A 922,746-nucleotide genomic window follows, 5' to 3' on the forward strand; every position below is an offset into this window, starting at 1 on the left:
CCGGGGGTGCGGGCGAGGCACCGCACCCGGTGCCCGGCCCGCAGCAGCTCCGGCACGAGGCGCCCGCCGATGTATCCGGAGGCGCCGGTGACCAGGCAGTGCAGCCGCTCGGCTCCGCTCCCGTCCCGCTGTCCGTTCGAGCCCGCGTCCGTCCCCGCGTCGGTGCCCACGTCCGTCTCCTCCGTGCTCGCCCGAGGCCGCTTTCCTCTTCCTCTCGTCCGATCATGGCGGCAGTGCGGTGCCCGCGCCCGTTCAGCCGGGCCGGGAACCGGATCCGGCGTCGGAGGCGGGCCCGGTCCCGGAGCCGACTCCGGTTTCGGTTCCGGTTCCGGATCCGGCTCCTGCCTCGGTCCCGGCTCCTGCCTCGGTCCCGGCTCCTGCCTCGGTCCCGGCCTCGGTCCCGGCCTCGGTCCCGGCCTCGGTCCCGGCCCCGGCCCCGGTCCCGGAGCCGGCACCAGCTCCGGCTCCCGCGTCGCCCTTGCGGGCCAGAACGCTCGGCCACCACGCCCGCGGACCGATGTCGATCACGAGCGCGGGCACCAGCAGCGAGCGGACCACGAGGGTGTCGAGCAGGACGCCGAAGGCCACGATGAACGCGATCTGGGCCAGGAAGGCCAGGGGAATCACCATCAGGGCCGCGAACGTCGCCGCGAGGACGACACCGGCCGAGGTGATGACTCCGCCGGTGGTGGTGAGCCCGCGCAGCACGCCCTGCCGGCTGCCGTGCGCGAGCGCCTCCTCCCGGACCCGGGACATCAGGAAGATGTTGTAGTCGACGCCCAGCGCCACCAGGAACACGAACCCGTACAGCGGTACCGAGGCGTCCGTGCCCGAGAACCCGAGGAGATGCTCGAAGACGAGTGCCGAGACCCCGAGCGTCGCCAGGAAGTTGAGCCCCACGGTCGCCACCAGCAGCACCGGCACGAGCAGCGAGCGCAGCAGCAGGACGAGGATCAGCAGGATGATGCACAGGACGACGGGCACGATCACCGTACGGTCCCGGGCGGCGGTCTCCTGGGTGTCGTACTGCTGCGCCGTGTAGCCGCCGACCAGCGCGTCGGCCCCGGAGACCGCGTGCACGTTCCCGCGGAGCCGTTCGACGGTCTCCTTGGCGGCGTCGCTGTCGGCCCCGGCCTCGAGCGTGGCGGAGATCTGGACGCGGCCGTCGGCGACGAGCGGCTCGCCCCCGGGACGCCCCGAGGCGGAGACCGTGGCGGCCGACGCCACGCCCTCGGTCCTCTCGGCCGCGGCCGTCACCTGAGCGGCACGGTCGGCGTCGGCGACGATGACGGCGGGGTTGCCGGAGCCGCCGGGGAAGTGCTCACCGAGTGTCTCCTGGGCGGAGACCGAGGAGGCCTCGCCGACGAAGATCTCGTCGAGCGGCACGCCCTTCGAGGAGAGGGCCGGGGAGAAGGCCGCGAAGGCGGCGAGCACCAACGCCGTCACCACCCACGTTGCACGCGGCCGCCGGTCCACGGTCGCGGCGACCCGCTGCCACACCCCGCGCTTTTCCCCGGAGCCGTCCGCGGAGGGCGCGCTTTCGGCCTCCTTCGGCCGGGAGGGCCAGAAGGCACCGCGTCCCAGCAGGGCCAGCACGGCCGGCAGGAAGGTGAGCGTGGAGAGCACGGAGCACACGATGCCGATGGCGCCGACCGGCCCGAGGGCGCGGTTGTTCGTGAGGTCGCTGGCGAGCAGGGCCAGCAGACCGAGCACCACGGTCGCGGCACTGGCCGTGATCGCCCCGAACGAGCGGCGCACCGCGGCCGTCGCGGCCGCGACCCGGTCCCCGCGCGCGGCGAGTTCCTCGCGGAAGCGCGCGGTCAGCAGCAGCGCGTAGTCCGTGGCGGCGCCGATCACGAGAATGGAGAGAATGCCCTGCACCTGGCCGTCCACCCGGACGACGTCCCGGTCGGCCAGCGCGTACACGACCGCGCACGCGAGGGCGAGGGCGAAGACGGACCCGAGGATGATCAGGAACGGCAGCAGGACGCTCCGGTAGACCAGCAGAAGGATCACCAGCACGGCGGCGAGCGCCACGCCCAGCAGCAGTCCGTCGATCCCGGCGAACGCGTCCGACAGATCGGCCTGGCTCGCCGCCGGTCCCGCGATCTGCGCCGTGGTCCCCGGCACGCTCTTCGCCGTCTCCCGGATCTCGTCCAGGACCTTGGACAAACCGTCCTCGAGGTCGGGCTTCAGCGGGACGACGGCCTGCATGGCCTGCTGGTCGTCGGAGACGAGGGCGGGCGACGGGGCGCCGACGACCCCGGGCTGCCCGGCGAGCCCGCCGATCGCCCGGGTGGCCGCCTCCCGCTGCGCCTCGGTGACCGTGCCGTCCCCGCCCCCGTCGAGCGTCCACACCACGATGGCGGGAACCGTCCGGGCCGCCCCGGCCTCCTCGAACGCCTCACCCGCTTCGAGGACCTTGGTCGACTCGGCGCTCTGCGGCAGGAACGCGGCCTGGTCGTTGGTGGAGACCTCGCCCAGTTTGCCCGCGTAGGGGCCGAGCGTGCCGCCCACACCCAGCCAGACGATCAGCAGGACGAGCGGCACGAGCCACCGGCCCCGGCGCGGTGTGGTTCTCATCGGATCCCCAAGCGACATCGGTACGGAAAGGAGCAGGAAAGTAAATCTCAACCATCAAGTATCTCAATGGTTGAACAAATATATACTGACCGCATGGCCGGCACCGAAACCCCCTCGTCATCCCTTCCCGGAAGCGACCCCGTGGGGATGCAGGCGTTCGCGGTGCTGCTGCGCCGGATGAACGCCGAGTTCAACCGCATCTCCCACGAGTTCGCCCAGGCGCAGGGGCTGCACCTCACCGATGTGCAGGCACTGATCGCGATCCTGGACGCCGACACGGCCGGCGGCCCCATGACCCCCGGCCGGCTGCGCGACCAGCTCGACCTCACCTCGGGCGCGGTGACGGCCTGCATCGACCGCCTGGAGAAAGCGGGCCACATCCGCCGCGTACGCGCCCTGGGCGACCGCCGCGTGGTCCACCTGCACTACGAGGAGGCGGCCAGAGCCGTCGCCGGCGAGTTCTTCCGCCCCCTGGCCCGGGGCACCGAAGCCGCCCGCTCCCGCTTCACCCGTGAGGAACTGACGACGGTGACCCGCTTCCTCGCCGAACTGAACCGGGAACTCGTCCTCCTCGGCCGCCGCACCTCCTGACGGGACGGCGCGCGACTGCCGCGCTTCGGCGTGGAGGCCGGGAGCTACCATGGCCGCGCCGCCCGCCGGACCCGTCCCACGGGGAGGACGGCCCGGCTCCGGGCCCCGCCCGTACGAGAGGCAATGGTGGAGACGAGCACGCAGGCCGACGCCCCCGCACAGCCCCGCACCCCCTTGAACAGGGAGCGGATTCTGGGCACCGCCGTCGCCCTCGCCGACGAGGGCGGGGTCGACGCGCTCAGCATGCGCAGGATCGCGCAGGCGCTCGGCGTCGTGCCCATGGCGCTGTACAAGCACGTGGCCAACAAGAACGAACTGCTGGACGGCATGATCGACGTCGTCGTCGGCGAGATCGACCCGCCGGCCGGTCACGCCGACTGGAAGACCGCCGTCCGCCGCCGGGTGCTGTCGGCCCGCCGCATGCTGCTGCGCCACCCCTGGGCGCCCGGGGTCATCGAGTCACGGACGAAGGCGCGGGCCACCCCCACCCCGGCGGTGATGGAGTACCTGGACTCGATGATCGGGATCTTCCGGTCCGGTGGGTTCCCGATCGACCTGGTCCATCACGCGCTGCACGTCATGGGCAGCCGCCTGCTGGGCTTCTCCCAGGAGCTGTTCGAGGACACCCCCGGCCGTGAGCCGGATCCGGACGCGATGCCGCCCGAGGAAATGGCCGCCCGCTACCCCCACCTCACGGAACTGGCCAGGGCGGTCGCCCATGACCAGGAGTCCGTCGTCGGCTCCGGCTGCGACGACCAGTTCGAGTTCGAGTTCGCTCTGGACCTGACGCTGGACGGCCTCGAACGGCTCAGGCTCCGGCTCCGGGACACTCCCTGACCCACCGCTGAAAAGGGCCCCGCGGCTCCTGGCGGCAGGCCCCGCCGGCGCCGCCCTCGCCTGCCCGCGGGCTCGTCCGCGTCGATTGCCGCCCCCTGGTGCGCCCCGCCGCCCCTTCCCGTACCCCTTGACGGGTGTACGTCGTACACCTATGGTGCGCCCAAGGTGTACGCCGTACACCGCTGGCGCTCGCCGTGAAGGTCCCCTGCCGGTCGACCGGTGTCGGATCCGACGGGAACGGTGAGCCGTCACCGAGCACCAGGGGATGGGGGAGACCCGATGAAGGCGATCGTTCAGGAGCGGTTCGGCCCACCGGACATCCTGCGACTGGCGGAGACCGACCGGCCCGAGATCGGGACCGGACAGGTACTGGTGCGCGTGCGCGCGGCCGCGCTCAACCCCTACGACTGGCACATGATGCGCGGCGACCCGTACGTGGCGCGGCTGCTGGGAGGCATGGGGCTGACCCGCCCGAGGTCCCGGGTGGCCGGGATCGACGCGGCCGGGCAGGTGGAGGCGGTCGGCGCCGACGTGCGCGGACTCCGGCCCGGCGACGAGGTGCTGGGCTTCTGTACGGGCTCCTTCGCCGAGTACGCGCGCACCACGGCGGACCTGCTGGTGCCCAAGCCGGCGAACCTGACCTTCGAGCAGGCCGCGGCCGTGCCCATGGGTGCGGTGACCGCCCTGCGCGGCATCCGGACCGTGGGCCGGACGCAGGCGGGGCAGCGGGTCCTGATCAACGGGGCCGCCGGCGGCGTGGGCACGTTCGCCGTGCAGATCGCCGCGGCCCTGGGCGCGGAGGTCACGGGGGTGTGCGGCACCCGCAACGTCGAGCTGGTGCGCTCACTGGGCGCCGCACACGTCGTCGACCACACCCGCGAGGACTTCACCGACGGCCGCGCACGCTACGACGTGATCCTGGACAACGTGGGCAACCGCCCGTTGAGCCGTCTGCGCCGAACGCTCACTCCGACGGGGACTCTGGTGGCCAACGGGGGAGGCTCCCCCGGCCGCGTGTTCGGAGCCGTCGGCTCCCTGCTGCGCGTGAGCGCGGTCGACGTGTTCGTCCGGCAGCGGCTGCGCCCGATCCTCCCGGCGGCTCCGGCCGGGCCGGCCCGGGAGGACCTGCTCGCCGTCACCGCGCTCATCGAGGCCGGCACGCTCACCCCGGTGGTCGACCGGAGCTACGCCTTCGCCGACGCGGCCGAGGGCGTGCGCCATGTGGAGCGGGGTCACGCCCGCGGCAAAGCCGTGGTCACCGTGGCGTGAGCGCGTCCACCCGTCTCGCGCCGGCCACCGGGCCGCGTGCGCGCACCGCCGGTTCCCCGGGAGACGACGTCCTGGGTTCAGGAGGAGGCGACGCCCTGTCGTGACGGCTCCACGGGGCCGTTGCCCCCTTCGGCGAGCCCGGCGTGCTGGAGAAGCAGACGGGCCAGGGCGCGCGCCTCGTCGGCGGTGAGCGCCGCCCACGTCCCCGGCTCGCCTCCCCGGTCCTGGCCGACGTCCAGGGTGACCCTGCTGATGGGCCGGTCCGCGGGGGCGAGCCGCAGACACCGCACCGCGATCCTGCGCCCGCAGGCTGTCACGAGCGAGGGGTTCTCGGTCGCGGTAGGCAGGTCACGCCCTGTCGTCGTCATCCGTCTCACACTCCTTCACGCCGGCCGGCCCGGTAACTCCGGCTGGTGTCCTGTCCGCTGTGCCCGGTGGGTGTGTCCTGCCTGTCCGTGATGTCCGGCGGGACACCACAGTCAGCGCGGCGCGGAGCCGAAATGTTCCCCGCTGTCGTGTTCCCCGCCGGACCGTGAACTGCGGAAGGTGCGGCGGTAGGTGTCCGGAGGGACCCCGAGGGCGCGGTTGAGGTGCCGGCGCGGCGTCGTGGCGGTTGCCCATGCCGGTGGCCGCCGCGATGGCGTCGACGCTGTCGCCGGTGGTCTCCAGCAACTCCTGGGCCCGCCGGATCCGCTGGGTCAGCAGCCACTGCAGCGGGGCGGTGCCGGTCACCGCCCTGAACCGGCGGCCCGGATGGCGTGAGCTCGTGTTCGCCCGGCGGGCCGGGTCCTCCACCGTCAGGGGCCGGTCGAGCCGCTCGAGCGCCCAGGGGAACAGCCCGGCCAACGCGTGGTCGTCCCGGGCGGGCACCGGTGCGGCGACGAACTGGGCCTGGCCGCCCGCCCGGTGCGGGGGCACGACCGGACGGCGGGCGACCGTCTTGGCGACCGCCGAGCCGTGGTCGCGCCGGCACCTTCGTCTCCACCGCCGCCCCGCTGATCGAGGCGGCACTGCGCGCCGGGATCCCGTACGTGGACGTGGCGGCCGAGGTCGAAGCGAATCTCGACACGTTCACGCATTACACGGACCGCGCCCGCGCCGCGGACACGGTGGTGCTCCCTGCGATGGCCTTCCACGGCGGTCTCGGCGACCTCCTTGTCACCACGGCGATGGGCGACTGGACGACGGCCGACGAGGCACACATCGCGTACGGCCTGAGCAGTTGGCACCCCACACCCGGAACCCGCGCCGCGGGCGAGGTCTCCCGCAGGCGCCGAAACGGCCGACGCGTCACCTACCGGAACGGCGCTCTCGAATACCGCGACGACGCCCCGCCCACCCTGAAATGGACCTTCCCCGAACCACTCGGAGTCCGGTCCGTGGTCGGGGAGTTCACCATGGCCGACGTCGTCACCGTCCCCAGCCACCTGACCGCCCCCGACGTACGCACCTACATGACGGCCGAGGCGGCCAGGGACCTCGCGCCCCCCGACACCCCGGCGCCGACCGCCTCCGACGCGCGTGGCCGGTCCGTCCAGACCTTCCTCGTCGACGCCGTCGTACGCTCTGGCGACGAACACCGCCGCGCCGTGGCGAGCGGCCGCGACATCTACGCCGTCACCGCGCCTCTCGCGGTGGAAGCGGTCCACCGCATCCTCACCGGCCGCACGCGGACAACCGGCGTCGCCTCGGCCGGCGCCCTCTTTGACACCCCGGACTTCCTGGACGCGCTGTCCGCACACCTCACCGTCACCCGTTGGCGGGCACTCGCGATCAGACCTCCATGACAGTGACACGCCCGCCGCACAGCGCGGTGAGGTCCTCGGAACCGGAGGTGAGGGCCGTGACGGGCCCGGGCGCGGCCGGTGCCGTGGCGCCGAGCATGGCGTCGATGGCGCACTTGTGACCGTGGAGACCGCAGTCCGCGAGAATCCGCCGTGTCCGTGGCACGCGTCCGCCGGTCACGATCCGAGGGGCTTGCTCGCCCCTACCGGGCGGGGAGCGCCTTGCCGGTCGACGCGGTACGACGGCGGACCAGCACGCGAGTGGTGCTGCCGTCCTCCTCTTCGATGTCCCGGACATGCTCGAAACCGATTCTGTCCAGCAGTACCAGTGAGGACTCGTTCGGTGCGGCTACGGTGGCATGCACCTCGGTCAGTCCGAGGGTGTCGAAGCCGTGGGCGACGATCGCTTCCGCCACCTCGGTCCCCAGGCCGGAACCCCAGGCCGCGGGCGCCAGGGCGTAGATGATCTCGTGGCCTCCGACGACGTCGGTCGGCTTGATCTCGGCATGCCCGACCAGGAGCCCGTCGCGACGAACGGCCCAGACGTCGAACAGATCCCGTGCATAGACTTCCGTGAAGATCCGCCCGAACAGTGCCCGGTCCGCTGCTTCGGAAGCAGGGCCGTCACCCATCCACTGCGACACCCTCGTGTCCTGGAACAGAGCGACGAAGGCCTCTTCGTCCTCGGGTACGTACGGTTCCAGGAGCAGCCGCTCGGTGCGCAGAGGAGGAGTCACGGACGGCGACGCTACCCACGCGACTTCCTGGCCGGCAACCCACTTTCACCTGCGCGGACGGTGCCCTGTTCTTCTCCTGCCGCAAAGAACGCCTACCCCGCGGAAGGCGGAGGGACCATGGACCTGCTCACCTTGCTCGACGAAGCGGTGACCGCACTCGAACAACCCTTGGGGCAGCACGACATGGACGAGGGCTGGACTGACGAGCTCCGCCGGGAAATCCAGGAGGAGATCTCGGTCAACCGCTCGGTTCTGCGACGGCACGGGCTGGTGATGGTGCCGTACCTACGGCCGCGCCTGGACGAATGGATGGACCACGAGGCAGTGGGGCCGGGGCGTCTGCAGCGTCTGGTCCTGAACGTGCAGCGGAGCTTGGAAGACGCCCGCGGCAAGGCTTGAGGCGCGTGCACCGCGGCAGGCGTGATCCGAAGTCCTAGGCGAAGGCGGTGACCGTCGCGAGCGGAAGCGGCGGGAGGCCGTCTCGGTGTGGGTACCGGCGCTCGTGAGGTCCGGTCCTGGCAGGAGAAAACGGCAGGACGACCGTCGCCCACCGGGCCTTCCTTCTTCATGCGCAGGAGGTGCGGCCTCGGGTCGGCAGGAAAGAGGTCAGTGGATGATCGGGGACACAGGAGGGGCGGTGCGGCGAAGGGCGTGTACGGCTGTTCGCGCTGCTCGCTCCACCGTGGAGATGCCGTGAGACATGCTCGGGCTGCCGTGAGAGAGGACGACGACGTAGAACGTGCTCCCGTGTGCTGCGACTCGCCCCATGCTGTTGATTGTCCAGCGTTGCGAGTGGGAGCGTTGCAGCCAGCCGTTCTTGAGTTGCCAACGGCTGCCTTCCGCGGACACTCCCCAGTCCTGGTCGGCGTCGATCCGGCCCATGAAGGTCTGGATCAGGTGACGTGAGGCTTCGCTGAGCGGTGAATGATCGGCGAACACGGCGGTCAACAGGGTGAGTTGGTCTGCCGCGGTGGTGCGGGTGAGGCCCCAGTGGGTACCTGGTCCTGCTTGGGTGGAGGTCAGCCCCAGGGCCTTGTTGGCGTCAGCGAGTCCTGGGCCGCCGCCGATACGTTGCCACAGGGCACTTGCGGAGTCGTTGTCGCTGCTCTGGATCATTGAGGCGGCGGTGGATGTCTCCCACGGGGTGAGCGACCGTCTTTCGCGCTGGGCGCGCAGCAGCAGTGCCGCCAGGATGTCTACCTTCGCCAGGCTCGCGGTGATGTGTGTTTGTGAGCCGTACACCGTCCGTCGGCCGGTCCTGGGCTCCAGAACGGCGACCGACACCTGGGTGCCGCTCTGCGTTCGAATCGGTTCGAGCAAACGAGTGAGCGCGTTGTTCGCATCCGTCGGGGTCGGCGTCCGCGTGTCGGGAAGGCCTGGCGGCGCTTGGGCCGGCTTGCTGTTCGCCGGCGTCGAAGGTGCCTGGTTCTGCGCCAGGGAGCGTCCGACCCGGTCACCGGTTGTGGTGCGACCGGCGGCGAAGCAGCCCGTTAGCAGCATGCCCGCTGCTGAGCATGCCAGCACCAGCCGTATCCGCTCCCGCCGCGCGCAGGCCTTGTGGTGTCCGCTCGGGCCGGGCGGGACAGGCTGGTGCCCCGTTCCGTGAGGTGGACGGGCGGCATGATTCGGATGCATCGGGAACCTCAATCGCGCAAGCGGGAGACAGCCGGAGGGAAAACCACGCCACAGTCTTTTCCGGGGTGAGGCGCGCCGCATCCCGGAGCGGTTTCCCCCTAAAGGCGTAACGCGCTCACCGCAGACGCCACCTGACGGCCCCTTGGAAATGAAGCGAAGGCCTGTCTCTCGCGGCCCTGTGCACCTGCCCCGCGCCGCCATGCCGTGCGACGCGCCGCCCCCTGGCCCCCGGGTGCGGTGGCCTCTCCACGCCACTCTTCCCGGTGAGCGCCTTGCAGCGTTTGGGGGAGTTGTGCGACGTGGCTGTGGGTGTCATCGAGGTCGGTCCGGGCGTGGAGTACGTCGGCTGTCCCAGGTGCCGGTGAGGGCTGCCGCGGGGCTCTGAGACTTGGAGTCCCGCCGTTCAGAACATCACTCGTCTCGGGAATTCGACTGATGGATCGTCAGGGAAGCCGCCGGCGTCCCCACACGTCACACGGGGATACCTCGTGAATCGGCGAGGACAAGCCCGTCGGTCCGTAGCCTGATCGGGGTAACCAAGGGATACGCCACAAGGAGGTCCGCCCGGTGGACCGGCCCGGCCCGTCGCTGCTGCTGCCCGACAGACCAACTCCGGCGACACCCTCGTCCGGCTGCCACCGCCCCGCCGGCCTTGAGCGTCCTGCCGTCCGCCCCGCCGGGCGCTTTCTGCGCCTTCAGCGCACTGTTCGCACCCTCCATTGGCACGATCAGGTGCCGCCGAGGTCGTCCCCGATGTCCCCGATGTCACCGACGTGGATCCGGTTGTCCGGGCCGATGGAGATCTCCTCGACGTCGCGGGGCGTGCCGATGCCGGAGGGGGAGACGCGGGCGACCGTCTTGCCGGGGGGCCGTCCACGGCGTAGATGTACGGGCCATGGCCATGGTAGCTGCGTGGTGGCGTCCGCCGGCGGACGACGTGCGGGGCCTTCTGCTGGACGGCAGACCGATCTCGCTTCGAGGATGGACGCGGGGCCCGTGTCGGACCCGCACAGCGGGACATCAGCTTGGGAAGCCCGGGCTCTATGGGGTCGACAGGCTTGCTGACCTGTTGCGAAGCGGCGTCATGACCTGAGGGCATGCTTGGGCGGGTGCCTGCTGTTCCCCGTGGTTCCCCGCAGTATCTGGCACGAGTCTGGCGGGGAGACGCGTTCAGGCGGGTTGGTCAGCCGCGCCGCGAACCGGGCACGCCGATACCGGAACCGAGGTCGGTGGGGGCGGTCAACGAGTGGGCCGCGGTTCTCAGATCGTTCTCCCACCCCGGGAGTGCGTCAGGGCTGATCCATTCGCTGTAGTCCGCTGCGACGGAGAGGAACCGTGTCTCCTCCCGGGTACGGGCCGCGACCGTCATCGACAGCCGGTCGGCCACGTCCGCGGGGCTCAGCTCGCCTTTCGCGAGACCGAACGCGAGGCTCACGAGGAGGCACCGGCCGGCTGTCTCCTCGTCGGGAAGGCATATGCCGAGTTCGTGCAGGGCTTGGACGTACAGGTCACGGATCTCGGTCTCGTCGCTCCTACGCGGCAGGCCGGCCAGTTCGCGCAGAGCAGGGGAATCAAACCCGTCGACGAGCGCATGCGCAGCGAGCATCGGGAGTTCGTGGGGAGGAAGCACCTCCGCCACGTACCGCCAAGCGCTGTGCTGCAACCCGTTCATGCGCCCATCGTGGGGGCAGCGAGACGTCCTGGCCAGCCGATTGCTGCTGTGGCCCGGCTTCTTCTTGCCCCGGGTCTTGCCGGGGAGCTTGGTGAGCTCGGTTTTTGCTGGTCAAGTCGGTGTGCACAGGCGACGGAGCGATCATCATCGGTCATTGCCGAGCGGCCTGGGACGGCCCGGAGGCAGTCCGGAGGCAGGGCCCAGACGGACTGGGCTACGGTGCAGCCTCCTGCGGCAGGTTGAGCAGTAGGGGAGCAGGAAGGAAAGTCCCGCCGGATGGCGGCGCCGAGGCAGGCGACTGTTGGGGCAGGGCGCGAAGCGCCCGACCGGAGAGGGGGCCGCTGCGGTTCGCTCGGTCGGGTCACTGGGATTTGGCCCATCGCGAGGGGAGCGCAAGCACAGCGCAATGCTGAGCAGCAAGGCGCCCTCCGTCTGCTTTTTCCCATTCGGCCAGGTTTGCTCGCCATTTCACTTGACGGCTGACTTGGTTACCGAAAGCGCCGTTGGGGCGGGTCGGTAACCTCTTGAATCGCGCATCATTCCTCTACGCTTGCCACGTGTCGCCGGTGACGTGGGAGGATTCTTCTGCTGTTCTCCCGGGGGGAATTGAACGGGAGTTGAGTGATCGTTTTCGTGGTAGAGTTTCAATGAATTCACAGGACGCCGCGAAAAAAGGGGAATGGCGTGAACACCGAGAAGGTCACGGCTCGACGTCTTACGGCCGAAGAGGTTTCGGAGTTGAGCCTCCAGGACGAAATCTTCGTCTCGGCGGAGATGGATGGCCTTCCTCTCGACTGCTATGCCCCGGCTTCTCTTACGGAGCCGGGTAAGAATTTTGAGGGAGGGTCCTTCGCTGCGAGGACGATATTCGGTCAGGAAGTCAGCGTTCTCCCGGACAATGCCGAAGAGCACGGGATCTGGGTTGCTGACAAGGCAGGGGAAGAAATCGAGGTTCTCCAGAATGCTGGCGTCCTCCTGAATCTCGCCCTCTTCGTGCCCAACGGGAACAAGGAATCACTGGGATCGCTCTACTCCGCCGCCCGGGACGCCTTCGGCGCGGGGATTGTTCAGCGCTGGAGTGAGGAAGTCGTCACGGTGCCGGATGTCAAGGTCGACCTGTTCGAGGAGCCGGCCCGGGGGCGGAAGAACGCGAGCGGTCAGAACCGCGACCGCCGCGCCTTGGACATCTACCCGACCCGAGTGCGATTCATGGAGCCCAGCGATGGCTGGAAGTTCATTGTCGAACCGCACAAAGAGGTCGTCGATGAGACACCGACGATCTGACCTGATGGCAGGTTAGCCTCGGTCTTTCGCGGGAGCCCGTCAGCTTGCTGACGGGCTCTTCGAATTGCCCTGGGTGGAGGCTGGCCCTTGAAGGCGTTCGGCACCGCCAAGGAGGGGCACATGTTCGGCAATGAGCGCGGGAAGTGGCCGGCTCACCTATTGATCAGAAACTCATGGGGTTCACTCGTCGAGGATATAGCGGACGTGTCGGCCACCGAAGTATTCGCGCACGATGTGGGGTTGGCGTTGTCGACGGTGGAAGAACCTGCGGGTTTCGGAGGCGAGTTCGGCCTGGTCCGGGCCCGGTGGGTATGAGGCAGGTTGCTTTTGAGGTCGGCGTTGACCAGCTCGTCGGGGTTCAGCTCGGGTGAGTACGAGGGCAGGAAGTGCAGCTCGACCTGGTCCTTGTGGTCGGCGAGCCAGGCCCGGACGGTCTTCGAGTCGAAGGATTCGGTGAAGACCATGAAGTACATCCGCCCCTTGGTGCTGATCGCGGACATCGCGTTCACCGAGAACCGGTTCCCGGTGCGGCGGACGACAGGAGTGCTTCCCCTGGCGCCCCAGGTGCGGCTGGTGACCTGGTCCGAGCGGATCCCGACCTGATCGGCGAAGAGGACTTCGCCCCCCTCTGCCTTCGCTTGGGCCTGGATCGCCGGCCAGCTCTCTTCGTACCAGACGCGGACGGCCTCCGGGTCCTGCTCGATGGCCCGCTTGTCCGGACGCTGGAACGTCAGTCCCCAGCGTTTGAGGTACTTGCCCACACCGGGTTCGGTGAAGCGGATCCGGTACAGCTTGAAGATCAGCTCGCCTATCAGGGCCCGTGTCCACAACTGGCCGGAAAGCCCCAGGCCGGAGGGGGTGTGATCGAGGACGGCCTGCCGGATTGCGGCCTGCTCGGCCTCGGACAGGACCTGATGCTCGCTCACTCGGCGGCCCCGCGTGCGGGACAGCGGTGCGTCCCGGCCACCGGTCTGCCACCTCGTCCACCAGTTGTCCACGGCCCTGACCGACACCTTGAACAGGGCCGCGACCTCTGCCCGGTCCCGGCCCTCCATCAGCGCGGACACCGCCGGCAACCGCACAGCCTCCTGCGCGTCCGGCGACCAGGTCCGCGCATCCCCCACCAGACCACTCACGCACCCTCAAGTCTCCCTCAAGTCACCGATCTTCAGTGATCACTTGTCATAGATTGACCGGACCTCGTCAACCGAGACGGGGCAGTGATCGTGCGGCCCGCGGTAAGGGCCGCCGAAGAAAAGCGGGGGACAGCAGTATGAGCAAGAGATTCCTGTCGACAGTCGTGGCCACTGGTGTGGCCGCCGTCTCCTTCGTGGCGCTCGGCCCGGCGGGCGCGGCGGGTGCCGCGCCGCTCGTCTGTGAGCCTGGCTACAAGTCCGCGTCCTGGACCAGCCTGGACAAGAGCTGGGTGATCACCCACGCCAAGCAGATCAACATCCCCAAGAGCGGCACCGGCAGTTACACCAAGACGGCGACCTACCGCAAGACGGTCAGCTCGGGGCGCGAGGTGACCGGAGGCGCCAGCTACTCGGCCAACTGGGTCATCTCCAGCATGGATGCCCACGTCTCCGGGACGCTCTCCAAGGCGGGCGAGAAGACCAAGGAGAAGAGCGAGTCAGTCACGTTCAACTTCAACAAGCCGGGTGTCTACGTGGTGTTCAGCGGCGTAAAGAAGGCATCCGGCTACTACACGGCCAAGACCTGCAACTCCAAGGGCACCGGCTTCGGCAAGAAGGGCTACGGCAAGGCCCGTAGCTGGAGCGTTCAGGCCGAGGGTGCGGTGAAGTGCACCGAATCGCCCAAGAAGGGCACGGCCAAGCGGGCGGCCAAGGCCTACTGCTGAGGTGACACCGTCCCAGTGGGCCTCGGCCCGTCGGGACGGCATCCGCCGGCAGGGCTGTGAGGGTCGGACCCCGTCGGGGTCCGGCCCTTCCGTGTCGAGTGCTCCCCGGTCTCATGCACATGGTGTCTTCGACGTGCTCGGGCAGGGTGTCGAGGACCTTCGCGGCCGGCGGGGAGAAGCGGACCGCGTACGGCTGTCCGGTCACCGGCGCCTTCCCCGCAGCTCCGCCATGCCGATGGCCTCGCTGCCGTCGTAGCCGGAGGCGACGAAAGCGTCGACGGCCGGAGCGTGGGCGAGTCGGCCCTGCCCAGTCCTGGACGACCTCGTAGCTGCCGTGGCCGTCGCCTGGTGACCTTCTACGCGGTGCTGTACTACGCGGGGCTCAGGCCTGCGGAGGCTGTCGGGCTCCGGTTGTCGGATTGCCACCTGCCGGAGCAGGGCTGGGGCACGCTGACGCTGAGAGAGACACGCCCTGTCTCCGGCAAGCAGTGGACCGACTCAGGGGGGCGCCATGACCGCCGGGGCCTGAAGGCGCGCGAGGCGTCCACCGGCCGGTGCCCATTCCGCCGGTCCTGGTCGCCATCCTCCAGGCGCACCTGAGGGAGTTCGGGACTGCCAAGGAAGGGTGCGTCTTCGGTAACGAGCGTGGGGGCGTGGTCGGCTCATCTACCTATTGGCGAGTGCGGGAGGAAACACGGGAGTATGCCCTGCTGCCGGAACGCGTGGTCGCTCCGTTGGCCGGACGCCCGTACGACCTGCGACACGCGTGCATCACGCGGTGGCTGAACGCTGGGGTGCCCATCGCTGAGGTGGCCCGGCGGGTCGGCAACTCCCCGGAGGTGATCTACCGCCGGTATCACGGCTGCATCGACGGTCACGAGGAAGCCGCCAACGCCAAGATTGCGAAGCAGCTGGAGGAGGACGGCGACGCGGCATAGCGCCGCGTCGTACCTCCGAGGGGACGGGGCAGTGAGGCCCTGCGTCACTTTTTCGGTACTGGCAGGGCTTGCCTGCGGTTGCCTCGTCCATGAGACGCCGCCGGCCTCGTGCGTCAGCGGCAGGCCGTACACTCCGGCCACGCATAAGGAGCGATCACACGCGAGTCCGTGCCCAGGGTCCTGGACGAGCATAAAGAGTTGGAACACGGGGCTTCCTGGCGACGTACCACTTCGGCAGGGCCTGTTCGTACGTGCACGTGCACGTAAGGGGGGAAGAATGGCGACACTCGAGGAAATCAAGGCACTACTGGGAGAACCCCTTTTCAATTGGTCTGATCCCGCTCCCTGGGTCCGACTGGAACAGGAACTCGGGGTCTCTTTCCCCGCTGACTTCCGGGACATAACCGACGCCTACGGCCCCGTTGTGATCAACGAAAAGTTGTACCTTGACCACCCTGGCCATCCGATCAGGAACCTGGGAGAAGAGATCAAGGAGTCGATCGAGTTCTGGCTTGAGGAAGATCTAGCAGAGTTCCTTCCCAGTGGGGCAGGGTCTCGCCCTGGAGAGCTGTTGCCGATCGCAACAGGCGCAACAGCAGAGACCATCTTCCTGCAAGTACCACACGGGCCGTCAGCACCTTGGGTCGTAGGCGTGCAGGAAATGGACAGTGGAGAATTCGTGCTCTACGGAATGACGTTCAGCGACTGGTTGCTGGCACTTCTCAAGGGCGAGGACGTCATGGTGGGTTCCTCCGCCCCAGACCACCCGTTCTACGAGCCTCTGGCCTAGTACTCCAGCAGCACTTTGACGTTTTCCCTGTTCAGGGGCGGTTTGGGCGAGTGTAGTGGGCTGGGTTCCGGCCCGTGTTCTCTTTCCCGGACCGCCCCTCGATCGTGTGCAGCCGCCGCTGATAGTGGCAGTGGTCTGGGCAGCCTCCCGGCGTGATCGACGAGCGTGCAGTTGAGATCTGGAACGACGAACTCGAGGAACTCTTCCTGCGCACCGGCCACCGCTTCAGGCGCGTCGAGCCGCGTCGCAGGATGCGTGACTACATCCGTGGGACTGCTGGGCCCGGTCGGCCGGAAGAACGGCTGGCAGCTGGCCGAATACGCCGGGCATTACACGCCCGACCGCCTTCAGCGGCTCCTCAACGGCGCCCGCTGGGACGCCGACGAGATCCGCGACGACCTCCAGCACTATGTAGCCGAACGGCTCGGCGAGCCCGACGGGATCCTCATCCTCGACGACACCGGCTTCCTCAAGAAGGGCACCACCTCGGCCGGCGTACAGCGCCAGTACTCCGGCACTGCCGGCCGCACCGAGAACTGCCAGATTGGCGTGTTCGCCGCCTACGCCACCACGCGAGGACGCGCCCTGGTGGACCGTGAGCTGTATCTGCCCAGGTCCTGGACCGACGACCGCGATCGCTGCCGCGCCGCCCACATCCCGGACGAGCGGACCTTCGCCACCAAACCCGACCTGGCCAAGGCCATGGTCCTGAGGGCGATCGCCTCGCCGCTGCCGATCGCCTGGGTGACCGCGGACTCGGCCTACGGCCAGGAATGGCGGCTGCGCCGCATGCTGGAGGAGACCGGCCTGGGGTATGTGCTCGCGGTCCCCAAGTCCCAGCAGGTGCCCCACTTCGGACGCATCGATCACCTCTTCTCCCAGGCTCCCGACGAAGCGTGGGAGAGACGTTCGTGCGGTGACGGCGCCAAGGGCCCGTGCGTCTACCACTGGGCCGCCCTGCAGATCACCTCCAACGAGGACTTCGACGACGAACTGCCCACCCACCAGCGGTGGGCACTGGCGCGCCGCAGCATCAGCAAGCCCCAGGAGATCGCCTACTACCTCGCCTACGCACCGCTCGGCACCACGGTCGAGCACTTGGTCCGCGTCGCCGGAACACGTTGGGCCATCGAGGAAGCCTTCCAGGCTGCCAAGAACGAGTGCGGCCTCGACCAGTACGAAGTCCGCCGCTACACCGGCTGGATGCGGCACGTCACCCTGGCCATGCTGGCGCACGCCTTTTTGGCGGTCATGGCCTCCGACGCCGCGGTAAAAGGGGCAGCAGAAACGGTTCCTGCCTCGCGCCCCTCACCGTGGCAGAAGTTCGGCGGCTCCTGGCAACTGGCCACTCACCCGCCACACGCGCTCATCAGTCCCTCATCAGGGCACGCGCACTGAGATGGTCACAGTGGCGCAGACGACGCCAAGCCGTCGCCCGCCGCTGCCACTATCAGCGGCGGCTGCACACGATCGAGGGGCGGTCCGGGAAAGAGAACACGGGCCGGAACCCAGCCCACTACACTCGCCCAAACCGCCCCTGAACAGGGAAAACGTCAAAGTGCTGCTGGAGTATTAACTCGGGGGTTGATCCGACCGAGGTCGCTGAACGTGCTGGCAACAGCGTTGAGGTCCTGCTGAACCGCTATGCCAAGTGCATCGACGGACGTCAGGAGATCGCCAACCGCAAGATCGAAGAGTTGTTGCGCGAGTACGAGTGATCACTGCTGCGTCAGGCGTAGGCGCCTCGGTTCTCAGAGGTGCCTACGCCTTTCGCAACGTCGGCTGTAGAAGCTCAGAAGCTCAGTGACCATCGTGCCGATGCGCTGCCGGCCCGATCTCGGGGTTGTACCAGTCTGGGAGTTCCGCGGTAGCGCGCACCTCAAGGCGCATGAGTGCTCGCACATGTCCTTGCTGCGCGGTGAGCGATTTCAAGAGTTCAATGACGCGGTTGAGTCTTTCCTGACTCGTAGATGAGTCCGGCTCGCCTGCCACCTCCATCAGGTGCCTGTAGGCGATCGTGAGCTGTGCGTTCACCCGGCTCTCGATCTGTAGCACCGCGTCACTTGCCATCAGCTGGGCTTCAGCCCGGGTGTCCCGTTGAGCACGTCTCGCGGTATGGACTTCCGCTGCTTCCGCGTCGACTGACCCTGACTTGAGCGCGTGAGCGTAGGCCAGCATGGCGTCTCTGTAGTAGCGATCATTTGCGTTCAACTGAACGTAGCAGCTGCGGAGTTGATCAATCTTGCGTTGATCCTCAGCAGCCTGCTGTTCCGCGATCCGGACCCGTTCTCCCCGCTCCGACCTTCGCGACTCGGCGCGCTGGGTGAGGACTTGAGTGATCACTGCCGAAGCCAGCGTGCCGAAGACACCAACGCTCGCGACGATCACAGAGATGGTCCCACCAGACATCTCCACCCCCTGGCACTCACCTGAGTTCCCCCGATGAGCAGACAGTAGCTAAGGGACCTGCACGGGTCGGCCCAATCGCTGGTTCTCACTGAGGGAGCCGATGCCTACGTGGCATCGCCGACGGCTCTCTTCGTGCACGGTGCCTGCTGCCCAGCCCTCGACCTGTCCAGAGGTCTTATCGTTTGCCGGGTCTGACCTGGGCAGATGCTTCAAGATCCTGTCCACGAATAGTCCACGGACCCGGACATGCGGCCGCTTCGGGCCGCACACGGCTGCACATACGCGAAGACCCCGGCCTCAGCGTTTCCGCTGGTGACGGGGTCTTTGGGCACCTCATGCAAGGTGCCCCCGGCAGGATTCGAACCTGCGCACACGGCTCCGGAGGCCAGGTGAGAGCGAGAGGCGATTGGCGCCCTGACCTGCTGCGGAGACCCCTTGTGGCTGAAGCCTGAGCAAGATCATCACGTCCCTATTGCGCGGGTGGCCTGTCGGGCGGTGGGTCCGGGCCGTATCGTCGAAGCATGATCTCGGGCAGCGGCGGGGGCGTGGGCGGCAACGGCGCGGAGTTCACTGCGGAGGCTCTGGCACCTGTCCTTCGGGAAGCCTGCTCATCGGCCGGACTCAACTCCAGCGGAGCCGAGTTGCTGCGCCTGGGGTCGAACGCGGTGTACCGCCTGCCGTCGTCACCCGTCATCGTGCGTATCGCACGTGATCCGTCGGTTCGCACGGAGATGGACCGGGTGGTGAAGGTGGCGCGGTGGCTGGAGACGGAGCACTTCCCGGCCACGCGCGTGCCGGCGCGGGTTGCTCAGCCGCTCGTCGTCGGCGGCCTGGTGGTGACCTTCTGGGAGAGCGTCCAGGAGAACGAGGAGTACGCCACCGTTGGCGAACTGGCCGACCTGCTGCGCCGCCTCCACTGGCTCGAAGAGCCGGAGTCGCTCGGCCTGCCGTATTTCGATCCGCTCGCCAAGCTGACGGCGTCCCTCGAAGGACTGGACACCATCGCGGGGGAGGACCGGGAGTTCCTGGAGGCTCGGGCGGCCGGGCTTGCCAAGGATTACGACCGGCTGGACTTCGTCCTCCCCTTCGGGATGATCCACGGAGACGCCAACATCGGGAACGTCCTTCGCCACCGGGACGGCCACGCGGTCGTCATCGACCTGGACGGCTTCGCCCTCGCCCCACGCGAGTGGGACCTGATCCTGACGGCGCTCTACTACGACCGCTACGGCTGGCACTCGAAGACGGAGTACGCGGAATTTGTCCACCGCTACGGCTTCGACCTGATGAACTGGCCCGGATACGAGACCTTGGCCGACCTGCGGGAGCTGATGATGGTGGCCTGGCTCGGCCACCAGGTCGCTACCAGTGAGCGCTCCGCGGATGAGTTCGGCCGGCGTTTGCGCGCTCTGCGGACGGGCGGAAGCCGGAAGGACTGGCGGCCCTTCTGAGGGTCGTTGCCATGGACGCTCACGCTCGTTGACGAAGTCGACCGCATCGACGGTGACATGAACTCACGCGAGCAGAACGGCTCTTCCATGAACGAAGTGCACGTACGGATCGGTATCTATCGCAGCAGGTACCACACCGACACTTCCTGCCCTGCTCTGAACGGCAAGCCGGAGACATTCGGAGGGATTGAGCAGATGTCCCGGGAGGACGCGGAAGCACAAGGGCTCAAGCACTGCCAGACGTGCAAGGCGTAGCCCTGCGTCTGGGTGACTGCCTGCCCGCTGTCCAGCGCTTCTTCAGACGCTGGACACTCTGTCCGCTGCCTGCCACAGCCGGTGCTCCGCCGCTCGCTCGCGGAAGTCCTGGGTGGCGGTGTTTCCCACCCGGGAGAGGTTCTGCCCGAACTCGGCGAGATAGCTGACGCACCGGGCCGACTTGAGCTGTTCCCCCAGGTCAAGCGCATCGAGGGCCACGCGGCACGCCTCTTCGACGTCCCCGGCTCGTAGGTGGGCGTCGGCGAGGACCATGGTCGCGAAGAAGTCGCTCCGCACATGGCTGCCGCTCATGGCGTTCTCGGCGTGGGCGACGGCCCGGCGGGCACTGTTGACGTCGCGGAAGCAGTGGGCGGCCTCGGCGGCCAGCTCCGCTTCGTCGAAGTAGCTGATCCACTCCGGCTCGTCGTCCGTGTTCCGGCTCTCCAGTGCTTTCGTGGCCGCGGTCAAGGCGGCCTCGCAGGCCCGGACGTCGCCGGTCCGGGCAAGAGCGCGGGCTTCCATGGCGTGGAACTGGGCGCGTAGCGTCGGCGTGGCCACGGGAGAGATCCCCATGAGTGCGGCGCGGGCGAGCGTGGCGGCCTGCGTGTAGCGACCGAGGAACGTCGCCTGGTGGCTCATGGCCGACAGGATGCTTCCTGCGAGCCGGCGGTCGTTGGCGTCCTGGGCCAGCCGCAGAGCCTGGAGGAAGTACCGCTGCGCCAAGCCGTGGCGGCAGGCGTCGTACGACATCCAACCGGCGAGGAGCGTCGCTTCCGCCACTGTGGAGAACAGGGCGCGGCCGACCTGTTCGGTGTACTTCCCGTGCAGGAGCGGAGTCACTTCGGTGCTGAGGTACTGGATGGCCGCATGCCTCGCATGGTCGCCGCCGAAACGGTCGTCCAGTTCGGCGAACATGTCCGCGGTGGTCTTGATGGCGGCCACGTCCCCGAGACCGACGCGCGTACCAGCCTGGCGCTGTCGTGGAATCGTCGGCTCGGGCGCCACCAGCCACCGGAGAGACGCTTCGTTCCAGGCGGGCTCGGACGGCTCGGCCTGCAGAAGGGGTTCGTACCGGTTGAGATCGGCACGCCACAGCCGACCGACTGCTTCGATCGCATCATCAGGACTCGCCGGATAACTGACATCCATGAGCGATGCATCCCGCCCGCTCTCGTGGTTCAGCCCGAGTTCTACGGCACTCAGCCCGAACACCTCGCAGAGGAGCGGACCGTAGAAGTCGTCCGGAACGCTGTGTCCGTTCTCCCAACTGGCGATACGCCGTTTCACGCTGGCGTCTGCCGGGAGCTGGTGCCCGCGCCGAGCCGCGACCTGACGCAGTTCGCGCACCAACCGCGGCTGACTCCACCCCCGGTCCGTCCGAACCTTCCGTAAACGAACGCCAGTCGGTTGCATGGAAGACGTGGCCCTTCCCTCCCCGCGCGTGCACTGGTGCGACCACTGGGGCCCATGACTCCGCGCCCCACCTCCGAATGTACGCGCGGTTCACCGCCGACCGCTGCAAGTAACCGGATATCGGGAGCGGTTGACTCATGACGGGGGATGACACGCACGGGCGTGACGCGTCATCCCCCGTCACCTCTCGTCATCTGCCCAGGCCAGGGGGCTGACCTTGAGTCTGGACGCAGGGCGGCATCGAGGCCGCGACCGAGTCTGACCGAGGTGAGATGCCGTGCAGAGGATGACCACGAGGGGCATTGAATGGCTTTCCGCAGCGGCGGACGACCCGGCCGCATGCCGGGCGGTCTGGGCGGACGACCCCCGCGCACCGTACGCCCTGCCGGCCGGCCGCTTCTTCGACGTGGTGACGGTTGAACAGCGGCTCGGAATGGAGACCTTCGATCAACTCCTGCGCCAAGGGTTGCCCTTCGGCCCGGTGGCACTGGACCACAAGGCCCAACGAGTGGGCTTCTTCCTCGGCTCGCGGAGTCAGGAATCCTTCGCTCACTACCTCGCCCAGGAAGAGGGGACTCCCCCCACGTTCCGCTACCTGAACCGCGGGTCGGTGGTAGTCGTTCCGGGACCCATGCCCTTGAGCGGTGACCGCTACCAGTGGCTCCGGGCGCCGGCCCGGCGTCCCATCGCCAACCCGCTGCGCCCGGTCGCTCTGGCCACCCTGCTGGTTGCCTCCACCGAACTGCTCGCTCGGGTGGACCGGTACAGCGAGCGCTACCCGTCTGCGGCTGCCCTTGCGGCTCCCTTTTTCGGAGGGACTCCGATCGATGCGGGATGACACCACCCACCGGCGCGACGCGGCCACGTGGTCGCCCCTGGAGAGCGACGACTGGTACGCCGCGCGCAACGCCACTACCGCCCTCCGGGACGCTCTGGTTCGTGCTGGTCTGGAGAAGGACTTCCCCTACCTACGGGCCGACCTGAACGCATTCGGCCATGGCCTGGTCGAACTGGGCCGCGTCTCGCCGGCCACCGCGGAACGCCTGGCGGAACTGCTGCGGCTGGCGCTTGCTGCGGGACTGCGGCGTCTCGAGGAGAACAGCGAAGGAGCCGCCGAATACCGAGCAGGAGAGGACTGACGTTATGACCGACCGACGAGGAGTCGTCGCCAAGCGCGCCGAGAACCTGATGCCCGGCATCCCCTACGTCCGCGGCTGGGCGCAGGCACGCCGCGGAGCCGGCGCCTTGGCCACACAACTGGCCTCCTTGGGCCTGGAGCCGGACTTCCCCGGCCTCACGGCCGATGTGAACGTCTCGGGCGATGGCCTGGTATGCCTGGGCACCGTGCGGCCCGAAGCGGCCCTGCTGCTGGCGGAACTGATCGTGTCGGGCCTCTCGGCGGAGATGCCGATGGATGCCGAGACGTTGACGCATGAGGTGGGGAGTGCTCGCCACAATTCTCCGGCTGCCTGACCGCTTCGATCCGAGAAACTCCGTCCGGCTGCGGTACGAGCATGCTCCCGTGGCTGGTCGGCCTGGCCCCGTGCGTTGCCGTTCCCCGGCGGACGACGTGCGGGGCCTTCTGCTGGATGGCATGCCCCTCGTCGGCGGTCTGCCGCTCGGCCGGGACCGGCGCCCCAGCGCCGCAGCCCGGACGAACGGCAGACCAACCCTGTTTCGAGGATGGATGCGGGGCCCGTATCAGATCCGCACAGCAGGACATCAGCTTGGGAAGCTGCATCCATCTGGGGTCTTCCGGCGCGCTGACCTGGGCGCATGTGCGCGTCGTGGCCAAGTTGAGCTCGGCTGCTTTCACCGTGATTCCCCGCTGTTCCCCGCCCGATCTGGTGCGGTTATGGTGCGGGACTGCCGTGCTGTGGCTCTGGGAGGACGCTTGCCCTCAGGGGGATGGTACCTGGTGCCGAGGTCCCCACCCAGACGGGATGACATCTGCCGCAAGCCCCTTGCCGCGCAAGCGGATACTCCGCAACACTAGTTGGCCTCTAGCGAAGTGGCACGGGGGGGAAGAGTGGCTTCCAAGAGTAATGATCAACGCTTGCTGGATCGCATCTTGGAGGACCAGCGGAGTCGCCTTGCCCCCAACCAGAAGCTGGATGACTTTTTTAACTATTTCACAGCAAGTACGGCGCTTCAGGACTTAGATCTCGATATCGATGAGATTCGCGATGGAATCGTTGACGGGTCACACGACTGTGGCGTTGACGGTATTTGGGTCCTCGTTGATGACCGGTACGTTTCCGCTGACGTAGATCGCCACAAAAATCTGCGTGCCGGGAAAATTGAGCTCGTCATCTTGCAGGCTAAGACCTCAACAGGCTTTCAAGAGACAGCGTTTGAAAAGCTGCACTATCACTTGCCGATCCTGCTTGATATGGATCGCGATGTTAGCGAGCTTGCGGATTCGACTAACGCAAAACTTCTCGATCGTACCGGGCGTTTCCTGCACATCCTCGAAGCGCTCGCCTCGTCTTTCCCTGATGTTTTCGTCCGTGTCGTCTATGCCAGCCGTTCGGCCGAACCCCCACATCCCAATGTGCGGGCAAAAGGAAACAGACTAGAGCGCGATCTGGCGAAGATTGCTTCAGGGACTAAGTGTCGAGTTGAGTACCTGGGAGCCGCTGAGCTTCGGGAGCTTTCGGCTCGGGGTGCCACGGTTGTGTCTGAGCTCGTCTTCATAGACACTCCAATGAGCACTTCTCTGGGCGAAGGCTATGTATGCCTGGCCCGTTTGGATGAATATCACAAGTTCATCACTTCCCCGAATGGGGCGCTAAGGCTAGAACTGTTCGAATCTAATGTCAGGGACTATGCGGGCCGAACGGCCGTTAATACTGCGATCGGGGAGACGCTCAGTTCTAATTACAAGGACGACTTCTGGTGGTTTAATAACGGCGTCACCATCGTTGCCGAGGAGGTGAGGATCGCTGGGAAGAAGATCGTCATGAAGGACCCGCAGATTGTAAATGGCCTTCAGACGAGTCATGAGATCTATAACTACTTCCAAGGCGTCGGGCAGCACCACAGCCGTTCTATTCTGGTTCGTATCATGGTGCCTCCGACCTCTGGCCGAGCCAGGGATGGAATCATTAGGGCGACCAACAGTCAGACCCAATTGCCTCCGGGCGCCCTGCGAGCGACGGAGCAGATCCAGAAAGACATCGAGGAGTCACTGCAGCGCGACGGTTACTATTACGAGCGTCGCGCGAACTATTATAAGAATCTTGGGTTTCCCCTAGAGCAAGTTGTGAGTATGTCGCGGCTCGCTAGAGAATTCACTTCACTCGTGGTGGGCGAACCGCACGTCTCTCTGAGGTTCTCCGAAAACCTTCTGCTTGACGATTCGCACTACTATCGGGTCTTCTCTACCGACCACGATCTCGACCTATACACGATTGTCCTCGATGTGCATGTAAGGATCGGCGAATTCTTGGCTTCCTTTATGGAAGACAAGGCATTGCTCGGAGATACAGCAGAGAATTGGCGGTATCACCTTGCGTACATGGCCTCCTTCACGCTCACCCGGCTGCGTAGGCCGACGCAGCGAGATCTGTTGAACGTCAAGATTGAACACCTTTCCGATGAGCTCCTAGAAAGCATGATGAGTGTGCTGGAAAGGGAATACAAAGCATCCCTTCGCGGAAATCGTGCACAGGGAATTGACAAAGTTGCCAGAAGTTCAGATTTCACACGCCGTGTGCGCCAGGCAACCGTGGCAACGAGGAGATTCCAAATTAATCGGTGAAGCGTGCCGCGTGACTGGGGTTGAGCCCACGACCTCTTCGTCCCGAAGTAACCTGGGTGAGGGCTCTGCCTGGGACTGGTGCACCTCTCACCTGCGCTGATGGTCCGCAGGCGTCCGCGCTTGTTCGCCGTTGTGTGTGAGCGTTGTCACTCAGTTAGACACTCACACAGTGGACGTGGCACGAGCTTCAGTCGCCCGCGAACCACAAGTAACTTCCTGGAGTGGCCGCGCACTCTTCCAGCATCGTTGCGAGGTCGTCCAGTGCGGCGAGTTGACGTTCATCGCCGCATCTCTGCCTCAGACCGTGGATCTCCCGGAGGGCGGCTGCGGCCTCCTGCTCGTTCATCAACGTATCCCCGTACGGATCGACGGCAGTGAGCCTCCCCGGTACTCCAAGGAGCTGGAGTGAGCCGAGCGCATCGGCCAGCGCGTCGCCGTGCCCGTAGGAACTCCGCAGGAGTGTCGCGCGGGACTTGCGCCAGTTGTTGCGAGCCGGCCGTGATGAGTGCAGCTCCAGATCAATCCCCATGCCTCATGATGCACACGCTGTGTCGCTGGACAGCCGCAACTGATCGAGGCGGCCGTGACCTGCGGTCACTCATATGGTCAAGGCTCCTCGCTCCCCCGCAGGTGTCTTCTTGCCCTGGGTCTTGCCGGGGATCTTGGTGACCTGCGTCTTCCCAGCTCAGGACGGGTCTCATGTGCGGCTGAGTGGTCGTCATTGGTCGTCGTCGGTCCCTGTTGAGCAACCTCGGACGGCCCAGCGGGGAGTATCTGGGCGGCGTCAGTTGGCGGAAGCGGCCCGCCACTTTGCGGTGATGCATCCTTCTTCCATGTGCCACCACTCCTTGGCAACGCCGTGGTTCAGCAGCCGTTGCACCTTGGCGAGATCAACGGTGGGCGGTACGTCCAGGGCGACCATGCGGAACTGCTCAATCCCTTCGCCGTCGACGCCGAGTTCCCGGAACGCATTGATCACGCTCTGCCGTGCGGCTCCGGTGCCGCCCTCACGCAGCACGATGAGGCGAATGGTGCAGTTCTCGGAACGGCGAACGACCTCGCCGGCCCATGGCACGTCCTCCTCGTCGGGCTCGACAGCCACGACGTCTCCGCAGGCGATGCCTCGAACGAACCAGGGGATGTTGTCGAGCCGTACGGTGCCATCCCCCTGATCGGCGGCCCACAGGCTCTCCACCGATGCCGGGGGCCAGTCGTCTTCGACCTCAAGTCGGAAGTGCACCTTCACGTACGGGCCGTCGTAGGAATTCGTCATGCCGCCAAGGATGCCCAGCCCTGCAACGCGGGCCGCGGGCGGGTGACCGGGCACCCCAGCGCAGAGTGGAAGACAGGTTCTCCTGTGCCTCAGCCGACGACAGCCAGCCACGACGGCGGGTGCGCCGACCGACCAGGCACGCGTGTGCCTCGCTGCACCCTCACCGGCCTCAGCCACGCTGTCGGCTTGTGCCGTCGACCAGAGCAAGCTATGCAGAGGCCTTCGGTGCCATCAGCTTGGGAAGCTCAGGTGATCTACCGGCAGTTGATGGGCTGACCTGTACGGGAGCGGCGTCGGCGCCTGTTCGTGCGTTGAGCTGGTTCCCGCTGTTCCCCGTGGTTCCCCGCAGTATCTGGCATGCGTCTGGCACGGGGCGGCCGTCCCGTGCGTGCTACCTGACTTGCCGGTCTACTGATCATCCTTTCCGCTGACCTGCGGGACTGAAGAAGCCCACGGCTCTAACCAGCTCAGATGCCGTGGGCTTCTGTCGTTGTCGGTTGGCGTTGGCTGACCTTGGACGGCCCAGAGAGGGCCCAGCGTCGCGACGGGCCAGTCTGCTGAATGCCTGCGTCCGGGAGCTCTCCTTTGGTGAGATCCTCTCGTGAGCGACTCACTCCTTGCCGCGGGCATCGCAGCAGTCACAGCCCTTGCAGCCTCGGGGATGACCTCCTGGTTGACGCTTCGGGGCGTACGCCACCAAGTAGGGGCACAGCGAGAAGTCTTGGTGCTTGCTCATGCTGAGCAGCGGGCAACTGAGAACCGAGCGGCGCAAAAAACGCCTGTATCCAGTTCATAGAGTCGGCCATCCGCAGTGCCGCTCTCATCCAAGAGATCAGGCGGCTTGGTATACCCGACGACGAGTACCAAGATCGCTTGAGCATGGCCCGGGACGCCTTGTCTGACCTGATTCGAGCTCAAGCAGTCCTGAGCGTTGAAGGCCCAAGCAGCGTTGCGGGAGCTGCCACTGAGGCTCGATGGAGTCTTGATCGCGAGTTCGCAGCGGCCCGCGCCGAACGCACTGGCACGACCCTCACCGATGCAGTCAACGCCGCAGGCGATGCTAGGCGTCGAGCTGTAGGTCGCGTCGGACAGGTAGCCAGGCGGGCGTTCGGCAACGATGACGGACCTCCCTTGGCCGCTCCTTGCATCGGGGCCACTGCCTGACGCGGCCCAGAGACTCCGCAGAGGCCCAGTGGGCGGGGCCGGCGGGAGCGGCGACACTCGCTTTAGGAGTTCGGTCCGGGCCCGCTCCGGCTGCTGTTGTCGACTGATGCGATGGCCGGAGGGAGACGCTGGTGTGCGCACCCGTCCGGCATCGTTGATGTCAGCCGCCGATGTCAGGCACCAGTTGGTCCGTGGCGCCGGGCGAGCTCGGTATGGACGATTCACTCGGGCGCTGTGCTCGCTACCTCTCGATAGTTCTCAGCCAATTACTTGCAGCTGTGGCCAGATATGACACGCAGCGCGCACTGTCCGATGCTCGCGTAAGCCCCAATAGGGGCATAATTCCCGTCTCATGGATTGAGTCCGGACCGTCGTTTAGGCATCGCGGGGATGCTTCGACGCAACTCTGTGAGCTAACATCCCGTGACCAAACAATGACTTGCCCTCCCCGTGGGTGTGGGGAGTTGCTGTCGATCGAGGGGAATTATGAGTAAGCGAATTGGGACGACCGTGCTCGTCACTGCAATTGCGGCGATGTTGACTGCCAGCGTTTCGAGCTCGGCATACGCTGCCCCGTCCTGCACGTCAAAGATCTGCACGTGGACGGGTGCGAACTACACAGGAACAAAGCTAACTTCCGGGCTCGTCGCGGGTGTCTGCTACCACTCAGGGCGATATCGGTCAATAGAGAACAGGGACTCCGTCCAGGTGCGCTATTATCCCAATGACTCATGTTCGGGTGCGCCTAACCATGAATCTTCCTGGAGTTTCACTGATATAGACGCCCAGACGGGATGGAAGGTCTACAGCTACAAGAAGGTCTAATTCGCTATTCAAGTCCCCGTCTAGTTGGAGCATGCAGCCTCGCAGGAAGTAATTTCGGCATCTGGTCCATATGTCGGCTAAGGCATGGCTGCACCGTACAGCGCAGTCGGTGGAGCGGCTTTGGGCTGGAGCTGCTTTGGGGCGAGTGATCATGGCCCCGTAAGCTTCCGGCGAGTCGGGCAGTCTGTGGACCTGCCCGTTAAAGCACGACGTTGGGGCCATGATCTTAGAGGCTCGCCCCAAAGTGGCTGCCTAACTGGCTGTTCTCTATCCGCTCGGGTGGTCGGTGGGGTTCGAACAGGGGCCTGGTCCGGGTGAGTTGGCCGGTGCGGAGGCATAAAGGAAGGGCCTCTTGGTAGCTCGCGGATGTCGAGTCCAGCGAGGAGCAAGAGGCCCTGTTGTCGAAGTGTCGCGTGGTCACGGTTGCCGGGTCCAGTCCGTCCACTCCTGGGTGTGACTGTCTCGCCCACAGGTTCGGGAACGCGGCCGACCGTCCGGGGCGCCGGCCCCGGTACGGCTCGGACATGAGCGATGACGAGTGGGCTCTGGTGCGGGATCTGCTGCCGGTGCCGGGATGGCTGGCCGGCCGGGGCGGACGGCCGGAGGGCTACTGCCACCGGCAGATGATCGACGCGATCCGCTACCTGGTCGACAACGGCATCAAGTGGCGGGCGATGCCGTCGGACTTCCCGCCCTGGCCGCGGGTGTACGCCTTCTTCGCCCGCTGGCGGGACCTCGGTCTGGTGGCCGAACTGCACGACCGGCTGCGCGGTGCCGTCCGCGAGGCCGAAGGCCGTGATCAGGAGCCGAGCGCAGGCGTGGTGGACTCGCAGTCGGTGAAGGCGGACGCCACCGTCGCCCTCACCTCGCGGGGCTTCGACGCCGGCAAGAAGATCAACGGACGCAAGCGTCACCTGCTCACCGACACGCTCGGTCTGCTGCTGGCCGTGCTGGTCACCCCGGCCTCGACCACTGACCGGGACGCCGCCCGCATCCTGCTGCCGGCGGCCAAGGGTCGCTTCGGGCGGCTGACACGCGTATGGGCCGACGGCGGTTACACCGGTCATCTCGTTGACTGGAGTGCGGCACAGCTCGGAGTGGTCCTCGACATCGTCCGCCGCAGCGACGACACCCGCGGCTTCCAGGTCCTGCCCCGCCGCTGGGTCGTGGAACGATCGCTCGCCTGGTTCCTGCGCAGCCGGCGCCTGGTGCGGGACTACGAGCGGCGCACCGACACCAGCGAAGCCGTCATCCTGTGGTCGATGACCATGCTCATGAGCCGCCGCCTGGCCGCCCGGCACCGGTGTCCTGTTCCGGTGCCGGGCGGCATGAACCTGCCCGGCTTCGCCTCGACCAGCCAGCCCCGTTCCACCAGCCGCTTCAGCCGTGCCCTCGCTCCTTCGACCCGGGAGGCGGACGCGCTGTCCCAGCCCAGCACCACCGCGGCCCGCCGGGCACCCAGCCCGTCGGCTCCCGCATCGACCGCGGCGGCCATCAACGCCTGATAGTCCGGCGACAGCTCCGTCACCTCGCTCGCGTGTCGCCGGTGCGGCACCGCCCGGCGCGGTCCGACCGGCTTCCTCCGCGGCACCTCGTCGGCCACGTCGGCGGGTGCATCCTCCTCGGCCAGCGCCTCCAAGTACTGCTCGAGGCCGATCACCCGGCGCCGGTGCACCTCTTCCGCGTCCGCCAGAGCCGTCCGCACCCGTTCCAACTCGGCTTCGAGCTGCTTCACCTGCGCGGCTGCGGCCTTCTGCCGTGCCTCCAGAACCGCCCGCATCGACGGCATCCGCCACCCCCACGACCTCTCGCCCGGCAACAAGCCAAGGCTCCCGCGGCAGCAGCTACTTCACACCTGACCAGCGAGGACATCACACAAGGTTCGGAAAGAGAACGACCTCTAACCTCGCGCTTTCACGAGGTGGGGTGTCCGAGGCTTGATCAAATAAGCGGAGAGTGCTCCTGACCTGCAACGATGGGACTTGTCTAGGGTCCTGTTGGCTGCACGGAAAGAAGCACTCTCCAGGTGAAGAAGCGTATCGGGTCGTACCCCCGTGTCCGCATCGAGGGCGACGGCCGGGCGGTGGTCTCGCAGGCCGGGGGCGTGCTGCTGGTCGAGACCGTCCGCAAGGCCGGCTTGGACACCGCGATATCAGCGGCGCTGACGCCGTGGCGGAAGGCTCGGGCGGTGCACGATCCGGGCAAGATCCTGCTGGACGTGGCCCTGGCGGTCGCGCTGGGCGGTGACTGCCTCGCGGATGTCGCCATGCTGCGGGCCGAGCCGGCCGTGTTCGGGCCGGTGGCCTCCGACCCGACGGTCTCCCGCCTCATCGACACCCTCGCCGCGGCCGGGGAGAAGGCCCTGCGGGCCATCCGTGCCGCGCGGGCTGAAGTCCGCCAACATGTCTGGCGGTTGGCCGACCGGGAAGCGCCTGATGCAGGCGGGACGGTGACCGTGGACCTGGACGGGGTGCTGGTGATCGCGCACTCGGACAAGGAGGACGCCGCACCCACGTGGAAGCGAACCTACGGCCACCACCCGCTGATGGGGTTCGTCGACCACGGACCGGGCGGCACGGGTGAACCGGTCGCCGCCCTCCCGCGACCGGGGAACGCGGGATCGAACACGGCGGTCGACCACATCACCGTCGCCCAACTGGCCTTGGCCCAGCTGCCGAAGAAGTACCGGCGCGGGCGCCGGACCCTGATCCGCACCGACTCCGCGGGCGGCACCCACGACTTCGTCGCCTGGCTCGCTCAGCGGGGACGGTGGCTGTCCTACTCGGTCGGCATGGTGATCACCGAGGCGATCCACCAGCACGTGCTGAGGGTTCCGGCATCGGCCTGGACGGCGGCCGTCGAGACCGGCGGCGAGATCCGCGACGGCGCCTGGGTCGCCGAACTTACCGGCGACGTCCTTCACGGCTGGCCCAGAGGCATGCGGCTGATCGTCAGGAAGGAACGACCGCACCCCGGGGCCCAGTTGCGGCTCACGGATGCGGACGGCATGCGGCTGACCTGTTTCGCGACCAACACCCCCGGCCGGCCGATCGCCGAGCTCGAGCTCCGTCACCGGCTGCGGGCCCGGGCCGAGGACCGCATCCGCGCCGCCCGGGCCACCGGCCTGCGCAACCTGCCTCTGCACCGCACGGCTCAGAACCTGATCTGGCTGGAGATCGTGCAGATCGCTCTCGACCTGCTGGCCTGGATGCCGATGCTCGCCCTGACCGGCAAGGCCAGGCTCTGGGAGCCCCGCCGCCTGCGGCTCCGCCTGTTCACCGCGGCCGGACAGCTCGTGACCACCGGCCGTCGGCGAATCCTCCGCCTGGCCCGGCACTGGCCCTGGACCGGTCACATCACCGCAGCCCTCGACCGGCTCACCCAACTGCCCAACCCCGGCTGACCAGCGGATTCCCCGTCCCTTCGACAGCACCTCAACACCCGGAGCAGTGGAACCCGGCGCCATCCCGAGGCGACACTCGGATCTTCGGCCTGCACAGCCTCAGCCCACGACACGAAAACGGTCCACCGACTCCGTCGGCGGACCGTCACGAAACTTCGAGGCTAAAGCCGTGGAGCCGACCGCCCCAGCCACAGAGGGTGTCTTCCACTTCATGCCCGCAGCCGCCGAGCGCGCCGCCTGGCGTGGCCAGCCGGGGCGAAGACAGAGGCAGGCCGCGCCGCAGAGGCGGCGCGCGCCCGCGCCGTGCGCGGGCCTTGATGACGTAGAGAAAGTCTGAGCCAACTGGGGTTGCTACAGCCTGAACGACAGCTCCAGCTCGTCGCCTGGAAGGTGGAACTCCTCCAGGGCGAGAGGCTTGTCTGCCTCGGTGAGGGTCACGCGGATAACGTGAAGCAGTGGGACCCCGTCGGCGAGTCGCAGCGCCTGGCCCTGGTCCGGTAGGGGCATGCGGGTGCGGATGTACTCCGTGAAGTGGAGTTCGTGGCCCAGATCGGCAAGCGCTGCGTAGAGGTCCGGGGCCGGCGGTGGGGCCTCCTCCTCGTACTTGGTGCCGATGAGTACCGAGAACGGGATGTACGTCCGGTGGAGCTGGCGGAGGTGGCCGTGGTCTGCCGTCTGCAACGCGTCGTACGTGAACATGGGCTCGCCCGGCGGGATGCGGAGTAGGTCCGCGAGGGCAAGCGGGGCGTCGGTGCGGGTGGCTACCGGTGGCTCGGCGTCGGTCCAGCGGATGCTGTCGGCCTCGATGTACCGACCGTCAGATGCTCGACGTACGCCCCGCGGGCGCGTGTGGCTGGGCCGGCTGTGCGGGGAGCGGGCGAAGGTTCCGCGGCCCATGATGGCCTCGACGAGACCGGATGCCCGTAGCTCACTCAAGCCCTGGCGGACCGTGGGGCGCGTCACGCCGAACTGTTTCGCCAACGCCTCTTCGGAGGGGAGCGGTTGGCCGGAGGGGAAGGTGCCATCAAGGATGCCTTCGCGCAGGTAGTCGGCGATCTGCCGGTACTTCGGCTGCGTGTTCTTCGGCGGCATGCGGGCCCTCCGTGGCCGTACCTTCTGCTGCTGGCCGTCCTCGTGGATGGCTTGTCCACGTCCATGGACGTGGACGCATAGCTTCTCTTATCACTAGGCGGTTGACAACCCGTACTACGGGTGGGCAACCTTGCGTGAGTCACCCGTACTACGGGTGGTCTAGCAACCCGAAGGGTCGGCCTTCGGGTGCCAAAGATGAGGAGAACCGAACAGTGGCAACCCTTCCGATCGACACCGCGAAGTACACGGGGATCATCTGCGCCGTGCCCCCGGCTCCGCGGGTCGCCAACCGTGAGACCGGACAGCTTCGCGTAGACCGTGAGACCGGCAAGACGGTGTACCAGGTCGGTCTCTGCCTGATGGCGGGGACGTCGGCCGACGTTGTGAACGTGAGCGTGGCCGGTGAGCCGGCCGGTGTGCAGCTCGGCATGCCCGTGGCCGTGCGGGACCTGGTCGCCACGCCGTGGGAGAACGACGGGCGGCACGGTATCGCGTTCCGGGCGGCGGAGATCCGGCCCCTGAGCGCTCCCGCCACCTCGGCGGCCAAGGGGGCCGGGCAGTGATGGAACTGGCCTCCGCTACTTCGGCCGACGCGACTTGGCCGAGCTGGGTTCTGGTGGTGGCCGCCGTGCTGGTGCCGGGTCTGCTTCTGGCGGGCCCGGCCCTGCGCAGCCGCTATCACGGTGCCTGGTGGCTGTTATGCGGCTTCCCGGCCATGGCCTTCCGGGTCGTGCAGACCTGGCGGCCCCTGATGGCGGGCTGCGGGCTCGCCGGGAGCCGTCGGCCGGCGCTGACCGTGGTGTCCGGGCTCGTCGGCAAAGGGGCGCCTCCGCCTCAACCGCGGGTGCCCCGCCGTGGGCTCATACGTCCGACCTCCGGAGGCTTCGTACTGCTCGTGAGGCTGCTTCCGGGCCAAGTGCCGGAGCACTTTGTCAAGGCCGCACCGGCCATGGCGGAGAGCTGGCAGGTGCACGCGGTGCGGGTGACCTCCTGGAAACCGGGGGTCGTACGGATCGTCGCTTCGGCGGTCGACCCGTTGGCCGACCCGCAGGTACCGAAGCAGCGGGGGCCCGGTCATCTGCTCCGGGTGACCGTGGGCGCCCTGGAGACCGGGGCTGCGTGGGTGGTCGACCTGCGGCGCGTCCCTCACTGGCTGATCGTCGGGGCCACGCGCTCGGGAAAGTCGACTCTGATCAATGCCCTCGTGGCAGGACTCGCCCCGCAGCCCGTCGCCCTGGTCGGCATCGACTGCAAGGGCGGCATGGAACTGTCCCTCTACGAACCGCGGTTGTCCGCCCTCGCGACGAACCGAGAGCAAGCGGTGAGGCTGCTGACCGCCCTCGTTGACCTGACTCTCGACCGAATGTCCCTCTGCCGGGCGGCCCGCGTCCGGAACATCTGGGGCCTGTCCGACAAGGAACGCCCGGTCCCCGTCGTCGTGATCGTCGACGAGATCGCGGAACTCTTCCTCGTGGCGAGCCGGAACGAGAAGGACGAAGCGCACGCGGCCGGTACGGCGTTGATCCGGCTGGCCCAACTCGGTGCGGCACTCGGGGTGTTCCTCGTCGTGGCCGGCCAGCGTGTCGGCTCCGACCTCGGGCCCGGTGTCACGGCTCTGCGGGCGCAACTGGGCGGTCGGGTCTGCCATCGTGTGGCCGACCCCGGTACGGCAGAGATGGCCCTCGGCGATCTCAACCCCGACGCGCTGAAGGCAGCGCAGGCCATCGCCCCGGAGCAGGCCGGTACGGCCGTCCTCGCCTCCGGCGACGGCTGGGAACGCGCCCGGTCCCACCTGATCACGGAAACCGAGGCGGAAGCCGTCGCCGCCGAGTACGCGCACCTGACTCCCGTCCTGTCCGAACTGCATGTCGAACTGTGAGAGGGGCCTGCCGTGCTGGTGTCCATGTCGGCCGTCCTGCTGCTCGGCCTGGTGATCTGGTTCCTCCTGCGCATTCGGTACCTCAGGTGGGCCGACGCGCTGCTCTGCGGGACCTTCGGCTTCCTGCTCGCCCGGACCGTGGCCGCGCCCGTGGTTCAGGCCTTCCTCGACGGAGTGAACGGCTTCCTCGGCCAACTCCGCTTCTGAAACACCCCACCACCGACCCGACAAGGGGACTTCCTGTGCCCAACTACGTCATCCGCTCCGGTGACCGCGCCACCTTCCTGGCCGGTCTGCGGGAGCTGGTCGACTTCCTGACCGCCAACCCGGCCGTCGCCGTACCGCGTCACGCGTCCGTCGTCGTCCTGGTCGACGCCTCCGACTCCGCCGCTCGCCTCGACGGCGTGGAGTTCGTCGCCGCTCCGCTCGGTGTGCCGGTGGAGGACATCGGCCGGGGCTACTTCGACGCCCGCCGCGACTTCGGACCGATCTCGTACGGCGTCGTCGGGATTCCTCCCGAGGAGCGGCAGTGATCGCCCGTACGACGGGCTCCCGACGGGGCGCGAAGTCGCCAAACCCGACCCCGTCAGGAACCCACTCCATCCGCCACATGAGCAGTGAAAGGAGCACTCACACTTTGTCCACCGCGCATCATCCGCGCAAATCCCCATCGCTCGCCTGCGACCTCAGGCAGCGTGACGCGCAGGTCTCGACCTGTGCCGGACGGGAACAGATCGTCCTCGTCGAACTCGACGGAACCGAGCAGTGGCTGTGTCCCGCGCATGCGGCCGCCGTCTGGCTCACGGACCCGACGCTCCGCTTCAGCGCCAAGACTCGGCCGGAGGGGATCTCGGCTGTGATGGGGCAGGCGTTCGGCGGCGGGGGTGGTCACCGATGACCACAACCCTTCCGCAGAGCGTTTCCGCTCTCGTCGCAAGAGCGTCGGAGCCGGAGTTCGCGGCCTGGCGCCGGAACATCGTCCGTCTCGGGGGCTGCACCAGCCCGATTCACCTGGTCGGCGCGGCAACCGTCTACGACACGACGACCGGCGCTGCTCTGCTCTCTTACGGCTCGGATGCCTACGGCGGTCGCCTGCTCACGGCGTGCGGCAACCGGCGTGCGACGGTCTGCCCGGCCTGCTCGGCGCTGTACCGGGCGGACACGTACCAACTCGTCCGGGCCGGACTCGTCGGAGGCAAGAGCGTCCCTGAGGCGGTGAGCGGTCACCCGCGGGTGTTCGCCACGCTCACCGCCCCCGGCTTCGGCCCGGTCCACACTCGCCGCGAGCGTGAAGGACGCGTGCCGCCCTGCCGGCCTCGGAGGGGAGGTGACCACTGCCCGCACGGGACACCGGCCGGATGCCGGGAGCGGCACCCGGCGGACGACCCTCGTCTCGGCGAACCTCTCTGCCCGCGCTGCTACGACTACGCGGGGGCCGTCCTCTGGCATGCGTTCGCCGGTCGGCTCTGGCACCGGTTCGGTCTGGAGCTGAGGCGGGAGGTCGCCCGGCGGGCCGGGCTGTCGCGTACGGAGTTCGGGGAAGTCGCCCGGCTCTCGTACGCGAAGGTCGCCGAGTACCAGCGCCGGGGCCTGGTCCACTTCCACGCCGTGATCCGCCTCGACGGCCCGGACGGGCCCGACTCGCACCCGCCCGGCTGGGCCACGGTGCCGCTCCTCGTCGACTCGGTGCGGGCCGTGGTCGGGAAGGTGCGGCTGACCGCCCCCGGCTCGGCGGTCATCGGGCCGCGGGTGCTGCACTTCGGTGCCCAGGTCGACGTACGGCCGGTCACCTCGTCCGGACGGACAGCGGGGGAGCGGCCTGCCTCAGCGGCGGCCGTGGCGGGCTACATCGCCAAGTACGCCACCAAGGGAGCGGAGACCACCGGCGCCGTGGACGGCCGGATCCACCACGCACAGGACATGGTCATGCTGCCGGTCCGCGCTCACGTGCTGCGCATGATCAGTACGTGTTGGTGGCTCGGCGGCCTGCCGGAGTTCGCCCCGCTCGGGCTGCGGCGCTGGGCCCACATGCTCGGGTACGGCGGCCACTTCTCCACCAAGTCGCGTCGCTACTCGACCACGCTGACCGCCCTCCGGCAGGCCCGTGCCGACCATCGCGCGGAGCAGCAGCGGGACGCCCTCGGCCTGTCGGAACACTCGACGGTCACGGTCGGCCACTGGCGTTACGCGGGGCGAGGCTACTCACTGGAAGCGGCGCTCCTGGCGGCCTCCGTACGGGAGGGCGGTGCCCGCCATGGCACGTGACGCCCGTACGAAGGCGGCCGAACTGCTCACCGTGCGGCAGGTGCTCGACGAGCTGGGCGGCATCTCCCGGCGCACCTTCTACCGCTGGCGGGAACTGCGCATCGCCCCTGCCTGCATCCGCCTTCCGAACGGTGAGTTGCGGGTCCGGCGTGACGTGCTCGACGAGTGGTTGGAGGAACGGGCAGAGGGGGCGGCATCGTGAAGTCCTATAAGGCTTCCGTGTGGAAGCTCTCGGTCAACAAGACCACCAAGAAGCCGACCTACCTGGTGCGCTGGGTGGTCGATGGCCAACCCTTCAGCGAGTCGCACAAGACCAAAGCACTGGCCGACCGCTTCCGCGCGAAGCTCGTCCGTGCGCTCGACAAGGGCGAACCGTTCGACACCGTGACGGGACTGCCCGACACCCTGCGGGGTGGCAAGGCGGCGCTGTCCTTCCTAGACCTGGCGGTCAAGTACGTCGATGCCCGGTGGGCTGAGGCGTCCGCCAAGCAGCGGGACAGCATGACGGACGCCTTGGCGACAGTCGTTCCCGTCCTGGTCAAACCGGGACGGGGGCGGCCCGCTCCGGAGGTGCTGCGGCGGGCGCTGCGCTCGTACGTCCTGCCCGTGCCACGCAGGGAGCGGGAGCGGCCGGAGGAGTTCGCCTCGGCCGTACGGTGGATCGAAAGGGCGTCCCTCCCCGTGGGAGAGCTGCAAGAGATCACCCGCGTACACGAGCTGATCGACGGGTTGGGCCGGAGACTGGACGGCAAGCCCGCGGCCACTCAGACCTACCGGCGTCGGCGAGCCGTCGTCTTCAACGCCCTGGAATTCGCGGTGGAGCTGGAGCACCTCACCTCCAACCCGCTGAGCCGCGTCCGACGCAAGCGGGGCAAGCGGGCGGTGCAGGAGGTTGATCGCCGGGTGGTGGTCAACCCGCGGCAGGCTCGGGAGCTGCTGACCGCACTCACCTACGTGGGCGGCTACGAACGGGCCAGCGGCCGGAGGCTGCGGGCCTTCTTCGGGTGCCTGTACTACGCGGCCATGCGGCCGGGTGAAGCGCTGGGCCTTCGCCGCTCCGACTGCACGCTTCCGGCACAGGGCTGGGGCCGTATCGAGCTGGCGGAGACCCACCCCACGGCCGGGAAGGCGTGGACCGACTCCGGTGAGGCGCACGACCGGCGCGGCCTGAAGCAGCGGGCCCACGGTGAGGTGCGCATCGTGCCGATTCCGCCCCCGCTCGTGAGGCTGCTCCGTGAGCACCTGGACGGGTTCGGCACGGCGGAGGACGGTCGGCTGTTCTCCAGCGAGCGGGGCAACGTGATCGCTGCGTCGTCGTACTCCCGCGCCTGGAAGCAGGCTCGGGAACTGGCGCTCGTCCCCGATCAGGTGGCCTCGGTCCTCGCGTTCCGGCCGTACGACCTCCGTCACGCGGGCGTCTCCCAGTGGCTCAACTCTGGGGTGCCAGCACCGGAGGTCGCTGCTCGTGCGGGCCACTCGGTGGACGTTCTTTTGAAGATCTACGCGAAGTGCATCGATGGTCAGGAACAGGAGATGAACGATCGGATCTTGAAGGGACTCGGTGAGGAGCCGATGTAAGTCAGGGCCGTAAGTAGGACCTCAGCAGGAGCCCCGGAAGCCTCCGGGGCTCCTGCATGCGTACTTCCACGGGAAGACGACTATGCAGGTCACAGCCGGACTGGCTCCCCCCGTCGCAACGTAGCGGCTCCGAGTGTCAAAATCTCTCCAGCACAGAACAGGGGGGTAGATGCAGGACCGGCGTGCTGACATTTTGAGCGAGATCGACGCAGACCACGGAGTCACTGCTGTTTCGATGGGATGGCTCCGAGAGCTTTACGACTCCGAGTGGGGACGTCTCAGCGCAAGCCGAGCTGCGGAGATCAGTCGCTGGCTCGCGAAGCATGAGGTTGCACACCTTCCGTCGCCGCTGCCGTCGAGGGAGGTTGAAGAAGTGGTGCTGTACAGGCCCTCCTCCCCGATCGGCGTGTACATCAACGCAGCACGCTTGGAGGGCCCGTTCAAACATCGTCCAGCCGCTGCCGCGTACTTCCTGCAGGACATCGCGCAGAGGCTGAGCCGCGCCGAACGGGTTGAGAAGGACCGCGACTGACGGCGAGGGGTGGTAAGCCCTCGAAGTGTGCGTCAGCCTCTGGACTTCTGGGAGCTCCAAGGCGATCGTCTCGAGGGCTTGCCCTGTCCACAGATGGTCCACGGAGGTGCTTTCAGGGAGCCGCGGCATTCCCTCTGACCTGCGGTGAAGCCTTCCAAGATCAACACGCTATTACAACGTGATCACTGGCAAACGGCTGCTTCCGGCGGCATCCGCCTGCACATACGCGAAGACCCCGTCCTCAGCGAAAGCGCTGATGGCGGGGTCTTTGGGCACCTCATGCAGGGTGCCCCCGGCAGGATTCGAACCTGCGCACACGGCTCCGGAGGCCGTTGCTCTATCCCCTGAGCTACGGGGGCGTGTCGGTTGCGGTGATCGCTTCGACGGGTAGAACAGTACCAGTTCTGGCGGGGTGGTCATGAACCGGTTTTCCATGGGGCGGGGGAGGTGGAGGTCACCCTGTGCGTTCGAGGAGCCACCCCCAGGGGTGGAAGTGGGGAAAACGCGGACGCGGTGGCCGGTCTCCACCTACTCTCGAGTTGTGCCAGGGGCGTCGCGCCGGGTGCTTGTTGTGGACGACAACAAGGTCATCCGGCAGTTGATCAGGGTCAATCTCGAGCTTGAGGGCATCGAGGTCGTGACCGCGGCCGATGGTGCCGAGTGTCTGGAAGTCGTCCATCAGGTGCGGCCCGACGTGGTCACCCTTGATGTCGCCATGCCGCGGCTCGACGGGCTCAGGACCGCGGCCCGGTTGCGTTCCGATCCCCGGACGCGTGACCTTCCGCTCGCCATCATCAGCGCCTGCACCCGGTACGAGGTCGAGAGCGGGCTTGATGTCGGCGTTGATGTCTTCCTCGCCAAGCCCTTCGAGCCCACTGAACTGGTGCGGGTCGTCTGGCAGTTGATCGAGCGGCGGAGGCGGGGGAGCAGCGGGGGTGGCGGTGGGGTGAGCGGTGGCAGTGGCTTCGGGGGTGCCGAGCGGGCCGCCGGGCACGCTCCGGGGTAGCCGGGCCGGGTCCGTCCATCCGGGCGTCCACATGGCGGGATCACGGGCTGACCGACTCGCCTCCTCACCCCCCTCCTCCCCTACCCTTGTCCCGTGACCCCCGTCGAGCTCTCCCGTACCGTGCTGCGCGCAGTGCGCTGTGCTGTCGACGACGGGGAGCTGCGGGTGGCCGTGCCCGAGAGGGTCGTCGTCGCTCCGCCGGGGCCCGGGGGGTGCGGGGAGTACGCCACCAACGTCGCCCTTCGGCTGGCCCGCCCGGCCGGGCGCACGCCGCAGCATGTCGCCGAGGTTCTCCGGGCCCGCCTTCTGCGTGCCGATGGCATCGGCGATGTCGTCATCACCGGACCCGGGTTCATCAACATCAGCTTGCGGGGGTCTGCCGCCCCCCTCGCCCTCGTGGAGGAGATCCTCGGCGCGGGCGACACCGACACCCCCTACGGGCATCTGCCGGAGGGGAGCGGGGAGCGGGTGCTGTTGCACGGTGCCGCCGAGGTGCGTGCCTTCGTCCACCTCGACGTGCTCGTTCGGATGCTGCGGTCCCAGGGATGCCTGGTGCGGGCCGGCTGTGACACGGCCCCCCGGCCCGAGTGGACCGCCGTACTCGGGGGCGGAACCGATCACCGACCCGTCGATCACCGACCCGTCGATCACCGACCCGTCGATCACCAGCCCGTCGATCACCAGCCCAGCGCGGCCTCCGACACCCTCCGGATCGACGTCCGCCCCGTGCCCGCCCCCGCCGACCCGCTGCCGCTCGGCCGGGACGCCGCGCGGTGGGCGTTGCTGCTGCCCGCGGCGCACGACCGGCCGCGGATCGGTGCGGAGCACCTGGCCCAGCGGGAGAGCAACCCCCTCTTCCGGGTGCGGTACGCCCACGCCCGGACCCGCGCCCTCCTGCGCAACGCCGCCGACCTCGGGTTCCGCCCCGAGCCCGGCCCCGTCGATGCGCACGGAACCCGGCCGCTGCTCGCCGCCCTCGCCGACCACCCCCGCGTTCTCGCGGCCGCCGCACGGCACCGCGCTCCCGACCGGCTCGCCCGGCATCTCGTCGCCGTCGCCGATGCCACGCAGCCGCTGCTCCCCGCCGTGCTGCCGCTCGGCGCGGAGAAACCCTCGGCCGTCCACCGCGCCCGGCTCGCGCTCGCCGAAGCCGCCGGGACGGTGCTGGCCGACGGCCTGTCCCTGCTCGGCATCGACGCACCCGACCATCTTTGAGAGAGCACGCGAAGAATGAGCCGTTCCGCACACCCCGCCGGGCCCCGTTACGCCGACGTCCTTCCCGAGGGGCGCTCCGCAGCGAGCACAGCACCGCCCACCGATCTCAACGCCCTCGACCCGAAGGTGTGGGCGCAGACCGTCAGCCGTGACGAGGACGGCGTGCTCACCGTCGGCGGGATCTCCGTCACGCGGCTCGCCGAGGAGTTCGGCACCCCCGCCTACATCCTCGACGAGACCGACTTCCGCGCCCGCGCGCAGGCCTGGCGCACCGCCTTCGGGGACGACGCCGACGTGTTCTACGCCGGCAAGGCGTTCCTCTCCCGGGCCGTCGTGCGGTGGCTCCACGAGGAAGGGCTGAACCTCGACGTCTGTTCCGGCGGGGAGCTGGCCACCGCCCTGTCCGCCGGTATGCCCGCCGACCGGATCGCCTTCCACGGCAACAACAAGTCCGTGGCCGAGATCCGCCGGGCCGTCGAGGCCGGGGTCGGCCGGATCGTGCTCGACTCCTTCCAGGAGATCGTCCGGGTCGCGCACATCGCGCAGTCGCTCGGCAGGCGGCAGCGGGTGCAGATCCGTATCACCGTCGGCGTCGAGGCGCACACGCACGAGTTCATCGCCACCGCGCACGAGGACCAGAAGTTCGGGATCCCGCTCGCCGGCGGGCAGGCCGCCGAGGCCGTGCGGCGGGCGCTCCAGCTGGACGGTCTCGAGCTCATCGGGATCCACTCGCACATCGGGTCGCAGATCTTCGACATGTCCGGGTTCGAGGTCGCCGCCCACCGGGTCGTCGGACTGCTCAAGGAGATCCGGGACGAGCACGGGGTCGAACTGCCCGAGATCGACCTCGGCGGCGGCCTCGGCATCGCCTACACCAGCGACGACGACCCCCGCGAGCCGCACGAGATCGCCAAGGCGCTGACCGAGATCGTCACCCGAGAGTGCGAGGCCGCCCGTCTCGCCACCCCCCGCATCTCCGTCGAACCCGGGCGGGCCATCGTCGGCCCGACCGCCTTCACGGTGTACGAGGTCGGCACCATCAAGCCGCTCGACGGGCTGCGCACGTACGTCTCCGTCGACGGCGGGATGTCGGACAACATCCGTACCGCGCTGTACGACGCCGAGTACAGCGTCTCCCTCGTCTCCCGCAGCTCCGACGCCGAACCGATGCTCTGCCGGGTCGTCGGCAAGCACTGCGAGAGTGGTGACATCGTGGTGCGTGACGCCTTCCTGCCGGGGGACCTGGCGCCCGGTGACCTGATCGCCGTACCGGCCACCGGCGCGTACTGCCGGTCGATGGCGAGCAACTACAACCACGTGCTCCGCCCGCCCGTCGTCGCCGTCGCGGACGGCGAGGCGCGGGTCATCGTCCGGCGCGAGACCGAGGACGACCTCCTCCGCCTCGACGTCGGGTGAGGAGAGAAGGAACGGCGGAAGAGCGCGGCTGAAGAGAACAACAGCAGAAGTAGCAGAAGTAGCAGAAGCAGCAGAAGTAGCAGAAGAAACAGGGGCGGGAAGGCGGAAGATCTTCGGTTCTTCCGGCTTCCCGATGAAATTGATGTCTCACGATCCGGACAAAGGGAAGAAATTTCCGTCCGGTGAGTGAGACTGGTGCAACCTAGACGGTAATCAGGAAACGAGGTCGGATGATGCGTACGCGTCCGCTGAAGGTGGCGCTGCTGGGCTGTGGAGTGGTCGGCTCAGAGGTGGCGCGCATCATGACGACGCAGGCCGCCGACCTCGCCGCCCGCATCGGGGCCCCGGTGGAGCTCGCCGGGGTCGCCGTGCGGCGCCCGGACCGGGTGCGCGAGGGCATCGCCCCGGAGCTGGTCACCACCGACGCCACCGCCCTGGTCAAACGCGGCGACCTCGACGTCGTCGTCGAGGTCATCGGCGGGATCGAGCCCGCGCGGACGCTGATCACCACCGCCTTCGCGCACGGCGCGTCCGTCGTCTCCGCGAACAAGGCGCTGATCGCCCAGGACGGGGCCGCGCTGTACGCCGCCGCCGAGGAGCACGGCAAGGACCTCTACTACGAGGCCGCCGTCGCCGGCGCCATCCCGCTGATCCGGCCGCTGCGCGAGTCGCTCGCCGGTGACAAGGTCAACCGGGTGCTCGGCATCGTCAACGGCACCACCAACTTCATCCTCGACAAGATGGACTCCACCGGCGCCGGCTACCAGGAGGCGCTCGACGAGGCCACCGCCCTCGGGTACGCCGAGGCCGACCCGACCGCCGACGTCGAGGGCTTCGACGCCGCCGCCAAGGCCGCCATCCTCGCCGGGATCGCCTTCCACACGCGCGTGCGGCTCGACGACGTGCACCGCGAGGGCATGACCGAGGTCACCGCCTCCGACTTCGCCTCCGCGAGGGAGATGGGCTGCACCATCAAGCTGCTGGCCATCTGCGAGCGGGCCGCGGACGGTGGATCCGTCACCGCGCGGGTGCATCCGGCGATGATCCCGCTCACCCACCCGCTGGCCTCGGTCCGCGGCGCGTACAACGCGGTGTTCGTGGAGTCGGAGGCCGCGGGACAGCTGATGTTCTACGGGCCCGGCGCCGGCGGGGCGCCCACCGCCTCCGCCGTGCTCGGCGACCTCGTCGCCGTCTGCCGCAACCGGCTGGCCGGGACGACCGGACCGGGCGAGTCCGCCTACGCGGCGCTGCCCGTCTCCCCGATGGGCGAGGTCGTCACGCGCTACCACATCAGCCTCGACGTGGCCGATAAACCGGGTGTTCTCGCCCAGGTCGCGACCGTGTTCGCCGAGCACGGTGTCTCGATCGATACGGTTCGCCAGCAGGGCAAGGACGGGGAGGCCTCCCTCGTCGTCGTCACCCACCGTGCGTCCGACGCGGCCCTCGGCGGCACCGTCGACGCCTTGCGCAAGCTCGACACCGTGCGCGGTGTCGCCAGCATCATGCGGGTTGAAGGAGAGTAAGCAGCAATGACCCACCAGTGGCGCGGAATCATCGAGGAGTACCGGGACCGGCTGCCGGTCTCCGACACCACGCCGGTCGTGACGCTCCGTGAGGGCGGTACGCCGCTCGTGCCCGCGCAGGTGCTCTCCGAGCGCACGGGCTGCGAGGTCCACCTCAAGGTCGAGGGCGCGAACCCGACCGGGTCCTTCAAGGACCGGGGCATGACCATGGCCATCTCCAAGGCCAAGGAGGAGGGCGCGCAGGCCGTCATCTGCGCCTCCACCGGCAACACCTCCGCCTCCGCCGCCGCCTACGGAGTGCGCGCCGGGATGGTCTCCGCGGTGCTCGTGCCGCAGGGCAAGATCGCCCTCGGCAAGATGGGCCAGGCCCTGGTGCACGGAGCGAAGATCCTCCAGGTCGACGGCAACTTCGACGACTGCCTCACCCTCGCCCGCGCCCTCAGCGACAACTACCCCGTGGCGCTGGTCAATTCGGTGAACCCGGTGCGTATCGAGGGGCAGAAGACGGCCGCCTTCGAGATCGTGGACATGCTGGGCGACGCCCCCGACATCCACGTCCTGCCGGTGGGCAACGCGGGCAACATCACCGCCTACTGGAAGGGCTACCGGGAGTACGCCGCCGACGGCATCTCCACCCGGGCCCCCCGGATGTGGGGCTTCCAGGCGTCCGGCAGTGCCCCGATCGTGCGCGGCGAGGTCGTCAAGGATCCGGCGACGATCGCCACCGCCATCCGGATCGGCAACCCCGCCTCGTGGCAGTACGCGCTTGCCGCGCGGGACGAGTCCGGCGGCCTCATCGACGAGGTGACGGACCGTGAGATCCTGCGCGCCTACCGGCTGTTGGCCTCGCAGGAGGGCGTCTTCGTCGAGCCGGCGTCAGCCGCCTCGGTCGCCGGTCTGCTGAAGGCCGCCGAGCAGGGCAAGGTCGACCCGGGCCAGCGCATCGTGTGCACCGTCACCGGCAACGGCCTGAAGGACCCGGACTGGGCCGTCGCCGGCGCGCCGCAGCCGGTCACCGTCCCCGTGGACGCCGCGACGGCCGCCGAGCGGCTCGGGCTGGTCTGACCACCGGTACCGGAAGGCCCGGGCGGCGCCGCCCGGGCCTTCCGGCCGCCGCGACCCCGGGGCAGGCGTTCCGCGCCCGGCGAAAGCGGCACGCGTCGCCGGGACGGGTTTCCGCGGGACAGAGGTAGGCAGGACAGGCGTAAGAAGGCGCTTGCCCGGGGAAGTTCCCCGAGAGGGGGGCACAGGGGGCTTATGACACGCATCGTGCGCCTCCCGTGCGCCCTATGTCGACACAGAACCTTCCTTCGATAGTCTGTACTCAACCCACCGCCGCATATGCCGCGGTCCCGCGTCGTCTCCGTGGTCCGGACCATGGTCCAGAGGGGCTCGGAGGGGTTCGGGAAGCGGCCGGCCACCCTGGTCGGCGGCGGTCCCAGGGGTTTTGCACGTCAGCGAACGTCATTCGACAGTCACCGTCACAGTCCCCAGCTCAAGGAGAGTCATCGAGCGATGGCCGGTCCCGCGTTCCGCGCCGCCGCCGTCCGGGTGCGCGTCCCCGCCACCAGCGCCAATCTCGGTCCGGGCTTCGACGCCCTCGGCCTCGCGCTGGGCCTGTACGACGACGTCGTCGTCCGGGTGGCCGACGCCGGGCTGCATATCGACATCGCCGGCGAGGGCGGTGAAACCCTTCCCCGCGACGAGAACCACCTGCTCGTACGCTCCCTGCGTACCGCCTTCGACCTGCTCGGCGGGCAGCCGCGCGGCCTGGAGATCGTCTGCGCCAACCGCATTCCGCACGGCCGGGGCATGGGCTCCTCCTCCGCCGCCATCTGCGCCGGAATCGTCGCCGCCCGCGCCGTGACCATAGGCGCCGAGGCCAGGCTCGACGACACCGCGCTGCTCGAACTCGCCACCGAGATCGAGGGCCACCCCGACAACGTCGCGGCCTGTCTGCTGGGCGGCTTCACCCTCTCCTGGATGGAGAGCGGCGCGGCCCGCGCGATCAGGATGGAGCCCGCCGCATCCGTCGTGCCGGTGGTGTTCGTCCCCGGCAAACCCGTCCTCACCGAGACCGCGCGCGGCCTGCTGCCGCGCACCGTGCCCCATGTCGACGCCGCTGCCAACGCGGGCCGTGCCGCCCTGCTCGTGGAGGCTCTGACCAGGCGTCCCGAACTGCTGCTGCCCGCCACCGAGGACCGTCTGCACCAGGATTACCGCGCCCCCGCCATGCCCGAGAGCGCGGCGCTGGTTGAGCGGCTGCGCGCGGACGGCGTCCCCGCGGTGATCTCCGGCGCCGGCCCCACCGTCATGGCACTGGCCGACGCGGACACCGCCGACAAGGTCGAAGCACTGGCCGGCAACGACTGGGCCGCCAACCGGCTCAGCCTCGATCTGCAGGGAGCGAGCGTGCTTCCGCTCGCCACCTGACACACGGTTGCCGGATAACGAGAGGGGGAATGTTTGTTGGATCCGGTAGTGTTAACCTCAAGTCTGCACCCGACCCCACCATGGCGAGGTGCCTCGTGTCCCCGCTCGGGACAGACATTCTTCCGGGAGCCCCCCAAGCCCAACTGTGTTCTCTGCTTCGTACGCGAGCAGTACGTCGTACGCGGACACTGAACGGCCCGCCGGGCACGCTCCGGAACCGGTGCGACCACGCCACGTGACACTGGATGCCACGGCTCGGGGAAGCGCCATCACCAGATATCCCTTCCGCCGTCGAGGCGGACCACCGCCCCGGCACGGTTCGCACAGCAAGAACCGAAGCCGGACAGCACAACCGGTCGCCGAGCCAGACAGGCCGACGTCCGCTCCAGGGAAGGACCCTTCGTGAGCGACACCACCGATCTGATGGGCGCACGTGTCGAGGAGACCGCTGCCGCGCCCGCCACGGACGCCTCCGCGCCTGCCAGCGGTGCCGGCTCCCGGCGGCGCCGGGGTACCGGCCTCGAAGGCATGGTGCTGGCCGAGCTTCAGCAGGTCGCATCCGGCCTCGGCATCAGGGGCACCGCGCGCATGCGCAAGAGCCAGCTGATCGAGGTCATCAAGGAGGCGCAGGCATCGGGCGGCTCCGCCGCGCCGAAGAGCGAGGCCCCGGCCGAGACGCCGGAGACCAAGCCCAAGCGTCGCGCCACCTCCCGGACCCGTACGGGTGACACCGCCGAGAAGAAGTCCGCCGCCGAGGCCTCGGCCGAACAGGCCACCGCCCAGCAGCAGATCGACATTCCCGGCCAGCCCTCCCCGCAGGCCTCCGCCCCGGCCGAGCAGGCTCCGGCCGAGCAGGCCCCCGTCACGCGTCGCCGTCGAGCCACCGCGGACGCGGGCGCTCCGGCCGCCGCCGAGCAGGCCCCCGCCGAGACGAAGAGCGACGCGAAGGCCGAGGGCCAGACGCAGTCGCAGCAGTCCCCGTCGCAGGGCGACGCCAAGTCCGACCACGACGGCGGTGACAGCCGCCGCCGTGACCGCCGCGAGCGCGGTCGTGACCGCGGTGAGCGCACCGACCGCACCGACCGTGGTGACCGCACCGACCGTGCCGACCGCAACGACCGTGCCGAGCGCGGCGATCGGAGCGACCGGACCGAGCGCGGGGACCGTCGCGGCAAGATCGACGACCAGCAGCAGAACCAGGGCGGCCAGGGCCGGCAGCAGAACCAGCAGCAGGGCGGCGGCCGTCAGGACGACGGTTACGACGACGACGGCAGCGGCCGTCGCGGCCGTCGCGGCCGCTACCGCGACCGTCGCGGCCGGCGCGGTCGTGACGAGGTGCAGGAGCCGCAGATCGCCGAGGACGACGTCCTGATCCCGGTCGCGGGCATCCTCGACATCCTCGACAACTACGCGTTCATCCGGACCTCCGGCTACCTGCCGGGCCCGAACGACGTGTACGTCTCCCTCGCCCAGGTCCGCAAGAACGGCCTGCGCAAGGGCGACCACCTCACCGGCGCGGTGCGCCAGCCGAAGGAGGGCGAGCGGCGCGAGAAGTTCAACGCGCTGGTCCGCCTCGACTCCGTCAACGGCATGGCGCCCGAACACGGCCGCGGCCGCCCGGAGTTCAACAAGCTCACCCCGCTGTACCCGCAGGACCGCCTCCGTCTGGAGACCGACCCCGGGGTTCTCACCACGCGGATCATCGACCTCGTGTCGCCGATCGGCAAGGGACAGCGCGGTCTGATCGTGGCCCCGCCGAAGACCGGCAAGACCATGATCATGCAGGCGGTCGCCAACGCGATCACGCACAACAACCCCGAGTGCCACCTGATGGTCGTCCTCGTCGACGAGCGTCCGGAAGAGGTCACCGACATGCAGCGGTCGGTGAAGGGCGAGGTCATCTCCTCGACCTTCGACCGCCCCGCCGAGGACCACACCACGGTCGCCGAGCTCGCCATCGAGCGCGCCAAGCGTCTGGTGGAGCTGGGTCACGACGTCGTCGTGCTGCTCGACTCGATCACGCGTCTGGGCCGTGCGTACAACCTCGCCGCCCCGGCCTCCGGCCGCATCCTGTCCGGTGGTGTCGACTCGACGGCGCTGTACCCGCCGAAGCGCTTCTTCGGTGCGGCCCGCAACATCGAGGACGGCGGTTCGCTGACCATCCTCGCCACCGCCCTGGTGGACACCGGGTCCCGCATGGACGAGGTGATCTTCGAGGAGTTCAAGGGCACCGGCAACATGGAGCTCAAGCTCGACCGGAAGCTCGCCGACAAGCGCATCTTCCCCGCGGTGGACGTCGACGCGTCCGGTACCCGCAAGGAGGAGATCCTGCTCGGCAGCGACGAGCTGGCCGTCACCTGGAAGCTCCGCCGGGTGCTGCACGCGCTCGACTCGCAGCAGGCGATCGAGCTGCTTCTCGACAAGATGAAGCAGACGAAGTCGAACGGCGAGTTCCTGCTGCAGATCCAGAAGACGACGCCGACGCCGGGCAACGGCGACTGACGTCCGCCCCGCTCACCTCGGCTCCACCTGATCGACCCGCTTTACCCGTCACAAGGGCCGCTCCCCGGCAAGGGGAGCGGCCCTTTGCATGTCCTCGGACAGGTGTACGATCGCGCTGTTCCGGGCCGATCTTCATATCGAGACCCGAACTTCCGATCCCGAGGGGGGACTTGAGTGGGTACTTCCATGTCTGGGGGCGGTCGGCACAGACGCCGGGTCAGAGTCGCGCTGCCCGTCGCCGCGGCCGGTGTCGCCGCGGCCGTCGCCGCCGCACTGCTGACCTCGTCCGCCGGCGCCGCCACCGCGCTGCCGCAGCCGACCGCCGACCCGGCGATCAGCTCGCCGTCACCGGCCGAGCTGAAGAAGCGCGTCGCCGGCGCGCTCGCCGGTGACGACACCGCCGGTCGGCCGAACCGGTCGTCGTTGAGCAAGAGCACCGGCGCCGGCAGCACCACCACCGGCACCGGCTCCGTCATCGATGCGAAGATCATCGGTGGCAGCACGACCACCATCACCTCTGCGCCCTGGATGGCACAGCTCCACTACTACGACGACCGGGGCACCAGCCGCACGAGCGACGACATCGGCTTCTTCTGCGGTGGTGCCGTCGTCGCCCCGACGAAGATCCTCACCGCCGCGCACTGTGTCAAGGGATACGACTGGAACGCCAACGGCGCCATCGTCACGGGGACCGCGCAGCTCCCCTCCGACGGCGGAGCCGACCTGCACGGCGGCACCGTCTCCGGTGTCTGGCGTCAGTGGAACCACCCGTCGTACAACGCGACGACCATCGACAACGACATCGCGGTGCTCACCCTGCCCGGCCCCGTCAAGGCCACCCCGATCCGCATGACCACCTCCGGCGACACCGCCTCCTACGCCGCCGGAAAGAGCGCCAAGGTCTACGGCTGGGGCCGCACCAGTTCCACCAGCCAGGACGTCTCCGAGACGCTGAAGGCGGCCACGCTGCCCCTCCAGTCCGACGCCACGTGCGCCCGCACCTACGGCGCCGACTTCGTCAAGGGCCACATGGTCTGCGCGGGCAAGCCCGCCGCCGGCACCGACAGCGGCACCACCTCCGCCTGCAACGGCGACTCCGGCGGCCCGCTGGTCGTGAACAACCGGATCGTCGGCGTCGTCTCCTGGGGCGTGCGGGACTGCGTCGAGAAGGGCGCCTACAGCGTCTTCGCCAAGGTGAGCAGCTACGTCGGGGCCGCCTACGCGCGCGTCGACGACACCAACATCAGCGGCGACCACCGCGCCGACCTGTGGGTGCGCAAGTCCTCGACGACGACCGGGTACTCCAAGGACTCCAAGGGCTCCTCGTTCGCCGCCCGCGAGTCCTGGGGCAGCTGGAAGGGCGTCAACGCCGTCCTGCAGACCGACCTCAACCGGGACGGGTACCAGGACCTGGTGTACCGGCGCAGCAGCGACGGCGCCGTCTTCTGGACCCGGTACGTGATCTCCAGCGGCACCTGGTCCACCAAGCGCATCTTCGACAACTGGAAGACCCGCACCCGCATCGTCACTCCCGGTGACATCACCGGCGACTACCTGCCCGACCTGCTGTCCGTGGACTCCGCCGGTGTGCTGTGGATCTACCCGGGCAAGGGCAACGGCACCTTCTCCGCCCGTGTGAAGGTCGGCTCCGGCTGGAACCAGTACAACTCCGTGCACGGCCGCGGCGACTTCAACGGCGACGGGAAGACCGACCTGATCGCCCGCCACAAGAGCACCGGTGCGATGTACCTGTACAAGGGCACCGGCAAGGCCGGCACCGGCGCCTTCTCCGGCCGGGTCAAGGTCCGCACCTGGAGCACCAAGACGTACAACACCTTCGACACCGTCGGCGACATCAGCGGCGACGGCAAGGCGGACTTCCTGGCCCGCACCCCCGGCGGCACCCTGTACCTGTACAAGGGCACCGGGAAGGCCACGAGTGGGATCTTCGCCGCCAGGATCTCCGTCGGTACCGATTTCAAGCAGTACGACATCTTCGGCTGACCACTTCGGCCGACATCGCGGGACACCGCAGGTGAGCGCCACGCTCACCGCTCTTGAACGGAACGCCTGGGCCCGGCCGTGCAACGGCCGGGCCCAGGCGCCGTGCGGCCACGCGCCGGATTCTCCCTCCGCCCGGACGGCGGGACGACGGGTACGGCGGGACGATGGGTGCTGTACGGGGCATCACCCGACCAGGTTCGGCATCGGACGCAGGGGTGATCGACCGGGCAAGAGCTGAGGAGCGCATGTCTGCGGAGAGCACACCCGAGTCCGGCCGACGGGCTCGGAGAGGGCGCCGCATGCCGCGCGACAAGCGGCACAGCGGTCTGAAGGCCATGGCGTGGACCGCCGCGGCCATCCTCGTCCTGGGTGGCGCCGGCGCCGGATACGTGTACGTCAGACTCAACGGCAACCTCACGAGCATCGACATCGACCGCCTCCTCGGCACCGACCGGCCGGGGAAGGCCGGCAACGGCTCCGAGAACATCCTCGTCCTCGGTTCCGACACCCGCTCCGGGGGCAACCGGAAGCTCGGCGGCGGTGCCAACAACGGCAGCGCCCGCTCCGACACCGCGATGATCGTGCACGTCCACGAGGGTCACCAGAAGGCGTCCGTGGTGTCCGTCCCGCGTGACACGGTCGTCGACCGGCCCGCGTGCACCGACACCGAGGGCGGCGCCCACCCCGCCGCGAACGGTGTGATGTTCAACTCCGTGTACGCCACCGGCGGGGCCGCCTGCGCCGTGAAGACCGTCGAGTCGATGACCGACCTGCGCATGGACCACTACCTGGAGATCGACTTCACCGGTTTCCAGAAGCTCGTGGACGAACTGGGCGGCGTCGAGGTCACCACCACCGAGGACATCGCCGACCCCGACAGCCGCCTCGAGCTGACCGCCGGCACCCACCGGCTCGACGGCGCCCAGGCCCTCGCCCTGGTCCGCACCCGGCACGGCGTCGGCGACGGCTCCGACCTCGGCCGCATCCGGCTCCAGCAGGCCTTCGTCAGGGCCCTGGTCCGGCAGGTGGGCGACATCGGCCTCCTCACCGACCCCAGGAAGCTCTACGACGTCACCGAGACGGCCACCAGGGCCCTCACCACCGACTCCGGTCTGGGCTCGGTGAACTCCCTGATGGCCTTCGCGGGCGGCCTGAGGGACATCGACCCCGCCGGCCTGCACCTGGTGACCATGCCGGTGCGGTACGACCCCGCCGACCCCAACCGGGTCCTTCCCGAGACGGACAAGGCGCGGCTGGTCTGGGACGCCCTGAGGAACGACGAGCCGATCCCGCGGGCGGCCGCGGTGGACACGGCCACGGGTGGGCCCGAGAGCGTCGTCAGCGCCTCCTGAGCACGCCCGGAGCGCTCCTCGGGGGACCCCGGCGCCGCGGGCCGGCCCGGACCCCGGGAACAAACGACGGCGGCCCCCGGTTTTGGGGGATGGCGCCAGTCCTGGCAGACTGGTACGTCGGCTCCGGTTCACGCTCCCGCATCCCGCGGCTGCGACCCGGCGCCCTCCCGAACCTAGGAGTCACCTTGAAGCGCGACATCCACCCCGCGTACGTCGAGACGCAGGTCAGCTGCACCTGCGGCGCGTCGTTCACCACCCGCAGCACCATCGAGTCCGGCACCGTCCGGGCCGAGGTCTGCTCCGAGTGCCACCCGTTCTACACGGGTAAGCAGAAGATCCTCGACACCGGTGGCCGTGTGGCCCGCTTCGAGGCCCGCTTCGGCAAGGCCGCCGGCTCCAAGAAGTAGCGAGCCCCATTTCGCCGGTCCACGGCCGCGCTCCCTCTCCCCGTGCAGGTGGGAGGGGCGCGCGCCGGGACCGGCGTTTTTGGTCGCCCGCCTTCCCCTTCCCACGCAGTAGCAGGAGCCCAAGATGTTCGAGGCCGTCGAGGAACTCGTCACCGAGCACGCCGACCTGGAGACGAAGCTCGCCGACCCGTCGGTCCACGCCGACCAGGCCAACGCGCGCAGGCTGAACAAGCGGTACGCGGAGCTCACCCCGATCGTCACCGCGTACCGCTCCTTCAGGCGGACGGGTGACGACATCGAGACCGCGCGTGAACTGGCCGCCGACGACCCGGACTTCGCCGCCGAGCTCAAGGACCTGGAGAAGCAGCGCGAAGCGCTCACCGACAAGCTCCGCCTGCTGCTGGTCCCGCGCGACCCCAACGACGACAAGGACGTCATCCTCGAGGTCAAGGCGGGCGCGGGCGGCGACGAGTCCGCCCTGTTCGCCGGCGACCTGCTGCGCATGTACCTGCGGTACGCCGAGCGCGTGGGCTGGAAGACCGAGATCATCGACGCCACCGAGTCCGAGCTGGGCGGCTACAAGGACGTCCAGGTCGCCGTGAAGACCAAGGGCGGACAGGGCGCCACCGAGCCCGGCCAGGGCGTGTGGGCCCGGCTGAAGTACGAGGGCGGGGTGCACCGCGTGCAGCGGGTGCCGGCCACCGAGTCGCAGGGCCGTATCCACACCTCCGCGGCGGGTGTCCTGGTGACGCCCGAGGCGGAGGAGGTCGACGTCGAGATCAACCCGAACGACCTGCGGATCGACGTCTACCGCTCCTCCGGCCCCGGCGGGCAGTCCGTCAACACCACCGACTCCGCCGTGCGCATCACGCACCTCCCGACCGGAGTCGTCGCCTCCTGCCAGAACGAGAAGAGCCAGCTGCAGAACAAGGAGCAGGCGATGCGTATCCTGCGCTCCAGGCTGCTCGCGGCGGCGCAGGAGGAGGCGGAGAAGGAGGCCGCGGACGCCCGGCGCAGCCAGGTCCGCACTGTCGACCGCTCCGAGAAGATCCGCACCTACAACTTCCCGGAGAACCGCATCTCGGACCACCGCGTCGGGTTCAAGGCGTACAACCTGGACCAGGTCCTGGACGGCGACCTGGACGCGATGATCCAGGCCTGCGTCGACGCGGACTCGGCCGCCAAACTCGCCGCAGCATGACGCCTGCCCGGGCCCGCAGGGCCTGAGCGCCGGACCCGAACACCGGGCCGTCGTACCGGCCGCACAAGAACTTCCGGAGGATGAGCGTGCAGCAACATAGTGGGGGGCGACCCCCAAGCCCCCGCAGCGTGCTGCTCGCGGAGGTGGCCCGGGCCACCCAGCGGCTCGCCGACGCCGGCGTGCCCTCGCCGCGCACCGACGCGGAGGAGCTCGCCGCGTTCGTGCACGGCGTCAAGCGCGGCGCGCTGCACACGGTGAAGGACGCCGACTTCGACGCCCGCTACTGGGAGGTCGTCGCCCGCCGCGAGGCGCGCGAACCGCTCCAGCACATCACCGGGCACGCCTACTTCCGCTACCTCGAACTCCAGGTGGGGCCCGGGGTGTTCGTGCCTCGCCCGGAGACCGAGTCGGTCGTCGGCTGGGCCATAGACGCGGTACGGGCCATGGACGTCGTCGAGCCGTGCGTCGTCGACCTGTGCACCGGCTCGGGCGCCATCGCGCTCGCCCTCGCGCAGGAGGTGCCGCGTTCCCGCGTGTACGCCGTGGAGCTGTCCGAGGACGCCCTCGTGTGGACCCGCAAGAACATGGAGGGCTCGCGCGTCGAGCTGCGCCAGGGAGACGCCCTGACGGCCTTCCCGGACCTCGACGGCCAGGTCGATCTGGTGATCTCCAACCCGCCGTACATCCCGCTCACCGAATGGGAGTACGTCGCCCCCGAGGCGCGCGACCACGACCCCGAGCTGGCCCTGTTCTCCGGCGAGGACGGCCTCCAGCTCATCCGGGGCCTGGAACGCACCGCGCACCGCCTGCTGCGCCCCGGCGGCGTGGTCGTCGTCGAGCACGCCGACACCCAGGGCGGCCAGGTGCCGTGGATCTTCGCCGAGGACCGCGGCTGGACCGACGCCGCCGACCACCCCGACCTGAACAACCGGCCCCGGTTCGCCACCGCCCGCAAGGCGGTGCCGTGAGCGTCCGGCAGACTTCGACCACCCCAGCCGCATGTGTACGAGGAGGCCCGCCAGATGGCTCGGCGATACGACACCAACGACGCGACCGATCGCGCGACCGGTCTGCGTGAAGCCGCGTCCGCCGTCCGCCGTGGCGAGCTCGTGGTACTGCCGACGGACACCGTCTACGGCATCGGCGCCGACGCGTTCACCGGCGAGGCCGTCGCCGACCTCCTGGCGGCCAAGGGGCGCGGCCGCAGCATGCCCACGCCCGTGCTCATCGGCTCCCCGAACACCCTGCACGGCCTCGTCACGGACTTCTCCGAGCAGGCCTGGGAACTGGTCGACGCGTTCTGGCCGGGCGCGCTGACCCTGGTCGCCCGGCACCAGCCGTCCCTCCAGTGGGACCTCGGCGACACCCGCGGCACGGTCGCCGTACGGATGCCGCTGCACCCGGTCGCCATCGAGCTGCTCACCGAGGTCGGTCCGATGGCCGTCTCCTCGGCCAACCTGACGGGCCACCCCGCGCCGGAGAACTGCGACGCGGCGCAGGAGATGCTCGGCGACTCCGTCTCCGTCTACCTCGACGGCGGGCCCACCCCGGGCATCGTCCCCTCGTCGATCGTCGACGTCACGCGCCCCGTGCCCGTGCTGCTGCGCGAAGGCGCCCTCTCGCCGGAGGAGCTGCGCAAAGTGGTACCCGACCTCGAGGTGGCGAATTGACGGCCCCCGAGTCGGGGCGCGGCATAGGCAACGGGGAACGCAGCGCGGAGGAGACGACCACCTTCGGGTTTCCGCGCGACACCTTTCGCATCCTCCACGTCAGCACCGGAAACGTCTGCCGCTCGCCCATCACCGAGCGGCTGACCCGGCATTTCGTGAGTCAGCGGCTGGGCATCCTGGGCGGCGGGCTGATCGTGGAGAGCGCGGGCACCTGGGGGCACGAGGGCGCGCCGATGGAGTCCCACGCGGAGACCGTGCTGGCCGACTTCGGCGCGGACCCCTCCGGCTTCGTCGGCCGTGAACTGCTGGACGAACACGTGATCCGCGCCGATCTGGTGCTGACCGCGACCCGCGACCACCGCGCCCAGGTCATCTCCATGGGCCACTCGGCGGGCCTGCGCACCTTCACGCTGAAGGAGTTCACCCGCCTGGTGAACGCGATCGACCCGGCGACCCTGCCCACGCTGGACGAGGGCCTGGTCATGCGCGCCCGCGCCCTGGTCCGCGCCGCCGCCGCGCTGCGCGGCTGGCTGCTGGCACCGACCGTCGAGGCGGACGAGGTCTACGACCCGTACGGGGCGCCCCTGCCGTTCTTCCGCTCCATCGGCGACGAGATACACCAGGCCCTGGACCCGGTCGTCACCGCCCTCACGGGCGTCCCCACCCGCGCCTGACCGCTCCGCTCAGGGGACCGACCGCCGGCTCGGGCCACCGGTGTGCCCCGTACGAGCCGTCAGGGGTGTCCCGGGCATGAGGGAACGGGTCATGAGGACGTCGTCCCCCGGATGGTGTCCGGGGTTCCCCGGGAGGGTGTGACAGCCGAGCGGGGCGGGGGTGGCGGGCCTACATTGGTCCTACGTCAGCGTCGACGTCCGGGAGCCCACCATGACGGTCATCCACGCCCTCGAGGGCGAGTCCGGAGTTCTGCGCCGGCAGGACCCCGAACTCGCCGGGATCCTGCACGCCGAGCGGGAGCGGCAGGCGACCACGCTCCAGTTGATCGCCGCCGAGAACTTCACCTCACCCGCCGTGCTGGCCGTCCTCGGCTCACCGCTCGCCAACAAGTACGCCGAGGGATACCCGGGCGCCCGGCACCACGGCGGCTGCGAGATCGTCGACGTCGCCGAACGCCTCGCCGTCGAGCGGGCCAAGGCCCTCTTCGGCGCCGACCACGCCAACGTCCAGGCACACTCCGGCTCGTCGGCCGTGCTGGCCGCCTACGCCGCCCTGCTGCGCCCCGGGGACACCGTCCTCGCCCTCGGCCTGGCCCACGGCGGCCACCTCACCCACGGCTCGCCCGCCAACTTCTCCGGCCGCTGGTTCGACTTCGTCGGCTACGGCGTGGACGCCGAGACCGGCCTGATCGACCACACGCAGGTCCGTGCCCTCGCCCGCACCCACCGCCCCAAGGCGATCGTCTGCGGCTCCATCGCCTACCCCCGCCACATCGACCACTCCTTCTTCCGCGAGGTCGCCGACGAGGTGGGCGCCTACCTCATCGCGGACGCCGCGCACCCCATCGGCCTCGTCGCCGGGGGAGCCGCCCCCAGCCCGGTCCCGTACGCGGACATCGTCTGCGCGACCACGCACAAGGTGCTGCGCGGGCCGCGCGGCGGCATGATCCTGTGCGGCGCGGAGCTGGCCGAACGGGTCGACCGCGCGGTCTTCCCCTTCACCCAGGGCGGGGCCCAGATGCACACCGTCGCAGCCAAGGCGGTCGCCTTCGGGGAGGCGGCGACCCCGGCCTTCGCCGCGTACGCCCACCAGGTGGTCGCCAACGCGCGGGCCCTCGCCAAGGGCCTGGCCGACGAGGGACTGGCCGTCACCACCGGCGGCACGGACACCCACCTGATCACCGTCGATCCCGCCCCGCTCGGCGTCGACGGGCGCGAGGCCCGCGGCCGGCTCGCGGCGGCCGGACTGGTCCTGGACTGCTGCGCCCTGCCGCACGCCGACGACCGCGGGCTGCGCCTGGGTACCGCGGCGGTGACCACGCAGGGCATGGGGGAGGGGGAGATGACACGCGTCGCGGCTCTCATGGCGGGCGTGATCACCGGCGCCATGGACCCCGCGCGGGCCCGGGAGGACGTACGGCAGCTGGCCGCCGTCTTTCCGCCGTACCCGCGGTGAGCGGTTCCCGCACGGCCGGCGCCGGCGCGTTCGGACGGGTGACCGACCTCACACGGCTTTGGCGGGCGGACGGGCCGCGACCACGTCCGAAGGGCCCGGGAGCGAAACGGCCGACGGCTCGGCCGCGGTGTCCGCATGCGCACCCTGCGCGGGGTGCGCCAGGCGCGTCCGGGCCCCCTGGCCGTGGAAAGGGCGGCTCGGTCACGTGGTTCGACGCCGACGGTTCATCCCCCTTCTGTGACGACAAGCCGGTGCACAGCGCGCGGAAGCAGGTACCGGAAGGCGCCACCGTGGAGATCACGGTCTGTCGCCGCAACGGCGCCGACGGGGCGAGGAAGGACTGCGGATCCAGCTACGGCAAGGCCTTGACCGGAAGGAACCGGGACACGGCCGAGCACCGGGTCCCCGGGCGACGGCCGCCCCGGTGGGCCGCCCCTCGCGCAGGCGCTCCCGTCTGCTCCGCCTGCTCTGCCTGCGAGCGGGAGCGTGCACCGGCGGACGGCCGAGGAGGGCACGTTTGTAGGAGAATCCCCTAAAGGTGGTGGTCCCGGAGGGGGTTGCTCCGGCCCGGCCCCGTCCTGTGCCGGGGATCGCCGACAGTCACGACGGCTAAGGTGAGATGCCGACACACCAGTGACATCTGTGGGGAAGCCCGTGCGCGAATATCTGCTGACGCTCTGCATCACGGCCGCAGTGACGTACCTGCTCACCGGGCCGGTACGGAAGTTCGCGATCGTGGCCGGGGCGATGCCGCAGATCCGGGCGCGGGACGTGCACCGGGAGCCCACTCCGCGGCTCGGCGGGATCGCGATGTTCTTCGGCCTGTGCGCGGGGCTGCTGGTCGCCAGCCATCTGACGAACCTGAACGAGGTCTTCGAGAAGTCCAACGAGCCGCGCGCCCTGTTGTCGGGAGCGGCCCTGATCTGGCTGCTCGGGGTCCTGGACGACAAGTTCGAGATCGACGCCCTGCTCAAACTGGGCGCCCAGATGATCGCCGCCGGCGTCATGATCCTTCAGGGTCTGACCATCCTGTGGCTGCCCATCCCCGGTATCGGCACGGTCGCCGTCACTCCGTGGCAGGGGAACCTGATCACCGTGGCGCTGGTGGTCGTCACCATCAACGCGGTCAACTTCGTGGACGGACTGGACGGCCTCGCGGCCGGCATGGTGGGCATCGCGGCCACGGCGTTCTTCCTGTACAGCTACCGGATCTGGTACGGCTACGGCGCCGAGGCGGCGGCCCCCGCCACGCTGTTCTCCGTGGTGCTCATCGGCATGTGCGTCGGTTTCCTGCCGCACAACATGCATCCCGCCCGGATCTTCATGGGGGACTCCGGGTCGATGCTGATCGGTCTGGTCCTCGCGGCCAGCGCGGTGTCCGTCACGGGCCAGCTGGACGTCGAGGCGCTCAACGTCGACCTGGGCGGCGCACGGGAGACGACCCATGCGATGCTGCCCGTCTTCATCCCGCTGCTCATGCCGCTGACGATCATCGCGGTGCCCATGGCCGACCTGATCCTGGCCATCGTGCGGCGCACCTGGCGCGGCCAGTCGCCCTTCGCGGCGGACCGGGGTCATCTGCACCACCGCCTGCTGGAGATCGGCCACTCGCACAGCAGGGCGGTGCTGATCATGTACTTCTGGTCGGCGCTGATCGCCTTCGGCGCGCTCGCCTACTCGGTCAACTCGGCGTCCATGTGGATCGTGCTGAGCGTCGTCATCCTGAGCGCCATCGGTCTGCTGCTGCTCCTGCTGCCCCGGTTCACCCCGCGCGCCCCGATGTGGGCGCAGCACATCGTGCCACCGCGCTACCGGCGTCGCCGGGCCGCTGTGCGGGCCCCCCAGGCCGTTACCGAGGCAGGCACGGAAGAAGCCGCGGACACGGCCGCAGAGGCGGCCGAGCCGGAGGCGGGCGATCAGGATGCCGGCGGCCAACGAGCCCCGGTGACCGCCGGGATCTCCGGCGTCAACGGCGCGACCGCCCTGGGCCACCGCGCACGTGTGGGCGACCGGGGAAGGCCGGCGGCTCCCGCCGAAGGCACGGCCACATCACGGTCAAGGTAAGAATCCGACTAGAGCATTGCCAAGTCGTGGGGCTCCGATGGGGCACCCTTGGGGGTGCGAAGCGCCCTAATACCAGACAAGTGGACCTCTTGTGCTCCCTGGTGCCCGGACTCACTCTCCTGTGTGACCCCGTGCGGAGTCTTTAGGTAAAGACTGCATCAAATAGTTTGTGATACCGTTCACGAGTCTCGCCGGAGAGTGCCGAAGGACCGCAGTGCGACGGTTCGTCGGTGGGGGGAAATCACACTCCATCCGGGGGACTACGCTCGTCCCTGACGACCATCCTTTGCCCCCTGTTCCAAACATGCGGAGTTCCGCCATGCCGTCCAACGACGTCCGGATCCTGATTCAGGCCGCCGTACCCACCGCTGTCGTCGGTGCGGTCGCGGTCGCGGTCGGCGCTGCCGTCGAAGGCGGCAACGGGGCGATCGGAGCCGTCATCGGGGCGCTGCTCGTGATCCTGCTCATGGGCACGGGCCTGTACGTCCTTCAGTGGATCGCCAAGTCGATACCTCATCTGTTCCAGGCGATGGGACTGATGATGTACATGACGCAGATCTTGCTGATCTTCGTCTTCATCGCGCTCTTCAAGGACACGACGCTCTTCCACCCGAAGGTCTTCGCCCTCTCACTGCTCGTCTCCACCCTCACCTGGGTCGCCGCACAGGCGCGGGCCACGATGAAGGCCAAGACCTTCTACGTGGACCCCGCTCCGGCGGCGGTCGGGAACGCGGCGGAGAAGAAGGAGACACCGGAGCGGCCGTCGTGAGACGTAGGGCCGGGATAAGGGCGCATGACGGACCCTGCTATCGTCCGGTGCCAACTGCGGCATCGCGGGCGCGGGCATCCACGCTGACGCCTGTCACATCGCGAGGCGAGATGCCCCATCGCCGCCCCCCCATCCGTAACACCAGTCCCGTGCCGAACCGCGGCCCTGTGCCGCGCCGACACCACGAGGTTGCCGAATCCATGCGCCACGCTGAAGGAGCCCGCGGTGAGTGCTGACCCGACACAGGTGCTCGCCTTCGAGACCGACTGCCACATCTTCGACGGTTGTGGCTTCCCGTCTCCCGGGCTGCACTCGTTCCTGTTCGAGCCCCTGTGGGGCGACGGCGACAGCAGCGTGTACTTCAACAAAACGATGCTGCTGGCGCTGCTCGGCTCGATCATCATCGTCGGCTTCTTCTGGGCGGCGTTCCGCCGGCCCCAGGTCGTCCCCGGCAAGTTCCAGATGGTCGCCGAGGCCGGCTACGACTTCGTCCGCCGGGGCATCGTCTACGAGACGATGGGCAAGCGCGAGGGCGAGAAGTACGTTCCGTTCGCCGTAGCGCTGTTCTTCTTCGTCTGGATGATGAACCTCTGGTCGATCATCCCGCTCGCCCAGATGCCGGTGACGTCGATCTTCGCGTACCCGCTGGGGCTCGCGCTGGTCGTCTACCTGGTGTGGGTCTCGCTGACCTTCAAGCGCCACGGCTTCGTCGGCGCCCTGAAGAACTTCACCGGTTACGACAAGTCGCTCGGTGCCGCGCTTCCCGTCGTCATGCTGATCGAGGCCTTCTCGAACCTGCTCGTGCGGCCCTTCACCCACGCCGTGCGACTCTTCGCGAACATGTTCGCGGGCCACATCCTGCTGGTGCTGTTCACCATCGCCAGCTGGTACCTGCTGAACGGCATCGGGATCGCCTACGCCGGCGTCTCGTTCGTGATGGTCCTGGTGATGACCGTCTTCGAGCTCTTCATCCAGGCCCTGCAGGCGTACGTCTTCGTCCTGCTGACCGCTACCTACATCCAGGGCGCGCTCGCCGAGCAGCACTGAGCGTCCCGCTCCTGCCCCAGTCGTCCGGTGGCCCACTACTCCCACCGGCCCGTGAAGAAAAGGAAGAACCGGAATGTCCTACACCCTGGCCGCTGAAGTCCACGGCTCGATCGCTTCCATCGGTTACGGCATCGCCGCCTTCGGCCCCGGCATCGGCGTCGGCATCATCTTCGGCAAGGGCACCGAGGCCCTGGCCCGCCAGCCCGAGGCCGCCGGTCTCATCCGCGCCAACCAGATCCTGGGCTTCGCCTTCTGTGAGGCGCTCGCCCTGATCGGCCTGGTCATGCCGTTCGTCTACGGCACCTGATCAGCTGATCCGCGATCGGTTCACCAGACGAAAGGCACTCTGATATGAGCCCACTGCTTCATATCGCGGCCGAGGAGCTGCAGAACCCCCTCGTCCCGCCGATCCCCGAGCTCGTCATCGGCCTGCTCGCTTTCGTCATCGTCTTCGGCATCCTCGCCAAGAAGCTCCTCCCGAACATCAACAAGGTTCTGGAAGAGCGTCGCGAGTCCATCGAAGGCGGTATCGAGAAGGCCGAGGCCGCTCAGACCGAGGCACAGAGCGTTCTCGAGCAGTACAAGGCCCAGCTCGCCGAGGCCCGGCACGAGGCCGCGCGTCTGCGCCAGGAGGCGCAGGAGCAGGGCGCCACGCTCATCGCCGAGATGCGCGCGGAAGGCCAGCGGCAGCGCGAGGAGATCATCGCCGCCGGTCACTCGCAGATCGAGGCGGACCGCAAGGCCGCCGCGTCGGTGCTGCGCCAGGACGTGGGCAAGCTCGCCACCGACCTGGCCGGCAAGCTCGTCGGCGAGTCCCTCGAGGACCACGCCCGGCAGAGCCGCGTGATCGACCGGTTCCTCGACGACCTCGACCAGAAGGCCGAGGCCGCACGATGAACGGAGCGAGCCGCGAGGCCCTGGCCGCCGCACGCGAGCGTCTCGACGCGCTGACGGACTCCACGTCCGTGGACGCCGGCTCGCTCGCCGAAGAGCTGGCCGCCGTCACCGCGCTGCTCCACCGCGAGGTGTCGCTGCGCCGGGTTCTCACCGACCCGGCGCAGCCCGGCGAGACCAAGGCGGACCTGGCCCAGCGCCTGCTCGGCACCCAGGTCAGCGGCAACGCCGCCGACCTGGTGGCCGGCATGGTGCGCTCCCGCTGGTCGCAGCCCCGCGACCTGGTGGACGCACTCGAGGAGCTGGCCGACCTCGCCGACCTCACCGCCGCGCAGAAGGCGGGCGCGCTCGACACCGTCGAGGACGAGCTGTTCCGGTTCGGCCGGATCGTCTCCGCGAACAACGACCTGCGCGCCGCACTGACCGACCGCAAGGCCACCGCCCCGGCCAAGAGCGAGCTGCTGCACAGCCTGCTCGGACGCAGGGCGAACGCGACCACCGAGCGTCTGGTGACGCGTCTGGTCAACGCGCCCCGCGGACGTAGCCTGGAAGCGGGACTCGAGTCCCTGTCCAAGCTCGCCGCCGAGCGTCGCAACCGCATGGTGGCCGTCGTCACCTCCGCGGTGCCGCTGAGTGACACGCAGAAGCAGCGCCTCGGCGCCGCCCTCGCGAAGCTCTACGGCCGCTCCATGCACCTCAACCTCGACGTCGACCCCGCGGTCGTCGGCGGGATGCGGGTGCAGGTCGGCGACGAGCTCATCAACGGCTCCCTCGCGGACCGGCTGGAAGACGCGAGGCGCCGGCTGGCGGGCTAGCGCCGACGCGGCCCCGCGCATCACGCGGCGGACGCGGCAACTGAACACGTAGAACGTACCTACGGCCCTGGTTGGGCCGTGCAGAGGATTCACCTCTTTCCGGGGGGAGTCCACATCCCCCCAAAGTGAAACTTCGGGCCCAACAAGGAGAGCAGGGAACTCAGATGGCGGAGCTCACGATCCGGCCGGAGGAGATCCGGGACGCGCTGGAGAACTTCGTCCAGTCGTACAAGCCGGACGCGGCCTCGCGCGAGGAAGTCGGCACGGTCACCGTCGCCGGCGACGGTATCGCCAAGATCGAGGGTCTTCCCTCGGCCATGGCCAACGAGCTGCTGAAGTTCGAGGACGGCACCCTCGGCCTCGCCCTCAACCTCGAGGAGCGCGAGATCGGTGCCGTCGTCCTCGGTGAGTTCAGCGGCATCGAAGAGGGCCAGCCGGTCTCCCGCACCGGCGAGGTCCTGTCCGTCGCCGTGGGCGAGGGCTACCTCGGCCGCGTGGTCGACCCGCTCGGCAACCCGATCGACGGCCTCGGCGAGATCGAGACCCAGGGCCGCCGCGCCCTCGAACTGCAGGCCCCCACGGTCATGGACCGCAAGTCGGTGCACGAGCCGATGGAGACGGGCTACAAGGCCGTCGACGCCATGACCCCGGTCGGCCGCGGTCAGCGTCAGCTGATCATCGGCGACCGCGGCACCGGCAAGACCGCGCTGGCCGTGGACACGATCATCAACCAGCGTGACAACTGGCGCACGGGCGACGTGAACAAGCAGGTCCGCTGCATCTACGTCGCCATCGGTCAGAAGGGCTCCACCATCGCGTCGGTCCGCCGCGCGCTGGAGGAGAACGGTGCCCTGGAGTACACGACCATCGTCGCCTCCCCGGCGTCCGACCCGGCCGGCTTCAAGTACCTGGCGCCGTACACCGGTTCGGCCATCGGCCAGCAGTGGATGTACGAGGGCAAGCACGTCCTCATCATCTTCGACGACCTGTCGAAGCAGGCCGACGCCTACCGCGCCGTGTCCCTGCTGCTGCGCCGCCCGCCGGGCCGTGAGGCCTACCCGGGTGACGTCTTCTACCTGCACTCCCGTCTGCTGGAGCGTTGCGCCAAGCTCTCCGACGAGATGGGTGCCGGCTCGATGACGGGTCTGCCGATCGTCGAGACCAAGGCGAACGACGTGTCGGCGTTCATTCCGACCAACGTCATCTCCATCACCGACGGCCAGTGCTTCCTGGAGTCCGACCTGTTCAACGCCGGTCAGCGTCCGGCCCTGAACGTCGGTATCTCGGTCTCCCGCGTCGGTGGCTCCGCCCAGCACAAGGCGATGAAGCAGGTCTCCGGCCGTCTGCGCCTGGACCTCGCCCAGTACCGTGAGCTGGAGGCGTTCGCCGCCTTCGGTTCCGACCTGGACGCCGCGTCGAAGGCGCAGCTGGAGCGCGGTCAGCGTCTGGTCGAGCTGCTGAAGCAGGACCAGTACCAGCCGCTGGCCACCGAGGACCAGGTCGTCTCCGTCTGGGCCGGCACCACCGGCAAGATGGACGAGGTGCCGGTCGCCGACATCCGCCGCTTCGAGAAGGAGCTGCTCGAGTACCTGCACCGCAGCGAGCAGGGCCTCATGACCTCCATCCGCGAGGGCGGCAAGATGTCGGACGACACCCTCCAGGCCGTGGGCGACGCGGTCGCGGCCTTCAAGAAGCAGTTCGAGACGGGCGACGGCAAGCTGCTCGGCGAGGACGCTCCGGCCGCTGCCGCCAAGTGACGTTCAAGGAAGGGACCTGACTCATGGGAGCCCAGCTCCGGGTCTACAAGCGTCGCATCCGATCCGTCACCGCGACCAAGAAGATCACCAAGGCGATGGAGATGATCGCCGCCTCGCGCGTCGTCAAGGCGCAGCGCAAGGTGCGGTCCTCCACGCCGTACGCCGAGGAACTGACCCGTGCGGTCACGGCGGTCGGCACCGGTTCGGATGCCAAGCACCCGCTGACGACGGAGGCGGAGAACCCGACGCGTGTCGCGGTCCTGCTCCTCACGAGCGACCGCGGCCTCGCCGGCGCCTTCAACGCCAACGCGATCAAGGCGGCGGAGCAGCTGACCGAGCGTCTCGAGCGTGAGGGCAAGGAGGTCGACACGTACATCGTCGGCCGCCGTGGTCTGGCGCACTACAACTTCCGCGAGCGCACGGTCGTGGAGTCGTTCACCGGTTTCACCGACGAGCCCTCGTACGCGGACGCCAAGCAGGTCGCGGCGCCGCTGATCGAGGCCATCGAGAAGGAGACGGCGGACGGCGGTGTGGACGAACTCCACATCGTCTACACCGAGTTCGTCTCGATGATGACGCAGGCCGCGGTCGACTCCCGGATGCTTCCGCTCCGCCTCGACGAGGTCGTGGAGGAAGGGGCGTCCGGCAAGGACGAGATCCTTCCGCTGTACGACTTCGAGCCCTCGGCGGAGGACGTCCTCGACGCCCTGCTGCCGCGCTACGTGGAGAGCCGCATCTACAACGCGCTGCTCCAGTCGGCCGCTTCGAAGCACGCCGCCACGCGGCGCGCGATGAAGTCGGCCACCGACAACGCGGGCGAGCTGATCAACACGCTCTCCCGTCTTGCCAACGCGGCCCGCCAGGCCGAAATCACCCAGGAAATCAGCGAGATCGTCGGTGGCGCAGGCGCTCTGGCCGACGCAAACGCGGGGAGTGACAATTAATGACCACCACTGTTGAGACCGCGACGGCCACGGGCCGTGTCGCCCGGGTCATCGGCCCGGTCGTCGACGTGGAGTTCCCCGTCGACGCGATGCCGGAGATCTACAACGCCCTGCACGTCCAGGTCGCCGACCCGGCGAACGCGGGCGAGCTCAAGACGCTGACGCTCGAGGTGGCCCAGCACCTGGGCAGCGGCCTGGTGCGCACCATCTCCATGCAGCCCACCGACGGCCTGGTCCGCCAGGCCCAGGTGACCGACACGGGCTCGGCCATCTCCGTCCCCGTCGGCGACTTCACCAAGGGCAAGGTGTTCAACACCCTCGGTGAGGTGCTGAACAGCGACGAGTCCTACACGGGCGAGCGCTGGCCGATCCACCGCAAGGCGCCGAACTTCGACGAGCTCGAGTCGAAGACCGAGATGTTCGAGACCGGCGTCAAGGTCATCGACCTGCTCACCCCGTACGTCAAGGGTGGCAAGATCGGCCTGTTCGGCGGTGCCGGTGTCGGCAAGACGGTGCTCATCCAGGAGATGATCTACCGCGTCGCCAACAACCACGACGGTGTGTCCGTGTTCGCCGGCGTCGGTGAGCGCACCCGTGAGGGCAACGACCTCATCGACGAGATGAGCGAGTCGGGCGTCATCGACAAGACCGCCCTGGTCTTCGGCCAGATGGACGAGCCGCCGGGCACCCGTCTGCGCGTCGCGCTGGCCGGCCTCACCATGGCCGAGTACTTCCGTGACGTCCAGAAGCAGGACGTGCTGTTCTTCATCGACAACATCTTCCGCTTCACGCAGGCCGGTTCCGAGGTCTCGACCCTGCTCGGCCGGATGCCCTCCGCGGTGGGCTACCAGCCGAACCTGGCCGACGAGATGGGTCTCCTCCAGGAGCGCATCACCTCGACCCGCGGTCACTCGATCACCTCGATGCAGGCGATCTACGTCCCCGCGGACGACCTGACCGACCCGGCGCCGGCCACCACCTTCGCCCACCTCGACGCGACGACGGTGCTCTCCCGTCCGATCTCCGAGAAGGGCATCTACCCGGCCGTGGACCCGCTGGACTCCACGTCCCGCATCCTGGACCCGCGCTACATCGCGCAGGACCACTACGACACGGCCATGCGGGTGAAGAACATCCTGCAGAAGTACAAGGACCTGCAGGACATCATCGCGATCCTCGGTATCGACGAGCTCGGCGAGGAGGACAAGCTCGCCGTCCACCGTGCCCGTCGCGTGGAGCGCTTCCTGTCCCAGAACACCCACGTCGCCAAGCAGTTCACCGGCGTGGACGGTTCGGACGTGTCGCTGGACGAGTCGATCACCGCGTTCAACGCGATCTGTGACGGCGAGTACGACCACTTCCCGGAGCAGGCGTTCTTCCTGTGCGGTGGTATCGAGGACCTGAAGAACAACGCCAAGGAGCTGGGCGTCTCCTGAGCCCCGTGCTCGCGTGACCCGGTCGGGGGGCGGGCACCGTCCCGCCCCCCGATCCACGCCCATTAGACTTGTAACCCACACCCGGCGGACCTGCCGGGTGGTGACCCGAGGAGCCATCTTGGCTGCTGAGCTGCACGTCGCGCTGGTCGCGGCCGACCGAGAGGTCTGGTCCGGCGAGGCCACCCTGGTCGTCGCGCGCACCACGTCCGGCGACATCGGCGTCATGCCCGGTCACCAGCCGCTGCTCGGTGTGCTGGAGTCGGGCCCGGTGACCATCCGTACGAGCGAGGGCGGAACGGTCGTCGCCGCGGTGCACGGCGGTTTCATCTCGTTCGCGGACGACAAGCTGTCGCTGCTGGCGGAGATCGCCGAGCTGTCGGAGGAGATCGACGTCCAGCGCGCGGAGCGGGCGCGCGAGCGCGCGAAGTCGGAGGAGAACACTTCGGCGGAGCGTCGCGCGGACGTCCGACTGCGTGCCGTGACGACGGGGCGCTGAACGACCGAGGTACCTTCCGGGCCGTCTAGGCTCTGGGGGGAGCCGTACGATGACGTCACTCAGCCGCGGCTGGGACCGGAGCGATCCGGACCCGGTCGCGGCTGAGGCAGATCTGGATGATTTTTCCGTTCCGTTACCTAGGAGACGAGGAGGTCGGTGTCGATGGTCCTCGCTCTGACTGTGTGCGGAAGTGTCGTGGCTCTCGTAGTGGTGGGACTCTTCGTCTTCGGACTGCGCCGCCGCCTCATCCAGCGTTCCGGCGGGACCTTCGACTGCAGCCTGCGCTGGGACGCTCCGGAACCGGGCGACTCCGGCGGCAAGGGCTGGGCGTACGGGGTGGCCCGCTACAACGGCGACCGGGTGGAGTGGTTCCGCGTCTTCTCCTACGCGCCGCGTCCGCGGCGCGTCCTGGAGCGTTCGGAGATCGAGGTGGCCGGCCGCCGGGTGCCCGAGGGCGAGGAGGAACTGGCGCTGCTGTCCGACGCGGTGATCCTCGCCTGCCTGCACCGGGGCAGGCGGCTGGAGCTCGCGATGAGCGACGACGCGCTGACCGGTTTCCTCGCCTGGCTGGAGGCGGCCCCGCCCGGCCAGAGGGTGAACGTCGCGTAGAGCGACGTTCAGGGCCCCGCTGGGTGGGGGTGCCCCCGGCAGCGGAGCTGTTGGGGGAGGGTGAACGTCGCGTAGAGCGATGTTCAGGGCCCCTCCCCCTGGCAGCGGAGCTGTTGGGGGAGGGTGAACGTGGCGCAGCCGGGCGCGGGCACGCGGATGCTCCCCCGGACGGGGTCCGGGGGAGCACGGTTGCCGCGGACCTGCCGGTTACCTCAGGCCGCTGTCGATGGCGGTGGCCAGCTCGCCGTTCGCGGTGTCACCGCTGAACTCCCAGAAGAAGGCGCCGCCCAGACCCTGGCTCTTGGCCCAGCTCATCTTGCCGGCGATGGTGGCGGGGGTGTCGTAGGACCACCAGTTGTTGCCGCAGTGGGCGTAGGCCGTGCCGGCGACGGTGCCGGTGGCCGGGCAGCTGTTCTTGAGGATCTTGTAGTCCTCGATGCCGGCCTCGTAGGCGCCGGGTGCCGGGCCGGTGGCCGCGCCGCCGGGGGCGGCCTGGGTGACGCCGGTCCAGCCGCGGCCGTAGAAGCCGATGCCGAGCAGCAGCTTGCTCGCCGGGACGCCCTTCGCCTTCAGCTTGGAGATCGCGGCCGCGGAGTTGAAGCCGTCCTGCGGGATGCCGTTGTACGAGGTCAGCGGCGAGTGGGGGGCCGTGGGGCCGTCCTTGTCGAAGGCGCCGAAGTAGTCGTACGTCATCACGTTGTACCAGTCGAGGTACTGGGCGGCGCCGCCGTAGTCGGCCGCGTCGATCTTGCCGCCCGAGGAGCCGTCAGCGGTGATCGCGGCGGTGACCAGGTAGTCCTTGCCGAACTCGGCGCGCAGGGCCTGGGAGAGGTTCCTGAAGGCCGCCGGACCGCTGGTGTCGCAGGTGAGGCCGCAGGCGTTCGGGTACTCCCAGTCGATGTCGATGCCGTCGAAGACGTCGGCCCAGCGCGGGTCCTCCACGACGGCCTTGCAGGACTTGGCGAAGGCGGCCGGGTTCTGCGCGGCCTGGCCGAAGCCGCCGGAGTAGGTCCAGCCGCCGAACGAGTACAGCACCTTGATGTGCGGGTACTTCGCCTTCAGCTGGCGCAGCTGGTTGAAGTTGCCGCGCAGCGGCTGGTCCCAGCTGTCGGCGGTGCCGCTGACGGACTGGTCCGCGGTGTAGGCCTTGTCGGTGGCGGCGTAGGCGTCGTCGAGCTTGCACTGGCCGTTGGTGACGTTGCCGAACGCGTAGTTGATGTGGGTGATCTTGGCGGCCGAGCCGGACGTCACCAGGTTCTTGACGTGGTAGTTGCGGCCGTAGACGCCCCACTCGGTGAAGTAGCCGAGCTTGACCTTGTCGCCGGTGGGCGGCGGTTCCTCGGTGTTGCCGGTGGTGCGGACCCGCACCGAGCCGCTGACCGGGCCGGTCTGGTCGGCGGTGTCACGGGCCTGCACGCTGTACGAGTAGTCGGTGCCCTTGCGCAGGCCGCTGTCCGTGTACGAGGTGCCGGTCACCGTGGCGACCTTGGCGCCGTCGCGCAGGACGTCGTAGTTCTTGACGCCCTTGTCGTCGGTGGCCGCGGACCAGGACAGCCGTACCGAGGTGTCCGTCACGTTGGAGGCGGAGGGCGTGCCGGGCGCGGAGGGCGCCGCGTCGCCGGGGACGGAGGTGCCGTCGCAGCTGCCGCCGTTGAGCTTGCAGCCGGCGGGGGCGCCGGTGCCGGAGCCGTTGAAGCCGAAGCTGACGGAGGCGCCGGGGGCGAGGGTGCCGTTCCAGGACTTGTTCTTGCCGGTCCAGTGGTTGCCCGAGGACGTCACGTCGGCGTCCCAGGCGGAGGTGACGGAGGTGCCGGAGGGGAAGTCCCACTCGACGGTCCACGAGTTCAGGGTGGTGGTGCCGGTGTTCTTCACCGTCCACTTGCCCTCGAAGCCGGAGCCCCAGTCCTGGGTCTTGGCGTAGGTGGCGGTGGCGGACGTCGCGGCCTGGGCGGGGCTCGCGAGGGCGACGAGGGCGGAGAAGGGGAGGAGGAGGGTGGCGAACCCGGCCACGGCTCTGTGTCTGAAGCGCATGCTGCGCCTCCTTTGTGGTGACGGATGTCGTCGGGGGTATGACTGAGCCATCACACCCGCGGTGCCGTGAGGATAGAAAGGTCTGGACCACGGGTCAATAGGTCTGGACCACCAGGCCGTTATGACCCCTGGACACCCAACTCCTGGGCCAGTACCGCGGCTTGCACCCGACTGCGCAGGCCCAGCTTCCCCAGCAGACGGCTGACGTGCGTCTTCACCGTGGCCTCCGCCATGTCGAGGCGCTCGGCGACATCGGCGTTGGACAGGCCCTCGCCGAGACAGCCCAGCACCTCCCGCTCGCGCCGGGTGAGGGAGTCCAGCACCGCCGGATCGGCCGTGGACGCGCGGGCGGGCTTCGCGGCGAACTCCGCGATCAGCCGCCGGGTGACGGCCGGGGCGACGATCCCCTCACCACGCGCCACCGTGCGCACGGCCGCGATGAGGTCCTTCGCCTCCGTGTTCTTCAGCAGGAACCCCGAGGCACCGGCCCGCAGCGCCCCGAAGACGTACTCGTCGAGATCGAAGGTGGTCAGCACCAGCACGTCGGCGAGCCCCTCCGCCACCACCTGCCGGGTGGCCGACACCCCGTCCAGGCGGGGCATCTGCACGTCCATCAGCACCACGTCCGGCCGCAGCTCACGGGCGAGCGCCACCGCCTGCTCACCGTCCGCCGCCTCGCCCGCCACCTCGATGTCGGGCGCACTGCGCAGGATCAGCACCAGTCCGGCCCGGACGGCGGACTGGTCCTCGGCGACCAGGACGCGGATCATTCGGTCTCTCCTCGGAAAGCGGGCGCGGGGGCGGCGGCCGGGGCGCCCGTGGGGGTGTCGGCGAGGGGCAGGGAGGCGCGCACGACCCAGACCTCGGGGCGCGCGGGGTCGCTGCCGTCCTCCGGGCCGGCCGCGAAGGTGCCGTGCAGCAGGGCGACCCGCTCCCGCATCCCCACCAGGCCGGCCCCGGAACCCGGGGCGCGCGGGGCGTCCCGGGCGCCGTACGGGCTGACCACGCGGATGTCCAGGGCGTCGGCCGCACGGCGCAGCCGCACGGTGACCGGCCCCTTGTCGGCGTGCTTCAGCGCGTTGGTCAGCGCCTCCTGCACGATCCTGTACGCGGCGAGCTCCACCGGCGGCGGGACGACGCCGTGCCCGGCGTCGGGCAGGGGGTCGAGGACGACCTCCAGGCCGTTGGTGCGGGCCCCCTCCGCCAGGGCGCCGAGACCGTCCAGGGTCGGGGTGGCGGCCGGCTCCCGGTCGTCGGCGCGGTCGCGCAGGATGCCGATGAGACGGCGCATCTCGGCCAGTCCCTGGACACTGTTCTCCCGGATCACGGTGAGCGCGTTCCGGGAGGCGTCCTCGTCGTCCAGGGAGAGCGCGGCCGTGGAGTGAATGGCGATCGCGGACAGGTGGTTGGCGACCATGTCGTGCAACTCCCGTGCCATCCGAGCGCGTTCCGCGGTCACCGCCTGGGTGCGGTCCATCTCGGCCAGCAGCGCGGTCTGTTCGGCGCGCAGCCGGGCGGCCTCGGCGGCCTCCCGGTGGTTGCGCACGATCAGCCCGGTCGACGCGGGCGTGAACGCGACGCCGCCGATGATCAACCCGACCAGCAGCGCCTCGGGCACCCGCCACAGCGCGTACGGCACCAGCGTCCCCACGACCGTGAGCAGCGCGGTGAGCCGGGGGAGGAGGCGGGCGGCGGTGGGAGTGCCGTACAGGACGGCGGCGTACATGAGGTCGGTGTACATGATGATCGTGGCCAGGCTGCCCTGGGTGAGACAGTCCGCGAGCAGCGCCGCGGTGCCGGTGATCAGCGCGATGCGCGGGGCACTCCGGCGCAGCAGCTCGCAGCCGGCGATCACGGCGAGCGGCAACAGGACCGGCCACCGGCCGTCGAAGACCACGTAGCTCGCGTCGGCGGGCCGCATGCCCAGCCCGATGCCCCACAGCAGCAGCCCGCCGAGCAGTCCGGCGAGCGACGCCCACACGTCGAAGCGGTGGGGCCGGGGGAGTCGTAGGGCCATGACCCCATCCAACACGCTGCGCGCGGCCACCGCCTGATGCCCGAGAACGTTCCTCGGGGCCGCTGGACTGCATCTTTCGATGTACAGGCAGTTCGTCGTCGGCGACGACGCCGACGGCCGGTGCGCGCGGGAGCCTGAAAGGGTGACCGAGAGGAGCGAACCGTGATCGTCGCCTTGATCGCCGCCTGCGAGATCGGCTTCTGGGTGCTGCTGGCCGCCGGACTGGCCTTCCGCTACCTGCTGAGAATGCCGCGCACCGGCCTGGCTCTGCTGCTGTGCGAGCCGCTGCTGGAGGTCGTCCTGCTGGTCGCCACCGCGCTGGACCTGAAGAACGGTGCCGAGCCGGGCTGGGCGCACGGCCTGGCCGCGCTCTACATCGGCTACACCGTCGGGCACGGCCACCGCACCGTGAAGTGGCTGGACGGCCATGCCGCCCACCGCTTCGGCGGCGCCCCGAAACCGGCCGGACCGCCGCGCTACGGCACGGCCCGCGCCCGGTACGAGACGAAGCTGTGGCTGGGCACGCTGGCGGGCGCCGCCGTGGCCGTCGCGCTGCTCCAGCTCGCCGTCTGGTACGTCGGTGACGCGAGCCGCACCGGCACGCTGGAGGACTGGCGCTTCGCCGCGCTGCGCATCGCAGGGATCCACGGACTGGTGGCGCTGGCCTACTGGATCTGGCCGAAGAAGGCCCCGGTGGGCGACCGGCGGGCGGACCGGGACGGTCGCGCGGACACGAAGGAGGACGTCCGCCGGTGATCACCGGCGGACCCGGGGCGCGTCCTCCCGCCCGGATCGGGAGCGTGCGCCCTTCAGCGCTCCCCGCCCGGCACCCACAGCACGTCGCCGGTCTCCTTGTTGGCGATGCGCGCCAGGATGAACAGGAGGTCGGAGAGGCGGTTGAGGTAGGTGGCGGTGAGGGGGTTCATCGTGTCGCCGTGCGTCTCCAGCGCGGTCCACGTGGAGCGTTCCGCGCGGCGGACCACCGTGCACGCCTGGTGGAGCAGGGCGGCGCCCGCCGTCCCGCCCGGCAGGATGAACGAGCGGAGCTTCTCCAGCTGCCCGTTGAAGCGGTCGCAGTCCGCCTCCAGCCGGTCCACGTAGAACTGTTCGACCCGCAGCGGCGGGTACTCCGGGTTCTCCACGACCGGTGTCGACAGGTCCGCGCCCACGTCGAACAGGTCGTTCTGGACGCGGGTGAGGACCTCGACGACCTCCGTCTCCAGGCCGCCCAGGGCGATCGCGGTGCCGATCACCGCGTTCGCCTCGTTGGAGTCGGCGTAGGCGGAGATCCGCGGATCGGTCTTGGGGACCCGGCTCATGTCGCCCAGGTTCGTGGTGCCCTGGTCGCCGGTCCTGGTGTAGATACGCGTCAGATTGACCATGAGGCCCACCCTAGTTGCGCCCCGGCGTGAACGGCACGGCGGCAAGGCGGGTCCGGACACCACGACGGGCGGGTCCCGGTGCGGGCCCGCCCGTCGTGCCGTCCGGCTTCGGTGCGCCGGACCGGTCCGTCAGATCCCGCAGGTGGGGGCCGACCAGTACGGCGACGGGTCGTGGGCCACGTGGACGTGGTCGTTGTGGCCGGGGTAGCCCGGGCCGAGGATCTCCGAGAAGCCGTGGGTCCTGCTCTGCTTGGCGAGGGTGCAGAAGCTCGGCGAGCCGACCAGGTCGGCCGCGTCGCCGTAGAGGTGACGGCTGGTCGAGGAACCGCCGACCGCGTTGTTGCAGGCGTAGGAGCGGAAGCCGCTGGAGATGGTGATCGGCACGTCGCCGAGCTGGCGCCGCATGGCCTCCAGCTTCCACATGGTCTTCAGGGCGTTCGCCCTGGCGGTGGCCGCCGGGACCGCGCCGCCCGACCAGTCGGAGTTGCACTTGTTGAGTTCGGCGTAACTGAAGTGGACCGGTGTGCAGTCGGAGTCCTGGAGTGCGTAGATCTTGTTGAAGGTCGCCGGTCCGGCCACGCCGTCCGCGGCCAGTCCGTAGGCCGCCTGGAACTTCTTGACGGCGGCGGCGGTGCGGGCGCCGTACTGGCCGTCGTAGGAGAGCCGTTCGCCCGAGGTCACCCAGCCCGCGACCCGGATCTGCAGCTGGGTCACATCGCTGCCGGAGGAGCCCTGGGACAGGGAACGGTTCCAGGTGTAGCAGTCGTCGGCGTGCGCCGTGCCCGCGGTGGCACTCACACCGAGGACCGTACCCGCCATGACCATGACAAAAGAGAGAAGGATGCGTGCCGTGCGTCCGAGCATGAGGGCCTCCCGGCTGTCGGTCGGTGGATGAGGTGGCGCCGCCGGCCGGACGGCGACCGTCGACCAGCGTGCGCCACGTAGCTACGCGCGTCAACAAGGCGCCCGTGAAACAGGGGAGTTGGTGACGGGGAGATCCGGTGAGCGAACCGTGCCGCCCGCCGCCGTCCGGGAGTGGCGCCGGAGCCGGGAACGGTACGGTCCTCGGGCGTGACGGGTGTCTCACGGCGTGAGACGTGACACGCATTACTAACCCCTCACACATCCGCTCACGGACGCTAGTGTCCGCGAGTGACAGACATGAACAGTGCGTGAGCGTTTCGAAGGGGAGTCGCACAGTGGCACGGAAGCTCGCCGTCATCGGGGCCGGCCTCATGGGATCCGGAATCGCCCAGGTCTCCGCCCAGGCGGGCTGGGACGTCGTTCTGCGCGACGTCACCGACGAGGCGCTCGCGCGAGGCACCGGCGGGATCAAGGCGTCGTACGACAAGTTCGTGAGCAAGGGCAGGCTCGAGGCCCACGACGCCGACGCGGCCCTCGCCCGGATCACCGCGACCACCGACCTGGACGCCTGCGCCGACGCGGACGTCGTGGTCGAGGCGGTCTTCGAGAAGCTCGAGGTCAAGCACGAGATCTTCCGTGCCCTGGACGGGATCGTGCGCGAAGACGCCGTCCTCGCCTCCAACACCTCCGCCATCCCGATCACCAAGATCGCGGCCGCGACGCGGCATCCGGAGCGGGTCGTCGGCGTCCACTTCTTCTCGCCGGTGCCGATGATGCAGCTGTGCGAACTGGTCCGCGGCTACAAGACCAGCGACGAAACCCTCGCCACCGCACGGGAGTTCGCCGAGTCGGTCGGCAAGACCTGCATCGTCGTCAACCGCGATGTGGCCGGCTTCGTGACCACCCGTCTCATCTCCGCCCTCGTCGTCGAGGCCGCGAAGCTCCACGAGTCGGGTGTGGCGAGCGCCGAGGACATCGACCTGGCCTGCAAACTGGGCTTCGGTCACGCCATGGGACCGCTGGCCACCGCGGACCTGACCGGCGTGGACATCCTGCTGCACGCCACCGGCAACATCTACGCCGAGTCCCAGGACGAGAAGTTCGCCGCCCCCGAACTGATGCGCCGGATGGTTGACGCCGGTGACATCGGGCGCAAGAGCGGGCAGGGCTTCTACACGTACTGATCATCCCGAACACCCCGGTCGGTCACACGCAGGGGTGAATTCGGTATCGGTTCGCTTACACGGGGCAACCTCCGCGGGCTCCACACAGTCAGAGGTTGCATCACCGGCATCACGAAACGTGGAGCACGAGACGCACGCACCGGGGAGCGCATATGCACATCAGGGGCGACCACGCCGAGCTGGTCGTCGGGGGCCGCCTCGACGTCCGCAGCGCGGCGGACGCCCGTACGGTCCTGCACGCGGCCGTCGACGGCGGAGTCGGCGACCTGCTGCTGGACCTGTCCGAACTGGACTCCTGGGACGCCACCGGACTCGGCGTGATCATGGGGGCCCACCGGCGGGCCGGCCGCTGCGGCCGGCGTCTGGTGCTGCGCGACGTACCGCCGCAGATGCAGCGCCTGCTGGTGGCCACCCGGCTGCACCGGATCCTGGCGATCGAAGGAGGTATCGGGGTGGACACGCTGCCCCGTGTATGAGGCGCGGGACGGGAGCCGCCGGACGGGACGGGACGGACGGGCGGACCCGGGCCGACCTCGGCGGACCGTGCGACGCGCGCACAATCCTCACGAGACCGTGACGTCCCGGACCGCCCGGTACCCCGAGCTGTCGTAGATACTGAACGAAGCTTTAGGGTTCGGCTGCCCGCTGCCTTGCAACCCTCGCGCGGGACCGGACCAGAAGCGACAGCGCGGTGTGCAGCGACGCCGGGAGTCCGAGAACAGGACCCAGGCACACAACGCTTTTGGGGGCTAGGACCTATGGACTCGAACAACCCGGGACCCGAGGAGTACGGTCGCGACGGCGACGGGCACGCGCCGCGCCAGCGCCCGCCCAGGGATCCCCTCGCATCCGACTTCGGACCGCCCGCGCTCGCCCGCGCGGTGCAGCTCGTCTCCGGTGACTTCCTGCTCACCGTCAACCCCGTCGACGGCAGCGAGATAGAGCCCTGCCCGCCCGCCGAGCGGCCCGCCCGCCCGGCGAAGCTGACGGAGGCCGAGCGCGCCGGGGCCGACCGCGCCGCGCAGCCGCCCGTCCCGCCGGGACCCGCGCAGCCCGTGCTGCCGCTGCTGGCCCGTGAAGGCGAGCGCGAGAAGCTGGTCCGGCTGCTCGCCCGCGGCCGCTCCGTGCTCCTCACCGGGCCCGCGGGCTCCGGCCGCACCCGGCTGCTCGACACCGTCGCCGAGGACTGCGCGGACCTCGCCCCCGACGGCGTCGTCCGTCTGAACGGCCATCGCCGCAGCAGCGACGACCTGCTGTACGACCTCTTCTACGCCGTCCACGGCGCGCCCCTGCACCGGCCCGGCCGGAAGGAACTGGCCGACTGCCTACGGGAGGTCGGCGCGGTCGTCGTCCTGGACGACCTCGGGTTCGGCGGCGACGCCCTCGACGAACTGCTGGACGCCACCCCCGAGTGCGCCTTCCTGCTCGGCGCCACCCCGGACGTGCCGGCCCCGTCCGCCGGCTCCGGCCTCGAGGAGATCACCCTCGAGGGCCTCGACCGTGCGGCCGGCCTGGAACTGCTGGAGCACGCCGCCGGCCGGCGCCTCACCGAGGACGAGTCGAACTGGGCCGGCGACCTCTGGTTCGAGTCCGAGGGCCTGCCGCTGCGCTTCGTCCAGGCCGGCGCCCTGCTGCGGCAGCGCGACCGGCTGCGCGTCGGCACCAGCGCCGTCGACGAGTTCGGTGTCTTCGAGGACACCCCGCCCGAGGACCTGCCCGACGGCGCCGTCGAGGGCGACGAGATCCCGCTGCCCTCGCTCGGCGAGGCGGCCGCCCCCGCCCCGCTGCTCGCCTCCCGGCTCAGCACCTCCGCCCGGGCCACCCTGCGGTTCGCCGTCGCGCTCGGCGGCGAATTCCCGCACCAGGCACACCTGCCCGCGCTGGTCGGCGACACCCACGCCGACGCCGCTCTCGGTGAACTGGCCGCGTGCGGACTGGTCTCCGCTGCCGGCTCCCGCTACCGGCTCGCCGCCGGTGTGCCGGCCCAGCTGGAGGCCGCCGGGTACACCGACGACATCGAGGCACAGGCCCGTACCGCCGCCCAGCACTACGCCTGGTGGACCGGGCACCCCTCGGTCACCCCGGAGCGGGTCTGCGCCGAGGCCGACGCCGTGCTCGCCGCGCTCGGCCTGCTGTCCCCGCCCACCTCGGCCGGCGGCGAGGGCGAGCCCAGCACCGCCGTGCAGCTGGCCCGCTCCGCGGCGCCCGCGTTCGCCGCAGGCCTGCACTGGAGCGCCTGGGAACGGGCGCTGCGGGCCGGCGCCGAGGCCGCCCGGCACGCCGGGGACGTGGCGGAGGAGGCCTACTTCCACCACGAGCTCGGCATCCACGCCCTGTGCACCGGTGACCTCGACCGTGCCCGCGCCGAGCTGGAGGCCTCCATCGGCCTGCGCGGGGTCCTCGCCGACAAGCGCGGCACCGTCGCCGGACGCCGCGCGCTGGCCCTGGTGGCCGACCTCTCGGGTATCCCGATGGCGCTGCTGCCCACCGTGGGGGAGGAGGTCCCCGACGCCCATTACGAGGAGTCGGTGTCGCCGCCCCGCGGGGTGCCGACGGCCTTCCCGGAGCTCCAGCCGCCCGCCGATGTCGGGCTGCTCGTCCACCGCACCGAGCCCGTGCCCCGGCCCGTGCCCGCGCACAAGGCGGGCACCGGACTGAAGGGCCTGGCCCGGCGCAACCTCGTGGCGGCCGGCGCGGGCGCGCTGCTCGTCGCCGTGCTGGGCACGGTGGTCACCCTGGGCGCCACCTCGGAGAACGACGCGGGCACCCCGTCGGGGGACGTCGGCGTCAACCCGTCCGCGAGCCAGGGCGTCGACGACGGCAGCCTGGGCGCCGACCCGCGGGCCGACGAGAACGGCGACACCGGGGACGCCACCAGCCGGCCGACCGACCCCGGCCCGGACGGCACCCTCGGCACCTCGGACGACCCGACGCCGACGGCCACCGAGTCGGGCGAGGCCTCGGACGACCCGAGCGGCACGAAGGAACCGGACGACCCGACGACCGGTACCGAGCCGACGAAGCCCACCGATCCGCCGGCCTCGTCCTCCAAGCCGCCGACCTCCAGCAAGCCGGCCGAGCCCACGGACGACCCGACGGAGCCCACCGAGGAGCCGACCGACCCGACGACCGAGCCGACGGTCGAGCCGACGGACGAGGAGCCCCCGCCGCCGGAGACGTCCAACTCCGCCAGCGGTCCCGCCCCGTCCACCCCGGCGGAGACGGAGTCGCAGGCGAGCAGTTCGGCGAGCGTCCCGCAGAGCGGCGACGAGGGCACGCCCAGCGGCTCCGGGACGACGGTGATCTGACGGACGTGTGCTCCGCACGGAAGGGCCGGACTCCCGAGAGGAATCCGGCCCTTCGCGCATGCCGTGGCGTCGGCGCCGTGACGCCGGCCACCGCGGTGACGGTCAGAACAGGCGCAGCTTGTCGTCCTCGATGCCCCGCATCGCGTCGTAGTCGAGGACCTGGCAGCCGATGCCCCGGTCGGTGGCGAGCACCCGGGCCTGCGGCTTGATCTCCTGGGCGGCGAACACACCACGCACCGGGGCGAGATGCGGATCGCGGTTCAGCAGCTCCAGATAGCGCGTGAGCTGCTCGACTCCGTCGATCTCACCACGCCGCTTGATCTCCACCGCGACGGTCCGCCCCTCGGCGTCGCGGCAGAGGATGTCGACGGGGCCGATGGCGGTCATGTACTCGCGGCGGATGAGGGTGTAGCCCTCGCCGAGCGTTTCGATGCGGTCCGCCAGCAGTTCCTGGAGGTGCGCTTCCACGCCGTCCTTGATCAGGCCGGGATCGACCCCCAGTTCGTGCGAGGAGTCGTGGAGGATCTCCTCCATCGTGATGATGAGTTTCTCGCCCGCCTTGTTGACGACGGTCCAGACCCCCTCCTCGTCGCCGGTGCCCTCCTTGAGCGCACAGGGCGGCGACATCCAGTTCAAGGGCTTGTAGGCCCGGTCGTCGGCATGGATCGACACGCTGCCGTCCGCCTTGACCAGGATCAGACGGGGTGCCGAGGGCAGGTGCGCGGTGAGCCGCCCGGCGTAGTCCACGGAGCAGCGGGCAATGACGAGACGCATGGTCGGCAACGCTACTCGACGGGCCGGGGTCGATGCGATTCGCCCTCACGGGCACTCCGCCGGCGCACGCGCGCAGCACCGCGGCAGGCCCCGCGCAGCAGCCGCACAGCCCTCGCGGCCGACTCACAGGAGCCCCTCAGGACCCTCGCGGCGCGTCCTGTATCTCCTGGAAAACGCGTGTTCGGCGATGGCCGATTACCTGCCTAAAGGAAGTCCCACATCCGGGGATTCGCCTGGTGCGGTCACGGTCCGTTGCTTACGGTATTGAACGGGAGGTCGCAAGGTGTGTACGCAGCGTGTCGTAAATTGCGAGCTCCCGTATCTGTCAGGCAACCCCCGCACCGCGGGGGTGCGAGAGGAGAACCCATGTCGCTCGACGTCTCACCGGCCCTACTCGAACAGGCCGAGCGAGGCGAGGTCGACGAAGCTGACTTCGTCGACTGCGTCCGGACCTCCCTGCCCTACGCGTGGGAGATGATCAGTTCCCTGGTGGCTCAGCTGAAGGTCGACGGTGGAGAGTTCGCCGACAACCAGACGCCCCCGCCGGACGAGCAGGCACGCGGTCAGCTGCTGCGTGCGCTCGCGAGTGACGCGATCCGCGGAGCGCTGCAGCGGCACTTCGGTGTCCGGCTGGCCTTCCAGAACTGCCACCGGGTGGCCGTGTTCCCGCTGGACTCCTCGGTCGACGAGAGGCTGGCCAAGTTCACCTCGGTCCGGGGACAGCTGCTGAACCAGTCGCCGGAACTGCGCGACTGCTGACGCACCACGTCGGTCGCTTGCCGTCCCGTACGCGGGAGGTGCGGTCTTTCTTCGCACCGGGGCGGCAAGCCATCACCGGACCCCCGACTCGTTCAGGGCCTGTCGGCGAGCTGGGGGATCACCTCGGATCCGAGCCGCCGTACGTTCTCCTCGGTCGCCGCGAGGTCGCCGGAACCCTCGACGAGCAGCGCGAACCGGGAGATGCCGGTCCGCTCGCTGGTCGCGGCGAGCCGGTCCGCGCACAGCCGCGGGGGGCCCACCGGGTGCAGCCCGCAGAGCAGTTCGGTGTAGGCCAGCGGGTCACGCATCCGCCGCTCCCGGCCGTCCACCGTGACATGGGCCCCGAGCCCCTGCCGCAGCCAGCCCGGCATCGCCTTCAGCAGCGCCTCCGCCGCGTCGGTGCGCCGGTCGGCGATCTGGCAGACCCCGGCCGACACATGGGACGCGCGGTGGATCTCCGGCGCCGGCCGCCCGCACGCGCGTGCGTGACGCTGCCACAGGGAGACCATCTCGGCCTTCTCCTCGTCCCCGACGTGCATGCCGAGCAGCATCGGCAGCCCGCGTTCGGCGGCGAGCCGCACGCTCGCCGGAGAGGTGCAGGCAACCACGACCTCGGGGCCCGGGGCTTCGATGAGAGCCTCCGACGGGCGCGGGACGACGGGCACTTCACGGAAGCGGTACCGCTCCCCGTCGGCCGCGACGGACGGCTCGCGCAGCCAGCGCAGCAGCAGATCGAGCGATTCCGGGAAGTCCTGCTCGTACGCCTTCAGGCCGGCTCCGAACACCTCCAGGTCGACCCACGGCCCGCCGCGCCCGATGCCCAGCGAGAACCGTCCACCGCTGGTGACGTGCAGCAGCGCGGCCTGTTCACCGAGCGCCACCGGGTGGGCGGTGGGCAGCACGCTCACCGCCGTGCCGACCCGGATGCGGCGGGTGCGGCCGAGCATGAACGCCGCCAGGGTGATCGCCGAGGGGCAGGTGCCGTACGGCACGAAGTGGTGCTCGCCCAGCCAGACCGCGTCCAGGCCCGCCTCCTCCGCCAGTTCGGCGCAGCGGACCGCCCGGTGCAGTGCCTCTCCTTCGCCCTGCCCGGGGAACCGGGCGCCCAACACGAAACTTCCCACGTGCATTGCTTTCCTGCTTCCTTGGCTCCGACACGGAGCTCCCCCGCAGGGCATAACCGTCTGACACGTGCCGAGGACACGGCGAGGAGGGGGAATTTGCGGATTGTCTGCAGAATGGGCGGTTCCGGAGCCGGTATTGCGCTGCCGTGAAGGGACGCTTGTGATGATTGGTTCCGTACGCCTACCCGGCTTCGCCCCGCGTAGGCTGGATGCGGTCCCTGCATCCTGTATAGCCCCGTGAGGTGTCCTGTGTCCCCGCGTCGCAACCGAGCCAAGGGAGCCGGTTTCTCCGGCCAAAGCGCCGAGGACGACCGGTCCGGGCGCTACGGCGGCTGGCAGTCCACGGAGAGCTGGCACGACGAGGAGTGGAACGTACGGCACGTGGCGGGGGCCAGCGCCCAGGGCAAGGCGTACCGCTGCCCCGGCTGCGACCAGTTGATTCCGGACGGGGTGCCGCACGTGGTGGCCTGGCCGGAGCACGCGGGGGTCGACGACCGCCGGCACTGGCACAAGGCCTGCTGGAACGCCAAGGACCGCCGCACCACGCGGGTGCAGCGGTCCCGTAACGCGCCGAGGTTCTGAGGGCCGCCGGGCCCTCGCGGCCCGGGTCCCCGGGGCCGGTCCTACACGTCCCGCTTGCCGAGCAGCGCGAAGGCGCCGCCGAGCGCCACGGCCGTGAGCCCGATCATGATCCACAGCGGGTCCCAGCCGGACGGGCCGGACGTGCCCAGGGAGTTGGAGTAGAAGATGCTCAGCTGGTTCGGGATGGAGTACTCGAACAGCGCGATGCGCACGTCCTCCAGCGAGGAGGCGAACATGAACATCGCGATCACCAGCGGGGCGAGCACGGCGCCGATCATGAGGGTGATGGCGCCCGCCGAGTGCCGGACGATGGAGCCGACGGCCAGCGAGAGCGTGCCGAGCAGCGCGAGGTAGAGCGAGATGCCGACGGTGGCCTTCAGCCACTCGCCCCCGGTGGGTTCCCCCGCGTTGCTGCCCTCCAGCATCGCCACGTGCAGGAACGCGACGACCGTGGCGGACAGCAGCGTCACCACGAACGCGACCAGGAAGAACACCAGGGCCTTCGCCAGGAGCACCCGCCCGCGCGAGGGGCAGGCGACCATGGTCGTGCGGATCATGCCGGTGCCGTACTCCGAGGCCGTGGTCAGCACTCCCAGCGTGATGATGCACATGCTGCCCAGGAGCAGGCCGAAGAAGCCCATGGACAGCGCGTTCTCACCGCCGAGGTCCGGGTCGGTGCTCGACACCACCACACCGGTCAGCAGACCGATGCCGACGACGAGGAGCACGAACACACCCAGCGTCCACATCGTGGAGCGCACCGACTTGATCTTCGTCCACTCGGAGGCGAGCGCATGCCCGAAGTGGGTGCGCACCACCGGGATCGGCGAGGTGTAACCGGGGTACGCCGAGCCGGAGGCGGGGTGTGCGGCACGGGGCGCCGCCGCCTCCCACGCGGGCGCGGCCGGCTGTGTCGGGGGCTGGGGCGTGCTCATCGGGCGTCCTCGGGCTTGGTCACGTCGGAGCCGGCCGGGCCGGCGGGAGCGGCCGGCGACGCGGCCGGAGCGGCGGCCGGGGCGGCCGACGGGGGAGCGGCCACAGCGGCGCCCTGGCCGGGCTGCGGTACGGGCCGGGCGTACGGGTTGGCCACCGGGGCCACCGGGGCGCCCGGAACCGCTCCAGGGGTGCCCGGAGCACCGTACGGGCCCGCCGGGGCCTGCGGTGCGCCCGGCGCCGCCGCGAAGTGCTGACCGCCCTGCTGGGGCGGCGGCGGGGCGTACCAGCCGATCTGGCCCTGTCCCGGCACCGGTACCGGCGGCTGCGCGCCCGGCGGGAGCGGCTCCTGGAACCCCTCCTTCTGGTCGATGGTCGAGCGGTAGTCGACCGCGCCCTGCGTCATCCGCATGTACGCCTCCTCCAGCGAGGCCTGGTGCGGTGACAGCTCCCACAGCCGTACGCCGGCCTCGTGGGCGATGTCGCTCAGGCGGGGCAGCGGCAGTCCCGTCACCCGCAGCGCGCCGTCCTGCTCGGGCAGCACACTGCCGCCCGCCTCGGTGAGCGCGGCGGACAGCTTCTCGCGCTGCTGCGGCTCGGTGTCCGGGGTGCGCACCCGCGCGAAGTCGGCGGAGTTGGCGGAGATGAAGTCCTTCACGCTCATGTCGGACAGCAGTTGCCCCCGCCCGATCACGATGAGGTGGTCGGCGGTCAGCGCCATCTCGCTCATCAGGTGGGACGAGACGAAGACCGTACGGCCTTCCGCGGCGAGCGACTTCATCAGGTTGCGCACCCAGAGGATGCCCTCGGGGTCGAGGCCGTTGACCGGCTCGTCGAACAGCAGCACCTGGGGGTCGCCGAGCAGCGCGGCGGCGATGCCGAGCCGCTGGCCCATGCCCAGGGAGAAGCCCTTGGAACGCTGCCGCGCCACCTCGTGCAGCCCGACCACGCCCAGTACCTCGTCCACGCGGCGGGCCGGGATGCCGGACAACTGGGCCAGGCTCAGCAGATGGCTGCGCGCGGACCGGCCGCCGTGCACCGCTTTGGCGTCCAGCAGCGCGCCGACCTGCCGGGCGGCGTTGGGCAGCCTGCGGTAGGGATAACCGCCGATCGTGACGTGGCCCGCGGTGGGGTTGTCGAGACCGAGGATCATCCGCATCGTCGTCGACTTGCCCGAGCCGTTGGGGCCCAGGAAGCCGGTGACGGCGCCGGGCCGCACCTGGAAGGAAAGGTTGTACACAGCGGTTTTGTCGCCGTACCGCTTGGTCAGGCCGACTGCCTCGATCATGCTCCGCCCCATCGAGAGGTTCAGGACAACGAGGGCGCACACCCCCGTAAGGGTTAGGAGGATATCGAGAGGTTGACGGTTCCACCCAAGGCGAGGTAAAAACCGGGCCGCTCCTCCGCGTCCCCCCGGGATCTTTCGTCCGGATCGTGCCGGGCGCGCGGGGCTCCGGCACGATCCGGACGAAAGGCCCTACGCGTCGCGCTTCTTCAGCAGCAGGTAGCCGCCGGCGAGCGCCGCGACCACCCACAGCACCATAATGCCGAGTCCGCCCCAGGGCCCGTACGGGGTGTCGTCGTCGAGCGGCACCACCACCTGCATGATCCTGCTGCCGGCCTGATCCGGCAGGAACCGGCCGATCTTCTTCGTCGCGTCGACGTTGCCCAGGATGTTGGAGATCAGGAAGAAGAACGGCATCAGGATGCCCAGCGACAGCATCGGGGAGCGCAGCATCGTGGCGACGCCCATCGAGAACACCGCGATCAGGGTCATGTACAGACCGCCGCCGATCACGGCCCGCAGTACGCCCTCGTCCCCGAGGGACGCCTTGTACTCGCCGAGCACCGCCTGTCCGAGGAAGAAGGCGGCGAAGCCGGTGGCCAGACCCACGACGAGCGCGAGCGCGGTCGCCACCCCGATCTTGCCGGCCAGGAAACCGCCCCGCTGCGGCACGGCCGCCAACGAGGTGCGGATCATGCCGGTGCTGTACTCGTTCGACACCACCAGCACCCCGAACACGATCATCGCCAGCTGACCGAGACTCATCCCGGCGAAGCTGACGAACGTCGGGTCGAAGGCGATCCGGTCACGGGCGCCCATCCTGTCGAGCTCGTTCGCCGACAGCGCCGAGATCAGCATGCCGAGCGCGAGGGTGACGACCACCGCCAGGGAGAGCGTCCACACGGTGGACGCCACCGACCGGATCTTGGTCCACTCGGACCGGATGACCTGCGCCGCCGCCATGCTCAGTCCTTCTTCCAGCCGTCGCCCCACTGCTGCGGGGGCGCGGGCGCGTCGGAGTGCGCGTGGTACTCCACCGACTCCGCGGTCAACCGCATGAACGCCTCCTCCAGGGAGGCCCGCTGCGGGCTCAGCTCGTGCAGCACCAGCTGGTGCCGGGCCGCCAGCTCCCCGATCCGTTCCGCCCCGGTGCCGTCCACCTCCAGCGTCGCGCCTCCGCTCTCCACGACCGTGATGCCGGCCCCGTGCAGCACGTCCAGCAGCCGCTCCCGCTGCGGGGAGCGGATCCGGACGTACGCGCGGGAGTTGTGCGCGATGAAATCGGCCATGGAGGTGTCCGCGAGCAGTCGGCCCTGCCCGATGACGACCAGATGGTCCGCCGTCAGCGCCATCTCGCTCATCAGGTGGGAGGAGACGAAGACCGTGCGGCCCTGCGCCGCCAGCGTCCTCATCAGCGTGCGGATCCAGTGGATGCCCTCGGGGTCGAGCCCGTTGACCGGTTCGTCGAACATCAGGATGCGCGGGTCGCCGAGCAGCGCGCCGGCGATGCCGAGCCGCTGGCCCATGCCGAGCGAGAACCCCTTGGCCTTCTTCCCCGCCACCGACGACAGCCCCACCGTGTCCAGTACCTCGTGCACCCGCTGCCGGGGGATGCCGTTGCTCTGGGCGAGGCACAGCAGGTGGTTGAAGGCGCTGCGGCCGCCGTGCACGGCCTTGGCGTCGAGCAGGGCGCCGATGTACTTCAGCGGGTCCTTGAGCCGGTCGTAGTGCCTGCCGTCGATCCGGACGTCACCCGCGGTGGGCCGGTCCAGGCCCAGCATCATCCGCATGGTGGTGGACTTGCCCGCGCCGTTGGGACCGAGGAAGCCCGTGACGATGCCCGGTCTGACGGTGAACGTCAGATGGTTGACCGCCACCTTCTCGCCGTACCGCTTGGTCAGCCCCTCGAGCTCGATCATGCCGCCACGCTAGAACGGGACAAAGCCCCCTGCCACCTCAGTGACAGAGGGCTTCGCCGATGTTCAGCCACCGTATTCCGGCCAGTAACCGGAACCGCCGGCTACCGGGTCTGCTGGGCCGGAACCCCGCGGGACGTGCTCTCCTCCTCGGCCGGCGAACCGGCCGCGGCCACCGCGGCGCCCGTGAGCGTCGCCAGCATCTCGCGGACGTTGGTCAGCTGGGCGTTGATGGAGTCGCGGCGGTTGGTCAGCGCGGCCAGCTCCCGCTCGGATTCCGAACGGATCCGGTCGGCCTTGGCGTTGGCGTCGGCCACGATGTCCTCGGCCTGGCGCTGAGCGGTCTCCACCGTCTGGCGGGCCCGGCGCTCGGCGTCCGTGCGCAGCTTCTCGGCCTCCAGGCGCAGCTGCTCCGCCCGGTGCTCGATCTCGGCGAGGCGCTTCTCGGCCTTGGCCTGACGCGACGCCAGGTCGCGCTCGGACTGCTCGCGGCGCTTGGCGAGGTTCGTCTCGAAGTCGGCGGCGGCCTGCGCGGCCTTCGCGCGGGTCTCCTCGAAGAGGGCGTCCGCCTCCTCGCGCTTGGACTGGGCGTCCTTCTGCGCGTCCGACCGCAGCTGCGAGGCCTCGCTCTGCGCCTTCTCGACGATCCGGACGCCGTCGTCCTCGGCCTTGGCCTTGCGCTCGGCGGAGTACGACTCCGCGTCGTTGCGCACCTGCTGGGCGGCGGACTCGGCGAGCTCGCGGTGCTGCTCGGCCGCGCGACGAGCCTCCTCACGGAGGTCCTTCGCCTCCTCCTCGGCCAGGCGCAGGATCTTCTCCACGCGCGCGCCGAGACCCGCGTACGACGGCTCGGCGTCGGTGACCTGGGCCTGGGCGTTCTGCGTCTCGAGGTGGAGCTCTTCGATGCGCTTTTCCAGAGCGGTGATGCGGGCGAGAGCGCTGTCACGGTCGGAGACGAGCTTGGAGATTCGTTCGTCCACCTGAGCGCGGTCGTATCCACGCCGCACAAGCTCGAAGCCGTAGGGGGAAGTGTCGCTCATGGGGTTCCTGTCGAATGAGACCGGTGAGGTGATAGGGGGAATCCTAGGGGCCGAAGCGCTGTGTCATCGAGCGGATGCACGTTTGATACGGAGAATGACACCCCTTTTGAGTGGCCGGCCCCCGGAGTGCTTGCCAAGTGCATGCCCAAACCCCCTGACCAGCAAGGGATTTCACCTGCCGACAGGGGGTTTCTCACACCATCGAAGATTTTTGCCCGGTTCGCTCCCAAGGTCCTAACTGTCCGAAGACTTGTTCCGCTGGCCGGGCGTTCCGGCCGTCGCGGCCGCCTTCACCCCGTGGTCCTTGCCGCCGCCCGGCGCCTCGAACGACTCCAGCGCCTCCAGGACGTCCTGCACGCGCGAGATCTCGGCGTTGATGTCCTCGCGCCGCCGCACCAGGACCTCCAACTCGCGCTTGCCCTCCTCGACCGTGGCCCGCGCCTCGCGGATCGCCTCGGCCTTCAGCTCCTCGGCCTCCCTGACCAGCGTGGCCTTCTTCTGCTCGGCCTCCTTCAGGAGACCCTCGGCCTTCTTCACCGCGGCGATACGCACCTTGCCCGCCTCGGAGTTGGCCTCGGACACGATCTCCTTGGCCTTCGCCTGCGCCTTGGCCAGCTGCTCCTCGGACGCCTTGATCAGCGCGTCGCAGCGGTCGCCGGTGGACTTCATGGTCTCGGCCGCCTCACGACGGGCCCGCTCGTGCAGCTCCTCGATCTCACCGGTGATCCGGTCCCGCAGCTCCTCGGCACGCTCCCTGATCCGGGTCGCGTCCCGACGGGCCCCGACCAGCAGCTCGTCCGCGTCCGTACGGGACTTCTCCACCCGGGAGTTGCCCTCGATCGTCGCCTCGGCGACGAGCCGGTCGGCCTCCGTGCGGGCCGCGCCGACCATCGAGTCGGCCTGGGCCTCCGCGTCCGCGGTGGTCTTCTGCGCCTGCTGCTGCGCCTCGGTGAGCAGCTTGTCCGCCTCGGCGGCGGTCTCCGTGATGAGCGTGTCGACCTGCTCGGCCGCCTCCGAACGCCGCTTGTTGGCGTCCTTGCGGGCCTCGTCGAGGGTGCGCTCGGCCTCCTCGCGCGCGGACGTCACCAGCCGCTCCGCCTCCCGCTCCGCGTCGGCCTCGACCCGCGCGGACTCGGTGCGGACCCGCTCCGCGTGCTGCTGCGCCGAGCCGACCGTCTGGGCCGCCTCGGCCCGCAGCCGCTCCGCGTCGCCGGAGGCGTCCGAGATCAGCTTCTCGGCCTTGGCCACCGACTCCGTACGCAGCCGGTCGGTCTCCGCGATCGTCTCCGCGGTGAGCCGCTCCGCCTCGCCGCGCGCCTCCGTGATGAGGGTGTCCACCTGGGTCGCCGCGTCCGAACGGATCCGGTTGGCGTCCTCCCGGGCCTCGGCCCGGGTGCGCGACGCGTTCCGCTCGGCCTCGGCGACCGCGTCCGACGCCTCCGTGCGCATCCGCAGGGTCTGCTCGGAGACCTCCGAACGGACCCGCTCCGCCTCGGTGATCGCCTCGGACACCGTGCGCTCGGCGAGCGCCTTGGCGGCCTCCGTCTCCTCCCGCGCCTCGCGCCGCATCCGGCCGGCGTCCTCGCCGGCCCGCTCCCGCTCCGCGTAGGCGTCGGAGCGGACCCGGTCCGACTCCTCCTCCGCCTCGCGGCGCATGCGGTCCGCCGCGTGCTCGGCGGCCTGACGCAGCCCGGAGATCTCCTCCTGCGCCTGCTCCTGCAGTCCCGCGACCGAGTCCCGCACCTGCTGGGCGTTCTGCTCGGCCGCCGACACCATCTCCGTGGCACGCCGGTCGGCCTCCTCGACCAGCCGTACGGCCTCGGCCTGCGCCTCCTCCACCCGCTTGCGGGCCGAGGCCAGCAGCTCCTCGCTCTGCTCCCGGGCCCGCTCGCGCTCCTGGTCGGCCTCCGTGCGGGCCGCGCCCAGCAACTCCTCGGCCTCGCGCCGGCGCCGGGCGGCCTCCTCCTGCGCGCCCGCCAGCGTCTCCTGCGCCTCCGCGCCGAGCCGCTCGGCGGCGGCCCGTGCCTCGGCCCGGATCCGGTCGGCGCTCTCCTGCGCCTCCGACTTCAGCCGCTCCGCCTCCGCCGAGGCCTCCGACCGCAGCTGTACGGCCACGGACTCGCCCTCCGCGCGGGACGCCGCCGCGTCCGCCGCGGCCTCGTCGCGCAGCCGCTCGGCCTCCGCCTCCGCCTGCTGCCGCAGCGTTCGGCCCCGCTCCGCGGCCTCGGTGCGCAGCCGCTCGGCCTCGTCCGCGGCCTCCCGGCGGATACGGCCCGCCTCCTCGCGGGCGTCGCTCAGCGCCTGCTCGGCCGAGGCGAGCCGCTCCTCGGCCTCCGTGTGCAGCCGGGTCAGCTCCTCGGCGGCCTCCGCGCGGCGCGCGGCGACGGCCCGCTCGGTCTCCTCGTGGACCTCGCGCGCGGCCCGCTCGGCCTCCTCCTTGACCGCGTCGGCCTGCTCGGTGGCCTCCGCGCGGTGGCGCTCCGTCTCCTTGCGCGTGCGCTCCAGCGTCTCCTCGGCCTGCCGGCGCAGCGTCGTGGCGCGCTCGATGGCCTCGGTGCGGACCTTCTCGCTGTCCGTCTGCGCGGTGGAACGCAGCTCGTCCGCGTCCGCCTTCGCCTTCGCCAGCAGCTCCTCGGCGGACCGGGCGGCCTCCTCGATCTGCGACACGGCCTGCTTACGGGCCTCCGCGCGGATCTTCTCGCCCTCGGCGACCGCGTCGGCCCGCAGGTGTTCGGCCTCGCCGCGCAGCCGGCGGGCCTCCTCCTGGAGCTCGACCGTCTTGGCGCGGTACTCCTTGGTGTCGTCCTTCGCCGCGCCCTTGAGCTGCGTGGCGATGTCGTGCGCCTCGGCGCGCAGCCGGTCCGCCTCCGCCTCGGCCTCGCGGCGGATCCGCTCGGCCTCCTCGGCCGCTTCCCTGGTGGTCCGCTTGGCTTCCTCCGACGCCTTGTTGAGCACGTCCTCGGCGGTCCGGGCCGCCTTCGACAGCTGGGTGGCGCTCTCCTCGGCGGTGATCGTGCGGGCCTTCTCGGCGGCTTCCGCGACGATCTTCTCCGCCTCCGCGCGGGCGTCCGCGACGACCTGTTCGGCGTCCGCCTTGGTGGTCTCGGCCTCCTTGGTGGCCTCGCTGACCAGCCGGGCGACCTGCTCCTTGGCCGTGCGCGTACGGGTCTCATTGGCGGACTCGGCGGAGGTGAGCGCCTTCGACGCGGCCTCCTTCGCCTCGGCGAGCACCTTGTCCGCCTCGGCGCGGGCTTCGCGCAGCGCCTCCTCGGCGGCAGACATGCGCTGCTCGGCGGCCTTGGTGAGCTCCTGGGCCTCGCGGCGGGTGGACTCCGACTCGCTGGCCGTCGACGACCGCACCTGCTCGGCGTGGTCGGTGGCCTCCTGCGCCTGCGTGGCGGCGGCGGCCAGCAGCCGCTCGGCGTCCGCGCGGGCCCGGCGCAGCGTCTGGTCGGCCTCCGTGCGGGCCGTCTCGGCCTCGCTCCGCAGCCGGTGACGGGCCTCGGCGGTCACCCGCTCGGCCTCCGCGCGGGCGGCGGACAGCGCCTGCTCGGCCTCCGCGCGGGACTCGTCGAGCAGCCGGCGGGCCTGCTGCTCGGAACGGGCCCGCACCTGCTCGGCCCACGCCACGTTCTCGTTGACGTGCGACTCGACGGTCTGCCTGCGCTCCGCCAGCTCCTGGTCGAGCTGCTGGCGCCGGGTCACCGCCTCCTGGTGCAGCTCCGACTGGAGCCGGGCCGCCTGCTCGGCGTGCTCCTGGAGGATCCGCTGGGTCTGCGCCCGCACCTGGCTCAGCTCGCGCTCCGCGTCCGCGCGGAGCTGGTCGGCCTGCATCTGCGCGTTGCGCAGCAACTGCTCGGCCTGGTAGCCGATGTCGCCGCCCTCGTAAGCGGGCCGGGACATGATGGTGCGCCGCGCCTCGTGCAACTTGGCGCGCAGCACCTCGACCTGGTAGCCGAGGTCGTCGGCGTGCTGGATCGCCTTTTCCCGCTCGGTCTTCAGCCGCTTCATCTCGGCTTCGAACCGAGAGAGGTGGTCGACGTCAGCCGCCGGATCTCGCTCCTGGCTCTCGTAGCCCCGCACTGCGCGGTCCCATCCGTCCCCTGGTCGCAACTCTGGCCGAGTCCCGTCCAACCGCCGAACGGGACCCCCGGGGAATGGTGTCAGATCAGCGGAGGAGTAGGCGCTGCTACCCCCGCGCTTGCCCCCCCCGAAACCCGGACCCCGGTACGTCCTGCTGCCAGGATCGGCGACGTTCACCCGAACGGATGCAGTCGTCACCTTTTCTGACGGCAGGACATGATCGCCCTGGATCGAGCGGCGACCGCACCCAACCCTACCGGCCCTTATGTACGTGGGTCAGTGCTCAGGTGACTCAACGGGTGCCGAAGTGACCAGTTCTGTCAGTACGCCATGACAGTCCTTGGGGTGCAGGAAGGTGATTCGTGACCCCATGGAGCCGCGACGGGGCTCTTCGTACAGCACGCGTACGCCCTTGTCCTTGATCGCGGCGGCCTCGGCGTCGACGTCCGCCGTACCGAAAGCGATGTGGTGGACTCCCTCGCCGTTCTTCGCGAGCCACTTCGCGACGGTGGAGTCCTCCCTGGTCGGCTCCAGCAGCTGGAGGTAGGAAGCGCCCCCGTCCGAGGTCTCGTTGATCTTCAGCATGGCCTCGCGCACGCCCTGCTCCTCGTTGACCTCGGAGTGGAACACCTCGAAGCCGTAGGTGGCCCGGTAGAACTCCACGGTCGCGTCGAGGTCGTGGCAGGCGATTCCGATGTGGTCGATTCGCGTCAGCATGGATTCAGTGGAACGGTCCCCGGACGGTTACGCAACGTGCGCGCGATCACACCGACGGCCCGATGACGGGGCGGACCGCAGCTCAGTACATTCGAAGTAAACCCTCGTTCACTCCTCGGCTGTGCAGCCGGAAGGGGATCGCAGCTCATGACTTCTGCATCTTCCGCACCATCCGCATCGACCGCGGCGAACGGCACGACGTCCGTCATCGTCGCGGGTGCCCGGACCCCGATGGGCCGGTTGCTCGGCTCGCTCAAGTCCTTCTCCGGAGCCGACCTCGGGGGCTTCGCGATCAAGGCCGCCCTCGACCGTGCGGGGATCGGCGGCGACCAGGTCCAGTACGTGATCATGGGGCAGGTGCTCCAGGCCGGGGCGGGGCAGATCCCGGCACGTCAAGCGGCCGTCAAGGCCGGCATCCCGATGAACGTCCCGGCGCTCACCGTCAACAAGGTGTGCCTGTCCGGCCTCGACGCGATCGCGCTGGCCGACCAGCTGATCCGGGCCGGCGAGTTCGACGTGGTCGTGGCCGGCGGCCAGGAGTCCATGACCAACGCCCCGCACCTGCTGCCGAAGTCCCGCGAGGGCTTCAAGTACGGTGCGGTCCAGATGATCGACGCCATGGCGCACGACGGTCTGACCGACTCCTTCGAGAACGTCGCCATGGGCGAGTCCACCGAGAAGCACAACACGCGCCTGGGCATCGGCCGCCCGGAGCAGGACGAGATCGCCGCCCTGTCCCACCAGCGGGCCGCCGCCGCGCAGAAGAACGGCATCTTCGAGGCGGAGATCACCCCCGTCGAGATCCCGCAGCGCAAGGGCGACCCGGTCCTCTTCAGCCAGGACGAGGGCATCCGCGCCGACACCACCGCCGAGTCGCTGGGCAAGCTGCGTCCCGCCTTCGCCAAGGACGGCACGATCACCGCCGGTTCCTCCTCGCAGATCTCGGACGGTGCGGCGGCCGTGGTCGTGATGAGCAAGGCCAAGGCGCAGGAGCTCGGCCTCGAGTGGATCGCCGAGATCGGCGCCCACGGCAATGTGGCGGGACCCGACAACTCCCTGCAGTCGCAGCCGTCCAACGCGATCGCCCACGCCCTCAAGAAGGAGGGCCTCGAGGTGTCCGACCTGGACCTCGTCGAAATCAACGAGGCCTTCGCGGCGGTGGCCGTGCAGTCGATGAAGGACCTCGGCGTGTCCACGGAAAAGGTGAACGTCAACGGCGGTGCCATCGCCCTCGGACACCCGATCGGGATGTCCGGCGCCCGGCTGGTGCTGCACCTGGCACTGGAGCTGAGGCGGCGCGGCGGCGGTATCGGCGCGGCGGCGCTGTGCGGCGGCGGCGGGCAGGGTGACGCGCTGATCGTTCGGGTACCCAAAGCCTGAGCAGGCCGCCCGGCCGTCGTTCCGGGAAGATCCCTACGGCAGGTCCCTACTTGTGAACGGAGCAGTGATGCAGGACGTCTCCACTCTGGTGGCACGGGCCAGGGAAGGCGCGCCGCGTGCCGTGGCCCGGCTGATCTCCCTGGTGGAGGGGGCGTCCCCGCAGCTGAGGGAGGTCATGGCGGCCCTGGCACCGCTGACCGGCAACGCGTACGTGGTCGGTCTGACGGGTTCGCCGGGCGTCGGCAAGTCGACGTCCACCTCGGCGCTGGTGAGCGCGTACCGCAGGCAGGGCAAGCGGGTCGGCGTCCTGGCCGTCGACCCGTCCTCGCCGTTCTCCGGCGGCGCGCTGCTCGGAGACCGGGTCCGGATGTCGGAGCACGCCTCCGACCCCGGCGTCTACATCCGCTCCATGGCGACCCGCGGCCATCTGGGCGGCCTCGCCTGGTCCGCGCCGCAGGCCATCCGCGTCCTCGACGCGGCCGGCTGCGACGTGGTCCTGGTGGAGACGGTCGGTGTCGGCCAGTCGGAGGTGGAGATCGCCTCCCAGGCCGACACGTCGGTGGTCCTCCTCGCGCCCGGCATGGGCGACGGGATCCAGGCGGCCAAGGCCGGAATCCTGGAGATCGGCGACGTCTACGTCGTCAACAAGGCCGACCGCGACGGTGCGGACGCCACCGCCCGTGAGCTGAACCACATGCTGAGCCTCGGCGAGTCCCGCGCCCCCGGCGACTGGCGGCCGCCGATCGTCAAGACCGTCGCCTCGCGCGGGGAGGGCGTCGACGAGGTCGTCGAGGCCCTGGAGAAGCACCACGCGTGGATGGAGGAGCGCGGGGTCCTGGCGGAGCGCCGGCTGGCCCGCGCCGCCCGCGAGGTCGAGACGATCGCCGTCACGACCCTGCGGGAGCGCATCGGTGACCTGCACGGCGACCGCCGCCTGGGCGCGCTGGCGGAACGGATCATCGGCGGCGAACTGGACCCGTACCGAGCGGCGGACGAACTGGTGGCGGGGCTGACGCGGGGCTGACGCGGGGCCCGGGCCCGGGACCGGTCCGCGAGGGCCGGAGGGAGCGCACGGGAAGGGCGGTGCGGGCACTTTCGCCCGCACCGCCCGTCTGTTCACGCGGCCGGTTCAGAGGTCCGCCCGGATCTCCGCTCAGCGGTCGTCGCGGTCGTCCGAGTCGTCGTCCGCGGTGACCTTGCCGCTGTTCAGACCGACCAGCCACTCCCGGTCGTCCCCGCCGGCGGTGACCGTCTCGACCTCCCAGACCGCCTTGTCGCGGGGCCCGTCGTCGTCCAGGTCCACCGACGTCACGGTGCCCTTGGCGGCCGCCGCCTTCGCGGCCTCCTCGGCCGTCACCGACGTGCCCTTCAGCGCGGCGCGCACCTCGTCGGCGTCGTCATCGTCATCCCGCTCCGAGCCCAGGACCTTGCCGCTGCTCGGGTCGATCCACACGCTGTACCAGGTGTCGCCGCCGCCGAGGATGTCGACCTCCCAGGCCGCCCTGCCGCGGTGGTCGTCGTCATCGTCGTCGTCCATCTCGACGGAGACCGCGGTGCCGGGCTGGTGCTTCAGCGCGACGAAGACGGCCTCGGCGGCGATCACGTCCGCGGAGAGCGCCCGAACGTCGTCGTCGTCCAGGTCGTCGCGGCCGTCGTCACCGTCGTTGTCGCGCCGGTCGTCCCGGTCGTCATCGCGGCCGTCGTCGTCCGATCCCCAAGTGTCCACCTGGTTCGTGCTCGTCGGCTCGTCGTCCCCCGAGACCGCGATGGCCGTCGCAGTACCTCCGCCGACCAGCGCCACGGCGGTGACGACGGCGATCGCGATGTTGCGCTTCATGTGGGTTCCTCCCCAGTCGCTGCGTTTTCGACGTCCTCAATCTCGCCGATCAATGCTGAGAGGAACCTGAAACCGCCTGAAGTGATCTTCAGGTTCGCTCTGCGACCCTTGTGCCCATGCGCCCACCCGTCGCCCACCACCACCCTGCCGGAGGCGCTTCGCGCCGCACCTCTCGATTGTTGATCGTGGAGGACGAGAAGCGGCTGGCCCTGTCCCTCGCGAAGGGTCTGACCGCCGAGGGATACGTCGTGGACGTCGTCCACGACGGCCGGGAGGGCCTGCACCGGGCCACGGAGGGCACGTACGACCTCGTGATCCTCGACATCATGCTGCCCGGCCTCAACGGCTACCGCGTCTGCGCCGCCCTGCGCGCCGCCGGACACGACGTGCCGATCCTGATGCTCACCGCCAAGGACGGCGAGTACGACGAGGCCGAGGGCCTGGACACCGGCGCCGACGACTACCTCACCAAGCCGTTCTCCTACGTCGTCCTCGTCGCCCGGGTCAAGGCGCTGCTGCGCCGCCGGGGACAGGGCGCCGGGGCCTCGCCGGTGCATGTGCTCGGGGACCTGAGAATGGACACCGCCGCCCGCCGGGTCTTCCTGGCCGAGGACGAGGTGACGCTCACCGCCAAGGAGTTCTCCGTGCTCGAGCAGCTCGTGCTGCGAGCCGGCGAGGTGGTGTCCAAGCCGGAGATCCTGGAGCACGTCTGGGACTTCGCCTACGAGGGCGACCCGAACATCGTCGAGGTCTACGTCAGCGCCCTGCGCCGCAAGCTGCGCGCCGGGCTGATCCGGACGGTGCGCGGCGCCGGGTACCGGCTGGAGACGGCGCCGTGAACCGCCTGTTCGGCTCGGTCCGCTCCCGGGCGACGCTCGGCGCCACGCTCGTGGTCGCGGTGGCCCTCGTCGTCACGGGCGCCGCGGTCCTGCAGGCGCTGCGCTCCAACCTGACCGCCGAGGCGGGTACCCAGGCGGAGGACACGGCGCGGGCGGTCGCCTCCGAACTCGCCGCGCGGACCCCGTACGACCAGCTGTCGGGGCTGGGCAGCAAGTCCGGGCCCGTGCAGGTCGTCGACGAGGACGGGAACCTGGTCGCAGCCTCCGAAGACCTGCAACGGATCAGCGGCACGGTCACCGACCAGGTCGAGCCCCGCCCATCCTCCCCCTCGCCCTCCGCGTCGGCGTCCCCCTCGCCGTCGGCCCCGGCCCGTGAGGTCGACGACGACGAAGACGAAGACGAGGAGGACGAAGACGAAGAGGACGAGGACGAGGACACCGAGACGCCCCGTAGTCCGAGCACGCCGGAGGACGAGGAGTCCGAACCGTCCCTCGCCCCCGGCGAGACCAGTCGGCAGACCACCTTCGGCAGCGGTGCCGCGACCATGGACGACGACACGGCGGACTACCGCTTCGCGGCCGTCGACGTGCAGACCCACGACCGGGGCCTGCTCACCGTCTCCGCGGGCGCCCCGCTGGCCGCCGAGCACAGCGCCGTACGCACCGCGCTGACCGTGATGCTGATCGGCTTCCCGCTGCTGGCGGCGCTGGTCGCCGGGATGACCTGGGTGGTCACCGGGCGTGCCCTGCGTCCGGTCGCCGGCATCCGCGAGGAGATGGCCGCGATCACCGCGTCCGAGGACCTCAAGCGCCGGGTCCCGGAACCGGGGACCCACGACGAGATCGCGCGGCTCGCCCGCACCACCAACGAGACGCTCGCCGCCCTGGAGACGTCCGTGGAGCGGCAGCGGCGGTTCGTCGCCGACGCCTCGCACGAGCTGCGCAGCCCGATCGCCTCCCTGCGCACCCAGCTGGAGGTGGCCGCCGCCCACCCCGAACTCCTCGACCTGGACGGCGCCGTCGAGGACACCGTGCGGCTCCAGCACCTCGCCGCCGACCTGCTGCTGCTCGCCCGGCTGGACGCGGGGGAGCGGCCCGTCGACGCGCGGGTCGACCTGGCCGCGCTGGCCCGCGAGGAGGCGGCGGGACGGACGGGGGTGACCGTGGACGCGGAGTCGGCGGAGGTGGCCGGGTCGCGGGGGCAGCTGGCCCGGGTGCTCGGCAACCTGCTCGACAACGGACGCCGGCACGCCCGCGAGACGGTCTCGGTGAGTGTGCGGCGGGAGGGCGACTGGGCGGTGCTCGCGGTCGCGGACGACGGCGACGGGGTGGCCGAGGCCGACCGGGAGCGGATTTTCGAGCGGTTCGTCCGGCTGGACGCCGCCCGCAGCCGCGACGACGGCGGGGCCGGTCTGGGCCTCGCCATCGCGCGGGACGTCGCGGTACGGCACGGGGGGACGCTCACGGCCGGTGCGGCCCCCTCGGGCGGAGCCCTGTTCGCACTCCGCCTGCCGCTCGCCTGAGCTCTCTCACCGGCCGGCCGCCTCGGTCCCGTCCCTCAGGGGCGGGGCCGGAGCGGGGGCACCGGGTCAGAAACGCCCGCGTTCTCCGCGCAGGTGTTCCGCGATGGGCTTCAGGGCCTTGTCCAGCTCGCCGAGGGTCTCGGGGGAGAGCAGGTCGATGAAGTGCCGGCGCACCGACGCCACGTGATGGGGCGAGACCTTCTGCATGGTCTCCATGCCGTGGTCGGTGAGCACGGCGAAGAGGCCGCGCCGGTCGGACTCGCAGTTCTTCCGCCGGACCAGGTCCGCGTTCTCCAAACGGGTGACCTGGTGCGAGAGGCGGCTCTTGGACTGGAGGGTGGCGGCGGCGAGGTCGCTCATCCGCATCCGGCGGTCCTCCGACTCGGAGAGGTTCACCAGGATCTCGTAGTCGTTCATTGTCAGGCCGAAGGGCTGCAGATCCTTCTCGAGCTGGTACGTCAACAGCCTGTTGACCTCCAGGTGGGTGCGCCAGGCGCACTGCTCCGCATTGGTCAGCCAGCGCGTGGCCGTCTCGGTCTCCATGAATGAAGTCTACCTAAAAAGTTGAAAGGCGAACTAGTGAAGGGTTCTCTGTGACGGTGACGGCGTGCACGCGTTCGATGTCACACTCCGCAGACTACCGCTCACAGCCCGAAGCGACGCTGGAGGTCGCCCAGCTGTCCGGGAAGGCGCGGTGCCCCCGTGCCCTGCCCGGGTGCTCCGGACCCTCCGCCGCCGGGCACTCCCGCCTGCTGCGGAGTGGCCCCCGTGGCCTGCTCCGGCATCAGCGACTCGGACGACTGCAGCAGTACGGTGCCGGCCCCGACGAACTCGAACTGGTGCTCTTCGCCGGAGACCCCGCCGAGGCCCGTCAGCGCACGTAGACCGCCCATGACGCCGGTCATGTACCCGTGGTCGTAGTGGTGGCACGGGGAGGGGCAGTCCGCCCACCCGACCAGCGCCTGCGGGTCCACCCGGAGCGGGGGTTCCATGAACACCACAGGGCCGTTCGAGGCGGCCACGAACTTTCCGGTTCCGATGAGGGTCAGGAAATCCGGCACGATCGACTGCTTCAGCGACAGACTTGGCTGAAAAGCGAGCAGATTGCCCGAGCGAATGGTCAGGTTGCCGTCCTCGAGGTCATACGCATTCACATCGAACGCCCGGTCGGCGAGGAGCATCTTGCCCGAGCCCTCCGCCACGACCCAGTCGCTCGCGTGCAGAGGCGAATGGAACGACGTACGGACAAGTCGGTCGAGTCGGCCGTGCCCGACGCCGTTGAACTCGATCGTGCCGTAGTAGGCGATCATCTTCCCCTTCTGCAGGAACCACCGGCTCCCGGCGAGCTCCACGCAGAAGGTGTAGTGATCGACGTTGTCGTCGGACGGCAGGGTCGTCGGGTCGAAGACCGTGACACCGGGCTGCGGACCGGCGCCCGGGGTTCCGTAGGGGCTCAAAGCTTCTCCTCCGACGCCTGGACGAACACCGCGCCGCTGCCGCTGAGCTCCAGCTGGAACGCCTCGCCGGAGCCGCGCCCCACCATGTCCCGCCAGCCGAGCGCGGTGGACAGCTTGTTGCGGACGTCGCCGTGATGGGCGACGTAGGCCTGCGGGTCGACGTGGATCGGGCGCTGCGGGGTGATCGGGATCTCGATCACGCCCCCGTGCGCCATGACCGCCACGGAGCCGTGCCCCTTGAGCGTGGTGGTGAACAGGCCCTGCCCGGAGACCTGGCCCCGGACCATGCCCATCACCCCGCCCTGCGAGCCCAGGAACATCGTGCCCTGCTCCAGCGTGCCCTCGAACGCCAGCAGGCGGTCCGCCTCGACGTACAGGGTGTCCCCGGAGAGGTCGATCACCTGGATGTGGTGGCCGCCGTGCCCGAACAGGACCGTGCCGTCGCCCTCGACGGTCATCAGGGGCGTGTCCTCGCCCGCCACCCGCCGGCCGATCATCGACCGGAGCCCGCCCTGGCCGCCCGTCGTGCTGGGGGTGAAGCCGACCTCGCCCCGGTAGGCGAGCATCGCGCCGCGCTGGCTGAACAGCCGCTGACCGGGCACCACGGTCGCCTCGACGACCTTCGAGTTGATCTCCTGGAAGGGCATGTCAGACGTCTCCCGCGATCGTGTTCCGCTCGCTGGGCTGGACGTACACCAGCCCGTCGCCCTCGAACCGCATCTGGAACGCCTCGCCGCCGCCCTCTCCGAGCAGTGTGCGGAACGTCACCCCGGACTGGAGGGACTGGCGAAGTCTCCCCTGGTGGGCCACATAGGCGCCGGGGTCGACGGTCAGCGGGTACTGCGGGGCGACCCGGAGGACCACCGCGGGACCGTCCGACATGATCGCCGCCTGGCCGTGGCCCTCGACGGTGGTCGTGAACAGCCCGTTGCCCTGCGAGGCGCCGCGCAGGCCGGTGAACCCGGTTCCCGTGCGCAGGCCGCCGTCGGTCGCCAGCAGGTTGCTCGACTCCACGTAGAGGGTGTCCCCCTGAAGGCCCACCAGATTGATCTCGGAGGCCCGGTCCGCGAACCAGCAGACCCCGCGCCCCTTCACCTCCATCACCGTCATCTGCTCACCGGTCAGCCGCCGGGTCACCATCCCCCGGATGCCGTCCCCGCCGCCGCTGAGCTTCTTGAACGCCATGTCGCCGTCGTACGCGACCATCGAGCCGTTCTTCGCCTTCACGGCGTCCCCGGTCATCTCGACGGCGAGCACCTTGCTGCTCTGGAGTCGGAACATCGCCACGTGTGTGACGTTAACCGGAGCCCCGCCCCCGGAACAGGTCCTGTCGGGGGAGATCCCCCTGACGATCCCCCTAGGGGCCGCGCCGCCGACGGGGGAGGGCGGTGCGGGCGTGCGCGCGTGCGAGTGGACGGACGGCCGTGTCGGACCCGGACCCCCTCCGGTGATCGCGGATGCCGTTTGCCACAATGGGTGAACGCTTGTGCGTGCGTTCACAAAGCGTCAGGCGCAGGACACCGGGCCCCCGGGTCCGGTACGACTCGTAGACACCGCTGTCTCTCCCCCCGAAGGTGATCCGTGGACCTCAAGACCGCCAGTGCCCTCCGCCGCCTCCGCCTGGTATCGGGCCCCGAGGCGATCTCGTTCCTGCTGCTGCTCGTGGCCTCGGTCCTGAAGCGGACCACGGAGTTCAACGCCGTTCCGGCGCTGGGCGCGATCCACGGATTCCTCTTCGTCGTGTACGTGCTCTTCTGGGCCGACGCGTGGAACCGCGCCAAGTGGCCGCTGAAGACCGCCGCCTTCTACTTCCTGATGTCGGTCCTGCCCACCGGCGGCTTCTTCGCCGAGCGCCGGCTCAAGCGGGAGACCGAGGACGCGGTGATCGCGTCCCGTGCCCGCAAGGAAGAAGGGGTCGTGGGCGCGTGATCGTCGCCTTCTCCGTGACGCCGCTCGGTGTCGGTGAGGACGTGGGGGAGTACGTCGCCGACGCCGTGCGGGTGGTCCGCGAGTCCGGGCTGCCGAACCGCACCGACGCCATGTTCACCTCGGTCGAGGGCGACTGGGACGAGGTGATGGACGTCGTGAAGCGCGCCGTGGCGGCGGTCGAGGCGCGGGCCCCGCGGGTCTCCCTGGTCCTCAAGGCGGACATCCGGCCCGGGGTCGAGGACGGACTCACCTCCAAGGTCGACACCGTCGAGCGGCACCTGGGCGGGGGCGCGGACGAGAGCGCGTAGTACGGCGAGGGGGCGCGGGGCGTCAGCGGCGCCCCGCGCCTCACCCGCGCCCGGCCGTGCGGCGCAGGTGATGGCGTACCGCGCGGTGGGCGACCGGGCCGAGACCGTCCAGGGCGGCGACGAGGATCCCGAGCTGCTCCAGGGCGTCCAGCGCCGCGCCCGCCCCCGCCGGATCCACCCCCTCGTACAGTTCGAGGCCCACGAAGGACGCCGCCACCGCGCGGGCGAGTCCGCCGGAGTCGGTGAACTCGCCGAACGGGGTTCCGGGCAGCACCCGTTCGAGGACCTTCTCGATCTCCACGATCCACAGCTCGAGCCCCGCCGACGTCGCCGCCTTCAGGCTGTCGTGGGTCTGTGCGCCGGCCAGCAGCTGCCCGAGCAGGGCCACCTGGCCCGCGGCGCGCTCCTCGTCGTGCATCTCCCGCCCGAAGGCGAGGAGTTCCGTGAGGGAGCCGACCTCCGCGAGGCGGGCGCGGTAGCGGGCGACCCGCTGTTCGGCCCCGTGGCGGCAGGCGGCGGAGAGCAGTTCGTCCACCGAGCCGAAATGGTAGAAGACCAGCGCCTGGTTGACCCCGGCCGTCGTCGCGATCGCCCGTGCCGAGGCCTTGGCGATGCCCTGTTCGGCGAGCGTGCGCAGGGCGCCCTCCAGCAGCTTCGTCCTGGTGCTGTCGGCGGTTCGGCCGCCGTCGGCACGGCTCACGCGCGCGGCTCCTCACGGACCGGGCGCAGACCGGGGCGCACCCCGCACGCGCGGACGTCGCTGTAGACGGCGGTGAAGGAACCCGCGTAGCCGAAGAGCGGCCCGAAGTGGCGGTGGGTGACGTCGACCCGGATCCGGAAGCGGCCGGCGCGTTCGTCGTAGGACTCGCGCACCTCGGCCCGCGCACCGACGAGCTCGGGCACGCGCACGTCCACCGGCCCCTCCCGGAAGCGGTGCTCGCCCGAGCGGATCAGCAGGGAGCCATCGGGTTCCGCGCGGAAGCGGAGGTCGGTGGCGAGGTGCTGGTGGGTGCCGAGGTAGTCGACGATGCGGTCGCCCCGGGGGCCCAGCACCATCTGGGCGTCGAAGCGGCGGGGGCGGCCGGGCAGCCGGAAGGTACGCACGAAGGTCACCGTCTCACGGCCGAAGCCGTCGGTGTACGGCACGTTCTCGATGGTGAAGGGGACGTGCCGGCCCTGCCGGGGGACCAGGATGTGCCGGGTCGCGCCGAGCGCCAGGAACGGCTTCACGAAGGCGCCGCCGTGCCAGACGCGGTCCATCACGCCGTGGCCCGTACAGGCCTCGCCGCTCGTCAGGCCGACGGAGAAGCGGCGTCGCAGCTCGGGGTGGAGGCGGTCGAAGTCGGCGCCCATCACGGTGCGGAAGATCGAGGTCATCGCGGGGTCTCCAGGGTGCGCAGCAGCCGCGGCGGCCGGACCGGGTCCGGCGGGGTGCGCAGACAGCGGCGGGCGGCCGGGGTGCGGGCCGGCGGCGGGACGAGGAGCGCGGCGGCGATCGCCGCCATGAGGAGCAGTGGGGACAGGAAGGCTCCCGCGGAGCCGAGCAGGGCGACCGGCCTCAGGGCGAGGACGGTGCCGGCGGCGGTGATCACCGCCGCCCGGAGCGTCAGACCCGTCAGCCAGTTGCGGCGGGCGCGCTCGGGGGTGACACCGTGCTCCAGCCAGATCCGCAGCCGGTCGAAGGACCAGGCCGTCGCCCAGCCCATCAGGGGCCGCAGCACCAGCCGGTCCGCGAGCACGCCGACGGCGCCCCAGCGGGGCCGGTAGTCGTACCCGGTCAGGAAACGCACTCCGTCCCCGTCGGGGACATAACGCCAATAGCCGCTGCCGTCCGCGAGCAGGGAGAGCGGGTGCGGGCAGGAGAAGCGGAGCGCGGAGGTGCGGGTGCCGTCCGGGCGCTCCTTCTCACCGGCCGAGACACCGGTGCCGGCGAGGGTGAGGAACGGCAGCACGCGCGTGGCGTAGCGGAAGCGCCGGGACCCGCTCCCGGTGTGCGGGAGGTGACGGATCTCGGTGAAGCGCAGGTCCCAGCGCCGGTGCTCGGCCGGGTCCTGGGTGCGCGTCCACAGCTCGTCGAGATCCGCGCGGACCCGCGTCTCTATGTACAGCCTCATGTCGACCCCCTGTCAGCAGCGTGTTTGAGCGAATGCTCAAACGCTGCGACGGGGAGCGTACGTCGTTTTGAGCGAACGCTCAACGGTGGGGTGGCGTGCGGGCCCCGATCGAAGGGCGAGACGGAGCTGACCGGCATGTGACCGGCCGGTAGGGTCTGCTGCGTGCCGAAGCCGCTCAGTCTCTCGTTCGATCCCATCGCCCGCGCCGACGAACTCTGGAAGCAGCGCTGGGGGAGCGTGCCGTCCATGGCCGCGATCACCTCGGTCATGCGCGCCCACCAGATCCTGCTGGCCGAGGTCGATGCGGTCGTCAAGCCGTACGGGCTCACCTTCGCGCGGTACGAGGCGCTGGTGCTGCTGACCTTCTCGAAGTCCGGCGAGCTGCCGATGTCCAAGATCGGCGAGCGGCTCATGGTGCACCCCACGTCCGTGACGAACACCGTGGACCGGCTGGTGCGCTCGGGCCTGGTCGGCAAGCGCCCCAACCCCAACGACGGCCGCGGCACCCTCGCGAGCATCACCGAGAAGGGCCGCGAGGTCGTCGAGGCGGCCACCCGCGACCTGATGGCGATGGACTTCGGCCTCGGCGCCTACGACGCCGCGGAGTGCACCGAACTGTTCGCGATGCTCCGGCCGCTGCGCCTCGCCGCCGGGGACTTCGAAGAAGGGTGACCAACGGCACTGGGGGGTCGGGCCGGGAGCCGCCGGAAGGGACCGTTACGCTCGGCTTCATGAAGCGAAGCGTGCTGACCCGCTACCGGGTCATGGCCTACGTCACTGGTGTCCTGCTGGTTCTGCTGACCTTCGGAATGGTCGGCAAGTACCTGCTCGACATGGGCGGCGCGGCCGACTTCACGCAGGTCGTCAGCATCGCCCACGGCTGGCTGTACGTCCTGTACCTGATTTTCGCCTTCGACCTCGGCTCCAAGTTGAAGTGGCCGGTCAAGAAGCAGATCTGGGTGCTGCTGGCCGGAACCGTCCCGACGGCCGCGTTCTTCGTCGAGCGCAGGATCTCCCGCGAGCTGGAGTCGGCGGTCGCCGCCGACGCGCCCGCGACCGCCGGGGCGTAACCACCGGGTGTCACCGCGGGGCCCACGGCCCCGCGTCATCGCCGGGCCCTCCCGCTGTACGGAGCAGCGTGCGGCGGCCACCCATCGACATTTACTAGGACGTCCAAGTAAATTCGAGGGTATGGACGCTGACGCCATCGAGGAGGGCCGCCGTCGCTGGCAGGCCCGGTACGACGCCGCGCGCAAGCGCGACGCAGACTTCACCACGCTCTCCGGCGACCCCGTGGAGCCGGTGTACGGGCCCCGGCCCGGCGACGCCTACGAGGGGTTCGAGCGGATCGGCTGGCCGGGGGAGTACCCCTTCACCCGCGGCCTGTACCCGACCGGCTACCGGGGGCGTACCTGGACGATCCGGCAGTTCGCCGGGTTCGGGAACGCCGAGCAGACCAACGAGCGCTACAAGATGATCCTGGGCAACGGCGGCGGCGGACTGTCCGTCGCCTTCGACATGCCCACGCTCATGGGACGCGACTCCGACGACCCGCGCTCCCTGGGCGAGGTCGGGCACTGCGGGGTGGCCATCGACTCGGCCGCCGACATGGAGGTTCTGTTCAAGGACATCCCGCTCGGGGACGTGACGACCTCGATGACGATCAGCGGGCCGGCCGTGCCCGTCTTCTGCATGTACCTCGTCGCCGCCGAGCGCCAGGGCGTGGACCCCGCCGTGCTCAACGGCACGCTGCAGACGGACATCTTCAAGGAGTACATCGCCCAGAAGGAGTGGCTCTTCCAGCCCGAGCCGCATCTGCGCCTCATCGGCGACCTGATGGAGCACTGCGCGGCCGGCATCCCCGCCTACAAGCCGCTCTCCGTCTCCGGCTACCACATCCGCGAGGCCGGGTCGACGGCCGCCCAGGAGCTGGCGTACACGCTCGCGGACGGCTTCGGGTACGTGGAACTGGGGCTCAGCCGCGGACTCGACGTGGACGTGTTCGCCCCCGGCCTGTCCTTCTTCTTCGACGCCCACCTCGACTTCTTCGAGGAGATCGCCAAGTTCCGCGCCGCGCGCCGCATCTGGGCCCGCTGGATGCGGGACGTGTACGGCGCCAGGAGCGAGAAAGCGCAGTGGCTGCGGTTCCACACCCAGACCGCGGGCGTCTCGCTGACCGCCCAGCAGCCGTACAACAACGTCGTGCGCACCGCCGTCGAGGCGCTCGCCGCCGTGCTCGGCGGGACCAACTCCCTGCACACCAACGCCCTGGACGAGACGCTCGCGCTGCCCAGCGAGCAGGCCGCCGAGATCGCCCTGCGCACCCAGCAGGTGCTCATGGAGGAGACCGGCGTCGCCAACGTGGCCGACCCGCTCGGCGGTTCCTGGTTCGTCGAACAGCTGACGGACCGGATCGAGGCGGACGCGGAGAGGATCTTCGAGCAGATCAAGGAGCGGGGCCTGCGCGCCCACCCCGACGGGCAGCACCCGATCGGCCCCATCACCTCCGGGATCCTGCGCGGCATCGAGGACGGCTGGTTCACCGGCGAGATCGCCGAGGCGGCGTTCCGCTACCAGCAGTCCCTGGAGAAGGACGACAAGAAGGTCGTCGGCGTCAACGTCCACACCGGCTCGGTCACCGGCGACCTGGAGATCCTGCGGGTCAGCCACGAGGTGGAACGCGAGCAGGTGCGCACCCTCGGCGAGCGCAAGGCCGCCCGCGACGACACGGCGGTGCGCACGGCCCTGACCGACATGCTCGACGCGGCCCGCTCCGGCGCCAACATGATCGGGCCGATGCTGGAGGCCGTGCGCGCCGAGGCCACCCTGGGCGAGATCTGCGACGCGCTGCGGGACGAGTGGGGGGTGTACACGGAGCCCCCGGGCTTCTGACCGGACGACCGAACGGACGGGTGGCCGGCGGGACGGCCGGACGGCGGGACGGCGGGCCGGCCGGACGGGGGGCCGGACGGCGCACGGACCCGGCCCGGTGGCGGGGCGTCTCCCGCTACGGGCCGGTGCCGGCCGTGACGAGGCCCGACAGCAGGACCCGGGTGAAACCGTGCAGCCACTCCTCGTCCACCGGCTCTCCGCTGACCAGCGTGCGGTGCACCACCGCACCGGCCACCATGTCGAAGATCAGGCCCACGGTGCGGGCCGCCTCGTCCGGATCCGGCTCGGGCGGCAGCTCGCCCCGGTGCTGGGCGCGCGCCCGGCCGGTGTGGACCAGGCGCTTCTGCCGCTCGACGATCGAGACGCGGATGCGTTCGCGCAGCGCCTCGTCGAGGGTGGACTCCGCGACCACCGCCATCAGCCCGCTTCTGGCCTCCGGGCGGGACAGCAGCGCCGCGAACTGCAGGACCACGCCCTCGACGTCCGCGGCGAGGCTGCCGCGGTCGGGGAGTTCGAGTTCGTCGAAGAGCTCGGCGACCGCGTCCACGACCAGTTCGTTCTTGCCCGCCCAGCGCCGGTAGAGGGTCGTCTTGGCGACCCCCGCGCGGCTCGCGACGTCGCCCAGAGTGAGCTTGGACCACCCCAGCTCGACCAGCGCCTCCCGCGTCGCGGCCAGGATCGCGGCGTCGGCGGCGGCACTGCGCGGGCGTCCGGTGCGGCTGGCGGGCGTGCGGCTCTGCATCGCACGACCATAACCGGCCTTCCTGCGCGCCCCCGTGACCGCGCGCCCGTGCAGTGCCGCGTACCCGTGCCCGCCCGTGCGCCCGTGTCCGCCCGGGTGCCCGTGAGGGAGATCACCGGGGCGGGCCGCCCCGTACACCCCGCCCCGTATTACGCTACGGCTCGTAGCGAAAGCGTGGGGTCACTCGGAGGCCGGCGCGCTCGAGCGACGACCACCGGCGTGGGGTGGGGACCCGACGCCCTACAGTACGGCGACCAACAACACCCGGACATCCGGGTTTTCGGGCGCTTTTCACAGACACGCGGGGTACGGGGGAGGATAGACGCATGCAGCCACGGAACATGTCCATGAGCGGAGTCGTCGACCTCGCCGCGGTGAAGGCGGCCCAAGAGGCCAAGACGAAGGCGGAGCAGGCCCGCGCGGAAGCGGTCCGGCAGGGTGGCGGGGGCGCCGTCTCCCCGGCCGACCTCGTCATCGACGTCGACGAAGCCGGCTTCGAGAGCGACGTTCTGCAGCGGTCCGCCGAGGTCCCGGTCGTCATCGACTTCTGGGCCGAGTGGTGCGAGCCCTGCAAGCAGTTGAGCCCCGTCCTGGAGCGGCTCGCCGTCGAGTACAACGGGCGCTTCCTCCTCGCCAAGATCGACGTCGACGCCAACCAGATGCTGATGCAGCAGTTCGGGATCCAGGGGATCCCGGCGGTCTTCGCGGTGGTGGCCGGACAGGCGCTGCCGCTCTTCCAGGGCGCCGCGGGCGAGGCGCAGATCCGCCAGACCCTGGACCAGCTGGTGCAGGTCGCCGAGGAACGTTTCGGTCTGACCGGACTCACCGTCGACCCCGACGCCGCGCCCGAGGGCGGCGGTGCCGTGCCGGAGGCCGAGGAGCCCGTCGGCCCGTACGACGCCCTGCTCGAGGCCGCGGTGCAGGCGCTGGACGCCGGTGACCTGGGCGGCGCGATCCAGGCCTACAAGAACGTGCTCACCGACGACCCGGGCAACCCGGAGGCCCAGCTGGGCCTCGCCCAGGCCGAACTGCTCCACCGGGTGCAGGGCCTGGACCCGCAGCAGGTGCGTGCGAACGCCGCCGGAAACCCCAAGGACGTCGGGGCGCAGATCACCGCCGCCGACCTGGACCTGGTGGGCGGTCATGTCGAGGACGCCTTCGGCCGGCTCATCGAGACGGTGGGGCGTACGGCGGGCGACGACCGCGATGCCGTACGGGTGCGGCTGCTGGAGCTGTTCGAGGTGGTCGGGGCCGACGACCCGCGGGTCGTCGCCGCGCGCCGGGCGCTGGCGCGCGCCCTGTTCTGAACGGGGCGGGCACCTGGTTTCCGGTCGCCGAAGGGCGGTTTCCGGACGAGTGATGCCCCGGTGAAGGAATGGCCGACGGAGGCCGATGCGGCCGCGCTTTGCTAAAACTTGGCAATCGCGGCCGCTGTTACTGCGAGTAAGTCACCCGCGTTGGTCTGTCGGATTCTGTCCACCGATCAACTGCTTTGCGGACCCCCTCCAGGGCACCCAGGGTCGCCGTCCGGTACCGGCGGGTCGCCCCTCGGTCATCCGGTCGTTACTGGCAAGTAATGAAGCCCCTTGTGCGGGCGGCGAGAATGCACCACGATCGGCGACGCTCGGTCCCTTGCCCGTACCCGACATCCGGTCGGGACGCGGGCGCTCCTGGGTCCCCACCGAGCAGAACCGGTGGCAGTGGAGCCGGTTCTTGGACAGGGGGGTCTTCGCCCGTCCGGCGAAGCCTGTCCGGCAGGTTGTGCGTGATGTGTGTCAGGCGCGACCAGTGGTTGTCGCTCGGGGGTGATCGCCGGCGATTCGGGCGCTTCGTGCGCTGCCGAGCGCGGCGCTCTCCTTCCCGAGGACGTGGTGCTTCTCCCATCCCTGCCCGGCCGTCCGCCGACCGGCGGTGCGTCGGAGCAGGAGATGTACGTCCGAGACGGAGGAAATATGGAGTCCCAGGTGCGTGGCGGGACGAGATGGAAGCGGTTCGCCGTGGTCATGGTGCCCAGCGTGGTCGCCACGGCCGCGGTGGGCATCGGCCTGGCGCAGGGTGCCCTCGCGGCGTCGTTCAGCGTCTCCGGCCAGGATTTCAAGGTGACGGCTGATCGCCTCGAGGGCTGGGGTTTTGCCCAGTACGGCGGTATCGACACCGGTTACTCGTCGACCGCGGGTGACGAGAAGGAGAAGACCCAGCACCCGGTGGCGATCTCGTCGTTCGACCGTGCCGAGATCACCAAGATGTGCCAGTCCGTCAAGACGAAGATTCCCGGCATAGGGACGATCTACCTTCGTCTGGACGCGGGTCCGAACGAGAAGAACAAGGTCGAGGCCAAGAACCTCTACATCGACGTCGCTCAGCTCGAGGCCGACGCGACCTTCACCAACATCGACATCGGTGTTGCGGTCAAGGACAAGACCCGCGGACCCGCGGTGAAGCAGGGCGAGAGCGTACTGCCGGGCGGCTTCGCCCAGCAGGCGGAGAAGGCCGACCTCACCAACGTCAAGCAGACGGCGTGGGCGACCACGGCCGGGACGTTCAAGCTCAGCGGTCTGAAGATGCGTCTGGGCACGGACTCCAAGATGGAGTGCTACTGACGGTCTCCGCTCCGGAGGCGTCCTCGGCCGGCTGAGCGGCCGAGTGGGGCGGAGAAGCTTCGCTTCTCCGCCCCGCACACCCAGCCCGGTGCTTCGTACCCGGGTGTTTGCACAGACTCAGACCTTCCGGCTTCTCCACCCCCAGGCCGAGCCGGTATGTAACTTCACCGGACCAGGGAGCTGTATTCCATGAGTGCCGAGACTCCGGTCCAGAGCGCCGGGACGTTCACCCGGCTGCGTCTGCGATTCCGTGACTGGCGGGGCCACCGGCCGTTCTGGGCGGGCTTTTTCACCCTGCTCGGAGGGGTGCCCATCGCCTACTTCCCCTACGCCACGCTGCAGCTGGGCCACATGTCGATCGCCATGGCGACGACCGCCGGCGCGGGCTCTCTGATCATCGGTGTCCTGCTGATCACGCTGGGTCTGACCATGTGGTTCCAGCAGGCCACCCGGATCTTCGCCGGTGTGGCGTCGATCCTTCTGGCCCTGGTGTCCCTCGTGGTCTCCAACATAGGTGGCTTCGTCGTCGGCTACCTGCTCGCGATGATCGGCGGTGCGCTGTCCCTCGCCTGGGTGCCGGACAAGCCGCAGACCGAGCCGGGCGGGCGCTGGAAGTTCTTCGGCGGGCCGTCCGGCAACGGTGCTCGCAAGGACGTTCCCCGGGGCACGCCCGAGGGCACCGCGGGCGAGGCGGGGCGGCAGCACCCTCCGTACGAGGCCGGCGACCTCGGGGAGGCGGACGACGCCCGGATCGAGGACCGTGACAGGGGCCACCGTGTCGGCTGACGAGACGCGGGACCGGAGCGCCGCCGCGGCCCTGACCCCGGACAGGAGAGGGCCGCGCCACGCGGCCCCCCGGAAGCCGCTGTTCACCAGGTTCCACATGCCGGCCGGGAAGGCGATCGCCCTCGCGGCGATGCCGACCGCGGTCCTGATGGGCATGGGGTTCACGCCGACGCTGGCCCAGGCCGACGAGCAGCCGAAGTCCAGGAGCCTGACCGCCGACGAGTACAAGGACTGCGTGGCAGTGCTGGAGGACACCGAGGAGAACGCGTCCTCCTCGGCCGGTCCGTCCGCGTCGGCGAGCGACACGGCTTCCTCGGACGAGGAGGCTCCCGCCACGGAACCGGGCCCCTCGGCCTCCGCCGGCGGCGACGCGGCCGAGGACTCCGGTACGGGCGCGGGCAAGGGCACGGACGAGAACACCTCCTCCAAGAACTCTTCCTCTTCGCCGGATTCAGGTTCCGACGACGAGGACGGCAAGGGCGAGGCCGGGCCCGCCACCTCCGAAGCCTCCGGCGACGACGGGGCCGAGGAGCCCGAGCCGTCTCCCTCGGAGACCGACCGCAACGCGCTGGAGAAGGTCGGCGACGCCCTCACCGACCTCTTCACCCCGAAGGACAAGAAGACCGACGAGGCGGCCGCGAGCCCCACCCCGTCGGCCTCCGCGTCCGCCGCGGGCAGTTCCGCCGAGGGCGAGGCGGGCACGGCGGAGGAGACCACAGGGAAGAACGCCGAAGCCGCCGAGGGCGCTGCCGAGGAGCCCGCCGGGACCGTGGACGAGGCAGCCGGGCAGGCGGAGGAGCCCGTCGCGGAGGCCGACGAGGCCACCGCGACCCCGGAGGCCACCGCCTCGCCGAGCCCGTCCGCGAGCGCCACGACCGACGTCGACGACTGCCCGGTCGCCACCGACGCCGAGGGCGGGGTCGACAACGAGATCCTGCTGCCCGAGGACCCGTGGTTCCTGAACGCCAGCTCGCTGACGCTGAAGGGCGCCGACTACCAGGGCATCGTCGAGGTGCGGACCGCGAGCGGCAAGACCAAGAAGGTCCTGAAGTACGTCGTCTCCCACGGCACCGACATCGGCGACCTGCACCAGACGGTCGAGGACAAGCAGTCCGGCAGGACCCACCACGTGCAGGCGGCCAAGGGGTCGACGTCCACCATCCGCGACGGCGACACCGTGATGTACACGGAGAGCATCTCGGGCAAGCTGCTCGGGCTGATACCGGTCACCTTCGACCCGGAGAACCCGCCGCCGCTCAACATCCCCCTGATCCATTTCACGGATGTGACGGTCCAGCAGGCCGGCCAGTTCGGTGGAACGCTGCACATACCCGGGCTGCGCCAGTACATCGACTGAGTGCTCGGCCGGGACATCCGGCCGAGCACCCGTCACATCCGTTCCGTGAGCCGCGGAAAACACCGAGGGCGCCCCCTGTTCTCCCAGGGGCGCCCTCGGCGTCCGTGCACGCGCGGTCCGGGTCAGCCGGTGGGGCCGCCCATGTGGTGGACGCGGACCATGTTGGTGGTGCCGGGGACGCCGGGAGGCGAACCGGCGGTGATCACGACGATGTCGCCCTCGTCGAAGCGGTGCAGCCGGACCAGCTCCTGCTGGACCAGGTCGACCATCTCGTCCGTGCTGTTCACGAACGGCACGACGTGCGGCTCCACGCCCCAGCTGAGCGTGAGCTGGTTGCGGGTGTATTCGTCCGTGGTGAACGCCAGGATCGGCTGGATGGCGCGGTAGCGGGACAGCCGGCGGGCGGTGTCGCCGGACTGGGTGAAGGCCACCAGGCCCTTGCCGCCGAGGAAGTCGGCGATCTCGGCGGCGGCACGGGCCACCGAACCGCCCTGCGTGCGCGGCTTCTTGCCGGGCACCAGCGGCTGCAGGCCCTTGGACAGCAGCTCCTGCTCGGCCGCCTGGACGATCTTCGACATCGTCCGCACGGTCTCGATCGGGTACGCGCCCACGCTCGACTCGGCCGACAGCATGACCGCGTCCGCGCCGTCCAGGATCGCGTTGGCCACGTCGGAGGCCTCGGCGCGGGTCGGACGGGAGTTGGTGATCATCGACTCCATCATCTGGGTCGCCACGATCACCGGCTTCGCGTTGCGCCGGCAGAGCTCGATCAGGCGCTTCTGCACCATCGGGACCTTCTCGAGCGGGTACTCGACGGCGAGGTCGCCGCGGGCGACCATCACGCCGTCGAACGCCATCACGACGTCCTCCATGTTCTCCACCGCCTGCGGCTTCTCCACCTTGGCGATGACGGGCACCCGGCGGCCCTCCTCGTCCATCACGCGGTGGACGTCGGCGACGTCCTTGGCGTCCCGGACGAAGGACAGGGCGACCATGTCGCAGCCCATGCGCAGCGCGAACCGCAGGTCCTCGATGTCCTTCTCGGACAGCGCGGGCACGTTCACGGCCGTGCCGGGCAGGTTGATGCCCTTGTGGTCGGAGATGACGCCGCCCTCGATGACGATCGTCCTGACCCGGCAGCCCTCGACGTCCAGCACCTTCAGCTCGACGTTGCCGTCGTTGATCAGGACCTGGTCGCCGCGGGAGACGTCACCGGGCAGGCCCTTGTAGGTCGTCCCGCAGATCGTCCGGTCGCCCGGGACGTCCTCGGTGGTGATGGTGAACTCGTCACCGCGCACCAGCTCGACGGGACCCTCGGCGAAGGTCTCCAGTCGGATCTTCGGGCCCTGGAGGTCGGCGAGGACGCCGATGGCCCTGCCCGTCTCCTTGGCGGCGGCACGGACCCTGTCGTACCGGCCCTGGTGCTCGGCGTGCGAGCCGTGGCTGAAGTTGAAGCGGGCCACGTTCATGCCGGCTTCGATCAGGGCGACGAGCTGCTCGTGGGAGTCGACCGCGGGGCCGAGAGTACAGACGATTTTGGAACGGCGCATGGGGCGATCCTATCGGTTTGTTTCGCTCCGGAATATTCCGTCTGGCGGAAGGTACATATGAGGAAGCGGCTGCTCAATTGCGCTTTCCGACCAGTGCATAGGTCTGTGTGGCAATCTCCATTTCCTCGTCCGTCGGTACCACGGCGACCGCGACCCGCGCACCCTCGGGCGAGACCAGCCGCGGTCCGGCGCCGCGCGCGCCGTTGCGCTCGGCGTCGACCTCCAGGCCCAGCCCCGCCAGGCCCGCCACGGCCGCCTCCCGCACCGGTGCGGCGTTCTCGCCGACCCCGGCGGTGAACGCCACCGCGTCCACCCGGCCGAGAACGGCGTAATAGGCGCCGATGTACTTCTTCAGACGGTGAATGTAGATGTCGAACGCGAGCTTCGCCTCTTCGTCGCCCGCGTCGACCCGGCGGCGGATCTCGCGCATGTCGTTGTCACCGCACAGGCCGACCAGACCGCTCTTCTTGTTGAGAAGAGTGTCGATCTCGTCGACGGACATTCCGCCAACGCGCGTCAAATGGAAGATGACGGCGGGGTCCACGTCTCCCGACCGGGTACCCATCACGAGCCCTTCCAAGGGCGTCAGCCCCATCGAGGTGTCCACGCACCTTCCGCCCCGCACCGCCGAGGCCGACGCCCCGTTGCCCAGGTGCAGCACGATGACGTTCACGTCCTCGGGCGCCTTCCCGAGCAGCCGGGCCGTCTGACGGGACACGTACGCGTGCGAGGTGCCGTGGAAGCCGTAGCGGCGGACCCGGTGCTCGTCGGCGGTCCGCACGTCGATCGCGTAGCGGGCGGCCGACTCCGGCATCGTGGTGTGGAAGGAGGTGTCGAAGACGGCGACCTGCGGCAGGTCCGGGCGCAGCGCCATCGCGGTGCGGATGCCCGTCAGGTTGGCCGGGTTGTGCAGCGGGGCGACCGGGATGAGCCGCTCGATCTCGGCGAGGACCGCCTCGTCGATGACGGTCGGCTCGGTGAAGTGCATCCCGCCGTGCACCACCCGGTGCCCGATCGCGGCCAGCTCGGGGGAGTCCAGCCCCAGGCCGTCGGCGGCCAGCTCGTCGGCCATCGCCTTCAGGGCGGCCTCGTGGTCCGCGACCGGTCCGGTCCGCTCCCTGGGCTCGCCCGACGCCGACGGCGTGTGCCGGACCAGTGAGGTCCGCTCGCCGATCCGCTCGACCAGGCCGGACGCGAGCCGGCTGCTGTCGCTCATGTCCAGCAGCTGGTACTTCACCGAGGAGGAACCGGAGTTGAGGACGAGGACTCGAGAAGGAGGGGCCGAGCGCGACTCGTCGGGCAGGGCGGTGGCGGGTGACGGGTGGGCACTCACTGGGTGGCTGCCTTCTCGCTCGGGGCCGGGGCCGGGGCGGGGGACTGGGCCTGGATGGCCGTGATGGCGACGGTGTTCACGATGTCCTGGACGAGGGCGCCCCGGGACAGGTCGTTGACCGGCTTGCGCAGACCCTGGAGCACCGGACCGACCGCGACCGCGCCGGCCGAGCGCTGCACGGCCTTGTAGGTGTTGTTGCCGGTGTTCAGGTCGGGGAAGATCAGCACGGTCGCCTGACCCGCGACCTCGGAGTCCGGCAGCTTGGTCGCCGCGACCGACGGCTCCACGGCCGCGTCGTACTGGATCGGCCCCTCGACCCTGAGGTCCGGGCGGCGCGCGCGGACCAGCTCGGTCGCCTCGCGCACCTTGTCGACATCGGCGCCGGAGCCGGACGTGCCCGTCGAGTACGACAGCATCGCGATCCGCGGCTCCACGCCGAACCGCGCGGCCGTGACCGCCGACTGCACGGCGATGTCGGCGAGCTGCTCGGCGTCCGGGTCGGGGTTGACCGCGCAGTCGCCGTAGACCAGGACCCGGTCGGCCAGGCACATGAAGAACACCGAGGAGACGATGGAGGCGTCGTCCCGGGTCTTGATGATCTCGAAGGCCGGCCGGATGGTCGCGGCCGTGGAGTGCGCCGAGCCGGACACCATGCCGTCGGCCAGCCCCTCCTGCACCATCAGCGTGCCGAAGTAGTTCACGTCCGAGACGACGTCGTAGGCCAGTTCGACGCTGACGCCCCGGTGTGCGCGCAGGGCGGCGTACTTCTCCGCGAAGGCGTCCCGCAGCTCGGATTCGGCCGGGTCGATCAGCTGGGTGTCGCCGAGGTCGATACCGAGGTCGGCGGCCTTCTTGCGGATGCGGTCGACGGGCCCGAGCAGGGTGAGGGCGCACACGCCCCGGCGCATCAGCACCTCGGCCGCGCGCAGCACCCGCTCCTCGTCGCCCTCGGGCAGGACGACCCGCCTGAGGTCGGAACGGGCCTGTTCGAGCAGCTTGTGCTCGAACATCATCGGCGTCACCCGGTCGCTGCTGGGCGCGGAGACCCGTCGGGTGAGTTCGGCGGTGTCGGCGTACCGCTCGAAGAGGCCCAGCGCGGTCTCCGCCTTGCGCGGGGTGGCCGCGTTCAGCTTCCCCTCCAGGGAGAACAGCTGCTCGGCGGTGGGGAAGCTGTTGCCGGGCACCGACAGCACGGGGGTGCCGGGAGCGAGCCGGGCGGCGAGGGTGAGGATGCGGTCGCCGGGCACCTCGTCCAGGGTGAGCAGCACGCCGGCTATCGGCGGGGTGCCGGCGCTGTGCGCGGCCAGTGTGCCGACGACCAGGTCGGCGCGGTCGCCCGGGGTGACGACCAGGCAGCCGGGGGTCAGGGCGGCGAGGAGGTTGGGCAGCATGGCGCCGCCGAAGACGAAGTCCAGGGCGTCGCGGGCCAGTCCGGAGTCGTCGCCGAGCACCACCTTCGCGCCGAGGGTGTGGGCGATCTGGGCCACGGTGGGGGCGGCGAGCGCGGGTTCGTCGGGGACGACGTAGCAGGGCACGGGCAGCCGGGAGGCGAGCCGTTCGGCGATCTCGTCGCGGTCCTCGCGGGCGACCCGGTTGACCACCATGGCCAGCACGTCGCACCCCCGGTTGTGGTAGGCGCGGTAGGCGTTGCGGGTCTCGTCGCGCACCGACTCGGAGGTCTGCCTGCGGCCGCCCACGACCGGGATCACCGAGGCGCCGAACTCGTTGGCCAGGCGGGCGTTCAGGGACAGCTCGTCCGGGAACTGGGTGTCGGCGTAGTCGGTGCCGAGGACGAGGACGACGTCGTACTCGCGGGCGACCAGGTGGAACCGGTCCACCAGCGTCGACACCAGTTCGTCGGGGCCGCGTTCGGCCTGGAGGGCGGACGCCTTCTGGTAGTCCATGCCGTAGACGGTCGCCGGGTCCTGGGTGAGCCGGTAGCGGGCGCGCAGCAGCTCGAAGAGGCGGTCCGGGCCGTCGTGCACCAGGGGCCGGAAGACGCCCACCCGGTCGACCTGCCGGGTCAGGAGTTCCATCACTCCCAGTTCGACGACCTGGCGGCCGTCGCCACGGTCGATGCCGGTGACGTACACACTGCGGGTCACGCGTGCTCCGTTTCGTCTTCGTCGGGGTCTCGCGGTGCTTCGGGCCCTGCGGACCGGGGCCCTCCCGGCGCCGGCCGACATCCGCCCGCCGGGCGGGCGGATCCTTCTCGACAGTACCTCCGGCGCTGGTGGGAGTGCCCGCCCGAGGGGCCGGGCGCGAGGCCGGGACGCGCGGCGGGACGGGACGGGGCCGGGGTGGCGGGGGTGCTCTCGGGAGAGCCGGGGACGGGGCGGCGGGACGGTGGCGGGGCGGGGAGAGGCACGGGAGCCGGACCCCGGGGAAGGGAGGGGGCCGCGGTGCGTCGGGCGGCATGGAACAATCGGAGACGGCTCACCGGTATCCCCAGCGACCAGGAGACGACTGCACGATGCGTATCGGAGTTCTCACCGCAGGCGGCGACTGCCCCGGCCTGAACGCAGTGATCCGGTCGGTTGTGCACCGAGCGGTCGACAATTACGGCGACGAGGTCATCGGCTTCGAGGACGGCTACGCGGGCCTGCTCGACGGCCGCTACCGCACCCTCGACCTCGACGCGGTCAGCGGCATCCTGGCCCGCGGCGGCACCATACTCGGCTCCTCCCGGCTGGAGCGCGACCGGCTCCGCGAGGCCTGCGAGAACGCCTCGGACATGATCCGCGACTTCGGCATCGACGCGCTCATCCCGATCGGCGGCGAGGGCACGCTCACCGCGGCGCACATGCTGTCGGAGGCCGGCCTGCCGGTGGTCGGCGTGCCGAAGACGATCGACAACGACATCTCCTCCACCGACCGCACCTTCGGCTTCGACACCGCCGTCGGCGTCGCCACCGAGGCGATGGACCGGCTGAAGACCACCGCCGAGTCCCACCAGCGGGTCATGGTCGTCGAGGTCATGGGCCGGCACGCGGGCTGGATCGCCCTGGAGTCCGGCATGGCCGCCGGCGCCCACGGCATCTGCCTTCCCGAACGGGCCTTCGACCCGAACCGGTTGGTGAAGATGGTCGAGGAACGCTTCGCCCGCGGCAAGAAGTTCGCGGTGATCTGCGTCGCCGAGGGCGCCCATCCCGCCGACGGCACCATGGACTACGGCAAGGGCGAGATCGACAAGTTCGGCCACGAGCGCTTCCAGGGCATCGGCACCGCACTGGCCCACGAACTGGAGCGGCGCCTCGGCAAGGAGGCCAGGCCGGTCATCCTCGGCCACATCCAGCGCGGTGGCACACCGACCGCGTACGACAGGGTGCTCGCCACGCGCTTCGGATGGCACGCGGTGGAGGCCGCGCACCAGGAGCGGTTCGGCCGGATGACCGCGCTGCGCGGGACCGACGTCGTGATGGTCCCGCTCGCGGAGGCCGTCACCGAACTGAAGACGGTCCCGAAGGACCGCATGGACGAGGCGGAGTCGGTCTACTGACCGACTCCGGGCGGGCGGGAAGGCGACGCCGGGGCCTCCCCGCGGCCGCTGCCCGGGGTGTGACGTCGGGGCAGCGGGCAGGCAGGAACGGCCTCACTGGCCCGTGACCCACCGGTACTGCAGTTCCGGGCGTCCCACGGCCCCGTACTGGGGCCGCCGGGCCGCACGGCCCGCGTCGACCAGGTGCTCCAGGTAGCGGCGGGCGGTGATGCGGGAGATGCCCACCGCCTCCGCCACCCCGCTGGCCGTCAGGCCGTCGCCGGCGTCCCGCAGGACCACGGTCACCCGTTCCAGGGTCGGTGCGCTCAGACCCTTCGGCAGGGCGACCGGTCCGGGGGTGCGCAGGGAGGCCAGCGCCCGGTCGACCTCGGCCTGACCGCTGGCCTCGCCCACGGCCGTGCGGAACTCGGCGTACCGCACCAGACGGTCCCGCAGCGTCGCGAAGGTGAACGGTTTCAGCACGTACTGGACGACCCCCAGCGACACGCCCTCGCGCACCACCGCGAGGTCCCGCGCCGAGGTCACCGCGACGACGTCCGCGTGATGCCCGGCCGCCCGCAGCGAGCGGGCCAGCTGCAGCCCGTGCACATCGGGCAGGTGCAGGTCGAGAAGGAGCAGGTCGACCGGGGTGCGTTCCAGCGCCCGGCGGGCCTCAGCGCCCGTCGACGCCTTGCCGACGGCGACGAACCCCGGCACCCGGCCGACGTACATCACATGGGCGTCGGCGGCGACCGGGTCGTCCTCCACCACCAGGACACGGATGGGCTGCCCGCCGGTCATGCCTCGCCTCCCGTGGCCGTGACCGCGCTGTGCGCGGCCGTGTTTCCCTTCGCGACCGTATTCTCCCCGGCCGCCGTCGGGACGGAGACGGCGGCCCGCAGCGGGAGGCGCGCCACGAAGCGGGCGCCGCCGGCCTCCGCCGACGTCACCGTCAGGGTGCCGCCGTGCCGGATCACCGCCTGCCGTACCAGCGCCAGGCCCAGCCCGCGCCCGTGCGGCCCGGACGGCTTGGTGGTGAAGCCCTGCTCGAAGACCGCCTCGGCGTGGTCCGGATCCACGCCCGGGCCGGTGTCGGACACCCGCAGGATCAGCTCCGCGTCGACGTCGGTGAGGGCGGTGACCGTCACCCGGGGGTGGATGCCGCCCAGTGCGGCGTCCACCGCGTTGTCGATCAGGTTGCCCAGGATGGTGACGAGGTCCCGGGCGGGCAGGGTGTCCGGCAGCAGCCCGTCGTCCAGCCGGCTGTCCGGCGTGACCACCAGCTCCACGCCCCGCTCGTTGGCCTGGGCGGTCTTGCCCAGCAGCAGCGCGGCCAGCACCGGCTCGCCCACCGCCGCCACCACCTGGTCGGTGAGCGCCTGGGCCAGTTCGAGCTCGGCGGTCGCAAAGTCCACCGCCTCCTCGGCCCGGCCCAGCTCGATCAGCGAGACGACGGTGTGCAGCCGGTTCGCCGCCTCGTGCGCCTGTGAGCGCAGCGCCTGCGTGAAGCCCCGTTCCGAGTCCAGCTCGCCCGTCAGCGACTGGAGCTCGGTCACATCGCGCAGCGTCACCACCGAACCGCGCCGTTCTCCGCCCGACACCGGCGAGGTGTTCACCACCAGCACCCGGTCCGCCGTCAGATGCACCTCGTCGACCCGTGGCTTCGAGGCGAGCAGCGCGCCCGTCAGCGGTGCCGGAAGGCTGAGTTCCGTGACCGACCTGCCCACCACGTCCTCCTCCGGCGCCACCCCCAGCAGCTCCCGGCCGCCGTCGTTGATCAACGCCACCCTGTACTGCCCGTCCAGCATCAGGAGCCCTTCGCGCACGGCGTGCAGCGCGGCCTGATGGTAGTCGTGCATGCGGCTGAGCTCGGTCGCGTTCATCCCGTGGGTGTGCCGGCGCAGCCGGGCGTTGATCACGTACGTGCCGATCGCGCCGAGTCCCAGGGCGGCGGCCGCGGCCGCGAGCAGCGCGGTCAGCTGACCCTGCGCGCGCTGGCTGATCTCCTCGACCCTGATCCCCGCGCTCACCAGGCCGACGATCCGGTCGCCGTCCAGGACCGGGGCGACCGCGCGGACGGACGGGCCGAGGGTGCCGGTGTACGTCTCGGTGAAGGCGTGGCCCTCGAGGGCGCGAGCGGTGTGGCCGCGGAAGGGCAGGCCGATCTGGCCGGGGTCGGGGTGGGTCCAGCGGATGCCCCGCGGATCCATGATCGTGACGAAGTCGATGTCGGTGTCGCGCACCACCGCCAGCGCGTACGGCTGGAGTGTCGCCGAGGGGTCGTCGGTACGGATCGACTCCCGCACGGAGGGGGAGTCCGCGACCGACAGGGTCACCGCCGTGGCCTGGTCGCCCGCCGCCGCCTCCGCCTGGCTGCGGTCGCCGACGTAACTGAACAGCGCGTAGCCCACCACGAGCACCGCTATCAGCACCGCCTGCATGGCGAACAGCTGGGCCGCGAGGCTGCGGGGTTTGGGGAGGGTGAAGCGCATCCCGACAGTGTGCATCTCCGGCAGCGTGAACTAAATGAACGGAAGGGTGACCGCGCTCACAAGGCAGGACATAGTCACGGCTGTCCCACCCCACCCCATCCCCCGGACGTGAGCCGCACGCCGGTGATGCCGACGACGTCATCAAGGAGGCCGCCGTGACCAGCACAGCCGATACGGCACCTGCCGCTCCCAAAGTGAAGCGGGACCGCACGCACTATCTCTACATCGCGGTGATCATCGCGGTCGCCCTCGGTATCACCGTGGGCCTGGTGGCACCCGACTTCGCGGTCGAGCTGAAGCCGATCGGCACCGGGTTCGTGAACCTGATCAAGATGATGATCTCGCCGATCATCTTCTGCACCATCGTGCTGGGCATCGGCTCCGTCCGGAAGGCCGCCAAGGTCGGCGCCGTCGGCGGTATCGCCATGGGCTACTTCCTGGTCATGTCGCTGGTCGCGCTCGGCATCGGCCTGGTCGTCGGCAACATCCTGGACCCGGGCGCGGGCCTCGCGGTCACCGACGCGGTCAAGGAGACCGGCCAGGCCCAGGTCAACGCGGAGGCCAAGGACACCACCGAGTTCCTGCTCGGCATCATCCCGACCACGATCGTGTCCGCCTTCACCCAGGGCGAAGTCCTGCAGACCCTGCTGATCGCCCTGCTGTGCGGCTTCGCGCTGCAGGCCATGGGCAAGGCCGGCCAGCCGGTCCTGCGCGGGATCGAGCACATCCAGCGGCTGGTCTTCCGGGTCCTCGCCATGATCATGTGGGCCGCCCCGGTCGGCGCGTTCGGCGCCATGGCCGCGGTCACCGGCTCGGCCGGCGTGGACGCGCTGAAGAGCCTCGCCGTGCTGATGCTCGGCTTCTACATCACCTGTGCGCTGTTCATCTTCCTGGTGCTCGGCGCGCTGCTGCGGATCGTCGCGGGCCTGAACGTCTGGAGCCTGTTCAAGTACCTGGGCCGTGAGTTCCTGCTGATCCTCTCCACGTCGTCGTCCGAGTCGGCGCTGCCGCGGCTCATCGCGAAGATGGAGCACATGGGTGTCAGCAAGCCGGTGGTCGGCATCACCGTCCCGACCGGTTACTCCTTCAACCTCGACGGCACCATGATCTACATGACCATGGCCTCGCTGTTCATCGCCGACGCCCTGGGTACGCCGATGGTGATCGGCGAGCAGATCACGCTGCTGCTCTTCCTGCTGATCGCGTCCAAGGGCGCCGCCGGTGTCTCCGGTGCCGGCCTGGCGACGCTGGCCGGTGGTCTGCAGTCGCACAAGCCGGCCCTGGTGGACGGCATCGGCCTCATCGTCGGCATCGACCGCCTGATGAGCGAGGCCCGCGCCCTCACCAACTTCGCGGGCAACGCGGTCGCCACGGTGCTGATCGGCACCTGGACCAAGGAGATCGACCGGGAGCGGGTCGACCAGGTCCTCTCCGGCGCCGTCCCCTTCGACGAGGCCACCCTGATGGACGAGCACGGCGACGACGGTCCCGCCGACCGTGCCGAGGTCCCCGCAGCGGGCGAGAAGGAACTCGCCAAGGCCTGACACGCCGGCGTCCCCTACCGCACCGGCGCTGGCCCCCCCCAGCGCCTTCCCCGCCGCCGAGCGGCCGGACTCCTTCCCCCGGGAGTCCGGCCGCTCGGCCCTTTTCACCGCCCTTGCCCCGCCCCGCTCGATCCCGCCCCGTCCGGTCTTGCCCTGACGCCGACGTCAAGGCGTACGTTCACCGGTATGCGAATCGGCGAGCTGGCCGCACGCGCCGGGACCACCACGCGGACGCTGCGGTACTACGAGTCACGGGGACTGCTGCCCGCGCGGCGTACGGGCAACAACCACCGGACGTACGACGAGAACGACCTGAAGCTGCTGCGGCAGATCCGGACGCTCCAGCACTTCGGGTTCGAGCTGGAGGAGACCCGGCCGTTCGTGGAGTGTCTGCGGGCCGGGCACCCCGAGGGCGACTCGTGCCCCGCCTCGCTCGCGGTCTACCGGCGCAAGCTGGACGCACTCGACGCGCTCATCGGCGAGCTGCGGGCCGTTCGGGCGGTCGTCGGGGAGCAGTTGGAGCGGGCGGAGCGGGCGCGCGACGAACTGGCGGCCGACGCCGTGGCTCCGGGAGGTCCGGAGCCGGTGTGCGAACTCGGAGGGCGGCAAAGGTGAGCAGGGCGAAGGGTGTGACCGAGGATGGGGGCACCTCCCTGCTCGAACGAAGTTGAGAGATCGGGGGACGACGCGGACTTCGCGACAAAGGTGATCGGGGCCGAACTGCCGGTGCTGGTGGAGTTCACCGCCGACTGGTGTCCGCCGTGCCGACTGGGGGCGCCCCCTGCTCATGGGGGTCCCCCCGCTCGAGCGAAGCCGAGAGTGGGGGAGGAGCCGAGAGCTTGGGGGAGGCGCCGGTGCTGAGCGCGCTCGCCGCCGAGCAGGGCGGGCGGCTGAAGGTCGTGCAGCTGAACGTGGATGCCAACCCGGCCACCACCCAGGCGTACGAGGTGCTGTCGATGCCGACGTTCATGGTGTTCCGGGACGGGGAACCGCTGCGCTCGATGGTGGGCGCCAGGCCCAAGCGGCGGCTGCTGGAGGAACTGGGCGAAGTGATCTGAGCCGATACCGGCGCGGGCGGCCGGCGCCGCGCAAAAGAAACCCCCGGGTAATTGCGCCCGGGGGTTTCTTTTGCGTATATTCATTGACTCGCGACTTCAAGAGAGTCGAGTCGCAAAGAAGTTCAGTGAGCACAGTATATCCGGGCGGGAGCCGAATTGTCAAACAGCGAATATCCGGACCGTGAATTCCGACAGGAACAGGAATTCATCGACGGACTGTACGCACGCGTGGACGCCCTGCGCGGTGACACCGAGGTGTCCCTCACGGACGCGCTCGGGCAGGGCAACACGCCCATGCAGGCCAGGCTGGAGCGGGACATCCTCGTCGCCGAGCGGTCCGGGCTGCTCGCGGCGCTGAACGCGGTGGACGGTTCGCTGTGCTTCGGCCGGATCGACCTCTCCTCGGGCGCCACCCACCACATCGGCCGCATCGGACTGCGCGCCGACGACGCAGAGCGCACCCCCGTCCTCATCGACTGGCGCGCAGACGTCGCCCGCCCCTTCTACCTGGCCACCGGTCACACCCCGATGGGGCTGAGGCGCCGCCGGCACATCACCTCCGAGGGGCGCACGGTCACCGCCCTGCACGACGAGATCCTCGACCTCGGCGACGAGACCCGTACCGGCCACGAGGACCCGACCGGCGACGCCGTGCTGCTCGCCGCGCTCACCTCCGCGCGCACCGGCCGCATGGGCGACATCGTCCGCACCATCCAGGCCGACCAGGACCGCATCATCCGTGCCCCGCACCGCGGCGTGCTGGTGGTCGAGGGCGGCCCCGGCACCGGCAAGACCGCCGTGGCCCTGCACCGCGCCGCCTACCTCCTCTACGAGCACCGCGAGCTGCTGGCCCGCCGCGCCGTCCTCATCGTCGGCCCCAACCCGGCGTTCCTCGGCTACATCGGCGAGGTGCTGCCCAGCCTCGGCGAGACCGGGGTGCTGCTCGCGACCGTCGGCGAACTGTTCCCCGGCGTGAGGACCACCCGGGCGGACACCCCCGAGGCCGCCGCCGTGAAGGGCCGGGCCGCCATGGCCGACGTCCTCACCGAGGTCGTCCGCAGCCGGCAGACGCTGCCCGACCCGGTGCTCACCATCGAGCACGACCGCGAGATCCTCATGCTGGACGACGGCCTGGTGCGGGTCGCCCGCGAACACACCCGCGCCGCCAAGCTGCCGCACAACGCGTCCCGCGAGTACTTCGAGGGCCACGTCCTCAACGCGCTCACCGACATGGTCGCCGAACGCATCGGCACCGACCCGTACGACGGCGGCAATCTGCTCGACCCCAGCGACATCACCCAGATCCGCGACGAGCTCGCAGAGAACCCCGAAGTGTGGTCCGCCATCGACCAGTTGTGGCCACGGATCACCCCGCAGCGACTGATCGCCGACTTCCTCGCCGCGCCCGAGGAGTTCCTGCCGGCCGAGGACGCCGCCGCGATACGCCGCCCGGTGACCCGGCACTGGACCGTCGCCGACGTGCCGCTGCTCGACGAGGCCGCCGAACTCCTCGGCGAGGACGACCGGTGGGTGCGCGAGCGGGCCGACCGGGAGCGGCGGACGCAGATCGCGTACGCCCAGGGCGTCCTGGACGTGTCGTACGCGTCGCGGACCTTCGAGTTCGAGGACAAGGAGGAGGGCGACCCCGAGTCCTCCGAGGTGCTGTCCGCGCACGACATCATCGACGCGGAACGCTTCGCCGAGCGGCACGAGGAGGAGGACCACCGCAGCGCCGCCGAACGGGCCGCCGCCGACCGCACCTGGGCGTTCGGCCACATCATCGTCGACGAGGCACAGGAACTGTCGCCGATGGCCTGGAGGCTGCTGATGCGGCGCAGTCCGACCCGCTCGATGACCCTGGTCGGCGATCCGGCGCAGACGTCGGAGGCGGGCGGGGTCGGCTCCTGGGAGGACATCCTCGCCCCGTACGTCGAGGACCGCTGGGAGCACACCCGGCTCGGCGTCAACTACCGCACCCCGGCCGAGATCATGGACGTCGCGGCGGCCGTGGTCCGTGCCGAGCACCCCGGCTTCGAGCCGCCCGGGTCGGTCCGCTCCACCGGCGTACGCCCCTGGGCCCGCGCCACCGACGACCTGCCCGGCGCCGTCGCCGAGGCCGTCGCGGAACTCACCGCCGGGTCCCCGGGGCCCCGGCACGCGCCCGGACCGGACGGCACCCCGCCGGGCCGGCTCGCCGTCATCGCCCCGCGCGACCTGCACCGCGCCCTGGCCGCCCGGCTGGACGGGGTCACGGCGGGCGCCGAACCGGACCTGACGCAGGGGGTCGTGCTGCTCGACCCGCGGCAGGCCAAGGGCCTGGAGTTCGACTCCGTCCTCGTGGCCGAACCGGGGCGCTACGGCACCAGCGACCTGTACGTGGCGCTGACCCGCGCCACCCAGCGGCTCGGCGTCCTGCACACCGAGCCGCTGCCGAAGCCGCTGGCCGACACCCTGGCGTAGCGCCCGCCCGACGGTCAGGCCGGGCGCAGCCAGACCGTCGTCAGGGGCGGCAGGGTCAGCCGGATGCTCGCCGGGAACCCGTGCCGCCCCTGCGGCTCCGGCTTGACCGGGTCGGGCCCGCCCACGTCGCCGCCGCCGTAGCGGGCCGCGTCCGTGTTCAGGACCTCGTGCCAGGCGGGCACGTCGTCCGGGACGCCGATCAGGTAGTCGTGCCGGACCACGGGGGCGAAGTGGGAGACCGCGAGCAGCGGGGTGCCGTCCCGGTCGTACCGCAGGAAGGCGAGCACGTTGTCCTCGGCCAGGTCTCCGGCCACCCAGCGGAAACCGGCGGGCTCGGTGTCCAGCCGCCACAGCGCCGGGGTGTGCCGGTACACGGTGTTGAGGTCGCGCACCAGGTCGCGCACCCCGCGGTGGTCGGCCTCGGCGCCGTAGGCCGGGTCCAGCAGCCACCAGTCCGGGCCGTGCTGCTCGGACCACTCGGCGCCCTGCGCGAACTCCTGCCCCATGAAGAGCAGTTGCTTGCCGGGGTGGGCCCACATGAAGCCGAGGTAGGCGCGCAGCCCGGCGCGCTGCTGCCACCAGTCGCCGGGCATCTTCGACACCAGCGACCGCTTGCCGTGCACGACCTCGTCGTGCGAGATCGGCAGGACGTAGTTCTCGCTGTAGGCGTACACCATCGAGAACGTCATCTCGTGGTGGTGGTACCTGCGGTGCACCGGCTCGTGGCTCATGTACTCCAGCGAGTCGTGCATCCAGCCCATGTTCCACTTCAGCCCGAACCCCAGCCCGCCGAAGCCGCTCGGGCCCTCGTGATGGGTGGCCCGGGTGACGCCGTCCCAGGCCGTGGACTCCTCCGCGACCGTCACCACGCCGGGCACCCTGCGGTACACCGTGGCGTTCATCTCCTGCAGGAACGCCACCGCGTCCAGGTTCTCCCGGCCGCCGTGTTCGTTCGGCGTCCACTGGCCGGGCTCGCGCGAGTAGTCGAGGTACAGCATGGAGGCGACGGCGTCCACGCGCAGCCCGTCGATGTGGAACTCCTCGCACCAGTACAGGGCGTTGGCCACCAGGAAGTTGCGCACCTCGCGCCGCCCGAAGTCGAACTCCAGGGTTCCCCAGTCGGGATGGGCGGCCCGCAGCGGATCGGCGTGCTCGTACAGCGGCCGTCCGTCGAACTCGGCCAGCGCCCACTCGTCCCGCGGGAAGTGTGCCGGCACCCAGTCCATCAGCACCCCGATCCCGGCCCGGTGCAGGGCGTCGACCAGGTGCCTGAAGTCGTCCGGGGTGCCGAGGCGGGCCGTGGGCGCGTAGAAACCGGTGACCTGGTAGCCCCAGGAGCCACCGAAGGGATGCTCGGCGACCGGCATCAGTTCGACGTGCGTGAAGCCGAGGTCCTTGACGTACGCGGGTAGCTGCTCCGCGAGTTGACGGTACGTCAGTCCTGGTCGCCACGACGGCAGGTGCACCTCGTACACCGAGAACGGCGCCTCGTGCGCGGGCACTTCGGCGCGGCGCGCCAGCCACTCGGCATCTCCCCACGCGTACCGCGAGGACGTGACGACGGACGAGGTGGCCGGCGGGACCTCCGTGCGCCGCGCCATCGGGTCGGCGCGCAGGGTCTTCGAACCGTCGGGCCGGGTGATCTCGAACTTGTACAGCTCGCCCTCCCCGACCCCCGGCACGAACAGCTCCCACACCCCGCAGGAGCCCAGCGACCGCATGGGGTACCCGGCGCCGTCCCAGAAGTTGAAGCCGCCCGCCACCCGCACCCCGCGCGCGTTCGGCGCCCACACCGCGAACCGGGTGCCGGTCACCCCCTGGTGGGTCATGGGGTGCGCGCCGAGCGCCGTCCACAGCTCCTCGTGCCGTCCCTCGCCGATCAGATGCAGATCCAGCTCGCCGAGCGTGGGCAGCAGCCGGTACGCGTCCTCGACCTCCCGCACCGCCTCCTCGTACGCCACGAGCAGCCGGTACGCCGGGACCTCCCGCAGCGGCAGCAGCGCCGAGAAGAACCCGCCCCCGTCGTCGTGCAGCTCGACGGTGAGGCCCCCGGAGACCACGGTGACGGCCAGGGCGTACGGCTTGAACGTCCGGAAGACGACCCCGCCGGGCACCGGGTGCGCGCCCAGCACCGCGTGCGGGTCGTGGTGCGTGCCGTCCAGCAGCCGCTCCCGGTCGGCGGGGCCGAGAGCGGGGGACACCGCGAGCTCGGCCTCCGGCGGGGCGAGCTGCCCGGCCACCGGGTGCGCCCCGGAAGCCCGCACCCGCACGGCCTCGGCCTTCTTCGCCTTGCCCTTCTTCACGACGGCCTTCTTCACAACGGCCTTCTTCCCGGCACCCTTCTTCGCGGCGCCCTTCTCGGGTATCGCCTCGGCCGCCTCGACTGCCGCGGGTTTCTTCCTCCGCGCGGCCTTCGGCGGCTCGGCGGGCGGCCGCTCGGCCGGCTGCTGCTCGGCCGGTTGCTCCGGATGCGAACCGCTGGACTCGGGGCGGGGGATCACGGACGGAGCCTCCTGAGGGAAGGTCGGGTGGGTCGGGTCAGGCCCGGTCGGGTCCGGCGAGTCGGCGCACCGCCGCCAACGGGACCGGAAGCCACTGAGGCCGGTGCCGGGCCTCGTACAGCACCTCGTAGACGGCCTTGTCCGTCTCGTACGCGCGCAGCATCACGGGATCGGTGCGCGGATCGGTGCCCGCCGCCTCCGCGTAACCGGAGCAGTACGCCGCCCGGCAGTGCTCGGCCCAGTCCGGCTGCGGCGGGTCCGCGGAGCGGGCCGCGTAGTCGAAGGACCGCAGCATGGCGGCCACGTCCCGGACCGCGGGCTGCGGCATCCGCCGCTCGGCGAGCGGCCGGGCCGGTTCGCCCTCGAAGTCGATCAGCGACCACTTTCCCCCACTGCCGAAAGCGTGGGAGGGGCCCCCAGCCGGGGACCGCAGGCACTGGCCGAGATGCAGATCGCCGTGCACCCGCTGGGCGGTCCAGGTCCGCCCCTCGGCGGCCAGGTCGTCCAGGGCGGTGTACGCCGAGCCGAGACCGGTCGCGTACGGACGCAGCGCGGGCACCGCCCGGACGGCCGCCGCCAGCCGCTCGGCCATGCCGGCGACCATGGTCCGCAGCCTGCTGTGGCCCAGGGTGACCGTGGGCAGCGCGCGGGCCAGCGCGGTGTGCACCTCGGCGGTGGCCCGCCCCAGCGCCCGCGCCTCGGCGACGAAGTCCTCGCCCTTGGCCAGCTCCCGCAGCGCCAGCTCCCACCCGTCCGTCGCACCCTGCACGAACGGCTGGAGCACGCCCAGCACGTGGGTCTCGCCGGGATCGGCCGGGTCCGGGTCCGCGACCAGCCACGCCGTGGGCGGCGGCACCCGTGGGCAGCCCTCGCGGGCCAGGGCCAGCGGCAGCTCCAGATCGGGGTTGATCCCGGGCACGGTCCGGCGCAGCAGCTTCAGGATGAACGTATCTCCGTAGACGACGGACGAGTTCGACTGCTCGACCGTCATCAGACGCGGCACCAGGCCGGGCCGGATCTCCTGTCCCGGGTCCCGCTCGAAGCGCAGCCCGCCGATCCGGGCCCGGGTCCGCAGGGCCTCCAGGAGCAGTTCGGCGGGACGGGCGTCGTGCAGGGCCTCGTAGACCGTCCGTCCGGCGAGCGGGCCCTCGCTCACGTGCCCGATCAGTGCGGGCGCCAGCCGGGGCGGCAGCGCCTCGCGCACGCCGATCAGCAGCTGGTAGCAGTCGCCGGAGTGGGCGGCGCCGCCACCATGGGCGGAGGAGCCGGACAGGCCGGACAGGTCGGGCTGGTGAGCACGGACGAGCAGGTGGTACAGGCCCAGCCTGGCACCGGGTGGCAGCAGCTCGGTGGCCGTGACCAGGGTGAATCCGGTGATCGGGCGTCCCTTGCCCGCGAACCAGCGCTGTCGCGGCAGCCACTCCCTGAGCAGGGGATCCAGTGAGGCAAGCAGGCCGGGCGGGGGTGCGACGGTACGTATGACGGCTTCCGGCATGGAGTCGCGTCCTTTCCCCGGGTCGTCGGGGTGTTACTGATGCGTGCCCCGGGCGGGGCGGGAGAAACCGCCCCGCCCCGGGTTCTAGGCGGCGTCCCTGCGGAGCCGGAACCAGTAGAAGCCGTGGCCCCCCAGGGTCAGCAGGTACGGCAGTTCGCCCACGGCCGGGAAGCGCACCCCGCCGAACAGCTCGACCGGGTGGCGTCCCTCGAAGGCGCTCAGATCGAGCTCGGTGGGCTGCGCGAACCGGGAGAAGTTGTTGACGCAGAGCACCAGGTCGTCCTCGTGCTCGCGCAGGAAGGCGAGGACGGCGGGGTTGGAGGAGGGCAGTTCGGTGTAGGTGCCCAGGCCGAAGGCGTGGTTCTGCTTGCGGATCTCGATCATCCGGCGGGTCCAGTGCAGCAGCGACGACGGCGACGCCATGGACGCCTCGACGTTGGTGACCTGGTAGCCGTGGACCGGATCCATGATCGTGGGCAGGAACAGCCGCCCCGGGTCCGACGACGAGAAGCCGGCGTTGCGGTCGGGGGTCCACTGCATCGGGGTGCGCACCGCGTCGCGGTCGCCGAGCCAGATGTTGTCGCCCATGCCGATCTCGTCGCCGTAGTAGAGGATCGGCGAGCCGGGCAGCGACAGCAGCAGGGCGTTGAAGAGCTCGATCTGGTTGCGGTCGTTGTCCAGCAGCGGGGCCAGGCGGCGGCGGATGCCGATGTTGGCGCGCATGCGGGGGTCCTTGGCGTACTCGGCCCACATGTAGTCGCGTTCCTCGTCGGTGACCATCTCCAGGGTCAGCTCGTCGTGGTTGCGCAGGAAGATGCCCCACTGGCAGCCCGAGGGGATGGCCGGGGTCTTGGCGAGAATCTCGGAGACGGGGTAGCGCGACTCGCGCCGCACGGCCATGAAGATGCGGGGCATGACCGGGAAGTGGAAGGCCATGTGGCACTCGTCGCCGCCGGCGGCGTAGTCGCCGAAGTAGTCGACGACGTCCTCCGGCCACTGGTTCGCCTCGGCGAGGACCACGGTGTCCGGGTACTGCGCGTCGATCTCCTTGCGCACCCGCTTCAGGAAAGCGTGCGTGGCGGGCAGGTTCTCGCAGTTGGTGCCCTCCTCCTGGTAGAGGTACGGCACCGCGTCCAGCCGGAAACCGTCGATGCCCAGATCCAGCCAGAACTTCAGCGCGGAGATCACCTCCTCCTGCACGGCCGGGTTCTCGTAGTTGAGATCCGGCTGGTGCGAGAAGAAGCGGTGCCAGTAGTACTGCCCGCGGACCTGGTCGTACGTCCAGTTGGAGGCCTCGGTGTCGACGAAGATGATCCGCGCGTCCTGGTACTGCTTGTCGTCGTCCGCCCAGACGTAGTAGTCGCCGTAGGGGCCGTCCGGGTCCTTGCGGGACTCCTGGAACCACGGGTGCTGGTCGCTGGTGTGGTTCATGACGAAGTCGATGATCACGCGCATGCCCCGTTGGTGGGCGGCGTCCACGAACTCCACGAAGTCGGCGAGGTCGCCGAACTCGGGCAGCACGGCGGTGTAGTCGGCGACGTCGTAACCGCCGTCGCGCAGCGGTGACTTGAAGAACGGGGGCAGCCAGAGGCAGTCGACGCCGAGCCACTGCAGATAGTCGAGTTTGGCGGTCAGTCCCTTCAGGTCGCCGATGCCGTCGCCGTTGCTGTCCTGGAAGGAGCGGACGAGGACCTCGTAGAAGACGGCACGCTTGAACCAGTCGGGGTCGCGGTCCTGCGCCGGTGTGTCCTCGAAGGTGTCCGGTACGGGCTCGTTGACGATCATGATGCGGGTGACCCTCCGATCTGCGGGGTGGACGGTCGCGCAGCCGTGCCGCGCGGGCCGGGGGACGCGGTCCCCGGGGCCGAGACCGGGGCTGAGACCGAGGCCGACGCCGTGCGGTCACGGCCATGGTCACGGCCGCCATCGGCTTCCCGGCCGACGACGAGCACATGCGCGCCGCCCGGTCCCAGACGCACGTAGTTGGTCCTGCCCCAGTGGTAGGTCTCGCCGGTGAGTTCGTCGCGTACCGGCACCGACTCGTGCCAGTCCAGGCCGAGTTGCGGCATGTCCAACGAGACCGTGGCCTCCTGGGTGCGGTGGGGATCGAGGTTGGCGACCACCAGCACCGTGTTCGAACCCTGCCTCTTCGAGTACACGATGACCGGGTCCTGGTCCGCCTGGTGGAAACGGAGATTCCGCAGCCGGTGCAGGGCCGGATTCTCCCGGCGGATGGTGTTGAGGCGGGTGATGAGGGGGGCGATGGTGCGGCCGTGTCGCTCGGCGGTGTCCCAGTCGCGGGGGGTGAGCTGGTACTTCTCGGAGTTCAGGTACTCCTCGGAGCCCTCCCGCAGGGGGGTGTTCTCGCAGAGTTCGTAGCCGCTGTAGACGCCCCAGGCGGGGGAGAGGGTGGCGGCCAGGACGGCGCGGACCTCGAAGGCGGGGCGTCCGCCGTGCTGGAGGTAGGCGTGCAGGATGTCGGGGGTGTTGGTGAACAGGTTGGGCCGCATGTAGCAGGCGGCGTCCCCCGACAGTTCGGTGAGGTGGTCGGTCAGTTCCTGTTTGGTGGTGCGCCAGGTGAAGTAGGTGTAGGACTGCTGGAAGCCGATCTGGGCCAGGGTGTGCATCATCGCGGGGCGGGTGAAGGCCTCGGCCAGGAAGATGACGTCGGGGTCGGTGCGGTTGATGTCGGCGATGACGCGTTCCCAGAACGCGACGGGTTTGGTGTGGGGGTTGTCGACCCGGAAGATGCGCACGCCGGTGTTCATCCAGTGGCGCAGGACGCGGCAGGTCTCGGTGTGCAGGCCCTCGGGGTCGGCGTCGAAGGCGATCGGGTAGATGTCCTGGTACTTCTTGGGCGGGTTCTCGGCGTGGGCGATGGTGTTGTCGGGGCGGTGGTTAAACCACTGGGGGTGTTTGTGGACCCAGGGGTGGTCGGGGGAGCACTGCAGGGCGAAGTCCAGGGCGATCTCGAGTCCGTGGCGGGCGGCCCGGCGGACGAACCAGGTGAAGTCCTCCGGGGTGCCCAGTTGGGGGTGGAGGGCGTCGTGGCCGCCCTCGGGGGAGCCGATGGCCCAGGGCACGCCGACGTCGTCGGGGGCGGGGGTGAGGGTGTTGTTGCGTCCCTTGCGGTGGGTGGTGCCGATGGGGTGGACGGGGGGCAGGTAGACGACGTCGAAGCCCATCGCGGCGATGGCGGGCAGCCGGCGGGCGGCGGTGCGCAGGGTGCCGTGCGGCACGGTGGGGGTGCCCTCGGAGCGGGGGAAGAACTCGTACCAGGAGCCGTAGAGGGCGCGTTCGCGTTCCACGAGCAGGGGCATCGGGTCACCGGCGGTGACCGGGTCCCGCAGGGGGTATCGGGCCAGTACCGTGTCCACCTCCGGCGTCAACGCCCCCGCCAACCGGGACGACGCCGGACGCCGTTCGTCGCGCAGCGCGTCGACGGCGGTGAGGAGGGCGGCCCGCCGGTCCGGTTCCGGGACGTGGGCCGCCGCCCGTTCGTGGAGGCGGGCACCCTCCTCCAACACCAGCTCCGTGTCGATGCCCGCCGGAATCTTGATCCGTGCGTGGCGCCGCCAGGTGGTGACCGGATCGCCCCAGGCCTCCACGGTGTACGTCCAGTGCCCCGCCTCCCCCGCGGTGACGGTGGCCCCCCAGCGGTCGGTGCCCGGCGCCAGTTCCCGCATCGGCGTGAACGGCCCCGGCCGGCCCTCCGGATCCTTCAGGACGACATTGGCGGCCACCGCGTCGTGTCCCTCACGGAACACGGTCGCCGTCACCTCGAACGTCTCCCCGACGACCGCCTTCGCCGGCCGGCGCCCCTCGCGGACCACCGGCCGGACGTCGAGGACGGGGATACGGCCCACGGAGGTGGCGGGGGCGGTGTCCACGGGGGTGGTGCTCGCGGTGCTCGCTCCCGCGGCGGGCGACGGCACGGGTGACCGCGCGGGCGACGGCGACGGATGCCCGTCCTTGCCGCTCGGCCGCACGGGAGTTGTCCCGGAACCGCGTTTCGCGGACGGGCGCGGGCCGGGCTTCGGGGACGCCCCGGAACCGGCCCGCTTCGGTGGTGTGGAACCGGGCGCCGGCGGCGTCTTCGCGGTGTCGGGCGTCGGAGGAGATGACGAAGGGTGCTTGGCGGGCATGACCGCTCCTGTCCGCGTCAACGTAGGTGGGCGGATGACTGTGGGGAGGTGGGTCCTGCGGGGTCCTGCGGGGTCCTGCGTGATGCTCCGTGATGTTCCGTCGTGCTCCGCCGTGTTCCGTGGTGCACGGCGGTGGTCCTGAGGGGTGTACCGAAGGAGCCTTCCCACCCTATTCGGGTGAGCAATCCGACGCTTTGTTAACTACTCACGCGTATGTCGACACACAAGACCGGCCCCGCCCTGCAAGGCGGAACCGGTCCTTGACTGGCCGCTCCCACGCAGCCGTCCGGCAAGACCCCCGGCGCCTCTCGTTCGCATCGGGCCGGACCCGAACGAAGGACCCTAGGGCGTCGGCGTCCGCAACAGCCGGTTCGGCGAGCCGACTCCGCGGCTGCTCACCTTCCCGGTCGTCGCCCCCTTGACCAGGGCGTCCGCCACCTGCGCCGGGGTCGCCCGCCGGTGCCCGGCGAGGTACAGCGCCGCCGCGCCCGCCGCGTGCGGGGACGCCATCGACGTACCCGAGGCGGCGACCCGCCCGGTGTCGCTGGTGGCGGACGCCGAGATGACGGCGACCCCGGGAGCGAACACATCGACGGCCGAGCCGTGGTTGGAAAAGGCCGGTTTCTTGTCCTGTTGGTCGGTCGCGCCCACCGTGATCGCCTGTTCGACCCCCGCGGGCGAGTACAGCGCGGCCGCGTTTCCCTCATTGCCCGCGGCGACCGTGTAGCTGACGCCGGACGCGATGGAGGCGCGGACGGCGGCGTTCAGTTGCGCGGTGTGGAAGCCGCCGAGACTGAGGTTGGCGACCGCGGGCTTCTTCGCGTTCCGGGTCACCCAGTCGATGCCCGCGATCACCTGGGCCGTGGTGCCCGAACCCGCGTTGTCCAGCACGCGCACGGAGACGATCCGGGCCCGCTTCGCGACGCCGTACGTCTTTCCCGCGACGATGCCGGCCACATGGGTGCCGTGGCCGTTGCCGTCCTGGGCGATCCGGTCGTTCTGGACGAAGTCCCAGCCGTGCCGGGCCCGGCCGCCGAAGTCCCGGTGCGAGATCCGTACACCGGTGTCGATGATGTAGGCCGTCACTCCGGCACCCGCCGTGTCCGGAGAGGTGTACCGCTTCTTCAACGGCAGGTTCCGCTGGTCGACCCGGTCCAGTCCCCAGGACGGCGGGTTCTTTTGGGTCCCGACCCGGGTCACCCGGGTGTCCTGGGCGACCGAGGAGACCCGGGGGTCGGCCGCGAGCCGCGCCGCCTGTCTCGCGTCGGCCCGGATGGCGTAGCCGTTCAGTACCGTGCCGTAGGTGTGGCTGATTCTCGCCCCGTAGCGCGCGGCGAGATCCCTGCCCGCCGCCGAGCGGGCCGCGGTCCCCTCCTTCAGTGTCACCAGGTAGCTGCCTGCCACGGAGCCGGGCGCTCCGGCGCCGGATATCCGCCCCGTGGGCGCGGCGTGCGCGGGCAGGGTCGCGGCCGAAACCGTCGCGGCGCACAGGATCGCCGTCATGGTCGCCGTCGTGCCCCCCGCCCGGCGCAGACGCCGTGTTCGCGTCCGTGCCATGGTCCGAGTTCCCCTCCTAGACTCGGCGTACGGCGCCGCGGCCGGGGTGCACCCGGCGCGGGCCGGCACGCCACCGTGGCAGCGTCTCGTGCGGAACGAAGCCCCACAAGAATGCCTATGGGTAGGGAATCGGCCATATACGCCTTGTGATGAATCGTTTGGTCCGGGGCACGCCGCTGCCGGGTTGTCCGACTTCCGCCGTGGATGCCGTTTCCGCCGGTAGTGTCGTGCGGGACGACCGGACGCACACTGCCGTCCCTCCGCACCGCGACTCGCGCCGAGGTGGAATTTGAAGGCGATCCGTCGATTCACCGTCCGACCCGTTCTCCCCGACCCCCTCCGGCCCCTCAGCGACCTGGCCCGCAATCTGCGCTGGTCCTGGCACACACCGACCGGCGACCTCTTCCAGTCCGTCGACCCCGAATGCTGGGCCGCCTGCGGACGCGACCCCGTACGGCTGCTGGGCAGCGTGGGGCCCGAGCGGCTCGCCGAGCTGGCCGGCGACCGCGTGTTCCTGGACCGCCTCGACGCGGCCGCGGACGACCTGCACACGTACCTGACCGGCGACCGCTGGTACCAGACCCAGTCCGGCACCCGGCCGCGGAGCGACCAACTGCCCGCTGCCATCGCCTACTTCTCACCGGAGTTCGGCATCACGGCCGCCCTGCCGCAGTACTCCGGCGGGCTCGGCATCCTCGCCGGCGACCATCTCAAGGCCGCCAGCGACCTCGGCGTCCCGCTGATCGGCGTCGGCCTGCTCTACCGGCACGGTTACTTCCGCCAGACCCTGTCCCGGGACGGCTGGCAGCAGGAGCACTACCCCGTCCTCGACCCCAACGAGCTGCCCCTCGTCCAGCTCAAGGAGCCCGACGGCACGCCCGCCCTGGTGGGCCTCGCGCTGCCCGGCGGCCGGTCGCTGCGCGCCCGGATCTGGCTGGCCCAGGTGGGCAGGGTCCCCCTGCTCCTGCTGGACTCCGACGTCGAGGAGAACGACCTCGGCGAACGCGGCGTCACCGACCGGCTCTACGGCGGCGGCAGCGAGCACCGGCTGCTGCAGGAGATGCTGCTCGGCATAGGGGGTGTGCGGGCGGTGCGCGCGTACTGCCGGCTCACCGGACACGCGGCGCCCGAGGCGTTCCACACCAACGAGGGCCACGCCGGTTTCCTCGGTCTGGAACGCATCGCCGAACTGGGCGCCGAAGGACTGGAGTTCGACGCCGCCCTGGAGGCCGTCCGGGCCGGGACCGTGTTCACCACGCACACCCCCGTACCGGCCGGCATCGACCGCTTCGACCGCGCCTTGGTCGCCCGGCACTTCGGCCCCGACGCCGAACTGCCGGGCATCGACGTCGACCGCGTCATCGGGCTGGGCCGGGAGACGTACCCCGGCGGCGAGCCCGGCCTCTTCAACATGGCCGTGATGGGCCTGCGCCTCGCCCAGCGCGCCAACGGCGTGTCCCTGCTGCACGGCAGCGTCAGCCGCGAGATGTTCGCCGGGCTCTGGCCCGGATTCGACCCCGAGGAGGTGCCCATCACCTCCGTGACCAACGGGGTGCACGCACCCACCTGGGTCGCCCCCGAGGTGCTCCGGCTCGGCGCCCGGCAGATCGGTGCCGAGCGCGCCGAGGAGGCGCTGACCGTCGGTGGCTCGGACCGCTGGGACTCGGTCGCGGACATCCCGGACGAGGACATCTGGGAGCTGCGCCGGTCCCTGCGCGTCCTGCTGGTGATGGAGGTGCGGGAGCGGCTGCGCGCCTCCTGGCGGCAGCGCGGCGCCGGGACGGCGGAGCTGGGCTGGATCGACCGGGTGCTCGACCCGGACGTGCTGACCATCGGGTTCGCCCGGCGGGTCCCCTCGTACAAGCGGCTGACGCTGATGCTGCAGGACCGGGATCGGCTGACGAGCCTGCTGCTGCACCCCGAGCGGCCGGTGCAGCTCGTGATCGCGGGCAAGGCGCACCCGGCGGACGAGAGCGGCAAGCGGCTCATCCAGGAACTGGTCCGGTTCGCCGACGATCCCCGTGTGCGGCACCGGATCGTGTTCCTGCCCGACTACGGCATGGCGATGGCGCAGAAGCTCTACCCCGGCTGCGACATCTGGCTGAACAACCCGCTGCGGCCGCTGGAGGCGTGCGGCACCAGCGGCATGAAGGCCGCCCTCAACGGCTGTCTCAACCTCTCGGTGCTGGACGGCTGGTGGGACGAGTGGTTCCAGCCCGACTTCGGCTGGGCCATCCCCACCGCGGACGGGGCGGGTACCGACCCCGACCGGCGCGACGCCATAGAGGCCGCCGCGCTGTACGACCTGCTGGAGCAGCGGATCACCCCGCGCTTCTACGAGCGGGGCGAGAGCGGGCTGCCGGACCGGTGGCTGGAGATGGTCCGGCACACCCTGAGCCTGCTCGGGCCGAAGGTGCTGGCCGGCCGTATGGTCCGTGAGTACGTCGAGCGCCTGTACGCGCCCGCCGCCGGCGGCCACCGCGCGATGGACCCGGACGCCGCGCGGGACCTCGCCCGGTGGAAGACCCGGGTGCGCGCCGCCTGGCACGGCGTGACGGTCGACCATGTCGAGACGTCGGAGACGACGGGCACGGCGGAACTCGGCACCACCCTCGGGCTGCGGGTGCGCGTCGACCTCGGCGGCCTCGGCCCCGACGACGTCGAGGTCCAGGCGGTCTCCGGGCGGGTGGACGAGGAGGACCGCATCGCCGACGCGACCCCCGTGCCGCTGAAACCGGTGGGTTCCGCCGACCTGGAGGGCCGCTGGGTGTACGAGGGCCCGCTCTCCCTGGACCGCACCGGGCCGTTCGGCTACACGGTCCGTGTCCTGCCCAGCCACCGGCTGCTGGCGCAGGGCACGGAACTGGGTCTGGTCGCGGTCCCTTCGGAGGACGTCCTGGGGACCGCGGGGTTACTGATGCGGTGAGGCGGCGCCAGGGCCCGTCCGGCGGATCATGCCGGGCGGGGCCCTGGCGGGCGGACGGCGCGAAGGGCCTCAGAACTCCTTGAGGCCCTTCGTCGCGAGGCGGCGCAGGACCGTGCCGCAGCGGCGGGCGTAGGCCTGCTGCAGCCCGCGCGCGGCCGGGCCGGCCGCACGGGCGTACCACCTGGCCGGCCTGCTGAACGCCGAGACGGTCAGCCACACCGTCCCGTCACCGGTGCGGTCCACGACGAAGGACTCCTCGCCGCACTCCGGATGACCGGGCAGCGTGCCGTAGGCCCAGCCGGCCCTGCGGTACTCCTCCACCGTCCAGACCACCCGGCAGGGCGCCCGGACCACTCCGGCGAGCGTGACGGTGACGTCGACGCCGGGCGCCGCGCGGTCGGCGGAGGTGTCGAACCCGACCCCCAGGGCCCGGTGCAGCTCCCAGGTGAGGACTGCCTCCGAGCCCTGGCGGAAGACCGCTTCGCCCTCGCCGAGGCGGGTGCGGACGTGCAGGGGATGGAATCCGGGAGGGCAGAAACCCGGCTCGCGGGTCGCGCCGACATGGTCGTAGGTGAAGTCCGCCGAAGACATGGGACCCAAGGGTAGGACGGCCACCGGAGCCGCCCGCACGGCGGGGCGTCGCTCCGGAGGTCCGGCCTCCGGAGCGACGCCCCGTCCTCACGTGCTGCTCACGGGCCGAGCGTCGCGGCCCGCGCGGGACGCCCGCCCGTCACGGCTACGGGAAGGTGAGCCCCCAGCCGTTGATGTAGCCGGTGTCCCGTGAGGCCTGGTCCTGCACCCGCAGCTGCCAGGTGCCGTTGGCGGTCTCGGAGGAGGCGTTGACCGTGTAGGTCTCGTTGACGTTGTCCGCCGAGCCGCCGGTGCGGTTCCTCAGGCGGTACGCCGTGCCGTCCGGAGCCAGCAGGTCGATGACCAGGTCACCGCTCCAGGTGTGCACGATGTCGACCGGGACCTGGAGGTTGGACGGAGCGTTGCCCGTCCGGCCGGTCACGGTGATCGACGAGGTGACCGCCGCGCCGTTGTCCGGGATGGACACGTCGGTGGTGTTCTCGAAGGTGGTGCCGCCACCGCCGCCGCCACCGGAGCGTGCGCCGACGTTGATGCCGGCCCAGGCGTCCTGCACCGCCTTGTACTCGGCGCTGTCCGTGCCGTACAGCTCACCGGTGGCCGCGAGGGTGCCGGTGCGGGCGCCCGCGTAGTTGGTGGTCGAGGTGAACTTGGTGGTCAGCGCGCGGAACCAGATCTTCTCCGCCTTGGCGCGGCCGATGCCGGTGACCGGCAGGCCGTCCGAGGTGGGCGAGTCGTAGCTGACGCCGTTGATGGTCTTGGTGCCGCTGCCCTCGCTCAGCAGGTAGAAGAAGTGGTTCGCGGGGCCCGAGGAGTAGTGCACGTCGATCGAGCCGATCCCGGAGTACCAGGCGTCCTTGGACGCGCCGTCCTTGCTCGGCTTGTCCATGTAGCGCAACGGGGTGCCGTTGCCGTTGATGTTTATCTCCTCGCCGATGAGGTAGTCGCCGACGTCGGAGGGGTTGGCCGCGTAGAACTCGACGGTCGAGCCGAAGATGTCGCTGGTCGCCTCGTTGAGGCCGCCGGACTCGCCGCTGTAGACGAGGCCCGCGGTGTTCGAGGTGAGGCCGTGGGTCATCTCGTGCGCGGCGACGTCGATCGAGGTCAGCGGGTTGGCGTTGCCCGAGCCGTCGCCGTAGGTCATGCAGAAGCAGCTGTCCGACCAGAAGGCGTTGACGTAGTTGTTGCCGTAGTGGACGCGGGAGTAGGCGCCCACGCCGTTGCCGCGGATGCCGCTGCGGCCGTGCACGTTCTTGTAGTAGTCCCAGGTCAGCGCGGCCCCGTAGTGGGCGTCGGCGGCGGCCGACTCAGGGTTGGACGGGGTGCCGTTGCCCCAGACGTCGTCGGAGCCGGAGAACAGGGTGCCGGTGCCGGAGGTGCCGCGGTTCAGGTTGTACGTCTTGTGGCCGCCGCGCTCGCCGTCGGTGAGGTTGTACGTCGACCCGGACTGGGTGGAGGTCAGGGTGACGGTGCCGCTGTAGACGGTGTGGCCGGTCGCGTTCCGGACGGCCTGCCACTCGTGCAGCTTCTCGCCGGTGGTGGCGTCGGTGACGACGTGCAGCTCCTGCGGGGTGCCGTCGTGCTGGAGTCCGCCGACGACCGTCTCGTACGCCACCGTGGGGGTGCCGCTCGCGGCCCAGATCACCTTGCGCGGGGCGCCGTCCACGTCGGGGCTCTTGGCGTCCTCGGCCTTCGCGGCGGACAGCGCCTGCTGCTCGGCCTTGGCGGTGGACACCTTGGCGGTGGTCGTGGCGGGCTTCACCGCGGCCCGGGTGGCCTTGACGACCGACTCGGTCTCGCCGGGCCTGTCGCCCTGCACGACGAGGTCGCCGCCGAGGACGGGCAGGCCGTCGTAGGTGCGCTCGTAGCGGACGTGGACGGTGCCGTCGCGGTCCTTGAGGACGTCACGGACGACGAGCTTCTCCTCGGCGCCCAGACCGAGGTCCTCGGCGGTGTCCGCCTTGGTGGCGTTCGCCTCGCGGATCAGCTCGGCGCGCTGGGCGGGGGTGAGCCGGACCGACTCGGCGGCGGGCTTCGCCTGTCCGGCGGCCGGTGTGGAGTCCGGGGCCGCGGTGGCGCTGCCGGCCTGCACGGCCGTGGCGACCAGGGCGGCGACCCCGGCCAGGGCGACCGCGGCGGTGCGGCGGCGCGTCGTGCGGGGGGTGCGTCTGTGGGAGGAGCTGCTTCTCAACACTGACTCCTTCTGCGTGGCCGCGGGTTGTGCGGCCAGGGGAGACCGACCGGCTGGTGAGCCGGCCGGGCAGAACAGGGCGGTACGCGGTACCACGTGCTGCTGTGCTGCTGTGCTGCTGTGCTGGAGCGACGGCCGCGGCACGGCGGTTCGGTGGCGCTGTGGGGTTGCCGTGCAGGGACCGTGGGAAGAGTGGCAGGTGACCGCGGTTTCTGTCAGGAGCGCGTCAGAAAGTTGGCCGGAAACCGTTCGTTGTGCGGGAGGTCGGGTTCGGTATACGAACGTGTGGGTGTGCAGGGTGTGCAGGGGTGTGAGGCGCGCGGGCGGGAGGGACGCGACGCAGGGATCGACCGCCGGCGGGCGCGAGGCGCGTGACCTCGACGGACCTCTCCCGGTCCGAGGCGCGGGGGCGAGTGCCCGGAGAGCCGCCCCGCCGCCGGGCTACGGGCGGTCCGGCCCCTCCCCGTGCCACGAGTGCCAGAGCGCCGCGTACGCCCCGCCCGCCGCCACCAAGGCCTCGTGCGTGCCGAGTTCGGTCAGCCGGCCGTCCTCCATCACCGCCACGCGGTCCGCGTCGTGCGCGGTGTGCAACCGGTGCGCGATCGCGATGACGGTGCGTCCCGCGAGAACGGCGGCCAGCGCGCGCTCGGTGTGGCGCGCGGTCGTCGGGTCGAGCAGGGCGGTCGCCTCGTCGAGGATCAGTGTGTGCGGATCCGCCAGCACCACCCGGGCCAGAGCCAGTTGCTGGGCCTGGGAGCCGTCCGGTGTGCAACCGCCCTGTCCCAGCCCGGTGTCCAGACCCTCCGGCAGCTCCCGCACCCACGCGTCGGCCCCCACCGCGGTCAGCGCGGCCCACAACTCACCGTCCTGCGCGCCCGGTTCGGCGATGAGCAGATTGTCGCGCACCGAACCGAGGAACACGTGGTGCTCCTGAGTGACCAGGACGACCTGTCGGCGCAGCCGATCCGGGTCCAGCCGGGCCACGGGCACTTCGCCCACCGTGACCGTCCCGGCGGTCGGGGCGTCCACGCCCGCGAGCAGCCGGCTCAGCGTGGTCTTGCCCGCACCGGACGGCCCCACCACGGCCAGCCGTTCGCCCGGCCGCACCGTCAGATCGACCCCGCGCAGCACCTCGGCGCCCCCGTCGTAGGCGTAGCGCACACCGGTCACGTCGATACGGTCACCGGCCGGATCCGGAACGTCGTCGTGCCCCGCCGTGCGCGACGCCCCCGCCAGCCCCTCCACCCGGGCGAACGAGGCACCGCTGCTCTGCAGCTGCTCGATCCGCATCAGCACCTCGTCCAGTGGCCCGCTCAACTGGAGCAGATACAGGGCGGCGCTCACCACCGCGCCCAGGCTCACCGCGCCCCGTTCGTGCAGCGCCCCGCCGATCAGGAGTACGCCGGCCACCGGCACGGCGTACGAGAGCTCCACCACCGGGAAGAACACCGTCCGCAGGAACAGGGTGTGGAACCGGGCGCGCCGGGCGGTCTCCAGCGCCTCCCGGCTCGCCCGGATCCGCTGCTGCTGGAGTCCGAACGCCTCCACCGTGCGCGCCCCCGCCGCCGTCGCCGCGACGATCTCCGCCACATCAGAGACGGCCGCGCCCTCGGCGAGGTACCCGGCGCGGGCCCGGCGCAGATACCAGCGCAGCACGCATCCGATCGGGGCGAGCCCCAGCAGGCCGAGGGCGCCCAGCAAGGGGTCCACCAGGAAGACCGCCGCCATGACGAACACCGCCTGCACCCCGTTGACCAGCAGCGCCGGCCCGGCGTCGCGCAGGGTGGTGCCGACGACGGTCACATCGGCCGTGCCCCGCGCCGTCAGATCCCCGGTGCCGGCCCGCTCCACCACCGACGAGGGCAGCGCCAGCGCCCGGTCCACGAAGCCCTCCCGGACCCGGGCCAGTGTCCGTTCCCCGAAGCGGTGCCCCACGTAACGGGCCCAGCGGGCCAGCAGCAACTGCCCGACCGCGCACAGCAGGATGACCGGCGCCAGCCGGTCCACCACGCTCACACCGCCCCCGTCGCGCACCCCGTCGATGATCCGCCCCAGCAGCCACGGCCCGGCCAGCCCCGCCAGAGCGGCCAGCGAGTTCAGGGCCAGCACCGCGGCGAAAGCCCGTCCGTCCGCCTTCACCAGCGCCACGGCCGCCCGGCGCACCTCGGTGGGCTCGGCGACCGGCAGTCCTCCTCGGCTCACCGCACGGCCCCCTCACCGGCTTCCTCCGCGGATTCCCCGACGGCCTCCCTGGCCACCAACGCCCGGTAGCCGGGCTCACGGTCGAGGAGTTCGCGGTGGCTGCCGGTGGCGGCCACCTTGCCGTCGACCAGGAAGTGCACCTGGTCGACGCGGTCCAGCAGCAGCGGCGAAGTGGACGTCACCACCGTCGTACGGCCCCGGCGCGCCGCGCGCAGCCCCTCGGCGACCGCGGCCTCGGTATGTGCGTCGAGTGCCGAGGTGGGCTCGACAGCCAGCAGCACCTCGGGATCGGACAGCACCGCACGTGCCAGCCGGACGCGTTGCCGCTGCCCCCCGGAGAGACTGCGACCCTGGGCGGACACCGCCGAGCCCAGGCCGTCGGGCAGCCCCCGCACGATGTCGCCGGCGGCGGCCGTGTGCAGGGCGCGCAGGACGTCCGCGTCCTCAGCCGCACGGCGGCCGGCCACCACCCCACGCAGAGGGCCGGCGAACAGATCGGCCTCGTGGTCGGCGACCAGGATCCGTTCCCGGACCTCGGCGAGCGCGATCGCGTCCAGCCGCCGCCCGCCCCAGGTGGCCGACGACGGCGCATACCGGCCGAGCCGGTCCACCACGCCGACCGCGTCGGCCGGGCGCGCCGCGGTGAGCGCGGTCAGCCGGCCCGGCAGCACCCGCGCCCCGGACTCGGGGTCGTACAGCACCGACGGTTCGGCGGGCGCGGCGACCTCGCCGGTGCCGGCCGGCGGTTCCAGCCGGAGGAACGCCGCCACCCGCCGGGCAGCCACCACACCCCGGCTCAGCTGGTAGCCGCATTCGATCAGGAACATCACCGGCCACACCAGCACGGCCGCATAGCCGTACACCGACACCAGCTCGCCCACGCTGATCTGGCCCTGGGCGGCCAGCCGGGCGGCGATCCAGGTCACTCCCGCCAGGAAAAGCATCGGCAGGCCGGCACCGAGCGCCTGCATCCAGCTGGTCACCGCACCGACCCGGTACCCCTGTGCGCGCAACCGCTGCGAGTCCCGCCGGAACGCCTCCCCCATCAGGCCCTTGCCGCCGAGCCCGCTCAGCACCCGCAGACCGCCCGCCAGATCCCCGATCCGCGCGGTCAGCACGCCCTGCCGCTCCCGGTACTCCGTCTCCGCCCCCTGCAACCGCCCCGCCAACGGCCCCACCACGAGGGCGATCACCGGCACCCCGAGCAGCACGACCGACGCCAGCAGCGGCGACACCGACAGCAGCAGTCCGGCCACCACCCCATAGGCCACGACCGCTCCCACCCCGGGCCCGACGGCGGTGAGCGACTGGCTGATCATCTGCACGTCACCGACCCCGATGGTGACGACCTCTCCGGCCCCGGTGGAGCGCGACAGCGAGGCACCGAGCCGCACCGACTGCCCGACGACCACCTTCACCGTGCGGAAGTGGGCGTCCATCCGCACCCGGGTCATCGTGCGGTGCCGCATGATGCCGAGCCAGGAGTTGACCCCGTTCACCGCGAACAGGGCCCCCGTCCAGAGGGCCAGGGCCCCCATGTCGCCCGGTTCGAGCCCCTCGTCCACCGCCCGGGACATCAGATACGGCGTCGCCGCCAGCAGCACCATCCACACGCTGCCGAACACCGCCCCCGCCGCACACCGGCCCGGCTGCCGCAGGACCAGCCACCACAGATAGCGGGCCCCGCCCCGGCCGTCGGGCGTGCCGGGATCCCCGTACGCGTCGATCATCCGCTCACTCCCCCCGCGCTGCCGCGCCTACGCAAGACTGTCCCGCCAGGCCCGGTGCAGGCCCGCGAAGCGGCCCGTGCCCGCGACGAGTTCGGCCGGGGTGCCGTCCTCCACGATCCGGCCGTGCTCCATCACCAGGACGCGGTCCGCGATCTCCACGGTGGACAGGCGGTGGGCGATCACCACCGCCGTACGGCCCCGCAGCACCGTCGCCATCGCACGCTGCACCGCCCGCTCGCCGGGGATGTCCAGCGAACTGGTCGCCTCGTCCAGGATCAGCACGGCGGGATCGGCCAGCAACGCCCTCGCGAAAGCGACGAGCTGGCGCTGACCGGCCGAGATGCGGCCGCCCCGCTTGCGTACGTCGGTGTCGTAGCCGTCCGGGAGGGAGCTGATGAAGTCGTGGGCGCCGATCTCCTTCGCCGCCTGCTCGATCTCCGCGCGGCCGGCCTCCGGACGGCCGAGGGCGATGTTCTCGGCGACCGTGCCGGAGAACAGGAACGCCTCCTGCGTCACCATGACCACCCCGCGCCGCAGTTCGGGCCCCGGCAGGTCGCGCAGGTCGACGCCGTCGAGCAGGACCCGGCCGTCGGTGGGGTCGTAGAAGCGGGCGAGCAGCTTCGCCAGCGTCGACTTGCCCGCACCGGTCGAGCCGACCACCGCGACGGTCTGCCCGGCGGGGAGCGTCAGGTCGAAACGGGGCAGCACCTCGCCACCGGTGCGGTAAGCGAACCGGACCCCGTCGAAGACGACCTCGCGCCCCGGATGCTCCGACCGCCGCTCCGGCAGCTCACGGGGGGCCGCCGGCTCCGGCACGGACGGGGCCTGGGCCAGCAGACCGGCGATCTTCTCCAGCGAGGCCGCCGCCGACTGGTACGCGTTGAGGAACATGCCCAGCCGGTCGATCGGGTCGTACAGACGCCGCAGATACAGCACCGCCGCCGCCAGCACACCGAGCGCGAGCGTCCCGTCCGCCACCCGGTAGGCGCCCCACAGCACGGCCAGCGCGACCGTCGTGTTGGCGGCCACCCTCGAGCCCACCACATAGCGGGCCATCTCCAGCAGCGCGTCGCCGTTGGTCCGCTCGTGCCGCCGGTTCAGCTCCCGGAACGCGGTGTCGTTGACGGACTCGCGGCGGAAGGCACGCACCGGGCGGATGCCGTTCATCGTCTCGACGAACTTCACGATCACCGCGGCGATCGCCGTCGACCGCAGCCGGTACACCTCGGAGGCCCGCCGCCGGTACGACCGTACGAGTGCGTACAGCGGGACGAAGGAGGCCACCGCCACCGCGCCGATCCCGAGGTCCAGCCAGAGCAGCAGCACCGAGATGTAGACACAGGACACGATGACCGTCACCAGCTCCTGCAGGCCCTCCTCCAGCAGCTCCCGCAGCGACTCGACGTCCGTGGTGGAACGGGAGATGAGCCGGCCCGAGGTGTAGCGCTCGTGGAAGTCGACGCTGAGCGCCTGCGCGTGCCGGAAGATCCGGCCGCGCAGATCCAGCAGCACGTCCTGGCTGACCCGGGCGGCGGTGGCGATGAACGCGTACTGCAGCACGCCGCCCGACGACGCGCACAGCAGATAGCCCACCGCCACCGCGATCAGCGGCCCGTGGTCGGCGGACCGGAACGCGGGCACGCCCCGGTCGATCGCGTACGCCACCAGCAGCGGGCCCGCCTGCACCGCCGCCTGCTGGAGCAGCAGCAGAAGCGCCGTCAGGGCGACCCGGCCGGGCATCGGCGCCAGCAGGGAGCGCAGCAGGACGCCGCTGGCATCCGGGGGAGTGGGCAGGACGTCCCGGTCGAAGGGGTCGCCGGCCTCCCGGATCCGCGGCTCGTCGTCCTTGCCGTCCTCGTCGCGGGCGGGTGCGGTGGGAACCGCCGTCATCGCTGTTCCTCCTGTTCCCGCACCGGGTCGCCGGCCATGAGGTGGGCGTACTCGGAGTGGGTGCGCAGCAGTTCGTGGTGGGTGCCGACCGCCGTGATCCGGCCGCCGGAGAGCAGGGCGACGCGGTCGGCCAGCAGGACCGTGGACGGGCGGTGCGCCACGATCAGGGCCGTGGTGTCGGCGAGCACCCGGCGCAGGGCGGCCTCGACCGCGGCCTCCGTGTGCACGTCGAGCGCGGACAGCGGATCGTCCAGCACCAGGAAATCGGGCCGGCCGACCACCGCGCGGGCCAGCGCGAGGCGCTGCCGCTGCCCGCCGGAGAGACTGAGCCCCTGCTCGCCGACCTGGGTGCCGGCGCCCTGCGGCAGCGCGTCCACGAAGCCGGCCTGCGCCACGCCCAGCGCCCGCTCCAACTCGGCCCTCCCGGCCCCGGCCCCCGCGCCCATCAGCACGTTCTCCCCGACCGAGGCCGAGAACAGGGTGGGTTCCTCGAAGGCGACGGAGACCCTGCGGCGCAGCTCCTCGCGGGAGAGCGCGGTGATGTCCGTGCCGTCCAGGGTGATCCGCCCCGAGGTCGCCTCGTGCAGCCGGGGGACCAGGGCGGTGAGCGTGGTCTTGCCGCTGCCGGTCGCGCCGACCAGGGCCATCGACTCGCCGGGACGGATGTGCAGGTCGACGCGGTCCAGGACGGGCGGGGACCCGGAAGGGGCGTCGGGATAGCGGAAGGTGACGTCGTGGAAGCGCAGCCCGTCGTCGGCCCCGGGGGCGGCCGGCGTCCGTGGGCCGTCGGGGCCCGGCTGCTCCTCCTCGGCGTCCATCACCTCGAAGTACCGCTCGGTCGCGGTCGCCGCCTCCTGGCTCATCGCCAGCAGGAAGCCGATCGAGTCCACGGGCCAACGCAGCGCCAGGGCCGTCGACAGGAACGCCACCAGGGTGCCCGCGGACAGGTCCCCGTCGGCCACCCGCACGGTCCCCAGCACCAGTGCCATGCCGATGGCCAGCTCCGGGAGCGTCACGATGACGCTCATGATGGCGCCCAGCAGCCGGGCCTTGCGCAGCTCCGTCCCGCGCAGGTCCTCGGACAGCTTCCGGAACGCCCGCGCCTGGCTGCGGTGCCGTCCGAACCCCTTGATGACGCGGATGCCGAGCACGCTCTCCTCGACGACCGTCGTCAGATCGCCGACCTGGTCCTGGCCGAGCCGCGCCGCCCTGGAGTACCGCTTCTCGAAGATCAGGCAGGTGGCCATCACCGGCACGGCGGGAATCAGGACCACCAGTCCCAGAACCCAGTCCTGGACCAGCATGATGACCACGCCGACGAGGATGGTCACTCCGTTGACCAGCAGAAACGTGAGCGGGAAGGCCAGGAACATACGGACCAGCATCAGATCCGCGGTCCCCCGGGACAGCAACTGCCCCGACGGCCACCGGTCGTGGAACGCCACCGGCAGCCGCTGCAGATGCCGGTACAGGTCCGCCCGCATCCCCGCCTCGACACCTGCCAGCGGACGCGCCACCAGCCACCGCCGGAGCCCGAACAGCAGCGCCTCCGCGAGCCCGAGCAGCAGCAGGTACAGCGCGCCCAGCCACACCCCCGCCGGGTCCCGGCCGGCGACCGGGCCGTCCACCATCCACTTCAGGACCAGCGGGATGACCAGGCCGATGCACGAGGCGAGGATCGCGACGACGGCGGCGGTCAGCAGCCGCGCCCGCACGGGCCGCACGTACGGCCACAGACGCAGCAACGAGCGGACCGTGGTGCGGCGTCCGGAGGACGGGCCGGACTCGGAGAGCGAACCGGGCTCGGAGGCTGAAAGGGGTTCGGGGGGTGGGGGTGTCGTGGCCATCAGCAGCGAGCCTACGGACCGCCACCCGGCGCTGACCACCGAGTTTTGGCCGGACCCCGCCGGTCCGCAGGACCTACGACCGACGTCCGACCCCGTCAACGCGCCCGCACGCGAACCGCGCCGTACCCCCTCTCCCCCGAAGTCGGACCACTCCATCAGCCGATCGGTCGATGCGGGTTCGAGCGCGTCGGCCGATGTACGGGGAGCCCGTGCGCGGCGACGCTGACGCCATGCCTGTCATCGAAGTCACCGACCTGCGCAAGTCCTACGGGGCCCGGCCCGTCGTGGACGGTGTCTCCTTCGCCGTGGAGGAGGGCGAGATCTTCGGCGTCCTCGGCCCCAACGGCGCCGGCAAGACGACCACCGTCGAATGTGTCGAGGGCCTGCGCGTCCCCGACTCCGGCCGGGTCCGCGTCACCGGCCTCGATCCCGTCACCGATCACGACGCGGTCGCCGACGTGCTCGGCGCCCAGCTCCAGCGGAGCGAACTCCAGGCCAAGCTCACCGTCCGTGAAGCCCTCGAACTGTACGCCGCGTTCTACCCGCGCCCCGTCGACTGGCGGCCCCTGGCCGAACGCCTCGGGCTCACCCCGCACCTGAACAACCGCTTCGGCAAGCTCTCCGGCGGGCAGAAGCAGCGCCTGTCGATCGCGCTCGCCCTCATCGGCGACCCCCGGATCGTCGTCCTCGACGAACTCACCACCGGCCTGGACCCACGCGCCCGCCGCGACACCTGGGAACTCATCGAGGACATCCGCGCCAACGGCGTCACCGTCCTGCTCGTCACCCATTTCATGGAGGAGGCCCAGCGGCTCTGCGACCGGATCGCGGTGATCGACAAGGGCCGGGTGGCCGCCCTGGACACCCCGGCCGGTCTGATCCGCCGCTCGGCGGGAGCCACCGTCATGGGCTTCACGCCCTCCGCGCCCCTGGACGACCGCGACCTGAACGGCCTGCCCGCCCTCGTCTCGATCGAGCACCGGGACGGCCGCGTCACCCTGTCCGGCACGGACGAGACCGTCAACGCCGTCATCACCCTCCTCGCCCGCACCCGCGTCACCGCCCACCAGCTCCGGGTCACCGACGCCACCCTGGACGACGCGTTCCTGGACCTGACGGGTCAGGACAGCGGGACCGGCCCGGCGGGCGCGACCGAGCGGGCGAACGCCACCGACCGCCCCGACACCACCGAGGAGGTACCGGCGTGACCAGCCCCGTCCCCCGCGCCGCCGCCCTGAACACCGCCGTCCTGCGGACCGAGACCCGCCTCTTCCGCCGTGAACCCGGAGGAATCTTCTGGATCCTGCTGTTCCCCACCCTCCTGCTGGCGATCCTCGGCTCCATCCCCTCCTTCCGCGAGGCCGACCCCTCCTTCGGCGGACTGCGCCCGGTGGACGCGTACGTTCCGGTCGCCGTGCTGCTCGGCCTGATCGTCGGCGGAGTGCAGGGCATGCCGCAGACCCTCACCGCCTACCGCGAGCACGGCGTCCTGCGCCGGATGGCCACCACGCCCGTACGGGCCGGCGCACTGCTCGGCGCGCAGATGCTGGTGTACGGCGGGGCCGCCCTGCTCTCGGCGCTGCTCTCGCTCGCCGTCGGCCGGGTCGCCCTCGGCGTACCGCTGCCGCGTCAGCCCTTCGGCTACCTCCTCGCACTGCTCCTGGCCGTGGCCGCCGCCCTCGCCCTGGGCGCCGTGCTCTCCGCGCTGTCCCGCACGGCGAAGATCGCGGGAGCGGTGGGCTCCGCCGCGCTGTTCCCGGCGATGTTCTGCGCGGGTGTGTGGCTGCCGGTGCAGGCCATGCCGGACCTGCTCGCCGACATCGTCGGCTGGACCCCGTTCGGCGCCGCCGCCGAAGCCCTGAACCAGGCCGCCGCCGGTGACTGGCCCGGCTGGATCCACCTGGCCGTCCTGGCGGCCTGGACGGTGCTGCTGACGGCCGCCGCCGCGCGCTGGTTCCGCTGGGAGTGAGCGCGCGGGCGGGCACAGAGGCGGGCGGGCGGGCGAACGCGCGGGCCGACGCCGGGGCGAGCGCGTACGAGAATGACGGCATGGTGGCGGACGGCACGGCGGCGGACGGCGTGGTCGAGCGGCGGTGGGCGGTGTTCCACCGCTGGGGACCGTACGTTCTGCTCGCCGCGGGCACCGTCCTCTCGCTGTCGGCCGCGGACGCGATCGGCATGACGGACGGCGAGCGCCGGCTGAGCTGCGTGCTGGTCGCCGCCGGCGTCGTCCTCCAACTGGCCTGGGGCAGGGCGGAAGACAGGCGTCCCGGACCGACCACCGAGAGCGCCTGCTACTACGCCGCCCGCTGGGCCGTCGGGTTCGTGCTCACCTGGACGAACCCGCTGTTCGCCTTCTACGCGGTCATCGGCTACTTCGGCGTCGGGCGCCAACTCCCCCGGCACCTGGTCAAGCCCGGCCTGCTCGCCACCGCGGTGACACTGGCGGGCTCACAGGCGGGCGGGCTGCCGCCGGGCGACGGCCTGGGCTGGGTGCTCTTCGGCGCGATCCTCCTGGTCAACGCCCTGCTGGTGGCCCTCTTCGCCCACTTCGGCGACCTGGAGGAGGAGCGCGTCCGGACGCAGGCCGAGACCATCGCCGAACTGGAGCGCACCAATGCCGCGTTGCAGCAGGTCCTCGACGAGAACGCCGCCCTGCACACCCAACTCCTCGTCCAGGCACGGGAGGCGGGTGTCGCCGACGAGCGCCGGCGGCTGGCCGCCGAGATCCACGACACCCTCGCCCAGGGCCTCACCGGCATCATCGCCCAGCTCCAGGCGGTGGCGGGCACGACGGACCCCGACCTGGTCCGCGTCCACGTGGGCCGGGCCACCGACCTGGCCCGCGAGAGCCTCGGCGAGGCCCGCCGCTCCGTGCACAACCTCGCCCCGGTCGCCCTCGACGGGGGCGGGCTGCCGCAGGCCCTGGAGAAGACGGTCGCCGAATGGGGCGAACGCACCGGCGCCCGCGCCGACTGCACCGTCACCGGCACCGCCGAACCCCTGCACGAGGAGGTCGCGGCCACGCTGCTGAGGATCGCCCAAGAAGCCCTGTCCAACGCCTCCCGGCACGCCGCGGCCACCCGGGTCGGCGTCACGCTCTCCTACATCGGCGACGAGGTCACCCTCGACATCCGCGACGACGGCCGCGGCTTCGACCCGCGCGTACGCCCCGCCCGCACCGGCAGCGGAGGCTTCGGCCTCGACGGCATGCGCGCCCGCGCGGAACGCATCGCGGGCTCCCTCACCGTGGAGTCCGAACCCGGCCACGGGACGGCGGTGTCGGCTCGCGTACCGTTGGTGCGCCATGACTGACGCCGACACCCCGACCGTCTCGGTCCTGATCGTCGACGACCATCCCGTCGTACGGGACGGTCTGCGCGGCATGTTCGAGGCCGCGCCCGGCTTCCGCGTCCTGGGCGAGGCGGCGAACGGCGCCGAGGCGCTGGAGCGGGCCGCCGCCCTCGATCCGGACGTCGTCCTCATGGACCTGCGCATGCCGGGCGGTTCGGGCGTGGACGCCATCCGGGAGCTGGCCCGCCGGGGTGCGCGGGCCGAGGTGCTCGTCCTCACCACCTACGACACCGACTCCGACACCCTGCCCGCGATCGAGGCGGGCGCGACCGGCTATCTGCTGAAGGACGCGCCGCGCGAGGAACTGTTCGCGGCCGTACGGGCGGCCGCCGAGGGCCGTACGGTCCTCTCCCCGGCGGTGGCCTCCCGTCTGGTCTCCGCGGTCCGCGCCCCCGCCGAACCGCTGTCCGCACCCCTGTCCGCGCGGGAACGCGAGGTCCTCGCCCTGGTCGCCCGGGGCACCTCCAACCGCGAGATCGCCCGCGAACTCTTCATCAGCGAGGCGACCGTGAAGACCCACCTCACCCACCTGTACGCCAAACTCGGCGTCAGGGACCGCGCCGCGGCCGTGGCGGTCGCCTACGAGCGCGGCATCCTCGGCCGGCCGGGCGCCGGCTGAGCGACGGTCCGGTGTCCGGCCGGTGCCGCGTCAGCCGACCGCCCGCAGCAGCAGCACCGTCCGTCCCCCCACCGTGATCGTCGTGTCCGCCGGGTGGGCCGTGTCCGGCGGGGACTCCTGGTCCTCCCGGCCGGTGTCGACGACCACCTCGTAGCGCCGGGCCCACGGCGGGCCTGGGAGGCGGAAGGCCGCCGGCCGGTCACCGGCGTGGAGGATCACGAGGAAACTGTCGTCGAGGACGCGTTCCCCGCGCTCGTCCCGCTCCGGGACGTCCCGGCCGGAGAGGTACATGCCGAGGGTGGCGGTGGGCGCGTACCAGTCCTCCTCGGTCATCTCGGTGCCCCGCCCGGTGAACCAGGCCAGGTCGCGCAGTCCGTCCGCGGAGTGGGCGCGCCCGGAGTAGAAGGTCCGGCGGCGCAGCACCGGATGACGGCGGCGCAGGGCGATCAGCCGGGACGTGAGGTCGAACAGGGCCCGCCAGCCCGGTTCCGCGAGCAGCTCCCAGTCCACCCAGCCGGTCTCGTTGTCCTGGCAGTAGGCGTTGTTGTTGCCGCGCTGGGTGCGCCCCATCTCGTCACCGGCGACCAGCATCGGCACGCCCGTGGACAGCAGCAGCGTGGCCAGCAGGTTGCGCAGCTGCCGCCGCCGCAGGGCCAGGACGTCCGGGTCACCGGTCTCGCCCTCGGCGCCGCAGTTCCAGGAGCGGTTGTCGTCCGTGCCGTCCCGGTTGCCCTCACCGTTGGCCTCGTTGTGCTTGCGCTCGTACGACACGAGGTCGCGCAGGGTGAATCCGTCGTGCGCGGTGACGAAGTTGACCGAGGCGTACGGGCGCCGTCCGCCCCAGTCGTAGAGGTCGCTCGAACCGGAGAGCCGGTAGCCGATCTCCCGCAGATGCGCGGCCCCGGGCCGCCAGAAGTCCCGTACGGCGTCCCGGTACCGGTCGTTCCACTCCGACCACAGCGGCGGGAACGCCCCCGCCCGGTAGCCGCCGGGGCCCACGTCCCACGGCTCGGCGATCAGTTTCACCCCGCGCAGCACCGGGTCCTGGGCGACCACCGAGAGGAACGGGGCGAACATGTCGACGTCGCCCCCGTCCCCGGTACGGGCCAGCGCCGCCGCCAGGTCGAAGCGGAAGCCGTCGACGCCCATCTCGGTCACCCAGTAGCGCAGCGAGTCCGTGATCAGACGCAGCACCTGCGGCCGGACGACGTCCAGGGTGTTGCCGCAGCCGGTGTAGTCGGCGTACCGGCGGGCGTCGGCCCGGAGCCGGTAGTGGCCGCGGTTGTCGATGCCCTTCAGGGACAGGGTGGGGCCCAGTTCGTTCGCCTCGGCGGTGTGGTTGTACACCACGTCGAGGACGACCTCGATGCCCGCCGCGTGCAGCGCGCGCACCATCCGCTTGAACTCGCCGACCTGCTGCCCGCCCGTCCCGGAGGCCGCGTAGCCCGCGTGCGGGGCGAACCAGCCGACGGAGTTGTAGCCCCAGTGGTTGCGCAGCCCCCGCCGCAGCAGATGGTCCTCGTGCGCGAACTGGTGCACCGGCAGCAGCTCCACGGCCGTCACCCCCAGCCGCACCAGGTGCCCGATCGCGGCGGGATGGGCCAGCCCCGCGTAGGTGCCGCGCAGTTCCCCGGGAACGCCGGGGTGCCGCTGGGTGAACCCCTTGACGTGCAGTTCGTACAGGACTGTGTCCGCCCACGGCGTCCCGGGCCGGTGGTCGTCGGCCCGGTCGTCGTCATCGTGGACGACGACGCCCTTCGGCACGTACGGGGCGGAGTCCCGGTCGTCGCGCACGGTGTCCGCGACATGCTGCTCCGGCCAGTCCCGGACGTGCCCGTACACCTGGGGCGGCAGGCCGGACGTGCCGTAGTCGCCGTCCACCGCGCGGGCGTACGGGTCGAGCAGCAGCTTCGCCGGGTTCCAGCGGGCGCCGGTCCACGGATCCCAACGGCCGTGCACCCGGTAGCCGTAGCGCGTGCCGGGCAGGACCCCCGGTACGAAACCGTGCCAGACACCCTCCGTCAGCTCGGTGAGCCGGGCGCGGCTCTCCCCGCCGCGCTCGTCGAACAGGCACAGCTCGACGCCCTCGGCGCCCCCCGCCCACAGGGCGAAGCCGGTCCCCGCCACCCCGTCCGGGCCGATGCGGAAGTGGGCGCCCAGCGGGGCGGCCGGGCCGGGCCGCACCGGCACCGTCACCGGCGGAGGCGCGGCCGCCCGCACGCCGTTCACGGCGACGGCCGGGCGTCCGTCGCCGGTGACCCGGTCCCCGGTCACCGCCCCCCGCCCGGCCACCGCCTCCTGCTCGGCTGCGCTGGACACCTGTCAGCCTCCCGCGGCTCATCATGGGACGACGGCGGGCAGGGAAGTGCGGCCACCCAGTCCCCTGGGCGTTCCTCGGCTCCGGCCGCGGCTCCCCGGCGCGTCGTCCTCCTCACAGTTCTGCCCAGAGCATGCCGCGCACTCACGTTTCCCCGGGGTGCACCCTGACGTTCTCCGGGGGCGCACCCTCGCGCCGCCCCGGGGCGGGGGCGCACACGCGTGTCCCTCCGGGGCACCCGCGCGCGTCCCTCCGGGGTGCGGCGGAGACGGCCGGGCGGAGAGGACTGTTCCCCGAGGGGACGCATGGTCGTTTCCCCATGGCGCACACCGTCGTTGGGCAGCGCGTGAGCCACGTACAAGGGCGCGCACGGCGCGCGAGGGCCGCACTGGCCGCCGTAGTGACATGGGCAGGACTGTTGGCCGGGGCCGTCGGCTGTACCCCGGACGGTCCCGTCGCAGGAGCGTTCGGCCCCCCGGGGCCCGAGGAGGTGATCCGGGTCGTGCCCGCCGACGCCAGCAAGGAGGTGCGCCCCGACCAAGTGCTGCGGGTCCGGGCGTCCGAGGGCCGGCTGGAGTCGGTGAAGGTCGTCCGGTCCCAGGACGCGCGGGAGACCCCGGTCCCCGGCCGGATCTCCGCCGACGGACAGACCTGGGAGCCCGACGACGAACGGCTCGCGCTGGCCGCGAAGTACACGGTCGACGCCGTCGCCCTGGACGACGACGGGCGCCGCGCGGCCCGCCGCACCACCTTCACGACGTACGTCCCCGAGCAGCGCTTCATCGGCTACGTCGCACCGGAGGACCGTTCCGTCGTCGGCACAGGGATGATCGTCTCCCTGGTGTTCAACCGCGAGATCCTCCACCGCGCGGCGGTCGAACGCGCCGTCCGCGTCACCTCCCGCCCGGCCGTCGACATCCGCCCGCACTGGTTCGGCAAGGACCGCCTCGACTTCCGGCCCGAGGAGTACTGGAGGCCCGGCACCGAGGTCACCGTCGAGCTGGACCTGCGGGACGTCGAGGGCTCACCCGGCGTCTACGGGCTCCAGCACCGCACGTTCTCGTTCACGGTCGGCCGCGGCCAGGTCTCGGTGGTCGACGCGTCCCGGCACACCATGGAGGTGCGACGGGACGGCGAGGTGCTCGCCACGGTGCCGGTCACGGCCGGGGCGCCGAAGACCCCCACGTACAACGGGAAGATGGTGATCACCGAGATGCTCGAGGTCACCCGGATGAACGGCGCGACCGTCGGCTTCACCGACGACGACGGCAAGGGCGAGTACGACATCCCCGACGTCCCGCACGCCATCCGCCTGACCGAATCCGGCACCTTCCTGCACGGCAACTACTGGGCCGACGAGGACGTCTTCGGCGACACCAACGTCAGCCACGGGTGCGTGGGGCTGCGCGACGTGAAGGGCGGCGGCGCGGGCACCCCGGCGGGCTGGTTCTTCGACCGCAGTCTCGTCGGCGACGTCGTCGAGGTGGTCAACAGCAAGGACCGGACGGTCGCCCCGGACAACGGCCTCGGCGGCTGGAACATGTCCTGGAAGAAGTGGACGAAGGGCAGCGCCGTGAAGTGAACCCCGACGCCTCGGAGCGCCTCCACGCGCGGATGGCCGAAAGGGCTCTTCGGTTGTGCTCCGCGGGCCGTTGGAGTTTGGAACGGAACGGTGACACACCGACCGCCTCCAACCCTCCTGGCCTGTGGTTACTATGCGCCGAGGCGCGCGAGGGGCGTGCGGGGCGCGGGCCGGGCCAGGCCCGCCGAGGGGAGAAAACAAGTGAACGTGGGGCCGATATCGGGGGCGTCGGTTGACGCGCGGAGGCGCGGCGGCAGGAAGCTCGCCGCGCTGGCACTCGGGGTGATGCTGGCGGTCACGGCGTGCGGCGGGGGGACCGGCCCGGATTCCGGGTCCGGCTCGGACGGCGGCAAGGCCAAGGACGCCACCGCGGCACGGAGCAAGCAGTCCGAGGCGGTCATCGGCATAGCGCCCGAGGACGGCGCCGAGTCCGTGAAGACCAGCGGTGCGCTCAAGGTCGACGCGGCCAAGGGCAAGCTGACCGAGGTCGTCGTCAAGGACCCGGACGGCGAGAGGATCGACGGGGAGATATCCGGCGACGGCGCCCACTGGACGCCGTCGACCCACCTGGCCGCCTCCACCAAGTACACCGTGCACGCGGTCGCCAAGGACTCCGCCGGCCGCACCGCCGCCGAGGACTCCAGCTTCACCACGCTGACCCCGAAGAACACCTTCGTCGGCACCTTCACCCCCGAGGACGGCTCCAAGGTCGGCGTCGGAATGCCGTTCTCGCTCCGCTTCACCCGGGGTATCACCCACCCCGAGGACGTCGAGAAGGCCATCCGCATCACGACCGAGCCGGCCGTCGAGGTCGAGGGGCACTGGTTCGGCAACGACCGCCTCGACTTCCGCCCCGAGAAGTACTGGAAGCCCGGCACCAAGGTCACCGTCGACCTCAACCTCGACGGCGTCGAGGGCCGCGAGGGCGTCTACGGCGAACAGGCCAAGACGGTCTCCTTCACCATCGGCCGCAGCCAGGTCTCCGTCGTCGACGCCAAGAAGCACACCATGAAGGTCGAGCGGGACGGCAAGGTCATCAGGACGATCCCGATCACCGCCGGCGCCCCCGGCACCGAGACGTGGAACGGCCGGATGGTCATCAGCGAGCGGCTCGCGGTCACCCGGATGAACGGCGAGACGGTCGGGTTCGGCGGCGAGTACGACATCAAGGACGTCCCGCACGCCATGCGCCTGAGCACGTCGGGCACCTTCATCCACGGCAACTACTGGGGCGGCGGCGCCTTCGGCAACTACAACGCCAGCCACGGCTGCATCGGCCTGCGCGACACCCGTGGCGGCTGGGACAAGAAGGCGCCGGGTTCCTGGTTCTTCGAGAACTCCATGATCGGCGACGTGGTCGTCGTGAAGAACTCCAACGACGCCACCATCGCCCCGGACAACGGCCTCAACGGCTGGAACATGTCCTGGGAGAAGTGGAAGGCCTGATCGCGCGGCCTTCCGCACGACGTACGCGGCCCCGGTGCGAGGTACGGCACCGGGGCCGCCGGCGTCGGTCGCCGTGCCGTCTCCGTCCGGGGGCGCCCCCGGGCCCCCGGCCGGATGTGATCGACCGCACCGACCCGGTTGCCGTTAGTCGCCGTGCTGTGTCCGTCCGGGGGGCGACCCCCGGCCCCCCGGCCGGATGTGATCGACCGCACCGGCCCGGTTGCCGTTAGTCGCCGTGCTGTGTCCGTCCGGGGGGCGACCCCCGGCCCCCCGGCCGGATGTGATCGACCGCACCGGCCCGGTTGCCGTTAGTCGCCGTTAACCTGCTGTCATGACCGTACATCTCGAAGTCGCCGAGGGCGTCGGCACGCTGCGCCTGGACCGCCCGCCCATGAACGCGCTGGACGTCGCCACACAGGACCGGCTGAAGGAACTCGCCGAGGAGATCACGCGCCGCGAGGACGTGCGCGCCGTGGTGGTCTTCGGCGGCGAGAAGGTGTTCGCGGCGGGCGCGGACATCAAGGAGATGCAGGCCATGGACCACACCGCGATGGTCCTGCGCGCCCGCGCCCTGCAGGACTCCTTCACGGCGGTGGCCCGCATCCCCAAACCGGTGGTGGCGGCGGTGACCGGGTACGCGCTCGGCGGCGGCTGCGAGCTCGCGCTCTGCGCGGACTTCCGCATCGCCGGGGAGAACGCCAAGCTGGGCCAGCCCGAGATCCTGCTCGGCCTGATCCCGGGGGCCGGCGGCACCCAGCGCCTGGCCCGCCTCATCGGCCCGTCCAAGGCGAAGGACCTCATCTTCACGGGCCGTCAGGTGAAGGCCGACGAGGCGCTGGCGCTGGGTCTGGTGGACCGTGTGGTGCCCGCCGCCGAGGTCTACGAGCAGGCGCACGCGTGGGCCGCGAAGCTCGCCAAGGGCCCTGCGATCGCCCTGCGCGCGGCCAAGGAGGCGGTGGACACCGGTCTGGAGACCGACATCGACACCGGCCTCGCCGTCGAGCGCAACTGGTTCGCGGGCCTGTTCGCCACCGAGGACCGTGAGCGGGGGATGCGCAGCTTCGTGGAGGACGGCCCCGGCAAGGCGAAGTTCCTCTGAACATCCCTGCGAGGGCTTGCAATTGACGCGATGTCTGATCCGGGTCCCTCGATGGGGCGGTTTATGGGAGCCTTAACGCACCCTTAAGCCTGCCGTGTCGAGGGAGCCTGTCGATTGCCGCGCAGCGAACCGTTCCCGCAGGCCGTACGGGCCGCCGGTGCCCCCGAAGCGCCAGAGGCATATGCCGGTGGCCTGTCCTGCGGTGAGGGCGTACGGGGGGCGCATTCCGACGGAACGGCCCCGGGCGTCCCGCCGGACGTCCATGATGGGGGCATGGCGGGGCTGGATGGCAGGGAACAGCCGCGGGGAGACGGACGTGCGACCGCGTCGCGCTGGTCGCCGACGGTCGAGGACGAACACGCTCAGAAGGCGCTGGAGTTGTTCGGCGATCCGTCGCAGGCCGAGGTCCCGCTGCCGTCCCGCCCGGAGTCCGCGGCCACCGCCCGCCGGCTCACCCAGGTCGTGATCCTGCGCCACTGGGGCCTGGGGGCGGCGAACACCGAGGACGCCGTCCTCCTCGTCTCCGAGCTCGTCGGCAACGCGGTGCGCCACACCGGGGCCCGCGTCTTCGGTCTCCGGCTGCGCCGCCGCCCCCGCTGGATCCGCGTGGAGGTCCGCGACCCGTCCCGCAGCCTGCCCTGCCTCATGCCGGTCCAGGAGCTGGACATCAGCGGGCGCGGTCTCTTCCTCGTCGACACCCTCGCCGACCGCTGGGGCGTCGACCTCCTGCCCCGGGGCAAGACGACCTGGTTCGAAATGCGCGTCACCGACCGCTGAACGGTCCTGCCACCTGGCCCCCGTCCCCGTGCGCGGTTGCCCTCGGGCGCCGCCCGCCCACTCCTCGAGGGCGGCGCGGTCGGGGAAGGCTGCGAGGTCGGTGTCCACGGGATCGTCGGTGTACTGGTGGAAGCGCCACTTCGCCTTGACGCGGGGCTCGCCCGCGGTGACGTGGTCGGCGATCCCCAGTCCGTCGCCCGCGTAGGACGTCGTGTCGACGTTCAGCCAGAAGTACCGGTTGCAGTACAGGACCACCCGGTGCTCCGGGCGCAGCTCCTTGACCTTCCGGATGAACCCGTCCTTCTCCGCGGTGCTCGCGCGGGCGCCCTCGCCGGTCGTCTCCCAGACGACGGCGAGGAGGTCGCCCTGCCGCCCGGGTGTCCCGGAGACGAAGTGCTCCGCCTGCGCCGCCTGCTCCTGCTGCGGCTGTCACACCCGCGCCCGTCACCGTCACCGCGGCCGACCCGCACGCCCTGACCGGCGGCCACCCCTACTTCCTCACCGGGATGCTGCGCCTGCCCCCCCGACCCGCGCACCGCCCCCGGCTCACCCGTCGCACCAGCCGTGGGTCTTGCCGAACTGCAGCAGCCCGCGGCGCGCCTGGAGGATCTGCTCGCCGGTCAGCGTCGGCGCGGCGGACAGCAGGACCTCCGTGACCTCCTGGAGGTACTCCTCGGCGGTGAGCACGTCGCACAGCGGGTCCTCGCCGTCCGGATGCCTGCCCGCCCCGGCGGAGGGCACCGGGCCGGCCCCCTGGGCCAGCCGCACGCCCGAGGCCTTCAGCCCCCGGTCGCCCTCCTCGATCTCGAACTCCACGGTGACCCCGGGACGCAGCTGATGCTCCGGAATCCGCACGTCGTTGACGTGGAGGAAGACGTCCTCCCCGCCGTGCTCCGGAGCGATGAACCCGTAACCCCGTACGGCGTCGAACCGCACCACACGACCAGCAACCATGTTCACCCATCCCCGACAGGACACCGGACCCCATGCCCGGACCAGAACCCGACCAGCCAGAACAACATACGCCGTCCGCGACGCCCCGTCCTCAGCCTGTGTGCCGTCTCCTTGTGCGGCCGCGGCCGTGCGGCGAGCCGCATGCTCGACGCCCGACGGCCTGGTTCACGGCCGTGTGCGGCCGCCGCGCCGCCGGGGTCCTGCGGACGTTCGCCGACGTGGCCGGCAAGGTCGGCCGCCATCCGGCCACGGCCGCCGGGCAAGCCGGAAAGAGCCTGGTGGCCACGGCGGAGTACCCGGGTCTCGACGCCTCGCGGCCGAGCGGCTGATGATCATCCCGCTCCGACTGACGCGCCCTCGGACATCCGATCGGGCAACGGAGGGAACCGCCCTGTAATGACCGGAGCGACCGCTGCGGTCATCGGGCCGCCCAGGCCCTGTCGGAGACCCGACGGCGCGGGGGCCCGCCCGCCCCCGTGCCGTCGGACCATGATCGCGGGTCGTGCCACCCGGACGCGGAGCGAACGCGGGCGGCCCGGGGCGCCTCCCGCGCCTTCGAGACGGCGGGGGAGCGCCCGGCGCCGTCGGAGCACGCGGCCGAGCGCGATTCCGGCAACAGGACTCATTCCCGCCCGGTCTTGGGAACGGTGAACCGGCAACGCCGGCGTGACCACCGGGCCGGGAACGCGATGAGTGCGTTGTGCCTCTCGGGGAGCTACCCTTAGTCCAGCGCTTAGTCCACTCGGTGACCGTATCGTGAGGCAGCCATGGAAGCAGCCCGTCAGTACAACGTTCATGAAGCCAAGACCCACTTTTCGCGGATCCTGGAGCAGGTCGCGACCGGTGAGGAGATCGTGATCAGTAAGGCCGGGGAGCCGGTGGCCAAGGTGGTACCGCTGCGCCCCAAGGTGAAGCGGACCGGCCGGGGCTCGCTCCGGGGGCGGATCCACATCCCCGACGACTTCGATGAACTGCCCGACGACATCGCCGACGCCTTCGGGATGCGCTGATGCGCCTGCTGCTCGACACCCATGTGGTCCTGTGGTGGCTGGACGACTCCGCTGAGCTGTCCGGTGAGGTCAAGGATCTGCTCGATACCGAACCCGCGGTGTACGTCAGTGCCGTATCGCCGTGGGAGATCGCCATCAAACAGTCCCTCGGAAAACTGGCAGGCCCGGAAGACCTGGCCGAACGGGTGCGCGACAGCCAGTTCACCGGCCTGCCCGTCACCGCCGGGCACGGGGTGCGGGCAGGCCGGCTTCCGGCGTATCACCGGGACCCCTTCGACCGGATACTGGTCGCTCAAGCGCAGACCGAAGGGATGACCCTGATGACGAGGGACAAGTGGATCCCGCAGTACGACGTGCGGGTCATGCCCGTGTGAGGCGCGGCCCGCTCCCTTTCGTGCCGCTCGTCGGCCGCCGGTTTGCCCGTGGAGCGAACCAAGCGAACTGCAGGACATAGGTGCTGCCCTCGGCCGCACCGAGGGCGGCGCGTCCGCCGCCCGCCACCAACCGCTCGGCGACGCCGTACGCGCGGGAGCCCGGCTGTGCCGGCGCGCCGACTTCGACCGGGCCCGGCCTGCGTATCACCGCGGACGCCGGAAGTGGGATCAGGGGTTTGATGCGACACGTCCTGGCGGCGGCCGACGGTCAGGACGGGCCGGAACGGTGACCGAGGATGCCACGGCCCCCGGGGCGGATGCCCATGCCGTGGGATTTCCCGGGGACTTCCGCCAAGCCGACAGGGAATCCCCCGACAGCGCTGAAGGACGCGAGCGTGCAGGTCGCGCCCTCGTCCCCTCAGCACTCGATGATGTTCACCGCCAGCCCGCCCCGGGCCGTCTCCTTGTACTTGACGGACATGTCGGCGCCGGTTTCCTTCATGGTCTTGATGACCTTGTCCAGGGACACCTTGTGCGAGCCGTCGCCGCGCATCGCCATCCGCGCGGCGGTGACCGCCTTCACCGCGGCCATGCCGTTGCGTTCGATGCACGGGATCTGGACCAGACCGCCGACCGGGTCGCAGGTCAGGCCGAGGTTGTGTTCCATGCCGATCTCGGCGGCGTTCTCGACCTGTTCCGGGGAGCCGCCCATCACCTCGGCGAGGGCGCCCGCCGCCATCGAGCAGGCGGAGCCGACCTCGCCCTGGCAGCCGACCTCGGCGCCGGAGATGGACGCGTTCTCCTTGAACAGCATGCCGATCGCACCGGCCGCCAGCAGGAAGCGGACCACACCGTCCTCGTCGGCGCCGGGGACGAAGTTCATGTAGTAGTGCAGGACGGCGGGGATGATGCCGGCCGCGCCGTTGGTCGGGGCGGTGACGACCCGGCCGCCCCCGGCGTTCTCCTCGTTCACGGCCATCGCGTAGAGCGTGATCCACTCCATGGCGAGGGCCTTCGCGTCGCCCTCCGCACGCAGCTTGCGCGCTGTGTTCGCGGAACGCCGGCGCACCTTCAGGCCGCCCGGCAGGATGCCCTCGCGGGACATGCCGCGCGCCACGCACGCCTGCATCACCCGCCATATCTCCAGCAGGCCTTCGCGGATCTCCTCCTCGGTCCGCCAGGCGCGCTCGTTCTCCAGCATCAGCGCGGAGATGGACAGCCCCGTCTCCCGGGTCAGGCGCAGCAGCTCGTCGCCCGTGCGGAACGGGTACTTCAGAACCGTGTCGTTGAGCTTGATGCGGTCCGCGCCCACCGCCTCCTCGTCGACGACGAAGCCGCCGCCCACCGAGTAGTACGTCTTCTTCAGCACCTCGGCGCCGGACGCGTCGTACGCCCACAGGGTCATGCCGTTCGCGTGGTACGGAAGCGCCTTGCGGCGGTGCAGCACCAGGTCGTCGTCGAAGGAGAACGCGATCTCGTGCGTGTCGAGCAGCCTCAGGCGGCCCGATTCCTTGATCTTCTCCACGCGTTCGTCGGCCGTCTCCACGTCCACCGTGCGGGGCGAGGCGCCCTCCAGGCCGAGCAGCACCGCCTTGGGCGTGCCGTGCCCGTGGCCGGTGGCGCCGAGCGAGCCGTACAGCTCCGCGCGGACCGAGGCGACCGGGTCCAGCAGCTCCTCGTGGTGCAGCCGCCGGGCGAACATGCGGGCGGCCCGCATCGGGCCGACCGTGTGCGAGCTGGACGGCCCGATGCCGATCGAGAACAGGTCGAAGACCGAGAGGGCCACGGAAGGACTCCTAGGGGTTCGGCGGACGCCGCTGTCCGCCGGGGGCGCGGTGATACGGATGCGGGGAACGGAACGGTGTTCACAGGGGGTGCACGACGCGGGGCATCGCGCCCACTGTCCCAGTGTGCGCGATGCCCCGGACGGTCGTACGCATCAAAGCGTACGAAACTACTTCAGACCGGGGTACAGCGGATGCTTCTCCGCGAGAGCCGTCACCCGTGCCCGGAGCGCCTCGGCGTCGGCGGCCCCGAAGGGTGAGGGCGCCTTCAGCGCCTCGGCGATCACGTCCGCCACCTCGGTGAAGTCCTCGGTGTCGAAACCGCGGGTGGCCAGGGCGGGCGTCCCGATCCGCAGACCCGAGGTGACCATCGGGGGGCGCGGGTCGTTCGGGATCGCGTTGCGGTTGACGGTGATGCCGACCTCGTGGAGACGGTCCTCGGCCTGCTGCCCGTCCAGCTCGGAGTCGCGCAGGTCGACCAGGACCAGGTGCACGTCCGTGCCGCCGGAGAGCACGTCCACGCCCACCGCCTTGACGTCGTCCTTCATCAGGCGCTCGGCCAGGATGCGGGAACCTTCCAGGGTGCGGCGCTGGCGGTCCTTGAACTCCTCGGACGCGGCGACCTTGAAGGCCACCGCCTTGGCCGCGACCACATGCTCCAGCGGGCCGCCCTGCTGGCCGGGGAAGACCGCGGAGTTGATCTTCTTGGCCAGCTCGGCCGTGGAGAGGATCACCCCACCGCGCGGACCGCCGAGGGTCTTGTGCGTGGTCGTGGTGACGACGTGGGCGTGCGGGACCGGGTTCGGGTGCAGGCCCGCCGCGACCAGACCGGCGAAGTGCGCCATGTCGACCATCAGGTACGCGCCGACCTCGTCCGCGATCCGGCGGAACTCGGCGAAGTCCAGCTGCCGCGGGTACGCCGACCAGCCGGCGACGATCAGCTTCGGCCTGCTCTCCTTGGCCAGCCGCTCGACCTCGGCCATGTCGACCCGGCCGTCGTCGCCGACGTGGTAGGCGACCACGTCGTAGAGCTTGCCCGAGAAGTTGATCTTCATGCCGTGGGTCAGGTGCCCGCCGTGCGCGAGGTTCAGGCCCATGATCGTGTCACCGGGCTTGAGCAGCGCGAACATCGCGGCGGCGTTGGCCTGCGCGCCCGAGTGCGGCTGCACGTTGGCGTGCTCGGCGCCGAACAGCTCCTTGACCCGGTCGATGGCGATCTGCTCGATCACGTCGACGTGCTCGCAGCCGCCGTAGTAGCGGCGGCCGGGGTAGCCCTCGGCGTACTTGTTGGTGAGGACCGTGCCCTGGGCCTCCATGACCGCGACCGGGGCGAAGTTCTCCGAGGCGATCATCTCGAGGGTGGACTGCTGGCGGTGCAGCTCGGCGTCGACCGCCGCGGCGACGTCCGGGTCGAGTTCGTGCAGCGGGGTGTTCAGAAGCGACATGGGACTACGTCCTCCTCAGCCCTGGATGAAGGCGTCGTACTCGGCGGCGGAGAGCAGGTCGGCCGGCTCGTCGGTGACCCGCACCTTGAACAGCCAGCCGCCCTCGAAGGGGGCCGAGTTCACCAGCGACGGGTCGTTGACCACGTCCTCGTTGACCTCGGTGACCTCGCCGGTGACCGGGCAGTACAGGTCGCTGACCGACTTGGTCGACTCCAGTTCGCCGCAGGTCTCGCCCGCGGTCACGGTGTCACCGAGCTCGGGGAGCTGGACGAACACGACGTCGCCGAGCGCGTTGGCCGCGTGCTCGGTGATGCCGATGGTCGACGCACCGTCCTCGGCGGCCGACAGCCACTCGTGCTCCTTGCTGTAACGCAGCTGCTGGGGGTTGCTCATGGCCTGGACTCTCCTGTACGCGGTGGAATTGCTGATGATTCGGAAACTACGGGAAGTACGGGACGTACGCGTGAGCGGGCACGGCCTGCCCTGCTCGCCCGTGTGAGGTGTGAGGCCCCAAAGACCCTTGCGCCGACGCGCGAGGGCCCGGAAAGCCGTCCCGAAGTGGTCCTGCGGCGGTGCTACTTCTGCCGCTTGTAGAACGGCAGCGCCACGACCTCGTACGGCTCGTGGCTGCCGCGGATGTCCACACCGACACCCGCCGTGCCCGGCACCGCGTGCGCCACGTCGACGTACGCCATCGCGATCGGCCGGCCCAGCGTCGGGGAGGGCGCGCCGGAGGTGACCTCGCCGATCACCTCGCCGCCGGCGACCACCGCGTACCCGGCGCGCGGGACCCGGCGTCCCTCGGCGACCAGGCCGACCAGGGTGCGGGGCGGGGTCCGCTCGGCGCGGGCGGCGGCCTCGGTCAGGGCGGCGCGGCCCACGAAGTCGCCCTCCTTCTCGAACTTCACCACCCGGCCGAACCCGGCGTCGAACGGGGTCAGGGAGGCGCTCAGCTCATGGCCGTACAGCGGCATGCCGGCCTCCAGGCGCAGCGTGTCCCGGCAGGACAGCCCGCACGGGATCAGGCCGACGCCCTCGCCCGCCCCGGTCAGCGCCTGCCACAGCTCCACCGCGTGCTCCGGTTTCACGAACAGCTCGAAGCCGTCCTCGCCGGTGTAGCCGGTACGGGCGATGAGGGCGGGGACGCCCGCGACCGTGCCGGGCTGCCCGGCGTAGTACTTCATGCCCTCGAGGTCGGTGTCGGTGAGGGACTGCAGGATGCCGGGGGACTCGGGGCCCTGCACCGCGAGCAGCGCGTACGCGTCGCGGTCGTCACGGACCTCGGTGTCGAAGCCGGCCGACCGCTCCACGAGCGCGTCCAGCACCACCTGGGCGTTGGAGGCGTTCGCGACGACCAGGTAGCGGGGGGACCCGGCCTCGGTGTCGTCGAGCCGGTAGACGATCAGGTCGTCCAGGATGCCGCCGTCCTCGCGGCAGATCATGGTGTAGCGGGCGCGGCCGGGCTTGACGGTCCCGATGTTGCCGACCAGCGCGTGATCGAGGAACCGGGACGCCTGCGGGCCGGTGACGGTGATCTCGCCCATGTGGGAGAGGTCGAAGAGACCGGCCCCCGTCCGCACGGCGTTGTGCTCGTCGCGTTCGGAGCCGTAGCGCAGGGGCATGTCCCAGCCGGCGAAATCGGTCATCGTGGCACCGAGCGAACGATGCAGGGCGTCGAGCGCGGTCCGGCGGAGTTCGGTACTGCTCATCGGTCGGTCTCCCAAGGCAGGACAGGCGAGGTCTTTCCTCCCCATCTGTCATCGGAACCTGAGAGGTTCGCCATGACCGCCCGCGCAGGGGACGACCACGGCTTGCACCTTGGGTGGAGCCACCGGCGACTCGCGCGGGGCCCGCTTTTCAGATGTGCCTCGCCCACGCGGTAACGGTGCCTGAGAGATTCAAGGGAGGGACTTGCTCCTTCGGCGCCCCGGCGGCAACGGTGCCGGGGACTCTCCCGCGCGGATTCAAACGGCCGGTATGCAGTTGGCGCGCTCATCATTGCACGCATCGCGGGGCTGCGGCAGGGGGACCCTTCTGGGAGGAGCGCAGGGTATTCGGGTGTTCACGCACGGCTGTGACAGGCCTGTGTCGGGAAAGGGACGGAAACCGGAGGCCCCGGCGTTACCGTCTCTTTACACTCGGCGGGGAGGGATTCCGGTACCTGGGCACAGGTCCGGACAGCCCCCAGGGGAGGACACACACGGTGAACAAGGCCACGGCGTACGCCACCACCACGGGCGTCACGCTGCCCGAGCGGCAGGCCCCTTCGGCCCGGGAGGTGTGCGGCACCCTGCCCGCGCCCGTCGTCCGCGACCTGCGCGAGCGCGCCGGCCGCAGCCCGCACACCCTGCTCTTCGGCCCCCGAGACCTCGTCGTGGTCACCGGACTGCCCGGCAGCGGCAAGTCCACCCTCATGCGGCGCGCGGCGCGCGGCACCCCCGTCGACTCGCAGGACACCCGCGACCGCTGGGACCGCAGCATGCCGCGTCTCCTGCCGTACGCGGTGTACCGGCCCCTGGTCCGCCTCGCCCACTACGCCGGACTGCGGCGCGCCCTGCGCACCGGCGAGGGAGTCGTCGTCCACGACTGCGGCACACAGGCCTGGGTGCGCCGCTGGCTGGCCCGGGAGGCCCGCCGCCGGGGCGCGGACCTGCATCTGCTGCTGCTCGACGTCCCCCCGGAGCAGGCCCTGGACGGCCAGCGCGAGCGCGGCCGCGGGGTCTCCCGGTACGCCTTCCGGCGCCACCGCGCCGCCATCGACCGATTGCTGACGTCCGTGGTGCGCGGCGACCTGCCCGCGGGCTGCGGTTCGGCCGTCCTGGCCGACCGCGACGCGGCGAACGCACTGCACCGCATCGACTTCACGGACTGACGGCCGCCCGGACGGGCCCACCGCCGGACGCGGCAGCGGTTAGCCTTTCAGCCACAGCAGTGGTTCCAGGCAGGCGGTAGGCAGATGGACTTCCCGGCGGGCTTCCCGGCACAGACTCACCCCCATCCGCACGGCGGATGGCCCGGCAACGAGCTGGAGGAGGTGCTCTCCGCATCCCTGGGCGTCCCCTCGGGCGACGGCCGGATCATCGAGGTACTGGGCCGGAGCCACGTGTGGATACCTCTGCCCAACGGCGGCGGACCGGACAGCGGCCCGCTGGACCTGCCCACGATGGAGATCGAGGGCCAGGCGTACGTCCCGGTCTTCAGCTCCGAGGAACAGTTCCGTCAGGTCGTCGGCTCCCACATGTCGTTCACCGTCGCGCCCGCGGTGGAGTTCGCGCGTGGTCTGCCGCCGCAGGCCGGGATCGCCGTGAACCCCGGGGGAGTGGTCGGCGTCCCGTTGCCGCCGCCCGCCGTCGCCGCCCTGTGCCGTGCCGGACGCGGACCGCTGGACGGCCCCGCGAGCGGAGGCCGGGTCAAGTTGTTCGAACCCGACTGGCAGGACGACCCGGTGGACTTCCTCGCCGCCGCCTCCGCGGAGTTCGAGGCCCTCGGTATCGTCTCCACCGCCCGCCGCTGCCTCGCCGAGATCGAGACGGCCGAACCGGTGCTGTTCGTCGGCGTCGAACTGTCCCCCGCCGAACTGACCCGTACGGAGGGCGACCTGAGGGCCGCGCCGATGGACGCGGTGGGCCGCGCGCTGGGCCGCGAACCGGTGAGGTGGCCCGTCAACCTGGTCCTCCTGGACGTGGCCCAGGATCCGGTCGGCCAGTGGATGTGCGACCGCGTCCGCCCCTTCTACCAGTGGACGCGCTGAGGGGGCCGCGGCGCCGCCGGAGGACGGCCGCGCACCGGCAGAGCCCCCCGGGGCCGAGAGGCGCTTAAGCTAGGTTCATTGGCTCGAGCGAGGGTGTTGTACGGGTGGTACGGAGGGGCGATACAAAGTGAGCGCAGGCACCGCGGCGGCCGGGCAGGTCGAGCACATGCTGCGCCAGGTGACACCGGGGCGTTACGACGCCTACGAGGCGTTGCTGCGCGCGCTCGCGACCCCCTCCTCAGGCCATGTCTGGATGCTGTTGTGGCAGGGCCAGGCGGGCTCCCCGGACGCCCAGTACGGGAACATGGAGGTCGACGGCTTCGGCTACGCGCCCTGCGTGACCTCAGCCCAGGAACTCTCCGCCAGTGGCTGGAACCGGTCCTACGAGGTCGTCGACGGCCTGGAGGCCGCCCGCGCCCTCTACCCCGACCGCTACGGACTCTGGCTCAATCCGCACGCCCCCGGCGGCGGCCTCGGCATCCCCTGGCTCGATCTGCGCAGACTCGCCACCGGTCTCGACCGCCAGCCCGCCGGCCCCCTGCGGCTGTCCGAACCCGCCATCGAGATCCCGCAGTTCTACGCCCTGCTCGCGCAGAACGCGCACCGCACCCCCGCCGTCCGCTCGCTGCGCCGTACCTGGGTGCAGCCGTCGCTGGGCGCCCCGTACCTCGCCATCGGCCTGGACGTGTACGACACCTCGCCGCCGACTGTGGACGCGGTGCGCGCGATGATGCAGCAGTCCCTCGGCGCGATCCCGGACGGGCTCCCGGTGTCGACCGTCGCGATGTCCGACGAGCATGACCCGGTCGCGATGTGGCTGCGCGCCCATGCCCGCCCGTTCTACGACCGCGAGGCCCACGGCGCCGCCGCGCCGCCCGCCGCGGGCTCCGGCTATCCGCCCGCGCACCAGCGCTGACCGGGCCGTATACGCGAGAAGCGGGTACGGCCGGGCACCGGCCGCACCCGCCCGCGCTGACTCAGCGTGACGGTGTCCACAGAGTGGACAGGAGCGCCGGCGGAGGGGAACCGCGCTGCCGCCGGGCGCCGGTTTCGTGACAGGTTTTCAGCCATGCGCGCTCAGCGATCATCGGTTGACCGCCTGTCACCTGCGATTTCACCCCTTCTTCACGCCGCCCGAAGCTTCCCGGAGGGGGGTGGAGGGGGAGTCGAATGTATCGGGACGGTTAATTCCTGGCAGAGGGACGCCTGAAGAGTCCCTTATGTCAACTGTTCAGATCTCAGGTGGGTATCACCGCTATCCGGACTGTTCTCGACTCGCTGTGAACATCTGTAGTGTTCGGCCGGTCAAGATGCATCCACATAGCGGACCCGGAGTGGCCCCAATATGCGCATATCCAAGTCCCGAGCCGCTCGGGCGATCACGGCCGCGGTGGCGGTCGCTCTGATCGCCACGGGCTGCTCCAGCGAACGGGACAGTGACAACAAGAGCGACGGCAAGAAGGACACCTTCGTCTTCGCCGGTGCCGGTGACCCGGGCTCCCTGGACCCTGCCCTCGCGAGCGACGGTGAAACCTTCCGCGTGACGCGACAGGCGTTCGAGGCTCTTCTCGAGCACGAGTCCGGCGGCAGCGAGCTCGTCGGCGGCCTCGCCGAGAAGTGGTCGAGCAACGACAAGGGCACCGTCTGGACCTTCGACCTCCGCAAGGACGTGAAGTTCCACGACGGCGAGGCGTTCAACGCCGCGGCCGTCTGCGCCAACTACGACCACTGGTTCAACTGGACGGGCACCTACCAGTCCAGCGCGGTCTCCTACTACTGGCAGACCATCATGGGCGGCTTCGCGAAGAACGAGGACAAGGAAGCCCCCAAGGCGAACTACAAGTCCTGCACCGCGAAGGACGAGAACACCGCCGTCATCGAGGTCAAGGAGCCCTCCGCCAACCTCCCCGGCGGCTTCTCCCTGAACGCCCTGGCGATCCACTCGCCGAAGGCGATCGAGGAGTACAAGAAGCAGGACGCCTCCGCCAAGGGCGACGCCATCACGTACCCCAAGTACAGCCAGGAGGCCGGCACGGTCGCCGGTACCGGCCCGTACAAGATCACGAAGTGGAACAAGGGCAACAAGGAAGTCTCCCTTGAGCGCTTCGATGACTACTGGGGCGAGAAGGCGAAGATCAAGAACCTGGTCTTCCGCACCATCGACACCGAAGAGGGCCGCCGCCAGGCGCTCCAGGCCGGTGACATCGACGGCTACGACCTCGTCGCGCCGGCCGACGTCAAGACCCTCGAGGACCAGGGTTACGGCGTCCCGACCCGTGGCGTCTTCAACCTCTTCTACGTGGGCATGAGCCAGGAGGCCAACCCCGCGCTCAAGAAGAAGGAAGTCCGCCAGGCCATCGCGCACTCCATCGACCGTGAGAACCTGGTCAAGACCCAGCTGCCCGAGGGCGGCAAGGTCGCCGACCAGTTCATGCCCGACACGATCGAGGGCTACTCCAAGGACGTCAAGCAGTACGCGTACGACACGGGCGAGGCCAAGAAGCTCCTCAAGAAGGCCGGCCAGGAGAAGCTGAAGGTCGACTTCTGCTACCCGACCGAGGTCACCCGCCCGTACATGCCTGCCCCGCAGGACCTGTTCGAGCTGATGAAGGACGACCTGGAGAAGTCCGGCATCACGGTCACGCCCAAGGCGATGAAGTGGGCCCCGGACTACCTGGACGCCACCGAGTCGGGCTCCTGCGACCTGCACATGCTCGGCTGGACCGGTGACTTCAACGACGGCTTCAACTTCATCGGCACCTGGTTCGCCGGGTACGACAAGCAGTGGGGCTTCAAGGACAAGAAGGTCTTCGACGCCGTGAACGCCGGCTCCAAGCTCGGCAAGCACGACGAGCGCATCGCCGCGTACAAGAAGGCCAACGAGGTCGTCATGGAGTACCTGCCGGGTGTCCCGGTCTCCTCCTCCCCGCCGGCCATCGCCTTCGGCAAGAACGTGAACCCGCCGAACGTCTCCCCGCTGACGCAGGAAGTCTTCTCCGAGGCCTCGTTCAAGTAAGCGAGCAGTAGTCACCCAAGCACATTGGGTCCGCCCGGCCGTCGCAACTCGTCGGCCGGGCGGGGCCATTCATGGAACACATCACGTAAGAAAGGGGCATGCGGGGTGCTGCGTCTCGTCGTACGAAGACTGCTCCAGCTCATACCCACGCTGCTCGGCCTGTCGGTACTGCTCTTTCTGTGGCTCGACCGGCTGCCCGGCGGACCCGCCTCAGCGATCCTGGGGGAGAAGGCCACCGAGGCCGAAGTAACGCGTATCAACCGTGCGCTCGGGCTGGACCAGCCCGTCTACGTCCAGTACTGGCGCTTCCTCAAGCGCATCGCCGAACTCGACCTGGGCACCTCCACCCAGACCGGACAGCCGGTGTGGGACGAGTTCGTCCTGCGCTTCCCCGCCACGGTGGAGCTGGCCCTCCTCGGGATCCTCATCGCCGTGGCCGTCGGCATCCCGCTCGGCTACCTCGCCGCCCGCCACCGCGGCGGCTGGCTCGACGTCACCGCGGTCTCCGGATCGCTCGTCGGCATCTGCATCCCGGTCTTCTTCCTGGCCCTGATCCTCAAGCAGGTCTTCGCCGTCCAGCTCGGGATCTTCCCCAGCTACGGACGCCAGGAGACCGGCCTCGACGCCACGAGCGTGACCGGATTCGCCGTCCTGGACGGCGTCCTCACCGGGGAACTCGACGCCGCCTGGGACGCGATCATGCACCTGATCCTGCCCTCCGTCGCCCTGGCCTCCATCCCGCTCGCCGTCATCGTGCGCATGACCCGCGCCAGCGTCCTCGAGGTGCAGGACGAGGACTACGTCCGCACCGCCGAGGCCAAGGGCCTCAAGCGGAGCGTCGTCCGCGGCCGGCACGTGCTGCGCAACGCGATGCTCCCCGTGGTGACCGCGGTCGGCCTGCTCACGGGCTCCCTGCTGTCCGGCGCCGTCCTCACCGAGTCCGTGTTCGCCTTCGGCGGTATCGGTTCCTTCCTCCGGCAAGCGATCGACGGCCGCGACTACCCCGTGCTCGTCGGGTTCATCATGTTCATCGCGCTGGTGTATGTCCTGATCAACCTGCTGGTGGACGTGGCGTACAGCCTCATCGACCCGAGAGTGCGGGTGTACTGACGTGAGTGTCGCCACCAAGTCCGAAAAGATCCAGCGGCTCGCGGAACTGACCGCGACCAAGGAGACCGGCACCGGCGCCAGCCTGTGGCGGGAGGCCTTCCGCCGGCTCAAGCGCAGCAAGATGGCGATCATCGGCGCGATCATCATCTCCCTGTTCGTCCTCCTCGCGATCGTCGGGCCCTACCTCGCGCCGTACGCCCCGACCGCCCAGACCTGGCGGGGCGAGGTCTTCCCCAACCGGGGCGAGTTCGTCGGCCCGCGCGCGGAGAACTGGTTCGGGCTCGACAACCTCGGCCGGGACATGTTCTCCCGCATGCTGGTCGGCGCCCGCCAGACGCTGCTCGTCGGCATCGTCGCCACGCTGATCGGCCTGGTCACCGGCTTCCTGATCGGCGGCCTCTCCGGAGCCGCCGCCACCCTCGGCGGCGACGCCGGAAAGCGCGTCGACTCGGTCATCATGCGCTTCATCGACATGCTGCTGGCGATGCCCTCGCTGCTGCTGGCCGTGTCCATCGCCGCCATCATGGGGCAGTCACTGACCACGGTGATGATTGCCGTGGGTGTCGTCCAGATCCCGGTGTTCGCCCGGCTGCTGCGCGGCTCCATGCTGGCGCAGGGCGGCGCGGACTACGTGCTCGCGGCCAGGTCCCTGGGCGTGCGCAAGCGGCGCATCGTGGTCTCGCAGATCATCCCCAACTCGCTCAGCCCGGTGATCGTGCAGGCCACGCTCTCCCTGGCCACCGCGATCATCGAAGCGGCCGCCCTGTCCTACCTGGGCCTGGGCAACCCCGACCCGGCCATCCCCGAGTGGGGCGTCATGCTCACCCAGGCGCAGCGCTTCTTCGACAACGCGCCGTTGATGGCGCTCTACCCCGCCGTCGGCATCATCATCACCGCCCTCGGCTTCACCCTCTTCGGTGAGGCCATGCGGGAAGCCCTCGACCCGAAGCTGAGGGGCTGAACCACCATGTCTCTGCTCACTGTCGACGAACTGACCGTCACCTTCGGCGGCCGCGGACGCAAGGAGTCCCGGGCGGTCGACGGCGTCTCCTTCGAGGTCGACCAGGGCCAGGTCGTGGGCCTGGTCGGCGAGTCCGGCTGCGGAAAGTCCGTCACCTCCCTGGCCCTGATGGGCCTGCTGCCCGACAAGGGCGTCACGATCGGCGGCCGTGCCGAATTCGACGGCACCGACCTGTTCACCATGAACCCGTCCGCCCGTCGCGACCTGCGCGGCAGCAAGATGGCGATGATCTTCCAGGACCCGCTGTCCTCGCTCAACCCGGTCGTGCCGATCGGCGTGCAGGTCACCGAGATCCTGGAGCGCCACCGCGGGATGAAGGGGGAGGCCGCCCGCAAGGAGGCCGCCCACCTGCTGGACCGGGTCGGCATCCCCGACCCGACCCGTCGGCTCAAGGAGTACCCGCACCAGCTCTCCGGCGGCATGCGCCAGCGCGCGCTGATCGCCATGGCGGTGGCCTGCGCCCCGAGCCTGCTCATCGCCGACGAGCCCACCACGGCCCTCGACGTGACCATCCAGGCCCAGATCCTGGAACTGCTCAAGGAACTCGTGGACCAGGAGGGCACCGCCCTGCTGATGATCACCCACGACCTCGGTGTGGTCGCCGGCATCTGCGACCAGGTCAACGTGCTCTACGCCGGCAAGGCCGTGGAGTCCGCCGGGCGCCGCGAGCTGTTCGCCCACCCCACCCACCCCTACACGCACGGACTGCTGGGCTCCATCCCGCGCCTGGACGCCCCCCGGGGCGAGTCCCTCAAGCCCATCCGCGGCTCCATCAACGACCGCGTCGCCTGGGCCGACGGCTGTGCCTTCGCGCCCCGCTGCGACCGGTACGAGATGGGCTGCCTGACCGGTACCCCGCAGCTCGCCGAGCCGCGTGCCGCCGATCACCAGGTGCGGTGCGTCAACCCCGTACTCGACGACGCGAAGGCCGAGGAGGTCCCCGCATGAGCCTGCTCGAACTGGACGGCGTCAAGGTCCACTTCCCCATCAAGAAGGGCGTGCTGTTCGACCGTACGGTCGGGCACGTCTACGCCGTGGACGGGGTGTCCCTGAAGGTCGAGGCCGGCGAGACCTACGGCCTGGTCGGCGAGTCCGGCTGCGGCAAGACCACCCTCGGGCGGTCGGTGCTGCGGCTCGTGGACATCACCGAGGGGTCGGTCGTCCTCGACGGCACCGACCTGGCGAAGCTGCCGAGCGAGGAGATGCGCCGCTTCCGGCGCCGGCTCCAGATGGTCTTCCAGGACCCGCTGGGCTCGCTCAACCCCCGGCAGAACATCGAGTCGATCCTGTCCGAGGGCATGGTCGCCCACGGCATCGGCAAGAACCAGGAGGAGCGCCGCGAGAAGATCAAGGCGATCCTGGAGCGGGTCGGCCTGCCCTCCAACGCCCTGGCCCGCTACCCGCACGAGTTCTCCGGCGGCCAGCGCCAGCGCATAGGCATCGCCCGCGCGCTGGTCCTCGAGCCGGACGTGATCATCTGCGACGAGCCGGTCTCCGCGCTCGACGTGTCGATCCAGGCCCAGGTCGTCAACCTGCTGGAGGAACTCCAGGAGGAACTCGGCCTGACCTACCTGGTGATCGCCCACGACCTCGCGGTCGTCCGGCACATCTCCGACGTGATCGGCGTGATGTACCTGGGCTCGCTGGTCGAGGAGGCGCCGAGCGACACGCTGTACGCCGAGCCCAAGCACCCGTACACCAAGGCCCTGATGTCGGCCGTACCGGTGCCGGACCCGGAGGTGGAGGACCGCCGCGAGCGCATCCTGCTCACCGGCGACCTGCCCTCCCCGGCGAACCCGCCCAGCGGCTGCCGCTTCCACACCCGCTGCCCCTGGGCCCAGGCCGAGAAGTGCGCGACCGAACGGCCGGAGCTGAAGGACGTCGGCGGCGGTCACCGGGTGGCCTGCCACTACGCCGCCGAGATCGCGTCGGGAGAGCTGAAGCCGACCCGGCCGACGGGCATCGAGGCCGTCACGGAGACCGAGGACGTGTTGGCGGAGCGGGTCGAGGGCGAAGCGGAGGTTCCCGCCGCGCTCCTGCCGGCCGACTCGACGACCAAGCCGGACGCCGCGGTGGTCAAGGAAAAGGTGCCCGCAGCGGTCGAGGTCCCGAGCGACCCGACGGCCGACGCCGTCGCGAAGGACCGCGACGCCGGGGGGACGGACGCGTCCGGCAAGGGGCCGGGCGGGACCGACTGACAGACTGCTGGACACATCGGAGCGCCGGGCCGGCCAGAAGCGCTCGGCGCTCCGAGAACTCCTCGGGCCGCAAGTTCGTTCCACCCCTCGCCTTGCTTTGCAAGGCGAGGGGTTCTTTTTGAGTAAGAATATGAAAGTGCTCCAGCAACTCTTCAGCCCGTCCCTCCTGCACGCGCTCGACCTGATCGGCATCTTCGTCTTCGCGATCTCGGGCGCCCTGCTGGCCGTCCGGAAGAACCTCGACGTCTTCGGCATCGCGGTCCTCGCCGAGGCCACCGCCCTGGGCGGCGGGCTCTTCCGCGACGTGGTCATCGGCGCCGTGCCGCCCGCCGCCTTCACGGACCTCGGGTACTTCGTGACCCCGCTGCTGGCCGTGGCGCTGGTCTTCTTCCTCCACCCGCACGTCGAGCGCATCCAGAACGCCGTCAACTTCTTCGACGCCGCGGGGCTCGGGCTGTTCTGCGTCGTCGGCACCGCCAAGGCGTACGACTACGGGCTCGGCCTGACCGCCTCCGCCTGCCTGGGACTGGTCACCGCGGTGGGCGGTGGTGTGCTGCGGGACGTGCTCGCCAACGAGGTGCCCTCGCTGCTGCGCTGGGACCGCGACCTGTACGCCGTACCGGCGCTGGTCGGCGCCACCATGGTGGCCCTGTGCATCCACTTCGACGTGCTGAACGCGTTCACCAGCAGCTTCGCCGTGATCACGGCGTTCGTGCTGCGGCTGCTGGCACTCCGGTACCACTGGCGGGCTCCCCGCGCGTGGCAGCGGCGCTCGACGGCCCGCGAGGAGGAGTAGGGGAGGAGCGGTGAGGGAGCAGCGGGGGTGGACAAGAGCCCAAAGCTACCGCTTAGTAGGTGACTCTTGTAGTGTTCAACCATGCCAGAAGCAGCCTCCGCCCCGGCCGTCCGGGCCACCATCGGCGACAGTGAGTTCGACCGCGACACCGCGGTCACGCCCCGCGAACCGGGCGTCTACGGCATCGATCTCTCCGCCGGCTGGACGATCATCAGCGCCGTCAACGGCGGCTATCTGCTGGCCGTCCTGGGCCGCGCCCTCGCCGACACCCTGCCGCACCCGGACCCGTTCACCCTCTCCGCGCACTATCTGACCGCCTCCCAGCCGGGCCCGGCGGTCGTCCGTACCCAGACCGTACGCACCGGACGCACCCTCTCGACCGGGCAGGCGTCCCTCTTCCAGAGGGACGACCAGGGCCGTGAGGTCGAGCGCATCCGCCTCCTGGCCTCCTACGGCGACCTGGACGCCCTCCCCGACGACGTCCGTACGTCGGCCGAGCCGCCCGCGATACCGCCCATGGACCAGTGCTTCGGTCCCGAGGACGGTCCGGCCCCCGTCGACGGCAGCTCCGCCATCATGGACCGGCTGATGCTCAAGCTCGACCCGTCGACACTCGGCTGGGCCCTCGGAAAGCCTTCCGGCAAGGGGGAGATGCGCGCCTGGTTCGGGCTCGCCGACGGCCGGGAGCACGACCCGCTCTCCCTGCTCCTCGCGGTGGACGCACTGCCTCCCACCGCCTTCGAACTCGGGCTCAAGGGCTGGGTCCCCACGGTCGAGCTGACGGTGCACGTCCGTTCCCGCCCGGCGCCCGGCCCGCTGCGGGTGTCGATCACCACCCGCAACCTCGCCGGCGGCTTCCTCGAGGAGGACGCCGAGGTCTGGGACAGCGCGGACCGGCTGGTCGCCCAGTCCCGTCAGCTCGCCCGGGCGCGCCTGGGCTGAGCGGTCCTTCGCGGTGCGGCCGGCGGCGGGTCAGCCGGCCGTACCGATGCCGGCCGCACCTCTGCCGGAGGTGCCTTCGCCGGCCGGGCGGTCCAGCCAGTGCAGGCGGCCGATGCCGATCAGCCGCAGCCGGCGGGCCGCCGTCAGTGCCACGCGTTCCCGCGCCCGGTCCCCGGGGCCGGGCGCCGACGTCGTCACCGGGGTCCCTGCCGAGGCCGGCGCCTCCAGGAAGAGGCATCCCGTGGCGATCATCTGGTCGACGTAGAGCTGGGCCGGCATCAGCAGGTCGTCCGTGCTCCAGCCCGCGGACACCGGGTCCTCGGCCAGCTTCTTCGCGGCCGGGGGTGCCGTCATCGCCGTCCGGCTCGCCGTCTTCGCCCTGCGCGAGCGCCACGACCGCGTCCACCGGGAGGGCTGAACGCCATGCGCCTCACCTCACCGGCCGCCCACCGCGCCGCAACCCACCGAACCGCCGTCGACGCCCGTGCCCGAACCGCTGTCCAGGACTCCGACGGCATGGCGGTCGCGTCCTTCGTCCTGGGCCTGCTGGGCCTGCTCGTCCTCAACATCGTTCTCGGGCCGATCGCCATCGTGCTGGCGGGCACCGCCCTGCGGCGGGGCACCACCCGGCGCGGACGCGCCTGCCTGGGCCTCGGCCTGGGCATCGCCGACCTGCTGGTCCTGCTGGCGTTGATGCAGATGAACGACACGATCTCCTGGAGCTTCTGAGCCGACGGGGCATCCCGGCCGACCGCACCCCGAAGCCACCGGGCGCGGGCCGTAGAATCGGCCCCACCATGGCTTACCTCGACCACGCCGCGACCACCCCGATGCTTCCCGAGGCAGTCGAGGCACTCACCGCGCACCTCGGCGTCACCGGCAACGCCTCCTCCCTCCACGCCGCCGGCCGACGTGCCCGCCGGAGTGTCGAGGAAGCCCGCGAAGCCCTCGCCGAAGCCCTCGGCGCCCGTCCCAGCGAGGTGGTCTTCACCTCCGGCGGGACCGAGGCCGACAATCTCGCCGTGAAGGGCCTGTACTGGGCCCGGCGCGACGCCGAACCGGCCCGCACCCGGGTCCTCGCCAGCCCCGTCGAACACCATGCCGTCCTGGACGCCGTCCACTGGCTCGGCGAGCACGAGGGCGCCGTCGTCGAGTACCTGCCGGTCGACTCCCACGGACGGGTCCACCCGGACGCCCTGCGCGAGGCGATCGCCCGCAACCCCGACGACGTGGCCCTGGCCACCGTGATGTGGGCCAACAACGAGATCGGGACGATTCTGCCGGTCCGTGAACTCGCCGAGACCGCCGCCGAGTTCGGTGTCCCGCTGCACTCCGACGCCGTCCAGGCCTTCGGCCAGGTGCCCGTGGACTTCGCCTCGTCGGGGCTCGCCGCGATGACCGTCTCGGGCCACAAGATCGGCGGCCCGTACGGCATCGGAGCGCTGGTCCTGGGCCGTGAGTACACCCCCGTACCGGTGCTGCACGGCGGAGGTCAGGAGCGGCACGTCCGCTCCGGCACGCTCGACGTGCCCGCCGTCGCCTCCTTCGCCGTCGCCGGCCGGCTCGCCGCCGAGCAGCGGGAATGGTTCGCCCGCGAGGTCGGCGCGCTCCGCGACGACCTGATCGCCGCGGTCCACGAGGCCGTCCCGGACGCCGTCCTCGGCGGCGACCCCGCGTCCGGGGGACGGCTTCCGGCCAACGCCCACTTCACGTTCCCCGGCTGTGAGGGCGACTCCCTGCTGCTCCTGCTCGACGCCCAGGGCATCGAGTGCTCCACCGGCTCCGCCTGCACCGCCGGTGTCGCCCAGCCCAGTCACGTCCTGCTGGCCACCGGCACCGACCCGGACCTGGCCCGCGGCACCCTCCGCTTCTCCCTCGGTCACACCTCCACCCGGGCCGACGTCGAGGCCCTGGCGAAAGCCATCGGACCGGCGGTGGAGCGTGCGCGGGCGGCGGGGCTGACCTGACGCCCCCCGGGCACGAAAACGACCTACGAGACGGGTTCCCTTCGCCGGTATGACCCGGATCAGGTGGCTAGGGGTCGCCTTCCGGCCCTGTCCTGCGACCTTCCGGCCTCTCAGCCCGACCGTCGACGTCGGCACCAGCGGAAACCGAAGCTTCACGCTGAAGTCGGCTACTCCGGTCGAACTCCCTCACTCATCTCGTAGGCCTGTTCTTATGATAGAACGCCCGTTTCTGGATGGAAGGGGGTAGGTTAAGGTTTTTTGTCCAGTTTTTCGGGTGGCGGGTCAGGCCGTCGTCGTGAGCGCCTGACGTACGAGCTTCATGTAGCGCTCCCAGTCCCAGTGCGGGCCCGGGTCGGTGTGATCCGTCCCCGGCACCTCGATGTGGCCGATGATGTGCTTCCGGTCGACCGGGATGTCGTAGCGGGCGCAGATCCGGGCCGTGAGCCGGGCCGAAGCCTCGTACATCTCGTCCGTGAGGTCCTGCGGCCGGTCCACGAACCCCTCGTGCTCGATGCCGATGCTGCGCTCGTTGTAGTCGCGGTTTCCCGCGTGGTAGGCCACGTCCAGCTCGCGGATCATCTGCGTGACGCGTCCGTCCTGGCCGACGATGTAGTGCGTCGCCGCCTGGTGCCCGGGGTCCTGGAAGGCCCGCACCGCGCTGTCGAAACTGCCCTGGGTGACATGGACGATCACCATGTCTATGCCGAAGTCGTCGGGCCGGTCCGCGCGCCGCCAGTTGGCGTCCGAGGCCGCCACCCAGCGGGCGCCCGCGAAGTCGACCACGCCCGGCTTGCGCGGCTTCTCGACCCCGGGCATCCGCCACCACAGGCGGCCCAGCTCGTCACGCGCCAGCACGGCCGTACCCGCGGCGGCGGCCACCCCGCCGACGATCAGGGCCCGCCGGCCGATGCGACGGTCGCCGTCCTTGCCGGCCCGGCCCGTGGAAGCTCTTCTTTCCCCCATGCGATCAACAACGGATACCCGGTGGCTCCGGTTCCCGTTCCCCGTACCCTGGAGGGGTTATGACTGAGATCCCGCAGCCCTCCCGCCCCCGCCCCCTCCGGGTACTGGCCGCCATGTCCGGCGGCGTCGACTCCGCCGTCGCCGCGGCCCGTGCCGCCGAGGCGGGCCACGACGTGACCGGCGTCCACCTCGCGCTCTCCGCGAACCCCCAATCCTTCCGCACGGGCGCGCGGGGCTGCTGCACCATCGAGGACTCGCGCGACGCCCGCCGCGCCGCTGACGTCATCGGCATCCCGTTCTACGTGTGGGACCTCGCCGACCGCTTCCGCGAGGACGTCGTGGAGAACTTCGTCGCCGAGTACGAGGCCGGCCGCACCCCCAACCCGTGCCTGCGCTGCAACGAGAAGATCAAGTTCGCCGCGCTGCTGGACAAGGCCCTGGCCCTGGGCTTCGACGCCGTGGCCACCGGCCACTACGCGCGCGTGGTCACCCTGCCCGACGGCACGCGCGAACTGCACCGCGCCTCCGACATGGCCAAGGACCAGTCGTACGTCCTCGGCGTGCTGGACGACCGGCAGCTCGCCCACGCGATGTTCCCGCTCGGCGACACGGTCACCACCAAGGACGAGATCCGCGCGGAGGCCGAGCGCAGGGGACTGGCGGTGGCCAAGAAGCCCGACTCGCACGACATCTGCTTCATCGCGGACGGCGACACCCAGGGCTTCCTCGCGAACCGGCTGGGCCGGGCCGAGGGCGACATCGTCGACGAGTCCGGCACCAAGGTCGGCACGCACGAGGGCGCCCACGGCTTCACCATCGGCCAGCGCAAGGGCCTGCGGATCGGCACCCCCGCCCCCGACGGCAAGCCCCGCTACGTCCTCGACATCTCCCCGGTGACCAACACGGTCACCGTCGGCCCCGCGGACTCCCTCGACGTGGGTGCGCTCACCGCGATCGAGCCCCGCTGGTGCGGAGCCGCCCCGACCGGCCCCGGCACCTACACCGCCCAGCTCCGCGCCCACGGCGACGAGACCGAGGTCACCGCCGAACTGACCGACGGCGTCCTGGAGGTGTCGTTCAAGGAGCCGGTCCGCGGCGTGGCCCCCGGCCAGGCGATCGTCCTCTACGCCGGCACCCGGGTCGTCGGCTCCGCCACCATCGCCACGACGTCCCGTACGACGAAGACGCCCACGAGGGTCTGATCCGAGGCGCGGTCCCTGCCTGAAGACGTGAGCAGTCGGCGAACGAATGCCACTTTTGCGCTCATCTGAGCGTCAAAGTGGCATGGAGGGCCGGAGTGCTCACGTCTTCGGGCAGGAGTGCTTCCTCTGGACGCGCGCGATGGTCACGGTGCCGCGGTGAACTCGTGGACGAATTCGATCTCACCCACGATGTGGGCGTTGAACTCGTCGAGTTCCTCTGCCGGAACCCACAGTTCGAGGAGGGTCCGCCCGCCCGCCCGCTGGACGGGATACCGGGCGAGGAACTCCGACTCGACCTCGAACCGGGTGACGAACCCGGCACCGTCGTGCTTCACGTTCCAGTCCCGGGCGATCCTGATCGCGTAGTCCTCGTTGAGGACCGGGTAGAAGATCGGCTGCTCGGGCAGTCGGGGCGGCCAGGCCCGCCACCCCGACTCCCGGACCAGCTCCAGTTCCTTCGGCCCGGTCGGACGCCACAGCGTCGTCGTCGCCTGTCGGACGGTCATCGATACTGCTCCCCGTACGTCGAGAACGGCTGGCCGGAAGACCGGACGATACCGACATGCCGAGCCCGCTTCCACGCCGTTTCCGTGTGCGTGGCTGCCGCGATGCGTCCCCGCGTTCACTTCTGTGGCCGAGTCCTCGGCCTGGGCGTCAGGCCCCGCCACCGTGCGGCTGCGCTGGGCCAACCCCGTGCTAAGAGTCAGTGTCACGGACACCTGCCCCGAGTTCCCTGTGTCGTTGGTGCCGGGCGGGCCGGACGAGGAGCGGGGCCGGGGACTGCTGATTCTCGATCTACTGGCCGACGACTGGGGCGGATGCGGGCTCGGGGAGGCGGTGTTCGGGGTGGGCGGCAAGAGCATCTGGTTCGAGCTGGTGCTGGACGGGGGCGATCCGCCGCCAGGAGGCTGTGCGGCTGACGGCGCCGGGCCCCGGCCCCCTGATCTGCCCGTGCTCGCCGCCTGAGGAAAGGGGGACCGTCCGTCCGGTCCTCCGCCACAGGGAGTGGCGGAGGACCGAGGGCGAGCGGCCCGGCCTTCTCCGGGCCCTCACCGGCTGAAGAACTCCGCCAGCACCGGTGCCAGCACGTCCGGCTCCACCATGTGGGTCTGGCCGGGCAGGGTGCGGCAGGTGCCCCGGGGGACGGCGTCCGCGATCGCCCGGGCGGCCTCGCGCATCCAGGCCGGGCTCGCGTCGCCCGCGATGGACAGCACCGGTACGGGGACCGACGCCAGCAGCTTCACCGGGACGCCACCGTCCCCCATGACCGCGTCGTCGTACGCCAGGCTCGGCGCGATCGACTCCATGCCGGCCCACAGGGGGGACTGCCGGGCGCCCTGGATCACCGCCTCGCTCAGCCCGGTGAGACGCAGGAAGAGTTCGACGGCGTCCCCGCGGCGCCCCTCGCCCAGTGCCTCCGTCAGGCGCTCGGTGTACCGCGCGCGCTCCCTCAGGTCCTCCTCGGACATCGCGTACGGCGTCTCGTACACGGCGACGTGCCGCACCGGCAGACCGCTCGCCGCCGCGCGCAGCGCCAGCGCGCCGCCCGAGGAGACGCCGTACAGCGACGCCTGTCCGCCCACCGCCTCGATCAGCGCCGCCAGGTCCTCGATTTCGCGTTCCACCGCGTACGGCGTCCGGTCCCCGCTCGCGCCGCGGCCCCGGCGGTCGTACACGACGACCCGGAACCGCTCCGAGAGCGGGGCGGCCAGCGGGGCCACCGTGGCGCCCGTCGACATCGCGCCGCTGACGAGGACGACCACGGAACCCCGTCCGGCGCTCTCGTGGGCGATGGGGGTGCCGTCACGCGAAACGATGTTCTTGTCCATGTCTCCGCAGACTGCCGCACCGCGGCCCGATCGTCGGTGAGGCGGGCCGCGCGTCCGACGATCGCAACCCTTCTATCCGATCATCGGACTTCCACGTCGTAGAAACACAGGTGGTCCTTGATGTCGGCGACGTCCGGCTTCGGGTCGGGATACGCCCACACGAGATCGGGCGCGTCCGGCCGCGACCAGTAGGACGCGGTGCCCTTGAAGGGGCAGTGGGTGCGGGTGTCGGACGGGGTCAGCAGGTCGAGCCGCACATCCTTCGGCGGGATGTAGTACCGCGCGGGCAAGCCCGTCTCGCGCAGCACCAGCGCCTGGTCGCTCTCGGCCACGACCTCCCCGCTGTGCACCACGCGCACGGGCCGGTCGCTCCGCTCGACGGTGATGCGGTGTCCTCCGGTCATGGTCCACGCTCCTCGGTCAGCCGGGTCATGGGGTCGGCAAGGTCATGGGGCAGCAGGGTCGACGCCCGAACGGGCCGACGGGTTGACGGGCCGACGGGTCGACGGCTCCGAACGCCGACGGGTACAGCGTCCGCCGAAGCCGCATTCTTCCCTTCCCCGCCGGACCGGCCCCGTACCCTGGGGCCGTGAACATCTGTGTCTTCCTCTCCGCCGCCGATCTGGACGAGCGGTACACGCGCCCCGCAAGGGAGTTCGCCGAGCTGCTCGGCAAGGGCGGCCACACCCTGGTGTGGGGCGGTTCCGACGTCGGCCTGATGAAGGTCGTCGCCGACGGGGTGCAGGAGGCGGGCGGCCGGCTCCTCGGCGTCTCCGTGGAGTTCCTGGCGGCGAAGGCCCGCGAGGGCGCCGACGAGATGATCGTCGCCCGGGACCTGGCGGAGCGCAAGCGCCTGCTCCTCGAGAAGGCCGACGCGGTGGTCGTCATGGTGGGCGGCACCGGCACGCTCGACGAGGCCACCGAGATCCTCGAGCTGAAGAAGCACGGGCACACGGACAAGCCGGTGGTCCTGCTGAACAGCGCGGGCTTCTACGACGGCCTCAAGACCCAGTTCCGGCGGATGGAGGACGAGGGCTTCCTGCCCCGCGCCCTCACCGACCTGGTCTTCTTCGCCGAGGAGCCCGTCGGGGCACTGGCGTACCTGGAGGAGAGCCGGGGCATCGAGTGACCCGGGCCGGGACCTGCGGGGGAGAACCCGGGCCGGGCCGGGCCGCGTGATGATGCGAGCATGGCGGGCATGCCTACACATGTGATCACCGGAGCGGGCTCCGGCATCGGCGCGGCCGTCGCCCGCCGGCTGCACGCGCGCGGGGACGAACTCGTCCTGCACGCACGCTCGGCGGGGCGGGCGAAGGAACTGGCGGCCGAGTTCCCCGGCGCGCGGACCCTCGTCGGCGACCTGGCCGACCCCGACCGGCTCAGCTGGGCCTTCTCCCACCAGTCCCTCCCGGACCGGGTGGACTCCCTGCTGCACATCGCCGGCGTCGTCGACCTCGGCGAGATCGGCGAGCTGACCTCGAAGAGCTGGCGGCACCAGCTCGACGTCAACCTCGTCGCCCCCGCCGAACTCACCCGGCACTTCCTGCCCCAGCTGCGCGCGAGCCGCGGACACGTGGTCTTCGTCAACTCCGGCGCGGGCCTGAGCGCCCACGCCCGGTGGGGCGCCTACGCGGCCTCCAAGCACGGTCTCAAGGCACTCGCCGACTCCCTGCGCGAGGAGGAGCACGGCAACGGGGTCCGCGTCACCTCGGTCTACCCCGGCCGCACCGCCAGTCCCATGCAGGCCAAGGTGCACCAGCAGGAGGGCAAGGACTACGACCCCGGCCGGTGGATCGACCCCGAGTCGGTCGCCACCACCCTCCTCACGGCCCTCGACCTGCCCCGGGACGCGGAGGTCAACGACCTGACGGTGCGGCCGGGGCGCTGAACTCCCGGGCGCACGCCCGACGGCCCCACCGGAACACCGTCCTCACCATCCGTTCCGTACGCTTCGGGGGTGAGCGAAAAAAGCCAGTTCAGGTTCGGGGCCGCGACCGGGGTCGGGTCGATGCCGGGCGGGGACGTCCACGAGGCCGTCAAGACCGTCACCGGAAGCTTCGAGGACTTTCCCTTCCTGCCCGAACTGCCCGCCCGGGGACCTGGTGCGGACATGATCGGCCGGACCGCCGGGATGCTCGTCGAGCTGTACGCGCGCGTGGAGCCCAGCGGCTGGCGGATCGGGGACCGGCCCGGGCGCGACACCAAGCGGGCCCGCTCCTGGCTCGGCCAGGACCTCGACGCGCTGGAGGAGTACACCCAGGGGTACGAGGGCCCGCTGAAGGTGCAGGCCGTCGGCCCCTGGACGCTCGCCGCCCAGCTGGAGCTGCGCAACGGCGAGGTGGCCCTCTCCGATCCCGGCGCCTGCCGGGACCTCGCCGCCTCGCTCGCCGAAGGGCTGCGCCTGCACCTCGCCGAGGTGGGCCGGCGCGTGCCCGGCGCGCGGCTCGTCCTCCAGCTCGACGAACCCTCCCTCACCGACGTCCTGCGCGGCCGGGTGCGCAGCGCCAGCGGCTACCGGACCCACCGCGCGGTGGACCGGCAGCTCGTCGAGTCCGGACTGAGGGACGTGTTCGGGGCGCACGGCGCCGGCCCGGTCGTGGTCCACTCGTGCGCGCCGGACGTCCCGTTCGCCCTGCTGAGGCGGGCGGGAGCGCAGGCGGTCTCCTTCGACTTCTCGCTCCTCACCGAACGTGACGACGAGGCGATCGGGGAAGCGGTCGAGAGCGGCACCCGGCTGTTCACCGGTGTCGTGCCGGGGACGGACGGCCCGTTGTCGGACCCTGCCGGTAGCGTCATGGGGGTCAGAACGCTGTGGCGCAGGCTGGGGCTGCGGCCGGGCCTTCTCGTGGAGGCGGTCACGGTCACCCCGGCGTGCGGACTCGCGGGGGCCTCCCCGGAGTACGCGCGCACCGCCTACGCACACTGCGTCCGGGCGGCGAGATCCCTCGCGGACAACCCAGAGTGACGGAAGGACACACGGTGGCGGGTGACCAGCAGGCGGAGACGACGAGCGTGCCGGCGAAGGCGCGGGAGCAGCACGCCCGGCTCGCCGAGCAGATCGAGGAGCACCGCTTCCGGTACTACGTGAACGACGCGCCCGTCGTCAGCGACGCCGAGTTCGACCGGCTGCTGCGCGAACTGGAGGCGCTGGAGGAGCAGTACCCAGAACTGCGCACCCCCGACTCCCCGACCCAGAAGGTCGCCGGCGCGTACGAGACGGAGTTCACCTCCGTCCAGCACCGCTCCCGCATGCTCTCCCTCGACAACACCTTCAACGACGACGACCTCGCCGCCTGGGTCGAGCGCATCCAGCGGGAGCTGGGCGCACAGGAGTTCCACTTCCTGTGCGAGCTGAAGGTCGACGGCCTCGCCGTCAACCTCACCTACGAGCACGGGCGCCTGGTCCGCGCGGCGACCCGCGGCGACGGCCGCACCGGCGAGGACATCACGCCCAACGTACGGACCATCGCCGAGATCCCGGACCGCCTGAAGGGCGACGGGGTGCCCGCCCTCGTGGAGATCCGCGGCGAGGTCTTCTTCCCGATGGAGGAGTTCCAGGGTCTCAACGCCCGCCTGGTGGAGGCCGGTGACAAGCCCTTCGCCAACCCGCGCAACGCGGCGGCCGGTTCGCTGCGCCAGAAGGACCCGCGCGTCACCGCCACCCGCCCCCTGCACATGGTCGTCCACGGCATCGGCGCCCTGGAGGGCTTCGAGGGCCTCGCCCGCCTCTCCGAGGCGTACGACCTGCTGAAGGCCTGGGGCCTGCCCACCTCCGAGCACAACCGTGTGGTCGACGGCCTCGAAGGCGTACGGGAGTTCATCGCGCACTACGGCGAGAACCGGCACTCCGTGGCGCACGAGATCGACGGCGTGGTGGTCAAGCTCGACGAGATCCCGCTCCAGGGCCGCCTCGGCTCCACCTCGCGCGCCCCGCGCTGGGCCATCGCGTACAAGTACGCGCCCGAGGAGGTCAACACCAAGCTGGTCAACATCCGTGTGGGTGTGGGCCGTACGGGCAGGATCACACCGTACGCGCAGGTCGAGCCGGTCACCGTGGCCGGTTCCGAGGTCGAGTTCGCCACGCTGCACAACCAGGACGTGGTCAAGGCCAAGGGTGTCCTCATCGGGGACACAGTGGTGCTGCGCAAGGCCGGTGACGTCATCCCGGAGATCCTCGGCCCGGTCGCCGACCTGCGCGACGGCAGCGAGCGCGCCTTCGTCATGCCGGCCGAGTGCCCGGAGTGCGGCACGCCGCTGCGGCCGATGAAGGAGGGCGACGTCGACCTGCGCTGCCCCAACGCCCGTGCCTGTCCCGCCCAGTTGCGGGAGCGCCTGTTCTACCTCGCGGGCCGCAAGGCGTTGGACATCGAGCACTTCGGCTATGTCGCCGCCGCGGCGCTCACCGGACCGCTGGAGCCCGCGGACCCGCCGCTGAAGGACGAGGGCGACCTGTTCGACCTCACGATCGAGCAACTGCTGCCCATCAGGGCGTACGTCCTCGACCAGGACAGCGGGCTGCCCAAGCGGGACCCGAAGACGGGCGAGGAGAAGATCGCCACCGTCTTCGCCAACCAGGAGGGCGAACCGCGCAAGAACGCGGTGGCGATGCTGGCGAACATCGCGGCGGCCAAGGAGCGCCCGCTCGCCCGGGTCCTCACCGGGCTGTCGATCCGGCACGTCGGCCCGGTCGCGGCGGAGGCGCTGGCCCGGGAGTTCCGGTCCGTCGACCGGATCGAGCAGGCCACCGAGAAGGAACTGGCCGACACGGAGGGCGTCGGCGGCATCATCGCCGCCTCGGTCAAGCAGTGGTTCGCCGAGGAGTGGCACCGCGAGATCATCCGCAAATGGCGGGAAGCCGGTGTCCGCATGGAGGACGAGCGGGCCGGCGAGGAGGAGGGCCCGCGTCCGCTGGCGGGGCTGACGGTCGTGGTGACCGGCACCCTGGAGCGGTTCACCCGGGACGGCGCGAAGGAGGCGCTGCAGAGCCGGGGAGCGAAAGTGACCGGTTCGGTCTCGAAGAAGACGTCCTTCGTCGTCGTGGGCGACAACCCGGGGTCCAAGCACGACAAGGCGATGCAGCTCAAGGTGCCGGTCCTGAACGAGGAGGGCTTCACCGTCCTGCTCGACGAGGGGCCGGAGGCGGCGGCCGCCGTGGCGCTGCCCGTCGAGGAGTAGTCGGGGAACGGCAGGTGAAAGGTCACTCGATCGGCGCATACCAGATGGATACGGGTGGCTGGGGCGCATTCGGGCAACCGTCGGCGACCGGTGCCCCTGGAAGCCTTCCGCAGCCTACTGTTGGGAGGTGCGCCCGCCGTGCCCAGCTGCGGCCGGGGCATCCCCATGTTCGTGGCGGCGCTGTGAAAGGGCTTTCCCTCGCGGAGCCGCCGGGGGTTGTCAGGCATCGAGCCGCGTGGCGTGGGCACCGCCGGCTGTGAGAGGGACGGGAATGGAACCCACCGAGAGCGCCGCCCCGGGCTCACGGCTGCGCCGGGGCCTGCGCCGCATGGCGGCCGTACGGCGACGCGGACGTGGGACAGGACGGCCCGCGGGGCCTGCGGGCGCACCGGGACGCCCCGGTGCGCGCACCGCGGAGGCGCGTCCCCGGGGCGCGCGCGGCACCGGAAGACAGGCCGCGGGGCAGCCGGCGGCAGGACAGCCGGGAGCCGGGCGGGGTCCCGGAGCACCCCCGCTCTCCACCGGACTGTCCTCGGACGGCCCAGGCCTGTCCGAAGCGCACGCGGAACGGCACCTCTCCTGGCCCGCGCTGCCCACGGCGGTCGTCTCGGCGGCCGCGTTCGTGCTCGGCGCCGGCGTCCTGGGAGCGTTCACCGGCTCTCACGCGCTCTTCCCGTCCGGCCGCGTCGGCTGGTCCCTGGCCGTCCTGACCGGGATCGTCGTCGGCCACCTGGTGATGCTGGGCCGCTCCCGCTGGTGGGGCGGCACCGGCTCGGGCGCCGCGGTCACCCTCGCCGTGCTGCTGCTCTACGGCTGGGTCCCGGCCGGCATGGTCAGCCTCACCGTGGTCGTGCTGGTCGGCGTGGCCCGGCGGGGCCGCTGGCGGCAGGGCATTCTGCACGGCGCGGTGGACCTGCTCGGCATCGGCGCCGGCGCGCTGGTGCTGGCCCTGTGCGGGTCCGTACCGTCCGTCGAGTCGCCCTCGACCCCGGACCGTTGGGGTCTGCACACCGCCTTCGAGGTGGTGCTGGTCGCCGCCGCGTACCTCGCGGTCACCCGCACCCTCTACTGGTACCTGCACGTCCCGCGGGGCGGACTGCCCACGGTCGCCCGCACCGCCCTGGTCAGACAGGGCCTGGTCGCGGTGGCGCTCCTCGGCATAGCGCCGCTGATCTGCGTGGTCGCCGACGCCCGGCCGATCGTCCTGCCGCTGTTCGCCATCCCGCTGATCGCGCTCGACTCCATGCTGTGGATCGCCAGGGCCCGCGCGGAGGAGCAGTTGCGCGATCCGCTGACCGGGCTGCCCAACCGCCAGTGGCTCCTCGAGCGCATCTGGACCGCGTTGGACGACGCCGAGCGCGCGGACGCCCGCCCCACCCTCATGCTGATCGACCTCGACCGGTTCCGATCGGTCAATGACACTCTTGGTCATCTCGCGGGTGACCGGCTGCTGCTCCAGATCGCCGACCGGCTGAGACTGGCCCTGCCGCGCGGGGCGGAGGCCGCGCGGCTCGGCGGCGACGAGTTCGCCGTCTTACTGCCGGTCTCCGACTCCACCACGTCCGCGACCCGGGTCGCCCGCAGCCTGGTGTCCGCCCTCAGCTCGCCCCTCGACCTCGACGGCCTCACCCTCGTGCTGGAGGCCAGCGCGGGCGTCGCCGTCTTCCCCGACCACGCCCTCGACGCGGAGGGCCTGCTGCGGCGCGCGGACGTGGCGATGTACCAGGCCAAGCGGGACCGTACGGGCGTCGAGGTCTACGAGTCCAAGCGGGACTCCAACACCCCCGACCGGCTGGGACTCCTGGGCGACCTGCGCCGGGCCCTGGACGCCCACGAGGTCCAGCTCCACTACCAGCCCAAGGTCCGCTTCGACGGACAGGTCGCGGGCCTGGAGGCCCTGGTCCGCTGGGTGCACCCGGAGCGCGGCAGGGTGCCGCCGGACGAGTTCATAGCGATCGCCGAGTCCTCCGGGCTGATGCCGCACCTCACCGAGTACGTGCTGGAGACCGCGCTCGGCCAGGTCGCCGCGTGGCGTGCGCAGGGCCTGTTCGTGCCGGTCGCGGTCAACGTCTCCCCGCGCGACGTCCACATCCCCGGCTTCGCCGGCTCCGTCGCGGCCCGGCTGGCCCGGCACGGCGTCCCGGCGGGGGCCCTCCAGCTGGAGATCACCGAGCACGTCCTCCTGGAGGACCCGCAGCGCGCCGCCGACACCCTGAACGCCCTCACCGGGCACGGCGTGAGGATGTCCCTGGACGACTTCGGCACCGGCTACTCCTCCCTCGTGCACCTGCGGCGGCTGCCCGTCAGCGAGCTGAAGATCGACCGCTCGTTCGTGGCCCGGCTGGCCGTCGACGCCGAGGACGCCGAGATCGTGCGCTGCACCGTCGACCTCGCCCACTCGCTCGGACTGCTCGTCGTCGCCGAGGGCGTCGAGGACGACGAGACCTGGGAACGCCTGCGCGACCTCGGATGCGACGCCGTCCAGGGCTGGCTGGTCGCGGCCGCGATGCCGCCCGCCGAAGCCACGGCCTGGCTCCTCGCCCGCGGCTCCCGCGGCTGGCAGCGCCCGGCAGCCGCCCTCCCGGCAGTGGCCGCCGACGACTCCGGCCACCCGGCCTGAACCCATGGGGCGCCCCGCATTCGGGGGGCGCGGGGAAACCGTTTCACGGGTACGGGGCCGCGCCCCATAGGATTGGGGCCTGTCGTCACCTCCCCGCCCGCCACGCCACGCCTGGCCCGGGACGCGACGACAGGCCCTAGCCCGAACCGCACACTCACCCCAGAGGAACGCTGCATGCCTGGCATTACGCGCGAGGAGGTCGCCCACCTCGCCCGGCTGGCGCGTCTGGAGCTGAAGCCCGAAGAGCTCGACCACTTCGCAGGCCAGCTCGACGACATCATCGGCGCGGTCGCCCGCGTCAGCGAGGTCGCCGACCAAGACGTACCGCCGACCTCGCACCCGCTCCCGCTGACGAACGTCATGCGCCCGGACGAGGTCCGTCCCTCGCTCACCCCCGAGCAGGCGCTCTCCGGCGCCCCGGCCCAGGAGCAGCAGCGTTTCAAGGTGCCGCAGATCCTGGGGGAGGACTGATCAGCATGACCGACATCATCAGGCTCACCGCCGCCGAGACCGCCGAGAAGATCGCCTCCGGCGAGCTCACGGCCGTCCAGGTCACCGAAGCGCACCTGGCCCGGATCGAGGCTGTCGACGAGAAGGTGCACGCCTTCCTGCACGTCGACCGCGAGGGCGCCCTCGCCCAGGCCCGTGCCGTCGACGAGAAGCGCGCCCGGGGGGAGAAGCTCGGCCCGCTGGCCGGCGTCCCCCTCGCGCTCAAGGACATCTTCACCACCGAGGGCATCCCGACCACCGTCGGCTCCAAGCTCCTCGAGGGCTGGATCCCGCCGTACGACGCGACGCTCACCAAGCGGCTCAAGGCCGCCGACGTCGTCATCCTCGGCAAGACCAACATGGACGAGTTCGCCATGGGGTCCTCCACCGAGAACAGCGCCTACGGACCGACCGGCAACCCCTGGGACCTCACCAAGATCCCGGGCGGCTCCGGCGGCGGGTCGAGCGCCGCGCTCGCCTCCTTCCAGGCCCCCCTCGCCATCGGCACCGACACCGGCGGTTCCATCCGCCAGCCGGCCTCCGTCACCGGCACGGTCGGCGTGAAGCCGACCTACGGCGCGGTCTCCCGCTACGGCATGGTGGCGTTCTCCTCCTCCCTCGACCAGGGCGGCCCCTGCGCCCGCACGGTCCTGGACGCGGCCCTGCTGCACGAGGTCATCGCCGGGCACGACCCGCTCGACTCCACCTCCATCGACGCCCCGGTCCCCCCGGTCGTCGAGGCCGCCCGCAACGGCTCGGTCGAGGGCATGCGCGTCGGCGTGGTCAAGCAGTTCCGCGGCGAGGGCTACCAGGCCGGCGTCATCCAGCGGTTCGACGAGAGTGTCGAGCTGCTCAAGGGACTCGGCGCCGAGATCGTCGAACTGGACTGCCCGTCCTTCGACCTCGCGCTGTCGGCGTACTACCTGATCGCCCCGTCCGAGTGCTCCTCCAACCTCGCCCGCTTCGACGGCCTGCGCTACGGCCTGCGGACCGGCGACGACGGTACGCACTCCGCCGAGGAGGTCACCTCGCTGACCCGCGAGGCCGGCTTCGGCCCCGAGGTCAAGCGCCGCATCATGCTCGGCACGTACGCGCTCAGCTCCGGCTACTACGACGCGTACTACGGCAGCGCCCAGAAGGTCCGCACGCTGATCAAGCAGGACTTCGACAAGGCGTTCGAGCAGGTCGACGTGATCGTCTCCCCGACGACCCCGACCACCGCCTTCGCGATCGGCGAGCGCGCCGACGACCCGATGGCGATGTACCTCGCCGACCTGTGCACCATCCCGACCAACCTGGCGGGCAACGCGGCCATGTCGCTGCCCTGCGGCCTCGCGCCCGAGGACAACCTGCCGGTCGGGCTGCAGATCATCGCCCCGGTCATGAAGGACGACCGCCTCTACAAGGTCGGCGCGGCCGTCGAGGCGGCCTTCGTGGAAAAGTGGGGCCACCCGCTGATCGAGGAGGCTCCGTCGCTGTGAGCGCACTGACCAAGGCCAAGGGCTTCAAGAAGTCCCGGTCCGGCACGTATCTGTCCATGGCCGCCACCGCGTTCGGCGCGCTCGGCGTCGCCAAGCGCGTCAAGAAGGCGCGGCACGAGAAGGACACCCTGGTCCTGATCGACGCCACCGTGTCCGCCGTCGCGATCGTCACGGGCCTCGCCATCCTGTACCGCGAGCTGAAGCGGCTGGGCGACGACGACGTCCTGCTGGGCTGAGAGGGAAGTTACACCGTGACCACCACGACCGACCTGGTGTCGTACGAGGACGCACTCGCGTCGTACGACCCCGTCATGGGCCTCGAGGTCCACGTCGAGCTCGGCACCAGGACCAAGATGTTCTGCGGCTGCTCGACCACGCTCGGCGCCGACCCGAACACCCAGACCTGCCCCATCTGTCTCGGCATGCCGGGCGCGCTCCCGGTCGTCAACGCGATCGGCGTCGAGTCCGCCGTCAAGATCGGTCTCGCGCTGAACTGCGAGATCGCCGAGTGGTGCCGCTTCGCCCGGAAGAACTACTTCTATCCGGACATGCCGAAGAACTTCCAGACCTCCCAGTACGACGAGCCGATCGCCTTCAACGGCTACCTCGACGTGCAGCTGGAGGACGGCGAGACCTTCCGCGTGGACATCGAGCGCGCCCACATGGAGGAGGACACCGGCAAGTCGACGCACGTCGGCGGCGCCACCGGCCGTATCCACGGCGCGTCCCACTCCCTGCTCGACTACAACCGGGCCGGCATCCCGCTGATCGAGATCGTCACCAAGCCGATCGAGGGAGCGGGCGAGCGGGCCCCCGAGGTCGCGCGCGCCTACGTGCGTGAACTGCGCGAGCTCATCCGGGCGCTCGGTGTGTCCGAGGCCCGGATGGAGATGGGCCAGATGCGCTGCGACGTCAACCTGTCGCTGCGCCCGCACGGCCGGGAGAAGTTCGGCACCCGTTCGGAGACGAAGAACGTCAACTCGCTGCGGTCCGTGGAGCGCGCGGCCCGCTTCGAGATCCAGCGGCACGCCGCCGTGCTGAACGACGGCGGGACGATCATCCAGGAGACCCGGCACTTCCACGAGGACACGGGGTCGACGACCTCCGGCCGCGTGAAGGAGGAGGCCGAGGACTACCGGTACTTCCCGGAGCCCGACCTGGTCCCCGTCGCCCCGTCCCGCGCGTGGGTCGAGGAACTGCGCGCCGGGCTGCCCGAGCTGCCGCTGGTGCGCCGCAACCGGCTCCGCGAGGAGTGGGGGATCTCCGGCACCGACATGCAGGCGATCCTCAACGCCGGTGCGCTGGACCTGATCGTCGCGACGATCGACGCCGGCGCGGACGCGGCCTCCGCCCGCAAGTGGTGGATGGGCGAACTCGCCCGCAGCGCCAACGAGTCCGCCAAGACGCTCGACGAGCTGGCGATCACGCCGGAGCAGGTCGCCCGCGTCACCGCGCTGGTGACCTCCGGCGATCTGAACGACAAGCTGGCCCGTCAGGTCATCGAGGGCGTCCTCGCGGGCGAGGGCACCCCGGACGAGGTGGTCGACCAGCGCGGTCTGAAGGTCGTCTCCGACGACGGCGCGCTCACCGCCGCCGTGGAGGAGGCCATCGCCGGCAACCCAGGTGTCGCGGACAAGATCCGCGGCGGCAAGGTCGCGGCGGCCGGCGCGCTGGTCGGCGCGGTCATGAAGGCCACCCGCGGCCAGGCGGACGCGGCCCGCGTCAAGGAGCTGATCCTTCAGCAGCTGGGCGTCGCCGAGGGCTGATCCCCCGGCGCCGCACGGGAGCACGGGAGAGTGAGGAGGGGGACGCATCGGGTTCGATGCGTCCCCCTCTCCCGTGCGGTCGGCTCCGTGGCGCGGCCGGCGCCGGTGCTTCACGCGGTCGGCGCCGGTGTCTCACGAGGCCAGGGCCGACCCGAGGTCAGGGCCGGCGCCCCACCACGCGGACGAAGCCGAGCGTGCGGCCCTCGTCCACGCGCAGCATCCGCGCGCTCTCACGGCTCGACCGCACGTGGAACTCCTCCGTGCTCTCCTCGGCGACGACGTCGCACCAGAGCAGCCAGTCCCGCCAGCCGTCCGGCTGCCAATCGGCCGCCTCGACCTCCACGGCCCCGCTGCGGGTCCAGTGCCGCCGCCACCACCCGGGGGTGTGGAAGCACCAGAACGCGGGGTCCCAGAAGGGCTTCAGGTGCTCCGGCGGCTCGCTGCCCTCGATCTCCTCGCGCATCGCCGGGACGACGACACCGATCCGCCCGCCCGGCTTCAGCAGCCGGGTCAGCGACGGCAGGTACAGATCGTCGGTGCCGAAGTACTGGTACGCGTCGATGGAGACGATCGCGTCGAAGCTCTCGTCGCCGAAGGGCAGGTCGTGCGCCTCGGCGAGGACCGGAAGCACCCGGTCGGCGACGCCCGCCCCGGCGATGCGGCGCGCGTTCTCCTCGGGCTTGATCCACAGGTCGGCCGCGGTGACCTGGACGTCGTACTCCATGGCGAGGAAGACGGACGTCATGGCGCGTCCGCAGCCCAGGTCGAGCACGCGTGCGCCGGGGCGCAGCGTGTCGAGGCCGAGGGCCGGGGCGAGCCACTCCAGCAGCCACAGCGGGTGCGGGCCCATCGTGTTCTCGACGGTCCAGCGGGCGTCGTAGGCGCTGCTGCGCGGGTACCGGGGCAGGGTGAGGCGGCTAGTGAGGTCGTCGTGCGGGGTGTGCGGTGTGATGTCCGACATCGTTGAACGGGCTCCTTGGGTCCGTGCAGGGGGAAAGGATTGCGTCGGAGATCGGGCGGACCGTCATCAAAGCACCTGCTTCGGCCGGAGCGGCGAGCTGCCGCGGAACGTCGGACCGACGGACGCTAGCAGGTGAGCGGCACCCCCGCATCCCGGTTCCCGGGCCTGGGACGATACGCTCCCGCGCCATGAGCGGACGCGCTGATTCCGACCTGTCCCCGGACACTCGCGCCGACGACGCCGACGACGCCGACGATGCCGACGCCGACGACGTCGGGCAGGGCGACGTCGGGCACGGCGACGACGTCGGGCAGGGCGACGATGCCGAAGACGCCGGGCACGGGGAGCACGACGAGGACGACGAGCACGACGACGACACCCCGCACCGGGCCCGTCGGGCCCGGTGGGCCGCGGTCGGCACCGGGGCGGTACTCGCCCTGGCCGGGGCGGCCGCGGCACTGCTCCGCCTCACCGGCTCCGTCCCGGCCCTCGTCCCGGCGGCCTACGCCTGCGGTGCCGGCGCCTGCGCACTCGCCGCCGTGCTGGGCTCGCGCGGACGGACCCGCAGGGCGCTGTGGCTGTTGATCGCGGGGCTGATGGTGATGGCGCTGGGGGACCAGTTCGACTGACCCCGGTACGGGTGTGCGACCTCACGTCCGGGGCGGATTCATGGGGCTTGCCATAAAAGTTCCCCTTCTGCGAACTGTGAATAAGCACACGAACGCAACAAACGATCATTTTGGGCTGAAAGAGTGTGAATTCCTTGCTCATGTGTTCTTTGCTGGCTGTTCGGTTCACAAGCGACTTTCCCGGCCAAAGAGCCTCCGACAGTCACTCTGGAGCATGATTCGTGACAGCACTCGCACGCTGGTGTGTCCGACGCCGTCTGATCACCGTTCTGCTGTGGCTTCTCGCCCTCGGCGGGGTCGCGGCCGGAGCCTTCGCAACCGGAAACGCGTACTCGAACGACTACGAGGTGCCCGGCACCGAGTCCGGGTACGCCACCGAACTGCTGCGGGAGGGCTTCCCGGCCCTCTCGGGCGACAGCGACACCGTCGTCTGGCACACCCCGTCCGGCAGCGTCCTGGATTCCGACGTCGAACAGAGCATGACCCGCGCCCTGGACCGCATACAGGACCTGCCCGGCATCGCCGCCGTGAGCGGCCCCTACGGGGACGACGGCACCGGCGGGATCAGCGCGGACGGCCGCACCGCCTACGCCACCGTCGTCTTCGACGACCTGGCCAAGGACATCGACAAGGGCGAGGCGGCGGCCGTGCTCGAGGCGGCCGAGGCCGCGGAGACCGACGGCCTCCAGGTGGAACTGGGCGGCAGCGCCGCCGCACTGACCGGGGCGCCCGAGGGGCACCTCGCCGAGATCGTCGGAGTGGCGGTCGCCGCCGTCGTCCTCTTCCTCGCCTTCGGCTCGCTCGCCGCCTCGCTGCTGCCCATCGCCACCGCGCTGGTCGGCGTCGGCACCGCATACGCCTCGATCGTGCTGCTCGGGCACGTCATGACCGTCGCCGACTTCGCGCCGATGCTCGGCATGCTGATCGGACTGGGCGTCGGCATCGACTACGCGCTGTTCATCGTGACCCGGCACCGGCGCGGACTGAAGCGCGGGCTGTCCGTCGCCGAGGCCGCCACCGGGGCTGTCGCCACCACCGGACGCGCGGTCGTCTTCGCCGGGGCCACCGTGTGCATCGCCCTGCTGGGCATGCTGATCCTCCGGCTGAACTTCCTCAACGGCGTCGCCGTCGCGGCCTCGCTCACCGTGGTGCTGACCGTCGCCGCCTCCATCACCCTGCTGCCCGCGCTGCTGTCGCTCATCGGCATGCGCGCGCTCAGCCGCCGCGAACGGCGCCGGTTGGCCGAGGCCGGACCGCAGCCGGAGCTGCCGACCGGCTTCGCCGCCCGCTGGGCGGCGTTCGTGGAGCGCAGGCCCAAGCTGCTCGGTGTGCTCGCCCTGGCCGTCATGGCGGTCCTGGCGCTGCCCACCTCCTCCCTGCACCTCGGCACGTCCGACCAGGGAAACGACCCGAAGACCTCCACCACCCGCCAGGCCTATGACCTCCTCGCCGACGGATTCGGCCCCGGCGTCAACGGCCCGCTCACCCTCGTGACCGAGGTGGACGGCGCCGCCGACCGGCTCGCCCTGGACCGGCTCGGCCCCGTGCTGGGCGGGACCGAGGGTGTCGCGTCCGTCGGGCCGGTGGTCCACAGCGCGGACGGCCGCACCGCGTACCTCTCCGTCGTACCGGAGTCCTCCCCGCAGTCGAAGCGGACCAGCGACCTGGTCGACCGGCTGCGCGAGGACGTACTGCCGCGCGCCGAGACCGGCACCGCCCTCGACGTGCGGGTCGGCGGCGTGACGGCCGGCTACGACGACTTCGCCGACGTCATCATCGGCAAACTCCCCCTCTTCGTCGGTGTCGTCATCGGCCTGGGCTGTCTGCTGCTCCTGCTCGCCTTCCGGTCCGTCGCCATCCCGATCAAGGCCGCGGCGATGAACGTGGCCGCCGTCGCCGCCGCCTTCGGCGTGGTCGTGGCGATCTTCCAATGGGGCTGGGGCAGCGAACTGCTGGGCCTCGGCAGCGCGGGCCCCATAGAACCCTTCCTGCCGGTGATCATGGTGTCGGTCCTCTTTGGGCTCTCCATGGACTACCAGGTCTTCCTGGTCAGCCGGATGTACGAGGAATGGCTGGAGACTGGTGACAACCGGCGCGCGGTACGGGTCGGCCTCGCCGAGACCGGCCGGGTGATCAACTCCGCGGCCGTGATCATGATCTCGGTCTTCCTCGCCTTCGTCCTGACCGGCGACCGCGTGATCGCGATGTTCGGCATCGCGCTCGCCGCCGCCGTCGCCGTCGACGCCTTCGTCCTGCGGACCCTGCTCGTTCCCGCCCTGATGCATCTGCTCGGCGGCGCCAACTGGTGGCTGCCGCGCCGGCTGGACCGGATCCTGCCGCGCATCAGCATCGAGCCGCCCGAGAGCCGTGCCGCCCATGAGAGGCTGGCCGCCGCCACCGACGCCGAGGTGGAGGACGTGCTGGCCGAGAAGGAACGGAAGACGGATGTACGCCATACGACTGGGTGACGACGGATCCGAACTGCGTCCCCTGGAGCCCTGGCACGCGGAGGAGTTCCTCGCCCATCTGGAGCGGGGCCGGGAATTCATCAACCAGTACGTCCCCTTCGGCTCCAGGGCCGTCGACGTGCCCACCGCGCGGGAGGCCCTCCAGCGGTACGCCGATCTCCGCGCCGCCGACACGGCCGCGCTGCACGGCCTGTGGCTGGACGGCACCCTCGTGGGCGGGGTGCTCACGCTGAACTTCGACGCCGGCAACGGCACCTGCGAGGTCGGCTGCTGGCTGGAACCGGCCGCCACCGGACGCGGGCTCGTCACCCGCGCCATGCGGGTGCTGATCGACTGGGCGATCGACCAGCGGGGCATCCACCGCGTGGAGTGGGTCGCCGCCGCCGGCAACGGGCCCAGCCTCAACATCGCCCGCCGGCTCGGCATGACCCTCGACGGGGTACGGCGCCAGTCCCACCTCCACCACGGCGTACGGCACGACCTGGAGGTGTGGTCGGTCCTGGCTCCCGAATGGCGGCAGGCCCGCGCGGCACACCGCGATCATTAAGGCGCTTCTCAGAGAGCGTCCGTACGGTGCGCCTCATGGGTACCAAGACCGAGACCGGGAAAGCGGCCAAGGCCGAGGACAACAGCGAGGACAACGGCGAGGGCAACAGCGAGGACAGGAGGGAGACCGGGGCCGGGGCGGCCGTTGACGCCGACGCGGCCGACAGCGGCACCACGGAACCGGAGACGGACAGGGAGCCGGAGCCGGACACGCCCTCGGAACCGGAGGCCCAGGGTGCCCACGGAGTCGGACAGGGCGCCGCGGCGATCGTCTCCGCCGGGCTCGGCGTCGTCTCGCTCACCGGCAGCTGGCTCGGCACGGTGGCCGCCGCCCGCGAAACCCTCATCGGCCAACTGGAGACGGCCGCGAACTCGACCGTCGCCACCCAGGTCAAGGAGATCTACGGCGACGCCTGGCAGGCCAGCGCGCTGTGGGGCGGCCTGTTCGCGCTGACCGCGCTGGTCATCGGCGTCGTGGTGCTCGCGCGGCCCGCGTTCGGGACGCCCGGCGCCGGGCAGGCGCCCTGGATCAAGTCGGTCGCGTGGGGCGGTGTCGCACTCGGCGTCATCGGGCTGCTGCTCGCCGTCCTCAAGTACACCAACGTGCTGCTGGGGCTGCCCGCGACCGGTTGAGCCACCGCGGGCCCCCGGCGGACACCGGGGAGAATCCGCGCAGTTCCCGAGGGGCCTTGGAGCCCCGAACACCATGGGCGCCCGGCTTGCGGCGTCCGGCACGCACGCTCGCCGCGTTGCCCAAAGGTCCTGGTGGCTCCTCCCCCACTCTCGGCTCCGCTCAAGCGGGGGGACCCCCATCGAGGACCTTCCGGCGCCTTGCGATCGCACGCACCGGACGCCGCGAGCCGATCGGACTCCCCTTGTGTTCGGGGCTCTTAGTCCGGCCACGAGCGCCTTACGACCGGACCAGGGCCCCTCACGCGTACCTAAGGCCCCGGGGCCGCCGAAGATGCGGAACTTTCCCGATGCGGCCGGCCCGCCCGGGAGACGAAGGTGGAGGCATCGCGAAAGGCGATGCCGGACACCGACTCCCCGAGGGAACACACCATGTACGCGTACGAGATCGCCATGGACCGCGCCGCCGACCTCATCCGCCGGGCCGACGAGGAGCGCAGGGCCCGCGAGGCCGTCCGCCTCGCACGTGCCGCCCGCCGTGAGACCGAGGCACGCGGCGTCGAGCACGAGAGCCATAGCCGCCGCCCGCGCCGCTCCCGGTTCGCCCGAGCCGTATGAGTCCCGCCGCGGGGACGGGGAGCGCCGGCCGCGGTGACCGCACGGGGAAAAGCGGCCTGACGCGCGACGGCGGCCGTACGGGGGGCGGCCGTCGTTCCGCCGGAACGAAACCGGTACCGGAGCGCAGTGTCGCGCCCGGGAGCGGAGGCGCCCAGCCGGTTCCGGCCCCGAACGGGCACCGCGCCGCGGCGTCCCGGGCGGCGAAAACCGATGCCGGGCCGACGGACCCGCGTGCGATGCTCGGGGCCGTGGAGACCAGATCTGTCAGCCCCGTGTTCGTCGGCCGTGCGGCTGAACTCGACATCCTGAACACCGCGCTCGCCCGCGCCGCCGCAGGCTCGGGCGAACCGCAGGCGCTGCTCGTCGGGGGCGAGGCGGGCGTCGGCAAGACCCGCCTCGTCGAGGAGTTCGCCGCCGCGGCCGCCGGCCGGGGCGCGGTCGTCGCGCTCGGCGGCTGTGTCGAGATCGGCGCCGACGGCCTGCCCTTCGCCCCCTTCTCCACCGCACTGCGCCGGCTGCGCCGCGAACTCCCCGCCCGGCTCGCCGCCGCGGCCGCCGGACAGGAGGAGGAACTGGCCCGCCTGCTGCCCGAACTCGGCCCCGCCGCCCCCGAGACCCGGCGCGACGAACACGGCATGGCCCGCCTCTTCGCGCTCACCGCCCGGCTGCTGGAACGCGTTGCCGCCGAACACACCGTCGTCCTCGCCCTGGAGGACCTGCACTGGGCCGACGCCTCCACCCGCCACCTGCTCGCCTATCTCTTCCGCACCCTGCGCACCGGCCGTCTCGTCGTCCTCGCCACCTACCGGTCCGACGACATCCACCGCCGCCACCCGCTGCGCCCCCTGCTCGCCGAACTCGACCGGCTGCGCACGGTCCACCGCGTCGAACTCGGCCGCTTCAACCGCGAGGAGGCCGGCCGCCAGCTCGCCGGCATCCTCGCCCGGGAACCCGAACCGGACCACGTCGACGAGATCTTCGAACGCTCCGACGGCAACGCCTTCTTCATCGAGGAACTCGCCGCCGCCTCCCCCGAGGGCTGCCGCAGCGGACTCACCGACACCCTGCGCGACCTGCTCCTGGTCAGGGTCGAGAGCCTGCCCGAGAGCGCCCAGCAGGTGGTCCGGTGCGTCGCCGAGGGCGGCTCCACCGTCGAGCACCGGCTGCTGGCCGCCGTCGCCCGGCTCGCCGAGGACGACCTCCTCGGCGCCCTGCGCTCCACGGTGAACGCCGGCATCCTCACGCCCGCGCCCGACCGCGACGGCTACCGCTTCCGCCACTCCCTGGTCCGCGAGGCCGTCAGCGACGACCTGCTGCCCGGCGAACGCTCCCGCCTCAACCGCCGCTACGCCGAAGCCCTGGAGGCCGACCCCACCCCCGTCCCCGCCGACGAACGGGTGACCCGCCTGGCCAGCTACTGGTACCACGCCCACGACGCCGCCAAGGCCCTGCCCGCCGTCCTCGACGCCTCCGTCGAGGCCCGCAGACGCCACGCCTACTCCGAGCAACTGGGCCTGCTGGAAAGGGCGATGGAACTGTGGGACGCCGTCCCCGACGCCGTACGGGCCGCCCTGCGCCCGGTCGCCTACACCGAGGCCTACCCGCCCCCACCGCCACAACGACGCGGTACGCCGCCCGGTGCGCCCCGAAACGGTGACCCGGAGGCGGCCGGAGCAGTCCCCCTGCACTACCTCGACCTGCTGGCCGAGGCCGCCGTCGCCGGGCGGCTCTGCGGGGAACGCGAACGCGCCATGAAGATCACCAAGAGGGCCCTGCGCGTCCTGGACGAGGAACCGGACCCGCTGCGCGCCGCCTGGTTCTGGGTCCAGCGCTCCCGGCTCGCCCAGTCCCTCGCCCGCGGTGACGGCTGGAGCGAACTCGGCACCGCACAGGACCTGGTGCGCGGCCTGCCCCCGTCCGAGGTGCACGCCGAGGTCCTCGCCTCCGCCGCCAACTGGTCCATGCTGCACGAGCCGGGCCCCGAAGCCATGGCCGCCGCCGAACGGGCCGTCGAGTACGCGCGCATGGTCGGCGCCCACGACATCGAGCTCAACGCCCGGCTCACGCTCGGCGGCCTCAAGGTCGACGCGGGGGACATCGACGCCGGACTCGCCGAGATGTACGAGGTCAAGGAGCGGGCGACCGAACTGGGCGTGGACCCGGTGGTGGGCCGCAGCCACATCAACCTGCCGTCCGCCCTCGAAGGCATCGGCCGCTCACAGGAGGCGGCCGCGCTCCTGAGGGAAGGCCTGCGGGTCACCCGCGAGCTCGGCCTGCTGGACTCGGAGGGCTGGGTGTGGGGCAACCTCGCCGAGACCCTCCACTCCCTCGGCCACTGGGACGAGGCGGCCGAGGCGGCCGCCGGCGCCCATCACCTCGAGCAGAGCGCCAAACCACGCGCCGGGGCCTGGGTGTGCCTGGCCGGTCTCGCCCTCGACCGGGGAGAGACGGCCGAGGCCGGCCGTCATCTCCGCGCGGCCCGCGCCTCCTTCGGCACCCACGACTCCATGCCGCAGCACTTCCTGCCGATGGCCGGGGTCGCCCTCGGCACCGCCGCCGCCGAGGGCCGCCTGACCGACGCCAGGACCGAACTGCTCACCGCCCTCGCCGCCTTTGCCTCGGGGTTCCCGCCCGGCACCCAGCGCTACGGCTGGCCGCTGCTGCTCGCCGCGGCGACCGCCGAGGCCGACGCGTACGGCGACCCGGCCACCGAACCGGACCGCCCGACGATCCTCGGACACCTCCGCGCGGCGGCCCGGACCCTGACCACCGGCGTTCCGCTGTGGCGGGCCTACGAGGTGTGGCTGCGCGCCGAGCTGCTGCGCGCCGAGGGCCGGCCGGAACCGGAGGAGTGGGCCGCGGCCGTCGCCGCCCTGGAACAGCTGGAGCGGCCCTACGACCTCGCCCGGGTCCGCCTCCGGCTCGCCGCGGCACTGCTCGCCCCGGGAACGGGCGAGGACGAGCGTGCCCGCGCCACGGAACTGCTCCGGCTGTCCAGAGCCGTCGCCGAGCGTCTCGGGGCGGTCCCGCTGGCCCGGTCGGCCGGCCTGCTGGCCCAGCGCGCCCGCCTCCCCCTGGGCCCCGGCACGGGCAAGCGGGCCCCGGCCCCCGCCGATCCGGCCGACGCCCTCGGTCTCACCGGCAGGGAACGCGACGTGCTGCGCCTGGTGGCCGCCGGCCACACCAACCGCCGTATCGCCGAGGAGCTGTTCATCTCGCCGAAGACGGCCAGCGTCCACGTGTCCAACATCCTCGGCAAGCTCGGAGTCTCCGGGCGCGGCGAGGCGGCGGCGGTCGCCCACCGGCTGGAACTGTTCACGGCCCCGGCCGGGAACCGGTCCGCGGCGGGATAATGGGCGGCACGCCCACGCGGCCCTGGAAGGGGGAGCGGTGTTCAACGCCTTCGAGGAACTGTTCGCTCCAGGCCGCAAGCACACCCGGGACGAGCAGAACCGCCTCGAACTGACCCGGGAGGACGTCGGCGACGCCGATCCCGGCCACGGACCGATAGACCTCACATCCGGAAAGGTCGTCGTCCGCCCGTCACCGGACCGCCCCCGCCCACCAACGGACGAGAGCCCTTAGAGCCTCCCGTCCGGATCGGGCCGGGCTCGCGGGCCCCGGTGCCGCGCCTCGCCGCGTTGTCGTCGGTCCCCAGGGCTCCTTCCCCCTGCTCATGGGGGTCCCCCGCTCTCGACTTCGCTCGAGGGGGGACCCCCATGAGCAGGGGAGATCCCGACCGGCTCCCTCCTCCGCCGTGCGAGGCACGCTCCCCCAAGTTCTCGGCTCCACTCGAACAGGGAGGGGCCCCCAGGACCCCGCTCCCTGATCCGGTCCGATCCGGACGAAAGCCCCTAGCCCACCCGCACCTCCAGGATGCGGTCGTCCTCGCCGCCCGGGTCGCCGCGGCCGTCCGTGTTGCTGGTGACCAGCCACAGCTTGTCGCCGCCCGCCGCCGCCACCGTGCGCAGCCGCCCGTACTCGCCCTCCAGGAAGGCCTGCGGTTTCGCCGAGGCCTCCGTGCCCTTGAGCGGGATCCGCCACAGGCGCTCGCCGCGCAGGCCCGCCATCCAGACCGACCCCTCCGCGTAGGCGATGCCGCTGGGGGAGGCCTCGTCCGTGCTCCACTGGGCGATCGGACTACGGAAGTCGTCGTCGTCGGACCTGCCCTCCGCCTCCGGCCAGCCGTAGTTGGCACCGGGCTCGATCGCGTTGAGCTCGTCCCAGGTGTTCTGGCCGAACTCCGAGGCGAACAGCCGCTGCTTAGAGTCCCAGGCCAGGCCCTGCACATTGCGGTGACCCAGCGAGTACACCGCGGAGTCGGGGAGCGGATTGCCCGGCGCCGGCTCGCCCTCCGGGGTCAGCCGCAGGATCTTGCCGCCCAGCGACTTCTCGTCCTGGGAGAGGCCGGTGTCGCCGCTCTCACCCGTGCCCACGTACAGCATCCGGTCCGGGCCGAACGCGATCCGGCCGCCGTTGTGGACCATGCCCTTGGGGATGCCCCGGAACACCGTGTCCGGTGCCCCCAGCCGCTCACCCTCGGGCTTCTTCTCGTCGTGGATCATGCGGACGATGCGATTGTCCGAGGCCGAGGTGAAGTAGGCGTAGATCATGCGGTCCGAGGCGTACTCGGGGGAGAGCGCGATGCCGAGCAGGCCGCCCTCGCCGGCCGGCGACACCCCCGGCACCTCGCCCAGCTCGGACGTCTCGCCCGTGTCGGCGTCGACCCGGCTGATCGTGGCCTCGTCCCGTGACGACACCAGCAGATCGCCGTCGGCCAGAGGCGCGAGCCCCCACGGGGAGCGCAGGTCCTTACCGACCGTACGGAGCACCTTCACCGAGCCCTTCGCGGGTGGTGTCTCCTCGGCGCCGCCCTCCGGGGACGAGGACCGCCCCGCCGAACCGGCCGGGGAGGAGCCGGCGCCCTTGTCCGGCGATCCTCCGTCGTCGGCGGAACAGCCGGCCGTCAACAGAAGCGCGGTGGTGGCCAGTACAGCCGTAACGGCTCGATGGTGCACGATGTCGTCCCTTCGACGCGGCGGGTTCTCCCTGTCATACACCGCCCGCGTCCCACAGGTTCCCGATCGCACGAGCCCGAACCGCCGATCACCGCCCGGCCCCGGCCCGCTCCCACGGTCTCGGCCCGACAACCCGTGGCGCCCGGCCCCCCGCGGTGTTCCGTCTCTCAGTCCCACGACCCCTGGGCCGCGGGCAGGTCCGCGATCTCCGCCAGATCGGCCTCCGTCAGGCACAGGTCCGCCGCCCCCGCGTTCTCGGCGACCCACCGCTCCTGCTTGGTACCCGGCACCGGGATCACCTGCCCGCCCTGCGCCAGCACCCAGGCCAGGGCCACCTGTGCCGGGGTGACGTCCTCACCGTGCCGGCGGGCCACCCGACGCAGACCGGCCACGATCGGCTGGTTCGCAGCCATCATCTCGGCGGTGAAACGGGGGTGCCGGGCCCGCACATCGTCCGCCTCGAAACCCTCACCCGGCGTCAGCGTGCCGGTCAGGAAGCCGTTGCCCAGCGGCATCGCGGCCAGGAACCCCACACCGCGCGCGGCGCACCACGGCAGCAGCGCCTCCCGCGCCTCCGGCGACCACACCGACAGCTCCGCCTCCACCGCGCTCACCGGGAAGACCTGCTGCACCCGCTCCAGTTGCCGGACCGTCGCGTCGTGCAGCCGCGCCCCGGGCCGTCGCGCGGATCGCGCACCGACCGCACAGAGCCCCAACGCCCGTACCTTTCCGGCCCGTACGAGCTCCGCCATCGCGCCCCAGGTCTCCTCGACGGGGATCTCCGGGTCCGCGCGGTGCAGCTGGTACAGGTCGATGACGTCGGTCTGCAGCCGGCGCAGTGAGGCGTCGCAGGCTCTTCTCACATACCCGGGGCGGCCGTTGGCCACGATGTGCTGATCGCCCACCAGCAGACCGACCTTCGTCGACACGAAGGCGTCGCCGCGCCGCTGCTTCAACACCCGCCCCAGCAACAACTCGTTGGTGAACGGGCCGTACATGTCGGCCGTGTCCAGCAGCGTCGACCCCAGGTCGAGCGCCCGGTGCACCGCTCTGAGCGAATCCTCGCCGCGCTGCCGCGAGGTGCTGTAGGCCCAGCTCATCGGCATGCACCCGAGTCCGACGGCCCCCACCGCGAGCGCCGCCGCGCCGATCGTCCTGCGCTCCACCTGGTCGTGACCCTCCCTTTCCCGGACCCCAAACCTAACCTCTGGCGTCGCGGGCCCCTGACATAGCCTCCGGACCATGACTGCTGACGTATGGCTTCCCATCCCGCCGGACGAGATCGAGGGGCTTCCGAAGGGGCCGCGGTACCACTTCTGGGACGGCGCGCAGGAGTACCCGGCCGACCCGGCCGACTGCGTGTTCTACGTCGTGCCGTACATGAAGGCCGCCGACGTCGGGGTGCGCCCGTTGCCGCTGATGAGCTCGGTCGAGGTCGTGCAGACCCTGTCCGCCGGCGTCGACCATGTGCAGCCCGGCCTGCGCCACCTGGGCCCCGGCGTGCGGCTCTGCAACGCGCGCGGAGTGCACGAGGCGAGCACGGCCGAGCTGGCGCTCGCTCTCGTCCTGGCCTCGCTGCGCGGCCTGCCCGACTTCGTGCGGGCGCAGGAGAAGGGGGAGTGGCTCGGCGGATTCAGGCCCGCACTCGCCGACCGGAACGTGCTCGTCGTGGGGTACGGGGCGATCGGCGCGGCCATCGAGGACCGGCTCGTTCCGTTCGAACTCGCGCGGGTGGCGCGCGTCGCGCGCTCCGCACGCACCGCGGCGCGCGGGCCGGTGCATCCGTTCACCGACCTGCCCGCGCTGCTGCCGGAGGCGGATGTCGTCATCCTCTCCACCCCGCTCACCGAGGACACCCACCACCTCGTGGACGCCGGTTTCCTGGCCCGGATGAAGGACGGCGCGCTGCTCGTCAACGTGGCCCGGGGACCCGTCGTCGACACCTCGGCCCTGCTCACCGAGGTGGAGAGCGGCCGCATCACCGCGGCCCTCGACGTGACCGACCCCGAACCGCTCCCCCCGGACCATCCCCTGTGGCGGGCCCCGGGCGTTCTCATCAGCCCGCACGTCGGCGGACCCACCTCCGCTTTCCGGCCACGTGCCGAGCGATTGCTGGTGGACCAGTTGAACCGATTCGTGAACCGGGAGGAGCTCCGGAACGTGATCCTGGTGACGGAGGCGGTAAGCATGTAGTCCGTTTCGAGTACCGTCCGCGTTTTCCCGGACGCGATGGGTACTCATATATCTGGCGATCGTCACGGAGCGTAGAGAAGCTATGTCCCTGAGTGACGGGACTGGTGTATCGTCCCGACAGGGGCTGCGCCGCTGACCATCGGCGCGGGGGATTGACATTGCAGACTGTGAGGGGGGCGACGGGCGATGCACGGCCTATGGACGAGCGATCCGACGCGATTGAGCCGATGTCGGCGACCCTGGCGCACGGCCGCGCGCAGCTGGGGTCACCACAGCGGTCACCACACCCGTGGTCACCGCACCCCCGGTCACCACGCCCGGAGCAGCGGCCGCCCCGGCGACCGCTGTCCCCACCACCGCGGGCACGGCAGCCGCGGGAGGCCGGCCCACCTGACCCACCTGGCCGGATCGGCGCGTACCAGGAGGGACCGGTGAGCGCGCCGGCCCCCACGACCACGCTCGACGGAGCGGTGCGGGCGCACCCCGCCCCGGAAGCGCTGCCACCCCGCCCGCCGGCCGTGGGGCGCCGGCAGGGACTGGTGCCGCAGCTCGTCCTCGCCGTCGTGTGCGCGGCCTACGCGATCGGCGCCGCCTTCGGCTGGGGATCGGACCGACTCGCTCTGATCATGGGTGACTTCGGACTGAGCGCCGCGGCGGCCGTGGCCGCCGTGTCCTGCTTCCTGTACGCGCGAGGCCGGCGTATCCGTTTCCGGCCCGCCTGGTTGCTGTTCGGCATCTCCTCCACCATGGCGTCCCTGGGCAATCTGGTCTGGGGGTGGTACGAGGTCGTCCTCGGGCTCCCCGTGCCCAGCCCCAGCTACGCCGACCTGTTCTTCCTGTGCTTCGCGCCGCCCGCCATCGTGGGGCTGCTGGTGCTCGCCAAACGGCCCGTGACCAAGGCCGGCTGGGTCTGCCTGGGCCTGGACGCCTGGCTGATCGGCGGCTCCCTGCTCACGCTCGCGTGGAGTCTCGCGCTCGCCCAGACCGCGCAGGCCAGGGGCGAGGACGTGGCGCACACCGCGCTGTCCCTGGCGTATCCGCTGCTCGACATCGCCCTGGTCAGCATGGTGCTCGCCCTGCACTTCCGGCGGTCGGCGATCACCCGCTCGGCGGTCAACACCGCGATCGGCGCGCTCGCGCTCACCGTGCTGTGCGACGCCCTGTTCACCTCTCCGCTGCTGCACAACACCTACCGGTCGGGACAACTGCTCGACGCGGGCTGGTTCGCCGGCTCGCTGCTCCTGGCGTACGCGCCCTGGACCCGCCCCCGGGGCGGCCGGTCCGGGGACGAGGGGCACACGCGCGTGGTGCGCGAGCACCTGCCCGGCCAGTACGGCGGACCGAACCCCTGGAGGAGCGGTCACCCGGCCCACCTCGCGAACGATCCGGCTCCCCATGCGACCCGCGGCCCGGTCCACCCCCCGTACCCCCACCCCTCGTACCTCCATCCTCCGTACCTTCATCCCCCGTACCTCCAGCACCCGGCCGCGCCCGGCGCCGAGCGCGGCCGGTATCCGGTCTCCCGGCCCATCGCCGGCTCCCTCGGCGCGCTCGCGCCGTACCTCGCCGCGGCCGTGTGCACCCTGGGGATCCTCTACACCGTCCTCAACGGCCGCAGCGTCGACCGCGTGGTCCTGCTCACCGGGGGCACCGTGGTGCTCGCGCTCGTCGTGCGCCAGGGCATCATGCTGCTCGACAACATCACCCTCACCCAGGAACTGGCCCACAAGGAGAACCACTTCCGCTCCCTGGTGCAGGGCTCGAGCGACGTCATCATGATCGCCGCGCCGAGCGGCATCCTCCGCTACGTCTCCCCGGCCGCCGCCGGAGTGTACGGCCGCCCCGCGGAGGACCTGGTGGGGACGGAACTGGCGCAGCTCATCCACCCCGAGGACCTGGACTGCGTCGTGCACGAGGTGCGCCGGTTCCTCGCCGCCGGCCCGGCCGAGGAGCCCACCACGCGCATCGAGTGCCGGTTCCGCTTCGGCGGTGGGGGCACCTCCCGCGCGAGCGAAGCCGAGAGTGGGGGAGGCTGGCTGAACGTGGAGTCAACCGTCAACCGGCACCACGGCGGCCTCATCTTCAACAGCAGGGACGTCACCGAGCGCGTGCGGCTCCAGGCGCAGCTCCAGCACAACGCCGAGCACGACCCGCTCACCGACCTGCCCAACCGCGCCCTGTTCACCCGGCGCGTCCAGCAGGCCCTGTCCGGCCGCCGGGCCTCCGACCGGGGCGCCGCCCTCAGGGGCACGGCCGTGCTCTTCATCGACCTCGACGGCTTCAAGGCCGTCAACGACACCATCGGCCACCAGGCCGGCGACGAACTGCTGATCCACGCCGCCCGCAGACTGCGGGACGCGGTCCGCAAGGGCGACACCGCCTCCCGGCTCGGCGGCGACGAGTTCGCCGCCTTGATCGTGGGCGACGGCACCCGCGACCGGGAGGCCCGCGAGCGGCACATCCTGGAGCTCGCCGACCGTCTCAGGGTGACCCTCTCCCAGCCGTACCTCATCGACGGCAACGATGTCCGGGTCAACGCCTCCATCGGTGTCGCCTTCGCGGAGCCGGCCCTCGGAGCGGGTGAGCTGCTGCGCAACGCGGACCTCGCCATGTACCGGGCCAAGGCCGCGGGCAAGGGCCGGGTGGAGCTGTACCGGCCGCAGATGCAGCAGGACGTCGCCCGCAGGGCGGAGCTGGCCACCCGGCTGCGTGCCGCGCTGCACGACGGCGAGTTCGCGCTGCTGCACCAGCCGGTGGTGTCCCTCCAGGACGGCAGGATCACCTCGGTCTGCGCCCAGGCGCGCTGGCGTTCCTCGCAGGGCGTGTTCTTCACCCCCGCGGAGTTCCTGCGGGTCGCCGAGGACAGCGAGAAGACGGCCGAGCTGGGCCGCTGGCTCCTCGAGGAGGCCGTCGAGCAGGCCGCCGAACGACAGGCGACGGGGGTGTCGGTGCCCGTGGCGGTCCGGATCGGCGCGCGCCGGCTGCTGGACCGGTCGCTGCCGCTCGGCTCGATCGAGGCCCTGCTCACCCGGCACGGACTGCCCTCCGGCTCGCTGGTCGTCGAGGTGGCCGAGACCGACCCCCGGATCTGCCTGGACGAGCTGGAGCGACGGCTGACCGCGCTCAAGCGGGTCGGCGTCCGCATCGCGCTGGACGGCTTCGGCAGCGGCTACGCGGCGATCACCGCCCTTCGACGGCTCCCCGTCGACGTACTGAAACTCGACCGCAGCCTGGTCGAGGGCGTGGTCGAGTCCGCGCGGCTGCACAAGATCACCGGCGGGCTGCTGCGGATCGCCGGCGACCTGGGCATGCAGTCCGTGGCCGAGGGGGTGGACCTGCCCGAGCAGGTCGTCGCCCTGCGCGCGATGGGGTGCACGCACGGGCAGGGCATGGCCTTCTCCGGGCCGCTGGACGAGTACCGGCTGCGCAGGGCGCTCTGCACCGGCCGCTATCCGGTGCCGAACGGGCCGGCCGAACCCGTGTACGCGGGCGGCGGTCCAGGAGGCTCCGGCGGTGCCGGCGGGTACGCCTCGGGGGTGGCCTCGATGCTCCGAAGCGGTGCGGTCCTGCGCTCACATGATGAGACTCCCGTCCCACCCACTTGACAGTCGATGCGCGCCGGGGGGAGGGTCAATGCCATGCGCACCCGAATTCTCGTACTTGGACAGCGCGTCGGCTGACGCTGAGCATCGCCTGCTCAACGCCCCCGCCCGACGCGCTCCCCTCGCTTGCCTCATGGCACGAGGGGTTTTTTGTTGCACCAGCACCTGTCGCACCGTCCACGCAGACCACGCGAATCTCGCAAAAACCCTCAGCATCGAGAAGAGAAGCCGATGACCGAGCAGGCCACCGGGGCCCACCCGCAGCCGCGGCCCCGATCCGGAGGACAGCAGTCCGCCCCCGAGAGCGTCACGGGCGCGCAGTCCCTCATCCGCTCGCTCGAGGAGGTCGGGGCCGACACGGTATTCGGCATTCCCGGCGGTGCGATCCTTCCCGCCTACGACCCGCTGATGGACTCCACCCGGGTGCGCCACGTCCTGGTGCGGCACGAGCAGGGCGCGGGCCACGCGGCCACCGGGTACGCGCAGGCCACCGGCAAGGTCGGCGTCTGCATGGCGACCTCGGGCCCCGGCGCCACCAACCTGGTCACCCCGATCGCCGACGCGCACATGGACTCCGTGCCGCTGGTCGCGATCACCGGGCAGGTCGCCTCCAAGGCGATCGGCACGGACGCCTTCCAGGAGGCGGACATCGTCGGCATCACCATGCCGATCACCAAGCACAACTTCCTGGTCACCAAGGCCGAGGACATCCCGCGGGTGATCGCGCAGGCCTTCCACATCGCCGCCACCGGCCGCCCCGGCCCGGTGCTCGTGGACATCGCCAAGGACGCCCTCCAGGCGAGGACCACCTTCTCCTGGCCGCCCACCATGGACCTGCCCGGCTACCGGCCCGTCACCAAGCCGCACGCCAAGCAGATCCGCGAGGCCGCCAAGCTGATCACCTCCGCCAGGCGCCCGGTCCTCTACGTCGGCGGCGGCGTCATCAAGGCCCGCGCCACCGCGGAGCTGAAGGTCCTGGCAGAACTCACCGAGGCTCCCGTCACCACCACCCTGATGGGACTCGGAGCGTTCCCCGACAGCCACCCGCTGCACGTGGGAATGCCGGGCATGCACGGTTCGGTCACCGCCGTCACCGCGCTGCAGAAGGCCGACCTGATCGTCGCCCTCGGAGCCCGTTTCGACGACCGCGTCACCGGCAAGCTGGACAGCTTCGCCCCCTACGCGAAGATCGTCCACGCCGACATCGACCCGGCCGAGATCGGCAAGAACCGGGCCGCCGACGTGCCGATCGTCGGCGACGCCCGCGAGGTCCTCGCCGACCTCGTCCAGGCCGTCCAGAAGGAGCACGCCGAGGGCCACCGGGGCGACTACGCCGCCTGGTGGAAGGACCTGAGCCGCTGGCGCGACACCTACCCCCTGGGCTACGACCAGCCCGAGGACGGATCGCTCTCCCCACAGCAGGTCATCGAGCGCATCGGACAGCTGGCGCCCGAGGACACGATCTTCGCCGCCGGCGTCGGCCAGCACCAGATGTGGGCCGCGCACTTCGTCCAGTACGAGAAGCCCGCCACCTGGCTGAACTCCGGTGGTGCCGGAACCATGGGCTACGCCGTCCCGGCGGCCATGGGTGCCAAGGCCGGACAGCCCGGCCGGACCGTCTGGGCGATCGATGGCGACGGCTGCTTCCAGATGACCAACCAGGAACTCACCACCTGCGCCCTGAACAACATCCCGATCAAGGTCGCCATCATCAACAACGGCGCCCTCGGGATGGTCCGCCAGTGGCAGACCCTGTTCTACAACCAGCGCTACTCCAACACCGTGCTGGGAGCCGGTCCCATCGAGGCGGGCAGTGCCCCCTCGGACCTGGGCAGCGGCTCGGCGGTGGGCCCCGGCACGCAGCGCAGCGCCGGCACCCGCGTCCCCGACTTCGTCAAGCTGTCGGAGGCCATGGGCTGCTACGCGATCCGCTGCGAGGACCCGGCGGACCTCGACAAGGTCATCGAAGAGGCGAACTCGATCAACGACCGTCCGGTCGTCGTGGACTTCATCGTCCACCAGGACGCCATGGTGTGGCCGATGGTCGCCGCCGGCACCTCCAACGACGAGATCATGGCCGCCCGCGACGTCCGCCCCGACTTCGGCGACAACGAAGACGACTGAGCCAGGAAGAGCGAAGAGGAAACACGACATGTCCAAGCACACGCTCTCCGTCCTGGTGGAGAACACCCCCGGCATCCTGGCCCGGATCGCCGCACTGTTCTCCCGCCGCGGCTTCAACATCGACTCGCTCGCCGTGGGCGTCACCGAGCACCCCGACATCTCCCGCATCACCATCGTGGTGAGCGTCGAGGAGTTCCCGCTGGAGCAGGTGACCAAGCAGCTCAACAAGCTCGTCAACGTGCTGAAGATCGTCGAGCTCGAACCCGGGCAGGCCGTCCAGCGCGAACTCGTTCTGGTGAAGGTGCGGGCCGACAACGAGACGCGTTCGCAGATCGTCGAGATCGTCCAGCTGTTCCGCGCCAAGACCGTCGACGTCTCCCCGGAGGCCGTGACCATCGAGGCCACCGGCAGCAACGACAAGCTGTCCGCCATGCTGAAGATGCTGGAACCGTTCGGCATCAAGGAACTGGTCCAGTCCGGCACGATCGCGATCGGACGTGGTGCCCGTTCGATCACCGACCGATCGCTGCGTGCGCTCGACCGGTCGGCGTAAGACAAGGAGCGGGCGGCCGCGACACACCGGCCGCCCGTATTCCGAGACTCCGAAACCTCCCCTCCCCTCACCGTCATACGGTGGGAAGCAACACCTGTACACAAGGAGAGAACCCAAAGTGGCCGAGCTGTTCTACGACGCCGACGCCGACCTGTCCATCATCCAGGGCCGCAAGGTCGCGGTCATCGGTTACGGCAGCCAGGGCCACGCCCACGCCCTGTCGCTGCGCGACTCCGGCGTCGACGTGCGCGTCGGTCTGCACGAGGGCTCGAAGTCCAAGGCCAAGGCCGAGGAGCAGGGCCTGCGCGTGGTGAACCCGTCCGAGGCCGCCGCCGAGGCCGACGTCATCATGATCCTGGTCCCGGACCCGATCCAGGCCCAGGTCTACGAGGAGCACATCAAGGGCAACCTGAAGGACGGCGACGCCCTGTTCTTCGGTCACGGCCTGAACATCCGCTACGGCTTCATCAAGCCCCCGGCCGGCGTCGACGTCTGCATGGTCGCCCCGAAGGGCCCGGGCCACCTGGTGCGCCGTCAGTACGAGGAGGGCCGCGGCGTTCCCTGTATCGCCGCCGTGGAGCAGGACGCCTCCGGCAACGCCTTCGCGCTCGCCCTGTCGTACTCCAAGGGCATCGGCGGCACCCGCGCGGGCGTCATCAAGACGACCTTCACCGAGGAGACCGAGACCGACCTGTTCGGTGAGCAGGCCGTCCTCTGCGGTGGCACCGCGGCGCTGGTCAAGGCGGGCTTCGAGACGCTGACCGAGGCGGGCTACCAGCCCGAGATCGCCTACTTCGAGTGCCTGCACGAGCTGAAGCTGATCGTCGACCTCATGTACGAGGGCGGCCTGGAGAAGATGCGCTGGTCGATCTCCGAGACCGCCGAGTGGGGCGACTACGTCACCGGCCCGCGGATCATCACCGACGCCACCAAGGCCGAGATGAAGAAGATCCTCGCCGAGATCCAGGACGGCACCTTCGCCCAGCAGTGGATGGACGAGTACCACGGCGGTCTGAAGAAGTACAACGAGTACAAGAAGCAGGACAGCGAGCACCTGCTGGAGACCACCGGCAAGGAGCTGCGCAAGCTCATGAGCTGGGTCGACGAAGAGGCGTGAGCCGAGTGCTCCGGGACGGTGCCGTGCGCTGAGGCCGGTACCGTCGCGGAGCCCTTCGGGAGGGCCCCGCCGGGGCCCGCCCCCGACCCCGCTCCACCGCCGCTCCACCATCGCCACAGGGGCTGGATCTTTCGTTGGCAGGCCGGTACGGCCACTTACGGATGATCCTTCCGCAGTGACGCAGGACGACACCCCGGCGCCACTACACTGCTGCACCATACGCGTCAGGCCCACAGCGTCGTGCGTCTTCCACGCGGCTAAGCGACACCGAGGAATTGCAGGCACACCCCGGCGCCGCTCCCCTCCACCGCATGCGGCCGTCGGGACGGCCGTCCGCATTGGACATGTGAGGACCCACGTGAGCTCGAAACCTGTCGTACTCATCGCCGAAGAGCTGTCGCCCGCGACCGTGGACGCGCTCGGCCCGGACTTCGAGATCCGCCACTGCAACGGCGCGGACCGGGCGGAGCTGCTGCCCGCCCTCGCCGAAGTGGACGCGATCCTGATCCGCTCGGCCACCAAGGTCGATGCCGAGGCCATCGCCACCGCGAAGAAGCTCAAGGTCGTCGCGCGGGCCGGCGTCGGCCTGGACAACGTCGACGTCTCCGCCGCCACCAAGGCCGGCGTGATGGTGGTCAACGCGCCCACCTCGAACATCGTGACCGCCGCGGAACTCGCGTGCGGGCTGATCATCGCCACCGCGCGCAACATTCCGCAGGCCAACGCCGCGCTGAAGAACCACGAGTGGAAGCGCAGCAAGTACACGGGCGTCGAACTCGCCGAGAAGACCCTCGGAGTCGTGGGCCTGGGACGGATCGGCGCCCTCGTCGCGCAGCGCATGTCCGCCTTCGGCATGAAGGTCGTCGCCTACGACCCCTACGTGCAGCCCGCGCGGGCCGCGCAGATGGGCGTCAAGGTGCTGACGCTGGACGAACTGCTCGAGGTCTCCGACTTCATCACCGTCCACCTGCCCAAGACCCCCGAGACGCTCGGCCTGATCGGCGACGAGGCGCTGCGCAAGGTCAAGCCGAGCGTGCGCGTCATCAACGCCGCGCGCGGCGGCATCGTCGACGAGCAGGCGCTGTACGCGGCGCTCAAGGAGGGCCGCGTCGCCGGCGCCGGCCTGGACGTGTACGCGAAGGAGCCCTGCACGGACTCCCCGCTCTTCGAGTTCGACCAGGTCGTCTGCACCCCGCACCTCGGCGCGTCCACCGACGAGGCCCAGGAGAAGGCCGGTATCGCCGTCGCTCGCTCGGTGCGCCTCGCGCTCGCCGGAGAGCTGGTCCCGGACGCGGTGAACGTGCAGGGCGGGGTCATCGCCGAGGACGTCAAGCCGGGTCTGCCGCTCGCCGAGCGCCTCGGCCGGATCTTCACCGCGCTGGCCGGCGAGGTGGCGGTCCGCCTCGACGTCGAGGTGTACGGCGAGATCACCCAGCACGACGTGAAGGTGCTGGAGCTCTCCGCGCTCAAGGGCGTCTTCGAGGACGTCGTCGACGAGACGGTGTCCTACGTGAACGCGCCGCTGTTCGCGCAGGAGCGGGGTGTCGAGGTCCGGCTGACCACCAGCTCCGAGTCCGCCGACCACCGCAACGTCGTCACGGTGCGCGGCACCCTGGCCGACGGCGAGGAGATCGCGGTCTCCGGCACGCTGGCCGGTCACAAGAACGTCCAGAAGATCGTCGCGGTCGGCGACTACGACGTGGACCTCGCGCTCGCGGACCACATGGCCGTCCTGCGCTACGAGGACCGGCCGGGTGTCGTCGGCACCGTGGGCCGGGTCTTCGGCGAGGCCGGCATCAACATCGCCGGCATGCAGGTCGCGCGTGCCGCGGCCGGCGGCGAGGCCCTCGCCGTCCTGACGGTCGACGACACGGTGCCCCCCGCGGTGCTGGCCGAGGTCGCGGCGGAGATCGGCGCCACGTCGGCCCGCTCGGTGGAACTGGTCTGACACGGCTGATCCAGCCGCATCCGGCACGGCCGTTCGAAGGCGCCGGGGGAACCGGGAAGTCCCGGTTCCCCCGGCGCCTTTCGTGCGGCGGTGGTCGTCGGCCGGGGTCGGGCCGTGGCCGCCTTTTCCGCTCCACCGCCGTGGCCTCCTCCCGTACCGCGACGCGCCGCAGGCTCAGCGCCGCCGGCCCCGCCGCCCCGAGGAGCACCACCGCCCCGCGACCGCCGCCGACTGCATCCCCCGGTGGACGCCTCCCGCGCTGTCGCCGCCGGGGCGTCTCCCGCTCGCCCCGGCGGTTCACCGGCGACGGTCGGCGCGCCGCCCAGGGTCTCCCGGGCCGGGCCCGGGTCTCGTCCGGGATTCCGTTGCGGTGGACGGCGGTGCCGAGGGAGCCGAGGACCGCCATGCCCAGGGCGCCGCCGAACTCCGGGCCGGTCTCCAGCAGTGAGGACGCCGCCCCCGCCTTCTCGCCCGGGGCGACGGACCGCCCTCCCGCCGGGCCCCGGATCAGCTTCGCCCCCGCCCCGGCACCGAGAACGACGATGTCGTACGTGTCCCTGTGCGCTCCCCGGGCCCGGCCGAACCGCTTCCCCCTCCTCATGACCGCCCGCCGGGTGCGTGGCGAGGGGACGGCCCCGTCCGTGCCGGTGAAGGTCCCCCGGCGGGGTGGAGCGTGCCTGCACGAAGCCGCTCACCGCACGGCGGGTGCCCTCGGTGCCGGCGCGTCCCTCACAGCCGGTGCGCCTTCAGGGCCATGTGCAGCAGCAGCCGGTCCTCGCCGTCGTCCAGGTCCAGGCCCGTGATCTGTTCGATGCGGGACAGGCGGTAGTACAGGGTCTGGCGGTGGATGCCCAGCTCGGCGGCCGTGCGGCCGGCCTGGCCCGCATGGTCGAGGTAGGTCTCGGCGGTACGGGCGAGTTCCCGGTGCACCGGGAGGAGCAGCGGGCCGACGGCGGGGTCGGGGGCGGCCTGCCGGGGCAGCGCGGCCAGGAGCCGGTAGGGGCCGATCGAGGACCACACGGCGACCGGGCCCAGGCGGGGCTCGGCCAGGGCCGCGCGGGCCGCCGCCGAGGCCTCGCTCCAGGCGGCGCCCAGTCCGGCGAGCCCGAAGCGGGGCGTGGCGATCCCGGCGGCGACCGGGGGAGTCGCGGTGGCCGGGCCGGTGGCGGCGGGCCGGTGCCCGGTGCCGCTGGCGCGGGCCCGCTCCAGGAGCCGGCCGGCGGCCGTCGTCGCCGGGGTCAGCACGTCCGAGGCGCGCAGCCGCAGCAGCAGGGCCAGTGACATGTCCGCGGCCCCCCACGGCAGGGTGCACAGGGCCGCGGCGCCCGGCACCGTACGCACCGACGGGGCGTCCTCGGGGTCGGCGGAGGGCCACGGGGCCACGCACACCAGCGTGTACGGGCCGTCGGCGCGGCTGCCGAGGGCGGTGCGGAGCTCGGCGACCGCCAGATCGCGCTGCCCGTCGCGCTCCGCGCCGAGCACCGCCCGCAGCTCGCGGGTCAGATCGGCACCGTGCTGCGCCTCGTCGGCGAGCAGCGCCCCGATCCGGGCGGTCACGCCCATCGCCGCGTCCAACTGCTCCTCGGAGGGGCCCGGGTCGTAGTCGAGCAGCCAGACGTAGCCGAGGACGACGCCCCGATGACGTACCGGCAGACAGACGCGACCCCGGTGCACACCCGCCTCCGGGGTGCGCGGGATACGGACCGGGCCCGTCGCGCGGGTGATGCCGAACCCCTCGAACCAGGCCCGGACGGCGGCCGTCGAGCGGCGGGTGAGGATCGAACGGGTGCGCACCGGGTCGAGGACGGACGGATCGAGCTCGCCCTCGCTGTCGTACGCGCCGAACGCGAGCAGCTCGAAGTCACGGTTCTCCAGGGTCGCCGGAGCGCCGAGCAGCTCCGAGATCTCGTCCACCAGCTCCTGGTAGTCACCCCTGTGGTCCGACGTCACCCCTGCATCCTCCCGTAGAACCGCATCGCTTTCATACATCTGTCTGAGATCGGTGGCACGGATGCGTGACAGCTGTCGATGGCCCACGATCGGATGGATCCCTAAGTTTCACGGTGGTTCTCCGTGCCCTGCCCGAAGCGTCGGGTCACGGTCATTCAGCAGCTTGTGGAGGTGCCCCGTGCTGGGTCCCGTGATTCTCGCCGCCTCACGCAGTGACCGGATGCGTCGCCTCGTCTCGGCCGCCCCGGTGACCAAGCAGGTCGTGGACCGTTTCATCCCCGGTGAGACCGTGGACGAGATCCTGCCCGTGATCGACGAGCTCACCGGCAACGGCCTGGAACTGACGATGGACGTCGTCGGCGAGGACATCACCACCCCCGAGCAGGCCACCGCCGCGCGCGACGCCTACCTGGAGCTGATCGGCAGGCTCGGTCCGCTGGAGCTCGGCACCCGCGCCGAGATGTCGGTGAAGCTGTCGATGTTCGGCCAGGCGCTTCCCGGCGGACACGACCTGGCGCTCGCCAACGTCCGCCCGGTCGTCGAGGCCGCCGCCGCCATCGGCACCACGGTCACCCTCGACGCCGAGGACCACACCACCCTCGACTCGATGTTCGCCATCCACGACACACTGCGGAAGGACTTCCCGCAGACCGGCTGCGTCATCCAGGCCTACCTCTTCCGCACGGAGGAGGACGCGCGCCGCCTCGCCGCGAACGGCAGTCGCGTACGGTTGGTGAAGGGCGCCTACAAGGAGCCCGCAGAGGTCGCCCACCAGCACAAGCACGAGATCGACAAGGCGTACGTGCGCATCCTGCGGACGCTGATGGAGGGCGAGGGGTACCCGATGATCGGGTCCCACGATCCGCGTCTGATCTCCATCACCCAGGAACTGGCCCGCACCGCCGGCCGCAAGCTCGACGAGTACGAGTTCCAGATGCTCTACGGCATCCGCGGTGACGAGCACCTGCGGCTGGCCGCCGAAGGCCACCGCATGCGCGTCTACACGGCCTACGGCACCGACTGGTACGGCTACTTCATGCGCCGTCTGGCGGAGAAGCCGGCGAACCTGCGCTTCTTCCTGCGCTCGATGGTCAGCAAGGGATGAGCGGCAGCTGTGGACACCCAGGTGCACCCTGGATAGCGACAGCTACCGCCCATCAGTCGGCTGAGCCGACCTGGTTTCCTCCGCCAAGGAGTACGGAAACCGTGACTCCGCCCCCGCGGGGGCTTCTCACTCGCTCGCCGCAGCGAACTCGTGATGGTCAAGCCCTGACCGCCACCCAAGATACGCACAAGGTTTTGGTCTCCACGGACCGAAGCCCGGGATTCACTCGGAAGAGGAGCTCATGGACGCTGTGACCCAGGTCCCCATGCCCGTCAACGAGCCGGTGCACGGCTACGCCCCCGGCTCGCCCGAACGCGCCCGGCTGGAGGCCAAGCTCAAGGAACTGGCCGACACCCCGGTCGACCTGCCCTGCACCATCGGCGGCGAGAAGCGGATGGGCGGCGGCGAGCGGTTCGACGTCGTGCAGCCGCACAACCACAAGGCGCGCCTGGGCACCTACGCCAACGCCACCCAGCAGGACGCCCAGGACGCGATCGACGCCGCCCTGGCCGCCGCCCCGGCCTGGCGCGCGATGTCCTTCGACGACCGCGCGGCGATCATCCTGCGCGCCGCCGAACTGCTGTCCGGCCCCTGGCGCGAGACCATCGCCGCCTCCACCATGCTCGGCCAGTCCAAGACCGCGCAGCAGGCCGAGATCGACAGCCCCTGCGAGCTGATCGACTTCTGGCGGTTCAACGTCCACTACGCCCGCGGCATCCTGGCCGAGCAGCCCCCGGCCAACTCGCCCGGCGTGTGGAACCGCATGGACCACCGCCCGCTGGAGGGCTTCGTCTACGCGATCACGCCCTTCAACTTCAGCGCGATCGCGGCCAACCTGCCCACCGCACCGGCCCTGATGGGCAACGTGGTCGTCTGGAAGCCTTCCCCGACCCAGACCCATGCCGCCGTGCTGCTGATGCGGCTGCTGGAGGAGGCCGGTCTGCCCAAGGGCGTCATCAACCTCGTCACCGGCGACGGCATCGAGGTCTCCAAGGTCGCCCTGGAGCACCGCGATCTCGCGGGCATCCACTTCACCGGCTCGACCAAGACCTTCCAGCACCTGTGGAAGACGGTCGGCAACAACATCGAGAAGTACCGCACCTACCCGCGCCTGGTCGGCGAGACCGGCGGCAAGGACTTCCTGGTCGCCCACCCGAGCGCCGACCGTGCCGTGCTGAAGACCGCCCTGACCCGTGGCTCCTTCGAGTACCAGGGCCAGAAGTGCTCCGCCACCTCGCGCGCCTACATCCCGGCGTCGATCTGGAACGACGGCTTCAAGGAGGAGTTCGCCGCCGAGGTCGACCACCTCACCATGGGCGACGTCACCGACCTGTCGAACTTCATGGGCGCCGTCATCGACGAGCGGTCCTTCGCCAAGAACAAGGCCGCCATCGACCGTGCCGGGGAGGACCCGGCCTGCACGATCGTCGCGGGCGGCTCCTACGACGACTCGGTCGGCTACTTCGTCCGCCCGACCGTCGTCGAGTGCTCCGACCCGGAGAACGAGGTCTTCCGCACCGAGTACTTCGGCCCGTTCCTCGCGGTGCACGTGTACGACGACAGCGCGGCCGACGCGTACGACGCGATGCTGACCCAGATGGAGTCGGTGTCCGACTACGCGCTGACCGGTTCGGTCGTCTCCGGCGACCGTGCGGCGGCCGCGTACACGATGGAGAAGCTGCGCTACGCGGCGGGCAACTTCTACATCAACGACAAGTCGACCGGCGCCGTCGTCGGCCAGCAGCCCTTCGGCGGCGGCCGTGCCTCCGGCACCAACGACAAGGCCGGCGCCCCGCAGAACCTGATGCGCTGGACCCTGACCCGTGCCATCAAGGAGACGCTGGTCGCGCCGACCGACTACACGTACCCGCACATGGGCTGACACCCCCCCGGCACCGGGAACCCCTCCGTACCGCTGCCGCAGCCCCGTGGGACGGGCCAGGTCGTACCGACCTGGCCCGTCCGGCGTTTCCGCAGGTCGCGGCGGTGAGGCCGGGTCCGCCGTCTCAGATAGTAGGAAGTCCGAGTAATTGTGCAGACAGATGCGCCGGGCCCCCTTATTTTTGTAGGAGCCGAACGTCTCGCTCGATCAAGCGAACGGCGGTAGCGAGCCGGGCCCCGTGCAGGCAACCCCTGCGGCCTCCGCTCCCCGCCCCTTCCGGTGACGCGTTTCCCCTCCGTATTTCCGCGCCCTCCCGGCTTGTCGAAGGAGTCGATTCCCCATGGCCGAGACCATCGTCCGCCGCCGCGTCCGCCATGTCTCCCGCACGAGCGAGTCCGACCGCAAGAACGCCGCCGCCGCCCTCCAGCGCGCCCTCGACCGCCGCGACAACGGCGGCTCGACCGGCCACTGAGCCGCGCCGAGCGCACCCGGCCGTGGCCTCCCCTCCCGTGCGGATGTCCGCATCCCGGACGGTCCGTGTCAGAGCATGGGACGAGGAGTAGGGTGCCCGCATGTCTCGCAGCATCAATCTCGCAGTGATCCCCGGTGACGGCATCGGCCAGGAAGTCGTGGTCGAAGGCCTGAAGGTGCTCTCCGCCGTCCTCCCGCAGGATGTGAAGCTGGAGACCAAGGAGTACGACTTCGGTGCCCAGCGCTACCACGCAACCGGTGAGACCCTCACCGACGCCGACCTCGACGCGCTGAAGCAGCACGACGCCATCCTGCTCGGCGCCATCGGCGACCCGAGCGTTCCCTCCGGCGTCCTGGAGCGGGGCTTCCTGCTGAAGCTCCGCTTCGCCTTCGACCACCATGTGAACCTGCGGCCGTCGAAGCTCCTGCCGGGCGTGGCCACGCCGCTCGCGGGGCAGCCGGAGATCGACTTCGTCGTGGTCCGCGAGGGCACCGAGGGCCCCTACACCGGCAACGGCGGCACCATCCGCAAGGGCACCGAGCACGAGGTCGCCACCGAGGTCTCGGTGAACACGGCGTTCGGCGTCGAGCGCGTCGTCCGCGACGCCTTCGCCCGCGCCCAGGCCCGCCCCCGCAAGAAGCTCACGCTGGTCCACAAGAACAACGTGCTGACCTTCGCCGGCCACCTGTGGACGAACGTCTTCAACAAGGTGGCCGAGGAGTACCCCGAGGTCACCACCGACTACATCCACGTCGACGCCGCGACGATCTACCTCGTCACCCAGCCCGAGCGCTTCGACGTGATCGTCACCGACAACCTCTTCGGCGACATCATCACCGACCTCGCCGCGGCCGTCTCCGGCGGCATCGGCGTCGCCGCCAGCGGGAACATCAACCCGTCCGGCGCGTTCCCGTCCATGTTCGAGCCCGTGCACGGCTCGGCACCGGACATCGCGGGCCAGGGCAAGGCCGACCCCAGCGCCACGGTCCTGTCCGTCGCCCTCCTGCTGCGCCACCTCGGCCACGAAGCCGAGGCCGTCCGCATCGAGGACGCCGTCTCCGCCGACCTCGCGGAGCGCGTCGGGCTGCCCGCGCGCAGCACCTCCGAGATCGGCGACGCGCTCGCCGTACGCGTAGCCGGCTGACCGGGCGCGCACACTCGACACCACTCGAAGCCGCCGGTCGCAACCGCCCGGCGGCTTCCCCATGTCCCCGCCGGGTGCCACCATCGACCACCGGGCCGCATTCACCCCGTATTCCCTCCTCCGTCGCCGCCGGGCGATAATCGAACGCGGAGCCGCCGCATGAGGGAATGCTCGGACGTCCTATCACTGGCCACCGGCCGTACGGGCGTGAGCGCGGCCCGTCACTACAACCGGTGAAGGACAACCATTCATGACCACGCCCACGATCGAGCTCAAGCCCTCCGCCCACCCGCTCTCCGACGCCGAGCGGGAGGCGATCCTGGCCGACCCGGGGTTCGGCCGCCACTTCACCGATCACATGGTGACGATCAAGTGGACCGAGGGCCGGGGCTGGCACGACGGTCAGCTCGTCCCGTACGCGCCGATCCCCCTCGACCCGGCGACCCACGTCCTGCACTACGCGCAGGAGATCTTCGAAGGGCTGAAGGCCTACCGCCGGCCCGACGGTTCCGTCGCCACCTTCCGCCCGGAGAAGAACGCCGAGCGGTTCCAGCGCTCCGCCCGCCGCCTCGCGATGCCCGAACTGCCGGTGGAGACGTTCATCGCGGCGTGCGACGCCCTGGTCGGGCAGGACAAGGCCTGGGTTCCGGCGCACGGCGGCGAGGAATCCCTCTACCTGCGCCCGTTCATGATCGCGACCGAGGTCGGCCTGGGCGTGAAGCCCGCCAACGAGTACCTGTTCCTGGTGATCGCCTCCCCGGCCGGCGCCTACTTCCCCGGCGGTGTGAAGCCGGTCTCCATCTGGGTCTCCGAGGACCGCGTCCGCGCCGTCCCCGGCGGCATGGGCGACGCCAAGACGGGCGGCAACTACGCGGCCTCCCTGCTCGCCCAGGCCGAGGCCGCGGCCAAGGGCTGCGACCAGGTCTGCTACCTCGACGCCGTGGAGCACACCTGGGTCGAGGAACTCGGCGGCATGAACCTGTACTTCGTCTACGGAGACAAGATCGTCACCCCGGCCCTCACCGGCTCGATCCTGGAGGGCGTCACCCGTGACTCCCTGCTGAGCGTCGCCCGCGACCTCGGCTACGAGGCCGTCGAGGAGCGGGTCTCGGTCGAGCAGTGGCGGCGCGACACCGAGAACGGCGCCCTCACCGAGGTCTTCGCCTGCGGCACCGCGGCCGTCATCACGCCCGTCGGCACCGTCAAGCGGGCCGGCGGCGAGTGGAAGCAGAGCGGTGGCGAACCCGGCGAGGTCACCCAGCGCCTGCGCCGGGCCCTGCTCGACATCCAGCGCGGCACGGCCGAGGACAAGCACGGCTGGATGCACCCGCTGGGCTGAGCGCCCGGCCCCGACGACGTGCACGGCCCTCGCGGACGCCCGCGGGGGCCGCGCGTTCGCGTGCCCCGCCCGGCCGCCGCGGTCCGCACGCCTTGGTCGCCTTGGGCCGGACACCGAACGCCCGCATCCTGAGACGGACGGTGATCGCGGGACCGCTTTGTGCCACACTTCCCCCGTGCTCTCGTTCGCCACGATTATTGGCAGCAGGCGCGCCGGTCCGCAGTGACCGCACGTACGACAACGTATGGGCGGACACCGTCGTCCTCGACCCGCGCGCAGACCTCTCGCACCCGCGAGAGGTTTTTCTGTTTCCTGGCCCACCTCAAGCCGGGGACCGAGCGCGAGGGACCATGGGGGGACGGTGGAACCGGTCATTCCGGTAGACCGAGATCCAACATCAGGAGCCTTCAGACCATGACCGCACCCAGCGAGCCCGACGACTCGTTCCACGTCTTCGACACCACCCTGCGCGACGGCGCCCAGCGTGAGGGCATCAACCTCACCGTCGCCGACAAGCTGGCCATCGCACGGCACCTGGACGACTTCGGCGTGGGCTTCATCGAAGGCGGCTGGCCCGGCGCGAACCCGCGGGACACCGAGTTCTTCGCCCGCGCCCAGCAGGAGATCGACTTCCGCCACGCGCAGCTGGTCGCCTTCGGCGCCACCCGCCGCGCGGGCGCGACCGCCGAGGAGGACCCTCAGGTCAGGGCCCTCCTCGCCTCCGGCGCGCAGGTCGTCACGCTGGTCGCCAAGTCCCACGACCGCCATGTCGAGCTCGCTCTGCGCACCACCCTGGACGAGAACCTGGCGATGGTCCGCGACACCGTGGCCTTCCTCAGGGCCGAGGGCCGCCGGGTGTTCGTCGACTGCGAGCACTTCTTCGACGGCTACCGCGCCAACCCCGAGTACGCCAAGTCCGTCGTCCGCGCCGCCTACGAGGCCGGTGCCGACGTCGTCGTCCTGTGCGACACCAACGGAGGCATGCTCCCCGCCCAGATTCAGGCCGTCGTCTCCACGGTGCTCGCCGACACCGGCGCCCGGCTCGGCATCCACGCCCAGGACGACACCGGGTGCGCGGTGGCCAACACCCTCGCCGCCGTCGACGCGGGCGCGACCCACGTGCAGTGCACGGCCAACGGCTACGGCGAGCGCGTCGGCAACGCCAACCTGTTCCCGGTGGTGGCCGCCCTCGAGCTCAAGTACGCCAAGCAGGTCCTGCCCGAGGGCCGGCTGCGGGACATGACGCGCGTCTCGCACGCCATCGCCGAAGTGGTCAACCTGACCCCCTCCACCCACCAGCCCTACGTCGGCGTCTCCGCCTTCGCCCACAAGGCCGGCCTGCACGCCTCCGCGATCAAGGTCGACCCGGACCTGTACCAGCACATCGACCCCGAGCAGGTCGGCAACACCATGCGGATGCTGGTGTCCGACATGGCCGGCCGCGCCTCCATCGAGCTCAAGGGCAAGGAGCTCGGCATCGACCTCGGCGGCGACCGCGAACTGGTCGGCCGGGTCGTGGAGCGGGTCAAGGAACGCGAGCTCCAGGGCTACACGTACGAGGCCGCCGACGCGAGCTTCGAGCTCCTGCTGCGCGCGGAGGTCGAGGGCGGGCCCCTGAAGTACTTCGACGTCGAGTCCTGGCGCGCGATCGTCGAGGACCGCCCCGACGGCACCCACGCCAACGAGGCCACGGTCAAGCTCTGGGCCAAGGGCGAGCGGATCGTCGCCACGGCCGAGGGCAACGGTCCGGTCAACGCCCTGGACCGGTCCCTGCGCGTCGCCCTGGAGCGGATCTACCCGCAGCTCGCCAAGCTGGAACTCGTCGACTACAAGGTCCGCATCCTCGAGGGCAAGCACGGCACGCAGTCCACCACCAGGGTCCTGATCTCCACGTCCGACGGCACGGGGGAGTGGTCGACGGTGGGCGTCGCGGACAACGTCATCGCCGCCTCCTGGCAGGCCCTGGAGGACGCGTACGCGTACGGTCTGCTGCGGGCCGGGGTCGAACCGGCGGCCTGACCCGACCGGTCCGGTCCGGTCCGGCAGGGACGACCCGTGGCGATGCGTGAGTCGCGCGTGCCGTACGGGAAAGCCCTGCCGGACCGGATGCCCGTTTCCGTCCAGGTTCGGGTAGCTTCGAACACATGAAGGACGCGTTGACGCGTACCCTCGTACGCCTGCTGATCGTGCCGGTGGCCGCCGCTCTGGCGGTCCTGATGACCGGGGCGCCGGGCGCGCACGCGGCCACCGACCTCTCGACCGTGGCCCAGGCGCTGCGCGAGAGCCCCGTCTACGTCGATCCCGAGGCGACCGGCGTCCTGTCCCAGTCGGACGCCGAGGCTCTCGCGGACAAGATCGAGAACGCGGACAAACCCGTCTTCGTCGCGGTCCTCCCGGCCGGATATCCCACGGACGACCTCTTCCGGAACCTGCGCACCGAGACCGGGATCACCGGCCTGTACGGCATCCGTCTCGGCGACGAGTTCGACGCGCGCGCCGACAGCAGCGTGCTGAGCCGCCAGGGTGTGGGGAACCTGGTCACGGCCGCGCAGGGCGCGGGCGACGCCAAGGCCCAGCTGAACGACTTCGTCGACGACGCCCTGCGCAACATCGGCGGCTCGGCGCCGGCCTCCTGGAACGAGGGCGGCGGCCAGGTGCCGGTCGGTGGTCTGATCACCGTCGGCGCGGTGGTGGCGGTGGGCGGCGCGGGCGCCTACGCCGTGGTCCGCCGCAACCGCAAGCGCCACGAGGAGGAGCAGCGGGCCGCGCTGGAGAAGCTGCGGGTCGTGGTCGACGAGGACATCACCGCGTTCGGCGAGGAGCTCGACCGGCTCGACTTCCACCCCGGCGAGCCCGGTGCCGACGACGCCATGCGCGCGGACTACGAACGCGCGCTGGACTCCTACGAACGGTCCAAGCAGCTGATGGACCGGGCGGACCGGCCGGAGGACGTCCGGGCAGTCACCCAGGCCGTGGAGGACGGCCGCTTCGCGCTGGCCGTGCTCGCCGCCCGCCGCGAGGGCCGGGCGCTGCCGGAGCGCCGCCCGCCCTGCTTCTTCGACCCGCGCCACGGCCCCTCGGTCGCGGACGCCCGCTGGACGCCCCCGGGCGGTGCCGTGCGAGAGGTACCGGTCTGCGCGGCGGACCGGGCCCGACTCGCCGACGGCCGGGACCCGGCCGTTCGCGAGGTCGACACCGACTCCGGGCGACGCCCCTACTGGGAGGCGGGCCCGGCCTACGGTCCCTGGGCGGGCGGCTACTTCGGCGGTGGCGTGCTGCCCGGCCTGCTGGTCGGCACCCTGCTGGGCAGCATGATGGCGAGTCCCGCCTACGGGGCCGACTACGGCGCCGGCTACGGCGACTTCGGCGGGTACGGCGGCGGCGACGTCTCCGGCGCCGACTTCGACCCCGGGGACTTCGGCGGTGGTTTCGGGGGCGGCGACTTCGGTGGTGGCGGTGGCTTCGGCGGCGGAGGGGACTTCGGCGGCGGCTTCTGACGCGCTGCCCCCGTCTCGTTGCGCGACGGCGAGGGCCGCGGTCGGCCCACGCCTCCGCCATGACGTCGTCGGATCCCGCTGCCCCGCTCGCCTTCCCGTCCGCCGCCGAGCCGGACGGACGCGGCCGGCCGGACGCGTGGAGGTGGGCGCCGCCGAGGCGGGCGGGCGGCGGGCGGCGGCCTGCGCGTCGCAGAAGGAGGCCGGTGCACCCGAAGAACTCGCGGCGGCGCCGGAGCGGGAGCCTCGCTCCACGGCCCGTTTCGAGGCGCCGGGAAGGGCGGAGCGGTATCGCGTCGTGCCCGGCGTCCTTTGGGCCGGTACGCCGGAGGGCCGGCCCGCGCAGGCGGAGACGGCCGTCGCGAAGCCGATGCCGGGGGAGTGGACCCGCGGCGCCGGAACGCCGAGCGCCCGCCCTCCTCCGTGCGGAGGAGGCGGGCGCGCGTGCAGCGGTGCCGGACGGGCGAGGCCGTCGGCTCAGGCGTTCTTGATCGCCGAGATGTCGAAGCTCAGCTTGATCTTGTCGGAGACCAGGACGCCACCCGTCTCCAGCGCCGCGTTCCAGGTCAGGCCCCACTCGGAGCGCAGGATCTCGGCCTTGCCCTCGAAGCCCACGCGCTCGTTGCCGAAGGGGTCCGTGGCGGCGCCGTTGAACTCCAGGTCGATGGTGAGGGGCTTGGTGGTGCCGAGGATCGTCAGGTCACCGGTGATGCGGTAGTCGTCGCCGCCCAGAGCCTCCGTCTTGGTGGAACGGAAGGTCATCTTCGGGAACTCCTCGACCTTGAAGAAGTCCGCGCTCTTCAGGTGACCGTCACGGTCGGCGCTGCCGGTCTCGATGCTCGCCATCTCCACGTCGAGGGTGGCGGTGGAGTTGGACGGGGCGGAGCCGTCCAGGTGCAGAGTGCCGGTGAACTCCTGGAAGCTGCCCTTGACGTTGGTGACCATCGCGTGCCGGGCCACGAAACCGAGGGTGGTGTGCGAGGGGTCGATCGTGTAGTCGCCGGTCAGGGCGGCCAGGTCCGGGTTCACGGGGGCCGGGGCGGTCGCGGTTTCGCTGCTCTTGCGGCTGAAGATGCCCATGATGTGTTCCTCCTGGGGACGGGGGATCGGATGATCACGTTGAATGTTCAATTACTTTCAACGAGACTCACTGTAGATGCATTCCCTTTAAAGTTCAACATCTTTGGCGGAGCGGTGCGAGTGGACCGGCCGAACGGGCGGGGCGCGGAGGGTCCCGCGGACGGGGGCGGCGGGAGGGGCCGCTCGCTCGACCGTACCGAAGGTGGGTCCCCCGGGTTGCCCACTTCCATGCCCTGTGCCGACTCGTTTCCGGCGCGGCTCGACCGGCTCCGACCGGTCCCGAGGGGCCCGCGGGATCCGCGAGCCGTACCGCTACCCTCTGCGGTGCGGACCGACCCGAACGGGCGAACCCCCGGAGAACATCTGGGATCGACCGGGCACGAGGGCGGGGAGAGGCCGCCGGACCGGTGAAATCGCAGGACGCCGGGCATTGGATCCGCAGGCGCGGCGCCCGCGGGGGAGTCCGCGCGGCGCGTGGCTGTGAGGGGCGTCTCAGTCCCGGAGTTTGTCGGACCCCTACAACGCGAACGCCCTCTGAGCAGTCGGAACGCCTGCACGCCGCCACGGTTCTGTTCGGTCGCACCAGGAAAACGGCCCCGAGACTGTGAGGAGTCGACGGCTCGCATTCCCGGGTGAGCTTCGTAAGGTCGCAGCATGACCGTTTTGGATGACGCACCGGGTGAGCCGGCCGACGCGCGCGGACGTGTTGCCGAACTGCACGAGATCCGTGCGCAGGCACTGGCCGGCCCGAGCGAGAAGGCGACCCGGGCGCAGCACGCCAAGGGCAAGCTGACCTCCCGGGAGCGCATCGAACTGCTGCTGGACCCGGGGTCCTTCCGCGAGGTCGAGCAGCTGCGCCGGCACCGGGCGACGGGCTTCGGTCTGGAGACCAAGAAGCCGTACACCGACGGTGTGATCACCGGCTGGGGCACCGTGGACGGCCGCACGGTCTTCGTCTACGCCCACGACTTCCGGATCTTCGGCGGCGCCTTGGGCGAGGCCCACGCCACCAAGATCCACAAGATCATGGACATGGCCATCGCGGCGGGCGCGCCGCTGGTCTCCCTCAACGACGGCGCGGGCGCCCGGATCCAGGAGGGCGTCTCGGCGCTCGCCGGCTACGGCGGGATCTTCCAGCGCAACACCAAGGCGTCCGGTGTCATCCCGCAGATCAGCGTGATGCTCGGCCCGTGCGCGGGCGGCGCGGCCTACAGCCCCGCACTGACGGACTTCGTGTTCATGGTCCGCGAGACCTCGCAGATGTTCATCACCGGACCGGACGTCGTCAAGGCGGTCACCGGTGAGGAGATCAGCCAGAACGGCCTGGGCGGCGCGGACGTGCACGCCGAGACCAGCGGCGTCTGCCACTTCGCCTACGACGACGAGGAGACGTGCATCGCCGAGGTGCGCTACCTCCTCTCGCTGCTCCCGCAGAACAACCGGGAGAACCCTCCGAGAACCGAGAACACCGACGCGGCCGAGCGCCGCGGCGACGCCCTGCTCGACCTGGTCCCGGCCGACGGCAACCGTCCGTACGACATGACCAAGGTCATCGAGGAGATCGTCGACGACGGGGAGTACCTCGAGGTCCACGAGCGCTGGGCGCGCAACATCATCTGCGCACTGGCCCGGATGGACGGCCAGGTCGTCGGCATCGTCGCCAACCAGCCCCAGGCGCTGGCCGGTGTGCTGGACATCGAGGCGTCCGAGAAGGCCGCCCGCTTCGTGCAGATGTGCGACGCCTTCAACATCCCGATCCTCACCTTCCTGGACGTCCCCGGGTTCCTCCCGGGCGTCGACCAGGAGCACGGCGGCATCATCCGCCACGGCGCCAAGCTCCTCTACGCCTACTGCAACGCGACCGTGCCCAGGATCTCGCTGATCCTGCGCAAGGCGTACGGCGGCGCGTACATCGTCATGGACAGCCAGTCCATCGGCGCCGACCTCACCTATGCCTGGCCGACCAACGAGATCGCCGTGATGGGCGCGGAGGGCGCGGCCAACGTCATCTTCCGCCGCCAGATCGCCGAGGCCGAGGACCCCGAGGCCATGCGGGCGCGCATGGTCAAGGAGTACAAGTCCGAGCTGATGCACCCCTACTACGCGGCCGAACGGGGTCTGGTCGACGACGTCATCGACCCCGCCGAGACCCGCGAGGTGCTGATCCGCTCCCTGGCGATGCTGCAGACCAAGCACGCCGACCTGCCCTCCCGCAAGCACGGCAACCCGCCGCAGTAGCCGACCGACCGAAGCAATCCGCCCAGGTAACCCGGCGGACCCCTCGCGGCAATCCCGCGGCCCTCTCTCCCAGGGAGACTGACACCCATGAGCACACCTGACATCCGCGTCGAGAAGGGCCACGCCGAGCCCGAGGAAGTCGCCGCCATCACGGCGATCCTCCTCGCCCGCGCCGCCGCCCGCCCCGCCCACGACGTCCCGGCCCGCTCCGGCCGCGCCAGGGCCGGCTGGCGCCGCCTCGAGCGCGAGCCCGGCTTCCGCGCCCCGCACAGCTGGCGCTGAGCCCGCAGCACGCCCTGAAGGGGCCCACCCGCCCGGGTGGGCCCCTTCCGCGTCCCCGCCCGCCGCCGGGGCAGCACCACGACATGAGAACGCCCCCTCCGGTCCGGAGGGGGCGTTCCCGCGTTCGTCGGCCGTACGGTCCGGCCGCCCCGGCTATCGGAGGCGTGCCATGAGGGCGTGTTCGACCAGAGTGATCAGCGCGCTCTTGGCGTCCGAGCGGTGCCGGGCGTCGGTGGTGATGATCGGGGCGTCGGGCCCGATCTGCAGTGCCTCACGCACCTCTTCCGGCTGGTAGGGCTGCTGTCCGTCGAAGCCGTTGAGGGCGACGACGAACGGCAGTCCGCTGTTCTCGAAGTAGTCGACGGCCGGGAAGCAGTCCGCCAGCCTCCGCGTGTCGACGAGCACGATCGCGCCGATGGCGCCGCGTACCAGGTCGTCCCACATGAACCAGAAGCGGTCCTGGCCGGGTGTACCGAAGAGGTACAGGATCAGGTCCTGGTCCAGGGTGATACGGCCGAAGTCCATGGCCACCGTGGTGGTGGTCTTGTCCCCGGTGTGGGTGAGGTCGTCGATGCCCGCTGAAGCGGACGTCATGACGGCCTCGGTACGCAGCGGGTTGATCTCCGAGACAGCACCGACGAACGTGGTCTTGCCCACGCCGAAGCCGCCCGCCACCACGATCTTCGCGGAGGTGGTGGAGCGGGAAGGACCGCCGCTAGAGCTTGCGAAGTCCACTGAGCACCCTTTCGAGCAGTGTCACGTCTGGCTGGCCGCCGGCGCTCTCGTCGCCGCCGGGCTGATGGATGGCGACCAGTCCTGCCTCCGCCAAGTCGGCGACGAGAATCCTGGCCACGCCGAGAGGGATGGTCAGCAGGGCCGAGATCTCGGCCACCGACTTGATCTCCCGGCAGAGGTGGCAGATCCGCTGATGCTCGGGCAACTGGCCCTGCATCTGGTGCGGCTGCGCGGTGGTGTGCACCAGTGCCTCGATGGCGAGCTGGTACCGCGGCCTGGTACGGCCGCCCGTCATCGCGTACGGGCGCACCAGGGGGTTGTTCGACGCCCCGGCGGGCGACGGCTCCGGGGTGCGGCGCTGCGGCTGCCCGGGCTGGATGTGCGGCGCATGCGGCTGCCCGTACGGCGAAGAGCCGGGGCCCTGCGGCGTGTACGGCCGGCCGTGGTTCGGCGGAGAGGGGTAGCCGTACCGGTTCTGGGAACCGTCGTTCTGACCCTGCGCAGGGTCGTACGACCAGTTGCCCGTAGACGATCCGCCTGGTGGTGTAGCCACTTTCTCCTCCTCCGACTGTGCCTGGCACCCATCACGTGGAAGCCGCGTCCCGAAACCTTACGGCCCCGGGACGCGAAACCGCACCGTCCGTTTGTCAGTTGAGCAGGCTCCCCTGGAGCTCCGCGCGAAGGTCCGGGGTCAGGACCGTGCCGGCGCGATCGACCAGGAGTGCCATCTCGTACCCAATGAGACCGATGTCCGCATCGGGATGTGCGAGAACGGCGAGTGAGGAACCGTCGGAAATGGACATGAGGAACAGGAATCCCCGCTCCATCTCCACAACCGTCTGGTTCACGCTGCCGCCCTCGAAGATCCGGGAGGCGCCCGCAGTCAGCGACGTCAGCCCGGAGGCCACGGCCGCGAGCTGGTCCGCGCGGTCGCGCGGAAATCCTTCGGACATCGCCAGAAGGAGTCCGTCGGCGGAGACCACCACCGTGTGGGACACCCCCGGGGTGTTGTCCACGAAGTTGGTGATCAACCAGTTCAGGTTCTGCGCCGCCTGGCTCATCGGGCTCACACTAACGCTCCTGGTTGTAGGTGCTGTCAGGCCCACTGCGGTGATTCCCAGTGGCCTGGCCGTTCGTTTCACTGCCTGCGTTGCGGCCCTGTTGGACGCCGCGCCGCAGGTTGCTCAGCCTGCCCCGGATGTCCTCCGGGGCGCGGGAGACCTGGGGGCCTCCCTGAGGGGTGGTTTCGGCGGCGCCCTCGACCAGGTTGGCCTTGGGAACACGGCGCGGCAGCCCGGATGAGGTCACCCCGCCCGCCTTGGGCCTCCGCAGCGAGGATGCCTGCTGCCAGCGCTCGTCGTTCGCCGAACGCCAGGAGTCGTCGCCGTCGCCCTGCCGGGCCGGAACCGAGGCGGCAGCGGGAGCCGGAGCCGTGGGCTCCTGGTTCGCGCGCCGCTTCTCACCGGCGCCGCCCGTGGAGGCTCCACGGCGCGGAAGCCCGGCATCGGTCAGCTCGTGGGAGGCGGAGTGGGCCGGACCCGGACGGTTGAAGCCTACGCTGTCCTGCGCCGCTGCGTCAGCGGCCGGTGCGGACTCCGCCTCCGGGGACGCGGCGGGGTACTGCGCCGGGTAACCGTTCTGGTAGCCGTCCTGCTGCGGCCAGTCGTCCTGCGGACGCTGCTCGCCGAAGGCCGGGAAGGCCCCGGGGCCGGCCGGGCCGCCCGTCGTCCGATCGTCCTGGGCCGGCTCCGCGTAGGAACCGTCCGGGTAACCGCCGTTCGACGAGAAGGAGTCGTTCTGCGGCAGCTGGGCGCCCGGCGCGTAGTACGAGTCGTCGTACGCCGATTGCTGCTGTCCTTCGTACGGCGGCTGCTGTCCGTTGCCGTAAGCCTGCTGGTCGAAACCGGCGGGCTCCTGCTCCGGGTAACCGGCCGGTGCGCCCTCGAAGTTCCGGGTGTCGCCGGCGCCCTGGCCGTCGCCGTAACCCTGCGGGGCGGCGGCGAACTCGTCGGGGTAGGCAGCCTGCCCGGAGCCGTTGCGGTCACCGGACGCCTGCGGGTCGGGCAGCGCGGGCTGCCGGCCCTGCGGGTCCAGGGCGGCCCGTCGCTCCCCGCGCATCAGCGAACGGCCGACCGGGTCCAGGTCGCGGAGGTCGTCCGGGACCTCGTAGCGGCTGTCGTCGAAGCCGAGCTCCGCCGCCGTGCGCAGCGGCGGCTGCTGCTGGCTGAAGTCCTCGCCCGGGTAGGTGTTCTGCTCCGGGATGATCTGGGAGACCGTGAACTCGTCGCGGTCGGGCTGCGTCTCGCCACCGCCGCCGTGGGTGATCGCGTCCGGCAGCATGACCAGCGAGGTCGTACCGGCCTGCTCGCCCGAGGGGCGCAGCTGGACCCGGATGCCGTGCCGGTCGGACAGCCGGCCGACCACGAACAGGCCCATGCGCTGCGAGATCGCGACGTCCACGGTCGGCGGGTTGGCCAGCTTGTGGTTGATGTCCGCGAAGTCCTCGGCGGTCAGGCCGATGCCCTTGTCGTGGATCTCGATCATCAGGCGGCCGTCGGGAAGACGGGTCGCAGTGACACGGACCTTGGTCTGCGGGGAGGAGAACGTGGTGGCGTTCTCCAGCAACTCGGCCAGCAGGTGCACGAGGTCGGTCACCGCGCGGCCGTGGATCTCGGCCTCGGGGACACCGGACAGCTCGATGCGCTCGTACTGCTCCACCTCGGAGGAGGCGGCGCGGATCACGTCGACCAGCGGGACCGGCTGGTCCCAGCGGCGGCCCGGCTCCTCGCCGGCGAGGACGAGGAGGTTCTCACCGTTACGGCGCATACGCGTGGCCAGGTGGTCCAGCTTGAAGAGGTGCTCCAGCTGGTCCGGGTCGGCCTCGTTGTTCTCCAGGCCGGTGAGCAGGGTCAGCTGGCCCTCGATCAGCGACTGGTTGCGGCGCGAGAGGTTGGTGAAGATCGCGTTGATGTTGCCCCGCAGCAGCGCCTGCTCGGAGGCGAGCCGGACGGCCTCGCGGTGGACCTGGTCGAAGGCGCGGGCGACCTCGCCGATCTCGTCCGTGGAGGTGATCGGGATCGGGGTGACCCGGGTGTCGACCCGGCCGGGGTCGGTGCGGGAGAGCTGGTCGACCAGCATCGGCAGCCGCTGCTCGGCGATACCGAAGGCGGCGTGGCGCAGCTTGCGCATGGAGCGGCTCATCTGGCGGGCCACCATGCCGGCCAGGATGAACGCGGCGAGCAGGGCGATCACGACGGCGCTGCCGGTGACGAAGGCGTCGCGCTGCGCGTCGCCGGCGATGGCGGAGGCTTCATCCACCGCGGCGTCGGCGAGGTCCGACTCGATCTCGCTGTAGCCGTCGTACTTGAGGGTGTTGACCGCCCAGTAGTTCTCGACGGTGATGCCGCGGCCGGCCATCTCGGTGCGGGCGGCCGGATCCGTGGTGCCGAGCCGCGCGACCTCCGAGATCAACGTGACCGGGTTCTCGGGCGGCGGCACGTAGTCCGGGTCCGAGGCGGCCTTCTCCTTGGCCAGGTCCGCGCCGTCGGCCTTGATCTCCTGCTCGAGCTGCTTCAGCTTGGCGGTGTCGGCCGCGGTGCCGCCGCCGAGGTACTCCTGGACGGCGATGTTCTCGAGGTAGGCGTAGGACGAGAGGGCGACCCGCTGGCTGGCGAGCTGGCTGTCGGTGGGGCCGGGCTTCACCAGCAGGTGCGTACCGATGGACCGCTGGAGCGACAGGGCCGCCTTGCTCAACGAGATCGCGTAGACCGTACGGCCGTAGCTGGTGACGTTGCCGGTGCCCAGGCCGAGTTCGTTGGCGAACTGCATCAGCGGGTTGGCTATCTGGACGTAGCCCTCTTCGGTCTCCACGCCCTTGAGCTTGGAGGTGTACGCGGCCTGGCGCAGCGGTGTGAGCTTGGGCTCCGCCTCGCGCAGCAGTTCCAGCCGGCGCTCCAGGCCTCCCTTGGCGGGCATGGACTGGGCCGCCGCGTCGAATTCGTCGGCCGCCTTGTCCGTCTCGGCACGCGCCTTGACGACGGTCGGGTCGTCCGCGCCCTTGCCCTGCAGCAGCGGGGCCGCGGTGAGGTCCCGCTCGAGGTAGAGGGCGTTGGCGTAGCTGAGGGAGGCCCGTACCAGACGCGCGGTGTTCTCCGCGTCCTCGGCCTCCTGCCACGTGTCGATCGAGCCCTTCACCTGGAAGCCGCCCATGACCAGGCCGACCAGCACGGGGATGAGCAGGATCGCGTTCAGCCTGGTGGCCACCCGCCAGTTGCGGGGGGAGAAACGGCCGCCACTCGGGGCGGGCGCGGCCGTCGGTTCCGTGTCGTGCACGGGGGAGGGAGCCGCTGCGCGCGGCGGCGGGGTGAAGTTGCCCCGGGCCGACGGCTCGGGACTGTTCGTGCTTCGCCTCACTCGACCAACAACCTCTCAGCGGTCGGCACCAACGTTGTGCCGCAGTGTCTCAGAGCCCGGCGGGCCAACGACTGCTGAGTGCGTCTTTGACCAATGGGCAGTCCAGGCATTCCAGCATGCCCACCAGTCCTCTTCCAAACAGCGGAAGAGAAGGTTCCGGCGTGATGTAAACCGCAGATAAAACGGTCAAAAAGAATGAGCCCCGTCAAAAGGCGGGGCGGTCGTGCGCACAGTGGCACCGCTCGAACGCATCGCGTGTCGGCCCTGGCCGATTCCTCTGCCGAAACGTTATGAACACCGGGGCCGGTCGTGTCCAAGGACACAACCGGCCCCGGTTCGTCTACGACAACTGCTGTATGCCGTGGTTGCCTTCGGCTACCGGAGGCGTGCCATGAGGGCGTGCTCGACCAGAGTGATCAGCGCGCTCTTGGCGTCCGAGCGGTGCCGGGCGTCGGTGACGATGATCGGGGCGTCGGGCCCGATCTGCAGTGCCTCACGCACCTCTTCCGGCTGGTAGGGCTGCTGTCCGTCGAAGCCGTTGAGGGCGACGACGAACGGCAGTCCGCTGTTCTCGAAGTAGTCGACGGCCGGGAAGCAGTCCGCCAGCCTTCGCGTGTCCACCAGTACGACCGCGCCGATGGCGCCGCGTACCAGGTCGTCCCACATGAACCAGAAGCGGTCCTGGCCGGGTGTACCGAAGAGGTACAGGATCAGGTCCTGGTCCAGGGTGATACGGCCGAAGTCCATGGCCACCGTGGTGGTGGTCTTGTCCCCGGTGTGGGTGAGGTCGTCGATGCCCGCTGAAGCGGACGTCATGACGGCCTCGGTACGCAGCGGGTTGATCTCCGAGACAGCACCGACGAACGTGGTCTTGCCCACGCCGAAGCCGCCCGCCACCACGATCTTCGCGGAGGTGGTGGAGCGATTCTCGGAGACCGTCCCGCCGCTAGAGCTTGCGAAGTCCACTGAGCACCCTTTCGAGCAGTGTCACGTCCGGTGCGCCGGTGGTCTCGTCGCCACCCGGCTGATGGATGGCCACGAGCCCCGCTTCCGCGAGGTCCGCCACCAGGATCCGGGCCACGCCCAGCGGCATGTTCAGGAGCGCCGAGACCTCGGCGACCGACTTCACCTCACGGGTCAGGTGGCAGATGCGCTGGTGCTCCGGAAGGAGTCCCATGAGCGCTGCCGGATCGGCCGTCGTGCTGATCAGCGCCTCGATGGCCAGCTGATAGCGCGGCCTGGTCCGGCCACCGGTCATCGCATAGGGACGTACCAGTGGCTGATCGCCCTCGTCCTCGTACGGCTCCGCGTACGGATCATGAGAAGCGGTGGGCGGGGTCATGGGTCCTCCGGGCGGGACAGCAAGTCGGTCGGTCAAGCCGTCTGACGGGGCCGGTGGGGGGATTGTGGCGGCCGGACGGTGATTTGGTGAGACGGGTGGTGCCGGGGCCGGTCAGTGGAGCAGACTTCCCTGTAGCTCGGCGCGCAGGTCCGGGGTGAGGACCGCTCCCGCACGATCGACCAGGAGCGCCATCTCGTAGCCGACGAGACCGATGTCGCAATCGGGGTGGGCCAGGACGGCCAGAGACGAACCGTCCGAGACGGACATGAGGAAGAGGAAACCCCGCTCCATCTCGACGACCGTCTGTGCGACGCTGCCGCCTTCGAAGATGCGGGAGGCGCCGGCGGTCAGGGAGGTCAGTCCCGACGCCACGGCCGCGAGCTGGTCCGCGCGGTCGCGCGGGAAACCCTCCGACATCGCCAGGAGGAGTCCGTCGGCGGACACGACGACGGTGTGGGACACCCCGGGGGTGTTGTCCACGAAGTTGGTGATCAACCAGTTGAGGTTCTGTGCCGCCTGGCTCATCGGGCTCAACTAACGCTCCTGCTGGTGAGTGGGTCGGGGGAAGCTGCCGGTCTGGGACGACGAACCGGCCTGACGACCCTGTGCGATACCTCGACGGAGATTGGTCAGCCGGCCGCGTACGTCATCGGGCGCACGGGAGACCTGCGGACCACTCTGGTGGGGCTGCTGCTGAGCCGTGCCCGGGACGAGGTTCGCCTTGGGCACCCGGCGCGGCAGGCCGGATGTGGTGACGCCGCCCGCGGCCGGCTTCCGGACGCGTTCGGCCTGCCGGACCAGCTCGTCGTTGGGCGAGCTGCGCCAGGTGGCGGCAGCGGACCGCTGCGGGCCGGTCGGCCCCTGCGGCTGCTGCTGCGGTGACTGCTGCTGCGGCTGCTGTTGCGGCTGCGGCTGCTGTGCCGGAGCCGGGGGATTGCCCTGCTCCTCCTGCGCACCATGGAACCAGTTGGTCTCCAGGGTGTCGTACAGCGGCGTGCGCCCGTCGCCGGGACCGGACGCCGGCGGCAGTGCCCAGGCGTCGCTCTGCCCGCGGCCGTTGTCGGGCCGCTGGGGGGCGGGCGCCTGGCCCGGCTGGGGACGGTCCGGCCGCTGCTGCGGGGCCGGGGGACGCCGGTTGCCGAGGCCGGGTTCCTGCGCCCCGTTGAGCTGCGGACGCTCGAACTGGCCGGTGGAGGCCGGGTCCGCGAGGTTCGGCCGCTCCGGGGCGGGGTACCGCGCGGGAGCGCCGTCGCCCCGGCCCGGGTACTGACCGGTGGAACCGTTGTCGTACGAGCCGTTGCCGTTGCCGTAGGACCCGCTGTCGTAGCCCTGCGGGGCCGGGAACTGACCGGTCTGGGACGGGTTCTGCCCGGTGCCCTGACCGTTGTAGCGGTCCGCCGGGGCGCCGTAGAGGTCGCCGCGGACGAACTGGCCGGTGTCCTGGGCGCCGTTCGCGCCGGGCCCGCCGTACTGGCCGGTGTGCTGCGGGGCACCGTGGCCCTGCCGGTCGTCGAACCGGGGCATCTCGGACGTGGGGCCGGCGCCGTGCTGGTCGTCGAACCGCGGCATGGCGTTCGTCCGGGCGGCGCCCGGCTCGTCGTGGCCGCGCGGGGCGTCCAGCGAAGCCCGGGGTACCGGCGGCTGGGCGTTCTCGTCGCTCCAGCTGGGCACCCGCGGCTGCTGGTCGCCGCCGGGCAGCTCCGCGCGCGGAGCGTTGCCGCGCGGCGGCAGCTGCGGACGACGGCCGCGCTCGGCGTTGCCCTTGTCCCGCTGCTGGGGCACGTCGCCCCGGCCGCCGAACAGGTCCTGGCCCTGCGCACCGCCCTGACCCGCGGACTGCATCCCCTGCGGGGCACCCGGGGCCTGGCCGCCGTAGCCGGCACCCGCGCCGGCCGGAGCCGGACGGCCCTGTGACGGAGCGGAGGGGGCGCCCCCCTGCTCGAACAGCGACGGGGCGGACGACCTGCCCGGCTGGCCCTGCGGCCCACGCGCCCCGCCCGGGGCACCCGGGCGGCCCTGGCCGTCCCGTCCGGGCAGTGCGGCCCGCGGACCCTGGCCGGCGGCGAGCCGGCCACCGCCGGGCGCACCGGCGCCGAGAGCACCGCCACCGGACTGACCGCCGGCGGACCGGCGGGCCGCCGCGGCACCGGCCGCGGCCTGCGCGGCGGCGGGACCGCCGACACCCGGCTGACCGGGCTTGCCCTGGGGCCTCTTGCCGCCCTGGGCGACATCGACGGGCAGCATGACCAGCGCGGTCGTACCGCCGGAGTCGGACGGACGGAGCTGGATGCGGATGCCGTGCCGCTGCGACAGCCGGCCGACCACGAACAGACCCATGCGGCGGGAGACGGAGACGTCCACGGTGGGCGGCGCGGCGAGCCGTTCGTTGATCGCCGCCAGGTCCTCCGGGGACAGGCCGATACCGGTGTCGTGGACCTCGATCAGCACCCGGCCGTCGGGCAGCGCGTGACCGGTGACCTTGACCTTGGTCTGGGGGGAGGAGAACGAGGTCGCGTTCTCCAGCAGCTCGGCGAGCAGGTGGACGAGGTCGTTGACGACCCGGCCGGCCACTTCGGTGGTCGGCACGGCGGTCAGTTCGATGCGCTCGTACTGCTCCACCTCGGACGCGGCGGCACGGAGCACGTCGACCAGCGGGACCGGGCGGGTCCACCGGCGTCCGGGCTCCTCACCCGCGAGGACCAGCAGGTTCTCGCCGTTCCGGCGCATACGGGTGGCGAGGTGGTCCAGCTTGAACAGCGAGGACAGCTGGTCCGGGTCGGCCTCGCGGGACTCCAGTTCGGAGATCAGCGACAGCTGACGCTGGATCAGACCCTGGGAGCGGCGCGAGAGGTTGGTGAACATCGCGTTGACGTTGCCCCGCAGCAGGGCCTGCTCGGCGGCGAGACGGACCGCCTCGCGGTGCACGTCGTCGAAGGCCGCGGCCACACGGCCGATCTCGTCCCGGGAGTGCACACCCACCGACTCCACGGACGTGTCGACGTCCTGCGGGTCGGACTCGGACAGCTGCTTGACCAGCTCGGGCAGACGTTCCTGGGCGACCTTGGTCGCGGTGTCCTCGAGGCGGCGCAGCGAGCGGATCATGGAGCGGGCCACGACGAAGGCGCCGACCAGCGAGACACCGAGCACGATCAGGATCAGCGCACCGGAGATGATCGCGTCGCGCTCGGTGGCGCTGCGCAGCTCACGGGCCTTCTGTTCCATCTCCTCGAGCAGTTGGAGCTCGATGTTCTTCATCTGCTGGATCTTGGTGGAGCTGTCGTCCAGCCAGTCACGGTAGGACCGCTTGCCCATCGACCCCAGACCGTCGGCCGACACCAGGGCACGGGTCGCGAACTTGTCGGTGGCCTGGATCGTGTCGTTGCCGTCCTCGACGGGCGCCAGCAGCTCGGTGGCCGAGTCCTCGCCGTAGATGCTCTTGAAGCTGCGCACCTCGGACTTCTGGCTCTCCAGCGCCGACTGGGCGTAGAGCCGGTCGTTCTCGGCGAGATCGCCGAAGCTGGTGTTGTTGGCGGGCAGTGCCGCCGCGAGGACCGCGCGCTGGATCGACGCGTACTCCTTGGCGGCGGAGAAGGCCCCCAGGGCGCGGGTGCGCTGGATCATCTCGGAGTTGCTGGTCGCCTCGGCCATGTCCTGGGAGAGGTCGATCAGGTTCTCGATCAGACGGTGGTAGGCCTCGACGGTCTGGGTGGAGTTGCCCTTAGACAGATAGGCCGTGTTGCGGATCTTCTCGAGGTCGCCCAGGTCACCGGCGAGCTGGACCAGGTTGTCGCGGACACCGGTGAGATTGCCGTCCCGGCTGGCGTTGTTGATCTCCTCGGAGCTGTCGAGGAAGTTCTTCCGGGCGCGGTCGGTCTTCTCGCGGTGGCCCTTGACCCCGAAGTCGGTGGCCTTGCCGCCGTGCGCCAGCGGGCCGGCCGACTGGTCGCGCTCCTCCTGGAGCGCGGCGGCGAGCTCGGTGGCCTCCTGGGTCATGTCCGTCAGCAGCTTCATGTTGTCGAGCTGCTGGATGTCGTCCATCGACTGGTTGATACGCAGACCGCCCAGCGAGGTGGCCGCGACCACCGGGAGCGCGAGCAGCGACACCAGTCGGGTGGAGATCCGCCAGTTGCGCAGGGCTATGCGCGGCCCCGGGCCGGTAGGGCCCTTGGGGGGCTTCGGCGCGGCCGTGGGAGCCCCCTCCGGTTTCGGGGGCGCGGAGCCGGGGCGGCCGGACCTGTCTCCGCCCTCACCGTTGGCCGACGGACCCTGGTTCTGGTTCTGGGCGTGCTGGGGCGAGGAGCCGACGGCCATGGGGCCATTCCCGCCGTGCTCCGGCTCCGCCGAAGCGCTGCCATCCCTCTTGAAACGTCCCTGCACTAGCGTCGCAACCTCTGGACCAGGCGCCCCTCCGCGCGAACGGCGGGACACGGTGTCGGCGTCATAGGGGCGCCCTGAATACGCCCCCGTGGTGGTCGTGAGTGACCGGCGCGGGTTCCCCCTTGTCCACCGCCGTGTTGGCGCTTTCGTGCGCCCCCTGTGCGCCGGATCGAAATCTGCGGCGGTCGCTGGGATTCCAGCACAGTGCGGGATCTCCCAACAAGGCCCGTGGGGTATGCCGTGACTTACATGACACCACGTGAGGGAGGGGTCACTCGGCGTAGAAAGTGATCTCGAGCAAAGGGGGCGAAGGGGGGTGATTCCGCCAGGGTGATCCGCTGTCCCAGTCGCGATGATCAGGAGCGGAATGATGGGTTCAGGGGGTCAATGTCCGTTTCGGGGGAGTGGGGCACCGGCCCGGATTGGGGTGGTTTGGCCGTTGATCCGTGAGCAAACTCACACGCATGGCGCAGCCTTCGACGGCGGTCGGCGGGGAATCGCATGTTTAGCCTGGCGCTTTACAGACATGGCACAACAGACAACCCGCGCCCGAAGGGCGGTCCCCGGACCCCGTCGGACGCCCGCGAACAGGACAGGGCCGAGTAAACAGTGAAGACGACGATGATGTTCCACAAGATCGCCAACCCGCGACGCACGACGCTGGCGCACCTCGACGGCGCCGCCGAACTGCAGACGCCGGTCCTCCAGGAGCACACCGTCGAACTCCCGGCCCAGACTGCCAACCCCAGGCGCACCATCCTCATGGAGATCCCGGTCGCGGCCGGCGCCGCGAACCAGTAGGCCTGTCGCCGGCACCCCTTCGGTACCGGCACCGACTGGTACGGGCACCGGCCCCGTAACGCTCAAAGGTCCCGGAGATGTCCACAGCGGCCCGGAGCGGCCCCGCGGCGTCCCCTCCCCAGGGGGCGCCGCTCTTTGCTGCGCCCGTCGCCGCACCCGGTCGATGCGCGGCGGGTGCGAGGGGGCGGTACGCGGCTCGATGCGCGAGGCGCGCGCGCCCTGCCGCGTTAGCCTGGAGCGTCAGACTCCAGCCAGCTCAGTCAAGGGGCCAAGCATCCCGTGCGCATCGCCAGATTCTCCATCGACGGGAACGTCGCCTTCGGCGCGGTCGAGGGTGACCAGCAGGACGAGCTCGTCCTGGACATCATCAAGGGCATCCCGTTCACGGACTTCGAACTCTCCGGTACCAAGGTCCCGGTGAGCAAGGTCAGGATGCTGCCCCCGGTGCTCCCCAACAAGGTGGTCGCCTTCGGCCGCAACTACGCGGAGCACGCCAAGGAGATGGGCAACGAGGTGCCCGACGCCCCGTTCGCCTTCTTCAAGCCCGCCACCTCGGTGATCGGCCCCGGCGACGAGATCCAGTACCCCTCCTTCTCCCAGGAGGTGCACCACGAGGCCGAACTGGCCGTGGTGATCGGCCGGCTCTGCCGCGAGGTGCCGCGCGAGCGCGTCAAGGACGTGATCTTCGGTTACACCTGCGCCAACGACGTCACCGCCCGCGACGTCCAGCGGCGCGAGACGCAGTGGGCGCGGGCCAAGGGCTTCGACACCTCCTGTCCGCTCGGCCCCTGGGTGGAGACGGACCTGGACCTCGCCGCCGCCTCGGACCTCACCCTCCAGCTCACGGTCAACGGCGAACAGCGACAGCTCGCCCGCACCAGCGAGATGATCCACTCCATCGAGGACCTGATCGTCAACATCTCCGAGGCGATGACGCTGCTCCCCGGCGACGTGATCCTCACGGGCACCCCGGCCGGCGTCGGCCCCCTCAACGTCGGCGACGAGGTCGCCGTCACCATCGAAGGCATCGGCACTCTCACCAACAAGGTTGTCAAGCGTGGCTAGCGCAGCAGGTTCCCCCGCCCCCGTACGCGTCCGTTTCTGTCCGTCGCCCACCGGCAACCCCCACGTGGGCCTGGTCCGCACCGCCCTGTTCAACTGGGCGTTCGCCAAGCACCACCAGGGCACCCTGGTCTTCCGTATCGAGGACACCGACGCGGCCCGCGACTCCGAGGAGTCCTACACCCAGCTGCTCGACTCGATGCGCTGGCTCGGCTTCGACTGGGACGAGGGCCCCGAGGTCGGCGGCCCGCACGCGCCGTACCGCCAGTCCCAGCGCATGGACGTCTACGCCGACGTCGCCGCCAAACTCCTCGACGCCGGCCACGCCTACCGCTGCTACTGCTCCCAGGAGGAGCTGGACAGCCGCCGCGAGGCCGCCCGCGCCGCCGGCAAGCCCTCCGGGTACGACGGCCACTGCCGCGAGCTGACCGACGCCCAGGTCGAGGAGTACAAGGCCCAGGGCCGCGAGCCGATCGTCCGCTTCCGGATGCCCGACGAGACGATCACCTTCACCGACCTGGTCCGCGGCGAGCTGACCTTCACCCCGGAGAACGTCCCGGACTACGGCATCGTGCGCGCCAACGGCGCCCCGCTGTACACCCTGGTCAACCCGGTCGACGACGCCCTGATGGACATCACCCACGTCCTGCGCGGCGAGGACCTGCTCTCCTCCACCCCGCGCCAGGTCGCCCTGTACAAGGCGCTGACCGAGCTCGGCATCGCGAAGCGGACCCCGGCCTTCGGCCACCTGCCGTACGTGATGGGCGAGGGCAACAAGAAGCTCTCCAAGCGCGACCCCCAGGCGTCGCTCAACCTCTACCGCGAGCGCGGCTTCCTCCCCGAGGGCCTGCTCAACTACCTCTCCCTGCTCGGCTGGTCGCTCTCCGCCGACCAGGACATCTTCACGATCGAGGAGATGGTCGCGGCCTTCGACGTCACCGACGTCAACCCCAACCCGGCCCGCTTCGACCTCAAGAAGTGCGAGGCGATCAACGCCGACCACATCCGCCTGCTCGACGTGAAGGACTTCACCGAGCGCTGCCGGCCGTGGCTGAAGGCCCCCGTGGCCCCCTGGGCCCCGGAAGCCTTCGACGAGGCCAAGTGGCAGGCCATCGCGCCGCACGCGCAGACCCGCCTGAAGGTGCTGTCGGAGATCACGGACAACGTCGACTTCCTGTTCCTGCCGGAGCCGGCCTTCGACGAGGCCTCCTGGAGCAAGGCGATGAAGGAGGGCTCCGACGCCCTGCTGCGCACCGCCCGCGAGAAGCTGGACGCCGCCGACTGGACGTCGGCCGAGTCCCTGAAGGAGGCCGTCCTGGCCGCCGGTGAGGCCCACGGCCTCAAGCTCGGCAAGGCGCAGGCCCCGGTCCGCGTCGCCGTCACCGGCCGCACGGTCGGCCTGCCCCTCTTCGAGTCCCTCGAGGTCCTGGGCAAGGAGACGACCCTGGCCCGCATCGACGCGGCCCTGGCGAAGCTCGCCGCGTAGTCCCAGGGAGCGGTCGCACGGAGCGGTCGCGCACCGCATCCGTGCGGCGGCAGGGCGGGGGGCGGCACCCGGAAGTACGGGGTGCCGCCCCCCGCCCGTTGTCGGTACCGTCGGTCCCATGGCGATCCGAGCAGTTGTCTGGGACGTGGACGACACCCTCTTCGACTACACCTCCGCCGACCGCGAAGGCATGCGGGCGTACCTCCTCGCCGAGGAACTGCTCGCCCGGTACGCCTCCGTGGAGGAGGCGCTGGCGCACTGGCGGGAGGTGACCGACGCGCAGTGGGCCCGGTTCGCCGCGGGCGAGGTCGACTTCGAGACCCAGCGCCGCGACCGCACCCGGGTCTTCCTGGAGCGCGAGCTGACCGACGCCGAGGCCGACGACTGGTTCGGGCGCTACCTGGTGCACTACGAGGCCGCCTGGTCCCTGTTCCCGGACGTCCTGCCGGTCCTCGACGCGCTCGCCACCAGCCACCGGCACGCGGTGCTGTCCAACTCCAGCCTCCACGTCCAGGACCCCAAGCTGCGCGCCCTCGGCGTCCACGACCGCTTCGAGGTCATCCTGTGCGCCGCCGAGCTGGGGGTGTCCAAGCCCGAGCCCGGCGCCTTCCTGGCGGCCTGCGAGGCCCTGGCACTGCCGCCCGACCAGGTCGCGTACGTGGGTGACCATCCGGAGATCGACGGCCGGGGCGCCGCGGAGGCCGGGCTGCTGTCGGTGTGGATCGACCGCGGCGGCGCGTACGCGACCGCCGAGCCGCCCGTGGGGCCGCGCAGGATCGTCTCCCTCGGCGAACTCCCCGCGCTCCTCGGCGGGGATACCCGTTTTGGAGCCAGGTCCGGCATCGGGTAATGTTCTTCCTGCGCCGCGGGGGTCCGGGCCGGAAGGTCAAAGCCCTCAAGCGCACAGCTAGAACAAGAACCCTTAGGGGCTTGCGTTCCAGTGGCCTATGGTGTAATTGGCAGCACGACTGATTCTGGTTCAGTTAGTCTTGGTTCGAGTCCAGGTAGGCCAGCTCGCAGAGCTCATCTGCAAAACGCGGATCTCATCCGCAGGCCCCCGTTGTGTAGCGGCCTAGCACGCCGCCCTCTCAAGGCGGTAGCGCCGGTTCGAATCCGGTCGGGGGTACAGATCCATCCCGCGAGGGCGACCGGGTAGCTCCCACGTCCTCACGGTGACATCACCCGGCTCCGGCCGGGTGAGGATCGCTAGGGCCCCCGTTGTGTAGCGGCCTAGCACGCCGCCCTCTCAAGGCGGTAGCGCCGGTTCGAATCCGGTCGGGGGTACTGACTGGTCTAAACCGTCATTGGTCTATGGTGTAATTGGCAGCACGACTGATTCTGGTTCAGTTAGTCTTGGTTCGAGTCCAGGTAGACCAGCTCGGGCCTGCGGTAACGCAGTGTCCAGGCCCCCGTTGTGTAGCGGCCTAGCACGCCGCCCTCTCAAGGCGGTAGCGCCGGTTCGAATCCGGTCGGGGGTACAAAGAAGAAAGCCCTCCACTTCGGTGGAGGGCTTTCGTCATGTATGGACGCCTCTGCGATTCCGTAGGTCCGGGGGAGGGCCTGCCGCGGCGTTGAGGCGGGCCCGGGCCCCCGGGGACGGGATGGACGGATGACGAGGGGTGGCGAGGGTCAGGAGCGGCGCAGCGCCTCGGAGAGGCGGTTCGCGGAGTCGATGACGGCCTGGGCGTGCATCCGGCCCGGGTGGCGGGTCAGGCGCTCGATGGGCCCCGAGACCGAGACGGCGGCCACCACCCGGTTCGACGGGCCGCGCACCGGCGCGGAGACCGAGGCGACACCGGGCTCGCGCTCACCGATCGACTGCGCCCAGCCGCGGCGCCGGACACCCGACAGGGCCGTCGCCGTGAAACGGGCGCCCTGCAGGCCGCGGTGCAGACGCTCCGGCTCCTCCCAGGCCATCAGGATCTGCGCGGAGGAACCGGCCTTCATCGTGAGCGTGGAGCCGACCGGAACGGTGTCCCGCAGACCGGACAGACGCTCCGCCGCGGCCACGCATATACGCATGTCGCCCTGACGGCGATAGAGCTGGGCGCTCTCGCCGGTGACATCGCGCAGATGCGTGAGCACCGGGCCCGCCGTGGCGAGCAGCCGGTCCTCGCCGGCCGCCGCGGCCAGCTCGGCCATGCGCGGGCCGAGGATGAACCTGCCCTGCATGTCGCGCGCCACCAGCCGGTGGTGCTCCAGGGCCACGGCCAGGCGGTGGGCCGTGGGTCGTGCCAGTCCGGTGGCGCCGACCAACCCCGCGAGGGTGGCCGGACCGGACTCCAGAGCGCTCAGGACGAGGGCCGCCTTGTCCAGAACGCCGACGCCGCTACTGTTGTCCATGAAACGATACTTGCGTCTCACTCTGTGAAACGCAAGTTCAATTTTCCGTAGGACGCGCCACTCTTGACGTACACAGTCATCAACACAACGGCCCGTGAATCACCGGGTCCGGCGGCGACGACCCGGAAATCAGGGGTGGGGCGCCGTCTCCTCAAGGATCTCTAGTTGGGCCGGCGCACCTTTGCCGGCCGGAGGGAAAGCGATGGGTAGGACACTCGCGGAGAAGGTCTGGGACGACCACGTCGTCCGGCGCGCCGAGGGCGAGCCCGACCTCCTCTTCATCGATCTGCACCTGCTGCACGAGGTGACCAGCCCCCAGGCCTTCGACGGCCTGCGCAAGAGCGGCCGCAGGGTGCGGCGCCTCGACCTCACCATCGCGACCGAGGACCACAACACCCCGACCCTCGACATCGACAAGCCCATCGCCGACCCGGTCTCCCGCGTCCAGCTGGAGACGCTGCGGGCGAACTGCGCCGAGTTCGGCGTCCGGCTGCACTCGCTGGGCGACGTCGAGCAGGGCGTCGTGCACGTCGTCGGACCCCAGCTGGGTCTGACCCAGCCCGGCATGACCGTGGTCTGCGGAGACTCGCACACCTCCACGCACGGTGCGTTCGGCGGCCTGGCCTTCGGTATCGGCACCTCCCAGGTCGAGCACGTACTGGCCACGCAGACGCTGCCGATGGCCCGTCCCAAGACCATGGCGATCACCGTCGACGGCGAACTGCCCGACGGTGTCACGGCCAAGGACCTGATCCTGGCGGTCATCGCGCGCATCGGCACCGGCGGCGGCCAGGGCTACATCCTGGAGTACCGCGGAGAGGCCATCGAGACGCTCTCGATGGAGGCCCGCATGACCATCTGCAACATGTCGATCGAGGCCGGCGCCCGCGCGGGCATGATCGCCCCCGACGAGACCACCTTCGAGTACCTCAAGGGTCGTCCGCACGCCCCGCAGGGCGAGGACTGGGACGCGGCCGTCGCCTACTGGAAGACGCTGCGCACCGACGACGACGCCGAGTTCGACGCCGAGGTCGTCATCGACGCCACCGAGCTGTCCCCGTTCGTCACCTGGGGCACCAACCCGGGTCAGGGCGCACCGCTGTCGGCAGAGGTCCCCGACCCCGCTTCGTACGAAGACGCCTCGGAGCGCTTCGCCGCCGAAAAGGCCCTGGAGTACATGGGGTTGGAGGCCGGCCAGCCGTTGCGCTCCATCGGCGTGGACACCGTCTTCGTAGGCTCCTGCACCAACGGGCGGATCGAGGACCTGCGCGCCGTCGCGGACATCGTCAAGGGCCGCAAAGTCGCCGACGGAGTACGGATGCTGGTCGTCCCGGGCTCCGCGCGGGTGGGTCTGCAGGCGGTCTCCGAGGGTCTGGACGTGGTCTTCAAGGAGGCCGGCGCCGAGTGGCGGCACGCGGGCTGTTCCATGTGCCTGGGCATGAACCCCGACCAGCTCGCCCCCGGTGAGCGCTGCGCGTCCACCTCCAACCGCAACTTCGAGGGCCGGCAGGGCAAGGGCGGCCGCACCCACCTGGTGTCCCCGCAGGTCGCCGCCGCCACCGCGGTCCTCGGCCACCTGGCCTCCCCGGCCGATCTCGCCGCCGACACCCGTACGCCCGCTGGAGTCCGATAGCCATGGAAGCATTCACCACGCACACCGGCCGAGCCGTCCCGCTGCGCCGCAGCAACGTCGACACCGACCAGATCATCCCCGCCCACTGGCTCAAGAAGGTGACGCGGGACGGGTTCGAGGACGGGCTGTTCGAGGCCTGGCGCAAGGACCCGGAGTTCGTGCTCAACCGTCCCGAGCGCGAGGGCGCCACGGTCCTGGTCGCCGGCCCCGACTTCGGCACCGGCTCCTCCCGCGAGCACGCCGTCTGGGCGCTGCAGAACTACGGCTTCAAGACCGTGATCTCCTCCCGCTTCGCCGACATCTTCCGTGGCAACTCGCTGAAGAACGGCTTGCTCACCGTCGTCATCGAGCAGAAGATCGTGGACGCGCTGTGGGAGCTCACCGAGCGGGACCCGCAGGCCGAGATCACCGTCGACCTCGAGGCCCGCGAGGTGCGCGCCGAGGGCATCACCGCCGCTTTCGAACTCGACGAGAACTCCCGCTGGCGGCTGCTGAACGGGCTCGACGACATCTCCATCACCCTGCAGAGCGAAGCGGACATCGCCACGTACGAGGCGAAGCGCCCGTCGCACAAACCGCGGACGCTCACGGCGCAGAACGCCTGAGGCGAAGTCCAGGCGGCAGGTCGACTTTCGGCCACCCCCACCCCCTCCCGTACCCCCGATCGGTCCGATCGGGGGTACGGCCGTGTCTGCACCCATTCGGACCCGCGCGTCCCCTTGAGGCCTTGCAACTTCCCACGTTATGAAGGTGGTTGCCGGGGTACACGTGTCACGTGCGCGTGGCCTCGGAGTGTGCTCGAACCGCCGTCCGAGGCTGCAGTTGCCCCCTGCGCAGGCGACAACTCACCCCAGATGGCACAATCTGTGCATGGAACGCGACGGCCAACTCGAGCTCTACGCGGAAGTCGCGGTCCGGCTCAAAGAAGCGCATGCAAGGGTGCGCGCACTGCAAGTCCCGGAGGGCGTACGGATGGCGCTGACCCGGAAGCTGCTGGTCATTACGGCTGCGGCCAAACACGATCTCGCCGGTGCGGCAAAGCGGCTGGAGCGGTTCATCGCGGACCTCGACGAGGGCCGATTTCCCGAAGAGGAACGCTGAACAGCTCGAGGCGGCCGAGTTCGTTGCGGCACAAGGGTGATAAGCCCGTTTCGTGTTTGATTTGCGGTATATATCTGCCTAACGTGCGAAAATGCTTGAACGGATTCGTTCGGGCGATGTCTCCGAAGGGGAAGACGTGAACAAGGCGCAGCTCGTAGAAGCGATTGCCGACAAGATGGGCGGGCGCCAGCAGGCGGCCGATGCCGTCGACGCGGTCCTGGATGCCATCGTCCGCGCCGTGGTCGCGGGTGACCGGGTCTCGGTCACCGGCTTCGGTTCGTTCGAGAAGGTCGACCGCCCCGCCCGCTACGCCCGCAACCCCCAGACCGGCGAGCGGGTTCGGGTCAAGAAGACCTCGGTGCCGCGCTTCCGTGCGGGCCAGGGCTTCAAGGACCTGGTGAGCGGCTCGAAGAAGCTGCCGCGCGGTGGCGAGGTCGCCGTCAAGAAGGCACCCAAGGGCAGTCTGTCCGGAGGGGCTGCCGCGACGGTGAAGAAGGCCGCCGCCAAGAAGGCCACCGCCAAGAAGACGACGGCGAAGCGGGCCGCGGGAAAGGCGGCCGCGGCCAAGAAGACCACCGCCGCGAAGAAGACGACCGCCAAGAAGGCCGCCGTCAAGACGGCCCCGGCCGCCACCAAGACCACCGCCGCGAAGAAGACGGCCGCCAAGAAGGCCCCGGCGAAGAAGGCGACGGCCACGAAGGCGCCCGCCAAGAAGTCCACCGCACGCAAGACCACCGCCAAGAAGACCAGCGCCCGCAAGAAGTAGCGGCAGCGAAGCGGTACTCACGCGCCGGGCCGGACTCCGTCACGGAGTCCGGCCCGCGGTGTGCCGGTCAGAACGTGCCGGTCAGAACGTCTGGAGCGTCACCAGGGTGATCCGCCGGGCCTCGCCCTCGCCCCGGGTCTCGATACGCACGCGCTGTCCGGGGCGCAGCAGCCTCAGGCCTCCCGCGTCGAACGCCGGCGCGTCGAAGGGCACCGGAGTGCCGTCGTCCAGCAGCACCTGGCCGCTGCGGCTCTCGGGGTCGTAGGTGTACGCGGTCGCCTGCATGGCCGCAGCCTACTGCTCCGCGATCAGCAGCCGCGCGGCGGCGGCCGCCGTGCGGGGCCCCACCCCCAGTGCCAGCGCCGCCCGGAGATCGTCCCCCGTGTCCACGTCCTGCCGCACGGAATCCACCGCGTCGAGACGCAGTTCGACGGCTCCCCGCGCGCGGTGCCGGGCCCGGGAACCGGGACCGAAGGACGGCCGCAGTTCCTCCGTCGCCGCCGCCGCGAGCAGCGTGGTACCGACGCCCGCCGCATCGGGCAGGAACGCGCGCGGGAACGCGGCCGCTCTCTCCAGTACACGCGCCAGTTCGGCCGCGCGCAGCGCCGGGAGATCGGCGTTGAGGGCCGCCACGGGACCGGCGTGCCACAAGGCCCGCACGGTGGCGGCCGCGTGGACGAGTGCCGCGTTCAGGCCGCTGCCCGGTTCGTCGGCGACGATTCCCGCACCCAGCGCGGCCAGCTCGCGGCCGGCCAGGGCGTCGTCCGTGACGACCACCACGTCCCGCACCGCGCGGCACGCCAGGGCGGCCGCGACCGTGTCCTGCGCGAAGGCGAGCGCGAGCCCCGGACGCAAGGCGTCGTTCGCGGTGTCGGAGAGCCTGCTCTTGGCCTCGGCCAGCGGTTTCAGGGGTACCACCAAGGTCCACTGCACGCGTGTTACGTCCCTCTCTCGTCGTCGCCATTGTCCCCCGCGGCATCCGGCTGCCGGGGGAGCGGGGCGTACGGTGTCCTCGACAGACCGGCGGCCCGGGGCGACACTTGTGCGGCCCGCCTGGCCCCCGGGTCCAGGACTTAGAGGAAGGTGTCCCTGTGCCGCGCCGCAGAATCGGCTTCGCTTACCGCTTCGCCGCGGTGATCTGCAAACCACCGCTGGTGGTTCTACTCAAGCGGGACTGGCGCGGAATGGAGAACATTCCGGCCGAAGGCGGATTTATCACCGCGGTGAACCACAATTCACACATTGACCCCTTCGCTTATGCGCACTTTCAGTACAACACCGGTCGTGTTCCGCGATTCCTGGCGAAGAGCAGTCTTTTCAACAAGGGATTCGTCGGTGCCATGATGCGCGGCACCGGGCAGATCCCCGTCTATCGTGAAAGCACGGACGCGCTCAGCGCCTTCCGGGCCGCGATCGACGCCGTGGAGCGCGGCGAATGCGTCGCCTTCTATCCCGAGGGAACCCTCACCCGCGACCCGGACGGCTGGCCCATGACCGGCAAGACCGGTGCCGCGCGGGTCGCCCTGCAGACCAGGCGCCCCGTGGTCCCGGTCGCGCAGTGGGGCGCCAACGAGGTGCTGCCGCCGTACGCCGGCAGGCCCCGCCTCTTCCCGCGCAAGACGCACCGTGTGCTGGCCGGACCGCCGGTCGACCTGGACCGTTTCTACGGCCGGGAGATGACCCCGGAGCTGCTCAAGGAGGCGACCGAGGCCATCATGGCCGCGGTGACCCGTCACCTGGAGGAGATCCGTGGCGAGAAGGCCCCCGAGGTGCCCTACGATCCGCAGCGCGAACGCGTGGAGCAGCGCCGCAAGACCAGGGCCCAGACCCGGCGCAGGGGGCACGACGGTCCGTCCGAGCGCCGGCCGTCCGCGCACGGTTCGCCGGCGGACGGGGCGCAGGGCGGCTCGCAGCACCAGGAGGGCCGGCACCAGGAACGGCAGAACGAACAGTGGAGGGCCGGGAAACGGGCCACCGCGCGGGAAGAGGGGCTGAACACGTGAGCAAGCCGGTCAAGGCGGCCGTCTTCGGCACCGGATCGTGGGGTACGGCCTTCGGCATGGTGCTCGCCGACGCCGGATGCGACGTGGTGCTGTGGGCGCGGCGCCCCGGACTCGTCGAAGCGGTCAACTCCACCCGCACCAACCCCGACTACCTGCCCGGAGTCGAACTCCCGGCGAACCTGCGGGCCACCGCGGACGCCGCCGAGGCCGCGCGCGACGCCGACTTCACGGTCCTCGCGATCCCCTCGCAGACGCTGCGCGGCAACCTCGCCGGGTGGAAGCCGCTGCTCGCCCCGGACACCGTCCTGGTGTCGCTGATGAAGGGTGTCGAACTCGGCTCCGCCATGCGCATGAGCGAGGTGATCGAGGACGTCGCCGGAGTCGGCGCCGACCGGATCGCCGTGGTCACCGGCCCCAACCTCGCCCGGGAGATCGCCGCCAGGATGCCGGCCGCAGCCGTGGTCGCCTGCACCGACGAGGCCGTCGCCCAGCGGCTCCAGGCCGCCTGCCACACGCCGTACTTCCGCCCGTACACCAACACCGACGTCGCCGGCTGCGAACTGGGCGGCGCCGTGAAGAACGTGATCGGGCTGGCCGTCGGCATCGCGGACGGCATGGGGCTCGGCGACAACGCCAAGGGCTCGCTCATCACCCGCGGGCTCGCCGAGACCACCCGGCTCGGTGCCGCGCTCGGCGCGGACCCGCTGACCTTCGCCGGACTCGCGGGACTGGGCGACCTGGTGGCCACCTGCTCCTCACCGCTGTCGCGCAACCACACCTTCGGCACCAACCTCGGCAAGGGCATGACGCTGGAGGAAACCGTCGCGATCACCAAACAGACCGCCGAGGGCGTCAAGTCCTGCGAGTCGGTGCTGGATCTGGCCCGCCGGCACGGCGTCGACATGCCGATCACCGAGACGGTCGTCGGCATCGTGCACGAGGGCAAGCCCCCGGTGGTCGCCCTCAAGGAGCTGATGTCGCGCAGCGCGAAGCCGGAACGACACTGAGCGACGACGGACGCGCGCCCTCGCGGGAGCCCTCCGTTTGCCGCACCGCGGGCGCTGTATCAGGGAGGCGGCCACCGGGTACTCTCATCGCGATATGAGCACCCAGAACCTCCCCCAGAGCCCCGGGCAGCCGCCTCGCAAGCCGCGTGTGGCCGTCGTGTTCGGCGGGCGCAGCTCCGAGCACGGGATCTCCGTCGTCACCGCCGGCGCCGTCCTCAAGGCCATCGACCGGACGAAGTACGACGTCCTGCCGATCGGTATCACCCGGGACGGCCGCTGGGCACTCACCGCCGACGAACCGGACCGCATGGCGATCACCGACCGGCGGCAGCCCAGCGTGGACCAGCTCACCGACGCGGCCGAGGGCGCCGTGGTGCTCCCCCTCGATCCCGCGAACCGTGAAGTCGTCTACACCGAGCCCGGTGCGGTGCCGAAGGCGCTCGGCGAGGTCGACGTCGTCTTCCCCGTGCTGCACGGCCCCTACGGCGAGGACGGCACCCTGCAGGGACTCCTGGAGCTCTCCGGTGTCCCCTACGTGGGCTCCGGGGTGCTCGCCTCCGCCGTCGGGCAGGACAAGGAGTACATGAAGAGGGTGTTCACCTCCTTCGGGCTCAAGGTCGGCCCGTACGTGGTGATCCGGCCCCGCGAGTGGGAGAACGACGAGGCCGCCGCCCGCAAGAAGATCATCGACTTCGCCGGTGAGCACGGCTGGCCGCTGTTCGTGAAGCCCGCGCGGGCGGGCTCCTCGATCGGGATCACCAAGGTCGACGGCCTCTCCGGCCTGGACGAGGCGATCGCCGAGGCCCAGCGGCACGACCCGAAGATCCTCGTGGAGGCCACCCTGCGCGGCCGCGAGATCGAATGCGGGGTGCTGGAGTTCGAGGACGGCCCGCGAGCCTCGGTGCCCGCGGAGATCCCGCCGCCCGACGCGCACGCGTACTACGACTTCGAGGCCAAGTACATCGACTCCACACCCGGCCTGGTGCCCGCACCGATGACCGGGGAGGAGACGGCCGAGGTGCGCCGGCTGGCGGTGGAGGCGTTCGAGGCGGTGGGCTGCGAAGGGCTGGTGCGCGCGGACTTCTTCCTCACCGAGGACGGCGAGTTCGTCATCAACGAGATCAACACGATGCCCGGCTTCACGCCCATCTCCATGTACCCGAAGATGTGGCAGGCCACCGGCATCGAGTACCCCGAGCTGGTGGACCTGCTGGTGCAGGCGGCCCTGCGACGGCGGACCGGCCTGCGCTGAGACGCCGGACAGCCCTCAGGGTTGTCCGGCACATCCCCGCCTGCTCGGCGGCGTCCGGCACGCACGCTCGCCGCGTTGCCGAAAAGCCCACGTGGCTCCTCCCCCACTCTCGGCTCCGCTCGAGCGGGGGGACCCCCATCGAGCACGCTCCGGCGCCTTGCGATCGCACGCGCCGGACGCCGCCGAGCCCGCCCTCCGGGCGGACGACGGGGATGTGCCGGACAGCCCCTAGGAGGCGATCCCCTCGGGGACCGCCTCCTTGACGGCGGGGGCGAGATCGATCAGTACGCCCGTGCTGTCCCGTCCGCCGGTCACCCGCACCTCGACATAGGCCTCACGGCTCGCGGTCGTGAAGCGGTGCGTCCCGTCGTCCTGCTGCTCCATCAGCCAGTCGACGCCGTCGACACCCCCCGCCATCGCCTTCGGGTCGTTGCCGTTGGCCACCTTGGGATCCACCATCTTCGGCGGTTGTCCCACACCGCACCGCAGTATGATCGCCTCGCCGCCCCAGCCCGCGGTCAGTGCGGACGCGGGTTCGGGATCGTCGCGATTCTCGCCGTCCACCTTCGCCGGCAGGACCTCGTCCAGGTTCCGGCACAGCTTGGTGGCCTTCGCGTCCGGGCTGGGAACCGCCGCCGACGCGCTGTCGTCTGCCGAGGAGCAACCCGCGGCGGTGATCAGCAGGGCGAGGGCGGGCAGGACGGCGTGACGGTGACGGAAGGAGCTCACCGCCACAGGGTAGACGGGGGCTAGAGATGGACGACCGGACAGGTCAGGGTACGGGTGATGCCGTCCACTTGCTGGACCTTCGCGACCACCATGCGACCCAGGTCGTCGACGGTGTCGGCTTGGGCGCGCACGATGACGTCATAGGGTCCGGTCACGTCCTCGGCCTGGACGACTCCAGGGATCTTGCCGATCAGCTCGGCGACGGTCGACGCCTTGCCGACCTCCGTCTGGATCAGGATGTACGCCTGTACCACGAAACCTCCAGAGCGGCCACGAGGATCATGTGGGGAAAAGGAACGCCACGGTATCGCGTCGCCGCTCGCCGCGGGGAGACCTGCGGGAGCCGGGCTTCGCGCGCCGGGACACGGACTGGACACAAGGTGACGGTCACTTCGACCGTAGCGAGGGCAGGAACGGCTCGCGACCGGGAACGGAACCGGGAACGACCCGGGACAGAAGGGGAGCTGGGGACATGAAGGGCACGGTTGGTGAGCTCGGGGAGTTCGGGCTCATCAGGGAGCTCACCTCCCGCCTCACCACCACCCCGGCGGTCCGGATCGGCCCCGGCGACGACGCCGCCGTGGTCGCCGCGCCCGACCGCAGGGTCGTGGCCAGTACGGACGTCCTGCTCGAGGGCAGGCACTTCCGCCGGGACTGGTCCACCGCCTACGACGTCGGCCGCAAGGCCGCCGCGCAGAACCTCGCGGACATCGCCGCCATGGGCGCCGTGCCGACCGCGCTGCTGCTCGCGCTGGTCGTCCCGGGCGAACTGCCGGTGACCTGGCCCTCCGAGCTGATGGACGGACTGCGCGACGAGTGCCAGGTGGCGGGGGCCGCGGTGGTCGGCGGAGACGTCGTACGCGGCGACACGATCATGGTCTCGATCACCGCGCTCGGTGACCTGCGCAACCAGGAGCCGGTGACCCGGGGCGGCGCACAGCCCGGCGACCTCGTCGCGGTGACCGGCTGGCTCGGCTGGTCCGCGGCCGGGTTCGCGGTGCTCTCGCGCGGCTTCCGCTCGCCGCGCGCCTTCGTCGAGGCGCACCGCCGGCCCGAACCGCCGTACCACGCGGGTCCCGCCGCGGCCGGGCTGGGAGCGACCTCGATGTGCGACGTGAGCGACGGACTGATCGCCGACCTCGGGCACATCGCCGAGGCCAGCAAGGTACGCATCGACATCCGCTCCGGGGCGATCGACATCCCCTCCCAGATGAACGACATCGGGCAGGCCGTCGGCGTCGACCCCATGCAGTGGGTGCTGACCGGGGGAGAGGACCACGCGATCGTGGCCACCTTCCCGCCGGACGTGAAGCTGCCCGCCCGCTGGAAGGTGATAGGCGAGGTGCTCAACCCCTCGGCGCTGCCCCAGGTGACGGTCGACGGGGCACCCTGGACCGCCCAGGGCGGCTGGGACCACTTCGCGGACATCGAGTCATGAGCGGCGGGGACGCCGGGAGCGGCGTGGGCACGGAGGGCGTCGGAGGTGCCGCGGGCGCCGCGGCCGTGCCGCCGAGGGTGCTGACGGTCGCCGGCTCGGACTCCGGCGGGGGTGCGGGGATCCAGGCCGACCTGAAGACGATGCTCGCGCTGGGCACCCACGGCATGAGCGTGATCACCGCGGTCACCGCGCAGAACTCCCTCGGCGTGCAGGGCGCCTGGCCGCTGCCGGTGGAGGCGGTGCGGGCCCAGTACCGCAGCGTCGTCGACGACATCGGGGTCCAGGCGGTCAAGACCGGCATGCTCGCCTCCGCCGAACTCGTCGAGGCGGTGGCCGCCCTGCTCGCCGGCAGCCGGGCGCCGGTGGTCGTCGACCCGGTGGGGGTCTCCAAGCACGGAGACGCGCTGCTGGCGGCCTCCGCGCTCGACTCCGTACGGACGAAGCTGCTGCCGGTCGCGACCGTGGCCACGCCGAACCTGGACGAGGTGACCCAGCTCACCGGTGTGCGGGCCCAGTCGGAACGGGACTTCCGCCGGGCCGCGGAAGCGGTGCTGGCGTTCGGGCCGCAGTGGGTCGTGATCAAGGGCGGCCATCTCGCCGGGGACTCGGGAGAGGCCGTCGACCTGCTCACGGACGGTTCACAGGAGCACTGGCTGCGCGCTCCGCGGTACGACAACCGGCACACCCACGGCACGGGCTGCACCCTCGCCTCGGCGATCGCCGCACAGCTGGCGAAGGGACAGTCGGTGCCTCAAGCGGTGACGGCCGCCAAGGAGTACGTCACGGGGGCGATCGCGGCCGGGTTCTCGCTGGGCGCCGGTATCGGGCCGGTGGATCACGGCTGGGCGCTCGGGCGGGGGAACGGCGCGGGGGCCGGGGCGGGGACCGGGTCCGCGTCCGACGAGGGCTGAGGCGGGACCACGGACCGGGAACGCCGGCGGGGGCACCAGGGCCCGCGCCGGCCGTGCGGCGTGCGGGCATGGCAAAAAGCCGGCCCACCCGAGGTGGACCGGCTCAGTGCGGTGAACCAGCTGTGGCCGCGCGCTCAGCGAGAGCGTCAGCGCGAGACCTTGCCGGCCTTGATGCACGAGGTGCAAGCGTTCACGCGCTTCGGCGTCCCGCCCACCACGGTACGCACACGCTGGATGTTCGGGTTCCAGCGACGGGGCGTACGGCGGTGCGAGTGCGAGATGTTGTTGCCGAAGCCCGGCCCCTTGCCACAGACGTCGCAGTTGGCAGCCACGGGTCACTCCAAAGACTTCAGATGCACTTACGGTTGATCCCGGCATGCCGGGATCAGAACGCCGGAACTCTGGGAGTTCTTGGGAATCTGAGTGGCTCTGCCAGGGAGAGGCCCGATTCGGATCGGGCAACCGGAGCAGCATACAACGCCTGAACCAGGAGAACGAAACCGGCATGGCAGCTCAGCGGCCCGCCCCGGCCCGCTTCCGGCATCCGGTCCCCCAAGGTCTACGCTGCGTGCCACGTCCAGCAGCTCAGGGAGGCGCAGGTGGCGCAGGTGCCGCAGAGATTCTTCGATGCTCTCGCGGTGCGTGCCTGGTGCGGACTCGCGCTCGACGCCCTGGGGCGCGCGCGCGAGGAGATCGACGCGATCAACGTCTACCCCGTGGCGGACGGGGACACCGGGACGAATCTCTATCTGACGGTCGAGTCCGCGGCCACGGCGGTCGAGGCGGTGTTCGCGGGCTACGCGGCAGAAGGGCCCGAGGGGCCCACGCTGGCCGACGCGGCGCGGGCGATGGCCCACGGGGCGCTGATCGGCGCCCGCGGCAACTCCGGGACGATCCTGGCGCAACTGCTGAGGGGGATGGCGCAGGTGCTGGCCGGGGACGAGGCGGCTCACGCCGACGGACAGGGGCTGCGGCGCGCCCTGCGGACCGCGGCCGACTCCGCGCGCCGGGCCGTGGCCCATCCCGTGGAGGGCACCGTGCTCACCGTCGCCTCGGCCGCCGCCGACGCGGCCGGTGGTGCGGAGGGCGACTGCGGGGAGGTGGCGCGGGCGGCCTACGACGGCGCCCGCACGGCCCTCGCCGCGACGCCGGGCCAGCTGGCCGTGCTCCGGCGGGCGGGTGTGGTGGACGCGGGCGGCCGGGGGCTGGTGGCGGTGCTCGCGGCCCTGGTGGAGACGTTCACGGGGGAGAAGCCGGGAGGGCCCGCGCCCGGCGCGTACGGGAACACCGCCGGGACACACGCGCGGGTGCGCCCCGGGACCCCCACGCGCGTGGAGCACGAGGAACCCGCCGGATGCGCCGACGGCGGGGGAGTGACGGAGGCCGCGGTCGCCGGGCCCGCCTACGAGGTGATCTACCTCTTGGAGGCCGAGGACGCGGCCGTGGAGCGGTTGCGGCGGCGGCTCGACGGTCTCGGGGACTCGCTCGTCGTGGTCGGCGGGGACGGACTGTGGAACGTCCACGTCCATGTCGACGACGCCGGAGCCGCCGTGGAGGCGGGGGTCGAGGCGGGGCGCCCGCACCGTATCCGGATCGCGCACTTCGGTGCCGGCGACGCCCATGGCCCCGGGGCCGGCCGTCCGCCCGTGGAACGCGCCGCGCGGGCCGTGGTGGCCGTGGTGCCCGGCGAGGGGCTGGCCGTCCTGTACACCGGAGCCGGCGCGACCACGGTGCTGGCCCGCCCCGGCGAGCCGCCCGCGAGCGGCGAACTGGTCGAGGCCGTACGGCGGGCCCACGCGCACGAGGTGGTGCTGCTGCCCAACGACGCCGAGCTGCGCCACACCGCCGCGGCGGCGGCCGACCAGGCCCGCGCCGAAGGGCTCAGGGTGGCCCTCATCCCGACCCGTTCCGCGGTCCAGGGCATCGCGGCGCTCGCGGTGCACGAGCCGGAGCGCCGCTTCGACGAGGACGTGGTGGCGATGACCTCGGCGGCGGGCGCGACCCGGTACGCCGAGATCGCCGTCGCCGAACGGCAGTCCTGGACCATGGCGGGCATCTGCCAGGCCGGCGACGTCCTCGGCCTCATCGACGGCGACGTGGCCGTGATCGGCGACGACGTCACCGCCACCGCCACCGCCGTTCTGGACCGCATGCTCTCCGCCGGCGGCGAGATGGTCACCCTGGTCCTCGGCGACGAAACCCCCCACACCCTCGCCACCCACCTGGAAACCCACGTCCGCGAGGGCTACCTGGCCGTCGACACCGTTCTCTACCAGGGCGGCAGACAGGGCGCCCTGCTCCTCATCGGGGTGGAGTGAGGACGGAGGCGCGCCGCCCCCGACGGGCGGGGAGCGGCCCCACGGGACGGCCCGGGCGCCGGGGCCGGTACTCGGCGGACACCGGCGGACTCCCGGACCCGCACCGGTGGCCGGGCGACGGGCAGGCCGCGGCGCCGAGCGGTCGCCGCGGCCTGCCCCGGAGCACGGCGGGCCGTACCTGGAGCCGGTCGGGCGGGCGCAGCCGCATCTGCAGCTCGCCGAGGTCACCCGGCGGGCTCGGGCGGGTGACGGAGGCCGCACCGCCCGAGGCGAGGGCGTCGAGGGACGGCCCGGCCCGCGCGGCCGTCACCCGACGGGCTCAGTTCTCCACCGGCTCCCGCTTCTCCTCCGTGACGGTGTTCAGGAGGCGCTCCGCCTCGCCGCGCAGGGACCGGGCCGCCTCGTCCTCCTCCGGGGCCTCCCCGTGGGCGGTCAGGACGGCCCGCGCACGTGCCGCCGCGTCCGCGGGACGGCCCAGGTCGGCCTCCAGCCAGGCCGCGGCCAGTTCGGCCCGGGAGCGGTCCCGGAGGGTGTCCGGGCCGAGGGGCGCGAACGCGGCGATCGCCCGTTCCAGCGCGGCCACCGCCTCCTCGAACAGGGTCTCCCCGTCGTCGTCCGCGGCCCCTCCGTCCTCCACCCGTACCAGCAGGTCCGCGAACTGCCGGTGCGTGTGGCCGAGCTCGGCGGTGAGTCGTGCGCGGGTCTCGCCGTCCGGGGCCGCGTCCACCGCCGCCTCGCACTCCTCGACCGCGTCCGCCATCAGCGCGCGTGCCCCGTCCGGGTCCGCCTCCCCGCGCAGCGTGAGCCACGCGCGGGCGCGCAGCGAGCGCACCAGACCGGGCGCGTCGCCGGCCGTGCGCCACAGCTCGCCCGCGCGCGCGTAGGCCCGCTCCGCCTCGTCGGTCAGGCCCGCCTGCTCCAGGCTGGACGCGGCCAGATGGGCCAGCGTCGCGTGGTCCTGCTGCTCCGGCCAGTGCCGGGCGATCTCGGCGGCCTGCAACCGCCGCTCGGCGGCGGCCCGGTGCTCGTCCAGCTCACCGAGGCAGTCCCCGAGCCACCAGAGCGCCTGCACGACCGCCCCCTCGCCGTGCGTCCCGGCGGTCACGTCGGGCAGTACGGACTCCAGCACCTCGGCCGCCTCGGCCCACCGCCCGCGCCGCAGCAGGAACCCGCCGAGCTGATGCCGCGCCCAGGCGCCCAGCGTCGGCCCCTCGCCCGCCTCGTCGGCCCAGTGCGCCGCCTCCAGGGCGTGGTCCGCGGCCTCCGCCACCCGCCCGAGCCCGCCGGTGACCTCGGCGAGCTGCAGATGCAGCTGCGCCCGCCCGACCGGCTCCAGGTACGGCCCGCCGTGCTCCAGGGCCGCCCGCAGCGCCCGCTCGGCGCCGTCGACGTCGCCGAGATGGTGGGCGAGCTGCGCCAGCCGGGCCTCGTACTCCACCGCGAACCACGGCAGCCCCGCCGCGACGAACGCCCCGGCGGCCCGCGCGGACAGGTCCGCGGCGGTTTCCACGTCCCCGGCGTGCCCCGCCAGCTCGCCGAGCATCGCCTGCGCCTCGGCGGCCCGCGCGGCGAGCCGGACGTCCTCCCCGGTGTGCCCCTCCACGAGCGCGAGCACCGCGCGTACGGCGGTCACGGCCTCCTCCAGGGCGGCGTCCTCGAGGTCCTCCCCGGCGGCGTGCACACGCCGGGTCAGGATCCGCGCCCGTGCCATCAGCACCGACGCCGTCTGCCGCAGGCCCGTACCGCCGGCGGCGTACAGCACGAGGATCTCCTCGTGCGGTCCGGTCACCGCCGCGAGCGCCTCGTCCACCCGGCCCGCCAGCGCATGGACGTACGCGGCACGCGCGCGTGCCGCCAGAGCCTCCCCGGGGTCGCCCGCCTCCGCGTACAGCTCGGCGGCCCGCTCGAAGAGGCCGGTGGCCCCGGGGCCGAGGGCCATCGCCTCGTGGTCGGCGATCTCCGCGCGGTCGCGGGGCTCCAGGACGGTGTCGCCCCCCGCCGCCTCCGCCTCCTCCGCGGCGCGCGCCACCGCCGCCCACGCCTCCACGGCGTGCGGCTGCAGGGTGTCCGACATCCGCCGCGCCTCGACGAGCAGCGCGGGCAGCGCCACATCGCCGGAGGACTCCGTGCCGGGCTCCGCCGACGTCCCGGCACCCGGCGACACCGGGCGCTCGGGCACCCGTATCGGGGACGCGCCCGAGGGCCGTACGCCGAGCGGCAACCGGTCCACCAGCGGACGGCGCGCCATCCGCGCGCGGGCCCGCTCGCTGACGTACTCCGTGCCGTTGCGCTCGTCGAAACGGGCCGCCAGAGCGAGCGCCTGGGCCCGCGCGTGCGGGGCGAGTTCCGCGGCGGTCCAGGTCCGCCCGGCCGGGCCGGGGACCTGACTGCCGCCCAGGCCGAGCTCCGTCAGCCGGTCCATGAGGAGCGTCACCACGCTCAGGAAGTCCAGCTTGCTGCGCGGATGACCTTCGTCGGTGAAGTAGGCGGGCCGCTCCGCGAGCAGTTCGAGGGCGCGCGCCTCGTTGCCGCTCAGCGTGCAGAATTCCACATGGTCCGCGTAGGCGCCGCGCATGCTCTCCATGGGCCGGACCAGCCGGAAACCGCGCAGATGGTGGGCGCGCGCCTCGTCCGCGCGGCCCAGCCGCAACAGCGGCAGCAGGGAGGACGCGAGGGCCGTGTGCGGTTCGTGGGCGCAGGTGAACTCGCCCTCCAGGACCGGCCGCCACAGCTCGAGCGCCTCCTCGTCCCGCCCGTTGTGCGCCTGCCACCAGCCCTGCCCGTGCAGTTCGCACGCGTGGCAGTCGGCCATGGTGTCCCGGTCGGCGGCCAGCCACGCGGTGTACGCCCGCTCGGCCCGCGACATGTCCCCGACATGCGCGGCCACACTGAACTCGGCGCTGCGCACCGCCCGTTCGGAATGACCGGCCAGCCGGTAGCGGTGCTCCATCTCGCCGAGCCACTTCTCGATCGACGCGAGCGGGATGTGCGGCTGGCCGAGCATGCCGGCCGACATCCACTTGAAGACCCAGTGCAGCGCATGCGTCTCGTACTCGTCGAAGTCCTCGGGGCGTTCGTCCCACATGCGCAGCAGTCGCGCGAAGGGAACGAACATCTTCCCCTTCTCCGAGCTGTAGTTGTAGACCTTCAGCTGGTGTCCGAGCGCCTCGATGACGGCGAGCGGGATGTTCAGCTTCTCGGCCTCGAGCAGCAGGTGCTCCGCGCGCGCGTTTCGGGCCGGCCCCTCCGGCTGCTCGGAGTTCTCGCCCATCGCGCGGCGCAGGGAATCGAAATCGGTGATCGGACTCATCGGTGGGAGCCCCCCGTGGACTCGTCGTCGTGGGTGGCCCACTCCAGCAGGCCGAGGAACGCCCGGTTGAGCAGCGCCGAGTCGGCCGGCCGCAGCTGCCGCTGCGCCATGAGCAGCGCCTGCCCGTACAGCGACTCGGTCGCGGTGCCGATGAGTTCGGGGTCGCCCAGCGAACCGATCCGCCGCACCAGCGGGTTGAGGTGGTTGAGCACCAGACGTGCCCGCGGGGCGCTGCCGCGCAGCGAGCCGAGAATGCCGGCCCACAAGTCGTCGGCCCCCGACTCCGCCTCGGCGCGCGCCTGTTCGTGCCGGGACTCCCGGTCGTCCAGGTGCAGGGCGGGCACGGACAGCGGGTGGAACGCGCGCAGGACGACGTCACAGCCCAGCGGATCCAGTCTGGCCCGCGCGGCGGCCAGGAAGCCCGACAGGGCCAGCTCCTCGGCCGGGTCCACCGCGTCCAGATGGGCGGTGACCGTGTCCGCGTCCAGCTCGGCGACCACGGTGCCCGGCCGCACCGCCGGCAGCGCCTCGACCAGTTCGCTGTCGTACGTGTAACCGCCGTTGACCACGCCGATGCCCTGCGCGGACGCGATCGGCGCGACCTGCCGGTACTCCTCGACGGTCCGCGTGAAGTGCACCATCGGGTGCCGCTGCGCGAACTCCTCCAGGGACAGCCGCCCGTCCGTCGTCTCGAACGGCAGCCAGGGCAGCATGGTGCGCAGCATCTCCCGGTCGTGCCGCGCGAGCGCCTTCACACCCAGGTGGTGCACCGACAGGAACGCCGCGAGCCGCTCCGGGTCGCCGGCGGCCAGCCCGGTCAGCCAGCCGCGGACCCGCTCGCCCAGCGCCTCCCGGATCCCGGCCAGCGTCTCGTCCTCGTACAGCGACTCGCGTGAGGCCGTGGGCCGCAGACTGTCCGTGTCCAGGACGCAGCGCACGAAGAAGGCCCAGTCGGGCAGCAGCTGTTCGGCCCGTTCGGTCAGCAGCATGCCCTTCAGGTGCACGCGGTGCCCCGCGCGCTGGGCCGGACTGACCGCCGAGGGCAGCACGTACGCCACTCCGCGCACCCCGGCCAGCGGCACGTCCAGGTCGATGGAGTCCAGCGGGGTGAAGCCGAACAGGTCGTGACAGTGCCGGGCGAGCGCCACCCTGCGGGCCGCGGGGCTCGGATACGCACGGTCCCAGGGCGCGGGCAGCTCGGTGACCGCCTCCCCGCCCACCCGCACGTCGTACGGCAGCAGCGAGCCGAAGTCCCGGGCCAGCGACAGGACCCGCTCCTCGGTCAGCCACTCGGCGGACCCGGTCCGCGCCACCAGGTGCACGGTGGTGCCCGGTTCGGGCCGCGCCTCGTGCGGCAGTGTCCGCACCGTGTACGAACCGTCGTCGCGCGCCGTCCACTCCACGGGCGGCGCGTCCGGCGTCCGCGAGCTGCGGCTGACCACGCGGATCCGCTCGGCCACCACGAAGCAGGCGAGCAGCCCGATGCCGAACTGCCCGAGGAAGTCCGAGCGGGCCTCCTGCAGACCCTCGGCGCGCTTGGAACTGCGTCCGATGGTGGCGAGCAGGTTGTGCACGTCCGCCTCGGTGAGGCCGACGCCGGTGTCCTCCACCCGCAGCGCGCCCGCCTCCACGGACAGCCGCACGCGGGCGGGGGCGTCCGGATCCTCGGCGCGGCGGGCGGTGATGGCGTCCACCGCGTTCTGCAGCAGCTCGCGCAGATAGACCTTGGGACTGGAATAGAGGTGATGGGAGAGCAGGTCCACCAGGCCGCGAAGATCGACCTGGAACGTATGGGGCGACTGGGGTGAGCCGGATGCCTGGGGTGCCTGAGAGATCTGGGAGTCCATCGTCACGGCGCCGGTGGGGGGACTCTTGACGGCGCGGGGTCGGGCGGTCCCGGTGAGGCGGTGACCGCGGGGATGGCCGGAGCGTTGGCGCGTCATCCTAGAGCCCGGGACACTTCTCTGACCAGGGAATTCCCGATCCTTCCCCCCCGAGCTTCTCCAGCAGGGGGAACCCCACTCGCCGCACCGGGCCCGGACCCGGGCGCCTCCCGTACGAGCCTCGGGTCCCGACGCGCCGAGAGCACGCACCCCACGCCGCGAGGCCCGCCCTCCGGGCGGACGGCGCGCGTCGGACGACAGGGCCGGTGGCACCGGCGTTCCCGCATTGTCAGTGCCGTGGTGTGCAATGGATCCCGTGCCCGCATCGCAAAAACCGTCGCGAGAACCACTGCAGCAGCCGCTGAAGTCGGTGCTCGGCCCCCCCACCGCGAAGGTGATGGCCGAGCACCTCGGCCTGCACACGGTCGGCGACCTCCTCCACCACTACCCCCGCAGATACGAGGAGCGCGGCCAGCTCACCCACCTCGCCGACCTCCCCATGGACGAGCACGTCACCGTGGTCGCCCAGGTCGCCGACGCCCGCCTGCACACCTTCGCCTCCACCAAGGCCCCGCGCGGCAAGGGCCAGCGCCTGGAGGTCACCATCACGGACGGCAGCGGCCGGCTCCAACTCGTCTTCTTCGGCAGCGGAGTCCACAAGCCGCACAAGGAACTCCTGCCGGGCACCCGCGCGATGTTCGCCGGCAAGGTCTCCGTCTTCAACCGCCGCCTCCAGCTCGCCCACCCCGCGTACGAGCTGCTGCGAGGCGATCCGGAGGAGAGCGTCGAGACCTGGGCCGGCGCGCTCATCCCGCTCTACCCCGCCACCGCCAAACTGGAGTCCTGGAAGATCGGCAAGGCACTCCAGACCGTTCTGCCCCACGCCCGGGACGCCGTGGACCCCCTCCCCGGCCCGCTGCGCGAGGGGCGCGGTCTGCTCCCGCTCCCCGAGGCCCTGCTGAAGATCCACCGGCCGCACACCAGGGCGGACGTCGAGGAAGCCCGCGCCCGCCTGAAATGGGACGAGGCCTTCGTCCTCCAGGTCGCCCTCGCCCGCCGCCGCCACACCGACACCCTGCTCCCCGCCGTCGCCCGCCGACCACGACCCGACGGCCTGCTGGCCGCCTTCGACGACCGGCTCCCCTTCACACTCACCGACGGCCAGCGGAAGGTCTCCGAGGAGATCTTCGACGACCTCGCCACCGAACACCCGATGCACCGGCTGCTCCAGGGCGAGGTCGGCAGCGGAAAAACCATGGTCGCCCTGCGCGCCATGCTCGCCGTCGTCGACGCCGGGGGACAGGCGGCCATGCTGGCGCCCACCGAGGTGCTCGCCCAGCAGCACCACCGTTCGATCACCGAGATGATGGGCGAACTGGCCGAGGGCGGCATGCTGGGCGGGGCGGAGAACGCCACGAAGGTGGTGCTGCTCACCGGCTCGATGGGCGCGGCGGCCCGTCGCCACGCGCTGCTCGACCTGGCCACCGGCGAGGCCGGCCTCGTGATCGGCACCCATGCGCTGATCGAGGACAAGGTGCAGTTCCACGACCTGGGCCTGGTCGTCGTCGACGAGCAGCACCGGTTCGGCGTCGAACAGCGCGACGCCCTGCGCGGCAAGGGCAAACAGCCCCCGCACCTGCTCGTCATGACCGCCACCCCCATCCCGCGCACGGTCGCGATGACCGTCTTCGGCGACCTGGAGACCTCCGTCCTGGACCAGCTCCCGGCCGGCCGCTCGCCCATCGCCAGCCACGTCGTCCCCGCCGCCGACAAGCCCCACTTCCTGGCCCGCGCCTGGGAGCGGGTCCGCGAGGAGGTCGGCAACGGCCACCAGGCGTACGTGGTCTGCCCGCGCATCGGGGACGAGGAGGACGATCCGAGGAAGGCCGGGAAGGCGAAGTCCGCGTCCTCCGCGGACGACGCCGAGAAGCGCCCGCCGCTCGCCGTCCTCGACGTCGCCGCACACCTGGCCGAGGGGCCCCTGAGCGGCCTGCGCGTGGAGGTCCTGCACGGCAGGATGCAGCCGGACGACAAGGACGCCGTCATGCGCCGCTTCGCGGCCGGCGAAACCGATGTCCTGGTCGCCACCACCGTCATCGAGGTCGGTGTCAACGTTCCCAACGCCACCGCCATGGTGATCATGGACGCGGACCGCTTCGGCGTCTCCCAGCTCCATCAGCTGCGCGGCCGGGTCGGCCGCGGCTCGGCCCCCGGCCTGTGCCTGCTCGTCACCGAGATGCCCGAGGCGAGCCCGGCCCGGCAGCGGCTCGGCGCGGTCGCCGGCACCCTCGACGGCTTCGAGCTCTCCCGCCTCGACCTCGAACAGCGCCGCGAGGGCGACGTCCTGGGCCAGGCCCAGTCCGGCACCCGTTCCAGCCTGCGCATGCTCGCCGTCATCGACGACGAGGAGGTCATCGCCGAAGCCCGCGAGGAGGCCACCGCGGTCGTCGCCGCCGATCCCGAACTGGAGCGCCTGCCGGGACTGCGCACCGCGCTGGCGGCCCTGCTGGACGACGAGAGGGAGCAGTACCTGGAGAAGGGCTGACAGACTGGGCCGGCCGGCCTCCGGGTACCGCCGGCACACCGACGAGGACAAGGACGAGGACATGACCCGCGTGATCGCCGGCCGGGCCGGCGGACGCCGCCTGGGCGTACCGCCGGGCAGCGGCACCCGCCCCACCTCCGACCGCGCGCGCGAAGGCCTGTTCTCCACCTGGCAGGCCCTCCTCGGCGGCCCGCTGGAGGGCGAGCGCGTCCTCGACCTGTACGCCGGTTCCGGCGCCGTCGGCCTGGAGGCCCTGTCCCGGGGAGCCGCACACACCCTCCTCGTCGAGGCCGACGCCAGAGCCGTCCGCACGGTCCGGGACAACGTCAGGGCACTGGGGCTGCCCGGCGCCGAGGTCAGGCCGGGCAAAGCGGAGCAGATCATCCGTACGCCCCCGCCGGCCGACCCGTACGACCTCGTCTTCCTCGACCCCCCGTACGCCGTCTCCGACGACGATCTTCGCGAGATCCTGCTCACACTCCGCACCGGGGGCTGGCTCGCCGACGAAGCCCTCGTCACCGTGGAGCGCAGCACCAGAGGCGGGGAGTTCGCGTGGCCGCCCGGCTTCGAGGCGCTCCGGGCCCGTCGCTACGGAGAGGGAACGTTTTGGTACGGTCGCGCCGCCTCTACGTGCGAAGACGCACGATGACCGGACCGGAGAGCGAGGGATCACCAGTGCGCCGCGCCGTCTGCCCCGGGTCGTTCGACCCCATCACCAATGGACATCTCGACATCATCGGCCGCGCCTCGAGCCTCTACGACGAGGTCTACGTCGCGGTGATGATCAACCAGTCCAAGAAGGGCCTCTTCGAGGTCGAGGAACGGATCGACCTGATCGGCCGGGTCACCGCCGCGTACGGGAACGTCCGGGTCGAGGCCTTCCACGGCCTGCTCGTCGACTTCTGCAAGCAGCGCGGCATCCCCGCCATCGTCAAGGGCCTGCGCGCGGTCAGCGACTTCGACTACGAACTGCAGATGGCCCAGATGAACAACGGCCTCTCGGGCGTGGAGACCCTCTTCATCCCCACCAACCCGACCTACAGCTTCCTGTCGTCCTCCCTGGTCAAGGAGGTCGCCACCTGGGGCGGCGACGTCTCGCACCTGGTGCCCCCGGAGGTCTTCTCCGCCCTCTCCGAGCGCCTCCGCAAGGACTGAGAGCCCTCCCGCGCACGGTCCGGGCGCCGCCCGCGCAAGCACCGAGCGCCCGGCGAAGCCGGACAGGCCCCGGGCCCGGAATCGCCGGTCCCCGGGCAATCCGCCGGGCGGTGTTCCCCACCCGCCCCAGGGCCGTACAGTCGTTGCGTCCGTCTCCAACACAGCTGTAGAGAGTGGCGAGCACACGGTGGACGTGCAGAAGAAGCTGGACGAGATCGTCGACCTGGTCTCCGGGGCCCGCTCGATGCCCATGTCGGCCTCGTGCGTGGTCAACCGCGCCGACCTGCTCTCGATGCTCGAAGAGGTGCGCGCGGAGCTGCCCGACTCCCTCGCCCAGGCCCAGGAACTCATCGGCGGCCGCGAGCAGATGGTCGAGCAGGCGCGTCAGGAGGCCGAGCGGATCATCGAGGGCGCGCACGCCGAGCGCGGCTCCCTGATCTCCGGCACGGAGGTCGCCCGCCGCTCCCAGTCCGAGGCCGACCGGATCCTCGGCGAGGCCCGCAAGGAGGCCGAGGAGGTCCGCGCCGAGGCCGACGACTACGTCGACTCCAAGCTCGCCAACTTCGAGGTCGTCCTCACCAAGACCCTCGGCTCCGTCGGCCGCGGGCGCGAGAAGCTGCTCGGCACCGGGCCCGGTCTCGACGAGCAGGGCTACGAGGACGAGGACGCCCCCGAGCGCAGCCACGACCCGGAGACCCTGCGCCGCAGCGCCGACGAGTACGTCGACGTCAAGCTCGGCGCCTTCGAGGCGGTCCTCGCCAAGACCCTGGAGGCGGTCGGCCGGGGCCGCCAGACCCTGCACGGCCGGATCGCCAGCGACGACCTCGGCGCCCTGGCCGAGGACATGACGACGGTCCAGCACTCCAGCGACGCCGACTACCTCGCCGACCTCGCGGCCATGTCGGACGCCCCGGTCCAGCGGCCCGCCCGGCCCCAGCAGGCCGTGCCCGAGCAGCCCCAGCAGGCTCCGCAGGTCGCCCAGCAGGACTACGCCCAGCAGGAACAGGCGTACGGCTACGCGCAGCAGAACCAGCAGCCCGATCCGTACGGCGGCTACCAGCAGCAGTACGGCGGCGGACAGGACCCCTACGGCTACCCGCAGCAGGCCGCCGCTCAGCAGGCCGACCCGTACACCGCCTACCAGGGCTACGAGACGCCGCAGCAGCCGGCCTACGACCCCGGACAGGGCCGTCAGGACTACGCCCCGCAGCAGCAGAACCCGGCGGCCCTCGACGAGGCCAGCCTCTTCGACACCAGCATGATCAGCGCCGAGCAGCTGCGCGCCTACGAACAGGGCCGCGGCAACGGCTGACCGCCCGGCCGCGGCCCGTGCGGCGTCCGGGCCGGCCCACCGGCCCCGGGCGGGCCACCGGCCCGGATTGGGACGAGAGCAGAAGGTCCAGTATCCTGGCTCATCGGTCGTGTGTGCGCTGCTCCGACTCCGTAGACGTCCGCGATCCGTGCTGCCCGGGAACACCACGGGACAGCGTTTCTCCGAGCTCGAAGATCGAAAGCAGGAATGGCTCTGAACGCCCGCCTCGACCACCGCAATCCCCTCGTGTTCGATACGCACGAGCTGGGACGGAGGCCGGGCGCGCTGCAGCGCCTGACCCGTTCGATCGAGGCGCCCAGGGACCTCGGGATCCAGGGAGTCGTCGGAGTGCCGGAAGGCGCCCCGGTGGAGCTCGAACTCCGGCTCGAGTCGGTCATGGAAGGTGTGCTCGTCACCGGCACCGCCCGTGCGACGGCCGAGGGGGAGTGCGTAAGGTGTCTGGAGCCGCTCGAGCAGGAGCTCGTCGCGGAATACCAGGAGCTGTTCTCGTACCCTGACGCCGACGACCGGGGCCGTGTGAAGGCGGAACCGGGCGACGACGCCGAGGACGACGAGGACACGCTCCCTCTCGAGGACGGCATGTTCGACCTCGAGCCCGTGCTGCGTGATGCGGTGGTGCTCGCACTGCCGATGCAGCCGGTGTGCCAGGACGACTGCCCCGGCCTGTGCTCCGAATGCGGAGCCCGGCTCGCGGACGACCCGGACCACCACCACGACGCCGTCGACATCCGTTGGGCGGCACTGCAGGGACTCGCCGGTTCACCCGAAGATGGCGAGAAGGACGAGATGAGCGGCGCCGAACCGGGCGTCGACGAGAAGCAGGAGAAGTAGCCGTGGCTGTTCCGAAGCGGAAGATGTCGCGCAGCAACACGCGCCACCGCCGGTCGCAGTGGAAGGCTGCGGTCCCCACCCTGGTTGCGTGCGAGCGCTGCCACGAGCCCAAGCAGCAGCACATCGCGTGCCCGTCTTGCGGCACCTACAACAAGCGCCAGGTCCTCGAGGTCTGAGCGGCTGGTGAGAGGCACTGTGTCCACGCCCAAGAAGCAGTCGCCCCGCGCGAGCGGGAGCGGATCGGCGGACCACCAGGCCTCGTCCCACACGCTTCTGGAAGGGCGGCTCGGCTATCAGCTCGAGTCCGCCCTTCTGGTGCGCGCGCTGACCCACCGTTCCTACGCGTACGAGAACGGCGGTCTGCCGACGAACGAGCGGCTGGAGTTCCTCGGGGACTCCGTGCTCGGTCTCGTCGTCACGGACACGCTGTACCGCACCCACCCCGATCTGCCCGAAGGCCAGCTGGCCAAGCTGCGGGCCGCGGTGGTCAATTCGCGTGCGCTGGCGGAGGTGGGCCGCGGGCTCGACCTCGGTTCCTTCATCCGGCTCGGCCGCGGTGAAGAGGGCACAGGTGGCCGGGACAAGGCATCCATCCTCGCCGACACCCTCGAAGCGGTGATCGGCGCGGTCTATCTCGACCAGGGACTCGACTCGGCGGCGGAGCTGGTGCACCGTCTGTTCGACCCGTTGATCGAGAAGTCCTCCAACCTCGGTGCCGGCCTGGACTGGAAGACCAGTCTCCAGGAACTCACCGCGACCGAAGGACTCGGTGTGCCCGAGTACCTGGTCACGGAGACCGGCCCCGACCACGAGAAGACCTTCACTGCTGCCGCCCGCGTCGGAGGCGTCTCGTACGGCACCGGCACCGGCCGCAGCAAGAAGGAGGCGGAGCAGCAGGCCGCCGAGTCCGCCTGGCGGTCCATCCGGGCCGCGGCGGACGAGCGAGCCGAGGCAGCTGCCTCGACCGAAGCGACTGCCTCGACCGAAGCGGTCGGCCCGGCCGCCGACGCGAGCGCCGAGCCTGCCGCCGACACGTCGGCGGCCTCCGCCTGACGATCCGTACGCGGATCGATCGGATCACGCGGCACCCGCGGTCTTCGGGGTGTTCGCGCCGCACGCGGACCGCGACCCGAGCTGCCGCCCCCTACCGGGGCGGGAGCTCGGGTCGCGGTCGTCAAGAGAGAGGTCCTCGGAGGGGGAACCATGCCCGAGCTGCCCGAGGTCGAGGTCGTACGACGCGGACTGGAGCGGTGGGTCGCCCACCGGACCGTCGCCGCGGCCGAGGTGCTGCACCCGCGCGCGGTCCGCCGCCACCTCGCCGGTGCCGACGACTTCGCACACCGCCTGAAGGGCCACCGCGTCGGTGTCCCCAGCCGCCGCGGCAAGTACCTGTGGCTGCCCCTGGAGGACTCGGACCAGTCGGTCCTGGCCCACCTCGGCATGAGCGGTCAGCTGCTGGTCCAGCCGCACGACGCGGCGGACGAGAAGCACCTGCGGGTGAGGGTCCGCTTCACCGACGACCTGGACACCGAGCTCCGCTTCGTCGACCAGCGCACCTTCGGCGGGCTCTCGCTGCACGACAACACCCCCGACGGGCTGCCCGACGTTATCGCGCACATCGCCCGCGACCCCCTCGACCCGCTCTTCGACGACGAGGCATTCCACCGGGCGCTGCGCCGCAAGCGGACCACGATCAAGCGGGCCCTGCTGGACCAGTCACTGGTCAGCGGAGTGGGCAACATCTATGCGGACGAGGCGCTGTGGCGGGCCCGCATCCACTACGAGCGCCCCACGGAGACCTTCACCCGCCCACGCTCCCAGCTCCTCCTGGACCACGTCCGGGACGTGATGAACGCAGCCCTCGCGGTGGGCGGCACCAGCTTCGACAGCCTGTACGTCAACGTCAACGGCGAATCGGGCTACTTCGACCGGTCCCTGGACGCCTACGGCCGGGAGGGCCTGCCCTGTCGCCGTTGCGGTACGCCGGTGCGCCGGCGGCCCTGGATGAACCGGTCCAGCTACTTCTGCCCGAGGTGTCAGAGGGCCCCGCGCGCCTCGTCGTAGCTCTCGCGGGCCCGGAGCACGTCGTCCATGCTGTTCTCCAGGAAACGGATGAGGGACAGCACGTGCCGCGCCACCTCATGGCCCAGCGGGGTGAGTTCGTAGTCCACCCGGGGAGGATTGGTCGGCTGCGCCTCGCGGTGCACCAGGCCGTCGCGCTCCAGCGCGTGCAGAGTCTGGGAGAGCATCTTCTCGCTCACGCCGTCGACCCGGCGGCGCAGCTCGTTGAAGCGCAGCGAACCCCCGCACAGCGCTCCGAGCGTCAGCGCGCCCCAGCGTCCCGTCACATGCTCCAGCGTGCCGCGCGACGGGCACACTCTGGCGAACGCGTCGTAGGGGAGCCGCTGCTCCGCCGGGTCCTCCGGGTGCGGCCGCGTGCTTGTCATGCCTTCAGCGTACTTCGGCCCAGCGCTTACCAAGGGAGCGCACTTACCGCACGACAGTGCCGGGAGGCCGGGTGGGAAGGGGACGGGAGGTGCGGGGGAAGCACGTACGGCGGCCCGGGACGTCCCGGGCCGCCGTACGTTTTCGTGCGCGTACTGCTGTGAACCTCTGGTACGGGAACCTCTAGTAGCCGAAGTTCTGGGTCCACCACGGGCCGCCGGAGCCGAAGTGCACGCCCACGCCCAGGGTCTTGAAGTCGCAGTTCAGGATGTTCGCCTTGTGGCCGGGGCTGTCCATCCAGGCCTCCATCACGGCTGCGGCGCTGGCCTGGCCGCGGGCGATGTTCTCCCCGCCCAGGTCGGATATCCCGGCCGCCGACGCCCGGTCCCACGGCGTGTCGCCGTCGGGGTCGGTGTGGTCGAAGAAGCCGCGGCCGGCCATGTCCTTGCTGAACTCCGTGGCCAGATCGGTCAGTGAGCTGTTCGCGGCCACCGGGCTGCAGCCCACCTTGGCCCGCTCCTGGTTGACCAGCTGCAGCACCTGGGCTCCGGCGGCGGCCTCCTCGGACACGGTCACCGGGCTGCTGGGCGCCTCCTTCTCCGGTTGCGGGGCGGGCTTGCGCTCCGGAGCCGTCGTCTTCTCCGACACCTCCTCGCTCGGTGTCGTCGACGGCTTCTCCTCCGCCGCTTCGGCCTCGGCCTCGGCGGGAGCCTTCTTCTCCGGCGTCTTCGTCGCCTTCCCGTCGGACGAGTCCGACGGCGAGGGCTTGGGCGAGGCGGCGCGGTCGGAGTCACGGCTCGCGGGGTTGCCGGCGTCGCGAATCGGGCTCTCGAGACTGCCCGAGGTGCCGCCCAGTTCGCCGGGCGTGTTGGTCGGAATGCCCGCGGCCTCGACACTGTCGCCGGGGGCGCGCTCGCCTCCCAGCTTGTAGTTCTCGAGACCGGGAACCGCGCCCGTGGCCACCGCGACCGTGCCGAGGGCCACCGCGGCGGACACCCCGAGCAGGCCGGTGCGGACCGGGGTCGCAGCCTTCTTCTTCCGGCGTCGTCCGCCCGAGTGCCGGTCGCTCTCGCCGGGTGTGAAGCCGTCGTCCGGGGAGCCGCCCTGCCGCGGGACGTCCCCGCGCCCGAAGCCGTCACTCGCGAACACGGCCGTGTCGGCGGCGGCCGTTTCTGCGGACCGGGGGCGGCTCGGGCCCGCGGCGGAGCCGTCGTCCTGGTGGCCGGTCTCATGGTGGGGGTTTCCGTAGAAGCCGCCCTGCGTGAAGTGCCCCGCGTAGCCGCCCCCGGGAGCGTCCTCCGTCGCGAAGAGGTAGGCCTCGCTCCGCGCGGACGTCTCGGCGTACGCCTCCGGGTTCAGATAGGGGGCGATACCCATGGTCGGAGCGTCTTCGGCGTGAGCGCCCAGCAGGCTGTGGCCTCCGTCGTACAGGTCGTCGTGCTGAGTGACCCCCGTGGCGGCGCGGCCCGTGGCGGCGCGGCCGGCGGCGGAGCGTCGGTGGCGTCCCATGTCCTGGCCTTCCTCGTCCTTGCGTCGGTCGACTCGTCCCCGCGTTCAACACGAAACTCACACCAACGAGTGAGTTTCATATGAGTTTCATTCGATCGGGACGGTACCGCATGCCGCCAGGGGAGGGAGTGCCCCGAGTGACATTGTCCGGTTAGGTTGCAGGCATGAGCGAGGATGTGCGACTGGTGGCCTGGGTGAGGGGACGCGTCCAAGGTGTGGGTTTCCGCTGGTTCACGCGGGCCAAGGCGCTGGAGATCGGCGGCCTGAGTGGCTTTGCTCTCAATTTGGCGGACGGACGCGTCCAAGTGGTCGCGGAAGGCTCCCGCGAGCGGTGCGACGGGCTGCTCGACTGGCTCCAGGACGGCGACACGCCCGGACGTGTGGACGGTGTCACCGAGATCTGGGACATGCCCCGAGGCGGATACGACGGCTTCGCCATCCGCTGAGCCCACCGTCCCCGGAGAGCCTCCGGAGGCGCCGGGCCGCCGCCGCGGCAGGCTCTGCGGAGCGGAAAAGTCCTGGTGATTGCCAAGGCCCGCGAGATCGTGGGAAGCTCCCCCGCACCGACGGCCGCCACGCCGAAAGTGCCCGCGGGAATTGCGGCGCAGCCGCCCGACGGCCGTGCGCGCCGGGTCATCGGCCGATACGGCGTGTGATCGTGTTGACCGTCAAACTTTTTGGTGAGACGCTGAAAGTCCCCGCGCACCTTAGCTGTTTGGCATGGCTGAACGGCAGTACAACTCCAGGTCTGCCAAGCATCGCGGGTGCTCATCCCTCACGACCCACACCGCACAGGTCGGTCACGCATTGTGGAGGACCATTCATCATGGCAAAGGCGCTTCTCGGTTACGTCGGCGGCTCCGACCCGCGACTCCTCGCCGAGATGCGACGGCTCCAGCAGCGCGTCCAGGACCTGGAATCCGAACTCGTACGGATCCAGGCGGAGAACGACGAGCTTGCGGCTGCCGCTTCTCACGACAGGATCATGGAGAGCGTTGACGCACACCAGGCGGAGCCTGCGCTGACCTGATCACTGCACCGCTCCACCACGGCGCAGCAGTGGTCGGTCCGCCCGTCATCACCGCCACGTTGTCAGAAGTGCAAGGGACGCCCCGGCGTCCCTTCTTTCCTGCCTTCGCACCCCCCGCGCCGCCCGGATCCCCCAATTCCTTGCCCCGCGCATCCTTTCACCGTCTTTAACGTCTGGTGTGCCCTGCGCGTTCACCCGTGAAACCGCCGGTGCATGGAGTGGGACATCCCGGGCGGGTAAAGTCCGGCTGCGTGCATCTCAAGGCCCTGACCCTCCGTGGCTTCAAGTCGTTCGCCTCGGCGACCACGCTCCGGTTCGAACCGGGGATCACGTGCGTCGTCGGTCCGAACGGCTCGGGCAAGTCCAATGTCGTGGACGCGCTCAGCTGGGTCATGGGCGAACAGGGCGCCAAGTCGCTGCGCGGCGGCAAGATGGAGGACGTCATCTTCGCCGGCACCACGGGCCGCCCGCCGCTCGGCCGGGCCGAGGTGTCCCTGACCATCGACAACGCCGACGGGGCCCTGCCCATCGAGTACGCCGAGGTCACCATCACGCGGATCATGTTCCGCAACGGCGGCAGCGAGTACCAGATCAACGGCGACACCTGCCGCCTCCTGGACATCCAGGAACTGCTCTCCGACTCCGGCATCGGCCGTGAAATGCACGTCATCGTCGGCCAGGGCCAGCTGGACTCCGTCCTGCACGCCGATCCGATGGGCCGCCGCGCCTTCATCGAGGAGGCCGCGGGCGTCCTCAAGCACCGCAAGCGCAAGGAGAAGGCGCTGCGCAAGCTGGACGCGATGCGGGCCAACCTCGCACGCGTGCAGGACCTCACCGACGAACTGCGGCGCCAGCTCAAGCCCCTCGGCCGCCAGGCGGCGGTGGCCCGGAGGGCCGCCGTCATCCAGGCCGACCTGCGCGACGTCCGCCTGCGCCTGCTCGCCGACGACCTCGCGCGTCTGCGCGAGGCCCTCACGGCGGAGATCGCCGACGAGGCCGCCCTCAAGGAACGCAAGGACACCGCCGAGCAGGAACTGCGCAAGGCCCTCCAGCGCGAGGCGGTCCTCGAGGAGGAGGTCCGTCGCCTCGCCCCGCGCCTGCAGAACGCCCAGCAGACCTGGTACGAGCTGTCCCAGCTCGCCGAGCGGGTCCGCGGCACCATCTCGCTCGCCGACGCGCGCGTGAAGAGCGCCGGCTCCGCACCCCCCGAGGAGCGCCGCGGCCGCGACCCCGAGGACCTGGAGCGCGAGGCCGCCCGCGTCCGCGAACAGGAGGCCGAGCTGGAGGCCGCCCTCGAAGCCGCCGAACGCGCCTTGGAGGACACGGTCGCCCACCGCGCCGAGCTGGAACGCGAACTCGCCCAGGAGGAGCGGCGCTTGAAGGACGCCGCGCGTGCCCTCGCCGACCGGCGGGAGGAGCTCGCCCGCCTCACCGGCAAGGTCGGCGCCGCCCGCTCGCGCGCCGCGGCGGCCCAGGCCGAGATCGAGCGCCTGGCGGCCGCCCGTGACGAGGCCCGGGAACGGGCCGCCGCCGCCCAGGAGGAGTACGAGACCCTGCGGGCCGAGGTCGACGGCCTCGACGCCGACGACGCGGAACTCGCCGGACAGCACGACGGGGCCAGGCAGCGTCTCGCCCAGGCCGAGGCCGCCCTCACCGCCGCCCGAGAGGCGGCCACCGCCGCCGAGCGCGAGCGCGCGGCGACCCGGGCCCGCCACGAGGCCCTCGCCCTGGGCCTGCGCCGCAAGGACGGCACCGGCGCGCTGCTCGCGGCCCAGGACCGGCTCACCGGACTGCTCGGCCCCGCCGCCGAACTGCTCACCGTCGTCCCCGGCCACGAGACCGCCCTCGCCGCGGCCTTCGGGGCCGCCGCCGACGCCCTGGCCGTGACCGGCCCCTCCGCCGCCGCCGAGGCGATCCGCCTGCTGCGCAAACAGGACGCGGGCCGCGCCGCCCTGCTCCTGGCCGCCGCCCCGGACACGTCGCGTGCCGGAGCACACGACGGCCCGCACGAGCGGCGGGCCGACGGTGCGTACGGGGCGCACGAGCCGTCCGGAGGACACGAGCCGCTCACCGGCGTGCCCGACGGCCCGCGGTACGCCGCCGATCTGGTGCGCGGCCCCGTCGAGCTGCTTCCCGCCGTACGCCGGCTGCTGCGCGGGACCGTCGTCGTCGGCACCCTGGAGGACGCCGAGGAGCTGCTGTACGCGCGCCCCGAGCTGACCGCCGTGACCGCCGAAGGCGATCTGCTGGGCGCGCACTTCGCGCACGGCGGCTCGGCGGGCGCCCCGAGCCTGCTGGAGGTGCAGGCCTCCGTGGACGAGGCCGCCGCCGAGCTGGAGGAGCTTGCCGTGCGGTGCGAGGAGCTGACCCGGGCGCAGCACGCGGCGACCGAGGAGCGCGGCCGGTGCGCCGCCCTCGTCGAGGAACTGGGGGAGCGGCGCCGGGCGGCCGACCGGGAGAAGTCCTCCGTCGCCCAGCAGCTCGGCCGGCTCGCCGGGCAGGCCCGCGGGGCCGCCGGGGAGGCCGAGCGGTCCGCCGCCGCCGCGGCCCGGTCGCAGGAAGCCCTCGACAAGGCGCTCGGTGACGTGGAGGAACTCGCCGAACGGCTCGCCGTCGCCGAGGAGATGCCGTTCGACGAGGAGCCCGACACCTCCGTGCGCGACCGGCTCGCCGCGGACGGGGCCAACGCCCGGCAGACCGAGATGGAGGCCCGCCTCCAGGTGCGGACGCACGAGGAGCGCGTCAAAGGACTCACCGGGCGGGCCGACTCCCTGGAACGGGCCGCCCGCACGGAACGCGAGGCACGCGCGCGTGCCGAGCAGCGGCGCGCCCGCCTGCGGCACGAGGCGGCCGTCGCCGAGGCCGTCGCCGCCGGCGCCCGGCACCTGCTCGCGCACGTCGAGGTGTCCCTCGCGCGTGCCGAAGAGGAGCGCGCCGCCGCCGAGGCGGCGAAGGCCCACCGCGAGCAGGAACTCGCCCGCGCGCGGACCGAGGGACGCGATCTCAAGGCAGAACTCGACAAGTTGACGGATTCAGTTCACCGGGGCGAGGTACTCGGCGCCGAGAAACGGCTGCGGATGGAGCAGTTGGAGACCAAGGCGCTGGAGGAACTGGGTGTCGAACCGGGGGGACTGGTGGCGGAGTACGGCCCGCACCAGTTGGTGCCGCCCTCGCCCCCCGCCGAGGGAGAGCGGCTGCCGGACGATCCGGAGCACCCGCGCAACAGGCCCCGCCCCTTCGTGCGGACCGAGCAGGAGAAGCGCCTGAAGACGGCCGAGCGCGCGTACCAGCAGCTCGGCAAGGTGAACCCGCTCGCCCTGGAGGAGTTCGCCGCGCTGGAGGAACGCCACCAGTTCCTCGGCGAGCAGCTGGAGGACCTGAAGAAGACCCGCGCGGACCTGCTCCAGGTCGTCAAGGAGGTCGACGAGCGCGTCGAGCAGGTCTTCAGCGAGGCCTACTGGGACACGGCCAGGGAGTTCGAGGGAGTCTTCTCCCGGCTGTTCCCCGGCGGCGAGGGGCGGCTGGTGCTGACCGACCCCGACAACATGCTCACCACGGGCGTGGACGTCGAGGCGCGTCCGCCGGGTAAGAAGGTCAAGCGGCTGTCGCTGCTCTCGGGCGGCGAGCGGTCGCTGACCGCCGTGGCGCTGCTGGTGTCGATCTTCAAGGCGCGGCCGAGCCCGTTCTACGTCATGGACGAGGTCGAGGCCGCTCTCGACGACACCAACCTCCAGCGGCTCATCCGGATCATGCAGGAGCTGCAGGAGGCCTCGCAGCTGATCGTGATCACACACCAGAAGCGCACCATGGAGGTCGCCGACGCGCTCTACGGCGTCTCCATGCAGGGCGACGGTGTGTCCAAGGTCATCAGCCAGCGCCTCAGCCGGGCGACCTGACGAGTCATCCGGTCGCCTTCGGGTTCCTTGGCTTCACATGGTGAACTCAAGTCCATCTTCCCTGTCCCCGAATCCTGTGAAATCTGTGACCATTTCGCGATCCATCCCCTCTCTTGACTTCAGAACTTGAAGACATAGTCTCGACGTCGTCGTATTTACCTTCAGGCACCTTCAGGTGGACCTCGAAGGGCTGCCCCCACCCGGCGACGATGCCGGTGGCCCGAGGAGTTACACGTGACCAGCTCAGCGCAGGCACAGAAGTCAGGAGCCGGTACGGCTCACCCCGAGCATCTCGGGCACGTCGTCTTCATCGCGGCGTCGGCCGCCATGGGCGGTTTCCTCTTCGGCTACGACAGTTCCGTGATCAACGGCGCCGTCGAAGCCATCCGCGGCCGCTACGACATCGGTTCGGCCGCCCTCGCGCAGGTCATCGCGATCGCGCTGATCGGCTGTGCCATCGGCGCCGCCACCGCGGGCCGCGTGGCCGACCGCATCGGCCGCATCCGGTGCATGCGGATCGCCGCGGTCCTGTTCACCGTCAGCGCCATCGGCTCCGCCCTCCCCTTCTCCCTCTACGACCTCGCCTTCTGGCGGGTCGTCGGCGGCATAGCCATCGGCATGGCCTCCGTCATCGGCCCGGCCTACATCGCCGAGGTCGCCCCGCCCGCCTACCGCGGCCGGCTCGGCTCCTTCCAGCAGGCCGCGATCGTCATCGGCATCGCCGTGTCGCAGCTGGTCAACTGGGGCATCCTGAACGCCGCCGGCGGCGACCAGCGCGGCGAACTCCTGGGCCTGGAGGCCTGGCAGCTCATGCTCGGCATCATGGTCGTCCCGTCCGTGGTCTACGGACTGCTCTCCTTCGCCATCCCGGAGTCCCCGCGCTACCTGATCTCCGTCGGCAAGCGCGAGCAGGCCCGGAAGATCCTGGGCAAGGTCGAGGGACAGGACATCGACCTGGACGCCCGCGTCACCGAGATCGAGTCGGCCATGCACAGCGAGGAGAAGTCCCGCTTCAAGGACCTGCTCGGCGGCAGTTTCTTCTTCAAGCCGATCGTCTGGGTCGGTATCGGCCTCTCGGTCTTCCAGCAGTTCGTCGGCATCAACGTCGCGTTCTACTACTCCTCGACGCTGTGGCAGTCGGTGGGTGTCGACCCGACGGACTCGTTCTTCTACTCCTTCACCACGTCGATCATCAACATCGTCGGCACCGTCATCGCGATGATCTTCGTCGACCGCATCGGCCGCAGGCCGCTCGCGATCATCGGCTCCGTCGGCATGGTGATCGGCCTCGCACTGGAGGCCTGGGCGTTCTCCTTCGATCTCGTCGACGGCAAGCTCCCCGCCACCCAGGGCTGGGTCGCGCTGGTCGCCGCCCACATGTTCGTCCTCTTCTTCGCCCTGTCGTGGGGTGTGGTCGTCTGGGTCATGCTCGGCGAGATGTTCCCCAACCGGATCCGCGCCGCCGCCCTGGGCGTGGCCGCCGCCGCGCAGTGGATCGCCAACTGGGCCATCACCGCGAGCTTCCCCTCGCTGGCCGACTGGAACCTGTCGACGACCTACGTGATCTACACCGTGTTCGCCGCGCTCTCCATCCCGTTCGTCCTGAAGTTCGTCAAGGAGACGAAGGGCAAGGCCCTGGAGGAAATGGGCTGACCGCGGCCGCGAGGCCGATGCCGACGGGCCCCCTCGGGGCCGGCCCGTCCCATGAACCGAGGAGAAGGGTTCAAGTCCCCGCTGCCCCTATCCTCGTACCCCCGCCGCTTCGGCCCGGACCCTGTCCGGGCCGAAGCGGCGGTGTGCCGGCCGCCCCCCGGGGCAGGGAGCCGGGAGACTCAGTCCGCCTGCCGGGGCAGCACCTGCTCCGCGAATAGACGCAGGCTGCGCCACCCCTCGTCCACCGGCATCCCGCCGACCGGCGGAGCGTCCGATCACCGGACCGCCGGCGCCGGGCGGCACGGACCGTGTCGTGCGGGCCGCCATCGGCGCGACCGGGATGCCCATGGCTGATACTGGGGCTGTTATGGACATCCTCATCCTTGCTGTAGTCATCGCCGTGGTCGTGGTCGGCGCGCTCGGCGGGCTCATCGTCGGCAGCCGCCGCAAGAAGCAGCTGCCCCCGCCGCCGCCCGCCGCCCCCGACATCACCGCCCCCCCGGCCGAGCCGCACGTCGGCGACGAGGCCGAGACGCCGCGGGAGGAACCGCGGCGCACCGTAGAGGAGGTTGATCTTCCGGACGGCTCCACCCCGGTCGTCGTCGAGGAACCGCCCACCGAGGCGCCCGCGATCGAGATCCCGGAGCCCACCGCCGGCCGGCTCGTCCGGCTGCGCGCCCGTCTCTCCCGCTCGCAGAACGTGCTCGGCAAGGGCCTGCTCACGCTGCTGTCCCGCGAGCACCTCGACGAGGACACCTGGGAGGAGATCGAAGACACGTTGCTCATCTCCGACATCGGCGTGCAGCCCACCCAGGAGCTGGTCGAGCGGTTGCGCGAGCGCGTGAAGGTGCTCGGCACGCGCACCCCCGCGGAGCTGCGCGGACTGCTCCGCGAGGAGCTGGTCGCCCTGGTCGACCCCAGCATGGACCGCACCGTGAGCACCGAGAACGAGACCGGCGGTCCGGGCATCGTGATGGTCGTCGGGGTCAACGGCACCGGCAAGACCACCACCACCGGCAAGCTCGCCCGGGTGCTGGTCGCGGACGGCAACACCGTCGTTCTCGGCGCCGCGGACACCTTCCGCGCCGCCGCCGCCGACCAGCTCGAGACCTGGGGCGAGCGGGTCGGCGCCCACACCGTGCGCGGCCCCGAGGGCGGCGACCCGGCCTCCGTCGCGTTCGACGCGGTCAAGGAGGGCAAGGAGATGGCCGCGGACGTCGTGCTCATCGACACCGCCGGCCGACTGCACACCAAGACCGGCCTCATGGACGAGCTCGGCAAGGTCAAGCGGGTCGTGGAGAAGCACGCCCCGCTGGACGAGGTGCTGCTCGTGCTCGACGCCACCACCGGCCAGAACGGCCTGGTCCAGGCCCGGGTCTTCGCCGAGGTCGTCAACATCACCGGCATCGTGCTCACCAAGCTCGACGGCACGGCCAAGGGCGGCATCGTGGTCGCCGTCCAGCGCGAACTGGGCGTCCCGGTCAAGCTGATCGGTCTCGGCGAGGGCGCGGACGACCTGGCGCCGTTCGAGCCGGACGCGTTCGTGGACGCGCTCATCGGGGAGTGAGACCCCGGGGCGGCCGGCCGGACCGAACCGCCACGGACACGCGAAGAAGCGCCCGCTTCCGGAACCCGGAACGGGCGCTTCGCCGTTCACCACCCCCGAGCCCGGTCACCGCTGCCGGAACCGGTCGGCACGCCTGCACCGACACTGACGCCGGCATCGGCGCCGATGCTTATGTCTGCGACCGGTGCACCACATACGCCAGCGTGCCCAGCACCAGGCGGGCCTCCGGCGGCCGGGGCACCGCGTCGAGGGCGGGGGAGCGAAGCCAGCGCACCGGGCCGCGCCCGCCCCGGTCGGACGACGGAGCCGTGATGTGCGTGCCGGGGCCGAGGCCGTGCAGGTCGAGGGCGGCCGGGTCGTCCCAGCCCATGCGGTAGAGCAGCTCGGGCAGCACGGCGGCGGCCCCGGGGGCGACGAAGAACTGGGCACGGCCGTCAGGGGTGGCGGCGACGGGGCCGACGGGCAGGCCCATGCGCTCGAGCCGGGCCAGTGCGCGGCACCCGGCGGGCTCGGCCACCTCGATCACGTCGAACGCCCGCCCGACCGGAAGCATCATCGCGGCGCCCGGATACTCGGCCCAGATCTCCGACACGTCGTCCAGCGGGGCCCCGGCGGGGATCTCCGGCGCGAAGTCCAGCGGATGCGCACCCGGTGCCCGGCATCCCGCCCGGCCGCAGGAGCAGGTGCCGGCGGCGGCACGGGCGCCCGGCACCACATCCCAGCCCCACAGCCCGGTGTACTCCGCCACGGCGGTGCCCTCCGACCCGCGGCCCCGGCGGCGCGAGCCGGGCCGGATGTCACGGATGCCCCGGCTGATACCGATCGTGAAGCCCATGCCCCCTCCAACGGGTCCGGCGCACCCGCGGTTACGCAGCGAGCGTGACGCGTGACTCTCTGTTCTCGACTTCCCCGTGCGGCCCCGCTCAGTCGGCGCTTCGAAGCACCAGGGGCGGTGTGCGCGATGATGCGCGCCCCCGTGTGCGTCGTCGCACCCACTCCTGGCTGTCCTGTGTCAAGTGAAGCGTGAGACGGCCACGGGGAGTTCATCCGATGGGGTGGCGAATGGTGGCGATTACGGGTTCGCCATGGCTGGACGGGTGATCGTGGGACTACGTTGTGTGCACGGTTCCTCGGGGCACATGCGCGTACGGGTATGCCGGAGGCAACTCGCCTCTCCGTTCGAAGGGTGGGAACCGCCGGACGGCGGCTCCGACAACCGGCATTCTGATAGGGCTTGGCGCACTCAGCGGCAAGTGGTTTTCAGGGAATGGGGGCGTTCCAGTGAGCGGCAACGGCGGTGGCGGGACGAACGCTGCGAGTACGCATAAGCGTCCGAACGAGCTACTCGCCTCGTGGTTCGTCCGCAGCGGCTGGTCCAAGGGCGAGCTCGCCCGCCAGGTCAACCGCCGAGCCCGCCGACTGGGGGCCAGTCACATCTCCACCGACACCTCGCGTGTGCGCCGCTGGCTGGACGGCGAGAATCCGCGCGAGCCCATTCCCCGGATCCTCTCCGAGCTGTTCTCCGAGCGCTTCGGCGTCGTCGTCTCCGTCGAGGACCTGGGCCTGCGCACCACCCGGCCCTCGCCCTCCGCGACCGGCGTCGACCTGCCCTGGACGGGCCCGCAGACCGTGGCTTTGCTCAGCGAGTTCTCGCGCAGCGACCTGATGCTCGCGCGGCGCGGCTTCCTCGGGAGCTCGCTGGCCCTCTCCGCGGGCCCGTCCCTCATCGAGCCCATGCAGCGCTGGCTCGTCCCCTCCCCGTCCGCGGCGCAGTCCCGTCCGGAGCCCGAGCCGGCCTCCGTCGGCCGCGCGCGCGGCCGGTTGTCCCAGCCGGAGCTGGACCTGCTGGAGACCACCACCGTGATGTTCCGGCAGTGGGACGCCCAGTGCGGTGGCGGCCTGCGCCGCAAGGCGGTCGTCGGGCAGCTGCACGAGGTGACGGACCTGCTTCAGGACCCCCAGCCCGACCCGATCCGGCGGCGCCTGTTCAAGGTCGCCGCCGAACTCGCCGAGCTGGCCGGCTGGATGTCGTACGACGTCGGGCTGCAGCCCACCGCGCAGAAGTACCACGTCCTCGCCCTGCACGCGGCGAAGGAGGCCGGGGACCGGCCGCTCGGCTCGTACATCTTGTCGAATCTGAGCCGGCAGATGATCCACCTCGGCCGGCCCGAGGACGCCCTGGAGCTCATCCATCTCGCGCAGTACGGCAGCCGTGACTGCGCGAGCCCCCGCACCCAGTCGATGCTGTATGCGATGGAGGCCCGCGCCTACGCCAACATGGGCCAGCCCGGCCGGTGCAAGCGCGCGGTCAGGATGGCCGAGGACACCTTCGCCGAGGCCGACGAGTGGGACGAGCCGGACCCCGACTGGATCCGCTTCTTCTCCGAGGCCGAGCTGTACGGCGAGAACTCCCACTCCTTCCGCGACCTCGCCTACGTGGCAGGCCGCAGCCCCACCTACGCCTCGCTCGCCGAGCCGCTGATGCGGCGGGCCGTCGAACTGTTCGCAGCGGAGGCGGGACGGCACCAGCGGTCGTACGCCCTCAACCTGATCGGCATGGCCACCGTGCATCTGCTCCAGCGCGAACCCGAGCAGGGAGCGGTTCTCGCCACCGATGCCATCAAGGCGGCCAAGAAGGTCCGCTCCGAGCGCGTCAACACTCGTATCCGAAAGACGGTCGACACGGCCGTCCGCGACTTCGGCGACCGGGCCGAGGTCGTCGACCTCACCGAGCGGCTCGCCATCGAACTGCCGGAGACCGCCGAAGCGGTCTGACGCCCGGAAAGCCCCGGAAAGCCCACGGAAAGATCTCAGGAAAGACCCCGGGAAGAACCTCGGAGATTTTCAGGAATCCCGGGGAACTCCGGGAAAACCCAGAACACCGGCCGCGGCCGGCCCTCCCGAACTGCCCGACTCGGCTCCCCCATGCCAGGTCATCGGAAGGCCCGCCGCGGCCGGCCTTTTCTCCCCGGCCACGGCCGCACTCCCGTACACCGAAGGGTGCGCCACGACAACGATCGACGCGTCCCGCATCCGGCAGTTCATCGACGCGTAACACACCGGGTGCCTTCGTCACGGCGGCGAAACAGCGAGGGGCTTCCACCGAAACGGCGCTGCGCGAATCTCTTGGCGCAGAACCGGCCCACCCCTCACGACCCGCTCAGGCTTCGCCCGCACGGGGCCGTACCAACGACGAGGAGACGCCGATGGCACCAGCCATCACCCTTGCCGCAGAAGCGCCCACGCTCTCTGCCGCCAACACAGGGTTCATGCTCATCTGTTCCGCTCTGGTGATGCTCATGACGCCGGGCCTGGCCTTCTTCTACGGAGGCATGGTCCGGGTCAAAAGCACCCTGAACATGCTGATGATGAGCTTCATCAGCCTGGGAATCGTCACCATCCTGTGGGTGCTGTACGGCTTCTCCATGGCGTTCGGCACCGACTCCGGCGGCGTCGTCGGCTGGAACTCCGACTGGGTCGGCCTCAGCGACATCGGCCTGACCGAACTGTGGGACGGCTACACCATCCCCGTTTTCGTCTTCCTGGTCTTCCAGCTGATGTTCGCCGTCCTCACGCCCGCCCTGATCAGCGGCGCGCTCGCGGACCGCGTGAAGTTCACCGCGTGGGGGCTGTTCGTCGCGCTGTGGGCCACCGTCGTCTACTTCCCGGTCGCCCACTGGGTCTGGGGCTCCGGCGGCTGGGCCTTCGAGCTGGGCGTCATCGACTTCGCCGGCGGTACGGCCGTCCACATCAACGCGGGCGCCGCCGCACTCGGCGTCATCCTGGTGATCGGCAAGCGGATCGGATTCAAGAAGGACCCGATGCGCCCGCACAGCCTGCCGCTGGTCATGCTCGGCGCCGCGCTGCTGTGGTTCGGCTGGTTCGGCTTCAACGCCGGTTCCTGGCTCGGCAACGACGACGGCGTCGGCGCGCTGATGTTCGTCAACACCCAGGTCGCCGCCGCCGCCGCCGTCCTCGGCTGGCTCGCCTACGAGAAGATCCGCCACGGCGCGTTCACCACGCTCGGCGCCGCCTCCGGCGCGGTCGCGGGCCTGGTCGCCATCACCCCCGCCGGCGGCGCGGTCACCCCGCTCGGCGCGATCGCCGTCGGCGCCGTCTCCGGTGTGCTGTGCGCCATGGCCGTCGGCCTGAAGTACAGGTTCGGCTACGACGACTCCCTGGACGTCGTCGGCGTCCACCTCGTCGGCGGCATCATGGGCTCCCTCCTCGTCGGCTTCTTCGCCAGCGGCAAGGGCCAGTCCGACGTCGAGGGCCTCTTCTACGGCGGCGGCCTCGACCAGTTCTGGAAGCAGTGTGCCGGTGTCTTCGGTGTCCTCGCCTACTCCCTGGTCGTCTCCGCGATCCTCGCCCTCCTCCTCGACAAGACGATCGGTATGCGGGTCTCCGACGACGACGAGGTGGCCGGCATCGACCGGGCCGAGCACGCCGAGACCGCGTACGACTTCAGCGGCGCCGGTGGCGGCGCCGCCCGCAGCACCGCCCCGGCGACCGCGGCCCGGGCCGAGAGCAAGAAGGTGGACGCATGAAGCTCATCACCGCCGTCGTCAAGCCGCACCGGCTCGACGAGATCAAGGAGGCCCTGCAGGCCTTCGGGGTGCACGGCCTGACGGTCACCGAGGCCAGCGGCTACGGCCGTCAGCGCGGCCACACCGAGGTCTACCGCGGTGCCGAGTACACCGTCGACCTGGTCCCCAAGATCCGCATCGAGGTGCTGGTCGAGGACGGCGACGCCGAGCAGCTGATCGATGTCGTCGTCAAGGCGGCCCGCACCGGCAAGATCGGCGACGGCAAGGTCTGGTCGATCCCGGTCGACACGGCCGTACGGGTCCGGACCGGCGAGCGCGGCCCGGAAGCGCTCTGAGACAGACCGACGGAACAGGAGTCGCCGGGTGACGAGCACGGACACGCACGACGAGACACAGGACTCGGGACCCAGCGGCTACGCGGCGGCCCGGCTGCGCCTCCTCACCGAGGAGGCGCGGTCCGGACCGCCGCGCCGTGCCGCCCTCGCCCGGCTCACGGACGACTGGCTCACCGGCCTGTTCGCCGCAGGCGCCGAACAGTTCCGCGGGGTCTCCCTCATCGCGGTCGGCGGCTACGGACGAGGCGAACTGTCCCCGCGCAGCGACCTCGACCTGCTCCTGCTGCACGACGGCAGCGATCCCAAGGCCGTCGCCGCCCTCGCCGACCGGCTCTGGTACCCCGTGTGGGACCTCGGCATCGCCCTCGACCACTCCGTCCGCACTCCGGCCGAGGCCCGCCGCACCGCCGGCGAGGACCTCAAGGTCCAGCTGGGCCTCCTGGACGCCCGGCACATCGCCGGGGACCTCGGACTCACCGCCGCCCTGCGCACCGCCGTCCTGGCCGACTGGCGCAACCAGGCGCCGAAACGCCTCCCCGAACTCCGGGAGCTCTGCGCCGAACGCGCCGAACGGCAGGGCGAGCTGCAGTACCTCCTGGAACCCGACCTCAAGGAGGCCCGCGGCGGACTGCGCGACGCCACCGCGCTGCGCGCCGTCGCCGCCTCCTGGCTCGCCGACGCCCCGCGCGAGGGACTCGCCGACGCCCGCCGCCGGCTCCTCGACGTACGGGACGCGCTGCACCTGACGACCGGCCGCGCCACCGACCGGCTTGCGCTCCAGGAACAGGACCAGGTCGCCGCCGCACTCGGCCTGCTCGACGCCGACACCCTGCTGCGCCAGGTGTACGAGGCCGCCCGGGGCATCGCGTACGCCGGCGACGTCACCTGGCGCGAAGTCGACCGCGTGCTGCGCTCCCGGGCCGTGCGGCCGCGGCTGCGCGCCATGATCGGTGGCGGAAAGCAGAACGCCGAGCGCTCGCCGCTGGCCGAGGGCGTCGTCGAGCAGGACGGCGAGGCGGTCCTCGCCCGCGCCGCCCGCCCCGAACGCGACCCCGTCCTCCCGCTGCGTGCCGCGGCCGCCGCCGCACAGGCGGGACTCCCGCTGTCGCTCCACGCCGTCCGGCGCCTCGCCGCCACCGTGCGCCCGCTGCCCACCCCCTGGCCCGCCGAGGCCCGCGAACAGCTGGTGACGCTGCTGGGCGCCGGCCGCCCCACCGTCGACGTCTGGGAAGCGCTGGAGGCGGAAGGCCTGATCACGCGGCTGCTGCCGGACTGGGAACGGGTCCGCTGCCGCCCGCAGCGCAACGCGGTGCACATCTGGACCGTCGACCGGCACCTCATCGAGACGGCGGTCCGCGCCAGCGCCTTCACCCGGCGCGTGCACCGCCCCGACCTGCTTCTGGTCGCCGCACTGCTGCACGACATCGGCAAGGGCTGGCCCGGCGACCACTCCGCGGCCGGCGAGACCATCGTCCGGGACATGGCCGCGCGGATCGGCTTCGACCGCGCCGACGCGGGCATCCTCGCCGCCCTCGTACGCCACCACCTGCTGCTCGTCGAGACGGCCACCCGCCGCGACCTCGACGACCCGGCCACGGTGCGCGCGGTCGCCGACACCGTCGGGGCCCAGGGCACCCTGGAGCTGCTGCACGCCCTGACCGAGGCGGACGCACTGGCCACCGGACCGGCCGCCTGGTCGGCCTGGCGCGCCTCACTCGTCGCCGACCTGGTCACACGTGTCTCGGCGGTGCTGGCCGGGGACCCGCTGGAGGAACCCGAGGCCGCCGCGCCCACCGCAGAACAGGAACGGCTCGCCCTCGAGGCGGTCGTCACCGGCGGCCCGGTGCTGTCGTTGCGTGCCCGGACCGAGCCGCCCGCCGGGTCCACGACCGGGCAGGCGGACACCCCGCAGCCGACCGGTGAACCGGAACCCCTCGGCGTGGAGCTGCTGATCGCCGTACCCGATCAGGCGGGCGTGCTCCCCGCGGTCGCCGGCGTGCTGGCCCTGCACCGCCTGACCGTCCGCACCGCCGAACTGCGCACCCTCGAACTGCCGGAGGACGTCGAGGGATCCGTCCTGCTGCTCGACTGGCGGGTCGCCGCCGAGTACGGCTCGCTGCCCCAGGCCGCCCGCCTGCGCGCCGACCTCGTCCGCGCCCTGGACGGCACCCTGAACATCGCCGGCCGCCTCGCCGAACGCGACGCCGCCCATCCGCGCCGCCGGGGCGTGGTCCCGCCCCCGGCCCGGGTGACGGTCGCCCCGGCCGCCTCCCGCCTGGCCACGGTGATCGAGGTCCGGGCGCAGGACGCACCGGGGCTGCTGTTCCGGATCGGGCAGGCGCTGGAGGATGCGGGGATGCGGGTGCGCAGCGCGCATGTGAGCACGCTGGGCGCGAATGCCGTGGACGCCTTTTACGTGACGCAGGAGCAGGGTGTGCCTTTGCCGGGCGATGAGGCGGTGGCTGTGGCTCGGGAACTGGAAGAGATGTTGCGGGCGTGACCTTCTGGGGAGGTCCTGCGTTTACCGGATACGCTCCCCGCTGCTGCGGGGATGATCCAGAGCGCGCCCTTGGCGCTGAGGTGTGCCATGCGTGCTCCCTGCCACTGCGGGGCTCCTTCCGTCCCTGTCCGCTCGCCGCAGCGGGCAGGGACGAGGTGCTTGCGCGGCCGGATACCCTGGAGTGCGACCCGAACTGCTCCCGACTCCAAGGACCGACACCGCCGTGTTCGATACTCTCTCCGACCGCTTGTCAGCCACTTTCAAGTCTCTCCGGGGCAAGGGCAGGCTGTCCGAGGCGGACATCGACGCCACGGCGCGCGAGATCCGTATCGCGCTCCTTGAGGCCGACGTGGCCCTCCCCGTCGTCCGGGCATTCATCAAGAATGTCAAGGACAGGGCTTTGGGCGCCGAGGTCTCCAAGGCCCTCAACCCGGCGCAGCAGTTCATCAAGATCGTCAACGACGAGCTGGTGGGCATCCTCGGCGGCGAGACCCGGCGCCTGCGCTTCGCCAAGCAGCCGCCGACCGTGATCATGCTGGCCGGTCTGCAGGGTGCCGGTAAGACCACCCTCGCGGGCAAGCTCGGCCACTGGCTCAAGGGGCAGGGCCACTCGCCGCTCCTGGTCGCCTGCGACCTCCAGCGCCCCAACGCCGTCAACCAGCTCAGCGTCGTCGCCGAGCGCGCCGGCGTCGCCGTCTACGCGCCCGAGCCGGGCAACGGCGTGGGCGACCCGGTCAAGGTCGCCAAGGACTCCATCGAGTTCGCCAAGTCCAAGGTCCACGACATCGTCATCGTGGACACCGCCGGCCGCCTGGGCATCGACCAGGAGCTGATGCGGCAGGCCGCGGACATCAGGGACGCGGTCTCGCCGGACGAGATCCTCTTCGTCGTCGACGCGATGATCGGCCAGGACGCCGTCAACACCGCCGAGGCCTTCCGCGACGGCGTCGGCTTCGACGGCGTGGTGCTCTCCAAGCTCGACGGCGACGCCCGCGGTGGTGCGGCCCTGTCGATCGCCTCGGTGACCGGCAAGCCGATCATGTTCGCGTCGAACGGCGAGAAGCTCGACGAGTTCGACGCCTTCCACCCCGACCGGATGGCCTCCCGCATCCTCGACATGGGTGACCTGCTCACCCTGATCGAGCAGGCGGAGAAGACGTTCAGCCAGGACGAGGCCGAGAAGATGGCCTCCAAGCTGGCGTCGAAGAAGGGCCAGGACTTCACCCTGGACGACTTCCTGGCCCAGATGGAGCAGGTCAGGAAGATGGGCAGCATCTCGAAGCTGCTCGGCATGCTCCCCGGCATGGGGCAGATCAAGGACCAGATCAACAACCTCGACGAGCGGGACGTCGACCGCACGGCCGCGATCATCAAGTCGATGACCCCGGCCGAGCGCCAGGACGCGACGATCATCAACGGCTCCCGCCGCGCCCGTATCGCCAAGGGCTCCGGCGTCGAGGTCAGCGCGGTGAAGAACCTTGTCGAGCGCTTCTTCGAGGCCCGCAAGATGATGTCCCGCATGGCCCAGGGCGGCGGCATGCCGGGGATGCCCGGGATGCCGGGCATGGGCGGCGGTCCCGGCCGGGCGAAGAAGAAGCAGAAGCAGGCCAAGGGCAAGCAGCGCTCCGGCAACCCGATGAAGCGCAAGCAGCAGGAGGAGGAGGCCGCCCAGCGCCGCGCCGCCGCGGCCGAGGGGGGCAACGCCTTCGGGCTGCCGCAGCAGGGCAGCCAGGACTTCGAGCTGCCGGACGAGTTCAAGAAGTTCATGGGCTGACCGCTCCGGGACCGGCGGTCCTTCCCGCGTCACGGGGGCACCTCTTCGGCGGAGGCGCCCTCGTGACGTATGTGCGCGGTGTCCGCGACGGTGTCAGGGTGTCCGGGCGATCAGATACCGGAAGACGTTCGGCATCCACACCGTCCCGTCCTGCCGCTCGTACGGGTGCAGCGCCTCGGCGATTTCCTTGTCCACCTGGATCCGGTCCGTCGCCGCGACCGCCGGATCGAACAGCCCCGTCGACAGCAGACCCCGTACGGCGCTGTCCACGTCGGCGTATCCGAAGGGGCAGGCCACCCGTCCCGAGCCGTCCGGCCTGAGGCCCGCCCGCCGGGCGACGTCCTCCAGGTCGTCGCGGTGCGCGGGGCGCCAGGTTCCCGTGCCGCGCAGCGGCTCCGCCAGCCTGGTGGCCACCCGGAGCACGGACGCCGTGGCGCAGCGTTCCGGCGGGCCCCAGCCGGCGAGCACCACGGCAGCTCCGTGACCGGTGAGCGGAACCGCCTCGGCGAGCTGTTCGCTCAGCCCGTCCGCGTCCCCCGCGAGGCACCCGATGGGTTCGAAGGCGGTCACCACGGTGTACGCGGGGTCGTCCCCGCCGGCCGTGCCGGTACCGGAAGCCGCCGTGTCAGCCGTGCCCCCGCGGACCGTGTCCCCGGGGGAGCCGTCCACGATCCGGGCGTCCGCACGCGCGTGTGGGTCCCGCCCGGCGGGCAGCAGCCGCTCGCGCGCGACGGCCAACCGGTCCGACGAGGTGTCGACACCGGTGACCGCGGCGCCCCGGGAGGCCGCCATCAGCAGGGCGAGCCCCGAACCGCAGCCGAGGCCGAGCAGCCGCGCCCCGGACCCCACGTCCAATCGCTCGTAGACGGCCTCGTAGAGCGGTACGAGCATCCTCTCCTGTATCTCGGACCAGTCACGCGCGCGTGCCCGCCGGTCCACGCGAGGGCCGTGGCCTGTGCGAGGAAGGTGCTGCCGCACGAGCGTAGGTGTCATAGGTAAGCGCCCCAATCAGCCGAGAGTTGCCGCGCCGTCCGATCGCCTCGCCCCCGCGCGGCGCGCTCGCACTACCCCCGTCATGCCAGGAAACTCCGCCCTCGACCCGGCGTCCAGTGGAGCGGGGCGATGGCTTGGGAGTTGCTCGTGCCAGTGGCAAGAATTCACATTCCGGTAATCCGGGGGAGACCGGATGGTTCCGGCCAAGGTCCACAAACCGGTGATCGCGGACGGGCCGGGACGGGTGGAGGGAGCGGAGGGCGGGAGGGGGACGGCCCGCCGTCGGGTCCCGGCGGCGGACGGGGTAACGTCGTGACCCTGGCACGCGCCCGCAGAGCCGGGGCCGGTCCGGGGCCGCTCCGTCGGGAGTGCGGCCGAAACGCCCCTTGCGCATCCGTGGGTCACGGGAGAACCGGCGCGCGGACACCGCGTACGCGCCGGACCGGGGGGCCGTGTACGTCAGCCTACGCACCACCTTGAGGTGAGCTGTGAGGCTTCTCCGCAGATCAGCGCACCCGCCCTCGTCGGGACGCATGAGCGCATACTGACGGGTAAGGGCAAATTATTTGGGATGCCCCGGAATCGGAACACAGAGGCACCCCGGCTCGTTGTCATTACGTGAGCACGACACAGACACCACCTGTACTCGCCGCAGAACTGGCGCAGGCGTGGGCCGATATTCAGCGGTACCACCCCGAGCTGCCCGATCTTGCCGCGCCCGAGTCCCTGATCGGGGAGTCGTCGTCCGCGTGCGGTCACGAGCTCTCCTTCGAGCGACTGCTGCACGAGGCAGTCCATGGCATCGCCGCCGCACGCGGCGTACGCGACACTTCCCGCGCAGGCCGCTACCACAACCGCAGGTTCCTCGCGATCGCCGAGGAGCTGGGCCTGGACCATCCCGACGAGCCGCATCCCAGCAGCGGCTTCTCGCTGGTCTCCCTCACCCCGGAGGCGAAGCGCCGCTACCGTCCCACGATCGAGCGCCTCCAGCGCGCCCTGAAGGCGCATTCCGCCGCGACCGCGGGCGACACCGCCCGCAGTTTCCGCGGTCCGGCGGCGCGTCACGGCTCGTCCGGCGGCGGTGTGCGCGTCAAGGCCGTCTGCGACTGCGGCCGCAACGTGCGGGTCGTCCCGTCGGTCCTGGCGCAGGCCCCCATCGTCTGCGGCGGCTGCGGCAAGCCGTTCCGGATTCCCGAGGGGGTGGCCGCGGCCGCGGGCTGACGGCAATCGGCACCTCGTGGGTGCCGGACGCACGTCGGACGCGCGGATGCCGTCCACTCCCGCGCATCCGCGGCGGTCGTGCCGCCTCGCCGGCACCTGGCGCGGCACGACCGCCGCCCTGCCGGGTGCCGGCGAGGCGTGCCCCGCTGCGGCCTGCCGCACCCCGCGGTCCCCGGTGCCCCGCGGGATGTGGCAGAATGGCCAGCTGTACTCGACGGCCGTACAGGACCCCTCTCTCCTCCGGCTGACGCGTCCATCGGGCACTCGGGTACCGCAACCCCACGCGGCCGTCTCGCCGTGCCCAACCACGTCAAAAACCAGGAGAACCCACTCCCGTGGCAGTCAAGATCAAGCTGAAGCGTCTGGGCAAGATCCGTTCGCCTCACTACCGCATCGTCGTCGCCGACTCCCGTACCCGCCGTGACGGCCGGGCCATCGAAGAGATCGGCAAGTACCACCCGACGTACAACCCGTCGGTGATGGAGGTCGACGCCGAGCGTGTGGCGTACTGGCTCGGCGTCGGCGCCCAGCCGACCGAGCCCGTGCTCGCCATCCTGAAGAAGACCGGCGACTGGCAGAAGTTCAAGGGCGAGCCCGCCCCGGCTCCGCTGCTCCAGCAGGCCGAGAAGGCCGCCCGCCCGTCGTTCGAGGCGCTCGGCGGCGAGGACGAGGGCAAGGGTGAGGCCATCACCCAGAAGAAGAAGACTGAGAAGAAGGACGAGGCCCCGGCCGAGTCCGCGTCGACCGAGGCCTGAGCATGCTCGAGGAGGCTCTCGAGCACCTCGTGAAGGGCATCGTCGACCATCCTGACGATGTGCAGGTCGCCTCGCGCGACCTGCGTCGCGGGCGTGTGCTCGAGGTCCGGGTCCACCCGGACGACCTCGGCAAGGTGATCGGCCGCAACGGCCGCACCGCACGCGCCCTGCGCACCGTCGTGGGCGCCATCGGCGGCCGCGGTGTCCGCGTCGACCTCGTCGACGTGGACCACGTCCGCTGACGCTCAGCGCAACCGGCTCGGGCCGGGGAGGGCCTCAGGGCCGTCCCCGGCCCGTTGTCGTACGACAGGAGAACAAGCACAGTGCAGCTGGTAGTCGCTCGCATCGGCCGCGCCCACGGCATCAAGGGCGAGGTCACCGTGGAGGTCCGCACCGACGAGCCGGAGCTGAGACTCGGGCCCGGTGCCGTCCTGGCCACCGATCCCGCCTCCGCCGGACCGCTCACCATCGAGACCGGCCGGGTGCACAGCGGCCGTCTCCTGCTGCGCTTCGAGGGCGTCCGTGACCGCACCGGCGCCGAGGCGCTGCGCAACACCCTCCTCATCGCCGAGATCGACCCGGACGAGCAGCCCGAGGACGAGGGCGAGTACTACGACCACCAGCTGATCGACCTCGACGTCGTCACCCGGGACGGGCAGCAGGTGGGCCGGATCACCGAGATCGCCCACCTGCCGACGCAGGACCTCTTCGTGGTGGAGCGGCCCGACGGCAGCGAGGTGCTCGTGCCGTTCGTGGAGCAGATCGTCACCGAGATCGACCTCGAGGAACAGCGTGCGGTCATCGACCCGCCGCCGGGCCTCATCGACGATCGGGCCGCCCGCGACGAAGTCGCTGATGGACACGGCGCCGCCTCGCGGGACGAGACCGCCGCCTCGCGGGACGAGGCCTGATGCGGCTCGACGTCGTCACCATCTTCCCCGAGTACCTCGAACCGCTGAACGTCTCCCTCGTCGGCAAGGCGCGCGCGCGTGGCCGGCTGAACGTCCAGGTGCACGACCTCCGCTCCTGGACCCACGACCGGCACAACACCGTCGACGACACCCCGTACGGCGGCGGTCCCGGCATGGTCATGAAGACCGAGCCGTGGGGCGAGGCGCTCGACGAGATCCTGGCGAACGGCTACGAGGCGGGCGCGCACGCGCCCGCCCTGATCGTCCCCACCCCCAGCGGGCGCCCCTTCACCCAGGAACTCGCCGTCCACCTCTCCGAGCGCCCCTGGCTGATCTTCACCCCGGCCCGTTACGAAGGCATCGACCGGCGCGTCGTCGACGAGTACACGACCCGCGTGCCGGTGTACGAGGTGTCCATCGGCGACTACGTCCTGGCCGGCGGCGAGGCGGCCGTCCTCGTCGTCACCGAGGCCGTGGCCCGGCTGCTGCCCGGAGTCCTGGGCAACGCCGAGTCCCACCGGGACGACTCCTTCGCCCCGGGCGCCATGGCCAACCTCCTGGAAGGCCCCGTGCACACCAAGCCGCCCGTCTGGCGCGGCCGGGGAATTCCCGAGGTGCTGCTCAGCGGACACCACGGGAAGATCGCCCGCTGGCGGCGCGACGAGGCGCTGAGGCGCACCACGGCCAACCGGCCCGACCTCATCGAGCGCTGCGATCCCGAGACCTTCGACAAGAAGGACCGCGAGATGCTCTCCATCCTGGGCTGGGAGCCGGACCCGGCCGGGGAGCCGTACGGCCGATTTTGGCGCAGGACCGGCGCCGTGGAACAATAGGCCGCTGTTGTGCGTCGTCCGGCGTGCGCCCCTGCCGCAGGGGGACACGACGCCCGCCCCGAACCGCACACCCCGATCCGAACCTCCATTGCCGTTGATGACCTGCGGCATCAGCGAAGAAAGCAGACGAAATGTCTCACCTGCTCGACTCCGTCGACTCCGCGTCGCTGCGCAGCGACCTCCCGAACTTCCGTCCCGGTGACACCGTCAACGTCCACGTGCGCGTCATCGAGGGCAACCGCTCCCGTGTGCAGCAGTTCAAGGGCGTGGTGATCCGCCGCCAGGGCGCCGGCGTGCGCGAGACCTTCACGGTCCGCAAGGTCTCCTTCTCTGTCGGCGTCGAGCGCACCTTCCCGGTGCACACCCCGATCGTCGAGAAGATCGAGGTCGTCACCAAGGGCGACGTCCGCCGCGCCAAGCTGTACTACCTGCGCGAGCTGCGCGGCAAGGCGGCGAAGATCAAGGAGAAGCGCGAGCACTGAGCGCTTCCCGGGGCCGGATAACATCTGGCCTCGATGGACACCGAAGCACAGTCGACGGAGCGCGACCGCTCCCCCCACCCGGCCGGACCCGAGGACACCTCGGGGACCCCGGGCCCGGAGGGACGGTCGCGTTCCGCGTTGGCAGGGCGCCTCGTGGGATGGCTTCCCGGGGGCCGGATCACCGCGGCCCTGTTCCTCGTGCTGCTGCTCCTGCCGGCGCTCAGCACCTTCGTGGCCCAGCCGTTCCAGATCCCCAGCGGATCGATGGAGCCCGCGTTGAGGGCCGGGGACCGTGTTCTCGTACTCAAGTTGGCATACCGTTTCGGTGCGGAACCGCAGCGCGGCGACGTGGTCGTGTTCGACGGCACCGAGTATTTCGGGGACGCCGACTACATCAAGCGCGTTGTCGGTGTGGGCGGCGACCGCGTGGTCTGCTGCGACAAGGACGGGAGGATCCGGGTGAACGGCCGGACGGTCGACGAGTCGGGTTTCCTGTTCCCCGGCGAGAGCGCCTCCACGGTGCCCTTCGACGTCGCCGTCCCCGAGGACCGCCTGTTCGTCCTCGGCGACCACCGCGGCTCCTCCAGCGACTCCCGCGACCATCTCGGCTCGCCCGGCGGCGGCATGATCCCGGTGAGCAGGGTGATCGGCCGCGCCGACTGGATCGTCCAGCCCTTCGGCCGCGCCACCCGGCTGCACCGCCCCGACGCCTACGCGCGCGTACCGGCTGCGGCTCAGATGCCGGCTGCCCGGGCGAACGCGGCGCACCAGGGGGAGGGGACCCATGGGTAACCGCGGCAAACCCCGCGGCGTCCCGGCGAGCGCCGCGGACAACCTGCTGCCCACCGGCGCGCGCCGCGCGATGAGCGCGTCGAGCGGACGCAGCCGGGCCGACCGGCGCAAGCTCCAGCAGAAGGTCAAGCGGCGCCGTCGGCGCGGCGCGGTCAAGGAGATACCGCTGCTCATCGGGGTCGCCGTCCTGATAGCACTGGTGCTGAAGACGTTCCTCGTCCAGGCCTTCGTCATCCCGTCCGGCTCCATGGAGCAGACGATCCAGGTCGGCGACCGTGTCCTGGTGGACAAGCTGACCCCGTGGTTCGGCTCCAAACCGGAGCGTGGGGACGTCGTCGTGTTCAAGGACCCCGGCGGCTGGCTGCAGGACGAGCAGCCCATCCCTCAGAAGGAGGACCCGGTCGGCATCAAGCAGGTCAAGGCCGGGCTCACCTTCATCGGCCTGCTGCCCTCGGAGAACGAGAAGGACCTCATCAAACGGGTCGTGGGGGTCGGCGGCGACCAGGTCCAGTGCTGCGACACGCAGGGACGGGTCACCGTCAACGGGGTGCCCCTGGAGGAGAGCGACTACCTCTTCCCGGGCAACGCCCCGTCCACGACGCCGTTCGAGGTCACCGTGCCCCAGGGGCGCCTGTGGGTGATGGGCGATCACCGGTCCAACTCCGCCGACTCCCGTGCCCACCAGGACACCGACTACGGCGGCACCGTCTCCGAGGAGGAGGTGGTGGGCCGGGCCATGGTCATCGCCTGGCCGTTCGGCCACTGGAACACGCTGGACGAGCCGACGGCCTACGCCGCCGTGTCGGACTCGGCGCCAGGGTCGACCGCTGCCGCCCAGCTGTCGCATAGGGTTGCCCCGGACGATTCGAACGGAATGATTCAGCTCCCGAGCCCTGCGGAACTCCCGCTCGTTATGGGAGTGGTGGGCCTGCGCCGCGCATGGGGCAGGCGGCAGCACAGAGTGAGGAGCTGGCGTGGGGGATGTGGCGGTTGGCGCACGGTCCGGAGCCGACGGCGAGGAGCATCGCGGGCGTACCGCGGAGCCCTTCGGCCCGGTCGAGGACGGCGCCGTGACCTCCGGGAGTGACTCCCCGGCGGCAGGAGAGGGAAGAGTGACGGAGGACCGGTCGGAGAGCGGCGGCCGGGGGCCGGACGAGCCGCCCCGCGAGCAGAAGAAACCACGCTCCTTCTGGAAGGAGCTGCCCATCCTGGTCGGTATCGCGCTGGTCCTGGCGCTGCTGATCAAGACGTTTCTGCTGCAGGCGTTCTCCATCCCGTCGGACTCGATGCAGAACACCCTGCAGCAGGGTGACCGTGTCCTGGTCGACAAGCTCACCCCCTGGTTCGGCTCCGAGCCCGAGCGCGGCGAGGTCGTGGTCTTCCACGACCCGGACAGCTGGCTGGCGGGCGAGCCCACGCCCGCCCCCAACGCGCTCCAGACGTTCCTCAGCTGGATCGGTCTGATGCCGTCGGCGGAGGAGAAGGACCTGATCAAGCGGGTCATCGGGGTCGGCGGCGACGTCGTCGAGTGCAAGGGGACCGGCCCGCTGACGGTCAACGGCGTCGCCCTGAACGAGGCGGACTACGTCTACCCGGGCAACACCCCCTGCAGCCAGGACGACCAGGGCGGCCAGTTCAAGGTCGAGGTCCCCGAGGGCAAGATCTGGGTCATGGGCGACCACCGGCAGAACTCCCGGGACTCCCGCTACAACCGGGCCGACAAGAACAACGGCATGGTCCCGGTGAGCGAGGTCGTCGGCCGTGCCGTCGTCATCGCCTGGCCGCTCGGCCGCTGGGACATGCTCGAGGTCCCGGACACCTTCGACCAGCCGGCGCTGGGCACGCAGGCATCGGTGTCCTCGGCGCTGACGTCGGCACCCCAGGGGGTCGCGCTCGTGGGCGCGGTGCCGCTGGTGCTGTGGCGGCGCAGGTGGGACCGTCGGCGCGAGGAGGGGACCAGGGCCTGAGCGCTGCGGGCGGACGCCGGGCCGGCTGCCCCGAGGAGGGGGCTGACCAGGTCCGGTACTGCCGGGTAGGGTGCCGCCCATGACTGGTCGGAGCACGACACGTACGGCTTCGCGGGGCGGCGGTGTGCACCCGGGCCCGGCGGGCAGCCGGACCGGGCAGCGACTGTCCTCACTGGCCGTGGCCCTGGGCCTGGCGCTGTTCCTCGGCGGGTTCGTCTGGGGAGCGCTGGTGTACCTGCCGTACACCGTGCCCACCCCCTCGATGGCGCCGACGATCGGTGCCGGTGACCGGGTGCTGGCCCAGCGCGTCGACGGCGGCGACGTCCGCCGCGGCGACGTCGTGGTCTTCAAGGACGAAAACTGGGCAGACGTACCGGTCGTCAAGCGGGTGGTCGCCGTCGGCGGGGACACCGTCTCCACCGGGCAGGACGGCAGGCTGAAGGTCAACGGTACGGAGATCGACGAGCCGTATCTCTCCGAGGACGAGGCGACCGGGCTCAACGCCTTCCCGGAGGTGACCGTGCCCAAGGGCCGCCTGTTCCTGCTCGGTGACGAGCGAAGCGGCTCCCTGGACTCGACCTCCCGTCTCACCGACACCGCGAACGGCAGCGTGTCCCGCGAGGCGGTCGAGGCCCGGGTCGACGCGGTGGTCTGGCCGATGGACGGCATGCTGAAGACCCCGACAGGCTTCGAGAAGGTCGGCGACCTCTCCGCGCCGGGGCCGCTGCCGACGGTTCTCGTCATGGTCCTGGGCGGGGCCGTGCTCATCCTCGGCGGGGCCGCGTACGGTCCCCTCGCCCAGCGGGCCGGCGCCTCCCGGGCCCGTCGTGCGGACGCGGGAGCGAGGGCGGGCGATGCCGGCTGAGACGCCCCGCGCCACCGGCGATTCCCACGAGGTCCGGGGCGAGGGCGGGAGCGGAGACGGACGCGGGCTGCGCAGGGTCGCCCGCGTCGTCCTGCTGGACCCGGGGGACCGCATCCTGCTGCTGCACGGCCATGAGCCGGACGACCCCGCCGACGACTGGTGGTTCACACCCGGCGGTGGCGTGGAGGGCGACGAGACCCGTGAACAGGCGGCGCTGCGGGAACTCGCGGAGGAGACCGGCATCACGGAGGTGGAGCTGGGGCCCGTGCTGTGGCGGCGGACGTGCTCCTTCCCGTTCGCGGGCCGCCGCTGGGACCAGGACGAGTGGTACTACCTCGCCCGCACCACCAGGACGGCCACGGGAGCCACGGCACTGACCGAGCTGGAGCGGCGCAGCGTCACCGGAGCACGCTGGTGGACATGCCCGGAACTGGCTCGGGCCCATGAGACGGTGTATCCGACGAGACTCGCCGAGCTGCTGCGCACCCTGCTCGACGAGGGTCCCCCGGCCGGACCCGTGACCCTGGACACCGAGATCGTCTAGCCGCAGGCCCCGGGGGCCGTCCGGCGGCGCCCGGCGGGGTCGGCCCGGTTCGGGGACGGCGGCTCCCGGAACTGGCGCACAATGGTGGGATCGCACGGGTGAAGGGGAACATGCCATGAGCGCCGAGGACCTCGAGAAGTACGAGACCGAGATGGAGCTGAAGCTCTACCGGGAGTACCGCGACGTCGTCGGTCTGTTCAAATACGTGATCGAGACCGAGCGCCGCTTCTATCTGACCAACGACTACGAGATGCAGGTGCACTCGGTCCAGGGCGAGGTGTTCTTCGAGGTGTCCATGGCGGATGCCTGGGTCTGGGACATGTACCGGCCGGCCAGGTTCGTGAAGCAGGTGCGCGTCCTGACATTCAAGGACGTGAACATCGAGGAGCTCAACAAGAGCGACCTGGAGCTCCCGGGCGGGTGACCGAGAAGCCCGGCGGGGACATGACGCACCCCGGTGGATGACGGAGTTTTCCACAACCGCCGGGTTGTCCACCAAGATCCACTCCGGATGGCCGGCTGCGTGACGGTTGGCGCCGGAGGTGGTGCCGACATGACCCCACGACAGCAGGCACGCAGCGCACTCGGCAGGTACGGCGAGGCGCTGGCCGCGCGGCGGCTGGCGCAGGCCGGAATGACGGTCCTGGAGCGCAACTGGCGCTGCGGCAGGACCGGCGAGATCGACATCGTGGCCAGAGAGGGCGACGTCCTCGTCATCTGCGAGGTGAAGACCCGCAGGGCCGCGTCCTTCCAGCACCCCATGGAGGCGGTCACCCCCGTCAAGGCGGACCGCCTGCGGGACCTGGCGCAACGCTGGCTCCAGGAACACGGGGGAGCACCGCCCGGCGGCGTCCGCATCGACCTGGTCGGCGTCGTACTGCCGGAGCGCGGCGCGCCCCGGGTCGAGCATGCCCGGGGGGTGGCCTGAGATGGGGTTCGCCCGTACGTGTTCGGTGGCGCTGGTCGGCGTCGAGGGCGTGGTCGTGGAGGTCCAGGCCGACCTGGAACCGGGAGTGGCGGCGTTCACGCTGGTGGGACTGCCGGACAAGAGCCTGACGGAGAGCCGCGACCGGGTCAGGGCGGCGGTCGTCAACTCCGGTGCGGAATGGCCGCAGAAGAAACTCACCGTGGGGCTCAGCCCGGCGTCGGTCCCGAAGGCGGGCAGCGGCTTCGACCTCGCCGTCGCCAGCGCCGTCCTGGGTGCCGCCGAGCGGATCGACCCGCGGGTGCTCGCCGACCTCGTGATGATCGGCGAGCTGGGGCTGGACGGCAGGGTACGGCCGGTCCGGGGCACGCTGCCCGCGGTCGTCGCGGCGGCCGACGCCGGGTACGAACAGGTCGTGGTGCCCGAGTGCGCCGCCGCCGAGGCCTCGCTGGTGCCGGGCGTGTCCGTGCTGGGCGTCCGCAGCCTGCGCCAGCTGATCGCCTTCCTCACCGACGAGCCGGTGCCCGAGGAGGAACCCGCCCATCAGGGACGGCCCGACCCGCTCCTCGCCGGACTGCGGATGCCCGGCGCCGGCGCGGCCACCGGCATGCACAGCGCCGGCGCGGCGCAGTACGACACCGGCCACGACCTCGCGGACGTCGTCGGCCAGCTCCCGGCGCGGACCGGGGTGGAGGTGGCGGCGGCCGGCGGGCACCACCTTTTCCTCGAGGGGCCGCCGGGCGCGGGCAAGACCATGCTCGCGGAGCGGCTGCCCTCGCTCCTTCCCCCGCTCGACCGGCAGGAGTCCCTGGAGGTCACCGCCGTGCACTCGGTGGCCGGCCTGCTGCCCCCGGACAAGCCTTTGATCGACACCGCCCCCTACTGCGCCCCGCACCACTCGGCCACCCTGCAGGCGCTCGTCGGCGGCGGCCCCGGCATGGCCCGCCCCGGAGCCGTGTCGCTCGCGCACCGGGGCGTGCTCTTCCTCGACGAGACCCCCGAGTTCGGCAGCCACGCCCTGGACGCCCTGCGCCAGCCGCTGGAGGCAGGGCACGTCGTCATCGCGCGCAGCTCGGGCATGGTGCGCTTCCCGGCGAGGTTCCTCATGGTGCTCGCCGCCAACCCCTGTCCCTGCGGCCGCTTCTCGCCGAAGGAAACCCTGTGCGAGTGCCCGCCCTCGTCGATCCGCCGTTACCAGGCCCGGCTGTCGGGCCCGCTGCTCGACCGGGTCGACCTGCGGGTCGAGGCTGAACGCGTCACCCGCGCCGAACTGACCGCCGACGGAGCCTGCGGCGAGTCCACCGCCACGGTCGCCGGCCGGGTGCGCGCGGCCCGGGAGCGTGCCGCGAAGCGGCTCGCGGGCACCCCGTGGCGCACCAACAGCGACATCCCCGGACGGGAGCTGCGCAACCGCTGGCACGCGGCCCCCGGCGCGATGGACGAAGCCGAGCGGAGCCTGGAGCGAGGCGTGCTCAGTGCGCGCGGACTGGACCGGGTGCTGCGGGTCGCGTGGACCGTCGCCGACCTGGTCGGCCGCGACCGGCCCGACGCCAGGGACGTCGCCCTCGCACTGCAGCTGCGCACCGGCGTCCCGCGCGGGGTGCCCATGGCGATCGGGGCGCTGACATGAGAGGCGCCGCCGAGTTCGCCGCCGAGCCCGTGGGCGGACCGGTGGGCGGACCGGTGGGCGGACCGGTGGACGGGCCTGGGGACGGCGAACTCCTTGCCCGGATCTTTCTCACGCGTGTCGTCGAACCCGGCGACGAGACCGGTGGGCGGTGGGTGCGGGAGCTGGGCGCGCGGGAGGTGGCGAAGCGGCTGCGGGCAGGGGGCCGGCCGTTGCCGGGGGCGAGCGGCCGGCGCTGGGCCGGGCTGCTGGCGAGGGCCGAACGGGCCGACCCCGGCCGGGATCTCGCCGTCGCGCGGGACGCCGGGGTGCGGTTCGTGTACCCCGGCACGGCCGAGTGGCCCCGGCAGCTCGACGACCTGGGGGACGGCCGGCCCGTCGGACTGTGGGTGCGCGGCCCCGCCGACCTGCGGATGTGGGCGCTGCGCTCGGTCGCCGTCGTCGGCGCCCGCGCCTGCACCGAGTACGGCGCCCACATGGCCGCCACCCTCGCCGCCGAGCTCGCCGAGCGCGGCTGGGTCGTGGTCTCCGGCGGCGCCTACGGGGTCGACGGCGCCGCTCACCGCGGAGCGCTCGGCTCGGGCGGTGCCACCGTCGCCGTCCTCGCCTGCGGCGTCGACCGGCCCTACCCGCGCGGACACACCGGACTGATCACCAGGATCGCGGAACAAGGTCTGGTCATCGGTGAGTTGCCGCCCGGCGATCACCCGACTCAAAGCAGGTTCATCCTCCGCAACCGGGTCATCGCCGCGCTCACCCGGGGCACCGTGGTCGTCGAGGCCGCCCACCGCAGCGGCTCCCTGGTGACCGCCAGGGCGGCCGGGCGCCTCGGACGTCACACGATGGGAGTACCGGGGCCGGCCACCAGCGGGCGCTCGGCCGGGGTGCACGAACTGCTGAGGCAGGGCGCGGTGCTGGTCACCGATGCCGCGGAGATCGTCGAACTGGTCGGGGACATGGGCGAACTGGCCCCGGAACGCCGCGGGCCGGTGCTGCCCCGGGACCTGCTGCAACCCACCGCCCGCCAGGTCCTCGACGCCCTGCCCGCGCGCGGCGCGGCCCTCGTCGAGGGGATCGCGCGCGACGCGCGGACCACCCGGGACGACGCGATCGCGAGACTGTACGAACTGCGAGCACTTGGTTACGCCGAACGACACGGCGGCGGCTGGAAGTTGACACGCCAGGCGGTGATTCCGGCCGACGACGGTTCCGGGGTCCCCTGACGGAGGGTGTTCGGCCGTCCGGGGGAACGGCTACAGCCCTTGGAAAATACGTCAGTTGGAGCACCCGGGTGATCACGCAGAGCGACGTGGTTCACCCGGTGGAGTGGCGTGCGGGAGGCCCTCGCACCCGCCCCGACCTCATTCCCTCGCACACCGCGACCCCGTAGTCACGCTACGCTCACAGGCGTCTCGGCGCGGAACGCCGGCATGGAGCGGCAGCAAGGGGGAACGCCCGGCCGGCGATACCGCAGGCGATACGGACAGGCAGCACAGACGGACAGCTCGGCATCAGACAGCTCGGCATCAGGCAGACAGCTCACCCAGGCAGTACCAGTCCACTGCAGAACGGCACAAGGCGACGAATGCCCCAGCACACCTCCGGGTCCGACCGGGCGGCGATCCACCCAGCCGCCCGTGACGGTGGCAGCGTGCGGCCGCCCGCTCCCTCGACGCTCGACGAGCTGTGGCGGTCGTACAAGGCGACGGGCGACGAGCGGCTGCGGGAGCAGCTGATCCTGCACTACTCGCCGTTGGTGAAGTACGTCGCGGGCCGGGTCAGCGTGGGGCTGCCGCCCAACGTCGACCAGGCGGACTTCGTCTCCTCCGGGGTGTTCGGGCTGATCGACGCGATCGAGAAGTTCGACGTCGACCGGGAGATCAAGTTCGAGACCTACGCGATCACCCGCATCAGGGGCGCGATGATCGACGAGCTGCGGGCCCTGGACTGGATTCCGCGCTCGGTGCGGCAGAAGGCGCGCAAGGTGGAGCGGGCGTACGCGACGCTGGAGGCGCGGCTCAGGCGTACGCCGACCGAGAGCGAGGTCGCCGGCGAGATGGGCATCGCCGTGGACGAGCTGCACGCGATTTTCAGCCAGTTGTCGCTCGCCAACGTCGTCGCCCTGGAGGAGCTGCTGCATGCCGGGGGCGACGGCGGCGACCGGCTCAGTCTGATGGACACCCTGGAGGACACCACCGCCGACAATCCGGTGGAAGTGGCCGAGGACCGGGAGCTGCGACGGTTCCTGGCACGGGCGATCAACACCCTCCCGGAACGGGAGAAGACGGTGGTCACGCTGTACTACTACGAAGGGCTCACCCTGGCCGAGATCGGCCATGTGCTGGGGGTCACCGAGAGCAGGGTCAGCCAGATCCACACCAAGTCCGTACTCCAGCTCAGGGCGAAGCTGGCGAGTTTCCGGGGCTGAGCCGGCCGGCTCGACCTGCGGTCCGAGCCCACACCGGGCCCGTCGGTGGGATAGGGCCGTCCGACCTGCGGTTTCGGCCGGAGGGCTCCCGTCTCGCGCGGCGCGTCCGTAAAGTGGTGGCGTGCCAAGGATTCGAGCGGCCTCCGTGGCCGAGCACCGGTCGATGCAACGCGCCGCCCTGCTGGACGCGGCACGCTCCCTGCTGTCCGAGGGCGGTACGGAGGCGCTGACCTTCCCCGCCCTCGCCGAGCGCACGGGTCTGGCGCGCTCGTCCGTCTACGAGTACTTCCGGTCCCGGGCGGCTGTCGTCGAGGAACTGTGCGAGGTCGACTTCCCGGTCTGGGCGGCCGAGGTGGAGACGGCGATGGCCGCGGCCGACGGAGCCGAGGCCAAGATCGAGGCGTATGTCCGCAAGCAGCTGGAACTGGTCGGGGACCGGCGTCACCGGGCCGTGGTGGCGATCTCCGCGAGCGAACTCGACGCGGGCGCCCGGGAGAAGATCCGCGCGGCACACGGCGGCCTCATCGCGATGATCGTCGAGGCCCTGAGCGACCTGGGGCACGACCAGCCCCGGCTCGCGGCGATGCTGCTCCAGGGCGTGGTCGACGCGGCGGTGCGCCGCATCGAACTCGGCGCCGCCGAACACCCGGAGGCGATCACGGAGGCAGCGGTCGCCATGACCCTGCGCGGCGTCCGGCCCTGACGACCGCCGCCCCGCCGCCCCGGCCTCCCGTCGCCCGCCCGGCCGGTCACCCGGGTACCGGCAGGCCGAGGACCGGGAGGAGCCTCGGCGGGCCGTGGCGCAGGAGCCAGGGCGGGAGCAGGGCGAGCGGGTCGAGGTAGACGTCCGCTCTGAGCAGGCCCCAGTGAAGGCAGGGGGCCGTGCAGTGGGGGCTTCTCGCCGGGTCGTTCGCCGCCACCGTGCCGATCACCTCGCCCGGTGCCACCTCGGCTCCTTTCCCCACCGACGGGAGGACCGGCTCGTAGGTCGTACGCAGCGGCGGCGTCCCCGTGCCCGACAGCTCCACCGAGACGACGCCCCGCCCGGCCACCTGCCCGGCGAAGGAGATCCGGCCCGCCGCCACCGCCCGCACCGGTGTCCCCGGCGCCGCCGCCAGGTCCACTCCCCGGTGCCCGCGCCCGTACCTGGTCTCCGGCGGTTCCCAGCCCCGCAGTACCCGGGGCCGTACTCCCACGGGCCAGACCCGTCCGACGGCCGGCACTCCGGCCTCGACGTCCGGCGCCCCGGTTCCGGTGTCCGGAGCCCCGGCCCCGGGGACTGGAGCCGTCTTCCCAGCCCCAGCGGTCTCCCCAGCCCCAGCCGTCTTCCCAGCCCCAGTCGTGTCCTCGGCCCCAGCCGGGCCCCCGGCGCCCGCTGTGAGCAGCAGCGGCAGTGCCGCCGGCAGTGAGGACGGCGGTGGCGACAGCAGGGCCGTCGGCGTCAGGACCAGCAGGACGGTCAGACGTGCCCATGTCCTCGGAAATCGGCTCACTCGCATGCCGGAGAGCCTCCCCGGAATCCGTGATCACGGCCCGGACCTGTGGATCGTCACCCGGTTGTGGACAACGGCGTCACCCGGTGCCCCGTGGGTCCCGTACACTTCTGGTGGCGACCCGGGTCACCGGGTCGACTTCGCACGCCCCGACATCAGGACCGGTCATGACCGTTCCCGGTGTCAGCGCCCCTCGGTCCTTCGTGGCAATGGCGCGTCGTGGGCGTCAGGCGCGGGAGCCGCCGGTTCCCGCGGCACAACCGAGAAAATCAAGGAGATACGGCCATGGCCGTCGTCACGATGCGGGAGCTGCTGGAGAGCGGCGTCCACTTCGGTCACCAGACCCGTCGTTGGAACCCGAAGATGAAGCGCTTCATCTTCACGGAGCGCAACGGCATCTACATCATCGACCTGCTCCAGTCGCTGTCGTACATCGACCGCGCCTACGAGTTCGTCAAGGAGACCGTCGCCCACGGCGGCACGGTCATGTTCGTCGGTACGAAGAAGCAGGCGCAGGAGGCCATCGCGGAGCAGGCCACCCGCGTCGGCATGCCCTACGTCAACCAGCGCTGGCTGGGCGGCATGCTCACCAACTTCTCGACCGTCTACAAGCGTCTGCAGCGCCTCAAGGAGCTCGAGCAGATCGACTTCGAGGACGTGGCCGCCTCCGGCCTCACCAAGAAGGAGCTGCTGGTCCTCTCCCGCGAGAAGGCCAAGCTGGAGAAGACCCTCGGCGGTATCCGCGAGATGCAGAAGGTGCCCAGCGCCGTCTGGATCGTGGACACGAAGAAGGAGCACATCGCGGTCGGTGAGGCCCGGAAGCTCAACATCCCGGTCGTCGCCATCCTCGACACCAACTGCGACCCCGACGAGGTCGACTACAAGATCCCGGGCAACGACGACGCGATCCGCTCCGTCACCCTGCTCACCCGTGTGATCGCCGACGCGGTCGCCGAGGGCCTCATCTCCCGCTCCGGTGTCGCCACCGAGGGCAAGGGCGAGAAGGCCGCTGGCGAGCCCCTCGCCGAGTGGGAGCGCGACCTGCTCGAGGGTGAGAAGAAGGCCGACGAGACCCCGGCCGCCGCCGAGGCGGAGAAGCCTGCCGAGGCCCCCGCTGCCGACGCTCCGGCCGCCGAGGCCGAGGCCGAGGCCGAGAAGCCGGCTGAGGAGGCCCCCGTGGCCGACGCCGCCCCGGCCGCCGAGGCCGACCAGGCCTGAGCTGCCCGTCAGTGCTGATGACGGCGGGAGCGGGTGACATGAAGTCCGCTCCCGCCGTTCACCCGTAGGTGCGCGGCGTGTCACGGTTCCCCGACTCGGACAGTCCACTGTGGACCGCAGACCCCGCAGATCTCCGATTCTCCAGACTTCGAGAAAGACTCACAGACTCATGGCGAACTACACCGCCGCCGACGTCAAGAAGCTCCGGGAGCTCACCGGCGCCGGCATGATGGACTGCAAGAAGGCGCTGGACGAGGCCGAGGGCAACGTCGAGAAGGCCGTCGAGGCGCTCCGTATCAAGGGCCAGAAGGGCGTCGCCAAGCGCGAGGGCCGCTCCGCCGAGAACGGCGCCGTGGTTTCGATCATCGCCGACGACAACTCCTCCGGCGTCCTCGTCGAGCTGAAGTGCGAGACGGACTTCGTCGCCAAGGGCGAGAAGTTCCAGGCCGTGGCCAACGCCGTCGCCGAGCACGTCGTCGCGACCTCCCCGGCCGACATCGAGGCCCTGCTCGCCTCCGAGATCGAGGCCGGCAAGACCGTCCAGGCGTACGTCGACGAGGCCAACGCCAACCTGGGCGAGAAGATCGTCCTGGACCGCTTCGCCCGGTTCGCCGACGGCTACGTGTCGGCGTACATGCACCGCACGATGCCCGACCTGCCCCCGCAGATCGGTGTGCTCGTCGAGCTCGACAAGCCGAACGCCGAGGTCGCCAAGGGCGTCGCCCAGCACATCGCCGCCTTCGCGCCGCAGTACCTCTCCAAGGAGGACGTGCCGGCCGAGGTCGTCGAGACCGAGCGCCGCGTCGCCGAGGAGACCACCCGCGCGGAGGGCAAGCCCGAGGCGGCCCTGCCGAAGATCGTCGAGGGCCGCCTCAACGGTTTCTTCAAGGACGCCACGCTGCTGGGCCAGCCCTACGCGCTGGACAACAAGAAGTCCGTCCAGAAGGTCCTGGACGAGGCCGGTGTCACCCTGAAGCGCTTCACGCGCATCAAGGTCGGCATCTGAGTCCGTACCGCGACGGGCGGGCGACCCCTATAGGGTCGTCAGCAGTCGTTCGGACACGCCGTCACGTACGTGCGCGTGCCGGACGACAGCAGATCTGACAAGGAGGCCATTGCCGCATGGGATGCGTACCACACCCCACCGGCAGTGGCCTCCTTCGTATGTGCAACAGGTGAAAGAGGCGGGATCCCCGATGACCAAGGCTGAGAAGAGCGACGACGGCACAGTGCACGGACGGTTTCTGCTGAAGCTGTCCGGAGAGGCCTTCTCCGGTGGCGGAGGCCTCGGCGTCGATCCCGACGTGGTGCACGCCGTCGCACGCGAGATCGCGGCGGTCGTCCGTGACGGCGCCGAGATCGCCATCGTCATCGGCGGTGGCAACTTCTTCCGCGGTGCCGAACTCCAGCAGCGCGGCATGGACCGGGCCCGCTCGGACTACATGGGCATGCTCGGCACCGTGATGAACTGCCTCGCGCTCCAGGACTTCCTGGAGAAGGAGGGCGTGGACAGCAGGGTCCAGACCGCCATCACCATGGGCCAGGTCGCCGAACCCTACATTCCGCTGCGGGCCGTACGGCACCTGGAGAAGGGCCGTGTGGTCATCTTCGGCGCCGGCATGGGCATGCCGTACTTCTCCACCGACACCACCGCCGCCCAGCGCGCCCTGGAGATCGACGCCGAGGCACTGCTGATGGGCAAGAACGGCGTGGACGGGGTCTACGACTCCGACCCGAAGACCAACCCCGACGCGGTGAAGTTCGACCACCTCGGGTACGGCGAGGTCATCACGCGTGATCTGAAGGTCGCCGACGCCACGGCCGTCACCCTGTGCCGCGACAACAAGCTCCCCATTGTCGTCTTCGAACTGCTGACGGAGGGCAATATCGCGCGCGCCGTCAAGGGTGAGAAGATCGGCACGCTGGTGGGTGACCCGACGGACCGGAAGTGACCGGACCACAAGCACCCGTCCGAGGGGCGATACCCCCGGGGGACGGACGGGGCGGGCCGGGCCGGGGGATGGACAATGTCCCACCGGTCGGGAACCGTGCAGGAAGAAGACGCGACGCAGCCGGTCGTCACCCCGACAGGGAACCGCGGCCGGGCCTACTCAAGACACGCAGGAGCAAGTGGTGATCGAAGAGACCCTCCTCGAGGCCGAGGAGAAAATGGAGAAGGCCGTCGTGGTCGCCAAGGAGGACTTCGCCGCGATCCGCACCGGCCGTGCGCACCCGGCGATGTTCAACAAGATCGTGGCCGACTACTACGGCGCGCTGACGCCGATCAACCAGCTGGCCTCGTTCTCCGTGCCCGAGCCGCGCATGGCCGTGGTCACGCCGTTCGACAAGAGCGCACTGCGCAACATCGAGCAGGCCATCCGCGACTCCGACCTGGGCGTCAACCCGAGCAACGACGGCAACATCATCCGCGTGGTGTTCCCGGAGCTGACCGAGGAGCGCCGTCGTGAGTTCATCAAGGTCGCCAAGGCCAAGGGCGAGGACGCCAAGGTCTCCATCCGCGCCGTGCGCCGCAAGGCCAAGGACGGCATCGACAAGATGATCAAGGATGGCGAGGTCGGCGAGGACGAGGGCCGCCGTGCCGAGAAGGAGCTCGACGACACCACCGCGAAGTATGTCGCCCAGGTGGACGAGCTCCTGAAGCACAAGGAAGCGGAACTGCTCGAGGTCTGATGAACGAATCTTCCTGGGGGGCGCCCCCGCAGGCCGGGTACTGGGGGCCGCCCGACCAGGGGCCCGTCCAGGGAGCTGTCCCGGCGGGCCCCCCGTACGATGCGCACCACGCGCAGCAGACTCGCCCCATGCCGATCGTGCCCGGTGCACCCGAACACGGCGGTGATCAGGAGAGGGACCAGGGGACTGCTCGGCCGAGCGGCCCCCTGTTCCGAGACGAGCCGACACGGGCGCGCCCCCACCCCGGGGAGATGCCGCAGAATCCGGAGCCCATGTCCGACGCCCCGCAGCCGGCGCCCCCGCCGCAGAAGAAGAGCGCGGGGCGTGATCTGCGTGCCGCGATAGGGGTCGGCGTCGGGCTCTGTGCGCTGGTCGCCGTGTCGCTGTTCGTCGTCAAGGCCGTCTTCGTCGGCGTTGTCGCCGTCGCCATCGTGGTGGGCCTGCGGGAGCTGACCAAGCGGCTGGAGGAGCGCAAGGGCATCAAGGCGCCGTTCGTGCCGCTCGCGGTCGGTGGTGCGGCCATGATCGTCGCCGGATACGTCTGGGGCAGCGACGGCGCGTGGATCGCGATGGCGCTCACCGCGCTGGCGGTGCTGGTCTGGCGGATGGCCCAGCCGCCCGAGAACTACCTCAGGGACGTCACGGCGGGGGTCTTCGCCGCGTTCTACGTGCCGTTCCTGGCGACCTTCGTGTCGATGATGCTGGCCGCGGACGACGGGCCCTGGCGGGTACTGACGTTCATAGTGATCACGGTCGTCGCCGACACCGGCGCGTACGCCGTCGGCTGGCGCTTCGGCACGCACAAGCTCGCCCCGCGCATCAGCCCCGGCAAGACCCGCGAGGGCCTGCTGGGCGCGGTCGGGTTCGCCATGGTGGCGGGCGCGCTGTGCATGCAGTTCCTGATCGACGGCGGGACCTGGTGGCAGGGACTGTTGCTCGGGCTCGCGGTCTCGGTCAGCGCCACCCTCGGCGACCTGGGCGAGTCCATGATCAAGCGGGACCTCGGCATCAAGGACATGGGCACCCTGCTGCCCGGTCACGGCGGCATCATGGACCGCCTGGACTCCCTGCTGCCGACGGCCCCGGTGGTGTGGCTGCTGCTGGTGGTCTTCGTCGGGTCCGGGTGAGGGAAGGCCACGGCGCCGTGCGGCGCCGGCCGCACAGGGATGCGGCACGGGCCGCCGTACTCCCTGCCGCCGGCCTCGGTGGTCGGCCGCCGGTGGTCTTCGCCGGGAGCTGACCCGGTCGGCCCCGGTACCCCTTCGAGCCCCCGCGTCCCATCGGACGCGGGGGCTCGCGCCGTCCTGGAAGGCTTCCCTGGAAAGGCTTCGGCGGGGCCTCCGGGCAGCCCGGGGACCCCGCGGCCGGTCCGCGCGGTCACCCCGATGGATCTGCGACACTGGTACAGCCATGCCTAAGCCGGAGAACTGGCAGTGAGATGGCAGCAACAAGCCCCCTGCCAGCGCGTTTGGCGCGGATAGGGGGCCGTTTTTATGCTGCTGGGCCGTCTCTGGGCCGTCAGGCATCCACATCCGCCCCGGTTGCCCGCATCGCTTCGCCCACAAAGGCGGAGCGGAGTTGGAGCCGCGCGGCCTGGTTGGGCACGTTGCCTGGATGTATTGCCTGAGCGGTCCGCCCGTCACCCACGTTGTCGACCAGCAGTCTTCCTACTTCGAGGAACTCCTTTTGAGCCTCGAAGTAGAGCCTGGCTGCTGACGGGGCAATCTTCGACGGGCCGTGGAGAACTGCCAGATGCAGAGCATGATCTAGTTGTTTGAGGCTCTCGGTTACGTCTGAGACCTCTTCGGGCGGCGTATCTGACCTTGACTGCGGAGGTTGCCGCGCCCACATCTTGTCGATGGCTAGCCAGCCGTGCCGCTTGAGCAGAGCGGCCACACCCTGGATGGTGTAGCTCTGGTGGAAGCGGCGCCCGATCAGCGTCTTGATCCGGAACAGGGTCCAGGTCTGGTCCGGCCAGCCGTGGGCCACCGGCCCTTTGAGCAGCTCCCGCTCCAGCACGGCGAACAGGTCGTCGCCGAGCAGCGGCAATGATGCCGGGCCCTTCGAGGCCAGGGCCCTCGGTCCGCCCTGTGACCAGGCCTTGCGCCGGCGCTGCACCGACCGGACGCTGATCCGTAGGTCGTGCGCGATGACCGCGTTCTCGTCGCCGTGCCGGAACCGCTCGGCCGCCTCCATGCGTAACTTCTGGCGGAAGGCCCGGCGTTCGTTGGTCAGGCCACCGCCCTGGGCATATCTCATGTACTCGGGATACCGCAGGGATCATGGGCCGTCAGCCCTACCGACACCACGCTTTGAAGGTCAGTAATTAGTCGCGCTTGGGCCAGATCGGGCCCTGGTCGGTCCAGATGACGCCCTTGTTGCGGCACAAGCAGAAGGGGTGGCCGATCGGGTCGGTGTAGACCTGCCAGCCGTAGCCGTTGGGGCCTATGAAGTCCTGCCTTAGCGTCGCGCCGAGGTCGAGGACGCGGCGCTGCTCGGACTCGATCTCGTCCACTTCGAAGTCGAGGTGGAACTGCTTGGGGTGCTCGCTGTCGGGCCACTGCGGAGCGCGGTAGTCGTCCACCCGGATGAATGCCAGCTCGATCTCGCCGAACTGGATGCCAGCCCAGTCCTCGGAGCTGCCTTCCTTGATCGGGCGGCCCGTCACCTCGGAGTAGAAATCCGCCAGCTTCATCGTGTCCGGGCAGTCGATAATGAAATCGGTGAGTCGCAGCATCCCGCGATCTTTTCACAAGCTCACACCCGACTTCGAGACAAGCCTTGGCTTCGTGGACGCACGAGTCGTTCCGGCCGTTCTAGCTTCGCCGGGCCGTCCCGGGGCCGTCGAAGGGCGCTCAACGACGACCACCGCTGACAACCACCGACGGCTAAGTCGCAGGTCGCAGCGTTGATCGATTGCACGGCCGCAGGCCAAGACCCTGGCCCACCACTTCTTCGGCTACTGATCGCGCTCGATGGAGGTTGACTCGCCCATTGAGACTCCACCGACCGCGTGGGCACGCGCGGGCTGACACCCCCACCCTGGCCCGGCTCGAACGGCTGGCCCCCTCCACAACGAGCCGCAGCCACCGACCGACGCCCCGCCTTTCCACCCACCGGCAGACGCCGCCACAGCCCGAGAAACCTGCCGTCAGACCGGACGGCAGGAGCCACATACATGGCTGTCGATCGCCGCCGCCAGCTCACTTGCCGCTGCCCGCACCGCAGGATCCCCATCACGGGTCAGCACGTTGACCGTGCTCGCGCCGCCCAGCACAGCCAGGTGAGCCGCATGCTGCACCTCCATCTGTTGAGCGTTGTGTTCGAGAATCGACTGGAGCAGTTCGATCACCCCGGGCCGGCAGGTGACGGCATCGGCCACCGCAAGATCCCACAGGAACGGAACCGCCGCGATAGTCGCATCGAAGACGGCCAGCTCACCGAGCCACAGACCGAGATCACTCAACGCGTCAGCACTCGTCCTGGCGTCACCCCATGCCACCCGAGAGAGTCGGCCTGGAACGTTTTCTGCAGATCCGTATGCATGCGTTAACTCATGCCACGGAACACGGCTCATGCCCTTGAGTGTCGTTCCCACCACGCTCTCCCCACTTGCTCGCCGTCTCCGGACTCCAAGCAAGCCCCATTCCACTCCACGGACCGTGCTGGCCGCGAGCCTGGTCGCCGTGCCCCATCCGTGCCCGGTCGTGCGGGGAACGTCAGGGACTCACGGGGAACGGCGGCGCCAACCTCGCTCCGGACCAGGTCAGGAAGTCGCCAGGTCAGCGTCCATCCGCATACGGCGTCTTCCGAACTGGTGACTTTGCACCCCGACTCTAGGATCATGAACTGGTGGATCACCATCTGCCGGTAGACGTCCGTGGATCAATCCGCCTGTTCGCCTTCTACATCGCTAACGGCACTCTCGACATGGAGCTATTGGACGGTATCGACTACAAGCCGGAGATCATGGCCTTCGGCTCGGCACTGGAGCAGGTCTTTGCGATCTTCGCCAACGTCCTACAGGTGGATGAGCAAGGCGAGGTCGTAAACCATGGAGATGCCCAGTACCGCGCCGCCCAATGGGTCCGCATGGTCTGCGACCCCAGCTACGTGGTTGAGCCGCCCTTCGAGCCATGGGAGACAGAGCTGGCGTGATGGCGGTACGGCAGCGAAGTACCGCAACCACAGCAACCGATCGTGTCCGGCCCTGCTGATCAGGGACCGCACAGTGACCGATGTGACTGTCGCTGACCGTTCCACATAGAGCTACGGATCAGAAGGTAGCCGTGCCCCACGCATGCCCGATCGAGCGGGAAACCACGGGGAACACCAGGCAGCCACGGTAGCCGGACACGGGACGGCCCTCGACCAAACACCCAGGTCAGGGGCCGTTCTCGCTGCTCTCGGCGCGGAGGCGGTGGGATTTGAACCCACGGTGACATCGCTGCCACGACGGTTTTCAAGATCGTGTACTAAGTCTGCGGGGGAGCCGGACGCTCGTACCCGAGGATGTCGTGAAGCCAACGGTCGAGGTACTGGGCCTCTGCCTCTCGGTCGCCCTCGACGGTCAGCCACTCACGGGCGGCAGTGACCATATGCGTCTCGGCTTGATCCGTTTCCGCAGGCCGAAGCTCGACCCAATCGGTCAGCTCGCCCCAGATGAGTGCGAGCGAGTAGAGCGCTTCGTCGCCGTTGTCCACCGGCGCCCCGCCACTGGCAAGACCCAAGATCTCCAACGCCGGGTCGTACGGCGAAGTGTCGCTGTCCAGCATGACCGCCGCACGCGCGCTGACCGCTGCGCGAAAGGCCTCCGAGTCACCCATGGCCCAGAGAGTAGGCGACGCGATGTGGAGCGCCGGGCCATGCCGGCGACCTGTACAGCAGCGGAGTACCGCAACCACAGCAACCGTCTCCGTCGGGCAGCAGTCCTCCGAGGCCGTGCAGCGACCGGCCTGCCCCTCGCCGACCGATTCACATAGAGCTACGGATCAGATGGGCACGTCAGGTAGAGACGGTCCGGTGCCGTGCCGGGCCGTCTCGGCTTCCGCAACGCCCGCTCCTCTGGCTATGAAGCGGGTGCTGTCACCGGCCTGGCTTCCAGTCTGTGTCGAGGATGGCAGCATGCACGGCGGCAATGATCATCGTGATGGCGAGCACGCCCCCGACCCAGTTCTTCGGGTTGCCGAGCACCGACCCCGGGACGGCTGAGCCGTAAATGACCGCTGCGTAGACCGCAGGCACGGCCATAGTGACGACGCGCTTCTTGGCTGCGATGAGAAACAGAGGCGGCGCCAGGAGGCCGGCTGACACCACGACCACAACGACCCAGGTCACCTTGTGCAGTGTGGTCGTGTACATGCTAGCCCGGATCGGCGCATTGATGTACGGGTTGCTCATGGTCCCCCTTATTGCTCCAGCCGAGCGATCAGTGTGACCTACGGCATCCGCAGCATGAGCGCGTTTCGGAGGAGTCGTGGGACGGACCTCGGTGCACGGCCATTGGCTGGGCCGTCTGTGGGCCGTCCGAGGGTGACCAGTGACGCCCGGTGACGACCACCGATGACAGTTGTCCGGAGCGACAGCCGCAGGTCACCCGATTGGATCTGCCACACTGGTACAGCCATGCCTAAGCCCGGAGAACTGACCTTTGTCGCGCCGCGCGGATCCAAGAAGCCGCCGCGGCACCTTGCCGACCTCACGCCCGCCGAGCGCAAGGAGGCGGTCGCAGCGGCCGGTGAGAAGCCGTTTCGGGCCAAGCAGCTCTCGCAGCACTACTTCTCGCGGTACGCGCACGATCCGGAGCAGTGGACCGACATCCCCGCCGGGTCCCGGGCCAAGCTGCGGGAGGCGCTGCTTCCCGAGCTGATGACGGTCGTCCGGCATCTGTCCACCGACCAGGGCACCACCCGCAAGACGCTGTGGAAGATGTTCGACGGGACCCTCGTCGAGTCGGTGCTCATGCGGTATCCGGACCGGGTGACGATGTGCATCAGCTCGCAGGCGGGCTGCGGCATGAACTGCCCGTTCTGTGCGACCGGGCAGGCCGGTCTCGACCGGAACCTGTCCACCGCGGAGATCGTGCACCAGATCGTGGACGGGATGCGGTCGCTGCGGGACGGGGAGGTTCCCGGCGGGCCGGCGCGGCTGAGCAACATCGTCTTCATGGGGATGGGCGAGCCGCTCGCCAACTACAACCGGGTCGTGGGCGCCATCCGCCGCCTGACCGACCCCGAGCCGGACGGTCTCGGGCTGTCCCAGCGCGGGATCACCGTGTCGACGGTCGGGCTCGTGCCGGCCATCAACCGGTTCTCCGACGAGGGCTTCAAATGCCGCCTCGCCATCTCCCTGCACGCGCCCGACGACGAACTGCGCGACACCCTCGTCCCGGTGAACACGCGGTGGAAGGTGCGCGAGGTCCTGGACTCCGGGTTCGAGTACGCGGCCAGGTCCGGGCGGCGGCTGTCCATCGAGTACGCGCTGATCCGGGACATCAACGACCAGGCGTGGCGCGGTGACCGGCTCGGGCGGCTGCTCAAGGGCAGGCCCGTGCACGTCAACCTCATCCCGCTCAACCCGACGCCCGGCTCCAAGTGGACCGCCTCGCGGCCCGAGGACGAGAAGGCGTTCGTGGACGCGATCGCCGCGCACGGTGTGCCGGTGACGGTCCGGGACACCCGTGGACAGGAGATCGACGGGGCCTGCGGGCAGCTCGCCGCGAGCGAGAGGTAGCCTGGCCGGGCACAAGGACAACAACTGCATACCGGGTAACCACACGTTCATTTTCCGACAGGGGAGCGCCACAGCGCTGAGAGTGCGGCATCGGCCGCAGACCCTCCGAACCTCGCCCAGGTCATTCTGGGTAGGGAGATCGGTCATCACTCGAGCTGTTACGCCCTGCCCGGGACACCTGTGAGGGGTCCCGGGCAGGGCCGCGTCTCTTCCTGGTCACCCCCAGGAGGAAAAAAACCGGTGAACATCACCAAGAAGGTCACGATCCTGGCCGTCGGGCTGGGCCTGGTCACGCTGTCCGCCTGCGGTTCGTCCGACGGCGGAAGCGAGGGCGACGGCGGGTCGAAGACCGTGACTCTCGTCAGCCACAACTCGTGGGCCGCGTCCAAGGACGTCCTCGCCGCCTTCGAGAAGGAGTCCGGCTACAAGCTCAAGGTCCTGGAGGACGGCGACGCCGGGTCGGCTGTCAACAAGGCGATCCTGACCAAGGACAACCCCCAGGGCGACGTCTTCTTCGGCGTGGACAACACCCTGCTGTCCCGCGCCCTCGACAACGGGCTGTTCCAGCCGTACGAGGCGAAGGGCTCCTCCCTCGTCCTTCCCGAGTTCCGGGTCGACGAGGCCGGCCACCGGGTCACGCCCGTCGACACCGGTGACGTCTGTGTCAACTACGACAAGGCCTGGTTCGAGGAGCACGACCTGACTCCGCCGCGGACCTTCGACGACCTGGTCGAGCCCGAGTACAAGGATCTCCTCGTCACGGAGAACGCCTCCACCTCCTCGCCCGGCCTCGGCTTCCTCCTCGGCACCGCCGCGAAGTACGGCGACGAGGGCTGGCAGGACTACTGGAAGAAGCTCAAGGCCAACGGTGTGAAGGTGGTCGACGGCTGGGAGCAGGCCTACAACGAGGAGTTCTCCGGCTCGGCCGGCGGCAAGCAGGCCAAGGGCGACCGGCCGCTGGTGGTGTCCTACGCCTCCTCGCCGCCCGCCGAGGTGATCTACGCCGACCCGAAGCCGAAGACCGCGCCCACCGGCGTCGCCGAGGGCACCTGCTTCCGCCAGGTGGAGTACGCGGGACTGCTCAGCAACGCGCGGAACCCCGAGGGCGGCAAGGCGCTGCTCGACTTCCTGATCAGCAAGCGGTTCCAGGACGACATGCCGCTCAACATGTTCGTCTACCCGGTGCGGGAGGCCGCCCAGGTGCCCGAGGAGTTCACGAAGTTCGGACCGCGGGCCGAGGACCCCGAGACCATGGACCCGGCGAGGATCGCCGACCACCGCGACCAGTGGGTCAAGTCGTGGACCTCGCTCGTACTGAAGTGAGCCGAGCCGCGGCGAGGCGGCGCGAGGCCGCGGCGCGGCTCGGCCTGATGGCCGTGCCCGTCGCGTTCTTCGCCGCCTTCTTCGCCTACCCCGTCACCGCGATCGTCGCACGAGGCCTGAAGGCCGACGGGGTCTGGCAGTTCGATCGGATCGGGGAGGTGCTGGCGCAGTCCGACATCCGGCAGGTGCTGTGGTTCACCACCTGGCAGGCACTGGTCTCCACCGCTCTCACCCTCCTGATCGCCCTGCCCGGCGCCTACGTCTTCGCCCGCTTCGACTTCCCCGGCAAACAGCTGCTGCGAGCCGTGGTCACCGTCCCGTTCGTGCTGCCGACGGTCGTCGTCGGTACGGCGTTCATGGCGCTCGTGGGGCGCGGCGGGCTCCTCGACGAGCTGTGGGGGCTGCGGCTGGACACCACCGTGTGGGCGATCCTGCTGGCGCACGTCTTCTTCAACTACGCCGTCGTCGTACGGACCGTCGGCGGACTGTGGGGACAGCTCGACCCGCGGCAGGAGGAGGCCGCGCGGATGCTCGGCGCCTCCCGGTTCACGGCCTGGCGGACCGTCACGCTGCCCGCGCTGGCGCCCGCCGTGGCCGCCGCCGCGCTGATGGTCTTCCTGTTCACCTTCACCTCGTTCGGTGTGGTGCAGATCCTCGGCGGGCCCACCTTCGCCACCCTGGAAGTGGAGATCTACCGGCAGACGTCGGAGATCTTCGACCTGTCCACCGCCGCCGTCCTGACGATGATCCAGTTCGTCGCGGTGGGCGCGATCCTCGCCCTGCACGCCTGGACCGTGCGGCGGCGGGAGACCGCACTGCGGCTGGTGGACGCCTCAGGGACCGCGCGGCGGCCGCACGGCGCCGGACAGTGGGCGCTGCTCGCCGGGGTCGTCGCCACCGTCGCCGTCCTATTGCTCCTGCCGCTCGCGGTGCTGGTGGAACGATCCTTCGGCGACGCGGGCCTCAGCCACTACCGGGCGCTGACCCGTGACGACGGGGGCGTGTTCCTGGTCGCGCCGATCGAGGCGGTCGGCAACTCCCTGCGGTACGCGGCCCTGGCCACCGTCATCGCCGTGGTGATCGGAACCCTGGCGTCCGTCGCGCTCACCCGGCGGGACGCGGGACGGCTGGTGCGGGGCTTCGACGCCCTGCTGATGCTGCCGCTCGGAGTGTCCGCCGTGACCGTCGGCTTCGGGTTCCTGATCGCCCTCGACGAGCCGCCGCTGGACCTGCGTTCCTCCTGGATCCTGGTGCCGCTCGCGCAGGCACTGGTCGGTGTCCCCTTCGTCGTACGGACCATGCTGCCCGTGCTGCGGGCCGTGGACGTGCGGCTGCGGGAGGCGGCGGCAGTGCTCGGGGCGTCGCCGTGGCGGGTGTGGCGGGAGGTGGACCTGCCGATGGTGCGGCGGGCCGTACTCGTCGCGGCGGGGTTCGCCTTCGCCGTGTCGCTGGGGGAGTTCGGGGCGACGGTGTTCATCGCACGGCCGGACAACCCGACACTGCCGGTGGCCGTGGCACGGCTGCTGGGCAGGCCGGGAGAGCTCAACTACGGGCAGGCGATGGCCCTGTCGACGATTCTGATGATCGTGTGCGCGGTGGCGCTGCTGCTCCTCGAGCGGCTGCGGACCGACAGATCCGGGGAGTTCTAGATGCTGTTGAGCCTCGAGGGCGCCACCGTCCGCTTCGGCGGGCGCGCGGTGCTGGACGCCGTGGATCTCCAGGTCGCCGAGCACGAGACCGTGTGCGTGCTCGGGCCCAGCGGCAGCGGCAAGTCCACCCTGCTGCGGGCGGTGGCCGGGCTGCAGCCCCTCGACGCGGGGCGGATCTCGCTCGCCGGGCGCGACCAGGCGGGCGTGCCCGCACACCGGCGCGGGGTCGGGCTGATGTTCCAGGACCACCAGCTGTTCCCCCAGCAGGACGTGGGCGCCAACGTGGCCTTCGGGCTGCGGATGCACGGTGCGTCTCGCAGTGAACAAGCCGACCGAGTGAGGGAGTTGCTGGAACTCGTCGGACTTCCCGGGGCGAGGGGGCGGGCCGTGGCCGCCCTGTCCGGCGGAGAGCAGCAGCGCGTCGCACTGGCGCGCGCGCTGGCGCCCAGCCCGCGGCTGCTGATGCTCGACGAGCCGCTCGGCCAGCTCGACCGCTCGCTCCGGGAACGGCTCGTCGTCGAACTGCGGGAGCTGTTCGGCCGGTTGGGCACCACCGTGCTCGCCGTGACGCACGACCAGGGTGAGGCGTTCGCCCTGGCCGACCGGGTCGTGGTGATGCGGGACGGGCGGATCGCCCAGTCCGGTACGCCGCTCGAGGTGTGGCAGCGCCCGGCCGACGCGTTCGTGGCCCGCTTCCTCGGCTTCGAGAACGTCGCCGAGGCGACGATCACCGCGGACGTCGCGGTGACGCCCTGGGGCAAGATCCCGGTGCCGGCGGACGCACCGCAGGGCACGCGCACCCTGCTGGTCAGGCCCGCCGGAGTCCGTCTGGTCCCGGGCGGGGCGGGCCCGCGCTGCACCGTCACCGCGCGCACCTTCCGCGGCACCCATGTCGCCGTCCGCCTCCAGCCGGGGGACGGCGACGGGCCCCGCCTGGAGGCCGCCTGCGCCCTCCGGGCGGCACCGGAGGTCGGAGACGAGGTCGGAGTGGAGTTCGACGCGGCCGAAATCGTCGTGCTCGGGTAAGGGGTTGGCAACTGCTGGGATTCGACCGAGCACGAGTGTGTTCTGGCGTGTGTGAGTGAGCGCTGGGTTCGCGGGGTGGGTGTCGTCATGTCCGTGAAGGGGGAATGGGAGTTCGTCTGCCGGATGCGTGACCTTTGCGTGTGGTGTTCGTTGGGCGGGGTGAGCAGGGCATGGCGATCTGGCGGAGGGGTGTGGGGATGGGCGGTCTGCGGGAGCTTGCGGCGCCGTTTGTGGTGCCCGGCCCGTCGGGGGTGGCCCTCCGTACCCGGCTCAAGCAGCTCACGGCCGTTGATGAGGAGGTGCTGCGGCGGGTGGGCGCGCATCTGGGCGCGCTGGCCTGTCGTGACCTGAAGACGCGCTGCCACGACGGCCTGGAGCACGACGCGCAGGCGTGGGCGGTGCGCAAGCGGGACCTGACCCCTGTGTCGTCGGCCCGGTGGGCGGGCGCGATCACGAAGGCGACGCATGAGCAGTGGGCGCTGGCCCGCCGCGGCGCGCTCGCCCACCTCCAGTCCCTGCAGGCGGGGGTGCGGATGCTGCGGCACCGGCTGGCGCTGCCGCTCGGCCAGAAGGGGTCGAAGAAGGCGCCGGGCGGGTACCGCAGTCGGCGGGAGTGGCACGCCAAGGCCCGCCGCCTGCAGGTTCTGGAGGACCGGCTGGCGCGGGAACGCACCGCCTGGCAGGCCGGAAGGGTGCACGTGGTGCGCGGCGGCAGGCGCCTGGCCCGGATGCGGCACCAGCTGCCCGCCGCACGGCTCACCCAGGCGCAGTGGCGTGCACGCTGGGAAGCGGCACGCTGGTTCCTGCGGGCGGACGGGGAGTCCGGCAAGCGATTCGGGAACGAAACGATCCGCATCAGCCCGGACGGCCAGGTGAGCATCAGGCTGCCCGCCCCCCTCGCCGGGCTGGCGAACGCCCCGCACGGCCGGTACGTGCTCACCGGCCGGATCCGGTTCGCGCACCGGGGGCCGGAGTGGGCCGACCGCCTGGCGGCCAACCGGGCCGTCGCCTACCGCATCCACCACGACACCGCCCGGGGCCGCTGGTATGTGACCGCGTCCTGGCAGAAACCCGCGTCCCCGGCGGTTCCCCTGGCGGCGGCGCTGGCCGACGGGGTGATCGGGGTCGACATGAACGCCGACCACCTGGCCGCCTGGCGCCTGGACGTGCACGGCAACCCGACCGGCAGCCCGCGCCGCTTCTTCTACGACCTGTCCGGCACCGCCGACCACCGCGACGCCCAGCTCCGCCACGCCCTGACCCGGCTGCTGCACTGGGCCCGCACCTGCGGGGTGCGGGCGATCGCGGTGGAGGACCTGGACTTCACCGCGGAGAAGACCCGCGAGAAACACGGCGGCAGGAAACGGTTTAGGCGGCTGGTCTCCGGCCTGCCCACCGGACGGCTCCGCGCCCGCCTCGTCTCGATGGCCGACGCCACCGGCATCGCGATCGTCGCCGTGGACCCGGCCTACACCTCGAAGTGGGGCGCCCAGCACTGGCAAAAACCGCTGACCAGCAGCACCCGTAAGACCACCCGGCACGATGCGGCGAGCATCGCGATCGGGCGACGCGCCCAGGGGCATCCCCTCCGGCGTCGGACGACACCGCCCCGTGCACACCGGAGTGATGTGCACGGGCATCGGACCGTCCAGGCCGGACCGGATGCCCCCGGGCGTGAGGAACCCCGCCGCCGCGTTCCCGGACCACGGACACGATCCGTGCCGCCGGACGCGGAGCGAACGCGGGCGACCAGGACACCCAACACCGTTCGGGGCGTCCGCGGTGAGCAGGAATGGGTCCAGGACCCATTCCTGCTCACTGACTAGGAACGGTCCTGTCTAGGGTGAGCGGCATGACCTCCCTCGCGCACGACCGCTACTGTGACGAAATCGCCGACCAGGCAGGACGATTGCGGTCCGTGGTGACCTCGGGCGCCGATCTGGACGGCACGGTGCCCACCACACCGAAGTGGTCCCTGGAGGAGCTCGTCCGGCATGTCGGCGGCGCTCTGCGCTGGGCCGCGCTGATGGTGCGCACCCGGGCCGGGGAGGAGATCCCCGAGGAGCGGGTGCCGGGATTCGACGGGCCCGAGGTACGGGGCGACCCCGCCGCGCTGGACGCGTGGCTGGCCGAGTCGGGTGACCTGCTCGTCGAGGCGCTGCGGGAGGCCGGGCCGGACGCCGAGGTGTGGAGCTGGGCGGGAATCCGCAATGCCGGATTCTGGGCCCGCCGTATGACGCACGAGATGACGGTCCACCGCGCGGACGCGACCCTCGCCGCCGGACTGCCCTACGAGGTCGCGCCCGATGTCGCCGCCGACGCGATCGACGAGTGGCTGGAGATCGTGCAGTGGGCGCAGCGGACGCTGCCGGAGGACACGGCGGGAGAGCTGCGCGGCCCGCACCGGAGCATCCATCTGCACGCCACCGACACCGGCCCGGAGGTGAACGCGGAATGGAGCATCGAGCTGACCGAGGAGGGCGTTTCCTGGCACCGCGGCCACGAGAAGGCCACGGTCGCCCTTCGCGGCCCGCTGACCTCCGTGCTCCTCGCCTTCTACCGCCGGCTGCCGCTCGACGCACCCGAGGTGGAGGTGCTGGGCGACCGGGAGCTGCTGGAGTTCTGGCTGGAACGGGCGACGTTCGGGTGAGGTGAACCGCCGGGAGAGGCGACGGCTCCCGCACGGTGATGGCCCGCCCCTTCCGGGACGGGCCATCACCTCACCTCCTCGAGGCGTCAGCTGTCGCTGTTCGCCCCGCGACGGCGCATGCCGAAGAAGACCGCACCGCCACCGACGGCGACCAGGGCCGCCGCGATACCGGCGATCAGGCCGGTGTTGGAGTCGGCGCCGGTCTCAGCGAGGTTCGACTCACCGACGGCGGGCGACGGAGCGTTGTCCGAGGTGTCCGCCGGAGCGGTGGTCTCGGGCTCGGACTCCGACGGATTCGGCGTGCCGGGCTCGTCCTCGCCCTCGTCCTCGGGCGGGGTCGAGGCGGAGTCCGACGGCGTCGGAGCGGGCTCCGACGGAGCCGGAGGCTCCTCCTCTCCCTTGCAGGCCGTGGCCGGGGTGGTCAGGTTCGGCTTGATGTCCTCGTCCACGTAGGGCTTGGCCTTGACGTGGATGCGGTACTCGGCGTTGGGCTGCCAGTCCTCCTCGAAGGTGATGGTCACACCCTCACGGGAACCCTTGACGACCTGCTCGCCGACCTTCTTCTCGTCGGCACCGTTGTTCTCCAGGAACACGGTGACGGTGGCGGGAACGCCCGCCGGGTCGACGTCGGTGACGGTGATGACACCCTTGTCACCGACGCACTTCGCCTCGGCCGAGAACTCGTTGATGTTGCACGCGGCCGCGCTGCCGGCGAGGCCGACGGTGAGTGCGGCCGACGCGGAGACGACACCGAGGGCGCGTACGGTGCGTGCGACGGTACGGCGTGAGGCCGTACCGCGTGATACGGACAGAACTGTCACGTTTGTCCTTTACGGGATGCGCAAATGCGGGGGGCTGAGGGAGTGTTGATGCAGCATCAGCACTCCCATGAGGCTCCCAGGTCTATAAGCGCCGCATAAGTAGTGTCAACGCATATGCCGACAGCAGGTCATCACTTTGCCGATTCGTTAACTGCCCAGGCGTTTCAACGCCTCCGGAGCCTTCTCGATCCGGTCGACCAGGGTGATGCGCGCCTCCATCGAGTGCTCCCGGGCGAGCGACTGGAGCAGCGGCCAGGCGGGCAGCCTCTCCGTCCGGTGCGCCCGGTTCACCAGCACCATCGGGGTCGGGTCGCCGTGCGACTCGTAGGTGAGGGCGTCCGGGGTACGGGGCGAAGGGGAGCCCCGGGACGGGTGGGAGGACCAGGGGGCCGTCGGTACGGAGCCTGTCGGTCGCCTCCGGTCGCTTCCGGCAGCCGAGGAAGACGGCGCCGGCGGTGTCCGCGGCGAGCAACTCCCGTGTCCGGTCGGTCGGATCCAGGGACTGGATCCGGAACCCGGCGAGAGTGCCGCGGGCCGAGACGATCGCGTCGAACTCCTCGAGCGTCTCGATCTCGTGGTCACCGTGGTTGCCGTGAGAGGCGGCATGGGCGGGAGTCGTCTTCCCCCGCTCGTGCCGGGAGGTGGACCGCCGGGAGGTGGACCGCGGCGGGAGGCCCGGGTACCGGAAGCCCGGGTACCGGAGGTTCCCGGCCGCCGCGGCCCTCCCGGCCCGGCTCGGCCCAGGTCCGTCCTCAGCCCTCCAGTGCGGACGAGTCCATCCACACGATCTCCCAGGTGTGGCCGTCCAGGTCGTCGAAGGCGCGGCCGTACATGAAACCCTGGTCCTGGGTCTCCCCGCTGACCGAGCCGCCCGCCGCGAGGGCCTTCTCGACCAGCTCGTCGACCTTCTCGCGGCTCTCGGAGCTCAGGGCCAGCAGCACCTCGCTGGTCCTGGTGGAGTCGGCGATCTCCTTCTTCGTGAACTCCGCGTAGCGCTGCTTGGTGTGCAGCATCACGATGACGGTGTCGCCGATCACGACGGAGGCGGTGTTCTCGTCGCTGAACTGTTCGTCGAGCTTGTAGCCGAGCGCCGTGAAGAACTTCTTCGATGCGTCGAGGTCGTCGGCGGCCAGGTTCACGAAGATCATCTGCTGCGTCATGGGGGGTGCCTCTCCCGTGGGTCTGCCGGTTCCTGAGCGGTTCCGTGCCGTGTCGTTCGAGGGGGTAGACCGGCGCAGCGTACGGAACTCATCGCCCGCGGAGATTTTCTTCGGGGCTCCGGGGTCGGACGGTGCGCGGCCTCACAGGGCCAGGGACAGCGCCGACAACTGGGCCACGATCACGGTCAGCGGGCCGAACAGGGCGACGAGTGTGCCGGCCCTGAGTGCCGCGGCCCGGCGCGGTGTCGAGGCGGGAGCCCCGAGACGCAGCAGCGCGGCCGTGGTGCCGGCGTGCGCCTGTTTGGCCTCGACGGCGGCCGTCAGCAGCGTCGCCACGGTGCAGCCGGTCACCAGGAGCACGCCGAGCAGGGCGAGCGGGCCGACCGACCGGCCGTCGGCGTAGTACAGCGAGCCCAGGGCGTACGCGCCCGACAGCACGGCGCAGACCACGCCCAGCGGACGGCCGATCCTGGTGGCCTCCGTCATGAGGAGCCGTCCGGCCAGCAGGCGCAGGGCACCCGGGCGGACCGACTGGAGCAGCCGGCCGCACAGATGGGTGAGGCCGGGACCGGCCAGGGCCAGCCCGACGGCGGCCAGCACCGGACCGGCCGGTGTGCCGGGCCGGTCGCCGGTCACGGCGCCGACGCCGGTACGGCTCGTGTAGGCCCCCACGGCCAGGCCCACGGCCAGGACCGCGATGCCCCAGGGGAGACCGGACGGTGCCCTGCCGGCGCCGGACGCCGGGACCGCGGCCGCCGGATCGGGGTCGTCCTGCGTGCCGTGCGGCCCGTGCGCCCGCTCGGGGTCCTGCCCCGGAAGATCCGCCCGCAGCCGATCCTGCTGTGCCTGTGTCTGTGTCTGTGTCTGTAGTGGTGCCTGTGCCTCCTCCGGCGTTCGCTGCCGGGCGGCGGACGGGCGGCGGCCGTGGGCCGCCGTCTCCAGGTGTCTGCCGAAGCGTCCGTACGCCCCGAACGTCTCCCGCGCGGCCGTGGCACGGTACGCGCCGAAGCGGCCGTACGCCGTCCGCCCCGAACGGGACGGTCCCGCCGCCCGCTCTCGCGGGCGCAGCGCCAGCGCCACCGCCACCGAGGCGCTCCCCGGCACCAGCGTCAGCAGGGTCAGGGTCGCCGGGAGCGGCAGCGGCCGGCCGGCGGCCAGGAAGTCGGTGCCGGAGCCGTCGAAGGGAGTGCCGGCGAGGTCGCCGCGCAGGTGGAGGAAGACGAGCAGCGCGGTCACCGACCCCAGCGCGCAGGTCAGGGCCGTGGTCGTCGCGGAGATCGTCATCAGCCGGACCGGGCCGAGGCCGAGCGCCGAGAGCCCGGACCGGGGCCTGGTTCCCGGGTCGGTCCGGGCCACCGTGACCGCGAAGTACACCGTGGCTACCAGCGGGGCCGCGCACCAGGCCAGCCGGAGCAGCGAGGCGGACGGCGCGCCCGGGGGGCCGAGCGCGTGGCCGAGGGCGCACAGCAGCAGAAAACCCGTGCCCGCCGAGGCCGCGGCGACCAGGAAGCGGCGCAGCTGGACGGCCGGACGGGCACCTCGGGTCAGACGGAGAGCGAGCACGCGGCCCGGCCCTCCGTCTCGGCGGTCCCGGAGACCGGAGGCAGGTGTACGGTGCGCACCCGGCGCCCGTCGAGCAGCGACACCGTGCGGTCGGCGAGGGCCGCGGTGTCCGCGTCGGCGGTGGCGAGGAGCACCGTGATGCCGTGCGAACGGGCCGCCGTGGTCAGCGTGCGCAGGACGTGCCGCCGGTCGGCGCGGTGCAGCGGGGCGGTCGGCTCGTCGGCGAACAGCACCGAGGGAGCCGGGGCGAGTGCGCGGGCGATGCAGACCCGCTGGCGCTCCGCGTGCACCAGGTCCCCGGGGTGCTTGCGGGCCTTGTCGCCGACGTCGAGCCGCTCCAGCCACTCCAGGGCGGTCGCCCTGGCCGGGCGGCGGGCGATGCCGCGCAGCATCAGGGGAAGGGCGGCGTTCTCCCAGACGTTCAGCTCGGGGACGAGCACCGGCGTCGGGTCGATCCAGCCGAAGCGCTCCCGGCGCAGCCGCTCGCGTGCGGCCGTGCGCATGGTGTGCACGGGCACGCTGTTGAACCAGATCTCGCCGCCCGCCACGGGCACCAGGCCGGACAGGCACCGCAGCAGGGTCGTTTTTCCGCTGCCTCGCGGGCCGCCGACGGCGAGGATCTCGCCCTCCCCGACGCCGAGCGAGACCCCGCTCAGCCCGGGTGAGCCGTCGTTGTGCCGGAAGCGCAGGGCGCGTGCCCAGAGCACGTCGTTGTCCGGTGGGGCCACCATGGCGTACACCTCGGTTCGGATCAGAAATGCCGTGCGAGATTCGTGAATCCCCCATGCGGGGGAACGAAAGCAGAGCCGATCGGTCACTGGGCACGCTAGGCAGCACGCGACGGGACGCCGGACAGCACGCGGCCCCGGACCGCCGTTTCTCACTCGAACGGGCGGCACCGGGGCCGTGTTCGGTCATTCCAACCGAAGATCACAGCGGGAGACCACGGTGGAAGCTCACGGCTGAAGAGCGCGGCGCGGGATCACAGCTTCGTCCATGCCTCCTCCAGGGTGGCGCGCAGGATCTGCTCGATCTCGTCGAACGTCTCCTGGTCGGAGATCAGCGGCGGGGCGAGCTGGACGACCGGGTCGCCGCGGTCGTCGGCACGGCAGTACAGGCCGTTCTCGTACAGCTTCTTGGACAGGAAGCCGTACAGGACGCGCTCGGTCTCGGCGTCGTCGAAGGTCTCCTTGGTGTGCTTGTCCTTGACCAGCTCGATGCCGTAGAAGAAGCCGTTGCCGCGGATGTCGCCGACGATCGGCAGGTCGTACAGCTTTTCCAGCGTGGAGCGGAAGGCGCCCTCGTGGTCCAGTACGTGCTGGTTGAGGCCCTCGCGCTCGAACAGGTCGAGGTTGGCGACGCCCACCGCGGCCGAGACGGGGTGGCCGCCGAAGGTGTAGCCGTGCAGGAAGACGTTGTCACCCTGGTAGAACGGCTCGGCGAGGCGGTCGGAGACGATGCAGGCGCCGATGGGGGAGTAGCCGGAGGTCATGCCCTTGGCGCAGGTGATCATGTCCGGTACGTAGCCGAACTTGTCGCAGGCGAACGTCGTGCCCAGGCGGCCGAAGGCGCAGATGACCTCGTCCGAGACGAGCAGGACGTCGTACTGGTCGCAGATCTCGCGGACCCGCTGGAAGTAGCCGGGCGGCGGCGGGAAGCAGCCGCCGGCGTTCTGCACCGGCTCGAGGAAGACCGCGGCGACCGTGTCCGGGCCCTCGAAGAGGATCTGCTGCTCGATCTGGTCGGCGGCCCAGCGGCCGAACGCCTCCGGGTCGTCGCCGTGGATCTGGGCCCGGTAGATGTTGGTGTTCGGCACCTTGTGGGCGCCCGGCACCAGCGGCTCGAACGGGGCCTTCAGAGCCGGCAGGCCGGTGATCGACAGGGCCCCCTGCGGGGTGCCGTGATAGGCCACCGCGCGGGAGATGACCTTGTACTTGGTCGGCTTGCCGGTCAGCTTGAAGTACTGCTTGGCGAGCTTCCAGGCGGTCTCCACCGCCTCGCCGCCGCCGGTCGTGAAGAAGACCTTGTTCAGGTCGCCCGGCGCCTCGTGGGCCAGCCGCTCCGCCAGTTCCACGGCCTTGGGGTGGGCGTAGGACCACACCGGGAAGAAGGACAGTTCCTGTGCCTGCTTGAAGGCGGTCTCGGCGAGCTCGACCCTGCCGTGCCCCGCCTGGACGACGAACAGCCCGGCGAGACCGTCGAGGTACCGCTTGCCCCGGTCGTCGTAGATGTGGGTGCCCTCGCCGCGGACGATGGTGGGCACGGGGGAGTTCTCGTACGAGGACATGCGGGTGAAGTGCATCCACAGGTGGTCGTACGCGGCCTTGCTGAGGTCCTTGGGGCTGTCGGTGCTCACGATTATCGGGTTCCCCACATATAGGTCTGCTTCTTGAGCTTGAGGTAGACGAAACTCTCGGTGGAGCGCACGCCGGGCACGGCCCGGATGCGTCGGTTGATGACCTCCAGAAGGTGGTCGTCGTCCTCGCAGACGATCTCGACCATGAGGTCGAAGGAGCCCGCGGTCATCACCACGTACTCGCACTCGTCCATGGCGCTCAGCGCGTCGGCCACGGACTCCACGTCACCCTCGACGTGGACGCCGACCATCGCCTGCCGGCGGAAGCCCACCGTGAGCGGGTCCGTGACGGCGACGATCTGCATCACGCCCTGGTCGAGCAGCTTCTGGACGCGCTGGCGCACGGCCGCCTCCGACAGGCCGACGGCCTTGCCGATGGCGGCGTAGGGCCTGCGGCCGTCCTCCTGGAGCTGCTCGATGATGGCGAGGGAGACGGCGTCCAGGTGGGGACCGCCGCCGTTCCTGGACTCGCGGGAGTCCTTGGGTTCTGCGCTTCGACTGGCCACACGGTCACTGTGCACGAGGTCTCGATCGTTCCGCAAGGCGCATTCGATGAAATCCGTTGTTACGAGGGTTAATGTTTGCGGATTTCGCAGACTTGGGGTGGTCGGGGGTGTTGAATGCGTCAGAGGTCCGTCTAGGGTGGGTGTCTCAGAGGTTGGACACCTCGGACACCCACGAGGAACACCGGGAGGACCTGCAGTGAGCACCGAACTGCGACGTCTGCGCAACTACATCGGCGGCGCGTTCCGTGACGCCGCCGACGGACGGACCACCGAGGTGGTCAACCCCGTGACCGGCGAGGCGTACGCGACCGCGCCGCTGTCCGGACAGGCCGACGTGGACGCCGCGATGGCGGCCGCCGCCGAGGCCTTCCCCGGCTGGCGCGACGCCACGCCGGCCGAGCGGCAGAAGGCCCTGCTGAAGGTCGCGGACGCCATCGAGGAGCGCGCCGAGGAACTCATCGCGGCCGAGGTGGAGAACACGGGCAAGCCCATCGGGCTGACCCGCACCGAGGAGATCCCGCCGATGGTCGACCAGATCCGCTTCTTCGCGGGCGCGGCGCGGATGCTGGAGGGCCGCTCGGCCGGCGAGTACATGGAGGGGCTGACCTCCATCGTGCGCCGTGAACCGGTCGGCGTCTGCGCCCAGGTCGCCCCCTGGAACTACCCGATGATGATGGCCGTGTGGAAGTTCGCCCCGGCGATCGCGGCGGGCAACACGGTCGTCCTCAAGCCCTCGGACACCACCCCGGCCTCCACGGTCCTGCTCGCCGAGATCCTCGGCTCGGTCCTGCCGACGGGCGTCTTCAACGTCGTCTGCGGCGATCGCGACACCGGCCGCATGATGGTCGAGCACGAGACCCCGGCGATGGCGTCCATCACCGGTTCGGTGCGGGCCGGCATGCAGGTCGCCGAGTCCGCCTCCAAGGACCTCAAGCGCGTCCACCTGGAGCTGGGCGGCAAGGCGCCGGTCGTCGTCTTCGAGGACACCGACATCGCCAAGGCCGTGGAGGACATCTCCGTCGCGGGCTTCTTCAACGCCGGCCAGGACTGTACGGCCGCCACGCGCGTCCTCGTCCACGAGTCGATCCACGACGAGTTCGTCACCGCCCTCGCCAAGGCCGCCGCCGACACGAAGACGGGTGCCCCCGACGACGAGGACGTCCTCTTCGGTCCGCTCAACAACGCCCACCAGCTGGCCCAGGTGGAGGGCTTCGTCGACCGGCTGCCCGCGCACGCGCGCGTGGAGGCCGGCGGCAGGCGCGTCGGCGACAAGGGCTTCTTCTACGCGCCCACCGTGGTCTCGGGCCTGAAGCAGGACGACGAGATCGTCCAGAAGGAGGTCTTCGGCCCGGTCATCACCGTCCAGACCTTCACCGACGAGGACCAGGCCGTCGCGTACGCCAACGGCGTCGAGTACGCGCTGGCCTCCTCGGTGTGGACCAAGGACCACTCCCGGGCGATGCGCATGTCCAAGAAGCTCGACTTCGGCTGCGTGTGGATCAACACCCACATCCCGCTGGTCGCGGAGATGCCGCACGGCGGCTTCAAGAAGTCCGGCTACGGCAAGGACCTCAGCGCCTACGGCTTCGACGACTACACGCGCATCAAGCACGTGATGACGTCGCTCGACGCGTAGCCGGTCGCGACCGGTCCCGCCCGGGCGGCGGAGCCGCATGCCGGTTCGGCCCCGCGCCCCTTCCGGGCGCGGGGCTTCTTGCGTGCGCCGGCCGGTGCGCGGTGCGCGGTGCGCGGCGAGTGGCGAGCGCGAGAAGTGCGCGGAGTACGGAGGGAGTTCACTCGACCCCGGTTTTTGAACGCGTTCAACAATGGCGTATGTTGCCGTCATGAGCGACAGAGCCGCCCTGCTCAAGGGCATTCGCGCCTGGCTGGTCTTCTTCGTCGTCTGCCTGGTGCTCAGCGGCGCCACGGCCTTTCCCCTGGTCCACGAACTGCGCTGGACCGAGGAGGCGCTCCGCTCCCTGGGGGTACCGGAGCACCTTCCCGCCCTCATGGAGTGGATCGAGCGGGTCCGGGACGGACTCGACACCGCCGACGCCGAGTATCCGTTCCTCCTCTACGGCACCGACTGGCTGGCCTTCGCCCACCTCGTGATCGCCGTCGCCTTCTACGGCCCCTACCGCGACCCGGTCCGCAACATCTGGATCGTCGAGTTCGGCATGATCGCCTGCGCCGGCGTCATCCCGCTCGCCCTCGTCTGCGGCCCGGTCCGCGGCATCCCCTTCTGGTGGAGCGTCATCGACATGGCGTTCGGGGTGTTCGGCGTGATCCCGCTGTACGCCGTACGCAAGAAGATCAAGCGGCTGGAGGCATTTGCCCCGTACGCCGTGCCGCCCCTCGCGTCCTCGGCGTGATCCGCCGGACGGCTCCTGCCGGCCCTACCGGGCGGCGCGCAGGGCGCACAGGAGGTCGATGCGGTTGGTGGTGATCGAGTCGGCGCCCAGCGCCAGCAGGCGGCGCAGGGAGCGGCGGGTGTCCGGGGTCCACACGGAGAGCAGGTAGCCGTCCGCGTGGACCCGGTCGGCGAGGGCCCGGTCGACCAGGCTGAAGCGGTAGTTCAGCCAGCGCGGCCGGATCGCCTCCAGAAGGCCGGCGCGCGGCGGGGCCAGCGACGTGCAGGTGAGGGCGATCTCGGCGGACGGGTCCGCCGCGCGGACGGCGAGCATGGCGGCGGCGCCCGCGCAGTAGTGGACGCGGTCCCGGGCGCCGTGCTCCCGTACGGCGTCCACGATCCGGCGCACCGCGCGAGGGGAGGGACCGCCCGGCAGGTCCAGCATGACCCTGCTGCCCTCGGTCGCCGACAGCGCGTCCGGGAGCGTGGGCACCTCGCCGTCGGTCAGACCGCGCACCTCCTCCCAGGACAGCGACCGCAGCGGGCGGTCGTGCCCCCAGAGCCGCTTCAGCGTCTCGTCGTGCAGCAGGACCGGCACGCCGTCCCGGGTGAGGCGTACGTCGAACTCCACCGCGTCCGCGCCCTTGTCGAGCGCGGAACGCAGCGAGGCGAGCGTGTTCTCGCGGACGTGGTACGGGTCGCCGCGGTGGGCCACGGCGGTCACGTGGTGCATGGCGGCCCTTCGCGGGGTCGGTTCACTTGCCGGTTCACGGGACGACCGGTCCACCGCGGCGGAGGACGGACTCACCGCAGCGGCCGGGAGGCGAACCAGGACGTGGTGTAGGCGTCGATCTCGGCCGCCAGCCGTGCCTTGCCCGGCGCGTCCAGGAACGACGCCTCCACCGCGTTCTTCGCCAGCGCCGCCAGGCCCCGCTCGTCGAGGTCCAGCAGCCGCGCGGCGACCACGTACTCGGTGTTGAGGTCGGTGCCGAACATCGGCGGGTCGTCGGAGTTGACGGTGACCAGCACACCCGCGCGGACGAAATCCTTGATCGGGTGCTCGTCGAGGTCCGCGACCGCGCGGGTGGCGATGTTGGAGGTGGGGCACACCTCCAGCGCGATACGCCGCTCGGCGAGGTGCGCGAGCAGTTCGGGGTCCTGGGCGGCGCTGGTGCCGTGCCCGATCCGCTCCGCGCGCAGGTCGACCAGGGCGTCCCACACCGTCCCGGGGCCGGTGGTCTCGCCGGCGTGCGGCACCGAGTGCAGGCCCGCGGCGATGGCCCGGTCGAAGTACGGCTTGAACTGTGGCCGGGGCACCCCGATCTCGGGTCCGCCCAGGCCGAAGGAGACCAGGCCCTCCGGGCGCAGCCGGTCGTCGGTGGCGAGCCGGGTGGTCTCCTCGGCGGCCTCCTGGCCGGCCTCGCCGGGGATGTCGAAGCACCAGCGGAGCACGGTCCCCCACTCGGACTCGGCCGCCTTGCGGGCGTCCTCGATCGCCTCCATGAACGCCCGCTCGTCGATCCCGCGGCGGGTCGACGAGAACGGGGTGATCGTCAGCTCGGCGTACCGCACCTGCTGCCGGGCCAGTTCACGCGCCACCTCGTAGGTGAGCAGCCGGACGTCCTCGGGTGTGCGGATCAGGTCGACGACGGACAGGTACACGTCGATGAAGTGGGCGAAGTCCGTGAAGGTGAAGTAGGCGGCGAGCGCCTCGGGATCGCTGGGGACCTTGGAGTCGGGGTGGCGGGCGGCCAGCTCCGAGACGATGCGGGGGGAGGCGGAACCGATGTGGTGCACGTGCAGTTCGGCCTTGGGCAGTCCGGCGATGAAATCGTGCGGGCCGCTGCCCGCCTCGGCGGACGAGGCGAGGCGTTCGGTCATGGTCCCTCCCCGGGAGCGGCGTCCCCGGCCGGGGTGCGGCGGGACGCGGGTGATCGGCTGATCGGTGGATCGAGGATCATCGTAGGCCGGGCACGCACGGGGCGGGGGCGGGCCGTACGATGACGGGACGTTCGACGGAGGGGGTCCAGCGTATGGCCGACGACGCACAGGCGCCGCAAGCGCGGGGGAACCCGGCGGGCGGTACTCCGCCCCGGGACCCGCATGCTCATGACGACGTCTGGGCGGAGCCGGCGGACAGCAGGGCCGCGCAGGCCCAGCCGCCCCAGAGCCCGCCGCGGGACGTGGCGCCGCCCGAGCCGACCCAGGTGGATCTCGGCAGTCGGGGCGCGACCGGACCGTCGGGCTCCGCCGGAGTCACCGACCCGTTCGCCCTCCCGGAGTTCGATCCGCCGGCCCCCGCCCCGAGTACGTCCGCTGCCGCCGGCACGCCCCCGGCCTCCGGCGCCCCGTCCGCTCCCCCGGCGCCTTCCGCGCACGACCAGCGGACGGTCACGTCCTTCCCCGCGACGGGCGCCCCGGCCGCCGGCCCGGCCTCGCCGTCCGCCCAGCCCTGGGCCGACCCCTCCACCCCGTCCGCTCCCGCAACGCCCGCCGGTCACGGCACCGTGGTCCCCAACCCCTTCGCGCCCCCGGCCGCCGAGCCGGTCCCGCCACCATCCCTCGCCCCCGGCGGCCCCGGCCGGGCGTCGTACGGCTACCCGGGCGGCCCCCAGGGCGGTTACGTCCATTCGGCCGCGCAGCCGTCCGGTTACGCCGGTATGCCCGGCCAGGGCTACTACGGCTGGACCGGCATGCCTCCGCAGCCCGCCAACGGCATGGGGGTCACCGGACTCGTGCTCGGGATCATCTCGGCCGTCATCTTCTGCCTCTGGCCGCTGGCCGTCGGGCTCGGCGTCCTCGCCGTGATCTTCAGTGCCCTGGGCCGGGGCAAGGCCGCCCGCGGTGAAGCCACCAACCCGGGCCATGCCCTGGCCGGTCTCATCTGCGGCTGGGCCGGCATCCTCCTGGGCGCCTGCTTCGGCATCCTCGTCCTCACCACGCCCTACTGGTAGGACCTCTCGTCCGGATCATGCGGGGCTCGCGGGCCCGGCACCTGATCAGGACCGCCCGGCCCGGCCCGATCCCAACGGAGGACCCGGCCCGCGCCCCGGCCCTCACCCGCGCCGACGACCGGGCCCGGGCAGGCACGCGCGACCTCCGTCGGGGCCCGCGAGACGGACCTCGCCCGGTTCGCCCGGTCGGCCCGGCCCGGACCGACCCCGGCCACCGTCCGTGCCCGGATGCTCGTGGCGTAGCGCCGGCCGCATCCGGGCGGCTCTCACCCGGTCACGCGGCCGGGTGCGGTCCCGGTGCGCCGGTCCGGACGTCCGGACCCTCACCGCGGCCGGCCGGACCGGAGCCGCTCAGGAGTCCGTCCCGGCCCCGGCCTCCCGGAGGCGGGTGCGGGCCCGCATCAGGGCGAAGCCCAGAAGGTTCGCGCCGCGCCACTGGGCGGGGTCCGACGCCCTCTCGTTCTTCGCCCCGAGCCCGATGCCCCAGACGCGGTCCCTGGGGCTCGCCTCGACCAGGACGCGGTCGCCCGTGTTCAGCAGGAAGGCGCGCAGGTCCGCGTGGGCGGCGAACTTGTGCGTGCTGCCCTCGACGACGACACGGAACCGCTCGCGCCGCCAGGTCGCCTCGTCGAAGTGCCGGACGAGGCGGCCCTCCTTCTTCGCGTCGGCGGGGTGCCCTGCGGCCAGGATCTTCCGTTCCGCCTCCGGGTCTGCAAAGATCCGGGCCTTGGCCGCCATCATCCAGTGCTCGGCGGTCTTGTAGGTCGCGCCGTCCACCGTGAACGGCGACGGCCACCACTGGCTCAGGCAGCCCGCCCCGATCCGGCCGTCGGGCAGGGGCTGGTGCCCCCAGAAGTGCAGGTACTTGATCCGCTCCCCGGTCGCCACTGCCGCGATCAGGGCCTCCCGGGAATCGATCGCCCCGGCTCCCACCGCGGTCGCAGCCTTCTCCATGCCCTTCTCGGCCTCCGTGTTCATCCCCATGCGCGCGAGTTTCGCAGGCAGCACCGACAATCGGCCTGTCCTTTCCGTGCTCGCACAACGCCCCGCCGACAGATTTCGTTGCTTAACCAAATGGAAACAACGGAATCACTTGTTGGCATCGCATGCCTCTGTCAGGATCGGCACTCAAATCGAGCTGGCGCCACGCCGCCCCCTCGGGAAACGGAGGAGAGCGACATGCAGCACCCCGGCAACGCCACCCCGGAACGATTTCCGGCGCGGGAACGATTCGCCGACGGGGCGCAGTTCATCGCGGGACGCCTGACGAAGGGCACCTCGGGCCGTACGCACACGGTCGTCGACCCGGCCACCGGCGAGGACGTGTACACCTACGAACTCGCCGGCACCGACGACGTGGACGCGGCCGTCGCCGCCGCGCGGAAGGCGTTCGGGGCGTGGGCCGGCGCCACCCCGGGCGAGCGGTCCGACGCGATGCACCGGTTCGCCGCCGTGGTCGCCGAGCGCGCCGAGGACTTCGCCCGCGCCGAGTCCCTGCAGTGCGGCAAGCCCCTGAAGCTGAGCCGGGAGTTCGACGTCCCCGGGAGCATCGACAACATCGCCTTCTTCGCCGGCGCCGCCCGGCACCTCCAGGGCCAGTCGGCCGGCGAGTACTCCGGCGACCACACCTCCTACGTGCGCCGCGAACCCATCGGCGTCGTCGGCTCCGTCGCACCCTGGAACTACCCCCTCCAGATGGCCGCGTGGAAGATCCTCCCGGCGATCGCCGCGGGCAACACGATCGTCCTCAAGCCCGCCGAGATCACCCCGCTGACCTCGCTCCTCTTCGCCCGGGCCGCCACCGACGCCGGCATCCCGGACGGTGTGATCAACATCGTCACCGGCACCGGCCGGGAGGCGGGCGAGCACCTCGTCGGCCATCCCGACGTGGCCATGACCTCCTTCACCGGCTCCACCGCCGTGGGCAGGAGGGTCGCCGCCGTCGCCACCGCCACCGTCAAGCGCGTCCACCTCGAACTCGGCGGCAAGGCGCCCTTCGTCGTCTTCGACGACGCCGACCTCGACGCCGCCGTCAACGGAGCGGTCGCGGGCGCGCTCATCAACACCGGCCAGGACTGCACGGCCGCCACCCGCGCGTATGTGCAACGCCCCCTCTACGAGGCGTTCGTGGAACGCACCGCCGCGCTCATGGAGACCGTGCGGCTCGGCGACCCCTTCGCCGCCGGGACCGATCTCGGCCCGCTGGTCTCGCACGCGCAGCGCGAGAGGGTGGCCGGTTTCGTCGACCGGGCGCGCGCCTACGCGCGCGTGGTGACCGGCGGCCGGGCTCCGGGCGGGGAACTCGCCGCCGGCGCGTACTACCGGCCCACCCTGATCGCCGGCGCCCCGCAGGACAGCGAGGCCGTACAGGCCGAGATCTTCGGACCGGTGCTGGTCGTCCTGCCCTTCGGCACCGACGACGAGGGCATCGCGCTCGCCAACGACACGCCGTACGGACTCGCCGCCTCCGCCTGGAGCCGGGACGTGTACCGGACCGGCCGCGCCACACGCGAGATCAGGGCCGGGTGCGTGTGGATCAACGACCACATCCCGATCATCAGCGAGATGCCGCACGGCGGTTACCGGGCGTCCGGCCACGGCAAGGACATGTCCGCGTACTCGTTCGAGGAGTACACCCAGCTCAAGCACGTCATGTTCGACAATACGGCGGCGGTCCGCAAGGACTGGCACCGCACGATCTTCGGGGACCGATAGAAACCGGGCCGACCGACCGACGGCCTCACTCCGAAAGGCACCACGCGTATGGAGCAGTACGAGCCCGACCGCCTTTCCCCGGCCCAGGTGGCCGCCGTGCGGCGCAGCTTCCGCAACGGCAGGGCGGCCCTGGCGCGCCGGTCCCTGCTGCGCGCCTCCGCGGGCGGCGCGCTCGCGTTCGGCGGCGTCGGGGCGCTGAGCGCCTGCGGCATCCCCCCGGCGGGCAGCACCCAGGGCGGCGTATCGGCCGAGGACCACTCGGAGAAGGAGAAGAGCGTCGCCTTCTCCAACTGGACCGAGTACATGGACGTCGACGACAGCGGGCGCGAACACCCCACGCTGGACGCGTTCACCGAGCGGACCGGCATCAAGGTCACGTACACCGAGGACATCAACGACAACACCGAGTTCTTCGGCAAGGTCAAGCCGCAGCTCGCCGCCGGCCAGGACACCGGCCGCGACATCGTCGTCCTCACCGACTGGCTGGCCGCCCGCCTGATCCGGCTCGGCTGGGTGCAGAAGCTGGATCCGTCCCACCTGCCGCACGCCTACGCCAACCTGTCGTCGCAGTTCCGCAGCCCCGACTGGGACCCGGGCCGTGCCTACTCCTACCCCTGGCAGGGCATCGCGGCCGTCATCGCCTACAACAAGAAGGCGCTCGACGGCGTCGAGGTGAAGACGCTCTCCGACCTGCTGGACAACCCGAAGCTCAAGGGGCGCGTCGGCCTCCTCACCGAGATGCGCGACACCATGGGTCTGGCCCTGCTCGACATGGACAAGGACCCGGAGAAGTTCACCGCCGACGACTACGACGCGGGGATAGCCCGCCTCCAGAAGGCCGTCGACCAGGGGCAGGTCCGCCGCTTCACCGGCAACGACTACACCTCCGACCTCAGCAAGGGCGACTTCGCCGCGTGTGTCGCCTGGGCCGGCGACATCGTCCAGCTGAAGGCGGACAACCCGGACATCGACTTCCTGATCCCGGACAGCGGCTACATGACGTCCAGCGACAACCTGATGATCCCGAACAAGGCCCGGCACAAGACCAACGCCGAGCGGCTCATCGACTACTACTTCGAGCCGCGGCCGGCCGCCGAGCTCGCCGCCTACATCAACTTCGTCTGCCCGGTCGACGGAGTGAAGGACGAGCTCGCGAAGATCGACGAGGACGCGGCGAACAACCCGCTGATCCTCCCCGACCAGGCCATGCAGGCCAAGTCCCGTTCCTTCCGCTCCCTGAGCGCCGAGGAAGAGACGGCATTCGAAGCGAAGTTCGCGAAGCTCACGGGGGCGTGACGAGATGAAGACGACGCACGACACGGCCGCCCACGGCGGGGACGTCCGCCTCACCGGCCTCGGCAAGACCTACGGCTCGTTCACCGCCGTCCACCCCCTCGACCTGACCGTGCCCGAGGGTTCCTTCTTCGCCCTGCTCGGCGCGTCCGGCTGCGGCAAGACCACCACCCTCAGGATGATCGCCGGCCTGGAGGAACCCACCGCCGGCACCGTCCGTCTCGGCGACCAGGACGTCACCGCGCTCCCGCCGTACAAGCGGCCGGTGAACACCGTCTTCCAGTCCTACGCCCTCTTCCCGCACCTCGACATCTTCGAGAACGTCGCCTTCGGTCTGCGCCGGCGCGGCATCAGGAGCGTCAAGAAGCAGGTGGGCGAGATGCTGGAACTCGTCCAGCTCGGCGAGCAGGCCCGCAAGAAGCCGCACCAGCTCTCCGGCGGCCAGCAGCAACGGGTCGCCGTGGCCCGCGCCCTGATCAACCACCCGAAGGTACTGCTGCTCGACGAGCCGCTCGGCGCCCTCGACCTGAAACTGCGCCGTCAGATGCAGCTGGAGCTCAAACGCATCCAGACCGAGGTCGGCATCACCTTCGTGCACGTCACGCACGACCAGGAGGAGGCCATGACCATGGCCGACACGGTCGCGGTGATGAACGGGGGCCGCGTCGAGCAGCTCGGCCCGCCCAGCGAGCTGTACGAGAACCCGCGCACCACGTTCGTCGCCAACTTCCTCGGCACGTCCAACTTCATCGAGGCCGACGTCGACACCAGGTCGGGCGACGACATCGTGCTGAAGGCGGGCGGCGGCAAGCTCGTCCTGCCCTCGGCGCGCAACAGCGGCCCCACGGCGGCCGGCGGGAAGGTGCTGCTCGGGGTGCGCCCGGAGAAGATCTCCCTCGTCCCCGCCGACGACGCCGGACGCATACCCGAGGGCCGCAACCGGATCACCGGCCGCATCTCCGACTCCAGCTACCTCGGTGTCTCCACCCAGTTCGTCGTCGACAGCCCGGTCTGCACCGCGTTCGAGGTCTACGTCCAGAACATCGACCGCGACCACCGGCTGGCGCCCGGCGCCGAGGTCGTCCTGCACTGGGACCCGGCGCACACCTTCGGTCTTGACGCCGCACAGGATGCGGACGCCGGTGTGGAAACCGTCGGGGAGGAGGCCGTCTGATGGCCACCGTCACCCAGTCGCCGCCCCCGCCCCCGCCCCCGGCGCCGGCCCCGGCGCAGGCCCCGCGGGCGAAGCCGCCGCGGAGGCGGGGCCGCCGGACGCCGTATCTGCTCCTGCTGCCCGGCCTGCTGTGGCTGTTCGTCTTCTTCGCACTGCCGGTGATCTACCAGGCCTCCACCTCCGTCCAGACGGGCTCCCTGGAGGACGGCTACGAGGTCACCTGGCACTTCGCCACCTACTGGGACGCACTGTCCGCGTACTGGCCGCAGTTCGTCCGCTCGGTGCTCTACGCGGCCTCCGCGACCGTGCTGTGCCTCGTGCTCGGCTACCCGCTGGCGTATCTGATCGCCTTCCGCGCGGGACGCTGGCGGAACCTGATCATGATCCTGGTGATCGCGCCGTTCTTCGCCAGCTTCCTGATCCGCACCCTCGCCTGGAAGACGATCCTCGCCGACAGCGGCCCCGTGGTCGAGATCCTCAACGCGCTGCACGTACTGGACGTCACCTCCTGGCTCGGCTGGACCGCCGGCGACCGGGTGCTGGCCACCCCGCTCGCCGTCGTCTGCGGTCTGACGTACAACTTCCTGCCGTTCATGGTCCTTCCGCTCTACACCTCCCTGGAGCGCATCGATCCCCGGCTGCACGAGGCGGCGAACGACCTGTACGCCAGGCCCTCGACCACCTTCCGCAGAGTCACCCTCCCGCTGTCGATGCCGGGCGTCGTCTCCGGCACGCTGCTGACCTTCATCCCGGCCACCGGCGACTACATCAACGCGGACCTGCTCGGCTCCACCGACACCCGCATGATCGGCAACGTGATCCAGACGCAGTTCCTGCGCATCCTGGACTACCCGACGGCCGCGGCGCTCTCGTTCATCCTGATGGCCGCGATCCTGTTCGCGGTCACGGTCTACATCCGTAAGTCCGGCACGGAGGATCTGGTGTGATGACCTTCGTCAACTGGCTCAAGCGCCGTCTCGTCGTCATCGCGGGACTGCTGACGCTCGGGTATCTGCTGCTGCCGGTCGTGGTGGTGGCCGTGTTCTCGTTCAACAAGCCCAAGGGCCGCTTCAACTACGAGTGGCAGGAGTTCTCCACGGACGCCTGGAGGGACCCGTGCGGGGTCTCCGGCCTGTGCGGCTCGCTGTCGCTCAGCCTCCAGATCGCGCTGTGGGCCACTCTCGGCGCCACCGTGCTCGGCACCATGATCGCCTTCGCGCTGGTCCGCTACCGCTTCCGCGCCCGCGGCGCCGTGAACTCGCTGGTCTTCCTGCCGATGGCGATGCCCGAGGTGGTCATGGCGGCATCGCTGCTGACCCTGTTCCTCAACATGGGCGTCCGGCTCGGCTTCTGGACGATTCTCATCGCCCACGTCATGTTCTGCCTCAGCTTCGTCGTGGTCGCCGTCAAGGCACGCGTGATGTCGATGGACCCGCGCCTGGAGCAGGCCGCCCAGGACCTGTACGCCGGTCCGGCCCAGACGTTCCTGAGGGTCACCCTGCCGATCGCCGCCCCCGGCATCGCGGCGGGCGCGCTCCTCGCCTTCGCCCTGTCCTTCGACGACTTCATCATCACCAACTTCACCTCGGGTTCCACCGTCACCTTCCCGATGTTCGTCTGGGGCGCCGCGCAGCGCGGAACCCCGGTACAGATCAACGTCGTCGGCACGGCCATGTTCGTCGTCGCCGTCCTGCTGGTGCTGGTTTCCATGACCGTCGGCAACCGCCGCAAGCGGCAGAAGGCGTGAAGACCATGAGCCGTTGGGCGAAATCCCTCGCCGATGCCCGGCCGACCGCGTACTGGCTGGACGACCCCGGCCGGCCGGAGCCCCGGCCCGCCCTCACCGGCGCCGAGACCTGCGACCTGCTGGTGGTGGGCGGCGGATACAGCGGGCTGTGGACGGCACTGATCGCCAAGGAACGCGACCCGGACCGGGACGTCGTCCTGGTGGAGGGGCGCGAGGTGGGCTGGGCCGCCTCGGGCCGCAACGGCGGATTCTGCGCCGCCTCCCTCACCCACGGCCTGGCCAACGGCCTGGCCCGCTGGCCGGACGAGATCCACCGGCTGGAGCGGCTGGGCGCGCGCAACCTCGACGCCATCGAGGAGACGGTCGCCCGCCACGCCATCGACTGCGCATTCGAACGCACCGGCGAACTCGACGTCGCCACCGAGCCCTACCAGGCACGCGAACTGCGCGACTGGTACCGGGAGATCGACCGCCGGGGCCTCGCCGACGGCGTCGACCTCCTCGACACCGACGCGGTCCGCGCCCAGGTCGACTCACCCACCTTCCTGGCCGGCCTCTGGGACCGCCGGGGCGTGGCCATGCTCCACCCGGCGAAACTCGCCTGGGGGCTCAAGCGGGCCTGCCTCGACCTCGGCGTCCGCGTGTACGAGCACACCCCCGCCCTCACCCTGCGCCCGTACGGCGCCGGGATGTCCGTCCGCACCCCCTACGGGCAGATCCGCGCCCGCACGGCCGCCCTCGGCACCAACATCTTCCCCAGTCTGGTCAAACGGGTCCGCCTCTACACCGTCCCGGTCTACGACTACGCCCTGATGACCGAGCCGCTCACCGACGGACAACTGGCGTCCGTGGGCTGGAGGAACCGGCAGGGACTCGGCGACAGCGCCAACCGGTTCCACTACTTCCGGCTGACCGCCGACCAGCGCATCCTGTGGGGCGGCTACGACGCGGTCTACCCGTACGGCGGGCGGGTGCGGGCCGAGTACGACGACCGGCCACAGACGTACGCGAAGCTCGCCGACCACTTCTTCACCTGTTTCCCGCAGTTGGAGGGGGTCCGCTTCACCCACGCCTGGGGCGGCGCGATCGACACCTGCTCCCGCTTCTCGGCGTTCTACGGCACCGCCCACCGGGGCAGGGTCGCCTACGTGGCCGGCTTCACGGGGCTCGGCGTCGGCGCCACCCGCTTCGGCGCCGAGGTGATGCTGGACCTGCTGGCGGGGGAGCGCACCGAGCGCACGGAGCTGGAAATGGTGCGCAGGAAGCCGCTGCCGTTCCCGCCCGAGCCCTTCGCCTGGACCGGCATCGCGCTCACCAAGTGGTCGCTGGCGCACGCCGACACCCACGAGGGCCACCGGAACCTGTGGCTGCGGACGATGGACAGGCTGGGGCTGGGCTTCGACAGCTGAGAGCGGTTCCCGGCGGCGTGGCCGGCTTTCGGCATGGGTGACCGGATTTCGACGGGCGTGATCCGGTTCACTCCCCTTGGGTGCCGAAACCCGCGTAATGCCCGGCGGAAAGCTTCCTCTCCTCCTCGTGACGCGACCTTCCCGCGTCCACGGCAGAGAGGCAGGCGTTTGTGATGACAGGGACGAAGCCGGCGATCGAGTGGCTCTCCTCGGTCGCACCCGATCCCGAGGCGTGCCGCTGGGAGTGGGAGCGCAACCCGCACGGGGTGGCGCTGCTGCCGGCCGGCAAGGCGTGGGACGTGCTGATCCTGCCGGGCGAGCTCGGCTACCCCACGCTCGACGTGCTCACCCGCGTCCTCGGCCGGCCCGGCCCGGTGCTGGTCGACTTCGGTGACGCGCGGATGGGTTTCCTCGTGCCGCCGGGCACCGCGGCCCGCTGGGTCGGCACCGGTATCCGTACGGCGGGGGACGGCACCTGGATCGTGGTGCCGTATCCGGGCCGCGCGTCGGCCGGCGGGACGCGCTGGCTGGTCCCGCCGGACGGCTCGGGCACGCTCACCGACCCGGTCCTGCTCGAACTGGCCATGCACGAGGCGGCGGCGGGGCTCGCCGGGCGGGAGGAGGCGTAGCCGACAGGACGACGGATCAGTGGCAGAGGCTTTGACGACCCGAGGGGCCCGGACCGACGCGAAGGCGCTCCGTCTCCCACCTTCCTTTCTCGTTCCCCCGTACCCGGAGGCAGTCGTGGACCGCCGCAGACCGTTCCAGCCGTTCGGTCCGCTCGCCGTGCCCGTCATCGCGGCTCCCGCCGCGTCCGGTATCCCGCCGGGCGCCCGTGCGGCCGACGCGGCCTCCCTCAGGAACGGCGGCTTCGCATCCGGCCTCGACGACCGGACCTGCACAGCTGGACTCCCCGTGTGCGCTCCCCGCCCCCGTCCGCGGCGCCTGCGGCTACGTCGGCCGGCCGGCCGACTGCCGGTCGGCGGCTGTTGGACGGCTGCTCCGGCCGGCCGACAGCCACAGGCAGATCAGCAGTACCGCCCCCAAACACCAACTGGCCGCCACGTCCAGCGGCCAGTGGTAGCCCCGGCGCACCAGGCCGTAGGAGGCGCCGGCGACCAGGGCGGCACAGAGCAGCAGAAGCGCGCGGCGGACCGCCGGTGAGCGCAGCAGCGGGACGAGGAGCAGGGCCGCCGCACCGTACGCGACGACGGCGGTGGCGGTGTGGCCGGAGGGGTAGTAGCCGACCGCCGGGGGTACGGCCGGGGTGCCGGGGCGGTCGGTCCAGGCCTTCAGGGGCACGACGAGCACCGGCACCAGGACCATCGCCACGGCTCCGGCCGCGGGCGGCAGCCACCAGCGGTCCCGGCCCGTGGCACGCCCCTGCCACGCGACGTACGCCAGAGCGGACACCAGGACGGGCACGGCCACCTCGGTGTTGCCGAGGTCGGCGAGCAGCTCGGAGGCCCGGTCCGGCCGGAGGAGCACCCTGCTCAGCCGTTCGTCCAGATCCACCAGGGGGCCGTCGGCGACGACCTGCCAGGTGATCAGCGCGAAGACGAGAACGGGAGGTCCGAGCAGCAGCATGGTGCACAGCTTCGCATTCGCGGACGCGCCGCCGTTCGCGGCGGCAGGTCCCGGAGCACGCCGAAGGGCCAGTGCAAGGGGGGTGAGCACTGGCCCTTCGGGAGACGGCCTGCCGCGCGTGACGCGTGGACTGCCATCCGGATCGGAACGCCGCGCGCCCCGGGGGGTGTGGGGCGGGCGGCCGTCCGATCGTGAGGAGACCCGAAACCCGGGGGCTCCGGTTGTGTGCGCGAGGGCACGACCAGGGCGAAGCTGGGGAGGCCTCGGCCCGTACCGCTCACAGTTCCCTGTGAGCGGGTGTATCTCTTGTCCCGGTAGAACCTACGGCAGGGGGTGGGCCCGGGACAGGGCCAACAGGCTCCTGCCATCCACCCCGCACACGTTCTTCACACGCTCCGCCGCTCGCGCCCCGGCGGTACCACCGGGGCGGCTCAACCGCTCCGGTGACGGCTCAGATGTGCACGCATGCCTGTTCAGAGGCGTGCGAACGCCTGCTCGAGGATGTCCAGGCCCTCGTTCAGCAGGTCCTCGCCGATGACCAGCGGCGGCAGGAAGCGCAGCACGTTGCCGTAGGTGCCGCAGGTCAGGATCAGCAGACCCTCCTGCTGGCAGGCCTTGGCCAGTGCCGCCGTCGCCTCCGGGTTCGGCTCCTTGGTCGCACGGTCCTTGACGAGCTCGATGGCGATCATGGCGCCGCGGCCGCGGATGTCACCGATGAGGTCGAACTTGTCGGCCATCGCGGTCAGACGGGTCTTCATGACCGCCTCGATCGCCTTCGCCCTGGCGTTGAGATCCAGCTCCTTCATCGTCTCGATGGCGCCGAGCGCACCCGCACAGGCCACCGGGTTGCCGCCGTAGGTGCCGCCGAGGCCGCCGGAGTGGGCCGCGTCCATGATCTCGGCGCGTCCGGTCACGGCGGAGAGCGGAAGTCCACCGGCGATGCCCTTCGCGGTCGTGATCAGGTCCGGGACGATGCCCTCGTCCTCACAGGCGAACCACTGGCCGGTGCGGCAGAAGCCGGACTGGATCTCGTCGGCGACGAACACGATGCCGTTGTCCGCGGCGAACCTGCTGATCGCGGGCAGGAAGCCCTTGGCCGGCTCGATGAAGCCGCCTTCGCCGAGGAGCGGCTCGATGACGATCGCGGCCACGTTCTCCGCACCGACCTGCTTGGAGATCTGGTCGATGGCCTGGGCGGCGGCCTCCGGGCCCGCCTGGTCGGCGCCGGTCGGCCAGCGGTAGCCGTAGGCGACCGGAACGCGGTACACCTCGGGCGCGAACGGCCCGAAGCCCTGCTTGTACGGCATGTTCTTCGAGGTCAGCGCCATGGTGAGGTTGGTGCGGCCGTGGTAGCCGTGGTCGAACACCACGACCGCCTGCCGCTTGGTGTAGGCCCGCGCGATCTTGACGGCGTTCTCGACGGCTTCGGCGCCGCTGTTGAACAGGGCCGACTTCTTGGCGTGGTCGCCCGGGGTCAGCTCGGCGAGTGCCTCGGCCACGGCCACGTACCCCTCGTACGGCGTGACCATGAAACAGGTGTGCGTGAAGTCGGCGAGCTGGGCGGCGGCACGGCGTACGACGGCCTCGGCGGAGGCGCCGACCGAGGTCACCGCGATGCCCGAGCCGAAGTCGATCAGCCGGTTGCCGTCGACGTCCTCGATGATCCCGCCGTCCGCGCGCGCGGCGAACACGGGCAGTACGGAGCCCACGCCCTGGGCGACCGCGGCGGTACGGCGGGCCTGCAGCTCCTGCGACTTCGGGCCCGGGACGGCGGTGACGACGCGGCGCTCCTGCGGAAGTGCGGTCATGAGGGGCTCCTGGGGGGTGTAACGGACACTTGCCTTCTTTTCTCGCAGGCTAGGGCGGGGAGAGCAGACTGGGCATGCTCCATGTGGGCGTTGTCCGGGGGGCCGGGTTGTCCGGTGTGGACATAGCGGGGGCCGGGGCAGGGGAAAGGCGGCGGTGTGACGGCGGTCCGGGGCACGGCGGGCAGGCGGCGCGCGGTGACGGCCGGAACCGCGCGGGATGCGGCGCGACCCGGCACCGGGCGAAGCGCCGTCGTGGCCCGACCCGGCCGGGTGAACGGTGAACTCGCCCTGCGGGGGCGTTAGATTGGCTCGCTGATGGTCAACGGCGCGGCTGCTCAGGGGGCAAGGGCGATGGACGGCGACGGGACGCAGGACGCGCGGGGCACGCACGCGAACCCGGTGCCGCGTCCTGCCGGGCCACCGGAGGTGCCCTCGGTGCCTCCGAGGCCGGCCGGGGCACCGGGCATGCCGCCCCTGCCGGACGGGTCGGCGTTCCTGACCTGGTTGCGCACGCCCCGCCCGGAGGCACTGCCCGGCGTGTGGCGGTTCGGACACCGGCCGCGCCCGGAGGAGGAACCGGAGCGCATTCCGGGACGGCAGCTGTTCAGCGGGGCCCTGATCGCGTTCCTCGTGGGCTGGCTGATCTGGTCGCTGTTGTGGAACGGCTACCTCGGCAGCTGGTGGCTGCTGCCGCTCTACGCGATGATCCCCGACTCGTGGGCCGAGCCGCACAGCTTCGCCGCCGTCGTGGTGGTCTACGCCTACTACGTGCTGATCGCGGGCCTCATCATGGTCGGCGTGGGCCGGCTCGGCCGCTGGGGCGAGATCTGGCGGCGCTACGGGCCGCCCGCCTGGCGTCGCGCCCCCCGGGCCGCCGAGCGCCCGCCGGCCCCCGAGGACGACCCCGCCACCTGGCCCGCGCTGCGTGCCGCCGGCGCCGCCGACGCGGCGGACCGGCTCGCCGCCGACGCGCGCGCCGGGCTGATGCGGGACGTGGACCACGCCCGCATCAGCCGCGCTTGGCAGGGCGTGCGAAGCGGCCGGCACCCTCTCGCGACCTTCACCGGCACGGTGCTCAGCCATGGCGCCGCCGCCTGCCCGCACCCTTCCGGCGTCCGCGACCTGCCCGCCCGGCAGGCCCGGCACGACCTGCTCACCGGGCAGGTACGGCTCGGCACCACCGCCGACGACGCCCGCAACCTGTACGCCTACCGGGGCACCGGCCTCGCCCTCGGGCCCGAACTGCTGGGCACCTCCCTGGTCGCGGTCGGACCGGCCGGCTCCGGCAAGACCGGCGCCGTCGTCCGGCCGCTCGCCGAGTCGCTGTGCCTGCACGCGCTCGCCGGGCGCGCCGCGGTGGTCGTCGTCGGCGCCGCCGGCGTGGGAGCGGGCCCGGCCGACGCGTACGACGTCGTGGTACGGATCGGCAACCCCGACTCCGTGTACGACCTCGACCTGTACGGCGGGACCACCGACCCCGACGAGGCCGCCGCCGTCCTCGCCGAGGCGCTGGTCGGTGACCTGGCCGATCCGCACCCCGGCAACGACAGCCGGCGCGCCACCACCGTCCTCGCCCAGCTGCTCGGCCCCTTCCGCGCGGTGCACGGCCGCTTCCCCTCCGTCCCCGAACTGCGCGGCCTGCTCGACGGCTCGCCCGGCCCGCTCGCCGAGCTGCGCCGGGGTCTGACGGAGACGGGGCAGGAGTCACTGCTGCGCGAACTCGACGCCCGGGAACGGCAGATGGCGCATCCCGGTGACGTCGGCGGGGTCCTCGCCGATCGGGTGGCGCTGCTCGACCGGCCGGCCTTCGCGGGGTTCTTCGACACCTCCGGGCAGTCCCGGCCCTTCACCCTCAAGGCGCTGGACCACCCCGTACGGGTCCGGGTCGACCTGCCCGCCCGGGGCCACGCCGACGCGTCGCGGGTGCTGGCCCGGCTCGTCCTCGCCCAGTTCACGGCGAGCGTGACGGAGCGCGAGGACCGGTCCCTGTTCGCCTGCCTGGTGCTGGACGACGCGACCGGCGTCATCACCCCCGAGGCCGTACGCGGCATCCAGCGGCTGCGGTCGGCCAACGCGGGGGCCGTACTCACCCTGCGCACCCTGGACGACGTGGCGAGGCCTTTGCGCGGCCCCCTGCTCGGGACCGTCGGGTGCAGGATGGCGCTGGCCGGGCTCACCCCCTGGGACGGGCAGGACTTCGCCGAGGTCTGGGGCAAGGAGTGGACCGAGGCACGGGACGTCACCGACCGGCAGATCATCGCGGAGAGCCCGGCGGGCAAGGCCTGGCACGCGGTGCGGCGGGCGATCACCGGCAAAGCGCCGACCGCGCGGGCGGTCACCGTACGGCAGGTCGAGCGGGAGCGGTGGTCCGCGTCCGAACTCGCGCACGCGATGCCGGCCGGGCACGCGGTGCTGTCCCTGACCGACGTCCGGGGCGAGCACACGCCGCCGCTGCTGGTCGACCTGCGGGGCTGAGGGGCGCGGGGCGGGGTGGCGCAGCTCCGGGCGGGGCAGTCCGCAGCGGGCGGGCGAGCGTCGGGAGCGGAGCATATGTGGCGACGCAGTGTGCATACGGTGAGGCAGAATCGACAGGGGTCGTTCATACGTGGCGGCCAAAACGTCATATCACTCACCGGCTCGGACACCCGACCGGCCGTTCCCCCGTCGACCTGAAGGCGCCATGCCCCTGACGCTCGCTTCGCTCGCACACCACTCCGCGCTCAAACTGACCGTGCGCGCGGGTGAGGACGGCCTCGATGTGCCGGTCCGCTGGGCGCACGCCAGCGAGCTGGCCGACCCCGTGCCGTACATGGAGGGCGGTGAGCTGCTGCTCATCACCGCCCTCACACTGGACGCGGAGGACGCGGCGGCGATGCGCCGCTATGTGAAGCGGCTGGTGGAGGCGGGGGTGGTCGGCCTCGGCTTCGCCGTCGGGGTCCACTACGAGGACATCCCCGAGGCACTGGTCGAGGCCGCGCGCGAGGAGGGGCTGCCGCTCCTGGAGGTGCCGCGCCGCACGCCCTTCCTGGCGATCAGCAAGGCCGTCTCCGCCGCCGCCGCGGCCGACCAGTACCGCGCGGTGACCGCGGGCTTCGCGGCCCAGCGGGAGCTGACCCGGCAGGCGCTGACCGGCGGGCCCGAGGGCCTGCTGGCCGCGCTCGCCGCCCAGGTCGACGGATGGGCTGCGCTGTACGACGCCTCGGGCGCCGTCGTCGCCACGGCGCCGGAGTGGGCGGGCCGGCGCGCCGCACGGCTCACGGCCGACGTGCGACGGCTGCGGGAGCGGGCCGCGCCCGCCTCGTCGGTCGCCGCCGGACCGGAGGACGACGACCGGGTCGAACTGCACACCCTCGGCACCGGCCGGCGCCCCCGGGCCGTGCTCGCCCTCGGCACCGCCGCGGCGCTCGGCACCGCCGAGCGGTACGCCGTCCACTCCGCCATCGCGCTGCTCACCCTGATCACGGAACGCTCCCGCTCCCTGCACGCCGCCGAACAGCGGATCGGGGCCGCCGTCCTGCGCATGCTGCTCGCCGGTGAGCCGGACCACGCCCGCGCGGTGGCCGGACACCTGTACGGCGGTCTCCTGGACGCACCCTTCCGGATCGTCGTGGCCGAGACGGGCACGGCGCCCGCCGCCCGCGCCCAGGGCGACCCGAACGGCGACGCCCTCGGCGCGCTCGAGGAGGCCATGGAGTCCGCCGCCGCCCGCTCCGGCGAGGCGGTCCTGGTGGTGCCGGACGGAGAGCGGCTGGTGGTGCTGGCCGCGGACGGCGGCGCGGCCGTGGCCGCGTGCTGCGACCACGCGGCCGCCCTGGAAGCCGTGCGCGGCGCCGGGGGAGCCCACGAACCCCTCATGGGCGCCGACGAGGACGAACTGGTCGTGGGGCTCTCCGCGCCGGTCGGCCCCATCGCCGCGTCCGCCGCCTACAAGCAGGCCGGACAGGCGCTGTCGGTGGCCAGGAGGCGGGGGCGGGTGCTGGTGGAGCACGAGCAGATGGCCGCCGGGTCCGTGGTGCCGCTGCTCGCGGACGACGCCGTCCGCGCCTTCGCCGACGGACTGCTGCGGCCGCTGAACGAACACGACGCGACCGGGCGCGGCGACCTCGTCGCCTCGCTGCGCGCGTGGCTCTCCCGGCACGGGCAGTGGGACGCCGCGGCGGCCGACCTCGGCGTGCACCGCCACACCCTGCGCTACCGCATGCGCCGGGTCGAGGAGATACTCGGCCGCTCCCTGGACGACCCGGACGTCCGCATGGAGCTGTGGCTGGCGCTGAAGGCGACGTCGTCCGACTGACGGCCGCCGATCCGCCAAAGCGGCGCGCCGGGGTGAGCGACTGCTACGACTCGGACAAACGCCCCGTCGTCGGCGCGCCCCTACGGTGGATGTGACAGGCCAAACATCCACCCAACGCGGAAGGGCCGGGATTCCCCATGCCTCAGAAAGACAGGGCGGCCACCCACGCCTTCTGGCTCGCCGGCCGCCAGGCCACCGGCGAGGCCTCCTTCGACGTCACCTCCCCGTGGGACGGCCGGGTCGTCGGTACGGTGAGCGTGCCCACCGAGGCCCAGGTCGAGGAGGCCGTGGCCGCCGCGTACGCCGTACGGGACGCGTTCGCGGCCACCCCCGCCCACGTCCGCGCCGCCGCTCTCGACCACGTCGGCCGGCAGCTCGTCGAGCGCACCGAGGACATCGCCCGGCTGATCTCGGCCGAGAACGGCAAGCCGATCAAGTGGGCGCGCGGCGAGGTCGGCCGGGCCGTGTCCGTGTTCCGTTTCGCCGCCGAGGAGGCCCGCCGGTTCAACGGCGGAGAGAGCCAGCGGCTCGACACCGACGCCGGCGGCCAGGGGCGGCTCGCCCTCACCCGGCGGTTCCCGAAGGGCGTCGTCCTGGGCATCGCGCCGTTCAACTTCCCGCTGAACCTGTGCGCCCACAAGATCGCCCCGGCCATCGCCGCCGGTGTCCCCATCGTCCTCAAGCCCGCCCCGGCGACCCCGCTGTCCGGGCTGCTCATCGGCGAGCTGCTCGCCGGGACCGAGCTGCCGGCCGGTTCCTGGAGCATCCTCCCGGTTCCGAACGACCGCATGCCCGCCCTGGTGCAGGACGAGCGGCTGCCGGTGATCTCCTTCACCGGTTCCGAGAAGGTCGGCTACGCGATCATGGACTCGGTGCCGCGCAAGCACTGCACCCTGGAGCTCGGCGGCAACGGCGCGGCCGTCGTCCTCGCCGACTGGGCGAGCGACGAGGACCTGGACCGGGCCGCGCAGCGCATCGCCGCGTTCTCCAACTACCAGGGCGGCCAGTCCTGCATCTCCGTGCAGCGGGTCATCGCCGACACCTCCGTGTACGACAGGCTGCTGCCGCGCATCGTCGCCGCCGTGGAGGCCCAGGTCACCGGCGACCCGGCCGATGACGCGACCGACGTCGGCCCGCTGGTCAGCCAGGACGCCGCCGAACGCGTCGAGGCGTGGGTGCAGGAGGCCGTCGAGGCCGGCGCCACCGTCCTCGCCGGTGGCAAGCGCGACGGCGCCTCCTACGCGCCGACCGTGCTCGCCGACGTACCGGCCGGGGTGACGATCGCCCGCGAGGAGGTCTTCGGCCCTGTCCTGACGGTGACGAAGGTGGACGGCGAGGCAGCCGCCTTCGCCGCCGTCAACGACTCCAAGTACGGCCTCCAGGCAGGCGTGTTCACCCGCGACCTCCAGGCCGCCTTCCGGGCCCACCGCGCCCTGGAGGTCGGCGGCGTCGTCATCGGCGACGTGCCCTCCTACCGTGCCGACCAGATGCCTTACGGCGGCGCCAAGCAGTCCGGTGTGGGCCGCGAGGGCATGAAGTTCGCGATGGACGACTACACCTATGAGCGGGTGATGGTCCTGAGCGGCCTCGCCCTCTGAGGCAGGCGGCCGGTTGCCGGTCTCCGGGAGCCGTTTTCGGGTGGCCTCGCGGGTGACGCGGGAGGGCCGCCCGCGAGGGGCCCGGCACCGATGCCTTTCGGTGCCGGGCCCCTTCGGTTCCGTTCCGGTGCGTACCTCTCCGTACCTCTCCGTACTTCTCCGTGTCCTCAGGCGGAGAAGCCGACCCGCGCGAGCCGCAGCGGGCCGCGCAGCCGCAGGCGCACCTCGTGCACCCCGGCGGTGGCCAGCGGGACCCCGGGGGAAGCGAGGGGAGCGCCGAGCGTGACGTACTCGTACGGGCCCGACGCCGGGGCCGACGGGGACAGTCCGGCGAGCACCGGGCCGTCGTCGAGGGAGAGTTCGACGGTGCCCTCGCCGGACACCTCGACGGTCACCTCCCTCGCCCCGTTCCCGAAGTCGCAGCGTCGGAAGACCAGTTCGCCCTCCTGCCCGGCCACCGGTGTCACCGCGTCGCCCGACTCCTTGCTCCGGTCGACGATCTCGGTGCCGCTCTGCTCGTCGAAGCCGGCCGCGTCCAGGCCGTGTTCGAGCACCGCGCGGGGGACGGCGGGCTCGCCGTCGAGCGTGAGGGTGGTCCACTGCCGGACGTCCGCGCTGGACGCGCCGGCCAGCAGCTCGTACCGGCCCGGCTCCACCCGCCACCGGCCCACCGCCACGTCCCAGAACGCGAAGGCGGACAGGGGGAGTTCGAAGGTGATCCCGGCTGTCTCGCCGGGCGCGAGGGAAAGCCGCCGGTGGGCCACCAGCTCGCGCAGCGGACGCGGCACCGAGGGGTCCACGGCCCGCGTGTAGAGCTGGACGACCTCGTCGGCCGTGACGGCCCCCGTGTTGGTGACCGTGAACGAGACGCGTACCCCCTGCTCCTCGGCCCGCGCCGTGAGGCCGCCGTAGGCGAAGGCCGCGTACGACAGGCCGTGGCCGAAGGGGAACAGCGGAGTGCCCCCGAAGTACAGGTAGGTCTGGCGGGAGCCGATCACGTCGTAGTCGAGCAGACCGGGGAGGTCGGCGTCGTCGGCGTACCAGGTCTGCGGAAGCCGGCCGGCGGGGGAGACGTCACCGGCGAGCACCCGGGCCAGCGCGGTGCCCGCGGCCTGGCCGCCGTGCGCGGTCCAGAGCATCGCCGGCAGGTCGGTCGGATCGACCGCGTACGGGTAGGCGGAGACCAGCGCCAGCACGGTGTTCGGGTTGGCGGTGCGGGCGGAGCGCAGCAGCAGCTCCTGCTGGGCGGGCAGCCGGAGCGTCGTCCGGTCCTCGGTCTCCCGGCCGTTGATGTGCGGGTCGTTGCCGGCGACCACCACGACCGCGTCGGCCCGTGCCGCGGCCCGCGCCACCGCCTCCTCGCCGTGCTCGGTGACGATCAGCTCGAAGACCTCGGGGCCCGCGCCGGCTGCCGCGTCCTGCCCGGCAGCCGTGCTCTCCGCGGCAGCGGCGTTCTTTGGGGCAACCTTCACGCCGTCGGCGGCGACCTGCACAGGGAGTCCTGTTCCCACGTGCCTGAGGAGGTGACCGCCACCGTGCGGTTCCAGCCGGAACGTCTCCTGCACGACCCAGCCGCCCGGCTGGTCGGCGGAGGCGCGGAGGTAACCGTCCTCGGCGACCGACAGATACCGGCCGTCCGGGGCACGCAGGGTCAGCACGCCCTCGCCCCAGTCGGCCAGGGCGAGTTCGGTGCCCTCCGGTCCGGCGGTGAGCGGGGCCAGGTCGGTACGGCCGGCGAGCAGCGCCGGATCCAGCGCGCCCTCGGCGCCGCGCGCCGCCTCAGGGGTGTCGGGCGCCGGCGGGACGTGCAGGAAGGCGCCGGCGGAGGTCTTCAGCAGGACGCGGTCCACGCCCTCCGTGAACTCCACCCGCTCGGCGCCGAACCGCTCGTAGAACCCTTCCAGGGGAGTGGAGCGGTGGATCAGGGTGCCGCTGTACCAGTCGAGCTTGCATTCGTCGGCCAGCAGACCGACCACGGCGACACGGGTGTGCGCCGGGGCCAGGGGCAGCAGGCCGTCGTTCTTCAGCAGGACGACGGCCTGCTCGGCGGCCTCCTGCGCCAGCGCCCGGTGCTCCGGAGTGTCGAAGGCGTGCTCGTCGGCGCCGCCCCCCGTCTGCGGGGCGCCGGCGTCCCCGGTGTTCCCGCCGCCCCCGTACGGGTCCGCGCCCGGGTCGAACTCGCCGAGCCGGAAGCGCACCGAGAGCTGCCGGCGGACAGCGCCGTCGATCTCGGCCTCCGTCAACAGCCCCTGCCGCAGCGCCCCTTCGAGGCGTCCCACGATGACCGAGCTGTCCGTGCCGTGGTCCGTGAAACTGTCGACCCCGGCCCGCAGCGAGGCCGCGACGGCCTCCTCGTGGGTGTCGAAGTAGTGCTCGGAATCGACCAGGTTGGACGGTGCGCCGGCGTCCGAGCAGACCAGCAGCTCCTCCTCGGTCCAGGTGCGCAACTGCTCGCGCAGATACGGCGAGACATGGTTCGGACGACCGTTGACCAGGTTGTACGCGGGCATCACGCCGGCCACCGCACCCGCCTCGACGGCGTCCCGGAAGGCGCGCAGATCGTACTCGTGCAGCACCCGCGGGCGGACCGAGCTGGACGTGGTGTCCCGGGCCGTCTCGTTGTTGTGCGCGAGCCAGTGCTTGAGCACCGGCGCCGTCCGCCAGTACACCGGATGGTCACCGCGCAGACCCCGGGTGTAGGCGGTGGCAATCGCCGAGGTGAGCCGGGGGTCCTCCGAGTAGCCCTCCTCGTTGCGGCCCCACAGGGGGTGGCGCAGCAGATTGACGGTCGGTGCCCAGACATTGAGACCGACCCGCTCGTCCCGGGCGCGCATCGCGCGGGCCTCCCGGGACACCGCCTCGCCGACCCGGCGCACCAGCTCCGGGTTCCAGGTCGCCCCCAGCCCGACGGCCTGCGGGAACACCGTCGCCGGACCCATCCAGGCCACACCGTGCAGTGCCTCCTGACCGGTGCGGAAGGCGGCGACGCCCAGCCGCTCGACGGCGGGCGTGAACTGGTGCAGGGCTCCGGTTCTCTCCTCGAGGGTCAGCCGCGACAGAAGGTCGTCGATGCGCTTCGTGAACGGCAGGTGCGGATCGCGGAAAGGCGGCGTGGGCGGTGTTGGTGCGGTCACGTGGGCATCCCCTTGCGAAGGAACGACGAAGCGCTTTCGAAGCGCTTCGATGCTGATTCCGAGGAGGGGTGGGTGTCAAGGACGCAGGGGAGAGCGATCGGACGCCTGGCGGAACCTCGCGGACATTTCCTTGAAGACCGCGCGTGCATTGCGCATGCATGGTGATATTGCGGCTCCTCGGCGCACCTCCGAGGAATCTTGTAAGCAACTCTTGTGCGTCCTTGGGTGTTCACTTAACCTCGCAGCAACATCGAAGCGCTTCGACTGCGAGGCCGCCTCCCCGGCACGTTCCCTCCGAACGACCGCTTCGGCTCAGCCAGTTCCAGTGAAGACACCGCAGCCGACGGCCGCCGCCGGGTGTCCTGGTGTGCCATGAAGGGTTGACGCAATGACGCCGAATGCCTCCACCTCCTCCGGGCCCAGCCGGAGAAGCTTCCTCGCCTCCACGGCGGTCGCCACCGCAGCGGTGGCGGGGGGAATGCCGCTGCTCGCCGCGTGCGGGGGTGCGGACGGCGGCTCGCGTGAGGGCACCACCTCGAGCAAGGACGCGAAGGACATCCTCCCGGCCTTCGTGGCCGGCAGCGTGGTGACCCCGGACATCGCGTCGAAGAACGGCTCCGCGGTCGGCTTCACCGGCAAGCTCGACCTCGCCGGCCTGAAGACCTCGGTGCCGGAGAAGCTCGGCAAGGGCGGCAAGGTCACCGTCATGGCGCCGTTCTGGGGTTCGCCGCCCAAGGGCGACAACGCCTACTACACGGCCATGAACGACCTGATCGGCGTCGACGTCGCCTGGCAGAACCAGGACGGCAACACCTACGACCAGAAGCTCGGCGCGGTCCTCGCCTCCAGCGACGTCCCGGACGTCGTGGTGATCCCCGGCTGGAACATGGGCGGCAAGATACCGAGCGCCATCACGAGCAAGTTCGCCGACCTCGGCCCCTACCTGTCCGGGGACAAGGTCAAGGAGTACCCGAACCTCGCGGCGATCCCGACGGACGCCTGGCAGCGCTCCATCTTCGGCGGCAGACTGCGGGGCCTGCCGATGCCCGCCTCCTACGTCACCAACATCGTGCCGTACTACCGCAAGGACGTCTTCGACGAGGAGGGCTACGACATACCCGCCTCCGCCGACGAGTTCATGGCCCTGGCCAAGGACGCCACCAACGCGAAGGCGAAGCGGTGGGCCTGCGGCGACATGAAGTGGACCGCGTTCAACGCGTTCGGCGTGCCCTCCGGCCAGGAGAAGCCGCTCGGCTGGATCGAGGAGGGCGGCAAGCTGGTCTACCGGGCCGAGCTGGAGCAGTACCTCGAGGCCCTGGAATGGACCCGCAAACTGTTCGCCGCCGGTGTCGTGCACCCCGACTTCAAGCTAGGCAAGAGCCAGGCCACCGACCCCGGCACCAAGTTCGCCGCCGGCGAGTTCCTGATCTACAACAACGACATCTCCAGCTGGTACGGCCTGACCGCGGCACAGGCCACCCAGAACCCGGACTTCGAGATCTGGGGCATGGACGTCTTCGGCCACGACGGCGGCGACCCCACGCTCTACGCGACGCAGCCGGCCAACATCTTCGCCTTCGTCAGCAAGAAGGCCTCCGAGGCCGTCGTCCGCGACACCCTGGCGGTCGCCAACGTCACCGCGGCGCCGTACGGCACCAAGGAGTTCATGCTGACCAACTACGGCGTCGAGGGCACCCACTACAGCGTCGAGGACGGCGTCCCGGTCAAGAACGACACCGGCAACAACCACGTCGTCAACGCCTATGTGATGGTGGCGAGCCCCGCCCCGACCATCGCCCACCCCGACTTCGCGAACATCGCCGAGGGACAGGTCGAGTGGCAGCAGCGGATGGGCGCCTTCACCAGGAAGACCCCCTTCTACGGGATGCAGATCACCGAGCCCTCCCGCCTGACCGGCCTCTCCAACGACTTCGAGCAGCTCGAGGACGACATCGTCCGCGGCCACAAGAAGATCGGCGACATGCAGCAGGCCGTGTCCGACTGGAAGAGCAAGGGCGGGGACAAGCTGCGCGACTGGTACCGGAAGATCCTCGACGAGAACGGCCCGGCGGCCGGCTGACCCGGGACCGAGGCAAGGAGAACCGCCGTGTCGCACAGCACGGTGCCTCGGAGCAAGGCCGAGGCCACGAAGCCGGTCGAGGAGCCGGCGGCGTCCGGTGACGCCGCCGGCCCGCCGGACGCGCCACCCCGGGGAAAGCGGAGAAAGCGGGGCAAGCTGAGCCTGCGGCTCCGGTACCGGCGCGACCGCGTCCTGCTGCTGATGACCCTGCCCGCCGTGGCACTGGTCCTGGTCTTCAACTACCTGCCGATCCTCGGCAACGTCGTCGCCTTCCAGGACTACGACCCCTACATCAGCGACAACGGCGTCGTCTCGATACTGAACAGTCCCCTGGTGGGACTGGAGAACTTCCAGCGGATCATGGAGGACTCGGCGTTCTGGAACGCCCTGAAGAACACCCTGGTGCTCTTCTTCCTCCAGCTCGTGCTGTTCTTCCCGATCCCGGTCCTGCTCGCGCTGCTCATCAACAGCGTGATCAGGCCCCGGGTGCGGGCGGTCGCGCAGGCCATCCTGTACCTGCCGCACTTCTTCTCCTGGGTGCTGGTCATAGCCGTCTTCCAGCAGCTGTTCGGCGGCGCGGGAATCTTCTCGCAGCTCCTGCGCCAGAACGGCCACGACGGCCTGGAGGTCATGACCAACCCCGACACCTTCGTGTTCCTGCTCACCGCGCAGAGCGTGTGGAAGGACGCCGGGTGGGGGATCATCGTCTTCCTCGCCGCGCTGGCCTCCGTCAGCCCCGACCTGTACGAGGCCGCCGCCATGGACAGCGCCGGACGGTGGCGCCGGATGTGGCACGTCACGCTGCCCGCGCTGCGGCCCGTGATCGCGCTGCTGCTCGTCCTGCGGGTGGGCGACGCGCTCACCGTCGGCTTCGAACAGATCCTGCTGCAACGCGACGCCGTCGGGCCGGGGGCGTCGGAGGTCCTCGACACCTTCGTCTGGTGGAACGGCGTGCGCAACCAGGACTTCGGCTACGCGGCCGCCGCCGGCCTCATCAAGGGCGTGGTCAGCCTCGGTCTGGTCCTCGCCGCGAACAAGGTGGCCCATCTCATGGGCGAGCAGGGGGTGTACAAGAAGTGACCGCCGTGATCGACGAACCCACGACGCACAAGGTCCGGGGCTGGGCCGCCCCGCCCCGCCCGGTGTGGGAGGAAGCGCCCACCGGGGCCGGGCTCGCGGGCAAGGGCATCGTCCTGGTTCTCGCCTGCCTGGCGGTCGTCTTCCCGCTGTGGATCGTGATCGTCACCAGCCTGTCCACGCGCAGGACCATCGACGAGGCCGGCGGCCTGGTGATGGTGCCCAAGGACATCACCTTCATCGCCTACCAGGAACTGCTCAGCGGCGGCCAGGTCACCCGGGCCGCGCTGGTCAGCATCGGCGTCACCCTGGTCGGCACCCTGTTCTCGATGACCGTGTCCGTGCTCTGCGCCTACGGCCTGTCGCGCACCGACTCGCTCGGGCACCGCTGGATCCTGATGACGCTGCTGGCGACCATGTTCTTCAGCGCCGGCCTCATCCCGACGTACCTGCTGGTGCAGACCCTCGGCCTGACCGACAGCTACCTGGCACTGATCCTGCCCAGCGCGATCAGCGTCTTCAACATCCTGGTGCTGCGCGGCTTCTTCATGAACATCTCGCAGGAACTCGTGGACAGCGCCCGCATCGACGGCGCGGGCGACTTCCGCATCCTGTGGCAGATCGTCATGCCGCTGTCCCGCGCGGTGATCGCCGTCATCACGCTCTTCTACGCCGTCGGCTACTGGAGCGCCTGGTTCAACGCCTCCCTGTACCTCAACGACCAGAACATGCTGCCCCTGCAGAACGTCATGATCCAGCTCGTCCAGAAGCAGGAGGCCCCCGTCGGCCTCGGCCAGGCCATCAGGACCGGGCAGCTGTCGGGACTGGCCGTCCAGATGGCCGTCATGGTCATGGCCCTGCTCCCGGTCGCCGTGCTGTCCCCCTTCGTCCAGAAGCACTTCAAGAAGGGCATGCTCACCGGCGCCGTGAAGGGCTGACGGAGGGGGAACCCCGGCCCACCGCCGCGCCCCCCACCGGCCGTCCCGCTCCCCGACACCCGCAGAACGAGGTAGGCCATGCACGCGTCCCGCACATCCCGTACGCTCCCCACTCGCCGGGAGCGTGTCTGATGCCCGGACTGGGCGACGCCACCCGCGGGCGCATTCTCTACGGAGGCGACTACAACCCCGAGCAGTGGCCCGAGGAGACCTGGCCCGAGGACGTCCGTCTGATGCGGCAGGCAGGCGTCAACACCGTGACGCTGGGCGTGTTCTCGTGGGCGAAGCTCGAACCCCGTCCAGGGGAACGGGACTTCGGCTGGCTGGACCGGATCGTGGACCTGATGGGCGAGGCCGGTATCGGCGTCGTCCTCGCCACCCCGACGGCCTCGCCACCGCCCTGGATGGGGCACCTCCACCCGGACACCCTGCCCCGTGACGAGGAAGGCCGTACCGAGTGGTGGGGCGGCAGGCAGCACTTCTCGCACTCCAGCGCCACCTACCGCCGCTACGCCGCCGCCATCACCGAGGACCTGGCCGCCCGCTACGCCGGCCACCCGGCCCTCACCATGTGGCACATCAACAACGAGTACTGCACCTACGACTGGGGCGACGAGGCAGCCGCCCGCTTCCGCGACTGGCTCCGCGACCGCCACGGCACCCTCGACGCCCTCAACACCGCCTGGGGCACCGCCTTCTGGAGTCAGGGCTACGGTGACTGGGCCGAGGTCGTGCCGCCCCGCCACCCGCACTACCTGAAGAACCCCGCCCAGGTGCTGGACTTCAAGCGGTTCACGTCCGACATGCTCCTGGAGTGCTACACCGCCGAACGTGACATCGTCCGCCGGCACAGCCCGCACCTTCCGGTCACCACCAACTTCATGCCGCTGTGGGCGGGGCAGGACGCCTGGCGCTGGGCCGAGGAGGAGGACATCGTCTCCGTCGACCTCTACCCCGACCCGCGCGACCCCTTCGGCGCCCAGGAGGGCGCCTTGGTCCAGGACATGACGCGATCCCAGGCCCGGGGACCCTGGATGCTCATGGAGCAGGCGGCCGGACCGGTCAACTGGCGCGGGGTGAACCACCCCAAGCCCCGCGGCCTCAACCGCCTGTGGTCCTTGCAGGCCGTGGCGCGCGGCGCGGACGCCGTCTGCTACTTCCAGTGGCGCCAGTCCCGGCAGGGCGCGGAGAAGTTCCACTCCGGGATGGTGAGCCACGCCGGCGAGCGGGGCCGTACGTACCAGGAGGTCACGCGGCTCGGCGCCGATCTGGCGCGGATCGCCCCGCACGTCGCCGGCACGCACAGCACCGCCCGCGTCGCCGTACTGCACGACTGGCACTCCTGGTGGGCCGGCGACCAGGACGCCCGGCCGTCCCGCGAGGTCGACCACCCCGGCATGCTGCGCGCCTGGCACCGCGCCCTGTGGCAGGCCCACCTCACCGCCGACTTCGCCCACCCCGAACACGACCTGTCCGCCTACCCGCTGGTCCTCGTCCCCCAGCTCTACCTGCTCACGGACACGGCCGTCGACAACCTCCTCGCCCACGTGCACGGCGGCGGCACCCTCGTCTGCGGCTTCCTGACCGGCGTCGCCGACGAGGACGACCGGGTACGGCCCGGCGGCATGGACGCCCGGCTGAGGGACCTCTTCGGCATCCGCACCCTGCACGAGTGGTGGCCGCTGGACGCGGGGGAGACCGTCGCCTGCGAGGGCTTCCACGGCACCCTGTGGTCCGAGGAACTGGAGGCCGACGGCACCGCGGATGCCACGCCGCCCTACAAGGGCGGCGAACTCGACGGACTGCCCGCCGTCCTGCGCAAGGGCCGCGCCTGGTACGTCTCGACGCTCCCGGAGCCCGAGGCGCTGCGCGACCTCCTCACCCGGATCGCCGCCGGCGCGGGCGTGCGGCCTGTGCTCGACGGACTCCCCGCCCAGGTCGAGGCGGTGCGCCGGGGCGACCTGCTGTTCCTGCTCAACCACGGCCGCGAACCGGTCGCCGTCGACCTGCCGGGCCCCCACCACGACCTGCTCACCGGCGCCGACGTCACCGGCCGGGTCACCCTCGGCCGCCACGGCGCGGCGGTGCTGCGCCCATGAACGCATCCCCGCGCACGCCCGTGAACGAGACCGCACCCGTCCACGGAACCTGGGAACCGCGGCCCGCCGCCCGCTGGGAGGACGCCTTCCTGAGCGGGAACGGCCACCACGGCGCCCTTGTGTTCGGTGACCCGGACGACGAACGGGTCGTCGTCACCCATCACACCCTGGTCCGTCCGGTCGGCGCCGACGAGGACCGGCTGCCGCCCCGGCTGGCCGACGCGCTTCCCGCCCTCCAGGACCGGTTGCTCGCCGGGGACGCGAGCGCCGCCGAGACCTTCACCGACGGCCGCCCGCTCCAGTGGGTACGGCCCTTCCACCCGGCCTTCCAGGTACGTCTGCGCCGACCCGACGGCACCCGGGACGGCACCGGGGCCCCGCCGTTCCACCGCCGCGCCGTCGACTTCCGCACCGGCGTGGCGGAGGCCGCCCGCGCCGGCCGGACCGGCCGCGCCTTCGTCTCCCGCGCCGACGACGTGATCGTCCAGTACGTCACCGGGCCGGACCTCACCCTCGACATCAGCCTGGACCCCCGCCTCGCCGGCGCCCCCGGCTCGCTCGGCGTCGGACACGGCGCCGTCCTCACCGCCGAGGGCGCCCTGCTGAGCCTGCGCGCCCGTTACCCGGACAGCGACCTCGCGTACACCGGCGTCACCCTGGTCGCCGTCACCGGCGGCGCGACGAGGCTCGCCCCGTCGGGCGTGCGGGTCGAGGGCGCGCGCTCCGTACTCCTGCTCACCCGGGTACGCCGGCACACCGGGGAGACGGACGTGGTCGCCGAGGGACGCGCCCTGCGGGACCTGCTCACCGAAGGCGAAGGCGATCGCGGGACCGAAGACGTCTCGGCGGCGCCAGGGTCCTTCGCCGAGGCGTACGACGCCCTCCTCGCCCGCCACCTGTCCCTCCATCGCACCGCCTACGAGCGCGTCACCCTCGACCTGGCCGCCGACCCGGCCGAACGCGCCCTGCCGGGATCGGAGTTGCTGACCCGGCCGCGCAGCTCCGCCCTGCTCGAACGCCTCTTCGCAGCCGGCCGCTACCACCTGCTGTCCTCCGGCGGCCTGTTCCCGCCCCGTCTCACCGGCCTGTGGACCGGCGACTGGGACACCGCCTGGTCCGGCGCCTTCACCCACGACGGCAACCTCAACCTCCAGACCGCCTCCGCCGCCGCGGCGGCCCTCCCGGAGGTCACCGAGGCACTGGCGTCACTCGTCCAACGCCAGCTGCCCGACTGGCGGGACAACGCCCGTGAGGTCTTCGGCGCCCGGGGCGTGGTCGCGCCCGCGCACTCCGACGGCGAGTCCGGGCACAGCTACCACTTCAACCGCGAGTACCCGCTCCACCTGTGGACAGCGGGCGCCGACTGGCTCCTGGGGCCGCTCGTCGACCACGACGACACCCGCGGCGAGCACGATTCCCGCACCACCGCCGTCCTCGCCGAAGTCGCCCTGTTCTACGAGGACTTCCTCACCCGCACCGACGACGAGGGCCATCTGGTCGTCGTTCCCTCCTATTCGCCCGAGAACCGCCCCGCGAACGCCGGTTGGGGGACGGTCAACGCGGCCATGGACCTCTCCGCCGCCCGGCACGCGCTGCGCACCGCCGCCGACCGCCACCCCGAGCACGCCGACCGCTGGCGGGCCTTCGCCGACCGGCTCCCGCCGCACCGGATCAACGCGGACGGGGCACTGGCCGAATGGGCCCGGCCGGACCTCGCCGACGCCTACGACCACCGCCACCTCAGCCACCTCTACGCCGTCTGGCCGCTGCACGAGATCACCCCCTACGACACCCCGGACCTGGCCGCCGCCGCTCACCGCGCCCTAGAACTGCGCGGCTCCGAGAACGACTCCGCGCACGGCCATCTGCACCACGCCCTGATCGCCGCCCGTCTCCGCGACGCCGAACGGGTCGCGCGTGCCCTCGGAAGAGTCCTCGACGGCGACTTCTTCCACGCCTCCCTGATGAGCGCGCACTACCCCCACCGCGACGTCTACAACGCCGACGCCGCCCACACCCTCCCGGCCGTGCTGATCGAGGCGCTCGTGCAGTCCACCCCCGGCCGACTGGTCCTGCTGCCCGCCCCGCCCGCGGAGTACCCGCGCGGGGCGCTGCACGGCGTACGGACCCGCTTCGGCGCCGTTCTCGACCTCACCTGGACCGAGGACGGCGCCACCGCCGTCCTGCGCCCCACCCGCACCGTCCGCATCGAACTGAGGACTTCCGACGGCGCCGAGCCGCTCGACCTCGTCGCCCACGAAGACCGCGTCCTCACCCTGAAGGCGCGGTGACATCGGCGATCTCCCCCCACCCATGGAAGGAACCCCATGGCACCAAGCATCACGAGCAGGATCGGCAAGGTCCTGGCAGTGCCCGCCGTCGCCCTCGGCCTCACCGTCGGCGTGGCCTCCGCCCCCGCCCAGGCCGCGGTCTGGAGCTCCTGCGACCAGTGGGGCAACACCACGCTGAACGGCTACATCCTCTACAACAACATCTGGGGCTCCGGCGCCGGCAGCCAATGCGTCTGGGCCAACTCCGGTACCAACTGGGGAACTTGGGCCAATCACCCCAACACCGGGGGCATCAAGTCGTACCCGAACGCCAAGAAGGTGGTCAACAAGACCATCGACTCGCTCCGTTCGCTGACCAGCAGCTACAACGTCACCGTCCCGTCCGCGGGCGCGTACAACACGTCGTACGACATCTGGGACACGGACTACGACTACGAGATCATGCTCTGGGTCAACCGGTACGGTCCCGTCGGCCCGCTCGGCGGCCCGCAGGGCACGGTCTCCCTCGGCGGCCACACCTGGAACGTCTACAAGGGCGACAACGGCGCCAACGAGGTCTTCTCGTTCCTGCGCACGTCCAACTCCACTTCCGGGACCGTCAACATCCTGCCGATCCTCGACTGGATCAAGGACACCAAGGGCTGGATGGGCAACGAGACCATCGGCGACGTGCAGTTCGGCTACGAGATCACCTCGTCGTCCGGCGGACTGGACTTCCGGACCGACAACCTCACCGTCAGCAGCAGCTGAACCCGGCCTCCGTGGGGTGGGCGGCCGGCCGGCCACCCCACGGAGGAACGACGGCGGGACGGGGCGGGACCGAGGCGGCGCGGGTCACGCGCGGGCGGGCGCCGGACCCGAACTCGCCCGGACCGTCAGCTCGGGAGCGATCAGGACGACCTCGTCCCCGTCCCGCCCGTCGAGCTTGGCGACCAGGTGCTCCACGGCGTACCGGCCCATCTCCTGCGCGGGGATGGCGACCGACGTCAGCCGCACCGAAGCCTGGACGGCGACCTGTTCGGGGCAGACGGCGACCACCGAGACGTCCTCCGGCACAGCCCGCCCCTGCTGCCGCAACAGGGCGAGCAGCGGCTCGACCGCCGACTCGTTCTGCACGACGAACCCGGTGGTGCCCGGACGCTCGTCCAGGATCCGGGAGAGTGTCAGGGCCATCGCGTCGTACCCGCCCTCGCACGGCCGGTGCAGCAGCCGCACGCCCGCCTCCCTGGCCCCGGAGCGCAGTCCGTCCAGGGTGCGTTCGGCGAAACCGGTGTGCCGTTCGTACACGGCGGGGGCCTCGCCGATGACGGCGATGTCGCGGTGCCCCAGCTTCGCCAGATGCTCCACGCAGAGCGCACCGGTGGCCCGGAAGTCGAGGTCGACGCAGGTCAGGCCGGAAGTGTCGGCGGGCAGTCCGATCAGCACCGCCGGCTGGTCGGCGCGTACGCCCGGCCGCGCTCCACCGGGGGTGTCCCCGCCGCGCAGCAACGGCAGCCGCTCGTCCTCGAGCTCGACGTCCATCAGGATCATCCCGTCGGCGAGTCCGCTGCCCGCGACGCGGCGCACCGCGTCGGGGCCCTCCTCGCCGGTGAGCAGCAGGACGTCGTACCCGTGGGCGCGGGCCGTGGTGGCCACGGCGATGGCGATCTCCATCATCACGGGCACGTACATGTCCGTCCGCAGCGGGACCATCAGCGCGATGATGTTCGATCTGCTGCTGGCCAGGGCGCGGGCCCCGGCGTTCGGGTGGTACCCGAGCTCGCGGATGCTCTCCTCGACCCGCCGCCGGGTGTTCGTGGAGATGGACCTCTTGCCGCTGAGGACATAACTCACCGTGCTCGCCGAGACTCCGGCGTGCTGGGCGACCTCGGCGAGGGTGACCATCCAGCTCTCCAATTGTTGCGAAGCGCTTCGACAGTGCGCCAGGGCGATGGGCGGGTGAGGGTGGTTCGATCGGTGGCTCGACCCTAATACCAGCACGGGTACGTGTCCATAACAGCAGTCGAAGCGCTTCGACGAAAGGGGGTGCCGATGTGTCCGTCACTTCGTGGACGGGGTGCGAGCCGGACCCCGTGACACCCAGATTGCCATGAACGTGCCGCCGTCACTCCCACGGGGTCCGGCCGGGCCGGGAGTCCGTGGCGGGTCGGCCGAACGGGTGCACGAAGGGTGGCGAGGCCGCCACGAATCGGGTACATACGTACGGGTAGCACCAGTCGGTAACGTAAACCCCCAAGATCGCATGAAACGATCCTCGGGGCCGGTGCCGAGAAGAACCCCCCGACATTCCACATCCCCTCCTATAAGCGGCGAGGTGAGCCTCATGTCCGCAACACCCGAGTCTCCGTCCCGACCCACCGTCACCGAACGTGAGGCCCGCCGGGTCGCGGAGGCGGCCCGGGAGCAGGACTGGCGCAAGCCCAGCTTCGCCAAGGAACTGTTCCTCGGCCGCTTCCGGCTCGACCTCATCCACCCCCACCCCCTCCCGGCCGGCGAGGACGCCGAACGCGGCGAGGAGTTCCTGGCCAAGCTCCGAGACTTCTGCGAGACACGGATCGACGGAGCCCTGATCGACCGCGAGGCGCGCATCCCCGACGAGGTGGTCACCGGCCTCAAGGAAATCGGCGCCTTCGGCATGAAGATCGACACCAAGTACGGCGGCCTCGGCCTGACGCAGGTCTACTACAACAAGGCCCTCGCCCTGGTCGGCTCCGCCAGCCCCGCGATCGGCGCCCTGCTCTCCGCCCACCAGTCGATCGGCGTCCCGCAGCCGCTGAAGATGTTCGGCACCCAGGAGCAGAAGGACACCTTCCTGCCGCGCTGCGCCCGCACCGACATCTCGGCCTTCCTGCTCACCGAGCCCGACGTCGGCTCCGACCCGGCACGGCTCGCCACCACCGCCGTCCCGGACGGCGACGCTTACATCCTCGACGGCGTGAAGCTGTGGACGACCAACGGCGTGGTCGCCGACCTCCTCGTCGTCATGGCCCGCGTGCCGAAGTCTGAGGGCCACCGGGGCGGCATCACCGCGTTCGTCGTGGAAGCGGAATCCGAGGGCGTCACCGTCGAGAACCGCAACGCCTTCATGGGCCTGCGCGGCCTGGAGAACGGCGTCACCCGCTTCCACCGCGTCCGGGTCCCCGCCGCCCACCGCATCGGCGCGGAGGGGCAGGGCCTGAAGATCGCGCTCACCACGCTGAACACCGGACGGCTGTCCCTGCCCGCGATGTGCGTCGGCGCCGGAAAATGGTGCCTGAAGATCGCCCGCGAATGGTCGGCGGCCCGCGAGCAGTGGGGCAAACCGGTGGCGCTGCACGAAGCGGTCGGCTCGAAGATCGCGTTCATCGCGGCGACCACCTTCGCCCTGGAGGCCGTACTCGACCTGTCCTCGCAGATGGCCGACGAGAACCGCAACGACATCCGCATCGAGGCCGCGCTCGCCAAGCTGTACGGCTCGGAGATGGCCTGGCTGATGGCCGACGAACTGGTCCAGATCCGCGGCGGACGCGGCTTCGAGACCGCCGACTCCCTCCGGGAACGCGGCGAGCGGGCGGTCCCGGCTGAGCAGATCCTGCGCGACCTGCGCATCAACCGCATCTTCGAGGGCTCCACCGAGATCATGCACCTGCTGATCGCACGGGAGGCCGTCGACGCCCACCTGTCGGTCGCCGGCGACCTCATCGACCCCGAGAAGACCCTGGGCGACAAGGCGAGGGCAGGGGCGAACGCCGGCCTCTTCTACGCGAAGTGGCTGCCCAAGCTCGTCGCGGGGCCCGGACAACTGCCCCGTACTTACGGCGAGTTCAAGCACGGCATCGACCTGTCGCCGCACCTGCGGTACGTCGAGCGCGCGGCCCGCAGGCTCGCCCGCTCCACCTTCTACGCCATGTCCCGCTGGCAGGGCCGGATGGAGACCAAGCAGGGCTTCCTGGGCCGGATCGTCGACATCGGGGCCGAACTGTTCGCGATGAGCGCCGCCTGCGTCCGCGCCGAGCTCCTGCGCACCCGCGGCGAGAACGGGCGCGAGGCCTACCAGCTCGCCGACGCCTTCTGCCGCCAGTCCCGCGTCCGCGTCGAGGAGCTCTTCGACCGGCTGTGGACCAACACCGACGACATCGACCACAAGGTCGTCAAGGGTGTGCTCTCCGGCACGTACACCTGGCTGGAGCAGGGCATCGTCGACCCCTCGGGCGACGGCCCCTGGATCGCGGACGCCGCGCCCGGCCCGAGCACCCGCGAGAACCGGCACCGGCCGATCCGCTGAGGCGGCCGGCCGCGGTGGCCCGCGGCCGGCCGACGCGGGTGATGCCGGTAGGGAGCCGGAAGGAAGACCGAAAGGAAGAAGGGAAGGAACAGGGCCGGAGCGGGGCGGCCCCGGTGACGCAGCCCCGGCGCGGACCACGACGCACGAGCTGCCGGGGCGGGGCCCCGGCAGTCCCCACGACCGGACACAATGGAGTCCATGACCGACGCTCCAGCTCCGCTCGCCGACCCGCACCTGGTGTACGACCCCGTGGCGGGGGACGGCCCCAAGGACGTGGTGATCCTCGGCTCCACCGGGTCGATCGGCACCCAGGCCATCGATCTCGTACTGCGCAACCCCGACCGTTTCCGCGTCACCGGCCTGTCCGCCAACGGCGGCCGTGTCGCGCTCCTCGCCGAACAGGCCCACCGGCTGCGGGTGCGCACGGTCGCCGTCGCCCGTGAGGACGTCGTCGGCGCGCTGCGCGACGCGCTGGCTGCGCGGTACGGCCCGGGGAAGCCGCTGCCCGAGATCCTGGCCGGAGCGGACGCGGCCACACGGCTCGCCGCCTCCGACTGCCACACCGTCCTCAACGGCATCACCGGCTCCATCGGACTGGCCCCGACCCTCGCCGCCCTGGAGGCGGGCCGCACCCTCGCGCTCGCGAACAAGGAGTCGCTGATCGTCGGCGGCCCGCTGGTCAAGGCACTGGCGAAGCCGGGACAGATCATCCCGGTCGACTCCGAGCACGCCGCGCTGTTCCAGGCGCTGGCCGCCGGAACCCGCGCGGACGTCCAAAAGCTCGTCGTCACCGCGTCCGGCGGCCCCTTCCGCGGCCGCACCAGGGACGAACTGGCGAACGTCACCGTCGAGGACGCCCTGGCCCACCCCACCTGGGCCATGGGCCCGGTGATCACGATCAACTCCGCGACCCTCGTCAACAAGGGCCTCGAAGTCATCGAGGCCCACCTCCTGTACGACATTCCCTTCGATCGCATTGAGGTCGTCGTGCACCCGCAGTCGTATGTCCACTCGATGGTTGAGTTCACGGACGGATCGACACTGGCCCAGGCGACGCCCCCCGACATGCGCGGGCCCATCGCCATCGGCCTCGGCTGGCCCGAAAGGGTCCCCGACGCCGCCCCGGTCTTCGACTGGAGCAAGGCGTCCACCTGGGAGTTCCACCCCCTCGACAACGAGGCCTTCCCCTCGGTGAACCTGGCCCGGCACGTGGGCGGGATCGCGGGAACCGCCCCGGCGGTGTTCAACGCGGCGAACGAGGAGTGCGTGGAGGCGTTCCGCGCCGGCGCGCTGCCGTTCAACGGGATCATCGATACGGTCATTCGGGTGGTCGAGGAGCACGGCACCCCCCGGCCGGGAACCTCTTTGACGGTCCCGGACGTCCTCGAAGCGGAGACCTGGGCGCGAGCGAGGACCCGGGAACTGACAGCCCGTACGGCGAGCGCGGAGGCGCGTGCATGACGACCCTGATGTTCATCCTCGGCATAGTCGTCTTCGCGGTCGGCCTGCTGGTCTCGATCGCCTGGCACGAGCTGGGCCACCTGTCCACCGCCAAGATGTTCGGCATCCGGGTGCCCCAGTACATGGTCGGCTTCGGCCCGACCATCTGGTCCCGGCACAAGGGCGAGACCGAGTACGGCATCAAGGCGATCCCGTTCGGCGGCTACATCCGCATGATCGGCATGTTCCCGCCCGGCGCGGACGGACGTCTGGAGGCCCGCTCCACCTCACCGTGGCGCGGCATGATCGAGGACGCCCGCTCCGCCGCCTTCGAGGAACTGCAGCCCGGCGACGAGAAGCGCCTGTTCTACACACGGAAACCCTGGAAACGGGTGATCGTGATGTTCGCGGGCCCGTTCATGAACCTGATCCTCGCGGTCGCGCTGTTCCTCACCGTGCTGATGGGCTTCGGCGTCCAGCAGCAGACCACCACCGTCAGCTCGGTCTCCCCCTGCGTCATCTCGCAGAGCGAGAACCGCGACACGTGCGAGAAGTCCGACCCCCGGTCCCCGGCCGAGGCGGCCGGGATGAAGGCGGGCGACAGGATCGTCGCGTTCGACGGCGTCCGGACCGACGACTGGGGCACGCTCTCCGACCTCATCCGCGACAGCGCCGGAAAGGCCGTGCCGATCGTCGTCGACCGTGACGGCCAGGAGGTCGCCCTCCAGGCGGACATCGCCACCAACCTGGTCGCCAAGAAGGACTCCGACGGGCTCTACGTCGAGGGCGAGTACGTCAAGGCCGGCTTCCTCGGCTTCAGCGCGGCCACCGGCGTCGTCAAGCAGGACTTCGGCGACTCCGTGGTCTGGATGACCGACCGGGTCGGCGACGCGGTCGACTCCCTGGCCGCCCTGCCGTCCAAGGTGCCCGCCCTGTGGGACGCCGCCTTCGGCGACGGCCCGCGCGAGCAGGACTCCCCGATGGGCGTCGTCGGAGCGGCCCGGGTCGGCGGCGAGATCGCCACGCTCGACATCCCGGCCTCGCAGCAGATGGCCATGTTCGTGATGCTGCTCGCGGGCTTCAACCTCTCCCTGTTCCTGTTCAACATGCTCCCGCTGCTGCCCCTCGACGGAGGGCACATCGCGGGCGCCCTGTGGGAATCACTGCGCCGCAACCTCGCCAGGGTGCTCCGCCGCCCCGACCCGGGCCCGTTCGACGTGGCGAAACTGATGCCGGTGGCCTATGTGGTGGCCGGTGTCTTCGTCTGCTTCACCCTCCTCGTCCTCGTCGCGGACGTGGTCAACCCGATACGGATCTCGTAAAGCCCGTCCGGTACGCATCCGCCGGACACCTGCCGTTCACGATGGCCTGGAACCCTTTCGTTCCGGGCCATCGCCCTTTGGGTGGGTTTACGACCGGGATGTGCCGGGGCCGATGGCCGTGCCGTAATCTCGGAGCGCGGAGCCCGCTGCTCACCGGGAGCCGGACCTTGATCCACGACTTGGGGTTGCACAGCAGATGACTGCGATTTCTCTCGGCATGCCGTCCGTTCCGACCACGCTGGCTCGGCGCCGCAGGAGCCGGAAGATCCAGGTCGGGTCGGTGGCGGTGGGCGGGGACGCGCCGGTGTCGGTGCAGTCGATGACGACGACGCGGACCTCGGACATCGGGGCGACGCTGCAGCAGATCGCGGAGCTGACGGCGTCGGGCTGTCAGATCGTGCGGGTGGCGTGTCCCACGCAGGACGACGCGGACGCGCTGGCGACGATCGCGCGCAAGTCGCAGATTCCGGTGATCGCCGATATTCACTTCCAGCCGAAGTACGTGTTCGCGGCGATCGAGGCGGGCTGTGCGGCGGTGCGGGTGAACCCGGGCAACATCAAGCAGTTCGACGACAAGGTCAAGGAGATCGCGAAGGCGGCCGGGGAGCACGGCACGCCGATCCGGATCGGGGTGAACGCCGGCTCGCTGGACCGGCGGCTGCTGCGGAAGTACGGGAAGGCGACGCCGGAGGCGCTGGCGGAGTCGGCGCTGTGGGAGGCGTCGCTGTTCGAGGAGCACGGCTTTCGGGACATCAAGATCTCGGTCAAGCACAACGATCCGGTGGTGATGGTGGAGGCCTACCGGCAGCTGGCGGCGCAGTGCGACTATCCGCTGCACCTGGGGGTGACCGAGGCGGGTCCGGCGTTCCAGGGCACGATCAAGTCGGCGGTGGCGTTCGGGGCGCTGCTCTCGCAGGGGATCGGGGACACGATCCGGGTGTCGCTGTCGGCGCCGCCGGTGGAGGAGGTCAAGGTCGGCCTGCAGATCCTGGAGTCGCTGAATCTCAAGCAGCGGGGTCTGGAGATCGTGTCGTGTCCGTCCTGCGGGCGTGCGCAGGTGGATGTGTACAAGCTGGCGGACGAGGTGACGGCGGGTCTGGAGGGGATGGACGTGCCGTTGCGGGTGGCGGTGATGGGCTGTGTGGTGAACGGTCCGGGGGAGGCCCGGGAGGCCGATCTGGGGGTGGCGTCCGGCAACGGCAAGGGGCAGATCTTCGTGAAGGGCGAGGTGATCAAGACCGTGCCGGAGTCGAAGATCGTGGAGACCCTCATCGAGGAGGCCATGAAGATCGCCGAACAGATGGAAGCCGACGGCGTGACCTCCGGCGAACCCCAGATCTCGGTCGCCGGCTGACGAAGCCCGCCAGTCCCGTCAGGCCCGTCTCCCCACCCGGGCCGGTCGCTCGGCCCGTCCTGCCCGGAGAACCTCCGGGCAGGACCGTTTCTCTCCCGCGGAGCGGCAGCACACAAAATCGACGGGTACAGTGCGGAAACCAGCAGACCCAAGTGTGTGAGGCCCCCCGCACGTGTTGACGCAGACCACCTCCCGGGTCCTCGAACCGAGCGACCTGGACGCCGCCCTCGCCATCCTCGACCGCGAGCCGGTGGCGAACGCCTTCGTGACATCCCGGGTACAGGTCGCGGGCCTGGACCCGTGGCGGCTCGGCGGCGAGATGTGGGGCTGGTACGAGGACGGCATGCTCACGTCCCTGTGCTACGCGGGCGCCAACCTGGTCCCCATCTGCGCCACCCCCCGGGCCGTCCGCGCCTTCGCCGACCGCGCCCGCCGGGCCGGCCGCCGCTGCTCCTCCGTCGTCGGCCCCGTGACCCCCACCGCCGCACTGTGGCGGCTGCTCGAACCCCAGTGGGGCCCCGCCCGCGAGGTCCGCGCCCACCAGCCCTTGATGGTCGCCGACCGGCTGCCCGAGAACATCACCCCGGACCCCTACGTCCGCCGCGTCCGCAAGGACGAGATGGAAAAGATCATGCCGGCCTGCGTGGCGATGTTCACCGAGGAGGTCGGGATCTCCCCGCTGGCCGGCGACGGCGGCCTGCTCTACCAGGCCCGGGTCGCCGAACTCGTCGGCGCCGGACGAGCCTTCGCCCGCTTCGACGCCGAGGGCAAGGTCGTCTTCAAGGCCGAGATCGGCGCCGCCACCGACCGCACCTGCCAGATCCAGGGCGTATGGGTGGCACCCGAACACCGGGGCAGGGGCGTCGCCGCCCCCGGCATGGCGGCAGTGCTCCGCTACGCCCTCGCGGACGTCGCCCCCGTGACGAGCCTCTACGTCAACGACTTCAACACCCCCGCACGCCGGACCTACCGGCGAGTGGGATTCCAGGAGGTCGGCGAGTTCATGAGCATCCTGTTCTGACCCCACCGACCCCGCCCGCCCGCCCCGCCCGGTGCCGTCGTGAGGCCGCGCGGAGCCGTCCCGACCCGCGCCGACGCCCTGTAGTCTCCCCGGCATGCTGCGCTTTCCCGGTCACGGGCACCCCCGCCCCGACGACATCGTGATCGGCCCCCTCGACCTCGCCGCGCACGTCGACGAGGCGCTGGCGGTCCAGGCGAAGGCGTTCGGCCTCGGCCCGGACGAGGTGGCCGTACGCCGGCAGATCGTGCTGCGCCACATGACCCTGCCGGGAGCCAGAGCCTTCGGTGCCACCGTCACCGGCCGCCTCGTCGGCTTCGTCTACGGCATGCCCAACGACCGTGCCCACTGGTGGTCCACGGTCGTCGAACCCCATCTGCGCGCCCGGGGCCTCGACGACTGGCTCGACGGTTCCTTCGTCATCACCGAACTGCACGTCCACCCGCGCTACCAGAAGCACGGCATCGGCCGCTCCCTGATCACCACGATCACCGACGGCGCCGACGAACCCCGCTCGATCCTCTCCGCCATCGACATAGAGAGCCCCGCCCGCGGCCTGTACCGCTCCCTCGGCTACGAGGACCTCGCCCGCCGCGTCCACTTCCCCAGCGCCCCCAAGCCGTACGCCGTGATGGGCGCCCCCTTGCCGCTCCGTCGCGCGCAGGGCCGAAAGGGCCAGTAGGGCCACAGGGGCCGTAACCGATTTCCACCGCCCCGTCCCGCCCCGCTAACCTCCAGTCATCACCCAGACGCAGCAGGAGTACGAGAACCATGGCGAACGCACCGGTCCAGCGCATGTCCCAGTTGATGGCGAAAACGCTGCGCGACGACCCGGCGGACGCCGAGGTCCTCAGCCACAAGCTGCTCGTCCGCGCGGGGTACGTGCGCCGCACCGCCGCCGGCATCTGGAGCTGGCTGCCCCTCGGCAAGAAGGTCCTCGCCAACGTCGAACGCGTCGTGCGCGAGGAGATGGACGCCATCGGCGCCCAGGAGGTACTGCTCCCCGCCATCCTGCCGCGTGAGCCCTACGAGACGACCGGCCGCTGGGAGGAGTACGGCCCCGAGCTGTTCCGCCTCCAGGACCGCAAGGGCGGCGACTACCTCCTCGGCCCCACCCACGAGGAGATCTTCACCCTCCTGGTGAAGGACCAGGCGTCCTCCTACAAGGACCTGCCGGTGATCCTCTACCAGATCCAGAGCAAGTACCGCGACGAGGCCCGCCCCCGCGCGGGCATCCTGCGCGGACGCGAGTTCCTGATGAAGGACTCGTACTCCTTCGACCTCGACGACGAGGGCCTGACCCGGTCCTACGGTCTGCACCGCCAGGCGTACCAGCGGATCTTCGAGCGCCTCGGCCTCGACTACCGCATCTGCGCCGCCACCGCCGGCGCGATGGGCGGCTCCAAGTCCGAGGAGTTCCTCGCCCCCGCGGAGGCCGGTGAGGACACCTTCGCGGACTGCCCGAACTGCGACTTCGCCGCGAACACCGAGGCGATCTCCTACGAGGTGAAGCCCGTCGACGGCTCCGCCGTCCCGGCCGCCGAGGACATCCCGACCCCCGACACCCCCACCATCGAGACCCTCGCCGCCTCGCTCGGCGTCCCCGCCTCGGCCACGCTGAAGAACCTGCTGGTCAAGGTCGACGGCGAGATCGTCGCCGTGGGCGTTCCCGGCGACCGGGAGGTCGACCTGGGCAAGGTCGAGGCGCACTTCGCCCCGGCCGCCGTCGAACTGGTCACCGCCGAGGACTTCGTCGGCCGCCCCGACCTGGTCCGCGGCTACGTCGGCCCGCAGGGCCTGGAGAAGGTCCGCTACATCGCCGACCCGCGCGTGGCACCGGGCACGTCCTGGATCACCGGGGCCAACAAGGCCGACACCCACGCCAAGAACGTGGTCGCGGGCCGCGACTTCGAGGTCGACGCGTACGTGGACGTCGTCGTGGTCGACGAGGGCGACCCCTGCCCGAAGTGCGGCACCGGCCTCCGGCTCGACCGCGCCATCGAGATCGGCCACATCTTCCAGCTGGGCCGCAAGTACGCCGACGCCCTCAAGCTCGACGTCCTCGGGCAGCAGGGCAAGCCCGTCCGCGTCACCATGGGCTCCTACGGCGTCGGTGTCTCCCGCGCGGTGGCGGCCCTGGCCGAGCAGACCGCCGACGACAAGGGCCTGTGCTGGCCCCAGGAGATCGCCCCGGCCGACGTCCATGTGGTCGCCGCGGGCAAGGCCCTGCAGACCGAGCTCGCCCTCGACGTCTCCGCCAAGCTCGCCGCCGCCGGCGTCCGCGTCCTGGTCGACGACCGTGCGGGCGTCTCGCCGGGCGTGAAGTTCACCGACTCCGAACTGATCGGCGTTCCGCAGATCCTGGTCGCCGGCCGCCGCTCCGCCGAGGGCATCGTCGAGCTGAAGGACCGCCGTACCGGCGAACGCGAGGAAGTGACCGTGGACGAGGCGATCGCCCGCCTCACGGCCTGACCGCACCACCACCGGAGCCCACGCGGGACCGCCCCCGCGCGGGCTCCGGTGATCCCGGCCGAAGCCCACGGCCCGGTACACGCGTCCCTGACGCCCCGGCCGTCGGCGGTGCGGGCCCGTACGCCGGAATCCACAGTGCGGCCGCCGTACCGGCGAACGCGGGGGATTCACCGTGGCCGAGGCCCCGGATCGCTCCACGGCACGGCCACGCCGTCACCGTGCCGAGACCGGAGCCCGCGTCGTGATCGCGGCCGGAGGACCGGACCGTACACAGCGGCTCACCGCGTGACCGCGTCAACGGCGCGCGGGAGGACCCGGTGGACGACGCGATCGCCCGGCTCACGCCGTCACCACGACGAGGCCGGGAGCCCGCGCGGAGTCGTTCCCCGCGCGGACTCCCGGCGGCACCACGCGGTGTCAGAGCCAGCCGGCGAACTCCAGGAGGAGCTCCGCGTCCCGGTCGCGGCCGATGCGACGGGCGCGCACGCCGGACTCCACCGCGCGGAACAGCGTCCAGCCGCGCAGACGTTCCTGGTCGATCTCCAGGGACTCCGCCAGGCGCTTCACCCGGCGGCGGGTCGTCGTCGCGCCGGAGGGCTGGGCGATGAGGTCCTCCACGCGGTCGCGTACCAGCCGGGCCAGGTCGAAGGCGTGCTCGCCCACCACCGGGTCCGGGCCCACCGCCAGCCACGGCATCCGCTCGGCGGAGAGCACCTTGCTCTGCCGGAACGTGCCGTGCAGCAGCCGGTGCTCGGGCGGCGCGGCCAGCAGTTCCTCGCGCGCCGCCAGCGCCGCGGACACCAGCGGTGCCACCTCGGGAAATCCCGCGGCACCCGCCCGCATGGCCTCGGCCTGCCGGCCGGTCCGCTCGGCCACCGTCTCGAAGGGATGAGCGGTGTCCCCCGCGGGCGGCTCGACCCACAGCCGCCGCAGCGTCGCGGCGGCCTCCAGCAGAGCCTTCGCCTCCGGCAACGACCGCACCGAGACATCCGGATGCAGCCGCTCCAGCAGCAGCGCCCCGTCCGGGGAGGAGGGCTCCAGCAACCGGACCGTGCCCAGCCCGTTCCAGTGGGCCAGCGCGGCCCGCTCGCTCTCCGGCCGGGCCCGCGCGGGGGCCAGTTTCAGCACGGCGGGCGTGTCGTCGGCCGTCCGCACCAGCACCACCAGGCTGCTGCGACCCCCGGGCACCTGCACCCGTTCCACGGTCAGCCCGCGCAGTGCGACGGCCTCACGCGCCGCCTCGGGCAGCTTCCCCAGCCAGTCCGCACCGCCGTCGGGAGCCGTCTCACCCAGCGCCCTCACCAGACGCTGCGGCGGTTCGAAGACCATGCGCGAGTCGTTCCCTTCGTGCTGTACGCGACATCTGCCGCCGTCCCCTCACGCCGCTCCGGCACGCCCTCGCGTGCGGTCGTGAGGCTCCCTCACACCGGCGGCACCGACGGAGCCTCCGAGGACGGCCCGGCCCGCTCGGCGAGCCCAGGGAAGGCTACGCTCTCCCCGCTCCAGCGCACCGCCCGCACCGCGGCCTCCCGCAGCGCCTCGGCCGCCGCGCGGCGCCGCGCGCCTTCGCTCGCGCGCACCAGGTCCGAGTACACCCCGGCCACCCGGTTCTCCAGCTCCGCCGCGAGCCGCACGGCCGCGGCCGGGTCCGGTACCTGGAACGGCAGCGCGTACCCCGCGGCCGCGGCCACGGGGTCGGCGCCCGTGTCCTTCACCTCGCGCACCAGCGCGTCCCGGCGCGCGCGGTGCGCGTCGTGGGCCGAGCGCGCGTCCGCGCGCCGGTCGTCGGCGATCCGCCCGCCGACGACCCCGTATCCGTACACCGCCGCGTGCTCCGCCGCCAGGGCCGCCTGGAGCGCCCGCAGCTCCCGGTCCTTCGCCTCGCTCACCCGTCAGCCCTCCGTCAGCACGAACACATGCGCCGCGCCGGCTGCCGCCACCGACGCCAGCAGCCTGGCCAGCTCGGCCGGCGCGTCGAGCAGTGCTTCCAGGCGCCGGTCGGCGATCTCCCGCTCGGCGGCGGCGAGCCCGGAGAGGGCGTCCTTCTCCTTCGCGGGCACCGGCACCGGTGACGAGGCGGACGGCACCGGTGCCGAGGCGGACGGCCCCGCCCCGGCGGGCACCGGCGACTCCGGCGACGCCGAACCCGCCGCGGTCCCGAGACTCTCGAAGGCCTTCGCGTGCCGCACGGCGTTCTCGCGCAACGGAGCCAGCCGCTGCGCGAGCCCGGCGTGCGCCGCGATCACGGCGTCGTACCGCTCGGCCAGCTCCCGGCTGTCGCGCGCCGCACGCGCGCGTGCCCGTTCGGAGGCCGGGGGAGAAGGGCTGCCGGCGGCGGGGCCGGCATCCCGGGACCCGGCGGAACAGCCCGCCGCGAGCAGGGCCGTCGGGGCGACGGCGAGCAGGCTCCTTCTGCGCGGCCCCGTACGGGCGCGCGGAGCATGGGGGAACGGCACGGCAGACGTCCTCGGGGGCTCGTACGGAACGTGGCGACGGAAGAAGAGCCCCAGGCGCTGCCCTCGAACTCCCGCCCTCCAGGCGAGCAAGGGGAGTTCGACGACAGGACCCAGGTCCGTGATCACGGTACCCGTGCATCTCCCCGACGGCGCTCAGCGGCACCCCCCCCGGTGACCGGGTGGACGGCATCACCCCTCGCGACCGGATACCCTTTGAACCAGACACGCGCCCCATCCCACAACAGCACACGCGGCCGAGGAGTCACCCGGATGAGCAGCACCCAGAGCGAGAGGCTTCGAGAACTTCTGGAACCGCTCGTCAGCTCGCAGGGCCTCGATCTCGAGGAGATCGCCGTGGACGCGGTCGGCCGCAAGCGGGTGCTGCGCGTCGTGGTCGACTCGGACACCGGCGCGGATCTGGACCGCATCGCCGATGTGAGCCGTGTGCTCTCGGCGAAGCTCGACGAGACCGACGCGATGGGCAGCGGCGAGTACACCCTCGAGGTCGGAACCCCGGGCGCCGAACGCCCCCTCACCGAGTACCGGCACTACGTGCGCGCCACGGGCCGCCTGGTGGGCTTCCGGCTGACGGCGGGCGACGAACTGGTCGCCCGGATCCTGCGGACCGACGACGACGGCCTCGACCTCGAGGTGCCCGGGGTCAAGGGCCGCAAGCCCACCGCGCGCCGGCTCGCCTTCGACGAGATCGACAGAGCGCGCGTCCAGGTCGAGTTCAACCGCAGGGACGACAGGTCCGCCGCGCAGGACGCGACCGGGACCGACGACACGAACGACACCAACGACAAGACGGAAGAGGAGGCGTAGCCGTGGACATCGACATGAGCGCCCTGCGGGGTTTGGTACGGGAGAAGGAGATCTCCTTCGACCTGCTGGTCGAGGCCATCGAGTCGGCCCTCCTCATCGCCTACCACCGCACCGAGGGAAGCCGCCGCCACGCGCGCGTGAAGCTCGACCGGGAGACCGGGCATGTGACGGTGTGGGCGAAGGAGGATCCCGAGGACCTCGACGAGGGCCAGGAGGCCCGCGAGTTCGACGACACCCCGTCCGACTTCGGCCGCATCGCCGCCACCACGGCCAAGCAGGTCATCCTGCAGCGCCTGCGCGACGCCGAGGACGACGCGACGCTCGGCGAGTACGCCGGCCGTGAGGGCGACATCGTCACCGGCGTGGTCCAGCAGGGCCGCGACCCGAAGAACGTCCTGGTCGACATCGGCAAGCTGGAGGCCATCCTGCCGGTGCAGGAGCAGGTTCCCGGCGAGACCTACCCGCACGGACTGCGGCTGCGCAGTTACGTCGTCCGGGTGGCGAAGGGCGTGCGCGGCCCGTCCGTCACCCTGTCGCGCACACATCCCAATCTGGTGAAGAAACTCTTCGCCCTGGAGGTGCCGGAGATCGCCGACGGCTCGGTGGAGATCTCCGCCATCGCCCGCGAGGCCGGCCACCGTACGAAGATCGCCGTCCACTCCACCCGGTCCGGGCTGAACGCCAAGGGCGCCTGCATCGGCCCCATGGGCGGCCGCGTACGCAACGTGATGGGCGAGCTGAACGGCGAGAAGATCGACATCGTCGACTGGTCGGACGACCCCGCCGAGATGGTGGCCAACGCGCTCTCCCCGGCCCGTGTCACCAAGGTGGAGATCGTGGACCTGGCGGCCCGGTCCGCCCGGGTGATCGTGCCGGACTACCAGCTGTCCCTGGCGATCGGCAAGGAGGGGCAGAACGCCCGCCTGGCCGCCCGTCTGACCGGCTGGCGGATCGACATCCGGCCGGACACGGAGCAGCCCGGGGAATAGATCCAAGCCGCCGCGCGCTGAGATCACGACAGTCTTGCGCGCGGCACGTGTTCGATACTTGCCCCAAAGGGGTGAGGTCGGTCCGGGGAGGTAGACTTAGTAGTGTCTGGCCGGACACCTACCCACGCGCGCCCCGAGCGCACCTGCGTGGGCTGCCGGGAGCGAGCAGTCAAGAACGAGCTGCTGCGGACCGTGGTGATCGAGGATGTGTGCGTTCCTGATCCACGCGGTACGCTGCCCGGCCGGGGTGCGTATGTACATCCCGCCCCGGTCTGTCTTGACCAGGCGGTGCGCCGAAGGGCGTTTCCGCGGGCGCTCCGCGTCCCGGGACCGCTCGACGTAAAGGCGTTGCGCCACTACGTCGAGCAGGCACAGGGTTGCGACAGCAATCCGTAAGAAGACATGCCGTGCGGAACCCCCCGTGCGGTCTGGTACCTCGCGAGTCGAAAGCAGGTCGAGATTGCGATGAGCACTCGATGAGTACGCGATGAGTACGCCCATGAACTAGCGACGGTCCGGACGCAACCCGGACCTCAGAGGAGCGAAGTGGCTAAGGTCCGGGTCTACGAACTCGCCAAGGAGTTCGGTGTCGAGAGCAAGGTCGTCATGGCCAAGCTCCAAGAGCTCGGTGAATTCGTCCGTTCGGCGTCTTCGACGATCGAAGCGCCTGTAGTACGCAAGCTGACCGACGCGTTCCAGCAGGGCGGGGGCAACGGCAAGTCCGGTGCCAAGCCCGGCGCGCCCAGGAAGGCCGCGCCCAGGCCCGCGCCGTCCCCGGCGCAGGCACGTCCGGCAGCACCGCGGCCGCCGGCCGCACCCAAGCCCCCCGCGGCGCAGCAGCCCGAGGCCCCGTCGGCGCCCGCTCCGGCGGCCTCCGCTCCGGCGGCCTCCGGTCCGCGTCCGGGGCCGCGCCCCGCGCCGCGTCCGGCACCGGCAGTCCCGGAGTTCCAGGCCCCGCCGGCCGCCGCTCAGGCTCCGTCCCCGGCTCCGGCCGGACCGAAGCCCAGTGGTGCACGCCCCGGCGCCCCCAAGCCCGGCGGTCGTCCCGCCGGTCAGGGTGGCCAGGGCGGTCAGGGTGGCCAGGGCGGCCGTCCGGCCGGTCAGGGCCAGCGTCCCGGTGGCGGCGGTCAGCGTCCGGGTGGACGCCCGGCCGGTCCGCGTCCGGGTAACAACCCCTTCACCTCCGGTGGCTCCACCGGTATGGCCCGCCCGCAGGCACCCCGCCCGCAGGGCGCGCGTCCCGGTGGTCCCGGTGCCCCCGGCGCCGGTCCCCGTCCCCAGGCCCCCGGTGGCCAGGGCGGTGGCGGTCCGCGTCCGCAGACTCCGGGCGGGCAGCGTCCCTCCCCGGGCTCGATGCCGCGTCCGCAGGGCGGTCCCCGTCCCGGCGGCGCAGGCCCTGGTGGTCCGCGTCCCAACCCCGGCATGATGCCGCAGCGTCCGGCTGCCGGTCCCCGCCCCGGTGGCGGTCCCGGCGGTGGCCGTGGTCCGGCCGGTGCCGGTCGTCCCGGTGGCGCTCGTCCCGGCGGCGGCGGTGGCTTCGCCGGTCGCCCGGGTGGCGGCGGCGGTGGCGCCGGTCGTCCCGGTGGCGGCGGCGGTTTCGCCGGTCGTCCCGGTGGTGGCGGCGGTTTCGCCGGCGGCGGTGGCCGTCCCGGCTTCGGTGGCCGTCCCGGTGGTCCCGGTGGCCGTGGTGGCACGCAGGGCGCCTTCGGTCGTCCCGGCGGTCCGGCCCGTCGTGGCCGCAAGTCGAAGCGGCAGAGGCGCCAGGAGTACGAGGCCATGCAGGCCCCGTCGGTCGGCGGCGTGATGCTGCCTCGCGGCAACGGCGAGAGCATTCGCCTGTCGCGCGGTGCCTCGCTCACCGACTTCGCGGAGAAGATCAACGCCAACCCGGCGTCGCTCGTCGCGGTCATGATGAACCTCGGCGAGATGGTCACCGCGACCCAGTCCGTCTCCGACGAGACGCTCCACATGCTCGCCGGCGAGATGAACTACACGGTTCAGATCGTCAGCCCGGAGGAGGAGGACCGCGAGCTGCTCGAGTCCTTCGACCTGGAGTTCGGCGAGGACGAGGGCTCCGACGAGGACCTGGTCGTCCGTCCGCCGGTGGTCACCGTCATGGGTCACGTCGACCACGGCAAGACCCGCCTGCTCGACGCCATCCGCAAGACGAACGTCGCTTCGGGCGAGGCCGGCGGCATCACCCAGCACATCGGTGCCTACCAGGTAGCGACCGAGGTCAACGACGAAGAGCGCAGGATCACCTTCATCGACACCCCGGGTCACGAGGCGTTCACCGCCATGCGTGCCCGTGGTGCGCGGTCGACCGACATCGCGATCCTGGTCGTCGCGGCCAACGACGGCGTCATGCCGCAGACGGTCGAGGCGCTCAACCACGCCAAGGCGGCCGAGGTCCCGATCGTCGTCGCGGTCAACAAGATCGACGTCGAGGGCGCCGACCCGACCAAGGTGCGCGGTCAGCTGACCGAGTACGGCCTCGTGGCCGAGGAGTACGGCGGCGACACCATGTTCGTCGACATCTCCGCCAAGCAGGGTCTGCACATCGACAGCCTCCTGGAGGCCGTCGTCCTCACCGCCGACGCCTCGCTCGACCTGCGGGCCAACCCGACGCAGGACGCGCAGGGCATCTCGATCGAGTCCCGGCTCGACCGCGGCCGCGGTGCCGTGGCGACCGTCCTCGTCCAGCGAGGCACCCTGCGGGTCGGCGACACGATGGTGGTGGGCGATGCCTACGGCCGCGTGCGCGCCATGCTCGACGACAACGGCAACAACGTCGCCGAAGCCGGCCCGTCGACGCCGGTCCAGGTCCTGGGCCTGACCAACGTCCCGGGTGCGGGCGACAACTTCATCGTCGTCGACGAGGACCGTACGGCCCGTCAGATCGCCGAGAAGCGCGCCGCCCGTGAGCGCAACGCCGCGTTCGCCAAGCGCACGCGCCGCGTGTCGCTGGAGGACCTGGACAAGGTGCTCAAGGCCGGCGAGATCCAGCAGCTGAACCTGATCATCAAGGGTGACGCGTCCGGATCGGTCGAGGCCCTCGAGTCCTCGCTGCTCCAGCTGGACGTCGGCGAAGAGGTCGACATCCGCGTCCTGCACCGTGGCGTCGGTGCGGTCACGGAGTCCGACATCGACCTGGCGATGGGCTCGGACGCCATCGTGATCGGCTTCAACGTGCGCGCCGCCGGGCGGGCACAGCAGATGGCCGAGCGCGAAGGCGTGGATGTCCGGTACTACTCGGTCATCTACCAGGCGATCGAGGAGATCGAGGCGGCCCTCAAGGGCATGCTCAAGCCGGAGTACGAAGAGGTCGAGCTCGGTACGGCGGAGATCCGCGAGGTCTTCCGCTCGTCCAAGCTGGGCAACATCGCGGGTGTTCTCATCCGCTCCGGCGAGGTCAAGCGCAACACCAAGGCGCGCCTCATCCGCGACGGCAAGGTCATCGCGGAGAACCTCAACATCGTCGGTCTGCGTCGCTTCAAGGACGACGTCACCGAGATCCGCGAAGGCTTCGAGGGCGGTATCAACCTCGGAAACTTCAACGACATCAAGGTCGACGACGTCATCGCGACCTACGAGATGCGCGAGAAGCCGCGGGGATAACACCCCACGGTGTGTGCCGGCCGGCGGGACAGCTGTCCCGCCGGCCGGCACGCGTGTCCAGGGACGGGCACAGGGCCGGGGACGGGTCGCGAAACCGGGGGACCGGTTCGGGTAAGCTCCCCGGCCGGTCCCACGGAGCGTAATATCCGTCGATCGGCCCGCCCCTTCGATGTACGGTTCTGATGTTCCCGCCCACCACGGACGGCGGGGACGCCGATCCCGTACCGGCGGGTGAACCGGTTGTGCATGTATGTGGGGACGCTGTCCTTCGACCTCCTCCTCGGTGACGTCAGGTCGCTGAAGGAGAAGCGCTCCGTCGTCCGCCCGATCGTCGCCGAGCTCCAGCGGAAGTACGCGGTGAGCGCGGCCGAGGTGGATCACATGGATCTTCATCGCAGGGCCGTCATCGGCCTGGCGGTGGTGTCCGGCGACACGGCGCACCTGACCGACGTACTGGACCGGTGCGAGCGGCTGGTCGCCGGCCGCCCCGAGGTGGAACTGCTGTCCGTCAGGCGGCGCTTCCACGGCGAGGACGACTGACGAATCCAGCCCCGGGAACGCGGGGCTTTGACAACTCGGACAGGAAAGAACGGGAGACGGACCAGTGGCCGACAACGCGCGGGCGAAAAGGCTGGCGGACCTCATCCGGGAGGTGGTGGCCCAGAAGCTGCAGCGCGGGATCAAGGACCCGCGGCTCGGCACGCACGTCACCATCACGGACACCCGGGTCACGGGTGACCTGCGGGAGGCGACCGTCTTCTACACGGTGTACGGGGACGACGAGGAGCGGAAGGCCGCCGCGGCGGGCCTGGAGAGCGCCAAGGGCATCCTGCGCTCCGAGGTGGGCCGGGCGGCGGGTGTGAAGTTCACGCCGACCCTGGCGTTCGTCATGGACGCGCTCCCGGACACCGCGCGCAACATCGAGGACCTCCTCGACAAGGCGCGCCAGTCCGACGCCAAGGTGCGCGAGGCGTCCGCGGGCGCCGCGTACGCGGGCGGGGCCGACCCGTACCGCAAGCCGGAGGACCCCGAGGACCCCGAGGACACTGAGACGGACGACACCGCCGAATGACCCAGAAGCACACCACGCCCGACGGCCTCGTCATCGTCGACAAGCCGTCGGGCTTCACTTCGCACGACGTGGTCGCCAAGATGCGCGGCATCGCCCGGACCCGCCGCGTCGGCCACGCAGGCACTCTCGACCCGATGGCGACGGGCGTCCTCGTCCTCGGCGTCGAGCGGGCCACCAAACTCCTCGGTTACCTCGCGCTGACCGAGAAGGAGTACCTGGGCACCATCCGGCTCGGGCAGGACACCCTCACCGACGACGCCGAGGGCGAGATCACCTCGTCCACGGACGCCTCCGGGGTCACCCGCGAGGCCGTCGACGCCGGGGTGGCCAAGCTGACCGGCGCCATCATGCAGGTGCCGTCCAAGGTCAGCGCCATCAAGATCGACGGAGTGCGCTCCTACAAGCGGGCCCGTGAGGGCGAGGAGTTCGACATCCCGGCCCGGCCGGTCACCGTCTCCTCGTTCACCGTGTACGACGTCCGCCCGGCCGTCGCCGAGAACGGCACCCCGGTGCTCGACCTGGTCGTCTCCGTCGTCTGCTCCTCCGGCACGTACATCCGCGCCCTCGCCCGCGACCTGGGCGCCGACCTGGGCGTCGGCGGTCACCTCACGGTGCTGCGCAGGACCCGGGTCGGCCCGTACAAGCTGGACGCGGCCCGCACCCTCGACCGGCTCCAGCAGGAACTGACCGTGCTGCCGATCGCGGAGGCCGCCGCGGCGGCCTTCCCCCGCTGGGACGTCGACGCCCGGCGCGCCCGGCTGCTCACCAACGGCGTGCGCCTGGAGATGCCCGAGGAGTACGCGGGCACCGGCCCGGTGGCCGTCTTCGACCCCGAGGGCACCTTCCTCGCCCTCGTCGAGGAACACCGGGGCAAGGCCAAGAGCCTGGCGATCTTCGGCTGACGGCCGGGCGGGCCGACGGGGCGGCCGGCCGGCTCACGGGTGCGGCCGGCCCGGCTGCCCGGTGGACCTCACCGGCCCGCCACCCGGCCGGTACACCGCGCAGCGGTACGACCCGGTGAACGGCCCGATCGGTCCGACGCGCGGCGGGCCCCGCACGCTCACCGCGTGACCGGCGGTGTCGGCGCCGTCGCCGGGCCTTGCCCGCGTGACCGGCCGACCGGGTTCGTCGAAGTGGTCGGTCCGGCCGTGCGGTCGGCCGTATCGGTCTCATCGGCCTCGCCGGCCTGTGCGGTCGGCCGACCTGCGGCGCGACCGTCCCGTGGTTCCACCGGCGTGACCCCTCGGCGGGCTCGACCGTCCCGTGCGGGCCCAACCTTCCCCACCGGTCGCCCGGCGCCCCGTGGCCGCCCGTGGAGCGGCGTCACGGGGATTGCGTGCCGCCGCTCCACGGTCCCCCCGGTTCCCCCACCCCCAGGGTGTATCCACTTGTGGCCGTCCTTTCACCCGTAAGTGCAGGCGCTCGGAGTGAACGGGGGAGTGGAAGGGGGCGCGTTTGCCGAGGGCGCTGTGTCGCTGATCACCCGGCCCTACTGTCGAGCCGAAGCAGTCGAAGGCACAGTACGAAGGCACGGCATGAAGGTTCGACGATGACGTCGCGCGACCCGTCCCGTCACGAGCGGGGCACGTTCCACGACCCGGCCGACCGGACTCCGGGGGAGGCCCCTCGGGCCCGGCGGGAGCCGTTGCCCACCGATGTCCTCGTCCGCGTCCAGGACCTCGACGGCCGCCCGCGCGGTCTCGCCTTCCCCGCCGACCACCGCGGCACGCTGATCACCAGCCACGAGGCCGTCGACGGCCTCCCCGGCCTGGCCCTGCACGCCCCCGGCGACCGTCACCGTGTCGTGGGCGCCGACGCCGTCACCCCGCTGCCCGAGCTCGGCCTCGCCCTCGTCCACGCCGAAGGGCTTGGTGTCGAGCCGCTGCCCGTCACCGCGCGGGACCGCCTCGACAGCGGCGCCTACGTGCGGATCGCCGCCGGGTGCTGGCGCGAGGCGCGCGTACTCGGCCCGACCACCGTGACGTACACCGCCACCGAGCGCTGCCACACCCTCGACGACGCGCTGGAACTCGCCATCGGCACCACCGGCCGTGACGCGCTGCGCACCGGCGGCGGAGCGGCCGGCGGTCCGGTGCTCGACGCCGCCACCGGCGCCGTCCTCGGTGTCCTCGGCACCGCGCTCCGCGCCGGTGGCCGCGACGGCGGCTTCGCCGTGCCGCTCCGCCCCGCCCCGGGCCCCCTCGCCGCCCTCCTCGCCGAGAACGCGGCGACGGTCCCGGCGTACGGCACCGACCTCAACCTCGCCGGCGTGCTGGAACTCACCGCCACCTCGGTCGGGCAGGACGGCCCGTCGGGCGCACTCGCCCCCGGAGACGTCGTTCCGGTGGAGCGGGCCGCCGTCACCGCGGAGTTCACCGCGTTCGAACACGGCCCGGCCGCGGTCCTCGGTCTCGTCGGGCCGCCCGGCAGCGGCCGTACGACGGAGCTCGCGGCGCTCGCCGCCCGCCGCCACCGGGCCGGCGGCCCCACGCTGTGGCTGCGCGGCGCCGATCTGCGGGAGGACGACCTCTCCGTCGCCGACGCGGCCCAGCGGGCGCTCGACCGGGCCGCCCGCATCGTCGCCGCCTCCCGCACCCGGACCCCGGCCGGACCCGAAGACCTCGGCGACACCGGCCCGGCCCGCCTCGCCGGCCTGGCCCGCAGTGCCGGCCGCCCGCTGCTGCTCCTCCTCGACGGCCCCGAGGAGATGCCGCCCCTCCTGACCGGCCGCCTCGCCCAGTGGAGCGACGGCACGGCACGGTGGCTGCGGCGGACCGGGGCGCGCCTGGTGGTGGGGTGCCGCGCGGAGTACTGGGAGAGCGCGGGCACGTTCCTCCCGGCGGAGCTGCTGCACCGGCACCGGGGCGGGCCCCAGGGTGAGGCCCCGGGCGGCCCCCCGGCCGAGTGCCTTCCCGCGTGCGTGCGTCTCGGCGACCTGACCGCCGACGAGGCCATCGAGGCACGAGCCCGCTACGGCATCCCGGAGGGCTCCCCGGCCGACACCCGGCACCCGCTGACGCTCCGGCTGCTCGCGGAGGTCAGGGCCGCCCTCGCCGACGCCCCGGACGCGCCGGACGCCCGCGCGGACCGCCACGATGTCCTCTCCGCCCACCTGGATCTGATGTGCCTGCGCGTGGCCGTACGCCTCGCCGCCGGGAGCGGGCTGCGTGGCACCGCCGTACGCCGGCTGGCCGCCAAGGTCTCCGGGCAGGTGCACGAAGCCGCCCGGCGCAGCCTCGGCCCCGGGCAGGGCGAGCTGGACCGGGAGGCGTTCGAGGCGGTGTTCCCCTGGGGGCCCGCACCGGCCGGGCTCGGCGGCGGCACCGGCTGGGCCCACGCCGTACTCGCCGAGGGCCTCCTCGTCCCCGCCGGGACCGGCTACCGCTTCGCCCACGAGGAACTCGCCGACTGGCTCCAGGGCACCCACCTGGACCTGGACGGGGCCCTGCGTGCCCTGGTCCACGGCGACCCCGGTGCCCCTCGCGACCCCGACACCGCCGACGGCGTCCCTGTGCCGCACCACCGCGTCGGGCCCGTCGTCCAGGCCATGCTGCTGCTCGCCCGGCAGCACGGAACAGCCCCGCTCGCCTCCCGGCTCGCGGACCTGGTGCACGCCCTCGACGCCGGGACGGACTCGTGGTGGGCCTCCCGGCTGCTCACCGAGACCCTCGCGCGCGTGCCCGACGCGACGCCCTACACCGGGGTGCTGCGGCTGCTGGCCGACCGGATCGTGGCCTGGCGGCAGCGGCGGCGGCCGGTCCCCGGCGAGCTGGGACCGGCCTTCTGGACCGCTCTCCCCCTGCCCCTGGAGACCGGCTTCGAGCTGCTGCGCGGACTCGTGCACGCCGACGGCCCCCCGGGCGAGGCCGGCCCCCGGTTCCTGGACGCCGCCTCCCGCCTGTTCAGCGCCGACCCCGCCGCCGTACTCCCGCACCTCGTCCGGTGGTTCGAGGACGAACGGCCCCTGCCCGCCACCCCGCACGCGACGGTCGCGACGGCGGCCCAGGCGCTGCTGCACACCCACCGGCACCGCGCCCCGGACACCCTGACCGAGGCGCTCGCCGGCAGCCCGCACCGGCGGGCCGGCCAACTGCTCGGCGTACTGGCCGAGGAAGACCCTTCGGCGGTATGCCGGGCCGTCGACCGCTGGGCGCGCGACGAGCGCCCCGCCCGCCGCGCGGCAGCGGTGACCTACGGGCTGCTGGCCGCACCGCACGCCCGTGACGAGGCCGACCGCACCCTGCTGCGGTACGCGGCCCTCGCCCTGCTCGTACGTACCGGCGACCGCGCCCTGCACGGCGGCGCGCTCGCCCTGCTCGTCCAGGACCCGAGCAGCAGGGACCGCCACCTCGCGCGGGCTCTGGAACACTTCGCGGCCGGCGACCCGTACGTCCCGCCGAGCGCGCTGGCCTGCGCCCTCACCACCCACCCGGAGGCCGTCCTCGACGCCTTCCGAGTGAGGCTCGCCCGGCGGGACGCCGGCGGGACACCGGACACTCCCGCCGATGCGCCCGCCCACCTCGACGCGACCGTTTCCGCCGAGGTGGACGCCGACGCCGACGCGCCCGCGCTGGCCCTTTGCGTCGCCGCGCTGGTGAGGGCGGCGGTGGAGCGGCGGCCGGACCTCGCGGGACGGCTGGCCGCGTACGCGGACCGGCGCCTGGACCAGGAGCCGGCCGACCGCGACGTCCTGCTGCCCCTGCTCACCGGCCTGCTGGACGCCGGGCCGCAGCCGCTGCGGGCCGCCCTCGCCGGCGCCCTGGCCGAGCCCGGCACCCCCGCCTCGCGCCCCCTGCGCCGCGAACTGCTGGACCCGCTCCTCACCCGCGACCACGACCCCGACCTGCTGGCCGCGGTGCTGGGAGCCGCCGCCCGCCACACCGACGACCCCCGCCACACCGACGACCCCCGCCACACCGACGACACCCGGCGGACCGACGACCCCGCGCGCGAACTCGTCCACCACACCGGGCTGCTCCTCGTCCGCACCCCCGACGGCGCCGCCCGCTTCGACCACGTCCTGGCCGCCCTGGGGCGGCACGTCCCGGGCTTCGCCGCCGCCCTGGCCCACTGGCTGGCGGACGCGCCCCAGGAGTGGGCGGACGTGGTCGGACCCGGCACCCGGCGGATGATCGAGACCCGGTCGGGAGTGGGCGTCCCCGTCTGAGCCGCGACCGGGAGTGCACAGCGTCACAGTGCCGGAGCGCCGATGCCGATGCGAGCCGACGGCGGTCGGCATGGCACCCTTAGACCTGCGCAGGAGAAGTCCACGGACTCGGCCCGACAAGGTTTCGACAAGGAGCAGGCAGTGCAGCGCTGGCGTGGCTTGGAGGACATCCCCCAGGACTGGGGGCGCAGCGTCGTCACCATCGGTTCCTACGACGGAGTCCACCGCGGGCACCAGCTGATCATCAGGCACGCCGTGGACCGTGCCCGGGAACTGGGCGTCCCCGCGGTCGTCGTCACCTTCGACCCGCACCCCAGCGAGGTCGTCCGCCCCGGCAGCCACCCGCCGCTGATCGCCCCGCATCACCGCCGCGCGGAACTCATGACCGAGCTGGGCGTGGACGCGGTCCTGATCCTCCCCTTCACCACGGAGTTCTCGAAGCTGTCGCCGGCCGAGTTCGTGGGCAAGGTCCTGGTCGACAGACTGCACGCCAAAGCGGTCGTCGAGGGCCCCAACTTCCGCTTCGGCCACCGGGCCGCGGGCACCGTGGACTTCCTCGCGGAACAGGGCAAGATCTACGACTTCGAGGTCGAGGTCGTCGAGCTGTACGTGAGCGGCGAGGCCGGTGGCGGCGAGCCGTTCTCCTCCACACTCACCCGCCGCCTGATCGCGGAGGGTGAGGTCGAGGGCGCCGCCGAGATCCTGGGCCGCCCGCACCGGGTGGAGGGCGTGGTCGTCAGCGGCGCCCGGCGCGGCCGCGAACTGGGCTTCCCCACGGCCAACGTCGAGACGCTCCCGCACACCGCCATCCCCGCCGACGGCGTCTACGCGGGCTGGCTGCACGCCCAGGGCGAGGCCATGCCGGCCGCGATCTCCGTCGGCACCAACCCCCAGTTCGACGGCACCGAGCGCACGGTCGAGGCGTACGCCATCGACCGCGTCGGCCTGGACCTCTACGGTCTGCACGTCGCCGTCGACTTCCTCGCCTTCGTCCGCGGCCAGGCGAAGTTCGACTCGCTCGAGGCGCTGATGGAGCAGATGGCGGCGGACGTCAGGCGCTGCAAGGAACTGGTGGCAGCGGCCGAGAAGCCGTAGGAGGCACGTACGCGGGCCCTTACGCGCGGAGCGGCGGGACAGAGGGCCCGGACGGACCCGGGGCCTCGCGCGCGTGGGCCCAGTGGCAGGCCACCTGACCGACCGTGCCCTTGCCTCCCTCCTCCCCCTCCCGACCTCCCCCGTCGAGGATCTCCGGGTCCCGGGTCCGGCACGCGTCCGCGACGCCCGCCCGGTCCGCCTCCCCGCCGAGCAGGAGCTGGCAGCGTGTGCGGAACCGGCAGCCCCCTGGAACACGGGTCGGATCCGGGGGCTCACCGCTCAGGACCACCGGGTCGCCCGGCGCCTCCGGGAGCACCGACAACAGGGCCTGCGTGTACGGGTGCCGGGGCGCGGTCAGCACCTGCTCCACCGTCCCGGTCTCCACGATCCGGCCGAGGTACATCACCGCGACCCGGTCGGCGATGTTCCAGGCCAGCCCGAGGTCGTGGGTGACCACCAGCGCGGACAGGCCCAGCTCGGCACGGAGCCGGAGCAGCAGGGCCAGGATCTCGCCGCGTACGGAGGCGTCCAGGGAGGCCACCGGCTCGTCCGCGACGAGGAGTTCGGGCTCCAGGACCAGCGCGCCCGCGATCACCACCCGCTGGCGCTGACCGCCGGACAGCTCGTGCGGATAGCGCAGGAAGAAGCGTTCCGGCGGCCGCAGCCCGGCCCGGGACAGGGCCTCCGCGACCGCCGCCCGCTCGTCACCGCCGTACCCGTGGATGCGCGGCCCCTCGGCCACCGCGTCGTACACCGTGTGCCGGGGGTTGAGCGAGCCGCTCGGGTCCTGGAGGACCAACTGGACCCGCCTGCGGTACGCCTTGAGGGAGCGGCCGGAGTAGTCGAGCGGCCGCCCGTCGAAGGAGACGTGCCCCGCGGTCGGCTCGACCAGGCCCAGCAGGGCGCGGGCCAGGGTCGTCTTGCCGCAGCCCGACTCGCCCACCAGGGCGACGATCTCACCGGGCCGGATGGCGAGGTCGACGCCGTCCACCGCGCGGGCGGGGCCGGCGCCGTGCCGACCGGGGAAGGAGACCCGCACTCCCCGGGCGCTCAGCAGTGGGGGGCCTACCGGGGAGCGGGAGAGTTCCGAGGGGCCGGGGGGACCGGTGGGGCCGGGGGTGGCAGTGGGGGAGGCCGTCATGGGGTGGTACGCCTCGCTTCCTCCGGGGGAACGTGGCCCCCTGGCTCCTCGGCCGCGTCCTGTGCGACCCGTACGCACGCCGCCCGTCGCTCCGGCCCCGCCACCCGTAGCGGCTGGTCGTCCACCGCGCAGGACTCCAGGGCCACCGGGCAGCGGGGATGGAAGGTGCACCCGGCCGGCAGCGCCGACGGGTCCGGCGGGTCGCCCGCCAGACCGCGCGGCGCGAAGCGCGACGCCGGGTCGCCGATGCGGGGGAACGCCGCCGACAGGGCACGGGCGTACGGGTGCCGGGCGTCCTCGTACACCTGCCGGGCCGGGCCTTCTTCCACCACCCGGCCCGCGTACATCACCGCGAGCCGGTCACAGGTGTCGGCGAGGACCGCCAGATCGTGGCTGATCATGATCAGCCCCACGTCCTGGTCGGCCACCAGTTGCTCGATGAGCCGCAGGATCTGCGCCTGGATCATCACATCGAGCGCGGTGGTCGGCTCGTCCGCGACGATCAGCATCGGATCGCAGGCCAGCGCCATCGCGATCATGACGCGCTGACGCTGACCGCCGGACAGTTCGTGCGGGTGGTCGGCCGCCCGAGCGGCCGGCAGGCCGACCTGCTCCAGCAGCTCGCCGGCCTTCCTCCGGGCCCCCGCCGGGGTCGCCTTCCGGTGCAGCAGGAGCGGCTCGGCGATCTGGTCGCCGATGCGGTGCACGGGGTTGAGCGAGTGCATCGCGCCCTGGAACACGATCGAGGCCCCGGCCCAGCGGACCGCCCGCAGCCGGCCCCACTTCATGGTCAGCACGTCCTCGCCGTCCAGCAGGATCTCCCCGCCGATCCGCGTCCCGGACGGCAGCAGCCGCAGCAGGGCCAGCGCGAGCGTCGACTTGCCGCAGCCCGACTCCCCGGCGATGCCCAGCTTCTGCCCGGCCTCCAGGCCCAGGTCCACCCCGCGCACCGCGGCGGCCCCGCCCGCGTACGTCACCGTCAGGTCCCTGACGTCGAGCAGACTCAACGGGACACCCCCAGCCTGGGGTTGAGGACGGACTCCACGGCACGCCCGCAGAGCGTGAACGCCAGCGCCACCACGGCGATCGCGATGCCCGGCGGCACCAGGTACCACCAGTGCCCGGCGCTGACCGCACCCGCCTCCCGCGCGTCCTGCAGCAGTCCGCCCCACGACACCCCCGTCGGATCACCGAGCCCGAGGAACGCCAGGGTCGCCTCCGCCAGGATCGCCGCGGAGATGATCAGGGTCGTCTGCGCCAGCACCAGCGGCATCACCTGGGGCAGCACATGGCGCGACATCACATGCCAGTGACCGCCGCCCAGCGCCCGCGCGCGTTCGATGTACGGCCGGGTCTCCACCGCCAGGGTCTGCGCGCGCACCAGCCGGGCCGTCGTCGGCCAGGTCGTGACCCCGATCGCCACCACGATCGTGACGAGCGAACGGGACATCACGGTGGCCAGCGCGATCGCCAGGACCAGCGTGGGCATCACCAGGAACCAGTCGGTGACCCGCATCACCACCGTCGCGTACCAGCCCCGGAAGTGTCCCGCCGTCACTCCGATCAGGGTGCCGATCGCCACCGACAGCACGGCGGCGAGCAGCCCCACGAGCAGCGACACCCGCGCACCCCAGATCACCAGACCGAACAGATCCCGTCCGAACCGGTCGGTGCCGAAGGGGAATTCGCTGCTCGGGCGCTCCAGTGGACTGCCCGGTGCGTCCGTCACGTTGTCCACGTCGGAGCCGACCAGCAGCGGAGCGGTCACGGCGGCCAGCGCGAACAGCAGGAGTGCGGCCAGGCCCGCGACGCCGGACCGATGGGTGCGGTACTGCCGCCAGAACCGCGCCGCCGAGGCCCTGCGCCGCCGCCACGCGAGCGTGCGCGGACCTCCCGCGCTGTCCGGTGCGGCCGGTGCGGTCGTCGGCGGGGTCGCCGGTGTCCCGGTCGTCGTGCCCTTGTCCGTCGTCATCGGCCCACCCGGGGATCGAGCAGCGGATAGATCAGATCGGCCAGCGTGTTCATCACGATCACCGCCGCGGAGAACACGAAGAACAGCCCCTGCACCAGAGGCAGATCGGGCACGCTCAGCGCCTGGTAGAACAGCCCGCCGAGCCCCGGCCAGGAGAAGACCGTCTCCACCAGGATCACCCCGGCCACCGTCCGCCCGAGGTTGATGAAGATCAGCGTCACTGTCGGCAGCAACGCGTTGGGCACCGCGTGCCGGCGCCGGACCAGGTCGTCACGGAGCCCCTTGGCGCGCGCGGTGGTCAGATAGTCGCTGCCCATCTCGTCCAGCAGCGCCGACCGCGTCACCAGCAGCGTCTGCCCGTACTCCACCGCCACCAGCGTCACCACCGGCAGGACCAGATGGTGTGCCACGTCCAGGACCTGGGCGAATCCCTCCTCGCCGCCCGACTCCATGCCGCCGGTGGGGAACAGCCCCGGAACGGGCCCGGTACCCACCGACAGCGTGATGATCAGCAGCAGCCCGAGCCAGAAGGACGGGACGGAGTAAAGGGTCAGTGCCAGCCCTGTGCCGACCCGGTCCCCGAACCGCCCGTGCCGCCACGCCGACCGGGTGCCGAGCACGATGCCGAGTGCCGTGTAGAGGACGAAGGCCGTACCGGTGAGCAGCAGGGTGTTCGGCAGCGCCTCGGTGATCTTGTCGACCACCGGCGCGTTGAACTGGTACGACGTCCCCAGATCACCCGTGAGCGCCTTGCCGCAGTAGTCGGCGAACTGTTGCCACAATGGCAGGTTCAGCCCGAACTCCCGCCGATAGGAAGCGAGTTGTTCGGTCGACACCTGACGGCCGCCGGTCATGAACTTCACCGGGTCGCCCGGGATCAGCCGGAAGAGGAAGAAGCTGGTGACGAGGACGGCCAGGAGGGACACGGCCGCGCCGGCCACCTTGCCCGCCACATACCGCAGATACGCGGTGGTGGTGCGGGCCCGCGGCCCGCGGGCGGCCCCCGGTCCGTCCTTCACCGGACCGGAGGCCGTTCGCGCGCCCTCGACGGGAGCGGATGTCGCGTCGGCGGTCATGAGTACCCGTTCGCCCGTCTACTCGCGGTCCTCGGCCGTGGCCCGCCGCCGCATCGCCACGAACACCCCGAAGCCCGCGAGGACGACGACACCCGTGACGATCCCGACGACCACACCCGTCGACGACGAACCGCCGGAACCCTCACCGGAGTCCGCGGGCACCGCGGACCACCAGCCCCAGTAGCCGTCCTGGCCGTAGATGTTGCCCGCCTTCGAGGGCATCGTGGTGATCGACTCGATCTGGTCGGTGCGGTACGCCTCGACCGCGTTCGGATACGTCATGACATTCATGTACCCGAGGTCGTACAGCCGTGACTGCATCTGCTGGACGAGGTTCGCCCGTTCGGCGGGGTCGTACTCGGCCGACTGCCGTGCGTACAGCTCGTCGTACTTCTTGTCGCAGATGAAGTTGTCGGTCGCGCCGGTGTGCTCGGGCGTCGCCGGGAGCGCCCCGCAGGTGTGGATCGACAGGACGAAGTCGGGGTCGGGGTTGACCGACCAGCCGTCGAAGGCGAGATCGTACTCACCTGCGAGCCAGGGATCGGTCGCGTTGTCCAGACAGTTGAGCGTGACCCCGATGCCGAGAGCGCCCCACCACTCCTCGAGGTACCTGCCGATGGCCTTGTCGTTCGGGTCGGTGGCGTGACACAGGATGCGGTAGTTCAGCGGCTTGCCGTCCTTGCCGACGCGTTTGCCGTCCCCGTTCCTCAGGAAGCCCGCCTGATCGAGCAGTCGGGCCGCCTTCCCGGGGTCGTACGCAAGCTCCTGGCCGGCCGACGGCTCCCAGAAGTACTGCGCGTAGCGCGGCGGGATGTAGCCCGCGCCGTCCACCGCGTGGCCCTGGAACACCTTGTCGACGACGGTCTTCCGGTCGACCGCCATGAACAGTGCGTTGCGCACCCGCTGGTCCAGCAGCGAGGGATGCCCGTCGCCGATCTTCTCGCCGTTCTTCGCCTTCGCCCCCGGGTTGGTGGCGAGGGCGTAGAAGCGGCGGCCGGGCGCGTCGTTGACCTTGATGTTCTTCTCGTTCTGGAGCGAGGCCGCCTGCGCAGGAGTCAGGGACGGAGACCCGGCGACGAACGACACCTCACCCTTGCGCAGCGCCGACACCGCCGCGTCCTGGTCCTTGTAGTACCGGAAGAGCAGCTCGTCGAACTTCGGCGCCCCGCGCCAGAAGTCCTTGTTGGCCTCCAGCCGTACGTAGCTGTCGGGCTTGTAGTCGGTGAGGACGAACGGCCCGTTGCCGACGACGGGGAGGTCCTTGTCGTTGTTGAACTTCGAGAAGTCGTCGACCTTCTCCCAGACATGCCTGGGCACGATCGGCACGTCCAGCGCCGTCATGGTGGCCTGCGGCTTCTTCAGCCGGATGACCAGCTCGGTCGGGCTCGGCGCCGTGACCTCCTCGAAGTTGGCGGTGAAGCTGCCGTTCGCCGTGGCCGCCCCCTCGTCGGCCATCATCGTGTTGAACGTCCACGCCGCGTCCTCGGCGGTGGCCCGCTTCCCGTCCGACCACTTCGAGTCGGAGCGGATGGTGTACGTCCACGTCAACTTGTCCGGGGACGACTTCCACCGGGTGGCCAGCCCCGGGACGACATGGTTGTCCTCGGGGTCGTAGTTGGTCAGGTACTCGTACGTGAGCCGGTGAATGCTCGTACTGAGCAGCCGCACGGCGAGGAAGGGGCTGAGCGAATCGACGCTCTGCGCCACCGCGACGGTCAGCGTCCGCTTGCCGTCGTCGGCCGCCAGGGCTTCCCGCGGCGCCGGATCGAGCGGGGTCGCGAGCCCGGCGGTGAGGATGAGTGCGGCCGCACCGGCCGCCGCGGCGAGCCGGACGCGGCGGGGGACCGCACCTCGCGTACGGCCCCGGTGCCGGATACGGGGACGCCTGGTGTCGTGCTGACCGCCGTACTGATCATTCGTGTCCATAGGGTCGCTGACCTCGCGTCATCACTCGCACGGGAAGGACGGGCTGATCAGGTGAGTGCTGAGTGTCTACCAGCGGCATCTGTGGCCGTCAACGGCGCGAGCACCCCATGTGACCTGCAGAAACAGCGAGTTGACGAGTCCTTTGCGCTTATTGGTCGAGACCACTGAAGCGTTCCTGGCCAGCGCCTGACGCCGTGGTACGACCCGGAAACGGGGACGGCCCGCACCGCGTACTAACGGTGCGGGCCGAAAACGGGACCGGCCCCTCGAAAGGGGCCGATCGGGTGACATGTGCGGCGGCTACTGCTGCGGAGGCGGCGCCTGCGGAGGAGGCGTCTGTCCGCCGCCGGGGTGGCCGTACTGCTCCGGCCCGCCCTGCTGCGGATAGCCGTAGCCGGGCGGCGGCGGGGGGTACGGCCGGCCCGGAGCGGCCTGCGGGTACCCCTGGCCGGGCTGCGCGGGGGGCGGGGCGTACGGCTGGCCGGGCTGCGGCTGCTGGGGGTGCGGTGCCGGTGGAGAGTGCGGTGCCTGCTGGTCCGGGTAGGGCCGGCCCGGGACGTACTGGCCCGGGACGGGCTGGTCCGGAGCGTACTGGCCGGGGACGTACTGGCCCGGCAGCGGCGGGGCGGCGACCGGCGGCGGGTTGCCGTCGGAGGTCCACAGGCCGTGCGACTGCTGGTGCCGGACGAAGTCCTCGGCGACCAGCGAGGCGAGGTTGAAGTACGCCTCCCGCACCTTCGGCCGCATCATGTCGAGGTCGACCTCCGCCCCGGCGGCCAGATGCTCGTCGAACGGTACGACGAGCACGCCACGACACCGTGTCCGGAAGTGCGACACGATGTCGTCGACCTTGATCATCTTGCCGGTCTCGCGCACACCCGAGATGACCGTGAGCGACCGCGAGACGAGATCCGCGTACCCATGGGCCGACAGCCAGTCCAGCGTCGTGCTGGCGCTGCTCGCACCGTCCACGGACGGCGTCGAGATGATGATGAGCTGATCGGCCAGGTCCAGCACCCCGCGCATGGCGCTGTAGAGCAGACCCGTACCGGAGTCGGTCAGGATGATCGGGTACTGCTTGCCCAGGACGTCGATCGCCCGCCGGTAGTCCTCGTCGTTGAACGTCGTCGAGACCGCGGGGTCGACGTCGTTGGCGATGATCTCCAGACCGGAGGGCGCCTGCGAGGTGAACCGCCGGATGTCCATGTACGAGTTGAGGTGCGGGATCGCCTGCACCAGGTCACGGATGGTGGCCCCGGTCTCCCGCCGCACCCGGCGGCCGAGCGTACCGGCGTCGGGGTTGGCGTCGATCGCGAGGATCTTGTCCTGCCGTTCGCTGGCGAGGGTGGCGCCGAGCGCGGTGGTCGTGGTCGTCTTGCCGACGCCGCCCTTGAGGCTGATCACGGCGATCCGGTAGCAGGACAGCACCGGAGTGCGGATCAGCTCCAGCTTCCGCTGCCGCTCGGCCTCCTCCTTCTTGCCGCCCAGCTTGAAACGCGACCCGCCCGCCGCGGGACGGCTGCTCTTGGCCTTCTGCTTCCTGCTGTTGAGCAGCCGGTCCGACGACAGTTCCACAGCCGCGGTGTAACCGAGCGGCGCGGCACCGGGGTTGGTCTGCTGCCGCTGGTCGTGCCGGATGGGCTGCGGCCAGGCGGCCCCGGCGCGCGGATCTACAGGCGGCTGCGGCGGCGCGGCAGCCTGCGGGTGCTGCGGCGGCTGAGGCTGCTGGAGCGGGAATCCCTGCTGCGCGGCCTGCGGGTGCTGCGGCTGCGGGGGCAGGCCGGGATGCTGAGGCTGCGCCTGCGGGGGTACGGGCTGCTGCGGGGCCGGCTGCTGCGGGAAACCGTAACCACTCGACTGGGCCGGGGGAGTCGGGGCGGCCGGGGCGGGACCGGCGGGCGGGAAGCCGTAACCGGCCGGGGGGCCGGGGAAGGGAGCGCCCGGCTGGGGGAAGCCGTACCCGGCCGGCGGAGCGGGCTGTTGCACCGGCGCAGGCGGCTGCGGCTGCGGCTGGTGAGCGGGCGGGGCGGGTGCCGGGTGCGGTGACGTCGGTCCCTCCGGCGCGTTCCAGGCTGCGGGCGCGGGCTGCGGCGCCTGCGGCTGGAAGGGAGGCGACTGCTGCGGCTGCTGGGCAGACGCACCCGCGTCTTCTGGCTGCGCCGGTTGGGGAGCGACCGGTGCCGGGGGAGCCGGGGGCGCTGCGGGAACCTGCGGCGACTGCTGAGGCTGTGCCGGCCACTGGCCGGCGGGCGCCGGCGCGACGGGGTGCGACGGGGGCGGCACGACCGGCGGTGCCGGGGGAGTCCAGGCCACCGAGTCCGAGGTGTCGGAGGAGGCGGGTACAGCGTCCTCGGGCGGGCCGACCGCGCTGGTCGGGGAGGGCACCGCGGCGTCCACCGGTTCCTCGTTCACCGGCTTCGCGTCCTCGGGCTCGGGACCGGGTGCGTCCGCCTCGGCCTCGGTGTCCGCCCCGGACCCCGTCTCCGTCCCCACTGCCTCGGGCTCGTCGAAGCCGTCGTTCACGGAGTGCTCGTCGCCTTCGTGGACCTCCGCGGCCGATTCGGAGGCGGCGACGATGTCGGTGTCCCCGTCCTCAGCGCCGTCAGCAGGGAGGGGGACGGACGCGATGGGGGTGACGGAGGGCTCGTCGTCCTCGACGTCGTCCTGAACGCCGTCCTGAACGCCGTCCTCGAGTTCGTCCGTCTCTCCGGCGGGCTCGCCGGCCCCGGGCAGATCCCGGTCCTCGGCGGGCTCCGGTCGCTTTTCCGGCTCCGCGTCGGCTTCGGGCCCGGGCTCGGCAGGCACGGCTTCGGCCCGGTCCTCACGGTCCTGGATCTCCTGCTTCAGCGCGGCGGCGGAGAAGCGGATGGTGGCACCGCTCTCGAGGTCGCCACTGCCGGAGTCCCGGCCGAACCCACTGACCGGAAGATCCGGCACGGCCGCAGGAGAAACGGAGTCCGGCTCCGGTGGGGACACCAGCTGCGGCTCCGGCTCGAACCCGCTGCCCACCGGAAGCCGCGGTACGGCGCCCGGCCCCCCGGACGGCGGAGCGGGCGGCGTGAACGGCCTTCCCGGAGCGGGAGCCGGCGGTGTGAAGGGAGCGCCCGGAGCGGGCGCGGGCGGGGTGAAAGGCGCCCCCGGCGCCGGCGCCGGAAGGGACGAAGGCCCCGAAGCGCCGACCGCGTGCGGCGGCGGAGTCAACCCGGGCAACGGCGGAACACGCCCTGGGGCGGCGGAAGAAGAGGACGAGGCGTCGGCCCTCGGCTCCGGCCCCGCCCCGGCCCCCGATCCCGGCCTCGACTCCGAATTCCCCGAAGCGTTCTGCGTGTACCAGGCCGGCGGCGCGTAGTCGATGGTGAACTCGCCCGTCGTCTCGACGGAGGACTCCGCATCGGGCTGGTCATCGCCGGGTGTCGCCCAGCCCCCGCGGATCCCGTCCCGATCGCTGCCCACAGTTCCTCCTGGTCTGGTCGAGCACCCTTGTGCCGTCGCGCTGTGCTGGGGCGACCACCTGCGGTGGTCCGAACTGGTCCTGCATGAGGACGACATCGTCCGAACCGGCCTCCCCCGGGCCTGCGACGCCGATACCCGGTTCACGGGTGTTCCGGTGACGCGTCGGGTACCAGCCTAATCACGGGTAGCCCTGCCCCGTCAGCCCTGCCCACCCTCAGCCAGTGCCACCCACAACACCCGTTGCTGTCAAGGGGCGTACACATTCACCGCGCAAACGAAAGAAACCGCCCGTGGGAGAAAATCCACGGGCGGTCACCTCGATCGGGAGCAGCCCGGAGCGCCGAACCGGCCTCGGACCGCTCGGACTACTCGGCGGCCCCGGCCGCTGTCCCCGCGGCGTCCGCCCCGCCGGTCCCCGGCGTCGGCTCCAGATCGAATTCGCCGTCCCGCGCGCCGAGCACGAACGCACGCCACTCCGCCTCCGTGTACCGCAGCACCGTGTCCGGGTCGAGGGAGGACCGCATGGCCACCGCGCCGTCGGGCAGGTAGGCGATCTCGACCCGCTCCTCGTGCTCCTCGGTCCCCGGCGCGCTGTGCCACTCGACGCCGGAGATGTCGAGGGCGTAGAGCTCGTCCTTCTCCCGCTCCTTGCGTGCCTTGATCTCCTCAGCCGTCTCCGCCATGTCGCAGCGACCCCTTCCCGACCTATGACTGGTCCCATGGACTGGTACGAGCGCTCACATTAGTGGCACCCCGCGTCCCACCTGGGCGGTTCCGCGGACCGTGGTAAGGGGGCCTGCCACCGGCTGGTACTCTGAGTGACGGCCGTATGTGTACGCACCCCTGGAGCGCTGCTCCGGAGGCCGCGCCCTGCGGATCCCGCCTTCCGAGTCATGGAAGATCCCCCGAGGTGAAGACCGGGGGCGCTCGGTGGCCAGTCACAGACCATGAGGAGTACGCGTGTCGCTCGACGCCGCTACGAAGAACCAGATCATCGCCGACTTCCGCACCAAGGAAGGTGACACCGGCTCCCCCGAGGTCCAGGTCGCTCTCCTGTCCCGTCGGATCTCCGACCTGACGGAGCACCTCAAGACCCACAAGCACGACCACCACTCCCGTCGTGGTCTGCTCATCCTGGTCGGTCAGCGCCGCCGACTGCTGCAGTACCTCGCCAAGAAGGACATCCAGCGCTTCCGTGCGCTGGTCGACCGCCTCGGCATCCGCCGTGGTGCGGCGGGCGCCAAGTAGGACGCCGTGACGGGAGCGGTTCCCCTGGGAAAAGGGGACCGCTCCCTTTGCTGTACGTGCGGAGTGTCACCACGTCTTTGTAATGTGGTAGCACAACGCAAGAGCACCGACTCGCTGTGACGACCGGTACCGCACCAGGTCGCGGCCGTCACCGGCACCACCCCCGACGTCCCCCCGGACGTCCCGACGCACGAGGGGAAGCGCACCTCGCCGCCGGTCCTCGGTAGTGGCCCCCGGGTGAATGAACCCGGGAGCTTCGATCGAAGACCGGCCCGCACCAGACGGCGCGCTTCTCCACACCGTCCCCCCGCCACACGGGCGAGGAGGGACGAAAGACGACAAGTAACGGAGAACCCACTGGTGGAGAACGAGACCCACTACACCGAGGCCGTCATCGACAACGGCTCCTTCGGTACCCGCACCATCCGCTTCGAGACGGGCCGCCTGGCCCGCCAGGCCGCCGGCTCCGCCGTGGCCTACCTGGACGACGACACCATGGTGCTGTCGGCCACCACGGCCTCGAAGAACCCCAAGGACCAGCTCGACTTCTTCCCCCTCACGGTGGACGTCGAGGAGCGGATGTACGCGGCCGGCAAGATCCCCGGCTCCTTCTTCCGCCGGGAGGGCCGGCCCTCCGAGGACGCGATCCTCACCTGCCGCCTCATCGACCGCCCGCTGCGCCCGTCCTTCAAGAAGGGCCTGCGCAACGAGATCCAGGTCGTCGCCACGATCATGGCGCTCAACCCCGACCACCTGTACGACGTCGTGGCGATCAACGCCGCCTCCGCGTCCACGCAGCTGGCCGGTCTGCCCTTCTCCGGCCCGATCGGCGGCGTCCGCGTCGCGCTGATCAGCGGCCAGTGGGTCGCCTTCCCGACGCACACCGAGCTCGAGGACGCCGTCTTCGACATGGTCGTCGCGGGCCGCGTCCTGGAGGACGGCGACGTCGCGATCATGATGGTCGAGGCCGAGGCCACCGACCAGACCGTCAAGCTGGTCGAGGGCGGTGCCGAGGCCCCCACCGAGGAGGTCGTCGCCGCCGGCCTCGACGCCGCGAAGCCCTTCATCAAGGTCCTGTGCAAGGCCCAGGCCGACCTCGCCGCGAAGGCCGCCAAGCCGACCGGCGAGTTCCCGGTCTTCCTGGACCACCAGGACGACGTGCTGGAGGCGCTGACCGCCGCCGTCCGCCCCGAGCTCGCCCAGGCGCTCACCATCGCCGGCAAGCAGGAGCGCGAGGCCGAGCTGGACCGCGTCAAGCAGCTCGCCGCCGAGAAGCTCCTGCCGGAGTTCGAGGGCCGCGAGAAGGAGATCTCCGCCGCGTACCGCGCACTGACCAAGTCCCTGGTCCGTGAGCGCGTCATCAAGGAGAAGAAGCGCATCGACGGCCGCGGAGTCACCGACATCCGCACCCTGGCCGCCGAGGTCGAGGCCATCCCGCGGGTGCACGGTTCCGCGCTGTTCGAGCGTGGCGAGACCCAGATCCTGGGCGTCACCACCCTCAACATGCTCCGTATGGAGCAGCAGCTGGACACCCTTTCCCCGGTGACCCGCAAGCGCTACATGCACAACTACAACTTCCCGCCGTACTCCGTCGGTGAGACCGGCCGCGTGGGCTCCCCCAAGCGCCGCGAGATCGGCCACGGCGCCCTCGCCGAGCGCGCCATCCTGCCGGTGCTGCCCACCCGCGAGGAGTTCCCGTACGCGATCCGTCAGGTGTCCGAGGCCCTCGGCTCCAACGGCTCGACGTCCATGGGCTCGGTCTGCGCCTCCACCATGTCGCTGCTGAACGCCGGTGTGCCGCTCAAGGCCCCCGTCGCCGGTATCGCCATGGGCCTGATCTCCCAGGAGATCAACGGCGAGACGCACTACGTCGCCCTCACCGACATCCTCGGTGCGGAGGACGCCTTCGGCGACATGGACTTCAAGGTCGCCGGCACCAAGGAGTTCGTGACCGCCCTCCAGCTCGACACCAAGCTGGACGGCATCCCCGCCTCCGTCCTGGCCGCCGCCCTCAAGCAGGCCCGTGACGCCCGCCTCCACATCCTCGACGTGATGATGGAAGCGATCGACACGCCGGACGAGATGTCCCCGAACGCCCCGCGGATCATCACCGTCAAGATCCCCGTGGACAAGATCGGTGAGGTCATCGGCCCCAAGGGCAAGATGATCAACCAGATCCAGGAGGACACCGGCGCCGACATCACGATCGAGGACGACGGCACCATCTACATCGGTGCCGCCCAGGGCTCGCAGGCCGAGGCCGCCCGCGCCACGATCAACAGCATCGCCAACCCGACCATGCCGGAGGTCGGCGAGCGCTACCTGGGCACCGTCGTGAAGACGACCACCTTCGGTGCGTTCGTCTCCCTGATGCCCGGCAAGGACGGACTGCTGCACATCTCGCAGATCCGCAAGCTCGCCGGTGGCAAGCGCGTGGAGAACGTCGAGGACGTGCTCGGCGTGGGCGCCAAGGTCCAGGTCGAGATCGCCGAGATCGACTCCCGCGGCAAGCTCTCCCTCATCCCCGTGATCGAGGGCGAGGACGACGACAAGAAGGCCGACACCGACCAGTGACGTCCCACGGCTCCAAGGCGACGGCCCGCACCTCCCCGGAGGCGCGGGCCGTCGCCCGTACCCAAACCCTCATCCAGGGTGAGAACGGCATCGGCACCGTCCGCAGGACCACCCTCCCCGGTGGGCTGCGCGTCGTCACCGAGACCCTCCCCTCGGTCCGCTCCGCGACCTTCGGCATCTGGGCGCACGTCGGCTCCCGCGACGAGACCCCCGCGCTGAACGGCGCCACCCACTACCTGGAGCACCTGCTCTTCAAGGGCACGCACCGCAGGTCCGCCCTGGACATCTCCGCCGCCATCGACGCCGTCGGCGGCGAGATGAACGCGTTCACGGCCAAGGAGTACACGTGCTACTACGCGCGTGTGCTCGACACCGACCTGCCGCTCGCCATCGACGTGGTCTGCGACATGCTGACCGGCTCCCGCATCCTCGAGGAGGACGTCGACATCGAACGCGGCGCGATCCTCGAAGAGATCGCGATGACCGAGGACGACCCCGGTGACGGTGTGCACGACCTGTTCGCGCACACCATGTTCGGCGACAACCCGCTGGGCCGCCCCGTCCTCGGCACGGTCGACACGGTCAACGCCCTCACCGCCGACCGCATCCGCCGCTTCTACAAGAAGCACTACGATCCGACCCACCTCGTGGTCGCCTGCGCCGGCAACATCGACCACGACCAGGTCGTCCGCCAGGTGCAGGCCGCCTTCGAGGCCGCCGGCGCCCTCAAGGACCCGGACGCCCGGCCGATCGCCCCGCGCGGCGGACGGCGCACGCTGCGCACCGCCGGCCGCGTCGAGGTGATCGACCGCAGGACCGAGCAGGCGCACATCCTCCTCGGCATGCCGGGCCTGTCCCGCACCGACGAGCGCCGGTGGGCCCTCGGCGTGCTCAACACGGCCCTCGGCGGCGGTATGTCCTCCCGCCTGTTCCAGGAGGTCCGGGAGAAGCGGGGCCTGGCCTACAGCGTGTACTCGTACACCTCCGGCTTCGCCGACTGCGGCCTGTTCGGCGTGTACGCCGGGTGCAGGCCGTCCCAGGTGCACGACGTGCTGAAGATCTGCCGCGACGAACTCGACCAGGTCGCCGAGCACGGTCTGCCCGAGGACGAGATACGGCGTGCCATCGGCCAGCTCCAGGGCTCCACCGTCCTCGGCCTGGAGGACACCGGCGCGCTGATGAACCGTATCGGCAAGAGCGAACTGTGCTGGGGCGAGCAGATGTCGGTCGACGAGATGCTGGCCCGGATAGCCTCGGTCACCATGGACGATGTCCGTGCGGTAGCCCGCGACGTCCTGGGGCAGCGGCCCTCGCTGTCGGTCATCGGTCCGATCAAGGACAAGCAGGCGGCCAGGCTGCACGACACCGTCGCCTAGGGCCTGTCCGGCCCCACCCCACGGTTTCGACCTCTCCGGTAAGGAAGCAAGGAAGATGAGCAAGCTGCGTGTGGCGGTCCTCGGAGCCAAGGGCCGCATCGGGTCCGAGGCGGTACGGGCCGTCGAGGCCGCCGACGACATGGAACTGGTGGCCGCGCTCGGCCGGGGCGACCGACTGGAGACCCTTGCCGAGACCGGCGCCCAGGTCGCCGTCGAACTGACCACCCCCGCATCGGTCATGGGCAACCTCGACTTCTGCGTGCGCCACGGCATCCACGCGGTCGTCGGCACCACCGGCTGGACCGACGACCGCCTCGCACATCTGACGGGCCTGCTCGACCAGTCGCCGGAGACGGGTGTGCTCATCGCACCGAACTTCTCCATCGGTGCCGTGCTGACCATGAAGTTCGCGCAGATCGCCGCCCCGTACTTCGAGTCCGTCGAGGTCGTCGAGCTGCACCACCCGAACAAGGTGGACGCCCCCAGCGGCACCGCCACCCGCACCGCCCAGCTCATCGCCGAGGCCCGCCGCAAGGCCGGCAGCGCCCCCGCCCCGGACGCCACGGTCACCGCCCTGGACGGCGCCCGTGGTGCCGACGTGGACGGCGTCCCGGTGCACGCCGTCCGGCTGCGCGGCCTGCTGGCCCACCAGGAGGTCCTGCTCGGCGCCGAGGGCGAGACCCTCACCGTCCGCCACGACTCCCTGCACCACAGCAGCTTCATGCCGGGCATCCTGCTCGGCGCCCGCCGTGTGGTGACCACTCCCGGCCTGACCTTCGGCCTGGAACACTTCCTCGACCTGAACTGAGCCCGAGCCCATCCCATGCGCGCGAAGATCTCCTACGCCATCACAGCCGCCGTCCTGGTCGTCTACTTCGTCCTGGTCGGCAGCCGCGGTGTGCTCCTCATCCAGGCCGGAACACCTCTCACCATCGCCTTCGGCGTGGCGGTGCTCGTCCTGCCGGTCATCGGCGTGTGGTTCCTGTGGAAGAACACCGAGTTCGTCCGCAACGCCAACCGGCTCGCCGCCGAGCTCGACGCCCAGGGCGGACTGCCCGTGGACGAGCTCAAGCGCCTGCCCAGCGGCCGCGTCGACCGCGACTCGGCCGACGAGGTCTTCGCCCGGCGCAAGGCCGAGACGGAGGACGCCCCCGACGACTGGCGCAGCTGGTTCCGGCTCGCCGTCGCCTACCACGACGCCCGGGACACCCCGCGCGCCCGCAAGGCGATGCAACGCGCGATCGCCCTGCGCAAGACGGCCCCCTGACGTCTCGCCGAGCCGGTGCGCCCTCCGGCACCCGAGCACGACAGGGTGATCGCGGCGGGGTCACCGCGGCAGGACGACCGAAGCAGGGAAGAAAGCGCTCAGGGGCCCGGTCCGCGTGTGCGGACCGGGCCCCTGAGCGTGTGTGTGCGGTTCGGGCCGGTTCAGTCCCGCCGGTACTCGTCGGCCCAGACCTCCACCGAGTCGGCCGCCCGGTCGAAGGCCACCTCCCGCCCCAGGAAGTCCGCGTTGTGCGAGGTCAGCAGCGGCTGCACGGAGGCCGCCGACCGCCCCCGCCGGACGAGGAGCAGCGCCTGCCCCTGCACCGTCCGCGGCATCCCCAGCCAGCGCACCGGCTGCTGCACCGTGCGCACCGCGGTGATCTGGTCCCACGGCGTCGTACGGGTGGCGAACAGACTCACCTGCCGCAGTCCATGGGCACTCACCCACGTGCCCATGCGCAGCATCCGCAGCGCACCGACGATGGCGACCAGGGCGACCCCGAAGACCATGCCGGCCGACGACAGCGATGCCGTAGCCGAGATGATCACCGCCGAGAACAGCACGAACGAGGCGAGCAGCAGCAGTATCGCCGCCGCTCCCACTCGCCACGGCCCCGGTCGGTACGGGCGCCGCCAGCGGTCACGGTCGTGGTACGGCAGCGCGACGTCGTCAGCCGTCTCGAAGGCGCGGTCGGCCGTCAGGAAGGGCAGGGGCACGGCTGGGTCCTCACTCGATCCATGCGTGGGCAGTGCCCGGTGAGGCTATCGATCTGTGGTACCCCTCACCACCCTCGGGGTCCGGTTGGGGCCGGACCCCGCCCCTCCGGGCGGCAGGACCCTCTGCCGGTGTGCGGCCGAACCTCCGGCCCGGTGTCCGTCCGGCGTGCGTTCAGCGTTTGTCGGACGCCTCCGACTGCTCGGTCCCCGTGGCCGACGGGTCCGTGGACAACGCGGGCATCCCGATCACCAGGGACCCCACCAGCCCGGCGACGACGCAGACCCCCAGCAGCCAGCGCCCGGCCAGCTCGCCGGCGGAAGCCCGCTCGCGCGGCGGAGGCGCGACGTTGCTGCGGAACGCGTCGGCGTCGGAAAGGAAGGTGAACGGCACGGATTCCCGTCGACCGAACATCAGTGGTACTTCTCCCATCGAACCATGAGAACCTCGAACGAATCACTCTCACCGGCACAAACGAACGACACCGGCAGAAGGTGCCCAGACCGTGGAAATCCCTCCCGGCACGGCCCCTCTCCCGCCGTGACGGGTGCCCCGTAGAGTGGTCGCCGACCCGCAGCCGTGATGTGACCGGAAGGACCCCCTTGACCTCCGCCGACGATCCCCAGCCGTCAACGCCCGATGACGTCACCTTGCGGAGTGACGTCACCGTGGAACTGGTGAAGTCCAGCGCCTCGGACTCGGACGTCCTGTTCGCCGCCCGCGTATCGACCCTCGGCGAGCAATCGATCGGGGAACTGGAGAAGGACCCGGAGCGTTCCAAGGGCCTGATCAACTACCTGATGCGGGACCGGCACGGCAGCCCGTTCGAGCACAACTCCCTGACGTTCCTCATCAGCGCCCCGATCTTCGTGTTCCGTGAGTTCATGCGCCACCGGGTCGGCTGGTCCTACAACGAGGAATCCGGGCGCTACCGCGAGCTGCAGCCCGTCTTCTACGTCCCCGACGCGTCGCGCAAGCTCGTCCAGGAGGGCCGTCCGGGCAAGTACGTCTTCGTCGAGGGCACCGAGGCCCAGCACGCGACCGTCCAGGGCGTGCTCGGCGACACCTACCGCCAGGCCTACGACGCCTACCAGAAGCTGCTGGCCGACGGCGTCGCCCGCGAAGTGGCCCGCGCAGTGCTCCCGGTGGGCCTGTACTCCTCGATGTACGCCACGTGCAACGCGCGCTCGCTGATGCACTTCCTCGGCCTGCGCACCCAGCACGAGCTGGCGAAGGTGCCGTCCTTCCCGCAGCGGGAGATCGAGATGGTCGGCGAAAAGATGGAAGCCGAATGGGCCCGGCTCATGCCGCTCACCCACGCCGCCTTCAACGCCAACGGACGCGTGGCCCCGTAGCCCCGGGGACGGGCTCCGGACCCCGGTCGGGCACGCATGTACGATCAGCCCTCCGAGGTGTCCGGATTGCGGTATTTCCATTAGTTCATCTAGCCTGATCAAACGGGCCCGGCACTGCCTGAACCCCCGAGCAGGCAGTGCCGGGCTCTCTCTTCGCCCTCACTTGTCGCCTCCCCCGAGGGCAGACCCTGCCCCGAGCAACGAGTAGCGTGTAACCCATGGCTCCGACCTCCACTCCGCAGACCCCCTTCGGGAGGGTCCTCACCGCCATGGTCACGCCTTTCACGGCGGACGGCGCACTCGACCTCGACGGCGCCCAGCGGCTCGCCACCCACCTGGTGGACGCAGGCAACGACGGCCTGATCATCAACGGCACCACCGGCGAGTCGCCCACCACCAGCGACGCGGAGAAAGCGGACCTCGTACGGGCGGTCCTGGAGGCGGTCGGAGACCGCGCCCACGTAGTGGCCGGGGTTGGCACCAACGACACCCGTCACAGCATCGAGCTGGCCCGCACCGCGGAGCGCACCGGCGCGCACGGCCTGTTGGTCGTCACCCCGTACTACAACAAGCCCCCGCAGGAAGGCCTGTACCAGCACTTCACGGCCATCGCGGACAGCACCGGGCTGCCGGTCATGCTCTACGACATCCCCGGCCGCAGCGGTGTCCCGATCAACACCGAGACGCTCGTCCGTCTGGCCGAGCACCCGCGGATCGTCGCCAACAAGGACGCCAAGGGCGACCTCGGCCGTGCCAGCTGGGCCATCGCCCGCACGCGCCTCGCCTGGTACTCCGGCGACGACATGCTGAACCTGCCGCTGCTCTCCGTGGGCGCCGTCGGCTTCGTCTCGGTCGTCGGCCACCTCGTCACGCCCGAGCTGCGCGCCCTGGTCGAGGCGTACACCTCGGGGGACGTCCAGAAGGCCACCGAGATCCACCAGAAGCTGCTCCCCGTCTACACGGGTATGTTCCGCACTCAGGGCGTGATGACCACGAAGGCGGCGCTCGCCCTGCAGGGCCTGCCCGCCGGACCCCTGCGCGCCCCCATGGCCGCGTGCACGCCGGAGGAGATCGAGCAGCTCAAGATCGATCTTGCCGCCGGCGGGGTACAGCTCTGACAACAGACTTCGCGCGACCACTCGCGCAACCTGACTCCACAACTGAATAAGCGGCGGGCCACCGGTGCCCGCGCGCCACAACGACAACTGCTTCTGCACGAACGTCACGCGCGCCACGTGCCCCACCGGGACGTGGCGCGTGTGGTGAGGAGAGTCTTTTGAGTCATCCGCATCCTGAACTCGGCCCGCCGTCGCCGCTCCCCGCGAACGGCCTGCGCGTCACCCCGCTCGGCGGTCTCGGCGAGATCGGCCGCAACATGACGGTCTTCGAGTACGGCGGCCGCCTGCTCATCGTCGACTGCGGAGTGCTCTTCCCCGAGGAGGAGCAGCCCGGAATCGACCTGATCCTGCCGGACTTCACGTCCATCCGGGACCGCCTCGACGACATCGAGGGCATCGTCCTCACACATGGTCACGAGGACCACATCGGCGGCGTCCCCTTCCTGCTCCGCGAGAAGCCGGACATCCCGCTGATCGGCTCCAAGCTGACCCTCGCCTTCATCGAGGCGAAGCTCCAGGAGCACCGCATCCGTCCGTACACCCTGGAGGTGACGGAGGGGCACCGCGAGCGCATCGGCCCGTTCGACTGCGAGTTCGTCGCGGTGAACCACTCGATCCCCGACGCTCTCGCCGTGGCGATCCGCACGCCCGCGGGCATGGTGGTCCACACCGGCGACTTCAAGATGGACCAGCTCCCGCTGGACAACCGCCTCACGGACCTCCACGCGTTCGCCCGGCTCAGCGAGGAAGGCATCGACCTCCTCCTGTCCGACTCGACGAACGCCGAGGTCCCGGGCTTCGTCCCGCCCGAACGGGACATCTCCAACGTCCTGCGCCAGGTCTTCGCCGGCGCACGCAAGCGGATCATCGTGGCGAGCTTCGCCAGCCACATCCATCGCATCCAGCAGATCCTGGACGCGGCGCACGAGTACGGCCGCCGGGTCGCCTTCGTCGGCCGTTCCATGGTCCGCAACATGGGCATCGCCCGTGACCTCGGCTACCTCAGGGTTCCGCCGGGCCTGGTCGTCGACGTGAAGACGCTGGACGACCTGCCGGACAGCGAAGTGGTCCTGGTGTGCACGGGCTCGCAGGGCGAACCCATGGCCGCCCTGTCCCGGATGGCCAACCGCGACCACCAGATCCGCATCGTCCAGGGCGACACGGTGATCCTCGCGTCGTCGCTCATCCCCGGCAACGAGAACGCGGTCTACCGCGTCATCAACGGCCTGACCCGCTGGGGCGCCAACGTCGTCCACAAGGGCAACGCCAAGGTGCACGTCTCGGGCCACGCCTCCGCCGGTGAGCTGCTGTACTTCTACAACATCTGCCGTCCGAAGAACCTGATGCCGGTGCACGGCGAATGGCGCCACCTGCGGGCCAACGCCGAGCTGGGCGCCCTGACCGGTGTCCCGCACGACCGCATCGTCATCGCCGAGGACGGAGTCGTCGTCGACCTGATCGACGGCAGAGCGAAGATCTCCGGCAAGGTTCAGGCCGGCTACGTCTACGTCGACGGCCTGTCCGTGGGCGATGTCGGCGAGCCGGCCCTGAAGGATCGCAAGATCCTCGGCGACGAGGGCATCATCTCGGTCTTCATGGTGCTCGACTCGTCCACCGGGAAGATCACCGGCGGTCCGCACATCCAGGCACGCGGCTCCGGTATCGAGGACGACGCCTTCACCGCCGTACTGCCGAAGATCGTTGATGTTCTGGAACGGTCCGCCCAGGACGGCGTCGTCGAAGCGCACCAGATGCAGCAGCTGGTACGCCGGACGCTGGGCAAGTGGGTCTCCGACACCTACCGGCGCCGGCCGATGATCCTGCCTGTCGTCGTGGAGGTCTGACGGCCCGTAGGGCAGTCCGTACACCAGAACTGGCAGCGGGGCACCTCGATTTGCATCGGGGCGCCCCGCTCCAGTACGTTTACGGCTCCCACCGACCGGGAACCCGATTGCTTCGCGCATCGGATCCAGTCCCCGGGGGGCGGGAAATCCGACTCAGAACTTCTGATAAAGTCGGAGTCGCCGGAAAGGGAAATCGCGAAAGCGGGAACCGGGAAGGCGAACAGCCCGAGGAAATCGGATCGGAAAGATCTGATAGAGTCGGACACGCAGGACCGAAGGGAAGCGCCCGGAGGAAAGCCCGCGAGGGTGAGTACAAAGGAAGCGTCCGTTCCTTGAGAACTCAACAGCGTGCCAAAAATCAACGCCAGATATGTTGATACCCCGTCTTCGGCCAGCAGGCCGGGACGAGGTTCCTTTGAAGAACAACACAGCGAGGACGCTGTGAACGGTGGGGCCTATTCCGCCCGACCGTTCCGCTCTCGTGGTGTTCTCCCGATCACGGGAAAGCATTCACGGAGAGTTTGATCCTGGCTCAGGACGAACGCTGGCGGCGTGCTTAACACATGCAAGTCGAACGATGAAGCCCCTCGGGGTGGATTAGTGGCGAACGGGTGAGTAACACGTGGGCAATCTGCCCCTCACTTCGGGACAAGCCCTGGAAACGGGGTCTAATACCGGATGATACTTCCACTCGCATGGGTGGGGGTTGAAAGCTCCGGCGGTGAGGGATGAGCCCGCGGCCTATCAGCTTGTTGGTGAGGTAACGGCTCACCAAGGCGACGACGGGTAGCCGGCCTGAGAGGGCGACCGGCCACACTGGGACTGAGACACGGCCCAGACTCCTACGGGAGGCAGCAGTGGGGAATATTGCACAATGGGCGCAAGCCTGATGCAGCGACGCCGCGTGAGGGATGACGGCCTTCGGGTTGTAAACCTCTTTCAGCAGGGAAGAAGCGCAAGTGACGGTACCTGCAGAAGAAGCGCCGGCTAACTACGTGCCAGCAGCCGCGGTAATACGTAGGGCGCGAGCGTTGTCCGGAATTATTGGGCGTAAAGAGCTCGTAGGCGGCCTGTCGCGTCAATTGTGAAAGCCCGGGGCTTAACCCCGGGTCTGCAGTCGATACGGGCAGGCTAGAGTGTGGTAGGGGAGATCGGAATTCCTGGTGTAGCGGTGAAATGCGCAGATATCAGGAGGAACACCGGTGGCGAAGGCGGATCTCTGGGCCATTACTGACGCTGAGGAGCGAAAGCGTGGGGAGCGAACAGGATTAGATACCCTGGTAGTCCACGCCGTAAACGGTGGGCACTAGGTGTTGGCGACATTCCACGTCGTCGGTGCCGCAGCTAACGCATTAAGTGCCCCGCCTGGGGAGTACGGCCGCAAGGCTAAAACTCAAAGGAATTGACGGGGGCCCGCACAAGCAGCGGAGCATGTGGCTTAATTCGACGCAACGCGAAGAACCTTACCAAGGCTTGACATACACCGGAAACGTCTGGAGACAGGCGCCCCCTTGTGGTCGGTGTACAGGTGGTGCATGGCTGTCGTCAGCTCGTGTCGTGAGATGTTGGGTTAAGTCCCGCAACGAGCGCAACCCTTGTCCCGTGTTGCCAGCAAGCCCCTTCGGGGGTGTTGGGGACTCACGGGAGACCGCCGGGGTCAACTCGGAGGAAGGTGGGGACGACGTCAAGTCATCATGCCCCTTATGTCTTGGGCTGCACACGTGCTACAATGGCCGGTACAATGAGCTGCGATACCGCGAGGTGGAGCGAATCTCAAAAAGCCGGTCTCAGTTCGGATTGGGGTCTGCAACTCGACCCCATGAAGTCGGAGTTGCTAGTAATCGCAGATCAGCATCGCTGCGGTGAATACGTTCCCGGGCCTTGTACACACCGCCCGTCACGTCACGAAAGTCGGTAACACCCGAAGCCGGTGGCCCAACCCCCTCGTGGGGAGGGAGCCGTCGAAGGTGGGACTGGCGATTGGGACGAAGTCGTAACAAGGTAGCCGTACCGGAAGGTGCGGCTGGATCACCTCCTTTCTAAGGAGCATCTAGCTGCCGCAAGGCGGCCAGAGCCACTACGCCGGCACCTGTCCGGCGGTGGTCAGCTCATGGGTGGAACGTTGATTAGTCGGCACTCTCGACCGTCTGCTCTTTCCAGTACGGCCCCCCGGGGCATGGAACGAACGAGCAGCGCGGCAGGGAGCGCCGGGCACGCTGTTGGGTGTCTGAGGGCACGGCCGTATCGGCTGCCTTCAGTGCCGACCCCGGTAAAAATCCGCTCCGGCGGGTTGTGACGGGTGGTTGGTCGTTGTTTGAGAACTGCACAGTGGACGCGAGCATCTGTGGCCAAGTTTTTAAGGGCGCACGGTGGATGCCTTGGCACCAGGAACCGATGAAGGACGTGGGAGGCCACGATAGTCCCCGGGGAGTCGTCAACCAGACTTTGATCCGGGGGTGTCCGAATGGGGAAACCCGGCAGTCGTCATGGGCTGTCACCCATACCTGAACACATAGGGTATGCGGAGGGAACGCGGGGAAGTGAAACATCTCAGTACCCGCAGGAAGAGAAAACAACCGTGATTCCGGGAGTAGTGGCGAGCGAAACCGGATGAGGCCAAACCGCAGGCGTGTGAGACCCGGCAGGGGTTGCGCATGCGGGGTTGTGGGATCTCTTATTTCATGGTCTGCCGGCCATGAGGCGAGTCAGAAACCGTTGATGTAGGCGAAGGACATGCGAAAGGTCCGGCGCAGAGGGTAAGACCCCCGTAGCCGAAACGTCAACGGCTCGTTGAAGAGACACCCAAGTAGCACGGGGCCCGAGAAATCCCGTGTGAATCCGGCGGGACCACCCGTCAAGCCTAAATATTCCCTGGTGACCGATAGCGGATAGTACCGTGAGGGAATGGTGAAAAGTACCCCGGGAGGGGAGTGAAATAGTACCTGAAACCGTGTGCCTACAAGCCGTGGGAGCGTCGCGTTGAGTGCTTGCACTCAACGTCGTGACTGCGTGCCTTTTGAAGAATGAGCCTGCGAGTTTGCGGTGTGTTGCGAGGTTAACCCGTGTGGGGAAGCCGTAGCGAAAGCGAGTCCGAACAGGGCGACGCAGTAGCATGCCCAAGACCCGAAGCGGAGTGATCTAGCCATGGGCAGGTTGAAGCGGAGGTAAGACTTCGTGGAGGACCGAACCCACCAGGGTTGAAAACCTGGGGGATGACCTGTGGTTAGGGGTGAAAGGCCAATCAAACTCCGTGATAGCTGGTTCTCCCCGAAATGCATTTAGGTGCAGCGTCGCGTGTTTCTTGCCGGAGGTAGAGCACTGGATAGGCGATGGGCCCTACCGGGTTACTGACCTTAGCCAAACTCCGAATGCCGGCAAGTGAGAACGCGGCAGTGAGACTGTGGGGGATAAGCTCCATGGTCGAGAGGGAAACAGCCCAGAGCATCGACTAAGGCCCCCAAGCGTACGCTAAGTGGGAAAGGATGTGGAGTCGCACAGACAACCAGGAGGTTGGCTTAGAAGCAGCCACCCTTGAAAGAGTGCGTAATAGCTCACTGGTCTAGTGATTCCGCGCCGACAATGTAGCGGGGCTCAAGCGTACCGCCGAAGTCGTGTCATTGCAGTACATACCCCCAACGGGGACTGTGATGGGTAGGGGAGCGTCGTCTGCCGGGTGAAGCCGCGCCGGAAGGCAGTGGTGGACGGTTGACGAGTGAGAATGCAGGCATGAGTAGCGATACACACGTGAGAAACGTGTGCGCCGATTGACCAAGGGTTCCTGGGTCAAGCTGATCTGCCCAGGGTAAGTCGGGACCTAAGGCGAGGCCGACAGGCGTAGTCGATGGATAACCGGTTGATATTCCGGTACCCGCTGTGAAGCGTCAAACATTGAATCGGGCGATGCTAAGTCCGTGAAGCCGTTCCGGACCCTTCGGGGAAAGGAAAGTGGTGGAGCCGACGAACCCAACCCGTAGTAGGTGAGTGATGGGGTGACGCAGGAAGGTAGTCCAGCCCGGGCGGTGGTTGTCCCGGGGTAAGGGTGTAGCCCGTCATCCAGGTAAATCCGGATGGCATAAGGGTGAGACCCGATGCCGAGCCGATTGTGGCGAAGTGGATGATCCTATGCTGTCGAGAAAAGCCTCTAGCGAGTTTCATGGCGGCCCGTACCCTAAACCGACTCAGGTGGTCAGGTAGAGAATACCGAGGCGTTCGGGTGAACTATGGTTAAGGAACTCGGCAAAATGCCCCCGTAACTTCGGGAGAAGGGGGCCATGTCCGGTGATGAGGTTTTCCCTCTGAGCTGGGTGTGGCCGCAGAGACCAGCGAGAAGCGACTGTTTACTAAAAACACAGGTCCGTGCGAAGCCGTAAGGCGATGTATACGGACTGACGCCTGCCCGGTGCTGGAACGTTAAGGGGACCGGTTAGTCACTCTTCGGGGTGGCGAAGCTGAGAACTTAAGCGCCAGTAAACGGCGGTGGTAACTATAACCATCCTAAGGTAGCGAAATTCCTTGTCGGGTAAGTTCCGACCTGCACGAATGGCGTAACGACTTCTCGACTGTCTCAACCATAGGCCCGGTGAAATTGCACTACGAGTAAAGATGCTCGTTTCGCGCAGCAGGACGGAAAGACCCCGGGACCTTTACTACAGTTTGATATTGGTGTTCGGTTCGGCTTGTGTAGGATAGCTGGGAGACTTTGAAACTCGGACGCCAGTTCGGGTGGAGTCGTCGTTGAAATACCAGTCTGGTCGTGCTGGATGTCTAACCTGGGTCCGTGATCCGGATCAGGGACAGTGTCTGATGGGTAGTTTAACTGGGGCGGTTGCCTCCTAAAGAGTAACGGAGGCGCCCAAAGGTTCCCTCAGCCTGGTTGGTAATCAGGTGTTGAGTGTAAGTGCACAAGGGAGCTTGACTGTGAGACCGACGGGTCGAGCAGGGACGAAAGTCGGGACTAGTGATCCGGCGGTGGCTTGTGGAAGCGCCGTCGCTCAACGGATAAAAGGTACCCCGGGGATAACAGGCTGATCTTCCCCAAGAGTCCATATCGACGGGATGGTTTGGCACCTCGATGTCGGCTCGTCGCATCCTGGGGCTGGAGTCGGTCCCAAGGGTTGGGCTGTTCGCCCATTAAAGCGGTACGCGAGCTGGGTTTAGAACGTCGTGAGACAGTTCGGTCCCTATCCGCTGCGCGCGCAGGAGTCTTGAGAAGGGCTGTCCCTAGTACGAGAGGACCGGGACGGACGAACCTCTGGTGTGCCAGTTGTCCTGCCAAGGGCATGGCTGGTTGGCTACGTTCGGGAGGGATAACCGCTGAAAGCATCTAAGCGGGAAGCCTGCTTCGAGATGAGGACTCCCACCCACTTGATGGGGTAAGGCTCCCAGTAGACGACTGGGTTGATAGGCCGGATATGGAAGCACGGTAACGTGTGGAGTTGACCGGTACTAATAGGCCGAGGGCTTGTCCTCAGTTGCTCGCGTCCACTGTGTTGGTTCTGAAACCACGAACGACCCCATGTGCCACACATGGTGCGGTTGTCTGTTTCATAGTGTTTCGGTGGTCATAGCGTAGGGGAAACGCCCGGTTACATTCCGAACCCGGAAGCTAAGCCTTATTGCGCCGATGGTACTGCAGGGGGGACCCTGTGGGAGAGTAGGACGCCGCCGAACAATTTTTGAAAGGGGTTGGACCCTGAACTTCGGTTCGGGGTCCAACCCTTTTTTGTTCTGCGTCACTTGAAGTTCACGTTGCGCAACGAGCATCGTTCCCATGGGTACTGCTGCACTGCTCAGGGCCGCCGGCGTCGGATTCGGTGACGAGGTGGTCGTGTCCGCCTTCGGGAACGCGGAGGTTGCCGAAGCCGTCACTCTCGCGGGTGCGTTGCCGGTGTTCGCCGAGATAGATCCGGCGACCTACTGCCTCGCGCCGGCCGCTGTGGAAGCGGCCATCACCCCACGCACGGCGGCCGTCGTCGCCGTGCATCGTTTCGGCAGGCACGCCGATCTCGCGCGGTTGCACATTCTCGGACAGCGACACGGCCTGCTCGTGCTGGAGCACGGGGAGTCCGAGGCTCCGTACGACGAGGTCGCCCGGCGCAGGGAGCGGGCCGCCTACCTCGACGCGAAACTGCGGGGGGTGCGGACGCCCGACGGAGGCGACGGGCACACCTACCAGCAGTACGTCGTGCGGATCCCCGGAAACGGAAGGCCCGACCGGGACGCCTTCGCACGGGCCGTGCGGGCCAGGGGAGTCGAGTGCGGAGTGCCGGTGAAGACGCCTGTGCACCGGCTGCCGGAGTTCCGGCGGTGCGTGTCCCTGCCCGAGACCGAACGGGCCGCCGACGAGACGCTCGCCCTGCCCGTGGACGCCTCGTTGACCAAGCGGGACATGCAGCGCGTCGCGTCGGCGTGCAACGCGCTGGGCGGACTGCTGCAGGCGGCTGTCTGAACCGCGGGCGAGGACCAGCCGGGAACGGTGGTTGGGAGCACGGGGCTGCCCAGGGTATGATCTATTCCGTTGCCGGGTGGGAAACCGCAGTTGGCAACAGGCCCCTATAGCTCAGTCGGTAGAGCGTCTCCATGGTAAGGAGAAGGTCAACGGTTCGATTCCGTTTGGGGGCTCAGATCAGAAAGGCCCCGCCCTTCCGGGCGGGGCCTTTCTCATGCCCGGATCTGATCCGGCAGCTCTGATCCAGCTCACTCCTGGTGAAGTTCCGGGACGCGCATGGCGAGGATCGCCATGTCGTCGGAGGGGGCGTCGGAGGCGAAGCGTTCCACTGCGCGCATGATGCGGGCGGCGACCGCGCCGGCGGTCAGACCCGTACAGGTCGTCAGGACGTCGGCGAGGCCGTCGTCGCCGAGCATGCGCGTGCCCTCACGGCGCTCGGTGACACCGTCGGTGACACACAGCAGGACGTCGCCCGGATCGAGCGTGACCGTCTGCTCGTACAGTTCCAGGTCCTCCAGGACACCGAGGAGGGGCTGGGGCTCGGCTGCCGGTTCGACGGTGCCGTCCTGGCGCAGGCGCAGCGGCAGCGGGTGGCCGGCGCACACCACCTTCAGGTCCGCGCTGCCGTCCTCCCGCGGGCGCAGCTCGCCGTAGAGCAGGGTGAGGAAGCGGCTGCGGGCGCCCTCGTCGAGGATGGCGGAGTTCAGGCGCTCGAGGACCGCGGGGCCGCTGAGGCCCTCGCGGGCCAGCAGCCTCAGGGCGTGCCGGGCCAGGCCGGTGACGGCCGCGGCGTTCGGGCCCGTACCGCAGACGTCGCCGATGGCGAAGCCGTAGGTGCCGTCGCTGATCGGGAACAGGTCGTAGAAGTCGCCGCCGACCTCGTTGCCCTCGCCGGCCGCGCGGTAGATGACCTCGACCTCGACGCCGTCGATGTCGGGGAGCTCCGGCGGCAGGAGACTGCGCTGGAGGGACTGGCTGATGGCCGTGCGCTCGGAGTAGAGGCGGGCGTTGTCCAGGGCCAGGGCGGCCCTGCGGGAGAGGTCCTCGGCGAGCTCCAGGATCTCCTGGCGGAAGTGTTCGTCGGTCGGCTTGCCGAGCGTCAGCATGCCGATGACGCGGTTACGGGCGACCAGCGGGAGGACCACCGTCTCGCCACCGACCGCTGAGGCCGTGGTGAGGGTGGGACCGATGCCGGAGGTGATCTGGCTGCTCGGGCCGCTGGACAGGCCCAGGCTGCGCATGGACGAGCGCAGGGCCGCCTGATGGGCCACCTCGCCGGGCGCCGACCAGACACGGGCGCCGGGGGCGGGGACCGGATCGGGCGGGGCGATCTTCGAAAGCAGGGACTTGATGCCGTCGATGAGCTCCTCGTCCTCGTGCAGCACGTAGGAGAGGTACGGCTCGGACGCCTGGTCGGCGATCGTGTAGACGGCGCACCAGGTCGCCAGGGTGGGGACGGTCATCTGGGCCATGAGGGCCAGGGTCTGGTCGCGGTCCAGGGTGCCGGCCAGCAGGTCGGACGCCTCGACGAGGAAACTCAGCGAGCCCCGGCGCAGTCGCTCCAGCTCGCCCAGACGGGCCGACTCGACAGCCAGGGCGATGCGGTCGGCGGCGAACTGGAGGCGCAGCGCCTCCTCGTTGGAGTACCGGCCGGCTCCCTCCGCGGCGACGCCGAGGGAGCCCGTGAGGCGGCCCTCGACCTTGAGCGGGACCGTGACGACCGAGCGCATGCCGGTGCCGTTGAGGAGCGGAACCGCGCCGGGCAGGGTGGAGAGGTCGTCGTGGACGGCCGGCATGCGGGCGGAGCCGTAGCGGCCGGAGCCGGCCTCCACCGGGACGCGGGCGAAGCGCTGACGGGCGGAGGGCAGGCCGGTGGAGGCACGTACCTCGAGTTCCGTCTCGTCATCGGTGGCGAGGAGCAGGAAGGCGGAGTCGCCGTCGAGCATGTCGCGTGCGCGCTCCACCGTGCGCTGCAGGAGGCCGTCGAGGTCGTCCGGGGCGGGCGAGCCGATGAACACCTCGAAGGGATCGGTGCTCTGGCTCTCGGAGGAGCCGGCCGAGTCGGCGGAGGGACCTCGCAACGGGGTCTGCAGGACCGCCCGTTCGTGGTCCCTGACGAGAAGGCACACGGTTGACGGATCGCCGTCCGTGTCGCGGACACGAAGGTGCGAGGCGTAGACCGGGACCACCCGGCCGCCGGTGTCCCTTATGCCGTAACTGCCTTCCCAGCGGGAGAGTCGGAGCGCCTCCGCGATGCCGGTGCTGGTGCCGGGAGTGTGCGGCCAGGCGGCGAGGTCGGTGAGCGGCTTGCCGGTGACCTGGTCGGCCGTGTAGCCGAAGAGTTCCTCCGCGTCCTCGTTCCAGGAGGAGATCGCGCCGATCCGGTCGATCTGCACGACGGCGACGCGGACCCGGGCGTCGGCGATCGGGAGGAGTTCGGACGGCAACGCCGGCCCGGCCGAGCGGGCGCCCACCGGGCGGTCGGGAACGTCGAGTTGGAACCAGACGGTCTTGTGGGCGGGGGTGTACTCGACGCCCCAGCGGCCGGCCAGGGCCGCGCAGAGCTGGAGGCCGCGCCCTCCTTCGCGGTCGGGGCTGCCCATGCCGGCGGCCGGGCCCTGGAGCGGGACCTCACGTTCCGGGTACCGGTCGGTCACCTCGATCCGCACACCGTCGTCGCAGCGCAGGCACAGCAGGTCGGCCCAGGTGCCGGCGTGGATCACGGCATTGGTCACGAGCTCGCTGGTGAGGACCACGGCGTCGTCGATGATGTCGGCGAACCCCCATCCCTGGAGGGTGTCGCGGACGAAGGAGCGGGCACTCGCGACCGAGCGCCCGACGGGCTCGAAGCTGGCGGCCGCGCGCGCGGTGATCACAGAACTCCTCGACCGGTTCTCGACGGGCATGGTCCCCTGGGTGACCGGCTCGTGCCGCTGGTGCGGCAGGCCGCTCGTCGGCCGAGGGTCCGGGGGCTGTTCCCCCGGGATCAGTCCGCTGCTCATGTGTGCGGCCGCCCTCCGATGCCCGCTCGTCTCCGTGCCACAGCCCGGACCGGACGGACCGGTGTGGCTGGACAGCCGGATGCAAGGTTACTTACCTTCGCGGTCCGAGCGGAGGCCGGTCTGCTGTGTTTCCGTCGGGAGGTGCCCGACGTCCGGAGTGCGTGCGGACGGTGTGCGAAGCTGCCGAACTGTTATGGCCTGGTTCGGCGAGGGTGAAACACTGGGCGGGCCGGTTGTTGCGAAGGCCGGACAGGGCGGGTGTCCTCCGGGCCGGGAGGCGGTCCGGGTAGAGCCCTGACAGGCAGGGCAGGTATCGCAGTAGTACACGCATATGCACGAGTAAGCAGAACAGGCAGAAGCAGTCAGCAGTCACAGGTACGCCGTGCGGTGGTACCCGAGGACAGCAGTAACGGTCGACCCCTGCGGGAGGGACACAGTGGAGTCTGGCGCAGCGACGCGGGGCACGAACACGCGCGCGAAAGGCGGACAGTCCCCTGGTGAGCAGGGCAGGTCCCGGGGCGGGACCACCATGGTGGACACCGTGGCCCTGAACCGCCTGATGGTCGCCCTGGTGGCGATGCGGGACGGGAATTTCCGCAAGCGGCTCACGGTGTCCGGCGACGGCGTGATGGCGGAGATCGCGGCGGTTTTCAACGAGGTGGCCGACCGCAATCTCCATCTGACGGGTGAGCTGGCGCGGGTGCGGCGCACGGTGGGGCGCGAGGGGAAACTCACCGAGCGCCTGGAGACGGGGGCCTGCGAGGGCTCCTGGTCCACCGCGATCGACAACTCGAACGCGCTGGTGGACGATCTGGTGCGGCCCGTCTCCGAGGTCAGCCGGGTGCTGTCGGCGGTGGCCGACGGTGATCTGTCACCGCGGATGGAGCTGCGGGCGCAGCTGGGCGACGGGCAGGGACAGCCGCTGCGCGGCGAGTTCCTGAAGGTCGGGCGTACCGTCAACAATCTGGTCGACCAGTTGTCGACCTTCACCGACGAGGTCACGCGGGTGGCCAGCGAGGTCGGTACCGAGGGCAAGCTGGGCGGCCAGGCCCGGGTGCGGGGCATGTCCGGTTCGTGGAAGGACCTCACGGACTCGGTCAACACCATGGCGGAGCGGCTGACGGCGCAGGTGCGCGACATCGCGCTGGTGACGACGGCGGTCGCCCGGGGCGATCTGTCCCGCAAGGTCACCGTGCACGTCGAAGGCGAGATGCTGGAGCTGAAGAACACCGTCAACACGATGGTGGACCAGCTCTCGGCGTTCTCCTCCGAGGTGACCCGCGTCGCGCGCGAGGTGGGCACCGAGGGTGCGCTGGGCGGGCAGGCGCAGGTGTCCGGGGTGGACGGCGTGTGGAAGGAGCTCACCGACTCCGTCAACACCATGGCCGGGAACCTGACGGCGCAGGTGCGCGAGATCGCGGAGGTGACGACCGCGGTCGCCAACGGCGACCTGTCGCGGAAGGTGACCGTTCCGGCCCGTGGCGAGGTCGCGCAGCTGGCCGAGACGATCAATCAGATGACCGAGACGCTGAAGATCTTCGCGGACGAGGTCACCCGGGTCGCCAACGAGGTCGGGGCCGAGGGGCAGCTGGGCGGCCAGGCGAACGTGCCCGGTGCCGCCGGTACCTGGAAGGACCTGACGGACTCCGTCAACACGGTGTTCCGGAACCTGACCACGCAGGTGCGGGACATCGCGGCGGTGACGACGGCGGTGGCCAACGGCGACCTGTCGCAGAAAGTCACCGTGGACGTGGCCGGCGAGATGCTGGAGCTGAAGAACACCGTCAACACGATGGTGGACCAGCTGTCCTCCTTCGGTGCCGAGGTCACGCGCGTGGCGCGCGAGATCGGTGTCGAGGGCGAGTTGGGCGGCCAGGCCCAGGTGCCGGGGGCGGCGGGGACCTGGAAGGACCTCACCGACTCCGTCAACACCGCGTTCCGCAACCTCACCGGTCAGGTGAGGAACATCGCCCAGGTGACGACGGCGGTGGCCAACGGCGACCTGTCGCAGAAGGTCACCGTGGACGTGTCCGGCGAGATGCTCCAGCTGAAGAACACCGTCAACACGATGGTGGACCAGCTGTCGTCGTTCGCCGACCAGGTCACGCGCATGGCCCGGGACGTGGGCACGGAAGGCCGGCTGGGTGGTCAGGCCAGGGTGGACGGCGTATCGGGCACCTGGAAGGAACTCACCGACTCCGTCAACTCGATGGCGTCCAATCTGACCGGCCAGGTGCGCAACATCGCCCAGGTGACGACGGCGGTGGCCCGGGGCGATCTGTCGCAGAAGATCGACGTCGACGCGCGCGGGGAGATCCTCGAGCTGAAGAACACCATCAACACGATGGTGGACCAGCTCTCGTCGTTCGCCGACCAGGTCACGCGGGTGGCCCGCGAGGTGGGTACCGAGGGCCGGCTCGGCGGCCAGGCCCAGGTGCCCGGTGTCGCCGGCGTGTGGCGCGATCTCACCGACTCGGTGAACGGCATGGCCGGCAACCTCACCGCGCAGGTGCGCAACATCGCCCAGGTGGCGACGGCGGTGGCCCGGGGCGACCTGTCGCAGAAGATCACCGTGGACGCGCGCGGGGAGATCCTCGAGCTCAAGAACACGCTGAACACGATGGTGGACCAGCTGTCGTCGTTCGCCGAGGAGGTCACGCGGGTGGCCCGCGAGGTGGGCACGGAGGGGATCCTCGGCGGTCAGGCCGAGGTGCAGGGCGTCTCCGGCACCTGGAAGGACCTCACCCAGTCGGTGAACGGCATGGCGAACAACCTGACCCTCCAGGTCCGCAACATCGCCGAGGTCACCACCGCGGTCGCCAAGGGCGATCTGTCGAAGAAGATCACCGTCGACGCCAAGGGCGAGATCCTCGAACTCGTCACCACCGTCAACACGATGGTGGACCAGCTCTCTTCGTTCGCCGAGCAGGTGACCCGGGTGGCCCGCGAGGTGGGCACCGAGGGCATCCTGGGCGGTCAGGCGCACGTGCCCGGGGTCACGGGCATCTGGAAGGACCTGAGCGACAACGTCAACCTGATGGCCAAGAACCTGACCACGCAGGTGCGCAACATCTCCCAGGTGTCCGCCGCGGTCGCCAACGGTGACCTGACGCGGGAGGTCACCATCGAGGCGCGCGGTGAGCTGGCGCAGTTCGCCGACACCATCAACATCATGGTGAAGACACTGAGGGCGTTCGCCGAGCAGGTCACCAAGGTGGCCCGCGAGGTGGGCACGGACGGCATCCTCGGTGGCCAGGCGCAGGTGCCGGGTGTGGCCGGTACGTGGAAGGACCTCACCGAGTCCGTGAACCGGATGGCGTCCAATCTGACCGGTCAGGTGCGCAACATCGCCATGGTGACCACGGCCATCGCCAAGGGCGACCTGACGAAGAAGATCGACATCGACGCGCGCGGGGAGATCCTCGAGCTGAAGACCACCATCAACACGATGGTGGACCAGCTCTCGTCGTTCGCCGAGGAGGTCACGCGGGTGGCCCGCGAGGTGGGCACGGAGGGGCAGCTCGGTGGGCAGGCGCGCGTGCGTGACGTCGACGGCACCTGGCGGGACCTGACCGAGTCCGTGAACGAGATGGCGGGGAACCTGACCCGCCAGGTGCGTGCCATCGCGCGCGTGGCGACCGCGGTGACCCGCGGCGACCTGAACCTGAAGATCGACGTGGACGCGTCCGGGGAGATCCAGGAACTCCAGGACTACATCAACAAGATGATCGCCAACCTGCGCGACACCACGATCGCCAACAAGGAGCAGGACTGGCTCAAGGGCAATCTGGCCCGCATCTCCGGGCTGATGCAGGGCCGCCGGGACCTGGAGGACGTGGCCTCGCTGATCATGAGCGAGCTGACGCCGGTGGTCTCCGCGCAGCACGGCGCGTTCTTCCTCTCGATGCCCCTGGTCGACGGGGAGGACGTGAGCGTCGCCGACGACGACCAGTACGAGCTGCGCATGCTCGGTTCGTACGGTTACTCGCTGGGCTCGATGCCGACGTCGTTCCGGCCCGGGGAGGGGCTCATCGGGACGGCCGCCATGGAGAAGCGCACCATCCTGGTGGAAAACGCGCCCAGTGGCTACCTGAAGATCTCCTCGGGGCTGGGGGAGGCGCCGCCCGCCCAGGTGATCGTGCTTCCGGTGCTGTTCGAGGGGACCGTGCTGGGCGTCATCGAACTGGCTTCCTTCACTCCGTTCACGCACATCCAGAAGGACTTCCTGAACCAGATCGCCGAGATGATCGCGACGAGCGTCAACACCATCTCGGTGAACACCAAGACGGAGCTGCTGCTGACTCAGTCGCAGGAGCTGACCGAACAACTCCGTGAGCGCTCGGCCGAGTTGGAGCAGCGGCAGAAGGCGCTGCAGGCGTCCAACGCCGAACTGGAGGAGAAGGCCGAACTGTTGGCGCGGCAGAACCGCGACATCGAGGTGAAGAACACCGAGATCGAGGAGGCGCGGCAGGTCCTGGAGGAGCGCGCCGAACAACTCGCGGTCTCCATGCGCTACAAGAGCGAGTTCCTGGCCAACATGTCGCACGAGCTGCGCACTCCGCTCAACTCGCTGCTGATCCTGGCCAAGCTGCTCGCCGACAACCCCGAGGGGAATCTCTCCCCGAAGCAGGTCGAGTTCGCCGAGACCATCCACGGCGCCGGATCCGACCTGCTGCAGCTGATCAACGACATCCTCGACCTGTCGAAGGTCGAGGCGGGCAAGATGGACGTCTCCCCGACGCGCATCGCGCTCGTCCAGCTCGTGGACTACGTGGAGGCCACCTTCCGTCCGCTGACCGCGGAGAAGGGCCTGGACCTGTCGGTGCGGGTCTCCCCGGAGCTGCAGGCCACGCTGCACACCGACGAGCAGCGGCTGCTGCAGGTGCTGCGCAACCTCCTCTCCAACGCGGTGAAGTTCACCGACTCCGGGTCCGTCGAGCTGGTCATCCGCCCGGCCCGCGACGATGTCCCGCAGGCCATCAGGGAGCAGCTGCTGGAGGCCGGTTCGCTGACCGACCCGGACGCCGACCTGATCGCGTTCTCGGTGTCCGACACGGGTATCGGGATCGCCGCCAGCAAGATGCGGGTGATCTTCGAGGCGTTCAAGCAGGCGGACGGCACGACCAGCCGCAAGTACGGAGGCACGGGACTCGGACTGTCCATTTCCAGGGAGATCGCCCAACTGCTCGGCGGTGAGATCCACGCGCAGAGCGAACCGGGCCGCGGCTCGACGTTCACGCTGTATCTCCCGCTGCACCCGAGCGAGTTGCCGCCGCACGGCTACCCGCAGTCCATGCCGGCCCTGGAGAGCGGCAGCACTTCCGCTTCGGCCGATTCCTCCGATGCGACGGTGGAGGCACCGGCCGAGGCGACGTCGTACCGGGAGACCCAGAACGGTCCGGCCGCTCTGTTCCGGCGGCGCCGCAGGCCCCTGCCCGAGCTGGAACAGCGGCCCGCGCCGCAGGAGCCGGAACAGTGGCTGGGCACGCCGGCCCCGGAGCGGGAGCGGGATGCGGCGCCCCGGTCGCAGCGCGGTATCCGGTTCGGCGGGCAGAAGGTGCTGATCGTCGACGACGACATCCGCAATGTGTTCGCGCTGACCAGCGTCCTCGAACAGCACGGGCTGTCCGTGCTGTACGCGGAGAACGGCCGCGAGGGCATCGAGGTGCTGGAGCAGCACGACGACGTGGCGGTCGTCCTGATGGACATCATGATGCCCGAGATGGACGGATACGCGACGACGACGGCGATCCGTCGGATGCCGCAGTTCGCGGGACTGCCGATCATCGCGCTCACCGCGAAGGCGATGAAGGGCGACCGGGAGAAGGCGATCGAGTCGGGAGCCTCCGACTACGTGACGAAGCCGGTCGACCCCGATCACCTGCTGTCGGTGATGCAGCAGTGGATGCGGGGGGTGTGACCGTGGTGCCCCGGAAGAGGGGGGCGTGAGGGTGGTGATCCGGGGCGTGCGATGGTGGAGGAGGGCTTCACCGTTCACGTGGAGCTGCTGACGCGGCGTGCGTGAAGCCGTGTAGAAGTACGGGATTCGGGGAACCTTCTGGTCCCGCTCCGCGTTTCTGCTATGTGCACAGTGACATCACGGTGACAGGGTGTGGCGACGGGCGGGGTGCGGCTACGATGACCGGCACAAGGACGGGCGGCGCAAGGGCGCCGTCCCCTGGGACGGCACCCGCCGGTGTCCACCCAGGACCTGCGGACAGGGGAGGCCCCAAGCCGGGGCGAGGAGGGCGGGCCATGGTCCAGAAGGCCAAGATCCTCCTGGTCGACGACCGGCCGGAGAATCTGCTGGCGCTGGAGGCGATCCTCTCGGCGCTCGATCAGACGCTGGTACGGGCATCGTCCGGGGAGGAAGCACTCAAGGCGCTGCTCACGGATGACTTCGCGGTCATTCTGCTGGATGTTCAGATGCCGGGCATGGACGGTTTCGAGACCGCGGCTCACATCAAGCGTCGCGAGCGGACGCGGGACATTCCGATCATCTTTCTCACCGCGATCAACCACGGCCCGCACCACACGTTCCGCGGGTACGCGGCGGGTGCGGTCGACTACATCTCCAAGCCCTTCGACCCGTGGGTGCTGCGTGCGAAGGTCTCGGTGTTCGTCGAGCTGTACATGAAGAACTGCCAGCTGAGGGAGCAGGCGGCGCTGCTGCGGCTCCAGTTGGAGGGCGACGAGAAGGACGCGGGGGAGCAGAAGGAGTCCGCCGGCCTGCTCGCCGAACTCTCCGCGCGGCTCGCGGCCGTCGAGGAACAGGCCGAGGCCCTGTCCAAACAGCTCAACGACGAATCGACCGACGCGGCCGCGGTGGCCACGGCGGCCCATCTGGAGCGCAAGCTCACGGGATTGCGGCGCGCGCTGGACGCGCTGGAACCGGGCACGGGCGGCGCGTCCCCTCTGCCGTCGCAGAACTGACCGACGACGTACGGGCCTTGTGGTTCGTCAGGCACGAATCGTGGGCCGCAGGGCCTGTCCGGCGTCTCGTGCCGGAGCCCCGGGGGCCGGCACGGCCTCCCTCCTCCGCCGTGTGGTGGAACGCACCAGTCCCGGCTCGCCCCAGCCGGACAGGAACCGGCAGTCACCTCCGACTTGGTCCGCCGGACAGCCCCTCCCCGCGTCAGTTCGGCGCCTCCGTGGCAGCGACACGAACGGGTGAAGCGGCTGGCACGCGTGTCCACCGGCGTCTCCACCGGTAACCTCACCCCCATGGCCTCACGTCCCTCCGCAGCCAAGAAGCCACCCGCGAAGAAGGCGGCTGCTTCCGCGAAGGCCCCGGCGAAGAAGGCCGTTGCCAGGAAGCCGCCTCCCAAGAAGGCCCCGGCGAGGAAGCCGCCCGCCAAGAAGGCCGGGGCGAAGAGGCCCGCCCCCAAACCGGCTCCCAGCCCGACCGGCGGCGTCTACCGGCTCGTGCGCGCCGTGTGGCTGGGGCTGGCGCACGCCGTCGGAGCGGTCTTCCGGGGCATAGGGCAGGGCGCCAGGAACCTCGACCCCGCCCACCGCAAGGACGGCCTCGCGCTGCTCCTGCTCGGCATCGGACTCATCGTCGCCGCGGGCACCTGGGCCGACCTCGAGGGTCCCGTCGGTGACCTCGTGGAGATCCTGGCCACCGGCGCGTTCGGCCGGCTCGACCTGCTGGTGCCGATCCTGGTCGCGGTCGTCGCGGTGCGCCTCATCCGGCACCCGGAGAAGCCGGAGGCCAACGGCCGCATCGTGATCGGTCTGTCCGCGCTCCTCATCGGTGTGCTCGGCCAGATCCACATCGCCTGCGGCTCGCCCGCCCGCGGCGACGGCATGCACGCCATAAGGGACGCCGGAGGGCTCATCGGCTGGGGCGCGGCCACGCCACTGTCGTACACCATGACCGATGTGCTCGCCGTGCCCCTGCTGGTGCTGCTCACCGTCTTCGGACTGCTGGTCGTCACCGCCACTCCGGTCACCGCCATTCCGCAGCGGCTGCGGCTGCTCGGCACCAAGCTGGGACTCGTCCACGACCTCGAGCCGGAGGAGTTCGGCGAGGACGACGAGCGCTACGACGAGCAGTGGCGCGAGGCGCTGCCCGCGAGCCGCCGAGGGCGCGGACGTGAGCCTGTGGAGTACGACCCCGACCTCGCGGAGCGGGAGGCGCTGTCACGGCGCCGGGGCCGGCCGCGCAGGTCCGCGGTGCCCCAGCCCGACACGAACCGGCCGATGGACGCCGTGGACGTGGCCGCCGCGGCCGCCGCCTCCCTCGACGGCGCCGTCCTGCACGGGATGCCGCCCTCGCCGATCGTCGCCGACCTGACCCAGGGCGTGCGCACGGGCGACCGCGAGCCGACCACCCCGACACCGGTGCCGGCCGCCCGCCCCCAGCAGGGCGAGCAGGACAGGCCGAGGCCGGGCGTCAGGCAGAACGCGCCGAAGCGGGGCGGGCAGGACAAAAAGGACCGGCAACGGGCGGACTCCGGCGTCCTGGACCTCACCAAGACCCCGGCCGAGCCCCGCGACCTTCCCCCGCGCGCGGAGCAGCTCCGGTTGTCCGGTGACATCACCTACTCCCTGCCGGCCCTCGACCTCCTCACGCGCGGCGGCCCCGGCAAGTCGCGCAGCGCCGCCAACGACGCCGTCGTCGACTCGCTCACCACCGTCTTCACCGAGTTCAAGGTCGACGCCCGCGTCACCGGCTTCACGCGCGGGCCCACGGTCACCCGCTACGAGGTGGAACTCGGCCCGGCGGTGAAGGTCGAGCGGATCACCGCGCTGACGAAGAACATCGCGTACGCGGTCGCCAGCGCCGACGTACGCATCATCAGCCCCATCCCCGGCAAGTCCGCAGTCGGCATCGAGATCCCGAACACCGACCGGGAGATGGTCAACCTCGGTGACGTACTGCGGCTCGCGGAGTCCGCCGAGGACGACGACCCGATGCTGGTCGCCTTCGGAAAGGACGTCGAGGGCGGTTACGTCATGCACTCGCTGGCGAAGATGCCGCACATGCTGGTCGCCGGCGCCACCGGCTCCGGCAAGTCGTCCTGCATCAACTGCCTGATCACGTCGATCATGATGCGGGCGACGCCGGAGGACGTCCGGATGATCCTGGTCGACCCCAAGCGCGTGGAGCTCACCGCCTACGAGGGCATCCCGCACCTGATCACGCCGATCATCACCAACCCCAAGCGGGCCGCCGAGGCCCTCCAGTGGGTCGTCCGCGAGATGGACCTCCGCTACGACGATCTGGCCGCCTACGGGTACCGGCACATCGACGACTTCAACCGCGCGGTGCGCGAGGGCAAGGTCAAGCCGCCCGAGGGCAGCGAGCGGGAACTCCAGCCGTACCCGTACCTGTTGGTGATCGTCGACGAGCTGGCCGACCTGATGATGGTCGCCCCGCGGGACGTCGAGGACTCCATCGTGCGGATCACGCAGCTCGCGCGGGCGGCCGGTATCCACCTGGTGCTCGCCACGCAGCGGCCCTCGGTCGACGTCGTCACCGGTCTGATCAAGGCGAACGTGCCCTCCCGGCTCGCGTTCGCCACCTCCTCCCTCGCGGACTCGCGGGTCATCCTCGACCAGCCCGGCGCCGAGAAGCTGATCGGCAAGGGAGACGGCCTCTTCCTGCCGATGGGGGCGAACAAACCGACCCGTATGCAGGGCGCGTTCGTGACCGAGGAGGAGGTCGCCGTCGTCGTCCAGCACTGCAAGGACCAGATGACGCCCGTCTTCCGGGACGACGTCGTCGTCGGGACCAAGCAGAAGAAGGAGATCGACGAGGACATCGGCGACGACCTCGACCTGCTGTGCCAGGCGGCCGAACTGGTCGTCTCCACCCAGTTCGGGTCGACGTCCATGCTCCAGCGCAAGCTGCGCGTGGGCTTCGCGAAGGCGGGCCGGCTCATGGACCTCATGGAGTCCCGGAACATCGTCGGACCGAGTGAGGGTTCGAAGGCTCGTGACGTTCTTGTGAAGGCTGACGAGCTGGACGGCGTGCTCGCCGTGATCCGGGGGGAGTCTGAAGGGTAGGCAGGGGGACACGGTCGTCGCCTCGGCGCACCCAGGTGGCCGATCGTGACCCACCCGTAAGGGATCAGTGCGCAACCCTTTTCCCCGGTCGCACGTCAAGTTGAGGGAAACGGTAAGCAGTAGTGCCATCATCGGCATGTCGGGCCATTCCGATGGCGTACAAAGTCAGGCCGCCCGGTTGCCCCACCCTTTTGTCACCCCCCTAGACTGAACCTCCAGCACAGGTGGCTACACGCTCGAAAGGCGCCCCCGTGTCCATCGGCAACTCTCCTGAAGACGAGCGTCCGTTCGACGACGTATCCGACGTACCCGACGTGTCCGACGACGTCTCCGAGGGAGACCGTCCCTCCGTCGGACGTGCGCTGAAGCAGGCGCGCATCGCCGCCGGCCTCACCGTCGACGACGTCACCACAGCCACCCGGGTCCGCATCGCCATCGTGCACGCCATCGAGGCGGACAACTTCGAGCCCTGCGGCGGCGACGTCTACGCGCGAGGGCACATCCGAACCCTGGCCCGGGCCGTGCACCTCGACCCCGCCCCACTGATCACCCAGTACGACGCCGAACACGGAGGCCGTCCGGCCCCCACCCCGGCCGCCCCCCTGTTCGAGGCGGAACGCATCCGTCCCGAGCGGCGCGGGCCCAACTGGACCGCCGCCATGGTGGCCGCGATCGTCGTCGTCATCGGCTTCGTCGGGTTCACGATGGTCAACGGCGGCGACGGCGACAAGGCGAACGTCGCCGACGGCGACGCCACTGCGGGCGCCTCCGAATCCTCCACCCCCAAGTCCGAGAAGCCCGCCCCCGAGCCGGAGCCCTCTGACAGCGCCATCGCGGCCGCGCCGCAGGACAAGGTGATCGTCAAGGTGAGCGCCCCCGACGGGCGCAGCTGGATCTCCGCCAAGGACCACAGCGGCCGGCTGCTCTTCGACGGACTGCTCGCGCAGGGCGACTCCAAGACCTTCGAGGACAGCTCGAAGATCAACCTCGTGCTCGGTGACGCCGGCGCGATCGACCTCTTCGTCAACGGCAAGAAGATCGAGGACGACTGGCAGCCGGGCGCCGTGGAGCGCCTGACCTACACCAAGGGCGACCCGCAGGCCGGATAGCGGGACGGCTCCCCCCCAAAGAGTGCTTCGTCGACGGGGTCGGCCAGGATCGGTCAACCCCGTCGACGTGGGGCGTCAGCGGGACGAAGTAGTCTTGAGCCCATGCCTGATCGCCGCACCGTCGCACTCGTCACCCTTGGCTGCGCCCGTAACGAGGTGGACTCGGAGGAGCTCGCAGGCCGTTTGGAGGCGGACGGCTGGCAGCTCGTGGAGGATGCCGAAGACGCGGACGTCGCCGTCGTGAACACCTGCGGTTTCGTCGAAGCCGCCAAGAAGGACTCCGTCGACGCCCTCCTGGAGGCCAACGACCTCAAGGGCCACGGCAGAACACAGGCCGTAGTGGCGGTGGGCTGCATGGCCGAGCGGTACGGCAAGGAACTCGCCGAGGCGCTCCCCGAGGCCGACGGCGTGCTCGGCTTCGACGACTACACCGACATCTCGGACCGCCTCCAGACCATTCTGAACGGCGGCATCCACGCCTCCCACACCCCGCGTGACCGGCGCAAGCTCCTGCCGATCAGCCCCGCCGAGCGGCAGGAGTCCGCCGCGTCCGTCGCGCTCCCGGGGCACGCCCCGGTGGACCTGCCCGAGGGCCTCGCCCCGGCTTCCGGCCCCCGCGCGCCCCTGCGGCGGCGGCTGGAGGGCACCCCGGTCGCCTCCGTGAAGCTCGCTTCCGGGTGCGACCGGCGCTGCTCCTTCTGCGCCATCCCGTCCTTCCGCGGCTCCTTCATCTCGCGCCGCCCCAGCGACGTGCTGGGCGAGACGCGATGGCTGGCCGAGCAGGGCGTGAAGGAGGTCATGCTGGTCTCCGAGAACAACACCTCCTACGGCAAGGACCTCGGCGACATCCGCCTCCTGGAGACCCTGCTGCCCGAGCTCGCCGAGGTCGACGGCATCGAGCGGGTCCGCGTCAGCTACCTCCAGCCCGCCGAGATGCGCCCCGGCCTGATCGACGTGCTGACCTCCACGCCCGGGGTCGTCCCGTACTTCGACCTGTCCTTCCAGCACTCCGCGCCCGACGTGCTGCGCGCGATGCGCCGCTTCGGCGACACGGACCGCTTCCTGGAGCTCCTCGACACCATCCGGAGCAAGGCGCCCGAGGCCGGGGTGCGCTCCAACTTCATCGTCGGCTTCCCCGGCGAGTCCGAGTCCGACCTCGCCGAGCTCGAACGGTTCCTGACCCACGCGCGGCTGGACGCCATCGGTGTCTTCGGCTACTCCGACGAGGAGGGCACCGAAGCGGCGACGTACGAGCACAAGCTGGACGAGGACGTCGTGGCCGAGCGGCTCGCGCGGGTCTCCCGGATGGCCGAGGAACTCGTCTCGCAGCGTGCCGAGGAGCGGGTCGGCGAGACCGTGCACGTGCTGGTGGAGTCCGTCGACGAGGAGGAGGGTGTGTACGGCCGTGCGGCACACCAGGCTCCCGAGACCGACGGCCAGGTGCTGCTCACGAGCGGCACCGGTCTGCGTCCCGGCCGTATGGTCGAGGCGAAGGTCGTCGGCACGGAAGGTGTCGACCTGGTGGCCGAGCCGCTGTTCCAGGGTTCGCCCGCGCTGAGCGAGGAGGCGGGCAGATGACGGGTGTCCCGGCATCCGCGGCGGGAGGCCCCTCCGGCGCGAGGAGGGCGGCGGCGACTCCGGCCGGCCGTTCGCGGCCCGGCGGGACTCCGGGCGGTGAAGCCTCCCGGACCCGGACCCCGGCCTCCCCGGGCGCGACCGACAGCGCCGCGGGCGGCGTTCCGGAGGGGGTTCCCGGCAGCACGCCGCGCGGCGTTTCGCACGACGTTCCGAGCGGCGACGGCCGTGACGGCGACGGGCACCCGGCGCGGGGCAAGAAGATCGCGGCGGCGGCCGTCAACCAGGCCAGCGTCTGGAACATCGCCAACCTGCTCACCATGCTCCGGCTGGTCCTCGTTCCGGCCTTCGTCGCCCTGATGCTGGCCGACGGGGGATACGACCCGGCCTGGCGCTCGTTCGCCTGGGCCGCCTTCGCCGTCGCCATGATCACCGACCTGTTCGACGGTCATCTGGCGCGCACCTACAACCTGGTCACCGATTTCGGGAAGATCGCCGATCCCATCGCCGACAAGGCGATCATGGGAGCGGCGCTGATCTGTCTGTCCGTGCTGGAAGACCTCCCCTGGTGGGTCACCGGAGTCATTCTCGGCCGGGAACTCGGCATCACCCTCCTGCGTTTTCTGGTCATTCGCTACGGCGTGATTCCGGCGAGCCGCGGGGGCAAGCTCAAGACCCTCACCCAGGGCGTGGCCGTCGGCATGTACGTGCTGGCGCTGACGGGGTGGCTGGCGACTCTGCGGTTCTGGGTGATGGCGGCGGCTGTCGCGCTCACGGTCGTGACCGGGCTCGACTACGTGAGACAGGCCATTGTGCTGCGCCGACAGGGAATTGCGGAGAGGAAGGCCGCGTTGGAAGAGATGGAAGCGTGAGTTCTCCGGCCGCCGAAGTAGTGCGACTACTCACCGTGAGGGATATGACGTTGGCCGTCGCGGAATCGTTGACCGGCGGTCTGGTGGCCGCGGAGATCACCTCCGTCCCCGGGGCGTCCAAGGCATTCCGGGGTTCGGTCACGGCGTACGCCACCGAAATCAAGCATGAACTGCTCGGCGTCGACGCCACCCTGCTGGCGCGGAGCGGAGCGGTGGATCCGCAGGTCGCGGCGGAGATGGCGGCCGGTGTCCGCAAGGCGCTGGGCGCGGACTGGGGGATCGCGACCACGGGCGTCGCCGGCCCGGATCCCCAGGACGGACAATCCGTCGGGACCGTCTATGTGGCCGTGCACGGGCCGTCGGCGGCACTTTCGGGTTCCGCCGGTGGCGGAAAAGTGGAGCGCCTGCGGTTGAACGGCGACCGGGCGGAAATTCGTATGGAGAGTGTACGGAGCGTACTCGCACTGCTTCTTGAGGAGCTTGCGGGCGAACAGACCGGGAATGAGCGGGCACAGGATACGGAACGGAACGGGGGGTTTTGATGTATGCAGCCCAGAGTGAAAACAACATCGCTCCCCGCACGGCCGCAGCGCAAGGCGGTACGGTGGGGCGAGAAGGATCCGGATACACGGCCCGAGGAGGGAGCCACCGATGATTCTGCTCCGTCGCCTGCTGGGTGACGTGCTGCGTCGGCAGCGCCAGCGCCAGGGCCGTACTCTGCGCGAAGTCTCCTCGTCCGCCCGAGTCTCACTCGGCTATCTTTCCGAGGTGGAGCGGGGGCAGAAGGAGGCTTCCTCCGAACTGCTCTCCGCGATCTGCGACGCGCTGGACGTACGGATGTCCGAGCTCATGCGGGAAGTGAGCGACGAGCTCGCCCTCGCCGAGCTGGCCCGGTCGGCTGCAGCAACCCCCAGCGAACCCGTACCCGCGCCGGTCCGCCCGATGCTGGGTTCCGTCTCGGTGACCGGTGTGCCACCGGAACGGGTGACCATCAAGGCGCCCGCCGAAGCGGTGGACGTCGTCGCCGCCTGACGCGGCGCAACAGTGTGACAGGCCCCGGCCGGGGCTCTTCCGGGAGATCCGGAAGGGCGTCGCCGGGGTTTTCGCCTGCCCGCGTTCCGGGGCCGGACCGTCCCGTTCCCCGCGCTTGTGTGTGCATTTGCCGGTCCGAGGCGTGACCGCCATGGTTGAGGGAACGAGGGACCATGCGGGGATCAGCCACGGAGGTGCGGATGTACGTCGTGAAGAGCCCATTGTCCGACGAGAACCTGAAGACTGTGTCCGAGGCGCTCCAGGGAGCCCTCGTCGACCTGGTGGACCTCAGCCTGGTGGCCAAGCAGATCCACTGGAACGTGGTCGGGCAGCGCTTCCGTTCCGTCCACCTGCAGCTCGACGAGGTGGTGACCCTCGCGCGGACGCACACCGACACCGTGGCGGAGCGCGCGGCGGCATTGGGCGTCTCACCCGACGGGCGCGCCGCGACGGTGGCCGTCGGCAGCGGCATCGGGGTGACGCCCGAGGGCTGGGTCGACGACACGGCCGCGGTGAGCGCCATGGTGGACGCCCTGGGTGCGGTGATCGCGCGGATGCGCGAGCGGGTCGACGCGACCGGTGAGGCGGACCCGGTGAGCCAGGACCTCCTCATCGCGGTGACGGGAGATCTCGAGAAGCAGCACTGGATGTTCCAGGCCGAGAACGGGTGACGTGTTCCCGGGCACTGCCCTGAGCGGCAGCGAACCGGGCCGGGCGGGCGTGCGGCACGCCGGGGCCGTAGGAGCACAGAGGCGGCGATCGGCACGGGGTGTGGTGCGCCCGTATCCCGTCGGTACGCCCCGGTCACCCGGATGAGCGGCCTCATAACGTCCGGCCGGAGGGGGGAGGCCATGAGGGCGCGGCCGGTTCGCCGGGGTGCTCGGGGCGCTGTGCTGGGACTCGGACTCGGGATCCTGTGGTGGTGGGCCGCGGCGAGACTGCTGCTGGCCCCCGACGCCGGAGTGCTGGAGGCGGCGGTCGCGGCCGGCGGCTGGGGGCTGAGCCTGCTTCCGGTGCACTGCATGCCGAAGGAGCGCGCGAAAGGCGCCTTTGCGGACGGGCGGTGGCGGCGGGCCTGGAAAGCGGGCGCCGGTACCTCGGCGGCCGGTACCTCAACGGCGGTCACTTCGCCGGGGGCCGGCCCCACGGCGTCGCCACGTCCCCGTTCGGGTGGGGAACCCGGCCTGCGGTGAAGGCATCCCGCCCGAGGTCAGGTGCAAGGCGGTCCGTGCGACGTCCTCCGGCTCGCCGGCCCGCCCCAGGGGCGACGACAGCCGGCTCCTCCGGGTCGGCACAGTCAGGGGCGTGAAGCTCACGTCCGGCGTGCGGTCGAGGTCCTCGTCCCGGGTCTCGAGGACGGGCTGCCGCGCACGGCCCCTGGATCCCTGCGACCGCGGGCGGCACCTTTGGGCGGTGGCCGCCCGCCGCCGGGATACGGGCCGCCCTCTCGTGCCGGTCCTTTGGGTCGGGGTCCGTGCCGTGCGCGGTCGCCCCGTCTCGGCCGGTGGTAGCGCGCAGGCACGGCCGGTGCCGCCCTCGGCACCGGTGCCGAGGGCGGTGAGGGCGTAGGGCGCAAAGGCCAGGCGGGGACGTACGAGCAGACCTGACGGGCCACCGATCGGGGGCCCGCCGATTCAGGAGCCGGATACCGGGGCCGGGCCCCGCTGGCAGACGGGACACCAGTAGGTGGGGCGCTCCCGGGAGCCGTCGCCCTGGTCGGCCCGGCGGACCACGGTGCAGCAGCGCAGGCAGGGGCGAGCCGCGCGGCCGTAGACGAACAGGTTCTGGTCGCGGCGTCCCGTGGTGTTGCGGACGGGACGGTCGCGGTTGTACTCCAGCAGCTTCCTGGCGAGTCCGGGCAGCTGAGCGGCCCGTTCGGGGGAGAGTTCGCCGAGGGGGAGCCAGGGTGTGACGCCGAGCAGGAAGCAGAGCTCGCTCTTGTACACGTTGCCGATGCCGGCGAGGTTGCGCTGGTCGAGGAGGGCCTCGCCGAGCGGGAGGGCCGGGTCGCGGAGCAGGTTGGCCCTCGCCAGGGAGGAGTCCCAGTCAGGGCCGAGGAGGTCGGGGCCGAGGTGGCCGACCACGCGGTCCTCGTCGGTGGTGCGCAGGAGTTCGAGGACGGGCAGGCGGTAGCCGACGGCGGTGCGGTCGGCGTTGCCCAGGATCGCGCGGATCTGGTGGGCCGGACCGCCGCTCCAGCGCTGCCCGTTCGCGTACACACGCCAGGAGCCGTCCATCCGCAGGTGCGAGTGCAGGGTCAGGCCGTCCTCGACACGGGTGAGGAGGTGCTTGCCGCGCGGGGTGACGTCCAGGACGGCGCGGCCGGTGAGGTCCGCCGTGGCGAACCGGGGCACCCGGAGGTCGCTGCGGGTCAGTACCGTGCCCGCGAGGGCGCTGTGCAGCCGCTTCGCGGCCTGCCGGACGGTGTCTCCTTCGGGCATGGGTCAAGGGTGGCATGCCCTTGGGCGGGGACCGGGGGAGTGCGGCCGGGCGCTGTGGCCGGGACTGAGGCGGACCGGGGAGGGGGGAGGTCGGGGTGTGTGTCAGGCGCGGAGGCGCAGGCCTCTGGGGGTGGCGACGAAGCCCGTGGCCTCCAGGAGCGCCCCGAGCTTTGAGGTCAGGGCCGGGGCACCGTTGACCCGCTCCACGGTGACCGTGCCGAGGGAGCCCGCGCGGGCGGCAGCGGCCAGGGCCTCCGCCGCCACGGGAAGGCGGGGGTCGTCGGCGGGTTCGCCGTCCGGGTCCGCGGGCCATGCCAGCACCGTCTTGCCGCCGCGCTCCACATAGAGCGTCAGCTCACCGTCGACGAGGACCACCAGCGAACCCGCCTTGCGCCCCGGCTTGTGCCCGGCGCCTGTCGGCGGCTCGGGCCAGCCCAGGGCCGCCCCGTAAGCGTTCGCGGGGTCGGCGGCGGCCAGGACGACGGCCCGCGGGGCGCGGTCAGGGCCGGTGCGCCGGCCTGCGAAGGGGTCGTACGACGGGCGGACCTCCTGCTGCCGGGGCGCGGGAGCCTGCACGGCGAGGTCGCGCGGGGAGACGTAGTCGCCCGGCGACGGCCGTGGGTACGGTGCCCGGCCGGCGCCGTCCGGGCGGCGGGGGAATCCGTCGTGGCCGGGGGCGGGCTCGTGGGAGCCGTCGGAGGGCGGGGCGAAGCCGTGGAGGGCGAGGGGATCGGGGCCGCCGGGGAAGTCAGGGCCTGCGCCGAAGGGGCCGCCCTCGAACGGGTCGTCCGGGCCGGGCCCGGGGAAGGCGTCGCCCCGCTCGCGGGCGTTGGCCGCCGCGCGGAGGCGGTCCACCGCACCGTCCATGGCGAACTGGGCGGCCCCCAGGCCCTCCACCACGTAGCCGCGACGGGCCTGACCGGTCTCCTCGAAGGCCGACAGAACACGGTAGACCGCGGAGAAACCGCCCTCGACGCCCTCGGCGGCGACCGCGCCCCGGGTGACCACCCCGTGCCGGTCGAGCAGGGTCCGGGCCAGCGCGTGGGCGCGGACCGTGGGGTCGCTCTCCCGCTCCGGCAGCAGCGACCAGCGACCGGCGACCGTCGGCGGGCCGGTACGGGAGGCGCCGCGGGCGGCTGCGGTGAGTGAGCCGTAGCGTCCGCGCGGGACCTGGCGTTTCGCGCGGTGGGCGGTGGAGCCCGCGGTGCGGCCCGAGCCCAGCAGCGAGCGCAGGGGGGCGAGCGTGTCGTTGGTCAGCCGGCCGGACCATGCCAGGTCCCAGACGGCGTCGGCCAGGTGGGGGTCGGTGGCCTCGGGGTGGGTGGTGGCGCGGACCTGGTCGGCGATCTGGCGGAAGAACAGCCCGTAGCCGCCGGAGAGGGCGTCGAGGACCGACTGGTGCAGGGCGGTCGTCTCCAGGGGGTGCGGTGGCGGCAGCAGCAGCGGGGCCGCGTCCGCGAGGTGCAGGGAGACCCAGCCGTCCTTGCCCGGGAGGGAACCGGCACCGGCCCACACCACCTCGCCGGTGGCCGTGAGCTCGTCCAGCATCGCGGGGGAGTAGTGCGCGACCCGGGAGGGCAGGACCAGTTTCTCCAGGGCGGACGCGGGTACGGACGCACCCTGCAACTGCTCGATCGCGCGCACCAGACCATCGACGCCGCGCAGTGTGTGTCCCTTGCCGATGTGCTGCCACTGGGGGAGGAACTGGGCGAGCGCGGCCGGCGGCACCGGTTCCAGCTCGTGCCGCAGGGCGGCCAGGGAACGGCGGCGCAGCCGGCGCAGCACGGCCGCGTCGCACCACTCCTGGCCGATCCCGGCCGGGTGGAACTCGCCCTGGACGACCCCGCCCGCCGCCGAGAGCCGCTGCAGGGCGCCCTCGGTGACCGCCACGCCCAGCCCGAAGCGGGCCGCGGCCGCGGCCGACGTGAACGGGCCGTGCGTGCGCGCGTACCGTGCGAGCAGGTCGCCGAGCGGGTCCTTGACCGGTTCGGTGAACGCCTCCGGTACACCGACCGGCAGCGCCGTGCCCAGCGCGTCGCGCAGCCGGCCGGAGTCCTCGATCGCCGCCCAGTGCTCCGTGCCGGCGACGCGGACCCGGATCGCGCGGCGTGCCGACGCCAGGTCCGCCGCCCACTGCGGCTCGGCGCCCCGCTCCGCCAGCTCGGCCCCGGTGAGCGGGCCGAGCACGCGCAGCAGGTCGGCCACCCCCTCCGCGCCCTTGACCCGTCGGTCCTCGGTGAGCCACTGCAGCTCACGCTCCAGCTCGGTCAGCACCTCGGCGTCGAGCAGCTCGCGCAGCTCCGCCTGGCCGAGCAGCTCGGCCAGCAGCCTCGAGTCCAGCGACAGGGCCGCCGCGCGGCGCTCGGCGAGCGGGGAGTCGCCCTCGTACAGGAACTGGGCGACGTAGCCGAACAGCAGAGAGCGGGCGAAGGGGGACGGCTCGGGAGTGGTGACCTCGACGAGCCGCACCTTGCGGGACTCCAGGTCGCCCATCAGCTCGACGAGCCCGGGGACGTCGAAGACGTCCTGGAGACATTCGCGGACCGCCTCCAGGACGATCGGGAACGAGCCGAACTCGCCCGCCACCTGGAGCAGTTGGGACGCACGCCGGCGCTGCTGCCACAACGGGGTGCGCTTACCGGGGTTGCGGCGCGGAAGCAGCAGCGCGCGGGCGGCGCACTCGCGGAAGCGGGACGCGAACAGCGCCGAGCCGCCCACCTGGTCGGTGACGACCTGGTCGACCTCCCCCTTGTCGAAGACGACGTCCGCGGCGCCCAGCGGTGCCTGGTCCGCGTCGTACTCGGTGCCCGTCCGCACCGGCTCCTGGTCGAGCAGGTCCAGGCCCATCAGGTCGGCGTCCGGCAGGCGCAGCACGATGCCGTCGTCGGCGTGCATCACCTGGGCGTCCATGCCGTACCGCTCGGAGAGACGGGCGCCGAGCGCGAGCGCCCACGGGGCGTGCACCTGGGCGCCGAACGGGGAGTGCACGACGACCCGCCAGTCGCCGAGCTCGTCACGGAAGCGCTCCACGACGACGGTGCGGTCGTCCGGGACATGGCCGCAGGCCTGGCGCTGCTCGTCGAGGTAGGCCAGCACATTGTCCGCGGCCCAGGCGTCGAGCCCGGCGGCGAGGAGCCGCCCACGCGCCTCCTCCCGGGACAGCGAGCCGACCTCGCGCAGGAAGGCGCCCACCGCGCGGCCCAGCTCCAGCGGGCGGCCCAGCTGGTCCCCCTTCCAGAACGGGAGCCGGCCCGGCACACCCGGGGCCGGGGAGACCAGCACCCGGTCGCGCGTGATGTCCTCGATGCGCCAGGAACTGGTGCCGAGGGTGAACACATCGCCGACGCGGGACTCGTAGACCATCTCCTCGTCGAGCTCGCCGACCCGTCCGCCGCCCTTCTTGGGGTCGGAGCCCGCGAGGAACACTCCGAACAGGCCCCGGTCGGGGATGGTGCCCCCGGAGGTGACGGCGAGCCGCTGCGCCCCCGGGCGGCCGGTGATCTCCCCCGTGACCCGGTCCCACACCACGCGCGGGCGCAGTTCCGCGAACGCGTCGGAGGGGTAGCGTCCGGCGAGCATGTCCAGTACGGCCGTGAAGGCCGACTCGGGCAGTGAGGCGAAGGGCGCGGCCCGGCGGACCGTCGCCAGTAGGTCGTCGAACCGCCAGGTGTCCATGGCCGTCATGGCGACGATCTGCTGGGCCAGGACGTCCAGCGGGTTCGCGGGAACGCGCAGCGACTCGATGGAGCCCGTCCGCATCCGCTCGGTGACCACGGCGGCCTGGACGAGGTCGCCCCGGTACTTCGGGAACACCACGCCCGTGGAGACCGCGCCCACCTGATGGCCCGCGCGGCCGACCCGCTGGAGCCCCGAGGCCACCGACGGCGGCGACTCCACCTGGACCACCAGGTCGACCGCACCCATGTCGATGCCCAGCTCAAGGCTGGAGGTGGCCACCACCGCGGGCAGCCGGCCCGCCTTGAGGTCCTCCTCGACCTGGGCGCGCTGCTCCTTGGACACCGAGCCGTGGTGCGCGCGGGCGATGACGGCGGGTGCGCCCTGGGCGGCTCCGGACCCGCCCATCAGCTCGGCGGGGGAGTGGTGCTCGTCCAGGGTCTCGCCGGTGGCCCGCTCGTAGGCGATCTCGTTGAGCCGGTTGCACAGGCGTTCCGCGAGGCGGCGGGAGTTCGCGAACACGATCGTCGAACGGTGGGACTGGACCAGGTCGGCGATCCGTTCCTCGACGTGCGGCCAGATCGAGGGGCGCTCCGCTCCCGAGCCGTCCGCCCCCTGCGAGCCGTCCGCCACCGGGGAGCCGCCCAGCTCGCCCAGGTCCTCGACCGGGACCACGACGGACAGGTCGAACTCCTTGTCCGCATCCGGCTGGACGATCTCCACCTTGCCGCGAGGGGACAGGAAACGGGCGATCTCGTCGACCGGACGGACCGTCGCCGACAGGCCGATACGGCGGGCCGGCCGGGGCAGCAGCTCGTCCAGCCGCTCCAGGGACAGCCCCAGATGCGCCCCGCGCTTGGTACCGGCGACCGCGTGCACCTCGTCCAGGATCACCGTCTCGATGCCCGTCAGCGCGTCGCGCGCGGCCGACGTCAGCATCAGGAACAGGGACTCCGGGGTGGTGATCAGGATGTCCGGCGGGCGGGTGGACAGGGCCCGGCGCTCGGCGGGCGGGGTGTCGCCGGAGCGGATCCCGACCTTCACCTCGGGCTCGGGCAGCCCCAGGCGCACGGACTCCTGGCGGATGCCGGTCAGCGGGCTGCGCAGATTGCGCTCGACATCGACGGCCAGGGCCTTGAGCGGGGAGACGTACAGGACGCGGCAGCGCTTGTGGTGGTCCGCGGGCGGGGGCGTGGCGGCGAGCTGGTCCAGGGCCGCGAGGAAGGCGGCCAGTGTCTTGCCGGAGCCGGTGGGGGCGACCACCAGCACGTCCGAACCCTGCTGGAGGGCACGCCACGCGCCCGCCTGGGCCGCGGTGGGCGCGGAGAACGCCCCCGCGAACCAGCCGCGGGTCGCGGCGGAGAAGCCGTCCAGGGCAGGGTGCGGAGTGCTGACCATGCGTCCATCGTGCACCCGGGCACTGACAACGGGGCTGAACCGGGCGGGTGGCCGGGACCGGGCGGGTCGCGGTCCCGGGACCCGGCAGGGGGCGCCATCGGGAGCGCGTGACAATGGCCGTATGGCGGAAACGGGAGCGGAAACGGGAAAGGAGCGCGCGCGGCACTGGCAGTACGCCGAGCTGCCCGGCGTCGACCTGCTCCGGGCCCGTTACATCCGCAAGTCGTTCGTGCGGCACACCCACGAGAACTTCGTCATCGCCGCCATCGTCGACGGGGTGGAGGTCTTCCACCACGGCGGGGCCGACCAGTACGCGGGCGCCGGAACACTCGCACTCGTGAACCCGGACACCCCGCACACCGGACGGGCGGGCGTGCCCGAGGGATGGCGGTACGGCGCGGTCTACCCGCCGCCCGAGGTGGTCGCGGCCATCGCCGCCGAGACCACCACACTGCGCGGCACCCCAGGGTTCGTGACACCGGTCCTCGACGACCCGTACGCCGTCCGTCTGGTGCACCAGGTGCTGCGGGCCACCGACGAGGGCAACGCGCTCGCCGCCGACACCCTGTTGCGGGTGGCCGTGACCCGGCTGCTCCGGCTGAACGGCGGATCGCTGCCCCGGCGCCGGGTGCGCACGGCCGGTGCCCGGACCGCCGCACGCGCGCGGGTGCTGCTCGAGGAGCGGATGACCGCGCCGCCGACGCTCGAGCAACTGGCCGACGAGCTCGGGACCAGTCCGTTCGCGCTGCTGCGGGCCTTCCGCGACACCTACGGGATGCCGCCGCACACCTGGCTCACCGACGCCCGGGTACGGCGGGCACGCCGGCTCCTCGACGCGGGCACGTTGCCGTCGGAGACCGCCGTCGCCGTCGGCTTCACCGACCAGCCGCACCTGAACCGGCACTTCGGCCGGATCGTCGGCGTGCCGCCGGGCGCCTACCAGCGGGAGCGCAAGAACGTACAAGACACCCGGCGAACGTTCCACGTACGGTCCGGGGTGTGGCAGCAGAACGACAGACAACACTCGCAGAGGCACGCGACGCGGCCGCTCCGGGCGGAAAACCGGACGGCGCCGTCGTCCGGGACGCCCTGGGAGTCGGCATCGCCGTCGGACTTTCCGGATTCGCCTTCGGGGTGACCTCGGCCGGCAGCGGACTCACACTGCTGCAGACCTGTGCGCTCAGCCTGCTGGTGTTCACAGGGGCGTCCCAGTTCGCCCTGGTGGGGGCGCTGGCGGCCGGAGGGAGCCCGTTCACGGCCGCCGCCGGAGCGTTCTTCCTGGGCGTGCGCAACGCCTTCTACGGGCTGCGCCTGTCCCAGCTGCTGGCCCTCCCGCGCGCGGTGCGGCCGTTCGCCGCCCAGTGGGTCATCGACGAGACCGCCGCGGTCTCCCTCGCCCAGCCCACCCGGCGCGGCGCCCGGATCGGCTTCCTGGTCACCGGGCTCAGCCTGTACGTCCTGTGGAACCTCACCACGCTGCTCGGCGCACTGGGCGCCGAGGCCATCGGGGACACCGACGCCTGGGGACTGGACGCGGCCGGCCCCGCGGTCTTCCTGGCCCTGCTCGCGCCGATGCTGCGGACCGGCACCGAACGGCTGGTCGCCGGGCTCGCCGTCCTGCTGGGGCTCGGGCTGCTGCCGGTCCTGCCCGCCGGTGTACCGGTCCTGGTGGCCGCGTTCGCGGCGCCGGCCGTCCTGTGGGCACAGGGCCGCCGCGGGGGCACCGGGCGGGGCGACGCGAAGGAACGGAGCGATGCGCCGGCGCGCGGCGGCATACCGGAGGAGGACCGTTGAACATCTGGATCGCGATCGGCGTGACCGCCCTCGGGTGCTACGCCGTCAAACTGGCCGGACTCCTGGTGCCCGCCGGCGCCCTCGAACGGCCGCTCGTCCGGCGGCTCGCCGCCCTGCTGCCCGTCGCCCTGCTCGCCGCCCTGACCGCCCAGCAGACCTTCGCCGACGGCCGGACGCTCGTGCTGGACGCGCGGGCGGTGGGACTCGCGGCCGCCGCAGTGGCGCTGGTGCTGCGCGCCCCGTTCCTGGTCGTCGTCGGGGTGGCCGTGGCCGTGACGGCGGGAGTCCGGGCCCTGGGCGGGTGAGGCTGCGCCGAGCGGCGGACCGGGTGGTGTCGGGCTCGGTTTCGGCCGGCCGATCGCGCGGCCGTACGCCGGGAGCGTGCGCGTGCGTCGACGGACACCCTTGGGCGGGCCTCCAGGGCGGGGCGGGCGCCCACCGACGCCACCGCACGGGCCGGCCGCCGTCCTCCCACTGCTCGGCCGGCAGACGGCCCCCGCACCGGCCCACCCCCGCGGACGGGATACTGGGGGCATGCGGTTGACGGTCTTCTGGGAACGGATGGCGGAGCACTTCGGCACGGGCTACGCCGACACCTTCGCGCGCGATCACGTCATGTCGGAACTCGGCGGGCGCACCGTGCACGAGGCACTGGAGGCCGGCTGGGCCGCCAAGGACGTCTGGCAGGTGGTCTGCGCGGTGATGGGGGTTCCCCGGGAAAAGCGCTGATCGTCACAGAGATCGCCAGCGGGCAGACGGCTACCGGTGGTGTGGGCGACACTTGCCCCGTGGCACCCACCGAAGAGACCGGGCAGGCAGTCCAGCATCCCTCCGCGCCAGGCACGCCGCCGCCCGGCCCTCCGGCGGGCGAGGCGGCCCCGCCGCCCGGTTCCCGCATGCCGCGCTGGCTGCCGCGTGCCATGCTGCTCGCGCTCGCGCTGATCGCCCTGTTCCAGCTGGGCAGCTGGGCCTTCCACGAGCTCACCGGTCTGCTGATCAACATTCTCATCGCGTTCTTCCTGGCGCTCGCCATAGAGCCCGCGGTGAGCTGGATGGCCGCGCGCGGGGTGCGCCGGGGGCTGGGCACCTTCCTGGTCTTCCTGGGAGTGCTGATCGCGACGGCGGGCTTCGTCACCCTGCTCGGATCCATGCTGGCGGGGCAGATCATCAAGATCGTCGAGGACTTCCCGCAGTACCTCGACTCCGTCATCAACTGGGTCAACACGCACTTCCACACCGAACTGCGGCGGGTGGACATCCAGGAGGGCCTGCTCCGCTCCGACTGGCTGCGCACCTACGTGCAGAACAGCGCCACCGGCGTCCTGGACGTCTCCACGCAGGTCCTGGGGGGCCTCTTCCAGCTGCTGACCATCATGCTGTTCTCGTTCTACTTCGCCGCCGACGGCCCGCGGCTGCGCCGCACCATCTGCTCCGTACTGCCGCCCGCGCGCCAGGCCGAGGTGCTGCGCGCGTGGGAGATCGCCGTGAACAAGACCGGCGGCTACCTGTACTCGCGCGGACTGATGGCGCTGGTCTCCGGCATGGCCCACTACGTGCTGCTGGAGATCCTCGAGGTGCCCTACGCGCCCGCGCTCGCCGTGTGGGTGGGCCTGGTGTCGCAGTTCATCCCCACCATCGGCACGTATCTCGCGGGCGCCCTGCCCATGCTGATCGCCTTCACGGTCGACCCCTGGTACGCGCTGTGGGTGCTGATCTTCGTGGTGATCTACCAGCAGTTCGAGAACTATGTACTGCAGCCCAAGCTGACCTCGAGGACCGTCGACATCCACCCGGCGGTCGCCTTCGGTTCGGTCGTCATGGGCACCGCCCTGCTCGGCGCCGTCGGCGCGCTGATAGCCATTCCCGCGGTCGCCACCCTCCAGGCGTTCCTGGGCGCGTACGTGAAGCGCTACGACGTCACCGACGATCCCCGCGTGCACGGCCACCGCGGGACGGGCCCCGGTGACGGCGGCCCCGGCTCCGGCGAGCGGCGGACCCTCGTCGTCCGCGCCCGGCACCTCTGGGCGCGCCGACCGGGCTCGGCGCGCCCCCGGGGCGGGGACACCGAGGACTCCTGAGCCCGGCGTACCGCTTCACCACCCGCTCGAGGCCGACGGGGTGAACCACCGGCCCCGGGCGGATGCCGGAGGGTGAACGACTCGTGAGGGTGTCGAGGGATGCGCTTGACATGAAAATCGAACATCTATTCTTATTGGGGTGTCGATGAGTCCCGAAGGCGGGTGTTATCACCCGGTTCGTGTAGGAGTGGGCCCTGGTTGTCCACAGGCTGGAGGTGCGTCGGGGGGCGTTGTCAGTGGCAGGCGCTAGCGTCATTGACGTGAAGCGATCGACTCAAGCAAATCGGGTGGAACCCATGGCAGGAACCGACCGCGAGAAGGCGCTCGACGCCGCACTCGCACAAATTGAACGGCAATTCGGCAAGGGCGCGGTCATGCGCATGGGTGACCGGACGAACGAGCCCATCGAGGTCATCCCGACCGGATCGACCGCGCTCGACGTGGCCCTCGGCGTCGGCGGCCTGCCCCGCGGCCGTGTGGTGGAGGTCTACGGGCCGGAGTCCTCCGGCAAGACGACCCTGACCCTGCACGCGGTGGCCAATGCGCAGAAGGCCGGCGGTCAGGTCGCCTTCGTGGACGCGGAGCACGCCCTCGACCCCGAGTACGCGAAGAAGCTCGGCGTCGACATCGACAACCTGATCCTGTCCCAGCCGGACAACGGCGAGCAGGCGCTGGAGATCGTGGACATGCTGGTCCGCTCCGGCGCCCTCGACCTCATCGTGATCGACTCCGTCGCGGCGCTCGTCCCGCGCGCGGAGATCGAGGGCGAGATGGGTGACAGCCACGTGGGTCTGCAGGCCCGCCTGATGAGCCAGGCGCTGCGGAAGATCACCAGCGCGCTCAACCAGTCCAAGACCACCGCGATCTTCATCAACCAGCTCCGCGAGAAGATCGGCGTGATGTTCGGCTCGCCGGAGACCACGACCGGTGGCCGGGCGCTGAAGTTCTACGCCTCGGTGCGTCTGGACATCCGCCGGATCGAGACGCTGAAGGACGGCACCGACGCGGTCGGCAACCGCACCCGTGTCAAGGTCGTCAAGAACAAGGTGGCGCCGCCCTTCAAGCAGGCCGAGTTCGACATCCTCTACGGCCAGGGCATCAGCCGCGAGGGCGGCCTGATCGACATGGGTGTGGAGCACGGCTTCGTCCGCAAGGCCGGTGCCTGGTACACCTACGAGGGCGACCAGCTCGGCCAGGGCAAGGAGAACTCCCGTAACTTCCTCAAGGACAACCCCGATCTCGCCAACGAGATCGAGAAGAAGATCCTGAAGAAGCTCGGCATCGGCGTGCAGGCCGAGGAGCCGGCCGGTGAGAAGAGCGCGGATGCCGTCGGCGCCGCCGCTCCGGCCGACGCGGCCGCGACTCCGGCTCCGGCGGCCAAGACCACCAAGTCCAAGGCCGCTGCGGTCAAGAGCTGACCCGTGACCCGACGAACCGACTGGGCCGAGTACGAGTCCGCCGCTTTCGGCGCCCCACGGGGGGCGGGCACCGGAAGCGGCGACGACCCGGCCGTGAACGGTGACCGGGCGTACGGGGACGCCAACGGCGAGGACGGCTCCTTCGGCGACTTCTCCCGTGAGGACCCGGGTGGTGGCCGACGCCCGCGCGGCGCCGGGTCCCGTCGTGCAGAGGGCTCACGGGGGAGCGGCTCGCGTGACGGCGGGCCGCGTGGTGGACGCGGACGCCGGGCTTTCGGCGAGGCGACCGCAGCGGACGGGGACGACTCCTCCTCACCGAGGGCCGAGCGGGAGGAGTCTCCGGGGGACCCGGTCGAGCGGGCGCGGGCGATCTGTCTGCGTCTGCTCACCGGGACCCCGCGCACCCGGAAACAGCTCGCCGACGCCCTGCGTAAACGGGAGATCCCGGACGAGGCCGCCGAGGAGGTGCTGTCCCGGTTCGAAGAGGTCGGACTGATCAACGACAGCGCTTTCGCGGACGCCTGGGTCGAGTCCCGGCACCACGGCCGGGGCCTGGCGCGGCGCGCCCTTGCCCGGGAGCTCCGGACCAAGGGCGTCGACTCCACGCTGATCGACGCGGCCGTCTCCCAGCTCGACTCCGAGCAGGAAGAGACCACCGCGCGCGAACTCGTCGCCCGCAAACTGCGCTCCACCCGCGGACTCGACCGCGACAAGCGGATCCGCCGCCTCGCCGGCATGCTCGCCCGCAAGGGCTACCCCGAAGGCCTCGCCCTGCGCGTGGTCCGGCAGGCGCTGGAGGAGGAGGGCGAGGACACGGAGTTCCTGGAGGACGGCGGGTACTGAGAACCCGCCGGCCCGTTCTACGTCCGGACCGGCAGCCCCGCCGCCCGCCAGGCCTGAAAGCCGCCGATCAGGTCGGTGGCCCGGCGGAGTCCCAGCCGGTGCAGGGATTCCGCGGCCAGGCTGGAGGCGTAGCCCTCGTTGCAGATCACGACCACGCGCAGGTCATGGCCGGTCGCCTCGGGGAGGCGATGGCTGCCCCGGGGGTCGAGACGCCACTCCAGTTCGTTGCGCTCGACGACGAGGGCGCCGGGGATCGTCCCGTCCCGGTCGCGCAGGGCCGCGTAGCGGATGTCGACCAGCAGGGCTTCCCCGTGGCGGGCGGCCTCGTGGGCGGGAACCGCCTCGATGCGTTCGTAGCCCGCGCGGACCCGCTCCAGCAGCTCGTCGATCCCCGGGGCGTCGGCGGCCCTCTCCGGTGCCCCGCTCACTGCCAGTCCGCCGGGCGCTCGACCTGCTCCAGGCGCAGTGTCGGGCCGGTGCGGCTGTACCGGCGCATCAGGGGGAGCGGCGGGTAGTAGGCGTGCACGGAGACCGCGTGCCGCTCCGGGGACTCGTTGAGCACCTCGTGCACGTGGTGTCGGCCGAAGGCGCGGCCCTGGCCGGCCGCCAGCCGGCGCTCCCGGTCCACGCCGTCGTTCAGCTCCAGCGTCTTCCAGCCGTCGGTGGGCAGCCGCACGGAGAGCGAGTTCTCCTTCAGCTCACCCGACGCGGTCATGAAGGCCCCGAGGGATTCCCCGTGGTCGTGCCAGCCGGTGCCGGTGCCGGGCGGCCAGCCGATCAGCCAGGCCTCGCTGCCCGCGGGACCGTCGAGCCGTACCCAGGTGCGGCCCTCCGGATCGAGCGGCAGTGAGGCGACCAGCTCGGCGTCGGCGACGACGCGTCGTACGAAGTCGAGGAGGTCCGCCTGCGAGGGGCCGGCGGCAGCGAGGGAGGCCGTACCCGGGGCAGCGGTCGGGCCGGGAGCCGCACCGGACGCGGAGACCGCGGGAGACGCGGGGAGGGCAGGGGGAAGCGCAGGGGAAGCAGACACGTGGCACCGTCCTGAAGAAAGGTTCGCGGAGCGCGCACGGCAGCAGCGGCAGGAAAGCGGCGTGCGGTGCGCGGGAGGAAGAACGCGAGTTCAGAAGGACGGGCGACACACGCAGCCCGCATAGCGGAGGAGGTCCATATGGACCCTCCGCCACAGGCGCACACAGGTGTCGGTCACGGACCGGAGTAGACCACGACGTCGCGCGCGGATCAACTCTCCGTCAGCATGCGGACGGCCACGGACGGCCACGGACACGACGACGGCGACGAGCCGACGGGACGACGATGCGACGCCGAGGCGACGCGTCGCCCCGACGCGTCGGGGCACCGCCTCAGCGCGACCCGGCGCCGGTACCGGCGTTGGCTTCGGCCCCCACTCCCGCTCCCGCTTCCGCCCCGGCCTCCGTCCCGGTGGCCCCCGCCTCCGCCGAAGCCGGTCCGCCGAGCGCCGTCTCGGCCGCCGTGTACAGGGACGCCGGACGGACCCCGCCCAGGGCCGTGATCAGGTGCCCGTCGGGGCGTACCAGCAGCACGGTGTGGGCCGCCGCCCCCGGATAGCTCTCCGCGACCAGAAGCTCGGCCGGGTGCGGCAGCGCCGCCACCGCCGACGCGAGCCGGGGCATGATCCCGGCGGACATCCAGTGCCTGCGCTCCCACACCCCGGTGCCCGGCGCGATCAGCACCACCAGCAGTGCCCCCCGGCCGAGCCGGCCCCGCAGCCGGACGAAGGTGCCGTCCTCCGCCGTGACCCGTACGTCGGTGACCGGTGCCCCGACCGGCGTGTCCACCGGGACCTCGCCCTCGAGAGGCGGGGGCGTGAGGGGTGAGTCGGTGTGCACGCCCGGCGCGCCCAGCGTCCCCTGCCCCAGATGCCCCTCCACCAGGAACGCGTCATGACCGCGGGCGGCGCCCGGGACGTAGGAACGCAGGCCGCCACCACCCCGTACCAGCGGCAACGCCTGGTCGGCGGCGCGCAGTCGGGCGGCGACGATCGCCCGTCGCTCCGTCTGGTAGCTGTCGAGCAGCGCTTCGTGCGGACCGTGGTGCCAGGCCAGGGCCAGCTTCCAGGTCAGGTTGTCGACGTCGCGGAGCCCCTCGTCCAGCCCGTGCGTGCCCAGGGCGCCGAGCAGATGCGCGGCGTCCCCGGCGAGGAAGACACGGCCGGCCCGCCAGCGCCGGGCGAGCCGGTGGTGGACGGTGTGCACGCCGGTGTCGAGCAGTTCGTACGGCGGTGTCGGGCCCTCGGCCCAGCCGGCCAGGGTCTCCCGGACCCTGTCGAGGAGCAGCTCGGGAGTGACCAGTTCCTTGCCCGGCGGCATCAGCCAGTCCAGCCGCCACACGTCGTCCGGCAGCGGGCGCGCGCTGATCTCCCCGGCGAAGGGGCCGAAGGTGCGCCACGGCGGCATCCGGTGCAGCAACGCTTCTCCGGGCCAGAGCAGCTCCGTACGCAACGCGGCCACGGCGTGACGTTCCACCGCCGTGCGGCCGGGGAAGCGGATGTCCTGGAGCTTGCGCACGGTGGAACGGGGGCCGTCGCAGCCGACCAGATAGCTGCCGCGCCACCAGGTGCCGTCGGGCCCGCGGGTGTGGGCGGTGACGCCGGAGGGTTCCTGTTCGAGGGAGTCCAGACGGCTGTCCGTGACGACCTCGACGAGCGGTTCGCCGACGAGAGCCGCGCGCAGGGCGCCGGTCAGGACGTGCTGGGCGATGTGCACGGGGCCGGGTTCGGTGTCGTCGAAGTCGATCTCATGTGTCACCTGCTTGCGCCGCATCGACCGCCATCCGGCCCAGGGCGAACCGGCGGCGGCGAGCGGCATCCCGGTCAGCCGTTTCACGAGTTCCGTGGTGTCCTCGCGGAGTACGACGGAGCGCGCGGGACGCGGTTCGTCCTTGCCCGGCCCCTCGTCGAGGACCACGCACGGCACTTCCTGACGCGCCAGGGCCAGGGCGAGCGTGAGCCCGACGGGCCCCGCTCCCACGATGATTACCGGGTCCACGGCGCGACGCCCCCTGCTCGAAGTGACGTCCGAAGGGACGGGGAGGAACAGGAAGATGGAGCAGGGTGCACGATCACAGAACGTATGCAACCTATTGCCGGTGCTTGCGTCAAGTGACCGGAGGCCGGTGGCGATCATGAAATGGGGCGGGGTGCGTCACACCACTTGACTGTTCATCACATGGGTCCGATCCGCACCGTTTGTTCGCACCGGTGGTGCGGGCCGGTGGTGCGGGCCGGCCCCCGGCATGACTGTGGCCCGCCGGACAACGGCGGGCCACAGTCATGCCGAGTCGTGCAGTACGGCAGGCGCACGGCGGGGCGTGCGCGTCAGACGATGCCGCCCCCGCCGGCCTTGTGGGTGCCCCCGACCTCGGCCGCGTTGAGGTCGTCGATGTCGCCGACGCCGAGCACCGCGCCCGTGCTGCGCTTGCTGCGGCGCAGCCGTGCCTCGAGCCAGGAGGCGAAGGAGGTGAGGGCGAAGTTGAGCGCGATGAAGAGCACGGACACCACCGTGAGGCTGGCGATGACGTTGGCGCCGTAGTAGCCGCTCATCGTGTTGGCCGCAGCGAGCAGCTCGGGGAAGGTGAGGACGGCGCCGCCGAGGGCGGTGTCCTTCACGATGACGACGAGCTGGCTGACGATGGCCGGGAGCATCGCGGTGACCGCCTGCGGCAGCAGGACCAGCCGCATCGTCTGGTTCTTGCGCAGGCCGATCGCCATCGCTCCCTCGGCCTGGCCCTTGGGCAGGGACAGGATGCCGGCGCGCACGATCTCCGCGAGGACGGAGGCGTTGTACAGCACCAGACCCGTGACGACCGCATACAGCGGACGGTCGTCGGAGCTGACGTTGGTGTACTCGGCGAACAGGGCGAGACCGAAGATCATCAGGACCAGGACGGGGATGGACCGGAAGAACTCGACCACGACCCCGGCCGGGACGCGGACCCAGGCGTGGTCCGACAGCCGGGCGATGCCGAAGACGGCACCGAGCGGCAGCGCGATGATCACCGACAGCGCGGCGGCCTTCAGGGTGTTCTGCAGACCTGGCCAGATGTACGTGGACCACGGCTCGCCGCTGGTGAAGAACGGCTTCCACAGGAACCACTCCAGCTGGCCCTTGTCGTGGAGGGTGCCGAACACCCACCACAGCAGGACGGCGGAGACAGCCAGGAAGACCACCGTGAAAATGATGTTCCGCTGCTTGGCGCGAGGGCCCTGGGCGTCGTACAGGACGGAGCTCATCGCTTCACCGCCACCTTCTTGCCCACCCAGCCGAAGAACAGGCCGGTCGGCAGCGTCAGAATCACGAAACCGACAGCGATGACCGCGGAGATCAGCAACAGCTGTGCCTCGTTCTCGATCATCTCCTTCATCAGCAGGGCCGCCTCGGCAACACCGATGGCGGCGGCCACCGTGGTGTTCTTGATGAGCGCGATGAGCACGTTCGCCAGCGGGCCGACGGACGAGCGGAACGCCTGAGGCAGCACCACCTGGCCCAGGACCTGGCTGAAGTTGAGGCCGAGCGCGCGGGCCGCCTCGGCCTGGCCGACCGGCACCGTGTTGATGCCGGAGCGCAGCGCCTCGCACACGAAAGCCGAGGTGTAGAGGATCAGACCGAGGACGGCGAGCCGGAAGTTGATCGTCTCGAAGTCGTCCGCGCCGAGATTGATGCCCAGCGTCTGGCTCAGACCCAGCGACGTGAACAGGATGATGACGGTCAGCGGGATGTTCCGCACGATGTTCACGTACGCGGTCCCGAAACCGCGCATCAGCGGCACCGGGCCGACGCGCATGGCGGCCAGCAGGGTGCCCCAGACCAGGGAGCCGACGGCGGAGAGCACAGCGAGCTGCACCGTCGTCCAGAAGGCCCCCAACAGGTCGTAACCTTCAAGAAAGTCGAACACGATCTCCCGCGCTTCCGCGTGTAGGTATGCCCGTCCCGGTGCGCCGCCCCGCACTCGGGACGGCGCACCCTGTCAGGCGGGGCCTCAGCTCTTGATGTCGCCGATCTTCGGCGCGGGCTCGTTCTGGTAGTCGGCCGGGCCGAAGTTGTCCTTCACGGCCTTCTCCCAGGACTTGTCGGAGACCATGGCCTCCAGCGCCTCGTTGATCTTCGCCTTGAGGTCGCTGCCCTTCTTGACGCCGATGCCGTAGTTCTCGTTGGTCAGCTTGAAGCCGGCGAGCTTGAACTTGCCCTTGAACTGATCCTGGGCGGCGTAGCCGGCGAGGATCGAGTCGTCGGTGGTCAGCGCGTCGACGGCACCGTTCTGGAGACCGGGCAGGCAGGCCGAGTACGTCGGGTACGGCTGCAGCTGGGCCTTGGGCGCCAGCTTCTCCTTGACGTTCTGCGCCGAGGTGGAGCCGGTGACCGAGCACAGCTTCGCGCTGTTCAGGTCCTCCGGCGCCTTGATCTTGTTGTCGTCGGCGCGGATCAGCACGTCCTGGTGGGCCAGCAGGTACGGGCCGGCGAAGTCGACCTTCTCCTCGCGTTCCGGGGTGATCGAGTAGGTGGCGGCGATGAACTCGACGTCACCACGCTGCAGCATGGTCTCGCGGTCGGCGCTCTTCGACTCCTTCCACTCGATCTGGTCCTCGTCGTAACCGAGCTTCTTCGCCACGTAGGTGGCGACGTCCACGTCGAAGCCGGCGTAGCCCTGCGGGGTCTTCTGGCCCAGGCCCGGCTGGTCGAACTTGATGCCGATGGTGATCTTCTTGCCGTCGCTCGACCCAGAGCCGTTGGAGTCGCCGCTGTCGTCGCCGCCACAGGCGGTGGCGGTCAGGGCGAGGGCGAGCACGGCGGCCGAGGCGGCGGTGACCTTGCGGAGCTTCATGGTGCACATCCTTTTGACTGGTGAGGTGATGCGGCCCGTGTACGGGTGAGGTGATGCGGCCCCGGCCGGCTGGTGACGCACGTCGTCCGAGCGCCGGGCGCAGGACGACGTCAGTGGTGAAGGATCTTCGACAGGAAGTCCTTGGCGCGGTCGCTGCGCGGGTTGCTGAAGAACTGCTCCGGCGTCGCCTCTTCGACGATGCGGCCGTCCGCCATGAACACCACGCGGTTGGCGGCAGAACGGGCGAAGCCCATCTCGTGGGTCACGACGATCATGGTCATGCCGTCGCGGGCGAGCTGCTGCATGACCTCCAGGACCTCGTTGATCATCTCCGGGTCGAGCGCCGACGTCGGCTCGTCGAAGAGCATGACCTTGGGCTCCATCGCCAGGGCCCGCGCGATGGCGACACGCTGCTGCTGGCCGCCGGAGAGCTGCGCGGGGTACTTGTCGGCCTGCGCGCCCACACCGACCCGGTCGAGCAGGGCACGGGCCCGCTCCTCAGCGGCCTTCTTGTCCTTCTTGCGGACCTTGACCTGGCCCAGCGTCACGTTCTCGAGCACGGTCTTGTGCGCGAAGAGGTTGAAGGACTGGAAGACCATCCCCACGTCGGCCCGCAGCCGGGCGAGCTCCTTGCCCTCGTGCGGCAGGGGCTTTCCGTCGATCGTGATCGACCCGTCGTCGATCGTCTCCAGACGGTTGACGGTGCGGCACAGGGTGGACTTCCCGGACCCGGAGGGCCCGATGACGACGACGACTTCGCCGCGGGCGATCGTCAGGTCGATGTCCTGGAGTACGTGCAACGCGCCGAAATGCTTGTTGACGCTCTTCAGGACGACCAGATCGCCGGTCGCGGCCACATCTTCCTTGGCCACCGATACTTCGGTCATCGCTATCTGGCTCCGTCCTCCTCGGTTTGGGAGGACAGTAGTAACCCTTCGGACCTGCGTCATCAGATCTGAGGGGAATCTGAGCATCACGATCCGATAGCAATCGGACACGTGTCGTAGCACTTGTGAGCAGGGCTCATTTCGGCCAGGTAACGGTACCGAAGAGCAACCGGAACCCTCTTGACGCCGTCCTCGTTCATCGGCGTCACTGCAAGGTGCGCCCGCGTGCACACGTCTTTCTACACACTCGGATGGTACGGCCGATGAACCGAAGGGGGACCGGATGAGACTGCTTCTCGTCGAAGACGACAACCACGTCGCCGCCGCCCTGTCGGCCATCCTGGCTCGGCACGGTTTCGACGTCACCCACGCGCGCAACGGCGAGGAGGCTCTCCAGGCGCTCGTCCCCGAGGCCGACCGCTTCGGGGTCGTCCTCCTCGACCTGGGCCTGCCCGACCAGGACGGCTACGAGGTGTGCGGCAAGATCCGCAAGCGCACCGGTACCCCGGTGATCATGGTCACCGCCCGCGCCGACGTGCGCTCCCGCATCCACGGCCTCAACCTCGGCGCCGACGACTACGTGGTCAAGCCCTACGACACGGGTGAACTGCTCGCCCGGATCCATGCCGTGAGCCGGCGCACCGTCCAGGAGGACACCCCGAGCAGCGGCGAGGCCGAGCTGCGGATCGGCTCCATGCGCATCGACCTGCCGACCCGGCGGGTCAGCGTGGACGGTGCGGTCGTCCCGCTGACCCGCAAGGAGTTCGATCTGCTGGCCCTGCTCGCCCAGCGCCCCGGGGTCGTCTTCCGCCGCGAGCAGATCATCAGCGAGGTGTGGCGCACCAGCTGGGAGGGGACCGGGCGCACCCTCGAGGTGCACGTCGCCTCCCTGCGCGCCAAGCTGCGCATGCCGGCCCTCATCGAGACCGTGCGCGGAGTCGGTTACCGGCTCGTCGAGCCCGCGGTCTAGGGCGGGTCCGACCGAGTGCACACACGTCTGCTGCCGCTGCTCATCGTCCTGATGGCGGCCGTCCTGCTCGCCCTCGGCGTTCCGCTCGCGGTCAGCCTGGCGGGCGCTCAGCAGCAGCAGGTCATCGTCGACCGGATCGACGACACGGCACGCTTCGCGGCCCTCGCGCAGTTCGTCACCGAACCCGTCGGCCCCGCCGCAGGAGACGTCAACGAGCGCCGGGAGACCCTCAACAGCGAACTCCACAGCTACTACGAGGTGTACGGCATCCGGGCCGGCGTCTTCCGCCGCAACGACGCCCCGATGGCGCACGCGCCGGACGACTGGTTCCTGCCGGGGACCGGTGAGGTGCGCGACGCCTTCCAGGAGGCACTGCTCAGCCGGCGCAGCCACGACCCGGAGCAGGTGTGGCCCTGGGAACGGCGCAGCCTCGTGGTGGCCTCCCCGGTCATCCGGGACGGTGACGTCGTCGCCGTCGTCGTCACCGACTCGCCCACCGGGCAGATGCGGTCCCGCATCCTGCGGGGCTGGCTGCTCATCGCGGCGGGCGAGGCGGCCGCGATGCTGCTGGCCGTCGGCGCGGCCCTGCGGCTGGCCGGCTGGGTGCTCAAGCCCGTACGGGTCCTGGACGCCACCACCCACGACATCGCCACCGGGCGGTTGAAGTCGAGGGTCGCGGCGGCCGGCGGACCGCCGGAACTCCGCAGGCTCGCCCGGTCGTTCAACGAGATGGCGGACAACGTCGAGAGCGTGCTGGAGCAGCAGCGCGCCTTCGTCGCCGATGCCTCGCACCAGCTGCGCAACCCGCTCTCGGCTCTGCTCCTGCGCATCGAACTGCTCGCTCTGGAGCTGCCCGAGGGCAACGAGGAGATCGCCTCCGTCCAGGCCGAGGGCAGGCGTCTGGCGCAGGTCCTGGACGACCTGCTCGACCTGGCGCTGGCCGAGCACAGCGAGGCCCAGCTCCAGATCACCGACATCGGCGCCCTGACCGCCGAACGCGTGGCGGCGTGGTCGCCCACCGCCCAGGCCAAGGGCGTCCTGCTGACCGGGGACTGCCCGCCGACCACGGCATGGGCCGACCCGGTCGCCCTGTCCAGCGCGCTGGACGCGGTCATCGACAACGCCGTGAAGTTCACGCCCGAGGACCGGACCGTCGAGGTGGCCGTCGCCTCCAACGGCGACACCTCCACCGTCGTCGTCACCGACAACGGCCCCGGTCTGACCGACGAGGAGCTGGCCCGCGTCGGCGACCGCTTCTGGCGCAGCTCACGGCACCAGAACGTCAAGGGCTCCGGACTCGGCCTGTCCATCTCCCGCGCCCTTCTCACGGCGGGCGGCGGCTCGATCGCGTACGACCGGCACGAGCCGCACGGGCTGACGGTGACGGTGACGGTGCCCAGGAGCGCGCCCACGGGCGAGGCGACGGTTCAGGGCTTGACGGACCGGTAGTACCGGCGCGCGCCGTCGTGCAGCCGGAGCGGATCGGTGTAGATCGCGGTGCGTACGTCGACGAGCTGGGCGGAGTGGACGTGCGCACCGATGCGGTCCCGGCTCTTGAGCACGATCCGGGTCAGCCACTCGGTGAGCCGGGGGTCCGTGTCCGCTCGTGTGATCAGCAGATTGGACACGGCCATCGTCGGGACGGTCGAACCGTGCTGGCTGCCGGGGTAGGCCGACTCCGGCATGTTGGTGGCACGGTAGTAGCGCGTGGCTCCATCCTGCTCGTGCAGCCGGGCGACCAGGTCGGCCGGGATCGGCACGAACCGGAGGCCGGCGTCCTCGGACAGGGTGCGCAGGCCGTCGGTGGGCAGCCCGCCCGACCAGAAGAACGCGTCCAGCCCCCGCCCGAGCCGCCCGGGGCCGGTGTCGATGCCGTCCGCAAAGGGCCTGATGTCCTTCTCCGGGTCGATGCCGGCCGCCTTGAGCACCCGGTTGGCGATGAGCCGGACACCCGACTTGGGCGGCCCTATGGCGACCCTCTTGCCCCGCAGATCGGCGACGGAGCGGATGCCGGACCCGGGAGGGACCACGAGCTGCACGTAGTCGTCGTAGAGACGGGCGACCCCGCGCAACCCGGCGGCACCCCTCGCGCCGCTCAGCCTGTACGTCTGCACCGCGTCGGCAGCGGCGATCGCGAAGTCCGCCTGCCCGGTCGCCACGCGCCGCACGTTCTCCTGCGAACCGTCGCTCGTCAGCAGCCGCGCTTCGAGGTCGGGCATGTCCCTACTCAGTGACGTGCGCAGAAGCTCCCCGTACTTCTGGTAGACCCCCGCACGTGTGCCCGTGCTCAGGGTGACCGTCCCACGCGGCGGATCCTCGCTCCAGGGCGCCAGCCACCACAGCAGCAGCCCGAGCGCCACGAGGCCGGCGACCGCGCCCCGCAGGACCCGGCGCCTGCCGATACGGAACGGCGCGATGGACATGGGCGCGATCCTGCCAGCCCGTGCGCCCCTCTGACCAGGCCGGGAGGGTCTCGGGAGGCGGCCGTTACCGTTACGGCATGAGTTCTTCGCCCGCCGACCTGGTCCGTGAGTTCCACCATGCCTTCGGGCTGGACGCGCGCGAGACACCGACCGAGGTCTCGCCGGAGCTCGCCGCCCACCGCGGCGACCTGCTCGCCGAGGAGGCCGCCGAGGTCGCGGAGGTGGCGGTGCACGGCCCCCTCGACCGGCTCGCGCACGAACTCGCCGACGTCGTCTACGTCGCCTACGGCACGGCGCTCGTCCACGGCATCGACCTCGACACGGTGATCTCCGAGATCCACCGCGCCAACATGAGCAAGCGCGGCCCCGGCGGCGAGATCGCCCGCCGCTTCGACGGCAAGGTCCTCAAGGGGGACCACTACGAGGCGCCGGACGTGTCCCGGGTGCTGCGCCGGCAGGGGTGGACGCCGGGTGCGGAGCCCCGGGACACCTGACCGGAGCCCTGGCCGAGAGCTCGAGCGGAGCCCTCGGCACAGGCCCGGGCCCGATCCCGGACGGAGTCCCGGGGGTGTCGTGGCGACCGCCTACCCTGTAGGGCATGAGCAGCATCGACCGGAGCCAGTCAGTGGGCGGCACGCGCACCTATGAAGTACGCACCTACGGGTGCCAGATGAACGTCCACGACTCCGAGCGATTGTCCGGGCTGCTGGAGGACGCGGGCTACGTCCGTGCTCCCGAGGGCGCCGACGGCGACGCCGACGTCGTCGTCTTCAACACCTGCGCCGTGCGCGAGAACGCCGACAACAAGCTCTACGGCAACCTCGGCCACCTCGCCCCCAGGAAGGCGCAGCGCCCCGGCATGCAGATCGCGGTCGGCGGCTGCCTCGCGCAGAAGGACCGCGACACCATCGTGAAGCGGGCCCCCTGGGTGGACGTGGTCTTCGGCACGCACAACATCGGCAAGCTGCCGGTCCTCCTGGAGCGCGCCCGCGTCCAGGAGGAGGCCCAGGTCGAGATCGCCGAGTCGCTGGAGGCCTTCCCGTCCACGCTGCCGACCCGCCGCGAGAGCGCCTACGCGGCCTGGGTGTCCATCTCCGTCGGCTGCAACAACACCTGCACCTTCTGCATCGTCCCCGCGCTGCGCGGCAAGGAGAAGGACCGGCGCCCCGGGGACGTCCTCGCCGAGATCGAGGCACTGGTCGCCGAGGGCGTCTCGGAGATCACCCTGCTCGGCCAGAACGTCAACGCGTACGGCTCCGACATCGGTGACCGGGAGGCGTTCAGCAAGCTGCTGCGGGCCTGCGGGAGCATCGAGGGCCTGGAGCGCGTCCGCTTCACCTCCCCCCACCCGCGCGACTTCACCGACGACGTCATCGCCGCCATGGCCGAGACGCCCAACGTGATGCCGCAGCTCCACATGCCGCTCCAGTCCGGCTCGGACACGGTCCTCAAGGCGATGCGCCGTTCCTACCGGCAGGAGCGCTACCTCGGCATCATCGAGAAGGTCCGCGCCGCCATCCCGCACGCGGCGATCAGCACCGACATCATCGTGGGCTTCCCGGGCGAGACCGAGGAGGACTTCGAGCAGACCCTGCACGTGGTGCGCGAGGCCCGCTTCGCGCAGGCCTTCACCTTCCAGTACTCCAAGCGTCCGGGGACCCCGGCCGCCGAGATGGACGGCCAGATCCCCAAGAAGGTCGTCCAGGAGCGCTACGAACGGCTCGTCGCCCTCCAGGAGGAGATCTCCTGGGAGGAGAACAAGAAGCAGGTCGGCCGCACCCTGGAACTGATGGTGGCCGAGGGCGAGGGCCGCAAGGACGGCGCCACCCACCGTCTCTCCGGCCGCGCCCCGGACAGCCGCCTGGTGCACTTCACCAAGCCGGAGCAGGAGGTCCGTCCCGGCGACGTCGTCACCGTGGGGATCACCTACGCGGCCCCCCACCACCTCCTCGCCGAGGGTCCCACCCTGGGCGTGCGCCGCACCCGCGCGGGCGACGCCTGGGAGAAGCGGAACGCCACTGGCGCCGCCGGGCCGGCGGGTGTCATGCTCGGCCTGCCCACGGTGGGCGTGCCCGAGCCGCTGCCGGCGGTCACCGGGGGCTGCGCCATCGACTGACCGGGCCGCGACGGGGGGCGGACGCATGGCTCACTGGATCGTTGTGGAGGAGCGGGAGGAAACGCTCCGGCCGATCGCACGTTTCGAAGGCACGCGCGAAGAGGCGCGCCGCAGGCTGTACGAGGCGGCGTGCACGCACCGGTTCGCCGGAGGGCTGAAGCAACAGCGTCGCGAGGTGTACCGCGTCGACGACGACACGTACTTCGTGGAGATCAAGGGCGGGCTGGGCACCCACCGCCTGCGGTACTGCCTCGCGGAGCACGTCTGGAGCACGGACGACCAGTGAGACGGATGCCGTCCCGGGCCGCCGCAGTAGGCTGCTGATCATGCTTGTCGCCGCCGCAGTCTGCCCGTGCCCGCCCCTCCTCGTGCCCGAGGTGGCCGCGGGCGCCGCACCCGAACTGGACGCCGCGCGGGCCGCGTGCACGGACGCGGTCGGCGTGCTCGCCGCCGCCCGGCCCGACCTGCTGGTGGTCGTCGGCCCGATGGCCGGCGACGTGGGGACCGAGCGCTACCCGGAGGGCAGCACGGGGTCCTTCCACGGCTTCGGCGTCGGTCTCGGCGTACGGCTCGGAGCGGACCGGGACACGGCGACCGGCCGGGCACTGCCCGGTGCGCTCGCGGTGGGCGCCTGGCTGCTGGAGCGGACGGGGTGGGCGGACGCGCCCGTCGAAGGGATCGGCGTGGGGGAGTCCCTCGCGGCCGAGCGGTGCGCCGGACAGGGACGGGACCTCGCCGGCAGGGCGGAGCGGGTCGCGCTGCTGGTGATGGGCGACGGCAGCGCCTGCCGCACGCTCAAGGCTCCGGGCTACCTCGACGAGCGGGCGGCGCCCTTCGACGCGGAGGCGGCGCGGGCGCTGGGAGCGGCCGACACGGCGGCCCTGCTGGCGCTGGACGACGGCCTGGCGCACGACCTCAAGGCGACCGGCCGGGCACCCTGGCAGGTCCTGGCGGGGGCGGCCGAAGCCGGGGGGAGCGCTCTGCGGGGCACGCTGCTGTACGAGGACGCTCCGTACGGGGTGGGCTACCTGGTGGCCACCTGGTCGTAGGAGCCGGCTCCGCGCGACGCCCGCCCGGCACGCCGGACGGCGCGGAACGGATGAAGGCCGGGAACGGACGAAGGCCGGGAACGCCCTGCGCGATGCGCGTTCCCGGCCTTACGCCGATTCGGTGCCCGGTGCCCGGTGCCCGGTGCCCGGTGCTCAGTGCGTGGGCGGCGGTCCCGCCGGGGGCGTGGTGCCGCCCGCGTCCGGACCGCGTTCGTTCTTGTGGGCGAGCCGGTCCATGGCGTGCTTGGCCTTGCCGGTGCCCTTCTGGATCCTGTCGCTGTACTTGCCCTTGGTCCGCTCGTCGGCGGTCTTCGCGGCCTTGTCCAGCCCGTGCTGGATCTTGCCCCCGTGCTGCTGCGCGAGGTCCGAGACCTTGTCCTTGGCAGGCCCCAGTTTGGCCTTCATGTTGTCCAGGAGACCCATGGTCCACCTTCCCTCGCGGTGCGGTTCGTGTGCGCCCATGTGTGAAAACGCCCATATCCACTCCATACGGTACTCGCGCGAACGCGGTCCCGCCCTGCCGCACGGTCCTCCCGTGGCCGGAATCCGACCCCGGGCGCAGCCCTCCGCCCACCGCTTCACGCCACTCGACGGAGGGCCGGCTGCGGGGTTTGCGAGACTGGACCGGTGAGCAGCGCACTCCCCACCCCCCGGGTCATCGCCGTCGTCGGCCCCACCGCAGCCGGAAAGTCCGATCTGGGCGTTTTCCTGGCCCGAGAGCTCGGCGGTGAAGTCGTCAACGCCGACTCCATGCAGCTCTACCGGGGGATGGACATCGGAACCGCCAAGCTGACGCCCGAGGAGCGCGGGGACGTCCCGCACCACCTCCTGGACATCTGGGACGTGACCGTCACCGCGTCCGTCGCCGAGTACCAGCGCCTCGCCCGGGAGCGGATCGACGCCCTGCTCGCCGCCGGGCGCTGGCCCGTCCTCGTCGGGGGCTCCGGCCTCTACGTCCGCGGGGCCGTCGACCATCTCGAGTTCCCGGGCACCGACCCCGACGTACGGTCGCGCCTGGAGGACGAGCTCACCCTGCGCGGACCCGGCGCGCTGCACGCCCGCCTCGCCGCCGCCGACCCCGAGGCCGCGCGGGCCATCCTGCCGAGCAACGGCCGCCGTATCGTCCGGGCGCTCGAAGTGATCGAGATCACCGGACTGCCCTTCACCGCCAACCTCCCCGGCCACGACTCGGTCTACGACACCCTCCAGATCGGTGTCGACGTCGCCCGCCCCGAGCTGGACGCACGGATCGCCGACCGGGTCGACCGGATGTGGGAGGCGGGTCTCGTGGAGGAAGTGCGCGCACTGGAGGCGCAAGGGTTGCGCGAGGGGCGTACGGCCTCGCGCGCACTCGGCTACCAGCAGGTGCTCTCCGCGTTCGCCGGAGAGCGCACCCTGGAGGAGGCGCGGTCCGAGACCGTCCGTGCCACCAAGCGCTTCGCGCGCCGTCAGGATTCATGGTTCAGGCGCGACCCGCGGGTGCATTGGTTGAGTGGGGCCGCGGTGGATCTGACGGAACTTCCGCAGCTCGCGATGTCGTTGGTCGAACGACCGGTTACAGCCTGATCACGTCATGGCATCGGGACGCCCAGGCCGTCATCCGGGCCTCTGACGCCGTGCCATCATCGAGCTTCGATCGACCAAGTGGAGTCCAAGTTGGGAGGGCGCGTGGCGATGGAGGCCGGCCCTCGCGACACCGCACACGGCACCGAGCACCTCACCACCGAGCGGGGTGTACCGGAGCAGGACCCTGACCGTCTCAGCCCCGACGGGCCGGACGAGACAGAGGGCGGAGTGACCGACGACGGCCCCGAGCCGGACGAGATGTTCGCGGGCGGCGACGAGGTCGAGGTCGAGCTGCGCCCGCAGCGACGGCTGCGCATCTGGCAGCTCGCCCCCATCGTCGGTCTGGCCGCGGTCGGCTCCCTGATGTTCGCGTTCCCGCTCGCCTTCGACTTCGGCGACAGCGGCGCCGTGATCGCCATGCTGGGCCTGCTGATCTGCTCCTGCGCGGCCGGCTGGGGCATGATGGCCGCCCGCAGGGTGGGCTACACCTGGCCCGGTCTGCCGGCCCGGAGCTCCGGTCTCAGACCCGACTGGCGGGTCGTGATCGCCTACGCCGTGCTGGTCGCGGTGGTGGTGGCCCTGGCGGTCTGGCGGGTCGCCCGCCTCCGCTGACGCCCGTCTCCCTCGCCGGCCCGTGCGCTGCGAGGGCCGGGACGCGGTGTCGTGGACGCCCCGTACGATCGAGGCATGAGCACGCGGATCGCCTTCCTCAAGGGGCACGGCACCGAGAACGACTTCGTGATCGTTCCGGACCCCGAGAACGCCATCGACCTGCCCCCCGCCTCCGTCGCGGCCCTCTGCGACCGCCGCGCGGGCATCGGCGGCGACGGGCTGCTGCACGTGGTGCGGTCCGCCGCGCACCCCGAGGCGCGGCACCTGGCGGCCGAGGCCGAATGGTTCATGGACTACCGCAACGGCGACGGTTCCATCGCCGAGATGTGCGGCAACGGAGTGCGTGTGTTCGCGCGCTACCTCCAGCGGGCGGGACATGTGGCCGAGGGAGACATCGCGATCGCCACGCGCGGCGGCGTGAAGGCGGTGCACATCGCCAAGACCGCGTCCGACAGCGGCTCCGCCGCGGGTGACATCACCGTCGGCATGGGCCGGGCGCTGCTGCCCGGCGACGGCGTCACCGTGAGCGTCGGCGGACGCAGCTGGCCCGCACGGAACGTGAACATGGGCAACCCGCACGCTGTGGCCTTCGTGGACGACCTCGACCACGCCGGCGACCTGTTCACCGCACCCCCGTTCAGCCCCGCCTCGGTCTATCCGGACGGCGTCAACGTGGAGTTCGTGGCCGACCGCGGCCCGCGGCACGTGGCGCTGCGCGTCCACGAGCGGGGGGCCGGTGAGACCCGCTCGTGCGGCACGGGCGCCTGCGCGGTCGCCGTGGCCGCGGCCCGCCGGGACGGCGTCGACCCGCGGGTCACCGGAACCCCGGTGACGTACACGGTGGACGTGCCCGGCGGCACTCTGGTGATCACCGAACGGCCCGACGGGGAGATCGAGATGACCGGGCCCGCGGTGATCGTCGCCGAGGGCGTGATCGAGAGCGAGTGGCTGGAGAACCTGCCCCGCTGAGCCCGGTACCGGCTTGGTATCCAAGAGCAGCACGTGCCGGCCGGCCGTATCCGCGGGGTGCGGTGCCAGGTTCGGCTTCGAGAGCATGGCGCGCCTCTGAATCCATGGCGTGAAATCGCCGCTGTGACACTCTTCGCTCGAAGGAGTGATCCGTTTCACGCTCGGAGGGAGGCGGTCGGTCGCACGCTCTGGGCTCGGTAGCATCAAGCACCGGCCCGGACGGGGACGAGCACCGTCTCCTGAGCCCGAGTCCACCCTGGGCATGCGTCCGCCGGTCAACGCCGCCGGAGGTGCCCATGAACGCGGAGGCCGCGAAACCTGCGACCCCAGGTCCCGTGACAACGGGGTCTGCGACATCAGGTCGTGTCACGCCCACGGGGACACGGAGGAAGGCACGCTCCCGGCTCGACCTGCGTCGGCTGGGCCGCGCCGCATTCCTCGGCCCCACCTCCCGCGACCGGCTTCCCGACGCCATCGGCCATGTGGTCGACGCCCACCGCGCCCACCATCCCGACGCCGATCTCGACCCCCTGCGCCGCGCCTATCTCCTGGCCGAGTCCTCGCACCGGGGACAGATGCGCAAGAGCGGCGAGCCGTACATCACCCATCCGCTCGCCGTGACCCTCATCCTCGCCGAACTCGGCGCCGAGACCACGACCTTGACCGCCTCCTTGCTCCACGACACCGTCGAGGACACGGAGGTGACGCTCGATCAGGTCCGTGAGCAGTTCGGTGAGGAGGTGTGCTACCTCGTCGACGGCGTCACCAAGCTCGAGAAGGTCGACTACGGTGCCGCGGCCGAGCCCGAGACCTTCCGCAAGATGCTGGTCGCCACCGGCAACGACGTCCGCGTGATGTCGATCAAACTCGCCGACCGGCTGCACAACATGCGCACCCTCGGGGTGATGCGCCCCGAGAAGCAGGAACGCATCGCCAAGGTGACCCGGGACGTCCTCATCCCGCTCGCCGAACGGCTCGGCGTCCAGGCGCTCAAGACGGAACTCGAGGACCTGGTCTTCGCGATCCTGCATCCAGAGGAGAACAAGCACACGCGCGAGCTGATCCTCCGCAACGCCTCCCGCGCGGACGACCCTCTCGCCGAGGTCGCCGACGAGGTGCGCAAGGTGCTGCGCGAGGCGGACCTCACCGCCGAGGTCCTCATCCGCCCCCGTCACTTCGTCTCCGTGCACCGCGTGTCCCGCAAACGCGGTCGGTTGCGCGGCGCCGACTTCGGCCGGCTGCTGGTGCTGGTGAACGAGGACGCCGACTGCTACGGCGTCCTGGGCGAGCTGCACACCTGCATGACACCCGTCGTCTCGGAGTTCAAGGACTTCATCGCGGTACCCAAGTTCAACCTGTACCAGTCGCTGCACACCGCCGTCGCGCGCGACGACGGCCAAGTCGTCGAAGTCCTCATCCGTACGCACCTGATGCACAAGGTCGCCGAGGCCGGTGTCGTCGCCCTCGGCAACCCCTATGCCGTCCCCGGGGAGGAGCAGTCGGCGAGCGACGGCGAACGCGTCGACCCGACCCGGCCCGGCTGGCTCTCCCGGCTCCTGGAGTGGCAGCGCGGCGCGCCCGATCCCGACACCTTCTGGTCCACGCTGCGCGAGGACCTCGCCCAGGACCGCGAGATCACCGTGTTCCGCCCGGACGGCGGCACGATCGGTCTGCCCGACGGGGCGACCTGTGTGGACGCCGCCTACGCGCAGTACGGCGAGGACGCGCACGCGTGCATCGGCGCCCGCGTCAACGGCCGCCTGGCGACACTGCGCACCGTGCTGAAGGACGGGGACACCGTCCAGCTCCTGATGGGCCAGGACCCCGCCTCCGAGCCTTCCAGGGAGTGGCTGGAGCACGCCCGTACCCCGGCCGCCCGGATCGCCATTCAGCGGTGGCTGACCGCTCACCCCGCTCACCCCGTCGATCCCGCCGATCCGCCCGAGGGGGGCCGGGCCGGGGCCGAGCAAGCCCAGGCGGCCACGCGTCCCGCCGTGGGCGAGCCCGCCGCACCGGCTTTTGGGGCGGTGCCCGGCTCCTCCGGCGGCGCCCAGGTCCTGGCCGACCGGCCCGGTGCGACGGTACGGCTCGCCGGCTGCTGTACGCCCGTACCGCCCGACGAGGTGACCGGATTCGCCGTGCGCGGGGGAGCGGTCGCCGTGCACCGGGTCGAGTGCGCCGTCGTGGCGCGCATGAAAAGCGCGGGGCGTGCGGAGGTGGGCGTGCGCTGGGGGGAGGGCGCCGAGTGCCGGGTCACCCTGGTCGCCGAATCGTTCGTCCGCCCCCATCTGCTCGCCGACCTCACCGAGGCCATGGCCGTCGAAGGCGCCGAGATCGTCTCCGCGACCGTCGAACCCCCGACCCATCAGCAGGTGCGGCACACGTACACCGTGCAGCTGCCGGACGCCGCCCACCTGCCCGTCCTCATGCGCGCGATGCGCAAGGTGGCGGGCGTGTACGACGTGAGCCGGGCCAAGCCGCAGACCCGGAGCACCTGACAGCGAGGCGCGCGGGGACGCCACCCGGCCGGAGGCCTCGTCGGGCACTCCCTCGGCCATCGGCCCACCCGATCGGGTGGGCCGGGAGCGCGCCGCCGTAACCGCGCACGCGCGCGCTGATAGCCGTGGGCCCATGCTGCGCACTCCCCACGGCCCGACCGCCCCCGAACCGGCCTCCGAACGTCCCGCCCCGCACGGCCCGGCCCCCGCCCGTCCGGCTCCCGTCCGTCAAGCCGCTCCCGTACCAGCTGCCCGCACGACGGCCCCCCGGGGTCGCCGGCGGCGGACGTCCGCGGCGCTGCTCGCGTCGGCCGTCTCCGTCTGCCTCCTCGCCGCGAGCGCTCCCGCCACGCCGCTGGGCATCGGCGACCGCCTCTTCCCGCATCTGGGCAACCCCGGGTACGACGTGGCGTCGTACCACCTCGCCCTCAGCTACCCCGGCACGAACGACACGCCGCTCCAGGCCACCACGAGGATCGACGCCCGGACGACCACGGACCTGGACCGGATCAACCTCGACTTCGCCCACGGCACGGTCCATTCGGTCGAGGTCGACGGCACCCCAGCCGCCTTCACCACCGCCGGTGAGGACCTCGTGATCACGCCCGTGAACGGCCTGGACGCCGGCGAACGGACCCGGATCACCGTGCGCCACACCAGCGATCCGGTGGCCGCCGAGGGCCGTGACGGCGGCTGGGTGCGCACCGCGGACGGTCTCGCCATGGCCAACCAGGCCGATGCCGCGCACCTGGTCTTCCCGTGCAACGACCACCCGTCCGACAAGGCCTTCTTCACGTTCCGCATCACCGCCCCCGACGGTCACACGGCCGTCGCCAACGGCCTGCCGATCCATGTCCACCGCACGCGCGCGGCGGCGACGACGACCTGGACGTACCGCACCCGGCACCCCATGGCCACCGAACTCGCCCAGGTGTCCATCGGCCGCTCCACGGTCCTGCACCGCACCGGTCCGCAGGGGCTGCCGCTGCGCGACGTCGTCCCCACGGCCCACCGCGAACAGCTCGAACCGTGGCTGGCGAAGACCCCGGACCAGATCGCCTGGATGGAGAACAAGGCCGGCCGCTACCCGTTCGAGACGTACGGCCTGCTCATGGCCGACGTCTCCACCGGCTTCGAACTCGAGACCCAGACGCTGTCCCTCTTCGAGCGGGAGCTCTTCACCGACCCGGCCTACCCCGCGTGGTACATCGAGTCGATCATGGTGCACGAGCTCGCCCACCAGTGGTTCGGCAACAGCGTCAGCCCCCGCACCTGGTCCGACCTGTGGCTCAACGAGGGCCACGCCACCTGGTACGAGGCGCTGTACGCGCAGGAGAAGGCCGGCCGGCCCCTCGAGACTCGGATGAAGGCCGCCTACGAGGCCTCCGACCGCTGGCGCGCGGAGGGCGGACCACCCGCCGCTCCCAAGGCCCCGCAGCCCGGCCAGAAGATCAGCATCTTCCGGCCGATCGTGTACGACGGTTCCGCGCTCGTGCTGTACGCCCTGCGCGAGGAGATCGGCCGCACCGCGTTCGACCGCCTGGAACGGCGCTGGGTGACCCAGTACCGGGACGGCACGGCCTCCACCGCCGACTTCGTCCGGCTCGCCTCCGACACCGCGGGACGCGACCTGACCGGATTCCTGAACGCCTGGCTCCACGACGCGAAGACCCCGCCGATGCCCGGCCACCCGGACTGGAAGTCCACGGACCGGGCCCCGGAGAAGTCCACGGCCTACAGGTTCACGGGCCACAGGCCCGCGGCCCCCGAATCCGCGGCACAGCCCGCCGGACGTTCCGGTCCGGCCGTGCATCGACCGGGCGCGAGCCGGGAACAAACACGGTGACGAGACGTGCCGTGCCGTGCCACCATCGTCAGGACGCCACCGCACGGGTCACGGGAATCTCCCGGGAGGCCCGTGCGTTGTGAAGGGTGACGGGCGTAGTCCGTCACCCCTGCGATCTCCCATCGACGTATCGACGTAAGGACCCAATGACCTCCTCTTCTTCCCCTTCCCAGGACACCAAGCGCTTCGCGCGGACCTACCCCGAGGGCCTCCGGGCCGATGCCCTGATGGAAGCGGACGTCGCCTGGAGCCTCGAGATCGACGGAGAGCGGGACGGCGACCAGCTCGACCGCTCCGAGCGGGCGGCCCTGCGCCGCGTCGCCGGCCTCTCCACCGAACTCGAGGACGTCACCGAGGTCGAGTACCGGCAGCTCCGCCTGGAGCGCGTCGTACTCGTCGGCGTGTGGACATCGGGAACCGTGCAGGACGCGGAGAACTCCCTCGCGGAGCTCGCCGCCCTGGCGGAGACGGCGGGCGCCCTCGTGCTCGACGGCGTGACCCAGCGCCGCGACAAGCCCGACGCGGCGACCTTCATCGGCTCCGGCAAGGCCCAGGAGCTGCGCGACATCGTGCTCGAAACGGGCGCGGACACGGTCGTCTGCGACGGTGAGCTGAGCCCCGGCCAGCTGATCCACCTCGAGGACGTCGTCAAGGTCAAGGTCATCGACCGGACGGCCCTGATCCTGGACATCTTCGCCCAGCACGCCAAGTCCCGGGAGGGCAAGGCGCAGGTCGCGCTCGCGCAGATGCAGTACATGCTGCCGAGGCTGCGCGGCTGGGGCCAGTCGCTGTCCCGGCAGATGGGCGGCGGCTCGGGCGGCGGACTCGCCACCCGTGGCCCCGGTGAGACCAAGATCGAGACCGACCGGCGCCGGATCCGCGAGAAGATGGCGAAGATGCGCCGGGAGATCGCGGAGATGAAGACCGGCCGCGACATCAAGCGCCAGGAGCGCAAGCGCAACAAGGTGCCGTCCGTCGCCATCGCGGGCTACACCAACGCCGGCAAGTCCTCGCTGCTCAACCGCCTCACGGGCGCGGGCGTGCTGGTCGAGAACGCCCTGTTCGCGACCCTCGACCCGACCGTGCGCCGGGCGGAGACGCCGGGCGGACGGCTGTACACGCTGGTCGACACCGTCGGCTTCGTCCGGCACCTGCCGCACCACCTCGTCGAGGCGTTCCGCTCCACGATGGAGGAGGTCGGCGACGCCGATCTGATCCTGCACGTGGTGGACGGTTCGCATCCCGTCCCGGAGGAGCAACTGGCCGCCGTGCGCGAGGTGATCAGGGACGTCGGCGCCACCGACGTACCCGAGATCGTCGTGATCAACAAGGCCGACGCGGCGGACCCGCTGACGCTCCAGCGGCTGCTGCGGGAGGAGAAGCGCTCCATCGCGGTCTCCGCCCGGACCGGCCAGGGCATCGACGAACTGCTCGCCCTCCTCGACAACGATCTGCCCCGCCCGGCCGTGGAGGTCGAGGCGCTCGTGCCGTACACGCACGGCAAGCTGGTCGCCCGCGCCCACGACGAGGGCGAGGTGATCTCCGAGGAGCACACCGCGGAGGGCACCCTGCTCAAGGTGCGGGTGCACGAGGAACTGGCGGCGGAGCTCACACCGTTCGTGCCCACGCCGACCGCCGGCTGAGTCAACGGCCCGCGGTTCCGCGTGCGAGGGAGAAGGCCTGCCCCCCTGCTCATGAGCAGGGGGGCAGGCCTTCTCCCTCGCACGGATCAGCGACGCCGCGATCACGCACCGCCGTGATCACCGGCCGTCGTAGGTCCTGCTCATGTTCTGGTACAGCGCCTCGGCGTCCCGGCCCAACTGCGGGCCCGCGAGCCAGGTGTTGTCGGCCGGGCCGATCGAGGTGTCGGACACCGGCACGGTCTCGCCGTTCACCACCCGGAACCAGCCGCCGCCGGACGAGCCACCGGTCATGGTGCAACCGATGCGATGCATCGTGGGCGGGTCGGAGGCGAGCGAGAACCGGCCCGGAGTGTCCAGGCACTTGAACATCCGCAGTCCGTTGCAGGGCGGCGCCGCCGGGTATCCCCAGGCACCCATCCGGCCCGCCCCGTCCGCGGGCGGGGTCGAGAAGTCCACCTCCAGGGCGGTACCGACCGTCTCCTCCAGGGACTTGTCCCCCTACTCCGGCTTCACGTGCAGGACGGCGTAGTCGTACGGTGCTCCGACGCCACCGGTCGGCGCGCCGTCCTCGATCCAGCCGGTGGAGGTCGCGGCCCAGTCCGCCCACCAGTTGCCGTACGGGGCGATCTCCGAGGCGTTCGCGTCGCTCAGCTCCGCCTCGGACCTGCCCAGGTCGTTGTCGCGGGGACGAAGACGATGTTGCGGTACCAGCCGCCGTCGCCGCCCGCGTGCACGCAGTGCCCGGCGGTCCGGACGAGAGGGGACCTGCCCGGGTGGTTCACGTCCTTGACGACCGTGCCGGAGCAGACACTCGTGCCCTCGGGGGAGTCGAAGAAGACCTTGCCGACCGGGGCCGCGTGGTCGTGGTACGGCGTCTGCTCGGCCTGCGCCTCGACCGGTCCCGGCTCCGGATCGCCGTCGCCCCGGGCGGCGGTCGCGTCCTTGGTCGAGAGGGTCTTGTCGGACTCCTCGGCGGAACGCATCCGCTCCGGCTTCCACAGGCCCTCGATCACCGGGTTGACCTAGGTCTTGGCCTCACCGAGCCACTTGTCCTCGTCCCAGTCCCGCCAGCCGCCGGCCTTCCACCGGTCGACGTCGATCCCGTGTTCCTCGAGCCGGTCCGCGATGTCGGCCGGGACCTGGGAGTTGCCGGCCTCGCCGTCCGCGGCCCGCGAGGTGCCGGGACCGGGCTTCTTCGGGCCGGCCTCGTCGTCGGTGGAACCGCCGCACGCGGTCGCGGTGAGGGCCAGGGCGGCGACGAGCCCGGCGGCGGCGAGGGTTCTGCGACGGCCCCGCCGGCGCGGAGCGGACGTACGGATGGAGCGCATGGTGCGGTGCCCCCCGGTGCCACGAATGAATGTCCTGCTGCCGGGTGTGGACGCCGCACGGGCGGCCGGCGGATTCATGCCGCCGGTACCGCCCGTGCGGGTGCCGTTACCGCGATGCCGTTCCCGCCCGGGCGGGGCTCGTGGGAACGGAACCGCCGCCGGAGCGGCCGATGGTCACTGGCCGGCGAACTTGTCGCTGACCGCCTCGTACACGCCCTTGGCCTCGTCCCCCAGCCGCGGACCGGCGAGCCAGCCCGAGGTCACCGGGCCGATGGAGGTGTTGGACACCAGTGCCTGCTTGCCGTCGGAGCCCTCCGCGACCCAGCCGCCACCGGACGAACCGGCGGTCATGCTGCATCCGATGCGGTACATCGTCGGGTCGGAGGCGCCGAGCGAGAGCCGGCCCGGCCGGTCCTCACAGCTGAACAGCTTCTGGCCGTCGTACGGCGCGCCGGCCGGGTAGCCGGTCGCGGTCACGCTCTCCACGTCCGGCACGGCGGGAGCGTTGAAGTCCACCGGCAGTGCCGAACCGACCTTCTCCTCCAGAGACTTGCCGTCGCCGCCCTTCTCCGGCGTCACATGGATGACGGCGAAGTCGTACGAGGCGCCGTCACCGCCGGTCGCACCGCCCTGCTCGATCCACTGGTCGGAGGTCTGTGCCCAGTCACCCCACCAGACGCCGTACGGAGCGACCTCGTCCTCGGCGGCGCCTTCGAGTTCGCCGGTCGGCCTGCCCGCGTCGTTGTACGACGGAACGAAGACGATGTTGCGGTACCAGCCGCCCTTCTTGCCGGCGTGCACACAGTGCCCGGCCGTCCACACCATGTTGGACTTGCCCGGGTTGGCGGGATCCTGCACCACGGTCGCGGAGCACACCATCGTGCCCTCGGGGGAGTCGAAGAACACCTTGCCCGCCGTGGGAGCGTTGTCGTGGTACGACGGCGGCACGGCCTGCGCCTGCACCGGTTCCGGCGTCGGGTCCGTCACGCCCTGGTCACCGGAGATGTCGCTCTCGTCGACCTCCGGGTCCGGCTGCTCGGCCTCCCGCATGCGGTCCGGGTCCCACAGGTCCTCGATGATCGGGTTGATGTAGTCGTTGGCCTCGCGCAGCCAGTCGTCCTTGTCCCAGTTCTTCCAGTCGCCGTTCCTCCACTTGTCGACATCGATCCCGTGCTCCTTGAGCCGGTCCGCGATGTCGCTCGGGATCTGGATCTTGCCGTCCCCGGCCGCGGCGGTCGCGGAGGGTTCGCCGCCCGCCGTGTCGTCCCCCGAACCGCAGGCGGTGGCGGTGAGCGCGAGTACCGAGGCGAGCGCGACGGCGGTCAGCACGGGGGAGGTTCCGCGGCGCGCCCTTCCGCCTCGGCGAGTGGTGGACGACGGCCGTATGGATCGCATGATCTGACTCCCCCTGATGTGGACGAACTTGGTACCTCGGCCGTGCGTGCATCCTGGACTCGAGCGGAGTCCGGACCCCTCGCACGACCACCGGGAACGGCACCACACACTATGCGTTCGCCGTGGGGGACAACCGACGGAACGGCAACGGTTTCGCTACGAGCTTTCTGACCTGGACGTTCTCAAGAGGCCCATGGATGTGGCGCCTTCGCGCGGCTGATCCGTCGAGGAGCCGCACGCACGGGAGCGGCCGCTCCTTGCCTGACCCTCTTCGCGGGACGGGCACGCCCCTCAGCCGTATCGGCCGGGAACCGGACCGCGGGCCGTGGGTCCCTCACCCCTCGGCGGGACAGAGGGCTTTCATCACCCGAGTCCTCGCCGGAGTCCACGGGTGCGTCTGCCGGCCGTGGACGGACGCGGGGTGTGCGGGACGGCTGTTGCCGTCCATAGTCGATCCGTTGCCGTCCACAGTTGAGGGGAGAGCCACTCGATGAGACCTTCTTCGAGACCTTGTTCCGGACTTTCCGTGCACATCGTCCTGACCGCCGTCCTGGCGGCCGCGGTCGCCGGTGTCGCCGGGCCCGCGGGAGCGGTGAGCGGTGAGCCGGTCCCGCGCACCGAGCAGATCAGTGTGGCCCCCGACGGCACCGGCGGCAACAACCACTCGGTGGAACCGGTGGTCAGCGCCGACGGACGCGTCGTGGCCTTCGCGTCGGGTGCGACCAACCTGGTGGCCGGCGGCACGGACGGGACGTACAGCGTCTTCTACCGCACGGCCCCCGGCGCACCACTGCAGCGTGTGGTGGTGCCGGGCGCGACGACGTCCACGCCCCAGGTGTCCGGGTCGGGGAGCCACCTGACCTTCACCTCGTACTCGGCCACGACCGGGAAGTCCTCCGTGCATGTCATGGACCTGCGCACCGGGTCGGTGGAACGTCTGGCTCCCGCGCTGGACGAGGGCTACGAGGTGTCGTACGGCATCGCCCCGGTCAGTGCGGAGGGACGCCATGTCGCCTTCGTCGCCCGGCCCACCGCCGGCGAGAACGGCGCGTTCGACTGCCGGGTCATGCTCCTTGACCGCTGGACGGAGCAGGTGCGGAGGGTCAGCCGGCCCTCGGACGGCTCGAAGGACTTCCACCGGTGCACGCAGATCTCGATGAGCGCCGACGGCCGCAAGGTCGCCTATCTGGAGGGATATTCCGGGCCGGCCGACGACGACCAGGGCGACATCCTGGTGTACGACCGGGTGACCGGGCGGACCGTGCAGGCCGATGCCTCGCACGACGGCGCCCCCGCCGACCGGTCGGCGGTCGCTCCGGTACTCAGTGCCGACGGCACCCGGGTCGGCTTCAACTCGCAGGCGACCAACCTGGTCCCGGAGGCCGATCCGAACGACGGCTGGAACGCCTTCGTCCGCGACCTGCGCACCGGAGAGCTCCACCGCCTCGACGGCCGCACCCCCACGGATCTCACCCTGGTCTCGGACCTGTCGGTGAACGGCTCGAAACTGCTCCTGAACACGGCGGACGCGAACCGCAGGACGACAGGACTGATCCTGCGCGATCTGCGCACCGGCCACGAGGAACTGCTGGCACCGGGACAGGACGGCGAGCCCGTCACCGTGGGCCGAGCGGCGCTGAGCGCGGACGAGTCGACCGCCGTTTTCGACTCCTACCACCCGGGCCTGGTGCCCGACGACACGAATCTGATCGGAGATGTGTTCGTGCGCACCTTGCGCTGAGGCACGGGCCCCGTGCGTCGAGCCAGGGCACCCGTGCGCTCAGCCGCCGGGTGCCCTGCGCGGAGCCGCTGGGCCGGCTGGGCCGCGGGGCGCGGTCGGCGGACCCGCAGGATCTCCGTCACGTCCTCGGCCCTTGCGGTCGGCGCACGATTGTCGGTGCCGGGCCGTAGGGTGGTCGCGCTATGACGAAGCCCTCACTCCCTGAACTCCTGCACGCTGCCGTCACCGCTGTCGGCGGCACGGAGCGCCCCGGCCAGGTGACCATGGCCGAAGCCGTCGCCGAAGCGATCGACGACGCCTCTCATCTGCTGGTCCAGGCCGGCACCGGCACCGGAAAGTCGCTGGGCTATCTGGTGCCCGCGCTCGCTCAGGGGGAGCGAGTCGTCGTGGCGACGGCCACGCTGGCCCTGCAGCGCCAACTCGTGGAGCGCGACCTCCCGCGCACGGTGGAGGCGCTGCATCCGCTCCTGCGCCGCCGCCCGCAGTTCGCCATGCTCAAGGGCCGGTCCAACTACCTGTGTCTGCACCGGCTCCACGAGGGCGTACCGCAGGACGAGGAAGAGGGCCTCTTCGACCAGTTCGAGGCGGCCGCCCCCACCAGCAAGCTGGGCCAGGACCTGCTGCGCCTGCGCGACTGGGCGGACGAGACGGAGACCGGTGACCGGGACGACCTCACCCCGGGTGTCTCCGACCGGGCCTGGTCCCAGGTGTCGGTGTCGTCGCGGGAGTGCCTGGGCGCCACGAAGTGCGCCTACGGCGCGGAGTGCTTCGCGGAGATGTCCCGCGAGCGCGCCAAGCTCGCCGAGGTCGTCGTCACCAACCACGCGCTCCTCGCGATCGACGCGATCGAGGGCGCTCCGGTGCTGCCGCAGCATGAGGTGCTGATCGTCGACGAGGCCCACGAACTGGTCTCCCGGGTCACCGGAGTCGCCACGGGGGAGCTCACCCCCGGCCAGGTCAACCGCGCGGTGCGCCGTGCCGCGAAGCTCGCCGACGAGAAGGCGGCCGACCAGCTGCAGACCGCGGCCGAAGGCTTCGAACGCCTGATGGAGCTGGCCCTTCCGGGCCGTCTCGAGGAGATCCCGGAGGACCTCGGGTACGCGCTGATGGCGCTGCGCGACGCCTGCCGGACCGTCATCTCCGCCATCGGGAACACCCGTGACAAGTCCGTCCAGGACGAGGACGCGGTCCGCAAACAGGCGCTGGCCTCGGTGGAGAGCGTGCACGACGTGGCGGAGCGCATCACCAACGGCTCCGAATGGGATGTCGTCTGGTACGAGCGCCATGAGCCCCGTGGCGGAGCCGCATATCGGCACAGCGGCGCCTCGCTGCGCGTCGCCCCCATGTCGGTCTCGGGCCTCCTGCGGGAGAAGCTCTTCTCCGACCGCTCGGTGATCCTGGCTTCCGCGACCCTGAAACTGGGCGGCGACTTCAACGGCGTGGGCGCCTCCCTGGGCCTCGGCCCCGAGGGCGCCGAGGGGGACGACCTTCCGCAGTGGAAGGGCATCGACGTGGGCTCTCCGTTCGACTACCCCAGGCAGGGGATCCTCTACGTCGCCAAGCATCTGGCGCGCCCGGCCCGCGACGGTGACCGCGCGGACATGCTCGACGAACTCACCGAGCTGATCCAGGCCGCGGGCGGCCGCACCCTCGGCCTGTTCTCCTCGATGCGGGCCGCTCAGCTCGCTGCCGAGGAGCTGCGTTCCCGCATCCCGGAGTTCCCGATCCTCCTCCAGGGCGAGGAGACCCTCGGCGAGTTGATCAAGAACTTCGCCGCCGACCCGAAGACCTGCCTCTTCGGCACCCTGTCGCTCTGGCAGGGCGTCGACGTCCCCGGTCCCAGCTGCCAGCTGGTCGTCATGGACAAGATCCCGTTCCCACGCCCGGACGACCCGTTGATGAGCGCCCGCCAGAAGGCGGTGGAGGACGCGGGCGGGAACGGCTTCATGGCGGTCGCCGCCACCCATGCCGCGCTGCTCATGGCGCAGGGCGCCGGCCGGCTCGTCCGCGCCACGGGGGACCGCGGCGTGGTCGCGGTCCTGGACCAGCGACTGGCGACGGCGCGCTACGGCAGCTACCTGAAGGCCTCGCTGCCCGACTTCTGGCTCACCACGGACCGGAACCAGGTGAGGAAGTCCCTGGCCGCGATCGACGCGGCAGCCAGGCAGGCCGAGGGCGAAGCCGACTGAGGTCGAGGAGCAGGTCCCGGTGCGGGGAGTGCGCGCGCCGGGACCCGGCACGGGCCGTGAAGGGCCGTGCCGGGCCGGGACCCGTCAGCACAGGGCGGGGCAGTGCCGGGTGGGGACAGCGCAGGGCCCCGGAACCGGCGCAGGGGTTCCGGGGCCCGGACCAGGGGCGGGGCCGGACCGGCCGGTCCCCGCAACGGACTCAGACGCGGCGCAGAACGGCCACCACCTTGCCCAGAATGGTCGCGTCGTCGCCGGGGATCGGCTCGTAGGCCGCGTTGTGCGGGAGGAGCCAGATATGGCCGTCCTCGCGCTTGAAGCGCTTGACGGTGGCTTCGCCGTCGAGCATCGCGGCGACGATGTCGCCGTTCTCGGCGACGGGCTGGCGCCGGACCGTGACCCAGTCGCCGTCACAGATCGCAGCCTCGATCATGGAGTCGCCGACGACCTTCAGGACGAACAGCTCACCGTCACCGACGAGCTGACGGGGGAGAGGGAAGACGTCCTCGACCGACTCCTCGGCGAGGATGGGGCCGCCTGCGGCGATACGGCCGACCAGCGGCACGTACGACGCGGCCGGCTTGCCCGCGGTGTCGGTGGGCTGCACGGAGGCGGCCTGGTCGGAGCCGCGCACCTCGTACGCGCGGGGACGGTGCGGGTCGCGGCGCAGGAAGCCCTTGCGCTCCAGCGCCATCAACTGGTGTGCCACCGAGGAGGTGCTGGAGAGGCCGACCGCCTGGCCGATCTCGCGCATCGACGGCGGGTACCCGCGTCGCTGCACCGAATCCCTGATGACCTCGATCACCCGACGCTGGCGGTCGGTGAGTCCCGAGCTGTCCGCCCGGATGCCGGGAGGTCGGCCCGGCAAGGAGCGCTTTTGGCCCTCGGGATGCGTGGCTTCGCTCATCGCATGCACCGGCTCGAGCCGGCCCTGGGAGCGGTCCTGGGCAGTGATGCTGGCGCTGTCTGCGGTGGTGGTCACGTCGGCCCCTCTCGATGGTCTCCCTGCAAGACAACGGTAGTAGCTTTCGAAAGGTTGCGCCAAACACACGTTCGAGTGAAAAAACGGGAATTGCCTTCTGTGATTGCCCGGAGAAGTGTATTGGCCGCAATTCTCCCTATCGGGCAAAGGCGCCCATTCCCGCATTCTTCGCCGCAGGGGCGGCGGCCTCCCGGTCGTGGGCCAGTCTGTCATTCGCCGCCCCGCGATGCGGGGGACGGTCCGGCTCTCCTCGGGTCTCTTCGGGAGTCGCACGCGGCCTCCCTCCGGAGGGCACGGCATCTCCCCACGCGCGGGCGGCGCCATGCGCGCGCGGCGGACCCGGCCTGTCCGGGGCTGCCGGATCGGGGCTGTCGGCTCGGCGGCTGCCGGCTCCGCGCGAGGTTCCCCGTGCGGTCCCGCGGGGGGTTTCGCGCAGCCCCTGCGGGGCAGGCGCGAGGCTCCGCGAGCCCGTACCGTCGCGTCGCGTGAGCACACCGTGAGGAGGGCCGGGCGGGCGCCTTCGGACCCGGTTCGAGCGACACGCGTGCTGGAGTGTATGAATGAGCCAATCACCACATCTAGTGGTTGGATTGCACCAGCTGCCCAGAAGTTGTGGTCCCGCGGTTCTGAGGCCTTCGGAGATCGCTTATGCTGGAGCAGCTTCACGGGGCCGAACGGACCCCTTGAGGTCATGGAGTCTGCTGCGAGGGAGGGTTGGAATTTCATGCACTGCCCCTTCTGCAGGCACCCCGACAGCCGTGTCGTCGACAGTCGCACGACCGACGACGGCACGTCGATCCGCAGGCGGCGCCAGTGCCCCGACTGCTCCCGCCGTTTCACGACCGTGGAGACGTGCTCGCTCATGGTGGTCAAGCGCTCCGGCGTCACCGAGCCGTTCAGCCGTACCAAGGTCATCAACGGTGTGCGCAAGGCGTGCCAGGGGCGTCCGGTCACCGAGGACGCGCTCGCGCAGCTCGGCCAGCGGGTCGAGGAAGCGGTGCGGGCCACCGGGAGCGCCGAACTGACCACCCATGACGTGGGGCTGGCCATCCTCGGCCCACTGCAGGAACTCGACCTCGTCGCCTATCTGCGGTTCGCGTCCGTCTACCGGGCGTTCGAGTCGCTCGAGGACTTCGAGGCCGCGATCACGGAACTCAGGCAGGTGGAGCACCCGGTCGCGGACGACGGAGCCCTTGAGGGGGCTGTCGCGGGGGGCCGGGAAGGCGACAGCGGGCCCGGTGGGACCGTCCAGGTCCCGGAGCCCACCCAGCCCACCGGCTGACCGGCGGGCCCTGCCCGGTCCTGCGGCCGGGGGCGGCCGGACTGCGGCGATGAGAAGACCTGTTGCGGGCGATGCGAGTGGGCGCCCGCAGTATCAGACAAACACCGTGCCACGGGAACATCGGGGCACTTCAGGGCGTTTTGCCCGTACCAGGGAGGCGGCATGACAGAGACGGCGAGCGGTCCGACACGGAGTTCCCGGGCCAAGGGCAGCGGCAAGGCCGGCAAGGGGCTGCGAGTCGAGCGGATCCACACCTCTCCCGGAGTCCACCCCTACGACGAGGTGGCCTGGGAGCGTCGGGACGTCGTCATGACCAACTGGCGCGACGGCTCGGTCAACTTCGAGCAGCGTGGCGTCGAGTTCCCCGACTTCTGGTCGGTGAACGCGGTCAACATCGTCACCAGCAAGTACTTCCGTGGTGCCGTGGGCACCCCGCAGCGCGAGACCAGCCTCAAGCAGCTGATCGACCGCATCGTGAAGACGTACCGGAAGGCCGGCGAGGACCACAAGTACTTCGCCTCCCCCGCCGACGCCGAGATCTTCGAGCACGAGCTGGCCTACGCCCTCCTGCACCAGATCTTCAGCTTCAACAGCCCCGTCTGGTTCAACGTCGGCACGCCCCAGCCGCAGCAGGTCTCCGCCTGCTTCATCCTGTCCGTCGACGACTCCATGGAGTCGATCCTCGACTGGTACAAGGAAGAGGGCATGATCTTCAAGGGCGGCTCCGGCGCAGGCCTGAACCTCTCCCGCATCCGCTCCTCCAAGGAACTGCTGTCCTCCGGCGGAAACGCCTCCGGCCCGGTCTCCTTCATGCGCGGCGCCGACGCCTCCGCCGGCACGATCAAGTCGGGCGGCGCCACCCGACGCGCCGCCAAGATGGTCATCCTCGACGTCGACCACCCCGACATCGAGGACTTCATCCAGACCAAGGTCAAGGAGGAGGAGAAGATCCGCGCCCTGCGCGACGCGGGCTTCGACATGGACCTGGGCGGCGACGACATCACGTCCGTCCAGTACCAGAACGCCAACAACTCGGTCCGGGTGAACGACACGTTCATGAAGGCGGTCCAGGACGGCGGCAAGTTCGGCCTGACGTCCCGCATGACCGGCGAGGTCATCGAGGAGGTCGACGCCAAGGAGCTGTTCCGCAAGATGGCCGAGGCCGCCTGGGCCTGCGCCGACCCGGGCATCCAGTACGACGACACCATCAACAACTGGCACACCTGCCCGGAGTCCGGCCGCATCAACGGCTCGAACCCCTGCAGCGAGTACATGCACCTGGACAACACGTCCTGCAATCTCGCGTCGCTGAACCTGATGAAGTTCCTCGAGGACGACAGCAAGGGCCACCAGTCCTTCGACGTCGAGCGCTTCTCGAAGGTCGTCGAGCTGGTCATCACCGCGATGGACATCTCCATCTGCTTCGCGGACTTCCCGACCCAGAAGATCGGCGAGAACACCCGCGCCTTCCGCCAGCTCGGCATCGGCTACGCCAACCTCGGCGCCCTGCTGATGGCGACCGGCCACGCCTACGACTCCGACGGCGGCCGTGCCCTGGCCGGCGCCATCACCTCCCTGATGACCGGCACGTCGTACAGGCGCTCCGCCGAACTGGCCGCGATCGTCGGCCCGTACGACGGCTACGCCCGCAACGCGAAGCCGCACCTGCGGGTCATGAAGCAGCACTCCGACGAGAACGCCAAAGCCGTCCGCATGGACGACCTGGACACGCCGATCTGGGTGGCCGCCACCGAGGCCTGGCAGGATGTGCTGAGCCTCGGCGAGAAGAACGGTTTCCGTAACTCCCAGGCGTCCGTCATCGCCCCGACCGGCACCATCGGTCTCGCGATGTCCTGCGACACCACCGGCCTTGAGCCCGACCTCGCCCTGGTCAAGTTCAAGAAGCTGGTCGGCGGCGGTTCGATGCAGATCGTCAACGGCACCGTCCCGCAGGCCCTGCGCCGCCTGGGCTACCACGAGGAGCAGATCGAGGCGGTCGTCGCCCACATCGCCGAGCACGGCAATGTGATCGACGCCCCCGGCCTCAAGCACGAGCACTACGAGGTCTTCGACTGCGCCATGGGCGAGCGCTCCATCTCCGCGATGGGCCACGTCCGCATGATGGCCGCGATCCAGCCGTGGATCTCCGGCGCCCTCTCCAAGACGGTCAACCTGCCGGAGTCGGCGACCGTCGAGGACGTCGAGGAGGTCTACTTCGAGGCCTGGAAGATGGGCGTCAAGGCGCTCGCCATCTACCGTGACAACTGCAAGGTCGGCCAGCCCCTCTCCGCCAAGACCAAGGAGAAGGAGAAGGCCGAGATCACCGAGAAGACCGAGGACACGATCCGTGCCGCGGTCGAGAAGGTGGTCGAGTACCGCCCGGTCCGCAAGCGTCTGCCGAAGGGACGTCCCGGCATCACCACGTCCTTCACCGTCGGCGGCGCCGAGGGTTACATGACCGCCAATTCCTACCCGGACGACGGTCTCGGCGAGGTCTTCCTGAAGATGTCCAAGCAGGGCTCGACCCTCGCGGGCATGATGGACGCCTTCTCCATCGCGGTCTCCGTCGGCCTCCAGTACGGCGTTCCGCTGGAGACGTACGTCTCGAAGTTCACCAACATGCGCTTCGAGCCGGCCGGTATGACGGACGACCCGGACGTGCGGATGGCGCAGTCCATCGTCGACTACATCTTCCGCCGTCTGGCGCTGGACTTCCTGCCCTTCGAGACGCGCTCCGCACTCGGCATCCACTCGGCCGACGAGCGTCAGCGCCACCTCGAGACCGGCTCCTACGAGCCGACCGACGACGAGCTCGACGTCGAGGGTCTCGCCCAGTCCGCGCCGCGGGCCCAGGAGCTGAAGGCGGTCGCCATGCCGAAGGCCGAGACCGAGGCGGCCAAGCCCGCCCCGCAGCAGGCCCACACCAGCGCGGAGCTGGTCGAGATGCAGCTGGGCATCCAGGCCGACGCCCCGCTCTGCTTCTCCTGCGGGACGAAGATGCAGCGCGCCGGCTCCTGCTACATCTGCGAGGGCTGCGGCTCGACCAGCGGCTGCAGCTGAGGCAGGGTGTGACACCGTTCGTACGGGCGTGTCCGCCCGGTGCGACCGGCTGAGGCAATGAGAGAGGGGCACCGGCTTCGGCCGGTGCCCCTTCTTTCCGTTCTTTCCGTCCTGCCGCCGTTTCCCGCCGAGGTGCCGGGCCGTGGCCGGAGCCGGCTCACGGGCGGCGGACGGCTCCCATGGTGCGGGTGAAGGCCGACGGGTCTCCCTGGAAACCCTGGACGCCGGGCTGGAACTCCCAGGCGCCGGTGCCGTCCCGGGTGAACTCGGCGATTATGGCCGCCGTGGCTCCCAGAACACCCCCGAAGTCGTCCTCGGCCAGGACGGTGTACCCCTCGCGGATGCGCAGACCGGGGTGTCCCACGCCGGCGAAGGTGCGCGGCTCCTGGTGCTGCTGTACGACGACCCCCACCACCACGCGCGTGTACCGCGCGTCGAGCCGGTTCAGTTCCAGCGTCATGACCTCGTCGAAGCCGAAGCCCTTGCCGTCCTTGCTGTCCCGGTTGAGGGTGATCGTGCCGTCGGGGGAGCGGCTGTCGAAGTGCACCACGTAAGAGGGATCGCCGTGCGGATCGCTTGCCGGGTAGGGCGCGGCGACGAGATCCAGGTCGGTGGCCGGCTGCCCCGCAGGACTCGGGTCCCACCTCAGCGCGATCTCGACCTTGCCGATGCCCTTGTTGACGCCGTTCACCAGTCTTCCCCTTCCCCGTGCGACCGTCCTGCCCTTCAGGTCAACTGCCGGGCGGACCTGGCAGGTTGTCCATCCTGTCATGCCGGGCCGGGGAAGTGCGGCGAAGCGGTCCTGCCAAGGGGGACCGGGCTGTGCTCCGCGGCCTTACGATGGCGCGGTGCTGGTCAAGTGGATTCGCTGCACCGTGGTGGACCGCCGCGGGTTCGAACGGGGACAGCGAAAGTGGGCGGGGCTTCTGGGGGAGCCGGGATTTCGTGGACAGGGCGGGGGCTGGAGCCGGGGGCGGCAGGACGTGGCGCACATCTTCTCCTTCTGGGAGAGCCGCGCCTTCTACGATTCCTTCATGGCGCGGTCCCACGACCGGCTCGCCTCCGCGCAGTCGGGCACCTTCAAGGACGCGCAGGTCAGGCTGTTCGACCACCGCTTCGACGTGAAGACCGGCTTCGAACCGCGCTTCACGGACGTCGATCTGCTGAGGGTGGCGCTGTGCCGTGTCCACGAGGAGCGGGCGGAGCATTTCGTGCTGATGCACGAGAAGGTCTGGAACCCGGCGATGGCGGGTTCGCCCGGCATGGTCCGGGGGCTGTTCGGCGAAGCCCCCGGCCATGAGTTCCTGGTGCTGTCGATGTGGTGGTCGGCGGCCGAGCACGGCAAGTACCGCACCGAACGCGTGGAACGCCTCGCGCTGCGGGCACAGACGGAGGCCGACATCGCGGCGCTCACGGGGGACATCGTGGACATGGAGCCGGTCTGGACGGTGTGACGTACCGGCGCACGGAACCGTCTCGCACCGCGGGAAGTGTGTGACCCGTGCCGTACGGGGCGCATGCGGGTGCTCGGTCGGCCGTCACCCGTTCTAGGGTTTCAGCATGGCACGACCACGGCGCATCGTCCTTGTCCGGCACGGTGAATCAACGGGCAATGTTGATGACTCCGTCTATGAGCGCGAACCCGATCACGCATTGGCCCTGACCGAGCGGGGCCGGCGGCAGGCGGAGGAAACGGGCAAGCGGTTGCGCGACCTGTTCGGCCGGGAGCACGTCAGCGTGTACGTGTCCCCTTATCGCCGTACGCACCAGACGCTGAGTGCCTTCGGCCTCGACCCGGAGCTCATACGCGTGCGGGAGGAGCCGAGACTGCGCGAGCAGGACTGGGGCAACTGGCAGGATCTGAAGGACGTCCGTCTGCAGAAGGCGTACCGGGACGCGTACGGCCACTTCTTCTACCGCTTCGCCCAGGGCGAGTCCGGTGCCGATGTCTACGACCGGGTCGACGGCTTCCTGGAGAGCCTGTTCCGCAGCTTCGACGCCCCCGACCACCCGCCGAACGTCCTCATCGTGACGCACGGTCTCGCCATGCGGCTGTTCTGCATGCGGTGGTTCCACTGGACCGTCGCGGAGTTCGAATCCCTGTCGAACCCGGGCAACGCCGAAATGCGGGTGCTCGTTCTGGGGGAGGACGGCAAGTACACGCTCGACCGGCCCTTCGAGCAGTGGCGGCAGCCGGAACCGTACGGGATCACCGGATAGGGTGGCAGGGCGATGACGACCGCCGACTCCACCTCCGCAGGGCGCCTTGACCGCGCCCTGGCCAGCCTGCGCGGACTGTCGGTGGGGGACGCGCTGGGCTCGCAGTTCTTCGTTCCGGTGAACTATCCGCTGCTCATGCGCCGTGAGCTGCCCCCGGGCTCCTGGCAGTGGACGGACGACACGGAGATGGCCTGCTCGGTCGTCGCCGTCCTCGCCGCCCATCGGCGGATCGACCAGGACGCCCTCGCGCAGTCCTTCGCCCGGCACCATGACTTCGACCGGGGCTACGGGCCCGCGGTCGGTCGGCTGCTGCGGCTGGTCCGCGAAGGCGGTGACTGGCGCGAGCTCGCCGCAGGCCTCTTCAACGGCCAGGGGTCCTGGGGCAACGGCGCCGCGATGCGCATCGCGCCTTTGGGCGCCTGGTACGCGGACGATCCGGAGCAGGCGACCCACCAGGCCGAGATCTCGGCCTACCCCACCCACCAGCACCGCGAGGCCGTGGTCGGTGCGATGGCCGTCGCCGCGGCAGCCGCACTCGCCGCTGCCCCCGGGGGGCCGCCCGGCCCCGAAGCCCTGCTGGACGGGGTCGTCGCGCTGGTGCCCAGGAAGAGTGCGGTCGGTGCGGGGCTGCGGCGGGCCCGGGACATGCTCGACTACGGGGACACGGCCACCGTCGCGGCCGTACTGGGGTGCGGACGGCGGACGACGGCCCACGACACCGTTCCCTTCGCGCTGTGGTCGGCCGCCCGAGGCCTGGGCGACTACGAACAGGCCTTCTGGACCACGGCTCAGGCGGGCGGGGACGTCGACACGACCTGCGCCATCGTGGGCGGGGTGGTCGCGGCGGGGAAGGCCGGGACGCCGCCCGCCGGGTGGGCCGAGCGGGTCGAGGCGCTGCCGAGCTGGATGCCGGTGTAGTTCCAGCGGGCCGGCCGTGTCAGGACCGGTCCGTCAGCTGTGCGGGACGAGGCCCGCCGCCTTCGGTCTCGGCACGGACGCGGACCCGCAGGTTTTCGGAACTCTCCGTGCTCCATGGGAACTCTCCGTGACCGTTCGCCCGTTGTCGAGACGTCAGCCGTGTGGGACATGAGGCCCGAGAAGGGGCGGCGGCTGGGCGAGTCCCTGTCCTGTCGGAGGTGATCGTGGACGTGCAGCTCACCGCACTGCTCACCGTGCTGCTCGGCTCCGCGGTCGCGGTCCTGGCGGCCGTGGGACGGCCCGGTGCCCTCCGGGCCGTCCCCCCGGGGTCGGCAGGAGTGGCGCCGGGCCGCCTGGCCCGCGGTGTGCCCTCGTCAGCCGATGCCCGGTCCGGCGGAGCCGGCGAGGGAATCGAGGTCGCTCTTGCGTACTCGGATCACCCACCAGGCGGTGACCAGGGCGAGTACGGCCATGGCGGCGGCCGGGATGAAGGCCGTCGAGATGCCCTGCGCCAGCACTTCGTGTCCCCAGGGCTCGGGCAGCTGGTGGGTCCGGGCGAACTCCGCCTTCTGCTCCGGCGTCCCTTCGGCGAGGAAGGCCGGGAGCTGCTCCTTCGCCTCGTTCCTGCCGGCCGTGCCGAACACCGTGGTGAGGAGCGCCAGTCCCACCGATCCGCCCACCTGCTGGGTCGCGTTGAGCAGTCCGGACGCCGCGCCGGCCTCGTGCTGGGCCACACCGGAGACCGCGGTGAGGGTCAGTGTCACGAAATTCAGGCCCATACCGAAGCCGAAGACGAGCATGGGGCCGAGGATGCCGCCGACATAGGAACTCTCGGAGGTGATCAGTGTCTGCCAGGCCAGACCGGCCGCCGCGAGCGCCGAGCCGACGAGCATGAACGGCTTGGGGCCGAAGACGGGCAGGAACCGCTGCGACAGGCCTGCCCCGAGTGCGATCACGACGGTCACCGGCAGGAAGGCGAGCCCGGCCTCGATCGGGGTGTACCCGAGCACGTTCTGTACGAAGAGAACGATGTAGAAGAACATGCCGAACATGGCGGCGGCCAGGCTGAGCATGATCACGTACGTACCGGAGCGGTTTCGGTCGGCGAACATCCGCAGCGGGGTGATCGGTTCCCTGGCACGCGACTCGATGACGGCGAAGGACACCAGCAGGACGACCGCGGCGACGAAGGAACCGATGGTCAGGTTGTCCCGCCAGCCCTCCTCCGCCGCCCGTATGAAGCCGTAGACGAGGGACGCCATACCGGCCGTCGAGGTCACCGCGCCCGCTATGTCGAAACGACCGGTGTGCCGCTCGGACTCGTTGATGTAGAGCGGGGCGAGCACGACGATCAGCAGGCCGATCGGCACGTTGACGAAGAGCACCCACCGCCAGTCGAGCCACTCGGTGAGCATGCCGCCCGCCAGCAGACCGATGGCGCCGCCGCCGGCGGAGACCGCGGCGAAGACGCCGAAGGCGCGGTTGCGCTCGGGGCCCTCGGGGAAGGTGGTGGTGATCAGTGCCAGCGAGGTGGGCGAGGCGATCGCACCGCCCACACCCTGCAGTACCCGCGCGGCGAGCAGCTGCCAGGGCTCCTGGGCGAACCCGCCCAGGAGCGAGGCGAGGGTGAACAGCAGGATGCCGGTCATGAAGACGCGGCGGCGGCCGAGGAGGTCACCGGCCCTGCCGCCGAGGAGCAGCAGGCCGCCGAAGGTCAGGGTGTAGGCGCTGACCACCCAGGTGAGGTCGGTGGTGCTGAAACTGAGAGCGTTCTGGATGTGCGGAAGCGCGATGTTCACAATCGTCGCGTCCAGTACCACCATGAGTTGACAGGCCGCGATGACGGTGAGTGCGATGCCGGGATGCCCGCCCCGGCGGGCCGCCCCCGGCTTCCGGTCCTGGAGTGATGGAGAGGTTGTCACTATGGATCCCCCACGAGTGTGTCAGTGAACGCTCGCGTTCACTGTTGAGTCCACGTTAGGAGTCGCCGACAGTGAACGCAAGCGTTCACTGAGTGTGCGGTCGCCCGGTACGTCCCCCGCAGGTGCCGTGCGGTGCGCGCCCCATCCCCGAAATGCCCGCTTCCCGTGCTCGTTGGAGAGAGTCAGATGGTTACTTCGAGCTGGGCGGACGCCCAGGCTCAGACGGCCGCTTCCCGTCGCCGCGGCGCCGTGCTGGAACACGCGATCCTCGATGCCGCCCTGGAGCAGCTCAGTACGGTCGGCTGGAACGGCCTGACGATGGAGGGCGTCGCCGCCGGCGCCCAGACCGGAAAGGCCGCCGTCTATCGCCGCTGGCCCTCGAAGGAGGACCTGGTCGCGGACGCCCTGCGGGCCGGGCTGCCGCCCTTCGACGCGGCGCCGGACGTGGGCGATGTGCGCGGCGACCTGCTGACCCTGTGTCTGAGGGCGCGTGACGCGATGTTCTCCCGGCCGGGTCTCGCCCTGCGCTCGGTCATTCACGAATGCGATTCCAAGCGGGCCGAGCGGTTCCACGCCGTGATCTTCGAAGGAGTCGTGGAGCCGACCATCAGGATGCTCCGAGAGGTGATCGAGCGCGGAATCGAGCGCGGAGAGGTGCGTGCTGACGCGGCGAACAGCTATGTCTTCGATGCCGTCCCGGCGATGATGATGTACCGGTCCAAGGTGTGCGGAAGTGAATGGGCGGACGTCGACGTGGAGGAGATGATCGACCTGCTGATGGTTCCGCTGCTGCGTCCGGAGGGCTCCTGACCCGAGGCTCCCGGGACCCCGGCATCGCTCGGGGAACCTGGGTGTCGCGGGCCGTTCCGAGCGGCGTACGCTAAGGGCGCCATGCCGTACGAACCACCAACTCACACTGTCGAGCGCTCCCTCCGCGCCACGACCGGGGCGAAGATCGTCGCAGGTGTCGACGAGGTGGGGCGCGGCGCCTGGGCCGGCCCCGTCACCGTCTGCGCGGCGGTCACCGGACTGCGCCGGCCCCCCGAGGGACTCACCGACTCCAAGCTCCTCACCGTCAAGCGGCGGGACGCACTCGACCGGACGCTGAGGGACTGGGTGACGTCGTACGCCCTGGGCCACGCGTCCCACGAGGAGATCGACCGACTGGGGATGACGGCCGCGCTGCGGCTGGCGGCGGCGCGTGCGCTCGAAGGACTGCCGGTCCGGCCCGACGCGGTGATACTCGACGGCAAGCACGACTATCTCGGAGCGCCCTGGCGGGTCCGAACCGTGATCAAGGGTGACCAGTCGTGCGTGGCCGTCGCGGCGGCCTCGGTGATCGCCAAGGTGCACCGCGACAAAATGATGGCCGAACTGGGTGCCGAGCATGCAGACTTCGGTTTTGCGGACAACGCCGGGTACCCGTCACCCGTGCACAGGGCCGCGCTGGAGGTCCGGGGACCCACCCCTTACCACCGGCTGTCGTGGGCGTATCTTGATGCGCTGCCCCAGTGGCGTCATCTCAAGAAGGTCCGCAGCGGGGCGGACGGAAGTGTTCCGGCGATCGAGGGTCAGCTCGGCTTCGATTTCTGACGGTTCCGTTCGTACTCATGCGCCACCCGGTGGCGCGAGCCGTACCAATGTTTGATAAAAATCAGCCCATGCCTCTCATTCCCGAGGAGCCTCAGATTCACGAGAGTGCCCAGGGTCCCCGCGCCACTCCGGCCAGCAGCCGTACCGCGCCGACCCCCCGCCCCGTACCCGGTCCCCGCCCCGCGGCTCCACCGCGCCCCGGTCGGCCAGGCCCGGTCCGGCCCGCGCCTCCGGCGCAACGTACGCCGCGTGATGCCACTGCGGCGGCCAAACCCGTCCCTTCGAAGCCGACCGCTCCCGCTGCGGCCGGCGCCCAGGTCCAGTTGATCCCGGCCACCGTCCAGGGGGCGCTCGACGCCGCCGAGGAAGCCGTGGACCTGCTGCTGGACTCGGGCCGCGCCCCGGGCGACGTGCTGGTGATCACCACCGGCACGCCGCACCCGTGGGCCACCCACGAACTCTCCTTCGGCGAGGCCTCCTACTGGTCGCTGCACGACGCCGCCGACGACGTCTTCTACGCGGACGCCGCCGTCGCGGCCCGTGCCGGAGCACGCCCCGTCGTAGTGGTCGCCGTCAACGGAGGGTCCGAGTCGGTGTCCGTGTCGGCCCTGGCCGTGGCACAGAGCAAGGCCACCGCCCTGCTGATCGTCTGCGGCGACCCGCAGCGGATCAACTCGGTGATGGGCACGGGCGTCTGAGTCGACGTCATGGCGCCCGTCCTGTGCGGGCGCCATGCGGCCGCCGTCGTACAGGCGTCATGTGGCCGCCGTTCCATCGCGCCGGCAGAGGTGCCGGCGCGATGGCAGGGTGCGCAGCTCACAGGGGCGCGCGAGGCTGCCGACAGTCCCTGGTTCCGGGGGTCCCGTCGGCCCTCAGCGCGCTGCCGCGCGGCGCAGGACGTCGGACGCGACACCGCCGGTGCGCGGTATGCGCGGCGGCGCCTCGGCCGTGGCGAACGGCTCCGGTGCGGAGCCGATGCTGGGCCGACGCCCCCCGCGTCCTTCGCCGAGCACCTGCCAGCCGTCACGGGTCAGCGTGATGTACGCCCCGCAGCGCAGCCCGTGCAGCGTGCAGGCGTCCCGCAGCCCCCACATCCACGCGCCGTCCTCCTCCGTCCAGCGCGCGTCGCCCTCGCGGCAGTAGAGCAGGACAGCGGTACGGACCGGCGTGCGGCGCCGCAGGTCGTGCGGGACGACCCGGCGCAGCTGGGACAGCAGCGCGTTGCGGAACATCCAGCCGTCCGCCGGGGCGGGGCGAGGGGTGAACGAAGCACTCGCCCGCACTCGCTCGTCCTGGTCGAGCACGGCGACGATCGCGGTCGCCGGCCCCGGGTGGTGCCGGGAGTGCAGCCCGCTGACGACCTCACGCGGGTTGCGCAGCAGGGGGATTCCCGCGGCAGCCCACTCCGCGGGTTCGAGCAGACGAGTGGCGGAAGCGGCGGGCGTCGACAGCGATGCCGCCGAGGACGGAGCGAATCCGAAGGTCACGGTCCTCCCTTCGGCTACGCCCGAACTACGGGCGGGGTCGGATTCAGGGGAGCGCGCACGCAACGGAGCCCAACCTGGGCGGCGGACGAGCCGTGCGGGTGCGGACCTCAATTCTTCCTGGCGAACCTGGATGCGGCAACGAGCAATCGTGCGAGCCGACCGGTATCAGATGATTGAGAGTTATATCCCTGCCCGCTGTGCCCTCCGGGCACACATGAAGCGCTCGACGACGGCAGTTCGCACGGGTCACGAGGGCCCGGTGCCCGAAGGGGCGTGCGTGGGGTGTCCGGACGGCGATGTGTCGTCCACCGTAAGCGTCGGCCCGTCCGAAACCCGGAGTGCGGGCATCGAGGCCCATGCCGATCGCCGGAAGGGCGACGGGTCGCGTGCGCTGCGGGGCACAGGCGGTGTGGTTCACCCCGCCACGGGGCCGAGGACCTCGACATCCGAGGCCTTCCGGCGTCCTGCCTGCGCACACGTCCCGAGCGGGAGCCGGTCGAGGGGCCCACGACGTTGCTCTTGGGCCTGGAGGGTTCGAGGGATCCGTGACCTCCTCACGGAGCGGGATTGGCCGACTGTCCGAGCCGTGAGGTTGCATGGGGGGCATGAACGATCTGGAGCTCCGTGCCGAAGCCGACGCCATCCTCGCCGAGCTGGTCGGTGATCCCGGGGGCACGGCACGGCTCCGGGAGGACCAGTGGCAGGCGGTGGCGGCCCTGGTGGTGGACCATCGCCGTGCCTTGGTGGTGCAGCGCACCGGATGGGGCAAGTCGGCGGTGTACTTCGTGGCCACCGCGCTGCTCCGCCGGCGTGGCTCAGGCCCCACGGTGATCGTTTCGCCGCTGCTGGCGTTGATGCGCAACCAGGTCGAGTCGGCGGCGCGGGCCGGCATCCAGGCGCGCACGATCAACTCGGCGAACCCCGAGGAGTGGGAGGCCATCCACGAGGAGGTCGAGCACGGAAAGGTCGACGTTCTCCTCGTGAGCCCGGAACGCCTCAACTCCGTCGACTTCCGCGAACGGATGCTGCCCAGGCTCGCGGCCACGACCGGCCTCCTGGTCGTCGACGAGGCCCACTGCATCTCCGACTGGGGCCACGACTTCCGCCCCGACTACCGCAGACTCCGCACGATGCTGCAGGAGCTCTCCCCGGGGGTTCCGGTACTGGCCACCACAGCCACGGCCAACGCTCGCGTCACGGCGGACGTGGCCGACCAGCTGGGCACCGGAGCCGGCGAGGCCCTGGTACTGCGCGGCACGCTGGAACGGGAAAGTCTGCGGCTCGGCGTGGTCCGGTTGCCGGACGCCGCCCACCGTCTGGCCTGGCTCGGCGAGCACCTGAACGACCTGTCGGGTTCCGGCATCATCTACACGCTGACCGTCTCGGCCGCCGAGGAGGTCACCGCCTACCTGCGCGCGCGCGGCTTCGCCGTGGCCTCGTACACCGGCCGGACGGAGAACGCCGACCGTCAGCAGGCCGAGGCCGACCTGCTGGCGAACCGGGTGAAGGCCCTGGTGGCGACCTCCGCCCTCGGGATGGGCTTCGACAAGCCGGACCTGGGTTTCGTGGTCCATCTCGGCTCGCCGTCCTCACCCATCTCGTACTACCAGCAAGTGGGCCGTGCGGGCCGCGGTGTGGAGCACGCCGATGTGCTGCTGCTTCCCGGTAAGGAGGACGAGGCGATCTGGCGTTACTTCGCCGAGGTCGCCTTCCCGCCCGAGGCACAGGTCCGCCAGACCCTCGCCGCCCTCGCCGACGCGGGGCGCCCGCTGTCCGTGCCCGCCCTGGAGGCGTTGGTGGACCTCCGGCGGACTCGCCTCGAGATGATGCTCAAGGTCCTGGACGTGGACGGTGCGGTGCGGCGTGTGAAGGGCGGGTGGACGTCCACCGGCGCCGACTGGGTCTACGACGCCGAGCGCTACGCCTGGGTCGCCCGCCAGCGTGCCGCCGAGCAGCAGGCCATGCGCGACTACGTCAGCACGTCCCGGTGCCGGATGGAGTTCCTGCGCCGCCAACTGGACGACGAGAAGGCCGCCCCGTGCGGCCGCTGCGACAACTGCGCGGGAGCCTGGGCGGATCCTGGTGTCTCGCCCCAGGCACTGGCCGGCGCAGCCGGTGAACTGGAGCGTCCAGGGGTGGAGGTCGAACCACGCCGCATGTGGCCCACCGGGATGCCCACCGTGGGCATCGACCTCAAGGGGCGTATTCCGGCGAAGGAGCAATGCTCCCCCGGGCGAGCCCTGGGCCGTCTCTCGGACATCGGCTGGGGCAACCGCCTGCGCCCGCTCCTGGCGGAGCAGGCGCCCGACGGTCCGGTCCCCGACGACGTCCTTCAGGCGGCGGTGGCAGTCCTCGCCGACTGGGCGCGTTCCCCGGGCGGGTGGGCGGTCATGGGCCCGGACGCATCGGCGCGGCCCGTGGGAGTCGTCGCCATGCCTTCCCTGAGCCGGCCCCGGCTCGTCGGTTCCCTTGCCGAACAGGTGGCCTCCGTCGGGCGTCTCCCGTTCCTCGGCACCCTCGGCCACACCGGGCACCACGGGGCGCATCGGGCCCACAGGAGCAACTCGGCCCAGCGGCTCCAGACGCTGTCTGCCGCTTTCACCGTTCCCGAGGAGCTGGCCGACGCTCTGGCGGCCGCTCCGCACGGCCCGGTCCTGCTCGTGGACGACTACACCGATTCCGGCTGGACCCTTGCGGTGGCCGCTCGCCTGCTGCGCCAGGCGGGCGCGGAGCAGGTTCTCCCGCTGGTCCTCGCCGTGACAGCCTGAAGACCCGCGAGAAGCCGGCTTCTGCCGTCGGCGGTGCCTGTCGTCCTCTCAGGGGGCCGGTGGCGTCGCCGCGGCTGCCGGGTCGTCGCCCGCGAGCCGGTCGACGCCTTCCGGCTCCAGCTCCTGACCCGCAGCAGCGACGGGGCCGGGGAGGAGACCGCGGACCTGCCCCGGCCCGTGTGCTGGACGACGGGGGCCCGGCGGTGGTCGGGGACCGGTACCCCGATCGCCCGCCAGGGGTCCTCGCGCAGCCGGGTTTCCCCGGGACGTCCCCGGCGAACCGGGCGAGGACGGCGTCAGCGCTCGCCCGGAGATCCGCGTTGTCGTGTGCTCCACGCGTTCCACACAGCAGGACGGCACGGACGGCAGGCGCCGGCACGAGAGGAAGAGAGCGCGAAAATTATCCGGCAATCGCATCGCAGCGGGAGAGGAAGCGCAGGTCAGATGGGGTGCGTGACGTGTCCCTGGTCAGATTTGTCCACAGGATGAGCAGGATCTCCTGATCCGCGAAATCGTCCTGCCATGACGAACAGCAACGACACGAACGGATCCCCCGAGAACGGCGACATCGCCGGTCGGGAGCGATACGGGCAAGCCGGCCTTCCGGGACGCCACGACATCGCCCGCGGCGCCGAGGTCCCGGGGCAGAGCACGCACAAGGGCGCGGGCACGCACGCAGGGCGCGCGAAGGACATCGCCTGCACCGCCTACGGCAGCCACGGCGGCGAACAGCAGGTCACCCTGCGCACCCCCGCCGAACTCGCCGACGCCCTGCCCTATCTGCTCGGCTACCACCCCGAGGACAGCATCGTCCTGGTCGCCCTGTACGACAAGGACGGACGGGGCCGGTTCGGCGGCCGGGCCAGGCTCGGCATCCCCGAGAACCGGGACGACTGGCCCGCCGCCGCCCGGCAGCTGGCCCAGGGGCTGGTCACGGGCAGCGAGCGCCGAGGCGTCAAGCCCGAGCAGATGGTCGTCTTCCTCTGCCAGGAACCGGGAGAGGGCGAGCCCGGACAGCAGGTCAAGGAGCGGCTGGGTCCGCTCGCTCACACGCTGCGCCTGGAATGCGGCGCTCTCGACGTCCCCGTGGTGGAGGCCCTGTGCCTCTCGGACGGCCGCTTCTGGTCGTACTGCTGCGACGACGAGGGGTGCTGTCCCGAGGCCGGCACGCCGATGGGGCTGCCGGGCACCTCGGTGCTGGCCGCCGCCGCGACCTACGCCGGACTTCAGGTCCGGGGCACGTTGCGCGAACTGCGGGCGAGGTTCCTCCCGTGGGAGAACGCCGCCGCCCTCGAACAGGAAGCAGCCCTGGACACCGCCCACCGGACGCTGGTCCCCAAGATCCTCGACGCGGCGGGACGGGACGAGGTCGCCCGGCAGACACGGGAACTGGCCTCGCGCGTCATGGACCGGCTGGCCGGCGCCCCCTCCGTGTCCGGCATGCTCCCTGCGGACCTGCGGGACGACGAACTGCTCCGGCACGACGAGGCCGCCACGCTGATCCTCGGCCTGCAGGACCGCACGACCCGGGACCGGGCGGCGGAGTGGATGGAGGGCGAGGAGGCAGGCCCCGCACTCCGCCTGTGGCGGGCGCTGGCCCGCCGTTGCGTCGGAACGTACGGCGAACACGCCGCAGCCCCTCTGACACTCGCCGGCTGGGTCGCCTGGTCCACCGGTGACGAGCTGGAAGCGAGGGAGGCACTCGCCATGGCCCTGGGCGCCGATCCCGACTATCTCTTCGCCCGCCTGCTGCACCAGGCCTGCAACGAGGGCCTCGACCCGGAATCGATCCGCCGCTGCCTGCGCGCGGAACGCGATGACCAGGGGAAGGCGGACGGCGAGGGCCCGGCCGCCGATGTGGTCGGCGGGGCGGGCGACGAGGGTCCGGACAGCGAGGATCCGGGAGACGAGGATTCCGGTGACCCGGAGCCCGGTACGGCGGGGGAGCCCACCGCCTTCGGGCCTGGGGCTGACGTGGGGCGGGAGGCGCCCTCGCGCCACCGGCGCCGAGAACATGTCTCCAGCGCGGGTGCCGGCATCGGCGGCGGTTCCCCGCGTCGGGGGCGGGCGGACGGCAGTCGCCCGCCCGTGCGGATTCCGCATCCCCGTACGGCGGTGGGTGGCACGCGTCCGGACGGTGTGCGTCCCGGCCTCGAGGAACCGGGTGCCGCACGCCGTCGTCGCGCTGCCTCGCGTCGGGGACGTGCGCAGATCCGGAGCCGGGGCAGCGCCGGGGAGGAGTGACCGGACGGGAAGAGGGGTGACTGCCGGGTGGGCGAAGGGAGCGGCGACGGCCGGGGCACCGCCCTCTCCGAGGCCCGCCCCGCAGGTGAGTCAACCGTCACCGACCGAGGACAAGGAGGTGGAAGGGGCAAGGGGACGGAGAGAGCAAGGGGCCAAGGGGGTGAGAACCGGTGAGGAGGAGCGCTGCGGCGGTCCCGCAGCGCGGGACGCGTCGGCCACCGGGGCCCCCTGGCGGGAGCGGTACCCGACCGAAGCGGGTCGGCCGTCGACGCCGTCGGCGAAGGGAGTGTTTATCGTCAGGCAGACGACTATGATCGCCGCATGCCCTACGACCCGTCAGCCTTTCCGCCTTTTGCCGTCACCGTGGACCTGGTCGTGCTGACCGTGCGCCGCCATGCCCTGTGCGCGCTGGCGGTCCGCAGGGGCGAACCGCCGTTTCAGGGACGCTGGGCGCTCCCCGGCGGATTCGTCCGGGCCGACGAGGACCTGGCGCAGGCGGCGGCGCGTGAACTGGCGGAGGAGACCGGGCTGCGCGTGCACGACCCCGCCGCCCCCGCTCAGGCCGGCGGCGCGCACCTGGAACAGCTCGCCACCTACGGTGATCCCAAGCGCGACCCGCGGATGCGGGTCGTGAGCGTCGCGCACCTCGCCCTCGCCCCCGACCTGCCCGCGCCCAGGGCGGGCGGCGACGCCAGCAACGCGCGCTGGGCCCAGGTCGGGGAACTGCTGCAACAGGCGGACTACGGCAGGGCCGGCGAGCCGGTGGCGCCGCTCGCCTTCGACCATGCGCAGATCCTGGCGGACGGGGTGGAGCGCGCCCGCTCCAAGATCGAGTACTCGTCGCTGGCCACGGCCTTCTGCCCGCCCGAGTTCACCGTCGGCGAGCTGCGCCGTGTCTACGAGGCCGTGTGGGGTGTGGCCTTGGACCCGCGCAACTTCCACCGCAAGGTGACGGGTACACCAGGCTTCCTGGTGCCGACGGGTGGCACGACCACCCGGCAGGGCGGCCGTCCCGCTCAGCTCTTCCGGGCCGGCGGAGCCACCCTGCTCAATCCGCCGATGCTGCGCCCCGAGGTGTGAACGCACCGGGCGGCAGGAGCGGGTGGTGACGCGAAGGCCGAGGCAGCGGCGTCCGGCTCCGGCCGGTGCGGGCCGCGGACACGGATCCCGCGCGGCTGAATTCTCCGCGGCCGACAGGCCTTGCGGTGCCCGGAAAGTCCGATATGGCGCGCTATCTTGCTTCGGGTGATCCAGGCCCTCGGACTGACCAGCAAGCCGCGCAAAGAGCTACCGCCCGCCGTCGACGACGTCTCCTTCGAGGCACCCGCAGGTCGCATCACGATGCTGCTCGGAGTGCCGGGCGCGGGCAAGACGACGGCACTCAGGCTCATGCTCGAACTCCAACCGGGCCGTGGCATCACCTACTTCAGAGGCCGTCCGCTGCACAGCATCGGTCACCCGTCCCGCGAAGTCGGCGTACTGCTGGGTGATGTGCCGGGCCACCCCGCACGCACGGTGCGCGGACACGTCCGCATGCTGTGCGCCGCGGCGGGAGTTCCGGTACGTCGCGGGGACGAAGTCCTGGAAGCCGTCGGGCTCGTGAGCCTGCGGGGGGAGCGCCTCGGCACGCTTTCGCGGGGCATGGACCGACGCCTCGGGCTGGCCTGCGCACTGTTGGGGGACCCGCACACCCTCGTGCTCGACGAACCCGTACGCGGCCTCTCCGCCGGCGAGAACCGCTGGCTGCACGGCATGCTCCGGGCCTACGCGGACCAGGGCGGCACCGTCCTGAGCACCACGGCCGACCCCAAGGAAGCGGCGCGCACCGCGGACCGGGTGGTCACCCTTGATCAGGGCCGGCTCGTCGCCGATCAGCCGGCCGTGGACTTCTCGCGCACCCGGCTGCGCCCTCGCGTCGCCGTCCGCACCCCGCATGCCGCCCGGCTCTCGGCGTTGCTCGCCAAGGAGGCCCGTACCGACCGGCGTTCCGTGAAGGTGGCCGAGGACGGCGGCAACCGTATCTCCGTCTACGGCAGTACCTGCGCGGAGGTCGGCGAGACCGCCTTCCGGCACGGCATCGTCGTCCACCAACTCGCGGACGAGACAGGGGACATGGGGCCTGGCGCGGGTGCGTCCCGCACCGAGGGGCCGACTGCCCCGGACCAGGGGGCACCACCCTCCACCGCGTCGTCGCCCACCGCCGCCACCTCCGACGCCGGGCAGCCCGACGGCCCTCAGGACTCCCGTCCTGCCGACCGCCCGTCTGCCGACCGCCCGTCTGCCGACCGCCCGTCGGCAGACGGTCGAGCCGGAGACGAGGACCGGGTCTCGCAGTCCGACTCCTCGATCGGTCTGCCGCCTCCTGTCTCCGTTCGCCCCGTCCCCCGCCCTCTCCACCCGCTGCGCTACGAGATCCGCAGGGCCACCGGCGTCGGGACCGGGTTTCTCGTCGGGGCGGCCGTGCTCGTGGTGTCCGCGTTCACCGCCGTACTGCTGGCCCGGATCGGACACACCCCGCAGCCGCGCCTGCTGGCCGCGTGGCCCAGGGAGCTGCCCCTGCCGCCCGCGGCGATCGGGGCGGGGCTGCTCGGGGCGCTGGCCTTCGGCGACGAGTTCCGCCACCCCGCCCTGGCGACGGACCGGGGCAGGGCGCCCCGGCGACTGGGGCTGCTGACGGTCAAGCTCCTCGTCGCCTCGGCCGCCGCGCTGGTGCTGGCCGTGCTGACGATCGGGTGCGATGCGGAGCTGCTTCATCTCGTCTACGGGCGGGAACTCATCGAGATCCCCGCCGACTGGTTGCCGCTCGGCGCGAGTTGGCTCGGGCTCGTGATCGGGTGTGCCTGGGTGGGAGTGCTGGCCGCGGGAGTCTTCCGGTCCACCGCCGCCGGTCTCGCCACGGTCGTCGCCGTCCCCCTCCTCGTCGGGCCCCTCGTACGCAAGCTGGCCGAGGGGCCGCCGGTGCGGGCCGCGGCCGGGGCGCCCCTGCGGATGCGCGAGGTGACCCCGCTCCGCGGGTCCTTCGAGGGCGAACGGTATCTGGAGGGGGCGCTGCGGATGATCGCCCAACCGGTGGGTGGCGCACTGGCGTTGTCCTTCGTGGTGCTGCTCTGCGCGTATCTGCTCACATCGTTGCGGAACAGGGCCCGATGACGATCGACGGTGCCTCGATCGGTCCGCCGATGCCTGCAACTCCCCGGAGGGAGCCCGCTTCCTTCCGATAAGGCGTCAATTGCGACGGGGTGAGCGATCACCCTTTCGTGTGCTTTTCACCAAACTCCTCAAGGGAGTTGGGAGCCGCGCCGACAAAGGATGCGTGAGTACCCTTGCGCACACCATGATGACCACCGCCCGCTCCGCAGACTCCGGCCTCGCGGGTCCGGGCGAACTCGACCGCTACCCCTATGCCGACGCGCCCGCCGGCGGCCGTGTCGGGCCCCCTGCCTGGGACACCGATCCCGAGCTGGGCCGTGGGAGCCGCCGCAGCGCGGGCAACCGCGGCCGCGGGTTGCACGGCCAACTCGTCCAGCAGCTGGGTCAGATGATCGTCTCGGGTGATCTGGGCGCCGACCGGCCCCTGGTTCCCGAGGAGATCGGCCAGCGCTTCGAGGTCTCCCGCACCGTCGTCCGCGAGTCGCTCCGTGTCCTGGAGGCCAAGGGCCTGGTCAGCGCCCGCCCCAATGTCGGCACGCGCGTGCGCCCGGTCAGCGACTGGAATCTGCTCGACCAGGACATCATCGAGTGGAGGGCCTTCGGACCGCAGCGCGACGACCAGCGCCGTGAGCTCAGCGAGCTGCGCTGGACGATCGAGCCGCTGGCCGCCCGGCTCGCCGCCGGGCACGGACGCGAGGAGGTCCAGCAGCGTCTGTCCGACATGGTGGAGATCATGGGTCACGCCATGGGGCAGGGCGACGCGCTGACCTTCGCCCGAGCCGACTCCGAATTCCATTCGCTGCTGATCCAGCTCGCCGGCAACCGCATGCTGGAGCACCTTTCCGGGATCGTGTCCGCCGCGCTGCAGGTCTCGGGCGGACCGCTCACGGGCTGTGAGCGGCCGAACGAAGCGTCGCTCGCGCACCACGGCCGGATCGTCGACGCGCTCGCCGGCGGCGACGGCGCGGCGGCCGAAGCGGCCATGCGTCAGTTGCTGATGGTCCACCCCGAGGTCGAGCGAGTGGTACCCGGTCCGCGCTAGCGCCGACCGCGTTCTGTGGACGGCCCGGCCTGCCATCCCCCTCCTGTGGCACCCTCCGACCGGTGAGCCGCCCGCTGTAGGACCCCGCGGGATCACCTTCGATCCCGCGGGGTCCTACAGTGATGAAGGGGCCGTAAGGTCCGGCATAGTGCCGCCGCCATCCCCGAGTGACCGTCTTTGTCGTGATCTGATCGATTATGGACACTTACGGGGTGTGACTCGGGCCACGCGGATTGGGCGTAACGCTCCTGGAAAGAACGCGATGACCTAAGAGGTGACAGTCGCGGAGGGAATACGGACGCCGTTCACGGCGCTGTGCAACTCCCCGGCCCCCGCCCGCATCGTCGGCCCATCCCCAAGCCGGCGGTCGGCTCCTGTCCGTCGTGGACGGGGCCGGAAGCCGTTTTCTCAACGTCCTGAGAGGTTGTTCGTGTCGGCCAGCACATCCCGTACGCTCCCGCCGGAGATCGCCGAATCCGTCTCTGTCATGGCGCTCATCGAGCGGGGAAAGGCTGAGGGGCAGATCGCCGGCGATGACGTGCGTCGGGCCTTCGAAGCTGACCAGATTCCGGCCACTCAGTGGAAGAACGTACTGCGCAGCCTCAATCAGATCCTCGAGGAAGAGGGTGTGACGCTGATGGTCAGTGCCGCGGAACCCAAGCGCACACGAAAGAGCGTCGCCGCGAAGAGTCCCGCCAAGCGCACCGCGACCAGGACGGTCACGGCGAAGGCGACGACCACCCGGAAGGCCGCCGCCACCGCCGCGTCGGCCGCACCCGACGGCGCCGAGGAGGAGGCACCCGCCAAGAAGGCGGCTGCCAAGAAGACCACCGCGAAGAAGACGGCCGCCAAGAAGACGGCGGTGAAGAAGACGGCCGCCAAGAAGACCGCCGCCAAGAAGGACGACGCCGAGGCGACCGACGAAGAGACCGTCGAGGAGACCAAGGCGACGGACGAGCCGGAGGGCACCGAGGCCGCCGGTTTCGTCCTCTCCGACGAGGACGAGGACGACGCGCCCGCCCAGCAGGTCGCCGCCGCCGGTGCCACCGCCGACCCGGTCAAGGACTACCTCAAGCAGATCGGCAAGGTGCCCCTGCTCAACGCCGAGCAGGAGGTCGAACTCGCCAAGCGGATCGAAGCCGGTCTGTTCGCCGAGGACAAACTGGCCAACTCCGACAAGCTGGCGCCGAAGCTCAAGCGCGAGCTGGAGATCATCGCCGAGGACGGCCGGCGCGCCAAGAACCACCTTCTGGAGGCCAACCTCCGTCTGGTGGTCTCCCTGGCCAAGCGCTACACCGGCCGCGGCATGCTGTTCCTGGACCTCATCCAGGAGGGCAACCTCGGTCTGATCCGCGCGGTGGAGAAGTTCGACTACACCAAGGGCTACAAGTTCTCCACCTACGCCACCTGGTGGATCCGTCAGGCGATCACCCGCGCGATGGCCGACCAGGCCCGCACCATCCGCATCCCGGTGCACATGGTCGAGGTCATCAACAAGCTCGCGCGTGTGCAGCGCCAGATGCTCCAGGACCTGGGCCGCGAGCCCACCCCGGAGGAGCTGGCCAAGGAACTCGACATGACCCCGGAAAAGGTCATCGAGGTCCAGAAGTACGGCCGTGAGCCCATCTCCCTGCACACCCCGCTGGGCGAGGACGGCGACAGCGAGTTCGGTGACCTCATCGAGGACTCCGAGGCCGTCGTCCCGGCCGACGCGGTCAGCTTCACGCTTCTGCAGGAGCAGCTGCACTCCGTCCTGGACACCCTGTCCGAGCGCGAGGCGGGCGTCGTCTCCATGCGTTTCGGTCTCACCGACGGTCAGCCGAAGACCCTCGACGAGATCGGCAAGGTGTACGGCGTCACGCGCGAGCGCATCCGTCAGATCGAGTCCAAGACCATGTCGAAGCTGCGTCACCCGTCGCGCTCCCAGGTCCTGCGCGACTACCTCGACTAGGGCAGCGATCGCAGCGGTCCCGCAAGGTCGCACCGAGGCCCGGCCCCTTCAAGGGGCCGGGCCTCGGTGCTGCTCCGCGGGTGCGAGGCATGACGGGGTGGATCACTCTGGGTATCCCATCAATGCCCCAGTGTGAGGAGAGCGCATGCGTCGTCGCCTAGTCCGGGTCCTGGCCCGGCCACTGGTCATCGCCGCTGCCACGACCGCGATACCGCTGGCAGCGGCCGTTCCGGCGGTCGCGGACCGCATCGTCGTCGGAGGGTTTCCGGTCGATGTGGCCCAGAGTCCTTGGACCGTGGCGCTGTCCAGCCGTGACCGGTTCGGGGGTACCCGGGCGGGACAGTTCTGCGGGGGTGTGGCCGTCGGCCGGACCACGGTGCTCACCGCCGCCCACTGCATGAGCGAGGAGGTTCTGGGAGCGCCGCCGGACCGGGTGCCCGACCTCAGAGTGATCTCCGGTCGTACGGATCTGCTGTCGGACCAGGGGGAGGAGATGGAGGTGAGCGAGACCTGGGTGAATCCGGGCTACGACCCGCTCAGCAACTCCGGAGACTTCGCCGTGCTCACCCTGGCCGCACCGCTGCCCTCCGGCTCGGTGATCGGCATGGCCGGCGCGGGCGATCCCGGGTACCGGGCCGATACCCCCGCGACCGTCTACGGCTGGGGGGACACCACGGGATCAGGGACCTATGCCGGCAGCCTGCACGCGGCGCGGGTGCGTGTGCTGCGCGACGCCCTGTGCGAGGAGGCCTACCCGGGAGGCGGCGAGGGCGCGTACCGCGCCGGGACCATGCTGTGCGCCGGTGAGCAGGCCGGCGGGCCGGACGCCTGCCAGGGGGACAGCGGCGGACCGCTGGTGGCCGAGGGGCGGCTGATAGGCCTGGTGTCCTGGGGCAGCGGATGCGGCTGGGCGGACAGTCCCGGGGTCTACACGCGTGTGTCCGAGGTCATGCGGACGCTCGGCCGGGCTTCGGCCCAGCAGACCGGAAAGGCGGCGCCCGAAGGCGCCTGAGAGCGCCTGGCGAGCCCTGAGCGGGCCTCCCGGGGCTCTCCCGGCAGTTACCCGGGGCTGCGCCGGGACCGAGGAAAGGCTCAGGGGCGAAAGCGCACGAGAAAAAGGCGGCTGTCTCCGCATCGGAGGCAGCCGCCCCTCCTGCCGGCCTGTGCCGGTCTGGCTCGTCGTCGTACGCGAGATGTCAGCGCGTCTCCGTGATCAGCGCTCTTCCTCGACGGCAGGGGCCGACGGGGAGGTCAGCCGCTCGCTCTCGTCCTGTATCTCGGCGGCGATCTTCTTGAGTTCCGGCTCGAACTTGCGGCCGTGGTGGGCGCAGAAGAGCAGTTCTCCGCCGCTCAGCAGGACGACGCGCAGGTATGCCTGGGCGCCGCAGCGGTCGCAGCGATCGGCGGCCGTCAGGGGGCTCGCGGGGGTCAGAACAGTAGTCACGTCGCCTCTTCTCTAGCTCGACGAGCTGTCGTACCAGGGTCAACATCCAACCAGGCCCAAAACGTTCCCGCTCGTGGCTGCTTCTCGAAAAAATCTTTCCGAGGTGGCCGGATGTTGCCGGTTGGCGGCGAATGTGCCGTATCGCGTGTCTGTGTCGTCGTACGGATTCGCGTCGGATCGGTGGTGGTCGGCCCTCCCGGCTGGGTTGCCGGTTGTTCTTGAGGACGTGCCCGGAGCCTAAATGGTTCATGCCGGGAAGGGAACGTGATGTGTGCTTCACTCCATCGAGGGATCGAACAGGTATGCGACTCTCGACTAGTCTAGGTTTCAGACGAGGGTGGCGTGACAACGGCTCTACCAGGCCTCGGTACCCTCTCACCGGTGACAAGCGACGCGCCCTTACCCATGAGGGCCCCATCTGAAATTCAGCGAGGAGCGAACCGCGTGACCGCCGAGACGTCCGTGCCGTCCACAGCGCTGCTGGCAGGAGCAGACCGGGACGGTTCCAATTACACCGCGCGGCACCTGCTCGTCCTCGAGGGGCTCGAGGCCGTGCGGAAGCGCCCCGGAATGTACATCGGATCGACCGACAGCCGCGGTCTGATGCACTGCCTCTGGGAGATCATCGACAACTCGGTGGACGAGGCCCTCGGGGGCCACTGCGACCGCATCGATGTGATCCTCCACGACGACGGCTCGGTGGAGGTCCGGGACAACGGCCGCGGCATCCCGGTCGACGTGGAGCCCAAGACCGGCCTCTCCGGTGTCGAGGTCGTCATGACCAAGCTGCACGCCGGCGGCAAGTTCGGCGGCGGTTCGTACGCCGCCTCCGGTGGACTGCACGGCGTCGGCGCGTCCGTCGTCAACGCGCTCTCCGCGCGGCTGGACGTCGAGGTGGACCGCGGTGGGCACACCCACGCGATCAGTTTCCGCCGCGGTGTCCCCGGCGCCTTCGCCGCCCTGGGCCCGGACGCGAAGTTCGAGGCCGGGAGCGGGCTGCGCAGGGCCAAGAAGATCCCGAAGAGCCGCAGCGGCACGCGTGTGCGCTACTGGGCCGACCGCCAGATCTTCCTCAAGGACGCCAAGCCGACCCTGGAGACCCTGCACCAGCGCGCCCGCCAGACCGCGTTCCTGGTGCCCGGCCTGACCATCGTCGTCCGTGACGAGCTCGGGCTCGGCGACGGCGGCAGCAAGGGCGAGGAGTCCTTCCGCTTCGACGGCGGCATCAGCGAGTTCTGCGAGTTCCTGGCCACCGACAAGGCCGTCTGCGACACCCTCCGCTTCACAGGGCAGGGCACCTTCAAGGAGACGGTCCCGGTCCTGGACGAGTACGGCCAGATGACACCCACCGAGGTGACCCGCGAGCTCGGCGTCGACGTCGCGATGCGCTGGGGGACCGGCTACGACACGACGCTCCGGTCGTTCGTCAACATCATCGCCACCCCCAAGGGGGGCACCCATGTCGCCGGCTTCGAGCAGGCCGTCGCCAAGACGGTGAACGAGGTGCTGCGCACGAAGAAGATGCTGCGCGTGGCCGAGGACGACGTCGTCAAGGACGACGCCCTGGAGGGCCTCACGGCGGTCGTCACCGTCCGCCTGGCCGAGCCGCAGTTCGAGGGGCAGACCAAGGAGGTCCTCGGCACCTCGGCGGCCCGTCGCATCGTGAACACCGTGATCTCCCGGGAGCTCAAGACCTTCCTGACCTCCACCAAGCGCGACGCCGCCCAGCAGGCCCGTGTCGTCCTTGAGAAGGCGGTCGCCGCGGCCCGGACCCGCATCGCGGCTCGTCAGCACAAGGACGCCCAGCGCCGCAAGACGGCCCTGGAGTCCTCCTCGCTGCCCGCCAAGCTGGCCGACTGCCGCAGCGACGACGTCGAGCGCAGCGAGCTGTTCATCGTCGAGGGAGACTCGGCCCTCGGCACGGCGAAGCTCGCGCGGAACTCCGAGTTCCAGGCGCTGCTGCCGATCCGAGGCAAGATCCTCAATGTTCAGAAGTCGTCCGTGACGGACATGCTGAAGAACGCGGAGTGCGGAGCGATCATCCAGGTCATAGGGGCTGGATCCGGACGGACGTTCGATATCGACGCGGCTCGCTACGGCAAGATCATCATGATGACCGACGCCGATGTGGACGGCTCCCACATCCGCACCCTGCTTCTGACGCTGTTCCACCGCTACATGCGGCCCATGGTCGAGTCCGGCCGGGTGTTCGCCGCGGTGCCGCCGCTGCACCGTATCGAGCTCGTCCAGCCCAAGAAGGGGCAGGACAAGTACGTGTACACGTACTCGGACCGCGAGCTGCGCGACAAGCTGATGGAGTTCCAGACCGGGAACATCCGCTACAAGGACTCGATCCAGCGCTACAAGGGTCTCGGCGAGATGGACGCCGACCAGCTGGCCGAGACCACCATGGACCCGCGCCATCGCACCCTGCGTCGGATCAACCTCACCGACCTGGAGGCCGCCGAGCAGGTCTTCGATCTGCTCATGGGCAACGACGTCGCTCCGCGCAAGGAGTTCATCTCCAGCTCGGCGGCGACACTGGACCGGTCGCGCATCGACGCGTGACCGCCGTGCGACCGACGCGGAGCGGTCCCCGCTGTCACCTGATGGGGTGAAGCAGAACGGGAAGAAGAGCCGGGGGTCCTTCCGTTCTGCCCATTCTTGGGCATGCAGCAAAGCGATGACCGCCCCCACCCGGGCGGAGGCGGTCCTGAGGGTCCCGCCGGACATGCAGAAAGACGCTCCGCGCCTCCCGGGGAAGGCTCGCCCGGACAACCCGACGGCGGCCATCTCCCGCTCCCCGGCGGGCCGTTCGGTGCCGTGAGCTATGACGACCCCTGGTACGACGCCCTCGCCTCGGGCTGGGGCGAGGGCACCGGCAAGGGCACCGGAGCACCCACGGCGGTTCGCACACCGCCGGTGCGGGCGGCGGTCGTACCGGCCGCGCGCGGGCGGGAAGGCGCCGTGGCGGTGGCAGACGTGTACCTCCAGGTCCAGCGCAGCGCCGCGTTCCAGGAAGTGCGCAGCCGCTACCGGAGGTTCGTGGTCCCGGCGGTCGTCGTCTTCTGCGCCTGGTACGTGGCGTACGTCGTGACGGCCACCACCGCGCCGGACCTGATGGCGCGGCCGGTGTCCGGCGCCGTGAACGTGGGGATGCTCGCCGGTCTCGGCCAGTTCCTGACCACGTTCCTGCTCACCTGGGCCTACGCACGGCACGCGCGGTTGCGCAGGGACCGGGCGGCGCTCGAACTGCGCTGGGACACACAGGAATTGGCGCGCGGCCGGGGCGGTGACTCATGACGGGCGATCACCAGGCTCTGGCGCTGCTGCTGTTCAGCGCGTTCGTCGCGGTCACCCTGGGGATCACCACCTGGGTGAGCCGCCGACGGCAGGGATCGGCCGAGGAGTTCTACGCCGGCGGTCGGCTCTTCTCACCGATGGAGAATGGTTTTGCCATCGCGGGCGACTACATGTCCGCCGCCTCCTTCCTCGGCATCTCCGGACTGATCGCCCTCTTCGGCTACGACGGGATGCTGTACTCGGTGGGCTTCCTGGTGGCCTGGCTCGTGGTGCTGCTCCTGGTCGCGGAACTGGTGCGCAACTGCGGCCGGTTCACCCTCGCCGACGTGGTGGCCGCCCGGATGCGAGAACGCCCCGTCCGCATCGCCGCGGGAACGTCGTCGGTCACCGTGTCCGTGCTGTACCTGGTGGCGCAGATGGTGGGCGCGGGCAGCCTGGTCGCGCTGCTGCTCGGCGGCCGGAGCGAGGCGGCGCAGGCCTGGACCGTCGTCGGCGTCGGGGCGCTCATGGTGATCTACGTGTCGATGGGAGGGATGCGGGCCACCACCTGGATCCAGATCGTCAAGGCGGTCCTGCTGCTCGGCGGCACAGTCGTGCTGACCGTCCTCGTCCTGCTGCGGTTCCACGGCGACTTCAACCGACTGCTGCTCACGGCGGCCGAGCGCAGCGGTCACGGAAAGGCGTTCCTGGCCCCCGGGCTCGCCTACGGCGGGGACTGGACGTCCCGGTTCGACTTCATGAGCCTGGGGCTCGCACTGGTGCTGGGCACGGCCGGGCTGCCGCACATCCTGTCCCGCTTCTACACCGTCCCGACCGCGCGGGCGGCCCGGCGCTCGGTCGTCTGGTCGATCGGGCTCATCGGCGGGTTCTACCTGATGACGATCGTGCTCGGATTCGGTGCCGCCGCCGTCGTCGGACCGGACGCCGTGCGCGGGTCCAACGCGGCCGGGAACACGGCGGTTCCGCTGCTGGCGCTCGACCTCGGCGGCGGCGCCGGCTCCACCGGCGGAACGGTGCTGTTCGCGATCGTCGCCGCGGTCGCCTTCGCCACGATCCTCGCCGTCGTCGCCGGGATCACGCTCGCCTCGTCGGCGTCCGTCGCCCACGACCTGTACGCGTCCCTGCGGCGCCGCGGTGGAAAGCCGCGCAGCGAGGTGGCCGTGGCCCGGGTGGCCGCGCTCGGCATCGGCGTGCTGGCGATCGCGCTCGGCCTGCTGGCCCGTGATCTCAATGTCGCCTTCCTCGTCGGGCTGGCCTTCGCCGTGGCCGCCTCCGCCAACCTGCCCGTGCTGCTCTACTCCCTGTTCTGGCGCGGATTCACCACCAGGGGCGCCGTGTGGGCCGTCTACGGCGGGCTGATCCCGGCCATGGTGCTGGTCCTGCTGTCCCCGGTGGTCTCCGGCAGTCCGGAGTCCTTGTTCCCCGGTGTCGACTTCCACTTCTTCCCGCTCCAGAACCCCGGCCTGGTCTCCATCCCGCTCGGCTTCCTCGCCGGCTGGCTCGGCACGGTCACCTCGGCCGAGATTCCCGACGAGGCCAAGCACGCAGAGGCGGAGGTGCGGTCGCTGACGGGCGCGGGGGCCGTGTGACGCGGGCGGGGTGACGCGGGCCGTGACGGCGCCGGGCGCCCGAGCGGGGCGGGCCGTGCGACGACGCTCAGGTGCGGCGCGGCCACCCCGCGCAACGGTGTTCCGGTCAGCTCGCGAGCGCGGCCATGGTCACCTCGCGGATCGCCACCACGTCCATCCGCGCGGGCGAGCCCAGCGCCGACCCGCAGCTCTCCGCGCGGGGCGGCAGGGACGCCCCCTGGGCCACCTCCACGTGCCAGTGGCGCCCGTCGGCGTGCGCGACGGTCACCTCCCAGCACGGGGCCGCGCCGTCCGTCCGTACGACGGTCAGCGCTCCGGCGGCGTACTCGCCCACCGCGGTGCGCACGGCCAACTCGGCCGCCTGGCCGGGGCGCTCCCAGGCGGAGCTCCCGCGGCACCCCTCCACAAGGATCCGGCCCTCCTGCACGCCGCGCAGCGCCTCCTCGACGGTACGCGCCTCGGCCCTGCCGTACGCGTAGCCGTGGGGCAGTACGAGCACCGTGGGGGAGAAGCGGTGCCCGCCCAGGTGGGTGACCTCCCAGACGCCCTCGACGCCGGAGGCGGCGAGCTCGGCCGCCAGGGGCCGGCCGAGAAGTGCGCAGCAGCGGTCGCGCTTGCCGTTGGTGCAGACGAGGGCGAGCGGGTCGCCCTCGTGCGGCCGCCCGCCGAGTGCCGCGGCGAAGGTGCCGCTGTGTCCCCTGCCGAGGGCCGCGAAGTCGAGACCGAGCAGGCGCTCGGGGTCCGTGGTCGTGGCGGCGTGCAGCCACGCGCTGCCGGGCACGGTGTGGGCCGCGTACACCCGGCGCGCGGTGGGCGTCCGGCGGTCCGCGTGACGTCCGGGGCGTCTGATCAGGGCGATACGCACCCCGGTGCCCGACGCGGCGGCCTCCAGGGCCCGGCCCAGCGCCGGGTCGAGGTGGCTCGACGTGAGCGCCTTGGGGCCCCACGGACCGGGCTGTTCCAACAGGATCCAGGTCCTCGCGGTGGCCGCTGTTCCCGCGACGGGTTCGTCGAGCTCGCGGGAGGCGGTTGAGCACGTACTCACAGAGGTGAGCCTAACCTGAGTTGTTCCTGAGTGCCGAGTGGCACCACCTTGGCGCAATCCGCCGTCCACCCCCCAAGTGTTTCTGATCACCGATTCTCCGATCACTCGTGCTCCGGAGAGTGATATGAATGCGCGCAAGCGTTGCGCCTATTGAGGTGTGAGGCGGTCGCGTCGTGGCGAGCCGTCCCCCGGCGGGGGCTCGGACCTGCGAGGATGCCGTCGCGTAGCAGCGGGCGCGGGCCCGCTTGTGCCTTGAGGACAAAGGAAATCCATCAGTGAGTCAGATCATCCGCCGCCTTGGTGTCGCTCCACGTCATCGAGGCAGCACCGGGGGCGGGACCTGTCCCGACATCTTCGAGTTGGTGGACGGGAACTTCGCGGTCATCGGCACGGATATGACTGATTCGCTCGACGCCCAACTGCCCGAGGACGCGGCTCGGGCCGACTACGAACGCATCGTCGTGATTTCCCGGGAGACGCTGATCAAGGCGAAGGCGGACATCCCGGACGCCTAGTTGCGTCGGTCGGACGGACCCGTCCCTTACGGCGGTGCTGCTGCGGGGCGGTGCTGTGGCTCACGGGGCGAGGGGTGGTTCGCCGACCACCCACCACTCGTCGGTGTCGGCCTCGTCGAGCTGCAGCAGCAGGTCGTCGATCAGCCGGCCGAGCTCCGCCTCTTCGGTTCCCGTCAGGCTCGCGCGCTGATGCCGCGTCGCGTACCAGTACTCTCTGACGATCGGGTTCTGAAACATACCCCGGGCGTGTTTGAAGAATTCATCCCGGCTGAGGTTGCCGATGCGGTAGTAGCAGAGCAGGTTCGTGTACAGGGCGTTGGTGAAGAGGTACTGGCGACGCTTCTGCGCGGTGACCGGAATCTCGAAGATGTCCAGGACTTCGGTGAGTTCGGGGTCGTCCATCGCTTTGCTCAGCAGTTCCCAGTGCTGGCGCTGCTGGCTCGCCAGATTCGCGTGCCGCTGGGCGTGCGACTGCTGTTCCAGGCGTTCCAGGCGGGTGCGCAGCGACTCCAGCGTGTGGCGTTGGACCGCCGCGGTGGCGAGGATGCCCGCGGCCATCCCCAGTCCCGCCACCGCGGCGACATCAAGCCCGCGCTTGCGAATTTTCCGTGTGGTCATGTCAACCCCCGTATCAGGCGGCCGTCCGCCGGCCGTCGGAGTTCGGGTCGACTGCAGGGGACCGGCGAGCGGTGGGCGGCGCTTGCCGTCTTCCAGGGTGCCGAGCGGCTCTGATCGGCGGGAAGGCGGAGAGGCGGCGCACGGAGGGAAGCGAGGGTCGCACAATCCGGCGCCTTGTCCAACGTCTGCCCCGCGAATGCTGCTAACAATCGTTCACTTCGCCACAGTTCTCACCGCTCGTATCCTGGGGGGTCAGTTGATTCCCGGACGTACGCCGAGGCGCGAGCCGGGGTACGCGTAGGGGTGAAAGGGGTCGCGTGGTGGAGCGGAGCAGCGGTCGGCAGATTCCGGTCGTCGTCCTGGCCGGATTTCTCGGGTCGGGGAAGACCACTCTGCTCAACCACCTTCTCCACCACAGCGGCGGCAGCCGTATCGGGGCCGTCGTCAACGACTTCGGTGCCATCGAGATCGATGCCATGGCCGTGGCCGGAGCGCTCGGCGACTCGACCGTCTCGCTCGGCAACGGATGCCTGTGCTGTGCCGTCGACGGCAGCGAGCTCGACGTGTATCTCGAGCGGCTGGCGCGGCCGTCCGCCGGGATCGACGTCATCGTCATCGAGGCCAGCGGTCTCGCCGAGCCGCAGGAACTCGTGCGGATGGTGCTCGCCAGCGAACATCCCCGGATCGTGTACGGCGGACTCGTCGAGGTCGTGGACGCCGCCGAGTTCGAGGAGACCCGGGCCAGGCATCCCGGGATCGACCGGCACCTCGGCCTCGCCGATCTGGTCGTCGTGAACAAGCTCGACCGGGCGGCGGACGCGGAGGGCCTGCTCGATGTCGTGCGGTCGCTCGTCGAGCGTGCCGCCGTCGTCCCCGCCACGTACGGCCGTGTCGACCCGGAACTCCTCTTCGACTGCAGACCGGCCGAAGAACGCGTCGGGCAGCTCTCCTTCGACGACCTGCACCGGCACGGACCCGACGCCGACGAGCACGCCGGCCATCTGCACGCCCGGTACGACAGTCTGTCCTTCGCCTCCGCCGCGCCGCTCGACCCGCGGCGGCTGATCCGGTTCCTCGACAGCCGCCCGGAAGGGCTCTACCGGATCAAGGGATATGTCGACTTCGGGTCCTACGACACCGTGAACCGGTACGCCGTGCATGCCGTCGGGCGGTTCCTGAGGTTCTACCCGGAGCCCTGGCCGGCCGGTGCGGAGCGGCTCACGCAGCTGGTGCTCATCGGGACCGGTATCGACAGTGCCGCCCTCCGCAAGGAACTGGAGGAGGTATGCGGTGGCGAAGTCCCCGACGCCTCCGTTACCCCCGGTGCCCCACACGCCGACGAGCAGGGCATGTGGGGCGTGCTGCGGTACGTGCAGGAGCCCGACGACCCGCAGGGCCAGGAGGACCCGCAGGGTTAGACCGGCCCCGCCACCACCGCCACCGTCTTCGGCAGCGGCACTCCCGAGCCGTCGCGGCGCGGGTCGGGCTCCGGCAGGTCGACCGGCGTCCCGTTCTTCTGGGAGGCGCGGGCCGGGGCGGGGCCGGCCCAGGCCAGGGACAGGCAGTCCTCGCCCTTGAGGAACCGCTGGCAGCGCACCCCGCCGGTGGCCCGGCCCTTGCGCGGGAACTGGTCGAACGGGGTCAGCTTGGCCGTCGTCTGGACGGAGTCGTCCAGCGTGCCGCGCGAGCCGGCGACCGTGAACACCATCGCGTTCGTCCCCGGATCGACCGCCGTGAAGGTGATGACCTTCGCGCCCTCGGCGAGCTTGACGCCCGCCACGCCGCCGGCGGGACGCCCTTGCGGGCGGACCTGCGAGGCCTGGTAGCGCAGCAGTTGTGCGTCGTCGGTGACGAAGACCAGGTCCTCCTCACCCGTGCGCAGCTCGACGGCGCCGACGATCCGGTCGCCCTCCTTGAGGGTGATGACCTCCAGTTCCTCCTTGTTGGAGGGGTAGTCGGGCACCACCCGCTTGACGACGCCCTGTTCCGTGCCGAGGGCGAGGCCCGGCGACGCCTCGTCGAGCGTCGTCAGGCAGATCACCCGCTCGTCGTCCTCCAGGGAGACGAACTCCGAAATCGGCGCCCCGCCCGAGAGGTTCGGGGTCGGCATCGACTCCGGCAGCTGCGGGAGGTCGACGACGTTCAGCCGCAGCAGACGCCCCGTCGAGGTGACCACGCCCACCTCGCCCCGGGCGGTGGCCGGCGCCGCCGAGAGGATCATGTCGTGCTTGACCCGCTTGGCGTGCGCGCCTTTGGGGAACGGCTTCGCGTCCGCCGTGCGGGCGATCAGGCCCGTGTCGGAGAGCAGCACCCGGCACGGGTCGTCCGCCACCTGAAGCGGCACGGCGGCGACCGGGGTGGCGGACCCGTCCAGCAGGACCGTACGGCGGTCGTCACCGAACTTCTTCGCCACCGCGGCCAGTTCGGACGAGACCAGCTTGCGCAGCTCCGCGTCCGACTCCAGGATGCGGGTCAGCTCCTCGATCTCCGCGTTCAGCCGCTCCTGCTCCGCCTCCAGTTCGATGCGGTCGAACCTGGTGAGGCGGCGCAGGGGGGTGTCCAGGATGTACTGGGTCTGGATCTCGCTCAGCGAGAACTGCTCCATCAGACGCTGTTTCGCCTGCGCGGAGTTGTCGCTGGAGCGGATCAGGCGGATGACCTCGTCGATGTCCAGCAGCGCCGTGAGCAGGCCCTCGACCAGGTGCAGACGGTCGCGCCGCTTGCCGCGGCGGAACTCCGAGCGGCGGCGGACCACGGTGAAGCGGTGGTCGAGATAGACCTCCAGCAGCTCCTTGAGGCCCAGGGTGAGGGGCTGGCCGTCCACCAGGGCCACGTTGTTGATGCCGAAGGACTCCTCCATGGGGGTCAGCTTGTACAGCTGCTCCAGGACCGCCTCCGGTACGAAGCCGTTCTTGATCTCGACGACCAGCCGCAGACCGTGGGCGCGGTCGGTGAGGTCTTTGACGTCGGCGATGCCCAGGAGCTTCTTCGAACCGACCAGGTCCTTGATCTTGGCGATCACCTTCTCCGGGCCCACCGAGAACGGCAGTTCGGTGATGACCAGGCCCTTGCGGCGGGCGGTCACCTCCTCCACGGTGACCGTCGCGCGGATCTTGAAGGTGCCGCGGCCCTTCTCGTACGCGTCCCGGATGCCCGGAAGGCCGACGATCCTGCCGCCGGTGGGCAGGTCGGGGCCCGGGACGTGCTTCATCAGGGCGTCGAGGTCCGCGTTCGGATGCCGGATCAGGTGGCGGGCGGCCGAGATCACCTCGCGGAGGTTGTGCGGCGGCATGTTGGTGGCCATGCCGACCGCGATGCCCGACGCGCCGTTCACCAGGAGGTTCGGGAACGCGGCGGGCAGGGTCGTCGGCTCCTGCTCCTGGCCGTCGTAGTTGGGTGCGAAGTCGACCGTGTCCTCGTCGATGGACTCGGTCATCAGGCTCGTGGCCTCGGTCATCCGGCTCTCGGTGTACCGCATGGCGGCCGGCGGGTCGTCGTTGCCCAGGGAGCCGAAGTTGCCGTGGCCGTCGACCAGGGGGACCCGCATCGAGAAGGGCTGCGCCATGCGCACCAGGGCGTCGTAGATCGACGTGTCGCCATGGGGGTGCAGCTTGCCCATGACCTCGCCGACCACGCGTGCGCACTTCACGTAGCCGCGGTCGGGCCGCAGGCCCATCTCGTTCATCTGGTAGACGATGCGCCGGTGCACCGGCTTCATGCCGTCGCGCGCATCCGGCAGGGCGCGGGAGTAGATGACCGAGTACGCGTACTCGAGGAAGGAGCCCTGCATCTCGTCGACGACGTCGATGTCGAGGATCCGCTCCTCGTACGAGTCGTCGGGCGGCGGGGTCTTCGTGCTGCGGCGGGCCATCGCTGCCGGCTCCTTGCTGAAGCGTGGGACGGTATCTGACGCGGACCATTGTGGACCGCCGCACCGACAACCGGGACCATGACCCCCGCCGCTGTCCTCCGCCGGGGGCCGGGGCGGGGTGCCGGCAGAGTACGCGCACCTCCCGCCGGCGCCGCGAGCGGGGCACCCGGCGCGACCGGGGCGCGCCGGCACCGGGCGCGCGCCTCGTACGCGGCGTGATCCCCTGTCCAGTGCGGTCCCGTACACCCCACGAACCCCATGAGTACCGTGCCGTCCCACCCGTATCCGCGGTTCTCGCTCTCGGCGTACCCGGTCCCCTCCGGGAACTTCGCCGGTGCTCCGCACGCTTGCATACAGTGGCAGGACCGGCACAAACGGCGGATGCGACGACCGCCTCCGCGATCGAAGGGACATACATGCCCATGGGTCACACGGCCACCGCCCAGGCAGGCTCCGGCGGCCTGACAGCGACCGAGCACCGGCTGTCCAACGGCCTGCGCGTGGTGCTCTCCGAGGACCACCTGACCCCCGTCGCGGCGGTGTGCCTCTGGTACGACGTCGGCTCGCGTCATGAAGTCAAGGGCCGCACCGGCCTGGCTCACCTTTTCGAGCACCTCATGTTCCAGGGGTCCGGCCAGGTGAAGGGCAACGGCCACTTCGAACTGGTCCAGGGGGCCGGAGGCTCGCTCAACGGCACCACCAGCTTCGAGCGGACCAACTACTTCGAGACCATGCCGACCCACCAGCTGGAGCTCGCCCTCTGGCTCGAGGCCGACCGCATGGGCTCCCTGCTGGCCGCCCTGGACGAGGAGTCCATGGAGAACCAGCGGGACGTCGTCAAGAACGAGCGCCGCCAGCGCTACGACAACGTCCCCTACGGCACGGCTTTCGAGAAGCTGACCGCCCTCTCCTACCCGGAGGGCCACCCGTACCACCACACGCCCATCGGCTCGATGGCGGACCTGGACGCGGCCACCCTGGAGGACGCCCGCGCCTTCTTCCGCACGTACTACGCGCCCAACAACGCCGTGCTCTCCGTCGTCGGTGACATCGACCCGGAGCAGACGCTCGCCTGGATCGAGAAGTACTTCGGCTCCATCCCGTCCCACGACGGCAAGCCCGAGCCCCGCGACGGCTCGCTGCCCGGGATCATCGGCGAGGAGCTGCGTGAACTCGTCGAGGAGGAGGTCCCCTCGCGTGCGCTGATGGCCGCCTACCGGCTGCCCGAGGACGGCACGCGCGCGAGCGACGCGGCGGACCTGGCGCTCACCGTCCTCGGCGGCGGTGAGTCCTCGCGGCTCTACAACCGGCTGGTGCGACGGGACCGTACGGCCGTGGCGGCCGGATTCGGCCTGCTGCGGCTGGCCGGGGCGCCCTCCCTGGGCTGGCTGGACGTGAAGACGTCCGGTGACGTGGAGGTGCCCGTCATCGAGGCCGCGATCGACGAGGAGCTCGCCCGGTTCGCCGAGGAGGGCCCCACGGCCGAGGAGATGGAGCGCGCCCAGGCGCAGCTGGAGCGGGAGTGGCTGGACCGGCTCAGCACCGTCGCCGGCCGGGCCGACGAGCTGTGCCGGTACGCCGTCCTGTTCGGCGACCCGCAGCTCGCCCTCACCGCCGTAGGGCGCATCCTCGACGTGACCGCCGAGGACGTCCGGGAGGTCGCCAAGGCCCGCCTGCGTCCCGACAACCGCGCGGTGCTCGTCTACGAGCCCGTCGCCTCCGGGGCCGGGGAGTCCGAAGAAGCCGCCGGCGCCGAGGAAGCCGCGGCCGCCGGCACCGACGAGAACGAGGAGACGGCGAAGTGACCGAGCTCGCCACGATGGATTTCCACCCCCAGCCGCAGGCGGGCGAGGCCCGGCCCTGGGCCTTCCCGGCCCCCGAGCGCACCACCCTCGGCAACGGTCTGACGGTGCTGCGCTGCCACCGTCCCGGCCAGCAGATCGTCGCTGTCGAGGTGCTGCTCGACGCGCCCCTGGAGGCTGAGCCGGCCGGGCTCGACGGTGTCGCCACGATCACCGCGCGGGCGTTCTCCGAGGGCACCGACAAGCACTCCGCCGAGGAGTTCGCCGCCGAGCTCGAGCGCTGCGGCGCCACCCTGGACGCCTACGCCGACCACCCCGGCATCCGTCTGAGCCTCGAGGTGCCGGCCTCACGGCTGGCCAAGGCACTCGGGCTGCTCGCCGACGCCCTCAGGGCGCCCGCCTTCGCCGACAGCGAGATCGAGCGCCTCGTCCGCAACCGCCTCGACGAGATCCCGCACGAGCTGGCCAACCCCTCCCGCCGCGCCGCCAAGGAACTCTCCAAGGAGCTGTTCCCGGCGACGTCGCGCATGTCCCGCCCGCGCCAGGGCAGCGAGGAGACGGTCGCGGTCATCGACTCGGCGGCCGTACGAGCCTTCTACGAGAAGCACGTCCGCCCCGCGACCGCCACCACGGTGGTCGTCGGCGACCTCACCGGCACCGACCTGGACGAGCTGCTCGGCGACACCCTCGGCGCCTGGACCGGATCGGCCGCCCAGCCGCGGCCCGTTCCGCCGGTCGTCGCCGACGACACCGGCCGGGTCGTGATCGTGGACCGCCCCGGCGCCGTGCAGACGCAGCTGCTCATCGGCCGCGTCGGAGCGGACCGGCACGACCGTGTGTGGGCCGCGCAGGTGCTCGGCGCCTACTGCCTCGGCGGCACCCTCACCTCCCGGCTGGACCGCGTCCTGCGCGAGGAGAAGGGCTACACCTACGGCGTACGGTCGTTCGCCCAGGTTCTGAGGTCCGCCCCGGACGGCACCGGCGCGTCGCTGCTCGCCATCAGCGGATCCGTCGACACCCCGAACACCGGGCCCGCCCTGCAGGACCTGTGGACGGTGCTGCGCACCCTCGCCGCGGAGGGCCTCACCGACGCCGAACGCGACGTCGCCGTGCAGAACCTGGTGGGTGTGGCGCCGCTCAAGTACGAGACCGCCGCAGCCGTCGCCGGCACCCTGGCCGACCAGGTGGAGCAGCACCTGCCCGACGACTACCAGGCCGAGCTGTACCGGCGGCTCGCCGCCACCGGCACCGTGGAGGCGACCGCGGCGGTGGTGAACGCCTTCCCGGTGGACCGTCTCGTGACCGTGCTGGTCGGCGACGCGGCGAAGATCAAGGAGCCCGTCGAGGCGCTCGGCATCGGTGAAGTCGCCGTGGTGGCCGCCGAGTAGACGGCCTGTCAGCGATCGGAACGCCGCTGGGGGCAGTCTGCTGCGAGGGCCCCGCGGACACCCGGTGGAGCGCACCTGCGCGTGGCCCTGGTGACGTGAAAGTCACCAGGGCCCGCTTATGCCCGAATTGGGGTGGGAGGCGCCTGTCTGCCCTGTGGGATGCGCTACAAAAGCCGGGATTCGTTTGGGAATCGAAACGCGTCCCGCTTAGCTTCATGCGGTCTGTTCGTCGGGCAGTGCGCCGCACCCGCGGCACCGGACAGTCATCGCCGAGTCCCCCTACGGCGCGAGCCGGGGGAGCCGGGGACCCAACCGTCCCTGGGGTGAATCGGACGCCCGCGCGTGTCGCGAGGGGGCCCGTAGGAGACCTTCCTGCTCCGAACCCGTCAGCTAACCCGGTAGGCGAGAGGGAAGGAAAGGACCACCCTGTACATGGCGTTCACCCGCGCCCCCGGGAAGCACCGCCGTCCCGGCCGCGTGCATCGCGGCACCGCCAAGGTGGCGGGCGTCGCGGCCCTCACCACCACCGGTGTCATCGGCTCCCTCGCGGCTCCGGCGCTCGCCGCCGAACCCCTCGCGGAACAGACCGGCCTCACCCCCGTGATCACCCTGGGTGACGAGGTCGCCGCCCAGATCGACGCCCAGGCGGCCGCCCAGCACGAGGCCGCGCGCGAGGCGGCCCAGGCCGCCGCCCGCGAAGCCGCCGAGGAAGCTGCCCGGGAGAGGGCGGCCGAGGAGGCCGAGCAGGCCCGCGAAGTCGAGGAACGCGCAGCGCGGGAGGCCGAGCGCAAGCGTCTCAACACCTTCGTGTCCCCGATCGCGGGCTCCTACGTCTCGACCGGTTACCTGTCCGGCGGCGCCGTCTGGTCCTCCGGCAGCCACACCGGTGTCGACTTCCACGCCGCGAGCGGCACCCCCGTGCTCTCGGTCGGCATGGGCACCGTCGTCGAGGCCGGCTGGGGCGGCGCCTACGGCAACCACGTCGTGATCAAGATGCACGACGGCACGTACACCCAGTACGGCCACCTGTCGTCCGTCGGTGTCTCGGTGGGTCAGCAGGTCACCCCGGGACAGCAGATCGGCGTCTCCGGCGCCACCGGCAACGTCACCGGCGCGCATCTGCACTTCGAGGCCCGCACCACCGCCGAGTACGGCTCCGACATCGACCCCGTCGCGTACCTCCGCGCGCACGGCGCGAACCTCTGACCGGGCACGTACCCCCGGCCTCCGTATGCGCCTCGACGTCCGCGGGATCCCCTGACACCGCGGGTGTCCGCTTTCCGTGGAATGGCCCCGGACCGCTCTGCGGGCCGGGGCTTTCGAGGTTTCCGGCGGACCGCCCGTTGTCCAAAAACGAACATGATTTCCGGCTCGCCGTCGGAAATTCCCGCGCGTTGCAATAGAGTCACGGAACAGGCGTCGCCCGTTGACGTTATGCGGGGATTAATTCGGAGGTCGGTCATGCGTATTCCGGCGCACTCGGTGTGCACGGCGATCCGGGACGACATCGTCTCGGGTGTCTACGAGCGTGGCGGCCGGCTCACCGAGGAACTCCTCGCCCGCCGCTACGGCGTCTCGCGCGTCCCCGTCCGGGAGGCCCTGCGCACCCTGGAGGCCGAGGGCTTCGTGGTGACCCGGCGCCACGCGGGCGCGTGCGTCGCGGAACCCACCGAGCAGGAGGCCGCCGACCTGCTGGAGATGCGGCTGCTGCTGGAGCCGCTCGGAGCCTCCCGCGCCGCGCAGCGCCGCACCGAGGCCCACCTGAAGGTGCTGCGCGGCCTGGTCCGGCTGGGTCAGGGGCGGGCCCGCCAGGGCCACAGCGACGACCTGCGCTCCCTGGGCGGCTGGTTCCACGAGACGCTCGCCCAGGCGTCCGGCAGCCCGGCGCTGACGTCGACGCTGATCCGGCTCCGGCACAAGATCGGCTGGATGTACGAGGTGCGGGGGACGAGGGACCCCGTGGAGTGCTGGGCGGAGCACGGCGCGGTCGTGGACGCCGTGGTGCGCGGGGACGGTGAGCGCGCGCGTGCGGTCATGGCGCTGCACACCGAGCGTGCCGCCGCCGCCCACCGTCTGCGCTTCACCGCCGGGGCTGGCGGGGCCGAGCGCGCGGACCGGACGGCCCGCGCGGAGGGCGTGAGGGACTCGCAACATCCCGTAAACACGCCGAGCCTGCGCTCTTAACGCGGGTGCCGTATACAAAAGGGAGCGCGCTTCCAGGGCATTTCTTGCTGTGCTCGAAAAGGGAAAGAGAAAGGCCCGCCCGGCGATATTCGGGCAGGCCTTTCGGTGGTGCGGGCCGGTATCTGTGAGCCACAGAGAACCGTAACCATCCATTGAGGAAACCGGACGGCGCGCAACCGGTTCCGCGAGAGCGGCGCCGGCTCGGGCGCAGAAATCAGACGGTCTCGGGGAGCTCCTCGAGACCCTCGGAGACCAGCTTCGCCAGTCGGTCCAGGGCGGCGTCGGCCCCCTCGGCGTCGGAAGCGAGGACGATCTCCTCGCCGCCCTGGGCGCCCAGGCCCAGAACGGCCAGCATGGAGGCCGCGTTGACGGGGTTGCCGCCGGCCTTGGCGATCGTCACCGGAACGCCGGTGGCCGTGGCGGATCGGACGAAGATGGAGGCGGGGCGGGCGTGGAGGCCCTCGGCCCAGCCGACGTTGACGCGGCGCTCAGCCATGTGTTGCTGCCCTTCGGAGTTCAGGTTGTCTAGACCAGTTTCCCATATGGCGAACCATGCCGGGGAGCGGCCCCGGGAGCGGCCCCGGAAGCGGTGCCGGGAGCGGCACCCGCTCACGCTCCCGTCGGCACCCGACCGCGGCCTCGGTCCGGCCCGTGCCCCACGGACTGCCTCGCGCCGTCACCGTACGCGAGCCGTACTCTGGGGGCCATGCAGACCTCCTCGGACCGGCATGAGTATCCCGCCCACTGGGAGGCCGACGTGGTGCTGCGCGACGGAGGCACCGCGCGCGTACGCCCCATCACCGTCGACGACGCCGAGCGTCTGGTCAGCTTCTACGAGCAGGTGTCGGACGAGTCGAAGTACTACCGCTTCTTCGCGCCCTACCCCCGCCTGTCCGCCAAGGACGTGCACCGCTTCACGCACCACGACTTCGTGGACCGGGTGGGACTCGCGGCCACCGTGGGCGGTGAGTTCATCGCCACCGTACGCTACGACCGGATCGGCCCCGACGGAGCGCCCGCGTCGTCGCCGGCCGACGAGGCAGAGGTCGCCTTCCTCGTGCAGGACGCCCACCAGGGCCGGGGCATCGCCTCCGCCCTGCTCGAGCACATCGCCGCTGTCGCCCGGGAGCGCGGCATCCGCCGGTTCGCCGCCGAGGTGCTGCCGGCCAACAGCAAGATGATCAAGGTGTTCACGGACGCCGGGTACACCCAGAAGCGCAGCTTCGAGGACGGCGTCGTCCGCCTCGAGTTCGGCCTCGAACCCACCGACCGTTCCCTGGCCGTGCAGCAGGCGCGCGAGCAGCGCGCCGAGGCCCGCTCGGTGCAGCGGCTGCTCGCCCCGGGCTCGGTCGCCGTCATCGGCGCCGGCCGCACGCCCGGCGGCGTGGGCCGCAGCCTCCTCGACAACATCCGGGACGCCGGATTCACCGGCCGCCTGTACGCCGTGAACAAGGCCCTCCCGCCGGATCGGAAGGAACTCGACGGAGCCGCCGGGGTGCCCGCCCACCGCTCGGTGCGGGACATCGACGGCCCGGTCGACCTCGCCGTCGTCGCGGTGCCCGCCGACGACGTCCCCGAGACCGTGGCCGAATGCGGCGAACACGGAGTGCAGGGGATCGTCGTCGTGTCCGCCGGGTACGCCGAGGCGGGCCCCGACGGCCGCGAGCGCCAGCGCGCCCTCGTCCGCCAGGCCCGCTCGTACGGCATGCGGATCATCGGACCGAACGCGTTCGGCGTCATCAACACCTCCCCGGAGGTACGCCTGAACGCCTCGCTCGCGCCGCGGATGCCGCGGCCCGGCCGCATCGGCCTGTTCGCCCAGTCCGGAGCCATCGGCATCGCCCTGCTGTCACGGCTGCACCGGCGCGGCGGGGGAGTCACCGGTGTCACGGGCGTGTCCACCTTCGTGTCTTCCGGCAACCGGGCCGACGTCTCCGGCAACGACGTCATGCAGTACTGGTACGACGACCCGGACACCGATGTCGCCCTGATGTACCTGGAGTCCATCGGCAACCCCCGCAAGTTCACCCGCCTCGCCCGCCGTACCGCGGCGGTGAAGCCCCTGGTCGTGGTCCAGGGCGCCCGTCACGGCTCCGGACCCCGCGGGCACGCCGTGCGCGCGACGCGCCTGCCCCACGCCACCGTCTCCGCGCTGCTGCGGCAGGCCGGGGTGATCCGGGTGGACACCATCACGGAACTGGTCGACGCGGGTCTGCTGCTCGCCCGGCAGCCGCTGCCGTCCGGACCCCGGGTGGCGATCCTGGGCAACTCCGAGTCCCTGGGGCTGCTCACCTACGACGCCTGCCTCGCCGAAGGGCTGCGCCCGCACCGCCCGCTGGACCTCACCACCGGGGCGTCGGCGGCGGACTTCCACGCGGCGCTGTCCCGGGCACTGGCCGACGACACCTGCGACGCCGTGGTGGTGACCGCGATTCCGGCGCTGGGAGAGCCGCCCACCGACGACGCGGCACTCGCCGGGGCGCTGCGTTCGGCCGCCGCCGCGACCCCGTCCAAGCCGGTCCTGGTCGTCCACGTGGAACTCGGCGGCCTGGCCGAGGCCCTGTCGGCGGCGGCCAGCACGGCCCCGCAGCCGGCCCCGGCCCGCCCGGAAACGCAGGCCACGCACCCCGCCCCGCCCGACGGCAGGCGCCCGCCCACCGCGACGACGCCGGTCACCGCGTCGACGCGGGCCACTCCACAGGGTCCGGCCGTCCCGTCCGCCCCGCTCACCCCCGTGAGCCTCCCCGAGGACGCCCACCTCATCCCCGCCTACCCCGCCGCCGAGCGCGCGGTCCGGGCCCTCGCCCACTCCGTCGCCTATGCCCAGTGGCGACGGGACGCCGCCGACCCCGGCAAGGTGCCCGGGTACGAGGACATCGACGAGCGGAGCGCCGCCGCCCTCATCGACGCGCAGCTCACGCGCGGGGAGAGCCTCACCCTCGGCACCGAGGAGACCCGCGCGCTGCTCGGCGCCTACGGCATCCACGTCCACCGCGCCCTCCCCGCGCCCACCGCCGACGCCGCCGTCGAGGCCGCCCGCACCCTCGGCCGGCCCGTGGCCCTCAAGGTGACCGCCCCGCACCTGAGGCACCGCGCCGACCTGGGCGGCGTACGGCTGGACCTGGCGGACGAGGAGCAACTGCGCCGGGCCTACGCCGAGCTGACGGAGCAGCTCGGCACGCCCGAGGAACTGAGCCCCGTCGTGCAGCGGATGGCACCGCGCGGTGTCGACACCATTGTTCGCGCGGTGATCGATCCCGCCGCCGGAGCCGCGCTCTCCTTCGGGCTCGCCGGTGCCCCGTCGCAGCTGCTCGGGGACATGGCGCACCGGCTGATCCCGGTCACCGACCGGGAGGCGGCCTCCCTGGTGAGGTCGATCCGGACCGCACCCCTCCTGTTCGGCTGGCGCGGCTCGGCCCCCGTCGACACCCCCGCTCTGGAGGAGCTGCTGCTGCGGGTGTCGCGGCTGGTCGACGACCATCCCGAGGTCGTCGCGGTCGGCCTGGAGCCGGTCGTCGTCGCCACCCACGGGGTGAGCGTCCTCAGCGCCTCCGTACGCCTGGCCCCGCCCCCCGTCCGTGACGACCTCGGCCCCCGGACCCTCCCGGCGTACTGAGAGCGGCGTGACCCCCTGGGCGTTTCAACACGGCAGGTCGCCGTGTGTTTGACGGTGCGTCGAGCGGGCTACCCGTGCTTCCGGCCGGCAGCGGCACCTGCCGCAGGCACGGGACCGGCCCGCCGGCCGCGACGGCTTCCCGCCCGGGACGGCCTTCGGGCCGCTGTACGGGTACGACCGGACCGGCCCGCCCGATGAACGGAGAGAACGGCATGCACCTCGGGGCCCTCGACGCCGACGGGATCGGCTCCCCCCTCGTCCGGCACATCGCCCGCACCGGTCCCGGGGTGCCGAAGCCCTTGCCGGTCCTTCCGCCGCTCCTTCCGCCCTGCTCTGCACCGATCGGCTGAGCGCGAGGCCGGGGCCCGTGCGGCTCGCCGCGCCCCGAGCGGAGCCGCGTGGCGGGCCTCGCGTCCGGCGCGGCGGTGCCCCGCCCGACGGCTCCCCCTGCTACACAGAGCACTGCAGAGCGAAATAGTGACAAACCGAACATAATCTCCAGGATTGAGCGGCGGGGCCCGACCGTACGTCAGCGGTCGGCCGGCGCGAAGGAGTTGGTGCTGACGTGCTGGTCCTGCTGGCCGCCTACGCGGCGGCCGCAGTGTCGATGCCCTGGTGGGAGAAGCGGCTCGGCCGTGCGATGTGGTTCGTGGCGGCCCTGGTGCCGTTGGCGACCGTGGCCTGGGCGGGCACACGGGCGGCGCGCGTCCTGGACGGCGGCGCGTACCAGGAGTCCCTGTACTGGGCTCCGTCGCTCGGCCTGACGGTAGACCTGCGCCTGGACGCCCTGTCGCTGCTGATGCTGTGGGTGGTGGCCGGCGTCGGAGCCCTGGTGCTCCTGTACTGCCGGTACTACGTCGAGCGCGACGCCGGCCGGCTGGCCGCCCTGCTGCTGGCCTTCGCCGGGGCGATGATCGGACTGGTGCTGGCGGACAACCTCTTCGTGCTGTACGTCTTCTGGGAGTTGACCACGGTCGCCTCCTTCCTGCTGATCGCGGGGCGCGGGGCGCGGGCGGTGCAGCGGCGTGCCGCCCGGCAGGCCCTGCTGGTGACCGCGGCCGGCGGCCTGGCGATGCTGCTCGGCTTCATCGTGCTGGGCCAGGAGGCCGGCACGTACCGCGTCTCGGCGATCCTCGCCGACCCCCCACGGGGCGGCGCGGTCCCCGCCGCCGTGGTGCTCGTCCTGATCGGCGCGTTCACCAAGTCCGCGCAGATGCCGGTGCACGGCTGGCTGCCCGCGGCGATGGTCGCCCCCACACCGGTCAGCGCCTTCCTGCACGCGGCGGCGATGGTCAAGGCCGGGGTCTACCTGGTGGCCCGGCTGGCGCCCGCCCTGGCCGAGGTGACGCCGTGGCGGCCGATGGTGCTCGGCGTGGGACTCGCCACCATGGTGGTGGCCGCGTGGCGGGCCCTGCGCGAGACCGACCTGAAGCTGCTCCTCGCCTACGGAACCGTCAGCGAACTCGGTCTGCTGACCGCCCTGCTGGGCGCGGGCACGCGGACGGCGGCGCTGGCCGGGCTGGTGATGCTGCTGGCGCACGCGGCGTTCAAGTCGGCGCTGTTCCTGTCCGTCGGGATCGTGGACCACCAGACGGGCACGCGCGACATCCGGGAGCTGTCCGGACTGGGCCGCCGTCTGCCCGTGCTGTTCGGCGTCACGGCACTCGCCGCCGCGTCGATGGCCGGTCTGCCGCCCCTCGTCGGCTTCCTGGGCAAGGAAGCGGCCCTGGACGCGTTCCTGCACGGCACCGAACTCGCCCGCCACTACCAGCTGACAGTGGTGCTCGTGTGCGGCTCCGCGCTGACCGTGGCGTTCGCGGCACGGTTCCTGCACGGCGCCTTCGGCGGGCGGCCGTCGGAAAAGGCGGCGCGGGCCGTACGGAGCCCGGAGCCGGGATTCGTCGTACCGGTGGCCGTGCTGTCCGCGGCGGGTCTGGTGCTGGGCGTGGCGTACTCCGGCACGGCGGCCCTCACCACGGTCTACGCCGACGCCTATCCGCCGGGAGCCGACGGACCGTACGAACTGTCCCTGTGGCACGGGTTCACACCGGTGCTCGGTCTGTCGGCGCTGTCGCTCGTCGTCGGTGTGCTGATCCACGCGCTCCTGCGCCGCGGTGCCGTGCCCGCCCGGCTGCCGCGCCTGCCCGACGTGCAGCGCGCGTACGACCGCGTGATCGAGGGCGTGGACCGGCTGGCCGTGACGCTGACCCGGCACACCCAGGTCGGCTCGCTGCCCGTCTATCTGACCGTGCTGCTCGCGACGGTCGTCGCGGTGCCCGGCGCGGCACTCGTGGCGGCGGCACCGTCCCTGGGGTCACCGCCCCTGTGGCGGTACTCGCTCGAACCGGTCCTGGCCGTGGTGATGCTGGCCACCGCCGCCACGGTGGTGACCGCCCGGCACCGGCTCACCGCCATCCTGCTGACCGGGGCCGTCGGGTACGGAGCGGCAGGCCTGTTCCTGGTGCGGGGGGCCCCGGACCTGGCGCTCACCCAGTTCCTGGTCGAGACGATGACGCTGGTGGTCGTGGTGCTGGTGCTGCGCCGGATGCCGTCCCGGTTCGATCCCGGCCGCACGTCGGTGCCGGGGCGGGTGCTGCGGGGCGCGGTGGCCGTCGGGGTCGGCGCCGTCGTCACCTGCTTCGCGCTGGCGGCGGCCTCCGCCCGTACGGCTCCGGTGATCTCGACCGGGTACCTGCGCCGAGCGGCGGAGACGGGCGCCTACAACGTCGTCGACGCGATCATCGTCGACTTCCGGGCCCTGGACACGCTGGGCGAGATCTCGGTCGTGCTCGTGGCGGCGGTCGGAGTCGGCAGCCTGGTCCGGTTCCGCGACCGCGACGCGGTACGGGCCGTCGACGAGGAGCCGCCCGCCCGGTTCCCCACGACGCACTGGGACGAGCCCCGGCAGACCTGGCTTCCGGGAGCCGGCGAACGCCCCGGCGGCGAGCGCTCGGTCCTGCTGGAAGTGGCCATTCGGCTGCTCTTCCCCTCCATCCTGGTGCTCTCGCTGTTCCTGCTGTTCTCCGGGCACTACCGGCCGGGCGGAGGATTCTCCGGCGGCCTGGTGGCGGGGCTGGCGTTCGTCCTGCGGTACCTCGTCGGCGGACAGGCCGACCTCGGAGCCGCCGTACGCCTGCGCCCGGTCGCGATCGCGGGCACGGGCCTGGTGATCGCGGCGGTCGTCGCCCTGGCGCCGCTCGCCGTCGGCGGTACGCCGCTGGACAGCGACCTGGTGACATGGCACCTGCCGCTGGTGGGTGAGGTGAAGGGGGCGACCAGCCTGTTCCTCGACGTCGGCGTCTACCTGCTCGTGGTCGGTGTCGTCCTCAAGCTCCTGTCGGCGGTGGGCGTCTCGCTGGACCGGGGCGGGACGGCGGTCCGGAACGAGGAGGGATCCGCTCGATGACCGGCGCGGTGGACAACACGGTGAACACCCTCGACGTGACGATGGCCGTCGTGGTCGGCGGCCTGTTCACGATCGGCTTCCACCTCATGCTGCAACGGTCCCTGATGCGGATCGTCCTCGGCTTCATCCTCCTGGGCCACGGCACCAACATGCTGCTCCTGGTCGCCGGAGGCACCCCCGGCCGGCCCCCGGTACTGGAAGGGCAGCAGCCGGTGAACCCGGCGGAGCCCGCCGATCCGCTGCCCCAGGCCATGGCGCTGACGTCGATCGTCATCACGTTCGGCCTCACGGCGTTCCTGATGGCCCTCGCCTACCGTTCCTGGCGACTGTCCGGCAGCGACGAGGTGCGCGACGACGTGGAGGACCGCCGCATCGACATCGCCCGCCAGCGTGCCGGGACCGACGAGGTGACCGGACCGGGCGCGGAAAACGACGACGACCTCGGCGAACCCGACGGCGGCGAGGACGACGCCGGCGAGCCGGACCACCGGGACGACGGCACCGCTCCGGAGGAACACCGATGACCGCACTGCTGCTCGCCCTGCCCGTGGTCCTGCCGCTCCTGTGCGCCGGGGTGACCCTGCTCGGACTGCCCGGCCGGGTGATCCGCGTACTGGGCACCCTCGTCCTGGCGGGCGTGCTGGTGGACGCGGCGGCCCTGCTCGTCCTCACCGACACCCGCGGCCCGCAGTCCGTGCACATCGGAGGCTGGCCGGCGCCGCTGGGCATCACGCTCGTCGCCGACCGGCTGTCGGCGCTCCTGCTCACCGTGTCCGTACTGGTGACCCTGGCCGTCCTGCTCTTCGCCATCGGCCAGGGCACCGCGGAGAAACGCCAGAGCTCGGCCGAGGTCTTCCACCCCGCCTATCTGCTGCTCGTCACCGGGGTCAGCCTGGCCTTCCTCACCGGGGACCTGTTCAACCTCTTCGTCGCCTTCGAAATCCTGCTCGCCGCCTCCTACGTCCTGATCACCCTGGACGCCGACGGGAACCGCACCCGGGCCGGCATGACGTACACGATCATCAGCCTGACGTCCTCCCTGCTGTTCCTCACGCTCGTCGGCCTGGTGTACGCGGCCACCGGCACGGTCACCCTGGCCCAGCTCGGGCCGCGGCTCGCGGAACTCCCCGACGGCCTGCGCGGCGCGCTCGCCCTGCTGCTGCTGGCCGTCCTGGGCATCAAGGCGGCGATCGTCCCCCTGCACTTCTGGCTGCCCGACAGCTATCCCACCGCACCGGCGCCGATCACCGCCGTGTTCGCCGCACTGCTGACCAAGGTCGCCGTCTACGCGCTGCTGCGCACCCAGACCCTGCTCTTCCCGCGCTCCAGCGTGTGGACCCTGCTGGCCTGCGTGGCGATCGCCACCATGATCGTGGGCATTCTCGGCGCCCTGGCCCAGGACGACATCAACCGGCTGCTGTCCTTCACCCTCGTCAGCCACATCGGCTTCATGCTGTTCGGGCTCGCGCTGTTCGACACGACCGGGCTCACCGGCACGGTCCTCTACATGGTCCACCACATCGTCGTCCAGGCGGCGCTCTTCCTGGCCGCCGCCCTCGCCGTGCGCCACACGGGAACAACGGGCCTGGACCGCATGGCACAGCGGCCGGTCCCGGCGCCCCTGGTCGCCGTGTTGTTCGCCGTCCCCGCTCTGAGCCTGGCCGGGGTCCCGCCGTTCTCCGGGTTCGTGGCCAAGCTGACCCTGCTGCGGGCCGGCGCGTGGCAGGGCGGCACCGCGGCGTACGCCCTCGCCGCGACCGCCCTGCTCACCAGCCTGCTGACGCTCTACGCCATGACCCGGATCTGGACCAGGGCCTTCATGCGGCAGAAGCCGTACCCGGAGCGCCGTGACGCACCACCGCCGGGAACACCGGCCTCCGGCGCCGCCCGCCGCCCGCAGCGCCGTGCCGTCCGGTACGGGGCCCGGCTGATGACCGCCGCCACCGCCGTCATGGTGATGACCAGTGTCGCGGTCGCCGTCTTCGCGGGACCGCTCGCCCGCGTCGGTGAACGAGCCGCGCACGAACTGCTCGACCCGAGGGCGTACCGCTCCGTCGTCCTGACCGAGGAGGACCGTTGACCCGCCGGGAGAACGCCCGCCGAGTCCGGCACCACTGGCCCATGGTCGGGTGGCTGTGGCTGCTGTGGATCCTGCTGTGGGGGTCCGTCGGCCCGGTGGTCCTCGTCGGAGGCCTGCTCGTCGCCACGGCCGTCGTCCGGTCTTTCTCCCTGCCGCCGATCCTGCCAGGGGCCGTGCCCCGGCCACTGGCGATCGGGCGCCTGCTGATCGGCCTGCTGAAGGATCTCGTGGGGTCCGGGGTCACCGTCGCCTGGCAGGTCCTGAGGTACGGGGGGAAGACGTCCACGGCGATCGTCGAGGTCCCGCTGCACGTCGACAGCGACCTCCTGATCACAGCCGTGGCCGAACTCACGACGATCGCCCCCGGCACGCTGGTGGTGGAGATCGACCGCCGCCGGCAGCGGCTGTACGTCCACACGCTCCCGGTCCGCGACGACACCGACATCGACCGCCGCAGAAAGGCGGTGCAGACCTTGGAGCGCAGAGTGGCGCGGGCGGTCGGCCGCGGCCGGCGCACCGGCTCGAGCGGTGACGACGCCTCCGGGGCCGTCGGCGATCTCGGGTATTCCGCCGACCCCGGCTATTCCACCGGCCCCGAGTCTTCCGATCATCCGGATCAAGGAGGCAGCACCCCATGACCGCCCTGTACACCGCCACCCTGGCCGTGCTGTCGGCGGCCGGCCTGCTCACCCTGCTGCGCCTCGTGCGCGGGCCGGACGCGCTCAACCGCATCCTGGCGCTGGACGTCCTCCTGACGATGATCATCGCCGGGACCGCCGTGGGCATGGCCCTGCGCGAGGACACCACGCCCCTGCCCGTACTCGTCGTCCTCGCCCTGCTGGCCTTCACCGGATCGATCACGGCCGCCCACCTGATCGAGAAGCGGGCAGGCCTGCGATGACGGTGTCCGACGTGATCACCGCCGTCCTGCTCCCGACCGGCGCGGTCTTCTGCCTGCTCGGATCCATGGGCCTGCTCCGCTTCCCGGACGTCGTCAGCCGCCTGCACGCCGCCTCCAAGGCGCAGACCCTCGGCCTGATGCTCATCCTGGTGGGGACCGCCGTGCAGATGCCCCTGCGCTACGCGCCGGTGCTGCTGCTCGTGGTGCTGTTCCAGCTGCTCACCGCGCCGATCACCGGTCAGATCGTCGGCCGCACCGCCTACCGCGTCCAAGCCCTGGACCGCGGCGCGCTGTTCCGGGACGAACTCGCCGACCGTCTCGCGCGGGACGGCACTCCGGTGGACGAGCGGCCGCCGCGCGAGGACGCGGACCGGTGAAGCCTCCCCGGCCGAACGGTCCGGGCCGTTCCCGGCCCGAACCGGCCCGGCGCGCGGGGGAGTGCCGTGACCGGTGCCTCGCAGTCAGCGGTCCCCCGTAGGATGGGCGTCATGGCCAAGACCAGTACGACGACCCAGGGGCTGCGGGCGGCGATCGAGCGCAGCGGCTACTACCCGGCCCTCGTGGCCGAGGCGGTGGAGGCCGCGGTGGGCGGCGAGCCCGTCCGGTCGTACCTGGTCCACCAGGAAACGACGTTCGACCAGAACGAGGTGCGGCGCCATGTGACCGTGCTCGTCCTCACCGGCAACCGCTTCATCGTCAGCCACACCGACGAGCAGGCCGCCGACACCACGTCCCCGACCCCGTACGCCACCACGTCCACGGAGTCGGTCAAGCTCGGCCGGATCTCGTCGATCGTGGTCAGCCGCGTCGTCGCCAACCCGGAGTCCTACAAGCCGGGCACGCTGCCCCGCGAGATCGTGCTCACCATCGGCTGGGGCGCGGTCGCCCGCCTCGACCTGGAGCCCGCCGCCTGCGGTGACCCCAACTGTGAGGCCGACCACGGTTACACGGGCAGTTCGACGGCCGACGACCTCAGCCTGCGGGTCAGCGAGGCCGGGGACGGCCCGGAGACGGTGCGTCAGGCGCTCGCCTTCGCGCAGGCCCTCTCCGAGGCGACCGCGGACTCCGCACGCTGATGCCGCACACCTCCCCGACCCCGTACACCCCGCCCCCCGCGCCGTCCCCGCACACCGTCGGCTGGGACGTCCACCCGGAGCCCCTGGCCCCGGACTCCGCCCCCCTGCCCGAGTACGGCACCGGCTCGCTGGCCGACCTGCTGCCCACCCTCGCCGCCGGCATGGGCGTCCCCGGCACCACCGGCGCGATCGCGGAGCTCACCCCCGCCGACCGGAACTGCGTGTTCCTGATCGACGGCCTCGGCTGGGAGCAGCTGAAGGCGCACCCGGAGGAAGCCCCGTTCATGGCGTCCCTGATGGCCGCCTCGCGCGGGGGCACCGGACGGCCGATCACCACGGGCTACCCGGCCACCACCGCCACCTCCCTGGCCTCCGTCGGCACCGGACTGCCGCCCGGCGCGCACGGCCTGCCCGGCTACACCGTGCGCAACCCGGACACCGGCGAGCTGATGAACCAGCTGCGCTGGCAGCCCTGGACCCGTCCCGACACCTGGCAGCCCCACCCCACCGTCTTCCAACTGGCCCACCGGGCCGGGGTGCACGCCGCCCAGGTGTCCTCACCCGCCTTCGCGAACACCCCGCTGACCAAGGTCGCGCTCAGCGGCGGCGCCTTCCACGGGCGGCTGTCCGGTGAGGAGCGCATGGACCTCGCGGCTGCACAGCTGGCCGCCGCCGACCGCTCCCTCGTCTACACGTACTACGCCGAGGTCGACGGCGCGGGCCACCGCTTCGGCGTCGACTCCGACACCTGGCGCGGCCAGCTCATGTACGTCGACCGTCTGGTCCAGCGGCTGGCCGAGCAACTCCCGCCGCGCAGCGCGCTCTACGTCACCGCCGACCACGGGATGATCGACGTGCCCTTCGACGACGACCACCGCATCGACTTCGACCACGACTGGGAGCTGAGCGCCGGAGTCGCCCTGCTCGGCGGCGAGGGCCGCGCCCGCCACGTCTACGCCGTACCCGGTGCCGGGGCGGACGTCCTGACCTGCTGGCGCGAGGTGCTCGGCGAGCAGTTCTGGGTGGCCTCGCGGGACGAGGCGATCGACGCGGGCTGGTTCGGCCCCCGGATCGAGGACCGCGTGTACCACCGGATCGGCGACGTGGTCGCCGCCGCCCGCGACGACGTGCTGGTCATCGCCTCCGAGCGGGAGCCCAAGGAATCGGCGATGGTCGGCAACCACGGTTCGCTGACCCCTGCCGAACAACTGGTCCCCCTCCTCGAAGTACGCTCCTGAGGTTCGCCCCCGCGCCGCGCGCTCCCGGCCGCCGCCCCCGTGCCAGTCCGTCCCCGCCGAAAGGTGTCCGACCTCCCATGCCCGAGCTGGTGTTCTTCTCCGGAACGATGGACTGCGGGAAGTCGACGCTGGCTCTCCAGATCGAGCACAACCGTTCGGCGCGCGGCCTGGCGGGCATGATCTTCACCCGCAACGACCGGGCCGGCGAGGGCAAGCTGTCCTCCCGCCTCGGCCTGGTCACGGACGCGGTGGAGGTCGGGGAGCGCGCGGACCTGTACGCGCACCTCGTCGACCATCTCTCGCAGGGCCGGCGTGCGGACTACGTGATCGCGGACGAGGCGCAGTTCCTGGCGCCGGAGCAGATCGACCAGCTCGCCCGCGTGGTGGACGACCTGGACCTCGACGTCTACGCCTTCGGCATCACGACCGACTTCCGCTCCAAGCTGTTCCCCGGTTCCCAGCGGCTGGTGGAGCTGGCCGACCGGGTCGAGGTGCTCCAGGTCGAGGCCCTGTGCTGGTGCGGTGCCCGCGCCACGCACAACGCGCGCACGGTCGGCGGGGTCATGGTCGTCGAGGGCGCCCAGGTGGTCGTCGGCGACGTCACCGACTCCGCGGACGAGGTCGGCTACGAGGTCCTGTGCCGCCGCCACCACCGCCGCCGGATGACGGCGTCGACCGCCCGTGCGGCCGCCCTGTCGCCGGACGTGCTCCCGGTGTCGTCCGCCTGAACGGTGGAGCGGCCCTGACCGGTGGAGCGGCGATGAAGCAGCCGACCCCCGTGCGCTGCACGGCGACCGAGCACCCGGGCACCCCGATCAGTGCCCCCGGGGCTGGAAACCGCCACTGGCCCGGCCGGCCTGACGGCCCGGCCGCGGGCCGCGTGCGCGGGCCGGTCCGCGCACGGCCCCGAACGAGGCCGGGGGACACGCACGGTGAGGTGCGGCACGGCCGTCCCCGGACGCGTGGCCCGGTTCAGTCCGCGCCGTCCCGCTCCCCCGGGGACGGGGGGGGCGGGACGCTCCAGAGCGGATCGAAGCGCTGCCGGCCTCCTGCGCACCTCCGGGTCGTGGGCCGGCTCCGGCGCCGCCACGGCCACCGAGACGGCGGCGCACACGCGGCGCACCGCGCACCGGCAGGGCCGCGCACATGCCCAGGAACAGGCCGAGAGCTAACACGGCACCGAGGTCGCGGAGGATCCGGTACCAGCCCCTCCGGGACGCGCTTTCGCTCTTCACCGCCGCAGGGAACCACAGGGCAGCGCCCCCGAGCGGACCCTTTCGCGACGGCCCCGGCGCCCCCGAGCCCCCCGGCCCCGAGCGCCCCGCCCCAACGTGTCCCGTATGACCGGCGCCCCGCTTGCCGGACCGGGAAGACGAGGAGGGGCACCCGGAACTCCACGGTTCACTCGACGCCGGTGGGAGTGGACTGCGGCGTACGCCCGGCCAGGACCTCCTCGAGCCGGGGTGTGCCCTGCCCCACGGCGGCCTCGGTGGTGTCGTGGTTGGCGCCGTCGAGTCCGCCGTTGGTGACCGTGATCGCGTCCGTGCCGATCCGGACGGCGGCGACGTCCAGGGTGAGGGTCACGGGATCCCCGCTGTTGGTGCCCTTCACCGTCACGGTCAGCCCCTGCCGGGCGTCGCCCTCCTCGGGCAGCGACGCCTCGACGACCTGGACGGTGCGCTTGCCGCTGTCACCGCCGGTGAGGGTGAACTGGTCGCAGGTCTCGGGCAGCGACTTCAGCCACTTCATCGCATCGTCGAGATCGTCCTTCTGATAGGCGGCGACCTGGTAGAGCAGCCGGGAGTCGCCCTCCTCGAAACCGATGAGCGCCGACGCCCCGGACGGGCGGCCCAGCAGGGTCTCGTCGTAGAGCGAGTCGATCAGTCGCTGGCAGTCGGCGGCCTCGCTCTTCCCGTTGAGGAACGCGGCCGCGTCGACGTCTCCGATCAGCAGGGAGTCCCGCCATTTCTGGGGGCTGTCGACCTGGTCCCAGTAGTCCTCGATGTCCGCCTCGGTGATCAGCGCGTTGCGTGCGCCGGCTTCGGTGAGGTCACGGGTGGGGGAGACCGACGGTGTGGTGGTGGTCGGCGACGTGGTGGTCTGGGTGGCGGGGGTGGAAGCGGTCTCCGACTCGGCCGCCGAGCCGCCGCCTCCGTCGGAGCAGGCCGCTGTGAGGAGCAACGCCCCGGTGGTCAGGGCGGTGGCCAGGACACGGACCGGAAGGGGTGCCGCGCGGGACGAGCGGACGGTAGGGCGGGGGGTGATCACGAGTGCCTCCTGAGGACGGGACGATCTCCCAGCGCGTGTGTGCCCCGGGCGGCTCCCCCTGCTCCTCACCGCACCACCGGTTCGATCGCACCACCAGCGCATCGGAGGCATACGGGTGAGGGCCGGTTACCGTCCGGCACCTTCAGTGACCGCCTCCGGGCCCGCGCCCACGCGGTCCGGCGTGGGCTGCCCGAGCCGCTCGCCGCGGCGTCGAGGCCCGCACGACGCCACCGCGCAGGAGCCCACGTCACACGCGGCGGAACGATTAGTGGCTTCCAGAACTGTCCGCACCGCGGCGGACACGGAAGGGAACGGGTGAGGACGGAGCAACGGGCCTGGCGCCCGCCGCGCCGCCCGTGCACCGGCTATGCCGCCGCGCCGGCCTCGCTGATGTCCTTGTGCAGACGGGTCATCAGATCGCGCATCTCACTGATCCCGGCGGACGAGGGGGCGGACCTCCGGGTGGCGTTGCGCAGCCAGTCCGTCGTCGCCAGGGCGAGCCGTGGCTCCTCCGCGGGGTCCAGCCTGTCCTCGGCGAAACGGAGGACCTTCTCCTCCTCCAGGCCGAACGTGTCCGGCCCGACACGGTGCCGTGTGGGGTGCGAGGCGTCCGGCAGCCGACGCAACAGGTGACCGGCGAGCTTGCTGAGCGGCTTGTCGTGCACGGATCCTCCCGGCGGACCACTGTGGTGACGTCTTTCCGGCCGCCGGGGCCCCTGCCGGGGCAGGCGCCGGCGGCGGTACCGCCCCACGCGTTCGTCGACGGCCGCACCCCACAGTGCCGCTTCGTCTGCGCGGGCGCCCGTCCGGTGACCCGGTCGGGCGACTTCCGCGCCTCGGACAACGCCCGCACGGTGGGCGGCGAGACGGCGGTCGAGGGGAGCGGGCCGTGGCCGGTGACGTGAACCGGCGGGCCGGAACGGCCGGCCGCGAGGTGCTGTGCCGACGCCGGATTCCGCGTGGGGGATCGTCGCACCGAGGGCTCGCGTGGGCGGATAGTCTGACCTGCGTCATCAGGACTCTCAGGGAGTCCGGCAGCGTACGAGGAACAAAGGGGCGGACCGGTGGCGGACATCGAGGAAGCGCGCAAGCAGTTCGAGCGGATCGACGCGGACGGGGACGGGTTCATCACCGCTGCCGAGTTCAAGACCGCCCTGGCCCAGGGCGGTGACTGGAACGTCACCGATTCGGTGGCGGAGGTCGTCATCAAGTCCCGCGACCTGGACGGCGACAAGGTCCTGTCCTTCGACGAGTTCTGGGCGCACCTGAACAAGTGAGCCCTCAGGCCGGGGCCCGATTCCGCGCACCTTCGCGGCGGACCGGGCCCCTGACCAGGGCTCGGGCACCGTCGGCCCACTCCTTCAGTGCCGCCTCGCCCCGGGGATGACGCCCGGGCGTCGGTGCCGGCCGGAGCGGTCGCCCCGGACGGCAGGCCGGACGGTGCGGGCGTACCTGGTGCCGTGGGGAGGCGCGTCCGCCTGCGCTCGTGACATCGGCGTATCTCCGTGGTGTTGCCGCGGCTCGCGTACGCCCCACCTGCGAGCAGGACGAACAGCCTCAGCGGAACGCGTCGAAGAGCCCGGCACCCTGGCCAGCACCTCGCCCGGGGCCGAGCCGGCCGAGGATCTGCCGCGGCTCCTGGAAGCGGCTGTCGCCGCGGACCGTGCCCGCAAGGTGCACGAAGCCGTGCGGCTCGAACCGACGGCGGCCTTCCCGCGCGCGGACCCGCAGCCCGAGAACTCCGTGGTCACCGAGGTCAGTTGTGGTACCGAGGCGGCCTCGCCCTCCGTGAGGCCCTCGCATCCGGCCCAACGCCCCACACCGGCCTCCGCGCAGGCGCGGCACGGCTTCAGGAGACCGGCCCACGCTCTGCCGTCCGAGGCAGACCACCTCTGCCTCGTTCTCTCCGAGCCGCCGGCCGAAGCGCGGTCCGCCGACTCCGTCCGTGCCGTCTTCACGGTCGATGTCACCTGACGCGCCCCGGCGGTGGGGAGAGCGATGAAGTCAGGACGGCCCCAGGGACGGTCTGAGGGGCGGTCAGCTCACCGGGGCCACGGTTACGGAGGAGTTCTACTTGAGCCCGGAACATTGAGCGTGGCACGCGTCCGGGTGGCTCCGAACCGCGCTCGGACGGTGCCGAACAGGACCGGCCTTCGATTCGATGGGAAGCCTGTGGGTCATTGCGGCCCCTGCAGCAGCGAGAACCGCGCCCCCTCCGGGTCCGCCACCGTCGCGACCCGGCCGCGGGCGCTGTCGTGGGGCCGCTCGAGGACCTGGCCGCCCAGGTGCAGGACGTGGTCCACCGTGTCGTCGACGTCGGCCACGGTGAAGTACGTCGTCCAGTGCGGTCCGCGGTCCCTCGGGAGGCCGTTGCCCACGCCGTGGATGCCCGCGACGGGCCGGCCCTCCACGCTCAGGGTCACGTAGTCGAGGTCGGCGGAGACCTCGGGTCGTACGGTGTGGCCGAACACCGTCGCGTAGAACTTGGCCACGCGCTCCGACTCGAAGGTCGTCAGCTCGTTCCAGGCGGGCGCGCCGGGCACCCCGGTGACCGCCCGGCCCAGGTGCGCGGACGCCTGCCAGATACCGAAGACGGCGCCCGAGGGGTCGGAGCCGATCGCCAGCCGTCCGGCTTCGGCGGCGTCCAGCGGGCCGACGCCGATGGTGCCGCCGCACGACCGCACCGTCTCGGCGGTGCGGTCCACGTCCACCGAGGCGAAGTAGGGCGTCCAGGCCACGGGAAGATGCCGGTCCGGTGCCAGCAGTCCGATGCCGGCCACCTCGCAGCCGTCGAGCAGGGCACGTGCGTAGGGGCCGAGTTGCTGTGGGCCGGGCCGGAACTCCCAGCCGAACAGCGCTTCGTAGAACATCCGGGCCGTGTCCGGTCCGTGCACCATGAGGCTCACCCAGCAGGGTGTACCGGGTGCGTGCCGGACGGGCGCTTCACCGTCTCGGCGGGCGGACCCCCGTGCGTCGGTCATCGTCACTCTCTTCTCGGCCGCCCTCACGGTGGCCGTGCTCTTCTCGACCCGGGCGAGGGTCGCGTCGCGTCCGCTCCGCGGTCGTCCCCGTGCCGGCACTGACATCGGCCACGGCGTCGCGTGCTCCGGGCCGCCCCGTACGGCGGTTCCTGTCTCCGGAGGATGCCCGATGTGCGGGTCCCCGTCCTTTTCGGCACGCTTGCCGGAGGATGTCGATCGGTAGTACAGCATGTGCCCGATCCCGTACGCCTCGTGATCGGGTCTGCCCGGCCGAGCAGAGTAGCCGGACCTGGACGAGACGGCCACCCCGTACGTCAGGATGGTGACCATGAACGCCATCATCTCCGCATCCGAACTCGCCGCCGAACTGGCGGGCGGCGACCCGCCGGTACTGCTCGACGTCCGCTGGCGGTTGAGCACGGCCGCGGCGGCCGGTGAGCCGCCGTTCGACGGACGGGCCGCGTACCGCGACGGGCACCTTCCCGGCGCCGTATTCATCGACCTGGACAGGGAGTTGGCCGCGGCACCGGCCGGTCGGGGGCGCCATCCGCTGCCCGATCCGGAGGAGTTCGGCGCGGCGATGCGCCGGGCGGGCGTGTCGGCGGGCACACCGGTGGTCGTGTACGACGGCGGGATGGGCTGGGCGGCCGCCCGCGCGTGGTGGCTGCTGCGGTGGACGGGTCACCCGGACGTGCGGGTCCTCGACGGCGGGTTGCCGTCCTGGGACGGTCCGCTCGAGACCGCGCAGCCGGAGCCGGCCGAGGGCGACTTCGTGCCCGCATGGGGAGCGGCCGGACTGCTCGACGCCGACGGAGCGGCGGCGCTGGCCCGGTCCGGAGTGCTGCTGGACGCCCGTGCGGGAGAGCGCTACCGGGGCGAGGTGGAGCCGATCGACCCGGTCGGCGGGCACATCCCGGGCGCGGTCTCGGCGCCCACCACCGAGAACGTCGGCCCGGACGGACGTTTCCTGTCCGTCGGTGAACTGGCCACACGATTCCGGGAGTTGGGCGCGTCCACGGACAAGCGGGTCGGTGTGTACTGCGGTTCGGGGGTCTCGGGGGCGCACGAAGTGCTGGCGCTCGCGGTGGCGGGCATCCCGGCGGAGCTGTACGTCGGCTCCTGGTCGGAGTGGTCGTCGGACCCGGAGCGGCCGGTGGCGGTGGGACCGGACCCGCAGTAGACCGGAAGAGTGAAAGGGGCGCTCGTGCATGACGAGCGCCCCTTTCGTGGCATCTCAGGCCGGTTCGTCCGGTGCGGTGGCCGCTCCCGCAGGGTTACTCCTGCTTCTTGCGCCGGGTCCCGAACACGATCTCGTCCCAGCTCGGCACCGCCGCGCGACGGCCCGGACGGACTCCGTCCGCCTCCGCCTGACGGTCCGTGGAGCCGACGAGACGGTCCCGGTGGCTGGTGACGGCACGGGGCATCAGAACGTCGGCGTAGGCGGCACCGGCCGAGGCCGCGGGAGCCGGCGGCTCCTCGACCTCGGGTTCGCCGTCCGGCTCCTCGACGGCCGGCTCGGAGGCCCGCTCGGGAACCACCAGGTCGCCCCGGAAGCTCGGCACCGCCTCCAGCAGGCTGGTGAGCGAGTCCCGCTCACCGCCGGCCGTGGCCACCAACTCGTCGTCGGGTTCGGATTCCTGACCCGGCGGCAGGCCCTGCCGCTCGCGGTCACCCGGACGGTCCAGCGGGCGGTCGCGGGGCAGCCGGGCGATGCGCGGTACGAACGGGAAGCTGGGCTCGGGCGTCGCGGCGAGGTCGTCGGACTCGCCGATCAGTGAGCGGGCCTCGTCGTCGACGGCCTGGACGAGCCGCCGGGGCGGGTCGTACGTCCAGCTGGCCGAGTGCGGTTCGCCCGCGACCCGGTAGACCAGCAGCACTTCCCAGGTGCCGTCGTCGCGACGCCAGGAGTCCCACTGCACGGTGTCCTTCTCCGCGCCGCGCAGCGTCAGCCGCTCCTGCACGGCCTCGCCCAGCGGCGGACCGGAGTTCTCACCGGGCCGGCGGACGGGGGTCTTGCGGGCGCGTTCCGCCATGAAGGCGCGCTCGGCGAGCACGGGACCCTCGAAGCGGCGGACGCGGTCCACGGGGATGCCGGCCATCTGGGCGACCTCTTCCGCGGTCGCACCGGCTCGTATGCGCGCCTGGATGTCGCGGGGGCGGAGATGGCTCTCCACCTCGATCTCGATCTGGCCGAGGCGGGGACGGTCGCCACGCACCGCGGCGCGCAGGCGTTCGTCGATCGGAAGCGTGTACTCCGTGCTGTCCGCAGCCTTCAGCACCAGCCGTGTGCCGTCATTCGAGACGGCCACGACACGCAGTTCGGGCATGGGGACCTCCCGGGTGGTGCCTGCCGACGTCACGTGCGTCGCTGCTTCCGCTAGTCGAGTGTGGCCTGCCCGGGTGCAGCCTGCCACAACCTTGCCGAATTGCCCGGCGTGTCGGGCGTGGGCCCTGGCTCGCCGTTATGGCACGGTTACCTATTCGCAACGCTAAGTGACCAAATGCGTCACCCTGTGCAACTGGCCCCCTCCCGGCGGTCCTCAAGGAACCCGAGCACCCTGATGGGCGACCGGACCCAGGGCTCGCCACAGTACTCCATTCGGGCCATGTGCGTGGATCGGCGCGCCACCCGACTTCCCGCAAGGGGCGCTACTCGGCCGCGCCGGCCCGGATCCACCGAATCCGGGCGTGGGAAACTTCACGCAATCACCGAAAACGGAACTAATGACTTCGCTCGGGCGTCCCTTTGTCGTGCAGTTGATCGCTCGTGTGCGGGAACGTACGGGAAGTCAGGCAAGGTCCAGGAATGCGTGAAAGGCCGGTTGTCGCGGATGGGAACGGTGACGCGGAGGAGGGGAAGCGCGCGCGGATCGAGCTGAGCGTGCCGCAGGTCGCGGGCAGCGGGGTGGCCGCGGTGCTGGGCGCCCAGCTCGCCTCGTCCTTCGGCGTCTACGGGACCATCATCGGCGCCGGAGTCATGAGCATCGTCGCCACCTGCGGTGGAACGATCTTCCAGCACTTCTTCAAGCGCACCGGTGAGCAGCTCCGGGTGGCCGCCGCGGCGCCGGGCCGGGCGTCCGCGGTGCCGGCCGGGAGGCAGCCCTCGCGGGCGCCGGGCGAGTTCACCGAGGGCACCGTGTACCGCGGCCGGGCCAGGGAAGTGCGGCGGGGCTTGAAACGGGCCGTGGTCGCGGCCGCGCTGGTGTTCGGGGTCACGATGGCCGGAATAACCGTCTACGAACTCGCTTCGGGCCAGAGTCTCAGCGGCGCACCGGACACCACCGTCGGCAACGCGATCACCGGTGAGGGCACGTCCGGCTCCGGTGACTCGTCCGGCTCCGGCGGTTCGGACGAGCAGGATCCCGGTACCTCCGGCGACTCCGGGACGTCGGACGGCTCCGGTACCCCGGAGGAGTCAGGCGGCTCCGGCGGGGTCGGGCCGGTCCCCACGCCCTCCGCGACGCCCGGGGAGGAGGGAGCGGCCACCGGCTCCGGCGGCGACGCACCGGACGGCGGGAACGCGCCGGCGGTGACCCCGGAGGGCACCGGGAACCAGGACTCCGACGGCACCGCGAGCCCGGAACCGGACGCGTTCGCTACGTCCCCAGGACCCTCCGCAGATAGTCGTTCCGGAACAGGCGTTCCGGATCAAGACGGTCCCGCAGTGCCGTGAACTCGGCGAAACGCGGATACACCCGGGAGAAGTACGCGGCGTCCCGTGTGTTGATCTTCCCCCAGTGGGGCCGGCCCTCATGGGCGGTGAAGATGCGCTCCGCCGCCGTGAAGTACCCCTGATAGGGGGTGCCCCGGAACATGTGGACCGCGATGTACGCGGTGTCGCGGCCGGAAGCCGTGGACAGGGGGATGTCGTCGGCCGGGGCCGTGCGCACCTCGACGGGAAAGCTGACCCGCAGGGGGGAGCGGTCGACCATGGCCTTCAGTTCGCGCAGCGTGTCCACCAGGGCTTCGCGCGGCACCGCGTACTCCATCTCCACGAAGCGCACCCGGCGCGGCGACGTGAACACCTTGTACGGGATGTCGGTGTAGGTCCGCGCGGACAGGGCCCTGCTGGAGACGCGCGCGAGGGTGGGGACGGTCGCGGGCACCGCGCGGCCGACCCAGTTCGCCGCCTGGAAGACGCCGTTGGAGAGGAACTCGTCGTCGATCCAGCCCCGGACGGGATGCACCGGCCGTTCCGGGCCGGCGCTGCGGTTGTTCCGCTTGGTGTTCGTGTTTCCGGTGTGCGGGAACCAGTAGAACTCGAAGTGCTCGTTCTCGGCGTGCAGTTCGTCGAACTCGGCCAGCACCCGGTCCAGGGGCATCGGCTCCTCGCGGGCCGTGAGCAGGAAGATCGGCTCGACCGCGAAGGTGATCGCGGAGACGATGCCGAGGGCGCCGAGACCGATCCGGGCCGCGGCGAAGACCGCGCGCTCCTCGGCGGTCCCCTCCGCCGAGCAGGTGAGCACCGAACCGTCGGCGGTGACCAGCTCCAGCCCTCGGATCTGCGCGGCGAGGGAGGCCGAGTCGCGGCCGGTCCCGTGGGTGCCGGTGCTGGTGGCCCCGGAGACGGTCTGCTCCATGATGTCGCCCATGTTGGTGAGCGACAGCCCTTCCCGCGCGAGAGCCGCGTTGAGCCGCTTGATCGGGGTGCCGGCCCCGACCGTGACGGTGCCCGCCTCGCGGTCGATGTCCCGGATCCCCGCCAGCAGATGAGGGCGGATCTGCACACCGTCGGTGGCCGCGATCGAGGTGAAGGAGTGCCCGGTGCCCACCGCCTTCACCGGAAGACCGTCCTCGGCGGCCCGGCGCACGACCGCCGCCAGTTCGTCGACGGAGGCCGGCGCGACCTCCCGCGCGGGGTGGGCGAGGACGGTGCCTCCCCAGTTACGCCACGTTCCGTTCCTCGTGCTCGCCGTGCTGCCCAACGGAGCCTCCCCGACCCGGAGCCGGCCGCTTGAGCCGACGGTACCCGAGGAAACCGACCGCGACCGCGACGGCCCCGGACACCGCCGGAACCCCGTACCCGGCACGCGCCCCGGCCGCGTCGATCACCCAGCCGGACGCGGCGGAGCCGAGAGCGACCCCGACCGCGAGCCCGGTGCTCACCCAGGTCATGCCTTCGGTGAGCTGCGCGCGTGGTACGTGCTCTTCGATGAGGGACATCGTCGTGATCATCGTGGGAGCGATGGACAGACCCGCAACGAACAGCGCCACGGCCAGAAACGGCAGGTTTCCGACCAGTAGGAGGGGGATCATACTCACGGCCATGGCACATATGCCCAGCAGCCAGCGGCGCTCGGGCGCCCCGGCGAAACGCATCAGCCCGAATGTCAGGCCCGCCACGCAGGAGCCCAGCGCGTACACGGCGAGCACCACGCTGGCGGCGGCCTTGTGCCCGCGCTCCTCCGCGAAGGCCACGGTGACCACGTCCACGCCGCCGAAGATCGCCCCCGTCGCCGCGAAGGTGGCCACCAGGACCTGCAGGCCCGGGGAGCTCAGCGCCGTACCGCCGCCCATGACCCTGCCGCCGTCGCCCGTGCGCTCGCGCGGGTGCGGGGCCGGTTCGGTGGCGTGCTGGGCCGTCAGCCAGAAGACGCCGACCGCGAGGAAGCAGGCCGCGAGCAGCGGACCGGCCTCGGGGAACCACGCCGTGGACAGCCCGATGGAGATGATCGGCCCGAGGATGAAGCACATCTCGTCCACCACGGACTCGAAGGAGTACGCGGTGTGCAGCTGCGGGGTGCCGCGGTACAGGGCGGCCCAGCGGGCCCGGATCATCGCGCCGAGGCTCGGGACGCAGCCGATGCCGGCGCAGGCGACGAAGAGCACCCAGTCCGGCCAGCCGTAGTGCGCGGCGAGCAGCAGCAGGGCCGCCGCGCCGAGCGCGAGCAGCGTCGCCGGACGCAGCACCCGCCGCTGCCCGTACTGGTCCACCAGGCGGGAGACCTGAGGGCCCGCGACCGCGGCGGCCAGGGCGATGGTGGCCGACAGGGCGCCGGCGAGCCCGTACCGTCCGGTCAGCTGGGACACCATCGTGACCACGCCGATGCCCATCATGGCCAGGGGCATCCGGCCGATGAACCCCGCGGCGGAGAAGGCCTTGCTGCCAGGGGCGGCGAACAGGGCGGGATAAGGGCTGGGCACGAGGTCTCCGAAGCTCTCAGTAAGGCGCGACCGCAGGCGATACAGCTTACGGGTTAGGTAACCCTAATGTCTCCTGGGGACAGGGGCGCGGCCCGGTCGGCCCCCCGCCGTTGCCCGGCGGCCTGCGACGGGTGGCAGGATCGAGGCATGCCTGACGAGCTCGATCCCACCCCCTACGACGCCCTGCTCCTGCTCTCCTTCGGCGGTCCCGAAGGCCCGGACGACGTGGTCCCGTTCCTGGAGAACGTGACGCGCGGGCGCGGCATCCCCAAGGAACGCCTGAAAGAGGTCGGGGAGCACTACTTCCTGTTCGGCGGGGTCAGCCCCATCAACGAACAGAACCGCGCCCTGCTGGACGCCCTGCGCAAGGACTTCGCCGGCCACGGCCTGAACCTCCCGGTCTACTGGGGCAACCGCAACTGGGCGCCCTACCTGACCGACACCCTGCGCGAGATGATCCGCGACGGCCGCCGCCGCATCGTCGTCCTGGCCACCAGCGCCTACGCCTCGTACTCCGGCTGCCGCCAGTACCGCGAGGACCTTGCCGACTCCCTGGCGGCGCTGGCGGCCGAGGGCCTGGAGCTGCCCCGGGTCGACAAGCTGCGGCACTACTTCAACCACCCCGGCTTCGTGGAGCCCATGGTCGACGGGATCGTCCGCTCGCTCGCCGACCTGCCCGAGGAGGTGCGCGAGGGCGCCCACATCGCCTTCTGCACCCACTCGATCCCCCTCGCCGCCGCCGACACCTCGGGCCCCGTCGAGCAGCACGGCGACGGCGGTGCGTACGTGGCACAGCACCTGGAGGTGGCCCGGCTGATCGCCGACGCGGTGCGGGAGCGCACCGGAGTGGAGCACCCCTGGCAGCTCGTCTACCAGTCCCGCTCCGGAGCCCCGCACATCCCCTGGCTGGAGCCCGACATCTGCGACCACCTCGAGGAGCGGCACGCGGCCGGGGCCCCGGCCGTGGTCATGGCTCCCATCGGCTTCGTCTCCGACCACATGGAGGTCCTCTACGACCTCGACACCGAGGCCACGGCCAAGGCCGGAGAACTGGGGCTGCCGGTGCGCCGCTCGGCGACCGTGGGCGCCGACCCGAGGTTCGCCGCCGCGATCCGCGACCTGGTCGTGGAGCGCGCCGCCACCGAACGCGGCGAGGACGTCGCCCCCTGCGTCCTGGGCGGACTCGGCGCGAGCCACAACCTCTGCCCGGTGGGCTGCTGTCCGGCCCGTGCCCCGCGGCCCGCCGCCGCGGGCGCCGACAGCCCTTAGGGGCTGTCCGGCGGATCATGCCGGAGACGCGGGGTCTGGCACGCCCTCCCCCAAGCTCTTCGAGCAGGGGGTGCCCCCAGCGGCGTTGTCGTCGGTCGCCGACTCCCCCACTCTCGACTTCGCTCGAGCGGGGGGACCCCCATCGCGTCGACTCTCTCCTCCGCCTTGCAGCTGCACGCACCAGACCCCGCTCGCCCCAGCTGGAAAGATGCTGCCAGTTACCTCCGACTTGATCCGCCGGAAAGCCCCTACGCCTGAGGAGCGCGCCGTGACCGACCCCCTGCACGCGGAACTGCTGCAGCTGGCCCGCGAAGCGGCACGCCGCGCGGGTGAGCTGCTGCGGGACGGCCGCCCGGCCGACCTCGAGGTCGCCGCGACCAAGTCCAGCCCGATCGACGTGGTCACCGAGATGGACATCGCGGCCGAGAAGCTGATCACCGGGCTGATCGCCGAGCACCGGCCCGACGACGGCGTCCTCGGCGAGGAGGGCGGCTCGACCGAGGGCACCAGCGGCGTCCGCTGGGTGATCGACCCGCTCGACGGCACGGTCAACTACCTGTACGGGCTGCCCACGTGGGCCGTCTCCATCGCCGCCGAGCAGGACGGCGAGACCGTCGTCGGGGTGGTCGCCGCCCCGATGCGGGGTGAGACGTATCACGCGGTCCGCGGCGGCGGGGCACGGGCCACCGGCGCGTGGGAGGGCGAGCGCACGCTGACCTGCCGCCCGTCACCGCCCCTGGACCGGGCGCTGGTCTCGACCGGCTTCAACTACGTCACCGAGGTGCGCACCCACCAGGCCGGTGTCGCGCAACGGCTGATCCCGCTCCTGCGGGACATCCGGCGCGGCGGTTCGGCCGCGGTCGACCTCTGCGACCTGGCCTGCGGCCGGCTCGACGGCTACTACGAGCGCGGGTTGCATCCCTGGGACCTGGCCGCGGGGGACCTGATCGCCCGGGAAGCGGGCGCGCTGACCGGTGGACGGCCCGGTGAGCGTCCCTCGTGGGACCTCGCGGTCGCGGCCACCCCGGGTGTCTTCGAGCCCCTCCAGCGGCTGCTGGAGGACTTCGGCGCCTGGCACGACTGACGGAAGGCCGGGACGAGGGCCACGGAGATCTCTGAGATCTCTGAGATTCCGGAGAACGACGAAGCGGGCCCCGGCGCTGGATTCGCCGGGGCCCGCTCCTGTCGAGTCATGTCGAGCTCATGGCATCGGGCTGATCAGACGCGGGCCACGCCGACCTCCACACCGTGCTCGGCGGCGAGCCGGCGCAGGTCGTCGAGCTCGCCCTGCTCCACCTCGACGAGGAAGTCGTCGCCCTCGTCGCGAGCCCGGGACAGATCGGACTCGGTCGTCCTTATGCGCTGCAGAAGTCCTGCGGTGAAAGCGTCCATGCTGCGCCCCCTCGTCCTGGGTCGTGGGTCGATGGCACGGGGGTGTGCCGGTTCGGAAAGGGACGATCACGCTTCCGGTGGATGACCGGCGCCGCTCGGCCGGGGGGCTACGGCTTCGGACATCCGGGTCCGCCCTGCGGGAAACGGACCGAAGCACACCGCATGGTGGTGCGGTGCAAGCAGAGCGTGATCGCGGGATGTAAAACCCGTCCTCCCCAGGCTCCCTTCCGCGGAAACCTAACCGGACGAGGAAATCTCGTATTCCCCATCCGTTCCCCGGGACGTTCCCCGGTCCCCCGCCCTCGCGCCACCGCCCGTTCGCCGGGCCCGCGCCGGCCCGCCACCGCCCGCTTCCCGGTCCGGTGGCCCTCCGCCGCGGCCCGCCGCCCGGCCCGTCCCCTCCCGCCACCGCCCGTTCCCCGGCTTACAGCCGACTTACGGCCGAAAAGGGCAGGATGGAGGCAACACACTCACCAGGACCCTGCGCGCGTGCGCTCCGGAGCGCTGCCCGGCAGGACGTAGGAAGGACAAGCGACGTGCGCGTACTCGTCGTCGAGGACGAGCAACTGCTCGCCGATGCGGTGGCCACCGGACTGCGCCGGGAGGCCATGGCCGTCGACGTCGTGTACGACGGTGCGGCCGCCCTCGAGCGCATCGGCGTCAACGACTACGACGTGGTCGTCCTCGACCGCGACCTCCCCCTCGTGCACGGTGACGACGTGTGCCGCAGGATCGTCGAACTCGGCATGCCCACGCGCGTGCTGATGCTCACGGCCTCGGGCGACGTCAGCGACCGTGTCGCGGGCCTGGAGATCGGCGCCGACGACTATCTGCCCAAGCCCTTCGCGTTCAGTGAGCTCATCGCGCGGGTGCGCGCCCTGGGGCGGCGCACCAGCGTGCCGCTGCCGCCGGTCCTGGAGCGCGCCGGGATCAAGCTCGACCCCAACCGTCGCGAGGTCTTCCGCGACGGCAGGGAGGTCCAGCTCGCGCCCAAGGAGTTCGCCGTCCTGGAAGTGCTCATGCGCAGCGAGGGCGCCGTCGTCTCGGCCGAACAGCTCCTCGAGAAGGCCTGGGACGAGAACACCGACCCGTTCACCAACGTGGTGCGGGTGACCGTCATGACCCTGCGCCGCAAACTGGGCGAGCCGCCGGTCATCGTGACCGTGCCCGGCTCGGGCTACCGGATCTGATCCCGTGGCCACCACTCCCACCCCCACACCGCCGCCCCCGCCGGCACCTCCGAAGCCCACCTGGGACCCCCGACATCCCGTACCGCCCTTCCCCTGGCTGCGCCCGACCATCCGGATACGGCTCACCCTGCTCTACGGCGGCATGTTCCTGATCGCCGGGATCCTGCTGCTGTCGATCATCTACCTGCTCGCCGCGAACGCGCTGAACGTGGGCAGCGACCTGCCCTTCGAGATCGTGTCCGGGCAGGTGTCCAGCGACATCTGCCGGCTGCACAGCGCCCGGCTGCCCGCCGAGGAGCTGAACGCCGCGCTGAACGCCTGTGTGAACAAGCAGCGCCAGCACGCCCTGGACAACCTGCTCAGCCGCTCGCTCCTGGCCCTGCTCGGCCTCGCGGTCATCGCCTTCGCCTTCGGGTACGCCATGGCCGGCCGCGTCCTGTCGCCGCTGGGCCGGATCACCCGCACCGCGCGCGCGGTGGCGGGCTCCGACCTGTCCCGCCGGATCGAGCTGGACGGCCCGGACGACGAGCTCAAGGAGCTGGCCGACACCTTCGACGACATGCTGGAGCGGTTGCAGCGGGCCTTCACCGCCCAGCAGCGCTTCGTGGGCAACGCCTCGCACGAGCTGCGCACCCCGCTGGCGATCAATCGCACGCTGCTCGAGGTGCACCTCTCCGACCCGGGCGCGCCGGTCGAGCTCCAGCAGCTCGGCAAGACGCTGCTGGCTACCAACGAGCGCAGCGAGCAGCTCGTGGAGGGCCTGCTGCTGCTCGCCCGCAGCGACAACCAGATCGTCGAGCGCAAGCCGGTGGATCTCGCCGAGGTGGCCTCCCAGGCCATCGACCAGGTGCACGCCGAGGCGCAGGCCAAGGGTGTGGAGATCCGCGGAGTGCGGAAGCCCGCGGTCGTCCGGGGCAACGGCGTCCTGCTGGAGCGGATCGCCCTGAACCTGGTCCAGAACGCCGTGCGCTACAACGTGGCCGAGCAGGGGTGGGTGGAGGTCACCACCGACGTCGAACACGGGCAGGCGGTCCTGGTGGTGTCCAACACGGGCCCGGTGGTACCGGCGTACGAGGTCGACAATCTGTTCGAGCCCTTCCGGCGGTTGCGCACCGAGCGGACGGGCAGCGACAAGGGGGTCGGTCTGGGGCTCTCCATCGTCCGGTCGGTGGCGCGGGCGCACGGCGGGCACATCTATGCCCAGCCGCGTGAGGGCGGCGGGCTCGTGATGCGAGTCACTCTGCCGATCTGACATCATGTCGCCGACACGACGGGGTGTTCGCTTTGGGCGGAATCGCCGGAGCGTCTCCCCGGCGACCCCCCTGTGGGATCGATCACAGGGGGGATGTCCGGTCCGTCGACGCTCCGTGATCATGAAGTCCCCGGAAGGCCGGGTATATCCCGGTTTTCAGGGGCTTCGATTACGGGAAGTACACGGTGAGGCGGCTTTGAAGTGCCGCGTTCGGACCGTGTACGGTCCCCATCGCCATCCAAGCCGACCGCTCGTGAGGGGTTCGGTTGGGTGTCGATTGAGTAACAGACCTTGATGTGAGGCAAAATCTCCGCCTCGGGTCGGGCACAAGTCCGGCCTCTCGCGCGTTACGTGCGCTGAAGAGACCGCATACACCCAGAGGGGGAGAGCGACCATGGCAACCGATTACGACACTCCACGCAAGACCGACGACGACGTCGACTCGGACAGTCTTGAAGAGCTGAAGGCCCGCCGCAACGACAAGTCGGCCTCGGCCGTCGACGTCGACGAGTTCGAGGCCGCGGAAGGCCTCGAGCTGCCCGGCGCGGACCTGTCGAACGAAGAGCTGGCCGTCCGGGTCCTGCCCAAGCAGCAGGACGAGTTCACCTGCATGAGCTGCTTCCTGGTGCACCACCGCAGCCAGCTGGCCCGAGAGAAGAACGGCCAGCCGATCTGCCGCGACTGCGACTGAGGGCGGGTCGGCCGTGACTGGCTCGACCCCACCTCGGAAGCGCCGCTTCCTCCCGAGGGGAGCGGACTCGGGGCCGCAGGACGGCCCCCGTCGCGACGCGCGTGATCACGAGCGAGGCTCAACCGATACCGGCTCGACCGATACCGGGGCGGCCTCGCTCGAACCCGTAGCCGACCGGGGTGACCTCCCGGCACCCGTGGAGGTCACCGCCGCGGCCCCGGTGGCCCGCAGACGCGCGGCGGCGGTCCGTGACAAGGCCAGGGAAGGCGCCCAGAAGGGCGGCGCCCGCGCGCGTGCGGGCCTGGCGTACCTCGCGGACCGGATCATCGAACTCGCCCCGCGGGTGCCCGTACGGGACCTGGGGACGCTGCGCCGGCAGTTCCCCGGGCTCGGTCCCGAGGAACTCGCGGAGAAGCTCGTGGCGGGCGCCTCCAGGGCCACGGCGACGGTCGGGGCCGGTGTGGGCGCGGCGGCGGCGATGCCGGTGCCTCCCGCGATGCCGACGGAGCTGGCCGCCGAGATCACCGGCGTCGCGGCGATCGAACTCAAGCTGATCGCCGAACTCCACGAGGTCTACGGCGTACGCCCGGCCGGCCATCTCGTGCAGCGCAGCACCGTGTATCTGAACTCCTGGTCACAGGAGCGCGGGATCGAGGCGAGCAAGCCCTCGACCGTGAACGCGGCGCTGAACAGCCGCATGAAGCGCGAACTGCGCCAGCGGATCATGAAGCGCACCGTCCGCAACCTGCCGAACCTGATGCCGTTCCTGGTGGGAGCCGCCGTCGGCGCGGTCATGAACCGCCGGGACACCAGGAAGCTCGCCACTCGCATCCAGACCGACCTCCGCAAGATCCAGGTCCCCTGGGACGCGTTGCCCGCTCTCCCCGCCCTCGACGCCCCGGCCGACGTCCTGGAGATGGACAAGCTCACCGGCGGCGCCCTCCGCAAGGCACTCCGCAGCGGCGGCCACCCGGACGGGAGCGACGGTCCCAAGAGAGGCTGATCCGGCTGATCCCGAATACGGCACAGCGGAAACGACGGCGGGCGGGAACGACGGGGCAGTGGGCGACGGACCTCGTCGGCCCCCCTGATGCCCCCCAGGTGACGGTTCGCCCGGGCGTTCCCCGCCGTACTACGCGGCGGCCTTCGCCGCCCGCAGGGCCTCCGCCAGCCGTTCCGGCTCGCGCGTCGACAGGAAGGCGTACGGCGTCGGGTCCTCCGGGTCGGTGATCTCCACCCGCAGCGCCCCCGGCACGTAGGCCCGCAGCAGCATGAAGCAGCGCGGGTCCGCCCGGTGGGTGCGCCAGGCACGTGCCTCCTCGGCGTCCAGGACCTCCATCTCGCCCAGCGCCGACACCGGGATCTTCGCCTCCCCGGCGATCAGCAGGCCGCCCACGACCCGGATCCGCACCGAGCCGTACGCGCTGGCCGCCGCCGCGGCCGCCGCGGTGCCGCCGGCCAGGCCGCCGAGCATCGGCAGGACGCCCAACGGCAGCACGATCAGTGCCATCGAGACACCCGCGAGCAAGGAGATCAGCCACCAGGAGCGGGGAGCGGTCAGGCGTTCTTCGTAAGGCAGGGCGGAGAGCTGCATGGATCCAAGCTTGGCACGGTGCCGGCACAGGGCCGCGGCCAGGGCGGCGGGCGCGAAGTGCTGTCAGGCGGGGCGGTGGTGGGTGACGGGCGGGTCGAGGTGGTCGGCGCGAAGCGCTGTCGAGCAGGGCGGTGGTGGGTGACGGGCGGATCGAGGTGGTCGGCGCGAAGCGCTGTCGAGCAGGGCGGTGGTGGGTGACGGGCGGGCGGGTAAGGTCTGCGCCTGTGAGTGGTACTTCCTCAACTCTTCATCCCCCCGCCGACGCCGTGCCGCCGGTGCGTCATCCGGATGCTCCCGCCCCCGGTGAGCTGCTCGGCGCCCACTACGACCAGTGCTTCGGCTGCGGCGGCGAGCAGCCCCACGGGCTGCACATCGAGGCGCGGGCCGGCGAAGGCGTGTCGGTCACCGCCTCGTTCACCGTGCGCCCCGCCCACCAGGGCGCCCCGGGTCTCGCGCACGGCGGGGTGCTCGCCAGTGCGCTGGACGAGACGCTCGGCGCGCTGAGCTGGCTGCTGCGCACGATCGCCGTGACCGGCAGGCTCGAGACCGACTACGTCCGTCCCGTGCCGGTCGACGCCACCCTCCACCTGGAGGCGGAGGTGACCGCGGTGGCCGGACGGAAGATCTACTCCACCGCGACCGGACGCATCGGCGGCCCCGACGGCCCGGTCGCGGTCCGCGCCAACGCGCTGTTCGTCGAGGTCAAGATCGACCACTTCGTCGACCACGGCCGCGAGGAGGAGATCCAGGCGGCCATGGGCGACCCGGACCAGGTCCGTCGCGCCCGCGCCTTCGAGGTGAACCCGTGACCGGACCCTGGGGCGACGCGCGTCCTGAGGGCCGGCTCGAGGTGCTGATCCGGCGCGTCGACCCGGACGTGCCGCTTCCGGCGTACGAGCACCCCGGTGACGCGGGTGCCGACCTGCGGACCACCGAGGCGTGCGAACTCGCGCCCGGGGAACGGGCCGTTCTGCCCACCGGAGTGTCTGTGGCCCTGCCGGAGGGGTACGCGGCCTTCGTGCACCCGCGATCCGGACTGGCCGCGCGCTGCGGCGTCGCCCTGGTGAATGCCCCGGGGACGGTTGATGCCGGGTACCGTGGGGAGATCAAGGTGATCGTGGTGAATCTCGACCCGCGCGAGGCCGTGCGGTTCGAGCGTTTCGACCGGATTGCCCAACTGGTCGTCCAGCAGGTCGAGCGGGTCCGTTTCGTGCCGGTCGCGGAGCTGCCCCGCTCGGTACGGGCCGAGGGGGGCTTCGGATCCACCGGCGGCCATGCCGCGGTGGAAGGTAAGAGCGGCACAAGCGTTCAGGCCGCCGTCGGCGGCGCAGTGGGTGGGAATCGATACGCTTCGGTCGTATCCGACCGGGAAGGACAGTGACGTGTTCGGACGTCGCAAGAAGAGGGATGCCGCCGAGGACGCGGCCGGCGAGGCCGAGCAGGTCGTCGACGGTGTCGACACGGAGGCGGGCGGTGCGACCGAGCGGCTGAGGCTCGAGCCGGCGCCGCGGCCCGACGGGCCCTGGGACAGCTCCGAGGTGAGGGAGCCCGGCGAGGGCAGGGTCGACCTGGGCGGTCTGTTCGTGCCCGGAGTGGACGGCATGGAGCTGCGGGTCGAGGTCGCCGGCGACGCGATCGTCGCGGCCACCGTCGTGCTGCACGACAGCGCCATCCAGTTGCAGGGTTTCGCGGCCCCCAAGCGTGAGGGCATCTGGGGCGAGGTCCGCGAGGAGATCGCGGCCGGCATCACCCAGCAGGGCGGCATCATCGACGAGGTCGAGGGCCCGCTGGGCTGGGAGCTGCGGGCCCAGGTGCCGGTGCAGCTGCCGGACGGCACGGGCGGCTTCCAGGTCGTCCGGTTCGTCGGCGTGGACGGACCGCGCTGGTTCCTGCGCGGGGTGATCTCGGGTCAGGGCGCGGTGCAGCCGCAGGCCGCCGGGCTGCTGGAGCAGATCTTCCGGGACACGGTCGTGGTGCGCGGGGAGGGCCCGATGGCGCCGCGCGACCCGATCGTCCTGAAGCTGCCCGACGACGCGCAGATGGTCCCCGAGGGCGTGCAGCAGGAGGAGGCCTCCGAGGGCTCCCGCTTCGCGGGCGGCATGGGACAGCTGGCGCGCGGACCGGAGATCACCGAGGTCCGCTGATCGCCCGGCGCTTCGCAGCCACGACGACGGGGCCGTACCCGGCCAGGACGCTGTTGACCGACAGCGTCCCCACCGGGTGCGGCCCCGCCGCCGTGGGCGGGCTCCCCGGCGGAACTCCGACGCCCGCCCGCAGCCGCCCGTCAGGGTTTCGTCAAGGACGCGTCCCGCGTCCCGGCCGCCGCCTTCGGCCGCCCCGGACGAACGTAGGGTCGACTCCGCGCAGACAGCGGTGGACCGGTGACCGGCAACCGACGGCCCGGCTGTCCGGAACCGGAAGACAATGAGGGCATGGGACGCGGCAGACTTCGGATCCACCTCGGCGCGGCACCGGGCGTCGGCAAGACGTACGCGATGCTGTCCGAGGCGCAGCGCCGTGTCGAGCGGGGCACCGACTGCGTGGTCGGGTTCGTCGAGCACCACGACCGGCCGCGTACCAGGGCACTCCTGGAGGGCCTGGAACAGATACCGCGCCGGGAGCTGGAGTACCGCGGCGCGGTCCTCCCCGAGATGGACCTCGACGCCGTCCTCGCCCGCCGCCCCCAAGTGGTCCTCGTCGACGAACTCGCCCACACCAACGTGCCCGGCTCGCGCAACGCGAAGCGCTGGCAGGACGTGGAGGAGCTGCTGACCGCCGGGATCGACGTGCTGTCGACCCTCAACATCCAGCACCTGGAGTCCCTCGGCGACGTCGTGGAGTCGATCACCGGCGTCCGGCAGCAGGAGACCGTACCGGACGAGGTGGTGCGGCGGGCCGACCAGACGGAGCTGGTCGACATGACGCCCGAGGCGCTCCGCCGCCGGATGGCGCACGGCAACGTCTACCAGCCGGACAAGGTCGATGCGGCCCTGTCGAACTACTTCCGTCCCGGCAACCTCACCGCGCTCAGGGAACTCGCGCTGCTGTGGGTGGCCGACCGGGTCGACGAGTACCTCCAGCGGTACCGCAGCGAGCACGACGTCTCGGCGATCTGGGGGTCACGCGAACGGATCGTGGTCGGCCTGACCGGCGGTCCCGAGGGCCGGACCCTGATCCGCCGTGCCGCGCGGCTGGCCGAGAAGGGCGCGGGAGGCGAGGTGCTCGCGGTCTACATCGCCCGCGGGGACGGTCTCACCGCCGCCTCGCCCGGCGAACTGGCCGAGCAGCGGACCCTGGTGGAAAGCCTGGGCGGCACCTTCCACCACGTGGTCGGGGACGACATTCCGGCCGCCCTGCTCGCCTTCGCGCGCGCGGCGAACGCCACCCAGATCGTGCTGGGCTCCTCGCGCCGCAAGACGTGGCAGTACGTCTTCGGCCCCGGCGTCGGAGCGACCGTCGCCCGGGACTCCGGTCCCGACCTGGACGTGCACATCGTGACCCACGAGGCGATCGCCAAGGGACGCGGACTGCCGGTGGCCCGGGGCGCCCGGCTCGGGCGGTCGCGGGTGGCGTGGGGCTGGGCGGTCGGAGTGGCGGGCCCCGCGGTGCTGGCCGTGCTGCTCAGCGCCTTCGACCCGGGCCTGGCCAACGACATGCTGCTGTTCCTGTCGCTGACCGTGGCCGCGGCGCTGCTCGGCGGGCTCCGGCCGGCCCTGGCCTCGGCGGCCTTCGGCTCGCTGCTGCTGAACTACTTCTACACGCCGCCCCTGCACCGCTGGTCGGTCTCCGACCCGAAGAACATCATCGCCATCGTGATCTTCGTCGCCGTCGGCGCGGCGGTGGCGTCCGTCGTCGACCTCGCCGCCCGCCGCACGCACCAGGCGGCCCGGCTGCGCGCCGAGTCGGAGATACTGTCGTTCCTCGCCGGCAACGTGCTGCGCGGCGAGACCGGCCTGGAGGAGCTGCTGGAACGGGTCCGCCAGACGTTCGGCATGGAGTCGGCGGCGCTGCTGGAACGCGCGGGCGACGTCGAGCCGTGGACCTGCGCCGGACGGACCGGCACCGGACCGGTCCTCGAGCGGCCCGACGACGCCGACGTGGACGTTCCGGTGGGGGACCACATGGCGCTCGTGCTGACCGGACGGGTCCTGCCCGCCGAGGACCGCCGGGTGCTGGGCGCCTTCGCCGCCCAGGCCGCCGTCGCCCTGGACCGCCGCCGGCTGCGCGCCGAGGCCGACCGGGCGCGCACCCTCGCCGAGGGCAACCGCATCCGCACCGCCCTGCTGGCCGCCGTCAGCCACGACCTGCGCACCCCGCTGGCCGGGATCAAGGCAGCGGTCTCCTCGCTGCGCTCCGAGGACGTCGACTGGTCGCCCGAGGACCGGGCCGAGCTGCTCGAGGGCATCGAGGGCGGCGCCGACCGCCTGGACCACCTGGTGGGCAACCTGCTCGACATGTCCCGCCTGCACACCGGCACGGTCACCCCGCTGATCCGCGAGGTCGATCTGGACGAGGTGGCGCCCATGGCGCTCGGCGGGGTGCCCGAGGGCAGCGTCACCCTGGACATCCCGGAGACCCTCCCCATGGTCGCCGTCGACCCCGGGCTGCTGGAGCGGGCGATGGCCAACCTGATCGAGAACGCCGTCAAGTACGCTCCCGCCGGTACCCCCGTCCTGGTGGCCGCCAGCGCGCTCGCCGACCGGGTCGAGGTGCGGGTGGTCGACCGCGGTCCCGGCGTCCCCGACGACGCGAAGGACCGCATATTCGAGCCTTTCCAGCGCTACGGCGACGCCCCGCGCGGGGCCGGGGTGGGCCTCGGCCTGGCGGTGGCGCGCGGCTTCACCGAGGCCATGGGCGGCTCCCTGAACGCAGACGACACCCCGGGCGGCGGCCTCACCATGACACTGACCCTCCGCGCGGCGGCGACGGCGGCAACGGCGGAGACCTCGGCGACGGAAGCGACGGCCGGGACGAGGGCCCCCACGGCGACACCCACGGCGCCCGTGGGCCCGCAGCCCGTCCGCCCAGCAGAATCGGGGCCCGTTCGCCCCGCAGAACTGGAAAGGCACTCCTCATGACCCGTGTGCTGGTGGTCGACGACGAACCGGCGATCGTGCGCGCCCTCGTGATCAACCTCAAGGCCCGCTCGTACGAGGTCGACTCCGCCCACGACGGTGCCGACGCCCTCCGCCTGGCCGCCGCCCGCCCCCCCGACGTGGTCGTCCTGGACCTGGGCCTGCCCGACATGGACGGCGTCGAGGTGATCCGGAGCCTGCGCGGCTGGACCCGGGTGCCGATCCTGGTGCTGTCCGCCCGGCACGCCTCCGACGAGAAGGTCCAGGCGCTCGACGCGGGAGCCGACGACTACGTCACCAAGCCCTTCGGCATGGACGAACTGCTGGCCAGGCTGCGGGCCGCCGTGCGCCGCGCCGAGCCCTCCGGCGAGGACGAGGGCGACCTGGTGGTGGAGACCGACGAGTTCACCGTCGACCTGGCCGCGAAGAAGGTCCACCGCGACGGCAAGGACGTACGGCTGACCCCCACCGAATGGCATCTGCTGGAGGTGCTCGTACGCAACGGCGGCCGGCTCGTGGCACAGAAGCAGCTGCTCCGGGAGGTCTGGGGGCCGTCGTACGGGACGGAGACGAACTACCTGCGCGTGTACATGGCGCAGCTGCGCCGCAAGCTGGAGGCCGACCCGGCTCATCCGAAGCACTTCATCACCGAGCCGGGCATGGGCTACCGCTTCGAACGGTGAGTGACCGCCCGCGGCGCGCACCGCGCGGTGCCCGCCGCGCGTGCGGCGGGTGCCGCATGCGCGGCGGGTGCGGGTGGCCGGGAGCGGCCGGTTCGGGCCGGGCGGGCAGCGGGTACGTAACCGTCGGGGTACCCCGGTACGCTTCACGTATGGGTGATGTTCCTCGCTCGGAGAAACCGACGGGCCGGTTCCGGCGCATGCTCGACCGGCTCTCCTCGTCGCAGGAGGACCTGGAGTCCGAGGAGCTGCGTGAGGACGCCGACACCGCCGGCTGTACGCGGATAGGTGACTGCCAGGACCGACAGATAGTGACGGTTACTGGTACCTTGCGCACGGTCACGCTGCGGCCGCGCGCGGGAGTCCCGGCCCTGGAGGCCGAACTGTTCGACGGTTCCGCCGCGCTGGACGTGGTGTGGCTCGGCCGGCGCTCCATCGTCGGGATAGAACCGGGGCGCAAGCTGATCGCATCGGGCAGGATCTCCCTGAGCAGAGGCCGCCGGGTGCTGTTCAATCCGAAATACGAACTGAGACCCCTCGGACGGGAGTAGCCGGTGACGTCGCTCGACAAGCCGACAACCGAAGACACATCCGCGGACGACGCCAGGGCGGTGACCGAGGCCGCCCTGTTCGAGGCGTTCGGCGGGGTGCGGGGCATGGTCGAGACGGTGCTGCCCGGTCTCCTGTTCGTCAGCATCTACACGATCAACAAGAACCTGCACATGGCGGCGATCGCGGCACTCGCCGTGTCGCTGGCGATGGTCGTGGTCCGGCTGGCGAGGAAGGACACCGTCAAGCACGCCTTCAGCGGCGTCTTCGGCGTCGGCTTCGGCGTGGTCTTCGCGATGATGACCGGCAACGCCAAGGACTTCTACCTGCCGGGCATGCTCTACACCACGGGCCTGGCCCTGGCGTACATCATCACCGCGATGGCCGGTGTCCCGCTGATCGGCCTGATGCTGGGCCCGATCTTCAGGGAGAACCTCTCCTGGCGCACCCGCAACCCGGGCCGCAAAAAGGCCTACACCAAGGCCAGTTGGGCCTGGGGGCTGATCCTGCTCGGCAAGAGCGCGATCCTGTTCCCGCTGTACTGGTGGGCGGACACGGCGCAGCTGGGCTGGGTCCTGGTCGCGCTGAAGATCCCGCCGTTCCTGCTCGCGGTGTACCTGACGTGGGTGTTCCTGGCGAAGGCGCCGCCGCCGATCGACGTGTTCGCGGAGATGGAGGCGGAGGAGCGCGCCGAGGAGGAGCGCAAGGCCGCGCGCGCACAGGAGAAGGCGCAGCACGGGGAGGACGACGAGGCGACGACGACGGGCCGGCACCGCCGACCCTGAGCCACCTCGTTCTGCAGGTGAGCACGTGAGCGGGGCCCGGAGATCTCCGGGCCCCGCTCACGTGCCACCGCCACCGGCCGGGTCAGCGCCCGGTGCCGGTCCTGCGGACCGACAGGAGGTCCTCCAGCTCCTCCTCGCGGGCCTGGGCGGCCACGAAGAGCAGTTCGTCGCCCGCCTCCAGGGAGTCCTCCCGGGTCGGGGTGAGGACGCGCGTCCCCCGGATGATCGTGACCAGTGAGGTGTCCTGCGGCCACTGGACGTCGCCGACCTGGGTGCCGGCCAGCGCCGACTCCTCGGGCAGGGTCAGCTCGACCAGGTTGGCGTCCCCGTGGCTGAAGCGCAGCAGCCGGACCAGGTCGCCGACGCTGACCGCCTCCTCGACCAGGGCCGACATCAGGCGCGGGGTGGAGACGGCCACGTCCACGCCCCAGGACTCGTTGAACAGCCACTCGTTCTTGGGGTTGTTCACCCGGGACACCACGCGCGGAACGCCGTACTCCGTCTTGGCCAGCAGGGAGACGACCAGGTTGACCTTGTCGTCGCCGGTCGCGGCGATGACGACGTTGCAGCGCTGGAGCGCCGCCTCGTCCAGGGAGGTGATCTCGCACGCGTCGGCGAGCAGCCACTCGGCCTGCGGAACGCGCTCGACCGAGATGGCGGTCGGCGCCTTGTCGATGAGCAGGATCTCGTGCCCGTTCTCCAGCAGTTCGCCCGCGATCGAGCGACCCACCGCGCCGGCTCCGGCAATGGCGACCCTCATCACTGACCGCCCTCCTCTTCGGGGCCCTTGGCGAACGCCGCCTCGACCCGGTCGATCTCGTCCGTGCGCATCATCACGTGCACCAGGTCCCCCTCCTGCAGCACCGTCTGGGAGCTGGGCAGAAGCGCCTCGCCGAGCCGGGTGAGGAAGGCGACGCGGACGCCGGTCTGGTCCTGCAGTCTGCTGATCCGGTGCCCCACCCAGGCCTGCGAGGTGTGCACCTCGGCGAGCTGCACGCCGCCGGTCGGATCGCGCCACAGCGGCTCGGCGCCCGACGGGAGCAGCCTGCGCAGCATCTGGTCGGCCGTCCAGCGGACCGTCGCCACGGTGGGGATGCCCAGGCGCTGGTAGACCTCCGCGCGGCGGGGGTCGTAGATGCGGGCGGCGACGTTCTCGACGCCGAACATCTCACGGGCCACCCGCGCGGCGATGATGTTGGAGTTGTCCCCGCTGGAGACGGCGGCGAAGGCGCCCGCGTCCTCGATGCCCGCCTCGCGCAGGGTGTCCTGGTCGAAGCCGATCCCGGTGACCCGGCGGCCGCTGAACGAGGAGCCCAGCCGACGGAAGGAGGTCGGGTCCCGGTCGACGACGGCGACCGTGTGCCCCTGCCCCTCCAGGGTCTGGGCCAGGGCGGAACCCACCCGCCCGCACCCCATGATCACAATATGCATCGCGTCACACCGCGCTTCCTGCAGGCCCGTCGACCATCATGACCATCGTGCTCATGTCTCTCTTTCGGCTCGCCGGGCAACCCGTGGCGGCCCGAGTACGGGGCGCCGGGCAACATCATGCCGGGACGGCGAGACCCCGGTACCCTCCGGGGGCCGACCGCCGCGTCCGGACACCCGGGCCCCACGTACCCGCACCGGGAGACGGTCAGCGGCGGGTGATGCTGCGCACGCTCGCCAGGGTCAGGACCCCGAGGCCGAGCAGCGCGGCGAGGGCGCCGATCAGTTCTGCGGTCGCGTGCATGGGAACCTCCACGGGGCGGCTGGTCCGAACGGACGGGGCGCGGCCACCCGTCCGGACCAGCCGCCCCGGACGACGGACAGGGGCGGCCCGGCCGCGACGGACAGCGGCCCAGTCATATAGGCATGGAACTGGTGCGCAGCACAGAATCCGCAGCGCCACCACCCCGAGATTTCACCCGGAGAGCAGAGGGCGTACGCCCGCGCCACGGCGGTGACACGAGGGCCGTAGGGAAGCCGTATGGATCCGGGTGGCGGATGGGTCACCCCGTGTGGGAAGGCCTACGATCCACTGTTGTGTCCAAACTGACCGACGTGCCCAAACGTATTCTCATCGGGCGCGCGTTGCGCAGCGACCGGCTGGGCGAAACGCTTCTGCCCAAGCGCGTCGCACTCCCCGTCTTCGCATCCGACCCGCTGTCCTCCGTGGCGTACGCACCCGGTGAGATCCTGCTCGTCCTCTCCGTCGCGGGTCTGTCGGCCTACCACTTCAGCCCCTGGATCGCGGCCGCGGTCGTCATGCTGATGATCACCGTGGTCGCCTCCTACCGCCAGAACGTGTACGCCTACCCCAGCGGCGGCGGCGCCTACGAGGTGGCGACCACCAACCTCGGTCCCCGGGCGGGCCGGACGGTCGCCAGCGCCCTGCTCGTGGACTACGTCCTCACCGTGGCCGTGTCGATCTCCGCCGGCATCGAGAACCTGGGCTCGGCGATCCCGTTCGTCGTCGAGCACAAGGTGTCCTGCGCGATCGCCGTGATCGTGCTGCTGACGCTGATGAACCTGCGGGGCGTGCGGGAGTCGGGCACCCTCTTCGCGATCCCGACCTACGTGTTCGTCGCCGGTGTGTTCACCATGATCGCGTGGGGCACCTTCCGCTCGGTGGTGCTCGGCGACGAGATGCGGGCACCGACGGCGGACTACGAGATCAACCCCGAACACCCGGGCCTGGCGGGCTTCGCCCTGGTCTTCCTCCTGCTGCGCGCCTTCTCCTCCGGCTGCGCCGCGCTCACCGGCGTCGAGGCGATCTCCAACGGCGTACCGGCCTTCCGCAAGCCCAAGTCCAAGAACGCGGCGACCACGCTCGCGATGATGGGCCTGCTCGCCGTCACCATGTTCTGCGGCATCATCGCCCTGGCCGGCGCGACCGACGTGCGCATGGCCGAGAACCCGGCCAAGGACCTCTTCCACAACGGCGTCCCGCTCGGCCCGGACTATGTACAGCACCCGGTGATCTCGCAGGTCGCCGAGGCCGTGTTCGGCGAGGGCAGCCCGCTGTTCCTCCTCCTGGCCGCCGCCACGGCACTGGTGCTGTTCCTCGCCGCGAACACCGCCTACAACGGCTTTCCGCTGCTCGGGTCGATACTCGCCCAGGACCGCTATCTCCCGCGCCAGCTGCACACCCGCGGTGACCGGCTCGCCTTCTCCAACGGCATCGTGCTGCTCGCCGGCGCCGCCATTCTGCTGGTATGGGCGTACGACGCCAGCACCACGCGCCTGATCCAGCTCTACATCGTCGGCGTGTTCGTGTCCTTCACCCTCAGCCAGACCGGCATGGTCCGGCACTGGAATCGCCTGCTGGCCACCGAGAAGCAGCAGGCCGCACGCCGCCGCATGATCCGCTCCCGGGCCATCAACGCCTTCGGCGCCTTCTTCACCGGCCTGGTCCTGGTCGTCGTGCTCGTCTCCAAGTTCACCCACGGCGCCTGGGTCGCGCTGCTCGGCATGTGCGTCTTCTACCTGCTGATGACGCTGATCCGCAGGCACTACGACCGCGTCGCCGAGGAGGTCGCCGCCCCCGAGGGTCCCAGCGCCGACATGGTGCGCCCCTCCCGCGTCCACTCGATCGTCCTGGTCTCCAGGATCCACCGTCCCACGCTGCGTGCCCTCGCCTACGCCAAGCTGATGCGCTCGGACAGCCTCGAGGCGCTCAGCGTCAACGTCGACGCCGCGGAGACCCGGGCCCTGCACGCGGAATGGGAGCGGCGCGGCATCGAGGTGCCCCTGAAGGTGCTGGACTCCCCGTACCGCGAGGTCACCCGGCCGGTCATCGAGTACGTCAAGAACCTGCGCAAGGAGTCCCCGCGGGACGTGGTGTCCGTGTTCATCCCCGAGTACGTGGTCGGTCACTGGTACGAACAGCTGCTGCACAACCAGAGCGCGCTGCGGCTGAAGGCCCGACTGCTGTTCACGCCGGGCGTGATGGTGACCTCGGTGCCGTACCAGCTGCAGTCGTCCGAGGCGGCCAGGCGGCGCGCCCGCAAGCGGGCGAACTGGGCGGCGCCGGGCTCGGTGCGCCGCGGTCCGGCGGAGCGGTCGAAGGACTCCTCCCCGCACACGTAGACTGGACGGTTGTTGTCGCGGGCCGTCGCCCGCCCCTTCGCCCCCAGAGTTGTGGAGTCACCCCGCCATGCAGGCAGAACCGAGGAAATCGCTGGTGGGGGAGGAGTACGAGGTCGAGATCGGCCCCGTCGCCCACGGCGGCCACTGCATCGCCCGTACGTCCGAGGGCCAGGTGCTGTTCGTCCGGCACGCGCTGCCCGGCGAGCGAGTCGTCGCGCGGGTGACCGAGGGCGAGGAGGGCGCCCGCTTCCTGCGCGCGGACGCGGTGAAGGTGCTGGACGCCTCCAAGGACCGTATCGACGCCCCCTGCCCGTACGCCGGGCCCGGCCGCTGCGGCGGCTGCGACTGGCAGCACGCCAAGCCGGGAGCGCAGCGCCGGCTCAAGGGCGAGGTCGTCGCCGAGCAGCTCCAGCGGCTCGCCGGGCTCACGCCCGAGGAGGCCGGCTGGGACGGCACCGTCGTGCCCGCCGAGGGCGACAAGCTCCCCGCCGGCCAGGTCCCGCAGTGGCGCACGCGCGTGCAGTACGCGGTGACCGCCGACGGCCGTGCGGGCCTGCGCCGGCACCGCTCGCACGAGGTCGAGCCGATCGACCACTGCATGATCGCCGCGGAGGGCGTCAGCGAACTCGGCATCGAGAAGCGGGACTGGACGGGCATGGACTCCGTCGAGGCGATCGCCGCGACGGGCTCCCAGGACCGCCAGGTCGTCCTGACCCCGAAGCCGGGCGCACGCCTGCCGCTGGTCGAACTCGACCGCCCGGTGTCCGTGCTGCGCATCGACGAGCGCAACGGCCAGGTCCACCGCGTCCACGGCCGCCCCTTCGTCCGCGAACGGGCGGACGGCCGCACCCACCGGGTCGCCAACGGCGGCTTCTGGCAGGTCCACCCGCAGTCGGCGGACACCCTGGTCACCGCGGTTATGCAGGGCCTGCTGCCCCGCAAGGGCGACATGGCCCTCGACCTGTACTGCGGCGTCGGCCTGTTCGCGGGCGCCCTCGCCGACCGGGTCGGCGACGCGGGAGCGGTCCTCGGCATCGAGTCCGGCAAGCGCGCCGTCGAGGACGCCCGGCACAACCTCGCCGACTTCCCCCGCGTCCGCATCGAACAGGGCAAGGTCGACTCCGTCCTGCCCCGCTCCGGCATCACCGAGGTCGACCTGATCGTCCTCGACCCCCCGCGCGCGGGCGCCGGCCGGAAGACGGTCGAGCACCTGTCGTCGCTGGGTGCGCGGAAGATCGCGTACGTGGCGTGCGACCCGGCGGCGCTGGCCCGCGACCTGGCGTACTTCCGGGACGGGGGGTACCGGGTGCGGACGCTGCGGGCGTTCGACCTGTTCCCGATGACGCACCATGTGGAGTGCGTTGCCATCCTTGAACCGGCCGCGAAGGGCGCCTGACCTGCGGATTCGTGCGTGCGCATTATGTGCGGTGTGGGCGTTACGGGCGATATCTTGACGCTGAAATGGCGCTCGTGACGCTCATTTGACGCTCGTTCTGATGGGGTGTCAGGCAACTTGTCGGGCAGGTCAGAACCTCGCCAAGGTGGCGAGCATCGATGGGCAGGCGACGTAGAGCGCGGGCCTACTGAGTCCTGCTGGTCAGATGTTCCGGAAGAGGCCAGGCGGTCCCGTGACCTGTCGCGATGGGTACCTGGGCCTTGGAGTTACCCCGGTCTGACAGACACCGATGGGCTTGTGATCTATGCGGCTGCGTAGAGCGCTCTATGTGGTGTCTTCGCGGCGTGACGACGTTCGTACTCGGCTGGGCTGAGCTGGCCGTTCGCCGAATGGCGGCGCCGGGGGTTATAGAAGCCTTCGATGTAGGCGAAGAGGGCCTGCTCGGCGTGGTGCCGGGTGGGGAAGGCGGTCCGGTCGATGAGTTCGGTCTCCAAGGAGGCGAAGAAGCTCTCGGTGACGGCATTGTCGTAACACGAGCCGGTGCGGCCGGTAGAAGGCCGGATCCCCGCCTCATCGCATCGCTGACCGAACGTCAGGCTGGTGTACTGGGAGCCCTTGTCGCTGTGATGCACGAGACCGGGGCAGGGTCTGCGGGCCGTGACCGCCATGGCGAGGGCGTCGGTGACCAGCTCGGTTCTCATGTGGTCGGCCATCGCCCAGCCGACGATACGGCGGGAGAACAGGTCTAGGACGACGGCGAGGTAGAGCCAGCCTTGATCGGTGGGGACGTAGGTGATGTCCGCACTCCAGCGCAGGTTCGGCGCTCGCGGTGAAGTCGCGGCCGATCAGGTCGGGGGCGGCCGTGGCCTGCCGGTCCTGGCGGGTGAGCGAGGCCCGGCCGGTGCGGCGGTGCACGCCGGTCAGCCCGGCCTTGCGCATCAGGCGGGCGACGCGCTTGCGCCCGACGGACAGGCCGTCGATCTCGCGCAGGTCCGCATGGATGCGCGGGGCTCCGTAGGTTCCGTGGGACCGCTCGTGGTGCCCGCGGATCTTCTCCGTGAGCTCGGCGTCCTCCCGCCGGCGGCGGGAGGGGACGCGGTCCCTCCAGGCGTAGTAGCCCTGCCGTGACACACCCAGCAGCCGGGCCATCAGGGAGACGTCGTGGTGTGCCGTGTTCTCGTCAATCAGCCGGTAGCAGATCACCGGCTGGTCTCCCGGACGAAGAAAACCGTGGCCTTGCGGAGGATCTCCTTCTCCTCGCGCAACTGCTTCACCTCGCGGCGCAGCTGGGCGAGTTCCTTCTTCTCGTCGCTGGTCAAGCCGGGGCGTTCCCCGGTGTCCATCCGGTCCTGGTTGGCCCAGGTCCGGATGGTCTGGGCGGACGGCTCGAACTCCTTCGCCAGCTCCTCCGGCGACCGGCCGGCCCGGACCAGCTCGACTATCTGGCGACGGAACTCCGGCGGGTAAGCCGGACGCGTCCTTGGCACGATGAACTCCTCCTTGCGGGACCCAGTGTCCCAAAGCAAAAGGTTGTCCATCAAACCGGGGCAACTTCAACGCCCGCTCAGCGCGCGATGCCGACGGACTGGGCCTGCCGGGTACAGGGTCCCTTGCATGATCGAGATCTGTCCGGATTCATCCGGTGAGGCCGAGGGCGGTCAGGGATCTGCGGCAGTCGCGGGCGGTGTGGCGGAGGGCGGCGGCGATGTTGGTGCGACCGTCCTGACGGTGGACGCCGATGGCAAGGTTGCGCAGGGCGGCCATGATGCGTGGGAGGCGACCGACGCGGATCTTGGAGTCGTCCTCGCGGAATGTGCGGTCGCGGATGTGGTGCAGGAGATTTTCAATCTTCCAGTGGCCTCTGATCCAGTCCGCGAGCTGAGGGCCGGTCGCTGTGCCGGGCGGCAGACTGGTGATCAGGTAGACGCGTTCGATGGTGAGCCTGCCGCTGGTGAAGTCTTTTCTCCAGCGCACGACTTGTAGGGCCTGGCGTGCGTCGGGGTAGTCGAGGTGGGCGAAGGCGACGGTCTTCAGCCGCCGGATCTCCAGGCGTTGGTGAGCTCGGGTGCGGTCGTGGTGGTCGAGCGTGATCTCGCGCCAGGGCAGGCGGCGGACGCGGTCGAAAAGGCCGGGATGGTTGGCCTTGACCTGGGCGATGTAGTGGGCGCCACGGGTGCGGAAGTAGGTGCCGTGGGCGTGCTGGGTGTGCAGCGCATCGGCGGTGATGACCGTGCCGGTCAGGTCGATGGTGTCCAGCAGGGGCTGGAAGGCGGGGATCTCGTTGCTCTTGTCGGCGACCTGGCGCTGGGCCAGGACGTGACCGGCGTGGTCCATCGCGGCGAGCAGGGTCACGTACGGGGTGGTGGCGGCGCGTGAGCCGCGCAGAGCCTTGCCATCGACGGCGATTGCTCGCAGTCCGGGGCCGGTTGGGGTGGCGCGGGCGGCGAGGAAGGCTCCGATTGCCTGGTCGAGGGCGTCACCGTCCAGCCGGACGAGGAGACGGCGCAGGGTGTGGGGATGCGGGACAGACACCGCGCCGGTCAGCGGGTCCAGGGGGAAGCCGAGGGCCCGACAGGCCCAGGCAGGGGCATCGGTGATCCACTCGGTGATCGCGGTGAGTGACCGGGCGCCGGCCAGCACACTTGCCGCGGCCGCGGTGACCAGGGCGGACAGCTGGTAGCGGCGCCCGCGAACACCTCTCGGATCGGGCACCAGGCCCAAGAAGCCGGACAGGGCAACCGCGTCCGTCAGCGGGGCCGGCACGGAAGCCTGGGCCAGCTGGTCCAGCGCGGTGGGCATAGGGGAAGAGCAGGAGCAGGCACGGACTCACCAAGTGTTCACGGGACTTCGACACTCGCATGATCACCGGGACCGTGCCTGTACTGCGTCCCCCTGGCCGAACCGGGACGTCCGACGCGACTCCGAACCAGCCCGGCGATCCGGACGAACCCCGATCACGCAACGCCCCCTGACTGCTGGGCTACCACCAAATCGGCGACGACTACCTGGCCGACCCGCCACGGCAGACCCACCGTCAAGATTATTTGAACTGCTAACCGCTGTACCGATCTCAACCCCGGGCTCGGGGTGAGTCGACTGTCCACAGTGGACTCGACGGTGTTCTCCGACCTGATGGACCTCGACGACGCCCACCAGTACGTCGCCGACATGCTCGCCGGCATGGACGTCCGGTACGACCTGGGCGACGACCACCGGCTCGTCGGCACCCTGTGCCCGGACATGAAGTTGACGCTGGAGCGGCCCGACCCGGACGTCGTCACCGCGGTGACCCGGTCGGCGGACCTGCTGCGTGAGGGTCGTGGGCTCCTGCTCGACCTCGTCGACCGCGCGGAGGCCCGCGACGCCGCGGCCGCGTGGACCGGACGGGTCAACACCGTCACCGCCCGCACGGACCGGGTGGACGTCGACGCGTTGCTCATCCGGCCCGACGGCTGTGTCGCCTGGGCCTTGCCTACCGGGCAGGACCTCGACGCCACCACGCTGGTGCGTGCGCTGGGCACATGGTTCGGCCAACCGGCCTGAGCACCGTATTAACAGTCGTCTCAGGTTCGCTCCGTATGAAGTAGGCATCCAGATAAGCGATGCAACCCGTATGTAGGAGGCTAGTGATGGCAGTCAACGCAGCGCCGTCCGGGCAAGCGCCGGCCGGTCGGTTGGCAGGCCGGTGGGTGCCATGGTTGGTGATTGGCTTGTGGCTGGTGCTGGCGGCGGGCATGGTGCCGCTGAGCGGAAAGTTGAGCTCGGTCACCACCGACAGCGCCGTAGACACCCTGCCGGCCAGTGCCGAGTCCACCAAGGTGGCGGCGCTGGACGACAGTCTCCCCGGCGGTGACAACAACACGTTCGTCTTCGTGTACCACCGCGCCGGCGGCATGACCGACGCCGACCGCGCGACGGTCGAGCGCCACTACGACACCCTTGCCAAGCGGTACCCGCCGAAGGCGACGGCGGCGGCCGGCGAGGACGACGAGGGCTCACCGGCGAGCCTCTCCACCGACCGCAAGGCGATGATGTTCACCCTCGAGGTGAGCACGGCCTACGGCGCACCGGAGGAGATCGTCGGCCCGTTGCGTGACGCCGCGAAGGACCGCCCCTCCGGCCTGGAACTCGACGTGACCGGCCCGGGCGCGATCGACGGCGACATGGATGCCGTCTTCGACGGCATCGACGTGCAGGTCCTCCTCACCACCATCGTCGTCGTCACGCTCCTGCTCATCCTCACCTACCGCAGCCCGGTGTTGTGGATCATCCCGCTGGTGGCCGTTGGCGCGGCCGCACTGACCTCGATGGGGACCGTCTACCTGCTCGTCAAGGGCTTCGGCATCGTGGTCAACGACCAGAACTCGGCGCTGCTGACGATCCTGGTGTTCGGCGTCGGCACTGACTACGCGCTGTTGCTCATCGCTCGATATCGGGAGGCACTGCACCACCATGAGAACGTTCGGGTCGCGATGGTCCACGCGCTACGCGGCGCGGCGCCGGCCATCGTCGCGTCCGCGGCCACCGTGGTCGCCGGCCTGCTCTGCCTGCTCGTCGCGGACCTGAACAGCACCAGCGGGTTGGGCCCGATCGGTGCGGCCGGCATCTTGTGCGCGCTGGTGGCCATGCTGACGCTGTTCCCGGCGGTGCTCGTGGTGCTCGGCAGGCGGATCTTCTGGCCGGCCATCCCGCGGTTCAGCACGGCCGTGGAGGAGAAGCCGGGGCTGTGGGGACGGCTCGGCACCGCTATCAGCCGCCGCAGGTGGGTGGCGACGCTCGGCTCGCTCGGAGTCCTCGGCGTGCTCGCCCTCGGGCTGGCGGGCAACACCGGCGCCCTGCGGGAGCAGGACCAGTTCCTGTCCGCGCCGGAGTCGGTCACCGGCTTCACCGTTCTCCGCCAGCACTTCCCGGAGCTCGGCGGCCAGCCGATGACGATCTTCACGCGGCCGGCGCACCAGGAGCGGGTGCTCGACATCGTCAAGGACACTCGCGGTGTGGCCCTGGCCATCCCGGAGCAGACCAGCGGTGGCTGGGCCAACATCTCCGTGTTCCCGAAGGACGCGCCGGACACCGTCGCAGAGTACGACACGATCAAGCGGGTGCGCACCGCCGTGCACGCGGTGAGCGGGGCGGAGGCGATCGTCGGCGGGCCGAGTGCGGAGAACCTCGACACCGAGGTGACCACCAAGCGCGACGAGAAGCTGGTGATCCCGCTGGTGCTCGTCGTCGTCCTGATCGTCCTCGGGCTGCTGCTGCGCGCGGTCCTGGCCCCGCTGGTCCTGATGTCCACCGTGATCGTCTCATTCGCCGCAGCCTTCGGCGGCAGCGTGTTCGTCTTCGACACGATCCTCGGGTTCAAGGGTATCGACTCTTCGGTGCCGCTGCTGGCATTCCTGTTCCTGGTGGCGCTCGGCATCGACTACAACATCTTCCTGGCCAGCCGGGCCCGGGAGGAGACCGTGCGTCTCGGCACCAGAGAGGGCATGCTCAGAGCCCTCTCGGCCACCGGTGGCGTCATCACCTCGGCAGGCCTGGTCCTGGCGGCCACGTTCGCGGTCCTCGTCACACTTCCGCTGGTGATGCTGATCGAGGTCGGGTTCCTGGTGGCCTTCGGCGTGCTGCTCGACGCCCTGCTGGTGCGGTCGGTCCTGGTGCCCGCCCTCACCTTGCTGATCGGCCGGCGGATGTGGTGGCCGAGCCGGCTGTCCCGTCCAGCGGCGGAGCTGCCGGGCGGTCAACAGCCGCTCGCCGACGACGAGGAGCCCGCGCTGCAACGGTGAGCGCGGCGGCACGGACGAGTTCCGGGACGGGCCCCAGGCCCGTCCCGGATTTTCATGGGCCCGACGGTCGCCGGCCTTTGGTCCTGCGCCGCGCCGCCGGGGCTGGGGTCGGCGCATCGCGGTGTCCTGCCCCGGCGGTGAGCCGCGCGGGGCCATGCCCGAGGGCCGCCGTCCCTTGTCCTGCACCGCGCCGCCGGGGCGGGTCAGCGCACCTCGGTGTCCTTCCCGGCGGTGAGCCGCGCGATCGGGGCGGGCGGGGCCGCGGCCGGAAGGTCGACCCGAAGCAGCGCGCCACCGCGTGCGGAGCGGGCGACGGTGGCCCGGCCGCCGTGGGCGTCGACGACCCGCTGCACGATCGACAGCCCCAGACCGGATCCCGGCAACGCCCGGGCGCTGTCGGCACGGTAGAACCGGTCGAACACCCGCGGTACGTCGGCGGCGTCGATGCCCGGCCCGGCGTCGTCGACCTCGAGCACCGCCGACGCGCCCTCGGCACGGAGCCGGACCTGGACCGGCTGGTTCGCGGGGGACCACTTGCCGGCGTTGTCGATGAGGTTGAGCACCGCCCGCTCGAGCGCAGCGGGACGCCCGCTCACCCACACAGAGGTCACGTCGAGCGCGACCTCGATGTCGGGCACGCGGGAACGCGCCCGGGTCGCGGCGGCCACCACCACGTCGGCGAGGTCGAGCACCTCGGTGCTCTCGTCGCTGACGGCACCGCGCGCCAGGTCGGTCAGCTCGGCGGCAAGGGTGCTCAACTCGGCCACCTGGGCGCCGAGATCGTTGAGCAGCCGGGTCCGGCTCTCCGTCGGCAGTGCGCTGTCCAGGGTGCCGCGCCGATCGAGCCGGATCAGCAGCTCGACGTTGAGGCGCAGGCTGGTGAGGGGGGTCTTGAGCTCGTGGGCGGCGTCCTCGGCGAGCAGCCGCTGGGCCCGCCGGGAGTTCCGGAGCGCGGCGAGCATGTCGTTGATCGACTGGATCAGCCGCCGGATCTCCCCACCGCCCTCATCCGGGATGTCGGCGTCGAGATCCTGGGTGTGCGCGACACGTACCGCGGCGGCGGTCAGCCGGTCGATCGGTGTCAGCCCGGTCCGCGCCACGGTCCGCCCGACAAGGGCGCCGCCGACCACGCAGAGCAGCCCGATCAGCAGCATGCCAAACCCGAACCGGTTGATCGGGCTGTCGTCGACGACGCGGGCCACCTGGACCGCGCCGTCGCCCGCCCGCAGCGTGTAGATGAGGTAGCCGTCGTCGTCGCTGTCGTTCGACTCCATCAGGTCGGCCGACGCGCCCTGCGCCACGCGCCCGGCGTGCTCGCTGACCGGGGGCAGCGCGGGTTGGCCGGCCGGCGTCCGGATCGAGCCGTCGGGCAGGATGACCCGCACCAGCCGACCGGATCCGGGATACGGCGGTAGCTGGACCTGTGCCAGACCGGCGCGCTCCGCGTTCGTCGCCAGGACGCGGGAGTCGGCGCGTAGCTGATTCTCGGCGGTGTCCTGCAGCTCCCAGTCCAGTAGCTCGCTGGCCACCTGGAAGGCCGCGAACACGCTGACCGCGATGGCCGTCGCCGCGATCACCGTCAGCCTGGTCCGCAGGGACCGCCGGCGCCACCATCGGGTCAGCCGGCGCGGTTCCCGGCCGGCGGGCCTGCTCACGGAGGAGTCTCCCGCAATGTGTATCCCAGGCCGCGCAGCGTGTAGATCAATCGCGGCTCACCCTCGGCCTCCATCTTGCGGCGCAGGTAGCTCACGTATACCTGGAGGTTGTTGGCAGTGGAGCTCATGCCGAAGCCCCAGATCGCCTCGAACAGCACGTCGCGGGTCAAGACCCGGGTCGCGTTCCTCACGAGGACCTGCAGGAGGGAGAACTCGGTCCGGGTCAGGTGCAGCGGCCGCCCGCCCCGCCACGCCTCGAACCTGTCGGGATCGAGCCGGACGTCGGCGAACGACAGGATCTGCGACTCCTCGTCGGTCGGCGTGCGCCGGCGCAGCAGGGCCCGCACCCGGGCCAGCAACTCCTCGGTGGCGAACGGCTTGGGCAGGTAGTCGTCGGCGCCCGCGTCCAGCCCCGCGACCCGGTCGGAGACCTGGTCACGGGCGGTCAGCATCAGCACCGGCAGATCCCGACCCGCGGCCCGCAACCGCCGGCAGGTCTCCAACCCGCCGAGGTGGGGCATCATCACGTCGAGGAGCAGCAGATCCAGCGTGTCACCGCTGGCCCCACCGACCCCGTCGAGCACGGCGAGACCGTTGGCGACGGTGCTCGTGTCGTAACCCTCGACCTGGAGCACCCGCTCCAGCGACTCACGGATGGCCACGTCATCATCCGCGATCATGATCCGCACGCCGGCCCGCCCCCTTCCAGTCGATGTTTTTGCCGCTCATTTTCCCCGATCAACCTGAGGCCAGGATTAGAGCGTCGCTGGGGACCGCGCTCTTACGGATACCTAAGAAGTGACTCCTCCCCCTCGTAAACGAGGGAGCTTCTCGCTATGCCGGTGCGGCTTCGCGACGGACCAGCCCGGCCCGTAGGACGTTCAGGGCTCCCACCGTGTCCGCGTGCGCTGAGTGGCCGCACGAGACGCAGTGGAACTTCTCCTGTGTGGGCCGGTTCTCCTTGGCGGTGTGCCCGCATTCGGGACACCGCCGCGAGGTGCTGCGGGGGTCCACGGCAATCACTTCCCGTCCGGCGCTTTCAGCCTTGGCGTTCAGGATCGCGAGGAACACCCCCCATCCGGCATCGTTGATCGAACGGTTGAGTCCGGTCTTCGCGCTCGCCCCGTTGGGTAGAAAGCTGCCTGGAGTGTTGGGGTCGGGCTTTGGCTCGGGGGCCTTGCTCATGTTGCGGATCTTGAGGTCTTCGTGCGCGATCAGGTCGTGTTCACGGACCAGGCCGAGGGCGGTCTTGTGCGCGTGGTCGAGTCGCTGGCGGCGGACCTTGCCGTGCAGTTCGGCGACCTTGTCCACGGCCCGCTGGTGGTTCTTGGTGCGCTTGTCGCGGCAAACTCGCGGGAACCGGGCGAGAGCCCGCTGCGCGGCCACCAGCTTCGCGGCTGCGCGGCGTCCGTGGCGGGGGTTCTCCACGAATCCACCGTTGGAGTCGGCGAGGAAGTTGGCTATGCCCAGGTCGATGCCGACCACGGCCCCGGTCGCCGGAAGCAGTTCGGCCTGCTCCTGCTCGGCGGTGAGTACGACGAACCACTTGCGTCCCTCGCGCCTGACCGACACGGTCTTGACCTTGCCGACCACGGCGCGGTGCTGGTTGACCTTGACGTGCCCGACACCTTGGAAGCGGACGCGGGTGACGGGGTCGTGCGGGGTGGAGTCCCAGCGGCAGCCGTCGCCGTCCCTGGGGAAGTCCACGGTGTCGAACCAGTTCACACCCCTAAACCGGGGATAGCCGGGCTTCTCTCCGGCCTTGATGCGGCGGAAGAACGCGGCGAATGCCTTGTCGAGGCGACGCAAGGTCGCCTGCTGCGAAGAGAACGACCAACGCCCCTGACGCTCCGGATCGAAGGCCCGGATTTCCTTGAGCTGAGCGGACTGCTGACCGTACTTGATCGATGTTTTAGAGGTGTGCCGGTAGGCATCGCGGCGTTCTTGCAACGCTCCGTTGTAGAGCGAGCAGTGATCCCGAAGCATCTCGGTCAGCGCGATCGCCTGGCCCATGGTGGGCCGCATAAGGAACTTGTACGCACGGATCATCCGGCCCACCCCCTTCCTGGTCGACTCGAAGAGCATACTACCGTTGGTGTATGTCACCACGCTGGGAACCAAATCCCGATATCCGTACCGGCCGCCACGTCACCTACAACCTCCATGCTCACTTGGTGTTCGTCACGAAGTACCGGCGTGGCGTGTTCGATGACGCCATGCTCAAAAGGTGCGAAGAGATCATGCGGGAGGTGTGCGGCAAGTTCGAAGCCGATCTGCGGGAGTTCAACGGCGAGGCTGATCACGTGCATCTACTGGTGCACTACCCGCCGAAAATCGCCCTGTCGAAGCTGATCAACTCACTCAAGGGCGTCAGCTCCCGCTACCTGCGGGCGGAGTACACCGGCCGGATCAACCGCCTCGGCATGGGATCCGTTTTCTGGTCCCGCTCCTACTTCGCCGGTTCCTGCGGTGGCGCACCGTTGACCGTGGTCCGCCAGTACATCGAGGGCCAGAAGCGGCCCGCCTGACCGTCACCCCACAGACGCAGCGAACTCCGGCGCTTCGCGCCTGCGGGGCAAGGATGCGTTTCCCTCCCCGGCTGAAGCCGGGGATACCCACGCAAGGTCAACGGATGGAGGTTCCTCCTTGGACGGGCGGTCGGATCAGGTGCGGGAGAACGGCGCCCAGTTGGTCAGCTCGAAGCCCGAACCCCGGCGGCGCATTTCGAAGGCACCGTGTCCGGGCAGGTGCGCCGGGAGCACGAGGGCGTTGTTGTCCGCGGCGTGCGCGAACATGCGTGCACGGCTGGCGCGAGCACCGTCCTCGTCCTCTTCGAAGCAGCTGTTGATGTGCGGCTCGTGCACCTGGATCGCGCCGTGCAGGAGGTCGCCGGCGAAGATCGCGCGGTCGCCCCCGGACTCCAGGTGGATGATCGAGGCGCCGGGGGTGTGGCCGGGTGCCGGTTCGAGGCGGAGGTGGGAGTCGATGGTGTACGACTCGTCCCAGGTCTCCACCAGACCGGCCTCGACGACCGGGTCGATGCTGTCCTCGTAGACGTTCTGGTTGCCCCGCCCGAATACCGTGTTGTGGAGGTTCTCGGGCCTCCAGTACTCGAAGTCACGCTGCGGCATGAGGTAGGTCGCGTTGGGGAAGGTGGGGACCCAGTCGCGGCCTTCGAGCCGGGTGTTCCAGCCGACGTGGTCGTCGTGCAGGTGGGTGTTGACGACGATGTCGACGTCTTCGGGCCGCAGGCCGACAGCGGCGAGATTCGCCAGGTAGTCGGTGTTCAGATAGGACCAGATCGGTTGCAGCGGGCGGTACTTGCCGTTACCCGCGCCGGTGTCGATCAGGATGATCCTGCCCTCGCTGCGCAGCACCCAGGACTGGGTGGCGACGCGGGTGAGATCGGTGTCCGGCTCCCAGTGGTGGGGCGCCAGCATCTCGGTGTGCCGCTGCCACTCCTCGGGCTTGCTGCCGGGGAAGAAGACATCCGTCGTCATCGGAGTGGTGTCGGAGTACTCCATGACGCGGTGGATCCGCACATCACCGAGTTCGATGGTGCTCACCGTCGGCGTCCCGGTCTCGGAGGACGGGGAGGTAAGAGGGGACATTGTTCTCCTTCGAGGGTTCGGACGTCTTCCAGCCTGCGAGCATGCGGTGCCTCGGGGGTATCGGACACGTGACTGCACTTCTCCGGGGGCGGGCCCGGGGCCGTCCGCGGTGCGGACGGGCAGGCGCGTGGTGAGCGAGGCGGTGGGGAGCAGTAGGCCGGCCGCATGGGGTTTCACGTCCACGGCGGGCCGCAGGGCCCGGGGCGCCGACCGCAGGCGCCGTCCGTCATGTGACTGCACCCGGGGTACACCGAGAACGCCCTGGCAGCGTCGATGCGCGGGATGCGGTGATCGGAGGCGTTGAGCCCTGGAAGGTTCCGCCACGTCTGGAGAACCGGTGGACGAGTACACAGTGACGACCGCCTGCGGCCGCAGCGGCACCGCCGTGGTCAGGGGAGCCGAGTTGGACAGGCTGGTCGCAGCGGTGACCGCGCCGCGTGCGGCGGAGCCCGTGACGAGGCCGGTGGACGCTCTGCTGACCGTGGTGGGAGAGTTCGGAGCGGGCAAGACCACCCTGGTGGAGGCGGTCGTGGCGCGCTTCGCCGCGGACGGCGGCCGGGTACTCGAGGCCGACAGCAGCCAGTCCGAGACCCACCTGGCGTTCTCGGGGCTGCACCAGCTGCTACGTCCGGTCCGCGGGCGGATCGACGCCCTGCCCCTCAGGCAGCGCGGGGCGCTGCACGTCGCTTTCGGAGTGGCGGAGCGAAGCGAGGCGCCGGACCCGATGCTCATCGGGACAGCGGTCCTCACCATGCTGTCGGACCTCGCCGCCGAGCGTCCGCTGCTGGTGGTCGTGGACGGCGCCCAGTGGGCCGACCGCGCCTCGCTGGAGGCTCTCTCCTTCGTCGCCCGGCGTCTGGCCGACGAACCGGTGACGCTGCTGGTCGCCACCAGGGACCCCACGTTGCGCGGGCTCGCCGCTCAGGAACCGACCCTCACCCTGGAGCCCCTCGACCGCGGCGCGGCGGAACGGCTGCTGGACCTCCAACCGCGGGTGCCCGCCGGACTCACCCGGGCGTCCATCCTCGACCAGGCCGAGGGCAACCCCCTCGCCCTGGTGGAACTGGCCCGGGCCGTCGGCGACCACGACAGCACGTCCCGCACGATCTACGGCCCGCTTCCGGTCACCGAACGGCTGGGGCGGGTCTACGCCGACCGTCTGGCCGCACTGCCCGCCGAGACGCGCCGCGCGGTGGTGCGCCTGGCCACCGTCGACAACGAGGACCCGTCGCACACCGTGCTGTCCTGGCTTCCCGACATCGGCGATCCGGTGTGGGCGCCCGCCGAGGAGGCCGGACTCGTCCGGCGAAGCGGGGGACGACTGCGCTGCGACCACCCGCTCTCCCGCCTCGCGATCTACCACACGGCCCCCGCCGAGGAGCGGCGCGCGGCGCACCTGGGGCTGGCCGAGCTGTTCGGCGACCAGGATCCCGACCGGCACGCCTGGCACCTTGCCGCCGCTACCTCCGGGCTGAGCGCGGCGGTCTCGGCCCACCTTGAAGGCAGCGCGGACCGGGCACGTCACCGCAGTGGCTACGCGGCTGCCGCCCACATGCTGGAACGGGCCGCGGACCTGCACCCCGACCGGGGCGAGAGCACCCGGCTGCTGGCCGCCGCGACCAGTGCGGCGGTCCTGACCGGCAGGCTCGACTCCGTCGAACGGCTGGCCGCACGCACCCGCGCCGGCACCGACGACCCGACGGCCGCGGCCCTCGCCGCCCTCCAGGTCGGCCGGCTCATGACACTGACCAGCTCGCACAACGCCGCCTTCGGACAACTGATGCGCCCCGCCGCCGCCCTGGCCGAAACCGATCCCGCGGCGGCGTCGGAGGCCCTGGCCGCCGCCGCTGTGGTGCGCTTCTACTCCGGTGACGCGGCCCAGTTGTACGAGATCGAACGCCTGCTGCCCCTGGCCTCGGCGCCCCCCGGCCACCGGCTCGGAGAGCGGGAGACGCTCCTGGCGGGCTGGGCCGGGGTCGTCGCGCATCCGGACGCCGCCGACGCGCGCTTCGCCCTGCGGCTGCCCGCCCTGGCCGCGGTCGCGCGAGAGGAACCGCAGACGCTGATCCTGCTCGCCGCCGCGGCCTGGCTGCTGGACGAGACGGAACTGGCCGCGCGTACGTACGACGCGGCGCTCGCCTCGTGGACCTCGCAGGGACCGCTGCCGGACGGCCTCGGCGGGGTAGCCGCCCTCGCCTATCTGGAACAGGGCCGGTGGGCCCGTGCGCAGACGGCCTGCGCCGAACTCGCGGCCGTCGCGTCGTCGGTCGGTCTCGATCATGCCGCGGCCTGTGCCGCCGCGACGGAGGCGCTGCTGTGCGCGCTGCGCGGTGACGTGGCCGGGGCCCACGCCCGGGCGCGGTACGCCCTCTCGCTCGTCGACCCGCGGGAGAGCCGTTCTGTCCTCGTTCTCGCCCACCGCGCGCTGGGCACCGCCGCCACCGTGGAAGGCGATCACGAGACCGCCCACCAGCACTACCGTGTGCTCTTCGACGACCGGGGCAACCCCACGCACTACCACCTCTCCTACCCGGCGTTGTCCGAGCTGGCGGCTGCCGCGGCCCGGGTCGGCCGTCGCGAGGAGGCCACCCGGATCGTGGACGGAGTCGAGCGGTCCCTGGCGGACGCGGGCGCGCTGGCGCCGCGCAGGGCCGCGCTGGTCCGTCTGAGCCGGGCGGTGCTCGCCCCCGCCGAGGAGGCCGAGCACCACTTCACGGCGGCTCTGGAGACTCCCGCGCTCGCCCGCCGGCCTTTCGAGCGTGGCCAGGCGCTGCTCGCGTACGGGGAGTGGCTGCGCCGCCGCCGCCGTATCTCCGATGCCCGTCCGCCACTGGTCGACGCCGAGGCCGTCTTCCGGCGGCTGGCCGCGCAGCCCTGGGTGGCGCGGGCCCAGTCCGAACTCAGGGCCGCAGGTGCCCAGAGCGGCACCACGAAACCGGACGCCTTCGCCGGCCTCACCCCGCAGCAGCAGCAGATCGTGCGGCTGGCGGCGCTCGGACTGACCAACCGTGAGGTGGCCGAGAAGCTGTATCTGTCCCCGCGTACCGTCAGCTCGCACCTCTACCGGGCGTTTCCCAAGCTGGGCATCACCGTGCGCTCCCAACTGAGGCATGTGGTCGATGCCATGACCGCTGACAGAGAGGCGGGTCGAGACATCGACGCGAGGGGCGGGGCATGATCGCCGCGCACCCCGGCCGGCGGTCCGGCCGGGATCTCGGGGAAAGAGGCAGTCCTGTCGGTACCGCGCCGTGAGCGGAGGATCAATGCGCTGGAGGCATGACGCTCGTTTGACGCTCCGAGCCTTGAATCGTGGGAAGTGAGGGGCGAAGAATGGTCATGACCTGCGGTTTTCGTTGCAGCGCACGCTGTGGCGTCTTTCCGATGACGCATCACGTGGAGTGCGTGGCGATTCTGGAACCGACTAAGAAACTCCTCTGACCTGCAGTTTTCCTAAGTCGTCGGTCTACTCGACCTGTTTCCACACAGACAACGGGTCGAGTAGGACAGCTTGGCTGTTGAGGTGCCCTGACCTGCACGGTCAGGTTGAGCCATCGCCGCAGCCGGCCGGCAACGGGCTGTCTCCGCGGATTCTTTGACGCTCAGTCGACGCCCGTCGAGCGCTGTCCCAGGGCTTCACTGCCGACCAGGCGCGATCTCGGCGAGTGGGTCCTCAAGGGAGCGTGCGGCCGTGGCGGCCCATTCGCCGACCCGGTGGGGCGCCCCCCGCTGACGCAGACCCTCAGGCGGTCAGCGGGGGGAGTAGTCGTACCCGCGGCGTTCTGCCCCTAGGGCGCCGTTACGAGCTGCTGGACGTCTCCTGAAGGGCCGGCAGAGCCGCAGTGCTTGCCGGAGAAACCGACGACCACGGTCGACGTGTGACGGCAAGCTCCCGCGTCCCGCCTGTGTCAAGGTGCCGACCCATGCCTGATCGAGTCGGGGCCCGCGCCGGGTTCGATCAGGCGGTCCATCCGAGGCGACGCCACCGGTCGGGCGAGCACGGGCAGCCGGGCGAACACGGGAGAGTACCCGCGGGTTGAGGAAGCAGATCCCCGTTGTGGCGCTGACTCGGCAGCAGGAGCGCCAGTCCGCGAATCGTGGCACCAGCACCGGCGTGCACCGCTTCCACGAGCTGCTCGGTCATCGGGCCACGCCCGTCAAGACCGACGCAGGCCCTCGTGCCAGGCCCGTCACCGGCCGGCCTGTCGGTAGATACGGCCGAAAGCATGAATGCCCAGCGGTGGCCGGCACCTGTCGACGGTAACCGTGGCGCAGTCGGCGGCACTCCGGGAAGCCCGACGGGCTGCGCGGCTGTGGGTCACTCCGAGCGCCGGACCTGAGCTTTGGGGCTGCTCCGGCCATCAAGAGACCGGACGAGGAAAGTTACCTCATGTTCGAGCGCGCAGAAATCTATGCCCGCCAGAGTAGACATTGAGTTGTGGTGTGGTTATGGTTTCTCTTGTAGCCGAGATCGAGCAAGGCCCGGCAGAGACGAACTGCCGGGCAGCAGTACACGCAGGTGCAGTGCGCAGGACGGTGCGGTGGTGGAGTTCCGAAGCCAGGGTTGTCGTAGGACGGCGACGGGACTGACGACCGGACCGGGTGGCCCGCAGTGATCAGGGGCCGCCGTGAGCAGGGCCGCGGTCAACGCGGTGGCAGTACCTGTAAGTGCAGTGCGCAGTACTCAGCAGTGAAGTCAGTGAGCAGTACCTCGGTGAAGGCGTCGGCTGCGGGCGCGCGCACCGGGAGGTTCGGCAGTGGGGTTCCAAGCCAGAGCAGACGCAGGACGGGCGACGGGGCTGGCTGCCGAAGAGTGGCGCTGTCACGGGCCACGGAGCAGTTCGCATCACCAGCAGTACGTAGGAGAGCAGTACCAGCAGTAGGTAAGTGATTGATCCCAGAGGGAAGAACGGAGGACTTCAGCGCCATCAGGATCGCCCGGGTGGAAGCCTTGAACCCGGGTACCGCAGGACATCGATAGTGAGGTGGTCTCCGGTCAAGCAACCGCGATCCCCGCACCCCCGACAGCGAAGTTCCCGTCGGGTCAGCGGACACAGAAGGCCGGCGCAACACCAGGGCCGGCAGATGGTGTAGCAGTTCCTTCGGGGCCCTGGTGCCAATGGCACCAGGGCCCCTCCACGCGTTCCACAGAGAGGTGCAATGACCGCAGACGACTCGTTCGGCCGTCTCGACGACGACGACTACCCCGCCTACACCATGGGCCGGGCCGCCGAGATACTCGGCACCACCCAGGGCTTCCTGCGCGCCATCGGCGAAGCCCGCCTGATCACCCCGCTCCGCTCCAAGGGCGGCCACCGCCGCTACTCCCGCTACCAGCTGCGCATCGCGGCCCGCGCCCGGGAACTCGTCGACCACGGCACCCCTATCGAGGCCGCCTGCCGCATCGTCATCCTCGAAGACCAGCTCGAAGAAGCCCAGCGCATCAACGCCGAGCACCGCCGAGCTGCCGGATCACCCAACCCCCCGGCCGCGGCATGAGAGGAGCGTGCCGGCCGGTATCGGTGGACACCGCCCGCACGGTCCCGGTCTGCGGCGTGATCGTTCCAGTGGTGACGCGGTGTGCGGCCGTGTAGCGTCTGCGTCAGCTGTCGTGGTTCGGAGTTCCCCTTTGCCCACGCCTTGGTGTGGGCGTTTTGCTGTGCTGTGCCGCAGGAACCAGGGCGATCACCTCTGCCTTCCACAGGGAGTGGGAGGCGTTCATCGACTGGAAGGCATGACTATGGCTACGGGAACCGTGAAGTGGTTCAACGCGGAGAAGGGCTTCGGCTTCATCGCCCAGGACGGGGGCGGCCCGGACGTCTTCGCGCACTACTCCGCGATCAACTCCTCGGGCTTTCGCGAGCTCCAGGAGGGCCAGGCCGTGACGTTCGACGTCACCCAGGGCCAAAAGGGCCCGCAGGCCGAGAACATCAACCCGGCCTGACCTCGCGGCCTTCCCCGAGGGACCGGGCACTTCGCGGCCGGTGACTGCCGCGGCCCGTGCGGGCCGTGTTTTCAGCCGGACAAGGGGACCCGCTCTCGTGCCGGGCGCCGACAGGACCTGTCGTGCACAGGATCGGGGCCGCGCAGCCATGGCTGCGCGGCCCCGATCCGTTGAGGTGCATCCGGGGCGACGCGACCTCGGCCGGAAAATTCCTGAACTCGGCCGCTCCGAGCGTTGCCCCGGATTCGGCCGCCGCACCGTCGAGTTGCCGTGAGGACGGGTTGCCCGGCGGATCACAAGGCGACCGTGCAGGGGAGAAGGCTCACTCGGTCGCTGTTCTGGTGGAGCGGGCGGCCGACCTGGCCGAACCGATCAAGCCGAGGTTGCGTGGCTGGCTCCATGCCGGAATGTTCCCCGCCGCGCTGATCGCAGGCGTCGTACTCATCTGCCTGGCCCGTACTCCGCAGGCAGCCTGGGCCTGCGCCGTGTACTCGGTCACCGCCTGGCTGCTGTTCGCGACGAGCGCCATCTACCACCGCGGTACCTGGGGGCCGCTGGGCGAGGCTCTTCTACGGCGTCTCGACCACGCCAACATCTTCCTGATCATCGCCGGCACCTGCACGCCCCTGGCCGTGCTCCTCCTCCCGCCGGAACAGCGGTCCATGCTGCTGTGGATCGTGTGGGCGGGCGCGTTGGCCGGCATCGCGTTCCGGGTCCTGTGGGTCGGAGCTCCGCGCTGGCTGTACACCCCGTGCTACCTGGCCCTGGGGTGGGCGCCGGTGCGCTACCTGCCCGACTTCCTGCACACCGGCGGAGCGGCCGTACTCGCCCTGATCGTGGCGGGCGGTCTCCTCTACAGCGCGGGCGCGGTCGTCTACGCCCTCCAGCGACCCGACCCCTCGCCCCGCTGGTTCGGCTTCCATGAGGTGTTCCACGCCCTGACCGTGGCAGCCTTCACCGCGCACTATGTCGCCATCTCCCTCGCCACCTACTGACCCCGCGACAGTGTTCCGGCCCGTGCCGCTCATCGCCCACGTTGCCGTGCGCTGGACCGCGACGGGCCGGGCGGTCGCTGAGGCATCGCCCCGCGCGTGAAAGTCGTCCGCCGTCTGGCCTGAAAGTGGGCTCCTCTCCAGGGCGTGACGCTCCGTGGACAGGTAAGGAGGGAGGAGCGAGAGGAAGACGAGACAGCGGTCTTCAGCTGACCTGCGACGGAGGAGGCCCCGTGTTCGAGGCGGAAGACATCAGGGAATGGCGAGGCCACGACGTGGTCGACCACGAGCGGCACAAGATCGGCGTCCTGGAAGCGCTCTACGTCGACACGGCCACGGACCGGCCCGCGTTCGCGACGGTCACGGTCGGCCTGCCGACCCGGCACCGGCTGGTGTTCGTCCCCCTGGCCGACGCGACGGTCGGTCCGGGTTATCTGAAGGTCGCCTACGACAAGAAGCAGGTCAAGGAAGCGCCCTCGATCGGCACGGACGGCGAACTGCTCGCGGAGGACGAGAAGACGGTCTTCGCGCACTACGAGCTCGCCTACCGGACGGGTGCGGGCGGCGAACGTCGCCTCGCCCGCCGCTGATGCCCCAGCAACTTCCCCTCCTCTGAGGTGACACGCATGGCTCTCTTCCTCCTGCTGGTCATTGTGGCCATCGTGCTCGGCATCATCGGAGTGGTGGCGAAGGGTCTGTTCTACCTGCTGGTCATCGGTGTGGTGGTCCTGGTCGCCGACTTCGTCCTCCTCGGCCTGCGCCTGGGCCGCCGCCGCAGGCGCCTGCCCCGGTGACGCGGCCACCCGGGCAGAGCACCCCGCTTCGCCTGCCCGAGGGCCGGCCGAAGTGGGCTGCTGGAGCAGTCCTTGAGCCATCGCCGAGTGGTCCGCCCGGTCCGTGACGGTGCGGAGGCGTCGGTGAGGTCGGCGCCGGTGGCGGCGTCCCGCTGGGAGTGGTTGACGCCGTGCCAGTCCAGGCACATGACGGTCGCGTCGTCCTGCAGGTGACCGTGGTTGGCGTCGACGACCGCCGAGATGAGGGTGCGGGCGGCCTCACGGGGATGCAGCGCGCGGGTGCGGATGATCAGGTCCGACAGATCGAGGCTGTTGGCGTTGCGCTCCAGCATGCCGTCGGTCAGCATCACCAGCCGGTCGCCCGGCCGCAGGTCCAGCGACTGGACCCGGTAGCTGTGAGGGGTATGGAAGCCGAACGGCATATCGATCTTCGGTTTGATCTCCCGCACCTGTCCGTTCCGCATCCGCAGCGGCCAGGGATGCCCGGCGTTGATGAACTCGGTCCTGCCGTCGATCAGGCTGATGCGCAGGAGCTGGCCTGTGACGTAGCCCTGGCGGCCGTGCTCGCGCATGGCCTGGTCGGCCTGACGGGCCTGACGGGCCTGTTCGGACAGGTCGGCACCGGCCCGCCGTGCCCGGCGCAGGGCGCCCACCAGAAGGGTGGCCAGCAGCGCGGCGTCGACGTCGTGCCCCATGGCGTCGGTGACGGAGAGCTGGACGGCATCCCGGTCGATCGCGTAGTCGAAGGTGTCGCCCCCGACGTGGTCGGCCGGCTCCAGCGCCCCGGCGACCGCGAACTGTGCCGCCTCGCACGCCAGCGACGCCGGGAGCAGCCGGTGCTGGATCTCCGCGGCCAGACTCAGCGGGACGGTGCGGCGGCCCCACTGGTACACGTCGGTGAAGGACCGGTTCGCGATGACGATGTACGCCAGGGCGTGCGCGGTCTCGCCGATCTCTCGCATCGCTTCCGCGTCCGGCGCCGCGGGCAGGAACAGTTCCAGGAGACCGATGGCGTCCCCGCGGTTGGTCACCGGGGCGACGACCCGTACCAGTGCGCCCTCACCCTTGTCCTCCACGCTCGGCCGCTGGGTACGGATCACATCGTCGTACAGGGTGCCTCGCAGCGTGATGCGCCGGGCGGGCTCAGCGGTATCGACGCTGCCCGCCGTACGACCGAGCCGCCGGTGAAGTCGGTGATCAGGAACGACACCGACGCGGCCCCGAGGTGCTCCCTGAGCATGCGCGCGACCACGTCGAGCGACTCCACGGGTGCCGCGGTCTCCGCCGCCGCCAGTGCCCCCGCCAAGGTCATCGCCCTGCCCCGGTCACCCCCGTTCTCGTGAGGACGAGTGGTCGGCCCACCGTTCCCCTCAGGCCCACATACGGTCACGGTGGCTCCTCGCTGGTCGCTGGCGCTCAGGACTCCGTCCCGGGTGGGCGAGGGGCCGGCGCCAAGCCCGGTGCGGCAGATGTCATTGCACCACGAAGCCCCTGAACGGATGCGCCTGGCGGCCAACCGCTCGTCGAACGGTCCGGCGCCGCCTCCGCGTGGAACGCCGTGAAACGAGGACAAACCTGCGGCAGGGAGAAGGGGGTGTATCCGGTGGCGCGGCCGGTGGTGTCGGGGAGTCGGCCCATGCGTGTGCGGGAGTGGAGGAAGGCGGTGCCGTCACTGACCTTCAGATGCGGGAAGCGTTCCGCAAGCTGTGCTTCGAAGGGGTCGACGGTGTGCAGGCCGCGGAGCCAGACCATCACGAGCAGGTTGTCGGAGCCGCTGACGGACACGGCGAGGCGGACCTCCCCCCTTCGGGCCGGAGCGTTGCCCGTGCCGCGAGATGGGTGCGGGGGACCACCGTGCGGTGGAACACACGTCGAGAGCCCCGCGAGAGGGTGGGCCAGGTCGCAGCGGAAGGTGATGACACTGTCCCGGGCCATCCGCTGAAGCCGTCGAGGGGTGGTGTGCCCGCTCATCCCGGTCGCCACCCCGCGGTCGAGGGAGCCGAGGCGTCCGTCAGGGCGAGGCTGACGGATTCGAGGGTCCGCGCGCGGCACCGCACCTCGACGTAGGCGACGGTCGCGGATTTCGCCGCGTCGTACGCGGTGACCCAGGCCAGGCCGTTCGTGCGCAGTCGTTCCCAGTGGGGGCCGCCGCAGTCGCGTCCACGCCTGTTCGAAAGTTTCGAGTGTTGCGCACATGCTTGCGTTACCGTCCCTTCCTTATCTCATTCCATCCCTCACGACGGTTCGCGTGACAGGTAGCTTGACCAGCGAAGACGTACTCGCCAAGACCTTTTTTTGTTAAAGAAGTATTTCCGAAAGGCTGTCGAAAGTGTTGACAGGGTCATAGCTTTTTACGAAAACTGTGGCCACCGAACGACAGGAGAACGTCGTTCCCCTCGCGTCATGTGACCGGGGATGGCGGTCGGTCGTTGCGGCACGACGACGGGCGACCCCCGCCGTGTTCCATGCAAGGCCGCGGGCAGCAGAAGCCGCCCGCCCCCCACCAGCCTTCATCGGGAGGACGCATGCAGCAGGACGGCACGCAGCAGGACCAGATCCAGCAGAACCCCGCTCCCTTCAGCGGCTTGAGCCGACGAGGTTTCCTCGGCGGCGCCGGCACCGTCGCGCTCGCCACCGCGTCCGGACTGCTGCTGCCCGGCACCGCCCACGCCGCCACCACCATCACCACCAACCAGACCGGCTACGACGGCATGTACTACTCGTTCTGGACCGACGGCGGCGGCTCCGTCTCCATGACGCTCAACGGCGGCGGCAGTTACAGCACCCGGTGGACCAACTGCGGCAACTTCGTCGCCGGCAAGGGCTGGAACACCGGCGGGCGCAGGACGGTCCGCTACACCGGCTACTTCAACCCGTCGGGCAACGGCTACGGCTGCCTCTACGGCTGGACGTCGAACCCGCTGGTGGAGTACTACATCGTCGACAACTGGGGCAGCTACCGGCCCACCGGCGAGTACAGGGGCACCGTCTACAGCGACGGCGGCACGTACGACATCTACAAGACGACGCGGTACAACGCCCCCTCCGTTGAGGGCACCCGCACCTTCGACCAGTACTGGAGCGTCCGGCAGTCGAAGGTGACCAGCGGCTCCGGCACCATTACCACCGGCAACCACTTCGACGCCTGGGCGCGCGCGGGCATGAACATGGGCCAGTTCAGGTACTACATGATCATGGCCACCGAGGGTTACCAGAGCAGCGGAAGCTCGAACATCACGGTCAGCGGCTGACCTCTGTCCGGCGAACAACCGGCTGCGGGCTCCGTCCTCGTGGCGGGTCCCGCAGCCGTGGCGAACTCGCCACCGCGGCGGGGGCACCCCCGGCCGAAGGCTGGGGGAGGGTCGATCGGTTCGACAACCAGCACTTCCACACAGCGATCGGCGACATCCCACCCCACGAGCACGAGACCAACCACCACGCTCAACACCAGCCTCCAACCGGCAGCTGGAGTCAACGCATAGAGCCTCCACCGATTCCCGGACTGGTTCAGGTCCCTGCCCAGATGGTTCGGCATGGTTCGGCAACACGCTCCAGCCCGGGTACCTCATCGGCACCGGCGGCCGGTCCCGGACGCAGATCGCCTCGTCCGGGAACATCGACGGTGACGGATTCACTGACCTCATCGCCCGGGACACCTCCACGGGAACTCTGGACGTACCACGGCCGCAGCAGTGGTGACGCTGACGGAGACGGCACTCCCGACACCGCTGGCACCGAACCGGCCTCCCGCGGGAACCATGGCCAACCGCACCGCGTACGCCACCGGTTGGACAACTGCCGCCCGCCCGCTGATCACCGCGACAGGAGACTCCCACAGCGACGGAGTCCCCGACCTGTGGACGACGGCCTCCAACTCCACAGCCGGACTCCACCTCGTACCTGGCCGACGGACTGGTCAGGTCGGTCCACCGTCAGTCGTCGGGACCGGCGGTCGGAGCGTGATGAAGCGCGTCTCCTGAATCCCCACGGGAGGCAACAAGCCTGACCAGGCCGACCGCCTCCCGGCACCTTCCAAGGGGCGCGGAGGGCGTCAGGCGGAAGGGGCGCGGATCGTGCTGACCGCGCACGGCAGGCCCAGCCGTTTGCCGCACACACCGACCTTATGCGCGCCAGACCTCGACACCGTGCCCCGGGTGGGGGCGTATCAGGGTTATGTGGAGGAGATGGCAACGCGAGCGTTCTCCCCGAGGAATTGCCACAGCCCTTCTGGGTCGGATAGGCCGATCATCGGATGCGAAGGTCGAGGTCAGGTATGCAATTCACGGCTCGCCCGGCCCTGAGCGGCATGTTCGTGTCCAGGAGGATCAAAGTAGGTTGCTCCGTCCCGGGCGGTGAGCAACAGGCAGGACAAGCCTTCCAGGCCCGGAGCGGTCTCGTCAGTGGATTTCGAGCACACTGCCCCTTCAACGGCGGGCCTCTCGTGCGCACCGACGCGTCTCCACCGACGTGAGGCTCCGTACCGGGGGAGGTGCTGCGCAGGGAGTCGTGACGCGCCAGATCGCCGGTGCCGAACCGATGTAGGGCCGTGCCGCTCGTTTGACGCTCCGGGCGCCCGGCGGCCCTCATTCGGGCCCCAGAAGCATCTCTGACCTGCTGTTTTCCCGCCTGCGTCCAGGGTGACCTGTTTCCGATGACGCACCACGTGGAGCGCGTGGCGATTCTGGAGCCTGCCGCGAAGGGTTCCTGACCTGCAGCTTCTCCTGCTCCTGCCGATCTCGGGCTGGTCGGGCCGACCTGTTTCCGTGGGTGCACGACGTGGAGTGCGCGGCATGCCGGACACATTGCTCCGACCTGCGGTTTCAGCCAGGAGGGCAGGGGTGGCGAGCATGCTGCGGCGGTCTTCGCCGGGAGGGTGAGCGTCGAGCCCACTGAGCAGTACGGATCGTGAAGGTGCCCGGGGGCCGGTGTCCGCGGAGCCCGGGATGCTCGTCATGGCGGAGCCTTGGCTACGATCGCTGGGCAGCAGGAGAGGTCCCCGGGCCGCCCCGGGCCACCCGGCCTCACCTGAGCCGCCAGTGATCACGATGTACTGCGTTCCCGCAGGAATTCCGGACCGGGGCGGCGGAGGCTTTTGGGGTGCATGCGCTGATCGTGCACGCGGTGACTTCGTCGCCGCGCCGCTTCGGGTGTCACGGGGTGAGGAGGACCTTGAGGGCTTCGCGCCGGTCCATGGCGCGGTAGCCGTCAGGGGTCTGCTCCAGGGTGAGGGTGCGGTCGAAGACGCGGCCAGGGTCGACGGTGCCGTCCAGGACGGCGGGCAGCAGCTTCTCGATGTAGGCGCGGACGGGGGCCGGGCCGCCGGTGAGGGTGACGTTCGGGCCGAAGAGGCTGCCGAAGCCGACGGGGGCGTCCTCGTACTGGGGGACGCCGACGCGGCTGATGACGCCGCCGGGGCGGACGGCTCCGACGGCCATCTCGTAGGCGGGCATGTGGCCGACGGCTTCCAGGACGGCGCGGGTGCCGTGGCCGCAGGTGAGGTCGCGGACCCTGGCGATGCCTTCGTCGCCGCGTTCGGCGATGACGTCGGTGGCGCCGAAGTGCCGGCCGAGGTCGGTACGTTCCCGGTGGCGTCCCATGAGGATGATGCGCTCGGCGCCGAGCTGTTCGGCGGAGAGCACGGCGAGCAGGCCGACGGCGCCGTCGCCGATGACGGTGACGGAGTCGCCGGGCTCGACCTGGGCCCGGTGGGCGGCGTGGTAGCCGGTGCCGTAGACGTCGGCGAGGGTGAGCAGGGAGGGCAGGAGTGCCTCGTCCACGTCGTTCGGGAGCTTGACCAGGGTGCCTTGTGCCTGGGGGACACGGATGGCCTCGGCCTGGGCGCCGCCGACGCCGGCGGCGGCGAAGAAGCCGCCGTCGGGGCAGGAGGTGTGCAGGCCGGCGCGGCAGAACTCGCAGGTGTTGTCGGCGAAGGCGAAGGGCGCCACGACCAGGTCGCCGCGCTGGAGGCCGGAGACCTCGGATCCGGTCTCCTCGACGGTGCCGAGGAACTCGTGGCCCATCGGCGCCGGGCCGTCGGCGGCCGTCAGGGAGTGGTACGGGTGCAGGTCGCTGCCGCACACGCAGGAACGCAGGACGCGGACGATCGCGTCGGTGGGCTGCTCGACGACCGGGTCGGGGGCGTCCTGGACGCGGACATCGCCGGCTTCGTACAGGAAGGTGGCTCGCACGAGCGTTTCTCCTAGCGGTGACGATCAGGGGGTGGCCGGGGGATCAGCGGGGTTCGAGGCGCAGGGTGGAGGCGCGGGCCTGCTCGGTCAGCACGTGCTCGACGATGCTCGTGTACCGCCCGTACTTCTCCCGGTAGGCCGCGTCCACGTCGGCGAACTCGCCGGGCCCCGCCTCGCGGAAGGCGACGTCGGCCCGGACGCCTCCGGCCGTGATGCGGCCTTGGTGGCGGGACTGGGCGCCCCGATACCAGGGGCCGTTCACGCCCTTGACCGAGCGGACGTAGACGTGGTCGCCCGTTCGTACGACCCACATGGTCACCGGGCCGCGGAGAGTGCCGTCGGCGCGTTCGGACTCCAGGTCCAGTTCCTCCGCCGTCCCGATCTTCTGCAGGTCCGAGTCGTTCCAGGTGATCATGGTCCTCACCTTCTGTGTCCTCTGCGCGGAGGGAAAGCGATGTCAGGCTTCGGGGATGGCGCGGCCGAAGGCGGCGAGGGTGACGTTCTCCGGCTCGGGACCTCCGCGGCGGCCGGTCTCCAGACCGTCGAGGGCCTTCATCTCGTCCGCGGTGAGTTCGAAGTCGAAGACGTCGATGTTCTCGGCGATCCGGTGGCGCTTGGTCGACTTGGGGATCACCGAGCGGCCGTGCTGGAGGCCCCAACGCAGCAGCACCTGGGCCGGGCTCTTGCCGTGTGCCTCGGCGATGCCGATGACCACCGGATCCTGCAGGACGCTCTTGCGGTTCTCGCCGTAGCCCGGGTAGAAGGTGATTCCGCCGATGGGGGACCACGCCTGGTTGAGGATGTGGTGCCGGTCGTCGAAGTCGAGGACGGCGCGCTGCTGGAAGTAGGGGTGGATCTCCAGCTGGTTGACGGCCGGCACGACGGAGGTGGCGTCGAGCAGCGCGGTCAGGTGATCGACCATGAAGTTGCTGACGCCGATGGCGCGGACCTTGCCGTCGGCCAGGAGCTTCTCCAGGGCGCGGTAGGCCGCGAGGGTCCTGTCGAAGTCCGACGGCAGCGCCTGGTGCAGGATCAGCAGGTCGATCCGGTCGACGCCGAGCTTGGCGGCGCTCTTGTCGAATCCGTGCAGGGTCTCGTCGTAGCCGTAGTCGCTGATCCAGACCTTGGTCTCGACGAAGATCTCCTCGCGGGGCACCCCGGAGTCGCGGATGGCCTGGCCGACCTCGCGCTCGTTGCCGTACGCGGCGGCGGTGTCGATGTGCCGGTAGCCGAGGCCGAGCGCCGCCGTGACGGCGGCCCGGGTCTCGTTCGGCGGGGTCTGGAAGACGCCGAGCCCGAGGGCGGGCATCTCGACGCCGCTGTCGAGGGTGAGGGTCTGCATCACAGGGACCTTTCGTTCCGAGTGGCCCGTGCGGGCACGATCAGGGTGAGTACGGTCACGATCGCCGGCGTGAGCAGGACGGCCGAGCCGGTCAGGGCCGCGCCCGAGCGGGACGCGATCTCGGCGGCCGCATGGCCGGTGGAGACGGCGTGGTGACCCCTGCGTCACCCGGCACATGGGCGGCGCCCGGACGCCTCGGGTCGGCGACGTGCCCGGCACGGGCGTCGCCGGCCCCGTAGGCGGATGCTGCGCGCACGGTGTTCCTTCGAGTCGGCTGTGAGTCCAGGCCCGGCCTCGGACCGCCGGTTTCCGGCCTTTCCCAGGTAACTGCACGTCGGCCCACGAGCGGGAGTCACTGCTCTTCCGGGTACGGGCAGTACCTCGCAGGCCCGCTCGGACAGACCTGACGTGAAGAGGTCGGCACGGCACACGGGATGATCGGAAGGAGGTCGCGGTGCCCCCGGCTCCGGTATGCACACCGGCCCGGCGGCTGAGCCGCACCGTCTGTCCCGCGCCGCCCTCCCCCGGCTCGTCACCTGTTCGGCTTCGTCGGTCTCGCCCAGGTCGATCCGGCGGCGTTGTCGTCCGTCCGGTGTCTTCTCGGCGGTCGGTGCCCGCTACGGCTGCTCGCCCCCGCCGTCCGCCGAAGCCCGGTCGTCCTCCTCGTCCCGTTCTCCCTCGGCCTGCGAGGGAGTGGTCCGGTCCGGCTCTGTGGGCCGTTCCTCCTCGTCCCGTTCTCCCTCTGCCTGTGAGGGGGTGGTCTCGCTCATCACATCACCTTCTTTTCCTTGGTTCATGCCGTCGCCACGGGCTGTGGAGTTACCCGGGTCCCCGGAAGAGGCGTGCGTCAACCGTCCGCGGAGGCCCCGCGGTGGCCGGCGGCGTGCGGCACCGGCCGACGGAGGCGCCGCCGAACCCGCTCCAGGGACGACAACACCCGGGTTGAGAGCGTTCGAGGAGGGCACTCGATCGCGTGGATGCACGACCCCTGGCCCATGGCGGAGAGGAGAAGCGCCCATGAGCGTCATCGAAGGCGCTGTCGACGTCGACGTCCCGGTCCACATGGCTTACAACCAGTGGACTCAGTTCGAGTGCTTTCCCCTGTTCATGCGCGGCGTGCGCCGGGTGGACCGGCCGAGTTCCTCCATGACGCACTGGGTGATCAGGGTCGGCGGCGTGACCCGCGAGTTCGACGCGGAGATCACCGAACAACGCCCCGACGATCGAGTGGTGTGGCGCACCGTGGGGAGGTCCCGCTCGACCGGTGAGGTGCGCTTCCAGGCGCTGGGGGAGACCCGTTGCCGGGTCGCCTTCCGGATCGATTTCACTCCGCGCGGCGCCGCCGAGCGGGCCGGGGACGCCCTGGGTCTGGTCCGCAGGCAGGTGCAGGAGGATTTCCGGCGCTTCAAGGAGTACATCGAGGGCCAGGGCCGGGAGACCGGGCAGTGGCGGGGAACGATCAGTGGTGGCCATGTGGAACCGGACTCCGACCTTCTGCCGCCGCGGGTGCCGAACTGGCCGACCGGCTGAGAAACGGCCATGACGCCATAATCGATAAGAGGATATTTCCGGTAGCGCCACTATTCGCCGTCTCCCGGCTCGGCGGGGAGCGGTGGAGGCGAGTGGAACAGAGCGGAAGGTCGATGTGGTGCGAGAGTCATCGAACGGTGATCCGGGCGGCGAGCAGGCGAAGATCACTCCGCCGAAGACGTGGGCGGCCGGTGTCCCGGCGGTGGCCCACGCGGTGCAGTACTCCCTCGCCGAGACTTCGGCCCGCCGTACGGCACTGAACCTGCTCGACATCAACCAGACCAAGGGCTTCGACTGCCCGGGCTGCGCCTGGCCGGACCCCGCGCCGGGCCAACGCCACACGAACGAGTACTGCGAGAACGGCGCCAAACACGCCAACGACGACGCCACCACGCGACGCGTCACCCCCGAGTTCTTCCAGCGGTATCCGGTCTCCGAACTGGCACGCGGCTCGGACCGGTGGCTGAACCAGCAGGGGCGGCTCACCCGGCCCATGGTGAAGCGGCCGGGCGCGGACCACTACGAGCCGATCAGCTGGCACGACGCCTTGGGGCTGATCGCCGATGAACTGCGGGCCATGGACTCGCCCGACGAGGCGATCTTCTACACGTCCGGCCGGGCCGGCAACGAGACCGCCTTCGTCCTCCAGCTCTTCGCCCGGGCCCTGGGCACCAACAACCTGCCGGACTGCTCCAACATGTGTCACGAGTCGAGCGGCGCGGCGCTGTACGAGACGCTGGGCACCGGCAAGGGCGATGTGAGCCTGCTGGACATCCACCACGCCGATCTCGTGATCACCCTGGGGCAGAACCCGGGCAGCAACCACCCCCGCATGCTCTCCGCACTGGAGGAGACCAAACGCGGGGGCGGACAGATCGTCGCCGTCAACCCGCTCCCCGAAGCGGGCCTCATGCGCTTCAAGAACCCGCAGAAACCGCGCGGGGTCGTCGGCCGGGGCACCAACCTCGCCGACCAGTTCCTCCAGATCCGGCTCGGCGGCGACCTCGCCCTCTTCCAGGCCCTGAACCTGCTCCTGCTGGATGCCGAGGACGCCGCGCCGGGGACGGTGCTGGACCGGGATTTCATCGACCACCACACCAGTGGGTTCGAAGAGTTCGCCGACCACATCCGCACCACCGTCTCCTGGCCGGACGTCCTGGAGGCCACCGGCCTGACCCGCCGCCAGATCGAGGAGCTGCGGGACCGGGTCCTGGCCAGCGAGCGGATCGTCGTCTGCTGGGCGATGGGACTCACCCAGCACAAGCACGGGGTGCCCACCATCCGCGAACTGGTGAACTTCCAGCTCCTGCGGGGGAACATCGGCAGGCCAGGAGCCGGCGTCTGCCCCGTACGCGGACACAGCAACGTCCAGGGGGACCGGACCATGGGCATCTGGGAGCGGATGCCCCAGCACTTCCTGGACGCCCTCGAACGCGAGTTCTCCTTCGCCCCGCCCGCCCGGCACGGCCTGGACACGGTGAACTCCGTCCGGGCCATGCTCGAAGGCCGGGCCAAGGTCTTCCTCGGCCTCGCGGGCAACTTCGTACGGGCCGCCCCCGACAGCGACCTGACGGAGGAGGCGATGCGTCGCTGCCGCCTCACCGCGCACATCTCCACCAAGCTGAACCGCTCCCACACCGTCTGCGGCGACACCGCGTTGATCCTCCCGACCCTCGGCCGCAGTGAAAGGGACTGCCAGAACGGCGAGGAGCAGTTCATCACCGTCGAGGACTCCATGAGCCAGGTGCACGCCTCGTCCGGGCGCCTGGAGCCGGCGTCCAGCCACCTGCTCAGCGAGGTCGCGATCCTCAGCAGGCTGGCCCGCCGGACACTGGCCGACAAGGTGCCCGTGCCCTGGGAGGACTTCGAGGCGGACTACGGCACCATCCGGGACCGCATCGCGCGGGTCGTCCCCGGCTTCGAGAACTTCAACACCAAGGTGCGCAAGCCGGGCGGCTTCGGCCTGCCGAACCCGGTGAACGAGGGTGTCTTCCCCACCCCCGGCGGCAAGGCGCTGTTCACCCTCAACGGCTTCGAGGCGCTGCGCGCCCCCCAGGGGCATCTCCTGCTGCAGACGCTGCGCTCCCACGATCAGTGGAACACGGTGCCCTACACCACCAACGACCGGTACCGGGGCATCCACGGCTCGCGTCGCATCGTGCTCGTCCACCCCGCCGACCTGCGTGCCCTCGGCTTGGAGGACGGCTCCCAGGTGGATGTGGTCAGCGTCTGGGAGGACGGCACCGAACGTCGTGCCGAGGACTTCCGGCTCGTCTCCTATCCCACGACCGCCGGCTGCGCCGCCGCCTACTACCCGGAGGCCAACGTCCTGGTGCCGCTGGACAGCGTGGCCGCCACCAGCAACACGCCGACGTACAAAGGCATCGTCGTACGCCTGGAGCCACGCTCGGGCGACCACGCCTCCGGAGTCGTGGAACGCCCGTGACGACGGGAGCGACGGCTCCCCCCGTGCCCACCGCTCGTTCCCCGGGCCGGACCGGTGACCAGGTGTCGTCGGGGCGGAGCCGATCGGGCAGGGAGCGGCATCCCGGTCGCTCTGTCCGAGTGAGGACGTTTACCGCGGCTGTTCCGGGTGAACCCGGCTCCGGGAACCGAGACGTGCTGGTGAGGATGTGCCGAGGTCGCTCCGGCGCGTCCTTGCCACGAGTGCGGGCGGGGAGTGCCCCGCCCGCTTCGCCGGCCGCGCGTTCGCGCACCGGTGCCGGAACAGCCGGCTCGTCGCAGCCACGAGACGAAAGGCAGAGCCATGACGGAGATCCGACCCGCCACCACGACCGACTCGGGCGCTCCTGCCGAGAGCGACGAACACTCGCTCACCGTAGGACCCGGGGGCCCGATCCTTCTGCAGGACGCCTATCTGATCGAGCAGATGGCGCAGTTCAACCGGGAGCGGATCCCCGAGCGCCAGCCACACGCCAAGGGAAGCGGGGCCTTCGGCCACTTCGAGGTGACGCACGACGTCAGCGCGTACACCAAGGCGGCCCTGTTCCAGCCGGGCGTCCGCACCGACCTGGTCATTCGCTTCTCGACCGTGGCCGGCGAGCGCGGCAGCCCGGACACCTGGCGCGACCCGCGCGGCTTCGCGGTGAAGTTCTACACCAGCGAAGGCAACTACGACATGGTCGGCAACAACACGCCGGTGTTCTTCGTGAAGGATCCGATGAAGTTCCAGCACTTCATCCGCTCGCAGAAGCGCCGCGCGGACAACAACCTGCGCGACCACGACATGCAGTGGGACTTCTGGACCCTCTCCCCGGAATCCGCCCACCAGGTCACCTGGCTGATGGGAGACCGCGGCATTCCGCGGACCTGGCGCCACATGAACGGCTACACCTCCCACACCTACATGTGGATCAACGCCTCGGGTGAGCGGTTCTGGGTGAAGTACCACTTCAAGACCGACCAGGGCATCGAGTTCTTCACCCAGCACGAGGCCGACCAGATGGCGGCGGCGGACACGGACTACCACATGCGGGACCTGTTCGAGCACATCCGCGACGGCGAGTTCCCCAGTTGGACCCTGAACGTGCAGGTCATGCCGTACGAGGACGCCGTGGGGTACCGGTTCAACCCGTTCGACCTCACCAAGGTGTGGCCGCACGGCGACTACCCGCTCATCCCGGTCGGCCGGATGACGCTCGACCGCAATCCGACCGACAACCACGCCGAGATCGAGCAGGCGGCCTTCCAGCCCAACAACCTGGTCCCGGGCATCGGACCGAGCCCGGACCGCATGCTCCTGGCCCGGCTGTTCTCCTACGCGGACGCCCACCGCCACCGCATCGGCGCCAACTACCAGCAGCTCCCCGTGAACGCGCCCGTCGTCGACGTCCACACCTACTCCAAGGACGGGGCGATGGCCTACCGCAAGACGACGGATCCGGTCTACGCGCCGAACTCCAAGGGCGGCCCCGCGGCCGACACCGCCCGCTACGGCAGCCCGCCGAGCTGGGAGGCCGACGGCGAGATCACCCGCGCCGCCTACGTCTCCCACCCGGAGGACGACGACTGGGGGCAGCCCGGCACCCTGGTGCGCGAGGTCATGGACGACGCCGCACGCGACCGCCTGGTCGACAACGTCGTCGGACACCTCCTCAACGGTGTCACCGAACCCGTCCTCGAGCGGGCCTTCGCGTACTGGTCCAACATCGACGAGAACATCGGCAAGCGCATCGCGGACGGGGTACGGGCCAAGGCCCACGAGAAGGACCCCAAGGCCGCCGAACAGGGCAATCCCGCACGGAGCTCCATGCAGCGCAAGGCATGAGACTCGCGCGAGTCCGCCGGGCCGGCACACGGCCTCACCCGTGAGCCGCCCGGCAACCGGCGGCGCCCTGCCCGACCGGATGCTTCAGGGGGACGGAACGGGGTACTCCACGGGGCGTGATCAAGCACGCACCGTGGCGGGGCCCGGCCGCGAACCGTCGCCCGACGCCGCGGGTACTCCTGTGCCGGGTCGGGGGAGGGCGACTGTGTCCCCCGTGAGGCTGCTGCTCCTCTCCGATACGCACGTGCCGGTACGCGCCAAGCGACTGCCCGCCGAGTTGCTGGGCGAGGCGGAGCGGGCCGACGTCGTGATGCACGCGGGGGACTGGGTCGACACCGCCACGCTCGATCTGCTGGAGGCACGCGCATGGCGGCTGATCGGCGTGTTCGGCAACAACGACGGCCCTGAGCTGCGCGAGCGGCTGCCCGAGGTGGCCCGGGCGGAGCTGGGAGGCCTGCGGTTCGGCGTCGTTCACGAGACGGGCCCGGCGCGGGGGCGGGAAGACCGCTGCGCCCAGCGTTTTCCCGACCTGGACGTCCTGGTCTTCGGTCACAGCCACATCCCCTGGGACACCAGTGCGCCGGGCGGCCCGCGCCTGCTGAATCCGGGGTCACCGACGGACCGCAGGCGGCAGCCGTACTGCACGTACATGACTCTCGTCGTGGCGGACGGTGTGCCGGGCGAGGTCACCTTGCACCGACTGCCGAGGCGCTGACCGGCGATCCGCCCCCTGCGCGGCAGCACCGGTCGGGCAACACCCACCGTCGGGACGGGCCTTACGGGAGAGGGGTGCCGCCGGTGGCGTTGACGATCTCGGCGGTGATGTAACTCGCCTGGGGCGAGGCGAGGAAGACGTAGCAGGGGGCCATTTCCGCGGGCTGGGCGGGCCGGCCCAGCGGGGACTGCTTGCCGAACTCGGCCGTGTCGGGCAGGGTCGCGGGAATCAACGGCGTCCAGACCGGGCCGGGCGCCACCGCGTTGACCCGGATGCCGTCCTGCGCCACCATCTGCGCGAGGCCCTGGGTGAAGGTGACGATCGCGCCCTTGGTCATGGCGTAGTCCAGCAGATGCGGACTCGGCTTGTAGGCCTGGACCGAAGCGGAGTTGATGACGCATCCGCCCTCGGGCATGAAGGGCAGCGCCATTTTGGACAGCCAGAACATGCCGTAGAGGTTCGTGCGGACCACACGGTCGAACTGTTCCGTGGAGATGGCGCCGATTCCGTCGGGCTGGGACATCTGGTAGGCGGCGTTGTTGACGAGGATGTCGATGCGCTCGAACTCGGAGACCGCTCGTTCGACGAGTCCCCGGCACTGCGTTTCCTCGCGGATGTCGCATGCGACCGCTACGGCCCGTCGCCCCGCGTCCTCGATCAGTCGCACCGTTTCCTGGGCGTCCTTCTCCTCCGATTCCAGATGGCTGAACAGCACGTCGGCGCCCTCGCGTGCGTAGGCGAGCGCGACGGCCCGCCCGATGCCGGAGTCCCCGCCCGTTATCAGGGCCTTGCGGTCGGTGAGAAGGCCGTGCCCCCGGTAGGACGTCTCGCCGTGGTCCGGCGGCGGGTCCATGGGGCCCGTCCAGCCCGGAACCGACTGCTCCTGCTGGGGAAAATCCGGCTGGGGGTGCTTGGTCACGGGGTCGTGGGGGCGCTGTTCGCCGTTCGTCATCTTCTGCCTCCGGCCTCGGGAAAAGGGAGGATTTCCCTGTTCCCGGAACGGAGCGACCGAATCCATGGGGCCTTCCCCGCGTGGGCCGTCCGGGGAGGCGGTACGGGCGTCCGCATGCCGGTTCGTCAGGGGGAGGGGGCACTTCTCGGCCCCGGAGCGAAGAAAATTTTGAACGTGTTCAATAATGAGGGTGCGGCCGCTCCGGTCGAGTGACCGCACCCCGCCCCCGGTGAGAGGTCCGCAACGATGAGCCGTGCAACGCAGAGCCGCCCCCGCCCCCGCTGTCGTCGTGCCGCCCGGACCGTCGCCGTCGCGTACGTCGTCGCCATGATCGTCGGTGGGCTGAGTGCGGGAGCCCAGGGCTCCACGCCCGCGGAACCGTTGTTGTCCTGGCTGTCGCAGCCCGGGCTGAACGTGCTCTACGTCTTCGTCCTCATGCCGCTCGCCGTGATGCTCGGCGACCTTGGTGGGGGAGGGGGCGACGCAGTCCCCTACAGCCTGGCTCTCTCGTGCGGGCTGGGGGCGGTCGTGAACGTGCTGCTGGTGTGGGCGGCGACGTGTTTCGTGCGCGCGGTCGCCGCCGACCTGCCCGCGTGCCGGAAGCGCCGTACCGCCGTCCGGTGACGGACGGGGCGCACTGAGACGGACGGGGCGCACCGAGCGGCAGGCGGCGGATTCCCCCGATGCCTGCGAGAGTGAACGAGTGAGGCCTCACGGCCGGGTACGGGTGGAGGCCGGTGATCCGAAGAGGGCTGGAGGGCGGATGGCCGTACGGCACCGATTGATCGAACGCTCCGTGGACGAGGTGTGGGCGGTTCTCGCGGACGGGACGCGTTACGCCGACTGGGTGGTGGGCACGTCCGAGTCGCGGCCCGCGGAGGGCGTGTGGCCACAGGTCGGCTCCAGCATCACGTACACGATCCGGCTGGGACGGTGGTCGGTGGCGGGAAGCACCGTCGTCCGGCGGTGCGAGGCCCCGGCGGTGCTGGAACTGGAGGCCGACAGCGGCCGGCTCGGCACCGCCCGGATCGCCCTGGAGGTCCGCCCGTGGGGTGAGAACGCCTTGGTGACCATCGACGAGCACCCCCTGCGCGGACCGGCCGGGAAGCTCCACAACACGGTCATGGACGTGTTGATCCAGCTGCGCCACCGCAGCATGCTCGCCCGACTGGCGGACACCGTCGAGGAGACCCCCGAGGGCGCGCACCAGGCGGTCTGAGGGCGGCCCCCGCGGCCGCCCTCAGAGCACGGCGCGGCGGCCGGGCGGACTCGGACCCGCGAGAACACAGGGAGGCAACGATGCCGGCCGCGGTGGTCATCGGCGCGGGACCCAATGGTCTCGTCGCCGCGAACAAGCTCGTCGACGCGGGATGGAGCGTGGAGGTCCTGGAGGCCCAGCCGGAACCCGGCGGCGCGGTCCGCAGCGACCGCGGCGCCCACCCCGACTACGTGAGCGACGTCTTCAGCGCCTTCTACCCGCTCGCCGCCGCCTCCCCGGTCCTCAGGGAGCTGGAGCTCGGGAAGGAGGGGCTCACCTGGAGCCACGCCCCGCGCGTCCTCGCGCACCCGCTGCCGGACGGCCGGTGCGCCGTCCTCGCGCGCGGAGCCGCCGAGACGGCGGCGGGCCTGGACACGTTCGTGGCGGGCGACGGGGACGCCTGGCTCGACCTGTGCGCCACGTGGGAGCGCCTGAGCCCGGACGTCCTGCGGCTTCTCTTCACCCCCTTCCCTCCGGTCCGGGCCTCCCTCCGGCTCGCCGCCGGGCTCCGGGCGGCCGGGGGCCTCCGCCTGGCCCGGACCCTGCTGCTGCCCGTCCGCCGCCTGGGGGAGGAGTCGTTCCACGGCGAGGCGGGGCGGCTGCTGCTCGCCGGCAGCGCGCTGCACGCGGACCTCGGCCCCGAAGCGGCGGGCAGCGGAGGCTTCGGGTGGCTGATGTGCATGCTCGGCCAGGCCTACGGCTTTCCCGTGCCGGCGGGCGGAGCCGGGGCGCTCACGGCGGCCCTGGTGCGCCGGCTGGAGCGGCGCGGCGGTGTGGTCCGCTGCGGGGAGCGCGTGACCGAGGTCGTCGTACGCGGCGGGCGGGCCGTCGGCGTACGCACCGCGGGAGGCGAGTCCGTACCGGCGGGCCGTGCCGTACTCGCCGACGTGTCCGCACCGGCACTGTACGGCGAACTGGTCGACGCCCAGCACCTCCCCGGCCGGCTGCTGAAGGACCTGTCCCGGTTCCAGTGGGACTCCGCGACCTTCAAGGTCGACTGGGCACTGAACGGCCCCGTGCCCTGGACGGCCGGGCAGGCGGCCTCGGCGGGAACGGTCCACCTGGCCGACGGAGTCGACGGTCTCACCCGCTTCGCCGCCCAGCTCGCGACGGGCCGGGTGCCCGACCGGCCCTTCCTCCTCTTCGGGCAGATGTCCACCGCGGACGCCACCCGCTCACCGGCCGGCACCGAATCGGCCTGGGCCTACACCCACGTCCCGCAGCGGATCAAGGGCGACGCGGGCGAGGACGGGCTGACCGGGCTCTGGGACCGGAGGGAGGAGGAAGCCATGGCCGACCGCATGGAGAACGAAGTCGAACGCTGGGCGCCGGGATTCCGCTCCCGCATCACGGCCCGGCGCGTTCTCTCACCGCGCACACTCGAGTCGATGGACGCCAACCTGCACGAGGGCGCGATCAACGGCGGGACGGCGTCCCTGCACCAGCAGCTGGTGTTCCGGCCGACGCCCGGCACCGGGCGCCCCGAGACGCCGGTGAAGGGCCTGTACCTCGCCTCGGCCTCCGCCCACCCCGGCGGCGGTGTGCACGGCGCCCCCGGCGCCAACGCGGCCGCTGCCGCGCTGAGCGGCCTCGGCCGCCTGCGCTCGGCCCGCGTGCCGTGGAGCACCCGTGCGGGGAGCCCTCGTGCCGGGAAGAGCACCGGGGAGCAGCCGCCACAGCGGCGCAGCAGCGGTACGGGTGCTCTCGGCCGAACGGAGTAAGCCGCCCGGCCCTTCGGCCGGCCGCGTCGACATGCGAGACACCTGGTGGAGGGCTTCGGCAGCCGCACCGGGTGACTTCGGGCAGGCGCCGTCCAGCACATGACGCAGGTCGTCCGGTCCCTGCCCGGAAGCCGAACCGGCCGCACCCGCCAGGTGGAGATGCCTCCCGAGGGCCGGTCGAGTGCAGGCCCTCCTCGCCGGGCGGTCGTGCTCAGCTCTGGTGCAGGCGCTTCAGGGCCAGGGAGAGCCCGACGCCCTTCGCGTGATGCTTGAGCCGGTTGCGGTCGGGGTCGCGGTCGGTCTCGATCGTGAACCTCCCCTTTTCCTGGTAGTACCTTTCGGCTTCGAAATCGAAGAGCACCACGTCGTCGGCGGTCATCGGCTGCTCGGACGTCTTCTTGTCCCAGAACGTCAACGCTCCTTTGAAGAACACCTCCGTCTCCGAGGTCACCCTGACCACCAGGCCGCCCTTCACGGTGAGGCAGTACGCGTAGAACGCCCTCTGATCCTCGTCCGGCTGATTCCCGCGTCCGTGCTCCAGCTTGTGCCAGGACCGGGACTGCAGTACCCAGAACGCGTCGGTCTCGGTCCGCGGCACGTCGACGGTGTAGGTCTCCTCCCGCGTGAACAACCCGAACGGCCCGCTCTTGACCTGGCGGACGCGCTCCGACCGTTCGACGACCTGCCGAGTCCCGCGCGGTGCCCGGGTCTCCCGGGCCACCTTTTCCGCATAGCGCCGCAGTCTGTTCCAGTCCAGCTCGCTCCGCTCGTAGGCGGCTCTGTCCAGTCTGCTCACGGTGCTTCCTTTCCCTCCCCGTTTCCGGGGGCCACGGCGATCGGCCACACCGGGCGGTGTGCGTTCACGGCGGGCAGGAGTCGACGACCGCCAGGGACACGACCTCGGCGGACGGCACCCGGCGAGGGGTGGTGGACCGGTCGGTGAGGAGGGAGAAGGTCCCCGCCCCGCCGGACAGTTCGCCGCAGAGGACAGCCTCGGGCGTCACGACGAGCACCCGGGGCCGCGAGTCCTGATTCCCGGCCGGGGTCTCGCGGGGAAGCCACCAGGACGTCAGGGTCATGGCGACGATCACGGGCAAGGAGACCAGCAGCGCGATCCTGGCCCTGCGGACATCGGACCAACTCTTCGCCGCGGCAGCCGCCTTGTACCGCTCCAGGGAACCGTAACGGCTGCGCAGCAGGTCCCGGTCGACCGGCCCCGAACCACCCACCGCGGAAGCGCGCGACGCGGCCCACAGACCGCAGAGCGCCACGGTGAAGCCGAAGCCCAGGACCGCGGTCACGACAGCGCGCCACACAGGGCTCAGTTCGGCCATCCTGCCGGGGCCGCCCAGCATGAGCCCGGCGGCCATGACGGTGACCAGCAGCCCCAGCCCGGTACGCCACTGCTCCGCGCTGGTGCGGGCCCGGGCGAGCGAGTCCCCCGCGTACGCACGCCATCGCGCGTCCTCCGCGAGCTGGTGCTTGCTCGGCGGGGCGGACGGCTTCCGGTATCGCGCCGGGGGGATCATGCGAGGTCGTCCCGGAGCACTTCAAGGGCGAACGTGATGCCGCAGCCGGTACTGACGCCCGCAGGTCTGTTGCTGTGCGTGAGCTCGCAGTTGCAGGTGACATGGACGCGGGTGTAGGGGTCCGGGACTCCCGTCGCGTCGTCACCGAGCACGCCCGATTCACCGGCGGCGGTCAGGATCTCCTCGCCCGAGATGTCCCCCCGGCAGCGGGGGCAGGCGCCGCTGACGACCACCCGTGTCACCCCGCCCGAGCTTTCCACGACCGCGCTCAGCACCGGGTCCTCCCCGACGCACATGTCGTAGGCGGCGTCCGTCCACTTGTACGCCAGCGGATCGTCGAGCTCATACCTCAGGGCGTGATGTTCGAGAGCCGTCACCGCTGACCTCCGGGCTGCCGATGCGTGCCGATGGGAAGGAGAGGGGCCCAGTCGTGAACGGGACGCGACCGGACGCCTCGTCCGGCCAGGATCCGACGGGTGGACCGGTGCACCGCCGTCGCCATGGTGTTCTCCGGCAGCGCGTGCAGCACCATCTCCGCATACCGGCCGGCCAACGTGGAGTCTCCGAGCTCTCCGACCGTGGCCAGTACCTCGTCGGAGCCTCCCGCCAGCGCGAGCGTGGCGATGCTGATCGGGTCGCTGGGCACGCGGCCGGGATAGGCACTTCCCCAGCAGGCGATCAGCGCGAGCCGCCGGGGCGGGCGCCGGCCCAGGAGATCCACGGGGAGAAGCCACTCGTTCTCGTCGAGTTCGAGATAGTGGCCCGCTCCGGGGAGCGGCCGGCCGTGCCCGGCCAGCACCATCAGTTCCCGCCCGTCGCAGAGGGCGCCGCGGGCTTCGGCCGCGGAGGACAGCCGACGGGGATTCCATCGGCGGTCCCGCTCGAACAGGTCCAGTCGATGACTCCGCACGAGCGGGCTGCGCCACACGTCGACCTCCAGAGGCGATCGAGGCGACGGCGTGCGGGGCTTCTTGACGTACCGACTGGCCAGTTGCCGCTGAATGGTCAGCGAGGGGCAGACCACGAAGCGTGCGGCCTCCCCCAGGACGAGGCCGTCCTCCAGCGGGAGCGCGCCCCACGGCACCGCCCACAGTTCACCGGTCGGGACGATCAGCAGGTCCTGCGGGCCCGAAGCCGCGAGTTCCGTGAGCAGACGTGGGGGGAGCAGTGCGGACAGCGGTCGCAGATCGTCGACCGTCAGTGCCAGACGTTCTGCGGCCCGGTCGCCGGACCTGAGGACGGACAGCAGGTCCAGGGCGGTCGGTGTCAGCCGAGAGCTGCCCATCGTGGAGCGGCCCTCCGGGGCGCTCCACGACCAGCGCACCAGATCCCCGTCGACGGGGTCGAGGAGGATCTGGAGCGCATGGCACCCGTGGGGCAGTGCCTCCAGGAGCGCGCCGCCCTCGTCGGCCGGCGGGAGGTACACGGCCGCCAGCAGATCGTCCAGCGACTTGCCCGCCCCGGGCTCGGCCTCCTGCCGGAACTCGAACGCGCCCAGGCGGCGGATCCGGCTCTTTCGGCGCTCGTCGCCGAAGCGCTCCTCGTCGGAGCGGGCGCTTCGGCGATGGGCGAGCAGCCTGCGGTCCGCCCTGGCCAACAGGTCCTGGAGCTGATCCAGTTCGTCGCCGGCCAGGGCGCCGCTGTTCGCCTCCAGCAGGCCCGCCAGCCGGCGACCAGCCAGGAAGTCGGCCACCACGGCGAAGGTCTCCGGCGAGTGGTGTTTCTCCGCCGCCGAAAGCGATCCCTTGTACACGTCCCGGAAGCGTCGCCGGTACTCCTCCTGAAAGCGCTCCTCCCGGTGGTCGGCGCGGTAGGACTCGACCTCCACGACCGCCTCGCGCCAGGTCCGCAACGCGTCCTCCACCGAGCCGCACTCCTCCTGTGCCTCCGCCAGTTTGCTCAGGGCATGGGACACACCCAGCAGATCGCCGAGTTCGCGGTACCGCTCCAGGGACCGGGTGAACAGGTCCACGGCCTCCGGCCAGTTTCCCCGGCCCCGTGCGGTTCTGGCCAGGTCCTGCGCGGCGTGCGCCTGCGCACGCGGCAGACCCGCGGACGTGGCGAGTTCCAGGGCCTTGTCGTACTCCTCCGCCGCCTCGTCGAACCGGTGGTCGTCCAAGTAGAGGTCGCCGCGCAAGGAGTGCACGTTGACCAGGCCGGTCGGGTTGCCGTCCTGCTGGAAGGCCGTCCACGCGGGGCCGAGCCACTCCCAGGCTTCGGAGTGCCGTCCCCACCGGTGCATCCAGCCGGCCAGCCGCTGGGCCGCGTTCCCCTGGCCCAGGGCGGACCGGACCGCGGAGAACGCGGCGTAGGCCTCCTTGCCGTGCTGTTCCGCCCGGGCCCGTTCATCGAGCCACTGCGCACATTCGGCGGCACCGAGCAGCGCGTTCCCCCGGTACACGGGGTCGTCGAGAGCGGTGGCGATCCCCGCCGCCTCCTGGAACTGGTCCAGGGCGAGTTCGGCGGAGTGGTTCCACAAAGTCATGTACGCCCAGGGGACCAGTGCGCGCAGTCGGCCGAAGCGGTATGCCGAAGTGCCGGCCACCGCCGTGGCCTGATCGAAGTGTTCGGAGGCGGCTTCGATGCGGTCCTGCTCCATGGCGATGTGGCCGAGCCCGATGAGGGCGTGCACCGTGGGCAGTCGCGGCTCGCTTCCGGTCTCCTCTTCGAGAAGGACCCGGAACGAGGCCAGCGCCGCGGGGTGCGCACCCGACCGCACCGCGTTGTCGCCCTCGGTCTCCAGGCGTAACTGCCGCACCCAGACTTCGGCCGTCAGATCCGGATTCCACGGACCCGGCGGGGCCTCGGTGTCCAGCAGCATCCGGTAGCGGCTGCGCAGGGCGATCGGCCCGGGAACCTCGATGTCCCGTACCAGTGCCCGCTTCTGGCCAGCGTCCGGGCTCTGCCACGCGGCCAGGAGCACCTCGCATGCCGGATGCTCGGCGATGTCTGTGACGTAGGAATCCCCCATCGGTTCCCCTCTCCCAGAGGGCCGAAGATATCCAGCTCCGGTCGGCCTGACCACCACGAGAACAGGGGTCACTCGTTCGGGTTAATTCTGGTCGGAATGCTCGACCGCTGTGCGGTGGTGCGGCCACGAAAGACACCCGTCGACGGCCAAGATGTTCCCCACAGCCCCGGGTTCAGTCGAACAGCGGTGCCAGCGCCTCTTCGCCCGCCAGGATCCGCCACGCCGGAACCCGCACCGTCCGCGCCACCGGGCACGGCTTCGCCCCTTGGCCCCGGACGGCAGTCCGGTCAGCAGGTCGCCCCGCGCGTACGACGGGAGACGAGCGTGCGTCTCTGTCGTGCTGCCTCGAACGGACAACGGCTTCTGTCAAGGCCCGGGTGACCGGAGCGCCCTGGGTCCAGCAGTGGCAGGGCGAGTACGACGACGAGGGGGCGACGTACCGGCCGACGAGCTGGAGGCCGAGTACGAGAACCAGCTCCGCAAGCGCCAGGCCGGTGCCGAGGACTTGAAGGAATGGCGCCCGGTGGGGAAGACGCGTAGCCGCAAGGCTGCTGCAAAGCAGTCCACGCCGGACGTGGAGTAGCCGCGACGCGTCCGGTGGGGCAGCAACAGACGTTGCCCCACCGGAAGTTCAGGCGCGCGAGTCGGCCGCCAGTGCCGAACGCGGTGTCGGGGCGCTGGGTGATGATCTGCTGGCGATCAAGTCGGGCAGTGACTTCACGGTCGAGCTGTTCCTCCGTGACCGGAGGCATCCTGCGCTCGAAGACAGCCCTGATGTACGGCTCAGGCTGCAACAACCTCGGAACCGCCTTCTGCCGGGTCGGCCGACCTGTTTTCAGGCCGCCCGGCCCACCCAGGCCCACCCAGGCCCGCCCCGGACCGGCTCCGGCGCAGTGAACGCGGCCCGCGTCAGAGCCGTGCCGCGGCGTCGAACAGCAGCGCCCGGAGCCACTCCATGAAGTACTGGTCGGCCAGCCGGGGGTTCCAGACCATGTCGATCCCGAGGCCGGACAGCGGGAACGGGAACTCCTCGATCCGCAGGTCGGTGAGCGTCCGCATGGTGGCGGCCACCTGGTAGCGGAAGAGGGCGACTCCGCCCGCGCGGGCGACCAGGAAGGGGACGAGCAGGAAGTCGGAGCTCAACTGGCCGACGCGGTACGGGATGCCCTTCTCCTCGAGCACGGAGTACGGGAAGACCCGCCGGTCGGTGTCGACGACGATGTGCGGCTGGGTGGTCAGGAGGTCGAGCGCGCTCGCTTCCGGTGGCGTGTCCGGTGAGGCCACCACTACGCAGCGGTCGTTGTACAGCCGCTCGCGCGGGTACGGCGAGAAGTGCCCCTCGGAGATCAGCACGACGTCGACGCCCATGTCGGTGAAGGTGGCCTCGGTCGGGACCGTGATCGTCCGCAGGCGCAGCGTGGCATGAGGGGCGCGTTCGGCAATCAGCCGCGCCAGTTGGGGGCCGATGACGAACGCGGTGCTGTTCGTCAGGGCGATGGTGATGACGCGCCGGTCCGTGGCGGGGTCGAAGTAGGGGAAGTTCACGATGTGCGCCGCCTGTTGCAGCGCACTGCGCAGCGGCGGGATCAGCTCCAGTGCGCGCGGGGTCAGCGTCACGCCCGTCCCTTGCCGGACGACGAGGTCGTCGCCCAGCAGACGCCGCATTCTCGTGAGGGCGTGGCTCATCGCCGGCTGCGACAGGCCGACCCGCTGCGCCGCCCTGGTCACCGAACGCTCTTCGAGGAGCGCGAGAAGGGGCACCAGCAGGTTCAGGTTGACCGATGCCAGCCGGTCCAGGCCCGAACCCGTGATGCCCTCTTCTCCGTCGCCCATGAGACCGACCTTACGCGGCCGCCTGAGTCATACGGCGCAGCCGGGGGATGGGGATCCGGTAGTTGAGCGCCGCGGCCACACCGCTGCCGTGGTCCTGCGACCAGCGCATCAGCGCCGGCCCGCCGCCGGGCTCCCCGTCGACGTACTCGGGTTCTCCGTCCAGTGGCAGATGGCCCACCGCCTTGAGGGTCAGTCCGAACTGCTCGGTCCAGAAGTACGGCTGGAACTGGAGCGGTGGCGCCTCGTCGCCCCGGACCAGCGCCCTCGCGGCGACCTTCGCCTGTTCGATCGCGCTGCTCCAGAAGGGGACGCGGCGCAGACCGCTCGGAGTCTGGACGGCCGCGAGGTCGCCGACGGCCGCGACCTCGGGGCGGACCAGCCCGCGCGAGTCGACCGCGATGGCGCCCTTCGCCGCGAGACCCGTGTCCGCGAGCCACTCCGTGTTGGGCAGGTCGCCGACGGCGGATATGAGCATGTCCGCCTCGAGGACCGGGCCCTCGTGGAGGACGACCCGGGTGCTTTCCCCACGCCGTTCCAGCCGTGCCAGCTCGGTCTCGACGATGGTGAGCCCCAGGTCCAGCCCGGCCTTGACGAAGACACCGGCGAGGTGCGGACCGAGCTGGAGGGTCAGCGGGGCCCCCTGGGAGACGAGGGTGACCCGGCAGCCGGCGGCCAGGCAGCCCGAGGCGATCTCCATGCCGAGCGGGCCTCCGCCGACCACGACGACCGACGGCCGGTCCGCCAGCCGCTTGCGCAGGGCGAGGGCGTCGTCGAGCCCGCGCAGGGTGAGCTCCTCGGGAAGGTCGGACAGCCGTCGGGCCCGGGAGCCGGTGGCGAGGACGACGCGGTCGTACGGCAGAGCCGTACCGTCGTCCAGACTGACCAGCCGACGGTCGAGGTCGAGTCCGGTGGCGCGGACGCCCAGGAGCTCGGTCGCCCCGTGGCCGGTCGGCGGGAGTTCGTGCGACGACAGGTCGTCGCCGTCGAGCAGGAGCGCCTTCGACAGGGCCGGGCGGCTGTACGCCGGGTGCTGTTCGTCGCCGACGACGGTCAGTTCGCCGTCGAAGCCGGCCTCGCGGAGCGTGTCGGCCGCGGTGAGCCCGGCGATCCCGTTGCCGACGACGACGACGCGGTTCACGGTGCCGGTGCTCATACGACCCTCAGTGCTGCGACCGGGCACACGCGGGCGGCGGCGTTCGCCAGGGCGATGTCGGCCCCGTCGACCTCCTCATGGTCGAGGACGAGCTCGCCCTCGTCGTCGAGGTGCATGAGCTGCGGGGCGGCCTCCTCGCACAGGCCGTGGCCCTCACAGCGGGGGCGGTCAAGAACGATCTTCATGCGGGGATCACCTCCAGGACGGGGAGCTCTTCGATGCTCCGGGTGGTGTTGTTGGGAACGCGGACCTCGGGTCCGACGACGAGGCGCTCGACGCGCCGGGAGAGCGCCTCGATCACGGCGTGGGCCTCCAGGCGGGCGAGTCCCTGGCCCGCGCAGCCGTGCGGGCCGTAGCCGAACGAGAGGTGGTCGACCGGATTGCGCTCGACGAGGAAGGAGTCCGGGTTCTCGTAGTGCCGGGGGTCGTGGTTTCCGGCGCCGAGCAGGATCGCGATCTGCGCGCCCGCAGGGATGACGGTCCCGTCGATGTCGACGTCCTTGGTGGCGCGTCGGCCCCAGGCGTGGATGGGCGCCCAGAAGCGCAGCACCTCGTTGAACGCCGCCGGTACCCGCGACGGGTCCTCGCGGACCAGGGCGAGCTGGTCGGGGTGCGAGCCGAAGAGGGCGACGATGTTGCCGATCGCCGCGATGGTGGTGTCGACGCCGGCGCCGAGGTACTGGTGGATGATGTGGCCGGCCGTGCCCGGCGGGATGGCGCCCCGTGCCTCGGCGTCGAAGATGCCGCGGCCCACGGACCCCTCGGCCAGGTCGTCGGCCTTGACCTCGGAGCACCATCCGTAGAGCTCGCCGGCGATGGGGAAGTTCTCGGCCGTGCGCTGGTTCATCGGGCCGAGGACCTGCATGGCCGCCTGTCCCCAGCGCAGCATGTTGTCGCGCACGTGGCCTTCGAAGCCGATCAGGTCCGCGACGACCTCCAGCGGGAACGCCCGGGCGAGGGCGTCGATCGCCTCGAAGGAACCCTTCTCGACGAGCTCGGCGACGAGAGCGTCCGCCTTCGCCTCGATCTGCCCCTTCATGCCCCGCAGCGCGCGCGGGGAGAGGTTCTCGGTGAGCGTGGCGCGCAGCTGGGTGTGCACCGGCGGGTCGGATGCGAGCGAGGTGCCGGTGAGCGCCTCGTTGGCCATCGGATTGAAGGCGATCGAGGCCGAGGAGAACGACTCCCAGTCCGCCAGTGCGTCACGGATGACGTCGTACCGCGTCAGCGCGTAGACGTCGTTCTTACGGAGGTGGACGGCGGGGCCCAGCTCTCGCAGTTCGGCGTAGACGGGGTAGGGGTCGACCAGGACGTCGTCGGCGAAAAGGTCGACGTCGGAGGCAGGGGGAGGAGTCATGCCCCCAGTGAAGTGGCCGGTCTTACATCCAGCAAATGAATGATTCGCATGGAGCTACATGCACGCAGTTCATGCTTCAGGTGGCGCGCGTGTCGGTCGCCCTGTCCGACGGTAGCCGCCGAGGCGGGCCTGACGTGCCCGAATCGCTCCCCCCGTATTGTTTTTTCAGGATGTTCATTTCATTGATGCCCTGTAAACCGAATGGTTGATGTCGCCGCATCCGAACCACCGGGGCCAGGGTGCGAACTCCGCCATCGAGGACGCCGGCGCGCCGGCCGACGCGCTGCGCGAGGCGCCCTCGGTGCGGGAGGCGCCGGCCCGCTACCGGGCGACCCGCAAGCCGGAGACCGACAAGCCGCAGGCCATCTCACGCCAGGGCTGGTCCGCCGAGGAGATCGAAGACGTCTTCCCGGGCCAGAAGCCCGCCGACGCCGCACCCAAGGAGTGACCCGTGGCGGCTTCGACGCCGTCCTGAAGTGTCCTGACGGAGGAGAGGAGAGCGTCGGCCTGCAGCGCGCCGACGCTCTCCCCGTCGAACTCCACGCGAACGCTCACCCCGGCCGGGTCTCCGGACAGGTGCTCAGTCCCAGTCGTTGTCCCCGGGCAGGAGCACCATGTTGTGCGCGCCGAGGATGTCCACCATTTCGTTGAACTTTTCGTCGGGCCAGGGTTCCGGGGCGCGGTCCGTCTCGCCGTGGGCCAGGAAGAACGACTCGGGTCCGGCGGGTGTGTAGAAGACCAGCAGCCGGGCCGGTTCCCGGCTCGGATTCCTGAAACCGTGACGTGTGCCCTTGGGGATGTAGACGAAGTCCTCGGGACCGGCGGTGAACCTCTCGGCCCCGTTGAGGAACTCGAACTCGCCGGACAGGACGTAGAAGGCTTCGTCCTCCTTCGAATGGACGTGCGGGACGTTGCCGTGGCCGGGTTCGACGGTTCCGTCCATGAACGCGAGGGCGCCGTCCGTCTCCTCTCCCGTGACCTTGACCGAGAACGTCTCGTGCCCCGTGAGCCGGACGACGCCCTCGTTCCTGCGGACGACGAAGCCGTTGGCGGACGTCCAGACCGGGTCGTCCTCGGCGGGGAGCGGTAAGCGGAGAACCATGTCGTGGTCCCTTCTCGCGTCTCGCGGCGTCGCCCGAGCGGCATGCCGCAGCTTATGTTGAATGTAAGTCATTGACTGCCAATCAATCAATGGTCCCGGCGCAGGAGGGCGCGCCGGCCTCGCATACGCTGCGGGACGACAGGTCGTCATCGCCGGGAAGGAGTTGAGGTGGCCCCGCCCGAAGCAGGTAAGCCGCCGACCCGGCGGCAGCTGGCTGCCCAGGAGACACGCCAGAAGCTGTTGCGGGCGGCGTTGGAGAACTTCTCCCGGCGCCCCTACGGGGAAGTCACCGTCGGGGACATCGCCCGGACGGCAGGTGTCGCGCACGGACTGCTGTCCCATCACTTCAAGGGCAAGGAGAGCCTCTACGCCGAGGCCGTGCGAGAGGTCGACCAACAACTGCGGACCGCAACGGAGTTCGCCTCCGAAGGGCCCGTCGTCGACCGGCTGCGGCAGCATTTCACCGCGCATCTGGTTTTTCTGGCCGAGCACGAGGACATCGCGCTGAATCTCGTCCTGCGCCGCGCACAGGCCGCCGACGTGGCGTCGGCGGCCTTCGAGGCGACACGGGAGGAAGGGGTCCGGGCCATCTGCGCGTTGCTCGGCCTCGACGCCGACGACCCCGCGCTCCTCCTGCCCGTACGGGGGTTCGGTGCCGCCTGCGACGAGATGTCCCTCCTCTGGCTGAGGAACGGCCGTCCCGTGGAGATCGGCGCACTGGCCGATGCCTGGATCACCTTGCTGGCGGGCTCCCTCCGGGCCGCGTACGGTTTCGCCCCGAGCCCCGCGCTGCGCGAGGCGCTCCACACCCTCGGGTGGGGAGATGTCCGGGCAACGGCGGATCCGATGGCCGAGGAGACGCCGGAGGGCCAGGACTGCCGGTGAGCCCGGGTCGGTTCGGCCCGCAGGGGGCTCTCAGGGGCCCTGCCGCATGCGGAGACCGACGGGCAGCCGGCCGCGAGGATCGCCCCCGGAACCTGAGGCGAGGGCCCGCGACCGACCGGACCGGCGAGAGCGCTGGTCGCGGCAGCTCACCGAGCGGGCGCCGAAGTCGGCCCCCGGAGGGCGGGAGCACCGACCACGTCGGCAGCGAAAAGCGCCATCCTGCCGGGATCGGCCCGCGGCGCATGGCCATGAGGGTGTGTATGCCGGTCCGCGCCCAGGCGGCCGGTTCAGGCGGGAACCTGCTGACCCGGGGGCATGAAGTCCCCGGTCGTCCCGTGCCCCTCCGTGAACCGTGGCAGGACGGGCGGGCCGGGCGGCAACGTGTCGTGGACGATGCGAGCGGCGGGATGCCCGGCGTGGACGAGTCCGGCCGCCACCGTACGGACCATGTCCGGCGGCCCGGCGACCAGGGTGCGGCCCTCCGCGAGGGGGGTGCTCCGGGCCACCGCGAGGACCAGCCGGTCGTACATGCCCTCGCCCGGAGCCCTGCCCGCCGTCGGAACCACGGTCAGCCAGGAGTGGCGTTGCTCGAGGCCGGTCAGGTACTCGGTGTCGTGGAGGTCGGACAGCGAGTCGGCACCCAGGAAGAGCCGTACCCGGCGTACCCGGTGTGCGGGTGACCGCCGCACGTGACCGTCCAGCTCCTGCAGCAGCGCCTTCATCGCGGCCCAGCCGGTGTCCCAGGCGACCAACCGCACGGTGTCCAGGGGCTCCGTGCCGAGCGTCAGGTCGCCCTTCGGCGGCCCGAGCCGTACCTCGTCCCCGGGCGCGGTGCGGCGTACCAGCGTCTCGCTGACCCCGCCGGGTCCGGTACACCGGACGTGCACCTCGACCTCCCCGTCCGGGCCGGGTCCGTCGGCCAGGTAGTACGGGCGCCAGGTGTGCGGCAGCCGGGCGGACTCCAGCGCGGCGTGCTGGCCGGCCCGGTACCGGAAGGTTTCGTGCGGCAGGAGACGGAGCACCGCCAGGTCCGGCCCGTATCGCCGATGGCCCGTCACCGTGGCCTGCCAGCACGGTGGTTCGTGCAACGCGGACTCCGCGCCCCGGACCATGGCGGTGACGCCGAGCTGCAGCATCCGCGTCCACGCCCGTTCGAGCTCCGGGCTCCAGTGCTCGCCCGCGCGGAGCCGCAGCGCTTCGCGCAGCGCGTCCTTGAACGCGGCGTACTGCGCCGGGCGTACACCGAGTTTGCGATGGTCGCGGCCGAGCCGGGTGAAGGTCTCGGTGATCTCCTCGGGGCGGTCCAGGTGCTCGATCAGATACCAGAATGCCCGTGCCAGATGCTCCTGCTGGAACGCCATCGAGGCGGGGAAGAGCGACCGCAGTGAGGGATGCCGGGTGAACAGCGCCCGGTACAGGTCGGTGATCAGCTCGTCGAGCGGAGCCACCAGGTCCAGGTCGCGCATGATGATCTGCCGGTCGGCGGCCGCGTCGTGCGCCTCTTCGGCCGAGGGCCGGCCGGTGCGGCCACCGCGGCCGGTGCGCGGGTCGCCCCCGGGGGAGAGCAACTGCTGACGCAGCCGCATCGCCTCGTGCCGGGCGAGGAGTGTGTGGTACGTCCTGTCCTCCGTGCTCATGGTCAGCGGGCCCTTCCCGTCTCGCGCCCGACGACGGCGCCCTGTACGGAGCCGGGCCCGGACCCGGCCCGGGCGGCGACCGGGCCGGAAGCCCACCGGCCCGGTCGGTCCGGGGCCTTCGCCGGAAGCGGGCAGAAGAGTCGGGGCATGGCTGGGCTCCTTGAGGAACGGGTCGGGGCGCGGGAGCGGTTCGGCGGTGAACAGACACCGAACCGACGGGTCCTGACGGGGAGAAACCGCAGGTCAGTATGACATCGGGGGTATATGCCCCAAGGGCCCTGGGGAACAGGGCCGTTGGTCCCTGGGCAACGGGGAGCGCGTGTGCGACGCCTGACCTGTACGCCTGCGAGCGGAACGCCCCCGCCCAATAGGCCGGGCGCGCTTGCGGTGCGGCCGGCCTATTGAGCGGGGGCGGCCCATGGACGGCTGCGCCCGCGGCAACGGTCGTGTACTGCCCGAGAGGGCTGGAAGGGGCGGTCGGCGTTCCCGCGGCTGCGCCCCATATGCCACCCGTGCCTCCGTTTCATTCGATCAGGGCCTTTGAGGTCGATTTCTCCTTATCGGAGTCCTTTCCTCCCCGAGGATCGGCCTGCGGCGGACGCGGGAGGGGCGTCGCGCCGTGTGGCTCCGACGAGCCGCACGGCCCAGGTGAAGCGACGAACAGGAGAGGGGGACGGCATGCACCTGACTCCGCACGAGCAGGAGCGCCTGCTGGTCCACGTGGCGGCGGATGTCGCCCGGCGGCGCCGCGAGCGAGGACTGCCGCTGAACTATCCCGAGGTCATGGCGCTGCTGACGGCGCACGTCTACGAAGAGGCGCGGGCCGGGGCGACGGTCGACTCCGTGATGGAGTCCGGGCGTCACGTGCTGCGGCGCGGCGACGTCATGGACGGCGTGCCGGAGATGATCACCCACGTCCAGGTCGAGGCGACGTTCCCGGACGGAACGAAGCTGGTCACCCTTCACGACCCGTTCGACGCGGCAGCCACCGAGGTCGACGTCCACCCGGGCAAAACGGAACCGCTGCCGGACGAGGACGAGTACCGGGTGGCCTTCAACGAGGGCTCCACGCCCGTCCCGCTGCACGTGTCCAATCCTTCGGACCGTCCGATCCAGGTGGGCTCCCACTTCCACTTCGCCGAGGTGAACGAAGAGCTCGACTTTCCCCGCGACGCCGCCCACGGCATGCGGCTGCACATCGCGTCCGGCACGTCCGAGCGGTTCGAACCCGGTGACGAGCGGACCGTGTCGCTGGTGCCCCTCGCCGGCGACCGGATCGTCGGCGGACTCCAGGCCGGCAAGAGCGAAGAGGAGAAGCACCTCGATGCCCGACGAGACCGGTAACCCTTCGGCCCCACTGCTGCGGTCCCGCTATGCCGACCTCTACGGCCCCACGGCCGGTGACCGGGTCCGGCTCGCCGATACCAACCTCGTCCTCAGGATCGAGGAGGACTGGTGCGGCGGCCCGGGACGCAGCGGTGACGAGATGGTCTTCGGCGGAGGCAAAGTGATCCGCGAGTCCATGGGCCAGTCGCACATCCCCCGCGATGATCCGCGCAAGCCGGTGGACACGGTGATCACCGGCGCCCTGATCCTGGACCACTGGGGTGTGGTGAAGGCCGACATCGGACTGCGCGACGGCCGGATCCAGGCGATCGGCAAGGCGTACAACCCCGAGACCATGTCGCCGCGCCCCAACGACGACCCGCGCGCGTCCGACTTCGTCGTGGGGCCCGAGACGGAGGTGATCTCCGGAAAGGGGCGCATCCTGACCGCCGGTGGCGTCGACACGCACGTGCACTTCCTGTGCCCCAACCAGATCCACGAGGCGCTCGCCTCGGGCGTGACGACCCTGATCGGGGGCGGCACCGGCCCCGCCGAGGGCAGTACGGCCACGACCGTCACGCCCGGCAAGTGGCACATCCAGCGGATGTTCGAGGCACTCGACGCCTACCCGGTGAACATCGGCCTGCTCGCCAAGGGCAGCACGGTCTCCGAGAAGGCGCTGCTCGACCAGGTCGCCGCCGGCGCCCTCGGCTTCAAGATCCACGAGGACTGGGGCGCGACCCCCGCGGTGATCGACGCGGCCCTGACGGTGTGCGAGGAGACCGGGGTCCAGGTCGCCCTGCACGCCGACTCCCTGAACGAGTCCGGCTTCGTGCAGCACACCTTCGCCGCCACCAAGAAGGACCGCCGCACCAAGGACGCCAAGTACCGCAGCCTGCACATCTTCCACGTTGAAGGCGCCGGTGGCGGCCACGCGCCCGACATGATCAGCCTCGTGAGCAAGCCGAACGTGCTGCCCGCCTCGACGAACCCCACCCGGCCCCTGACGGTCAACACCGTCAAGGAACACGTCGACATGATGATCGTGTGCCACCACCTCAACCCCGAGGTCGAGGCCGACATGAAGTTCGCCGACTCGCGGATCCGGCCCTCCACGATGGCCGCCGAGGACCTGCTGCACGACATGGGCGCCATCTCGATGATGTCCTCCGACGCCCAGGCCATGGGCCGCATCGGAGAAATGGTCATGCGGACCTGGCAGACCGCGCACGTCATGAAGTCCCGCTACGGCCACCTGCGGGAGGACGACGCCGGCGCGGACAACTTCAGGGCCCGGCGCTACGTCGCCAAGTACACCATCAACCCGGCCCTCACCCACGGCATCGGCCACGAGGTCGGCTCCGTCGAGCCGGGCAAACTCGCCGACCTGGTCCTCTGGGAACCCAAGTTCTTCGGCGTGAAACCCCACATGGTCATCAAGGGCGGCCAGATCGCCTACGCGCAGATCGGCGACGCCAACGCCTCCATCCCCACCCCGCAGCCCTATCTGCCGCGCCCGGTCTGGGGCTCCCGGGGCCGGTCCCCCGGGGCGAACTCCTTCAACTTCGTCGCGGAGGCGGCCCTCGACGGCGAACTCTCCCGGACCGGACTGCTCAAGCCCCTGCGCGCGATCCGTTCCACCCGGGAGGTCACCAAGGCCGACATGGTGCACAACGACGGCCTGCCGGACATCGTCGTCGACCCCGACACCTTCGAGGTCACCATCGGCGGCGCCACCACCTCCGACGTCCGCACCACGGTGGACGGACACGAGGTCGGACGGAACTACGCGACGGAACTGCCCATGGCCCAGCGCTACTTCCTGTTCTGACCGTTCCGACTGTTCCGACACCCGCGATCCGGGCCGGCCGCACCGACGGGGGCCGGCCCCGCGCCTCGCGAAAGGAGGGCCCGTCACCCCATGAGCCGCACCGCCCTGCTCATCCTGGCCGACGGCCGCTTCCCCGCCGGAGGGCACGCCCACTCCGGCGGGATGGAGGCCGCGGTCGCCTCCGGAAGCGTGCACGACACCGCGAGCCTGGAGACGTTCTGCCGCGGGCGGCTGCACACCGCCGGACTGACCGCGGCCGGCCTCGCCGCCGCGGCCGCCACCGGATACGACGCCCTGGCCCTGGACGACGCCGCCGACACCCGCACCCCCGCACCAACGCTGCGTCGCGTCGCGCGCCGCCTGGGCCGGCAGATGATGCGCGCGGCCCGCGCCACCTGGCCCTGCGCCGGCCTCGACCACCTCGCCCGCCACCGGCCGCAGGGGGCCCACCAGCCGGTCGTCCTCGGCGTCGCGGCCCGCGCCGCCGGACTCACCGCGCTCGACGCCGCCCACGCCGCCGTGTACGAGAGTGTCGGCGGTCCGGCGACCGCGGCGGTGCGCCTGCTGAGCCTCGACCCCTTCGAGGCCACCGCGGTGCTGGCCCGGCTCGCCGACGACCTCGACGCCGTCGCCGGCGCCGCGTCCGACGCGGCGGGGCGCGTCGCCGCCGAGGGCGTCACCGTCCTGCCCGCCGCGTCCGCCCCCCTGCTGGACATCACCGGCGAGCAGCATGCCGCCTGGACCGTTCGCCTCTTCGCTTCCTGACCCCCCGCAGACCTGGAGCCCCCGTGCATCTGGACCACCCCGTGACCATGCCGCAGCGCCACACCTACAGCGCCGATCCCCGGCGCCCGGACGGCAGCCGCCGCGCCCTGCGGATCGGCTTCGGCGGACCGGTCGGCTCGGGCAAGACCGCGACCGTCGCCGCCCTGTGCCGCACGCTGCGGGACCGGCTGTCGATCGCCGTGGTCACCAACGACATCTACACCCAGGAGGACGCGGCGTTCCTGCGCCGCGAGGCGGTGCTGCCACCGGAGCGGATCACCGCCGTGGAGACGGGAGCCTGCCCGCACACCGCGATCCGCGACGACATCTCCGCCAACCTCGAAGCGGTCGAGCAGCTCGAACAGACCCTGGAACCGCTCGACCTGATCCTCATCGAGTCCGGAGGGGACAACCTCACCGCGACCTTCTCCCGCGGACTCGTCGACCACCAGGTCTTCGTCATCGACGTGGCCGGCGGCGACGACATCCCGCGCAAGGGAGGCCCGGGCATCACCACCGCCGATCTCCTCGTGGTCAACAAGACCGACCTGGCCCCGTACGTCGGAGCCGACCTGGACGCCATGGCGGCCGACTCCCGCAGGCAGCGCAAGGACCTGCCGTTCGCCTTCACCAGCCTGACGACGGCCGACGGGGTCCGCCCGGTCGCCGACTGGGTCACCGAGCGCCTCGCCGCCTGGCACGCCGGAGCCGCCCGGTGAGGGCCGCCGCACCGCTGCCGGCCGCCTGCCCCGCCGCTCCCCATACCGTCGACCCCGCTCCCGCCCACCCCGCAGGTGTCCACGCCACCGCCCGCCTGCGGGCCACCCACAACGGCCGCGCCACCACGGTCCCTCTCCTGCACAGCGACGGGCCCTTCCACCTGCGCCGGCTCCGGCCCCGTGGGGAGTGGGCACGGGTCTGCGTGCTGGGCGCGATGAGCGCACCCCTCGGCGGGGACAGACTCGCGCTCGACGTCACCGCCGAGGCGCGCACCCGGCTGGAGGTGACCACGGCCGCCGCCACCATCGCCCTGCGCGGCCCCACCGCCGACCCCGCCACCTACGACGTACGGCTCACCGTCGGCGAGGAAGCCTCCCTGCGCTGGCTGCCCCAGCCGCTGATCAGCACCCGGGGCAGCACCGTGCATCAGACGTACCGGGTGGAACTCGCCGGCAGCTCCCGGCTGCTCCTGCGGGAAGAGCAGCTCCTCGGACGCACCGCCGAGCCGCCGGGCCACCTGTCCACGCGGCTGACCGTGCGGCGCGACGGCCGGCCGATCCTCGACCAGCACACCGTCTACGGCGCCCCGACGCCTGCCTGGGACGGGCCCGCCGTCCTGGGCGGCCACCGCGCGACCGGCCAGCTCCTCCTCGTCGACCCCGGGCTGGACGTGCCCCCGGCGGCCGTCCTCCTCGGCGACCCGGTGGAGGGACACTGCGTTCTGGCACCGCTCGCCGACGGCTCGGCACTGCTCGCCACCGCTGTCGCACCGACCCCCGCCCGGCTGCGCCGCCTGCTCGACACGGCTCTCGCCCGGGTGCCCGGCGTGGAGACATAGCCGGGGCACGGCTCGGCGCATGGCTGTGAGGGGTGCGGTGGTCCGGGGGGAGCCGCTTCGCGCCTTCGGGAAAGTGCCGTCGGAAAGGGGAAGAGCTCCTGACAGGAGGGCGGGAGGTCACCTCGACGCCCACTTCGGCCGGGCGGACGTACGCGTGCCGGGCTGCCCCGGCCGTCGGCCCGCCACCGTCGCATGCACGGGTGAGCAGTGGTCCGGGAGACGCCCGTTCCTGCGGCGACGTGAGCCGCCGGACGGCCGGATACGACACGTTCGACCAGGAGAAGCCTCCCGAAGAAGGTCGACCGGGCGTTGCGGCGAGACACGAAGACCTCCGTGCGGTGAGTTCCCGGACAGCTCCCGCCGCACCGGGGGCTCCGCCGTGTTCAGGATCCGGCCGACGTCGCCGACACTCGTGATCATCACACCTGAGGCACGGCGGCCGCGGCCACCGGCGTGGACCCCCGGCTGCTGCTGATGGTCACCGAGGCGTACCGCCACGGCAAGGTCCTCGGGGCCTGGGGCGGAGGGACCGGTGTTCTGGAGGCGGCCGGCCTGTCCGCGGCCTTTGTGGGCGTGGTGGTCGGCGAGCGCGCGGCCGCGGTGCTGCGGGACGTGACGGGTCTCCTCTCGGGCCACCGCGCCTGGGACCGTTTCACCCCCGCCGTCTGACGAGTACGCCCGGCCGGGGAGCGAGCGGGTGAGCCCGGCCGGGAACACGGAGACGGAGGGAGGAGCGGCAGGAGAGTTCCGGAGTTCCGGGGACACTCGTGCCGCCCCGACCGCGCGCCGGTCGGCAGGTCCCCACCCCGCGTCCCTCGTGCCGCTTGCGTCCCCTGTGCGGCGTTGTCCACCAGTACCTCAGCATGCGACAGCTTTCACAGGGCAGGAGACCGATCGGGGACCACTGCTCGAGTGGCAGCGTGCCGTGGGCACACCGAACCTGAATGAGGTGGGCACGCGCCTGGTGAGACGGACGAAGACCGGTCCCTGTTCGTATCCCATGGAGGCTTCAGATGGCGACTGCTGCCGTACGGCTACGGCCCGCCGATTTCGGGAACCTGTGGACCCTGCCCGGGGTCTACGCCCCCCAGGCCGACACCTACCTGCTCGCACAGGCGCTCCACACCGAAGGCGTCACGGCGGACACGGACGTCCTCGACGTCTGCACCGGAAGCGGCGCGCTCGCTCTGTTCGCCGCGCGGACGGGGGCCCGGGTGACGGCGACCGACATCTCATGGCGGGCGGTGCTGACGGCCCGGATGAACGCCGTCCGTGCCGGGCACCGCGTCCGGGTCCGGCGCGGCGACCTCACCGGGCCGGTGGCCCGGCAGCGCTTCGACGTGGTGGTGAGCAACCCGCCGTACGTGCCCACGCCCCACGCGCACCGCCCCCGCAGCCACAGACCGGCGGTCGCCTGGGACGCGGGCCGCCGCGGACGGCAGGCCGTCGACCGGATCTGTGCGCACGCCCGGGACGTGCTGCGACCGCACGGCGTCCTGCTCATGGTGCACTCCGGGCTCTGCGGCGTGGAGGAAACGCTGCGACAACTGACCGACAGCGGGCTGCGCTGCTCGGTGACGGACCGCTCCTACGTGCCCTTCGGTCCCGTGATCACCGAGCGGCTGCCGTGGCTGCGGGCCCAGGGCCTGATCGGCCCCGGCGAGGACAAAGAGGAACTGGTGGTCATCCGTGCCGAACGAAGCTGACCGGCCCAGGCGTGTGACCGTCGACGGCAACGGGCCGATGCTGATCGAAGGACCGGTGGAGATCGTTCAGGAGGACGGCACGATCGCCGCCTCCGACCGGTTCGTCGTCGCCGTCTGCACCTGCCGCCGCAGCCGCATCCTCCCGTGGTGCGACACCAGCCACCGCCGCCGCAGGAAACCCCCCGGCGCCGCGCCCCGCGAGGAGGGCGACCAGCCGCACAGCCACGACCCGAAGGACACCGATGACGGCGACCAGCACTGACCGCAGCCCTGCCGCCGCCTCCGTGCCCGCGCCCAGGGGACCGCTCTCGGCCGGACTATTCGCCGCCCTCGCCTCACCGGGCCAAGCCCCTCCCGAGGCGGGCGAGGCCGCGGCCGCCGATCCGTACGGGGAGGACCTGCACCTGGCCCTCCACGTGCTCTACGAGTTGCATTACCGCGGTTTCGCCGACGTCGCGGAGGACCGTGAGTGGGACCCCGCGCTCATGCCCCTGCGCCGGGCCCTCGAAGAGCGCTTCCTCGGCGCCCTGCGCGCCGACGTGCCGGCCGGCCGCACCACGGACGAGGCGTTCGGCGAGCTGCTGGTGGAGTCCACCGACCACGGCGACAGCGTCGCCCACCACCTCGAGCACCACGGGGAGCTGTGGCAGATCCGGGAGTACGCCGCGCTGCGCTCGCTCTATCACCTCAAGGAGGCGGACCCCCACGCGTGGGTCATCCCCCGGCTGCGCGGACGGGCCAAGGCCGGCATGGTCGCCATCGAGTACGACGAGTTCGGTGCGGGCCGGGCCGAGAACATCCACGCCCAGCTCTTCGCCGACCTGATGGCGGACCTGGGACTGGACACGCGCTACGGCCACTACCTGGAGGCGGCTCCCGCCCCCGCCCTCGCCGTCGTGAACGTGATGACGCTGTTCGGCCTGCACCGCGCGCTGCGCGGAGCACTGGTCGGCCACTTCGCCTGTGTCGAGGTCACCTCGTCGCCGGGCTCCCGCCGGCTCGCCGCGGCGATGCGGCGCACCGGCGCCGGCCCCGCGGCCGAGCGTTTCTACGCGGAGCACGTGGAAGCGGACGCCGTGCACGAACAGGTCGTACGCCGGGAAGTGATCGGGGGCCTGCTCGCCGACGAGCCGCACCTGGAGCCGGACGTGGCCTTCGGAGCGGATGCCACCGTCCACCTGGAGAACCGGCTGGCGTCCCATCTCCTGAAGGCATGGCGGAACGGACGGTCGGCGCTGCGTCAGCGTCGGGGATGACAGCCGGCAGCGTGTGAGGGACAGCGGCCGGGGAGTGGTGGAGCGCCCCGGCCGCCCGGCCGTCGGCGGGCGCTCAGGTCGTCCGCGGGGGCAACGGTCGCACCGCCGGGCCGTGGAGCACCTCGCCGTCGACGCCGAACCGTGAACCGTGGCAGGGGCACTCCCACGCGGTCTCCGCCTCGTTGAAGGCGACCAGGCACCCGAGATGCGTGCACCGCGCCGACACGGCGTGCACGGCTCCGCCCTCGTCGCGGTAGACGGCGCAGCGCCGCCCCTCGACGCGCACGACCGCGCCCGATCCGGGGGCGATCTCGGCGATGGAGTCCACGTGGCCGCTCTTCAGCCGGTCGCCCACGAAGTGCCGGGCGACCTCCGCCTGATGCTTCAGCAGCGACGCGCCCTCCCGGACGGTGCTGCGCAGCCGACGAGGGTCGTAGAGTCCCGCCCACTCGGGTTCCGCGCCGGTGATCAGCGATGCCGGCAGTTGTCCGGCCATGGCGCCACCGCTCATGCCCCAGCCGCCGAACCCAGCCGCCGAACCCGGTCGCCACGTACACATGGTGCGCGCCGGGAGGGAAGGGGCCCACCAGCGGCACAGTGTCGCTGGCGTCGTTGCTGTTCCGGACCTGTGTGGGGTACGGACCTGCGGCGGAGTACGGACGGACGAGACCGGTCAGGCCTCGACGCCTTCCACGGCTTCCCCCGCCGGACCGCTCGCGCCGGGGACGCCGGCCGCGGGACCGACGGACCGGCCTGCCCAGGTATGGACCCGCCAGCCTTCGTCGGGGGCGCCGGAGAGGATGACGACACCGGTGTTCCGGAGCGCGTGCCGGGCCGCGAAGTCGACGTCGATGTTCTCGGCCCGCGCCGCCGCCCACATACGGATGGCGGCGCCGTGGCTGACCATGGCCACGGTCCGCGCCCCCGTGCCCGCGGCCTCCTCGACCACCGCGTCGAAGCGCCGCAGCGCCTCCACGCCGTTCTCCCCGCCCGGCATGCGCAGCCCGGTGTCTCCCGCCGACCAGGCGAAGGCGGTGGTCAGGTACGTCTCGACGGCCTGGTCGTCGCCCCGCATCTCCAGGTCGCCGGCCGACAGCTCCCGGATGCCGTCCCGCACCCGGACCTCCAGCCCCGTCCGGGCCGCCAGCGGCTCGGCGGTGAGCTGGGTGCGCAGCAGCGTGGACGCGTAGAGCGCGCCGATCTTCTCCTCCGCGAGTGCGGTGGGGAGGGCGTCCGCCTGCTCTTGGCCCAGGGGGTCAGCGCCGGCCCCGGTGCGGCCGTGTCCAGCAGGTGCTTGAGGTTGGACGGGGTCTGACCGTGGCGGATGAGCAGCAAGCGCATGGGGACGGGCCTGTCTCCAGGGAAGTGGGCAGCGGGTCTCCCACTGTGCCACCTGGAGACCTTGCCCGGGTCGGCGGGGCCGCGTGGGACTCTCCGTCGCCTGTGCGCGCACGCCGTGAGGAGTGAGGTCTTCACGAGTGCGCCCGGCCGGGAGTCGCGGCTACAGCCAGCCGTGGTGTTCCGCTGGTGCTCGCGGAGATCGTGGAGTTGGCGCGGCGGACGCAGGAGGACGTGCGGCGCACCAGCAGTCCCGGGGCGACGTTCTCACTCGCCGACGAGTTCGGGTACGTCCAGCGGCTCCTCACCGCCTCCGGGACAGCGGTGCGCACCTCGCTGCCCCCGCATTTCCGGTGGGAGGGCGCGGTGGCGGACTGTCTGCGGTCGGTGCTGCACGAGGCGGTGGGCAATGTGCTGGAGCACAGCCGGGCCGGGTTCTGCGAGATCGAACTCCGTACCGGCGTCGACCACATACGGCTGACCGTGCGCAACGACGGTGTCGCCGCCGGATCGGTGCCACCCCGCCCTCCGGCGACCGGAGGGCGGGGGACGGGCCTGGCTGGGCTCAAGGGTCAGGTCGTCACACTGGGCGGAACCCTGTGTGCCGGGCCGGAGGAGCGGGAGTTCTCGGTGGCGGCGGTGCTGCCACTGGGCTGACGCCGACCTGCGGCCGGGGGCGCGATTCCCGAAGGCTCGTGGCGCTACGGGTGCAGCACCACCTTTGTGTAGCCCTCGATCCGCTTGTCGAACTTGTCGTAGGCCGACGCCGCCTGGTCCAGGGGAAGTTCGTGGGAGACGACGAAGCTGGGCTTCGCCCTGCCCTCGATGATCATGTCGCGCAGGTACCGGTTGTAGCGCTTCACGTTGCACTGTCCCGTACCCATCCGCAGGCCCTTCTCGAAGAGCTTGCCGATCGCGACGAGGAGCATGCCGTGCTTGGCCTGCTCGTCCGGGCCTCCCGGGTCGGACGGGACGTAGAGGCCGGGCACGCCGAGCGCTCCGGTGGCCCGGACCGTAGCGACGAGCGAGTTCAGGACAGTCGCCGGTTCCTCGTGGTCCGCGCCGTGCGCCGTCGCCTGGTAGCCGACGGCGTCGACACCCTTGTCCGTGCCGACGCCCTCGGTCTGCTCCTTGATCTGCTCGGCCGGGTCGCCCTCGGCGAAGTTGATCGGAACCGCGCCGATCTCCTCGGCCTTCTGCAGCCGCTCGGGGACCCGGTCCACGGAGAAGACCTTCTTCGCGCCGCGCAGCAGAGCCGAGTAGGCGGCCATGAGCCCGACCGGCCCTGCGCCGTACACCGCAACGCTCTCGCCGGGACGCACCTGGGCGAGCTCACAGCCGTGGTAGCCGGTGGGGAAGATGTCGGCGAGCAGGATGAAGTCGGTCTCGTGCTCCTGTCCCGGCGGCAGCTTCAGGCAGTTGAAGTCGGCGTAGGGAACGCGCAGGTACTCGGCCTGGCCGCCCTTCCAGGGCCCCATGGCGACGTAGCCGTACGCGCCGCCCGGGAAACCGGGGTTGACGGTCAGGCAGTAGCCGGTGAATCCATCGACGCAGTTGGTGCAGAAGCCGCAGGCGACGTTGAAGGGCATGACCACGCGGTCGCCCTCCTTGAGCGAGGTGACGCCCTGGCCGACTTCCTCGATGATTCCCATGTTCTCGTGGCCGAAGACGATGCCGGGCTCGGCGGCGGTGCGGCCCTCGTACATGTGCAGGTCGGAGCCGCATATCGCGGTGGAGCTGACCCGTACGATCACATCGTTCGGATGCTGGATGCTGGGCTTGTCGACCTCTTCGACCGCGACGCTGAACGGTTCTTTGTATACGACGGCCTTCATGGATGCGACCTCCTGCTCGATGGCACACGTATCCGGTCGCCACGCCCCGGCCCGCTCTCCGCGTGACTCATCTCTCATGATTCTCCGGTCTGCCGGATCGGGCAAACCGGTACTCTCTGGGCATATAAGTTTTCGGCGTCGCACCAGGAAGGGAGTGACGGACCATGGCAGCCCAGAGGCTGGGAACCCTGCTCGTCCCCGTGCCAGGATTGTCAGGCATCACCTACCCGCCAGGAACAACCGTCACGGTCCGCGGGGGCGGTGCGACGGTCGACGCCTTTGTCAACGGCGACTGGCTTCCTCTGTCGTGGTGGGAATTCTCCGACGGCCTCCGCGAGGACATCGCCGACCGCTGACCGTCGCGTCGGCAGCCGGTCGTCAGGTGACCTTGACCCAGTCCAGGGTGCGTTCCACGGCCCGCTTCCAGTCCTGGTAGCCGCTCTGGCGCTGCTCCTTGCTCCATGCCGGGCTCCAGCGCTTCGATTCCTGCCAGTGCGAGCGCAGTTCGTCGGTGTCGCGCCAGAAGCCGGTGGCGAGGCCGGCAGCGTAGGCGGCGCCCAGCGCGGTGGTCTCGGCGACCACCGGACGGCTGACCGGCACACCCAGCACGTCGGCCTGGATCTGCATGCACAGGTCGTTAGCGGTCACGCCGCCGTCGACCTTGAGCACGTCCAGGTGGACGCCCGAGTCCTGTTCCATGGCATCGACCACGTCACGGCTCTGGTAGCAGATGGCTTCCAGGGTGGCCCGTGCGATGTGGGCACCGGTGTTGTAGCGGGCCAGGCCGACCATGGCGCCGCGGGCGTCGGAGCGCCAGTACGGGGCGAACAGGCCGGAGAAGGCCGGTACGAAGTACATCCCGCCGTTGTCGTCCACCGAACGCGCCAGCTCCTCGCTCTCCGGGGCGCTCTTGATGATCTTCAGCTGGTCGCGCAGCCACTGCACGGCCGCGCCGGTGACGGCGATGGATCCCTCCAGCGCGTAGACCGCGGGGCTGCCGGCGAACTGGTACGCCACCGTCGTCAGCAGCCCGTGCTGCGAACGCACCAGCTCCGTGCCGGTGTTGAGCACCAGGAAGTTGCCGGTGCCGTAGGTGTTCTTGGCTTCGCCGGGGGAGAAGCAGACCTGGCCGACGGTCGCCGCCTGCTGGTCGCCGAGCACGCCGGTGATCGGCACGGGGGCGCCCAGCGGCCGGGAGGTCCGGGCCTGGCCGTACGCCTCGGGATGGGACGAGGGGTTGATGGTCGGCAGCATCGCGCGCGGGATGCCGAAAATGCCCAGCAGTTCGTCGTCCCAGTCCAGGGTCTCCAGGTTCATCAGCATGGTGCGGCTGGCGTTGGTCACGTCGGTGGCGTGCACACCGCCGTTGGGCCCGCCGGTGAGGTTCCACAGCACCCAGGCGTCCGTGTTGCCGAACAGGGCGTGGCCCGCCTCGGCGGCCTCGCGCAGTCCGTCCACGTTCTCCAGCAGCCACTTGATCTTGCCGCCGGAGAAGTAGGTGGCCGGCGGCAGGCCGGCCTTGTGGCGGATGACCTCGCCGTGGCCGTCGCGTTCGAGGGCGGCGGCGATGCTGTCGGTGCGCGTGTCCTGCCAGACGATGGCGTTGTAGTGCGGGCGGCCGTTGCGCGGGTCCCAGACCACGGTCGTCTCGCGCTGGTTGGTGATGCCGATGGCCTTCAGGTCGGTGGCCGACAGGTTTCCGGCCCGGAGGGCGTTCTGGATCACCGTGTTGGTGCGCTCCCAGATCTCCACCGGGTCGTGCTCGACCCACCCCGACCGCGGCAGGATCTGGCGGTGCTCGAGCTGGTGCTTCGCCACCTCGTTCCCGGCGTGGTCGAAGATCATGAAACGTGAACTGGTGGTGCCCTGGTCCACCGCGCCGACGAATTCGGGCATCGTGGCCACCTCTTCTCGTGGTCGTGCGGTACGACGGACGGCGCCCGCCCGCTGCTGTCCTAGGCCTCCTCGGTGGCCGGGCCTTCCTCGGACGCCCCCATCCGGGCCTTGATCACCGGACTGATGAGCAGGTCGTACGCGGCGGTCCCCAGGAGTCCGCCGATGAGGGGGCCGGCAATGGGGATCCACCAGTAGCCGCTGAACCATTCGAATGACCCGGGTAGGGCAATGGAGCCCCAGCCTTCGAAGAAGGTGAAAAGTCGTGGGCCGAAGTCGCGTGCGGGATTGATCGCGTATCCGGCGTTGGTGCCGAATGTCAGACCGATCGCGACGACCACCAGACCGATGAGGAACGGGTGGAGATTCGACATCGGAGCGGTATTGCGGGTGTCGATGAGCGCGCAGATCAGCAGCAGCAGAATCCCGGTGCCCACGATTTGGTCGAGCAAGGGGCCCCACCAGGAATCTCCGAAGTATTCGGCGGGGAAGGTGGCGAAGATCGAGTAGGTCGCCAGTGATTCGTCCCGCGGGACCCCCGCCTTGACATTGGCCGCGTCGATCGCCCACCGGTAGCACGCGTAGACGAGCGCGGCGGCGACGAAGGCGCCCGCGACCTGCGCCAGCCAGTAGGGCAGGACCTTCCGCCAGGGGAAGCCCCTCCACGCGGCGAAGCTCAGAGTCACCGCGGGATTGAGGTGGGCGCCACTGATACCGCCGGCCACATACACGCCGAACACCACGGCGAGACCCCAGCCCCACGAAATGATGAGCCAGTTGGCGGGACCGAAGTCCACTGTTTGCCGCCCTGATCCGGGCAGGCCGACGACGGCAACGGCTACCGACCCGATACCAAATAGAAGCAGGACGAACGTCCCCAGGAACTCTGCGATCATCTCACCGGCGAGGCCTTTTCGGTAACCACGTCGATGGGCTGTGCGTTCAGCCATCGGTTCTCCTCGGCTGGAATGGCGCAGGCTTTCTCTCCCCATTACCGGAAACCTATGACAGTCGGGGGGATTCTGCCTGTGCGGCGCCGAATTTCCCTCCCATGGAGCAATGGCGCCTTTCCGTTCCCGGCCCGAGGCGTTCCGGCCCGGGTGGCGAGCGGAACCGGGGGGAGGCGTTCAGTCGGGTGGCGCCGCCCCCCACGGGGTACCGGCTCAGCCGACGATCGGTGAGGCGGCGACGCATCCGGCCATGGAGACCGCGCCCGCGCCGGACTCCCCGGCCGGCGTCCTGTCCCTTCCGCGGCCCTCCTGCTGCCAGAGTTGAGCGCGGTCGGCCGCCGGGTCGCGCGTCGGCCTGGTCCGAGGAACCGGTGGAAGGCGGAGGAACGACTGGTGGCGGCGAAAGAGCATCGCGTGGGCGTTCTGGTGTTCGACGACATGAAGATGCTCGACCTGTCCGGGCCGGCGGAAGTCTTCAGCGAGGCCAACCGGTACGGGGCGAACTACCGGCTGAGCGTGGTCTCGGTCGACGGGAACCCGGTGCGCACGTCCATCGGCCTGCGGGTGCCGGTGGACTCGGACACGGCGTCGGCACCCGCCTTCGACACCCTGCTGGTCGCAGGTGGTGACCTGCTGCCGGTCCGCCCCGTCGAGCCGGACCTCCGCGCGGCCGCCCTCCGGCTCGCGGGCGGCGCCGGACGGGTCGCCTCGATCTGCACCGGCGCGTTCATCCTGGCCGGGGCGGGACTGCTGGACGGCAGACGCGCGACCACGCACTGGCAGCACACCGCGTTGCTGGCCCGCAGCTATCCGTCGACGCGGGTGGAACCGGACGCCCTCTACGTGAAGGACGGTTCGATCTACACCTCGGCCGGTGTCACCGCGGGGATCGACCTGGCGCTGGCTCTGCTGGAGGAGGACCACGGCCCCGGCCTGGCCCGCGACGTCGCCCGCTCACTGGTGGTCTTCATGCAGCGGCCGGGCGGACAGTCGCAGTTCTCCGCCTCGCTCCAGGGCCCCGCGCCCCGGACCCCGGTCCTGCGGCTGGTCCAGGAGCTCGTGCAGGCCGACCCGGCCGCCGACCACACCCCGGAGACGCTCGCGGAACGGGCCCGGGTCAGCCCCCGGCACCTGACCCGCATGTTCCGCACCGAACTGAGGACCACGCCGATGAAATACGTGGAACTGATCCGCTTCGACATGGCCAAGGCCCTCCTCGACTCCGGACACGGCGCCACCGAAGCCGCCTCACTGTCGGGTTTCCCCAGCTACGAGAGCCTGCGGCGCGCCTTCGCCCGCCACCTCGGCGTGTCACCGACCCGCTACCGGGACCGCTTCACCACCACCAGCCCCGCACCTCGCCGCCGCCGCGCCGTCCCGCCCGCCGATCCGGACGGCCGCGAGGGCGCGTGACCGTTTCCGAGGTGTTGTCGGCCGTCCGGTAGCGGACACGGCGGGCGGTTCCGGCGGAGAGTGGAAGGGCAGCAGACCACCGACGTCACCGTTTCCCAGGAGGCCACCGTGACCGAGAAGATCGCCGGCATCGAGATCCCCGACAGCAAGCTCGCCCAGGACGCCACCGAACTGATCCGCGACACCACCCCGCCGCTGATCTTCCACCACTCCCGGCGGGTCTACCTCTTCGGCAGCCTCCAGGCGCGGGCCCTGGGCATCCGGCCCGACCCGGAGCTGCTGTACGTGGCGGCACTCTTCCACGACACGGGTCTGGTGCCGCCGTACCGCAGCGACGACCAGCGGTTCGAGATGGACGGCGCGGACCAGGCACGTGCCTTCCTGCTCAGCCATGACATCCCGGCCGGCGACGCGGACACGGTGTGGACGGCCGTCGCCCTGCACACCACGCCGGAGGTGCCGTACAAGATGGCTCCCGAGATCGCGGCCACCACCGCGGGCGTCGAGACCGACGTCCTCGGGCTGCGTCTGGCGAACATCAGCCGGACCGAGATCGACGAGGTCACCGCCGCGCATCCCCGCCCCGACTTCAAGCAGCAGATCCTGCAGGCGTTCACGGACGGCTTCAAGCACCGCCCCGACACCACCTTCGGCACGGTCAACGCGGACGTGCTGGAACACTTCGTCCCCGGCTTCCGCCGCACCGACTTCGTCGAGGTCATCCAGAACTCCGCCTGGCCGGAGTGACCGCACCTCTCGGAGCCGCCCGCCGAGCCGGCCGGACGCCTCACCCCGTCACCGGTCGCCCCGCTGCCCGCGGGGCGACCGGGACCGCGTCGTGAGCGGAGCGGCAGCCGGGGCGGTCGGGCCCTCTTCCGGGTGGGCGTCCGCGGCAGTGCTCCGCCGGAATGCGCTCAGCCGTGAACGGCGGGACAGTGAAGAACGTCGCCCGTCGTGGGGGCGAAGTCGAGGGAGCGCACGATCAGGGCAAAGGGCAAAAGGCTCCGCAAGGGTGACCGGGTCTCCTGGAGCAGTCACGGGCAGAGCGTTCCCGGGAAAGTGAAAAATGGGCACTCATCACCGTCATGACCAGGCAACTGACTCGCAAGAAGCCCGCCCCCGGCTGGACGAAGAAGCCGAAGCCCGCCCGCTGAGCCGGCAGGACCGAATCCGCCACTTCCGCTGACCTGTCGGCTCTCGCGGTGTGATGATCGAACCCGTGATCAGCAAGGGGACTGGACCGGCCGGAAGCAGTACGTGGATCGGGATAGCAGCGGCAGCACTCCCGCTGTACCTGACGATGATCGCCGCATCGGCCGGCGCTCTGGTCGACACCGCGCTGCTCGGCAACCACTCCACCGCTACGCTTGCGGCCTTCGCCGTCGCCATGGCCGTGTTCGGCCCCGCTACCGCCACGGTGGCGGGCGCGCTGCGCGGCGTGATGCCATTTGTCACGCCGCGCAAGGGGGATCCTGACCATCTCCTGTCCGTGGTGCGCAGCGGGATGTGGCTCGCGATCACCGTGGGTGCCATCGCCGCGGCGGCGGTCGCGTCAGTTCCTCTGATCGGCCAAGCGGCCGGAATTCCCCGCATTGTTCTCGACCAGCTGGGGATCTTCCCCTTCCTGCTGGCCGGCAGCGTGCTCGCCATCGCGGTCAGCTCGTCAGCCACGTCCGTCCTGGTGGCACTGGGCCACTCAAAGCTGGTGATGCGGGCCGGACTGCTCGGCACCGCCGCATCCGCCACGCTCTCCGTCCTCCTCGTGGGTGGTCCCGGCCCGCTGCCGGGTTACGGCCTGACCGGGGCAGGCGTCGCCATGCTTGCCTCCAGCGTGATCAGCGCCTGCGTCAACCAGCTGGCCCTCCGCCGCTCTACCGTGCTGATCGGTCGCTCTTTGTATCCGGGCCGGCCTGATGTGAAGGAGGTCTGGGCATTGGGCGCCGTGGGGATTCCGCTGGCCGGCACGGTACTCGTCAAGTTCGCCGTCCTGGGCGTGTTGACCTTCGCGGCGGCCAGGATCGGGACCAACAGCGCCGCGGTGCACAGCGTCGGCATCTCCCTGGTCAACCTCATCTTCACAGCTGCGGTGGCGATCGGTCAGGCCACCATCCCTCTGATCTCCGACTATGCGGAGAAGCACGACCGCGTGAGTATCCGCCGCAGCGTTCGGGCGGGAACGTGGCTGGCACTGGCCGTTGTGGGGTTCATCGCGGCAACGGTGATCGTCCTCAGTGCGTGGGTCGTTCCACTGTTCACCCAGGATGCCGATGTGCGGCCACAGATCATGGACCTTCTACCGCTGGTGCTGGCCGTGGTCGTCACCGACGCGCTGCAGGCAGTCGTCGGCTTCGGCCTCATCGGCCTCAAGCGCACCGTGCCGAGTTTCGTGTCGACCTTCATCTGCTACGGAGTCCTGGCCGCTGTCGCCGCTCCGGTCGCCACAGCCGGGGGGCTTGCCGCCCTGTGGACGGCTCTCGCCCTTGCCAACCTCCTCCAGGCAGTGAGCAAGGCCTACTCCTTTTACCGACACAGCGCATTCACCGAGACCCGCGAACACGCACCAGCCGCCACGTGAGAGAGCCACCGGCCGGTGCTGCGCTTCGTCCTCGACAGCAGTCGACGACCCCGCGGCGACGAACGCGCGGCACCTTCTGACTGAAGTACGAGGCAGCTCAGGCCATCTGGGTGCGCTCAAGCCGGGCCACCGCCTGCCAATGAGTTCTAACGCGGTGCCAAGTTCAAAAAACGCCTACTCAGGAAATGGCTTGCCACGGACGACTCGAAAAGCGTGGGCCAGTCGGACGGCGGGGGCGAGAGCGTGGGGCACGCGTCCGGGCGCCGCATCGTGGAGCCGCTGGAAAAGAAGAAGGCCGACCTCGCCGAAGACGACATCGCGCACATGCGCAAGGTCGTCGGCTACGCGCACCGACACCTCGGGCAGCGGCCCGACGGCGATGTCACGGAATCCCGTTGGCGGTACTCGGGGTCCGGCCAAGGTGAGCCCAAAAGCCGCCACGGGATGATCTTGAAGGTTTGAGCCGTTGGTTGCGCTCTATCACTGAGGGCCCACACCTGTCCCGGATTCCACGGTTCTGATCTTCGGCCCCCCGCGTCCCGCGATGATCCCGCGCGGGGGCGCGTGTGGCGCCTCCGTTCTGGTGCTGGGCGTCGAGTGGGGTGGGGATGACCTCGATCGAACGGACCGCGTACCCGCGGTTCAAGCGGCTGATCACCGCGCGCGAGCTGCACGTGTATTTCACGCCGGCCGAGGAGGAGCGGGCCTGGGCCGAGGAGGTCACGGACTCGGACGACCACCAGCTCGCGCTGCTGCTGGCGCTGAAGTCGTATCAGCGGCTGGGCTGCTTCCCGAAGCAGGACGACGTGCCAGAGCAGGTCGTGGAGTTCGTGCGGCGCGTGATGGAGCTGCCGGAGAGCACGCTGCCTGTGTACGCCTCCGGCCGTACGGCCGAGCGGCATAGGTCGTGGGTGCGGGAGCGGTGCGGTGTGCGCTACGACGGGCCGGCCGCGCGCGCACTGGCCGAGGAGACGATGCGGATCGAGGCGGCGTCGAAGAACAACCCGGCGGACCTGATCAACATCGCGCTGGAGAAGCTGGTCGAGGCCGGTCTGGAGATCCCCCGCTTCTCGACGCTGGACGCTATGGCCTCCACAGTTCGCGGCGAAGTGAACGAGGAGATCCTGGCCGGGATCCGGGAGCGGATGACCGGCGAGGAGCGACGCTGGCTGCTGAGGCTGCCGGACGTGATCGGGCTGGACCGCAAGACGCTGTTCAACGCGCTCAAGCAGAACGCCGGGCGGGCCACCTGGTCGAACTTCAAGAGGCTGAAGGACCACCTGGAATGGGTCGACGGTCTGGGCGACACCGGCAAGTGGCTGGAGGAAGTGGCGCCGGGGAAAGTCGCGAACTTCGCCGGCGAGGCGGAGGCCCAGGATGCTGCGACGCTGAAGGACTACACCGAGGCCAAGCGGGTCGCGCTGATGGCGTGCCTGGCCGCGAAGGCGAGGATGCGCGCCCGCGACGACATCGCCACGATGTTCTGCAAGCGCATGGCAGCCAAGGCGAAGAAGGCCCGCGAGGAGCTGGAGGAGATCCGCCGCCAGCAGCAGGAGATCGTGGAGGCCCTGGTAGGCAACTACCGCACCCTTCTCCAGCAGGTCGATGCCGACGGTCCTGCGCAGAAGGCCCAGATCAAGGCCGCCACGATGACCAAGCAGGCCCTCGACGCGCTGGAGGGCCTGGACGAGGAGTCCACCGCGCAGGAGGTCACCGAGCGCCTGGAGGGCCGGGTTTCGCCCGCGTTCCTGCTGCTGGCCGAGGGGCTGATGGTCCAGTCGAACGGCCTGGCCTCGCTGGCCGCCGCGGTGGACAAGTTCGGCGGGTTCGACGCCCAGTACGCCCAGATCGAGAAGGTCTCCGCCCACCACGGCGACAACTGGGAGGTGCTGCTGCACGGTCACCTGAAGGCCGACCGGCCAGTGATGTACGACCTGAGCGACGTCATCGAGCTGAAGGCCACCAGCGAGGACTCCAGTGTCCTGGACGCCGTCGCGCACGCCAAGGCCCACCGCACACCGGCCCGCGACTACATCCCCGACTGGGACGAGAACGGCCGGCCGGTGGACATCTCCTTCGCCACGCAGAACTGGCGCAAGGTCATCCGTGACCGGCGCCGCCCCGGGTACTTCGTGCGCCGCCACTTCGAGGCCATGGTGTTCTACTACCTCGCCGAGGAGCTGCGGACCGGCGACGTCGCGGTGATCGGCTCCGAGGAATACGCCGACTGGTCCGAGCAGCTGCTGTCGTGGAATCAGGTCGAGGAGAAGTTGCCGGAGTACCTGGTGGAGGTCGGCCTGCGCGAGGCGGGCTACACCACCCCGTTCGACGGGCGCGCGCTGGTCGCCCAGCTGCGGAGGCGGCTGAGTGAGGCGGCGGCGAAGGCGGACGGCGAGTACCCGGAGAACGACGAGCTGTTCATCGAACCCGACTCCGGGGCGCCCAAGCTCAAGGCGCGTCGGGCGGAGAAGCCCCGCAAGAGCGCCCAGGTACTGGAGCAGGCGATCAAGGAGCGGATGCCGGAGCGGTCCCTGCTGGGCATCGTGGCCCGCACGGCGTACTGGATCGAGTGGTGGCGCCGGTTCGGGCCGGCCTCCGGCAACGATCCCAAGCTGAAGGACCCCTTCGGTCGGTACGTCATCACGACGTTCGTGAAGGGCACGAACATGACGTTCGCCGAGGCCGCCCGGCACATCGCCAGCGTCACCACGCACGAACTGTCCATCGCCGCCCGCCGCCACACGACCCTGGCGAAGCTGAACGAGGCGGTCACCGATGTGGTGAACGCGCACGCCAAGCTCGACATGTCCCGCGCCTGGGGCAACGGCACCACCGCGGCCGCCGACGGCACCCACATGGACACCTACCTTGACAACCTGCTCGCCGAGACCAGCGTCAGGTACGGGGCGGTGGGCGGCATCGCGTACCACCATATCTCGGACCTCTACATCGCGTTGTTCACGCACTTCGTGCCGTGCGGCGTCTGGGAGGCCGTCTACATCATCGAGGGGCTGCTGAAGAACACCTCCGAGATCAAGCCCACCACGATCCACGCCGACACGCAGGGCCAGAGCTACCCGGTGTTCTCCCTGGCGTACCTGCTCGGTATCGACTTGATGCCCAGGATCCGCAACTGGAAGGACCTGCTGTTCTTCCGCCCCTCCCGTATGGCCCACTACGAGCACATCGATGTCCTGTTCGGAGAGCCGGGCCGCAACGTCATCGACTGGGGCCTAATCGAAACGCACTTCAAGGACCTGATGCGCGTGACGGTCTCGGTCCGCGAGGGCGCCATCTCCTCCACTCTGCTGCTGAAGCGGCTTCGCTCCGGCTCGCACCGCAACGCCACCTACACCGCGTTCCGCGAGGTGGGACGCGTGATCCGCACCATCCAGCTGCTGCGCTACCTCTCGGACGCGCCGCTGCGGGCCCGCGTGACGGCCGCGACCAACAAGGTCGAGGCGTTCAACGGCTTCTCCGACTGGGTCCGCTTCGGCCAGCGCGGCACGGTGGCAGTCAACGACCCGGTCGAGCAGGAAAAGGACGTGAAGTTCACCTCGCTCCTGGCCAACCTGGTGATCTTCCACAACACCCTGGACATCGCTGACGTGGTCCGGCAGCTCCAGGCCGAGGGCCAAGTCGTCGACCCGCTCGACCTGGCCCAAATCTCCCCGTACCTGACCGAGCACATCATGCGGTTCGGGGAGTACTCCACCCACGAGCTCGGCGTCACTCCGGACGACTACGACGCCCACCTGGACGTCGACTTCAGCGTGCTGGGTGAGGAAGAAGCGGTGGCCGCGTGACGACCAAGCCCACGGGGAACAAGCCCGGCCGGCCGTACGCCGGGGCGCTGGCCGTGACGTACCCGGAGATCACGACGACCTGGCACCCGGAGCGCAATGGCAGTCTGACGCCGGATGAGGTGGCGCCGATCGGTCCGATGTCGTTTTCGAGCGGAACGGGAGGACGCCATCAGGTATGCGGTCCTCGGGCTGGTCGGGACACGTGCACTCGGTTCGCTGTCGGGTACGTTGGAAAGCAAGGAGCCCCCTCCGCGTGAGATGTGGAGGGGGCTCCTGTGTTGCTGGTGAATCAGATGGCAGCCGGGGCCTTCTTGTACCAGTCCGTGATCACCTTGGTCAGGTGCACGACGTTCTGCTGACGCATGATCGGGGCGGAGGCATTCGGCTCGAAGTCCTCGTTCGCGGCCGTGGTACGCCAGACGCTGTCCTCGGTGACCGGGGCGGTCATGTGCCGGTCGAGCCGCTTGAAGAATTCCTGGATGTCACCGTCCTCGGCTCCGTCCTAGCGCGGCGACGGGCAGCGACAGTCCCAGCAGGAAGTGGGTCCGGGAAGGAAGCCTTCGCCAGCCGTACAGATAGATGGCGATGAGCACGGCCTCCAGGAAGAAGGCCCCCGCCTCGACACCGAACCCGATGCCGAAGACATCGCCCCACCGACCCATCATGCCCGGCCACAGCAGCCCGAACTCGAAGGACAGCACGGTCCCGGTGACGACCCCGATCGCGAACTGGACCGCCATCACCGCCGACCACCGGCGCGCCAGGAGCAGGGAGGTCGCATCGCCGCGGCGCAGACCGTAGCCGTGCATGACGAGCGTGATCAGCGGCAGTGCGACGCCCAGGGGCACCAGAATGATGTGGGAGGCGAGAGTGAAGGCCATCATCGATCTGGCCGGAAGGGTCTGCTGCGGGGCGTCCGCCCGCAGCAGGACCGTATGCACGTGGGTCTCTCCGGGGGCCGACGCGGATGGGGTGAGGTCAGCCGCCGGTGGCGAAGCCGGGGAAGAGGGTCATCCCGCCGTCGACGTAGAGGGTGGTGCCCACGACGTAGTCCATGAGGTCGGAGGCAAGGGCGACGGCCGCGTACGCGATGTCCTCGGGGTCGCCGACCCGGTCGTAGGGGATCAGTCGCAGGAGATCCTTCTGGGCTTGTGCTGTCTCCCAGGCGCTGCGGTTGATGGGGGTCTTGATGGCTCCGGGAGCGACCGCGTTCACGCGGATCTTCTTCGGGGCGAGTTCCTGGGCGAGGGTCGCCATCATCATCTGGATGCCGCCCTTGGAGGAGGCGTAGTTCACGTGCCCCGACCACGGAATGATCTGGTGCACCGAGCTCATACAGATGATCTTGCCAGCCGCGCGCGAGACCTCGGGCACGACGCCGCGCCGGAGAAACTCCTTCGTCGCCTCGCGCGCACACAGGAACTGCCCGGTGAGGTTGACGTCCAGCACCTTCTGCCACTGGGCGAGCGTCATCTCGGTGAACGGGGCGTCGCGCTGCAGTCCGGCGTTGGCGACGAGGATGTCGATGGTGCCGAACTCCTCGACCATCCGCTCCGTCATCGCCACGACCTGGTCCTCGTCGGACACGTCCGCCTCATAGGCTGCCGCCCGGACCCCGAACCCGGTGATCTCCTCGACCACCTTCTCCGCCTCCTCGCGGCCGGCCACGTAGTTCACCACGACATCGGCCCCGGCCCGGCCCAGGGCGACGGCAGTCGCCCGGCCGATTCCGGAGTTCGCGCCGGTGACCAGCGCCTTCTGGCCCTTCAACAGGTGCGCGGGGACCACGTTCTGAGGTGCGCCCTCGGCGGAACTCACGATGGCTCTCTCCTTCCACTGGGTAACCGGGGTCGGACGGGCCGTGGCCCGGAGGTTCAGACGCCACACAAACACGGCGGACGAGGAGTGGCACCGCGACTGAGCCAGCGTTGCGCTGACCGACTGAGGACCTTCGCCCGGTCGGAGGCGGGGCATCGGCCCGGGGGCAGCCCAGCCGTTTCACGAGGTGATCGTCCACGCGAAGGGCGTCCACGGTTGTCGTCGCAATGACGTTATCTCCGTCCTGTCGGAACGAGTCCAGAGTCGACCTCGCAGGGCCGCTCCCAGCACCACGATGGCGCCTCCTGTCATCCCGTCCGCCGTCGGCCCAGAGTGATGTGGCGCGGGCTCGACCCAGGGGGCAGTCTGTTCGGCTCTGCCTGGGGCTATGGCGGGAGGAATGGCAGTCCCCTCCTCGGCGCTCCAGTACCGATCGCTCTTTGTACGGTGCCCGGGCCTGGCCGCGGTCGGCACCTACCCGGGGGCGATCGTGATGATCACTCACGGCGAGGGGACCATCGCGGCCCTGCGCCTGGGCCGCGTCCTGCTGCTGCCGGACGCACACGGGGACTGTGGAGCGAGGCTGCTCTCCTTCGCCTGACCGGACCCGGTGCGCGGTGGTCCGGCGCACCCGCCCGGCCTACCGTGATGAGTGGGGGCGGGCGTGCGCTGTGCCGAATGAAGGAGGAGGCCGCGGGTGCCCCTTGGCGGTGGGCTGGAGTGGCTGAAGGCCCGTGATCCGGGCCTGCGGGCGGTACGTCGTTCGGTCCGGGTGACGCTGGTGGCGTGTGCGGGCTTCTACGCCGCCCGCTACGGCCTGGGGAACCATGTCGCGGCGATCTACGCACTGTTCGGCGCGATCGCCACCGGCGGGATGTCCTTCGTCCCGGGTACGCCGCGTGAGCGCGCCCGCACGCTGCTGGCGGCGCTGCCGGTCGCGGCCGCGCTGGTCACCCTGGGCACCGTGCTCGCGGTGCACTCGTGGACGGCGGCCCTCGGGATGCTCGGGGTGGGCTTTCTGGTGTCGTTCGCGGGGGTGGGCGCGCCCCGGATTGGGGGCTGGCAGGCGGTCTCCAGGCGTTCTACATCCTGGCGTGCTTTCCGCCGTACGTCCCCGAGACGCTGGGGGCGCGCCTGGCCGGGCTGGCGACCGGGATGGTGCTGATGGCGGCGGCCGAGGTGTGGCTGCTGCCGGATTTCCCACCGGGGCGTTACGCGGACCGGCTGGCGCGCGCCGCGGCGCTGGCGTCCGGGGCGCTGCGGGCGCTCGCGGCGGAGCCGCGGTCACCGTTCGAGAGCCCGGAGCGGCTGATGACGGCGTCGGAAGAGCTGCGGATGAGCCGGGTGCCGGACGACGAGCGCCCGACGTCGGCGTCGGCGCGGGACCGGGCACTGTGCCAGGGCGCCTCCTACATGCGTCATCTGCTGGCCCAGACCTGGCAGATGACGCAGGAGGCCCGCGACACGCCCGGCGCCCGCGACCCCGCGGCGTCCCGGCTGCTGCACGCGTCGGCCACCGCATGCCACGGTGTCGCCCTCGGGCTGTCCGGCCGGGGTCCGGCGCCTTCCGACGCCCCGTACACCGCCGCCGCGGCGGACTTCAAAGCCCACCGCGTCCGCCCGCAGATGCGGGGCGCGAACAGCGCGGCCGTGGTGCACGGCGGCGCGATCGCCCTGGACATCGCGAACACCGGGGCGCTCCTGGTCACGGCGGTGCGGATCGCGCTCGGCGCGCCCGTGCCCGTGCCCGCGGACGCGACGTCGTCCGCGGACCGGCCGGGCCCGTTCTGGTACGCAGGCCGGTCATCGCTCTCGCTGTACGCGCGCCGCCTGCGGGCCCATCTCACGCCGCGGTCGGTGTACTTCCAGAACTCCGTCCGGATCGCGCTGGCCCTGGCGGCCGCCCGGCTGGTCGTGGGCGTGCTCGATCTGTCCCACGGCCTGTGGGCGCTGCTGGCCACCATCACCGTGATGCGGACCAGCGCCGCGGGCACTCGTACGGCGCTGTGGCCGGCGTTCGGCGGCACGCTGGCGGGGGCCGCCGTGGCAGCTGTGATGCTGTACTCCGTGGGCGGCCACGTGGCGGTGTACGCGGTCGTGCTGGCGCCCCTGTATCTCCTGGCGTTCTCGGCGGGGCCCGTGCTCGGCATGGGATGGGGCCAGGCGTTTTCCGCGATCGCCGCAGTCGCCGCCTTCGCCCAGCTCGCTCCCACCGGGCCGGGGGTGGCCGCGGTCCGGTTCACCGACATCGTCATCGGCGGTGTCACCGGCGCCCTGGTCGGGCTGCTGGCCTGGCCGCAAGGCGGCACCGGGGAGCTGCGGCGGGCCTGCTCCCGGCTGCTGGACCAGGGCACCCGTGCCGTCACCGAGATCATCGACACCATCACCGGGGCCGGGACGGCCGGCGACGCGCTGGCCCGGGCCCGCCTCGCCGAGGTGATCGCGGAGGCGAGCTACGTGCAGTACGCCACCGAGCGCGGCGCCCCGGACACGGAACACCCCGCCGGAACCGACTTCCAGGCGATCATGCTCGCCGGGGACCGGGCCATCGCCATGGGTCAGACCCTGATCGAACACTGCCTGCCGGGCGCGCTGGCGGCCTGGCCGGACACCGCCGCGCATCTGCGCGACGCCGCGAACCATCTTCGGCTGACCGCGCTGTCGCTGACGTACGACCTGCGCTCCGGGAAGCCACGCCCCGCGCCCGTCGAGCCCGCGGACCAGACCGTGCCGACGGACCACGCCGTCATCGCCGACGTATGTGCCGCCTCGGGCGGCCGGGCGCCCGACCCGCTGCTGTACTACGCCGTCGACGCGGCCATCTGGCTGGCGAGCCTGCAGCGGGTGGTCACGGCGGTCCGTCCGGCCACGGAAGGGCGGAGAGCAGCGCCGGGTTGACGACGGCGAGGATCGTGGCGACGCCCTCGCGGGGTACGGTGGGCCACAGGATCGTACGGGCGCCGCGGTACTTGGCGGCCGGCCACAGCTTCTGCTCCCCGGCGAGCCGGGCGGCCCGGTCCGGGTGGCTGTTGTGGGCGCCGTCGGCCACCGGCCGGCACCGAGGTGGTGTCGGCGGCGTGGATGAATCAGGCGCATTCGAAATTCTTTCGGATCCCGGCGTACGCCAACGCGTGCTCGGCGGTGACCCGCCAGGGTGTGAAGGATCGTCCCGCCGTGTGGCCTCTCGCGAAGCATGTCGGGTATGCCAGAGGCCGCCAGGAGTGCTTGCTGAACCGCGGTGGACAACTCCTTCGGCAAGCCCCTTCCGCCCAGCTCAGAGGCACACTTCTCTCATTCGGTCACCCCTCGGACACCGGGGTCGCCGACACCCGTACGTCCCTTTTCCGGAGTGCGGACGACGCGCGCGCGGGATACGCTTCTAACGGCAAGGTCAGGTTCTCCGGGCGGTTTTGCAGACGCCCAGGCCGCACTCCCGATGACCAAATCTTCCTGCGGAGACCTTTGACGTGCGTGGTGCACCCCTTCGCATTCGCAGGGGTGAACAGCAGCCGAATCCCTGCATCGAAGGCGTGCCTCGCGCTTTCGGCGCCGTAGCAGTGCCGCCTCAGGGCCCGCAACATTGTGTCCCTGAAATGGAGTTCGGGATGAGAGTTGTCGTTGATCTTTCTCGGTGTCAGGGGTATGCGCAGTGCGCGTTCCTGGCTCCGGACGCGTTCCGGATGCACGGCGAAGAAGCCCTGATGTACGACCCGAACCCCGACGATGCCCAGCGCGAGCAGGTGCTGCGCGCCGCGGCAGCCTGCCCGCTCCAGGCCATTCTGGTCGACCAGCTCGAGGGGCGGGACGCACCGGTGGGGACGGCGCAGTCATGACCAGCGCCGACACCCTGAAGGGATTCAAGCGCGACGGCCGCATCGTCATCGTCGGGGCGTCACTGGCGGGACTGCGGGCCGCGGAGACTCTGCGCGACGAGGGTTTCACCGGATCGTTGACCATGATCGGTGACGAGTTGGGCGAGCCCTACGACCGGCCTCCCCTGTCCAAGCAGGTCCTGACCGGGTGGGTGCCCGCCGACGGCACCAAGCTGCCGCGGCGTCGTGACATCGATGCGGAGTGGCTGCTGGGCGTGCCCGCCGACGGGCTCGACCTGGCGACCAACCACGTGCACCTTGCCGACGGACGCGAGGTTCCCTTCGACCGGGTGCTGATCGCCACCGGGGTGCGGGCCCGGCCTTGGTTCGTCGAGAGCGAGGCGGCCCTGGACGGGGTGTTCGTCGTGCGTACGCGCGAGCACGCCGAGAGCCTGCAGCGAGCCCTTGCCGCCGGGCCCTCCCGCGTACTGGTCATCGGAGCGGGATTCACCGGCTCCGAGATCGCCTCCATCTGCCGAGAGCGGGACATCCCCGTGACCGTCGCCGAACTCGCGCCGGCTCCGCTGGTCGGGGCGCTCGGTGCCATGATCGGTGAGATCGCGGCGGACATGCAGCGCGCTCACGGCGTCGACCTGCGCTGCGGTGTCAAGGTCACCCGGCTGGAGGGCGACACCCAGGGGCGCTTTCGCCGTGCTCACTTCGACGACGGCAGCACCGTCGACGCCGACGTGGCGGTGGTGGCACTCGGCGGCATCCGCAACACCGACTGGCTGCGGGACTCGGGCCTGGCGGCAGGCCCATGGGGCATCGCCTGCGACACGGGCTGCCGCGCCCTCGACCTCAACGGCCTGATCACCGACGACATCTTCGTCGCCGGAGACGTGGCCCGCTGCCCGAACCCGATCTACGAGTACCGGCTCATCTCGCTGGAGCACTGGGTCAACGCCGTGGAGCAGGCCCAGGTCGCGGCGCACAACATGGTCAGCGGCCAGGCGGACCGCTGGCCCCACCTGTCCATCCCGACGTTCTGGTCGATCCAGTTCGGCGTCAACATCAAGTCCGTCGGCGTGCCGACCTTCGCCGACGAGGTGGTCGTCACCCAGGGGTCGGTGGCCGACCGCCGCTTCGTCGCCGCATACGGATACCGGGGCCGCGTGACCGCGGCGGTCAGCTTCAACAACGCCAAGTGGCTGGACCACTACCGACAGCTGATCGAGACGGCCGCGCCCTTCCCGCCGCCCTGCCCGACGCCCGATCAGCCCGCCGACGCGAAGCCGGTGCCTGTCGACTTCCCCGGCCCCAAGCTTCTCGCCCAGGGCGCCACCGTGGTCGTCACCGGCCACGACCCGGGCGAGCGGCGCGTCACGGCCGCGTGGCAGCACCGGTAGGAGGGAAAGCGACATGACCACCACCGAGACGCCCGACACGCTGCGCCGGATCCTCGACTACTCCTCCCGGGCCGACCCGTACTCGCTGTACGCCGAGCTGCGCGAGACGCCGGTGGCTCTGCAGGAGGACGGCAGCTACGTCATCAGCACCTACCGCGAGCTCACCGGCATACTGCACGACCCGCACCTGAGCTCCGACGTCCGCCACCTGTCGCGGCCGATGGCCACGACCGAGGCAGCTACCACGCCGTCGTTCATCAACCTCGACCCGCCCGAGCACGACCGCCTGCGGCGCCTGGCGATGCGCCACTTCGGCCCCCCGCACACCCCGGGGCTGGTGACCGGCATGGAAGGCGACCTGACCGCCATCGTCAGCGGCCTGATCGACGACTTCGCGGGCAAAGAGCAGATCGACATCGTCGACGACTTCGCCTACCCGTTCCCCGTCACCGTGATCTGCCACCTGCTCGGCGTGCCACGCGAGGACGAACCGCGGTTCCACGTGTGGGTGAACGCCATCGTCGACTCGCTCGACTACGACCCCAAAACCGACCCGAAGGAGAAGCTGGACAACGGCGTGCAGGCCAGGAAAGACCTGCGCCAGTACCTCGGCGGGCTGCTGGACCAACGCCACGGCCGGCCCGGCGACGACCTGCTGACACGGCTGGCCAACGACGACGGGCCCGACGGGCGGATGACCGACGACGAAATCATCAGCACCGCCAACCTGCTGCTCATCGCCGGCCACGAGACCACGGTCAACCTCATCACCAACGGCATGCTCACCCTGCTGCGCCACCCGCAGGTGCTGCAGCGGCTGCGCGACGAACCGGACCTGATCGTGCGGCTCGTCGAGGAACTGCTGCGCTACGAGCCCCCGGTGCACATCATTCCCTGGCGGGCGGCGTACAGCGACATCACCGTCGCCGACACCGTCATCCCCAAGGGCGCGCAGATCATGCTCATGCTCGCCTCGGGCAGCCGCGATCCGGACCGCTTCGACGATCCCGACCGCTTCGACCCCGATCGGCGGGACAACCAGCACCTGGGCTTCGGCAGCGGCATCCACCTGTGCTTCGGCGGCCCGCTGGCCCGGCTGGAGACCCAGATCGCGTTGAACGAGCTGGTACGCCGCCTGGACCGGCCCAGGCTGGTCGCCGACCCGCCACCGTACCGGCCCAGCCCCGTCCTACGCGGTCCCATCCACCTGCACATCGAGCAGAGCTGATGGGGAACGCGACCGCAGCAGTAGAGCCGGCCAGGGCCGAGGCTGCGGCGAGCCCGCTGTCCTTCGCCGTTGCGCCGTATGAGTGGGATCACGGAGAACCGCTTGCACGGCCCGCGAGGGGCAACGAAGGGGCATTTCGCCACTATTTTTCCAATGTTTGGCACAGGTTTACAGGAGGCGCCGAAGGGAATGACATCAACCTGTCGCTACGGGGCGAGGAACGGGACACCTACCGCCCCGTCTTCGGGACAGTGCGGGACACTTTCACCACGACCGGCCACTGAGGTCACCGGTCGCCGGACTGTCCAGCACTCCCCGGCGTTCGATGACACGGCGCACGCTCGCAGGCGGCGATTTTGCCGGCGCAGTAGGCCGCGTTGTCCGGACCGCTCACCCAGGATGCCGATCGGTAAAGGAGCGACTAGCGTCTACAGGTGAGAGCCGCAACCGGGCACGTTCCGTCCGGCTGGATCTCCACAGTGGGGACCGCGGCTGCAGCGCATCGCCCGCGGAACCTTACGCGGACGGCACAGCGGCGCCGTAGAACGAGACGTGCTCCTCATATCCTTTGCGGCGACGCCTAAGACCGCGCCGCACATTTCGTCTGGCGGCCGCGGCCATCGGTCTCGCGCGTTCCGAACGACGCGAGAAGATGGGAAGAAGGTATACCAATGCGAGCCCAGCGCGCGAAGCGTCTGTTCGCGGTGTCCGCAGCCGGTGTTCTCATGGCTGGCGGCGCGGCGATGGGCGCTACGGGGACCGCTTCAGCCCACGACTCCAATCACAACTCCAACCACCACGTCAGCCGTGACTGCGGCGACCGGTGGAACGACGGCGGTTGCGGCCATGGCTACGGCGGCGACCACGGATACGGCGGCCATGACAACCATGGCGGCTACGGAGGCGGCTACGGAGGCGGCCACGGTGGCGGAGGCCACGGCGGCGGCCACGGTGGCGGAGGCCACGGCGGCGGCCACTGACGGCACTGACCACTCCCAGTGAAAGCACGTTGTGCGGCTCCCTCACCAGGGCCGCACCTCGTGGTTCCGGCAACACGTCACCTGTTTGACGGACCGTCAGGAATCTCTGCTCTTAGTGATGGTCAGTCAAGAAAGGTCTCTGTACGCTGCATGCGTCTGACAGACCGTCGACGGCAGCGCCGTGGGCGGGTGATCTCCGATTGCCTCGACGTGGCAGGAGTGACGGAGGTGCCGGATAGTGGAAGCAGGGGCTTCTTCCGAGACCTCGGAGTTTGCAATGGACCGCTACCCTCCCATCGCCGAGCACGGCCTGGTGGGCGACCTGCAGACCGCCGCGCTCGTCTCGTCGCAGGGCGTCGTCGACTGGTTCGCCGCTCCCAGGTTCGATTCGCCCAGTGTCTTCGCCGCCCTGCTCGACCATGACCGCGGCGGGTACATGCGGCTGGCCCCCGAATACCCCGACGTGACCTGCAAGCAGCTCTACTACCCCGGCACCGCCATCCTCGTCACCCGGTTCCTGTCGCCGGACGGGGTGGGCGAGGTGATCGACTTCATGCCCCCGGACCAGACCCGCACCGCCACCGACCGGCACACCCTGGTCCGCTGCGTCCGTGCCGTGCGGGGGACTGTCGACTTCACCCTCGAGTGCCGGCCGCGCTTCGACTACGGCCGGGCCGAGCACGAACTCGAACTCGGCGAGAACGGCGCTCTGTTCCGGGCCCCCGGGATCGACGGGCACCTGCAGTCCACCTTCCCGCTGGAGCGGGAAGGCCAGGACGTGCGCGCCAAGGTGACTCTGAAAGCCGGCGAATCCGGTGGCGCCGTGTTCACCGTCTGTGCGTCCGGCGGCGAGGCGCCCACACCCCCCACGGTCGAAGGGCTCACCGGGCAGTTCGAGGAAGTCAGCCGGTTCTGGCGGCACTGGCTGCGCCAGTCCCGCTACCGGGGACGGTGGCCCGAGCTGGTGCACCGCTCGGCCATCACCCTCAAGCTTCTCACCTACGCCCCCACCGGCGCTCTGATCGCGGCGGCCACGATGGGCCTGCCCGAACAGGTCGGCGGAGAGCGCAACTGGGACTACCGGTTCACCTGGGTACGCGACGGCTCGCTGTCCGTGCGGGCCGTGCTGGACCTCGGCTTCGTCGAGGAGGCCACCGCCTTCCTCCACTGGTTGACGGACAGGCTGCGGGAGCGCGAGGGCAAGGAGGGGGAGTCGCTCCAGACCATGTACCGGATCGACGGCAACCCCGACCTGCCGGAAGAGACACTCGATCACTTCGAGGGCTACCGCGGCTCCTACCCCGTCCGCATCGGCAACGGCGCCGCCGACCAGCTCCAGCTGGACATCTATGGCGAGGCCATCTACGCGGTGTCCCAGGGCGCCGAGATCGCGCAGCAGGCCAGTTTCGAGGGGTGGCAGACGGTTGCCAGGACGCTGGACTGGTTCGCAGACGCCTGGGACCGGCCGGACGAGGGCATCTGGGAGACCCGCGGCGGCCGCCAGGACTTCACCTACAGCCGGGTGATGTCCTGGGTTGCCCTCGACCACGGGCTGCGCCTGGCCGAGACCTTCCGCAGGCCCGCCGACGTGGAGCGATGGCGCACGGCGAGGGACGCCATCTTCAACCAGGTCATGGAACGAGGCTGGAGCGAGAAGGAGCGCGCGTTCGTCCAGCACTACGACGGCGACGTCCTGGACGCTTCCCTCCTGCTCATGCCCAGGGTCGGGTTCATCGCCCCGAAGGACCCGGCATGGCTCTCCACGCTCGACGCGATGGACCACAAGCTCGTCTCCGACAGCCTCGTCTACCGCTACGACCCGGCGGCATCGCCGGACGGGCTGCGCGGCTCGGAGGGCACCTTCAGTATGTGCACCTTCCTTTACGTCGACGCGCTGGCCCGGGCGGGGCGGCTGGCCCAGGCCCGCTACACCTTCGAAAAGATGCAGACCTACGCCAACCACGTCGGGCTGTTCGCCGAGGAGATCGGTCCGAGCGGGGAGCAACTGGGCAACTTCCCCCAGGCGTTCACCCATCTGTCCCTGATCATGGCCGCCATGACTCTCGACCAGGCGCTCGACGCGGAGACCGGGCGCTGACTCATGGTCACGCATGCCCGTCCGGCCGGACCGCCACCGCTGACGGCGACCGAGTTCGACGCGCTGTACCGGCGGCTGCTCTCGAGCGCCTCCTGGGCCGAGGGCGGCCGTGGTGCTCTGGCCGCGCTCACTCCCGCTCGGGTGCTGGCCGCCACCCGCGAGGTGCGGACGGGCCGGACGGTCACGCTGGCCGCGCCGGTGGAGACGCTGCCCGGTCCGGACAATCCGGAGCCGGCGAGGCACCGGATGAGCGGGCAGTCAGACGAGGCCCTGTTCTCCCGAAGCCACGGCGAAGTGACAAGTAGCTCTCTGTAGCGGATCCGGGGTGTGCTTGTCAGCGTTTTTGACCTTCTGGGATGAGTATCTCGGTGTTCACGCCGGTCATCATGCCGCAAAGCACCGACACAGGGTGACGATCGACCGACGGCTACGGCGAATACGCGACTCCTGAACATGCGGGCCTACCAGTCCCAACGCCGTACTACTGGGACCCCACCTTCCGGCAGATCAGCCCTTCAAGATCATCCCGTGGCGGCTTTTGGGCTCACCTTGGCCGGACCCGTACTCCCTCGTGAACTGGGTCCACGACCCGAAGGCATGACGGGCCGGTGGATCCGGTGCCGGTCGCGACGGGACGGAAAGCGCGCGGGTTCCTGCACCCCGGGCGCCCTGACGCTCCCGGCACCCCTGGGTGCCCTTGAGCGGGTCCTAATGATGAACCGGTAAAGCCGAGAATGTCTCCGCGCTGCCCGTGGTCGTCCCTTCACCTACGCGGCAGTGCTCTGTGGGGTGTCCTTCGCCTGCACTTTTCCTGGGACGGCTCCCGCGCCTCGGATACGGCGCCGGGGCGTACTAGACCGGTTCAGTAGGCTGCCGTTAGTTTGAGCGGAGCCGTACACGAGAGGGCCGGGCCGTCCTGCCGAAGGAGCCGTTCATGAAGGAAGCCGTCCAGCTCACCGGGGGATGGAACCTCGTCCACGACGGGAGCCCCCTACCCGCTCAGGTCCCCGGCTGTGTGCACGTCGACCTGCTCGCGGCCGGCCTGATCCCGGACCCCTGCGTCGGGCTGAACGAGCCCGAGGTGGCCTGGGTGGGCCGCCGGGCCTGGACCTACACCAGGGAACTGGCGCCCGGCGAGACGGCCGCGGACCGCCACGAGCGGACCGACCTGGTCTTCGACGGCCTCGACACCGCCGCCGTGATCACCCTCGACGGGTACGAGCTCGGCCGGACCCGGAACATGCACCGGCGCCACCGCTTCGACGTCACGGGCCGCCATGGCCTGCTGCACGTCGCGTTCACGTCCGCCTACGAGGAGGCCGCGGCGGTGCGCGCGCTGACCGGGGAACGGCCCAACGCCTACCCCGAGCCGTTCCAGTACATCCGCAGGATGGCGTGCGGCTTCGGCTGGGACTGGGGGCCGACGCTGGTCACCGCCGGGATCTGGCGCCCGGTCCGGCTGGAGCACTGGTCGACGGCGCGGCTGGCGACCGTCCGCCCCCTGGTGACGGTCCGCGACGGCATGGGCAGGGTGGAGGTGCGCGTCGACGTCGAGCGCACCGAGCGGGGCGCGGACCACCGCCTGGAGGTACGCGCCGCGGTGGGCGGCGCGCAGGCCCGTGCCGCGGTGGACGGGACCGGGGCGGTGCTGACCCTCGACGTACCCGACCCGCGGCTGTGGTGGCCGCGCGGATACGGCGAACAGCCCCTGTACGACCTGGAGGTGACCCTCGTCGACCAGGGAGCGGAAACCGCCGAAACCCCCGCGGAGGACCTGCCGCTCGACTCCTGGACGCGCCGGATCGGGTTCCGCGACGTGACCCTCGACCGCTCACCGGACGAACACGGCACCGCGTTCACCTTCGTCGTCAACGGCTTACCGGTCTTCGCCCGCGGCGTGAACTGGATCCCCGACGACGTCTTCCCCTCCCGCGTCACCCCCGAGCGCTACCGCACGAGGCTGCGCCAGGCCGCCGAGGCGGGCGTGGACCTGGTGCGGATCTGGGGCGGAGGCATCTACGAGGACGACGCCTTCTACGACCTCTGCGACGAGCTGGGCCTCATGGTCTGGCAGGACTTCCTCTTCGCCTGCGCCGCCTACCCGGAGGAACAGCCCCTGCGCGGCGAGGTGGAGGCCGAGGCGCGGGACAACGTGGTCCGGCTCATGCCGCACCCGAGCCTCGTCCTGTGGAACGGCAACAACGAGAACCTGTGGGGGTTCCGCGACTGGGACTGGGAGCCCGGACTGCGGGGCGACTCCTGGGGCGGCGGGTACTACCTGGACCTGCTGCCCCGCGTCGTCGCCGAACTCGACCCCACCCGCCCCTACACCGCCGGCAGCCCCTGGTCCGGTTCCTGGGACCACCACCCCAACAACCCCGCGCACGGCACCCACCACTCCTGGGAGGTGTGGAACCGCCGTGACTACGCCGAGTACCGCGACAGCGTGCCGCGCTTCGTGGCGGAGTTCGGCTGGCAGGCACCGCCGGCGCTGGCCACCCTGAGGCGTGCGCTCCCCGGGGAGCGGCTCGCCCCCGACTCACCCGGCATGCTCCACCACCAGAAGGCCGAGGACGGCAACGGCAAGCTGAACCGGGGCGTGGAGCGCCACTTCACGCTCCCCGAGGACGACTTCGACCGCTGGCACTACCTCACCCAGGTCGTACAGGCCCGCGCGGTCGCCGCCGGGATCGAGCACTGGCGGTCGCACTGGCCGGTGTGCGCCGGCACCGTGGTCTGGCAGCTCAACGACTGCTGGCCGGTGAGTTCGTGGTCCGCGGTGGACGGCGACGGCCGCCCCAAGCCGCTGTACCACGAGCTGCGCCGGGTCTACGCCGACCGACTCCTGACGCTCCAGCCGGGCCCGGACGGCGACACCGGCGGCCCGGTGCTCGCCGTGATCAATCAGTCCGCCGAGCCGTGGCACACCGCCGTGCGTCTGCGCCGCATGCGCGCGGACGGCACCGTACTGGTGGAAGAGGTCCTCGATTTGACCGTCCCCGCGCGCCGGGTGAGCCGCCGGACCGTGCCCGGCGACCTGGTACCGGACGTGCCGTCCGCGAAGGAGTTCCTCGTCGCGGACGCGGACGCGGACGCGGATGCGGAGGCGGACACGGATGCGGGTGAGGGCACGGGCGGGGGCGGGGGCAGGGAGGAAGGCCTGCGGGCCCTGTACTTCCCCGTCGCCGACAAGGACTTCGCCTACCCCGCCCCGCGCTACGACGTCGTCGTGCGGACCCCGGTCGGACCGACGGGTCCGGCCGACGCGGGAGACGGCGCCGGTGAGGGTGACGGCGGCAGCGGCGGTGGCGGTAGTGTCGAGGTCGTGGTCACTGCGCACACCCTGGTACGGGACCTTCTCCTGCGGGCCGACCGGCTGGGCCCCGACGCCGTCTGCGACTTCGGACTGCGCACCCTGCTGCCCGGCGAGACGATCCGGCTACGGGTGGGGAACGCCGTGGACACCGGCGCCAACGCCGTGCGCAGCGCATTCTCCAGTGTGGAACCGGCGTGAGCACACCACCCAGTACGCCCCATGCCCCCCATACGCCGGGCGCACCCTCCGAACGCGTCACCATCAAGGACGTCGCCGCGGCCGCCGGAGTCTCCAAAGGCGCGGTGTCGCTGGCGTTCAACCACAAATCGGGGGTGTCCGAGGCCACCCGTGACCGCATCTTCGCGGCGGCCCGCCGACTGGGCTGGGCGCCGAACTCGTCTGCGCGCAGTCTGTCGCGGCAGTCGGTCGACACCATCGGACTGGCCATCTGCCGGCCCGCCCGGCTGCTGGGCCTGGAACCCTTCTACATGGAGTTCATCTCCGGCATCGAGAGCGTGCTCGCCGAACGCAACTGCTCCCTGCTGCTGCGCCTGGTGGGCTCACTGGAGGAGGAGATCACCCTCCAGGAGCGCTGGTGGAAGGAACGCCAGATCGCGGGATCCGTCCTGGTCGACTTCCACCGGCGGGACCCACGGATCGCTCCGCTGCGGGAGCTCGGGCTGCCCGCGGTGGCCGTCGGGCACCCGGACCTCACCGGCGGCTTCCCGTCGGTGTGGACCGACGACGCCCCCGCCGTGGCCGAGGCCGTGCGCTATCTCGCGGCCCTCGGCCACCGGCGCATCGCCCGGGTGGGCGGACCCGCCGGACTCGGCCACAGCGCCATCCGGGCGGAGGCGTTCGAGCGGACATTGGAGGAACTCGGCCTGGACGGCGGCCGGCACGTCGACACGGGCTTCTCGGGAGAGGAAGGCGCACGGGCGACCCGGTCACTGCTGCTGACGCCGGACCGCCCCACGGCGATCGTCTACGACAACGACATCATGGCCGTCGCGGGACTGGGCGTGGCGGCCGAAATGGGCGTCTCCGTGCCCGACGACCTGTCCCTGCTGGCCTGGGACGACTCCCAGCTGTGCCGCCTGACGCATCCGACCCTGTCGGCGATGAGCCACGACGTGCACCGGTTCGGGGCGGAGGTCACCGAAGTCCTGTTCGACGTGATCGCCGGCGAGGAGGTCCGGCCCCGCCCCGTGGCGACCCCCTCGCTCGTGCCCCGCCGGTCGACGGCGCCGCCCCGGTCGCAGGGCGTACACCCGTAGGGACGGGACAACGGGACAGCTTTCTCAGTCCGCGAGCGCGGCCGAGGCGGCGCGGGCGAAGGCCTCCGGGTTGTCCAGCATGATGTTGTGCCCGCACTCCGGGATCGCGACCACGTGCACGCCCGCCGCCTCCAGCGTGTCGGCGCCGGGCAGCGGGCCGTCGGCCTCCGGCAGCAGAAAGGTGCGGGGGACCTTCAGGTCGAGCAGGAGTGCGCGCACGGTGGGGACGGTGCCGCGGGCGAGGTGGACCGCGCTGCGGTGCAGCGCCTCACGGCCCGCCAGGCGCATCGTGGACCACCAGTGCTCACCGGCCCGGTCGCGGACCTCTTCCCAGCCGCCCGCCAGGAACTCCTCCTCGGAGTACGCGGCGATACCGCTGCTGCCGAGGGCACCGGGCCGCGGCGGGATCGGGTCGAGGTTGGCGTCGACCAGGACCAGCCGGGCCACCAGGTGCGGGTGCCGCGCGGCCAGGACGACGGCCACCGAGCCACCCATGCTGTGCGCGATCAGCTCCGCGCCGGCGACCCCCGCCGCGGTCAGCGCCTCGGCGAGGGCATCGGCGTGCGACTCCAGGGAGTAGTCGAAGTCCGTCGGCCGGTCGCTGAGGCCGTGACCGAGCAGATCGATCAGCAGCGAACGGCGGCCGGCCAGCAGCGGATCCACCGCCACCTGCGCGAAGTAGGCGGGCGACGTGGCGCCCAGACCGTGCACGTAGACGCGGGAGGGCTCCTGCCCCGGCAGCTCGACCCAGCGGATCCGGTCACCCCCGGGTGTCACGGCGGCATTGCGCACGGTCGGCTCTCCTGCGGTCAGGACCAGTGGGGAAGACGAGGATAGCCACGCCCGCCGGGTCTCATCGCACCGGCACCGATCTCCCGACCTCGCCCCGGCACAACGTCCCCGAGTGCCGGGGAACATGCGGCCGGCCGGCCCGACAGCGTCCATGGCACGCCCATGGAGGCTGAGCGCCGTCACCCTGGCTGTCTGCTGCGGGCGTTCGCCTCGGCGACGAGGGCGCTCAGCAGCTCGGACGGGGTGAGGGGGCACAGGTGAAGCGGGTCGGCGTCCCATTCTCGGCCACCGGCGAGCGGGCGGAGCTGAACGTACGGACCCACGCACCCCATGACCCGCCCGATGCGGTCGCGCACGGTGTCGCGGACGGCCGCGCCGACACCGGGGAGGTGGCCGACACCGAAGTTGACGTCGTCCGTCACTCGACGACTCCCGCCGCGCTGTCCGCCGAGCTTCCCTTCGCAACCCCCCTGGTGATCACGTCCGCGAGCGCGAGGGCGACCGGGGCCGAGCACACGCCGAGGTGGACAAGGGCGTACGGGGCCTCGCCGGTTCTGCGGTCGTCCGCCCACGGTGTACGGACGTCCATCGCGGGGAGCTGGACACCGGCCCGGGTGAGGGCGGTGGCGAGGGCGTCACGGGCCTCGAGGGCTTCGTGGATCTTGGGAGTGTGCGGCATGGGGTCCTCGGCAGGGTGCGGTGGGCCGTGTGCGGGCGTGCGGCGATCGACGCGGGTTCGCCGATCCCCCGACCCGACTGCGCTGGATGAATTACGCTGCGTAGTCCGGTCGTTACAAGAATGCCCGGGGTGCGGTCGCCCACGCCGTGGACGGGGTGGTGAGTCCCCGGCGTGTGGAGGTGGTTCCACGGAGTCCACGCGCCCCACACGGTCACGTCGTTCATCAGTCATCGGCCGCCAGCCATCAGCACGTCCCGGAAGGAGCGGTATGTCGCAGCGACGCGCCATCACCGGCCGCAGCCAGGAACCCCGCCAGCGGTTCGCCGAGGAACTGCGGACGTTACGCTCCGCGAGCGGTATGAGCCTGCGGGCGCTCGGCGAACGGCTGGGCTGGGACTGGTCGTTGTTCGGCAAGATGGAGAAGGGCGAGACGATCGGCAGTCCGGAGGTCGTCCAGGCCCTCGACACCCACTACGGAACCCCGGGCCTGCTGCTGGCCCTGTGGGAACTGGCCGCCGGGGACCACACGCAGTTCCGCGAGCGGTACCGCCGGTACATGGCGCTGGAGGCGGAGGCGGTGAGCCTGTGGCACTTCGCGGTGAGCGTGCTGCCGGGGCTGTTGCAGACGCCGGGGTACGCGAGGGAGGTACTGGCGGCGGGAGGGCTCAAGGGCAAGGAACTCGACCAGCAGGTCGACGCGCGGATGGGGCGGCGTGAGCTGCTGGAGGGTGAGAAGGCCCCTTCGTTCCGGACCATCCTGTCGGAGGCGGTGCTGCGGACACCGTTGCGCGATGTGGGGGAGTGGCGCGGGCAGTTGGAGTATCTGGTGGACGTGGCGGAGCGGCCCAGTGTGACGATGCAGGTGCTTCCGCTGAGTGCCGGGCTGCATGGCCTGATGAACGCCACTGTGATGTTCCTGCGGCTGACGAACGGACGTACGGTGGCCTACACGGAGAACGGCTACTGGGGCGATCTCATCGAGGAAAACGCGAGAGTTGAGCGCTTGCATTGTGCATACGATGCGATGCGCGACCTGGCGTTGTCGCCTGCTGAGTCGCGGAAGTTCGTCTTGGCCATGTTGGAGGAAGTGCTGTGCGACCCCTAGACCTGAGTGCCGCAGCCTGGCGCAGGAGCAGCTACAGCAATCAGGACGGAGGCGAGTGCGTCGAGGTCTCCGACGACTTCGCCGCCGTAGTCCCCGTGCGGGACAGCAAGGTCCCGCACGGACCGGTGCTTGTGTTCCCGTCTGCCGGCTGGGCGTCCTTCGTTTCCGCGGTCAGGGGCGATCAGTTGAGAATCTGATGGGGCGGGGCCGTTCGGCCCGGAGGCGTGCAGGGTGGCGGCGCAGTGCGTGACGCGTTCACCCCGTGCTGCTTCTTCGCACGGGGTGAACGGCCGGGACCGGAGGGTGCGCAGTCGCCTCGGAGACGTCCGGCTCCCGACCGTACGCCGTGCTCAGGACGATGAGGGCGTGGGCGGTCCGGCGGAGAAATTCACCGAGGGGGAGACCGGCTATTCGTTGTGCAGCACCTTGGCGATGGTGAGCCGCGCTGCCGACCTCGCCGGGATCAGCGCACCGAGGACGGCGATCGCCACGCCTGCCAGGACGAGAGCGGCCAACTGCGGCACGTGCCACACCTGCTTCGCGGATTCGGGGAACGAGATCACTCCGACGTGGTCCACGACCAGCCGGTGCGCAACGATCCCCAGGGGGATTCCCAGGAGCCCGCCGACGACGCCCAGCGCCGCGACGGACGACACCGTCATCGTCATGACCTGGCGGGGCGTCATTCCGATCGACTTGAGCATGCCCAGGTCGCGGCGCCGCTCCCGGACGTTGAGCAGGACGGTGTTGAAGACCCCGAGCGAGGCGACGACGGCCAGCAGCACGGTGAACACCGACGCGAAGCCGACAACGGTCTTGGTCACGGTGTTGTCAGGCTTCTGCACCACGGGGCGGAGAGCCGGGTCGGCTGCCTTGACCGCTTCGACGTAGTTCTGGACGTCGGCGTCGCGAGCGAGTCGGACCGTGTACTCGACGGCCCGGGTCGTGGGGTCGAGTTGCCTCAGAGTCCGCCAGCCGGATGCCAGCGCCTTGGCATTGCCGTCCGAAAGCTCACCCACGATGGAGACGGGTACCTGCGTGCCGTTCAGCTGGATGGTGACCCGGTCGCCCACTGACAGCCCGTGCTGTGTGAGAAATGCCGGCCCGGCCGCGGCCTCTCCGTCACCGTCCGGCCAGTGCCCCTTGACGACACGGGCAGCGAGGTCCTGAGTGTCCCCACGGTAGAAGTCGGCGAACACGGTCTGCGTGTGACCGGCGAGGCTCACTCTGGTGAGCGCGCGGGCGGTCACCCTGTCCGCCCCGGGCAGAGAGCGCAGACGTTGTTCGAACTGAAGGTCGCTCAGCTTCAAAGCGGTCCGGCCGCGTGCGGGCGAACCTGCCTCCACGTGGACCCGGTCGGCCCCGTCGTCCTTGCCGACGAACGCGACCATGGTGCTGGTCAGACCGGTCGTCAGGGTCACGGTGGTGACCCCGAGGACGATGGCCGCCATGGTCAACAGGGAGCGGCCCGGTCGGGCGAACGGCTGGCTCAGTCCAAGGCTCACGGCACGTGGCAGCCGGGTTCCGCCGAGCCGATGCTGGATGCGCAGCCCTCGTCCGGTCCGCGATGCACTGCCTGCTGTGATCGCCTGGGCCGCGGGCAGCCGGTGCGCACGCACGGCGGGGATCAGGGCGGCTGCGGCGACGAGAGCGGGCATGCCCACCAGGCAGACCACGGATGGCCACCAGCTGATACCGATGGAGGCATTGCCCGTGTCGATGCCGGCGAAAGCCACCCGCAGGATGGGGCCGGCCACCGCGTTGCCGATCAGGGTGCCGAGGGCACAGCCGATGACTGCGGGGACGGAGACCATCGTCAGGTAGACCGCCAGCACCTGGTTCGGGGTGAAGCCCAGCGACTTGAGCACGCCGATGTGCCGGTGCCCGGAGACGACCGCCCCGCTGACGACATTCCCGACGATCAGCACGGAGACCAGAAGGCCGAGGACGCCGAAGAGTGTCATGAACGGCAGATACGCGTCGGCCTGTGCGGAGAAGGCCTGCTTGAGGGTGAGGTAGGACTGTGCGGTGGTCAGTGAGCCGGCGGGCAGTTCGGCGGTGGCCGTGGTGAGGCCGGTACGCAGCTCCCGGTCGGTCGAGGCGTGCGTGAACCGGTACAGCATCTGGGCGGTGGTCGGCTGCAAGCGGGCCATCTGCTCGGGCGAGACCCAGGCTCCGGCGGACTTGCTCATACTGGTCGCGAAACCGACGACGGTGAGGGGCGGGGCTCCACGGGCTGTGAGCTCGGTGCCGAGCCGATCCGGGCCGGGTGTACCGCCGACGGGCCAGTTGACGACGATTTCACCGGGAGCGGTGGCCCAACGGCCTTCCAGGAGGCGGATGCGGTCCACCGGGCCGTCCGGACCGGCCCGGCCCACGACGGACAGGGAACCGGCCGGCATCCACAGCCAGTCCTCGGACATCTCGAGAAGGGATTGCCCGAAGGGCCCGGCGGCGGCCTCCACGCCGGGGCGGCGGCTTGTCCGCGCCAACTGCCCACTCGACGCCTTCGACAGGTCGAACGCCGCCACCGTGTGGGCGCCGCGCTGCTGGTCGAAGGCTCTGTCGAAGGGCGCCGAGGCCGCGGTCAGTAACCCCAGCCCGAGCAGGACGGTCGTGGTGGAGCACAGGACCACGAGTCCGATGACGAAGGTCTGGAGTCTGCGGCGTTTTACGGCCGCCCGCGAGGCCCTCCACACGGCGCTCATGCGGTCGGCTCCAACGTGCTTTCCCGGGCTACTCGGCCGTCGGCGACCTCGATCAGGCGGCTGGCGCAGCGGGTGGCAAGGCGTGGGTCGTGCGTGACGATCAGCAGGGTCTGCCCGATCTGGTTGAGGTCGATCAACAGGTCCATGACCTGCTCGCCCGAGCGGCTGTCCAGCGCGCCCGTCGGCTCGTCGGCCAGGAGCAGGGCCGGACGGTTCATCAGCGCCCTTGCCACGGCCACGCGTTGACGCTCGCCTCCGCTCAATGCGGCCGGATAGGAGTCCTTGCGGTCGGCGATGCCCAGTTCGTCGAGGAGTTCCAGCGCACGACGGCGCGCCTGCCGGGCGGACGTGCCGGTCAACTGGGCGGCCAGCGCCACGTTGTCCAGTGCGGGCAGGTCGTCGATCAGGTTGAAGAACTGGAAGATCATGCCGATGTGCCGCCGCCGGAACAGCGCCAGCCCGGTCTCGTTCAGCTTCTCCAGGTCCCGGCCGTGGACCTGCACCGTCCCCGACGTCGGGCGGTCCAGGCCGGCGACCATGTTGAGCAGCGTGGACTTGCCGCACCCGGAGGGCCCCATCACCGCGACCGCCTCCCCGGCACGGATCTCCAGGCAGACGCCGTCCAGGGCCTTCGTGTCGCCGTATTCCTTGTGGACGCCGTCCAGCCGGACGACGACCTGTGGGGAGCTGTCCAGATCAGTAGTCATGGCATGAACCTAGAAGCGGCGGAACAGGCGCGACGTCCCTCCCCGGGTGTAACCGACCCCGTCGGTCATCCTGGGGATGTAGGGGGCTGGACCCGGAGCATGACGCGGAGGGGCGCGTCGAGCTGCGAGGCTTGTGCGAGTGAGGAGTTCAGGGTTGATCTGGCTGGTCGCGGTTTTGGCGGCGGCGTGCGCGGCGGTCGCCTTCCTGGGAGCGGCGCTCATCAGGGCGCGGCGGCGGTACCGGGCGGCCATCGAAGAGCGCGGCTGGTTGCTGGAGCGGGAGCGTGAGAGCGCGGCGCGGACGGCGGTCGACGCCGAGCGGGCCAGGATCGCGTCCGAGCTCCACGACATCGTCAGCCACAACGTGAGCCTCATGGTGGTCCAGGCCGGTGCCGCCCGCGAGGTGCTGGCCACCCTGCCCGCCGAGGCCGAGGCCGCGCTGGGCGCTGTGGAGAGCGCCGGACGGACCGCGATGACCGAGCTACGGCACCTGCTCGGCCTGCTCGCCCCCGCGCAGACCGGCGACGACGAACCCTACAGCCAGGACCTCGCACCACAGCCCAGCCTCAGCCGGCTCAGCCCGCTGATCGACCGGATCGCCTTCGCCGGCCTACCCGTGGAGGTGCGGATCTCCGGGGAGCCCCGCACCCTGCCGACCGGGATCGACGTCACCGCCTACCGGATCATCCAGGAGGCATTGACCAACGCCCTCAAACACGGAGACGGAGCGAAGGCCGAGGTGACCGTGCGGTACGCGGAGCACTACCTGCGCGTCGAGGTGCTGAACAGCGGACCGAGCGTCCTGTCGGGTGCCGCCTCCGCACCGCTCCCAAGACGCCCGGTCACGGACCGGGCCGACGGAGCGGGACGCGGACTGATCGGCCTGCGGGAGCGGATCGCCGTTTACGGCGGCGACCTGGACGCCCGGCGCCGCCTGGGCGGCGGCTACCGGGTCCGCGCCCGGATCCCCCTGGACCGGCCATGACCACACCCACCGATCCAGGCCCCCGGGTCGTGATCGCCGATGACCAGGAACTGGTCCGCACCGGCTTCCGCCTGATCCTGACCGCGCGCGGCATCAACGTGGTCGGCGAGGCCGCGGACGGAGCCGAGGCCGTCGACGCCGTACGCCGCCTGAGCCCCGACGTCGTCCTCATGGACATCCGTATGCCGACCATGGACGGCCTGGAAGCCGCCCGCCGCGTCCTCGTGCGGACCCCGGGCTGCCGAGTGATCATGCTGACCACCTTCGACCTCGACTCCTACGTCTACGCAGCCCTCGCCGCCGGCGCCAGCGGCTTCCTGCTCAAGGACGTCACCCCCGCACATCTCGCCGCCGCCGTACGCCTGGTCGACACCGGTGACGCACTGCTCGCCCCCTCGATCACCCGCCGCCTGGTGGAACGCTACGGCTCCCGCACCGGACGGACCGCTTCGGGATCGTCGCTCCCCGCCGTCCACCGCGACCTTGCCGCACTGACGCCGCGCGAACACGAGGTGCTGACACTCATGGGCAGGGGCCTGTCCAACACCGAACTCGCCCAAGAACTGACACTGAGCGAGTCGACGGTGAAAACCCATGTAGCCCGGATCTTCGCCAAGCTGCACCTGCGCGACCGGGCCCAGGCCGTCGTCCTCGCCTACGAGACCGGACTCGTCACACCCGGAGGATCCGCGTGATCCGCCGATCTCGGCTGCCGCCCGTCAGCCCACCGTGGCGAGGAGCGCCGCCATGGGGCCGTAACTCATGGGCACTCCCTTGGCGCCACAGAGGGTCCTTGGCACGGCCCAAGGACCCGTACGTCCCCCGGAACGAGGTCCGTTCGTCGGACTCGGCCATTGCGGCACCGCCGATCGCCCGGCGGGGTGTCAGCGTGTTGCGAGGTTTGCGAGCAGTTCGGCGGCGGGCTTCGGGTGGACGAGCCAGCGCAGGTGGCTCCCTTCGAGTGTCCGGACCTCGAACGGGTTGTCGGGTGTGAGCGCGTCGGCTTCGCGGATCATACGGTCCTGCATGGCGAGCGGAATGCTGGCATCGTCGGCCAGACGCACATAGGTCTTGGGAATCCGGCCCCAGGTCGCGGCCTGTGCCCGGTCGGTGGGCGTACCGACGTCGAGATTCTCATCGGGCTGGAAGGTGTTCAGGAACGTCCGGAACTCGTCATCGGTGAGGTCGGCGGCGAAAGCCTGTCGGAACGCGGCGAGTGCCGTCGGGTCGGCGGTCCGGAAGTTGATCCGGAGCAGACCGAGCTCGGCCGGGTTTCCGGCGATCGCCGGAGCGAAGGCGCCCGGATCGACTTCCGCCATCTCCGGCTCGGCGTAGTAGGCGCCGACGTCCAGGTCGACCGGGCACCAGGCGGAGACGTAAGCGATCCTGTCGATCAGCTCGGGCCGTGCGTTGCCGGCCGCGGTGACCGTGGCGCCGCCCCTGCTGTGGCCGACGAGTACGGTCGGCCCGTTGCGCTTCGCCCGTTCGAGGACGTCGATCACGCGGGCGGCGTTGTCGGCGAGTGTGACTCCCTTGATGTTCCCCGGTTCCGCGGCGAGCACGTGGAGGTCCTGAGGAGCCTGGTAGGCGGCGGGGAACGTCGCCTCGAACCCGTGCCCCGGAAGATCGACCGCGACCGAGCGGTGGCCGAGCAGGGCAAGCTCGGCCTGCAGCGGCGCGAACGAGAACGAGTTCGCGAAGGCCCCGTGGACAAGAATGAACGTCGGTAGATTCCGCATGCCTCAGCCTCCAACAGGAGGACCTTCGGAGCAAGCTCAATTCGGTTGGTCCGCAATACCGTTCAGCCGGTGGCTACGGCGCGACGGAGCCGTGCGCGGGTGATCGCCGTGATGCCCCGGAGACCCGAAAACATGCCGACTGTTACGACCCGCACCACTCCGGGAGCCTCGAACTGGGCCGATCTCCCGGGCCGAAGCCGGGGAGGGGACCCATGCGGCGTTGTGGTTCAGCGGTCGCGGAACGGGGGGAGCGCCTTCTGTTCCACCAGGCGGTCGAACAGGTGCAGGAGTCGCGTCTCCGAGTCGAGTGCGTCCGCGAAACCCGCCTGACGGATCTTCACGGTCGACGTGATGTTGTCCGCCTCGTGGTGGAACAGGAAGTCCCCGATCGGCCAGGCGACGAGCCTCTCGTACGGCGTCGGGACCAGGCCGTGACGGTCGACGAGCCGTTGCCACACGTCCGCGCGGGTCGGCATCGCCTGCGCGAGCGACATCTGCTGCGGCGGGGCGTAGTCCATGCCGAAGTGCTCGGCGAACCGCGGCCAGAGGCCGGACCAGCGGAACTGGTCGCCGTTGGTCACGTTGAAGACCTGGCCGACGGCGGTCCCGGCGGAGCCCGCCCACACGGTCGCCCGGGCGAGCAGCTCCGCGTCGGTGGTCTGGTACAGCACGTCGTACGCGGCGCGGGTGCCGGGGAACCGCATCGGCAGACCGAGTTCCTTGCAGATTGCGGCGTAGACCCCGATGACGAGCAGGAGGTTCATCGGATTTCCGGTCGCATAGCCGGTCACCCCCTCGGGGCGCAGCGCGGTGAACGCGAAACCCCGGCCGGCGGCGGCCTGCCGCAGAAGGTCCTCCTGCGTGGAGTAGAAGTGCGGGGCGACGAGCCGCGGGTCGCTCTCCTTCGCCGGCGTCGTGAAGTACCCGAGGTGATGGCCGTACGCCTTGCCGCCCTGGTAGAGCGTGACGTGGCGGAGCGGGGCGCCGGCGGCCCGCAGTGCGTCGAGGGTGTTGCGCAGGAGCGCGTCGTTGACCTCGATCAGCTCGGCGTCGGTCGGCTTCTCGATGTAGGCGGCGAAGACGAGGTGCGTGACGTCCCCGAGGCCCGCGAGGCCGGTCGTCGCGCTCTCGGCGTCGAGCAGGTCGACGCTGTGGTGCTGCCAGGGCACGTCGTCGAGGGCACGGCGGCTCACGCCGTGGACCGTCCACCCCAGCCGGCTGTACTCGCGGGCGGCGTGGCTGCCGATGAGGCCGCCGTCCCCGGCGACCAGGACGGTGCCGCCGTTCCTGGGCAGGTCGGTCAGTCCGAGTCCTGGTGTGGTGCGGGTGAGGGTCATGGACGGGATCTCCGTTCGTGGGACGCGGCGGGTACGGCCGGGCCTGTCGCGGTGCGGCCGGGTTCATCGCGGTGCGGTCGGCGGCGAAGCTCAGGCGAAAGGCTGCGACGCGGTGTCGAGGGCGGCGATGTCGGCCTCGGTGAGCCGCAGCGACGGCGCGGCCAGGAGGGCCGGGAGCTGCTCCACCGTCCGGGCCGAGGCGATGGGCGCCGTGACGCCCTTCGAGAGCAGCCACGCGAGCGCCACCGTGGCCGGCTCGGTGCCGTGCGCCTCGGCGACGCGGACGACCTCGTCGACGACCTTCAGGCCGGGCTCGGAGAGGTAGCCGTGGGCGAGACCCTGGCGGGCCCGGCCCTCGAGGTCCGCGAGGGAGCGGTACTTGCCGGTCAGGAAGCCCGAGGCCAGGGAGAAGTACGGGAAGACGGCCGCGTCGAACTTCTCGGCGACCGGGCGGTAGCCCTGCTCGTAGTCCTTGCGGAAGACGAGGTTGTACTGGGGCTGGATCGCGACCGGCACGGCGAGGTTCTCCGCGGTCGCGTGCTCGAACCAGCGGAGCATGCGCTCGGGCGCGTAGTTGGAGAGCGCGACGTGACGGACCTTGCCGGAGCGGACGAGTTCGTCGTAGGTCGCGGCCTGGTCCTCGATCGCCACGTTCTCGTCGTCCTGGTGGGCGTAGAACAGGTCGACGTGGTCGGTGCGCAGGCGCTTCAGTGAGGCGTCGAGCGCCGCGGTGACGGATGCGCGGTCCTGCTGGTCGAACGGCGGGAGCAGGCCGGCCTTGGTGGCGACGACGACGTCGTGCCGGTTGCCGCGCGCGGCCATCCACTCGCCGAGGAGCGTCTCGGACTCGCCGCCGGTGTGGCCCTCCACCCAGAACGAGTAGGCGTCGGCCGTGTCGACGAGCGTGCCACCGGCGCCCGCGTAGGCGTCGAGCACGGCGAACGACTCCTCGCGGCCGGAGGTCCAGCCGAACGTGTTGCCGCCGAGAACCAGGGGAACGGCGGTGAGGCCGGTGCGAGGAAGGGCGACGAGGTCGGTCCGGACGTTGACTGTCATTCGGGGTCCCTTGCTGTGGTGCGTGGTGGTGCGTGTCGTGCCGCGGCCTGTGGACCCCCCCGCCTGCAGGTCACGGATCGATCACTTTCCTCGGAAAGTGACTGTACGGACCATTCACTTTCCGTGTCAAGTGAATGCTAGGGTGGTGGCCATGGAGTCCGAGGAGGGGGCGCGCTGGCTCGCGCCGGAAGAATCCGAGGCGTGGCTCGCGGTCTGGACGATGGCGGTGTGGCTGCCCGTGCGGCTCGACGCGCAGCTTCGTCGGGACTCCGACCTGAGCCTTCCCGAGTACCACGCGCTCTCGCAGATCTCGATGGCGCCGGAACGGACGCTCCGGCTCAGCGAACTCGCGGCCGTCGCGAACATGGCGCTGTCCCACCTGTCGCGTGTCGTGTCACGCCTGGAGAAGGCCGGCTGGGTACGGCGCGTCCCGGACCCCACCGACGGCCGGTACACCCTCGCCAGGCTCACCGACGAGGGGTGGCACAAGGTCGCCGCCGCCGCGCCCGAGCACGTCGACGCCGTGCGCCGCTACGTGTTCGACAGCCTCACGCCCGAGCAGAAGCGAGCCCTCGGCGAGGCAGCGGCCCGCGTCGTGGAGGCCCTCGATCCACCAGGCATCGCGCGGGCCTGAAACCCCGGCGCTCCACCGGAGGCGCAGGCGCGCGTCGGACGCCGGCGCCGTGAGCGCCGGCCGGACGTCGGGGCGGAAGGACAGGGCCTGCCGCCGGACCCTCGACTCACCGCGGGCTGTCGCTCAGCGTGCGCAGCAGCTTGGGGAGTGCGGTGCCGATCGGTTCCCGGATGACCTCGTCGGCCCGGTCGTCGTACGGAGTGGGCTCGGCGTTCACGATGATCAGCCGGGCGCCGTGATCCGCGGCGACGCCGGCCAGACCGGCGGCGGGCTGGACCTGGAGGCTGGTGCCGACGGCGACGAAGATCTGGCAGGCCTTGGTGATGGCGAGCGCATCGTGCAGGACCACGGGGTCGAGGCGCTCACCGAACATGACCGTCGCCGATTTCAGGATGCCGCCGCACTCCGGGCAGGACGGGTCGTCCTCGCCGGCCTCGACCCGGGCCAGGGCATCCCCCATCGGCCCGCGGGCATGGCACTTCGTGCACACGGTGCTGCGGGCACTGCCGTGGAGTTCGAGGACCTTGCGGGTGGGCATCCCGGCGAGCTGGTGCAGGCCGTCCACGTTCTGCGTGATCACCCTGACCGGCACACCCGACCGCTCCAGCTCGACGACGGCCCGGTGCGCCGCGTTGGGTTCCACTTGGAGTGTGCGGTTCTTGCGCCGCATCTGCCAGGACCGCCGCCGGATCTCCGGATCGCCCATGTAGTACTCGTACGTGACGAGCTTCTCCGCCTCCGGATCCTTCCGCCACAGCCCATTGGGGCCACGGTAGTCGGGGATGCCGGAATCGGTGGAGATGCCTGCGCCGCTCAGGAGGGCGACAAGGGGCTTGGTCATGGGGCGAGCGTAGAACTCCCGGCTGTTCGGAGCGAGTGCGTTTCACGAGGCCCTTCCGGGAGGACGGAGGCGAGTGCGTCGAGGTCTCCGACGACTTCGCCGCCGCCGTCCCGGGCGGGACAGCCGGCTCCCGCGCGGTCCGGTGCGTGTGGTCCCGGCTGTCGGCCGGGTGTCCTTCGTGTCCGCTCTCGGGCATGGGCGGTCGGGGCGGCTGCCCGGGCCGGGCGACGGCCCCGCGCCCTTCTCGGATCGCGGGGCCGTCGGCCTGCCCGTGTCGGCTCAGGTCACTTGCCGAGGGCCTTCTCGATGTCGGTGATGACCTTCTCCATGGCGATCGGGCCGTTGCTGCTGCTCCAGACCTGGCCGTCGACCCCGTGGTACCGGCCCGCCTTGACGGCCTTCATCCGGGTGAAGGCCTTCTCGGAGCGGGCGGCCTCCAGCGCCTCGTCCCCCTCGGCGTTCAGCGTGGCGATGAAGACGTGGTCGGCGTCGGCCTTGGTGAGGTTCTCCAGGGACAGCGGGTCCGAGTGCGGCTGCTTGCCGAGGTCCTTGGCGATCGGCAGCGGCGACAGACCGGCCTCCTCCAGCATCGCGGTGGGCATGTTGGCGGAGTTCATCACGATCGGGCCGCCCGGCATCCACCGCATCACGACGCCCGTGCCCTTGGCGCCGTCGCCCGCCTCGCCCGCGCGCTCGACCAGGGCGTCGATCTTCTTGTCGAGTTCGTCGGACTTGCCCAGCGCCTCGCCGTAGGTGTCGAGGCCGGAGCGCCAGTCACCGGCGGCCGGGACGATGGTGGGGGCGATGGCGGAGAGCGTCTCGTACTGCGACTTCTCCAGGTTGGGGCCGGTGAGGATGAGGTCCGGCTCGGCCTTGAGGATCGCCTCGGCGTTGGGTTCCCGCACCGTGGCGACCAGCGGGATGTCGGCAGCCTGGTCGCCCAGGTAGGCGGGAGCGCCTTCCGAGCCCCGGGCGGCGCTGGTGCCCACCGGGGTGATGCCGAGAGACAGGGCGGTGTCCAAAGAGACGTCACTGAGGGTGACGATCTTCTTGGGTGTGCCGTCGATCTTCACCTCACCGAAGGCCGTCTGCACGACCCGCTCGGTCCCGCCGGCCGCCGAGTTTCCTTTGTTCTCACCGGAGTTGGCGGAGCCGGACCCTCCGCAGGCGGCCAGGGTCATGACCAGGGGAGCGGCGGCCAGAGCGAGAGCGGCGGAGCGCAGCGGGGAGCGGCTTCTGGGCATGGGTGTCTCCAGGGGAGGTGGATGTATAGCGAAAGCAAAGTTAGGTTAACCTCACCTTGGTTGAATCTGAAAGGAGGGGCGGTTGTGACGCTGCGTGCGCTGTTCCTGCGCGGCTTGCTCCCCGGCGCCGGGGTCCTGCTGGCCGCGGTGGTGGCGAGCCTGCTCCTGGGTGCGGGCGACGTCGGGCCCGAGCGTGCCCTGTCCGCCCTGCTGGGCGGCGCCGACGGCGATGTCCGGTTCACCGTGCTCGAACTGCGGCTGCCGCGCACGCTGGTCGCCGTCGCCGTCGGTCTGGCCCTGGGGATCGCGGGAGCCCTGCTCCAGGCCGCCGCCCGCAACCCGCTGGCCGAACCGGGCCTGCTCGGGGTGAGCGCGGGAGCCTCCTTCGCGGTGGTGGTCGCCCTGGTGCTCGGCGCCTCGGCCGCCACCCTCGGCCCCTACGTGGCGGTCCTCGGGGCCGGTGCGGGGTGCCTGCTGGCGCTGGGCGCCGCCCGCCTGCGCGGCGCAGGGGACGACCCCGTCCGCCTCGTGCTCGCCGGCGCCGCCTTCAGCGGGCTGATGGCCGCCGGCTCCTCGGTGATGCTGCTCGTCGACGCCCGCGCCGCCGACGAGATCCGCTTCTGGACCATCGGATCGGTGGCCGGTCGGGAACTGGCGGACCTGTGGGCCGTCGTCCCCGTCGTCGGTCTCGGACTTCTCCTCGCCGTCCTCGTGGCCCCCGCCCTGACCGCCCTGAGCCTCGGCGACGACGTGGCCACCGGCCTCGGCCACAAACCCGGCCGGGTCAGGGCCGTCGCGGTCGCCGCCGTGGCCCTGCTGGTCGGCGGCGCCACCGCCCTGGCCGGCCCCGTCGCGTTCGTCGGACTCGTCGTGCCGTTCGCCGCGCGCGCCCTGGTCGGCCCGGACCTGCGCCGGCTGCTGGCCGTCTCCGTCCTCCTCGGCCCCGCCACCGTGCTCACCGCCGACGTCGTCTCCCGGCTCGTGGCCCGCCCCTACGAGATGCCCCTCGGCGTCATGACCGCGCTGCTCGGCGCACCCGTCCTGGTCGCCGTCGTCCGATCCCACAGGTTGCCCTCGCTGTGACAACGCATCCCGCCCCGCCCGGACCGGCGACCGCGACCAAGCCCGCGGCACCCGCCCGCCTTCCTTCGCTCGCCGTCCCCGGAACCTGGCGCGTGGCCGTCGGCCCGTACGCCGTCCTGATACCGCGCAAGCCGCTGCTGGGCACCGCCGCCGCCCTGGTCGTGCTGATCGCCGCGAGCGCGGTGCACCTCGCCGTCGGCGAGATCTTCGTCCACCCGCTGGACGCGCTGCGCGCCCTATTCGGCGACGGCACCCCCCGCGACCTGCTCGTCGTCGAACGCCTGCGGCTGCCGCGCCTCCAGGCCGGCCTCGCCGTCGGCGCCGCCCTCGGCGCGGCCGGCTGCCTGATGCAGACCCTCGCCCAGAACCGACTCGCCACCCCCGACAGCGTCGGCCTCAACGACGGCGCCGCCGCCTTCGCCGTCGCCTCCGTCACCGGACTCACCACCGGCCTCCTGCCCAGCGGGGCCGCCCTGACCGGCGCCGCCACCGCCGCCGCCCTCACCCTCGCCCTCAGCGGCGGAGCCGGACGCGGCGGCTACCGCTTCCTCGTCGTGGGCCTCGGCGTCGGCGCCGTCTTCGGCGCCGTCACCAGCCTCGTCCTCGCCCGCTCGGCCGCCGACGCGGCCAACGCCGCCTACGGCTGGACCGTCGGCACCCTCAACAGCCGCGACCAGGACGCCGTCGCCCTGCTCGCCCTCGCCCTGGTCGTCGTCCTGCCGCTCGCCATGGTCCTCGGCCGCCGACTGCTCCTGCTGCGCCTGTCCGACTCCGTCGCCTCCGGTCTCGGCGTCCGCATCAAGGGCCTGCGCCTGGCCGTCATCGCCCTCGCCGTCGTCCTCGGCGGCCTCGCCGTCGCCGTCGCCGGGCCGCTCGGCATGATCGCCCTCGCCGCTCCCGAGGCCGCCCGCCGCATCGCCGGGCCCCGTACCGTCCCCGTCCTGCTCTCCGCCCTCGCCGGGGCGCTCTTCACCCTCCTCGCCGACCTGCTGGGCCGCACCGTGCTCGCCCCGCTGGAGATCCCCGTCGGCCTGGTCACCGCCGTCGTCGGCGGCCCGTACCTGCTCTGGCTGCTGCTCACCACCCGTACCAGGAGGTCCCTGTGAACCCGGACCAGTCGGTCTCCGCGCACCCGGCCGAGCCGGACAGCCGTCTGCGCACGCGCGACCTGCGTCTGGCCCACGGCTCCCGGGTCGTCGTCGACGGCCTCGACCTCGCGCTGCCCGAACACCAGGTCACCGTCATCGTCGGCCCCAACGGCTGCGGCAAGTCGACCCTCCTCGGCGGGCTCGCCCGCACCCTGCCCGCGCGCGGCGGCGCCGTCCTCCTCGACGGCCGCGAACTCACCAGGATCCCCACCCGGGAGATCGCCCGCACCATCGGCATGCTCCCCCAGTCCGCGATCGCCCCCGACGGCCTCACCGTCCGCGACCTCGTCCGCTACGGCCGCCAGCCCCACCAGGGCCTGCTGCGCCAGTGGTCCGCCGACGACGCCCGCGCGGTCGAGGAGGCGCTCACCGCCGCCGACCTGCACGGCCTCGCCGACCGCCCGCTCGAGACCCTCTCCGGCGGGCAGCGCCAGCGTGCCTGGATCGCCATGGCCGTCGCCCAGGAGACCCCGATCCTCCTCCTCGACGAACCCACCTCGGCCCTCGACATGGGCCACGCCCTGGAAGTGCTCGAACTGGTCCGGTCGCTGGCCGCGCAGGGCCGTACCCCGGTCCTGGTCCTCCACGACCTGACCACCGCCTGCCGCTACGCCGACCACATGATCGCCCTCAAGGGCGGCGCGATCGTCGCCCAGGGCCCGCCGTCCACCATCGTCACCCCCGACCTGGTCCGAGAGCTCTACGGCGTGGAGAGCGCCATCCTCACCGACCCGGTCCACGGCACCCCGGTGATCTGCCCCCTCCGCGTCACCCCCTCCGGAGCAGCCGCCTGAACCCACCCCGGACATCCGAGGGACGCCTCGACGAGCCCCGTGAGCCGGGTCCTCGACGCGCCCGTCTGCCCAGGTTCTGTCCGATGGGTCGGTCGGGAGTGTCGTCACGACCGCCCCGCGAACACGGACTCGCCCCTGGTTGTCTGGTCTGGGCAGGGTCCAACGCCGGGGTGGTCGACCGGGCACGTATACGTGACTGCCACTCGCCCTCGTCGTCACGCTTGGGCGAGCCGGAGATGCGCTCGCTTTCGAGGAGGTCATGGCCCGGATCCGGGTACCCGAGCCGGTCGGCAGGCCGCGAACGACGCCGGCCGTGGTATTGGCCGACGAGGCGTACTCGTCCCGCGCGATCCGCAGTCACCTGCGTCGTCGTGGGATCCGTGCGGTGATTCCGCAGCCGGCGGACCAGGTCGCACATCGTAAGTGACTGGGCAACCACGGTGGGCGGCCTCCGGCCTTTGAACGCGACTTCCACAAGCAGCGGAACACAGCTGAACGGTGTGTCGGCAAGCTCAAGCAGTGGCGCGGACCGGCCGCTCGGTATGACAAGACCGCAACCGTTTGCCTTGCCGTACTCCATATCGGGGGCATCTTCATCTGGTCCACGAGGTGACCGGAAGCCACCGGCCACGTCGCGCCAGGGACGAGGAGCCCTACCAGTGGTGCCAGATCTCTTCGGGGGCGATATCCCAGGAGGTGCCCGCAATCTCTCCGGTGTTGAAGAAGAGGGCCCAGGTGACCACGGTGTCGCCGGCTCGCTGTGCGCCCAGCTCGATCTCGAAGGCGTCGACGGACAGGTCCCCTCCTGGACTGGACCGGAGCCCTGTGTCGTGCTGGATCGCGTACGCCTCCATGTCTTCGAAAAGCTCCGATGGAACGCGGCCGATCAGACGAACCCGCTCGTGGGTTACCTGCGGGCCGAGCAGTCCGTCGACCAGTACGCACGTCAGGCCCGCGCCTTCGACGAAGTAGCACTTGACCGCGGGACGGCTCAAGGCCGGTCGCGGCTTGAGGAACTCGACGCGCCACTGAGTACGGCCTGTCGAGTGCCAGCTCCCCATGTTGTGCTGCTCCGCGGTGAAGCCGTGCTCCGCCATGGCGGTGACGGCGGCCTCCCGGCTCATTCCAAAGTCCAGCGGTCCGATGGTCTGACGTGGGACGTACCGCCAGAGATCCCGCTCGGAGTCCTCGAGCACCGTCCAATAGTCCGTGTTCACGACCCGATGATCGTCCACACGGTTCTGCTCAGCACAATCAGAACGGAAGATCCGAAAGACAGGCCATAGTGCCGGGCTCCCCTTTCGCTGGGTACATGTCCTGGTGACGGGGTGGTTCGGGTGCTCGGGGGCGGGTGCTGAACGGTGGTGCTGCGGGCACGGCCGGGCCGTGACGGGAGCGAGAAACGAGTCGTGCGTCGGCTGTCGCGGGCGCGTAAGGCGCCGCGTGATCTGGTACTGCGGGCACAGATGATCGAGCTGAGCCGGTCCGGGCAACGAGTGTCCGCCATCCCGGACGAGCCGGGGTGCAGTTCCCGAACGGTTCGCCGCCGGTTGCACCGCTTCAACCGCTTGGGCCTGGATGGATGGGAAGATCTGGGCGGGCAGGGCCACGAGCCGCGGATCACCGAGGCGGCTCGCAGGCCAGTCCTTCGCCGGACCGCCCGAGATCGAACACGCCACACGCCTCGCAAAAGCCCAGTTCAACACCCGGGCCCCCTGGATATGGGGCAGACCCGTGCCGCCAACTCGCCTTCGACGAAGCCGATACGCGCACCCCGTTCGAGGAACCCGGCACCAGCGACAGAATCCGGTCCCCCAGTGGCAGGCTCCACGGCCGGCCCTTGCGTACCGGGTCCGCGCCCTCGCGCCGCGTCGCAGTGACCGGTTTGCCGAACTGCCGCGGGCTCAGCCCGGTGAACGGGGCTATCCGGAAACCTCAGGGCCCTGGCTTGTCGAGCTGTGGCCGTCAGCCCGCTGTGTAGCCTGTCGATCTGCTCGAACGGGATGAGGGGCGGGGCGTGGAGACGTTGGTGGAGGGGGCCGTCGCGGAGGCACTTCGTGGCGGGGGCGGCGAGGTGCCCCGTCTGTATGTCGCCGCCTGCGCCGAACGCATGGCGTCATTGTTCGTGGGCCTGCGGGCGAGCGCGCCGGGGCGGGAAGCCGACCTGGACTTCTACGCGGAGTCCGTGCGCGATCTTTGGTATGCCGACCGGCCGCTGGCCGACGCCGCCGAACGCGTACGCCTGCTGGAGCGGTTCCCGGAGCTTCAGCCGGACGAGGAGGGGATCACTGATGTCGCCGACACCTACGCCTTCTTCGCTGTCCTCAGCCTGCGGTATGCCCTGCTGGCCCACGGCTCGGGAAACGCTGATGACGCGGTGTCCTGCGGCCATGCAGCGCTCACCGCGATGGGATTGCTGGACCAGAACGTGGCGGGTGTCAGCCTTCTCGCCGAGGAACAACGGCTCCAGTCCCTCTCCCTGAGGGGTGACGCTTCAAGCCTGTGGGACGCGAGCGTCACGGCAGGGCGGGAGAGGTTCCGTGCCGCACTGGGCCGCCTGCCCCGCCAGGCATGCTTCTGATCGTTGCCGGTGAGATACGGCTTTTGGCCACGCCGCCGCTGTGCCTACCTCGTCGACCAGCGCTTGCAGTCTGCCCACACAGCGCCCTCACGCACGATGCCGAGGAACGGCATTCCCCATCGATGCTGCCGGCCCGTTCCCGGCACGCTTCCGTGCGTTCCCGGAGCGGTACGCCCGCCCCGGCGTCGACACGGTCGCCCGGCACGTCGCTCAGGAAGACCCCGTCGCGCGCCGCCGGGGCTGAGCGGGGCCCGACGTTCCGGCCGGGACCTTGTCCACTCCCGGCAGAGGTCGCAAGCCGATGTCGGGGGCGGTGGCTAGGGTGCACAGCCATGGACGCCGCTGGGCTTGACCACCGGACCCGGATCTTGTCCGGCTGCGTTCCTCCGCTCCTGGTCTCCCGGCTTCTCGAGCTCGGCCATGGAGAGGTAGTGGAGTTCCAGGCCGGCCGTGGGGAATGGTTCTGCGCGCGGGAGTGGACGCGGCTGTTCGGTGACCAGGGTCGGCAGGCAGAGGCGTTGGAGATGCTCGCTCCGTACGTCGCCACGGGCTGGTGGCCCGCCGCCTGGGCCCAGGGGGAACTGCTGGAGAGCTGGGGGCGGACAGAGGAGGCGATCGCGCTGGCCCGGCCGTACGCAGAGGTCGGAGGGACCGCGCTGGAATTCTTCGCACGACTGCTGACCCGGCACGGACGCCAGGACAAGGCGGTCGTGTTGCTGAGTGCCGGAATCGAGGACCGGCTCCTCGCCACCGCTCTGGTCGACATCACGAGAAGACGGGCCGGGACGAGGACATCGCCGCGTTGCTGGCCGTCCGTATCCCGGCCCAGCACCGGTGCGACACCCCGTGGTGTTGCTGCGGCCTCGCCCCGACACGGCAATCGGCCTGCTTGCCGCGGTCCGTGAGCGCCAGGGTCGCGTCGGCGAAGCGATCGCCCTGTTGCACACCCGGCAACACATCACCTCCGTCAACAACCACGACCGACTGGCCGATCTGCTGGCGCGGCACGACCGGATCGGGGAACTGCGCGCGTACGCGGCGTCCGAGTACCACGGGCACGCCGCGCGGCGCCTCGCTGAGGTGCTGGAGGAGCGCGGTGACGTGGAGGGCGCGATCGCCGCGTACCGGCAAACGGACGGCTCACCGGTCCGCCGGCATCGCGGTGTGGTGCAACTGGCGTGGCTCCTGGCCCGGAACGGCCGGGGGAACGAGGCGATTGAGGTGATGCACACGCTCGTGGACTCACCCGGCGGCGTGGAGGACTGGCTTGTCGACACACTGTGTGCCCTGTACGCCGACCACGGCCGCGCCCACGACGGCCTGGCACACCTCGACGCACTCAAGACGCGCCGCGGCGGCGAGGAGGAACGGGACTTCTTCAGGATGCGACTTCGGCTCATGGCCGACTGCGGTCTGCTCGATGAGGCAATCGAGCAGGCGCGGGCGCATCCCGAGGGCGACACCTGGTACGCGGCCTGGACCATTTCCGACCTACTCGCCGAGATTGGTCGGGCCGAGGAGGCCGTCACCGTTCTCGAACCGCACGCCCCCGCCAACGGCGGCCCTCTGGCCGGCTACCTCATCGACCTCGGCCGGGTCAAGGATGCCGTGGCCCTTCTTCAGCAGCGCACATCCGAGCCGGTCGCACCCGTCTGGACGGGCACGTTCTGCACCGAACCCCCGTTCTGACACCGCGCTTCCCGGGCCACACCCGCCGGTGGGGCACCACAGTCGAACTCCGGTGAGATCGGCCGGACTTCGCTGAGACGGGAAAGCAGGCGTCCCGCCTGCACGCAGGCCGGTCGGACACGGAGTCCCTGTGATGGCTGTGTCCGCGTGCGAATGTCTCCGCGGCATGCCCGGCCCCGTCTCTGATCACGCGGGGCCGCCGCCGTCCGGTCCTCGGGGTGCAGGGGCCGGGCACCGTCACCGCTCCAGCGGGCCCGGGCGGTCAGGTCCAGTTCCAGGTGGCCGTTCATGTCGGGCTCGAACCGGCCGTAGGTGTCCCGTCTCACCGAAGGTTGAGCGTTCTCACCGAACTTTGACCGCCTTGCGGGCCTACTGAGCCAGGGGTACCGCGCAGGTCGAAGTTACTCACCGCCGACGGCCCGCAGGTCAGAACCTCATAGCCCGGCTTGCCAGCTGACACCGCTCCGTTGTTATCGTGCGATACCTCAAATCGGCCTGTGAGCAGCATAGTTGGTTGCTAGTTCACCTGATCTAATGAACTCCGCCGTGCTAGTTCGGCATTGCACGGGCGCGGGTGGCAGATTCCGTGGTGCACGTCGGTGGCTCATCACCGGCGTCCGCCTCATGCCGCCGTCGGCGGAGCAGGAGCAAGCTGCGAGACGTCCAGACGCCACCGAGGCGTTGTTGGGGCTGATCGTTCTTCGGGCGTTGGCAGGTGGGCCGTACGGGGCGAGGACCGCCACACACCCTTCTGCAGGGTATTGGCTCGTTCCTCGTCGGCACGAGGCTTCGGCGCTCGGGCGCGTGACACGCTCCCGAGAGACGAGAGCTTCTGTGTTCGCCCGGCACGCCCGGGTGGAAGGACAACATCATGGTCGCGAAACGACGCGACGGCATTTTCCCGCATATCGGCACCGACGCCTGGGGCCGGAACCTCGCGGACGCCATCGAGAACACCTGCGCGGAACACGGGGTCGTGCCCCCTCCCCGGCAGGCGATCACCGAGGGGCTGGCCACCGCTCTCCCGGACACCGAGATCAGGGGCCTGATCGCCAGCCGGAGCGGCAAGAAGGTGCTCAAGCCCTCGGCCTACCGTCTCGTGCAGGCCGGCGACGAGCAGGTACTCCTGCTGATGTGTGACGCCCATGGCGCTGCGGTGGTCCCATGGGACCTCAACGACCGCACCGTCGGCTGCTGGTCGCCGCCCGTTGCTGAGGCCGGCCAGCGCGTCAAGGACCTCATCGCCGCCGAGCTGGCGCTGCACGAAGCCAGGAAGACCGCGAAGACCGCGGAGAAGGAGCGGGAGAGCTGCCGCCGCGCGGCCGGCGACGACACGTACGCCGCGCAGGCCCTGGCGGCGGCCACGCAGAAGCACGAGGACGCTGAGCGCCGCGTGGGGGAACTCGAAGGTGAGCGCCAGGCCCTACTCACCGCCCTCGGTGGCCGGCGGCCGCGTCCTGTGGTCCGGGCGGCGGAGGAGGACGGGGAGCCGAAGGCGGCGCTTACTCTCGCCGAGCAACCGTACGAGGTGGCCGTTCACATGCAGCGGTACGCCGCCGAGAATCTGGAACGTGCCGGCAAGACCCGCGGCTACGACCTGGCCGAGTCCCTCGTGGACGCGGGCCAGCTCTCCAAGGGCATGAACGTCCTGCAGCAGTGGCAGATCACCCGCCCGGACGGCACAGTGTCGAAGCTGTGGCGGCTGGCCGCCGTGACCGGCAACAACCGCGCACTGGCCCGTCTCAACATCTTCCGTGTGCGTCCGGAACACCTGGTCACGGGGATGCCCCAGTCCCTCCTGCCCATGCCGAAGGACAAGAAGGCCGATCCCGAGCTGCTGCTGCTGGGCCAGCGGGAGATCCTGAACCGGCTCTCCGACCGGCTCAACGAGGCCGCCGCCAAGCCAGAGCCGGAGGCGACCGACCCATCGGTCCGGGCCCAGAAGATCGCCACGGTCTCCGCGGAGATCGTGATCGGCTGCACCAAGCCGGCGGCGCTGGAACACGTTCTGAGGACGCTGAACGTCAACGACCACCTGCGCGGCATCCAGCCCTACGACGAGGACGCACGCCTGATTGCCCTGTTCGCGACGCTCGTCGACGCATACGCAAGGGAATCGCTCCTCGCGGACGCGCTCGCCGAGGCGTTTCCCGACGCGCGCGGCGCGGACCTCCTCGACCTGGTCGGGGTGCGCGACGCGCTGACCGCCAACGGACCGCTCGACCCACTCGTGCCGCTCGTGCCCGCGGGCAACGACGTCTCCTCCACCGTGCTCCGCGACATCGCGGTGCGCGCCATCACCGCACTCGTGTTCCCCGAGATCCCGCCCGAGGCCCCGAAGCGGACGAACGCACGCACCGTCCGCGACACGGGGCGCTTCTGGCCGGTCGTCAGGGGCACGCTGCAAGAACCGGCGTGGAGCCAGACCAAGGCGAAGACAGCAGAGGCACGCACCCGCCTGTGGTCTGCCGCCATCGCCCAACTGTTCCTGCACCGGGGCAACATCCTCTCTGCCCTCGGCTTCTTCGGTGTCCCGGAGACCGCCAAGGGCGCCGGGCAGGACCCGCGGTCACTCAAGGTGCTCCTCCTCGGGGCAGAGGCCGGCGACGCGACAGCCTGGGCCGCCCTCGTCCAGCGCATGGCACCGGCGCTGATCCACGCTCCGCAACCGTTCATCACCGCTGGCCAGGGCAGCGAGGCAGGCGACGGACGCAAGGGTGTGCGCCGCACCCCCAAGAGCGCCCTCGCCGCCCTCACTCTGGCGTACACGGCAACCAGCGCCCCGAACATCAGCCGAGCACTCCTCCTCGCGTTCGCAAAGGCCGTGCTGGAACACCCGGACGCGACGCAGCCGCCCGAGACGGAAGGCGGTGAGCCTCTGGTCTGTTACGGGGAGCGGCACTGGGTTGAGGGCCGGACGCCGATCACCGCGGGGATGGTGATCGCTCCTGACACCGAGGGCCGGCCCACCCACTACGTCGCCGACAAGGCCTGGTTCGACGAGACGTTCCCCGTGGAGCTTGGCCGCCCGGCCCCGGGCAGCCTCGGAAGCACCACCACGTCCCCCACGGCCGGGACCAGCACGGATCCCACTGCTACCGTGCACGGCGCTCCGCCGGCCGACCCGCACGACCAGCTGGCCACGTTGCGCCGGGAGCTGCCCGCCCGTGTGGAACTCGTCGAGAGCGGCTACCAGCAGGCCGTGGACTCCGCCCACACCCTGATGACGGATTTCGAAGAGGCGCACCGCCTGCGAGTCCAGCTCGGAGAGGACGCGCTCCCGGCCGAGCAGCGGATCGAGTGGATGGAGAAGCTGACGAAGGTCCGGGCCGCGGCCCAGGCCAGCGTGACGACGCTCGAACAGGTGGAAGCGCTGATCCTTCAGGTCTGACCGACGCGGTAGAACCCGAGACCGGCATGTGCCGACGGGCTCCTCAAGGCAGTTGAGGAGCCCGCCTCCTGTTCTCACCAGTCGGGTGCCGAGGGCGGGCAGACCCGACTGAGGCGGTCAAAGTTCGGTGAGAACGCTCAACCTTCGGTGAGACGAGACAGTAGGGGTTCACGCGTGTCCGGGACCGGGCTCGGGACTGGTGGGTCCGCATGTCCAGGAGCCGCGCATTCGCCGTAGGCGCCGGTCGACCGTCCCCTGTGCCGGTGTTCTGAAGCTTCCCCTTGATGTTGGACACCTGGAGACTGGGACGTGAGGTTCCAGAGGAAGTAGTGCCAGGTGGGAAACAAGAGCAACCGCAGTAGGCGGTACACGGAGGAGTTCAAGCGGGACGCGGTCGCTCTGGTCCGCTCCTCCGGCAGGACCGTCACCGAGGTGGCCCGGGAACTCGGCGTCAGCGCCGAGGGGCTGCGCAACTGGGTCAGGCAGGACCAGGTCGACCAGGGCCAGGGGCACCGGGCGAGCTGACGACGGCCGAGCGGGAGGAGCTGCGTCGGCTGCGCAAGTTGGCCCGTGAGCAGGCCGAGACGATCGAGGTGCTGCGAAAAGCGGCGGTCTTCTTCGCGAAGGAGAGCGATCGGTGAACGACGTGTACGTGTTCATCGAAGCGGAGAAGACCACCCATGGTGTTGCTCTCTTGTGCCGGCTGCTGAAGGTTGCCCGGTCCTCGTTCTACGCCTGGCGGGCCGGCGAGCAGGCCCGCGCCGCCCGCCAGGCCGCCGACGACGCCCTGGCCCACGAGATCACCGTGCTGCACATCGCCTCCAGACACGCATACGGAGTGCCGCGCATCCACGCCGCACTGCGCAGGTCGGGCAGGCGGATCAACCGCAAGCGCGTGGAGCGGATCATGCGTGAGCGCGACATCGCCGGGATCACCCGGCGCAAACGCCGTTCACTGACCCGCCCGGCGAAGAAGGCGGTGCCCGCTGCGGATCTGATCGGCCGCGACTTCACGGCGAGCGCGCCGGGCGAGAAGCTGGTCGGCGACATCACCTTCATCGCCACCGAGGAGGGCTGGCTCTACCTGGCGACCTGGCTGGACCTGGCGACCCGCGAGATCGTCGGCTACTCGATGGCCGGCCACCACCGGGCGTCCCTGGTCGTCGACGCGCTGGCGATGGCCGCCGGCCGCGGTCGGCTCCAGCCGGGCTGCATCGTGCACTCGGATCGCGGCAGTGAGTACACGTCCGAGGAACTCCGGCGGGAGATAGGCCGGTTGAAGCTGCGGCAGAGCATGGGCCGGACCGGCTCGTGCTTCGATAATGCCGTCGCCGAGTCGTTCTTCGCAGTACTGAAGGAAGAGATCGGCACCCGCCGCTGGCCCGACCGAGCCACCGCCCGCGCCGAGATCTTCACCTTTATCGAGACCTTCTACAACCGCAAGCGGCTACGGAAGCACCCGCACTGGGGCTACCTGACCCCGCTGGAGATCCGGCAGCGGCACGAGCAAGGACATGCCCTCGCGGCGTAAGCATCGAGTGTCCAACGTCACGGGGAAAGTCCAGCTGGACGCTCACCCCAGCCCTCGTACCAGTACCCGTTGTGCTCGACGGCGAGCAGAACACCTTCGACCGGCCAGTCGAGCTGTCGACGCAAACTGTTCAGATCACCGCCGCGCCACTCCGGCCACGGCCTGGACCAGGTCTGCCCGTCGTCGGGAGGAACGTTGACCGGAAGGCCTGCCGCAAGAAATGCTCGGTGATCGTCCGCGAACTCGAAGCCATACTCGCGCTCGATGCGCGCGAACTCGGCGTCCGTCAGCCCCGGCTCGAGCTCATAGAGACCTGTCTCTGCCAGGCGACGCGCGGCCTCCGCACCCAGGTGTGCTCCCTCATTGCTGATCATCGCCGCACGCTAGCGCCGACCGGAGCCCGTCGTCATCCGAGTTGTGCGCTGGACGGTGCAGCCGAGGAGTGGTGGAACATGGAAGAAGTACATCACCGCACAGTGGCGGGCCGCTTCCGCCGACTGGGCCGTCTCTGGGCCGTCCGAGGTCGCTCGACAGTGGCCGACGACGACCACTGAAGACCACTCGACCACCCATGAACACCATCCTGACCAGCGAAAACCCAGCTCACCAAAATCCCCGACAAGACCCGGGGCAAGAAGTTGGCGTACTGATCGCGCCCGCCGCCTACGGCCCGCCTTGGAAGAAGCCGGACTTCAGGTCCCCGATGACGGCATCGAGTGGATGCCCACTGACGATCAACGGTCCACTCCAGGGCGCGCTGAGTGCGAAGAGCAACGCCAGGCTCAGCCCGACCACACTCGCCACACCCACGATGAGCAGTGACGTTCGCAGGCTGCTGCGGAAGACCAGTGCGCCGGAGTTCACGATCAAGGCCAGTCCGCTGACCAGAAGCGTGACGACGTAGAGCGTGGGAACCTCGCGCGAGGCGGCCGCGATGCGGGCGCGCCGACTATTGGTGACGTCGTCCAGGGAGACCACCAGCTCCGTGCCTGTCGTGCTTCCCACCTCGGGCCGGGCTGCCTCGGCGCGCACGCTTCGCTCCAGCCCTGCGATCGCGCGAGCGGTGGCCGGGTCGTCACCGGACGCCGCTGCTGGACTCTTCCATTCCTTGGCACGCGTGGTCTGCAAGTAGTCCAGCAGCGCCGCATGGATCGGCTCCGACTGGACTCGCGGACTTGTCGCCGCCCATGCCAGGCGGGAGGCCGCGGCCGCCTCGTCGCTCACCAGCCCCTCTGCTGCGCGCAGGTAGCCGGCCTCGCTGGCCAGTGAGAGTGCCGCAAAGATCGCGAAGGCAGCGCCGAGTGTCGGCATCAGGGGCGTGGCGATCTGCGGCACCCGGTCCCGTTCCTCGACCGGTACAAGCATCCGGACGCCGATCCGCGCCACGGCCGCGACCAGTAAGGCAAGTAAGAGTCCGCCCACAACCAGCACCACCGCCGGCAGCGAGGTCAACCAGTCCACCACATCACCTACAGCCCGTTTCCACGAGCACCCCACGCGGCGACACATCGGCCCCGTGGCCTGGAGCTCCTCGTCGATCACTTTTAATGAACGCTCCATGGTCACAGGTCGAAGGCCTTCGACGCTCGCGACGCCCGGCACGGCATCTCGCTTCGTCGGCCAAACAGCCGAGTACGGCCCAGTACGAGGCTGTACTGACAACGACCGCCGCGCCCGTCTCACTTTCCGTCTCGTTCAGCCTGGTTCACCGTCGTTCAGCCGAGACCGGAAGCCGGTCCCCATCCGGTGGCGAGCCGCCCATGAACGCAGGTGAACACCCCTGTGCACACACCCACACCCCGCCAGCACAGTGGGAAAGCGTGCGCCCTGCATCAGCAGGTGCGAGTGCCGGCAAGCCACGTCCTCCAAACATGTCGGGTGTTCGGCACCTCGGGATGGTCCAGGAGCCGGAGAACGTAGCCCGCGTGGAGCTGTGCCCACGATTTCCCCGAGCGATGAGCCCTGTGGAGCCTGCCGCGCAGCTCGTCTCCGTCCACCGCCCGGGCCACACGCACGTACTCACGGTCCTTGCACCGATAGGGCCGCTGCACAGCGAGGTCGACCAGGTCGACAAGTTTCGCTCTCAGATACTGATCGTGGTCAGCGGCGGCCAGGTCACGGATCAGAGCTTGTTTCGCACCCCAGGCCTTGGCGTGCTCCGTCCACTCCTGTGGATAGCGTGCCTCCCACTCCAGGAAGAGCAGCGCAAGGGGCAACCGCGGCCACGTGCTGATTTCCCCGTGGGCGTACTCGCTCCCGCTCCACAGCGCTCCCGGAAAGCAGCGACCGCAGGCCCTGCGGTAAGCCCGCATCCTGGCTCTGAACCACAGCCTGGGGAACCGGCCTTCGTTCAACCGGTCAAACGCAGCCTCGACCTCCATGCGGGCTCCAGCCTGACGGTCGAGGGCAGCAGCGCGCTCAGCGGGGTCCGCTGATACCAGACCGTGAGCCCACGCCAAACCCTCGACCCATTCATGGTCGTCGTCGATGCCCAAGCCTGCCGCTTCTGTCACAGGAAAGATCATCTCGTGAGGGGGTACGCGACCACTGCTCAATATGCTCGGCACCGGTCACAAGGGTGCCGCTTCAGCAGCGAAGTGCAGCACCCACAGCAGCTGGCCCCGACCGGCTACGGCCCTCGGCGACGTTGCAGCGACTGACACGCCCCCCCAGTCGTTGACCGAGCCACATAGAGCTAGCGATCAAAGGTTACGAAGTCTGGTGTGCGCACCACGGCCGCACCACAAACGCACCGGATCGAGCGGGGACCGTCCGGCGGCTTCTCCGCCGCCGGGGGCCTTGGTGATGGCACCGCCGATGGCGATCCGGTCCGGCACGAGGCCGACGATCCGGTCGTACGCCTCCAACGCGAGCTGTCTGAGCCGGGCGAACACGCCGAGCCGGATCCACTCGTCACGGCGGTTGCGGATCGTGGTCGCTGAGCATGTGCTGTCGGCAACGGCTTCGTAGGAGCAGCCGAACCGGAGGATGTGGAGCAGCTTGTCGCGCTGGGGCAAGCAGGTCTGGGGCGAGCTGAAGTGCGAGCCGTAGCCGTCCCAGTGACCCACTTCTGCGACCTCAAGTGCGAGGACGGCGAGACTCCGTCCGCAGGCCTGCCGGGAGTGCGGGCAGCCTGCCCGCACGGCCGACACGGTCGTGTGGGCCGTGCGGGCAGGCTGCCCGCACGGCCGGAGAGGCTAGCTGAGCTGGGACTGGACCTGGGAGGAGATCAGTTCCAGGTGGTCGAGGTCGGGCAGGTCGAGGATCTGGAGGTAGATGCGGCGGGCGCCGATCTCCGCGTAGCGGCCGATCTTGTCGACGACCTCGGCGGGGGTGCCCGCCAGTCCGTTGGTCCGCAGCTCGTCGGGCTCGCGGCCGATCGCGGCGGCCCGGCGGGCGATCTCCTGTTCGTCCCTGCCGACGCAGGCGATCAGCGCGTTGGAGTACACGAGGTCGCCCGGGTCGCGGCCGGCCTCCTGAGCGGCGGCGCGCACCCGGCCGAACTGGCGCTCGCTGTCCTCGATCGAAGCGAAGGGCATATTGAACTCATCGCTGAATCGAGCTGCGAGCCGGGGGGTGCGGACGGCGCCGTGGCCGCCGATGAGCACCGGGATCTTGGCCTGGGCCGGCTTGGGGAGCGCCGGGGACCGCGTGAGGTCGTAGTACGTGCCGTGGAAGTCGTAGGTCTGCCCGGTCTCGGTCGCCCACAGGCCGGTGACGATCTCCAGCTGCTCCTCCAGGCGGGCGAGCTTCTCCTTCGGGAAGGGGATGCCGTACGCCTTGTGCTCGTCCTCGAACCATCCTGCCCCCAGGCCGAGTTCGACGCGGCCGCCGGACATCTGGTCCACCTGGGCGACCTGGATGGCGAGGACGCCGGGGAGGCGGAAGGTGCCCGCGGTCATCAGGGTGCCGAGCCGGATGCGCTGGGTCTCGCGGGCGAGACCGGCGAGGGTGATCCAGGCGTCGGTGGGGCCGGGCAGGCCGTCCACGGAGCCCATCTTGAGGTAGTGGTCGGAACGGAAGAAGGCGTCGAAGCCGAGGTCCTCGGTGGCCTTGGCGACGGTGAGCAAGGTGTCGTAGGTGGCCCCCTGCTGGGGCTCGGTGAAGATACGGAGATCCATTCCCCCATCCTGCCTGCTCAGACCCAGCAGGGCCCGGCCGGTCCGTGGTCCCGTGCCGTACCCGTGTCGCTCCTAGCTGATCACCAGGAGCACGATCCACATGATGCTGGCCAGAGACGGGAGGGCGTAGACGATGACCGGTGTGGCGCGCACGCCTGCTTGCCGTGTCGCTGCTCGCGTCGCGGCGTAGTCCGGGAGCTTTTCCGCTGTTCGGGCCTGTACTGCAGTCGAGTACCGGAGGTGCCGGTGTCCTGCGTACAGCCAGACGAACGTGAGGGGGAGCCCGAACGCGGCGATCACCCGGGCCGCTGTCTGATCGGTCGTCAGTACGGTCGAGTAGGCCACGACCAGCAGAGACTGTGCGACCAGGAAGAGATTCCCGCGTTCGTAGATCATGGAGTCTTCGTGTACTACCCACTCCCACAGACGTTGGTCGACGGCCTCGTCGGCAGGTGTGCGGTTCGTCCGGGGATCGTCCATGGACTCGTTCTTCCCGTCGCGGTGTCGGAACTACCGCCTCCGAGAGGTTCACCACTGCCTGAAGCATCGTTCCGACTTGGCGGTGGTGGTCCGGTTGCCGCGGCTTCCGTTGCACCGCCGGTGTGCGGGCCGGGCGTTGGCCGGTTCGAGCAGGTGGCCGCCGCGGGAGAGCGGGACGAGGTGGTCGAGGGCGAATGCGCTGCAGCGCCGTCGACCGTGTCGACGACCCGTCCGAGGACGCGCTGTTCATGGTGATCAGCGGCCTCGACGACTCCGGCAACACCTTCGTGGTCGTCCAGCCCGACGAGGACGACCACGTGCGGTCCGCCTCAGTGGCCGTCCTGGTGGAAGGCGGCTACGGGATCGTCCGGCGTGACGGCACCCGCGGCGAGCACAAGGTCACCACCTCAACCGGCGTCAACGGCATCGCCCGCGCCCTCGGCGTCTGGAGGGCCGCCCGTCATCCCCTCTCTCCCCTCGGACGGTCGACCGGCCGGCTCACCACTTCCCCAGCACGGTCTAGCCGGTCTCGCGTTCCGCGAGGGTCCGGTCGCGGTCCGCCAGTTTGCGAAGCATCTCCAGGACGCGGTCGCGGGACTCGTCCGCCGCGTCGATGGCCTCCACGCACTGCCAGTACGAGGTCTCGTCGTCCGCCACGGAGGCCATGCCGACCAGCGCGATGCCGACCTCGCCGAGGAGTCCGCCCAGGTGCAGCAGGACCTGCCGGGCGTCACCCAGGTCGGTGAGCAGGGCCGCGCGCAGTTCGCCCGCGCCGAGCCTCGGGGTGTCCAGCACGCCGCAGCCGCGGCCCGCCAGCTCGGTCAGCCCCAAGGCCTCGCCGCGCAGTTCGGGCGGGCCGGTGACCGCGAGGCGACTGCCTATCGCCTGCGCGAGTGCCTGCGCCTGCCACACCTCGGCCGAGAGTTCCGGCACATCGCCGGCGGTGGTGAGGGCCCGCCTGCTCGTCGCTATGAGCCGCACAGCGTCCATGCGCCGCCCCTGTCTGTCCGACGCGCTGCCCACGCGTCCGCCCAACTTCCTTGTTCACTACCCAGAGTGAGACCGTTTGAGACAGAACACCTGTCGGAAGGTGGAAATCTGCGGACAACAATTCGAAAACGGTCGACATATCGACTGCGGAGAGTGATAACGGAGAAGCCCCCTCCGCGGAGGAACAGTCTGCGGAGGGGCAGTCCCCGAAGAGCCCGTTCAGACCGGGAAGCGGTGCTCGTTGCGGTCGATCTTGGCGTCCAGCGCGGCCAGGGGGTCGATGCCGAGCACCTCGCACAACTGGAGGAGGTACGCGAGCACATCGGCCACCTCGTCGCCGACGCGGTGCGCGGTGTCGGGGTCCTCCATGACGCGGGCCGACTCCTCCGGCGTCAACCACTGGAAGATCTCGACCAGTTCGGAGGCCTCCACACTGAGCGCGGCGACGAGGTTCTTCGGGGTGTGGTACGGCTCCCAGTTCCGCGCCGCGGCGAACTCGGCGAGCCTGCGCTGGAGTCCGGCCACGTCCAGCGGGGCGGACCGGCCGGCGGGGGTGGTGGAGGCGGCGCGGGCGGTGGGGCGCATCGGGTCGGGCGTGTCAGTCACGGTCCAGGTGTACCACCGTCACGCCGCCCACCCCCGCGACCCAGGAGGCGTCGCTCACCGAGCCGACCAGCCGGATGTGCCCGCGTTCGCACATCCGCGCCGCCAGCCGCAGCATTTCCACGCGCTGGTGCGGGTCCATGCCCCGGTCCAGCCCGTCGGCGAGCACCGTGAGGGTCTGCAGCGCGGCCGGGACCTCGCCCGGCGCGTCGACCTCCAGTACACCGGGTCCGGTGAGCAGCACCAGGGCGAGTGCGACGTACCGCAGCTCGCCGTCGCCGAGCCGTCCGAGCTCGGTACGGATTCCGTCGCCCCGGTCGAGCAGGGCGCGGACCAGTCCACCGCCGTACGGTTCGGCGAGCAGGCCGGCGACCGGCCCGGCGCATCCGGCGCGCACGGCGGACACCAGGAGCCCGTACCGGATCGCGCACTCGGCGTGGGTGCGCCACAGCACGTCGGCGAGGTTGCCGCAGTCGCCGAGCAGCCGCCCGGTGCCGGACGGTACGGGGTCGCGCATGCCGTCGGGCCGGGGGTCGCAGGCGAAGACCGAGCGCAGGGCCACCACCATCTGCTCGGCCGCGGCCAGCACCCTGCGCTCGCCGGGCGTCCGGCCGGCGACGCGCAGCGGCAGCAGCGCGGTGCCCAGACGGTCGTCGGGCAGCGGGCCACGGGTGACCGGGGTGGCCCCGGCGGTGTGCCAGGCGGCCTGCACCGTGCGGCGCCGGGGGTCGCGCAGCGCGGTCTCCAGCAGGACCACACCGTCCGCCGTCAGCCGCTCCCCCACGATCCGCAGCCCGGGTTCCGCCTGGACGGCGACCTCGAGCCGGACCGGTCCCTCGGGGCCGTCGGCGGTGCAGCCGATGCGGAAGCCCCGGCGGTCCTGCGCGTCGGCGCGGGCCCGTTCCGGCACGCACGCGTCCGGTTCGGGGAAGGCCTCGCCGAGTTCGGCCCCGCCCCCGAGCCGGGCGAGCGCCTCGTAGGCCCGCAGGGCACTGGTCTTGCCGCTGCCGCTGGCCCCGGCCAGCAGGGTGAAGGGCCCGAGCGGGAGCCCGGTGTTGCGATGCCCGGCGAAGGCGGACAGCAACAGCTCGGTCAGGTGCGGCCGGTCCGGGCGCCCCTGGGCGGCGCCCTCCCCGGGGAAAGCCCCGGCGGACGGGGCGACGGAAGCCGGGGAGGAGGACGGGGATGACATGGGCGGCGGCGACAGGCGGGGCAGGGTCATGTGCGGGACGCTAGGGCCACGGCGCGGGGCGAACCGTTCCGCTTGTGCGGGCTTCCCACGATCGGGCGAAGCGGACCGCCCGCCCGTTCACTCCCCGGGACCCTGACCGTCTCCGGGGATCCCGACGCCCTGCATCAGGCCCGCCACTTCGGTGCCGGCCGGGGTCAGCAGGAAGACGTTGCGGTCGACGCGGTGCATGCCGCTGCCCAGACCGAAGACGACACCGGTGCTGAAGTCCAGTATCCGTTTGGCGACGTCGCCCTCCGCACTGGTGAGGTCGAGCAGGACCGGTATCCCGGCCATCAGTGTCTCCGCGACGTCGCGGGCGTCCGCGAACACGTTCACCCTCAGGACCACGAAGCGGCGTCGCGCCTCGGTCTCGGCTTCGGGCCTGGACCGGTGGCCCACCGAGGACGGCCAGGCGTCGCGGCCCCGCAGCGGAACGACCTGGGCGAGCCCCTCCCACTGTTCGTCGGTGACATCGTGGCTGTTCACCGGCATGCTCCGTCCTGGGTCGCGCTGACTGTCTGCATCGGTCAATTCTTACGCATGGCCACCCGTTCGGCCCAATGCGACACACTCCGCCACCTCGGGCTGCCCGGCGTGAGCCCTTCTGCCCGGGGGCCGGATCCGCCAACTTCTACATTGATGTAGATATGTGCTGCCGAGGCCGACCGGGGCCCGGCCTACCGCAAGGCGTGAAGTCGCCCGCCCCCCATCCGAACGCTTGGAGTAGGCATGGCCTCGTGGGACCGCATCGAGGAATCCGCGCCGCGGACGCAGAGCCGGCTCGACGCGAAGAAGGAGCCGGTCGAGACGCGTGCCGTGATCCCGACCGGCATCGTCATCGGCGGCGCGGACGGTGGCTTCGACCGGAACGGGCAGGCGGTCGTCCGTGAGGCGTGCTTCGCCCTGAGGCCGCCGCCGCACGAGGTCGATCTCTGCGCCACTGGCCGGACCGCACCCGGGCGGGTGCGGTCCGGCCTCTTGCGGGAACATGGCCCCCGTCGGAATCGTTGGACCGCTGACAGATCCCACCAGCACATATACGAGGAGCCACGCACGTGTCCGCCAGATCGACGGACCCCCCGGGGCACAGTCCCCGACCACCCCGTCACGCAATGGTTGAAACCGGCACCCGGCGGGGTGGTGTTCGATGAGTGCCGTAGAGGCCTTGCTGGGCCTGCTCGCCGTGTTCGTGCTCACCGCCGGCACCGGCTATTTCGTCGCCCAGGAGTTCGCCTACGTCTCCGTGGACCGGCTCGCGCTCGCCCGTGAGGCCGAGGCCGGGGACCGCAGGGCCGCCCGCGCCCTGAAGGTCCTGGAGCGGCTGTCCTTCATGCTGTCGGGCGCCCAGCTCGGCATCACCGTCACCGGTCTGGTCGTCGGCTTCATCGCCGAGCCGTCCGTGTCCGCGCTGCTCCGGCCGGCACTGTCCGGCCTCGGACTGCCGGACGCGGCCCTGAGCGGCATCTCCGTCGTGCTCGCCTTCGTCCTGGCCACGGTCATCCAGATGGTGCTCGGCGAACTGGCCCCGAAGAACCTCGCCATCGCCGTGCCCGAGCGGCTGGCGAAGGCACTGGCCGGCTCCACCCTGGCCTATCTGAAGGTCGTCGGACCGCTGGTGCGGATCTTCGACAACGCCGCCTCCCGGCTGCTGCGCCGCATCGGCATCGAGCCGGTCGAGGAACTGCACCACGGAGCCACACTGGAGGAGCTCGGCCACCTGATCGGCGAGTCCCACGAGAGCGGGGCACTGCCCGGGGACACCGCCACCCTGCTGGACCACGCGCTGGAGTTCTCCGAGCGGACCCTGCACACGGTGATGGTGCCGCGCGCGGACGCCGTCTTCGTCCGCGGGGAGGCGAGCGCCGACGAGGCGGTCGGCCTGATCGCGGCGCACGGCCACTCCAACTACCCGGTGCTCGGGGACCACCCCGACGACGTCGCGGGGGTGCTGGGCGTGCGCGAGCTGATGGCGGTGCCCGCCGGCCGGCCGGCCGGAGCCACCGCCGGCACGATGGCCAGGCGGCCCCTGCTGCTGCCGGACACGCTTCCGCTGCCGGACGCGGTCGCGCGGATGCGCGAGCAGGACGACGAGTTCGCGGTCGTCCTCGACGAGCACGGCGGCGTGGCCGGCATCGTCACCTACGAGGACATCGCCGAGGAGCTGGTCGGTGACATCGCCGACGAGTCCGACAAGGTCTCCGAACTGGCGGTCACCGACGGCGACGGCTGGCTCGTGGACGCGGGCCGCCGGCTGGACGAGGTCGCCGAGGCGACCGGCGTGCGGCTGCCCGAGGAGGACGACTACGAGACCGTGGCCGGCCTGATCGTGGACCGGCTGGGCCGTTTCCCCACCGTGGGTGACCGGGTCACCGTCGAGCTGCCCGAGGACGGCCACGCCGTGATCGACGTACGCACCCTGGACCGGCATGTCGCCGATCGGGTGCGCCTCACCCGGATCGCGCCCCAGGCGGAGGAAGCCGGGAAGACGGAGGAGCCCGCATGAGTTTCCCGACGGCTCTCTTCGTGACCGTGCTGCTGCTGATCGGCAGCGGGTTCTTCGTGGCGGCCGAGTTCGCGCTGGTCGCCGCCAAACGGCACCGCATGGAGAAGGCGGCGTCCGAGGGGCGGCGCGGCGCCGGTGCCGCTCTGGCGGGCATGCGCGAGCTGTCGCTGATGCTCGCCGGCGCCCAGCTGGGCATCACGGTGTGCACGCTGGGTCTGGGCTCGGTGTCCAAGCCCGCGATCTCGCACGAGCTGGACCCGCTGCTGCACAGCCTGGGTCTGCCGAGCGCGGTCAGCTACGGTGTGGCGTTCGCCGTCGCGATGACCGTGGTGGTGTTCCTGCACATGGTGGTCGGCGAGATGGCGCCCAAGTCGTGGGCGATCGCCCACCCGGAGCGTTCCGCGATGCTGCTCGCCCCGTCGTTCCGGGCGGTGGTGAAGGTCGTGCGGCCGCTGATCCACGTGCTGAACGTGGTGAGCAACGCGCTGGTACGGCTGTGCCGGGTGAGCCCGCGCGACGAGCTGGCCTCGGTCCACGACCGGGAACAGCTCACCCACCTGGTGGTGGAGTCGGAGCGGCTCGGCCTGATCAGCAAGACGGACTCGCAGTTGCTGACCCGCTCGCTGACCGAGCCCGACACCCCGGTCTCCGCCCTGCGGATCCCGGCCGACGAGATCGACTCCGTCGAGGGTGACGCGGGCGTCGACGAGGTGCTGCGGACGGCCGCCGCGTACGACCGGACCCGGCTGCTCGTCCGTGACGGCGGCACCGTCCTCGGCTCGCTCCACGCGCGTGACGCGCTGGTCGCGCGCGCCCGGGGCCGTGCCACGAGCGCGCGCGAGCTGGCCCGTCCGGTGCCCGAGCTGACGGACACCACGACGGTCGCCGACGCGATCGACGTGCTGCGCCGCCGCCGGGGCACGCTCGCGGTCGTCCGGGACGACACGGGCCGGCTGACCGGCCTGGTCACCCTGGACGACCTGCTGGCCCGGCTGATGCTGCCGGCCGGGGGCTGACCGCTCTCCGGCCGCGCGCACCACAGAACGCCGGCCGGTCCGCTACCTGCGGACCGGCCGGCGTTCGTCGTGTCAGTGGACGTGGACCCGTGCTCCACGTCGGCGCGGGCCCATGGGCCGGGCCGACGGATCAGGGTGGAGGCAGCCGGCCGCATCCGACCGGCTGGGGTGAGCGGGGACCGGTGCGGTCAGCTGCGCGGCGGAGAAGGACGCCGACGCGCTGGGGCCCCTCCCGCGCATGGACATTCCTCCCGCACATGGGGATCCCCCGCTCGAGCGAAGCCGAACGGGGGAGTGGGTGACCGACGGCAACGCCACTGGGGGCACGCCTGCTCGAAGCCGCTCGGGGAGGGCGTGCCGACCCCGGCGCCTCCGGCATGATCCGCCGGACCGGCCCTGATCCGTCGGCCGCCTGCGCGACCGCCTCACCGGCGGTCGCGGCGAAGGCCGTCGTCAGCGGGCCGTGCCGCCGGCGAGCGCGGCGTCGGGGGCCGCCGCCTCGCTCTCCTCGATGCGGGCCGAGGTGAGCGGGACGGGCCGGAACATGGGCGGTTCCTCGTCCGGGAACAGCGCGGTGGGCCCGTACACCCAGTCGGTGAAGGCGTACTCGGCGGGGTCGACGCCCCGCATGATCGCGTTGCGCTGCAGCCGTTCCGTGCCGTCGAGGTGCCACAGTTCGCCCCAGGCGCGGGCGGTCGTCAGGATCCGGCGGCAGTGCTCGACGCGGACCGCCTCGTACGCGGCCAGTGCGGCGTCCCAGTCGACGGCCGACGGGGCGGCGTCCTCGGCGCGCAGCCGGGAGACGTGCCGGGCCAGGACCCAGCCGTCCTCGATGGCCATGATCGCGCCCTGGGCCATGTACTGCAGCGGCGGGTGGGCGGCGTCGCCGAGGAGGACGATGCGGCCGTGCACCCAGGTGTCGATCGGGTCGCGGTCCATCATCTGCCACCAGCGGTCCCGCCACATCAGCGGGATGCCCTTGCCCACGGTCTCGCAGGTGCCCTCGAAGGCCGCGTCGAGTTCGTCGGGGGTGCCCCAGTCCTCCTGCCCGGCGAGGGCCTTGGGCGACTGGAACACGGCGACCTGGTTGAACATGTCGCCGCCGCGCAGCGCGTACTGGACGAAGTGGCAGCGGGGTCCGACGTAGACGGTGACGTCCTTCTCGGCGATGCCGTTGTCCCGGACCTGCTCGATCGGGACGGCCGCCCGGTAGGCCACGTAGTCGGAGCTGACGACGTCGTCGCCGATCAGCTTCTGCCGGGCCACGGAGCGCAGGCCGTCGGCGGCGATGACGAGCGGCGCCTCCTCGGTGCGGCCGTCGGCCAGGGTGATGCGGGCGCCGCCGTCGGTGTTCTCGTAGTCGACGACCGTCTGGTCGGTGACCAGGTCCACGCCGGCCTCCCGGCAGGCCCGCAGGAAGAGGCCGTGCAGGTCGCTGCGGTGGATGACCATGTACGGGAAGCCGTAGCGGCGCTCGAGGTCGCCCAGGTCGAGGCGGACCAGCTCGCGGGAGTCGAGCGCGTCGCGCATGACCATGTTCTCGGGGACCACGCCGAGTTCCTTGGCCTCGTCGAGCAGACCGTACTCGTCGAGGATGCGGGTGCAGTTGGGCGCGATCTGGAGGCCGGCGCCGACCTCGCCGAACTCCGGGGCGCGTTCGAGAACGCGGATGCGCAGCCCCTCCCGGGCGAGGGCGAAGGCGGTGCTGAGGCCACCGATGCCACCGCCGACGATGAGGACGTCGGGTCGGCCTTCGGTGGGAGGGGTCGCAGGGGACATCGTGTACTTCCTGTCTGGGCCGGGGGGTCCGGCCCGGTTGTTCAGAGCCAGGGACCCACAGTGGGTGCCGGGCCGCCGTCGGGAGCGGTGAGGGCGTGCCGGCGCCCGGTGAGGTAGGCCGTGATCTCGGCGAGCGGGCCGGTGAGCACGGTCGGCTCGCCGTCGCCGGGGAGTTCCCGGACCTCTCCGGTGTCGGTCTCCGTCAGGCGCAGTGCCGGGCCGGGGGCCTTGGCGCGCTTGGCGATGACGTCGTCGCAGAGGGCGCCGAGGAAATCGGCCGGCAGGTCGGCGAAGGTGATGCCGGCGTCCAGGTCGACGGCGTGGACGCACACCTCGCGGGAGCGCATCCAGGGCAGCTCGGTGGCGGGCACCGTGCGGCCCTGTGCCGTCACGACCGGGTGCTGCCACTGGCCGTCGCCGAGGCCGGCCGTGGAAGCGGCGAGCTCGGCGGCGGAGCGGCGCAGCCACCCGGTCAGTTCGGCGGCCGGCATGCCGAGGCCGCGTGCGATGCCGGCGGCCCGTTCCTCGGGGGACGCGTACATCGGGGTCTCTTCGCCGGTCGCCGCCCAGTGCACGAGGTTGCCGAGGGCGTCCGCGTTGGCGGCGATGTGGGCGACGAGCTGACGGCGCTGCCAGCCGGGCAGGGCGCTGGGCGCGTCGTAGGCCTGGTCGTCGAAGTCGGCGGTGGCCTCGAGCACCAGGTTCGTGCCGAGCTCCGCCCAGCGGCGGGCGTCGTCGAACGAGCGGGACATCAGGCCTGCTTCTCCTCGACGACCTTGTTCTCCAGGCGTCCGATGCCCTGGATCTCGGTGACCACGGTCTCGCCGCCGACCAGGTAGCGGCCGGGCTTGCGGGCGTGGCCGACGCCGCCGGGGGTGCCGGTGGCGATGATGTCGCCGGGGTTGAGGCGGATGATCGTAGAGACGTACTCGACCAGGGCGACCGGGTCGAAGAGCAGGTCACCGGTGTTGTCGGACTGCATGACCTCGCCGTCCACGGTGAGCTTGACGTCGAGCGCGGGGCGGACACCGCCGGGCAGCTCGTCGGGGGTCACCAGGTACGGGCCGACGGGGGTGGTGGAGTCCCAGGTCTTGCCCTGGAGCCACTCGCGGGTGCGGAACTGCCAGTCGCGCGTGGTGATGTCGTTGAGCACGGTGAAGCCGGCGATGGCCTGCTCGGCCTGCTCGCCCTTGGCGCGGCGGACCTGCTTGCCGACGACGACGGCGAGTTCGACCTCCCAGTCGAACTGCTCGGTCTCCTCGGGGCGGACGATGTCGTCGCCCGCGCCGATCAGGGAGTCGGCGAACTTCGCGAACAGGGTGGGGTGCTCGGGCAGGTCCCGGCCCATCTCCTGGATGTGGTTGCGGTAGTTCAGGCCGACGCAGACGACCTTGGACGGCTGCGGGACCACGGGCGCGAGGTCGGCGCCCTCGGCGGGGTACGTCGTGGCGTCACCGGCGGCGGGGGCGGCGGCGAGCTCCGCCCAGTCGTCCTGCGCGAGGAGGGTGCCCACGTCGGGGAACCCGAGGTCGACCAGGACGTCACCGTCGAGCCGGACGGCCTTCGTGGTGCCGTCGGTACGGAGGGTGGCGAGCTTCATGAGCGGGTGGTTCCTTCCACGTGGTGACGGTTGAGCCGGAGGGCTTCGAAGATCGGGGAGTCGCTGAACCGGAAGAGGTCCAGGGCGCCGGAGTCGGAGTCGGTGGAGCCGGCCTCGGAGCGCACGGAGAGCGGCTGCCAGGACGGGACGACGAACAGGTCGCCGCGGGTCACGGACCAGGAGGTGTCGCCGACGGTGACGGTGCCGGAGCCGTCGAAGACCTGGTAGACGGACGAGCCGGTCTCGCGCACCGGGGCGGTCTCGGCGCCGCGCACCACGCGGTGCACCTCGGCGCGGATGGTGGGCAGCACGTCGGTGCCGTTGGAGGGGTCGGTGAACCGGACGGCGGCGTGGCCGGGCTCGACGGTGCCGCCGAAGCCCTCCTCCTCCAGCGCGAGCTGGTCGGTGAGCGCGCGGTCGGTGTGCTCCCAGCGGTACGCGAGGAGGGGCGTGCCGGGGGCGTCCGTGGTGGCGGCGACGGGGCGCAGCCCCGGGTGTCCCCAGAGGCGCTCGGAGCGGGACCGGTCGGGGGTGATCCGCTCGGCGTCGCTGATCTCGTCGCGGCCGAACTCGAAGAACTGGGACTCGCTGGTGTACTGGAACGGGATGTCCAGGCCGTCGATCCAGGCCATCGGCTGGGAGGTGGCGTTGTGGTGGGCGTGCATGTTCCACCCGGCCTGCGGGAGGAAGTCGCCGCGGCGCATGGCCACCGGGTCACGGCCGACGACGGTCCATACGCCCTCGCCCTCGACGACGAAGCGGAAGGCGTGCTGGGTGTGACGGTGCTCGGGGGCGTCCTCGCCGGGCATCAGGTACTGGATGGCCGCCCACAGGGTGGGCGTGGCGAAGGGCCGTCCGCCGAGGGCGGGGTTGGCCAGTGCGATGGCGCGCCGCTCGCCGCCCCGGCCGACCGGGACGATCTCGCCGGCCTGCGCGGCCAGTTCCCGCAGCTTCTCCCAGCGCCACAGGTGCGGGACGGCGCGGGAGCGCGGGTGAGCCGGCATGAGGTCGCCGATCTCGGTCCACAGCGGGACGAGCAGCTCGCTCTCGAAGCCCCGGTACAGCTCCTCGAGCGCCGGGGTGACGTCGGGCTGGTCCGCGGCGCTGACGGCACTCAGGCGGACGGGGGAGCCCGTGGCAGAGGGGGTGCTGAATGAGGTAGTCACGCGAGCAGCATCTCTCTTGTCCCAGGGAACGAACATGTAAATTCTGGAGAGCAGAACCGTTGACGCCGGGAGGCTCGCCGTGGACAAGCCCCTCAAAACGCCGCCGCCGTATGCGATCACGAGCGTCGACCACGCGCTGCGGGCCGCGACGATGCTCCAGCTCGAGGGCGCGCTGACCGTCACCGAGGTCGCCGAGCGGCTCGGCGTCGCCCGGTCGACCGCGCACCGGCTGCTGGCCATGCTGGTCTACCGGGACTTCGCGGTACGCGACGAGCAGCGCGTGTACCACGCGGGTCCGGTGCTGGAGCTGGCGACGCACTCGCGCTCCCTGGTGTCACGGTTGCGGACGGCGGCCCTCCCCCATCTGCACCGGGTGGTGGACCTGCTGAACGAGACCACGAACCTCACCATCCGCACCGGGGACACGGCCAGGTTCATCGCGAGCGTGGAGTGCCACCAGGCGCTGCGGGTCGGTTCCCGCGAGGGGATGGTCTTCCCGGCCCACCGTACGACGGGGGGTCTGCTGCTGCTCGCCGAGCTGAGCAAGGAGGAACTGGCGGAGGTGTACGCGCCCGAGCGCTACCGTGACCGGCCGCAGGACCGCCCGGATCTCGACCGGCTGGCCAAGGAGCTGAAGGGTGTCCTCAAGGGCGGCTTCGCCGTGAACCGCAACCGCTCCGAGCGCGGCCTGGTGGCCGTCGGCGTCCCGGTCCGCGACCGCGAGGGCAGGACCCTGGCGGGCCTGTCGATCTCCATGCCCGGCATCCGCTACGACCCGCACGAGCTCCAGTCCCTGGTCGCCACCCTGCAAGCGGCGGCCCGAGCCCTGGGCACGGACCTGGCGACGATGACCTGAGCGGCCCGCGGCCCCGCGGTCGGTCCGTCCGTGGCGTGCGGGGGCGCAGGGTCAGGGCTGGTCCGGTGCCGGTGCCTGTGTGGCGCCGTCGCTCAGGAGGCCCGTCCAGCTCTCCGCGAGGATGTCGATCATGGCTTCGCGGTCGGCCTTCCAGCGGCCGGGGGTCCAGTTGCGGGCGACGTGGTCGAGCTGGGCGATGACGAGGACGCCGCGCAGGTGGCGGCTGTCCGGTGCGAAGCGGCCGGCCCGGTGGAGGCCCTCCTCGACGTCGCTGACGGCCTCGTCCAGCCAGGCGTTCACCAGTCCGCGCAGATCCGGGTCGACCGCCGCCGCCTCGAACGCGGCCACCAGGTGGGGCCGTACGGAGTCCCAGCGGCCGGAGATGTCGTACAGCCACTCGGTGATCGCCTCTCGGCTGCCGTCCTGGACGACCTCGACGAGCCGCCGGGCGGTGGAGCGGCGGGCGGGCGAGTCGACGCGCTCGAGCTTCTCGTTCAACTCGCCGATGAGCGCCCGCATCAGATCGCTGCGGGACGGAAAGTACGCGTAGAACGTCACCCGTGTGGTGCCCGCAGCGGCCGCGATGTCGTCCACGGTCGTCGCGGCGTAGCCCTTGGCGCGGAACAGGCCGAGCGCCGAGTCCAGCAGAAGCTGGCGGGTCATCCGCTTCTGCGCCTCGCGGAGGCCGGCCATGTCAGTGCCCCCGTCCCCGGGTGTCGGACGGGAGGGGCGGCGGGTCGGCGGTGGGGGCGGTCATGGCGTTCATCGTAGCGCCGGGCACCGCGCCCGACCTCGGAGTCCTCACCCCAAGATTGTTTCCAATACATGGCGCACATTTCCTTGACGGAACGTAAAGCCAAGTGCCATTCTCGCCGTCACCGCGCTTGATCCGCGCCACTCCCACAGCCCGACCCGGCGCTCCTCCCCCACTTCGGGCCACGTTCACCCGTGGCCGGACGGGCGTCTCCACCGCTCCAGCTCCCCCGTCGCGGATGTGAGGCCGCAGCACTTTTCGGCCCATGGTTCAGAGAGGAACTCCCCGAGTGAGGTACTTCGTTGCGCGCCGGAGGCCGTTGGTGCGGCCGAAGCGGCCGCCCGCCGGCTGACCGTCGCCGGCCGTCCCGGGCCGTGGCCGCGGCGCCACCGGGCCGGCCACCCGGCGGCCGCGTGCTCCCGCCTCAGCGACGCCCCGCCTCGCGGGCGTCGGACAGCGTGCCGTGCTCGACGGCACCACCGACCGGTTCCCGACGTTCCCCGCCCCCAGGGGAGCCGAACGAACCGACCCACCCGTTCGGCTCCCGGCGCACGTGCTGCGCCCCAAAAGCCCGTCCGGGCCGTCCGACCCGGTTCCCCCACGCCCTGAACGGCGGCTCACCACCAAACCGGTATCGGCCACAAGGGGCCGAACCGTCTCACCATCCCAGTCAGGGAGAACGCAGTGACGCTCAACAACGGGACAACGACGTCCTCCGGCCCTCCCGCGGGGGCTGCCCGGAGACCGGGCTACGCGGGCACGCTTGCGGCCGCGAGCTGCGCGGTGTTCGTGGCCCAGCTGGCCAACGCCCTGCCGGCCTCTCTCAACGGCCTCTTCCAGCAGGACCTGGGCACCCACGGGTCCCAGCTGACCTGGATCACCGCGGCCTTCATGATCGCCGTGGTCGTCTTCGAGTTCACCTTCGGTGTCCTCGGCGACCTGTTCGGCCGCCGCCGGCTCATCGCCGCGGGTGCGGCGATGGTCGTCGTCGGCAGCATCGTCTCCTCCCTCGCGCCCAACGTGCAGACGCTGTGGGTCGGCGCCGCGCTGAACGGTCTCGGCGCCGGTGCCATGTTCCCCGGATCGCTCACCATGATCGCGGACGTGGCCCGCAGCGCCCGGGAACGGGCCCGCGCCATCGCGCTGTGGAGCGGCTTCCTGTCCGCCGGCGCGGCGGTCTCCCCGCTGATCGGCGGCGTCTTCGCCAAGATCGGGTCGTGGCGGGGCTCCTACCTGGTCCTCGTCGCGCTGGCCCTCGCGAGCGTGCTGCTCAGCCTGACCATGGCCAAGGAGTCGAAGGCCGCCTCGGGGCGCCGCCTCGACGTCCCCGGCCAGATCACCTTCGCGCTCGGTCTCATCCTGGTGCTGTACGCGGCCGTGGAGGGACCCGAGAAGGGCTGGGGCGAGCCGGACATCATCGGTGCGTTCGCCCTCGGCGCGTGCTTCCTGGTCGCCTTCGTCCTGATCGAGCGCCGGGCGGACTCCCCGATCCTCAACCTGACCCTGTTCAAGGACCGCGCCTTCACGGTGGGATCGATCGTCGCCGTCATCGGCATGATCGCCTTCCTCGGCGCCTGCTTCACGACGAGCATGTGGCTCGGCCCCGTCCAGCACCAGGACCCGCTCCGCGTCGCCGTTCCGTTCTTGCTGCTGCAGGGACCGGCGTTCGTCCTGATCCCGGTCGTCTCCCGGCTGCTCCACAAGGTCGCCCCGAACTGGCTGCTGACCACGGGCTTCCTCCTGATGGCCGTCGGCTCGTTCCTGTGCACCCGGCTGGACGTCACCGACACGAGCCTGACCCCCTTCATCCTGCCGACCTTGCTCATCGGCATCGGCTTCGCCCTGGGCGTCAGCTCGATCACGGCCGTCGCGCTGAACAGCGTGCCGGGCCGGCTGGCCGGCATGGCCAGCGCCACCACCAACATGCTGCGCGACCTCGGCTTCGCCCTGGGCCCGGTGGTCGTCGGCGCGGTCGCCCTCAGCCGTGCGGGTGACACGTTCTCCTCGAACCTGGCCGGCGCGGACCTGCCGCCCGACCAGCTGGGCGCCGCCACCGAGATCGGCCGGGCGGCCGGTCCGATCGCCGTCAACAGCCTGCCTCCGGACACCCCCGGCGCGGCCGCGCAGAGCATCGCCCTCGACGCCCTGGGCAGCGGCTACAGCCTCGCCTACACGGTGTGCGCCGTCGCCGCTCTCGTGGCCGCGATCGTGACCGTGGTGGGCATGGCCGGCGTCCGCGCTCCCCAGGCCCTGGACACGGAGGACACCGCCGGGAAGACCCCGGCCGGGCAGCCCCAGGCCCCGACCGCGGTCTGACGCGGTCGTCCGCACACCCCGTCCCCACCACGAAGGCCCCGGCCCCCGGCGCACCATCGCCGACGGCCGGGGCCTTCCCCGCGGGTCAGCCCGCGACGACCGCCTCCGCCGCCGCGGTCCCGCACACGCGCGCCGCGCCGTGCGTGGCGACGTGCAGCGCGCCGCGCGGCGCGGACTGCGGTACGCCCATCTCCACGACCACGGTGTCCGGCCCGGCCGCGAGCAGGGTGTCCAGGGCCGTACGCATCCACGGGTGCCGGTGCTCGTCGCGGACCACGGCGACCACGCGCCGGCCGGCCGCGGCCTCGCGTGCCCGCGCACCGGCGTCGGGGCCGGTGAAGGAGCCGGTGGCGGTGCCCGGCAGCAGCCGCTCCAGTTCCGCGCCGACGCCCCAGGGGGTCTCGTCGCCGACGGCGATGTTGGCGGCGGGGTGGAAGGTGGCCACGTACACCGGCCCGGTGACCGGTGCGGCGGGCCCGGTGCGGGTCACGGTCACCGCGCGGCGGGCCGCCGTGAGGCCGATCTCCGGCTCGCGGTCGCCCTCGAGGGCCGGGGAGCGCCGCATCCCGGCGGTCCAGTCGGCCAGGGCGCGGACCCGGGCGGCGGCGTCGGCGAGCCGCTCCTCGGGGAGTTCACCCGAGCGGACGGCGGCGACGAGCGCGTCCGTCAGACCCTGCACCGTGTCCTCGTCGCACAGCCCGCCGCCCACGCAGATCGCGTCGGCGCCGGCCGCGATGGCCAGGACGACTCCGTGTTCGAGGCCGTAGGTGCCGGAGATGGCACGCATCTCCATGCCGTCGGTGACGATCAGCCCCTGGTAGCCGAGTTCGCCGCGCAGCAGACCGGTGAGGATGCGGCGGGAGAGGGTGGCGGGGCGGTCCGGGTCGAGGACCGGGACCCTGATGTGGGCGCTCATGACGGCGCGGGTGCCGGCCGCGATCGCCGCCCGGAACGGCTGGAGTTCGCGTTCGTTCAGGGTGGTGGCGTCGAGGTCGATGTGCGGGACGGCGTGGTGGGAGTCGACGCTGGTGTCGCCGTGGCCGGGGAAGTGCTTGGTGCAGGCGGCGACGCCGGTGGACTGCAGGCCCTCCACGTAGGCGGCGGTGTGCCGGGCGACCAGGTCGGTGTCGCGGCCGAAGGAGCGGACGCCGATGACCGGGTTGTCCGGGTTGGCGTTGACGTCGGCGGAGGGCGCCCAGTTGAAGTTGACGCCGCACTCGGCGAGTCGGCGGCCCAGTTCGCGGGCGACGCCGCGGGTGAGGGCGGTGTCGTCGACGGCGCCGAGGGCGTGGTTGCCGGGGAAGGAGGAGCCGGTGCGGACCTCCAGCCGGGTGACGTCGCCGCTCTCCTCGTCGATGGCCACGAGCAGGTCGTCCCGCTCGGCGCGCAGTTGCGCGGTGAGGGCGGTGACCTGTTCGGCGGTGGCGACGTTGCGGCCGAAGAGGGCGACGGAGGCGAGTCCCTCGGAGAGCCGGCGGCGCACCCAGTCGGGCGCGGTGGTGCCGGCGAAGCCGGGCTGGAGCACGGCCAGGGCGTCGCGGGTGAGGGTGTCGGTGCCGGTGGTGGATGTCGTCATCGGGTGGCGTTATCCCTTCACTGCGCCCGCGGTCAGGCCGCTGACGGCCTTGCGCTGCAGGAAGACGAAGAGGATCAGGATGGGGACGGCGAAGAGCGACGAGGCGGCCATGGTCGCGCCCCAGTCGTTGCCGAACTGGGTCTGGAAGCTGGACAGCCACAGCGGCAGGGTCTGCGCGCCTCCGGCTTCCTTGCTGAGCACCAGGACGAGGGGGAACTCGTTCCACGCGGTGATGAAGCCGAACATGGAGGTGGACATCAGACCCGGGGCGAGCAGCGGCAGGATGACCCGGCGGAACGCCTGGGCGCGGGTACAGCCGTCGACCATCGCCGACTCCTCCAGCTCCTTCGGCACGGCGGCGACGAAGCCCCGCAGCGTCAGGATGGTGAAGGGGAGGATCATCATCATGTAGAAGGCCGTGAGCGGCACCAGGCTGTTCAGCATCGAACCGTCCCGCACGATCATGTAGATCGCGATGACCATGACCTCCCAGGGCGCCATCTGGGCCAGCATGAAGCCGATGACGAAGCCGCGCCGCCCCTTGAACCGCATGCGCGCCAGGGCGAAGGAGCCGGCCAGCGCGATGATCAGCGAGAAGAGGACGGCCAGGCAGGTGACGGTCAGCGAGTTGCGGACGTACGTCCAGAAGTGGTCGGCGTCGGTCGCGGTCCTGAAGTGCTCGAACGTGACGTCGGTCGGGAACCAGACGGGGGTCTCCGAGATGATGTCGCCGGTCGGCTTGAACGCCGTGGAGAACATCCAGTACACGGGGAAGACGCAGACGATGAACAGGACGACGGCCGTGACGTTGGGCCACAGGCGGCCGAAGAGCGAGCGCTTCACAGCTCGTCCTCCTCTTGCTTGAGCACGATCCTGAGGTAGTAGGCGGTCAGGCCGAGCATGATCAGGATGGTCAGGACGGCGATCGCCGCGCCCATGCCGTAGTGCTGGTTGCCGACACCCTCGACGTAGGCGTAGACGGGCAGGATCTCGGTGAGCCGGTCGGGGCCGCCGCCGTTGAAGGTGAAAACCTGGACGAATGCCTTGAAGATCCAGATGATCTCCAGGAACGTCGTGGCGTAGAGGAACGGCCGCAGGAACGGCAGGGTGACCGCGGTGAAGCTGCGCCAGCCCCCGGCGCCGTCGAGGGAGGCGGCCTCGTACAGTTCGCCGGGAATGATGGTGGTCGCCGCGTAGAGGTTGATCGCGACGAACGGGACGGACATCCAGACGATCAGCAGGGTGACGACGAAGAACGTCGACATCTGGCTGCTGGTCCAGCTGTAGTCCGCCATGGAGTGCCAGCCGAGCCTGTCCAGGACCCAGTTGACGACGCCGAAGCGCTGGGCGAACAGCCACTGGTAGACGGTGGTGGCGGCCACCACGGGCATGGCCCAGGCCAGCACCAGGCCGATCATCAGGGTGAACCGCATCCGCTTGCCGAGGCGGGCGAGCAGGAGACCGGTCAGCGCGCCCAGGACCATGGTCAGGACGACGTTGACCGCCGTGAACAGGATGGAGCGGAGGGTGACCCGCCAGAAGTCCTCGCCGGTGAGGACCTCCTTGTAGTTGTCGATGCCGTTCCACTCGGTGACGTGCTGGATCAGCTGCGCCATGTTGAGGTTCTGGAACGACAGCAGTACGTCCTTCAGCAGCGGCCAGCCGAGCAGCAGCACGGTGACCACGCAGGCGGGCAGCAGCAACAGGTACGGGGCGAGCGCGCCGGCGCGCGACGCGGCTCGGGGTTTCGGCCTGCCGGGTGCCCCGTCGCCCGTCCTGCGGACGTCCGCCGGCCCGGAGGGCGGCCGTTCGGTCTGCACGGTCATGCTCGCGCTCTCTCTTCTCGACGTACTCAACGCCGGGGCGGGGCCGCCGGGTGGCCGGCCCCGCGCTCCGGTCCGTGCGCTCGCGCGCCTACTGCTCCTGCGCCAGGCGCTTGTTGAACTCGCCCTCGACCTGCGCGGCGGCCTCGGCCGGGGACTTGCCGTTGAGCACGGCCGTCATGTACGTCTTGATCGGGTTGGGCGCGTTCTCGACCGCGGCCCACTCCGGGATCAGCGGGGTGGTGCCACCGACGGCGGCGGCCGGTGCGGCGGCCTCGGCGGGGGCGTTGCCCTTCAGGTTGCCCTGCAGCGACTCCTTGTTGGGGATGACGCCGTTGGCCTTGGCCAGCCCGCCCTCGAACTTGTCGGACAGGGCGAGCTTCAGGAACTCCTGGGCGAGGTCCTGCTTCTTGCTGCCCGCGGCGACGGCGAGGTTGGAGCCGCCGAGGAAGACGCCCTCGGGCTTGTCGGCCGCGGCACCCGGGATGGTGAAGTAGCCGATGTCCTGCTCGATCTTCGGGTTGGCCTCGATGGCGATGCCGGCTTCCCAGCCCATGCCGATGAAGGCGCCGACGTTGCCCTTGGCGAAGACCTCGCCCTGCTGCGGGGTGGCCTCGTCCTTGTCCTTGGGCGCCTTGGACAGCGCCTGGAACTTCTTGTACGTCTCCATGGCGGCGGCGACCTTCGGGTCGTCGAGGTTGGAGACGTGCTGGTCGCCGTCCTTCTTGACCAGTTCGCCGCCCTCGCCGATGACGAGTCCGACGAAGTGGTACCAGTTCTGGCCGGGCAGGTAGATCGGCTCCGCGTCGGTCTTGTCACCGATCTTCTTGAGCGCGTCGTAGAACTCGTCGCGGGTCTTGGGCGTGTCCTTGAGGCCCGCGTCGGCCCAGACCTTCTTGTTGTAGAGGACCACGCGGTTGGCGAAGTACCACGGCGCCGCGTACTGCTTGCCGTCGAAGACGGACGACTCGTTGAGGGACTCGGTCCAGTCCGCGCCGATCGACGACTTCAGCTCGGTGAGGTCGGCGAGGCCGCCGGTCTTGGCGTAGGCCGGGGTCTGCGTGTTGCCGACCTCGAAGACGTCGGGCGGGTTCTCCTCGGACAGGGAGGTGGTCAGCTTCTGCTGGATGCCGTTCCACTGCTGGACCTCGAACTTGACCTTCGCCTTGGTCTTGGTCTCGAACTCCGCGGCGAGGTCCTTCTGCCACTCGTCGGGCGAGGAGCCGTCCATCACCCATACGGTGAGCGTCTGGCCCTCGTAGCCGTCCGCCCCGGTGCTCTTGCCGTCGCCGTCGTCTCCCCCGCACGCGGCGACGGAGAACAACATGCCCGCGACCCCGATCGCGGCTATCAGCTTGCGCTTCACGCGCCACCCCTCCTCAGGAATGCCTTCCACACCCACGCCCTCGGCGGTGGCCCTCGCATTGGCGCGGCACGCGGCGTGCTGGGACCCGGCTTCCTCTAAATGGTTTAGACCAGCAAGGGGGAGCTTGGCCTAGACCTATAGCCCTGTCAAGGGTCGCGCGGCCAATCGCCCGAGCCGTTTCCGGCACCCCCTCCGGGGCCTGCAACTCCCCTCAAACGGGGACGTGTCGAGGGTTGGACTAGACCAAAAGAGGGTGTGCGGTTATAACGGGACCGCCGAGCGTGCGGCGCCGAACCCGGCCGTCCGCCGACGTGCACCGCGGCCGGCGCCTGCCGTCCGCGCCGCCGGACCCCGCAGCCGGAAGGCAGGTCATGAGCACGGACCTCAGCAGCGCCCGGGCCGACACGGGGGCACCGGACCCCACCGGCCGCGTCCCGAAGTACTACCGCATCAAACAGCGCTTACTGGGCATGACCGAAGCACGCCCGCCGGGCTCATCGATGCCGGCCGAGCGCTTCCTCGCCCTCGAGTTCCGCACCTCGCGCACCACCGTCCGCAAGGCCCTCCAGGAGCTGGTGAGCGAGGGCCGGCTGGTCCGCATCCAGGGCAAGGGCACCTTCGTCGCCCGCCCGAAGATCTACCGGACCCTCCAACTGACCTCGTACACCGAGGACATGCGCAACCAGGGCCTCACACCCGCCTCCCAGGTCCTGAACATCGACTACATGGCGGCCGGCGAGGAACTGGCGGCCCTGCTCGAGGTGGAGCGGGGCGAGAGGGTGCTGCGCGTCGAGCGGCTGCGACTGGCCGGGGGCGAGCCCATGGCGATCGAGGCGACCCATCTGTCCACCCGCCGCTTCCCCGGCCTGCGCCGGAACCTGGCCCGCCGCACCTCGCTCTACACGACACTCACCGAGGTGTACGGCGTACGTCTGGCGGAGGCCGACGAGACCATCGAGACCTCGCCCGCCACGCCGCGGGAGGCCGGACTGCTGCACACGGACGTGGGCCTGCCGATGCTGCGGCTGTCCCGCCACTCACGGGACGAGACGGGGACGCCGGTCGAATGGGTCCGCGCGGTGTACCGCGGCTCGCGGTACCGGTTCACCGCGACCCTGAAGCCGCCCGCACCTTGACGCCTTCCGCACCTCGACGCCGTCCGCACCTCTACGCCGACGGGACCCTCTTGACATGCTCGCGTTCAAGTGCTCTTGACATGCCTCATTGGTCCAGGCCAATATCCAACGCACCGATCAGGCCGGGCCATCGGGCCTGAACCCGTCGCATCGGGCGCCATCCCGCGCCGCGACCCTCCTCCCCTTCCCCTTCCGTCACGCGCACCACTCCGCCCGGAGGTTCCGCATGGCCGACCACAGTCGCATCAGCGGTCACCCACGCCTGCTGCGGCTGGCGCACTCCGTGCTCCAACCGGGCTTCACCGGCTCCGCCGTGCCGGACTGGGTGCGCCGCCGGATCTCCGAAGGGCTCGCCTCCGTCGTCCTGTTCGGCCGCAACATCCACGGCCCCGAGCAGGTGGCAGCGCTCACCTCCGCGCTGCACGCCGAGAATCCCGACCTCGTCATCGCCCTCGACGAGGAGGCGGGCGACGCCACCCGCCCCGGCGCCCGCACCGGGGCGCTCCGGCCGGGCAACCACGCGCTGGGCACCCTCGACGACATCGATGTCACCGAGCGGGTCGCCCACGGCGTCGGACGGGACCTGCACGCGCTCGGCATCACCCTGAGCTACACGCCGAGCGCCGACGTCGACCCCGATCCGCACCACCCGGTGATCGGGGTCCGCTCCTTCGGCGCACGCACCGACGTGGTCTCCCGGCACGCCGCCGCGTGGGTACGGGGCCTGCAGTCGGCGGGGGTCGCCGCCTGCGCCAAGCACTTCCCGGGCCACGGCGACACCGTCGTCAGCCGCCGGCTCGGGCTGCCGCAGGTCCCGGCGCGGGCCGGGGCCATGGCCCTGACCGCGCTGCCGCCGTTCATCGCCGCGATGGACGCGGGCGTGCGGGCCGTCATGACCGGCCACCTGCTGGTCCCCGCCTACGACGACCGCCGGCCGGCGACCCTGAGCCGCGCCGTCACCCAGGACCTGCTGCGCGGCGAACTCGGCTTCACCGGTCTGATCGTGACCGACGCCGTCGAGATGGGCGCCGTGGCCGACCGCTACGGCGTGGCCGGCGCCACCGTCCGGGCCGTCGCCGCGGGGGCCGACGCGGTCTGCGTCGGCGGCGGGCACGCGGACGAACGGACCGCGGCCCGGCTCGCCGACGCCCTGGTCCGCGCCGTGCGGGACGGGCGCCTGCCGGAGGAACGGCTCACCGAAGCCGCCTCCCACGTACAGGAGTTCGCCCGCTGGTCGGGCGGACTGCGGCGGGACGCGGCCCACTCCGGCCACAGGGCCGGGGCCGGCAGCGCCCCGGCGGCGGTCCGGCGCGCCGCGGTCCGCGACACCTGACCGGTTCACCTCACCCGACCTCCACCCTTCTCCTCCTCCATGCCCCGGTCGCGCGCAGGCGCCGACGCGGCCCGGTCCTGTCCTCCTGCCCGAATGCGCCCGACCGCCCGATCCCGCACCTCTGCCCGATCCCGCACCGCCGCACCGCCGCACCGCCGCACCGCCGCACCGCCGCACCGCCGACCCAGGATCTCCGGAGTGACCGCATGACGACGCACCACAGCCCGACGCACCACCGCTTCTTACACCGCGCCGCCTCCGAGCGCCCGTACTTCAGTGCCGACGGCGAGACCTACCTCGCCGGAACCCAGCTGCGGCACCTCACCAAGTCCCGGCCGTTGCGGGTGCTCTCCGAGGAGGAGTTCGCCTCCTGGCAGACGTACGGCTACGTGGTGGTCCGGGAGGCGATATCCCCGGACGCGGCCAAGCTGCTGCTGGAGTTCGCCTGGGACTTCCAGGGCCTCGACCCGCAGCGTCCCGAGACCTGGTACGAGGAGCGCACCTTCCGCTCGGACCTCGACCGGGACCTGTACGTCTACGGCTTCGTCGAGGCGTACCACCACCAACTGCTCTGGGACAGCAGGCAGTCGCGGCGCGTCTACGACGCCTTCGCCGACGTGTGGGACTGCGAGGAGCTCTGGGTCACCCTGGACCGCCTCAACCTCAACCCGCCCAACGTGAGGAACCGTTCCCGGTCGTTCATCGAGCCGACGGACGAGGGCTTCGACATCGAGCTGCACTGGGACGTCGACACCACGGCCAGTGTGCCGCCGCAGCGGGTGCAGGGCATCGTCGCGCTCACGGACACGGAGCCGGACCAGGGCGGTTTCCAGTGCTCGCCCGAGCTCTTCCACCGTTTCGAGGAGTGGAAGGTGGGCCGGCCCGCCGACCGCGACCCGATCCGGCCCGGTGTCGACCGGGCCGAGTTCCCGGTGATCCGGCCTCAGCTCAACGCCGGTGACCTGCTGATCTTCAACGGGATGCTGGCGCACGGCGTGGCGCCCAACAGCTCCGCCGACGGGGTGCGGGCAGTGCAGTACCTGTCGATGATGCCGGCGTTGGAGGAGCACGAGGAGCTGCGCCGGTCCCGGATCGAGTCCTGGCGCACGCTCGGTACGCCGGACTGGAACGCGACCCTGCTCGGCGACGCGACCCGGCACGAGTCCGAGCGGTACGGCACCGCCGAACTCGACGGCCTGGGGCGGAGACTGCTGGGCCTGGACTCCTGGCACGAGCACGGTGACCGTCCCGGGCGGGCGCGATGACCGGGCTGTCCGACGTGCCCCGCCGGCACAGGGTCGGCCTGACGCTCCCGACGAACCGGGCGTGTTCGGCGACCATCTCCGCCGTCGCCGCCGAAGCTGCTTACGGAGCACGGCGGTTCGGGGTCGAGGTGCACCTGCTGATCCTCGACTCCTCCGACGCTCCGACCGTGTCGGCGCACGCCCGCACCGTCGCCGGACTGCCCGTGGTGCCGGGTGTCGTGGTGCACCACCTCGACGAGCAGGTCCAACAGGCCTTCCTGCGGGCCGTGATCGAGCGCGCCGCGCTGCCGGAGCCGGACCGCCTGCTCGGCCTCCTGCTCCCGGACGGCGTCTCGTACGGCGCCTGCACCGACCGGGCGTTCCTCGTCGCGGCCGCTCTGGGATGCCGTTCGGTGCACCGCCGGGACTCCGACAGCCGCTACCAGGTGTGGGAGGGCGAGCCCGTCTTCCCGATCCATCACGAGCTGGCGTCCCTCGGCAGGCGGGCCGCCGACGCGTCCGCCGGGGTGTCGGAGGTGAACCTCGACCCGTCGCTCGCCCATCGGCCGGTGGCGATGGTGGGCGCGTCCTTCATCGGAGAACTCTCCGTCGACCTCGGCGGCATCCGGGAACTCGACAAGGACGCGTACGACACGGTCGTGGGCCTGTGGGCCCCGGCCGAGTGGTCCGAGGAGGAGCGGGCGGGCCTGGCCGAGGAGTCCTTCAAGGGCGCCGGGCTGCTTCCCTTCCGGGGCGACCACGCGACGCTGACCCTGGTCGACCCCATGCGGGTGGACATGTGCAACATCGCCTTCCACCGGGACGTGTACGAGCGGCTGCCGCTGCCGCCCGCGACCGACACCATCGGCAGCGACTACTTCCTCATCCACGCGGTGCACGACGCCACCCTGCCCGGTGTCCTGCACAACCGGGACATCGAGAACTTCTACACCGGGGAGCGCCGTACGCATGCCGGATTCATGGCGTACCAGCGGCGGTTCGTGAAGTTCCTGCTGTCGATGCTCCACTTCCACTTCGTCTACGCCGGTATGAGCGAGGTCGGCCCCGCGCTCCTCGACGAGGGGCAGCGGCTCGATGCGGCTCCGGTCCGCGCCCTGCTGACGCAGAGCCTGCGGCAGGGCCGCGCCGAGAACGAGCGCCGGCTGGACGTCGTCCAGCGGACCTACCGGCAACTGGGCGGAAGATACGCCGAGTTCGCCGAGCAGGTGGCCGCGGACCGGGAACGGCTGCTGGCGGAGGCGGGGCGGGACATCGAGGACTTCGTCCTGCTGATCGACGGCTGGGCGGCGCTGGTGGACGCGAGCCGGGCGACGGACGTCCGGAGCGCGGCCCGCCCCGGCGGCACCGCCCGGTCCCGGAGCGCGGTCCGGTGAATCCGGCGCTGCGTGCCGCGCTCGCGGCTGCCCCGGACGACCGGATCTTCCATGACCTGGACGGCATCGCCGCCCGGTTCGACGCGCTGACCGGGGAGTTGCCCGGCGTCGGCGTCCGGTTCGCCATGAAGGCGTGCCCCGTGGACGAAGTGCTGGCGTGTCTGGCCGGCCGGGGTGCCGGGTTCGACGCGGCGAGCCCCCGGGAGATCGTCCAGGCCCTCACCACGGGCGCGCCCGTGGACCGGATCCACTACGGCAACACCGTCAAGTCCGACGAGCACATCGCCCAGGCGCACCGGCTCGGCGTACGGGACTTCGCCACCGACAGCCCGGAGGACGTGGCGGCGCTGGCCGTACACGCCCCCGGCTCCCGGGTGTTCTGCCGACTGGCGACCACGGGCCAGGGGGCGTTGTGGGGGCTGAGCCGGAAGTTCGGCTGCTCGGCGGACGACGCCGTACGCGTACTGGAGTCGGCGCGGGATGCGGGTCTGGTGCCCGCCGGGCTGTCGGTGCACGTCGGGTCGCAGCAGATGACCACCGAGGCCTGGCAGCAGGCGTTCGCGACGCTGGGCGAGGTCCTGACGGCACTGCACGCGCGCGGGATCGCGCCCGATCACGTCAACCTCGGCGGCGGCCTGCCCGCGCTCGGTTACACGGACCGGCGGGGAGACCGGCTGGAACCCCCGCTGGACAAGATCTTCGCCGTGCTGCGCGAGGGCATGGAACGCCTCCGCGAACTCGCCCCGGGCCCGCTGGACTTCCTGGTCGAGCCGGGACGCCATCTGGTCGCCGACCACGGTGCCGTCAGGGCACACGTCTCCCGGCTCACCTCGCGCCGGCGGCCGGACGGGGAACGCGCGTACTGGCTCTATCTGAGCTGCGGGAAGTTCAACGGCCTCTACGAGATGGACGAGTTGCAGTATCCGCTCGTCTTTCCGACCCACCCGGCCGACGCCGACCTGGTCCCCGCCGTCGTCGCGGGCCCCACCTGCGACGGCGACGACTCCTACGCGCCCGAGCACTGCCGCGTCCTCGTGCCGAAGGAACTCGCGTCGGGCGACCCGGTCTGGGTGCTGTCCAGCGGCGCCTACGCCACCAGCTACATGACCCGCGGCTTCAACGGCTTCGCCCCGCTCCCCCACAGCTGCGTGGGCGGGAGCGACGGCGGTGGCGGTGGCAGGGGTGACTCCCCGGGCCGCTCCGGGCGGGAGCGGGTACCGGGCGGCCTGCGCATCCGCCCCCTCGCCGAGGGCGACTGGCCGCGGGTCGCCGCTCTGGAGGCCGAGGTGTACGCGCCCGCCGGGCTGTCCGAGGGCCGGGAGGCACTGGAGTCCCGGGGCCGGGCCTCCCCGTCGACCTGCTTCGTCCTGGAGGCCGGCGACCGGATCGCCGGCTACGTCCTCGCCCTGCCCTACCCGCCGTCGCGCTACCCGGACCTGGAACGGCCCGAGGAGCGGTCCTTCACCTCATCCCATCTGCACCTGCACGACCTGGTCGTCGCCGACGACCTGCGCGGCCGGGGCCTGGGCAGCAGGCTCGTGCGCCATCTCGCCGCGGCCGCACGGCAGGGGTACGAGGAGGTCTCCCTGGTCGCCGTGGGAGGCACCGAGAGCTTCTGGGCCCGGCACGGGTTCCGGCCCGACCGGCGGGTCGAACTCCCCGCGAGTTACGGCGAGAACGCGGTCTACATGTCCGGCCCGGTCCCGGGCGGACGACCCGACGGCCCCGAAACGGAGGGCTGACGCCCATGCCCCGCACCCCTGTCCCCCGCACCCCCGTGCCCCGCGCGCCCGGCGCCTTCCGCCGCGACCAGTTGGCCATCGCCGCGCTGTTCTGCTTCCTCGGCTTCCAGTACGCCACCTGGGTCTCCCGGCTGCCCGCCCTCAAGGACCGGTTCGGCCTCGACGAAACACGGCTGGGCCTGCTGCTGATGGTCTGCGGGGCCGGCGCCGCGGTGTCCTTCCCGCTGGTCGCCCGGCTGATGCGGCAGCTCGGTTCGCGGCGTCTGGCGCTCTGGTCGGCACTGGCCCTGGCGGCGGTGCTGCCGGCGCTGTCCGCGGCCGGCTCCTATCCCCTCGCCCTGCTGGTGGTCTTCGTCGACGGGGTGGCCGTCGGCTGTCTGAACGTCGCCATGAACGCGCAGGGCGCGGCGCTCGAGGCCCGGTACGGGCGGGCCGCGATGGCGCGGTTGCACGCCACGTTCAGCGCGGGCTCGCTCGCGGCCGCGCTCCTCGCCTCGGGGATGAACGTCGTGACGCACACCGTGTCCGCGCACTTCGCCGCCGCCGCGGCCCTGCTCCTGCTGCTGCTCGCCGCCGCACGCCCACGTCTGTCGGCGGACGAGCAGACTCCGGGGTCCGGGCAGGATCCAGGGTCCGAGCAGGAAGGGGCGACCGGGAGGGCCGAGGCGTCGGAGGAGCGCGCCGCGAAGGGCGCCGCCAAGGCCGTCCGGCGCTTCGCCGGTGCCTCGGGGGCGGCGCTCTGGCTGGGCTGCGCCATGGTGTTCGGCACGGTCACCGAGGGCGCGATGAACGACTGGTCGGCGCTCTATCTCACGGCGGAGACCGGTGCGTCGGGGCAGCTCGCGCCGCTGGGCATCGCCGTGGTCTCGGTGATGATGGTGCTGGCCCGCCTCCTCGGCGACGGCTGGCGGAGCCGTCTGGGCGACGCACGGGTCGTCCACGTCGGCAGCGTGGTGGCCGGCACCGGTCTCGCGCTCGCCCTGGCGGCCGGCGGGACCTGGCCCGCGCTGGTCGGCTTCGCCTGCGTGGGCCTGGGCATGGCGACCGTGACGCCCTGTCTCTACGTCGCGGCCGCCGCGGAGGGTCCGAGGGCACTGGCCCTGGTCGCCGCCCTGGGCACCACCGGCCTGCTGGCGGGCCCGGCGCTGATCGGCTTCGTGGCGGGCCGAACGGACCTGACGGTCGGCATGGCGGTGGTCGCCGCCTCGGCACTGCTGGTGTCCGTCTCCGCGCGGCGCGTCACCTGGCGGAGACCGGGCGAGGCCGCCCCGACCGGTGCCGACGAGGGCGACGGGGGAAACAAGGGCGGAGTCGGGGCGGAGACGGGAACGGGGACGGGGGCGGGACCGGTTGAGGCGTGATGCCCGTGCGGCACAGTGGTCAGGACTGTGCCGCACGGGCGGCTGGGGGTCCCGCTCAGGGCTCCCGGGGCGTGCCGGTTGCCGTGATGCGGGTGATCGCGTCGAGCGTCAGGGCCCGGTCGTGGGGTTCCCGGGACAGGGCGAGGTGGAGGGTCAGTCCCTCGATGAGGGCGTCGAGCTGGCGGGCGGTGTCCGGGTCGAAGTACTTCTCGAGGTGGACCCGGCTGCGGCGCATCCACTCGTGGGTGAGTTCCCGGTAGGCGGGGCGGCGGGCGGCGAGGGCGTACAGCTCCTGGGTGAGCACGAGGTCGCGCCGGCTGCCCTCCGACAGGACGTGGACGAGGTCGGCCACGGCCTCGATGGCCTCCTCCCGGCCGGCCGGCGCCGCGAGATGCGTGTCGAAGACCCCGACCACCTGGCCGGTGAACTCGCCGAACGCCTCCCTGAGCAGCTCGTCCATCCCGTTGAAGTGGTACGTCATCGACCCCAGCGGCACCCCGGCACGCTGGGCGATCTTGCGGTGCGAGACCGCCGCGAGGCCCTCCTCGGCGATGAGGTCGAGGGTGGCGGCGACGATGCGTTCGCGCCGCCGCGGGTCGGTGTGTCCGGTGGCCACGGGAGCCTCAGATGTCGCGGACCGGGCGGGCGGGGTTGCCGACGGCGACCACGTTCGCCGGCACGTCCTTGGTGACGACCGCGCCGGCGCCGATCACGGAGTTGTCCCCGATGGTCACCCCGGCCAGGACGATGGCGCCGCCGCCGATCCAGACGTTGTCGCCGATGGTGATCGGCTGCGCGGCCTCCAGCTTGTCGCGCCGGGGCTGCGGCTCCACGGGGTGCGTGGGGGTGAGGAGCTGGACGCTCGGGCCGATCTGGCAGTCCTCGCCGATGACGATGGCCGCGACGTCCAGTGCGGTCAGGTTGTAGTTGACGAAGGTGCGCGCCCCGATGGTGATGTTGCTGCCGTAGTCGACGTACAGGGGCGGGCGCACATGCGCCTCCTCGCCCACGGCGCCGAGCAGTTCGGCGAGGATCGACTGCGCCGCGGCGGCGTCCTCGACGAAGGCGGCCTGGAAGCGGGCGGCCAGACGTACGGCCTCCTGCTGCCGGCGGGCGATCTCGGGATCGTCGGCGATGTAGAGGTCGCCCGCCTGCATCCGTTCCAGGTTCGTACGGGGGTCCTGCGCGAAGTATTCCGTCGCCATGAAACCGACGGTACACCCTGGAGCGTACGAACGTACACTCTCCGCGCCCGGCAGTCCCCGCGGCGCTCCCCTACCTCGCCGCGGCGCTCTCCTGCCCCTCGTCGCCTGCCGGTCGACGCTTCCGTGCTCCCAGCACTCCGGCGAGCACGACCACGAGTGCGCCCGCGAGGGGCACCACCAGCAGGCCGAGGCGCAGGCCGGCCTCGTCGGCGACGAGGCCGACGACCGGCGGGGAGAGCAGGAAGCCGAGCCGCATCAGCCAGGAGACGATCGTGAGCCCCGATCCGGGCTTGAGGCCGGGCAGTTCGTCGGCCTCGTGCATCGCCGCCGGCACCAGGGTCGCCACGCCGAACCCGGCCGCGGCGAAACCGAGGATCGTGCCGGGGACCGTGGGCACGGCCAGCGCCAGGCCCATGCCGGCCGCGGCGATGAAGCCGCCGGCGCGGGCCACCGCGCGCTGGCCGAAGCGGTCGACGAGCCGGTCGCCGAGGATCCGGCCGACGAACTGGGCCCCGACCAGGGCGATGAAGCCGGAGGCCGCCAGCGCCGCCGACGCGTTCAGCGAGTCGGAGAGGTAGAGCGCGGCCCAGGAGTTGCCCGCGTCCTCGACGAGCGTGCCGGCGGTGGCGATGAGAACGAGCGCGGCCAGCACGTACCGCGTCCGCGAGGTCATGGCCGAACGCCCGCCTCCGGCGCTCGCCTTCTCCCGCGACTCCCCCTTCGCCTCCTTCGTCTCCGTCTCCGTCTCCTCGGCCGGTTCGGTGTCGGGTCCGGGCAGGCAGAACCGCAGGGCGACGCAGGCGGCGATCCCGAAGAGCACGCCCGAGATCAGCAGGTGCACCCCGAGCGGGAGGTCGAGCGCGATCGCACCGGCGGCCATGGCTCCGCCGGTGACGGCGCCGATGGACCAGATGGCGTGGAAGGAGTTGATGATGGAGCGCCCGTAGCGGCGCTGCACCCGCAGCCCGTGGGCGTTCTGCGCGACGTCGGTGAACGCGTCCATGGCGCCGGCCAGGAACAGCGCCATCGCGAACAGCACCACCGACTGCGACAGACCGGCGACCAGGATCCCGGCCGCGGTCAGCAGCGTGCTCGCCACCGCCGCCCGCGCCGAGCCCAGCCGGCGGACGAGAACCCCCGCCGCCAGGCCGGCCACGACGGCCCCCGCCGGGAACGCCGCGACGGCCAGCCCGTAGGCGGCGTTGCCGATGCCGAGATCCGCCTTGATCTGCGGATAGCGCGGCAGGAGGTTCGCGAACAGGGCGCCGTTGGTGAAGAAGAGCACGGCAACGGCTGCGCGAGCCTGCCGCTCGGCCAGGCCCGGCCGCCGCAGTACGTCAATGGTCATACGCCGGACCCTATCCGCAGAGCGTACGAACGTACACTCCCCTTTTCCGGCGACACCGTCGACGTCCGGCCCCGGGTCCCGGGCGGGGACCTGGAGCCGGACGCGTGAAGGCTTCCGGCGTCAGCCGCTGTAGGTCTCGAACTCGGCGACCCGCGGGCTGCCGTTCGAGCTGGTGATCTCGAAGGTGACCTTCTTCAGCGAGGTCTTCGGGAAGGAGATGACGCCCGCTCCGCTGCCGGAGGTCAGAACGGCACCGGTGTCGTTGTTGAGGACCCTCCAGTTGCGGATACCGCCCTCGGAGCCCGCTGCCTCACGAATGCTGATCTTCGACACCGAGGTGGCGGACGACCACTTGACCGAGACGGAGCCGGTCGAGCCGCTCGGCGACCAGTAGCTGCCCAGGTTGCCGTCGATCACGTTGCCGTAGCTCGTGCCACTGGCCTTGCTGGAGCCGTCGGCACCGGCGCCGAGGCTGAGGTTGGCCCCGGTAGGGGGATCGGTCGGGTCGGTGGGGGGAGTCGTGGGGTCGGTCGGGCCCGGGGTCTGCGGGGTGCAGTTGCCGTTCGAGACCTGGTTGCCCTTGTTGGCGCCGGCCGTCCGGTTCACCACGTCCGGTACGCAGCTCGCGCTGTCGAGGCTGTAGGAGTAGGGGATGCTCACCGAGGTGTTGGACGTCGGGTTGGGGCCGGCGGGCTGGTTGTCGCCGCTGCGGGCGGACCAGGTCACGTTGTCGAAGATGTTGCCGCTGACCTGCCAGTAGCCGGCTTCGCTGGTGTAGAAGGTGCCGAGGACGTCCTTGGAGTCCTTGAAGTAGTTGTTGTCCACCTTCGCGCGGGCCCCGGCCCGGGAGTTGATGCCGGACTCGTGCAGGTTCACGTAGTGGTTGTTGTAGATGTGCGAGATGCCGCCGCGCAGCAGCGGAGTACGGGAGTCGATGTTCTCGTACTTGTTGTGGTGGAAGGTGACGTAGCCGTTGGAGCGGTCGCTCTCGCTGGACCCGATGAGGCCGCCGCGGCCGGAGTTGCGCAGGATGCTGTACGACAGGGTCACGTACTGGGTGTTGTCCTTCATGTCGAAGAGGCCGTCGTAGCCCTCCGATTCCCCGCCGGACGCCTCGAGGGTGGCGTGGTCGACCCAGACGTTGCGGACGTCGCTCTCCATGCCGATGGCGTCGCCGCCGTTGGAAGTGGGCGAGCCGGACTTCTTGACGTTCCGGACGGTCACGTTCTGGATGATGATGTTGCTGGACTCCCGGATGTGGATGCCCAGTTGGTCGAAGACGGCACCGCTGCCGACCCCGACGATCGTGACGTTGCTGATCTGCTTGAGCTCGATCACGCCGGCGGCGGTGTTGCAGCTGCTGCCGGACACCTTGGTGGTGTTGCCGTGGTTGATGGTCCCCTGGACCTCGATGATGATCGGGGTGCTGCTGCTGGCCCGGCTGCACAGGGCCGAGTGGATCGCGGTGCCCGTGGTGGCGCGCACCGTCTGCCCGCCGGCGCCGCCGGTGGTCCCGCCGTTCTGGGTGGCGTAGCCGGTGGCGCTGCCGGTCACGGCCGCCGACGCCGAGGACGTCGACACCACCAGCCCGGTCGCGGCCGCGAGGGCCGCCGTGGCCAGCGTCGCACTGAGGCGCACTGCTGCTGATCTCTTCATCCGTGTCTCTCCCTGTTCGTCTGCACGTGCCGGGGACAGGTGGCATGGGTCGGGGCAGCCGCGATGGACGGCCTTAATGGCATGGGCATGTCATACAGGGTGCGGTCGAACCCGGCGGACCTCTCTCCGGACGGATGCGGCCGCACTCGGCCGTGCTCGGCCACTCGCTGCGTACGCGGCCGTACTGTGATCGCGCCCCGCCGGCGCCCTGGCCCTGCCCTGCTGCGGGTGCTTGCTGTGAGCGGGTGCTGGTGTTACGGGTGCCGTTTCCTCTCCCGGCCGGCAGGTCGGCCGACGCCGGTCACGAGATCACCGCGACCGCACTCCCGCGCCGGAACCGCGGCGGCTCATACGCGAAGCCACCTGCTGACGCGGCGACTTCACTCCGCTGGATCCGAACCGACAACCGGGGGAAAGCGCTTTCCCTACGGGAGAATAGGGCGGCCTCCGTCGGCCTGGCAAGGCTCCGGACACCATGGGTGCGCTCTTTCGTATCTCATACACCAGCGGTCGTTCATGCTCATCTCACGCCCAGGGAGCGGAGTTCGGAGGAAGGCCACCGGAGCCGCCCCCTGGACCTCGCACCGACTCCGGGTGACGACGAGGTCGAGACCCGCATCGAGGTCGGCCCTGTGCGGTTCCAGGCGCTCGTGGACTACCACCTCCCGGATGGCAACCCCGGACAGCGACCCCGAATAAGCCGCATATGCGAATCCTTGATTCCACATAGGCAGCTGATGCGACGCGAAAGGACATTTCCAGCTTGCATCTGCGGCAGTACGATCAGCGCATGCATTCCCGCTGGATCGGTCCGCGAGCAGCAGTAGGCAGAGGGAGAAGCCCTGTGACGACCCGCCCCGCACCCCGGACCCGCCTGTCCCGGTCAGCCGGTGCCGGTGCTGCCGTGCTGCTGGTTCTGGGGGCCGCGACGGCCTGCTCCTCGGACGAGGCCGGAGCCGGCTCCCGCTCGGGCTCGGGCTCGGGTGAGCTGTCCGGCGCGGTGACCGTGTTCGCCGCGGCCTCCCTCACGGAGAGCTTCACGACGTTGGGCGAGCGGTTCGAGAAGGCGAACCCCGGCACCGAGGTCACGTTCAGCTTCGGCGGCAGCGACAGTCTCGCCGCCGGTATCACCAGCGGCGCCCCCGCCGACGTCTTCGCCTCCGCCAGCCCGAAGACGATGAAGATCGTCACGGACGCGGGGGACGCCGCCGGCACCCCGGTCACCTTCGTCCGCAACCAGCTGGAGATCGCCACCCTGCCGGGCAACCCGGACCACATCTCCTCCCTGAAGGACCTGACCGATCCGAAGCTGAAGGTCGTCCTGTGCGACAAGAAGGTGCCGTGCGGGGCCGCCGCGCAGACGGCGCTGGACGCTTCCGGCCTGAAGCTCACCCCGGTGTCGTACGAGCAGGACGTCAAGAGCGCGTTGACGAAGGTCGAGCTGAAGGAGGCCGACGCCGCCCTCGTGTACAAGACGGACGTGCACGCGGCGGGTGACAAGGTGGTGGGCGTGGACTTCCCCGAGGCCGCCGAGGCCGTCAACGACTACCCGATCGCCCTGCTCGAGGACGCCCCGAACGCCGTGGCGGCCGAGGCGTTCATCGCGTACGTGCGGTCCGACGAGGGTCAGCGGGTGCTGGCGGACGCCGGGTTCCTGACGTCGTGACCCCGGCGGACGCCTCCGGCACCGCGGCTCGCACCCACAAGGGCACCCGTAAGGGCACCGGCCCGCGGCGCCGCCGCGTGGGGGCGGTCGGCGGGCAGGGCGTGCCGCTGCCCCTGCTGCTCCCCGCGCTCCTCGCGCTGGCGTTCCTGCTGGTGCCGCTGCTCGCGCTGCTGGTCCGGGCCCCGTGGCAGGGCATGCCCGAGCAGCTGACCAGCCCCGTGGTGTGGCAGGCCCTGCGGCTCTCCCTGGTGTGCGCCACCGCGGCGACGGCGGTGAGCCTGGTCCTCGGCGTACCGCTGGCCTGGCTGCTGGCCCGTACGGAATTCCCCGGCCGGGGCCTGGTCCGGGCACTGGTGACCCTCCCCCTGGTCCTGCCGCCGGTGGTGGGCGGTGTCGCCCTGCTCATGGCGCTGGGCCGCAACGGCATCGTCGGGCAGTGGCTGGACGCCTGGTTCGGCATCAGCCTGCCGTTCACCACGGCGGGGGTCGTGGTCGCGGAGACGTTCGTGGCGATGCCGTTCCTGGTCATCAGCGTCGAGGGCACGCTGCGCGCCGCCGACCGCCGGTACGAGGAGGCCGCGGCCACGCTGGGCGCGTCGCGCTTCACCGCGTTCCGCCGGGTCACGCTGCCGCTGATCGCGCCGGGCATCGCGGCGGGCTCGGTGCTGGCCTGGGCACGGGCGCTGGGCGAGTTCGGGGCGACGATCACCTTCGCCGGCAGCTTTCCCGACCGGACCCAGACCATGCCCCTCGCCGTCTACCTCGCCCTGCAGAGCGACCCGGAGGCGGCCATCGCGCTCAGCGTGGTCCTGCTCGCCGTCTCGATCGCGGTGCTGGCCGGCCTGCGCGACCGATGGATGACCGCGTCATGACCCACACCGGCAAGCCCGGACACGACCTCACCGGTGACGAGACCGGCGCCCCCGAACCCGACGGCCTCGGCGCCCGCCTCGTCGTCGACCACGGCACCTTCCGCCTGGACATCGCCCTCACCGCCGCGCCGGGCGAGGTCGTCGCCCTGCTCGGCCCGAACGGCGCCGGCAAGAGCACGGCGCTGCGCGCCCTGGCCGGGCTGACGCCCCTCACCGCCGGCCATCTCCACCTGGACGGGAAGAAGCTGGACCGTCTGCCGCCCGAGTCCCGTCCCGTGGGCGTCGTCTTCCAGGACTATCTCCTCTTCCCGCACCTCACGGCGCTGGACAACGTGGCCTTCGGCCCCCGCTGCCAGGGCGCCACGAAGGCTCAGGCACGGGCGACGGCCGCCGCGTGGCTGGACCGTATGGGTCTGGCGGAGCACTCCGGCGCCAAGCCCCGCCGTCTCTCCGGCGGCCAGGCGCAGCGTGTGGCCCTCGCCCGTGCCCTGGCCACCAACCCGCGACTGCTCCTCCTCGACGAGCCCCTCGCCGCCCTGGACGCCCGTACCCGCCTGGACGTACGCGCCCAGCTCCGCCGCCATCTGGCCGCGTTCGAGGCCGTCGCCGTCCTCGTCACGCACGACCCGCTCGACGCGATGGTGCTGGCCGACCGTCTGGTGGTCGTGGAGCACGGCAGGGTCGTCCAGGAAGGAACGCCCCAGGACATCGCCCGTCACCCGCGCACCGACTACATCGCGCAGCTCGTCGGCCTGAACCTCTACACCGGCCGGGCCGAGGGCCACACCGTACGGCTGGACGGCGGCCCGACGGTCACCACCACCGAGGATCTCACCGGCCGGGTCTTCGTCGCGTTCCCGCCCGGCGCCGTGACCCTCCACAGCAGCCGCCCCACCGGTTCCAGCGCGCGCAACCTCTGGCGCTGCGAGGTCGCCGGCATGGAGACCCACGGCGACCAGATCCGTGTCGCCCTCACCGGCGAACTCCCCCTGGCCGCCGACCTCACCACGGTCGCCGCCGCCGAACTCGACCTCCACCCGGGCGCGGAGGTGTGGGCCACGCTCAAGGCGACCCAGACCCACGCCTATCCGGTCTGACGGCGGGTCGGCCTCCCCGTTCCCGGCTTCCGACGGTGAAGCGCGGGTCCTTACGCCGGGTCCGCCGAGCCTCGCTTGTCCTCGACGTGGACGACGTGAAGTTCGGTGCCGTCCCGATGGCGCTTGGCGCGTCCGAACAGCCCGACGGCGATCTTCGACTGATCGTGAGGCTCATCAGGGCCGACATAGGTAAGGACGTCGTTGTGCTGCCCGGTGACGACCCATCCCTCGGCGTCCTTGAGGTCGATCACCCTGAAGTCCCCTGCCGAAGATCCGGCATGCACCGGGCCGAACTCCTTCAGCATCTCGGTGGCCTGTTCGGTCGGCTCTCCGTCCGGAGCGGTCAGCACGACACACGTGCCATGCTCGAACAACACCCACGGCTTGCGGGAATCGGCGAGAAACCGCTGCCAGACGTCCTTCAGTATCTCGGTGTTCACGGCGGTCATCATGCCGCAGAACTGGACTTTCCCCGTGACGTTGGACACTCGATGCTTACGCCGCGAGGGCATGTCCTTGCTCGTGCCGCTGCCGGATCTCCAGCGGGGTCAGGTAGCCCCAGTGCGGGTGCTTCCGTAGCCGCTTGCGGTTGTAGAAGGTCTCGATAAAGGTGAAGATCTCGGCGCGGGCGGTGGCTCGGTCGGGCCAGCGGCGGGTGCCGATCTCTTCCTTCAGTACTGCGAAGAACGACTCGGCGACGGCATTATCGAAGCACGAGCCGGTCCGGCCCATGCTCTGCCGCAGCTTCAACCGGCCTATCTCCCGCCGGAGTTCCTCGGACGTGTACTCACTGCCGCGATCCGAGTGCACGATGCAGCCCGGCTGGAGCCGACCGCGGCCGGCGGCCATCGCCAGCGCGTCGACGACCAGGGACGCCCGGTGGTGGCCGGCCATCGAGTAGCCGACGATCTCGCGGGTCGCCAGGTCCAGCCAGGTCGCCAGGTAGAGCCAGCCCTCCTCGGTGGCGATGAAGGTGATGTCGCCGACCAGCTTCTCGCCCGGCGCGCTCGCCGTGAAGTCGCGGCCGATCAGATCCGCAGCGGGCACCGCCTTCTTCGCCGGGCGGGTCAGTGAACGGCGTTTGCGCCGGGTGATCCCGGCGATGTCGCGCTCACGCATGATCCGCTCCACGCGCTTGCGGTTGATCCGCCTGCCCGACCTGCGCAGTGCGGCGTGGATGCGCGGCACTCCGTATGCGTGTCTGGAGGCGATGTGCAGCACGGTGATCTCGTGGGCCAGGGCGTCGTCGGCGGCCTGGCGGGCGGCGCGGGCCTGCTCGCCGGCCCGCCAGGCGTAGAACGAGGACCGGGCAACCTTCAGCAGCCGGCACAAGAGAGCAACACCATGGGTGGTCTTCTCCGCTTCGATGAACACGTACACGTCGTTCACCGATCGCTCTCCTTCGCGAAGAAGACCGCCGCTTTTCGCAGCACCTCGATCGTCTCGGCCTGCTCACGGGCCAACTTGCGCAGCCGACGCAGCTCCTCCCGCTCGGCCGTCGTCAGCTCGCCCGGTGCCCCCTGGCCCTGGTCGACCTGGTCCTGCCTGACCCAGTTGCGCAGCCCCTCGGCGCTGACGCCGAGTTCCCGGGCCACCTCGGTGACGGTCCTGCCGGAGGAGCGGACCAGAGCGACCGCGTCCCGCTTGAACTCCTCCGTGTACCGCCTACTGCGGTTGCTCTTGTTTCCCACCTGGCACTACTTCCTCTGGAACCTCACGTCCCAGTCTCCAGGTGTCCAACATCAAGGGGAAGCTTCACGGAGACCTCGGAAGCTGCGTTGCGTGCACATAGGCGCCAATAGCGTCGTCGCCATCAGTTGTTGCTCAACTCTGCTTCACCGATGGGCACCTGCGTCGGTACCCGAAGCACCATCTCTGAGCAGGGAAAGAGCCGTCGTCGACTGTTGTCATCTGTCATCGTTGAGCACCCCCGCACGGCCCAGAGACGGCCCGAGCGAGGGTGTCGCAGTGCGCCTCTCGATGCGCTGAAGTGGAGCTTCCCAAGTAGGGTGGAACACACGACGCGCTCATCGGCCGCCTTCCGCTGCCAGCCTCGCCGTCGCCCCCCATGTGCGTCCGCTGCTGGTCGTGGCGTGACATTCCAAGTGCGGCTCGGGCACTGAATTCCCATGAAGCGCGGAGTTCCGGACAAGTGCTAGAGAGGCAATCATGGCCTTTGCCACTGCCAAGGACGACACACAGATCTATTTCAAGGACTGGGGGTCGGGCCCACCGGTGGTCTTTTCCCACGGTTGGCCACTGATCGCGGACGCGTGGGATCCGCAGCTGAAGCTGATGGCGGACAACGGCTTCCGGGCTGTGGCCCACGACCGGCGCGGGGGTGGACGCTCGGGCCAGTCCTGGAAGGGGAACGACCTCGACACGTACGCTGAAGATCTGGCCTCGGTCATCGAGGCCCTCGACCTTCGTAACGTCATCCTGGTCGGTCACTCGACCGGTGGGGGAGAGGTCACACGCTACATCGGCCGACATGGTTCGAGTCGTGTCACCAAGACGGTTCTGCTCGGCGCGATCCCCCCGTTGATGCTCAAGACGGAAGCGAACCCGGAGGGGCTGCCGATCGACGTCTTCGACGAGCTCCGAAAAGGCGTACTGACGGACCGTTCTCAGTTCTACAAGGACCTCAGTGCTCCCTTCTACGGCGCCAACCGCGAAGGGTCGACCGTCTCGCAGGGGATCCGCGACGAGTTCTGGCTCTGGAGCATGACGGTGGGCATCATAGGCGCCCACGACTGCATTAAGGCGTTCTCCGAGACCGACCTCACTGAGGACCTCAAGAAGTTCGACATTCCCACGCTGATCATTCACGGCGACGACGATCAGATTGTTCCCATCGTGGCATCCGCGAATAAATCGTCGCAGCTCGTCAAGGACGTGACCTTCAAGGTCTACCCGGGGGCTCCGCACGGCTTGTCGATGGTTCCCGAGTTCGCGGGACGGTTCAACGCCGACCTCCTCGAATTCGCACGCGGCTGACCGGCCACGCCTCGTCGCTCACTGGTCCTCTCGCGTTCTGGTCTGCGGATGCCCGTCCGCAAGCCTCGACCGTCAGGCGCAGCCGGTGGATCAGCTCGTGTGCGCCGGCCGTGGGACTTCGCCGCGCACCACGGCGTGAGACCGCGTCAATGTGGTGCCGGTCCAGTCACGGGGCCGGCTCGTCGCCGGTACCCGCCCCGCTCCCTGCCCGCCCCGCTCCTCAGCTTCCACACCGAAGAGCAGGGGAAGGGTGCCGAAGACCGGGAAGAGGGCGACGCGGGCCTGATCAACTTCGTTCGGCCCTTTTGGTCCTCGAGCACGACAGGGGGTCAGTCGCGATCATGCGATTGGCCCCCTGCCCAGCGTCGGGGTGGAGGGATGTGAATTTACGACCTCTTCGTCCCGAAGCAACTTGGACAGGTGTCTGACCTTGAGCTGCCGTGCCTCTAACCTGCTGCGATGGTCCACAGACGTCCGTACTTGTCCGCCGCTGTTCGACGTGGTTGTCACGCAGTTAGACACGCAGGTGGGTCGCCTCAGACCAGGGGTGACCTTGCCCCGTGGCGTTCATGGAGCCGTCGCACTTGCTTGATCCAGAAGCTGTCCTTCTCCTCCTTGGATGCACTCATGGGGAGAAGCTGAAGCTCTTTAGCCAGCTGGTAGAAGCCGGGCCCGGCGTCGTTGGCAGTCAAGTAGTTCACCAAAGCTGAGAGCATCAGCGGGGGGTCAGAGGGGGCGATCTGCTGGTCTCGTTCCACGATCAGCCCCAGTAGGTGCCCCATGGCCGCTCGCTCGTCGGCGCGCTCGAAGTCGAAGGCATGGCAGCCGGTTCGCCTAGCCAAGGTGACGTTGAGCTCTGTGTACGAGGTGAGCTTGCCTAGCTTCGCCCGTTCAATGAGCGCGTTTCAACCTGAAGTTGCAGGTCACGGGGCTGGCGTGGGTCGCGATTGGGGTGCTCGTGCCGGTCAGAGGCATGATCGGTAGGAGGTGATCATCCGTCAGCGGTGGACCTCGGCGTTCGTCAGCACGAGGAGGGCCCGCAGCAGCGTGGTCGCGTGTCGGGCGTTCATGCGGACCTTGGTGAGGATCCGCCAGTTCTTCAGGTCGGCAAAGCCGTGCTCGTTCGCCGCGCGCTCGCGGCTGACCAGCCGGTTCGCCTCCTTCTGGGCGTCGGTGAGCGGATGGCCGCGAGTCGCCCGCCGGCCGGTGACGATGACCGGGGCGTCGGGGTCGTCGTCCAGGCCGACGAAGCCGAGATCGGCCAGAGCACCCAGACCGGCCTCCCGCAGGCGGGTGGTGATCCTGTTGTGGCGGGCGGTGGTGATCTCGCTGGAGCGGCCCGGCCGTGCCGCCGAGATCCAGACCAGGTTGCCGCGCTCGTCGGTCAGGGCCAGGAACAGCAGGCCGTGGGCCTTGTGTTTCCCGCTGTAGTTCGCCCGGTTCTCGTTCCCGGCGCGTCGGCGGGTGTGGACCAGGGTGCCGTCGAGCAGGACGACGACGCCACCCTTCCGGGCGATTTTCTTCAGCGCGCGGTCCAGGCGCGGGGCCTGCGCGGCGAGCAGGCCGATCACTTCCAGCAGCCAGCGGCGCACGGTGGAGGCGGAGACACCGTTGCCGCCCGCCATGTCGGAAAGCCGCTGGTCGTGCCGGAGGACCGCGAGGACGATCAGGGCGATCCGGCCGGGCGGGAGCTTGCGCCAGCGGGAGCGGATCTTCTTCAGGTGGGCGCGGACCAGGCCGGAAACCAGGTCCAGGGTGGCGCTCGACAGCGGCAGGCGGCACTGGTAGACAAGCCCCTCAGTGCCCTCGGCGAGGCTGGTGTTCTTTCGCATGGAATCCCCAACTCTCGCCGGGAGCATGCGTGTTACGCCAGAATCAGGCCGTGGCCGGTCAGGCGGGTGGCTGCGGCAGGGCGGTGAAGCGGCCGGCGGGGGTGCGGTGCAACCAGCCCCGGTCCGCCAGGCGCCTGAGCTTGTCGCGTACCGGTTCGACCTGCCCGGGTTGGGTGCCTCTGCCGAGCTGGACGCTGACGTCCTTGGCCGGGGTCGGATCCGAGGCCGCGGCCACCAGCTTCATGATCGTCTGGTAGTCGGCGGGCAGCGCGCTCTCGTCTATGCCCGGCTCGCGGTGCGGGACCAGCAGCATCCCGCCCGCGCCCGGAGTCGTCACCCGCTCCAACTCCTCGGCCACGTCCGGGTCGTCGGTCTGCCCGCTCCGCTTGGCCTCGATGAACTGCCCGATCACCATCTCGGCGGCTTCCAGCCGGACCACCTCGGCATCGATCTCGGCGAGTTCCTTGCGCAGCCCTTCGGCGCGATCGGCCAGCACCACTCTCCGCTGCATCACCCAGACCAGCATGTCCGTCACCAGCAGCCCCTTCCCACCCGGCTCCCCTCGGAGCCTACGAGGCACTCCCAATCCCACATCGCGACTCCGGCGAACCGGCAACGCATCGGATGATCACCTGCTACCGATCACACCACCGACCGGCACGAGCACCTCAGTCCCCGCCCATACCAGCCCCACGACCAGCGGATTCAGGTTGAACAACGCTCAGTGGCTCTTCGTACGCTACTGAGTGTGCCGACCGCCGGAGTGGTTCATTTCTTGCGCCGCCTGCTCGCCCTCTTCTTCAGCTCGGCCTGGCCGCGTTTCGTCCACTCACCTTGATGGAGGTGGCAGCGTGCCGTGCCCTTCATCGTCTTGTTCCGACAGCGACGCCCGGCCGTCGTCGGCCAGCCGCACTTCCCTTGTTTCCACTCACCCACCGTCCACCCCCGGCAGTCCGCCCCGCGCTCAAGGTATCCAGCCTGCGCCACCTTGCAGACGCAGGGCAGGGCGCGTAGCCGGCGGCGTCATACCACCCGGGCGCACGCGGGTCAGTACACCGAACGTGCTCTCTCGCGTACACGCTTTCCCACCGTGTCGGTGGGGCGGCGGGGGTGTGCACAGGGGCGTTCACCTGGGTTCACCGGCGGCCGGCCGTGGGCGGGAGCGGCCCACTGGTCTCGGCCGAACGTCGGCGAACGGTGGTGAACGCAACGGAGACCGAGGCGGGGCTGCCGAACCTCGAACCCCGAGGCGGTGTCCGTCCCTCGTGCCATCATCCTCACGTGCTGAAGATCCCCGGATACGAAAACGGCCCTCTGGTCCAGGGCACTGCTTACCTGGACGATCCGTTGTTCTGGCCCGTGCACCTCGGCACCTGCTTGCGCGGTGAGGACGCGCAGCGAGCCGCGTTCGGTGCCGACTGGGACGCGGCCACGGAGCTGTATCGCGCACTGTCCGCCGAGAGTGAGTGGCCGGTGTTCAGCGTGCCTCTGCCCTCCGGGCACACCGTCCATGCCGTCTACCGCAACATCGAGGGCGAACACGGAGTGGACTACCTGATACATCACCCGGCGTGGTCCGCAGCGGAAACCCTTGCCGTGGACGACGGTCACTTCATGGGGCCCGGCATGGCCTGGCCGGAGTTGCTGTCCGTTGCCCGGCAGCCGGCGACAGAGGGTGTTGACGACCCCGACGCCCGTCTCTTGCTGCTCTTTCCGACACTCGGCGATGCGCACCTTCCCGACGACGCAACCGTCGCCCTCACCGCCGCGCTCACCGCTCTCACCTTGATCGAAGAGCCCGCCGAAGTGGCGAGCATGCTCCTTGAGAACCAGGGCCAGTGGGCTCCTGCTCACTGGAGGCCGTCCGACGGCGTCTGCATCAACGACGGTGGGCACTCGTACCGCAACCCCGGCAACGCCTTCGCTCTGCCCGAGGGCCGCCTTCGGGAGATCAGTAACGCACTGAACGGCGGGGAGGCGACGGCCCACCAGGCATCCGGCTGAAGCCATGAGCTCGGGAAGCTGTGATTGCTTGGGGCGGATTCAGCTTCTGAGCAGAAGGAACGGCTGGGTTGATGCCTTCGCGGAGATGTCTGTCTTCACCAGGATGCCCCGCTGCCCCGCTCGATCCGGTGCGGTTACGGTGCGGGGGCGTGTCGAGAGCCGTACCGCCGTCGTGGGCCTACGCCACGGAGTGGAGTTCCCTCTGCGGCTGGACGCCTGCCGACCTGGTGGGGTTCCGCTGTTGTTGCGGGGTAAACAAGTATCGGCACGGGCCCCACGCCACCCATACTCGGTTACGTGTTCCTGACGATCTCGACCACCGGCGACCGGACCAACCCCGCTACCGACCTGGGCTTCCTCCTCCATAAGCACCCTGAAAGCCCCTTCTCGGCCCATCTGTCCTACGGCACCGCGCACGTCCTCTACCCCGAGGCGGACGCCGAGCGCTGCACGGCGGCGCTGCTGCTGGAGGTGGACGCGGTGGCACTGGTCCGGCGCGGCAAGGGCAAGGGCCGTGGTGGCGCCCCCGACGCCGCCCTCGCCCAGTACGTCAACGACCGCCCGTACGCGGCGTCCTCGCTGCTCGCCGTCGCGCTCAGCGGCGTCTTCTCCAGCGCGATGCGCGGCGTGTGCAAGGCCCGTCCGGAGCTGCCCGGACAGCCGCTGCCGCTGCGCATCGAGATACCCGTACTGCCCGCGCGCGGCGGCCCCGCCCTGGTCGGGCGGCTCTTCGAGCCGCTCGGCTGGACGGTCACGGCCGACCCGGTGGCCCTGGACACCGAGTTCCCGGAGTGGGGCGACTCGCGGTACGTGCGCCTCGTCCTGGAGGCGGGCACCCTCACCCTCGCCCAGGCCCTGCGGCACCTCTACGTGCTGCTCCCCGTCCTCGACGACGCCAAGCACTACTGGGTCTCCTCCGACGAGGTGGACAAGCTGCTGCGGGCCGGCGAGGGCTGGCTGCCCGGCCATCCTGAGCAGAAGCTGATCACCAGCCGGTACCTCACCCGCCGCTGGTCGCTGACCCGTCAGGCGCTGGAACGGCTCGAGCTGGTCCGGCTGGCCGAGGCGGACGACAGTGACGTCGAGGAGATCGACAATGCCGTCGAGGCGGACACCGAGTCCGAGGAGAGGCCGACCCCGCTCGCCGTGCAGCGCCGGGACGCGATCATCACCGCGCTCGGTGCCTCCGGTGCCGCACGCGTGCTCGACCTCGGGTGCGGACAGGGCCAGTTGGTGCAGGAACTGCTGCGGAACCCGGCCTTCACCGAGATCGTCGGCGTCGACGTGTCGATGCGCGCGTTGACCATCGCCTCCCGGCGACTCAAGCTGGACCGCATGGGGGAGCGGCAGGCGGCGCGGGTGAAGCTCCTCCAGGGCTCGCTGTCGTACACCGACAAGCGGCTCAAGGGGTACGACGCGGCCGTGCTCAGCGAGGTGATCGAGCACCTCGACCTGCCGAGGCTGCCTGCCCTGGAGTACGCCGTGTTCGGCGCGGCCCGCCCCCGCACGGTCCTCGTGACCACGCCGAACGTCGAGTACAACGTCCGCTGGGAGAGCCTGCCGGCCGGGCACGTCCGGCACGGTGACCACCGCTTCGAGTGGACCCGCGAGGAGTTTCGCGCCTGGGCGGCCAGGGTCGCCGAACGGCACGGCTACGACGTCGAGTTCGTACCCGTGGGACCGGACGACCCCGAGGTCGGCCCGCCCACCCAGATGGCCGTCTTCGTGACCATGGACAAGTCCGTGACCGGAGACATGAAGGACAGGAAGGAGGCGAAGGCGGCATGACCCGCGAGACCACCACCGGAGCCCAGCCCGGCGAGAACGAGGGCCGGAGCCCGGGCCGCGGCCGGGCCCTGCCCGTCACCGATCTCTCCCTCGTGGTGCTGATCGGGGCCTCCGGCTCGGGCAAGTCCACCTTCGCCCGCCGCCACTTCAAGCCCACCGAGGTCATCTCCTCCGACTTCTGCCGCGGCCTGGTCGCCGACGACGAGAACGACCAGAGCGCGTCCGGGGACGCCTTCGACGTCCTGCACTACATCGCGGGCAAGCGGCTGGCCGCGGGCCGCCGCACCGTCGTCGACGCCACCAGCGTCCAGCAGGACGCCCGGCGCCAGCTGGTCGAACTGGCCAGGCAGTACGACGTGCTGCCGATAGCCGTGGTGCTCGACGTGCCCGAGGAGGTGTGCGCCGAGCGCAACGCGGCCCGTGCCGACCGCGCAGACCTGCCCCGCCGGGTCGTCCAGCGGCACATCCGCGAACTCCGCCGCTCCCTGCGGCACCTGGAGCGCGAGGGGTTCCGCAAGGTGCACGTCCTGCGCGGGGTCGAGGAGATCGAGAACGCCACCGTCGTCACCGAGAAGCGGTACAACGACCTCACCCACCTCACCGGGCCCTTCGACATCATCGGCGACGTCCACGGCTGCGCCGCCGAACTGGAGTCCCTGCTCGGCGCGTTGGGGTACGCCGACGGCGTGCACCCCGAGGGCCGCACCGCGGTCTTCGTCGGTGACCTCGTCGACCGCGGCCCGGACAGTCCGGGTGTGCTGCGCCGGGTGATGTCGATGGTGAAGTCGGGCAGTGCGCTGTGCGTCCCCGGCAACCACGAGAACAAGTTCGGCCGGTACCTCAGGGGCCGCCAGGTCCAGCACACCCACGGGCTCGCCGAGACCATCGAGCAGATGGACCGGGAGAGCGAGGAATTCCGTGCCGAGGTAAGGGAGTTCGTCGACGGTCTGGTCAGCCACTACGTCCTCGACGGGGGCAGGCTCGTCGTCTGCCACGCCGGTCTGCCGGAGAAGTACCACGGCCGCACCTCCGGCCGGGTCCGCTCGCACGCGCTGTACGGCGACACCACCGGCGAGACCGACGAGTTCGGCCTGCCGGTGCGCTACCCGTGGGCGGAGGACTACCGGGGCCGCGCCGCCGTCGTCTACGGCCACACCCCGGTCCCGGAAGCCACCTGGCTCAACAACACCATCTGCCTGGACACCGGCGCCGTCTTCGGCGGCAAGCTCACCGCGCTGCGCTGGCCGGAGCGGGAACTGGTCGACGTACCGGCCGAGCGGGTCTGGTACGAGCCGGCCCGCCCGCTGCGCACCGAGGCCCCCGGCGGGCAGGACGGCCGGCCCCTGGACCTCGCCGACGTGCACGGCCGCCGGGCCGTGGAGACCCGGCACGCCGGCCGGGTGGCCGTACGCGAGGAGAACGCGGCCGCCGCGCTGGAGGTCATGAGCCGCTTCGCGATCGACCCGCGCCTGCTGCCGTACCTCCCGCCGACCATGGCACCCACGGCCACCTCGCACCTGGACGGCTACCTGGAGCACCCGGCCGAGGCGTTCGCCCAGTACAAGGAGGACGGGGTGGAGCGCGTCGTGTGCGAGGAGAAGCACATGGGCTCGCGCGCGGTCGCCCTGGTCTGCCGGGACGCGGACGCGGCCGCCCGGCACTTCGGCGTCGAGGACGGCCCGGCCGGATCGCTCTACACCCGCACCGGCCGCCCGTTCTTCGACGACACCGCGGTCACCGGGGAGATCCTCGGCCGGCTGCGCACGGCGATCACCGACGCCGGGCTGTGGGACAGCCTGGAGACCGAATGGCTGTTGCTGGACGCCGAGCTGATGCCGTGGTCGCTGAAGGCGTCCGGGCTGCTGCGCTCGCAGTACGCCGCCGTGGGCGCCGCCAGTGGCGCCGTGTTCCCGGGCGCGCTCGCGGCCCTGGAGAGCGCCGCCGCCCGGGGCGTCGAGGTGGGGGACCTGCTGGAGCGCCAGCGTGAGCGGGCCGGTGCGGCCGAGGCGTTCACGCAGGCGTACCGGCGCTACTGCTGGACCACCGACCAGCTGGAGGGCGTACGTCTCGCCCCCTTCCAGATCCTCGCGGTCCAGGGGCGCAGTCTCGCCGGTCTGCCGCACGACAAGCAGCTCGCCCTGCTGGACCGCGTGGTCGAGCACGACGCCACGGGCCTGCTGCAGACCACCCGGCGTCTGTACGTCGACCCCGCCGACCCCGAGTCGGTGCGGGCGGGCGTTGACTGGTGGCTGGAGATGACCGGACGCGGCGGCGAGGGCATGGTCGTCAAGCCGGTCGGGGCCCTGGTCCGCGACCCGCGGGGTCGTCTGGTGCAGCCCGGCATCAAGTGCCGGGGCCGCGAGTACCTGCGGATCATCTACGGCCCCGAGTACACGCGCCCCGATCACCTGGCCCGGCTGCGCGGCCGCTCACTCGGCCACAAGCGGTCCCTGGCGATCCGCGAGTACGCCCTCGGCCTGGAGGCCCTGGACCGCCTCGCCGAAGGCGAGCCGCTGTGGCGGGTGCACGAGGCCGTCTTCGGCGTCCTGGCCCTGGAGTCGGAGCCCGTCGACCCGCGGCTGTAGGGGACGGACGCGTACGGCGACCGGCCGGTCCGGGCGGATCTCCCCGTCTGGGCCGTCCGGGCCGTCCAAGCCGTCCAAGCCGTCCGGGCCGCGCGGACGGCGGCCGAGGTCCGTCCCGGCCGCGGAGGGGTGAACACCCCCTCGGGTGGTCAGGATGGAGTCATGACCTACCACGTCGACTCCGAGGCCGGAAGGCTGCGCCGTGTCATCCTGCACCGGCCCGATCTCGAGCTCAAAAGGCTCACCCCCAGCAACAAGGACGCCCTGCTGTTCGACGACGTGCTCTGGGTGCGCCGGGCGCGCGCCGAGCACGACGGGTTCGCCGACGTCCTGCGCGACCGGGGGGTCGCCGTCCACCTCTTCGGTGACCTGCTCGCCTCCACGCTGGACGTCCCGGCGGCCCGCACGCTCGTCCTGGACCGTGTCTTCGACGAGAAGGAGTACGGCCCGCTGGCCACCGACCACCTGCGCGCGGCCTTCGAGACACTGCCGTCGACCGAACTGACCGAAGCACTGGTCGGCGGGATGACCAAGCGGGAGTTCCTGGACGCCCACCCGGAACCGACGTCCGTGCGCTTCCACGCCATGGAACTCGACGACTTCCTGCTCCGCCCGCTGCCCAACCACCTCTTCACCCGCGACACCTCCGCCTGGATCTACGACGGCGTCTCCATCAACGCCATGCGGTGGCCCGCCCGGCAGCGCGAGACCGTGCACTTCGAGGCGATCTACCGGCACCACCCGCTCTTCCGCGACGAGGGCTTCCACCTCTGGTCCGAGGGGCAGGCCGACTACCCGTCCACCATCGAGGGCGGGGACGTGCTGGTCATCGGCAACGGCGCGGTGCTGATCGGCATGAGCGAGCGGACCACCCCGCAGGCCGTGGAGATGCTCGCGCACAAACTGTTCGCCGCCGGGTCCGCCGAGACCATCGTGGCCCTCGACATGCCGAAGAGGCGCGCCGTGATGCACCTGGACACGGTGATGACGATGGTCGACGGGGACACCTTCACCCAGTACGCGGGCCTCGGCATGCTCCGTTCGTACACGATCGAACCCGGCTCGGGGGACAGGGAACTGAAGGTCACCGACCATCCGCCGGAGCACATGCACCGTGCGATCGCCGCCGCGCTCGGGCTCAGCGAGATCCGGGTGCTGACCGCGACCCAGGACGTCCACGCCGCCGAACGCGAGCAGTGGGACGACGGCTGCAACGTCCTGGCCGTCGAACCGGGCGTCGTCGTCGCCTACGAGCGCAACGCCACCACCAACACACATCTGCGCAAGCAGGGCATCGAGGTGATCGAGATCCCCGGCAGCGAGCTGGGCCGGGGCAGGGGCGGGCCGCGCTGCATGAGCTGCCCGGTCGAGCGGGACGCGGTCTAGCCCGGGGCCCCGGCCGGGCGCACGCACCCGTCCCGCCGCCGCCGCCACCCGCTTGCATATAAATTCCAATACTTGTATACAGTTACATTCATCCCTGTACCCGCAGCTCTGGAGCGCCCCATGGCGACAGTCCCGACCGCCCTCGCCGGCCGCCACTTCCTCAAGGAGGTGGACTTCACCGCGCAGGAGTTCCTCGGCCTGCTCGACCTGGCCGCGGAGCTGAAGGCCGCCAAGAAGGCCGGTGTCGAGACCCGGTACCTCCAGGGCAGGAACATCGCGCTGATCTTCGAGAAGCCCTCGACGCGCACCCGCTGCTCCTTCGAGGTCGCCGCCGCCGACCAGGGCGCCTCCACGACGTACATCGACCCGAGCGGCTCGCACATCGGGAAGAAGGAATCGGCGAAGGACACCGCGCGGGTGCTCGGCCGGATGTTCGACGCGATCGAGTTCCGGGGTGACTCCCAGTCCACCGTCGAGACCCTCGCCGCGTACGCGGGAGTGCCCGTCTACAACGGTCTGACCGACGACTGGCACCCCACCCAGATGCTCGCCGACGTGCTCACCATGACCGAGCACAGCGCCAAGCCGGTCACGGGGATCTCCTTCGCCTACCTCGGCGACGCCCGCTTCAACATGGGCAACTCCTACCTCGTCACCGCGGCCCTGCTGGGCATGGACGTGCGCATCGTCGCCCCGAAGGCGTACTGGCCCGCCCAGGAGGTCGTCGACCGGGCGCGCGCGCTCGCGGAGTCCAGCGGGGCCCGCATCACGCTCACCGAGGAGATCGCCGAGGGCGTCGCGGGCGCGGACTTCGTCGTCACCGACGTCTGGGTCTCGATGGGGGAACCCCAGGAGGTCTGGGACGAGCGGATCACCGCCCTCGCGCCGTACGCGGTGACCATGGACGTGCTGCGGGCCACCGGCAACCCGGACGTCCGCTTCCTGCACTGCCTGCCGGCCTTCCACGACCTGGGGACACAGGTCGGCCGCGAGGTGTACGAGAAGCACGGCCTGGAGTCGCTGGAGGTGACCGACGAGGTGTTCGAGTCGGCCCACTCGGTCGTCTTCGACGAGGCGGAGAACCGGATGCACACGATCAAGGCGGTCCTGGTGGCGACCCTGGCCTGAGCGGGGGCGGGGCCGGCCGGTCCGCTCAGTCGGGCCGGCGCGGGCGCGGCACCGCCGGCAGCCGGAACCACACGGCCTTGCCGGACGAGGTCGGGCGGTGCCCGCACGACGCGCTCAGGGCGCGGATCAGCAGCAGCCCGCGCCCGTGCTCCTGCCAGGGGTCCGGCGCGCCGCGGGACGGGCGGGTCAGGTCGCCGGGCGGCTTCGGATCGGCGTCGTGCACCTCGACCCGGCATCCGGTGGGCAGCAGCTCCACCACCAGCTCGATCGGATGGCCCCCGGAGGTGTGCTCCACGGCGTTGGCCACCAGCTCGGCGGTGAGCAGCTCCGCCGTGTCGCGGTCCGCGGCGTGCTCCCGCTCGGCCAGCGCGGTACGGACCAGCGCACGGGCGACGGGCACGGCCGCGGTGGTGTGCGGCAGTGCGACGCGCCAGGAGGCGGAGGTCGAGGGTTCGTGCACGCTGGATCCGATCATGGAGAGCAGGCAGGCGGTCCTGCTTTCAATTACTCAATGGTACGGCGCCACCTCCCAGGAGGTGTCGTCGGCCCGTGACGGACGTCAAGGTTCCGGGGCCCGCCCGGCCGGCACGGGAAGCCGTGCCGGCCGGGCGGGCCCCGGAACCCGTCGCACCGATCATGCCCAGCCCACCTGTGGCGCAATCATGACGGCGGTCACGGAGGAGCGACGACGAGGGCGGTCAGGGGGGAATGAGGACGACGGCGGAAGGAGACTTCGCGAGCCGTGCGTCACGTGGCACGTGTCACAGGCCCGCGAAGACCGCCCCCGCGTCCCGCAGGCGTGCGTGCAGACCGTGGAAGACGCTCGCCGAGCGGGCTCCCGGCCAGCCCTCGGGGAGCAGCCCGAAAGGCAGCCCGGGATCGGTGTAGGGGAGGTGGCGCCAGGAGTCGAGGGCGAGGAGGTAGTCGCGGTACGCCTCCTCGGGCGGGGTGTCCTCGCGCTGCCGCCAGGCGTCCAGCACGTGCGCGTGACGGTCCAGGAAGGCCTCGTGCTCCTCGGCGATCCCGGCCAGGTCCCACCAGCGGGCGACCGCCTCGACGGTGGGCGTGAACCCGAGGTGCTCGCCGCGGAAGAGGTCGACGTAACCGTCCAGCCCCAGCCGCTCCAGGGTGTGCCTGGTCTCCTCGTGCAGCCGGGCCGGCGCGATCCACACACCCGGGGCGGTGGTGCCGAAGCCGAGGCCGGACAGGCGGGAGCGCAGGATGTGACGCTTCTGCCGCTCGGACTCCGGCACGGAGAACACGGCGAGCACCCAGCCCTCGTCCCCGGGACTCGCGGAGGCGTGGACGCGGCGGTCGCTGTCGTCCAGCAACCGGCGGGCCTCCGGGGAGAGTTCGTAGCCGGCCGCGCCCCGGGCGGTGCGGGCCGGCAGGAGCAGCCCGCGCCGCTTGAGCCGGGACACCGACGAACGCACGGCGGGAGCGTCGACACCGACCGCGGCCAGGAGCCGGATCAGCTCGGCGACGGGCACGGGGCCCGGCGCGAAGCGGCCGTACGCGCCGTAGAGCGTGACGATGAGAGACCGTGGGGCAGGCTGGTCGGACACGTTGATCATCTTAGGTCGTGCCGCTCGGCGCCCTCCCCCGGGCGTCGGCATCACGCCTGGTCATCTCCCTTACTGGAAAAGGAGGTTCCGGTAAAGGGGAGGCGGGCCGGTGGGACGTCCGGGGCGCAGGCCGGTCCCGTGGGACGGGCGGAGGGGACGGGTGTGCGGCGCGACCTTCTGCCGTGTCCGTTCAGGCGGCGACGGTGAGGTGGTCCGCGGGGATCCGGTGCGGGGCGATCACGCGGCCGTCGGGCAGCAGTTCACCCGCGTCGTCGAAGACGATCGCGCCGTCGCACAGCAGGCTCCAGCCCTGTTCGGGGTGGGCGGCGACCACATGGGGGACCTGCACACGGGGTTGAGGGCATGACGTCCGGTGGGCACACATGGCGCACCTCCACATAGGCGGATCGATCCGAAGGGGTCGTCCACCAGGACCATGCCCCTGCCGCGGACTCGCCGGAACGGCCGGCCACGAAGCGTGACAGCTCCCGGACCGTCCCGGGACGGTTCCCTGACGACCGATGCCGACTCGCCACCGAAGGGGTGAGGGTCACCCCTCCCGGCCCGCTCTCCCGGTACTGGTGGGGCCTCAAACCCTCGTTCCCCTCGTTCCCCTCGTTCCGGGAGGTTCCCCATGTCCGTACCCGCTTCCGCATCCGTGTCCGGGTCCGCGCGCCCCGTCCTCATCCGCGCGGCGGCCTGCGCGGCGCTGCTGCTCGGCACCGCCGTGGCCGCGCCCCCGGCGGCGTCCGCCGCTCCCGCTCCCGTCCAGGAGACCGTGACGGTGGACTCCAAGGGCAGGATCGCCGACGACGGCACCGTCACCCTCTCCGGCATGTACCGCTGCCTGGACGCCTCCGGCCCGGTCCTCGTCGGCTCCTCCGTCCACCAGGGTGCCGCCCACACGCGGTACGGCGTCGGCGGCACCCTTGCGGTGTGCGACGGCGAGACCCACGAGTGGGAGAACACCGGACGAGTCCCCTCCGGCGCCCTGAAGGCCGGTGCCGCCGACGTCGAGGCCACCCTCACCGAGCTGCGTTCGGCCGGCCTCCTGCTGCTGCCCGTGGTCCACGCGGTCCACCAGCAGGAGGTCACCCTGGTCCGCAGCCGAGTGGTCCGCAGCCGAGTGAGTGGTGCAGGGCACCCGCCCGCCGTTCGGCCGGCCCGGACCGCGCCGGTCCGTCCGCCGGCCCCGGGTCAGAGCAGCTCGGCCGGCCAGGCCAGCAGGCGGGCGCCGATGACCGCGGTCTGGAGCATGTAACGGTGTGCGGGCTCGGCCGGGTTGGCGCCGGTGAGCTTGTGGATGCGTTCCAGGCGGTACGTCAGGGCGCGCACGCTCAGTGAGAGCCGGCGGGCCGCCTCCGCCGCCACGCAGCCCGAGTCGAAGTACGCGGTGAGCGTGTCGAGGAGCGGTTCCGCCCCGCCCCTGGCCGAGGTGAGCGGGCCGAGGGTGTTGTGGACCAGGTCGGTCATGGCCTGGCGGTCGCGCGCGAGGACGGGATAGACGAGCAGCTCGGCGGCGCGCAGCACCGGTTCGTCCAGCCCCAGCCGTTCCGCTATCTCCAGCGTGCTCAGGGCCTCTTCGTACGACTGGACGACCCCGCCGGATCCGGACTGCGGGCGGCCGATGGCGACCTGGCCCCCGTCGGTGGCGGCGTGCGCCTGCTTGGCGAAGTGCGTGAGCACCTCGCCCTGGTGCCCCGGCGCGACGCACAGCAGCCGCCCGTCCTTGGTGGTGAGCAGGATGCTGCGGTCACCGAACCGGGAGATGAGGGCCTGCTCCACCTGCCGCGGCACGGCGTCCCCCTCGTCGTAGGCGACGGGGCCCCGGGCGACCGCGACCGCGTGCTCGTGGGAGAGCCGCAGGCCGAAGCGTTCGGCGCGCTCGGCGAGCCGGCCGAGGTCGCTGCGGCCGTAGAGGAGGTCGTCGATGAACTCCCGCCGGGCCGCCTCCTCCTGACGGACGGCCAGTCGCTGCGCCCGCTCGTAGCCCTCCGCGAACGCGTCCACCGCCTGCTGGACGGCGGCGAGCGCCTCCTCGGCCGAGTCGTCCCGGCCGCGCGGCCAGGCGTCACGCGCGGCGGTCAGGTGGGTGCGTACCAGGGCGCGCAGTCCGAAGCCCGCCTCCGCGGCCCGTTCCCCGAGGTTCCGGCGGGAGGCCAGCTCGTCGCGGGACAGGCGCCGGCCCGTGGCCGCGACCTCCTCCAAAATCTGGGCATAACCTTCGAGATACTCCTCGGGAATCTCCCGCTCCGCCACATCGCCCCCCGAATCCTGACGCATCCTTGATGCACCTTTGACGCCGTCCTGACGCGCGGTTTGATCCACACCCGGCATGCAGACCCTAGTGAACATTGCCGGAATCCGGCAATGCGGGGGCGGTAGTTGGCCGGGCATCATGGTCCGCGGGGAGCACCGCGGACGGTTCCGGTGCCTGGCACCGGCAGGTGCGGGGCCCCGGAACCGGCGGGGGCCGGTGCGGTCGTCGGCGCGAGCCGTCAAGAGGGACGCGGGACGCAGAACGCGGGACGCGGGGAATCCGGGAAGGGGTGGCCGGGGATGCACATGATCGTGGATGCCGTCACGGGCCCGCCCACGCTTCTGCTCACCGCCGCCCTCGTCGTGGCAGCCGGCTTCTGGCTGCTGGTGGCCGTCGGTGTCACCACACCGCAGGCCTTCGACTCGGACGCGGATCTCGAGGCCTGGGGGATGGGCGGGGTGCCGGTCGCCCTCGCGCTCTCCCTGCTGACCCTGTTCGCCTGGCTGCTGGCCACCGGCGTGACCGTGCTGCTGGACGCGCACGTCCCCGAGGGGCCCGGCGCCGGACTGCTGCGCCTGCCGGCCCTGGCCGGAGCGCTGTTCGCGGCCTGGCGGCTCACCCGCTTCTTCGTGCGTCCGCTGCACCGCCTGCTGCCCGACGAACCCGGGCCGTCCCGGTAGTTCCGCGGCCCGGCGGGAACCGGGGCGGTTCGCCCGGCGTGTCTCGTGGCGGAGCCGGCGTGCGGCTCCCGTGCGGGCCACGCGTACCGCACCACCGGGCCGCCGCCACACTGCCGTCACTTCACCGCCACGTCACCACCACGCCGTCACCGTGCCGTCCGGCCGAGCGGCACCGGGGCGGCCCCGGCCGTCCCATGTCCCGGCGCCCGGCGCCGACCCGTCACTTCCGTCCGTCACCCAGCTCCGAAGGACGTATCCCATGGATGCTGCCACCGTGGGCATCGCCGTGCTCGTCGGCGCCTGCCTTCTCGTCGTACTCGTCGTGCTGTTCATCATGTCCAAGCTGTTCCGCAAGGTGGAGCAGGGCAAGGCGCTCATCGTCTCCAAGGTCCGCAAGGTCGACGTGACCTTCACCGGTCAGGTCGTGCTGCCGGTGCTGCACAAGGCCGAGGTGATGGACATCTCGGTGAAGACCATAGAGATCACCCGGGCCGGCAAGGAAGGCCTGATCTGCCAGGACAACATCCGGGCGGACATCCGCATCACCTTCTTCGTCAAGGTCAACAAGACGGTGGAGGACGTCATCAAGGTCGCGCAGGCCGTCGGCACCGCGCGGGCCAGCGACCGGAACACGCTGCAGGAGCTGTTCCACGCGAAGTTCTCCGAGGCGCTGAAGACCGTCGGCAAGCAGCTGGACTTCACCGACCTCTACACCAAGCGCGAGGAACTGCGGTACCGGATCATCGAGGTCATCGGCATCGACCTGAACGGCTACCACCTCGAGGACGCGGCGATCGACTACCTGGAGCAGACGCCGCTCGCCCAGCTGGATCCGGGCAACGTGCTCGACGCGCAGGGCATCCGCAAGATCACCGAGCTGACGGCCGTGGAGCACGTCCGCACCAACGAGGCCCAGCGCGGCGAGGAGAAGGAGATCACCCGGCAGAACGTCGACGCGCGCGAGGCGATCCTCGAGCTGGAGCGCCGGCAGGCCGACGCCGAGATCAAGCAGCGCCGGGAGATCGAGACCGTCCGGGCCCGCGAGGAGGCCGAGACGGCGCGGGTGATGGAGGAGGAGCGGCTGCGCGCACAGAGCGCCTTCCTGCGCACCGAGGAACAGCTCGGCGTACAGCGCGAGAACCAGGCCCGTGAGGTCGCCGTCGCCGCCAAGAACCGCGAGCGGGTCATCGCCGTGGAGAGCGAGCGCATCGAGAAGGACCGGATGCTCGAGGTCATCGCCCGCGAGCGGGAGACCGAGCTGACCCGGATCGCCGCCGACAAGGAGGTCGAGGCGGAGAAGCGCGACATCGCCGAGGTCGTCCGGGAGCGGGTCGCGGTGGACCGCACGGTCGCCGAGCAGGAGGAGTCGATCAAGAGGCTGCGGGCCGTGGAGGAGGCCGAGCGGGAGCGGCAGGCCGTCATCATCGCCGCCGAGGCCGAGGCGCAGGAGAAGCTGGTCAAGGACATCAAGGCCGCGGAGGCCGCCGAGGTGTCTGCCACGCACCGCGCCGCCGAGGAACTGACCCTGGCCGAGGCCCGGCTGAAGGCCGCCGACCTCGACGCCCGCGCCAAGGTGCGGATGGCCGAGGGCATCCAGGCCGAGGCCGCCGCCGAAGGGCTCGCCGCCGTGCAGGTCCGCGACAAGGAGGCCGACGTCATCGAGAAGGCCGGCCGTGCCGAGGCCGAGGCGTCCGAAGCCCGGATGCGTGCCGAGGCCGAGGGTGCGCGGGCCAAGGCGCTCGCCGACGCGGAGGGCATCAGCGGCAGGCTCAGGGCGGAGGCCGCCGGCCTCACCGAGAAGGCGGCGGCGATGGCCGCGCTGGACGAGGCGTCCCGCGGACACGAGGAGTACCGGCTGCGCCTGGAGGCGGAGAAGGACGTCCGGCTGGCCGGGCTCGAGGTGCAGCGGCAGGTCGCCGAGGCGCAGGCCACGGTGCTCGCGACCGGTCTGGAGAGCGCCGACATCAGCATCGTCGGCGGGGAGTCCGTGTTCTTCGACCGGCTGATGTCGTCGATCGCGCTCGGCAAGGGCATCGACGGCCTCGTCCAGAACTCCGGGACCGTCCAGGCCCTCGCCGGCCCGTGGCTGGACGGATCGGCGAGCTTCCCCGACGACCTGAGCCGGATCCTGGGCTCCGTGTCGAGCGCCGACGTACAGAACCTGACGGTGTCCGCGCTGCTCATGAAGCTGATGAAGTCGGACGGTGAGAACACCGGACAGATCAAGCAACTGATCGAAAAAGCTGGGGAGTTGGGTCTTGCGGACACACCGCTGGCCGCGCTGAACGGCCACACCAGGGCCTGACCACCCCCTGGTCGGGGAGCCGCCGCACAGGGGACGGCGGCTCCCCGACCGCTCCCGTTCGAGAGGCAGCCATGACCACCGGCACCCACGAGAAGCCCGGCACGGGCACCCACCAGCAGTCCGGCACGGGCACCCATGACCGGTCCGCCGCGCCCACGCACGCCCCGGCGGGTGCGGGCGCAGGCACCGGCGTCCACGAGACGGTCGACGGCGGCACCTACCAGGTGCTGCGCGACCGCCTGACCGTGCAGGCCGCCGAACTCGCTCGGCGCACAGAGGAGTTGAACCGGCTCCGGATCGACGCCTTCGGCTCCGCCGAACTGCGCCTCACCGGCACCGAACGGCTGCGCACCGACCGCGCCAGCGTGCCCCGCGACATCGTCGCCGTGGGCGACGTGCTCCTCTTCGGCTACGGCGCCCAGCCCCGCCCGGAGACGGACACCACCGTCGGCGACGTCCTCGCCGCCCACGACCGCGACCTGAACCGGCTGCCCGACGACGCCGTGCCCGGACTCCTCGACGACCCCGCCTTCGTACGGGAGTTCGCCGCCCTGCACCGCTACTACCGGCAGGCCCGCCTGCTGCGGCTGCGTCGCGTCGACGGCAGGCTTCTCGCCGTGTTCCAGACCGGCGAGAAGGCCGGCGACATCCGCGTCCTGCGCTGGTCGGTGTCCGAGGACGGACAGGCGGTCTTCCTCGACGCGCGCGGCGACCGCGACCACGCGCGCACCCCGGCCCCGGACATCGAATGGATCCGCACCACCCGCGAGGACCACGTCCTCGGCCGGCACCCGCACGTCTCCGTCCAGGGAGAGGTCTTCGTCGACACGCTCGGCGGCACCCTCACCGTCAGCACGGACGGCGACACCGAAAGTCCCGACGGCATCCACACCGAGCCGGTCGACGAGCCGCTCCAGTCCCTCGCCGACGCCGAGGTCTCGTACGCCCGCGTCGGCGCGCTGATCCTGCTGCGCGTCCTGCCCTACAAGGAGACCGCGCACCGCCACCTCGTCTTCGACACCCTCACCCGCACCGTCGTCCGCCTCGACGGCATCGGACAGGGCTGCCGACGCCTGCCCGAGGACCAGGGCATCGTCTTCCCCGGCGGCTACTGCCTGGCCGCCGGCACCCACAAGACGTACGGACTCGACACCACCGGCATGGAGTTCGAACGCGAGGTGCGCTCACCCAACGGCGAGGACGTGCTGTACGCCTTCCACGCACCCGGCCGGGGCCGCGCCCTGCTCCTGTCGTACAACGTGATCCGCAAGGAGGTCGCGCCGCCGCTGAGCTGCCACGGCTGGGCGCTGTCCGAGGACGGCGCGCTGACCCTGCTGCGGCCCGACGGCGACGAGCCCGCCCGCGTCCACCCGCTCCAGCTGTGGCACTCGCCCTACGTCTCCGACACCCACGCCGCGGGCCGGCCCGTCGGCGACGGCCCCCTCGACCGGGTCGGCAACGCCGACCTCGTCCGCGGTATCTCCGACTGCCTCTCCCTGGTCCGCTCCGTCACCGAGACCACCCCGACGACCGAGGTCTACGAGGCCCTGGCCGCCGCCTGCGTCCGCACGGCCGACGCCCACCACTGGCTCGACGACCCCGAACTCGGCGATCTACGAGGACCATTGGAGGAGGTGCGCACCACCGCCGAACAGGTCCTGGCCGAGTTCGAGACCGTACGCGACCTCGGCCGCCGCGCCGCCGCCGCGCTCGACGAGGCGGCCGCCCGCATCGGCTCCGTGGTGCGCCGGCTGCGCGGCGAGCAGCCCCGCGAGGCCGCCGCCTGGGTCGCGGGCCTCACCGAACTCCGCCACGCCCAGGGCCATCTGCTGACCCTGAAGGAGATGCGGTACGCCGATCACGCCCGCATCGACGAACTCGCCGACGAGGCCGGACACGACCTCGACTCCTTCGGCCGACGCGCGGTCGCCCACCTCGCCCACGAGGACGCCTTCGCCGCCCACCACGCCGACGTCGAACGCCTCGTCGCCGACGCCGAGCAGATCGACACCGCCGCCGAGGCCGTCCCCGTCGCCGCCCGCCTGGACGAACTCGCCGACGGACTGCGGACGGTGACCGAAGTCGTCGCCGGACTCGACATCGGCGACGCGACCGTCCGCACCGCCGTACTGGAACGCGTCGCCGAAGCCCTCGGCGGCGTCAACCGCGCCCGCGCCACCCTCGACGCCCGCCGCCGCGGCCTGCGCGACCGGGAGGCCCGCGCCGGATTCGCCGCCGAACTCGCCCTGCTCGGCCAGACCGTGACCGGCGCCCTCGCGGCCGCCGCCGACCCTGAGGCGTGCGACGAACAACTGACCCGCGTACTGGCCCAGTTGGAGACCCTGGAATCCCGCTTCGCGGAGTTCGACGACGTGCTCGGCGAACTCGCCGACCAGCGCACCGAGATCTACGAGGCGTTCGCCGCCCGCAAACAGAGCCTCACCGACGCCCGCGCCCGCCGCGCCGAACAGCTCGCCTCCGCCGCCGAACGCGTCCTGGAGACCATCGCCCGCCGCTCCGCAGCCCTCGCCGACACCGACGAGGTCAGCACCTACTTCGCCTCCGACCCGCTGGTCGCCAAGGTCCGCCGCACCGCCGGTGAACTGCGCGACCTCGGCGACCGGGTCCGCGCCGAGGAACTCGACGGCCGGCTGCGCTCCGCCCGGCAGGAAGCCGCCCGCGCCCTGCGCGACCGCACCGACCTCTACGCCGACGGCGGCCGCGCCATCCGCCTGGGCGGCCACCGCTTCGCCGTCACCACCCAGCCCCTCGACCTCACCCTGGTCCCGCACGGCGACGGCCTCGCCTTCGCCCTCACCGGCACCGACTACCGCGCCCCCGTCACCGACCCCGCCCTCGCCGAAGGCCGCCGCTACTGGAACCGGCACCTGCCCTCCGAGTCGCCCGAGGTCTACCGCGCCGAACACCTCGCCGCCCGCCTGCTGCACGAGCACGGCCCCGCCGCCCTGCACGGCGCCGACGACCTCGCCGCCCTCGTCCGCAGGGCCGCCGAGGAGACCTACGACGAGGGATACGAGCGCGGCGTCCACGACCACGACGCCACCGCCCTGCTCACCGCCGTCCTGCCCCTGCACGACGGGGCCGGACTCCTGCGCCACGAGCCCGCGGCCCGCGCCCTCGCCCTGCTGCACTGGACCCACGGCACCACCGCAGAGGAACGCGCCGACCTCACCCGCCGGGCCCGTTCCCTCGCCCGCGTCCGCGACGCCTTCGGTCCGCCCCCGGCCCTCGCCGACCTGTGCGCCGAGATCGCCCGCCGGATCGGCGACCGGGCCGACCGCGACGTGACGGCCGGCGCACCGGCCCGCCCCGAGGCAGCCGCCGCCTACCTCTTCGACGAACTCACCACCGGACCCGACGGGTTCGTCATCGGCGCGCAGACCCGCACCCTGCTCGACAAGTTCCGCCGCACGGTCGCCACCGAGGCCTACGACGAGGACCTGCCCGCCCTCGACACCCTCGCCGCCCGCCGCCAGCTCGTCGAGGCCTGGCTGACCGCGTACACCGCCGCCACCGGCAGCCGGCTCACCCCCGGCGACCTCGCCGAGGCCGTCGCCGCCGAACTCTGCCCGGACCAGCCCCGCCACGAGTCCGACGCGCCCCTCACCGTCACCGTGGAGGGCCTGCTCGGCACCCACCCCCGCATCACCGACCGGCGCCTCACCCTCCGCCTGGACGAATTCCTCGCCCGCACCGAGGAGTTCAGGGACCGCGACACCCCCGCGTTCCGTGCCTTCCAGCGCCGCCGCACCGCCCTGGTCACCGCCGAACGCACCCGGCTGCGCCTGGACGACCACCGCCCGCGCGTCATGTCGTCGTTCGTCCGCAACCGCCTCGTCGACGAGGTCTACCTCCCGCTCATCGGGGACAGCCTCGCCAAACAACTCGGCACCACCGGCGAGTCGGGGCGCACCGGCACCGGCGGCCTGCTGCTCCTCGTCTCCCCGCCCGGCTACGGCAAGACCACCCTCATGGAATACGTCGCCGACCGGCTGGGCCTCGTCCTGGTGAAGATCAGCGGCCCGGCCCTCGGCCACTCCGTGACCTCCCTCGACCCGGCCGAGGCGCCGAACGCCACCGCACGCCAGGAGATCGAGAAGATCAACTTCGCGCTGGCCGCAGGCAACAACACCCTCCTGTACCTCGACGACATCCAGCACACCTCGCCCGAACTCCTCCAGAAGTTCATCCCGCTCTGCGACGCCACCCGCCGCGTGGAGGGCGTGTGGGAGGGCGAACCGCGCACCTACGACCTGCGGGGCAAGCGCTTCGCCGTCTGCATGGCCGGCAACCCCTACACCGAGTCCGGCGACCTCTTCCGGGTGCCCGACATGCTGGCCAACCGCGCCGACGTGTGGAACCTCGGCGACGTCCTCACCGGCAAGGACGACGCCTTCGCGGCCAGCTTCATCGAGAACGCGCTCACCGCCAACACGGTGCTCGCCCCGCTCGCCGGCCGCGACCGCGGCGACCTCGACCTGCTGATCCGCCTCGCCGAGGGCGACCCCACCGTCCACGCCGACCGGCTCGCCCACCCGTACGCGCCCACCGAACTGGACCGCGTCCTCACCGTCCTGCGCCATCTGCTCACCGCCCGCCGCACCGTCCTCGCGGTCAACGAGGCCTACATCGCCTCCGCGGCCCAGTCCGACGACGCCCGCACCGAGCCGCCGTTCCGCCTCCAGGGCTCCTACCGCAACATGAACAAGATCGCCCAGCGGATCCAGCCGGTCATGAACGACGCCGAACTCTCCGCCGTCATCGACGACCACTACGCGGCCGAGGCGCAGACCCTCACCACCGGCGCCGAGGCGAACCTGCTCAAGCTCGCCGAGCTGCGCGGCACGCTCACCGCCGCGCAGGCCGACCGCTGGGCCGGGATCAAGGCCGCCCACGTGCGCACCCACGCCCTCGGCGGCCCCGACGACGACGCCCTCACCCGCGCGGTCGCCGCCCTCGCCCTCCTCGGCGAGCGCATCGCCGCCGTCGAGTCGGCCATCACCCGCGCCGCAGACCCGTGCCGGCTCAGGGCCGACCTGGTGGCCCGCGAGGCGCCCCGCTGGGCTCTGCGACCCGGGGAGGGGCCGGAGTGGGACGGAAGTTCAAAGGAGGAGTGAGGTTCCACAGGGGGCGGATAGGGCAGATGGTGCGGACAGAGGTGCACGAAGCGGATGGTGGCTGGTGGGGCGGGTGACGTGCCATGCCACCCGGCGCAGCCGTGGTTGTGGATCGACTTGGCGGGCCTGTCCACCACAGGCAGCAACCGGGTCTTCATGGAGATGCCCAAGGAAGTGGAGAAGGACGACGATCCGGCGGACGCCGTACGCCGCTTCCTGTCGTGGAACAGGACGGGGGCACGCGTCTGGCCCGGCGACGAAGCGCTGCGCGAAGCGGTCCGCACCCGCCCCTTCTGCAAGGCGGGCCGCAGCAACCAGCGTTTCCAGGTGCTGCGCCGACCGGAGGAGAGCTATGGCGGCAGTGAGCCCGTCGACTGCGCCAAGGCATCCCTCACCGTCGAGCACGTGCTGCCGCAGAGCCCGGCCCAGCAGTGGTACGACCTTCTTGCCGAGGATGCCGAGGACGGCCGGAGTCCGACCGAACTTCACGCCCTGCTCGTCCACACCCTGAGCGACATCACCCTCTCCGCGGACAACGCACGCCTGTCGAACCACCCCTTCCGCCGCAAGCAGGAAATCCTCGACGCCAGCGCCCTGCGCATGAACCAGCGGATCGCCGCCCAGGAACGGTGGGGGAGGACGGAGATTCTCGTTCCTCCCTTTCCCGCACGCTGTTCTTCAACTCATGCCAGGCGTGGATGATCTCGGTGATCTTTGCCAGCAACTCGCGGAGTTGGGACAGGGTAAGGAGAGCGACGCCGAATCCGGCGAAGATGGTCAAGGTGATGCTGTCCCAATTCATTGTCCCGCCTCCTCATCGGAATTGTTGCTGTCTTCTGGGAGGACCCGGTCCAGCCAGCCAGTATGGGCGCCCAGCCGCAAGAGTTTTTCGCGTCCCGAATCGTCGGTGTACATGGCGGGGCCGCTCCGGAACCGAATCTGCATGCCACACGGCAGCCCCTGTGAGTTCGCCAGGTGGTACGTGCACTGCCGTATGTACTGGCTGTCCGGTAGCGGCGGATCATCACAAGTGCAGTGGTGCGACGAGAGGCGAAGAGACAGCCCCCACCCAGGGGCGGCGAGGCGGGAGAGCAGGGTGTCGTGATCGAGCCGCACATCGCTTCGCGTGTCGAGCTCGAAGATCCATTCGTCGTCGGTGATCCATGACTGCGTCGAATACGCGGAGCTGGAGGTATGAAACAGGGCGACCCTTCGGAGTAACCCAGACCCCAGCCACTGCATATCGAGCTCCGTCTGCCGCACCAGGCGGTATGAATCTGCGTCGTCGCGCTCGTGGGTCGTCAGTCTGGGTGACTTCCAGAGTGGTGGATATCCGTCTGCATCGAGCGATTTCCATCGCTCATTCAGGAATTCGTTCCAACTGGTGCCGGGAATCCCGCGGAGGATGAGGCGGCTGTTTGTATTGACGAGGGTGAGGTGGAGACTGTTCCCGCGGATAGCGGCGATGCGGAGGCCTGGGACGCCATTCACCTGAACCCCCGGCTCGGCATACGGCAAGAGGCGATCGAGAGCGTGGAAGGCCATGGGGTAGTTGTCGCCCTGTGCGAGCTCGACGTGGCTGTCGAGGTGGACGACGATGGGTTCATCGCTCCTCACCCGCACGTGGGCGATCCCCAGAGGGTGAGCGGACCACGCTCCGCCATCCCCCAGCTTGGACAAGACCTGTGACTCGAGTAGTGCCTGAGGCGAGGCATCGTCAGGAACGGGACGTGGCTTGCCCGGCTTCCTGAGCTCCTTCAGAGCGAACTGGTACGGCTCGCCGGTATAGACGCAGCGGGTACGAGTCAGGTTGGAGAGGCGTCGACCACTAGGCATTGCATGATCCGTCCTCGAACGCTCCTGCCCCTAAGCATCCGACAACTGATCGGCGCACCCAACGTGTGGGCGCATGCGAACCCAGATACCAGTTCCGGTGAAGCTATGGCTCCTTCGTCCCTGAGTGACGCTGAATTCGGGGCAGTTCAGCGCCGGGAGTGGCCTCCGTCAGGCCACCTGGAGGCTAGCACCGGTGAGGAGCCGTGTGTGCGTTTCCGCGTCGTTCCAGAGCTCCGAGTTCGCCCGCGGCGATCTCACCGACGTCTCCTACCGCCTCGGTGTCGCCCGAGGCATCGTCAGTTCGTGGTGACCCGCTCGTCGAGCATCTGCTCCAACAGGCCGTTGTCACCGAGGAAGCTCTTCACCGAAGCATCCTCGTTGCGTTGGGCGTCCATGCCCGTCCAGTTCAGCTTGTATCCCGCGTCCGCGCTGAGCTGCGCCAGGAACGCCCGCTGGGCACGGCCGTTGCCCTCGCGGAACGGATGGAGGACGTTCAGGTCGCCGTACAGCTCGGCCAGTTGGATGGGGAATTCCTGACGAGGGAGATCCCGAAGATGGCCGGCGGAGGTGAGACGGCCGAAGACCTCTCCGGCATAGGACACCAGGTTTCTCGCCGGGCAGAACGGTGTGCGCTTGGCGATGTTCACAGTCCGTAACTCGCCTGCCCACGGATAGATGTCGCCGAAGATCGAGGCATGGAACGCCTGAAGATGGCCGAGGTCGTACGCGCCGGGTAGGGGGCGTTCGGTGAGCATGACGAGGCGGGCCCGGGTGATGTCCGCCTCCGCTGCCTCGAGTAACCGATGGTCGGTGATGCCGAGCTTGTTGCGCAGCACGCCGTTGGGTATGGCGTACGGATCGTTCACCCTGCCCGCCGCTCCGAAGTCTGTCGGTGGCGGGCGATCGCGCGGGCGACAAGGGTGTCCGCGTCGAGGTCGCCCTTTACGTACGCCTCGGTGTCGCGGTTGGAGGCCTCGGAGGCGTGGAGTCCCTCGGCCTCGATGGAGCCGGTGGCCGAGGCGACGGCCCCACGTCGTGCCGCTCGGCCGCTCAGGGCCTCGAAGGCCTCGACGGACAGGAGGACGCCCTGGGGCTTGCGGTGGGCGCCGATCAGGACCGGGTCGGCATTCGCGCCGGACTCCGACAGGTCGGTCAGGATCCGCGACAATCTCGCGCGCGCGTCGCTGACGGTCACGACCTCAGGGATCTCCATGCTGTCACCGTACCCATTAGAGTCTTGATTCTGTACAGATTCTAGTACGGATTTCGGCCGGTGTGTGGATGAGGCAGTCAAAGGGTTCGGCTTGGCTCATCACCTGGCAGAAAGGGTTCGCCCCATGCCGCCGTCCCCGGCGTGCCGCCGCATCCGCTGAACGAGGTGCCGCAGACCTTCCGCCCCGGGGACTCATGTGACCTGCGGTGGTGGCCGTACCCGTCGACGTGCGGCTCGTGGACCGGCGCTCCGTGCGGGGCTGCCTGAGCCGGGGTCATCCGCCACCGGGGCGGTCGCCGCCCTCGCCCTCCTCGGCGAGCGCATCGCCGCCGTCGAGTCGGCCATCACCCGCGCCGCAGACCCGCGCCGGCTCATGACCCGTCCGACGACCCGGCACGAGGAGGGGGAGATCTGTGGTCGGGCGGGGCGGCCGCCCTCGGCCGGACGGCCGGGCCGGCCGAGGTCCCCGGAGGGTGTCGCCGTGACCGTCCCGGGGGGAACGGGGCAGTACCCGAAAGACCTCCGACTTCGCTGATCCAAGGGCCGATTGAAGGTTTGTCTACGCGCGGAGCGGATCGGCGGAATGATCATTAAGGCATTCCGGGCGACTTCTTTCCTGGGTGTTACCGAGGGGTAGTCACTCCTGCTACAAACACGGTTGCTTCATCAACTACCCGCTCACCCCCTCATGTTCGGAAAGGCTGATTGTCATGTCAGCGTCAGTTCGTTCTCTCTGGGCCTCCGTGTTGACCCTCACGATGGGTGCCGCAGCCGTGCTCGGTCTGGCACAGCCTGCCTCGGCCGCCGGGGACGCCTACGTGGCTCTCGGCGACTCCTACTCCTCCGGAGTGGGCGCCGGCAGCTACACCTCCGACAGCGGGGACTGCAAGCGCAGCACCAAGGCGTACCCGTCCCTCTGGGCGGCTGCGAACGCCCCGTCCTCGTTCAAGTTCGTCGCCTGTTCGGGTGCGACGACGACCAGCGTGTCCAGCGGCCAACTGGGCGCCCTGGCTTCGTCGACCACGCTCGTCAGCGTCACGGCGGGCGGGAACGACGTCGGCTTCGCGGACGTCATGCAGACCTGTGTGCTGCAGAGCCAGGCGAACTGCGTCAGTCGTGTCAACACCGCGGTCTCGCAGGTGCAGAGCTCCCTGCCGGGGAAACTCGACTCGCTGTACGGCAACATCCGCGCACGCGCCCCGCAGGCCCATGTGGTGGTACTCGGATATCCCCGCTTCTACAGACTCTCGGGCAGCTGCATCGCCGGGCTCACCGAGACCGAGCGCAGCGCGATCAACAACGCCTCGGACGTGCTGAACGGGGTGATGGCGAAGCAGGCGGCCAACGCCGGGTTTACCTTCTCCAGCGTGGTGGACGAGTTCACCGGACATGAACTCTGCTCGGGCGACGCATGGCTCCACAGCGTGTCGGTTCCGATCATCAACTCCTACCACCCGAAGGCCGTCGGGCAGTCAGGGGGATACCTGCCCGCTTTCCGCTCCGTGGCCTAGCGGACCCGGGTGTGCGCGCTCTCCCCCCCCGCGTGCGATGGCACCGCGCCGCCCTGCCCGGCCGGTGCCAGCGCACCCGCGCACCCGTATGTCCGCGCCGCCCGCCCGCCCGCCCGCCCACCCGCCCGCGCCGCCTGCCGGCTTTCTGGCGGATGGAGCACTTCACAGGCCGGTCGCGGCCACTGCCGCCAGTTCCTCCGGGGTGAGGGGGACGGCGGCCATGTCGGCCGGCAGCCCCCACGCGCGCAGCAGGTGCGCGGCCGCGATACCCCACGGAAGCCGCAGTCCCGCTGCCGCGAGGAGATCCGTACGGGCCAGCATCTCGGCGACCGGCCCGGTACGCACCCCGGACGGCGTGAGCAGCGCGGCGTCGTCGGCCCAGCGCAGGGCGAGATCCACGTCATGGGTCGCCATGACCACCGTGGTGCCCCGCTCGCGCAACCCGGCGAGCGTCGCGAGCAGCCGCTCCTGACCGTCCGGGTCGAGACCCGCGGTCGGTTCGTCCAGGATCAGGACGCGCGGCCGCATCGCCACCGCCCCCGCGATCGCGGTCCGCTTGCGCTGCCCGTAGGACAGCAGATGGGTGGGCCGTTCGGCGAGCGCGGTGATGTCGAGTGCGGCCAGCGCCTCCGTGACCCGCGCCCGTACCTCCGTGTCGGACAGTCCGAGGTTCAGCGGCCCGAACGACACGTCCTGGCCCACGGACGCCGCGAACAACTGGTCGTCCGGGTCCTGCACCACCAGCTGCACCGTCGTCCGCAGCCGGGTCAGCCCCTTGCGGTCGTACCGGACGGGCCGGCCCGCCACGGCCAACTCGCCCCCGCTCGGACGCAGTCCACCACTCAGTAGCCGCATCAGCGTGGTCTTGCCACTGCCGTTGCGGCCCAGCAGTGCGAGCGCGCGTCCCTCCCGCACCTCGAAGTCGAGGCCGGTGAGCACGGCCGGGCCGTCCTCGTAGGCGAAGGACGCGTCCCGCAGGGTGACCAGGGCGGGGACCGGGGCGGGATCGCTCATGGCATCCGGCTTTCCAGGAGAAGGGCGACGGCGGCCAGTGCCGCGAGGAGCAGCAGGCTCACGGCCGTGAACCGTACGGAGACGCGCGCCTCGGGCACCAGGACGCGCAGTGTGCCGTCGTAACCGCGCCCGGCGAGCCCCGCCTGCAACCGCGCCGCCCGGTCGAAGGACCGGACGAACGCCGTCGCGCCTAGACCGCCCAGCGAACGCCAGGACGCCGCCCGGGTGGTGTGCCCGAGCCGGGCCGCCTGCGCCTGACCGATCCGGCGCACCGAGTCGAGCAGCAGGAAACTCATGCGGTACATCACCAGGGCCACGTCCACCAGCGGTGCGGGCACCCCGGCCCGCACCAGACGCGGCAGCAGGTCCGACATCGGCGTGGTGAAGGCGAACAGCAGCACCCCGAGGGACGCCGCCGAGGTGCGCAGCAGCAACTCGCCCGCGCGCAGCGGTCCTTCGGGGGCCGGGGAAACGAACCCGTCCGGCCCGCCCACCTGCACCAGCAGGGTGAGCGCCCCGGTGACGCAGAAGCCCAGCGGCACCCGGTAGGCGCGCCACAACCGCCGGCCCGGCACCCCCGCCGGGCCCAGCAACGCCACGAGCGCGGTCACCAGCACCAGAGCCGCACCCGGCCACGGAGGCAGGGAGATCGCGAGCACGGTGAGCCCCAGCCCGAGCACGGCCTTGTCCACGGGATGACGGCGGCGCCAGCGACTGCTGTGCGCCGCCGCGTCGATCGGCAGCACGCGCGATCAGGCCCGGGGACCGGGGGAGACCGCCTCGTCGGGGAGCCCCGGGCCGGCGTCCGAGCCGGTACCGGGCGCCGGCTGCTGCTGCCGTGCCCGTTCCTCACCCTGCCGACGCCCGCGCCGCACCCCGAAGTAGTACGCCAGGACCCCCGCGCCGACGGCGGCCTGGAGGGCGAAGAGCCCCGACTCGATCTCACCGGACGGGGGCTCGTACAACGGGGAGAACCACGGCTCGTAGTCCGGTTCGAGCTCGGTGATGGCGGTCTCCGCCTCGCCGTCCGCACCGGCGAACGGCTCCTCCTTGTGGTCGCCGAGCCCGAGCGCCAGCGGCAGCACCGCGAGCGCGGCCACGGCGAGCAGCAGCAGGGTGTTGATTTTCGCGTTCCTGGTCATCGAGCCACCGTCCCGGTACCGGTCGTACCCGTCGTACTCGTTGTTCCCGCCGTGCCCGCCGTCTGCTTCGTCTCCGGCTCCGTTTCCGTCGCCGCCGTTTCCGTTGCCCCTCGCTTGCCGGTCAACAGCACGCCGAGGCGGGTCAGTTCGCCCTTGCTGGACTGCACCAGCAGGCGCATCACCAGGACGGTCAGCAGCCCTTCGCTCACCGCGAGCGGGATCTGCGTGACGGCGAAGATGGAGCCGAACTTCCCGAGCGCGCCCGGGAACCCGCTCCCCGGGTCGGGGAAGGCGAGCGCCAGTTGCACGCTGGTGACGCAGTACGTGGACAGGTCGGCGACGAACGCGCCGCAGAACACCGCGGCCATCAGCGGCGCCCCGGACCGCCGCGCCAGCCGGTACACGCCGTACCCCGCCCACGGCCCGACGATCGCCATCGAGAAGACGTTGGCGCCCAGCGTGGTCAGCCCGCCGTGGGCCAGCAACAGGGCCTGGAACAGCAGGGTGATGGTGCCCAGCACCGCCATGATCGGCGGCCGGAACAGGATGGCGCCCAGCCCGGTGCCGGTGGGGTGGGAGCAACTCCCGGTCACCGAGGGCAGTTTCAGCGCGGACAGAACGAAGGTGAACGCTCCCGAGGCGCCGAGCAGCAGCGTGCTCTCGGGATGTTCCCTGACTTCACGGATGAGCGACCGGGCTCCGTGGACGACGAACGGCGTAGCCGCGACGCCCCAGGCGACCGCGTGCGCCGGTGGCAGAAAACCTTCGGCAATGTGCATGGCTCAGCAGACCCTCTCCAGCACCTCGTGGATGGTTGACGCGCCTTGGCCGGTCTCCTGGCTGACGGGTACCACCGCCCGAGCTCCGCCTTCCCGGGTCCTGGGGCCTGTCGTCACATTCCTGCCCTCCGGGCGGACGACAGGAATGTGACGACAGGCCCCAAGTGGACCCAGTGGCTGCCCGTCGGTCCTGTCGGAGGACAGGACCAGGGGCCGGAGCCGGACTTCCCGATCACAGTGGCGAGGGCCGCACCGGTATCGCACCGGATTTCCCGTTCACCAAGGCGTGGCGACAGTAGACCCGGATCCGGCCCGGTGACAAGCGGGTGCCGGGGGCGCGCGGGCGGCGTTCCGCAGCTCGCCTCCCGGCGCACCCCCGCGGCCTCGAGGGCGGGGGTGCGCAGGTGGGGCGGCGGTCACACACGCGCCACCCGCCCGGGCGGCCACCGCGCGCCGAAGCGTCGGCATGGGGGGCCGGGGCCCTGGGCAGAACCTTGCTGCAATTAATATGCAAAAACGAATTCCAGTCAGCAGAGGTGTGAGGTTCGATGACGACCCGACGAATACGGCGTACCACCGGCGCGGCGGCCACGGCCGCCGCGTTCTCGCTGGCCGCCGCCTGCTCGGCGCCGACCGGCGGCTCGGACGCCGGCACGGGCGGCGGCGGGTCCGCCGAGTCCGTGGTGATCGGGGTCTCCACCGAGCCCGACACCCTGAACCCCCTGCTCGGCTACGGCAAGGACGGCAACTCCAAGATCTTCGACGGGCTGCTCGCCCGGGACGCCGACCTGAAACTCAAGCCCGCCCTCGCGAAGGCGCTTCCCGAGATCGCCGACGACGGCCGCACCTACACCTACACCCTGCGCCCGGGCGTCGAGTTCAGCGACGGCGAACCCCTCACCGCCGAAGACGTCGTCTACACGTACCGCACGGTCCTCGACGACAAGACCAACAACGCCGCCAAGAGCGAACTCGACGCCGTCAAGGAGGTCCGGGCGGACGGCGGCGACAAGGTCGTCTTCACCCTCAAGTACCCCTACGCGGCCTTCGCCGCCCGCACGGTGCTGCCCGTCGTCCCCGAACACATCGCGGGCAAGCAGGACCCCAACACCGGCTCCTTCAACACCGAGCCGATCGGCACCGGACCGTACGTCCTCACCGGCTGGAGCAAGGGCGAGAAGCTCACCTTCAAGGCGAACCCGGACTACTGGGGCGGCGCACCGAAGGTGAAGAAGCTCACCATGGCGATCATCGCCGACGACGACGTCCGCGCCACCCGGCTGCGCTCCGGCGACCTCGACGGCGCGACCCTCCCGCCCAACCTCGCCGCCACCTTCGAGAACGACGACGACCGCACGACGTACCAGGCCACCACCTACGACTTCCGCGCCGTCACCCTCCCCACCGCGAACAAGGTCACCGGCGACACCGCGATCCGCCGCGCCCTCGACCTGGCCGTGGACCGCAAGGCCATGGTCGACAAGATCCTCGACGGCGCCGGCCGCCCCGCCTACGGGCCGCTGCCCCTCGACGACCCCTGGTACACCAAGGACGTCGAACGCCCCCAGGACCTCGCCGAGGCCGAGAAGATCCTCGACCGCGACGGCTGGAAGTCCGGCAAGGACGGCATCCGCGCCAAGGACGGCGCCCGCGCCACGTTCACCCTCTACTACCCCTCCGGCGACAAGGTCCGCCAGGACCACGCCCTCGCCTACGCCTCCGACGCCAAGAAGGCCGGCATCGACGTCAAGGTCGAAGGCGCCACCTGGGAGGTCATCGAACCCCGGATGGGCAAGGACGCCGTCCTCGCCGGCTTCGGCAGCACCGGCGACCCCGACTTCGGCCTCTACACCCTGCTGCACTCCTCCCTCGCCGGCGACGGCTTCAACAACATGGCCCGCTACGACAACCCCGCCGTCGACGAAGCCCTCGACACCGGCCGCCGCAGCCAGGACCCCGAGGACCGCAAGGCCGCCTACGACGACCTCCAGCGCGCACTCGTCAAGAACCCCGGCTACACCTTCCTCACCCACATCGACCACCTCTACGTCCTCGCCGACCGCTGGGAAGGCCTCACCACCCAGGTCGAACCGCACGAGCACGGCTTCGCCAGCGGCCCCTGGTGGAACGCCGAGGACTGGCAGCCCAAGAAGTGAAGACCCTTCCCTGGGGGGCGATGGGACACCTCGTGGCACGGCGGGCCCTGCTCGCCGTGCCCGTCCTCCTCGTCGTCACCTTCGGCGCCTTCGCCCTCGCCGCCGCCTCCCCGTTCGACCCCGTCAAGGCATACGCCGGCACCGCCGCCCTCGGCGCCGACCAGGAGACCCTGGACCGGCTCCGGGACAACCTCGGCGTGGACCGCTCCTTCGCCGTCCAGTGGTGGGAATGGCTGACCTCCGCCGTCACCGGCGACCTCGGCCAGTCCAGCGTGCTGCGCCAGCCGGTCGCCGAGGCGATCGGCGAGCGGATCGTGTGGTCCACGCTGCTGTGCGCCGTCGCGTTCGCCGTCGCCATCCTGCTCGGCACCCTGCTCGGCGTGCTCGCCGCCCGCCGCCCCGGCTCGCTCCTCGACCGGACGGTCACCTCCCTCGCGTACTCCCTGGAAGCCGCGCCGGTCTTCTGGATCGCCCTGCTCGCCGTCTGGCTGTTCGCCCTCCACCTGGACGTCCTTCCGGCCGGCGGCCTCACCGACACCGGCAGCGAACACGTCACCGCCGGACAGGTCGCGAGCCACCTGATCCTCCCCGCCGGCGTCCTCGCCGTCTCCCAGCTCCCCTGGTTCACGCTCTACGTACGCCAAGGCGTCGGCGACGCCCTCGCGGAGGACCCCGTACGCGGCGCCCGCGCCCGCGGCCTCGGCGAACGCACCGTGCTCCTCGGCCACGCCCTGCGCTCCGGACTCCTACCGGTCCTCACCCTGATCGGCTCCCGCGTCCCCGAGCTCATCACCGGTGCCCTGCTGGTGGAGACCGTCTTCAGCTGGCCGGGCATCGCGGCCGCCACCGTCGAGGCGGCCACCGCCGTCGACTTCCCGCTCCTGGCCGCGCTGACGACCCTCGCCACCGCCGCCGTCCTCGCCGGGAACCTCCTGGCGGACCTCCTGTACGGACTGACCGACCCGAGGGTGAAGCTCAGTGAGATGTGATTCCGATGGCTGACACCACCCTGGAGAAGGCGAGCACGGCCGGGTCCGCGGCCCCGGCCGTCGCATGGCGCTCGCGCGGCACTGCCCGCCGCTCCACCCACACCCTGCGGCTGCGCGTCTCCGCCGCACTGGTCGCCGTGACCGCCCTCGCGGTCCTGCTCGTCCCCCCGCTGGTCCAGCTCGACCAGCAGGCCGTCGACCTCGCCTCGAAACTCCTCCCGCCCAACTGGGCCCATCCCTTCGGCACCGACGACGTCGGCCGCGACCTGCTGCTGCGCTGCGTCTACGGCCTGCGGGTCTCCCTGCTCGTCGGCGTCGTGGCGGCGCTCACCGCCACCGTGATCGGCACCGCCGTCGGAGCCGCGGCCGGAACCTTCGGCGGCTGGGTCGACCGCCTCGTCATGCGCCTGGTCGACACCCTCTCCTCCGTTCCGCACCTGCTGCTCGGCATCTTCATCGTCGCCATGTTCCGGCCGGGCGTCTGGCCCGTGGTGGTCTCGGTCGCCGCCACCCACTGGCTGTCCACGGCCCGCATCGTCCGCGCCGAGGTCCTCTCGCTGCGTTCCCGCCCGTACATCGACGCGGCCGTCTCCGGGGGCGCCTCCCGGCGGCGGGTGGTGCTGCGGCACCTGCTGCCCGGCGTACTGCCGCAGGCCGGCCTCGCCGCCGTCCTGATGATCCCGCACGCCATGTGGCACGAGTCGGCGCTGTCCTTCCTCGGCCTCGGCCTGCCCACCCACACCGCCAGCCTCGGCACCCTCATCCAGGGCGCCCGCGGCACGCTGCTCGCCGGACAGTGGTGGCCCACCCTCTTCCCCGGCCTGTTCCTGATCATCCCCACCCTCGCCATCGCCGGACTCGCCGGAGTGTGGCGTGAGCGGATCAACCCCCGCCGCCGATCGGAGCTGATGCTGTGACCGAGCGACCCCCCGTGCTGTCGGTCCGCGGACTGTCGGTGCGCTTCCTGGTGCCCGGCGGAGGCCCCGTCGCCGCCGTCACCGACGCGCACTTCGACGTCGTACCCGGCGAATGTCTCGCCCTGATCGGCGAGAGCGGCTGCGGCAAGTCCGTCCTGGCCTCCGCCCTGCTCGGCCTGCTCCCCGCCAACGCGCAGACCGCCGGCCGCGCCCTGCTCGGCGACCTCGACCTGCTCGCCGCCGACGAACGCACCCTCGCCCGCACCGTACGCGGCCGGCGCATCGGCCTCATCCCGCAGAGCCCGGCCGCCCACCTCACCCCCGTCCGCACCATCCGCTCCCAGATGGAGGAGACGGTCGCCGAACTCACCGGCGTCCGCGGCCGCACGGCCCTGCGCGCCGCCGCCGAGAAGGCCGCCGACCGCGCCGCCTTCCCCGCCGACCACCTCGACCGCCACCCCCACGAACTCTCCGGCGGCCTCGCCCAACGCGCCGCCACCGCCCTCGCCCTCGTCGGCGACGCGCCCCTCCTCCTCGCCGACGAACCCACCACCGGCCTCGACCGCGACCTGGTCGACCACACGGTCGACGAACTGCGACGCCACGTCGACGCCCCCGACGACGGCACCGGCGAGGGCCGAGCCCTGCTGATGATCACCCACGACCTGGCCGCCGCCGAACGCATCGCCGACCGCGTCGCCGTCATGTACGCGGGCCGCATCGTCGAACTCACCGAAGCGAACGCCTTCTTCGGCACCCCGGGCCCCCGCCACCCCTACAGCCGCGGCCTCCTGAACGCCCTTCCCGACCGCACCTTCACCCCGATCCCCGGCATGCCTCCCGAACTGGGCGCCCTCCCCGACGGCTGCGCCTTCGCCCCCCGCTGCGACAACGCCACCGCCCGCTGCACGACCCTCCCACCCCTGACGGAGACGGTCGCCTGCCACCACCCGCTCCCAGTCGAGGCCCTGGAGGACGTCCGTGCTTGAGCTGCGCGCCATCACCGCCGGCTACGACCGACGGTCGGCCCCCGTCGTCCGCGACGCCACCCTCACCATCGCCCCCGGCGAGGCCGTCGGCCTGCTCGGCCCCAGCGGCTGCGGCAAATCCACCCTCGCCAGAGTCGCCGCCCTCCTGCACCGCCCCGACGCCGGCACCGTCACCGTCGACGGCACCCCCGTACGCCACTTCCGCCACCGCGCCCCCCGCTCGCTCCGCACCGCCTTCGGCGTCGTCTTCCAGCAGCCCCGCCTCTCCGCGGACCCCCGCCTGAGCCTCACCGACCTGATCGCCGAACCCCTGCGCGCCACCGGCCGCCGCGACACCGTCCCCGACCGCGTCCCGGAACTGGCCTCCACCGTCGGCCTCACCCCCGACCTCCTCACCCGCCGCCCCCACGAGGTCAGCGACGGCCAGCTCCAACGCGCCTGCCTGGCCCGCGCATTGGTGCTCCGCCCCCGCTGGCTGATCTGCGACGAGATGACCGCCATGCTCGATGCGTCGACCACGGCCGCGCTGGTAGCGGTGGTCGAGGCCTACCGCACCGAAACCGGCGCCGGCCTCCTGACCGTCGGCCACGACCAGACCCTCCTCACCCACTGGTGCGACCGCACCCTCCACTGGAACACGGTGACGTCCCCGGAAAAGGGGGCGGCCGCGGAGGGAGCGAGACAGGGTGAATTCGCGTGAATAACTCACTGTGACCCAACATCGCGCATTACGTTGCGTATTCAGTGCGCTACGAGGGCGTGGTACGACTCTCCGCCGGGAAGCGCGCCTTCCGCAACGTCCATGGAGGTGAGCGGCCCTGTCACAGCGCCGCGTCGTCACGAGCCGCAGCCAGGAACCACGTCAACGGTTCGCCGAGGAGCTATGACGGCTGCGGGCCCAGAAGGGCGTCAGCCTGCGGCAGCTCGGAGAGCAGCTGGGCTGGGACTGGTCGCTCTTCGGCTGAAGTCACCTTAGGGGCGGCCAAGAGAACCCGGCTCGACGCCGGGTCCTCTTCGGCTCTGTGGTTCAGTCGGTGTCGTTGCCGCACTTCGGCTCGGCGAGCCTGTACTGCCGAGCAGTTCGTGTCGGCGGGGACGGCTGGGTGCCGTCCTTGGCGACTGGCTGGAAGTAGTGGTCCAGCGCCCAGGCGGCCACGTGGGTGCCGGCCCGGCAGCCGGCTACGTCCGCCGTGCGGGAGTGGACGCCGCCCCACACGCGGGCGTCGACGACATCCCGGTTGAGGTCGTCGGCGGACCCGTAGAACCGCGTGGTGCCGGTGACCTCGGAGGAGAGGTAGAGGTCGACGCGCGAGGTGCCGAGGAGGCCGGTCAGGGCGCGTGCCACGGCAGCGGCGACGGTCGTATGGCCGGCGATGTAGTCCGGGTGTGGTGGGGTGAGGAGCAGCGGCTCCCAGGCCGGGTCTGCCGTCGTCGCGGGGTTGCCGTCGGTGTCGGCGAGGCGGATGGCGGTGATCGGCCGCCAGGAGCCGTAGTGGAGCTTGGCGTCCCATGCGGTGACGACGGCGTCGGTCGCCGACGCGTTCACCGCGGCGAACAGCCGGGCCGTCTCGGCGATCCCGAGCCGGTGCCGGGCGGCGTGGTCTCGTACGGCTGTCTGGACCTGTGCGACCAAGTTGCCGCTGAAGAAGAGGGCGGTCTCGGTCTGCTGCGCGCTCCTGCCCGAGCCGGTCTTCGCGCCCATGGCTTTCAGCTCCTGCAAATCCTCGGCGTAAGCGGTCGAGGAGAGGGCGGGCGGTCCGCCGGGGCGGAACTGCTGCGGGGAGGCGAGCAGGAGCGGGCGGAGCCTGGCGAGCCAGGTGTCGATGAAGGGCTGGAACGCGGGCGGGGTGGGCCGCCAGACCCCCGGTGCCGGGGAAGCGGTGAAGGGAACGTCCGCGAACCGGCCGTCCCCTTCCCGGAGTTCGATGATGCGGGCGGCAGCGCGCCTTCCGTAGTCCACGCCCCGGTCTCTGGCCTGACCGGCCGGAAGAGCGGCGAGCGAGTCCGTGTAGGCGGTGTCGAGCCCCTCCTTGAACGCAGGGAAGAAGGTGAGCAGGACGTCGTGGGCCGCAGTGGCGGCGGCCGCCGCGGAGGATGCCTTGGCCGGACCGCGCTCGCGCCACTTGTACAGGGCGTAGCCGCCTTCGATCCCCACCACGGCGTTGTACACGGCGACGGAGACGAACCCCTCCCAGATCGCTACCTGCCCGGAGGGGCGGGGGCCGAGGCTGGTCTTGATCGTGTCGATGGCGATGGCGTTCCACTCGCGGACCACGGCTGCCGGGTCTGCCGCGGTCCGGGTGTCCGCGTCGGGGGGACTGGCCGCGGCGGTGAGCATCACGAGGGCGATGGCCACGGCGGCGCAGATGAAGGCTCGGACACGTGAACGCGGAGAAAAGGGGAGAGGGGGCTCTTGATGCACAGCGTGCTCCCTAGGTCGAGTGCCCAAGGCTTAGCAACAGTCCACTGGGTGAGCAAGACAACTCGCCGCGAATCGGGCGGGCCCAGGGCGCCTTCGAACGCCTCGCTGACCGTTACGAGGAAATCACCGCCGGACAGACCCTGCACCCACCCCGGGCCACGGTGACAGCGCTGCAAGGGGCAGCGTCGCGAACCTGCTCGCCCGCCTCGGCACCGAAGGCGATCAGGCGCTCCCGTTCGCCTTCGGCCGGCGGGTGCCCTTCGACAACAACGGCACAGGCCATCCGGATGGTCAAGGTCCAGCAGAAGGCAGCCTGGCAGCATCAGGTCAAGCGGTCATGCTTGGTCGGGCAGCCGGAGCACGCGGTCGTGGAACCCGGCTGCGTTGAGGGCTCAACAGCGCCAGGTTCACGTACTGACACGCCATCACACGCCAACGAGCTTCCTGGAGGTCCCCGATCCGTTGGGCTTGCTCCGGGTCGATGGGTTGGCGTCAAAGGTCTGTGAGCGAGCCTTGACCTGGATCATCAAGCCGCGTTCACAGACTCCATTCGTGACCGAGCCGCTTCGTTTCATCCGGTTGACGTAGATGCCTCCTCGGAGATCCTTCGAAGGGACGGGTCGTTGGGCCTGCCGGACAGATCGCAGTTCGGCGACCGCTCGCTGCGCTGCCTCGCGGGGGTCGGGGCGCGGGGCGGGGGCCCTTGGGCCGGCCAGGTCCCGACCGTTGAGCGACTGCGCGAGAACGGCAGTCCAGTCGCTCCGGTGCGCCACGGCGACGTGTCCGTCCTCGTGCACCGCTTCGTCCTGCCAATCATCGGGCGGTGCCATGAGGGCACGAAGAGAGTGTTCATCGAGCCATTCCAGGCCCAGAACCTGACGGCCGAGTTCGTGCTCGATGAGAGAAGTGAACACGCCCGTTTTGAGGTGCGGAAGAAGTAGCTCGCCCTCGAAGAAGTAGCCACCGTCATACCTTCCGGTGTCTATCGCGAGCAGCGAACGCCTGGGGTGGAAGGCCATCGCGTGAACGGGGAAGCGTGAGCGGATGGGCGCGCTGCGGACAAAGGAGCGGCTCTTGTGGACGGCGGCCGGTGTGGTTCGACCGGGTACATCCGTGCCTGCCACGGCCAGGGCTTCGGCGTAGTCGGGTGGCATCCGTTTTGTGCTCAAGCGACGCCGGATTCGACAAGATCAAGACGGTTCGCGCGAACGCCATGCCACTGGAGGGGCGGCGGCGTCCCGCCACGGCGCGAAGCCGCCGCCCGCTCTCCGTCCCCAGCCTTTGCTTCATCTATCGAAATTCGATAGATTCTGATCGTAACTCGATGGAAGGTTGGGTCGTGGGAAAGCTGACAGTGGGTGCGCTGCGCGCCGTGCTCGTGGTGGTGCTCGTCGGCACCGTGTTCGTACAGGCAGGGATGGTGTGGGCGTTGGTCAGCGGGAGCGACCCGGAGGACGGATCGCTCCCGCTGACCCCGCTGCGCGTGATCACGATCCTGGGTATGGTGTCGGTCCAGGTCGCCCTGGTCTGCGTATGGCGGCTGGTGACGATGGTGCGACGCGGAACCGTGTTCTCCCCCACCGCCTTCCGGTACGTGGACGGCGTGATCGGCGCGATCGTGGCGGCTGCCCTCGTATGGTTCGCGGTCACGGCCCTCAATGCGCCGGGCCAGCGGGACGATCCGGGCGTCACCGTCATCATGGGTGGGGTTGGCGTGGCCATCCTGGGGGTCGCGCTCATCGTGCTCGTGCTGCGGATGCTGCTCGCCCAGGCCGTCGCGCGCGACGTCGAAGCGGCACAGATGCAGGCCGAGTTGGACGAGGTGATCTGATGCCGATCGTCGTCGACATCGACGTGATGCTGGCCAGGCGGAAGATGTCCGTGGGTGAGCTCGCAGACCGCGTAGGCATCACGCCCGCCAACCTGGCGGTACTCAAGAACGGCCGCGCCAAGGCGGTGCGCTTCGCGACGCTCGCCGCGCTCTGCGAGGTGCTCAATTGCCAGCCGGGCGACTTGCTGCGCTGGGAGGCCGAGGATGCCGCGGGCGGATGACACGCCCAGGGCGGGCGTGAAAACGTCTGGCACCACCGGCTCGTAACACGGCACGTGGACCGCATGGACGTGGATCACCGATCACCCGCAGCGCCGCCCCAACCCCCTTGGTCGGATTCCGGTTGACCTGCACCGCACCGTCCTGGTCGACGATCGCGGCCTGCGAACGTGCTCCCACCGCAAGCCCCCGCCCTTCCAGCGCGGAAGGGCGGGGGTTCGTCCATGGGAGGCAGTCAGGGCTTCACCGTGGTCGCTTGACACCCGATTCGTGACGATCTGTCAGTTCGACGGGGTTTCGGGGACGTGACAGGCGCGGACTTCCAAGATCATGGAGTTCTCGACGCCCTGTGATCCGAGTGGAAGACCGTGCCTGCCGACGCATCATCGCCGATCCCGCCTGCCTTCGACCAACTTCGCGAGCATCCCAGGGCCGTGCCCGAGGAGATCCCGGGCCTGCTGGAGCGACCGGCTCCGCACCCCGCACCATGGCGACTTGGCGCAACCTCGCCATCGGCGCCCTTCGCCTCGCCGGGAAGAGCAGCATCGCCGCCGGCCTCCGGCGCAACGCCCGCGACGCCGGCCGACCGCTCGCCCTCCTCGGAATCACATGATCTTGACTTCCTCCCTCGCCTAAAGGCGGGGGATTCCGGCGGTCGCCCGCCGGGGTTCCTGCTTCATCGACGACTGCCCGCCCGGAGTGCTCCGTTGAGGTCTTACACCGTCTCCACAGGCTGCTGCCGCCAGTCCGGCGGCCAAAAGGTTCTTCGCCGCGTTCACGTCGCGGTCATACACGGCGCCGCAGCCGCACGTCCAGGTGCGGACATGGAGCGGCATCTTGCTCTGCAGGGCTCCGCAGGCCGAGCACAGCCTGGAGGAGGGGAAGAAGCGGTCGACCGCGATCACCTCCCGGCCGTACCACTGCGCCTTGTACTCCAGCATCGAGCGGAACTGGGTCCATGCGGCATCGGAGACGGCGCGGGCCAGCCTCCGGTTTTTGACCATGTTGCGCACGGTCAGGTCCTCGATCACGAGCGTTTGGTTCTCACGCACGAGACGAGTCGACAGTTTGTGCAGGTGGTCCCGCCTGCGGTCGGTGATCCGGGCATGGATGCGGGCGACCTTGAGGCGGGCCTTGGCCCGGTTGCCGGAGCCCTTCTCCTTGCGGGCGAGTGCCTTCTGGGCCTTGGCCAGACGGGCACGGTCCTTGCGTTCATGCCTCGGGTTGGTGATCTTCTCGCCGGTCGACAGGGTCAGCAAAGAAGTAAGGCCCACGTCGATCCCGACCGCCGTGTCCACAGGGGGCAGGGTTTTCACCGTCGGGTCCTCGACGAGCATCGACACGAACCAGCGCCCGGCCGCGTCCTGCGAGACCGTCACCGTGGACGGCTTCACCCCCTCGGGAAGCGGGCGCGACCACACGATGTCCAGCGGCTCGGTCATCTTGGCCAGGGTGAGCCGGCCGTCGCAAAACCGGAAGCCGGAGGTGGTGTATTCGGCGGACGCCCGGGACTTCTTCCGGCTCTTGAAGTGGGGGTACCTGGCCCGCTTGGCGAAGAAGTTCGCGAACGCCGTCTGCAAGTGCCGCAAGCACTGCTGGAGCGGGACCGAGGACACCTCGTTGAGGAAGGCCAGTTCCTCGGTCTTCTTCCAGGCCGTCAGCATCGCCGAGGTGGCGTTGTAGTTGACCCGCTCCTGCCGTGTCCACGCCTCGGTGCGGGCCTGGAGGGCGAGGTTGTAGACCTTTCGCACGCAGCCGAACGTGCGCGACAGCTCCGCTGCCTGCGCATCGGTCGGATGGAAGCGGTACTTGTACGCCCGCTTCACGTGAGTGGCCACAGTTCACAAACTAGTGGGTTTGTTTGTGAGGATCAAGCCCGCCGGTCAGGGCACGGTCTTTCGCCCTGGCGGCGAAACCCCGCCTCCCGCCCTGCTCCGCAGGGGTTCCGTTTCCTCCCCGCCTGAAGGCGGGGGTATCCATGAAAGGAATCAGATGAAACGGATGTCACGCGACTATGCCGAAGCCCTGGGCCGGGGACGGACGGACGCCGATCACCTCGGGGAGTCGCGCGGGGCTTGACTGAACTCCCGCGGTGTCCCGGGCGATCGGCGACGGTGTCCTTCGAATCCTAAGATGCCCGAAAGAGTCGCTTACTGCGAGGGGGGAAAGCGCGCCGGGGCGGTTCTGCGGTGCCATCCCACCCCGGCGCGTGGGGCTCAGCCGCCGAGTGCGGTGACCATGTTCATGATGGTCTCGACCTGGGCGCCGCCCTGGATGGGGTAGTTGGTGGCGCCGAGGTAGCCCCACCAGTCCCAGCATCCGTTGGGGTTCACGGCGGACGACGTGGCCTGCGGATACAGGACGATCATCTTGTTGTTGTCGGCGTACTGGTTGAGGTTGGCGCGGTCGACGAAGGTCGTACCGATCTTGTCGTACCCCTGCTTGCAGCCGTGCAGGGAAACCATCAAGCGGCAACTCGATTCCGACTCACAGGCTTTGGGGACGTAGGCGAACCCGGAGCTGCCCATGCTCAGGGTGCTCGCCAGTCCGTTGACGGCGTGGGTGCTCTGTCCGAACTTGACGAGCTTGCCCGTCAGCGGTCCGGTGTTGGGGGAGGAGACCGAGCCGAAAAGCTTCTGCAGCAGTGCTCTCTGGGGGTCGGTGCCGCAGTTGTTCATGTACGGCGCGCTGTTCGCGGTGCAGCTGTTGGGCCCGTACGGGGTGACCCAGGAATGCCCCGCCGCGGAGGTGTTGTCGTAGGTCACGTTCGCACCGAAGTGCTGGTAGAAGGCCTTCCCGGCATCGCCGACCGAGGGCTTCACCGTGGTGTCGTTCTTGCCCTGGTAGAGGTACACGGGGCTGCCGGACAGGTTGCTGACCGGGTCGATCCACCCGTAGGAGGACCAGGTGGAGGCCCTCGAGGTCAGAGTGCTCAGATAGGTGGGGTAGAGGGTGTCCCCACAGCCGTACAGGGCTTGGTAGACGTTGTTCTGGGCGCAGTAGTACGGTCCCGCCCCGAAGATCGCCGCGCCTTTGACCTTCTTCGAGTGGGCGACGTGCAGCTGACCGGCCATGTAGCCCCCGGAGGAGATTCCGGACACGTACACGCCGGATATGTTGTGGCCGGTGAGACTGCCCGACACCGGGGGAACCGTGTGGGGAGTGGCGGCCTGGGCGGTACCTGCCGACGCCAGCAGGGCCGCCAGGACGGAGAGGATCAAGGCGGGGGACCACCAGAAGACGCGTTGATGGGTTCGCATCATGTGCACCTGTTCCCTGGGGCTTGCGGTCCGGCCAAGGGCGCCGGTCCGTGTGGTAGCGGAACCGTAGAGGCGACACGAGAACACTGGCGATGTGTGCGGCACACATCAGACAGCGCATCACAGTGGCTCAAAGACACTGGTCCTGCAGCATGCCACGAGCGGCCAACCCGACCGCGTCCCGCTACCCCCGTACAAGTCGGCGGTTCAATTCGGCCAGGTCCGATCGCTTTGTGTCATTCGTCGGCAACCGCCTTCCACATCACCGAGGCGCGGCTAAACAAGAAGGCTGGGGCGGCGTGTTGCCTTCCCCATGGGGTGTTGGCCGGACGGCGAGGGGGGTCTGGACGGTTGCTGACCATCAACGTGGCGGTGCTGCTCGCAGTCATTGTCGTCTGGCGGCTGCGGCGGCGTACGGAGGCCCGCAGTCGCTTCGACGAGAAGGTGACCGTCGTGATCGTCCTGGCGCTGGGGGTCCTGCTTGCACCCACTCCGGTCGGCCAGGGGATCCTGGACATCCTGGGGCAGCTCGCGAGCGGCGTTACGCAGGCCGGCCGATGAGCCCCCGCGCGCGCAGGGGCCGGGCGCCGGCGACCAGGCGCCCGCCGGCGCGACGGCGCACCCGCGGGCCCGGCAGGCGGCGGCAGCGGGCGGACGACCGGCTGGTCGGTCTCCTCGTGGCCGTGGGCCTGGCCGTCGCCCTGGCGGTGGCCGTCGTCAACTGGCTGCTGGTCCACTGGTGGGTCATGGTCGTCATCGGCGTGCTCGCGGTGCTGGCCGGCGGCGGCCGGCTCTACCAGAAGCAGCAGCAGGCACGGTGGGAAGCGGTCCGCGCGCAGGGTCTGCGGTACGGGCTGTCCCAGCTGGACGCCCTGCACCACTCCCGGTTCGAGGACGCGGTGCGGGACCTGATGCGCCGTGACGGCTGTGGGGACGCGGTCCGCGTCGGGGGCGGCGGCGATCTGGGCGCCGATGTGAAGGCCACCGACCCCTACGGGCGGCGCTGGGTGATCCAGTGCAAACACAGGCGCAGCGGCCTTTCCGGGTCCGCCGTGGGCACGCCGGACCTTCAGGTCCTCAACGGCACCGCCCGTCAGGTCCACGGCGCCGACGTCGCGGTGATCGTGACGAACGGTCGGGTCACCGCACCGGCCGTGGCCTTCGCCCAGCAGCAGCGCCTCCACGTGGTCGACCGCCACACCCTCGGAGTCTGGGCGTCCGGCTCACGTCCCTTGTGGGAACTGCTGAGGGCCGTCCCGCCGCCCCGCAGACCGACCGCCCTGTCCTGAGCGGACCGCAGCCGTAGCCCGTCACCGAGTCCTTCGGGCAGACGCCGCGGATTTTCACGTTGTGCCGGGAGCGAGCCGAGCGGGAGCGAGCCGAGCGGGCGGGAGCGGCGCCCGGGGAGACCACGGCCCGCTGGGGAAGCCGGCGTGAGGCGGGCGCGCGGGGTTCAGGGTTGGCGGGCGAGGACGTCGTCGATGCGAGATGCGTCGGCACCCCGGGCCGTGGCGGCCGGCGCCATGAAGCCGAGCACGGTCTGGATGGCGTCACGGCGGGCCGGCCCTCGTTCGTGACCGCCGTCCTGAGGAGCGGCGGGCTGAGCACCTGACCCAGGACGACGTGCGGGCGCCTCCCGGTCAGGAGGTCGGGTGTTCCGGGTACAGCCACCGTCGGAGCAGGCGGCTCATGAGCGGCATGACCGCGTAGGTGAGGAGGGGGGCGAGGACGATCGGGAAGACGAGGGTGCGTGCCGCCAGGGGCCAGGTGTGGAAGAACTCCGCGAACAGGCCGTCGTAGAGCAGCGCGAAGGGATAGACGGCGAGGATCGTCACCAGTGACATCTTCCAGCGTGCCGGCGGCCGGGCCGCGCCGTTGGGGATGTTGAACCACGTCTCCAGGCCGGTGGTGGTCAGCTTCGGGTGGGCCGGGTGGCCGTAGGGTTTGACTCGGTCCTGCCAGGCGGCTCGCTGGGGTGACGTCATCCAGCGGTCCAGGCTCTCGGTGTCCGCGAAGCGGACGACCGCGTGGTAGCGGTGGCTGTCGTCCTCGGGCCGGAGCCAGGTGACGCCCCGGTGTCCCGTGAAGGCGGCGGCCTCCGCCTCGACCCCGTGGGCCCACTGCTCGAATTCCGCCTCCTCGCCGGGCATCACCTCCCAGGTGTAGACCACTGTCACCGCTTCTCGGGCTTCGGTCACACGTTGGTCCATATTCTAAATATTACGTTTGCGACGCATTTGGGTGTCGATGAGAATGAAGGGATGGTTCTTTGGGAGGTGTGTCATGTCCGTACGCGGCCCGGCCCTCACCGAGCGAGGCGCGGCACTGCTGGAACAAGGCCCGGGCCCGGTCCGGGTCGGACTGTCGGTCAACGGCGCCAGGCGCACCCTGGACATCGAGCCGCGCGTCAGCCTGCTCGACGCGCTGCGTGAACACCTGCACCTGACGGGTGCCAAGAAGGGGTGCGACCAGGGAACCTGCGGGGCGTGCACCGTGTGGGTCGACGGGCGGCGCGCGCTGGCCTGCCTCACCCTCGCCGTGACCTGCGAAGGCCGTGAGATCACCACCGTGGAGGGGCTGTCCGAGGACGGCGGACTGCACGAGATGCAACGGGCCTTCATCGCCGAGGACGCCTTCCAGTGCGGCTATTGCACTCCCGGCCAGATCATGTCCGCCGTGGCGCTGGTCCATGAGGGGCATGCCGGGGACGACGACGAGATCAAGGAGTGGATGAGCGGCAACATCTGCCGCTGCGCGGCCTACCCCCACATAAGGGCCGCGATACGCACCGCCCGCGACCGTATGTAGGAGGCGCCCAGTGCGGCCCATCACCTACCTCCGCGCGACCGACACGGCGAGCGCCGTCACCGCCGTGAGCACCGACCCCACCAGCGACTTCCTCGCCGGCGGCACCACCGAGGTCGATCTGCTGCGCCAGAACGTGCTGAACCCCCGCCGCCTCGTCGACATCAACGCTCTCCCGCTGACCGAGGTCGAGGGCACCCCGGCAGGAGGGGTGCGTATCGGAGCGCTGGCCCGGATGAGCGACGTCGCCGCCGACCCCGTCGTCCGTGAGCGTTTTCCGCTGATCGCCCAGGCGCTGGAGCTGGGGGCGTCCGCGCAGTTGCGCAACATGGCGTCCATGGGAGGCAACCTGCTGCAGCGCGTGCGCTGTTCGTACTTCCGCGACGCTCAGTCCCCCTGCAACAAGCGCGATCCCGGCACCGGTTGCTCGGCCGTCGAGGGCTTCAGCCGAGGACACGCGGTGCTCGGCACCAGCGAGCACTGCATCGCCACGCATCCCTCGGACGTGGCCGTGGCGCTCGTCGCGCTGGACGCCCAGGTGCGCACGACGGGCCCGCACGGCGAACGAACCTACGCCATCGACGACTTCTTCCTCCTCCCCGGCGACTCTCCGCACCGCGAGCACCCCCTGGAGCACGGTGAACTGATCACCGGGATCGAGGTGCCCGCCATGCCTGTCGCCCGGCACTCCCACTATCTGAAGGTCCGGGACCGCGCCTCGTACGAGTTCGCGCTCGTCTCGGTGGCGGCCGCGCTCTCCGTCGCGGACGGCGTGATCGCCGACGTACGGATGGCGCTGGGCGGGGTGGCCACCAAGCCCTGGCGGGCCAGGCGGGCCGAGGACTTCCTGATCGGCGCGCGCGTCCAGCGGGACAACTTCGCCATGGCCGCCCGCGTCGAAATGGCCGATGCCCGGCCGACCCCCATGAACGCCTTCAAGGTCGAACTCGCGCAGCGCGCGATCGTCCGCGTCCTCGACCTGCTCAGCGACGGAACGGGAGCCGGGTCCGAGCCCGGACCCGGGGCCGGGAGCCCGTCATGACCACCATGCACACGACGACACCGTCCGCCATCGGACAGCCCCTCGACCGCGTCGACGGCCGTCCCAAGGTCACCGGGAGCGCGCACTACTCCGCCGAGATCCCCCTCCCGGACATGGCGTACGCCTACGTGGTCGGCTCCCGCATCGCCGCCGGACGGGTCTGTGGGATCGACGCGAGTGCCGCAACGGCCGAGGAAGGCGTACTCGCGGTCCTCACCCACGAGAACCTGCCGAGGATCGCGGAGCAGCCGCCGCTCGTGCCCTCGCTCGCCGGCACGGCGGCGCCCGGACAGACGTACTTCCCGATGCAGGACGACATCGTCCACTACGCCGGCCAGCAGATCGCGCTCGTCGTCGCCGACACCTGGGAACGCGCCCAGCACGCGGCGCACCTGCTGCGTTTCTCGTACGAGGAGACCGCCCCGGTCACCACCCTCGACCAGGGCCGGGACCGGACGTACGTGCCCGAGAGCATCTTCGGGGGGTGGATACCGGGACGCATCGAGCGCGGCGACGTGGAGGCCGGGCTGAGGGACGCGGACGTGCGGGTGGAGGCGACGTACACCTACGCGGCGAACCACCACAACCCGATCGAGCCGTCCAGCACCACGGCCCACTGGGACGGTGACACCCTGCTGCTGTACGACTCCACCCAGGGAGTCAACGCCACGCAGATGACCGTGTCACGGCTGCTCGGCGTTCCGATGTCGAGGATCCGGGTCATCGGTCACTACGCCGGTGGCAGCTTCGGCTGCAAGGCGATGATCCACGCACACCCGACGCTCGCCGCCCTGGCGGCCCGAGAAGTCGGCCGGCCCGTCAAGCTCGCCCTCACCCGGGAGCAGATGTTCACCTCCGTCGGCCATCGGGAGGAGCAGGAGCAGCACATGACGCTCGGCGCGACGCGCGAAGGCCGGCTGACCGCCATACGGCACCACAAACTCTCCCCGACCTCCCCCTTCGACGACTGGGCCGAACCTTCCCTCGGCACCTCGTCGCAGATCTACGCGTGCCCCCACTACGAGGGCGTCTACCGGTTGTTCCGGGCGAACACCATGACCCCGACGTTCATGCGGGCGCCCGGTGAAGCGAGCGGTATGTTCGCGCTCGAGTGCGCGATGGACGAGCTCGCCCACGAACTCGGGGTGGATCCCGTCGAACTGCGGTTGCGCAATCACACCGACGTCGACGCCATGTCGGGCTTCCCCTGGTCCAGCAGCGGGCTGCGGGAGTGCTACGAGCGTGGAGCCCGGAGGTTCGGCTGGTCCGGCCGCGATCCCCGGCCGGCCACGCGCCGTGAGGGGGACTGGCTGATCGGCACCGGCATGGCCACCGCGACGTATCCCGTCGCCCCGCTCGCCAACCCGCAGCGCGCCCGCGCGCGCCTCTACGCCGACGGGACGGCGGTCGTCCAGGCCGCCACCCCCGATTTCGGCACCGGCGTCGCCACGGTCATGACCCAGGTCGCCGCCGACGGACTCGGCATGAGCGTGGAACGCTGCCGCTTCGAGAACGGGGACACCGACCTGCCCAACATCGCCGCCGCGGTGGGCTCGGCGGGCGCCGGCATGATCAGCGCGGCCGTGCACAGCGCCGCCACCGCTCTGCGCGGTCAGCTCGTCAACAAGGCGGTGGCCGACGCCGGTTCACCTCTGCACGGCGCGGACCCGGTCGACGTCGTGGTCCGGGACGGCGTCATGACCGCCGGGACCGCGTCCGAGGCCTACACCGATCTGCTGCGGCGCAACGGCCGGCCGGACGCCGAAGCCCTGGGCCAGTGGAACCCGCCCGCCCACGACATCCCCTACGGGATGATGACCTTCGGCGCCCAGTTCGCCGAGGTCGCGGTGGACGCGGAACTGGGCCTGGTCCGGGTGCGGCGCATGACCGGTGCCTTCGCGCCGGGCCGGGTGCTCAACGCCAAGACGGCCCGCAGTCAGCTGATGGGGGGCATGCTGTGGGGGCTGGGGCAGGCGCTGCTGGAAGCCAACCACATGGCGCCGGACACCGGCCGCTGGGCCAACTCGAGCCTCGCCGAGTACCTCGTCGCCGTCAACGCGGACGCTCCGGACGTGGACATCGAGCTCATCGAGGTCGAGGACGACATCGTCAACCCGTTGGGTGTGAAGGGGGTCGGTGAGATCGGCCAGGTCGGCGTGGCGGCGGCGATCGCCAACGCCGTGCATCACGCCACCGGGCGCCGGGTGCGCAAGCTGCCGATCACGATCGAGGACCTCCTCTGAGGGAGGCGGGCCTCCTTTGAGGTGTGAGGGCATACGGATCGTTCCGCCGGGCGCCCCGGAATCAGGCTGTGATGACGTCGCTGCCGGCCCGGCCCAGGGCGGTGTGCAGCTCGGCCGGGAACGGTGTGTCGGTGATGAGGGGGTGGAAGCCGTCCGGCTCGTACGCGCGGTGCGCGGCCGTACGGCCGAACCTGCCGGAGTCGGCCGGCACACAGCGGTGCGAGGCGTCGGCGAGGACGCCCCGTTCGGTGGCGGCCTCGTCCAGGTGGAAGTCGGTCAGGTGGAAGCCGGTCAGGCCGTAGGGAGCGATGCCGCCGGAGCCTACGAAGGCGAGGTCCGCGCGCAGGTCGTCGAGGATTACCGCACGGTCACGGGCGCGGGCCTGCTCGCCGTCGGCCACGACCGCACCCTCCTGGACCACTGGTGCGACCGCACGGTCCACTGGGACACGGCGGCGGCGCCGGCGAGGAACCCGTCGTCCCGGCTGCTCACGCCGGGGCAGGGCTCGCTCGGGGCCCGGTCGGCACTCCTTGCCGACGCGATCACGCTCGGCGTCCAGGACGGCGGTGCCGGCTGGGGGAGAGGCCGGGGCGGGGCCGGTGGCTTCGGCGTCGGGACGGCGGCGGCCGCGGCCGGGGAGGCCGGACGGCTCGGGCAGCTCAGGACGGCGGCGACGTCCTGAGCAAGTGAACGTGTGCAAGTGAACCTGTGGGTGAAGGCGGAACTCGGGCCGGCGCCGAGCCGGGCCCGGTCGTGCTTCTCCGCCACGATCCACAAGGCGAGGAGGGACGGCGAAACGAAGGATGCGGGCGCCGGCGAAGGGGGAGAAAACAGTGCCGGAGGCGCATTCCGGGCCGCTGGTAAGCTGTCCCCGCGCTTCATTACACCGGGGTCCGTACCGAGCGGTACGGACCCCGGTGCGTTCCGGGCGCCAGATCAGGAAGGTGCCTCATGAACGCGAAGCCGTCGGCCTCCGGACTCTCCAGCGGTGGCACGTCCCCGCGAGTGACAGCGTCCCCGGAGGTGACCCCGGCCGCGTCCTTCGACGCGTTCGGGCTGCCGCCGGAGCTGGTGGAGACCATGGGAGAGCTCGGGGTGACGGAACCGTTCCCCATCCAGGCGGCGACGCTGCCCGACGCGCTGGCCGGCCGTGACGTCCTGGGACGGGCGCGGACGGGGTCCGGCAAGACGCTGGCCTTCGGGCTCGCTCTGCTCGTCCGCACGGCGGGCCGGCGGGCGGAGGCGAAGAGGCCGCTCGCGCTGGTCCTGGTGCCGACCCGGGAGCTCGCCCAGCAGGTGAGCGACGCCCTGGTGCCGTACGCGCGGAAGCTGAACGTGCGACTGGCGACGGTGGTCGGCGGGCTGTCGATCAACCGGCAGGTGGCGGAGCTGCGGAGCGGTGCCGATGTGCTCGTCGCGACGCCGGGGCGGCTGGCCGACCTCGTGTCGCGCCGGGACTGCCATCTGAACCACGTGCGGATCACGGTGCTGGACGAGGCGGATCAGATGTGCGACCTGGGGTTTCTGCCGCAGGTCTCGGACATTCTGGAACAGGTCCCCTCCGACGGGCAGCGGCTCCTGTTCTCGGCCACGCTCGACCGTCACGTCGAGCAACTGGTGCGGAGTCACCTGAACGACCCGGTCCACGCGTCGGTCGACCCCGGGGCGGGCTCGGTGAGCACGATGGACCACCACGTCCTGACCGTCCATCCCGCCGACAAGTACGCCACGGCGACCGAGATCGCCGCTCGGGACGGCCGGGTACTGATGTTCCTGGACACCAAGGCGGCCGTCGACCAGTTCACCCGTCATCTGCGGGCCAGTGGTGTGCGGGCCGGCGCCCTGCACAGCGGCAAGTCGCAGCCGCAGCGCACGCACACGCTCGCCCGGTTCACGGACGGTGACATCACCGTGCTGGTGGCCACCAACGTCGCGGCGCGGGGCCTTCACATCGACGCGCTCGACCTCGTCGTCAACGTCGATCCGCCGGCCGACCCCAAGGACTACCTGCACCGCGGCGGGCGCACAGCGCGGGCCGGACAGGCCGGGACCGTGGTCACCCTGGTCGCTCCCGCCCAGCGGCGCGAGGTGAACCGGATGATGTCCGACGCCGGTGTCCGGCCGACCGTCACCCCGGTGCGCTCCGGGGAGGCGACGCTGACCGCCCTCACCGGTGCGAAGCGCCCGCCGGCCGGGACGAAGGCCAATAGCGGCAACGCGCCCTTCCGCGGCCTCGGCAGCCGTCCGGGGCGTCCCGTCAAGGAGTCCCGCAAGGCCGCCGAGGCCCGCAAGGCGGCGGAGGCCCGTGCGGCGGCCCGGGTGCGCAGGGGCCGCTGACCCCGGACGGACCCCAGGTCCACGCACCGGGCGGCGCACCGGGCGGTGCCGGCGGAGTGGCCTTCCACCGGCTGTGCGTGGCCACCGCGCTGCGGGACTCCTGGGCTGTGCGACGAGGGGCCCGTTCCCGATCCGAAGTCTCGACGGCGCCATGGTCCGGGACTCCTGGTTCCACGGTGCCGCCCTCTTCACGACCTGGCTGCGTCGCCCCCTCCGGGAGGCCGTGGGCCTTCCTGTCCCTGCCCCTGACGCCGCATGACCGAGGTGTCGCAGAAGGAGGAAGGGCCGGGTCAGAGGGTCGCGTCGGACCACAGGTCGAGGACGTCGTCGCCGCTCATGCTGCCGCCGGGCTCGCCCGGAGTTCCGTCCAGTGGCTGCTCGGTCCAGATGACCTTGCCGGTCGGTGTGTACCGGGTGCCCCAGCGTTCGGCGTAACGGGCGACGAGGAACAGGCCGCGTCCGCCCTCGTCCGTGTCCGCCGCCTGGCGCAGATGGGGTGAGGTGCTGCTGCCGTCGGAGACCTCGCAGATCAGGTTGCGGTCCCGCAGCAGGCGGACGTGGATGGGGACGGTGCCGTGCCGGATGGCATTGGTGACCAGTTCGCTGAGGATGAGCTCGGTCGTGAAGCTCGCGTCCGTCAGGTCCCATGCCGCCAGCTGGCGGGTGACGTGGGCGCGGACGCTGGGCACGGCCGCGGCTTCGGCGGGCACGTCCCAGTCGGCGACCCGCTCGGGGTCGAGCACCCGGGTGCGCGCGACCAACAGGGCGACGTCGTCGTTCCCGCCGTTCGGCAGGAGGGCGTCCAGCACCGCGTCGCAGGTCTGCTCGGGAGTCCGGTCGGGGTGGGACAGCGCGCCACGCAGGATTTCCAGACCGACGTCGATGTCCCGGTCGCGGCTCTCGATGAGCCCGTCGGTGTAGAGGACGAGCTGGCTTCCCTCGGGCACCTCGAATTCCGTGGTCTCGAAGGGCAGACCGCCCAGGCCCAGCAGCGGACTGGCGGGCAGGTCGGGGAAGGACACGGTGCCGTCCGGAAGGACGAGGGCGGGGGGCGGGTGGCCGGCCCGGGCCACGCTGCACCTGCCGACGGCCGGATCGTAGACGACGTACAGGCAAGTGGCTCCGATGAGCCCCTCGTCGTCACCCTGATCGGCCCGTTCCCGGTCGAGCCGGGCCACCAAGTCGTCCACCCGGGCCAGCAGCTCGTCCGGCGGGAGGTCGAGGGTGGCGAAGTTGTGCACCGCGGTACGCAGCCGCCCCATGGTGGCCGCCGCGTGCAGACCGTGCCCCACCACGTCCCCGACCACCAGTGCGACCCGGGCGCCGGACAGTTCGATGACGTCGAACCAGTCCCCGCCCACCCCGGCCTGGGCCGGCAGATAGCGGTGGGCCGCCTCCAGCGCGCTCAGGTCCGGCAGGTCGCGGGGCAGCAGACTGCGTTGCAGGGTGACCGCCAACGCGTGCTCGCGGGTGTAGCGGCGGGCGTTGTCCAGCGCCACGGCGGCCCAGGCGGACAGCTCCTCGGCGAACAGCACATCGCCCTCGTCGTACGGTTCCGCTCGCTCCGAACGCCAGAAGTCCACCGAACCCAGCACCGTGCCGCGAGCCCGCAGCGGTACCGCGATCAGGGAATGGAAACCGTGGCCCAGGAGCTCCTCCGCGCGGTCGGGGGCCAGTGTCCGCCATCCCTCGGCGGTGCTCAGATCCGCCTCCAGCACCGCGCGGCCGCTCTTCACGCACCGTGCCTGTGGTGTGGCGTCGGGGAAGCGAACGGTTTCGCCCACCGCCATCAGCGGCAGACCGGTGTGGACGGTGCTCACGCCGGCCCGCCGCATGACGGTGCTCCGCCCGGTGGGCTCCTCGCCGCGCAGCACCTCCTCGGCCAGGTCGACGGTGACCAGGTCGGCGAAGCGCGGAACCGCCACTTCGGCCAGTTCGTGTGCGGTGCGCTCCACGTCCAGGGAGGAGCCGATCCGCGCCCCTGCGTCGTAGAGAAGGTTCAGACGCTCCCGTGAGGCCTCGGCGTGACCGGACAGAGCCCGCAACTCCGTGGTGTCCCTGAGCGTCACCACGCTCCCGGCACTCCCGTCGTCGGGCACTGCGCGTCGCTTGTTGACCGCCAGCAACCGGTCTGCCGAGAGGAGCACCTCGTCGGTGGCCGTCCGCTCCGAGGTCATCAGTTCGACGATGTCCGGGCTCAGACCCAGGTCGGTGACCTGCCGCCGCTCCGCGTCCGGCGGCAGGTCCAGCAGTCTCCGCGCCTCGTCGTTGACCAGCACCAACTGCCCGTCGTCCCCCACGATCAGCACTCCCTCCCGCACCGCGTGCAGCACCGCGTCGTGGTGGTCGTACATCCGTGTCATCTCCACCGGGCCGAGACCGTGGGTCTGGCGCAGCAGCCGCCGGCTCACCAGGGCGGTGCCGCCCGCGCACACGGCCAGCGCCCCGCCCGCGGTCCCCAGGAGCACGGGCAGCTGCTCGGCCGCCATGCCGGCCACCTTGTGGACCGTGATCCCGACTCCCACCGTGCCGACGATCGTCCCGTCGGGCCTGGTGACGGGGACGTACGAGACCACCGCGCGGCCCTTGGAGGTGTCGATCTGCTGGGTCCGGGGGGAGGTCGGCGGCTTGAGCGGGCCGACGACGGGCTTGCCGATCTTGGAGGGGTCGGGGTGTGCGTAGCGGACCCCGTCCGACGAGTACACGACGATGAGATCCACGTCGGTCACCCGCACGATCCTGTCGGCGACCGGCTGCAGGGCCTCGGACGGGTTGGGTCCGGTCATCGCCGTCAGTGTCTGAGGGGAGTACGCGAACGTCGTGGCGACGGCCCGGGACCGGGCTTCGGCCTCATGGGTGCTGTTGCGTCGGGCCTGGAGCGCGAGAGTGACCACTGCGGCGGTGATGATCAGGGCCACGACCAGGATCTGCAGCACGAACACCTGGCCGGCCACGCTCCGCACCCGGAGCAGGGGCCGCAGCCGCCCCGGGAGCCGCGCCGGCCAGGGACCGTCGTCACTCCGGTTCCGCTGTCGGCCCTCCTGCCGGTCCCGTTGCCGGCCCTCCTGCCGGTCCCCTTGCCGGTCCTCCTGCCGGTCCCGGGCCCGGCGCCGGACGGATCCCATGCGGGCGGCAAGACCCCTGAAGCCGCGGGGTGACGTGCCGGGAGGGCGACGGGAATCTGCTGTCACTGCTTCGTTCGCCTCCTCCGCGGCGATGTACGGGCCGTCCCGGCGCGGTCACCGTCCACCGGACCACCCGCCTGCCGGACCTGCCCTGCGGAAGCCCTGACATTCAGGACACCAGGAGCAAACAAGCTTCAACATGTACGTCCTGCGCATTCCATACGAACGGGTCAACGGTACTCGCTCAGGGCCCCTTCGGTCCGGTCGGGTGCGGCCGTCCGGTGCCGCCGAGCAGGGGCGGTGTGGTCGTGGCCGGTGCCGTGGCCGCCGAGGACAGTGGGAGCGGGCTCGTGTGCGCAGGGCGTCGGGCGGCTGGGTGCGGGGCGCCGGGCGGCACGGGCCGGCCACTCGGGACGGCCGCGCGACGTGAGGCGAAGCCCCGGCTGATCCTCCGGAGCGGCTGTTCCGGGAGGCCGGTTCCTGCCGGCCGTGCGCCTCAGCCGCGGACGCAGTCCTCGATCACCGAGGCGACCTGCTCGACCGCGGCCGAGACGCGGTGCGTGCGCCGGGCCAGTACCAGTTCGACCGACTCGGGGCTGGTGAGCGGTACGTAGGTCACGCCGTCGAGGCTCAGGCTCTGCACCGACTGCGGCACGAGGGCCACGCCGTGGCCGGCCGCGACGAGGACGACCAGGGTGGCCGTCTCGCCGACCTCGAGGAGCGGGGCGGGCCGGAAGCCGGCCCGTCGGCAGGCGGACAGGACCCGGTCGTACATCGAGGACCGGGACTGCGAGGGGTGGATGACGAACGGCTCGTCGGCCAGGGCCTCCAGCGGGATGCCCGGGCGGCCGGCCAGCCGGTGGTGGGACGGCAGTACGGCCACCAGCGGTTCGGACCGCAACGGTGTGATGCGGATGTCCTCCTCCGGCGCCGCGTCCCGCAGGACGGCGAGGTCGAACGTGCCGGAGAGCAGGCCCTCGACGAGCAGCGGGGTGAGGAGTTCACCCCGCAGGTCCAGGGTGACCTTGGGCAGCTTCGCCCGTACGGTGCGGGCCACCCGCGGCAGGACGTCGTAGGTGGCCGTGCCGATGAAGCCGACGGAGACCCGGCCCGCATGGCCGGTGGCCAGCTCCCGCATGTGGGTCCGCGCGCGTTCCTCCTCCGCGACGAGGGCACGTGCGTAGTCGGTGAGGTGACGGCCGGCCTCGGTCGGCTCGACGCGCCGGGTGGACCGGTTGAACAGCGAGACGCCCAGCTCCCGCTCCAGCTGCTTGATCTGCTGGGAGAGAGCCGGCTGCGCCACGTGCAGGCGGGCGGCCGCGCGCCCGAAGTGGCACTCCTCGGCCAGGGCGAGGAAGTACCGGAGCTGACGGAGTTCCATGAACCCCATTTTATAAGGCCTGCTTATGAATCGATGCCTACTAGGTCTTGGACATGATGAAGCGGGCGCTCGTACGGTGGAGGCGTGAGCGACAGTTACCTTTACGCAGCAGCACGAACGCCCTTCGGCAAGTTCTCGGGCGCCCTCGCCGAGGTCAGGCCCGACGACCTCGCCGCGGTGGCTGTCACCGGGACCCTGGCCAAGACCCCCGGGCTCGACCCGGCGGAGATCGACGACGTCGTCTGGGGCAACGCCAACGGCGCGGGCGAGGACAACCGCAACGTCGGAAGGATGGCCGTCCTCCTCGCGGGACTGCCCACCTCGGTCCCCGCCACGACCGTCAACCGGCTGTGCGGGTCCTCCCTGGACGCCGCCGTCATCGCCTCCCGCGCCATCGAGACCGGCGACGTGGACATCGTGCTCACCGGCGGCGTCGAGTCGATGACCAGGGCGCCCTGGGTCCTGCCCAAGCCCTCGCGCGCGTTCCCCGCCGCGGACGTGACCGCCGTGTCCACCACCCTCGGGTGGCGGCTGGTCAACCAGCGCATGCCGAAGGAGTGGACCGTCTCCCTGGGCGAGGCGAACGAGCAGCTGGGCGAGCGCTTCACCATCGCCCGCGAGCGGCAGGACGCCTTCGCCGCCCGCTCCCACAACCTCGCCGACGACGCCTGGAACGCCGGTTTCTACGACGACCTGGTGGTGCCCGTCGTCACGGACCGCAAGGGCACGACCGTCACCCGGGACGAGGGGATCCGCCCCGGTTCGACCGCCGAGAAGCTCGCCGGACTCAAGCCCGTCTTCCGCCCCGACGGCGTCATCACCGCCGGCAACGCCTCCCCGCTGAGCGACGGCGCCTCCGCGGTGCTCCTCGGTTCGGGTGAGGCCGCCGCACGCATCGGCACCGACCCCGTCGCCCGCATCGCCGGCCGGGGCGTGTCCGCGCTGGACCCGCAGATGTTCGGATACGCCCCCGTGGAAGCGGCGAACCGGGCGCTGAAGGGCGCCGGGATCACCTGGTCCGACGTCTCGGCCGTCGAGCTCAACGAAGCCTTCGCCGTCCAGTCGCTGGCCTGCGTGGACGCCTGGGACGTCGACCCGGAGATCGTCAACGCCAAGGGCGGCGCGATCGCGCTCGGCCACCCCCTGGGCGCCTCCGGAGGCAGGCTCCTGGGCACCCTGGCCCACCGGCTGAAGGAGTCGGGGCAGCGGTGGGGCGTCGCCGCCATCTGTATCGGAGTCGGCCAGGCGCTCGCCGTGGTCCTGGAGAACGTCTCGGGGGACAACCGATGACCACCCTGCTGTGCGACCACGCCGACGAGGCGGTGTCCGGGATCGAGGACGGCTCGACCGTGCTCGTCGGAGGGTTCGGAATGGCCGGCATGCCGGTCGACCTGATCGACGCCCTCATACGCCAGGGCGCCAAGGACCTCACCGTCGTGTCCAACAACGCCGGCAACGGCGACACCGGACTCGCCGCGCTGCTGGCCAAGGGGCGGGTCCGCAAGGTGATCTGCTCCTTCCCGCGCCAGGCGGACTCCTGGGTGTTCGACGACCTCTACCGCACGGGCCGGATCGAACTCGAGGTGGTCCCCCAGGGCAATCTCGCCGAGCGGATGAGGGCGGCCGGGGCCGGCATCGGCGCCTTCTTCTGCCCCACCGGAGTCGGCACCCTCCTCACGGAGGGCAAGGAGACCCGCGAGATCGACGGCCGCACCTACGTGCTGGAGTACCCGATCAAGGGCGACGTCGCGCTGATCGGCGCCCACCGCGCCGACCGCATGGGCAACCTCGTCTACCGCAAGACCGCCCGCAACTTCGGCCCGGTCATGGCCACCGCCGCGACCACGGTGATCGCGCAGGTCCGCGAGATCGTCGAGACCGGCGACCTCGATCCCGAAACCGTCGTGACCCCCGGCATCTACGTCGACCGTGTGGTGAAGGAGGCCGACCGCGCATGACCACGACCCGAGTGATGAACGAGCAAGGTCCGCTGAGCAAGCAGGACATGGCCGCCCTCGTGGCGCGCGACATCCCCCAGGGCGCCTTCGTCAACCTGGGCATCGGGCAGCCGACCCTCGTCGCCGACCACCTGCCCGCCGACTCCGGCGTGGTCCTCCACACCGAGAACGGCATGCTCAACATGGGGCCCGCCGCGAAGGAGGGCGAGGTCGACCCCGACCTGACCAACGCGGGCAAGATCCCGGTGACCGAACCGGCGGGAGCCTCCTACTTCCACCACGCCGACTCGTTCGCGATGATGCGCGGCGGCCATCTGGACATCTGCGTCATGGGCGCGTTCCAGGTCTCCGCCACCGGCGACCTCGCCAACTGGCACACCGGAGCACCCGACGCCATCCCCGCCGTCGGCGGAGCCATGGACCTGGCGATCGGCGCCAAGAAGGTCTTCGTCATGATGACGCTCTTCACCAAGACCGGCGCCCCCAAGCTGGTGCCCGAATGCACCTACCCGCTCACCGGCCTGCGCTGCGTCGACCGCGTCTACACCGACCTCGCGGTCTTCGACATCACCCCCCAGGGCCTCCGGGTCACCCAGACCTTCGGCACCACCCTGGACGAACTCGCCGGCCGCCTGGACGTACCGCTGATCGCCGCCGAGGCGTGAGACACGGGCCGACAGCCCGCCCGACCGTGAGCTGATGGCCTGCCCCCGACGGTCCGGGGGCAGGCCATCAGCTCACGGTCGGGCACCGCGACGCCCGGCGGACGGGAGCGGGGCACCGACCGAAGAAGCATGGACGTCGATACCTCTTCGTCCTCTTTATCCTCTTTGCCCTCCGCGAGGTCCTCTTCATCCTCCGCGAGCTCCGAGGAGATCTTCAGCGGCCGTCTCAGGTGCGGCGGGACCGGACGACCAGGGCCGTGCCGCCGGCTGCCGCGAGGACTGCCGCGCCGCCGAGGACCGCGGTCTGCTCATTCGCGCCGGTCTTGGCGAGACGGGGGTGCGAGCCGTGCGCGGCCTGCAGGATCAGGTCGGTGACGTCGTCCGGGTTGGTCTCCAGTACGGCGTGCGGGGCGTCGACCTCGACGGTGGTCGAGCCGGCCCGCTTCGCCATGAAGCGCAGGTTCTCGGTGCCGATCGTGCGGTCGTCGGTGGCCACGAGGGACCACGAGGGGATCGTCTTCCAGGCGGCCCCCTCACTCGGCTGGGTGTTCGTGGCCACGTTCGCGGGCCGCTGTGAGGCGGCCAGGGCGTTCGCCCGAGCCGCGTCGAGCCGGTTGCTCAGGAAGACGTCGCTGAATTTGTCCGGCTTGATGTACAGGTCGACATCGTGGGGACCGCCGCCGAGCGGCACGGCGTCCAGTGCGGTGGGGACGGGGGCCCGGGGGTCGTCCGTCAGATGACTGCCGGGGTGCTTGGCGACCAGCTGCAGAGCCGTCTCGCCCTTGTCCGGGGCGAACCCCGCGACGTACACGAGGGACGTGACGTTCGGGTTGCCGGCCGCCGCGTTGGTGATCACCGAACCGCCGTAGGAGTGACCGGCGAGAACGAGGGGGCCCTTGATCGACTTCAGTCGGGCGGCGAGGTAGTCGGAGTCGCCGGAGAGGCTGCGCAGCGGGTTCGCGGTGGCGACCACCGGATAGCCCTGAGCCTGGAGGCTCCGAATGACCTTGTTCCAGCCCGAGGCGTCCGCCCAGGCCCCGTGCACCAGCACGATGGTCGGCTTGGCGCCCTCATGAGGTTCGGCCCCACCGCCGCTCTCGAAGGCCACGGACGGGCCGGCGGCCGTCAGGGCCGCGGCGGGGAGGAGGACGGCCAGGGGGAGTGCCCGCCGGGCGGTATGCCGTATGTGCTTCATAACCACTCTTTCGCCGAGGGGAATGACTGCACGACGACACTGCGTTCCACCGGCTGGTGCGGCACCATGAAATGGTCCGGTCGAGTGAAGACCGCGCCGGCGGACACAGCCGCTCAGGGAGGTCACGGCAAGTACCGAAGGAGACCGTGAATCGGCGTCCGGCCCTCGTCGGGCGGATGGCGCCGCAGGGCCTCGATCGGCGCCTGCGAGCCCTCCCGCCCCAGCGGTGCGCCACCCGGTCGGGGCCGAGACGCCTCAGGCCGACGCCCTTCTGCCCGGCGCCGATCTTCGCTTCCGCGCCGGCACCGCAGCCACGGTTCGAGTGGTGTGTCTTCGCAGGGAGAGAACATGAGCACCCGGTTCGATGTCACCGTAGAGATAGACCGGCCCATCGAGGACGTCTTCGCCTACCTCGCCGACGGCCGCCACGACCCCGAGTTCAGCCCTCGCGTGCTGGAGATCGAGAAGAGTCCCGAGGGCGTCACCGACGTGGGCACCGTCTTCCACAGCACCGTCAGGGACAGTGGCATGAAGTCCCGGCGGGACTTCGAGATCAGTGAACTGACCGCCCCCACCCGTATCCGCTGGCACGAGGTGTCCCACCACTCCATCACCGCCGACGACGGCGGCTACGACCTCGAGCCCACCGCCGACGGCGGCACCCGGGTGCGCCTCTTCAACGTCCTCGAAGGGCACGGCCTGGGCAAAGCGCTCCTTCCCCTCGCGGGCAGCGCGGCACGCAAGGACGCCCCCGCCTTCGGCCGGCGCATCAAGGCCGCCGTCGAGGCCTCGGCCTGACCGGAAGTGCGCAGGCCGGCACGGGCCACCGGGCTCAGTGGGGTATGACCCGGATCGCCAGCAACCCGGCCTGGGCCAGCGGAAAGGCGGACGCCTTGTCACGGTCGACCGAGCCGTCGTTACCTAGTCCGCCACAGCTCCGGCGCGTAACGGGAACGGAGCAAGGACGTCATCGAGCGCTTCTTCCCGTACCGCCCACGCGGGCGAGGTCTCCGAACTCGCCGATGTCGTCGGGGAGGACCGCGTCGAGCACGCCGACATGCCTGATTTCCGCGACAGCCTCGCGGCCCTGCGGCCTCCCCGGCGTCCGGCAAGGACCCGCCCCGCGGGGGTTTCGCCGCGTACCGCTCCCTGCCGGCGGCTTCGCGGGTCTGGTGCGTCGTCGTGCGGAAGCCGCCGGTCCGCCCGTGGTGCCGGGACCGTTTTGGGGAAGGCTCCACGCCGTCCCGCTTGGGCGGGAGCGGATGCCGGGGGGAAATGACCCGGCACCCGCACACGGTACGGCGGGCGGCGGTTCAGCTGTTCGCGGGCGGTGTCCGAGTCATGGGCAGGGACGGGTCGGCCGACCATTCCTCGATGGATCCGTCGTACACGGTCACGTCGTCCCGTCCCAGCAGGACCAGGACGAACCCGAGCAGCGTCGCCGAGATGCCGCCGCCGCAATAGAGGAGCGTGCCGGTGTCGGCGGGCAGAGCACTGACCGCCTCCTCCAGCTCCGGGCGGGGCAGGAACCGGCCGCGGGAGTCCAACAGCCGGTCCTTGGCGGGCAGGTTGAGGCTCGTGGGGATGTGGCCGCGGCGGGTGTACCGCGTGGGCGCCCAGCCGTGGAAGGCGTCCTCGCCGAGCGCGCACACCAGGACCCGGTCGGGGCGCGAGCCGTTCATGACGTCGAGCACCTCGGACGTGTCCACCAGGGTGCCGCGCTGCTCGGCCGGCCAACCGGCGGCGGGCGCGGCCGGGTCGGCGGCGTCCAGGTCGGCCGCGGGGCCGGAGACGACCGGTCCGCCCTGGGCCAGCCACTCCTGCAGACCGCCGTCCAGGACGGCGACGGTGTGCAGGCCGATCTCCCGCAGGGCCCACCACACGCGGGTCGACCACATGCGGGAGGCGTCGTCGTAGACCACGACGCGGGAGTCCGGGCCGACGCCCAGCTCGCGCAGGGCGGCGGTGAACCGCTCGCTGTCGGGCATCGCGTAGGAGAACCCGGCCTCCGGTGAGGCGAGCGCGCCCGCCAGGTCGGCGTAGCGGGAGCCGGGAATGCGGACCCGTTCCCAGCCGTCCCGGCCGGTGGGCGGCAGGGCGGTGTTCCCCGCTGCCTCCGCACCGGGCGCGGAGGGGGCGGCGGCGTCCGTCGGGAGGGGCTTCTGCCGCACCGTGGCATCGAGCACGACGAGGCCGGGGCGGTGCAGGTTCTCCCGTAGCCAGGCGGCGTCGACCAGCGGCCCCGGCAGATCGACGGCGGCGGTCGGCGGGGCGGGCACGGCGGGGTGGTCAGGAAGCGGCATCGGTTCGCCTTCCGTAAGCGGCGGCAGGGTGGTCGGGCCGTACGCGTTGCCGGCCCGGGCCGTGGAAGCTCTCCCGCAGCGTGCTGCCCTCGTAGTCTTCCCAGACGCGTCCGCGTGCCCTCAGCTCGGGGACGACCAGGTCGATGAAGTCGCCGAAGGAGGCCGGGGGGAGGATGTCGGTGCGCGGGTGCTGCGTCACGCGACAGAAGCGGCCCGGCCGGCGAGAGCGGGACAGGACCGGCCGGCGGAGGCGGCGGCACGGTGGCAGACGGTTCCCTTGGGGAAGAACGAGGGAACGGACACGTGGGCACCGCCTTCCGAGGTCACAGAGCCCGGCTCTGGGCGTGGCCCGACGATAACAGACCCGTTCGGCGCCCCGCGTTGCCTGTGCGAACGGCGTCCTACCCGGTGGCGGGCCCTTCGTCCTGGCCCGCCACGTGTGTACCCGGTGTGTGCGGGACGCGGAGCCGGCGACGCCCGGACCGGACTCGGGACGGGACTCAGGACCGCGCGAGGGCCGCGATGCGCAGGTCCCGGGTGCGGCTCTGATGCTCGATCACGTACTGCCCGGCGGCCGCCGCGTCGCCACGGCGGACCGCGTCCAGGATCCGTTCGTGCTCCTCGACGATCAGCGCGAGGTTCTCCGGCTGAGTGGTGGTGCCGGAGTCGTACACCTTCAACTGGGCGTCCAGACGGTCCATCAGCTCGATGATCGTCGCGTTGTGCCCGGCCTCGCGCAGCGCCCGGTGCCACTGCTCGTTGAGATCCTGCAGCTCGGCGGGGTCCGCCGACGCCACGGCGCACTCGTGGACGTGGACGAGTCGGGCGAGGTCGAGCTCGGTCCGGCGGGTCGCGGCCGCCTGTGCGGCGGTCGACTCCAGGGCGATGCGCGCCTCGCAGATCTCCAGGATCTCCTGGGGAGTGCGCGTACGGACCACGTAGCCGCGAGTGGCCCGGGTCACCAAGCCCTCCTGTTCGAGCCTGATCAGCGCCTCCCGGACGGGGGTGCGCGAGACGTTGAACTGCGTGCTGAGACCCGTCGGGATCAGGACGGTTCCGGGCGGTGACTGGCCGTCGAGGATGCTCCGCCGGATACGGGCGTAGTGGCTGCCCGCGCCCGCGTCGGCGCCCCGGTCTCCCCGTGCGGTGCTCAAGCTGTTCGCTCCTCTTCCATGGCGAGGGCCGACCCGTCGGCGGCGCACGCGGAGCGGTGCTCTTTGCGGACAGGTGTTCTCGCGATTCGAGACGGCCATAGTCTGCCACTGTCTACATGTGTATACAGTTGCTTGCAGCTGAATCCGGACTTGAGCTCCGTCGCGTCCTCAGGTCCGGGTCCATGTGTTCGAGTGCATGACCCCTATACGCCTGACAGGATTTCGGGAGCTTCTGATGCATCGTGGCGCGCAGCCAGGGCGATACGCCGCCCACCCGGCGCACCCGGTAGCCGGGCTGGCCTCCCGTTTCTGCAACAGCCTGACGAGCCGTCGGCACATCGACCTCATGCGTGTCTTCAGCACGGGCTGTTGCTGATCACGCGCCTCCTCCGCCTGCCGCGTCCCGGCCGCTGAATCAGCGGCGGGCGCGGCTGCGTCCGGCCCGGTCGCAGGCGCGCCCCGCTCCGTCGTATGCCCCGGACCGCCCCGCCCCGCCCCCTACTCGGCATGGCAGGGGAGTCGGCCCCGGGCACTGCCCCACGGCCCCACAGCCCCCCCCCACGACCCCGCAGGCTTCCTCGGCTGCCGCCGCTCACCGGCCAGGCGGTCCAACGGGTGGCCGAACCACTCCTGAAGGGGATCTCCATGACCGAGCAGCTGCTGCTCGCCAAGGACCCACAACCGCACTCCGGCCCGTCCGGTCGGCCCGGCGCCGGAAAGGACCGGGGGACCGGGTCGCCCTCCGCCGCCCGCAACCGGCGGGTGCTGCTGCGCGCCGCCCGCACGGCCGGCCCCTGGGCCGTCCCCGTGCTGGTCCTGGTGGTGTGGCAGTGGACCGCCGCGGTCGGCATCCTGCCGCCGTCCATCCTTCCCGCTCCGGAAGCGGTGTGGAGGGCGGGAGCCGACCTGGCCGCCGCCGGGGAACTCCAGTTCCACATCCTCACCAGCCTTCGGCGCATCCTCCAGGGCTTCGCCCTCGGCGCGGCCACCGGTCTGATCCTCGGGTTCCTGGTCGGCATGTCCAAGGTGACCGAGATCCTCCTCGACCGCTCCCTGCAGATGGTGCGCACCATCCCGCACCTGGCGCTGGTGCCGCTGATGATCGCCTGGTTCGGCATCGGCGAGGAGCCCAAGATCCTGCTCGTGGCACTGGGCACCTTCTTCCCCATCTACCTGAACACCGTGACCGGCATCCGCGGAGTCGATCCCAAACTGCTGCAGCTCGGCCGCTCCTACGGACTGGGACGGTGGCGCCTGGTGCGCGACATCGCCGTCCCCGGAGCGATGCCCACCATCCTCTCCGGCATCCGGTACTCCCTCGGCGTCGCCTGGATGACCCTCGTGATCGCCGAGACCATCTCGGCCAGCGACGGCATCGGTTACCTCGCCCAGAACGCCCGAGAGTTGCTGCGCACCGACCAGATCGTCCTCGCCATCGTGCTGTACGCACTGGCCGGTCTGCTCGCCGACCTCCTGACCCGGCTCATCGAAAGGAGGGTGCTGCGGTGGCACCCGAACTACCGTCCCAGGGCGAACCAGTGACCCCGGCGCGGGCAGGTGCCCGGCTCGCCCTGGAGGGCCTGGGTCGGCAGTACGACGGCCGGTGGGTCCTGGAGAACCTCGACCTGGACGTCGAAGCCGGCTCGTTCGTCTCCTTCCTCGGCCCCAGCGGCGCGGGGAAGAGCACCCTGCTGAGGATCGTCGCCGGACTCGAGAAGCCGAGCGCGGGAACCGTCGGACTCCAGGGAGAAGGTCCGCAGCCGCCCATGGTGCGGATGATGTTCCAGGAAGACCGGATGCTGCCCTGGCGCTCGGTCGAGGACAACGTGCTGCTGGGAGTCAAGGGCCGCCGGGACGAGGCGCGCGCACTGCTGGAGGCGGTGGGCCTGGGCGACCGCGGTGGCGCCTGGCCGGCCGAGCTCTCCGGCGGGCAGCGACAGCGCGTCGCCCTGGCCCGCGCCCTGCTCCACCACCCCGAACTCCTGCTCCTGGACGAGCCCTTCGGAGCTCTGGACGCGATCACCCGGATCGCCATGCAGCAGCTCCTGGAACGCCTGTGGCTGGAGCAGCCGCGCACCGTCCTGCTGGTGACGCACGACGTGGAGGAGGCGCTCGTGCTCTCCGACCGCGTCCTGGTCCTGGCCGACGGCGCCGTCGGCCGCGACCTGCGCATCGACCTGCCCCGCGGGGAGAGGCGGGGCCACCCCCGCCTCGTCGCCTGGAAGGAAGAACTGCTCCAGGGCCTTCTCGCACCGCACTCCACCGCCCCGGCCGACGTCTGAGCCCGCGACAGCACGCCCCCGCGGCCGCGCCCCGCGCATCCGCCCACCCGAGCAACGCCCCACCGAGAAAGAACCGACCGTGACCGTGAACCGCCCGTCCGCCCGTTCGATCACCGGAGCCTCGCCGCTCCTGTCCGGCAAGCTCTCGCGCCGCGGTGTCCTGGCCGCGGGCGGCCTCGCCGCCCTCGCCCCGGCCCTGGCCGCGTGCGGCGGTGGATCACGGCCCGGCTCCGCCGCCCTCGCCGACGGCGTGCCGCAGAAGCTGCGCTACGCGGTCATCGGCAGTGGCAAGACCGGCATCCCGGCGGCGCTGCGCTACAAGTTCGAGGGCGCGGACCTGGGCAAGGAACTCGGCGGCACCACCGTCTCCTGGCCGTCCGGGTTCACCGCCTCGCTGCCGGTGATGGAGGCGCTCAAGTCCGGCAGCGTCGACTTCACCTTCGCCACCGCCACCGCCGTGGCCTACGCCATCGGCGGCGGCGTGCCCATCGTGCCGCTCGCCGCCTACCCGCTGCCCTCCAACGAGGTCGAGATCCTGGTCCCCCAGAACTCGCCCATCCAGGGCGCCGCCGACCTCAAGGGCAAGCGGGTCGCCGACCAGCAGGGCACCACCGGCACCTACAGCCTCATCAAGTACCTGGAGACCGCCGGCCTGCGGCTGGACGACGTCGAGTACGTCAACCTGCCCGCCGCCGACGCCGAGTCGGCGTTCGCCAACGGCAAGGTGGACGCCTGGATCAGCTGGACCCCGGCCATCAGCCTGGGCCGCGCCCGGCACAAGGCACGCTCGTTGCCGAAGGTCAGGACCTACGACTACACCTTCTACGTGGCGAGCGAGTCGTTCGTCGAGGAGTTCCCCGAGGCCGCCGCGAAGGTCGTCCGTGTCATCCGGGACACCCAGCGCCGCATCAACGCCCGCCCCGAGGCGGCCGTCGAGTTCTTCGACAAGATCGGCGGATTCGGCTCGGAGGACCTCGAACGCAAGGTCTTCCTCGAGGTGACCAAGGACAAGCGTCAGTCGGAGTCCCTCGCCGACACGCTCGGACCGGTGGACAGCAAGGCGAGCGAGAACACCCAGGACCTGGCCGACAACTTCCACGACCTGGGCGTCTACCCGTCGAAGATCGACGTGACCGGGTTCCTGGAGGACTCGCGGTTCGACGCGATCAAGAAGACGGTGGCCGCCGAACTGGCCAAGTGACGGCCCCGGCGTACCGCACGAGACAGCGCATGACAGCAGGGAAGAGAGAACACGCAGTGAGCACCCCCCAGAACAAGATGCACCTCGCCGCCTTCGTGACCGCGGGCCCCGGCCGGCCGGGCGGCTGGCGCCACCCCGGATCCGAGCCCGGCTGGCTTTCCGCCTCCTACTACCAGCACATCGGCCGCGTGCTGGAGCAGGGCAAGTTCGACCTGATGTTCCTCCCGGACATCCTGTCCGTGCCGGACCGCCTCGGCGGCAGCATGGACAGCCAGCTGCGCTACGGCGCCCTCGGCTCCCTGCGGCTCGACCCGACGCCCGTGCTGTCGGCGGTCGCCGCCGCCACCACCCACCTGGGCCTCGCCGCCACGATCTCCACCAGCTACTTCGACCCCTTCCCGGTGGCGCGCTCCCTCTCCACGCTGGACCACCTCAGCGACGGACGCGCCGCCTGGAACGTGGTGACCTCCTTCCAGGACTCCGAGGCCCGCAACTTCGGCGAGGACCGGCACATCGACCGCGACCAGCGCTACGCGCGGGCCGACGAGTTCCTCGAGGTGGCCTGCAAGCTCTGGGACAGCTGGGAGGACGACGCCCTCGTCTTCGACGCCGAGACCCCGCTGTTCGCCGACCCCGACCGGGTCCACAGCATCGACCACAAGGGCGACTGGTTCACCGTCCGCGGCCCGCTGAACACCCCGCGCTCGCCCCAGGGCTACCCGGTGATCATCCAGGCCGGCGCCTCCCCGAAGGGCCGCGACTTCGCCGCGCGCTGGTCGGACGTCATCTTCTGCAGCCACGCCTCGCTGGAGTCGGCCAAGGACTTCTACCAGGACATCAAGGCCCGCGCCGTGGCCCACGGCCGCCGTGCCGAGGACGTCAAGATCCTCCCCATGGCGACCCCCATCATCGGCCCCACCACCGAGGCGGCCCGGGAGACCGAGGCGCGCCTGTTCGAACTGGTCCCGCCGCTGGCCGGCCTGTCCACCCTCGCCTACCACCTGGACATCGACCTCTCGGAGCTGCCGCTCGACGAGCCGCTGCCCGACGTCGACGTCCCCGGCGTCCAGGGCCACTACCAGGAAGTCGTGGAGATGACCCGGCGCGAGGGCCTGACCCTGCGCGAGCTGGGCAAGAAGTACGGCGGCCGCACCGAGGGATCGTTCGTCGGCACCGCCGCCGAGGTCACCGACGGCATGGCGCAGTGGTTCACCGAGGGCGCCTGCGACGGCTTCACCATCGGGTCCGTCCACACCCCGGGCGCCTTCGAGGACTTCGTCCGCCAGGTCGTGCCCGAGCTCCAGAACCGCGGCCTGTTCCGCACCGAGTACGAGGGCACCACTCTGCGCGACCACCTCGCCCTGGACCGCCCCGAGACCGGGCAGTGGCACGACCGCCGCCACGGCAACGCCGACGGCGACAACGGCTGACCCCGCCCTTCGTACACCGGAACCCGCACACCGGAACCCGCACAGCGACGCCAAGGACCTCACGGCATGACAGCAGCAGGCGACATCACGAGCATCACCGGCCGCACCACCGACACCCCGGGGCGCCTGCTGGTGACCGCCCGGACGAACCACTTCGTCTCCGACGCCCGCACCGGCCCGGGAGAGGCCGTCCAGGCAGGAGAGCTGCTGCTGTCCTCCCTGGCCTCCTGCTCCCTGAGCAACATCCAACTCCATGCCGAGGAACGCGGCTCGGGTCTGACCGGGGGCCGGGCCGAGGTCAGCTACCAGCGGGACCCGCAGGACCCCACCCGCTACGCGTACCTGCGGATCGAGCTGCTGCTCGAGGGAGTCGACCAGGACGAGGCCGATGTCCTGGTCGGGCTTTTCACCGACAGTTGCCCGATCTACAACACCCTGCGCCGGGGCGGCCACGTCGAGGTGGCCGCCCGGGTGCGGGAACCGCTCGCCGACACCGCCTGAGAACCGGCCGCCCCTCCCCGAAGCCGGGGCCACGCCCTCGGGCGCAGCCCCGGCACTCACCGGCACTCACCAGCACGTCCGCGAACCAGGTGACGGGCCGGCCCGCCCCCGGCCTGCTCCACCGCATTCCCCCCCCCCCCCCGCACGTACACATCCGAGGTGATCACCGTGGCCACCATCCTGTCCGTCTCCGGCAGCCCCTCCGCCGCATCCCGCACCGCCCGCCTGCTGCGCCACCTGGACGCGCGACTGACCGCCAGAGGCCACGAAGTGATCCCACTGGACGTGCGCACCCTGCCCGCCGAGGCGCTGCTCGGTGCCGACTTCGGCCATCCCGCGGTCCGCGAGGCCACCGCCCTGTTCGAACGTGCCGACGGCGTGGTGATCGGCACCCCCGTCTACAAGGCTGCCTACTCCGGCCTGCTCAAGTCCCTTCTCGACCTGCTCCCGCAGTACGCCCTGACCGGCCGGACCGTACTGCCCCTGGCCACCGGCGGCTCCACCGCCCACGTGCTGGCCGTCGACTACGCACTGCGCCCGGTCCTCGCCTCGATGGGCGCCGAGCACATCACCCCCGGCTGGTTCGTCCTCGACAAGCACCTGGCCACCGCCCCGGACGGCACCCTGGACATCGAACCGGAGACCGCCCGCCACCTCGAACGCGTCGTCGACGGCTTCGCCTCCGCCCTGGAACGCAGCGCCCTCCAGCCTGCTGCCTGACCGCCCCCCCGCCGGCCACAGCCGGTGGTCCGAACCCGGCCCGACCGCACGCCCGGAGGGAGGCGGCCCCTGCGCGCCCTCGGCTCCGTCTTGTCGCGGATGGCGTTGCGGATCGAACGGCCCCCGGCGCATCGCGACGTCAGTCCGTGCCGTCCACCCAGGAGCGAGCCAGGCGGCGCAGCGGAGACGTCCTGTCCCACACGTGCCAGCGCGCACCGCACAGGGGATCGGTCTCGTACGTCACCTCCGCCGGGAATCCGTCGGCTCTGACCCGCTCGGCCGGTGGGCCGGTGAGAGTCCTGCCGCAGCGAGGACAGTGGTCCGGGGTTCGCATGGGGTACATGCCCATCGTCATCACTCCTGCCGTGCAACGGCGTTCGGGTACGTCAGCGGTCGTCGAAGCGGCGGCCCGACGGGGCGTCCCGGCGGCCGTCACCGGTGCCGTCGGCGGGGGACGTCACGGCGTCCGGCCGCTCCGGGCGAACGCCGCCCATCCACTCACGGTGGCTGTGTCGCTGTAGCACGCCGACACACGCCATGCGTCGGGAGTCCAAGCGAAGACCGCGTCCTGGCCGAAGTGCCGCCCCAGTTCCCGTGCGGCGTCGTCGCTCAGGCCGGCGACGGCGACGCTCTCCTCGACGTGCGTGCCGCACGCGTCGCCTCCTGCCGCGGGCCACCAGGTGAGCCGCTGCCGGTCGAGCTCGTCGAGCAGCAGGCCATGGGCACGGGCGTTGTGCTCGGCGGAGACGGTACGTCCATAAGGATTCCAGGCCGTGATCACATGAAGGGCGGCGTTGCCGGCCGGTTCCGGGAAGGATCCCTCGGTCGTGCCCGGCGCACGCGGTTCGACCCGTACGGTCCGGTCGTGGAGGTGGATGTCCACGACCGCGTGGCGGTAGAGCTCCCAGTTCTGGGGCGTGCTGGATGTGTCGGGGGCGTGCACGAGGGCCTCCTGTGGAACGAAGGACCCCCTTACACGTCATGCAGGGAGATCGCTGTCTGCTCCCATGGGGTCATGGGAGCACGGTGTTGTCCGGAAGGCGGGTCGCGTGGTGCGCGGGACGGCCGACCGGTCGTTTCCCCCGGTCGCGCTCGGCCGGGTTTGCTGAGCGGCAAGTTGTCACGATTCCGGTCCCGAGGCAAGGGGGGCCGGATCACAAGGGCCGCGTAACGGTCGTCGCCGGCGTCGCCCATGCTGTGTCAACTACGCACGGCGCGCCGAATGTTGAAGGCGCAAGGACCTGCCTAGGGTGGGCTTCGCCCGATGAGGATCATGCCGTTGCGAAGCCGAAGGGCCGCGCCCGGCAGCGACACAGTGTGAAGGATGCCATGAAGATAGGTTTCGCCTTACCCCAGTTCCACCACCAGGCGTACGGCATCGCCGAGACGGGCACGTTCGCCTCCGCGATCGAGGAGGCCGGGGGTGCCAGCCTGTGGGTGGGGGACCGCAACCTGGCCGCGGTCCGTCCCGTCGTGGGCTACGGCGGACAGGGCAACACGATCCCGGAGGAACTGAACCCCGCGGCGGACCCGTTCGTCCTCCTCGGCGTCGCCGCCGCCGCGACCAGCCGGGTGCTGCTGGGCTCTCATGTCCTGGTCGCCCCGCTCTACCCGCCCGTCCAGCTGGCCCGGTCGCTGACGACGATCGACCTGATCAGCGGCGGACGCCTGCTGCCCGGTTTCGGGGTCGGCTGGTCTCCCGAGGAGTACCAGGCGGCCGGTCTGGACTTCACCTGCCGCGGTGCCCGCATGGAGGAACTGCTCGACGCCCTCGACGCCATCTGGACCACCGACCCGGCGCGGTACGAGGGCGCGCAGCTCTCCGTGCCCGAGCACCACTCGCCGCTGAAGCCGGCCCGGAAGCCGCGTCCGCCCTTCTACCTGGGCGCGATGTCCGAGCGCGCCCTGCGCCGTGTCGCCCGACGCGGTGACGGCTGGCTGCCGCTGATCGTCGTCCCCAGCTACGTCGACGTCGACGGACTCGTCGCGCAGCGCTCGCAGTTGGACGAACTGGCCCGGCAGGACGGTCGTGATCCCCAGGCGATCGACACCGTGCTGCGGGTGAACATCGACGCCGGCACGAGCACGGAGCGGGTCGCCGACACCGTCAAGGAGATCCACGAGCGGACGGGCATCGACCACTTCATGATCGACTCGATGTACGACGTGGGCACCGTCGACGGGTCCCTCGAGCACGCCCGGGAGATTCTCCAGCTCGTGGCGAAGGGCTGAGCCCGCTTCGTCCTGGCGGGCCGGCACCAGGAGGTCGGCGTGCGTCGGCCCGGTGGTGCGGCCCGGTGGTGCGGCGCAGCCGCGGGCTCGCGGTTCCGACGAGGTCCGCTCGCCGGAACCGCGAGCCCGCGGTTGCGCCATGACGAACTCTGCCGCCTCGCCGGGGCCGGTCGACCACACCGCAACGAGACCGCGTGCGTCCTCACGGTCCGCGGATCGAAGCGGGGCCCCGCGGCGCCTGGAACATCGGCCGGCGACCTGCGCCACAGCGCCCTGACAGGTCGAGGGCGGTTCCTCAGTCGAGACAGAACTCGTTGCCCTCGATGTCCTGCATCACGAGGCACGACTCGTTGTCGTCATCGGCAAGCAGCAGCCGTACGCGTACCGCGCCGAGCGCGACCAGTCGTGCGCACTCGGCCTCGAGTGCGGCGAGGCGCTCTTCCCCCACGAGCCCGGTGCCGACCCGCACGTCAAGATGGAGCCGATTCTTGGCGGCCTTGCTTTCGGGCACGCGCTGGAAGAACAGTCGCGGGCCCGCGCCCGAGGGATCAGCGCATGAGGCGAACGCCGGACCCTGATGCTCAGGGGGCAGTGCGCGATCGGAATCGTCCCAAGTGGCAAACCCCTCCGGCGGCGGTGCGACGTACCCCAGCACCTCGCACCAGAAACGAGCGACGCGCTCAGGTTCTGCGCAGTCGAAGGTGACCTGGAACTGCTTGATCGATGCCATTGGCCCACCGTAGTGGCGCGTGCTGTTCACCGGGACCCCGGAGGTCAGCGTCTCGCGGTCGGCGGCCGGGCAGCCGGCCGGGTCGACCGGCATGGCGAGAAACCCGGGTGTCCCTGATCTCGGTGCTGACGTGCGGGGAGTTGCCGCACCGCCAGGGCCGCGGGTGGTGTCGGCAGTTCGCGCACGGCCCACAGCGTGGTGTCCCGGACATCGGCTCCGGTGCGCGCGTCCCCGTTCGAAACCCGCCCGACGAGGGTGTGCACCAGGGGCGGGAAACGCTGCACGAGCGTTTGCGTCGCCCGCCGCTCTCCGCGCCGTACGGCCCTGAGAAGTCTGCGTTCACCGTCGTCGTCATCGCTCGGCATGCTGTGATCCGGAAATTTCTGCGCGTGTATGAAATGGCCTCGGGCGTACGCGAACGCATGCCGAATACGCGTGCGTGACGTTGGATTCCCGCCACGCACGGGGAAAATGGTGTCGCGCTCCGAGAGCGGCCGAGTTCCCAACTAGACGTTTTTCGGCCGTTCCTATCACTTTTTCGAAAGGAGTTTTCTCACCTTCCTCGCGGGCCTGCCCGCCCCGTCAGTGACCGACGGAGAAGGTGGCGTCGGCCCGGTCCGTGGCGGTGCTGATCGGGTCGATCCGCAGGGCGTAGCCGGAGTGACGGATGTAGTGGGTGGGCTGGTTGTGGGAGCGGAAGGAGGACCAGGAGGTGTCGGCGAGGCCGGCGACGCGGTGGAAGGTGGCGTCCTGGGCGAATGTGCCGGTGCCGTCGCTCGCGTCGAGGCGGAGCGCGAAGTCGTAGTGGCGCAGGTAGCGGGTGGGGTGGCTGACCGACTGGAAGGAGACGCCGGAAGCGTCGGCCAGGCCGGGTACGAGCTTCCACTGGGAGTCGGTGTACGGGTCGAAGGGGTAGGTGTCGATCCGGGCCGTGTAGTCGGCGTGGCGGACGTAGCGAGCCGGGTAGTTGTACGACTTGAGCCGGTTCCAGGCGGGGGCGCCCCACCGGGCCAGGAGATTGGTGTACTCGGTTCCGGCGATGGGCGCGATGGTGCAGTGCTTGGCGTTGACCGGGTGGGTGTAGAGCTTCTGGTCGACCGGGGTCCAGGTGCCGGCGGCGAGGTCGGTGGTCCGCCAGGCGTAGAAGACGCCGTTGGGGGTGTAGGTGTCGCCCCACAGGTACCAGGTGTTCGAGGTCAGGGACTTCACGAGGGTGGGGGCCTCGGTACCGCCGTGGGCGACCGACGTGCTGAACGGGGTGAAGCTGCCCGGGTTCAGCGAGGTGGAGCGGGCGCCGACCAGACCGCCGGTCCTGCTGCTCTTGAAGTAGAGGTAGTTGACGCCGTTGACGCCGACGGCCATGTCGCCGTCGATGACGTCGTAGCCGGGGTCGAAGAAGACCTGGGGGGCGGAGACGGTCGTGAAGTCGCTGGTGTGGTTGACCATGAGGACGTTGTGGCCGGAGGAGTTCACCGCCGAGTAGAGGATGGCGTACTGGTTGCGGCTCGCGTCCCAGAAGGCTTCGGGGGCCCAGCTGTGGGTGACCATGCCGTGCAGGTGGGGGCGGCGGTAGTTGGTGAAGGTGCGCAGGTCGGTGGAGTCCCAGACGTGGATGTACTGGCTGTTGTAGCCCCAGTCGGTGCCCTTGAGGTCGGTGGCGAGGACCACGAAGGTGCCGTCCCGCTTGCGCATGATGAACGGGTCGCGCAGGCCGCCGGCGCCGGCGGTGGGAGTGACCACGGGGTTGTTCTGGTTCAGCGGCGTCCAGTTCAGGGAGTCCGTACTGACGGCCAGGTGCAGGCCGTAGTCGGTGCCGATGCCGTTCGGCGACTCGGTGAAGTACCCCATCACGTAGGCGGAGTCGGCGGCATGCGCGGATCGGGCTCCGAGCGTCAGATCGGTGGCCAGGGCCATCGTCGTGGCCGTGGCGGCGCCGAGGAAGAGTCTGCGTGACGGCATGACGGGGGTGCGGGAATGTGCGCTCATCGGTTCTCCGGGGGTGCGTGCGGGTCGGGTGAGCGAACAGTGGCGGACATGTCGACCGCGGAAGGAGGCCGGCTCGGCAGCTTCACCAAAGTTCGATATATGGAACAGAGTTCGGCAGGCCAGTCAGGAAAGTAAGGCGCTGTTCGTGGTCCGTCAATGCCGTGGGTGCGATTTTCGTCATGTGTTCCTTCGCGGGTGACCCCCGCCATCCGATCGCCGCTCGAGGGTGTCGGCAGTATTGACGCCGCATTACGTGCCCTCTAAAGTTCCGGCGTCACTGCGAACGGTTTTCGAAATATCGAACACGCAGATGCGGGTCACCGATATAGCGGGTTCACATTCATTCCGGTTTCGCGAAGTCCCGCGTTTCCGCATCCGACTTCTGCTCCTTCCGACGGTGAGGAGACGTTCATGCGCGCTCTGATACCGGTCACTCTCCGGACGCACCGCCGCGGGCCCGGCCTCGCCGACCCACGCGGATGCTCCCTGCGCGTCCCGGACGGCCGCTACGTGCGGCACTCCGCCTACCGCCGGCGACCGGACCCCGGCAACGGCACCGCCGTCTTCGCCCGTGACGCCACGTTCACCGCCCGACCCGGCTCGGCTCCCGGAGCCGTGGCCCTGGAATCCCGCAGCCACCCGGGCCGATACGTCCGTCACCGCGACTTCGCCCTCCGGCTCGACCCGTACCGGACCGGCAAGCCGTTCGCCTCCGACCGGCCCTTCCGGCACGCCTGAGCCACACCCCCCACCCCACCGCCTCCCACGCACGGAAGCGAGCGCACGATGACCTCCTCCCTCAGCAGACGCCGCCTCCTCCAGATTGCCGGAACCACGGCCGCCGCCTCCGCCACCGGCCCCCTCCTCGGCACCGCTCCCGCCCACGCGGCGGTGGTCCCGCCCGTCCGGGCGGACATCGGGGCCCTGGCCCACCCCTTCGCACTCGGCCAGGTCCGGCTGACCGCGAGCCGCTGGCTCGACAACCAGAACCGCACCGCGAGCTATCTGCGGTTCGTGGACGTCGACCGGCTGCTGTACACCTTCCGCGCCAACCACCGCCTCTCCACGGCCGGCGCCGCCGCGACCGGCGGCTGGGAGGCGCCGGACTTCCCCTTCCGCAGCCACGTCCAAGGCCACTTCCTCACGGCCTGGGCGCAGTTGTACGCCGTGACCGGGGACACCGTCTGCCGGGACAAGGCCACGTACATGGTCGCGGAGCTGGCCAAGTGCCAGGCCAACAACAGCGCCGCCGGATTCACCGCCGGGTACCTGTCCGGCTATCCCGAGGCCGACTTCACCGCCCTCGAAGCCCGCACCCTCAACAACGGCAACGTGCCCTACTACACGATCCACAAGACCCTCACCGGTCTGCTCGACGTGTGGCGCCACCTCGGCAGCACCCAGGCCCGCGACGTCCTGCTGGCGCTGGCCGGATGGGTCGACACCCGCACCGGCCGGCTGACCGCGGCACAGACACAGGCCATGCTGGGCACCGAGTTCGGCGGCATGAACGCCGTGCTCACCGACCTGTACCAGCAGACCGGCGACGCGCGCTGGCTCACCGTCGCCCGCCGCTTCGACCACGCCGCCGTCTTCGACCCCCTGGCCGCCGGCCAGGACCGGCTCGACGGTCTGCACGCCAACACCCAGGTACCGAAGTGGATCGGCGCGGCACGGGAGTACAAGGCCACCGGCACCACCCGCTACCGCGACATCGCCACCAACGCCTGGAACATCTGCGTGGGCACCCACACCTACGCCATCGGCGGCAACAGCCAGGCCGAGCACTTCCACGCCCCGAACGCCATCGCCGCATACCTGCGCCAGGACACCTGCGAGAGCTGCAACACCGTCAACATGCTCACCCTCACCCGCGAACTGTTCGCCCTGGACCCGAACCGGGCCGCGCTCTTCGACTTCTACGAGCAGGCATGGCTCAACCACATGATCGGCCAGCAGAACCCGGCCGACCCCCACGGCCACGTCACCTACTTCACCCCCCTCAACCCCGGCGGCCGGCGCGGTGTCGGCCCGGCCTGGGGAGGCGGCACCTGGAGCACCGACTACACCACCTTCTGGTGCTGCCAGGGCACCGGCCTGGAGATACACACCCGGCTGATGGACTCCATCTACTACTACGCCGGCACCACCCTGACGGTGAACCTGTTCGTCCCCTCGGTCCTCACCTGGACCGAACGCGGCATCACCGTCACCCAGACCACCTCCTACCCGACGAGCGACACCACGACCCTGCGCGTCACCGGCAGCGCGGCCGGCACCTGGACGATGCGCATCCGCATCCCCGGCTGGACCACCGGCGCCACCATCGCCGTCAACGGCGTCACCCAGAACGTCACCACCACACCCGGCGGCTACGCCACCCTCACCCGCGCCTGGACCTCCGGCGACACGGTCACCGCCCGCCTGCCCATGCGGGTCGTCATGCGGCCGGCCAACGACAACCCGAACGTCGCCGCGATCACCTACGGCCCGGTCGTCCTGTCCGGGAACTACGGCAACACGGCGCTCAGCGCCCTGCCGTCCCTGGACACCTCCTCGATCAGGCGGACCGGCACCAGCACGCTCGCCTTCACCGCCACCGCGGCCGGCGCCACCGTGAACCTGGGACCGTTCCACGACGCCCACGGCCACAACTACACCGTCTACTGGAACACCAGCACCGTCCCCCATGTCCGCCTCGTCAACGCGGCCAGCGGCCTGGTCCTCGGCATCCAGGACATGGCCACCACCGACGGCGGCCGGGCCCTGCAATGGAACGACTCCGGCACCGCCGACCACAACTGGGAGATGCTCACCGACGGCGGCGCCTTCCGCTTCCGCAACGCCCACAGCGGCAAGGTCCTCGGCGTCCAGGACATGTCCACCGCCAACGACGCGACCGTCCTGCAGTGGGCCGACAACGGCACCGCCGACCACCGCTGGGTCCTGCTCGACCAGAACGACGGCACATACAAGATCCGCAACGAACACAGCGGCAAACTCCTCGCCATCGCGGGCAACTCCACCGCCGTCGGTGCCTTCGCCGTCCAGGCCTCCGACGACGGCACGGCCGACAACCGGTGGCGCGTCGTACGCAACTAGCCCGGCGCTTCCTCGGGCAGAGGCCCCGATCACCGGCTCGGGCCGACGGACCGCGGCGTCGGGTCCACCGGCCGGACGCCGCGACGGCGCTCGTCACCGCTGTGCCGGAACACCGCCGGTGAGGCGCTGCACGCCATTGGCGCGCAGGTCGGCGACGTGATCCTCGTCCACGGCGCGTCGGGCGCGGTGGGCGTGTGCCTGATCCAGCAGGCGAAGGCGCCGGGCGCCGAGGTGATCGGTACCGCTTCCGAGGCAAACACCGGCCAGGTGCGTCTGCTCGGCGGCGACCCCTGGCGCGACGTCGTGGCCCTTCACCGCCGCCTGGCCTACGTGCCCGGCGACGTCTCCCTGTGGCCTGGTATGACCGGCGGCGAGGTCATCGACCTGCTCGGAGCGCTGCGCGGCGGCATCGACGAGACGCGGCGCGCCGACCTGGTGGACCGGTTCGAGCTCGACCCCACCAAGCGGGGCCGGCAGTACTCCAAGGGCAACCGGCAGAAGGTCGCCATCATCGCCGCCCTGGCCGGTGACGTGGAGCTGCTCATCCTGGACGAGCCCACCAGCGGCCTGGACCCGCTGATGGAGGCCGTCTTCCAGGAGGTCGTCGGCGAGGCCAAGCGAAGGGGTGTGAGCGTGCTGCTGTCCAGCCACATCCTCACCGAGGTCGAGGCCCTGGCCGACCGCATCAGCATCATCCGCGACGGCAAGGTCGTGGAAACCGGCACTCTGGACCAGCTGCGCGGACACGCCCGCACCAGCATCCACGCCCTCCTGGAGCGCCTGCCCGCAGGAGGGGCCACGCCCGCCCGGCTCTGGGCCGACCTGCCCGTACTCCAGGATGTGCGGCTCGACGGCCACCGCCTGACCGCCAGTGTGGACTCCGCCCGCCTCACCGAGGCCATGACCGCACTTTGCCGACACCTATGTCGACGACAAGCCGTTGGCGCAGTGGGACGTGGTCACACCCTCCGTCTCAGGTGCGGCGGGACCGGACGACCAGGGCCGTGCCGCCGGCTGCCGCGAGGACTGCCGCGCCGCCGAGGACCGCGGTCTGCTCATTCGCGCCGGTCTTGGCGAGACGGGGGTGCGAGCCGTGCGCGGCCTGCAGGATCAGGTCGGTGACGTCGTCCGGGTCGGTCTCCGGTACGGCGTGCGGGGCGTCGACCTCGACGGTGGTCGAGCCGGCCCGCTTCGCCATGAAGCGCAGGTTCTCGGTGCCGATCGTGCGGTCGTCGGTGGCCACGAGGGACCACGAGGGGATCGTCTTCCACGCGACCGCCGTGGTCGGTTCGCTGCCGGCGGCGACGGCCGTCGGCCGCTGCGAGGCGGCGAGTGCGCATGCCCGGTCCCGCACCACCCGGTTCGAGGTCACCGTAGACATGGACCGGCCCATCAAGGCAGCCGTCGAGGCCCCGGCCTGAAAGGCCCCCGGACCACCCAGATGTCCGCCTACTGAGACATGTATCTCAAACAGGTACGTTTGTAGGAGACCTCGACGTTTTGCCGGGAGTCGTAAGAATGCGAGAAAAGGAAACACGCATGTCTCACCCCCTGCTGGTGGACCCGGCCTGGCTGCACGAGCGGCTCGGGGACCCCGCGATCCGGATCCTCGACGCGACCACCTTCCTCACCCAGCCCGAAGGCGACGGCTACTACGACGTCGAGTCGGGCCGCCAGGCGTACGAGAAGGCCCACATACCCGGCGCCGTCTTCGCCGACCTGCTGAACGACCTCGCCGACCCCGACGCGGCCACCACGTTCACCGCGCTCGACAGCGAGGCGTTCGCCGCCCGGCTCGGCGCTCTCGGCGTCGGCCCCGGCACGCACGTGGTCGTCTACGACCAGGGCCCGAACATCTGGGCCACCCGGCTGTGGTGGAACCTGCGGTACGAGGGCTTCGACGACGTGTCGGTGCTGAACGGCGGTCTCCCCGCCTGGACCCGGGCGGGTTACGAAGTCAAGAGCGGCGTGGAGTCCAACGAGCCCGCCGTGTTCACCGCCCGGCGCCGCCCCGAGCTCTACGCCGACAAGAACGCGGTCCTCGCCGCGATCGAGGACCCCGGCACCCGGCTGGTGAACTCCCTCGACCGGCCGACCTTCGCGGGCACCCGCCAGACCTACGCACGCCCGGGTCGTATCCCCTCCAGCACGAACGTTCCGTTCCCCGAACTCGCCGACTCCGACGGTCTCTTCCGTGGTCCGGACGAAGTCCGCGGGCTCTTCGACGACGCCGGAGCCCTGGACGAGTCCAAGAAGGTCATCACGTACTGCGGCAGCGGCATCGCCGCCACCGGCCTGGCCTTCCAGCTGGCCGTCCTCGGCCGCTCCGACGTCGCCGTCTACGACGGTTCGCTCACCGAGTGGGCCGCCGACCCGGCCCTCCCCCTCGAAGCCGACTGACACGCCCGGCTCACCCGGACACCCCGGACCCGCGCTGTCCGGGGGGTCCTGCCGGGCGGTCGGGTGCTCATCACACATCCACCGCCGACCTCAGCGTCCGCGACCGCCGCCGTGTCCTGCCCGGACTGCGTCACTTCAGCCGCCGACCGGGAGTTCCCGCGTGACCGCCCCGTCCGCCCCGTCCGCCCCGTCCGCCCCGTCCGCCCCGTCCGCCCTGGACAAGAAGTCCTTCCTGTACGTCGTCGTCTGCGCGAGCGGGATCGCCGGTGACGTCGGCACACTGATCACCGCCGCGCAGGAACGGAATGGGGATGTCGGGGTCGTGGCCACGCCGCAGGCACTGGGCTTCCTCGACGTGGAAGCGATCGAGGCGCAGACCGGCTACCCGATCCGGTCCGCCTGGCGCAAGCCCGGCGAGGCCCGTCCCCTCCCGCCCGCGGACGCCATCGCCGTGGCCCCGGCCACGTTCAACACGGCCAACAAGTGGGGCGCCGGCATCTCCGACACCCTCGCCCTGGGCGTCCTGTGCGAGGCGTACGGCATGGGTGTCCCCATCGCCCTCCTGCCGTACCTCAACGCCGCCCAGGCCGCCCACCCGGCCTACCGGCAGAACCTGGAACGGCTGACCGGGATGGGAGTCCTGCTCGGCTCGCACGAACCGGACCGACCGAAGGCCGGTGAAGGCGCCGACGGCTTCCGGTGGACGGAGGCGCTGTACCTGCTGGAACCCGGGGCGGCCGGGTAGCGTCCTGCGAACCAGCCGACCGGCCTCGCCGTCGGTTCCGGCCGAGGAGCTCGCTGTGCGGCCGCTCTCCAGGATCCAGGATGATCGTGCGATTCGGCGAGGGGAGTTCGGGATGGAGCGGCAGTTGAGCATCGCGGTGGTACAGCCGTTGAGCATCGCGGTGGCGCAACCGAGGTGCACGGCTTACGACGTGACGGCCAACGCGGCGGCTCACGCGGAGGCCGTTCGGGCGGTGGACGCGCGGGTGGTGGTCTTCCCCGAGATGTCGTTGACGGGATACGAGCTGGACGCGGCGCCGGTCTCCCCGGACGACGAACGGCTGGCTCCGATCGTCGCCGCGTGCGCCGGGACCGGAACGCTCGCCCTGGTCGGCGCGCCCGTGCCCGGCCCGCACATCGGCATTCTGGCGGTGGACGGAGACGGCGCACGCGTGGCTTATGGGAAGGTCCACCTGCACGGCGGCGAGGCCGTCGCCTTCGTGCCCGGGAGCCCCGCCGCGATCGAAGTGGACGGGTGGCGGCTGGGACTCGCCGTCTGCCGCGACACGGGTGTTCCCGAACATGCCGCGAGGACCGCAGTGCTGGGCATCGACGGGTATGTGGCCGGGGTCGTCCACGCCGATCACGAGGCCGAGGTCCACGGCGAGCGCGCCCGCAGGATCGCGGCCGACCACGGGGTGTGGGTCGCCACGGCGGCCTTCGCGGGTCCGACCGGTGGCGGTTTCGCCCGCACGTCCGGCCGCTCGGGCATCTGGTCCGCCGACGGGGAACTGCTTGCGGAAGCGAGCTCCGCTCCCGACGAGTTCGCGCGGGCGGTTTTCACCGAATGAGTCCGAGCCGGAGCGGGGGCCTCGGCGACCCAGTGCCGCGGGATGGCCTTGAAGCCCTTCTGGCCGGGGTCGCGTCGGGCGGTTTCGACATCGATGCCCTGGCCGGCTGCGGGCACGTTGGCGGAGGTCTTGATGCTCTGAGCGTCCAGCACGCAGGCGCTCGGCTCGGCATCCTGACCTTCGGCCTCGCGCACCAGACGACGCAGCAGGCCGTTGAGCTGGTCGAGACACCTTCCTTCTGCCGGGCGGCGAAGTAGCCGTACACCGTCTCCCACGGTGCGAAGTCGTGGGGCAGGTGGCGCCAGGGAATACCGGTGCGGTCGACGTAGAGGACGGCGTTGGCGGCCAGCTCCCCGACGACGAGTTCGGCACGCTCCGTGAGGTCCTGCGGGGTGCCCCAAGAGTGAAGCTCGGTCACGGCGAGGAGGCGGGCAAGACGGGCGCCGCGCCGCGTGGACGACAGCAGCTGGGTGAAGGTGCTGACGGGGGCGCCCACTTGGGATGTTGCGTGGTTCATGACGCCAGAGTGGCGGCCGGATGTGAGTGGGGGCGAGAGCGGCACCCCGTACGCGGGGTGAGCGTACGAATGTGGAAGGTGGTGGTGCGTGCCGGTGCGAAGTCCCGGCCCTCGGCTACGCGCACGGGCAGGTCAGTTCGGAGGCCGCGCGGTTCGGGGAGCACGTCACCACGGCCAGGGAGAGGTACGAGGGGCGTTCGAGGTAGTGGCCGTACGACACGTCGGCGCCCGAGCACAGCCGCTCGGCGGCGGCCTCCACCAACCGGGCTAGGCGCGCGGTGTCCCGGTCGCCCTCCGATGCGAACCGGGGGGTGTACTCGGCCAGCCGCTCACCGAGCCAGGCCGCCGCCTCCTTCGCCTCGTCCCAGGTGCCCCGCACCAGCGAGCGGGGCTTGACGAGCCAGTACGCCGTCTCCAGGGGCGGGAGGTCCGACGTTCGGAACTCCGCGGTCACCTGGCGGTAGCGCTCGATCAGTTCCGGTCTGCCTCCGGCCGGGGGCGGATCGGGGTGCGGAGGCCGCCGCAGGGCCTCGTCGTCGAAGCGTTCCTTCGGGCCGGTCCACAGGTAGGCGTGATGGTGCACGAGCTGTTCCCGTTTCGAGGAGCGCCGGCCGGACGCGGAGAGGGACCCCCGGTCCGGCCGACGGTGGGGAGGATGGAAGGGAGGATCAGGCGCCGAGGCCGAAGCGCGCCGGATCGATGCCGGCCGCGTCCAGCTCCTCCGTGGTGAACCGCAGCGGCTGCGCGTCCGGCCGCTTGCTGTCGCCCAGGGCCCAGGCGTCCTCGCCGATCCGGGCCAGGGTCACGCATCCCTCGGTACAGGGGCCGCCGCACGCCTTCACGAACGAGGCTCCGCTGATGTCGAGCGCGTACAGGGTGGTTCCGTTCTGCATCGGTGCACCTTCCAGCTCGTCTGAACGCGGCCAGGGCCGACCGCCGCCGCCCGTACCGGACGGGAGTTCACGGGAGGGGCGACGGCCGCCCGGGTGCCCCCGCGAGCGGCCGACGGACGCGTTCCCGTCGTGGCTCCGGACGGCGGGAACGGGCGGTTTCTCCTCGCTCTCCCTGACGTCAGAGTGGCGGCCGGACGGGGCGGGGACGAGTGTGGCACCCCGTACGCTGAGTCAGCGTATGGACGCGGAGAGTGGACGGTACGTCTGATTTTCCGTCACGCTGGACGGTGAACGCGGGGCGGCGTGAGGAGCCGTCGCGGTGCGGCACGGAGGAAAGGGACGCCGGATGGACATCGTCGAAGTCGAGGGGGAGGCGGCGGAGAGCGCCGGTGCGCGGGCGGTCCCGGTGGGGGAGTGGGAGCGGGAGCCGCATCCGTCCGACAGCCTGCGGACGTTCGGGGCCGTCGTCCAGGCACTGCGCGAGCACGCGGGGCTCAGCCGGGTGGACCTCGGCGCCCGGGTCCAGTACTCCAAACACACGGTCGAGTCGGTGGAGTTGGGGCGGCGGATGCCGGACGAGGCATTCGTGGAGCGGGCGGAGGAGGCGCTGGGCAACACGGGTGCGCTGCGGAAGGCCGCGCGGCATCTCACCCGGGGTGAGGCGGGCCTCGCGGCGTGGTTCCGGCGGTGGGCTCGGCTGGAGCGGGAGGCGGTGAGCCTGTGCACGTACGAGTGCCGGCTGGTGCCGGGGCTGTTGCAGTCGGAGGCATACGCGCGGGCGGTGTTCGAGGGCACGATCCCGCTGCGGACCGACGAGGAGCTGGAAGTGCAGCTCGCCGCACGAATGGAACGGCAGGTGATGATGCGGGAGCGGCCGACGGTGCCGTTCAGCTTCATCGTCGAGGAGCACGTGTTCCGGAGGGGGTTCGGGGGCGCGGAGGCGGTGCGCGGGCTGGTGGACCACGTCCTTGAGCTCACGGCCCCGCGCAACGTGACGCTTCAGGTGGTGCCGGTGGGGGCTCGGCTGCACGCGTGTCTGGATGGGCCCGTGCAGGTCCTGGAGACCTCGGAGGGACGGCGGCTCGGGTACTCCGAGGGGCAGAAGAACGGGCGGCTGATTTCCGACGCGAAAGAGGTGACTGTGCTCTGCCAGCGCTATGACACACTGCGCTCGCAGGCCCTGAATCCCACAGAATCCCGGGACCTGCTGGAGCGACTGCGAGGAGAGCTATGAGCAGCGGTACGTCGGAACTCGCCTGGTTCAAGTCCAGCTACAGCGGCAGCGAGGGCGACAGCTGCGTGGAGGTCGCGATCGCCGAACAGGCCGTCCACGTAAGGGACTCCAAGGACGTGACCCGCCCGCCCTTCGCCGTCGGCCGCGAAGGCTGGGGGCAGTTCGTGCGGTTTGCGTCGGAGCGCTGAGCGACTCGAGGGCGTGCCGTCGGCCGGAGCGGCGGACGGCACGCCCTGACAGCACTCGGGAACCCCAGGGCCTGTCCGGGAGCGGCCTGCGAAGCGATGCGGTCGCGCTCCCGCTCCGTTGCGGCGAACAGGACGAGCGGTGCCGGGCTGCTGCGCAGCACGGGGATCCGGCCGGCGACCGGACAGACGACTGCGTGGCGCGGGTTGCCCATCGCCCTGTGCCTTCGTCGCCCCACCCCCTGGCTCGCGGACGATGCGGCCGGGTGGTGTTCGCGCAGACGGACGGTGACGAAGCGGCCCAAGGGGAAGGAGTCGGTCACTCGGCCCTGCGGGGCCCGTCAGCCGAGGAGGTTCTTGTAGATACGGCCGTCCTTGATGATGACGGCGAGGTTCTTGTCCGGGTCTTTCAGTACGGAGATGTCCTGGGTGGGGTCGTCTTCCACGAGGAGGACATCGGCCCAGGCGCCGACCGTGATCTCGCCGAGGCGGGCCGCCTTGTAGGGGTCACGCTCGCCGGAGAGGCGGAAGAGTTCGGCGTTGCCGGCGGTGGCGATCCTCAGCGCCTCGGTGGGGCTGAAACCGAAATTGTCGTACAGCCGGATGAGCATCTCGTTCTGCAGGCCGGCCTTCCCGGGTTCGAGCAGCAGGTCGGTGCCGAAGGCGATCTTCGCTCCCGCTTCCCGTGCCCATGTGAAGGTGTTCTCGACGCCCTTGCAGACCTGCTGGTTCTTCTCGGTGTTGTCCGGGGTGGAGTACTCGTGGTCGCTTTCGAGGAAGGGCTGGGTGCTCAGCCAGACGCCGTTGTTCGCCATCAGCTCGATGGTCTTGGGACCGGCGGCGAGGTGGCCGTGTTCGATCGACCTGATTCCGGCGGCGATCGCGCGGCGGATGCCCTCGTCGTTGTAGACGTGCGCGGACACGTAGGTGCCCCAGTCGGAGGCGGCTTCGACCGCGGCGCTGAGCTCGTCCGGCGTGTACTGCACGACGTCCAGGGGGTCGTAGGCGGAAGACACCCCGCCGCCCGCCATGATCTTGATCTGGGAGGCGCCCTTCTTCAGTTGCTCGCGCACGGCCGCGAGCACCTGGTCACGGCCGTCGGCGACCCGCATGAAGCCGATCTGCTCGGCGCGGGTGTGCAGTCCGCAGGAGAAGGTGGTCGCGTCCTCGTAGACGGCGGAGAAGTCGCCGTGTCCGGAGGTCTGGGAGATGGCCGCCTGGCTCGGGTAGATGCGCGGGCCGGGGAAGGTGCCGGCGTCCAGGACCTGCCGTAGTGCGGCGACGTCGCCGGCCATGTCCCGGACGCTGGTGAAGCCGCGCATGAGCATCCGCTCGGCCTCGGCGAGCGCGTTGTAGTAGCCCATGCCCGTGGCCCCCGTGGTCAGGTCCGCATGGGTGGTGCCGGCCGCGAAGAGGTGCACGTGCGCGTCGCTCAGGCCGGGCATGAGCACCCGCTCACCGCCCTCGATGACGACGGCTCCCTCCGGCGGGTTCTCCGCGTTGATCGCGGCGATCCTGCGGTCCTGGATGAGCACCGACGTCGGCGGGGTCAGCCCGCAGCCGTCGGCGCCGAAGACGCGCACGTCATTGATCAGAATCGGCACGGAGGCCTGCTGCTGGGTCATGATTTTCCTCTCCTGGCGGGATGACCCGGGCCGGCAAGAGCCGCCGGCGGGGTGGGATCCGGGGCGCAACAGCGCCGCCCTGCGTTCCCTGACACGACCGTGATCACAACGAGCACAGCGTGGCGCGACCCCGCGGAGAAGCCGAGGCATTAGCCCGAAGGCGGTGTGTCACCCTCCTCGGCCAGGATGGCTCTCGGCCTCGTCGCCCGACTGACTCCCGAACAACCCGCCCGTCCACCGTCACCAGGAGCTTCGGGAACGGCCGCACGGTGCCGGACCGGGTGACGAGCCCGGTCCGCCGTGCCGCGTCCGCGTCCACGCCCGCGTCGAGCGGCGGGGTCGGCTCGAACAGCGCGGCGGTCGCGGCCGCCGGTTCGTGGCGCGGGACCACCTGCCCGATCCGCTCCTCCGTCGCCTTCGGCATCTCCACCTCGGGCGCAGTGACCTCCCCGGTGTCCGTGTCGACCTGCTCGCCGGTGGTGTCGAAGCACGGTCCGGAACGCGGCGGCCGGGGGCTTGGCCGGGAACGGGACGACTCGCCGGGAACCGGAACACCTCGACGCCCTCCTGCGTGCGTAACCAGGGGAGCGAGGTGTCGTTGAGCCGGTGCCGGGGCTGCCACCGCAGGTCGGGGCGGGAAGGGGGAGCAGTTCGCGCGTGGCCAGGACAAGGCATCGGGCAGGAGTCGTCAGGGGGCGCCCGTCGCGGCCGGGGGAGGAGGCCGTCGTCGAGGTGCCGACTCGCCGCACCGTCCGCCGGGCCCGGCTGCGGGACCACATGTGCCAGGCGCCGTGGGGCCGTTGACCGCGTCGAACCGGTGGCCCCTGCGTACCGCGACGACACCCGCGAACAACGGGCCGCGCCGGCACGGGCCGGCGCTGATGCGGCCGCCTCCCCCGTCCTGCCGGCCGCCACCGCGATCGTGCTCGCCCCCCGGTACGACCCGGGGGCCATCATCCCCTAAGCAACCCGTCGGGCCGACGCCCGCCACAGAGGAAAGCGATGTCGTATGAGCTCTGGAGAAAGCCCGGGCCTGCCCCGTCCGTCACGGCCCCCAGGACGGTACGTGCCCGCCCGGGGGCTCTACACGGAGGCGGCGCGGCTTCAGCGGCTGAACTGGCTCCGCTCCACGACCCGGTCGGCACTGGACTCCCTGCAACACACACGGCTCGACGCCGACAAGCTGACCGGCAACATCGAGGGACTCGTCGGCACCGTCGAAATCCCGGTCGGCGTGGCCGGACCCCTGCTGTTCCGCGGGACGAACGTCCAGGGTGAGATCTACGCTCCCATGGCCACCACGGAAGGAGCCCTGGTCTCGTCGGCGACGCGGGGAGCCCTGGCCGTCACCATGGCGGGCGGCGTCAGCACACGCGCCGCCCAGCAGGCGATGACGCGTGCTCCCGTCTTCGCGTTCTCCCGACTGGCCGGCGCCGGCCGCTTCGCCTCGGCGATCCTCCAGCACCTCGGCGACCTCCGCACGATCATCCGGCAGGTGTCCCAGCACGCCGCGCTCCTCTCGATCGAGCCCGTGGTCCTGGGCAGGACCGTTCACCTGAGGTTCAGGTACACCACAGGGGACGCGGCAGGGCAGAACATGACGACCGCCTGCACCTGGCACGCGTGTCAGTGGATCCTGCGACAGCCGCACCTGGTCGCGGACGGGGAGCTGGAATCCTTCATCATCGAAGGGAACACGTCCGGAGACAAGAAGGCGTCGGCCCAGGCTGTGGCGGAAGGCCGCGGGATCAGGGTGGCGGCCGACTGCCTCCTGCCGGCAGGGGTGGTCCGACGGGTCCTGAGGACCACTCCCGACGAACTGGTCACGGGGTACCAGCACATCACGGCCGGAGCGGTCCACAGCGGGGTCCTGGGGTCCAACGCGAACACCGCCAACATCGTGGCGGCGATCTTCACGGCGACGGGCCAGGACATCGCCTGCGTGCACGAGTCGAGCGTGGGGCAGTTCATCCTGGAACGCACGGGGGACGGCGTCTACGCGAGTATGACCCTGCCCGGCCTGGCACTCGGCACGGTCGGAGGCGGTACCCACCTGCCCACGCAGCACGAGCTCTTGAAAGCGATGGGATGCACCGGCCGGGGAAGCGCCGTCCGGCTGGCGGAGATCATCGCCGGCTTCGCCCTGGCCCTGGACCTCTCGACGGTCTCCGCGGCCGTCGCCGGGCACTTCGCCGACGCCCACGAACGCCTCGGGCGCAACAGGCCGCCCCGCCAGGACAGCACCGGACACCGGCTCGACATCCCTTCACCGCTGACGGCCGGCGAACCCCGACCCGTACCGGCGCTCCACCCGGCCTCGGAAACCGGGCCCTGACCTCCATCCCGGCCAGGGCTGTCGTCTCGTGGCGGCGAGTTCCCGCGCCCGGACGCCGAGGCACGGATGCTGTTCGGCGCAGACTGCGGCGGCCTCGACGACGCCCGGTTCTACGCCGGTGCGGTGTAGTTTCCCGTCGCCGCGCTGGACGGTGTGGACCCCGCCTTCGCCTGGCTGGGTGCCGATGCGCCCGCCTCGGAGGAGCCCCACCTCGACCGGGTGCTCAGCCGGCGGGTGACGCGTCCCCGGTGGCGTCGTCGACGAAGCTCCCCACCGGGCAAGGGCGTCGAATCGGTCACGAGAGGTGGTCCTCAGTCCCGGCCCCGTGCCCCAGAAAGTCCCGGAAGCGCCAACGCGCCCCCTCCCGCCTCGCATTCATGCAGGGCAGGAGGGGGCGGCGGTGTTGTTCCCGAAAACCTTCAAATGTCCCGGAAAAGACCAGGCGGCCCCGTGGCCTGCCACTATGGGAGCTGCGAGCCCTTGACCTGGGCGGATGGTGTTTCGGCTCTTTCGCGGTCATGCCCGTTGATACGAGCGGAAGTTCCAGAAAAGTCCCAGAGGGATCCCAGACGAGTTGGTCGAGTGTCTGGTCGCCGAGGAACGTGTGGTTCCGGTAGGTAGGGTTCGCGAGCTCCGGTGCCAGGGTGATCAGGGCCTTCAGGTCGTCGGACGAGCCGGAAGGCGCGTGCGGTAGGCGGCGCCCGCCGCGTGCAGGGAGACTTCGTGAGGTTCGTATTTCAGACGGTGGTATCCATGTTCCACGTCTCTGGCAGATTGCTGCCGCAGAAGACGCAGACGAAGTCGTCCTCGCGCACGATGTTGTGCTCCTGGCAGTCGGGGCACCGCCGGAACACCACCTCGTGGGTGAAGCCGGACGGTCGTTCGAGCCCTACGTCGTCCAGAGCGCGAGCGACTGCCGACCAGGAGCCAGTGTCCGGGCAGTAACCGGTGGACTGGTTACTGACCTCGCGCACAGCCCACCGGTCCGCCTCGCGCACGAATTCAATCTCGCCGGCACTCAGCACCATTTCCGCGTCGGCACAGGCCACGTGCTCGCTCCGTCGCGGCGCCAACCGAAGCACACCGTCCGTGCTGACCACGAAGGTGAACGGTTCGGCCAGCTCCGCCGCCGATCGCCCAGCGGCCCAGTTGCCGAACTCAGCTGCCGAGCTGATCCGGCACCCGCCGCTGCCAGGTCGGACCGCAGTCTTCAACTCAACCGGTCCGACATATCGGTAACTTCGCCCCCACGCACTCACATCATCCAACTTAGTACTCCAGCCGGACTTCTGTATTTACCCTGGTCAACGGCCTGGCAGCGGGGAGTGTAGCGGGTGCGCTGTGGTCGCGGGACGGTCTTGCCGGGGCCGTCCCACCAACGTGTGCCCGCGCCGCATGTAATGACAGCGTCGGGCTCGTGCTTGGTGGCGGCGTCTCCAGCGGGACCAGTTCACCGCGTGGTCGCGGCCTGCAGGATAGCGGCGGGGTTCAGTTGCCAGCAGACGGCGGATTTCAGCCGGTGTGAGGTCCACGAGGTCGGGCGTGTCGGCCGTGTCACCCCTTTTTCGCGTTCCTGGGCGGCCATCGCCGCGAGGAACGCGTGGGCGAGCATGGCGAGCGTGATGTGCCGGTACCAGCCCACGTAGCGGCGGACCTCGTACTGGTCCAGGCCGCACTCGTTCTTCGCGCTCTGGAAACACTCCTCTATCTTCCAGCGGCAACCGGCGACGCGGACCAGGTCGGCGGCGGTGGCCTCGAGCGGGGCGCAGGCGAGGTAGTAGGCGATCTCGTCGGGTTTGCTGATGCTGCGGCGGGCCAGCATCCATCGCTGCCGGGTCGGCTCGCCGCCGTCGGGCTCGGCCACGGCGGGCAGACGGGCGGCGGCCCAGTCGTAGGAGCGCTCGCCCTTGGCTCCCTGCCCCGCCGACAGACGCTGCCACGCCTCGAGCGGGGCCTGCTCGATGAGATGGTCGATGCGCGGGCCGTTCACCTGCTGGGACTTGGGCACGGCCACGACGTAGAAGAGGCCGCGGTCTTCCAGGAAACGACGGAAGTGGGAGTCCTGGCCGTAGGCGGAATCGGCGGTGACCCAGGTGAAAGGGAGCGGAGAGGCCAGGGCGCGCTCGATCATGTCGCGGGCGAGGTCGCCCTTGGTGGCGAAGGTGCGGTCGTCGGGGACGCGGGCCGCTCGGCAGCGCTCGCGGTCACCGGTCCAGGACTTGGGCAGGTAGAGCTCGCGGTCGACCAGGGCGTGGCCGCGGGTGGTGGCATAGGCGGCAAACACCCCGATCTGGCAGTTTTCGGTGCGGCCGGCTGTGCCGGAATATTGGCGCTGCACTCCGGCAGAGGTGGTGCCCTTCTTCACGAATCCGGTGTCGTCGACAATCAACACACCGTCTGGCATGCCGAGTTGTTCGGCGACGTAGGTTTGCAGGTCGTCGCGCAGGCCGTCGGCGTCCCACCGGCTGTGGGAGAGCAGGTGCTGCAGGCCGTGTGGGGTGGCGTGGCCGGCGTACTCGGCGAGCTGCCAGCTGTTCTTGCGGCCGACCGGGCCGAGCAGCCCGCGGACGTAGTCCCGCATCCGCCGGCGTGGTTCCACACGGGAGAAGCGTCCACCGATCCGCAGGAAGAGTTCTTCGAGTTCCAGGTCCCAGGCGTTCGTCGGTACGTCGTGGATCACGACAACGGACTGCTCGTCGCGCTGTCATTACATGCGGCGCGGGCACACGTTGGTGGGACGGCCCCGGCAAGACCGTCCCACGACCACAGCGCACCCGCTACACTCCCCGCTGCCAGGCCGTTGACCAGGGTAAATACAGAAGTCCGGCTGGAGTACTAAGCCTTGATTGGTGCGGCCGACCTGGCGGCCTGCTCGATCTTCGCGCAGTAGGCTGCACGGGCTTCCTCGTCGATCTGCTTCTCGAGTTCGGCGCGCAACCCGGTCCGGCTGTCGAGGCCCTCGCGCAGGATATCGGCGTGCCCGGCATGCCGGATGGACTCGCCGAGGACATGGACCATGATGGCGAACAGGTTGGTGTCGGCATAAGGCTCCGGCCACCACGGCACGTGGCCGGGGGCGTCGAGGGGAAGCTCGTTGATCGTCGCGTCCGAGTGTTCCCACGTGCGCCGGTAGAACCCGATGATCTGATCGCGGGTCTCGTCCTCGGTCGCCCACAGATCGCTGCCGTTGGAGTCCTGCCATCGGGGCAGCGGTTCCGCGGAAGGGCGGTCGAAGACCTCGCCGAAGTACCTGGCATCGACGGTGGCCACGTGTTTGACCAGGCCGAGGAGGTTGGTCCCGGTCGCTGTCAAAGGTCGGCGGGCGTCGTATTCGGACAAGCCGTCGAGTTTCCAGAGCAGCGCCTTGCGGTCCCGCCGCAGTCTCCCGTGCAGGTTGTCTTTCGCGAATTCATCGATCATGTGGCATGAGCCTGCCATGGGCTGCTCGTGGTCTCAAGATCCCGTACGTGGTCCGCAACGACAGGCGGAGCCGAGGCCTGGCCATGGCCGCCCTGACCTGCTATGAGAAGCTCGCGAAACTTGCCACGTGAGACAACCTCTTAGCGGGTGGAATGAGGACGAGTACCGCGTCGAACTGCTCACCCTTCACTCCGTGGATGGTGTTGCCGCGCAATCGCCGCGCTTGGTCACGTGCCTTCGTGCTTGTGCTTGCGAGTCGGATGGCAGGCTTCAACTGCATCTTCTTCGGGCAGAGAAAAGCCCTGGTCACAGCAGGTTGGCTGAGGTTTCCGAAGGCGTGGTCCGTCAAGGCGTGGAACGCGGTCCTGCTCCATTCGCCAGCTGGCTTGTCTGGAGCGGGTAGCGAATGAAGGACCACCTGGATGGCCAGACGGAGTTCGAACGCGCTGATGCCGTGCCGCTCCAGGTGTTCACGCTCCGGAACCTCCACATCGCCCAACCAGTGGCGCCGGATGGTCTCGCTGAAGGTCCTTTCCGCCTTGTCGCGTCGCTTACCCTCTGTACCCAGCTCTCGCAGCACCGCGGTTGCCTATACGGGCGCACTCAACTGGGGGCGATGGTGTGCCCATCGTCATCACTCCTGCCGTGCAACGGCGGTCGGGTATGTCAGTGGTCGTCGAAGCGGCGGCCCGACGGGGCGTTCCGGCGGCCGTCGCCGGTGCCGTCGGCCGGGGGAGTCACGGCGTCCGGCCGCTCCGGGCGAACGCCGCCCATCCACTCACGGTGGCTGTGTCGCTGTAGCACGCCGACACACGCCATGCGTCGGGAGTCCAGGCGAAGACCGCGTCCTGGCCGAAGTGCCGCCCCAGTTCCCGTGCGGCGTCGTCGCTCAGGCCGGCGACGGCGACGCTCTCCTCGACGTGCGTGCCGCACGCGTCGCCTCCTGCCGCGGGCCACCAGGTGAGCCGCTGCCGGTCGAGCTCGTCGAGCAGCAGGCCATGGGCACGGGCGTTGTGCTCGGCGGAGACGGTACGACCATAAGGATTCCAGGCCGTGATCACATGAAGGGCGGCGTTGCCGGCCGGTTCCGGGAAGGATCCCTCGGTCGTGCCCGGCGCACGCGGTTCGACCCGTACGGTCCGGTCCTGGAAGTGGATGTCCACGACCGCGTGGCGGTAGAGCTCCCAGTTCTGGGGCGTGCTGGATGCGTCGGGGGCGTGCACGAGGGCCTCCTGTGGAACGAAGGACCCCCTTACACGTCATGCAGGGAGATCGCTGTCTGCTCCCATGGGGTCATGGGAGCACGGTGTTGTCCGGAAGGCGGGTCGCGTGGTGTGCGGGACGGCCGACCGGTCGTTTCCCCCGGTCGCGCTCGGCCGGGTTTGCTGAGCGGCAAGTTGTCACGATTCCGGTCCCGAGGCAAGGGGGGCCGGAGCACAAGGGTCGCGTAACGGTCGTCGCCGTGCGGGGAGTATTCATCAGTCAGCGGCAGAAGTTCCGCGCGGGTGCCGCTCAACCGCTGATGGACGCCACCGCGTGGCGTGTCGCGGAGCACACCCAGGTCGCCCCGGAAGGGGTAAGGGCCGCGTGCAGGCCGATGCGGTGGTCGGGGCGGAGCGGCCGGACGAGTCGGTCCCGGTCAGCGAGGAGGCACTGCACACCTTCCGCCGATTCGATACGGATGTCGACCGGATCGATACGAGTCAACGGCTCCGTCTCCCATGTGATGGTGACAGGGTGTCATCGCTGATGTGCCCGGTCCGAGTTCCGGGGAGAGCGATCTCGGACGCGCTGCCGAGAGGGACCGGCGCGGTGTCGACGGCCGCGTCACCCGTGCCGGTCCAGGAGTGTTACCGCCGGTCACAGTAACTACTTACCGTCACCACCACATGGGAGACAGAGCCTCATTCATGACGCTCCTCTCCACCCTGCCTTGATCGCTTTGGCAGGTTCCGCGTGCCTCGTCCGTCTGATGCGGTGCGCCGGTTCGCGTGGGTAGGCTTGCCCGAGGGCCCGTGTGCAGCCGGCGGGGATGCCTGCCGCGTTGTCATCGTGGCGTCGGGCCACATGGTCGTGATGCCTCTTCGAAGGACATGGGTTCGGCGGCCGGCGCGGGCGAGAGCCTGGGGCCAGTGGGCGCCCGGGCGAGGCCCGCAGGGGGTCTCCGGCGAAGTTCCCGGAGCGGATCGCCCGCAAGGGAGGTGGCAGGGTGGCCACATTGAGAGCCTTGAGCGTGGGGATGCCGAAGGATGTCCCCTGGCACGGCAAGACCGTGCACACCGGCGTCTACAAGAGGCCTGTGCCCGGGCCGCGGATGGTGCGGCGGCTGAACATCGACGGCGACGGCCAGGGCGATCTGGGCGGTCACGGAGGCGAGCAGCGGGCAGTGCTCGTGTACCAGACCGATTCCTACCGTTTCTGGGCTCGCGAACTCGGCCGCGACGATCTCCAGCCAGGTCAGTTCGGGGAGAATTTCACCGTCGACGGCCTGCCGGACAACGAGGTCTGTATCGGTGACCGCTACCGCATCGGCGACGCGCTCTTCGAGGTCACCCAGCCGCGGGTGACCTGCTACCGAGTCGGCCTGCGGATGGGCGAGCCGCGGATGGCGGCACTGTTGGTGGCACACCACCGGCCCGGCTTCTACCTGCGCGTGCTCGAGGAAGGCGAGGTCGAAGCCGGGCAGGAGATCGTCAAGGTCTCCACCGGACCCGAGGCGATGACCGTCGAGGAGATCGACCGGGTGCTCTACCTGCCCGGGCACACCCGCCGACAGGTCGAACGTGCCCTGCGGATCCCCGCGCTCAGCCCCGGCTGGCAGGCGTCCATGGAGGCACTGCTGGATCAAGAGGACAACGGGGCCGCCGGAACGTCCGGCAGCGCCGGGCTGAATGCCGCGGCCACCGCCCCGCGCCCCGCCTGGCCGGGCTTCCGCCCGCTGGTCGTCACCCGCATCCAGCCCGAGAGCCGTAGCGTGTTCTCCCTGTCGCTGGCCGCCCCCGACGGTTCGGATCTGCCGACCGCACTGCCGGGGCAGTTCGTCACGGTCAAGGTCCCGACCGAGGGGGACGCGCCGCCGCTGATCCGCAGTTACTCGCTGTCCGGCGAGCCGGGCACCGGAACGTACCGGATCAGCGTGAAAGTCGAAATCCACGGCGTGGCCAGCAACCGCTTGCGCAGCCACGTACGCACCGGCGACCACCTCGACGTCGCGGCGCCCCGCGGTACCTTCTGCCTGACCACCGGGGACAATCCGGTGGTCCTGCTGTCGGCCGGCGTCGGGGTCACTCCCGTGCTGGCGATGCTGCACGCACTCGCCCGCGACCGCTCCAGCCGCCAGGTGTGGTGGCTGCACGGCGCCCATGACGGCACGGAGCACCCCTTCGCCCGGGAGAGCCGGGAACTGGTCGGCATGCTTCCGCGGGCCCGCTTGAGGATCTACTACAGCAAACCGGCCGCCGAAGACCGCCGGGACGTCGACTACACAAACATCGGCCACCTGTCGGGCGACCGTGTTCTCGGCCTGGGGCTGCCCATCGACGCCGACGCCTACCTGTGCGGCCCCGGGGCCTTCATGGACAGCGTCACCACCGCCCTCGTCGACGCGGGCCTGGAGGCGTCCCGCGTCCACACCGAGATCTTCGGCGCGGGCCCGTCCCTCACCCCTGGGATCGACGGCGCGGCGACAGCCGCACCCCACCAGCCCGCCGGGCGGGCGGGCACCGGTCCCACAGTCGTCTTCGCCCGCAGCGGTCTCGAGGTCCCCTGGAACGAAGCCCGGGAGTCCCTGCTCGAACTCGCCGAGGCCTGCGACGTCCCCGTCAGATGGTCGTGCCGGACCGGCGTCTGCCACACCTGCGAACTCGCCCTCATGTCCGGGGCGGTGCAGTACGCTCCCGACCCGGTCGAGCCCCCCGCCGACGGCAACATCCTCATCTGCTGCTCCAAGCCCACCGAGGGGATCGTCCTGGACCTGTGATGAGCGGCGCCCTCACCGCGCCGACACGGACGGTATCGCGGCCCCCGCTCCGAGCCTGCGGGCACCGGCAGACGTGCCCCCAAGGGGACCGCAGCGCAGCACTTGACCGGAGAGGGACGGCGCACCGTGCGTGCACACTTGAGACGGGTTCCTCGCGGTTTCCGCGGGTATCAGAGCGAGTCTGAGACCGGCGGTGGAGATCGGCGGCTGCGACCGGCCGCGGTCCATGGCTATGGGGGCTCCGCCGTCACCCCGTGCCGTCGGTGGCCCGCCCGGGGTCGTTGGGGTGGGGTTCGAGCGGGGTGACGGTGAGGGTCATCCAGGGGCGCAGCGGCAGTGTGCCGAGCACCTTCTCGTGGAGCTCCTTCTCGTCCGCGGCCCGCCAGACCCCGATGCTGCGCGACTCGCCGACCGGACGCCACAATCGGGCCAGGTTGCCGGTCGCCGAGAGCTCCCCCGCACGGACCGCCTCGGCCGCCCTCCGCCTGTCGACCTCTTCCTGGCTGGCCCCCTCGGGGACCGTCGTGGTGATCTCGACGAGGAACTCCTGCATCGGTTCGCTCCGTTCGGTGAAGGTCCCGGCGACGACGGGAAGGGCGAGTTCGCTGGTGGTCATCTGTCTCCCCCGAACGGAGCCGCGATCAGGTCGGACGCCGCCCGATCGCTACGGGAGCTCCGCTCCGCGATGACCCTTGAATGGTCCGTCCGGCCCGGCGATCCGTGCCACGACCGGTTTCCTCTCTCGTGGAAGACGTGGCCTCCCAGCGTCCAAGGCGCCCGAACGCGGGCCCAGGGGTACGCCTGTTGCCCACGTCGCTGCCCCCGGGCCACCTCTGACGGTGCCACGGGGCTTTGCGCGTCCGCACCTCGCACAACGGCTCGCGCGCTCGGTACCGCCGGAAGGCAGCAACCGGTTCCAGCGACGAGGACGCGGAAGTACCGCGGCCCGAGCGTTGCATCGTGCTCCAGACCAGTTGGCACGTGAGAAGGCACCTTTCGGCCGAAGCGGCGGGGGCCGACGAAGTCCGACGCCGGCAACCGCGTACCCGCAGTGCGCTCACAGACCTGAGCGCACTGCTCACGCCGACGGCGAGCCGGTGCGGCGGGAATCCCCTCCCGAACTCCCCGCGCCGGCACTCGGCCGGCACTCAATGGACACGCCGCCCCACACCATGAGAGCTCTCACACGAGGGTTTTCAGCAGCCGCTCTGCGAGCACTTCGGCGGAGTGGGGATTCTGCCCGGTGATCAGGTTGCGGTCCTCGACCATGTACGGCTTCCACACCTCGCCCCGGCTGTACTCGACGCCCACTTTCTCCTTGAGTTCGTCCTCAAGGAGCCACTGTGCCTTGTCGGCCAGTCCGACGGCCTCCTCCTCTTCATTGGTGAAGCCCGTGACCCGGTAGCCCTTGAAGGGCGACTCGCCGTGGATCCTGGTGGCCAGCATCGCGGCAGGAGCGTGGCACACGATTGCGAGTGGTTTGCCCGAGGCGAGTTGCCCGGTCAGTATCCGTCCCGCGTCGGCGTCCACCGACAGGTCCTGCATCGGGCCGTGGCCTCCGGGCAGATACACCGCGTCGTAGTCCTGCAGCCGCACGTCCGAGAGTTTGATCGGCCGGCGCATGACCTCCGCGGAACGGATGATGGCTTCCAGTTCGAGCGCTCCCTCCTCACCGCCGGCCATGGCGGGGCGCAGGCTCATCATGTCGACGGTCGGCGTCACGCCGTTGGGCGTCGCGACGACGACCTCGTGGCCCGCCTCCGTGATCGCCTTGTACGGCTGCGCGAATTCCTCCGCCCAGTAGCCGGTGGCGTACCTCGTGCCGTCCTTCAGGACCAGGTACGTAGCTCCGGTGACCACGAAAAGCACCTTCGCCATCACGAATCGCCTCCTTGACACCGTTTGGAAAAATTGAGGTGATTTGCGCCGAAGGCCAGTCTAGGCACAGGAATCATCAGGCACATGCGGACAGCGGCCGTGAGCCCGTCCGGGGACGGAAGCACGCGGGGAGGGACCGCCATGACCGAGAAGGGCGCCATCGCCACCGACCGATCGCCTTCCACGGCCGTCCTCCGCGTCAGGGGCGTCACCAAGAGCTTCGGCGGTGCGGCGGCCCTCAAAGGCGTCGGCCGCGACCTCCACCCCGGCGAGATCCACGCCCTCATGGGCATGAACGGCGTCGGCAGGCCGACCCCGGTGCAGATCCTCTCCGGAGCGCACCAGGCCGACGGCGGCACCGTGGAGGGGGAGGGGGTACCCCTGGCCAGGTGGCCCGGCCATCGGGGAGTGGGCGAGACCATCATCGAAGGCTCCGGCGATGACATCGACGTCCATGTGGTGACCCACTCCGAAGCCGCGCACGGCCGGTTCCCGCACCGGCGCACGAACTCCCGCGAAACCCGCGACGCCACACGGTGACCCGCACACGGCGTACCGCCATCAGCCGGTTCCCACGCCTTCTCGACGCCGTGGCGCGTTCCGTACGCCCGCTCCGGGAGGGATGCTGTGGGCAGGTGGCCGCGTTCACCGGCCTCCTTGTGCGACGGGGCACGACAGGAAAAGCGGCGGAGGGACATCGGAGGTTGCTGGTGGCCGTGGGTACGACTCGGGCCCGGTGGTCCCGGCTGGCCGCCTATCCCGCCCGTGGCGTCGTCCTGGCCTTCGCGTTCGTCGTCGTGCTGGGTACGGCCCTGCTGATGCTGCCGGCCGCCACCGAGTCCGGCAGGGACACCGGCGTACTGACTGCCCTGTTCACCTCCACGGGGGCGGTCAGCGGCGGGCTGCCCCTCGTGGGGACCGGCAGCCACTGGAGCGCGTTCGGCGAGGGCGTGGTCCTGGCTCTGATCCAGATCGGCGGGTTCGGCATCATGACACTCGCGTCGCTGCTGGCCCTGCTCGTCTCCGGTCGGCTGCGACTGCGGACACAGCTCGCCACGCAGGCGGAGAGGAGCCTCAGCGTCGGTGGCATCCGTCGGGTGGTCCTGGGAGTCGCGGGCATCACGCTGGCCGTCGAACTGGCCACGGCCGCCGTGCTCACGGTCCGTTTCCACATCGGCCATGGCCTGACAGCCGGAAACGCCGTCTACCACGGGATCTTCTACGGGATCTCCGCCTTCAGCAACGCCGGGTTCGGGCTGCGCGACGACAACCTCGTCGGCTATGCGCACGATCCCTGGATCGTCCTGCCGATCGCCGCCGCCTGTGTGCTCGGTGCCCTCGGCTTCCCCGTACTGTTCGAACTGCTGCGCAGCCGCCCGGGCGCCCGCGGCGGCACCCGGCACCGCTGGTCCCTGCACACCCGGCTCACCCTCCTCACCTCCGCGGTCCTGCTCACCGTCGGCACCGTCATGACCTGCGCGCTGGAGTGGAGCAACCCGAGGACTCTCGGATCCCTGGAATGGGGGGACAAGCTGCTGGACGGGTTCTTCACCGCTGCCAGCGCGCGTACCGCCGGCTTCAACACCGTCGACACCGGTGCGATGGAACCGGCCACCCTCCTGGGCATCTGCGTGCTGATGTTCATCGGCGGCGGCAGCGCGGGTACCGCGGGCGGCATCAAGGTCACCACGTTCGCGGTTCTGGGAGCGGCGATCCTGGCCGAGATCCGCGGGCGCACCGACGCGGACATCATGGGCCGCCGGCTCTCCGCGGCCACGCTGCGCCAGGCCCTCACCGTGGCGCTGCTGGGTGTGGGTCTCGTCATGGCGGGCACGTTGGTGCTGCTCGCCGTCACCAAGGAAAGAGCCGACGCGGTCCTGGCGGTCCTGTTCGAGGCCGTCTCTGCTTTCGGCACGGTCGGCCTGAGTACCGGCATCACCGGGAACCTTCCCGCAGCGGGCCAACTCACCGTCATCGTCATGATGTTCGTCGGACGCGTCGGCCCGATCACTCTCGCCAGCGCGCTCGCACTGCGTCAGCGCGACCGCCGGTACACCCTGCCCGAGGAGCGACCCATCATTGGCTGACCACTTCGAGTTCCTGCGTCCACACCGACGTCGGCGTTCCGCCGACCGTCGCCCGGCCCGCGATTCCAGAGTGGCGGTGATCGGTCTCGGCCGTTTCGGACAGTCCGTGGCGGCGGAGCTGATGCGGCGTGGCTGGGACGTGCTCGGCGTCGACGCCGACGTCGGCGTCGTCCAGAAGGTCGGCGAAGAGCTGACCCAAGTTGCCGCCGCGGACTGCACCGACCCCGCTGCGCTGGCGCAGCTCGGCGTCGGCGAGTTCTCCCGCGTGGTGGTCGGTATCGGCACCGACCTGGAGGCCAGCATCCTGACCACCTCCAACCTCGTCGACGCCGGCGTGGCCGCCATCTGGGCCCGGGCCGCCACCCGGCAGCACGGCCAGATCCTGGAACGCATCGGTGCCCACCACGTCGTCCTGCCCGAGCACGACATGGGCGAGCGCGTGGCCCACCTGGTCACCGGCCGGATGCTGGACTTCATCGCCTTCGACAGCGATTACGCGCTGATCAAGACGCTCGCCCCGAAGGTCGTCGGCGGGATCCCGCTGGGTGAGAGCCGGGTGCGCAGTACGTACGGCGTCACCGTCGTCGGCATCAAACGCCCCGGCGCCGACTTCACTCACGCCACCGCCGAGACGGTCGTCCATCCCGGCGACGTCATCATCGTCACAGGCAAGACCCGGGCGGTGGAGATGTTCGCGGAGCTGGACCGGTGAGACGCACCGTCAACGCAGGCACTACGGCCTCAGACATCAACGGAATGACAATCCAGGTCGGCCGAGCAGCATCGCGAGCCCGCTCATGGTGGTGAACCACTGCGTGTCCGCGTTCGGACCGGCGAAGGCCGAGCCGTTGTTGTCGGCGCTCGAGCCGTAGGCGTACAGGATCTCGGAGAATCCGTGCGCGCCGGAGGTGATCACCGAGTTGGCCGGGGTCGGCAGTGCCTTGGTCGCAGCCGTGAAGATGAGCACCATGGCCGGGGTGACGAGGAGGTAGCAGGCGGCCGGCTTGATCCAGCGGGTGCCGATCTTCTTGCCCGGATACTCGGAAGTGCGGCCGACCATGAGCCCCGCGATGAACATGACGATGACCGCAATGATCAGCATGCCGTAGAGGCCGGAGCTCACACCGCCGGGCGCGCCAAGGAGTTTTGACGTTGGGCTGCGCTCGGTCGGCACCGGCACGCTGCCGCCGTATCACCGCGCGTGTCGATGTCGCGTCGGCGTGGACGCAGCCCCAGCCGCGGCGAGCTGACCGTCACCCTCCTCGTGTCGCAGGGTCCGTCGGAATGCCGGCAGTCCGACGCGGTCGGCGGGGCTCAGGAGGGGAAGCCGTACCGCCCTTGCAGGCGGACGAAATGCGCGGGCGTAAGTATTCGTCGGCGCTCCAGCCCCGTCGCGGTGCGCAGGAAGGACACGACCTGCTCCCGGCCACCCGGCCCGATGGGCTGGACGAGGCGGCCGCCGAAGCGCAGTTGCCCGGCCAGTGGCGCGGGGACCTCCGGGAACGCGGCGGACACGATGACTGCGTCGTACGGAGCGCGGTCCGGCACGCCGCCGCTGCCGTCTCCGACGCGCAGCTCGATATTCCGAATGTCCTGCCTGGCGAGGTTGCGCCGTGCCTGCCGGGCGATGTCCGGCCACATCTCGATGGTCACGACATCGGCGGCCGACCGGGCGAGCAGCGCGGTCTGGAAGCCGAGGCCGGTACCGATCTCGAGGACGTGCTCGTCCCCGCTCAGGTCAAGGCCCTCGATCATCATGGCGGAGAGCGAGGGCTGCGTGGTCACCTGTGCGTGCCCGATCGGAAGGGGCACGTCGTGGTAGGCGTGCGCTTGGTGACCGGTGGGGACGAATGCCGCTCGGGGCGTCGCTCGTACGGCCTGGAGCAGGCGCTCGTCGCTGATACCGGCTTCTCGAACAGCCCGTACGAGCTCCTCGGGTGGATGGGCGGCTTCGGTCATGTCCGCTGCTTTCCGTGCGATGTCCGGAGGGTGAGCGTGCCGTCGGGCTCACGGTCGGTGGGCCACCGACGGCGTCTCGGCCGCGGCCAGGGCGCTTCGCAGATCAGGCGTACGCAGGCTGCCCGTCCTGAACGAGCGACGGCGCGCCGCCGGCGTCCTGATCATCGACGATCTGTTCCTGACATTCTCCAGCGCCTCATCGAGGAGACGCGGGCCAGGATTCCCGCAAGGACACGGCAGCTCATCACCCGCCTGATCGGCAAACGGCCAGGCATCGACGCCGACCTCGACGAGGTGTCCGCTGCCCGGCCCTCCCGGCCGCCCGCCCGCCGCTGAGCTCGATGGGCCGGTCGACGACGAGCACCCGGACGTGTCGGTCACGGACGAGGAATCCTCCTGGACTGTCTCGGCTTTTCAGGGAGGGACCCTGGTGCTTGAAAAACTCGATGACAGCGACGTCGAGCCTCGTCACCTGCCGCGTGCTTCGCGCATGGAGATGATCCGGGTGAGGGCCATGTCGGCGAGTGGTGACCTGGCCGCTCTCCAGCAGCTGGATCGGCTTCCTGGATACGAGTAGCCAACGAGCAGAAGCCCCAGTCGGCAGATGCCGGTCGACTGGGGCTCCGTGCAGCTCGGTGAAGCCTGCTGATGCTCGCCTCTCAGATGTCCCGGAAGATCTCGATCTGCGCCCCGACCGAGTTGAGGCGCTCGGCCAGGTCCTCGTAGCCGCGGTTGATGACGTAGACGTTGCGGAGGACCGACGTGCCCTCGGCGGCCATCATCGCCAGCAGGACGACCACGGCGGGGCGCAGGGCCGGCGGGCACATCATTTCGGCGGCGCGCCAGCGGGTGGGGCCCTCCACCAGGACGCGGTGGGGGTCCAGGAGTTGGAGGCGGCCGCCGAGGCGGTTGAGGTCGGTCAGGTAGATGGCGCGGTTGTCGTAGACCCAGTCGTGGATGAGGGTCTGGCCCTGTGCCACCGCCGCGATCGCCGCGAAGAACGGGACGTTGTCGATGTTCAGGCCGGGGAACGGCATCGGGTGGATCTTGTCGATCGGCGCCTCCAGCTTGGAGGGCCGGACGGTGAGGTCGACCAGCCGGGTGCGGCCGTTGTCCGCGACGTACTCGGGGGTGCGGTCGTGGTCGAGGCCCATCTCCTCCAGGACCGCGAGCTCGATCTCCAGGAACTCGATCGGCACCCGGCGCACCGTCAGCTCGGACTCCGTGACGACGGCCGCGGCGAGCAGGCTCATCGCCTCGACCGGGTCCTCGGAGGGGGAGTAGTCCACGTCGACGTCGATCGTCCGCATGCCGTGCACGGTGAGCGTGGTGGTGCCGATGCCCTCGACCTTGACGCCCAGGGCCTCCAGGAAGAAGCACAGGTCCTGGACCATGTAGTTGGACGAGGCGTTGCGGATGACGGTGACGCCGTCGTGCCGGGCGGCGGCCAGCAGCGCGTTCTCGGTGACCGTGTCCCCGCGTTCGGTCAGCACGATCGGGCGGCCGGGGCTGACGGAACGATCCACCACCGCGTGGTACTGGCCCTCCGTCGCGGCGATCTCCAGACCGAACCGGCGCAGCGCGATCATGTGCGGCTCGACGGTGCGCGTACCGAGGTCGCAGCCGCCGGCGTACGGCAGCATGAAGCGGTCCGTGCGGTGCAGCAGCGGGCCGAGGAACATGATGATGGAGCGGGTGCGGCGGGCCGCGTCCGCGTCGATGGACTCGAGGTCCAGCGTGGCGGGCGGCACGATCTCCAGGTCGACGCCCTCGTTGATCCACCGGGTGCGGACGCCGATCGAGCCCAGCACCTCCAGGAGGCGGTACACCTCCTCGATGCGGGCGACGCGGCGCAGCACTGTGCGGCCCTTGTTGAGCAGCGAGGCGCACAGCAGTGCCACGCACGCGTTCTTGCTCGTCTTCACATCGATGGCGCCCGAGAGGCGGCGGCCGCCGACGACCCGCAGGTGCATGGGGCCGGCGTAGCCGAGTGAGACGATCTCGCTGTCGAGCGCCTCGCCGATGCGGGCGATCATCTCAAGGCTGATGTTCTGGTTGCCGCGTTCGATGCGGTTGACGGCGCTCTGGCTGGTAGCGAGTGCCTCCGCCAGCTGTGCCTGTGTCCAGCCGCGGTGTTGCCGGGCGTCACGGATGAGCTTACCGATGCGTACGAGGTAGTCGTCTGACATGAGACTGAGGCTATCTCAGATATGAGATGGCACCTCCCGGGGGGCCCTTGGATGGGCCATTCGGGTGATGCAGAGTCAGTATCACCTGCCGCGCCGGGTGCTGCGCGTGCTCCGCCATCCGAAAGGTCCGGGCAAATCCATCGATGTCGTACGTCGTCCCGTGCTGCTCGTGGTGTGCCGCGGGCCTCGCCCGCCGCCGGTGGTGATGGACCAGGAGCGCTTGTTGATGTTCAGCCGTACCCCCGGAAAGATCCTGAAACTCTTGCGGAACGTGAGCGGCATCCCTGCCTCCCTCTCTGGGTTCGTGGTGCCGGGTTCGCGGCGCCGGGTTCATGGCGTCGTCCCGGTGCGCATACCCCGTCCGGGCCCGGTGATGACGGGCGACGGGGGCGGGAGGGGGAAGGCCGGGGCCGGAGCGTTCGGGGTGGTGCGCCCGGGGCGGGCGGGGTACCCGGAAGGGGCATGGGCCCGGAATCCGGGCATGCGGGCGCCCTGAGGCGGGCCCGCGCATGACCATTCGGCCGCCGTGTATTAGGGTTATCTCGACATCGAGATATCTGCCGAGGTGCACCGCAGTCGCCACGGCCCGGTAAGGGATGCCTAACTTAGCCTTACCTTAGCGGATCGGTCCAGGCGTAGTGGCGGCGCCACGCGGCGGTAGCCGCAAAGGGTTTGCGGTGTGGTGGTACGCGCACATCAATGAAGGAGACTGTCGTGTCGGCGAACAGCTTCGACGCCCGCAGCACGCTGCAGGTGGGCGACGAGTCGTACGAGATCTTCCGGCTGGACAAGGTCGAGGGCGCCGCACGCCTTCCCTACAGCCTGAAGGTGCTGCTGGAGAACCTGCTCCGTACCGAGGACGGCGCGAACATCACCGCCGACCACATCCGCGCGCTCGGCTCCTGGGACTCCCAGGCCCAGCCGTCGGAGGAGATCCAGTTCACCCCGGCCCGTGTGATCATGCAGGACTTCACCGGTGTCCCCTGCGTCGTGGACCTCGCCACCATGCGCGAGGCCGTCAAGGAGCTGGGCGGTGACCCGGCGAAGATCAACCCGCTGGCGCCGGCCGAGCTGGTCATCGACCACTCCGTCATCGCCGACAAGTTCGGCACCAACGACGCCTTCAAGCAGAACGTCGACCTGGAGTACGGCCGCAACAAGGAGCGCTACCAGTTCCTGCGCTGGGGCCAGACCGCCTTCGACGAGTTCAAGGTCGTCCCCCCCGGCACCGGCATCGTCCACCAGGTGAACATCGAGCACCTGGCCCGTGTCGTCATGACCCGTGACGGCAAGGCCTACCCCGACACCCTGGTCGGCACCGACTCGCACACCACCATGGTCAACGGCCTCGGCGTCCTCGGCTGGGGCGTCGGCGGCATCGAGGCCGAGGCCGCCATGCTCGGCCAGCCGGTCTCCATGCTGATCCCGCGCGTCGTCGGCTTCAAGCTGACCGGCGAGCTGCAGCCCGGCACCACCGCCACCGACCTGGTGCTGACCATCACCGAGATGCTGCGCAAGCACGGCGTCGTCGGCAAGTTCGTCGAGTTCTACGGCGAGGGCGTCGCCGCGACGAGCCTGGCCAACCGCGCCACCATCGGCAACATGTCGCCGGAGTTCGGCTCCACCGCCGCGATCTTCCCGATCGACGACGAGACGCTGAACTACCTGCGCCTGACCGGCCGCAGCGACCAGCAGGTCGCGCTCGTCGAGGCGTACGCCAAGGAGCAGGGCCTCTGGCTGGACCCGAAGGCCGAGCCTGACTTCTCCGAGAAGCTCGAGCTGGACCTGTCCACCGTCGTGCCCTCCATCGCCGGCCCGAAGCGCCCGCAGGACCGCATCGTCCTCGCCGACGCCAAGGCCCAGTTCGCCCAGGACGTACGCAACTACGTCAAGGACGGCGGCGACGTCGACGAGGCCGGCCAGGAGTCCTTCCCGGCCTCCGACGCCCCGGCCATCACCAACGGCGCCCCCAGCAACAAGGTGAAGGTCACCGCCGCCGACGGCACGGAGTACGAGCTCGACCACGGCCACGTCACCGTCGCCGCGATCACCTCCTGCACCAACACCTCCAACCCGTACGTCATGGTCGCCGCCGCCCTGGTGGCGAAGAAGGCGGTCGAGAAGGGCCTGACCCGCAAGCCCTGGGTCAAGACCACCCTCGCCCCGGGCTCCAAGGTCGTCACCGACTACTTCGACAAGGCGGGCCTGACCCCGTACCTCGACAAGGTCGGCTTCAACCTGGTCGGCTACGGCTGCACCACCTGCATCGGCAACTCCGGCCCGCTGCCGGACGAGGTCTCCCAGGCCGTCAACGAGCACGACCTCGCCGTCACCTCGGTCCTCTCCGGCAACCGCAACTTCGAGGGCCGGATCAACCCCGACGTCAAGATGAACTACCTGGCGTCCCCGCCGCTGGTCGTGGCCTACGCCCTCGCCGGCTCGATGAAGGTGGACATCACCCGCGAGTCCCTGGGCCTGGACCAGGACGGCAACCCGGTCTTCCTGAAGGACATCTGGCCGAGCGAGGCCGAGGTCAACGACGTCGTCGCCAACACCATCGGCGAGGACATGTTCACCAAGTCCTACGCCGACGTCTTCGCCGGCGACGCCCAGTGGCAGGCGCTGCCGATCCCGACCGGCAACACCTTCGAGTGGGACGCCGAGTCCACCTACGTCCGCAAGCCCCCGTACTTCGAGGGCATGGGCATGGACCCGGCCCCGGTCGAGGACATCGCCGGCGCCCGGGTCCTCGCCAAGCTGGGCGACTCGGTCACCACCGACCACATCTCCCCGGCCGGTGCCATCAAGGCCGACACCCCGGCCGGCAAGTACCTCACGGAGCACGGCGTCGAGCGCCGCGACTTCAACAGCTACGGCTCCCGCCGCGGCAACCACGAGGTCATGATCCGCGGTACGTTCGCCAACATCCGCCTGCGCAACCAGATCGCGCCGGGCACCGAGGGCGGCTACACGCGCGACTTCACGCAGGCCGCCGAAGGTGATGGAGGAGCCCCGGTCTCGTTCATCTACGACGCCTCGCGCAACTACATCGACCAGGGCATCCCGCTGGTCGTCCTGGCGGGCAAGGAGTACGGCTCCGGCTCGTCCCGCGACTGGGCCGCCAAGGGCACCGCGCTGCTCGGCGTCAAGGCCGTCATCGCCGAGTCGTACGAGCGCATCCACCGCTCGAACCTCATCGGCATGGGCGTCCTGCCGCTCCAGTTCCCGGAGGGCCACACCGCCGAGACGCTCGGCCTCACCGGCGAGGAGACCTTCTCCTTCACCGGCGTCACCGAGCTGAACAACGGCACCATCCCGAGCACGGTGAAGGTCACCACCGACACCGCCCCCGGCGAAGCCGGCAATGTACGCCGTGAGTTCGACGCGGTCGTCCGCATCGACACCCCCGGCGAGGCGGACTACTACCGCAACGGCGGCATCCTGCAGTACGTGCTGCGCAGCCTGATCAGCAAGTGACCTGATCGGCGAACAAGCGGTACCGCAGGCCGGTTACCGCAGGGCAGTCGAGGGCCGCATCCCGTCCACCGGGGTGCGGCCCTCGCCGTTGTCCCGCTCCTGCCCCGCTCCCGCCCCGTCCCGGTTCCCGTCCTTTCCTCACCCCGGCCCCGTCCCGGCCCCGTTGTACGCTGGAGCATCACCAGGCGACGGGGGTGGCGGTGAGCCGCGGCAGTGAGCGCATGCAACTCGTACTGACCGGAGTTCCGGACGGTGACCGTGAAGAGCTCGACGAACTGACCCGGCACCTGCGCGAGCGCCTGCTTGAGCTGGACGTCGACCGGGTCGAACCGGTCCGCACCGACCACGTCCCCGCCGGCGCCAAACCGGCGGACGCGATCGCCGTCGGCGCACTCGCGGTGACCCTGGCACCCCTCGCGCTCCGCTCGGTGCTGGGGCTCGTCCAGACCTGGATCGAGAACCGGCCGGTGCGCACCGTCAGCATCACGCTGGGCGACGACAGTCTGGAGCTGGAGGCCGTCTCCGCCGCCGACCAGCAGCGCCTCATCGAGGCCTTCCTGGCCGCCCGCACCGCGACGGGCGAGGACGGCGGCCGGGACGCGGACGACGACAGCTCCGGCGCCCCCGATGCCGGGCCGGAGGGTTGAGGGGACGACCGTGTCCACAGGCCGCCGCTTCGCCCTGCTCGTCGCCACCGGCCGCTACGACAACCAGGCGCTGAGACAGCTCCGTTCACCCGTGCGCGACGCACACGGCCTGGCCGAGGTACTCGAGGACCCGCTGATCGGCGACTTCGAGGTCAGCAGGGTCGTCGACGGCCGCCACCACGAGGTGACCCGGGCCGTCGAGCTCTTCTTCCTCGACCGCCGCCGCGACGACGTCCTCCTGCTCCACCTCTCCTGCCACGGCATCAAGGACGACAACGGCGAACTGCACTTCGCCACCACCGACACCGACCACAGACTGCTCGCCTCCACCTCCGTCCCCGCCGCGTTCCTGCACACCCAGATGCGCCGGTGCCGGGCGCGGTCCATCGTCCTGCTCCTGGACTGCTGCTACAGCGGTGCCTTCCTGCCGGGCAGCAAGGGCGACACCGTGGTGCACCTCAGGGACGAACTCGCCGGACACGGCCGGGCGGTGCTCACCGCGACCAACCGCACCGAGTACGCCTGGGAGGGCGATCGGCTCGACGAACTGGAGCCGCAGCCCTCGAAGTTCACCGGTGCCGTCATCAAGGGCCTGCGCTCGGGCGAGGCGGACCGCGACGGGGACGGGGTGATTGGCGTCCATGAGCTCTACGACTACGTGTACGACGAACTGCAGGCGGCCCAGGTCGTCCAACGCCCCCAGATGTGGGCCGAGCTGGAGCACCGGGTCGTGGTCGCGCGCTCGGTGCGCGGGCAGCAGCAGCGGCAGGAACAGGGACAGGGACGGGGACAGGAACAGGAACAGGGACGGGAACAGGGACGGGAACAGGGGCAGGTGCAGGGACGGGAACAGGGGCAGGTGCAGGGACGGGAACAGGGGCAGGTGCAGGGACGGGAACAGGGGCAGGAGCAGGGACGGGAACAGGGGCAGGAGCAGGAGCAGTGGCACGGGCACGGTCCGGTGTCCCCGGGGCCCTCGCCGAGTGAGGAGGACCCCTCCGCGCGGCTCCCCGAGGTGGTGCTGATCGCCGAGTTGCTGAGCGGACTGGCATGCATGGAGGACGCCCGGAGCCGGGCGGAGTTCGCGATGGTGCTGGGGGAGGAGCTGAGCCGCCGCGTCGACCTGCGGGGCGTCCGGCTGCGGGAGGACGTGGCGATGACGGCGTGGGCCGCGGTGAAGCAGAGCGGTGGCGTGCGTGCGCTGTTGTGGACGGTCGAGTTCTTCGAAGGGCAGGGCGTGGCCGCCGGGTTGGAGCGGCAGCTGGTCCAGGGCGGCAGTGCTGCCTCCGGCTCCGCCCCCGCGGCCCCCACCGCCCCCACCGCATCCTCGGCTCCCCGTCCGGCCGGGGAGCCGGAGTCCGGCGCCGCCCTCCGTTCCGACTCCCCGCGCCGTTCCCGGAAGGTGACCCTCTTCCTGCGCCTCACCGGAGAGTTGAGCACGTTGTCGTGCATGGCGGACCCGGAGGGCCGGGCCCGGTTCGCGTCCGTCCTGGGGGAGCAGCTGGACCGCCCGGTCGACCTGCGCGGGACCCGGCTCCGCGAGGACGTGGTGGTGATCGTCCGGGCGGCGCTGGACGTGCCGCGCGGGGACCGCGTGCTGGCGAGCGTGGTCGGGCTCTTCGAAGGAGCGCGGGCGGCGGCCGCCATCGAACGGACCTTCGACGAGCCGTCCTGAACGGCTCGTAATCGCCCCTCGCGCGCCCCCTGTCGCGCCACCCGTTTACAAGCGGAGCCTCCGGCGCTACCTTCCCCGTACGAGTGAGATGGGAGCGCTCCCATCCTTCGTCGGACCGGAACCCGCCGCGGGAACGCCCCCGTCTCGCTCGCCCCCCCACGCGCGCATGCGCACGAACGCGCACATGCGCACATGCGCACATGTATACATGCGCACGACCCGTGACCCGTAGCACCCACAGCGACGGACAGGTATGTCATGATCATGGCAAAAATGAGAACAAGGGCGAGGGGCGGCACCCCTCCCCGGCTCACCCTCCCTACTCGCGCCAGAGCCCTCTTCCTGGTCCTCGTCTCCCTGCTCGCCACCGTCCCGGCCGTCGGCCTGGTCATGAGCGCGGGCGGCGAGGCGGAGGCGCACGGGACGCCGATGAAGCCCGCCAGCCGGACCTTCCTGTGCTGGCAGGACGGGCTCACCAGCACCGGTGAGATCAAGCCGGTCAACCCGGCGTGCAAGGCCGCCGCCCAGGTCAGCGGCACCACACCGTTCTACAACTGGTTCTCCGTACTGCGCTCCGACGGCGCCGGCCGTACCGAAGGCTTCGTGCCGGACGGGCAGTTGTGCAGCGGCGGCAACACCAGCTTCACCGGCTTCAACCAGCCGCGCAACGACTGGCCGCTCACCCACCTCACGTCGGGTGCGACCGTCGACTTCTCCTACAACGCCTGGGCCGCTCACCCGGGCTGGTTCTACGTGTACATCACCAAGGACGGCTTCGACCCGACCCGGACCCTCACCTGGGCCGACATGGAGAAGCAGCCGTTCCTCTCCGTCGACCACCCGCCGCTCAACGGGTCCCCGGGCACCGTCGACGCCAACTACTCCTGGACCGGGAAGCTTCCGCAGGGCAAGTCGGGCCGCCACATCGTCTACATGGTCTGGCAGCGTTCGGACAGCGCGGAGACCTTCTACTCCTGCTCCGACGTCGTCTTCGACGGCGGCAACGGCGAGGTGACCGGCATCAAGGAGCCCGGCAACACTCCGACCGAGCCCGTCCCCGGTCAGTGCACCGCCACCCGCAGCACGACAGGCAGCTGGAACGGCGGCTACCAGTCCCAGGTGACCGTCACCAACAGCGGTAACGTCCCCATGCTCGGCTGGATGGTCGACTGGGCCCTCCCGGCCGGCCAGCGGGTCGACAGCCTGTGGAACGGCAACGCCACCTACCAGAGCCAGAACGTCATGGTCCACAACGCCGGCCACAACGGCTCGCTGAATCCGGGGCAGAGCGCCACCTTCGGCTACGTCGTCTCCGGCTCCGGCGGGGACAGCACGACGAGCCTGCCCTGCCGGGTCGGCTGAACCAGCCCCGTGCGCGGCGGTGACACGACGTGCCGCCGACACGACGAAGCGGGTCCGGGCCACCACGGCCCGGACCCGCTTGCGGCGCGCGGCCGGCTCAGCTCAGCAGTTCCACCTCCGTCAGCGTCGCCTCACCGCTGAGGACCAGCCGGTAGTGGCCGTACTTCCCCGGCTCGTCCACCGAGAAGGCCCGTGTCTGCCGGTCCCAGCGGAAGGCCTCGGGATCGTCCGCCCGCTTGTCGAGGGTCTTCCACGTCGTGCCGTCGGCCGACCCCTGGAGGGTCCAGCCCGTGGGCGCCTTGGTGTGGGCAGAGGACGTCAGCGTGTACTGGACCGCCCTCGCGTCCCCCTTCACGGGCAGGTCGACCGTGGACACCGTGGCGCCGGTCGCCGAGGAGTCGTCGAACAGGGCGCCCGCGCCCTTCAGCACGTCCTCGCGGGGCGTGGGCACCTCGTCGTCCTGGGTGATCGACACGGGGGCCGCCTTCTTGCCGGTGCCCCACGACGACGGCCGCGGGCCCATGTCGAACTCCAGGACCCCGCCCTTCGCGACCACCGAGTGGGGGAGCGACGTGGAGTCCCAGCGCTTGCCGTTGACCTTCAACCCCTGCACGTACACGTTCTTCGCGCTGTTCTTCGGCGCCCTGACGACCAGCTCGCGGCCGTTCTCCAGGTGCACGGTCACCTTCTTGAACAGCGGGGAGCCGACGGCGTACTCGCCGCTGCCCATCACCAGCGGGTAGAACCCGAGGGAGGAGAACAGGTACCAGGCCGACTGCTCGCCGTTGTCCTCGTCCCCGTGGTAGCCCTGCCCGATCTCGCTGCCGGTGTAGAGCCGCGACAGCACCTCACGGACGTTCTTCTGGGTCTTCCAGGGCTGCCCGGCCGCGTCGTACATGTACAGGGCGTGGTGGGCCACCTGGTTGGAGTGTCCGTACATGCCCATCCGGACGTCCCGCGCCTCGGTCATCTCGTGGATGACCCCGCCGTAGGAGCCCTTGAACTCCGGGGAGGCCGTCTCGGGGGTGGACAGGTACTCGTCGAGCTTGTCCCCGAGACCGTCCCGCCCGCCGTACAGGTTGGCCAGGCCCCGGCTGTCCTGCGGGGCGGTGAAGGCGTAGCCCCAGCCGTTCGTCTCGGTGTAGTCGTGGCCCCACACCCGCGGGTCGTACTTCGAGGACTCGACGCGCCAGTCGCCCTTCGTGTTCTTCCCCTGGAAGAACCCGGCCTCGGAGTCGAACAGGTTGACGTACTCCTGGGCCCGGTCGAGGAAGTAGGCGGACTCCTCCTTGTAGCGCTCGTCGCCGGTCTTCTTGTGGAGGGCCTTGCCCATCTGCGCGATGCCGTAGTCGTTGAGGTAGCCCTCCAGGGCCCACGACAGGCCCTCGTGGGTCTCGGTGCCGGTGTAGCCGAGGAACGGCGAGGTCGCCATGCCCTTGCGGCCGACGCCCGACGACGGGGGCACGACGGTGGCGTTCTTCACGGCCGCGTCGTACGCCGCCTCCGCGTCGAAGTCCACGCCCTTGACGTAGGCGTCGGCGAACGCGACGTCCGAGGAGGTGCCGGTCATCAGGTCGGCGTAACCGGGGGAGGACCAGCGGGAGGTCCAGCCGCCGTCCTTGTAGTGCTGCACGAACCCGTCGACCAGCTCACCCGCCTTGGAGGGGGTCAGGAAGGAGTACGCCGGCCAGGTGGTCCGGTAGGTGTCCCAGAAACCGTTGTTGACGTACACCTTGCCGTCGACGATCTTCGCGCCGGTGTGCGTCGGGGTGTCCGGACCCGGCATCTTCGAGAAGGGGGAGGCGTACTTGTGCTTCCCGTCGACCTTCTCGAAGCCCGAGTTCGGGTACAGGTACAGCCGGTAGAGGCTCGAGTAGAGCGTGGTCAGCTGGTCCGGAGTGGCGCCCTCGACCTCGACCTTGCCGAGCAGCTCGTCCCACTGTCGCTGGGCGCTCCGCTTGACCGAATCGAAGGACCGGTCCGCGGGGATCTCCTGGCGCAGGTTGTCCTTCGCCTGGTCGACGCTGATCAGCGAGGTGGCCAGGCGCAGGGTGACCGTCCGGTCCTTGCCCGCATCGAACCGCAGGTGGCCCTTGACGCCCTCGGTGGAACCGTCCGTCACCGGCTTGTCGAACTCGCCGTGCACGAACAGCCGGGTGGCGCCCGTGGACAGCCCGGACTTCACGTCCGAGTAGCCGCTGAAGGTGCCGCTCTCCTCGTCGAGGGTCAGGCCGGCCTGGTCGGTGACGTTGTCGAACAGGACACTCGCGTCGTCGCCCGGGTAGGTGAAGCGCATGACCGCCGCGTGGTCCGTCGGCGCGATCTCCGCCTTCTGGCCGTTCTCGAACCGCACCCCGTAGTAGTACGGCCGCGCGGTCTCGTTCTCGTGCCGGAAGGCCAGCTCCCGCGCCTCACGGCCCAGTTCCGGGGTGCCGGAGGCGGCGGACGGCAGTACCTGGAAGGTCTGCCGGTCGCCCATCCAGGGGCTCGGCTCGTGGCTCGCGCTGAACGCCTGGAGCGTCGGCAGGTTGTCCGCGTTGTTGCCGCGCGCGTAGTCGTACAGCCAGCTCAGGGAACCGGCGTTGGTCACCGGCGTCCAGAAGTTGAAGCCGTGCGGCACGGCGGTCGCCGGGAAGTTGTTGCCGCGCGAGAAGCCCCCGCTGGAGTTGGTGCCCCGGGTCGTCACCGCGTAGTCGGACAGATGGGCCTTCGGCCGCTCGGGCTTCACCGACTTGAGCGACACGTCGTCCAGCCAGCCCCGGAACTTCGCCGGGCCCTTGGAGGAGTCGTACGCGACCAGGATCCGGTCGACGGTCTTGCCGGCCGCGACCGAGCCGATCCCGGACGCGACGCTGTTCCACTGGTTGACGTACAGCACCTTGGCGTCGCCCTGCCCCCGCGGGGTCAGCGGGAAGCCGTGCTGGTCGATGGCGCGCAGCTCGCTCAGATGGGTGCCGTCGGTGAAGACCAGGTCGACGGAGACGTTCGTGGCGTCGTAGTCGAGGTCGCCGTCCGCCATCGAGGGGAAGATCTTGTACGACAGCTCCGTACGGCGGTCGACCTTCACGTTGACGTCGAAGACCTTGTTGTACGAGTACGCCCGCCCGTCGGCCGTGTGCCGTCCGGCGTAACGCAGTGCACGCTTTCCGGTGAATCCGGCGCCCGACTTCGCCGTCGGGGAACCGCTCGGCCCGCGGTCGACCAGCGAGAGCATGTCCTGGGGTATCGGCTCCTCGGTGTCGCCGGTGGAGAACTGGACGTCGGCGAGCTGGAGCGCGTCCGCCCCGCCGTTCTTCGTGATCTCCAGCCGGAAGTGCCGGTACCCGGCGACGGCCGAGGCGTCCAGGTCGTAGACCTTGGTCTGGAACCGCTCCGCGAACGTCTCGCCCGAACGGGTGTCGAGGGTCGTCCAGTCCTTCCCGTCGGCCGAACCCTTCAGGGTCCAGTCCCGCGGGTCGCGCGGGGCGAAGTCGTTGGCCGAGGTGAGTGCGTACCGGACCACCTCGACCGGTGCGTCCAGGTCGAACTCGGCCCAGCCGGTGGACGTGAAGGCCAGCCACTTGCTGCTGGGCTCGCCGTCGACGAGGTTCTCCTTCACCTCCCCGGCGCCCGCGTTCTCCGAGCTGGCGCGCACGTCCGTGACATGGTCGGTGACGCTGCCCGGTATGCCGCTGCTGTAGCCGCCGTCGACACCCGAGGCGCGCTTCTTGCCGCCCCGTGCGGTGTCGACGGTGTTCAGCCAGTCGGGGGCGGGCTCCCCGGCCTCGAACGACGAAGCGAACTCCCGGTCCGCCTTCGCGGGTGCCCCGGGCAGTGCGACCGCGACGCCCGGGGAAGCCGCCGCCACGGCAAAGGCGGTCGTCGCGACGACCGCCGGGCCCCATCTGTGCCGAATTCTGTGGTGCATGCGCGAGCACCCTCCCTGGGCTGGACAACGTTGTCAGAATTGCTGCGCAAGCACCAGTAGTGGGCCAAGTTGCTTGTGGTGTCAAGGGTGTTGAATGCGGCGCTCGATTCCGGAGGCAAGGAATCTTCCGTTGTGGAACGCGACGACCGCTCATATTTCCGCCAGGTCTCAACTCGGAAAAGACCGACGGCGAACCTTGTGTTCGATCTTGCTCCGGCGGCGGAAAGTGGACTATACCTGTCGGCACTCCGGGGCATCCTCACAGCGCCCGAACAGCGAACACCACCACGTCCCGTACCACTGGTGCCGCCGGCGCCAGCCGCACTTCCAGCACTTCCTGCACGACCCAGCGCGACCCGAACGCGGTGCCGGGAAGGATCCGGTTCACCGCCTGAGTCCTGGAGAAGGCGAGGACTTGAGCATGGGATCCAACTCCGCCGAGTACGACGGCACGCACGAGCACGGCACGCACGAGCACGGCACGCACGAGCACGGCACCCGCGAGCGCGGCGCCCGCGGTCGAACCGGCCACGGCACCACGGGAGTGGGCCGCCGCGACCTGATCAAACGGTCCGCGGCGCTCGGCCTGATCTCCGTCCCCACGATGAGCTTCCTGTCCGCGTGCGCCAGCGGCGGCGGGGACGATCAGGAGAAGGCCGAGACGGGCAAGAAGACCGCGAAGAACCCGCTCGGCGTCAATGACACCGCGAAGCTGGAATTCGTCCTGTTCGACGGCGGTTTCGGCAAGGAGTACGCCGAGGACGCCGTCAAGGTGTACGAAAAGGCCTTCCCCGGGGCGAAGGTGAAGTTCTCCGCCACCCAGAAGATCCAGTCCACCCTGCAGCCGCGCTTCAACCAGGGCACCCCGCCCGACCTCATCGACAACTCCGGCGCCGAGCAGATGGACATGGGCACCCTGGTCGGCAAGAAGCAGCTCGCCGACCTCACCCCGCTGCTGGACGCCCCCTCCTACGACGACCCGGGCACCAAGGTCCGCGACACGCTGCGGCCCGGCATCGTCGAGATGGGCCAGTTCGACGGCGAGCAGGTCTGGATCCTCTACTACGCCTACACGGTCTACGGCGTCTGGTACTCGCAGAAGGCGCTGGACTCGCTCGACGAGCAGTACCCCGAGACCTGGGACCAGATGCTCGCGGTCTGCGCGAAGGCCAAGAAGAAGGGCATGGCCGGCTGGACCTACGCCGGCAAGTACCCGTACTACCTCCCCTTCTCGCTGTACCCGATGATCGGCAAGGTCGGCGGGCGCGAGGTGCTCGACGCCATCGACAACCTGGAGCCGAACGCCTGGAAGCACCCCGCCGTCAAGGCGTGCTTCGAGGCCTACTACGAACTCCAGCAGAAGGGCTACGTCCTCAAGGGCACCCCGGGCCTGGACCACATCCAGTCCCAGACCGCCTGGGCCAAGGGCGACGCGCTGTTCATCCCGAACGGCTCCTGGGTGGAGAACGAGTCGGCGAACGTCATGCCCGACGACTTCGACCTGGCCGTCTCCGCGCCCACCGGCCTGGACTCCTCCGACAAGCTGCCCTTCGGCACCATCTGGGCCTCCGGCGGCGAGCCCTTCGTCGTCCCCGCCAAGGCCGCGAACGCCCCGGGCGGCATGGAACAACTGCGCATCATGCTGAGCGAGGCGTCCTCGAAGAACTTCACCGGCAAGGTGAAGTCGCTGACCGCCTACAACGGTGGCACCGACGGCATCGAGCTGACCCCGGGTCTGAAGTCCGGTGTCGCCGCACTGGACGTGGCCGGGGAGAACGTGGTGAACCCGCGCCTCCAGGACTGGTACGTGCAGCTCCAGAAGGAGAAGATCGGCGTCTCCGGGATCGGCGAGATGATGGCCGGCCGCGCGACCCCGGCCGAGACCATCAAGAAGATCCAGGCCTTCGCCGACGAGACGGCCAAGGACTCGTCGGTCAAGCACTACAAGCACCAGTGAGCAGTCAGTGAGCAATCGGTGAGCATCCGCCACCGGGGCCTGCCCGGCGCACCGTTGCCGGGCGGGCCCCGGTGGCAGCCCGCGCGCAGATCGGGGTCGCAGTAATGCAGCACGGCAAGTACCGGTTCATCGTGGGGTTCCTGGCGGTTCCCCTGGGGCTGTACGCGCTCTTCGTCGTCTGGCCGTTCGTCCAGTCGATCTACTACTCGTTCACGGACTGGACCGGTCTGAGCCCCGACTTCGAGATGGTCGGGTTCGCCAACTACGCACGCATGCTGGACGACGACATCTTCTGGAAGTCGCTGCGGCACAGCCTGCTGTTCGCCCTGCTGGTACCGGTGGTGACGATCGGTCTGGCGCTGTTCCTCTCCTTCATGATCAATGTGGGCGGCCGGCGGCGCCGCGGCGGACCGGTGATCTCGGGGGTCCGCGGCTCCGCCTTCTACAAGATCGTCTACTTCTTCCCGCAGGTGCTCTCGATCGCGATCATCTCCCTGCTGTTCGCGTTCGCGTACAACCCCGACAGCGGTGCGATCAACTCGTTCCTGCGGGCGGTCGGACTCGACGGCATCCAGCCGCTCTGGCTGGGCGACCCGGACCTCGCCCTGTGGGCCGTCATGGCGGTGATCGTCTGGTCCACGGTGGGCTTCTTCGTGGTCCTCTTCTCCGCCGGGATGGCGTCCATCCCGCTGGACCTCTACGAGGCGGCGCTGCTGGACGGCGCCAACCGGATCACCACCTTCTTCCGCATCACCCTGCCGCTGCTGTGGGACACCGTGCAGTCCGGCTGGGTCTACATGGGCATCCTCGCCCTGGGCGCCGAATCGTTCGCGGTCGTACACATCATGACGACCGGTCCCGGAGGCCCCGACTACTCGACCACCGTCATGGTCCTGTACGTGTACCAGAAGGCGTTCCGCGACGGTCAGGCCGCCTACGCCACCACCATCGGTGTCGCCCTCCTCCTCGTCACCCTGGCCTTCGCCGCCGTGGTGATGAAACTGGGGCGGCGCGAGCGGCTGGAGTACTGATCCCATGAAGACGACCGAGCCCCCCGCCCCGGTACCGGCCGAGTCCGGTGTCACCGTCACCAAGGCCGACGTCCCCGCCGGCGCGCCCCCCGAGGAGAAGAAGGCGGGCGGCGTCCTCAACGTCTTCTCGCACGGAATCCTAGTGATCTGGGCGATCATGGTGGCCCTGCCGCTGCTGTGGGCGGTGATGACGTCCTTCAAGGACGACGCCGCCATCTTCGGCTCGCCCTGGTCGCTGCCGGACACGCTCCACTTCGAGAACTGGTCACGGGCCTGGACCCAGGCCCATATGGGTGACTACTTCCTCAACACCGTCCTGGTGGTGGGCGGTTCGCTCATCGGCACCCTGGTGCTGGGCTCGATGGCCGCCTACGTGCTGGCCCGCTTCGAGTTCCCGGGCAACCGGTTCATCTACTACCTGTTCATCGGCGGCATGAGCTTCCCGATCATGCTCGCGCTGGTCCCCCTGTTCTACGTCGTCAACAACATGGGCCTGCTGAACACGATCCACGGGCTGATCCTGGTCTACATCGCCTACTCGCTGCCGTTCACGGTGTTCTTCCTGACCGCGTTCTTCCGGACCCTGCCCAGCAGTGTGGCGGAAGCCGCGTTCGTGGACGGCGCCTCGCACAGCAGGACGTTCTTCCAGATCATGCTCCCGATGGCCAAACCGGGCCTGGTCAGCGTGGGGATCTTCAACTTCCTGGGCCAGTGGAACCAGTACATGCTGCCCACCGTGCTCAACACCGACGAGGACAAGCACGTCCTCACCCAGGGCCTGGTGCAGCTGGCCGTCAGCCAGGGCTACAAGGGGGACTGGTCCGGTCTCTTCGCCGGCCTCGTGATGGCGATGCTCCCCGTGCTCGCGGCGTACATCGTCTTCCAGCGCCAGGTCGTGCAGGGCCTCACCGCGGGCGCCCTGAAGTAGCCGCCGGCCTCCTTCCGGGCGGCCGGCCGGCACTGCTCGGAAGGCGCCCCGGGGAGCCGTCCCCGGACCCTCTGAAGTCACCCTCCGGATTGCCCCGCGCACCCGCAGCTCCCGCCCCAGGGAGCGGCGGGTGCGACGGCGTCCAAGGACCCGGAAACGGTTCAACCTCTTGACGGGAGGCGACCCGAACGGCTCATCTTAGAGTTCACTAGTTGGACACGGAACGGGGCCTCACCGAAGCGGCCCCGCGCGCAGGAGGTCGTCGTGGAGACTCCGGGGTCGCAGTCGTCGCTGCACCGAGCCAATCTTGAACGGGTCGTTCGAGCAGTACGTCTGGCGGGCTCCCTCACCCAGGCCGAGATCGCGAGGGCCACGGGCCTGTCCGCGGCGACGGTGTCCAATATCGTCCGGGAGCTGAAGGAGAGCGGGACCGTCGAGGTCACGCCCACCTCGTCGGGCGGCCGCCGGGCCCGCAGCGTCTCGCTCAGCGGGGACGCCGGAATCGTCGTGGGGGTGGACTTCGGGCACACCCACCTGCGGGTCGCGGTCGGGAACCTGGCCCACCAGGTGCTCGCCGAGGAGGCCGAGCCGCTGGACGTGGACGCCTCCTCGACCCAGGGCTTCGACCGGGCGGAACAACTGGTCAACCGGCTGATCGAGGCGACCGGCGTGGATCCTGCCAAGATCGCCGGGATCGGCCTCGGCGTGCCCGGACCCATCGACGTGGAGTCCGGCACCCTGGGCTCGACCGCGATCCTGCCCGGCTGGACCGGCACCAAGCCCGCCGAGGAGCTGCGGGGGCGGCTCGGCGTGCCCGTGCACGTGGACAACGACGCGAACCTGGGCGCCCTCGGCGAGATGGTCTGGGGCAGCGGCCGGGGCGTGCGCGACCTGGCGTACATCAAGGTCGCCAGCGGTGTCGGCGCCGGTCTGGTGATCAGTGGCAAGATCTACCGCGGGCCGGGCGGCACCGCGGGGGAGATCGGGCACATCACGCTCGACGAGTCCGGCCCCGTCTGCCGCTGCGGCAATCGCGGCTGCCTGGAGACCTTCGCGGCGGCCCGCTACGTGCTGCCCCTGCTCCAGCCCAGCCACGGCACGGATCTGACGATGGAAGGCGTCGTACGGTTGGCGCGCGGCGGCGATCCGGGCTGCCGTAGGGTGATCGCCGACGTCGGCCGTCACATCGGCAGTGGAGTCGCCAATCTCTGTAATCTGTTGAACCCGAGCCGGGTGGTCCTCGGCGGTGACCTCGCCGAGGCCGGCGAGCTGGTCCTCGGCCCCATAAGGGAGTCCGTCGGCCGCTACGCGATTCCCAGCGCCGCCCGCCAACTGTCCGTGCTCCCCGGGGCACTTGGGGGCCGTGCGGAGGTGCTGGGCGCGCTTGCCCTCGCACTGAGCGAAATGGGCGATTCGACCCTGTTGGACGGCACGGCGGGAGGCACCCTCGCCGCGACCTCTCCTGCCTTCACTTAGAGAACGATTGGCACCGTTGCCATCTCGTTAAGGATTTACTTCTTGACGTCGCACGTGCGGCCGAGTTGACTTCCAGCCACCTCGGCCGCAACGTCGCGGCCTCGTCAGGGAGGTTTCTGAAGTGAACACGCGTATGCGCCGTACCGCCATAGCCGTTGCCGCCGGTGCGCTGGCCGTCTCTCTCGCCGCCTGCGGCAGTGCCGCCGAGTCCGGTGACAAGGACAGCGACTCGGGCAAGTCCGCCGCCAAGGGCGACAACATCAAGGTCGGTCTGCTCCTGCCGGAGAACCAGACCGCGCGGTACGAGAAGTTCGACAAGCCCCTGATCGAGAAGAAGATCAAGGAGCTCACGAACAACAAGGGCGAGGTCATCTACGCCAACGCCAAGCAGGACGCCAGCCAGCAGAACCAGCAGGTCGACACGATGGTGACCAACAAGGTCGACGTGCTGATCCTGGACGCGGTGGACGCCAAGGCCATCGCCGGCTCGGTGAAGAAGGCCAAGGAGGCCGGCATCCCGGTCGTGGCCTACGACCGCCTCGCCGAGGGTCCGATCGACGCCTACACGTCGTTCGACAACGTGACCGTCGGCAAGACGCAGGGCGAGGCCCTGCTCGAGGCGCTGGGCGACAAGGCCGAGAAGGGCCAGATCGTCATGATGAACGGCTCCTCCACCGACCCGAACGCCGCCAAGTTCAAGGAGGGCGCGCACGCCGCCCTCGACGGCAAGGTCAAGGTCGGCCGCGAGTACGACACCAAGGAGTGGAAGCCGGAGAACGCCAACGCCAACATGGAAGGCGCCATCTCCGCCATCGGCAAGGGCAAGATCGTCGGCGTCTACTCCGCCAACGACGGCATGGCGGGCGGCATCATCACCGCCCTGAAGGCCGCCGGCATCAAGGTCCCGGTCACCGGCCAGGACGCCGAACTCGCGGGCGTGCAGCGCATTGTGACGGGCGACCAGTTCATGAGCGTCTACAAGCCGTACGCCCCGGAGGCCGACGCCGCCGCCGAGATGGCCGTCGCGCTCGCCCAGGGCAAGTCGCTGGACTCCATCGCCAAGGACACGGTCGACAGCCCCACCACCAAGGGTGTGCCGTCGGTCCTCGTCGAGGTCGTCTCGCTGACCCAGGAGAACATCAACGACACGGTGATCAAGGACGGTGTCTACACCGTCGAGGAGATCTGCACCGGCAAGTACAAGGCCGCCTGCGACAAGATCGGTCTCAAGTAGACCTCTTCGCGGTCCGCAGTCCCGAGTCCCCGCAGCTGAACGGGAGTCCGCACCGGGCTCCCGTACGGGACCGACTGCCATGAACTCCGCCGGCGCCCCGCACACACCAGCCCCGCAAGCTACGCGGGGCGCCGGACGGAACACCCCCCTACTTCTGCACAACCTCCCGCCGGGTCAGGCGGCGAAGGAGATGGTTCACGTGTCCGCTACGCCCGTGCTGGCGTTGCGCGGGGTCTCCAAGCGATTCGGTGCCGTCCAGGCGCTCACCGACGTAGAGCTTGAGGTCCGTGCCGGTGAAGTGGTCGCCCTGGTGGGCGACAACGGCGCCGGAAAGTCCACGCTGGTCAAGACGATCGCCGGCGTGCACCCCATCGATGAGGGCGTCATCGAGTGGGACGGCAAGGCCGTCCAGATCAGCCGCCCGCACGACGCCCAGAACCTGGGCATCGCGACGGTCTACCAGGACCTCGCGCTGTGCGACAACATCGACGTCGTCGGCAACCTCTACCTGGGCCGGGAGCTCCGCAGGCGCGGTGTCCTGGACGAGGTGGAGATGGAGCGGCGCTCCCGTGAGCTGCTCGACACGCTGTCGATCCGCATCCCCAGCGTCCGCATCCCGATCGCCTCGCTCTCCGGCGGTCAGCGCCAGGTCGTGGCGATCGCCCGGTCCATGCTCGGCGAGCCCAAGCTGGTGATCCTCGACGAGCCCACCGCCGCCCTCGGCGTCGAGCAGACCGCTCAGGTCCTCGACCTGGTCGAGCGGCTGCGCGAGCGCGGCCACGCCGTCATCCTCATCAGCCACAACATGGCCGACGTCAAGGCCGTGGCGGACAAGGTCGCCGTCCTGCGCCTCGGGCGCAACAACGGCACATTCGAGGTCAAGTCGACCTCGCAGGAAGAGATCATCTCCGCCATCACCGGAGCCACGGAGAACGCCGTGACCCGTCGTGCGGCGCGTGCCAACGGGGAGAGCAAGAAGTGAGCAGCGAAGAGACCTCGGGGACCGACGACGGCTCCAAGAGCAAGAGCACCGTGATGGACAAGAAGACCGGGACGGTCAAGAACACCGAGGCGGCCGCCGCGGCGGTCACCGTCGTCGACCCCCGGCTGCTGGTCCGCGAACAGGGCCTCGCCGGCTACATCGGCGAGTTCAAGCGGAAGCTGAAGGCCGGTGACCTCGGCTCCCTCCCCGTCGTGGTGGGCCTGCTGATCATCTGGGGCATCTTCACCAGCCTGAACCCCAACTTCCTCACCGCGGGCAACTTCTCCGACATGTCGGTCGCCATGGTCGGCACGGGCATGATCGCGGTCGGTATCGTCTTCGTCCTGCTGCTCGGCGAGATCGACCTGTCGGTCGGTTCGGTCAGCGGTGTCGCGGGCGCCGCCTTCGCGGTGATGAGCGTCACGCACGGCATGAACGAGGTGCTGGCCCTGGTGCTGGCCATCCTCACCGGCACGGTGGCCGGAGCCATCCACGGCTTCATATTCGCCCGCATCGGCGTCCCGGCCTTCGCCGTGACCCTGGCCGGCCTGCTGTTCTGGCAGGGCTTCATGCTGCAGATCCTGGGCAGCAACGGCACCATCAACCTCGACTCCGAGGGCCTGGTCGCCAAGCTGACCAGCCACTACTTCTCCGACGTGGCCGCCGCCTACGGCCTGGCGATCGTCGCGACCGTGGGCTACTTCCTCCTCGCGTTCTCTGACAACCGCCGCCGCGAGGCCGCCGGTGTGCCGTCCCGGCCGCTCAACGAGATCATCGTGCGGACCGTGCTGCTGGCCGTGCTGGCGTTCGCCGTGGCGATCGTCTTCAACCAGTACAAGGGCCTGCCGCTGGCCGTGGTGATCTTCCTCGCGTTCCTGGTGTTCACGGACTTCGTGCTGCGCCGCACCGCCTACGGCCGCAAGGTCTTCGCGCTCGGCGGCAGCGTGGAGGCGTCCCGCCGTGCCGGTATCAACGTGGACATGGTCCGGATCTCGGTCTTCGCGATCGCCGGCACCTTCGCCGCGATCGGCGGACTCTTCGTCGCCTCGAAGATCGCCTCCGCCAACCAGGGCGCGGGCACCGGTGAGTTCCTGATGAACGTCATCGCCGCGGCCGTGATCGGCGGTACGTCCCTCTTCGGCGGCCGCGGCCGCACCTGGGACGCGCTGCTCGGTGTGATGGTCATCGTCTCGATCCAGTACGGCCTCGCCCTCGAGGGCATCGCCTCGCCGGTCCAGTACATGATCACCGGTGGCGTCCTGCTGGCGACCGTCGTCATCGACGCCGTCACCCGCAAGACACAGAAGACCGCGGGCCGCGCCTAGGGTCTTTCGTCTGGATCGGGCCGGACCCCGCGAGCCCGGCCTGATCCGAACGAGAGGCCCCAGCACCTCCCGCAGCGGCACCGTCCGCGAAGCACGCCTGTGCCCGGTACCCGCGCGGTACCGGGCACAGGCGTGCCGCGGAACGTGCCGTAGCGCGGGCCGATCACGGGTAAGGCCGAGGGCGTGACCTACGAAGCACCGCCCGGGCGCAGGGCGCCCGACCGGAACATTAGACTCGACGAGCCCGGCAACAGCTCGATCAGCTCTACTGCAAGGAGGCACGGGTGCCGCTGCTGACCCGTATCAGGGGACCGCGCGATCTGGACCGGCTCACCCTGGAGGAGCTGGACCGGCTGGCCGAGGAGATCCGGACCTTCCTCGTCGAGGCGGTCTCCAAGACCGGTGGCCACCTCGGCCCCAACCTGGGCGTGGTGGAACTCACCCTCGCCCTGCACCGCGTCTTCGAATCCCCCAGGGACAAAGTGCTCTGGGACACCGGACACCAGTCCTACGTGCACAAACTGCTGACCGGCCGGCAGGACTTCTCCAAGCTGAAGATGAAGGGCGGCCTCTCCGGCTACCCCTCGCAGGCCGAGTCCGAGCACGACGTCATCGAGAACAGCCACGCCTCCACCGTCCTCGGCTGGGCCGACGGCCTCGCCAAGGCCAACCAGCTGAGGAAGACCGGGGACCACGTCGTCGCCGTCATCGGCGACGGCGCCCTCACCGGCGGCATGGCCTGGGAGGCGCTGAACAACATCGCCGACGCCAAGGACCGCCCGCTCGTCATCGTCGTCAACGACAACGAGCGCTCCTACTCGCCCACCATCGGCGGCCTCGCCAACCATCTGGCCACCCTGCGTACCACCGACGGCTACGAGCGCTTCCTGACCCGCACCAAGGACCTCCTGGAGCGCACCCCGGTCGTCGGCCGGCCGCTCTACGGCACCCTGCACGGCGCCAAGAAGGGCCTGAAGGACTTCATCGCCCCGCAGGGCATGTTCGAGGACCTGGGCCTGAAGTACGTGGGCCCCATCGACGGCCACGACATCGAGGCCCTGGAGTCCGCCCTCACCCGCGCCAAGGGCTTCGGCGGCCCCGTGATCGTGCACTGCCTCACCGAGAAGGGCCGCGGCTACCAGCCCGCCCTGGCGGACGAGGCGGACCGCTTCCACGCCGTCGGCAAGATCCACCCCGACACGGGCCTGCCGATCGCCTCCTCCGGCGCCGACTGGACGTCCGTCTTCGGCGAGGAGATGGTCAAGCTCGGCGAGGAGCGCGAGGACGTCGTCGCCATCACCGCGGCCATGCTCCAGCCCGTCGGCCTCGACAGGTTCGCCAAGCGGTTCCCCGACCGGGTCTACGACGTCGGCATCGCCGAGCAGCACGGCGCCGTCTCCGCGGCGGGCCTGGCCCACGGCGGGGTCCACCCCGTCTTCGCCGTGTACGCCACCTTCCTCAACCGCGCCTTCGACCAGGTGCTGATGGACGTGGCCCTGCACAAGTGCGGCGTCACCTTCGTCCTGGACCGGGCCGGCATCACCGGCACCGACGGCGCCTCCCACAACGGCATGTGGGACATGTCGATCCTCCAGGTCGTCCCCGGCCTGCGGCTGGCCGCCCCGCGCGACGCCGACCAGGTCCGCGCCCAGCTCCGCGAGGCCGTCGAGGTCACCGACGCGCCGACCGTGGTCCGCTTCTCCAAGGGCGCCGTCGGGCCCGCCGTACCGGCCGTGGGCCGCGTGGGCGGCATGGACGTCCTGCGCGAGCCCGGCACCGACACCCCGGACGTGCTGCTGGTCTCCGTGGGCGCCCTCGCGCCGATGTGCCTGGAGATCGCCGGCCTGCTCGACCGGCAGGGCATCTCCACCACCGTCGTCGACCCGCGCTGGGTCAAGCCCGTCGACGAGGCCATGGCCCCGCTCGCCGAGAAGCACCGCGTCGTCGTCACCGTCGAGGACAACTCCCGCGTCGGCGGGGTCGGTTCGACGATCGCGCAGGCCCTGCGCGACGCGGGCGTCGACCTGCCGCTGCGCGACTTCGGCATCCCGCCGCGCTTCCTCGACCACGCCTCGCGCGCCGAGGTGATGGCGGAGATCGGCCTCACCGCTCCCGACATCGCCCGCCAGGTCACCGGCCTGGTCTCGAAGCTGGACGGCGGATACGCGCGCTCCGCCGCCGAATCGGTGGAACCGGCCCGCGACTGAACCGACACCTCCCGCCGATACGCCCGAACGGGTCGCCTGTGCCACTGTGAAGAGTGGTGCGGGCGACCCGTTCGCGTGAAGGGGCCCGTGCCGGGGCACACGGTTTAGGGTCTGCCTGACACGTACCGCCTGCTCAGCGGCGTCCGGCACGCATGCTCGTCGCGTTGCCGAAACGTCCACGTGGCTCCGCCACGAGGACGCTCCGGCGCCTTGCGATCGCACGCACCGGACGCCGCTGAGCCCGCCCTCCGGGCGGACGACGGGTATGTGTCAGGCAGACCCAGGCCCCCTCTCGATCATGTCGGGGACGACACAGCGTGGGAGGTACCCGTGAGCAGCACCCTCTTCCGGACGAAGAAGGTCGAGCAGTCCATCCGTGACACCGAGGAACCGGAGCACGCGCTCAAGAAGTCCTTGTCCGCGCTGGATCTGACCGTCTTCGGCGTCGGTGTCATCATCGGCACCGGCATCTTCGTCCTCACCGGGACGGTCGCCAAGAACAACGCCGGACCGTCGGTGGCCCTGGCCTTCGTGGTGGCCGGCGTCGTCTGCGCGCTCGCCGCGCTCTGCTACGCAGAGTTCGCCTCCACCGTCCCGGTGGCGGGCTCCGCCTACACCTTCGCGTACGCGTCCCTGGGCGAATTGCCCGCGTGGATCATCGGCTGGGACCTGGTGCTGGAGTTCGCGCTCGGCACCGCGGTGGTGGCCGTCGGCTGGTCCGGGTACATCCACTCGCTGCTGGACAACGCGGGCTGGCAGCTGCCCGCCTCGCTCGGTGTCCGGGACGGCGCCGAGGTCTTCGGCTTCGACATCCTCGCCGCCGCCCTGGTGCTGGTCCTCACCGCCATTCTCGTCCTCGGCATGAAGCTGTCCGCCCGGGTCACCACGGTCGTCGTCGCCATCAAGCTGGCCGTCGTCCTGGTCGTCATCGTCGCCGGCGCCTTCTTCATCACCACCGACAACTACACCCCGTTCATTCCCGAGGCGAAGCCCGTCGCGGCCGGTGACGGCCTCCACTCACCCCTCATCCAGCTGATGTTCGGCTGGGCGCCGGCCGACTTCGGCGTGATGGGCATCTTCACCGCGGCCTCGGTGGTCTTCTTCGCCTTCATCGGCTTCGACATCGTCGCCACCGCCGCCGAGGAGACCAGGAACCCGCAGCGGGACATGCCCCGCGGCATCCTCGGCTCCCTGTTCATCTGCACCGTGCTGTACGTCGCCGTGTCGATCGTCGTCACCGGCATGCAGCACTACAGCGAGCTGTCCGTGGACGCCCCGCTCGCGGACGCCTTCAAGGCCACCGGGCATCCCTGGTACGCGGGCTTCATCAGCTTCGGCGCCGCCGTCGGCCTGACGGTCGTCTGCATGATCCTGCTGCTCGGCCAGACCCGGGTGTTCTTCGCGATGAGCCGGGACGGGCTGCTGCCCCGCTTCTTCTCCCGCGTCCACCCCCGCTTCAGGACCCCGCACCGGCCGACCATCCTGCTCGGCGTCGTCATCGCGGTCCTGGCGGGCTTCACCCCGCTGACGGAACTCGCCGAACTGGTGAACATCGGCACGCTGTTCGCCTTCGTCATCGTCGCGCTCAGCGTGATCATCCTGCGCCGGACCCGCCCCGACCTGCCGCGGGCCTTCCGCACCCCGTGGGTACCGTTCCTGCCGATCCTGTCGGTCGCCGCCTCGCTGTGGCTGATGCTGAACCTGCCCGCCGAGACCTGGCTGCGGTTCGCCCTCTGGATGGTGATCGGCATCGTCGTCTACTTCCTCTACAGCCGCAGCCACAGCCGCCTGGGCCGAGGCGAGGGAGCCGGCCCCGTCGAGCCCGCCGAACCGTCGGGCCCGGCCTCCCGGTAGCGCCGCCGGCTCCCGCCCCGGCCCTGTGCGACCCCTCGGCCCCGTGCGGGCCCCCAGCGCTCCGTGCGGACCCCGTGCACGTGCGCCCACGGGGCCGTAGAGGGCCCGCCAGCGGGACGGCGGGCTGGATCACTGGATCAGGGGTGGACGGTCCGGGGGCCGGCCACCGTCGCGCCGAGGGCGGTCACCCGGCGCCGCAGTTCGCGGTCGGCGGTGACGACCAGGACCGGCCGCTCACCCGCGCCGGCCACCAGGCCGACCATGTGGTCGTCGCCGCTGCCCGGCGCCGACTCCACCCGCACTCCCGGCACCGACTCCACGCCCCGCGCGGCGCCCTCCACCACCAGGACGATCTCCGCCGGGCCCGTACGGCCCGGGAGCCCACGCTCCGCCAACCGGTCCCGCAGCCGCTCCGCGGCGCCCCGGCGGTCCCGCCACCACCCGTCGGGCACCGATCCGACGACATTCGCGGCGTCGACGATCACGAGCAGGGCGGCGCTGTTCTCCATGCGGCCAGGTTCCCACGGCACGAAAAGGGGGCGGGCCGCACGGATCGTTCCCGTGCGGCCCGCCCCTGTCAGGGCCTGCCGGTCAGGCGGGGACGCTTGCCACGCCCGGGGCCAGGAACCGCTTGCCGTTGACGCGCTCGGAGACGCCCTCGCGGTCCAGGTACGGCGTGATGCCGCCCAGGTGGAAGGGCCAGCCGGCGCCGGTGATCAGGCACAGGTCGATGTCCTGGGCCTCGGCGACGACGCCCTCGTCGAGCATCAGCCCGATCTCCTGCGCCACCGCGTCGAGCACCCGGGCCCGCACCTGCTCCTCGGTGAGGACGGTGTCGCCCTGCTCGAGCAGGGCGGCGACCTCGGGGTCCAGCTCCGGCCTGCCGCTGTCGTAGACGTAGAAGCCGCGCTTGCCGGCCCCGACGACCGCCTTGAGGTTCGGCGAGACGGTGAAGCGGTCCGGGAAGGACCGGTTGAGCGTCTCGGAGACGTGCAGACCGATCGCCGGGCCGACCAGCTCGAGGAGAACCAGCGGGGACATCGGCAGACCGAGCGGCTCGACGGCCTTCTCCGCGGTCTCGACCGGGGTGCCCTCGTCGATGACGTTCTGGATCTCGCCCATGAAGCGGGTCAGGATGCGGTTCACGACGAACGCCGGGGCGTCCTTGACGAGCACCGCGGTCTTCTTCAGCTTCCGGGCCACGCCGAACGCCGTCGCCAGCGAGGCGTCGTCGGTCTGCTCGCCGCGGACGATCTCGAGCAGCGGCAGGATCGCGACCGGGTTGAAGAAGTGGAAGCCGACGACCCGCTCGGGGTTCTTCAGCTTCGACGCCATCTCCGAGACCGACAGCGAGGAGGTGTTGGTGGCGAGGATCGCGTGCGCCGGGGCGACCGCCTCGACCTCGGCGAACACCTGCTGCTTGACGCCCATCTCCTCGAAGACCGCTTCGATGACGAAGTCGGCGTCCGCGAAGCCCTCGGCCTTGTCCAGCACACCGGTGACCAGCGCCTTGAGGCGGTTGGCCTTGTCCTGGTTGATCCGGCCCTTGCCGAGCAGCTTGTCGATCTCGGCGTGGACGTAGCCCACACCCTTGTCGATGCGCTCCTGGTCGATGTCGGTCAGGACGACCGGCACCTCGAGGCGGCGCAGGAACAGCAGCGCGAGCTGCGAGGCCATCAGACCGGCGCCGACGACGCCGACCTTGGTGACCGGGCGGGCCAGGTTCTTGTCCGGGGCACCGGCCGGGCGCTTGGCGCGCTTCTGCACCAGGTTGAACGCGTAGAGACCGGAGCGCAGTTCACCGCCCATGATCAGGTCGGCGAGCGCCTTGTCCTCGGCGTCGTAACCCTGCTGGAGGTCGCCGTTCTTGGCGGCGGCGATGATGTCCAGGGCGCGGTAGGCGGCCGGGGCGGCGCCGTGCACCTTGGAGTCGGCGATGAACCGGCCCTTGGCGACGGCCTGGTCCCAGGCCTCGCCGCGGTCGATCACCGGACGGTCGACGACGATCTCGCCCTTGAGGACGGCCGCCGTCCAGATCAGCGACTGCTCCAGGAAGTCCGCGCCCTCGAAGATCGCGTCCGCGATGCCGAGTGCGTAGACCTGCTCGCCCTTGAGCTGCTTGTTCTGGTTGAGGCTGTTCTCGATGATCACCGAGACGGCCTTCTCGGCGCCGATCAGGTTCGGCAGCAGCGCGCAGCCGCCCCAGCCGGGGACCAGGCCGAGGAAGACCTCGGGCAGGGAGAAGGCGGGGATGGCCGAGGACACCGTGCGGTAGGCGCAGTGCAGGCCGACCTCGACGCCGCCGCCCATGGCCGCGCCGTTGTAGTACGCGAAGGTGGGGACGGCGAGCTTCGAGAGCCGCTTGAAGACGTCGTGGCCGCCCTTGCCGATGGCGTGGGCGTCGTCCCACTCCTTCAGCTGCTCGACGCCCTTGAGGTCGGCGCCGACGGCGAAGATGAAGGGCTTGCCGGTGATGCCGACGCCGACGATCGTGCCGTCCGCGGCCTCCTTCTCGACCTGGTCGATGGCGGCGTCCAGGTTCGCCAGCGACTGCGGGCCGAAGGTGGTCGGCTTGGTGTGGTCAAGACCGTTGTCCAGGGTGATGAGCGCGAAGCGCCCGGCGCCCAAGGGCAGTTCGAAGTGGCGTACGTGGGCCGTCGTGACGACCTCGTCCGGGAAGAGCGCGGCCGCGCCCTTCAACAGTTCTGCGGTGGTGCTCACTTGTCCCCCTCGAAGTGCGGGTTTTCCCAGATGACCGTCGCGCCCATGCCGAAGCCGACGCACATGGTGGTCAGGCCGTAGCGGACGTGCGGCTGCTCCTCGAACTGGCGGGCCAGCTGCGTCATCAGACGGACGCCGGAGGAGGCCAGCGGGTGGCCGAAGGCGATGGCGCCGCCGTACTGGTTGACGCGCGCGTCGTCGTCGGCGATGCCGTAGTGCTCCAGGAAGGCCAGCACCTGGACGGCGAAGGCCTCGTTGATCTCGAACAGACCGATGTCGGAGATGGACAGGCCCGCCTGGGCCAGTGCCTTCTCCGTCGCCGGGATCGGGCCGTAGCCCATGACCTCCGGCTCCACACCCGCGAAGGAGTAGGAGACCAGGCGCATCTTGACCGGCAGCCCGTTCTCGCGGGCGAAGTCCTCGGAGGCGATGAGCGAGGCGGTGGCGCCGTCGTTCAGGCCGGCCGCGTTACCGGCGGTGACCCGGCCGTGGACGCGGAACGGCGTCTTGAGGCCGGCCAGGTTCTCCAGGGTGGTGCCCGGGCGCATCGGCTCGTCGGCGGTGACCAGGCCCCAGCCCGTCTCACCGGCCTCCCCCGCGGCGGAGCCGCTGTCGGGCACAGCGGTGCGGCGCACCGAGACCGGCACCAGGTCGGCCTGGATCTTGCCGTCGGCGTACGCCTTGGCGGCCTTCTCCTGCGAGCGGACCGCGTACTCGTCGGCGCGCTGCTTGGTGATCGTCGGGTAGCGGTCGTGCAGGTTCTCCGCCGTCATCCCCATGAACAGGGCGGACTCGTCGACCAGCTTCTCGCTCACGAAGCGCGGGTTGGGGTCGACGCCCTCGCCCATCGGGTGGCGGCCCATGTGCTCGACACCGCCCGCGACGGCCACCTCGTACGCGCCGAAGGCGACGGAGCCGGCCACCGCGGTCACGGCGGTCAGGGCGCCCGCGCACATGCGGTCGATGGAGTAGCCCGGGACCGAGGTGGGCAGGCCGGCGAGGATGCCGGCGGTGCGGCCGATGGTCAGGCCCTGGTCGCCGATCTGCGTGGTCGCGGCGATGGCGACCTCGTCGATCTTCTTCGGGTCGAGTCCGGGGTTGCGGCGCAGCAGCTCCCGGATCGCCTTCACCACGAGATCGTCGGCCCGGGTCTCGTGGTAGATGCCCTTCGGGCCCGCCTTGCCGAACGGGGTGCGGACGCCGTCGACGAAGACGACGTCCCTGACGGTACGAGGCACGATGGCTCTCCTCCAGGGTGCGGGATGGCACTGCTGCGTTGCGCTGAGCGCGCGCTCAGAGCCTATGCTACTTGTGGGTAATGTAGCTGCCCAGTCCTACGCCTCCGAGCGGTGAAGGTCACACCTCCGGGGGAGTCGTCGTACGGCGCGGCGCGGACCGGGGCCGGTACGGGACGTGAATCCGGGCCCCGGCGCGCATGTTCCCGAACGGTGTCCGCGCCGCCCCCGCCTGCCGCGAGGCGTGTCCGGACCGGCCCGGTGGTGAGGGGCCGGTGGACGGTGGGCGGCACGGCCCGGCCTCGCGGCGGGCGCACCCCCGGCCCCTTCTCCGGCCCGATCGGCCGCCATGCTTCTAGACCGGTTGACCCGATAACTCGTAGGCGCCCTCGTATCCTTGGCGCAATTATGGCTTTACCGGTTTAGTAGCGGCTGTCAGAGTGCCGAACCAGCCAACTGACTCATGTCGGGTCCCGTGTCCTCGAACGGAGCTGGTCCTCATGAACCGCCGCACTGTGCTCACCGGATCGATCGCCGTCCTCGCCCTCCTGGCCTCCGCCTGCACCGGCAGCGGGGGCAGTTCCCGGGGCGCGGACGCCGAGGCGCCCGACGACCCGTCCGAGGCCAAGGGATCCATCACCGTCCTCACCCACCGGACCGATCTGGTGCAGGACGGCACGATGGAGGCCTACGCCGCCGAGTTCCACAAGACCCACCCCGGCGTGAAGGTCGAGTTCGACGCCCTCACCGACTACGAGGGCGAGGTCAAGATCCGGATGAACACCGAGAACTACGGCGACGTCCTCATGATCCCCGCCGTCATCGAGAAGAAGGACTACCCGAAGTTCTTCGCCTCGCTGGGCAGCCGGGCCGAACTGAGCGAGAAGTACCGCTTCACCGACTACTCCACCGTCGACGGCAAGGTCTACGGCCAGAGCCCGATCGGCGTGGTCCCCGGATTCCTCTACAACAAGAAGGTATGGGAGCGGGCCGGCGTCACCGACTGGCCCACCACCCCCGCCCGGTTCCTCGACGACCTGAAGGCCGTCAAGTCCCGGACCGACGCCGTCCCGTACTACACCAACTTCAAGGACATGTGGCCGCTGACCCAGTGGACCAACGTCAACGGCTCGGTCAGCTGCGACACCGGCGCCACCACGAAGCTCGCCGAGGGGGACCCGTGGGCCGACGGCGCCGACCTGCGCGTCGCCGACACCCTGCTCCACGACATCGTGCGCGGCGGCCTCGCCGAGAAGGACCCGACCACCACCAACTGGGAGGCGTCCAAACCGAAGCTGGCCAAGGGCGAGATCGCCACCATGTGGCTCGGCTCCTGGGCCGTCGTCCAGATGCGGGAAGCCGCGAAGCAGGCCGGCACCGACCCCGACGACATCGGCTTCATGCCCTTCCCCGCCCAACAGGACGGCGCCTTCTGCGCGGTGACCTCTCCCGACTACCAGCAGGCCGTCAACGTCCACTCCGACCACAAGGCCGCCGCCCGCGCCTGGATCGACTGGTTCACCGACGAGTCCGGCTACGCGCAGGCCAACCTCGCCCTGTCCCCGCTGAAGGACGACCCCCTGCCCGAGATCCTCCGGCCCTACCAGGACGCGGGCGTCGAACTGATCGACCTCGACGACACCAAGGGCGCCGAGGTCAAGTCCATCGACAACAACTCCGAGGTCGGCATCTACAAGCCCGACTACCGCCAGGACCTCGTCGACCTGGCCCGCGGAGCGCGCAAGGGCGGCCTGGACGACTTCCTCGGCGACCTCGGCGCACGCTGGGCCGAGGCGCGTACCTCCCTGGGGTCCTGATGGCGGACACCGCCGCCCCGGCGGCGCGGCCGGCACCCCCGGACGCGTCCGCCGGGCCGGCCGCGGCCCCTGCCCCGCGCGGCGCCCGGCTGTGGCGGCGCGTCACCCCCTGGCTGTTCCTGATCGCGCCGCTCGCCCTGCTGCTCACCTTCACCTACGCGCCGCTCGCCAACATGGTCGCCTACAGCTTCACCGACTGGGACGGGGTGAGCCCCGAACTGAGCTGGACGGGCACCGAGAACTACACCGAACTCTTCACCCGGCCCGAACTGTTCGAGGTGTTCTTCGTCAGCGGCTACTACCTCGTCGCCTCCGTGCTGCAGATCGCCGCCGCCCTCTACTTCGCCACGGTCCTCAGCTTCGACGTCCGCTTCCGGAACTTCTTCAAGGGCGTGCTGTTCTTCCCGTACCTGATCAACGGGGTGGCGATCGGCTTCGTCTTCCTCTACTTCTTCCAGGACGGCGGCACTCTCGACTCGGTGCTCGGGCTGTTCGGCGTCGACACCGGCCACGCCTGGCTGGGCACCCCGTTCTCCGCGAACACCTCGCTGGCCGGCGTGTCCGTCTGGCGCCATCTGGGCCTGAACTTCGTGCTGTTCCTCGGCGCGATCCAGTCCATCCCCGGCGAGCTGTACGAGGCGGCCGAAATCGACGGCGCGACCCGCCGGCAGCAGTTCCGGTACATCATCGCGCCCGGCATCAGACCCATCCTGGGCCTGAGCGTGATCCTCTCCGTCTCCGGTTCCCTGTCGGTCTTCGAGATCCCGTACATCATGACCGGCGGCGCCACCGGCACCGAGACCTTCGTCATCCAGACGGTGAAGCTCGCGTTCCAGTTCAACAAGACGGGGCTCGCCTCGGCCGCCGCCGTCGTCCTGCTCCTGATCGTCCTGGCGGTCACCTGGGTGCAGCGCCGGATCGTCCCCGACGACAAGGTGGACCTGGTATGACCCGCCGTACCGTGGCCCGGTCGCTCATGTACCTGACCCTCGTCCTCGCCGCACTGGTCGTCCTGCTGCCGCTGACGGTGGTTCTCCTGACCTCGCTGAAGACCTCGGAGGAGATGGCGGGCGGCAGCGGAGCGCTCGCCCTGCCCGACAACCCACTGAACCTCGGCAACTACGTCACCGCCTTCCAGGACGGCCGGATGCTCTCCGCCTTCGGCAACACGGCGGTCATCCTGGTCGTCGCCGTCGGCGGCACCGTCCTCATCGGTTCGATGACGGCGTACGCGATCGACCGCTTCGCCTTCCGCTTCCGGAAACCGGTCGTCGCCCTGTTCCTGCTCGCCGCGCTCGTCCCCGGCGTGACCACCCAGGTGGCGACCTTCCAGATCGTCGACAGCTTCGGCATGTTCGACAGCCTGTGGGCGCCGATCGCCCTCTACATGGGCACGGACATCGTGTCGATCTACATCTTCCTGCAGTTCATCCGCTCCATCCCCGTCTCCCTGGACGAGGCGGCACGGCTGGACGGCGCCAACGCGTTCACGGTCTACCGGAAGGTGATCCTCCCGCTCCTCAGACCGGCGATCGCGACGGTGGTCATCGTGAAGGGGATCAACGTCTACAACGACTTCTACATCCCCTTCCTCTACATGCCCTCCGAGGATCTTGGCGTGATCTCGACGTCCCTGTTCCGCTTCAAGGGCCCCTTCGGAGCCCACTGGGAGACCATCTCGGCAGGCGCGATCCTGGTCATCCTCCCCACCCTGATCGTCTTCCTGACCCTCCAGCGCTTCATCTACAACGGCTTCATGAGGGGGGCGACGAAGTAGACCAGGGGAACGGCACCGTCGCGGACGGCCGGACCGGCAGGTCCCACCGCGCTCAGACGACTTCGGAACCGCCGGAGGCCAGCGCGGCGACGAGGACCGGTGTCACCTGCTCCACCTGCCACGGCCGCGCCCCGTATCCCGCCAGCGTGGCGGCGACGGACTCCGGACCGGCGGGCTGCGGAGGTTCCCAGCACACCCTCCGTACCGTGTCCGGGGTGATCAGGTTCTCCTGCGGCATGTTCAGTCGCTCGGCGAGCGCGCTCACTCCCGCGCGGGCCGCGGACAGCCGGGCGGCGGCGACCGGGTCCTTGTCCGCCCAGGCGCGCGGCGGCGGGGGACCGGTCACCGGCTGACCGGGCTGCGGCAACTGCGCCTCGCTCAGTGCCCGCGCCCGGTCCACGGCCGCCTGCCACTGCTCCAGCTGACGCCGCCCCGCCCGCGGCCCGAACCCGTTCAGCGCGGCCAGGGCGTGCGCGTCGGCCGGCAGGGCGAGAGCGGCCTCGACGATGGCCGTGTCGGAGAGCACCTTGCCCGGGGAGATGTCCCGGCGCTGCGCGATCCGGTCCCGGGTCTGCCACAGCTCCCGGACGACGGCCATCTGCCGGCGCCGGCGCACCTTGTGCATGCCGGAGGTGCGCCGCCAGGGGTCCTTGCGGGGCTCCGGCGGCGGCGCGGACGCGATCGCGTCGAACTCCTGCCACGCCCACTCCAGCTTGCCCTGCCGGTCCAGTTCCTTCTCCAGGGCGTCCCGCAGGTCGACCAGGAGCTCGACGTCGAGGGCGGCATACCGCAGCCAGGGTTCGGGCAGGGGGCGGGTGGACCAGTCGACGGCGGAGTGGCCCTTCTCCAGGACGAAGCCGAGCACGTTCTCGACCATCGCGCCGAGCCCGACGCGGGGGAAGCCGGCGAGGCGGCCGGCCAGCTCGGTGTCGAAGAGGCGGGTGGGCAGCAGCCCTATCTCGCGCAGACAGGGCAGGTCCTGCGTGGCGGCGTGCAGCACCCACTCGACGCCCGACAGGGCCTCGCCCAGGCCCGACAGGTCGGGGCAGGCGACGGGGTCGATCAGTGCGGACCCGGCGCCCTCGCGGCGCAGTTGGACGAGGTAGGCGCGTTGGCCGTAGCGGTAGCCGGAGGCCCGCTCGGCGTCGACGGCGACGGGGCCGGTGCCCGCGGCGAAGGCGGCGATCACCTCGGCGAGCGCGGCGTCGTCCGTGATCACGGGCGGAATGCCCTCACGCGGTTCGAGCAAGGGGATCGGCGCCTCCGTAGCAGAAGATCCGTCGTCGTCCGGAGGAGCGCCTCCGGTGGTTCGCAGGGCACTGTCTGCTGCGGTGTCGTGGGCGTCGGTCACCTGTCAAGAGTATCCATGCCACGAAGGGGCCCGCCGACGTAACGTTCCGGCGGCGGGCTCCAGAGGGTCGCAAACAAGTCAGGCCGGTGCCTGCCCGGCCGAGGGGAAGCGGCCCGGAGGGGAGGGGGAAGGGAGGAGGGGCGGAAGGGCGGAGGAGGGGAAGGGGGCGGTACGGCCGCGGAGGCCGGTGCCGCAGGGGTCAGTGGATGATGCCGGTGCGCAGGGCGACCGCGACCATCCCGGCGCGGTCGCCCGTACCGAGCTTGCGGGCGATGCGGGCGAGGTGACTCTTGACGGTCAGCGCGGACAGGCCCATCGAGACGCCGATGGCCTTGTTCGACTGCCCTTCCGCCACCAGCCGCAGCACCTCGACCTCACGGCCGGACAGTTCGCGGTAGCCGCCCGGGTGGCTCGGGGCACCCGGGGGGCGGCGGTGCAGACGGGCGCCGCCGAGGGGGCGGCGCCGGGGCGGGAGGGAAGCCCGAGGTTGGTACGGGTGCCGGTGACGACGTAGCCCTTCACTCCGCCGGCGAGGGCGTTGCGCACGGCGCCGATGTCGTCGGCGGCGGACAGGGCGAGGCCGTTGGGCCAGCCTGCGGCCCGGGTCTCCGAAAGGAGGGTGAGGCCGGAACCGTCCGGCAGGTGGACGTCGGCGACGCAGATGTCACGGGGGTTGCCGATGCGGGGACGAGCCTCCGCGACGGACGAGGCCTCGATCACGTCGCGTACACCGAGCGCCCACAGATGGCGGGTGACGGTGGAGCGGACGCGGGGGTCGGCCACGACCACCATGGCGGTCGGCTTGTTCGGGCGGTAGGCGACCAGGCTTGCGGGCTGCTCGAGGAGAACGGACACCAGGCCTCCTGGGGGGCGCGGGACGGGGCCGGCTCGTGGGGGAGCCGGGCTCAACCGTGCTTTCAAGGTCACAGTCGTCTTCGGCAACAAACGGGGTCTCCTTTAGAGAATGATCACGATCCAGTGAGTAACAATCCGTGCAATTCGGACGCGCGGTCGATCATTCGAAGATCGAACGGTTTCGGTCCACGTCGCAACGCTTCCGGAAGTGGCCGTATCGACAAAGAGATCCCCAAAAAGGTCGTCAAAGAGATCTCGGGAAGATCGGCAAGGGGGCGACTGGGGAGATCGACAAAGAGACCGGCTCGTCAGCGCTTTGGCGACCGGCTCGGTGACCGGAGCGGTGACCGGCCTCGTGAACGGCCCGGGAACGACAAAGAGACCGGTCCGAAGACCGGTCTGGAGGATCGCCGGGAGCCCCACGAGGGGCTCGGTACGGCAGGGGCCGCAGGGTCCGTGCCCGCGGCGGGCTCAGCGGCGCGGCGGGCTCAGCGGCGCGGCGGGCTCAGCGGCGCGGCGGACTCAGCGTGACTGCGGTCCCCTGCGCTGAGGCAGCGTCACCACCGACGCGTCCCCCGGAGCGGCCGGCGGCAGCCCGGCGACCTGCGCCAGCAGATCGCACCACGACATCAGATGCGTGGCCGCGTCCGGCACCCCGCCCGCGCCCTCCCCCGGCGTCCACGAGGCACGGATCTCGATCTGCGAGGCGGCAGGGCGCTCGGACAGCCCGCCGAAGTAGTGCGAACTCGCCCGCGTGACCGTGCCGCTCGGCTCGCCGTACGTCAGACCGCGTGCCTCGAGCGCACCGGTCAGCCAGGACCAGCACACCTCCGGAAGCAGTGGATCCGCCGCCATCTCCGGCTCCAGCTCCGCGCGCACCAGCGTCACCAGCCGGAAGGTGCCCCGCCAGGCATCGTGCCCGGCCGGGTCGTGCAGCAGCACCAGCCGGCCGTCGGCCAGGTCCTGGTCGCCGTCAACGACCGCCGCCTCCAGCGCGTACGCGTACGGGGCGAGCCGTTTGGGCGCGGGGGTGGTCTCCGCTTCGATCTGCGGCCGGAGCCGCGCGCCCCGCAACGCCTCGACGGCGGTCCGGAAGGGCAACGGGGGGGCCGTGCCCCCGCCCCCGAGATCCGCATCGGTGTCCTTCGCTTCGTCCATTCCGCCCGTGCCGTCCGACAGTCGTCCCTGAGCCGCAGCCATGCGGGGAAGGTTAAGCGGAAGCGGGCCCCGGCGTGGGGAGGGACACCCGTGCCGGGCAACGGTGGCCGGATCGTGTCGCACCGGCGTGGCGCGGGTCGCGGTGCCCGGCGTGGCGCGGGTCGCGGTGCCCGGGTGACCTGCGGTGCGGGACCGTCGGCCGACCATGCGAGACTGGCCGGGTGAGTGCCAATGTCAGCCCCCGGGGCAAGCAGCCGACCCAGACGTACGACAGTGCCTTCCTCAAGGCGTGCCGGCGTGAGCCGGTGCCGCACACTCCGGTGTGGTTCATGCGGCAGGCGGGCCGCTCATTGCCGGAGTACCGCAAGGTGCGCGAGGGCATCGCGATGCTCGACTCCTGCATGCGCCCCGACCTCGTCGCCGAGATCACGCTCCAGCCGGTGCGCCGGCACAACGTCGACGCGGCGATCTACTTCAGCGACATCGTCGTCCCCCTCAAGGCCATCGGGATCGACCTCGACATCAAGCCCGGTATCGGCCCCGTCGTCGAGGAGCCCTTCCGTACCCGCGCCGACCTGGCCCGGTTGCGCGACCTCACCCCGGAGGACGTCTCCTACGTCACCGAGGCGTACGGTCTGCTGACCGCGGAACTCGGCTCCACCCCGCTGATCGGCTTCGCGGGCGCCCCGTTCACCCTCGCCAGCTACCTCGTCGAGGGCGGCCCGTCCCGCACGTACGAGAACGCCAAGGCGATGATGTACGGCGACCCGGAGCTCTGGGCCGACCTCCTCGACCGTCTCGCGGACATCACCGCCGCCTTCCTCACCGTGCAGATCGAGGCCGGCGCCTCCGCGGTCCAGCTGTTCGACTCCTGGGCCGGCGCGCTCGCCCCGGCCGACTACCGGCGCTCGGTGCTGCCCGCCTCGGCCAAGGTCCTCGACACGGTGTCCGGCTACGGCGTCCCCCGCATCCACTTCGGCGTCGGCACCGGCGAACTCCTCGGCCTGATGGGCGAGGCCGGCGCGGACGTCGTCGGCGTCGACTGGCGCGTCCCGCTGGACGAGGCCGCCCGCCGGGTCGGCCCCGGCAAGGCGCTCCAGGGCAACCTCGACCCGACCGTGCTGTTCGCCGGCACGGAGGCGGTGGAGGCGAAGACCCGCGAGGTGCTGGCCGCGGCCGAGGGTCTCGAGGGCCACATCTTCAACCTGGGCCACGGTGTCATGCCGAACACCGACGCCGACGCGCTGACCCGCCTCGTCGACCACGTCCACACCGCCACCGCCCGCTGACCGCGCGGGGCGCTCACCACGGGTGCCGGAGCCGTGCCCGCCTGCCGAACAGCAGGCCGCGCGGCTCCGGCGGTGGGGGAGTACCGGGGCGCAGCGGCCAGGCGATCAGCATGCCGGCCACGAAGCCCACGACATGCGCCGCGTACGCCACCGTCCCGGCCTCGGTGACGCCCGCGCCGGACGAGTGCACCGCCTGCAGCACGAACCACAGGCCGAGCACGATCCGGGCCCGCAGCCGCAGCGGCGGGAAGATCAGGAACGGCACCGGCACCCGGACGCGCGCCCTCGGATGCAGCACCGGATAAGCGCCCCCCCCCGACGGACCGTCCCCTCACCGGCATCGCCCACAGTCTGGGCATCCCTCTGGAGACCCTGCGCATGCGGGTCCGCGTTGACAGGGCACGGGCCCAGCCCGCGGGCGGCGGGACGACGCCGGCATGGCCCCTGAGGAGAAGGAAGAACTCAAGCGCCTGCGGCGGGAGACTGCCCGGCTGAAGGAGGACAGCGAGATCCTCCGGAAAGCCGCCGCCTGTTGTGCGCGGAGACGACACGGTGGGGAGCCGTCATCTACTGACTTTGGATGTGCAGGTCGTCATGGTGGCCGGCGCTGAGGGAGGCCGGTGAGGCAGCCGTCGAGGACGTCGGGGCGGTACGGGAGCCGGCGTAAGCCGCGTCGGACAGCGGTGATCAGTTCTCCGGGGTCGGCGAAGGCCAGGTCGGCCAACGTGGTGCGCCGCAGCGCGGACCGGACGCCTTCGGCCGGGTGGAGACCGGGCGCGTAGGCCGGCAGCTGGACCACAGCGGGTCAGTCGTGGCCGGCGACGGAGCGGTGCATGCCGACGGTGAGGGTCCGCTGCCATCAACCGCTGGACCTCGCGGCACAAAACGGAAGTGTCGGGACCCGGGGGTCACTTCTCGCGTGAGAGCCGCACCCAGGTGCTGGACAACCAGGCCACCGGTCCGGGCAGGGGAGGCAACAACCTCTCGCATGCCCCACACTCGAGGAAGGAGGCTGCCGGTCGATCGCGGGTAAGGGGTCGGACCTGTGCATGACGTACCGCTGTGGCTGTGGATGGTGTTCGCGGTCACCGTGCTGGTGTCCTTGGCGGTCGATCTGTTCGCGCACCGGCAGGCGCACGTCATCGGCTTCCGGGAGGCCGCCGCCTGGAGCGGAGTCTGGGTGAGTCTGGCCGTCGTCTTCGGCGTCGCCGTCTTCCTCGTGGTCGGCACGAGCGCCGGAGTGGAGTACACCACCGCCTGGCTGCTGGAGAAGAGCCTGTCAGTCGACAACCTCTTCGTCTTCGCACTCATCTTCGGCTACTTCAAGGTGCCCAGGGCCTACCAGCACCGCGTGCTGTTCCTCGGCGTCCTGGGCGCCCTTGTCTTCCGGGGCGTCTTCCTCGCCGCCGGTGTGGCGGTGGTCAGCCGCTTCACCGCCGTCCTGTTCGTCTTCGCGGCCATCCTCTTCTACAGCACCTACAAGATCCTCAAAGAGGAGGACGACAGCTTCGACCCGGGCAAGAGCGTCGCGGTCAAGCTGCTGCGCAAGATCATCCCTGTGCGGGACGACTACGCGGGACACCGCTTCTTCGTCAGGGAAGCCGGCAAACGCGTCGCCACCCCGCTGCTCGCCGTCGTCGCCGCCATCGAGGCCGCCGACCTTGTCTTCGCCGTCGACAGCGTGCCCGCCGTCCTGGCCGTCAGCAGCGACGCCTTCGTCGTCTACACCAGCAACGCCTTCGCCATCCTCGGCCTGCGCGCCCTGTACTTCATGCTCGCCGGCCTGCTCGACCGCTTCCAGTACCTCAGCAAGGGTCTGGCGCTCATCCTCGCCTTCATCGGCGTCAAGCTCGTCCTCCAGGCCTCCCACAAGACGATCAGCACCGCCGTCCCCGAGATTCCCTCACCCCTCAGTCTCGCCGTCATCGCCGCCGTGCTGATCGTTTCCATTGTGTTGAGCCTGCTCCGCCCTCCGCCCGGCGACGCCGATGGCCGACCCGCCGCGGACGTCGTCAGGTCCACCGGACCGGCTCCAGCCGGTGACGCTCCTGACGAAGCCGATCCGGTGCCGCCCGAGCCGCAGGACATCACCGAGCCACCCGAGGACAGGTGATGAGAGCCGCAGAGGGTCTCCACCGGCAGCTCCGTACTCCGACATCGTGTCCGGCCGGTTCTTCGTCGTTCGCGGAGTACCGCGCCGGCCTCGAAGCCGCCGGGTTCACCGACGTCGAAATCGCCCTGACCCACCCGGTCGCCGAGGGCGTGCACTCCGCCACCATCCGCGCGGTCGAGCCGGCCGGCGCCGCTGAGACCGGCAGCTCGAGCGCGACCGGTGAGTGCTGCGGCGTCAACGCCTGCTGCACACCACACGAGCAGGCGACCGACCCTTCCACCGAGGTCGCTGAAGCGAAGACGGCAAGCGGCTGCGGCTGCGGCTGCCGGAGTTGAATGCCCGGCCGTCATCACCCTCCGGCAGCGGCTCGGACACGGTGGTGGAGCAGACCGCGGTCCGCGTCGGCAGCGTGCTTCCGGTCGTCCCTGGCCTCCGTCCGGCCGGCGGCACGCTGCCGGCGGCCGCGGGCAAGGTCGTCCAGGGCGAGGACCTCGGGGCATGGATCGCTGTCCAGAGGCCGGGCTGGAACAGGCACCTGCCCACGCAGCAGTGGCTGCCGGAGAGCACCCCGAGCCGGCCCTGACATGCCTGACCGAGGCTCATCGCCCCGGCGCTCTGCCGATTCCGGGCACTGCCCGTGCGCCGTTCGTGCGAAAGAGGGCGGCGGCTCGCGCGGCGGAGCGCGAAGAGGAACACCTCACCGTTGGATGGGCCACTGTGGTGGAACGGAGCAATCCGAGATCACAGGTCCGAGTCCGAGACGTCCGGAGGTGTCGCGTGACCGGCCTTCAGCTGTCGGTCGTCGTGCCCTGCTTCAACGAGGCCGAGGGCCTCAGGTCTTTCCACGCGGCGCTGATCGCCGTCCTGGAAGGGCTCGGAGACACCTTCGAGATCTGTTACGTGGACGACGGCAGTCTCGACCGCACACGGCTGCTGCTCAACGCCCTCGCCGCACAGGACGAGCGGACCCACTACACGGCGTTCAGCCGGAACTTCGGCAAGGAGGCCGCCATGCTTGCCGGTCTCCGCATGGCGCGGGGCGCCGCTGTGGTGATCATGGACGCCGACCTCCAGCACCCACCCGAGCTCATCCCCCGCATGCTCGAACTGCACCGACACGGATACGACCAGGTCATCCCGCGTCGCGACCGCTCGGGCGAGAGCATGGTCCGCAGCACACTCAGCCGCGCCTACTACACAGCCGTGCGCCGTTGTGTGGACGTGGAGCTCCTCGACGGATCGGGTGACTTCCGGCTGCTGTCCCGGCGGGCGGTGGAGAGCGTCCTGTCCCTACCGGAGAACAACCGCTTCTCGAAGGGGATCTTCTCCTGGATCGGCTTCGACACGGTCAGCTTCCACTACCGGAACAGCGAACGCGTCGCCGGCCGGTCGAAATGGGGGAGCAAGCGGCTGCTGAACTACGGCATCGACGGGCTCCTCTCCTTCAACAACCGTCCGCTCCGCTTGGCCATCTACACAGGATTCTGGGTCTTCCTGTCGGCACTGGCCTACGCGGTGTGGACCGTTGCGACCGTCGTGCTGCACGGCGCCGCCACGCCGGGCTACGCCACTCTGCTCACCGCGGTGGTGGCCCTCAGCGGCATCCAGCTGGTCACCCTTGGTGTCATCGGCGAATATGTGGGGCGCATCTATCAGGAGGCGAAGCACCGTCCGCCGTACCTGGTGCGGGAGACCGACGAGAGCTGTCCGGTGCTGTCGGACCGCCCTTTGCCCCCGGTCGCCTCGCAACTGAACGAGCTTGTCTCCCCTCGGAACGAGCTTTTCCCGGTCCGGGTCCGCACCGCGCGCCAGTTCGGCAGTTTCGTCCTGGTGGGATGCGTGAACACGGCCGTCTATCTCGGTGTCTACGCCGTCCTGAACCAAGGGATCCCCTACTTGGTCGCCCATGTCCTCGGATATGGGATCAGCATCGTGTGCTCGTTCCTGCTCAACTCGTACGTCACCTGCCGGACGAAGCCGACGTGGCACGCGCTCGTGCGCTATCCCGTGTCGAGCCTCGTCAATCTCGTGGCATCGGGCGCGCTGCTCTACGGAGCGGTCAGCGGTCTCGGCCTGGACAAGAACCTGGCTGCCCTCGTCGCCGGTGTCCTCGTCACCCCCGTCTCCTTCCTGCTGGCCCGGTGGGCGATCATGTCGGGCCGCAGCGAAGCCTTCGCCCCGGCCGGGGCGGCCGCACAGCCGCCCAAACGGCCGGTGGGCGAACCGGGCGCCGCCCGCCCCCTCCCTTCCCACGAGGACCGGTGAGCACGGATGTCCGACAGCACACCGGAATCCGCGGCCCCGGGCCGGCCGGACGCCACGCGGCAGTACGAGCCGCACGACCCGCGGGACGTGCCGGGACGGCCGGAGCACGGCTCCCGGCCGCGCGCGCGGACCTCGCTCTGGGCGACCGCCCTCTCCCTCCCGCCCCTCGCCCTGCTCGCCGCGGCCGCGTGGTTCGGGCGATCGGTCCGGCCGGGCGCGGACGACTGGTGCTTCCTGCCGGCGGTGCGGGACGAGGGCATCACGGGCCTCATCGGCCGGTTCTACTTCGACGACAACGGACGGGTCGCCAACGCGGCGCTGGTCGGTGCCTACGCGAAGTTCCAGGTCGCGGGCCACCAATGGTTCGCCTTGGTCAGCGGTGTGCTGACACTCACGGTGCTGTGGGCGGTGACGGCCCTCGCGCTGCGGCGGGCCAGGATCGCCGTGCCGCGCGGGCTGCCGCTGCTGGTCGCGGCCATGGCGACCGCCCTCTTCCTGTTCGCCACGCCCAACACGTACAAGACGTTCTACTGGCCCGCGGCATCGGTCTCGCACACGATGCCGCCGGTAGTGGCCTGTGCCGCACTGCTCCCGTTCCTGGCGGGGCACTCGCGCCGGGGCAGGGGCGTGGCCCTCGCCGTCGCCCTGTTCGCCGGTCTGGCCATCGGTACTCTGTCGGAGGAGACCGCGATCGTCGTGGCGGTGCTGCTGGTCACCGTCCTCCTTCTCAGCGGCCGTGCCGCCGCCGGTCCCTCCCGGTCCTTCCTCCGCCTCTGGTGCGCAGCGGCCATCGTCGGGACCGCGGCCGGGGGTCTTGTCCTGATCACCTCACCCGGCTCGAACGCCCGACGGGACCGGTTCGGTGCGGGTACGACATCCATGCTCGCGCCGGAGTCGCTCGCCGCCTCGCTGCGCGGGTTCGCGGGGATCGCCCATACCGTTGTCACCACCTGGCAGTACGTCGGGGCGGTCGCGGTAGGGGTGCTCCTGGGCCTGTTGTGCCGACACCGGGACGGGAGCCGGCCGGGCCCGCCCGCCCACTGGCCGGTGACGGCCTGTGCCGGAGTGGCCGCGCTCCTCGTGGCCGGCTACCTCTGCACGGTCATCACCTACCCGGTCTTCCAGGATCGGGTGAGTGCTCCCAGCGCCAACCGGCTCTGGAACGACTACCTCTTGGTGTACGTGGCCCTCCTCGTCGGCGCCGGGACGATGCTGGGCATGGCGGCCCGGCAGCGCCTACGGCGGACCGGCCCCCTGCAGGCCACGTGTGCCGTGCTCTGCGTCCTGGTCTGCTTCGGCCCGGCGGTCGCCCTGCTCGACCTCGACGCGAACATGCGCGCGCGGGCGGAGAAGTGGGATGCCCAGGACCGGCGACTGCGCGAGGGCGCAAGCTCCGGTGCCCGGGTCCTCCCGTACGAGCGACTCGCGATCAGCCAGATGCGGGAGCCGTTCGGCCGGCAGGGACGCTTCTACTGGCCCGGAGGGTGCGTCGCCGACTACTACCGGATCGACCGCGTCACCGACGCCACCCTGCCCCCGGGCCGAACGTAGGACGGCCGGACGGTGCGCCGGCAACGCCGGCGCACCGCGCTCGGCATGCTCACACCGGTCGAGTTCGGGCTGAGGACAACCCCCTCGATCGCCTGGACTCCGGCAACTCGACTCCAGGCGAGCCGGTGCACATCAAAGTGATTCAGGTCTCCCTCGTGCTGTCCGGCCCTTGGCGTGCGGTCTTACCGGCCCCGCCGGGTCTGCCGTCCGAAGAGGATGCCGCCCGGTTCGGGTGGTGGGGGAGTGCCCGGTTTGAGGGGCCAGGCGATCGGCATGCCCACGACGAAGCCGACCACGTGGGCCGCGTATGCCACCGTTCCGGCGCCGGTGACGCCCGCGCCGGAGGAGTAGACCGCCTGCAGGACGAACCACAGGCCCAGGACGATCCAGGCCGGCAGGCGCAGGGGAAGGAAGATCAGGAAGGGGACGAGGACCCAGACGCGGGCCTTCGGGTAGAGCACCAGGTAGGCGCCGAGGACGCCGACGATGGCTCCCGAGGCGCCGATCAGGGGAGTGGTGGCGTCGGGGTTCGTGAGTGCGAATCCGTATGCGGCCGCGTAGCCGCAGACCAGGTAGAACAACAGGTACCGCAGGTGCCCCATGCGGTCCTCGATGTTGTTGCCGAAGATCTAAAAGGTGGGCATCAGTGCAGGTCAGAGGCATAATTGCTGAGCCCCAGGTCAGCAAGTAGCCAGTAAGCGGCGAGCGGGAGGCCCCGCCTTGCTGACCGCGGGACGTGACAGCAGAGCCGGCCTTCGCTGGTCCGCTCGTCCTCCGGAAGGTGTCGCTCCCTGGCTCGTCGGCTCGCCCGCGGCATGGGCTCCTTCTTCGAGCCCTGGGACTGCGCCAGGCCCAGCCGGTGCCCGCACGCCTGCACCATCCGGTTTCGCGACGCTCGGGGAAAACAGCGAGAGGAGACCGGGTATCGGACTCAGGACGCGGCGGTCGAACGGCTGACGGAGCTGTACGCCGACCGGAAGAAGACGGCTCCCTCGGTGGCGGAGGCGCGACGGGAACTGGGGCAGCAGAGGATAGAGGAGTACGCCCAAACGTGGCTGCCTCGGCAGCGCCAGATGACCGAGTACTCGACCGCGAAAACCCTGGCGAGCCATTTCAAGGTACAGATCAATCCGGTGATCGGACCGCGGAAGCTGAATGCGGTGCCACTGACGTTTTCTCAGCGAAATGATCTACGCGAAGCGGCATGAACCGCTCCATGCGTGAGCAGGCCGGACGGACTGGGCCCGGCCGTGGACAGACGTAAAGCCCCTGGTAGGACAGGTCTCACCACAAGATCATGTCCGTAACCACCAGAGGCTTCACGTTGGTCACCTATGTTGCCACGCTCGATGTCCCGCGCCACGTCGTGGACCACCTCTCGCGTCTGCTCGCCGCCCACCGCCGCCGAATCGGCACTCCGCGAGGCAGCCGGGCGCTCGGCCCGTTCCGCCAGGCCGTGCTGGTGCTGCGTTGGTTCCGCGAACGCGGCTGCGTGCACTGCCTGGCCCGCGACGCGGGCGTCTCTCAGGCCACCGGCTACCGCTACCTGCACGAGGGCATCGACGTCCTCGCCGCCCAGGCCCCGGACCTGCACGCGGTCCTGGACCACTGCCGACGCGCGGGGATGACCCACGTGATCCTCGACGGCACACTGATCGAATCGGACCGCCTCGCCGGCGTCCGCGACAACGGCAACGACTGGTGGTTCAGCCAGAAACACAAGGCGTTCGGCGGCAACGTGCAGTTCCTGGCCGCTCCGGACGGCACCCCGCTGTGGGTCTCCGACGTCGAACCCGGCTCCACCCCCGACGTCACCGCCGCCCGCATCCACGCCCTGCCCGCCCTCTACAAGGCGGCGGCCGACGGGCTGCCGACCCTGGCCGACAAGGGCTACATCGGCGCCGGCATCGGCATCCTCATTCCCGTCCGCCGCCCCAACAACCAGTCCGAGCAGGCACTTTGCGCGGACACCCGTGCCTTCAACACCCTCGTGCGGAGCGTTCGGGCCCTGGGCGAGCGCACCGCTGCCGAGCTCAAGCAGCGCTGGCGCACGCTGCAGCACGTCACCCTCAGCCCCAGCCGGATCGGCGACATCGCCCGCGCCGCCCTCGTCCTCAACGGAATCTGGAAGTGACCATCGTTGAGAAAACCTCACTGAACCGCTCCGGGACAGGTCCCAAGCCTCCACTGACCTCGGAGCGGTTCATGAAGCCTGTGCTACGACATGCCTCAACTGCGGTTCTACTGGGAGAAGAACGAGAGGCTGAAGTTCCGCCGCAAGCTGCGTGGACTCAAGGAATTTCCGTGCTCAGGCCGTTCTGTCGGCGTCGACTTCCGGGCTGATCAGGTCCGCGACCAGATCCGTGACGTCGTCGAGTTCCTCGAGGGTCCGCAGAGACTCCATGAGCTTGTCGATCCGACTGTCCGGCAAGGGGGATGCCGCGGCTGCCAGGCAGTCCTGCAACCTGCGGTCGTGATCTTCCTGGAAAAGGGCGTTCCCGGGGAAGCCCGGCGCGATGTCGAGTCGGAAGTGCTGCTCGGAGTCGCCGCTGACGACGATGAGGTCGACCGCGCTGTGGCCGCGCTCGTCGAGCGCGGAGTCCGCGGTGACGTGCACTCGGGCGGCAAGGTCACCGACCGCCTTCCCGGTCACGGCCGCCGGAGCGAAATGCTCCAGCCGGGAGGAGCCGTTGAGGAATGCGTTGGCGACACAGAATCGAGCGCTGAACTGGCCATTGACCCTCGGGTTGGTGCCGGGTGCGAACGGATGCCCCACCAGCCGGTAGGCGTACGGCGGGAGCACTACTTCGACCCGGTCGATCCGATCGGCGAGGATTCCCGACCGGCGAGCCTGCAGGGCCAGCTCGGTCACCCCTTGTGTGAGGCCGCAACTGGGGTATTTCTTGAACATCGTCCCCGTCAGCGCATAGTGATCGCCCAGCTCCTCGACGAAGGTGGTTGCGTCGACCTGGCCCCGCCCGTACAGGTGGGTGTACCCGTAGACGCCGTCCAGGAAGTTGTGGGGGCCGGTGAGCCCTCGCAGGGCCCAGAGCGCGCAGGTCACGCCTGCCTCGGCGGCCCAGCCCTGGATGAGTCGCACGGCGAGGGAGCCGTCCACGTTGCTCTGGAAGCTCCCGCCGGCGCGATTGAAGGCCAGGCCGAGGGCCGCCAGTAGCTGGTCTCCCGACAGTCCGAGGATGCGGCCGACCGTCGCGGTGGCGGCGAGCGGGGCGACGACGCCGGTCGGGTCCAAACCGTCGTACAGGGCCTCGGTCAGGTTGAGCCGCGATCCCAGTTCGGCGCCGACCGCGACGGCTGTGACGAACTCCTCGCCGCTGACCCCGCCGCGGAACTCGGCGGCGGCCAAGGCGGCGGGGACCAGCGAGGAGCCGAGGTGGAGGCCGGGTTCCATGGCGTCGCAGTAGTCGAGCGCACGAGCCATGACTCCGTTGAGCAGCGCAGCCGAGGCGGCCGGCAGGCGGTCTCCGTGGACGAGTGAGGTGGCCTGTGGGGCACCACCGTTCTCGAGCAGGAGTCCTCTCAGCTCTCGGCACCCGTCTTCACCGGCTCCGGCCACCGTGGTGCCGAGCACAGTGGTGATCATGGTGCGGACGATGCGTCGGGCTTCGAGGTCGATCTCGTCAAGCCGCGTCGACCGCACGAAGTCGATCAGCTGTTCCGTAGGGGACACCAGGGCTCCTCGCTGTGGAGAGTTTGTCGGGCGGTCAGGCCACCGTCGCGACGGACGGCGAACTCGGCCTGTGTTCCTCGGTGATCTCCTCCAGGGACTTGCCTGTGGTCTTGGGGCCGAAGATCCAGACCAGGACGGCCGTGACGACGTAGAGGGTGACGGACAGCAGGACGACGGCTGTGCCTCCGAAGTTGTCCAGGATCGCGATGCCGAGGAAGGGGATCGCGACGGCGCAGAGGCGTCCGGTGCCGTAGCAGAGCCCGATCGCGGTGGTGCGCAGTCTGGTGGGGAAGACCTCCGAGCCGTACATGTTGATGGAACTGGTCTGCACGTTGGAGAGGAACCCGATCGCGAAGCCCGCGGCCATGATCATCAGGCTGCCGATCCCGAAGCCGAAGAAGAGGCCGGCTGCGGCTGTGCCCAGACCGGTGGCGATGCAGACGGTCCGCCTTTCGTACCGCTCGGCGATGAGTGCGGCGGTGAACGCTCCGAGCGGGTATCCGATCGCCATGACAGCCGTGTAGAGCAGGGAGCTCTTCAGGTCGTAGCCCTTGTCGGCCAGCAGGAGCGGGGTGAGCGAGCTGAAGCCGTAGTAGGCGAGAACGTTGAGCGTCCACAGTGCGCCGGCGGCGATCATGGCTCTGCGAGCGCCGCGTTTGAAGAGGTCGGAGACCCGTGCTCGGTCCTCGCCCTGGTGCGCGGGTGCCTGGGACACGGTGACCGGCACGGGCGGAAGCGGCTTTCCGGTGCTCTCGGCGATCTCCTTCTCGATTTTGGTGATCAGCGCGTCGGCCTCGTCGAGGCGACCGACCGAGGCGAGCCAGCGGGGCGACTCGGGCAGACCACGGCGGAACCAGAGCAGGGCGAGGATGCCGCTGGAACCGATCACCAGCAGCCAGCGCCACCCGTCGATGAGGAAGTGACTCCCCGCAAGGGGGGCTCCGATGAGGGTGATCACCGGGTAGGCGAGGAAGGCCATGGTGAAGGCGTAGCCGATGTGGCGGCCTCGACGCTTCGGCGGGATGAACTCCGCGAGGTACGCCGGGATGAGGGCGGCCTCCGCGCCGGCGCCGATGCCGGCGATGAAGCGGCAGGCGACCAGCACCCAGAGGTTGGGGGCGAACGCGGCGACCAGGCTGAAGAACAGGTAGATGGTCAGGTTGATGAGGAACATGCGCCGTCGGCCGATTCGGTCGGCGAGGCGCCCCAGGGTCAGGGCGCCGAAGAACATGCCCAGGAACACCGAAGCGATGAGGCTGGCGGTTTCGAAGCTGTTGAGCTGCCACAGCGGGCCGAGGACCGCGGCGAGCACTCCGCCGAGGAAGACCTCGTAGTACTCGTAGAAGGCGCCGATCCCGACCAGCACGGTGAGTTTCCAGTGCCACCGGCCGACCGGCAGACGGTCGAGCCGCGCGGCCGGCGACGGTGCATCGGGAGCACCCGTGGCATGTGGGGTAGCAGTCACTGTGCGGCCTTTCAGGAGGAGGGGGACGCCGGTCTGCTTGACCGAGGGGTGGTGGGTGACGTGATGCCCCACCACCCTTCGACGTGATCGTCGTCACCGATGGGCATCACTGTGACCCGGAATGCATTTCAGTGACATGTCGATTGCGGGTGACGTTCAACAGCTCGGTGTCAGACCCGGAATGAGGTCGGCCGGGGCGGCTGCGCAAGCGCGGTGACAGCGGCTCCGAGGCCCCGGGTGAGGGCGGCGTTCACCTCGACTGCGGTGGGATCGGTGAGTGTGGCGGCCAGGTGGGCGTCGGGGCGGATCACCCACACCTCGTCGGGCTTGATGCCCAGCGTCGCGGCGGTGCCCTCGGCCAGGTCCGCGCTGCGGTGGACGGGCACGGCACGGCCCAGGTCGAGCAGCTCCTGATGCAGCGTGTCACGACAAGCTGCTGGCCGGCGATCCGCTCGTCGAGCACCTGCTCGGTGCGGGTCTGGGAGAGGTTGACGAACGGCGGAAAGACGCTGCCGTCGTCGGTGTACTCGGTGCAGAAGAGTTCGTGCTCGCGGTAGAACGTGCGAGCACGGCTCCAGGTCAGTCCCTCCTGCGCGATCTGCCGTCCGGCTCCGTCGAGGGTGTCCCAGATGTCGAGGATGTCGCGCTGTTGGGCGATCGCCTTGGAACCGACCGGATCGCGCTCGGGACGCTGGTCCAACACGATGGTGGACAGACCCGTTCGCTGTGCAGACCCCTTTGCCGCTGCCGACACCGAGCAGAAGGGCGCGATCGTCACGGCAGCGGTCTCGGCCGGACTGATGTGGCGCTGCTCGAAGTGGCGGCGGACGAACCCCCGTGCCGCGACGAGCTGAGAGGGCCCCTGACGGCTGCCGCACCGCCGACCAGCCAGCCGGAAAGCACCCGCAGGCGGCCGCTTTGCTCCCAGGGCAGTTCCCCGCGTTGGAGGGACCGCGATGACCAGCACGTACCCTCCCGCACCCCAGCACCTTCGGGCCGCGTGCCTGCACCCGACGGCCATCTCATCGGAAACGTCAGCGCCGCGACGCTCCAGGTCTACCTGGACGATGACCTGGTCTACCGCAACGACGGCGACCGCTACCGGCTGCCTCCGGGGACCGCCCAGAAGAAGCGGCGTCGGACCGTACTTCATCACCGGCGCGGGGAGGCCGCGCGATCCTGAGCGACGCCCAGCGGGCCGCCGTCGACTGGCCGACCAGCGCCTCCCTGGCCCGGCTCAGCCTCGTCGAGTACCGGGATGCCGCCGGCAATCCCCCTACCATCAACGGCGACGACGGCCGCACCGGCCCCAGCATCGCCCCCACCTCACCACCGCTGGCAGCTCATAGGCACCCTCATGACTTCGCTCATCCTGTTTGACCACCACCTCGACGAGACCCCGCACCCACCTCGCCGACGCCCTCCCGCACCCCGGCGGACGTGGTAGCCGCGGACACGTTGGCAGCCTTCCGCGCAGCTCCGCACAAGTCGCTCTCCTACGGCCTCGGCCTCGACTCGACAGCCCTACTTCTGGCAATCCTCGACGATCCCGCCAGCTTCGGCATCGCCGAGGACTTCTCCGAGCTGTCCGTGGTGACCGGTTTGACCGCTTCGAGATTCCCGACATGATCGCCGATGTCCAGGACCACGTGCTGCCCCGGCTCCGGCAGGGGGGTCGTCCGGTACGCGCAGGTCGCCCGCGCCGGGCGTCGGGAGGGAATCGGCGTCGAGGTCGTGTCCGACACCACGAATCCCGGGAAGGTGTTCAGCCGCGGCCAATGGACGCTCATGGGCGAGCTGGAGGCCAACAGCACGGTCCCCCAATACGCCAGCGGTCACCGGTGCAGCTTAAAATTCAAGGCCTCCCATATTGATCGCTTCCAGCTCGACCAGGCCGGCGGCCAGACGGCCGGCAAGCTCTTCGGCTGCAACGCCGACGAGTACAGCGGACGGCCGAAGCCAATAAGCACCAGGCCCGCCGCGCCAAGAAGGCCGGCACCCGGACCTCGGCGGTCGTTCGCAAGGTGACCGTCCCGCCAGGTCCAGCACGGCGTTCGCCGCAGTGGAGACAACGGGGCCCGCGACCGAGACGGGGCTCGTGATGGCTCGTCCTACGAGCACACGGGCGGAAACAACGCCGCACCACCTTCACTGACCAACAGCAACGGGAGTCCCTGAGCAGTGCGGCCGTGGGAGTTGGCCAGTCGTCCCATCTCACTGTGGTGAAACACGAGGGGCAGCCGTGCACGGTCCGCCCGCAGCGCCTCGATTTTGAGCAAGACAATCACGTGGTCGCCGGCGTCGATCTCCTGGTAGACCGAGCAGTCGAACACGGCTGCGGCACCGTCGATGAATATCGCACCTTCGACGGTCCTCTTCCACCCAACATCGCGGAACCTGTCGCCCCGTCCCGCGAGGGCTCGGCAGGCCGTCGCCTGGTCCTCGGCGAAAATACTGATGCCCAACCGGGGCAGGTCCCGCAGGAAGGGCCACGTCGACGACGTCTTCTGCACGCAGACCGACACCAGGGCGGGGTCGAGGGAGACCGAGGTGAAGGAGCTCACGGCCATGCCAGCAGGCTCGTCCTCGATGCAGCCGCACACAGCCACGACACCGCTGGGGAAGCAGGCGAAGGCATGTCGCAGTTCGGTCGGGTCGGCCGACAACGGGCGCAAGTTCATAGGGATATGTCCTTCATGGATTCACGGTCCGGCGTGACGGCGTCACGCCGGACGGGGCGGTCGACGCGTGGTCGAGGAAGGCCTAGGGCGTGAGAACGACGTGCTCGCTGACCCACGTGATGACGGCGTCAAGCACCTGGTCGTTGTTGCGTTCAAGCATCATGAGATGGCCGTTGCCGTGGATCCCGAGGTCACCAAGTCGAAGGTGGTCGACGTTCTCGCACCCGGCTTGGCGCAGGAAGGCGACAGTGCCGGCGTCCATGGGCCCGGCCAAGGACTGCTCGCCGGTGACGATCGCGATCGGCGTGTCGGTGAGGCCCGGCAGGCGACGGGGTGGGGCGGCTTGCAGTCGCATCGGAGGCTCCGAGTCGGTGGCCTGGACGTTGATCAGGTCGATTGCGGCGGCCAACGGTGCCGGGTCGTAGTTCATCCGGCAGGCGGCGAGCCCCCACGGGAGCGGGAACGGCCCGCTCGGACCCAGCGGCTCCAGTGCCACAATGGCCCGCACAAGGTCGGGCCGTTCGTCGGCCATCAGCCATCCAGCCGGGCCGCCGGCGGAGTTGGTGATGATGATGGCCGGACCGATCTGATCCAGGAGCTCCGCTCCTCGCCTCCGCATCAGCTCGTGGTCGTGCGCAAGGTCGGGCATTGGTCCTTGGGAGGCCAGGAGCTGGGCGAGTGCGGGGTCGTCCGCGAGACCGGTGCCTGGCCATTGGGTGTGCTCGGGGTTGTTCGCTCCGGCGAACATGACGCCGAGCGTCTCCACCGAGGAGGGCATCGGCGAGGGGCCGGTGATAGCGGGACGGACCGGGGAACGGCCCTGTCCCGGGCGGTCGAGGGTGTAGACGGAGAAGCCGCGCTGGAGCAGGAGCGTCCGCCAGCCGGGTCGGCCATCGGGAGTCGACATCCAGTCCAGGCCCTGGCCCCCACCACCGTGGATCAGGACGACCGGGTAAGCCTGCGTCTGCTCCTCCGGCACCTGGAAGTCGACAAAGAGTTGCGTGCCGTCGACAAGCGTCTGGCCCTCGCTCTCCTGGTACGTGACGCCGACCCAGAAATACCCCTGCTGGGCGAGGCGCACAGCGCTCGTCACGGGCTTGGACTCAGCCTGCATTGCGCGCTCGCAGGACAGGCATGACCTCCCGCGCGAACAGGCGGGCCTGGTCGGGGGTGAAGGTCTCGACGAGCAGGCGGCGCGCGCCGGTTGCGTCGAGTGCCTCCTGGAGCTGGTCGATGATCTGGTCCGGCGTGCCGACTACCGTGAGTGCAGGGCGGTCCTTCTTCTTGTCAATCGCGAACTCGCCGTCGCTCTTGGGGACCGAGCGGCCGTTGGAGGCGTAGTGCGCCATGAACTGATTGAACGTGTTGGCGAAGACGTCACAGTTGGCTTCAGCCTCGGCCTCGGTCTCGCCGATCGCGATGAAGCGCTCCACCATCATGTTGGCCGCTGACCGATCGTGACCGTGCTCGTTGGAGACCTGGAGGTAGTAGTCAAGCGCCTCCTTGTGGGACTGGTCGGTGCCGAAGTTGCGCATCACGCTCCAGCCGTACCCGCCGGCGACCGCCATGCTTTCGAGGCTGCCGGATGCCAGCCAGATCGGGAACTCCTCCTGGAGCGGGCGGGTGGCGATCGAGGTCGGCCTCGTGACCTTGAAGTACTTGCCATCGAAGGTGACGTCGTGCTCGCTGAGCAGGAGTCGGACGAGCTCGAGGGACTCCAGCCATGCCTCCTTGAGATCCGCTTCGCTGAGGTCGCGCCCCAGCGCGATGCGTGCCTCGCCCGGCGCGCCTCGTCCGATGCCCAGCTCGAACCGACCGCCGCTAAGCAGGTCAAGGGTGCCGGCCTCCTCGGCCACCCGAATGGGGTTGTACAGCGGCAGGATCGTGACTGCCGTGCCGAGGCGGATCGTGCTGGTCTTCACGGCCGCCGCCGCGATCAGCAGGTGCGGCGAGGGACAGGTCATCAGTGGCGCGTGGTGCTCGGTGACGGTCAGACCATCGAATCCGAGCTCTTCGGCGAGCTGGGCGAACTCGACGAAGTCGTCGATCTGCCGCTTCTGCCAGGTGGGGTTGTGCACATCCGGCACCCGGTCGGTGGTGTGCAGACCTAGACCGTACTGGTGTACGAACTTGATGCCGTTCGTGTCGTCGCTGATGGCGCCCATTGATTGTGCTCCATTGTTTCTGGGATGTGTTGGGTGTCTCACGCTAGGAGGGTCTGGACGAACCTCCGATCCGCGTTGCGACGTGCCGATCCGTAATGCGACCCCAGTTGTGGGGGGGGGCGATGACACTGCCCGTGGGCCGGAACGCAGTGGACTTGCCAGGGACAAGACCGCAGGACCTGCCCTGACCAGGGCAGGTCCTGCGGTCTTGTCCCTACGACTTGCTGCCTGCTGATCAGCAGAGCGGCTCCGCGGTCCCCCATGCGACTCACCCGCTCAGTACGCACTGCCGCGCATGCGCGGGGGCTGTCCTACCGGGTCGCAGACTCACGCAGAGTCACCAACGGCGGGACGCCATAGCGCTCCCGGTATGCGCCGGCGAAGCGAGGCACGTGGGTGAAACCCGAGCGGTAAGCGATCTCGGCGACCGTCTTCCCCGCCCCCGCAGCCAGGTCGTTGTGCGCATGCTCCAACCGAACCCGTTGCACGTATTCTCGCGGTGACAGGCCGACGTGCTCGCGGAAATGTCGCTGCAGAGCCCGCGCGCTAACCCCCGCCACCGAGCAGAGCCGACTCAACGACAGATCGCCGGCAGGCTCTTGCTCGATGAGTTCGACCGCGCGCTTCAGTGACTGGGGGCGAAATCCATTGACCTGTCCTTGGTTGAGCCACTCCGAGTAGTTGTTCGGCTGGGCCAACAGCAGCCCCGTCATGAGGAAGTCTGGCCACGGGTTGGCTTCTGCTCCTACGGCGCTGAGGCCTGAGGCTTCATCCAAATCCTCCAGCAGCACCTTGACCCCCCTGACCCAGGATGCGAGGGCGGGTCGGGTCAGGTCCATGTCTATCTGGAACCGGATCGGCTTGGTGACCGGCCTGTCGAGCATCCGCTCGAGGTTCCGGTCCAGGGCGAAACGCTCGATGCCGACGTGCACTTGCGCGTACCCGTCGCTGAGGTGCATGCCGGCGACCATCTGCGGCGACAGAATCACCGCTCGCGTGGCCGAGCAGAGCGCCTGCTCATTGGCTACGGTCACCTGGTTGGTGCCTGCAAGCGCGAAGCTCACGACGTAGTTGGACTCTTGCCGAGTGAAATCGACGGCCAACTCGCTGCCGACGGTGTGGGCGTAGACGAGCTTCACTGGTCCGAGCGTGGTCGCCGAAAGCGACGCTCGCGTGATGGCGGCAAGTTGACGGCGAGGCGTCTTGAACTTGCATTCGGTGAGCCAAGCCGGGGCGCTCGCCTCGAGGGCCTCCAGCTCGGCGTCTTCCATCACGCTGAATCGGCGTAGCGGTGTCCTTGTCAGCAATCCTGCCCTGGTCGTCATTGGCAATGCTCACCTCTTCCGCCAACGCTCGGAACCCGATCGTCAATGCTTGTATGACATGCATCGTAGAATAGCAAGGGCTTGTGGTCGTGTCGCGGGATCAAGGGTGCCTCGTGTGCCGAGGGCCTGGAGGCGCGAGGCGCTCAAACAACGGCCTACATCCTTCATCCACGCTGTTGACGCACGCGTTGTAGATCGGACGCTGGCCGACCAGTGCAGGGACACGGGCGTTGGCGTGGACCCACAGGAACACCACGTCGCCAACCGAACTGGCACCGACCTCCGTCGAGGACATGTCGAGGTATTCCATCGCTCAGTTTGACAAGGCATTCGGTTTTGGTGTCCCACAAGCCTCTGGTGAGTCTGTAGCGCAGGCCGGTGTGAAGGAAGTAGGTCTGTCAGCGCATAGATGTCGCCCGCGGCCATTGCGGCACAAAGAGCGGCTTCGGCGATTCGGACCTCGGTGAGGGAAGGAGCGTTCACGACCCAGTGGGGGCAAGGACGATGTCGAACCGGGTGCGGGTCCAGGTGCCCTCGACAACCCGTCCGTCAGGTGTGGGCGTGCCGGCCGACTGCTCGACGAAGTCCTTGATGAGGGACTCCTTGACCCCAAAGACGCTGTCCTTGTCGAGCAGATCGTCACCGGCGACGAAGATGTGGGTGACCAGTCGGCGGCACCCAGGTGCGGTGACCATGAAGTGGAGGTGGCTCGCCCGGTACGGCGAGCGACCGACGGCCTGCAACATCTTGCCCACCGGGCCGTCATACGGGATCGGGTACGGCGTCGGCGTGCCGCCCCAGAAGCGATAGGCGCCGTTCTCGTCGGCGAACAGGTGGGCGCGGGCGGCGACCCGGCCGTCCGCATACTGGACGTCATACAGGCCGTCCGCGTCGGCCTCCCACACTTCGATCCGAGCGCCGGGGAGGCGGTTGCCCTCGGTGTCGGTGACGGTGCCCTCAACCCAGCACGGCTGGCCGGCGGCTCCGAAGGACATGTCCTCGCCGTTCTGAATTTCCGGGGAACCCTCGACGAAGAACGGGCCCCACACGGTTGACTCGGTGGCGTCCTTGTACGCCTCGTTGTTGATCGCGATGGTCTGCATCGAGGCGCCCAAGGTGTCGGAGAGCAGAATGAACTCCTGGCGCTTGTCGTCAGTGATGTGCCCGACCGCGGTGAGGAACTTGATTGCTTCGCCCCACTCCTCCTCGGTCAACCGCACGTCGCGCAGGAACGCATGCAGGTGCTCTACCAGCGAAACCATGACTCGCTTCAGGCGCGGATCGGCACAGCCGTCGAAGGAGCGGATCACGCGCTGAAGTACGTCCTCCTCAATCTCCGCCTGGCGCGCTTTGACTGGCCGGCACGGGGTCTGTTGTTCGGCCTCGGCGTATTCGATCCGCTGGACAGCAAGGTTCCGGGCGTCGGTCGGGCTCATGCGGGTTCGCTTCCTTCCCAAGCCGCCCGCAGAAGGGCGGTGACGTTCTCGTGAGTGACTGGAGTCGGGTTGTTGACCGGGATCGCTCTGAGGAGCGGCGCAACCGCCTTCTCGATCCCGCTCTCCGGCATGCCGAAGTCCTTGAGCGCCCTTGGTGCGTCGAGGGTCTTGCGCAACGCGGCGAGGCCCGCAGTGGCGGTCGGCGACCCAAATGCGGTCGCGATCCGGACATCAGCGTCAGCTGCGTTGGGTGAGTTGAAGGCCAGGACATACGGGAGTACGACAGCGTGCGTCTGTGCGTGCGGCAGGTTGAACATCCCACCCAGCACATGACAGATCTTGTGATGCACCCCCGACCCCGCGGAGGCGAAGGCGACCGCGGCCAGGTAGGCGCCGTAGAGCGTCTGCTCGATCCCCGCCATGCTCGCCGGGTCAGCTGCCACCACCGGCAGCCCCTCCGCCAGGCCGCGAATGCCCTCCTGCGCCAACGCCCGATCGATCGGGTCCGACCGCGGCCCCCACATCGAGTCCACACAATGCGCCATCGCGTTGAGCCCACTGGCCACAGTCATCTTTCCCGGCAGGCTGGTCAACAGCGAGGCGTCGTAGACGATCGAGGCCGGCAAAACCTTGTTGTCCACACCGGTGGTCTTCGTCTCACCCTCGGTCAGGCCCCACACGCTGGTCGCCTCACTCCCGGCGTACGTCGTGGGAACGGCAATGATCGGCAGACCGGTTGTCATGGCCACCGCTTTCGCCAAGCCCGTTGTCGATCCGCCGCCAACCGACACCAGGACATCAGCTCCCGAGGTCTCTGCGGCCTCGCGTGCCCGGACAGCTACCTCGACAGGCACATGCATCACGACGTCCTCGTGCCGGAGCACGACCGGGAGCTTCTTCGCGATCGGGTCGACCAAGCCGGCTTCCCGCCCGGAGGCGATGAGCATGACCCTGCTGCATTTCAGTGCCGCCACCTCCGCCGCTACGGCCTCTGCGGCCGAGCTGGCGGCGAAGACGACACGCTGCGGCAGCGTCTCGTGAGTGAAGTTCATCAGTTTCTTTGGCTTCCTTCTTGTTTTGCGTCGTCCTTATGGCGTTCAACAGCTCGGTGTCAGGCCCGGGAGGATGTCCGGCCGGGGCGGCTGCGGAAACGCGGTGACAGCGGCTCCGAGGCCCCGGGTGAGGGCGGCGTTCACCTCGACTGCGGTGGGATCGGTGAGTGTGGCGGCCAGGTGGGCGTCGGGGCGGATCACCCACACCTCGTCGGGCTTGATGCCCAGCCTCGCGGCGCCGCCCTCGGCCAGGTCCGCGCTGCGGTGCACGGGCACGGCACGGCCCAGGTCGAGCAGCTCCCGGTGCAGCGCGGCGGCGTTCACCTCGTCGCCGGTGACCACCGTGAAACGCCTGCGCGCCAGCAGTCGCAGGCGCGTAGCCCTGGCCGTGGCGGGATCGGTGACCGGGATGTCAGGTACCAGTACGCCAGGTCCGGGTGCCGGCACGGATCCCTTCGGCGGGCGACCGGCGAAGGGGCGCGCCGGGTCGGTGGTGGTCAGTGGCGAGTCGACGTACCAGAACGGCTCTGCCAGCCGCCCCGAGTCCACCTGCGCCCGGGCGGCCGGTTCGGCCACGGCACGCTCCAGCACGTCGAGCCGCCGGGCCTGTTCCGTGGGGGTCTGGGGCACCAGGAACTCCATCGTGGCTCCCGTGATCGCGAGGTTCTCCAGGGCCGCGGCGTGCCGCTCGTGGTGATAGCTGTCCAGCAGGCCCTCCCCAGCCATGCCGTGCAGGACCGCGGCGACCTTCCACGCGGCGTTCTCGGCGTCCTGCACCCCTGAGTTCAGGCCCCGGCCGCCGAACGGGGAGACCAGATGGGCGGCGTCGCCCACCAGGAGCACCCGACCCACCCGGAACCGGTCGGCGACCCGGGAGTGGAACCGGTAGACCGACTTCCAGACGATCCGATACGCATGGTCGCCGATCACAGCCCGGATCCGGCGGTCGAGCCGGCCGTCGCTCTCCTCGGCCGCCATGTCGAACTCTTCGGGCACCTGCCAGTCGATCCGGTACGTCGAATCGGGGCAGGGGTGGATCAGCACCTGGCGCCCGGGGTTCCACTCCGGGTCGAAGTAGAAGCGCCGCTCCCGTTCCCAGCCGGGCAGATCGGCTTGGATGTCGCAGATGAGGAACTGGTCGCCGAACGTACGGCCGCCGAACTCCACTCCGAGGCGCTCGCGCAGGCCATGCCCTCTAGCGCCCACGCAGGCCAGCACGTAGGCCGCGCGGACCGTGACGTTCCCGTCGGCGGTCTCACAGAGCAGCTCGACGTGGTCCTGATGCTGGATCAGGTCGGTGACCCGATGCCCCCAACGCGCCTCGACGAGCGGCTGGCCGGCGATCCGCTCGTCGAGCACCTGCTCGGTGCGGGTCTGGGAGAGGTTGACGAACGGCGGAAAGACGCTGCCGTCGTCGGTGTACTCGGTGCAGAAGAGTTCGTGCTCGCGGTAGAACGTGCGAGCACGGCTCCAGGTCAGTCCCTCCTGCGCGATCTGCCGTCCGGCTCCGTCGAGGGTGTCCCAGATGTCGAGGATGTCGCGCTGTTGGGCGATCGCCTTGGAGCCGACCGGATCGCGCTCGGGACGCTGGTCCAACACGATGGTGGACAGACCCCAGTGGGCCAGGAGCAGGGCGGCGGTCTGGCCGACCGGGCCGTTGCCGATGACGACGACGGGGGCGTCGATCCGGTTTCTGTCGGTGGTGGTCATGGTGTCGTCCCGTCCTCAGTGCTGCAGCTGGGCCCAGACCTGACGGTCGCGCTCCGCTGTCCAGACGCTCGGGTGCTCGCCACCGGAGAGCTCCTCCCAGAGCCGGGCGACGTCGAAGGGCAGGCAGTGCTCGAAGATCGGCCAGCTGCCGTACTGCGGCTCGAGTGCGCCGTGGGCGGCTTCGAAGGCCTCCTTGAGGTCGCCTCCCCGGGCGTGCACGCTCTGAACGGTGTTGATCAACGTGGTGAGGAAGCCTCGCGTCTGGGCGATCGCCGCGGAGACCTCGTCCCGGCCTCGGGCGATGACGCCCCGGCCGCCCACCAGCACCTCGGCGCCCAGGGCCGCGACCCGGTCGAGGGTCTCGGTGGCCCATTCCCGGTGGTAGGCGTCACCGGTGTACAGCGCGGCCTGGGTCTCGACCAGGTCGCCCGCGAACAGCACCTTGTGGCGCGGGAGCCAGGCGACGATGTCACCGGACGTGTGCCCCCGGCCGAGGAAGAGGAGTTGCAGCTCGCCCCGGTCGCCGCCGAGGTCGATGGACAGCCCGTCGGTGAAGGTGACATCCGGCCGGGTGAGTCCGGGGACGGAGTCGGGGTCCTCGAAGAGCACCGGGAAACGCCCCTGCTCGGAGTCCCAGTCCTGCTTGCCGCGCTCCTCGATCAACGCCTTGGTCTGGGCGTGGGCGATGATCACGTCGGGCTCGAAGGCGCTCGCTCCGAGGACGCGGGCCGCGTGGTAGTGCGACAGGACCAGGTGGCGCACCGGCTTGTCGGTGTGCTCCCGCACCATCGCCAGGGTCCTGCGGGCGACGGTCGGTGTGGCGAGTGCCTCGAAGCAGACGAGGTAGTCCTCTCCCTCGACCGCGCCGAAGTTGGGATCGCCCTCGGCGGTGACGGCGTAGACGCCGTCGGCGAGTACCTCCAGAGTCTGCTGCTTGACCCTGGTCTCACCGGTGGAAGCGAACGGCTTGGACATGGCGGCTCCATCGCGTAGAGGTCATGAGGTCCGGAAGGTCGTAAAACCTTTGATGACCTTGGATGGGAAGACCGTAGGGGGAAGCGTCACGTCCGGCAAGGGGATCCGGAGAGCTTTTCGCCGGCGCCCGTCACCGGGACGGGTCGCGGCAGGGCGGTCAGTCGGCGCGGCGACGTACTTCGAGGTCGTCGGCGGCTGCGAGCAGCTTGCCGAGAGCGCTCACGACCGCGGCACGCTCCTCGGGAGTCAGGAGCCGCGACCACAGCCGTTCGCGGTCGTTGTGGGCGCGGTAGACCTCTCGAACCCGCTGTTCGCCCTCGGCGGTGAGCGCATAGGTGATCAACCGGCCGTCGTCGGGCAGGGGGGCACGGGTGAGCAGTCCATGGCGTTCGAGGGTCTTGGACAGCGTCGAGGTGCTCTGCCGGCTCATGCCGGAGAGGCGGGCCGCGTGCCGGGCTTCGAGCGGCCCCGAGACCCAGAGCACGTACAGCAGGCGGAAGCCCGACCAGCTCCACCCGGCGGGCCGGTGGACGGTCGACTCCAGGTCGTAGACGACTGTGCCCGCCGCGCGGTGGAGAGTGAGCACCAGGGATGCGGCCTCGAGATCGGCGTCGTCGACGAGCTCGCTGGTGCGCCCGTGGGCGTACTCGGCGAAGGACTGGAAGTCCAGGTCGGTGACGTCGGGCTCCGGCTTCTGGGGCATCATGTGCCCAGCATCGCAGAGCCCACGACCGCGCCCGGGTGCGGCCAGGTGGGATCTCGGCCTCGCCGGCTCTCCGGCAAGGGCGGATCGGGAAGGGTGAGCCGGTATCAGGTGGAAGTGGTACGCCGGCGTGCGCTCAGGCACACACCGCACAGAGCCGCCACCGCCTTGAGGTAGGTGATGCTCAACGGGCCGAAGGGCTCGGAGGAGTGACGGTGCAGGCCCATCGCCCCGACCACCGAGGAACCGCTGCGCAGCGGGACGAAGAGGTAGGTGCCGGGCAACTCCACGTGAGCCAGCGCCGCCGTGCGGGCATACCCCGCCTTGGTCGAGAAGCGGCGCAACTGCACCGGTTCCTCCGCCGTGAGCGTGCGGACGGCGGCGAATCCGGAGTCGGCAAGACGCAGTTCCTGGGCAGCCTCCTGCCAGGCGGCGCTGAACCCGTGATGGGCGACCAACTGCAGTCGATCACCGTCCAACAGGTGCAGGCCGATCGCATCGACCGTCCCTTCCTGGACGAGGGAGCGGGCGACCAGGCTCGCCGCGGACCTGGCGTCGGGTGCGCTGGCGAGCTCCTCGCAACGCCGGGCCAGTCGCTCGGCCAGGAGCAGGTCGCTGCCCGTCTCGGACGTGCGCCGCTCCTCCTCCCGGGCCCCCACTTCGGTGACCTGACCACCGAACCGATAGCCGGAGCCTCGCACCGAGAGGACGAAGCGCGGCTCATGGACGGTGTCGCCCAGCTTGCGCCGCAGACGCCCGACTCCGATACGGAGTGTGTTGAGTCCGTCGTCACCGCCGGCCCACCCCCACACACGGGAGGTGAGACGACTGGCCGGGACCACCTGTCCTCCGGCCTCCATCAGACAGACGAGCAGCTTGAACTCCGTGTTGGTCAGCCGTACCGGCTCGGTGTCGAGGGTGGCTTCTCGCTGCCACAGGTCGACGCGCAGCGGCCCGGACAGAAGGTAGCGGGCACCCGCGTCGGAGCCTTCGGCCGCCCGCCGCACCAATGCCAGTACCCGAGCGCCCATCTCCTCCTCCCGGGTGCTGGTGGGCAGCACGGTGTCCGCTCCGGCGGAGATCAGCGCGACGCTCTGGGGCCCGGTGACGTCGGCGAGTACGGCGATGGGTGCACGCGTGGCCCGGCGCACCCGTGCGACGGTCGTGGGGTCGGGCGGCAGGTCTGCGGGGATGATGACGAGCACGGCAGCCGGGCGGTTGACCGTGAGCGCCCAGCCCAGTTCCTCGGCCTCGTGCAGGTGCAGCACGCTCCAGTTCAGTCTCTCGGACATCGCCCCGACGTGGGGCCTGGTGTGCAGCTCGTTCCCCAGGTCGACCACTGCCAGCCGCTGGGCCGGCACCGGGAAGACCGAGGCGGCGCCGGTCCGTGCACGGCGCGTCCGGGGATCGTCGCCGATGTCACGTGTCCTCACGGAATCGGCCTCCTCTCCTGGCATTGCGGCAGCGATGAGCGCTGCGGCCCTGGTCACGAGGGCCCAACGTCGACTCTGGCACGCCGAACATTTCATTTCCATGTCAACGTGGAAGCATCTTGCCCGGCCGGATCGGGATTCTCGCCGACGCGGCATCCCGCGCCTCACCCGCTCGGAGAGCGGGAAACCGGCTCGAAGAGGGCGTCGCGACCAAGGCGTCCAAGGGGCCCGGGCCGGCTTTGCGTCTCGAGGAGACCCCTTCACAGGATCGGGGCACATCACAGCTCGACGATCACCAAGGAGCGCCTGATGGCGTACTACCGCTCACTGGGCGAGGTGCCGCCGGTCCGGCACACCGTGTTCCGGTCGGACACCGGGGACCTGTACTACGAGGAACTCATGGGTGAGGAAGGCTTCTCTTCCGACTCCTCCCTCCTGTACCACCGTCATATCCCGTCAGCGGTCGTGGGCGCCCGACGCTGGGAGCTTCCCGACCAGACGCTCACCCCCAACGCTCCCTTGCTGCCCCGGCACCTGAGGCTGCACGACCTCGCGGATGCCACGACCCTCGCCGAGACCGACGCCGTCAGGGGGCGTCGTCTCGTTCTGGGTAACGAGGACGTGCGCATCTCCTACGTCGTCGCGGGCGGCACCTCACCGCTCTACCGCAACGCGCTCGGCGACGAGTGCGTCTACGTGGAGGCCGGCGAGGCCGTCGTCGAGACCGTCTTCGGTGCCCTGCCGGCACGCCAGGGCGACTACGTCGTCATCCCCCGCGCCACCACGCACCGATGGGTCGTGGAGGAAGGCCGGGAGGTCCGGCTCTACGCCATCGAGGCGAACAGCCACATCGCGCCGCCCAAGCGCTACCTGTCGCAGTACGGGCAGCTGCTCGAGCACGCCCCGTACTGCGAGCGCGACCTGGTGGGCCCGTCCGAGCCGCTGCACGTCGAAGAGACGGACGTCGACGTCTACATCAAGCACCGGAGCCCGGCGGGGGTCACCGGCACCATCCACACGCTGCCCCACCATCCGTTCGACGTCGTGGGCTGGGACGGCTGCCTCTACCCCTACACGTTCAACATCGCCGACTTCATGCCGATCACCGGCAAGGTGCACCAGCCGCCGCCGGTCCACCAGGTCTTCGAGGGCAAGAACTTCGTGATCTGCAACTTCGTGCCGCGCAAGGTGGACTACCACGAGAAGGCGGTGCCGGTGCCCTACTACCACTCCAACGTCGACTCCGACGAGGTCATGTTCTACGTCGGAGGCGACTACGAGGCTCGCAAGGGCTCCGCCATCGGACTCGGCTCGATCTCCTTCCACCCGGGCGGCCACCCCCACGGGCCACAGCCCGGCGCGATCGAGGCCAGCCTCGGCAAGGACTACTTCGACGAAACCGGCGTCATGGTCGACACCTTCCGGCCGCTGCAGCTGGGCGAGGCCGGCCTCGCGACCGAGGACAAGGCCTACGCGTCGTCCTGGAGCGGCGGGCGGTGGCTCGCGTGACGACGACCGCCCCGGCATTCACCGGCTTCTTCGACGACGCCGCGATCTTCCCGCCGGGATCCGCCACCCTGCCGGACGCCGTACGCGCGCACCTGGCCCGCCGTTCCACGCCCCTCCTTCCGCTGGTCGGACCGCTCCTGCTGACGGTCGACCGGGTCCCCGAGGCCGCACGAATCGCCCGGGCCACGAGCACCGAGCTCGGCCACGACCTCGGAAGTGAACCGCTTCGGACCGGACTGGTCGTGGCCCCCGGCGCACTGGACACGGCGCGCCGCATCGCCGACGACCCCCCGGAAGGGCTCGTGGTCTGCGGCCTGGAGGTGAAGACCGACGAGCGATGGCCTGAGCAACTGCGTGCGGCGGTGGACCTGGCGGCGACGTCCCCCTACACCGTGCATGTCGAGCTCTCCGGTGACGCTGTCGGAGAGGGAGGGGTCGCGGCCCTCGGCGGAACACCGGCCCGGCTGAAGTTCCGGACCGGTGGCCTCGACGCCGCGCTGTTCCCCACTGCCGAGCAGCTCGCCGCGGTCATCGACGCGGCCGTCGCGGCTCGGGTGCCGTACAAGCTGACGGCCGGACTGCACAGGGCCATCCGGTACGTCGGGCTGGAAACGGGCTATCCGCATCACGGCTTCCTCAACATCGCCCTCGCCACCGCCGCAGCGCAGCAGGGCGCGCCCCTGGCAGAGGTCGTACGGATGCTGTCCCTCAAGGACCGTGGCGAGGTCCGCCGCGCCTACCTGGAGGCCGGCGCCGGATGGCGCGGCACGTTCGAGTCCTTCGGCACCTGCAGCATTCTCGAGCCGGTCGAATCCCTCATCGATCTCGGCCTTCTGGACCCAGCCCTTCTCCCCGCCCCTGATGGAGGCACCGCATGAGCACCCCGTCCCCCACCAGCGCCGCCGCGGCACTGGGCACCGTCGGCAACGGCGTCGAGCACCTTCCCTACGGATCGTTCACGGCAGGGGACGCGGCACCTCGGCTCGGCGTACGGCTCGGAGATCACGTCCTCGATGTGGCGGCCGTGCTCGACCTCGCCGGAGGGAACGTCAGCGCCGCTGCCCGGGAAGCCGCCGACTCCCCCTCCCTGGACGGGCTGCTGGCCTGCTCCAAGGCGGTGTGGGACGAGGTGCGCGGCGCGCTGCAGGCAGCGTTCCTGGACCCCGCCCGTACCGACGCGATCCTCGCGACGGCGGTGCCCCTGAGCGACGTGACGCTCGGCCTGCCGTTCACCGTCGCCGACTACGTGGATTTCTACGGCAACGAGTTCCACGCCCGCAACGTCGGCAAGATCTTCCGCCCGCACATGGAGCCGCTCACCGCGAACTGGAAGCACCTGCCGATCGGCTATCACGGCCGCGCCGGCACCATCGTCCCCAGTGGGACGGACTTCCCCCGTCCGCAAGGGATGCGGCCCGAGCCCGAGGGGCCGCCCAGCTTCGGCCCCAGCCGGCGCCTTGACATCGAAGCCGAGGTCGGCTTCGTGCTCGGCTCCCCGGTGCCGCAGGGCCGAGTACCGCTCCACGAGGCCGAACAGCACGTCTTCGGCCTCACCCTCGCCAACGACTGGTCGGCGCGGGACATCCAGAGCTTCGAGTACGTTCCTCTCGGCCCCAACCTCGGCAAGTCCTTCTGCACCACCATCTCGCCGTGGGTCACCCCGCTCGCCGCCCTGGCGGGATCCCGTGTCGCGCCGCCGCCCCGGGACACCCCGCTCGCCTCGTACCTCGACGACAGCGATGCCGACCCGTGGTGCTTCGATCTGCAGATCGAGATCTCGCTCAACGGTGAGGTGATCTCGGTGGCACCCTTCGCCGAGACGTACTGGACCGCCGCCCAGATGCTGGCCCACATGACCGTCAACGGGGCGGGCCTGCGCGCGGGCGACTTCTTCGCCGGCGGCACTGTCTCCGGGCCGGAGCGCAACCAGCGCGGATCGTTCCTGGAGATCTGCTGGGGAGGCTCGGAGCCGCTCACCCTCAAGGACGGCAGCGAGTTCACCTTCCTCCGGGACGGCGACGAGGTCAGCATGCGGGCCACCGCCCCCGGCCCCGACGGCAGCGTCATCGCGCTCGGGGAGTGCACGGGCCGAGTCCTCCCTCCCGCCAACAGCTGACGCTAACGGCGTCGGGCCTGTCGGCCCCCGCCGGGGCCGTAGTTGCTGCATGCCAAGACCAGATGCTTCATGCGCGGCCTCGCCGCGCCCCTCGAAGGATGGGAAACATCATGTCAAAACTCTGGACGAGCGCCGCGGAAGCGCTCCAGGACGTGCTGCACGACGGAATGACGTTGGCAGTGGGCGGGTTCGGGCTCAGCGGAGTTCCCGTCGATCTGGTCGACGCCGTCCGGGGCTCCGGAGTCAAGAACCTGACGATCGTCTCGAACAACATGGGTGTCGACGGCAAGGGCCTGGGCGTTCTGATCGAAGCCGGGCAGGTCGCCAAGGTCGTGGCCTCGTACGTGGGCGAGAACAAACTCTTCGCCGCTCAGTTCCTCTCCGGGAAGCTGGAGGTCGAGTTCAATCCGCAAGGGACGCTCGCCGAGCGTCTGCGCGCCGGGGGCGCCGGGATTCCCGCCTTTTACACCAAGACCGGTGTAGGGACACTCGTGGCTGAAGGGAAACCGCACGCCGAGTTCGACGGCGAAACCTACGTCCAGGAGCGCTCCATCGTCGCCGACGTCTCTCTGGTCAGGGCGCACCTGTCCGACACGGACGGCAACCTCGTCTACCGCTGGACCGCCCGGAACTTCAACCCCGTCGTGGCCACCGCCGGAAGGACGACCATCGCCGAGGTGGAGCAGGTCGTCGACACCGGTGCGATCGACCCGAACCACATCGTGACCCCCGGGGTCTACGTCCAGCGTGTCGTGCGGGCGGACGACCGGCTCAAGGATATCGAGCAGCGCACCGTCAGGCCCCGGCCGATGGCGGCGGCCGCAGCCAAGTAAAGAAGGACGAAGGAGCAGCACACCATGCCATGGACCCGCGCCGAGATGGCCGCGATCGCGGCCAGTGAGCTCAACGACGGCGACTACGTCAACCTGGGCATCGGTATCCCCACTCTGGTGGCCAACAACCTGCCCGAGGGGGTGCGAGTGACCCTGCACAGCGAGAACGGCCTGCTGGGCATGGGACCTTTCCCCTACGACGGCGACGAGGACGCCGACCTGATCAACGCCGGCAAGCAGACCGTCACCATCCTGCCCGGCGGAAGCATCTTCGATTCCTCGGAGTCGTTCGCCATGATCCGGGGCGGCCACGTGAAGATCGCCGTCCTCGGCGCCCTGCAGGTCTCCGGTTCCGGTGACCTCGCCAACTGGAGCATCCCGGGGAAGCTGGTCAAGGGGATGGGAGGAGCCATGGACCTGGTCGCCGGAACCCCCCGCGTGGTGGTGCTCACTGACCACGTCGCCAAGGACGGCACTCCCAAGATCGTCAAGGAGTGCACCCTTCCCTTGACGGGCCGCAAGGTGGTGGACCGGATCATCAGCGACCGTGCCGTTTTCGACGTGACCGAACGCGGCCTGTTGCTGCGGCGCATTGCCCCCGGCGTCACGATGCGCGAGCTTCGGGACCACACCGACGCCGAATTCGATGTGAGTGACGAGGTCGAGGAGACGTTGGCGGCATGAGCCTGACAGAACAGTTCGGCAAGGACGTACTGATCACCGGATGGGGGCACTCCAGGTTCGGCAAGCACTCCGACGAGACCCTTGAATCCCTGATCGTCCAGGTGGCCGCGGAGGCCATCCGCAACGCCGGTGTGGAACCCGGCCAGATCGACGAGGTCTTTCTGGGCCAGTTCAACTCCGGTATGGTCCCGCTCGGTTTCGCCTCGTCCCTGGCGCTCCAGGCCTCCGACGAGCTGGCGGGCGTCCCGGCCACCCGGGTGGAGAACGCCTGCGCCTCAGGCTCCGCCGCGTTCCACCAGGGCGTCAAGTCCCTGCTGGCCGGGACCGCGCGCACCGTACTGGTCATCGGCGCCGAGAAGATGACCCACGCGACAGCCGACGTGGTCGGCGCGGCCCTCCTGGGGGCCGACTACGAAATGGCCGGGCAGCACTCCACGACAGGGTTCGCCGGACTCTTCGCCGACGTGGCCAACCACTACGAGAAGCGATACGGCGCGGTCGGTGACGTCCTTGGATCCATAGCGGCCAAGAACCACCGCAACGGCATGCTCAACCCATACGCCCAACTCCGCAAGGACCTCGGCGAGGACTTCTGCCAGACCGTCTCCGACCGCAACCCCGTGGTGGCCGCACCGCTACGCCGCACCGACTGCTCGCCCATATCCGACGGCGCCGCAGCCCTGGTACTCACCACCACCGCCTCGTCGCTGTCCGCCGCAACAATTCCGGTCCGACTTGTCGGCTTCGGCCAGGCCAACGACTTCCTGCCCGCCGGCAAACGCGATCCGGTGGCCTTCGCCGGAAGCGTCACCGCCTGGCAGCGGGCCACGGCGATGGCCGGCGTATCCCTGGACGACCTCGACTTCGCCGAGGTGCACGACTGCTTCACCATCGCCGAGCTCGTGCTCTACGAGGTCATTGGCCTGACCGAGCGGGGTGCGGGCCGCCGAGCGGTCGAGGAGGGTTGGGTGTACCGGGGAGGCAAGCTGCCGGTCAACCTCTCCGGAGGCCTCAAGGCCAAGGGCCATCCCGTCGGGGCCACCGGGGTCTCCCAGATCGCCCTCGCAGCCATGCAACTGTCCGGCGCCGCCGGCGACATGCAACTGCCCGGCGCCCGGCGCGCCGCCGTACACAACATGGGCGGTCTGGCAGTGGCCAACTACGTCAGCGTCCTGGAAGCCGTCTGAGTCAGGCCGTGATGGGCGCGCGGTGGCAGCAACGGGGCGGCTTCGTCCGGAACCTTCCCGCGCGCCATCCCACCGGCTGACTACCGCATCGCCACTGACCGGCCGTACTACCCCGGAAAGCACCGGAAGAACGGGGTGAACGTGCGGGTCCCCGCCGACCCGTTCGGCACCTGCTGTGGGCCTCGCCGGCTCTGTCCGGCGCGGTCCACGACGCCTGCGCGGCCCGTACCCACGGCGTCATCGACGTCCTGGCCGAGGCCGGCATCCGTTGCTGGGCCGACAAGGGCTACCAGGGAGCCGACGGTACGGCACGCGTGCCGTACCGTCGGTCGCTGGCGTGTGGCCCTACCAGGGCCGTCGCGTCTGCCGTCCGAAGAGGGTGCCGCCCGGTTCGGGCGGTGGGGGAGTGCCCGGCTTGAGGGGCCAGGCGAGCAGCATGCCCACGACGAAGCCGACCATGTGGGCCGCGTAGGCCACCGTTCCGGCGCCGGTGACGCCCGCGCCGGAGGAGTAGGCCGCCTGCAGCAGGAACCACAGGCCCAGGACGATCCAGGCCGGCAGCCGCAGCGGCAGGAAGATCAGGAAGGGGACGAGGACCCAGACCCGGGCCCTCGGGTAGAGGACCAGGTAGGCGCCGAGGACGCCGGCAATGGCGCCCGAGGCGCCGATCAGGGGAGTGGTGGCATCGGGGTTCGTGAGTGCGAATCCGTATGCGGCTGCGTAGCCGCAGAGCAGGTAGAACAGCAGGTACCGCAGATGCCCCATGCGGTCCTCGATGTTGTTGCCGAAGATCTAAAAGGTGGGCATCAGTGCAGGTCAGAGGCATAATTGCTGAGCCCCAGGTCAGCAAGTAGCCAGCAAGCGGCGAGCGGGAGGCCCCGCCTTGCTGACCGCGGGACGTGACAGCAGAGCCGGCCTTCGCTGGTCCGCTCGTCCTCTGGAAGGTGTCGCTCCCTGGCTCGTCGGCTCGCCCGCGGCATGGGCTCCTTCTTCGAGCCCTGTGACTGCTCCAGGCCCAGCCGTTGCCCGCACGCCTGCACCATCCGGTTTCGCGACGCTCGGGGAAAACAGCGAGAGGAGACCGGGTATCGGACCCAGGAAGCGGCGGTCGAACGGCTGACGGAGCTGTACGCCGACCGGAAGAAGACGTCTCCCTCGGTGGCGGAGGCGCGACGGGAACTGGGGCAGCAGACGATAGAGGAGTACGCCCGGACGTGGTTGCCTCGGCAGCGCAAGATAACCGAGTACTCGACTGAGAAAGCCCTGGCGAGCCACTTCAGGGCATAGATCAAACCGGTGATCGGATCGCGAAACTCGGGGCAGCTCATCACTCGGTACCAGCCCGAGGTAGGCGCCAATGCTCGCTCCGGTGAACCGCTCCCAGTCGCCGATTTCCACGGCCAGGGCAAAGCCGGCGAGAGCGTCGGTTCCGCGCAGGCACCCGAGCCGGGCGACCACCGCAGACCACGGTGAGTCGGCGGCCATCGCGGCGATCGCTTTATCGAGACGGGCCCGACGTCCTTCGGCCAGGACCACCGCCTCGTACGCACTGTCGTAGGCGGCCTTCATCGCCACGTCGTCGAAGCGTTGCGCGCCGAGCCACGCGTGGTGAGCCGGCCTCCACGTGACCCCGCCGCTCCACACGAGCCCTTGGCGCAGCAGCAGTTTGCTCACCTGATGGCGGGCACGCATCAGATCCCCGCGCACATCCTCGCGCGCCGCACCAGATCCCGGGTGGCTTCTTCGGCCGCCGACGGCACCTGCACCGCGGTGAACTCGCCCAGGCGCAGCAGCTTCGCCAAGTGCAGAGCGTCGCGCGCATCGGTTTTCACCCGCTCATCGGCCGGACGTTGCAGCCTTGAGGGCGCGAGTACCTCGCAGTGTATCCCCGCCACCGAAAGCGCCACGGCCAGGCCGAACCTGGTCGGCCCGGCTTCGTAGGCCACCGCGACTGGACTGGGCAGGCAACTGATCCACCCGAGGACGTCAACATGCTGCGGCGTGAGCCGACAGCAGATCAACTCCCCGGTCACTGTGTCGATCGCGCACGCCACCACGCTGCGGGCATGCACATCCGACCCGACGCTCGTACGCTCAGAAAACACCGGGCCTCCCGCAAATGTAGGCACTACCGGCCAGGCTGCGCCCGGCCGGAAACCCACGACAACTTGTGAGTGAGGCCCGGGCCCACGACCGGCACCTACATACCGTCTAGGCCACTTCCGCGACGGATCCGGCGGCCAGCCCCAGTTCGCGCTCGCCGAGAGGGGTGAAGAAGCGTTCGACGTCGGCCTCGGTGACCTCTGCGAGGGTGGCGGGCGACCAGCGCGGGTTGCGGTCCTTGTCGATGACCTGGGCGCGGATGCCCTCCACCAGGTCGGGAGCGGTCAGGGCGACACAGGAGACCCGATACTCCTGGTCGAGGACCCGCTCCAGTAGGCCGAGCCGACGGGCGCGGCGCAGGGCGGCCAGGGTGACCTTCAGCGCGGTGGGCGACTTGGCGAGCAGACTCTCGGCGGCCTCCTTGGCGGCGGGGTCGGGGTGGGCGAGCAGCCGCTGGACGATCTCCTCTAGCGAGCCGGCCGAGTAGCAGGCGTCGATCCACTCCCGCCGCCCGGCCAGCTCCCCCTGCGGCGCGGGCCGCACATGGCGGGCCACGGCGTCCCGCACGGGCAGGTCGGCGAGGTCGGCGACAAAGCGCGGTAGGGCGAAGGAGGGGACGAAGTGGTCGGCGAGGCCGCAGAGCAGGGCGTCGCCGGCACCGATGACGGCGCCTGTCAAGGCGAGATGCGTGCCGAGTTCCCCCGACGCGAGGGCGAGCAGATAGGTGCCGCCGACGTCCGGTACGAAACCGATACCGGTCTCGGGCATGGCGATCCGGGACCGTTCAGTGACGACACGGACGCTACCGTGTGCGGAGACACCGACTCCGCCGCCCATCACGATGCCGTCCATAACGGCGACGTAGGGCTTGGTGTAGCGCGCGATGCGGGCGTTAAGGCGATATTCGTCGCGCCAGAACGCGGCTGAGGTGCTGCCGTCGCCGTCCCGGACGTCGTCGTGGATGGCTCGGATGTCGCCGCCCGGGCACAGGCCGCGTTCCCCCGCGCCGGTGATGACGACCGTCTCGACCGCGGGGTCTTGCTCCCAGGCGGTGAGGGCTTCGTCGACCTGGCGGACCATCGCGTGGTTCAGGGCGTTGAGGGCGCGGGGGCGGTTGAGGGTGAGGTGGGCGACGCGTCCAGCGGTGTGGAGCCGGACCGCCTCTTCGCTGTCGGTCATCCGAACGCCTCCGTGAGGCCGCGGGCCACGATGACGCGCATGATCTCGTTGGTTCCTTCCAGGATCCGGTGGACGCGAAGATCGCGGACGATCTTCTCGATGCCGTACTCGTTGAGGTAGCCGTATCCGCCGTGCAGTTGGAGCGCCCGGTCGGCGACCGCGTACCCGATGTCGGTGGCGAACCTCTTGGCCATGGCGCACAGGTACGGCGCCTGCGGGTGGCCCCGGTCCAGTGCCTGGGCGGCCTGCTGGACCAGGGCGCGGGCCGCGGCGAGTTCCGTCGCCATGTCGGCGAGGCCGAAGCGCAGTGCCTGGGCGTCGAGCAGACGCTGACCGAAGGCCTCCCGGTCGGCTAGGTGGGCGAGGCTGCGGTCGAGGGCGCTGCGGGCACCGCCCAGGGAGCAGGCGGCTATGCCGAGGCGGCCGCCGTTGAGCCCGTTCATCGCGATCCGGAAGCCCTGGCCCTCCCGGCCAAGCAGCCGATCAGCCGGGACACGTACGGCATCCAGCACGACCTGCCGGGTGGACTGAGCGTTCCAGCCCATCTTCCGCTCGTTGGGGCCGAAGGAAAGGCCGGGGTCGTCCTCGTCGACGACGAAGGCGGAGATGCCGTCCGCGCCATCGTTGCCGGTGCGCGCCATCACCACGTACAGCTGGGAGGTCCCGGCGCCGGAGATGAACTGCTTGACGCCGGTGAGGACCCAGTGGTCGCCATCACGGGTGGCCCGGGTGGTGAGGGCCGCCGCGTCCGAGCCGGCGCCCGGCTCGGTCAGGCAGTAGCTGGACAGGTCCTCCATGGCACACAGGCGGGGCAGCCAACGCTCGCGCTGGCAGGCGTCGCCGTAGTGGTCAATCATCCAGGCGACCATGTTGTGGATGGAGAGATAACCCGCGATGGACGGACAACCCGAGGCGAGAGCTTCGAAGACGAGGACGCCGTCGGCCCGGGTGAGACCGGAGCCCCCGGATTCCTCGCGGACGTAGATGCCGCCGAGGCCGAGCCCTGCGGCCTTGCGCAGGACGTCGACGGGGAAGTGCTTGTCCCGGTCCCAGTCGAGGGCGTGCGGGGTGAGGTGGTCCTGGGCGAAGTCGAGAGTGGTCTCGACGAGGGCCTGCTGGTCCTCGGTGAGCAGGGTGGAGGTCATCGCGCTCACCCCGTCGTCGGGATCGTGAACTTCGCGCCTTCCCTCAGGCCGGCGGGCCGACGCGAGGTGACCGTCTTCGTTCGTATGCAGAAGTCGATGCCGGTGCAAGCGTTGTCGGTGAACTCACCCTTGAGTAGGTGCGGGATGCCTGCTTCACACTCGACTGCTTTCAGACCGCGTTGGAGGTCGCCGTGCGCGTTGGCGGCCGTCTTGCTGTGCTCGGCGGACAGCAGCCGGGCAAGCGAGTCCTTCTCCTGCTGGGCGAGTTGCAGGAACCGCAGCAGTACCCGGGCGCGGCGCTGAAGGTTCCACTGGCCCCACTCATGCTGTGCCCGCTCGGCATCGTTGATCGCTTCCTCGGTCTCGGCCCGGCTCGCGAGGGGAACGCGGGTCTGGACCTCGCCGGTGTCGGTGTCGTGGACCTCGCCAAAGGCACCGGAGGGGCCCGGGGTGGGCCTGCCGCCGGAGAAGTGGGTCAACTCGCCTACAGAAGCGCGTTCTTGGGTATGGATCATGGGGGTGCCAGCTCTCGTCAGGTGGTCCGGACGGCGCGCCGGGCCGCCGCATCCGTACGCCATGGCGTACGGATGCGGGGTTGCGCGAGATCGCGTATGGCTGAGGGCCGCCAGAACGCGACGGCCGAGCGCAGCTGAACCCCGTGGTGGAGCATGGCCCTTCGCGCGGACCGGACGGGATTGTGACTGCGCACCTACGCCATGCGTGTCAGCTCCATCCTTGGGGACAACATGGAACATCCCGCGGCCGGTATTCTGACGCTCGGTCAGCGAGTGTCGTCCGCTTGACAGGCTGCTCGTCAGTGACGTCCTGCTCGACGGCTTACTCCCAGGTCACAGCGGCGGATCACGCCGGCTTCCCTGCGCCGCGGGGTTTCGCCGCGACTATATAGTTGGGCGTCCTAGTAAATCCAGCCCCACCGTACGTGTGCATGTTTGCACAGTGGCTGTGTCAAAGTGCCTCTTGCCCGAGCAGGTACGCAAGCCGGATCTTGGACGCCGTACGTACTCCACGGCACCAGGAGGTAGTGGGATGGCCATTGCCGGGTTCATCGGTCTTGGCAACATGGGCTGCCCCACGGCCACGAACCTCGTGGCCACGACCTCTCCTCGGACGCTGCCGCGGCGGCTCGGCAGGCCGGAGTCGTCACCGCCGGCTCCGTCGCAGACGTCGTGGCAAAGGCCCAGGTCGTCATCACGATGCTGCCGACCGGACGACACCTACAGGACGCGATCCTCGGCGATGGCGACCGACAGCGACACCTCACGCCGCCGCGCCTCGGAGAGCACAGCGAAAGCGTCTGCGCCTGGCTCCGCGAGCTCGCTCCGACCCTTGCCTGACCGAAGGAAAGAATCACGCACATGACCCCGACACCTCGAGGGCCGCGGCTCGGAGAATCCGGGCTGCCCATCGAACCGGTCTACGGAGCCGACGCCCTGACCGGCTGGGACCCGGCCGAGCAGCTGGGCGAGCCGGGGACGTACCCGTTCACCCGGGGCGTGTACCCGACGATGTACACCGGCCGCCCCTGGACGATGCGCCAGTACGCCGGTTTCGGCACGGCGACCGAGTCCAACGCCCGCTACCAGCAGCTGATCGCCAACGGCACGATGGGCCTGTCGGTCGCCTTCGACCTGCCCACCCAGATGGGCCACGACTCCGACGCCCCGATCGCCTCGGGCGAGGTCGGCAAGGTGGGCGTCGCCATCGACTCGATCGACGACATGCGGGTGCTGTTCGGCGGGATCCCCCTGGACAAGGTCTCCACGTCGATGACGATCAACGCGCCCGCCTCCCTCCTGCTGCTGCTGTACCAACTCGTCGCCGAGGAGCAGGGCGTCCCGGCCGACAAGCTCACCGGCACGATCCAGAACGACGTGCTCAAGGAGTACATCGCGCGCGGCACGTACATCTTCCCGCCCAAGCCGTCGCTGCGGCTGATCGCGGACATCTTCAAGTACTGCCGGGCCGAGATCCCCAAGTGGAACACGATCTCGATCTCCGGCTACCACATGGCCGAGGCGGGGGCCTCCCCGGCGCAGGAGATCGCGTTCACCCTGGCCGACGGCATCGAGTACGTCCGTACGGCGGTCGCGGCCGGCATGGACGTCGACGACTTCGCGCCCCGCCTGTCGTTCTTCTTCGTCGCCCGGACGACGATCCTGGAGGAGGTCGCCAAGTTCCGCGCGGCCCGCCGGATCTGGGCCCGGCTCATGAAGGAGGAGTTCGGCGCGAAGAACCCCAAGTCGCTGATGCTGCGCTTCCACACGCAGACGGCCGGTGTCCAGCTGACCGCCCAGCAGCCCGAGGTCAACCTGGTCCGCGTCGCCGTGCAGGGCCTGGCCGCGGTCCTCGGCGGCACGCAGTCGCTGCACACCAACTCCTTCGACGAGGCCATCGCGCTGCCCACCGACAAGAGCGCCCGCCTGGCCCTGCGCACCCAGCAGGTCCTCGCCTACGAGACGGACGTGACGGCGACCGTCGACCCGTTCGCGGGTTCCTACGTCGTGGAGAGGATGACCGACGAGGTGGAGGCCGCGGCGCTGGAGTTGATGGAGCGGGTCGAGGACCTCGGCGGCGCGGTCGACGCCATCGAACACGGCTTCCAGAAGAGTGAGATCGAGCGCTCCGCCTACCGCATCGCCCAGGAGACCGACTCCGGTGAGCGGGTCGTGGTCGGCGTCAACCGCTACCAGCTCGACGCCGAGGAGCCCTACGAGCCGCTGCGCGTCGACCCGGCGATCGAGGCCCAGCAGGCCGAACGCCTGGCGAAGCTGCGCGCGGAGCGCGACCAGCAGGCGGTGGACACCGCCCTGACCGCCCTGAAGAAGGCCGCCGAGGGCGAGGACAACGTCCTCTACCCGATGAAGGACGCGCTGCGCGCGCGGGCCACGGTGGGCGAGGTGTGCAACGCGCTGCGGGAAATCTGGGGGACCTACGTGCCGAGCGACGCCTTCTGAACGTTCGTAACGGTGCTCATCACAGGACGCCTTGAGAAGTGAGTGGCAATGACAACAACACCCAGTCCCCTGCGTGTATTGGTGGCCAAGCCCGGTCTGGACGGTCATGACCGCGGGGCCAAGGTGATCGCCCGGGCCCTGCGCGACGCTGGGCTCGAGGTGATCTATACCGGCCTGCATCAGTCGCCGGAGCAGATCGTGGAGGCGGCCATCCAGGAGGATGTCGCCGGAATCGGCCTGTCCGTGCTGTCTGGTGCCCATCTGACGCTCTTCGCCAGGGTTCTCGACCTGCTCAAGGAGCTCGACGCGGCCGACATCACGCTCTTCGGCGGCGGCATCATCCCGACAGGGGACATCCCTCCGCTGGAGCGGATGGGCGTCGCCCGCGTCTTCACCCCGGGCACGCCCACCCAAGAAGTCGTCGAGTGGGTCAAGGCGCACGTGGGGGTTCCGTCGCCGATCGCCCCCGTATGCGGCGGCAGTCCGACGGGAGTGGGTTCGTGAGAGCAATCGTGGCCGCGCTGAACGGCGTGAGCGTCCTGCGGTACCCGGCAGGTCAGGTCATCCTCGACCGCGTCGACTGGACGATCCGGGCCGGTGAGCACTGGGCTCTGCTCGGCCCCAACGGTGCCGGCAAGACGAGCATGTTGCGGCTGGTCGGCGCCCTCATGCATCCGACCAGCGGCAGCGTCGACGTGCTGGGCCACCGGATCGGCCGCGTCGACCTGCGCGAACTGCGCACCCGCATCGGTTTCGTGTCCCCGGGGCAGGAGGTGCCGCGCGACGCTACCGTGCACGCGGTCGTCCTCACCGGCGCGACGGGGACCGTGCAGCCGCTGTGGCGTGAGTACGGCCCTGCCACGCGCGAGCGGGCCCACGAACTGCTTGGCGAGCTGGGCTGCAAGGACCTGGCGGACCGCCCGTACGGCGTCTGCTCCGGCGGCCAGCGTGCCCGGGTCCTCATCGCGAGGGCCCTGATGTCCGATCCGTCCCTGCTGCTGCTCGACGAGCCGTACAACGCGCTCGATCTGCCGTCCCGGGAGGACGTGATCGACGCCCTGCACTATCTCGCGACGACCCGCCCCGACCTGACCACCGTCACCGTCACCCACTACGTGGAGGAACTGCCGGCCAGCACCGGACACGCACTGCTCCTGCGAGGCGGGAGGGTCCAGGCGTCCGGTCCGGTCGAAGAGGTGCTCACCAGTGACGGCATGAGCGCGTGCTTCCAACGGCCCATCGAGGTCGAGCGGCGCGACGGCCGCTGGACCGCCCGCTCCGGCCGCGGGATGTCCCACACGGCGCTCGACCGAGGACCCCGGACCGGCGGCGGATCCAGAGCCGAGATCGGACCGCCCGTCTTCGAGCACCGTTAGGCCGTGTTTTAGGACTGGGCTACTTGCCGCGCCTCGTGCCGTGGTGATCGCGGTGGGGGCGTGGGGCTCTCTCGGATGAGCAGTGGGCTGTGCTGGAACCGCTGTTGCCCGTGGCACAGGTCGGCAGGCCATCTGCATGCCGACGCAGACTGGTTGATGGGATCCGACGGCGGGTGCGGACGGGGGCTCCATGGCGTGATCTGCCGGTGGAATACGGACCCCGGCAGACGGTCTATGGGCTCTTCCGCCGCGCAGCGGGCCGGTGTGTGGCAGATGGTGCTGGTCGGTCTCCAGGCCCGGGCGGATGCGGCAGGGCTGATCACGTGGGAGGTGAACGTCGATTCCACGATCTGCCGGGCGCATCAGCACGCGGCCGGCGCCCGCCGGGACGGACAGGGCCAGAAAGAGCCGCCCGGTGGCATCCGCGTTGAGCCGGACGACCATGCACTCGGCCGGTCCCGGGGCGGCTGGACCACCAAAATCCACCTGGCCTGCGAACAACGCCAAAGGCCCTTGTCTCCGCTGGTCACCGCAGGCCGGCGGAGGGGGGAGAGGCCGCATTTCCCGGCGTGCTGGAAGGCATTCGCGTGCCCCGGCTCGGGCCCGGCCGCTCGCGTCGGCGACCGCTGCGGGTGCGCGGCGACAAGGCCTGTTCCTCGCGCGCCAACCGTGCCTGCTTACGCAAGCGCAAGATCCGCAGCACCATCCCGGAACCGGCCGACCAGATCGGCCACCGCAAACGCCGCGGCAGCAGCGGCGGTGGTCCCCCGGCCTTCGACCGCGAGGACTACAAGGCCCGCCACGCTGTGGAGTGCGGCATCAACCGCCTCAAACGCAACCGGGCGGTGGCCACCCGGTTCGACAAGCTCGCCGTCCGTTTCCAGGCCACCGTCCACGTCGCAGCGATCAACGAATGGCTGTGACGCGGACGGCGGTGTCGGCCCCTCATGCCATGCTGACCATGACCGGGTGCCGGCACAGGAAGACCGGTTGGACCGGTTCGAAAAGCCGGCGGAACTGCTGCTCCAGCGCGCTGGCCAGGAGGAGCAGATACGCCGCAGCGCCGTCGGGCGACGAGGAACGAGTTCACGTCCCCGCCCGGGCGGAACCGTTTGCCCTCGGCGGTGACTGCGACCCCGCGCACCGCCGAGTCTTCGGAGCGTTACCGCGTCCCGGAGTGTGCGGGCTGCGGGCAGGTTGAAGGCGTGGGGGTCTCCGGACGTTCAAGGATGATCCTGCCGGCCCCGCCGTCCCGCTCGCACCGCGCGCAGCGGGGTTGCAGGTGGACCATCAAACCATTCCGGAGCAGTGCGTCCAGGCCTGCCCGCCACCGGTGCACATCCTGACCACACCGTATTGCTCAGCGCCGGATGCTCACGTTGATCTGCTTGGTTTGAGTGAACGAGGCGATCGCGCCCTCGATGGAGAACTCCCGCCCGGTCCCCGACTGCTTGTAGCCGCCGTAGGACTGCCCGACCATCTGGCTGCCGCCCTGATTTACCTGCACCCAGCCGGACTCGATCCGGTGGGCGGTGGCAAGGGCTTCGTCGAGGTCGGCCGACCAGACGTAGGCCGCCAGACCGTAGTGGGAGTCGTTGGCCATGGCGACGACCTCGTCCACGTCTCGCCACGGGATGACCACCAGAACCGGGCCGAAGATCTCCTCACGGGCCACACGCCAGCTGTTGCGCACACCGGCCAGGATGGTCGGGCCCTGGTAGAAGCCTTCGAGGCCCTCGGGGCTGAAGGTGCTGCCGTCGAGCACGACGCGCACGCCGGGCTGGCTCTTGCCGTCCTCGACGTACTCACGCACCGTCTGGTGCTGCTTGGCGTTGATGATCGTCCCCATGTCGGTGGCCTCATCGAGCGGGTCGCCGACCTTAAGCGCACCGACCTGGGCCGCCAGTCGGTCCAGGAAGGCCTCGTAGACGTCTTCGTGCACGAACAGCCGTGAGCCTGCGGTGCAGGACTGGCCCTGGCGGGTGAAGCGCATCGCCAGGAGCACGCCGGCGGCGGTCGCGTCGATTCGGTCGGGGGTCGCGGCGGAGGGGAAGACAATGCTCGGGCTCTTTCCGCCGAGCTCAAGCGACACGTGGGCCAGACGCTCACTGGCAGCGGTGGCGACGTGCCGACCAACCGACGAGGAGCCGGTGAAGGAGACCTTGTCGATCCCGGGGTGCTGCACGATCGCCTCCCCCACGATGCTGCCGCGTCCCGTGACCACGTTGAGGACGCCGGCGGGCAGGTGCTCGGCGGCGAGCTCCGCGAGCCGGAGGATGGTCAGCGGTGCATCCTCGGCGGGCTTGACGACGAGGGCGTTGCCGGCGGCGAGTGCGGCCGGGATCTTCATTGCGGCGATCATCAGCGGGGAGTTCCATGGCAGGATCGCGCCGACGACGCCGAGCGGCTCCAGCCGGGTGTACTGGAGCTGGTTCTCGCCCGCCGGCAGCACGGTTCCCTTGAACTCGCCGGCCACGCCGGCGAAGTAGCGGAACAGCGAGACGAGCGTGGCCGCCTCCGGACGCGCCTGGGTGCGCAAAGCGTTGCCCGTGTCCTGTGCGGTCAAGGCCGCCAGGGACTCCGCCTCGCCCTCGAGGGCGTCGGCGATCTGCAGCAGGGCTCGCTGCCGGGCCGTGAAGTGCAGGGCGGCCCAGGCCGGCTGCGCCGCTCGGGCGGCAGCGACAGCGCGGTCGACGTCGGCCGCGGAGCCGTTGGGGACCCGGGCCAGGACGGTGCCCGCCCGCGAGGGGCACACGACCTCGGTCCAGGCGCCCTCGACCGAGTCGACCCACTCACCGTCGATGTACATGGGCCAGTCGGGGGCGTCGGTGCCGTTCAGTTCGAGAACAGTCTGGTGCTTCATCGGATGCCAGCTTTCTGGGCAGGGGGTCTGATCGGTCGGGGTCGCTCAGCTGTGCTCGAAGGTGGGCGGCCGCTTCTCGACGAACGCGGTCATCCCCTCGGCTCGGTCTGCGAGGGCGAAGGTGGCGTGGAAGGTACGCCGCTCGAAGGTGACGCCCTGGGCGAGGGTGGATTCGAATGCCTGGGCGATGGCTTCCTTGGCGGCGTATGCCGCCGGCAGTGACATCGCGGCGATCTTCTCCGCGGTCTCGATCGCCTCGTCGAGGAGGCGCTTGGTCGGCACGATCCTCGAGACCAGTCCGGCCCGTTCCGCCTCGGCGGCATCCATCAGTCGGCCTGTCAGGATCAGGTCCATCGCCTTGGCCTTGCCCACCGCCCGGGTCAGCCGCTGGGTTCCGCCGATGCCGGGGATCGTCCCGAGAGTGATCTCGGGTTGCCCGAACCGCGCGTTCTCGGCCGCGATCAGCAGGTCGCACATCATCGCGACCTCGCAGCCGCCGCCGAGGGCGTACCCGGCCACGGCCGCGATCGTGGGTGTGCGCACGGCCGCGAATCTGTCCCATGCCGAGAAGAAGTCGGAGAGCAAGACGTCGGCGTAGGTCAGGCTCGTCATCTCCTTGATGTCGGCACCAGCGGCGAACGCCTTTTCCGAACCGGTCAGCACGATCGCACCGATGCCATGGTCCTGATCGAACTCGGTTGCGGCAGCGACGACCTCTGTCATGAGCGCGGCGTTGAGGGCGTTCAGCGCATGAGGGCGGTTGAGCGTGATGATGCCGACTCGCCCGCGGCGCTCGACGATGATGTTCTCGTAGCCATTCTGCTGTTCGGGGGTCGCGGTCATCGGGTTACCTCCTGGGTGGGCTCGAACGGTTCCTGGCGGACTTGCTCGATGATGGCCGAGAAGTCGCGGGTGCGGCCGCTGCCGACGGCGAAGTCGCGGTACAGGTCGGTGGCGAGCCGGCCGACCCTGACGTCGGTCAGCGTGGCGTCCGCCGCCTTCATGGCGAGGGCGAGGTCCTTGGCCATCAACGGCGAGGCGAAGCCGGGTGCGTAGTCCCGGTTGGCGGGGCTGGCCGGGACCGGGCCGGGGACCGGGCAGTTGGTGGTCAGCGCCCAGCACTGTCCGGAAGCAGTGGATGCCACGTCGAAGAGCGCCTCGTGAGTCAGCCCGAGGCGCTCGCCGAGGACGAACGCCTCTGACACGGCGATCATCGAGATGCCCAGGATCATGTTGTTGCAGATCTTCGCTGCCTGCCCGGCACCGACACCGCCGCAGTGCACGACGCGGCCGGCCATCGGCTCGAGAATCGTGCGCGCCTCGTCGATGTCGGCTTCGTCGGCGCCGACCATGAACGTGAGCGTGCCGGCCGCGGCCCCGACCACCCCGCCGGAGACCGGCGCGTCGATCGCACGGTGGCCCGCCTCGACCGCATGACCGGCGGCGGTCCGAGCGTCCTGGACGGCGATCGTGGAGCAGTCGATCAGCAGGGCGCCGGTGGGGACGGCCTCCAGCAGCGGTGCGCCGCCACGGCGGCCGAGGTAGACGTCGAGGACGTGGTCGCCGGTCGGCAGCATCGTGATGACGGCCTCCGCCCCGGCGGCGGCCTCCGCCGCGGACCCCGCCAGGACGACGCCCTTTTCCACGGCCTGCTCACAGGCGGCCGGTGAGGGGTCGAACCCGGTCACGGCGTAGCCCGCCTTCACGAGGTTCGCCGCCATCGGGCCCCCCATGTTGCCCAGACCGACGAACGCGATCTTCCTGTTCATGCAGTTCCTTCCTGCTCCGGCGCCGCGGCCGGGCCTACTGACGAGGTGGGGTCGAGCTCCAGCTCTGCGTCCCCCAGCGAAGCGAAATGGGCGTCGACCTCGACGGGATCGACGTCGGCGACCTGGGGTGGCTCCCAGCGCGGATTGCGGTCCTTGTCGATGACCTGCGCCCGGATGCCCTCAGCCATGTCGTGGCCGCGCAGAAGGCGGACCGCCAACCGGAACTCCTGCGCGAGCGCCTCCTCCAGCCGGGTCATCCGGCGGGCGGCGCGTAGCGCGCGGAGAGTGACAACCAGGGAAGTGGGCGACTTGGAGCGGATCGCTGCCAGGGCCTCGGCAGCCTCCGGCTCGGGTCGTCTGTTCAGCGCGTCGAGGATCTCCGCGACGGTGTTGTGGGCGAAGGCGACGTCGGCCCAGGTCCGCTGCTCGGCGAGCTTTGAGGGCGGTGCCGGACGGGTGACCTTCGTGAGCGCCTCCTCGACCGAATGGTCCACGAGCAGGTCGACGAGAGTCTCGAGATCGGCGGAATCCACGAAGTGGTCGGCCAGCCCAAGTTCAATGGCGTCGCCGGCGGTCATGTGGCCCGCGGTGAGCGCCACGAGGGTGCCGAGCTCGCCGGGGGCACGGGAGAGCAGCCAGGTACCGCCCACGTCCGGGACGAACCCGATGCCGGTCTCCGGCATTCCGACCCTTGTCTTGTCGGTGACCACTCGGTGGCTGGCGTGGGCGGACACACCGACACCGCCACCGAGCACGATCCCGTCCATGAGCGCGACGTAGGGCTTGGGGTAGGAGGCGATGAAGGCATTGAGGCGGTACTCGTCGCGCCAGAAGTCCACAGCCCCGTGCCCACCGGACACGGCGTCCTGGTAGATCGAGACGATGTCGCCGCCCGCGCACAGACCACGCGCCCCCGCCCCCTTGACCACTACTGCGGTCACGTCCGGGTCGGTCGCCCAGTCGTCGAGCGCCGCCTGCAGCAGGCCCACCATCTCGTGGGTGAGCGCGTTGATCGAACGAGGCCGGTTGAGGGTCAACAGGCCAAGGGGACCACGTTGCTCGGCGAGGACCGAAGGCTCAATGGTCGGCTGGTCACTCATGCTGCTACCTCCAGTACTGCTCTATTGACGATGAGTTGCATGACCTCGTTGGTGCCCTCGAGGAGCTGGTGCACCCGTAGGTCACGCACGATCCGCTCCACGGCGTACTCCGACAGGTATGGACGTACGAGCTCTCGGCGAACTTTCGAACCGCTTGCATCATCGCCCTCAGGCCGGCCTCGTCGATGCCCACGGCTTGTCTCCCGGGTCCAACGCAGCGGAGGTCAGCCCGAGCCACGCACGGACGGAGTCGTCGTGCTCGCCCAAGAGGGGCGGATGGGTGTGGTGCTCCCGGGCGCCGGCATACGGGTTGTCGTCGAAGCGCAAGGCCGGACCGGGCAGCTCGACCGGCCCGAGGGTGGGATGGTCGACCTCGACCAGCAGGCCCTGGGAACGGGTTTGGTCCCAGGCATAGACCTCGTCCAAGGTGCGTACCCGACCGGCGGGGACGCCCGCGTGCTCGAGCAGCTTCAGCCAGTGGTCGGCCGGCGCCCCCCGCAGCACGGTCTCCAACACTGCGGTCACGCGGTCGCGGTGCTGAACGCGCAACTGGTTGCTCGCAAAGCGCGGGTCCTCGACGAACAGATCCAGCACCTGGCACAGGCGCCGCCAGATCGCGTCGTTGCCGCAGGCGATTTGGATCGAGACATCGGCAGTGCGAAAGATGCCGTACGGCGCGATGGAGGGGTGGTGGTTCCCTTCCCCCGTGGGCACCTGACCGGCGACGGTGTACCGGGTGCCCTGGAAGGCGTGAGCGCCGACGATGCTCGAGAGCAGGCTGGCACGGACCACCCGACCGCGACCGGTGCGCTCGCGTTCGAAGAGGGCGGCCACGATTCCGTAGGCGCCGTTCATCCCCGCCAGCAGGTCACCGATCGGAACACCCACCTTCGTCGGCTCGCCGGCTGGGCCAGTGAGGCTCATCAGGCCCGCCTCGCCCTGGGCGATCTGGTCGTAGCCCGCACGCTGCCATTCGGGCCCGTCGTGCCCGAAACCGGTCAGCGAACAGATCACCAGCCGCGGGTTCAGTTCGCGCAGACGCTGCTCGCCGAACCCCAGCCGCTCCAGCACCCCCGGCCGGAAGTTCTCCACCAGCACGTCGGCGACCTGGAGCAGCGCCGTGAGGAACGACCGACCCTCCTCGGACTTGAGGTTCGCGGTCACCGACTCCTTGTTCCGGTTGCACGAGAGGAAATAGGTCGAGATGCCGTCGTCGCCGACGAACGGCGGGCCCCAGTGGCGGCTGTCGTCCCCATCGGGGCTCTCCACCTTGATCACCCGCGCCCCGAGATCCGCCAGCATCATCGTCGCCTGCGGCCCGGCGAGGGCTCGGCTCAGGTCGACGACCACTACTCCACTCAACGGCGCGATGTTGTGGGCCTGCGGCACGGCGACTCCCGAGAGTAGGTGGACAAGAACGCGGCGACGAGAATTTGCTAGGACGCCCTAGTAAGTCTTCGGCAGCGCCTATCCCATATGCCTTCGGCCCGAGGAGCAATGCCCAACCCTGCGGACTCACTCTGCAAGAATGCACGCGTGGCAGACCTGCGAACCGACGACCTACTGGTGCTGTTGGCCGTTGCCCGGCGCCGCACATTCAGCGCCGCCGCCCGAGACCTTCGGGTCGATCACACGACGGTGGCCCGGCGGGTACAAGCGCTCGAGGCTGCGATGGGCGGCCGACTGCTCGTCGAGGCGCCCGGTGGCTGGGAGCTGACCCCGTTGGGCGAGACCGCCTGCGAGGGCGCCCGGGCGGTCGAGGCCGCGGTCGCCTCCCTGAGCCGCGCCTCTCAAACCCGCGTGCTGCGGGGCCTGGTGCGCGTCACCGCCCCGGAGGTCTTCATGGCCGAGGTGGTGGCACCGGCCGCGGCGACGATCAGCAAAGCGCATCCGGACGTACACCTCGAGCTGATCTCGATGACCCGGACGACACCGACTCACGGCCCGAGCGCTGACCTCGACATCGGAGTCACTCGCTCGGTCTCGCCCCGTCTGCACACCACTCGGCTTGCCGACTACCAGCTGGGACTGTTCGCTTCCCGCTCCTACCTCGAAACCCGCGGCCCTCTGCACTCCCGCGACGATCTGCGCGGTCACCTGCCCGTCTACTACGTGGAGTCGATGCTTCAGGTCGCAGACCTCGATCTCGTCGACCGGTTCTTCCCGGGCCGGCCGGGACTCCTAGGAGCGACAAGCGTCGCGGCACAGGTGGCCCTGGTAACGGCTGGAGCTGGGGTAGGCCTTCTGCCCGTGTACTTCGCCCGACGACATCGCGACCTAGTACCAGTTCTCGAGAACGAGGCGGTTGCGAACCTCAGCTATTGGATGACCGGCCGCCACGCCAACTTGCGTCGCGCGGAAGTCGCCGCCGTCAGCGACGCCATTGTTCGTCAGGCAAGGGCAAACCTCGATGATGCCTGATGCCCACCCGGCCGTGCCACTCAGTAACGGTGACGAGGTCTCGGCGACGGTACGGCTCCGCTTCCGACTCACCTACGGCTGTGGAGCGGTGAGCCGCCCGACGAGTATGCCGAGCTCCCGAGGACCCTTCAGGGGGTGCACCAGACTCGGCACGCCCCGTCACCCTTTTGCCCGCAGACGGCCATGAAACCTGCCCAATGCCGTCCACCACCCGGGGTGCTCAGCTGGTCAACGGGCTCACCTCTGACCGGCTAGGGCTTGGGTGAGCCGGGCGGAATCGCCGCTGGTTCGGCAGACCTGGGTGTGGCGCAGCAGCCGGTCGACGGCGGCGGTGGCCAGGGTTTTGGACATCGGCTCGCCGGACCGGAGGGGGCAGGTTACTCGCGATCGAGCGCTTCTCATGGGCGGCGTCGTCCCATCGGCAGAATCCTTCGGCGGGTCGGTGGGCGACCGGGAGCAGCCCAAATCGTCCCCGACGGCCAAGTCGGCGCGCAGTACCCTGGCGATGGCCTTGGTAACGGTGTCGTCGGCACGGTGTCGGCGCAGCGCGTCGAGGTCTTCGAGGGCGAACCAGGCCGCCCTCAGCCCCTGTTCGACGACTTGCTGACCCAGCGCCTCGAACAGGGAGGTATTGCCGGTGCCGGAGGGTGCACAGCCGATCAGGTTCTCGCGGCGGTGGAGCCATTCCAGGGAGCGCAGCGCTGTCTGGGTGGGCAGCGGGGTCGAAGACGCGGTGGGGCCCCCAGTCGTCGAAGGTCTTCCGGGTCGGGAACCCGCCGGCAGCCCTTCGGGGCACCAGCGCGGAGCGATCCCGGCCGACGACCTCCTCGGCCGGCAGCGGATGCGTCGGTGCTGCGCCATGAGAACATCGCGCGAAAGTTCCTGGTTCAGCGAGACACCGGGACCACTGCCCGGGGTCGTGGCCCGCGTCGTGGTGTAGGGGATCAAGCGTTACGCGTTCCGGTACGGGGCCCCTGACGATCTCCGGAGAGGCGGCAGTCCACGAGGCTCCCTGTTGAAGCGAGTTGAACGCCCGGTCCGGCGGAGCCGCCGTCCCCGACCTGCGGATTCCGGCGCCTTGATCGGCTACACCACTCGGCGGGACGCCATCCTGCCCGGCCGGCCTGACCGGCGCTGGACTCAGTTCCTTCCTCCTGGCCGAGTGCGATCGCTGCGGCATGGGCGCGGCCAAGGGCCGAGTCGCCGAGTTCCGTGCGCTGTTGCGCTACCTGTTCTGCGCGGGCTCACCTCCACGCCGTTGGCGGCAACGATCCCGCCAGCGGCCGGCTGGCATAACACCGGCGTCCCGCCGACCGTCTCAGTCGACGGCGTCCAGGCGTTGTTGGACAGTTGCGGTCGTGGAGCGGGCATGCCGACGTGTCGGCATGCCCCTGGTGGGACCACACCTCTCCAGCACTGTCAACAGTCACGCCCCGGCCCGACAGATGCTGACCCGCGGGGTGTTGCTGACCGATATCAGCCAGGTGCTGCGGCACCGCGACCTGGCCATCACCGCGCTCGCGACAGCGAATTAATCGGCATAGTTCCGGAATCGCTCCAGGTTGATCCATGCCGACGTCGGCGCAGATCGACGAGCTCGGCTCCGCGCCGCTTGACGACACCGGCGCACAGCTTCGCGTCGACGACGGGCTCGGGCGACGCGAGCGCCGATCATTGCGGTCCACGACCGGTCGCCTGCACGAACGTCGAGTGGGACGGCGAGCAGCGCAGTTGTGTGGCGAACAGAGTCCGCCGCGTACACGCCGCGGAGATCTGACATCTTCACACTCCCGCGTCACACTCCTGCGGGTGCGAGGACGATGTCGAACCGGACGCGTGACCAGGTGCCGTCAATGACGCGTCCGTCGGGGGTCGGGGTGCCGGCAGCCTGGGGCTCGAACCTCTTGATCAGCGACTGCTTGACGCCGAAGACGGTGTCCTTCCACCCGATCGGGTCACCCTCGGGGAAGATGTGGGTCACCAGCGTGCGGGCGCCCTCGTGGCTGACCATGAAGTGCAGATGCGAGGCGCGCAGCGGGGAGCGGCCGACGGCGTCGAGCATCCTGCCGACCGGCCCGTCGTTGGGGATGGGGTACGGCGTCGGGGTGAGCCCCCAGAAGCGGTAGCTGCCGTCGGCCTCGGTGAACAGGTGCGCTCGCGCGGCCCGCTTCCCCGCGTCGTACTGCACGTCATACAGACCGGTCTCGTCGGCCTCCCACACCTCGATCCGCGCCCCGGCCAGCCGGTTGCCGTCGGTGTCGGTGACCGTGCCCTCGACCCAGCACGGCTCACCCGGTGCCTCGAATGCCATGTCCCCGCCGTTGTCGATGGCGGGGGAGTCCTCGACGAAGAACGGCCCGAACACCGTTGCCTCGGTGGCATCGGCATAGGCGGCGTTGTTGACGTTGATGGTCTGCATCGACGCACCCAGCGTGTCACTGAGGAGGATGAACTCCTGGCGCACGTCGTCGGTGATGTGCCCGGCCTTGGTGAGGAAGTCGATCGCGGTCCCCCACTCCTCTTCGGTCAACCGCACCTCGCGGATGAAGGAATGCAGGTGCTTGACGAGGGCGACCATCAACTCCTTCAGCCGCGGGTCCTCACACGCCTCGAAGGACGCCACCACATGGTCGACGAGCTGCTGCTCGACGGCCTGCTGCTCCGGGCTCACCTCTCGGAAGATCGTGCCGCGGGCATCCGCACCCGCAGTTCCGGGGTTCACCTGCGCGCGCTGTTTGGAAGCGGCGGTGGTCATAGCTCGGCTCCTTCCCAGGCCGCGCGCAGAAGCGCGGTCAGGTTCTCGTCGGTGACGGGGGTCGGGTTGTTGGCCGGGATCGCCGCCAGCACCGGGGCGACGGCCTTGGCGACGCCGTCCTCGGGCAGGCCGTAGTCCTTGAGCGCACGCGGCGCGTCCAGCCGCTCCCGCAGCGCGCGCAGCCCCTCGGTGGCGGTCGCAGATCCGAACGCCGCCGCGATACGCCGCTCCGCCTCCGGCGCGTTGGGTGCGTTGAACGCCAACACATACGGCAGCACGACCGCGTGAGTCTGGGCATGCGGGAGGTCGAACATCCCACCCAGGACGTGGCAGATCTTGTGGTGCATCCCGCTGCCTGCGGACGCGAACGCGACCGCCGCGAGGTAGGCACCATAGAGCGTCTGCTCGATCCCCTCCACACTCGCCGAGTCGGCCTTCACCCGCGGTAGCCCGGCCGCAAGGCCACGGATCGCCTCCTGCGCCATGGCCTGGTCGATCGGGTCCATCCGGGGGCCCCACATCGCGTCCACGCAGTGCGCGAGCGCGTTCAAACCACTCGCAACCGTCATGTCGCCCGGCAGCGTCGTGAGCAGCGTAGCGTCGTAGACGATAGAGGCCGGCAAGACCTTCGGGTCCACACCGGTCGTCTTCGTCTCACCGTCGGTCAGCCCCCACACGTTGGTGGCCTCGGATCCGGCGTACGTCGTCGGCACCGCCACGATCGGCAGGCCCGCAGTCAGCGCGACCGCCTTTGCGAGCCCCGTGGTCGATCCTCCACCGACCGACACGAGGACGTCCGCTTTGGCGGTGGCCGCGGCGTCACGCGCGCGGTCGGCCACCTGGACCGGAACATGCATCACGACCTCGTCGTGCCGAAGGGCGACCGGCAGTACCTCTGCGATCGGGTCGGCCAGCTTCTTTTCGCGGTCGGACGCGATCAGCATGACCTTCGAAGCGCCGAGCGCCTCGACTTCGGCCTTGACCGCAGTCGCCGCCTCACCGGAGGCGAAGGTGACGCGCTGGGGAAGGGACTCGTGAGTGAATTTCATGGATTCCACTCTCGCGATTATTGGACACAGGCGATGACACCGGCGAGGGTCCGACTCTCCGAATCCCTGCCGAATCCTTGGACGAAGCGTCCAGCCATGCTGCTTGCACGTGGTTCCATCGGAGAGCCAGCCGCCTGGCTGTATGTAATGGCCAATCCGCGAGGCAGCTTTCGTCCGGTCTGTACGTCGCTTCCCGCGAGTGCCTGCCCTCATTGTTGTCGTGCATCAGTTGTGACTGCCGTCACGCTGGCTGATTGTTTTAAGAGGGGACCCCTACATGGGAACAACCGCGGCTGTAAAGAGCCAGCGTCAGCAACTACGCCTGGCCGTCGTGTCCGGTTATCTGGGCACCACCATCGAGTACTACGACTTCCTGCTCTACGCCACGGCGTCGGCACTGGTCTTCGATAAAGTCTTCTTCTCAGACCTGAGCCCCGCACTGGCGACGATCGCAAGTCTGGGCACGCTGGCGGCGGGTTATATCGCCCGGCCGCTGGGCGGCGTGATCTTCGGCCACTTCGGTGACCGAGTCAGCCGCAAGCGCATGCTGGTCCTGAGCATGACGATTATGGGTGTGGCCAGCACGCTCATCGGCCTGCTCCCGACCTATGCATCGATCGGCGCGTGGGCCCCGGTGCTGTTGGTCTTCATGCGCGTGATCCAGGGCATCGCCGTTGGCGGCGAGTGGGGCGGCGCCGTTCTGATGGCGGCCGAGCATGCCACCTCCCGCCGCGGCCTCTGGGCCAGCTTCGGTAACGCCGGAGCTCCGAGCGGCATGGTGCTGTCGACCGCGATCCTGACGCTGTGCTCGGGGGCGATGAGCAATGCCGAGTTCATCAGCTGGGGGTGGCGCATCCCGTTCCTGTTCAGCGCGGTGCTGCTGGTGATCGGCCTGGTCGTGCGGCTGCGGCTCGATGAGCCGCCTGCGTTCACCGGCGCCGTCAAGTCGGCCCCGTCCCGTCTGCCGTTGCTGGACGTACTGCGGCACCACCCGAAGAACCTCGCCCTCTCGATCGGTATGGGGGTCGGCTACTTCGTCTCCCAGGCCACTCTGACGACGTTCGTCATCGCCTACGCCGTCAACCACGGGTTCGAGCGGCAGACCGTGCTCAATGCACTGACGACGTCGTCAGTGGTCGCCGTGATCGCCACTCTCATCGCCGGCGGGCTCTCGGACCGCTTCGGTCGCCGCGCCCTCGTCGCCGCCGGCGCCGGCTCACTGGCCATCTGGTCCTTTGTTCTGTTCCCGCTCATCGACAGCGGCTCGACTGCCCTCCTCGTGCTGGCGGTCGTCGTCGGTCAGGGAATTCTCCTGTCGTGCTGGTTCGGCCCGCTGGCGGCGTTGTACGCCGAGCTCTTCCCGACGCGGTACCGGTACACCGGCGCCTCGCTCGGGTTCCAGGTCTCGGCCATCGGCGGCGGCCTCGCCCCCGGCGTTTTCGCCTCTGTCGTTTCCTTCAGTGGCGGCCCGCTGATGGTCTCGATCATCATGGCGGTGCTTTGCCTGATCTCGATCGGCTGCGTCCTGGCGCTGCGAGAGACGTCGCGACTGAGCCTCGACGACCTGCACACCCCGGCGACCGATGCAGCATCCGCCTCCGATCCCCTTCCGGCGCCGCCGGGTCTCGCCGGCGACGCCCAGGCCGAAGCCATCCTTCGCCGCGAGGTCCAGCAGTGACTCGGGACATCACCATGCATGCAGACATCAACCCCGCCACGTCGGTCAGCAGGAACGCGAAGTACTTCCGTGACTCGAGCGCGCTCATCTACGCCGGCGGCAACCTCACCTACGGAGAGCTCGAGGACCGCGCAGCGCGCGCTGCGTCCGTGTTCGCCGAGCACGGGATCGCGGCCGGCGACCGCGTCGCCTACCTCGGCATGAACAGCTCCGCCTACATCGTCACGATGCTCGCATCGATGCGCCTCGGAGCGATCTATGTCCCGTTGAACTTCCGGCTCACGGCCCCCGAGCTCCGGTCAGCCCTCCAGCACAGCGGTGCCACGGTTCTGGTCGGCGAAGGCGCGTACGTCGACGCGATCGATGAAATCAAGGACCAGACGGCGCTGAAGGCACTCCTGCTCGTCGATGACGATCCGGAGGCGCCTGCGCAGGCGGGCCGGCGCCGATGGGAGAGTTGGAGTGAGCTGACCAAGGCGGCGACCGCCTGGGGGCCCGCGATCTCGCGGGATTTCGACGATCCGGCTGTCATCCTCTTCAGCAGCGGGTCGACCGGGCGACCGAAGGGCATTGTCCTGACCCACGGAAATCTGTGGTGGAACTCGCTCAACACCGATCTCCGAATGGACACCCAGCGTCGCGACGTCACGCTCGCGGGCGCCCCGCTGTTCCACATCGGCGCGCTCAACAGCTTCACGCTGCGGTCGCTGGTCCGGGGCGGGACGGTCCTCATCCGACGCCGCTTCGACCCGGTCGACTTCCTCGACGATATCGAGAGCTACCAGGTCAAGACGACGTTCGCGGTGCCGACGATGCTTGACGCGCTCGAGGCGGTGCCGGACGCGTGGTCCCGCCTGTCAGGTCTGCGGACTCTCGTCGTCTCCGGCGCGCCGGTGCCACCCGAGCAGATCAGGCGGTTCGCCGAACGCGGGGTGCCGATCCAGCAGGCGTGGGGCGCCACGGAGTTCGCTCCGACGGCTACCCACATGCCCGTGGAGGCCACGCTCGACAAGCCCGGCTCGGCGGGTGTTCCCATGCCCTACACCGAGGTACGCGTCGTCGACCCCGCAACCGGAGAGTTCGTCGAGCCCGGGACGCCGGGCGAACTGGTCGTACGCGGGCCGAACGTCACCCCTGGATACTGGGAGGACTCCGTCGCGACCGCGGCCGTGTTCGACGACGAGGGCTGGTTCCACTCGGGCGACATCGGCTATGAGGACGAGGACGGCTACTTCTTCATCATCGACCGCATCAAGGACGTCATCATCACCGGCGGCGAGAACGTCTACCCAGCAGAGGTGGAGCGCGTGCTCCGCGCAGTGCCGGGCGTCAGCGACGTGGCGGTGGTGGGGATGCCCGACAGGGAGTGGGGCGAGACGGTCGTTGCGGTCTGCTGCCCGACCGAAGGAGCCGAGGTCACCCTGGAGCGGGTTCGCGAGTACGCAGGCACCCAGATCGCCCGCTACAAACTGCCGCGACGGCTGGAGATCGTTGCGACGATGCCGCGGAATGCGACTGGGAAGCTCGACAAGCCCGGGATCCGGGCACTGCTGCACAAGTGACGAATGAACGAGG

Annotated in this window: 768 protein-coding genes, 7 tRNA genes, 3 rRNA genes, 46 pseudogenes and 5 riboswitches (1 of these 829 running past the window's edge); of the genes and pseudogenes, 509 read left to right on the forward strand and 315 right to left on the reverse strand. The window is 70.8% G+C overall.

Annotated elements, in window-relative coordinates; translation table 11 throughout:
• Both OHB56_RS28705 and OHB56_RS28710 read right to left on the reverse strand, forming a co-directional pair.
• Window positions 1–170, reverse strand: partial view of an SDR family oxidoreductase gene (locus OHB56_RS28705; RefSeq protein WP_406356436.1) — the 5' portion only. It extends 1,456 nt beyond the left edge of the window; only the first 170 of its 1,626 coding nucleotides appear in the window; its start codon is at window positions 168–170; the stop codon falls past the left edge of the window.
• Between the two features lie 82 nt (window positions 171–252).
• A complete protein-coding gene (locus OHB56_RS28710; RefSeq protein WP_406356438.1) occupies window positions 253–2,583 on the reverse strand; it encodes an MMPL family transporter in 2,331 nt (776 codons plus the stop codon).
• A gap of 147 nt (window positions 2,584–2,730) precedes the next feature.
• Here OHB56_RS28710 and OHB56_RS28715 point away from each other — a divergent pair, with 147 nt between their 5' ends.
• From OHB56_RS28715 to OHB56_RS28725, 3 genes are all read left to right on the forward strand, one after another.
• Complete coding sequence (locus OHB56_RS28715) at window positions 2,731–3,174, forward strand: MarR family transcriptional regulator (RefSeq protein WP_055595469.1); 444 nt, start codon at window positions 2,731–2,733, stop codon at window positions 3,172–3,174.
• Window positions 3,175–3,297: 123 nt separating this feature from the next.
• A complete protein-coding gene (locus tag OHB56_RS28720) occupies window positions 3,298–4,011 on the forward strand; it encodes a TetR/AcrR family transcriptional regulator C-terminal domain-containing protein (protein ID WP_326754737.1) in 714 nt (237 codons plus the stop codon).
• 279 nt (window positions 4,012–4,290) lie between these two features.
• Window positions 4,291–5,280 carry an NAD(P)-dependent alcohol dehydrogenase gene (locus OHB56_RS28725; protein WP_326754738.1) on the forward strand — a complete coding sequence of 330 codons (990 nt, stop codon included), beginning with the start codon at window positions 4,291–4,293 and terminating at the stop codon, window positions 5,278–5,280.
• A 77-nt stretch (window positions 5,281–5,357) separates the two neighbouring features.
• Here OHB56_RS28725 and OHB56_RS28730 read toward each other — a convergent pair whose 3' ends face one another.
• Both OHB56_RS28730 and OHB56_RS28735 read right to left on the reverse strand, forming a co-directional pair.
• Window positions 5,358–5,648 (reverse strand): hypothetical protein, encoded by a 291-nt coding sequence (locus OHB56_RS28730; RefSeq protein ID WP_326754739.1) that lies wholly within the window; start codon window positions 5,646–5,648, stop codon window positions 5,358–5,360.
• A gap of 111 nt (window positions 5,649–5,759) precedes the next feature.
• Window positions 5,760–6,249 (reverse strand): annotated as a pseudogene (locus OHB56_RS28735) (helix-turn-helix domain-containing protein); the annotation flags it as partial.
• Here OHB56_RS28735 and OHB56_RS28740 point away from each other — a divergent pair.
• A pseudogene (locus OHB56_RS28740) lies at window positions 6,246–7,067 on the forward strand (saccharopine dehydrogenase); the annotation flags it as partial. The pseudogenes OHB56_RS28735 and OHB56_RS28740 overlap by 4 nt on opposite strands.
• Here the strand turns inward: OHB56_RS28740 and OHB56_RS28745 are convergent.
• Together OHB56_RS28745 and OHB56_RS28750 are read right to left on the reverse strand one after the other, a co-directional pair.
• Window positions 7,054–7,212: pseudogene (locus OHB56_RS28745) on the reverse strand (DNA-binding protein); the annotation flags it as partial. The pseudogenes OHB56_RS28740 and OHB56_RS28745 overlap by 14 nt on opposite strands.
• 55 nt (window positions 7,213–7,267) lie before the next feature.
• Window positions 7,268–7,801 carry a GNAT family N-acetyltransferase gene (locus tag OHB56_RS28750; protein ID WP_326754742.1) on the reverse strand — a complete coding sequence of 178 codons (534 nt, stop codon included), beginning with the start codon at window positions 7,799–7,801 and terminating at the stop codon, window positions 7,268–7,270.
• Window positions 7,802–7,918: 117 nt separating this feature from the next.
• Between OHB56_RS28750 and OHB56_RS28755 the strand changes: the two genes are divergently transcribed.
• On the forward strand, window positions 7,919–8,200 hold the full coding sequence (locus OHB56_RS28755) for a hypothetical protein (protein ID WP_055595464.1): 282 nt from the start codon (window positions 7,919–7,921) through the stop codon (window positions 8,198–8,200).
• A 207-nt stretch (window positions 8,201–8,407) separates the two neighbouring features.
• Here OHB56_RS28755 and OHB56_RS28760 read toward each other — a convergent pair whose 3' ends face one another.
• The 3 genes and pseudogenes from OHB56_RS28760 to OHB56_RS28770 all read right to left on the reverse strand — a co-directional run bounded on the left by OHB56_RS28760 (window position 8,408) and on the right by OHB56_RS28770 (window position 11,108).
• A complete protein-coding gene (locus OHB56_RS28760; protein WP_406356442.1) occupies window positions 8,408–9,301 on the reverse strand; it encodes a serine hydrolase in 894 nt (297 codons plus the stop codon).
• Between the two features lie 890 nt (window positions 9,302–10,191).
• Window positions 10,192–10,331: pseudogene (locus OHB56_RS28765) on the reverse strand (WD40 repeat domain-containing protein); the annotation flags it as partial.
• 288 nt (window positions 10,332–10,619) lie between these two features.
• Window positions 10,620–11,108: a hypothetical protein gene (locus OHB56_RS28770; protein WP_406356444.1), complete on the reverse strand. Its 489-nt coding sequence runs from the start codon at window positions 11,106–11,108 to the stop codon at window positions 10,620–10,622.
• A gap of 684 nt (window positions 11,109–11,792) precedes the next feature.
• Here OHB56_RS28770 and OHB56_RS28775 point away from each other — a divergent pair.
• The gene (locus OHB56_RS28775) at window positions 11,793–12,392 is read left to right on the forward strand and encodes a hypothetical protein (protein ID WP_406356446.1); all 600 of its coding nucleotides are present in this window, start codon (window positions 11,793–11,795) and stop codon (window positions 12,390–12,392) included.
• 152 nt (window positions 12,393–12,544) lie between these two features.
• On the opposite strand, the gene OHB56_RS28780 is transcribed toward OHB56_RS28775, so the two are convergent.
• Window positions 12,545–13,528 (reverse strand): IS630 family transposase, encoded by a 984-nt coding sequence (locus OHB56_RS28780; RefSeq protein WP_406356448.1) that lies wholly within the window; start codon window positions 13,526–13,528, stop codon window positions 12,545–12,547.
• Window positions 13,529–13,665: 137 nt separating this feature from the next.
• Between OHB56_RS28780 and OHB56_RS28785 the strand changes: the two genes are divergently transcribed.
• From OHB56_RS28785 to OHB56_RS28805, 5 genes and pseudogenes are all read left to right on the forward strand, one after another.
• Window positions 13,666–14,253, forward strand: a complete 588-nt coding sequence (locus tag OHB56_RS28785; RefSeq protein WP_406356450.1) for a hypothetical protein — start codon at window positions 13,666–13,668, stop codon at window positions 14,251–14,253.
• 333 nt (window positions 14,254–14,586) lie between these two features.
• Window positions 14,587–15,191 (forward strand): annotated as a pseudogene (locus OHB56_RS28790) (tyrosine-type recombinase/integrase); the annotation flags it as partial.
• A gap of 277 nt (window positions 15,192–15,468) precedes the next feature.
• Entirely contained in the window at window positions 15,469–15,981 is a 513-nt protein-coding gene (locus OHB56_RS28795; RefSeq protein WP_406356451.1) for an SMI1/KNR4 family protein, read from the forward strand.
• Between the two features lie 155 nt (window positions 15,982–16,136).
• Window positions 16,137–17,268, forward strand: a pseudogene (locus OHB56_RS28800) (IS701 family transposase); the annotation flags it as partial.
• 284 nt (window positions 17,269–17,552) lie between these two features.
• Window positions 17,553–17,699 (forward strand): annotated as a pseudogene (locus OHB56_RS28805) (site-specific integrase); the annotation flags it as partial.
• 82 nt (window positions 17,700–17,781) lie between these two features.
• Here OHB56_RS28805 and OHB56_RS28810 read toward each other — a convergent pair.
• Window positions 17,782–18,369, reverse strand: coding sequence for a hypothetical protein (locus OHB56_RS28810; protein WP_406356453.1), 588 nt, complete (start codon window positions 18,367–18,369; stop codon window positions 17,782–17,784).
• Between the two features lie 542 nt (window positions 18,370–18,911).
• On the opposite strand from OHB56_RS28810, the gene OHB56_RS28815 reads away from it, so the two are divergent.
• Window positions 18,912–19,841 carry an aminoglycoside phosphotransferase family protein gene (locus OHB56_RS28815; RefSeq protein WP_332011105.1) on the forward strand — a complete coding sequence of 310 codons (930 nt, stop codon included), beginning with the start codon at window positions 18,912–18,914 and terminating at the stop codon, window positions 19,839–19,841.
• A 297-nt stretch (window positions 19,842–20,138) separates the two neighbouring features.
• Here the strand turns inward: OHB56_RS28815 and OHB56_RS28820 are convergent, their stop codons facing one another.
• Window positions 20,139–21,383, reverse strand: coding sequence for a hypothetical protein (locus tag OHB56_RS28820; RefSeq protein WP_332011162.1), 1,245 nt, complete (start codon window positions 21,381–21,383; stop codon window positions 20,139–20,141).
• Between the two features lie 412 nt (window positions 21,384–21,795).
• Between OHB56_RS28820 and OHB56_RS28825 the strand changes: the two genes are divergently transcribed.
• From OHB56_RS28825 to OHB56_RS28840, 4 genes are all read left to right on the forward strand, one after another.
• Complete coding sequence (locus OHB56_RS28825) at window positions 21,796–22,347, forward strand: bifunctional DNA primase/polymerase (protein WP_332011111.1); 552 nt, start codon at window positions 21,796–21,798, stop codon at window positions 22,345–22,347.
• Window positions 22,337–22,648 (forward strand): hypothetical protein, encoded by a 312-nt coding sequence (locus OHB56_RS28830; RefSeq protein WP_332011114.1) that lies wholly within the window; start codon window positions 22,337–22,339, stop codon window positions 22,646–22,648. The genes OHB56_RS28825 and OHB56_RS28830 overlap by 11 nt, the downstream gene beginning before the upstream one ends.
• A gap of 4 nt (window positions 22,649–22,652) precedes the next feature.
• Complete coding sequence (locus tag OHB56_RS28835; RefSeq protein ID WP_332011117.1) at window positions 22,653–22,982, forward strand: hypothetical protein; 330 nt, start codon at window positions 22,653–22,655, stop codon at window positions 22,980–22,982.
• 583 nt (window positions 22,983–23,565) lie between these two features.
• On the forward strand, window positions 23,566–25,272 hold the full coding sequence (locus tag OHB56_RS28840; RefSeq protein WP_406356457.1) for an AIPR family protein: 1,707 nt from the start codon (window positions 23,566–23,568) through the stop codon (window positions 25,270–25,272).
• Between the two features lie 187 nt (window positions 25,273–25,459).
• On the opposite strand, the gene OHB56_RS28845 is transcribed toward OHB56_RS28840, so the two are convergent.
• The gene (locus OHB56_RS28845) at window positions 25,460–25,801 is read right to left on the reverse strand and encodes a hypothetical protein (protein ID WP_332011123.1); all 342 of its coding nucleotides are present in this window, start codon (window positions 25,799–25,801) and stop codon (window positions 25,460–25,462) included.
• Between the two features lie 255 nt (window positions 25,802–26,056).
• Window positions 26,057–26,545, reverse strand: coding sequence for a DUF4265 domain-containing protein (locus tag OHB56_RS28850; protein ID WP_332011126.1), 489 nt, complete (start codon window positions 26,543–26,545; stop codon window positions 26,057–26,059).
• 1,698 nt (window positions 26,546–28,243) lie between these two features.
• Here OHB56_RS28850 and OHB56_RS28855 point away from each other — a divergent pair.
• The 3 genes and pseudogenes from OHB56_RS28855 to OHB56_RS28865 all read left to right on the forward strand — a co-directional run bounded on the left by OHB56_RS28855 (window position 28,244) and on the right by OHB56_RS28865 (window position 31,937).
• Complete coding sequence (locus OHB56_RS28855) at window positions 28,244–28,534, forward strand: peptidase inhibitor family I36 protein (RefSeq protein ID WP_406359233.1); 291 nt, start codon at window positions 28,244–28,246, stop codon at window positions 28,532–28,534.
• Window positions 28,535–29,058: 524 nt separating this feature from the next.
• A pseudogene (locus OHB56_RS28860) lies at window positions 29,059–29,826 on the forward strand (IS5 family transposase); the annotation flags it as partial.
• A 734-nt stretch (window positions 29,827–30,560) separates the two neighbouring features.
• Window positions 30,561–31,937 carry an IS1380 family transposase gene (locus tag OHB56_RS28865; protein WP_332011129.1) on the forward strand — a complete coding sequence of 459 codons (1,377 nt, stop codon included), beginning with the start codon at window positions 30,561–30,563 and terminating at the stop codon, window positions 31,935–31,937.
• Window positions 31,938–32,288: 351 nt separating this feature from the next.
• Here OHB56_RS28865 and OHB56_RS28870 read toward each other — a convergent pair whose 3' ends face one another.
• Window positions 32,289–33,029, reverse strand: a complete 741-nt coding sequence (locus tag OHB56_RS28870) for a GntR family transcriptional regulator (protein ID WP_332011132.1) — start codon at window positions 33,027–33,029, stop codon at window positions 32,289–32,291.
• A 212-nt stretch (window positions 33,030–33,241) separates the two neighbouring features.
• On the opposite strand from OHB56_RS28870, the gene OHB56_RS28875 reads away from it, so the two are divergent.
• The 9 genes from OHB56_RS28875 (at window position 33,242) to OHB56_RS28915 (ending at window position 39,283) form a co-directional block, all read left to right on the forward strand.
• Window positions 33,242–33,592, forward strand: coding sequence for a hypothetical protein (locus tag OHB56_RS28875; RefSeq protein WP_332011135.1), 351 nt, complete (start codon window positions 33,242–33,244; stop codon window positions 33,590–33,592).
• Window positions 33,592–34,908, forward strand: a complete 1,317-nt coding sequence (locus OHB56_RS28880; RefSeq protein WP_332011138.1) for an FtsK/SpoIIIE domain-containing protein — start codon at window positions 33,592–33,594, stop codon at window positions 34,906–34,908. The genes OHB56_RS28875 and OHB56_RS28880 overlap by 1 nt, the downstream gene beginning before the upstream one ends.
• A 12-nt stretch (window positions 34,909–34,920) precedes the next feature.
• A complete protein-coding gene (locus OHB56_RS28885; RefSeq protein WP_332011141.1) occupies window positions 34,921–35,115 on the forward strand; it encodes a hypothetical protein in 195 nt (64 codons plus the stop codon).
• A 35-nt stretch (window positions 35,116–35,150) separates the two neighbouring features.
• Window positions 35,151–35,441 carry a hypothetical protein gene (locus tag OHB56_RS28890; RefSeq protein WP_332011144.1) on the forward strand — a complete coding sequence of 97 codons (291 nt, stop codon included), beginning with the start codon at window positions 35,151–35,153 and terminating at the stop codon, window positions 35,439–35,441.
• A gap of 104 nt (window positions 35,442–35,545) precedes the next feature.
• Window positions 35,546–35,806: a hypothetical protein gene (locus OHB56_RS28895; RefSeq protein ID WP_216719163.1), complete on the forward strand. Its 261-nt coding sequence runs from the start codon at window positions 35,546–35,548 to the stop codon at window positions 35,804–35,806.
• The gene (locus OHB56_RS28900) at window positions 35,803–37,173 is read left to right on the forward strand and encodes a replication initiator (RefSeq protein ID WP_332011150.1); all 1,371 of its coding nucleotides are present in this window, start codon (window positions 35,803–35,805) and stop codon (window positions 37,171–37,173) included. Before OHB56_RS28895 ends, OHB56_RS28900 begins: the two co-directional genes overlap by 4 nt.
• Window positions 37,163–37,375 carry a helix-turn-helix domain-containing protein gene (locus OHB56_RS28905; protein ID WP_332011153.1) on the forward strand — a complete coding sequence of 71 codons (213 nt, stop codon included), beginning with the start codon at window positions 37,163–37,165 and terminating at the stop codon, window positions 37,373–37,375. The genes OHB56_RS28900 and OHB56_RS28905 overlap by 11 nt, the downstream gene beginning before the upstream one ends.
• Window positions 37,372–38,751, forward strand: coding sequence for a site-specific integrase (locus tag OHB56_RS28910; protein ID WP_332011156.1), 1,380 nt, complete (start codon window positions 37,372–37,374; stop codon window positions 38,749–38,751). Before OHB56_RS28905 ends, OHB56_RS28910 begins: the two co-directional genes overlap by 4 nt.
• A 169-nt stretch (window positions 38,752–38,920) precedes the next feature.
• Complete coding sequence (locus tag OHB56_RS28915) at window positions 38,921–39,283, forward strand: hypothetical protein (protein WP_332011159.1); 363 nt, start codon at window positions 38,921–38,923, stop codon at window positions 39,281–39,283.
• Window positions 39,284–39,570: 287 nt separating this feature from the next.
• On the opposite strand, the gene OHB56_RS28920 is transcribed toward OHB56_RS28915, so the two are convergent.
• Window positions 39,571–39,642, reverse strand: a tRNA-Arg gene (locus tag OHB56_RS28920).
• Between the two features lie 74 nt (window positions 39,643–39,716).
• Between OHB56_RS28920 and OHB56_RS28925 the strand changes: the two genes are divergently transcribed.
• From OHB56_RS28925 to OHB56_RS29050, 26 genes are all read left to right on the forward strand, one after another.
• Window positions 39,717–40,289, forward strand: a complete 573-nt coding sequence (locus tag OHB56_RS28925; protein ID WP_406359234.1) for a response regulator — start codon at window positions 39,717–39,719, stop codon at window positions 40,287–40,289.
• Between the two features lie 93 nt (window positions 40,290–40,382).
• Complete coding sequence (nrtL, locus tag OHB56_RS28930; RefSeq protein WP_406356460.1) at window positions 40,383–41,504, forward strand: ArgS-related anticodon-binding protein NrtL; 1,122 nt, start codon at window positions 40,383–40,385, stop codon at window positions 41,502–41,504.
• A 15-nt stretch (window positions 41,505–41,519) separates the two neighbouring features.
• A complete protein-coding gene (gene lysA / locus OHB56_RS28935) occupies window positions 41,520–42,920 on the forward strand; it encodes a diaminopimelate decarboxylase (protein ID WP_406356461.1) in 1,401 nt (466 codons plus the stop codon).
• Window positions 42,921–43,150: 230 nt separating this feature from the next.
• Window positions 43,151–44,443: a homoserine dehydrogenase gene (locus OHB56_RS28940; RefSeq protein WP_055591786.1), complete on the forward strand. Its 1,293-nt coding sequence runs from the start codon at window positions 43,151–43,153 to the stop codon at window positions 44,441–44,443.
• A 6-nt stretch (window positions 44,444–44,449) separates the two neighbouring features.
• Window positions 44,450–45,508, forward strand: a complete 1,059-nt coding sequence (thrC, locus tag OHB56_RS28945) for a threonine synthase (RefSeq protein ID WP_055626268.1) — start codon at window positions 44,450–44,452, stop codon at window positions 45,506–45,508.
• 450 nt (window positions 45,509–45,958) lie between these two features.
• Window positions 45,959–46,876, forward strand: coding sequence for a homoserine kinase (gene thrB / locus OHB56_RS28950; protein WP_055591784.1), 918 nt, complete (start codon window positions 45,959–45,961; stop codon window positions 46,874–46,876).
• 402 nt (window positions 46,877–47,278) lie between these two features.
• On the forward strand, window positions 47,279–49,378 hold the full coding sequence (rho, locus tag OHB56_RS28955; RefSeq protein WP_406356464.1) for a transcription termination factor Rho: 2,100 nt from the start codon (window positions 47,279–47,281) through the stop codon (window positions 49,376–49,378).
• 186 nt (window positions 49,379–49,564) lie between these two features.
• Window positions 49,565–51,382, forward strand: a complete 1,818-nt coding sequence (locus OHB56_RS28960) for a trypsin-like serine protease (protein WP_406356466.1) — start codon at window positions 49,565–49,567, stop codon at window positions 51,380–51,382.
• 245 nt (window positions 51,383–51,627) lie between these two features.
• Window positions 51,628–52,734 (forward strand): LCP family protein, encoded by a 1,107-nt coding sequence (locus tag OHB56_RS28965; protein WP_406356468.1) that lies wholly within the window; start codon window positions 51,628–51,630, stop codon window positions 52,732–52,734.
• A 185-nt stretch (window positions 52,735–52,919) separates the two neighbouring features.
• Window positions 52,920–53,141: a 50S ribosomal protein L31 gene (rpmE, locus tag OHB56_RS28970; protein WP_007499053.1), complete on the forward strand. Its 222-nt coding sequence runs from the start codon at window positions 52,920–52,922 to the stop codon at window positions 53,139–53,141.
• Window positions 53,142–53,265: 124 nt separating this feature from the next.
• Window positions 53,266–54,342, forward strand: coding sequence for a peptide chain release factor 1 (prfA, locus tag OHB56_RS28975; RefSeq protein ID WP_326754782.1), 1,077 nt, complete (start codon window positions 53,266–53,268; stop codon window positions 54,340–54,342).
• Window positions 54,343–54,422: 80 nt separating this feature from the next.
• The gene (gene prmC, locus OHB56_RS28980) at window positions 54,423–55,310 is read left to right on the forward strand and encodes a peptide chain release factor N(5)-glutamine methyltransferase (RefSeq protein ID WP_406356471.1); all 888 of its coding nucleotides are present in this window, start codon (window positions 54,423–54,425) and stop codon (window positions 55,308–55,310) included.
• 54 nt (window positions 55,311–55,364) lie between these two features.
• Window positions 55,365–56,012: an L-threonylcarbamoyladenylate synthase gene (locus OHB56_RS28985; RefSeq protein WP_055591789.1), complete on the forward strand. Its 648-nt coding sequence runs from the start codon at window positions 55,365–55,367 to the stop codon at window positions 56,010–56,012.
• A complete protein-coding gene (locus OHB56_RS28990; RefSeq protein ID WP_055591778.1) occupies window positions 56,009–56,686 on the forward strand; it encodes a protein-tyrosine-phosphatase in 678 nt (225 codons plus the stop codon). The genes OHB56_RS28985 and OHB56_RS28990 overlap by 4 nt, the downstream gene beginning before the upstream one ends.
• A 211-nt stretch (window positions 56,687–56,897) precedes the next feature.
• Window positions 56,898–58,142, forward strand: coding sequence for a serine hydroxymethyltransferase (gene glyA, locus OHB56_RS28995; RefSeq protein ID WP_406356473.1), 1,245 nt, complete (start codon window positions 56,898–56,900; stop codon window positions 58,140–58,142).
• A gap of 654 nt (window positions 58,143–58,796) precedes the next feature.
• Complete coding sequence (locus OHB56_RS29000; protein ID WP_326754784.1) at window positions 58,797–60,206, forward strand: MraY family glycosyltransferase; 1,410 nt, start codon at window positions 58,797–58,799, stop codon at window positions 60,204–60,206.
• Between the two features lie 319 nt (window positions 60,207–60,525).
• Window positions 60,526–60,975, forward strand: a complete 450-nt coding sequence (locus OHB56_RS29005) for a hypothetical protein (RefSeq protein ID WP_406356475.1) — start codon at window positions 60,526–60,528, stop codon at window positions 60,973–60,975.
• A 225-nt stretch (window positions 60,976–61,200) separates the two neighbouring features.
• The gene (atpB, locus tag OHB56_RS29010) at window positions 61,201–62,022 is read left to right on the forward strand and encodes a F0F1 ATP synthase subunit A (protein WP_406356477.1); all 822 of its coding nucleotides are present in this window, start codon (window positions 61,201–61,203) and stop codon (window positions 62,020–62,022) included.
• A 73-nt stretch (window positions 62,023–62,095) separates the two neighbouring features.
• Window positions 62,096–62,329, forward strand: a complete 234-nt coding sequence (gene atpE, locus OHB56_RS29015) for an ATP synthase F0 subunit C (protein WP_326754787.1) — start codon at window positions 62,096–62,098, stop codon at window positions 62,327–62,329.
• Window positions 62,330–62,373: 44 nt separating this feature from the next.
• Complete coding sequence (locus OHB56_RS29020; protein ID WP_055591772.1) at window positions 62,374–62,919, forward strand: F0F1 ATP synthase subunit B; 546 nt, start codon at window positions 62,374–62,376, stop codon at window positions 62,917–62,919.
• Entirely contained in the window at window positions 62,916–63,731 is an 816-nt protein-coding gene (locus OHB56_RS29025; RefSeq protein WP_326754788.1) for a F0F1 ATP synthase subunit delta, read from the forward strand. Before OHB56_RS29020 ends, OHB56_RS29025 begins: the two co-directional genes overlap by 4 nt.
• A gap of 164 nt (window positions 63,732–63,895) precedes the next feature.
• Window positions 63,896–65,488, forward strand: coding sequence for a F0F1 ATP synthase subunit alpha (gene atpA / locus OHB56_RS29030; RefSeq protein WP_406356480.1), 1,593 nt, complete (start codon window positions 63,896–63,898; stop codon window positions 65,486–65,488).
• Window positions 65,489–65,511: 23 nt separating this feature from the next.
• Window positions 65,512–66,432, forward strand: coding sequence for a F0F1 ATP synthase subunit gamma (locus OHB56_RS29035; RefSeq protein ID WP_326754790.1), 921 nt, complete (start codon window positions 65,512–65,514; stop codon window positions 66,430–66,432).
• Window positions 66,432–67,868: a F0F1 ATP synthase subunit beta gene (gene atpD / locus OHB56_RS29040; RefSeq protein WP_326754791.1), complete on the forward strand. Its 1,437-nt coding sequence runs from the start codon at window positions 66,432–66,434 to the stop codon at window positions 67,866–67,868. Before OHB56_RS29035 ends, atpD begins: the two co-directional genes overlap by 1 nt.
• A gap of 118 nt (window positions 67,869–67,986) precedes the next feature.
• Window positions 67,987–68,364, forward strand: coding sequence for a F0F1 ATP synthase subunit epsilon (locus OHB56_RS29045; protein ID WP_326754792.1), 378 nt, complete (start codon window positions 67,987–67,989; stop codon window positions 68,362–68,364).
• 162 nt (window positions 68,365–68,526) lie between these two features.
• Window positions 68,527–68,973, forward strand: a complete 447-nt coding sequence (locus tag OHB56_RS29050) for a DUF2550 domain-containing protein (protein ID WP_055626254.1) — start codon at window positions 68,527–68,529, stop codon at window positions 68,971–68,973.
• Between the two features lie 207 nt (window positions 68,974–69,180).
• On the opposite strand, the gene OHB56_RS29055 is transcribed toward OHB56_RS29050, so the two are convergent.
• From OHB56_RS29055 to OHB56_RS29065, 3 genes are all read right to left on the reverse strand, one after another.
• Window positions 69,181–71,004 carry a glycosyl hydrolase family 18 protein gene (locus OHB56_RS29055; RefSeq protein ID WP_406356483.1) on the reverse strand — a complete coding sequence of 608 codons (1,824 nt, stop codon included), beginning with the start codon at window positions 71,002–71,004 and terminating at the stop codon, window positions 69,181–69,183.
• 119 nt (window positions 71,005–71,123) lie between these two features.
• Window positions 71,124–71,774: a response regulator gene (locus tag OHB56_RS29060; RefSeq protein WP_406356485.1), complete on the reverse strand. Its 651-nt coding sequence runs from the start codon at window positions 71,772–71,774 to the stop codon at window positions 71,124–71,126.
• Window positions 71,771–73,021: a sensor histidine kinase gene (locus OHB56_RS29065; protein ID WP_406356487.1), complete on the reverse strand. Its 1,251-nt coding sequence runs from the start codon at window positions 73,019–73,021 to the stop codon at window positions 71,771–71,773. The genes OHB56_RS29060 and OHB56_RS29065 overlap by 4 nt, the downstream gene beginning before the upstream one ends.
• Before the next feature lie 162 nt (window positions 73,022–73,183).
• Between OHB56_RS29065 and OHB56_RS29070 the strand changes: the two genes are divergently transcribed.
• Complete coding sequence (locus OHB56_RS29070; protein WP_406356489.1) at window positions 73,184–73,777, forward strand: hypothetical protein; 594 nt, start codon at window positions 73,184–73,186, stop codon at window positions 73,775–73,777.
• 53 nt (window positions 73,778–73,830) lie between these two features.
• Here the strand turns inward: OHB56_RS29070 and OHB56_RS29075 are convergent, their stop codons facing one another.
• On the reverse strand, window positions 73,831–74,403 hold the full coding sequence (locus tag OHB56_RS29075; RefSeq protein ID WP_326754799.1) for a cob(I)yrinic acid a,c-diamide adenosyltransferase: 573 nt from the start codon (window positions 74,401–74,403) through the stop codon (window positions 73,831–73,833).
• A 129-nt stretch (window positions 74,404–74,532) separates the two neighbouring features.
• On the reverse strand, window positions 74,533–75,267 hold the full coding sequence (locus tag OHB56_RS29080; RefSeq protein ID WP_055593453.1) for a D-Ala-D-Ala carboxypeptidase family metallohydrolase: 735 nt from the start codon (window positions 75,265–75,267) through the stop codon (window positions 74,533–74,535).
• 335 nt (window positions 75,268–75,602) lie between these two features.
• Between OHB56_RS29080 and OHB56_RS29085 the strand changes: the two genes are divergently transcribed.
• From OHB56_RS29085 to OHB56_RS29095, 3 genes are all read left to right on the forward strand, one after another.
• The gene (locus OHB56_RS29085) at window positions 75,603–76,451 is read left to right on the forward strand and encodes a 3-hydroxyacyl-CoA dehydrogenase family protein (protein WP_055593452.1); all 849 of its coding nucleotides are present in this window, start codon (window positions 75,603–75,605) and stop codon (window positions 76,449–76,451) included.
• A gap of 152 nt (window positions 76,452–76,603) precedes the next feature.
• Window positions 76,604–76,927, forward strand: coding sequence for an STAS domain-containing protein (locus OHB56_RS29090; RefSeq protein WP_055625854.1), 324 nt, complete (start codon window positions 76,604–76,606; stop codon window positions 76,925–76,927).
• Between the two features lie 282 nt (window positions 76,928–77,209).
• Window positions 77,210–79,759 carry an ATP-binding protein gene (locus OHB56_RS29095; protein ID WP_406356492.1) on the forward strand — a complete coding sequence of 850 codons (2,550 nt, stop codon included), beginning with the start codon at window positions 77,210–77,212 and terminating at the stop codon, window positions 79,757–79,759.
• Between the two features lie 102 nt (window positions 79,760–79,861).
• On the opposite strand, the gene nucS is transcribed toward OHB56_RS29095, so the two are convergent.
• Window positions 79,862–80,533 (reverse strand): endonuclease NucS, encoded by a 672-nt coding sequence (gene nucS, locus OHB56_RS29100; RefSeq protein ID WP_055625852.1) that lies wholly within the window; start codon window positions 80,531–80,533, stop codon window positions 79,862–79,864.
• Between the two features lie 366 nt (window positions 80,534–80,899).
• Here nucS and OHB56_RS29105 point away from each other — a divergent pair, with 366 nt between their 5' ends.
• Window positions 80,900–81,292, forward strand: a complete 393-nt coding sequence (locus OHB56_RS29105) for an SCO5389 family protein (RefSeq protein ID WP_042167610.1) — start codon at window positions 80,900–80,902, stop codon at window positions 81,290–81,292.
• A gap of 92 nt (window positions 81,293–81,384) precedes the next feature.
• Here OHB56_RS29105 and OHB56_RS29110 read toward each other — a convergent pair whose 3' ends face one another.
• The gene (locus OHB56_RS29110) at window positions 81,385–82,422 is read right to left on the reverse strand and encodes an LLM class flavin-dependent oxidoreductase (RefSeq protein WP_406356494.1); all 1,038 of its coding nucleotides are present in this window, start codon (window positions 82,420–82,422) and stop codon (window positions 81,385–81,387) included.
• Between the two features lie 243 nt (window positions 82,423–82,665).
• Between OHB56_RS29110 and OHB56_RS29115 the strand changes: the two genes are divergently transcribed.
• Window positions 82,666–82,998: a hypothetical protein gene (locus OHB56_RS29115; protein ID WP_055593446.1), complete on the forward strand. Its 333-nt coding sequence runs from the start codon at window positions 82,666–82,668 to the stop codon at window positions 82,996–82,998.
• A 41-nt stretch (window positions 82,999–83,039) separates the two neighbouring features.
• Here OHB56_RS29115 and OHB56_RS29120 read toward each other — a convergent pair whose 3' ends face one another.
• From OHB56_RS29120 to mce, 7 genes and pseudogenes are all read right to left on the reverse strand, one after another.
• Complete coding sequence (locus tag OHB56_RS29120; RefSeq protein WP_406356497.1) at window positions 83,040–83,933, reverse strand: ABC transporter permease subunit; 894 nt, start codon at window positions 83,931–83,933, stop codon at window positions 83,040–83,042.
• Window positions 83,933–85,219: pseudogene (locus OHB56_RS29125) on the reverse strand (ABC transporter ATP-binding protein); the annotation flags it as partial. The gene OHB56_RS29120 and the pseudogene OHB56_RS29125, both read right to left, overlap by 1 nt.
• A 189-nt stretch (window positions 85,220–85,408) precedes the next feature.
• Entirely contained in the window at window positions 85,409–86,179 is a 771-nt protein-coding gene (locus OHB56_RS29130) for an ABC transporter permease (RefSeq protein WP_406356499.1), read from the reverse strand.
• A 2-nt stretch (window positions 86,180–86,181) separates the two neighbouring features.
• Window positions 86,182–87,135, reverse strand: coding sequence for an ABC transporter ATP-binding protein (locus tag OHB56_RS29135; protein WP_406356500.1), 954 nt, complete (start codon window positions 87,133–87,135; stop codon window positions 86,182–86,184).
• Window positions 87,136–87,236: 101 nt separating this feature from the next.
• The gene (locus OHB56_RS29140) at window positions 87,237–88,172 is read right to left on the reverse strand and encodes a hypothetical protein (protein ID WP_055593441.1); all 936 of its coding nucleotides are present in this window, start codon (window positions 88,170–88,172) and stop codon (window positions 87,237–87,239) included.
• A 234-nt stretch (window positions 88,173–88,406) separates the two neighbouring features.
• Entirely contained in the window at window positions 88,407–92,255 is a 3,849-nt protein-coding gene (scy, locus tag OHB56_RS29145; protein ID WP_406356501.1) for a polarized growth protein Scy, read from the reverse strand.
• Between the two features lie 276 nt (window positions 92,256–92,531).
• The gene (gene mce / locus OHB56_RS29150) at window positions 92,532–92,972 is read right to left on the reverse strand and encodes a methylmalonyl-CoA epimerase (RefSeq protein WP_055593439.1); all 441 of its coding nucleotides are present in this window, start codon (window positions 92,970–92,972) and stop codon (window positions 92,532–92,534) included.
• 147 nt (window positions 92,973–93,119) lie between these two features.
• Here mce and OHB56_RS29155 point away from each other — a divergent pair, with 147 nt between their 5' ends.
• Window positions 93,120–94,352: an acetyl-CoA C-acetyltransferase gene (locus OHB56_RS29155; protein ID WP_406356503.1), complete on the forward strand. Its 1,233-nt coding sequence runs from the start codon at window positions 93,120–93,122 to the stop codon at window positions 94,350–94,352.
• Between the two features lie 67 nt (window positions 94,353–94,419).
• Entirely contained in the window at window positions 94,420–95,376 is a 957-nt protein-coding gene (gene meaB, locus OHB56_RS29160; protein WP_055571060.1) for a methylmalonyl Co-A mutase-associated GTPase MeaB, read from the forward strand.
• 129 nt (window positions 95,377–95,505) lie between these two features.
• On the opposite strand, the gene OHB56_RS29165 is transcribed toward meaB, so the two are convergent.
• Window positions 95,506–96,189, reverse strand: coding sequence for a PepSY domain-containing protein (locus tag OHB56_RS29165; protein WP_406356505.1), 684 nt, complete (start codon window positions 96,187–96,189; stop codon window positions 95,506–95,508).
• Window positions 96,190–96,305: 116 nt separating this feature from the next.
• Between OHB56_RS29165 and OHB56_RS29170 the strand changes: the two genes are divergently transcribed.
• Window positions 96,306–97,028, forward strand: a complete 723-nt coding sequence (locus OHB56_RS29170; protein WP_326754811.1) for a response regulator transcription factor — start codon at window positions 96,306–96,308, stop codon at window positions 97,026–97,028.
• Complete coding sequence (locus OHB56_RS29175; protein WP_406356508.1) at window positions 97,025–98,551, forward strand: sensor histidine kinase; 1,527 nt, start codon at window positions 97,025–97,027, stop codon at window positions 98,549–98,551. The genes OHB56_RS29170 and OHB56_RS29175 overlap by 4 nt, the downstream gene beginning before the upstream one ends.
• 66 nt (window positions 98,552–98,617) lie before the next feature.
• Here the strand turns inward: OHB56_RS29175 and OHB56_RS29180 are convergent, their stop codons facing one another.
• The 4 genes from OHB56_RS29180 to OHB56_RS29195 all read right to left on the reverse strand — a co-directional run bounded on the left by OHB56_RS29180 (window position 98,618) and on the right by OHB56_RS29195 (window position 101,289).
• The gene (locus OHB56_RS29180; protein WP_055593947.1) at window positions 98,618–99,094 is read right to left on the reverse strand and encodes a MarR family winged helix-turn-helix transcriptional regulator; all 477 of its coding nucleotides are present in this window, start codon (window positions 99,092–99,094) and stop codon (window positions 98,618–98,620) included.
• A gap of 101 nt (window positions 99,095–99,195) precedes the next feature.
• Window positions 99,196–100,008, reverse strand: a complete 813-nt coding sequence (locus OHB56_RS29185) for an AIM24 family protein (protein ID WP_406356510.1) — start codon at window positions 100,006–100,008, stop codon at window positions 99,196–99,198.
• Window positions 100,005–100,655: an AIM24 family protein gene (locus OHB56_RS29190; protein WP_326754814.1), complete on the reverse strand. Its 651-nt coding sequence runs from the start codon at window positions 100,653–100,655 to the stop codon at window positions 100,005–100,007. The genes OHB56_RS29185 and OHB56_RS29190 overlap by 4 nt, the downstream gene beginning before the upstream one ends.
• A gap of 1 nt (window position 100,656) precedes the next feature.
• Complete coding sequence (locus OHB56_RS29195; protein WP_381174079.1) at window positions 100,657–101,289, reverse strand: AIM24 family protein; 633 nt, start codon at window positions 101,287–101,289, stop codon at window positions 100,657–100,659.
• A 300-nt stretch (window positions 101,290–101,589) separates the two neighbouring features.
• On the opposite strand from OHB56_RS29195, the gene OHB56_RS29200 reads away from it, so the two are divergent.
• Window positions 101,590–101,937, forward strand: coding sequence for a DUF3817 domain-containing protein (locus OHB56_RS29200; RefSeq protein ID WP_055593951.1), 348 nt, complete (start codon window positions 101,590–101,592; stop codon window positions 101,935–101,937).
• Window positions 101,934–102,245 carry an MTH1187 family thiamine-binding protein gene (locus OHB56_RS29205; RefSeq protein WP_326754815.1) on the forward strand — a complete coding sequence of 104 codons (312 nt, stop codon included), beginning with the start codon at window positions 101,934–101,936 and terminating at the stop codon, window positions 102,243–102,245. The genes OHB56_RS29200 and OHB56_RS29205 overlap by 4 nt, the downstream gene beginning before the upstream one ends.
• Window positions 102,246–102,285: 40 nt before the next feature.
• Here the strand turns inward: OHB56_RS29205 and OHB56_RS29210 are convergent, their stop codons facing one another.
• The 3 genes from OHB56_RS29210 to OHB56_RS29220 are packed head-to-tail and all read right to left on the reverse strand — an operon-like array spanning window position 102,286 to window position 104,359.
• Window positions 102,286–102,945 (reverse strand): TetR/AcrR family transcriptional regulator, encoded by a 660-nt coding sequence (locus OHB56_RS29210; protein ID WP_326754816.1) that lies wholly within the window; start codon window positions 102,943–102,945, stop codon window positions 102,286–102,288.
• Entirely contained in the window at window positions 102,942–103,622 is a 681-nt protein-coding gene (locus OHB56_RS29215) for a DUF4166 domain-containing protein (protein WP_326754817.1), read from the reverse strand. The genes OHB56_RS29210 and OHB56_RS29215 overlap by 4 nt, the downstream gene beginning before the upstream one ends.
• Window positions 103,619–104,359 carry a hypothetical protein gene (locus tag OHB56_RS29220; protein ID WP_406356513.1) on the reverse strand — a complete coding sequence of 247 codons (741 nt, stop codon included), beginning with the start codon at window positions 104,357–104,359 and terminating at the stop codon, window positions 103,619–103,621. Before OHB56_RS29220 ends, OHB56_RS29215 begins: the two co-directional genes overlap by 4 nt.
• 162 nt (window positions 104,360–104,521) lie before the next feature.
• Here OHB56_RS29220 and OHB56_RS29225 point away from each other — a divergent pair, with 162 nt between their 5' ends.
• From OHB56_RS29225 to OHB56_RS29235, 3 genes are all read left to right on the forward strand, one after another.
• Complete coding sequence (locus OHB56_RS29225; RefSeq protein ID WP_326754819.1) at window positions 104,522–105,031, forward strand: MarR family transcriptional regulator; 510 nt, start codon at window positions 104,522–104,524, stop codon at window positions 105,029–105,031.
• Window positions 105,032–105,090: 59 nt separating this feature from the next.
• On the forward strand, window positions 105,091–105,429 hold the full coding sequence (locus tag OHB56_RS29230) for a DUF3817 domain-containing protein (protein WP_326754820.1): 339 nt from the start codon (window positions 105,091–105,093) through the stop codon (window positions 105,427–105,429).
• A 121-nt stretch (window positions 105,430–105,550) separates the two neighbouring features.
• A complete protein-coding gene (locus OHB56_RS29235) occupies window positions 105,551–107,251 on the forward strand; it encodes a methylmalonyl-CoA mutase (protein WP_406356515.1) in 1,701 nt (566 codons plus the stop codon).
• Between the two features lie 115 nt (window positions 107,252–107,366).
• Here the strand turns inward: OHB56_RS29235 and OHB56_RS29240 are convergent, their stop codons facing one another.
• Window positions 107,367–107,993, reverse strand: coding sequence for a TetR/AcrR family transcriptional regulator (locus OHB56_RS29240; RefSeq protein ID WP_326754822.1), 627 nt, complete (start codon window positions 107,991–107,993; stop codon window positions 107,367–107,369).
• A gap of 326 nt (window positions 107,994–108,319) precedes the next feature.
• Between OHB56_RS29240 and OHB56_RS29245 the strand changes: the two genes are divergently transcribed.
• The 4 genes from OHB56_RS29245 to OHB56_RS29260 all read left to right on the forward strand — a co-directional run bounded on the left by OHB56_RS29245 (window position 108,320) and on the right by OHB56_RS29260 (window position 112,736).
• Window positions 108,320–109,300, forward strand: coding sequence for a tetratricopeptide repeat protein (locus tag OHB56_RS29245; protein WP_406356517.1), 981 nt, complete (start codon window positions 108,320–108,322; stop codon window positions 109,298–109,300).
• 645 nt (window positions 109,301–109,945) lie between these two features.
• On the forward strand, window positions 109,946–110,593 hold the full coding sequence (locus OHB56_RS29250; protein ID WP_326754824.1) for a DUF6230 family protein: 648 nt from the start codon (window positions 109,946–109,948) through the stop codon (window positions 110,591–110,593).
• 189 nt (window positions 110,594–110,782) lie between these two features.
• Window positions 110,783–111,379 carry a DUF6114 domain-containing protein gene (locus OHB56_RS29255; RefSeq protein WP_326754825.1) on the forward strand — a complete coding sequence of 199 codons (597 nt, stop codon included), beginning with the start codon at window positions 110,783–110,785 and terminating at the stop codon, window positions 111,377–111,379.
• Window positions 111,369–112,736: a hypothetical protein gene (locus tag OHB56_RS29260; protein ID WP_406356520.1), complete on the forward strand. Its 1,368-nt coding sequence runs from the start codon at window positions 111,369–111,371 to the stop codon at window positions 112,734–112,736. The genes OHB56_RS29255 and OHB56_RS29260 overlap by 11 nt, the downstream gene beginning before the upstream one ends.
• A gap of 122 nt (window positions 112,737–112,858) precedes the next feature.
• Here OHB56_RS29260 and pyk read toward each other — a convergent pair whose 3' ends face one another.
• The 3 genes from pyk to pta all read right to left on the reverse strand — a co-directional run bounded on the left by pyk (window position 112,859) and on the right by pta (window position 117,724).
• Window positions 112,859–114,286, reverse strand: coding sequence for a pyruvate kinase (gene pyk, locus OHB56_RS29265; RefSeq protein ID WP_326754827.1), 1,428 nt, complete (start codon window positions 114,284–114,286; stop codon window positions 112,859–112,861).
• Window positions 114,287–114,359: 73 nt separating this feature from the next.
• Window positions 114,360–115,619 (reverse strand): acetate kinase, encoded by a 1,260-nt coding sequence (locus OHB56_RS29270; protein ID WP_406356522.1) that lies wholly within the window; start codon window positions 115,617–115,619, stop codon window positions 114,360–114,362.
• Window positions 115,616–117,724 (reverse strand): phosphate acetyltransferase, encoded by a 2,109-nt coding sequence (gene pta, locus OHB56_RS29275; protein ID WP_406356523.1) that lies wholly within the window; start codon window positions 117,722–117,724, stop codon window positions 115,616–115,618. The genes OHB56_RS29270 and pta overlap by 4 nt, the downstream gene beginning before the upstream one ends.
• Before the next feature lie 368 nt (window positions 117,725–118,092).
• Between pta and OHB56_RS29280 the strand changes: the two genes are divergently transcribed.
• The gene (locus OHB56_RS29280; protein ID WP_326754830.1) at window positions 118,093–119,118 is read left to right on the forward strand and encodes an ATP-dependent 6-phosphofructokinase; all 1,026 of its coding nucleotides are present in this window, start codon (window positions 118,093–118,095) and stop codon (window positions 119,116–119,118) included.
• A 93-nt stretch (window positions 119,119–119,211) separates the two neighbouring features.
• Here the strand turns inward: OHB56_RS29280 and OHB56_RS29285 are convergent, their stop codons facing one another.
• On the reverse strand, window positions 119,212–119,898 hold the full coding sequence (locus OHB56_RS29285) for a response regulator (protein ID WP_406356525.1): 687 nt from the start codon (window positions 119,896–119,898) through the stop codon (window positions 119,212–119,214).
• The gene (locus tag OHB56_RS29290; protein WP_406359235.1) at window positions 119,895–121,589 is read right to left on the reverse strand and encodes an ATP-binding protein; all 1,695 of its coding nucleotides are present in this window, start codon (window positions 121,587–121,589) and stop codon (window positions 119,895–119,897) included. The genes OHB56_RS29285 and OHB56_RS29290 overlap by 4 nt, the downstream gene beginning before the upstream one ends.
• A gap of 155 nt (window positions 121,590–121,744) precedes the next feature.
• Between OHB56_RS29290 and OHB56_RS29295 the strand changes: the two genes are divergently transcribed.
• The 4 genes and pseudogenes from OHB56_RS29295 (at window position 121,745) to OHB56_RS29310 (ending at window position 126,651) form a co-directional block, all read left to right on the forward strand.
• Window positions 121,745–123,133: a cation:dicarboxylate symporter family transporter gene (locus OHB56_RS29295; protein WP_406356526.1), complete on the forward strand. Its 1,389-nt coding sequence runs from the start codon at window positions 121,745–121,747 to the stop codon at window positions 123,131–123,133.
• Window positions 123,134–123,319: 186 nt separating this feature from the next.
• Complete coding sequence (locus tag OHB56_RS29300) at window positions 123,320–123,748, forward strand: MerR family transcriptional regulator (RefSeq protein ID WP_406356528.1); 429 nt, start codon at window positions 123,320–123,322, stop codon at window positions 123,746–123,748.
• A gap of 24 nt (window positions 123,749–123,772) precedes the next feature.
• Window positions 123,773–124,191 (forward strand): annotated as a pseudogene (locus OHB56_RS29305) (thioredoxin family protein).
• 138 nt (window positions 124,192–124,329) lie between these two features.
• A complete protein-coding gene (locus OHB56_RS29310) occupies window positions 124,330–126,651 on the forward strand; it encodes a HelD family protein (RefSeq protein ID WP_406359236.1) in 2,322 nt (773 codons plus the stop codon).
• A gap of 14 nt (window positions 126,652–126,665) precedes the next feature.
• Here OHB56_RS29310 and glgB read toward each other — a convergent pair whose 3' ends face one another.
• The 5 genes from glgB to OHB56_RS29335 all read right to left on the reverse strand — a co-directional run bounded on the left by glgB (window position 126,666) and on the right by OHB56_RS29335 (window position 136,349).
• Window positions 126,666–129,152: a 1,4-alpha-glucan branching enzyme gene (glgB, locus tag OHB56_RS29315; protein ID WP_406356530.1), complete on the reverse strand. Its 2,487-nt coding sequence runs from the start codon at window positions 129,150–129,152 to the stop codon at window positions 126,666–126,668.
• Between the two features lie 37 nt (window positions 129,153–129,189).
• Complete coding sequence (locus tag OHB56_RS29320) at window positions 129,190–130,647, reverse strand: maltokinase N-terminal cap-like domain-containing protein (RefSeq protein WP_406356532.1); 1,458 nt, start codon at window positions 130,645–130,647, stop codon at window positions 129,190–129,192.
• Between the two features lie 84 nt (window positions 130,648–130,731).
• Window positions 130,732–132,432 carry a maltose alpha-D-glucosyltransferase gene (treS, locus tag OHB56_RS29325; RefSeq protein WP_055596098.1) on the reverse strand — a complete coding sequence of 567 codons (1,701 nt, stop codon included), beginning with the start codon at window positions 132,430–132,432 and terminating at the stop codon, window positions 130,732–130,734.
• Window positions 132,429–134,792 (reverse strand): maltotransferase domain-containing protein, encoded by a 2,364-nt coding sequence (locus OHB56_RS29330; protein ID WP_406356534.1) that lies wholly within the window; start codon window positions 134,790–134,792, stop codon window positions 132,429–132,431. The genes treS and OHB56_RS29330 overlap by 4 nt, the downstream gene beginning before the upstream one ends.
• A gap of 342 nt (window positions 134,793–135,134) precedes the next feature.
• A complete protein-coding gene (locus tag OHB56_RS29335; protein ID WP_326754838.1) occupies window positions 135,135–136,349 on the reverse strand; it encodes a S8 family peptidase in 1,215 nt (404 codons plus the stop codon).
• A 289-nt stretch (window positions 136,350–136,638) separates the two neighbouring features.
• Between OHB56_RS29335 and OHB56_RS29340 the strand changes: the two genes are divergently transcribed.
• A complete protein-coding gene (locus OHB56_RS29340; RefSeq protein ID WP_406356535.1) occupies window positions 136,639–139,275 on the forward strand; it encodes a glycosyltransferase family 1 protein in 2,637 nt (878 codons plus the stop codon).
• 69 nt (window positions 139,276–139,344) lie between these two features.
• On the opposite strand, the gene OHB56_RS29345 is transcribed toward OHB56_RS29340, so the two are convergent.
• The 6 genes from OHB56_RS29345 to OHB56_RS29370 form a co-directional block, all read right to left on the reverse strand.
• A complete protein-coding gene (locus tag OHB56_RS29345; protein ID WP_055596378.1) occupies window positions 139,345–139,866 on the reverse strand; it encodes a DUF1990 family protein in 522 nt (173 codons plus the stop codon).
• Between the two features lie 145 nt (window positions 139,867–140,011).
• The gene (locus tag OHB56_RS29350) at window positions 140,012–142,054 is read right to left on the reverse strand and encodes a M4 family metallopeptidase (RefSeq protein ID WP_326754840.1); all 2,043 of its coding nucleotides are present in this window, start codon (window positions 142,052–142,054) and stop codon (window positions 140,012–140,014) included.
• A 441-nt stretch (window positions 142,055–142,495) separates the two neighbouring features.
• Entirely contained in the window at window positions 142,496–144,256 is a 1,761-nt protein-coding gene (locus OHB56_RS29355) for an ABC transporter ATP-binding protein (protein ID WP_406356537.1), read from the reverse strand.
• The gene (locus OHB56_RS29360) at window positions 144,253–145,986 is read right to left on the reverse strand and encodes an ABC transporter ATP-binding protein (protein WP_406356539.1); all 1,734 of its coding nucleotides are present in this window, start codon (window positions 145,984–145,986) and stop codon (window positions 144,253–144,255) included. The genes OHB56_RS29355 and OHB56_RS29360 overlap by 4 nt, the downstream gene beginning before the upstream one ends.
• Window positions 145,987–146,013: 27 nt before the next feature.
• A complete protein-coding gene (locus tag OHB56_RS29365; RefSeq protein WP_326754843.1) occupies window positions 146,014–147,876 on the reverse strand; it encodes an ABC transporter ATP-binding protein in 1,863 nt (620 codons plus the stop codon).
• Window positions 147,873–149,723 (reverse strand): ABC transporter ATP-binding protein, encoded by a 1,851-nt coding sequence (locus OHB56_RS29370; RefSeq protein WP_406356542.1) that lies wholly within the window; start codon window positions 149,721–149,723, stop codon window positions 147,873–147,875. The genes OHB56_RS29365 and OHB56_RS29370 overlap by 4 nt, the downstream gene beginning before the upstream one ends.
• Before the next feature lie 230 nt (window positions 149,724–149,953).
• On the opposite strand from OHB56_RS29370, the gene OHB56_RS29375 reads away from it, so the two are divergent.
• The 4 genes from OHB56_RS29375 to OHB56_RS29390 all read left to right on the forward strand — a co-directional run bounded on the left by OHB56_RS29375 (window position 149,954) and on the right by OHB56_RS29390 (window position 153,696).
• Window positions 149,954–150,931 carry an ABC transporter ATP-binding protein gene (locus OHB56_RS29375; protein ID WP_406356544.1) on the forward strand — a complete coding sequence of 326 codons (978 nt, stop codon included), beginning with the start codon at window positions 149,954–149,956 and terminating at the stop codon, window positions 150,929–150,931.
• A gap of 26 nt (window positions 150,932–150,957) precedes the next feature.
• The gene (locus OHB56_RS29380; protein ID WP_406359237.1) at window positions 150,958–151,692 is read left to right on the forward strand and encodes an ABC transporter permease; all 735 of its coding nucleotides are present in this window, start codon (window positions 150,958–150,960) and stop codon (window positions 151,690–151,692) included.
• A gap of 80 nt (window positions 151,693–151,772) precedes the next feature.
• The gene (locus tag OHB56_RS29385; protein WP_406359238.1) at window positions 151,773–153,038 is read left to right on the forward strand and encodes a sensor histidine kinase; all 1,266 of its coding nucleotides are present in this window, start codon (window positions 151,773–151,775) and stop codon (window positions 153,036–153,038) included.
• Window positions 153,031–153,696, forward strand: a complete 666-nt coding sequence (locus OHB56_RS29390) for a response regulator (RefSeq protein WP_406356545.1) — start codon at window positions 153,031–153,033, stop codon at window positions 153,694–153,696. The genes OHB56_RS29385 and OHB56_RS29390 overlap by 8 nt, the downstream gene beginning before the upstream one ends.
• 30 nt (window positions 153,697–153,726) lie before the next feature.
• On the opposite strand, the gene glgX is transcribed toward OHB56_RS29390, so the two are convergent.
• Window positions 153,727–156,015 carry a glycogen debranching protein GlgX gene (gene glgX / locus OHB56_RS29395; protein ID WP_406356547.1) on the reverse strand — a complete coding sequence of 763 codons (2,289 nt, stop codon included), beginning with the start codon at window positions 156,013–156,015 and terminating at the stop codon, window positions 153,727–153,729.
• A gap of 344 nt (window positions 156,016–156,359) precedes the next feature.
• On the opposite strand from glgX, the gene OHB56_RS29400 reads away from it, so the two are divergent.
• From OHB56_RS29400 to OHB56_RS29415, 4 genes are all read left to right on the forward strand, one after another.
• Window positions 156,360–157,595 carry an Ig-like domain-containing protein gene (locus OHB56_RS29400; protein ID WP_406356549.1) on the forward strand — a complete coding sequence of 412 codons (1,236 nt, stop codon included), beginning with the start codon at window positions 156,360–156,362 and terminating at the stop codon, window positions 157,593–157,595.
• A 201-nt stretch (window positions 157,596–157,796) separates the two neighbouring features.
• The gene (locus OHB56_RS29405; RefSeq protein ID WP_406356550.1) at window positions 157,797–159,041 is read left to right on the forward strand and encodes an Ig-like domain-containing protein; all 1,245 of its coding nucleotides are present in this window, start codon (window positions 157,797–157,799) and stop codon (window positions 159,039–159,041) included.
• A 331-nt stretch (window positions 159,042–159,372) separates the two neighbouring features.
• Window positions 159,373–160,140: an enoyl-CoA hydratase-related protein gene (locus OHB56_RS29410; protein ID WP_326754850.1), complete on the forward strand. Its 768-nt coding sequence runs from the start codon at window positions 159,373–159,375 to the stop codon at window positions 160,138–160,140.
• 273 nt (window positions 160,141–160,413) lie between these two features.
• Window positions 160,414–160,917 carry an ATP-binding protein gene (locus OHB56_RS29415; RefSeq protein WP_326754851.1) on the forward strand — a complete coding sequence of 168 codons (504 nt, stop codon included), beginning with the start codon at window positions 160,414–160,416 and terminating at the stop codon, window positions 160,915–160,917.
• Between the two features lie 45 nt (window positions 160,918–160,962).
• Here the strand turns inward: OHB56_RS29415 and OHB56_RS29420 are convergent.
• Both OHB56_RS29420 and OHB56_RS29425 read right to left on the reverse strand, forming a co-directional pair.
• Window positions 160,963–161,325 (reverse strand): annotated as a pseudogene (locus OHB56_RS29420) (GH25 family lysozyme); the annotation flags it as partial.
• A 138-nt stretch (window positions 161,326–161,463) separates the two neighbouring features.
• Window positions 161,464–161,871 carry a cold shock domain-containing protein gene (locus OHB56_RS29425; protein ID WP_326754852.1) on the reverse strand — a complete coding sequence of 136 codons (408 nt, stop codon included), beginning with the start codon at window positions 161,869–161,871 and terminating at the stop codon, window positions 161,464–161,466.
• Window positions 161,872–162,044: 173 nt separating this feature from the next.
• On the opposite strand from OHB56_RS29425, the gene OHB56_RS29430 reads away from it, so the two are divergent.
• The 3 genes from OHB56_RS29430 (at window position 162,045) to OHB56_RS29440 (ending at window position 163,255) form a co-directional block, all read left to right on the forward strand.
• A complete protein-coding gene (locus OHB56_RS29430; RefSeq protein ID WP_406356552.1) occupies window positions 162,045–162,200 on the forward strand; it encodes a hypothetical protein in 156 nt (51 codons plus the stop codon).
• Between the two features lie 438 nt (window positions 162,201–162,638).
• The gene (locus tag OHB56_RS29435) at window positions 162,639–162,881 is read left to right on the forward strand and encodes a type II toxin-antitoxin system Phd/YefM family antitoxin (RefSeq protein ID WP_055606765.1); all 243 of its coding nucleotides are present in this window, start codon (window positions 162,639–162,641) and stop codon (window positions 162,879–162,881) included.
• Entirely contained in the window at window positions 162,881–163,255 is a 375-nt protein-coding gene (locus OHB56_RS29440; protein ID WP_326754855.1) for a type II toxin-antitoxin system VapC family toxin, read from the forward strand. The genes OHB56_RS29435 and OHB56_RS29440 overlap by 1 nt, the downstream gene beginning before the upstream one ends.
• A gap of 418 nt (window positions 163,256–163,673) precedes the next feature.
• Here OHB56_RS29440 and OHB56_RS29445 read toward each other — a convergent pair whose 3' ends face one another.
• The 4 genes from OHB56_RS29445 to gcvT form a co-directional block, all read right to left on the reverse strand.
• Window positions 163,674–165,041, reverse strand: coding sequence for an L-serine ammonia-lyase (locus tag OHB56_RS29445; RefSeq protein WP_326754856.1), 1,368 nt, complete (start codon window positions 165,039–165,041; stop codon window positions 163,674–163,676).
• A 168-nt stretch (window positions 165,042–165,209) separates the two neighbouring features.
• Window positions 165,210–166,484 carry a serine hydroxymethyltransferase gene (glyA, locus tag OHB56_RS29450; protein ID WP_326754857.1) on the reverse strand — a complete coding sequence of 425 codons (1,275 nt, stop codon included), beginning with the start codon at window positions 166,482–166,484 and terminating at the stop codon, window positions 165,210–165,212.
• A gap of 15 nt (window positions 166,485–166,499) precedes the next feature.
• On the reverse strand, window positions 166,500–166,877 hold the full coding sequence (gene gcvH, locus OHB56_RS29455; protein ID WP_406356555.1) for a glycine cleavage system protein GcvH: 378 nt from the start codon (window positions 166,875–166,877) through the stop codon (window positions 166,500–166,502).
• 182 nt (window positions 166,878–167,059) lie between these two features.
• A complete protein-coding gene (gene gcvT, locus OHB56_RS29460) occupies window positions 167,060–168,193 on the reverse strand; it encodes a glycine cleavage system aminomethyltransferase GcvT (protein ID WP_326754858.1) in 1,134 nt (377 codons plus the stop codon).
• Window positions 168,194–168,351: 158 nt separating this feature from the next.
• Window positions 168,352–168,451: riboswitch (glycine riboswitch) on the reverse strand.
• A gap of 236 nt (window positions 168,452–168,687) precedes the next feature.
• On the opposite strand from gcvT, the gene OHB56_RS29465 reads away from it, so the two are divergent.
• The 10 genes from OHB56_RS29465 to OHB56_RS29510 all read left to right on the forward strand — a co-directional run bounded on the left by OHB56_RS29465 (window position 168,688) and on the right by OHB56_RS29510 (window position 179,318).
• Window positions 168,688–169,356, forward strand: a complete 669-nt coding sequence (locus OHB56_RS29465) for an AAA family ATPase (RefSeq protein WP_406356557.1) — start codon at window positions 168,688–168,690, stop codon at window positions 169,354–169,356.
• 84 nt (window positions 169,357–169,440) lie between these two features.
• On the forward strand, window positions 169,441–170,235 hold the full coding sequence (locus OHB56_RS29470) for an enhanced serine sensitivity protein SseB (protein WP_406356559.1): 795 nt from the start codon (window positions 169,441–169,443) through the stop codon (window positions 170,233–170,235).
• Between the two features lie 166 nt (window positions 170,236–170,401).
• A complete protein-coding gene (locus OHB56_RS29475; RefSeq protein ID WP_406359239.1) occupies window positions 170,402–171,151 on the forward strand; it encodes an enhanced serine sensitivity protein SseB C-terminal domain-containing protein in 750 nt (249 codons plus the stop codon).
• A 429-nt stretch (window positions 171,152–171,580) separates the two neighbouring features.
• On the forward strand, window positions 171,581–173,251 hold the full coding sequence (locus tag OHB56_RS29480) for an ABC transporter substrate-binding protein (RefSeq protein WP_406356561.1): 1,671 nt from the start codon (window positions 171,581–171,583) through the stop codon (window positions 173,249–173,251).
• Between the two features lie 105 nt (window positions 173,252–173,356).
• Window positions 173,357–174,361 carry an ABC transporter permease gene (locus OHB56_RS29485; protein ID WP_406356563.1) on the forward strand — a complete coding sequence of 335 codons (1,005 nt, stop codon included), beginning with the start codon at window positions 173,357–173,359 and terminating at the stop codon, window positions 174,359–174,361.
• 1 nt (window position 174,362) lies between these two features.
• Entirely contained in the window at window positions 174,363–175,322 is a 960-nt protein-coding gene (locus tag OHB56_RS29490) for an ABC transporter permease (protein WP_326754863.1), read from the forward strand.
• Window positions 175,323–175,328: 6 nt separating this feature from the next.
• A complete protein-coding gene (locus tag OHB56_RS29495) occupies window positions 175,329–176,330 on the forward strand; it encodes an ABC transporter ATP-binding protein (protein WP_326754864.1) in 1,002 nt (333 codons plus the stop codon).
• Window positions 176,327–177,580, forward strand: a complete 1,254-nt coding sequence (locus tag OHB56_RS29500; RefSeq protein WP_406356565.1) for an ABC transporter ATP-binding protein — start codon at window positions 176,327–176,329, stop codon at window positions 177,578–177,580. Before OHB56_RS29495 ends, OHB56_RS29500 begins: the two co-directional genes overlap by 4 nt.
• Window positions 177,581–177,716: 136 nt before the next feature.
• Window positions 177,717–178,376 carry a trimeric intracellular cation channel family protein gene (locus OHB56_RS29505; protein WP_406356566.1) on the forward strand — a complete coding sequence of 220 codons (660 nt, stop codon included), beginning with the start codon at window positions 177,717–177,719 and terminating at the stop codon, window positions 178,374–178,376.
• Window positions 178,377–178,457: 81 nt separating this feature from the next.
• Entirely contained in the window at window positions 178,458–179,318 is an 861-nt protein-coding gene (locus tag OHB56_RS29510) for a thioesterase family protein (RefSeq protein WP_406356568.1), read from the forward strand.
• Between the two features lie 30 nt (window positions 179,319–179,348).
• Here OHB56_RS29510 and OHB56_RS29515 read toward each other — a convergent pair whose 3' ends face one another.
• Window positions 179,349–179,672 carry a hypothetical protein gene (locus OHB56_RS29515; protein ID WP_406356569.1) on the reverse strand — a complete coding sequence of 108 codons (324 nt, stop codon included), beginning with the start codon at window positions 179,670–179,672 and terminating at the stop codon, window positions 179,349–179,351.
• A gap of 69 nt (window positions 179,673–179,741) precedes the next feature.
• On the opposite strand from OHB56_RS29515, the gene OHB56_RS29520 reads away from it, so the two are divergent.
• Together OHB56_RS29520 and OHB56_RS29525 are read left to right on the forward strand one after the other, a co-directional pair.
• Window positions 179,742–180,047, forward strand: coding sequence for a DUF4190 domain-containing protein (locus tag OHB56_RS29520; protein ID WP_406356571.1), 306 nt, complete (start codon window positions 179,742–179,744; stop codon window positions 180,045–180,047).
• 68 nt (window positions 180,048–180,115) lie between these two features.
• Window positions 180,116–181,285 (forward strand): cysteine desulfurase family protein, encoded by a 1,170-nt coding sequence (locus OHB56_RS29525; RefSeq protein WP_406356573.1) that lies wholly within the window; start codon window positions 180,116–180,118, stop codon window positions 181,283–181,285.
• Window positions 181,286–181,304: 19 nt separating this feature from the next.
• Window positions 181,305–181,483: riboswitch (TPP riboswitch) on the reverse strand.
• An 84-nt stretch (window positions 181,484–181,567) separates the two neighbouring features.
• On the opposite strand, the gene OHB56_RS29530 is transcribed toward OHB56_RS29525, so the two are convergent.
• Window positions 181,568–182,248 (reverse strand): peptidoglycan recognition family protein, encoded by a 681-nt coding sequence (locus OHB56_RS29530; RefSeq protein WP_326754870.1) that lies wholly within the window; start codon window positions 182,246–182,248, stop codon window positions 181,568–181,570.
• Between the two features lie 59 nt (window positions 182,249–182,307).
• Here OHB56_RS29530 and mnmA point away from each other — a divergent pair, with 59 nt between their 5' ends.
• Window positions 182,308–183,450 (forward strand): tRNA 2-thiouridine(34) synthase MnmA, encoded by a 1,143-nt coding sequence (mnmA, locus tag OHB56_RS29535; RefSeq protein WP_406356575.1) that lies wholly within the window; start codon window positions 182,308–182,310, stop codon window positions 183,448–183,450.
• A 143-nt stretch (window positions 183,451–183,593) separates the two neighbouring features.
• Here mnmA and OHB56_RS29540 read toward each other — a convergent pair whose 3' ends face one another.
• A complete protein-coding gene (locus OHB56_RS29540; RefSeq protein ID WP_326754872.1) occupies window positions 183,594–183,956 on the reverse strand; it encodes a hypothetical protein in 363 nt (120 codons plus the stop codon).
• Between the two features lie 229 nt (window positions 183,957–184,185).
• On the opposite strand from OHB56_RS29540, the gene OHB56_RS29545 reads away from it, so the two are divergent.
• The gene (locus OHB56_RS29545; protein WP_406356577.1) at window positions 184,186–184,416 is read left to right on the forward strand and encodes a hypothetical protein; all 231 of its coding nucleotides are present in this window, start codon (window positions 184,186–184,188) and stop codon (window positions 184,414–184,416) included.
• Between the two features lie 83 nt (window positions 184,417–184,499).
• Here the strand turns inward: OHB56_RS29545 and OHB56_RS29550 are convergent, their stop codons facing one another.
• Both OHB56_RS29550 and OHB56_RS29555 read right to left on the reverse strand, forming a co-directional pair.
• The gene (locus OHB56_RS29550; RefSeq protein WP_326754874.1) at window positions 184,500–185,279 is read right to left on the reverse strand and encodes an alpha/beta hydrolase; all 780 of its coding nucleotides are present in this window, start codon (window positions 185,277–185,279) and stop codon (window positions 184,500–184,502) included.
• A gap of 80 nt (window positions 185,280–185,359) precedes the next feature.
• Window positions 185,360–185,683: a DUF427 domain-containing protein gene (locus OHB56_RS29555; RefSeq protein WP_406356579.1), complete on the reverse strand. Its 324-nt coding sequence runs from the start codon at window positions 185,681–185,683 to the stop codon at window positions 185,360–185,362.
• A 185-nt stretch (window positions 185,684–185,868) separates the two neighbouring features.
• Between OHB56_RS29555 and OHB56_RS29560 the strand changes: the two genes are divergently transcribed.
• From OHB56_RS29560 to gatB, 9 genes are all read left to right on the forward strand, one after another.
• Window positions 185,869–186,408, forward strand: coding sequence for a TIGR00730 family Rossman fold protein (locus tag OHB56_RS29560; RefSeq protein ID WP_326754876.1), 540 nt, complete (start codon window positions 185,869–185,871; stop codon window positions 186,406–186,408).
• A gap of 60 nt (window positions 186,409–186,468) precedes the next feature.
• Window positions 186,469–187,167: an SDR family oxidoreductase gene (locus tag OHB56_RS29565; RefSeq protein WP_326754877.1), complete on the forward strand. Its 699-nt coding sequence runs from the start codon at window positions 186,469–186,471 to the stop codon at window positions 187,165–187,167.
• Between the two features lie 69 nt (window positions 187,168–187,236).
• Window positions 187,237–188,244: a methionine synthase gene (locus OHB56_RS29570; protein WP_406356582.1), complete on the forward strand. Its 1,008-nt coding sequence runs from the start codon at window positions 187,237–187,239 to the stop codon at window positions 188,242–188,244.
• A gap of 14 nt (window positions 188,245–188,258) precedes the next feature.
• Entirely contained in the window at window positions 188,259–190,454 is a 2,196-nt protein-coding gene (gene ligA / locus OHB56_RS29575; RefSeq protein WP_406356584.1) for an NAD-dependent DNA ligase LigA, read from the forward strand.
• 271 nt (window positions 190,455–190,725) lie between these two features.
• Complete coding sequence (locus tag OHB56_RS29580) at window positions 190,726–193,074, forward strand: EAL domain-containing protein (protein WP_406356586.1); 2,349 nt, start codon at window positions 190,726–190,728, stop codon at window positions 193,072–193,074.
• A gap of 174 nt (window positions 193,075–193,248) precedes the next feature.
• Window positions 193,249–193,545, forward strand: a complete 297-nt coding sequence (gene gatC, locus OHB56_RS29585; protein WP_031117542.1) for an Asp-tRNA(Asn)/Glu-tRNA(Gln) amidotransferase subunit GatC — start codon at window positions 193,249–193,251, stop codon at window positions 193,543–193,545.
• Between the two features lie 5 nt (window positions 193,546–193,550).
• Window positions 193,551–195,044 carry an Asp-tRNA(Asn)/Glu-tRNA(Gln) amidotransferase subunit GatA gene (gene gatA / locus OHB56_RS29590; protein WP_326754880.1) on the forward strand — a complete coding sequence of 498 codons (1,494 nt, stop codon included), beginning with the start codon at window positions 193,551–193,553 and terminating at the stop codon, window positions 195,042–195,044.
• Window positions 195,041–195,280, forward strand: a complete 240-nt coding sequence (locus tag OHB56_RS29595; protein WP_055593088.1) for a hypothetical protein — start codon at window positions 195,041–195,043, stop codon at window positions 195,278–195,280. Before gatA ends, OHB56_RS29595 begins: the two co-directional genes overlap by 4 nt.
• Before the next feature lie 15 nt (window positions 195,281–195,295).
• Window positions 195,296–196,810: an Asp-tRNA(Asn)/Glu-tRNA(Gln) amidotransferase subunit GatB gene (gatB, locus tag OHB56_RS29600; RefSeq protein WP_326754881.1), complete on the forward strand. Its 1,515-nt coding sequence runs from the start codon at window positions 195,296–195,298 to the stop codon at window positions 196,808–196,810.
• Between the two features lie 157 nt (window positions 196,811–196,967).
• On the opposite strand, the gene OHB56_RS29605 is transcribed toward gatB, so the two are convergent.
• Window positions 196,968–197,771, reverse strand: a complete 804-nt coding sequence (locus OHB56_RS29605) for an SAM-dependent methyltransferase (RefSeq protein WP_406356589.1) — start codon at window positions 197,769–197,771, stop codon at window positions 196,968–196,970.
• Window positions 197,772–197,959: 188 nt separating this feature from the next.
• On the opposite strand from OHB56_RS29605, the gene OHB56_RS29610 reads away from it, so the two are divergent.
• The 7 genes from OHB56_RS29610 (at window position 197,960) to OHB56_RS29640 (ending at window position 206,247) form a co-directional block, all read left to right on the forward strand.
• On the forward strand, window positions 197,960–198,400 hold the full coding sequence (locus OHB56_RS29610) for a hypothetical protein (RefSeq protein ID WP_406356591.1): 441 nt from the start codon (window positions 197,960–197,962) through the stop codon (window positions 198,398–198,400).
• A gap of 221 nt (window positions 198,401–198,621) precedes the next feature.
• A complete protein-coding gene (locus tag OHB56_RS29615) occupies window positions 198,622–200,868 on the forward strand; it encodes an MMPL family transporter (protein WP_406356593.1) in 2,247 nt (748 codons plus the stop codon).
• Window positions 200,846–201,415, forward strand: coding sequence for a GNAT family protein (locus OHB56_RS29620; protein ID WP_326754885.1), 570 nt, complete (start codon window positions 200,846–200,848; stop codon window positions 201,413–201,415). Before OHB56_RS29615 ends, OHB56_RS29620 begins: the two co-directional genes overlap by 23 nt.
• Window positions 201,416–201,450: 35 nt before the next feature.
• Entirely contained in the window at window positions 201,451–202,047 is a 597-nt protein-coding gene (locus OHB56_RS29625; protein WP_406356595.1) for a hypothetical protein, read from the forward strand.
• A 375-nt stretch (window positions 202,048–202,422) separates the two neighbouring features.
• Window positions 202,423–202,662, forward strand: coding sequence for a hypothetical protein (locus OHB56_RS29630; RefSeq protein ID WP_326754887.1), 240 nt, complete (start codon window positions 202,423–202,425; stop codon window positions 202,660–202,662).
• A 236-nt stretch (window positions 202,663–202,898) separates the two neighbouring features.
• The gene (locus OHB56_RS29635; protein ID WP_406356597.1) at window positions 202,899–206,015 is read left to right on the forward strand and encodes an AAA family ATPase; all 3,117 of its coding nucleotides are present in this window, start codon (window positions 202,899–202,901) and stop codon (window positions 206,013–206,015) included.
• A gap of 37 nt (window positions 206,016–206,052) precedes the next feature.
• Complete coding sequence (locus OHB56_RS29640) at window positions 206,053–206,247, forward strand: DUF6191 domain-containing protein (RefSeq protein WP_326754888.1); 195 nt, start codon at window positions 206,053–206,055, stop codon at window positions 206,245–206,247.
• Between the two features lie 269 nt (window positions 206,248–206,516).
• Here the strand turns inward: OHB56_RS29640 and OHB56_RS29645 are convergent, their stop codons facing one another.
• The gene (locus tag OHB56_RS29645; RefSeq protein ID WP_326754889.1) at window positions 206,517–207,680 is read right to left on the reverse strand and encodes a PQQ-dependent sugar dehydrogenase; all 1,164 of its coding nucleotides are present in this window, start codon (window positions 207,678–207,680) and stop codon (window positions 206,517–206,519) included.
• Window positions 207,681–207,847: 167 nt separating this feature from the next.
• Window positions 207,848–208,846 (reverse strand): aldo/keto reductase, encoded by a 999-nt coding sequence (locus OHB56_RS29650; protein WP_388436616.1) that lies wholly within the window; start codon window positions 208,844–208,846, stop codon window positions 207,848–207,850.
• Window positions 208,847–208,922: 76 nt separating this feature from the next.
• Here OHB56_RS29650 and OHB56_RS29655 point away from each other — a divergent pair, with 76 nt between their 5' ends.
• The 6 genes from OHB56_RS29655 (at window position 208,923) to serA (ending at window position 219,217) form a co-directional block, all read left to right on the forward strand.
• Window positions 208,923–209,873: a 2-hydroxyacid dehydrogenase gene (locus OHB56_RS29655; protein ID WP_406356600.1), complete on the forward strand. Its 951-nt coding sequence runs from the start codon at window positions 208,923–208,925 to the stop codon at window positions 209,871–209,873.
• Between the two features lie 431 nt (window positions 209,874–210,304).
• Window positions 210,305–213,478: an EAL domain-containing protein gene (locus OHB56_RS29660; protein WP_406356602.1), complete on the forward strand. Its 3,174-nt coding sequence runs from the start codon at window positions 210,305–210,307 to the stop codon at window positions 213,476–213,478.
• Between the two features lie 228 nt (window positions 213,479–213,706).
• Entirely contained in the window at window positions 213,707–215,599 is a 1,893-nt protein-coding gene (locus OHB56_RS29665; RefSeq protein WP_326754893.1) for an acetolactate synthase large subunit, read from the forward strand.
• A gap of 28 nt (window positions 215,600–215,627) precedes the next feature.
• Window positions 215,628–216,152, forward strand: coding sequence for an acetolactate synthase small subunit (ilvN, locus tag OHB56_RS29670; protein ID WP_055609676.1), 525 nt, complete (start codon window positions 215,628–215,630; stop codon window positions 216,150–216,152).
• Between the two features lie 118 nt (window positions 216,153–216,270).
• Window positions 216,271–217,269, forward strand: coding sequence for a ketol-acid reductoisomerase (gene ilvC, locus OHB56_RS29675; protein ID WP_326754894.1), 999 nt, complete (start codon window positions 216,271–216,273; stop codon window positions 217,267–217,269).
• A 358-nt stretch (window positions 217,270–217,627) separates the two neighbouring features.
• Window positions 217,628–219,217, forward strand: coding sequence for a phosphoglycerate dehydrogenase (serA, locus tag OHB56_RS29680; RefSeq protein WP_326754895.1), 1,590 nt, complete (start codon window positions 217,628–217,630; stop codon window positions 219,215–219,217).
• 729 nt (window positions 219,218–219,946) lie between these two features.
• Here serA and OHB56_RS29685 read toward each other — a convergent pair.
• Window positions 219,947–221,206 (reverse strand): PucR family transcriptional regulator, encoded by a 1,260-nt coding sequence (locus OHB56_RS29685; protein ID WP_406356605.1) that lies wholly within the window; start codon window positions 221,204–221,206, stop codon window positions 219,947–219,949.
• A 139-nt stretch (window positions 221,207–221,345) separates the two neighbouring features.
• Here OHB56_RS29685 and OHB56_RS29690 point away from each other — a divergent pair, with 139 nt between their 5' ends.
• The 7 genes from OHB56_RS29690 (at window position 221,346) to OHB56_RS29720 (ending at window position 230,606) form a co-directional block, all read left to right on the forward strand.
• On the forward strand, window positions 221,346–222,272 hold the full coding sequence (locus OHB56_RS29690; RefSeq protein WP_406356607.1) for a proline dehydrogenase family protein: 927 nt from the start codon (window positions 221,346–221,348) through the stop codon (window positions 222,270–222,272).
• Window positions 222,273–222,513: 241 nt separating this feature from the next.
• Window positions 222,514–224,154 (forward strand): L-glutamate gamma-semialdehyde dehydrogenase, encoded by a 1,641-nt coding sequence (pruA, locus tag OHB56_RS29695; RefSeq protein ID WP_406356609.1) that lies wholly within the window; start codon window positions 222,514–222,516, stop codon window positions 224,152–224,154.
• A gap of 340 nt (window positions 224,155–224,494) precedes the next feature.
• Window positions 224,495–224,626: a hypothetical protein gene (locus OHB56_RS29700; RefSeq protein WP_326754899.1), complete on the forward strand. Its 132-nt coding sequence runs from the start codon at window positions 224,495–224,497 to the stop codon at window positions 224,624–224,626.
• A 100-nt stretch (window positions 224,627–224,726) separates the two neighbouring features.
• Window positions 224,727–225,770, forward strand: a complete 1,044-nt coding sequence (locus OHB56_RS29705) for a 3-isopropylmalate dehydrogenase (RefSeq protein ID WP_406356611.1) — start codon at window positions 224,727–224,729, stop codon at window positions 225,768–225,770.
• A 250-nt stretch (window positions 225,771–226,020) separates the two neighbouring features.
• Window positions 226,021–227,109 carry a branched-chain amino acid aminotransferase gene (locus OHB56_RS29710; protein ID WP_326754901.1) on the forward strand — a complete coding sequence of 363 codons (1,089 nt, stop codon included), beginning with the start codon at window positions 226,021–226,023 and terminating at the stop codon, window positions 227,107–227,109.
• Between the two features lie 414 nt (window positions 227,110–227,523).
• A complete protein-coding gene (gene cimA, locus OHB56_RS29715; RefSeq protein ID WP_326754902.1) occupies window positions 227,524–229,128 on the forward strand; it encodes a citramalate synthase in 1,605 nt (534 codons plus the stop codon).
• Window positions 229,129–229,253: 125 nt separating this feature from the next.
• On the forward strand, window positions 229,254–230,606 hold the full coding sequence (locus OHB56_RS29720; protein WP_406356613.1) for a hypothetical protein: 1,353 nt from the start codon (window positions 229,254–229,256) through the stop codon (window positions 230,604–230,606).
• Between the two features lie 474 nt (window positions 230,607–231,080).
• On the opposite strand, the gene OHB56_RS29725 is transcribed toward OHB56_RS29720, so the two are convergent.
• Window positions 231,081–231,683, reverse strand: coding sequence for a YceI family protein (locus OHB56_RS29725; RefSeq protein ID WP_326754904.1), 603 nt, complete (start codon window positions 231,681–231,683; stop codon window positions 231,081–231,083).
• 654 nt (window positions 231,684–232,337) lie between these two features.
• Here OHB56_RS29725 and OHB56_RS29730 point away from each other — a divergent pair.
• Both OHB56_RS29730 and OHB56_RS29735 read left to right on the forward strand, forming a co-directional pair.
• Window positions 232,338–233,921, forward strand: a complete 1,584-nt coding sequence (locus OHB56_RS29730) for an acyl-CoA carboxylase subunit beta (protein WP_326754905.1) — start codon at window positions 232,338–232,340, stop codon at window positions 233,919–233,921.
• 87 nt (window positions 233,922–234,008) lie between these two features.
• On the forward strand, window positions 234,009–234,203 hold the full coding sequence (locus tag OHB56_RS29735; RefSeq protein ID WP_055592630.1) for an acyl-CoA carboxylase subunit epsilon: 195 nt from the start codon (window positions 234,009–234,011) through the stop codon (window positions 234,201–234,203).
• Between the two features lie 153 nt (window positions 234,204–234,356).
• On the opposite strand, the gene OHB56_RS29740 is transcribed toward OHB56_RS29735, so the two are convergent.
• From OHB56_RS29740 to OHB56_RS29775, 8 genes are all read right to left on the reverse strand, one after another.
• Window positions 234,357–234,938 (reverse strand): ATP/GTP-binding protein, encoded by a 582-nt coding sequence (locus OHB56_RS29740; RefSeq protein WP_055625732.1) that lies wholly within the window; start codon window positions 234,936–234,938, stop codon window positions 234,357–234,359.
• Window positions 234,919–235,491 carry a DUF742 domain-containing protein gene (locus OHB56_RS29745; protein ID WP_406356616.1) on the reverse strand — a complete coding sequence of 191 codons (573 nt, stop codon included), beginning with the start codon at window positions 235,489–235,491 and terminating at the stop codon, window positions 234,919–234,921. The genes OHB56_RS29740 and OHB56_RS29745 overlap by 20 nt, the downstream gene beginning before the upstream one ends.
• 94 nt (window positions 235,492–235,585) lie before the next feature.
• Entirely contained in the window at window positions 235,586–235,999 is a 414-nt protein-coding gene (locus tag OHB56_RS29750) for a roadblock/LC7 domain-containing protein (protein WP_042168317.1), read from the reverse strand.
• Window positions 236,000–236,009: 10 nt separating this feature from the next.
• Entirely contained in the window at window positions 236,010–239,351 is a 3,342-nt protein-coding gene (locus OHB56_RS29755) for a nitrate- and nitrite sensing domain-containing protein (protein WP_406356617.1), read from the reverse strand.
• A gap of 375 nt (window positions 239,352–239,726) precedes the next feature.
• Window positions 239,727–240,317 carry an ATP/GTP-binding protein gene (locus tag OHB56_RS29760; protein ID WP_326754908.1) on the reverse strand — a complete coding sequence of 197 codons (591 nt, stop codon included), beginning with the start codon at window positions 240,315–240,317 and terminating at the stop codon, window positions 239,727–239,729.
• Window positions 240,298–240,693: a DUF742 domain-containing protein gene (locus tag OHB56_RS29765; protein WP_042167979.1), complete on the reverse strand. Its 396-nt coding sequence runs from the start codon at window positions 240,691–240,693 to the stop codon at window positions 240,298–240,300. Before OHB56_RS29765 ends, OHB56_RS29760 begins: the two co-directional genes overlap by 20 nt.
• Before the next feature lie 111 nt (window positions 240,694–240,804).
• Window positions 240,805–241,218 (reverse strand): roadblock/LC7 domain-containing protein, encoded by a 414-nt coding sequence (locus OHB56_RS29770; protein ID WP_030611534.1) that lies wholly within the window; start codon window positions 241,216–241,218, stop codon window positions 240,805–240,807.
• 9 nt (window positions 241,219–241,227) lie between these two features.
• On the reverse strand, window positions 241,228–245,070 hold the full coding sequence (locus OHB56_RS29775) for a nitrate- and nitrite sensing domain-containing protein (RefSeq protein WP_406356620.1): 3,843 nt from the start codon (window positions 245,068–245,070) through the stop codon (window positions 241,228–241,230).
• A 609-nt stretch (window positions 245,071–245,679) separates the two neighbouring features.
• Between OHB56_RS29775 and OHB56_RS29780 the strand changes: the two genes are divergently transcribed.
• The 9 genes from OHB56_RS29780 to OHB56_RS29820 all read left to right on the forward strand — a co-directional run bounded on the left by OHB56_RS29780 (window position 245,680) and on the right by OHB56_RS29820 (window position 249,897).
• Entirely contained in the window at window positions 245,680–245,871 is a 192-nt protein-coding gene (locus OHB56_RS29780; protein WP_055594895.1) for a hypothetical protein, read from the forward strand.
• A gap of 279 nt (window positions 245,872–246,150) precedes the next feature.
• Complete coding sequence (locus OHB56_RS29785) at window positions 246,151–246,936, forward strand: fumarylacetoacetate hydrolase family protein (protein WP_055625736.1); 786 nt, start codon at window positions 246,151–246,153, stop codon at window positions 246,934–246,936.
• Window positions 246,929–248,419: a glutamate--tRNA ligase gene (gene gltX / locus OHB56_RS29790; protein ID WP_406356622.1), complete on the forward strand. Its 1,491-nt coding sequence runs from the start codon at window positions 246,929–246,931 to the stop codon at window positions 248,417–248,419. Before OHB56_RS29785 ends, gltX begins: the two co-directional genes overlap by 8 nt.
• 118 nt (window positions 248,420–248,537) lie before the next feature.
• Complete coding sequence (locus OHB56_RS29795; RefSeq protein ID WP_326754911.1) at window positions 248,538–249,269, forward strand: HAD family hydrolase; 732 nt, start codon at window positions 248,538–248,540, stop codon at window positions 249,267–249,269.
• 91 nt (window positions 249,270–249,360) lie between these two features.
• A tRNA-Gln gene (locus OHB56_RS29800) sits at window positions 249,361–249,432 on the forward strand.
• Window positions 249,433–249,472: 40 nt separating this feature from the next.
• Window positions 249,473–249,545 (forward strand) — tRNA-Glu (locus OHB56_RS29805).
• 85 nt (window positions 249,546–249,630) lie between these two features.
• Window positions 249,631–249,703: transfer RNA gene (locus OHB56_RS29810), tRNA-Glu, on the forward strand.
• A gap of 21 nt (window positions 249,704–249,724) precedes the next feature.
• Window positions 249,725–249,796, forward strand: a tRNA-Gln gene (locus tag OHB56_RS29815).
• A 28-nt stretch (window positions 249,797–249,824) separates the two neighbouring features.
• Window positions 249,825–249,897 (forward strand) — tRNA-Glu (locus tag OHB56_RS29820).
• 151 nt (window positions 249,898–250,048) lie between these two features.
• On the opposite strand, the gene ndgR is transcribed toward OHB56_RS29820, so the two are convergent.
• A complete protein-coding gene (gene ndgR / locus OHB56_RS29825; RefSeq protein WP_055594891.1) occupies window positions 250,049–250,762 on the reverse strand; it encodes an IclR family transcriptional regulator NdgR in 714 nt (237 codons plus the stop codon).
• A 202-nt stretch (window positions 250,763–250,964) separates the two neighbouring features.
• Here ndgR and leuC point away from each other — a divergent pair, with 202 nt between their 5' ends.
• The 4 genes from leuC to OHB56_RS29845 all read left to right on the forward strand — a co-directional run bounded on the left by leuC (window position 250,965) and on the right by OHB56_RS29845 (window position 254,262).
• Window positions 250,965–252,395, forward strand: coding sequence for a 3-isopropylmalate dehydratase large subunit (gene leuC / locus OHB56_RS29830; RefSeq protein ID WP_326754912.1), 1,431 nt, complete (start codon window positions 250,965–250,967; stop codon window positions 252,393–252,395).
• Window positions 252,396–252,397: 2 nt separating this feature from the next.
• Complete coding sequence (gene leuD / locus OHB56_RS29835; protein WP_326754913.1) at window positions 252,398–253,000, forward strand: 3-isopropylmalate dehydratase small subunit; 603 nt, start codon at window positions 252,398–252,400, stop codon at window positions 252,998–253,000.
• A 265-nt stretch (window positions 253,001–253,265) separates the two neighbouring features.
• The gene (locus OHB56_RS29840; protein WP_326754914.1) at window positions 253,266–253,496 is read left to right on the forward strand and encodes a hypothetical protein; all 231 of its coding nucleotides are present in this window, start codon (window positions 253,266–253,268) and stop codon (window positions 253,494–253,496) included.
• A gap of 136 nt (window positions 253,497–253,632) precedes the next feature.
• A complete protein-coding gene (locus OHB56_RS29845) occupies window positions 253,633–254,262 on the forward strand; it encodes an HU family DNA-binding protein (RefSeq protein ID WP_326757175.1) in 630 nt (209 codons plus the stop codon).
• A gap of 81 nt (window positions 254,263–254,343) precedes the next feature.
• On the opposite strand, the gene OHB56_RS29850 is transcribed toward OHB56_RS29845, so the two are convergent.
• Together OHB56_RS29850 and cofC are read right to left on the reverse strand one after the other, a co-directional pair.
• On the reverse strand, window positions 254,344–254,547 hold the full coding sequence (locus OHB56_RS29850; protein WP_055572423.1) for a hypothetical protein: 204 nt from the start codon (window positions 254,545–254,547) through the stop codon (window positions 254,344–254,346).
• A 9-nt stretch (window positions 254,548–254,556) separates the two neighbouring features.
• Entirely contained in the window at window positions 254,557–255,195 is a 639-nt protein-coding gene (cofC, locus tag OHB56_RS29855) for a 2-phospho-L-lactate guanylyltransferase (RefSeq protein WP_326754915.1), read from the reverse strand.
• Between the two features lie 158 nt (window positions 255,196–255,353).
• Between cofC and OHB56_RS29860 the strand changes: the two genes are divergently transcribed.
• The 3 genes from OHB56_RS29860 to OHB56_RS29870 all read left to right on the forward strand — a co-directional run bounded on the left by OHB56_RS29860 (window position 255,354) and on the right by OHB56_RS29870 (window position 258,524).
• Entirely contained in the window at window positions 255,354–256,265 is a 912-nt protein-coding gene (locus OHB56_RS29860; RefSeq protein WP_406356626.1) for a lysophospholipid acyltransferase family protein, read from the forward strand.
• Window positions 256,262–257,272 carry an NAD(P)H-dependent glycerol-3-phosphate dehydrogenase gene (locus tag OHB56_RS29865; RefSeq protein ID WP_326754917.1) on the forward strand — a complete coding sequence of 337 codons (1,011 nt, stop codon included), beginning with the start codon at window positions 256,262–256,264 and terminating at the stop codon, window positions 257,270–257,272. Before OHB56_RS29860 ends, OHB56_RS29865 begins: the two co-directional genes overlap by 4 nt.
• A gap of 94 nt (window positions 257,273–257,366) precedes the next feature.
• Window positions 257,367–258,524: a D-alanine--D-alanine ligase family protein gene (locus tag OHB56_RS29870; protein WP_326754918.1), complete on the forward strand. Its 1,158-nt coding sequence runs from the start codon at window positions 257,367–257,369 to the stop codon at window positions 258,522–258,524.
• Between the two features lie 228 nt (window positions 258,525–258,752).
• Here OHB56_RS29870 and OHB56_RS29875 read toward each other — a convergent pair whose 3' ends face one another.
• Window positions 258,753–259,253, reverse strand: coding sequence for a DUF3515 domain-containing protein (locus OHB56_RS29875; RefSeq protein ID WP_326754919.1), 501 nt, complete (start codon window positions 259,251–259,253; stop codon window positions 258,753–258,755).
• A 20-nt stretch (window positions 259,254–259,273) separates the two neighbouring features.
• On the reverse strand, window positions 259,274–259,507 hold the full coding sequence (locus OHB56_RS29880) for an Lrp/AsnC ligand binding domain-containing protein (protein ID WP_326754920.1): 234 nt from the start codon (window positions 259,505–259,507) through the stop codon (window positions 259,274–259,276).
• Between the two features lie 218 nt (window positions 259,508–259,725).
• Here OHB56_RS29880 and OHB56_RS29885 point away from each other — a divergent pair, with 218 nt between their 5' ends.
• Together OHB56_RS29885 and thiD are read left to right on the forward strand one after the other, a co-directional pair.
• A complete protein-coding gene (locus OHB56_RS29885; protein ID WP_326754921.1) occupies window positions 259,726–260,691 on the forward strand; it encodes a thiamine-phosphate kinase in 966 nt (321 codons plus the stop codon).
• A gap of 65 nt (window positions 260,692–260,756) precedes the next feature.
• Window positions 260,757–261,602, forward strand: a complete 846-nt coding sequence (thiD, locus tag OHB56_RS29890) for a bifunctional hydroxymethylpyrimidine kinase/phosphomethylpyrimidine kinase (protein ID WP_326757176.1) — start codon at window positions 260,757–260,759, stop codon at window positions 261,600–261,602.
• A gap of 146 nt (window positions 261,603–261,748) precedes the next feature.
• On the opposite strand, the gene rpmB is transcribed toward thiD, so the two are convergent.
• Window positions 261,749–261,934 (reverse strand): 50S ribosomal protein L28, encoded by a 186-nt coding sequence (gene rpmB, locus OHB56_RS29895; RefSeq protein ID WP_004924906.1) that lies wholly within the window; start codon window positions 261,932–261,934, stop codon window positions 261,749–261,751.
• A 267-nt stretch (window positions 261,935–262,201) separates the two neighbouring features.
• On the opposite strand from rpmB, the gene OHB56_RS29900 reads away from it, so the two are divergent.
• Window positions 262,202–263,920, forward strand: coding sequence for a DAK2 domain-containing protein (locus tag OHB56_RS29900; RefSeq protein ID WP_406356629.1), 1,719 nt, complete (start codon window positions 262,202–262,204; stop codon window positions 263,918–263,920).
• A 319-nt stretch (window positions 263,921–264,239) separates the two neighbouring features.
• Here the strand turns inward: OHB56_RS29900 and OHB56_RS29905 are convergent, their stop codons facing one another.
• Entirely contained in the window at window positions 264,240–267,230 is a 2,991-nt protein-coding gene (locus OHB56_RS29905; protein WP_406356631.1) for a tetratricopeptide repeat protein, read from the reverse strand.
• Complete coding sequence (locus OHB56_RS29910; RefSeq protein ID WP_406359240.1) at window positions 267,227–269,077, reverse strand: HSP90 family protein; 1,851 nt, start codon at window positions 269,075–269,077, stop codon at window positions 267,227–267,229. The genes OHB56_RS29905 and OHB56_RS29910 overlap by 4 nt, the downstream gene beginning before the upstream one ends.
• A 343-nt stretch (window positions 269,078–269,420) precedes the next feature.
• On the opposite strand from OHB56_RS29910, the gene recG reads away from it, so the two are divergent.
• The 8 genes from recG to mutM all read left to right on the forward strand — a co-directional run bounded on the left by recG (window position 269,421) and on the right by mutM (window position 277,041).
• Window positions 269,421–271,658, forward strand: a complete 2,238-nt coding sequence (recG, locus tag OHB56_RS29915) for an ATP-dependent DNA helicase RecG (RefSeq protein ID WP_406356633.1) — start codon at window positions 269,421–269,423, stop codon at window positions 271,656–271,658.
• A gap of 61 nt (window positions 271,659–271,719) precedes the next feature.
• On the forward strand, window positions 271,720–272,307 hold the full coding sequence (rsmD, locus tag OHB56_RS29920; RefSeq protein ID WP_055592476.1) for a 16S rRNA (guanine(966)-N(2))-methyltransferase RsmD: 588 nt from the start codon (window positions 271,720–271,722) through the stop codon (window positions 272,305–272,307).
• A gap of 26 nt (window positions 272,308–272,333) precedes the next feature.
• Window positions 272,334–272,813 carry a pantetheine-phosphate adenylyltransferase gene (gene coaD, locus OHB56_RS29925; RefSeq protein ID WP_326757178.1) on the forward strand — a complete coding sequence of 160 codons (480 nt, stop codon included), beginning with the start codon at window positions 272,334–272,336 and terminating at the stop codon, window positions 272,811–272,813.
• 187 nt (window positions 272,814–273,000) lie between these two features.
• A complete protein-coding gene (locus OHB56_RS29930; RefSeq protein WP_406356635.1) occupies window positions 273,001–274,125 on the forward strand; it encodes a cell division initiation protein in 1,125 nt (374 codons plus the stop codon).
• A 207-nt stretch (window positions 274,126–274,332) separates the two neighbouring features.
• The gene (locus OHB56_RS29935) at window positions 274,333–274,977 is read left to right on the forward strand and encodes a YceD family protein (RefSeq protein WP_326754927.1); all 645 of its coding nucleotides are present in this window, start codon (window positions 274,333–274,335) and stop codon (window positions 274,975–274,977) included.
• 2 nt (window positions 274,978–274,979) lie between these two features.
• Window positions 274,980–275,153, forward strand: a complete 174-nt coding sequence (rpmF, locus tag OHB56_RS29940; RefSeq protein ID WP_003951102.1) for a 50S ribosomal protein L32 — start codon at window positions 274,980–274,982, stop codon at window positions 275,151–275,153.
• A gap of 19 nt (window positions 275,154–275,172) precedes the next feature.
• The gene (rnc, locus tag OHB56_RS29945) at window positions 275,173–276,030 is read left to right on the forward strand and encodes a ribonuclease III (RefSeq protein WP_406359241.1); all 858 of its coding nucleotides are present in this window, start codon (window positions 275,173–275,175) and stop codon (window positions 276,028–276,030) included.
• Window positions 276,031–276,180: 150 nt separating this feature from the next.
• A complete protein-coding gene (gene mutM / locus OHB56_RS29950) occupies window positions 276,181–277,041 on the forward strand; it encodes a bifunctional DNA-formamidopyrimidine glycosylase/DNA-(apurinic or apyrimidinic site) lyase (RefSeq protein ID WP_406356637.1) in 861 nt (286 codons plus the stop codon).
• On the opposite strand, the gene OHB56_RS29955 is transcribed toward mutM, so the two are convergent.
• Both OHB56_RS29955 and OHB56_RS29960 read right to left on the reverse strand, forming a co-directional pair.
• A complete protein-coding gene (locus OHB56_RS29955) occupies window positions 277,014–277,424 on the reverse strand; it encodes a helix-turn-helix domain-containing protein (protein ID WP_055627985.1) in 411 nt (136 codons plus the stop codon). The two genes, mutM and OHB56_RS29955, sit on opposite strands and share 28 nt — an antisense overlap.
• 181 nt (window positions 277,425–277,605) lie before the next feature.
• Window positions 277,606–278,931, reverse strand: coding sequence for a CAP domain-containing protein (locus OHB56_RS29960; protein ID WP_406356639.1), 1,326 nt, complete (start codon window positions 278,929–278,931; stop codon window positions 277,606–277,608).
• A 164-nt stretch (window positions 278,932–279,095) separates the two neighbouring features.
• Between OHB56_RS29960 and OHB56_RS29965 the strand changes: the two genes are divergently transcribed.
• The 5 genes from OHB56_RS29965 (at window position 279,096) to ftsY (ending at window position 287,077) form a co-directional block, all read left to right on the forward strand.
• The gene (locus OHB56_RS29965; RefSeq protein ID WP_326754931.1) at window positions 279,096–279,377 is read left to right on the forward strand and encodes an acylphosphatase; all 282 of its coding nucleotides are present in this window, start codon (window positions 279,096–279,098) and stop codon (window positions 279,375–279,377) included.
• Between the two features lie 380 nt (window positions 279,378–279,757).
• Window positions 279,758–279,961 carry a hypothetical protein gene (locus tag OHB56_RS29970; RefSeq protein WP_004924871.1) on the forward strand — a complete coding sequence of 68 codons (204 nt, stop codon included), beginning with the start codon at window positions 279,758–279,760 and terminating at the stop codon, window positions 279,959–279,961.
• A gap of 251 nt (window positions 279,962–280,212) precedes the next feature.
• Window positions 280,213–283,857, forward strand: a complete 3,645-nt coding sequence (smc, locus tag OHB56_RS29975) for a chromosome segregation protein SMC (RefSeq protein ID WP_406356642.1) — start codon at window positions 280,213–280,215, stop codon at window positions 283,855–283,857.
• A gap of 234 nt (window positions 283,858–284,091) precedes the next feature.
• Window positions 284,092–285,510: a sugar porter family MFS transporter gene (locus OHB56_RS29980; protein WP_326754933.1), complete on the forward strand. Its 1,419-nt coding sequence runs from the start codon at window positions 284,092–284,094 to the stop codon at window positions 285,508–285,510.
• 367 nt (window positions 285,511–285,877) lie between these two features.
• Window positions 285,878–287,077: a signal recognition particle-docking protein FtsY gene (gene ftsY / locus OHB56_RS29985; protein ID WP_326754934.1), complete on the forward strand. Its 1,200-nt coding sequence runs from the start codon at window positions 285,878–285,880 to the stop codon at window positions 287,075–287,077.
• A gap of 169 nt (window positions 287,078–287,246) precedes the next feature.
• Here ftsY and OHB56_RS29990 read toward each other — a convergent pair whose 3' ends face one another.
• Entirely contained in the window at window positions 287,247–287,912 is a 666-nt protein-coding gene (locus OHB56_RS29990) for a bifunctional DNA primase/polymerase (protein ID WP_326754935.1), read from the reverse strand.
• A gap of 446 nt (window positions 287,913–288,358) precedes the next feature.
• Here OHB56_RS29990 and OHB56_RS29995 point away from each other — a divergent pair, with 446 nt between their 5' ends.
• The 5 genes from OHB56_RS29995 to ffh all read left to right on the forward strand — a co-directional run bounded on the left by OHB56_RS29995 (window position 288,359) and on the right by ffh (window position 296,233).
• Entirely contained in the window at window positions 288,359–289,852 is a 1,494-nt protein-coding gene (locus tag OHB56_RS29995) for a hypothetical protein (protein ID WP_326754936.1), read from the forward strand.
• Window positions 289,853–290,283: 431 nt separating this feature from the next.
• On the forward strand, window positions 290,284–291,624 hold the full coding sequence (locus tag OHB56_RS30000) for an ammonium transporter (protein ID WP_326754937.1): 1,341 nt from the start codon (window positions 290,284–290,286) through the stop codon (window positions 291,622–291,624).
• Window positions 291,621–291,959 (forward strand): P-II family nitrogen regulator, encoded by a 339-nt coding sequence (locus tag OHB56_RS30005; RefSeq protein ID WP_055597153.1) that lies wholly within the window; start codon window positions 291,621–291,623, stop codon window positions 291,957–291,959. Before OHB56_RS30000 ends, OHB56_RS30005 begins: the two co-directional genes overlap by 4 nt.
• Before the next feature lie 28 nt (window positions 291,960–291,987).
• A complete protein-coding gene (locus OHB56_RS30010; protein WP_326754938.1) occupies window positions 291,988–294,459 on the forward strand; it encodes a [protein-PII] uridylyltransferase in 2,472 nt (823 codons plus the stop codon).
• 223 nt (window positions 294,460–294,682) lie between these two features.
• The gene (gene ffh, locus OHB56_RS30015; RefSeq protein ID WP_326754939.1) at window positions 294,683–296,233 is read left to right on the forward strand and encodes a signal recognition particle protein; all 1,551 of its coding nucleotides are present in this window, start codon (window positions 294,683–294,685) and stop codon (window positions 296,231–296,233) included.
• A 93-nt stretch (window positions 296,234–296,326) separates the two neighbouring features.
• Here the strand turns inward: ffh and OHB56_RS30020 are convergent, their stop codons facing one another.
• On the reverse strand, window positions 296,327–297,226 hold the full coding sequence (locus tag OHB56_RS30020; protein ID WP_406356647.1) for a methyltransferase domain-containing protein: 900 nt from the start codon (window positions 297,224–297,226) through the stop codon (window positions 296,327–296,329).
• Window positions 297,227–297,844: 618 nt separating this feature from the next.
• On the opposite strand from OHB56_RS30020, the gene OHB56_RS30025 reads away from it, so the two are divergent.
• From OHB56_RS30025 to OHB56_RS30105, 17 genes are all read left to right on the forward strand, one after another.
• Window positions 297,845–298,447, forward strand: a complete 603-nt coding sequence (locus tag OHB56_RS30025) for a hypothetical protein (protein WP_326754941.1) — start codon at window positions 297,845–297,847, stop codon at window positions 298,445–298,447.
• 335 nt (window positions 298,448–298,782) lie between these two features.
• Window positions 298,783–299,202, forward strand: a complete 420-nt coding sequence (gene rpsP / locus OHB56_RS30030; RefSeq protein ID WP_055597158.1) for a 30S ribosomal protein S16 — start codon at window positions 298,783–298,785, stop codon at window positions 299,200–299,202.
• Between the two features lie 2 nt (window positions 299,203–299,204).
• Window positions 299,205–299,444, forward strand: coding sequence for an RNA-binding protein (locus OHB56_RS30035; protein WP_055597159.1), 240 nt, complete (start codon window positions 299,205–299,207; stop codon window positions 299,442–299,444).
• 81 nt (window positions 299,445–299,525) lie between these two features.
• A complete protein-coding gene (rimM, locus tag OHB56_RS30040) occupies window positions 299,526–300,113 on the forward strand; it encodes a ribosome maturation factor RimM (protein ID WP_326754942.1) in 588 nt (195 codons plus the stop codon).
• On the forward strand, window positions 300,113–300,946 hold the full coding sequence (gene trmD / locus OHB56_RS30045) for a tRNA (guanosine(37)-N1)-methyltransferase TrmD (RefSeq protein ID WP_406356650.1): 834 nt from the start codon (window positions 300,113–300,115) through the stop codon (window positions 300,944–300,946). Before rimM ends, trmD begins: the two co-directional genes overlap by 1 nt.
• Window positions 300,947–301,077: 131 nt before the next feature.
• Window positions 301,078–301,428, forward strand: coding sequence for a 50S ribosomal protein L19 (gene rplS / locus OHB56_RS30050; RefSeq protein ID WP_326754944.1), 351 nt, complete (start codon window positions 301,078–301,080; stop codon window positions 301,426–301,428).
• A 33-nt stretch (window positions 301,429–301,461) separates the two neighbouring features.
• A complete protein-coding gene (gene lepB, locus OHB56_RS30055; protein ID WP_326754945.1) occupies window positions 301,462–302,220 on the forward strand; it encodes a signal peptidase I in 759 nt (252 codons plus the stop codon).
• On the forward strand, window positions 302,213–303,307 hold the full coding sequence (gene lepB, locus OHB56_RS30060; protein ID WP_326754946.1) for a signal peptidase I: 1,095 nt from the start codon (window positions 302,213–302,215) through the stop codon (window positions 303,305–303,307). The genes lepB (OHB56_RS30055) and lepB (OHB56_RS30060) overlap by 8 nt, the downstream gene beginning before the upstream one ends.
• Window positions 303,195–304,187, forward strand: a complete 993-nt coding sequence (lepB, locus tag OHB56_RS30065; RefSeq protein ID WP_326754947.1) for a signal peptidase I — start codon at window positions 303,195–303,197, stop codon at window positions 304,185–304,187. Before lepB (OHB56_RS30060) ends, lepB (OHB56_RS30065) begins: the two co-directional genes overlap by 113 nt.
• A gap of 79 nt (window positions 304,188–304,266) precedes the next feature.
• Window positions 304,267–305,052: a signal peptidase I gene (lepB, locus tag OHB56_RS30070; protein ID WP_406356653.1), complete on the forward strand. Its 786-nt coding sequence runs from the start codon at window positions 304,267–304,269 to the stop codon at window positions 305,050–305,052.
• A complete protein-coding gene (locus tag OHB56_RS30075; protein ID WP_326754949.1) occupies window positions 305,042–305,596 on the forward strand; it encodes an NUDIX hydrolase in 555 nt (184 codons plus the stop codon). The genes lepB (OHB56_RS30070) and OHB56_RS30075 overlap by 11 nt, the downstream gene beginning before the upstream one ends.
• A gap of 115 nt (window positions 305,597–305,711) precedes the next feature.
• On the forward strand, window positions 305,712–306,020 hold the full coding sequence (locus tag OHB56_RS30080; RefSeq protein ID WP_003965949.1) for a DUF2469 domain-containing protein: 309 nt from the start codon (window positions 305,712–305,714) through the stop codon (window positions 306,018–306,020).
• A 99-nt stretch (window positions 306,021–306,119) separates the two neighbouring features.
• Window positions 306,120–306,524 carry a YraN family protein gene (locus OHB56_RS30085; RefSeq protein WP_406356655.1) on the forward strand — a complete coding sequence of 135 codons (405 nt, stop codon included), beginning with the start codon at window positions 306,120–306,122 and terminating at the stop codon, window positions 306,522–306,524.
• Between the two features lies 1 nt (window position 306,525).
• Window positions 306,526–308,151 (forward strand): YifB family Mg chelatase-like AAA ATPase, encoded by a 1,626-nt coding sequence (locus tag OHB56_RS30090; protein ID WP_326754951.1) that lies wholly within the window; start codon window positions 306,526–306,528, stop codon window positions 308,149–308,151.
• Complete coding sequence (gene dprA, locus OHB56_RS30095; protein WP_406356658.1) at window positions 308,148–309,371, forward strand: DNA-processing protein DprA; 1,224 nt, start codon at window positions 308,148–308,150, stop codon at window positions 309,369–309,371. Before OHB56_RS30090 ends, dprA begins: the two co-directional genes overlap by 4 nt.
• Window positions 309,372–309,733: 362 nt before the next feature.
• The gene (whiG, locus tag OHB56_RS30100; protein ID WP_055597171.1) at window positions 309,734–310,576 is read left to right on the forward strand and encodes an RNA polymerase sigma factor WhiG; all 843 of its coding nucleotides are present in this window, start codon (window positions 309,734–309,736) and stop codon (window positions 310,574–310,576) included.
• Window positions 310,577–310,721: 145 nt separating this feature from the next.
• Window positions 310,722–311,279: a helix-turn-helix domain-containing protein gene (locus tag OHB56_RS30105; protein ID WP_326757179.1), complete on the forward strand. Its 558-nt coding sequence runs from the start codon at window positions 310,722–310,724 to the stop codon at window positions 311,277–311,279.
• A 46-nt stretch (window positions 311,280–311,325) separates the two neighbouring features.
• On the opposite strand, the gene OHB56_RS30110 is transcribed toward OHB56_RS30105, so the two are convergent.
• Window positions 311,326–311,772 (reverse strand): peptidoglycan DD-metalloendopeptidase family protein, encoded by a 447-nt coding sequence (locus OHB56_RS30110; RefSeq protein ID WP_406356660.1) that lies wholly within the window; start codon window positions 311,770–311,772, stop codon window positions 311,326–311,328.
• Window positions 311,773–312,354: 582 nt separating this feature from the next.
• Here OHB56_RS30110 and rpsB point away from each other — a divergent pair.
• From rpsB to OHB56_RS30135, 5 genes are all read left to right on the forward strand, one after another.
• Window positions 312,355–313,287 (forward strand): 30S ribosomal protein S2, encoded by a 933-nt coding sequence (gene rpsB, locus OHB56_RS30115; RefSeq protein ID WP_326754954.1) that lies wholly within the window; start codon window positions 312,355–312,357, stop codon window positions 313,285–313,287.
• A 169-nt stretch (window positions 313,288–313,456) separates the two neighbouring features.
• The gene (gene tsf, locus OHB56_RS30120; RefSeq protein ID WP_326754955.1) at window positions 313,457–314,293 is read left to right on the forward strand and encodes a translation elongation factor Ts; all 837 of its coding nucleotides are present in this window, start codon (window positions 313,457–313,459) and stop codon (window positions 314,291–314,293) included.
• A gap of 190 nt (window positions 314,294–314,483) precedes the next feature.
• Window positions 314,484–315,239, forward strand: a complete 756-nt coding sequence (gene pyrH, locus OHB56_RS30125; protein ID WP_055627417.1) for a UMP kinase — start codon at window positions 314,484–314,486, stop codon at window positions 315,237–315,239.
• Between the two features lie 181 nt (window positions 315,240–315,420).
• On the forward strand, window positions 315,421–315,978 hold the full coding sequence (gene frr, locus OHB56_RS30130; RefSeq protein ID WP_109381790.1) for a ribosome recycling factor: 558 nt from the start codon (window positions 315,421–315,423) through the stop codon (window positions 315,976–315,978).
• On the forward strand, window positions 315,978–317,105 hold the full coding sequence (locus OHB56_RS30135) for a phosphatidate cytidylyltransferase (protein ID WP_326754956.1): 1,128 nt from the start codon (window positions 315,978–315,980) through the stop codon (window positions 317,103–317,105). Before frr ends, OHB56_RS30135 begins: the two co-directional genes overlap by 1 nt.
• 691 nt (window positions 317,106–317,796) lie before the next feature.
• Here OHB56_RS30135 and OHB56_RS30140 read toward each other — a convergent pair.
• The 3 genes and pseudogenes from OHB56_RS30140 to OHB56_RS30150 form a co-directional block, all read right to left on the reverse strand.
• A pseudogene (locus tag OHB56_RS30140) lies at window positions 317,797–318,174 on the reverse strand (winged helix-turn-helix domain-containing protein); the annotation flags it as partial.
• 130 nt (window positions 318,175–318,304) lie between these two features.
• The gene (locus OHB56_RS30145) at window positions 318,305–318,715 is read right to left on the reverse strand and encodes a VOC family protein (RefSeq protein ID WP_326754958.1); all 411 of its coding nucleotides are present in this window, start codon (window positions 318,713–318,715) and stop codon (window positions 318,305–318,307) included.
• 414 nt (window positions 318,716–319,129) lie between these two features.
• Window positions 319,130–319,444, reverse strand: a complete 315-nt coding sequence (locus OHB56_RS30150) for a hypothetical protein (RefSeq protein ID WP_326754959.1) — start codon at window positions 319,442–319,444, stop codon at window positions 319,130–319,132.
• A gap of 386 nt (window positions 319,445–319,830) precedes the next feature.
• Between OHB56_RS30150 and OHB56_RS30155 the strand changes: the two genes are divergently transcribed.
• Window positions 319,831–320,136 (forward strand): hypothetical protein, encoded by a 306-nt coding sequence (locus OHB56_RS30155; protein ID WP_326754960.1) that lies wholly within the window; start codon window positions 319,831–319,833, stop codon window positions 320,134–320,136.
• Between the two features lie 317 nt (window positions 320,137–320,453).
• Here the strand turns inward: OHB56_RS30155 and OHB56_RS30160 are convergent, their stop codons facing one another.
• Window positions 320,454–320,804: a hypothetical protein gene (locus OHB56_RS30160; RefSeq protein ID WP_406356665.1), complete on the reverse strand. Its 351-nt coding sequence runs from the start codon at window positions 320,802–320,804 to the stop codon at window positions 320,454–320,456.
• A 259-nt stretch (window positions 320,805–321,063) separates the two neighbouring features.
• The gene (locus tag OHB56_RS30165) at window positions 321,064–321,378 is read right to left on the reverse strand and encodes a hypothetical protein (protein ID WP_326754962.1); all 315 of its coding nucleotides are present in this window, start codon (window positions 321,376–321,378) and stop codon (window positions 321,064–321,066) included.
• 225 nt (window positions 321,379–321,603) lie between these two features.
• On the opposite strand from OHB56_RS30165, the gene rlmN reads away from it, so the two are divergent.
• The 6 genes from rlmN (at window position 321,604) to OHB56_RS30195 (ending at window position 329,358) form a co-directional block, all read left to right on the forward strand.
• On the forward strand, window positions 321,604–322,710 hold the full coding sequence (gene rlmN / locus OHB56_RS30170) for a 23S rRNA (adenine(2503)-C(2))-methyltransferase RlmN (RefSeq protein WP_055593125.1): 1,107 nt from the start codon (window positions 321,604–321,606) through the stop codon (window positions 322,708–322,710).
• Between the two features lie 49 nt (window positions 322,711–322,759).
• Window positions 322,760–322,865, forward strand: a riboswitch (TPP riboswitch).
• An 85-nt stretch (window positions 322,866–322,950) separates the two neighbouring features.
• On the forward strand, window positions 322,951–324,033 hold the full coding sequence (locus OHB56_RS30175) for a thiamine ABC transporter substrate binding subunit (protein WP_406356667.1): 1,083 nt from the start codon (window positions 322,951–322,953) through the stop codon (window positions 324,031–324,033).
• Window positions 324,009–325,682, forward strand: a complete 1,674-nt coding sequence (locus tag OHB56_RS30180; RefSeq protein ID WP_406356668.1) for an ABC transporter permease — start codon at window positions 324,009–324,011, stop codon at window positions 325,680–325,682. Before OHB56_RS30175 ends, OHB56_RS30180 begins: the two co-directional genes overlap by 25 nt.
• Window positions 325,683–326,708, forward strand: coding sequence for an ABC transporter ATP-binding protein (locus OHB56_RS30185; RefSeq protein WP_326754965.1), 1,026 nt, complete (start codon window positions 325,683–325,685; stop codon window positions 326,706–326,708).
• A gap of 197 nt (window positions 326,709–326,905) precedes the next feature.
• A complete protein-coding gene (locus OHB56_RS30190) occupies window positions 326,906–328,534 on the forward strand; it encodes an IS200/IS605 family accessory protein TnpB-related protein (protein ID WP_406359242.1) in 1,629 nt (542 codons plus the stop codon).
• A gap of 26 nt (window positions 328,535–328,560) precedes the next feature.
• Window positions 328,561–329,358, forward strand: coding sequence for a maleylpyruvate isomerase family mycothiol-dependent enzyme (locus tag OHB56_RS30195; RefSeq protein ID WP_406356670.1), 798 nt, complete (start codon window positions 328,561–328,563; stop codon window positions 329,356–329,358).
• An 86-nt stretch (window positions 329,359–329,444) separates the two neighbouring features.
• Here the strand turns inward: OHB56_RS30195 and OHB56_RS30200 are convergent, their stop codons facing one another.
• The 8 genes and pseudogenes from OHB56_RS30200 to OHB56_RS30235 all read right to left on the reverse strand — a co-directional run bounded on the left by OHB56_RS30200 (window position 329,445) and on the right by OHB56_RS30235 (window position 335,779).
• Window positions 329,445–330,179, reverse strand: coding sequence for an LAETG motif-containing sortase-dependent surface protein (locus OHB56_RS30200; protein ID WP_406356671.1), 735 nt, complete (start codon window positions 330,177–330,179; stop codon window positions 329,445–329,447).
• Between the two features lie 147 nt (window positions 330,180–330,326).
• Window positions 330,327–330,506: pseudogene (locus OHB56_RS30205) on the reverse strand (Rossmann fold nucleotide-binding protein); the annotation flags it as partial.
• 10 nt (window positions 330,507–330,516) lie between these two features.
• Window positions 330,517–330,750 (reverse strand): annotated as a pseudogene (locus OHB56_RS30210) (Rossmann fold nucleotide-binding protein); the annotation flags it as partial.
• Between the two features lie 181 nt (window positions 330,751–330,931).
• Window positions 330,932–331,339, reverse strand: a complete 408-nt coding sequence (locus tag OHB56_RS30215; protein ID WP_406356673.1) for a VOC family protein — start codon at window positions 331,337–331,339, stop codon at window positions 330,932–330,934.
• A gap of 141 nt (window positions 331,340–331,480) precedes the next feature.
• Entirely contained in the window at window positions 331,481–332,902 is a 1,422-nt protein-coding gene (locus OHB56_RS30220; protein WP_406356675.1) for a hypothetical protein, read from the reverse strand.
• Complete coding sequence (locus tag OHB56_RS30225; RefSeq protein ID WP_326754970.1) at window positions 332,884–333,633, reverse strand: ATP-binding cassette domain-containing protein; 750 nt, start codon at window positions 333,631–333,633, stop codon at window positions 332,884–332,886. The genes OHB56_RS30220 and OHB56_RS30225 overlap by 19 nt, the downstream gene beginning before the upstream one ends.
• A 251-nt stretch (window positions 333,634–333,884) precedes the next feature.
• Complete coding sequence (locus OHB56_RS30230) at window positions 333,885–335,258, reverse strand: aspartate aminotransferase family protein (RefSeq protein ID WP_326754971.1); 1,374 nt, start codon at window positions 335,256–335,258, stop codon at window positions 333,885–333,887.
• Window positions 335,259–335,260: 2 nt separating this feature from the next.
• Window positions 335,261–335,779: an Lrp/AsnC family transcriptional regulator gene (locus OHB56_RS30235; RefSeq protein WP_326754972.1), complete on the reverse strand. Its 519-nt coding sequence runs from the start codon at window positions 335,777–335,779 to the stop codon at window positions 335,261–335,263.
• 181 nt (window positions 335,780–335,960) lie between these two features.
• Here OHB56_RS30235 and OHB56_RS30240 point away from each other — a divergent pair, with 181 nt between their 5' ends.
• Both OHB56_RS30240 and OHB56_RS30245 read left to right on the forward strand, forming a co-directional pair.
• On the forward strand, window positions 335,961–337,400 hold the full coding sequence (locus OHB56_RS30240) for a gamma-aminobutyraldehyde dehydrogenase (RefSeq protein ID WP_055593113.1): 1,440 nt from the start codon (window positions 335,961–335,963) through the stop codon (window positions 337,398–337,400).
• A 208-nt stretch (window positions 337,401–337,608) separates the two neighbouring features.
• Entirely contained in the window at window positions 337,609–338,136 is a 528-nt protein-coding gene (locus tag OHB56_RS30245) for a hypothetical protein (RefSeq protein ID WP_406356678.1), read from the forward strand.
• Between the two features lie 24 nt (window positions 338,137–338,160).
• Here OHB56_RS30245 and OHB56_RS30250 read toward each other — a convergent pair whose 3' ends face one another.
• Window positions 338,161–338,847, reverse strand: coding sequence for a glycerophosphodiester phosphodiesterase (locus tag OHB56_RS30250; protein WP_406356680.1), 687 nt, complete (start codon window positions 338,845–338,847; stop codon window positions 338,161–338,163).
• 71 nt (window positions 338,848–338,918) lie between these two features.
• Window positions 338,919–339,995, reverse strand: a complete 1,077-nt coding sequence (locus tag OHB56_RS30255; protein ID WP_406356681.1) for an adenosine deaminase — start codon at window positions 339,993–339,995, stop codon at window positions 338,919–338,921.
• A 152-nt stretch (window positions 339,996–340,147) separates the two neighbouring features.
• Here OHB56_RS30255 and OHB56_RS30260 point away from each other — a divergent pair, with 152 nt between their 5' ends.
• On the forward strand, window positions 340,148–341,068 hold the full coding sequence (locus OHB56_RS30260) for a hypothetical protein (RefSeq protein WP_406356683.1): 921 nt from the start codon (window positions 340,148–340,150) through the stop codon (window positions 341,066–341,068).
• A gap of 351 nt (window positions 341,069–341,419) precedes the next feature.
• Here OHB56_RS30260 and OHB56_RS30265 read toward each other — a convergent pair whose 3' ends face one another.
• Window positions 341,420–342,052 carry an NADAR family protein gene (locus OHB56_RS30265; RefSeq protein WP_406356684.1) on the reverse strand — a complete coding sequence of 211 codons (633 nt, stop codon included), beginning with the start codon at window positions 342,050–342,052 and terminating at the stop codon, window positions 341,420–341,422.
• Window positions 342,053–342,247: 195 nt separating this feature from the next.
• Between OHB56_RS30265 and OHB56_RS30270 the strand changes: the two genes are divergently transcribed.
• The 7 genes from OHB56_RS30270 to OHB56_RS30300 all read left to right on the forward strand — a co-directional run bounded on the left by OHB56_RS30270 (window position 342,248) and on the right by OHB56_RS30300 (window position 350,035).
• Window positions 342,248–343,783 carry a gamma-aminobutyraldehyde dehydrogenase gene (locus OHB56_RS30270; RefSeq protein ID WP_406356685.1) on the forward strand — a complete coding sequence of 512 codons (1,536 nt, stop codon included), beginning with the start codon at window positions 342,248–342,250 and terminating at the stop codon, window positions 343,781–343,783.
• A gap of 48 nt (window positions 343,784–343,831) precedes the next feature.
• A complete protein-coding gene (locus OHB56_RS30275; protein WP_406356686.1) occupies window positions 343,832–345,079 on the forward strand; it encodes a PotD/PotF family extracellular solute-binding protein in 1,248 nt (415 codons plus the stop codon).
• Between the two features lie 4 nt (window positions 345,080–345,083).
• Window positions 345,084–346,250 (forward strand): ABC transporter ATP-binding protein, encoded by a 1,167-nt coding sequence (locus OHB56_RS30280; RefSeq protein ID WP_326754980.1) that lies wholly within the window; start codon window positions 345,084–345,086, stop codon window positions 346,248–346,250.
• On the forward strand, window positions 346,250–347,197 hold the full coding sequence (locus OHB56_RS30285) for an ABC transporter permease (RefSeq protein ID WP_406356689.1): 948 nt from the start codon (window positions 346,250–346,252) through the stop codon (window positions 347,195–347,197). Before OHB56_RS30280 ends, OHB56_RS30285 begins: the two co-directional genes overlap by 1 nt.
• On the forward strand, window positions 347,197–347,997 hold the full coding sequence (locus tag OHB56_RS30290) for an ABC transporter permease (RefSeq protein WP_326754982.1): 801 nt from the start codon (window positions 347,197–347,199) through the stop codon (window positions 347,995–347,997). The genes OHB56_RS30285 and OHB56_RS30290 overlap by 1 nt, the downstream gene beginning before the upstream one ends.
• 5 nt (window positions 347,998–348,002) lie before the next feature.
• Entirely contained in the window at window positions 348,003–349,406 is a 1,404-nt protein-coding gene (locus tag OHB56_RS30295; protein WP_406356691.1) for an NAD(P)/FAD-dependent oxidoreductase, read from the forward strand.
• A gap of 173 nt (window positions 349,407–349,579) precedes the next feature.
• A complete protein-coding gene (locus tag OHB56_RS30300) occupies window positions 349,580–350,035 on the forward strand; it encodes a hypothetical protein (RefSeq protein ID WP_406356693.1) in 456 nt (151 codons plus the stop codon).
• Window positions 350,036–350,357: 322 nt separating this feature from the next.
• On the opposite strand, the gene OHB56_RS30305 is transcribed toward OHB56_RS30300, so the two are convergent.
• Complete coding sequence (locus tag OHB56_RS30305; protein WP_326754985.1) at window positions 350,358–350,993, reverse strand: phosphatase PAP2 family protein; 636 nt, start codon at window positions 350,991–350,993, stop codon at window positions 350,358–350,360.
• 473 nt (window positions 350,994–351,466) lie between these two features.
• The gene (gene gabT, locus OHB56_RS30310; protein WP_326754986.1) at window positions 351,467–352,801 is read right to left on the reverse strand and encodes a 4-aminobutyrate--2-oxoglutarate transaminase; all 1,335 of its coding nucleotides are present in this window, start codon (window positions 352,799–352,801) and stop codon (window positions 351,467–351,469) included.
• A 351-nt stretch (window positions 352,802–353,152) separates the two neighbouring features.
• Here gabT and OHB56_RS30315 point away from each other — a divergent pair, with 351 nt between their 5' ends.
• From OHB56_RS30315 to OHB56_RS30325, 3 genes are all read left to right on the forward strand, one after another.
• Complete coding sequence (locus OHB56_RS30315) at window positions 353,153–355,276, forward strand: ATP-binding protein (RefSeq protein WP_406356695.1); 2,124 nt, start codon at window positions 353,153–353,155, stop codon at window positions 355,274–355,276.
• A 205-nt stretch (window positions 355,277–355,481) separates the two neighbouring features.
• Window positions 355,482–357,095: a PucR family transcriptional regulator ligand-binding domain-containing protein gene (locus tag OHB56_RS30320; protein ID WP_406356697.1), complete on the forward strand. Its 1,614-nt coding sequence runs from the start codon at window positions 355,482–355,484 to the stop codon at window positions 357,093–357,095.
• 137 nt (window positions 357,096–357,232) lie between these two features.
• The gene (locus tag OHB56_RS30325; RefSeq protein ID WP_406356698.1) at window positions 357,233–358,693 is read left to right on the forward strand and encodes an aldehyde dehydrogenase family protein; all 1,461 of its coding nucleotides are present in this window, start codon (window positions 357,233–357,235) and stop codon (window positions 358,691–358,693) included.
• Window positions 358,694–358,860: 167 nt separating this feature from the next.
• Here OHB56_RS30325 and OHB56_RS30330 read toward each other — a convergent pair whose 3' ends face one another.
• On the reverse strand, window positions 358,861–361,827 hold the full coding sequence (locus OHB56_RS30330; RefSeq protein WP_406356700.1) for a glycoside hydrolase family 3 C-terminal domain-containing protein: 2,967 nt from the start codon (window positions 361,825–361,827) through the stop codon (window positions 358,861–358,863).
• A 388-nt stretch (window positions 361,828–362,215) separates the two neighbouring features.
• On the opposite strand from OHB56_RS30330, the gene OHB56_RS30335 reads away from it, so the two are divergent.
• From OHB56_RS30335 to OHB56_RS30360, 6 genes are all read left to right on the forward strand, one after another.
• Complete coding sequence (locus tag OHB56_RS30335; protein ID WP_406356702.1) at window positions 362,216–363,907, forward strand: extracellular solute-binding protein; 1,692 nt, start codon at window positions 362,216–362,218, stop codon at window positions 363,905–363,907.
• Between the two features lie 27 nt (window positions 363,908–363,934).
• Complete coding sequence (locus tag OHB56_RS30340; protein WP_406356704.1) at window positions 363,935–364,987, forward strand: ABC transporter permease; 1,053 nt, start codon at window positions 363,935–363,937, stop codon at window positions 364,985–364,987.
• Window positions 364,984–365,922, forward strand: coding sequence for a carbohydrate ABC transporter permease (locus OHB56_RS30345; RefSeq protein WP_326754993.1), 939 nt, complete (start codon window positions 364,984–364,986; stop codon window positions 365,920–365,922). The genes OHB56_RS30340 and OHB56_RS30345 overlap by 4 nt, the downstream gene beginning before the upstream one ends.
• 131 nt (window positions 365,923–366,053) lie before the next feature.
• Entirely contained in the window at window positions 366,054–368,021 is a 1,968-nt protein-coding gene (locus OHB56_RS30350) for a beta-galactosidase (RefSeq protein ID WP_406356705.1), read from the forward strand.
• A complete protein-coding gene (locus tag OHB56_RS30355; protein WP_406356707.1) occupies window positions 368,018–370,312 on the forward strand; it encodes a glycosyl hydrolase family 95 catalytic domain-containing protein in 2,295 nt (764 codons plus the stop codon). The genes OHB56_RS30350 and OHB56_RS30355 overlap by 4 nt, the downstream gene beginning before the upstream one ends.
• A gap of 36 nt (window positions 370,313–370,348) precedes the next feature.
• Window positions 370,349–371,062 (forward strand): GH12 family glycosyl hydrolase domain-containing protein, encoded by a 714-nt coding sequence (locus OHB56_RS30360; RefSeq protein WP_326754996.1) that lies wholly within the window; start codon window positions 370,349–370,351, stop codon window positions 371,060–371,062.
• Window positions 371,063–371,146: 84 nt separating this feature from the next.
• Here OHB56_RS30360 and OHB56_RS30365 read toward each other — a convergent pair whose 3' ends face one another.
• Window positions 371,147–372,196, reverse strand: a complete 1,050-nt coding sequence (locus OHB56_RS30365) for a LacI family DNA-binding transcriptional regulator (protein ID WP_326754997.1) — start codon at window positions 372,194–372,196, stop codon at window positions 371,147–371,149.
• 439 nt (window positions 372,197–372,635) lie between these two features.
• Between OHB56_RS30365 and OHB56_RS30370 the strand changes: the two genes are divergently transcribed.
• The 7 genes from OHB56_RS30370 (at window position 372,636) to OHB56_RS30400 (ending at window position 382,182) form a co-directional block, all read left to right on the forward strand.
• The gene (locus OHB56_RS30370; RefSeq protein ID WP_406356709.1) at window positions 372,636–374,576 is read left to right on the forward strand and encodes an acyl-CoA dehydrogenase family protein; all 1,941 of its coding nucleotides are present in this window, start codon (window positions 372,636–372,638) and stop codon (window positions 374,574–374,576) included.
• Window positions 374,577–374,774: 198 nt separating this feature from the next.
• Window positions 374,775–376,037, forward strand: a complete 1,263-nt coding sequence (dxr, locus tag OHB56_RS30375) for a 1-deoxy-D-xylulose-5-phosphate reductoisomerase (protein WP_406356711.1) — start codon at window positions 374,775–374,777, stop codon at window positions 376,035–376,037.
• An 8-nt stretch (window positions 376,038–376,045) separates the two neighbouring features.
• Window positions 376,046–377,338: a site-2 protease family protein gene (locus tag OHB56_RS30380; RefSeq protein ID WP_326757181.1), complete on the forward strand. Its 1,293-nt coding sequence runs from the start codon at window positions 376,046–376,048 to the stop codon at window positions 377,336–377,338.
• A gap of 196 nt (window positions 377,339–377,534) precedes the next feature.
• Window positions 377,535–378,692: a flavodoxin-dependent (E)-4-hydroxy-3-methylbut-2-enyl-diphosphate synthase gene (gene ispG, locus OHB56_RS30385; protein WP_406356713.1), complete on the forward strand. Its 1,158-nt coding sequence runs from the start codon at window positions 377,535–377,537 to the stop codon at window positions 378,690–378,692.
• A 172-nt stretch (window positions 378,693–378,864) separates the two neighbouring features.
• Window positions 378,865–379,713 (forward strand): GNAT family N-acetyltransferase, encoded by an 849-nt coding sequence (locus tag OHB56_RS30390; protein WP_326755001.1) that lies wholly within the window; start codon window positions 378,865–378,867, stop codon window positions 379,711–379,713.
• Window positions 379,714–379,807: 94 nt separating this feature from the next.
• Window positions 379,808–380,392: a GNAT family N-acetyltransferase gene (locus OHB56_RS30395; RefSeq protein WP_326755002.1), complete on the forward strand. Its 585-nt coding sequence runs from the start codon at window positions 379,808–379,810 to the stop codon at window positions 380,390–380,392.
• 89 nt (window positions 380,393–380,481) lie between these two features.
• Window positions 380,482–382,182 (forward strand): proline--tRNA ligase, encoded by a 1,701-nt coding sequence (locus OHB56_RS30400; RefSeq protein WP_326755003.1) that lies wholly within the window; start codon window positions 380,482–380,484, stop codon window positions 382,180–382,182.
• A gap of 417 nt (window positions 382,183–382,599) precedes the next feature.
• On the opposite strand, the gene OHB56_RS30405 is transcribed toward OHB56_RS30400, so the two are convergent.
• From OHB56_RS30405 to OHB56_RS30415, 3 genes are all read right to left on the reverse strand, one after another.
• Window positions 382,600–383,511, reverse strand: a complete 912-nt coding sequence (locus OHB56_RS30405) for an aminoglycoside phosphotransferase family protein (RefSeq protein WP_326755004.1) — start codon at window positions 383,509–383,511, stop codon at window positions 382,600–382,602.
• Window positions 383,512–383,603: 92 nt separating this feature from the next.
• Window positions 383,604–384,071, reverse strand: coding sequence for a ferritin-like domain-containing protein (locus OHB56_RS30410; protein ID WP_326755005.1), 468 nt, complete (start codon window positions 384,069–384,071; stop codon window positions 383,604–383,606).
• A 3-nt stretch (window positions 384,072–384,074) separates the two neighbouring features.
• Window positions 384,075–384,638: a hypothetical protein gene (locus OHB56_RS30415; RefSeq protein WP_326755006.1), complete on the reverse strand. Its 564-nt coding sequence runs from the start codon at window positions 384,636–384,638 to the stop codon at window positions 384,075–384,077.
• Window positions 384,639–384,908: 270 nt separating this feature from the next.
• Here OHB56_RS30415 and rimP point away from each other — a divergent pair, with 270 nt between their 5' ends.
• From rimP to OHB56_RS30460, 9 genes are all read left to right on the forward strand, one after another.
• Window positions 384,909–385,463, forward strand: coding sequence for a ribosome maturation factor RimP (gene rimP, locus OHB56_RS30420; RefSeq protein ID WP_326755007.1), 555 nt, complete (start codon window positions 384,909–384,911; stop codon window positions 385,461–385,463).
• 2 nt (window positions 385,464–385,465) lie between these two features.
• Window positions 385,466–386,452, forward strand: coding sequence for a transcription termination factor NusA (nusA, locus tag OHB56_RS30425; protein ID WP_326755008.1), 987 nt, complete (start codon window positions 385,466–385,468; stop codon window positions 386,450–386,452).
• Window positions 386,453–386,554: 102 nt separating this feature from the next.
• Window positions 386,555–386,848 carry a YlxR family protein gene (locus OHB56_RS30430; protein WP_079035175.1) on the forward strand — a complete coding sequence of 98 codons (294 nt, stop codon included), beginning with the start codon at window positions 386,555–386,557 and terminating at the stop codon, window positions 386,846–386,848.
• Between the two features lie 150 nt (window positions 386,849–386,998).
• A complete protein-coding gene (gene infB, locus OHB56_RS30435) occupies window positions 386,999–390,070 on the forward strand; it encodes a translation initiation factor IF-2 (RefSeq protein ID WP_406356717.1) in 3,072 nt (1,023 codons plus the stop codon).
• 246 nt (window positions 390,071–390,316) lie between these two features.
• Window positions 390,317–390,610 (forward strand): DUF503 domain-containing protein, encoded by a 294-nt coding sequence (locus OHB56_RS30440; protein WP_406356719.1) that lies wholly within the window; start codon window positions 390,317–390,319, stop codon window positions 390,608–390,610.
• Window positions 390,611–390,674: 64 nt separating this feature from the next.
• Window positions 390,675–391,142 carry a 30S ribosome-binding factor RbfA gene (gene rbfA, locus OHB56_RS30445; RefSeq protein ID WP_406356721.1) on the forward strand — a complete coding sequence of 156 codons (468 nt, stop codon included), beginning with the start codon at window positions 390,675–390,677 and terminating at the stop codon, window positions 391,140–391,142.
• A complete protein-coding gene (gene truB / locus OHB56_RS30450; protein ID WP_406356723.1) occupies window positions 391,139–392,044 on the forward strand; it encodes a tRNA pseudouridine(55) synthase TruB in 906 nt (301 codons plus the stop codon). Before rbfA ends, truB begins: the two co-directional genes overlap by 4 nt.
• A 647-nt stretch (window positions 392,045–392,691) precedes the next feature.
• Window positions 392,692–396,309 carry a serine protease gene (locus OHB56_RS30455; RefSeq protein WP_406356725.1) on the forward strand — a complete coding sequence of 1,206 codons (3,618 nt, stop codon included), beginning with the start codon at window positions 392,692–392,694 and terminating at the stop codon, window positions 396,307–396,309.
• Window positions 396,310–396,450: 141 nt separating this feature from the next.
• A complete protein-coding gene (locus OHB56_RS30460; protein WP_326755014.1) occupies window positions 396,451–397,404 on the forward strand; it encodes a bifunctional riboflavin kinase/FAD synthetase in 954 nt (317 codons plus the stop codon).
• Between the two features lie 19 nt (window positions 397,405–397,423).
• Here OHB56_RS30460 and OHB56_RS30465 read toward each other — a convergent pair whose 3' ends face one another.
• The 7 genes from OHB56_RS30465 to OHB56_RS30495 form a co-directional block, all read right to left on the reverse strand.
• Window positions 397,424–398,545 (reverse strand): ABC transporter ATP-binding protein, encoded by a 1,122-nt coding sequence (locus OHB56_RS30465; RefSeq protein WP_406356727.1) that lies wholly within the window; start codon window positions 398,543–398,545, stop codon window positions 397,424–397,426.
• Window positions 398,542–399,552 carry an ABC transporter ATP-binding protein gene (locus OHB56_RS30470; protein WP_406356729.1) on the reverse strand — a complete coding sequence of 337 codons (1,011 nt, stop codon included), beginning with the start codon at window positions 399,550–399,552 and terminating at the stop codon, window positions 398,542–398,544. The genes OHB56_RS30465 and OHB56_RS30470 overlap by 4 nt, the downstream gene beginning before the upstream one ends.
• Window positions 399,549–400,517 carry an ABC transporter permease gene (locus tag OHB56_RS30475; protein ID WP_406356731.1) on the reverse strand — a complete coding sequence of 323 codons (969 nt, stop codon included), beginning with the start codon at window positions 400,515–400,517 and terminating at the stop codon, window positions 399,549–399,551. Before OHB56_RS30475 ends, OHB56_RS30470 begins: the two co-directional genes overlap by 4 nt.
• The gene (locus tag OHB56_RS30480; RefSeq protein ID WP_326755018.1) at window positions 400,514–401,593 is read right to left on the reverse strand and encodes an ABC transporter permease; all 1,080 of its coding nucleotides are present in this window, start codon (window positions 401,591–401,593) and stop codon (window positions 400,514–400,516) included. The genes OHB56_RS30475 and OHB56_RS30480 overlap by 4 nt, the downstream gene beginning before the upstream one ends.
• A gap of 18 nt (window positions 401,594–401,611) precedes the next feature.
• Window positions 401,612–403,519: an ABC transporter substrate-binding protein gene (locus tag OHB56_RS30485; protein ID WP_406356733.1), complete on the reverse strand. Its 1,908-nt coding sequence runs from the start codon at window positions 403,517–403,519 to the stop codon at window positions 401,612–401,614.
• A 300-nt stretch (window positions 403,520–403,819) separates the two neighbouring features.
• Window positions 403,820–406,972, reverse strand: a complete 3,153-nt coding sequence (locus OHB56_RS30490; protein WP_406356735.1) for an SCO5717 family growth-regulating ATPase — start codon at window positions 406,970–406,972, stop codon at window positions 403,820–403,822.
• Window positions 406,973–407,337: 365 nt separating this feature from the next.
• Window positions 407,338–407,655: a DUF397 domain-containing protein gene (locus OHB56_RS30495; RefSeq protein WP_406356737.1), complete on the reverse strand. Its 318-nt coding sequence runs from the start codon at window positions 407,653–407,655 to the stop codon at window positions 407,338–407,340.
• A gap of 277 nt (window positions 407,656–407,932) precedes the next feature.
• Here OHB56_RS30495 and rpsO point away from each other — a divergent pair, with 277 nt between their 5' ends.
• The 5 genes from rpsO to OHB56_RS30520 all read left to right on the forward strand — a co-directional run bounded on the left by rpsO (window position 407,933) and on the right by OHB56_RS30520 (window position 413,437).
• On the forward strand, window positions 407,933–408,220 hold the full coding sequence (rpsO, locus tag OHB56_RS30500; protein ID WP_042168273.1) for a 30S ribosomal protein S15: 288 nt from the start codon (window positions 407,933–407,935) through the stop codon (window positions 408,218–408,220).
• 360 nt (window positions 408,221–408,580) lie between these two features.
• Entirely contained in the window at window positions 408,581–410,794 is a 2,214-nt protein-coding gene (locus tag OHB56_RS30505) for a polyribonucleotide nucleotidyltransferase (RefSeq protein ID WP_055596047.1), read from the forward strand.
• Window positions 410,791–412,170 (forward strand): M16 family metallopeptidase, encoded by a 1,380-nt coding sequence (locus tag OHB56_RS30510; protein WP_406356740.1) that lies wholly within the window; start codon window positions 410,791–410,793, stop codon window positions 412,168–412,170. Before OHB56_RS30505 ends, OHB56_RS30510 begins: the two co-directional genes overlap by 4 nt.
• Before the next feature lie 55 nt (window positions 412,171–412,225).
• Window positions 412,226–412,978 (forward strand): 4-hydroxy-tetrahydrodipicolinate reductase, encoded by a 753-nt coding sequence (gene dapB / locus OHB56_RS30515; RefSeq protein ID WP_326755023.1) that lies wholly within the window; start codon window positions 412,226–412,228, stop codon window positions 412,976–412,978.
• A gap of 15 nt (window positions 412,979–412,993) precedes the next feature.
• Window positions 412,994–413,437 carry a hypothetical protein gene (locus tag OHB56_RS30520; RefSeq protein ID WP_055630711.1) on the forward strand — a complete coding sequence of 148 codons (444 nt, stop codon included), beginning with the start codon at window positions 412,994–412,996 and terminating at the stop codon, window positions 413,435–413,437.
• Window positions 413,438–413,598: 161 nt separating this feature from the next.
• Here the strand turns inward: OHB56_RS30520 and OHB56_RS30525 are convergent, their stop codons facing one another.
• Window positions 413,599–414,153 (reverse strand): hypothetical protein, encoded by a 555-nt coding sequence (locus OHB56_RS30525; protein ID WP_326755024.1) that lies wholly within the window; start codon window positions 414,151–414,153, stop codon window positions 413,599–413,601.
• Window positions 414,154–414,325: 172 nt separating this feature from the next.
• A complete protein-coding gene (locus OHB56_RS30530) occupies window positions 414,326–414,565 on the reverse strand; it encodes a hypothetical protein (RefSeq protein WP_406359243.1) in 240 nt (79 codons plus the stop codon).
• A 188-nt stretch (window positions 414,566–414,753) separates the two neighbouring features.
• On the opposite strand from OHB56_RS30530, the gene thyX reads away from it, so the two are divergent.
• The 8 genes from thyX (at window position 414,754) to OHB56_RS30570 (ending at window position 425,089) form a co-directional block, all read left to right on the forward strand.
• Window positions 414,754–415,506: an FAD-dependent thymidylate synthase gene (thyX, locus tag OHB56_RS30535; RefSeq protein WP_326755026.1), complete on the forward strand. Its 753-nt coding sequence runs from the start codon at window positions 414,754–414,756 to the stop codon at window positions 415,504–415,506.
• 218 nt (window positions 415,507–415,724) lie between these two features.
• Entirely contained in the window at window positions 415,725–416,624 is a 900-nt protein-coding gene (gene dapA, locus OHB56_RS30540) for a 4-hydroxy-tetrahydrodipicolinate synthase (protein WP_326755027.1), read from the forward strand.
• 158 nt (window positions 416,625–416,782) lie between these two features.
• Complete coding sequence (locus OHB56_RS30545) at window positions 416,783–418,468, forward strand: ribonuclease J (protein ID WP_055596039.1); 1,686 nt, start codon at window positions 416,783–416,785, stop codon at window positions 418,466–418,468.
• Window positions 418,469–418,977: 509 nt separating this feature from the next.
• A 16S ribosomal RNA gene (locus tag OHB56_RS30550) occupies window positions 418,978–420,507 on the forward strand.
• Between the two features lie 307 nt (window positions 420,508–420,814).
• Window positions 420,815–423,937: ribosomal RNA gene (locus OHB56_RS30555) — 23S ribosomal RNA — on the forward strand.
• Between the two features lie 84 nt (window positions 423,938–424,021).
• Window positions 424,022–424,138, forward strand: a 5S ribosomal RNA gene (gene rrf / locus OHB56_RS30560).
• Together the 16S, 23S and 5S rRNA genes form the textbook arrangement of a ribosomal RNA operon.
• Before the next feature lie 115 nt (window positions 424,139–424,253).
• Window positions 424,254–424,916 carry a DegT/DnrJ/EryC1/StrS family aminotransferase gene (locus tag OHB56_RS30565; RefSeq protein ID WP_406359244.1) on the forward strand — a complete coding sequence of 221 codons (663 nt, stop codon included), beginning with the start codon at window positions 424,254–424,256 and terminating at the stop codon, window positions 424,914–424,916.
• Window positions 424,917–425,016: 100 nt separating this feature from the next.
• Window positions 425,017–425,089, forward strand: a tRNA-Thr gene (locus OHB56_RS30570).
• A gap of 75 nt (window positions 425,090–425,164) precedes the next feature.
• Here the strand turns inward: OHB56_RS30570 and OHB56_RS30575 are convergent.
• The gene (locus tag OHB56_RS30575; RefSeq protein WP_326755028.1) at window positions 425,165–427,918 is read right to left on the reverse strand and encodes a SpoIIE family protein phosphatase; all 2,754 of its coding nucleotides are present in this window, start codon (window positions 427,916–427,918) and stop codon (window positions 425,165–425,167) included.
• Window positions 427,919–428,354: 436 nt separating this feature from the next.
• On the opposite strand from OHB56_RS30575, the gene OHB56_RS30580 reads away from it, so the two are divergent.
• The 9 genes from OHB56_RS30580 (at window position 428,355) to OHB56_RS30620 (ending at window position 443,191) form a co-directional block, all read left to right on the forward strand.
• Window positions 428,355–433,838, forward strand: coding sequence for a HAMP domain-containing protein (locus OHB56_RS30580; protein ID WP_406356744.1), 5,484 nt, complete (start codon window positions 428,355–428,357; stop codon window positions 433,836–433,838).
• A gap of 335 nt (window positions 433,839–434,173) precedes the next feature.
• The gene (locus OHB56_RS30585; RefSeq protein ID WP_326755030.1) at window positions 434,174–434,851 is read left to right on the forward strand and encodes a response regulator; all 678 of its coding nucleotides are present in this window, start codon (window positions 434,174–434,176) and stop codon (window positions 434,849–434,851) included.
• Window positions 434,852–435,142: 291 nt separating this feature from the next.
• Complete coding sequence (locus tag OHB56_RS30590) at window positions 435,143–437,932, forward strand: DNA translocase FtsK (protein ID WP_406356746.1); 2,790 nt, start codon at window positions 435,143–435,145, stop codon at window positions 437,930–437,932.
• Window positions 437,933–438,183: 251 nt separating this feature from the next.
• Window positions 438,184–439,041: a RodZ domain-containing protein gene (locus OHB56_RS30595; protein ID WP_326755032.1), complete on the forward strand. Its 858-nt coding sequence runs from the start codon at window positions 438,184–438,186 to the stop codon at window positions 439,039–439,041.
• 102 nt (window positions 439,042–439,143) lie between these two features.
• The gene (gene rimO, locus OHB56_RS30600; protein ID WP_326755033.1) at window positions 439,144–440,619 is read left to right on the forward strand and encodes a 30S ribosomal protein S12 methylthiotransferase RimO; all 1,476 of its coding nucleotides are present in this window, start codon (window positions 439,144–439,146) and stop codon (window positions 440,617–440,619) included.
• Window positions 440,616–441,488, forward strand: coding sequence for a CDP-diacylglycerol--glycerol-3-phosphate 3-phosphatidyltransferase (gene pgsA, locus OHB56_RS30605; protein ID WP_326755034.1), 873 nt, complete (start codon window positions 440,616–440,618; stop codon window positions 441,486–441,488). Before rimO ends, pgsA begins: the two co-directional genes overlap by 4 nt.
• A complete protein-coding gene (locus OHB56_RS30610; RefSeq protein WP_326755035.1) occupies window positions 441,485–442,030 on the forward strand; it encodes a nicotinamide-nucleotide amidohydrolase family protein in 546 nt (181 codons plus the stop codon). The genes pgsA and OHB56_RS30610 overlap by 4 nt, the downstream gene beginning before the upstream one ends.
• A 109-nt stretch (window positions 442,031–442,139) precedes the next feature.
• Window positions 442,140–442,520, forward strand: coding sequence for a helix-turn-helix domain-containing protein (locus OHB56_RS30615; RefSeq protein ID WP_055570607.1), 381 nt, complete (start codon window positions 442,140–442,142; stop codon window positions 442,518–442,520).
• Window positions 442,521–442,720: 200 nt separating this feature from the next.
• On the forward strand, window positions 442,721–443,191 hold the full coding sequence (locus OHB56_RS30620; RefSeq protein ID WP_381364978.1) for a Dps family protein: 471 nt from the start codon (window positions 442,721–442,723) through the stop codon (window positions 443,189–443,191).
• A gap of 963 nt (window positions 443,192–444,154) precedes the next feature.
• On the opposite strand, the gene OHB56_RS30625 is transcribed toward OHB56_RS30620, so the two are convergent.
• Both OHB56_RS30625 and OHB56_RS30630 read right to left on the reverse strand, forming a co-directional pair.
• Window positions 444,155–444,961, reverse strand: a complete 807-nt coding sequence (locus OHB56_RS30625; RefSeq protein ID WP_326755038.1) for a DNA-formamidopyrimidine glycosylase family protein — start codon at window positions 444,959–444,961, stop codon at window positions 444,155–444,157.
• Window positions 444,962–445,063: 102 nt separating this feature from the next.
• Window positions 445,064–450,034, reverse strand: coding sequence for an ATP-dependent helicase (locus tag OHB56_RS30630; RefSeq protein WP_406356751.1), 4,971 nt, complete (start codon window positions 450,032–450,034; stop codon window positions 445,064–445,066).
• A 121-nt stretch (window positions 450,035–450,155) separates the two neighbouring features.
• Here OHB56_RS30630 and OHB56_RS30635 point away from each other — a divergent pair, with 121 nt between their 5' ends.
• The 7 genes from OHB56_RS30635 (at window position 450,156) to recX (ending at window position 456,167) form a co-directional block, all read left to right on the forward strand.
• Window positions 450,156–451,172 (forward strand): AraC family transcriptional regulator, encoded by a 1,017-nt coding sequence (locus tag OHB56_RS30635; RefSeq protein WP_326755040.1) that lies wholly within the window; start codon window positions 450,156–450,158, stop codon window positions 451,170–451,172.
• The gene (locus tag OHB56_RS30640) at window positions 451,124–451,828 is read left to right on the forward strand and encodes an AzlC family ABC transporter permease (RefSeq protein ID WP_326757183.1); all 705 of its coding nucleotides are present in this window, start codon (window positions 451,124–451,126) and stop codon (window positions 451,826–451,828) included. Before OHB56_RS30635 ends, OHB56_RS30640 begins: the two co-directional genes overlap by 49 nt.
• The gene (locus OHB56_RS30645; RefSeq protein WP_326755041.1) at window positions 451,825–452,133 is read left to right on the forward strand and encodes an AzlD domain-containing protein; all 309 of its coding nucleotides are present in this window, start codon (window positions 451,825–451,827) and stop codon (window positions 452,131–452,133) included. The genes OHB56_RS30640 and OHB56_RS30645 overlap by 4 nt, the downstream gene beginning before the upstream one ends.
• 229 nt (window positions 452,134–452,362) lie before the next feature.
• The gene (locus OHB56_RS30650) at window positions 452,363–452,557 is read left to right on the forward strand and encodes a DUF3046 domain-containing protein (protein ID WP_326755042.1); all 195 of its coding nucleotides are present in this window, start codon (window positions 452,363–452,365) and stop codon (window positions 452,555–452,557) included.
• Between the two features lie 59 nt (window positions 452,558–452,616).
• Entirely contained in the window at window positions 452,617–453,906 is a 1,290-nt protein-coding gene (locus tag OHB56_RS30655; protein ID WP_326755043.1) for an AI-2E family transporter, read from the forward strand.
• 296 nt (window positions 453,907–454,202) lie between these two features.
• Window positions 454,203–455,324: a recombinase RecA gene (recA, locus tag OHB56_RS30660; RefSeq protein WP_055596215.1), complete on the forward strand. Its 1,122-nt coding sequence runs from the start codon at window positions 454,203–454,205 to the stop codon at window positions 455,322–455,324.
• 3 nt (window positions 455,325–455,327) lie between these two features.
• Window positions 455,328–456,167, forward strand: coding sequence for a recombination regulator RecX (gene recX, locus OHB56_RS30665; protein WP_326755045.1), 840 nt, complete (start codon window positions 455,328–455,330; stop codon window positions 456,165–456,167).
• A gap of 17 nt (window positions 456,168–456,184) precedes the next feature.
• On the opposite strand, the gene OHB56_RS30670 is transcribed toward recX, so the two are convergent.
• The 8 genes from OHB56_RS30670 to OHB56_RS30705 all read right to left on the reverse strand — a co-directional run bounded on the left by OHB56_RS30670 (window position 456,185) and on the right by OHB56_RS30705 (window position 462,913).
• Window positions 456,185–456,595, reverse strand: coding sequence for a rhodanese-like domain-containing protein (locus OHB56_RS30670; protein ID WP_326755046.1), 411 nt, complete (start codon window positions 456,593–456,595; stop codon window positions 456,185–456,187).
• Window positions 456,592–457,197, reverse strand: coding sequence for a cysteine dioxygenase (locus OHB56_RS30675; protein ID WP_406356755.1), 606 nt, complete (start codon window positions 457,195–457,197; stop codon window positions 456,592–456,594). The genes OHB56_RS30670 and OHB56_RS30675 overlap by 4 nt, the downstream gene beginning before the upstream one ends.
• A gap of 90 nt (window positions 457,198–457,287) precedes the next feature.
• Window positions 457,288–457,524, reverse strand: a complete 237-nt coding sequence (locus tag OHB56_RS30680) for a putative leader peptide (RefSeq protein WP_406356756.1) — start codon at window positions 457,522–457,524, stop codon at window positions 457,288–457,290.
• A gap of 4 nt (window positions 457,525–457,528) precedes the next feature.
• Complete coding sequence (locus OHB56_RS30685; protein WP_406356758.1) at window positions 457,529–459,193, reverse strand: FAD-dependent monooxygenase; 1,665 nt, start codon at window positions 459,191–459,193, stop codon at window positions 457,529–457,531.
• 329 nt (window positions 459,194–459,522) lie between these two features.
• Entirely contained in the window at window positions 459,523–460,437 is a 915-nt protein-coding gene (locus OHB56_RS30690; RefSeq protein WP_326755049.1) for an amino acid ABC transporter permease, read from the reverse strand.
• Window positions 460,434–461,099 (reverse strand): amino acid ABC transporter permease, encoded by a 666-nt coding sequence (locus OHB56_RS30695; RefSeq protein WP_326755050.1) that lies wholly within the window; start codon window positions 461,097–461,099, stop codon window positions 460,434–460,436. The genes OHB56_RS30690 and OHB56_RS30695 overlap by 4 nt, the downstream gene beginning before the upstream one ends.
• 84 nt (window positions 461,100–461,183) lie before the next feature.
• Window positions 461,184–462,026 (reverse strand): glutamate ABC transporter substrate-binding protein, encoded by an 843-nt coding sequence (locus OHB56_RS30700; protein WP_326755051.1) that lies wholly within the window; start codon window positions 462,024–462,026, stop codon window positions 461,184–461,186.
• A gap of 110 nt (window positions 462,027–462,136) precedes the next feature.
• Window positions 462,137–462,913 carry an amino acid ABC transporter ATP-binding protein gene (locus OHB56_RS30705; RefSeq protein ID WP_326755052.1) on the reverse strand — a complete coding sequence of 259 codons (777 nt, stop codon included), beginning with the start codon at window positions 462,911–462,913 and terminating at the stop codon, window positions 462,137–462,139.
• A 283-nt stretch (window positions 462,914–463,196) separates the two neighbouring features.
• On the opposite strand from OHB56_RS30705, the gene OHB56_RS30710 reads away from it, so the two are divergent.
• Together OHB56_RS30710 and OHB56_RS30715 are read left to right on the forward strand one after the other, a co-directional pair.
• Window positions 463,197–463,883 (forward strand): response regulator transcription factor, encoded by a 687-nt coding sequence (locus tag OHB56_RS30710; RefSeq protein ID WP_326755053.1) that lies wholly within the window; start codon window positions 463,197–463,199, stop codon window positions 463,881–463,883.
• 15 nt (window positions 463,884–463,898) lie between these two features.
• Window positions 463,899–465,332, forward strand: a complete 1,434-nt coding sequence (locus OHB56_RS30715; protein ID WP_406356761.1) for a sensor histidine kinase — start codon at window positions 463,899–463,901, stop codon at window positions 465,330–465,332.
• On the opposite strand, the gene OHB56_RS30720 is transcribed toward OHB56_RS30715, so the two are convergent.
• Window positions 465,311–466,306 (reverse strand): TAXI family TRAP transporter solute-binding subunit, encoded by a 996-nt coding sequence (locus OHB56_RS30720; protein ID WP_406356763.1) that lies wholly within the window; start codon window positions 466,304–466,306, stop codon window positions 465,311–465,313. The two genes, OHB56_RS30715 and OHB56_RS30720, sit on opposite strands and share 22 nt — an antisense overlap.
• Before the next feature lie 77 nt (window positions 466,307–466,383).
• Between OHB56_RS30720 and OHB56_RS30725 the strand changes: the two genes are divergently transcribed.
• The 4 genes from OHB56_RS30725 to OHB56_RS30740 all read left to right on the forward strand — a co-directional run bounded on the left by OHB56_RS30725 (window position 466,384) and on the right by OHB56_RS30740 (window position 469,471).
• Window positions 466,384–466,800 carry a MazG nucleotide pyrophosphohydrolase domain-containing protein gene (locus OHB56_RS30725; RefSeq protein ID WP_326755056.1) on the forward strand — a complete coding sequence of 139 codons (417 nt, stop codon included), beginning with the start codon at window positions 466,384–466,386 and terminating at the stop codon, window positions 466,798–466,800.
• A gap of 104 nt (window positions 466,801–466,904) precedes the next feature.
• Window positions 466,905–468,422 carry a tRNA (N6-isopentenyl adenosine(37)-C2)-methylthiotransferase MiaB gene (gene miaB, locus OHB56_RS30730; protein ID WP_406356764.1) on the forward strand — a complete coding sequence of 506 codons (1,518 nt, stop codon included), beginning with the start codon at window positions 466,905–466,907 and terminating at the stop codon, window positions 468,420–468,422.
• Between the two features lie 25 nt (window positions 468,423–468,447).
• Window positions 468,448–468,708, forward strand: coding sequence for a hypothetical protein (locus tag OHB56_RS30735; RefSeq protein ID WP_406356765.1), 261 nt, complete (start codon window positions 468,448–468,450; stop codon window positions 468,706–468,708).
• A 40-nt stretch (window positions 468,709–468,748) separates the two neighbouring features.
• Window positions 468,749–469,471, forward strand: coding sequence for a class III extradiol dioxygenase subunit B-like domain-containing protein (locus OHB56_RS30740; protein WP_326755059.1), 723 nt, complete (start codon window positions 468,749–468,751; stop codon window positions 469,469–469,471).
• A gap of 153 nt (window positions 469,472–469,624) precedes the next feature.
• Here OHB56_RS30740 and OHB56_RS30745 read toward each other — a convergent pair whose 3' ends face one another.
• Window positions 469,625–469,894 carry an antitoxin gene (locus tag OHB56_RS30745; RefSeq protein WP_406356767.1) on the reverse strand — a complete coding sequence of 90 codons (270 nt, stop codon included), beginning with the start codon at window positions 469,892–469,894 and terminating at the stop codon, window positions 469,625–469,627.
• A gap of 204 nt (window positions 469,895–470,098) precedes the next feature.
• Between OHB56_RS30745 and miaA the strand changes: the two genes are divergently transcribed.
• From miaA to hflX, 6 genes are all read left to right on the forward strand, one after another.
• Complete coding sequence (gene miaA / locus OHB56_RS30750) at window positions 470,099–471,037, forward strand: tRNA (adenosine(37)-N6)-dimethylallyltransferase MiaA (protein ID WP_326755061.1); 939 nt, start codon at window positions 470,099–470,101, stop codon at window positions 471,035–471,037.
• A 108-nt stretch (window positions 471,038–471,145) separates the two neighbouring features.
• Window positions 471,146–471,649, forward strand: coding sequence for a hypothetical protein (locus tag OHB56_RS30755; RefSeq protein WP_406359245.1), 504 nt, complete (start codon window positions 471,146–471,148; stop codon window positions 471,647–471,649).
• A 75-nt stretch (window positions 471,650–471,724) separates the two neighbouring features.
• On the forward strand, window positions 471,725–472,618 hold the full coding sequence (gene dapF / locus OHB56_RS30760; RefSeq protein WP_406356769.1) for a diaminopimelate epimerase: 894 nt from the start codon (window positions 471,725–471,727) through the stop codon (window positions 472,616–472,618).
• Window positions 472,619–472,914: 296 nt separating this feature from the next.
• Window positions 472,915–475,116: an HD domain-containing protein gene (locus OHB56_RS30765; RefSeq protein ID WP_326755063.1), complete on the forward strand. Its 2,202-nt coding sequence runs from the start codon at window positions 472,915–472,917 to the stop codon at window positions 475,114–475,116.
• 133 nt (window positions 475,117–475,249) lie between these two features.
• Window positions 475,250–476,962 carry a M1 family aminopeptidase gene (locus OHB56_RS30770; protein ID WP_406356771.1) on the forward strand — a complete coding sequence of 571 codons (1,713 nt, stop codon included), beginning with the start codon at window positions 475,250–475,252 and terminating at the stop codon, window positions 476,960–476,962.
• A gap of 146 nt (window positions 476,963–477,108) precedes the next feature.
• Window positions 477,109–478,605, forward strand: coding sequence for a GTPase HflX (gene hflX / locus OHB56_RS30775; RefSeq protein WP_326755065.1), 1,497 nt, complete (start codon window positions 477,109–477,111; stop codon window positions 478,603–478,605).
• A 117-nt stretch (window positions 478,606–478,722) separates the two neighbouring features.
• On the opposite strand, the pseudogene OHB56_RS30780 reads toward hflX, so the two are convergent.
• Window positions 478,723–479,933, reverse strand: a pseudogene (locus tag OHB56_RS30780) (trypsin-like serine peptidase).
• Between the two features lie 174 nt (window positions 479,934–480,107).
• Window positions 480,108–481,328: a hypothetical protein gene (locus OHB56_RS30785; RefSeq protein WP_326755066.1), complete on the reverse strand. Its 1,221-nt coding sequence runs from the start codon at window positions 481,326–481,328 to the stop codon at window positions 480,108–480,110.
• A gap of 526 nt (window positions 481,329–481,854) precedes the next feature.
• Here OHB56_RS30785 and OHB56_RS30790 point away from each other — a divergent pair.
• Both OHB56_RS30790 and OHB56_RS30795 read left to right on the forward strand, forming a co-directional pair.
• Window positions 481,855–483,069: a TolB family protein gene (locus OHB56_RS30790; protein ID WP_406356773.1), complete on the forward strand. Its 1,215-nt coding sequence runs from the start codon at window positions 481,855–481,857 to the stop codon at window positions 483,067–483,069.
• 182 nt (window positions 483,070–483,251) lie between these two features.
• Window positions 483,252–485,258: an ATP-dependent DNA helicase gene (locus OHB56_RS30795; protein WP_406356775.1), complete on the forward strand. Its 2,007-nt coding sequence runs from the start codon at window positions 483,252–483,254 to the stop codon at window positions 485,256–485,258.
• A gap of 199 nt (window positions 485,259–485,457) precedes the next feature.
• Here OHB56_RS30795 and lexA read toward each other — a convergent pair whose 3' ends face one another.
• Window positions 485,458–486,237, reverse strand: coding sequence for a transcriptional repressor LexA (gene lexA / locus OHB56_RS30800; protein WP_326755069.1), 780 nt, complete (start codon window positions 486,235–486,237; stop codon window positions 485,458–485,460).
• A 724-nt stretch (window positions 486,238–486,961) separates the two neighbouring features.
• Here lexA and nrdR point away from each other — a divergent pair.
• Window positions 486,962–487,519 (forward strand): transcriptional regulator NrdR, encoded by a 558-nt coding sequence (nrdR, locus tag OHB56_RS30805; RefSeq protein WP_326755070.1) that lies wholly within the window; start codon window positions 486,962–486,964, stop codon window positions 487,517–487,519.
• 162 nt (window positions 487,520–487,681) lie between these two features.
• Complete coding sequence (locus OHB56_RS30810) at window positions 487,682–490,579, forward strand: vitamin B12-dependent ribonucleotide reductase (RefSeq protein WP_406356777.1); 2,898 nt, start codon at window positions 487,682–487,684, stop codon at window positions 490,577–490,579.
• 157 nt (window positions 490,580–490,736) lie between these two features.
• On the opposite strand, the gene OHB56_RS30815 is transcribed toward OHB56_RS30810, so the two are convergent.
• Window positions 490,737–491,270, reverse strand: a complete 534-nt coding sequence (locus OHB56_RS30815; RefSeq protein WP_406356779.1) for a TerD family protein — start codon at window positions 491,268–491,270, stop codon at window positions 490,737–490,739.
• A 157-nt stretch (window positions 491,271–491,427) separates the two neighbouring features.
• Between OHB56_RS30815 and OHB56_RS30820 the strand changes: the two genes are divergently transcribed.
• From OHB56_RS30820 to OHB56_RS30830, 3 genes are all read left to right on the forward strand, one after another.
• Window positions 491,428–492,033 carry a YdbC family protein gene (locus OHB56_RS30820; RefSeq protein ID WP_326755073.1) on the forward strand — a complete coding sequence of 202 codons (606 nt, stop codon included), beginning with the start codon at window positions 491,428–491,430 and terminating at the stop codon, window positions 492,031–492,033.
• Between the two features lie 106 nt (window positions 492,034–492,139).
• Window positions 492,140–492,799, forward strand: coding sequence for a histidine phosphatase family protein (locus OHB56_RS30825; RefSeq protein ID WP_406356781.1), 660 nt, complete (start codon window positions 492,140–492,142; stop codon window positions 492,797–492,799).
• A gap of 12 nt (window positions 492,800–492,811) precedes the next feature.
• A complete protein-coding gene (locus tag OHB56_RS30830; protein ID WP_055596265.1) occupies window positions 492,812–493,717 on the forward strand; it encodes an ADP-ribosylglycohydrolase family protein in 906 nt (301 codons plus the stop codon).
• A 374-nt stretch (window positions 493,718–494,091) separates the two neighbouring features.
• Here the strand turns inward: OHB56_RS30830 and OHB56_RS30835 are convergent, their stop codons facing one another.
• Complete coding sequence (locus OHB56_RS30835) at window positions 494,092–495,639, reverse strand: MFS transporter (protein ID WP_406356783.1); 1,548 nt, start codon at window positions 495,637–495,639, stop codon at window positions 494,092–494,094.
• 186 nt (window positions 495,640–495,825) lie between these two features.
• Here OHB56_RS30835 and OHB56_RS30840 point away from each other — a divergent pair, with 186 nt between their 5' ends.
• The 3 genes from OHB56_RS30840 to OHB56_RS30850 all read left to right on the forward strand — a co-directional run bounded on the left by OHB56_RS30840 (window position 495,826) and on the right by OHB56_RS30850 (window position 497,930).
• The gene (locus OHB56_RS30840) at window positions 495,826–496,449 is read left to right on the forward strand and encodes a TetR/AcrR family transcriptional regulator (RefSeq protein WP_326755127.1); all 624 of its coding nucleotides are present in this window, start codon (window positions 495,826–495,828) and stop codon (window positions 496,447–496,449) included.
• A gap of 81 nt (window positions 496,450–496,530) precedes the next feature.
• The gene (locus OHB56_RS30845; RefSeq protein ID WP_326755128.1) at window positions 496,531–497,232 is read left to right on the forward strand and encodes a ribonuclease HII; all 702 of its coding nucleotides are present in this window, start codon (window positions 496,531–496,533) and stop codon (window positions 497,230–497,232) included.
• Window positions 497,233–497,300: 68 nt separating this feature from the next.
• A complete protein-coding gene (locus OHB56_RS30850) occupies window positions 497,301–497,930 on the forward strand; it encodes a hypothetical protein (RefSeq protein WP_326755129.1) in 630 nt (209 codons plus the stop codon).
• Between the two features lie 174 nt (window positions 497,931–498,104).
• Here OHB56_RS30850 and OHB56_RS30855 read toward each other — a convergent pair whose 3' ends face one another.
• Complete coding sequence (locus OHB56_RS30855; RefSeq protein ID WP_326755130.1) at window positions 498,105–498,719, reverse strand: hypothetical protein; 615 nt, start codon at window positions 498,717–498,719, stop codon at window positions 498,105–498,107.
• Between the two features lie 605 nt (window positions 498,720–499,324).
• Here OHB56_RS30855 and OHB56_RS30860 point away from each other — a divergent pair.
• From OHB56_RS30860 to OHB56_RS30890, 7 genes are all read left to right on the forward strand, one after another.
• On the forward strand, window positions 499,325–501,487 hold the full coding sequence (locus OHB56_RS30860) for a RecQ family ATP-dependent DNA helicase (protein WP_406356786.1): 2,163 nt from the start codon (window positions 499,325–499,327) through the stop codon (window positions 501,485–501,487).
• Between the two features lie 522 nt (window positions 501,488–502,009).
• The gene (locus tag OHB56_RS30865) at window positions 502,010–503,731 is read left to right on the forward strand and encodes a DUF4192 domain-containing protein (protein WP_406356788.1); all 1,722 of its coding nucleotides are present in this window, start codon (window positions 502,010–502,012) and stop codon (window positions 503,729–503,731) included.
• 321 nt (window positions 503,732–504,052) lie between these two features.
• Window positions 504,053–504,811: an NUDIX domain-containing protein gene (locus OHB56_RS30870; RefSeq protein WP_406356790.1), complete on the forward strand. Its 759-nt coding sequence runs from the start codon at window positions 504,053–504,055 to the stop codon at window positions 504,809–504,811.
• A 165-nt stretch (window positions 504,812–504,976) separates the two neighbouring features.
• The gene (locus OHB56_RS30875) at window positions 504,977–506,881 is read left to right on the forward strand and encodes an ATP-binding cassette domain-containing protein (protein ID WP_406356792.1); all 1,905 of its coding nucleotides are present in this window, start codon (window positions 504,977–504,979) and stop codon (window positions 506,879–506,881) included.
• Window positions 506,882–507,044: 163 nt separating this feature from the next.
• Complete coding sequence (locus OHB56_RS30880; protein WP_326755135.1) at window positions 507,045–507,923, forward strand: FCD domain-containing protein; 879 nt, start codon at window positions 507,045–507,047, stop codon at window positions 507,921–507,923.
• A 430-nt stretch (window positions 507,924–508,353) separates the two neighbouring features.
• Window positions 508,354–509,874 carry an RNA polymerase sigma factor gene (locus OHB56_RS30885; protein ID WP_326755136.1) on the forward strand — a complete coding sequence of 507 codons (1,521 nt, stop codon included), beginning with the start codon at window positions 508,354–508,356 and terminating at the stop codon, window positions 509,872–509,874.
• 145 nt (window positions 509,875–510,019) lie between these two features.
• Window positions 510,020–510,886: a S1 family peptidase gene (locus OHB56_RS30890; protein WP_406356794.1), complete on the forward strand. Its 867-nt coding sequence runs from the start codon at window positions 510,020–510,022 to the stop codon at window positions 510,884–510,886.
• A 201-nt stretch (window positions 510,887–511,087) separates the two neighbouring features.
• Here OHB56_RS30890 and OHB56_RS30895 read toward each other — a convergent pair whose 3' ends face one another.
• Window positions 511,088–511,318 carry a hypothetical protein gene (locus OHB56_RS30895; protein ID WP_055571934.1) on the reverse strand — a complete coding sequence of 77 codons (231 nt, stop codon included), beginning with the start codon at window positions 511,316–511,318 and terminating at the stop codon, window positions 511,088–511,090.
• Window positions 511,319–511,762: 444 nt separating this feature from the next.
• On the opposite strand from OHB56_RS30895, the gene OHB56_RS30900 reads away from it, so the two are divergent.
• From OHB56_RS30900 to OHB56_RS30910, 3 genes are all read left to right on the forward strand, one after another.
• Entirely contained in the window at window positions 511,763–513,886 is a 2,124-nt protein-coding gene (locus OHB56_RS30900; protein ID WP_326755138.1) for a DNA topoisomerase IV subunit B, read from the forward strand.
• Between the two features lie 102 nt (window positions 513,887–513,988).
• On the forward strand, window positions 513,989–514,621 hold the full coding sequence (locus OHB56_RS30905; RefSeq protein WP_326755139.1) for a DUF485 domain-containing protein: 633 nt from the start codon (window positions 513,989–513,991) through the stop codon (window positions 514,619–514,621).
• On the forward strand, window positions 514,618–516,210 hold the full coding sequence (locus OHB56_RS30910) for a cation acetate symporter (protein ID WP_326755140.1): 1,593 nt from the start codon (window positions 514,618–514,620) through the stop codon (window positions 516,208–516,210). Before OHB56_RS30905 ends, OHB56_RS30910 begins: the two co-directional genes overlap by 4 nt.
• A 106-nt stretch (window positions 516,211–516,316) precedes the next feature.
• On the opposite strand, the gene OHB56_RS30915 is transcribed toward OHB56_RS30910, so the two are convergent.
• Window positions 516,317–517,255: a sucrase ferredoxin gene (locus tag OHB56_RS30915; RefSeq protein ID WP_326755141.1), complete on the reverse strand. Its 939-nt coding sequence runs from the start codon at window positions 517,253–517,255 to the stop codon at window positions 516,317–516,319.
• 275 nt (window positions 517,256–517,530) lie between these two features.
• Here OHB56_RS30915 and OHB56_RS30920 point away from each other — a divergent pair, with 275 nt between their 5' ends.
• On the forward strand, window positions 517,531–517,770 hold the full coding sequence (locus OHB56_RS30920) for a hypothetical protein (RefSeq protein WP_095534314.1): 240 nt from the start codon (window positions 517,531–517,533) through the stop codon (window positions 517,768–517,770).
• 60 nt (window positions 517,771–517,830) lie between these two features.
• On the opposite strand, the gene OHB56_RS30925 is transcribed toward OHB56_RS30920, so the two are convergent.
• Window positions 517,831–518,388: a DUF6082 family protein gene (locus tag OHB56_RS30925; RefSeq protein WP_406356797.1), complete on the reverse strand. Its 558-nt coding sequence runs from the start codon at window positions 518,386–518,388 to the stop codon at window positions 517,831–517,833.
• A gap of 317 nt (window positions 518,389–518,705) precedes the next feature.
• Here OHB56_RS30925 and OHB56_RS30930 point away from each other — a divergent pair, with 317 nt between their 5' ends.
• Window positions 518,706–519,806 carry a CobW family GTP-binding protein gene (locus OHB56_RS30930; protein ID WP_406356799.1) on the forward strand — a complete coding sequence of 367 codons (1,101 nt, stop codon included), beginning with the start codon at window positions 518,706–518,708 and terminating at the stop codon, window positions 519,804–519,806.
• On the opposite strand, the gene OHB56_RS30935 is transcribed toward OHB56_RS30930, so the two are convergent.
• Entirely contained in the window at window positions 519,803–522,259 is a 2,457-nt protein-coding gene (locus tag OHB56_RS30935) for a DNA topoisomerase IV subunit A (protein ID WP_326755144.1), read from the reverse strand. The genes OHB56_RS30930 and OHB56_RS30935 overlap by 4 nt on opposite strands.
• 416 nt (window positions 522,260–522,675) lie before the next feature.
• On the opposite strand from OHB56_RS30935, the gene OHB56_RS30940 reads away from it, so the two are divergent.
• From OHB56_RS30940 to OHB56_RS30955, 4 genes are all read left to right on the forward strand, one after another.
• Entirely contained in the window at window positions 522,676–524,064 is a 1,389-nt protein-coding gene (locus tag OHB56_RS30940; protein WP_326755145.1) for a pitrilysin family protein, read from the forward strand.
• On the forward strand, window positions 524,061–525,449 hold the full coding sequence (locus OHB56_RS30945) for a pitrilysin family protein (RefSeq protein ID WP_326755146.1): 1,389 nt from the start codon (window positions 524,061–524,063) through the stop codon (window positions 525,447–525,449). The genes OHB56_RS30940 and OHB56_RS30945 overlap by 4 nt, the downstream gene beginning before the upstream one ends.
• 257 nt (window positions 525,450–525,706) lie before the next feature.
• A riboswitch (cyclic di-AMP (ydaO/yuaA leader) is annotated at window positions 525,707–525,869 on the forward strand.
• Between the two features lie 12 nt (window positions 525,870–525,881).
• Entirely contained in the window at window positions 525,882–526,655 is a 774-nt protein-coding gene (locus OHB56_RS30950) for a M23 family metallopeptidase (protein WP_406356802.1), read from the forward strand.
• Window positions 526,656–526,910: 255 nt separating this feature from the next.
• The gene (locus OHB56_RS30955; RefSeq protein ID WP_326755148.1) at window positions 526,911–527,633 is read left to right on the forward strand and encodes a GntR family transcriptional regulator; all 723 of its coding nucleotides are present in this window, start codon (window positions 526,911–526,913) and stop codon (window positions 527,631–527,633) included.
• Window positions 527,634–527,847: 214 nt separating this feature from the next.
• On the opposite strand, the gene OHB56_RS30960 is transcribed toward OHB56_RS30955, so the two are convergent.
• Window positions 527,848–528,129, reverse strand: coding sequence for an HPr family phosphocarrier protein (locus OHB56_RS30960; RefSeq protein WP_042172977.1), 282 nt, complete (start codon window positions 528,127–528,129; stop codon window positions 527,848–527,850).
• A 210-nt stretch (window positions 528,130–528,339) separates the two neighbouring features.
• Between OHB56_RS30960 and OHB56_RS30965 the strand changes: the two genes are divergently transcribed.
• The 10 genes from OHB56_RS30965 (at window position 528,340) to OHB56_RS31010 (ending at window position 540,678) form a co-directional block, all read left to right on the forward strand.
• Window positions 528,340–531,249: a GNAT family N-acetyltransferase gene (locus tag OHB56_RS30965; protein ID WP_406356805.1), complete on the forward strand. Its 2,910-nt coding sequence runs from the start codon at window positions 528,340–528,342 to the stop codon at window positions 531,247–531,249.
• A 565-nt stretch (window positions 531,250–531,814) separates the two neighbouring features.
• Window positions 531,815–534,655 (forward strand): Na+/H+ antiporter subunit A, encoded by a 2,841-nt coding sequence (locus OHB56_RS30970; protein ID WP_406356807.1) that lies wholly within the window; start codon window positions 531,815–531,817, stop codon window positions 534,653–534,655.
• Entirely contained in the window at window positions 534,652–535,179 is a 528-nt protein-coding gene (locus tag OHB56_RS30975) for a Na(+)/H(+) antiporter subunit C (RefSeq protein ID WP_406356809.1), read from the forward strand. The genes OHB56_RS30970 and OHB56_RS30975 overlap by 4 nt, the downstream gene beginning before the upstream one ends.
• Window positions 535,176–536,735 (forward strand): Na+/H+ antiporter subunit D, encoded by a 1,560-nt coding sequence (locus OHB56_RS30980; protein ID WP_406356811.1) that lies wholly within the window; start codon window positions 535,176–535,178, stop codon window positions 536,733–536,735. Before OHB56_RS30975 ends, OHB56_RS30980 begins: the two co-directional genes overlap by 4 nt.
• Window positions 536,732–537,373: a Na+/H+ antiporter subunit E gene (locus OHB56_RS30985; RefSeq protein WP_406356813.1), complete on the forward strand. Its 642-nt coding sequence runs from the start codon at window positions 536,732–536,734 to the stop codon at window positions 537,371–537,373. Before OHB56_RS30980 ends, OHB56_RS30985 begins: the two co-directional genes overlap by 4 nt.
• Window positions 537,370–537,636, forward strand: coding sequence for a monovalent cation/H+ antiporter complex subunit F (locus OHB56_RS30990; RefSeq protein ID WP_326755154.1), 267 nt, complete (start codon window positions 537,370–537,372; stop codon window positions 537,634–537,636). Before OHB56_RS30985 ends, OHB56_RS30990 begins: the two co-directional genes overlap by 4 nt.
• Window positions 537,633–538,013, forward strand: a complete 381-nt coding sequence (gene mnhG / locus OHB56_RS30995; RefSeq protein ID WP_406356815.1) for a monovalent cation/H(+) antiporter subunit G — start codon at window positions 537,633–537,635, stop codon at window positions 538,011–538,013. The genes OHB56_RS30990 and mnhG overlap by 4 nt, the downstream gene beginning before the upstream one ends.
• Window positions 538,014–538,124: 111 nt before the next feature.
• On the forward strand, window positions 538,125–538,712 hold the full coding sequence (locus tag OHB56_RS31000) for a DUF5998 family protein (protein WP_042173127.1): 588 nt from the start codon (window positions 538,125–538,127) through the stop codon (window positions 538,710–538,712).
• Entirely contained in the window at window positions 538,712–539,950 is a 1,239-nt protein-coding gene (locus OHB56_RS31005; RefSeq protein WP_326755156.1) for an alkaline phosphatase family protein, read from the forward strand. Before OHB56_RS31000 ends, OHB56_RS31005 begins: the two co-directional genes overlap by 1 nt.
• 77 nt (window positions 539,951–540,027) lie before the next feature.
• Window positions 540,028–540,678, forward strand: coding sequence for a thymidine kinase (locus OHB56_RS31010; RefSeq protein WP_399808029.1), 651 nt, complete (start codon window positions 540,028–540,030; stop codon window positions 540,676–540,678).
• Between the two features lie 673 nt (window positions 540,679–541,351).
• On the opposite strand, the gene OHB56_RS31015 is transcribed toward OHB56_RS31010, so the two are convergent.
• Window positions 541,352–542,218: a hypothetical protein gene (locus OHB56_RS31015; protein WP_406356818.1), complete on the reverse strand. Its 867-nt coding sequence runs from the start codon at window positions 542,216–542,218 to the stop codon at window positions 541,352–541,354.
• 365 nt (window positions 542,219–542,583) lie between these two features.
• Complete coding sequence (locus tag OHB56_RS31020; RefSeq protein ID WP_406356820.1) at window positions 542,584–542,883, reverse strand: hypothetical protein; 300 nt, start codon at window positions 542,881–542,883, stop codon at window positions 542,584–542,586.
• Between the two features lie 24 nt (window positions 542,884–542,907).
• Between OHB56_RS31020 and OHB56_RS31025 the strand changes: the two genes are divergently transcribed.
• From OHB56_RS31025 to OHB56_RS31035, 3 genes are all read left to right on the forward strand, one after another.
• Window positions 542,908–543,123: a hypothetical protein gene (locus tag OHB56_RS31025; protein ID WP_406356821.1), complete on the forward strand. Its 216-nt coding sequence runs from the start codon at window positions 542,908–542,910 to the stop codon at window positions 543,121–543,123.
• Between the two features lie 159 nt (window positions 543,124–543,282).
• Window positions 543,283–543,495 carry an EF-hand domain-containing protein gene (locus OHB56_RS31030; RefSeq protein ID WP_326755159.1) on the forward strand — a complete coding sequence of 71 codons (213 nt, stop codon included), beginning with the start codon at window positions 543,283–543,285 and terminating at the stop codon, window positions 543,493–543,495.
• 409 nt (window positions 543,496–543,904) lie between these two features.
• Window positions 543,905–544,192: a hypothetical protein gene (locus tag OHB56_RS31035; RefSeq protein ID WP_406356823.1), complete on the forward strand. Its 288-nt coding sequence runs from the start codon at window positions 543,905–543,907 to the stop codon at window positions 544,190–544,192.
• Between the two features lie 203 nt (window positions 544,193–544,395).
• On the opposite strand, the gene OHB56_RS31040 is transcribed toward OHB56_RS31035, so the two are convergent.
• On the reverse strand, window positions 544,396–545,199 hold the full coding sequence (locus OHB56_RS31040; protein ID WP_406356825.1) for a VOC family protein: 804 nt from the start codon (window positions 545,197–545,199) through the stop codon (window positions 544,396–544,398).
• Between the two features lie 328 nt (window positions 545,200–545,527).
• On the opposite strand from OHB56_RS31040, the gene OHB56_RS31045 reads away from it, so the two are divergent.
• Window positions 545,528–546,379, forward strand: a complete 852-nt coding sequence (locus OHB56_RS31045; protein WP_406356827.1) for a sulfurtransferase — start codon at window positions 545,528–545,530, stop codon at window positions 546,377–546,379.
• Window positions 546,380–546,473: 94 nt separating this feature from the next.
• Here OHB56_RS31045 and sepH read toward each other — a convergent pair whose 3' ends face one another.
• Window positions 546,474–547,526, reverse strand: a complete 1,053-nt coding sequence (gene sepH / locus OHB56_RS31050; RefSeq protein ID WP_406356829.1) for a septation protein SepH — start codon at window positions 547,524–547,526, stop codon at window positions 546,474–546,476.
• 479 nt (window positions 547,527–548,005) lie between these two features.
• Between sepH and OHB56_RS31055 the strand changes: the two genes are divergently transcribed.
• Window positions 548,006–548,872, forward strand: a complete 867-nt coding sequence (locus tag OHB56_RS31055) for a hypothetical protein (RefSeq protein WP_406356831.1) — start codon at window positions 548,006–548,008, stop codon at window positions 548,870–548,872.
• Here the strand turns inward: OHB56_RS31055 and OHB56_RS31060 are convergent.
• Together OHB56_RS31060 and OHB56_RS31065 are read right to left on the reverse strand one after the other, a co-directional pair.
• On the reverse strand, window positions 548,796–550,124 hold the full coding sequence (locus OHB56_RS31060; protein ID WP_406356832.1) for a D-arabinono-1,4-lactone oxidase: 1,329 nt from the start codon (window positions 550,122–550,124) through the stop codon (window positions 548,796–548,798). The genes OHB56_RS31055 and OHB56_RS31060 overlap by 77 nt on opposite strands.
• On the reverse strand, window positions 550,084–551,343 hold the full coding sequence (locus OHB56_RS31065; protein ID WP_406356834.1) for an MFS transporter: 1,260 nt from the start codon (window positions 551,341–551,343) through the stop codon (window positions 550,084–550,086). The genes OHB56_RS31060 and OHB56_RS31065 overlap by 41 nt, the downstream gene beginning before the upstream one ends.
• A gap of 147 nt (window positions 551,344–551,490) precedes the next feature.
• Here OHB56_RS31065 and OHB56_RS31070 point away from each other — a divergent pair, with 147 nt between their 5' ends.
• A complete protein-coding gene (locus OHB56_RS31070) occupies window positions 551,491–552,612 on the forward strand; it encodes a ferrochelatase (protein WP_406356836.1) in 1,122 nt (373 codons plus the stop codon).
• A 268-nt stretch (window positions 552,613–552,880) separates the two neighbouring features.
• Window positions 552,881–553,696: an inositol monophosphatase family protein gene (locus OHB56_RS31075; protein WP_055625951.1), complete on the forward strand. Its 816-nt coding sequence runs from the start codon at window positions 552,881–552,883 to the stop codon at window positions 553,694–553,696.
• Window positions 553,697–553,830: 134 nt separating this feature from the next.
• Here OHB56_RS31075 and OHB56_RS31080 read toward each other — a convergent pair whose 3' ends face one another.
• Window positions 553,831–554,004 carry a hypothetical protein gene (locus OHB56_RS31080; protein WP_167353796.1) on the reverse strand — a complete coding sequence of 58 codons (174 nt, stop codon included), beginning with the start codon at window positions 554,002–554,004 and terminating at the stop codon, window positions 553,831–553,833.
• A 536-nt stretch (window positions 554,005–554,540) separates the two neighbouring features.
• Between OHB56_RS31080 and OHB56_RS31085 the strand changes: the two genes are divergently transcribed.
• From OHB56_RS31085 to OHB56_RS31100, 4 genes are all read left to right on the forward strand, one after another.
• On the forward strand, window positions 554,541–555,194 hold the full coding sequence (locus tag OHB56_RS31085; RefSeq protein WP_326755168.1) for a response regulator transcription factor: 654 nt from the start codon (window positions 554,541–554,543) through the stop codon (window positions 555,192–555,194).
• 4 nt (window positions 555,195–555,198) lie between these two features.
• Window positions 555,199–556,446, forward strand: a complete 1,248-nt coding sequence (locus OHB56_RS31090) for a sensor histidine kinase (RefSeq protein WP_406356839.1) — start codon at window positions 555,199–555,201, stop codon at window positions 556,444–556,446.
• A 394-nt stretch (window positions 556,447–556,840) separates the two neighbouring features.
• A complete protein-coding gene (locus tag OHB56_RS31095; protein WP_003993510.1) occupies window positions 556,841–557,137 on the forward strand; it encodes a DUF4193 domain-containing protein in 297 nt (98 codons plus the stop codon).
• 13 nt (window positions 557,138–557,150) lie between these two features.
• Entirely contained in the window at window positions 557,151–558,140 is a 990-nt protein-coding gene (locus OHB56_RS31100) for a hypothetical protein (protein WP_326755170.1), read from the forward strand.
• Between the two features lie 129 nt (window positions 558,141–558,269).
• Here OHB56_RS31100 and OHB56_RS31105 read toward each other — a convergent pair whose 3' ends face one another.
• Window positions 558,270–558,731 (reverse strand): DUF3093 domain-containing protein, encoded by a 462-nt coding sequence (locus tag OHB56_RS31105; protein WP_055593330.1) that lies wholly within the window; start codon window positions 558,729–558,731, stop codon window positions 558,270–558,272.
• A gap of 224 nt (window positions 558,732–558,955) precedes the next feature.
• On the opposite strand from OHB56_RS31105, the gene OHB56_RS31110 reads away from it, so the two are divergent.
• From OHB56_RS31110 to OHB56_RS31140, 7 genes are all read left to right on the forward strand, one after another.
• Window positions 558,956–559,540, forward strand: a complete 585-nt coding sequence (locus tag OHB56_RS31110; RefSeq protein ID WP_326755171.1) for a PaaI family thioesterase — start codon at window positions 558,956–558,958, stop codon at window positions 559,538–559,540.
• The gene (dut, locus tag OHB56_RS31115) at window positions 559,537–560,112 is read left to right on the forward strand and encodes a dUTP diphosphatase (protein ID WP_406356842.1); all 576 of its coding nucleotides are present in this window, start codon (window positions 559,537–559,539) and stop codon (window positions 560,110–560,112) included. The genes OHB56_RS31110 and dut overlap by 4 nt, the downstream gene beginning before the upstream one ends.
• Before the next feature lies 1 nt (window position 560,113).
• Window positions 560,114–560,875 carry a DUF3710 domain-containing protein gene (locus OHB56_RS31120; protein ID WP_326755173.1) on the forward strand — a complete coding sequence of 254 codons (762 nt, stop codon included), beginning with the start codon at window positions 560,114–560,116 and terminating at the stop codon, window positions 560,873–560,875.
• Between the two features lie 288 nt (window positions 560,876–561,163).
• Complete coding sequence (locus OHB56_RS31125) at window positions 561,164–563,809, forward strand: ATP-binding protein (RefSeq protein WP_406356844.1); 2,646 nt, start codon at window positions 561,164–561,166, stop codon at window positions 563,807–563,809.
• On the forward strand, window positions 563,806–564,489 hold the full coding sequence (locus OHB56_RS31130) for a response regulator (protein WP_326755175.1): 684 nt from the start codon (window positions 563,806–563,808) through the stop codon (window positions 564,487–564,489). Before OHB56_RS31125 ends, OHB56_RS31130 begins: the two co-directional genes overlap by 4 nt.
• A gap of 149 nt (window positions 564,490–564,638) precedes the next feature.
• Window positions 564,639–565,037 (forward strand): OB-fold nucleic acid binding domain-containing protein, encoded by a 399-nt coding sequence (locus OHB56_RS31135; RefSeq protein WP_079047686.1) that lies wholly within the window; start codon window positions 564,639–564,641, stop codon window positions 565,035–565,037.
• Window positions 565,038–565,040: 3 nt separating this feature from the next.
• Window positions 565,041–565,820: a DUF3159 domain-containing protein gene (locus OHB56_RS31140; RefSeq protein ID WP_326755176.1), complete on the forward strand. Its 780-nt coding sequence runs from the start codon at window positions 565,041–565,043 to the stop codon at window positions 565,818–565,820.
• Between the two features lie 82 nt (window positions 565,821–565,902).
• On the opposite strand, the gene OHB56_RS31145 is transcribed toward OHB56_RS31140, so the two are convergent.
• A complete protein-coding gene (locus OHB56_RS31145) occupies window positions 565,903–566,580 on the reverse strand; it encodes a TrkA family potassium uptake protein (RefSeq protein ID WP_326755177.1) in 678 nt (225 codons plus the stop codon).
• Window positions 566,580–567,251, reverse strand: coding sequence for a TrkA family potassium uptake protein (locus OHB56_RS31150; RefSeq protein WP_364741369.1), 672 nt, complete (start codon window positions 567,249–567,251; stop codon window positions 566,580–566,582). The genes OHB56_RS31145 and OHB56_RS31150 overlap by 1 nt, the downstream gene beginning before the upstream one ends.
• Before the next feature lie 594 nt (window positions 567,252–567,845).
• On the opposite strand from OHB56_RS31150, the gene OHB56_RS31155 reads away from it, so the two are divergent.
• Both OHB56_RS31155 and OHB56_RS31160 read left to right on the forward strand, forming a co-directional pair.
• On the forward strand, window positions 567,846–569,891 hold the full coding sequence (locus tag OHB56_RS31155; RefSeq protein WP_406356847.1) for an APC family permease: 2,046 nt from the start codon (window positions 567,846–567,848) through the stop codon (window positions 569,889–569,891).
• 67 nt (window positions 569,892–569,958) lie between these two features.
• Entirely contained in the window at window positions 569,959–571,287 is a 1,329-nt protein-coding gene (locus tag OHB56_RS31160) for a class I SAM-dependent RNA methyltransferase (RefSeq protein ID WP_406356849.1), read from the forward strand.
• Window positions 571,288–571,589: 302 nt separating this feature from the next.
• On the opposite strand, the pseudogene OHB56_RS31165 reads toward OHB56_RS31160, so the two are convergent.
• Together OHB56_RS31165 and OHB56_RS31170 are read right to left on the reverse strand one after the other, a co-directional pair.
• Window positions 571,590–572,774: pseudogene (locus OHB56_RS31165) on the reverse strand (IS3 family transposase).
• Window positions 572,775–572,922: 148 nt separating this feature from the next.
• Window positions 572,923–574,086, reverse strand: a complete 1,164-nt coding sequence (locus OHB56_RS31170; RefSeq protein ID WP_406356851.1) for an ISAs1 family transposase — start codon at window positions 574,084–574,086, stop codon at window positions 572,923–572,925.
• Window positions 574,087–574,392: 306 nt separating this feature from the next.
• On the opposite strand from OHB56_RS31170, the gene OHB56_RS31175 reads away from it, so the two are divergent.
• On the forward strand, window positions 574,393–574,830 hold the full coding sequence (locus tag OHB56_RS31175; RefSeq protein ID WP_406356853.1) for a hypothetical protein: 438 nt from the start codon (window positions 574,393–574,395) through the stop codon (window positions 574,828–574,830).
• Between the two features lie 86 nt (window positions 574,831–574,916).
• On the forward strand, window positions 574,917–577,067 hold the full coding sequence (locus OHB56_RS31180) for an MMPL family transporter (RefSeq protein WP_380999376.1): 2,151 nt from the start codon (window positions 574,917–574,919) through the stop codon (window positions 577,065–577,067).
• 203 nt (window positions 577,068–577,270) lie between these two features.
• On the opposite strand, the gene OHB56_RS31185 is transcribed toward OHB56_RS31180, so the two are convergent.
• The 3 genes from OHB56_RS31185 to OHB56_RS31195 all read right to left on the reverse strand — a co-directional run bounded on the left by OHB56_RS31185 (window position 577,271) and on the right by OHB56_RS31195 (window position 580,771).
• Window positions 577,271–578,722, reverse strand: a complete 1,452-nt coding sequence (locus OHB56_RS31185) for a HAMP domain-containing sensor histidine kinase (RefSeq protein WP_055592051.1) — start codon at window positions 578,720–578,722, stop codon at window positions 577,271–577,273.
• Window positions 578,719–579,411: a response regulator transcription factor gene (locus OHB56_RS31190; RefSeq protein ID WP_055592052.1), complete on the reverse strand. Its 693-nt coding sequence runs from the start codon at window positions 579,409–579,411 to the stop codon at window positions 578,719–578,721. The genes OHB56_RS31185 and OHB56_RS31190 overlap by 4 nt, the downstream gene beginning before the upstream one ends.
• A gap of 145 nt (window positions 579,412–579,556) precedes the next feature.
• Entirely contained in the window at window positions 579,557–580,771 is a 1,215-nt protein-coding gene (locus tag OHB56_RS31195; protein ID WP_406359246.1) for an RNA-guided endonuclease InsQ/TnpB family protein, read from the reverse strand.
• 50 nt (window positions 580,772–580,821) lie between these two features.
• Here OHB56_RS31195 and tnpA point away from each other — a divergent pair, with 50 nt between their 5' ends.
• Window positions 580,822–581,250, forward strand: coding sequence for an IS200/IS605 family transposase (tnpA, locus tag OHB56_RS31200; protein WP_326750947.1), 429 nt, complete (start codon window positions 580,822–580,824; stop codon window positions 581,248–581,250).
• A 135-nt stretch (window positions 581,251–581,385) separates the two neighbouring features.
• Here tnpA and OHB56_RS31205 read toward each other — a convergent pair whose 3' ends face one another.
• Window positions 581,386–582,333 (reverse strand): MBL fold metallo-hydrolase, encoded by a 948-nt coding sequence (locus OHB56_RS31205; RefSeq protein WP_406356855.1) that lies wholly within the window; start codon window positions 582,331–582,333, stop codon window positions 581,386–581,388.
• 337 nt (window positions 582,334–582,670) lie between these two features.
• Here OHB56_RS31205 and OHB56_RS31210 point away from each other — a divergent pair, with 337 nt between their 5' ends.
• The 6 genes from OHB56_RS31210 (at window position 582,671) to OHB56_RS31235 (ending at window position 590,060) form a co-directional block, all read left to right on the forward strand.
• Window positions 582,671–585,511 carry an AAA family ATPase gene (locus OHB56_RS31210; protein WP_406356857.1) on the forward strand — a complete coding sequence of 947 codons (2,841 nt, stop codon included), beginning with the start codon at window positions 582,671–582,673 and terminating at the stop codon, window positions 585,509–585,511.
• A gap of 1,979 nt (window positions 585,512–587,490) precedes the next feature.
• Window positions 587,491–587,829, forward strand: coding sequence for a MerR family transcriptional regulator (locus OHB56_RS31215; RefSeq protein ID WP_406356859.1), 339 nt, complete (start codon window positions 587,491–587,493; stop codon window positions 587,827–587,829).
• Window positions 587,830–588,070: 241 nt separating this feature from the next.
• The gene (locus OHB56_RS31220; RefSeq protein WP_019072426.1) at window positions 588,071–588,274 is read left to right on the forward strand and encodes a cold-shock protein; all 204 of its coding nucleotides are present in this window, start codon (window positions 588,071–588,073) and stop codon (window positions 588,272–588,274) included.
• A gap of 341 nt (window positions 588,275–588,615) precedes the next feature.
• A complete protein-coding gene (trhA, locus tag OHB56_RS31225; protein ID WP_406356861.1) occupies window positions 588,616–589,269 on the forward strand; it encodes a PAQR family membrane homeostasis protein TrhA in 654 nt (217 codons plus the stop codon).
• 230 nt (window positions 589,270–589,499) lie between these two features.
• Complete coding sequence (locus tag OHB56_RS31230) at window positions 589,500–589,856, forward strand: PRC-barrel domain-containing protein (protein WP_055626730.1); 357 nt, start codon at window positions 589,500–589,502, stop codon at window positions 589,854–589,856.
• A gap of 36 nt (window positions 589,857–589,892) precedes the next feature.
• Window positions 589,893–590,060 carry a hypothetical protein gene (locus OHB56_RS31235; RefSeq protein ID WP_169796075.1) on the forward strand — a complete coding sequence of 56 codons (168 nt, stop codon included), beginning with the start codon at window positions 589,893–589,895 and terminating at the stop codon, window positions 590,058–590,060.
• Between the two features lie 86 nt (window positions 590,061–590,146).
• Here the strand turns inward: OHB56_RS31235 and OHB56_RS31240 are convergent.
• Window positions 590,147–591,372: pseudogene (locus tag OHB56_RS31240) on the reverse strand (PP2C family protein-serine/threonine phosphatase); the annotation flags it as partial.
• Window positions 591,373–592,585: 1,213 nt separating this feature from the next.
• Between OHB56_RS31240 and OHB56_RS31245 the strand changes: the two are divergent.
• Window positions 592,586–593,311: a glycoside hydrolase family 11 protein gene (locus OHB56_RS31245; RefSeq protein WP_055593770.1), complete on the forward strand. Its 726-nt coding sequence runs from the start codon at window positions 592,586–592,588 to the stop codon at window positions 593,309–593,311.
• 1,899 nt (window positions 593,312–595,210) lie between these two features.
• On the opposite strand, the gene OHB56_RS31250 is transcribed toward OHB56_RS31245, so the two are convergent.
• The 4 genes from OHB56_RS31250 to OHB56_RS31265 form a co-directional block, all read right to left on the reverse strand.
• Window positions 595,211–596,248: an alcohol dehydrogenase catalytic domain-containing protein gene (locus OHB56_RS31250; RefSeq protein ID WP_406356864.1), complete on the reverse strand. Its 1,038-nt coding sequence runs from the start codon at window positions 596,246–596,248 to the stop codon at window positions 595,211–595,213.
• A 43-nt stretch (window positions 596,249–596,291) separates the two neighbouring features.
• Window positions 596,292–596,663 carry a DUF2255 family protein gene (locus OHB56_RS31255; protein ID WP_326755225.1) on the reverse strand — a complete coding sequence of 124 codons (372 nt, stop codon included), beginning with the start codon at window positions 596,661–596,663 and terminating at the stop codon, window positions 596,292–596,294.
• Between the two features lie 42 nt (window positions 596,664–596,705).
• Window positions 596,706–597,590 carry an aldo/keto reductase gene (locus OHB56_RS31260; protein WP_406356866.1) on the reverse strand — a complete coding sequence of 295 codons (885 nt, stop codon included), beginning with the start codon at window positions 597,588–597,590 and terminating at the stop codon, window positions 596,706–596,708.
• 617 nt (window positions 597,591–598,207) lie between these two features.
• A complete protein-coding gene (locus OHB56_RS31265) occupies window positions 598,208–598,360 on the reverse strand; it encodes a hypothetical protein (protein ID WP_326755227.1) in 153 nt (50 codons plus the stop codon).
• 247 nt (window positions 598,361–598,607) lie between these two features.
• Between OHB56_RS31265 and OHB56_RS31270 the strand changes: the two genes are divergently transcribed.
• The 4 genes from OHB56_RS31270 (at window position 598,608) to OHB56_RS31285 (ending at window position 604,123) form a co-directional block, all read left to right on the forward strand.
• Window positions 598,608–599,120 carry an SRPBCC family protein gene (locus tag OHB56_RS31270; RefSeq protein ID WP_406356868.1) on the forward strand — a complete coding sequence of 171 codons (513 nt, stop codon included), beginning with the start codon at window positions 598,608–598,610 and terminating at the stop codon, window positions 599,118–599,120.
• A 118-nt stretch (window positions 599,121–599,238) separates the two neighbouring features.
• Window positions 599,239–601,566 (forward strand): FdhF/YdeP family oxidoreductase, encoded by a 2,328-nt coding sequence (locus tag OHB56_RS31275; RefSeq protein WP_406356870.1) that lies wholly within the window; start codon window positions 599,239–599,241, stop codon window positions 601,564–601,566.
• 321 nt (window positions 601,567–601,887) lie between these two features.
• The gene (locus OHB56_RS31280) at window positions 601,888–603,408 is read left to right on the forward strand and encodes a catalase (RefSeq protein WP_326755230.1); all 1,521 of its coding nucleotides are present in this window, start codon (window positions 601,888–601,890) and stop codon (window positions 603,406–603,408) included.
• Between the two features lie 214 nt (window positions 603,409–603,622).
• Window positions 603,623–604,123 carry a metallophosphoesterase family protein gene (locus OHB56_RS31285; RefSeq protein ID WP_406356872.1) on the forward strand — a complete coding sequence of 167 codons (501 nt, stop codon included), beginning with the start codon at window positions 603,623–603,625 and terminating at the stop codon, window positions 604,121–604,123.
• 61 nt (window positions 604,124–604,184) lie between these two features.
• Here the strand turns inward: OHB56_RS31285 and OHB56_RS31290 are convergent, their stop codons facing one another.
• Entirely contained in the window at window positions 604,185–605,075 is an 891-nt protein-coding gene (locus OHB56_RS31290; RefSeq protein ID WP_326755231.1) for an SDR family oxidoreductase, read from the reverse strand.
• Between the two features lie 246 nt (window positions 605,076–605,321).
• Here OHB56_RS31290 and OHB56_RS31295 point away from each other — a divergent pair, with 246 nt between their 5' ends.
• From OHB56_RS31295 to OHB56_RS31305, 3 genes are all read left to right on the forward strand, one after another.
• Window positions 605,322–605,699 carry a hypothetical protein gene (locus OHB56_RS31295; RefSeq protein ID WP_326755232.1) on the forward strand — a complete coding sequence of 126 codons (378 nt, stop codon included), beginning with the start codon at window positions 605,322–605,324 and terminating at the stop codon, window positions 605,697–605,699.
• Between the two features lie 139 nt (window positions 605,700–605,838).
• Window positions 605,839–606,294, forward strand: a complete 456-nt coding sequence (locus OHB56_RS31300; protein ID WP_326755233.1) for an SRPBCC family protein — start codon at window positions 605,839–605,841, stop codon at window positions 606,292–606,294.
• An 80-nt stretch (window positions 606,295–606,374) separates the two neighbouring features.
• Window positions 606,375–608,054 (forward strand): phytoene desaturase family protein, encoded by a 1,680-nt coding sequence (locus OHB56_RS31305; RefSeq protein ID WP_406356875.1) that lies wholly within the window; start codon window positions 606,375–606,377, stop codon window positions 608,052–608,054.
• 211 nt (window positions 608,055–608,265) lie between these two features.
• Here OHB56_RS31305 and OHB56_RS31310 read toward each other — a convergent pair whose 3' ends face one another.
• From OHB56_RS31310 to OHB56_RS31325, 4 genes are all read right to left on the reverse strand, one after another.
• Window positions 608,266–608,850: a hypothetical protein gene (locus OHB56_RS31310; RefSeq protein ID WP_406356877.1), complete on the reverse strand. Its 585-nt coding sequence runs from the start codon at window positions 608,848–608,850 to the stop codon at window positions 608,266–608,268.
• Window positions 608,851–608,914: 64 nt separating this feature from the next.
• Window positions 608,915–609,583, reverse strand: coding sequence for a hypothetical protein (locus tag OHB56_RS31315; protein ID WP_406356879.1), 669 nt, complete (start codon window positions 609,581–609,583; stop codon window positions 608,915–608,917).
• Window positions 609,580–609,960 carry a hypothetical protein gene (locus tag OHB56_RS31320; protein WP_326755237.1) on the reverse strand — a complete coding sequence of 127 codons (381 nt, stop codon included), beginning with the start codon at window positions 609,958–609,960 and terminating at the stop codon, window positions 609,580–609,582. The genes OHB56_RS31315 and OHB56_RS31320 overlap by 4 nt, the downstream gene beginning before the upstream one ends.
• Complete coding sequence (locus OHB56_RS31325) at window positions 609,957–612,554, reverse strand: tetratricopeptide repeat protein (RefSeq protein ID WP_406356881.1); 2,598 nt, start codon at window positions 612,552–612,554, stop codon at window positions 609,957–609,959. Before OHB56_RS31325 ends, OHB56_RS31320 begins: the two co-directional genes overlap by 4 nt.
• A gap of 403 nt (window positions 612,555–612,957) precedes the next feature.
• Between OHB56_RS31325 and OHB56_RS31330 the strand changes: the two genes are divergently transcribed.
• Window positions 612,958–613,137, forward strand: coding sequence for a hypothetical protein (locus OHB56_RS31330; RefSeq protein WP_406359326.1), 180 nt, complete (start codon window positions 612,958–612,960; stop codon window positions 613,135–613,137).
• 97 nt (window positions 613,138–613,234) lie between these two features.
• Here the strand turns inward: OHB56_RS31330 and OHB56_RS31335 are convergent.
• From OHB56_RS31335 to OHB56_RS31355, 5 genes and pseudogenes are all read right to left on the reverse strand, one after another.
• Window positions 613,235–613,417, reverse strand: a pseudogene (locus OHB56_RS31335) (Scr1 family TA system antitoxin-like transcriptional regulator); the annotation flags it as partial.
• A gap of 46 nt (window positions 613,418–613,463) precedes the next feature.
• Window positions 613,464–614,387, reverse strand: a complete 924-nt coding sequence (locus tag OHB56_RS31340) for a LysR family transcriptional regulator (RefSeq protein WP_406356883.1) — start codon at window positions 614,385–614,387, stop codon at window positions 613,464–613,466.
• A gap of 10 nt (window positions 614,388–614,397) precedes the next feature.
• The gene (locus tag OHB56_RS31345) at window positions 614,398–615,540 is read right to left on the reverse strand and encodes an NAD(P)/FAD-dependent oxidoreductase (protein ID WP_406356885.1); all 1,143 of its coding nucleotides are present in this window, start codon (window positions 615,538–615,540) and stop codon (window positions 614,398–614,400) included.
• Entirely contained in the window at window positions 615,537–615,725 is a 189-nt protein-coding gene (locus OHB56_RS31350; RefSeq protein ID WP_326755253.1) for a ferredoxin, read from the reverse strand. Before OHB56_RS31350 ends, OHB56_RS31345 begins: the two co-directional genes overlap by 4 nt.
• Complete coding sequence (locus OHB56_RS31355) at window positions 615,722–616,894, reverse strand: cytochrome P450 (protein ID WP_406356888.1); 1,173 nt, start codon at window positions 616,892–616,894, stop codon at window positions 615,722–615,724. Before OHB56_RS31355 ends, OHB56_RS31350 begins: the two co-directional genes overlap by 4 nt.
• Window positions 616,895–617,102: 208 nt before the next feature.
• Between OHB56_RS31355 and OHB56_RS31360 the strand changes: the two genes are divergently transcribed.
• Window positions 617,103–617,342, forward strand: a complete 240-nt coding sequence (locus OHB56_RS31360; RefSeq protein WP_406356889.1) for a hypothetical protein — start codon at window positions 617,103–617,105, stop codon at window positions 617,340–617,342.
• Window positions 617,343–617,474: 132 nt separating this feature from the next.
• Here the strand turns inward: OHB56_RS31360 and OHB56_RS31365 are convergent, their stop codons facing one another.
• On the reverse strand, window positions 617,475–617,996 hold the full coding sequence (locus tag OHB56_RS31365) for a cupin domain-containing protein (protein ID WP_406356891.1): 522 nt from the start codon (window positions 617,994–617,996) through the stop codon (window positions 617,475–617,477).
• A gap of 168 nt (window positions 617,997–618,164) precedes the next feature.
• On the opposite strand from OHB56_RS31365, the gene OHB56_RS31370 reads away from it, so the two are divergent.
• A complete protein-coding gene (locus OHB56_RS31370) occupies window positions 618,165–618,881 on the forward strand; it encodes a TetR/AcrR family transcriptional regulator (RefSeq protein ID WP_406356893.1) in 717 nt (238 codons plus the stop codon).
• A gap of 287 nt (window positions 618,882–619,168) precedes the next feature.
• Here the strand turns inward: OHB56_RS31370 and OHB56_RS31375 are convergent, their stop codons facing one another.
• Window positions 619,169–620,518, reverse strand: coding sequence for a globin domain-containing protein (locus tag OHB56_RS31375; RefSeq protein ID WP_406356894.1), 1,350 nt, complete (start codon window positions 620,516–620,518; stop codon window positions 619,169–619,171).
• A gap of 678 nt (window positions 620,519–621,196) precedes the next feature.
• Here OHB56_RS31375 and OHB56_RS31380 point away from each other — a divergent pair.
• The 9 genes from OHB56_RS31380 to OHB56_RS31420 all read left to right on the forward strand — a co-directional run bounded on the left by OHB56_RS31380 (window position 621,197) and on the right by OHB56_RS31420 (window position 628,960).
• On the forward strand, window positions 621,197–621,862 hold the full coding sequence (locus tag OHB56_RS31380; protein ID WP_406356895.1) for an urease subunit gamma: 666 nt from the start codon (window positions 621,197–621,199) through the stop codon (window positions 621,860–621,862).
• Window positions 621,843–623,675: an urease subunit alpha gene (locus tag OHB56_RS31385; RefSeq protein ID WP_406356897.1), complete on the forward strand. Its 1,833-nt coding sequence runs from the start codon at window positions 621,843–621,845 to the stop codon at window positions 623,673–623,675. The genes OHB56_RS31380 and OHB56_RS31385 overlap by 20 nt, the downstream gene beginning before the upstream one ends.
• 90 nt (window positions 623,676–623,765) lie before the next feature.
• A complete protein-coding gene (locus OHB56_RS31390) occupies window positions 623,766–624,440 on the forward strand; it encodes an urease accessory protein UreF (protein ID WP_406356899.1) in 675 nt (224 codons plus the stop codon).
• Between the two features lie 23 nt (window positions 624,441–624,463).
• On the forward strand, window positions 624,464–625,159 hold the full coding sequence (gene ureG, locus OHB56_RS31395) for an urease accessory protein UreG (protein WP_406356900.1): 696 nt from the start codon (window positions 624,464–624,466) through the stop codon (window positions 625,157–625,159).
• A complete protein-coding gene (locus OHB56_RS31400) occupies window positions 625,156–625,998 on the forward strand; it encodes an urease accessory protein UreD (RefSeq protein ID WP_406356902.1) in 843 nt (280 codons plus the stop codon). The genes ureG and OHB56_RS31400 overlap by 4 nt, the downstream gene beginning before the upstream one ends.
• Window positions 625,999–626,451: 453 nt before the next feature.
• Window positions 626,452–626,667: a hypothetical protein gene (locus OHB56_RS31405; RefSeq protein WP_406356904.1), complete on the forward strand. Its 216-nt coding sequence runs from the start codon at window positions 626,452–626,454 to the stop codon at window positions 626,665–626,667.
• A gap of 344 nt (window positions 626,668–627,011) precedes the next feature.
• The gene (locus OHB56_RS31410; RefSeq protein ID WP_326755263.1) at window positions 627,012–627,704 is read left to right on the forward strand and encodes a HemK2/MTQ2 family protein methyltransferase; all 693 of its coding nucleotides are present in this window, start codon (window positions 627,012–627,014) and stop codon (window positions 627,702–627,704) included.
• Window positions 627,688–627,966, forward strand: a complete 279-nt coding sequence (locus OHB56_RS31415; protein ID WP_406356907.1) for a CDGSH iron-sulfur domain-containing protein — start codon at window positions 627,688–627,690, stop codon at window positions 627,964–627,966. Before OHB56_RS31410 ends, OHB56_RS31415 begins: the two co-directional genes overlap by 17 nt.
• The gene (locus OHB56_RS31420; protein ID WP_406356909.1) at window positions 627,947–628,960 is read left to right on the forward strand and encodes an iron-containing redox enzyme family protein; all 1,014 of its coding nucleotides are present in this window, start codon (window positions 627,947–627,949) and stop codon (window positions 628,958–628,960) included. Before OHB56_RS31415 ends, OHB56_RS31420 begins: the two co-directional genes overlap by 20 nt.
• Window positions 628,961–629,033: 73 nt before the next feature.
• On the opposite strand, the pseudogene OHB56_RS31425 reads toward OHB56_RS31420, so the two are convergent.
• Both OHB56_RS31425 and OHB56_RS31430 read right to left on the reverse strand, forming a co-directional pair.
• Window positions 629,034–629,574 (reverse strand): annotated as a pseudogene (locus OHB56_RS31425) (Rieske 2Fe-2S domain-containing protein); the annotation flags it as partial.
• Between the two features lie 59 nt (window positions 629,575–629,633).
• Window positions 629,634–630,301 (reverse strand): annotated as a pseudogene (locus tag OHB56_RS31430) (histidine phosphatase family protein).
• Between the two features lie 186 nt (window positions 630,302–630,487).
• Between OHB56_RS31430 and OHB56_RS31435 the strand changes: the two are divergent.
• A complete protein-coding gene (locus OHB56_RS31435; protein ID WP_406356910.1) occupies window positions 630,488–630,955 on the forward strand; it encodes a sensor histidine kinase in 468 nt (155 codons plus the stop codon).
• 44 nt (window positions 630,956–630,999) lie between these two features.
• Here the strand turns inward: OHB56_RS31435 and OHB56_RS31440 are convergent, their stop codons facing one another.
• Window positions 631,000–632,133 (reverse strand): glutathione-independent formaldehyde dehydrogenase, encoded by a 1,134-nt coding sequence (locus OHB56_RS31440; RefSeq protein WP_406356912.1) that lies wholly within the window; start codon window positions 632,131–632,133, stop codon window positions 631,000–631,002.
• Between the two features lie 164 nt (window positions 632,134–632,297).
• On the opposite strand from OHB56_RS31440, the gene OHB56_RS31445 reads away from it, so the two are divergent.
• Window positions 632,298–632,489, forward strand: a complete 192-nt coding sequence (locus OHB56_RS31445; protein ID WP_326755278.1) for a hypothetical protein — start codon at window positions 632,298–632,300, stop codon at window positions 632,487–632,489.
• 22 nt (window positions 632,490–632,511) lie between these two features.
• On the opposite strand, the gene glpK is transcribed toward OHB56_RS31445, so the two are convergent.
• Entirely contained in the window at window positions 632,512–634,029 is a 1,518-nt protein-coding gene (gene glpK / locus OHB56_RS31450) for a glycerol kinase GlpK (RefSeq protein ID WP_406356915.1), read from the reverse strand.
• A gap of 59 nt (window positions 634,030–634,088) precedes the next feature.
• Window positions 634,089–634,976, reverse strand: coding sequence for an MIP/aquaporin family protein (locus OHB56_RS31455; protein WP_406356917.1), 888 nt, complete (start codon window positions 634,974–634,976; stop codon window positions 634,089–634,091).
• A 414-nt stretch (window positions 634,977–635,390) separates the two neighbouring features.
• Between OHB56_RS31455 and OHB56_RS31460 the strand changes: the two genes are divergently transcribed.
• From OHB56_RS31460 to OHB56_RS31480, 5 genes and pseudogenes are all read left to right on the forward strand, one after another.
• The gene (locus OHB56_RS31460; RefSeq protein ID WP_406356918.1) at window positions 635,391–636,389 is read left to right on the forward strand and encodes a GlxA family transcriptional regulator; all 999 of its coding nucleotides are present in this window, start codon (window positions 635,391–635,393) and stop codon (window positions 636,387–636,389) included.
• A gap of 108 nt (window positions 636,390–636,497) precedes the next feature.
• The gene (locus OHB56_RS31465) at window positions 636,498–637,136 is read left to right on the forward strand and encodes an HD domain-containing protein (protein ID WP_055593688.1); all 639 of its coding nucleotides are present in this window, start codon (window positions 636,498–636,500) and stop codon (window positions 637,134–637,136) included.
• Window positions 637,137–637,596: 460 nt separating this feature from the next.
• The gene (locus tag OHB56_RS31470; RefSeq protein WP_406356920.1) at window positions 637,597–638,964 is read left to right on the forward strand and encodes an MATE family efflux transporter; all 1,368 of its coding nucleotides are present in this window, start codon (window positions 637,597–637,599) and stop codon (window positions 638,962–638,964) included.
• A 177-nt stretch (window positions 638,965–639,141) separates the two neighbouring features.
• A pseudogene (locus OHB56_RS31475) lies at window positions 639,142–639,426 on the forward strand (DUF3140 domain-containing protein); the annotation flags it as partial.
• Between the two features lie 146 nt (window positions 639,427–639,572).
• Window positions 639,573–642,770 (forward strand): Tn3 family transposase, encoded by a 3,198-nt coding sequence (locus OHB56_RS31480; protein ID WP_406356922.1) that lies wholly within the window; start codon window positions 639,573–639,575, stop codon window positions 642,768–642,770.
• A gap of 289 nt (window positions 642,771–643,059) precedes the next feature.
• On the opposite strand, the gene OHB56_RS31485 is transcribed toward OHB56_RS31480, so the two are convergent.
• The 3 genes and pseudogenes from OHB56_RS31485 to OHB56_RS31495 form a co-directional block, all read right to left on the reverse strand.
• The gene (locus OHB56_RS31485) at window positions 643,060–643,218 is read right to left on the reverse strand and encodes a hypothetical protein (protein WP_406356924.1); all 159 of its coding nucleotides are present in this window, start codon (window positions 643,216–643,218) and stop codon (window positions 643,060–643,062) included.
• A gap of 55 nt (window positions 643,219–643,273) precedes the next feature.
• A pseudogene (locus tag OHB56_RS31490) lies at window positions 643,274–643,654 on the reverse strand (cytochrome ubiquinol oxidase subunit I); the annotation flags it as partial.
• A gap of 94 nt (window positions 643,655–643,748) precedes the next feature.
• Window positions 643,749–644,588: an SDR family oxidoreductase gene (locus tag OHB56_RS31495; RefSeq protein WP_406356926.1), complete on the reverse strand. Its 840-nt coding sequence runs from the start codon at window positions 644,586–644,588 to the stop codon at window positions 643,749–643,751.
• Between the two features lie 400 nt (window positions 644,589–644,988).
• Here OHB56_RS31495 and OHB56_RS31500 point away from each other — a divergent pair, with 400 nt between their 5' ends.
• The 3 genes from OHB56_RS31500 to OHB56_RS31510 all read left to right on the forward strand — a co-directional run bounded on the left by OHB56_RS31500 (window position 644,989) and on the right by OHB56_RS31510 (window position 647,486).
• Window positions 644,989–645,189 (forward strand): hypothetical protein, encoded by a 201-nt coding sequence (locus tag OHB56_RS31500; RefSeq protein ID WP_406356928.1) that lies wholly within the window; start codon window positions 644,989–644,991, stop codon window positions 645,187–645,189.
• A gap of 96 nt (window positions 645,190–645,285) precedes the next feature.
• Window positions 645,286–645,753 (forward strand): hypothetical protein, encoded by a 468-nt coding sequence (locus OHB56_RS31505; protein WP_406356930.1) that lies wholly within the window; start codon window positions 645,286–645,288, stop codon window positions 645,751–645,753.
• Window positions 645,753–647,486 carry an FUSC family protein gene (locus tag OHB56_RS31510; protein ID WP_406356932.1) on the forward strand — a complete coding sequence of 578 codons (1,734 nt, stop codon included), beginning with the start codon at window positions 645,753–645,755 and terminating at the stop codon, window positions 647,484–647,486. Before OHB56_RS31505 ends, OHB56_RS31510 begins: the two co-directional genes overlap by 1 nt.
• Here OHB56_RS31510 and OHB56_RS31515 read toward each other — a convergent pair.
• Window positions 647,437–647,637 (reverse strand): hypothetical protein, encoded by a 201-nt coding sequence (locus tag OHB56_RS31515; RefSeq protein ID WP_406356934.1) that lies wholly within the window; start codon window positions 647,635–647,637, stop codon window positions 647,437–647,439. The two genes, OHB56_RS31510 and OHB56_RS31515, sit on opposite strands and share 50 nt — an antisense overlap.
• Window positions 647,638–648,193: 556 nt before the next feature.
• Here OHB56_RS31515 and OHB56_RS31520 point away from each other — a divergent pair.
• The 8 genes from OHB56_RS31520 (at window position 648,194) to OHB56_RS31555 (ending at window position 658,708) form a co-directional block, all read left to right on the forward strand.
• Entirely contained in the window at window positions 648,194–648,421 is a 228-nt protein-coding gene (locus OHB56_RS31520; RefSeq protein WP_406356936.1) for a ferredoxin, read from the forward strand.
• Window positions 648,418–649,809, forward strand: a complete 1,392-nt coding sequence (locus OHB56_RS31525; protein WP_406356937.1) for an NAD(P)/FAD-dependent oxidoreductase — start codon at window positions 648,418–648,420, stop codon at window positions 649,807–649,809. The genes OHB56_RS31520 and OHB56_RS31525 overlap by 4 nt, the downstream gene beginning before the upstream one ends.
• A gap of 13 nt (window positions 649,810–649,822) precedes the next feature.
• Window positions 649,823–651,037 carry a cytochrome P450 gene (locus OHB56_RS31530; RefSeq protein ID WP_406356939.1) on the forward strand — a complete coding sequence of 405 codons (1,215 nt, stop codon included), beginning with the start codon at window positions 649,823–649,825 and terminating at the stop codon, window positions 651,035–651,037.
• A 671-nt stretch (window positions 651,038–651,708) separates the two neighbouring features.
• A complete protein-coding gene (locus tag OHB56_RS31535; protein ID WP_406356941.1) occupies window positions 651,709–652,017 on the forward strand; it encodes a hypothetical protein in 309 nt (102 codons plus the stop codon).
• A gap of 277 nt (window positions 652,018–652,294) precedes the next feature.
• Window positions 652,295–654,115, forward strand: a complete 1,821-nt coding sequence (locus tag OHB56_RS31540) for a glycoside hydrolase family 15 protein (protein ID WP_406356943.1) — start codon at window positions 652,295–652,297, stop codon at window positions 654,113–654,115.
• Window positions 654,116–654,118: 3 nt separating this feature from the next.
• Window positions 654,119–654,430, forward strand: a complete 312-nt coding sequence (locus OHB56_RS31545) for a hypothetical protein (RefSeq protein ID WP_406356945.1) — start codon at window positions 654,119–654,121, stop codon at window positions 654,428–654,430.
• A 619-nt stretch (window positions 654,431–655,049) separates the two neighbouring features.
• Window positions 655,050–657,629, forward strand: a complete 2,580-nt coding sequence (locus tag OHB56_RS31550) for a glycoside hydrolase family 2 protein (protein ID WP_406356946.1) — start codon at window positions 655,050–655,052, stop codon at window positions 657,627–657,629.
• Window positions 657,626–658,708: a LacI family DNA-binding transcriptional regulator gene (locus tag OHB56_RS31555; RefSeq protein WP_406356948.1), complete on the forward strand. Its 1,083-nt coding sequence runs from the start codon at window positions 657,626–657,628 to the stop codon at window positions 658,706–658,708. Before OHB56_RS31550 ends, OHB56_RS31555 begins: the two co-directional genes overlap by 4 nt.
• A gap of 24 nt (window positions 658,709–658,732) precedes the next feature.
• Here the strand turns inward: OHB56_RS31555 and OHB56_RS31560 are convergent, their stop codons facing one another.
• The 3 genes from OHB56_RS31560 to OHB56_RS31570 form a co-directional block, all read right to left on the reverse strand.
• Window positions 658,733–659,500 (reverse strand): alpha/beta fold hydrolase, encoded by a 768-nt coding sequence (locus OHB56_RS31560; protein WP_406356950.1) that lies wholly within the window; start codon window positions 659,498–659,500, stop codon window positions 658,733–658,735.
• Between the two features lie 179 nt (window positions 659,501–659,679).
• Window positions 659,680–659,922: a hypothetical protein gene (locus OHB56_RS31565; protein ID WP_406356952.1), complete on the reverse strand. Its 243-nt coding sequence runs from the start codon at window positions 659,920–659,922 to the stop codon at window positions 659,680–659,682.
• Window positions 659,919–660,179 carry a hypothetical protein gene (locus OHB56_RS31570; protein WP_406356954.1) on the reverse strand — a complete coding sequence of 87 codons (261 nt, stop codon included), beginning with the start codon at window positions 660,177–660,179 and terminating at the stop codon, window positions 659,919–659,921. The genes OHB56_RS31565 and OHB56_RS31570 overlap by 4 nt, the downstream gene beginning before the upstream one ends.
• A 268-nt stretch (window positions 660,180–660,447) precedes the next feature.
• Between OHB56_RS31570 and OHB56_RS31575 the strand changes: the two genes are divergently transcribed.
• Both OHB56_RS31575 and OHB56_RS31580 read left to right on the forward strand, forming a co-directional pair.
• Window positions 660,448–661,284, forward strand: coding sequence for a helix-turn-helix domain-containing protein (locus tag OHB56_RS31575; RefSeq protein WP_406356956.1), 837 nt, complete (start codon window positions 660,448–660,450; stop codon window positions 661,282–661,284).
• A complete protein-coding gene (locus OHB56_RS31580; RefSeq protein WP_406356958.1) occupies window positions 661,272–661,481 on the forward strand; it encodes a DUF397 domain-containing protein in 210 nt (69 codons plus the stop codon). The genes OHB56_RS31575 and OHB56_RS31580 overlap by 13 nt, the downstream gene beginning before the upstream one ends.
• Before the next feature lie 210 nt (window positions 661,482–661,691).
• On the opposite strand, the gene OHB56_RS31585 is transcribed toward OHB56_RS31580, so the two are convergent.
• Window positions 661,692–663,992: an ABC transporter permease gene (locus tag OHB56_RS31585; protein ID WP_406356960.1), complete on the reverse strand. Its 2,301-nt coding sequence runs from the start codon at window positions 663,990–663,992 to the stop codon at window positions 661,692–661,694.
• Entirely contained in the window at window positions 663,989–664,699 is a 711-nt protein-coding gene (locus OHB56_RS31590; protein ID WP_406356961.1) for an ABC transporter ATP-binding protein, read from the reverse strand. Before OHB56_RS31590 ends, OHB56_RS31585 begins: the two co-directional genes overlap by 4 nt.
• A gap of 154 nt (window positions 664,700–664,853) precedes the next feature.
• Here OHB56_RS31590 and OHB56_RS31595 point away from each other — a divergent pair, with 154 nt between their 5' ends.
• Both OHB56_RS31595 and OHB56_RS31600 read left to right on the forward strand, forming a co-directional pair.
• Window positions 664,854–665,684: a sensor histidine kinase gene (locus tag OHB56_RS31595; RefSeq protein ID WP_406356963.1), complete on the forward strand. Its 831-nt coding sequence runs from the start codon at window positions 664,854–664,856 to the stop codon at window positions 665,682–665,684.
• Window positions 665,681–666,379: a response regulator gene (locus tag OHB56_RS31600; RefSeq protein WP_406356965.1), complete on the forward strand. Its 699-nt coding sequence runs from the start codon at window positions 665,681–665,683 to the stop codon at window positions 666,377–666,379. Before OHB56_RS31595 ends, OHB56_RS31600 begins: the two co-directional genes overlap by 4 nt.
• A gap of 189 nt (window positions 666,380–666,568) precedes the next feature.
• On the opposite strand, the gene OHB56_RS31605 is transcribed toward OHB56_RS31600, so the two are convergent.
• From OHB56_RS31605 to OHB56_RS31615, 3 genes are all read right to left on the reverse strand, one after another.
• Window positions 666,569–667,423: an alpha/beta fold hydrolase gene (locus tag OHB56_RS31605; RefSeq protein ID WP_406356966.1), complete on the reverse strand. Its 855-nt coding sequence runs from the start codon at window positions 667,421–667,423 to the stop codon at window positions 666,569–666,571.
• 227 nt (window positions 667,424–667,650) lie between these two features.
• Window positions 667,651–668,760, reverse strand: a complete 1,110-nt coding sequence (locus tag OHB56_RS31610) for an SDR family oxidoreductase (RefSeq protein WP_406356968.1) — start codon at window positions 668,758–668,760, stop codon at window positions 667,651–667,653.
• 90 nt (window positions 668,761–668,850) lie between these two features.
• Window positions 668,851–669,816, reverse strand: a complete 966-nt coding sequence (locus OHB56_RS31615) for an aldo/keto reductase (protein ID WP_406356969.1) — start codon at window positions 669,814–669,816, stop codon at window positions 668,851–668,853.
• Between the two features lie 151 nt (window positions 669,817–669,967).
• On the opposite strand from OHB56_RS31615, the gene OHB56_RS31620 reads away from it, so the two are divergent.
• Window positions 669,968–670,450, forward strand: a complete 483-nt coding sequence (locus tag OHB56_RS31620; RefSeq protein WP_406356971.1) for a MarR family winged helix-turn-helix transcriptional regulator — start codon at window positions 669,968–669,970, stop codon at window positions 670,448–670,450.
• A gap of 106 nt (window positions 670,451–670,556) precedes the next feature.
• Here the strand turns inward: OHB56_RS31620 and OHB56_RS31625 are convergent, their stop codons facing one another.
• Entirely contained in the window at window positions 670,557–671,291 is a 735-nt protein-coding gene (locus tag OHB56_RS31625) for an SIR2 family NAD-dependent protein deacylase (RefSeq protein WP_406356973.1), read from the reverse strand.
• Window positions 671,292–671,575: 284 nt separating this feature from the next.
• The gene (locus OHB56_RS31630) at window positions 671,576–672,535 is read right to left on the reverse strand and encodes an ABC transporter substrate-binding protein (protein ID WP_406356975.1); all 960 of its coding nucleotides are present in this window, start codon (window positions 672,533–672,535) and stop codon (window positions 671,576–671,578) included.
• Between the two features lie 84 nt (window positions 672,536–672,619).
• On the opposite strand from OHB56_RS31630, the gene OHB56_RS31635 reads away from it, so the two are divergent.
• The 4 genes and pseudogenes from OHB56_RS31635 to OHB56_RS31650 form a co-directional block, all read left to right on the forward strand.
• Window positions 672,620–673,618 (forward strand): FecCD family ABC transporter permease, encoded by a 999-nt coding sequence (locus OHB56_RS31635; RefSeq protein ID WP_406356977.1) that lies wholly within the window; start codon window positions 672,620–672,622, stop codon window positions 673,616–673,618.
• Entirely contained in the window at window positions 673,615–674,724 is a 1,110-nt protein-coding gene (locus tag OHB56_RS31640) for a FecCD family ABC transporter permease (protein ID WP_406356978.1), read from the forward strand. The genes OHB56_RS31635 and OHB56_RS31640 overlap by 4 nt, the downstream gene beginning before the upstream one ends.
• A complete protein-coding gene (locus OHB56_RS31645; protein ID WP_388222176.1) occupies window positions 674,721–675,560 on the forward strand; it encodes an ABC transporter ATP-binding protein in 840 nt (279 codons plus the stop codon). The genes OHB56_RS31640 and OHB56_RS31645 overlap by 4 nt, the downstream gene beginning before the upstream one ends.
• Before the next feature lie 199 nt (window positions 675,561–675,759).
• Window positions 675,760–676,173 (forward strand): annotated as a pseudogene (locus tag OHB56_RS31650) (transposase); the annotation flags it as partial.
• Window positions 676,174–676,213: 40 nt separating this feature from the next.
• Here the strand turns inward: OHB56_RS31650 and OHB56_RS31655 are convergent.
• On the reverse strand, window positions 676,214–676,777 hold the full coding sequence (locus tag OHB56_RS31655; protein WP_406356979.1) for a hypothetical protein: 564 nt from the start codon (window positions 676,775–676,777) through the stop codon (window positions 676,214–676,216).
• Between the two features lie 249 nt (window positions 676,778–677,026).
• Here OHB56_RS31655 and OHB56_RS31660 point away from each other — a divergent pair.
• Window positions 677,027–677,083, forward strand: a pseudogene (locus OHB56_RS31660) (hypothetical protein); the annotation flags it as partial.
• Window positions 677,084–677,360: 277 nt separating this feature from the next.
• Here OHB56_RS31660 and OHB56_RS31665 read toward each other — a convergent pair.
• A pseudogene (locus tag OHB56_RS31665) lies at window positions 677,361–677,486 on the reverse strand (IS5/IS1182 family transposase); the annotation flags it as partial.
• 91 nt (window positions 677,487–677,577) lie between these two features.
• Here OHB56_RS31665 and OHB56_RS31670 point away from each other — a divergent pair.
• The 6 genes and pseudogenes from OHB56_RS31670 to OHB56_RS31695 all read left to right on the forward strand — a co-directional run.
• Entirely contained in the window at window positions 677,578–678,141 is a 564-nt protein-coding gene (locus tag OHB56_RS31670) for a hypothetical protein (protein WP_406356981.1), read from the forward strand.
• A gap of 431 nt (window positions 678,142–678,572) precedes the next feature.
• A complete protein-coding gene (locus OHB56_RS31675) occupies window positions 678,573–679,046 on the forward strand; it encodes a hypothetical protein (RefSeq protein ID WP_406356983.1) in 474 nt (157 codons plus the stop codon).
• Window positions 679,047–679,080: 34 nt separating this feature from the next.
• Window positions 679,081–679,830, forward strand: a complete 750-nt coding sequence (locus OHB56_RS31680) for a tetratricopeptide repeat protein (RefSeq protein ID WP_406356985.1) — start codon at window positions 679,081–679,083, stop codon at window positions 679,828–679,830.
• 871 nt (window positions 679,831–680,701) lie between these two features.
• Window positions 680,702–683,221, forward strand: coding sequence for a hypothetical protein (locus OHB56_RS31685; RefSeq protein ID WP_406356987.1), 2,520 nt, complete (start codon window positions 680,702–680,704; stop codon window positions 683,219–683,221).
• A gap of 336 nt (window positions 683,222–683,557) precedes the next feature.
• Window positions 683,558–683,746: a transposase gene (locus tag OHB56_RS31690; protein WP_406356989.1), complete on the forward strand. Its 189-nt coding sequence runs from the start codon at window positions 683,558–683,560 to the stop codon at window positions 683,744–683,746.
• Between the two features lie 91 nt (window positions 683,747–683,837).
• A pseudogene (locus OHB56_RS31695) lies at window positions 683,838–684,752 on the forward strand (IS3 family transposase); the annotation flags it as partial.
• A 17-nt stretch (window positions 684,753–684,769) separates the two neighbouring features.
• Here the strand turns inward: OHB56_RS31695 and OHB56_RS31700 are convergent.
• The 7 genes and pseudogenes from OHB56_RS31700 to OHB56_RS31730 form a co-directional block, all read right to left on the reverse strand.
• Window positions 684,770–685,126, reverse strand: a complete 357-nt coding sequence (locus OHB56_RS31700; protein WP_406356991.1) for a hypothetical protein — start codon at window positions 685,124–685,126, stop codon at window positions 684,770–684,772.
• A 289-nt stretch (window positions 685,127–685,415) separates the two neighbouring features.
• Window positions 685,416–686,294: a hypothetical protein gene (locus OHB56_RS31705; RefSeq protein WP_406356993.1), complete on the reverse strand. Its 879-nt coding sequence runs from the start codon at window positions 686,292–686,294 to the stop codon at window positions 685,416–685,418.
• 290 nt (window positions 686,295–686,584) lie between these two features.
• Window positions 686,585–687,247 (reverse strand): hypothetical protein, encoded by a 663-nt coding sequence (locus OHB56_RS31710; RefSeq protein WP_406356995.1) that lies wholly within the window; start codon window positions 687,245–687,247, stop codon window positions 686,585–686,587.
• Window positions 687,248–687,508: 261 nt separating this feature from the next.
• Window positions 687,509–687,757 (reverse strand): annotated as a pseudogene (locus OHB56_RS31715) (IS5/IS1182 family transposase); the annotation flags it as partial.
• Window positions 687,758–687,949: 192 nt separating this feature from the next.
• A complete protein-coding gene (locus tag OHB56_RS31720; protein WP_406356997.1) occupies window positions 687,950–688,873 on the reverse strand; it encodes an LLM class F420-dependent oxidoreductase in 924 nt (307 codons plus the stop codon).
• A gap of 72 nt (window positions 688,874–688,945) precedes the next feature.
• Window positions 688,946–689,353, reverse strand: a complete 408-nt coding sequence (locus OHB56_RS31725) for a hypothetical protein (RefSeq protein ID WP_326755323.1) — start codon at window positions 689,351–689,353, stop codon at window positions 688,946–688,948.
• Between the two features lie 48 nt (window positions 689,354–689,401).
• Window positions 689,402–689,515, reverse strand: a pseudogene (locus tag OHB56_RS31730) (HNH endonuclease); the annotation flags it as partial.
• Between the two features lie 32 nt (window positions 689,516–689,547).
• On the opposite strand from OHB56_RS31730, the pseudogene OHB56_RS31735 reads away from it, so the two are divergent.
• A pseudogene (locus tag OHB56_RS31735) lies at window positions 689,548–689,814 on the forward strand (hypothetical protein); the annotation flags it as partial.
• Window positions 689,815–689,872: 58 nt separating this feature from the next.
• Here OHB56_RS31735 and OHB56_RS31740 read toward each other — a convergent pair.
• The 4 genes from OHB56_RS31740 to OHB56_RS31755 all read right to left on the reverse strand — a co-directional run bounded on the left by OHB56_RS31740 (window position 689,873) and on the right by OHB56_RS31755 (window position 692,669).
• The gene (locus OHB56_RS31740) at window positions 689,873–690,343 is read right to left on the reverse strand and encodes a DUF6099 family protein (protein WP_326755322.1); all 471 of its coding nucleotides are present in this window, start codon (window positions 690,341–690,343) and stop codon (window positions 689,873–689,875) included.
• Window positions 690,344–690,562: 219 nt separating this feature from the next.
• Window positions 690,563–690,928, reverse strand: a complete 366-nt coding sequence (locus tag OHB56_RS31745; RefSeq protein ID WP_326757192.1) for a nucleotide pyrophosphohydrolase — start codon at window positions 690,926–690,928, stop codon at window positions 690,563–690,565.
• Between the two features lie 13 nt (window positions 690,929–690,941).
• Complete coding sequence (locus tag OHB56_RS31750; protein ID WP_406356999.1) at window positions 690,942–692,168, reverse strand: ATP-binding protein; 1,227 nt, start codon at window positions 692,166–692,168, stop codon at window positions 690,942–690,944.
• An 87-nt stretch (window positions 692,169–692,255) separates the two neighbouring features.
• Window positions 692,256–692,669: a cell division protein SepF gene (locus tag OHB56_RS31755; RefSeq protein WP_326755320.1), complete on the reverse strand. Its 414-nt coding sequence runs from the start codon at window positions 692,667–692,669 to the stop codon at window positions 692,256–692,258.
• Between the two features lie 294 nt (window positions 692,670–692,963).
• Here OHB56_RS31755 and OHB56_RS31760 point away from each other — a divergent pair.
• The 3 genes and pseudogenes from OHB56_RS31760 to OHB56_RS31770 all read left to right on the forward strand — a co-directional run.
• Window positions 692,964–693,110: pseudogene (locus tag OHB56_RS31760) on the forward strand (Tellurite resistance TerB); the annotation flags it as partial.
• A 214-nt stretch (window positions 693,111–693,324) separates the two neighbouring features.
• The gene (locus tag OHB56_RS31765) at window positions 693,325–694,680 is read left to right on the forward strand and encodes a hemolysin family protein (RefSeq protein WP_406357001.1); all 1,356 of its coding nucleotides are present in this window, start codon (window positions 693,325–693,327) and stop codon (window positions 694,678–694,680) included.
• Window positions 694,677–695,696 (forward strand): hemolysin family protein, encoded by a 1,020-nt coding sequence (locus OHB56_RS31770; protein ID WP_055626965.1) that lies wholly within the window; start codon window positions 694,677–694,679, stop codon window positions 695,694–695,696. Before OHB56_RS31765 ends, OHB56_RS31770 begins: the two co-directional genes overlap by 4 nt.
• A 453-nt stretch (window positions 695,697–696,149) precedes the next feature.
• On the opposite strand, the gene OHB56_RS31775 is transcribed toward OHB56_RS31770, so the two are convergent.
• From OHB56_RS31775 to OHB56_RS31790, 4 genes are read right to left on the reverse strand one after another with little or no spacing between them, the layout of a single operon-like run.
• A complete protein-coding gene (locus OHB56_RS31775; protein ID WP_326755317.1) occupies window positions 696,150–697,475 on the reverse strand; it encodes an FAD-dependent oxidoreductase in 1,326 nt (441 codons plus the stop codon).
• A gap of 41 nt (window positions 697,476–697,516) precedes the next feature.
• A complete protein-coding gene (locus OHB56_RS31780) occupies window positions 697,517–698,227 on the reverse strand; it encodes a maleylpyruvate isomerase family mycothiol-dependent enzyme (RefSeq protein WP_326755316.1) in 711 nt (236 codons plus the stop codon).
• Window positions 698,227–699,075: a fumarylacetoacetate hydrolase family protein gene (locus OHB56_RS31785; protein ID WP_326755315.1), complete on the reverse strand. Its 849-nt coding sequence runs from the start codon at window positions 699,073–699,075 to the stop codon at window positions 698,227–698,229. Before OHB56_RS31785 ends, OHB56_RS31780 begins: the two co-directional genes overlap by 1 nt.
• The gene (locus OHB56_RS31790; RefSeq protein WP_406357003.1) at window positions 699,072–700,241 is read right to left on the reverse strand and encodes a cupin domain-containing protein; all 1,170 of its coding nucleotides are present in this window, start codon (window positions 700,239–700,241) and stop codon (window positions 699,072–699,074) included. Before OHB56_RS31790 ends, OHB56_RS31785 begins: the two co-directional genes overlap by 4 nt.
• A gap of 79 nt (window positions 700,242–700,320) precedes the next feature.
• On the opposite strand from OHB56_RS31790, the gene OHB56_RS31795 reads away from it, so the two are divergent.
• The gene (locus OHB56_RS31795; RefSeq protein ID WP_406357005.1) at window positions 700,321–701,097 is read left to right on the forward strand and encodes an IclR family transcriptional regulator; all 777 of its coding nucleotides are present in this window, start codon (window positions 700,321–700,323) and stop codon (window positions 701,095–701,097) included.
• A 51-nt stretch (window positions 701,098–701,148) separates the two neighbouring features.
• Here OHB56_RS31795 and OHB56_RS31800 read toward each other — a convergent pair whose 3' ends face one another.
• Window positions 701,149–701,790 (reverse strand): TetR/AcrR family transcriptional regulator, encoded by a 642-nt coding sequence (locus tag OHB56_RS31800; RefSeq protein WP_406357007.1) that lies wholly within the window; start codon window positions 701,788–701,790, stop codon window positions 701,149–701,151.
• A 745-nt stretch (window positions 701,791–702,535) separates the two neighbouring features.
• Between OHB56_RS31800 and OHB56_RS31805 the strand changes: the two genes are divergently transcribed.
• Window positions 702,536–704,167 (forward strand): MFS transporter, encoded by a 1,632-nt coding sequence (locus tag OHB56_RS31805; protein WP_406357008.1) that lies wholly within the window; start codon window positions 702,536–702,538, stop codon window positions 704,165–704,167.
• Window positions 704,168–704,252: 85 nt separating this feature from the next.
• On the opposite strand, the gene OHB56_RS31810 is transcribed toward OHB56_RS31805, so the two are convergent.
• The 4 genes from OHB56_RS31810 to OHB56_RS31825 all read right to left on the reverse strand — a co-directional run bounded on the left by OHB56_RS31810 (window position 704,253) and on the right by OHB56_RS31825 (window position 708,932).
• Window positions 704,253–705,743, reverse strand: a complete 1,491-nt coding sequence (locus OHB56_RS31810; RefSeq protein ID WP_406357009.1) for a glycoside hydrolase family 3 protein — start codon at window positions 705,741–705,743, stop codon at window positions 704,253–704,255.
• Window positions 705,744–705,752: 9 nt separating this feature from the next.
• Complete coding sequence (locus OHB56_RS31815) at window positions 705,753–706,586, reverse strand: carbohydrate ABC transporter permease (RefSeq protein WP_055593314.1); 834 nt, start codon at window positions 706,584–706,586, stop codon at window positions 705,753–705,755.
• Window positions 706,583–707,569, reverse strand: a complete 987-nt coding sequence (locus tag OHB56_RS31820; RefSeq protein WP_406357011.1) for a carbohydrate ABC transporter permease — start codon at window positions 707,567–707,569, stop codon at window positions 706,583–706,585. The genes OHB56_RS31815 and OHB56_RS31820 overlap by 4 nt, the downstream gene beginning before the upstream one ends.
• 88 nt (window positions 707,570–707,657) lie before the next feature.
• Window positions 707,658–708,932 carry an extracellular solute-binding protein gene (locus tag OHB56_RS31825; protein ID WP_406357012.1) on the reverse strand — a complete coding sequence of 425 codons (1,275 nt, stop codon included), beginning with the start codon at window positions 708,930–708,932 and terminating at the stop codon, window positions 707,658–707,660.
• 371 nt (window positions 708,933–709,303) lie between these two features.
• On the opposite strand from OHB56_RS31825, the gene OHB56_RS31830 reads away from it, so the two are divergent.
• The 7 genes and pseudogenes from OHB56_RS31830 (at window position 709,304) to OHB56_RS31860 (ending at window position 717,142) form a co-directional block, all read left to right on the forward strand.
• Window positions 709,304–710,068, forward strand: a complete 765-nt coding sequence (locus OHB56_RS31830; protein ID WP_406357014.1) for a GntR family transcriptional regulator — start codon at window positions 709,304–709,306, stop codon at window positions 710,066–710,068.
• A gap of 226 nt (window positions 710,069–710,294) precedes the next feature.
• Window positions 710,295–711,401 (forward strand): glycoside hydrolase family 3 protein, encoded by a 1,107-nt coding sequence (locus tag OHB56_RS31835; RefSeq protein ID WP_406357016.1) that lies wholly within the window; start codon window positions 710,295–710,297, stop codon window positions 711,399–711,401.
• Between the two features lie 206 nt (window positions 711,402–711,607).
• Complete coding sequence (locus OHB56_RS31840) at window positions 711,608–712,666, forward strand: phytanoyl-CoA dioxygenase family protein (protein ID WP_326755307.1); 1,059 nt, start codon at window positions 711,608–711,610, stop codon at window positions 712,664–712,666.
• A complete protein-coding gene (locus OHB56_RS31845; protein WP_406357018.1) occupies window positions 712,663–714,039 on the forward strand; it encodes a DUF6271 family protein in 1,377 nt (458 codons plus the stop codon). The genes OHB56_RS31840 and OHB56_RS31845 overlap by 4 nt, the downstream gene beginning before the upstream one ends.
• Window positions 714,036–715,205: pseudogene (locus tag OHB56_RS31850) on the forward strand (type III PLP-dependent enzyme); the annotation flags it as partial. The gene OHB56_RS31845 and the pseudogene OHB56_RS31850, both read left to right, overlap by 4 nt.
• A gap of 120 nt (window positions 715,206–715,325) precedes the next feature.
• Window positions 715,326–715,781: a GNAT family N-acetyltransferase gene (locus tag OHB56_RS31855; protein WP_406359247.1), complete on the forward strand. Its 456-nt coding sequence runs from the start codon at window positions 715,326–715,328 to the stop codon at window positions 715,779–715,781.
• Between the two features lie 5 nt (window positions 715,782–715,786).
• A complete protein-coding gene (locus tag OHB56_RS31860) occupies window positions 715,787–717,142 on the forward strand; it encodes an MFS transporter (protein WP_406357020.1) in 1,356 nt (451 codons plus the stop codon).
• A 55-nt stretch (window positions 717,143–717,197) separates the two neighbouring features.
• On the opposite strand, the gene OHB56_RS31865 is transcribed toward OHB56_RS31860, so the two are convergent.
• The 4 genes from OHB56_RS31865 to OHB56_RS31880 all read right to left on the reverse strand — a co-directional run bounded on the left by OHB56_RS31865 (window position 717,198) and on the right by OHB56_RS31880 (window position 721,351).
• A complete protein-coding gene (locus tag OHB56_RS31865) occupies window positions 717,198–717,758 on the reverse strand; it encodes a TetR family transcriptional regulator (RefSeq protein ID WP_326755304.1) in 561 nt (186 codons plus the stop codon).
• A gap of 7 nt (window positions 717,759–717,765) precedes the next feature.
• Window positions 717,766–718,347: a sugar O-acetyltransferase gene (locus tag OHB56_RS31870; protein WP_326755303.1), complete on the reverse strand. Its 582-nt coding sequence runs from the start codon at window positions 718,345–718,347 to the stop codon at window positions 717,766–717,768.
• A gap of 70 nt (window positions 718,348–718,417) precedes the next feature.
• Window positions 718,418–719,695, reverse strand: a complete 1,278-nt coding sequence (locus OHB56_RS31875) for an MFS transporter (RefSeq protein WP_406357023.1) — start codon at window positions 719,693–719,695, stop codon at window positions 718,418–718,420.
• A 120-nt stretch (window positions 719,696–719,815) separates the two neighbouring features.
• Entirely contained in the window at window positions 719,816–721,351 is a 1,536-nt protein-coding gene (locus tag OHB56_RS31880; RefSeq protein ID WP_406357025.1) for a polysaccharide lyase family 1 protein, read from the reverse strand.
• 844 nt (window positions 721,352–722,195) lie between these two features.
• On the opposite strand from OHB56_RS31880, the gene modA reads away from it, so the two are divergent.
• Genes modA through OHB56_RS31895 form a run of 3 tightly spaced genes read left to right on the forward strand, consistent with a single transcriptional unit; the run spans window position 722,196 to window position 724,986 of the window.
• Entirely contained in the window at window positions 722,196–723,017 is an 822-nt protein-coding gene (gene modA, locus OHB56_RS31885; RefSeq protein WP_326755300.1) for a molybdate ABC transporter substrate-binding protein, read from the forward strand.
• Window positions 723,014–723,889, forward strand: coding sequence for an ABC transporter permease (locus OHB56_RS31890; protein ID WP_326755299.1), 876 nt, complete (start codon window positions 723,014–723,016; stop codon window positions 723,887–723,889). Before modA ends, OHB56_RS31890 begins: the two co-directional genes overlap by 4 nt.
• Window positions 723,886–724,986: an ABC transporter ATP-binding protein gene (locus OHB56_RS31895; protein ID WP_326755298.1), complete on the forward strand. Its 1,101-nt coding sequence runs from the start codon at window positions 723,886–723,888 to the stop codon at window positions 724,984–724,986. Before OHB56_RS31890 ends, OHB56_RS31895 begins: the two co-directional genes overlap by 4 nt.
• 50 nt (window positions 724,987–725,036) lie before the next feature.
• Here the strand turns inward: OHB56_RS31895 and OHB56_RS31900 are convergent, their stop codons facing one another.
• The 3 genes from OHB56_RS31900 to OHB56_RS31910 are packed head-to-tail and all read right to left on the reverse strand — an operon-like array spanning window position 725,037 to window position 726,677.
• Window positions 725,037–725,435 (reverse strand): hypothetical protein, encoded by a 399-nt coding sequence (locus tag OHB56_RS31900; RefSeq protein ID WP_326757189.1) that lies wholly within the window; start codon window positions 725,433–725,435, stop codon window positions 725,037–725,039.
• Between the two features lie 46 nt (window positions 725,436–725,481).
• On the reverse strand, window positions 725,482–726,375 hold the full coding sequence (locus OHB56_RS31905; RefSeq protein WP_055593155.1) for an IS3 family transposase: 894 nt from the start codon (window positions 726,373–726,375) through the stop codon (window positions 725,482–725,484).
• Window positions 726,372–726,677 carry a transposase gene (locus OHB56_RS31910; protein ID WP_381677622.1) on the reverse strand — a complete coding sequence of 102 codons (306 nt, stop codon included), beginning with the start codon at window positions 726,675–726,677 and terminating at the stop codon, window positions 726,372–726,374. Before OHB56_RS31910 ends, OHB56_RS31905 begins: the two co-directional genes overlap by 4 nt.
• A gap of 478 nt (window positions 726,678–727,155) precedes the next feature.
• Here OHB56_RS31910 and OHB56_RS31915 point away from each other — a divergent pair, with 478 nt between their 5' ends.
• Window positions 727,156–727,983, forward strand: a complete 828-nt coding sequence (locus OHB56_RS31915) for an alpha/beta fold hydrolase (RefSeq protein WP_406357027.1) — start codon at window positions 727,156–727,158, stop codon at window positions 727,981–727,983.
• Between the two features lie 998 nt (window positions 727,984–728,981).
• Here the strand turns inward: OHB56_RS31915 and OHB56_RS31920 are convergent.
• A complete protein-coding gene (locus tag OHB56_RS31920; RefSeq protein ID WP_406357028.1) occupies window positions 728,982–729,815 on the reverse strand; it encodes a transposase family protein in 834 nt (277 codons plus the stop codon).
• A gap of 58 nt (window positions 729,816–729,873) precedes the next feature.
• Window positions 729,874–730,350, reverse strand: coding sequence for a hypothetical protein (locus tag OHB56_RS31925; RefSeq protein ID WP_381364270.1), 477 nt, complete (start codon window positions 730,348–730,350; stop codon window positions 729,874–729,876).
• A 746-nt stretch (window positions 730,351–731,096) separates the two neighbouring features.
• Here OHB56_RS31925 and OHB56_RS31930 point away from each other — a divergent pair.
• The 5 genes from OHB56_RS31930 to argF all read left to right on the forward strand — a co-directional run bounded on the left by OHB56_RS31930 (window position 731,097) and on the right by argF (window position 738,706).
• Window positions 731,097–731,819, forward strand: coding sequence for a hypothetical protein (locus OHB56_RS31930; protein WP_406357030.1), 723 nt, complete (start codon window positions 731,097–731,099; stop codon window positions 731,817–731,819).
• Between the two features lie 297 nt (window positions 731,820–732,116).
• Window positions 732,117–733,607 (forward strand): 3' terminal RNA ribose 2'-O-methyltransferase Hen1, encoded by a 1,491-nt coding sequence (locus OHB56_RS31935; protein WP_406357031.1) that lies wholly within the window; start codon window positions 732,117–732,119, stop codon window positions 733,605–733,607.
• The gene (locus tag OHB56_RS31940) at window positions 733,604–736,192 is read left to right on the forward strand and encodes a polynucleotide kinase-phosphatase (RefSeq protein WP_406357033.1); all 2,589 of its coding nucleotides are present in this window, start codon (window positions 733,604–733,606) and stop codon (window positions 736,190–736,192) included. The genes OHB56_RS31935 and OHB56_RS31940 overlap by 4 nt, the downstream gene beginning before the upstream one ends.
• A 162-nt stretch (window positions 736,193–736,354) precedes the next feature.
• Window positions 736,355–737,578 (forward strand): arginine deiminase, encoded by a 1,224-nt coding sequence (locus OHB56_RS31945; RefSeq protein ID WP_326755342.1) that lies wholly within the window; start codon window positions 736,355–736,357, stop codon window positions 737,576–737,578.
• A gap of 120 nt (window positions 737,579–737,698) precedes the next feature.
• A complete protein-coding gene (argF, locus tag OHB56_RS31950; protein ID WP_326755343.1) occupies window positions 737,699–738,706 on the forward strand; it encodes an ornithine carbamoyltransferase in 1,008 nt (335 codons plus the stop codon).
• Window positions 738,707–738,731: 25 nt separating this feature from the next.
• On the opposite strand, the gene OHB56_RS31955 is transcribed toward argF, so the two are convergent.
• The 3 genes from OHB56_RS31955 to OHB56_RS31965 all read right to left on the reverse strand — a co-directional run bounded on the left by OHB56_RS31955 (window position 738,732) and on the right by OHB56_RS31965 (window position 740,656).
• Window positions 738,732–739,181, reverse strand: a complete 450-nt coding sequence (locus OHB56_RS31955; RefSeq protein WP_326755344.1) for an ATP-binding protein — start codon at window positions 739,179–739,181, stop codon at window positions 738,732–738,734.
• Between the two features lie 286 nt (window positions 739,182–739,467).
• Window positions 739,468–740,280, reverse strand: a complete 813-nt coding sequence (locus OHB56_RS31960) for a PaaX family transcriptional regulator C-terminal domain-containing protein (RefSeq protein WP_326755345.1) — start codon at window positions 740,278–740,280, stop codon at window positions 739,468–739,470.
• Window positions 740,281–740,461: 181 nt separating this feature from the next.
• Window positions 740,462–740,656, reverse strand: a complete 195-nt coding sequence (locus OHB56_RS31965; protein WP_406357036.1) for a DUF5999 family protein — start codon at window positions 740,654–740,656, stop codon at window positions 740,462–740,464.
• Window positions 740,657–740,905: 249 nt separating this feature from the next.
• Between OHB56_RS31965 and OHB56_RS31970 the strand changes: the two genes are divergently transcribed.
• Window positions 740,906–741,532: a DUF6299 family protein gene (locus OHB56_RS31970; RefSeq protein WP_406357038.1), complete on the forward strand. Its 627-nt coding sequence runs from the start codon at window positions 740,906–740,908 to the stop codon at window positions 741,530–741,532.
• Here the strand turns inward: OHB56_RS31970 and OHB56_RS31975 are convergent.
• Complete coding sequence (locus tag OHB56_RS31975; protein ID WP_326757193.1) at window positions 741,469–742,530, reverse strand: helix-turn-helix domain-containing protein; 1,062 nt, start codon at window positions 742,528–742,530, stop codon at window positions 741,469–741,471. The two genes, OHB56_RS31970 and OHB56_RS31975, sit on opposite strands and share 64 nt — an antisense overlap.
• Window positions 742,531–742,830: 300 nt before the next feature.
• Here OHB56_RS31975 and OHB56_RS31980 point away from each other — a divergent pair, with 300 nt between their 5' ends.
• From OHB56_RS31980 to OHB56_RS31995, 4 genes are all read left to right on the forward strand, one after another.
• The gene (locus OHB56_RS31980) at window positions 742,831–743,211 is read left to right on the forward strand and encodes a hypothetical protein (RefSeq protein WP_326755347.1); all 381 of its coding nucleotides are present in this window, start codon (window positions 742,831–742,833) and stop codon (window positions 743,209–743,211) included.
• Between the two features lie 259 nt (window positions 743,212–743,470).
• Complete coding sequence (locus tag OHB56_RS31985) at window positions 743,471–745,516, forward strand: flotillin family protein (protein WP_406357040.1); 2,046 nt, start codon at window positions 743,471–743,473, stop codon at window positions 745,514–745,516.
• 71 nt (window positions 745,517–745,587) lie between these two features.
• Window positions 745,588–750,654 (forward strand): DNA repair ATPase, encoded by a 5,067-nt coding sequence (locus OHB56_RS31990; protein WP_406357042.1) that lies wholly within the window; start codon window positions 745,588–745,590, stop codon window positions 750,652–750,654.
• Between the two features lie 54 nt (window positions 750,655–750,708).
• Window positions 750,709–751,356 carry an HNH endonuclease family protein gene (locus OHB56_RS31995; protein ID WP_406357044.1) on the forward strand — a complete coding sequence of 216 codons (648 nt, stop codon included), beginning with the start codon at window positions 750,709–750,711 and terminating at the stop codon, window positions 751,354–751,356.
• A 96-nt stretch (window positions 751,357–751,452) separates the two neighbouring features.
• Here OHB56_RS31995 and OHB56_RS32000 read toward each other — a convergent pair whose 3' ends face one another.
• The 3 genes from OHB56_RS32000 to OHB56_RS32010 all read right to left on the reverse strand — a co-directional run bounded on the left by OHB56_RS32000 (window position 751,453) and on the right by OHB56_RS32010 (window position 753,703).
• Window positions 751,453–752,334 (reverse strand): hypothetical protein, encoded by an 882-nt coding sequence (locus tag OHB56_RS32000; protein ID WP_406357046.1) that lies wholly within the window; start codon window positions 752,332–752,334, stop codon window positions 751,453–751,455.
• Window positions 752,335–752,786: 452 nt separating this feature from the next.
• On the reverse strand, window positions 752,787–753,356 hold the full coding sequence (locus OHB56_RS32005; protein ID WP_406357048.1) for a Fic/DOC family protein: 570 nt from the start codon (window positions 753,354–753,356) through the stop codon (window positions 752,787–752,789).
• Window positions 753,353–753,703, reverse strand: coding sequence for a type II toxin-antitoxin system Phd/YefM family antitoxin (locus OHB56_RS32010; RefSeq protein WP_406357050.1), 351 nt, complete (start codon window positions 753,701–753,703; stop codon window positions 753,353–753,355). Before OHB56_RS32010 ends, OHB56_RS32005 begins: the two co-directional genes overlap by 4 nt.
• 283 nt (window positions 753,704–753,986) lie before the next feature.
• Here OHB56_RS32010 and OHB56_RS32015 point away from each other — a divergent pair.
• Together OHB56_RS32015 and OHB56_RS32020 are read left to right on the forward strand one after the other, a co-directional pair.
• Window positions 753,987–754,238: pseudogene (locus tag OHB56_RS32015) on the forward strand (hypothetical protein); the annotation flags it as partial.
• A 175-nt stretch (window positions 754,239–754,413) separates the two neighbouring features.
• Complete coding sequence (locus OHB56_RS32020) at window positions 754,414–755,214, forward strand: SGNH/GDSL hydrolase family protein (RefSeq protein WP_406357052.1); 801 nt, start codon at window positions 754,414–754,416, stop codon at window positions 755,212–755,214.
• Window positions 755,215–755,376: 162 nt separating this feature from the next.
• Here OHB56_RS32020 and OHB56_RS32025 read toward each other — a convergent pair whose 3' ends face one another.
• The 4 genes from OHB56_RS32025 to OHB56_RS32040 are packed head-to-tail and all read right to left on the reverse strand — an operon-like array spanning window position 755,377 to window position 758,149.
• Window positions 755,377–756,228, reverse strand: a complete 852-nt coding sequence (locus OHB56_RS32025; RefSeq protein WP_388445427.1) for an energy-coupling factor ABC transporter ATP-binding protein — start codon at window positions 756,226–756,228, stop codon at window positions 755,377–755,379.
• The gene (cbiQ, locus tag OHB56_RS32030) at window positions 756,225–756,974 is read right to left on the reverse strand and encodes a cobalt ECF transporter T component CbiQ (RefSeq protein ID WP_326755356.1); all 750 of its coding nucleotides are present in this window, start codon (window positions 756,972–756,974) and stop codon (window positions 756,225–756,227) included. The genes OHB56_RS32025 and cbiQ overlap by 4 nt, the downstream gene beginning before the upstream one ends.
• Window positions 756,975–756,980: 6 nt before the next feature.
• On the reverse strand, window positions 756,981–757,370 hold the full coding sequence (locus OHB56_RS32035) for an energy-coupling factor ABC transporter substrate-binding protein (protein ID WP_406357055.1): 390 nt from the start codon (window positions 757,368–757,370) through the stop codon (window positions 756,981–756,983).
• Entirely contained in the window at window positions 757,367–758,149 is a 783-nt protein-coding gene (locus tag OHB56_RS32040) for an energy-coupling factor ABC transporter permease (RefSeq protein ID WP_326755358.1), read from the reverse strand. Before OHB56_RS32040 ends, OHB56_RS32035 begins: the two co-directional genes overlap by 4 nt.
• A 29-nt stretch (window positions 758,150–758,178) precedes the next feature.
• Window positions 758,179–758,448, reverse strand: a riboswitch (cobalamin riboswitch).
• 249 nt (window positions 758,449–758,697) lie between these two features.
• Here OHB56_RS32040 and OHB56_RS32045 point away from each other — a divergent pair.
• The 6 genes and pseudogenes from OHB56_RS32045 to OHB56_RS32070 form a co-directional block, all read left to right on the forward strand.
• Window positions 758,698–760,305, forward strand: coding sequence for an ABC transporter substrate-binding protein (locus OHB56_RS32045; protein WP_406357057.1), 1,608 nt, complete (start codon window positions 758,698–758,700; stop codon window positions 760,303–760,305).
• Between the two features lie 20 nt (window positions 760,306–760,325).
• On the forward strand, window positions 760,326–761,294 hold the full coding sequence (locus OHB56_RS32050; protein WP_406359248.1) for an ABC transporter permease: 969 nt from the start codon (window positions 760,326–760,328) through the stop codon (window positions 761,292–761,294).
• A 5-nt stretch (window positions 761,295–761,299) separates the two neighbouring features.
• On the forward strand, window positions 761,300–762,211 hold the full coding sequence (locus OHB56_RS32055; RefSeq protein WP_406357059.1) for an ABC transporter permease: 912 nt from the start codon (window positions 761,300–761,302) through the stop codon (window positions 762,209–762,211).
• Window positions 762,208–763,200 (forward strand): ABC transporter ATP-binding protein, encoded by a 993-nt coding sequence (locus tag OHB56_RS32060; protein WP_406357061.1) that lies wholly within the window; start codon window positions 762,208–762,210, stop codon window positions 763,198–763,200. The genes OHB56_RS32055 and OHB56_RS32060 overlap by 4 nt, the downstream gene beginning before the upstream one ends.
• Window positions 763,193–763,900, forward strand: a complete 708-nt coding sequence (locus OHB56_RS32065; RefSeq protein ID WP_406357062.1) for an ABC transporter ATP-binding protein — start codon at window positions 763,193–763,195, stop codon at window positions 763,898–763,900. The genes OHB56_RS32060 and OHB56_RS32065 overlap by 8 nt, the downstream gene beginning before the upstream one ends.
• Before the next feature lie 118 nt (window positions 763,901–764,018).
• Window positions 764,019–764,162: pseudogene (locus tag OHB56_RS32070) on the forward strand (XRE family transcriptional regulator); the annotation flags it as partial.
• Window positions 764,163–764,227: 65 nt separating this feature from the next.
• Here the strand turns inward: OHB56_RS32070 and OHB56_RS32075 are convergent.
• Both OHB56_RS32075 and OHB56_RS32080 read right to left on the reverse strand, forming a co-directional pair.
• Window positions 764,228–765,556 carry a vanadium-dependent haloperoxidase gene (locus OHB56_RS32075; protein WP_063793439.1) on the reverse strand — a complete coding sequence of 443 codons (1,329 nt, stop codon included), beginning with the start codon at window positions 765,554–765,556 and terminating at the stop codon, window positions 764,228–764,230.
• 491 nt (window positions 765,557–766,047) lie between these two features.
• A complete protein-coding gene (locus OHB56_RS32080) occupies window positions 766,048–766,776 on the reverse strand; it encodes a hypothetical protein (RefSeq protein ID WP_406357063.1) in 729 nt (242 codons plus the stop codon).
• A 185-nt stretch (window positions 766,777–766,961) separates the two neighbouring features.
• Between OHB56_RS32080 and OHB56_RS32085 the strand changes: the two genes are divergently transcribed.
• From OHB56_RS32085 to OHB56_RS32095, 3 genes are all read left to right on the forward strand, one after another.
• Window positions 766,962–767,453 (forward strand): DUF2975 domain-containing protein, encoded by a 492-nt coding sequence (locus OHB56_RS32085; RefSeq protein WP_406357065.1) that lies wholly within the window; start codon window positions 766,962–766,964, stop codon window positions 767,451–767,453.
• Window positions 767,453–767,674 (forward strand): helix-turn-helix transcriptional regulator, encoded by a 222-nt coding sequence (locus OHB56_RS32090; RefSeq protein WP_055595213.1) that lies wholly within the window; start codon window positions 767,453–767,455, stop codon window positions 767,672–767,674. The genes OHB56_RS32085 and OHB56_RS32090 overlap by 1 nt, the downstream gene beginning before the upstream one ends.
• Before the next feature lie 485 nt (window positions 767,675–768,159).
• Window positions 768,160–768,285, forward strand: a complete 126-nt coding sequence (locus OHB56_RS32095) for a hypothetical protein (RefSeq protein WP_326755367.1) — start codon at window positions 768,160–768,162, stop codon at window positions 768,283–768,285.
• Window positions 768,286–768,304: 19 nt separating this feature from the next.
• Here the strand turns inward: OHB56_RS32095 and OHB56_RS32100 are convergent, their stop codons facing one another.
• Window positions 768,305–769,510 (reverse strand): RNA-guided endonuclease InsQ/TnpB family protein, encoded by a 1,206-nt coding sequence (locus OHB56_RS32100; protein WP_406357067.1) that lies wholly within the window; start codon window positions 769,508–769,510, stop codon window positions 768,305–768,307.
• Between the two features lie 378 nt (window positions 769,511–769,888).
• Window positions 769,889–770,935 (reverse strand): PHB depolymerase family esterase, encoded by a 1,047-nt coding sequence (locus OHB56_RS32105; RefSeq protein WP_406357069.1) that lies wholly within the window; start codon window positions 770,933–770,935, stop codon window positions 769,889–769,891.
• 348 nt (window positions 770,936–771,283) lie between these two features.
• Here OHB56_RS32105 and OHB56_RS32110 point away from each other — a divergent pair, with 348 nt between their 5' ends.
• A complete protein-coding gene (locus OHB56_RS32110) occupies window positions 771,284–771,493 on the forward strand; it encodes a hypothetical protein (protein WP_055595212.1) in 210 nt (69 codons plus the stop codon).
• A complete protein-coding gene (locus tag OHB56_RS32115; RefSeq protein ID WP_406357071.1) occupies window positions 771,490–772,221 on the forward strand; it encodes a restriction endonuclease in 732 nt (243 codons plus the stop codon). Before OHB56_RS32110 ends, OHB56_RS32115 begins: the two co-directional genes overlap by 4 nt.
• A 351-nt stretch (window positions 772,222–772,572) precedes the next feature.
• Here OHB56_RS32115 and OHB56_RS32120 read toward each other — a convergent pair whose 3' ends face one another.
• Window positions 772,573–773,142, reverse strand: coding sequence for an antibiotic biosynthesis monooxygenase (locus OHB56_RS32120; RefSeq protein WP_406357073.1), 570 nt, complete (start codon window positions 773,140–773,142; stop codon window positions 772,573–772,575).
• Window positions 773,143–773,215: 73 nt separating this feature from the next.
• On the opposite strand from OHB56_RS32120, the gene OHB56_RS32125 reads away from it, so the two are divergent.
• Genes OHB56_RS32125 through OHB56_RS32135 form a run of 3 tightly spaced genes read left to right on the forward strand, consistent with a single transcriptional unit; the run spans window position 773,216 to window position 777,022 of the window.
• Window positions 773,216–773,740 carry a (2Fe-2S)-binding protein gene (locus tag OHB56_RS32125; RefSeq protein ID WP_326755372.1) on the forward strand — a complete coding sequence of 175 codons (525 nt, stop codon included), beginning with the start codon at window positions 773,216–773,218 and terminating at the stop codon, window positions 773,738–773,740.
• 10 nt (window positions 773,741–773,750) lie between these two features.
• Window positions 773,751–774,779: an FAD binding domain-containing protein gene (locus OHB56_RS32130; protein WP_406357074.1), complete on the forward strand. Its 1,029-nt coding sequence runs from the start codon at window positions 773,751–773,753 to the stop codon at window positions 774,777–774,779.
• Window positions 774,776–777,022 carry a xanthine dehydrogenase family protein molybdopterin-binding subunit gene (locus tag OHB56_RS32135; RefSeq protein WP_406357076.1) on the forward strand — a complete coding sequence of 749 codons (2,247 nt, stop codon included), beginning with the start codon at window positions 774,776–774,778 and terminating at the stop codon, window positions 777,020–777,022. The genes OHB56_RS32130 and OHB56_RS32135 overlap by 4 nt, the downstream gene beginning before the upstream one ends.
• Before the next feature lie 61 nt (window positions 777,023–777,083).
• Here OHB56_RS32135 and OHB56_RS32140 read toward each other — a convergent pair whose 3' ends face one another.
• Window positions 777,084–777,422, reverse strand: a complete 339-nt coding sequence (locus tag OHB56_RS32140; RefSeq protein WP_406357078.1) for a hypothetical protein — start codon at window positions 777,420–777,422, stop codon at window positions 777,084–777,086.
• On the opposite strand from OHB56_RS32140, the pseudogene OHB56_RS32145 reads away from it, so the two are divergent.
• Window positions 777,369–777,482 (forward strand): annotated as a pseudogene (locus tag OHB56_RS32145) (ABC transporter ATP-binding protein); the annotation flags it as partial. The gene OHB56_RS32140 and the pseudogene OHB56_RS32145 sit on opposite strands and share 54 nt — an antisense overlap.
• A gap of 491 nt (window positions 777,483–777,973) precedes the next feature.
• A complete protein-coding gene (locus tag OHB56_RS32150) occupies window positions 777,974–779,359 on the forward strand; it encodes a DEAD/DEAH box helicase (RefSeq protein ID WP_326755375.1) in 1,386 nt (461 codons plus the stop codon).
• 290 nt (window positions 779,360–779,649) lie between these two features.
• On the opposite strand, the gene OHB56_RS32155 is transcribed toward OHB56_RS32150, so the two are convergent.
• Both OHB56_RS32155 and OHB56_RS32160 read right to left on the reverse strand, forming a co-directional pair.
• On the reverse strand, window positions 779,650–782,484 hold the full coding sequence (locus OHB56_RS32155; RefSeq protein ID WP_406357080.1) for a SpoIIE family protein phosphatase: 2,835 nt from the start codon (window positions 782,482–782,484) through the stop codon (window positions 779,650–779,652).
• 496 nt (window positions 782,485–782,980) lie between these two features.
• Window positions 782,981–783,865, reverse strand: coding sequence for a LysR substrate-binding domain-containing protein (locus OHB56_RS32160; RefSeq protein ID WP_406357082.1), 885 nt, complete (start codon window positions 783,863–783,865; stop codon window positions 782,981–782,983).
• 84 nt (window positions 783,866–783,949) lie between these two features.
• Here OHB56_RS32160 and OHB56_RS32165 point away from each other — a divergent pair, with 84 nt between their 5' ends.
• The 3 genes from OHB56_RS32165 to OHB56_RS32175 are packed head-to-tail and all read left to right on the forward strand — an operon-like array spanning window position 783,950 to window position 786,488.
• Window positions 783,950–785,155 (forward strand): thiolase family protein, encoded by a 1,206-nt coding sequence (locus OHB56_RS32165; protein WP_406357084.1) that lies wholly within the window; start codon window positions 783,950–783,952, stop codon window positions 785,153–785,155.
• On the forward strand, window positions 785,152–785,823 hold the full coding sequence (locus OHB56_RS32170) for a 3-oxoacid CoA-transferase subunit A (RefSeq protein WP_406357086.1): 672 nt from the start codon (window positions 785,152–785,154) through the stop codon (window positions 785,821–785,823). The genes OHB56_RS32165 and OHB56_RS32170 overlap by 4 nt, the downstream gene beginning before the upstream one ends.
• Window positions 785,820–786,488 (forward strand): 3-oxoacid CoA-transferase subunit B, encoded by a 669-nt coding sequence (locus OHB56_RS32175; RefSeq protein WP_326755380.1) that lies wholly within the window; start codon window positions 785,820–785,822, stop codon window positions 786,486–786,488. The genes OHB56_RS32170 and OHB56_RS32175 overlap by 4 nt, the downstream gene beginning before the upstream one ends.
• A 226-nt stretch (window positions 786,489–786,714) precedes the next feature.
• Here the strand turns inward: OHB56_RS32175 and OHB56_RS32180 are convergent, their stop codons facing one another.
• Window positions 786,715–787,683, reverse strand: a complete 969-nt coding sequence (locus tag OHB56_RS32180) for an alpha/beta fold hydrolase (protein ID WP_406357088.1) — start codon at window positions 787,681–787,683, stop codon at window positions 786,715–786,717.
• A gap of 348 nt (window positions 787,684–788,031) precedes the next feature.
• Between OHB56_RS32180 and OHB56_RS32185 the strand changes: the two genes are divergently transcribed.
• Window positions 788,032–788,481 (forward strand): SRPBCC family protein, encoded by a 450-nt coding sequence (locus OHB56_RS32185; RefSeq protein WP_326755382.1) that lies wholly within the window; start codon window positions 788,032–788,034, stop codon window positions 788,479–788,481.
• Between the two features lie 515 nt (window positions 788,482–788,996).
• Here OHB56_RS32185 and OHB56_RS32190 read toward each other — a convergent pair.
• The 3 genes from OHB56_RS32190 to OHB56_RS32200 form a co-directional block, all read right to left on the reverse strand.
• Window positions 788,997–789,986, reverse strand: coding sequence for a sulfurtransferase (locus tag OHB56_RS32190; protein ID WP_406357089.1), 990 nt, complete (start codon window positions 789,984–789,986; stop codon window positions 788,997–788,999).
• Window positions 789,973–790,185: a hypothetical protein gene (locus tag OHB56_RS32195; protein ID WP_406357091.1), complete on the reverse strand. Its 213-nt coding sequence runs from the start codon at window positions 790,183–790,185 to the stop codon at window positions 789,973–789,975. The genes OHB56_RS32190 and OHB56_RS32195 overlap by 14 nt, the downstream gene beginning before the upstream one ends.
• Before the next feature lie 301 nt (window positions 790,186–790,486).
• The gene (locus OHB56_RS32200; protein ID WP_211273381.1) at window positions 790,487–791,140 is read right to left on the reverse strand and encodes a GntR family transcriptional regulator; all 654 of its coding nucleotides are present in this window, start codon (window positions 791,138–791,140) and stop codon (window positions 790,487–790,489) included.
• Window positions 791,141–791,785: 645 nt separating this feature from the next.
• On the opposite strand from OHB56_RS32200, the gene OHB56_RS32205 reads away from it, so the two are divergent.
• From OHB56_RS32205 to ssuE, 6 genes are all read left to right on the forward strand, one after another.
• Window positions 791,786–792,682, forward strand: coding sequence for an ABC transporter permease (locus tag OHB56_RS32205; RefSeq protein WP_406357093.1), 897 nt, complete (start codon window positions 791,786–791,788; stop codon window positions 792,680–792,682).
• Entirely contained in the window at window positions 792,646–793,422 is a 777-nt protein-coding gene (locus tag OHB56_RS32210; protein ID WP_326755386.1) for an ABC transporter ATP-binding protein, read from the forward strand. The genes OHB56_RS32205 and OHB56_RS32210 overlap by 37 nt, the downstream gene beginning before the upstream one ends.
• 79 nt (window positions 793,423–793,501) lie before the next feature.
• Window positions 793,502–794,623: an NrtA/SsuA/CpmA family ABC transporter substrate-binding protein gene (locus OHB56_RS32215; RefSeq protein WP_326755387.1), complete on the forward strand. Its 1,122-nt coding sequence runs from the start codon at window positions 793,502–793,504 to the stop codon at window positions 794,621–794,623.
• Window positions 794,624–794,679: 56 nt separating this feature from the next.
• Window positions 794,680–796,053 carry an LLM class flavin-dependent oxidoreductase gene (locus tag OHB56_RS32220; protein WP_326755388.1) on the forward strand — a complete coding sequence of 458 codons (1,374 nt, stop codon included), beginning with the start codon at window positions 794,680–794,682 and terminating at the stop codon, window positions 796,051–796,053.
• Between the two features lie 66 nt (window positions 796,054–796,119).
• The gene (locus tag OHB56_RS32225; RefSeq protein WP_326755389.1) at window positions 796,120–796,554 is read left to right on the forward strand and encodes an OsmC family protein; all 435 of its coding nucleotides are present in this window, start codon (window positions 796,120–796,122) and stop codon (window positions 796,552–796,554) included.
• A gap of 168 nt (window positions 796,555–796,722) precedes the next feature.
• The gene (ssuE, locus tag OHB56_RS32230; RefSeq protein ID WP_406357097.1) at window positions 796,723–797,274 is read left to right on the forward strand and encodes an NADPH-dependent FMN reductase; all 552 of its coding nucleotides are present in this window, start codon (window positions 796,723–796,725) and stop codon (window positions 797,272–797,274) included.
• Between the two features lie 139 nt (window positions 797,275–797,413).
• Here the strand turns inward: ssuE and OHB56_RS32235 are convergent, their stop codons facing one another.
• Both OHB56_RS32235 and OHB56_RS32240 read right to left on the reverse strand, forming a co-directional pair.
• Window positions 797,414–797,617: a hypothetical protein gene (locus OHB56_RS32235; RefSeq protein ID WP_406357099.1), complete on the reverse strand. Its 204-nt coding sequence runs from the start codon at window positions 797,615–797,617 to the stop codon at window positions 797,414–797,416.
• A 114-nt stretch (window positions 797,618–797,731) separates the two neighbouring features.
• On the reverse strand, window positions 797,732–798,217 hold the full coding sequence (locus OHB56_RS32240; RefSeq protein WP_406357101.1) for a DUF3293 domain-containing protein: 486 nt from the start codon (window positions 798,215–798,217) through the stop codon (window positions 797,732–797,734).
• Between the two features lie 386 nt (window positions 798,218–798,603).
• Between OHB56_RS32240 and OHB56_RS32245 the strand changes: the two genes are divergently transcribed.
• A complete protein-coding gene (locus OHB56_RS32245; protein WP_406357102.1) occupies window positions 798,604–799,506 on the forward strand; it encodes a TIGR03619 family F420-dependent LLM class oxidoreductase in 903 nt (300 codons plus the stop codon).
• A gap of 295 nt (window positions 799,507–799,801) precedes the next feature.
• Here the strand turns inward: OHB56_RS32245 and OHB56_RS32250 are convergent, their stop codons facing one another.
• A complete protein-coding gene (locus tag OHB56_RS32250; RefSeq protein WP_326757196.1) occupies window positions 799,802–800,236 on the reverse strand; it encodes a VOC family protein in 435 nt (144 codons plus the stop codon).
• Between the two features lie 107 nt (window positions 800,237–800,343).
• On the opposite strand from OHB56_RS32250, the gene OHB56_RS32255 reads away from it, so the two are divergent.
• The gene (locus tag OHB56_RS32255; protein WP_326755393.1) at window positions 800,344–800,679 is read left to right on the forward strand and encodes a hypothetical protein; all 336 of its coding nucleotides are present in this window, start codon (window positions 800,344–800,346) and stop codon (window positions 800,677–800,679) included.
• 139 nt (window positions 800,680–800,818) lie between these two features.
• On the opposite strand, the gene OHB56_RS32260 is transcribed toward OHB56_RS32255, so the two are convergent.
• Complete coding sequence (locus OHB56_RS32260) at window positions 800,819–802,222, reverse strand: glycoside hydrolase family 43 protein (protein WP_406357105.1); 1,404 nt, start codon at window positions 802,220–802,222, stop codon at window positions 800,819–800,821.
• A 411-nt stretch (window positions 802,223–802,633) separates the two neighbouring features.
• On the opposite strand from OHB56_RS32260, the gene OHB56_RS32265 reads away from it, so the two are divergent.
• The 3 genes and pseudogenes from OHB56_RS32265 to OHB56_RS32275 all read left to right on the forward strand — a co-directional run.
• A complete protein-coding gene (locus OHB56_RS32265) occupies window positions 802,634–802,960 on the forward strand; it encodes an AbfB domain-containing protein (protein WP_406357107.1) in 327 nt (108 codons plus the stop codon).
• A 48-nt stretch (window positions 802,961–803,008) separates the two neighbouring features.
• Window positions 803,009–805,324: a beta-L-arabinofuranosidase domain-containing protein gene (locus OHB56_RS32270; protein ID WP_406357109.1), complete on the forward strand. Its 2,316-nt coding sequence runs from the start codon at window positions 803,009–803,011 to the stop codon at window positions 805,322–805,324.
• Window positions 805,325–805,627: 303 nt separating this feature from the next.
• Window positions 805,628–805,924 (forward strand): annotated as a pseudogene (locus OHB56_RS32275) (ATP-binding cassette domain-containing protein); the annotation flags it as partial.
• Between the two features lie 373 nt (window positions 805,925–806,297).
• On the opposite strand, the gene OHB56_RS32280 reads toward OHB56_RS32275, so the two are convergent.
• On the reverse strand, window positions 806,298–806,705 hold the full coding sequence (locus OHB56_RS32280; RefSeq protein ID WP_406359327.1) for an alpha/beta fold hydrolase: 408 nt from the start codon (window positions 806,703–806,705) through the stop codon (window positions 806,298–806,300).
• Window positions 806,706–806,863: 158 nt separating this feature from the next.
• Between OHB56_RS32280 and OHB56_RS32285 the strand changes: the two genes are divergently transcribed.
• The 3 genes from OHB56_RS32285 (at window position 806,864) to OHB56_RS32295 (ending at window position 809,298) form a co-directional block, all read left to right on the forward strand.
• On the forward strand, window positions 806,864–807,724 hold the full coding sequence (locus tag OHB56_RS32285; protein WP_406357111.1) for a sulfurtransferase: 861 nt from the start codon (window positions 806,864–806,866) through the stop codon (window positions 807,722–807,724).
• A gap of 214 nt (window positions 807,725–807,938) precedes the next feature.
• Window positions 807,939–808,469 carry a flavoprotein gene (locus OHB56_RS32290; protein ID WP_406359249.1) on the forward strand — a complete coding sequence of 177 codons (531 nt, stop codon included), beginning with the start codon at window positions 807,939–807,941 and terminating at the stop codon, window positions 808,467–808,469.
• A 124-nt stretch (window positions 808,470–808,593) separates the two neighbouring features.
• Entirely contained in the window at window positions 808,594–809,298 is a 705-nt protein-coding gene (locus tag OHB56_RS32295) for a carbon-nitrogen hydrolase family protein (RefSeq protein ID WP_406357113.1), read from the forward strand.
• An 89-nt stretch (window positions 809,299–809,387) separates the two neighbouring features.
• On the opposite strand, the pseudogene OHB56_RS32300 reads toward OHB56_RS32295, so the two are convergent.
• The 3 genes and pseudogenes from OHB56_RS32300 to OHB56_RS32310 all read right to left on the reverse strand — a co-directional run.
• A pseudogene (locus OHB56_RS32300) lies at window positions 809,388–809,815 on the reverse strand (transposase); the annotation flags it as partial.
• Between the two features lie 115 nt (window positions 809,816–809,930).
• Window positions 809,931–810,398 carry a hypothetical protein gene (locus OHB56_RS32305; protein ID WP_406357115.1) on the reverse strand — a complete coding sequence of 156 codons (468 nt, stop codon included), beginning with the start codon at window positions 810,396–810,398 and terminating at the stop codon, window positions 809,931–809,933.
• Window positions 810,399–810,483: 85 nt separating this feature from the next.
• Window positions 810,484–810,708 carry a DUF397 domain-containing protein gene (locus tag OHB56_RS32310; RefSeq protein WP_406357117.1) on the reverse strand — a complete coding sequence of 75 codons (225 nt, stop codon included), beginning with the start codon at window positions 810,706–810,708 and terminating at the stop codon, window positions 810,484–810,486.
• A gap of 346 nt (window positions 810,709–811,054) precedes the next feature.
• Here OHB56_RS32310 and OHB56_RS32315 point away from each other — a divergent pair, with 346 nt between their 5' ends.
• Both OHB56_RS32315 and OHB56_RS32320 read left to right on the forward strand, forming a co-directional pair.
• Complete coding sequence (locus OHB56_RS32315; protein ID WP_406357119.1) at window positions 811,055–811,942, forward strand: Scr1 family TA system antitoxin-like transcriptional regulator; 888 nt, start codon at window positions 811,055–811,057, stop codon at window positions 811,940–811,942.
• Window positions 811,939–812,130: a DUF397 domain-containing protein gene (locus OHB56_RS32320; RefSeq protein WP_406357121.1), complete on the forward strand. Its 192-nt coding sequence runs from the start codon at window positions 811,939–811,941 to the stop codon at window positions 812,128–812,130. Before OHB56_RS32315 ends, OHB56_RS32320 begins: the two co-directional genes overlap by 4 nt.
• Before the next feature lie 338 nt (window positions 812,131–812,468).
• On the opposite strand, the gene OHB56_RS32325 is transcribed toward OHB56_RS32320, so the two are convergent.
• On the reverse strand, window positions 812,469–813,752 hold the full coding sequence (locus tag OHB56_RS32325; protein WP_406357122.1) for an amidohydrolase family protein: 1,284 nt from the start codon (window positions 813,750–813,752) through the stop codon (window positions 812,469–812,471).
• 235 nt (window positions 813,753–813,987) lie between these two features.
• Window positions 813,988–814,239, reverse strand: a pseudogene (locus tag OHB56_RS32330) (hypothetical protein); the annotation flags it as partial.
• A gap of 330 nt (window positions 814,240–814,569) precedes the next feature.
• Here OHB56_RS32330 and OHB56_RS32335 point away from each other — a divergent pair.
• Window positions 814,570–814,716, forward strand: coding sequence for a hypothetical protein (locus OHB56_RS32335; protein WP_406357124.1), 147 nt, complete (start codon window positions 814,570–814,572; stop codon window positions 814,714–814,716).
• 102 nt (window positions 814,717–814,818) lie between these two features.
• Window positions 814,819–816,087, forward strand: a complete 1,269-nt coding sequence (locus tag OHB56_RS32340; protein WP_406357126.1) for a hydroxymethylglutaryl-CoA reductase — start codon at window positions 814,819–814,821, stop codon at window positions 816,085–816,087.
• A gap of 737 nt (window positions 816,088–816,824) precedes the next feature.
• Here the strand turns inward: OHB56_RS32340 and OHB56_RS32345 are convergent.
• The 5 genes from OHB56_RS32345 to OHB56_RS32365 form a co-directional block, all read right to left on the reverse strand.
• Window positions 816,825–817,346 carry a hypothetical protein gene (locus OHB56_RS32345; protein ID WP_406359250.1) on the reverse strand — a complete coding sequence of 174 codons (522 nt, stop codon included), beginning with the start codon at window positions 817,344–817,346 and terminating at the stop codon, window positions 816,825–816,827.
• A 191-nt stretch (window positions 817,347–817,537) separates the two neighbouring features.
• Window positions 817,538–818,764, reverse strand: a complete 1,227-nt coding sequence (locus tag OHB56_RS32350) for an IS701 family transposase (RefSeq protein WP_406359251.1) — start codon at window positions 818,762–818,764, stop codon at window positions 817,538–817,540.
• Window positions 818,765–818,922: 158 nt separating this feature from the next.
• A complete protein-coding gene (locus OHB56_RS32355) occupies window positions 818,923–819,507 on the reverse strand; it encodes a DinB family protein (protein ID WP_406357128.1) in 585 nt (194 codons plus the stop codon).
• A 100-nt stretch (window positions 819,508–819,607) separates the two neighbouring features.
• Window positions 819,608–820,087, reverse strand: coding sequence for a hypothetical protein (locus OHB56_RS32360; RefSeq protein ID WP_406357130.1), 480 nt, complete (start codon window positions 820,085–820,087; stop codon window positions 819,608–819,610).
• 157 nt (window positions 820,088–820,244) lie between these two features.
• Window positions 820,245–820,730 (reverse strand): DUF3293 domain-containing protein, encoded by a 486-nt coding sequence (locus OHB56_RS32365; protein WP_406357132.1) that lies wholly within the window; start codon window positions 820,728–820,730, stop codon window positions 820,245–820,247.
• A gap of 1,016 nt (window positions 820,731–821,746) precedes the next feature.
• Here OHB56_RS32365 and OHB56_RS32370 point away from each other — a divergent pair.
• Window positions 821,747–823,486 (forward strand): MOSC domain-containing protein, encoded by a 1,740-nt coding sequence (locus OHB56_RS32370; protein WP_406357133.1) that lies wholly within the window; start codon window positions 821,747–821,749, stop codon window positions 823,484–823,486.
• A 247-nt stretch (window positions 823,487–823,733) separates the two neighbouring features.
• Here the strand turns inward: OHB56_RS32370 and OHB56_RS32375 are convergent, their stop codons facing one another.
• A complete protein-coding gene (locus OHB56_RS32375) occupies window positions 823,734–824,039 on the reverse strand; it encodes a muconolactone Delta-isomerase family protein (RefSeq protein ID WP_406359252.1) in 306 nt (101 codons plus the stop codon).
• A 629-nt stretch (window positions 824,040–824,668) separates the two neighbouring features.
• A complete protein-coding gene (locus OHB56_RS32380; RefSeq protein ID WP_202282342.1) occupies window positions 824,669–825,364 on the reverse strand; it encodes a type 1 glutamine amidotransferase domain-containing protein in 696 nt (231 codons plus the stop codon).
• A 141-nt stretch (window positions 825,365–825,505) separates the two neighbouring features.
• Between OHB56_RS32380 and OHB56_RS32385 the strand changes: the two genes are divergently transcribed.
• The 3 genes from OHB56_RS32385 (at window position 825,506) to OHB56_RS32395 (ending at window position 828,163) form a co-directional block, all read left to right on the forward strand.
• Window positions 825,506–825,904 carry an ATP-binding cassette domain-containing protein gene (locus tag OHB56_RS32385; RefSeq protein ID WP_406357135.1) on the forward strand — a complete coding sequence of 133 codons (399 nt, stop codon included), beginning with the start codon at window positions 825,506–825,508 and terminating at the stop codon, window positions 825,902–825,904.
• 176 nt (window positions 825,905–826,080) lie between these two features.
• Window positions 826,081–827,451, forward strand: a complete 1,371-nt coding sequence (locus OHB56_RS32390) for a TrkH family potassium uptake protein (RefSeq protein ID WP_406357137.1) — start codon at window positions 826,081–826,083, stop codon at window positions 827,449–827,451.
• Window positions 827,444–828,163, forward strand: a complete 720-nt coding sequence (locus OHB56_RS32395) for a potassium channel family protein (protein WP_386405457.1) — start codon at window positions 827,444–827,446, stop codon at window positions 828,161–828,163. The genes OHB56_RS32390 and OHB56_RS32395 overlap by 8 nt, the downstream gene beginning before the upstream one ends.
• A gap of 57 nt (window positions 828,164–828,220) precedes the next feature.
• Here the strand turns inward: OHB56_RS32395 and OHB56_RS32400 are convergent.
• The 4 genes and pseudogenes from OHB56_RS32400 to OHB56_RS32415 form a co-directional block, all read right to left on the reverse strand.
• Window positions 828,221–828,586, reverse strand: a pseudogene (locus OHB56_RS32400) (potassium-transporting ATPase subunit KdpA); the annotation flags it as partial.
• A 179-nt stretch (window positions 828,587–828,765) separates the two neighbouring features.
• Entirely contained in the window at window positions 828,766–829,410 is a 645-nt protein-coding gene (locus OHB56_RS32405) for a protein-L-isoaspartate(D-aspartate) O-methyltransferase (protein WP_406357139.1), read from the reverse strand.
• Window positions 829,411–830,069: 659 nt separating this feature from the next.
• On the reverse strand, window positions 830,070–831,599 hold the full coding sequence (locus OHB56_RS32410; RefSeq protein ID WP_326755430.1) for a UDP-N-acetylglucosamine 1-carboxyvinyltransferase: 1,530 nt from the start codon (window positions 831,597–831,599) through the stop codon (window positions 830,070–830,072).
• A gap of 81 nt (window positions 831,600–831,680) precedes the next feature.
• Window positions 831,681–831,881, reverse strand: coding sequence for a DUF4236 domain-containing protein (locus OHB56_RS32415; protein WP_388436246.1), 201 nt, complete (start codon window positions 831,879–831,881; stop codon window positions 831,681–831,683).
• Window positions 831,882–832,313: 432 nt separating this feature from the next.
• Between OHB56_RS32415 and acnA the strand changes: the two genes are divergently transcribed.
• From acnA to OHB56_RS32435, 4 genes are all read left to right on the forward strand, one after another.
• The gene (acnA, locus tag OHB56_RS32420) at window positions 832,314–835,076 is read left to right on the forward strand and encodes an aconitate hydratase AcnA (protein WP_406357141.1); all 2,763 of its coding nucleotides are present in this window, start codon (window positions 832,314–832,316) and stop codon (window positions 835,074–835,076) included.
• Window positions 835,077–835,297: 221 nt separating this feature from the next.
• A complete protein-coding gene (locus OHB56_RS32425; RefSeq protein ID WP_406357142.1) occupies window positions 835,298–835,723 on the forward strand; it encodes a hypothetical protein in 426 nt (141 codons plus the stop codon).
• Between the two features lie 10 nt (window positions 835,724–835,733).
• Entirely contained in the window at window positions 835,734–837,398 is a 1,665-nt protein-coding gene (locus tag OHB56_RS32430) for a caspase, EACC1-associated type (RefSeq protein WP_406357144.1), read from the forward strand.
• A 273-nt stretch (window positions 837,399–837,671) separates the two neighbouring features.
• On the forward strand, window positions 837,672–838,760 hold the full coding sequence (locus OHB56_RS32435; RefSeq protein ID WP_406357145.1) for a lytic polysaccharide monooxygenase: 1,089 nt from the start codon (window positions 837,672–837,674) through the stop codon (window positions 838,758–838,760).
• Between the two features lie 97 nt (window positions 838,761–838,857).
• Here the strand turns inward: OHB56_RS32435 and OHB56_RS32440 are convergent, their stop codons facing one another.
• Window positions 838,858–842,667: a GH92 family glycosyl hydrolase gene (locus OHB56_RS32440; RefSeq protein ID WP_406357147.1), complete on the reverse strand. Its 3,810-nt coding sequence runs from the start codon at window positions 842,665–842,667 to the stop codon at window positions 838,858–838,860.
• 259 nt (window positions 842,668–842,926) lie between these two features.
• Window positions 842,927–843,055 (reverse strand): hypothetical protein, encoded by a 129-nt coding sequence (locus tag OHB56_RS32445; protein ID WP_326755437.1) that lies wholly within the window; start codon window positions 843,053–843,055, stop codon window positions 842,927–842,929.
• 33 nt (window positions 843,056–843,088) lie between these two features.
• Here OHB56_RS32445 and ngcE point away from each other — a divergent pair, with 33 nt between their 5' ends.
• From ngcE to OHB56_RS32490, 9 genes are all read left to right on the forward strand, one after another.
• Window positions 843,089–844,624, forward strand: a complete 1,536-nt coding sequence (ngcE, locus tag OHB56_RS32450; RefSeq protein ID WP_406357150.1) for an N-acetylglucosamine/diacetylchitobiose ABC transporter substrate-binding protein — start codon at window positions 843,089–843,091, stop codon at window positions 844,622–844,624.
• Window positions 844,625–844,728: 104 nt separating this feature from the next.
• A complete protein-coding gene (locus tag OHB56_RS32455) occupies window positions 844,729–845,655 on the forward strand; it encodes a carbohydrate ABC transporter permease (protein WP_406357152.1) in 927 nt (308 codons plus the stop codon).
• Between the two features lie 4 nt (window positions 845,656–845,659).
• Window positions 845,660–846,583, forward strand: coding sequence for a carbohydrate ABC transporter permease (locus OHB56_RS32460; RefSeq protein WP_388283829.1), 924 nt, complete (start codon window positions 845,660–845,662; stop codon window positions 846,581–846,583).
• Between the two features lie 264 nt (window positions 846,584–846,847).
• Window positions 846,848–848,059: an ROK family protein gene (locus tag OHB56_RS32465; RefSeq protein ID WP_406357153.1), complete on the forward strand. Its 1,212-nt coding sequence runs from the start codon at window positions 846,848–846,850 to the stop codon at window positions 848,057–848,059.
• Between the two features lie 133 nt (window positions 848,060–848,192).
• A complete protein-coding gene (locus tag OHB56_RS32470) occupies window positions 848,193–849,293 on the forward strand; it encodes a substrate-binding domain-containing protein (RefSeq protein ID WP_406359253.1) in 1,101 nt (366 codons plus the stop codon).
• A gap of 190 nt (window positions 849,294–849,483) precedes the next feature.
• Entirely contained in the window at window positions 849,484–850,275 is a 792-nt protein-coding gene (locus OHB56_RS32475) for an ATP-binding cassette domain-containing protein (RefSeq protein WP_326755442.1), read from the forward strand.
• A 53-nt stretch (window positions 850,276–850,328) separates the two neighbouring features.
• Entirely contained in the window at window positions 850,329–851,600 is a 1,272-nt protein-coding gene (locus OHB56_RS32480; protein WP_406359254.1) for a sugar ABC transporter permease, read from the forward strand.
• A 284-nt stretch (window positions 851,601–851,884) separates the two neighbouring features.
• A complete protein-coding gene (gene dxs, locus OHB56_RS32485; RefSeq protein ID WP_326755443.1) occupies window positions 851,885–853,807 on the forward strand; it encodes a 1-deoxy-D-xylulose-5-phosphate synthase in 1,923 nt (640 codons plus the stop codon).
• Between the two features lie 330 nt (window positions 853,808–854,137).
• Window positions 854,138–855,661, forward strand: a complete 1,524-nt coding sequence (locus tag OHB56_RS32490; protein WP_326755444.1) for an amino acid permease — start codon at window positions 854,138–854,140, stop codon at window positions 855,659–855,661.
• A gap of 137 nt (window positions 855,662–855,798) precedes the next feature.
• Here OHB56_RS32490 and OHB56_RS32495 read toward each other — a convergent pair whose 3' ends face one another.
• The 3 genes from OHB56_RS32495 to OHB56_RS32505 all read right to left on the reverse strand — a co-directional run bounded on the left by OHB56_RS32495 (window position 855,799) and on the right by OHB56_RS32505 (window position 859,620).
• Window positions 855,799–856,170, reverse strand: a complete 372-nt coding sequence (locus OHB56_RS32495; protein WP_388436217.1) for an NTP pyrophosphohydrolase — start codon at window positions 856,168–856,170, stop codon at window positions 855,799–855,801.
• 82 nt (window positions 856,171–856,252) lie between these two features.
• On the reverse strand, window positions 856,253–858,382 hold the full coding sequence (locus tag OHB56_RS32500; RefSeq protein ID WP_326755446.1) for a 3-hydroxyacyl-CoA dehydrogenase NAD-binding domain-containing protein: 2,130 nt from the start codon (window positions 858,380–858,382) through the stop codon (window positions 856,253–856,255).
• A complete protein-coding gene (locus OHB56_RS32505; protein WP_326755447.1) occupies window positions 858,379–859,620 on the reverse strand; it encodes an acetyl-CoA C-acyltransferase in 1,242 nt (413 codons plus the stop codon). The genes OHB56_RS32500 and OHB56_RS32505 overlap by 4 nt, the downstream gene beginning before the upstream one ends.
• Before the next feature lie 497 nt (window positions 859,621–860,117).
• Between OHB56_RS32505 and OHB56_RS32510 the strand changes: the two genes are divergently transcribed.
• From OHB56_RS32510 to OHB56_RS32520, 3 genes are read left to right on the forward strand one after another with little or no spacing between them, the layout of a single operon-like run.
• Entirely contained in the window at window positions 860,118–861,434 is a 1,317-nt protein-coding gene (locus tag OHB56_RS32510) for an ABC transporter substrate-binding protein (RefSeq protein WP_406357157.1), read from the forward strand.
• Entirely contained in the window at window positions 861,434–862,384 is a 951-nt protein-coding gene (locus tag OHB56_RS32515) for a carbohydrate ABC transporter permease (protein ID WP_406357159.1), read from the forward strand. Before OHB56_RS32510 ends, OHB56_RS32515 begins: the two co-directional genes overlap by 1 nt.
• A complete protein-coding gene (locus tag OHB56_RS32520) occupies window positions 862,381–863,211 on the forward strand; it encodes a carbohydrate ABC transporter permease (RefSeq protein ID WP_360040279.1) in 831 nt (276 codons plus the stop codon). The genes OHB56_RS32515 and OHB56_RS32520 overlap by 4 nt, the downstream gene beginning before the upstream one ends.
• Window positions 863,212–863,263: 52 nt before the next feature.
• Here OHB56_RS32520 and OHB56_RS32525 read toward each other — a convergent pair whose 3' ends face one another.
• From OHB56_RS32525 to OHB56_RS32535, 3 genes and pseudogenes are all read right to left on the reverse strand, one after another.
• Window positions 863,264–864,562: a ribonuclease D gene (locus OHB56_RS32525; protein ID WP_406357161.1), complete on the reverse strand. Its 1,299-nt coding sequence runs from the start codon at window positions 864,560–864,562 to the stop codon at window positions 863,264–863,266.
• A gap of 199 nt (window positions 864,563–864,761) precedes the next feature.
• A pseudogene (locus OHB56_RS32530) lies at window positions 864,762–865,417 on the reverse strand (LuxR C-terminal-related transcriptional regulator).
• A gap of 522 nt (window positions 865,418–865,939) precedes the next feature.
• Entirely contained in the window at window positions 865,940–866,617 is a 678-nt protein-coding gene (locus tag OHB56_RS32535) for a DUF3000 domain-containing protein (RefSeq protein ID WP_326755452.1), read from the reverse strand.
• Window positions 866,618–866,796: 179 nt separating this feature from the next.
• On the opposite strand from OHB56_RS32535, the gene hemE reads away from it, so the two are divergent.
• On the forward strand, window positions 866,797–867,864 hold the full coding sequence (hemE, locus tag OHB56_RS32540) for a uroporphyrinogen decarboxylase (protein ID WP_326755453.1): 1,068 nt from the start codon (window positions 866,797–866,799) through the stop codon (window positions 867,862–867,864).
• A gap of 13 nt (window positions 867,865–867,877) precedes the next feature.
• Here the strand turns inward: hemE and OHB56_RS32545 are convergent.
• Window positions 867,878–868,174: pseudogene (locus OHB56_RS32545) on the reverse strand (rhomboid family intramembrane serine protease); the annotation flags it as partial.
• A gap of 282 nt (window positions 868,175–868,456) precedes the next feature.
• The gene (locus tag OHB56_RS32550; protein WP_406357163.1) at window positions 868,457–868,663 is read right to left on the reverse strand and encodes a hypothetical protein; all 207 of its coding nucleotides are present in this window, start codon (window positions 868,661–868,663) and stop codon (window positions 868,457–868,459) included.
• Between the two features lie 246 nt (window positions 868,664–868,909).
• On the opposite strand from OHB56_RS32550, the gene OHB56_RS32555 reads away from it, so the two are divergent.
• From OHB56_RS32555 to OHB56_RS32575, 5 genes are all read left to right on the forward strand, one after another.
• Window positions 868,910–869,977: a TerC family protein gene (locus OHB56_RS32555; RefSeq protein ID WP_406357165.1), complete on the forward strand. Its 1,068-nt coding sequence runs from the start codon at window positions 868,910–868,912 to the stop codon at window positions 869,975–869,977.
• A complete protein-coding gene (locus OHB56_RS32560) occupies window positions 869,977–870,312 on the forward strand; it encodes a hypothetical protein (protein ID WP_406357167.1) in 336 nt (111 codons plus the stop codon). The genes OHB56_RS32555 and OHB56_RS32560 overlap by 1 nt, the downstream gene beginning before the upstream one ends.
• Before the next feature lie 44 nt (window positions 870,313–870,356).
• Window positions 870,357–870,560: a hypothetical protein gene (locus OHB56_RS32565; RefSeq protein ID WP_406357169.1), complete on the forward strand. Its 204-nt coding sequence runs from the start codon at window positions 870,357–870,359 to the stop codon at window positions 870,558–870,560.
• A gap of 194 nt (window positions 870,561–870,754) precedes the next feature.
• A complete protein-coding gene (locus OHB56_RS32570; RefSeq protein WP_406357171.1) occupies window positions 870,755–872,242 on the forward strand; it encodes a glycosyltransferase in 1,488 nt (495 codons plus the stop codon).
• A 6-nt stretch (window positions 872,243–872,248) separates the two neighbouring features.
• Window positions 872,249–873,793: a DUF6056 family protein gene (locus tag OHB56_RS32575; protein ID WP_406357173.1), complete on the forward strand. Its 1,545-nt coding sequence runs from the start codon at window positions 872,249–872,251 to the stop codon at window positions 873,791–873,793.
• 182 nt (window positions 873,794–873,975) lie between these two features.
• Here the strand turns inward: OHB56_RS32575 and OHB56_RS32580 are convergent.
• Window positions 873,976–874,422 (reverse strand): annotated as a pseudogene (locus tag OHB56_RS32580) (rhomboid family intramembrane serine protease); the annotation flags it as partial.
• Between the two features lie 186 nt (window positions 874,423–874,608).
• On the opposite strand from OHB56_RS32580, the gene OHB56_RS32585 reads away from it, so the two are divergent.
• Together OHB56_RS32585 and OHB56_RS32590 are read left to right on the forward strand one after the other, a co-directional pair.
• The gene (locus OHB56_RS32585; RefSeq protein WP_406357175.1) at window positions 874,609–875,001 is read left to right on the forward strand and encodes a hypothetical protein; all 393 of its coding nucleotides are present in this window, start codon (window positions 874,609–874,611) and stop codon (window positions 874,999–875,001) included.
• Window positions 875,002–875,117: 116 nt separating this feature from the next.
• Window positions 875,118–875,927, forward strand: coding sequence for a transposase family protein (locus OHB56_RS32590; protein WP_326757295.1), 810 nt, complete (start codon window positions 875,118–875,120; stop codon window positions 875,925–875,927).
• Between the two features lie 174 nt (window positions 875,928–876,101).
• On the opposite strand, the gene OHB56_RS32595 is transcribed toward OHB56_RS32590, so the two are convergent.
• The 4 genes from OHB56_RS32595 to OHB56_RS32610 form a co-directional block, all read right to left on the reverse strand.
• A complete protein-coding gene (locus tag OHB56_RS32595; protein ID WP_406357177.1) occupies window positions 876,102–877,484 on the reverse strand; it encodes an MmgE/PrpD family protein in 1,383 nt (460 codons plus the stop codon).
• Between the two features lie 34 nt (window positions 877,485–877,518).
• Window positions 877,519–878,949: an MFS transporter gene (locus OHB56_RS32600; RefSeq protein ID WP_381367552.1), complete on the reverse strand. Its 1,431-nt coding sequence runs from the start codon at window positions 878,947–878,949 to the stop codon at window positions 877,519–877,521.
• A gap of 170 nt (window positions 878,950–879,119) precedes the next feature.
• The gene (locus tag OHB56_RS32605) at window positions 879,120–879,260 is read right to left on the reverse strand and encodes a hypothetical protein (RefSeq protein ID WP_406357179.1); all 141 of its coding nucleotides are present in this window, start codon (window positions 879,258–879,260) and stop codon (window positions 879,120–879,122) included.
• On the reverse strand, window positions 879,257–879,916 hold the full coding sequence (locus OHB56_RS32610) for a hypothetical protein (RefSeq protein ID WP_406357181.1): 660 nt from the start codon (window positions 879,914–879,916) through the stop codon (window positions 879,257–879,259). Before OHB56_RS32610 ends, OHB56_RS32605 begins: the two co-directional genes overlap by 4 nt.
• A gap of 33 nt (window positions 879,917–879,949) precedes the next feature.
• Between OHB56_RS32610 and OHB56_RS32615 the strand changes: the two genes are divergently transcribed.
• The 3 genes from OHB56_RS32615 (at window position 879,950) to OHB56_RS32625 (ending at window position 880,977) form a co-directional block, all read left to right on the forward strand.
• Window positions 879,950–880,132, forward strand: a complete 183-nt coding sequence (locus OHB56_RS32615; protein ID WP_386392364.1) for a hypothetical protein — start codon at window positions 879,950–879,952, stop codon at window positions 880,130–880,132.
• Window positions 880,133–880,389: 257 nt separating this feature from the next.
• Window positions 880,390–880,578 carry a hypothetical protein gene (locus OHB56_RS32620; protein WP_055592792.1) on the forward strand — a complete coding sequence of 63 codons (189 nt, stop codon included), beginning with the start codon at window positions 880,390–880,392 and terminating at the stop codon, window positions 880,576–880,578.
• A 6-nt stretch (window positions 880,579–880,584) separates the two neighbouring features.
• Entirely contained in the window at window positions 880,585–880,977 is a 393-nt protein-coding gene (locus OHB56_RS32625) for a hypothetical protein (protein WP_406357184.1), read from the forward strand.
• A gap of 83 nt (window positions 880,978–881,060) precedes the next feature.
• Here OHB56_RS32625 and OHB56_RS32630 read toward each other — a convergent pair whose 3' ends face one another.
• The 10 genes from OHB56_RS32630 to OHB56_RS32675 all read right to left on the reverse strand — a co-directional run bounded on the left by OHB56_RS32630 (window position 881,061) and on the right by OHB56_RS32675 (window position 892,429).
• Complete coding sequence (locus OHB56_RS32630; RefSeq protein WP_063793434.1) at window positions 881,061–881,630, reverse strand: flavin reductase family protein; 570 nt, start codon at window positions 881,628–881,630, stop codon at window positions 881,061–881,063.
• 82 nt (window positions 881,631–881,712) lie between these two features.
• Entirely contained in the window at window positions 881,713–882,723 is a 1,011-nt protein-coding gene (locus OHB56_RS32635) for an alpha/beta fold hydrolase (RefSeq protein ID WP_157869295.1), read from the reverse strand.
• 10 nt (window positions 882,724–882,733) lie between these two features.
• On the reverse strand, window positions 882,734–883,795 hold the full coding sequence (locus OHB56_RS32640) for an LLM class flavin-dependent oxidoreductase (RefSeq protein ID WP_055592795.1): 1,062 nt from the start codon (window positions 883,793–883,795) through the stop codon (window positions 882,734–882,736).
• Between the two features lie 311 nt (window positions 883,796–884,106).
• A complete protein-coding gene (locus OHB56_RS32645) occupies window positions 884,107–885,066 on the reverse strand; it encodes an AraC family transcriptional regulator (protein WP_406359255.1) in 960 nt (319 codons plus the stop codon).
• A 533-nt stretch (window positions 885,067–885,599) separates the two neighbouring features.
• Window positions 885,600–886,556: an intradiol ring-cleavage dioxygenase gene (locus OHB56_RS32650; RefSeq protein WP_079034628.1), complete on the reverse strand. Its 957-nt coding sequence runs from the start codon at window positions 886,554–886,556 to the stop codon at window positions 885,600–885,602.
• Window positions 886,553–887,608: a maleylacetate reductase gene (locus OHB56_RS32655; protein ID WP_406357187.1), complete on the reverse strand. Its 1,056-nt coding sequence runs from the start codon at window positions 887,606–887,608 to the stop codon at window positions 886,553–886,555. Before OHB56_RS32655 ends, OHB56_RS32650 begins: the two co-directional genes overlap by 4 nt.
• Before the next feature lie 45 nt (window positions 887,609–887,653).
• A complete protein-coding gene (locus OHB56_RS32660) occupies window positions 887,654–889,318 on the reverse strand; it encodes an FAD-dependent monooxygenase (RefSeq protein ID WP_406357188.1) in 1,665 nt (554 codons plus the stop codon).
• A gap of 15 nt (window positions 889,319–889,333) precedes the next feature.
• Entirely contained in the window at window positions 889,334–890,293 is a 960-nt protein-coding gene (locus OHB56_RS32665; RefSeq protein ID WP_406357190.1) for an MBL fold metallo-hydrolase, read from the reverse strand.
• Between the two features lie 157 nt (window positions 890,294–890,450).
• Window positions 890,451–890,999, reverse strand: coding sequence for a MarR family winged helix-turn-helix transcriptional regulator (locus OHB56_RS32670; RefSeq protein ID WP_206188775.1), 549 nt, complete (start codon window positions 890,997–890,999; stop codon window positions 890,451–890,453).
• Between the two features lie 104 nt (window positions 891,000–891,103).
• Complete coding sequence (locus OHB56_RS32675; protein ID WP_055592289.1) at window positions 891,104–892,429, reverse strand: winged helix-turn-helix domain-containing protein; 1,326 nt, start codon at window positions 892,427–892,429, stop codon at window positions 891,104–891,106.
• A gap of 309 nt (window positions 892,430–892,738) precedes the next feature.
• Between OHB56_RS32675 and OHB56_RS32680 the strand changes: the two genes are divergently transcribed.
• The 7 genes and pseudogenes from OHB56_RS32680 to OHB56_RS32710 form a co-directional block, all read left to right on the forward strand.
• Window positions 892,739–893,938: a homogentisate 1,2-dioxygenase gene (locus OHB56_RS32680; RefSeq protein ID WP_406357192.1), complete on the forward strand. Its 1,200-nt coding sequence runs from the start codon at window positions 892,739–892,741 to the stop codon at window positions 893,936–893,938.
• Window positions 893,935–894,816: a hypothetical protein gene (locus tag OHB56_RS32685; protein ID WP_055592291.1), complete on the forward strand. Its 882-nt coding sequence runs from the start codon at window positions 893,935–893,937 to the stop codon at window positions 894,814–894,816. The genes OHB56_RS32680 and OHB56_RS32685 overlap by 4 nt, the downstream gene beginning before the upstream one ends.
• Window positions 894,813–896,054 carry a fumarylacetoacetate hydrolase family protein gene (locus tag OHB56_RS32690; protein WP_326755473.1) on the forward strand — a complete coding sequence of 414 codons (1,242 nt, stop codon included), beginning with the start codon at window positions 894,813–894,815 and terminating at the stop codon, window positions 896,052–896,054. Before OHB56_RS32685 ends, OHB56_RS32690 begins: the two co-directional genes overlap by 4 nt.
• A gap of 110 nt (window positions 896,055–896,164) precedes the next feature.
• Window positions 896,165–896,887, forward strand: a complete 723-nt coding sequence (locus OHB56_RS32695; RefSeq protein WP_055592293.1) for a CoA transferase subunit A — start codon at window positions 896,165–896,167, stop codon at window positions 896,885–896,887.
• A gap of 24 nt (window positions 896,888–896,911) precedes the next feature.
• Complete coding sequence (locus OHB56_RS32700) at window positions 896,912–897,571, forward strand: CoA transferase subunit B (protein WP_055592294.1); 660 nt, start codon at window positions 896,912–896,914, stop codon at window positions 897,569–897,571.
• Entirely contained in the window at window positions 897,568–898,758 is a 1,191-nt protein-coding gene (locus OHB56_RS32705) for an acetyl-CoA acetyltransferase (protein ID WP_406357195.1), read from the forward strand. Before OHB56_RS32700 ends, OHB56_RS32705 begins: the two co-directional genes overlap by 4 nt.
• 84 nt (window positions 898,759–898,842) lie before the next feature.
• Window positions 898,843–899,159, forward strand: a pseudogene (locus OHB56_RS32710) (transposase family protein); the annotation flags it as partial.
• On the opposite strand, the pseudogene OHB56_RS32715 reads toward OHB56_RS32710, so the two are convergent.
• The 5 genes and pseudogenes from OHB56_RS32715 to OHB56_RS32735 all read right to left on the reverse strand — a co-directional run.
• A pseudogene (locus OHB56_RS32715) lies at window positions 899,104–899,550 on the reverse strand (rhomboid family intramembrane serine protease); the annotation flags it as partial. The pseudogenes OHB56_RS32710 and OHB56_RS32715 sit on opposite strands and share 56 nt — an antisense overlap.
• 899 nt (window positions 899,551–900,449) lie before the next feature.
• Window positions 900,450–900,863: a transposase gene (locus tag OHB56_RS32720; RefSeq protein WP_055630739.1), complete on the reverse strand. Its 414-nt coding sequence runs from the start codon at window positions 900,861–900,863 to the stop codon at window positions 900,450–900,452.
• Window positions 900,864–900,969: 106 nt separating this feature from the next.
• A complete protein-coding gene (locus OHB56_RS32725; protein ID WP_406357197.1) occupies window positions 900,970–902,040 on the reverse strand; it encodes an enoyl-CoA hydratase/isomerase family protein in 1,071 nt (356 codons plus the stop codon).
• The gene (locus OHB56_RS32730) at window positions 902,037–903,185 is read right to left on the reverse strand and encodes an acyl-CoA dehydrogenase family protein (RefSeq protein WP_326755477.1); all 1,149 of its coding nucleotides are present in this window, start codon (window positions 903,183–903,185) and stop codon (window positions 902,037–902,039) included. Before OHB56_RS32730 ends, OHB56_RS32725 begins: the two co-directional genes overlap by 4 nt.
• Window positions 903,186–903,220: 35 nt before the next feature.
• A pseudogene (locus OHB56_RS32735) lies at window positions 903,221–903,700 on the reverse strand (aldehyde dehydrogenase family protein); the annotation flags it as partial.
• Between the two features lie 570 nt (window positions 903,701–904,270).
• Between OHB56_RS32735 and OHB56_RS32740 the strand changes: the two are divergent.
• From OHB56_RS32740 to OHB56_RS32760, 5 genes and pseudogenes are all read left to right on the forward strand, one after another.
• Complete coding sequence (locus OHB56_RS32740) at window positions 904,271–904,540, forward strand: NAD(P)-binding domain-containing protein (RefSeq protein ID WP_326757201.1); 270 nt, start codon at window positions 904,271–904,273, stop codon at window positions 904,538–904,540.
• A gap of 21 nt (window positions 904,541–904,561) precedes the next feature.
• Window positions 904,562–906,160 carry a methylmalonyl-CoA mutase gene (locus OHB56_RS32745; protein ID WP_406357200.1) on the forward strand — a complete coding sequence of 533 codons (1,599 nt, stop codon included), beginning with the start codon at window positions 904,562–904,564 and terminating at the stop codon, window positions 906,158–906,160.
• A gap of 48 nt (window positions 906,161–906,208) precedes the next feature.
• On the forward strand, window positions 906,209–906,664 hold the full coding sequence (locus tag OHB56_RS32750) for a cobalamin B12-binding domain-containing protein (RefSeq protein WP_326755480.1): 456 nt from the start codon (window positions 906,209–906,211) through the stop codon (window positions 906,662–906,664).
• Complete coding sequence (locus OHB56_RS32755) at window positions 906,631–907,536, forward strand: ABC transporter ATP-binding protein (protein ID WP_406357202.1); 906 nt, start codon at window positions 906,631–906,633, stop codon at window positions 907,534–907,536. Before OHB56_RS32750 ends, OHB56_RS32755 begins: the two co-directional genes overlap by 34 nt.
• Window positions 907,537–907,625: 89 nt before the next feature.
• Window positions 907,626–908,459 (forward strand): annotated as a pseudogene (locus OHB56_RS32760) (IS5 family transposase).
• Between the two features lie 437 nt (window positions 908,460–908,896).
• On the opposite strand, the gene OHB56_RS32765 reads toward OHB56_RS32760, so the two are convergent.
• The 6 genes and pseudogenes from OHB56_RS32765 to OHB56_RS32790 form a co-directional block, all read right to left on the reverse strand.
• Window positions 908,897–910,399, reverse strand: a complete 1,503-nt coding sequence (locus OHB56_RS32765) for an aldehyde dehydrogenase family protein (RefSeq protein WP_326755482.1) — start codon at window positions 910,397–910,399, stop codon at window positions 908,897–908,899.
• A 45-nt stretch (window positions 910,400–910,444) separates the two neighbouring features.
• The gene (locus tag OHB56_RS32770) at window positions 910,445–911,242 is read right to left on the reverse strand and encodes an enoyl-CoA hydratase (RefSeq protein WP_326755483.1); all 798 of its coding nucleotides are present in this window, start codon (window positions 911,240–911,242) and stop codon (window positions 910,445–910,447) included.
• Window positions 911,239–912,168: a 3-hydroxyisobutyrate dehydrogenase gene (gene mmsB / locus OHB56_RS32775; RefSeq protein ID WP_326755484.1), complete on the reverse strand. Its 930-nt coding sequence runs from the start codon at window positions 912,166–912,168 to the stop codon at window positions 911,239–911,241. The genes OHB56_RS32770 and mmsB overlap by 4 nt, the downstream gene beginning before the upstream one ends.
• A complete protein-coding gene (locus OHB56_RS32780; protein WP_326755485.1) occupies window positions 912,165–913,268 on the reverse strand; it encodes an enoyl-CoA hydratase/isomerase family protein in 1,104 nt (367 codons plus the stop codon). The genes mmsB and OHB56_RS32780 overlap by 4 nt, the downstream gene beginning before the upstream one ends.
• A pseudogene (locus OHB56_RS32785) lies at window positions 913,265–913,387 on the reverse strand (acyl-CoA dehydrogenase family protein); the annotation flags it as partial. The gene OHB56_RS32780 and the pseudogene OHB56_RS32785, both read right to left, overlap by 4 nt.
• 49 nt (window positions 913,388–913,436) lie before the next feature.
• Window positions 913,437–914,618: a CoA transferase gene (locus OHB56_RS32790; protein WP_326755486.1), complete on the reverse strand. Its 1,182-nt coding sequence runs from the start codon at window positions 914,616–914,618 to the stop codon at window positions 913,437–913,439.
• Window positions 914,619–914,804: 186 nt separating this feature from the next.
• Here OHB56_RS32790 and OHB56_RS32795 point away from each other — a divergent pair, with 186 nt between their 5' ends.
• Window positions 914,805–915,689, forward strand: coding sequence for a LysR family transcriptional regulator (locus tag OHB56_RS32795; protein ID WP_406357206.1), 885 nt, complete (start codon window positions 914,805–914,807; stop codon window positions 915,687–915,689).
• 237 nt (window positions 915,690–915,926) lie between these two features.
• Here the strand turns inward: OHB56_RS32795 and OHB56_RS32800 are convergent, their stop codons facing one another.
• The 3 genes from OHB56_RS32800 to OHB56_RS32810 all read right to left on the reverse strand — a co-directional run bounded on the left by OHB56_RS32800 (window position 915,927) and on the right by OHB56_RS32810 (window position 919,493).
• The gene (locus OHB56_RS32800) at window positions 915,927–916,637 is read right to left on the reverse strand and encodes an ATP-binding protein (RefSeq protein WP_326755488.1); all 711 of its coding nucleotides are present in this window, start codon (window positions 916,635–916,637) and stop codon (window positions 915,927–915,929) included.
• Between the two features lie 847 nt (window positions 916,638–917,484).
• The gene (locus tag OHB56_RS32805; protein WP_326755489.1) at window positions 917,485–918,444 is read right to left on the reverse strand and encodes a dioxygenase; all 960 of its coding nucleotides are present in this window, start codon (window positions 918,442–918,444) and stop codon (window positions 917,485–917,487) included.
• On the reverse strand, window positions 918,441–919,493 hold the full coding sequence (locus OHB56_RS32810) for a maleylacetate reductase (RefSeq protein ID WP_326755490.1): 1,053 nt from the start codon (window positions 919,491–919,493) through the stop codon (window positions 918,441–918,443). Before OHB56_RS32810 ends, OHB56_RS32805 begins: the two co-directional genes overlap by 4 nt.
• 331 nt (window positions 919,494–919,824) lie before the next feature.
• Here OHB56_RS32810 and OHB56_RS32815 point away from each other — a divergent pair, with 331 nt between their 5' ends.
• On the forward strand, window positions 919,825–921,171 hold the full coding sequence (locus OHB56_RS32815; RefSeq protein ID WP_406357209.1) for an MFS transporter: 1,347 nt from the start codon (window positions 919,825–919,827) through the stop codon (window positions 921,169–921,171).
• Window positions 921,172–921,185: 14 nt separating this feature from the next.
• Window positions 921,186–922,733 carry a long-chain fatty acid--CoA ligase gene (locus OHB56_RS32820; protein WP_326755492.1) on the forward strand — a complete coding sequence of 516 codons (1,548 nt, stop codon included), beginning with the start codon at window positions 921,186–921,188 and terminating at the stop codon, window positions 922,731–922,733.
• Window positions 922,734–922,746 lie beyond the last annotated feature (13 nt).

The sequence above is a fragment of the Streptomyces sp. NBC_01635 genome (assembly GCF_045209715.1).
In the GTDB taxonomy this organism is placed as follows: Bacteria; Actinomycetota; Actinomycetes; order Streptomycetales; family Streptomycetaceae; genus Streptomyces; species Streptomyces hirsutus.

Coding starts and splice junctions, on each gene's coding strand:
- OHB56_RS32805 (WP_326755489.1), bottom strand. CDS start 918,444: ATGACCACCGCCGCTTCCAAACAGCGCGCGCAGGTGAACCCCGGAACT.
- OHB56_RS31590 (WP_406356961.1), bottom strand. CDS start 664,699: ATGACTACTGATCTGGACAGCTCCCCACAGGTCGTCGTCCGGCTGGAC.
- OHB56_RS32670 (WP_206188775.1), bottom strand. CDS start 890,999: ATGATGCCCCAGAAGCCGGAGCCCGACGTCACCGACCTGGACTTCCAG.
- OHB56_RS32285 (WP_406357111.1), top strand. CDS start 806,864: ATGTCTCACCCCCTGCTGGTGGACCCGGCCTGGCTGCACGAGCGGCTC.
- OHB56_RS31550 (WP_406356946.1), top strand. CDS start 655,050: ATGAAGGAAGCCGTCCAGCTCACCGGGGGATGGAACCTCGTCCACGAC.
- OHB56_RS30145 (WP_326754958.1), bottom strand. CDS start 318,715: ATGCTGCGACTCACCGATTTCATTATCGACTGCCCGGACACGATGAAG.
- OHB56_RS31480 (WP_406356922.1), top strand. CDS start 639,573: ATGACCTCGATCGAACGGACCGCGTACCCGCGGTTCAAGCGGCTGATC.
- OHB56_RS30020 (WP_406356647.1), bottom strand. CDS start 297,226: ATGACACCTACGCTCGTGCGGCAGCACCTTCCTCGCACAGGCCACGGC.
- OHB56_RS29370 (WP_406356542.1), bottom strand. CDS start 149,723: ATGGCCACGACACCCCCACCCCCCGAACCCCTTTCAGCCTCCGAGCCC.
- sepH (WP_406356829.1), bottom strand. CDS start 547,526: ATGCCCGAACTGCGTGTCGTGGCCGTCTCGAATGACGGCACACGGCTG.
- OHB56_RS29990 (WP_326754935.1), bottom strand. CDS start 287,912: ATGGGCTTCACGATCGGTATCAGCCGGGGCATCCGTGACATCCGGCCC.
- OHB56_RS29635 (WP_406356597.1), top strand. CDS start 202,899: ATGCTCGGGGCCGTGGAGACCAGATCTGTCAGCCCCGTGTTCGTCGGC.
- OHB56_RS31535 (WP_406356941.1), top strand. CDS start 651,709: ATGCGAGCCCAGCGCGCGAAGCGTCTGTTCGCGGTGTCCGCAGCCGGT.
- OHB56_RS32470 (WP_406359253.1), top strand. CDS start 848,193: ATGCGCCGTACCGCCATAGCCGTTGCCGCCGGTGCGCTGGCCGTCTCT.
- OHB56_RS32375 (WP_406359252.1), bottom strand. CDS start 824,039: ATGCAGGAGTTCCTCGTCGAGATCACCACGACGGTCCCCGAGGGGGCC.
- OHB56_RS32560 (WP_406357167.1), top strand. CDS start 869,977: ATGAGAGCCGCAGAGGGTCTCCACCGGCAGCTCCGTACTCCGACATCG.
- OHB56_RS32435 (WP_406357145.1), top strand. CDS start 837,672: ATGAGAACAAGGGCGAGGGGCGGCACCCCTCCCCGGCTCACCCTCCCT.
- OHB56_RS30865 (WP_406356788.1), top strand. CDS start 502,010: ATGACGAACAGCAACGACACGAACGGATCCCCCGAGAACGGCGACATC.
- OHB56_RS30275 (WP_406356686.1), top strand. CDS start 343,832: ATGGAGCAGTACGAGCCCGACCGCCTTTCCCCGGCCCAGGTGGCCGCC.
- OHB56_RS31745 (WP_326757192.1), bottom strand. CDS start 690,928: ATGCGCCCCACCGCCCGCGCCGCCTCCACCACCCCCGCCGGCCGGTCC.
- OHB56_RS32625 (WP_406357184.1), top strand. CDS start 880,585: ATGTCCAGGACCACGTGCTGCCCCGGCTCCGGCAGGGGGGTCGTCCGG.
- OHB56_RS29080 (WP_055593453.1), bottom strand. CDS start 75,267: ATGCTCGGACGCACGGCACGCATCCTTCTCTCTTTTGTCATGGTCATG.
- atpD (WP_326754791.1), top strand. CDS start 66,432: ATGACCACCACTGTTGAGACCGCGACGGCCACGGGCCGTGTCGCCCGG.
- OHB56_RS30355 (WP_406356707.1), top strand. CDS start 368,018: ATGAACGCATCCCCGCGCACGCCCGTGAACGAGACCGCACCCGTCCAC.
- ngcE (WP_406357150.1), top strand. CDS start 843,089: ATGGGATCCAACTCCGCCGAGTACGACGGCACGCACGAGCACGGCACG.
- OHB56_RS31960 (WP_326755345.1), bottom strand. CDS start 740,280: ATGATCAACGTGTCCGACCAGCCTGCCCCACGGTCTCTCATCGTCACG.
- OHB56_RS30585 (WP_326755030.1), top strand. CDS start 434,174: ATGGTCCAGAAGGCCAAGATCCTCCTGGTCGACGACCGGCCGGAGAAT.
- OHB56_RS32355 (WP_406357128.1), bottom strand. CDS start 819,507: ATGATCGATGAATTCGCGAAAGACAACCTGCACGGGAGACTGCGGCGG.
- lepB (WP_406356653.1), top strand. CDS start 304,267: ATGACTGGTCGGAGCACGACACGTACGGCTTCGCGGGGCGGCGGTGTG.
- OHB56_RS29155 (WP_406356503.1), top strand. CDS start 93,120: ATGACTTCTGCATCTTCCGCACCATCCGCATCGACCGCGGCGAACGGC.
- OHB56_RS32575 (WP_406357173.1), top strand. CDS start 872,249: ATGTCCGACAGCACACCGGAATCCGCGGCCCCGGGCCGGCCGGACGCC.
- OHB56_RS29120 (WP_406356497.1), bottom strand. CDS start 83,933: ATGAGCACGCCCCAGCCCCCGACACAGCCGGCCGCGCCCGCGTGGGAG.
- OHB56_RS32090 (WP_055595213.1), top strand. CDS start 767,453: ATGCCGATCGTCGTCGACATCGACGTGATGCTGGCCAGGCGGAAGATG.
- OHB56_RS30320 (WP_406356697.1), top strand. CDS start 355,482: ATGCCCCTGACGCTCGCTTCGCTCGCACACCACTCCGCGCTCAAACTG.
- OHB56_RS31770 (WP_055626965.1), top strand. CDS start 694,677: ATGAGTTTCCCGACGGCTCTCTTCGTGACCGTGCTGCTGCTGATCGGC.
- OHB56_RS29910 (WP_406359240.1), bottom strand. CDS start 269,077: ATGGACTCCCAGATCTCTCAGGCACCCCAGGCATCCGGCTCACCCCAG.
- OHB56_RS30625 (WP_326755038.1), bottom strand. CDS start 444,961: ATGCCCGAAGGAGACACCGTCCGGCAGGCCGCGAAGCGGCTGCACAGC.
- OHB56_RS32235 (WP_406357099.1), bottom strand. CDS start 797,617: ATGTACCCCATGCGAACCCCGGACCACTGTCCTCGCTGCGGCAGGACT.
- OHB56_RS29280 (WP_326754830.1), top strand. CDS start 118,093: ATGCGTATCGGAGTTCTCACCGCAGGCGGCGACTGCCCCGGCCTGAAC.
- thrB (WP_055591784.1), top strand. CDS start 45,959: ATGGCCGGTCCCGCGTTCCGCGCCGCCGCCGTCCGGGTGCGCGTCCCC.
- OHB56_RS30480 (WP_326755018.1), bottom strand. CDS start 401,593: ATGACCGCCGACGCGACATCCGCTCCCGTCGAGGGCGCGCGAACGGCC.
- OHB56_RS30890 (WP_406356794.1), top strand. CDS start 510,020: ATGCGTCGTCGCCTAGTCCGGGTCCTGGCCCGGCCACTGGTCATCGCC.
- OHB56_RS28770 (WP_406356444.1), bottom strand. CDS start 11,108: ATGAACGGGTTGCAGCACAGCGCTTGGCGGTACGTGGCGGAGGTGCTT.
- OHB56_RS32695 (WP_055592293.1), top strand. CDS start 896,165: ATGTCAAAACTCTGGACGAGCGCCGCGGAAGCGCTCCAGGACGTGCTG.
- OHB56_RS31610 (WP_406356968.1), bottom strand. CDS start 668,760: ATGACCCTCACCCGCACCACACCAGGACTCGGACTGACCGACCTGCCC.
- mce (WP_055593439.1), bottom strand. CDS start 92,972: ATGCTGACGCGAATCGACCACATCGGAATCGCCTGCCACGACCTCGAC.
- OHB56_RS29390 (WP_406356545.1), top strand. CDS start 153,031: ATGACTGACGCCGACACCCCGACCGTCTCGGTCCTGATCGTCGACGAC.
- OHB56_RS29960 (WP_406356639.1), bottom strand. CDS start 278,931: ATGGGACGCCACCGACGCTCCGCCGCCGGCCGCGCCGCCACGGGCCGC.
- OHB56_RS30360 (WP_326754996.1), top strand. CDS start 370,349: ATGGCACCAAGCATCACGAGCAGGATCGGCAAGGTCCTGGCAGTGCCC.
- OHB56_RS31150 (WP_364741369.1), bottom strand. CDS start 567,251: ATGCATATTGTGATCATGGGGTGCGGGCGGGTGGGTTCCGCCCTGGCC.
- OHB56_RS31315 (WP_406356879.1), bottom strand. CDS start 609,583: ATGATCCCCCCGGCGCGATACCGGAAGCCGTCCGCCCCGCCGAGCAAG.
- OHB56_RS29300 (WP_406356528.1), top strand. CDS start 123,320: ATGCGAATCGGCGAGCTGGCCGCACGCGCCGGGACCACCACGCGGACG.
- OHB56_RS31045 (WP_406356827.1), top strand. CDS start 545,528: ATGAACGCCATCATCTCCGCATCCGAACTCGCCGCCGAACTGGCGGGC.
- OHB56_RS32520 (WP_360040279.1), top strand. CDS start 862,381: ATGACCCGCCGTACCGTGGCCCGGTCGCTCATGTACCTGACCCTCGTC.
- ftsY (WP_326754934.1), top strand. CDS start 285,878: ATGGACATCCTCATCCTTGCTGTAGTCATCGCCGTGGTCGTGGTCGGC.
- OHB56_RS32080 (WP_406357063.1), bottom strand. CDS start 766,776: ATGCCACCCGACTACGCCGAAGCCCTGGCCGTGGCAGGCACGGATGTA.
- ispG (WP_406356713.1), top strand. CDS start 377,535: ATGACTGCGATTTCTCTCGGCATGCCGTCCGTTCCGACCACGCTGGCT.
- OHB56_RS30475 (WP_406356731.1), bottom strand. CDS start 400,517: ATGACGACGGACAAGGGCACGACGACCGGGACACCGGCGACCCCGCCG.
- OHB56_RS32245 (WP_406357102.1), top strand. CDS start 798,604: ATGAAGATAGGTTTCGCCTTACCCCAGTTCCACCACCAGGCGTACGGC.
- OHB56_RS32405 (WP_406357139.1), bottom strand. CDS start 829,410: ATGACCGAAGCCGCCCATCCACCCGAGGAGCTCGTACGGGCTGTTCGA.
- OHB56_RS30265 (WP_406356684.1), bottom strand. CDS start 342,052: ATGGGGATGAACACGGAGGCCGAGAAGGGCATGGAGAAGGCTGCGACC.
- OHB56_RS29330 (WP_406356534.1), bottom strand. CDS start 134,792: ATGCCCGCCAAGCACCCTTCGTCATCTCCTCCGACGCCCGACACCGCG.
- OHB56_RS31980 (WP_326755347.1), top strand. CDS start 742,831: ATGCACATGATCGTGGATGCCGTCACGGGCCCGCCCACGCTTCTGCTC.
- dapA (WP_326755027.1), top strand. CDS start 415,725: ATGGCTCCGACCTCCACTCCGCAGACCCCCTTCGGGAGGGTCCTCACC.
- OHB56_RS31345 (WP_406356885.1), bottom strand. CDS start 615,540: ATGAGCACCGGCACCGTGAACCGCGTCGTCGTCGTCGGCAACGGGATC.
- OHB56_RS29700 (WP_326754899.1), top strand. CDS start 224,495: ATGGCCGAGACCATCGTCCGCCGCCGCGTCCGCCATGTCTCCCGCACG.
- leuC (WP_326754912.1), top strand. CDS start 250,965: ATGGGTAGGACACTCGCGGAGAAGGTCTGGGACGACCACGTCGTCCGG.
- OHB56_RS30215 (WP_406356673.1), bottom strand. CDS start 331,339: ATGACGCAGCAGATGATCTTCGTGAACCTGGCCGCCGACGACCTCGAC.
- OHB56_RS30745 (WP_406356767.1), bottom strand. CDS start 469,894: ATGGGTCTCCTGGACAACATGAAGGCCAAACTGGGGCCTGCCAAGGAC.
- OHB56_RS31630 (WP_406356975.1), bottom strand. CDS start 672,535: ATGCCCAGAAGCCGCTCCCCGCTGCGCTCCGCCGCTCTCGCTCTGGCC.
- OHB56_RS31290 (WP_326755231.1), bottom strand. CDS start 605,075: ATGACGAACGGCGAACAGCGCCCCCACGACCCCGTGACCAAGCACCCC.
- OHB56_RS30860 (WP_406356786.1), top strand. CDS start 499,325: ATGAACGATCTGGAGCTCCGTGCCGAAGCCGACGCCATCCTCGCCGAG.
- OHB56_RS29170 (WP_326754811.1), top strand. CDS start 96,306: ATGCGCCCACCCGTCGCCCACCACCACCCTGCCGGAGGCGCTTCGCGC.
- OHB56_RS29110 (WP_406356494.1), bottom strand. CDS start 82,422: ATGCACGTGGGAAGTTTCGTGTTGGGCGCCCGGTTCCCCGGGCAGGGC.
- trmD (WP_406356650.1), top strand. CDS start 300,113: ATGCGGCTCGACGTCGTCACCATCTTCCCCGAGTACCTCGAACCGCTG.
- OHB56_RS30765 (WP_326755063.1), top strand. CDS start 472,915: ATGAACGCGGAGGCCGCGAAACCTGCGACCCCAGGTCCCGTGACAACG.
- OHB56_RS31540 (WP_406356943.1), top strand. CDS start 652,295: ATGGACCGCTACCCTCCCATCGCCGAGCACGGCCTGGTGGGCGACCTG.
- OHB56_RS32780 (WP_326755485.1), bottom strand. CDS start 913,268: ATGAGTGACCAGCCGACCATTGAGCCTTCGGTCCTCGCCGAGCAACGT.
- OHB56_RS30975 (WP_406356809.1), top strand. CDS start 534,652: ATGACCGGCGCGGTGGACAACACGGTGAACACCCTCGACGTGACGATG.
- OHB56_RS29750 (WP_042168317.1), bottom strand. CDS start 235,999: ATGAGCCAGGCGGCGCAGAACCTGAACTGGTTGATCACCAACTTCGTG.
- gabT (WP_326754986.1), bottom strand. CDS start 352,801: ATGACCGCACTTCCGCAGGAGCGCCGCGTCGTCACCGCCGTCCCGGGC.
- OHB56_RS28835 (WP_332011117.1), top strand. CDS start 22,653: ATGACCGACCGACGAGGAGTCGTCGCCAAGCGCGCCGAGAACCTGATG.
- OHB56_RS29140 (WP_055593441.1), bottom strand. CDS start 88,172: ATGAGCGACACTTCCCCCTACGGCTTCGAGCTTGTGCGGCGTGGATAC.
- rlmN (WP_055593125.1), top strand. CDS start 321,604: ATGCCTAAGCCCGGAGAACTGACCTTTGTCGCGCCGCGCGGATCCAAG.
- gcvT (WP_326754858.1), bottom strand. CDS start 168,193: ATGAGCAGTACCGAACTCCGCCGGACCGCGCTCGACGCCCTGCATCGT.
- OHB56_RS29230 (WP_326754820.1), top strand. CDS start 105,091: ATGAAGCGAAGCGTGCTGACCCGCTACCGGGTCATGGCCTACGTCACT.
- OHB56_RS31220 (WP_019072426.1), top strand. CDS start 588,071: ATGGCTACGGGAACCGTGAAGTGGTTCAACGCGGAGAAGGGCTTCGGC.
- gatC (WP_031117542.1), top strand. CDS start 193,249: ATGCCTGGCATTACGCGCGAGGAGGTCGCCCACCTCGCCCGGCTGGCG.
- OHB56_RS31485 (WP_406356924.1), bottom strand. CDS start 643,218: ATGACCGCCCCGGTCACCGAGGACAGCGTCTGGCGTACCACGGCCGCG.
- lepB (WP_326754946.1), top strand. CDS start 302,213: ATGGGTAACCGCGGCAAACCCCGCGGCGTCCCGGCGAGCGCCGCGGAC.
- OHB56_RS29440 (WP_326754855.1), top strand. CDS start 162,881: ATGCGCCTGCTGCTCGACACCCATGTGGTCCTGTGGTGGCTGGACGAC.
- OHB56_RS30165 (WP_326754962.1), bottom strand. CDS start 321,378: ATGAGCAACCCGTACATCAATGCGCCGATCCGGGCTAGCATGTACACG.
- OHB56_RS31375 (WP_406356894.1), bottom strand. CDS start 620,518: ATGAGCACGGAGGACAGGACGTACCACACACTCCTCGCCCGGCACGAG.
- rimO (WP_326755033.1), top strand. CDS start 439,144: ATGCCTGATCGCCGCACCGTCGCACTCGTCACCCTTGGCTGCGCCCGT.
- OHB56_RS31775 (WP_326755317.1), bottom strand. CDS start 697,475: ATGTCCCCTGCGACCCCTCCCACCGAAGGCCGACCCGACGTCCTCATC.
- OHB56_RS32045 (WP_406357057.1), top strand. CDS start 758,698: ATGACGACCCGACGAATACGGCGTACCACCGGCGCGGCGGCCACGGCC.
- OHB56_RS32765 (WP_326755482.1), bottom strand. CDS start 910,399: ATGAAGCACCAGACTGTTCTCGAACTGAACGGCACCGACGCCCCCGAC.
- OHB56_RS29885 (WP_326754921.1), top strand. CDS start 259,726: ATGAAGGGCACGGTTGGTGAGCTCGGGGAGTTCGGGCTCATCAGGGAG.
- OHB56_RS30935 (WP_326755144.1), bottom strand. CDS start 522,259: ATGGCCCGCCGCAGCACGAAGACCCCGCCGCCCGACGACTCGTACGAG.
- OHB56_RS32095 (WP_326755367.1), top strand. CDS start 768,160: ATGGCGACTTGGCGCAACCTCGCCATCGGCGCCCTTCGCCTCGCCGGG.
- OHB56_RS29035 (WP_326754790.1), top strand. CDS start 65,512: ATGGGAGCCCAGCTCCGGGTCTACAAGCGTCGCATCCGATCCGTCACC.
- OHB56_RS32415 (WP_388436246.1), bottom strand. CDS start 831,881: ATGCCGCTCACGTTCCGCAAGAGTTTCAGGATCTTTCCGGGGGTACGG.
- OHB56_RS30825 (WP_406356781.1), top strand. CDS start 492,140: ATGGCACGACCACGGCGCATCGTCCTTGTCCGGCACGGTGAATCAACG.
- OHB56_RS31755 (WP_326755320.1), bottom strand. CDS start 692,669: ATGCCGGTGAACAGCCACGATGTCACCGACGAACAGTGGGAGGGGCTC.
- OHB56_RS32645 (WP_406359255.1), bottom strand. CDS start 885,066: ATGGAAGACGCCGAGCTGGAGGCCCTCGAGGCGAGCGCCCCGGCTTGG.
- OHB56_RS30755 (WP_406359245.1), top strand. CDS start 471,146: ATGGAGGCCGGCCCTCGCGACACCGCACACGGCACCGAGCACCTCACC.
- OHB56_RS32170 (WP_406357086.1), top strand. CDS start 785,152: ATGACCACCCTGCTGTGCGACCACGCCGACGAGGCGGTGTCCGGGATC.
- OHB56_RS32175 (WP_326755380.1), top strand. CDS start 785,820: ATGACCACGACCCGAGTGATGAACGAGCAAGGTCCGCTGAGCAAGCAG.
- gcvH (WP_406356555.1), bottom strand. CDS start 166,877: ATGAGCAACCCCCAGCAGCTGCGTTACAGCAAGGAGCACGAGTGGCTG.
- OHB56_RS29285 (WP_406356525.1), bottom strand. CDS start 119,898: ATGACCGGCGGGCAGCCCATCCGTGTCCTGGTGGTGGAGGACGACCCG.
- OHB56_RS30380 (WP_326757181.1), top strand. CDS start 376,046: ATGTTCATCCTCGGCATAGTCGTCTTCGCGGTCGGCCTGCTGGTCTCG.
- OHB56_RS31605 (WP_406356966.1), bottom strand. CDS start 667,423: ATGCGGAATCTACCGACGTTCATTCTTGTCCACGGGGCCTTCGCGAAC.
- OHB56_RS32025 (WP_388445427.1), bottom strand. CDS start 756,228: ATGAGCGATCCCGCCCCGGTCCCCGCCCTGGTCACCCTGCGGGACGCG.
- OHB56_RS29165 (WP_406356505.1), bottom strand. CDS start 96,189: ATGAAGCGCAACATCGCGATCGCCGTCGTCACCGCCGTGGCGCTGGTC.
- OHB56_RS31235 (WP_169796075.1), top strand. CDS start 589,893: ATGGCTCTCTTCCTCCTGCTGGTCATTGTGGCCATCGTGCTCGGCATC.
- OHB56_RS30840 (WP_326755127.1), top strand. CDS start 495,826: ATGGTTACTTCGAGCTGGGCGGACGCCCAGGCTCAGACGGCCGCTTCC.
- OHB56_RS30960 (WP_042172977.1), bottom strand. CDS start 528,129: ATGGCTGAGCGCCGCGTCAACGTCGGCTGGGCCGAGGGCCTCCACGCC.
- OHB56_RS30845 (WP_326755128.1), top strand. CDS start 496,531: ATGCCGTACGAACCACCAACTCACACTGTCGAGCGCTCCCTCCGCGCC.
- OHB56_RS32725 (WP_406357197.1), bottom strand. CDS start 902,040: ATGACCGACAGCGAAGAGGCGGTCCGGCTCCACACCGCTGGACGCGTC.
- OHB56_RS31845 (WP_406357018.1), top strand. CDS start 712,663: ATGACCGGGCTGTCCGACGTGCCCCGCCGGCACAGGGTCGGCCTGACG.
- dapB (WP_326755023.1), top strand. CDS start 412,226: ATGAGCAAGCTGCGTGTGGCGGTCCTCGGAGCCAAGGGCCGCATCGGG.
- OHB56_RS28965 (WP_406356468.1), top strand. CDS start 51,628: ATGTCTGCGGAGAGCACACCCGAGTCCGGCCGACGGGCTCGGAGAGGG.
- OHB56_RS31305 (WP_406356875.1), top strand. CDS start 606,375: ATGCCGGCCGCGGTGGTCATCGGCGCGGGACCCAATGGTCTCGTCGCC.
- OHB56_RS30400 (WP_326755003.1), top strand. CDS start 380,482: ATGGCGAACGCACCGGTCCAGCGCATGTCCCAGTTGATGGCGAAAACG.
- OHB56_RS31915 (WP_406357027.1), top strand. CDS start 727,156: ATGGCCTTTGCCACTGCCAAGGACGACACACAGATCTATTTCAAGGAC.
- OHB56_RS31445 (WP_326755278.1), top strand. CDS start 632,298: ATGGCAGCCCAGAGGCTGGGAACCCTGCTCGTCCCCGTGCCAGGATTG.
- OHB56_RS29520 (WP_406356571.1), top strand. CDS start 179,742: ATGCGCCTCACCTCACCGGCCGCCCACCGCGCCGCAACCCACCGAACC.
- OHB56_RS30255 (WP_406356681.1), bottom strand. CDS start 339,995: ATGACCGAACGCCTCGCCTCGTCCGCCGAGGCGGGCAGCGGCCCGCAC.
- argF (WP_326755343.1), top strand. CDS start 737,699: ATGGCGACAGTCCCGACCGCCCTCGCCGGCCGCCACTTCCTCAAGGAG.
- OHB56_RS29105 (WP_042167610.1), top strand. CDS start 80,900: ATGTCGCTCGACGTCTCACCGGCCCTACTCGAACAGGCCGAGCGAGGC.
- OHB56_RS30615 (WP_055570607.1), top strand. CDS start 442,140: ATGATTCTGCTCCGTCGCCTGCTGGGTGACGTGCTGCGTCGGCAGCGC.
- OHB56_RS32160 (WP_406357082.1), bottom strand. CDS start 783,865: ATGGAACTCCGTCAGCTCCGGTACTTCCTCGCCCTGGCCGAGGAGTGC.
- OHB56_RS29795 (WP_326754911.1), top strand. CDS start 248,538: ATGGCGATCCGAGCAGTTGTCTGGGACGTGGACGACACCCTCTTCGAC.
- leuD (WP_326754913.1), top strand. CDS start 252,398: ATGGAAGCATTCACCACGCACACCGGCCGAGCCGTCCCGCTGCGCCGC.
- OHB56_RS32750 (WP_326755480.1), top strand. CDS start 906,209: ATGACAACAACACCCAGTCCCCTGCGTGTATTGGTGGCCAAGCCCGGT.
- recA (WP_055596215.1), top strand. CDS start 454,203: ATGGCAGGAACCGACCGCGAGAAGGCGCTCGACGCCGCACTCGCACAA.
- OHB56_RS30440 (WP_406356719.1), top strand. CDS start 390,317: ATGTATGTGGGGACGCTGTCCTTCGACCTCCTCCTCGGTGACGTCAGG.
- OHB56_RS31990 (WP_406357042.1), top strand. CDS start 745,588: ATGACCACCGGCACCCACGAGAAGCCCGGCACGGGCACCCACCAGCAG.
- OHB56_RS31895 (WP_326755298.1), top strand. CDS start 723,886: ATGACCCACACCGGCAAGCCCGGACACGACCTCACCGGTGACGAGACC.
- OHB56_RS31880 (WP_406357025.1), bottom strand. CDS start 721,351: ATGAAGAGATCAGCAGCAGTGCGCCTCAGTGCGACGCTGGCCACGGCG.
- OHB56_RS32660 (WP_406357188.1), bottom strand. CDS start 889,318: ATGACCACCACCGACAGAAACCGGATCGACGCCCCCGTCGTCGTCATC.
- OHB56_RS30160 (WP_406356665.1), bottom strand. CDS start 320,804: ATGGGTGACTCGGAGGCCTTTCGCGCAGCGGTCAGCGCGCGTGCGGCG.
- OHB56_RS29565 (WP_326754877.1), top strand. CDS start 186,469: ATGGCGGGCATGCCTACACATGTGATCACCGGAGCGGGCTCCGGCATC.
- OHB56_RS32770 (WP_326755483.1), bottom strand. CDS start 911,242: ATGACCGCGACCCCCGAACAGCAGAATGGCTACGAGAACATCATCGTC.
- OHB56_RS30590 (WP_406356746.1), top strand. CDS start 435,143: ATGGCCTCACGTCCCTCCGCAGCCAAGAAGCCACCCGCGAAGAAGGCG.
- OHB56_RS32730 (WP_326755477.1), bottom strand. CDS start 903,185: ATGACCTCCACCCTGCTCACCGAGGACCAGCAGGCCCTCGTCGAGACC.
- OHB56_RS28730 (WP_326754739.1), bottom strand. CDS start 5,648: ATGACGACGACAGGGCGTGACCTGCCTACCGCGACCGAGAACCCCTCG.
- OHB56_RS30650 (WP_326755042.1), top strand. CDS start 452,363: ATGCGGTTGACGGTCTTCTGGGAACGGATGGCGGAGCACTTCGGCACG.
- OHB56_RS29255 (WP_326754825.1), top strand. CDS start 110,783: ATGAGTGCCGAGACTCCGGTCCAGAGCGCCGGGACGTTCACCCGGCTG.
- OHB56_RS31920 (WP_406357028.1), bottom strand. CDS start 729,815: ATGCGAAAGAACACCAGCCTCGCCGAGGGCACTGAGGGGCTTGTCTAC.
- OHB56_RS30980 (WP_406356811.1), top strand. CDS start 535,176: ATGACCGCACTGCTGCTCGCCCTGCCCGTGGTCCTGCCGCTCCTGTGC.
- OHB56_RS29605 (WP_406356589.1), bottom strand. CDS start 197,771: ATGTCGGACATCACACCGCACACCCCGCACGACGACCTCACTAGCCGC.
- OHB56_RS29770 (WP_030611534.1), bottom strand. CDS start 241,218: ATGAGCCAGGCGGCACAGAACCTCAACTGGTTGATCACCAACTTCGTG.
- OHB56_RS29955 (WP_055627985.1), bottom strand. CDS start 277,424: ATGACAAGCACGCGGCCGCACCCGGAGGACCCGGCGGAGCAGCGGCTC.
- OHB56_RS28850 (WP_332011126.1), bottom strand. CDS start 26,545: ATGACGAATTCCTACGACGGCCCGTACGTGAAGGTGCACTTCCGACTT.
- OHB56_RS29540 (WP_326754872.1), bottom strand. CDS start 183,956: ATGACCGTCCGACAGGCGACGACGACGCTGTGGCGTCCGACCGGGCCG.
- OHB56_RS29180 (WP_055593947.1), bottom strand. CDS start 99,094: ATGGAGACCGAGACGGCCACGCGCTGGCTGACCAATGCGGAGCAGTGC.
- OHB56_RS30350 (WP_406356705.1), top strand. CDS start 366,054: ATGCCCGGACTGGGCGACGCCACCCGCGGGCGCATTCTCTACGGAGGC.
- OHB56_RS30260 (WP_406356683.1), top strand. CDS start 340,148: ATGGCCGACGACGCACAGGCGCCGCAAGCGCGGGGGAACCCGGCGGGC.
- OHB56_RS31510 (WP_406356932.1), top strand. CDS start 645,753: ATGGCGGCGGCCGAGGTGTGGCTGCTGCCGGATTTCCCACCGGGGCGT.
- OHB56_RS30300 (WP_406356693.1), top strand. CDS start 349,580: ATGACAGGGACGAAGCCGGCGATCGAGTGGCTCTCCTCGGTCGCACCC.
- OHB56_RS28855 (WP_406359233.1), top strand. CDS start 28,244: ATGTTGACTGCCAGCGTTTCGAGCTCGGCATACGCTGCCCCGTCCTGC.
- OHB56_RS32310 (WP_406357117.1), bottom strand. CDS start 810,708: ATGCAGAACGGAACCACCCTGTACGCGCTCGACATCAGCGGAGCCTCG.
- OHB56_RS28795 (WP_406356451.1), top strand. CDS start 15,469: ATGGCGACACTCGAGGAAATCAAGGCACTACTGGGAGAACCCCTTTTC.
- ilvN (WP_055609676.1), top strand. CDS start 215,628: ATGTCCAAGCACACGCTCTCCGTCCTGGTGGAGAACACCCCCGGCATC.
- rimP (WP_326755007.1), top strand. CDS start 384,909: ATGAGCAGCACCCAGAGCGAGAGGCTTCGAGAACTTCTGGAACCGCTC.
- OHB56_RS29970 (WP_004924871.1), top strand. CDS start 279,758: ATGGCAAAGGCGCTTCTCGGTTACGTCGGCGGCTCCGACCCGCGACTC.
- OHB56_RS31000 (WP_042173127.1), top strand. CDS start 538,125: ATGGCCAAGACCAGTACGACGACCCAGGGGCTGCGGGCGGCGATCGAG.
- OHB56_RS31420 (WP_406356909.1), top strand. CDS start 627,947: ATGACGGCGACCAGCACTGACCGCAGCCCTGCCGCCGCCTCCGTGCCC.
- OHB56_RS30955 (WP_326755148.1), top strand. CDS start 526,911: ATGCGTATTCCGGCGCACTCGGTGTGCACGGCGATCCGGGACGACATC.
- thrC (WP_055626268.1), top strand. CDS start 44,450: ATGACCCACCAGTGGCGCGGAATCATCGAGGAGTACCGGGACCGGCTG.
- OHB56_RS31525 (WP_406356937.1), top strand. CDS start 648,418: ATGACCAGCGCCGACACCCTGAAGGGATTCAAGCGCGACGGCCGCATC.
- treS (WP_055596098.1), bottom strand. CDS start 132,432: ATGATCGTCAACGAGCCCGTACCGGACACCTTCGAGGACACACCGGCG.
- dprA (WP_406356658.1), top strand. CDS start 308,148: ATGAGAGGCGCCGCCGAGTTCGCCGCCGAGCCCGTGGGCGGACCGGTG.
- OHB56_RS30630 (WP_406356751.1), bottom strand. CDS start 450,034: ATGGTCAGCACTCCGCACCCTGCCCTGGACGGCTTCTCCGCCGCGACC.
- OHB56_RS30710 (WP_326755053.1), top strand. CDS start 463,197: ATGAGACTGCTTCTCGTCGAAGACGACAACCACGTCGCCGCCGCCCTG.
- OHB56_RS30035 (WP_055597159.1), top strand. CDS start 299,205: ATGCTCGAGGAGGCTCTCGAGCACCTCGTGAAGGGCATCGTCGACCAT.
- OHB56_RS32035 (WP_406357055.1), bottom strand. CDS start 757,370: ATGACCAGGAACGCGAAAATCAACACCCTGCTGCTGCTCGCCGTGGCC.
- OHB56_RS30785 (WP_326755066.1), bottom strand. CDS start 481,328: ATGCGATCCATACGGCCGTCGTCCACCACTCGCCGAGGCGGAAGGGCG.
- OHB56_RS28710 (WP_406356438.1), bottom strand. CDS start 2,583: ATGAGAACCACACCGCGCCGGGGCCGGTGGCTCGTGCCGCTCGTCCTG.
- nucS (WP_055625852.1), bottom strand. CDS start 80,533: ATGCGTCTCGTCATTGCCCGCTGCTCCGTGGACTACGCCGGGCGGCTC.
- tsf (WP_326754955.1), top strand. CDS start 313,457: ATGGCGAACTACACCGCCGCCGACGTCAAGAAGCTCCGGGAGCTCACC.
- OHB56_RS32320 (WP_406357121.1), top strand. CDS start 811,939: ATGAGCAGCGGTACGTCGGAACTCGCCTGGTTCAAGTCCAGCTACAGC.
- miaB (WP_406356764.1), top strand. CDS start 466,905: ATGAGCAGCATCGACCGGAGCCAGTCAGTGGGCGGCACGCGCACCTAT.
- OHB56_RS32640 (WP_055592795.1), bottom strand. CDS start 883,795: ATGGGCGCCATCAGCGACGACACGAACGGCATCAAGTTCGTACACCAG.
- OHB56_RS29135 (WP_406356500.1), bottom strand. CDS start 87,135: ATGATCGAGCTCGAGGGGCTGACCAAGCGGTACGGCGAGAAGGTGGCG.
- OHB56_RS31055 (WP_406356831.1), top strand. CDS start 548,006: ATGCGTGAAAGGCCGGTTGTCGCGGATGGGAACGGTGACGCGGAGGAG.
- OHB56_RS32475 (WP_326755442.1), top strand. CDS start 849,484: ATGGTTCACGTGTCCGCTACGCCCGTGCTGGCGTTGCGCGGGGTCTCC.
- OHB56_RS32270 (WP_406357109.1), top strand. CDS start 803,009: ATGACCTCCTCCCTCAGCAGACGCCGCCTCCTCCAGATTGCCGGAACC.
- OHB56_RS31615 (WP_406356969.1), bottom strand. CDS start 669,816: ATGACAGTCAACGTCCGGACCGACCTCGTCGCCCTTCCTCGCACCGGC.
- OHB56_RS29495 (WP_326754864.1), top strand. CDS start 175,329: ATGTCTCTGCTCACTGTCGACGAACTGACCGTCACCTTCGGCGGCCGC.
- OHB56_RS32280 (WP_406359327.1), bottom strand. CDS start 806,705: ATGTCTACGGTGACCTCGAACCGGGTGGTGCGGGACCGGGCATGCGCA.
- OHB56_RS32380 (WP_202282342.1), bottom strand. CDS start 825,364: ATGGCGAAGGTGCTTTTCGTGGTCACCGGAGCTACGTACCTGGTCCTG.
- OHB56_RS29710 (WP_326754901.1), top strand. CDS start 226,021: ATGACCACGCCCACGATCGAGCTCAAGCCCTCCGCCCACCCGCTCTCC.
- OHB56_RS31820 (WP_406357011.1), bottom strand. CDS start 707,569: ATGACCGTGCAGACCGAACGGCCGCCCTCCGGGCCGGCGGACGTCCGC.
- OHB56_RS32150 (WP_326755375.1), top strand. CDS start 777,974: ATGAACGCGAAGCCGTCGGCCTCCGGACTCTCCAGCGGTGGCACGTCC.
- OHB56_RS29580 (WP_406356586.1), top strand. CDS start 190,726: ATGGAACCCACCGAGAGCGCCGCCCCGGGCTCACGGCTGCGCCGGGGC.
- OHB56_RS31265 (WP_326755227.1), bottom strand. CDS start 598,360: ATGAGCGAGACCACCCCCTCACAGGCAGAGGGAGAACGGGACGAGGAG.
- OHB56_RS28725 (WP_326754738.1), top strand. CDS start 4,291: ATGAAGGCGATCGTTCAGGAGCGGTTCGGCCCACCGGACATCCTGCGA.
- OHB56_RS31785 (WP_326755315.1), bottom strand. CDS start 699,075: ATGAAGCTCGCCACCCTCCGTACCGACGGCACCACGAAGGCCGTCCGG.
- OHB56_RS29005 (WP_406356475.1), top strand. CDS start 60,526: ATGCCGTCCAACGACGTCCGGATCCTGATTCAGGCCGCCGTACCCACC.
- OHB56_RS31840 (WP_326755307.1), top strand. CDS start 711,608: ATGACGACGCACCACAGCCCGACGCACCACCGCTTCTTACACCGCGCC.
- nrdR (WP_326755070.1), top strand. CDS start 486,962: ATGCACTGCCCCTTCTGCAGGCACCCCGACAGCCGTGTCGTCGACAGT.
- OHB56_RS32690 (WP_326755473.1), top strand. CDS start 894,813: ATGAGCACCCCGTCCCCCACCAGCGCCGCCGCGGCACTGGGCACCGTC.
- OHB56_RS28900 (WP_332011150.1), top strand. CDS start 35,803: ATGACCACAACCCTTCCGCAGAGCGTTTCCGCTCTCGTCGCAAGAGCG.
- OHB56_RS28715 (WP_055595469.1), top strand. CDS start 2,731: ATGCAGGCGTTCGCGGTGCTGCTGCGCCGGATGAACGCCGAGTTCAAC.
- OHB56_RS31965 (WP_406357036.1), bottom strand. CDS start 740,656: ATGTGTGCCCACCGGACGTCATGCCCTCAACCCCGTGTGCAGGTCCCC.
- OHB56_RS32180 (WP_406357088.1), bottom strand. CDS start 787,683: ATGAAGCACATACGGCATACCGCCCGGCGGGCACTCCCCCTGGCCGTC.
- OHB56_RS30740 (WP_326755059.1), top strand. CDS start 468,749: ATGCTTGTCGCCGCCGCAGTCTGCCCGTGCCCGCCCCTCCTCGTGCCC.
- OHB56_RS30000 (WP_326754937.1), top strand. CDS start 290,284: ATGGCACCAGCCATCACCCTTGCCGCAGAAGCGCCCACGCTCTCTGCC.
- OHB56_RS31040 (WP_406356825.1), bottom strand. CDS start 545,199: ATGACCGACGCACGGGGGTCCGCCCGCCGAGACGGTGAAGCGCCCGTC.
- glyA (WP_406356473.1), top strand. CDS start 56,898: ATGACGGTCATCCACGCCCTCGAGGGCGAGTCCGGAGTTCTGCGCCGG.
- OHB56_RS31585 (WP_406356960.1), bottom strand. CDS start 663,992: ATGAGCGCCGTGTGGAGGGCCTCGCGGGCGGCCGTAAAACGCCGCAGA.
- pyrH (WP_055627417.1), top strand. CDS start 314,484: ATGACCAAGGCTGAGAAGAGCGACGACGGCACAGTGCACGGACGGTTT.
- OHB56_RS28825 (WP_332011111.1), top strand. CDS start 21,796: ATGACCACGAGGGGCATTGAATGGCTTTCCGCAGCGGCGGACGACCCG.
- OHB56_RS31145 (WP_326755177.1), bottom strand. CDS start 566,580: ATGAGGGTCGCCATTGCCGGAGCCGGCGCGGTGGGTCGCTCGATCGCG.
- OHB56_RS31070 (WP_406356836.1), top strand. CDS start 551,491: ATGCCTGACGAGCTCGATCCCACCCCCTACGACGCCCTGCTCCTGCTC.
- atpE (WP_326754787.1), top strand. CDS start 62,096: ATGTCCTACACCCTGGCCGCTGAAGTCCACGGCTCGATCGCTTCCATC.
- OHB56_RS29840 (WP_326754914.1), top strand. CDS start 253,266: ATGGAACGCGACGGCCAACTCGAGCTCTACGCGGAAGTCGCGGTCCGG.
- OHB56_RS30520 (WP_055630711.1), top strand. CDS start 412,994: ATGCGCGCGAAGATCTCCTACGCCATCACAGCCGCCGTCCTGGTCGTC.
- OHB56_RS31205 (WP_406356855.1), bottom strand. CDS start 582,333: ATGTCCCCTCTTACCTCCCCGTCCTCCGAGACCGGGACGCCGACGGTG.
- OHB56_RS30925 (WP_406356797.1), bottom strand. CDS start 518,388: ATGACCACACGGAAAATTCGCAAGCGCGGGCTTGATGTCGCCGCGGTG.
- pruA (WP_406356609.1), top strand. CDS start 222,514: ATGGACGCTGTGACCCAGGTCCCCATGCCCGTCAACGAGCCGGTGCAC.
- OHB56_RS32250 (WP_326757196.1), bottom strand. CDS start 800,236: ATGGCATCGATCAAGCAGTTCCAGGTCACCTTCGACTGCGCAGAACCT.
- OHB56_RS32010 (WP_406357050.1), bottom strand. CDS start 753,703: ATGGAGATCCCTGAGGTCGTGACCGTCAGCGACGCGCGCGCGAGATTG.
- OHB56_RS30080 (WP_003965949.1), top strand. CDS start 305,712: ATGAGCGCCGAGGACCTCGAGAAGTACGAGACCGAGATGGAGCTGAAG.
- OHB56_RS32190 (WP_406357089.1), bottom strand. CDS start 789,986: ATGCCGCTTCCTGACCACCCCGCCGTGCCCGCCCCGCCGACCGCCGCC.
- OHB56_RS30395 (WP_326755002.1), top strand. CDS start 379,808: ATGCTGCGCTTTCCCGGTCACGGGCACCCCCGCCCCGACGACATCGTG.
- OHB56_RS30290 (WP_326754982.1), top strand. CDS start 347,197: ATGACCTTCGTCAACTGGCTCAAGCGCCGTCTCGTCGTCATCGCGGGA.
- OHB56_RS29375 (WP_406356544.1), top strand. CDS start 149,954: ATGCCTGTCATCGAAGTCACCGACCTGCGCAAGTCCTACGGGGCCCGG.
- OHB56_RS31215 (WP_406356859.1), top strand. CDS start 587,491: ATGACCGCAGACGACTCGTTCGGCCGTCTCGACGACGACGACTACCCC.
- OHB56_RS31180 (WP_380999376.1), top strand. CDS start 574,917: ATGGCAGTCAACGCAGCGCCGTCCGGGCAAGCGCCGGCCGGTCGGTTG.
- OHB56_RS29725 (WP_326754904.1), bottom strand. CDS start 231,683: ATGGGCATCTTCAGCCGCAAGAGCAGCGAAACCGCGACCGCCCCGGCC.
- OHB56_RS32510 (WP_406357157.1), top strand. CDS start 860,118: ATGAACCGCCGCACTGTGCTCACCGGATCGATCGCCGTCCTCGCCCTC.
- OHB56_RS30795 (WP_406356775.1), top strand. CDS start 483,252: ATGACGAAGCCCTCACTCCCTGAACTCCTGCACGCTGCCGTCACCGCT.
- OHB56_RS29385 (WP_406359238.1), top strand. CDS start 151,773: ATGGTGGCGGACGGCACGGCGGCGGACGGCGTGGTCGAGCGGCGGTGG.
- OHB56_RS30690 (WP_326755049.1), bottom strand. CDS start 460,437: ATGAGCTCCGTCCTGTACGACGCCCAGGGCCCTCGCGCCAAGCAGCGG.
- pgsA (WP_326755034.1), top strand. CDS start 440,616: ATGACGGGTGTCCCGGCATCCGCGGCGGGAGGCCCCTCCGGCGCGAGG.
- OHB56_RS30810 (WP_406356777.1), top strand. CDS start 487,682: ATGACAGAGACGGCGAGCGGTCCGACACGGAGTTCCCGGGCCAAGGGC.
- OHB56_RS30225 (WP_326754970.1), bottom strand. CDS start 333,633: ATGGTGGCCCCACCGGACAACGACGTGCTCTGGGCACGCGCCCTGCGC.
- OHB56_RS31875 (WP_406357023.1), bottom strand. CDS start 719,695: ATGACCATTGACGTACTGCGGCGGCCGGGCCTGGCCGAGCGGCAGGCT.
- OHB56_RS32655 (WP_406357187.1), bottom strand. CDS start 887,608: ATGAACTTCACTCACGAGACGCTGCCGCAGCGTGTCGTCTTCGCCGCC.
- OHB56_RS32050 (WP_406359248.1), top strand. CDS start 760,326: ATGGGACACCTCGTGGCACGGCGGGCCCTGCTCGCCGTGCCCGTCCTC.
- cimA (WP_326754902.1), top strand. CDS start 227,524: ATGACCGCACCCAGCGAGCCCGACGACTCGTTCCACGTCTTCGACACC.
- OHB56_RS31125 (WP_406356844.1), top strand. CDS start 561,164: ATGGGACGCGGCAGACTTCGGATCCACCTCGGCGCGGCACCGGGCGTC.
- tnpA (WP_326750947.1), top strand. CDS start 580,822: ATGTCACCACGCTGGGAACCAAATCCCGATATCCGTACCGGCCGCCAC.
- rpsB (WP_326754954.1), top strand. CDS start 312,355: ATGGCCGTCGTCACGATGCGGGAGCTGCTGGAGAGCGGCGTCCACTTC.
- OHB56_RS29320 (WP_406356532.1), bottom strand. CDS start 130,647: ATGCCGGAAGCCGTCATACGTACCGTCGCACCCCCGCCCGGCCTGCTT.
- OHB56_RS32745 (WP_406357200.1), top strand. CDS start 904,562: ATGACCCCGACACCTCGAGGGCCGCGGCTCGGAGAATCCGGGCTGCCC.
- OHB56_RS29765 (WP_042167979.1), bottom strand. CDS start 240,693: ATGACCCCGCCCACCGCTTCTCATGATCCGTACGCGGAGCCGTACGAG.
- OHB56_RS30190 (WP_406359242.1), top strand. CDS start 326,906: ATGGGCGGTCTGCGGGAGCTTGCGGCGCCGTTTGTGGTGCCCGGCCCG.
- OHB56_RS31105 (WP_055593330.1), bottom strand. CDS start 558,731: ATGCAGCTCTCCGCCCTGCCTTACGAAGAACGCCTGACCGCTCCCCGC.
- OHB56_RS30295 (WP_406356691.1), top strand. CDS start 348,003: ATGAGCCGTTGGGCGAAATCCCTCGCCGATGCCCGGCCGACCGCGTAC.
- OHB56_RS31945 (WP_326755342.1), top strand. CDS start 736,355: ATGACCTACCACGTCGACTCCGAGGCCGGAAGGCTGCGCCGTGTCATC.
- OHB56_RS29665 (WP_326754893.1), top strand. CDS start 213,707: ATGACCGAGCAGGCCACCGGGGCCCACCCGCAGCCGCGGCCCCGATCC.
- OHB56_RS29610 (WP_406356591.1), top strand. CDS start 197,960: ATGAGCGGACGCGCTGATTCCGACCTGTCCCCGGACACTCGCGCCGAC.
- OHB56_RS30270 (WP_406356685.1), top strand. CDS start 342,248: ATGCAGCACCCCGGCAACGCCACCCCGGAACGATTTCCGGCGCGGGAA.
- OHB56_RS32155 (WP_406357080.1), bottom strand. CDS start 782,484: ATGGGATCCGTCCGGCGCCGGGCCCGGGACCGGCAGGAGGACCGGCAA.
- OHB56_RS29730 (WP_326754905.1), top strand. CDS start 232,338: ATGACCGTTTTGGATGACGCACCGGGTGAGCCGGCCGACGCGCGCGGA.
- OHB56_RS29720 (WP_406356613.1), top strand. CDS start 229,254: ATGAAGGACGCGTTGACGCGTACCCTCGTACGCCTGCTGATCGTGCCG.
- OHB56_RS31995 (WP_406357044.1), top strand. CDS start 750,709: ATGGTGGCTGGTGGGGCGGGTGACGTGCCATGCCACCCGGCGCAGCCG.
- OHB56_RS29475 (WP_406359239.1), top strand. CDS start 170,402: ATGCTGCGCCAGGTGACACCGGGGCGTTACGACGCCTACGAGGCGTTG.
- OHB56_RS29235 (WP_406356515.1), top strand. CDS start 105,551: ATGGACGCTGACGCCATCGAGGAGGGCCGCCGTCGCTGGCAGGCCCGG.
- OHB56_RS30910 (WP_326755140.1), top strand. CDS start 514,618: ATGACGGGCGATCACCAGGCTCTGGCGCTGCTGCTGTTCAGCGCGTTC.
- OHB56_RS29500 (WP_406356565.1), top strand. CDS start 176,327: ATGAGCCTGCTCGAACTGGACGGCGTCAAGGTCCACTTCCCCATCAAG.
- OHB56_RS30090 (WP_326754951.1), top strand. CDS start 306,526: ATGGGGTTCGCCCGTACGTGTTCGGTGGCGCTGGTCGGCGTCGAGGGC.
- mmsB (WP_326755484.1), bottom strand. CDS start 912,168: ATGAACAGGAAGATCGCGTTCGTCGGTCTGGGCAACATGGGGGGCCCG.
- OHB56_RS30135 (WP_326754956.1), top strand. CDS start 315,978: ATGAACGAATCTTCCTGGGGGGCGCCCCCGCAGGCCGGGTACTGGGGG.
- OHB56_RS29415 (WP_326754851.1), top strand. CDS start 160,414: ATGGCGGGGCTGGATGGCAGGGAACAGCCGCGGGGAGACGGACGTGCG.
- OHB56_RS29130 (WP_406356499.1), bottom strand. CDS start 86,179: ATGGCGGCGGCGCAGGTCATCCGGTCCGAGTGGACCAAGATCCGGTCG.
- OHB56_RS31545 (WP_406356945.1), top strand. CDS start 654,119: ATGGTCACGCATGCCCGTCCGGCCGGACCGCCACCGCTGACGGCGACC.
- OHB56_RS31530 (WP_406356939.1), top strand. CDS start 649,823: ATGACCACCACCGAGACGCCCGACACGCTGCGCCGGATCCTCGACTAC.
- OHB56_RS32440 (WP_406357147.1), bottom strand. CDS start 842,667: ATGCACCACAGAATTCGGCACAGATGGGGCCCGGCGGTCGTCGCGACG.
- OHB56_RS32370 (WP_406357133.1), top strand. CDS start 821,747: ATGCCGAAGGATGTCCCCTGGCACGGCAAGACCGTGCACACCGGCGTC.
- OHB56_RS30725 (WP_326755056.1), top strand. CDS start 466,384: ATGAGTTCTTCGCCCGCCGACCTGGTCCGTGAGTTCCACCATGCCTTC.
- OHB56_RS31700 (WP_406356991.1), bottom strand. CDS start 685,126: ATGATCAGCAATGAGGGAGCACACCTGGGTGCGGAGGCCGCGCGTCGC.
- meaB (WP_055571060.1), top strand. CDS start 94,420: ATGCAGGACGTCTCCACTCTGGTGGCACGGGCCAGGGAAGGCGCGCCG.
- OHB56_RS31860 (WP_406357020.1), top strand. CDS start 715,787: ATGCCCCGCACCCCTGTCCCCCGCACCCCCGTGCCCCGCGCGCCCGGC.
- OHB56_RS29470 (WP_406356559.1), top strand. CDS start 169,441: ATGGACTTCCCGGCGGGCTTCCCGGCACAGACTCACCCCCATCCGCAC.
- OHB56_RS31255 (WP_326755225.1), bottom strand. CDS start 596,663: ATGATCACCTGGAACGACTCGGACCTGCAGAAGATCGGGACGGCGGAG.
- OHB56_RS30305 (WP_326754985.1), bottom strand. CDS start 350,993: ATGCTGCTGCTCGGACCTCCCGTTCTCGTCTTCGCGCTGATCACCTGG.
- OHB56_RS31500 (WP_406356928.1), top strand. CDS start 644,989: ATGGCAGTCCCCTCCTCGGCGCTCCAGTACCGATCGCTCTTTGTACGG.
- OHB56_RS31940 (WP_406357033.1), top strand. CDS start 733,604: ATGACCCGCGAGACCACCACCGGAGCCCAGCCCGGCGAGAACGAGGGC.
- OHB56_RS31325 (WP_406356881.1), bottom strand. CDS start 612,554: ATGGGGGATTCCTACGTCACAGACATCGCCGAGCATCCGGCATGCGAG.
- OHB56_RS29935 (WP_326754927.1), top strand. CDS start 274,333: ATGGCTCTGAACGCCCGCCTCGACCACCGCAATCCCCTCGTGTTCGAT.
- hflX (WP_326755065.1), top strand. CDS start 477,109: ATGACCTCCTCTTCTTCCCCTTCCCAGGACACCAAGCGCTTCGCGCGG.
- OHB56_RS29525 (WP_406356573.1), top strand. CDS start 180,116: ATGGCTTACCTCGACCACGCCGCGACCACCCCGATGCTTCCCGAGGCA.
- OHB56_RS29020 (WP_055591772.1), top strand. CDS start 62,374: ATGAGCCCACTGCTTCATATCGCGGCCGAGGAGCTGCAGAACCCCCTC.
- OHB56_RS30965 (WP_406356805.1), top strand. CDS start 528,340: ATGCAGACCTCCTCGGACCGGCATGAGTATCCCGCCCACTGGGAGGCC.
- OHB56_RS32515 (WP_406357159.1), top strand. CDS start 861,434: ATGGCGGACACCGCCGCCCCGGCGGCGCGGCCGGCACCCCCGGACGCG.
- OHB56_RS29365 (WP_326754843.1), bottom strand. CDS start 147,876: ATGACGGCGGTTCCCACCGCACCCGCCCGCGACGAGGACGGCAAGGAC.
- OHB56_RS30870 (WP_406356790.1), top strand. CDS start 504,053: ATGCCCTACGACCCGTCAGCCTTTCCGCCTTTTGCCGTCACCGTGGAC.
- OHB56_RS31390 (WP_406356899.1), top strand. CDS start 623,766: ATGAGCCGCACCGCCCTGCTCATCCTGGCCGACGGCCGCTTCCCCGCC.
- OHB56_RS32055 (WP_406357059.1), top strand. CDS start 761,300: ATGGCTGACACCACCCTGGAGAAGGCGAGCACGGCCGGGTCCGCGGCC.
- dapF (WP_406356769.1), top strand. CDS start 471,725: ATGAGCACGCGGATCGCCTTCCTCAAGGGGCACGGCACCGAGAACGAC.
- OHB56_RS30635 (WP_326755040.1), top strand. CDS start 450,156: ATGGCGGAAACGGGAGCGGAAACGGGAAAGGAGCGCGCGCGGCACTGG.
- OHB56_RS29410 (WP_326754850.1), top strand. CDS start 159,373: ATGACCGTACATCTCGAAGTCGCCGAGGGCGTCGGCACGCTGCGCCTG.
- OHB56_RS31520 (WP_406356936.1), top strand. CDS start 648,194: ATGAGAGTTGTCGTTGATCTTTCTCGGTGTCAGGGGTATGCGCAGTGC.
- OHB56_RS31970 (WP_406357038.1), top strand. CDS start 740,906: ATGTCCGTACCCGCTTCCGCATCCGTGTCCGGGTCCGCGCGCCCCGTC.
- OHB56_RS30465 (WP_406356727.1), bottom strand. CDS start 398,545: ATGACGGCCTCCCCCACTGCCACCCCCGGCCCCACCGGTCCCCCCGGC.
- OHB56_RS31005 (WP_326755156.1), top strand. CDS start 538,712: ATGCCGCACACCTCCCCGACCCCGTACACCCCGCCCCCCGCGCCGTCC.
- OHB56_RS31440 (WP_406356912.1), bottom strand. CDS start 632,133: ATGAAGGCCGTCGTATACAAAGAACCGTTCAGCGTCGCGGTCGAAGAG.
- OHB56_RS31295 (WP_326755232.1), top strand. CDS start 605,322: ATGAGCCGTGCAACGCAGAGCCGCCCCCGCCCCCGCTGTCGTCGTGCC.
- OHB56_RS29195 (WP_381174079.1), bottom strand. CDS start 101,289: ATGTTCCGACTCCAGAGCAGCAAGGTGCTCGCCGTCGAGATGACCGGG.
- OHB56_RS30830 (WP_055596265.1), top strand. CDS start 492,812: ATGACGACCGCCGACTCCACCTCCGCAGGGCGCCTTGACCGCGCCCTG.
- pyk (WP_326754827.1), bottom strand. CDS start 114,286: ATGCGCCGTTCCAAAATCGTCTGTACTCTCGGCCCCGCGGTCGACTCC.
- OHB56_RS28815 (WP_332011105.1), top strand. CDS start 18,912: ATGATCTCGGGCAGCGGCGGGGGCGTGGGCGGCAACGGCGCGGAGTTC.
- OHB56_RS29095 (WP_406356492.1), top strand. CDS start 77,210: ATGGACTCGAACAACCCGGGACCCGAGGAGTACGGTCGCGACGGCGAC.
- OHB56_RS30700 (WP_326755051.1), bottom strand. CDS start 462,026: ATGAAGCTCCGCAAGGTCACCGCCGCCTCGGCCGCCGTGCTCGCCCTC.
- recG (WP_406356633.1), top strand. CDS start 269,421: ATGGATCCCGTGCCCGCATCGCAAAAACCGTCGCGAGAACCACTGCAG.
- OHB56_RS29625 (WP_406356595.1), top strand. CDS start 201,451: ATGGGTACCAAGACCGAGACCGGGAAAGCGGCCAAGGCCGAGGACAAC.
- OHB56_RS28720 (WP_326754737.1), top strand. CDS start 3,298: ATGGTGGAGACGAGCACGCAGGCCGACGCCCCCGCACAGCCCCGCACC.
- OHB56_RS28925 (WP_406359234.1), top strand. CDS start 39,717: ATGGGGCGGGGGAGGTGGAGGTCACCCTGTGCGTTCGAGGAGCCACCC.
- OHB56_RS29905 (WP_406356631.1), bottom strand. CDS start 267,230: ATGAGTCCGATCACCGATTTCGATTCCCTGCGCCGCGCGATGGGCGAG.
- OHB56_RS30770 (WP_406356771.1), top strand. CDS start 475,250: ATGCTGCGCACTCCCCACGGCCCGACCGCCCCCGAACCGGCCTCCGAA.
- OHB56_RS31810 (WP_406357009.1), bottom strand. CDS start 705,743: ATGACGACATCCACCACCGGCACCGACACCCTCACCCGCGACGCCCTG.
- OHB56_RS32480 (WP_406359254.1), top strand. CDS start 850,329: ATGGACAAGAAGACCGGGACGGTCAAGAACACCGAGGCGGCCGCCGCG.
- OHB56_RS29510 (WP_406356568.1), top strand. CDS start 178,458: ATGCCAGAAGCAGCCTCCGCCCCGGCCGTCCGGGCCACCATCGGCGAC.
- OHB56_RS30485 (WP_406356733.1), bottom strand. CDS start 403,519: ATGGACACGAATGATCAGTACGGCGGTCAGCACGACACCAGGCGTCCC.
- atpA (WP_406356480.1), top strand. CDS start 63,896: ATGGCGGAGCTCACGATCCGGCCGGAGGAGATCCGGGACGCGCTGGAG.
- OHB56_RS32425 (WP_406357142.1), top strand. CDS start 835,298: ATGCAACTCGTACTGACCGGAGTTCCGGACGGTGACCGTGAAGAGCTC.
- OHB56_RS30850 (WP_326755129.1), top strand. CDS start 497,301: ATGCCTCTCATTCCCGAGGAGCCTCAGATTCACGAGAGTGCCCAGGGT.
- OHB56_RS29620 (WP_326754885.1), top strand. CDS start 200,846: ATGTACGCCATACGACTGGGTGACGACGGATCCGAACTGCGTCCCCTG.
- OHB56_RS31410 (WP_326755263.1), top strand. CDS start 627,012: ATGGCGACTGCTGCCGTACGGCTACGGCCCGCCGATTTCGGGAACCTG.
- OHB56_RS31260 (WP_406356866.1), bottom strand. CDS start 597,590: ATGCAGACCCTCACCCTCGACAGCGGCGTCGAGATGCCCGCCCTCGGG.
- OHB56_RS28760 (WP_406356442.1), bottom strand. CDS start 9,301: ATGCTGCTAACGGGCTGCTTCGCCGCCGGTCGCACCACAACCGGTGAC.
- OHB56_RS31380 (WP_406356895.1), top strand. CDS start 621,197: ATGCACCTGACTCCGCACGAGCAGGAGCGCCTGCTGGTCCACGTGGCG.
- OHB56_RS28870 (WP_332011132.1), bottom strand. CDS start 33,029: ATGCCGCCGAAGAACACGCAGCCGAAGTACCGGCAGATCGCCGACTAC.
- OHB56_RS30245 (WP_406356678.1), top strand. CDS start 337,609: ATGAGCGACAGAGCCGCCCTGCTCAAGGGCATTCGCGCCTGGCTGGTC.
- OHB56_RS29055 (WP_406356483.1), bottom strand. CDS start 71,004: ATGCGCTTCAGACACAGAGCCGTGGCCGGGTTCGCCACCCTCCTCCTC.
- rplS (WP_326754944.1), top strand. CDS start 301,078: ATGTCTCACCTGCTCGACTCCGTCGACTCCGCGTCGCTGCGCAGCGAC.
- OHB56_RS31685 (WP_406356987.1), top strand. CDS start 680,702: ATGGTCGCGAAACGACGCGACGGCATTTTCCCGCATATCGGCACCGAC.
- OHB56_RS32115 (WP_406357071.1), top strand. CDS start 771,490: ATGAGCCCCCGCGCGCGCAGGGGCCGGGCGCCGGCGACCAGGCGCCCG.
- OHB56_RS32820 (WP_326755492.1), top strand. CDS start 921,186: ATGCATGCAGACATCAACCCCGCCACGTCGGTCAGCAGGAACGCGAAG.
- OHB56_RS29075 (WP_326754799.1), bottom strand. CDS start 74,403: ATGGTCAATCTGACGCGTATCTACACCAGGACCGGCGACCAGGGCACC.
- OHB56_RS28985 (WP_055591789.1), top strand. CDS start 55,365: ATGGCTCGGCGATACGACACCAACGACGCGACCGATCGCGCGACCGGT.
- glyA (WP_326754857.1), bottom strand. CDS start 166,484: ATGTCGCTTCTGAACACCCCGCTGCACGAACTCGACCCGGACGTCGCC.
- OHB56_RS32325 (WP_406357122.1), bottom strand. CDS start 813,752: ATGACCCAGCAGCAGGCCTCCGTGCCGATTCTGATCAATGACGTGCGC.
- OHB56_RS32020 (WP_406357052.1), top strand. CDS start 754,414: ATGTCAGCGTCAGTTCGTTCTCTCTGGGCCTCCGTGTTGACCCTCACG.
- OHB56_RS29530 (WP_326754870.1), bottom strand. CDS start 182,248: ATGGGGGAAAGAAGAGCTTCCACGGGCCGGGCCGGCAAGGACGGCGAC.
- OHB56_RS30370 (WP_406356709.1), top strand. CDS start 372,636: ATGTCCGCAACACCCGAGTCTCCGTCCCGACCCACCGTCACCGAACGT.
- OHB56_RS30365 (WP_326754997.1), bottom strand. CDS start 372,196: ATGGTCACCCTCGCCGAGGTCGCCCAGCACGCCGGAGTCTCGGCGAGC.
- OHB56_RS30720 (WP_406356763.1), bottom strand. CDS start 466,306: ATGTCCATCGCGCCGTTCCGTATCGGCAGGCGCCGGGTCCTGCGGGGC.
- OHB56_RS29190 (WP_326754814.1), bottom strand. CDS start 100,655: ATGCCCTTCCAGGAGATCAACTCGAAGGTCGTCGAGGCGACCGTGGTG.
- OHB56_RS31900 (WP_326757189.1), bottom strand. CDS start 725,435: ATGACCGCCGTGAACACCGAGATACTGAAGGACGTCTGGCAGCGGTTT.
- OHB56_RS30405 (WP_326755004.1), bottom strand. CDS start 383,511: ATGGTCTTCGAACCGCCGCAGCGTCTGGTGAGGGCGCTGGGTGAGACG.
- OHB56_RS30950 (WP_406356802.1), top strand. CDS start 525,882: ATGGCGTTCACCCGCGCCCCCGGGAAGCACCGCCGTCCCGGCCGCGTG.
- OHB56_RS32225 (WP_326755389.1), top strand. CDS start 796,120: ATGACAGCAGCAGGCGACATCACGAGCATCACCGGCCGCACCACCGAC.
- OHB56_RS29735 (WP_055592630.1), top strand. CDS start 234,009: ATGAGCACACCTGACATCCGCGTCGAGAAGGGCCACGCCGAGCCCGAG.
- OHB56_RS29655 (WP_406356600.1), top strand. CDS start 208,923: ATGACTGCTGACGTATGGCTTCCCATCCCGCCGGACGAGATCGAGGGG.
- OHB56_RS29240 (WP_326754822.1), bottom strand. CDS start 107,993: ATGCAGAGCCGCACGCCCGCCAGCCGCACCGGACGCCCGCGCAGTGCC.
- OHB56_RS28845 (WP_332011123.1), bottom strand. CDS start 25,801: ATGGGGATTGATCTGGAGCTGCACTCATCACGGCCGGCTCGCAACAAC.
- OHB56_RS28755 (WP_055595464.1), top strand. CDS start 7,919: ATGGACCTGCTCACCTTGCTCGACGAAGCGGTGACCGCACTCGAACAA.
- OHB56_RS30940 (WP_326755145.1), top strand. CDS start 522,676: ATGCCCATGGGTCACACGGCCACCGCCCAGGCAGGCTCCGGCGGCCTG.
- OHB56_RS30250 (WP_406356680.1), bottom strand. CDS start 338,847: ATGCACCACGTGACCGCCGTGGCCCACCGCGGCGACCCGTACCACGTC.
- lysA (WP_406356461.1), top strand. CDS start 41,520: ATGAGCCGTTCCGCACACCCCGCCGGGCCCCGTTACGCCGACGTCCTT.
- OHB56_RS32105 (WP_406357069.1), bottom strand. CDS start 770,935: ATGATGCGAACCCATCAACGCGTCTTCTGGTGGTCCCCCGCCTTGATC.
- OHB56_RS30315 (WP_406356695.1), top strand. CDS start 353,153: ATGGACGGCGACGGGACGCAGGACGCGCGGGGCACGCACGCGAACCCG.
- OHB56_RS31160 (WP_406356849.1), top strand. CDS start 569,959: ATGCAGGCAGAACCGAGGAAATCGCTGGTGGGGGAGGAGTACGAGGTC.
- OHB56_RS31080 (WP_167353796.1), bottom strand. CDS start 554,004: ATGGACGCTTTCACCGCAGGACTTCTGCAGCGCATAAGGACGACCGAG.
- OHB56_RS30905 (WP_326755139.1), top strand. CDS start 513,989: ATGCAGCAAAGCGATGACCGCCCCCACCCGGGCGGAGGCGGTCCTGAG.
- OHB56_RS31170 (WP_406356851.1), bottom strand. CDS start 574,086: ATGCCCACCGCGCTGGACCAGCTGGCCCAGGCTTCCGTGCCGGCCCCG.
- OHB56_RS32260 (WP_406357105.1), bottom strand. CDS start 802,222: ATGAGCGCACATTCCCGCACCCCCGTCATGCCGTCACGCAGACTCTTC.
- OHB56_RS29435 (WP_055606765.1), top strand. CDS start 162,639: ATGGAAGCAGCCCGTCAGTACAACGTTCATGAAGCCAAGACCCACTTT.
- OHB56_RS32315 (WP_406357119.1), top strand. CDS start 811,055: ATGGACATCGTCGAAGTCGAGGGGGAGGCGGCGGAGAGCGCCGGTGCG.
- OHB56_RS28785 (WP_406356450.1), top strand. CDS start 13,666: ATGAGCAAGAGATTCCTGTCGACAGTCGTGGCCACTGGTGTGGCCGCC.
- OHB56_RS31300 (WP_326755233.1), top strand. CDS start 605,839: ATGGCCGTACGGCACCGATTGATCGAACGCTCCGTGGACGAGGTGTGG.
- OHB56_RS29250 (WP_326754824.1), top strand. CDS start 109,946: ATGGAGTCCCAGGTGCGTGGCGGGACGAGATGGAAGCGGTTCGCCGTG.
- OHB56_RS31800 (WP_406357007.1), bottom strand. CDS start 701,790: ATGGCCGGCCTCCGCGAGGCGCAGAAGCGGATGACCCGCCAGCTTCTG.
- OHB56_RS31135 (WP_079047686.1), top strand. CDS start 564,639: ATGGGTGATGTTCCTCGCTCGGAGAAACCGACGGGCCGGTTCCGGCGC.
- ndgR (WP_055594891.1), bottom strand. CDS start 250,762: ATGGACAACAGTAGCGGCGTCGGCGTTCTGGACAAGGCGGCCCTCGTC.
- OHB56_RS29425 (WP_326754852.1), bottom strand. CDS start 161,871: ATGGTTGCTGGTCGTGTGGTGCGGTTCGACGCCGTACGGGGTTACGGG.
- OHB56_RS31365 (WP_406356891.1), bottom strand. CDS start 617,996: ATGGTTCTCCGCTTACCGCTCCCCGCCGAGGACGACCCGGTCTGGACG.
- gatA (WP_326754880.1), top strand. CDS start 193,551: ATGACCGACATCATCAGGCTCACCGCCGCCGAGACCGCCGAGAAGATC.
- OHB56_RS31355 (WP_406356888.1), bottom strand. CDS start 616,894: ATGACTCCTCCCCCTGCCTCCGACGTCGACCTTTTCGCCGACGACGTC.
- OHB56_RS29870 (WP_326754918.1), top strand. CDS start 257,367: ATGAGCACCCAGAACCTCCCCCAGAGCCCCGGGCAGCCGCCTCGCAAG.
- OHB56_RS28940 (WP_055591786.1), top strand. CDS start 43,151: ATGATGCGTACGCGTCCGCTGAAGGTGGCGCTGCTGGGCTGTGGAGTG.
- OHB56_RS32135 (WP_406357076.1), top strand. CDS start 774,776: ATGACCACCATGCACACGACGACACCGTCCGCCATCGGACAGCCCCTC.
- OHB56_RS31270 (WP_406356868.1), top strand. CDS start 598,608: ATGAGCGTCATCGAAGGCGCTGTCGACGTCGACGTCCCGGTCCACATG.
- OHB56_RS31780 (WP_326755316.1), bottom strand. CDS start 698,227: ATGTCCCGCTCGTTCGACGACGCCCGCCGCTGGGCGGAGCTCGGCACG.
- mnmA (WP_406356575.1), top strand. CDS start 182,308: ATGACTGAGATCCCGCAGCCCTCCCGCCCCCGCCCCCTCCGGGTACTG.
- OHB56_RS32185 (WP_326755382.1), top strand. CDS start 788,032: ATGAGCACCCGGTTCGATGTCACCGTAGAGATAGACCGGCCCATCGAG.
- OHB56_RS30705 (WP_326755052.1), bottom strand. CDS start 462,913: ATGACCGAAGTATCGGTGGCCAAGGAAGATGTGGCCGCGACCGGCGAT.
- OHB56_RS29090 (WP_055625854.1), top strand. CDS start 76,604: ATGCACATCAGGGGCGACCACGCCGAGCTGGTCGTCGGGGGCCGCCTC.
- OHB56_RS31470 (WP_406356920.1), top strand. CDS start 637,597: ATGATCGAACCCGTGATCAGCAAGGGGACTGGACCGGCCGGAAGCAGT.
- OHB56_RS29550 (WP_326754874.1), bottom strand. CDS start 185,279: ATGGACAAGAACATCGTTTCGCGTGACGGCACCCCCATCGCCCACGAG.
- OHB56_RS30280 (WP_326754980.1), top strand. CDS start 345,084: ATGAAGACGACGCACGACACGGCCGCCCACGGCGGGGACGTCCGCCTC.
- OHB56_RS31600 (WP_406356965.1), top strand. CDS start 665,681: ATGACCACACCCACCGATCCAGGCCCCCGGGTCGTGATCGCCGATGAC.
- OHB56_RS30575 (WP_326755028.1), bottom strand. CDS start 427,918: ATGAGCAGCGGACTGATCCCGGGGGAACAGCCCCCGGACCCTCGGCCG.
- OHB56_RS32040 (WP_326755358.1), bottom strand. CDS start 758,149: ATGCACATTGCCGAAGGTTTTCTGCCACCGGCGCACGCGGTCGCCTGG.
- OHB56_RS29025 (WP_326754788.1), top strand. CDS start 62,916: ATGAACGGAGCGAGCCGCGAGGCCCTGGCCGCCGCACGCGAGCGTCTC.
- OHB56_RS29685 (WP_406356605.1), bottom strand. CDS start 221,206: ATGTATGAAAGCGATGCGGTTCTACGGGAGGATGCAGGGGTGACGTCG.
- rsmD (WP_055592476.1), top strand. CDS start 271,720: ATGACCCGCGTGATCGCCGGCCGGGCCGGCGGACGCCGCCTGGGCGTA.
- OHB56_RS32585 (WP_406357175.1), top strand. CDS start 874,609: ATGGGCTCCTTCTTCGAGCCCTGGGACTGCGCCAGGCCCAGCCGGTGC.
- OHB56_RS30185 (WP_326754965.1), top strand. CDS start 325,683: ATGCTGTTGAGCCTCGAGGGCGCCACCGTCCGCTTCGGCGGGCGCGCG.
- whiG (WP_055597171.1), top strand. CDS start 309,734: ATGCCCCAGCACACCTCCGGGTCCGACCGGGCGGCGATCCACCCAGCC.
- OHB56_RS32385 (WP_406357135.1), top strand. CDS start 825,506: ATGACCGAGAAGGGCGCCATCGCCACCGACCGATCGCCTTCCACGGCC.
- OHB56_RS30990 (WP_326755154.1), top strand. CDS start 537,370: ATGACCGCCCTGTACACCGCCACCCTGGCCGTGCTGTCGGCGGCCGGC.
- OHB56_RS28830 (WP_332011114.1), top strand. CDS start 22,337: ATGCGGGATGACACCACCCACCGGCGCGACGCGGCCACGTGGTCGCCC.
- OHB56_RS31830 (WP_406357014.1), top strand. CDS start 709,304: ATGAGCACGGACCTCAGCAGCGCCCGGGCCGACACGGGGGCACCGGAC.
- OHB56_RS28915 (WP_332011159.1), top strand. CDS start 38,921: ATGCAGGACCGGCGTGCTGACATTTTGAGCGAGATCGACGCAGACCAC.
- OHB56_RS30455 (WP_406356725.1), top strand. CDS start 392,692: ATGACGTCGCGCGACCCGTCCCGTCACGAGCGGGGCACGTTCCACGAC.
- OHB56_RS29345 (WP_055596378.1), bottom strand. CDS start 139,866: ATGTCTTCGGCGGACTTCACCTACGACCATGTCGGCGCGACCCGCGAG.
- OHB56_RS30735 (WP_406356765.1), top strand. CDS start 468,448: ATGGCTCACTGGATCGTTGTGGAGGAGCGGGAGGAAACGCTCCGGCCG.
- OHB56_RS29965 (WP_326754931.1), top strand. CDS start 279,096: ATGAGCGAGGATGTGCGACTGGTGGCCTGGGTGAGGGGACGCGTCCAA.
- OHB56_RS28880 (WP_332011138.1), top strand. CDS start 33,592: ATGGAACTGGCCTCCGCTACTTCGGCCGACGCGACTTGGCCGAGCTGG.
- OHB56_RS31625 (WP_406356973.1), bottom strand. CDS start 671,291: ATGACCAAGCCCCTTGTCGCCCTCCTGAGCGGCGCAGGCATCTCCACC.
- OHB56_RS30495 (WP_406356737.1), bottom strand. CDS start 407,655: ATGGCGGAGACGGCTGAGGAGATCAAGGCACGCAAGGAGCGGGAGAAG.
- dxr (WP_406356711.1), top strand. CDS start 374,775: ATGACCGACGCTCCAGCTCCGCTCGCCGACCCGCACCTGGTGTACGAC.
- OHB56_RS29335 (WP_326754838.1), bottom strand. CDS start 136,349: ATGGCACGGACGCGAACACGGCGTCTGCGCCGGGCGGGGGGCACGACG.
- OHB56_RS31570 (WP_406356954.1), bottom strand. CDS start 660,179: ATGCCGCACACTCCCAAGATCCACGAAGCCCTCGAGGCCCGTGACGCC.
- OHB56_RS32460 (WP_388283829.1), top strand. CDS start 845,660: ATGAAGACGACCGAGCCCCCCGCCCCGGTACCGGCCGAGTCCGGTGTC.
- prmC (WP_406356471.1), top strand. CDS start 54,423: ATGAGCGTGCAGCAACATAGTGGGGGGCGACCCCCAAGCCCCCGCAGC.
- OHB56_RS30195 (WP_406356670.1), top strand. CDS start 328,561: ATGACCTCCCTCGCGCACGACCGCTACTGTGACGAAATCGCCGACCAG.
- OHB56_RS29220 (WP_406356513.1), bottom strand. CDS start 104,359: ATGAGGCTGTACATAGAGACGCGGGTCCGCGCGGATCTCGACGAGCTG.
- OHB56_RS29245 (WP_406356517.1), top strand. CDS start 108,320: ATGCAGCCACGGAACATGTCCATGAGCGGAGTCGTCGACCTCGCCGCG.
- OHB56_RS29850 (WP_055572423.1), bottom strand. CDS start 254,547: ATGCAGGCGACCGCGTACACCTACGACCCCGAGAGCCGCAGCGGCCAG.
- OHB56_RS31245 (WP_055593770.1), top strand. CDS start 592,586: ATGCAGCAGGACGGCACGCAGCAGGACCAGATCCAGCAGAACCCCGCT.
- mnhG (WP_406356815.1), top strand. CDS start 537,633: ATGACGGTGTCCGACGTGATCACCGCCGTCCTGCTCCCGACCGGCGCG.
- OHB56_RS31280 (WP_326755230.1), top strand. CDS start 601,888: ATGACGGAGATCCGACCCGCCACCACGACCGACTCGGGCGCTCCTGCC.
- OHB56_RS30335 (WP_406356702.1), top strand. CDS start 362,216: ATGACGCCGAATGCCTCCACCTCCTCCGGGCCCAGCCGGAGAAGCTTC.
- OHB56_RS30325 (WP_406356698.1), top strand. CDS start 357,233: ATGCCTCAGAAAGACAGGGCGGCCACCCACGCCTTCTGGCTCGCCGGC.
- OHB56_RS30075 (WP_326754949.1), top strand. CDS start 305,042: ATGCCGGCTGAGACGCCCCGCGCCACCGGCGATTCCCACGAGGTCCGG.
- OHB56_RS32455 (WP_406357152.1), top strand. CDS start 844,729: ATGCAGCACGGCAAGTACCGGTTCATCGTGGGGTTCCTGGCGGTTCCC.
- OHB56_RS32410 (WP_326755430.1), bottom strand. CDS start 831,599: ATGTCAGACGACTACCTCGTACGCATCGGTAAGCTCATCCGTGACGCC.
- OHB56_RS30005 (WP_055597153.1), top strand. CDS start 291,621: ATGAAGCTCATCACCGCCGTCGTCAAGCCGCACCGGCTCGACGAGATC.
- lepB (WP_326754945.1), top strand. CDS start 301,462: ATGGACACCGAAGCACAGTCGACGGAGCGCGACCGCTCCCCCCACCCG.
- OHB56_RS31455 (WP_406356917.1), bottom strand. CDS start 634,976: ATGGCTGAACGCACAGCCCATCGACGTGGTTACCGAAAAGGCCTCGCC.
- glpK (WP_406356915.1), bottom strand. CDS start 634,029: ATGCCCGAATTCGTCGGCGCGGTGGACCAGGGCACCACCAGTTCACGT.
- OHB56_RS28905 (WP_332011153.1), top strand. CDS start 37,163: ATGGCACGTGACGCCCGTACGAAGGCGGCCGAACTGCTCACCGTGCGG.
- OHB56_RS32120 (WP_406357073.1), bottom strand. CDS start 773,142: ATGGACCAACGTGTGACCGAAGCCCGAGAAGCGGTGACAGTGGTCTAC.
- OHB56_RS31360 (WP_406356889.1), top strand. CDS start 617,103: ATGTCGCCGCATCCGAACCACCGGGGCCAGGGTGCGAACTCCGCCATC.
- OHB56_RS28960 (WP_406356466.1), top strand. CDS start 49,565: ATGTCTGGGGGCGGTCGGCACAGACGCCGGGTCAGAGTCGCGCTGCCC.
- OHB56_RS32495 (WP_388436217.1), bottom strand. CDS start 856,170: ATGGAGAACAGCGCCGCCCTGCTCGTGATCGTCGACGCCGCGAATGTC.
- OHB56_RS29360 (WP_406356539.1), bottom strand. CDS start 145,986: ATGATCGACGCGTACGGGGATCCCGGCACGCCCGACGGCCGGGGCGGG.
- OHB56_RS32630 (WP_063793434.1), bottom strand. CDS start 881,630: ATGAACTTGCGCCCGTTGTCGGCCGACCCGACCGAACTGCGACATGCC.
- OHB56_RS32535 (WP_326755452.1), bottom strand. CDS start 866,617: ATGGCTGCGGCTCAGGGACGACTGTCGGACGGCACGGGCGGAATGGAC.
- OHB56_RS31350 (WP_326755253.1), bottom strand. CDS start 615,725: ATGAAGATCGTTCTTGACCGCCCCCGCTGTGAGGGCCACGGCCTGTGC.
- OHB56_RS31740 (WP_326755322.1), bottom strand. CDS start 690,343: ATGGACGCTGTGCGGCTCATAGCGACGAGCAGGCGGGCCCTCACCACC.
- OHB56_RS29555 (WP_406356579.1), bottom strand. CDS start 185,683: ATGACCGGAGGACACCGCATCACCGTCGAGCGGAGCGACCGGCCCGTG.
- OHB56_RS29515 (WP_406356569.1), bottom strand. CDS start 179,672: ATGACGGCACCCCCGGCCGCGAAGAAGCTGGCCGAGGACCCGGTGTCC.
- OHB56_RS31385 (WP_406356897.1), top strand. CDS start 621,843: ATGCCCGACGAGACCGGTAACCCTTCGGCCCCACTGCTGCGGTCCCGC.
- OHB56_RS31620 (WP_406356971.1), top strand. CDS start 669,968: ATGGAGTCCGAGGAGGGGGCGCGCTGGCTCGCGCCGGAAGAATCCGAG.
- OHB56_RS31340 (WP_406356883.1), bottom strand. CDS start 614,387: ATGGGCGACGGAGAAGAGGGCATCACGGGTTCGGGCCTGGACCGGCTG.
- OHB56_RS29705 (WP_406356611.1), top strand. CDS start 224,727: ATGTCTCGCAGCATCAATCTCGCAGTGATCCCCGGTGACGGCATCGGC.
- prfA (WP_326754782.1), top strand. CDS start 53,266: ATGTTCGAGGCCGTCGAGGAACTCGTCACCGAGCACGCCGACCTGGAG.
- OHB56_RS29215 (WP_326754817.1), bottom strand. CDS start 103,622: ATGACCTCGATCTTCCGCACCGTGATGGGCGCCGACTTCGACCGCCTC.
- OHB56_RS31870 (WP_326755303.1), bottom strand. CDS start 718,347: ATGGCGACGGAATACTTCGCGCAGGACCCCCGTACGAACCTGGAACGG.
- OHB56_RS31725 (WP_326755323.1), bottom strand. CDS start 689,353: ATGGACGATCCCCGGACGAACCGCACACCTGCCGACGAGGCCGTCGAC.
- OHB56_RS32205 (WP_406357093.1), top strand. CDS start 791,786: ATGACCGAGCAGCTGCTGCTCGCCAAGGACCCACAACCGCACTCCGGC.
- OHB56_RS29065 (WP_406356487.1), bottom strand. CDS start 73,021: ATGGCCCTACGACTCCCCCGGCCCCACCGCTTCGACGTGTGGGCGTCG.
- OHB56_RS31575 (WP_406356956.1), top strand. CDS start 660,448: ATGTCGCAGCGACGCGCCATCACCGGCCGCAGCCAGGAACCCCGCCAG.
- OHB56_RS29050 (WP_055626254.1), top strand. CDS start 68,527: ATGGTCCTCGCTCTGACTGTGTGCGGAAGTGTCGTGGCTCTCGTAGTG.
- OHB56_RS30530 (WP_406359243.1), bottom strand. CDS start 414,565: ATGTTCGGTCGACGGGAATCCGTGCCGTTCACCTTCCTTTCCGACGCC.
- OHB56_RS30285 (WP_406356689.1), top strand. CDS start 346,250: ATGGCCACCGTCACCCAGTCGCCGCCCCCGCCCCCGCCCCCGGCGCCG.
- OHB56_RS31955 (WP_326755344.1), bottom strand. CDS start 739,181: ATGATCGGATCCAGCGTGCACGAACCCTCGACCTCCGCCTCCTGGCGC.
- OHB56_RS32665 (WP_406357190.1), bottom strand. CDS start 890,293: ATGTCCAAGCCGTTCGCTTCCACCGGTGAGACCAGGGTCAAGCAGCAG.
- OHB56_RS31095 (WP_003993510.1), top strand. CDS start 556,841: ATGGCAACCGATTACGACACTCCACGCAAGACCGACGACGACGTCGAC.
- OHB56_RS31720 (WP_406356997.1), bottom strand. CDS start 688,873: ATGGATCTCCGTATCTTCACCGAGCCCCAGCAGGGGGCCACCTACGAC.
- OHB56_RS32650 (WP_079034628.1), bottom strand. CDS start 886,556: ATGAGCCCGACCGACGCCCGGAACCTTGCTGTCCAGCGGATCGAATAC.
- OHB56_RS32810 (WP_326755490.1), bottom strand. CDS start 919,493: ATGAAATTCACTCACGAGTCCCTTCCCCAGCGCGTCACCTTCGCCTCC.
- mutM (WP_406356637.1), top strand. CDS start 276,181: ATGCCCGAGCTGCCCGAGGTCGAGGTCGTACGACGCGGACTGGAGCGG.
- OHB56_RS32680 (WP_406357192.1), top strand. CDS start 892,739: ATGGCGTACTACCGCTCACTGGGCGAGGTGCCGCCGGTCCGGCACACC.
- OHB56_RS31985 (WP_406357040.1), top strand. CDS start 743,471: ATGGATGCTGCCACCGTGGGCATCGCCGTGCTCGTCGGCGCCTGCCTT.
- OHB56_RS31010 (WP_399808029.1), top strand. CDS start 540,028: ATGCCCGAGCTGGTGTTCTTCTCCGGAACGATGGACTGCGGGAAGTCG.
- OHB56_RS32705 (WP_406357195.1), top strand. CDS start 897,568: ATGAGCCTGACAGAACAGTTCGGCAAGGACGTACTGATCACCGGATGG.
- OHB56_RS31130 (WP_326755175.1), top strand. CDS start 563,806: ATGACCCGTGTGCTGGTGGTCGACGACGAACCGGCGATCGTGCGCGCC.
- OHB56_RS29290 (WP_406359235.1), bottom strand. CDS start 121,589: ATGCGCTTCACCCTCCCCAAACCCCGCAGCCTCGCGGCCCAGCTGTTC.
- OHB56_RS31195 (WP_406359246.1), bottom strand. CDS start 580,771: ATGATCCGTGCGTACAAGTTCCTTATGCGGCCCACCATGGGCCAGGCG.
- OHB56_RS31750 (WP_406356999.1), bottom strand. CDS start 692,168: ATGACCCTGCCCCGCCTGTCGCCGCCGCCCATGTCATCCCCGTCCTCC.
- OHB56_RS32125 (WP_326755372.1), top strand. CDS start 773,216: ATGTCCGTACGCGGCCCGGCCCTCACCGAGCGAGGCGCGGCACTGCTG.
- OHB56_RS32700 (WP_055592294.1), top strand. CDS start 896,912: ATGCCATGGACCCGCGCCGAGATGGCCGCGATCGCGGCCAGTGAGCTC.
- OHB56_RS29060 (WP_406356485.1), bottom strand. CDS start 71,774: ATGATCCGCGTCCTGGTCGCCGAGGACCAGTCCGCCGTCCGGGCCGGA.
- truB (WP_406356723.1), top strand. CDS start 391,139: ATGACCCAGAAGCACACCACGCCCGACGGCCTCGTCATCGTCGACAAG.
- OHB56_RS31765 (WP_406357001.1), top strand. CDS start 693,325: ATGAGTGCCGTAGAGGCCTTGCTGGGCCTGCTCGCCGTGTTCGTGCTC.
- OHB56_RS29480 (WP_406356561.1), top strand. CDS start 171,581: ATGCGCATATCCAAGTCCCGAGCCGCTCGGGCGATCACGGCCGCGGTG.
- OHB56_RS32265 (WP_406357107.1), top strand. CDS start 802,634: ATGCGCGCTCTGATACCGGTCACTCTCCGGACGCACCGCCGCGGGCCC.
- OHB56_RS30620 (WP_381364978.1), top strand. CDS start 442,721: ATGTACGTCGTGAAGAGCCCATTGTCCGACGAGAACCTGAAGACTGTG.
- OHB56_RS32755 (WP_406357202.1), top strand. CDS start 906,631: ATGCGGCGGCAGTCCGACGGGAGTGGGTTCGTGAGAGCAATCGTGGCC.
- OHB56_RS31835 (WP_406357016.1), top strand. CDS start 710,295: ATGGCCGACCACAGTCGCATCAGCGGTCACCCACGCCTGCTGCGGCTG.